Raw genomic sequence first — 922746 nt, forward strand, 5'->3', positions numbered from 1 at the left:
ACGCCGTTTCGACCAGAATGGAGGGAATATCTGGTGCCTTTAGTACGGCAAACCCGGCCTGTTCAACTTGATTTTTATGCAGCTTGTTGATTTTTCCGAGCTTATTCAGTACCGCTTTACCAAACTTAAGGCTGTCAGCAATAGTCAGCGACTGCACCATATCGAACATGGTGTGGTCGACATAGCGGTCACCGCTTTTGCTCACGCCACCAATCAAGTCCGAGGCGTTCTGGGTTTGTGCCAGATATTTTGCCGCAGTACTGGTTGCGCCTTTGGTTGAGAGCGCAAACACCGAGGAACCGCTCGGCTGACGACTGGTAAAGGCGTCGGCATGGATAGAGACAAACAGGTCAGCACGCTGTTTCTGGGCTTTTGCTACGCGCACTTGCAACGGAATGAAGATGTCTTCATTGCGCGTCATGTACACCTTCATATTGCCCTCTTCCTCGATCAGAGAGCGCAAACGGCGAGCTATTTGCAATACCACATCTTTTTCGCGCGTTTTGTATTTCCCCACCGCACCGGAGTCTTCGCCACCGTGGCCAGGGTCAAGCATAATGACAATCGGACGATCGCGCCCTGCTTTACCCGGTTGTGGACCACTTTGCGCTGGCGGCACCTGCTTTTCGAGGTCGCCTTTGTTGTAATCCTCCAGCAGCGCCAGCAGCGGGTCCTGCATATCCTGTGCATTGGCCGGATAGAGGTCCATCACCAGACGCTCTTTAAACCCGGCGACCGGCGCAAGGGCAAACAGCTGCGGTTTTACGTTTTGCTTTAATTCAAAAACCATGCGTACGGTTTGCGGGTCAAATTGCCCGACGCGCGCCGACTTGATGAACGGGTCGTCTGCACGAATTTGTGCCGCCATCCCCTTGAGTACCGAGTTCAGGTTTACATCTTCGATATCCACCACCACGCGTTCAGGGTTACTCAACGCGAACTGCTTATATTTCAGCTGACGATTTGATTCTACCGTCACGCGGGTGTAGCTGGACGCAGGCCAGACGCGCACCGCCACGACCTGGCTAACCGCAGCCAGGCTGACCTGACTTACGCTCAATAGCCACATAGCGCCCGCGCCTTGCAGTAAACGACGACGGCTGATTGCAGTGTTGGATCCTGACATGCCTCTCCCGAGCAAAAGAAATCTAAGCTGTGTAACAAGTAAACGACTAATTTGACCGGAAACTTTAGCGAAAGACGCATAATCTGTCATCTAATAAACGGTAAACATTCTTTTTATATTCACGGCATTACTGATAAAAAAGTCGCTCTCGCATAAAATTTACACTTGCACCCTGCGAAAAAACAGAATAAAAATACAATAATTTCAAATAATCATGCAAAGGGGTGTGCCGTGGTAAAGGAACGTAAAACCGAGCTGGTCGAGGGATTCCGCCATTCGGTTCCCTATATCAATACCCACCGGGGAAAAACGTTTGTCATCATGCTCGGCGGTGAAGCCATTGAGCATGAGAATTTCTCCAGTATCGTTAATGATATCGGGTTGTTGCACAGCCTCGGCATCCGTCTGGTGGTGGTCTATGGCGCACGTCCGCAGATCGACGCAAATCTGGCTGCGCATCACCACGAACCGCTGTATCACAAGAATATACGTGTGACCGACGCCAAAACACTGGAACTGGTGAAGCAGGCTGCGGGAACATTGCAACTGGATATTACTGCTCGCCTGTCAATGAGTCTCAATAACACGCCGCTGCAGGGCGCGCATATCAACGTCGTTAGTGGCAATTTTATTATTGCCCAGCCGCTGGGCGTCGATGACGGCGTGGATTACTGCCATAGCGGGCGTATCCGGCGGATTGATGAAGACGCGCTCCATCGTCAACTGGAAAGCGGTGCAATAGTGCTAATGGGGCCGGTCGCTGTTTCAGTCACTGGCGAGAGCTTTAATCTGACCTCGGAAGAGATTGCCACTCAACTAGCCATCAAACTGAAAGCTGAAAAGATGATTGGTTTTTGCTCTTCCCAGGGCGTTACTAATGACGACGGTGATATTGTCTCCGAACTTTTCCCTAACGAAGCGCAAGCACGGGTAGAAGCCCAGGAAGAGAAAGGCGATTACAACTCCGGTACGGTGCGCTTTTTGCGTGGCGCAGTGAAAGCCTGCCGCAGCGGCGTGCGCCGCTGTCATTTAATCAGTTATCAGGAAGATGGCGCGCTGTTGCAAGAGTTGTTCTCACGCGACGGTATCGGTACGCAGATTGTGATGGAAAGCGCCGAGCAGATTCGTCGCGCAACAATCAACGATATTGGCGGTATTCTGGAGTTGATTCGCCCGCTGGAGCAGCAAGGTATTCTGGTGCGCCGTTCTCGCGAGCAGCTGGAGATGGAAATCGACAAATTCACCATTATTCAGCGCGATAACACGACTATTGCCTGCGCCGCGCTCTATCCGTTCCCGGAAGAGAAGATTGGGGAAATGGCCTGTGTGGCAGTTCACCCGGATTACCGCAGTTCATCACGGGGCGAGGTTCTGCTGGAACGCATTGCCGCTCAGGCGAAGCAGAGCGGCTTAAGCAAATTGTTTGTGCTGACCACGCGCAGTATTCACTGGTTCCAGGAACGTGGATTTACCCCGGTGGATATTGATTTACTGCCCGAGAGCAAAAAGCAGTTGTACAACTACCAGCGTAAATCCAAAGTGTTGATGGCGGATTTAGGGTAAGCGATGAAAATCACCGGATGCGGCAGGCGTAACACTCGTGCGTCGCATCCGGCAATTACGTTTATTCCCGCGAACTAAACAACGCCGCCAGACCACTGCGCCGCTCAGTACGAGTGGCGATTGCCGCACTTAATATACGCTCATCGGCATACAGCGACAGACGACGACGCGCGCGGGTCACCGCGGTGTATACCAGCTCTCGCGTTACTACCGGCGTGCGTTGGCTCGGTAAAATCAACGCCGCATGGTCGAACTCCGATCCCTGCGATTTATGTACCGTCATCGCCCACGTAGTTTCGTGCTCTGGCAAGCGACTCGGTTGCACAGACTTAATATTGCCGTCCGGCATCGCAAACCAGACGCGCGTCCCCTGCCCGCGATCCAGCGCAATACCGATATCGCCATTAAACAACCCAAGCGCGCTGTCATTACGGGCAATCATCACCGGTCGGCCTTCGTACCAACGAGAGTGCGGATGACGATGAATTTTGCGCTTCTGTTGCATAAACTGTTCAATTCGCTCATTCAGTCCAGCCACGCCAAACGGCCCTTCCCGCAGGGCGCACAAAAGCTGGTACTCATTGAACGCCTGAATGATTAAATCCGGCTCGGCACGCGCTTGCAGCAGATCCAGATAACGTCCGTAACCCGCAAGAGCTTCCTCAAGCATCGCAATATAATCTTCGCCGCTCTGTAAAAGTCGTTTTTCGATATCAGTAAAATCCTGCTGAAAAACGGTTTTCACTGCCGTTTTATCACCACGGTTGATCGCCGCAGCTAACTGACCAATGCCAGAATCGCTGCCGAAACGATAGCTTTTTTGCAGCAGGCAGAGACTGTCGCGCAAAGATGCCGCTTCTGTGCCGGTTCCTGCCGGAACGTGAGTCCCCGTCAGGCGGCTTAGCTGCCTGGCACGCTCGGCGGTAAAGCCCGCGTTGGCATAAGCGCAGATATCGCCCAGCACAGCCCCAGCCTCAACCGAGGCCAGTTGATCACGATCGCCGAGAAAGATCACTCGCGCATGATCTGGCAAGGCGTCGATCAGTCTCGACATCATAGGCAGATCGATCATTGACGCTTCATCTACCACCAGCACATCAAGATGCAGCGGGTTACCGGCATGATGACGTAAACGCTGGCTACCCGGCTGCGCGCCCAGCAATCGGTGCAAAGTGCTGGCATCTTCCGGAATGCGTTTCTTTTGTTCATCGGTCAGCGGTAACTGTCGCAAAGCCTTGCCGAGAGATTCGGTTAAGCGCGCGGCAGCTTTACCCGTTGGTGCAGCCAGACGGATACGGCAGCGTTCGCCGTCGGCCATTTGAATTAACGCTGCCAGCAACTTCGCCACGGTGGTCGTTTTACCGGTGCCTGGGCCGCCGGAAATCACCGAGATCCGCCGCGTCAGCGCCACTGCCGCTGCAACTTTTTGCCAGTTAATTTCATCGCTTACTGGAAAAAGTTTGTCCAGGGTTTGCGCCAGTAGAGCTTCATCAACCTCAATGGTATGATTCACCTCATTGAAGAAGCGCGCTACCGTCCGCTCGTTACACCACATGCGATTCAAATAAAGACGATCGCCACAGAGGATCATCGGCGTGGGTTCATCTCCCCTGCTGACCGCTTGAGAAGCCAGCAAGCATTCTTCCCAATTTTGTAGCTCACCGATTTCACTGACACAGGTCGCCAACAGCGGATTCGACGCCTCGTTATTTTCCAGTCGTGAAAGCGGCAAACAGACGTGTCCCTCTCCGGCATCATGACTTAACAGTGCCGCCGCGAGGGTGACGGCAGGATGTTCATCTCCCGCCACGGTCAGGGCAAATTGCACATCCAGCGGGCGTAGCTGTTTGTGCTCCACAGCTTCCAGTAATTGCTTTTGCAATTTCATTACGCCTCCTCCAGGGTCATACCGGCAAACATCTCATCCATCAGGGCAATCAACCCGGCGTTGGGTCGGGTTGTGTAAATCCCTTGTTGCGGATGTTCTTTATCAACGCCACGCAGGAACAGATAGATAACGCCGCCAAAGTGAAGATCATAGTCGTAATCAGCAATGCGATGGCGCAGATAACGATGCAGCGCCAGGGTATAAAGCTGATATTGCAGATCATAGCGGTGTGCCTGCATCGCTGCTGCCATAGCCTGTTGGGTGTAAGCCGAACTGTCTTCACCCAGCCAGTTGGATTTATAGTCGAGCAGGTAATAACGCCCTTCGTGGCGGAATACCAGGTCGATAAAGCCTTTTAACATGCCGCGTACCTGCATGAACTCCAGCGGCGGGCAGCCAGCGGATAGCGGGTCAAACTGGCGAATTAGTGCATCAAGCTGGCTGGCGATGAGCGGTTCGCTAATCGGCAGGTAAAACTCCATCTCCACCTGTTTATCGCGGTCGGAAAGCTGACTCAGGCTAACACCCGTTTCATTGAGAGGTGCCTGGAGGACAGCCGTGATCCACTCGGTCAACACCGGTTCCCACTGCGATTCAAAGCCGCCGAGTTCCAGTTTTTCCTGTACCCAGTTCGGGTCAACCGGCTGGGTAAAATCGAGGTCTTCAAACAAACTGTGCAAGAATGTCCCCGGTGACGCACCGCGCGGGAACTGATGCGGTGTTAACGTCGGTTCTTCAACGACGCTGACCACGCCTGCGGCATCAACATCCAGCCGTGGCATCAGATCCTGAGCGATACCGTGACCACGCTGCTGCAAGCCGGAGTAGCTGGTGACACGCCAGTTATCGCCGGGCAATCGTTGTAGTGTCCTCGCATTCAGTTCTGCAGTTAAAGCATCATTAACCTGCCAGGGCTGGTTATCACCAGTTTGTGCCGTTTGCCAGGCAATATCATCATCGCATAACGCTTCAATACAGGTGCGAAGCCCTGCCGCATCTTGCGGTTCCCCTTTTTGCAGCAAACGCCCGAGCGCACTTTGGTGGACGTCGGTGTCACCTTTTTTATCGCCACGACGGCGCACCAGCGGTGCAACGCCGAGACTGCAATGCCAAACCGAACGCGTCAGCGCCACGTAAAGCAAACGCAGATCTTCCGCCAGACGTTCGACCTCCGCGAGGTCGACGCTTTCTGGCGCAGCATTAAGATCCAAAACTGCCTCAAACGAGTGGCGATCGTGATAAAACGCCTGATCCTGGACGCGGAAATTGGTAATAAATGGCAACCAGACCAGCGGATATTCCAGCCCTTTCGATTTATGGATCGTGACAATCTGCACCAGATGTTTATCACTTTCGAGGCGCATTTGTTGGCTGGAGGCATTACTGTCTGGCTCGAGGATATGTTGCGATAACCAGCGTACCAGCGCATGTTCACTTTCCAGCTGCGTTCCGGCTTCTTGAAGCAGTTCGCTGATATGCAAGATATCGGTAAGACGCCGCTCACCGCCTGCCGTTGCCAGCAAGTTTTCTGCAATGTTACGCGCCGACATCAGCGCCCGCAGCATCGGCATAACGCCACGTTTGCGCCAGATTTGCCGATAACCATCGAACTCTTCGACTACCGCATCCCACGCATGTTCGTCATTATTCAGCGTTTCAATATCCAGCGCATTCAGCCCCATCATTGACGTTGCCAGCGCACTGCGCAGGGTGTTCTCACGTTCGGGCGTCATCACCGCCTGCAACAACCAAAGCATTTCCTGCGCTTCCAGAGTTTCAAAAACACTGTCGCGGTTCGAAAGGTAAACGGAAGGGATTTCCAGCAACGTTAAGGCATCGCGCACCTGGGCGGCCTCCTGGCGGCTGCGCACCAGCACGCTGATGTCCGAAGCACGCACCGGACGCGCGTCGTCGCCGTTCATCAGCAACGCTTCGCCCCGCTGTCCGGCTTGTAGCCAGTCGCGGATTTGCGCAGCACATACCTGCGCCATGGTACTTTGATAGTCGCCAACGCCGCAGCTTTCGCCTTCCATCAGCCACATTTTCATCGCAGGCTGCGTTTCACCTTTAAATACAAAACGTAACGCCTGATTTTTCCCGGCTGATTTCACTGGAATAAACGGTATTTCGCGAAACATGAACGTGTCATCAGTCTGGCTGAAAAGCTTGTTCACACTGTTCACCATTCCAGGTGCGGAGCGCCAGTTGGTGTCTAAAGTGTAGTGGGCATGAACTTCACTACGCGCCTTCATATAAGTGAAGATATCCGCACCCCGGAATGCATATATGGCCTGCTTCGGGTCGCCAATCAGCAACAATGCGGTTTCCGGCTGATGGTGCCAGATACGGCGAAAAATTCGGTACTGCTGGGGGTCGGTATCCTGAAATTCATCGATCATTGCCACCGGGAATCGCGTACGGATCGCCGCTGCCAACACCTCGCCGCTTTCGCTACGCAGCGCGGAATCGAGCCGACTTAACATGTCATCAAAACCCAATTCGCCACGGCGGCGTTTTTCACGCGCTACTGTTTCGCGGATCTCAGCCAATGCGCGGGTGATCAACAGATCGCGGATCGACAATGGTTCTGCAAGCAGTTGATCGATCGCCTCAAACAGTGGATGTCGCGGGGTTTCCCCCCCGGCCTTCGTGCGATCTTCTAAGAAACGCTGGGAGAATTTTTCCAGCGACTCCGGCAACTGATAACTGTTTGTCTCTTCTTCTGCCCAGGCGCTGATCTTTTCGATCCATTTAGCCTGATTGCTACGGTTAAACTTGCGTCGATCAATACCAGAAGATTCGATCAGCGCATCCAGTTCACCCACTGCGTCGCGCCACTGCTGTTTTACCGTATCAATACGCGCCACAATTTGCGCGTGGCGGGAAGCCAGCGTTTCATCATCGGGCGGCGGTGCTTTGATAACCGGCGGTTCGCCTTGCAGATAACGATTAATATCGCGCAGCAACGCCTGCGGCCCTTTCCAGGTTTCAAAGACGACCTGGGCTATTTCACGCGGCAGCGGGTAGCAGTGGCGACGCCAGAAATCGGCGCAGGCCTGGTAGCGTAGCAGAGACTCATCTTCAATCAGCTGCTGCTCAAACAGCATGCCGGATTCAAAGGCATTCAGGTTGAGCATGCGCTGGCAAAAGCCGTGAATAGTAAAGACTGCCGCTTCATCCATCTGCCGTTCGGCTAACAACAACCACTGCGCGGCTTGCGCTTTATCGTCGATCTCTTCCAGCAGGCGTTCGTACAGTGGATTGTCGGTGGTTTCACGCAGACAGGCGATGCGCAACTCGTGGATATTGCTACGGATACGACCGCGCAATTCTGCCGTGGCAGCCTCGGTAAAGGTGACCACCAGCAGTTCTTCAACGATCAGCGGGCGGGGAAAGGCGGCGGAACCGCCTAGTCCAAGTAACAGGCGCAAATAGAGCGCCGCAATCGTAAAGGTTTTGCCTGTGCCGGCAGAGGCTTCAATCAGGCGCTCGCCCTGTAAGGGCAAGCGCAAAGGATCTAGTGTCTCGGCGACATCACTCATTCTTTTCACTCATCAGGGGCATTGTTTGCTGCAACGCGCTGACGTTCTCCCACACTTTCCAGCCTTCAGGATGCACATATTCGGCTTTCCCGTTCTGGCTGCCGGAAATCTGCGACAGAATAGCCATGCCTTGCGGCTCGACCACCGCCTGATGGAAGAAATCAGCAAGTTTTTGCGGCGTCAGCAGTTTTATCTGGGCCACGATTTTATCACGCGAATCGAAGCGCATATTGCCGCGATCGAAATCTTTACTTAACTTCGATGCTTCTTCGCCGAGCGTTTGCGGTGCCTGCAGCATCTGGGTAATTACCGCCTGCTGGATTTGCGCAAACTCATCTGGCTTCATCGCTCGCAATTTTGCCTCTGCGGTTGGGAAAAACGCCTTGTAACGCTCCCACAAGAATGAAGGCTGTTTATCATTGCTTTGCAAAAGGAAGCCCATGCCCCACTGACGCCCCACGCTCATTGGAAACGCAAACACGGCATAGCCCAATTGTTCTTCGGTACGCAACTGATTGTAGAACCACGGCTGTACGATCTGCCCCAACAGAGAGCTATAGGCTGAGCTGGTGTATTCATCGTAGCCAGTCGGTACAAATACCGCTGCCAGTGCGGAGTCGGTGCTGTTACCGGCTTTTTCAAAGATGACGGATTGTTTTTTATCGACCACTACATCTTTGTTTCGACACCACTCTGAACCATCAGCGCCCAACTGTTTTTGCACATCGCGTGCCAGCGTTGTTGCCTGGGCCTCGGTCATGTTGCCGATAACCATAAACTCTGGTCGAGCCCCTGATTTTAAGGCGTCGCGATAGGCCAGCACCTCTTTCAACGTAATGGAGGGCAAAATTTTACGCCGTTCATCTCGCGAGAAGTACGGCACTTGCGAGAGCATCTGCGCGGGCATAATCGCCTGCTCAAACGCTTTACCCTTTTCTGCGGAATCCATCATCTGGTTATACCAGGACTTCGCCTGCTCAAGCTGCTCTTCCGTAGCGGTATAGCTAAAGTACCCCTCGAGCAATGCCTGGAACAGCTGCGGCAGACGCTGGGTGTAACCATTAGCATTAATCATAAGGCCGTTGTTAGCGTTGGTGGAAAAACTTATGCCACCAACCGACGCCTGGTTGCTTAACTGATCAAGCGCCAGCCCTGCGAGATAATCATTGAGCGCAAACATCACCTGATTGCGGGCGCTGTCCATGGCTTTCGGATTACGCAAAATCAGGCTGACATCAGCTTTGGGCTCGCTGGCAAAATAACGGCTTGGCGCATACACCACGCGCAGATTCGACTCATCAACAATCAGCTCTGGATGGTCGTATTTCTTCTCTGACTTAATCAGCGAGAAATCATCAGGAATATAAGGGTTAAGCTCTGGCAAAGAGAGCGCAATGTCGGCGGCTTTTTTCTGCCAGTCGGCGAAAGTTTGTGCGCTGATTTTATCGACCTGATACGGCGCATCGACAAAGTAAGCCGTTTTGTTGTGCGGCTCTTTCGGGCTGATATACCAGATACGCGCATTCTGCGGCGTCATCATCGCCAGACGTTCCTTTACTGCTTTAGCATCGTACCGATCGGCAATATTGACTGCATCCAGCGTATGCTCAACAGGAACGCGAATCATGGTATCTGCCAGCCATTCGACGTAATCCATATCACGGGTGATCGACGGATAACGGAAGTCGATATCCAGCACATTCGCCAGTTCATCGAAGTATTGTTTATCAATGCCTTTTTCACGTAACAGATTGAGATAGCTAAAAATTGCCGCCACAACCTGATCGCGATTAGCCAGGCCTTTATCAGTTAAAGACGCAGAGATCGCTAATACGCCGCTGTTGCCGTTGACGATAGGATCGGAGTTGGCGCTAATGCCCTCAACTAATCCCTGCTTTTGCAGCCAGTCAGAAAGTGTACCTGGGCTGCGATTGCCAATCAGATAGGTAATCAATTCATCGGTTTTACTACGGAACTTCGCTGAGTTGTTATCGATGCGAAACTCAACGCGCAACACTTTACGCGGCAGCGCAGGGACGTAATGAATGATAATGCCCTTTTGCGCGTCGGTGACTACCGGCACGGTGATTTCCGGTTTTTTGCTCTCTTTGTTCGGCACGCGACCAAAGGTGTCCGCCGCCATTTTTGCCAACTCCGGCAGCGGTTTATTACTGTAAATAACCGCCTTCATCAAATTGGCGGAATAGTACTTCTCGTGGAAATCTTTCAGCGCCTGCTGCACCGGATTACCAGGTTTGTCGCTTAAAGTTTCGAGGTTACCACCAGAAAACTTTGAACCGGGGTGTGCCGGGTTAATGGTTTCTGCGCTGACCTGTGCCATGCGCATCCCGTCACGCGTACGCGCCATGGTTAATTCAGCGTTCACTGCATTACGCTCACGTTCGGCGTATTTCTTGTCGAGCAAGGGTTCTGCAATAGCATCGGCCAGGCGGTCTACCGCACCGGGCAAGGCGTCGTTCTCAACTTCCAGATAGAAAGCCGTGCGATACGGCGCAGTGCTGGCATTGTGACTACCGCCGTGCATTTTGAGATATTCGGCCAGACTGTCAGCCTGCGGGTACTTTTTCGACCCCATCAGACTCATATGTTCAAGGTAATGTGCCAGCCCCTGGTACGCCTCGGGATCTTCCAGCGACCCAACGGGCACTACCAGCGCCGAGAGCGATTTAACTGCCTGCGGATCAGAAACCAGCAAGACCACCATACCGTTATCCAGACGTATAGCCTGATACTGGCGGTTATCTTTATCACTTTTACGGATGGTTTCCTGAATCGGCTGCCATCCCGTTTCTGCCTGACTTAATGGTGCCCAGAGGGCAACAAACAACAATAATGCTTTGAACCAGGTGCTGCGGGGCATTCACGGACCTCATAATCAACTTTATTTTCTGGACAGATTCAACAGGTTAACGCAAATCATCTGCCAGAATTTAATCTTGTGCTGCACGAGTCAGCCTATGTTTATATAACCATCAGTCCGTGACTGGTGCGCATCATAAAGTAAGCAGATAGATTGCGCAATTTTTATACAACACTCATGACTGATTAAAGCGAAACAGCGGTAACAGGAAACGTTGCGACTGTTCAACGATGGCCTCCATTGTCTCTGGTGTTAATTGCCGCCAGAGCCGTTGATACCAGATATCATCACCTTCGCCACGCACCATCATGTTGCCTTCGTAAGCCTGAAGGAATTTCGTACGGGCTTTTTGCAACGTGGAATCGTCATCCAGCATGGCATCGTTTTGCGCGTCATAACAGGTTTTTAGCCACGCGCCGCCACTTTCAGGTAACACCAGCAATGGCGCGGACATTCCTTCACGATACCCCTCAATCAGTTGTGAGAGGTAATGCAAAGCCTGTTCGGCTGCAAGCGGCGGAAAACGCCACTCACCGTCTTTGCGTAGAAAAAGGCGACTTTCGCCATTACCACCGCTGGCACAGTAGACAAGGTGTTCCAGCCAAAGTTGCATTCCCTGCGCCACACTTAATAAAGAGGGACGCCAGCGCAACAGGCCATCCGGCTGCACCTGCGGCAACCAGCCAGTTATCTGCACACCGTTGCAGGCGAGATCAATTTCCATACTCTGCCCCGGCTGGCGACAGGCAATGACTCTGTCGGCAAGCTGCTGCATCTCCTGGCACTGTGTTTCCCAGAAAATTTCACCAAAAGCGCCATACGGTAAATCCCCTGCCGCCCGGAAGCGGCGGAACAAGCGTTCGGCATCATCCTGCTCAACCAGTGCATTCAATAACTGCTGATTGATTTGATAACGGCTAAGTCCTTCCAGAATAAATGGCTCGGTGTCTGGGATTTCGCTGTCTTCAGTATGGAAGTTCACCTGCAAACGCATCTGGAAGAACGCCCGCACCGGATGTGCCCAGAATCGTTGTAGCGTTTCCAGCGGCACGGTTTCCGGTAAGGTAAACGGCAGCGGCTGAACAAATTCAGAATGTGCTTTACCAGCCTGGCTGGCCGCAGGTAGCCATTCACGAGCATAGCTTTGTCGTTCGCCTGGCTGGTAGTTTTGCGGATCAAACGGCATCCGGGTATGGAGGCAAGTAAGATGCGCTTTTACCCTTGCCTCGCTTTCATCACAGTTGAGCGCTTCATCGCCCGGTAGATAATGACTTTGCCCGATGTAGTCGATCAGTTCCTGCACCAGTACCGACGGGAAACGTTCACTGTTATCCTGAATGGAACGCCCGATATAGCTGATATAGAGTTTTTGCTGCGCGGAAATTAACGCTTCCAGGAACAGGTAGCGGTCGTCATCGCGACGGCTACGGTCGCCACGCTTCGGTTTCTGGCTCATCAGGTCAAAGCCCAATGGCGCAAGCTGACGTGGATAAACGCCGTCGTTCATTCCCAGCAGGCAAACCACTTTGAACGGAATTGAACGCATTGGCATCAGAGTACAAATGTTAACCGGTCCGGCGAGAAAACGCTGGCTGATACGTTCTTGATCCAGACGCTGTGCCAGTTCATCACGCAATAGTGACAGCGGCACCGCGTCGCCATACTGCGCACCTAAACCTTCGGCGATAATCGCCTGCCATTGTTGTTCGATCAGCGTCATCGCCGCTTCGGTTTCCGCATCCGGCAGGAAGAAGGCGTTGAGCATATCGCGACAAACCGGCAACCACTCTTCTAGCGGACGCTCCTGTGCCAGCCCGCGACGCCAGATGTTTAGCTGCATTAGCAGTGAAGCCAGATGCCCCACCAGTTCTGCAATTAAGCCGCTCGATTCATCATAAGGTAGAACCGATTGCCACTCGCCCTGCGCGCTCTCCATCGCGTAGCCCAGCAACATACGCGTCAGGCCAAATCGCCAGGTGTGTTGTCCGGTGGCGGGGAGTTCCAGCTCGCGAACGTTGTCGTCATCTATCCCCCAACGAATGCCGGATTCGTTGACCCACTGGCGTAAATAACGCAGCCCTTCTTCGGTGATGTCAAACCGCGCCGCCAGCACCGGCACATCCAGCAGCGCCAGCACATCCTCTGACACAAAGCGACTGTCAGGCAGTGATAACAGGCTGATAAACGCTTCCAGTACCGGATGTGACTGCCGCGCACGACGGTCGGAAATGGCGTAAGGCAGGTAACGATCCGCAGGTGCGCTACCAAACACTGCCTGAATAAACGGACTGTAGCTGTCGATATCAGCCACCATCACGATGATGTCGCGCGGAGTAAGTGTCGGGGCTTCCTCCAGCATCGCCAGCAAGCGATCGTGTAAAACTTCAACTTCACGCTGCGGGCTATGGCAAACGTGGAATGTGATACTGCTATCCAGTGGATCAAGCGGGCGTTTGTTATCGCTACGGGAAAACTCTTCGATGTTCACACCCGCAACGGCGCGGTTTTCCAGTTCCAGAATGTCAGACTGAATGTTATGCAGCAGGTTATCTGGCGTCACATCGACAAAAGCGTCCAGCTCCTGGCTGCTCTCCAGGTCAGAAAGGAGATAAATGTAGTCGCGCCCAAGCTTCCCCCATGAGGCCAGCAGCGAGTTGCCGACATCCTGTTCACCATCGCTGTTAAAGAGCTGTCCGGCATTTTCGCTATCGCGAAATAGCGGCAATTCGCGATCTTCAAAACTGTGTCGACGCTGACGAGTCAGCAGTTTCGCCAGATAAGCAGGATCTTTAATATCGCCCCAGTAATAACGGCAGGGGTTGGTAAACAGGAGATGGATTTCAATATGTTTACCCAGCGCCTGGAGCGCCTGGAGATAAACAGGCGGTAACGCGGAAATACCGCATATAAAGACGCGCGAAGGTAACCCCGGCGGGCAGGTCGTCGCGGACTCCAGCGTTTCGATAAAGCGCTGATAGAGATTCGCGCGGTGCCAGCGCGGTTGTCCGAGTTCATGGGTATATTCCACCAGCGCCTTCCACAACGGGGCTTGCCAGGCCTGTGCTTCTCCCAGCCCTTCAACCAAATGTCCTGTTTCCCACTGTGCCAGCCAGTCCGGACGATAGACCAGATACTGGTCAAACAGGTCCGCCGCTTTTGAGGAAAGCTGGAACAGTTTTCGCTTGTCGCTATCGTCAGTCAGATAATGCCGCAACAGGGTAAAGTCTTCGCGCTCCAGCAATTGCGGCAGCAGAGTCATCAGTTTCCAGCTCATGCTCTGTTTGTTAAAGGCGCTCTCTTTGGGGATTTCCGGTAACACCCGGACGAACATATCCCAGATAAAGCTCGCTGGCAGCGGAAAATCAATGTTTGCCGCAATACCAAACTTTTGCGACAGGGTCATTTGCAGCCACTGCGCCATACCGGTACTTTGCACCAGAATCATCTCTGGTTCGAAAGGATCGTCCAGCCGTTCGCGTTCGACAATAAACTCCATCAACGCTTCCAGCACGTCCAGACGATTGGAATGGTAGACCCTTAACATAGCGGCTCCTGACTACTGACAATTCGGGCAATGCAGGCGGGTCATCTCGCCTTCTCTGCCCCCGGGTGAAACTAGCGTAACGCTGATGCTGACACATCCCGCCTGCGATGTCTGCATTCGGTTGACCTGCCAGTTGGCAGGTGGCGAAATCGCGCGCAGTTGCGTTTGCTGCCAACCATGCCGCCAGAGCTGTTGGTACTGGTTTCTGCTGGCGAGACTGTTCATTGATGTTCGCTGGATACCCGATAACGCAGTGACAATCATCACCATCAGCACCATCAGCACCATCAGCACCATCAGCACCATCGCAACCATTACCTCCGGCAGGCTAAAGCCTTGTTGATTCTTCAGGGAAGCTGACATAATGCCCCCTCTTTCAGCGGACAAAAATCGCTCCAGCCGCGTGGCGAAAAAACAATTTTTCCATCAATGACTTCGCCTGTTCGCCACAACGAAACGCCTTCATAACCGGCAATCAATAAGGCTTCATTATCTGCCAGTAAACGCAAACAAACCTGGGCATCGGTTCCAGCGTACTGCGAGCACTGAACTGCTGGCTGCGTCTGCCAGGAGTGCATTTTTCCCCACGCCAGCGCCGACTGAACGATGGCCTGGCGGCGCAATGACTGACTTTCCATGCTCACGCGAGAGGCAAAACTGCGATCCTGCTGACTCATTCCTTGCAATAGCAAGCTACCCAAAACCAGCAGCATCAGGACCAGAGCCAGTGACGAAACACCTTTTTCGCGGTTCACAGGTTGAATCCTGTCACGCTATAGCTGGCATCCACCACGGTTTGCGGTTCAGACTTACTGGCAGCACGCATATTAACCGTCAACACCGGCGAGAAGCCGCTGACATCCTGACGTACGACCTGAAAAGTGTCGATAATGATGGCATCCGGATTAGTGACTTTATCCCAGCCCTTACCTTCACAGGATGTCGCACCGCGTAGCGTTTCCAGCACATGCTCCTTCAGACGAAATCCAATCTGGTCGGACTCTTTTACCGGTTCGCGATCCCAGATACCGTTACTGTTCGCATCCCACTGCACAATGATACAGTCACCCTGTCCGACAATTTCCAGCCCTTCGCCGGTACAGCTGCCATGACAATAACCCGCCCTCTGGAGATGCTTCGCGACGGTAAATACCCGCAGCCAGATTTCATCTTCCAGTGCCAGCTTACGAGTGCTCGTTAAACTTTCACGCTGTAACGCAGGCAGAAAGCGTGCAGCCCCCAGCAACAATACGCTACTGATCGCCATAGCAATCAACACTTCCAGCAGAGAAAAACCTTGCTCTTTTACAGGCATCCTTCTGTTTCTCCTTGCTGATAAAGCCGGAGTCTTCCCCACGGCGAAACCACCAGCCACCACTCGCCCGTTGAGTTTTTGAAGCGAATATGCCCGGCCCATGCGGTATTGCGCAGGCCAAAGAAAGCAAGCGAAGGTGTCAGGTCGCTCATTTCGACTTCGGGCCAGCGTGGCACAAAGACCAATGGTGAACTGCCATGACAGGTATTGGCCCCAGCAGCGGAACTCACAAGGCACCATAACGTCCCCTCCCTGATAACGCTGATACTGTGGTCGCGGTTATGCCAGTTGGCATCTTCACGTAAATAGAGCAAATAGTCCCGCGCCTAGCTGGCGGTTTGCCAAAGCCGTTGCGACTGCTGCCAGTATTGCCAGCCATAGAGTCCACTTGCGCTTAGCATGACCAAAATCAGCATCGCGACCAGCGTTTCAATCAGCGTATAACCACGTTGTGTTTTCATGCCGGCAGTATGGAGCGAGGAGAAAAAAAGACGAGGGCCAGTTTCTATTTCTTCGGCGCATCTTCCGGACTATTTACGCCGTTGCAGGACGTTGCAGGACGTTGCAAAATTTCGGGAAGGCGTCTCGAAGAATTTAACGGAGGGTAAAAAAACCGACGCACACTGGCGTCGGCTCTGGCAGGATGTTTCGTAATTAGATAGCCACCGGCGCTTTAACGCCCGGATGTGGATCGTAGCCTTCAATCTCAAAGTCTTCGAAACGGTAGTCGAAGATGGATTCGGGTTTACGTTTGATAATCAACTTCGGCAGCGGACGCGGTTCGCGGCTTAATTGCAGATGAGTTTGATCCATATGGTTGCTGTACAGGTGCGTATCGCCACCGGTCCAGACAAAATCACCCACTTCCAGATCGCACTGCTGCGCCATCATATGCACCAGTAACGCGTAGCTGGCAATGTTGAACGGCAGGCCGAGGAAGACGTCACAGGAGCGCTGATAAAGCTGGCAAGAGAGTTTGCCGTCTGCCACATAGAACTGGAAGAATGCATGGCACGGTGCCAGCGCCATTTTATCCAGTTCGCCTACGTTCCACGCTGAAACAATAATGCGGCGCGAATCCGGGTCGTTTTTCAGCTGGTTCAGTACCGTAGTAATCTGGTCAATATGACGACCATCTGGCGTTGGCCAGGCGCGCCACTGTTTACCATACACTGGCCCGAGGTCGCCATTTTCATCGGCCCATTCGTCCCAGATGGTGACATTGTTTTCGTGTAGATAAGCAATGTTAGTATCGCCCTGCAGGAACCACAGCAGTTCGTGGATGATGGAACGCAGGTGGCAACGTTTGGTTGTCACCAGCGGGAATCCATCCTGCAGGTTAAAACGCATCTGATGACCAAAAATGGAAAGCGTTCCGGTTCCGGTACGGTCGTTTTTCTGTGTGCCTTCGTCGAGCACTTTTTGCATCAGTTCTAAATACTGTTTCATGGTTCCTCAGGAAACGTGTTGCTGTGGGCTGCGACGATATGCCCAGACCATCATGATCACACCCGCGACAATCATCGGGATGGAAAGAATTTGCCCCATGCTGATGTACTGCACCCAGGCACCGGTAAACTGCGCGTCGGGCTGGCGGAAAAACTCAACAATGATGCGAAACGCGCCGTAGCCAATCAGGAACAAGCCTGAGACAGCTCCCATTGGGCGCGGTTTACGAATATACAGGTTGAGGATAATAAACAGCACCACACCTTCCAGCAGCAGTTCGTAAAGCTGTGATGGGTGGCGCGGCAGCACACCGTAAGTGTCGAAAATGGATTGCCACTGCGGGTTGGTTTGCAGCAGCAAAATATCTTCTGTACGGGAGCCTGGGAACAGCATGGCAAACGGGAAGTTCGGGTCAACGCGGCCCCACAATTCACCGTTAATAAAGTTGCCCAGACGCCCGGCACCAAGACCAAACGGAATGAGTGGTGCGATAAAATCAGAGACCTGGAAGAAGGAACGTTTAGTACGGCGGGCGAAGATAATCATCACCACGATAACGCCAATCAGGCCGCCGTGGAAAGACATGCCGCCGTCCCAGACACGGAACAGATACAGCGGATCGGCCATAAACTGCGGGAAATTGTAGAACAGAACATAACCAATACGTCCCCCGAGGAAGACGCCGAGGAAGCCCGCATAGAGTAAGTTTTCAACTTCATTTTTGGTCCAGCCACTGCCCGGACGATTCGCCCGACGTGTTGCCAGCCACATTGCAAAAATGAACCCCACCAGATACATCAGGCCGTACCAGTGAAGCGCCACGGGTCCTATTGAGAAAATGACCGGATCAAACTCCGGAAAATGCAGATAGCTACTGGTCATCTGTCACCACAAGTTCTTGTTATTTCGCTGAAAGAGAACAGCGATTGAAATGCGCGCCGCAGGTTTCAGGCGCTCCAAAGGTGCGAATAATAGCACAAGGGGACCTGGCTGGTTGCCGGATACCGTTAAAAGATATGTATATGATCCGCGCTATAACCCTCCGCGAATCAGCCCGCCCATGCCGCGACGCTCCATAAAGGCTGCAACCTGATGACGAACTTCGGTCGCCAGTTGCGCTTCCAGACTACGCTGCGCAAGATTTTCTGCTTCGGCAAAATCAATGCGCCGCAGCAGGTATTTTACCCGCGCTACAGAACGTCCGTTCATAGACAGATGGCGATACCCAAGCCCAATGAGGATTGCCACGCACATGGGATCGCCCGCCATTTCACCGCACAAACGAAGATCGATACCATGTATTTCCGCTTCCCGGGCGATCATCGCCAGAGCTCGTAACATTGCAGGATGAAGACTGTCGTAAATGTTCGCCACCCGGGTATTGTTGCGATCAACGGCCAGAATGTATTGAGTCAGATCGTTGGTGCCAACAGAGATGAAATCGACCCTCTTTGCCAGATGCGGCAGCATAAATACCATTGACGGCACTTCCAGCATGATGCCGATACGTGGTTTGGGAATTTCGTAACCGATCATCTCCTCGACTTCACGTCCGGCACGTTCAATCAGGCGGCGTGCTTCGTCAACTTCATCGAGGCTGGTGACCATCGGCAACAGAATATTCAGGTTGCCCGTAGCGGCATTAGCACGCAGCATCGCCCGCACCTGGATCAAGAAGATCTCCGGCTGATCGAGCGTAATGCGAATCCCACGCCAACCCAGGCATGGATTCTCTTCGCTGATCGGCATGTAAGGCAGCTGCTTATCTGCTCCGACATCCAGCGTACGCAAGGTGACGGGTTTATCATTGAACATTTGCAGCATCCCCTGATACTGCGCCACCTGTTCTTCTTCCGACGGGAAACCACTTTGCAGCATGAATGGGATTTCAGTGCGATAAAGACCGATGCCATCAATACAGCTGCCCAGTTTTTCTTCATGTTCCGGGCTTAAACCAGCATTGAGCATGACTTTTATACGCTCACCGCTTTTTAACTGCGCGGGTAAATTGACGTCATCTTCCGCCAGACGGCTAAGCTCAATCTCTTCACTAATTAGCCGCTGATATTCTTGCAGCAGTACCGGCTCCGGATCGACCAGCAATTCACCGCGATAGCCATCAACGATCAGCGTCCTACGATGCAGCACCGAAGGCTGAATATCCGCGCCCATCACGGTAGGGATCCCCAGCGCACGTACCATGATCGCAGCATGGGAGTTGGCTGCGCCATCTCGCACGACAACACCGACTAAGCGATCCTGGGGCAGCTCAGCAAGAGTTGTCGCTGACAGTTCATCTGCCACCAGAATGAAACGTTCCGGCCAGGCGTTCGGCCCTTGATTAGCGTCATCAAGATGAAACAGCAATCGCTGACCCAGCGCACGTAAATCACCAGCCCGCTCTTTGAGATAGTTATCGCTTAGCGCGGCAAACTGTTCGGCAAATTTTTCAATGACCGTTTTTACCGCCCACTCTGCCACCGAGCCTTTATCAACCTCGGCAAACAATTCGCGACGCAGCCGGGTGTCCGAAAGCAGGTGCGAGTAAAGATCGAAAATAGCCGCCGTTTCTTTTTGTGCTCCGGCGGCAAAGCGTTTGCTGTAGCGGCGAAACTCGTTTGCCGCTTCTTCCAGCGCCCCGGTCAGTCGTTCGCGTTCCAGAGCCGGATCCAGCGTTGATGCCTGATACACCTGTTCCATTAAAGGTAACGTGGCATCCTGCCAGCCTTCGGCAATCGCCACACCAGGTGCTGCCGGTAATGCGCGGATTCGCGTCTGGCGATATTGCCCAAACAGGGCAGTCAACTGCGACTGAGAAAGAATAGCTGCCATCTGGGTGGCAAGCGTCACCAGGAAGGATTCTTCACTTTCGTCATACTGGCGCAACTCTCGTTGCTGTACCACCAGTACACCAAGCAACTGGCGACGTTGAATAATTGGTACGCCTAAAAACGCGCGGAAACGTTCTTCTTTTACGGAGGGGATGTATTTGAAGCTGGGGTGCTTTTGCGCATCTGCAAGGTTTATCGGTTCCGCCAGCCTGCCAACCAGGCCGACGATCCCTTCATCAAACGCGAGCGTTACAGTGCGACCGCGTGGTTTTTTCAGCCCCCGGGTCGCCATCAGGTAGTAACAACGTCGATCATGATCGGCCAGGTAGACCGAACAGACCTCGGTATCCATCGCAAGACAGATGTCGGTAACCAGAATATTTAACGCCTCATTCAGGCGTGGTGCGCTGGCTACCTTTTCGACTATTTCGCGCAGGCGAGTGAGCATAATTGGCGTGACTTAACCTCTTTTACGTCGATAAGCAGATGCGTTTTGTGGTTTTGGCGTATTTTCCTGCAGTGACATCACCACACTCGCGAACTCTTTCATTACCCTACGGTAGACATCACGTTTAAATGACACCACCTGTCTGACCGGATACCAGTAACTTACCCATCGCCAGCCGTCAAACTCTGGTGTACTGCTGGTTTGCATATTGATTTCTGCATCGCCGCTTACCAGCTGCAAGAGAAACCATTTTTGTTTTTGGCCGATACAAACCGGCTTCGTGTCCCAACGCACCAAACGTTTCGGTAATTTGTAGCGCAACCAGTTACGCGTTGAAGCAAGGATTCGAACGTCTTTGCGGCTTAATCCTACTTCTTCAAACAATTCACGGTACATCGCCTGCTCTGCGGATTCTCCGGGGTTGATTCCGCCTTGCGGAAATTGCCAGGAGTGCTGACCAAATCGCCGGGCCCACATTACCTGCCCCTGGCGATTACAAATCACGATACCTACGTTTGGGCGGTAGCCATCGTCATCAATCACCGGACTACCTCAAAATAAAGCTTTATATACGAATGATTGTTTCATACTCCAGGAAGACGGTAAACCACTCTCTGCAGGGCATTACACACTAATAACAATTGAATAACTCACAGTTATGTGCAGAGTTATAAACAGAGGAAGGGGTGGATAGCCGTTTTTATTCACCTTTTCTGTGGATAGAGTTGTGAAGAACTACGGAATTACTACGGGAAAACCCGGAGCATTCTGAATAAGCCCGATATAGACATTTTAAAATATTCATTATTAGTCAATGCATTACATGTAATTTGAGTAATGAAAAAGAGTAATTCGTGACCCAGGTCACACCTCTCATTTACGGGTTGGCGAAAGATCAACCAATGCCGTGTTTATCCACAGAATGTGCCACTAAGTTAAGCACTGAACCACTAAAAACTGGAGTTTCGTCGCACGTCAAGGCTGTAAATGAAAACAGTAGTGGAGGTTTTTCACAGTTATCCCAGCTTTCTGTGGATAACATGGTGTAAGATCCTGTTTATTTTCAGTGACCAGATTTGGAAAACCTATTGCAGTGTTGCGCAACTCGATTACCGGCAGCCTAAAAAGCAATATAAATCAGAGAATTGAACAACACATGTGGAAAAAGTTACACTGCGAATATTCGGCACATAATTACTGTTTGTTTTTTAACCAAGGTATCATGACATGTCCCAACCTCGCCCACTGCTCTCTCCTCCCGAAACTGAAGAACAGTTGTTAGCGCAAGCACAGCAACTTTCTGGTTATACATTGGGAGAACTGGCGGCACTTGACGGGCTGGTTACGCCAGAGAATTTAAAACGCGATAAGGGCTGGATTGGCGTGTTACTGGAGATCTGGCTAGGTGCCAGCGCAGGGAGTAAACCTGAGCAAGATTTTGCTGCTCTGGGCGTGGAACTTAAAACTATCCCTGTGGATAGTCTTGGTCGTCCGCTGGAAACAACATTCGTTTGTGTTGCCCGGTTAACGGGTAATAGCGGGGTGACCTGGGAAACCAGCCATGTGCGCCACAAGCTCAAACGCGTACTGTGGATACCGGTTGAAGGCGAGCGCAGCATCCCGCTGGCGCAGCGTCGCGTAGGATCACCGTTGCTGTGGAGCCCGAATGAAGAGGAAGACCGACAGCTACGCGAAGACTGGGAAGAATTAATGGATATGATTGTTCTCGGTCAGGTTGAGCGGATCACCGCTCGTCACGGGGAATATTTACAGATAAGACCGAAAGCAGCGAATGCGAAAGCGCTTACCGAAGCCATTGGTGCCCGGGGCGAACGGATTCTGACGCTGCCACGCGGCTTTTATTTGAAGAAGAATTTCACCAGTGCACTACTGGCCCGTCATTCTCTGATCCAGTAGCCATCGCTTTGACCTGCCGCTTTCCGGGCATATAATTACCGCTTCATTTTTTTGGCAGGGCTTTTTAGATGTTATTTGCATGGATAACCGATCCTAACGCTTGGCTTGCGCTCGGTACGCTGACGCTGCTGGAGATCGTTCTTGGGATCGACAATATTATTTTCCTTTCTCTGGTGGTGGCAAAGCTTCCCACAGCACAACGTGCTCATGCGCGCCGTCTGGGGTTGGCGGGAGCCATGGTTATGCGTCTGGCGCTGCTGGCATCAATCTCTTGGGTTACGCGCCTGACAAATCCGCTTTTTACAATATTCAGTCAGGAAATTTCTGCCCGTGATTTGATTCTGCTTCTGGGTGGCTTGTTCCTTATCTGGAAAGCCAGCAAGGAAATCCACGAATCCATTGAAGGTGAAGAAGAAGGGCTGAAAACACGCGTTTCATCATTCCTCGGCGCTATCGTGCAGATTATGCTGCTGGATATTATCTTCAGCCTCGACTCGGTGATTACCGCTGTGGGTCTGTCAGATCACCTGTTTATTATGATGGCAGCCGTGGTGATTGCCGTAGGCGTGATGATGTTCGCCGCGCGCTCGATTGGTGATTTTGTCGAACGCCATCCTTCGGTAAAAATGCTGGCGCTCTCTTTCCTGATTCTGGTGGGCTTTACCCTGATTCTGGAAAGTTTCGACATCCACGTACCGAAAGGTTACATCTACTTCGCGATGTTCTTCTCTATTGCGGTTGAAAGCCTCAACTTGATTCGCAACAAAAAGAATCCGCTCTGATACTCCGTACGCTCTCCTGCGGGAGGGCGTACTCACTCCTTTTACCCTCACAGTTTAAGATTTTCCTGCTTTCAAGATATATAACGTCGGTTTATAAACAGACTATTATCATAGGTAGGCCAAATGAGGATAACCGGATGAAAAAATGGGCAGTAATAATTTCTGCAGTCGGACTGGCGTTTGCTGTTTCCGGGTGTTCCAGTGATTACGTCATGGCGACCAAAGATGGCCGTATGATTTTGACCGATGGAAAACCTGAAATTGATGATGATACCGGGCTGGTGAGTTATCACGATCAGCAAGGTAACGCGATGCAAATTAACCGTGATGATGTTTCGCAAATTATTGAACGTTAACAAATAAGGTCAGCATCCGGCTGGCCTTAAGATTTTTCTCTTTCCCTTTTCCCTTCCCTCTGCCATTTTTATATTCCTTATGTCGTGATTATAAAAAGGAAACGGCTATGCAATATCACCGTATACCCCACAGTTCGCTGGAAGTCAGCACGCTGGGGCTTGGCACGATGACGTTTGGTGAACAGAACAGCGAAGCCGACGCCCACGCACAACTCGACTATGCCGTCGCTCAGGGCATTAACCTTATCGACGTTGCCGAAATGTACCCAGTACCTCCGCGCCCCGAAACGCAAGGGTTAACCGAAACCTACGTCGGCAACTGGCTGGCGAAACATGGCAGCCGCGAAAAGTTAATTATCGCCTCCAAAGTGAGCGGACCGTCGCGCAATAATGACAAGGGCATCCGCCCGGATCAGGCGCTGGATCGGAAGAATATCCGCGAAGCGCTGCATGACAGCCTCAAGCGCCTACAGACTGATTACCTCGATCTTTATCAGGTGCACTGGCCGCAGCGCCCGACCAACTGCTTCGGCAAACTCGGTTATAGCTGGACGGATTCTGCGCCTGCGGTTTCGCTGCTGGATACGCTGGACGCACTGGCAGAGTACCAACGCGCGGGAAAAATTCGTTATATCGGCGTGTCGAACGAAACTGCATTTGGCGTAATGCGCTACCTGCATCTGGCGGACAAACACGATCTGCCGCGTATTGTCACCATTCAGAACCCTTACAGTCTGTTAAACCGCAGTTTTGAAGTAGGTCTGGCAGAAGTCAGCCAGTATGAAGGGGTCGAACTGCTGGCCTATTCGTGCCTGGGTTTCGGCACGCTGACCGGGAAATATCTCAATGGTGCAAAACCCGCTGGCGCACGTAATACGCTCTTTAGTCGGTTCACCCGCTATAGCGGTGAGCAAACGCAAAAAGCCGTCGCGGCGTATGTTGATATCGCCAGACGTCATGGCCTTGATCCTGCTCAGATGGCGCTCGCGTTTGTACGCCGTCAACCGTTTGTTGCCAGCACTCTGCTGGGCGCAACCACGATGGATCAGCTGAAAACTAACATCGAAAGTTTGCATCTGGAGTTAAGCGAAGACGTATTAGCTGAAATTGAAGCGGTACATCAGGTTTATACTTATCCTGCACCATAAAGATTAACGCCGGTTAAAACCGGCGTTAAATATTAATGACGGCGCTGCCAGATCCACAGCGCCGTTATTGCCAGCGCAAATAGCGCACCGAAGCCAATGCCAATGGGCACGACCGGGATGCCTACCATTACCGCCAGCGAGTAAATGCCCAGCATCAACAACATGGCGCTGTTTTCGCCAAGGTTTTGTACTGCAATCGCATTCCCCGCCCCGACGCTTTTTTTACCCCGCTCCTGTAGCAACGCATTGAGCGGAACGACAAAAAAGCCCCCCAGCACGCCAATCAGCATCAACAAGGCATAGGCTGGCAGCAGCTCGTGTTGCAGGGAGAAAATCGGTACCACCACGCCAATCAAAATCCCGGCTGGCATACAGCGTGACACGGTTTCCAGCGTAACCAGCTTCGCTGCCGCACCTGCGCCAACCACGATACCAATCGCTACCATCGCGTTGAGATAGGTCGGCGTAGCGTTATCGGTAATGCCCAGCGCCACCGGTACCCACAGCACCAACAGGAAACGCAGCGTGACACCCGCTCCCCAGAATAAACTGGTGCCCACCAGCGAAAAACGCGTTTCACCATTGCACCATAGCGAGGTGCAGGCATTCAGGAAACTGCGGGTCATGTTGATGAGATTCCAGGACTGCCCCGGACGCGCCGCCAGTTTGGGAATGTAGATATTGGCAACGACCGCACCACCGTAGGCCAGTGCGCATGCGGCCAGAGCGACCAGGACATGCCAGTCAGCCAGCACACCACCGGCTACGGAACCGAGTAAAATCGCCGCTATGGCAGAAGCTTCCATTAAACCGTTAGCTTTTACTAACTTACTACCCGTGGTTAATTCGCCGAGAATACCGTATTTCGCCGGTGAATAGGCTGCAGCACCAACACCCACCAGCGTATAGCCGAGAAACGGATTGATACCAAAGCAGATACTGGCTGCGCCCAGCAGCTTCAGGCCGTTGGCAAACATCATCACCCGGCCTTTGGCGAAGCTATCCGCCACCTGCCCGACAAACGGCGCCAAAAGAATGTAAGCACCTACAAACACCATTTGCAGGATGGGCTGGCTCCACTCCGGATAGAACTGCGCTTTCAGTAACGCCAGAGTGGCAAACAGTAGCGCGTTATCGCCAAACGCAGAGAGAAACTGCGCCACGATAACCGCTTTCATCCCCTTCGACCACAACGAAGTGTTAGTGTGCACTGACTCACTCATCGTGTTGTTCCGCTTCGTCTACCCAGCTTTTCAACGTGACAAAGTCAGGTTTGCCGCTGCCAAGTAATGGCATCTGTTTCAGATAGCGAATATCGCGCGGTACAGCAAGCTCCGGCACGCCGTGCTCGCGGGCATACTGTTGCAACTTATCGCGCGTCAGTTCGTTATCTGTGGTGAAAAGCACCAGTGCCTCGCCTTTGCTGGCATCGCTCTTAATCGCAGTGGCATGGACTTTATCTGGCGAAACACCAAGTGCCAGTTGTTCCACCATTTCCAGCGACACCATTTCGCCTGCAATTTTGGCAAAGCGTTTTGCGCGGCCCTGAATCTGCACAAAGCCCTGCTCGTCAAAACGCACAATATCGCCAGTGTCATACCAGCCGCGCTCCATTTCGCCGCGAACATTCTCGGCGGTGGGCACTTCCAGTACACCTGGCTTCTCCACCCGCAGATAGCCGTTCATTATGTTCGGCCCTTTCAGTTGCAGGCGTCCGCCCTCTTCGATACCAGGGACCGACAACAGGCGTGCATCCATTCCTGGTAGAATACGCCCTACCGTACCGGGTTTCGCCGCCATCGGTACGTTGATAGAAACGACAGGCGCGCATTCGGTCACACCGTAGCCTTCAAGGATGCGCAGGCCAAATTTATCCTGCCAAAGCTGTTTGGTACTTTCTTGTAGTTTTTCTGCGCCTGCCACCACATAGCGTAGACGATAGAAGTCATACGGGTTGGCGAAACGCGCGTAGTGACCGAGGAAAGTCGAGGTACCGAACAACACGGTGCAACTGCGGTCATACACCAAGTCCGGCACAATGCGGTAATGCAGCGGGCTTGGATAAAGGAACACTTCTGCACCTGTAAGCAGTGGCGTAAACAGGCCTACCGTCAGCCCAAAGGAGTGAAACAGCGGTAATGCCGACATAAAGCGATCGTTGGTGGTGAAGTCGGCAATCGTTTTAATCTGCTCGACGTTCGCCAGAATGCTTTTATGGCTATGGACGACGCCTTTTGGATGGCCTTCAGAACCGGAGGTAAAGAGGATCAGCGCCTCTTCTTCCGGCTGCTGTTTTACCTGCGCCAGGCGCGGCATCAGCAAATGAGCGAAGATCCATACTTTGTCGGCAGTGGTGACATCTGCTTTTAAATCTTCCAGATAGACCCAGCGCACCTGAGTAAGTTGCTCCGGCAGATGCCAGAGTTTGCCTTTATCGAGAAACTGGCGGGAAGTGAAGATGGTTTTGATTTCAGCCGCCGTAATAGCACTGGTCAGCCCTTTTACCCCGGCAGTGTAGTTCATCATTGCGGGAATGCGGCGACGCGCGATGGCCCCAAAAATCACTGCCGCACTGATGCCTGCATTGGGCAGCATTAAGCCGATGCGTTCGCCTTCAACACTGTATTTTTCAAGGATGCGTCCAACAAACAGCGTTTTCGTAAGCAATTTGCGATAGGAGTCTGGGGTAAAGTTGACGTCTTCGACACATTTCTTCCCGGCTCCGAAGCGGTACATTGCACTCAGTAAAGATTCGTACAGAGTTTCACGCGGGCGCACCGCCATACGCGCTTCCATCATTATTTGATGCAGCATTTCGCCAGCGATTTTGCGACGGTCACGGGCACGCGGCGCATCCGGCATCGCCACCTGCGTTGGAGGCAAAATATGCAGAGTAATTTGCGGGAACAAGCGACGTTTAACCAGACCTTTCAGGCGGCTGAAGTGCGTAAGTTCCGCCCCTTCAATACGCACAGGAATAACCGTTGCACCAGACTTCGCCGCGACAAAACCCGCGCCATCGTAGATTTTCATCAGCGAGCCTGTAGTGGTGATGCGTCCTTCAGGGAAAATCACCACTGGTCGGCCCTGTTCCACCAGACGTACCAGATGTTTAATAGCCATAGGTTGCGTCGGGTCGAGAGGAACAAAGTCGATAAATGATTTCAGCCAACGCATATACCACTGTTGGCTTATTGAGGTGTAAACGGCAAACACTGGACGCACAGGTAAAAACAGTCCAAGCAAAATGCCATCAATAAAAGAGACGTGATTAGGCGTAATTAGTACGCGCTCGCCCTTCAGTGCCTGGGTGTCACCCGTAACGCGAACGCGATACAAAACACGGCACAAATTTCGAAAAAAGCTAAAAAGCATTCCAACTCCCTTTGCTCTGATTCAGTAAAAGCGAATGGAGGGAGATTACACGAGATAAAGAACGCGAGCGACAGTAAATTAGGTGCGAAAAAAAACCTGCGCATCCGCGCAGGTTGGTGCAAGAGACAGGGTACGAAGAGCGTACCGAATAATCTCACCAATCAATACCTCTGGGATCTTGATTGTGGTCTGCACGACGACTCTTCGCCAGCGAGAAAACGCAAAGGAATGAAGGGAAATGCAACGAGGTGTGTAAATTGTCGGTTACTGTTACAGATTGATGACCGGCAAAAAAAAACCTGCGCATCTGCGCAGGCTGGTGTAATTCATGTGCTCAACACGAAGTTGACTTCACCTATCAATACCTCTGGGATCACCACTTTAGCAACCTGAAGCCAAACGCCACCAGCGGTCAATCGCAACAGCGTTTCGCAAAGTGTAACCAAAGGTTTGCAATCTCTTTTTTTGTCTTACTTATTTGCGTTTGGCTCACATTCCCACGATGAAAACACGCCACCCCTTGAACCAACGGGCGTTTTCCGTAACACTGAAACAATGTAAGCGTTTACCCACTAAGGTATTTTCATGGCGACCATAAAGGATGTAGCCCGACTGGCAGGCGTTTCAGTCGCCACCGTTTCCCGCGTCATTAATAATTCACCCAAAGCCAGCGAAGCTTCCCGGCTGGCTGTGCATAGTGCAATGGAGTCTCTTAGCTATCACCCGAACGCCAACGCCCGTGCGCTGGCGCAGCAGACCACTGAAACGGTCGGTCTGATCGTTGGTGATGTTTCCGATCCGTTTTTCGGTGCAATGGTGAAAGCGGTCGAACAGGTGGCTTATCACACCGGTAATTTCTTATTGATTGGCAACGGTTACCACAACGAACAAAAAGAGCGTCAGGCTATTGAGCAACTGATCCGCCATCGCTGTGCTGCGTTGGTCGTCCATGCCAAAATGATCCCAGATGCCGATTTAGCCTCATTAATGAAACAAATGCCCGGTATGGTGCTGATCAACCGTATCCTGCCTGGCTTTGAAAACCGTTGTATTGCTCTTGACGATCGTTACGGTGCCTGGCTGGCAACGCGTCATTTAATTCAGCAAGGTCATACCCGCATTGGTTATCTGTGCTCTAACCACTCTATTTCTGACGCCGAAGATCGTCTGCAAGGGTATTACGATGCCCTTGCTGAAAGTGGTATTCCGGCCAATGATCGGCTGGTGACATTTGGCGAACCAGACGAAAGCGGCGGCGAACAGGCAATGACCGAGCTTTTGGGACGAGGAAGAAATTTCACTGCGGTAGCCTGTTATAACGATTCAATGGCGGCGGGCGCGATGGGCGTTCTCAATGATAATGGTATTGATGTACCGGGTGAGATTTCGTTAATTGGCTTTGATGATGTGCTGGTGTCACGCTATGTGCGTCCGCGCCTGACCACCGTGCGTTACCCAATCGTAACGATGGCGACCCAGGCTGCCGAACTGGCTTTGGCACTGGCGGATAATCGCCCTCTCCCGGAAATTACTAATGTATTTAGTCCGACGCTGGTACGTCGTCATTCAGTGTCAACTCCGTCGCTGGAGGCAAGTCATCATGCAACCAGCGACTAACCGCAGTTAAAGCAATTCCAGCGCCAGTAATTCTTCGATGGTCTGGCGACGGCGAATCAACCGCGCCTGACCATTATCAAACAGAACTTCTGGTAACAGCGGACGGCTATTGTAGTTGGATGACATTGATGCGCCATATGCCCCTGTATCATGCAGTACCAGATAATCACCTGCCTTCACTTCCGGCAAGGCGCGGGTTTCAACATTTCCCCCTTCCTGCTGGGTAAAGACATCGCCCGATTCACATAACGGCCCGGCGACGACGGTTTCCACCGTTGGCGCGTGTTCCAGAGAACGACCATCAGCTGCCAGGGCACTGATATGGTGGTAACTACCGTACATTGCCGGGCGCATCAGATCGTTGAACCCGGCATCAACCAGCACAAAGTGGCGGCTACCCATTTGTTTGACGCTCCGCACCTGAGTAATTAATACGCCAGACTGCGCTACCAGGAAGCGACCCGGTTCAATTTCCAGTTTCACAGGGTGGCCCAAATGGCGAGCGATTTGCTCACGCGCGGCATTCCACAGACCATAATAATGTTCGGTATCAACCGCCTCTTCACCCTGTTGATAAGGAATAGAAAGCCCACCGCCCGCAGAAATAGCCTGTAAATCCTGACCGAATTCGATAACCTGACGCACCATAGCACCACACACCTGCTCCAGATGGGCATAATCAACGCCAGAACCAATGTGCATGTGAATGCCGACTAGCTGCAGATGATGACGTTGTATCACGTCCAGTGCGGCGGGCAGATCGGTGTACCAGATACCGTGCTTGCTGTTTTCGCCACCGGTATTGGTTTTTTGGCTATGTCCGTGACCAAACCCCGGATTAACGCGCAGCCATACCCGATGCCCTGGCGAAACCTGGCCCAGTTGGTCGAGCGTATCAACAGAACCCGCATTCACCGGAATTTGCAATTCACTGACGCGTTCAAGCGTCGCCTGATCGATAACATCTGCCGTAAAAACAATATCATCGGGGTGCGTTTGCGGATTGTAACCCGCCGCCAACGCACGCTCTATTTCGCCTAACGAGACGGAATCCACTTTCACGCCCTGCTCACGCATTAAGCGCAAAATATGAATATTGGAACAGGCTTTCTGTGCAAAGCGCACCACTTCAAACTGTTTCAGCGCTGCAATCTGCCGACGAATAATTTGCGCATCGTAGACCCACACCGGGCAGCCAAATTCAGCGGGCAAACGCAGCAGATTTTCGGCGGTGAGATCGGTATCGGTGCTGAACAGTGAATGTGGCATAACAAACTCCAGATGAGTGCTTTTTTATGATTACGCCACATCATAAAAAGAATAAAAAATATCGATTTATGTCGAGTCTATGCAAAAATGATATGGATTACCGGATTGCGAGAGAGCGCTAATGGCCGCCGTTAACTTACGTCATATTGAAATTTTTCATGCGGTAATGACCGCCGGAAGCCTGACTGAGGCAGCACACCTGCTACACACCTCACAGCCAACCGTCAGCCGCGAACTGGCGCGCTTTGAGAAGGTGATCGGGCTGAAATTGTTTGAGCGCGTACGTGGACGATTACATCCTACCGTGCAAGGACTGCGTCTGTTTGAAGAAGTGCAACGATCCTGGTACGGACTGGATCGCATTGTCAGCGCCGCAGAAAGTCTGCGCGAGTTTCGCCAGGGAGAACTGTCTATTGCCTGCCTGCCGGTCTTTTCGCAATCTTTTTTACCGCAGCTCCTGCAACCCTTTCTGGCACGTTATCCCGATGTCAGCTTAAATATCGTGCCCCAGGAATCACCGCTACTTGAAGAGTGGCTCTCGGCCCAGCGTCATGATTTAGGACTCACTGAGACACTCCATACGCCTACGGGAACAGAACGTACCGAATTACTCTCTTTAGATGAAGTGTGTGTGTTACCTCCGGGTCATCCGCTGGCGGTAAAAAAGGTATTAACGCCGGATGATTTTCAGGGTGAGAATTACATCAGCCTTTCCCGTACTGACAGCTATCGCCAGTTGCTGGATCAGCTATTTACTGAACATCAGGTTAAACGACGCATGATCGTAGAAACCCACAGCGCCGCGTCAGTCTGCGCAATGGTACGGGCGGGGGTAGGTATTTCGGTGGTTAACCCGCTCACCGCACTAGATTATGCGGCAAGCGGTTTAGTGGTGCGGCGGTTCAGTATTGCGGTTCCGTTCACCGTCAGCCTGATCCGCCCCCTGCACCGCCCGTCATCAGCGCTGGTTCAGGCGTTTAGTGGGCATTTACAAGCGGGGTTACCGAAACTGGTCACTTCTCTTGACGCTATTTTGTCGTCAGCTACGACAGCATAAAAGCGACAGCATCCTCGGCATGGATCGCCGCGGTATCAAACACAGGCAAAACACTGCGCTCTTCTGGCACCAGTAAACCAATTTCTGTGCAGCCAAAAATGACGCCCTGTGCGCCCTGTTCTGCAAGGCGAGCAATCACTTGCGCATAATAAGCGCGTGACGCTTCGGTAAATTGCCCCAGACACAGTTCTTCAAAAATAATCTGATTAATTTTCGCCCGTTCATCCGCTTCAGGAATAAGACAATTGATGGAAAATTGTTCCGTCAGCCGCCCGCGATAAAAATCCTGTTCCATGGTGTAACGCGTACCCAGCAGCGCCACACGAGTCATTCCGGCCCCGGTAATTGCACGTCCGGTGGCATCCGCAATGTGTAAGAAAGGCAGAGTGCAACGTGACTCAATGGCATCCGCCACTTTATGCATCGTATTGGTACATAACACAATACCTTCTGCGCCCGCCCGCTGTAAGCCAAGCGCCGCCTCAGCCAGAATGTCCCCGGTTTTATCCCATTCCCCGCGACGCTGGCACTCTTCTATTTCATGAAAATCGACGCTATGTAGCAGCATTTGCGCAGAGTGAAGCCCACCAAGCCGCTGTTTAATGCCTTCATTTATCAGACGATAGTAAGGAATGGTGGATTCCCAGCTCATTCCTCCCAGCAAACCAATTGTTTTCATTCCTCTCTCCTGATGTGTGTTACCGCAACAAGGCTGAATAAGGAACGAGACAAACGCCTCAACGGCCAGGTGCCCAATCTCTATTAACGAAAAAAGGGCCGGATGTACAGCACATCCGGCCCGTGAAATCAGACGCCGATATTTCTCAACTTCTCGCCTGCCATCAGTTTGCGTTCGATATGTTCCAGCGTGACATTTTTGGTTTCCGGAATGAGCCAGAAAGTAATACCCACAAACGCAATGTTCAGCGCAGTGTAGAGCCAGAACGTACCGGCAGCGCCAATGCTATCAAGCAGTGTCAGGAAGGCCGCGCCGATAATCATATTCGACACCCAGTTTGTCGTCGTCGAACAGGTAATACCGAAATCGCGGCATTTCAGCGGCTGAATTTCAGAGCACAGGATCCACACCACTGGCGCGGCGCTCATCGCATAACCGGCAATACACATCATCGTCATGCCAACAGAGAGCCAGGACAAGCCACTGGAAGCCGTACCGTTATCAAACTGCATCAGGCAATAGCCCAGCACCAGAGTGCCTAACGCCATCACGCTGAAACCAATTTTCAGAGCCGGTTTACGACCTGCTTTATCTACCGTAAAGACCGCAATGAAGGTCGCGAACATAAAGGTCAGTCCCACGACCAGAGTCGCAATCATCTGTTGTTCTGTGGTCGTAAAGCCCGCCATTTTGAAGATACGCGGCGCGTAGTACATGATGATGTTCATACCGGTAAACTGCTGCATCGCCTGCAACAACATACCGAGAAACACAGCACGACGGACGTTACGGTTGATCTTAAACAGTGCCCAACCGCCCTGTTTTAACTTCAGGCTTTCACGAATTTCGTTGAGTTCTTCTCGCGCTTTTTCCGACGTATCGCGCAGCATACGCAACACTTCTTCCGCCTCAATATGACGCCCCTTTTCCGCCAGCCAGCGCGGGCTATTTGGCAGGAAGACCACCAGAATAATCAGCAGAACTGCTGGTAAAGCAAGAACCCCCAACATTGCGCGCCAGTTACCGCTATAACTGAACGCTGTATCGGATAAAAACGCCAGCACGATGCCGAGTGTGACCATCAACTGGTACATACTGATCATCTTACCGCGAACGTTTTCACTTGCCATTTCAGAAAGATACAGAGGAGCGGTGTAAGACGCGATCCCGACAGCAATGCCCAGCACCACACGAGCGGCGATTAACATCTCTACGCTGGTCGCAAAAGCGGACCCTATAGAACCGAGTACAAACAGGATGGCCCCCGCCATCAGGCTGTATTTACGCCCCAGGCGGAACGACAGCCAACCATTAAACAGCGCACCAATTGCTGCGCCGAGCATCATGCTACTAACCACCCATTCCTGCAAACGACTGGTCAGCACAAAGTGATCGGTAATGAACGGCAACGCTCCGGCGATTACGCCGATATCAAGACCAAATAACAATCCTGCGACCGCAGCAGCTACCGAAACAAACATATTCATACGCCGCGTATCACGCAAAGAACGTGGCGTTAAAGCAGATTCCGTATTGATAGTAACCATTTTTTCCTGCCAGCAGAGAGTAAGACATTGTGAAAAAATACGTGAACAATTCACACAGGTGTCAGGTCGGAAACAGCATAAATATGGATTAAATTGCTGCGACATGCCGTTATGTGATGGATATTCCAATTTTAAAATTAAGTTGAATTATTGAGATTATTATTAACCTCCTAATTTTAAAGCAGATAAAATTCATAAAGTTCATTAATTGATAATTGATATGGATTATTTCATAACCATGATATGGATTATGATGATCTAGAGATATAAAAAACCCTGCCATGCGGCAGGGTCATAAAAGTAAGAGGAATGAATTAACGCGCCAGCCAACCGCCATCCACAGCAATGGTATAACCATTTACATAATCTGAAGCGCTGGAGGCAAGAAACACTACCGGCCCCATCAGGTCACTCGGCAGTCCCCAACGGCCAGCTGGAATGCGATCGAGAATTTCCGCGCTACGTTGTTCATCTGCCCGCAGTTGTTGGGTATTGTTGGTCGCCATGTAACCCGGAGCTATCGCATTAACATTAATGTTGTGTTTAGCCCATTCGTTTGCCATCAATCGCGTCACACCCATCACGCCGCTTTTTGATGCGGTATAAGAAGGCACACGGATCCCGCCCTGGAAGGAGAGCATTGACGCGATATTGATAATCTTGCCGCCATTGCCTTGCGCGATAAAGTGTTTCGCCGCTGCCTGAGACATGAAGAATACGCTCTTGATATTCAGGTTCATGACATCGTCCCAGTCTTTTTCGCTGAACTCGAGAGCGTCTTCGCGGCGAATCAATCCGGCGTTATTCACCAGGATATCAATATGACCAAATTCAGCTACCGCGCGATCCAGCAGTCCAGGAATGCCATCAATCTTTCGCAGATCGGCGGTCAGGCTTAAAAAACGACGCCCCAGCGCCGTGACCTGCTCGATGGTTTCAGTCGGTTCAACGATGTTAATGCCAACAATGTCACAGCCCGCTTGCGCCAGCCCCAACGCCATCCCCTGGCCCAGCCCAGTATCACAACCAGTGACGACCGCAACTTTACCTTGGAGAGAAAATGCACTTAAAATCATAACAACACCTTATTCGTTTATGCCCACAACTAGCGCAAATCTTTAACGCCCACATGGTCCATATCATTAAAGACCTGGTTTTCACCGACCATGCCCCAGATAAAGGTATAAGCTTTGGTTCCGACGCCGGAATGGATCGACCAGCTCGGGGAGATCACCGCCTGCTCGTTATGCATCACAATGTGACGCGTTTCTTGCGGCTGCCCCATCATGTGGAAAACGCAGGCGTCATCATCCATATTGAAATAGAAATAAACTTCCATCCGGCGCTCGTGGGTGTGACACGGCATGGTGTTCCACAAGTTACCTGGAGCCAGCTCCGTCAGCCCCATACTCAATTGACAGGTTTCCAGTACATCCGGGACAAAATATTTGTTAATCGTGCGACGGTTACTGGTGAGGTTATCGCCTAACGTGACTGGAGATACTTCGTCCGGTGTGACTTTTTTGGTGGGATACGTCGTATGCGCGGGTGCGCAATTGTAATAAAACTTCGCCGGAGTGGCGGTATCAATACTGGCAAAGACAACTTCTTTTGCACCTTTACCAACATACAGGGCGTCGCGGTGACCGATTTCATAGCATTGACCATCGACAGTAATCGTACCGGCACCGCCAATATTGATAACACCTAACTCGCGACGTTCAAGGAAATAGCTTACGCCGAGTTGTTTACCAACTTCCCCGCCAACGGAAACCGTTTTAGTTATCGGCATAATGCCGCCAACAATAATTCGGTCAATGTGGCTGTAAACCATGGTGTACTCATCGGCGACAAATACCTTTTCAACCAAAAATTCATTGCGCAGCCCTTGGGTATCCAGCGTTTTTGCGTGCGCACCGTGGATGCTCTGTCTTACGTCCACATCAACCTCCGATAATCAGTGAAGCGTGAAAATAGAAAACGATAGTGAAACACTGTTTCGTTTTCTCTATAAAGGGATGATATGCCCATGGGCTAGGGTTTTCAATTAAAAATAAAACAATGTTTTATTTTTAATTTAAGGATTAAAAAAAGTGCAGTGTCGATCACGAATATGTCATGAGAATGGAAAAATGAGGGAGCCCAGAAAATGTATGTCGACTTGCCAGCCATCATTATTCAACAGATTAATGACGGCAGATATTTATCGGTAAGGAGGAAATGCAGAGCTACTCGTCACGTTCAATGGTCAATGCCACGCCCTGGCCCCCGCCGATACAAAGCGTTGCCAGCCCTTTGCGGGCATTACGTTTCACCATTTCATGAACCAGAGAAACCAGGATTCGGCAACCGGAAGCGCCTATCGGGTGACCGAGTGCGATCGCGCCACCATTGACATTGACCCGACGCTCATCCCACTCAAGCATCTTGCCAACCGAAAGCGCCTGTGCAGCAAACGCTTCATTAGCCTCGATAAGATCGACATCAGCCAACTGCCAGCCTACACGCTCCAGGCAACGGCGGGTCGCATACACCGGCGCAATTCCCATCAATGCCGGATCTACACCAACGCTGGCAAATGCGCGGATGCGGGCCAGCACGGGTAAATTCAACGCTCGTGCTTTGGCTTCGCTCATCATCATTACCGCAGCTGCGCCATCGTTTATGGATGATGCATTCCCCGCGGTCACAGAACCGAGACTATCAAATGAAGGATTTAAACGGGCTAAACCTTCTGCACTGGCGTCAGTGCGTGGCTGTTCATCGGTATCAACAACCAACGTCTGACCGTTACTTTGGATCATTACCGGGACGATCTCATCTTTAAATCGTCCGGCGTCAATCGCCGCTCGCGCTTTTTGTTGCGAGCTAAGTGCGTAAGCATCCTGCAACTGACGGCTGATGCCATATTCGCGAGCCAGATTTTCGGCGGTGACACCAATATGATAATCATTGAAGGCATCCCACAACCCATCATGCACCAGACTGTCAACCAACTGGCTATTGCCAAGCTGTTCACCGGTGCGGCTATCAGTCAGAACATGTGGTGCGCGGCTCATGTTTTCCTGGCCACCTGCGATGACAATATCAGCCTCGCCACACTGTATCGCCTGAGTAGCCAGATGCAGTGCTTTAAGACCGGAACCGCAAACGTCATTAATCGTGATTGCAGAAACGCTGTTAGGAAGACCACCTTTAATAGCCGATTGCCTTGCCGGATTCTGCCCTGCCCCTGCAGTCAACACCTGACCAAGAATTACTTCATCCACCGCATATGCAGGAACGCCGGTACGTTCTATTAACGCTTTCACGACCAGACTACCAAGTTCCACGGCGGAATGACCCGCTAACGCACCACGAAAGCAGCCGATAGGTGTCCGTAACGCCCCGACAATCACAACGTCTTTCATCACAACCTCGCACCAATTAACAGTGCAATAGTAAATGATTGTTAATTACAGTTATCTTAATTGTTTAAAAAAAGTGATTTTTATCACAAAGGAAATATGCCTGAGCAGTAGTCAGAGTCATAACTGGCACGTAAGGTTTGCAACCACTAACCCACCAATAGATGGGTAGATAGGGCGTTAATCTCCCATACTTAACTTGGTTTATGGTAAATTGCCCTCCATTTTGTTTAATTTGTAGATGATACGTTCAGATAATGTCTAATATTTGGTCTAAAGAAGAAACTCTGTGAAGTTTCGCGCTCTATGGCACAGCCGTTGATGCAGGCACGCTATTCCTTCCTATTCAGTTAGGTTCGGCAGGGGCTGTGGTCCTGTTTATTACTGCTCTGGTCGCCTGGCCTTTAACATATTGGCCACATAAAGCCTTATGCCAGTTCATCCTCTCATCAAAAACATCAGCAGGTGAAGGGATAACGGGCGCGGTAACACACTACTATGGCAAGAAGATTGGTAATCTGATTACCACGCTGTACTTCATCGCCTTTTTTGTCGTCGTGTTGATATATGCAGTGGCAATTACCAACTCACTTACGGAACAGCTGGCAAAGCATATGGTTATTGATCTTCGCATCCGTATGTTGGTGAGTCTGGGTGTTGTATTAATTCTGAATCTCATTTTTCTGATGGGACGTCATGCCACTATTCGGGTAATGGGATTTTTGGTATTCCCATTGATTGCCTATTTCTTATTTCTTTCCATTTACCTTGTCGGTAGTTGGCAACCTGATCTATTAACAACCCAGGTAGAGTTCAATCAGAATACCCTTCACCAGATATGGATATCGATTCCCGTGATGGTTTTCGCCTTTAGCCATACGCCCATTATTTCTACGTTTGCCATAGACAGACGTGAAAAATATGGCGAACACGCTATGGATAAATGCAAAAAAATTATGAAAGTCGCTTATCTCATCATCTGCATAAGTGTACTGTTCTTTGTCTTTAGCTGCCTGCTTTCTATTCCATCTTCGTATATTGAAGCGGCTAAAGAAGAAGGGGTCACCATTTTATCGGCGCTTTCTATGCTGCCGAACGCCCCAGCATGGTTGTCAATTTCCGGGATTATTGTCGCAGTAGTTGCGATGTCGAAATCATTCCTGGGTACGTACTTTGGCGTTATTGAAGGTGCCACAGAGGTCGTCAAAACAACACTACAGCAGGTTGGTGTAAAGAAAAGTCGTGCATTTAACCACGCACTATCAATTATGTTGGTATCGCTGATTACCTTCATTGTTTGTTGCATTAACCCGAACGCGATTTCGATGATTTACGCGATCAGCGGCCCGCTCATTGCCATGATACTTTTCATCATGCCTACGCTGTCAACGTATCTCATCCCGGCGCTTAAACCCTGGCGTTCCATCGGAAATCTGATTACGCTGATCGTGGGTATCCTGTGCGTATCGGTAATGTTCTTTAGCTAATATCCGTTGTGGATGGTTCAAAATTGCTACAATTTTGAACCATTCCATTTTTCATAATATTCATTTGTTATTATTCCGCCCTATCACTTCTCTCGTCATATCCTAGAATTATCAGTTAGTTAAACACACAAAGAGATCTGAACATCTTAAATAAGACTATTTAAGATGCATAACTTAGATTCGCAAGATATCTTCTGGTCATTCAAAAACAATTTGCGATATAGATATTCTCATACCATGAGATAGTTATCTGGACCACGTTCGACCATGCAAGATTAAATCAGTGAAACATAATCATATTTAATAACGAGAAATGCATTTTTAAATATCTTAATCAGAATTATAGCAAATACAGATTAATCGCAATTTTTCCCAGCAAAATTACAAAATCAAGGTGTATTGACATCATCAATCACCAATGAAATTATGCAATTATATACGGATAGGGAGGTTCTTAACATGGGGCTTTGTAGTCGTTATAAAAGTCTTACATGCAATAGTTGCTCAATGCATTGCCAAATAATGCCAGAAGAGTCACCGCGTTTGCAGTACTGCGCAAACTCGTGTTTTGATCTTACCCAGCAATAGTGGACACGCGGCTAAGTGAGTAAACTCTCAGTCAGAGGTGACTCACATGACAAAAACAGTATCAACCAGTAAAAAACCCCGTAAACAGCATTCGCCTGAATTTCGCAGTGAAGCCCTGAAGCTTGCTGAACGCATCGGTGTTACTGCCGCAGCCCGTGAACTCAGCCTGTATGAATCACAGCTCTACAACTGGCGCAGTAAACAGCAAAATCAGCAGACGTCTTCTGAACGTGAACTGGAGATGTCTACCGAGATTGCACGTCTCAAACGCCAGCTGGCAGAACGGGATGAAGAGCTGGCTATCCTCCAAAAGGCCGCGACATACTTCGCGAAGCGCCTGAAATGAAGTATGTCTTTATTGAAAAACATCAGGCTGAGTTCAGCATCAAAGCAATGTGCCGCGTGCTCCGGGTGGCCCGCAGCGGCTGGTATACGTGGTGTCAGCGGCGGACAAGGATAAGCACGCGTCAGCAGTTCCGCCAACACTGCGACAGCGTTGTCCTCGCGGCTTTTACCCGGTCAAAACAGCGTTACGGTGCCCCACGCCTGACGGATGAACTGCGTGCTCAGGGTTACCCCTTTAACGTAAAAACCGTGGCGGCAAGCCTGCGCCGTCAGGGACTGAGGGCAAAGGCCTCCCGGAAGTTCAGCCCGGTCAGCTACCGCGCACACGGCCTGCCTGTGTCAGAAAATCTGTTGGAGCAGGATTTTTACGCCAGTGGCCCGAACCAGAAGTGGGCAGGAGACATCACGTACTTACGTACAGATGAAGGCTGGCTGTATCTGGCAGTGGTCATTGACCTGTGGTCACGTGCCGTTATTGGCTGGTCAATGTCGCCACGCATGACGGCGCAACTGCCCTGCGATGCCCTGCAGATGGCGCTGTGGCGGCGTAAGAGGCCCCGGAACGTTATCGTTCACACGGACCGTGGAGGCCAGTACTGTTCAGCAGATTATCAGGCGCAACTGAAGCGGCATAATCTGCGTGGAAGTATGAGCGCAAAAGGTTGCTGCTACGATAATGCCTGCGTGGAAAGCTTCTTTCATTCGCTGAAAGTGGAATGTATCCATGGAGAACACTTTATCAGCCGGGAAATAATGCGGGCAACGGTGTTTAATTATATCGAATGTGATTACAATCGGTGGCGGCGGCACAGTTGGTGTGGCGGCCTCAGTCCGGAACAATTTGAAAACCAGAACCTCGCTTAGGCCTGTGTCCATATTACGTGGGTAGGATCAGAATTCCATCCAGTCGTTTTGGGTTGCTAATGATGTCCTGCATCCGCTTAATCTGGTCGGGCGTAGACATATAACCCCACAGGGTGAGCAGAACCTTTTTTGCGGCTACACTATTTCCTTGGTCTGATACTAATGCCATATAGCCCCATAAACTATCCCTCAGCCAGACAGCATCATAGTGGGTTTCTGCCGCTGTTTTGTCATCTTCGAAAGTAGAAGCAAGAATAAACGTTCCCCAGGGTTTCTCCGTCAACGTTAACTTTCGTGTGTTTTCTGTTAATGTTAGCAATCCTTGAGTTTCGTCTTTGGTATAGTGACTCTTTATTTCATTTTTTAATTTGGCTGAGTGAATCAGAAGACGATAATTAGGATACTTATCTGGATTTAACGATAAATAACTTTTATCTGTTGCTGCCCCCCTGGAATTAAGAATGTTAAATACAGATTCGCTTGTCACTTCTGCCTCTGTCGCCTGGCATGTGCCGCACGAAAATATACCAGCGAGCAGAAGAGTTAATGCAGATTTCCCTTTCATAAAATAATCCATCAATCGTTTGTTAAAAGCGTAGATAACCACTTATTCAACAACTTGAAAATAAGGTATTTTACCTGAGTTGTTACAAAAGGATTGCATTGCGTAAACGCTTTTTATTTACAAAAAAATGGGGAAGTGTTACAGCGATTGCGAAAAGCCTGAAGTGATTGAATTAAGATAATATAGAAAATCAGATACAGCAAAAATGGCAGATTGATCAGGTGAAGATAAATTGGAGCGGGCGAAGGGAGCCTACGACAAATCGAAGACAACCAGCTAACCTATTGTTTCTTAAAGACAGGTGAATCCAGTTGGTTGTAGTGATAGTCACACATTTAGAGATAGAAGGTCAAGACTTGAAGCACGTAATATTCCCTCTAAAGGAATAGAACTCACGGTCTGACTACCCGGCCCTTTTGGTCTGGCTCAGGTCAGGCTATGGGGGCTTTTGGCTCGCTCTTTATATTAGATGAGGTCTCACATTTTTCAGTCAAAACTCATCGTCTAATAGCCCATAGCCAGACCACCAGTCCCAGCTTTAGCAGGAAGACCACGAGATAGACTTTGTGTAGGTCCATTTGGCCCTCCTACTTTCTGTATTCACAAACTAGATTACTAGTACAAAATAAAGGCCAGACATCCAGTTCGGAAGTCTGACCAATAGTCGTTATTGTTAGTTAGCTTCTTTAGTGAAGCTCAGGCGTTTGACTACAGGCAGGACAGCAGTAGCCGAGCCAGTACCCATCTTGATGGTCGTAGCAGCTTCAGCTACAACAAACACCTTGCCGAGAATCTCAAGGTCGTGAGACTGGGAGTCTCCATCACGTGAAAGGACCACAGTAATGCTCTCGCCATCGTGACGGAAGCAACCGAAGCTCAGAGCCGTAAAACGCTTAGCCATCATGAACACGCCACGGTCTTCACCGTTGTAATAGGCGACGTCAGTCCCCAGCATATCGACGATAGCGTCTTCACCACCGAAGCCCTGCTTAGCAGCCAGACGGGAGAGAGCCTTGAGGTGTGACTCATGGGCGATAATGCCGTAGTCAGAAACCTCAGAACCGAAAGAAGACTCCGTGTTCTCGTACAGGGCATCCATGATAGCGTCAGCCTTAGCGGTCAGGCTACCAGTCAGGGCCGGAAGTTCTACGGTCTTCAGCAGCTTTGAGGACTCCAGCACGTCAACCATCTTAGAGTTAATGGTACGAATCACGTTATCGCAGATGTTCAGTGCGTCCTGCTGGAGCGTCCCCTGAGTGAAACCAGTGGTCGACTTCTGGTCCCAAAGCTTTGTTTGGTGAGACACGAGGATCGCCTGTTCAATCGGCTCAACGGTGATTTCAGTGCCAGACGGAGCGGTCACAACTTCAGGTCGCTTACCACCACGGACAGGGACCAGCACAGAGCGGTCAGCCAGAGTGTGAGCAATGATTGGAGTCGGTAAGCTGTTACGGGTCGGCAGGACTTCTACAGGGAACGGGATGTTATCTTGAGCGTCTTTAAGTACACCGTTCAGCATAGCCTTAACAGTCTTAGCTAACTGGAGGGCATAGACCTGAGGGTCGGCGTTAGTCGGCAGACCTTCATTGACCTGAATGTTGTCGGTATCGGTGATGCGTACTGGCTCAATGCCAAACTGGAAAGCGTTTTTAGTCATATTCATTATAATTAATCTCCTTGAGTCAAATACTTGAAGTCCCTAACAGGCAGTCAGGGACCGTGTGTTCTCAGATGAGGGACGCTTGCTTACAAGCTGTCCATCCAGTTACCGCCTGACTCAAGGTCAGCGACGATAGCGGCACGTGAGCGACCAGCGGAATGAGTAGCGCTGCGGAGGTTTTCACCATAGGTCCGGCGTTCAGCTTTGACCTGTTCGCGGCGCTGTAGCTCTTTTTGCCATTCGTCTTCGGTCATGAACATTTCGCGGGTACGCTCTTTCTGAGACGCTAGCTCTTTAGCGATACGCTCAGCTTCAGCTCGTTTGTTCATCTGGCGGCGTTGGTAGGCGGTCATCAGGTCATTACTGAAGAAGTTACCAATGGTCACGCCAGCTTCAGCCAGAGCTTCCAGTAACTCCATCGCCTCGCGGCTGGTGGACGGTAAGCCTGACAGGTAGCCCGGAATGAGGGTCTTGATAGCGAGCGACAACGGATAGGACTGACCGTCCAGACTCACAGTGTTTTCATAAAGGTTGATGTCGGTGACTGACAGCTTCCAGTTGTTGTTGTTGAACATCATAGGTAATTCTCCTCTTGAGAGTTGAGACTATCGGTATCGCAGGCACAGTAAGGCCTACGGGTCTCCCCGCATCGGTCATCTCAAAAGGTGTTTAAATTAGGTATTGAGTAGGTGAGCTACTAACGGTTAAGCGGCAGTTTCATAGCGACCAGTTGGGCTATTAGCTCGTCTCGGGATTGGTGCTGGCGGGTCTCATCTTCCGGGTCTAGACCAAGCTCTCTGAGGAGGACTTCAGTCCGGTAGCCACGGTAACGGAGAGTCATGCGCCCCTCAGGTGTGCGCGGGTCAATCATCATCTTAGATTCCCTCCACCTTACCGGATTGTGCCAGCTTCAGGAGGTGCTCTTGCTTCTGCTGGTCGGTGCCAGTGAATGCAATAAGGATGCCTCGCATCTTGTCAACCATCTCAGGCTTACCGAAGACCTCCAGCCCCTTAGCGTTGAACCGGAAGTTATACCCACCTGCTGAGAACTTCTGGTCTGACGGCTTAATGATACGAAAGCAGTCGGAATACTTCGGATTTACAGACCACTCGTTACTGATTGGGTTCTTACGAAAGAGGCCACGATGCTGGAGAAGTGCGGTCATTAGCTTCTGAGCGGGCAGACCATAGGTTTTGCAGTAGTCGCCCCAAGTCACGCCTCGGCGGTTAGCGGACTGAATGGCTGCTCGCTTCTTCTGGTCTTCCAGTTGAAGGACTCGACGCTCTAACGTCTGAATATGGTCGTAACACTTGGCGCGGAGGTGAACGGAATAGCCAGCGACCAGAATGAAAGTATGCTTACGGTCGAGACGATACATTGTTCGGCTCTCACCTTTCGCGTCCTTGTATACTTCCTCGCCAACGAGCCCAAATTTGGACCCGTTAAGCTCGCTGCTCAAAGTTGAGCAGTGCTCAGTTTTGGCCCCGTTAAGCTCTTCGACCATATTACGAATATCTCGTAAAACGTGTTTATGTTCTTTTCCTGTCAGCTCAGCAATTTCAACTGAGGTCATGGACACAAGCTGGTCGAGGTTAATGATGCTGATTTCTTGTTGGGACATTTACGTGTACTCCTTTTGTTTGCACCCTGAAGTCGCACCCCACTGACCTACTCAAGCCCCCACGTAAAGGGAGACCAGCAGGCAACAGGACGCAAACAGAATGACTTGAGGTAATTGGGGTTAGTGGTCTGCGATGACCATAGAGATGAAGGTTCGACAGCATGTCCGAGCGTGTGTGGTGATAGACTTAAGTCACGAGACCAAAGAACACACAGGCTGACCAGAGGCTGTCTTGCCTTAGGCTGGTGGCTAGCTTGCTAGCGTGGACCACGGTTTCTCGCTTGCCGTCTCTCAGGAGGTCAGAGGCGAGATATGGTCCCTATAGTGAAGTGGCACACTGAATTTGGCCACCTGAACAGAGGTGATATGCTCACCTCAGAACAACACAGGTGCTCCAATGAAAAAAAGAAATTTTAGCGCAGAGTTTAAACGCGAATCCGCTCAACTGGTTGTTGACCAGAAATACACGGTGGCAGATGCCGCCAAAGCTATGGATGTTGGCCTTTCCACAATGACAAGATGGGTCAAACAACTGCGTGATGAGCGTCAGGGCAAAACACCAAAAGCCTCCCCCATTACCCCGGAACAAATTGAAATCCGTGAGCTCAGGAAAAAGCTACAACGCATTGAAATGGAGAATGAAATATTAAAAAAGGCTACCGCGCTCTTGATGTCAGACTCCCTGAACAGTTCTCGATAATCGGGAAACTCAGAGCGCATTATCCTGTGGTCACACTCTGCCATGTGTTCGGGGTTCATCGCAGCAGCTACAGATACTGGAAAAACCGTCCTGAAAAACCAGACGGCAGACGGGCTGTATTACGCAGTCAGGTACTTGAGCTACATGGCATCAGCCACGGTTCGGCCGGAGCAAGAAGCATCGCCACAATGGCAACCCGGAGAGGCTACCAGATGGGACGCTGGCTCGGTGGCAAGCTCATGAAAGAGCTGGGGCTGGTCAGCATGACAGAAGGCTACTCACCGGAATAAACGTGGTGGCCATGAACATGTTGCTATCCCTAACGTACCTTGGAAGGCAGCTCGCCGTGACCTGAGCCAAATCACGTGTGGTGCTGGTGATGCGACCTATATCTGGACGGGTAAGCGCTGGCCGTACCTAGCCGATGCTCTCTACCTGAACACCTGAAAACCACCGGGCTGGGCCATGTCGTTCTCGCCGGACAGCAGGCTCACCATGAAAGCGCTGGAAATGGCATGGGAAACCCGTGGTAAGCCCGGCGGGGTGATGTTCCACAGCGATCAGGGCAGTCATTATACGAGCAGGCAGTTCCGGCAGTTATTGTGGCGATACCAGATCAGACAGAGTATGAGCCGGCGCGGAAACTGCTGGGATAACAGCCCAATGGAACGCTTCTTCAGGAGTCTGAAGAACGAATGGATGCCGGTGGTGGGTTACGTAAGCTTCAGCGAGGCAGCTCACGCCATAACGGACTATATCGTTGGATATTACAGCGCACTAAGACCGCACGAATATAACGGTGGGTTACCCCCAAACGAATCGGAAAATCGATACTGGAAAAACTCTAACTCGGTGGCCAGTTTTTGTTGACCACTTCATAGTGATAGTTTAGTCAAACAGGAATGAACTTCGGAGAACTTGACGCGAAAGTGTTCAGTACTTCCAGTAAGACCCGAAGCATGGAGACCACATCATAGCGACCATAATTTTACTTCGGGTTGGCGGGAGTGGAGGCTGGACTTAAAGTTCTTCTTATTGGAATTGTGATAACACAATCCATAACAAGATAAACTCATGGTCTCCTCCAGCCTGCTGGTCAAGACTCAAAGCTCCAACCTCAGACACCACTGATCTAACCTCTTTGAGTTTCCGCCTGTCCACAAATGGATGGCAGACCTCAGTAATGGTGTCTTGGTTCTTCAGTTATCCGCGCAGCGATTATCACAGAGCCAACTTAAAGTCGGATGTGGTCTACTGCTCCCCGCCTGTCAAAAGGGAAGATAGCTTACGTTAAAAGGAATGGTCTCAGGCCAAGGTGATTTAACACTAGGCGTCTGCGGATGGTTTCCAATCGGTCCGCTACCGGAAGCCTGAGACTTAATGAATGTGTGTATGGGTCGTGACTGCTATTAAGGTGGGGACTTAGGGTCTCTCCCCTATAGTGATAGTTAAGGGTCCATTCCTCTATAGTGAGGTGTATTATCGCTCAAGCACTGGGCCACATTGACACACCACTGACGCCAAAAGCTAACATCAGACTTCTGCGCTCGGCTGCTGGAAGGTAACCTTCAGAAGGCCTGTAACCATTATCAGAAATCTCATGGTCAATATGCTTTGCCATTTCAATGTATTTTGCAAGGCGCTCAACAGTTAATCCCCGAAATTGTTCAGAGTTTACCGCCAGGACACTTTTGCAATATCGTCTTGGTTATCCAAATGATCCGCCGAGAAATTAAAGCTCGAAGTATACGAATCGCCGTGAGCAATAGCGTCTCTTACCTCAAGACACTCTTTGATAATTTGGTAAGGTTTTGTCCCCATATAATTGTTTATACCGCACAATTTTAACGTATTCTTGTGCATTGTCTTTCTGCACTCTTTCTGCGTCTTATCGTAGCCGGGGTCAACCTGTTTTCTATAGAAGATGAACATTGCCTCAATAGCAAAAGCAGTAAATATTATACCTGTGCGGCAATGATGCTCACGTTGCCAATCTTCCGAAGCCATTCCAGCCAGCCCCAAACAAGTTTCAGCAGTATTCATACATTCATATGAAGGCTTATTTTCTTTGCTAACTAAAAATTCTTTGACCATTACGTCCTCACATTCCGCTATCCCTATGCGATTACTTTCCGTCTATTTTTTTTACTGACAATGACTCCGCTAATTTTTCTTTCAGCGTTTCCACCTCGACCTCTTTCGCGTAACGGTCGTAAGTTATAGACCCTGAGCTATGACCCATAATCGCCTGAGCATACGCTAACTCGACCCCATGTTGTTTTAACTGGGTCGCAACTGTATGTCTAAACGAGTGAAAAGCTAAGCCGCTACGGTCAGCGAGGACTTTGGGCAGCAACGTTCGGTTAAACCACTTGCTAACCTGCTCACCGTAGCCGTTCTTCATTAGCTTGAGGCCATTGAACACCATAGCATTATCACCCTCAGTCTTTCTACGGTCTTCCACGAGTGACATAAAGTCAGCCAATACAAAACCATAAGCACCATCTACCAACGGGACACAGCGGTCACTGTGGGCGTTCTTGATACTCTTACCCGGCAGGCTGCTATCGTCTTCGTTGATATGGATAAAAACGGTCCCAGCCTCAGTGGTCCTGACATCTTTAACCTGAAGTTGGGCCACCTCGTTAAGTCTCGCACCTGTAATCGCAGCCAGAGCGGTGACGTAATAATGGTATGGCTTACCTGAGGTCTTCTGCGAGTACGCTTTAGCTGCGACCAGTAGTTGCCCTACCTGCTCAGGACTGAACGCATCACGAGCGTCGGAGGCTTTACGCTGAGGGACTTTCAGCTCAAGACCTTCGGTCAGGTTCTTAGCTATCAAGTCGTTGCGTACCGCCCACTTAAACACAGCAGCCATCTTGATAAGATATTTATTGTTAATGGTAACGACGTCCAGACAGTCAGTCTTAGACTCCCGGTTCAGCAAGTCAGACAGCGGCATAGACTTAAAGCGTTGCTTGCGGTTCTTCGGTAGCTGCTGGAGGACTTCACGAACTCTGAGCATATCTGCACGGGTCGCCTTGCCGACATCCTGAATATCCAGATAGTCGAATATCTCGATTAGCGTAGAGTGTGACGCTCGGTTTTCGCTTAGGGTCGCTGGCTTCCAGTTCTGGGCGTTCTCCTGCTCGTACTGCTCAATGAGAGACGCGAGGGTCAGTGCTTTAGGTTCAGGGACTTCAGGTTCCGCCAATACAGATAGGGAGACGGACGGTCTTAGACTGCCAGTCTCAGGCTCAAGGTAAGACAATAGGCCAGAGCTATCGCCATTGAGTCTATCCTGACAGGCCTTAAGCACACCGATAACGTCATTAATATAGCGATGCTGGTCTACAGTCAGACGCTCGGTCGCTACAGCTTCCCGAAGGTTGGACTTAATGTCATCGTACTGGTCAACGTAAAGCTGGTAGGACTCCGGGTCGTTCAGGTCATCACGGCTGACACTAAGTTCCCACTCGACAATGGTCTTCAGGTGCTCCCGTAGCTCCTCATAAGAGGCGTTAGGGTTGTCTGCATGGATTGCTTTAAGTGCTGACTTGATGTGCCGTGAGTGAGCCATAGCGGTACGTCTATCCTTGGTCCGTAAAGATACTGACGCTAGTTTATAACGGTTGTGAGAAGGAAGCGAAGCGGTCAGGCGACTAGTGGTCTTCATCCTAAGACGGATGTAAAAGACACCATTACGCTGATAAAGGTAGGTTCTTGACTTGAGCATGTACTGAGACCTTAGGTCTGCTCACTACTTCAACAAAGTTAGTCACAGTGTTGGTTACAGTGAGTAAAACTATCGGAAGGCGTTAAGCCGTATCCCTTAGGATTCAGTAAGTTAGTAGACTTTAAGAAGTGTCATGGAGCGGGCGAAGGGAATCGAACCCTCGTATAGAGCTTGGGAAGCTCTCGTTCTACCATTGAACTACGCCCGCTTCGAGATGCGTAAGGCATTATAAACCTTACGCTCTCCTTAGCAAGTGCCGCGCTGCTGACTGCTGATTAATTCGCCATCAGCATTTTGGCTTGCTGCCCTGCGGCGGCAAGTAACGTAGCGGATCAATTGCCGTTGCACGGTAACGAATCTGGAAATGCAGGCGAACAGATGCCGCATCCGTGCTCCCCATAGTGGCGATTTTTTGCCCAGCCTTCACGCTTTGCCCATTATTTACCAGCATCGTGTCATTATGGGCGTAAGCCGTAATGTAATCTTCACTGTGTTTAATCATGATGAGATTACCGTAGCCACGCAGCTGGTTGCCCACATACACCACCTTTCCTGCACCCGCGGCGTAAATAGGTGTACCCCGTGGAGCTGAGATATCAATCCCTTTATTGCCGCCATCTGCTGTCGAATACGGCATGATAACTTTCCCTGTCGTTGGCCATAACCAACAACGTTGCCCTACTGGCGGCCAGGAAGATTTCGGTACCGCTGATGACGGTGTAACCGATGCGGTTTTAGTCGTTGATTTGGCGGTTGATTTACGTGTACTACTGCTACTTTTCGCCCCACCCAGTTTTAGTTTCTGACCAACTTCAATGGTGTAAGGGGGGGAAATGCCGTTCAGTCGCGCCAGCTCTTTTACGCTGGTTCCCGTGGTGCGCGAAATACGATATAGCGTATCCCCCCGTTTCACGGTGTAAACGGAGCCGGAATACGTTCCTGTATCGGATGATTTGCTACCCGAACAGCCCGCCAATAGCAGTCCAACCGATAAAAACATCACGATACCCAGAGATTTTTTATTCAGGCGTCCCGCACTCAAAATCTTTCCTCGCTTAAAAAACAAGACGCCATATCATAGCAGCCAGCCTCTTGATACCCAATCTCTTGCTTCTGGAAAAACGTGGTAATAGAGAAAGAGGTTAATTTCATTTGGCAAAGGGAAGTATCATCAGCAAAATATTCGCTGTAGAGGTATCGAAGTTCCTGACTTTTTACCCTATTTCCCATCCTGATGCGTAATAATCCTGATTTATCACATTGATTTTATCGCCACTCATATTGATACGTATCACTGTCCCTATTCAGAGTCCTGTTTCGTATCATATCTGTGTTTTTTTAACGTCATCACACTTCCTTCCTCCCCTAACGCTTATCGTCGTTTCTGGCGTAAATCTTGCCTGCTTAGACTAAATCTTTGCCATAAGAACCAAATGTTCAAATCGAGGGGATTTCTATGGAAGCGCGGGAAGCAACCGCTACGGGTGAATCATGCATGCGCGTCGATGCCATTGCTAAGGTCACCGGGCGGGCACGATATACTGACGATTATGTTATGGCGGGCATGTGTTACGCGAAATATGTACGTAGCCCTATCGCACATGGTTATGCCGTAAGTATTAATGATGAACAAGCCAGAAGTTTACCGGGCGTACTGGCGATTTTTACTTGGGAAGATGTGCCTGATATTCCATTCGCTACAGCTGGGCATGCCTGGACACTTGACGAAAACAAGCGCGATACCGCCGATCGCGCACTGCTAACTCGCCATGTTCGTCATCATGGTGACGCCGTTGCCATCGTCGTGGCCCGCGATGAACTCACGGCAGAAAAAGCGGCGCAATTGGTCAGCATTGAGTGGCAAGAATTACCCGTTATCACCACGCCAGAAGCGGCGCTGACAGAAGACGCTGCACCAATCCATAACGGCGGCAATTTACTGAAACAAAGCACGATGTCGACGGGCAATGTCCAACAAACAATCGATGCCGCCGACTACCAGGTACAGGGGCACTATCAGACTCCCGTTATTCAACATTGTCACATGGAAAGCGTAACATCGCTGGCGTGGATGGAGGATGACTCGCGAATTACCATCGTTTCCAGCACCCAGATCCCGCACATTGTTCGCCGCGTGGTTGGTCAGGCGCTGGATATTCCCTGGTCATGCGTACGAGTCATCAAACCGTTTGTCGGTGGCGGTTTTGGTAATAAACAGGATGTACTGGAAGAGCCAATGGCGGCATTCCTGACCAGCAAGCTTGGCGGCATTCCGGTGAAAGTTTCCCTTAGCCGTGAAGAGTGTTTCCTCGCAACCCGTACCCGCCACGCTTTTACTATTGACGGGCAAATGGGCGTGAACCGCGACGGAACCTTGAAAGGTTATAGTCTGGATGTTCTGTCTAACACCGGCGCTTATGCATCTCACGGGCACTCCATCGCTTCTGCGGGGGAGAATAAAGTCGCTTACCTTTATCCTCGTTGTGCCTACGCTTACAGTTCAAAGACCTGCTATACCAACCTCCCCTCGGCTGGTGCGATGCGTGGTTATGGCGCGCCACAAGTCGTATTTGCCGTTGAGTCTATGCTTGATGACGCCGCGACAGCGTTAGGTATTGATCCTGTTGAAATTCGTTTACGCAACGCCGCCCGCGAAGGAGATGCTAATCCGCTCACGGGCAAACGTATTTGCAGCGCAGGGTTGCCGGAGTGTCTTGAAAAAGGCCGGAAAATCTTTGAATGGGAAAAACGCCGTGCAGAATGCCAGAACCAGCAAGGCAATTTGCGCCGCGGCGTTGGCGTCGCCTGTTTTAGCTACACCTCTAACACCTGGCCTGTCGGCGTAGAAATAGCAGGCGCGCGCCTTCTGATGAATCAGGATGGAACCATCAACGTGCAAAGCGGCGCGACGGAAATCGGTCAGGGTGCCGACACCGTCTTCTCGCAAATGGTGGCAGAAACCGTGGGGGTTCCGGTCAGCGACGTTCGCGTTATTTCAACACAAGATACCGACGTTACGCCGTTCGATCCCGGCGCATTTGCCTCACGCCAGAGCTATGTTGCCGCGCCTGCGCTGCGCAGTGCGGCACTATTATTAAAAGAGAAAATCATCGCTCACGCCGCAGTCATGCTACATCAGTCAGCGATGAATTTGACCCTGATAAAAGGCCATATCGTGCTGGTTGAACGACCGGAAGAGCCGTTAATGTCGTTAAAAGATTTGGCGATGGACGCTTTCTACCACCCTGAACGCGGCGGGCAGCTCTCTGCTGAAAGCTCCATCAAAACCACCACTAACCCACCGGCGTTTGGCTGTACCTTTGTTGATCTGACGGTCGATATTGCGCTGTGCAAAGTCACCATCAACCGCATCCTCAACGTTCATGATTCAGGGCATATTCTTAATCCACTGCTGGCAGAAGGTCAGGTACACGGCGGAATGGGAATGGGCATTGGCTGGGCGCTATTTGAAGAGATGATCATCGATGCTAAAAGCGGCGTGGTCCGTAACCCCAATCTGCTGGATTACAAAATGCCGACCATGCCGGATCTGCCACAACTGGAAAGCGCGTTCGTCGAAATCAATGAGCCGCAATCCGCATACGGACATAAGTCACTGGGTGAGCCACCCATAATTCCTGTTGCCGCTGCTATTCGTAACGCGGTGAAGATGGCTACCGGTGTTGCAATCAATACACTGCCGCTGACGCCAAAACGGTTATATGAAGAGTTCCATCTGGCAGGATTGATTTGAGGATAACATCATGTTTGATTTTGCTTCTTACCATCGCGCAGCAACCCTTGCCGATGCCATCAACCTGCTGGCTGACAACCCGCAGGCCAAACTGCTCGCCGGTGGCACTGACGTACTGATTCAGCTCCACCATCACAATGACCGTTATCGCCATATTGTTGATATTCATAATCTGGCGGAGCTGCGGGGAATTACGCTGGCGGAAGATGGCTCGCTACGTATCGGCTCTGCAACGACATTTACCCAGCTAATAGAAGATCCTATAACTCAACGTCATCTCCCGGCGTTATGTGCTGCGGCCACGTTCATTGCTGGACCGCAGATCCGTAACGTCGCTACCTACGGTGGAAATATTTGCAACGGTGCCACCAGCGCAGATTCTGCCACGCCAACGCTAATTTATGACGCGAAACTGGAGATCCACTCCCCGCGCGGTGTTCGTTTCGTCCCGATTAATGGCTTTCACACCGGGCCGGGCAAAGTGTCTCTTGAGCATGACGAAATCCTCGTCGCCTTTCATTTTCCGCCACAGCCGAAAGAACACGCGGGCAGCGCGCATTTTAAATATGCCATGCGCGACGCAATGGATATTTCAACGATTGGCTGCGCCGCACATTGCCGACTGGATAACGGCAATTTCAGCGAATTACGCCTGGCATTTGGTGTTGCCGCGCCAACGCCGATTCGCTGCCAACATGCCGAACAGACTGCACAAAATGCGCCATTAAACCTGCAAACGCTGGAAGCTATCAGCGAATCTGTCCTGCAAGATGTCGCCCCGCATTCTTCATGGCGGGCCAGTAAAGAGTTTCGTCTGCATCTCATCCAGACGATGACCAAAAAAGTGATTAGCGAAGCCGTCGCCGCGGCGGGGGGAAAATTGCAATGAATCACAGCGAAACAATTACCACCGAATGCACCATTAACGGGATGCCTTTTCAGCTTCACGCCGCACCAGGCACGCCGCTCTCGGAATTACTCCGCGAACAAGGACTGCTAAGTGTCAAACAAGGGTGCTGCGTGGGTGAATGTGGTGCCTGTACGGTGTTGGTCGACGGCACAGCAATAGACAGTTGCTTATACCTTGCCGCCTGGGCTGAAGGAAAAGAGATCCGCACGCTGGAAGGTGAAGCGAAAGGCGGAAAACTTTCTCATGTTCAGCAGGCTTATGCGAAATCCGGCACAGTGCAGTGCGGGTTTTGTACGCCTGGCCTGATTATGGCTACCACGGCAATGCTGGCGAAACCACGCGAGAAGCCATTAACCATTACGGAAATTCGTCGCGGACTGGCGGGAAATCTTTGTCGCTGCACGGGGTATCAGATGATTGTAAATACAGTTCTGGATTGCGAGAAAACGAAGTAAAAGGATATCCGGCCTGAATTCAGGCCGGATTCACTGAGGTTATGTGTTTAACAACTCGGTAATGCTGCCAACTTACTGATTTAGTGTATGATGGTGATTTTAAGGTGCTTGCGTGGCTTCCATTTCCATCAGATGTCCTTCCTGCTCCGCTACTGAAGGCGTGGTGCGTAACGGCAAAAGCACTGCCGGACATCAGCGCTATCTCTGCTCTCATTGCCGTAAAACATGGCAACTACAGTTCACTTACACCGCCTCTCAGCCCGGTAAGCACCAGAAAATCATTGATATGGCCATGAATGGCGTCGGATGTCGCGCCAGTGCACGCATTATGGGCGTTGGCCTCAACACGGTTTTACGTCACTTAAAAAACTCAGGCCGCAGTCGGTAACCTCGCGCATACAACCGGGCAGTGATGTGATTGTCTGCGCTGAAATGGACGAACATTGGGGCTACGTCGGTGCTAAATCACGTCAGCGCTGGCTGTTTTACGCGTATGACAGGATACGGGGGACGGTTGTGGCGCACGTCTTCGGTGAACGCACTCTGGCCACACTGGAGCGTCTTCTGAGCCTGCTGTCGGCCTTTGAGGTCGTGGTATGGATGACGGATGGTGGATTTGCCCCTATATTTCCAGACATCTGTTATCACTTAACCCATTACAAGCCCGCTGCCGCAGATATTCCCGTGGCGAGCGATAACCCAGCGCACTATGCGGATGCCATTCGTTATAATGCTCGAACGCCTCTGCAAGGTTCTTTGCTGCCGTTAACCCGTCTGGTTTGGGCATGATACTGATGTAGTCACGCTTTATCGTTTTCACGAAGCTCTCTGCTATTCCGTTACTCTCCGGACTACGCACCGCCGTGTTCTTCGGTTCAAGTCCCAACATCCGGGCGAACTGGCGTGTTTCATTAGCCCGGTAGCATGAACCATTATCCGTCAGCCACTCCACTGGAGACGACGGAAGATCGTTGCCGAAGCGGCGTTCCACCGCTCCCAGCATGACGTCCTGTACTGTTTCACTGTTGAAGCCGCCGGTAGTCACCGCCCAGTGCAGTGCCTCACGATCACAGCAGTCCAGCGCGAACGTGACACGCAGTCTCTCTCCGTTATCACAGCAGAACTCGAACCCGTCAGAGCACCATCGCTGATTGCTTTCTTTCACGGCCACTCTGCCTGTATGTGCCCGTTTCGATGGCGGTACAGCAGGTTTTCGCTCAAGCAACAGCGCATTCTGGCGCATGAGCCGGTAAACACGTTTGGCATTGATCGCAGGCATACCATCAAGTTCTGCCTGTCTGCGAAGCAGCGCCCATACCCGACGATAACCATACGTGGGCAGCTCTCCGATAACATGGTGTATACGGAGAAGCACATCCGTATCATCAGTGTGACGACTGCGGCGGCCATCCATCCAGTCATCGGTTCGTCTGAGAATGACGTGCAACTGCGCACGCGATACCCGGAGACAACGGCTGACTAAGCTTACTCCCCATCCCCGGGCAATAAGGGCGCGTGCGCTATCCACTTTTTTGCCCGTCCATATTCAACGGCTTCTTTGAGGAGTTCATTTTCCATCGTTTTCTTGCCGAGCAGGCGCTGGAGTTCTTTAATCTGCTTCATGGCGGCAGCAAGTTCAGAGGCAGGAACAACCTGTTCTCCGGCGGCCACAGCAGTAAGACTTCCTTCCTGGTATTGCTTACGCCAGAGAAATAACTGGCTGGCTGCTACACCATGTTGCCGGGCAACGAGGGAGACCGTCATCCCCGGTTCAAAGCTCTGCTGAACAATTGCGATCTTTTCCTGTGTGGTACGCCGTCTGCGTTTCTCCGGCCCTAAGACATCAATCATCTGTTCTCCAATGACTAGTCTAAAAACTAGTATTAAGACTATCACTTAAATAAGTGATACTGGTTGTCTGGAGATTCAGGGGGCCAGTCTAGATGGCTGGCCGCTGTATGAATCACGCCTGAAGGGAAAGCTGCACGTTATCAGCAAGCGTTACACTCAGCGCATTGAGCGACATAATCTGAATCTGAGACAACATCTGGCAAGGCTGGGACGGAAGTCACTGTCGTTCTCAAAATCGGTGGAGCTGCATGACAAGGTCATCGGGCATTATCTGAACATAAAACACTATCAGTAAGTTGGAGTCATTACCGCATGACAGCCTATACATTCCGCAGCTTCAGCAGCGATAAACGTATTCATTTGCATCCCTTTCATTTAATGAGTTATGTCTTCTCAAATTTCGCGATGCAATAAACGGGCATATATTAGGTAGCATGACCGTTTTAATTATAATTTTGCGACTGAGTTCAAATTATTGCCCCTCAATCTATGCCGCTTTCATTATTTCAACATTGCCGATCAAAAGAGCGCTATCCAGATAAAAACGATTAAATGCGAGAGTGCGACATGCCAGAATGATTAATGAAATATCAATATGAGAAAATTACAGATAATTCCATTGTCAGTTTCTCTTGTCATTTTCGTGGTTTAAGCACGATTATGTGATTGCCTCCGCAATTCCTGTCTCTAACTCCCCTTCCTCGCAAAAACTGGCACTCCACGAGCATGTGTTTAGACAGTTTCATTAACGTAAACGGTTGCTTTTTATTCTGGCGGGCGAAAGGAGAAACACTGATGAGCGCCATAGATTCCCAACTTCCCTCATCTTCTGGGCAAGACCGCCCAACTGATGAGGTTGACCGCATATTATCACCAGGAAAGCTGATCATACTCGGTCTGCAACACGTCCTTGTCATGTACGCAGGTGCAGTCGCTGTTCCTCTTATGATTGGTGACCGACTGGGCCTCTCAAAAGATGCTATTGCGATGCTCATTAGCTCGGATCTCTTTTGCTGCGGGATCGTCACATTATTGCAATGTATCGGTATCGGCCGCTTTATGGGGATCCGCCTGCCGGTGATTATGTCGGTGACCTTTGCTGCTGTAACACCAATGATAGCCATTGGGATGAACCCGGATATCGGCCTGCTGGGGATATTTGGTGCCACTATCGCCGCGGGTTTTATCACCACATTATTAGCGCCACTTATTGGTCGCTTGATGCCTTTATTCCCGCCACTGGTTACCGGTGTGGTTATTACTTCTATTGGGCTTAGCATCATTCAGGTGGGTATTGACTGGGCCGCTGGAGGTAAAGGGAATCCGCAATATGGTAATCCCGTTTATTTAGGTATCTCCTTTGCCGTCTTAATTTTTATCTTGCTCATTACTCGCTATGCGAAAGGATTTATGTCCAACGTCGCCGTATTACTGGGGATTGTATTTGGCTTTTTACTTTCGTGGATGATGAATGAAGTCAATTTATCCGGGCTACATGATGCCTCGTGGTTTGCGATTGTCACCCCGATGTCGTTTGGTATGCCGATTTTCGATCCCGTTTCCATTCTGACCATGACTGCCGTGTTAATCATCGTGTTTATCGAGTCGATGGGGATGTTCCTGGCACTGGGTGAAATAGTCGGTCGTAAACTCTCTTCACACGATATTATTTGCGGGCTGCGTGTCGATGGCGTAGGGACAATGATAGGCGGCACGTTTAACAGCTTCCCCCACACGTCATTTTCTCAAAACGTTGGCCTGGTTAGCGTGATGCGCGTTCATAGCCGCTGGGTGTGTATTTCTTCGGGAATTATATTAATCCTGTTTGGCATGGTGCCAAAAATGGCGGTGCTGGTAGCCTCCATTCCGCAATTTGTGCTGGGCGGCGCTGGTCTAGTGATGTTCGGCATGGTACTGGCGACAGGGATTCGAATTCTGTCGCGCTGTAACTACACCACCAACCGTTACAACCTCTATATTGTGGCGATCAGTCTCGGCGTTGGCATGACTCCGACGCTCTCTCACGATTTCTTTTCTAAGTTACCGGCCGTACTGCAACCGCTGCTACATAGCGGCATTATGCTCGCAACCCTTAGCGCCGTTGTGCTGAACGTCTTCTTTAATGGCTATCAGCATCATGCTGACCTGGTGAAGGAATCCGTCTCTGATAAAGATTTAGAAGTCAGGACAGTACGTATGTGGCTTCTGATGCGCAAGCTGAAGAAAAATGAGCATGGAGAATAATATGAATTTTTTAATGCGCGCTATATTCAGTCTGTTGTTGCTTTTTACTCTCTCTATTCCTGTCATTTCTGACTGTGTTGCAATGGCCATTGAAAGTCGCTTCAAATATATGATGCTACTTTTTTAAATGGTTTTTACCTGTCGGCATCCGCTCAAAACGGGCGGTTGTCGATAAACGCTCTCTTGGTTAATCATTTCACTCTTCAATTATCTATAATGATGAGTGATCAGAATTACATGTGAGAAATTATGCAAACGGAACACGTCATTTTATTGAATGCACAGGGAGTTCCCACGGGTACGCTGGAAAAGTATGCCGCACACACGGCAGACACCCTCTTACATCTCGCGTTCTCCAGTTGGCTGTTTAATGCCAAGGGGCAATTATTAGTTACCCGCCGCGCACTGAGCAAAAAAGCGTGGCCTGGCGTGTGGACTAACTCGGTTTGTGGGCACCCACAACTGGGAGAAAGCAGCGAAGACGCGGTGATCCGCCGTTGCCGTTATGAGCTTGGCGTGGAAATTACGCCTCCTGAATCTATCTATCCTGACTTTCGCTACCGCGCCACCGATCCGAGAGGCATTGTGGAAAATGAAGTGTGTCCGGTATTTGCCGCACGCACCACCAGTGCGTTACAGATCAACGATGATGAAGTGATGGATTATCAATGGTGTGATTTAGCTGATGTATTACGCGGTATTGATGCCACGCCGTGGGCGTTCAGTCCGTGGATGGTGATGCAGGCGACAAATCGCGAAGCCAGAATACGATTATCTGCATTTACCCAGCTTAAATAAAAAACCCCGACATTTGCCGGGGTTGTGAGCATAACGTAATGCTTATTTCACCGGACGCATCGCCGGGAACAGAATAACGTCGCGGATGGTATGGCTGTTGGTGAACAGCATTACCATACGGTCGATGCCAATCCCCAGACCTGCTGTCGGCGGTAAGCCATGTTCCAGTGCGGTAACGTAATCTTCATCGTAGAACATCGCTTCGTCGTCACCTGCGTCTTTCGCGGCAACCTGATCCAGGAAGCGTTGCGCCTGATCTTCCGCGTCATTCAGCTCGCTAAAGCCGTTACCGATTTCACGACCACCGATGAAGAACTCAAAGCGGTCTGTGATTTCCGGGTTAATGTCGTTACGACGCGCCAGCGGAGAAACTTCTGCCGGATATTCAGTAATGAAGGTCGGCTGAATCAGATGTGCTTCTGCCACTTCTTCGAAGATCTCGGTAACGATACGGCCCAGACCCCAGCTCTTCTCAACGTGGATACCGATAGATTCAGCAATCGCTTTCGCAGAGTCGAAGTTATCCAGATCCGCCATGTCGGTTTCCGGGCGATATTTCTTGATCGCTTCACGCATGGTCAGTTTTTCGAACGGTTTACCGAAGTCCAGCGTCACGTCGCCGTAGGTCACTTCCGTCTTACCGAGAATATCCTGTGCCAGAGTACGGAACAGCGATTCGGTCAGCTCGATCAGATCTTTGTAATCTGCGTAAGCCATGTAGAGTTCCATCATGGTGAACTCTGGGTTATGACGTACGGAAATACCTTCGTTACGGAAGTTACGGTTGATTTCGAATACACGCTCGAAGCCACCGACCACCAGACGCTTGAGGTACAGTTCCGGCGCGATACGCAGGTACATGTCGAGATCCAGCGCGTTATGGTGGGTGATAAACGGACGCGCAGCGGCACCGCCTGGGATCACCTGCATCATCGGCGTTTCAACTTCCATAAAGCCGCGGTTCACCATGAACTGGCGAATACCAGAGAGGATCTGCGAGCGTACTTTAAAGGTGTTACGGGATTCATCGTTAGAGATGAGATCCAGATAACGCTGACGATAGCGCGCTTCCTGATCCTGCAAGCCGTGGAATTTATCCGGCAGCGGACGCAGTGCTTTGGTCAGCAGACGCAGCTCGGTACAGTGGATAGACAGTTCGCCGGTTTTGGTTTTGAACAGTTTACCTTTCGCGCCGAGGATGTCGCCGAGGTCCCATTTTTTGAACTGCTCGTTGTAAACGCCTTCCGGCAGATCGTCACGGGCAACGTACAGCTGAATGCGGCCACCCACATCCTGCAGGGTAACGAAAGACGCTTTACCCATAATACGGCGGGTCATCATGCGGCCAGCAACGGCGACTTCGATGTTCAGCGCTTCCAGTTCTTCGTTCTCTTTACCGTCGAATTCTGCGTGCAATTGGTCAGAGGTATGATCGCGACGGAAATCGTTCGGGAAGGCAATTCCCTGCTCACGCAGGTTCGCCAGCTTCTCACGACGCGTTTTCAGTTCATTGTTAAGATCGACTACCGCGTCAGCGCCCTGTGCGTGTTGTTCAGACATGTTGGTTCCTCATAACCCTGCTTTCAAACTTGCTTCGATAAATTGATCCAGGCTGCCGTCCAGCACGGCCTGCGTGTTGCGGGTTTCTACCCCGGTGCGCAGATCTTTAATGCGGGAGTCATCAAGGACATAAGAACGAATCTGGCTGCCCCAGCCGATGTCAGATTTGTTATCTTCCATCGCCTGTTTCTCGGCATTTTTCTTCTGCATCTCCAGTTCATAAAGCTTCGCTTTCATCTGCTTCATGGCCTGATCTTTGTTCTTGTGCTGGGAACGGTCGTTCTGGCACTGGGTCACGATCCCGGTCGGGATGTGGGTAATACGCACCGCAGATTCGGTACGGTTAACGTGCTGACCGCCCGCGCCGGACGCGCGATAAACGTCAATGCGCAGATCCGCCGGGTTGATTTCGATATCAATATCATCATCAACTTCCGGATAAACAAACGCAGAGCTGAACGACGTGTGGCGACGACCGCCGGAGTCAAACGGGCTTTTACGCACCAGGCGGTGAACGCCAGTTTCTGTACGCAGCCAGCCGTAAGCGTAATCGCCGGAGATTTTGATCGTCACGGATTTAATACCCGCCACTTCACCTTCCGACTCTTCGATGATTTCAGTTTTGAAACCACGCGATTCTGCCCAGCGCAGATACATACGCTCAAGCATGCTCGCCCAGTCCTGTGCTTCCGTACCGCCAGACCCCGCCTGAATATCGAGGTAACAGTCGGCGCTGTCATATTCGCCAGAGAACATACGGCGGAACTCAAGCTGCGCCAGTTTTTCTTCCAGGGCGTCGAGTTCAGCAACGGCTTCGTTAAAGGTTTCTTCGTCGTCAGCTTCTACAGCCAGTTCCAGCAGACCAGAAACATCTTCCAGCCCCTGTTTCATTTGGTCGAGGGTGTCGACAACGGCTTCGAGGGAGGAACGCTCTTTACCCAGCGCCTGTGCGCGTTCGGGTTCGTTCCAGACATCCGGCTGTTCCAGCTCGGCGTTTACTTCTTCCAGACGCTCTTTCTTGGCGTCGTAGTCAAAGATACCCCCTAAGAACGTCGGAGCGTTCCGTGAGGTCCTGAATGCGATTATTTACCGGATTAATTTCAAACATGGTCTGATTTCTTTTATTGAGCTAGTCAAAATGCGGTGATAAGAGCGGGATTGTACCCAATCCACGCTCTTTTTTATAGAGAAGATGACGCTAAATTGGCCAGATATTGTCGATGATAATTTGCAGGCTGCGGTTGCCGCGAAACTCGTTGATATCGAGCTTATAAGCCAGTTGCACTTCGCGCACGCCGTTATCCGGCCAGAGAGCGGTATCGACATTAAAAGCAATACCATCCAGCAGTGGACCGCCGCCGACCGGTTCGACCATCACCTTCAAATGACGTTCGCCCACCAGCCGCTGTTGCAGCAGACGGAAATGACCGTCAAACAGCGGCTCCGGGAACATCTGCCCCCACGGGCCAGCATCGCGCAGCAGCTGCGCCACTTCCATGGTCATTTCGGCCGGGCTTAACGGACCGTCTGACACCACTTCGCCTTGCAATAGCGAAGGGGCCAGCCACTCAGTAACCAGTTCGCCAAACCGTTGTTGAAAGAGTTCGAATTTATCCTCTTCCAGCGACAAACCCGCCGCCATCGCATGACCGCCAAACTTGAGCATCATGCCGGGGTAGAGTGTGTCTAATCGCTCCAGCGCATCACGCATATGCAGCCCCTGAATGGAGCGACCGGAACCTTTCAGCGTACCGTCACCTGCTGGCGCAAAGGCGATAACCGGACGGTGAAAACGCTCTTTGATACGCGAAGCCAGAATACCGACAACGCCCTGATGCCATTCGGGGTGATACATTGCCAGCCCGCCGGGTAGCGTGTCACGGCTGCGCTCCAGTTTCTCGCACAGGGTCAGGGCTTCAACCTGCATTCCTTGTTCGATCTCTTTTCGCGTCTGGTTTAGCGCATCGAGTTCATTTGCCAGCACGCGCGCTTCGCCGATGTTGTCGCACAGCAACAGCGCCACACCAACGGACATATCATCCAGTCGCCCGGCAGCATTGAGACGCGGTCCCAGCGCAAAACCTAAATCGCTGGCGGCTAGTTTTTGTGCATCGCGATTTGCCACTTCCAGCAGCGCTTTAATCCCTGGACGGCACTTTCCGGCACGGATGCGACTCATCCCCTGCCAGGTCAGAATGCGATTATTAGCGTCCAGCGGCACGACGTCCGCTACTGTCCCCAGTGCTACCAGATCCAGCAGTTCTGCCAGGTTAGGAATTGCGATGCCGCGCTCATCAAACCAGCCCTGATCGCGCAAAAAGGTGCGCAGCGCCAGCATCAGATAAAACGCCACACCCACGCCTGCCAGTGATTTCGACGGGAAATTACAGTCGCGCAAGTTAGGGTTAATGATCGCTTCCGCTGCGGGTAATGTGTCGCCCGGCAAATGGTGATCGGTAACAATAACCGGGATGCCCAACGAGCGAGCGTGCTCAACTCCCGCATGGGAGGAAATACCGTTATCCACCGTGACAATTAACTGCGCGCCACGGGCATGGGCCTGATCGACCACTTCCGGGCTTAAGCCGTAACCGTCTTCGAAACGGTTTGGTACCAGGTAGTCGATATTGCTGCAACCAAGCGAGCGCATCGCCAGCACGCTTAGAGCCGTGCTGGTCGCGCCGTCGGCGTCGAAATCACCGACCACAATAATCCGCGTTCCTTCGCGAAAAGCGTTGTAAAGGATCTCAACGGCCTTTTCGACACCGCTTAGTTGCTGCCAGGGCAACATACCTTTAACACTGCGTTCCAGTTCTTGCGCACTGCGTACTCCCCGGCTGGCGTATAAACGGCGCAGCAAGGGAGGCAATTCAGCGGGCAAGTCTGCCGTTTCATCGACTTCACGGCGACGAAGTTGTATCTGTTGTTTCACGCGAATTATTTACCGCTGGTCATTTTTTGGTGTTCGTCGAGGAATTCTTTCATGTCTTTCGGCGGCTGGTAACCCGGAACAAGTGTGCCATTGCTCAGCACAACTGCCGGAGTACCGCTAACGCCAAGCTGGACGCCAAGTGCGTAATGGTCGGCAATATCCACGTCGCAGCTGGCTGGTGCGACGCTTTTACCTGCCATCACATCATCAAACGCTTTGTTTTTATCTTTCGCACACCAGATAGCTTTCATTTCTTTCTCTGCATCGCTGTCCAGCCCCTGGCGCGGGAAAGCAAGATAACGCACGGTGATCCCCAGCGCGTTATAGTCTGCCATTTGCTCATGCAGTTTGTGGCAGTAACCACAGGTAATATCAGTAAACACGGTGATGACGTGTTTTTCCTGCGGCGCTTTATAAACGATCATCTCTTTTTCAAGCGCATTCAACTGCTTTAACAGCATCTTATTGGTGACATTGACCGGAGCCGTGCCACTAACGTCATACATTGGCCCCTGAATGATATGTTTACCATCATCGGTGATGTACAACACACCGCTGTTAGTCAGAACTGTCTTCATGCCAGCTACGGGCGCGGGCTGAATATCGCTGCTTTTGATGCCCATTTTGGCTAACGTTTGTTGAATTGCCGCGTCATCAGCCTGAGCAAAGCCTGAAAACGCCGCTAACAAAGTAAACAACATAAAACCTTTCTTCATAAATCTTCCCGTTCTTTTCAGACATCACGCCCGCGGGTGATGCTGTTGATGAAGTTGCCGCAGACGCTCGGTAGCGACATGCGTATAAATTTGCGTGGTGGAAAGATCGCTGTGGCCCAGTAGCATCTGCACCACGCGTAAATCCGCACCATGATTTAATAAATGAGTGGCAAAAGCGTGACGCAACACATGCGGTGACAGCTTTTCGCTGTCGATACCCGCCAGCACGGCATAATGTTTAATGCGGTGCCAGAAGGTCTGTCGCGTCATCTGCTGCGCACGCTGGCTGGGAAACAACACGTCAATTGACACACCATTCAGCAGCCACGGACGCCCATGTTCCAGATAGGTTTCCAGCCAGTAAACCGCCTCTTCCCCTAACGGCACCAGGCGCTCTTTGTTGCCTTTACCAATGACCCGCACTACGCCCTGACGCAGGCTGATATCACTCATTGTCAGCCCGACCAGTTCAGAGACACGCAGCCCGGTAGCATACAACACTTCAAGCATGGCTTTATCGCGTAGCTCCAGTGGCTGATCAATTAATGGCGCCTGTAATAAACGTTCGACCTGCGCTTCGCTTAAATCTTTTGGCAAACGCTGGGGCAATTTCGGTGAAGCGAGATGCGCACTGGGATCGTCTTCACGAAACTTTTCGCGATAAAGATACTGGAACAATCGGCGCACTGCACTCAGCAAACGCGCTGAGCTGGTGGCTTTATACCCGCCCTCCAGCCGTTCTGCCAGTAATGCCTGCAAATCGTCACTTTGCGCCGTCGCCAGCGTCAACCCGCGGTGATGCAACCACTCCACCATCATTGACAGATCGCGACGGTAAGCGTTCAACGTATTTTCAGCCAGATTTTTTTCCAGCCACAGAGCATCAAGAAACTGCTCGATGCGTGCCAGCTCCTGTTTCACTTGCGCCCCTTATGGTCACTCATTTGATCCATTATGCCTTATTGTGCCGTGACTAAAGCGATTCTGATACACTAGCTGCAAAAGCCACAGCAGAATCGAGAAGCTTACGTTATGAATATGGGTCTTTTTTACGGTTCCAGCACCTGTTACACCGAAATGGCGGCAGAAAAAATCCGCGATATTATCGGCCCAGAACTGGTGACCTTACATAACCTCAAGGACGACTCCCCGAAATTAATGGAGCAGTACGATGTGCTCATTCTGGGTATCCCGACCTGGGATTTTGGTGAAATCCAGGAAGACTGGGAAGCCGTCTGGGATCAGCTCGACGACCTGAACCTTGAAGGTAAAATTATTGCGCTGTATGGGCTTGGCGATCAACTGGGATACGGCGAGTGGTTCCTCGATGCGCTCGGTATGCTGCATGACAAACTCTCGACCAAAGGCGTGAAGTTCGTCGGCTACTGGCCAACGGAAGGATATGAATTTACCAGCCCGAAACCGGTGATTGCTGACGGGCAACTGTTCGTGGGTCTGGCGCTGGATGAAACTAACCAGTATGACCTTAGCGACGAGCGTATTCAGAGCTGGTGCGAGCAAATCCTCAACGAAATGGCAGAGCATTACGCCTGATCTCACTGACGGCTTAGCGCATATGCTTTGCCGTCATCTTTATCTTTGCGTCTCTTGTTGCAACAAAATCCGCCGTAAATCCCGCCATTCGGCTTCGTCCATGCTGTCGGCTGCCAGCCATAAATGTTGCCGTTTACCGCCATCAGAACGTAAACGCAGCATCATGCCGCTCTTAATCATCCACGGTGCTTTGACGATGCTCCACTCCTGCCCTTGCCAACGCAAACGCCCGTCCATCAACAAGCGAATTTCCCCCTGGCGAGCATTAATACACCGCTGGCTGCGAACGCAATCAAATACCACCAGCGAAAGTAACACCATCCATAACGGGGTGTAACTGAGCGGCCAGGGCATGAGTAAAATAACAGCGGCAACCAGCCCATGAATCAGCAAGGAAAGCCACTGTGCGCGCCAGGAGACGCGCAAATCAGATTGCCACAGGACCACGTTCCCGGTTCCGTGTCTGGATGAGTCGGACCATTATTTCCAGTTCTGCATCGGCCGGTTTACCGTGATTCATCAGCCAGTTAAACAGGTCCGGATCGTCACATTCCAGCAGACGAATAAAGATGCGTTTTTCGTCATCGCTTAAGCTGTCGTACTCATGTTCGAAAAACGGCATGATTGAAATATCGAGTTCGCGCATACCACGGCGGCATGCCCAATGAATTCGGGCTTTGTTGTTAATGTCCATCTTCTTCCTGTCTCACGAAAATCCAGTACCCGGCTATTGTAACGTGTTTTTCGACTTCTTTTACGGGAATATCAGTAAACACCATCGCGATCGCGAAATTAATTCACAACAATTCAAGGGCTTCATTTTTTTGGCAGTCGCCTCGCAGAAGGCACAGATCGCGTAGTGAAAGCACTTGCATTGCCTCATAGCTCTTTTACCATTAGTCATTAATACGCCGTTAAGCAACTCAGGACTCTATTATGGCTTTTACACCTTTTCCTCCACGTCAGCCTACGGCTTCTGCCCGTTTACCGCTGACGCTGATGACGCTTGATGACTGGGCGCTTGCCACCATTACTGGCGCGGACAGCGAAAAATATATGCAGGGTCAGGTGACAGCAGATGTCAGCCAGATGGCAGAAGATCAGCACCTGCTCGCCGCCCATTGCGACGCCAAAGGTAAAATGTGGAGCAATTTACGTCTGTTCCGCGACGGCGATGGCTTTGCATGGATTGAACGGCGCAGCGTGCGTGAACCGCAGCTGACTGAACTGAAAAAATATGCGGTATTCTCTAAAGTGACCATCGCGCCAGACGACGAGCGTGTGCTGCTTGGTGTTGCCGGTTTTCAGGCGCGCGCCGCGCTGGCAAATCTCTTTAGCGAACTGCCTTCGAAAGAAAAACAGGTAGTCAAAGAAGGCGCGACCACTTTGCTATGGTTTGAACACCCGGCAGAACGTTTCCTGATCGTAACCGATGAAGCTACTGCTAATATGCTGACCGATAAACTGCGCGGTGAAGCGGAACTGAACAATAGCCAACAGTGGCTGGCATTAAACATTGAAGCTGGTTTCCCGGTGATTGATGCCGCCAACAGCGGGCAGTTTATCCCACAGGCGACCAATCTCCAGGCGCTGGGCGGTATCAGCTTTAAGAAAGGCTGTTATACCGGACAAGAGATGGTGGCGCGAGCAAAATTCCGTGGTGCCAACAAACGCGCGCTCTGGTTGCTGGCAGGTAGTGCCAGCCGACTGCCGGAAGCTGGTGAAGACTTAGAGCTGAAAATGGGCGAGAACTGGCGTCGTACCGGTACGGTGCTGGCTGCGGTAAAACTGGAAGATGGTCAGGTCGTGGTACAGGTCGTCATGAATAACGATATGGAACCGGACAGCATCTTCCGCGTACGCGACGATGCGAATACACTGCATATCGAGCCGCTGCCGTATTCGCTCGAAGAGTAAATCTCTGTATCGCATCAGGCATTTATCGCCTGATGCGACGCTGACGCGTCTTATCATGTCTGGGATTTGATGCCTTTATCACAACAGGGACGAGGCCCGTAGATCGGATAAGGCGTTCACGCCGCATCCGGCGGTTGCGCTCCGATGCCTGATGCGACGCTGACGCGTCTTATCAGGCCTACAAAGGCATACCCATTACGCCTGCCCAATATACAAATAGATCGCCAGAAAGTGGCACACACTACCGCCGAGCACGAAGCCGTGCCAGATGGCATGGTTGTATGGAATGCGTTTGCAGACGTAGAAAATCACCCCGAGCGAATAAACCACGCCGCCTACCGCCAGTAAGGTAACGCTGCCCGCCGCGAGCTTAACTGCCATTTCATAAATTACCACCAGCGACAGCCAGCCCATCGCCAGATAAGTCACCAGAGATAAAATTTTGAATCGGTGCGCGATGGTCAGTTTGAACAGAATCCCCAGCAATGCTAGGCTCCAGATAACAATCATCAACCCGCGCGCTAACGGAGAATCCAGCCCCACCAGCAAAAACGGCGTGTAGGTTCCGGCAATCAACAGGTAAATAGCGCAATGGTCAAATTTCTTCAGCCACATTTTTGCCCGTTGATGAGGAATGGCGTGATAGAGCGTCGAAGCGAGGAACAGCAGGATCATACTGCCGCCATAGAGGCTGTAACTGGTTATCGCTGTGGCGCTGGCATTGAGATCCACCGCCTGAACCAGTAGCAACACCAGCCCAACGATACCAAACACCAGCCCAATGCCGTGACTGACGCTGTTGGCAATTTCCTCTGCCAGCGAATATCCCTGCTTAATGAGGGGCTTCTGAACCATAACTTACTCCAGAGAAACGTACACGCACATGTATACCTCTCCAGCGTAACTGAGAATAGTTCCAGTGAACACCTGTTAGCTAAAATAAATTCTGATTTGAGACTAATCTCCTAAAAATCATGAAATTAAATGCGAAATTTCAACTAACAGGCGTGAGTTCAATTTAAAGACATTTAAATTCAATCATATAAAATTGTGTCTGACCGGGATAGATGTCAGCAATGACCTTTTTCAGTTCAGGCAGGGTCATATTTTCCTGCTCTGCATGTTTTTCCGTCAGTGTATCCAGCGTTACGGTTGAGGTTGCGGTGACTTCAATCGTGCAAAAATAACCGTCATCTTCAAAACGTCCGACACGAAGCACATCACCCGTTTTGAAGTGCGATTCAGACTCGTCGCGGATGGTGATGGTTTTACGCCCAGCCAGAATGTCATCCTGGAAACGTTGAAAAAAGTGATGTCGTTTGGCTGCATGGTACTATTTCCTGTAAGAATTGACTGATCTGGAGCCTATGATAGTGAAAAAACTCACCTTACCGAAAGATTTCTTATGGGGTGGCGCCGTTGCCGCTCATCAGGTCGAAGGCGGCTGGAACAAAGGCGGCAAAGGACCGAGCATTTGTGACGTTCTGACCTGTGGCGCACACGGCGTGCCGCGCGAAATCACCAAAGAAGTCTTGCCAGGAAAATACTATCCAAACCATGAAGCCGTTGATTTTTATGGTCACTACAAGGAAGACATCAAGCTATTTGCCGAAATGGGCTTCAAATGTTTTCGGACTTCCATCGCCTGGACGCGTATTTTTCCAAAAGGTGATGAAGCTCAGCCAAACGAAGAAGGGCTGAAGTTTTACGACTCTCTGTTCGATGAACTGCTGAAATACAACATCGAACCGGTGATAACCCTCTCCCACTTTGAAATGCCGCTGCATCTGGTGCAGCAATACGGTAGCTGGACCAACCGTAAATTCGTTGATTTCTTTGTCCGTTTCGCGGAAGTGGTATTCGAACGCTACAAGCATAAAGTCAAATACTGGATGACCTTCAACGAAATAAACAACCAGCGTAACTGGCGTGCGCCGCTGTTTGGTTACTGCTGCTCCGGCGTGGTGTATACCGAGCATGACAACCCGGAAGAGACGATGTACCAGGTGCTGCATCACCAGTTTGTCGCCAGCGCCCTGGCAGTGAAAGCCGCGCGTCGCATTAACCCGGAGATGAAAGTCGGCTGTATGCTGGCGATGGTGCCGCTCTATCCCTACTCATGTAACCCGGACGATGTGATGTTCGCTCAGGAGTCGATGCGCGAACGCTACGTCTTTACCGATGTGCAGCTATGCGGCTATTACCCGTCCTATGTATTGAACGAGTGGGAACGTCGCGGATTTAATATCAAAATGGAAGACGGCGATCTCGATGTACTGCGCGAAGGCACCTGCGATTATCTTGGTTTCAGCTATTACATGACCAACGCAGTGAAGGCCGAAGGCGGCACCGGCGATGCGATCTCTGGTTTTGAAGGCAGCGTACCGAACCCGTATGTTAAAGCGTCTGACTGGGGCTGGCAGATTGATCCAGTAGGTCTGCGCTATGCCCTTTGCGAACTGTATGAGCGTTATCAGAGGCCGCTGTTTATTGTCGAAAACGGTTTTGGCGCTTACGACAAAGTGGAAGAAGATGGCAGCATCAACGACGACTACCGCATTGACTACCTGCGCGCCCATATTGAAGAGATGAAAAAAGCAGTGACTTACGATGGTGTGGATCTGATGGGCTACACACCGTGGGGCTGCATCGACTGCGTGTCATTCACTACCGGGCAGTACAGCAAACGCTACGGCTTTATCTATGTGAATAAACATGACGACGGTACTGGCGATATGTCGCGTTCACGTAAGAAGAGCTTTAACTGGTACAAAGAGGTGATTGCCAGCAACGGCGAGAAGCTTTAAGTCGATGAAGTACCGGATGCAATACTTGTTGCATCCGGTCAGACAACTTCCCTGTTTTATTTCCCGCCCGCCAAATCGATAAAACTTCCCGTGACGTAAGAGGCTTTATCACTTAGTAGCCAGACAATGGCCTGCGCGACCTCTTCTGCCTGTCCACCACGCTGCATGGGGATGTTCGACTTAACGCGATCGACGCGTCCAGGCTCGCCGCCGCTGGCGTGCATTTCGGTATAAATAAACCCTGGCCGCACGCAGTTAACGCGGATCCCCTGCGCGGCGACTTCCAGCGATAGTCCGGTGGTTAACGAATCAATCGCCCCTTTCGATGCCGCGTAATCAACATATTCCCCTGGCGAACCCAACCGTGAGGCCACCGAAGAGACATTGACGATAGCGCCGCCACTGCCACCATTTTTAAGCGCCATGCGTTTTACCGCCTCGCGGCAGCAGAGAAAATATCCCGTCACGTTGGTGGAAAGTACTCGGTTGATTCGCTCTGCGGTAAGGTTTTCAACGGTGCACTGGGTAAACAAGATCCCGGCGTTATTGACCAGCGCTGCTAGCGGTTCATCGTGCTGATCGATTGCTGTAAACATCGCAACGACCTGGTTTTCGTCGCTGATATCCGCCTGGAGCACGAATGCTTTGCCACCGGCTTGCATTATTAAGTTCATCACTTCCTGCGCCGCGTGGAGGTTTTGCTGATAATTAACCGCCACCGTATACCCTTCTTGCGCCAACAGTAATGCAGTTGCCCGCCCGATGCCGCGACTGCCACCGGTCACAAGTGCTATAGCCATTTGTTTTTCCGAGAAAAATTAATTCGTTGACGTATCTTTGAGATTGCTAACAAACTGGCTCAATCTTCAATGTTGGCACGCTTTTCCCCCTCGCCCTTTCAGGGAGAGGGTCGGGGTGAGGGTAAATATTCGCGCCAGTGCCGGCCTGTTCCCCTCACCCTAACCCTCTCCCCAAAGGGGCGAGGGGACTGTCTGAGCACTTTTGTACTTTGTCATCTGACTAAAAAGGCGCCGAAGCGCCTTTAGAAAATACTCGAATCAGTGAATTACTGGTATTCGCTAATCGGTACGCAGGAGCAGAACAGGTTACGGTCGCCGTAAACATCATCCAGACGTTTCACCGTCGGCCAGTATTTGTCTGCCACGCCTGCCGGGAATACCGCAACTTCACGGCTGTACGGATGCGCCCACTCGGCGACCAGTTCGCTCTGAATGTGCGGCGCGTTCACCAGCGGGTTATCTTCCAGCGGCCAGACACCGGCTTTCACCTGGTCAATTTCTGCGCGGATAGCCAGCATCGCGTCGATAAAGCGATCCAGTTCCACTTTGCTTTCAGATTCAGTCGGTTCAACCATCAGCGTACCCGCCACCGGGAACGACATCGTCGGCGCGTGGAAACCGTAGTCGATCAGGCGCTTGGCAATGTCCAGCTCGCTGATGCCGGTTTCTTCTTTCAGCGGGCGAATATCGAGAATACATTCGTGCGCCACGCGACCGTCGCGACCGGTATACAGCACCGGGAAGGCATCCTGCAGGCGGCTGGCAATATAGTTGGCGTTGAGGATTGCCACCTGGCTTGCTTTTTTCAGCCCTTCTGCGCCCATCATGCGGATGTACATCCAGCTGATTGGCAGGATAGAGGCGCTACCGAACGGTGCCGCAGAAACTGCGCCCTGACGGGTTAACATGCCTTCGATTTGCACCACGCTATGACCCGGTACAAACGGTGCCAGATGCGCTTTCACACCGATCGGTCCCATACCCGGACCACCACCGCCGTGCGGAATGCAGAAAGTTTTATGCAGGTTGAGGTGCGAAACGTCCGCGCCAATAAAGCCCGGCGAGGTGATGCCAACCTGGGCGTTCATGTTCGCGCCATCAAGGTAAACCTGACCGCCGAACTGATGCACGACTTCACACACTTCACGGATCGTTTCTTCATACACGCCGTGGGTAGAAGGATAAGTCACCATGATACAGGAGAGGTTATCGCCCGCCTGTTCCGCTTTCGCGCGCAGATCAGTCAGATCGATGTTGCCGTTTTTATCACACGCCACAACCACCACCTGCATTCCTGCCATATGTGCAGAAGCGGGGTTAGTTCCGTGCGCAGAAGCCGGGATCAGGCAGATATCGCGATGCCCTTCGTTGCGGCTTTCATGATAATGACGAATCGCCAGCAGGCCCGCGTATTCGCCCTGTGCGCCGGAGTTCGGCTGCATACAAACGGCGTCGTAACCGGTCAGTTTCACCAGCCAGTCAGCCAGCTGCGCAATCATCTGCTGATAACCTTCAGCCTGTTCCGGCGGGCAAAACGGGTGCAGTTCGGCAAATTCCGTCCAAGTGATTGGGATCATCTCGGCGGCGGCGTTCAGTTTCATGGTGCAGGAACCCAGCGGGATCATCGCCTGATTCAGCGCCAGATCTTTACGCTCCAGCGAGTGCATATAGCGCATCATTTCGGTTTCGCTGTGATAGCGATTAAACACCGGATGGGTGAGGATTTCGTCGTCGCGCAGCATCGCAGGCTGGATAGAGCGGCTGTCGTGAGCCACGTCTTTGTCCAGCGTGTCGATCTCCAGCCCGTGGTTATCGCCCAGCAGCACACTGAAAAGCTGCATTACGTTTTCACGCGTGGTGGTTTCATCAAGGGTGATCCCCACGGCGTTCAGGATATCGCTACGCAGGTTGATTTCAGCCGCTTCGGCACGCGTCAGTACGCCCGCTTTGTCGGCCACTTCCACACACAAGGTGTCGAAATAGTGCGCATGGCGCAGTTTCAGACCTTTTTGTTGCAGGCCCGCCGCCAGAATATCGGTCAGACGGTGAATGCGGTTAGCGATACGTTTCAGGCCAACCGGGCCGTGATAAACAGCATACAGGCTGGCGATGTTTGCCAGCAGTACCTGGGAAGTACAAATGTTGGAGTTCGCTTTCTCACGACGAATATGTTGCTCGCGAGTCTGCATCGCCATGCGCAGCGCGGTATTGCCAGCTGCATCTTTCGATACACCGATAATACGGCCCGGCATTGAGCGTTTGTATTCATCTTTCGCCGCAAAGAATGCCGCGTGTGGGCCACCGTAGCCCATCGGCACGCCGAAGCGTTGCGCCGAACCAAAAACAATATCCGCGCCCTGTTTACCCGGCGCAGTTAACAGCACCAGCGCCATAATATCGGCGGCAACGCTGACCACAATTTTGCGTGATTTCAGTTCGCTAATAAGCGCAGTGTAGTCGTGAATTTCACCGGTAGTGCCTACCTGCTGTAACAGCACGCCGAAGACGTCCTGATGGTCGAGCACTTTTTGCGCGTCATCGACAATCACTTCAAAACCAAAGGTTTCAGCACGAGTACGGACCACATCCAGCGTTTGCGGATGCACATTGGAAGCCACGAAGAAGCGGTTGGCATTTTTCAGTTTGCTGACGCGTTTCGCCATCGCCATTGCTTCGGCGGCAGCGGTGGCCTCGTCCAGAAGAGAAGCAGAGGCCATATCCAGTCCAGTCAAATCCAGCGTTACCTGCTGGAAGTTGAGCAGTGCTTCAAGGCGGCCCTGGGAGACTTCAGGCTGATACGGAGTGTACGCGGTATACCAGCCCGGATTTTCCAGCATGTTACGCAGGATAACCGGCGGTAGCTGCACGGCGGTGTAACCCATGCCGATGTAAGACGTGAAGCGTTTATTGCGACTGGCAATAGCCTTGAGTTCTGCCAGTGCGGCGTATTCGGTCGCCGGTGCGCCAACCTGCGGTGGTGTCGCAAGCTGAATATCTTTCGGCACAATCTGGCCGGTCAGCGCGTTTAACGATTGTGCACCAACGGCATTCAGCATTTCTTGCTGTTGCGCGGCGTCCGGTCCGATATGGCGTTCAATAAAAGCGCCGCTGTTTTCAAGCTGGCTTAACGTCTGTGTCATGAGCGATGGTTCCTGAAACGTGCAGTGAATTGTGAACCTCTCTCCTTACGAAGAGAGTGAGGGTGAGGCATAAATTTTCCTCACCCTGATCCTCTCCCGCAGAAGAGGAATAAAGCCGTTACTCATCTTCTAACAATGCTTCGTATGCGGTCGCATCCAGCAGTGATTCCAGTTCGCTTTCATCGCTGGCTTTGATTTTAAAGATCCAGCCGCCTGCATACGGTTCGCTGTTCACCAGTTCCGGGGAATCGCTCAGTGCGTCGTTTACCGCCACGATTTCACCGCTTACTGGCGCATAAATGTCTGACGCCGCTTTTACCGATTCGGCAACCGCGCAGTCATCGCCCGCGCTAACCGTTGCGCCCACTTCCGGCAGGTCAACAAACACCATATCGCCTAACAGCTCCTGAGCATGTTCGGTAATACCAACGGTGTAAGTGCCGTCGGCTTCTTTACGCAGCCATTCGTGTTCTTTGCTGTATTTCAGTTCTGCTGGTACGTTGCTCATCAATCAATCTCCAAAAAAGTAAATCACGCGACGGCTTTGCCGTTACGCACAAAAACAGGTTTTGTCACTTTAACCGGCATTTCACGGTTGCGAATTTGCACAATCGCCGTTTCGCCAATACCTTCCGGCACGCGCGCCAGCGCAATGCTGTAACCCAGCGTCGGGGAGAAAGTACCGCTGGTGATAATGCCTTCATGCTGGTTGCCCTGCGCATCGGTAAAGCGTACCGGCAGTTCATTACGCAGCACGCCTTTTTCGGTCATCACCAGACCAACCAGTTTTTCTGTACCATGCTCACGCTGCACTTCCAGGGCTTCACGACCGATAAAGTCACGATCTGTCGGTTCCCAGGCGATAGTCCAGCCCATGTTGGCGGCTAAAGGAGAAATAGTTTCGTCCATCTCCTGACCATAAAGATTCATGCCCGCTTCCAGACGCAGCGTGTCACGCGCCCCCAGACCGCAGGGCTTAACGCCCGCTTCCACCAGCGCACGCCAGAAATCGGCCGCTTTTTCATTGGGCAGCGCAATTTCATAGCCCGCTTCACCGGTATAACCAGTGGTGGCAATAAACAGATCGCCCACCTGCACGCCAAAGAACGGTTTCATCCCTTCCACCGCCTGACGCTGAGCATCATTAAACAGTGTGGCAGCTTTTGCCTGAGCATTCGGCCCTTGCACGGCAATCATGGAAAGGTCATCACGAACGGTAATTTCGATGCCGAAAGGTTCAGCGTGTTGGGTAATCCAGGAGAGGTCTTTTTCGCGGGTGGCGGAGTTAACAACGAGGCGGAAGAAATCTTCAGTAAAGTAGTAGACGATGAGATCATCTATCACACCGCCAGAGGCATTCAACATCCCCGAGTAAAGGGCTTTGCCGCTTTTGGTGAGCTTCGCCACATCGTTCGCCAGCAGATAACGCAGAAACTCCCGGGTGCGGCTGCCGCGGAGATCGACGATGGTCATATGCGACACATCAAACATTCCGGCATCGGTACGTACCGCATGATGTTCGTCGATTTGCGAACCGTAATGCAGCGGCATCATCCAGCCGTGGAAATCCACCATGCGAGCGCCGCAAAGCGTGTGTTGTTCGTACAAAGGAGTCTGTTGTGCCATCTTGTCCTCATTGAATAAGCGGGGCTGACAACTTTTTCATGGTGAAATTATCACCACAAAACCCAGCATCGGAGCCACTCCCGGTCCCCAACGCAATCGTTCTCTTTTGCCTGAACTTACCACCGAAACAGACTGTTAACCATAAGGTAAAATTGATCATCACATTAGCTTATGGTTAAAAAATGCAAAAATCGCGACAGAATAAAAAACCAAAAAATACACCAATTTCTATACAAAGATGATGTGATGAGAAAGTCAATTTGAATAAGACAATATTAAGAGCTAAAAAAATGTCAAAAAACACTAAATCAAAAAATCATGGTATTAGAAAATATAATGCGAAAACGGAGGTGAAATTAGTTTATTTCAAATGAGGAAAATCTCCCGGCGAAAAAACCGGGAGATGAAAGTGTGATGGGTATCAAATAAACAACAGAGGAGAAATTTTTAACGCAGCCATTCAGGCAAATCGTTTAATCCCATTGCCTGGCGGATAAGTTGCGGCTTAACGCCAGGAAGCGTGTCGGCCAGTTTCAAACCAATATCACGCAGCAGTTTTTTCGCCGGATTAGCGCCGGAAAAGAGATCGCGAAAACCCTGCATACCAGCCAGCATCAGCGCCGCGCTGTGCTTGCGGCTACGTTCATAGCGGCGCAGGTAAATGTACTGCCCGATGTCTTTACCCTGACGATGCAACCGTTTCAGTTCAGCAATCAGCTCTGCGGCGTCCATAAATCCGAGATTAACGCCCTGCCCCGCCAGTGGGTGAATGGTATGCGCGGCGTCGCCCACCAGCGCCAGACGGTGTGCGGCAAACTGGCGCGCATAACGCCCCGTCAGCGGGAACACCTGACGCGCGCTCTCAACCTTGCATAAGCCAAGGCGATTATCAAAAGCGATATTTAACGCGCGATTAAATTCGTCTTCACTTGCCTGCTGCATCCGCTGCGCTTCCTCTGGCGACAGTGACCAGACAATCGAGCAAAGATGCGGATCGCTAAGCGGTAAAAAGGCCAGAATGCCTTCGCCATGGAAAACCTGCCGCGCCACCGCATCATGCGGTTCTTCCGTGCGAATGGTCGCTACCAGCGCGTGATGCTGATAATCCCAGAAAGTCAGCGGAATATCTGCTTTGTTGCGCAACCAGGAATTAGCACCGTCCGCGCCAATCACCAGACGCGCCGTTAACATGCTGCCATCTTTCAGCGTCAGGAAGGTTTCATTTTCTCCCCAGGCGACCTGCTGTAATTCTGTGGGGGCCAACAGAGTAATATCTGACGACTGCTGCGCTTTGTTCCACAGCGCGTAGTGAATCACTGAGTTTTCAACGATGTGCCCAAGATGGCTATAGCCCATGCTTTGATCGTCAAACGAGATGTGACCAAAACTGTCTTTGTCCCACACTTCCATGCCGTGATAACAACTGGCCCTACGAGCGAGAATGTCCTGCCAGACGCCAAGACGGGTGAGTAATTTTTCGCTGGCGGCATTGATAGCCGAAACGCGCAGTTGTGGTAGTGCATCTACCGCCAGAGGTTCCGGTACGCGCTGCTCCAGTACGGCAACGCGTAAGCCGCTCCCCTGTAAGCCGCAGGCAACCGCCAGCCCCACCATGCCGCCGCCAACAATGGCTACATCAACACTTTGCATTGTTTATTCCTTAAAACCGCCTTCAACGCGCCACCCAACCGAGGGTGCGCTGCGCCAGCACATCGCGTGCCGGGGTGAATAATTCCATCGTCATCAGTCCGATGTTGCGCCCGACAACCAGCGGTGCCCAACGGTTGGCAAAAAGATGTACCAGGCTGTCCGTGACGCCGATGGTTGCTTCGCGATCGCTCTGTCGACGCTGCTGATAGCGGCACAATATGCCGTAATCACCGATGTCTTCTCCGCGCTCATGCGCCTGAGTCAGGGTTTCCGCAAGGCTCATGACATCTCGCATACCGAGGTTAAACCCTTGCCCGGCAATCGGGTGCAGAGTTTGCGCCGCATTGCCCACCAGCACAGTGCGATGGGTAATCGGTCTGGCGGCGCGGGTTAATGCCAGCGGATAAGCACTGCGTTTACCGGCGTGGGTAATTTGCCCCAGTCGCCAGCCAAAGGCAGACTGGAGTTCACGGCAAAACTTCTCGTCGCTCCACGACAGCACCTCTTCGCGCCGTTCCAGTGGATGACACCAGACCAGCGAACAGCGTCCGTCAGACATCGGCAACATCGCCAGCGGGCCATGTTGCGTGAAGCGTTCAAAAGCGCGGCCTTCGTGCGCAACAGAAGTAGCAACGTTGGCAATCACTGCCAGTTGTTCGTAAGGCTCCTGCTGCCAATCAACGCCGCACGCGGTGGCTAACGCTGAATGGGTGCCATCAGCGGCTATCAGCACGCGGCCCGTCAGCATCTCGCCGCTCTCCAGCGTCACTTCAACATGACTCTGAGTACGGGCAACGTTAGCTACGCGATCGGGGCAATGCAGCATTACGCCAGGTGCTTTTCGCAGCAATGCAAACAGCCGTTGCCCGACATTATGCAATTCGACAACCTGCCCCAGCGCCGCCAGTTGGTAATCTTCTGCGGCGAGGGTGACGAATCCAGCATGACCACGATCGCTGACATGCACGGTAGTGATGGCGGTTGCGCAATCAGCCAGAGATTGCCAGACGCCGATGCGCGCCAGTTGCTGACAGGTACCCGCCGCCAGCGCTATCGCTCGTCCATCAAAGCCCGGATGAGCATGTGACTCTGGCGCAGTCGCTTCAATCAAATGTACCGGCAGCGCCCCGTGACTTAACCGGGAAATAGCCAGCGCCAGCGTCGCGCCCGCCATGCCGCCACCGACGATGATTACGCTCATTGCTTTCTCGCAGCAGCCATCAACGCTTCGATTTCTTCCGGCTTTTTCACCACGCTGGCGGTGAGGTTTTCGTTGCCGGTTTCGGTAATCACAATGTCGTCTTCAATACGAATGCCGATACCGCGATATTGTTCTGGCACATCCGCATCCGGCGCGATATACAGACCAGGCTCTACGGTCAGTACCATCCCCGGTTCCAGAATGCGCGAGCGATCCTGACCATAAACGCCAACGTCATGGACATCCAGTCCTAACCAGTGGCTAAGGCCATGCATAAAGAAAGGACGATGGGCGTTCTGAGCGATCAGTTCATCAACATTACCTTTCAGGATGCCGAGTTTTACCAGGCCGCTAACCATGATGCGCACCACTTCACCAGTGACTTCCAGAATGGAAGTTCCCGGACGATACAGGTGCAGGCTGGTTTCGAGAGACTCCAGCACAATGTCGTAGATTTCACGCTGGGCCTGGGTGAATTTGCCGTTGACCGGGAAGGTGCGGGTAATATCGCCCGCGTAACCTTTGTATTCACAACCCGCGTCAATCAACACCAGGTCACCGTCGCGCAGTTCACTCTCGTTTTCGGTGTAGTGCAGAATGCAGCCGTTTTCACCGCTGCCTACAATGGTGTTATAGGAAGGATAGCGCGCACCGTGGCGGTTAAATTCGTGGTGAATTTCGCCTTCCAGATGGTACTCGAACATTCCCGGACGGCATTTTTCCATCGCCCGTGTATGTGCCATGGCGGTGATTTCTCCCGCGCGGCGGAGTACGGCAATCTCTTCTGGCGATTTGAACAGGCGCATTTCATGAACAACAGGACGCCAGTCGATCATCGTTGCCGGTGCGGTGAGATTTTGCCGCGAACCTTTACGCAGTTTTTCCAGCGCACTGTTCACGATTTCATCAGCATATGCATATTCGCCCTGGGCATGGTAAACCACATCCAGGCCGTTAAGTAGTTGATAAAGTTGCTGATTGATTTCGCTGAATGCCAGTGCGCGGTCAACGCCCAGTTTCTCTGGCGCGGCATCCTGGCCTAAGCGACGGCCAAACCAGATCTCCGCCGTCAGGTCGCGAACGCGGTTAAACAGAACGCTGTGGTTATGAGTGTCATCGCTTTTAATCAGCACCAGCACCGCTTCCGGTTCGTTAAAGCCGGTGAAGTACCAGAAGTCACTGTTCTGACGATAGGGGTATTCGCTGTCGGCGCTACGTGTTACTTCTGGTGCAGCAAAAATCAGCGCGGCGCTGCCGGGTTGCATTTGCTCCACCAGGGCCTGACGGCGACGCTGAAACTCTTGCCGGGATATCTCACTCATAACACTCTCCTTACGTTTTTTGTTTTTAGTGTAGAGTCGGTTTTTGTACTTCTGGCGCGGTCGGTTGCGGATGAGTAAAGGTGTCGTGGCATAACAGCGCGGCAACACGAACGTATTCGATGATCTCTTCAAGCGACATTTCAAGCTCTTCCTGATCTTCGTCTTCGTCGTAGCCCAGCTGCGCGATGTTACGCAGATCGTCGATGGCTTCACCGGTTTCGCCGGTCACTTTGTCCAGCTTCGGTTGCGTAACGCCAAGACCAAGCAGGAAGTGATTGACCCAACCTGCCAGTGCATCAGCCCGATCGAAAACGCTGACATCATCGCCATCAGGCAGATAAAGCTGAAAAAGGAAGCCGTCATCCTGCAGGGCATCGCTGGTGGCAGAGTGCATTTTACGCAGTGCCTGTGCCAGCTCATGACCGAAAGCCATGCCTTCGTTCGTCAGGTCGTGAAGTAGCGGCAGCCATGAGCTGTCATCGTTACCGCCACATATCATCCCACTGATTAAACCATGCATCTCGGCAGGGGTCAGACCCGTCCCTTGTTGGTTCAGATACTGGTTCATTTCGTTGTAACCAGGCATTTCGTTCTGTATAGACATAAGCATTCGTCGTCAAAGGGAGGAATATTCATGATATGCTACCACTTTGGGCCCTGGTGGACCAGAAAAGGGCTTGTCTCTTCTCATCAGGGTAGCTATAGTGTCGCCCCTTCGCAGACCATGGGTCTAAAGACGAAGGCAGCGCAGTCAATCAGCAGGAAGGTGGCATGTCTGCACAACCCGTCGATATCCAAATTTTTGGCCGTTCACTGCGTGTGAACTGCCCGCCTGACCAAAGGGATGCGTTGAATCAGGCAGCGGACGATCTGAACCAACGGTTGCAAGATCTGAAAGAACGCACTAGAGTCACAAATACTGAACAGTTGGTCTTCATTGCCGCATTGAATATCAGCTATGAGTTAGCGCAAGAAAAAGCAAAGACTCGTGACTACGCGGCAAGTATGGAACAGCGTATTCGGATGCTGCAGCAGACCATAGAACAAGCGTTACTTGAACAAGGTCGCATCACCGAAAAAACTAACCAAAACTTTGAATGACACTTTTCGGTTTACTGTGGTAGAGTAACCGTGAAGACAAAATTTCTCTGAGATGTTCGCAAGCGGGCCAGTCCCCTGAGCCGATATTTCATACCACAAGAATGTGGCGCTCCGCGGTTGGTGAGCATGCTCGGTTCGTCCGAGAAGCCTTAAAACTGCGACGACACATTCACCTTGAACCAAGGGTTCAAGGGTTACAGCCTGCGGCGGCATCTCGGAGATTCCCTTCTTATCTGGCACCAGCCATGACGCAACTACCAGAGCTCCCACTGACATTATCCCGACAAGAAATCCGCAAAATGATTCGGCAACGTCGTCGTGCGTTAACGCCGGAACAACAGCTGGAAATGGGTCAACAAGCCGCTACCCGGATGATGACTTATCCCCCGGTGGTGATGGCGCATACGGTCGCTGTATTCCTCTCTTTTGATGGTGAACTCGACACCCAGCCGCTAATAGAACAACTCTGGCGCGCCGGTAAGCGCGTATATCTTCCAGTTTTGCATCCCTTTAGTGCCGGTAATTTGCTGTTCCTGAATTACCATCCGCAAAGCGAACTGGTGATGAACAGGTTGAAGATCCATGAGCCAAAACTGGATGTGCGTGACGTGCTACCCCTTTCCCGATTAGACGTGCTGATCACACCGCTGGTCGCCTTTGATGAGTACGGTCAGCGCCTGGGAATGGGCGGTGGTTTTTATGATCGGACCTTACAAAACTGGCAGCACTATAAAACGCAACCGGTGGGTTATGCGCATGATTGTCAGTTGGTGGAAAAACTCCCCGTTGAAGAGTGGGATATCCCTCTTCCTGCGGTGGTTACACCGTCGAAAGTCTGGGAGTGGTAAGGGCGATACACCTGCATCGCCCTGATTGACATCGTTGATTCTTTAACCTAATTTAGTGAGTAAGGGTAAGGGAGGATTGCTCCTCCCCTGTGACTGACTGTTAATAAGCTGGGAAACTTATGAGTAACAGTACAATCAGTATGATGGCAAGTCGCATCATAACCCTTCTCCTTCAAGCCCTCGCTTCGGTGAGGGCTTTACCGTTACAGCCCCATGCTGCCCAGCTATCGTAAGCTCTCTTTAAATAACCACAACGCATTGATCTACCTTTAAATCTTTTCTTCGAGCGTGCTCGAAAAACCCCATGCAAAACAGAGATAATTTTTGGGAAAAAGGATCTATTACGGCAGTAAACGTGGGCGATGAAGTGGCTATCAAAAAGTTCGGTTCAGGGCGATGCACCCCGCATCGCCCTGATTGACATCGTTGATTCTTTGACCTAATTTAGTGAGTAAGGGTAAGGGAGGATGACTCCTCCCTTGAGACTGACTGTTAATAAGCTCCGAAACTTATCAGTAACAGTACAATCAGTATGATGACAAGTCGCATCATAACCCTTCTCCTTTAAGCCCTCGCTTCGGTGAGGGCTTTACCGTTACAGCCCCATGCTGTCCCGCCATCGTAAATCCCCATTAAATAAACACAACGCATTGATCTGACTTTGATTTATTTTCTGGAGCAGACTCGCAAAGTAGAATGCGCAACGCGGCAACGGTGTGGAGAAGGGATAAAAAAACGGGCAAGTCAGTGACCTGCCCGTTAATTTTCAGAGAAGGGGAATTAGTACAGCAGACGGGCGCGAATGGTACCCGGAATAGCTTTCATTGCCTGCAGCGCTTTTTCGGCAACGTCTTCGTCAGCTTCAATATCAATAACTACATAACCCATCTGGGCGGAAGTTTGTAGATATTGCGCGGCGATGTTGACGCCCTGCTCGGCGAAGATTTTGTTCAGCGCAGTTAGCACGCCCGGACGGTTTTCGTGGATGTGCATCAGACGACGACCACCATGCAGTGGCAGCGAGACTTCCGGGAAGTTCACCGCAGAGAGCGTTGAGCCATTGTCAGAATACTTGATCAATTTACCCGCAACTTCCAAGCCGATATTCTCCTGCGCTTCCTGAGTCGAACCGCCAATGTGTGGCGTCAGAAGGACGTTGTCGAATTCACACAGTGGAGAGGTAAATGGATCGCTATTGGTCGCCGGTTCCGTCGGGAATACGTCGATTGCCGCCCCCGCCAGATGTTTGCTCGCCAGCGCATCACACAGCGCCGGAATATCCACCACAGTACCGCGCGAGGCATTAATCAGCAGCGAGCCGGGCTTCATTAGCGAAATCTCTTTCGCGCCCATCATATTTTTGGTGGACGGATTCTCTGGTACATGCAGACTCACCACATCGCTCATATTCAGCAGGTCAGAAAGATGCTGTACCTGAGTGGCGTTGCCCAGCGGCAGTTTGTTTTCAATATCATAAAAGTAAACATACATTCCCAGCGATTCAGCCAGAATGCCCAATTGCGTACCAATATGACCGTAGCCGATGATACCCAGCTTTTTGCCGCGCGCTTCAAAAGAACCCGCCGCCAGTTTGTTCCACACGCCACGGTGCGCTTTAGCATTGGCTTCCGGCACGCCGCGCAATAGCAGCAGCAGTTCGCCAATCACCAGCTCCGCAACAGAGCGCGTATTTGAGAACGGTGCGTTAAATACCGGGATCCCGCGCTTTGCCGCCGCATCCAGATCAACCTGGTTTGTTCCGATACAGAAACAGCCAATAGCGACCAGTTTTTCTGCGGCGTTGATCACGTCTTCAGTCAGATGGGTACGGGATCGCAGGCCGATGAAGTGGGCATCGCGGATGGATTCTTTTAATTGTTCATCATCCAGCGCGCCTTTGTGAAATTCGATGTTGGTGTAACCAGCTGCACGAAGGCTTTCCAGCGCCTTTTGGTGCACGCCTTCTACCAGCAGAAACTTAATCTTGTCTTTCTCCAGCGATACCTTTGCCATTTACCCAATCCTGTCTTTTGAAATGTTGTGTGCGGATTTGCATCCGCCTTTCAACATATCAAAAAATAATATTGCGGCAATATGAACGTTTGCGTCGCGATGTTGAGGAAATATCACGCAAAGGTAATTCTTGGATGAATATGCTGGTTTAGAGGATTTATTTAGAGCAATCGACAATTGCCTGGTAAAAGCGTGACACATGTCACCAAATTTAATGAAGAGAATTTTTTTAACGGGGGAGGTTCCCCCGTCAGATCATTTCACAATGGTTTTGACACCGTCAGGTGTGCCAATCAGCGCAACGTCCGCGCCACGGTTAGCAAACAAGCCAACAGTCACCACGCCAGGAATCGCATTTATGGCGTTTTCCATCGCTATCGGGTCAAGGATTTCCATGCCGTGGACGTCGAGGATCACGTTGCCATTATCGGTCACCACGCCCTGACGGTATTCCGGACGACCGCCCAGTTTCACCAGCTGGCGCGCCACTGCACTACGTGCCATCGGGATAACTTCTACTGGCAGCGGGAATTTACCCAGAATATCAACCTGCTTGGAGGCGTCGGCAATACAGATAAATTTTTCCGCAACCGAAGCAATGATTTTTTCACGGGTCAGCGCCGCGCCGCCGCCTTTGATCATTTGCATGTGGCCGTTGATTTCATCTGCGCCATCAACGTAGATGCCAAGGCTGTCGACTTCGTTGAGATCAAAAACGTGAATGCCGAGGCTTTTCAGTTTTTCAGTGGAAGCATCTGAACTGGAAACGGCCCCTTCAATCTGGCCTTTCATCGTGCCGAGCGCGTCAATAAAGTGTGCGGCGGTGGAACCTGTACCTACACCAACAATGGTACCGGGCTGAACATACTGAAGTGCCGCCCATCCTACTGCTTTTTTCAATTCATCCTGCGTCATGATCGTTTCGCCTGTGGTATGAAATTTCACACGCATTATATACAAAAAAAGCGATTCAGACCCCGTTGGCAAGCCGGGTGGTTAACTCATCCATAAAATATCGCGCAATGGCGGGCATCCCCTTTCGCCCCGCAAATAAAGCATACAACGGTCTGGGTATGCCGCTCCACGGTGCGAACAGAGGCAATAACGCCACGCCATTCAACATAACCAGGGCGCGAAGTCGCTAAGCGAAATGCAATAGCGCAAATCCCTGATCTTTTAAGCTGCGCGTTTAACCATTGATACAAATGTTACCCGCCGACGGCTTCGGTATATGCAACCTGACACAAAATTGTGTCATAGTGCAGGAAAAAGCATTTACCAGGAGCAGACAACAGCAATGAAACGCCCGGACTACAGAACATTACAGGCACTGGATGCGGTGATACGTGAACGAGGATTTGAGCGCGCGGCACAAAAGCTGTGCATTACACAATCAGCCGTCTCACAGCGCATTAAGCAACTGGAAAATATGTTCGGGCAGCCGCTGTTGGTGCGTACCGTACCGCCGCGCCCGACGGAACAAGGGCAAAAACTGCTGGCACTGCTGCGCCAGGTGGAGTTGCTGGAAGAAGAGTGGCTGGGCGATGAACAAACCGGTTCGACTCCGCTGCTGCTTTCACTGGCGGTCAACGCCGACAGTCTGGCGACGTGGTTGCTTCCGGCACTGGCTCCTGTGTTGGCTGATTCGCCTATCCGCCTCAACTTGCAGGTAGAAGATGAAACCCGTACTCAGGAACGTCTGCGCCGCGGCGAAGTGGTCGGCGCGGTGAGTATTCAACATCAGGCGCTGCCGAGTTGTCTTGTCGATAAACTCGGTGCGCTCGACTATCTGTTCGTCAGCTCAAAACCGTTTGCCGAAAAATATTTTCCTAACGGCGTAACGCGTTCGGCATTATTGAAAGCGCCAGTGGTCGCGTTTGACCATCTTGACGATATGCACCAGGCCTTTTTGCAGCAAAACTTCGATCTTCCTCCTGGCAGCGTACCCTGCCATATCGTTAATTCTTCAGAAGCGTTCGTACAACTTGCTCGCCAGGGCACCACCTGCTGTATGATCCCGCACCTGCAAATCGAGAAAGAGCTGGCCAGCGGTGAACTGATTGACTTAACGCCTGGGCTATTTCAACGACGGATGCTCTACTGGCACCGCTTTGCTCCTGAAAGCCGCATGATGCGTAAAGTCACTGATGCGTTACTCGATTATGGTCACAAAGTCCTTCGTCAGGATTAATCCATCAAATAATGCCTGATAGCACATATCAGGCGTTGTCCTCACTTCTTTTTGTATTCCTTGAATCACATCACAAAATAGACAAATCTCAGGCGGCAAAAAACGACGTCTGAATGCATTTTTTTTGCTGGCGACAAACCCACGTAAAAAGCTCACCGTAAGCGCAAATACCCTCATTTTGATTGCGTTTTACGGAGCAAATAATGTCTAACGAGCAGGAGTGGCAACAGCTTGCCAACAAGGAATTGAGCCGTCGGGAGAAAACTGTCGACTCGCTGGTTCAGCAAACCGCGGAAGGGATCGCCATCAAGCCGCTGTATACCGAAGCCGATCTCGATAATCTGGAGGTGACAGGTACCCTTCCTGGTTTGCCGCCCTACGTTCGTGGCCCGCGTGCCACTATGTATACCGCCCAACCGTGGACCATCCGTCAGTATGCTGGTTTTTCAACAGCAAAAGAGTCCAACGCTTTTTATCGCCGTAACCTGGCCGCCGGGCAAAAAGGTCTTTCCGTTGCGTTTGACCTTGCCACCCACCGTGGCTACGACTCCGATAACCCACGCGTGGCGGGTGACGTCGGCAAAGCGGGCGTCGCTATCGACACCGTGGAAGATATGAAAGTCCTGTTCGACCAGATCCCGCTGGATAAAATGTCGGTTTCGATGACCATGAATGGCGCAGTGCTACCAGTACTGGCGTTTTATATCGTCGCCGCAGAAGAGCAAGGTGTTACACCTGATAAACTGACCGGCACCATTCAAAACGATATTCTCAAAGAGTACCTCTGCCGCAACACCTATATTTACCCACCAAAACCGTCAATGCGCATTATCGCCGACATCATCGCCTGGTGTTCCGGCAACATGCCGCGATTTAATACCATCAGTATCAGCGGTTACCACATGGGGGAAGCGGGTGCCAACTGCGTGCAGCAGGTAGCATTTACGCTCGCCGATGGGATTGAGTACATCAAAGCAGCAATCTCTGCCGGACTGAAAATTGATGACTTCGCTCCTCGCCTGTCGTTATTCTTCGGTATCGGCATGGATCTGTTTATGAACGTCGCCATGTTGCGTGCGGCACGTTATTTATGGAGCGAAGCGGTCAGTGGATTTGGCGCACAGGATCCGAAATCACTGGCGCTGCGTACCCACTGCCAGACCTCAGGCTGGAGCCTGACTGAACAGGATCCGTATAACAACGTTATCCGCACCACCATTGAAGCACTGGCTGCGACGCTGGGCGGTACTCAGTCACTGCATACCAACGCCTTTGACGAAGCGCTTGGTTTGCCTACCGATTTCTCAGCACGCATTGCCCGCAACACCCAGATCATCATCCAGGAAGAATCAGAACTCTGCCACACCGTCGATCCACTGGCCGGATCCTATTACATTGAGTCGCTGACCGATCAAATCGTCAAACAAGCCAGAGCTATTATCCAACAGATCGACGAAGCCGGTGGCATGGCGAAAGCGATCGAAGCAGGTCTGCCAAAACGAATGATCGAAGAGGCCTCAGCGCGCGAACAGTCGCTGATCGACCAGGGCAAGCGTGTCATCGTTGGTGTCAACAAGTACAAACTGGATCACGAAGACGAAACCGATGTACTTGAGATCGACAACGTGATGGTGCGTAACGAGCAAATTGCTTCGCTGGAACGCATTCGCGCCACCCGTGATGATGCCGCCGTAACCGCCGCGTTGAACGCCCTGACTCACGCCGCACAGCATAACGAAAACCTGCTGGCTGCCGCTGTTAATGCCGCTCGCGTTCGCGCCACCCTGGGTGAAATTTCCGATGCGCTGGAAGTCGCTTTCGACCGTTATCTGGTGCCAAGCCAGTGTGTTACCGGCGTGATTGCGCAAAGCTATCATCAGTCTGAGAAATCGGCCTCCGAGTTCGATGCCATTGTTGCGCAAACGGAGCAGTTCCTTGCCGACAATGGTCGTCGCCCGCGCATTCTGATCGCTAAGATGGGCCAGGATGGACACGATCGCGGCGCGAAAGTGATCGCCAGCGCCTATTCCGATCTCGGTTTCGACGTAGATTTAAGCCCGATGTTCTCTACACCTGAAGAGATCGCCCGCCTAGCCGTAGAAAACGACGTTCACGTAGTGGGCGCATCCTCACTGGCTGCCGGTCATAAAACGCTGATCCCGGAACTGGTCGAAGCGCTGAAAAAATGGGGACGCGAAGATATCTGCGTGGTCGCGGGTGGCGTCATTCCGCCGCAGGATTACGCCTTCCTGCAAGAGCGCGGCGTGGCGGCGATTTATGGTCCAGGTACACCTATGCTCGACAGTGTGCGCGACGTACTGAATCTGATAAGCCAGCATCATGATTAATGAAGCCACGCTGGCAGAAAGTATTCGCCGCTTACGTCAGGGTGAGCGTGCCACGCTCGCCCAAGCCATGACGCTGGTGGAAAGCCGTCACCCACGTCATCAGGCGCTAAGTACACAGCTGCTTGACGCTATTATGCCGTTCTGTGGTAACGCCCTGCGACTGGGCGTTACCGGCACACCCGGCGCGGGGAAAAGTACCTTTCTTGAAGCCTTTGGCATGTTGTTGATTCGTGAGGGATTAAAGGTTGCTGTTATTGCGGTCGATCCCAGCAGCCCGGTCACTGGCGGTAGCATTCTCGGGGAGAAAACCCGCATGAATGACCTGGCGCGTGCCGAGGCGGCGTTTATTCGCCCGGTACCCTCCTCCGGTCATCTGGGCGGTGCCAGTCAGCGAGCACGGGAATTAATGCTGTTATGCGAAGCGGCGGGTTATGACGTAGTGATTGTCGAAACGGTTGGCATCGCGCAGTCGGAAACGGAAGTCGCCCGCATGGTGGACTGTTTTATCTCGTTGCAAATTGCCGGTGGCGGCGATGATCTGCAGGGCATTAAAAAAGGGCTGATGGAAGTGGCTGATCTGCTCGTTATCAACAAAGACGATGGCGATAACCATACCAATGTCGCCATTGCCCGGCATATGTACGAGAGTGCCCTGCATATTCTGCGACGTAAATACGACGAATGGCAGCCACGGGGTCTGACTTGTAGCGCACTGGAAAAACGTGGAATCGATGAGATCTGGCACGCCATCATCGACTTCAAAACCGCGCTAACTGCCAGTGGTCGTTTACAACAAGTGCGGCAACAACAATCGGTGGAATGGCTGCGTAAGCAGACCGAAGAAGAAGTACTGAATCACCTGTTCGCGAATGAAGATTTCGATCGCTATTACCGCCAGACGCTTTTAGCGGTCAAAAACAATACGCTCTCACCGCGCACCGGCCTGCGGCAGCTCAGTGAATTTATCCAGACGCAATATTTTGATTAAAGGAATTTTTATGTCTTATCAGTATGTGAACGTTGCCACTATCAACAAAGTGGCGGTCATTGAGTTTAACTATGGACGAAAACTTAATGCCTTAAGTAAAGTCTTTATTGATGATCTTATGCAGGCGTTAAGCGATCTCAACCGGCCGGAAATTCGCTGTATCATTTTGCGGGCGCCAAGTGGATCCAAAGTCTTCTCCGCAGGTCACGATATTCACGAACTGCCGTCTGGCGGTCGCGATCCGCTCTCCTATGATGATCCATTGCGTCAAATCACCCGCATGATCCAAAAATTTCCGAAACCGATCATTTCGATGGTGGAAGGTAGTGTTTGGGGTGGCGCATTTGAAATGATCATGAGTTCCGATCTGATCATCGCCGCCAGTACCTCAACCTTCTCAATGACGCCTGTAAACCTCGGCGTCCCGTATAACCTGGTCGGCATTCACAACCTGACCCGCGACGCGGGCTTCCACATTGTCAAAGAGCTGATTTTTACCGCTTCGCCAATCACCGCCCAGCGCGCGCTGGCTGTCGGCATCCTCAACCATGTTGTGGAAGTGGAAGAACTGGAAGATTTCACCTTACAAATGGCGCACCACATCTCTGAGAAAGCGCCGTTAGCCATTGCCGTTATCAAAGAAGAGCTGCGTGTACTGGGCGAAGCACACACCATGAACTCCGATGAATTTGAACGTATTCAGGGGATGCGCCGCGCGGTTTATGACAGCGAAGATTACCAGGAAGGGATGAACGCTTTCCTCGAAAAACGTAAACCTAATTTCGTTGGTCATTAATCCCTGCGAACGAAGGAGTAAAAATGGAAACTCAGTGGACAAGGATGACCGCCGATGAAGCGGCAGAAATTATCCAGCATAACGACATGGTGGCATTTAGCGGCTTTACCCCAGCGGGTTCGCCGAAAGCCCTACCCGCCGCGATTGCCCGCAGAGCTAACGAACAGCATGAGGCCAAAAAGCCGTATCAAATTCGCCTGCTGACGGGGGCGTCAATCAGCGCCGCCGCTGACGATGTACTTTCTGACGCCGATGCTGTTTCCTGGCGTGCGCCATATCAAACATCGTCCAGTTTACGTAAAAAGATCAATCAGGGCGCGGTGAGTTTCGTTGACCTGCATTTGAGCGAAGTGGCGCAAATGGTCAATTACGGTTTCTTCGGCGACATTGATGTTGCCGTCATTGAAGCATCGGCACTGGCACCGGATGGTCGAGTCTGGTTAACCAGCGGGATCGGTAATGCGCCGACCTAGCTGCTGCGAGCGAAGAAAGTGATCATTGAACTTAATCACTATCACGATCCGCGCGTTGCAGAACTGGCAGATATTGTGATTCCTGGCGCGCCACCGCGGCGCAATAGCGTGTCGATCTTCCATGCAATGGATCGCGTCGGTACCCGCTATGTGCAAATCGATCCGAAAAAGATTGTCGCCGTCGTGGAAACCAACTTGCCCGACGACGGTAATATGCTGGATAAGCAAAATCCCATGTGCCAGCAGATTGCCGATAACGTGGTCACGTTCTTATTGCAGGAAATGGCGCATGGGCGTATTCCGCCGGAATTTCTGCCGCTGCAAAGTGGCGTGGGCAATATCAATAATGCGGTAATGGCACGTCTGGGGGAAAACCCGGAAATTCCTCCGTTCATGATGTATTCGGAAGTGCTACAGGAATCGGTGGTGCATTTACTGGAAACCGGCAAAATCAGCGGGGCCAGCGCCTCCAGCCTGACAATCTCGGCCGATTCCCTGCGCAAGATTTACGACAATATGGATTACTTTGCCAGCCGCATTGTGTTGCGTCCGCAGGAGATTTCCAATAACCCGGAAATCATCCGTCGTCTGGGCGTCATCGCTCTGAACGTCGGCCTGGAGTTTGATATTTACGGGCATGCAAATTCAACGCACGTAGCCGGGGTCGATCTGATGAACGGCATCGGCGGCAGCGGTGATTTTGAACGCAACGCGTATCTGTCGATCTTTATGGCTCCGTCGATTGCTAAAGAAGGCAAGATCTCAACCGTCGTGCCAATGTGCAGCCATGTTGATCACAGCGAACACAGCGTCAAAGTGATCATCACCGAACAAGGGATCGCCGATCTGCGCGGTCTTTCCCCGCTTCAACGCGCCCGCACTATCATTGATAATTGTGCACATCCTATGTATCGGGATTATCTGCATCGCTATCTGGAAAATGCGCCCGGCGGACATATTCACCACGATCTTAGCCACGTCTTCGACTTACACCGTAATTTAATTGCAACCGGCTCGATGCTGGGTTAATGGTTTGTCCCGTCACGATCTTCAGCAATATGCTGAAGATCGTGGCGGTATAACGATGATTTCTGATTGAATAAAGATATTCCTGCATATACATCGGCCTGTGCGGCGCATCAAAATATTTCAGCGTTGCCGGATTCACCAGTCGCCAGGCAAAATGCGGGATCACCGTCAGAAAATGTCCGCGCTCCACGGCGCTGATTTTGGCCATAAAACTGTAGGGACGATAAATAATGGTGGGATTGATCCCACAAGGTCGCATATTCGCATCAATCATTGCTTCGAAGTTAGCCCGGTTTTGAAAGCGCATTTGTAGCCAGGGCAGCTCCTGAAGCAGCTCTTGCTCTTGACGCTCTTCATAACGGCGAGAAACGAGAAAGCCCAATCGCAGCGGTGGTAATTCACTGATAGTCAGGTTTTCCAGTTCCTGAACTCGTGCAGATACATGCTGTGGGGAGATAATAAAATCTAACTGACGGTCAAAAAGATTATCGATAACGCCGTTTTCGCTGAACTCAACTGGCTGGGCGGTCACGCCTTCATACTTATCTCCGAGACTAATCAACTGATCGAAAATAATTGTCGGATAAGTATTATCTATGCCAATCACAATTTCTCGTGAACGACGCCCTGAGTTATGGATTTCATTATCAATCGCAGAAAGTCGTTGATAAACCGGGAACAGTTTTTGATACAGTTCCTGACCGGCTTTATTGAGGCTGATATTATTATCTTTGCGGGTAAATAGCGTATAGCCAATTTGTTCTTCCAGCGCGGCAATGCTTTTACCAAATGGCGAAGCCGTCATATGGATTTTTTCTGCCGCCCGGGCAATATTATTGGTTTGCGCTAATAAAATGAAATTGCGCATCTTTTTCGAAATAAAAATGTCCATCCCCCCTCCCCGCATCCTTGTCCGCTTAACCGTTTCAGTCAGCCTATCCTTGATGAAACCGCGAGCAAAGATAGGTGATTACGTCATGGTTTTACAGAAAATTACAGAAAAAGGAGGCAATATCGGGTAAAGGCATTAGCCCGACGAATACGTCGGGCTACAAGTATTATTGTGCTGCAGGTGTTTTAGCGGGTTGTTGATCCACAGGTTCTAACTGGAAGACCACATCGACCTGATCATCAAACTGAATAGCGGCCTGCTCGTAAGTTTCCTGGGCAGACACCGGCGCGGCATCGGCTTTCATCATCCGCACCATTGGGCTGGGCTGATAGTTGGAAACATGGTAGCGCACGCTATATACCGGCCCCAGTTTACGATGAAAGCCGTTCGCCAGTTCCTGCGCCTGATGAATCGCGTTATCAATCGCTGCCTTACGCGCTTTGTCTTTATAGGCATCCGGCTGCGCCACGCCCAGCGACACAGAACGAATTTCGTTAAGACCCGCCTTCAGCGCGCCATCCAGCAAGGAATTCAGTTTGTCTAACTGACGGAGCGTGACTTCCACCGTTCTCACAGCTCGGTAGCCTTTCAGGATACTTTTACCATCCTGATAGTCATAATCTGGCTGGGTGCGTAAATTCGCTGAGCTGATATCTTTTTTCGCGATCTGATTGAGTTCAAGGAAGGAAATGTATTGTGCGACGCGCTCATCTGCCTGTTTCTTGGCTGTAGCGGCATCCTTCGCGGCCACGTTAACTTCAATCGCAAGAGTGGCAATGTCTGGCACCGCATCCACACTTGCCGTACCGGAGGTGACAATATGCGGTCCATCCGGCAATTCGTTAGCCTGCGCTGCCATCCCGCTAATACCCATTAATGCCGCCAGGGCGATAACTTTGAACTTCACGTTAGTCTCTCCGTGTTAATTGACTTGCCCAAAATTCAGGACCTCTGGAGGCAAGCTTAGCGCCTCTGTTTTATTTTTCCATCAGATAGCGCCTAACTGAACAAGGCTTGTGCATGAGCAATACCGTCTCTCGCCAGCTGCAAGGCTATAAACCACATGACACATCCCACTACCAGATTGATAATGCGCTGTGATTTTGCCGTGCGCAGGCGCGGTGCCAGCCAGGCTGCGAGAATAGCCAGACCAAAGAACCACAGGAAAGAGGCGCTAATTGTCCCGAGCGCAAACCAACGTTTTGGTTCGACGTCAAGCTGCCCGCCAAGGCTGCCCAGTACAACAAAAGTATCCAGGTAAACATGCGGATTCAGCCAGGTCACTGCCAACATGGTGGCGATAATTTTCCATCTGCCTTGCTTCAGGACTTCGGCACTAGCTAACTCAATATTACTACTCATCGCTGTTTTAAAAGCGCCAAAACCATACCAGAGCAAGAAGACTACGCCGCCCCAGGTGACCAGCGCTAGCAACCACGGCGACTGCATCAATAACGCGCTACCACCAAAAATCCCCGCGCAAATCAGGACCAAATCGCTGATAGCGCAAAGTAAGGCAATCATAATGTGGTACTGACGACGAATGCCCTGATTCATCACAAAAGCATTTTGTGGGCCGAGCGGCAGAATCATAGCTGCCCCAAGAGCAAGACCTTGAAAGTAATAAGAAAACACGTTGGATATTCCGAATTAAGTATCTGATGCAGAGACTATATCGCGGGATTGTTATTAGCGGAAATTGATAATATTAATTGGCAATCAGAATAACTAATAAGAGAGAGGCCAGAGAGTATTATCTGGCCTCAGCGTTGATTACGCAGCTTTGTCTTCTTTCACCCGCTTAAAGTTCACATCCATTTGCGGGTACGGGAAGCTGATACCGGCGGCATCAAATTCACGTTTAATACGCTCCAGCACATCCCAGTACACGTTTTGCAGATCGCCGCTGTTGCTCCAGACGCGGACCACGAAATTAATCGACGATGCACCAAGTTCGTTCAGGCGCACAGTCATTTCGCGATCTTTCAAAATGCGATCTTCAGACTGGATAATATTGGTCAGGATCTGCTTAACCTGATCGATATCGGAATCATACGCCACGCCAATAATAAATTCGTTACGGCGAACTGGCTCGCGGGAGAAGTTAATAATATTTCCGGCAATAATTTTACCGTTCGGAATAACGATAATTTTACCGTCTGCAGTACGCATGGTGGTGGAGAAAATCTGCACACTCAGCACAGTACCGGCTACGCCGCCGAGGTCAACATATTCTCCGGCACGGAACGGGCGGAACATGACAAGTAACACGCCAGCGGCCAGGTTAGAAAGTGACCCCTGCAAAGCCAGACCAACAGCTAAGCCTGCGGCACCGAGTACAGCAATGACTGACGCTGTTTGTACACCCACGCGTCCCAGGGCAGCGATTAGCGTAAAGGCGATAATACCGTAACGGACTAATGCAGAAAGAAAATCAGCAACAGTGGCATCGATTTTACGGGAGATCATCAGGCGATTCACCGCGTTGGAAATCATCCGCGCGATAATCAAACCAACGATGATGATCGCGAGTGCCGCCACGATGTTTACTGCATAACTTAGCAGCAGCGCCTGGTTAGCTACCAGCCAGCTTCCCGCGCCGTTTATGCTATCGACAACATTCAAATCTTCCATTCAATATTCCTTTTCAACTGACTCAAAATGGAGAAATACACTCCGCCGCCTTATGACGGGCAGTCTGACAAGGGTAAACAATAAAGCATAATTTTGCCAAATAGATCACAGATTTCTCATCTGAATCACCTTGCTTTTGGCGAAAAAAAGACCCGCAGAGCGGGCCTTGAGATAAGCAGAAAGGAATGACTTACAGAACGTCGATCGCGTTCAGTTCCTGGAATGCTTTTTCCAGACGAGCGATCATCGAAGTCTGACCGGCACGCAGCCATACGCGCGGATCGTAGTATTTCTTGTTCGGCTGATCTTCGCCTTTCGGGTTACCCAGCTGACCCTGCAGATAAGCTTCGTTCGCTTTGTAGTAGTTCAGAACGCCTTCCCAGGTTGCCCATTGGGTATCGGTATCGATGTTCATTTTCACTACGCCGTAGCTTACGGAGTCTTTGATTTCCTGAGCAGTAGAACCGGAACCACCGTGGAATACGAAGTTCAGGCTGTTGTGCGGCAGGTTGTGTTTCTTAGAAACATATTCCTGAGAATCACGCAGGATGGTCGGAGTCAGAACCACGTTACCCGGCTTGTAAACACCGTGTACGTTACCGAAGGACGCAGCGATGGTGAAACGCGGGCTGATTTTGCTCAGCTCGGTGTATGCGTAATCAACGTCTTCCGGCTGGGTGTACAGTGCAGAAGCGTCCATGTGGCTGTTGTCCACGCCGTCTTCTTCACCACCGGTGCAACCCAGTTCGATTTCCAGAGTCATGCCGATTTTGGACATACGCTCCAGGTATTTAGAGCAGATTTCGATGTTCTCTTGCAGAGATTCTTCAGACAGGTCGATCATGTGAGAAGAGAACAGCGGCTTACCGGTAGCTGCGAAGTGTTTTTCACCCGCGTCCAGCAGACCGTCGATCCACGGCAGCAGTTTCTTCGCGCAGTGGTCAGTGTGCAGGATAACCGGAACACCATAATGTTCAGCCATCTGGTGAACGTGATGCGCACCAGAGATCGCGCCCAGGATAGCAGCACCCTGCGGAACGTCAGATTTCACGCCTTTACCAGCGATAAAGGAAGCACCACCGTTGGAGAACTGAACGATAACCGGCGCTTTAACTTTAGCAGCAGTTTCCAGTACGGCGTTGATGGAGTCAGTACCGACGCAGTTTACTGCTGGCAGTGCGAAGTTGTTTTCTTTTGCTACCTGGAAAACTTTCTGTACGTCATCACCAGTGATTACGCCAGGTTTTACGAAATCAAAAATCTTAGACATGTCTCTTGTCCTGTATCGTCGGGCCTTATACTCATAATACTTCAAGTTGCATGTGCTGCGTCTGCGTTCGCTCACCCCAGTCACTTACTTATGTAAGCTCCTGGGGATTCACTCTCTTGTCGCCTTCCTGCAACTCGAATTATTTAGAGTATGAAAAAATGCGTGCTCTAAAAGCGCGCTGAAACAAGTGCAGGTTTCCCTGCCCTGTGATTTTTTACTTCTTAGCGCGCTCTTCGAGCATCGCTACTGCAGGCAGTACTTTACCTTCCACGAATTCGAGGAATGCGCCGCCGCCAGTGGAGATGTAGGAGATTTTGTCAGCAATGCCGAACAGGTCGATTGCTGCCAGAGTGTCGCCGCCGCCAGCGATGGAGAACGCTTCGCTGTCTGCGATAGCGTTAGCCACGATTTCAGTACCTTTGCGGAAGTTCGGGAATTCGAACACGCCAACCGGACCGTTCCACAGAATGGTTTTCGCATTCTTCAGGATTTCAGCCAGTTCCTGAGCGGAAGCATCACCGATATCCAGGATCTGCTCGTCAGCTTTCACATCGTTAACAGATTTCAGGGTAGCCGGTGCAGTTTCAGAGAACTCGGTTGCTACGCGAACATCAGACGGAACCGGGATGTTGCAGGTGGTCAGCAGACGTTTAGCTTCGTCAACCAGGTCAGCTTCGTACAGGGATTTACCCACATCGTGGCCTTGTGCCGCGATAAAGGTGTTAGCGATACCACCACCAACAATCAGCTGGTCAGCGATTTTAGACAGGGAGTCCAGAACGGTCAGTTTGGTAGATACTTTAGAACCACCAACGATAGCCACCATCGGGCGAGCAGGTTCTTTCAGTGCTTTACCCAGCGCGTCCAGTTCAGCTGCCAGCAGCGGGCCTGCGCACGCAACGTCAGCGAATTTACCGATACCGTGAGTAGAAGCCTGCGCGCGGTGAGCAGTACCGAATGCGTCCATTACGAACACGTCACACAGTGCAGCGTATTTTTTGGACAGGGTTTCGTCGTCTTTCTTCTCGCCTTTGTTGAAGCGAACGTTTTCCAGAACAACCAGTTCACCTTCAGCAACGTCAACGCCGTCGAGGTAATCTTTAACCAGACGAACCGGGTTAGACAGTTTGTCTTTCAGGTAGTTAACAACCGGCAGCAGAGAGAATTCTTCGTTGTACTCGCCTTCGGTAGGACGACCCAGGTGGGAAGTTACCATCACTTTTGCGCCTTGTTTCAGGGCCAGTTCGATGGTCGGCAGAGAAGCACGGATACGCGCGTCGCTGGTTACTTTCCCGTCTTTTACTGGTACGTTCAGATCCGCACGGATAAATACACGTTTCCCAGCAAGATCCAGATCGGTCATCTTAATTACAGACATGGTGAATCCTCTCGTTGATTCTAAAAGTTTTGCAGACGCTGCTTGCGTCTTACCTGAAAGCAACAGTAGCCATAGCTAACGTCGTGTCGAGCATTCGGTTAGCAAAGCCCCATTCGTTATCGCACCAGACCAACGTTTTGATCAGGTGTGCGCCACTGACCCGGGTTTGGGTGCCATCGACAATGGCACTGTGCGGATCGTGGTTAAAATCTACAGAGACCAACGGCAATTCCGTATAGTCAACTATACCATGAAATGCACCTTGTGCTGCTTTTTGCAGCAACAGGTTGACTTCATTGGCTTTTACAGGTTTCTTCACCGTCACGCTTAAATCGATTGCCGTCACATTTATGGTTGGCACACGTACCGCAATCGCTTCAAAGCGATCGTTAAATTGCGGAAAAAATCGTGTGATACCAGCGGCCAGTTTAGTATCGACCGGAATGATCGACTGGCTGGCTGCCCGGGTGCGACGCAGGTCAGGATGGTATGCATCAATAACCTGTTGATCGTGCATGGCGGAGTGAATTGTGGTCACAGTGCCGGACTCAATACCGTACGCATCATCTAACAATTTGATGACGGGAATTATGCAATTCGTGGTACAGGAAGCGTTAGAAACGATGCGGTGTTCCGCACGAAGTTGATCCTGATTGACGCCGTAAACAACGGTCGCGTCGAGATCGTTACTGCCAGGATGTGAAAAGAGCACTTTTTTGGCCCCGGCGGCAATATGCGCTTCGCCATGCTCGCGGGAGCCATATACGCCGGTGCAGTCGAGGACTACATCAACGCCAAGTTCACGCCAGGGGAGCGATTGCAGTGAACGTTCATGCAATACGCGGATGGCGTCATCACCAACAAAAAGTTGATCGCGTTCCTGTCGTACTTCCCATGCAAAACGGCCATGGCTGGTGTCATATTTCAACAAATGCGCCATGCCCGCAGCATCCGCCAGTTCGTTGATTGCCACCACGGTAATTTCCGCCCGGCGTCCGGATTCATACAAAGCACGAACCACATTACGCCCGATGCGACCGAAGCCATTTATCGCTACGCGTACGGTCATAGATCTCCTGCAAGGTTTTCCCTGAGCAAATTTGCCAGACAGAGTAATCCAGCAAATCGTCCGGGGAAACCTTACCTGTCGCAAACTGCGACTGATTGGTTAATTGTCGAACATTTAATCGACTGAAACGCTTCAGCTAGGATAAGCGAAACGTGGAATAAAAGGAATGATTGTCCAGTCAAAGAAAGCAATTATCTGACTTACGTCACGTTTTCAGCCCCGCCCCTGTGGAATTTATTCCACTTTGCAGAATCACGAATAAGCGTAGCAAAATCTTTTCGTTGTGCCGTCACAAACCCTGACTTATATCAGAATATGACTGATGCAGCGTCGATATTATCCGCAATACGTCCGAGTTTCGGAGTACTCCAATGATGACATTGCCCTACTCATATTCTTCCTCCGCACGCTTTTACGCACTGCGCCTCCTCCCCGGGCAGGAAGTTTTTTCCCAGCTACACGCTTTTGCACAGCAACATCAACTTCATGCCGCCTAGATTGCAGGCTGTACCGGTAGCCTGACTGACGTCGCCTTGCGCTATGCCGGGCAAGAAGGCACCACGCTCCTGAACGGTACATTCGAAGTGATCTCACTAAACGGCACGCTGGAACAGAGTGGTGAGCATCTTCATCTCTGCGTTTCCGATCCACACGGCACGATGCTTGGCGGTCATATGATGCCCGGCTGTACCGTGCGGACCACGCTTGAACTGGTGATCGGTAGCCTTGAGGAACTGGCGTTTAGCCGCCAACCTTGCGCGCTTTCTGGTTACGACGAGTTGCATATTTCCCCCGTTAAATAACTACTTTCAAAGAGGTTTTCTTATGGCGCGTAGCCACTTTTCCAGTCAGGCACTGGTGTTGATCGTTATATCTATCGCCATCAATATGATCGGCGGGCAACTGGCCAGCATGGTCAAATTACCTATATTTCTCGACTCCATCGGCACACTTATTAGCGCGGTACTGCTTGGTCCGGTGATCGGAATGCTGACCGGCTTACTGACCAATTTACTCTGGGGATTGCTGACCGACCCGATCGCCGCCGCATTTGCACCCGTCGCGATGGTCATCGGCCTGGTCTCCGGTTGGCTGGCGCGAGCGGGTTGGTTTCGCACCCTGCCAAAAGTCGTTGTCAGCGGCGTGATTATTACGCTTGCGGTAACGGTCGTCGCTGTACCGCTGCGTACTGCGCTGTTCGGCGGTGTCACCGGTAGCGGAGCCGATTTGTTCGTTGCCTGGATGCACTCGATGGGGCAAAACCTGGTGGAGTCGGTGGCGATTACGGTGATAGGCGCGAACCTGGTCGATAAAATTCTTACAGCGGTGATTGTCTGGCTTTTACTGCGCCAGCTGCCGATTCGCACCACGCGCCATTTTCCGGCAATGGCTGCCGTGCGCTAAATGCATCCATTTACCTCATTAACACTGTGGGCATTAGCGGCCTGCACCACGCTTATCCTGCCCGCGCAGACCATTTTGCCGATCTATAGCGCGGCGACCTTTTTCTGCCTTATTGCGCTAAAGGCCACGCGGCGGCGGGCAAAATATGTCGTCTGGCTGATGTTCTCGCTGGGAGCCGGGCTGTGGCTGGTACACGGTGGCTGGCTACCAGAATGGCTAAGCGGCACGCCACGCTCGCCAGAACGGTGGTCGCATGCTATTACGCTCTGGTTGCTGATTCTGGCGATTGTTTCAACCTCACAGTTGTGAATGCAGTACGTCCCCGTGCAATGTTTTATTCGCGCTCTGTTTGCTTCTCGCCTGCCGCCAGGCGTCGCTTATCTGTTTGCCGGGCCGTTATTGGTCGTTGAGCAGTTAAAACGGCAATTAGCGATTATTCATGAAGCGCAGCGTGCCCGCGGCGTGCCGCTGGATGAGGGCTGGTATCAGCGTTTACGTGCTATGCCCGCGTTAATTATTCCGCTAACACACAATGCGCTTAACGATCTGGCTGTCCGTGGTGCGGCGCTGGATATGCGGGCATTTCGGATCCACAACCGACGAACAACGTTGTGGGCACCAGCCGATAGCACCCTACAACGCGTAGCGCGTTACACCATGATCTTGCTGATGCTGACAGAATTCGGAGCGTGGATATGGTTACGTTAGAACAGTTCCGTTATTGCCCGACACACTCAACGCATCCTCCGTTCTGTTATGACTTTCACTATGTCAAACCGGGGATGGTCGCCATCTTTGGTGACAACGGCAGTGGCAAAAGTACGCTGGCACAGCTGATGGCGGGCTGGTATCCGGACTTTCTGCCAAGAGAGATAACAGGCACGGGGACGCTCCTCGGTACGCCCATTGGGCATCTCCCGCTTAATGAACAATCCGCCACCATCCAGCTCGTCCAGCAATCGCCCTATTTGCAGCTCTCCGGCTGTACCTTTAGCGTGGAAGAAGAAGTTGCCTTTGGGCCAGAAAATCTGTGTCTTGCTGAAGCAGAGATTATGGCGCGGATTGATGCCGCCCTGACTCTGACCGAGTGCCAGCCGTTGCGCCATCGTCACCCGGCAACACTCTCCGGTGGAGAGACACAGCGCGTGATCATCGCCTGCGCCATCGCGATGCAGCCAAAGCTCTTAATTCTTGATGAAGCCTTTAGCCGCCTGACACCGCAGGCCAGCGAAATGCTGTTGCAGCGCTTACAACACTGGGCGTTTGAACGTGGTTCGCTGATTATTCTTTTTGAACGTCATCGCACACCTTTCCTGAACTACTGCCAGCAAGCGTGGCAATTGCAAAACGGAGCGCTCCAGCCACTATGTTAACGTTAAATAAGATATCTTATCGCTGGCCTGGCGCGGCAACGGATTGTCTTTGCGACATTTCTCTGCAACTCAAACAAGGTGAATGGTTGGCGCTGACCGGTGACAATGGCGCAGGGAAATCGACGCTGTTACGAGTAATGGCAGGTCTTCTTACGCCCACAGCCGGTACGGTTATGCTGCAACAACAGGCGATGAAAAACCTGAAAAACCGCCAGCGCGCGGCAAAGGTTGGCGTACTGTTTCAGGAAGCGGAAAACCAACTTTTTCACAGCACCGTCGCTGACGAGATCGCATTTGGTTTGAAACTGCAAAAATGCCCGGCGGATGAAATCACTCAACGTACCCATGCTGCCCTGCAATGTTGTCAGTTAGCAGACACTGCCAACTCGCACCCGTTGGATCTGCATAATGCGCAGCGACGGATGGTCGCCGTCGCCTGCCTGGAAGCACTCTCTCCGCCACTATTACTGCTGGACGAGCCGAGTCGGGATTTTGACGAAAATTGGTTGAGCGTGTTTGAAAGCTGGCTGGAGAAGTGCCGCCAGCGAGGCACGAGCGTGGTAGCAATCAGTCATGACGCCGCATTTACCCGGCGTCATTTCTCTCGTGTGGTGCGGCTGGAAGATGGTGTAATCAGGAACGTTAATCCACCAGACGATATTCACCCGTAGCGGTCATCATTAAGGTCAAATTTGCAGGCAGACTCTCTTCCAGCCCCCGGCGAACATTCGGCCCGTCGGTACGGTCATAAAAGGCTTCTGCATCTGCCAGCGATACCCCTCCCGCCAGCTTGCGCCCCACCAGACGCTCCCGCAACGCAGCAGCTGGCGCGTTGATAAAGATCGAGAAATCACAAAATTGCGCAAGCTGGCACCACTTCTCGTCGTCCAGCAACAACCAGTTTCCTTCGACGATGACGAGTGGTGCGGTAACGTGCAACGCATCTTCAACAGGATCATGCTTTTGTCGATCGTACTGCGGCCACGTACAATCCCCTTCCACCACCTGGCGCAGATTTTCCGCCAGTTTCGCAACGTCAAATGTCTCTGGTGCGCCTTTGAAGGGGCGCAATTGATGCGCGTCCAGCCAGCTATTGTAATGGTGAAAACCATCCATCGGGAGCGCCTGAATAGCGGGCAGCTCCGGGTCTTGTTGCGCGAGATATTCCCAGAAGGTGGTTAGGGTAGATTTACCCGTCCCCGGCGGAGCGCAAAGAAAAACCACCGTACGCCGCTGCGGATTTACCGTCTGTAAGGCCGCCAGCATACGCAGCAACAGTTTATGCACGCGTTCTATCTCTTCATCATGGTACTGCGCTTGCACGTTCAGCCCATTCACCGTTAATTCAATTTTCACGGCGTTAATTCCTTTAAGGTGGTCGTTACTGCCAGCGTCAGCGCCGTTTTGACCATTCCGCTAAAACGCGCCTCTGACCAGACGGCGAAATCGGCGAACTTCATCGCTTTTAACGCATCGTAGAGCGTCGCATTGCGAGTTATACTGTTGACATTGCTGATAAAATCCCAGGTTATATCATCGGCAAATCCGGGCGTTTCATCCTGTTCGTTCAGGTAATGCCAGTACTGGGAAAAGTGCGTGATATCGGCATACAGCCATTTATCCATTTTCCCCAGCGCATAAATCAAACGCAGCGCAACATCAATATCGTCAAGCGGGCCGCTTTGGGCGAGTAACGGCTTCACTGCATATTCGACGATCTCTTCATCGTTATCGACAAACAGCGACGGCAGAAACTGGCGTATCCCCTGGAGCAAAATAGAATGCGCAGTTTTCATAAATGAAAATAAATTGTCCTGTGCATCCAGTTGCTCAAGCACATCATCTTCTGTCAGCGTCGCCATTGGTCTTCCGATAGATCACCATCAATGCAGGGAGTCTATTATATTACACGTTTGGTCCGCGCCGCCGATCAGTAATGTCTGCGTCCGCACCCCATTCGCCGTCTGTTGGATACCGTTCACCAACTCGCCGCCCGTCACGCCCGTAGCGCTAAAGAGGATATCGTTCCCCCTCACCAGTTCATCGAGCGAGTACACACGGTTAACGTCAACGCCCATTGCCTTACAACGCTTGCGCTCCTGCTCTGCAATCTGCCGATTTTCCGTGTAATCCCCTTTAGCCTGACAAAAGTCAATCAGCTCGGCCTGCATATCCCCGCCTAACGCTTTAACGGCACAGGCAGAAATCACGCCTTCTGGCGCACCGCCGATGGTGTACATCACATCGTAAGGATTATCCTGCCAGCAGGTCAGCACGCTGGCGGCGACATCGCCATCCGGCAGGGCAAAAACCTTCACGCCCAGCTGTGTTGCTTCTTCAATCGCGGCACTCAGACGCGGTTTATCCAGCGTAACCATGCGCAGCTTGTCCAGCGGTTTACCTAACGCCCGCGCCACGTTACGCAAGTTGTCCGCCAGAGGCAAAGACAGATCAATCGCCCCGGCAGCCAGTCGATTAACAACCAGCTTTTTCATATACATATCGGGCGCATGTAACAGGCTATCTCGAGGAGCGAAAGCCATGACCGCCAGCGCATTGCTCTGCCCCATCGCCACCATCCGCGTGCCTTCAATGGGATCAACCGCGATATCGACTTCTGGCCCATCGCCTTTGCCCACCTCTTCGCCAATCCACAGCATCGGCGCATGGTCAATTTATCCTTCGCCGATAACCACTCGTCCACGAAAAGCGACGTCGTTTAATGCCTGGCGCATCGCGGTGACCGCCAGGCCATCAATTTTATTTTTGTCGCCACATCCGGTTTGCGGCCAGGCAGCCAACGCTGCCTGTTCCGTAACGCGAAATAATGGCCACGCCAGGGACATCATTGCGCGGCCTCCCCGATATCAACGCCAAATTGTGCCAGCAGATATTTCTCGGCCTGTTCATTCCAGATGCCGTGCGTTTCCTCAACCAGCCGCGCCAACTCTTTAAACAGCGGATCGGTTTTGCCTTTTTCGGCAAAATCGGCAATGGCAGTGAGCGGCATGGTCACGCCGTTATAAATGAGTTTTTTACCGCCAGGGATATCCGGCAGATTGAGCACGGTTTCTGGCACCGCATCCAGGCCACCAATATGGGTCACCATAAACGACGGCTGTAACTGTCCTGTGGCGCTAAGGGCAATCGCCTCTTTCATGTCGTCCGTTGAACCGCCGGATGTACCGACTACGTGCGTGCTGTTATAATGGACGTTGTAGAAATTAAACGGCACTTTGAAGTTTTTATCCGTCAGCCCGGCAAAGAAGTTCAGACAGCCATCTTCCGCCAGTAATTCGTCAGCCATCTCAACGACAGCAGGCACCGCCGCATAAACAAAAATGTCATCGAACCCGACATCTCCTGTCAGCGCCCGCAGCATCTGGATAGGATCGCTCATCCCTTTGGTATTCACATACACCAGCTCAATGCCTTTACTGGCCGCCAGATCCACCGGCAGCAGCTTCTGCACCTGCGCCAGGCGTTTGTCGTCGATATCGACCACCACCACCCGTGACGGTTGTATGCCACCGTTAATGGCGTAATCGATAGCGCCAATGCCCATCGGACCCGCACACGCCAGCAGTGCAATATTGCCGCCAGGTTTGACGCCCATGCGATGCTCATAAACATATTGCGTGGTGTGATAATTGGCATGATAAGCACCAATAATGCAGCACATAGGCTCTGCCAGCGACGCCGCAGCAAAATAAGAGCCGTGATACGGTAATACGCAGCCCAAATTAATGGCGATTTCGGGAATAATCATATAAGTGGCATTGCCGCCAAAATATTCGTAGCTGTAGCCCGCTGAATATCCGCTTGGTAACCCCATCGCCGGTTGCAATACAAAACGCTGGCCTTTTTTATATTTGCCAGTGAGATTTTTACCCACTTCGACAATAACCCCGGCACATTCATGCCCGGTAATGACCGGATGATTTTCTAAATCGTCGGGTACGCGTTTATGTTCACTACCGAGTAACGCCGCTTTCCAGGTCGATAAACAGACGCTGTCAGAAATTACACTCACTAACAGTTCATTATCGGTAATTTCTGGCAGTTCAAATTCGGGTAATGACTCCAACTTACTGATAGTGTTTTATGTTCAGATAATGCCCGATGACCTTGTCATGCAGCTCCACCGATTTTGAGAACGACAGTGACTTCCGTACCAGCCTTGCCAGATGTTGTCTCAGATTCAGATTATGTCGCTCAATGCGCTGAGTGTAACGCTTGCTGATAACGTGCAGCTTTCCCTTCAGGCGTGATTCATACAGCGGACAGCCATCCGTCATCCATACCACGACCTCAAAGGCCGACAGCAGGCTCAGAAGACGCTCCAGTGTGGCCAGAGTGCGTTCACCGAAGACGTGCGCCACAACCGTCCTCCGTATCCTGTCATACGCGTAAAACAGCCAGCGCTGACGTGATTTAGCACCGACGTAGCCCCAATGTTCGTCCATTTCAGCGCAGACAATCACATCACTGCCCGGTTGTATGCGCGAGGTTACCGACTGCGGCCTGAGTTTTTTAAGTGACGTAAAACCGTGTTGAGGCCAACGCCCATAATGCGTGCACTGGCGCGACATCCGACGCCATTCATGGCCATATCAATGATTTTCTGGTGCTTACCGGGCTGAGAGGCGGTGTAAGTGAACTGTAGTTGCCATGTTTTACGGCAATGAGAGCAGAGATAGCGCTGATGTCCGGCAGTGCTTTTGCCGTTACGCACCACGCCTTCAGTAGCGGAGCAGGAAGGACATCTGATGGAAATGGAAGCCACGCAAGCACCTTAAAATCACCATCATACACTAAATCAGTAAGTTGGCAGCATTACCCTTTTGCTGAATGTATAACTGAGATTGATGATTCTGGAAAATAATCACTAAGCCGCATAAATTATCCTTATTTTATTTTTAGGGTACCGTCCGGCGGTAAAAATAAAATACTCGTGCGGTTTAATGAAAGCAATTGGGTACGCGAGAAGAAAAACCCCACAAACCAAAATAATAAAACCTTAAATAACAACAATATGAAATTGATATTTTTAAAGTCAACTTTGTATTTGTTATGTTCATCACAAAATCAACATTTTGTTTGTTATTGTATTTGTGATGCATATCTCTATTTATTTATTGAATGTTCGAAAACATACTTTTCTAATGCAATGTTTTTTCGCTATACCCCTTTATAGATTCTGAATTCTCACCTGTCGGCTGTTTTCTCCTCATCTCATGTGACATATTCCCATACTTTACTCAAGGAAGATTGTCATGAAAGCACCTGTTTCATTAACCTCATTTCGCCCACAAAAATCTCTTGCTATCGCCATTGGCGTGCTTGCCGTGGTTGTGCTGCCATTTCTCTCGTATTACACCGTTAATGAAGGTGAACGCGGCATTTTGCTGCGCTACGGAAAAATCGTAAAAGTTGCCGAACCGGGGCTGGGTTTTAAGATCCCTTTTATGGAAAGCGTGGAGAAAATTTCCACGCGTAATCAGGCTGTGGTCTATCAGGGATTACAGGCCTACAGCCGCGACCAGCAACCGGCACAAATGACAGTATCAGTCAGCTTCCACATTAAACCTTCAGAAGCAGGCGCGGTTTATACCACCTACAACACTATTGAAGCATTAAAAGATCGTCTAATTGTCCGTCAGTTGCCAACTCAGCTGGAGAACATTTTCGGCCAATATACCGCCATCAGCGCCGTACAGGATCGTACAAAATTGGTTCAGGATCTGCAAAATGCCATGCGCAAAGCCGTTGTTGGGCCAGTGGTAATTGACGGGGTCCAGATTGAAAATATTGATTTTTCTGACGCTTATGAAAAGTCGATTGAAAACCGAATGAAAGCAGAAGTCGCCATTGCCACGCGTAAGCAAAATCTGGAAACAGAGAAAATCCAGGCGCAAATAGCGGTAACTCAGGCCCAGGCAGAAGCAGACAGTAAACTGGCGGCAGCCAAAGCAGAAGCGGAAACTATTCGCGTAAGAGGCGCGGCAGAGGCTGAAACTATTCGTTTAAAAAGTGCGGCTGAAGCAGAAGCAATCCGCCTGCGCGGTGAAGCTCTGCGGGATAATCCCGGACTTGTAGCCCTCACCACTGCCGAACGTTGGGACGGTAAACTGCCCGATACCATGATCCCCGGCAGCACAGTTCCGTTTATCTCTACTAAGTAAAAAAAGGGCCGCTTTCGCGGTCCTTCTCACAAAACGTCTTACTGATTACAGCAGCGCTTTTGCTTTCGCAACAACGTTATCAACAGTGAAGCCGAACTCTTCAAACAGCAGCTCTGCCGGAGCAGATTCACCGAAGGTGGTCATGCCGACGATAGCGCCGTTCAGGCCAACATACTTGTACCAGTAGTCAGCAATACCCGCTTCTACCGCAACGCGTGCAGTAACCGCTTTCGGCAGTACGGATTCACGGTAAGCCGCATCCTGCTTGTCAAATGCGTCGGTAGACGGCATGGACACCACGCGCGCTTTCACGCCTTCGGCAGTCAGTTTTTCGTAGGCAGCAACCGCCAGTTCAACTTCAGAACCGGTGGCGATGAAGATCAGTTCCGGCTGACCAGCACAGTCTTTCAGCACATAACCACCGCGCGCGATGTTTGCCAGCTGCTCTTCAGTACGTTCCTGCTGCGCCAGGTTCTGACGGGAGAGGATAAGCGCAGTCGGGCCGTCCTGACGCTCAACGCCGTATTTCCACGCGACCGCGGATTCAACCTGGTCACACGGACGCCATGTAGACATGTTCGGGGTCACGCGCAGAGAAGCGACCTGCTCTACCGGCTGGTGAGTCGGGCCATCTTCGCCCAGACCGATGGAGTCGTGGGTGTAAACCATCACCTGGCGCTGTTTCATCAGCGCAGCCATACGTACGGCGTTACGTGCGTATTCCACGAACATCAGGAAGGTGGAGGTGTACGGCAGGAAGCCACCGTGCAGGGAGATACCGTTAGCAATCGCGGTCATACCGAACTCGCGAACACCGTAGTGGATGTAGTTACCTGCAGCATCTTCGTTGATTGCTTTAGAACCAGACCACAGGGTCAGGTTAGACGGTGCCAGGTCAGCAGAGCCGCCGAGGAATTCAGGCAACAGCGGGCCGAACGCTTCGATAGCATTCTGCGACGCTTTACGGCTGGCGATTTTCGCCGGATTAGCCTGCAGTTTAGCGATAAACTCTTTCGCTTTGGCGTCGAAGTCAGACGGCATTTCGCCTTTCATACGGCGGGTAAATTCAGCCGCTTCCTGCGGATAAGCTTTCGCGTAAGCCGCAAACTTCTCATTCCATGCAGATTCTTTCGCCTGGCCTGCTTCTTTCGCATCCCACTGAGCATAGATTTCAGACGGGATTTCGAACGGTGCATATTTCCAGCCCAGCTGTTCGCGGGTCAGGGCAATTTCAGCGTCGCCCAGCGGCGCACCGTGGGAGTCGTGAGTACCGGCTTTGTTCGGGGAACCGAAACCGATGATGGTTTTGCACATCAGCAGGGACGGTTTGTCAGTCACTGCGCGCGCTTCTTCAACTGCGCGTTTGATGGATGCCGCGTCATGACCGTCGATGTCGCGAATAACGTGCCAGCCGTAAGCTTCGAAACGCATTGCTGTGTCGTCGGTGAACCAGCCTTCAACGTGACCATCGATAGAAATACCGTTGTCATCGTAGAACGCAATCAGTTTACCCAGCTTCAGCGTACCCGCCAGAGAGCAAACTTCGTGGGAGATGCCTTCCATCATGCAGCCGTCGCCCATGAAGGCGTAGGTGTAGTGGTCGACAATGTCGTGGCCCGGACGGTTAAACTGCGCCGCCAGCGTTTTTTCTGCAATCGCCATACCGACTGCGTTGGCAATACCCTGACCCAGCGGACCGGTGGTGGTTTCCACACCAGCGGTATAACCTACTTCCGGATGGCCCGGAGTTTTAGAGTGCAGCTGACGGAAGTTTTTCAGTTCTTCCATCGGCAGATCGTAACCGGTGAGGTGCAGCAGGCTGTAGATCAGCATGGAGCCGTGGCCGTTGGACAGCACGAAGCGGTCACGGTCAGCCCAGGACGGATTCTGCGGGTTGTGTTTCAGGAAATCACGCCACAGGACTTCGGCAATGTCAGCCATACCCATAGGGGCACCCGGGTGACCGGATTTGGCTTTCTGTACTGCGTCCATGCTCAGCGCACGAATAGCATTGGCAAGCTCTTTACGTGAGGACATTTTGACTCCAGATCGGATGATGAAGGGCACGCCCTTAACGACTTGACGACAGCGCGTTTTGGGCTACGCCGGAAAATTTGCCAACAATTTACCGCAAGCCGCGCGTCATGTACATGGAACATCCTTTTGCCGCTTCAGAAATCTCTGGATCATGCTCGCATGTTGCGCAATCTGCTCGCCCGTCCGCTGCGCTTTTCCTTATACTGAGACTGAGCGTCGATTCACCTGCAAACGGCGCATTTTTAGAATAATCCTGACCTTGTGCGGAAGAGAAAACATGAAAATTCGCGCCTTATTGGTAGCAATGAGCGTGGCAACGGTACTGACCGGTTGCCAGAATATGGACTCCAACGGACTGCTCTCATCAGGAGCGGAAGCTTTTCAGGCTTACAGTTTGAGTGATGCGCAGGTGAAAACCCTGAGCGATCAGGCATGTCAGGAGATGGACAGCAAGGCGACGATTGCGCCAGCCAATAGCGAATACGCTAAACGTCTGACAACTATTGCCAATGCGCTAGGCAACAATATCAACGGTCAGCCGGTGAATTACAAAGTGTATATGGCGAAGGATGTGAACGCCTTTGCAATGGCTAACGGCTGTATCCGCGTCTATAGCGGGCTGATGGATATGATGACAGATAACGAAGTCGAAGCGGTGATCGGTCACGAGATGGGGCACGTGGCGTTAGGCCATGTGAAGAAAGGGATGCAGGTGGCGCTTGGTACAAATGCCGTGCGAGTAGCTGCGGCCTCTGCGGGCGGGATTGTCGGCAGTTTATCTCAATCACAACTTGGTGATCTGGGCGAGAAATTAGTCAATTCGCAATTCTCCCAGCGCCAGGAAGCAGAAGCCGATGATTATTCTTACGATCTTCTGCACCAACGCGGCATCAGCCCGGCAGGTCTTGCCACCAGCTTTGAAAAACTGGCGAAGCTGGAAGAAGGTCGTCAAAGCTCAATGTTTGACGACCATCCTGCATCCGCCGAACGTGCCCAGCATATTCGCGATCGCATCAGCGCGGATGGGATTAAGTAAAGCCTAGTGGTGTCGAACGTAGGTCAGATAAGGCGTTCACGCCGCATCTGACATTAATGGCACATTTGTTACCTTGTGCGCATTGCCGGATGCGATGCTGGCGCATCTTATCCGGCCTACGGGTGCCGAACGTAGGTCGGATAAGGCGTTCACGCCGCATCCGACATTAATGGCACGTTTTACCCGTGCGCATCGCATCTGGTGCTTACTCGCCCTTTTTCGCCGCCTGAATATACAGCATCTCCAGCGCCAGCGTCGCCGCAGCCAGAGCGGTGATTTCCGACTGATCGTATGCCGGAGCCACTTCCACTACGTCCATCCCAACGATGTTGAGATCTTTCAGGCCGCGTACCAGTTTAATGGCGCGATCGGAGGTCAGGCCGCCAATCACTGGCGTACCGGTTCCCGGCGCGAAAGCAGGATCCAGGCAGTCGATATCAAAAGTCAGGTAAACCGGCATATCACCCACAATCTGTTTCACCTGGGCGATAACGTCATCCACGCTGCGATCGTTCACCTGGCAGGCGTCCAGCACGGTAAAGCCGTTGTCTTTATCAAACTCGGTACGAATACCAATCTGCACGGAATGATTCGGGTCGATCAGACCTTCTTTCGGCGCGGTATAGAACATAGTGCCGTGGTCAAATTCACAACCGTTCGCATAGGTATCGGTGTGGGCGTCAAAGTGTACCAGCGCCATTTTGCCGAAATGCTTCGCATGAGCACGCAGCAGCGGCAGCGTAACAAAGTGGTCACCACCGAAGGAGAGCATACGCTTACCGGCAGCCAGCAGCTTCTCGGCGTGCGCCTGCAGCTTTTCGCTCATCTCACGGGCATCGCCAAAGGCATATACCAGATCGCCGCAGTCCACGACGTTCAGACGCTCACGCATGTCGAAATTCCACGGGAAGCGGTTGTGTTCCCAGGCCAGATTCGTCGAAACCTGACGGATCGCTGCCGGACCGTGGCGACCACCCGCACGACCAGAAGTGGCCATATCGAACGGCACGCCAGTAATCACCCAGTCTGCATCGCTGTCATACGGCTGGAAGTTCATCGGCAGGCGTAAAAAACCAAAGGCATTGGAAACCAGTGAGTTATCGTATTGATGACCTAAGGTGCTCATGGATGGACTCCTATTACAAAGTCGATATAAAAAAACCCTTCCGCGTCGTTAGGCCCGACGAGGAAGGGTTGGATTTGCGAAACACAAGTTTGTGCTAATTATCGCCTTAAATGGGCGAGGCATCAAGCGAGGTTGCTATTTCCGACACGGTGGCGGCGCATAGCCATTGTTATCTGCCGGAAAGGCTTGTCCAGAGCACGGCGGCAGCGCGTTTTGCGCCGGGCCTTGTAATTCAAAGGCGGCAAAGCCGATTACCCCGGTATTACGCACATCGCCTTGCGCCGAATTGGCTGCGTAGGAATCAGCAACGTTGGCGAACTGAAAAGCCGCTTCAGTATGTTTATCTTTGCGGAATCCTTTAATCACTAACGAATCTCCGGCATTCACAATATAGCCGTTGTTATTCAGCGAACCTTGCTTGCCGTTCAGCACATCCAGGCCATCAGCCGTAGCAACGATCTCGTAGTTGGTGTTACGACTGTAATTACGGACATATAATTGATAATTCATTCCGACTCTGGGTAATGACTCCAACTTACTGATAGTGTTTTATGTTCAGATAATGCCCGATGACCTTGTCATGCAGCTCCACCGATTTTGAGAACGACAGTGGCTTCCGTACCAGCCTTGCCAGATGTTGTCTCAGATTCAGATTATGTCGCTCAATGCGCTGAGTGTAACGCTTGCTGATAACGTGCAGCTTTCCCTTCAGGCGTGATTCATACAGCGGCCAGCCATCCGTCATCCATACCACGACCTCAAAGGCCGACAGCAGGCTCAGAAGACGCTCCAGTGTGGCCAGAGTGCGTTCACCGAAGACGTGCGCCACAACCGTCCTCCGTATCCTGTCATACGCGTAAAACAGCCAGCGCTGACGTGATTTAGCACCGACGTAGCCCCAATGTTCGTCCATTTCAGCGCAGACAATCACATCACTGCCCGGTTGTATGCGCGAGGTTACCGACTGCGGCCTGAGTTTTTTAAGTGACGTAAAACCGTGTTGAGGCCAACGCCCATAATGCGTGCACTGGCGCGACATCCGACGCCATTCATGGCCATATCAATGATTTTCTGGTGCTTACCGGGCTGAGAGGCGGTGTAAGTGAACTGTAGTTGCCATGTTTTACGGCAATGAGAGCAGAGATAGCGCTGATGTCCGGCAGTGCTTTTGCCGTTACGCACCACGCCTTCAGTAGCGGAGCAGGAAGGACATCTGATGGAAATGGAAGCCACGCAAGCACCTTAAAATCACCATCATACACTAAATCAGTAAGTTGGCAGCATCATCTTCAAGATAAGTATAACCGTACAAACCTGCCTCGAACTCTTCAAGGAACTGTTGTTGCAGTTCAGCATCAAGATCGGTTTTCTTCACTTGATCGCGGAACTGGGTTAACAGCGTTTTCGGATCGAGCTGTACATATTGCAGCATGTCCGCCACGGTATCGCCTTCGTCAGACAGTTCTACTTCTACGCTACCGTCAGGGAACACGAACACGTCAACTGCTTCGGTATCACCGAACAGGTTGTGCATATTGCCAAGGATCTCCTGATATGCACCGACCATAAAGAAACCGAGCATCGGCGGATTCTCTGGATCGTACTCCGGCATTGGCATTGTCGTGGCAATACCATCACCATCAATATAGTGGTCGATAGCACCGTCAGAGTCACAGGTAATATCCAGCAGCACAGCGCGACGTTCCGGCACTTGATCCAGCCCTTCCAGCGGTAGAACCGGGAACAACTGGTCGATCCCCCATGCGTCCGGCATTGACTGGAACAGCGAGAAATTGACGTACATTTTGTCCGCCATACGTTCCTGCAGTTCGTCGATTATCGGACGATGCGCACGGTTTTGCGGATCCAGTTGCTTCTGCACTTCATGGCACATGCTCAGATAGAGTTGTTCTGCCCATGCACGTTCTTGCAGGCTAAAGGTGCCGGAAGAGTAGCCGATATGAATGTCGTGCAGATCCATCTGGCTGTCGTGTAACCATTCACGCAAAGAACGGCGAGTTCCCGGTTCGTGCATTTCCTGCCAGGTTTCCCACATGCTTTGCAGCGCACGCGGCGCATCTTCTACGGGCGCGGTCGGCACCGTATATTCGTTACGTTCCACGCCGATGATATTCGACACCAGCACGGTATGGTGCGCAGTCACCGCACGGCCCGATTCGGTGATTACCGTCGGATGCGGCAGACCATTTTCTTCACACGCATCGCCAATCGCCCAGATGATGTTGTTGGCGTATTCATTGAGGCCATAGTTTACGGAGCAGTCAGACTGCGAACGGGTGCCTTCATAATCCACGCCCAGACCGCCGCCGACGTCGAAGCACTGAATATTGACGCCCAGCTTGTGCAGTTCCACATAGAAACGCGCGGATTCACGAACGCCTGTCGCGATATCGCGAATATTCGCCATCTGCGAACCGAGGTGGAAGTGCAGTAGTTGCAGGCTGTCGAGACGCCCGGCTTCACGCAGGGTTTCAACCAGTTGCAGTACCTGAGTCGCAGCCAGGCCGAACTTCGATTTTTCCCCGCCGGAGGACTGCCATTTACCCGAGCCCTGCGAAGCCAGACGTGCACGCACGCCCAGACGAGGAACGACATTCAGACGTTCTGCTTCATCCAGCACAATGGCGATTTCTGACATCTTCTCAATGACCAGATAGACCTTGTGCCCCATCTTCTCGCCAATTAATGCCAGGCGGATATATTCGCGGTCTTTATAACCGTTGCAGACGATGACGCTACGAGTCATGCCAGCATGTGCCAGCACTGCCATCAACTCGGCTTTGGAACCGGCTTCCAGACCCAGCGGTTCACCCGAATGAATCAGGGACTCGATCACGCGGCGGTGCTGGTTAACTTTGATCGGATAAACAAGGAAGTAATCGCCGTTATAGCCGTAGGATTCCCTCGCACGTTTGAACGCGGCGTTAATGGAACGCAAACGGTGCTGCAGGATCTGTGGGAAACAGAACAGTGCAGGCAGACGCTGACCCTGTGCTTCACGAGTTTTCACTAACTGCGCGAGATCGACGCGAGCTTCCGGGACGTCCGGGTCCGGGCACACGCTGATGTGGCCCAGCTCGTTAACGTCATAGTAGTTATTGCCCCACCAGGCAATATTGTAAGTACGCAGCATCTTGCTGGCTTCCTGGGAGCTCATTGCAACCTCCTGCATGGAGCGTAGTACACCGTGTTCGCCCGCTGACGAAGGCAAACCCATAGACATGTCGTCAGACATAGCGAACCTCAAATTATTTTATTAAGTGTAAAACAGTTAACGACTGTCGCAGCCTGGAACTGCGATAACAACCCATAAGCACATGGATTTTCCAGCAGTGTATGCTGACGCTCCGACTGCGCAACCGGTTTCTTTTTCATAACATTATTAAGCACATAACCGAACGTAAGTGTGACAGTTCGGCGAAACCACGAGAAAACTCTTGTTTTTACAAGAGCGCCCTTGTTCAGTCCTCAGTAACTGTAACCAGCTCTTGAATCCTGAGAAGCGCCGAGATGGGTATAACATCGGCAGGTATGCAAAGCAGAGATGCAGAGTGCGGGGAACGAGTCTTCACCAGAACGGTGAGACAGGTTAAGCAGCAGACAACGGTTCATTATTTCGTATCACCTCCACGGCCGCCTGTTAAGACGAACCCACAAGCCAAAACTCTGATTTCAACCCGGCTGGAAGTGGCAACACGAAAGAAACGTCGTGTGCTTTTTATTTAAGCCGCGCGCCGCGTTTTATACCCCACAATGGCAGAAAATTGCAAAAGATAAATACGCAGAATGCCGGCATTGTCAGGAAAAATTTCCAGCCACGTTTTTAACAGAATGAGACACGATTCAAAAAAAAGTGGAAATCGGGTGAAGAATTGACCTAAAATAGCCATCCAGATGTTAATCCATCCATACCGATTAACACTCAGACTGCCAGTGTTTTTAACCTGCAGAGTCGTGGTAGGATCCGCTACCACAGAAAATCCACACAACAGTTTGAGCTAACCAAATTCTCTTTAGGTGATATTAAATATGGCAAAACACCTTTTTACGTCCGAGTCCGTCTCTGAAGGGCATCCTGACAAAATTGCTGACCAAATCTCTGATGCCGTTTTAGACGCGATCCTCGAACAGGATCCGAAAGCACGCGTTGCTTGCGAAACCTACGTAAAAACCGGCATGGTTTTAGTTGGCGGCGAAATCACCACCAGCGCCTGGGTAGACATCGAAGAGATCACCCGTAACACCGTTCGCGAAATTGGCTATGTGCATTCCGACATGGGCTTTGACGCTAACTCCTGTGCGGTTCTGAGCGCTATCGGCAAACAGTCTCCTGACATCAACCAAGGCGTTGACCGTGCCGATCCGCTGGAACAGGGCGCGGGTGACCAGGGTCTGATGTTTGGCTACGCAACTAATGAAACCGACGTGCTGATGCCAGCACCTATCACCTATGCACACCGTCTGGTACAGCGTCAGGCTGAAGTGCGTAAAAACGGCACTCTGCCGTGGCTGCGCCCGGACGCGAAAAGCCAGGTGACTTTCCAGTATGACGACGGCAAAATCGTTGGTATTGATGCTGTCGTGCTTTCCACTCAGCACTCTGAAGAGATCGACCAGAAATCGCTGCAAGAAGCGGTAATGGAAGAGATCATCAAGCCAATTCTGCCCGCTGAATGGCTGACTTCTGCCACCAAATTCTTCATCAACCCGACCGGTCGTTTCGTTATCGGTGGCCCAATGGGTGACTGCGGTCTGACTGGCCGTAAAATTATCGTTGATACCTACGGCGGCATGGCGCGTCACGGTGGCGGTGCATTCTCTGGTAAAGATCCATCAAAAGTGGACCGTTCCGCAGCCTACGCAGCACGTTATGTCGCGAAAAACATCGTTGCTGCTGGCCTGGCCGATCGTTGTGAAATTCAGGTTTCCTACGCAATCGGCGTGGCTGAACCGACCTCCATCATGGTAGAAACTTTCGGTACTGAGAAAGTGCCTTCTGAACAACTGACTCTGCTGGTACGTGAGTTCTTCGACCTGCGCCCATACGGACTGATTCAGATGCTGGATCTGCTGCACCCGATCTACAAAGAAACCGCAGCATACGGTCACTTTGGTCGTGAACATTTCCCGTGGGAAAAAACCGACAAAGCGCAGCTGCTGCGCGATGCTGCCGGTCTGAAGTAATCTTTCTTCACCTGCGTTCAAAGGCCAGCCTCGCGCTGGCCTTTTTCTTTTACCTCACCGCGGTGGATAGGCGTTCACGCCGCATCCGGCAAAAAAACTGCCCGCACAATAACATCATTCTTCCTGATCACGTTTCACGGCAAATTACCATCACAACTGAAACCGATTACACCAACCACACCAGCAAAATATTTGTAATATTTTCATATTATTATTCAGCTTTCACAGTTGTTACATTTCTTTTCAGTAAAGTCTTAATTGCAGATGACAGCGTTTAATCTATGATGATATAACTCAATTATTTTCATGCCCTTAAATCATAACTAAGATAAATGTTAGTGTAAGCGATTACACTGATGTGATTTGCTTCACATCTTTTTACGTCGTACTCACCTATCTTAATTCACAATAAAAAATAACTATATTGGAGGGCATCATGCCTGACGCTAAAAAACAGGGGCGGTCAAACAAGGCAATGACGTTTTTCGTCTGCTTCCTTGCCGCTCTGGCGGGATTACTCTTTGGCCTGGATATCGGTGTAATTGCTGGCGCACTGCCGTTTATTGCAGATGAATTCCAGATAACTTCGCACACGCAAGAATGGGTCGTAAGCTCCATGATGTTCGGTGCGGCAGTCGGTGCGGTGGGCATCGGCTGGCTCTCCTTTAAACTCGGGCGCAAAAAGAGCCTGATGATCGGCGCAATCCTGTTTGTTGCCGGTTCACTGTTCTCTGCGGCTGCGCCAAACGTTGAAGTACTGATTCTTTCGCGCGTTCTGCTGGGGCTGGCGGTGGGTGTGGCCTCTTATACCGCACCACTGTACCTGTCAGAAATTGCGCCGGAAAAAATTCGCGGCAGTATGATCTCGATGTATCAGTTGATGATCACTATCGGGATCCTCGGTGCTTATCTTTCTGATACCGCCTTCAGCTACACCGGTGCATGGCGCTGGATGCTGGGTGTGATTATCATCCCGGCAATTTTGCTGCTGATTGGTGTCTTCTTCCTGCCAGACAGCCCACGTTGGTTTGCCGCCAAACGCCGTTTTGTTGATGCCGAACGCGTGCTGCTACGCCTGCGTGACACCAGCGCGGAAGCGAAACGCGAACTGGATGAAATCCGTGAAAGTTTGCAGGTTAAACAGAGTGGCTGGGCGCTGTTTAAAGAGAATAGCAACTTCCGCCGCGCGGTGTTCCTTGGCGTACTGTTACAGGTAATGCAGCAATTCACCGGGATGAACGTCATCATGTATTACGCGCCGAAAATCTTCGAACTGGCGGGTTATACCAACACCACCGAGCAAATGTGGGGGACAGTGATTGTCGGCCTGACCAACGTACTTGCCACCTTTATCGCAATCGGCCTTGTTGACCGCTGGGGACGTAAACCAACGCTAACGCTGGGCTTCCTGGTGATGGCTGCTGGCATGGGCGTACTCGGTACAATGATGCATATCGGTATCCACTCTCCGTCGGCGCAGTATTTCGCCATCGCCATGCTGCTGATGTTTATTGTCGGTTTTGCCATGAGTGCCGGTCCGCTGATTTGGGTACTGTGCTCCGAAATTCAGCCGCTGAAAGGCCGCGATTTTGGCATCACCTGCTCCACCGCCACCAACTGGATTGCCAACATGATCGTTGGCGCAACGTTCCTGACCATGCTCAACACGCTGGGTAACGCCAACACCTTCTGGGTGTATGCGGCTCTGAACGTACTGTTTATCCTGCTGACATTGTGGCTGGTACCGGAAACCAAACACGTTTCGCTGGAACATATTGAACGTAATCTGATGAAAGGTCGTAAACTGCGCGAAATCGGCGCTCACGATTAATCTCCTCAGGCTTCCTCCCGTCGCGGAGGAAGCCGCCTCTTGCAGTCATCTTTTCTTCGCTCTATCCTCTGCCGCTATGAAAATATCCCGTCTCCCTATCGCCATCCAACAGGCCGTTATGCGCCGCCTGCGGGAAAAACTCGCCCAGGCCAACCTGAAGCTAGGGCGTAACTACCCGGAGCCAAAACTCTCTTACACCCAGCGCGGAACCTCCGCCGGAACAGCCTGGCTGGAAAGCTATGAAATCCGCCTCAATCCCGTTTTGCTGTTGGAAAACAGTGAAGCTTTTATTGAAGAAGTGGTACCGCACGAACTGGCACATTTGCTGGTATGGAAACATTTCGGCCGCGTAGCGCCACATGGCAAAGAGTGGAAGTGGATGATGGAAAGCGTGCTGGGCGTTCCCGCCCGTCGTACGCATCAGTTCGAACTGCAATCCGTGCGTCGCAACACCTTCCCCTACCGCTGTAAGTGCCAGGAACATCAGCTTACCGTACGCCGCCATAATCGCGTAGTTCGTGGCGAGGCCATCTATCGCTGTGTTCACTGCGGTGAACAGCTGGTTGCGAAATAACCACCTGAACTATCAGGAACTTTCCTGATCTGGCTGATTGCATACCAAAACAACTTTCGCTACGTTGCTGGCTCGTTTTAACACGGAGTAAGTGATGTACCGTTATTTGTCTATTGCTGCGGTGGTACTGAGCGCAGCATTTTCCGGCCCGACGTTGGCCGAAGGTATCAATAGTTTTTCTCAGGCGAAAGCCGCGGCGGTAAAAGTCCACGCTGATGCGCCCGGTACGTTTTATTGCGGATGTAAAATTAACTGGCAGGGCAAAAAAGGCGTTGTTGATCTGCAATCGTGCGGCTATCAGGTGCGCAAAAATGAAAACCGCGCCAGCCGCGTAGAGTGGGAACACGTCGTTCCCGCCTGGCAATTCGGTCACCAGCGCCAGTGCTGGCAGGACGGTGGACGTAAAAACTGCGCTAAAGATCCGGTCTATCGCAAGATGGAAAGCGATATGCATAACCTGCAGCCGTCAGTCGGCGAGGTGAATGGCGATCGCGGCAATTTTATGTACAGCCAGTGGAATGGCGGCGAAGGCCAGTACGGTCAATGCGCCATGAAGGTCGATTTCAAAGAAAAAGCTGCCGAACCACCAGCGCGTGCACGCGGTGCCATTGCGCGCACCTACTTCTATATGCGCGACCAATACAACCTGACACTCTCTCGCCAGCAAACGCAGCTGTTCAACGCATGGAACAAGATGTATCCGGTTACCGACTGGGAGTGCGAGCGCGATGAACGCATCGCGAAGGTGCAGGGCAATCATAACCCGTATGTGCAACGCGCTTGCCAGGCGCGAAAGAGCTAACCTACACTAGCGGGATTCTTTTTGTTAACCCCTACCCCACGCGTACAACCGCGTGGGGAGACGACGCGGATTTTTAACTATGCGTATCCCCCGCATTTATCATCCTGAACCACTGACCAGCCATTCTCACATCGCGCTTTGCGAAGATGCCGCCAACCATATCGGGCGCGTACTGCGCATGGGGCCGGGGCAGGCGTTGCAATTGTTTGACGGTAGCAACCAGGTCTTTGACGCCGAAATTACCAGCGCCAGCAAAAAAAGCGTGGAAGTGAAGGTGCTGGAAGGCCAGATCGACGATCGCGAATCTCCGCTGCATATTCACCTCGGTCAGGTGATGTCGCGTGGTGAAAAAATGGAATTTACTATCCAGAAATCGATCGAACTCGGTGTAAGCCTCATTACGCCACTTTTTTCTGAGCGCTGCGGCGTTAAACTGGATAGTGAACGTCTGAACAAGAAGCTTCAGCAGTGGCAGAAGATTGCAATTGCTGCCTGTGAGCAGTGTGGTCGTAACCGGGTGCCGGAAATCCGTCCAGCGATGGATCTGGAAGCCTGGTGTGCAGAGCAGGATGAAGGACTGAAACTGAATCTTCACCCGCGCGCCAGTAACAGCATCAATACGTTGCCTTTACCGGTTGAACGCGTCCGCCTGCTGATTGGCCCGGAAGGCGGTTTATCGGCAGATGAAATTGCCATGACTGCCCGCTATCAATTTACTGATATCCTGTTGGGACCTCGCGTTTTGCGTACAGAGACAACTGCGCTCACCGCCATTACCGCGCTACAAGTACGATTTGGCGATTTGGGCTAACGGAGAAGAATAATGATCAAGCTCGGCATCGTGATGGACCCCATCGCAAACATCAACATCAAGAAAGATTCCAGTTTCGCTATGTTGCTGGAAGCACAGCGTCGTGGTTACGAACTTCACTATATGGAGATGGGCGATCTGTATCTGATCAATGGCGAAGCCCGCGCCCATACCCGCACGCTGAACGTGAAGCAGAACTACGAAGAGTGGTTTTCGTTCGTCGGTGAACAGGATCTGCCGCTGGCCGATCTCGATGTGATCCTGATGCGTAAAGACCCGCCGTTTGATACCGAGTTTATCTACGCGACCTATATTCTGGAACGTGCCGAAGAGAAAGGGACGCTGATCGTTAACAAGCCGCAGAGCCTGCGCGACTGTAACGAGAAACTGTTTACCGCCTGGTTCTCTGACTTAACGCCAGAAACGCTGGTTACGCGCAATAAAGCGCAGCTAAAAGCGTTCTGGGAGAAACACAGCGACATCATTCTTAAGCCGCTGGACGGTATGGGCGGCGCGTCGATTTTCCGCGTGAAAGAAGGCGATCCAAACCTCGGCGTGATTGCCGAAACCCTGACTGAGCATGGCACTTGCTACTGCATGGCGCAAAATTACCTGCCAGCCATTAAAGATGGCGACAAACGCGTGCTGGTGGTGGATGGCGAGCCGGTACCGTACTGCCTGGCGCGTATTCCGCAGGGGGGCGAAACCCGTGGCAATCTGGCTGCCGGTGGTCGCGGTGAACCTCGTCCGCTGACGGAAAGTGACTGGAAAATCGCCCGTCAGATCGGGCCGACGCTGAAAGAAAAAGGGCTGATTTTTGTTGGTCTGGATATCATCGGCGACCGTCTGACTGAAATTAACGTCACCAGCCCAACCTGTATTCGTGAGATTGAAGCAGAGTTTCCGGTGTCGATCACCGGAATGTTAATGGATGCCATCGAAGCACGTTTACAGCAGCAGTAACCCACCTTAGCGAGAAGGATCTCGTTGAGACTCTGAGTGACAGCGCCCTTCTTTCCACGCATACTGGGCGCTGTTGCTTTTTTGAACCAGGAAACAGAACCTCTGACAATGAATTTACAGCATCACTTTCTTATTGCCATGCCTGCTCTCCAGGATCCGATTTTCCGTCGTTCCGTGGTCTACATTTGCGAACATAATACCAATGGTGCAATGGGGATCATCGTCAACAAGCCGCTGGAAAATCTCAAAATTGAAGGGATTCTGGAAAAGCTGAAGATCACGCCGGAGCCGCGTGATGAATCAATCCGTCTGGATAAACCGGTTATGCTCGGCGGCCCACTGGCTGAAGATCGCGGGTTTATTTTGCATACTCCGCCCTCCAATTTTGCTTCCAGCATTCGCATTTCAGACAACACGGTGATGACCACTTCCCGCGATGTGCTGGAAACGCTCGGCACCGATAAACAACCGTCTGACGTATTGGTGGCTCTGGGCTATGCCTCCTGGGAAAAAGGTCAACTGGAACAAGAAATTCTCGATAACGCGTGGCTAACGGCCCCGGCGGATCTGAATATTCTGTTCAAAACGCCGATTGCCGACCGCTGGCGCGAGGCGGCAAAACTGATTGGTGTGGATATTCTCACCATGCCTGGTGTGGCAGGACACGCCTGATGAGTGGAACCTTACTCGCCTTCGACTTCGGCACCAAAAGCATTGGCGTAGCGGTCGGCCAACGCATTACCGGCACCGCTCGCCCTTTGCCTGCAATTAAAGCGCAGGACGGTACGCCGGACTGGAACCTCATCGAACGTTTACTGAAAGAGTGGCAGCCTGACGAAATCATCGTCGGTTTGCCGCTGAATATGGACGGCACCGAACAGCCGTTAACCGCCAGAGCGCGCAAATTTGCCAACCGTATTCATGGTCGTTTCGGTGTTGAAGTAAAGCTCCATGACGAGCGTCTTAGCACTGTGGAAGCCCGTTCCGGTCTTTTTGAACAGGGCGGCTATCGGGCGCTCAACAAAGGCAAAGTTGACTCTGCCTCTGCGGTTATTATTCTCGAAAGCTATTTCGAGCAGGGATATTAAGGCGATCTAAAAGCCTGGCGGATAGTCGTTACCGCCATCTTGCCGGATGCGGCGTGAACGCCTTATCCAGCACACATCTGGCAGCGGCTGTAGGTCTGATAAGACGCGTTAGCGTCGCATCAGACATTTATTGCCTTTATAGGCCCTATAAACTTGCGCATCGGGCATGGCAACGTCACAAACGCCCTTCCCCCACCCGCTGCTGATAACTCTGCTGAAACGTTAACATCCCCACCTTCTGCCCGGTTTGAATAACATGCGGTAACTGGTGGGTTTTCCCTTCGCGAATCAAATTCCCCACCGCGGGAGTGTTAATCAGTAATTCAAACAGCGCCACGCGTCCTTCCTGTTTATCCACTTCCAGCTTTTGTGACAGCACTGCCCGTAAACTACCCGCAAGTTGATTACGTACGGGATCTTTTTCCTGCGCCGGAAATGAATCCACCAGTCGCTCAACTGCCTGCGCGGCACCACGTGTATGTAAGGTTGCCAGCACCAGATGCCCGGTTTCTGCCGCCGTCAGCGCCAGACGGATTGTCTCACTGTCACGTAGCTCTCCGAGCAAAATCACATCAGGATCTTCCCGCAATGCAGCCCGCAACCCCGATGCGAACGTCATACAGTGCAAACCAATTTCCCGCTGCTGGATCAAACATCGCTGGCTGGCATAGAGATATTCCACAGGATCTTCCAGCGTCAGAATATGCGCATCGGCATGTTGATTAAGATAGCCAACCATCGCCGCCAGCGTGGTAGATTTGCCACTCCCCGTAGCCCCCGTCACCAGAATCAGGCCATTCTCGCTCTTGAGTAATTCCGGCAATACCGGTGGTGCACCAAGCTGTTCGAGCTGTGGACAGTGCGAAGGTAACAACCGTAATGCCAGAGAAATACCTTGCCGTTGCGCGAACGCACTGCCACGCAACCGCTGGTTTTCCGCCAGCGACACGGCAAAATCCAGCTGGCCATTTTCCAGCAATATTGCCCGCTGATCGTCATCCAGCCACTCCCGCAGTAGCTCTTCGACGTCCGGCGCATCAAACGGCGCAGCTTCCATTCTGCCACGAATGCGCCATCGTGCGGGCCAGGCGCTGCACAGGTGTAGATCCGAGACGTTATGCTTTACACTAAGGGCCACAATTTCTTCCATATTCATACTAAGATCCTCGGAAAATGAACGATATTGCGCATAACCTGGCACAGGTCCGGGACAAAATCTCAGCGGCTGCAACGCGTTGCGGCCGTTCTCCAGAAGAAATTACGCTGCTTGCAGTCAGTAAAACAAAACCTGCGAGCGCCATCGCAGAAGCCATTGATGCCGGGCAGCGTCAATTTGGTGAAAACTACGTTCAGGAAGGGGTAGATAAAATTCGCCACTTTCAGGAACTGGGCGTAACAGGATTAGAATGGCATTTTATTGGCCCGTTGCAGTCTAATAAAAGCCGCCTAGTGGCAGAGCATTTCGACTGGTGTCATACCATCGACCGTTTGCGCATTGCTACCCGCCTCAACGAGCAGCGCCCGGCAGAACTTCCCCCTCTTAACGTACTGATTCAAATTAATATTAGTGATGAAAACAGTAAGTCCGGGATTCAACTGGCAGAACTGGACGAGCTGGCAGCGGCGGTCGCTGAACTACCGCGTTTACGTCTGCGCGGGCTGATGGCAATCCCTGCGCTTGAGTCAGAATATGTAAGGCAGTTTGAAGTTGCACGCCAAATGGCTGTAGCATTTGCCGGACTGAAAACGCGCTACCCGCATATCGACACGCTCTCTCTGGGAATGTCGGACGATATGGAAGCCGCCATTGCGGCAGGTAGCACGATGGTTCGTATCGGCACTGCAATTTTTGGTGCGCGTGATTACTCTAAAAAATAAGGAATTAAAGGAACGCCATGAATACGTTGACTTTCCTGCTTTCAACGGTCATTGAGCTGTATACAATGGTGCTGTTATTACGCATCTGGATGCAGTGTGCTCATTGTGATTTTTACACCCCCTTCTCACAGTTTGTAGTGAAGGTAGCGCAGCCAATTATCGGGCCACTGCGCCGCGTTATTCCGGCAATGGGTCCCATTGACAGCGCCTCGCTGCTGGTTGCCTATATTCTCAGTTTTATCAAAGCCATTGTGCTGTTTGAAGTGGTGACCTTCCTGCCAATCATCTGGATTGCCGGTTTACTGATTCTGCTGAAAACCATCGGCTTGCTGATTTTCTGGGTCCTGCTGGTGATGGCGATTATGAGCTGGGTAAGCCAGGGTCGTAGCCCGATTGAATACGTGCTGATTCAGCTGGCCGATCCGCTGCTGCGCCCGATTCGCCGCTTGCTACCGGCAATGGGTGGGATTGATTTCTCGCCGATGATCCTCGTTCTGCTGCTGTATGCCATCAATATGGGTGTCGCAGAAGTATTACAGGCAACCGGAAACATGCTGCTGCCGGGGCTGTGGATGGCGTTATGAGTGCCGTAACAGTTAATGATGACGGTCTGGTTTTACGGCTCTATATTCAGCCGAAAGCCAGCCGTGATTCTATTGTCGGTTTACATGGCGACGAAGTTAAAGTCGCCATTACCGCGCCGCCGGTTGACGGCCAGGCCAACAGTCATCTGGTGAAGTTTCTCGGTAAGCAATTCCGGGTTGCCAAAAGCCAGGTGGTGATTGAAAAAGGCGAACTTGGCCGCCACAAACAAATTAAAATCATTAATCCGCAACAAATCCCGCCAGAAATCGCGGCGTTAATTAATTAGGTATCCTATGCAAAAAGTTGTCCTCGCAACCGGCAATGCCGGTAAAGTGCGTGAGCTGGCGTCGCTGCTTAGCGACTTTGGTCTTGATATCGTGGCCCAAACAGACCTCGGCGTTGATTCCGCTGAAGAAACCGGCCTAACCTTTATCGAAAACGCGATTCTGAAAGCGCGCCATGCGGCAAAAGTGACCGGTTTACCGGCAATTGCCGACGACTCTGGTCTGGCGGTAGATGCGCTGGGTGGCGCGCCGGGTATTTACTCCGCGCGTTATTCCGGTGAAGACGCGACCGATCAAAAGAATCTGCAAAAACTGTTGGAAACACTGAAAGACGTACCGGACGACCAACGTCAGGCGCGTTTCCACTGCGTGCTGGTATATCTGCGTCACGCGGAAGATCCGACTCCGCTGGTATGCCACGGCAGCTGGCCGGGCGTGATTACTCGCGAACCAGCGGGCACTGGTGGCTTTGGTTATGATCCAATCTTCTTCGTACCTTCCGAAGGGAAAACCGCCGCCGAACTGACCCGCGAAGAAAAGAGCGCCATTTCCCACCGTGGTCAGGCGTTGAAACTGCTGCTGGACGCTTTACGTAATGGTTAAATTACCGCCGCTGAGTCTCTACATTCACATCCCGTGGTGCGTGCAGAAATGCCCGTACTGCGATTTCAACTCTCACGCGTTGAAAGGAGAAGTGCCGCACGACGATTATGTTCAGCATCTGCTTTGCGATCTGGACAATGATGTGGCTTACGCTCAGGGCCGTGAAGTAAAGACAATCTTTATTGGCGGTGGTACGCCGAGCCTGCTTTCCGGCCCGGCGATGCAAACGCTGCTAGACGGCGTGCGTGCGCGTTTGCCGCTGGCAGCGGATGCAGAAATTACTATGGAAGCGAACCCAGGCACGGTAGAAGCGGATCGCTTTGTCGATTATCAGCGTGCTGGTGTAAACCGCATCTCTATTGGTGTGCAGAGTTTTAGCGAAGAAAAGCTGAAACGACTTGGGCGTATTCATGGCCCGCAAGAAGCGAAACGAGCGGCAAAGCTGGCGAGCGGTTTAGGGTTACGTAGCTTTAACCTTGATTTGATGCATGGACTACCGGATCAATCACTGGAAGAGGCGCTTGGCGATCTACGCCAGGCCATTGAACTGAATCCGCCGCATCTTTCCTGGTATCAACTGACTATCGAACCTAATACGCTGTTTGGCTCGCGACCGCCGGTGCTGCCGGACGATGACGCGCTGTGGGATATTTTCGAACAGGGGCATCAGTTATTAACCGCAGCGGGTTATCAGCAATATGAAACTTCCGCTTACGCCAAACCCGGTTATCAGTGCCAGCACAATCTCAACTACTGGCGCTTTGGTGACTACATCGGTATTGGCTGCGGCGCGCACGGCAAAGTGACCTTCCCGGATGGGCGCATTCTGCGTACCACTAAAACGCGTCATCCTCGTGGTTTTATGCAAGGAAGGTATCTGGAAAGCCAGCGTGATGTCGAAGCCGCAGATAAGCCGTTTGAGTTCTTTATGAATCGCTTCCGTCTGCTGGAGGCCGCGCCGCGCGTGGAGTTTATTGCGTATACCGGGCTTTGCGAAGATGTGATTCGCCCACAGTTAGACGAGGCGATTGCCCAGGGTTATCTCACCGAATGTGCGGATTACTGGCAGATAACGGAACATGGTAAATTATTCTTAAACTCACTTCTTGAATTATTCCTCGCTGAGTAATCATTAATGCGCCTGCGGGCGCATTAATCACTTCTTTTATCCCCCCGTTAATTAACCTCGGCAGAAATATATTTCTTACTGAATAAATATCGACGACATTTATTATATATATTTAGTGAATATTTACTAATCATTCATTGATTATAAATATGTACAACCTGGCGCACAAATTTAATATTTAATTTCTGACTTTATTTCAAGTTGTGATAAACATAGACAAGTTGTCAGACAGGTTAACCAATTTGTCGCACAAATCACTGATAAGCACAATTAGATATCAACCAATTTCCATCCTTCAACAGGGAGTTTTTTTATGAAAATGAGGTCATTTACCCGCTCATTAGTCTGCGCATCCTTGCTGGCTCTGGTTAGCACTGGCGTAAACGCCGCAGAAAAAGTGGCGTTAAAGTTAGCACACAACCTGGAAAGAAGTCATGTTGTACATCAGAGTTTTGAAGAGCTGGCGAAAGAGGTAAAACAGCTGTCAAAAGGTAATATGGTGATCCGTATTTATCCCAGCAGCCAGATGGGTAATGCGCGAGAAACTATGGAATTGTTGCAAAATGGCGCACTGGATATGACCAAAGGTTCCGCCAGTGATCTGGAGTCTTTTGATAATATTTATGCTATCTATAATTTGCCGTTCTTATTAAGTTGTTTTTGGTGAAGTTGGTAAAGAAATTATGGACTCAACAAAAGACAAAGGCTTTTTTGCTTTATCAGCTTATGTAGCGGGTACTCGCAGTTTCTATGCGAAAAAACCGATTACAAAGCCAGAAGATCTTAAAGGACTGAAAATTCGTGTTCAGCCAAGTCCGACCACCATCAAAATGATTGAACTGATGGGTGGTTCACCCACTCCAATTTCATTTGGCGAAGTTTATACTGCGATGCAGCAAGGTGTAGTAGATGGCGCAGAAAATAACGTGCCTTCCTGGATGCAGACTCGACATATTGAAATTGCCAAAGTTTTTTCTGAAGATGAACACGCCTCAATTCCTGACTTTTTGGTTATCTCCACCAAAACATGGAATAAATTAACCCCAGAACAGCAACAAATCCTCGAAACAGCGGCGAAGAAATCCGAAGCTTATCAACAAAAATTGTGGGAAAAAATTGACGCTGACACACGTGCTCAGGCGAAAGCTATGGGGGGTGAAATTGTAAAAGTGGATAAAGCGCCATTCCGTAAAGCCGTGCAACCTCTGTTTGACGACTTCAAAAAAGATCCAAAACAAGCTGCTTTGTTAGAGAAATTCGACAACGCTGCTCAATAATATTCCGGGCCAGCCTCTGGCCCTGATTTTCCAGGATGCTTACAATGATATTTAACCGCCTGAAACTTGCGGTAGACCGCGTCATTGCCACGTTTTCTGTCGCCGTAATGCTTGCTCTGGTTGTATGCGTAGTCTGGCAAGTATTTAGCCGCTACGTACTTAACCAGCCAAGTACATTAACCGATGAGCTGGCACGCTTTTTGATGATCTGGGTAGGATTATTAGGTGCTGCATATACCGTCGGCGCGCAGCGACATCTCTCTATTGATTTATTTGCTCTCGCCCTGAATAAGCGCAAACAATTACTTCTTAGTATAGTCATTAACGTTCTCATTTTAGGTTTTGCCGGTTCGGTCATTGTGACTGGTGGCCTGAAATTAATTGATAAAACACTGGCAACATCACAGGTATCTGCCGCTATGCAAATACCGATGGGATACGTATATATCATTCTGCCATTAAGTGGAGTGGTAATGATGTTTTATGCCTTGTGTTTTATTAATCAAAGCATTCAACAACTGAAACAACCTGCGCAGGAGGCCAGTTAATGGATAGGGTAATGACTCCAACTTACTGATAGTGTTTTATGTTCAGATAATGCCCGATGACCTTGTCATGCAGCTCCACCGATTTTGAGAACGACAGTGACTTCCGTCCCAGCCTTGCCAGATGTTGTCTCAGATTCAGATTATGTCGCTCAATGCGCTGAGTGTAACGCTTGCTGATAACGTGCAGCTTTCCCTTCAGGCGTGATTCATACAGCGGCCAGCCATCCGTCATCCATACCACGACCTCAAAGGCCGACAGCAGGCTCAGAAGACGCTCCAGTGTGGCCAGAGTGCGTTCACCGAAGACGTGCGCCACAACCGTCCTCCGTATCCTGTCATACGCGTAAAACAGCCAGCGCTGACGTGATTTAGCACCGACGTAGCCCCAATGTTCGTCCATTTCAGCGCAGACAATCACATCACTGCCCGGTTGTATGCGCGAGGTTACCGACTGCGGCCTGAGTTTTTTAAGTGACGTAAAACCGTGTTGAGGCCAACGCCCATAATGCGTGCACTGGCGCGACATCCGACGCCATTCATGGCCATATCAATGATTTTCTGGTGCGTACCGGGCTGAGAGGCGGTGTAAGTGAACTGTAGTTGCCATGTTTTACGGCAATGAGAGCAGAGATAGCGCTGATGTCCGGCAGTGCTTTTGCCGTTACGCACCACGCCTTCAGTAGCGGAGCAGGAAGGACATCTGATGGAAATGGAAGCCACGCAAGCACCTTAAAATCACCATCATACACTAAATCAGTAAGTTGGCAGCATTACCAATGGATAGTTATATCGCGATTACACTGTTTGGCTGTTTTTTTGTGCTGGTCTTTATTGGTGTGCCCATTTCGTTCTCAATCGGTATTGCCACTGTAGCTTCAATGCTTTTGATGTTTCCCTGGGATATCGCGGCAATCACTGTTTCGCAACGACTGGCTAATGGACTGGATAACTTTGCCCTGTTGGCAATCCCCTTTTTCATCTTTGCCGGAACACTGATGAACAGCGGCGGTATTGCGATACGTTTGATTAACCTCGCCCAGGTAATGGTTGGCCGCGTTCCTGGTTCGCTTGGTCATGTGAACGTCCTGGCGAATATGATGTTTGGTTCCATTTCTGGTTCAGCCGTTGCGGCAGCTGCTGCCGTTGGTGGCACACTGAATCCCATTCAGACCAAAGAAGGTTATGATCCGGCATTTTCTACCGCTGTAAACGTCTCATCTTGTATTACTGGATTACTGATACCGCCCTCAAACGTGTTAATTGTGTTTTCCCTGACAGCTGGCGGCGTTTCTGTAGCATCGCTGTTTATGGCGGGATATTTGCCAGGGATCTTAATGGGTCTTGCGGTAATGATAGTCTGCGGCATTATTGCTAAACGCCGTGGCTACCCGCTTTCAGAAAGAGCAACCTTTGCTCAGGCCTGTAAAGCGTTTCTGGATGCCTTACCAAGTTTGCTTCTGGTGTTCATTGTGATGGGCGGCATTCTGGGCGGCATTTTTACCGCAACTGAAGCGTCAGCAATTGCCGTTGTCTACACATTTATTCTCTCGGTGCTGATTTACCGGGAAGTAAAATGGCGCCATTTACCCAAACTGATTCTGGAGTCGGTTGTTACCACTTCGATTGTATTACTGTTGATCGGTTTTTCCGTGGGCATGTCCTGGGCAATGACTAATGCTGATATTCCTTATATGATCAGCGACGCATTGATGGGGATTTCTGATAACCCACTGATCATATTGCTGCTGATTAATATCGTCTTATTAATTGTCGGCATCTTTATGGACATGACACCGGCTGTACTAATCTTTACACCGATCTTCTTGCCGATTGCACAAGAGCTGGGAATGGACCCAGTACATTTCGGTATTATGATGGTGGCCAACCTTTGTATTGGGCTGTTAACACCGCCGGTGGGTAGTGCGCTATTTGTTGGTTGTTCTATCTCGGGTGTGAAGATTCAACATTTAATCAAACCATTGCTGCTATTTTATGCTGCATTGCTAGTAGCGTTGATGATGATCACTTACATTCCGCAAATATCCTTGTTCATTCCACAGCTACTAGGGCTAATGTAAAAAATAATTTGCCGGATAACTTTTTATATTATCCGGCAAAGGCACTTAACATGAGTTACTTAATCACCCCATTGCGCCGCAGTTGTTCGGTATCTTTTTTCTAGCGTTCATTAGCTTGGTTGATATCGTCAATTTTCATCAAAATCGCGACTTTTTTACTGTTTATTTCTGAAACTTTCATCGTTAACGGATATTGCCCTTTTTCGAGCGTTACCCAGTCATCCTGCAATTTACGGCTGAGTTTTTGTGATTGCAGAAAAGTCTGTCGCCGTTGTTCGTTGATATCGAAATCTCGTTTCTGCTGAATCGGCACTTCATAACACTCTTCACTCTGTTTATGACATGCCGCAATCGCCGGTTGATAAACCTCTTTGTCATATTTAACCGCGAACGCCTCGCTATCGTTCTGTTTATTAAACTCATCACGCTGTTGGTGAATTTTTTTAAAGGCTTCTTCGCGGGTCATTTGCTTACCGTTTGCATCTTTTCCCCAATATGCATCCGCTGCTTTCTGCGCCGCCACCATTTGCTTATCAAGCGCTTTCACTTCCTTTTCCAGCGCAGGAATCGAGTTCTTCTGGGTATTCAACGCAGATTCAAGCTGACTAAAGCGATAATTGAAATCTTCGCTATTCACGATCAGATATTTATTATTCGTTTTGATATCGTCGACCACCCGCCCACGATCGCTGGCTGCCGCCTGAAAAGAGTAAAAGTTCACCGACCAGCCAGACGCGGGCGTTCCTTTACTGGTTAACATCGCCGAGAATTTTACCGGTTTATCTTTCGTCCAGGTCTGTTCGAGCAGTTCGTAATCTGCCAACTGACCGACCCAGGTATAGAGATCGTCACTGGAAGAGACATCGCCTTCCGCTGACCAGGTGGCCTGATTACCCTTAGCATCAAGATTTTTTAAGCTGATGGCATCAAGCTTGAGAATGCCGTGATACTGCTTTTTGAATTGATCTTTTAAGATATTTTCAGTTGGCGGTTCGCCATCTGCCCAGGCATTACCAGTCATCAACATAAGCAGCGCCGTGCCAACAATCCATTGCTTTTTCACCCGAAAACCCTCGCGCGGAATAATTTATTCCGGTGATTATCATTAGGGTAATGAAAATTGGCAATGGACGTAAGTCTGAAGTGAAAAAGCCCCGGCACGATGCCGGGACGAGGTGATTAGTACTGATTGAAAATCTGCTGGATCTGCTGCGGATCTTTGGTTTGCGTCAGAGCCAGCTGCAGCAGGACGCGCGCTTTTTGCGGGTTCAGCGTGCCAGAGGCGACGAAGCCGTATTTCGCATCATCCACTTCAGCATCCTGAGTGGTAGCACCCGTCGGTACGCGGGAAGAACGCACTACTGCAGTGCCGTTTTTCGCGGCGGTTGCCAGGGTGTCGAACACGGATTTATACAGGTTACCATTACCCACACCAGCGCTAACGATGCCATCATAGCCCGCATCTACCAGTGCTTTAGCCGGAAGATCGGATGCGTTAGCGTAGTTATAAACGATGCCGACTTTCGGCAGCTCATTCAGCTTAGAGACATCGAATGGCGTATCGCTGGTGTGCTTACGTGCCGGGGTACGTTGGTAATCAATCTTACCGTTGTGAATGTATCCCAGAGGACCGTAGTTAACAGACTTGAAGGTCGCTACGTCGGTGGTGTTGGTTTTGGTGACATCGCGACCGTCCAGTACGGTGTCGTTCATCACCACCAGCACGCCACGATTAGCGGAGGCTTTATCAGCTGCGGTCACTACCGCGTTATACAGGTTGAATGGACCGTCTGCGCTCATGGACGTGGACGGGCGCATTGCGCCGACCATCACCACCGGTTTGTCGCATTTCACCGTCAGGTCGAGGAAGTAAGCAGTTTCTTCCATCGTGTCGGTACCGTGGGTAATGACGAAGCCGTCGGTTTTATCGCAGTCGGCGTTAATTTTTTTCGCCAGTGTCAGCCAGACATTATCGTTCATGTCCTGGGAGCCGATATTCACTACCTGCTCGCCTTTAACGTTCGCAATGTCTTTTAGTTGCGGCACCGCATTAACCAGATTTTCTACGCCAACTTTACCCGCTGTGTAGTTAGATTTGGTTGCGGAGTCACCACCACCGGCAATGGTCCCGCCGGTTGCTAAAATGGTGATATTGGGTAATGCCAATGCTGCACCACTAAAACCCATAACCAGTGCGGCAAGTGCCGTCTTTTTGAAAAACTCCATTTCATTCCTCCAGTTACGTGGACGCTACGCATTATCCCTTAGCTTTGCATGGGAAATTTGACGTTAAACAATTTACAACGTGAATATATTTTGGAGATCTACAAAGTTAGAGGCAGGTAACAAAACGAAGAATTAAACGGCATAAAAAAGTATTATGCCGTCTTAAAATAGAGGATTATTTTAAATTCCCGACCAGGGCTTTGCGGCTATCTTCCAGAGTCACAACGCGGCTACAAACATCTTTGCCAAACTGCTGGAAATCTTTTTCCTGCTTTTTCCACTCGGTTTGGATTGAGGATTGCAGACCGCCCAAGCTTCCCAGCACATTCTGTAATGGGTTACCGCCGCTTTTCAGCACCGCTTTCGCGCCCATTTCATTAATGCTGTCCTGTAAAATTCCGCCCATTGCCTGATTCACTAGTTGCTGGCCTTCGGCGCGAACCTGATCAATGGCTTTATAGTGGAACGTCAGGCCATCGCTGCGCGTTTCGATAATGCGATTCATCTGCTCTTTAAGCTGCGCATCAAGTTTGGTCAGACGGCTGCGCATTTTGCTGCTGTCGCCCATCTCCTGAACGATAATTTTATCCAGCGCAATACGGGCTTTCTCGACGCGGCTTTTCGCGCCTTCATCAATCCACGGCAGCGTGCTACGTAGTTCAGCCTGATAATCCTTCGCCTGCTCGCGCTGGGCGGCATTCAGGGAATATTGCTTACCGTTATACATCACGTTGCCGTCTGGCGTGATCACCAGATTGCCGTTTTCGCCCTTCACCTGCACGGTTTGCGGGCTGACAATCACATCGTCACGCGGCGTGACGCTGCACTGGTAGTCGGCGTGAGCGGTCATTGCCGTCACTGAAAGTGCTGCCGCCAGCAGCATTTTGCGCATCATAGTCTTCCCTCAAGAACAAATCAGGCCAGCATATGCTGGCCCCAGATTGATAACAAAGTACGCGTTTTCCATGCCGGATGCGGCGTAAACGCCTTATCCCGCCTACTCGATCGTGCATCTCTGTAGGCCTGATAAGCGTAGCGCATCAGGCAGTTTTGCATTTGTCATCGCCCGTATGCTTTCTTAGTCCCACCAAACGTCGAAAAGTTCGCTGGTGCGTACCTCATCCAGTTTGCACTCTTCCAGCCACTTACGCACAATCGCCTGATGTTCTTCGGTGCATTTGCCGATTTCCTGCATGCAGATCAGACCTTCCCAGGCCAGATAACCGCTGCCGTCAAAGGCCAGTTTGTTCGGTTCGATAACCTCGTTAATAAAGTCATCAACGATTTTATCAATCTGTTCTTCCGATGTACCTTCCGGGAATCGCCATGCCACCGAAAATCCTAATTCCTGGAATTCGTCGATGTGCATTTTTTTACGCAGACGACGGCTACGGTTCTTTGCCATTATTTCACCCTCTCGAACATTAAGTCCCATACTCCGTGACCAAGACGATGACCACGTTGTTCAAATTTCGTCACCGGACGTGATGCCGGACGCGGTACGTAATCATTGCTCTCTGACAGGTTTTTATAACCGTCAATAGAAGACATCACTTCAAGCATATGTTCCGCATAAGGTTCCCAGTCGGTCGCCATATGGAATACGCCCCCCAGCTGCAGTTTGCTTTTTACCAGTTCGGCAAACGGCACCTGAACGATACGGCGTTTATTATGGCGCGCTTTGTGCCACGGGTCAGGGAAAAAGAGCTGCACCATGCGCAATGAATTGTCAGGAATCATTTTATGCAGCACTTCAACCGCATCGTGACACATCACGCGCAGGTTGCTTAAACCTTCTTCATGCGCAGAAGCCAGGCACGCACCAACGCCCGGTGAATGCACTTCAATGCCGAGGAAGTCCTGCTCGGGGCGATCTTTAGCCATTGCCACCAGCGACGCCCCCATGCCAAAACCAATCTCAAGCGTCACCGGCGCTTCACGGCCAAAAAGCGCGGGGAAATCCAGCATATCTTCACTGAACTCAACGCCCATCACCGGCCAGTAGTTTTCCAGCGCATGTTCCTGGCCTTTGGTCAGTCGCCCCTGGCGGCGCACAAAACTACGGATACGGCGCAGTGGGCGGCCGTTTTCATCAAATTCCGGTGAAATGACGTCGTTTTTCATAAAGATTTAGTCGCTTGTGAAAGTGTTCTGAAAACGGGCATTATCCAAAGTTAGTTGCCGGATGCAAGCATGATAAGGCCGTGGCTGCGGAAAGTTCCGGTTTACACCCTGCCGTCGCTGTGCTGCAATCTTGCCCCCAACAACAGTGAAGTCGGTGACCATGCAAGCGTCGCAATTTTCAGCCCAGGTTCTGGACTGGTACGATAAATACGGGCGGAAAACGCTGCCCTGGCAAATTGACAAGACGCCCTACAAAGTATGGCTCTCAGAAGTGATGTTGCAACAAACTCAGGTTGCGACCGTTATCCCCTATTTTGAACGCTTTATGGCGCACTTCCCGACGGTGACCGATCTCGCCAATGCGCCGCTCGACGAAGTTCTCCACTTGTGGACCGGGCTTGGCTATTACGCCCGCGCGCGCAACCTGCATAAAGCGGCACAACAAGTGGCGACCTTACACGGTGGTAAATTCCCGGAAACCTTTGAAGAAGTCGCGGCGTTACCGGGCGTCGGGCGTTCCACCGCAGGCGCGATTCTCTCGCTTTCTCTGGGTAAGCACTTTCCGATTCTCGACGGTAACGTCAAACGCGTGCTGGCGCGCTGCTATGCTGTAAGCGGCTGGCCTGGGAAAAAAGAGGTCGAGAATAAACTATGGAGTTTGAGCGAGCAGGTGACGCCCGCGGTCGGCGTGGAACGGTTTAATCAGGCGATGATGGATTTGGGCGCGATGATTTGCACGCGTTCGAAGCCGAAATGTTCGCTCTGTCCGCTACAAAACGGATGTATTGCCGCCACCAACAATAGCTGGTCGCTTTATCCGGGCAAAAAACCGAAACAGACGCTGCCGGAGCGCACCGGCTACTTTCTCCTGTTACAGCACGAAGATGAAGTATTGCTGGCGCAGCGTCCGCCGAGCGGATTGTGGGGCGGTTTATACTGTTTCCCGCAGTTTGCCGACGAAGAAAGTTTGCGGCATTGGCTGGCACAACGGCAGATTGCTGCCGATAACCTGACGCAACTGACCGCGTTTCGCCATACCTTCAGCCATTTCCACTTAGATATTGTGCCTATGTGGCTTCCCGTGTCGTCATTCACCGGCTGCATGGATGAAGGCAATGCGCTCTGGTATAACTTAGCGCAACCGCCGTCAGTTGGCCTGGCGGCTCCCGTGGAGCGTTTGTTACAGCAGTTACGCACTGGCGCGCCGGTTTAGCGCGTGAGTCGATAAAGAGGATGATTTATGAGCAGAACGATTTTTTGTACTTTCCTGCAACGTGAAGCAGAAGGTCAGGATTTTCAGCTGTACCCCGGCGAGCTGGGAAAACGCATCTATAACGAGATCTCCAAAGAAGCCTGGGCGCAGTGGCAGCACAAACAAACCATGCTGATTAATGAAAAGAAACTCAACATGATGAATGCCGAGCACCGCAAGCTGCTGGAGCAGGAGATGGTCAACTTCCTGTTCGAGGGTAAAGAGGTGCATATCGAGGGCTATACGCCGGAAGATAAAAAATAAAAACAGTGCCGGAGCACGCCTCCGGCAGCTTGCATAAAAACAAACACAACACGCACCCGGAATGATGAAAAAATATCTCGCGCTGGCTTTGATTGCGCCGTTGCTCATCTCCTGTTCGACGACCAAAAAAGGCGATACCTATAACGAAGCCTGGGTCAAAGATACCAACGGTTTTGATATTCTGATGGGGCAATTTGCCCACAATATTGAGAACATCTGGGGCTTCAAAGAGGTGGTGATCGCCGGTCCTAAGGACTACGTGAAATACACCGATCAATATCAGACCCGCAGCCACATCAACTTCGATGACGGTACGATTACTATCGAAACCATCGCCGGGACAGAACCTGCCGCGCATTTGCGCCGGGCAATTATCAAAACGTTGCTGATGGGTGACGATCCGAGTTCGGTCGATCTCTATTCCGACGTTGATGATATTACAATTTCGAAAGAACCTTTCCTTTACGGTCAGGTGGTGGACAACACCGGGCAGCCGATTCGCTGGGAAGGTCGCGCAAGCAACTTCGCGGATTATCTGCTGAAAAACCGTCTGAAAAGCCGCAGCAACGGGCTACGTATCATCTACAGCGTCACCATTAACATGGTGCCGAACCACCTTGATAAACGTGCGCACAAATATCTCGGCATGGTCCGCCAGGCGTCACGGAAATATGGCGTTGATGAGTCGCTGATTCTGGCAATTATGCAGACTGAATCTTCCTTTAACCCGTATGCGGTCAGCCGTTCCGATGCGCTGGGATTAATGCAGGTGGTACAAAATACTGCCGGGAAAGATGTGTTCCGCTCGCAGGGGAAATCCGGCACGCCGAGCCGCAGTTTCTTGTTTGATCCTGCCAGCAATATTGATACCGGCACCGCGTATCTGGCGATGCTGAACAATGTTTATCTCGGCGGAATTGATAACCCAACATCGCGGCGTTATGCCGTCATCACCGCCTATAACGGCGGCGCAGGCAGCGTGCTGCGAGTCTTTTCGAATGATAAGATTCAGGCTGCCAATATTATTAACACCATGACGCCGGGCGATGTTTATCAGACGCTGACGACCCGCCATCCCTCTGCGGAATCTCGCCGTTATCTTTATAAAGTGAATACCGCGCAAAAATCCTACCGCCGCCGATAATTCCATTAACCGCCCCTGACGATGCTCAGGGGCAAAAATGTTATCCACATCACAATTTCGTTTTGCAAATTGGGAATGTTTGCAATTATTTGCCACAGGTAACAAAAAACCAGTCCGCGAAGTTGATAGAATCCCATCATCTCGCACGGTCAAATGTGCTTTTTCAAACACTCATCCGCATCACGATGTGAGGAAATTAACATGAATCTTAAGCTGCAGCTGAAAATCCTCTCTTTTCTGCAGTTCTGTCTGTGGGGAAGTTGGCTGACGACCCTCGGCTCCTATATGTTTGTTACCCTGAAGTTTGACGGTGCTTCTATTGGCGCAGTTTATAGCTCACTGGGTATCGCCGCGGTATTTATGCCTGCGCTGCTGGGGATTGTGGCCGACAAATGGTTAAGTGCGAAATGGGTATATGCCATTTGCCACACCATTGGCGCTATCACGCTGTTCATGGCGGCACAGGTCACGACGCCGGAAGCGATGTTCCTTGTGATATTGATTAACTCGTTTGCTTATATGCCAACGCTTGGGTTAATCAACACCATCTCTTACTATCGCCTGCAAAATGCCGGGATGGATATCGTTACTGACTTCCCGCCAATCCGTATCTGGGGCACCATCGGCTTTATCATGGCAATGTGGGTGGTGAGCCTGTCTGGCTTCGAATTAAGCCACATGCAGCTGTATATTGGCGCAGCACTTTCCGCCATTCTGGTTCTGTTTACCCTGACTCTGCCGCATATTCCGGTTGCTAAACAGCAAGCGAATCAGAGCTGGACAACCCTGCTGGGCCTCGATGCATTCGCGCTGTTTAAAAACAAGCGTATGGCAATCTTCTTCATCTTCTCAATGCTGCTGGGCGCGGAACTGCAGATTACCAACATGTTCGGTAATACCTTCCTGCACAGCTTCGACAAAGATCCGATGTTTGCCAGCAGCTTCATCGTGCAGCATGCGTCAATCATCATGTCGATTTCGCAGATCTCTGAAACCCTGTTCATTCTGACCATCCCGTTCTTCTTAAGCCGCTACGGTATTAAGAACGTAATGATGATCAGTATTGTGGCGTGGATCCTGCGTTTTGCGCTGTTTGCTTACGGCGACCCGACTCCGTTCGGTACTGTACTGCTGGTACTGTCGATGATCGTTTACGGTTGCGCATTCGACTTCTTCAACATCTCTGGTTCGGTGTTTGTCGAAAAAGAAGTTAGCCCGGCAATTCGCGCCAGTGCACAAGGGATGTTCCTGATGATGACTAACGGCTTCGGCTGTATCCTCGGCGGCATCGTGAGCGGTAAAGTTGTTGAGATGTACACCCAAAACGGCATTACCGACTGGCAGACCGTATGGTTGATTTTCGCTGGTTATTCCGTGGTTCTGGCCTTCGCGTTCATGGCGATGTTCAAATATAAACACGTTCGTGTCCCGACAGGCACACAGACGGTTAGCCACTAATTACGCAAAGAAAAACGGGTCGCCAGAAGGTGACCCGTTTTTTTATTCTTACTTCAACACATAACCGTACAATCGTTTCATGCCATCCGCATCGGTTTCGCTATAGACACCTTGCAACTCCGGCGAAAATCCCGGCAACAAATTCACGCCTTCTTCCAGCGCAAGGAAATAACGTTGAACCGCCCCACCCCAGACTTCCCCGGGTACCACGCAAAGCACGCCAGGTGGATAAGGCAACGCCCCTTCTGCCGCAATTCGCCCTTCGGCATCACGAATCCGCACCAACTCCACTTCACCGCGAATATAAGCGCTATGCGCATCCTGGGGGTTCATCACCACTGACGGGAAACTCTGCTGGCGGAACATCGCTTTTTGTAGGTCTTTGACGTCGAAACTGACATACAGATCGTGCATCTCCTGACACAACTGGCGCAGGGTGTAGTCGCGATAGCGCACCGGATATTTGTTATAAACGCTCGGCAACACCTCAGCCAGCGACGAGTCATCCTCAATATGCTGTTCAAATTGCGCCAGCATCGCCACCAGTTGTGCCAGCTTCTCGTGGCTTTCCGCCGGAGTTAATAAGAACAGAATGGAGTTGAGATCGCACTTCTCCGGCACAATGCCGTTCTCACGCAGATAGTGCGCCAGAATCGTCGCCGGAACGCCAAAGTCGCTATATTCGCCGGTTTCGGCATTGATACCTGGTGTAGTGAGTAACAGCTTGCACGGATCAACAAAATACTGATCCGCGGCATATCCTTCAAAGCCGTGCCACTTCGCCCCCGGCTCAAAACTGAAAAAACGGCGGTCGCTGGCTAACACTGATGTCGGATAATCCTGCCACAATTTGCCATCAACAACGGGCGGGATAAACGGGCGGAACAGCTTACAGCGCGCAAGAATAGCCTTGCGCGACTCAATACCCAACTCAACGCACTCAGCCCACAGCCGACGCCCACTCTCCCCTTCATGAATTTTGGCGTTAACATCCAGTGCAGCAAACAGCGGATAGAAAGGGCTGGTAGAAGCATGGAGCATAAAGGCGTTATTCAACCGCTTATGCGGGCAAAAACGCGCCTGTCCGCGGATATGGTTATCTTTTTTATGGATCTGCGACGTCTGTGAGAATCCAGCCTGCTGTTTGTGCACCAACTGGGTCACAAAAATCCCCGGATCGTTTTCGTTAAGTTCTAACAGCAGCGGCGAGCTATCCGCCATCATCGAGATAAACTGTTCGTAACCGACCCACGCGGAATCAAACAGAATGTAATCACACAGATGCCCAATGGTATCGATCACCTGACGGGCGTTATAGACAGTGCCGTCATAGGTTCCCAGCTGAATAATCGTCAGGCGAAACGGGCGCGGCAGGTCGGCTTTTTCTGGCGCAACGTCGCGAATTTGCTGGCGCAGATACTCTTCATTAAAACAGTGCGCATCAATACCGCCAATGAAACCAAACGGGTTACGTGAAGCTTCCAGATAGACCGGCGTCGTCCCCGCCTGAATCAGCGCGCCGTGATGATTCGACTTATGGTTGTTACGGTCGAAGAGCACCAGATCGCCACGCGTTAACAGCGCATTCGTCACCACTTTATTCGCTGCCGATGTGCCGTTCAGCACAAAATAGGTTTTATCGGCATGAAAGACTTTGGCTGCGAATTTCTGCGCATCTTTCGCCGATCCTTCATGAATAAGCAGATCGCCCAATTTTACGTCAGCGTTACACATATCGGCGCGAAAGACGTTCTCACCAAAGAAATCGTAAAAATGGCGTCCGGCAGGATGCTTTTTAAAGAACGCACCATGTTGATGTCCAGGGCAAGCAAAGGTGCTGTTGCCCATCTCAACGTACTGCGTCAGCGTGTCATAAAACGGTGGCAGCAAATTCTCTTCATACTGACAGGCTGCGGATTCCAGCTCCAGCCACTGCTGCTCGTTGCCGTTGATTACCGCCGTAACGCCCGCAGGTAATTCAACAGCATGTTCGGAATACAAAAACACCGGTAGATGAAAACCGGTGCGCTTAAGCAACGCAAGAATGCCACTGCGACTATCCGCAGCGGTAATGACGACTGCCGCGACGTCCGTAAAATCAGTATCTCCCAACGCCACCACGCGGCGATGAGAAGAAAGTCGGGATACCAGTTCACTACTGGCGGCAATATTCATTGATTTCATAAGCGCAAACCCGTTTCGGGGAAGTAAGAATACCGGACAAGGTGGAAAACCCTGCCCCATGAGATATGGGTCAAACTGGTCACCAGCTCCGACCGCCAGACATCAGTAAAAGCAGAAACGCTCTGATTTTACTGTTGTCCTGCAGTGAGCGTGCGTTAACTTCACCGCATGAGCAGTAACATAGAAAGGGAAACGTTTCGCGCGAAACGGCGATAAGCGAGAGAATGTAAGGAGATGGCGTGCATCGGGCAAACTCCGTACAGAGAGGAGAAAATTCGCGCAATCATGGCACCTTTCGCTAAGGCGTGCAAGCCAGGACTTTGCGACCAGACAAGCCATCAACAAGGCAAAAAGTTCATAATAAGAAAATCAAACAATACAGCTAACAGGAACTCTTGTGGTCATCGGCCCTTTTATCAACGCTAGTGCAGTCTTACTGGGTGGCGTTCTCGGCGCACTGCTCAGCCAACGCTTACCGGAACGTATCCGCGTCTCCATGACATCTATTTTTGGTCTGGCATCGCTGGGGATTGGTATTTTACTGGTTGTGAAATGCGCCAACCTTCCAGCGATGGTTTTAGCTACGCTACTTGGCGCTCTAATTGGCGAAATTTGTTTGCTGGAGAAAGGTGTCAATACAGCAGTCGCCAAAGCACAAAATCTGTTTCGTCACTCACGTAAGAAGCCAGCGCATGAATCTTTTATTCAGAATTATGTCGCGATTATTGTCCTGTTTTGCGCCAGCGGCACCGGGATCTTCGGGGCGATGAACGAAGGGATGACCGGCGATCCGAGTATTTTAATCGCCAAGTCATTTCTTGATTTCTTTACGGCGATGATCTTCGCCTGCTCGCTGGGTATTGCGGTGTCGGTAATTAGTATCCCATTACTGATCATCCAGTTAACGCTGGCGTGGGCTGCCGCGCTGATATTACCGCTGATCACACCGTCGATGATGGCAGACTTCAGCGCCGTAGGCGGTTTATTGCTGCTGGCAACCGGATTACGCATCTGTGGCATTAAAATGTTCCCGGTGGTCAACATGCTTCCAGCACTCCTTCTGGCAATGCCGCTTTCCGCCGCCTGGACCGCCTGGTTTGCCTGACAATGCGTGCAATAGCGGCAAAGTGATGATAGATTGTGCAGTCTGCAGTAAATTGAAGAAATTTGATTGACGAGACGAGGCGAATCAGGTTTAATGCGCCCCGTTGCCCGGATAGCTCAGTCGGTAGAGCAGGGGATTGAAAATCCCCGTGTCCTTGGTTCGATTCCGAGTCCGGGCACCAAATTCATATCAACGGACCTCCACGGAGGTCCGTTTTTCGTTTCAGAACACCATGATTTAAGTGTTCTTCCTCCAAATCAATTCTACCGAACTCAACCAGATTCCCCCCACATCAACCCCATTGTGTGGGTATAATTGCGGGTATACCCCAGTTCGACAGAATTTGTACCCTCTTTAACGCATTCAGAAGGCTGAACTATGGCACTGACTGACGCAAAAATCCGGGCTGCAAAGCCCACTGACAAGGCTTATAAACTCACTGACGGGGCCGGCATGTTCCTGCTGGTTCATCCTAATGGTTCCCGTTACTGGCGTCTCCGTTATCGTATTCTGGGTAAGGAGAAGACTCTGGCACTTGGTGTGTATCCAGAAGTTTCTCTCTCCGAAGCTCGTACAAAACGGGATGAGGCCCGAAAACTGATTTCAGAGGGGATTGACCCTTGCGAACAGAAAAGAGTTAAAAAAGTTGTCCCTGATTTACAGCTCTCTTTTGAACATATTGCACGACGCTGGCATGCCAGTAATAAACAATGGGCACAATCACACAGCGATAAAGTACTCAAAAGCCTCGAGACACACGTTTTCCCCTTTATCGGCAACCGGGATATCACAACACTCAATACCCCGGACCTGCTTATCCCTGTTCGTGCTGCAGAAGCAAAACAAATTTATGAAATCGCCAGTCGTCTGCAGCAAAGAATATCTGCTGTAATGCGTTACGCCGTACAGTCTGGCATCATCAGATATAACCCGGCTCTGGATATGGCTGGTGCATTGACCACGGTAAAACGCCAGCATCGCCCTGCTCTGGAGCTTTCACGCCTGCCTGAACTTCTGTCGCGTATTGACGGTTATAAAGGCCAGCCTGTCACCCGACTGGCAGTTATGCTGAATTTACTGGTTTTTATTCGTTCCAGTGAACTCAGATATGCCCGCTGGTCGGAAATTGATATTGACAATTCCATGTGGACTATTCCAGCCGAACGCGAACCTCTGCCAGGCGTAAAATTCTCACACCGGGGATCCAAGATGCGAACACCACATCTTGTGCCACTCAGCAAACAGGTTGTAGCCATACTGGCAGAACTTCAGACATGGGCTGGTGAAAATGGTCTGATCTTTACGGGTGCACATGACCCGCGTAAACCAATCAGTGAAAATACTGTAAATAAAGCCCTGAGGGTGATGGGGTATGACACAACCCAGGAAGTCTGTGGCCATGGATTCCGGGCGATGGCGTGCAGTGCATTGATTGAATCAGGTTTGTGGTCCCGCGATGCTGTGGAACGTCAGATGAGCCATCAGGAGCGTAATGGTGTACGTGCTGCGTATATCCATAAAGCAGAACATCTGGAAGAACGGCGACTGATGTTGCAATGGTGGGCCGATTTTCTAGATGCGAACCGGGAGAAGGGTATCAGCCCGTTTGAATATGCAAAGATTAACAATCCATTAAAATAGTAAGCAGTCCGGGCAATCAGCCCGGACTGCTTTAACTAATTATTTTTCTTTGTAAATGATGACGAAGATTGATGTTTCTGACAAGTTACTCCGGCTTCCATTAAAGTCCCTTCGTCACGTTCTTCAGGCTATTTATGACTGTGATTAGCACCAGGAATATATGGTTTCCATGAGAGCAGGTAATAACCCCCGGTGTTTTCGGCTGCTCTGGTATCCCCGTCCAACACAGGTAGTTATTATAAACGGTAAAAAATGTATTCACTGTTATGAAATCAATAGTCCTGACGTACTGTTTAATGAGCTTGTGTTCTGAACCTTGTACAACCAGTTCATTTGATATCGAATTATAAACAAAACATTGCATCCAACTTTTTCAATATGGACAATAGCTGTCCATACGGTGATTTTATATTCGATAAATCAATGGATTTCATTGAGTCACAGGACTGGTAATGGATGAAAATGCTTTAGGGTTTGCCTCATACTGGCGCAACTCGCTTGCGGATGCTGAGTCAGGAAAGGGCAGTTTTAAACGGAAAGACGCCCAAAATTTCACTCACTGGCATGGGATAGCGGCGGGACGTCTTGACGAAGCGATTGTCAGTAAATTTTTTGAGGGAGAAAAAGACGATGTCGAAACGGTCGATGTCATCTTGCGCCCAAAAGTTTATTTCCGGTTACTGCAGCATGGTAAGGACCGTTCCGCAGGCGCGCCTGATATTGTTACCCCGATAGTGACGCCAGCCTTGCTAAGCCGTGAGGGTTTTTTATATCCGACGCCAGCGACCTCCATTCCCAGAGACCTGCTTGAACCTTTGCCAAAAGGAGCATTTTCGATTGGTGAGATTGGGCAGTATGACAAATACAAGACGACCCATACCACGTTCTCTATCAACTTTGATGACAGCGTTGATAAGACTGCCGAAACGGATGAAGAACGGGAAGCACGATATGCCGCCTTGCAGCAGGAGTGGCGTCAATATCTGTATGACTCAGAGAGGCTACTGAAGAGCGTTGCCGGCGACTGGATTGAAAAACCTGAGCAATATGAACTCGCTGAGCACGGTTATATTGTTAAAACGGCTCAATCTGGCGGTGCCAGTTCCCATATCCTTTCTCTTTATGATCACCTGCTTGTTTGCAATAAGGATGTGCCGCTCTTCAATCGCTTCGCCTCGCGAGAGGTTCATGCTGCAGAGTCTTTGCTGGCCCCAGGAGCAAAATTCAGCGACAGGCTTGGACACTCCGGAGATAAGTTTCCGCTGGCAAAGGCTCAGCGCGATGCCTTAAGCCATTTTCTGGATGCAAGACATGGCGATATCCTTGCTGTTAATGGCCCTCCGGGAACCGGAAAAACCACGCTGGTGCTTTCTATCATCGCCACGCAGTGGGCCAGAGCGGCTCTCGAAAAATCTGAGCCTCCGGTTATTATCGCGACTTCAACGAATAACCAGGCTGTAACGAACATTATTGAGGCATTCGGGAAAGACTTTTCGCAAGGTTCAGGTGCGATGGCCGGGCGATGGTTGCCAGAGCTGAAAAGCTTCGGTGCTTATTTTCCCTCAAGCAGTCGTAAAGCTGAGGCAGCCAAAAAATATCAAACTGAAGATTTCTTCAACCAGGTTGAGTCAAAAGAGTATGTAGAGGATGCACTGCTGTTTTATCTGGAAAAGGCTAAGGCAGCCTTTCCTGGAAAAGAGTGTTCATCCCCTGAAAAGGTCATTGAACTCTTGCATGGTCAGTTGGCAGCAAAATCTGAGCAACTGATAAGACTGAACGCAACATGGCAAACGTTAAGCCAGATTCGGGCTGCGCGTGAGCTTATTGCTAATGATATTGAGCAATATCTCGATAATTTAAATAAATTACTTTCCGGACAAGAACAAAAAGTCACTCTACTGAAGAGTGCTAAAACGGAATGGAAAAAATATCGCGCCGGTGAATCACTGATCTATTCATTATTTTCCTGGCTCCCGGCGGTTCGCAATAAGCGACAGTACCAAATACAGCTGTTTCTCGAAGATAAATTAGGCGCGCTGATTGCAGGAAATCAGTGGTCTGATCCTGAAACTATCGAACGTAATATTGATGGGCTGCTCAATTCCGCTGAGCGCGAGCAAACAACATACCGGCAGCAGATTGACTCCGCCCATGAAATCGTTCTTAAAGAACAGCAGGCGGTTCAGGAGTGGCAGAGGCTGGCATTTGATTTAGGGTATGAGGGCGACGAGGAACTGAGCTTCTCACAGGCCGATGAACTGGCTGATACGCAGATTCGCTTCCCTGCATTTTTACTGACGACTCACTACTGGGAAGGTCGTTGGCTGATGGATATGGCCAGCATTGATGATCTGCAGGACGAGAAGAAGAAAAAAGGTGCTAAAGGGGTAACCGCCCGTTGGCAACGTCGAATGAAACTCACGCCATGTGTGGTGATGACATGCTATATGCTGCCCGGTAATATGCAGATAAGTGAGCACAAAGGACAACGTAAATTCGAGAAAAGTTATTTGTATGATTTTGCCGATTTACTCATTGTCGATGAAGCCGGGCAGGTGCTTCCTGAAGTGGCTGCTGCCTCGTTTGCATTAGCTAAGAAGGCATTAGTGATTGGCGATACGGAGCAGATCCCGCCAATATGGAGTATTGCTCCTGCGATTGATGTCGGTAACATGCTGGCGGAAAAAATTCTGTCTGGCAGTACGCAAGAAGAGATTACCGAGAAATATACGGCAATCGCAGACCTTGGTAAAAGTGCCGCATCTGGCAGCGTTATGAAAATAGCGCAGTTTGCTTCGCGCTATCAATATGATCCCGAACTGGCTCGTGGTATGTACCTATATGAACACCGCCGGTGCTACGACAATATTATTGGATACTGTAATACGCTCTGCTATCACGGTAAGTTGTTGCCTAAAAGAGGGCGTGAAGAGAGCAATTTAATGCCCGCAATGGGGTATCTCCATATTGATGGTAAAGGAGAGCTGGCAAGTAGTGGAAGTCGATATAATTTGCTTGAGGCTGAAACGATAGCGGTCTGGTTGGCAGAGAACCAGCAAAATATTGAAGCGCATTACGGTAAATCGCTTCATGAAGTTGTCGGTATTGTGACGCCTTTTAGCGCTCAGGTATCCACTATCAAACAGGTGCTGGGCAAACAAGATATCAGTACAGGCACGAATGAAAAGTCGCTCACAGTGGGCACCGTGCACTCTCTTCAGGGAGCGGAAAGAGCGATTGTGATATTCTCGCCAGTCTATTCAAAACATGAAGACGGCGGGTTTATTGATAGCGATAACAGCATGCTGAATGTTGCAGTCTCCCGTGCGAAGGACAGTTTTCTGGTCTTCGGCGATATGGACCTGTTTGAGGTCCAGCCAGCCTCATCGCCACGGGGATTACTGGCAAAATACCTCTTTGAGTCAGAGAAGAATGCGCTCTCTTTTGATTATAAAGAGCGTAAGGATTTAAAAACCGCCGGGACCAAAATCTACACACTTCATGGTGTGGAGCAACATGATAATTTCCTGAATCAGACATTTGAAAATACCAGTAAACACATCACGATAATTTCTCCATGGCTGACCTGGCAAAGGCTGGAGCAAACCGGTTTTCTTGATTCCATGATTGCGGCGTGTTCACGTGGAATTAACGTCACGATAGTCACTGACAGAAGCTACAACACTGAACATAATGATTTTGAGAAGCGAAAAGAGAAGCAGCAGAACTTTAAAGCGGCGCTGGAGAAACTGAATGCGCTGGGTATTGCTACAAAGCTGGTAAACCGTGTTCATAGCAAAATTGTTATTGGTGATGATGGTTTGCTGTGTGTGGGATCGTTCAACTGGTTTAGTGCGACACGGGAAGCGCGATATGAACGATACGATACATCAATGGTTTATTGCGGTGATAACCTGAAGGGTGAGATTGAGGCTATTTATAATAGTCTTGAGAGGCGTCAGGTTTAGAGCAGGAATGGTGAGTAGCCAGCTTACCGATCGTTTTCGAGCGTAAGATGGCTGAATGGAATGGCTATTATTGCACAGTCCTTAATTATAACATTCATACCGACATGATTATCTTCTGTCCGGAAGAATCAGAGGCTCAGAACGCTGAAAAATGAGAGCCTGAGCCACTATCGTTTTAATAACCGGGATGAAGCCATCTCAGTAATACGGGAATACATTGAGATTTTCTACAATCGTCAGCGTCGTCACTCTCGTCTGGGGAATATCTCCCCGGCAGCCTTCAGGGAAAAATATCATCAGATGGCTGCTTAAAAAAAGAACAAATGGTAGTGTCCGCTATTGCCAGTACACCTCAGACTGGTGCCAGGTGAATATTCCAGTGGAAACAGTATTCGTCCCAGAGGAATAACAAAAGTTGGAAACAGCGAACTGAGACGTCTGCTTTACGAAGCCGCCTGGTCTTATCGTACACCTGCAAAAGTTGGAGCATGGCTTATATATTACCGACCGGACTCTGTAACACAATATTCCAAAGATATTGCATGGAAAGCTCAACAACGATTGTGTTCTCGTTACCGAACTCTGACAGCAAAAGGGAAAAAATCACAAGTAGCCATTACGGCGGTGGCTCGTGAGTTGACTGGATTTATGTGGGATATTGCACTTGCTGCCCAATCATCATTCAGTCAGCAGAAGCAAAATTAAACCCTGAAGCAGTCAGACACGGAATGAGTGATCCTCGAAAAAGTTTTCTTCCCGAGACAGACTGCACGAAGCGCTCTTTCTGCTGCATTATTATCTACCTCAGCCAGGCCATCATCACAGAAGTTGCACAACGCAGCCCAGTGCTTCCTGATATACCGGAACGCATCTCCCAGACGACATTTCTTCGATAACGTGTGTTCTTTCTCCTGCATCAGCTTATACAGGGAAGTCAGGAGCGGTCTACTCTGCATTTGCCTGACCGCCAGGCGTTCAGACACCGGTAACCCGCGTATATCGTGCTCTATGGCGTACAGTTCACCGATTAGTTTCAGAGCTTCTTCCGCCGTCGCGCTTTTAGTACTGATATATACATCGTGGATTTTGCGTCGCGCATGAGCCCAGCATCCTGCTTCCGTCCGTCGGCGCGCAGCTCTCCAATCCGGATAATATCACCGACAACGCCGACCGGATCAGTGATGAGTGGAAGGCCTTCGACCGCGCCATCGAAAGTAACCACGGTGTTCCTGAGGCTGCCGCACGCCTGAAAGAACACCTCCGGGACTTCCGTAACACACATGCCGCCGCACAGCTGGGCGTTTCTGCTGTGGCGGCCCTTCCCGGTGATCGCCTCTCTGCCGCACTGATGGTTAAATCACACGGCACCGTCAGTGTCGACGGTAAAGTCTCTGATGCTGACCTCACTTACCTGGAAGAGGTGGCAAACAGCACCGGGCAGGAGGTGGACAAAAGCCGCCTGACATCACAGGCCTGTGCCCGCACGGCACTGATCACTGATGTGGGTATTGCTCTGGCTACGGAACTGGAAACGGCCGGGCAGAAATGGTCTCTGGGCTTCCCCCCCAAATTCCAGCGCGTCGACCTGTTCAACTACAACGTGCTGGTCAGAAATTATGACAGCAGCGCCTTCAAAGGCGACCGCTACCACAACACGAAAAATGGCATCAACGCCGACATCGGTGCCAGTACGGACCTGGATGACAACTGGACGCTGGGACTGGTCGCACAGAACCTGATCTCCCGTAGTATTGAGACAAAAGAAGTGAACGGTATCACGGAAACCTTCAGGATCCGCCCGCAGGTGACGGCCGGTGTCTCCTGGCACAACGCGATGTTCACCACTGCATTTGATGTGGATCTGACCCCGGCCAGCGGTTTCACCTCCGACAGCAACCGTCAGTTTGCCGCCATTGGCACAGAATTTAATGCCTGGAAATGGGCACAGCTGCGCGCCGGTTACCGTCAGAATCTGGCCGGTAACGACGGCAGTGCATTCACGGCCGGGGTGGGGATCTCACCGTTTGATGTGGTTCACCTTGATGTTGCAGGCCTGATCGGCACGGACAACACTTACGGTGCGGTCGCACAGTTCCAGTTCACCTTCTGAGTTCCACCTGCAAAACAGCATGCACATTATCGCTGCATGTTGTTTCCATCATCAAAAGTCTGTCGGACATCGACAGACTTAACTCCCCCGGATAATACAGAAAACCTGTAAAGGATTGACCGGAAACAACAAAGATCAAATTTTGATCGCAAAATTCAAAATACAAACACCAAGTGATCAATATCTAACCAATCAATCACTTGTGCTTATCTTTTTTTTCATTTTGTTACATCTGTCATACAAATATAACTGACAGTGATTATCATTATACCCTTATCAGTTACGTACCATGACTGATAGTTCCCCGTTGTAATTAAATGCTATCCCATAACCACAACTCAGAAATATCGGAGTTCACGTATGAATAAAATTTATTCACTGAAATATAGTCATATTACAGGTGGATTAGTTGCTGTTTCTGAACTGACCCGGAAAGTTAGTGTCGGTACATCAAGAAAGAAAGTTATCCTCGGTATTATTTTATCCTCAATATATGGAAGTTATGGCGAAACAGCATTTGCAGCAATGCTGGATATAAATAATATATGGACCCGCGATTATCTTGACCTTGCTCAAAACAGAGGAGAGTTCAGACCGGGTGCAACAAATGTTCAATTAATGATGAAAGATGGAAAGATATTTCATTTTCCAGAACTACCTGTACCTGATTTTTCTGCTGTTTCCAACAAAGGTGCAACAACATCAATTGGAGGTGCGTACAGTGTTACTGCGACTCATAACGGTACACAGCATCATGCAATAACAACACAGTCATGGGATCAGACAGCATATAAAGCAAGTAACAGAGTATCATCTGGCGACTTTTCGGTTCATCGTCTGAATAAATTCGTCGTGGAAACAACAGGGGTTACGGAGAGTGCCGACTTCTCACTTTCTCCCGAAGATGCGATGAAAAGATATGGCGTAAACTACAACGGTAAGGAACAAATAATTGGCTTCAGAGCAGGTGCCGGAACAACCTCAACGATATTAAACGGCAAACAATATCTGTTTGGACAAAACTATAATCCCGACTTGTTAAGCGCAAGTCTTTTTAATCTGGACTGGAAAAACAAGAGTTACATTTATACCAACAGAACCCCTTTTAAAAACTCACCAATTTTTGGCGATAGTGGTTCTGGTTCTTATCTATATGATAAAGAACAACAAAAATGGGTTTTCCATGGTGTTACCAGTACAGTTGGTTTTATCAGTAGTACCAATATAGCCTGGACAAACTACTCGTTATTTAATAATATTCTGGTAAACAATTTAAAAAAGAATTTCACAAACACTATGCAGCTGGATGGTAAAAAACAAGAGTTATCATCGATTATAAAAGATAAGGACCTGTCTGTCTCAGGAGGAGGGGTATTAACGCTCAAGCAGGATACCGATCTTGGCATTGGCGGGCTTATATTCGATAAGAACCAGACATATAAAGTGTACGGAAAAGATAAGTCTTATAAAGGTGCCGGGATAGATATTGATAATAATACCACCGTTGAATGGAATGTTAAGGGCGTTGCCGGAGATAATCTGCATAAAATAGGTAGTGGTACTCTGGATGTAAAAATAGCACAGGGAAATAACCTTAAAATAGGTAATGGGACTGTCATCCTTAGTGCTGAAAAAGCCTTCAATAAAATTTACATGGCCGGAGGTAAAGGTACGGTAAAAATAAATGCCAAAGACGCTTTAAGCGAAAGCGGTAATGGCGAAATCTATTTTACCAGAAATGGCGGAACACTGGATCTAAACGGCTATGACCAGTCATTTCAGAAAATCGCAGCAACAGATGCGGGAACAACCGTAACGAACTCAAACGTGAAGCAATCAACATTATCACTTACTAATACTGATGCATATATGTACCATGGGAATGTATCAGGTAATATAAGCATAAATCATATTATCAATACTACCCAGCAACATAACAATAATGCCAATCTGATCTTTGATGGCTCAGTCGATATCAAAAACGATATCTCTGTCCGGAATGCACAGTTAACATTACAAGGACATGCGACAGAACATGCCATATTTAAAGAAGGCAATAACAACTGTCCAATTCCTTTTTTATGTCAAAAAGACTATTCTGCTGCCATAAAGGACCAGGAAAGCACTGTAAATAAACGTTACAATACGGAATATAAGTCCAACAATCAGATAGCCTCTTTTTCCCAGCCCGACTGGGAAAGTCGTAAATTTAATTTCCGGAAATTAAATTTAGAAAACGCAACCCTGAGTATAGGCCGGGATGCTAATGTAAAAGGACACATAGAGGCTAAAAACTCTCAAATTGTTCTGGGAAATAAAACTGCATACATTGACATGTTCTCAGGAAGAAACATTACTGGCGAAGGTTTTGGATTCAGACAACAGCTTCGCTCCGGGGATTCAGCAGGCGAAAGTAGTTTCAACGGCAGTCTGAGTGCTCAAAACAGCAAAATAACTGTTGGTGATAAATCAACTGTTACTATGACTGGTGCATTATCCTTAATTAATACAGACCTGATTATCAACAAAGGAGCTACTGTTACCGCCCAGGGAAAAATGTATGTAGATAAAGCTATTGAACTGGCCGGAACCCTGACATTAACAGGCACCCCTACAGAAAATAATAAATACAGCCCGGCAATCTATATGTCAGATGGATATAATATGACAGAAGATGGTGCCACGTTAAAGGCTCAAAATTATGCCTGGGTCAATGGTAATATAAAATCAGACAAAAAAGCATCTATTCTGTTTGGTGTTGACCAGTATAAAGAAGATAACCTGGACAAAACCACACACACACCGCTGGCTACAGGTTTGCTGGGTGGCTTTGATACTTCTTATACCGGAGGTATTGATGCTCCTGCAGCCTCAGCCAGCATGTATAACACCTTATGGAGAGTAAACGGACAGTCAGCCCTGCAATCATTAAAAACCCGCGACAGTCTTTTGTTGTTTAGTAACATAGAGAATTCGGGTTTCCATACTGTGACAGTAAACACACTGGATGCCACTAATACTGCTGTGATTATGCGGGCTGATCTGAGCCAGTCTGTAAATCAATCGGATAAACTCATTGTTAAAAATCAGTTAACCGGAAGCAATAACAGTCTGTCGGTCGATATACAGAAAGTGGGAAATAATAACTCAGGATTAAACGTTGACCTGATAACAGCCCCAAAAGGAAGCAATAAAGAGATATTTAAAGCCAGTACTCAGGCCATAGGTTTCAGCAACATATCTCCTGTGATCAGCACGAAAGAGGATCAGGAACATACCACGTGGACCCTGACCGGATATAAGGTGGCTGAAAATACAGCATCTTCCGGTGCAGCAAAATCGTATATGTCCGGTAATTACAAAGCCTTCCTGACAGAAGTCAACAACCTGAATAAACGAATGGGGGATCTGCGTGACACCAATGGCGAGGCCGGTGCATGGGCCCGCATCATGAGCGGAGCAGGTTCAGCTTCTGGTGGATACAGTGACAACTACACCCATGTGCAGATTGGTGTGGATAAAAAACATGAGCTGGATGGACTTGACCTTTTCACTGGTCTGACTATGACGTATACCGACAGTCATGCCAGCAGTAATGCATTCAGTGGCAAGACGAAGTCCGTCGGGGCAGGTCTGTATGCTTCCGCTATATTTGACTCTGGTGCCTATATCGACCTGATTAGTAAGTATGTTCACCATGATAATGAGTACTCGGCGACCTTTGCTGGACTCGGAACAAAAGACTACAGTTCTCATTCCTTGTATGTGGGTGCTGAAGCAGGCTACCGCTATCATGTAACAGAAGACTCCTGGATTGAGCCGCAGGCAGAACTGGTTTATGGGGCCGTATCAGGTAAACGGTTCGACTGGCAGGATCGCGGAATGAGCGTGACCATGAAGGATAAGGACTTTAATCCGCTGATTGGGCGTACCGGTGTTGATGTGGGTAAATCCTTCTCCGGTAAGGACTGGAAAGTCACAGCCCGCGCCGGCCTTGGCTACCAGTTTGACCTGTTTGCCAACGGTGAAACCGTACTGCGTGATGCGTCCGGTGAGAAACGTATCAAAGGTGAAAAAGACGGTCGTATTCTCATGAATGTTGGTCTCAACGCCGAAATTCGCGATAATCTTCGCTTCGGTCTTGAGTTTGAGAAATCGGCATTTGGTAAATACAACGTGGATAACGCGATCAACGCCAACTTCCGTTACTCTTTCTGATAACAGCCCGGGCCGCGTTTGCGGCCCTTCTTCTACCGGAGAGAATATGTATTACCCTGTGACAGACTATATCGCTCTTGCTCTCATTATTAGCTTTCTTTTTCTGACATTATTTATCTGCCTGTTATGCCTTAAACATGAGCGAATAAAAAAAGAAACTATCAGGCAAAAAAATGCACATATTCTGGAGCATGGCTGGAATGCAACTGAGTTCTCATGGTTCCGATACGGACAGTATAACGAAACGGGTATTTACATCTCGATCGAGAAGACCATTATCATTACAATCACCGTTTCTGGTGGGTGCTTTAAAAAAGAATACAGCATTGTCTCCCACATGCTGGTCACTGACACCATAACAGAGGCCACCCTGTACGAAAACGGGCTGTATACGCGCCACATCAGACTCAGTCGCCCAGTATCTGACAGCAAATACCCCTTGCCACCCGGATCTCAGCTCATTAAAAATATGACCTTACGACTGCGCCTGCAGGATCAGCAGGAAGAAACATCCGTGACATTATTTCAGGGAAAAATGAGTACCGACGGAAATAACTATTACATCATCAAAGGTAAAGTAAGCTCAGTACTTCTGTTATTAAAAATGCTGCAGATTAATCACGCCTGATCTCTGTCCCGGTATTTTAGCCCGAGGTATATTCTGAAATATCATTCATCATGACCGGCGTTTGTATAAACGCCGGTCATTCGCTAACAGCTTCACCGTTCCTTCCCCCATCCAGGTTCCGCATGAGCGTGTTGTAATGTTCATAAGCGTATTATCGTAAGCTTCCGGGGAACTCATATTGACGCGTTTTTCAGGCGCGCGTCATCGGCGGCGCATACGAACGATCGTGGTTTGATAACGGTTGATTTATTTTGTTGCACAGGGGCGATCGCCAGGCAGGTACCGGAGGCGGGCTCTGAAGTACTGAGTAGGGTGATCGCGTCAGGCCGCGAAGTACTGACTCGGGGATTAATAGCAGGTGATGAGTAAGCGTACAGCGAGGGCCGTATTGACGGGGATGTGTTATTCAGCTGGCAGTGCTATGCGCCACGGAAGCAGTTCGCTGACCCGGTTGACCGGCCAGTCTGCTATGACGCCAAGCACATGGCGAAGGTAGCTTTCTGGATCCACGTCATTCAGTTTGCACGTCCCGATCAGGCTGTACAGTAGCGCTCCCCGCTCACCACCATGGTCAGAGCCGAAGAACAGGAAGTTTTTACGACCCAGACTGACCGCCCGCAAGGCATTTTCAGCGATGTTGTTGTCGATTTCCACCCAGCCATCGTTCGCATAGTACGTCAGTGCCGGCCACTGGTTAAGTGCGTACGCGAACGCCTTCGCCAACTCTGAGTGTCGCGACTGGGTCTTCATCTTTTCCGCAACCAGCTTTCCAGGGATTTCAACAGCGGTTTCGTTTTTCGCTGACACCATGGAGGGAGTGGTTAAAAGAGCAACGAGAAAGTGGTAATTATAACGCCAGCCGGATATGGCGGGAAATGGTGGCCCGGGGATTTACAGGCAGTGAAACCATCGTCAGGGATGCGGTTGCCAAATGGCGTAAAGGCTGGAACCCACCGGTTACTACTGCCGTCAGACTTCCTTCAGTCTCCCGGGTAAGCCGCTGGTTGATGCCCTGGAGAATAACCAGGGATGAAGAAAATTATGCTTCCCGATTTATTAGTCTGATGTGTGAAAAAGAACCTGAGCTGAAAATAGCGCAGCAACTGGCACTCGAGTTCTACCGTATTCTGAAAACCCAAAATAAATCACAGCTAAGCAGTTGGTTCACTCGAGTCCACGAAAGCGGTTCAGCAGAATTTCGGCGCGTGGCGGCGGGGATGGAAGCTGATGCTGCAGCTATATGTGAGGCAATCAGTAGTCGCTGGAGTAATGGTGTTGTCGAAGGTCATGTAAATCGCCTGAAGAAGATGCTGAAACGCCAGATGTATGGTCGAGCAGGATTTGAACTACTCAGGCAGAGGGTAATGAGTCCACTGGCATGAAAATCTCCACCCAGGTTGCGGAAGAGCCACTTTTCATCCGTCGTTGACAGTTATACCGCCAGTCAGAAATATACCGTCGTCAGGGCGTGGAGCTGAGCCGTGCCACACTGGGTCGCTGGACCGGTGCCGTTGCTGAACTGCTGGAGCCGCTGTATGACGTCCTGCGCCAGTATGTACTGATGCCCGGTAAAGTTCATGCGGATGATATCCCCGTTCCGGTCCAGGAGCCGGGCAGTGGTAAAACAAGAACTGCCCGGCTGTGGGTCTATGTCCGTGATGACCGTAACGCCGGTTCACAGATGCCCCCGGCGGTCTGGTTCGCGTACAGCCCGGACCGGAAAGGTATCCATCCACAGAATCACCTAGCCGGTTACAGCGGTGTGCTTCAGGCAGATGCTTACGGTGGTTACCGGGCGTTATACGAATCCGGCAGAATAACGGAAGCTGCGTGTATGGCCCATGCCCGGAGAAAAATCCACGATGTGCATGCAAGAGTGCCAACCGACATCACCACGGAAGCCCTGCAGCGTATCGGTGAACTGTATACCATCGAGGCAGAAGTCCGGGGATGTTCAGCAGAACAGCGTCTGGCGGCAAGAAAAGCAAGAGCCGCGCCACTGATGCAGTCACTGTATGACCGGATACAGCAACAGATGAAAACACTGTCGCGTCACTCGGATACGGCAAAAGCGTTCGCATACCTACTGAAACAGTGGAAGGCCCTGAACGTGTACTGCAGTAATGGCTGGGTGGAAATCGACAACAACATCGCTGAAAATGCCCTGCGGGCGGTCAGTCTGGGTCGTAAAAACTTCCTGTTCTTCGGCTCTGACCATGGTGGTGAGCGGGGCGCGCTACTGTACAGCCTGATCGGGACGTGCAAACTGAATGACGTGGATCCAGAAAGCTACCTTCGCCATGTGCTTGGCGTCATAGCAGACTGGCCGGTCAACCGGGTCAGCGAACTGCTTCCGTGGCGCATAGCACTGCCAGCTGAATAACACATCCCCGTCAATACGGCCCTCGCTGTACGCTTACCGCTTATCCAACGGACATCCGCAAAGTGATCTATACGACGAATGCCATCGAGTCGCTAAACAGCGTGATCCGCCATGCGATCAAAAAGCGTAAAGTGTTCCCGACAGACGACTCGGTGAAAAAAGTGGTGTGGCTGGCAATCCAGTCTGCGTCCCAGAAATGGACGATGCCGTTGAAGGACTGGCGAATGGCAATGAGCCGCTTTATTATCGAGTTCGGTGACCGCCTGGACGGTCACTTCTGAGAAAGGCATTTACACAGAATCTTAAACAGGCTCGCGCCAGTCGGCAAAACTAGTTGACGTCTAATACACTCCCCCTTACCGAAGACCTTCAGTTTTATATTTTAAGAGTCTCTGAGAAAGGCTGCCTTCCGGCAGCCCTTTACCCCCACATCAGAACATATACCGGAAATTCGCGTTTACCGCATTATCCACGTTATATTTACCAAAGGCTGACTTCTCAAACTCCAGACCAAAGCGCATATTGTCCTTTATCTGCGCATTCATACCAACATTAAACAGCATCCGGCTGTCCTTCTCTCCTTTTATCCGTTTCTCCCCGGACGCATCACGCAGTACGGTCTCTCCATTATTCAGCAGGTCAAACTGCCAGCTGGTTCCGGCACGGGCCGTCACACTCCAGTCCTTACCACTGAAGGTCTTGCCCAGTTCAACCCCTGTTCTTCCAACCAGCGGACTGAAGTCCCTGTTCTTCATGCTCAGGTCCATATCACCGTCTTTCCAGCGGAATGTTTTCCCGGACACGGCGCCGTAAACCAGTTCAGCCTGCGGCTCAATGAACGTGTCCTCTGTCAGGTGATAGCGGTAACCCGTTTCAGCACCGGCATACCAGGAATGGGTGTTGTAGTGTTTCGTTCCCAGGCTAGCAAAGTTACCTGTGTAATCATTGTCATGGTGAATATATTTACCAATCAAATCGATATAGGCACCGGACTCAAACAATGCTGAAGCATACAGACCGCCCCCCACCGATTTCGTCTTTCCGCTGAATGCATGGCTGTCTGCACTGCTGTCGGTATAGGTCATCGTGACACCGGTAAACAGGTCCACACCGTCCAGTTCATGTTTTTTGTCAAAGCCGACCTGAACATGGGTGTAATTATCACTGTAACCACCGTCTGCAGAACCGGCACCACTCATGATGCGCGCCCAGGCACCGGCATCACCGTTTGTGTCACGCAGGTCACCCATACGTTTGTTCAGATTGTTAACTTCCGTCATGAAGTTTTTATACCCGGCATTCATGAAACTGTCAGCCTTCGCGGCAGCGGCTTTATCAGCCTCCGCTTTAAAACCATCCAGTATCCACTTCGTATTGCCACCACTGGTATCAACATGCAGGGTTGGGGTCACCCGACTGAAACCTGTCACCCGGGTGCCGGCCTTAAACATCTCTGCTGAAGTTCCCGCCGGTGCCGTGACCAGAGGAATATTCAGGGCCTGTCCCTGAGCAGGATTATTCATAAAGCTGACGTTCAGGCTGTTATCTGAACCAGTGGCTTTTTCAGTCACATTAATTTTATCGGCATTTTTCAGGTCCGTACGCAAAACAAAATCACTGCCTGTTGCATCCAGTTTATTCACCGTCAGGGTACGGAATGTACGGTCTCCTTCAGAACTAATACGGCTGTTTCTGACGGTAAGACTGTGGATGGCAGAGTCCCCACCCAGAGTCCACAGTGCATTATGCATACTGACATCAGCCCTGCCACCGGTTATGGCACCATTGAATGCTGCGTTATAGCCCTCAAGAAGACTGCCGGCAAACGCCGATGCAGCCGTTTCCGCAGAAGCCAGTTCTGCCGGCGTGTCAGACCCGATGGTAACTGTTGATGCCGCAGAGGCATGAATATCACCGGAAGCATGTGCTCCACGGGTAATTTCCAGTGCTGCGTTATCGCCGGTCAGGTCATATCCGTCCGTCAGATATACAGCAGGGGCATACTGATTAGCCGTATCTTTAACCGGTGTACCGCTCAGGGTGATTTTGCCGTTCTTACCGGCCTGAATATGCCCGTCGCTGAAAAGACCGTTCAGTGCTGTAAGATGACCGCCATCATGCACTGTCAGTGAACTGCCGGCAAAAGCACCCGGGGCTGTCAACAGGACGTCCGGAGAGGTGATGCTGACGGCACTGTCATAAGCGTCAATCCCCCCGGTGAACCTGCTGCCGATATCCAGGGCTGAGTTATGGTTCAGCGTAATATTCCCTTCATACTGGCTCCTGTCATTCACGGTGTCCGGGACAGAGGTACCTTCCTCCGGAATGACATAATTTCCTGTTCCGTCATTTTTATCCACAAATGCCCTGTCACTTCCCAGTGTGATATGGCTGTTATCCGACTTAATGTCACTGTTCAGCGAGGCGTTACGTGAAAGATGGAAGTCAGCGTCTTTCAGCGACAGTGTTTTCATTGTAAACTGACGGTTTTCCCAGTCTTTCTGGTTCAGGCTGACCGGTGCACTGCCACTGATGGAGGCATGGATAACCGGATGTCCCTGGAATATCAGGGTGCCACTGTCCTGACTCAGGGTACCTTCCGGCAGGTTCACGCTACCATCAAAGATTACCTTTCTTCCCCCCGGCACCTGTGGAATGGCGACATCCATATTCCCGGTCAGCTGACCATGAAAGATAACGGGTTGTTTTGCCCGCCCGGCCAGGATCCTATCTTTTACTGTCTGAACTGCTTTGTTTTTGTTCATGCCAACAAACTCCCACTGAGCCGGATCATTCAGGCTGTTCCCCCACAGAGTGTTACCATAGCTGGCAGATTTCAGAATATAGAAGCGGGTCTGGCTGTTGAGTATCATGCTGTACAGGTTTCCTGGAGTGCCGGTACCACCAAAGGGGGATATATTTCCAATCGTCGGTTCACTGACATTTGTATCCTGAGCCTTAAGATCCAGTAAAAGCTGGGATTTTTGCTGTGCATTATTTGTAATCACCGCCCCGTAATCAGCAGCCTGCAGTCGGGTGAAGGTAACGGCATTACCATTAAGGTCAAGCTTACCTCCCCGGTATCCCCATGAAATGTTATCCGGATTGACCTGACGGGCATCCCCGAGCACCACGGTCGGACGTCCGCTGGCGAGGTTCACTGAACTGAAGGCCTGGATATTACCTGCAGTGTCTGCCTGCTGGTTAAGTACAACGATACCGTCTCCCGTTTTCAGTCCTCCCGGGTTTACACCTGTTCCGTTTATGGTCAGGGTTCCTTCCCCCAGCTTATGCAAGTTGTCACCGGCAACGCCGTTGACCTTCCAGGTTACATTCGTCCCCTTGTCAGTAATAATGCCGGCACCCGTCCATGTTTTTCCGGATTCAGCAGATACGGTGTAACTGTCTTTAAATTCGAGATAACCGGCACCCTGAGTCACACTGTCTTTCAGGATAATTGCACCATTCTGCCCGCTGAATACCAGATTTTTACCGGCATTGAGGTCATTGTCTTTCTGCCCGTGCATGGTCCAGTTTTTACTGCCCTGGCTCAGGGTACCTGTGCCTGATGTTTTGTCGTATGTCCAGTTCAGGGGGCCCAGTCCGGAAACAAAGTCTACGGGGGCATCGAAATCGTCCTGCATAACCTGGTTCAGATAATCTGTTGGTATGACATTCCACCAGTTCGTAGCACCATTAATACCTGCATATGCTCTTAATACAGCAACAATAACCCATTTTTTTTGTTGTTTATCATAAGCAAACAAAGGAGAACCACTATCCCCAGGGGCTCCATAGTCAGGTAAAGGGCCGTTTACAGGATTATAAGTTTGCCCGGGATTAGAGACTATTGTTGCATCAGATATCAGAGGAACTCCTGTGGTTCCTCCTGTTTTAAAAGCATATCCACCGGCAACCTTAACTAAATTTCCGTCCTTGTCCTTAGTGTACTGCGTACCACTACCCACCCGATAAAAAGCGGTGTAACGTTCAGTGTATTTATAAGCATTGGCTTTGGTTCCTTCTGATGTTACCGCTGAGGGAATAACTTCTGTAACCAGTTTATTCAGACGTGGAGCATGGAAGTCAATAGAAGGGTGGTTATTACGGTCAACAAGGGAATATGTATTTTTCCCATTACCAAAGCTCACACTCCGATATCCTCCGTTATGCTTTACGCTGACGATATACTGAGGCGATACAAGCGTAGCAACGCCATTTGAGCTCACACTGCTGAAATCGGCCATTGGGGCTTTACCCAGTCTTCCCACAAGTTTTCCGTCCTTATCATATACCGGAATATCATTGGCACCAGGTACAAAAAGCCCTTTGTTTTCGGCGAAATCACGATAAATCTGATAGGCAATATCGGAACGGACAATACCCGCCTGGGATATCTGAGAGTAACACAGACAGATTGCTGGAATGCCAGCCAGAAGAATATGCGTTAATCTTCGGCATGTCTTTTTTATTACCCTGCGGGCAAGTTCAGAGACAGCAATAAGCCCCCCGGTGACGGGGCAATATTTAAGAGAATAAACTTTATTCACTATGGATTCTCCATGATGTTTACAAGGGATATAAAAGTAAAATAGCTGAAGAAGCTAATGATAACCCGACGTTATCACCAGAAAGGAAAATATAGTTACTGCATTAATGTGTTTTTGTGAACTGAACCGCCCCGGGTTTCCTGGAGAGTGTTTTATCTGTGAACTCAGGCTGCCAGATCATCATTTCCGATGGAAGCATAATAAGCTTTTTCTGCTTCTGCCGGTGGGATATGGCCCAGCCTTTCCAGCAATCGTCGATTGTTATACCAGTCCACCCACGTGAGTGTGGCCAGCTCCACTTCTGTCCGGTTTTTCCAGCTCTTACGGTGTATTACCTCCGCTTTGTAAAGGCCCTTGATGATCTCTGCCATCGCGTTGTCATACGAGTCACCAGTACTCCCTGTTGATGCCAGCAGTTTTGCTTCTTTTAGTCGCGCCTTATAGGCCAGTGACACATACTGAGAGCCTTTATCGCTGTGATGGATGGTGCCAGACGGACGACGGGCCCACAACGCCTGCTCCAGTGCATCCAGCACGAATGTCGTTTCCATAGACGATGAGACTCGTCACCACACGATGTATCCGGCAAACACATCAATGATGAACGCCACATAGACGAAGCCCTGCCATGTGCTGAGTAGAGTAAGAGGCAGGGCGTAGTCGGACTATTTCCCTGCCTCTCCTCCCCGAACCGGACGTGCACCTTTCAGCGCATCCGGCTCTCCATTTAAATGCTGGCGAACGCCATTGCCACTTCTGTAAAGCGCGATGTATACGTGTTTCTGGTCTCCGTCCTCAGATAGGGATTACCTTCGGGTAGCCGCCAGCGGAACAGCTTCTTGCCTTGCCCCACCAACCGGTACAGTATTTCGCCGCTGAGCTTGCCGTGATTGGTTTTACCAAATAAAACCCACGTTTTGCTCTGACCCGGTTTCGGTGATTTACACCACCACCTCATCAGGGAAGCGATACCTGTACGGTATTTGCGGGCCAGCCAGTGAGCCAGCTTCCAGAACACGACACGGTCGATATAACTGAAGACTTTGGCCTTAAAATCAACGAACTGATAGAACATGGCCCAGCCTTTCAGTTTTCGGTTGAGTTGTTCAGCCATATCGACTTTGCTTTCACTGTAGTTGCCTGATAACAGTGCTGTCAGCGATGCGGCGAAGTTTCTGGCTTTCTCCTGCGGGATCGTTGAGACCACTCGCATCTCGCCATAACGACTGCGTTTGCGAATGATCCTGTGCCCCAGAAAGATAAAGCCGTCATTAACATGGGTGATTTTAGTCTTATCCATGTTCAGCCTGAGTTTCAGACTGCCTTCGAGCACACCCCGACACTCCTCCCTGATGGCTTCCGCCTGTGCTTTGGTGCCTTTGACGATGAGGACAAAATCATCGGCATAGCGGCAGTACGCCACCGCGGGTTTCCACTGCCAGTTTTCTCTGACCGCCGTACTTCGGCCCCGTTGGATACTGTTATTCCAGTACCACCGATCTTTTCTGGCTTTCCCGCTCAGGTAGCGCTCATGCAGGTATTGATCGAACTCATTCAGCATGATGTTCGATAATAGCGGCGATATAACACCGCCCTGTGGCACACCTTCACTGGCCGCCCGAAAGAGACCGACATCGATATGTCCCGCCTTGATGGTTTTCCACAGCAGAGTCATGAAACGTGCGTCACTGATCCTGCGGCGTACAGCCTTCATCAGCAGTCGATGATGTACGGTGTCGAAGTAACTGGACAGGTCGCCTTCAATCACCCAGCGTCCCCGGGTTTCACCACAGTCTGTGAGCTGTAATTTCACCGTGCGGATCGCGTGGTGGACACTGCGCTCAGGCCGGAAGCCATATGAGAGCGTATGAAAATCACTCTCCCATATCGGCTCCATCGCCATCAGCATGGCCCGCTGAACAATACGATCCCGCAACGCGGGGATACCCAGTGGTCGCAGTTTGCCGTTGCTTTTAGGGATGTAAACCCGTCTGGCGGGCAAGGGCTGGTAGTGGCCTGAGAGTAATTCATCCCTGAGGATTTGCAGCTCAACAGCCAGTCTGGCCTGTAGCATTGTTTTGTTCACGCCATCAACGCCGGGGGTATGGGCCCCCTTTGATGAAAGCGTGATCCGCGCCGCTTCAGCCAGCCATTCTGGTTGTGTTATCAGACGCAGCAGCCGTTGAATCCGTAGGGACGGATCGGTGGCTGCCCATGTGGCAAGCTTGCGTTGCATTTCGCTGATTATCAAAGGTCTTCACCTCGTTAGGTCAGTTAATTCACGTCGCAAACACATTCAAACTGCTTCCCTTCGCCATGTAATGGGCTTTCCCCATCGCGGACTACTACGGAAGCTCCGCCAGCCAGCGCGTCATCGGAGCCATGCCCCCTTAACATCCGTCGCTGACCTTCCCCGGTTTACCTGCCTGGACTCAGGCATACTGAGGAGGCTGCCCGTCGCACTCTTTATCCTTGCTTGCCGCAAGTTGGCAGAAGTCAGCAACGCAAGTGTGATAGACGCTGCTGCCCCGGTGTTTCGCATACATGTCAAAACACCTTCGACCGGCAGTGCTTACGTATCACTGCCAGTTCCTCCTGCACGGCCTGTCAGATCACGTAGGCCGTGGTGACGTTTTCAACCCACAGAGGCGGATTAACGGGTTCATGTTCTTCAGCCTTTCAGTACTTAACCTTGAGGATCATCTCGGCTTAGTGATCTCGCCTCAATCCCCGTTGTCAGCGGGTTACATCACCCTGCGGGCATGCCGCAGGTCACTGCCGCTCAGGTTCTCCACCGTCACACCCGGTGGGATTGTTGGGTTTCTCATCGTGAGTTACCGGTTCAATATTCCAGACAGACTCGCGGTTCATTTAAGCATCCATGCCCGCCCTGAACTCCGGGCACACCGTAAGTAAAATCAGCCACCCACAGCTGGTCAGGTCGTTCTGCCACGAACTGACGGTTTACGCGGTCGCCTGCGGCAAAGGCTTTCCGGCTGATGGTCGTACGGACCTTTTTACCCCGGAGAACACCGGCAAGTCCCATAACCGCCATGAGACGTGCCACAGTGCATCTGGCCACTCTGATACCTTCCCGTAACAACTGACGCCAGACTTTACACCGTATACCTTGTGATTTTCATCGTATACGCGCTGTATCTCTTTCTTCAGCCAGTCATCGCGCTGCGCACGGGAACTGCGTTTATCCGGATGATGTCGCTGTTGCTGACAGTGGTAATACGTTGACGGGGCAATATGCAGTTCGCTGCATAGCGGTCCGACCCCGTACTGCTCACGCAGCTTATCCAGCAGTGGCATCATTTTTTCCAGAGGCGGTCGAACTCCGCCTTCGCAAAATAAGCGGAAGCCTGGCGAAGGATATCGTTACTGCGGCGCAGTTCACGATTTTCACGTTCCAGCTCTTTCAGACGCTGACGTTCAGCGGTGGTGAGCCCTCCATCACCGCCCCCGGTATCCCGCTCATGCTGGCGAACCCAGACACGCAGAGTCTCCGGCGTACAGCCAATCTTTGGAGCAATAGAACAAATTGTCGCCCATTGTGAGTCATATTCGCTCTGACTTTCCAGAACCATACGGACTGCCCGTTGACGGACTTCGGGGGAAAAACGAGTATTTTTAGTCATCCTGTTTACCTCTTTCTCAGGAAGTTTAGTCTCCAGGATTCCCGGGGCGGTTCACTCTCGCGTATGGTTGATTGACACCACAGTGCGAATTCGGCGAATGCGAGATCACGGTACGATTCCGCACCACACTACCAATCAATACCCCGGGTTTTATTCAGGTAAGCAGGACTGCGGATATCCGGTGTCGCGCCTTTGTGTCACGAACGGGGTGGGTGCGAAACACCAGATAAAATACAGGTTGGCAATACCTCTGAACGCCCTGAGCAGGTCGGGCATTTCGGATTAAGTACTCGCACCTCCGCAGTCCTCAAACAAGTCTGGCTGGTAGCTGTAAACAGACTTCGTACATACCGCTCTGCAATAAATCCCCGTACCACAGGCCTCACAGAACTTCTTCCCATGAAAAAACTGCTCACACATCACACAATGCCACTCCAGCACGACCGGTAATGGCGATAAAAACATCGCCATATCCTCAATGTAAGGGTGGGACTTCTCCGGATTCAGCACCACACAGTCCGCCTTCTGTTGCTCACTCAGGGCATGTAAATCATGCTCAAACCACGCCCCCTGAGCATCTGTCTGCAGAATCAACCGGCCATGGCAGGAAAGGCAGAAACACTGCCGGATATTTCTGCTGAGCGCAGAGTCGGCACTGATAATGTGCTCACCCGGCGTGATCCCCAGCCCCGTTTTTATACCGTTCATTCTGCTCCCCCCTCCTCACTGAAGCGCCCGGTCTGGCAGTGTGTGCAGTACTGCTCCCCATAATAATCGTGGTGACATTGCCTGCAGTGCCAGCTGGCTTTACGTACTACGGGTAAGGTATCCGGGACGAATTGCTGCAGACGTTTAATCAACCGTATTTCTCTGCGTTCCGGCCTGACATAAGGGCACTCATGACCGTGCTCCGTCAGCCCTTCGTCAGCGTGTTCAAACCAGGGCCGTTCAGTGTCGTATTGCGGGTGGTATCTGAGTGCACTGCCGCAAAGGTGGCAGGTGTAGCTATCGTAAGGTGCAGTCTGTGCGGTACGGGCACCGGTCAGACGTCCGTTGCCATCAAGTGCGAGAAAAGATTTTGCGTACATAGTATATGTTCCTCAGCCGCCAGACGACACGCAGGCAACAGCCGTCCCGGTACGGGCAGCGTGGTCAGGGTGTGAATGGCGGTTCAGTTAAAATCTGGACTGGAGTTTGGGTAAAGCAGGCTGGTTGCTGTTACAGCACTGTGGTTGTCACACAATGGCCCACTGACGTAAAAAACAGTCAGTAAGCAGAGATGGAGATTGGGGGATGTGCTGTATCGGTTGCCGGAAGGAATGGTAAAGAATGTGTCATGGTTAAATCTCCGTATGGTTCATACGGAATGACCACGCCGTAAAAAATGCGCAGTGCCGCTGAAGTGGCCGCCGGAACCGACAGCAAAGATTAGCGCCAGCCCGTACTTGTCGTTCAGGGGTTTACACCAGAGCACATATCCCCGGCAGGGGGCTGTCCAGTCGTGGTCGACCCCGGTTACTTTTTTCAGGAAGCCCGCTGCATTTCAGGATGATGCCACATTCTTTCTGTTCCCGTTTGGCCAGGTAGCTGATGGCATAGCGTAAATCATTCACCGCTTTGTGATCTGAATAGTGAATGACGTGGTTAATGTTTACCGGATAATTTTTATTAAACCGGCACCAGTGGTAGTAACCATTACCCTCGGTAACCCGCCTCCAGATATCTCCCATCAATCTGGATACCAGATACGAACTCCTGTGGCTCTGGCCGTTCAGATAGCCCACAAAATGAATGTGAAGCCCTTTACGTTCTGTATATTCCATCACCCAGGCATACCCGACCAGTTTCTCTCCCACCTCGTTAATCAGTTGCAGCATCTCCGCGCACATGGCGTACCTGCAGGCACATCTGTAGCTGAGGGTGTTTTTTCGGTAAGCAAAATCCATTCTGAACGGTAACAGTTTCGAATAGACCCCGAATAATGAATCCAGATGCTGGTTAAAGTGCTCCAGGAGCTGGGGAGCCATTTCGTAAGCGGGATTGGTGTTATAAGTTTGCATGTTTCTTCCTCGTGTTCTGTAACACAGGAAGAAGCGTTGCCGTAATTTTTGAAGAAGATGTTCTCAGGTAGTAGGGTGAACGTGTTTCCTCCGGTAACGACTTCCACGGGTATCAGAACCAGGCAAAGAACAGCATACGTAACACTGAGAGATCCCCTCATAATTTCCCCAAAACGTAACCATGTGTGAATAGATTTTGAGTAAGCAGGGTTGCAGCCACGAGTGAGTCTTCCCTTGTTATTGTGTAGCCAGAATGCCGCAAAACTTCCATGCCTAAGCGAACTGTTGAGAGTACGTTTCGATTTCTGACTGTGTTAGCCTGGAAGTGCTTGTCCCAACCTTGTTTCTGAGCATGAACGCCCGCAAGCCAACATGTTAGTTGAAGCATCAGGGCGATTAGCAGCATGATATCAAAACGCTCTGAGCTGCTCGTTCGGCTATGGCGTAGGCCTAGTCCGTAGGCAGGACTTTTCAAGTCTCGGAAGGTTTCTTCAATCTGCATTCGCTTCGAATAGATATTAACAAGTTGTTTGGGTGTTCGAATTTCAACAGGTAAGTTAGTTGCTAGAATCCATGGCTCCTTTGCCGACGCTGAGTAGATTTTAGGTGACGGGTGGTGACAATGAGTCCGTGTCGAGCGCTGATTTTTTCGGCCTTTAGAGCGAGATTTATACAATAGAATTTGGCATGAGATTGGATTGCTTTTAGTCAGCCTCTTATAGCCTAAAGTCTTTGAGTGACTAGATGACATATCATGTAAGTTGCTGATAGGTTTCCAGTTTTCCGCTCCTAGGTCTGCATATTGTACTTTTCCTCTTACTCGACTTAACCAGTACCAACCCAGCTTCTCAACGGATTTATACCATGGCACTTTAAAGCCAGCATCACTGACAATGAGCGGTGTGGTGTTACTCGGTAGAATGCTCGCAAGGTCGGCTAGAAATTGGTCATGAGCTTTCTTTGAACATTGCTCTGAAAGCGGGAACGCTTTCTCATAAAGAGTAACAGAACGACCGTGTAGTGCGACTGAAGCTCGCAATACCATAAGCCGTTTTTGCTCACGGATATCAGACCAGTCAACAAGTACAATGGGCATCGTATTGCCCGAACAGATAAAGCTAGCATGCCAACGGTATACAGCGAGTCGCTCTTTGTGGAGGTGACGATTACCTAACAATCGGTCGATTCGTTTGATGTTATGTTTTGTTCTCGCTTTGGTTGGCAGGTTACGGCCAAGTTCGGTAAGAGTGAGAGTTTTACAGTCAAGTAAGGCGTGGCAAGCCAACGTTAAGCTGTTGAGTCGTTTTAAGTGTAATTCGGGGCAGAATTGGTAAAGAGAGTCGTGTAAAATATCGAGTTCGCACATTTTGTTGTCTGATTATTGATTTTTGGCGAAACCATTTGATCATATGACAAGATGTGTATCTACCTTAACTTAATGATTTTGATAAAAATCATTAGGGGATTCATCAGTACGTAACAGCCATACAGCGCATATAACGCCTGAAGCTCTGTTAACCAGGCTGCAGCGGAAAGGCCTTTATAACGCGTGTGGGCAATCACTTTTTCCAGTGAACAACAGAGGAACTTACGCAGGTTTTAACTTCCATTACCCTCTCGTTATTTGGTACTGTGATTAACGTCAGAATGGCCTGACATTATCCCGAAAGTCTTTCCACTTCCCTGTTTCTCCGGTAATAAAATATTTTAAATGCTGAAGGTATAAAGCCATAACCAGATATTGCAATTAACGTAGCATTACACATATCAACGTACCAGATAAGTAACAGAGGTACAGGATTGAACAACACGCCGGAAGACTGTTTAATGACATAAGGTATACTCTTTTACGAGTAAGATTATGTATTACCACTAATACTCATCAGGTGAGTTGCAGGAGCAGATTATTAACAGAAATCCTTCAAACACAGTTATCCAGGATATTAACACGGGTGAAGCCATATAGACTGGCCCCCTGAATCTCCAGACAACCAGTATCACTTATTTAAGTGATAGTCTTAATACTAGTTTTTAGACTAGTCATTGGAGTACAGATGATTGATGTCTTAGGGCCGGAGAAACGCAGACGGCGTACCACACAGGAAAAGATCGCAATTGTTCAGCAGAGCTTTGAACCGGGGATGACGGTCTCCCTCGTTGCCCGGCAACATGGTGTAGCAGCCAGCCAGTTATTTCTCTGGCGTAAGCAATACCAGGAAGGAAGTCTTACTGCTGTGGCCGCCGGAGAACAGGTTGTTCCTGCCTCTGAACTTGCTGCCGCCATGAAGCAGATTAAAGAACTCCAGCGCCTGCTCGGCAAGAAAACGATGGAAAATGAACTCCTCAAAGAAGCCGTTGAATATGGACGGGCAAAAAAGTGGATAGCGCACGCGCCCTTATTGCCCGGGGATGGGGAGTAAGCTTAGTCAGCCGTTGTCTCCGGGTGTCGCGTGCGCAGTTGCACGTCATTCTCAGACGAACCGATGACTGGATGGATGGCCCCCCGCAGTCGTCACACTGATGATACGGATGTGCTTCTCCGTATACACCATGTTATCGGAGAGCTGCCCACGTATGGTTATCGTCGGGTATGGGCGCTGCTTCGCAGACAGGCAGAACTTGATGGTATGCCTGCGATCAATGCCAAACGTGTTTACCGGCTCATGCGCCAGAATGCGCTGTTGCTTGAGCGAAAACCTGCTGTACCGCCATCGAAACGGGCACATACAGGCAGAGTGGCCGTGAAAGAAAGCAATCAGCGATGGTGCTCTGACGGGTTCGAGTTCTGCTGTGATAACGGAGAGAGACTGCGTGTCACGTTCGCGCTGGACTGCTGTGATCGTGAGGCACTGCACTGGGCGGTGACTACCGGCGGCTTCAACAGTGAAACAGTACAGGACGTCATGCTGGGAGCGGTGGAACGCCGCTTCGGCAACGATCTTCCGTCGTCTCCAGTGGAGTGGCTGACGGATAATGGTTCATGCTACCGGGCTAATGAAACACGCCAGTTCGCCCGGATGTTGGGACTTGAACCGAAGAACACGGCGGTGCGGAGTCCGGAGAGTAACGGAATAGCAGAGAGCTTCGTGAAAACGATAAAGCGTGACTACATCAGTATCATGCCCAAACCAGACGGGTTAACGGCAGCAAAGAACCTTGCAGAGGCGTTCGAGCATTATAACGAATGGCATCCGCATAGTGCGCTGGGTTATCGCTCGCCACGGGAATATCTGCGGCAGCGGGCTTGTAATGGGTTAAGTGATAACAGATGTCTGGAAATATAGGGGCAAATCCACCATACTCTTGACTATAAAGATGATGACGGGATCAGAACAGTTATTAATCCATACAACAAAATACAGAAAACAACAGAAAAAAAAAAAAAAAAAAAAAAAAAAAAAAAAAAAAAAAAAAATAACAGACATTACTTAACAAAGAACATTACAGTCAGTGTGTACATTACAGATTTATATTCAGGTGTTGCGGGACTACATTACAGCAGAGAGGGGTAAGGACAGAGTTACAAGTACTACTAGAGAGAATATCACTGCACAGATACTTCTATGAGTATATCTTTATGAGAGATCCGTCTACAGGATTGGGTTATAAGGTGTATTTACAAGGTATAATCACAGGATCATTTACATGACCATACTTCTGTAAATAATACTAATTAACCTTAATTATTTTTTTATGGTACATGAACTACCTGTAGCTGTAACGATAAACAAATCACCCAAAATGAAAAATACTGGTTATCACAGTTCAGAGAACTCGTATGAGTGTCCCCCTGAGCAATGCTTCATTTTCTGTGATTCTGTGTGATAGAGTTATACTGAGTACAGTGGCAGTAACACTGCTTTCCATCACTTGAGGATAAAATTCATTAAAAAATTAATTGCATGAATTAACAGGTTTTTTTATGAAATGTTATGCATCTCAACCAATATGATTAACAGAAAACTTCATCATGACAACACGTATAACGTTCAGTATGACCAGTGATGAGACGCTGCGAATTGTGGATGAGTACTGTCATACCCACAAACTTTCGCGCTCTAAGGTAATCAACGCATTACTCAGCGCCACAGCACCTGTCCTTAATGATATTAACTGTTATTATCAACTTGCAGGCGAACTGCAGTCACGCTTATTAAATGGAGTGTATCAACGGGATCTTCCTCGCAAACGCAATGTCGTCAGTGCAGAGAAGTATTGTCTGGAAATCTGGGAAAACAAACTTTTCACCAGAAGAATCCTGGAGTTTGACAGTTCAAATGGTGTTCTGTACGCGCTGAAACATAAAAGACACTATCGCCGGGATAAGATGATTGGAAGGGTTGAAAGTCGGTGTATCAAAGACATTTGCGAATACCAGATGCAGCTATCCGGGGAGAAGACGAAATATGCCTGTTTTATTTATATCGAAAGAACAATATACAATCACGATAATCCATCTGATAAAATACCTGTAAAAGCGGCTGTTGGTAATGCAGTCATCCTGCTGGCAAAGGATGTGATATATAACGAGTACTTTTTTGATTTGCGGCAGTCATTTTTTGTGAGCGTTACAGATCTGATGGTCTCTGGCGCAAAAGGTATTCCGGAGACACAGACATATCCGGACGTTTATTGCTGGATCCCTCTTTTTTCCATAAATTCCGGCGTGCTCATTACCCCTGTATATAAAATTGACCCTCTGAAACCCGTAACGGTAAAAAAACCGGATAAGATCACTGTTGTTTGTAATTACAGAGAATAATTTCAGCCTTCTACCTTCACCGCGACAGTGTTTACCTCTGCTTTATCTTCCGTTCAGTAAATACAAACCACCGCTCTGGCAGGTACAGGGCGTGGTTTATCTCCGATACTCCCCTGTGCAGTAATAATCATCACTGAAAATACTGATCCCGTCACGGCAAAACGCCATCCCATATTCCGGCAACACAAAATCATCTTCCGTTTATACCGGATTCACTGACAAAACAGACAACCTGTATTGCCTGTACACAACAGTTTCTCTCCTGGCAGGAATATTCCCCTACTCATTTTTTACGTTTCTCCCCGGTTGTTATGCCGGTGAAGGTGGTGCGTCGTTTTCATCACCAACGCCGGTTGAGATTAACAACATCCGGAGGAACATTCTCATGAATACCCCAGTTTCACTGATGGATGACCAGATGGTCGACATGTCGTTTATCACTCAGCTGACCGGCCTGACCGATAAGTGGTTTTATAAACTCATCAAGCATGGAGCCTTTCCGCCCCCCATCAAACTGGGCCGTAGCTCCCGCTGGCTGAAAAGCGAAGTGGAAGCCTGGCTGCAGGCGCGTATTGCACAGTCCCGTCCGTAATTCCTGACCGTTATCCGTTCCACCGCAGCAAAGGCATGATCCGGCCCCCGGAGGCATTTTGCTGCGCGCTAAAGGAGAGAATATTATGCAACAACTTGAAAACAGGTGTGACCTGCTGCTCATCCAGCATCAGAAATGGATGACAAGCGTGACGAGGCTTATCGTCGCTCATGGAATGGGGTCTCCGCATCTTCATGGTTATCACCGTCTGACCCTGGCACACTTTTTTCTGCCGGAAAAAGGCTCCGTCATTTCGGTGGCCCCCCAGGGACTCTATCAGGTCGTCAACCCGGGAACACCACCGTTCATTCCTGCCATTCAGGAAGGGTTAATGACCAGCATTCAGACCCATGAAATCATGCTGCTTACACATTTTAATCTGGGCGGCGTTTTACTCAGTGAGCTACATCGTCTGGGTGAAAACCGGCTGGCAAACAGGCTGAACAGCCTGCTCCGGCGTTTCGACGATCGTGATCTCTACCACACGCTGATATGGCTGTGCTGGTATGATCTGATGTGTGCCCACTCCATGCAGCCCTGGACTGAAGAGTTAAAGCATAAATCACATGCAGAGCTTGAAAACTGGGCTGTGGCGCGCAAACGGGAAAAGCGCGAGCTGGAACTGATGATTGACGAGTACCTGTTATACGCCTGCTGATTCATAACGTTCCCGGGGTTCCTTCCTCATCGTTACACACAGCCGGACGGCTATCTATGGCTGTCCGCCAAATGACCATCGCCGCATTTCGTTCCGCTGAAAACGGTACGTAGTCAGTGATACCGGAATTTCCGGAGAGGGCCGCAGGTATATTGCTTCTGTGCAATTGATGCTTATTTACATTGGATGTAGTTATTTCTGCATCCAATGCTATCGGAAAGAGATTAACCAGCAAATGGTTCCTCAAATCGTATTGATATTTACCCGGCGTATTGAGCACCACCATCTGACACTCCGTTCCCGCATCAAACGACTGGACCGAAAAACGATTTACTTTTCACGTGCTGTGGAAATTCACGAAAAAATTATTGGGTCATTCATCGAAAAACATATGTTCTGATGACTGGAGTCATCCTCCAGAAATATACGTCAACTGAACAATATCGATTTTTTATGGGATTCTATACACTTTTCCATATCCCTCTGAAAATCAGTCATCAGCTCACCAACACCTCTTCTGAAACTTGTATTAAACTTATTGCTTAAATAGATGATATAACATCTCTTCCATTGCACTGAATCGGCGAAAACTGCCGTTTCAATAATCTCAACAATATTATTTATCGGCTAACTTTATCAGTAAACAATGGAATGTCACACTGATGAAATGAACATTCAGAGTAAGATGATAAAATTCATATAAACGCCATTGCTGAATATTATTTATTTCATACAGATAAACGATAAAATACAAAAGGGTATATTTCTCAATGTAACAGTCAATTATTCATCTCCACTGGCGAGCACGGTCAGCACACAAACAAAGTTAGTCCTCCTGCTTAATCATTGCGTATCAGAAACTAAAAAAGAAAAAATTCTGCAGACAACTTAACAATCTTCATCACATTTCCTGAAGACAGACATATCCACAAACGGTAGTCAGCGTTGAATTAACAAGTCTTACAGAGCTATACGTAGCTTATAAAGCCACTCAATGTTCATCATCACCCGACTACTTATCTGGAATACCACCAGTATAAACTCATCAATAAAAACACCTGTTGTTAAAATAAGAATACTGTCAGCAGTAAATTATTAAAACAACATCTGTCCACACTATCTGTTCTTTTAACGCCAACGGCAGCGAAAATAGTGCATCACAGCCTTCTTTTTTCTTTCGCCACCACTCAGACAAACACAACACTCACACCCACACCACAAAACAGAATCAAAACATAAAATTAACAATAACAGTCAAAAGGAAAACACAGAATATTGAGGTGGACTGTCACCAGGACAGCGCATACGACGCATGTGATCAGCACATCCCGTTCTTCGCTGGCATCCCCAAAATGCAGAACAAACAATCATAACATTATGAATATAAAAGAAAATATGATTTTTCACCATGAAAAAAACATCAATGTATCTCTGTATAAAAATAATGATAACATGACATAAACATTTAAAAACATAAATAAACAGCAACAAAAACATTTGATAATCACTTAGTGATTAAATACAATTAAGACGATTTTGTTATAAGAGAGGCACCATGGAGTGAGATAATGAATAACGAACAGATGCTTATCAAATGCAGAGATCCCCGTAAATGTCGGTTTTATGCCGAATATCTGAATCACAAATACCCTAATGAATTCCCTCACTTTGCGCCTGACAACCCACAAAATTGTATCAGGAATGTTAATTTATTTTTAAAGGAAAAGTATTGTAATGTTTCACCTCCCCCCTTTGGTACTTTTGGTACTACTGAAGAAGAAGCACTCAATAACGAAATTAATGAGCTTGAAATTATTGCCGGGCAGGCAATACTGCCTGAAGAGAGTTTTCTCTGGTTGAAAACTGACGAACTTGCGACTTTCTTTACCTGGACTACTATTTATCTGTCGAAGGAAGACCATACAAAATTCCCGAAAATAAACCATAATTCATCAGGAATAAAAAACGGAATTGAAGTCAGGAAAATACGAACAGTTACCGATGAAACGTTAAATACTTACAAAAAAAGTAACCTTCCGGATAATCCATCATCCCATAACGAACGAATAAAAGTAATCATTTCATATTTTGACTCCTGCCATTCTTTAATTAATAAAAATGCAAAAAGCATATACCTCGAGGAACTCAGGCAGGCGTGGCTTAAAAAGAAAAGCGCTTGTCAAAAGTTTAAGTGGCTCCTTCCTGACGATGATGAAATGTGTCAGTGGTTCTGGACAAGACTGAAACAAAAACAGGATGAAAAACATCCAGTACATAACCCAGTGACCCGGTGGTTCATACCATCTTCAACGAAAGAATATTATCTTGCCTCTCTTGTCGCCTTTGCTTTATGGAAAGAAGCGCCTGATACCATTGAACTGTTCAGAACACGAATAAATCATGCCTGGCATCAGAAAAAACAAAAGGACAAATATCGGAGTGATGGTAAAAAGGCCATTAATATACATATAAGAAGCAATGTGAAAGAAATGCTTGATGAGCTCAGAACTGTTTACGGTCTGAGAACAGGAGAGTTTTTTGAAATGCTGATTACAGAGAAATATCTTGAACACAAGCGAAGGAAGTAATTCATTACCTGTTACATTCTAAATAATCTCAGACAGATATTATCTCCGTGAATCCCCCGCCACCTTTCCGGTGCGCGGGGTTTTGTCTTTTTTCACCGGGAATACATGTATGAATCCGTCTGATGCCATTGAGGCAATTGAAAAACCGCTCTCCTCCCTGCCTTACTCACTTTCCCGTCACATCCTGGAACATCTGCGCAAACTCACCAGTCACGAACCCGTGATTGGCATTATGGGTAAAAGCGGGGCCGGTAAATCTTCACTCTGTAATGCACTGTTTCAGGGGGAGGTCACACCGGTCAGTGATGTTCACGCCGGCACCCGGGAAGTGCAGCGCTTCCGTCTGAGTGGTCACGGTCACAGCATGGTTATCACTGACCTGCCCGAGGTGGGCGAGAGCCGGGACAGGGATGCAGAGTATGAAGCCCTGTACCGTGACATTCTGCCTGAACTGGACCTGGTGCTGTGGCTGATTAAAGCCGATGACCGGGCCCTGTCTGTGGATGAGTATTTCTGGCGACACATCCTGCAGTGCGGACATCAGCAGGTGCTGTTTGTGGTGACGCAGGCTGACAAAACGGAACCCTGCCATGAATGGGATATGGCAGGTATTCAGCCTTCTCCCGCACAGGAACAGAACATTCGTGAGAAAACGGAGGCGGTATTCCGTCTGTTCCGGCCCGTACATCCGGTTGTTGCCGTATCGGCCCGCACCGGCTGGGAACTGGATACGCTGGTCAGTGCGCTCATGACAGCGCTTCCCGACCATGCCGCCAGCCCCCTGATGACCCGACTGCAGGACGAGCTGCGCACGGAGTCTGTCCGCTCTCAGGCCCGTGAACAGTTTACCGGTGCGGTGGACCGGATATTTGACACAGCGGAGAGCGTCTGTGTTGCCTCTGTTGTCCGTACGGCCCTGCGCGCTGTTCGTGACACCGTGGTCTCTGTTGCCCGCGCGGTATGGAACTGGATCTTCTTCTGAACCTGTTGTGGATGATGTCCTCCCTGCCTCTGAGTCTGCTCACAAAAGCGCTGTTTTCGTTACTGTCTCTCTTGTCCGTGCAATAGACTGATAATAGAATAAAACGATCGATACCTATTTTACCGATCGTTAATATCGATCGTTATGCTAATAATAACTCCTGTTAGCAACGTGCGCAGATACACACAGACATGAGATTCAGGGAACAACAGAGCCACACGTCAGAAACTTCCGTCAGCCGGACCTCCGGCACTGTAACCCTTTACCTGCCGGTATCCACATCTGTGGATACCGGCTTTTTTATTCACCCTCACTCTGATTAAGGAAATGCTGATGAAACGACATCTGAATACCTGCTACAGGCTGGTATGGAATCACATTACGGGCGCTTTCGTGGTTGCCTCCGAACTGGCCCGCGCACAGGGTAAACGTGGCGGTGTGGCGGTTGCACTGTCTCTTGCCGCGGTCACGTCACTCCCGGTGCTGGCTGCTGACATCGTTGTGCACCCGGGTGAAACAGTGAATGGCGGAACACTGGTAAACCATGACAACCAGTTTGTATCCGGAACAGCTGATGGCGTGACTGTCAGTACCGGGCTTGAGCTGGGGCCGGACAGTGACGAAAACACCGGCGGGCAATGGATAAAAGCGGGTGGCACAGGCAGAAACACCACTGTCACCGCAAATGGTCGTCAGATTGTGCAGGCAGGAGGAACTGCCAGTGATACGGTTATTCGTGATGGCGGAGGGCAGAGCCTTAACGGACTGGCGGTGAACACCACGCTGGATAACAGAGGTGAGCAGTGGGTACACGGGGGAGGGAAAGCTGCCGGTACAATTATTAACCAGGATGGTTACCAGACCATAAAACATGGCGGACTGGCAACCGGAACCATCGTCAACACCGGTGCAGAAGGTGGTCCGGAGTCTGAAAATGTGTCCAGCGGTCAGATGGTCGGAGGGACGGCTGAATCCACCACCATCAATAAAAATGGCCGGCAGGTTATCTGGTCTTCGGGGATGGCACGGGACACCCTCATTTACGCCGGTGGTGACCAGACGGTACACGGAGAGGCACATAACACCCGACTGGAGGGGGGTAACCAGTATGTACACAACGGTGGCACGGCAACAGAGACGCTGATAAACCGTGATGGCTGGCAGGTGATTAAGGAAGGAGGAACTGCCGCGCATACCACCATCAACCAGAAAGGAAAGCTGCAGGTGAATGCCGGCGGTAAAGCGTCTGATGTCACCCAGAACACGGGCGGTGCACTGGTTACCAGTACAGCTGCAACCGTCACCGGCACAAACCGCCTGGGAGCATTCTCTGTTGTGGAGGGTAAAGCTGATAATGTCGTACTGGAAAATGGCGGACGCCTGGATGTGCTGACCGGACACACAGCCACTAATACCCGCGTGGATGATGGCGGAACGCTGGATGTCCGCAACGGTGGCACCGCCACCACCGTATCCATGGGAAATGGCGGTGTACTGCTGGCCGATTCCGGTGCCGCTGTCAGTGGTACCCGGAGCGACGGAAAGGCATTCAGTATCGGAGGCGGTCAGGCGGATGCCCTGATGCTGGAAAAAGGCAGTTCATTCACGCTGAACGCCGGTGATACGGCCACGGATACCACGGTAAATGGCGGACTGTTCACCGCCAGGGGCGGCACACTGGCGGGCACCACCACGCTGAATAACGGCGCCATACTTACCCTTTCCGGGAAGACGGTGAACAACGATACCCTGACCATCCGTGAAGGCGATGCACTCCTGCAGGGAGGCGCTCTCACCGGTAACGGCAGCGTGGAAAAATCAGGAAGTGGCACACTCACTGTCAGCAACACCACACTCACCCAGAAAGCCGTCAACCTGAATGAAGGCACGCTGACGCTGAACGACAGTACCGTCACCACGGATGTCATTGCTCAGCGCGGTACAGCCCTGAAGCTGACCGGCAGCACTGTGCTGAACGGTGCCATTGACCCCACGAATGTCACTCTCGCCTCTGGTGCCACCTGGAATATTCCCGATAACGCCACGGTGCAGTCGGTGGTGGATGACCTCAGCCATGCCGGACAGATTCATTTCACCTCCACCCGCACAGGGAAGTTCGTACCGGCAACCCTGAAAGTGAAAAACCTGAACGGACAGAATGGCACCATCAGCCTGCGTGTACGCCCGGATATGGCACAGAACAATGCTGACAGACTGGTCATTGACGGTGGCAGGGCAACCGGAAAAACCATCCTGAACCTGGTGAACGCCGGCAACAGTGCGTCGGGGCTGGCGACCAGCGGTAAGGGTATTCAGGTGGTGGAAGCCATTAACGGTGCCACCACGGAGGAAGGGGCCTTTATCCAGGGGAATAAGCTGCAGGCCGGTGCCTTTAACTACTCCCTCAACCGGGACAGTGATGAGAGCTGGTATCTGCGCAGTGAAAATGCTTATCGTGCAGAAGTCCCCCTGTATGCCTCCATGCTGACACAGGCAATGGACTATGACCGGATTCTGGCAGGCTCCCGCAGCCATCAGACCGGTGTAAGCGGTGAAAATAACAGCGTCCGTCTCAGCATTCAGGGCGGTCATCTCGGTCACGATAACAACGGCGGTATTGCCCGTGGAGCCACGCCGGAAAGCAGCGGCAGCTATGGCTTCGTCCGTCTGGAGGGTGACCTGCTCAGAACAGAGGTTGCCGGTATGTCTGTGACCGCGGGGGTATATGGTGCTGCTGGCCATTCTTCCGTTGATGTTAAGGATGATGACGGCTCCCGTGCCGGCACGGTCCGGGATGATGCCGGCAGCCTGGGCGGATACCTGAATCTGATACACAACGCCTCCGGCCTGTGGGCTGACATTGTGGCCCAGGGAACCCGCCACAGCATGAAAGCCTCATCGGACAATAACGACTTCCGCGTCCGGGGCTGGGGCTGGCTGGGTTCGCTGGAAACCGGTCTGCCCTTCAGTATCACTGACAATCTGATGCTGGAGCCGCAACTGCAGTACACCTGGCAGGGACTCTCCCTGGATGACGGCCAGGATAACGCCAGTTATGTGAAGTTCGGGCATGGCAGTGCACAACATGTGCGTGCCGGCTTCCGTCTGGGCAGCCACCACGATATGAACTTTGGTAAAGGCACCTCATCCCGTGACACCCTGCGCGGCAGTGCCAAACACAGTGTGCGTGAACTGCCGGTGAACTGGTGGGTACAGCCTTCTGTTATCCGCACCTTCAGCTCCCGGGGGGACATGAGCATGGGTACAGCCGCAGCCGGCAGTAACATGACGTTCTCACCGTCACAGAATGGTACGTCACTGGACCTGCAGGCCGGACTGGAAGCCCGTGTCCGGGAAAATATCACCCTGGGCGTTCAGGCCAGTTATGCCCACAGCATCAACGGCAGCAGCGCTGAAGGTTATAACAGTCAGGCCACACTGAATGTAACCTTCTGATAATTCTGCATTGCCTCTCTGTGGTCCCGGTCATGATGACCGGGACCCGGACGGGGGAAAACGTTTCAGTGCCACATTCACTGGCATTCACAATAACATGATATTCATCACGGAGTGACTATGTTACAGATAGTCGGCGCGCTGATTCTGCTGATCGCAGGATTTGCCATTCTTCGCCTTTTGTTCAGAGCATTAACCAGCACAGCGTCTGCGCTGGCAGGGTTCATATTGCTGTGTCTGTTCGGTCCGGCTTTACTGGCTGGCTATATCACTGAACGCATAACCCGGTTATTCCATATTCGCTGGCTGGCAGGCGTATTTCTGACGATTGCCGGAATGATCATCAGCTTCATGTGGGGACTTGATGGTAAACATATCGCACTGGAGGCTCATACTTTTGACTCTGTAAAATTTATTCTGACCACCGCTCTCGCCGCTGGTCTGCTGGCTCTTCCCGTGCAGATAAGAACCATTCAGCAGAACGGGCTCACACCTGAAGATATCAGCAAGGAAATTAACGGGTATTACTGCTGTTTTTATACTGCTTTTTTCCTTATGGCGTGTTCTGCATACGCACCATTGATCGCATTGCAGTTCGATATTTCACCCTCACTGATGTGGTGGGGCGGGTTGTTGTACTGGCTGGCTGCATTAGTGACGCTGCTATGGGCGGCCAGCCAGATCCAGGCGCTGAAAAGACTGACCAGTGCCATCAGCCAGACACTGGAAGAACAACCGGTGCTCAACAGTAAATCGTGGCTGAGCAGTTTGCAAAACGATTACAGCCTTCCTGAAACGCTGACGGAGCGCATCTGGCTGACACTCATTTCACAACGGATTTCCCGGGGAGAACTGAGGGAATTTGAACTGGCAGACGGAAACTGGTTACTGAACAATGCCTGGTATGAAAGAAACATGGCAGGGTTTAACGAACAGTTGAAAGAGAACCTGTCATTCACACCTGATGAACTGAAAACGCTCTTCCGGAACCGCCTGAATTTATCACCGGAAGCGAATGACGATTTTCTCGATCGTTGCCTGGACGGCGGTGACTGGTACCCCTTTTCAGAAGGCCGCCGTTTTGTATCATTCCACCACGTGGATGAGCTTCGTATCTGTGCCTCCTGCGGGCTGACAGAAGTACATCATGCCCCGGAAAATCATAAGCCGGCTCCGGAATGGTACTGCTCCTCTCTTTGTCACGAAACAGAAACACTGTGTCAGGACATTTATGAACGTTCTTACACCGGTTTTATTTCCGATGCAACGGCGAATGGTCTGATTCTCATGAAACTGCCGGAAACCTGGAGTACAAATGAGAAAATGTTTGCTTCCGGAGGGCAGGGACATGGGTTTGCCGCTGAACGGGGAAACCATATTGTCGACAGAGTCCGTCTGAAAAACGCACGGATCCTCGGTGATAATAATGCCAGAAATGGAGCAGACAGACTGGTCAGCGGAACAGAAATCCAGACGAAATATTGTTCAACTGCAGCCCGTAGCGTCGGTGCGGCATTCGACGGACAAAACGGACAGTATCGTTACATGGGAAATCATGGTCCCATGCAACTGGAAGTCCCCCGTGATCAGTATGCCGGCGCTGTGGAAACCATGAAGAATAAGATCCGCGAAGGTAAAGTACCCGGTGTAACCGATCCCGCAGAAGCGTCCCGGCTGATTCGTCGGGGACATCTGACTTATACCCAGGCCCGTAATATCACCCGGTTCGGGACCATCGAATCGGTCACTTATGATATTGCCGAGGGGTCGGTTGTCAGTCTGGCGGCCGGAGGGATCAGTTTTGCCCTGACGGCATCGGTCTTCTGGCTCAGCACCGGCGATCGCGATGCTGCCCTGCAGACAGCTGCTGTCCAGGCAGGAAAAACCTTCACCCGCACACTGGCTGTCTACGTCACAACCCAGCAACTTCACCGGCTCACTGTTGTTCAGGGTATGCTGAAGCATATTGATTTTTCGACGGCCAGCCCGACTGTCCGGCAGGCGCTTCAGAAGGGGACCGGTGCAGGAAATATCAGTGCCCTGAACAAAGTGATGAAGGGTACGCTGGTGACATCTCTGGCACTGGTAGCTGTCACAACCAGCCCTGACATGATCAAAATGTTGCGGGGACGGATCTCCGGTGCGCAGTTCATCAGGAATCTTGCCGTGGCATCTTCCGGTGTGGCAGGTGGTGCTGTCGGGTCAGTGGCGGGCGGGATATTGTTCAGTCCACTGGGACCATTTGGTGCACTGACAGGGCGTGTGGTTGGCGGTGTTCTGGGGGGAATGATTGCCTCCGCTGTATCAGGAAAAATTGCCGGAGCGCTGGTTGAAGAAGATCGCGTCAAAATTCTGGCAATGATTCAGGAGCAGGTGACATGGCTTGCCGGCAGTTTCCTGCTGACCGGACATGAGATTGAAAATCTGAACGCGAATCTGGCCCGTGTTATCGATCAGAATGCTCTGGAGATCATTTTCGCCGCCGGTATACAACAACGGGCCGCGACCAATATGTTAATCAAACCACTGGTGGTCAGTATCATCAGGCAACGCCCCGTCATGGAATATGATGCATCCCATCTCGGCAAGATGGTTAACCGGCTGGAAGAAGCATTCCCCCCGGAGCTCCCGGCATAACGTGTGTTCTGCTCCTTTTAGGTTTTATCACCTGATTTGCCAGTGTCATCGTCATGACTCAGAGAGGTAAATACCATGATTCACCTGTTCAAAACCTGCATGATTACCGCCTTCATTCTGGGGTTAACGTGGTCTGCCCCACTCCGGGCACAGGATCAACGTTACATCAGTATACGCAATACAGATACGATATGGCTCCCGGGAAATATTTGTGCTTACCAGTTCCGGCTGGATAATGGCGGAAACGGTGAAGGATTTGGCCCCCTCACCATCACTCTGCAACTCAAAGACAAATATGGTCAGACGCTGGTGACCAGAAAAATGGAAACGGAAGCTTTTGGTGACAGTAATGCCACGCGAACCACAGACGCATTTCTGGAAACGGAGTGCGTGGAAAATGTCGCCACAACCGAAATCATTAAAGCAACTGAAGAAAGTAACGGCCATCGTGTCAGTCTGCCGTTATCGGTTTTCGATCCCCAGGACTACCATCCACTGCTGATTACCGTTTCCGGAAAAAATGTTAACTGATCCCTGAAGTCAGTTTCATGCTTCAGCCTCTGCCACAACGTATGGCAGAGGCTATTTATCAGGAGAAACCAGATATGCCGGGTTACACACAGAGTATGTCCTGGCTGAAGGATCTTTCTCATACGGGCAGGCGGTTGCTGTCATAACCGCTTACCGCAATGTGTTTATCCAGGATGACCCGGGAATGCATTTCCGTCGGGTTATCCGCAACGCGGAAGGTCAGCGACGCTGACGCAGCCGGAACTCTGAAGCTGATGCCGGAAAACAGCTTAATGCGTGGCTCGCCAGTGGAGGGCTTCTCAGACAATAAACTTCATTGATTTCATCCATCAGGCCGCGTCTTCTCCGGGAGACGCGGCTTTTTTCATTTGTTGCACCAGTAAATCTTAACCACCGATAAGGAGCAAAGTATGCAATTAGTCAGTCGTTTTGGTTATGCGAACCAGATACGCCGTGACCGTCCGCTGACACATGAAGAGCTGATGCACCATGTGCCGGGGATTTTCGGGGAAGAGAAACACACGTCCCGAAGCCAGAACTATACGTACATCCCCACCATCACCGTACTGGAAAGTCTGCAGCGGGAAGGCTTCCAGCCCTTTTTCGCCTGCCAGACCCGTGTGCGCGACCCGGGCCGCCGGGGATACACAAAACACATGCTGCGTCTGCGGCGGGCCGGAGAGATAAACGGAGAACATGTCCCTGAAATTATTCTGCTCAACTCCCATGACGGTACCTCCAGCTACCAGATGCTGCCGGGTTACTTCAGATTCGTCTGCCAGAACGGGTGTGTCTGTGGTCAGTCTCTGGGGGAAGTGCGTGTTCCGCACCGGGGAAACGTGGTGGAGAAAGTTATTGAAGGGGCTTACGAAGTGGTGGGCGTGTTTGACCGGATTGAGGAGAAACGTGATGCCATGCAGTCGCTGGTCCTGCCGCCACCGGCACGCCAGGCGCTGGCACAGGCGGCACTGACTTACCGTTATGGTGACGAACATCAGCCCGTCACCACCGCCGACATTCTGACGCCACGACGCCGGGAGGATTACGGTAAGGACCTGTGGAGTACTTATCAGACCATCCAGGAGAATATGCTGAAAGGCGGGATTTCCGGCCGCAGTGCAAAAGGAAAACGTATCCACACCCGTGCCATTCACAACATCGACACCGATATTAAGCTCAACCGCGCATTGTGGGTGATGGCAGAAACGCTGCTGGAGAGCCTGCGCTGATGCAGCATGTCCCTGAAGGCGTGATTCAGGCACCAGAATCACCCGACGCCCCGGAGGCGCTGCCGGGGTGTCGTTCCATTTCTGATGATGACCTGTGCGCCTGGTGTACCCGTCTGCTTTACCGTCCCGGAGAAATCAGTCTGTGCAGACTGAGTATACAGGCAATGGCATCTGGCCATCCGTCTGTGACCGGAACGGTTACGCGTACGGCTGTCCGGAATTTCAGCCGAATATCATTCATCCCTGATATTACCGGGTCATCACGGTCAGTGATGAACGTGATGTTGTCAGCTCCCGACCTTTACTCCCTCTCATTTATTCACATTACAAGGATTTCATACATGAAAACATTGTCTCAGAACACCACCTCTTCGGCCTGTGCACCGGAGACTGACCTGCAACAACTGGTTGCCACCCTCGTCCCTGATGAACAGCGCATCAGCTTCTGGCCGCAGCACTTTGGCCTCATTCCACAGTGGGTGACCCTGGAGCCCCGTGTCTTCGGCTGGATGGACCGTCTGTGCGAAGACTACTGCGGTGGTATCTGGAATCTGTACACCCTGAACAACGGCGGGGCATTTATGGCACCCGAACCGGATGACGATGATGACGAAACATGGGTACTGTTCAATGCCATGAACGGTAACCGCGCTGAAATGAGTCCGGAAGCTGCCGGCATTGCTGCCTGTCTGATGACGTACAGTCATCATGCCTGTCGTACGGAGTGTTATGCCATGACGGTCCATTATTACCGGCTGCGGGATTACGCCCTGCAGCATCCGGAATGCAGCGCCATTATGCGCATCATCGACTGAATGGTGGCAGGGACAATGCAGCAGCTTTCCTTTCTGCCCGGAGAAATGACAACCAGAGAGCGCAGCCTCATTCTGCGGGCCCTGAAAACCCTGGACCGCCATCTTCATGAACCCGGCGTGGCCTTCACCTCCACGCATGCGGCACGGGAATGGCTGATTCTGAACATGGCGGGACTGGAGCGTGAAGAGTTCCGGGTGCTGTATCTGAACAACCAGAATCAGCTGATTGCCGGTGAAACCCTCTTCACCGGCACCATCAACCGTACGGAAGTCCATCCCCGGGAAGTGATTAAACGCGCCCTGTACCACAATGCCGCTGCCGTGGTGCTGGCGCACAATCACCCGTCCGGTGAAGTCCCCCCCAGCAAGGCAGACCGCCTTATCACTGAGCGTCTGGTACAGGCACTGGCCCTGGTTGATATCCGGGTACCGGACCATCTGATAGTCGGTGGCAGCCAGGTTTTCTCCTTTGCGGAACACGGTCTGCTTTAACCCGTCACCGTCACAATCACCTTCATATCACTTCAGTTTCTCTTTCTCAGCTGTTTCTTACTTTCACATTCAGGAGGACTATTCTCATGAAAATCATCACCCGTGGTGAAGCCATGCGTATTCACCGTCAGCATCCTGCATCCCGTCTTTTTCCGTTCTGTACCGGTAAATACCGCTGGCACGGTAGCACGGATACATATACCGGCCGTGAAGTGCAGGATATTCCCGGTGTACTGGCTGTGTTTGCAGAACGCCGTAAGGACAGTTTTGGTCCGTATGTCCGGCTGATGAGCGTCACCCTGAACTGAGTCTGGAAGGGAATTCTGATGAGCAGAATTATCGCCACTACCGGACCATTCTTAACCGATTTTCTGTGAGGACTTTATCGTGTCAGACACACTCCCCGGGACAACGCCTCCCGACGACAATCACGACCGCCCCTGGTGGGGGCTGCCCTGCACCGTGACGCCCTGTTTCGGGGCCCGACTGGTACAGGAGGGTAACCGCCTGCATTACCTTGCAGACCGCGCCGGTATCAGAGGCAGGTTCAGCGACGTAGATGCGTACCACCTGGACCAGGCCTTTCCGCTGCTGATGAAACAACTGGAACTCATGCTCACTGGCGGTGAACTGAATCCCCGCCATCAGCATACCGTCACACTGTATGCGAAAGGGCTGACCTGCGAAGCCGACACCCTCGGCTCCTGTGGTTACGTTTATCTGGCTGTTTATCCGACACCGGCAGCGCCCGCAACCACCGTATAACACCGGATATCTCCCCTTTATAACCACCTGTTACAGAGAACTTAAGATGAATACATTACCCGACACTCACGTACGGGAGGCATCGGGCTGCCCGTCTCCCATCACCATCTGGCAGACACTGCTCACCCGACTGCTGGACCAGCACTATGGCCTCACGCTGAATGACACACCGTTCGCTGATGAACGTGTGATTGAGCAGCATATTGAGGCAGGAATTTCACTGTGTGACGCGGTGAACTTTCTCGTTGAAAAATACGCGCTGGTACGTACCGACCAGCCGGGATTCAGCGCAGGAGCCCCGTCGCAGTTAATCAACAGCATTGATATTCTCCGGGCACGCCGGGCAACCGGCCTGATGACCCGCGATAACTACAGAACGGTAAATAACATTACCCGGGGGAAGCATCCGGAAGCGAAACAATGAAACTGGCCCTGACGCTGGAAGCCGACAGCGTTAACGTGCAGGCACTGAACATGGGGCGCATTGTCGTTGACGTCGATGGTGTTAATCTCAGTGAACTGATTAACAAGGTCTCTGAAAACGGTTATTCACTCCGCGTGGTCGATAAATCCGACCAACACGCAACCAGTACACCACCACCGTTAACAACCCTTACCTGCATACGTTGCAGCACCGCACATATCACGGAAACGGACAACGCCTGGCTGTACTCGCTGTCACACCAGACTAATGACGACGGCGAAACAGAATGGATTCATTTTACAGGCAGCGGCTATCTGTTACGTACCGATGCATGGTCGTACCCGGTTCTGCGGCTTAAACGCCTGGGCCTGTCCAGAACGTTCCGTCGTCTGGTCGTCACTCTCACCCGGCGTTATGGCGTCAGTCTCATTCATCTGGACGCCGGCGCAGAATGTCTGCCGGGGTTCCCCACTTTCGACTGGTAATCAGGACAAAAGACACTGGATGAAATTATTAACCACAGAAACGGCGCTGGATATTCTGATTGCGTGGCTGCAGGACAATATTGACTGCGAATCAGGGATTATCTTCGACAACGATGAGGATAAAACGGATTCGGCAGCACTGCTGCCCTGTATTGAACAGGCCAGGGAAGATATCCGTACCCTGCGTCAGCTGCAGTTTCTGCAACAGAACCGGTGAGTCTTACTCACCAGACTTCATTCCACTGACGCCAGCCTGAATACGGCTGGCGTTTTCGTTTATCTGCAAAAAGGAATATCGATTATGTCTGAAATCACAGCCTCTCGTCCGGAAGTGGTCAACGGGCATACGGACGTTATCTGCTCAACCAGTATCCGCCACATTCTGGCTGTACGAAAGAGTACATTGCTGCAAATCGACACACTTATCCGACAACTGGCTGAAGTATCAGCAATGACAGAAAGTATTAGAGGTAAAACGGCTCTGGACTGGGCCATGAAACAGGATTTTCGCTGCGGTTGCTGGCTGATGGAGAAACCGGAAACCGCAATGAAAGCCATCACACGCAATCTTGATCGCGAACTCTGGCGTGATCTGATGCAACGTTCCGGGATGCTGAGTCTGATGGATGCGCAGACCCGGGACACATGGTACAGGTCACTGGAATATGATAATTTTCCGGAAATCAGCGAAGCGAACATTCTGAGCACATTTGAACAACTGCACCAGAACAAAGATGAAGTGTTTGAACGGGGAGTGATCAACGTCTTCAAAGGGCTGAGCTGGGATTACAAAACCAACTCACCCTGTAAATTTGGCAGTAAAATTATCGTCAACAACCTGGTGAGGTGGGACCGGTGGGGGTTTCATCTTATCACCGGGCAACAGACTGACCGACTCGTCGACCTGGAAAGAATGCTACATCTGTTCAGCGGCAAACCGATCCCCGACAACCGGGAAAACATCACTATTCGTCTGGATGGTCACATCCAGTCCGTTCAGGGTAAAGAGCGCTATGAAGACGAGATGTTCATCATTAAATACTTTAAGAAGGGATCTGCACACATCACTTTCAAAAGGCTGGAACTGATTGACAGAATTAACGATATAATAGCCAGGTACTTTCCTTCTGTGCTCTCAGCCTGATCCCGAGAGTGATTCCCTTTCGATATCAAAAGGGACTGCGGGTATAATTGAGGGTACATTTTTAATCAAACCAAACAAATTGCATTAATATCAATATGATAAAAGAAATTTTCGATTCCGAGTCCGGCACCACTATTTAGAAGAACCAGCCTACGGGCTGGTTTTTTGCTTTCTGGGGTTCTGGTAGATATCCGGTCACTTTGAATGCTGATGTCACTGCTTTACCTCTTCCACCCAGCCTGAACATTTCTTCTAAGTAGCCCCCTTCTGGTCACTGTGGCCTTTTCTGTCAAACTTCAAATCCCCAATAGACACTATTTCCACATGAGCACCTGGCTAACGGATTCATTACTGCACGGATACATCCGGTCTTTGTCCGGTCTGAAGTAAAACGCATACCACCTGCGTTGGCCCCTCCTCAGTCCCCCCCAACATCAAACCGAACATTTTTCACTCTGATTGATTTAGCTTTAGTCAACTTTTGGGTGTTATGCCCTGATGAATCCCCTAATGATTTTTATCAAAATCATTAAGTTAAGGTAGATACACATCTTGTCATATGATCAAATGGTTTCGCCAAAAATCAATAATCAGACAACAAAATGTGCGAACTCGATATTTTACACGACTCTCTTTACCAATTCTGCCCCGAATTACACTTAAAACGACTCAACAGCTTAACGTTGGCTTGCCACGCCTTACTTGACTGTAAAACTCTCACTCTTACCGAACTTGGCCGTAACCTGCCAACCAAAGCGAGAACAAAACATAACATCAAACGAATCGACCGATTGTTAGGTAATCGTCACCTCCACAAAGAGCGACTCGCTGTATACCGTTGGCATGCTAGCTTTATCTGTTCGGGCAATACGATGCCCATTGTACTTGTTGACTGGTCTGATATCCGTGAGCAAAAACGGCTTATGGTATTGCGAGCTTCAGTCGCACTACACGGTCGTTCTGTTACTCTTTATGAGAAAGCGTTCCCGCTTTCAGAGCAATGTTCAAAGAAAGCTCATGACCAATTTCTAGCCGCCCTTGCGAGCATTCTACCGAGTAACACCACACCGCTCATTGTCAGTGATGCTGGCTTTAAAGTGCCATGGTATAAATCCGTTGAGAAGCTGGGTTGGTACTGGTTAAGTCGAGTAAGAGGAAAAGTCCAATATGCAGACCTAGGAGCGGAAAACTGGAAACCTATCAGCAACTTACATGATATGTCATCTAGTCACTCAAAGACTTTAGGCTATAAGAGGCTGACTAAAAGCAATCCAATCTCATGCCAAATTCTATTGTATAAATCTCGCTCTAAAGGCCGAAAAAATCAGCGCTCGACACGGACTCATTGTCACCACCCGTCACCTAAAATCTACTCAGCGTCGGCAAAGGAGCCATGGATTCTAGCAACTAACTTACCTGTTGAAATTCGAACACCCAAACAACTTGTTAATATCTATTCGAAGCGAATGCAGATTGAAGAAACCTTCCGAGACTTGAAAAGTCCTGCCTACGGACTAGGCCTACGCCATAGCCGAACGAGCAGCTCAGAGCGTTTTGATATCATGCTGCTAATCGCCCTGATGCTTCAACTAACATGTTGGCTTGCGGGCGTTCATGCTCAGAAACAAGGTTGGGACAAGCACTTCCAGGCTAACACAGTCAGAAATCGAAACGTACTCTCAACAGTTCGCTTAGGCATGGAAGTTTTGCGGCATTCTGGCTACACAATAACAAGGGAAGACTCACTCGTGGCTGCAACCCTGCTTACTCAAAATCTATTCACACATGGTTACGTTTTGGGGAAATTATGAGGGGATCTCTCAGTGTTATGCCTACTATATCAATATGATCCATAGGGGATTATGGCCAGACTACCGGTAATACCGAGAGACAGGATCTCAATCGGAGATAGAACGTTCTGCAAAACGGGGCTTACAGAAAATCCCTAAATGACCTGCAACCTCCAGCCCATTGCATATTATGATAACAGTGAATATTTTGGTTAAGTCGCGCCCCGCAAAAGGTGGAAAGCAATTTAACAAATTGAATTAAAAGGGTTTAACCGCAAAATGGACGCAACAGGCAACACGACAGTCACCTGCCTGAGTCACAAAATGAAGTACAAAGAAGTCGCCTGCGGTAAGCAGCGGATGCACTGGCTGGCGCTGCAGTTCGTGGATGAGAACAACAACCCAGTTTCCGGTCTCAACGTGCAGCTGGAGTATCATCCACGGGCAATGGCGGCAGAGCTGGCTCTGTGGGCCAGAGGCAGACACACTCAGTTTGACCCCACACCGCCGCCCCCACCTGTCGGTGTCACTGACAGTCAGGGTCTGGTACGGTTTGATGACTTGTACTGAATTAAAGCACCTAAAACAAACATTTATATCGCAACAGTTAAATAGAATGGATAATCGGTAATAAAATGGTCCTTGAGTGCGTTAGATCAACATCAAAATAATTAAAATACCCATGCATTTTTTTAAGATATGGTTTTAGATCAGAATGAGATTAAAAGGGAGAGAAAGTCATAGCCTTATTTGATGTCAGAAACCAATGCGTGGAAGTTAGAGCATTACGGAAAAAAGCCTGACATACTTAACGGGCAGGCATAGAGGTGATCTCATTGAATTTGTTAGCGCAATCAGTAGATCACAAAACTCTATGCCTGTCTTCTTTTCTGGGGACTCCTCAGCCTGATCTTACCCAGCAATAGTGGACACGCGGCTAAGTGAGTAAACTCTCAGTCAGAGGTGACTCACATGACAAAAACAGTATCAACCAGTAAAAAACCCCGTAAACAGCATTCGCCTGAATTTCGCAGTGAAGCCCTGAAGCTTGCTGAACGCATCGGTGTTACTGCCGCAGCCCGTGAACTCAGCCTGTATGAATCACAGCTCTACAACTGGCGCAGTAAACAGCAAAATCAGCAGACGTCTTCTGAACGTGAACTGGAGATGTCTACCGAGATTGCACGTCTCAAACGCCAGCTGGCAGAACGGGATGAAGAGCTGGCTATCCTCCAAAAGGCCGCGACATACTTCGCGAAGCGCCTGAAATGAAGTATGTCTTTATTGAAAAACATCAGGCTGAGTTCAGCATCAAAGCAATGTGCCGCGTGCTCCGGGTGGCCCGCAGCGGCTGGTATACGTGGTGTCAGCGGCGGACAAGGATAAGCACGCGTCAGCAGTTCCGCCAACACTGCGACAGCGTTGTCCTCGCGGCTTTTACCCGGTCAAAACAGCGTTACGGTGCCCCACGCCTGACGGATGAACTGCGTGCTCAGGGTTACCCCTTTAACGTAAAAACCGTGGCGGCAAGCCTGCGCCGTCAGGGACTGAGGGCAAAGGCCTCCCGGAAGTTCAGCCCGGTCAGCTACCGCGCACACGGCCTGCCTGTGTCAGAAAATCTGTTGGAGCAGGATTTTTACGCCAGTGGCCCGAACCAGAAGTGGCCAGGAGACATCACGTACTTACGTACAGATGAAGGCTGGCTGTATCTGGCAGTGGTCATTGACCTGTGGTCACGTGCCGTTATTGGCTGGTCAATGTCGCCACGCATGACGGCGCAACTGCCCTGCGATGCCCTGCAGATGGCGCTGTGGCGGCGTAAGAGGCCCCGGAACGTTATCGTTCACACGGACCGTGGAGGCCAGTACTGTTCAGCAGATTATCAGGCGCAACTGAAACGGCATAATCTGCGTGGAAGTATGAGCGCAAAAGGTTGCTGCTACGATAATGCCTGCGTGGAAAGCTTCTTTCATTCGCTGAAAGTGGAATGTATCCATGGAGAACACTTTATCAGCCGGGAAATAATGCGGGCAACGGTGTTTAATTATATCGAATGTGATTACAATCGGTGGCGGCGGCACAGTTGGTGTGGCGGCCTCAGTCCGGAACAATTTGAAAACCAGAACCTTGCTTAGGCCTGTGTCCATATTACGTGGGTAGGATCACAAGACCTACTGCTATCACAATTACTGAGAGAAAAAAAAGCATCCGATGATTCATTTATGCTGTCCTAAAAAATTAACAAAACAATGGGAAAACAGGATATGTAAGCAGAAAAGCCAATGAAATTGGTACAGCATAAGGCACACCGTTTTCACGAATTGATTTTCGAAAAAAAAGAAGACCTGCCAGAACAACCAGAGCGCCGCAAAAGGTCATTGCGACGAGAAAATTAGCCAGTTCATGTTCATCAATAGCTAACGAAAGAACAGTTAACAGCTTGACATCACCGCCGCCAATTATCCCTGCGGAAAAAAGAAAGAAGCCCACGAGCAAAACGCTCCCGGCTGCAACCAGATTGGGTTTTTGATGCTGTAAAATGAGTGCCAAAAAAATAAGCACGGTTAACACCAGTAAATAACGATGGCTAATAATTCTGAGTAATATATCCCCCCATGAAATAAAAATAAGAAAGAGCGCAACAAATAAAAGATCGACTCTTAGTAACCATATTGCTGCCATTGAAAGACTCCATGTACCATACAAGGTTGCTGCCAGACATATTCCTTTACGTCTGACAGCCTCTAGAGAGTTTTTTTATTTTTTATAAGTTACGGATTACTCGTTCCGGAAATCGTTACCTGTTGAATTGCTGCAGCGATAGCGTCGAATGCATCTTTAATTGCGCCCAGGAAGCCTGAGTTCTGATCGCCAAAGATGAAAGCAAGCAGAGTTGCCATAGCAACACCAATCAATGCATATTCGATTGCAGTAACACCACGTTCATCCTTCGCGAAACGCGCAAAGCACTGTTTAGTTTTACCATAGTACTTAGTAATAAAAGTATTCATGTTTTCCTCGTATATTATTATTTAAATTCAAACCACCAGCTTCATCTGCGTGTCACCGGTATCCCATATTTTTGGGATGTGGCTATAATTATCTATTCCCGCTATTTAGTCTTCAAAAAAAATTACATTTAATATCATTTATCTTGATTAAGAAATAGTAAGACTAAAAAAACAAGCGTCGTCAGCCAGCACACTGCTAACACGGTAAGAACGCTAATAAAAACACTCCACTGCTTCGTTCTATACCATTCAATATTTTTGTCAGTATGTTTTATTGGGAGCAGCTCTTCAGTAGAGAATTCCTGGCTGTTATCATTCTCAGGAATGTTTGCATCAGTGTTTACTTCCCTGGCCTCGCTATCGTTGGTATAGCTACTACTGTCTTCATCACTGTCACGCTCATTCTCACAGACATGTTTCTCGACCTTTCCCAGATATCTGACGCCTTTTCGCGGAATGGTTTTAATTAGAGAACTCGACAAACCTGCGACGTCTAATGCCTTTCTAAGCATGTAAATCTGCCCATAATAACTGCTGTCGCTTACCGAACCTTTCTGCTCCCGCCAAACCTCATTGATAATATGTTGCTTATCGGATTCTCCCTGTAGTAAAAGGAGTAAAAATCGATAGCCGTTTTCAGACAGATTGATTACATTGCCTGTACTGGTGGTGATACGTCGAGACGCTGGGTAAAACTTAACTCCCTGCCCTAAAGAAAAATAAAAACGGTCATCGCTCATAAGTACCGACCCCTGTTTTCTTCTTCACATGACTACTCATTACAACTTTGTATGAAGTAAGATGCAAAATCATATTGTTTACATTAAGTTAAGCAATTAGGTAATGACTCCAACTTACTGATAGTGTTTTATGTTCAGATAATGCCCGATGACCTTGTCATGCAGCTCCACCGATTTTGAGAACGACAGTGACTTCCGTCCCAGCCTTGCCAGATGTTGTCTCAGATTCAGATTATGTCGCTCAATGCGCTGAGTGTAACGCTTGCTGATAACGTGCAGCTTTCCCTTCAGGCGTGATTCATACAGCGGCCAGCCATCCGTCATCCATACCACGACCTCAAAGGCCGACAGCAGGCTCAGAAGACGCTCCAGTGTGGCCAGAGTGCGTTCACCGAAGACGTGCGGCACAACCGTCCTCCGTATCCTGTCATACGCGTAAAACAGCCAGCGCTGACGTGATTTAGCACCCGACGTAGCCCCAATGTTCGTCCATTTCAGCGCAGACAATCACATCACTGCCCGGTTGTATGCGCGAGGTTACCGACTGCGGCCTGAGTTTTTTAAGTGACGTAAAACCGTGTTGAGGCCAACGCCCATAATGCGTGCACTGGCGCGACATCCGACGCCATTCATGGCCATATCAATGATTTTCTGGTGCGTACCGGGCTGAGAGGCGGTGTAAGTGAACTGTAGTTGCCATGTTTTACGGCAATGAGAGCAGAGATAGCGCTGATGTCCGGCAGTGCTTTTGCCGTTACGCACCACGCCTTCAGTAGCGGAGCAGGAAGGACATCTGATGGAAATGGAAGCCACGCAAGCACCTTAAAATCACCATCATACACTAAATCAGTAAGTTGGCAGCATTACCGGTAATGACTCCAACTTACTGATAGTGTTTTATGTTCAGATAATGCCCGATGACCTTGTCATGCAGCTCCACCGATTTTGAGAACGACAGTGACTTCCGTCCCAGCCTTGCCAGATGTTGTCTCAGATTCAGATTATGTCGCTCAATGCGCTGAGTGTAACGCTTGCTGATAACGTGCAGCTTTCCCTTCAGGCGTGATTCATACAGCGGCCAGCCATCCGTCATCCATACCACGACCTCAAAGGCCGACAGCAGGCTCAGAAGACGCTCCAGTGTGGCCAGAGTGCGTTCACCGAAGACGTGCGGCACAACCGTCCTCCGTATCCTGTCATACGCGTAAAACAGCCAGCGCTGACGTGATTTAGCACCCGACGTAGCCCCAATGTTCGTCCATTTCAGCGCAGACAATCACATCACTGCCCGGTTGTATGCGCGAGGTTACCGACTGCGGCCTGAGTTTTTTAAGTGACGTAAAACCGTGTTGAGGCCAACGCCCATAATGCGTGCACTGGCGCGACATCCGACGCCATTCATGGCCATATCAATGATTTTCTGGTGCGTACCGGGCTGAGAGGCGGTGTAAGTGAACTGTAGTTGCCATGTTTTACGGCAATGAGAGCAGAGATAGCGCTGATGTCCGGCAGTGCTTTTGCCGTTACGCACCACGCCTTCAGTAGCGGAGCAGGAAGGACATCTGATGGAAATGGAAGCCACGCAAGCACCTTAAAATCACCATCATACACTAAATCAGTAAGTTGGCAGCATTACCCAATTTACGTACCGTTTAAACAAAGACAATACGTCTCTTTATTTCTCATAAAACCCCAATCCCTTACAGGGCTTATTGAAAAATTTAAAAATCACAAATTTCTCAATACTCGAAATGAGATCACATAAGAAATCAAAAAGCCTTCTCATCTATTTTAAGTTTTCCCAACGGAAAATAAGAGCTTTCATTAATACTGAACCACTTTACTGTTCTATTTGTTCAGGTATTGCATTACGGTGTGCTGAGATCCATCGGTGCATCCCTGTATCCCGCGATGAGACTAAAATAGTCGTGATGTAAGCTCGTATCAGATTCTTAGTGAATACCACATTTGTTATAATTAAGTGAAAAGATACATTGCTGATTTACATTATTTGGTTTACAAAATGTCATCACTTGCAGAGTTATCGCTGACAGATACCTTTAATCTCTTACTACTTTCGTGTTATTGCAATACAACCATCCGTAAAGCAGGGCTATTTTTAGCAGGAAATACTCAGGTGTCAACATTCGAACTCCAACTCTGAAATATTCATATAAGTTAATGATTTTAATGATTTTAATGATTTTAATGATTTTAATGATTTTAATGATTTTAATGATTTTAATGATTTTAATGATTTTAATGATTTTAATGATTTTAATGATTTTTTCATTTATTCACACCTAATAAAAGTATTCAAATTCAGATGATTTTTCTGCTCAACAGACACAAACAGGCAATAATACTCTCCAAAGCGAACAATATTTGGCATTACGATTTAATGCTTCATAATCACCAAATTATTTAACCATAAATTTTCTTATTTCTAACAAAATGATTGGTGTGTTGTTGGAGTTAAAATACATACATAATATTAACATCTGCCAACATTTCACTTTCCGCAAGACGGATGATTTCGAATCCTCATCCACGTTACCCTATCCCAAATATCTTTATTAATAGGCAGTAACGAACACTGTTATAGCAAGATTAACTTATTAACCTAACGGCATCTTTTATGTAACAAGTGGAGATAAATTGCTTAAAATTGATCCTCGACAAATCTTAAAAGTTCTCATTATTCTGCAAAATCAGCTTTGCGAATAATCTTATGTTTTTGGGAGTTTTGGGAATTTTGATCTACTCATTGTTCTAGTGAAAAATATAAATAAGAGAAAAAACGCCATTCGTCATGAAAGCAACAGATGAAGCAATGTAATAACATACTAAAATTGATCTCATGAAAGTGGGTACTTTATAACCAGCACAGAAGCCAAGTTGTATAAATATTAAACAATTCGCATCGTAAAACGGAGACTACGTATAAAGAAGCCAATCGTAAAAACGGTTCCCTGGCGAGATAAACGACAGACAAATGGAAAGCCGGGTGATATTTACCTTCATCCGGCTTTATTGATTTACGAGACTAACATCCCGGTAAACACATACGCCTGCAGCAGGGTGATAACGCTGGCAAAAATCAGACTGTGCTTCACGGTGTAGCGGAACAGTTCAGATTCTCGGCCCACCATGCCCGTCGCGGCGCAGGCCACGGCGATAGATTGCGGGGAGATCATCTTGCCAGTTACGCCGCCGCTGGTATTTGCTGCCACCAGCAGAGTGTCAGAGACGTTGATTTGCTGCGCCGTGGTCGATTGCAGTGAACCAAACAGGGCGTTTGAAGAAGTGTCCGACCCGGTAAGGAATACGCCCAGCCAGCCGAGAAACGGTGAGAAAAACGGGAACATCACGCCTGTACCTGCCAGTACCAGCGCCAGCGTGGTGGACATGCCGGAATAGTTGGTGACGAAGGCGAATGCCAGCACCATGCCAATCGACAATATCGGCCACTTCAGACTAATTAGCATTTCGGCAAAGACGCCAATCCCTTTCTTGATGCCCACGCCGAGGATGAAGATAGAGATAATCGCCGCAATAAAAATAGCGGTGCCGCCAGCCGAGAGAGGGTCGAATTTAAACACCGCATCCATTGGCGTTGGTTGGGCGACAATGGGTGCCGCTTTCAACACTTGTTGATGCAAATGAGGGATCTGGAAATTAATCACCAGTGAATAAAACGCGCCGCCCGGAGCAAATAACGCTTTAAACGGCTTCATGGTCCAGATGGTGACCAGCACCGTTAAGATTAAAAACGGTGACCACGCACGAATGATTTGCCCCAGACTATATTCTGAAGGCACGGGACCGCCAGAAGATGGCTTATTTACCACCATCGCACCTGCGGATTGCCCCATGCTGATTGCCGTTTCGGTATTTTTCGGCCGCCAGACTTTAAGGAATAAAGCGAGTGAGACGATACTCACCAGCGCCGAAGTAATATCCGGCAGTTCCGGACCAATATAGTTAGAGGTAAAGAACTGAGTGACAGCGAAGCTTCCCCCAGCAACCAGCGCCGCTGGCCACGTCTCTTTCACCCCTTTCCAGCCGTCCATCATTGCTACCAGCCAGAACGGCACAAGAACCGACAGGAACGGTAACTGACGTCCCGCCATTGCGCCAATGTGGAACGGATCGATTCCCGTTACCTGACCGGCGACCAGAATCGGCACGCCCAACGCACCAAACGCCACCGTCGCACCAAAGCCAGCAGCTCCTTCCAGCAACGCACCAAAGGAGAAACCAATCAGTAACACCTGCAAACGCTGATCGTCGGTGATGGAGATAACCGAGCTGCGGATAATATCGAACTGCCCGCTGGCAACGGTTAATTTATACAGGAACACCGCCGCGACAATAATCCACGCAATTGGCCATAATCCATAAATAAAGCCATAGCCCGCAGCAGCAAATGCCATATCAATCGGCATTTTAAAGGCGAATATCGCAATCAGGATAGATAATATAAGGGTTATTGCTCCAGCAACATGTCCTTTCAGACGTAATACCGCGAGTGCAACGAAGAAGAATATTATCGGGATCAGGGCGCGACCAGAGCGGATAGCCCCAGTCCTCCCATCGGCATATACATTTGGGTCCAGGTAACCATATTGTTCAGTCTCTTATTATCTTTATATGCTTGATATACTTAAGGTTGTAATAAGCAAAAGAGGACTGAACTGTAAAATATAGGCGTTATACTTTACAGCAACAGTACGCCGCTAACGCAATTGCTACCTCTGGCATAACAAGTATATCGGGTAAGGGTTTCTGTTCCGCACACGCAGGCGCAGAGTATCGTTAAGATGTCCATATTGTTGTTTTAGGCCCGCTAGTAATGCGCTACGGGTATTTAATATTGTTAAACCCTGATAATCGCTCCGGTTATTTCCGGGATAAATGTACTACCGCAGTTACTATCATAGCCCCGACAATAAAACTTGCCGGGGCTTTTTTGACGCTATTAATGACTTTCTTTTTCGCGTAAACGCCAGGCGTGTAATAACGGTTCGGTATAACCGTTTGGCTGTTTCACGCCGAGGAAGATTAAATCGCTGGCAGCTTTAAAAGCACACGAGTTAGCGAAATTCCCCGCCATCGGACGATAAGCCGGATCGCCAGCATTTTGCTGATCAACCACTTTCGCCATATTCTCCAGCGACGCCTGCACCTGTTCTTTGGTCAGAATACCGTGACGTAACCAGTTGGCGATATGCTGGCTGGAGATACGCAGCGTTGCGCGGTCTTCCATCAGCGCCACGTTGTGAATATCCGGCACTTTTGAACAACCAATCCCCTGCTCCACCCAACGCACCACGTACCCCAGAATCCCCTGCACGTTGTTATCCAGCTCTTGTTGGATCTCTTGCGCCGACCAGTTAGCGTTTTCAGCCACCGGAATAGTCAGCAGATCGTCCAGCAGCGGTTCAAATTCAGCACTGAACTCGGTCTGGGCAATGTTGGCTTGCACGCTCTGTACGTTGGTATGGTGGTAGTGCAGCGCATGGAGCGTAGCAGCGGTTGGTGACGGAACCCAGGCTGTGTTTGCCCCGGCACGCAGTTGGTCGCCCTTCTGGCTGTACATGTCTGCCATCAGGTCCGGCATTGCCCACATGCCTTTACCGATTTGCGCTTTACCGCGCAGCCCACAGAACAGACCGGAAAGCACGTTATTACGTTCGTAGGCTTTGATCCACGGCGTCGATTTCATCTGGTTTTTACGCAGCATCGGGCCAGCTTCCATCACCGAATGCATTTCATCGCCGGTACGGTCGAGGAAACCGGTATTGATGAACGCCACGCGGTTGCGCGCCTGAGCGATACAGCTACGCAAGTTCAGCGAGGTCCGGCGTTCTTCATCCATAATGCCCATTTTCAGGGTATTCGGTGCCATACCGAGCATTGTCTCAATGCGGGTAAACAGTTTGTTGGCGAACGCCACTTCCTGCGGACCGTGCATTTTCGGTTTCACAATATAGACGCTGCCAGTGCGCGAGTTTTTCTGCACTTTTAAATCATAGAGGGCAATCGCGCCAGTCATGACGCCATCAAGAATACCTTCCGGGATTTCATTGCCTTCGCTGTCCCAAATCACAGGAATGGTCATCAAATGACCCACGTTGCGGATAAACAGCAACGAGCGTCCGTGCAGAGAAATTTCAGAGCCATCGGCGGCGGTGTACTGACGATCGTCATTCAGTTTACGTACGATTTGCCGACCGTTTTTCTCCATTTTCTCTTGCAGAGTCCCCTGCATCAGGCCCAGCAGATTGCGGTACAGCAGGATTTTATCTTCCGCATCAACCGCCGCGACCGAATCTTCGCAGTCGAGAATGGTACTGATAGCAGCTTCGACGATAACATCGTTGATGTGCGCCGGATCGTCTTTGCCAATCCGCCCGTTGGCATCAATTTGCAGTTCAATATGCAGGCCGTTATTTTTCAGCAAAATGCAGGTCGGCGCAGCGGCATCGCCACGGTAACCGACAAACTGTGCTGGAGTACGTAACGTGGTTTCTTTACCATTTTTCAACTGGATGCGTAATTGTTTATCGACCACCTTAAACGCCACCACATCCTGATAGCTGCCGTTTTCCAGCGGTAGTGATTCATCGAGGAAACGTCGAACCCAGGCGATAACCTGCTCACCGCGCTGCGGATCGTAGCCACTGACCATCGCCCCTTCCTGCGGGATGATGTCGCTGCCGTATAACGCATCGTACAGTGAGCCCCAGCGAGCGTTCGCCGCGTTCAGCGCGTAGCGGGCGTTCATTGCCGGAACCACCAGCTGTGGCCCCGCCTGACTGGTGATTTCGCTGTCAATGCCCGTGGTTTCCACCGTCACGCGCTCCGGTTGCGGCACCAGGTAGCCCAGTTCACGAAGGAAAGATTTATAGGCCGCTTTATCTTTTACCGGCCCCGGATTGCTGCGATGCCACTCATCAAGCGCCGCCTGAATGCGATCGCGTTCTGCCAGCAACTGACGATTTTCTGGTGCCAGATCGTGAACGATCTCATCAACATTGTGCCAGAATGCAGCAGCGTCCAGTTCCACGCCCGGCAAAACTTCTCCATCCACAAAACGTTTAAAATTGGCGTCAATGCGTAAACGGCCCTGGGTTATGGTTTGACTCATTGTTTCTCTCCTCGTTTTCGCTTATTTCGCCAACACCGCTGCTGCCACTTTCGCGACCTGCGCATCCTGTGCTCCGGTTAAACCAGAAACGCCCACGGCACCAATAATTTGCCCATCAACAACAACCGGTACGCCGCCTTCCAGCGACGTCAGTAACGGCGCAGTCACGAACGCGGTACGTCCGTTGTTCACCATCTCTTCATAGCCCTTAGTTTCACGACGCCCCAGCGCGGCGGTACGCGCTTTCTCCTGGGAGATGTAAGCCGCAATCGGCGCGCAATCGTCCATGCGACTTAACGCCAGCAGATGACCGCCGTCATCGGCAACAGCAATGGAAACAGACCAGTTATTTTTCTGCGCCTCTTCCTGACCTGCGGCAATAATTGCACTCGCCATTTGCTGGCTAAGAATGACTTTAGTTTTCATTTTTTTATTCCTTTTCAAGGGCTTGTTCTACAATTTCAATCCAGTGACGCACAGAGGTACGACCGGCGCTCGCCAGATGCGTCTGGCAACCAATGTTGGCGGTGACGATCATTTCCGGTTTGCCGCTTTCCAGCGCATTCATTTTGTTATCCCGCAGCTGGCGTGCCAGATCGGGATGCGTTAACGCATATGTTCCCGCTGAACCGCAGCACAGATGGCTGTCGGGAACGTCCGTTAAGGTAAATCCAAGACGAAGTAACACTTTTTCCACTTCGCCGTTCAGCTTTTGCGCATGTTGTAGGGTACACGGGCAGTGGAAGGCCAGTTTTTTATCGCCGCGAATTGCCAGTTTTTCCAGCGGTTCCTCGCGCAGAAGTTCGACTAAATCGACCGCCAGTTCACTGACCTGACGCGCTTTATCGGCATATAACGCATCGTTTTTCAGCATCTGCCCATACTCTTTGACGAACGCGCCGCAACCGCTGGCGGTTTGCAAAATTGCCTCGGCACCTGCTTCAATCGCGGGCCACCAGGCATCAATATTATTGCGCGCCCGTGCCAACCCTTTCTCCTGCGCATTAAGATGATAGTCCACCGCGCCACAACAGCCTGCTTCGTTAGCTGACATGACGCTGATCCCCAGACGATCCAGCACTCGCGCAGTTGCCGCGTTGGTGTTGGGCGAAAGCGTAGGCTGGGCGCAGCCTTCCAGCATTAAAACCCGACGCTTATGGCGCAGCGGCGGACGCGGTTTAGCTTTCACCGTTTCAGCAGGCAGTTTTGCTCTGACCTGTTCCGGTAAAAACGGTCGCAGCACCAGCCCTACCTGCGTCAGCGCACGGAAGACCGCCGGACGCGGCACTACCTGGCGCAATCCTTCGCGCAGCATTCGCTCCGGCAGTGGGCGTTTCACTTTCTGCTCGACAATATCACGCCCGATATCCAGCAAATTGTGATAGCGCACACCAGAAGGACAGGTGGTTTCACAATTGCGGCAAGTGAGGCAGCGATCGAGATGCTCCTGTGTTTTAAGCGTGACTTCGTTGCCTTCCAGCACCTGTTTAATCAGATAGATGCGCCCGCGCGGCCCGTCCAGTTCATCGCCCAGAAGCTGATAGGTTGGGCAGGTTGCGGTACAAAATCCGCAGTGAACACAGGCGCACAGGATGCTGTCGGCTTCCAGCGCGCGTTCTGCCGCATCTCTTCGGTTAATCGGGTTTGCATAGCCTGCTCCTCAAAGTTCCGCGTACATGCGACCGGGGTTAAACACGCCGCAAGGGTCGAGCTGCTGTTTAAGCTGCTGGTGATAGCGGAATAAAGGAGCCGATAGCGGGGCAAAGCCACCATCTCCGGCACTAAAGCGGGTCGCATGACCGCCAGCGTTGCGGGCGATGCGATGGATTTGATTGTCATCGGCTGTCGATTTCAGCCAGCGTAACGCCCCGCCCCAGTCGATCAGTTGCTCGCCGGGTAAATCCATCATCGGCGCATCGCTGGGTAATGAAATGCGCCATAAGGTACCTGGTAACGAGAAGAACGGCAGTTGTTGTTCACGCAATTGCTGCCAGAACTGACCCACAACCTCTTCGCCACCCAGCAGTTCACGCGCTGCTTTTACCGATCCTTCGCCGCCCTCAAGGCGGATCCACAACGCATTGTCGAAGTAACATAAGCCACTAATGGGTAATGGCTGGAGTTGCCACTCGGCGATTTCACTCATGGCTTCTTGCAGGCTGATTTCCCGACGCAGGCTCAGAGAGGCACGCGGTCGCGGTAACACTTTCATTGAGATTTCAGTGAGCACGCCAAGACAACCGTAGCTTCCGGCCATTAACCGTGAGAGATCGTATCCGGCAACGTTTTTCATCACTTCGCCACCAAAACGCAGATGTTTTCCAGTGCCGGTAATGATGCGCGTGCCGAGGACAAAATCGCGGACCGAACCGCTCCACGGGCGACGCGGCCCCGCCAGCCCGCAGGCGACCATCCCGCCCCAGGTGGCTTCTTCACCATAATGCGGCGGCTCGCAGGGAAGCATTTGCCCGGCGCTCTCCAGCGCCGCTTCAATCGCCACCAGCGGCGTTCCGGCACGAGCGGTTATCACCAGCTCGGTCGGGTCGTAATTAACAATGCCGCGATGACAACGCACATCCAGCGTTTGCCCGGTGACTGGGCGACCTAAAAAGGCTTTGCTATTGCTGCCCTGAATCACCAGCGGCGTTTTATCGCTAATTGCCTGATTCACCTGCTCCAGCAGCGCCTGACTGTAATCACACTCGCGTAGCATCAAAAGCGCTCCAGTTCAGGAAAAGGTAAATGACCGTGATGCACATGCATGGCACCAAATTCAGCACAGCGGTGTAGCGTGGGAATGTTTTTCCCAGGGTTCAGCAAACCATCGGGGTCAAACGCCGCCTTGACCGCATGGAAGGTCGTGATTTCATCGCTGTTGAACTGGGCGCACATTTGATTGATTTTTTCTCGCCCGATGCCATGTTCCCCACTGATGCTGCCGCCAACTTCAACGCAGAGTTCGAGGATCTTCCCGCCCAGCTCTTCCGCGCGGGCAAATTCACCAGGTTCGTTGGCATCGAAAAGGATTAACGGGTGCATGTTGCCATCTCCGGCATGAAAGACGTTGGCAACACGTAAATCATATTGCTGCGATAAACGGGCAATGCCTTCCAGTACGCCAGGCAGGGCGCGACGCGGGATGGTGCCATCCATGCAGTAGTAATCCGGGGAGATACGTCCTACCGCCGGGAACGCATTTTTGCGACCGGCCCAGAAACGTACGCGCTCTGCTTCGTCCTGTGCCAAACGGACGTCAGTCGCGCCCGCTTTCAACAAGATGTAGTTAACCCGCTCGCAGTCTTCCTGTACGTCAGACTCCACGCCGTCCAGTTCGCATAACAAAATCGCTTCGGCGTCGACGGGATAACCGGCATGAATAAAATCTTCCGCCGCGCGGATCGACAGGTTATCCATCATCTCCAGCCCGCCGGGGATAATGCCATTGGCGATGATGTCACCAACCGCAAGTCCGGCTTTTTCTACCGAGTCAAAGCTGGCTAACAGAACCCGCGCCACGGGCGGCTTCGGCAGCAGTTTTACCGTCACTTCGGTGGTCACGCCGAGCATACCTTCCGATCCGGTGAACAGCGCCAGCAGGTCAAAACCAGGTGAATCCAGCGCGTCCGATCCCAGCGTCAGCGCCTCGCCGTCCAGCGTTTGCACTTCAATTTTCAGCAGGTTATGTACGGTCAGACCATATTTCAGGCAGTGGACGCCACCGGCATTTTCCGCCACATTGCCGCCAATTGAACAGGCGATTTGTGAGGAAGGATCCGGCGCGTAATAGAGATTATGCGGCGCAACGGCCTAGGAGATCGCCAGGTTACATACGCCCGGCTGCACGCGCGCGCGGCGACCAACGGGGTTAATGTCGAGGCTCTCTTTAAAGCGCGCCATCACCAACAACACACCTTTTTCCAGCGGCAGCGCGCCACCAGAAAGCCCGGTGCCTGCACCACGGGTCACCACCGGTACACGCAGGCGATGGCAGACAGCCAGAATCGCTGTCACCTGTTCCATTTGCTTAGGCAGAACAACCAGTAATGGACGCGTGCGATACGCGCTCAACCCGTCACACTCGTAAGGAATGATCTCCTCATCGGTATGCAGGATCTCAAGTCCAGGGACATGCTCACGCAGTGCCATCAGTACCGATGTGCGGTCGACATCGGGTAAAGCGCCATCAAGACGCTCTTCGTACAAGATGCTCATGAGTAGGCTTCGCTTTGTTGTGTTGTGTGGCAGCTGATTTTTGCGCGCTGCTTCTGTGAACAGTTATTAAGCGGGCTTTTCGTTTTCGTCTATCTCTTTAGCTACCGGTCAGACCATTTTTTTTCCAGCTCTGTGACCTTGTCTTGGTTAACTTAATGTTAAATTGATGTAACATAATCACTTGCGTGATGTGCGTGTTTTGCGAGTTAAGAACAGAAAAATTGGTCCTACCTGTGCACGAGGTCCGGGAATGAAAGATGAACGTCGCCCTATTTGCGAAGTGGTTGCAGAGAGTATCGAACGGTTAATTATCGACGGCGTACTGAAGGTCGGTCAGCCGCTTCCCTCGGAACGTCGACTGTGTGAAAAGCTCGGCTTCTCAAGCTCCGCACTGCGTGAAGGGCTGACCGTGCTGCGCGGGCGCGGGATTATTGAAACGGCGCAGGGTCGCGATTCTCATGTCGCACGGCTTAATCGGGAGCAGGACACCAGCCCGCTGATCCATCTGTTCAGTACGCAGCCGCGAACGCTGTACGATCTGCTCGACGTTCGCGCATTACTGGAGGGCGAATCGGCAAGGCTGGCGGCAACGCTGGGAACGCAGGCTGATTTTGTTGTGATAACCCGCTGTTATGAAAAAATGCTCGCCGCCAGTGAGAACCACAAAGAGATTTCGCTGATCGAACATGCGCAGTTGGATCACGCTTTCCATCTCGCCATTTGTCAGGCTTCTCACAATCAGGTGCTGGTGTTTACGCTGCAATCATTGACCGATCTGATGTTTAATTCAGTGTTTGCCAGCGTAAATAATCTCTACCATCGACCACAGCAAAAAAAGCAGATCGATCGCCAGCATGCGCGGATCTACAACGCGGTGTTGCAGCGGCTGCCGCACGTCGCTCAGCGCGCAGCGCGCGATCATGTACGGACCGTGAAAAAGAATCTCCACGATATCGAGCTGGAAGGCCACCATTTGATTCGCTCGGCGGTGCCGCTGGAGATGAACAAGGTGGGAATGTGAGCAGAGTTTTACCCTATCCCCAAGGCGAGGGGACCGCCCCTGCACTTAACAGGATCTGGTGTTAAATCTGTTCATCTATACCCTCTCCCGAATGACCGCCCCTGCGCTAAACAGGATCTGGTATTAAATTTGCTTTTCATACAATCGGTAACGCTTGTACGGCTCCGCCCCAATGCGTTCCAGCATGTTATTCATGCCTGTATTGGTTTCGAGGATCCATGACATCTCCAGCGCATCGATCTTCCGGCGGGCAAACGGATCGCGTAAGGCTTCAATCAATAACAGCGCAATCACCGGGCCGATGCGGCTGAACTGATACTCGTCGCGCACGCCCATCAGCGGTACTCGCGCAGTTCGCACACCGCTGACTTTCAAACGCCACAGCAATTTTGCCCAGCCGAAGGGAAAGAGCGATCCGTTCAGATCGGCAATCGCCTCGTTGATGTTAGGCAAGCCACAATAAACGCGCAGGGTGCAGAATCAATCTCAGCGATGTAGATCATATCGTCCGGCACCAGATATTTAAGTTGGTCGCCCATGGTCGCGAATTCATGTTCGGTAAACGGCACAAATCCCCAGTTGTGCTGCCAGCCAGAGTTGAAAATCTCACGCAGGATCTGCATCTCTTCGGCAAACCGCTGACGATTGATGCAGCGAATGGTCACCTTTTTGCGCACCTGATCCATCAGTTTTTTTAGCGCCGGAGAGAAAGTGAGATCGGTTCGCTGCATCCACCACGCCAGTAAATCAATGCCTTTGTGATAACCCAGTTGTTCAATATGCGCGGCATACCACGGTTTGCCGTGTGGCATCATCGCACAGGGTGGTGTGTCAAAACCTTCAATCAGTAATCCGCTTTCCTGATTGATATTCAGGCTGAAAGGCCCGCTGATCTTACTTGCACCTTGTGACTTCAACCACGCTTCCGCTGCGCCAAACAACGCGGCAAAATCCTGCGGATCATCAATGGCGTCAATCATGCCGAAATGACCGGTATCTTCACCGTAACGCTCACGGTGCAAGGTATCTATTTGCGCGGTAATACGCCCAACTATCTGCCCCGCTTTTTTTGCCACCCACGCCTGCCAGATGATATGGTCCGTCCCCGGATTTTTCGCAGACAAATGCTCGTTGCGTTCAATGAATAAAGGGGGTATCCAGTTTGGATCGTCGGGATAAAGTGATGACGGAAAAGCGATAAATGCCTTAAGGTCATTTTTATTAATTACTTTTTCAATTTTAATCATCAGCAGATCGCATTCCATATCTCTGTGGATAACAAATAATTAATGGTGAAAAACAGGTTGCAACAGCAACGAGCGGCATCTTAATAATCAACTCAATGAATACAAACGACGAATAAATAGTATTAATTAATGATTATGATAAGGTCAGAGGCTACACAGAAACGCCTCAATGCCTTTTGTCAATTTAAGGCGACCGGACAAGGCTTCTTCTTAATATATTCATAAATTAAATATCATTCATAATAAAAACAAAAAACTTAAACTCATTATTTAAATCAATGTTCATTTTCACACCGATGAAAATACTATCTCATTTATCTTTTATGCCTATATAATCCACCGCATTATTGTCATTTTATTTTTGATATCCAATTTTTTCGTGGTGTATATGTCTAATAAAATCTTTACGCATTCCCTACCTATGCGCTATGCCGATTTTCCAACGCTGGTTGATGCTTTGGACTACGCCGCTCTGAGTAGAGCCGGAATGAATTTTTATGACAGACGTTGCCAACTTGAAGATCAACTGGAATATCAGACATTAAAAACGCGTGCCGAAGCTGGTGCGAAGCGGTTGTTATCGCTGAACCTGAAAAAAGGCGAACGCGTGGCGCTGATTGCCGAAACGAGTAGCGGGTTTGTAGAGGCTTTTTTTGCCTGTCAGTATGCTGGCTTAGTCGCCGTCCCGTTGGCGATTCCAATGGGCGTCGGTCAGCGGGATTCCTGGAGCGCCAAACTCCAGGGTTTACTGGCAAGTTGCCAGCCCGCAGCCATTATCACTGGTGATGAGTGGTTGCCACTGGTCAATGCCGCGACGCATAACAACCCCGAATTACATGTTTTAAGCCACGCTTGGTTTAAGGCATTACCGGAAGCCGATGTTGCGCTCCAGCGTCCAGTTCCGAACGATATCGCCTACCTCCAGTACACCTCCGGCAGCACCCGTTTTCCCCGTGGCGTCATTATCACCCATCGCGAAGTGATGGCTAATCTACGTGCTATAAGCCACGATGGCATTAAATTACGCCCTAGCGACCGCTGCGTCTCCTGGCAGCCTTTCTACCATGATATGGGACTGGTCGGCTTTCTCCTGCCCCCCGTCGCCACGCAACTTTCAGTAGATTATTTGCGCACTCAGGATTTTGCCATGCGTCCTTTGCAATGGCTTAAATTGATCAGTAAAAATCGCGGCACCGTTTCCGTTGCGCCGCCGTTTGGCTATGAATTGTGCCAACGCCGCGTGAATGAAAAAGATCTCGCTGAACTGGATCTTTCCTGCTGGCGCGTCGCTGGTATTGGTGCTGAGCCGATCTCCGCAGAACAACTCCATCAATTCGCTGAATGTTTCCGTCAGGTTAACTTTGACAATAAAACTTTCATGCCGTGCTACGGACTGGCAGAAAATGCGCTGGCTGTCAGCTTCTCTGATGAAGCCTCCGGGGTTGTGGTTAACGAAGTGGATCGCGACATCCTCGAATATCAGGGTAAAGCCGTCGCGCCGGGTGCAGAGACACGCGCCGTATCGACTTTCGTCAACTGCGGCAAAGCGTTGCCGGAACATGGTATTGAAATCCGCAATGAAGCAGGTATGCCGGTCGCGGAACGTGTGGTAGGCCATATTTGCATCTCCGGTCCCAGTCTGATGAGCGGTTACTTTGGCGACCAGGTTTCGCAAGACGAGATTGCCGCGACGGGCTGGTTAGACACCGGCGACCTCGGTTATCTGCTGGACGGTTATCTGTATGTCACCGGACGCATTAAAGATCTGATTATTATTCGTGGCCGTAATATCTGGCCGCAGGATATTGAATATATAGCGGAACAGGAACCGGAAATTCATTCTGGCGATGCGATTGCTTTTGTTACCGCCCAGGAAAAAATCATTTTGCAGATCCAGTGTCGGATCAGCGACGAAGAACGTCGCGGGCAGCTTATCCACGCGCTGGCGGCACGGATCCAAAGCGAATTTGGCGTGACCGCGGCTATCGATCTGTTGCCGCCCCACAGTATTCCCCGAACGTCCTCCGGCAAGCCTGCCCGTGCGGAAGCGAAAAAACGTTATCAGAAGGCTTATGCTGCCAGTCTTAATGTGCAGGAATCCCTGGCATAAATCAAACTGTCGCGGTGACGGGCGCTACCGGGTTTATCGGTAAATATATTATCGATAACCTGCTCGCCCGCGGCTTTCACGTTCGCGCATTGACGCGTACTGCCCGCGCTCACGTCAATGATAATCTCACCTGGGTGCGCGGTTCGCTGGAAGATACTCATTCACTTAGCGAGCTGGTTGCCGGAGCCAGCGTAGTGGTCCATTGCGCCGGGCAAGTGCGCGGGCACAAAGAAGAGATTTTCACCCGCTGTAACGTTGACGGCAGCCTGCGCCTGATGCAAGCAGCAAAAGAGAGCGGCTTTTGCCAACGTTTTCTGTTTATCTCTTCGCTGGCGGCGCGCCATCCCGAGCTCTCCTGGTATGCAAAATCCAAATACGTCGCCGAGCAACGACTGGCAGCAATGGCGGACGAAATTACGCTGGGCGTTTTTCGCCCGACAGCCGTGTATGGTCCCGGCGATAAAGAGTTAAAACCGCTGTTTGACTGGATGCTACGCGGCCTGCTGCCACGACTTGGTGCGCCAGATACACAACTCTCTTTTCTTCACGTCACCGATTTTGCGCAAGCAGTGGGTCAGTGGTTAAGCGCCGAAACTGTACAGACGCAAACCTATGAATTATGCGATGGCGTCGCCGGTGGCTATGACTGGCAACGCGTACGACAGCTTGCCGCCAAAGCCCGTTGTGGTTCCGTGCGAATGGTTGACATTCCTCTGCCGGTACTCACAGGCCTTGCGGATATCAGTACCGCGTTGAGTCGCCTGGCAGGTAAAGAACCTATGCTGACCCGCTCGAAAATTCGTGAATTAACCCACGCCGACTGGTCGGCAAGTAATAACCGTATTTCTGAAGATATCAATTGGTTTCCCGGGATTAGCCTGGAACACGCATTACGCAACGGGCTATTTTGATTGTCTTGTTTTAAAGGTGTGTTAACGTTTCTATGGTAAATCGTGAAATAGTAATGGATTACATCCTTTCCTGTTTACAGGATTTGGTCGAAAACGGTGTGGAAATTAAGCCCGACAGCGATCTCGTCAACGATCTTGGCCTGGAGTCGATCAAAGTGATGGATCTCTTAATGATGCTGGAAGACAGATTCGATATTTCCATTCCTATTAATATTCTGCTGGATGTCAAAACCCCTGCGCAATTAATGGAAACTCTACTTCCATGGCTGGAGAATAAATAATGGGGCTATACGATAAATATGCGCGCCTTGCTGGCGAGCGTCTGCAATTTAGTGACAACGGGTTAACACCGTTTGGCACCTGTATTGATGAAGTGTATTCCGCCACCGAAGGCCGGATCGGCAATAAAAAAGTGATTCTGGCCGGGACCAATAATTATCTCGGTTTAACCTTTAATCATGATGCCATCAGCGAAGGTCAGGCCGCGTTAGCGGCCCAAGGCACCGGCACCACCGGTTCTCGTATGGCAAACGGCAGTTATGCGCCGCACCTGGCGTTAGAGAAAGAGATTGCCGAGTTTTTCAATCGCCCTACCGCTATCGTTTTTCAACCGGTTATACCGCTAATTTAGGCGTCATCAGCGCACTTGCCGACCATAACGCCGTGGTGTTACTGGATGCCGACAGCCACGCCAGTATTTATGACGCCTGTTCTCTCGGTGGCGCGGAAATTATTCGTTTCCGCCATAACGATGCTAAAGATCTGGAACGGCGCATGGTTCGCCTCGGTGAACGGGCGAAAGAGGCGATTATCATCGTTGAGGGCATCTACAGCATGCTCGGTGACGTTGCGCCGCTGGCGGAAATTGTTGATATCAAACGTCGTCTCGGTGGTTATTTGATTGTCGATGAAGCGCATTCGTTTGGCGTGTTAGGCGCAACGGGGCGCGGACTGGCTGAAGCTGTCGGCGTTGAAGATGATGTGGATATTATCGTTGGTACTTTCAGTAAAAGTCTGGCCTCGATTGGCGGTTTTGCTGTCGTTTCGGAAGCGATGGAAGTGCTGCGCTACGGCAGCCGCCCGTATATTTTTACCGCCTCTCCTTCTCCGTCCTGCATTGCGACCGTGCGCTCGTCGTTAAGAACTATTGCCACACAACCAGAGCTGCGGCAAAAGCTGATGGATAACGCCAACCATCTGTATGACGGTCTGCAAAAACTGGGTTATGAGTTAAGTTCACATATTAGCCCGGTAGTGCCAGTAATAATCGGTTCGAAAGAGGAAGGTTTACGCATCTGGCGCGAGCTTATCTCGCCGGGCGTGTATGTGAATCTTATCCTGCCGCCTGCCGCGCCTGCAGGCATCACGCTGCTGCGCTGTAGCGTAAATGCTGCCCACAGTCGTGAGCAAATCGATGCCATCATTCAGGCATTTGCTACTCTGAAGCAGTAATGTGAGCCCGCCGTGGTGTTTGCGCCACGGCGGGTTTAATGTTGTCTGTCATACCAATACACCAGGCTCAACGCCACCAACACAAACGCTACCGGTAAACCGAGCGCGGTAACAGGTGCGCTTAACGCAAATAGCAATCCCAGATTAACCATGATTTGATAGCTGATCCAGGTGAGTAAGCCCACGATGACGCCTACAGCGAGACGGCTACCCATCCCAGGCGAACGCGGGGCACTAAAGGTAAACGGCACAGCCAGCAAAATCATCGCCAGGGTCAGGATGGGTTGCCCCAGTTTTTCCCACAGTGCAAGGTGGTATTCGCTGCTGGGTTGCCCGGTTTCCTGCAAATAATGGATGTAATGATTAAGCTGACGGACAGAAAAAGTATTCCCCGGCATTGATAACTCTTCAAGATTCATACTGGTGAAGGCCGATTGCCAGGCAAGATTATCTAATGTTTCCAGCGTTTCTTTGCCATTCAGCCATTTTTTATGATTCACACCATGCAGGACCCACGTTTTGTCGTCTTCAATGGTGGCACTGCGTGCATAAATGTAGGATTCAAGCGAGAGATCGTCGCGATAATGAAATATCTCCACGCCCACCGGCTGGCCCTGCTCGTTCAGCGATTTCACCGTCACAAATTCATTACCACGCCTGGCCCACAGCATATTGCCGGTAATGTCATCGTCCTCCCCCAACGCGGTGGCGGTCGATTTGATTTGCAACGCCTGTTGCTGCAATGGCGACGCCACCCACTCATCTATCGCGCCTAACGAAACAGTCCACAATATCCCGGCAACCAGCGCCACCAGTGCAATACGGAAGATAGAAAACCCCGTGCTGCGAATGGCGGTAAGCTCACTGTTTTTCGATAACTGCCCCAGTCCAACAATACCACCCAATAACGCGATAAACGGCGAAAGTTCGACCAGTGTGCGCGGTAAGGTCATTAGCACCACCAGCACCGCCTGAGTCCAGCGATAACCGCCCGGGCTGACACCATCCAGTTCGTTAATCAGGTTGAAGGTGGTAAAAAGCGGCAGCAATAGCCCTGCAGCGGCGGCAAAACCGAGAAAGAGATGACGGATTAAATAGCGACTGAAAACATTCATCGGGAAAATTTCTGCAGCAAAGAGAAGTCACGTGCGACCAGTATCAGCAGGCCCATTAGCATGAGTCCGGGCACTAACCACAAACCAGGAATGAGGGGAATCGCGCCGTTAGCCACCAGTGTACGGCAGACGTCGCCGCCATAAAAAATGGCAATAAACAGCAACGTCAGTGGCAATAACGTTGAAAATCGCCCTTGCCGCGGTTTTACCCGACTTAATGAAATGGCCAGCAGCGCCATCAACAATGCGGTCAGGCCACGGCTTTGTCGCCATTGCAGTTCGGCATGATCGGCAGGAAAGGCGGAGCGCGCCAGCTCCGTGACCGATTTCGCTTTGCGTTTGACGTTCGGGCTTTGATCCAGCGGATTCAGATGTAATTGCAGATTACGGTAGATCTGTTCGTTGTCGTCACGCCCCTGATGATCGAGAAGATAGGCAGTGCCGTTGTGCAACATAACGGTCGGTTTCTCGGGTGATGGGTCAACCACATCAACCGAACCGGCGCGGAAAATACGGGTTCGATTGGCAGTAGAAGTATAAATCAGCGCGTCAGTCAGGCGATTATTATCCTGATCAACCGTCTGCGAAAGGATCATTCGTCCGTTATCGTTAGTGTTAAATTTCTTTGCCCGCAACTGGCGAACATCCAGCTCCGACTGCGACTGCTGCTCCAGTTGATAAATCTGCGCATAAGCCCACGGACGACCATACATCGACAGAAGGGTGACAAAAATACTTAGCGGTATCGCCAGATAAAGAACGGCTTTGTACAAGCGTCCCGGACTGCCCCCCGCCGCAGAGATAGCGGTAATTTCCGAGTCGGTATACATCTGCCCTAGCGTCACGCCAACTGACACATACAGACCAACAGGTAACAACATCTCCAGTGCAATCAGTACTTTGTAGAAAACGATATCCAGCACAACATCAAGAGCTAATGTCCCATTTGCCGCTTCGGTCAGATAACGCTGTGCGGAGTAGCTGGCGAAAATAAAGATCAGAAAACCGACGATAATCAGCACCAGACGGCGCGTACCACGCATGATGTAGTGTTCAACCAGCTTCATCTCACTAACGCCCTCAATCCTTTGAGTTTTTTATTCATTGATCAGTTTCTGCGCCAACGCAATGACATGATCTACCTCTTCCGGCGTCAGGCTGCCGTCCTTTGCCCACTGAATTTGCCCGGCTTTATTCAGCACCAGAATGGTTGAACTCTGCTCCGGCAAGCGCCAGGCAACGCGTCCCTGTCCATTGCCGTCAATAACGAATTGCGCCCACGGATAGCGGCGTTTATTTTTTTCGATTTTGCCAACAACAAAATAGCCAGTACCAAAGATGGCATCATCGGTGTTCACAATGGTGGTGGGCTGAAAACGATCCTGCGGAAAGTTTGCCGCTTCAACCGCTTTAATTAACAGTGAGTTCTTTTTCTTCGCCGACTTACGCCCGGCGATATACTGAATAATGCGGACTTTTCCCGCTAATTGTGTGCTGTTCCACTTTTGGTAGTGAATTTCGTCGTCGCTATTCAGAAGCAGCTCGCCGCCTTCCTGGATATAAACAGGGGTAACCGTTTTGCCAGTGACGAAATTGTGTGCCTGCACACCCGGGGCTAAGAGCATGATAATCAACGCAATAATCAAACGAGATGACATCATTGCTCCGGCTATAGCGGAAAACGCGAAATCAGCAGCTCTAAGCGCTGACAAATATCGCTATCCAGCGCCAACGGTGCATAATACGACTGGCGGTTTTCCATATCATCCGCCACCATGTCGTCGTGTTTATCTCCCATCAGGCCATTAATGGCGGCGAGGAAACGGGAAATCTGTAACGCCTCTTTATTTTCAGGATCAAGCGATCTTAAGGTGTCGTAATAAGAAACCTGCTGGCTGATGATTTTTCGCACATCATGAAATTCCCTGCCGGTTAGTCGCGGTTTGGCAATAATCTCTTTCAGGGTATGCATTTGCTTTTGCCGATAGGCAATAAAACTGCTTACGCTTTCTAACTGGCTATGGCGTAATGAATAGTTCACCAACGACCAGACCGGAGAGCTTAAATAAATCCGTAACAGGTTGCCGTAATACGACACAATATTTTTCTTACCGTTACGAAAGCCGTCCTGAAAACGCCCCAGAAAAACGGTCGTTTTGCCGAATAAAAATCCGGCCTGATGCTTCTTTAAATACAGCCGTTGCGCAAAACGCAGGTGCTTGTAGCGCGCTCGCATGTATTTAAATTGTTTGCGCTCATCAGCAGTCAGCTCATCGCCTTTGGCTTGTTTGCGAACTAAACGCAGTAATTCCTGACGATCAACGCCATTGAGCCAGAATTGCAGGCATAACGCGTAATTATCATGAATGATTTCGGTGGTACAACTTAGTGCAATAGTCGGCGGCAAACTAACCTGTGCATCAACGACATCATCTTCTTCAATCGCAACAAATAGACGCTCGCTCGCCTCAAGCGGGAAATATTTTCTCATCATCAGGATTTCTCTCCGGCTGCGTTATAAAGCAAGGAATGGCGCTGAAAAAATGCCTTTAAGGTTGGAATTAACGAGAGCGCCACGTCCAGACATTGCCCACCGAAGTAAGCAAACGCTGCTCCCAGCACACCAAACAGATGACAGAACATGAACAGCAATACGATGTAGCCGATTGAGGCGATGGTTTGCGCCACGAGAAAAGCGCGCTGTTTTCCCGCCATCAATAGCAATGACTCCTGCGGGAAGCCCAGCATCGAAATCACAATTGCGCCCAGCATCACCTGAATCAGGTCATACGCTTCGAGATACTTAACGCCAAACACCAGCGAAATGAGCGGCTTGCCGACGATCAACACCGCGAGCGCCACCAGAATACCGATTCCGCCCGCCAGTAAACCGGACTTCACACCTAACAACCACGGTCTGGTGGTGCGCGGATCTAAACGCATCACCTCTGGGTAAAAACTTTTACCCAGCAAACCCGCTGGCGTTCCGGCGGCGTCGAAGAATGTCATGGCGATTTTAAATAACCCGGCGGCAGCGGGTCCTAACACGATCCCCACCAACACTGTGCTGCACGAGTTACGCGCCGACCAGATGGAGTGGGCAATGTTGGTTGACCAGACAAAACTCCACGCGCCTTTAATGTGTCGGGCAGACTCAAACAGATTCAATTTGAAGGCGTTATGGATATTTCTACGGCGTAATTCGCGCGCGGCAAACCACCAGTACATGGTGCCGCCAACCAGATTCGACACGTACCAGGCAATAACAAAACCCACAAAACCAAAGTCAAAATACCAGGCTGCGACGCTCCCCGCTGCGCGCAGAAAAGGTTTCGTCGCCTGCTGTACAGCAATCAAATCAAAGCGATCTACCGCACGCAGAATGCCGGTCGGCGTGGAGGAAGCCATTGAAGGAATGAGCGTGCAATACAGCGCCGCCAGCCAAAAGCTTTGGTCATCCAGACCTAATGAATGGGAAAGGAATGGCAGTAAGGCAATGCCGCCGACAATCGCCACCGCGCCGCTGACGATATCCAGCGAGAAGGAAAATGAGACGACATTGCGAAATTGCTGCGGATTATTGTTGGTCAAGGCTGGCGTTCCGTACTGAACCACCAGCTGCCATGTCTGAAACTTAATAAAATCGCTGATCGACTTGGCGTACGATTGCACAATCACCAGTACACCAAACATGGCGGGCGTCATCCCTTTACCGGCACACGAGAGCGCCAACAGCCCCAGCAAGGCGCTCTCGACATTACTGGAGCCTAACCAGGCGCTATTGCGAATAATGGTGCGAAACGCGCCATCTGCAAACCAATGTTTGATGTTAAAACCCGCCAATTCAGCCTGACCTTATCGTTGATAGTAAAAAATATCCCGCCAGCCTTAAGTTAAACTTCGGCGGTCAGAAACGATGGCAACCAGAGAAACCGCCTTCTGTACCTGTTCCAGCACTTCGCTGTAGGGCGCTCTGGAATCAATCTCAAGAATTTTTGTGCCGTTATAGCCAATCGTCGACATGACGCCGATTTTGTCCTGCAGCTCGGCATACTCATGGTCAGGCTTGCGGGAGATGGCAGTATCAATATCAATCCCCAAACGAATGATTAATTCAGGACGGTATTGCGCCATTTTTTGGTATAAACTCCGTTCGCGCTGCGCCAGAAACATGCTGATTTTCCCGGTCGCACGTTCGACGCCGATCCCCGGTCCGTCATAATAAAAGCCCGAAATTTCAGCCTGCGGGAAGCGATCGCTGACCACCAGAACGCCACTTTGCGCCAGTCGCTGAACCTTGCGTAGATTCGCCATTCTTCGCAGCGAGAAGCAGTACATAATCACCGCCGCCCATAGCGCCGGAGATTTGGTTTTCATGCTTTGGGTTTTCGAGGATTTGGCCGCCAATCGCCGTTCCAGCCAGACGCCAACCAACGGCAATCGTTTGATTTTGTCGCCGTCTTCGCCGGAGAGCAGCCCCAGATAGCGGCGCTCGGTTTGCCAGTGTTGTTGCAGCGATTTCACCAGGTCGGTGGTCAGCGTGGATTTACCGGTGCCATCACACCCGACCACCGCAATCAGCCCCGGAATGTAGTTGGGCTGCGGCGCGGTTGTACTATTAACAGTTTGTGTTTGTAGTGCATCCATTCGTTAAATCATCCCCTATCCATTTTGGTGATCAGGAAAGCGCGGCGTGAATTGCGCGTAGTGACGCTTGCATAATTTCATCGGCTGGTTGCCGACCATCCAGTTCAAGGATCTTGGCGCCATTGAATGTCAGTTGCGGCGTAACGGCGATTTTTTCCTGTAACGCTGCCAGTTGGTGGTCAGGTTTACGCGCAAACGCGGTTTGTTCATCAATGCCAAGACGAATCAACAATACGGGTAAATAAGACGCCATCCATTGGTACAGCTTCAACTCGCGCTGCCTTAACATTTTTATCCAACCGTTACCGCCCGTGGTTTTTGCCAATTGCGGGCCATCAAAGCGAAAACCCGGCACTTCAACCTGCGGGTAGCGGTCGGTGATGAGCAGATAGCCTTGCTGGCTTTTACACAACATTTTGCGAAACTTGTACGCCCGCCAGCAGGAAAGCAGATAGATAACCAGCGCAGTAATATTGCCAGGCGGAGTTAAGGGCTTTTCGTGTACATGTGCCGCTTTACTTCGCAGATAACACCCACAAGGTGCGCCAATAACAGGGAGCTGTGAAATCCATTCGCCAATTCGCCCGGACGATTGCCCGAGATAAATGTGTTCTGTTGGCATTCTTGCTGCCAGTTCATTTACCAGGCTTGCCGTGAGGGTCGATTTACCTGAACCATCACATCCTACAATGGCAATAACACGCACTGGCGTGGAATTAATTATTGACATATTACGTTGATTCACGAAAAACCCGGCAGTAAATAATGTATTGAATATTACGTGGTCCGTGCTCAGAATATCCGTTCAACCTTATTGTGACAATGGCTAATTGTGACATTGACCTGAATTACGCTTTCATAAAAACATATTAACCAAATAAATATTTTTAATGGATATTTAAATTAAAGGATATATTCATGCAGTCAATAACACCTCCATTAATTGCCGTTATTGGTAGCGATGCTTCAGGCAAGTCAACGGTGTGTGAACATCTTATTACCGTTGTCGAAAAATATGGTGCTGCCGAAAGAGTTCATTTAGGAAAACAGGCCGGAAATGTCGGTCGTGCAGTGACAAAATTACCTTTGATGGGAAAATCCTTACATAAAACAATTGAACGAAATCAGGTGAAAACAGCAAAAAAATTGCCTGGACCAGTTCCGGCGCTGGTAATTACAGCGTTTGTCGCCCGTCGCTTACTGCGCTTTCGTCATATGCTTGCCTGTCGTCGTCGCGGGTTAATTGTTCTAACCGACCGTTATCCTCAGGACCAAATTCCTGGCGCTTACGATGGTACGGTGTTCCCACCTAACGTTGAAGGTGGTCGTTTTGTCTCATGGCTGGCAAGCCAGGAACGTAAAGCGTTTCACTGGATGGCGAGCCATAAGCCTGATCTGGTCATCAAACTCAATGTTGACCTTGAAGTTGCCTGTGCACGTAAACCCGACCATAAACGGGAATCGCTGGCGAGGAAGATTGCCATAACGCCACAGTTAACCTTTGGTGGTGCACAACTGGTTGATATCGATGCCAATCAGCCACTGGAACAGGTGTTGGTTGATGCAGAAAAAGCGATTACGGATTTTATGACCGCGCGTGGTTATCACTAGTCAAAAATGGAAATGCCCGATCGCCAGGACCGGGCATTTTCAGGAAGGTTAAATCAACTGCAATGCTATCCAGTACAGCCCACCAGAAAGAAAAATTGCCGCCGGTAAAGTAAACACCCACGCCATCAGGATGCTGGTTACCGTTTTACGCTGTAACCCACCGCCGTCCACCACCATCGTCCCTGCTACCGCAGACGAGAGGACGTGTGTTGTGGAGACAGGCATCCCAATATAACTGGCAAGGCCGATAGACACTGCCGCCGTCATTTGTGCCGCCATGCCTTGCGCATACGTCATGCCGCGCTTACCAATCTTCTCACCGATGGTCATCGCTACACGACGCCAGCCAATCATGGTGCCAATGCCGAGCGCCAGTGCTACCGCCATGATGATCCACACCGGAGCGTACTCAATGGTGCTTAACATATCGCTGCGCAGTTTTTTCAGCAGGTTCTGGTCTTCTTTACTGACGCCTGGCAGTTTCGCCAGCTTCGCGGAGGTATCGGAGATGCACAGCATAATGCGGCGCAGCTGGCTGCGCTGACTCACGCTTAACGGCTCGTAACTTTCCATATTGCCTGGCAGCATCGTTTTAACGCGCGCAATCGCATCAAAGGTATTTGCCGGATGACAGTGAAACTCTGTTACTTGCGTGCCATCAGTCGATGCTGCAGGCAATGGAGGTTCCATCGCAATCAACTTCTGCGGCAGTTCAGGATGCTGTTGCAGGTAGTGTTCGAAGTTGGTAACGGCATCGCGGGTACGGGTAATTTCATAGCCGGACGCATTCATATTGACGACGAAGCCAGCAGGGGCAATCCCCACCAGTACCAGCATTACCAGGCCGATCCCTTTCTGCCCGTCGTTCGCGCCGTGCGAAAACGCCACGCCCGCAGCGGAAACAATCAGCGCAATACGCGTCCAGAATGGTGGTTTACGTTTGCCCTTTTTCTTTTTGCGATCTTCCGGAATGCGGTGAATACGGTCACGCTTTTTCGTCCCACTCCAGAAACGGCGCAGCAGGAAAATCAGACCACCCGCAATGACCAGGCCGACGATAGGGGAAACAATCAGCGAGGAGAAAATTTTGGTTACTTCACGCAGGTTTAACGCATCCATCACCGATGAGCCGGTTAACAGCGCGTTGGTTAAACCGATGCCGATAATCGCACCAATCAAGGTGTGCGAACTGGAGGCCGGTAAACCAAAGAACCACGTTCCCAGGTTCCAGATAATCGCCGCCAGCAGCATGGAAAAGACCATCGCCAAACCGTGAGTTGACCCCATATTCAGCAACAAATCGATTGGTAACATATGGACAATGGCATAGGCAACGCTAAGTCCGCCCAATAACACGCCAAAAAAGTTAAAAAATGCCGCCATCACCACAGCAAGTTGTGGCTGCATGGCACGAGTATAAATAACGGTTGCCACCGCATTCGCCGTGTCATGAAAACCATTGATTGCTTCGTAGAACAACACAAATGCCAGAGCAAGTAATAACAAAAGCCCCGTATATATATCAAGGCCAACAAATAAATTTAGCATATATTAGATTACGCCATTTTGAATTTACGAACGGACGCATTATCAGTGACTTTAACGGCATGGGCAAAGTGAAATATCATTTTTTAACGATAAAAAGAGTGTTATTTCTTGTGTATCAGACAATAAGCATTCATTCAAAACCTTTAGAAATAATCAAAACACAGGTATTCCACTGGTTAATATATTCACATATGAAATGAATAAATATTGGAATATATAAATATTGAATATTTTGATTAATCCCCGTACTAATTATTCTTCATAATCAGTACGGGGTTGCTACAACATGTATTACTTTTTCACCACAATTAACGGTTCAATATCACTCTCTTTTTTGATGACCAGTGATTCATCACCGCGCAAACACGTCCCACCGTAGTTGCCGCCAACGGTGAAGGTACATACCTGAATGTATTTACCGTCCACTTTCGGCAAACACCACAGTTGCTGATAGATGTTTTTCTGCTCGGCAAATTTACCGCTGGTTTTGTCCAGCACCTCTTCATGATGGCTGACCAGGTCGATATTGCTACCACAGCGACCGGCGATCGGTTTCACTGCGTAACCTGTTTTCACCAATTCATCATTAACAGTGAAATCGGTATCCAGCAGGTAACGATGGTGCGGGAACAGCGACCAGAGGATCGGCAGAATCGCTTTGTTGCCGGGGATCACCGTCCACAGCGGCTCAAAGACCAGCACTTCCGGGCGCAGCAATACGTCGATAAGACGCACTTCGTTTTGCGGATGACCGGTACGGATTGGCACCGCAGCAAACTCACGGTCGCTAACTTCACGAATCTGATCAAACGCGGTTTCCCACGCCCAGGTTTTCCACACGCAGTTAACCAGTCGCCCTTCCCCATCAATCAGTTGCCCGGCAGCATCCCAGCCCAGTTCATCCAGCCCGCGCAAGATACGCGTTTCAAAGCCCGCCTGGTGCAGCGCCTGCTCCATAAACTGCGCGTGATAGTTTTCCTCGATATCTTTGTCCTGCATGATATGGACAAACGGACGTGCACGACTGTGTTTCCAGGCACCAGCCAGTTCGTTAATCAGCCCTTCCGCCGGATTGAAGCCGTTGCCTTTATAGCCCTGCTCCGCCCAACGTTCGAGGATCAAGCCCGCTTCGGTATGACAGGAGGCGGAGTCGGCGTTGTATTCGTAAACCTTCAGGCCACGCTCATCCATGCAGAAATCCATACGACCAGTGATCATATGGTGACGGCGACGCTGCCAGGAGAGACGCAAACGTGGCCAGAGGATTTTCGGAATGTCGAACAGCGCCAGCAGGTTGTCATCTTTCAGCACCTTGTCGGTTGCGTGAAGATACATCAGATGCAGCTCGTTGGTGGCTTTAATTAGCTCCTGCTCGGCACTCTCGGTAATGGTGTAGTAATGATACGGATCCTGATTGATCACCTGACCGTTGGCCTGCACATAGGCGTTTTGTAGCGGATCTTTTTCATCCAGCCATTTACCGTCAAACTGGCCTTTGTTTTCCAGACGCGCTCCACTGATTTTCAGCAGCTCGCCTGCAATTTCCGGCTGCGGTAAGCTGTATTCAGTATCTTCCGTCTGGATCATCCAGCCCAGAATGGTGGTGTCATCAAAAGTGTCTTTAAGGGTATAGCAGCCGTTTTCGACCACCATCTCCAGCTCGCGCGTCCACTGTTGCCCTTGCGGCAACGGGGAATGAATCACGTTCTGTTCCGCAATACGGACTTTGTTGCCATGCAATTGGGTAATGATGGCGACATGGCCAGTGTCTTTAAATTCACCGCCTTTATCCCAGATAAGAAGCGCACCCGCGACCGGCGCACGCGGCGAGCCGTTAGGAAATGCCTGCAATGGCAGGATGTTGTCATTAACCACTTCTCGCAGGAAGCGCAGCGAGAAAATCTCCCACGCCATACCCACGTCAGTAAAGACCACACCGTAATTCAGAAAGAGAAAACGGCGAGCAAATTCAACGCATTGCCACTTGTGGCCCATATATTCGTCGTCGATATAGCTACGGAATACGGCGTCATCTTCGTATTCCTGCGGATCGAGAGAACTGTAATCTGAAGAGTAGATTGCTACCCCACCTGGGGCGTAGCCCAATAATGTCCCGAACGGGGCATCCTGGCTGGTCGTTCCTTTGCTCATCACTTTACCTTTAACAATACAACCTAAGCAGTTGGCGTAATTGTTGTGCTCTGATTACCTGCTCAGCGACATTAACCGGACAGAGGTCAGACTAATCATACACCTCATCGCAGCGGCTGGCGCAAAGGGTTAAAAAATTCACATTCTGTACAGCAAGTGACCTGCTACACTGCTTCAACACTACCACTCAGAAGGCAACTCACTATGACAGACAATACTTATCAGCCCGCGAAAGTCTGGACGTGGGATAAATCCGCTGGCGGCGCGTTCGCCAATATCAATCGCCCGTTTTCTGGTCCGACGCATGAAAAAACGCTGCCCGTTGGCAAACATCCATTGCAACTTTATTCGCTGGGAACGCCGAACGGTCAGAAAGTAACGATTATGCTTGAGGAGCTACTGGCGCTGGGCGTTACTGGTGCAGAGTACGACGCCTGGCTGATTCGTATTGGCGATGGCGATCAATTCTCCAGCGGCTTTGTCGAAGTGAACCCAAACTCGAAGATCCCGGCGCTGCGCGATCATACGCATAATCCGCCGATCCGCGTGTTTGAATCTGGTTCGATCCTGCTTTATCTGGCGGAGAAATTTGGCTACTTCCTGCCGCAGGATCTGGCAAAACGGACTGAAACGTTGAACTGGCTGTTCTGGTTACAGGGTGCCGCGCCGTTCCTCGGCGGTGGTTTTGGTCACTTTTACCATTACGCGCCGGTGAAAATTGAGTACGCCATCAACCGCTTTACCATGGAAGCCAAGCGCCTGCTCGACGTGCTGGATAAGCAACTGGCGCAGCATAAGTTTGTTGCGGGCAATGAGTACACCATTGCGGATATGGCGATTTGGCCGTGGTTTGGCAACGTGGTGCTCGGCGGCGTGTATGATGCCGCAGAGTTTCTGGATGCGGGAAGTTATAAACATGTGCAACGCTGGGCGAAAGAAGTGGGCGAACGTCCGGCAGTGAAACGTGGGCGTATTGTTAACCGCACCAACGGGCCGCTGAACGAGCAGTTGCATGAGCGCCATGACGCCAGTGATTTTGAGACAAATACAGAAGATAAGCGTCAGGGGTAAGGGTTGGTGTTCGTCGCAGCAAGCCATCCAGGCCGGATAAGGCGTTCACGCCGCATCCGGCAATCGTGCACAATGCCTGATGCGACGCTGCCGCGTCTTATCAGGCCTACAAAAGCTAATCATCACGCGCTGGTAATGTCGTAATCCATTTGGCGCAGTGCGTCTAATGTGGCTTTGGCTTCATCTTCGTCGATGATGCTCATGGCAAATCCGACGTGTACCAGCACCCACTGGCCCAGCAGATCGGCAGGGTTACCTTCGCAAATCAGGGCGATATTCACGTCGCGCTTGATACCACATACTTCAACCTGCGCAAGCTGGTGAATATCTTCACCGACAGCCAGCACCTGGCCTGGAACGCCAATACACATTGTTAACTCCGGTTATTTCGATTGCCGGACAAACGCGAAAAAGAACCTTTAGCGGGTGTTCCCTCTCACCCTAACCCTCTCCCCGGAGGGGCGAGGGGACCGTCCGTGCGCTTTTTAGGCGTTGTCCTCAGTCTTATTCAACTTCAATACTTTTGACGATCAGCGAATCGCCGGTATCGACACGCAACCGCTCGCCGTGACAGAGCGGACACTGCGCATCGTGCTGATGAATCTCCACCACCTGGCTGCAATCCCAGCACCAGGCCTGGGCGGGTTTATAGACGATATGTAAATCGCACCCTTGCGCCACCGTTCCGTGGCAGACAATTTCAAAACTAAAACGGACGGCGCTCTCCTCAACGCAGGAGAGCGCGCCAATTTCCAGCCACACGGCGGTGACGCGCTTAACATCGTGCTGCTCCGCCTGCCGTTGGATAATTTCAACGGCGCTCTGGCAAAGCGACAACTCATGCATTTTCGCCCCTCCTGCGGCCAAACAGCAGGGCGCGACGCCCTGCGTGTGGTACATCCGGATTGGTGACTGGCAACGAAAGGATCATTCGTGCGCAGTCATCCGTCAGGCGTTGGCCTTCTTCAATCGACATGCTGTGCGAAAGCGGCGACATCAGCGAACAGGAGAGGTATTGCGAAACACCGTCCAGTTCGCCAACGGTAAAGGTCATGGTGCCATACGGCAGTTGCAGACCAATTTTTTCACTCACTTTGCGCAGCGGCCAGAGTTGATCCGGGCCGGGGAAGATAACTGCACTCAGCATCCACGGGGTGATCACACACCCCGTCCACTGACCTTCGAACAGCGTAAAATCAGAAACATACACCGGCATTGAAGGATGCAGAAAAGAGAGATCGTGCATCGAACGCCGGGCAATTTCTTCAAACGCTGCCTGTACTTGCGCCTTCGGGGAGGTCTGGAAACCTGCTATCTCTTCAGTCATGAATCGCCTCCCGTGGGATGGCTTCCACGCCTGATTCGCGCAGCGCAGCCAGAACCTGCTCAAGCGCAGGTTCAATCATTGCTTCAACCGTCGGCGTTAAGCCGATGTGTGGCTCCAGCGATTCCGGGATCACGCCGACCAGGGTCAGCTTTTTCGGAAACTCACCGGTGAAGCGCAGGGCCGACAATACGTCGGCCAGGCCAAGCTGATGCGGAGAGATTTTGTTGGTAAACAACGCCGGAACTTCTTCATCCCGCAGGATCATCATCGTTCCCGGAGTGTTCTTTTTCGACACAATGGCATCCGCAATAATCAGATGATCGCGATTTGCCATGTCGCCAAGCAGCTCCATTCCCGCCGTGCCGCCATCGAGGATCTCAACATAATCCGGCAGAATGTATCGTTGCTCTAACGCTTCGACAATCCGCACGCCGATGGCTTCATCGGTCAGCAAAATATTGCCGACCCCTAAGACTAAAATACGCATTACAGAACCTTCACTGAAACCACTTCGTTGCCGTCGGCATCCACTACGTGTACCGCACAGGCCATGCACGGGTCGAAGGAGTGAATGGTACGCACCACTTCCAGCGGTTTATTCGGATCGGCAACCGGTGTACCCACCAGCGACTGCTCGTAAGGACCGACGTCATCATTGAAGTTACGCGGACCAGAGTTCCAGGTTGATGGAACAACCGCCTGGTAGTTGCTGATGATACCGTCTTTAATAACCATCCAGTGAGAGAGCATACCGCGCGGCGCTTCGAGGAAGCCAACACCTTTGAACTCACCCGTTGCCGGAATGTTCGGCTTCACAAAGGTGGTGTGATCGCCTTTGCCGATATTGGTGATCAGTGCACTGTATTGGTTTTGCAGGATATCCTGCAATTCACAGCAGTGAACGGTACGACCAATAATACGGCCCAGCGTGGAGTGCAGCTGTGCCACTTCCAGCGTGTTGCCAGTCAGTTTCTGATAAATCGCAACGATTTCATTCAGTTTGTTCTGGGTAGATTCGCGACCTGCCGCCAGTTTCACCAGCATATTAGCCAGCGGACCCACTTCTACCGTTTTGCCGTAGAAAGTCGGTGATTTCACCCAGGAATATTTCCCGTCGTCAGACCAACCATCATAAGCCGGAATGGTGGTACCTTCCCACGGCGCCTGTGGCGCTTCGTCTTTATACCAGGAGTGCTTCGCGCTTTCCTGAATGCCTTTGATCAGGTATTCATCGGAATGAGAAGTGATCGGACGATACGAGGACAGATCCGCATTCTCAATGTAGCCTCCCGGGAACAGGAAGCTGCCGTTTTTGCTGTCGGTCGGGAATTCCGGCACGCTCAGGTAGTTCACCGCACCTTTACCGCGCGTCAGCCATTCCGGGTAGAACGCGGCGATAACCGCGGTATCAACCTTATAAACCTGCTCAACAAAGTCGCTCAGTTTGTCGATGAAAGACTTGATGTACATCAGGCGCTCAAGGTTCAACACGCCCAACCCGTCGAGGTTGATTGGGTTCGCGACACCACCCACAGCCAGGTTCTGAATGTGCGGCGTTTTACCGCCCAGCAGCGCCACGACGCGGTTAGCGTCACGCTGGCACTCCAGCGCCTGCAGGTAGTGCGCTACCGCAATCAGGTTCACTTCCGGCGGCAGTTTCATCGCCGGGTGACCCCAGTAGCCATTGGCGAAAATACCCAACTGACCGCTGGCAACCAGATCTTTGATCTTGTTCTGAACTTTAGTGAACTCTTCCGGACTGTTCAGATGCCAGGTCGAAACGCCTTTCAGCATTTCGGAGGCTTTGGTTGGGTCAGCTTGCAGTGCAGAAGTGATGTCCACCCAGTCCAGCGCCGAAAGCTGATAGAAATGAACGATATGGTCATGCGTGGTGTGCGCAGCCAGAATGATGTTACGGATGTATTGCGCGTTAACCGGAACGTCGATATTCAGCGCACTTTCTGCCGCACGAACGGAAGACAGCGCGTGAGTGGTAGTACATACGCCACAGATACGTTGCACAATCATCCATGCATCGCGCGGATCGCGGTTTTTCACGATCTCTTCCATGCCGCGCCACATGGTACCGGAAGCCCATGCTTTCGAAACGACGCCATTTTCGATTTCGCAATCGATGCGTAAATGCCCCTCAATACGGGTTACCGGATCAATAGTAATTCTCTGGCTCATGCTTTGCTCGCCTCATGACGATTATGATCGTTTTGTTTTAAAGGAGGAAGTATCGGCAGTAGACGAATGAGTACGATGTAAGCGCAAATCTCAATAGCCACAAAACCAATAGAAATCAACAGTTCTTCCCAGGTCGGGAAGTAGGCGTAACCGCCGCCCGGGTTGAATGCCACCAACGAATAGGTCAGACGCCAGGTTGCACAACCTAACAGTGCGCTCAGTGCTGACAGGAACAGCATACGGGAATCATTACGCAGCTTCGCCACACGCAGAACGACCAGCGGGAAGAGCATCAGCAGGACTTCAATCCAGAACATCACGGAGTAGAAGTCACCGGCAAACGCTAACGACAGCTTGTCGCGATAGATAAGCTCGCCAAAGCGCAGCCCGATGAAAATCGCCAGCAACACACTGATGGTGTTGGTCAGCTTGACGAACAGGCTCTTTTCATCCGGACCGTTGCCACGCAGACCCGCCTGCACCAGTGAACCTTCAAAGATGACAATCGAGAAGCCCATGATGAACGCCGTCAGCAGCGAGAACAGCGGCAACATTTCATAGCTCTGCCAGAGCGGATGCACCTTGTAGCCCGCCGAGATCATCAGCGACCCCATTGAAGACTGGTGCATGGTCGGCAGCAGCGCACCGAGCGCGATGATGAAGAACATCACCTTGTTCAGACGTTGTAGCGACACCTTCCAGCCCAGACGTTCAAACAGTGCCGGAGCAAACTCCAGAGCCATCACGCCGATGTAGATGGTCATACAGACCGCCGTCTCGAACAGTACCGAGTTCACGTTGAAGTGACCCGGAATGTAGAAGTACGGCAGGTTCCAGTAGCGACCCACGTCGATAGTGATCGACAAGCCACCCAGTGAGTAACCAAACAGACTCGCCAACAGCGCCGGACGCACCAGCGGATGGTATTGCCCACGGTTAAAGACGTATACCGCCCACGCCAGCGCCCAGCCGCCACAGGCAAAGCCGGTGCCAATCAGCAGGTCAAACGCGATCCACACGCCCCACGGGAAGCCGCCGTTCAGGTCAGAGACAGAGCCCAGACCGAACACCAGACGCTTCACAATCAGGAGCATACAGATGACGATTAACGGTCCAAAAATCATGACCGGTTTACTGATGATTTTGCCGCCCAGCGGTTGTGGATCATGACTCATGATCGTCTCCTCCGTCGTGATGGTCGTTTTTGGTGTTGCGACGAACCAGCACGGTTAAGCCCGCCAGCACAGCCAGTGGTAGCATCATGCCTTTATACAGGGTGTGTTGAATATTTTCGGAACGCGCACCGGTAGAAAGATCGTCCAGTTTCGGCAGGTCGAGATTTTCATAAGGCACACCCGTCAGTACCAGAACCTGAGTACCGCCGCCCTCTTTCTCGCCGTACAGATGCGGATAATATTTCGGCACCGTATGCAGGTAAGTGTCGCCAGATTTCAGCGTCTGACGCGGATAGTGGTATTCGCTGCCAGGCTTCAGCGCCAGACGTTTTTTCGCCTCCGCCATCAGCTCTTCACGCGTACCGAAAATCACCGCGCCCGCCGGGCACACTTCTACGCAGCCAGGCAGACCGCCTTTATCGAGACGTTCCACACCTTTCTGGTTGCACAGCTCGCACTTATGCAGCGCACCAAACGGGTTGTTGTAGTCGTACTTCGGCACGTTGTACGGACAGGCGACCATGCAGTAACGGCAACCGGTGCACACGTCTTTGTCGTAATGGACAATGCCGGTTTTCGGATCTTTTTTCAGTGCAGAGACCGGGCACACAGAGACACAGTTCGGATCGACGCAGTGCATACACTGTTTCTTAATGTACGCGTAGCCGTTCTCCTCCTGGTCTTTGTTGACCCCTGTGCCGCTGGTCCACACCTGAATGATGTTATTGGTATACGGCGACAGTTTGTCGTTGTTCGACCAGGTCTGTTCCCCTTGCGGGTTACGTTCAGGGAAGTTGATATCCTGACACTTGGTGACGCAAGCCTGGCAGCCTACGCACAAGGTCGAGTCGTACAACATCCCCAGCGATCCCGGAATTGGCGGGCGGTTTTCAGCAGCCGCATGACTGACAGACGGCAGCGCGCCCGTCAGCAATGCCCCGCAGGAGGCTGCTTTAATAAAATTACGTCTGTTCACGGTTATTCTCCCCGTGAGTCAGCGTTATCTTTCTTTTGCTGACGACCCAGTTCACGCACCGCCATCACGCTGACACCGGCAACCAGCCCAACCACACCGCCGAGCAAACCAATAGCGCCTGCAGAGACGTTGCCGCCCTCTTTAGCGTTAACATCCGGTTTCTGTGAACGCGGAGTCTGATTTTCGACGTTGGCAAGCTGATGGATGCCTTTATGGAAGCCGATACCTTTTTCGTTACAGCCATAGCACGGGTGACCAATCGCCACCGGCCACACACCGCCAACATCGCAGAATTGCAGCGTTGAGCAGTTGCCGTAAGTTTCTGGCCCTTTACAGCCGAGGTGGTACAAGCACCAGCCTTCGCGGTGGCCTTCATCACCGAACTCTTTGGCAAAACGACCAGCATCGAAGTGCGGGCGACGTTCGCAGTGTTCGTGAATCAGACGGCCATAGGCGAAGGTCGGACGGTTTTTGTCATCCAGTTTCGGCGGTTTGCCGTAAGTGATGATGTGCGCAACGGTCGCGAGGAAGTTGTGCGGGTTCGGCGGGCAGCCCGGAATATTGATAACGGTTTTGCCTGGCAGAACTTCTTGCAAGCTGACTGCGCCAGTTGGGTTAACTCCAGCTGCGGCAACACCGCCCCACGCGGAGCAGGAACCAATAGCGATAATGGCTGCTGAGCCTTCCGCCGCTTTGCGGATGTGATCCACAATCGGCTCACCGGCAACCATGCAATAAATACCGTTATCTTTTAATGGGATGGAACCATCCACCACTAACACATACTGCCCTTTGTACTTCTCGAGAGCGTTATGTTTGTTCTCTTCGACCTGATGACCGAAGGCGGCGGAAAGCACTTCGTGATATTCCAGAGAGATAGTCTCCAGCACGAGGTTTTCTACCGTTGGATGCGTTGCACGAAGCAGAGATTCCGTACAACCGGTGCACTCCTGCGCGCCAATCCAGATAACTGGCGGACGCTGCGGGTTAGTAACCGATTCGGCCATCTCTGCAGCGGCTTTGCTACTTAACCCCATGGTGGCGGCTAATGCTGCACAAAGCTTCATGAAATCACGACGGTTAATGCCGTGAGAATGGATGAGGGTGTTATCTCCAGTCATTTATAGTTATTCCGTTGCGAGAACCTGGCATATATTTTGCCTCAATCGCAAAATCAATAATGCGATCGATGCGCCATTTACCACACATTTATTATGGTTATCGATATCATGATACTGCGGCGGGGCGCTAAAACGAAGGGAAGAAGCATTAGTGTAATTAATTAAAGCAAGATAATACGTATGTTTGATCAATTTTCGAGGCGATAACCGGCCATAAAAAAGCGCAACGTAGAACAGGAATTATTCTCACGAAAGAAATCCATTACCATCTCTTTATCCAGTCCATAGCGGCGCGTCAGAATACCCGCTTCCCAGGCGCTAAGCTGGCGATCTCCGGTCTTTTCGTACATCCTGTGTGAGTAGCCTAATACAAAACCGCGTTTATAATCGGCACAGAATTTTGTCACATTAACCGCACTGTCGGCATGCGTTGCTTTTAATCCCGCCATTAAGCCTTTACCAAAATGGTTATTCATCGTTCACCTCATTCGTTATATATCGCCATATATAACGATATTTTAGGCAAAGAACGACTTTTGCGCACGCTATTTTTTCATACTTGTTTAAGACGTAATCCCGTAAGAGATAAACCTATCAGGAGAGATATTTATCGAACCATTTCAGTGTCCTTTGCCAGGCAAGATCGGCGGCAGATTTGTCATAACGGGGCGTGGAATCATTATGGAATCCGTGATTAACCCCCGGATAGATATAAGCCTCATAAACCTTATTATTGTCTTTCAACGCCGCCTCGTAAGGAGGCCAGCCCTCGTTGATTCGGGTGTCCAGTTCCGCGAAGTGGAGTAGTAAAGGCGCTTCAATCTTCGCCACATCGGCAGTGGGTGCCTGACGACCATAAAACGGCACCGCGCAGGCCAGTTCCGGATACGCGACAGCCGCCGCGTTCGATACGCCACCGCCATAGCAAAATCCGGTAATACCCACTTTACCTGTCGCTTGCGGATAGCGTTGCATAAACTCAATTGCGGCAAAGAAATCATTCATCAGTTTGGTTGGATCAACCTGCTGTTGCAGCTCACGACCTTTATCATCATTTCCCGGATAACCTCCAACGGAACTTAATCCGTCAGGTGCCAGGGCGATATACCCCGCCTTCGCCACTCGCCGTGCCACATCTTCGATATACGGATTCAGTCCACGATTCTCATGCACCACCCCCACGGCTGGCGTTTTGCCGCTCATTTTTGCGGGTTTCACCAGATAACCCCGTACCTCGCCGTGACCATTTGGCGAAGGATACGTGATGTACTCAGCAACAATCTCCGGGTCGGTAAACTCTACCTGAGTCGCCAGCGCATAATTTGGCTTGAGCAAATCAAACAACGCTAATGCCGTCATCCCGCCCACCGCATACTTCGCCGCAAGGTTGAGGAACTCACGTTTCGAAATTTTCCCGTGAACGTAATAGTCGTAGTAATCCAACAACTCTTGTGGGAAATCTTTGGCGGTTAAACGCGGCATCGTTGCATTCCTCAACTGGTGTTTTTTTAAGCAAAGCATAAGCGCGTGTTTTTGCCCAGTTTTTCGTCACTCTGTGAGCCAGACTACGGGATACGCGCTGGCGAATCGCTAAACTAGAAACATTGTTTCGAAATTGAACGGTGGAAAGGAGAGGTCATGGTCTGGTTAGCGAATCCCGAACGTTACGGGCAGATGCAGTACCGCTATTGCGGAAAAAGTGGTTTACGCCTGCCCGCATTATCGCTCGGTTTATGGCACAATTTCGGTCACGTTAACGCGCTGGAATCACAGCGTGCAATCCTGCGTAAAGCGTTTGATTTAGGCATTACGCACTTTGATTTAGCCAACAATTACGGGCCGCCTCCAGGAAGCGCAGAAGAGAACTTTGGTCGCCTGCTGCGCGAGGATTTTGCTGCTTATCGCGATGAACTGATTATCTCTACCAAGGCTGGCTACGATATGTGGCCCGGCCCGTACGGCTCTGGCGGTTCACGTAAATACCTGCTCGCCAGCCTCGACCAAAGCCTGAAGCGTATGGGGCTTGAGTATGTCGATATCTTTTACTCTCATCGCGTCGATGAAAATACGCCGATGGAAGAAACCGCCTCTGCGCTGGCTCATGCGGTACAAAGCGGTAAGGCGCTGTATGTCGGGATCTCCTCTTACTCGCCAGAGCGGACGCAAAAAATGGTCGAGTTGCTGCACGAGTGGAAAATTCCGCTTTTAATTCATCAACCTTCGTACAATTTACTGAACCGCTGGGTGGATAAAAGCGGCCTGCTGGATACCCTGCAAAATAACGGCGTGGGCTGTATTGCCTTTACTCCTCTGGCTCAGGGATTGCTGACCGGAAAATATCTCAACGGCATTCCGCAAGATTCACGGATGCATCGTGAAGGGAATAAAGTTCGTGGTCTGACGCCGAAAATGCTTACCGAAGCCAACCTCAACAGCCTGCGCTTATTGAATGAAATGGCACAGCAGCGTGGACAATCAATGGCGCAAATGGCGTTAAGCTGGTTGCTGAAAGATGATCGCGTGACGTCGGTATTGATTGGTGCCAGCCGCGCGGAGCAACTAGAGGAGAACGTGCAGGCGCTGAATAATCTGACATTTAGCACCGAGGAGCTGGCGCAGATTGATCAGCATATCGCCGATGGCGAGCTGAATCTGTGGCAGGCGTCGTCCGATAAATGACCTGTTAATAACGGGCGCGCGAACCGCGCCCGAATCAGATCAGTGATTATGACGAGTCAGTCGGTCAAGATAGCCCATCACAAATGCAGAAAGCACAAACGTCAGATGGATAATGACGTACCACATCAGTTTGTTATCCGGGACATTTTTCGCATCCATAAAGACGCGCAGTAAGTGAATGGAAGAAATTGCCACAATCGACGCTGCTACTTTGTTTTTCAGCGACGTTGCGTCCATTTTCCCCAGCCACTTCAGCTTCTCTTTGTTCTCGGAGATATCCAGCTGTGAGACGAAATTCTCATAACCGGAAAACATCACCATCACCAGCAAACCGCCAACCAGCGTCATATCCACCAGCGACAGCAACACGAGGATCAAATCTGATTCCGCCATCGAGAAGATATTCGGCAGTACGTGAATAATCTCCTGGAAGAACTTCAGCGCCAGGGCAACTAACGCCAGCGAAAGGCCAAAGTACACGGGGGCAAGCAGCCAGCGAGAAGCATACATTGCATTTTCAAGAAAACGTTCCATACATTCCTGTCGTGTAGTTAAAACGGGCAACAGTATATCGCAATTGAGTAAACAGCACGCAACAGCAAATCAACATATACGTTAAACCTTTGTCGCATAATTCTGAGGTTTAGGGATCTTCCTGGTTCCCTTATCAACGCATCGAGAGCGTCTACCCTTAAAGGACGTTGAACCTGAAGGGAGAAAAACGATGTCTCATTTAAAAGACCCGACCACGCAGTATTACACTGGTGAATATCCCAAACAGAAACAACCGACGCCAGGCATCCAGGCGAAGATGACACCGATACCGGATTGCGGCGAGAAAACCTATGTTGGTAGCGGTCGCCTGAAAGATCGTAAAGCACTGGTGACAGGGGGCGATTCCGGAATAGGTCGCGCTGCCGCCATCGCTTACGCGCGTGAAGGGGCTGACGTGGCGATCAGTTATCTTCCCGTGGAAGAAGAAGACGCTCAGGATGTGAAAAAGATCATTGAAGAATGCGGACGCAAAGCCGTTCTGCTGCCAGGCGATTTAAGCGATGAGAAATTCGCCCGTTCGCTGGTTCACGAAGCGCACAAGGCGTTAGGCGGGCTGGATATTATGGCGCTGGTCGCCGGGAAACAGGTTGCCATTCCGGATATTGCAGACCTCACCAGCGAACAGTTTCAAAAGACCTTTGCCATTAACGTTTTCGCGCTGTTCTGGCTAACCCAGGAAGCGATCCCCCTGCTACCGAAAGGTGCAAGTGTCATCACCACTTCGTCAATCCAGGCATACCAGCCAAGTCCGCATTTACTGGACTATGCGGCTACGAAGGCGGCGATTCTGAACTACAGCCGTGGCCTGGCAAAACAGGTCGCGGAGAAAGGTATTCGGGTGAATATTGTCGCGCCAGGCCCTATCTGGACGGCACTGCAAATTTCCGGCGGACAAACGCAGGATAAGATCCCGCAGTTTGGTCAGAAAACGCCGATGAAGCGTGCGGGGCAACCGGCGGAACTGGCCCCTGTATATGTTTATCTGGCAAGTCAGGAGTCGAGCTACGTCACCGCAGAAGTGCACGGCGTGTGCGGCGGCGAGCATTTAGGTTAAAAAAATGCCCGGTTGTGAAAAGCAACCGGGCATCATTGTGAATTCACTCTTACCTGATGTGGCGAAAACGCCTTATCCGCCTACAAACGCATGAAGATTCAACATGTTGCAATAGATTTTGTAGGCCTGATAAGCGTAGCGCATCAGGCATTGAGCACCTAATGCCGGATGCGTCGTGAACGCCTTATCCGGCCTACAAACGCACGAAGATTCAACATGTTGCAATAGATTTTGTAGGCCTGATGAGCGTAGCGCATCAGGCAATTCTACTTTACTTCGCTTTGGCGGTTTCTTCGCCGACCAGACCTATCTTCAGGTAACCCGCCTGATGCAGCGTATCCATTACCTTCATCAACGTCTCGTAATCGACGGTTTTGTCCGCTCGGAAGAAGATGGTGGTGTCTTTCTTGCCTTCGGTTAACGCATTCAACGCCGTAATCATTGTTTCATCGGTGACCGGATCGTTACCGATAAACATCGAGTTGTCTGCCTTCACCGACAGATAAACCGGTTTTTCCGGGCGCGGCTGCGGCGTGCTGGTAGAAGCAGGCAAGTTCACCTTCACATCTACCGTCGCTAACGGTGCCGCCACCATAAAGATAATCAGCAGAACCAACATCACGTCGATAAACGGCGTCACGTTGATATCATGCATTTCGCCGTTATCGTCGAGGTTTTCGTTAAGATGCATTGCCATCGGACATTATCCTGCGCGTAATTTTTGTGCGACACGAACCGGATGCGCAGCGGCGCTGGCTTCCAGATCCAGGTCACGGCTTTGCAGCAACAATACCTGCGCTGCAACATCACCCAGCATCGCTTTAAAGCCGCCAATCTGGCGTGCAAATACGTTATAGATAACGACCGCAGGAATCGCTGCCACGAGGCCGATTGCCGTTGCTAACAGAGCTTCTGCGATACCCGGCGCAACGACTGCCAGGTTAGTGGTCTGCGTTTGCGCGATACCAATAAAGCTGTTCATGATGCCCCAGACCGTACCAAACAGACCAACGAACGGAGAAATCGCGCCGATGGTTGCCAGATAGCCGTTACCGCGGCCCATTTGACGACCCACTGCGGCGACCCGACGCTCCAGACGGAAGCTGGTACGTTCTTTAATACCTTCGTTATCGTCGCTGCCTTCTGACAGTTCCAGCTCATTCTGCGCTTCATTGAGCAAATGCAGGCTTAAGCTTTTGCTACCAAAATCAGCGGCGATATCGTTGGCCTGGTTTAAGGAACGTGCTTCAGCCAGCAGTTGCTGCTCGCGCTTAAGGCGACGCTTCTGATTGAAGAACTCTACGCTCTTACTGAAGAAGATTGCCCAGGTGACTACAGAGGCCAAAATAAGCCCAATCATCACGCACTTAACGACAATATCGGCGTACTGATACATACCCCAGACGGAAAGGTCCGTCTGCATTAAATTATTACCCACTGTGTATCTCCAGGACGCAAGTCACAAAATCTGCGCATAATAATATCAAAACGACGTCGAATTGATAGTCGTTCTCATTACTATTTGCATACTGCCGTACCTTTGCTTTCTTTTCCTTGCGTTTACGCAGTAAAAAAGTCACCAGCACGCCATTTGCGAAAATTTTCTGCTTTATGCCAATTCTTCAGGATGCGCCCGCGAATATTCATGCTAGTTTAGACATCCAGACGTATAAAAACAGGAATCCCGACATGGCGGACAAAAAGCTTGATACTCAACTGGTGAATGCAGGACGCAGCAAAAAATACACTCTTGGCGCGGTAAATAGCGTGATTCAGCGCGCTTCTTCGCTGGTATTTGAGAGTATGGAAGCCAAAAAGCACGCGACGCGCAATCGCGCCAATGGCGAGTTGTTCTATGGACGGCGCGGAACGTTAACCCATTTTTCCTTACAACAAGCGATGTGTGAACTGGAAGGTGGCGCAGGCTGCGCGCTATTTCCCTGCGGGGCGGCAGCGGTTGCTAATTCGATTCTTGCTTTTGTCGAACAGGGCGATCATGTGTTGATGACCAACACCGCCTATGAACCGAGTCAGGATTTCTGTAGCAAAATCCTCAGCAAACTGGGCGTAACGACATCGTGGTTTGATCCGCTGATTGGTGCCGATATCGTTAAGCATCTGCAGCCAAACACTAAAATCGTGTTTCTGGAATCGCCGGGTTCCATCACTATGGAAGTCCACGACGTTCCGGCGATTGTTGCCGCCGTGCGCAGTGTGGTGCCGGATGCCATCATTATGATCGACAACACCTGGGCAGCCGGTGTGCTGTTTAAGGCGCTGGATTTTGGCATCGATGTTTCTATTCAGGCCGCCACCAAATATCTGGTTGGGCATTCAGATGCGATGATTGGCACTGCCGTGTGCAATGCCCGTTGCTGGGAGCAGCTACGGGAAAATGCCTATCTGATGGGCCAGATGGTCGATGCCGATACCGCCTATATAACCAGCCGTGGCCTGCGCACATTAGGTGTGCGTTTGCGTCAACATCATGAAAGCAGTCTGAAAGTGGCCGAATGGCTGGCAGAACATCCGCAAGTTGCGCGAGTTAACCACCCTGCCCTGCCTGGCAGTAAAGGACACGAATTCTGGAAACGAGACTTTACAGGCAGCAGCGGGCTATTTTCCTTTGTGCTTAAGAAAAAACTCAATGATGAAGAGCTGGCGAACTATCTGGATAACTTCAGTTTATTCAGCATGGCCTACTCGTGGGGCGGGTATGAATCGTTGATCCTGGCAAATCAACCAGAACATATCGCCGCCATTCGCCCACAAGGCGAGATCGATTTTAGCGGGACCTTGATTCGCCTGCATATTGGTCTGGAAGATGTCGACGATCTGATTGCCGATCTGGACGCCGGTTTTGCACGGATTGTATAACATTGCCACTTTTGGACAATTTTGCAGACATTTTATTGTGAAAAGTCTTAAATTGTTGCGTCCGGGATCAAGGCGTCCCGGACGATTCAGGAGTACAATAGGCAGATAAAGGCTTAAACGCTGTTCCACAGGAAAGTCCATGGCTGTTATTCAAGATATCATCGCTGCGCTCTGGCAACACGACTTTGCCGCGCTGGCGGATCCTCATATTGTTAGCGTTGTTTACTTTGTCATGTTTGCCACGCTGTTTTTAGAAAACGGCCTGCTGCCCGCCTCATTTTTGCCAGGCGACAGCTTGTTGATACTGGCAGGCGCATTGATTGCCCAAGGGGTTATGGATTTTCTGCCTACGATTGCGATTCTGACCGCCGCAGCAAGTCTGGGCTGCTGGCTAAGTTATATTCAGGGGAGCTGGTTAGGGAATACCAAAACGGTGAAAGGCTGGCTGGCACAGCTTCCTGCTAAATATCACCAGCGCGCCACCTGCATGTTTGACCGCCACGGTCTGCTGGCGCTGCTGGCTGGACGTTTTCTTGCATTTGTCCGTACGCTGCTGCCAACCATGGCGGGAATTTCCGGTCTGCCAAACCGCCGCTTCCAGTTTTTCAACTGGTTAAGTGGATTGCTGTGGGTCAGCGTGGTAACCAGTTTTGGCTATGCCTTAAGTATGATTCCGTTCGTTAAACGCCATGAAGATCAGGTAATGACGTTCCTGATGATCCTGCCAATTGCCTTGTTAACCGCTGGCTTGTTAGGCACGCTGTTTGTGGTGATTAAAAAAAAATACTGTAACGCCTGACGATTTTCCCCGTTCCCGGCTGCTGTACCGGGAACGTATTTAATTCCCCTGCATCGCCCGCATTCTTGCCGCATCTTCCCCCGGCGTCACACCGAAGTAACGTTTAAACTCACGGCTAAATTGCGATGCGCTTTCATAGCCGACGCGCATCGCTGCTGCGCTGGCCTTCATGCCGTCATGGATGATCATCATCCGCGCCTTATGCAGACGGTAATTCTTCAAATACTGCAACGGCGAGGTGCTGGTGACAGACTTAAAATTATGGTGGAACGCCGATACGCTCATGTTGGCTTCTGCCGCCAGTTGCTCGACGCTCAGGTTTTCGGTGTATTTATTCTCAATTCGTTTCAGCACGCGGCTAATCAGACTGAAGTGAGTCTGGCGACTGACCAGCGCCAGTAACGCGCCGCCGCAAGGTCCGGTCAGCACGTAGTACAGAATTTCGCGGATGATCTGTTTGCCGAGAATACGCGCATCCAGTGGTCGCTCCATCACGTCGAGTAACCGCTCCGCCGCGCATAAAATCTCTTCTGATAACGTGGCGGAGTTAATCCCGCTGGCTGCCATCGACGGCTGGAAATGCTCATCTTCGCCAATGTCCATCAACAGTTCCTGTAACTGCAAAATATCGACATTGAGACGCAACCCTGCCAGCGGCACCTCTGACGTGGCATAGGTTTCGCACTCAAACGGCAACGGCACCGTCAGCAGCAGGTATTCATTGGCATCATAACGAAACACGCGTTCATTGATATAACCGATTTTATGCCCGGAAAAGAGAATTATGATGCCAGGCTCGTACATCACCGGTGTACGTGCGAAAGGCGTCTCGCCATACAACAAACGCACATCGGGCAACAGTTCTGACAAACTATTTTCTTTATTTTTCAGTTTATTAACTTTATCCGCCAGCAAGCGACAAATCTCTTCACGTTTCATATCGCGTAATTTCTTAGGAATAATGCGGCAATTTGATTGTGCGCAATTTTGTAGCATTTCTCCAGCACTCTGGAGAAATAGGCAAGACATTGGCAGAAATGAGCATTGAGAGCCAGGGCGCTGGCGATCACAATGAAAAACATCAGGCAGATCGTTCTCTGCCCTCATATTGGCCCAGCAAAGGGAGCAAGTAATGAACAACTTTAATCTGCACACCCCAACCCGCATTCTGTTTGGTAAAGGCGCAATCGCTGGTTTACGCGAACAAATTCCTCACGATGCTCGCGTATTGATTACCTACGGTGGCGGCAGCGTGAAAAAAACCGGCGTTCTCGATCAAGTTCTGGATGCCCTGAAAGGCATGGACGTGCTGGAATTTGGCGGTATTGAGCCAAACCCGGCTTATGAAACGCTGATGAACGCCGTGAAACTGGTTCGCGAACAGAAAGTGACTTTCCTGCTGGCGGTTGGCGGCGGTTCTGTACTGGACGGCACCAAATTTATCGCCGCAGCGGCTAACTATCCGGAAAATATCGATCCGTGGCACATTCTGCAAACGGGCGGTAAAGAGATTAAAAGCGCCATCCCGATGGGCTGTGTGCTGACGCTGCCAGCAACCGGTTCAGAATCCAACGCAGGCGCGGTGATCTCCCGTAAAACCACAGGCGACAAGCAGGCGTTCCATTCTGCACATGTTCAGCCGGTATTTGCCGTGCTCGATCCGGTTTATACCTACACCCTGCCGCCGCGTCAGGTGGCTAACGGCGTAGTGGACGCCTTTGTACACACCGTGGAACAGTATGTTACCAAACCGGTTGATGCCAAAATTCAGGACCGTTTCGCAGAAGGCATTTTGCTGACGCTAATCGAAGATGGTCCGAAAGCCCTGAAAGAGCCAGAAAACTACGATGTGCGCGCCAACGTCATGTGGGCGGCGACTCAGGCGCTGAACGGTTTGATTGGCACTGGCGTACCGCAGGACTGGGCAACGCATATGCTGGGCCACGAACTGACTGCGATGCACGGTCTGGATCACGCGCAAACACTGGCTATCGTCCTGCCTGCACTGTGGAATGAAAAACGCGAGACCAAGCGCGCTAAGCTGCTGCAATATGCTGAACGCGTCTGGAACATCACTGAAGGTTCCGACGATGAGCGTATTGACGCCGCGATTGCCGCAACCCGCAATTTCTTTGAGCAATTAGGCGTGCCGACCCACCTCTCCGACTACGGTCTGGACGGCAGCTCCATCCCGGCTTTGCTGAAAAAACTGGAAGAGCACGGCATGACCCAACTGGGCGAAAATCATGACATTACGTTGGATGTCAGCCGCCGTATATACGAAGCCGCCCGCTAAGCTTTTTACGCCTCAAACTTTCGTTTTCGGGCATTTCGTCCAGACTTAAGTTCACAACACCTCACCGGAGCCTGCTCCGGTGAGTTCATATAAAGGAGGAACGTATGGCTAATCCAACCGTTATTAAGCTACAGGATGGCAATGTCATGCCCCAGCTGGGACTGGGCGTCTGGCAAGCAAGTAATGAGGAAGTAATCACCGCCATTCAAAAAGCGTTAGAAGTGGGTTATCGCTCGATTGATACCGCCGCGGCCTACAAGAACGAAGAAGGTGTCGGCAAAGCCCTGAAAAATGCCTCAGTCAACAGAGAAGAACTGTTCATCACCACTAAGCTGTGGAACGACGACCACAAGCGCCCCCGCGAAGCCCTGCTCGACAGCCTGAAAAAACTCCAGCTTGATTATATCGACCTCTACTTAATGCACTGGCCCGTTCCCGCTATCGACCATTATGTCGAAGCATGGAAAGGCATGATCGAATTGCAAAAAGAGGGATTAATCAAAAGCATCGGCGTGTGCAACTTCCAGATCCATCACCTGCAACGCCTGATTGATGAAACTGGCGTGACGCCTGTGATAAACCAGATCGAACTTCATCCGCTGATGCAACAACGCCAGCTACACGCTTGGAACGCGACACACAAAATCCAGACCGAATCCTGGAGCCCATTAGCGCAAGGAGGGAAAGGCGTTTTCGATCAGAAAGTCATTCGCGATCTGGCAGATAAATACGGCAAAACCCCGGCGCAGATTGTTATCCGCTGGCATCTGGATAGCGGCCTGGTGGTGATCCCGAAATCGGTCACACCTTCACGTATTGCCGAAAACTTTGATGTCTGGGATTTCCGTCTCGACAAAGACGAACTCGGCAAAATTGCAAAACTCGATCAGGGCAAGCGTCTCGGTCCCGATCCTGACCAGTTCGGCGGCTAACGTGCAAATTCTCCCGGTGGCGGTAATGTTCCGCTACCGGACTTTTCAGAAATCATTTATTCCCCTCGCGTCCCGCCCGTTGTTACTCTTCCTTGTTCAGGAATGCCAAATATAAGGACATCATCATGCAGAGCCGGAAGCTCTTAAAAGAACAACTCATCTATATCCGGGATAAACGCAACGGAGAGGTGAAAAACAGATGAAAATAATACTTCTGTTTTTAGCAGCCCTGGCAAGTTTTACCGTACACGCGCAGCCTCCTTCACAGACCGTAGAACAAACAGTCCGGCAGATTTATCAGAACTATAAATCAGATGCCAGTACGCCTTATTTCGGTGAAACCGGAGAGCGGGCGATAACTTCAGCGCGTATTCAACAGGCGCTTACCCTGAACGACAATCTTACACTACCGGGCAATATTGGCTGGCTGGATTATGATCCGGTTTGTGATTGTCAGGATTTTGGCGATCTGGTGTTAGAAAGCGTAGCGATAACCCAAACTGACGTCGATCATGCCGATGCCGTTGTGCGCTTTCGTATCTTTAAAGATGATAAAGAAAAGACCACACAGACACTGAAAATGGTGGCGGAAAATGGTCGTTGGGTCATTGATGATATTGTCAGCAATCATGGCAGCGTCTTACAAGCAGTTAATAGCGAGAATGAAAAAACGCTGGCCGCTTTAGCTTCGTTGCAGAAAGAACAGCCAGAATCCTTTGTTGCTGAACTCTTTGAACATATTGCTGATTATAGCTGGCCGTGGACGTGGGTGGTTTCCGACTCTTACCGCCAGGCGGTTAATGCCTTCTATAAAACCACCTTCAAGACGGCCAATAATCCCGATGAAGATATGCAAATAGAACGGCAATTTATTTACGACAATCCGATCTGTTTTGGCGAAGAGTCGCTATTTTCACGCGTTGATGAAATTCGAGTCCTGGAGAAAACCGCCGATTCCGCCCGCATTCATGTTCGTTTTACGCTGACCAATGGCAACAATGAAGAGCAAGAGCTGGTTTTACAGCGGCGCGAAGGTAAGTGGGAAATCGCTGATTTTATCCGCCCGAACAGCGGCAGCCTACTTAAGCAGATTGAGGCAAAAACCGCCGCCAGATTAAAGCAATGAGCTGAATTAAATAACAATTAGCCGGAACAATAAATAAAAGGGAACACTATATGAAAACGATTTTCACCGTGGGAGCTGTTGTTCTGGCAACCTGCTTGCTCAGTGGCTGCGTCAATGAGCAAAAGGTCAATCAACTGGCGAGCAATGTACAAACATTAAATGCCAAAATCGCCCGGCTTGAGCAGGATATGAAAGCACTACGCCCACAAATCTATGCTGCCAAATCCGAAGCTAACAGAGCCAATACGCGTCTTGATGCACAGGACTATTTTGATTGCCTGCGCTGCTTGCGTATGTACGCAGAATGATAAAAAAATCCCCGGCAGCATGTCAGTTGCCGGGGATTTTTTTTAACGTCCAACCGCCGCTTTAGGGCGTTTCTTCGCACCAGCATTCACCGGACGAGATTGCGTAGACGACGCTTTTTTTGCCGTAGCAGGCGTCTGACGCTGAGTCGCCATCGGCGTATGTTTAGTCAACGCCGGACGGGTATTGCGGTTCTGGCGACGAGCTTCACGCATCTCTTCAATGGTTGGCGCAGGCACTAAGCAATCGCGACGGCTGCCAATCAGATGCTTTTTGCCCATCGCTTCCAGCGCCTGGCGGATTAACGGCCAGTTTGCCGGATCGTGGTAACGCAACAACGCTTTATGCAAACGACGCTGTTTGTCGCCCTTCGGTACGAAGACGCCTTCGCTCTTATAACCAATCTTCGCCAGCGGTTTTTTCCCGGTGTAATACATGGTGGTTGAGTTCGCCAGCGGCGATGGGTAGAAGTTCTGTACCTGGTCGAGACGGAAACGATGCTTTTTCAGCCACAGCGCCAAATTCACCATATCTTCATCACGCGTACCGGGGTGCGCAGAGATGAAATACGGGATCAGATACTGCTCTTTACCTGCCTGTTTCGAGTAGGTATCGAACAGCTCTTTAAAGCGGTCATAGCTGCCCATGCCCGGCTTCATCATCTTCGACAACGGCCCTTCTTCGGTATGTTCCGGAGCAATCTTCAGATAACCGCCGACGTGATGGGTCGCCAACTCTTTGATATAGCGCGGATCTTCCACGGCGATGTCATAACGTACGCCTGAGGCGATAAGGATTTTTTTAATGCCTTTCAGATCACGCGCACGGCGATAGAGGTTGATCGTCGGTTCGTGGTTAGTGTCCATGTGCGGACAAATATCCGGATAAACGCACGACAAACGGCGACAAGTTTGTTCAGCGCGTGGCGATTTGCAGCGCAACATATACATGTTGGCAGTTGGCCCACCGAGATCGGAAATCACGCCCGTAAAACCTGGAACGGTGTCGCGGATCGCTTCGATCTCATTAATGATCGAATCTTCCGAACGGCTCTGAATAATGCGCCCTTCGTGCTCGGTAATAGAACAGAAAGAACAGCCGCCAAAGCAGCCGCGCATAATGTTGACCGAAAAACGGATCATTTCGTAAGCCGGAATACGGGCATTGCCATAGGCCGGATGTGGCACGCGCTTGTACGGCAGCGCAAAAACGCTGTCCATCTCTTCGGTAGAAAGCGGGATAGCAGGCGGGTTGATCCACACATAGCGGTCACCGTGTTTTTGCATCAATGCGCGGGCGCAGCCTGGGTTGGTTTCGTGGTGCAGAATGCGCGAAGCATGGGCGTACAGCACTTTATCGCCCTTCACTTTCTCGAAAGAAGGCAGCAATACGTAGGTTTTTTCCCACGGTTTCTGGCGCGGTGGCTGCACGATTACAGCTTTCGCTTCCTGCTTTTTCGGCGCAACAGGTTTGTTATCCGCACACGGCAAATCTTCGCCATACGGATGCGGGATTGGGTCGATTTTCCCTAGGGTATCAAGACGGGTGGAATCCACACCGCTCCAGCCAGGCAGCGCCTCTTTTACGATAATTGCGGTATTACGCACATCGCGGATTTCACTAATCGGCTCGCCCATCGCCAGACGATGCGCTACTTCCACCAGCGGACGTTCACCGTTACCAAACATCAGCATGTCGGCTTTCGAATCTACCAGAACGGAACGGCGCACGGTATCGGACCAGTAATCATAATGCGCGGTACGGCGCAGGCTAGCCTCAATACCGCCGAGGATCACCGGCACATCTTTCCACGCCTCTTTACAACGCTGGGTATAAACCAGCGTGGCGCGATCCGGTCGCTTACCCGCGACATTATCTGGCGTGTAGGCATCATCATGACGTAAACGGCGATCGGCGGTATAGCGGTTGATCATCGAATCCATGTTGCCAGCAGTAACACCAAAAAACAGATTCGGTTTACCCAGACGCATAAAGTCGTCTTTGCTGCTCCAGTCCGGCTGGGCGATGATCCCGACGCGAAAGCCCTGCGCTTCCAGCATACGACCGCAAATCGCCATCCCGAAGCTTGGGTGATCGACATACGCGTCGCCAGTAACCAAAATGATGTCGCAGCTATCCCAGCCAAGTTGATCCATCTCTTCACGAGACATCGGCAAAAACGGTGCCGGTCCAAAACAGGCGGCCCAGTACTGCGGCCAGGAGAACAGGTCGCGATCCGGTTGGATCAGGGAGATAGAGCTCATTTTGCTTCCAGAAATGATAAAAAAATAATCAAAGGCCGGGGATTATAAGCCGGAACGAAAGAGAAATCGAAAGGTATTCCATACTCGCCCTCCTCGGGCGAGTATGAAGATTACGGTACCGGATTGACCAACAGTTGCCCAATCGAGCCACGGTCCGCCATTTCCAGCGTCTGACTGTTGAAGTAGAACGGGAAGTGCGCCCAGGAAGGCTGACCGAAATAAACAAGCAGCTCCACTTGTCCGTCAACCCAAACGGTATCTTTCCAGCCTCTGTCTTCCGGGAACGGCATCGCGCCATTCACGTTACGGATCTGGAACATTACGCCTTCAATATGGAACGCTTGCGGCTCGTCCGCGCGTACCGTCCAGCGTTCCCACGTTCCTTGCTGCGCGGTGACATCAATACGGTTGACGTCCCACAGCTGTCCATTAATACCCGGGTCATCACCCAGACTGATATCGCGACTGCGAATTGGCGAACCAGCCATGATTTCAGTTGGCAGCAAGCGCATCGGAAGACTGTCTGTGACCAGCGGCAGAAGGCCGGTTGGGCGCAGCGTTAGCACCAAGGTAGAAACCAGAATACTGGATGGCTCAAAGAAGCCGCGAATACGATCAACAATGCTCGCCGCTTCACCACAGGTGATCGACACTTCATCGCCGTTGCTCATATCCACCAGAATCTCGCGGCGCTCGCCCGGTGCCAGCGAAAGTTGCTTCACCGATACAGGAGCAGGCAGGAATCCCTGATCGCCAGAAATCACATGTAACGGGCGACCATCGCTCATCTGTAGTTGATAGCGACGAGAGTTCGACGCGTTCAGCAGTCGCAAGCGCACCCAGCCACGCGAGACTTCAACGTACGGGCTTTGTACACCGTTAACCAGCAGCGTATCACCAACAAAGCCGCCGCTTCCCGGTTCGTTGTATTCTGGCGTACCAAAGTTATCCAGCCGTTTATCCTGGATAATGACCGGAAAATCATCCACACCATAATGGTTGGGGATAGGCAGCGACTTGCTGACTTCATCTTCCACCAGCCACATTCCGGCAAGGCCGTTATAGACCTGCTGAGCCGTGCGGTTGGGAGTATTGGCGTGATACCACAGAGTAGCTGCGTTCTGGCGAATAGGCAGTACGGGTGCCCAGTCAGCGTTTGGCGACATCATCCGTGCCGGACCGCCCATCAGCGGGCCTGGTACCTGTAGCCCGGCCACCGTCATTGAGACATTTTCTGTCAGGCGGTTGCTGTAAATAAGCTTAACATCGTCGCCCTTCCAGACGCGGATAGTCGGCCCCAGGTAACGACCATTGATTCCCCAGACCGACGCGCGTGTCCCTGGCGTAAATGACCAGTGCGCACGTTGTACAGTCATAAACAGCGGTTGCCCACGGCGAGATTCAAGTAGCGGCGGAACGGGTAGCGGTTGCTGTTGCCCGGCTGCGCTGGCCTTCAGGGGAACAGCGCCTGCACAAAGTGCAATCCCCGATGCCTGAATGAACTGACGCCGACTGAGTGACATATTTGCTCCATGTAAAACTGGCTAAAGTAATACCGTGCAGGAAAGTGTTCCCCGCAAAAATACAGATTGCCGACTTAAACTTTTCCGGCGGCTTCGCGTTCTGCGACTTCTTTATCGAGCTCGGCGATTTTTTGTTCCATTATCGAACGACAATGGGCAGCCAGCTCACGAACCTGATCTTTGCCATACTGACTGACGTCAATTGGCGGCAGCATTTCGACAATCACCAGACCGTTGTGCAGTCGATTAAGATTAATCTTATTCGAAGTTGTAGAGACGCACACGGGAATAATCGGGACGCCCGCCGCAATTGCCGCGTGAAATGCTCCAGTCTTGAACGGTAGCAGGCCGCGACCACGGCTGCGGGTTCCTTCCGGGAACATCCAGATGGAAATACGGCGTTTTTTGAAATGATTCACGACTTCCGCAATGGTGCCGTGAGCTTTAGTGCGATTGTTTCTGTCGATCAATAAGTTGCCGGTTAACCAGTACAACTGCCCGAAGAAGGGGATCCACAGCAAGCTCTTTTTACCTACCGTCACCGTCGGCGGTTGCACAATGTTCGATGCTGTCACCATGTCATAGTTGTTCTGGTGGTTAGCGATATAGATAGCATTGCCGTAGCTTTCAGCATCTGCAGGTTTGCGGCACTCAACTTTCAGGCCGAACAGTGGCGCAAGACGGCCAAACATATGCCCAAAGGTGGCCACATGTTTCGGGTTACGCGGGCTGAAAAGGCAGTAAATGGAGCCGAATACACAGACTAAGATGCTGTAAATCACGGTAATAATAAGACGAAAGATATATAGCATAACACCCTCTGAAGGTCTGAGAGACTGGCATTGTACGTCACCTGAAATCAGGTTAGGGCATTGTTAAAAGCCGCTCTCTGGAAAAGCGTATTGTTAATCGCAACGCATGAATAAACAACGGTTTCAAGGGAATTTTTATCGTTTCCGGGGGTTGAATACGCTGCCGGATGACGACTTAACGTTTCATCCGGCGTTCCTTGCTAGCGGGAGGAAACAGCGCCCTCCCCGGCATATTACTCTTCGCTATCACCGCTGCTGGCACGGCGAGGAGAGTCGATCTCAACACGATCGATACGCTGCAAACCGCGCATCAACGTACCGCGGCGTCCACGTTCGCCAGTGACTTTCTGTAGCTCTTCCGGACGCAGTTTAATTTTGCGTTTCCCAACATGAATGGTCAGCGTGCTTTGCGGCGGCAGAACGTACAGTTGCGCCAGACCATCCTCGCCACGCGCGGCTTCTGCCGATGGAATGTTGATAATCTTGTTGCCTTTGCCCTTCGACAGCTGCGGCAGATCGCTTACCGGGAACATCAACATACGGCCTGCCTGAGTGATTGCCAGCAGCATATCGGAAGCATCTTCAATCACCACCGGCGGCATAACATGGGCATTTTCCGGTAAGGTGATCAAAGCCTTACCCGCACGGTTACGCGCTACCAGATCGTTAAAGGTGCAGACGAAACCGTAACCCGCATCGGAAGCCATCAGCAGTTTCTGATCGTCGCTTTCCATCAGCATATGGTCAACGGTCGCCCCAGGCGGCAACGTTAATTTGCCGGTGAGTGGTTCGCCCTGACCACGCGCCGACGGCAGCGTAATCGGGTCGATGGCATAGCTACGACCGGTGGAATCAACAAACACTACCGGTTGGTTACTCTTACCTTTCACCGCCGCTTTGAAGCTATCACCCGCTTTATAATTCAGGCCCGGCGCGTCGATATCATGGCCTTTAGCGCTGCGTACCCAGCCCATCTGCGACAGCACAATGGTGACAGGTTCAGACGGCAGCATGTCGTGCTCGCTCATCGCTTTCGCTTCTTCGCGTTCCTGCAACGGCGAACGACGATCGTCACCGTAGGCTTGCGCGTCTGCCTGCAGTTCTTTCTTCAGCAGGTTATTCATTTTACGCTCGGAAGCCAAAATGCCCTGCAACTGGTCGCGCTCTTTTTCCAGCTCACTCTGCTCACCGCGAATCTTCATCTCTTCCAGTTTGGCAAGATGACGCAGTTTCAGTTCGAGGATCGCTTCCGCCTGGGTTTCCGTAAGGCCAAACCGCGACATCAGCGCCGGTTTCGGTTCATCTTCGTTACGAATGATCTCAATCACTTCGTCGATGTTGAGAAACGCCACCAGCAAACCTTCCAGGATATGCAGGCGCTTGAGGACTTTCTCCAGACGATAGTTCAGTCGGCGGCGCACGGTATCGCGACGGAACACCAGCCATTCGGAGAGGATTTCCAGCAGGTTTTTCACCGCCGGACGACCATCCAGACCGATCATATTGAGGTTAATGCGATAGCTCTTTTCCAGATCGGTGGTAGCGAAGAGGTGGTTCATCACCTGATCCATATCCACGCGGTTGGAACGCGGCACAATCACCAGACGGGTCGGGTTCTCGTGGTCAGATTCATCGCGCAGATCGTCAACCATCGGCAGCTTTTTGTTGCGCATTTGCGCAGCAATTTGCTCCAGTACGCGCGCACCTGAAACCTGATGCGGTAATGCGCTGATAACCACCGCGCCATCTTCTTTCTTCCACACCGCGCGCATACGCACTGAACCACGTCCGTTCTCGTAGATTTTACGAATCTCGGCGCGCGAAGTGATAATTTCCGCTTCAGTCGGATAATCCGGCCCCTGCACGATATCCAGCAGCTGATCGAGCGTAGTTTTCGGCTGGTCGATTAATGCGATTGCCGCCTGAGCTACTTCACGCAGGTTATGCGGTGGAATATCGGTCGCCATGCCGACGGCAATACCGGTGGTGCCGTTAAGCAAAATGTTTGGCAGACGGGCAGGTAGCATTTTCGGCTCCTGCAAAGTGCCGTCGAAGTTTGGCACCCAGTCAGCCGTCCCCTGCCCCAGCTCGCTCAATAGCAGCTCGGAATATTTCGACAACCGGGATTCGGTGTAACGCATTGCCGCGAACGATTTCGGATCGTCCGGCGCGCCCCAGTTCCCCTGACCATCAACCAGCGGATAACGGTAAGAGAACGGCTGCGCCATCAGGACCATCGCTTCATAACAGGCGCTATCGCCGTGCGGATGGTATTTACCCAGTACGTCACCGACGGTACGGGCCGATTTTTTAAATTTGGCGCTGGCATTCAGGCCCAGTTCAGACATCGCATACACAATGCGGCGCTGAACAGGTTTCAGACCATCACCAATAAACGGCAACGCACGGTCCATGATCACGTACATGGAGTAGTTTAAGTAGGCGTTTTCCGTAAATTCATGTAGCGCAAGGCGCTCTGCCATATCGCTCATTAATTCTGATTCCTCAACTTATTCGCCAGCCTTCAAAGGGGCAATATTGCCGGAGATACTACATTATCTGCCGCGTCGAGTCACAGGAGATCAGCGTGAATAGCGCCGCCGGACGTGCTCCGACGGCGATAAAGGCATCAATGTGCCTTGATATACAACTCTTTGCTGTAGACTTGATCGGCATAGAGGGCAGCACAAGGTTGCGCCCATGCCACACCACTCGGCATGGGGGTCCGCTCCGGGCGATTCGAGAAGTTGAGGTTATGCGAGTCCAGGGAAGCCTAAAGCATCAAAGTAGTCGACTGTAAGTATACGGTTCAGCCCAGTTTAGCTGTGTCTCCACCAGTGCCCCGCGCCTCCTGCCATAAGTGCGGCTTGCTCATGGATATCCCCGAGACGGCTTACGGCGCACCGGATAATAAATTTCGCGTATACATGGTATTCCTTACCGGAGAAATTATAAGCCCAACAACAATACGCCTGTGACATTGTTCGCTCAAACTTATCGCGAGTGATTTGGCTCACACTCCGGTAAAGATTCCCCATCACGCCAACGGCACATAAACATCCGTTTCCAGTCGCTGCTCTGTCACCCCTTCGGCAAGATTGGTGTAGTGAAACAGAATCGGTGCTTTACGCATTTTCTCGCCGCTTGCAGGCAGCCAGTGGCGAATAATGCCCCATATCGTGTGTGAAATATCGTCCAGCTCGCCAACGTGGCGGGCCACGGCATAACGTCCACCGGTAAGTTCACCATTGCTCACACCATAACGATTATCGGGAATCGGTTCGCTAACGCTGCCGCAGATATCAAAGCGAAACGCTTCCGGTGCGGTGGTGGCAGGGGCGTCCCAGGCGACGCCAAAAGTCTGGCTTTGGTTAACAGGAGAAAGCCCCGTCTCTTTACGCCACATGATAAATTTCGCCACACTGTAGTTGAGCAACTCAGGGCTACAGCGGTGCGGCAACATCGCCACAGGGATTGATGGGAAATCGATAATGTTTACATCCAGTGTCAGGTTTGTCATTTTGCCTCCCTGCGAAATTATTCCCGGGAACGCGTCCCGGGAGCGGTAACAATTACGGATTTACTTTGCGGATCTGTTTGACGTCAATTTCAACAGAATTCCAGTCTTTATCGACTTCACCCTGAATCTCAACCGTATCTTTCGGCGTCACCGTCACACCGTTCCAGCGTTTGTGATCGATATCAACATTGATAGTACCGCTGGCATCTTTAAACACGTAGAGATCGTCAGAGATGCGTTCAACGATATTGCCGCGCAGGGTTACCCAGGTGTCGTCACGCAGGGATTTTGCGCTTTCTACAGTCGTTACGCTGCCGTTCGGCCCCTGAAATCCTCCGGCCTGACTTTGCGTTACCGATGGGCCAGAAAAACCGCCCTGCTCTGCTGCCATCACCGGTGCACTGCACAGGGCCATTACTGCGATTACTGCTGCGAATTTTTTCATGTTTATTACTCCCTTTAATGTCTGTTTCCGAGCATTTAACAAGATAGTCCTTAACAACTTCTTAAGGGAAAAAAATAAAATTTAATGCTGTACAGAGCGCGTTACAACACGGTTTACTGGCAGCAAATACGGTTATCGCAGGGATGAAAAAATGCGAATTTTACTGATAGAAGATGACATGCTGATTGGTGACGGCATCAAAACTGGCCTTAGTAAAATGGGTTTTAGTGTCGACTGGTTTACACAAGGTCGTCAGGGAAAAGAGGCGCTTTATAGCGCACCTTATGATGCGGTGATCCTGGATTTAACCTTACCAGGCATGGATGGTCGCGATATTTTGCGCGAATGGCGAGAGAAAGGTCAGCGTGAGCCGGTACTGAACCTGACCGCGCGTGATGCGTTAGCGGAACGTGTAGAAGGGCTGCGTCTGGGAGCTGACGATTATCTGTGTAAACCTTTTGCGTTGATAGAAGTCGCCGCCAGGCTGGAGGCTCTGATGCGCCGAACCAACGGCCAGGCCAGCAACGAGCTGCGCCACGGTAACGTCATGCTCGACCCCGGCAAACGTATCGCCACGCTGGCTGGCGAACCCTTAACACTGAAACCAAAAGAATTTGCCCTGCTGGAATTACTGATGCGTAACGCTGGTCGGGTACTGCCGCGCAAACTGATTGAAGAGAAACTGTATACCTGGGACGAAGAGGTCACCAGTAATGCCGTTGAAGTGCATGTGCATCATCTGCGACGCAAACTCGGTAGTGATTTTATTCGTACCGTGCATGGTATTGGCTACACATTAGGTGAGAAATGAAATTTACCCAACGTCTTAGTCTGCGCGTCAGGCTGACGCTAATCTTTTTAATTCTGGCCTCGGTGACCTGGCTGCTTTCCAGCTTTGTCGCCTGGAAACAAACAACGGATAACGTCGATGAATTGTTCGACACCCAACTGATGCTGTTTGCCAAACGGTTAAGTACGCTCGATCTCAACGAAATCAACGCGGCGGATCGCATGGCACAGACGCCAAATAAATTAAAACACGGTCATGTTGATGACGATGCGCTGACCTTTGCCATCTTTACCCACGACGGCAGAATGGTCCTTAATGATGGCGATAACGGAGAAGATATTCCCTATAGCTATCAACGGGAAGGTTTTGCTGACGGGCAACTGGTCGGTGAAGACGATCCTTGGCGTTTTGTCTGGATGACCTCACCTGATGGCAAATATCGCATCGTTGTTGGCCAGGAATGGGAATACCGTGAAGACATGGCGCTGGCGATTGTTGCCGGGCAATTGATCCCGTGGCTGGTCGCACTGCCGATTATGTTAATCATCATGATGGTACTACTGGGTCGTGAACTCGCGCCGCTGAACAAACTGGCGCTGGCACTACGTATGCGTGACCCTGACTCGGAAAAACCACTAAACGCGACTGGCGTACCCAGCGAAGTGCGGCCACTGGTTGAGTCGCTAAATCAACTGTTCGCCCGCACACATGCGATGATGGTTCGAGAACGACGCTTTACCTCCGATGCAGCTCACGAACTACGTAGCCCGTTAACAGCGCTGAAAGTGCAAACCGAAGTTGCGCAGCTCTCTGACGATGATCCGCAGGCGCGGAAAAAAGCACTGCTCCAATTACATTCCGGGATCGATCGCGCTACTCGTCTGGTTGATCAACTGCTCACGCTATCGCGGCTGGACTCACTGGATAACCTTCAGGACGTCGCGGAGATCCCGCTTGAAGATCTCCTACAATCGTCGGTGATGGATATTTACCACACGGCGCAGCAGGCGAAAATTGACGTGCGACTGACACTCAATGCCCACGGCATCAAACGCACCGGACAACCGCTATTGCTAAGTTTGTTGGTGCGAAATTTGCTGGATAACGGCCCCGGTGTGACACCAGAGGCACTGGCGCGAATTGGCGAACGCTTCTATCGCCCACCCGGACAAACCGCTACCGGCAGTGGACTTGGGCTATCGATTGTCCAGCGAATCGCCAAGCTGCATGACATGAATGTTGAGTTTGGGAATGCGGAACAAGGTGGATTTGAGGCGAAGGTAAGCTGGTAACTTCTCTGTCTATGAGAGCCGTTAAAACGACTCTCATAGATTTTACTAATAGCAAAATATAAACCGTCCCCAAAAAAGCCACCAACCACAAACCAGACAAATAACGAGCGAGAATACATATAGCCAAAACTCGAACATTTCCCGCATAAAGAGTTTTCTTAAGATAAGAATAATAAGTGGCGTAAGAAGAAAAAATGCTGCAATCATTGCTTGCAATATACGATCTTCGCCTGAAACGGAAGGTATACTGCAAATATTGCCTCCCGACTCAAGCATCCAGTCATACTTATTGAAAGCAAAAAAAGAATCTATTAACCAATAAGTAAGCATTATATATAGCAATGCTTCAAATATTGTTTTAATTTTCTGCTTTAACATATATCAGTACGCTCATAAAAATCCATTTATAATTATCAACATGACACGTTGATATTTTCATCTTTTACTTATTCAAAGCCATATTTTCAATCCCCAAAAAAACCGAACCAAACGTGTAAATTATTCCGGTGCGAGTAAGAATTATGAGGAATGGCTATCAGTATTGTCATTTTCAGAAAATATTTATCCTGCATCGGTGAGTCAGAGCTAGATCAGACTTTTGCTAAATTCGCAAAAGACTTTGCACATTTTGCTAATTTCACAGTACCGCTCTGTGACGTACTATAGTCGACAAACGTCTCACCTTGAGATTAAAAAATGAGCAACATCCTGATTATCAACGGCGCGAAAAAATTCGCCCACTCCAATGGTCAACTGAACGACACCCTGACCGAAGTCGCGGATGGCACACTGCGCGACCTCGGGCATGATGTCCGCATCGTTCGCGCCGACAGCGACTACAATGTCAAAGCGGAAGTACAAAACTTTCTCTGGGCTGATGTGGTGATCTGGCAGATGCCAGGCTGGTGGATGGGCGCGCCGTGGACAGTGAAAAAATATATTGATGATGTATTCACCGAAGGTCACGGGACTCTGTATGCCAGCGATGGTCGTACCCGCAAAGATCCGTCGAAAAAATACGGTTCCGGCAGCCTGGTACAGGACAAAAAATATATGCTTTCTCTAACCTGGAACGCACCAATGGAAGCCTTCACCGAAAAAGATCAGTTCTTCCACGGCGTTGGCGTTGACGGTGTGTATCTGCCGTTCCATAAAGCAAACCAATTCCTCGGTATGGAACCGCTGCCGACATTTATCGCTAATGACGTGATAAAAATGCCTGATGTTCCCCGCTATACTGAAGAATATCGCAAGCATCTTGTGGAAATTTTTGGTTAACTAGAGCTCAGGCTTTAGAAGGAGTTAACCATGCTTACCGTAATCGCAGAAATCCGTACTCGTCCTGGTCAACATCACCGTCAGGCGGTATTGGATCAGTTTGCTAAAATCGTTCCAACCGTACTGAAAGAAGAAGGTTGCCACGGCTATGCGCCAATGGTGGATTGCGCTGCTGGCGTGAGTTTCCAGTCTATGGCACCGGATTCTATCGTGATGATTGAGCAGTGGGAAAGCATCGCGCACCTTGAAGCGCATCTGCAAACCCCGCACATGAAGGCGTACAGCGAAGCCGTAAAAGGCGACGTGCTGGAGATGAATATCCGTATTCTGCAGCCAGGGATTTAATCCTGCCTTGTTTGCCCGGCCATCCTGACCGGGCAATGTTCTTTCCTTTAAACCTCAATCTCCGCCATGTCGCCTTTCTCTTGCAACCAGTTGCGGCGATCTTCCGAGCGTTTCTTCGCCAGCAGCATATCCATCATCGCGTCAGTACGCTGATCGTCTTCATCATCGATAGTCAACTGCACCAGACGGCGAGTGTTCGGATCAAGCGTGGTTTCACGCAATTGCATCGGGTTCATTTCCCCCAGACCTTTAAAACGCTGGACGTTCGGCTTGCCTTTCTTGCGTTTTAATTGCTCAAGTACGCCCTCTTTCTCTTCTTCCGTCAGCGCGTAATAAACCTCTTTCCCGAGATCAATACGGTAGAGCGGTGGCAGTGCGACGTAAACGTGACCGTGTTTCACCAACGCGCGGAAGTGTTTTACGAACAAAGCGCAGAGCAGCGTGGCAATGTGCAGACCATCAGAGTCCGCATCCGCGAGGATACAGATTTTGCCATAACGAAGCTGGCTCAGATCGTCGCTGTCAGGATCGATACCGATCGCTACCGAAATATCATGCACTTCCTGCGAGGCCAGCACTTCGTCGGAAGAAACTTCCCAGGTGTTAAGGATCTTACCTTTCAGCGGCATGATCGCCTGATATTCACGATCGCGCGCCTGCTTGGCAGATCCGCCTGCGGAGTCACCTTCCACGAGGAACAGTTCGGTACGGTTAAGGCCCTGCGCGGTACAATCAGCCAGTTTGCCAGGCAGCGCCGGGCCGCTGGTCAGCTTTTTACGCACCACTTTTTTAGCCGCACGCATACGACGCTGGGCGCTGGAAATCGCCATCTCTGCCAGCAACTCCGCCGCCTGAACGTTCTGGTTCAGCCACAGGATGAAGGCATCTTTCACCACGCCCGAAACGAATGCCGCACACTGACGCGAAGAGAGACGCTCTTTGGTCTGCCCGGCAAACTGCGGATCCTGCATTTTAACCGACAGAACATAGGCGCAGCGATCCCAGATATCTTCCGCCGACAGCTTCACGCCGCGCGGCAGAATGTTGCGGTATTCACAGAACTCACGCATCGCGTCCAACAGGCCCTGACGCAGACCATTAACATGGGTACCGCCCTGCATCGTTGGGATAAGGTTGACGTAGCTTTCGGTCAGCAGTTCACCGCCTTCCGGCAGCCACAGTAGCGCCCAGTCCACAGCTTCAGTATCGCCAGCGAAATTACCGATAAACGGTTTTTCTGGCAGCGTCGGTAAACCGTTTACCGCTTCCGCCAGGTAATCATTCAGACCGTCCTGATAGCACCAGCGCTGTTCGGTGTTGTTGATCTCATCTTTAAAGGTAATCTCAACGCCGGGGCACAGTACTGCTTTGGCCTTCAGCACATGCGTCAGGCGTGAAACAGAAAAACGCGGGCTGTCAAAGAAGGTTTCATCCGGCCAGAAGTGCACGCTGGTACCGGTATTGCGTTTACCGCAAGTGCCGACAACCTGTAAATCCTGCACCTTTTCGCCATTTTCAAAGGCGATGTTATAAACCTGACCATCGCGGCGCACGTTAACTTCTACGCGCTTCGACAAGGCGTTAACTACCGAAATCCCCACGCCATGCAGGCCGCCAGAGAACTGGTAATTTTTGTTAGAGAATTTACCGCCTGCATGCAGACGGCAAAGAATCAGTTCAACCGCCGGTACTCCTTCTTCCGGGTGAATATCCACCGGCATCCCGCGCCCATCGTCAATCACTTCTAACGACTGGTCAGCATGTAAGATTACATCCACGCGTTTTGCGTGACCCGCCAGTGCTTCATCGACACTGTTATCAATAACTTCTTGCCCCAAATGGTTAGGGCGAGTGGTATCGGTATACATCCCCGGACGGCGGCGAACCGGCTCAAGCCCGGTGAGTACCTCAATGGCATCAGCGTTATAAGTTTGCGTCATGGTTTAAGTTAGCAATTCGAGTTGATCGTCAGAGATGGTGCAGACCAAGAAAATCGACGATCGGGTTGAAATAATCTTCGAAGCCCGTGAATGCGTGGTTGCCGCCTTCTATGACAGTCTGGCGGCAGGAAGCATAGTACGCCACCGCCTGGCGGTAATCCAGCACTTCATCTCCCGTCTGTTGCAGCAGCCAGATCAAATCCGGCGCTTCCAGCGGGTCAATCTGCATGACTTTGAGATCGTAAATATGGCGTGACTCTAGCACATATTGCTGCCCGGTGTAGGGGTTCTCGTTCTGACCGAGATAGTCCGTCAGCAATTCAAACGGGCGTACCGCCGGGTTTACCACCACTGCGGGCAGCATAAAACATTGCGACAACCAGGTGGCGTAATATCCCCCCAGTGACGAACCGACAATACCCAGCGAATCGCCGCCATGTTCCAGGACAATGGATTCCAGCAGTTCTGCCGCGTCGGAAGGATACGGCGGCAACTGCGGAATGATCATCTCAACGTCAGGGTGATGTTCCGCCAGCCAGTTTTTTAACAAGCTCGCTTTTGCAGAGCGCGGCGAGCTGTTGAAACCGTGTAAATAAAGAAGCGTAGACATCAGTAGCCTTCTGAAGCGGTATCAGGTTGGAAACGTGTGTCCGCCAGGCGATGCACCTCGGTGGTCAGCGTGCCATCAGCATGTAACTCGAGAGTACGCCAGCCGGGCGCGATAGTATCCAGCGTAAAGTTGGAACAGTGCGGCTTAAACTGCACACAGGTCGACGGCGTTGCCAGCAGGCGGCGACCGTTCCAGTCGAGATCCAGCTCCTGATGAATATGACCGCACAGCAAGTATTTGACGTGCGGAAACTTCGCCAGCACGGTATCCAGTTCGCCCGCGTTACGCAGACTGTGTTGATCGAGCCAACTACAACCCGCAGGTAGCGGATGATGATGCAGCAGCAGCAACGTATGCCGTTCTGGCGCATCGGCCAGTTTACGTTCCAGCCACTCAAGCTGAAACTCGCTCAGCTCACCGTGCGGCACGCCAAACACCTGGCTATCCAGCAACAGGATTTGCCATTGCTCACCAATAAACACCCGCTTCGCCGGGGAGATACCCGCATCCTGTAACGCGCTGTACATCGCGGGCTGGAAATCGTGGTTGCCCGGCAGCCAGACGCAGGGCGCACGAAAACTTGCGATGCCTTCAGCGAAATGCTGATAGGCCGCAGAGGATTGATCCTGCGCTAAATCACCTGTCGCGACAATCAGGTCGAATTCGTGCTGGTGTGGACGAATCGCCTCCAGCACCGCCTGGTAGCTTTCCCAGGTGTTTACCCCTAACAGGGCTTCGTGCTTTTGTGCAAACAGGTGAGTATCGGTAATTTGTAAAATCCTTCCTCTGGCCTCACCAGCCAGAGGAAGGGTTAACAGGCTTTCCAAATGGTGTCCTTAGGTTTCACGACGCTAGTAAACCGGAATCGCCATCGCTCCATGTGCTAAACAGTATCGCAACCAGTCCGCTAAAAACTGGTTAATTTGATGCTTTTCGTCGCGTTGATGCAACTTTTTATTAGGATAATCATACCGCGCTTTGAAGCGAAAAATCTGCTGGCTTGAACACACTTCAGCCACCATCGCGTCATGATACAGACGCACCGTCATTGACGGAAGGCTCCAGTAACTGATCGCGGGCGCAGTCTGTTCTATTGTCACCAGGGTAGTGTATCGGGTCGATTCCACAATCGTCAGCCGATATTGTGCGTTTGCCACCTGATAGCTTACAGTTTCGCCGGGTGCGTCATTGCGCGGTAACAAACGGCGCAATTGTGAAAAGTTCATCTCGCACAGGCGCATCATTTCAGGAAAGTCAGGTGTGTAACGCTTCATTTATGCCCACTCATTTTTTAACGCTTGATGATGCAGCTGCAGCCATTGCAAAGCGATGACCGACGCTGCGTTGTCGATTTTCCCCTCTTCTACCCACTGGTATGCCTGTTCCCGGCTTACCACATGAACGCGAATATCTTCGTTTTCATCAGCCAGACCATGAATACCGCTTGCGGTCGTGGCGTCCACTTCGCCCACCATAATTGACGAACGCTCACTGGTGCCCCCCGGGCTTGCCAGGAAACTTAACACCGGTTTGGTCCGTTTGACTATCAGTCCCGCCTCTTCAATCGCTTCGCGACGGGCAACATCTTCCACACTTTCACCCTCTTCAATCATCCCGGCAACCATCTCCAGTAGCCAGGGGGTTTCGCTGGTGTCGTACGCGGCAATCCGAATCTGCTCAATCAGCACAACTTCATCACGCACTGGGTCAAAGGGTAGCAAGACTGCGGCGTGACCGCGCTCAAAAATTTCCCGCCGTACCTCATGACTCATTTGCCCGTTGAATAGACGATGACGAAATCTATAAAGATCTAATGAAAAAAAGCCGCGATAAAGTGTTTCTCGTGCAATAATTTCTACATCGTTTTTGCCAAATGTAACGGGCAGGTTGTCTGGCTTAAGCATTGTTAATGTCCTAGCACTAATAGTGAATTAAATGTGAATTTCAGCGACGTTTGACTGCCGTTTGAGCAGTCATATGTTAAATTGAGGCACATTAACGCCCTATGGCACGTAACGCCAACCTTTTGCGGTAGCGGCTTCTGCTAGAATCCGCAATAATTTTACAGTTTGATCGCGCTAAATACTGCTTCACCACAAGGAATGCAAATGAAGAAATTGCTCCCCATTCTTATCGGCCTGAGCCTTTCTGGGTTCAGTTCGTTGAGCCAGGCCGAGAACCTGATGCAAGTTTATCAGCAAGCACGCCTTAGTAACCCGGAATTGCGTAAGTCTGCCGCCGATCGTGATGCTGCCTTTGAAAAAATTAATGAAGCGCGCAGTCCATTACTGCCACAGCTAGGTTTAGGTGCAGATTACACCTATAGCAACGGCTACCGCGACGCGAACGGCATCAACTCGAACGCGACCAGTGCGTCCCTGCAGTTAACTCAATCCATTTTTGATATGTCGAAATGGCGTGCGTTAACGCTGCAGGAAAAAGCAGCAGGGATTCAGGACGTCACATATCAGACCGATCAGCAAACCTTGATCCTCAACACCGCGACCGCTTATTTCAACGTGTTGAATGCTATTGACGTTCTTTCCTATACACAGGCACAAAAAGAAGCGATCTACCGTCAATTAGATCAAACCACCCAACGTTTTAACGTGGGCCTGGTAGCGATCACCGACGTGCAGAACGCCCGCGCGCAGTACGATACCGTGCTGGCGAACGAAGTGACCGCACGTAATAACCTTGATAACGCGGTAGAGCAGCTGCGCCAGATCACCGGTAACTACTATCCGGAACTGGCGGCGCTGAATGTCGAAAACTTTAAAACCGACAAACCACAGCCGGTTAACGCGCTGCTGAAAGAAGCCGAAAAACGCAACCTGTCGCTGTTACAGGCACGCTTGAGCCAGGACCTGGAGCGCGAGCAAATTCGCCAGGCGCAGGATGGTCACTTACCGACTCTGGATTTAACGGCTTCTACCGGGATTTCTGACACCTCTTATAGCGGTTCGAAAACCCGTGGTGCCGCTGGTACCCAGTATGACGATAGCAATATGGGCCAGAACAAAGTTGGCCTGAGCTTCTCGCTGCCGATTTATCAGGGCGGAATGGTTAACTCGCAGGTGAAACAGGCACAGTACAACTTTGTTGGTGCCAGTGAGCAACTGGAAAGCGCACATCGTAGCGTCGTGCAAACCGTACGTTCCTCCTTCAACAACATTAATGCTTCTATCAGTAGTATTAACGCCTACAAACAAGCCGTAGTTTCCGCGCAAAGCTCATTAGACGCAATGGAAGCGGGCTACTCGGTCGGTACGCGTACCATTGTTGATGTGTTGGATGCGACCACCACGCTGTACAACGCCAAGCAAGAGCTGGCGAATGCGCGTTATAACTACCTGATTAATCAGCTGAATATTAAGTCAGCCCTGGGTACGTTGAACGAGCAGGATTTGCTGGCACTGAACAATGCGCTGAGCAAACCGGTTTCCACTAATCCGGAAAACGTTGCCCCGCAAACGCCGGAACAGAATGCTATTGCTGATGGTTATGCGCCTGATAGCCCGGCACCCGTCGTTCAGCAAACATCCGCACGCACTACCACCAGTAACGGTCATAACCCTTTCCGTAACTGATGACGACGACGGGGCTTCGGCCCCGTCTGAACGTAAGGCAACGTAAAGATACGGGTTATCTGCCGCATTCTTCCCCCTTCTCGCTTCAATTTCGACCAGCCATCCTCTATTCTGATGGGTATTTACCACTGGTCCCGGAAGACAAAAATGAAACGGACAAAATCCATACGCCACGCATCGTTCCGCAAAAACTGGAGCGCACGCCATCTGACACCAGTCGCTCTCGCGGTTGCCACTGTTTTTATGCTGGCTGGCTGTGAAAAGAGTGATGAAACAGTGTCTCTCTATCAAAATGCTGACGACTGTTCAGCTGCAAACCCAGGCAAAAGCGCCGAATGTACCACCGCGTACAACAATGCGCTGAAAGAAGCCGAACGTACTGCGCCGAAATACGCCACCCGTGAAGACTGTGTTGCTGAATTTGGTGAAGGTCAGTGTCAGCAAGCACCAGCCCAGGCTGGCATGGCACCAGAAAACCAGGCGCAGGCTCAGCAATCCAGCGGGAGTTTCTGGATGCCGCTGATGGCCGGTTACATGATGGGGCGTCTGATGGGCGGCGGCGCGGGATTTGCACAGCAGCCGCTGTTCTCCTCGAAAAACCCGGCCAGTCCGGCTTACGGTAAATATACCGACGCGACGGGTAAAAACTATGGCGCAGCCCAGCCAGGCCGCACCATGACCGTACCGAAGACGGCAATGGCACCAAAACCGGCGACCACCACTACCGTTACCCGTGGCGGTTTTGGTGAATCTGTTGCCAAACAAAGCACTATGCAGCGTAGCGCAACCGGCACCTCTTCTCGTTCAATGGGTGGCTGATACCGATGGAAAGAGTCAGTATTACCGAGCGCCCGGACTGGCGTGAGAAAGCCCACGAATACGGTTTCAATTTTCACACCATGTACGGCGAGCCGTACTGGTGTGAAGATGCTTACTACAAGTTGACCCTCGCCCAGGTTGAAAAGCTGGAAGAAGTCACCGCCGAACTGCACCAGATGTGCCTGAAAGTGGTGGAAAAAGTGATCGCCAGCGATGAGCTGATGACCAAATTCCGCATACCAAAACACACCTGGAGTTTTGTGCGTCAATCATGGCTGACTCACCAGCCATCGCTTTATTCGCGTCTTGATCTGGCGTGGGATGGCACTGGCGAACCTAAACTTCTGGAAAATAACGCCGATACGCCAACGTCACTATACGAGGCGGCGTTCTTTCAGTGGATCTGGCTGGAAGATCAGCTTAACGCCGGTAACTTGCCGGAGGGCAGCGACCAGTTTAACAGTCTGCAAGAAAAACTGATCGATCGCTTCGTTGAGCTGCGTGAACAGTATGGCTTCCAGTTGCTGCATCTCACCTGCTGTCGCGACACGGTGGAAGATCGCGGAACCATTCAGTATTTGCAGGACTGCGCAACCGAAGCTGAAATCGCCACCGAGTTCCTCTACATCGACGAGATAGGTTTAGGCGAAAAAGGCCAGTTCACGGATTTACAGGATCAGGTGATTTCTAACCTGTTCAAGCTTTATCCGTGGGAATTTATGCTGCGCGAAATGTTCTCCACCAAGCTGGAAGATGCTGGCGTACGCTGGCTGGAACCGGCGTGGAAGAGCATTATCTCCAACAAGGCACTTCTACCGCTACTGTGGGAGATGTTCCCGAATCACCCGAACCTGCTGCCCGCTTATTTTGCGGAAGATGATCATCCGCAAATGGAAAAATATGTGGTTAAACCGATCTTCTCCCGTGAAGGCGCAAACGTGTCGATCATTGAGAACGGCAAAACCATTGAAGCAGCGGAAGGTCCGTATGGCGAAGAAGGGATGATTGTTCAGCAATTCCACCCGTTACCGAAATTCGGCGACAGCTATATGCTGATTGGTAGCTGGCTGGTGAACGATCAACCTGCCGGAATTGGCATTCGTGAAGACCGTGCGTTGATCACCCAGGATATGTCTCGGTTTTATCCACATATTTTTGTTGAATAAGCCACGATACCGGATGGCACTCGCCATCCGGTAATTGTTAGCCTATCTGCACCGACAGCATACTTAAACTGCCCATTTCTATACCATCGACCGGAATGGTAATTGGCTCCTGCCCATCCCACACACCTAACACATACAACAACGGCAGATAGTGCTCTGGCGTTGGGTTCGATAACGCGCCACCTTCATGGTCGAGATAATTCACCAGAGGATGCTGCTCTACCGGCCCTTGCCACGTCAGATTCGCTTTCACATACTCATTAAACGACGTCGCCCACGGATACGGTGAACTATCACCGTGCCACTTCACTGTGCGCAGGTTATGCACCACGTTACCGCTGGCGACCAACATTATTCCTTCATCACGCAGCGCCGCGAGTTTGCGCCCCATTTCGAAATGCCAGGCGGCAGGTTTGCTACTGTCGATACTCAACTGCACCATAGGGATATCGGCGTCAGGATACATCTTAATCAGCACGCCCCACGAGCCGTGGTCAAAGCCCCAGGCTTCTTTATCCAGCGTCACCGGGATCGGCGCTAACAGCTCAACCAGACGCTGTGCCAGCGCAGGCGAACCCGGAGCAGGATAATGCGTATCGTACAGCGCCTGCGGGAAGCCACCAAAGTCATGAATCGTGAGCGGCGTCTCCATCGCGGTCACTCCTGTTCCACGGGTAAACCAGTGAGCCGAAACCACCACAATCGCTTGCGGGCGTGGCAATGTCATCCCCAACTTCTGCCAGCTGCGGGTATACAAATTATCTTCCAGCACGTTCATCGGACTACCGTGACCTAAAAACAATGCTGGCATACGTGTTGAAGACATGATGATATCCTTAACTAAAGGTGTCATTTTGATATCCTCACAATACGCTTGTTCGGCGGAGTAAGAACCCGGATAACAATGATGATGATCATCAGTTATTTTGACGATCTGCCTGAAGGTGAAGATTTATAAGGAGTTGTCGATGTCAGTACCTCTCATTCTGACCATACTGGCGGGGGCAGCCACGTTTATTGGCGCGTTTCTCGGCGTTCTCGGACAAAAACCCTCGAACCGCTTACTGGCGTTTTCGCTAGGTTTTGCGGCGGGGATCATGTTGCTCATCTCATTAATGGAAATGCTTCCTGCCGCACTAGCAGCTGAAGGAATGTCGCCGGTGTTGGGTTATGGAATGTTTATCTTCGGTCTGCTTGGCTACTTTGGCCTGGACCGCATGTTGCCGCATGCGCATCCGCAGGATTTAATGCAAAAATCGGTGCAGCTGTTGCCAAAATCGATCAAGCGCACAGCCATTCTGCTCACTCTCGGCATCAGTCTGCATAACTTCCCGGAAGGGATTGCCACCTTTGTCACGGCGAGCAGCAACCTGGAGCTGGGATTTGGCATCGCACTGGCCGTCGCGTTGCACAATATCCCTGAAGGTCTGGCAGTGGCAGGCCCGGTTTATGCGGCAACGGGGTCTAAACGCACCGCGATTCTGTGGGCGGGGATTTCTGGACTAGCAGAAATTCTTGGTGGTGTGCTGGCGTGGTTAATCCTCGGTAGCATGATTTCCCCGGTGGTCATGGCGGCAATCATGGCGGCGGTTGCAGGAATTATGGTGGCGCTCTCGGTTGATGAATTAATGCCGCTCGCCAAAGAGATTGACCCTAATAATAACCCCAGCTATGGCGTACTATGTGGAATGTCAGTGATGGGATTCAGTTTAGTGCTGCTACAAACGGCGGGAATTGGTTAAAAACAACATCAGAAGTTGTCCAGCACATGGACAACTTCTGCCAGCTTCACGAAAGCCTTATTCTACCTTTTCGGCTGTCTCTTCTCTCGTACTGTTTAAGTATTTGTTCCGCGCTTCAAGCAGTGCGTCTCTGTCCTGGCGAAACGCCCGACAATAACGTTTCAAATGCAGGAAATAACCCACCACAACCAGAGCAATCAATACAATCCAGTACCAGGCGATAAACATCCTTTTACCCTTAATATTTAACAATACTAAACATTTAGCGCATAAATTTCACATATCCTTTTTCGGATATATTCATATGGTCGCATAATAACGGAACAATTATATGATTTTGATCATAATGAAAAAGAATGCCTGATATTAATGAAATTTTCTCATAGAAAGAGAAGCGGAATTAACATCTTGCATAGCAGGGCAAAATAAAAACCGAAGCCAGCTACAACTTCGGTTTCTTGATTAAGGCAGTAATTAAGCAGCGGTTTTCAGCTGGCTTTACGCTCATGTGCCTGACGGTATGCCACCAGGTCTTCAATAGTCACGAGCGCCATATTGTGTTTATTGGCAAACTCAATGCACTCTGGTGCACGCGCCATCGTGCCATCGTCATTAGTCAGCTCACACAGCACACCAGCCGGTTTAAAGCCTGCCAGCGTCATCAAATCAATAGTCGCTTCAGTATGACCGCCACGCGTCAGTACACCACCTGCCTGCGCGCGAAGTGGGAAAACGTGGCCCGGGCGATTCAGATCAGAAGGTTTTGCGCCATCGGCAATCGCTGCGCGAACGGTCGTAATACGATCAGCGGCAGAAACACCGGTAGTCACACCTTCAGCCGCTTCAATGGTCACGGTAAAACCGGTGCCATAGGCGCTGGTGTTATTTTCTACCATCATTGGCAGATCAAGTTGTTTACGGCGATCTTCAGTGATGCACAGGCAAACAATACCGCTACCGTGGCGAATGGTCAGCGCCATCTGCTCAACGGTCATGGTTTCTGCCGGGAAGATCATATCGCCTTCGTTTTCACGGTCTTCATCATCAAGCACCATTACACCGCGTCCTTCACGCAGCGCAGCCAGTGCATTTTCAACACGTTCGAAAGGCGTACCAAAAGAGGAAAGTAGCGTCTGATTCATGGTAAAAAAACCTCACTAAAATTATGGTTACCAGAATCAGGGCAGTCTTAGGAGTGGCGGCATATAGCCAAAATAACGTGAGCGGGTCCATGCCCGACAGAATCGTTACTCTCTCCCATCCGGACTCTAACCGTCGGCCCCGGAATTACACCGGATCTGCTGTCCTTTGAGTTCGCACCCAAAGCGCTCGCGGGCTTTCAACTGAGTTGATTTACCGCCGGTGGGGAATTTCGCCCCGCCCTGAGAATAAGCGGATTCACTATAACGCTAATGATTAGCGGCAGCAACGCATAGCTTCACATAATTCTGGTTTATGACTTACCCTTATCGCACTACAATGGTACTCAACACCTATCAGTACAGGGAAACTACAATGATTGACCCGAAAAAAATTGAGCAAATCGCTCGCCAGGTTCACGAATCAATGCCTAAAGGAATCAGGGAGTTCGGGGAAGATGTGGAGAAAAAAATCCGCCAAACCCTACAAGCTCAGCTGACGCGCCTCGACCTTGTAAGCCGTGAAGAGTTCGACGTCCAAACGCAAGTCCTGTTACGGACTCGTGAGAAACTGGCGCTGCTTGAACAAAGAATCAGCGAACTGGAAAATCGCAGTACTGAGATCAAAAAGCAGCCAGATCCAGAGACTCTCCCCCCAACGCTGTAAACATTTGTCTTTAATGCACTGTAAATTATGAATTAATCCTCTAATTTACAGTGTTTTCTATTACATTATCGCTTAATCCCATTCAGAGTATCATCACAAAAATGAATGATTGCAATTGAAAATATAATTGTTATGTATTCTTTAAGTTTTACTTAATCGATATTTAGACTGGCCCCCTGAATCTCCAGACAACCAGTATCACTTATTTAAGTGATAGTCTTAATACTAGTTTTTAGACTAGTCATTGGAGAACAGATGATTGATGTCTTAGGGCCGGAGAAACGCAGACGGCGTACCACACAGGAAAAGATCGCAATTGTTCAGCAGAGCTTTGAACCGGGGATGACGGTCTCCCTCGTTGCCCGGCAACATGGTGTAGCAGCCAGCCAGTTATTTCTCTGGCGTAAGCAATACCAGGAAGGAAGTCTTACTGCTGTGGCCGCCGGAGAACAGGTTGTTCCTGCCTCTGAACTTGCTGCCGCCATGAAGCAGATTAAAGAACTCCAGCGCCTGCTCGGCAAGAAAACGATGAAAAATGAACTCCTCAAAGAAGCCGTTGAATATGGACGGGCAAAAAAGTGGATAGCGCACGCGCCCTTATTGCCCGGGGATGGGGAGTAAGCTTAGTCAGCCGTTGTCTCCGGGTGTCGCGTGCGCAGTTGCACGTCATTCTCAGACGAACCGATGACTGGATGGATGGCCGCCGCAGTCGTCACACTGATGATACGGATGTGCTTCTCCGTATACACCATGTTATCGGAGAGCTGCCCACGTATGGTTATCGTCGGGTATGGGCGCTGCTTCGCAGACAGGCAGAACTTGATGGTATGCCTGCGATCAATGCCAAACGTGTTTACCGGCTCATGCGCCAGAATGCGCTGTTGCTTGAGCGAAAACCTGCTGTACCGCCATCGAAACGGGCACATACAGGCAGAGTGGCCGTGAAAGAAAGCAATCAGCGATGGTGCTCTGACGGGTTCGAGTTCTGCTGTGATAACGGAGAGAGACTGCGTGTCACGTTCGCGCTGGACTGCTGTGATCGTGAGGCACTGCACTGGGCGGTGACTACCGGCGGCTTCAACAGTGAAACAGTACAGGACGTCATGCTGGGAGCGGTGGAACGCCGCTTCGGCAACGATCTTCCGTCGTCTCCAGTGGAGTGGCTGACGGATAATGGTTCATGCTACCGGGCTAATGAAACACGCCAGTTCGCCCGGATGTTGGGACTTGAACCGAAGAACACGGCGGTGCGTAGTCCGGAGAGTAACGGAATAGCAGAGAGCTTCGTGAAAACGATAAAGCGTGACTACATCAGTATCATGCCCAAACCAGACGGGTTAACGGCAGCAAAGAACCTTGCAGAGGCGTTCGAGCATTATAACGAATGGCATCCGCATAGTGCGCTGGGTTATCGCTCGCCACGGGGGTAATGCTGCCAACTTACTGATTTAGTGTATGATGGTGATTTTAAGGTGCTTGCGTGGCTTCCATTTCCATCAGATGTCCTTCCTGCTCCGCTACTGAAGGCGTGGTGCGTAACGGCAAAAGCACTGCCGGACATCAGCGCTATCTCTGCTCTCATTGCCGTAAAACATGGCAACTACAGTTCACTTACACCGCCTCTCAGCCCGGTACGCACCAGAAAATCATTGATATGGCCATGAATGGCGTCGGATGTCGCGCCAGTGCACGCATTATGGGCGTTGGCCTCAACACGGTTTTACGTCACTTAAAAAACTCAGGCCGCAGTCGGTAACCTCGCGCATACAACCGGGCAGTGATGTGATTGTCTGCGCTGAAATGGACGAACATTGGGGCTACGTCGGTGCTAAATCACGTCAGCGCTGGCTGTTTTACGCGTATGACAGGATACGGAGGACGGTTGTGGCGCACGTCTTCGGGGAACGCACTCTGGCCACACTGGAGCGTCTTCTGAGCCTGCTGTCGGCCTTTGAGGTCGTGGTATGGATGACGGATGGCTGGCCGCTGTATGAATCACGCCTGAAGGGAAAGCTGCACGTTATCAGCAAGCGTTACACTCAGCGCATTGAGCGACATAATCTGAATCTGAGACAACATCTGGCAAGGCTGGGACGGAAGTCACTGTCGTTCTCAAAATCGGTGGAGCTGCATGACAAGGTCATCGGGCATTATCTGAACATAAAACACTATCAGTAAGTTGGAGTCATTACCAGATATCAGATGATTAAAATGGCGGAACATCTGAAAGGTTACTGGCCGAATCAACTGAGTTTCTCAGAATCATGCGGAATGGTGATGAGAATGCTGATGACATTGCAGGGCGCTTCACCGGGACGTATACCGGAGCTGATGCGCGATCTTGCAAGTATGGGACAACTTGTGAAATTACCGACGAGAAGGGGAAGGGCCTTCCCGAGAGTGGTAAAGGAGAGGCCCTGGAAATACCCCACAGCCCCGAAAAAGAGCCAGTCAGTTGCTTAACTGACTGGCATTACACCGTTAGTGAGACGTTTAGTGTAGTCATGACAAAAGATCCTGGTGCGGCCTGTACTGAGCAATTCAATATTTTAGGGAGCTTTTTCACTACGGATATTTTGAGTGATTATAGCCATCTGGATATGGGTAATGGACTGCTATTGAAGATATTTCATAAAGATGGAACAGCAACGGAATTTAACCGCTTCTCACAATTTGCTTCTTTTTCATCGTCTAGTGCACCTTCGGTCACCGCACCATTCAGGGCAGAACTTAGTGCGAACCCGGCAGAGACTGTTGTTGAGGGACCGTTTAGTAAAGACGTAATCCTCAAAATCACCTATAACTAGCATCTAATACAAACACTAAAACGGGCCATCAGGCCCGTTATATCAGTGCTCTAACTCCAGCTCTCTTGCCTGCATCATCTGTTGGCAATACCAGGCATAACGTGCGCAAAACCAAGTTCTATGTTCTTCATCCATGTTACCAGTAACAGCCAGAATATCGACCGGGCGACCTTCTGCGTGCATTCTGGCAAAACTACGCGCCAGGAAATCGAAATTATTCAAAGAATTAAGACTATGCTCCATAAGCACATCCTCCGGTTATCGCATACCTTTTAAGGCCATATGCTTTTTCTGATTTCAGTATTCCCCAATCAGTGTAGTGCCTTTAAACATAACGTGCGTAAATATATTGTCCCCGATCACACTTTTTAGTGAAAAATAAAAAACCATATTAAAATACTTTCTCTTCCAGAACTTCTCTAACATGTGTTATTATTAACAAAGACAAATGTAAGCAGGGAAACTATTCCAAGGTAAATATTGCGTCACTAAATGGACATTGGAGTGACGGTAATGCTGCCAACTTACTGATTTAGTGTATGATGGTGATTTTAAGGTGCTTGCGTGGCTTCCATTTCCATCAGATGTCCTTCCTGCTCCGCTACTGAAGGCGTGGTGCGTAACGGCAAAAGCACTGCCGGACATCAGCGCTATCTCTGCTCTCATTGCCGTAAAACATGGCAACTACAGTTCACTTACACCGCCTCTCAGCCCGGTACGCACCAGAAAATCATTGATATGGCCATGAATGGCGTCGGATGTCGCGCCAGTGCACGCATTATGGGCGTTGGCCTCAACACGGTTTTACGTCACTTAAAAACTCAGGCCGCAGTCGGTAACCTCGCGCATACAACCGGGCAGTGATGTGATTGTCTGCGCTGAAATGGACGAACATTGGGGCTACGTCGGGTGCTAAATCATGTCAGCGCTGGCTGTTTTACGCGTATGACAGGATACGGAGGACGGTTGTGCCGCACGTCTTCGGTGAACGCACTCTGGCCACACTGGAGCGTCTTCTGAGCCTGCTGTCGGCCTTTGAGGTCGTGGTATGGATGACGGATGGCTGGCCGCTGTATGAATCACGCCTGAAGGGAAAGCTGCACGTTATCAGCAAGCGTTACACTCAGCGCATTGAGCGACATAATCTGAATCTGAGACAACATCTGGCAAGGCTGGGACGGAAGTTACTGTCGTTCTCAAAATCGGTGGAGTTGCATGACAAGGTCATCGGGCATTATCTGAACATAAAACACTATCAGTAAGTTGGAGTCATTACCGAACAACAAGAAGCGTTTATGACGCTTGAGCAGGAGCAGCAGGTTAAAACCCGTACTGCCGAACAGAATGCACGTATTGCGGCTTTTGAAGCTGAACGTCGTCGTGAAGCAGAGCAGACGCGAATTCTGGCTGAACGACAAATTCAGGAAACGGAGATCGAGCGCGAGCAGGCCGTCCGCTCAAGAAAGGTTGAGGCTGAACGTGAAGTTCGTATTAAAGAGATCGAACAGCAGCAGGTCACCGAAATCGCCAACCAGACGAAATCGATCGCTATTGCCGCCAAATCGGAACAACAGTCCCAGGCAGAAGCGCGTGCTAACCTTGCACTCGCAGAAGCAGTAAGTGCGCAACAAAACGTAGAAACCACTCGCCAGACCGCAGAAGCCGATCGTGCTAAACAAGTTGCCCTAATCGCTGCCGCGCAGGATGCAGAAACCAAAGCGGTTGAACTGACCGTGCGGGCGAAAGCAGAAAAAGAAGCCGCAGAGATGCAGGCGGCGGCTATCGTTGAGTTAGCCGAAGCTACACATAAAAAGGGTCTGGCGGAAGCAGAAGCACAACGTGCGCTGAACGATGCTATCAACGTACTTTCTGATGAACAAACCAGCCTTAAATTCAAACTGGCCTTGTTGCAGGCGCTACCTGCGGTAATAGAAAAATCCGTTGAGCCGATGAAATCTATTGACGGTATCAAGATTATTCAGGTCGATGGTCTGAATAGTGGCAGCGCTGCGGGTGATGCAAACACGGGTAATGTGGGGGGCGGAAACCTAGCGGAACAAGCATTATCAGCCGCTCTCTCTTACCGCACACAGGCTCCGCTGATTGACTCCTTGCTCAATGAAATTGGCGTTTCAGGCGGTTCACTGGCGGCATTGACTTCACCCTTAATCTCAACAACTCCCGTCGCCGAAAACGTAAAATAAATTTTCAGCTATGAACGTCCCTGGCACAAAAAGCCGGGGATTTTTTATATCTGCGTTCCGCTAAAAACTGCAAATGATCAGGTCGTTGCAACGTTTTGCGTGACCGCTCGGGGAAGGCAAAACTGCCTCTGGGAAAGCGTTGCGCGAGGTCCGGCGCTCATCAACAATCGGGGAGTCAGCAAAGGGCTGAAACGGGAAAGCCCCTCCCGAGGAAGGGGCCTTACAGAAGGAAAGGGTTATGATGAAGCTCGTCATCATACTGATTGTGTTGTTACTCGTAAGTTTCGCAGCTTATTAACAGCCAATCAGAGGGGGGAGAAATCCTCCCTCACCCTTGTTCCTTTACTTTAGGTTGAAAAAAAATCAGCGTCAAGAAGGTTTCATTAACACATATCCCTGGCCCAAAAAGCCGGGGATTTTTTATATCTGCGTTCCGCTAAAAGGTGCAAATGCTCAGGACGTTGCAGCGTTTTGCGTGACCGCTCGGGGAAGGCAAAACTGCTTCAGGGAAAGCGTTGCGCGGGGTCCGGCGCTCATCAACAATCGGGGAGTCAGCAAGGGGCTGAAACGGGAAAGCCCCTCCCGAGGAAGGGGCCTTATAGAAGGAAAGGGTTATGATGAAGTTCGTCATCATACTGGTTGGTTGTTACTCGTAAGTTTCGCAGCTTATTAACAGCCAATCAGAGGGGGGAGAAATCCTCCCTCACCCTTGTGCCTTTACTTTAGGTTGAAAAAAAATCAGCGTCAAGAAGGTTTCATTAACACATATCCCTGGCCCAAAAAGCCGGGGATTTTTTATATCTGCGTTCCGCTAAAAGGTGCAAATGCTCAGGACGTTGCAGCGTTTTGCGTGACCGCTCGGGGAAGGCAAAACTGCTTCAGGGAAAGCGTTGCGCGGGGTCCGGCGCTCATCAACAATCGGGGAGTCAGCAAGGGGCTGAAACGGGAAAGCCCCTCCCGAGGAAGGGGCCTTATAGAAGGAAAGGGTTATGATGAAGTTCGTCATCATACTGGTTGTGTTGTTACTGTTAAGTTTCCCGACTTACTAACAACTGATCAGAGGGGGGAGAAATCCTCCCTTACCCTTGTTCCTTTACTTTAGGTTGAAAAAACAACAGCGTCAATAGGCCTGCCTGCTACGAAGCGAGATCTGTGAACCGCTTTCCGGTTAGCCTTTTTTATCCTGTTGGATCTTCTTGATGATGTTAGTGGTCGAGCAACCGTCTTCGAAGTTGAGCACCAGCACTTCGCCGCCGTTGGCCCAGACTTCTTTACTCCCGGCGATCTCTTCTGGTTTATAGTCGCCGCCCTTCACCAGTAAATCTGGCAGGATCCCGGCGATCAAGCGCTGCGGCGTGTCTTCTTCAAACGACACCACCCAGTCGACCGCTTCCAGTGCGCCCAGCACAATCATACGCTGTTCGAGCGGGTTAACGGGGCGAGAATCCCCTTTCAGCCGTTTGGTGGAGGCATCGCTGTTCACAGCGACAATCAAGCGGTCACCCAGTTTGCGGGCATTTGCCAGATAGAAGACGTGTCCGGCGTGCAGGATGTCAAAGACGCCATTGGTCATCACCACTTTTTCACCGCGTTTACGCGCTGCCGCTACGGCCAGCTTCAGTTCCTCTTCGGTCATCACGCCAAAGCCGGTATCTGCGCGCCCACGCACTGCATTTTCCAGCTCGATCGGCGAAACCGTGGAGGTTCCCAGTTTGCCGACCACCACGCCAGCCGCCGCATTGGCAAAGAAGCAGGCTTCTTCCAGCGAATTACCCGCTGCCAGCGTTGCCGCCAGGACGCCAATCACCGTGTCGCCCGCACCGGTAACGTCATACACTTCCTGCGCCTGGGTTGGCATATGCAGCGGCGCTTTACCCGGTTGCAGCAGCGACATACCCTGTTCGGAACGGGTCACTAACAGAGCCGAGAGTTCGTAATCGGCAATCAGTTTCATGCCGCGCTCAACAATCTCTTCTTCGGTCTTACATTTACCGACAACAGCTTCAAATTCCGAGAGATTCGGTGTCAGCAGCGTAGCGCCGCGGTAGCGCTCAAAATCGGTACCTTTTGGATCAATCAGCACCGGAACGCCCGCTTTACGCGCCAGTTGGATCATCTGCTGTACGCTTGCCAGCGCACCTTTGGCGTAGTCAGAAAGCACCAGCGCGCCAATCGAACTCAGCGCCTGATTAATCCGCTCGTGCATCGGCTGCGGATCAACACCTTCGAAACCTTCTTCAAAATCCAGACGGATCAGCTGTTGGTTGCGGGAAAGTACCCGTAATTTGGTGATGGTCGGATGCGTCGGTACAGAAACGAAGTCGCATTTGACGTTGACGTCGGCCAGAGATTTACTCAGCGCGCGCGCTGCATCGTCAATGCCCGTCAACCCGACCAGGCGTGCATTAGCACCGAGAGAAGCGATATTCATCGCCACGTTAGCCGCGCCGCCCGGACGTTCTTCGATGGTATTCACTTTAACCACGGGCACCGGCGCTTCCGGCGAGATACGACTGGTGGGGCCGTACCAGTAACGATCCAGCATCACATCACCAACCACCATCACTCCTGCACGTTCAAACTCTGGCAGCGTTACTTTCATTCCTGTCTCCTGAGAGATTCAAAATTTGCGCGCGATAATACCATACTTCATTCTTCCACCAGCCACTTCTGCCAGCTTGCCCGCACCAGATCACGCTCTGCGGTGAAGCAATCCTCCGACACATGGCCCGGCAATTCCTGTAATGCCAGATGATGAAGTTCATCGCGCAGCGTCGTGTAAGCACGGGTCAGCGCCATCGCTTCCTGCTCTTCCATAATGTCGTTTTGCGCCAGCAGCTCCAGAATACGCACGTTGTCTGACCAGCGCGTTAACTTCGGTTTTTCATGAGCGTAGCGCAACACCAGATATTGGGTAATAAATTCGATATCGGTAATTCCGCCTTCATCGGCTTTGATATCAAAGCGATTACGATGTTTATTGCCGAGATGAGCGCGCATTTTCTCGCGCATTTCCCGCACTTCCGTTTGCAGAGTTTTACCTTCTCGCGGCAGTGTCATAATCTCACGACGCACCGCGTCAAAGTGCGCAGTGAGCTGCGGATCGCCGTACACTACACGCGCACGCACCAGCGCCTGATGTTCCCACGTCCAGGCCTCGTTTTTCTGATAATCGGCAAATGCTTCTGCGGATGTCACCAGCATTCCCGCCGCCCCGGACGGACGCAGTCGAGCATCCACTTCATACAAAATGCCGGAAGAGGTACGCGTACTGAACAGATGCATAATGCGTTGCGCCAGACGCAGATAAAACTGCCGCCCGTCGATTTCCCGCTCGCCGTCAGTCATCGCATCCATTGGGCAATCATGGAGGAAGATAAGGTCAAGATCGGAACTGTAGCCTAACTCCCAGCCGCCCAGCTTGCCGTAGCCGACCACCGCAAAACCGCGCCCTTCACGTTCGTTGAGGTGATTTGGCTTACCGTAGCGGGCCACCATTTGACCCCACGCCTGCTGAACGACGGCATCTATCATAGCTTCTGCCAGCCAGGTTAAGTGATCGCTCACTTTCATTACCGGTAGCGTACCGGCGATATCCGCTGCCGCAATGCGTAACAGCTGCGCCTGTTTGAACTGACGCAGCGCCTCAAGCTGTTGTTCTTCGTCATCTTCCGGCACGCGCAGCAAATACTGGCGCAGTTCATCACGGTAGGCATCGGTCGCCGTCGGCTGATAAAGGGTATTTGGATCGAGCAATTCATCCAGCAATAATGGATAACGCGCTAGCTGGCTGGCAATCATCGGCGATGCGGCACACAGAGAAATCAAATGTTTAAGCGCCGCAGGGAATTCACTGAGCAATTCTAAATAGGTTGTGCGGGTAACAATCCCCACCAGCAAGGCGGTAATGCGCGACAGCGTGACAGCAGCGTCTTCACGCGCACAGACATCACTTAGCAGATGTGGCATCAGATGGTCGAGCACCTGACGTCCTCGCGGCCCGATAGTACGCTTATCCAGCTCTTTGCGGAAATCAGCAATCATCGTTAGGACCTGTTTGCGATCATCCTCGCTAAGATGCGCCAGCACTGGCGTAGTGTCATCTTCCTGCAACGCATCCTGCCACAGCTCACGCCACTGTTCCGACAGCGACTCTTCCTGAGTTTCACTTTCGTCGTCGCCAATCAATTCATTAAACACCCGGCGCACATTGGTCATATGTGCGGTCAGCGCCCCGGTCAGTTGCGGCCAGTCAGCAAAGTCCATCGCCCACGCCAGCCGCGCACGGTTAAGCTCATCAGAAGGAAGCGTTTGGGTTTGTTCGTCGTTAATGCTTTGCAGCAGGTTTTCCAGACGCCGCAGGAACAGATATGCCACTCGCAATTGTTCAGCATCGTTTTCAGAAAGCAGATGCAGCGCGGCAATGGCGCTGAGCGTTGGCAGTAAAGAGCGCGACTGCAGCAACGGTTCGCGCCCACCGCGAATGAGCTGGAACACCTGAACGATAAATTCAATTTCGCGAATGCCGCCTGCGCCGAGTTTGATATTGTCGGTCAAACCACGTCGACGCACTTCACGGGCAATCATCCCTTTCATGTTGCGCAGCGACTGAATCACGCTGAAATCGATGTAACGACGGAAAACAAACGGGCGCAGCATCGCACGCAACTCGTTAGCATAGACGCCTTCGCTATCGCCCATAATCCGCGCTTTGACCATCGCGTAACGCTCCCAGTCGCGTCCCTGCTCCTGGTAATAATCCTCCAACGCGGCAAAGCTCAGCACCAGCGGGCCACTTTCGCCAAACGGACGCAGTCGCATATCCACGCGATAGACGAAGCCATCCTGCGTTGGTTGATCCAGCACTTTAATCAGCCGCTGCCCCATGCGGGTAAAAAACTGCGCGTTATCCAGTTCCCGGCGTCCGCCCTGCGTACAACCATGTTCCGGCCAGGCAAAAATCAGATCGATATCAGAGGAGAAATTCAGTTCCCCGCCGCCCAGCTTACCCATGCCTAAGATCAGCAGCGGTTGCGCTTCGCCCTGCGCATTGCACGGCGTTCCCCACTCGCGGCAGCAGGCGTCATACAGCCAGTCACGCGCCGCAACAATCAGCGTCTCCGCCAGATAACTGAGCTGCTGCAATATGCTCTCTTCAGTAACCAGTGCCAGCGTTTGCGCCCATGCGATGCGCACCATAATGCGCCGCCGGAATAGCCGCAGCTCGCGCATTAACCCGGCTTCGTCGCTCACATTACTGAGCGCCTCCTGCAACCACACGCTGTAATGTTGCCATTCGTCAGCCTGTGGCGGTTGGCTTTCCAGTTCCGTCAGCCACTCTGGATGCGCAATCACGCTGTCCTGCACAAAATCACTGAAAGTAAGTACTGACTTCGCCTGTGCACTAAGTGATTCCTCGGCTAAAAGCTCTGGCAGCCGCTCAACAACGGTCTGCCAGTACTGCTGTAACGGTGAAGAGAGCGGCTTCATAAGCGATTTTATCCTTGCCTGATTAACGTTTTCCGCTGTGCAACCAGAACGGTTCCTGATTGTTTGCCTCATTACGGAAATGTTCAATTTCAATGCGTTGCCCGGTCGCAATAGCGTGACGCAGCCCCTGCCAGTTCTCCAGCCAGGCTTGCGCGACGACAGGATCATAGTAACCCGCCAGCAACAGTATTGAGTCAATATCACGCATCAGGCGTGGCAACTGGTCACGGTAGCGATCGCCTAACGGCTGGCAGAAAACGCTTTTCAGTTCAGCGGCATGGCGGGAAAGATGGATATCGGCAAAGCGTTTGAAGGAGTCGCTAATTTTGCCCTGCGCTTTGGCATCTAAAAACGGCTGCCATGCTTTGCTTACCAGCCATTCGGTCAACGCCAGCTTCGCCATTGCCGTTTCGGTAGAGTAGACCGCCGTCACGGCAGAAACCGCAGAAGCGATGGTCGCTTCGCATTGAGTCAGCAAATCACGTAAGTGAGTACTCGCTTTACGCGGCACAATGCCACCGAACAGCATCAGTGTATGACGGACTAGGCTAATGGCTGCCAGCACCTGCTCTTTCGCCGCATCGTTGCCGCGTACCCACAGTTCTTCATGATATTGCCATTGCGCTAACACCAGCTCGAGCGCCGCTTCCAGCCCCTGTTCCACATCGGCTTTTGCCGCAACATGCAAAATGGTGGTCGGTTTGATTTCACGCGCCGGATTGCCCTGCGCCAGATGATAGCCACGCGCCGCTTTGCTCAGGCTGCCCTGGCGTAATCCGGTTTGCGATACCAGTTGGTTCGCCAGTTTCAGCACCGCGCGCGTGTCGCCGCTAAGCAGCTCCAGTTCCAGCTCGCAGATAGGCTCAGCAAATTCACCCGCTTTCACTTCCCCCTGGTCGAGAGCGATTTCAATTCGGCTGCCATCGATCTCTACTAGCCATTTTTCGCGATAAAAATCGGTGCTAAACAGCGACTGCACGCGGGAAGCGAGATCGGCAGGCAATTCGCCGTTCGGCCAGATTTCCGTCGGTAACTGCGCCAGGTCGAGCGTCGGTTCGCTCAACGCCACGTTATATTCCGGGCGCTGGTGTAAGCCGCCTGTCACTCTTCCTGCAACTTTCATGGTCATCTCATAGCGACCGTTTTCGCCACGAATACGTAAGCCCATATCGTGCCTACGCAGCCAGTTATCCGGCGTTTCGTAGTAAATATTCAGCAACTGCACGGGGTCATGGTGCTCGCCGCCCAGCGTATTGAGATGGTCACGCAACGCCTCAACGGCACTGTGATTAACAATAAACTTTAATTCGATTTCCTGAGCCATGGCCTTTACTTATCGGTTATGTCACATAAGTGACGATGAACGGCGAACTTAATGCGATCTTTTTTGTCAGTAGATAGTATTTTGCGCCAAATTGCCATGCAACGGGCAATTTGACGGGCGTAAAAGTTTGAAGCAGTGGCAAGACCTGACACAGAGGATTCCGATTGATGTCGAATGCTTTGCGTAGCGACACTGATGCCACTACTATCGTTCCACTTTCCATGACAATAACGACAGCCTGATGCCAAAATTACGCCTGATCGGATTAACTTTACTCGCACTTAGCGCGACTGCCGTCTCACACGCTGAAGAAACGCGCTATGTTTCTGACGAACTGAATACCTGGGTCCGTAGCGGTCCGGGAGATCATTATCGCCTCGTGGGCACGGTTAACGCCGGCGAGGAAGTGACCTTATTACAAACTGACGCCAACACCAATTATGCCCAGGTGAAAGACAGCTCTGGCCGTACCGCCTGGATCCCGTTGAAACAACTTAGCACTGAGCCAAGCCTGCGCTCCCGTGTGCCAGATCTGGAAAATCAGGTCAAAACCCTGACCGATAAACTCACCAATATCGATAACACCTGGAATCAGCGCACCGCAGAAATGCAGCAAAAAGTGGCGCAGAGCGACAGCGTGATCAACGGGTTAAAAGAAGAAAATCAGAAACTGAAAAACGAGCTGATTGTCGCGCAGAAAAAGGTCGATGCCGCCAGCGTACAGCTGGATGACAAACAGCGCACCATCATCATGCAATGGTTTATGTATGGCGGTGGCGTGCTGGGGCTTGGCTTGCTGCTCGGTCTGGTACTGCCGCACCTGATCCCAAGCCGCAAACGCAAAGATCGCTGGATGAACTAAATCGCCTTCTTCGTTGCACTGTCTTATTATTAGGAATTGTGTATTTGACGAAGGGATGATGGCGTGAAGATTTATCTGGTCGGTGGTGCTGTTCGGGATGCATTGTTAGGACTATCGGTCAAAGACAGAGATTGGGTGGTGGTCGGCAGTACGCCACAGGAGATGCTCGACGCGGGCTACCAGCAGGTAGGCCGCGATTTTCCTGTGTTTCTGCATCCGCAAACGCATGAAGAGTATGCGCTGGCACGTACCGAACGGAAATCCGGTTCCGGTTACACCGGTTTTACTTGCTATACCGCACCGGATGTCACGCTGGAAGATGATCTTAAGCGTCGCGATCTGACCATTAATGCGCTGGCCCAGGACGATAACGGCGAGATTATCGACCCGTACAACGGTCTGGGCGATCTGCAAAATCGTCTGTTGCGCCATGTTTCCCCCGCTTTTGGCGAAGATCCGTTACGCGTACTGCGCGTGGCGCGTTTTGCTGCGCGTTATGCCCACCTCGGTTTTCGTATTGCCGATGAAACTCTGACGCTGATGCGCGAGATGACCCATGCGGGTGAACTGGAACACCTGACGCCTGAACGGGTATGGAAAGAGACGGAAAGCGCCCTCACCACCCGCAATCCCCAGGTGTTCTTCCAGGTACTGCGCGATTGCGGCGCACTTCGCGTTTTATTCCCGGAAATTGACGCACTGTTTGGCGTTCCGGCACCTGCCAGGTGGCATCCGGAAATCGACACGGGTATTCATACCTTAATGACGCTCTCAATGGCGGCGATGCTGAGTCCGCAGGTTGATGTCCGTTTCGCAACTTTATGCCACGATCTCGGTAAAGGACTGACGCCGCCAGAACTTTGGCCGCGTCATCATGGGCATGGCCCGGCGGGTGTTAAGTTAGTGGAACAACTATGCCAGCGTCTGCGCGTGCCAAATGAAATTCGCGATTTAGCCAGACTGGTGGCTGAGTTTCACGATCTCATCCGCACCTTCCCAATGCTGAACCCAAAAACCATCGTCAAATTATTTGATTCCATCGATGCCTGGCGTAAACCGCAGCGTGTCGAGCAACTGGCGCTGACCAGCGAGGCTGACGTGCGCGGCAGAACCGGTTTTGAATCAGCGGACTACCCGCAAGGCCGTTGGTTGCGCGAAGGCTGGGAAGTGGCGCAGTCAGTGCCGACAAAAGCGGTCGTTGAAGCGGGATTTAAAGGCGTGGAGATTCGCGAGGAGCTGACCCGACGGCGGATTGCGGCGGTAGCCAGCTGGAAGGAACAACGTTGCCCAAAGCCTGACTGAGTATAAAACTAAACGTTAGCACGAACCGTCCCCTCGCCCCTTCGGGGAGAGGGTTAGGGTGAGGGGAACAGACCAGCACCGGTGCGAACAATCACCCCCACCCCGGCCCTCTCCCTACAGAGCGAGGGAGAAAACCCGGCCTGCTCCCGAACCTTTTCTCAATCAAAAGAACACGACATACACCGCAGCCGCCACAATAAAGCGATAAATGGCGAACGGGATAAACGAAATGCGCTTAATCAATTGCAGGAAGGTTTTAATCGCTATCAGCGCCACCACAAAAGCGGTGATAAACCCAACGGCAAACATCGGGATATCGCCGGTTGTCAGGAAGCCCCAGCTTTTGTAGAGATCGAGCGCCGTTGCGCCCATCATCATCGGTACCGCCAGCAGGAACGAGAACTCGGAAGCAGCGTAACGGCTCACGCCCATCAGCATCCCACCTGAAATGGTCGCCCCGGAACGGGAGAAACCCGGCCACAGCGCCAGACACTGGAAACAGCCAATCATAAACGCCTGACGATAGGTCATATCATCAAGACCCGGCGCACGCGGCTCTTTCGGCTTCAGGCATTCGGCGGCAATCAGCAACAAACCGCCAACGACCAGCGCATACATCACATTTATCGGGTTAAACAATGACTTAATCGTGTCGTGGAATAATAGCCCCAGTACCACCGCCGGAATCATCCCCAGCAAAATGTGGATCAGCGTTAAACGACCTTTGCTTTCACCTTCGTGCTGCAACGGGCGGCCAAAGTGGATGCCAATCAGGCCAAACAGACGCCGCCAGAACATCACTACTACCGCCAGAATTGATCCTAACTGGATCACAACTTCAAAGGTTTTCGCCGTGTCGCCCTCAAACCCCAACAAGTGACCGACAATAATCATATGGCCCGTGCTGGATACCGGCAGAAATTCTGTCAATCCTTCGACCACACCCAATATTGCCGCTATCAGCAGCGAGTGCATATCGCTCATCAATAAACCCCTAAATTATTAAAATGTACCGCTTGTCCGAACTACTGCAGTATGACCAGGTTATAACCGTTTGGTTTAACAGCTGTAAAATTAATTATTTTCTTTCAGATTATTGCCACGCTCAATGATTACGCCAACATTCGCCGCCCGCGCCACTGCGCCTGGCTTGCTGAGTTTGATACGCACCCACGGCGAGTTGAAGCGTGCTAACAGCAGCTCCGCCACCTCTTCAGCCACGCGTTCCACCAGCGCAAAACGCGCCCCCTCGACGTGGCTGACCACCGTTTCTGCAATGTCAGCGTAACTGAGGCAATCCGCCACATCATCACTTTTCGCCGCTTTACGGTTATCCCATGCCATTTCGATATCGAACACTAACTTCTGTTCGATGGTCTGTTCCCAGTCGTAAACACCAATAGTGGTGATTACCGAAAGTTGCTCTATAAATACAATATCCATCACGTCCTGCCTGCTTTTTGGCTAACCGGATACCACTTCCGGCGAAATGTGCGTATTATCCACAGATTCATCGTTGAACACGAATTTTCAAAACGGAACAGCTTATGAGTGCAATCGCGCCTGGAATGATCCTCATCGCGTACCTCTGCGGCTCCATTTCCAGTGCCATTCTGGTTTGCCGCTTGTGTGGGCTGCCCGATCCGCGAACCAGCGGCTCCGGCAATCCAGGCGCAACCAATGTGTTACGTATCGGTGGCAAGGGAGCAGCCGTAGCAGTACTGATTTTCGACGTTCTGAAAGGAATGTTGCCTGTCTGGGGCGCGTATGAATTAGGTGTCAGCCCCTTCTGGCTAGGCTTAATTGCCATCGCCGCCTGTCTTGGACACATCTGGCCCGTTTTCTTCGGTTTTAAAGGAGGAAAAGGCGTTGCTACCGCTTTTGGAGCAATCGCACCAATTAGCTGGGATCTCACCGGAGTAATGGCGGGAACCTGGTTACTGACCGTGCTATTGAGCGGATACTCGTCGCTGGGAGCGATTGTCAGTGCACTGATTGCTCCGTTTTATGTCTGGTGGTTTAAGCCACAATTCACCTTCCCGGTTTCGATGCTCTCTTGCCTGATCCTGCTGCGTCATCATGACAACATCCAGCGTCTGTGGCGTCGTCAGGAGACAAAAATCTGGACGAAATTCAAAAGAAAGCGCGAAAAGGATCCCGAGTGATTTCTGGTGGATCTACATGACCTGATAGCCTTCATCGGGCTTGCCCAGCCGTTGCTGGCACCATGCCGCCAGAAATTCCGCGCAGACACGAATTTCATGCTGCGATAGAGCAGCTCCCGGTAAACAGCCCAGATATTGGCGCTTTGTGCATACTCCGGCAATACTTGCACCAGTTTGCCACTCTCCAGAAACGGCAACACATCCCACTCGGAACGCAGCATAATCCCTTTGCCCTCCAGCGCCCATTGCAACACTATCTCGCCGCTATTGGAGGAAAGATGCCCGCTAACCTTCACCGATTTTTTCTCCTGACCGTTCCCCAACTCCCATATTCCGTGGGTCATATCGCGCTCTTTGGTCACCAGACAGTCATGACGACTTAATTCCTGTAATGATTGTGGCTGCGGATATTTTTGCAGATACTCAGGTGCTGCGCATAATATTCTTTTATTTTTCGTTAACAGATGCGCAATATAATAATCAGGAATTTCGTCATTAATACGAATATCCAGATCAATATTATCCTGCACTAAATCAATTTGCCGATCGAACAATTCAAAATGCACCTGTAACTCAGGATAATTGCGCATAAGTTCGGTAATGGCTGGCGCAATATGGCTGCGCCCAAAACCAAAACTGCAACCAATACGAATCATCCCCTCCGGGCGCGTTTTGATTTGCGTGACGTCATCGACCAGTCGCTGATATTGGGTGAGGATTTCCAGCGCATGTTCGTAACAACGTTGGCCACTTTCAGTCAGCGCCACGCCGCGAGCGGAGCGGTTCAGCAGCGTTGTTGCCAGCGTATTTTCAAGGATTTGGATCCGCTTGGTGACAAATGCAGGCGTTTGCCCAAGCGTCGCCGCTGCAGCACTAAAACTCCCGCTGTGGACGATTTCTACCAGTACCTGCAAGTCTTTGGCTAAAGGCCAGCTATTCAGCATCGTTAATTATCCGCAGTTGTGATAAGCGCAGTGTATTTCGCAAAACATTGCCATTCCCTGCTCTGGCGCAATATTCATTCTTATTTTCGCGTTGATTCACGAACTGTTAATTACATATTAACGGTGGCAAAAAATATAAAACCACATTTTTAGTGTTAGTTTGTGGCGGTGAATTTTTCCAGACAAATACAAAAACTGGAGTTGCCATGATGAGCGAAAGTAATAAGCAACAGGCAGTGAATAAGTTGACAGAGATTGTCGCTAACTTTACCGCCATGATTTCTACCCGAATGCCTGATGACGTGGTGGATAAACTAAAACAGCTAAAGGATGCCGAAACGTCGTCGATGGGGAAAATTATCTACCATACGATGTTCGACAACATGCAAAAAGCGATTGACCTGAATCGTCCTGCCTGTCAGGACACCGGGGAGATTATGTTCTTCGTTAAAGTCGGTTCCCGCTTCCCACTGCTTGGCGAGCTGCAAAGCATACTCAAACAAGCCGTGGAAGAGGCAACCGTCAAAGCGCCACTACGTCACAATGCGGTAGAAATTTTTGACGAAGTAAACACCGGCAAAAATACCGGTAGCGGCGTACCGTGGGTCACCTGGGACATCATCCCCGACAATGACGATGCGGAAATCGAAGTTTACATGGCAGGCGGCGGCTGCACGCTACCTGGCCGCTCGAAAGTGTTAATGCCGTCAGAAGGCTACGAAGGCGTGGTGAAATTCGTCTTCGAAAATATCTCCACCCTCGCCGTAAACGCCTGTCCACCGGTACTGGTGGGCGTGGGCATCGCCACCTCGGTGGAAACCGCCGCCGTACTCTCGCGTAAAGCCATTTTGCGCCCGATTGGCAGCCGCCATCCCAATCCAAAAGCGGCAGAACTGGAGCTACGCCTGGAAGAAGGACTCAACCGTCTGGGGATTGGTCCACAAGGGCTGACCGGCAACAGTTCAGTGATGGGCGCATCGTCGCGGCACGCTGCTGGTTCATGCCGATCTCACCTTTGAAAATCTGTCTCACACCCGGAGCGCGTTATGAAAAAGATCCTGACAACCCCGATCAAAGCTGAAGATCTGCAAGATATTCGCGTCGGCGATGTGATCTACCTGACCGGTACGCTGGTGACCTGCCGCGACGTTTGTCACCGCCGTTTGATCGAACTGAAACGTCCGATCCCTTACGATCTCAACGGCAAAGCGATTTTCCACGCTGGCCCCATCGTGCGCAAAAACGGCGACAAATGGGAGATGGTCTCCGTCGGCCCGACAACCAGTATGCGTATGGAAAGTTTTGAACGTGAATTTATTGAGCAGACCGGCGTAAAACTGGTGGTTGGCAAAGGTGGTATGGGGCCGCTGACCGAAGAAGGCTGCCAGAAATTCAAGGCGTTACATGTGATTTTCCCAGCAGGCTGCGCGGTGCTGGCGGCAACCCAGGTAGAAGAGATTGAAGAAGTGCACTGGACAGAACTCGGGATGCCGGAGTCACTGTGGGTCTGCCGGGTCAAAGAGTTCGGCCCGCTGATTGTCTCTATTGATACCCACGGCAACAACCTGATAGCCGAAAACAAAAAGCTGTTCGCCGAACGCCGCGATCCCATCGTGGAAGAGATCTGCGAGCACGTCCATTACATCAAATAACCCTCCCGGAGAGGCTCACCCCTCTCCTTTTTCGCAGGCATAACACGATGAAACCTTCCACTGAATGGTGGCGATATCTTGCGCCGCTGGCGGTCATCGCCATTATTGCTCTACTTCCGGTTCCCGCAGGGCTGGAGAACCATACCTGGCTCTACTTTGCCGTTTTTACTGGCGTGATCGTTGGACTGATCCTCGAACCCGTGCCGGGTGCCGTGGTGGCGATGGTGGGTATCTCCATCATCGCCATACTCTCTCCCTGGCTGCTGTTCAGCCCCGAACAGCTCGCCCAGCCAGGCTTTAAGTTCACCGCCAAATCCCTCTCCTGGGCAGTTTCTGGTTTTTCTAATTCGGTTATCTGGCTCATTTTCGCCGCCTTTATGTTTGGCACAGGCTATGAAAAAACCGGGCTTGGACGCCGCATTGCGCTGATTCTGGTGAAAAAGATGGGGCATCGCACGCTGTTTCTCGGCTATGCGGTGATGTTCTCCGAGCTGATCCTGGCACCTGTAACACCGTCCAACTCGGCGCGTGGTGCGGGTATTATCTATCCCATCATCCGTAACCTGCCACCGCTCTATCAATCACAACCAAACGACAGCAGTTCGCGCAGCATTGGCTCGTACATCATGTGGATGGGGATTGTTGCCGACTGCGTGACCAGCGCCATTTTCCTGACGGCGATGGCACCTAACTTGCTGTTAATTGGACTGATGAAAAGCGCATCTCACGCCACGCTGAGTTGGGGCGACTGGTTCCTCGGGATGTTGCCGCTCAGCATTTTACTGGTTCTGCTGGTTCCCTGGCTGGCTTACGTGCTGTACCCGCCGGTACTGAAGTCTGGTGATCAGGTGCCGCGCTGGGCAGAGACGGAACTGCAGGCAATGGGCCCGCTCTGTTCGCGTGAAAAACGGATGCTGGGGCTGATGGTAGGCGCGCTGGTGCTGTGGATTTTCGGCGGTGATTATATCGATGCCGCGATGGTCGGTTACAGCGTGGTGGCGCTGATGCTGCTTCTGCGCATTATCAGTTGGGACGACATTGTCAGTAATAAAGCGGCATGGAACGTTTTCTTCTGGCTGGCCTCGCTTATCACCCTCGCGACCGGACTCAACAATACCGGTTTTATTAGCTGGTTTGGCAAACTGTTAGCAGGCAGCTTAAGTGGTTATTCGCCGACGATGGTGATGGTGACGTTGATTGTGGTGTTTTATCTACTGCGCTACTTTTTCGCCAGCGCCACGGCGTATACCTGCGCCCTCGCACCGATGATGATCGCCGCCGCGCTGGCGATGCCGGAAATCCCGCTGCCGGTGTTCTGCCTGATGGTTGGCGCGGCAATTGGTCTGGGGAGCATTCTTACACCATACGCCACCGGACCCAGTCCGATTTACTACGGTAGTGGTTATCTGCCAACGGCGGATTACTGGCGACTGGGGGCGATTTTTGGGCTGATATTCCTCGTGTTGCTGGTGATTACCGGCTTACTGTGGATGCCCGTGGTGTTGCTTTAAGTGAGGACGGTGCCGGAAATTGCTCTCCGGCACCCAATAGTTTAGGCAGCCGGTAACTCCGCCAGCGGCCAGCGCGGACGCACGCTAACGCCGAGATCCGCCGTCGCGCCTGCTTTAAACCGCACCATTCCGGCATAGGCGATCATCGCGCCGTTATCAGTACAAAATTCCGGACGCGCGTAGAACACTTCGCCGCGGCGTTTTTTCATCATTTCAGCCAGCTTCGCCCGTAACGTGCGGTTAGCACTCACGCCGCCCGCCATGACCAGTCGCTTAAAGCCCGTCTGATCCAACGCTCGCTTACACTTAATCATCAACGTATCGACCACCGCATCTTCAAAGGCGCGGGCGATATCAGCACGCGTCTGGTCGTCGGTGCCGTTGTCACGAATCGTGTTCGCCGCAAAGGTTTTCAGACCAGAAAAGCTGAAATCCAGCCCCGGACGGTCGGTCATCGGACGCGGGAAAACAAAGCGCCCGGCAGTACCCTGAGCCGCCATTTTCGACAGTAACGGTCCGCCAGGATAATCCAGCCCCAGCAGCTTCGCGGTTTTATCAAACGCTTCACCGGCGGCATCATCGATAGACTCGCCGAGCAGCTCGTACTGACCAATGCCAGTCACGCTGATTAACTGCGTATGACCGCCGGACACCAGCAGCGCGACAAACGGAAATTCCGGCGGGTTATCTTCCAGCATCGGCGCTAACAGATGCCCTTCCATATGGTGTACCGGGATTGCCGGAACGTTCCAGGCAAACGCCAGAGAACGCCCCACGGTTGCGCCAACCAGCAGTGCGCCGACTAATCCAGGGCCTGCGGTATAGGCCACAGCATCAATGTCTTTTGCCGTTAAACCAGACTCCTTTAGCGCCGCCTGGATCAACGGTACGGTTTTACGCACATGATCGCGGGAGGCCAGTTCAGGCACGACGCCGCCGTAGTCAGCGTGCAATTTCACCTGACTATACAATTGGTTGGCTAACAAACCTTTTTCATCGTCGTAAATGGCGATGCCGGTTTCATCGCAGGAAGTTTCAATACCCAGTACACGCATGACTTGTTTTACCTCGCTTTATTACCGCGCAGTGTAGGACCAATGCGGGTTGATGTAAAACTTTGTTCGCCCCTGGAGAAAGCCTCGTGTATACTCCTCACCCTTATAAAAGTCCCTTTCAAAAAAGGCCGCGGTGCTTTACAAAGCAGCAGCAATTGCAGTAAAATTCCGCACCATTTTGAAATAAGCTGGCGTTGATGCCAGCGGCAAACCGAATTAATCAAAGGTGAGAGGCACATGCCGGTAATTAAAGTACGTGAAAACGAGCCGTTCGACGTAGCTCTGCGTCGCTTCAAGCGTTCCTGCGAAAAAGCAGGTGTTCTGGCGGAAGTTCGTCGTCGTGAGTTCTATGAAAAACCGACTACCGAACGTAAGCGCGCTAAAGCTTCTGCAGTGAAACGTCACGCGAAGAAACTGGCTCGCGAAAACGCACGCCGCACTCGTCTGTACTAATTCCCCGAGAGCGTTGCTCTCCGATCAGACCGAGTTGTAGTTGTAAGGCCGTGCTTCCGAAAGGAATGCGCGGCTTATTTTCGTTTATGAATTGCTAAAAATCGGGGCCTATGGCTGGACGAATCCCACGCGTATTCATTAATGATCTGCTGGCACGCACTGACATCGTCGATCTGATCGATGCCCGTGTGAAGCTGAAAAAGCAGGGCAAGAATTTCCACGCGTGTTGTCCATTCCACAACGAGAAAACCCCGTCATTCACCGTTAACGGTGAGAAACAGTTTTACCACTGCTTTGGATGTGGCGCGCACGGCAACGCGATCGACTTCCTGATGAACTACGACAAGCTCGAGTTCGTCGAAACGGTCGAAGAGCTGGCAGCAATGCACAATCTTGAAGTGCCATTTGAAGCAGGCAGCGGCCCCAGCCAGATCGAGCGCCATCAGAGGCAAACGCTTTATCAGTTGATGGACGGTCTGAATACGTTTTACCAACAATCTTTACAACAACCTGTTGCCACGTCTGCGCGCCAGTATCTGGAAAAACGCGGATTAAGCCACGAGGTTATCGCTCGCTTTGCGATTGGTTTTGCGCCCCCCGGCTGGGACAACGTCCTGAAGCGGTTTGGCGGCAATCCAGAAAATCGCCAGTCATTGATTGATGCGGGGATGTTGGTCACTAACGATCAGGGACGCAGTTACGATCGTTTCCGCGAACGGGTGATGTTCCCCATTCGCGATAAACGCGGTCGGGTGATTGGTTTTGGCGGGCGCGTGCTGGGCAACGATACCCCCAAATACCTGAACTCGCCGGAAACAGACATTTTCCATAAAGGCCGCCAGCTTTACGGTCTTTATGAAGCGCAGCAGGATAACGCTGAACCCAATCGTCTGCTTGTGGTCGAAGGCTATATGGACGTGGTGGCGCTGGCGCAATACGGCATTAATTACGCCGTTGCGTCGTTAGGTACGTCAACCACCGCCGATCACATACAACTGTTGTTCCGCGCGACCAACAATGTCATTTGCTGTTATGACGGCGACCGTGCAGGCCGCGATGCCGCATGGCGAGCGCTGGAAACGGCGCTGCCTTACATGACAGACGGCCGTCAGCTACGCTTTATGTTTTTGCCGGATGGCGAAGACCCTGACACGCTGGTACGAAAAGAAGGTAAAGAAGCGTTTGAAGCGCGGATGGAGCAGGCGATGCCACTCTCCGCATTTCTGTTTAACAGTCTGATGCCGCAAGTTGATCTGAGTACCCCTGACGGGCGCGCACGTTTGAGTACGCTGGCACTGCCATTGATATCGCAAGTGCCGGGCGAAACGCTGCGAATATATCTTCGTCAGGAATTAGGCAACAAATTAGGCATACTTGATGACAGCCAGCTTGAACGATTAATGCCAAAAGCGGCAGAGAGCGGCGTTTCTCGCCCTGTTCCGCAGCTAAAACGCACGACCATGCGTATACTTATAGGGTTGCTGGTGCAAAATCCAGAATTAGCGACGTTGGTCCCGCCGCTTGAGAATCTGGATGAAAATAAGCTCCCTGGACTTGGCTTATTCAGAGAACTGGTCAACACTTGTCTCTCCCAGCCAGGTCTGACCACCGGGCAACTTTTAGAGCACTATCGTGGTACAAATAATGCTGCCACCCTTGAAAAACTGTCGATGTGGGACGATATAGCAGATAAGAATATTGCTGAGCAAACCTTCACCGACTCACTCAACCATATGTTTGATTCGCTGCTTGAACTGCGCCAGGAAGAGTTAATCGCTCGTGAGCGCACGCATGGTTTAAGCAACGAAGAACGCCTGGAGCTCTGGACATTAAACCAGGAGCTGGCGAAAAAGTGATTTAACGGCTTAAGTGCCGAAGAGCGATCGGGAAGCCCCCGACAGCCGCACTGAGAGGCAGCGGCAAATATATAAGTACGCCCTCGTAATTATCGTTGGCGGTAAACAACCGTTGGATTTCAGCGTTAACGGCTGAAGGACATCGGGTCAATCGCCCAACACCAACCTCATGAAATAAGTGTGGATACCGTCTTATGGAGCAAAACCCGCAGTCACAGCTGAAACTTCTTGTCACCCGTGGTAAGGAGCAAGGCTATCTGACCTATGCCGAGGTCAATGACCATCTGCCGGAAGATATCGTCGATTCAGATCAGATCGAAGACATCATCCAAATGATCAACGACATGGGCATTCAGGTGATGGAAGAAGCACCGGATGCCGATGATCTGATGCTGGCTGAAAACACCGCGGACGAAGATGCTGCCGAAGCCGCCGCGCAGGTGCTTTCCAGCGTGGAATCTGAAATCGGGCGCACGACTGACCCGGTACGCATGTACATGCGTGAAATGGGCACCGTTGAACTGTTGACCCGCGAAGGCGAAATTGACATCGCTAAGCGTATTGAAGACGGGATCAACCAGGTTCAATGCTCCGTTGCTGAATATCCGGAAGCGATCACCTATCTGCTGGAACAGTACGATCGTGTTGAAGCAGAAGAAGCGCGTCTGTCCGATCTGATCACCGGCTTTGTTGACCCGAACGCAGAAGAAGATCTGGCACCTACCGCCACTCACGTCGGTTCTGAGCTTTCCCAGGAAGATCTGGACGATGACGAAGATGAAGACGAAGAAGATGGCGATGACGACAGCGCCGATGATGACAACAGCATCGACCCGGAACTGGCTCGCGAAAAATTTGCGGAACTACGCGCTCAGTACGTTGTAACGCGTGACACCATCAAAGCGAAAGGTCGCAGTCACGCTGCCGCTCAGGAAGAGATCCTGAAACTGTCTGAAGTATTCAAACAGTTCCGCCTGGTGCCGAAGCAGTTTGACTACCTGGTCAACAGCATGCGCGTCATGATGGACCGCGTTCGTACGCAAGAACGTCTGATCATGAAGCTCTGCGTTGAGCAGTGCAAAATGCCGAAGAAAAACTTCATTACCCTGTTTACCGGCAACGAAACCAGCGATACCTGGTTCAACGCGGCAATTGCGATGAACAAGCCGTGGTCGGAAAAACTGCACGATGTCTCTGAAGAAGTGCATCGCGCCCTGCAAAAACTGCAGCAGATTGAAGAAGAAACCGGCCTGACCATCGAGCAGGTTAAAGATATCAACCGTCGTATGTCCATCGGTGAAGCGAAAGCCCGCCGTGCGAAGAAAGAGATGGTTGAAGCGAACTTACGTCTGGTTATTTCTATCGCCAAGAAATACACCAACCGTGGCTTGCAGTTCCTTGACCTGATTCAGGAAGGTAACATCGGCCTGATGAAAGCGGTTGATAAATTCGAATACCGCCGTGGTTACAAGTTCTCCACCTACGCAACCTGGTGGATCCGTCAGGCGATCACCCGTTCTATCGCGGATCAGGCGCGCACCATCCGTATTCCGGTGCATATGATTGAGACTATCAACAAACTCAACCGTATTTCTCGCCAGATGCTGCAAGAGATGGGCCGTGAACCGACGCCGGAAGAACTGGCTGAACGTATGCTGATGCCGGAAGACAAGATCCGCAAAGTGCTGAAGATCGCCAAAGAGCCAATCTCCATGGAAACGCCGATCGGTGATGATGAAGATTCGCATCTGGGGGATTTCATCGAGGATACCACCCTCGAGCTGCCGCTGGATTCTGCGACCACCGAAAGCCTGCGTGCGGCAACGCACGACGTGCTGGCTGGCCTGACCGCGCGTGAAGCAAAAGTTCTGCGTATGCGTTTCGGTATCGATATGAACACCGACCACACGCTGGAAGAAGTGGGTAAACAGTTCGACGTTACCCGCGAACGTATCCGTCAGATCGAAGCGAAGGCGCTGCGCAAACTGCGTCACCCGAGCCGTTCTGAAGTGTTGCGTAGCTTCCTGGACGATTAATCGGTAGGCCGGATCAGGCGTTACGCCGCACCCGGCACTAGTCTCTCTGCACAAACGCCACCTTTTCGGTGTAATGCCGATCAGTTAAGGATCAGTTGACCGATCCAGTGGCTGTGTAAGAATCCGGAAACGCTCACTTGTTTCCGGATTTTTTTATGCACATTGGACAGGCTCTTGATCTGGTATCCCGTTACGATTCTCTGCGTAACCCACTGACTTCTCTGGGAGATTACCTCGACCCCGAACTCATCTCTCGTTGCCTTGCCGAATCAGGTACTGTAACGCTACGCAAGCGCCGTCTTCCCCTCGAAATGATGGTCTGGTGTATTGTTGGCATGGCGCTTGAGCGTAAAGAACCTCTTCACCAGATTGTGAATCGCCTGGACATCATGCTGCCGGGCAATCGCCCCTTCGTTGCCCCCAGTGCCGTTATTCAGGCCCGCCAGCGCCTGGGAAGTGAGGCTGTCCGCCGCGTGTTCACGAAAACAGCGCAGCTCTGGCATAACGCCACGCCGCATCCGCACTGGTGCGGCCTGACCCTGCTGGCCATCGATGGTGTGTTCTGGCGCACACCGGATACACCAGAGAACGATGCAGCCTTCCCCCGCCAGACACATGCCGGGAACCCGGCGCTCTACCCGCAGGTCAAAATGGTCTGCCAGATGGAACTGACCAGCCATCTGCTGACGGCTGCAGCCTTCGGCACGATGAAGAACAGCGAAAATGAGCTTGCTGAGCAACTTATAGGACAAACCGGCGATAACACTCTGACGTTAATGGATAAAGGTTATTACTCACTGGGACTGTTAAATGGCTGGAGCCTGGCGGGAGAACACCGCCACTGGATGATACCTCTCAGAAAGGGAGCGCAATATGAAGAGCTCAGAAAACTGAGTAAAGGCGATCATCTGGTGAAGCTGAAAACCAGCCCGCAGGCACGAAAAAAGTGGCCGGGACTGGGAAATGAAGTGACAGCCCGCCTGCTGACCGTGACGCGCAAAGGAAAAGTCTGCCATCTGCTGACGTCGATGACGGACGCCATGCGCTTCCCCGGAGGAGAAATGGCGGATCTGTACAGTCATCGCTGGGAAATCGAACTGGGATACAGGGAGATAAAACAGACGATGCAACTGAGCAGGCTGACGCTGAGAAGTAAAAAGCCGGAGCTTGTGGAGCAAGAGCTGTGGGGTGTCTTACTGGCTTATAATCTGGTGAGATATCAGATGATTAAAATGGCGGAACATCTGAAAGGTTACTGGCCGAATCAACTGAGTTTCTCAGAATCATGCGGAATGGTGATGAGAATGCTGATGACATTGCAGGGCGCTTCACCGGGACGTATACCGGAGCTGATGCGCGATCTTGCAAGTATGGGACAACTTGTGAAATTACCGACGAGAAGGGGAAGGGCCTTCCCGAGAGTGGTAAAGGAGAGGCCCTGGAAATACCCCACAGCCCCGAAAAAGAGCCAGTCAGTTGCTTAACTGACTGGCATTACTCCCCCGGTGACGTTTTTTATCGCCCACGCACTACCAGCGCCTGGTCCAGCTCGCGATACGCTTCAACCAGTTTCTCCAGTGAAACGCGACTTAAACCGCTGGGATTTGGCAGCACCCAAATCTGCGTCGAACCAATGGTGAGCGTTTGTTTCCCCCACTGTGCACCGCGCTAGCTGAATCCCTGTTCATATGCTTGTTTGCCCAGAATAGCCAACGCCTGCGGCTGATAATCTTCAATTTTTTCAATCAGCTTACGCCCACCTGCGTGCAGCTCCTGCTTTGAAACTTCATTGGCTTGCACCGTTGGACGGTCTACCAGTTTGGTGATGCCACAACGATAATCCAGCAGATGCTGTGCCTCCTGCGGCTTCAACTGACGGTCGGTAAACCCGGCCTGATATATCACCTTCCAGAAGCGATTTGCCGGATGAGCAAAGGGAAAACCAGTCCCGGCGGATGAAAGCCCAGGGTTGATACCGCAAAACACGACCCGTAACCCTGGAGCCAAAATATCCTCAACCATATTTACTCCTTTCTAACATCACCAGGAAAAGTATAACGGATTGAAAATACATTGTTTATAAAAACAGCAGGCGCGCGGTAATGGCTGGATTGCGGCACGGAGTTACTTTATAATCCGCTACCATGGCCCCTTAGCTCAGTGGTTAGAGCAGGCGACTCATAATCGCTTGGTCGCTGGTTCAAGTCCAGCAGGGGCCACCAGATATAGCAAAGGCTGACGAGAAATCGTCAGCCTTTTTCTTTTTATATATCAGTTACTTTGCGTGCCAGTAAGCCGCTGCACGTACCCGCTGTGGGTCATACTGTTCCGCTTCAAAGCGGCGGCTTAAATTCTTAACGACTTTACCTTCGCCGGTTATCCAGATGAAGTAATCATCGGCAGGGATTTGCATCTGCGCCAGACGCGCATCTACCGCCTGCTCATCATGTGCCAGCCATTCGATATTAAAACCATCAAGGTGCGCGAGATAATCCTGACAGGCGTTATCCCGCACGCTAACCAGCGCACTAACTTGCGGTTTAACGGCAAGTTTGCTCAACGTTTCCAGGCGGCGGCGCAGTGCGGGCATTCCGGATTCATCGCAGACATACAGCTGATACGCGTAATCTTCCGGCACCACCAGCGAACCGCGCGGACCTGCCACCGTAAGTTTATCGCCCAGCCGCTGGCGACCCCACCGTCGTGAATAAAGAAATCGATCGCCAGTTCATGGCGTAGTTCGTCATACAGTGGCGTATAGTCACGCGACGGTGGGCGTGGTCCTTCCGGCCAGACGATGCTCTCTTCCGTTACCGTTGGCGGCACAAAGTGAGCGTCAGGTTGAGGAAAGAAGAGTTTGCTGTGATCGTCAAAGCCGCGCGATGTAAAACCGTCCAACGCCTCGCCGCCAAGGACAATGCGCTGAAAACCGGCGCTGATGCGCTCAACGCGTAGCACAGTCAGTTCACGGAAGCGCAGATCATTGCGAACGCGCTGCGGGTAGCGGGGGGTGTTATTCATTGTTATCGCCTTCGTGATGGTAATCAGATATATCTAAATAAAATTCGCAAATGATAATGATTGTTAATCATGATAAATGCAAGCGATTTGTAGAACTGATATGTCTGAAGTATGTGAAGGCATTCAGTGCCATAGCAATGCTGCCGGATGCGGCGTGAACGTCTTATCCGGCCTAGATGTGAGGTGCTTCCACGTTTAAAAATCATTTTTGTACTTGCAGTAATGCTCACATCAGATATAAATTAGATATATCTAATCAAGCAAAAGGAGGCTGATATGAGCCATCATCACGAAGGGTGTTGTAAACATGAAGGCCAGCCACGCCATGAGGGCTGCTGCAAAGGTGAGAAGTCAGAACACGAGCACTGCGGACACGGTCACCAGCATGAACACGGTCAATGTTGCGGTGGTCGCCACGGTCGCGGCGGCGGTCGTCGGCAACGTTTCTTTGGTCACGGTGAATTGCGTCTGGTGATTCTGGATATTCTCTCGCGCGATGACAGCCACGGTTACGAATTGATTAAAGCGATTGAGAATCTAACCCAGGGGAATTACACCCCAAGCCCGGGCGTCATCTACCCGACGCTGGATTTTCTGCAGGAGCAGTCGCTGATTACCATCCGCGAAGAGGAAGGTGGTAAGAAGCAGATTGCGCTGACCGAACAAGGCGCGCAGTGGCTGGAAGAAAACCGCGAACAAGTGGAGATGATTGAAGAACGCATCAAAGCGCGTTGCGTTGGCGCGGCGCTGCGCCAGAACCCGCAAATGAAGCGGGCGCTGGATAATTTTAAAGCGGTGCTGGATTTACGCGTCAACCAGAGCGATATCAGTGATGCACAAATAAAAAAGATCATTGCGGTGATCGACCGCGCCGCTTTTGATATTACGCAACTGGATTAATCGCCGCATCCGCCAGTGGCGCGGTGCAATTGCCGGATGCGACGCTTGACGCGCCTTATCCGGCCTACACCCGCTACACACCCCGCAGGCCTGATAAGATGCGCCAGCATCGCATCAGGCATTGTGCTCCAACCGCCGGATCCGGCATACCGATTAATGCAGCACCGTCACCGCGTCTTCCAGTCGGCTGGCGCGGTGTTTCACCATCGCCGACACCTGCGCACTCTCTTCCACCAGCTCGGCATTTTTCTGGGTGATCAGGTTAAGCTCATCCACTGCACGGGTCAGGCTGGAAAGCCCATCGGCCTGTTCCAGCGTTGAATGGCTAATCTGGGCGATCAACTGGGTGACGTTTTTCACCTGTGCCACAATATCTTCCATCGTCCGTCCGGCGGCGTGTACCTGCTGCGAACCGGATTGCACCTTATCAGCACTGGCATCAATCAGCTTGCGAATATCGTTGGCAGCATTAGCGCTGCGGCTGGCTAAATGACGCACTTCCCCTGCCACCACTGCAAAACCTTTGCCCTGTTCGCCGGCACGCGCCGCTTCCACCGCCGCATTCAGGGCCAGAATATTGGTCTGAAACGCAATATCGTTAATCAGCGAAGTAATGGTGCCAATGCGCTAGGTACTGTCGGCGATATCGTCCATTGTCTTGATCACCGTGGTCATCGCCTCCCCACCCTGCACTGCCGCATTACTGGCGGTGATAGAAAGTTTATCGGCAGCCGACGCCGTGGCAGAGTTCTGTTTCACCGACGCCGCCATTTGGTTCATGGTCGCCACCGTTTGCTGAACGTTATCAACTGTCTGCTGGGTATGTTCGTTCAGTTCATCGGTGCCTTTCGCCAGCGTCTCACTGCCATTTCTGACACTGGACACCTGGCTTGAGACATCGTTAATTAGCCAACGGCACATCAGGCCAAGCTGCCCTACCGCGCGTAATGTCAGCCCCAGCTCATCGCTGCGATTCAGGTGCTCAACACTATTACGCTCTCCGGTCGCCACCTTCAGTGCCTGACGGGCGACATTTTCTATCGGGCGCACAATCTGCCATTCAAAACAAGCGCTTGCCAACAATACCACTAACACACAGAGGAAATACGTCACCACCGGGGCAGCAACAAACCAAAGCATGGCCGCCAGCAAGATAAACATCAGGGTCATCACTCCACGCGTCCGCCAGCGAAGCGGTAATGAAGGCAGTTTACCCAGCCAGCCTTTACGCACCACCAGGCCTTTATGAATACGCTTACTGGTACGTCCGGAGTTCAACGCTTTGTACAGCGGCTCCACCGCCGCAATCTCTTCATCCGTCGCCCGGGTACGAATCGACATATAGCCACTGATTTTTCCCTCGCGCACCATCGGTACCGCATTGGCCCGCACCCAATAATGGTCGCCATTTTTGCGGCGATTTTTCACGATGCCGCTCCAGGGCTCCCCTTTTTTCAGGGTGAACCACATATCCGCAAACGCCGCTTTTGGCATATCCGGGTGACGCACCATGTTGTGCGGCTGCCCTTGTAACTCTTGCAAGGTAAAGCCGCTCACCTGCACAAAAGTGTCATTAGCATGAGTGATATAGCTTTGCAGATCGGTAGTGGACATCAGAGTGGTATCGTCCGCCAGCGGGGTATTTTGCTGGGTGACATACGGATGAGAAGACATGTTCGCGTCCTGTGCAGGTTATATGGTTGTTAACTTCTTGTCAGAGTTTATGTCGGCCCCGCTGCGGTTATCTTTAACCGATTAATTTGATTTAGATCGCAATTTGCGATTAAAGCACAAATCTAATTCTTTGATTTAAAATACTTTCACTCTGTTACTATACGAAAACGTTAATTATCTTGCCCAAAAATCAGGCAATTATTGCCCTGAAAACGTGCATTTGCGCAGCAATCATCAAATCCATACCCGACAAAAACCGTGCAAAATAACAACAAATGTTAACGGATAGCATTAAATATTGCACAAATGATAACCGCATTTGTGTTTATCCCGATTTTCGCGATCGCAGCCGGAGTGGCGCAATCCCTGCAATACTTAAATCGGTATCATGTGATACGCGAGCCTCCGGAGCATATTTTGAACAGGTTACCTTCGAGCGCATCGGCTTTAGCGTGCAGCGCCCACGCCCTGAATCTCATTGAGAAGCGAACGCTGGATCATGAGGAGATGAAAGCACTTAACCGAGAGGTGATTGAATACTTCAAAGAGCATGTCAATCCGGGGTTTTTAGAGTATCGCAAATCTGTTACCGCCGGCGGGGATTACGGAGCCGTAGAGTGGCAAGCGGGAGGTTTAAATACGCTTGTCGACACCCAGGGACAGGAGTTTATCGACTGCCTGGGAGGTTTTGGAATTTTCAACGTGGGGCACCGTAATCCAGTTGTGGTTTCCGCCGTACAGAATCAACTTGCGAAACAACCACTGCACAGCCAGGAGCTACTCGATCCGTTACGGGCTATGCTGGCGAAAACCCTTGCTGCGCTAACGCCCGGTAAACTGAAATACAGCTTCTTCTGTAATAGCGGCACCGAGTCCGTTGAAGCGGCGCTGAAGCTGGCGAAGGCTTATCAGTCGCCGCGCGGCAAATTTACTTTTATTGCCACCAGCGGCGTGTTCCACGGTAAATCACTTGGCGCGCTGTCGGCCACGGCGAAATCGACCTTCCGCAAACCGTTTATGCCACTGCTGCCAGGGTTCCGTCATGTGCCGTTTGGCAATATCGAAGCCATGCGCACGGCTCTTAATGAGTGCAAAAAAACCGGTGATGATGTGGCTGCGGTGATCCTCGAACCGATTCAGGGCGAAGGTGGCGTAATTCTGCCGCCGCCGGGCTATCTCACCGCCGTGCGTAAGCTGTGCGATGAGTTCGGCGCACTGATGATCCTCGATGAAGTACAAACGGGCATGGGGCGCACGGGCAAGATGTTTGCCTGCGAACATGAGAACGTTCAGCCGGACATTCTGTGTCTGGCAAAAGCCCTCGGCGGCGGCGTGATGCCGATTGGCGCGACCATCGCCACTGAAGAGGTGTTTTCAGTTCTGTTCGACAACCCATTCCTGCATACCACCACCTTTGGCGGCAACCCGCTGGCCTGTGCGGCGGCGCTGGCGACCATCAATGTGTTGCTGGAGCAGAACTTACCGGCTCAGGCTGAGCAAAAAGGCGATATGTTGCTGGACGGTTTCCGTCAACTGGCGCGGGAATATCCCGATCTGGTACAGGAAGCGCGTGGTAAAGGGATGTTGATGGCGATTGAGTTTGTTGATAACGAAATCGGCTATAACTTTGCCAGCGAGATGTTCCGCCAGCGCGTACTGGTGGCCGGAACGCTCAATAACGCCAAAACGATCCGCATTGAACCGCCACTGACACTGACCATTGAACAGTGTGAACTGGTGATCAAAGCGGCGCGTAAGGCGCTGGCGGCCATGCGAGTAAGTGTCGAAGAAGCGTAATATCAAATCGGATGGCGATACGACGTCGCCATCCGATCTTTTTATACGACGCGTACGCCCGCAGGCATCATCCGCTCCGGCGTTAACAACACGCTTTCACTGCCGTCATCGGTTTCCGCACACAACAGCATGCATTCCGACGTTTCACCACGCATTTTCGCTTTTTGCAGATTGCATAAGACCACCACCGTTTTCCCCATCAGCTCCTCTTCGCTGTAGTACGGCACCAGGCTGGTCACGGTTTGCAGTGTTTTTTCCCCACATCAACCTGTACGATGTACAGCTTGTCGGCGTTTTCATGGCGTTTCACTTCCACAATCTTTCCGACGCGCATTTCCAGACGTGCAAAATCAGCGTAAGCCACGGTTTCCATTGCTTCCTCCCTTCGAGTAAAATTTTACTAAACTATAGAAAAGTTTTTCTCAATCCTGTAGGCTAAAAATGGAGAATGCAGGCGTGATCACATTCCTAAGCCGCTGTGTTACCGTTACAGCGTCAAAGAAACGCGCTTTATTTACTGAAAACAGGTGACCCGATAAGCACTTCCTCTACAATGGGGGCGCACATCAGGGAAAGTAAAAAAGGTAAACATGGCAACATTAAAAGACATCGCAATCGAAGCTGGCGTATCCCTGGCGACAGTATCCAGGGTCTTAAATGACGATCCGACATTGAATGTGAAAGAAGAGACGAAACATCGCATTCTCGAGATCGCCGAAAAGCTGGAGTACAAGACCAGTAGCGCCCGTAAACTACAGACAGGCGCAGTCAACCAACACCATATTCTGGCTATCTACAGCTACCAGCAGGAGCTGGAGATCAACGATCCTTACTATCTGGCGATCCGCCACGGCATTGAAACTCAGTGCGAAAAGCTGGCGATCGAACTGACCAACTGTTATGAACACAACGGATTACCAGACATTAAAAACGTCACCGGTATTTTAATTGTCGGCAAACCCACGCCCGCCCTGCGCGCCGCTGCCAGCGCGTTGACCGACAATATCTGTTTTATCGACTTTCACGAACCCGGCAGCGGTTACGATGCGGTGGATATCGATCTGGCACGCATCAGTAAAGAAATCATCGACTTCTATATCAACCAGGGCGTTAATCGTATTGGTTTTATTGGCGGTGAAGATGAGCCTGGCAAGGCGGATATTCGTGAGGTCGCCTTTGCGGAATATGGCCGACTGAAACAAGTGGTACGCGAAGAGGATATCTGGCGCGGCGGTTTTTCCAGTTCGTCGGGTTATGAACTGGCAAAACAAATGCTGGCGCGGGAAGACTATCCGAAGGCACTGTTTGTTGCTTCCGATTCCATTGCTATCGGCGTACTGCGGGCAATTCATGAACGTGGCCTGAACATCCCACAAGATATTTCGCTTATCAGCGTTAACGATATCCCCACCGCGCGATTTACCTTTCCGCCGCTCTCCACCGTGCGCATCCATTCCGAGATGATGGGAAGTCAGGGCGTTAACCTGGTGTATGAAAAAGCCCGCGATGGTCGCGCGCTGCCGCTGCTAGTCTTCGTTCCCAGCAAATTAAAACTGCGCGGCACGACCCGTTAAATCCCCTTACACACTGTTCGGCAATCATTTTTGCCGGACAGTGCTGCCGTTTATTTTCGTGATCCAGTTAAAGTAAATGCATTTACCTGCTGCTTTTTAGTAAAAATTTTACTAAACCCCCAGCAATTACACAAACTACCATCACCATGAATGGTTCCGATTTCTCTCTACCGGGAGGCCCTATGAATCGCTGGGAAAACATTCAGCTCACCCACGAAAACCGACTTGCGCCGCGTGCGTACTTTTTTTCATATGATTCTGTTGCGCAAGCGCGTACCTTTGCCCGCGAAACCAGCAGCCTGTTTCTGCCCTTAAGCAGTCAGTGGAATTTCCACTTTTTTGACCATCCGCTGCAAGTACCAGAAGCCTTCACCTCTGAGTTAATGGCTGACTGGGGGCATATTACCGTCCCCGCCATGTGGCAAATGGAAGGTCACGGCAAACTGCAATATACCGACGAAGGTTTTCCGTTCCCCATCGATGTGCCGTTTGTCCCCAGCGATAACCCAACCGGTGCCTATCAACGTATTTTCACCCTCAGCGACGGCTGGCAGGGTAAACAGACGCTGATTAAATTTGACGGCGTCGAAACCTATTTTGAAGTCTACGTTAACGGTCAGTATGTGGGTTTCAGCAAGGGCAGTCGCCTGACCGCAGAGTTTGACATCAGCGCGATGGTTAAAACCGGCGACAACCTGTTGTGTGTGCGCGTGATGCAGTGGGCGGACTCTACCTACGTGGAAGACCAGGATATGTGGTGGTCGGCGGGGATCTTCCGCGATGTTTATCTGGTCGGAAAACACCTAACGCATATTAACGATTTCACTGTGCGTACCGACTTTGACGAAGCCTATTGCGATGCCACGCTTTCCTGCGAAGTGGTGCTGGAAAATCTCGCCGCCTCCCCTGTCGTCACGACGCTGGAATATACCCTGTTTGATGGCGAACGCGTGGTGCACAGCAGCGCCATTGATCATTTGGCAATTGAAAAACTGACCAGCGCCAGCTTTGCTTTTACTGTCGAACAGCCGCAGCAATGGTCAGCAGAATCCCCTTATCTTTACCATCTGGTCATGACGCTGAAAGACGCCAACGGCAACGTTCTGGAAGTGGTGCCACAACGCGTTGGCTTCCGTGATATCAAAGTGCGCGACGGTCTGTTCTGGATCAATAACCGTTATGTGATGCTGCACGGCGTCAACCGTCACGACAACGATCATCGCAAAGGCCGCGCCGTTGGAATGGATCGCGTCGAGAAAGATCTCCAGTTGATGAAGCAGCACAATATCAACTCCGTGCGTACCGCTCACTACCCGAACGATCCGCGTTTTTACGAACTGTGTGATATCTACGGCCTGTTTGTGATGGCGGAAACCGACGTCGAATCGCACGGCTTTGCTAATGTCGGCGATATCAGCCGTATTACCGACGATCCGCAGTGGGAAAAAGTCTACGTCGAGCGCATTGTTCGCCATATCCACGCACAGAAAAACCATCCGTCGATCATCATCTGGTCGCTGGGCAATGAATCCGGCTATGGCTGTAACATCCGCGCGATGTACCATGCGGCGAAAGCGCTGGATGACACGCGACTGGTTCATTACGAAGAAGATCGCGATGCTGAAGTGGTCGATATTATTTCCACCATGTACACCCGCGTGCCGCTGATGAATGAGTTTGGTGAATACCCGCATCCGAAGCCGCGCATCATCTGTGAATATGCTCATGCGATGGGGAACGGACCGGGCGGGCTGACGGAGTACCAGAACGTCTTCTATAAGCACGATTGCATTCAGGGTCATTATGTCTGGGAGTGGTGCGACCACGGGATCCAGGCACAGGACGACCACGGCAATGTCTGGTATAAATTCGGCGGCGACTACGGCGACTATCCCAACAACTATAACTTCTGTCTTGATGGTTTGATCTATTCCGATCAGACGCCGGGATCGGGCCTGAAAGAGTACAAACAGGTTATCGCGCCGGTAAAAATCCACGCGCTGACTCGCGGCGAGTTGAAAGTCGAAAATAAACTGTGGTTTACCACGCTTGATGACTACACCCTGCACGCAGAGGTGCGCGCCGAAGGTGAAACGCTCGCGACGCAGCAGATTAAACTGCGCGACGTTGCGCCGAACAGCGAAGCCCCCTTGCAGATCACGCTGCCGCAGCTGGACGCCCGCGAAGCGTTCCTCAACATTACGGTGACCAAAGATTCCCGCACCCGCTACAGCGAAGCCGGGCATTCTATCGCCACTTATCAGTTCCCGCTGAAGGAAAACACCGCGCAGCCAGTGCCTTTCGCACCAAATAATGCGCGTCCGCTGACGCTGGAAGACGATCGTTTGAGCTGCACCGTTCGCGGCTACAACTTCGCGATCACCTTCTCAAAAATGAGTGGCAAACCGACATCCTGGCAGGTAAATGGCGAGTCGCTGCTGACCCGCGAGCCAAAGATCAACTTCTTCAAGCCGATGATCGACAACCACAAGCAGGAGTACGAAGGGTTGTGGCAGCCGAATCATTTGCAGATCATGCAGGAACATCTGCGCGACTTTGCCGTAGAACAGAGCGATGGTGAAGTGTTGATCATCAGCCGCACAGTTATTGCACCGCCGGTGTTTGACTTCGGGATGCGCTGTACCTACATCTGGCGCATCGCTGCCGATGGCCAGGTTAACGTGGCGCTTTCCGGCGAGCGTTACGGCGACTATCCGCACATCATTCCGTGCATCGGTTTCACCATGGGGATTAACGGCGAATACGATCAGGTGGCGTATTACGGTCGTGGACCGGGCGAAAACTACGCCGACAGCCAGCAGGCTAACATCATCGATATCTGGCGCAGCACCGTCGATGCCATGTTCGAGAACTATCCCTTCCCGCAGAACAACGGCAACCGTCAGCATGTCCGCTGGACGGCACTGACTAACCGCCACGGCAACGGTCTGCTGGTGGTTCCGCAGCGCCCAATTAACTTCAGCGCCTGGCACTATACCCAGGAAAACATCCACGCTGCCCAGCACTGTAACGAGCTGCAGCGCAGTGATGACATCACCCTGAACCTCGACCACCAGCTACTTGGCCTCGGCTCCAACTCCTGGGGCAGCGAGGTGCTGGACTCCTGGCGCGTCTGGTTCCGTGACTTCAGCTACGGCTTTACGTTGCTGCCGGTTTCTGGCGGAGAAGCTACCGCGCAAAGCCTGGCGTCGTATGAGTTCGGCGCAGGGTTCTTTTCCACGAATTTGCACAGCGAGAATAAGCAATGAGGATCATCGATAACTTAGAACAGTTCCGCCAGATTTACGCCTCTGGCAAGAAGTGGCAACGCTGCGTTGAAGCGATTGAAAATATCGACAACATTCAGCCTGGCGTCGCCCACTCCATCGGTGATTCATTGACCTACCGTGTGGAAAATGACTCCGCGACCGATGCGCTATTTACCGGGCATCGACGCTATTTTGAAGTGCATTACTACCTGCAAGGGCAGCAAAAAATTGAATATGCGCCGAAAGAGACATTACAGGTAGTGGAATATTATCGTGATGAAACTGACCGTGAATATTTAAAAGGCTGCGGAGAAACCGTAGAGGTCCACGAAGGGCAAATCGTTATTTGCGATATCCATGAAGCGTATCGGTTTATCTGCAATAACGCGGTCAAAAAAGTGGTTCTCAAAGTCACCATCGAAGATGGTTATTTCCATAACAAATAACAACTACGGCGGCAAAAGGAGTTTGCCGCCACCGCTACCCTACACATTTTCGGAGATGTGTTATGTCTGATACCAAACGTAATACAATCGGCAAATTCGGCTTGCTCTCGCTGACTTTTGCCGCCGTTTACAGCTTTAACAACGTTATCAATAATAATATTGAGCTTGGACTGGCCTCGGCACCGATGTTTTTCCTCGCGACGATTTTTTATTTTATTCCCTTCTGTCTGATCATCGCAGAATTTGTTTCGTTAAATAAAAACTCAGAAGCCGGTGTCTACGCGTGGGTAAAAAGTTCGCTGGGCGGACGTTGGGCATTTATTACTGCCTACACTTACTGGTTCGTAAATCTGTTCTTTTTCACCTCGCTGTTGCCGCGCGTTATTGCTTATGCTTCGTATGCCTTCCTCGGCTACGAATATATTATGACGCCGGTTGCCACCACCGTTATCAGTATGGTGCTGTTCGCCTTCTCCACCTGGGTTTCCACCAACGGGGCGAAAATGCTGGGGCCAATTACCTCCGTCACTTCAACGCTGATGCTGCTGTTAACGCTCTCCTACATTTTACTGGCAGGTACGGCACTGGTTGGCGGCGTACAGCCTGCCGATCCGATCACCGTTGACGCGATGATCCCGAACTTCAACTGGGCGTTCCTCGGCGTTACCACCTGGATCTTTATGGCCGCAGGTGGCGCGGAGTCCGTCGCGGTGTACGTTAACGACGTCAAAGGCGGTTCGAAATCGTTCGTTAAAGTGATCATCCTCGCCGGGATTTTTATCGGCGTACTGTATTCCGTCTCCTCGGTGCTGATTAACGTCTTCGTCAGCAGCAAAGAGTTGAAATTTACCGGCGGATCGGTGCAGGTATTCCACGGCATGGCGGCGTATTTTGGTCTGCCGGAAGCGTTGATGAATCGCTTTGTCGGTCTGGTGTCCTTTACCGCAATGTTCGGTTCCCTGCTGATGTGGACCGCAACGCCGGTGAAAATTTTCTTCTCCGAAATCCCGGAAGGCATCTTTGGTAAGAAAACCGTCGAACTTAACGAAAACGGCGTTCCGGCGCGCGCAGCATGGATCCAGTTTCTGATCGTCATCCCGCTGATGATTATCCCGATGCTCGGTTCCAATACCGTGCAGGATCTGATGAATACCATTATTAATATGACCGCCGCAGCGTCCATGCTTCCGCCGTTATTCATCATGCTGGCTTACCTGAATTTACGCGCCAAATTAGATCACCTGCCACGCGATTTCCGTATGGGCTCCCGCCGCACCGGTATTATCGTTGTTTCAATGCTGATTGCGATATTTGCCGTAGGGTTTGTCGCTTCGACATTCCCGACTGGCGCGAATATTCTGACCATCATTTTTTATAACGTCGGCGGTATTGTTATCTTCCTCGGCTTTGCGTGGTGGAAATACAGCAAATATATAAAGGGATTAACGGCTGAAGAGCGCCATATTGAAGCGACGCCAGCCAGCAATGTTGATTAAGCAGACTAATAAAAAATGAGCAGGCATTTTCCCTCTTCCTGGATGAGGAGAGGGAAAATAGTTTCTGCCTTTATATTTTTATAATTACAACGATAAAAGGCTGTACTTTTTCTTTAGCTCATGGATTAACACAATGAAATTAATCACTGCACCATGCAGAGCATTACTTGCTCTGCCGTTTTGCTACGCCTTTTCTGCGGCAGGAGAAGAAGCACGTCCGGCAGAACATGACGACACAAAAACACCCGCAATTACCTCGACATCTTCTCCTTCATTTCGTTTTTACGGCGAATTAGGGCTTGGTGGATATATGGATTTAGAGGGTGAGAATAAACATAAATACAGCGACGGCACCTATATTGAAGGTGGCCTGGAGATGAAGTACGGCTCCTGGTTCGGCCTGATTTACGGCGAAGGCTGGACCGTGCAGGCCGACCACGACGGTAATGCCTAGGTGCCTGACCATAGCTGGGGTGGTTTCGAAGGTGGGATTAACCGTTTCTATGGCGGTTATCGTACCAATGATGGCACCGAAATCATGCTCAGTCTGCGTCAGGATTCCTCGCTGGATGACCTGCAATGGTGGGGCGACTTCACACCCGATTTGGGCTACGTCATTCCCAATACCCGCGACATTATGACCGCGCTGAAGGTACAGAACTTAAGCGGCAACTTTCGTTATAGCGTCACCGCCACACCTGCCGGACATCATGACGAAAGCAAAGCCTGGCTACATTTTGGCAAGTACGATCGCTACGACGACAAATACACCTATCCGGCAATGGATGAACGGTTACATCCAGTATGACCTTGCCGAAGGCATCACCTGGATGAATGGTCTGGAAATTACCGACGGCACAGGACAACTCTATCTCACGGGCCTGTTTACCCCTAACTTTGCCGCTCGCGCCTGGCACCATACCGGACGTGCCGACGGGCTGGACGTACCGGGAAGTGAAAGCGGGATGATGGTGAGCGCCATGTATGAAGCGTTAAAAGGCGTTTATCTCTCCACCGCTTACACCTACGCCAAACATCGCCCTGACCACGCTGACGATGAAACCACCTCTTTCATGCAGTTTGGTATCTGGTACGAATATGGCGGCGGACGTTTCGCCACGGCTTTTGATAGCCGCTTCTACATGAAAAATGCCTCTAACGATCCCAGCGACCAAATCTTCCTGATGCAATATTTCTACTGGTAATAAGGACTGTAATCTCATGAAAATCAAAACTATTTTAACGCCAGTAACCTGCGCTCTGCTGATAAGTTTTTCCGCTCATGCCGCTAACGCCGACAATTATAAAAACGTGATTAACCGTACTGGTGCGCCGCAGTACATGAAGGATTACGATTACGACGATCACCAGCGTTTTAATCCGTTTTTCGATCTCGGAGCCTGGCATGGTCATCTGTTGCCAGACGGCCCGAACACCATGGGCGGCTTTCCGGGCGTTGCGCTGCTGACGGAAGAATACATCAACTTTATGGCCAGCAATTTCGACCGCCTGACTGTCTGGCAAGACGGCAAGAAAGTCAACTTCACGCTGGAGGCATACAGTATTCCCGGCGCGCTGGTGCAAAAACTGACAGCAAAAGATGTGCAGGTCGAAATGACTCTGCGCTTCGCCACGCCGCGCACGTCACTACTGGAAACTAAAATCATCAGCAATAAACCGCTGGATCTGGTGTGGGATGGCGAACTGCTGGAAAAACTGGAAGCGAAAGAAGGGAAACCGCTTTCCGATAAAACCATTGCTGGCGAATACCCTGACTATCAGCGCAAAATCAGCGCCACCCGTGATGGCCTGAAAGTCACCTTTGGCAAAGTGCGCGCCACCTGGGATCTGCTGACCTCCGGCGAATCGGAATATCAGGTGCATAAATCCCTGCCGGTGCAGACTGAAATCAACGGTAATCGCTTTACCAGTAAGGCGCATATCAACGGTTCGACCACGCTCTACACCACCTATTCCCATCTGCTGACCGCTCAGGAAGTTAGCAAAGAGCAAATGCAGATCCGCGATATTCTGGCGCGTCCGGCGTTTTATCTCACCGCCTCGCAGCAACGCTGGGAAGAATACCTGAAGAAAGGGTTAACCAATCCGGATGCGACGCCGGAACAGACGCGCGTCGCGGTGAAAGCGATCGAAACGCTCAACGGTAACTGGCGCTCACCGGGCGGTGCGGTGAATTATAACACCGTCACGCCGTCGGTGACCGGACGCTGGTTCTCCGGCAATCAGACCTGGCCGTGGGATACCTGGAAGCAGGCGTTTGCGATGGCGCATTTCAATCCGGATATCGCCAAAGAGAATATCCGCGCGGTCTTCTCCTGGCAGATCCAGCCTGGCGACAGCGTGCGTCCGCAGGATGTGGGCTTTGTCCCCGACCTGATAGCGTGGAACCTTAGCCCCGAGCGTGGTGGCGATGGCGGCAACTGGAACGAACGTAATACCAAACCCAGCCTTGCCGCCTGGTCGGTGATGGAAGTATACAACGTCACCCAGGATAAAGCCTGGTTGGCAGAGATGTACCCGAAACTGGTGGCCTATCACGACTGGTGGTTACGTAACCGCGATCATAACGGCAACGGGGTGCCGGAATATGGCGCGACCCGCGACAAAGCCCACAACACCGAGAGCGGCGAGATGCTGTTTACGGTGAAAAAAGGCGATAAAGAAGAGACGCAGTCTGGGCTGAACAACTACGCCCGCGTGGTGGAGAAAGGCCAGTACGACAGTCTGGAAATTCCGGCACAGGTCGCTGCGTCGTGGGAATCGGGGCGTGATGATGCCGCCGTCTTTGGTTTTATCGACAAAGAACAGTTGGATAAATATGTCGCTAATGGCGGCAAACGTAGCGACTGGACGGTGAAATTCGCCGAAAACCGCAGTCAGGACGGAACGTTGCTGGGCTACTCGCTATTGCAGGAGTCGGTGGATCAGGCCAGCTATATGTACAGCGATAACCATTATCTGGCGGAGATGGCAACCATCCTCGGTAAGCCAGAAGAGGCCAAACGCTATCGCCAGTTGGCACAGCAGCTCGCGGACTACATCAACACCTGTATGTTCGACCCGACTACCCAGTTCTACTATGACGTACGTATTGAAGATAAACCACTGGCGAACGGCTGCGCGGGCAAACCGATTGTTGAGCGCGGTAAAGGGCCGGAAGGCTGGTCGCCGCTGTTTAACGGTGCGGCAACGCAGGCCAATGCCGACGCGGTGGTGAAGGTGATGCTCGATCCTAAAGAGTTCAACACATTTGTTCCGCTGGGAACGGCGGCGTTAACCAATCCGGCTTTTGGCGCTGATATCTACTGGCGCGGGCGCGTATGGGTGGATCAGTTCTGGTTTGGTCTGAAAGGGATGGAGCGTTACGGTTATCGTGATGATGCCCTGAAGCTGGCGGATACGTTCTTCAGGCACGCCAAAGGATTAACCGCCGATGGCCCAATTCAGGAGAATTACAACCCGCTGACAGGCGCGCAGCAAGGCGCACCAAATTTCTCCTGGAGTGCCGCTCATTTGTATATGTTGTATAACGATTTTTTCCGTAAGCAGTAATTTGCAACGGCTGGCGGATGCGGCGTGAACGCCTTATCCGCCCTACATGTGCAATCCCCCAAGCCGGATAAAACACGGCAAGCGTCGCATCCGGCGTTACCACCGGGCGTATTCTTTTTGAATCCCATCACAAACCCCGCACTCCCCTTTTCCCTTTTCTCCATCGACGGCTAAATTAGAACTCATCCGACTACATAACAATTATTTTACATACTGGACAATTTTATGAGCTACCCGTCGCTGTTCGCCCCGCTGGATTTAGGTTTTACCACGTTAAAAAACCGCGTGTTGATGGGTTCAATGCACACCGGGCTGGAGGAATACCCGGACGGTGCTGAACGGCTGGCTGCGTTTTATGCCGAACGCGCCCGTCACGGCGTGGCGCTGATTGTCAGCGGCGGCATTGCACCAGATTTAACAGGCGTTGGCATGGAAGGTGGCGCAATGCTCAACGACGCCAGCCAGATCCCACACCATCGCACCATTACCGAAGCCGTACATCAGGAAGGCGGCAAAATCGCCCTGCAAATTTTGCATACCGGGCGCTACAGCTACCAACCGCATCTGGTCGCACCGTCCGCATTGCAGGCCCCCATCAACCGTTTCGTTCCTCACGAACTCACCCATGAAGAGATCCTGCAACTGATCGACGATTTCGCCCGCTGCGCGCAACTGGCGCGGGAGGCCGGATACGATGGCGTCGAAGTGATGGGCTCTGAAGGGTATTTGATCAACGAATTTCTGACGCTGCGCACCAATCAGCGTAGTGACCAGTGGGGCGGCGATTACCGCAACCGGATGCGATTTGCCGTAGAAGTAGTGCGTACGGTGCGCGAACGCGTCGGCAACGACTTCATTATTATTTACCGGTTGTCGATGCTCGACCTAGTCGAAGGCGGCGGCACTTTTGCCGAAACGGTAGAACTGGCGCAGGCCATTGAAGCGGCGGGCGCGACCATTATCAACACCGGAATAGGCTGGCACGAAGCGCGGATTCCGACCATCGCCACGCCCGTGCCGCGCGGCGCATTTAGCTGGGTCACGCGCAAACTGAAAGGCCACGTCTCGCTGCCGCTGGTAACCACCAACCGGATTAACGATCCGCAGGTTGCCGACGATATTCTCTCGCGCGGCGATGCCGATATAGTATCGATGGCGCGACCGTTTCTCGCGGATGCGGAACTGCTGTCAAAAGCGCAATCAGGGCGAGCCGATGAGATCAACACTTGTATTGGCTGCAACCAGGGCTGCCTCGATCAGATCTTCGTTGGCAAAGTCACCTCGTGCCTGGTGAATCCTCGCGCCTGCCACGAAACCAAAATGCCAATCCTTCCCGCCGTGCAGAAAAAAAATCTGGCGGTGGTCGGCGCTGGACCTGCTGGGCTGGCGTTTGCCATTAACGCGGCGGCGCGTGGGCATCAGGTAACATTGTTTGATGCGCACAGCGAGATCGGCGGGCAGTTTAATATCGCCAAACAGATCCCCGGCAAAGAGGAGTTTTACGAAACGCTGCGCTACTACCGCCGGATGATCGAAGTGACGGGCGTGACGCTGAAACTCAATCACACCGTGACGGCGGATCAGTTACAGGCGTTCGATGAAACGATCCTCGCCAGTGGGATCGTGCCGCGTGTTCCGCCTATCGACGGGATCGATCATCCGAAGGTATTGAGTTATCTCGATGTACTGCGCGACAAAGCGCCGGTAGGCAACAAGGTTGCCATCATCGGTTGTGGCGGGATTGGTTTTGATACGGCGATGTATTTAAGTCAGCCGGGCGAATCCACCAGCCAGAATATCGCCAGGTTCTGTAATGAGTGGGGGATCGACAGCAGCCTACAACAGGCTGGTGGCTTAAGCCCGCAGGGAATGCAGATCCCGCGTAGCCCACGGCAAATTGTGATGCTCCAGCGCAAAGCCAGCAAACCGGGACAGGGGTTAGGCAAAACCACCGGCTGGATCCATCGCACCACCCTGCTCTCGCGGGGTGTGAAAATGATCCCAGGCGTAAGTTATCAGAAGATTGACGATGACGGGCTGCATGTGGTGATCAACGGCGAAACGCAGGTATTAGCAGTGGACAATGTGGTGATCTGCGCAGGGCAAGAGCCAAACCGCGCGCTGGCGCAACCGCTGATTGATAGCGGGAAAACTGTGCATTTAATTGGCGGCTGCGATGTGGCTATGGAGCTGGACGCACGACGGGCAATTGCCCAGGGAACACGGCTGGCGCTGGAGATTTAAATCGTTATTTGAAGCGCCGGATGCAACGCATTCGGCACGTCGCGTTAATCAATAAACAAGGCGGGAGAAATGCCGAATCGCGTTGCCAATTTTTTAGCGTGTTCCAGCGTTAATTTCCTCTTCCCGCTCAAAACGCGTGACACCATAGATTTACTGCCAATTTCCGGCAGATCGGAAAGGGTTAAACCATATTGATCCATAAGGGTACGAATCACGGCTATACCGCCAGGCATGGCTTGAGCCATGGCATTAAATTCCGCAAATTCGGGCGCTGATTCTTCCCACGCGGTTATTTTGGCACACACCAGATCCAGCAAGGGGTTTTCAGGATCGTTGAGCAGCAGATGATCTACCAGTTCCAGCGCCTGGGTGTATTGTTCCTCGTTCTGAATACCCGCCAGAAAAGGTGCCACAGCAGTTAGCTTTTCTCCTGCTTGCAAGATGTCGGCAATCGCAATCATTTTTTCCCCTTAGTACGATGAACAGCGGTAAAGAAATCGTATTCTTTATGCGTCATAACTTCACGTATGTAGCACTTTTGCGATTCAAAAAAGACCATTGCTACAACACGTAATTCATTGCCCCCAACATTGAAAACATAATGCTTATCCAGATATTTGAAGTTATCCAGAGATGGGAATACTGCTTTTAATGACTCAGGTTTTTTGAAATATCCCTTAGCAATCGTGTTCCCCAGAGCCACCAACTCCGTTTTATGTTGCGGGTATTTTTCCGCAGCATCTTTCAATGCTTTTTGAGTTATCAGGTGCATTCTTCATCACGTCCGTTGACAAATTGGCAATATGATAACATCCGTTGACAGATTGGCAACGGATGAATTTATCTGTGTGACGGAAGAATAAACGTAGAAAAACGCTAAACAAGAGAATGTAGAGGATGGTGACAGGGATTTTTTGTTTTATGGAAGCGCGATTCCAGAACTGAGCAGACATTGCCGGATGCGACGCTTGCCGCGTCTTATCCGGCCTGGGGGTAACGTGCTGAACGTAGGCCGGATAAGGCGTTTACGCCGCATCCGGCAGGTAACTCCCAATCTTACCGACGACGTCCCAGCTTCACCGCTTTCAGCACCACAAATTTATTATTCGTCGCAATAGTGGTGCAGTTGCCGAAAATTTTCTTCAGTTTATGGAAGTAATCCAGATGGCGGTTGGCAACGATATACAGCTCGCCGTTGATTTTCAGGCAGCGGCGGGCGTAGTGGAACATCTCCCAGGCGACGTTATCGGTCAGCGCATGTTGTTGGTGAAACGGAGGGTTGCAGAGCACAGCATTAAAGCGGAAAGGCTCCACGCCGGAGAGCGCGTTGTTGATCATAAACTCGCTGCGATCCAACGCCTCTGGCATGTTGGTTTCAACGTTCAAACGGCTGGAAGCAACCGCCATCGGCGATTCATCGACAAACACCACTTTCGCCTGCGGGTTTTTATCAAGCAGCGTCAGACCAATAACGCCATTACCGCAACCGAGATCGACAATCTCCCCTTCGAGATTCTCTGGCAGATGTTGCATAAAGAAGCGCGCGCCGATATCAAGCCCGGTGCGGGAGAAGACATTCGCATGGTTATGGATAGTCCAGTCAGTACCTTCCAGCTTCCAGCTAACGGTCTGCGGCGCATCGGCCAGCGGCGGTTCATTGAACGTGCAATTAATCAGGCGCGCTTTTTTCCATGCCAGCGTGGTGGTGGTCGGGCCGAGCACTTTTTCGAACAGTTCCAGCGTGGAAGTGTGAATGTCACGGGCTTTGGCACCGGCAATAATACGTGTATCCGACGTGACCACTTTGCGCAGCGCACGCAGTTGCTGTTCCAGCAATGCCAGTGTTTTCGGCACTTTGATCAGCACCACACCCGGCTGTTGCGGGTAGTCGGCGGTGCTGTCGAGAAACTTCACGCTCGACTCATCAATCCCGTTTAGGCGTAAATTCTCGCGCGTCGCCAGTTCACTGATGTATGAGTCGCCAATGCTGTACGGCTTATGTTCCGCCAGCGCGCAGCTTAACGCACCAAAGGCATCATTCAGGATCAACACCGGGCCGAGGATTTCTGTGTCGTCCAACTGTTGCAGCAAATATTCATCTGCCGCTTCCCACGCCTGTAGCGGGTTAACGTCATCCGTCGCCGGAAAACGTTGTAGTGTCAGTGAACGGAAACCGTTGTCTAAGTGGCTCATCGGCCCTCCTGAATGATAAAATTTCGACGTTGCCCCTGAAAAGGGTGCGTGAGTATACCCTTTTTCTCTTTTTCGTGGGCGGTTATGAGCAATCTTACTTATCTTCAGGGTTATCCCGAGCAGCTGCTTTCGCAGGTGCGAACACTGATTAACGAACAGCGTCTGGGCGATGTGCTGGCAAAACGCTATCCGGGAACACACGACTACGCCACCGATAAAGCTCTCTGGCAATATACTCAGGATCTGAAAAATCAGTTTCTGCGTAATGCCCCGCCGATCAATAAAGTGATGTATGACAATAAGATCCATGTGCTAAAAAACGCGCTCGGGTTACATACCGCTGTTTCTCGTGTGCAGGGCAGCAAGCTGAAAGCAAAAGCAGAGATCCGCGTCGCTACCGTGTTTCGCAACGCGCCGGAACCGTTTTTGCGCATGATCGTGGTGCACGAGCTGGCGCACCTGAAGGAGAAAGAGCATAACAAAGCGTTCTATCAATTGTGCTGCCATATGGAGCCGCAGTACCACCAGCTTGAGTTCGACACCCGGCTGTGGCTAACGCAGTTGTCGCTTGGGCAGGACAAAATCTGAAAATGATGTCAGGCGTTATCTTTTCTTTCTTTAGCGCCTAAAATCGACCTCCCCCCTTTCGTTAAGGATAACGACCATGCTGCGCGCATTTGCCCGCCTTCTTCTCCGTATTTGTTTTTCTCGCCGGACTCTAAAGATTGCCTGCTTACTGTTACTTGTGGCAGGAGCGACCATTTTTATCGCCGATCGCGTTATGGTCAACGCCAGCAAGCAGCTGACCTGGGGCGATGTCAACGCCGTCCCGGCGCGTAACGTGGGTTTATTGCTGGGGGCGAGGCCGGGTAATCGCTACTTTACCCGACGTATTGATACCGCAGCAGCGTTGTACCACGCCGGAAAAGTGAAATGGCTACTGGTGAGTGGCGATAACGGACGTAAAAATTACGATGAAGCATCAGGTATGCAGCAGGCTTTGATCGCTAAAGGCGTACCGGCGAAAGTGATCTTTTGCGACTATGCCGGATTCTCAACGCTGGATTCGGTAGTGCGTGCCAAAAAGGTGTTTGGGGAAAACCATATCACCATTATCTCGCAAGAATTTCATAACCAACGCACCATCTGGCTGGCAAAACAGTACGGCATCGACGCTATCGGGTTTAACGCGCCAGACCTCAATATGAAGCACGGTTTTTATACTCAACTGCGGGAGAAACTCGCTCGTGTCAGCGCGGTGATTGACGCAAAAATCCTCCATCGCCAGCCGAAATATCTCGGGCCATCGGTCATGATTGGGCCGTTTAGTGAGCATGGCTGTCCGGCGAAAGAATAATGCGTATCTGCGCACGTCGAAGATGAAAAAGGCGTGCTACATTGACGACAGAATCCCTTTATGGAGTATCCACGCGTTATGATACGTTTCGCTGTGATTGGTACGAACTGGATCACTCGCCAGTTCGTCGAGGCCGCCCATGAGAGCGGTAAATACAAGTTAACCGCCGTATATTCCCGCAGCCTTGAGCAGGCTCAGCACTTCGCCAATGATTTTTCTGTCGAGCATCTGTTTACGTCGCTGGAAGCGATGGCGGAAAGCGATGCCATTGACGCGGTGTATATTGCCAGCCCGAATTCCCTGCACTTTTCCCAGACACAACTTTTCCTTAGCCATAAAATTCATGTGATTTGCGAAAAACCGCTGGCGTCGAATCTGGCGGAAGTGGATGCCGCCATTGCCTGTGCGCGCGAAAATCAGGTGGTGCTGTTTGAGGCATTTAAAACCGCCTGCCTGCCGAACTTTCATTTGTTGCGCCAGGCGCTGCCGAAAGCAGGCAAACTGCGTAAAGTCTTTTTCAACTATTGCCAGTATTCCTCGCGGTATCAACGTTACCTGGACGGTGAGAATCCCAACACCTTTAATCCGGCATTCTCTAACGGTTCAATTATGGATATCGGCTTTTACTGCCTGGCGTCGGCGGTGGCGTTATTTGGTGAGCCGAAAAGCGTGCAGGCAACGGCGAGTTTGCTGGCAAGCGGCGTTGACGCCCACGGCGTGGTGGTGATGGATTACGGTGATTTCAGCGTCACCTTGCAGCACTCAAAGGTCAGTGATTCTGTCCTGGGAAGCGAGATTCAGGGCGAAGCGGGATCGCTGGTGATTGAAAAACTGTCTGAATGCCAGAAAGTCTGCTTTGTGCCGCGTGGCAGCCAGATGCAGGATCTCACCCAGCCGCAGCATATTAATACCATGCTCTACGAAGCAGAGCTGTTCGCTACCCTGGTGGATGAGCATCTGGTGGATCATCCAGGGCTGGCGGTCAGTCGCATCACAGCCAAACTGCTGACCGAGATCCGCCGCCAAACTGGGGTGATTTTTCCGGCAGATAGCGTAAAACTATACTTGCCAAAGTAAAACAGTGTAAAAGGTATGTAACAGACCATTGACTGACTGAATGGTCTGTCATACTTTGTTACCTGCAAAGGGGAGTAACTTCATTGCCGGTCGATCGTCATTACGATGAGTGAAAAACCACATCCGGTCACCGGGCAACCCGAAAGGAATACGCAGACGTATTCCTTTTTTGTTGTAAGTGAGACCTTGCCGGAAGGCGAGGTCTATGCATAAAAAGCAGCGGCTGACGTCTTCCGACGTTGGCCGTTTTTTTATGTGTAAGGAACTTCTATGAATACTGTCGGCACGCCGTTGCTATGGGGCGGATTCGCTGTTGTTGTCGCCATTATGCTGGCTATCGACCTGTTGTTGCAGGGGCGTCGTGGGGCACATGCCATGACCATGAAACAGGCTGCGGCCTGGTCGCTGGTCTGGGTGACGCTGTCGTTACTGTTTAACGCCGCTTTCTGGTGGTATCTGGTGCAAACCGAAGGTCGCGCCGTTGCCGATCCACAGGCCCTGGCCTTTCTCACGGGTTATCTGATTGAGAAATCGCTGGCGGTCGATAACGTCTTTGTCTGGCTGATGTTGTTCAGCTATTTCTCCGTTCCGGCGGCATTACAACGTCGCGTGCTGGTGTATGGCGTGCTCGGGGCGATTGTTCTGCGTACCATCATGATCTTCACAGGCAGCTGGCTGATTTCGCAGTTCGACTGGATCCTGTATATCTTCGGTGCCTTCCTGCTGTTTACCGGCGTGAAGATGGCGCTCGCCCATGAAGATGAATCAGGCATTGGCGACAAGCCGCTGGTGCGCTGGCTACGCGGTCATTTGCGCATGACCGACACCATCGACAACGAGCATTTCTTTGTGCGTAAGAATGGATTGCTGTACGCCACACCGCTGATGCTGGTACTGATTCTGGTGGAATTGAGCGACGTGATTTTTGCCGTGGATAGCATTCCGGCTATCTTCGCCGTGACCACTGACCCGTTCATTGTGCTGACCTCAAACCTGTTTGCAATCCTCGGCCTGCGTGCGATGTATTTCCTGCTGGCGGGCGTAGCAGAGCGTTTCTCGATGCTCAAATATGGCCTAGCGGTGATTCTGGTGTTTATCGGTATCAAGATGCTGATTGTCGACTTCTACCATATTCCAATCGCCGTCTCGCTGGGCGTGGTGTTTGGCATTCTGGTGATGACGTTTATTATCAACGCCTGGGTGAATTATCGGCATGATAAGCAGCGGGGATAACTCATTCCAGACAAAGGTGAGCTATTAATTATGTAATCGGCTTATAGCTCTTTACAAAAAGACCGCACGGGTGTTGGTGGCGTCAAAATCGCCGAAGCGTTCCCTGGAGGCCGGGGCGAGGGCGCATCTTACAGGGACGTTACCTTGCGCCCGACAGAATGATTCGCTGTATATTAAGCCATTCCTAGACCGGTAGCCGCAAGGGATAGGCTGAGGGAACCGCGCAGCGGCGATTTTGTTCGCCAGAGCCTGGGGGTGCAGGGGGCGGCGGCGACTGGCTGCCCCCTGCGCGCTCCCTGCGCCAGTGACTTTATATGGCATAACACGTTAAAGGAGCGCAACCGTTCTCATATTCCAAATAGTTTTGCCCATATGTTATCTAATCAGCCTTAGTAGCCAGTCCTTCCCTCTGTTTATGTTAAATAAATGCAACCATTAAGTTGCAAAACATGACCTCTCTTTAAAATCCAGCATTTTTCGCTTCCCGAAGCTGTAACTTTCCTTATACTCGACCTTGCAAACACTTTGTTACATCCTGAAAGATGCGTCGACAGAACGCACCAGGGATGTGCGACAACACAATGAAAGGATCGAAAAATGACTACGCAACGTTCACCGGGGCTATTCCGGCGTCTGGCTCATGGCAGCCTGGTAAAACAAATCCTGGTCGGCCTTGTTCTGGGGATTCTTCTGGCATGGATCTCAAAACCCGCGGCGGAAGCTGTTGGTCTGTTAGGTACTTTGTTCGTCGGCGCACTGAAAGCTGTTGCCCCCATCCTGGTGTTGATGCTGGTAATGGCATCTATTGCTAACCACCAGCACGGGCAGAAAACCAATATCCGTCCTATTTTGTTCCTCTATCTGCTGGGCACCTTCTCTGCAGCTCTGGCCGCAGTAGTCTTCAGCTTTGCCTTCCCTTCTACCCTGCACTTGTCCAGTAGCGCGGGTGATATTTCGCCGCCGTCAGGCATTGTCGAAGTGATGCGCGGACTGGTAATGAGCATGGTTTCCAACCCCATCGACGCCCTGCTGAAAGGTAACTACATCGGGATTCTGGTGTGGGCGATCGGCCTCGGCTTCGCACTGCGTCACGGTAACGAGACCACCAAAAACCTGGTCAATGATATGTCGAATGCCGTTACCTTTATGGTGAAACTGGTCATTCGCTTCGCACCGTTCGGTATTTTTGGGCTGGTTTCTTCTACCCTGGCAACCACCGGTTTCTCCACACTGTGGGGCTACGCGCAACTGCTGGTCGTGCTGGTTGGCTGTATGTTACTGGTGGCGCTGGTGGTTAACCCATTGCTGGTGTGGTGGAAAATTCGTCGTAACCCGTTCCCGCTGGTGCTGCTGTGCCTGCGCGAAAGCGGTGTGTATGCCTTCTTCACCCGCAGCTCTGCAGCGAACATTCCGGTGAATATGGCGCTGTGTGAAAAGCTGAATCTGGATCGCGATACCTATTCAGTTTCTATTCCGCTGGGAGCCACCATCAATATGGCGGGCGCAGCAATCACCATTACCGTGTTGACGCTGGCTGCGGTTAATACGCTGGGTATTCCGGTCGATCTGCCCACAGCGCTGCTGTTGAGCGTAGTGGCTTCTCTGTGTGCCTGTGGCGCATCCGGCGTGGCGGGGGGTTCTTTGCTGCTGATCCCACTGGCCTGTAATATGTTCGGTATTTCGAACGATATCGCCATGCAGGTGGTTGCCGTCGGCTTTATTATCGGCGTATTGCAGGACTCTTGCGAAACCGCGCTGAACTCTTCAACTGACGTGCTGTTCACTGCGGCAGCTTGCCAGGCGGAAGACGATCGTCTGGCAAATAGCGCCCTGCGTAATTAATTGTTTAACCCCTTTCGTCTATGGCGGGAGGGGTTTTCTCTACTTTAAACGGATCAATTCCCCTTTTCTGCATCCGCCAGAAACGAATGATATTCAGGCCATTCATAAGCAGAAAACTACCCTCAATCATCGTGCCGCCTATCGACCCCGCCCAGAAGTTGTGAATCACCCAGCAACACGTTGAAAACCACATCACGCAGCGCATGGTGAGCCCTTTACAGCGGAACAGCGCCCAGGTACTGACAATCGTACCGATAACCGGCAATAGTTCGACAGGATGATGGAACTTCGCGAGGCCAATTCCGCCAGTCAGCACAATAAAAATCGCCATTACCCATAAGCTGCGCGTGCGTAAGGTAATCAATGTACGAATGGCATTAAGGATGGCACTGGCACCAGCGGGATAGGTGCCCAGAAGAAAAAAATGTACGCCAATAACGGCGCTATAGACCGAAAGCTGCTTTTTGAAGCGACGTTCGTCACGATTGAAAAATGTTGTGATACCAATCAGAAAGGCGATGACACCCACGCCCTGGGCCAGCCAATACGCGGTCATGATAAATCCTTAGCAGGTATGGAAAAGCAAACGGCGCTTCACATTATGAAACGCCGTTTTTTATTAACAACTCATTTCGACTTTATAGCGTTACGCCGCTTTTGAAGATCGCCAGTTCGCGGAAGTCGTTACGCTCGTTGCAGGTTTGCTTACCGTTGGCAAACTCAACGATGGTGTCGATAAATTCTTCCAGCAACTGCGGCATCGCTTTACCGTGGATCAGCTGACCCGCGTCAAAGTCGATCCAGTGTTTTTTCTTCGCCGCCAGTTCACTGTTGGTGGCGATTTTCACCGTCGGCACAAATCCACCGTATGGCGTGCCGCGACCAGTACTGAACAGCACCATATGGCAGCCCGCACCCGCCAGGGCGCTGGTCGCTACGGCATCGTTACCCGGCGCACTTAACAAGTTCAGCCCTGGCGTTTTCAGACGCTCGCCGTAACGCAGCACGTCAACCACGACACTGGAACCCGCTTTCTGGGTACAGCCAAGTGATTTGTCTTCCAGCGTGGTGATACCGCCCGCTTTGTTCCCCGGTGATGGGTTTTCGTAGATCGGCTGATCATGGGCAATAAAGTACTGTTTGAAGTCGTTGACCATGGTGACCAGTTTTTCAAACGTTGCTTCGTCGCGGCAATGGTCCATCAGCAACTGCTCTGCGCCAAACATCTCCGGCACTTCGGTCAGTACGGTAGTACCGCCGTTAGCAATCACGTAGTCAGAGAAACGCCCCAGCATCGGGTTAGCAGTAATACCAGAAAGACCGTCAGAACCACCGCACTCCAGACCAAACTTCAGTTCGCTGAGTTTGCCTGGCTCGCGTTTATCGTTGCGCATCACGTTATACAGCTGATGCAAATGCTCGATCCCGGCTTCGATCTCATCATCCTGCTGTTGGCAGATCATGAAATGAACGCGTTCAGGATCGATATCGCCCAACGTTTCACGGAATGCGGCAACCTGGTTGTTTTCACAGCCCAGACCAATCACCAGCACTGCGCCCGCGTTCGGGTGGCGCACCATGTTTTGCAGCATGGTGCGGGTGTTGATGTGATCGTCGCCCAGTTGTGAGCAGCCATAGGTGTGGCTGAAGAGGAACACGCCGTCGGTACCTTCGGCGTTGTTGGTCTCTTTCAGGAAACGGTTCTGGATTTGCCGCGCGATGCCGTTGACACAGCCCACGGTTGGCAGGATCCACAGCTCGTTACGCACCCCGACATCGCCGTTAGCGCGACGATAGATCTGCACTTCAGGATCTGCCGCTTGCGCAGGCAGATCCTGAAAATCAAGTTGATAGCGATACTGATCCAGATCGCTCAGATTCGTGCGCGTATTGTGGGCGTGGACGTGTTCCCCCGCCGCAATATCCGCCAATGCATAACCAATCGGCAGGCCATATTTGATGACGTTGGCCCCTTTTGCGATATCCGTTAACGCAAATTTATGTCCACGAGCAACATCCTGGCGCAGCGTAACAGTCTGGTTATCGACACTGACTTCTGTGCCTTCAGCCAAATCTGCTAAAGCGACCGCGACGTTATCCAGCGCATGGATCTTGATGTATTGCATATCAACCCCAGACCTTAGTTCAGTTCAATGGCGAAGTAGTCACGCGCATTGTTAAAGCAAATATTTTTCACCATCTCGCCCAGCAGGTTGATGTCCGCCGGTGCTTCGCCCGCTTCCACCCAGCGACCGATCATCTGGCACAGAATGCGGCGGAAGTATTCGTGACGGGTGTATGACAGGAAGCTACGGCTGTCAGTCAGCATACCGACAAAGCGGCTCAGCAGACCGAGCTGCGCCAGTTGGGTCATCTGACGTTCCATACCGTCTTTCTGATCGTTAAACCACCAGCCGGAACCGAACTGCATTTTGCCCGGCATACCTTCGCCCTGGAAGTTACCGATCATGGTGCCCAGCACTTCGTTATCGCGCGGGTTCAGGCAGTAGAGAATGGTTTTCGGCAGCAGGTTTTCTTCGTTCTGCTTGCTCAGCAGCTTAGACAACTCTTCCGCCATCGGACGGTCGTTGATGGAGTCAAAGCCTACATCCGGCCCCAGCAGTTTGAACTGACGCAGGTTGTTATTACGCAGCGCGCCAATGTGGTACTGCTGTACCCAGCCGCGACGTGCATATTCGGCACCAAGGAACACCAGTACCGCAGTTTTGAACTGTGCCACTTCGTGCTCGCTCAGGGTTTCGCCAGCCAGACGGCGCGCCAGAATGCTGTCCAGTTCCGCTTCGTTCGCTTCAGCAAACATCACCACGTCCAGCGCATGGTCAGACACTTTACAGCCGTGAGCGGCGAAGTGATCCAGACGTTTGGTCAAGGCAGTTTGCAGGTCAGCAAAGCGGCGAATGTCGGTATCGGAAACTTCGCCCAGCTTCGCCATGTAGTCGTTAAAGGTCGCCTGTTCGATATTGAAGGCTTTGTCCGGACGCCAGCTCGGCAGCACTTTGATGGTGAAAGAGCCGTCTTTGGCGATCTCTGCGTGATGCTCCAGAGAATCGATCGGGTCATCGGTGGTGCCGACCATTTTCACGTTCATCTGCTGCATGATGCCGCGCGCGGAGAAGTTATCCTGCGCCAGCAGTTCGTTACATTCGTTCCAGATTTCATCGGCAGTTGACGGAGAAAGCAATTTGCCAGTGATACCGAACGGACGACGCAGTTCGAGGTGCGTCCAGTGGTATAACGGGTTGCCGATAGTGTGCGGAACAGTCGCCGCCCAGGCGTCAAATTTTTCACGGTCAGACGCATCACCAGTACACAGACGCTCAGCCACACCGTTGGTACGCATAGCGCGCCATTTGTAGTGATCGCCCTTCAACCAGATGTCATACAGGTTTTTAAAACGATAGTCTTCCGCAATCTGCTGCGGCGGCAAATGGCAATGGTAATCGAAAATCGGCTGGTCTTTTGCGTAGTCGTGATACAGACGGCGGGCAAATTCGGTATCTAACAGGAAATCTTCAGTCATAAACGGAGTCATTTTCGTCTTCCTCTCAACGAGTGAGCTAGCTTGCTTATGGTGCGATGCTGACAAAGTTATCACACCAATTTCCAGAGTCCGAAGATATTTTCGTGAGTTAGATCAATAAACGTAGTTAAAAAAATTACTCTCAAAGTGGTAAATCTCGCTGCAGGCCGCGCCAGTACTGGCCTCGCTGTCGTCAGGTAATGTCCCTACAAATATTCGCACATTTGTGATGGCTCTCACCTTTTAAGGTTGTATGACAAGTTATCTTTCTGCCGTCGCAAATCATAAGTCGACGGAATGCAAATTGCCGATTCATTCATTTGTTAGATGAATCGGGTTAACCGGTACGGAAGCCGAATTAGCACGAAACTTTCATGGCAACGTTCGGGGCGTGCCGGTTTTTTTTTTCGGTTACCCGGTCGTAACTAACATCTTCAGCCTCTGGCGGGATGATGGCCGCGCTTCCTGCGGATATAACAAAACGATGAGGTTTTACATGCGTAAAATTAAAGGGTTACGTTGGTATATGATCGCACTGGTGACGCTCGGCACCGTGCTTGGTTACCTGACGCGTAACACTGTGGCGGCAGCTGCGCCAACTCTGATGGAAGAGTTAAACATCTCCACCCAACAGTATTCCTATATCATCGCAGCCTATTCTGCTGCTTATACGGTCATGCAACCGGTAGCAGGTTATGTACTGGATGTGCTGGGTACGAAAATCGGTTATGCAATGTTTGCTGTGCTGTGGGCCGTGTTCTGTGGTGCAACCGCGCTGGCAGGTAGCTGGGGTGGCCTAGCTGTTGCTCGTGGTGCGGTCGGTGCCGCGGAAGCAGCGATGATCCCGGCGGGTCTGAAAGCCAGCTCCGAATGGTTCCCGGCGAAAGAGCGTTCCATCGCAGTAGGCTACTTTAACGTAGGTTCTTCGATTGGTGCGATGATTGCGCCGCCGCTGGTGGTATGGGCAATCGTGATGCACAGCTGGCAGATGGCATTTATCATCTCCGGTGCATTGAGCTTTATCTGGGCGATGGCATGGCTGATTTTCTATAAACATCCGCGCGACCAGAAGCATCTGACCGATGAAGAACGCGACTATATTATTAATGGTCAGGAAGCCCAGCACCAGGTGAGCACGGCGAAGAAAATGTCCGTTGGTCAGATCCTGCGTAACCGTCAGTTCTGGGGTATCGCACTGCCGCGTTTCCTTGCAGAACCGGCCTGGGGTACTTTTAACGCGTGGATCCCGCTGTTCATGTTTAAAGTTTACGGCTTTAACCTGAAAGAGATCGCGATGTTCGCCTGGATGCCGATGCTGTTTGCTGACCTCGGTTGTATCCTCGGTGGTTACCTGCCGCCGCTGTTCCAGCGTTGGTTTGGTGTGAACCTGATCGTTTCCCGTAAGATGGTCGTAACGCTGGGTGCTGTGCTGATGATTGGCCCGGGTATGATCGGTCTGTTCACCAACCCGTATGTCGCAATTATGCTGCTGTGTATCGGTGGTTTTGCCCACCAGGCACTGTCTGGCGCGCTGATTACGCTCTCTTCTGACGTGTTCGGTCGTAACGAAGTGGCGACGGCGAACGGTTTAACCGGGATGTCCGCATGGCTGGCAAGTACGCTGTTTGCGCTGGTTGTCGGTGCACTGGCTGACACCATCGGCTTCAGCCCGCTGTTCGCAGTTCTGGCAGTATTTGACCTGCTGGGTGCGCTGGTTATCTGGACCGTATTGCAGAACAAACCGGCGATTGAGGTGGCGCAGGAAACACATAACGATCCCGCACCGCAACATTAACGTTTAACGTAAGTTAGAGGCACATAGCCACCTTATAACCCGACTTCGTCGTTTATATAGAAAAAAGCGTTTGTCCGGTTTGCAGGGTTAATTGATGGTTGGCAAGGAAGGCGTAAAGATTACTGACAATTTGCCCATGTAGTACCCGGCCTGTTTATCCATCACGCTGAATTTATCGACTGCCAGAGTCAAGGGTGTCGGCACACACATCACGGCATAGCGAATACCGGGCAGTACCACCGGACGCACACGTTTCAGGTTAATGCTGTTCCAGACCATATTTTCATTATTGCGCACATCAATTTGCCCACCGGTTTCCGGGTTGTACATTTTGACCCGGTAATCAATGCGTTCTCCCTCGTCGGTGGTGGTCCCTCCCTGACGATAGATAGAGAAGTAACCGTCTCTGCGCCCTGCAGCTGGTCGCCCTTCATCTTTGAGCATGATTTCATAACTGATGGCATTACCGTTAAAACCATCGTACAGGCACATGTCCAACATGGTCAGATCTTGCGCGTAGTTGCTGCCGTTAACGCTTCCTGTTGGATGCAAGTCTAACTGCACCCTTGGCGTGGCGTGGGCGAACTCCGGGAAGAACACGTCAATATGGTTGGGGTCGAGCGTATTCAGGGTAATATTTGCGAAATAGTCCTGGGCCGGGCTGTTCGAATGTAATTTAACTTTCCCCTTCCAGACGCCACCAATCGGCAAATTCTTCATCTCTGTCTGCTCAAGGTAGAGCGTAAGAAACTTTGTATCGTATATATAATAATGTTGACCATCTTCTGTACATGAAGATCTATTAGAATCCGGTAATGCTGCCAACTTACTGATTTAGTGTATGATGGTGATTTTAAGGTGCTTGCGTGGCTTCCATTTCCATCAGATGTCCTTCCTGCTCCGCTACTGAAGGCGTGGTGCGTAACGGCAAAAGCACTGCCGGACATCTGCGCTATCTCTGCTCTCATTGCCGTAAAACATGGCAACTACAGTTCACTTACACCGCCTCTCAGCCCGGTACGCACCAGAAAATCATTGATATGGCCATGAATGGCGTCGGATGTCGCGCCAGTGCACGCATTATGGGCGTTGGCCTCAACACGGTTTTACGTCACTTAAAAAACTCAGGCCGCAGTCGGTAACCTCGCGCATACAACCGGGCAGTGATGTGATTGTCTGCGCTGAAATGGACGAACATTGGGGCTACGTCGGTGCTAAATCACGTCAGCGCTGGCTGTTTTACGCGTATGACAGGATACGGAGGACGGTTGTGGCGCACGTCTTCGGTGAACGCACTCTGGCCACACTGGAGCGTCTTCTGAGCCTGCTGTCGGCCTTTGAGGTCGTGGTATGGATGACGGATGGCTGGCCGCTGTATGAATCACGCCTGAAGGGAAAGCTGCACGTTATCAGCAAGCGTTACACTCAGCGCATTGAGCGACATAATCTGAATCTGAGACAACATCTGGCAAGGCTGGGACGGAAGTCACTGTCGTTCTCAAAATCGGTGGAGCTGCATGACAAGGTCATCGGGCATTATCTGAACATAAAACACTATCAGTAAGTTGGAGTCATTACCAATTCAATCATCAAATTTATATATGACCAATGGCATACCCATGAATAAAGTGGTATGATAACTTCGTCCGCATTCCACTCCGGGAGACGCATATGGAAATCACTGAACCACGCCGTTTGTATCAACAACTTGCTGCTGACCTGAAAGAGCGCATTGAACAGGGCGTCTATCTGGTGGGTGATAAACTGCCTGCCGAACGCTTTATTGCCGATGAAAAGAACGTCAGCCGAACGGTAGTTCGTGAAGCCATCATCATGCTGGAAGTTGAAGGCTATGTGGAGGTGCGTAAAGGTTCAGGTATTCATGTGGTTTCCAACCAGCCGCGTCATCAGCAGGCGGCTGACAATAATATGGAATTCGCCAATTACGGTCCGTTTGAGTTGCTTCAGGCTCGCCAGCTCATCGAAAGTAATATTGCCGAGTTCGCGGCAACTCAGGTAACGAAACAAGACATCATGAAACTGATGGCCATTCAGGAACAGGCGCGCGGCGAACAATGCTTCCGTGATTCCGAGTGGGATTTACAGTTCCACATTCAGGTAGCCCTGGCGACGCAGAACTCCGCCCTGGCGGCCATCGTTGAAAAAATGTGGACCCAGCGTAGCCATAACCCGTACTGGAAAAAACTACACGAACACATTGATTCCCGTACCGTTGATAACTGGTGTGATGACCACGATCAAATTCTCAAGGCGTTAATTCGCAAAGATCCTCATGCTGCTAAGCTGGCAATGTGGCAGCATCTGGAAAACACCAAAATCATGTTATTTAACGAAACCAGCGACGATTTCGAGTTCAATGCCGACCGCTATCTGTTCGCCGAAAACCCGGTAGTGCATCTCGATACGGCCACCAGCGGCAGCAAATGAAATTCCTGTCCGACAGGCGCTGCAATGCGCCTGTTTGTCTCGTCGGTAAGCGAAAAGTATAAAGTGTCAGCCTGTGTAAATCCTCTCGCCACCCTCCCCTGCAATCAGCAAAATCAGACTCCACGGACATGTAATTTTGATAACGAACAACGTTGACCTTTGTTACAATTAGATTCAATTTGAATTTATGCTTTTGAATGCTTTCTTATCTCACGTTTTAACAGGGAATAGTTCAGGCTGTGTTGATGTATCAAACCCGCAGAACATACCAAAACAGCAATAACATTGCGGTAGTGCATCTTTTAAAACCAGCGTGGCGTTAACCGATTCACCAGGAATAATGAATGGAACTTTTGACCCAATTGCTGCAAGCCCTGTGGGCGCAGGATTTTGAAACCCTGGCCAATCCATCGATGATTGGCATGTTGTATTTTGTCTTGTTTGTAATTTTGTTCCTTGAAAATGGCTTGCTTCCGGCGGCCTTTTTACCGGGCGACAGTTTACTGGTATTGGTCGGCGTGTTGATTGCGAAAGGCGCGATGGGTTACCCGCAAACGATTCTGCTGCTGACCGTTGCCGCCAGCCTCGGTTGCTGGGTCAGCTATATTCAGGGGCGATGGCTGGGCAATACCCGCACCGTACAAAACTGGCTATCTCATTTACCCGCGCATTATCATCAACGCGCACACCATCTTTTTCATAAACACGGTTTATCGGCGCTGTTAATTGGTCGCTTTATTGCATTTGTCAGAACACTGCTGCCGACGATTGCCGGGTTATCAGGGCTGAATAACGCGCGCTTTCAGTTCTTCAACTGGATGAGCGGTCTGCTGTGGGTATTGATCCTGACAACTCTGGGTTACATGCTCGGCAAAACGCCGGTATTTTTAAAGTACGAGGACCAGCTGATGTCATGCCTGATGCTGCTCCCGGTGGTGCTGCTGGTGTTTGGCCTGGCAGGTTCTCTGGTCGTGTTATGGAAAAAGAAATATGGAAATCGGGGGTAAGGGATGCAAATACCTCGCATGTCGCTTCGCCAGCTAGCCTGGTCCGGCACTGTTTTACTTCTGGTCGGCACGCTGTTGCTGGCCTGGTCCGCGGTTCGCCAGCAAGAGTCTACGCTGGCGATTCGTGCCGTTCATCAAGGCACAACGATGCCAGACGGTTTTTCGATCTGGCATCACCTTGACGCTCATGGCATTCCTTTCAAAAGTATCACCCCCAAAAACGACACTCTGTTAATTACATTTGACTCCAGCGACCAGAGCGCCGCCGCAAAAGCGGTCCTCGACAGAACATTGCCCCATGGCTACATCATTGCGCAGCAGGACAATAACAGTCAGGCTATGCAGTGGCTGACCCGGTTACGGGATAACTCTCATCGCTTCGGATAACTTCCTGTTATCCGAAACATATCACTCACTTTGGTGATTTCACCGTAACTGTCTATGATTAATGAGGCGGTGGTTAACACTACCGCTTCGTTGTCTGGACAATCGTTCCTTTGTAATAGGTCCGAATCACAATGGAAGGTTCAAGAATGAAATACCGCATCGCTTTAGCTGTTTCTCTCTTTGCTCTTAGTGCCGGTAGTTATGCCACTACCCTGTGTCAGGAAAAGGAGCAAAATATCCTTAAGGAGATCAGCTATGCCGAAAAACACCAAAACCAGAATCGTATTGACGGTCTGAATAAAGCCCTGAGTGAAGTCCGGGCCAACTGTTCAGATAGCCAGCTGCGTGCCGATCATCACAAGAAAATCGCAAAGCAGAAAGATGAGGTGGCGGAACGCCAGCAAGATTTAGCCGAGGCGAAGCAAAAAGGCGATGCCGATAGAACGGAAACTGGCAGAAGCGCAGGAAGAGCTGAAAAAGCTGGAAGCGCGCGACTACTAACTCACAATAGTCACTACTTACTCACCTGGAGAAAACTATGTCGAAAGAACACACTACGGAACATCTGCGTGCTGAGTTGAAATCCCTTTCCGATACGCTGGAAGAGGTGCTTAGCTCATCTGGCGAGAAGTCGAAAGAAGAGTTGAGTAAGATTCGTAGCAAAGCGGAGCAGGCACTGAAACAGAGCCGTTATCGCCTGGGTGAAACCGGTGATGCCATCGCCAAACAAACCCGTGTCGCGGCGGCGCGTGCTGATGAGTATGTGCGTGAAAATCCGTGGACCGGCGTGGGAATTGGCGCTGCAATCGGTGTAGTGCTCGGCGTTCTGCTGTCGCGTCGTTAATTATGGCGGACACTCATCACGCGCAAGGGCCCGGTAAAAGCGTTCTGGGCATCGGGCAGCGAATTGTTTCCATCATGGTTGAAATGGTGGAAACACGTCTGCGGCTGGCGGTGGTGGAGCTGGAAGAGGAAAAAGCTAATCTCTTTCAACTTTTACTGATGCTGGGCCTGACGATGCTTTTCGCTGCATTTGGTCTTATGAGCCTGATGGTGCTAATTATTTGGGCGGTTGATCCGCAATATCGCCTGAATGCGATGATTGCCACCACCGTGGTGTTGCTGCTACTGGCACTGATTGGCGGTATCTGGACGTTACGTAAATCGCGTAAATCCACCTTGCTGCGCCATACACGCCATGAGCTGGCAAACGATCGGCAACTGCTCGAGGAGGAGTCCCGTGAGCAGTAAAGTCGAACGTGAACGACGTAAGGCGCAACTGCTTAGCCAGATCCAGCAACAACGGCTGGATCTTTCCGCCAGTAGTCGTGAATGGCTGGAGGCAACAGGCGCTTACGATCGTCGCTGGAATATGCTGCTAAGTCTGCGCTCCTGGGCGCTGGTTGGCAGTAGAGTGATGGCGATCTGGACGATTCGCCATCCTAATATGCTGGTCCGCTGGGCCAGACGCGGTTTTGGCGTATGGAGCGCCTGGCGTCTGGTTAAAACGACCCTCAAGCAGCAACAGCTTCGCGGTTAACTTCCCTCTGGCCGGAGCAATTCCGGCCTTATCCATCAAATTTTTTGAATATTTTTGACAGTTTTCCTTGCTAACAATCATCATTCACCACGTTTATGATTCTCTCCATCGACAGCAACGACGCTAATAGCGCGCCCTTGCACAAAAAAACAATCAGCAGCCTGAGTGGCGCAGTGGAGAGTATGATGAAAAAATTAGAAGATGTTGGTGTACTGGTAGCGCACATTTTAATGCCGATTCTGTTTATTACCGCAGGCTGGGGAAAAATCACCGCTTACTCTGGTACCCAACAATATATGGAAGCAATGGGTGTCCCGGGTTTTATGCTGCTGACGGCATTTTTATTTCACAGCAACTTTGCTGAAGGCGTCAACTCGCTGATGTTCATGAAAAACCTGACAATTTCTGGCGGATTCCTGCTGCTGGCAATTACCGGTCCGGGCGCGTATAGCATCGGCCGCCTGCTGAATAAAAAGTGGTAAGCACGCGCTATACTTAACGATAAAAAACGAGGAGGAAGCTCCTCGTTTTTGCTATTGGAGGAGAGAAAAATGGGTCAACTGATTGACGGCGTCTGGCATGACACCTGGTACGATACCAAATCTACCGGCGGTAAATTTCAACGTTCAGCTTCCGCATTTCGTAACTGGCTCACTGCCGATGGCGCACCTGGCCCCACTGGCACAGGCGGTTTTATCGCAGAGAAAGATCGTTATCATCTCTATGTTTCACTCGCCTGCCCGTGGGCGCACCGCACGCTGATCATGCGCAAACTCAAAGGACTGGAACCGTTTATTTCCGTTTCCGTAGTGAACCCGCTGATGCTGGAAAACGGCTGGACCTTTGATGACAGTTTTCCGGGAGCAACCGGAGATACGCTCTATCAACATGAATTTCTGTATCAGCTTTATCTCCACGCCGATCCACACTACAGCGGACGAGTTACTGTTCCCGTGCTGTGGGACAAAAAGAACCACACCATCGTCAGCAACGAATCAGCAGAAATCATCCGCATGTTCAATACCGCGTTTGATGCGCTGGGCGCAAAAGCGGGTGATTACTACCCACCAGCCCTGCAAACGAAAATTGACGAACTTAACGGCTGGATTTATGACACCGTTAACAACGGCGTGTATAAAGCTGGTTTTGCCACCAGCCAGCAAGCCTACGACGAGGCGGTGGCGAAAGTGTTTGAATCGCTGGCGCGACTGGAGCAGATTTTAGGCCAGCATCGTTACCTGACCGGCAACCAGCTAACCGAAGCCGATATTCGCCTGTGGACTACGCTGGTGCGTTTTGATCCAGTGTATGTGACCCACTTCAAGTGTGATAAGCACCGCATCAGCGATTACCTGAATCTGTATGGCTTCCTGCGCGATATCTACCAGATGCCGGGGATCGCCGAAACTGTCAATTTCGATCACATCCGTAATCATTACTTCCGCAGCCATAAGACCATCAACCCTACGGGGATTATTTCAATTGGTCCGTGGCAGGATCTCGATGAACCGCATGGACGAGATGTTCGCTTCGGTTAAAAAAAGGCACCTTACGAGGTGCCTCTGATAATTAGCTAAGTGCATGTTGTTCATGTCGGATGCGGCGTGAACGCCTTATCAAACCTACAAAGCGTTTATATTCAATATGTTACAATGACCGCGTAGGCCAGATAAGCGTAGCGCATCTGGCGATTTTGCGCTTGCCATCAGTCTTAGCGCGCCTTCACGGCACTTTATTAATTCCTTGAACGAATATTTACTGCCATTTCATTCACGTCTATTCTTAATTTGCTGCTTTAAAAACAAGTGATTGAGCAAAATTGAGGCAAAAATGGACTGGTATCTGAAAGTACTAAAAAATTATGTCGGTTTCCGGGGTCGTGCGCGGCGCAAAGAGTACTGGATGTTTATTCTGGTCAACATCATCTTTACGTTCGTGCTGGGGCTGCTGGATAAAATGTTAGGCTGGCAACGCGCTGGTGGCGAAGGCATCCTGACGATAATCTACGGTATTCTGGTGTTTTTACCGTGGTGGGCGGTTCAGTTCCGCCGCCTGCACGACACCGACCGCTCGGCGTGGTGGGCACTGCTATTCTTAATCCCGTTTATCGGCTGGCTTATTATCATCGTCTTTAACTGCCAGGCGGGTACGCCAGGCGAAAACCGCTTTGGACCAGATCCAAAACTGGAACAAGAATAATGATTAAGCACCTTGTAAAAGGTGCTTCAAATTGTTGACAAAGTGCGCTTTGTTTATGCCGGATGCGGCGTAAACGCCTTATCCAGCCTACAAATTGCCAAAATTCAATATATTGCAGTGACTGCGTAGGCCTGATAAGCGTAGCGCATCAGGCAGTTTTGCGTTTGTCAGCAGTCAGAAGCACCTTGTGAAAGGTGCTTAATAGATTATTTTCCAGCGAACAACTTTGGAATTTCCCGCAGACACCAGGATTTCGCTTCCCCCATACTGTCACGACGCCAGGCCATAATAATATCGATCTCGCTGGTCGATTCCGGGCTGACGACACGCAACCGCCCTTCCGCAATATCTTTTTCGACCATCGGATACGGCATCGTCGCCACGCCAAGCCCCGCCAGTAATGCCTGACGTTTATCTTCAATCGTGCTCACCGTTAAGCGCGGCTGTTTGTCCAGCAGCTGTACGGTCAACACCGGGCGCTCACGAGCGGTATCCGCTACCGCAATTCCACGATATTTCACACGCGTCACTTCAGATAACGGTTCCGGCTCCTGATGAATCGGGTGATCAGGCGCGGCAACGTAGACGTTCATTAACGTATAGAGCTTGCGCGAGTTGATCTCCGACGAGGAACGAAAATGCATATCCGGCGCGATAACGATATCCGCCCGCCCCTGCTCCAGCCGTTCCCACGCCCCCGCCAGCACTTCTGTGATGATTGCCAGTTGGGTATTGGCTTTTGCCGCCAGTTTGTCGATTAACGGGAAAAAGGCAGGTGTCGGTACCAGCGCTTCGGTCACAATGGTGAGATGCGTTTCCCAACCGCGCGCGAGAGCTTCCGCATCAGTAGTCAGTTTATCTGCGGCTTCCAGCAAAACGCGCCCTCGCTCCAGCAACATCCTCCCGACATTGGTGAATTTGGTGCGATGGCCCGAGCGGTCAAACAGCACCACATCCAGCTCTTCTTCCAGTTTTTGCATGGTGTAGCTAAGTGCGGAAGGCACGCGTCCCAGCTCATCCGCTGCCGCCGCAAAACTGCCCCGGCGATCGATCGCATCCATAACCCGTAGTGCTTCCAGCGTTAATGCCCTTTCTTTGGCCATTTCGTTCTCATTCAGGAAATTTGAACATACCGGGCAGAATATCTGGCTAACAATGTAGCGTCCAGCCCCTTACCATAAAAGGAAGTAAAGAGAGGTCAAGAATTATGATTACTACCCGAACTGCCAGGCAGTGTGGACAAGCAGACTACGGATGGTTGCAGGCCCGGTATACTTTTTCCTTTGGACACTACTTCGACCCGAAATTGTTAGGCTATGCCTCCCTGCGTGTGCTTAACCAGGAAGTGCTGGCCCCAGGTGCCGCCTTTCAGCCGCGAACCTATCCCAAAGTCGATATTTTAAATGTGATTCTGGATGGAGAAGCAGAGTATCGCGACAGCGAAGGCAATCATGTTCAGGCCAGCGCCGGAGAGGCGTTGCTGCTCTCTACCCAGCCGGGTGTCAGCTATAGCGAACACAATCTCAGCAAAGACAAACCGTTAACGCGAATGCAGCTTTGGCTGGATACCTGCCCGCAGCGAGAGAATCCGCTGATTCAAAAGCTGGCGCTTAATATGGACAAGCAGCAATTAATCGCCTCGCCAGAGGGTGCGATGGGAAGCCTGCAATTACGCCAACAAGTGTGGCTGCACCATATCGTGCTCGACAAAGGCGAAAGTGCGAATTTCCAGTTGCATGGGCCACGCGCGTATTTGCAATCGATTCACGGGAAATTTCATGCGCTTACGCATCATGAAGAGAAAGCGGCGCTAACCTGCGGTGATGGGGCGTTTATTCGTGACGAGGCTAACATTACGCTGGTTGCCGATTCCCCACTGCGCGCTTTGCTGATAGATTTGCCTGTCTAGTTGTTTTTACAGGGAGATGATGATGAGTAAAAAATCGACCAAAAAGCGCCAGCCAGCGAAGCCCGTGGTGGCGAAAGAACCTGCTCGCACCGCCAAAAATTTTGGCTATGAAGAGATGTTGAGCGAGCTGGAAGCTATCGTCGCGGATGCTGAAACGCGTTTAGCCGAGGATGAAGCTACCGCGTAAAGACAGGTTGCCGGATGCGGCGTAAACGCCTTATCCGGCCTACAAAACACAACAACATCAACAAATTAAACACCCCGTAGGCCGGATAAGATGCGCCAGCATCGCATCCGGCATCAGGTACAAAACACAACAACATCAACAAGTTGAGCACCCCGTAGGCCGGATAAGGTGCGCCAGCATCGCATCCGGCACAATACTCAAAACCTGGCGTTTATCTGGCCTTGCTCGCCATAATCTCGATAATCTGCCGATCCGTTTGCTGCATCGAATGGCTTGCTAACGCACACAGGTTGGCAATCGACTGCTCAACATCATGCGCCACGATCCCTTCATTGCCAGTCACGGCGGTATCATCCAGCGCCATTAACACCGCTTTCCACGCAGCCGAAGCACTGGTCGAAACCTTCATCGCGCAGCTGTTCGACGCACCATCGCAAATCATGCCGCTGACATCGCCGATCATACTGCTGATCGCCATCGAGATAGTTTCATAACGCCCATCCACCAGCCATGCCATCCCGGCGGCGGCCCCCATTGCTGCGGTCGTTGCGGCACAAAGTGCAGACAAACGCGGTAACTGGTTATGGATGTAAATTGCGCTCAAATGAGAAAGCATCAGCGCACGCGCCAGTCGTTCATCATCCGCTCCGAAGTGTTCTGCTACAACCACCACAGGCATTATTGCAGTGATCCCCTGGTTACCCGAGCCGGAGTTACTCATAGCCGGAAGCGTAGCGCCGCCCATACGCGCATCGGATGCCGCGCTGGTACGAATCACAATGGATGAAGAGAGATCTTTCGCCAGCAAACCGCGCTCGCACTGTTTTTCCAGCGTCGCGCCAATATGCAGCCCCCACTTACCGCTCAAACCTTCCTGCGATAACGCACAATTTAGCTTCGCGGAATCGAGAATAAAGCGGATCGCCGCAAATGGGACTTCATTGACGAACTTCAGGATCTCAGCCAGCGTCGTTCTGGAAAGCACCGTCAGCGGCGACTCTTGCTCGCCCTCTGCCACACACGCCTGGTGGGTAAACACCACACCATTGTGCGTCTCAATATGCACAATGTTGGTATGCCCGCCGACGATGGTGACACACGCCCACTTCTCACCGTTCCAGACTTTGGCGCGTGAGAAGAGGATTTCATTGCAAGGTTCCTGGATCTTAACAGAGACTTTCCCCGCCGCCAGCAGTGCTTTGGCATCGGCAATTGCCTGCGCAGTTGCGTCTTTCAGCACTTCCAGCCCGGCGTTGGCATTTCCACCTAACGCCCCCAGCGCCGCCGCAATCGGCAGCCCCACCATTCCCGTGCCGGGAACGGTGACGCCCAGACCGTTCTTCATCAGATTTGGCGAAACCCAGGCTTCTACACGTTCAACCGGACCTTCCAGTTCTGCCGCAGCAACCGCCGCCGCCAGCGCCAGTGAAATCGGTTCAGTACATCCCAGCGCCGGTTTTACTTCCTCCTGAACGGCGAGGATGTAACGCTGCCATAACGGATTTAAAGTCGAATCAAACATATTAAAAACCTTAAAATTTCAGGTAAATCAAGAAAATGCCAGGAACAGAGAAACACAAAGCAACAAACCAGTGACGATAATCAGGTACAGAGACATCCCTTTGTATTTGTGCAATGCCGGTACTTTGTAAACCAGCCACGCCGGGATCAGGCACCCTACCATGCCGAAAATCGGGCTACAGATAGAGGTGAAGCTCAACACCGGTGCGTTCAGTACGATGGAGCTCCAGGCCAGCAAAATGGCGAAAATCATGATGCCGCGCTGAACAAGATTTTCGTTAATCTTCTCGGCAGGCATCTTGCGACGCAGGATGTTCATTACGATCCCTTGCGTTGCTTCGCGAAAGCCTAAATAGACGCCAAAGAATGCAGTCATGACAGCAAAGATATTGAGAATGACGCTGACCACTTTCACCCACGCTGCGCCGTCACCGCTAATAAACTGTGCGGCAATCGCCAGCGCGGAAATATTCTGCTCGTAGGCTTTTACCGCTTCGTCATGTCCCATCGCCAGCGTGAACGACACGGCGTAGAAAAAGACGGTGACAAACAAAATGCCAAACGCGATATTCATTGCCCGCAATGCTTTATGCCGCGCCACTTCAATTGATTTTTCCCGCGAGCGATAAGAGATCACCATCGGGCTTAACGTCTGGATAAACAGAATCGACGTCAGGGTAAACGGCAGCGTAATAATGGCGTTTTTCACCAGCAGCCCCAGCGGCGGTAGCGAACCGACGTTATACAGATGCCACATTCCCACCATCGACACGCCCAGCGCAGCGACTACCAGCAGCTTGGTCAGCACCATGTCGGTCGAAATTTTGAATAACAATTTCTCGCCGCGTGAAGAGATCGCCACCAGAATGCAAATCAGTACCAGACCATAAAAGGGACTGTCTGACAGCAACCCTTCCGTCACGCCGAAGGTATGCAGATAGGAAGCACTATCGTTGGTGATGGCGGTGGAATAGACGAACATCCAAATCACCAGCATTACGAAATAGAGCGCACCTAACAGGATGCCCCAGTTTTTACCTAAATAACCGCTAATGACACTCGGGTAATCTTTACATTCTGGTGATTCTGCCAGCGTATTAATAAACAACCGCTGAAACAGATACATTGCCGGGTAACCAATCACCGATGAGAGCAAAAATACCCACAATCCCATCAAACCGACCTGCACCGGGAGAAAAACAATCCCCGCGCCAATCGCCATCCCGATACTCATAATCACCCAGCCGGTGTCAGTACTGTCGAATTTGATCGCTTCTCGCCACTCGCTCTCACTCATTCCAGCACGACCCGCCGGGGTCGAAGCGTCTGCAATGACGCCTTTATTCGATGCAATTTCCATAATTTCTCGCTCAATATTTTGTAGGGCTTATTATTTTTTTCCGAGCCGCATCAAGGCGATATGCGGTCTACGTTTTTGCAGGCGAGTTATTAGAATAAAGAAATGATACGCGCGAGGTCAGAGAAAATCTTCACAATCAAGACTTTAAAATAACGGAGATGGATAAGAATTTTCTACTAAATTAATCACAAGAGAATATTCATTCTCTATTTGCGGCAGATCACAAAAAAAAGGTGCACATTTGTGCACCCAAGGATGAAAGCTGACAGCAATGTCAGCCGCAGACCACTTTAATGGCCAGTCCTCCGCGTGATGTTTCGCGGTATTTATCGTTCATATCTTTGCCGGTTTCATACATCGTCTCGATCACTTTATCGAGTGAAACACGCGGTGCCGAGGTGCGGCGCATCGCCATCCGCGCGGCGTTTACTGCTTTCACGGCATTAATGGCATTACGTTCAATGCACGGGATTTGTACCTGTCCGGCAACCGGATCGCAGGTCAGCCCAAGGTTATGCTCCATCGCGATTTCCGCCGCATTGCATACCTGCGCCGGACTGCCGCCCAGTAGTTCAGTTAACCCTGCCGCTGCCATTGAACAGGCCACGCCAATCTCCCCCTGACAGCCGACCTCCGCGCCAGAGATGGAGGCGTTCATTTTATACAGCGCGCCAATAGCCCCCGCTGCCAGAAAATAGCGGGCAATTGACCGCTCGTTTACCGGACGACGGAACTTATCGTAATAAGCCAGCACTGCCGGAATAATGCCGCACGCACCGTTAGTCGGTGCCGTTACCACGCGCCCGCCAGCTGCGTTTTCTTCACTAACCGCCAGCGCGTACATGTTGATCCAGTCGATGACATTCATCGGATCGTTAGAGATGTTATCGCTAGAAACCAGCTGACGACGCAGCGCTACGGCACGACACGGCACATTGAGCGGACCAGGCAGCACGCCTTCAGTGTTCATCCCGCGTTCAATACCGTCATGCATCACTTGCCAGATACGGGCAAACCCTGCGTCAATTTCCGCTTTGCTGCGCAGCGCCAGCTCGTTGTGCATCATCAGGCCAGATATAGACAGGCCGTTGTAATCACACATTTTCAGCAGTTCACCTGCTGAGTGGAAATCGTAAGGTACGGACGTTTCGACATCGTGCGACAGGCCGAAGTGTTCTTCTTCGACAATAAACCCGCCGCCGACAGAGTAATAGGTTTTACTTAATAGCGCTTCCTGTCCCTTCCAGGCAGTGATCCGCATTCCGTTCTCATGGCGAGGCAACATTTCGGGATGGAAGATAATGTTCTTTGCTACAGGAAAATCAACAATATGCGCACCAGATGCCACTGGCAGCCGCCCGCTGCGCGTTACTAACTCTATAAATGCAGGGATCTCATCAATGACAACATCCTGCGGACTGTTTCCTGCCAGTCCCATGATAATGGCGACATCCGTGGCATGGCCTTTGCCCGTCAGTGACAACGACCCGTACAGATCGACCACAATATGGCTCGTCGCGGTTAATAAGCCGCTACTTTCCAGCCGATCAATAAAACTTTTTCCGGCATTCATTGGCCCCACGGTATGCGAACTGGAGGGACCAATCCCAATTTTGAAAATATCGAATGCACTAATCATATCCACACCCTCGGATTGCCGTTCAGTGAAGTGGAGCGGAACGACCTTGCGACCGTCCCGCTCACGAGGCTTTACGCACTACGTACTGCGATAGCTTCAATTTCCAGCTTCACATCTTTCGGCAAACGCGCAACCTGCACACAGCTCCGGGTCGGGTAGGTCGCCTGATGCTCATCGAAGAACTGCTTATAGACTTCATTGATGGTGGCAAAATCATTCAGATCGGTGATGAACACGGTCATCTTGATGATATCGCCCACGCTCAGCCCGGCAGCAACCACGATCGCTTTGACGTTTTCGAGGCTTAAACGCGCCTGATCTTGCACATCAGCCGGGATCTCACCGGTCTGCGGGCAAACCGGAATTTGCCCGGAGGTGAAGACCATGCTGCCTAAATCAACGCCCTGAACATAAGGGCCGATTGCGCCTGGGGCACGTTGCGTTTCGATAATCTTTTTCATACATCCTCCGGCGTCAGAGCGCCTGGGTAAAAGTACGTGAAATAACATCCTGTTGCTGTTCACGGGTCAGTGCGTTGAAGCGCACGGCGTAGCCAGAGACACGGATTGTCAGGTTAGGATATTTTTCCGGGTGCTCGATGGCATCCAGCAGCATTTCCCGATTCATTACGTTGACGTTGAGGTGTTGACCGCCTTCGACATCCGCTTCGTGGTGGAAATACCCATCCAGCAGGCCGACAAGGTTGGTTTTACGTACTGGATCTTCTTTGCCCAGCGCCGCAGGAACGATTGAGAAGGTGTACGAGATCCCATCTTTGGCGTAGGTGAACGGCAGTTTCGCCACCGACGTCAATGAGGCCACGGCACCTTTGCGGTCACGACCATGCATCGGGTTAGCGCCCGGCGCGAACGGTGTTCCGGCGCGACGACCGTCCGGCGTATTACCGGTTTTCTGGCCGTACACCACGTTAGAAGTGATAGTCAGAATCGACTGGGTAGGGACGGCGTTGCGATAGGTTGGCAGCGCTTTAATTTTCTTCATAAAGCGTTCAACCAGGTCGCAGGCAATGCTGTCTACGCGCTCGTCGTTGTTGCCGTACTGCGGATATTCACCGTCGATTTCAAAGTCCACCGCCAGGCCGTTTTCGTCACGGATTGGTTTCACGCGGGCATATTTGATGGCAGACAGGGAGTCCGTCGCCACCGACAGGCCCGCGATGCCGCATGCCATAGTGCGATAGACATCACGATCGTGCAGCGCCATCAGCGAAGCTTCGTAGCTGTACTTGTCGTGCATGTAGTGAATGATATTCAGCGCGCTGATGTACTGCACCGCCAGCCAGTCCATGAAGTGATCGAGGCTGTCCATCACTTTGTCGTAATCCAGCACGTCGTCCATCAGCGGTGCTGTTTTCGGCCCGACCTGAATCTTCAGCTTCTCGTCCACCCCGCCGTTAATTGCGTAGAGCAGCGTTTTCGCCAGGTTAGCGCGTGCACCAAAGAACTGCATTTGCTTACCAATCACCATTGGGCTGACGCAGCAGGCAATCGCGTAATCGTCGCTGTTGAAGTCAGTACGCATCAGATCGTCATTTTCATACTGCAAGGAAGAGGTGACGATCGACACCTGCGCGGCATATTTTTTGAAGGCAATCGGTAATTCTTCCGACCAAAGAATGGTCAGGTTAGGTTCCGGTGCCGGCCCCATAGTGTGCAGGGTGTGCAAATAGCGGAAGGAGTTTTTGGTCACCAGCGTACGACCGTCCAGCCCCATCCCGCCGATCACTTCCGTCGCCCAGATTGGGTCGCCGGAGAACAGCGAATCAAATTCCGGTGTACGCAGGAAGCGTACCATACGGATCTTCATGATGAAGTGATCGATCAGTTCCTGTGCCTGCTGCTCATTGAGGACGCCAGCTTTAAAGTCGCGCTCAATGTAGATATCCAGGAACGATGCCGTGCGCCCCAGCGACATCGCGCCGCCATTTTGCGATTTCACTGCCGCCAGATAAGCGAAGTAGAGCCACTGCACCGCTTCCTGTGCATTCTGCGCCGGGCGAGAGATATCAAAGCCATATTTCGCCGCCATTTCCTGAATCTGCAACAGCGCATGACGATGCTCTGCCAGCTCCTCACGCAGACGGATGGTGGCTTCCAGATCCTCGCCTTTTTCCAGACGAGACTGGAGATCGGCAAATTGCAGTTCGCGTTCACGCACCAGATAACTGATGCCATACAGCGCTACGCGGCGATAGTCACCGATAATGCGCCCACGACCATAGCCATCTGGTAAACCGGTCAGCACGCCAGATTTACGGCAGCGCAGCATATCCGGTGAGTAAACATCAAATACGCCCTGGTTATGGGTTTTACGCAGATCGGTAAACAGATATTCAAATTCACTGTCCATTTCACGGCCATAGGCGTGGAATGAACTTTTAATCATATTAATGCCACCGAACGGGTGTAGCGCACGTTTCAACGGCGCATCCGTTTGCAGGCCAACAATTTTTTCCAGCGGCTGGTTAATATATCCCGCATCATGAGCGGTAATTGTGGTGGCAATATTGGTATCGAAATCAACCGGCGCGTGGGTTGCGTTTTCGATACGGATGCCTTCCATTACCTTTTCCCACAATTCCGTGGTGGCAGGCGTCGCTTCGGCGAGAAAAGATTCATCGCCTTCATACGGTGTATAGTTATGTTGAATAAAATCGCGGACATTAATTTCGCTTTTCCAGTCCGTACCTTTAAAGCCAAGCCATGCGTCAGCGTACAGCTTATCGCTGGTATCAATATCTACCTTCATGAAAAATAATCTCTCTACAATACTTCAACTAAATTATGCAAATTCTGCGGGCGCGTTAACTTTACCTAAATGAATGGCATCCAAAGCAATCATTTTTTCTTCGTTAGTCGGAATAACGACGCAAATGACATGCGCATTTTCACTGGAAACAATTCGCTCGCCAAAAGAGTTAGAACGATTATTCATTTCTGTATCAATCTCTACGCCTAATACAGCCAAATGTTCCATGACCAGACGACGAATTAAACTTGAATTCTCTCCTATTCCGCCGGTGAATATAATTCCATCCAGCCGACGTAATGAAGCTGCATGTCCGGCAATATGACGGGCAATTCGGTGAACAAAGGTTTTAATTGCCAGTTGCGCGCGTTCGTGACCTTCATGCCAGGCTTTTTCCAGAACACGTAAATCCGAAGAAAGACCGGAAATACCTAATAATCCCGACTCTTTATTCACTACGCGTTCCAGGTCACCCAGGCTCTGGTTGGTTTGGCTGGCGACCCAGGACATCGCACCAAAGTCGACATCGCCACTGCGGGTACCCATCATCAAGCCTTCCAGCGGCGTCATTCCCATTGAGGTGTCAACACTCTGACCGTTGCGAACTGCGCAGATTGACGCGCCATTGCCAAGATGCGCCACAACCAGGCCGGAGTCATCTTCCGCCAGATTCAGCAGCGAATGTGCGCGCTGGGAAACATAGCGGTGCGACGTGCCGTGGAAACCATAACGGCGTACACCTAACTCTTCATAATATTTCCACGGCAGGCCGTATAAATAAGCTTCCGGAGCCATCGTCTGGTGGAAACTGGTATCAAATACCGCCACCTGAGTTACGCCCGGAAATAATTGCTGCGCCGATTCAATACCACTTAAATTTGCGTAATTATGCAGGGGTGCCAGTGGAGAAACGCGACGGATATTATCAATGACTTCATCGGTAATAATGGCGGACTCGGTAAAAATACTGCCGCCGTGAGCGATGCGGTGGCCAATTAAGGCCACGCTGTCATTTAAATTCCGTTTTTCCAGTTCAAATGCAATTGCCTTCAATGCACCTTCGTAGCTGTGGTGAGCCAGCGGTGCTGGCTCTCCCCCATTTACGGATAAGAATGCATTTTCCGAGTTAATACCGTCGGCAATACCTGACATTAATACTTCACAATCGCTGGCATCGAGTACGGAAAACTTAATCGAAGACGAACCACAGTTAATAACCAAAACAACCGGAAATTCATTCATCTCTTTTCTCATCCTGAGTTACGGATTAAAACAGTTTGTATACGATGTTCAGGATGGTCAGCAGACCAATCACGGTAACAAACACGTTATCCAGACGACCACGGTATTTCGCCAGAGACGGCGCTTTACGGATAGCATACATCGGCAACAGGCACAGCAGGGATGCGATAATCGGTGCGCCCATGGCTTCAATCAGGTCGAGGATGTTCGGGTTGGCGTAGGCAACAACCCAGGTGGAGCCCATGATGAAGATCATGCTGAGAGTATTCAGTTTACCCAGCGACACTTTGGTTTTGTCACCTTTATAACCGAACTTCAGAATCAGACCATTCAAGCCTTCCAGCGTCCCCAGATAGTGACCGAAGAAAGATTTGAAGATAGCCACGAGTGCGATGATGGAAGCCGCATATTCCAGTGTAATCGCGAACGTTGTTTTCGTACCGGTCATGGACGCAAAGTGGTTAGCCAGATAAGAAAGCACTGGAATATTCTGCGCTTTGGCTTCCGCCATGTTGGCCGGAGACAGAGTAAACAGGCAGCTAAAGGCAAAGAACATCACCACTGCAACCATCAGCATGCTGGCACGAGAAATGATTTGGGAACATTTACGTTCGGTGAAGTCGCGACCGAAGTCTTTCTCATACTCTTCACGTTTAGAAACCACGAAGGAAGAGACGATTGGCGAGAAGTTAAAGGAGAAAACCATGATGGAAATCCCCAGCCAGACAGTGATCAGGATACCGTCATGACCGGTTAACGACAGCGAACCGAGGTCAACCTGGTCGATAACTGCAGAGTTCCAGTAAGGGATCAGCGACAGAGAAATCAGCACCAGGCTGGCGATAAACGGCCATACCAGGTAGCTCATCACTTTAACCATCAGATCCTTACCAAACCAGATGACGAAAGCCATCAGCAGCAACAGGAACAGCGCCACAAAGCCGCGATTCAGCGGTGCAAATCCGAGCTGGTTTTCCCAGAACGTCATAAAGGTATTGGTAATAGTAACGCCATAAATCCACAGCAGTGGGCAAATCGCGAAGAAGTACAGGAACGTGATAACCACGCCGCCAGTTTTACCAAAATGCTCTTCCACCGTTTCCGTAATGTTGCCGGAAGGGTTAGAGCCAGAAAGACACAGACGCGCCAGCGCCCGGTGGCAATAAAATGCGATGGGGTATGCCAATACCAACATCAGAAGAATCGGGATCAGTCCGCCAAAACCTGCGCGGATAGGGAAGAACAGCACCCCGGCGCCGATTGCCGTACCAAACAAGCCTAACGTCCATGTGGTATCTGATTTACGCCAGGACGATTGTTTTGTCTGGCTGGATACAATGCTATCTGAAGTACTCATATCCTATCCTCAACGAATTAATTAAGCGTCAACGAAACCGGTGATTTGAGAGACGCGAGAAAGATCGATATTGCCGCCGGAAATAATACTGACGGTTTTTCTGTTTTGAATATATTGGTCTAATTTACCGCTTAATAATGCAGCACATGCCAGAGCGCCTGCGCCTTCGGTGACGACTTTATTGCGCTGAATTAAGGCAATCATACTGTTTCTGATTTCGTCTTCGCTGACCAGCACGATGTCATCGACTAATTCACGAACGATTTCGTAAGTTAAATTACCCGGGCGGGAGACATCACAACCATCCGCCAGGGTGCCGGTAGTTCGGTGCGTGGTTATTTCTCCGGAGTGGAAAGAAGCCGCCATGCCGTGAACGTTTTCTGACTGTACGCCAATAACACGAATGGTCGGGTTAATAGATTTAATTGCCACCGCAATACCAGCAATTAAACCACCACCACCAATTGGCACAATCACGTTATCGACATCATAGAGATCTTCCATAATTTCCAGACCAATCGTTCCCTGGCCAGCAATCACTTTCGGATCATCGTAAGGTGGGATAAAAATACGACCTTCCATTTCGACAATTTCGCTCACTTTAGCGATAGTGTCGTTGAAGTTATCACCATGCAGAACGACTTCTGCGGAGTAGTCGCACGTTGCCGCTACTTTGGATTTTGGCGCACCTTTTGGCATCACCACTTTACCGTCGATACCCAGCATCGCGCAGGAGAGCGAAACCCCTTGCGCATGGTTGCCCGCAGAACAGGCCACCACGCCTTTGCGTTTTTCCGCATCGGTCAGTGAACTTAATTTATTAAATGCGCCACGAATTTTAAATGAACCCGTACGCTGCATATTTTCAAACTTCAGGAATATTTCACCTTTGCAACGTTCACTAAAATAGTTGGAGCGAGGCATGCCTGTTTTATAAATTCGCCCAGCCAGTCGTTGTTTCGCTTCAATAATATCATCAATAGCAACCGGCAGATCGTATGTAATATGCATTATAAAACCTCTTCGCCTGAATTAAATATGTAGGTAACCGTAACCGACACCTGCAAAACAGACAGGTGGATTATTTATGTTTAAATAAAAACAAACAACTAACCAACTTCTATTAATTGCCTTCGTCTACACCCATTATAAGATGAATACTCTTTGGCTAATTCCACCAAAACCGATGCTGCTTTTTTAATACGATAATTTTTCGACCATACCGCGGCATATTGTGCCACAGGTAATGTTTCTTCAACCGGAATAGTAATAAATTGATTAGAACCAAAAGGTGACGTCATATCACAAGGAATTACAGTTAAGAAATCAGCATTGAGAACAAGATTATAAATTGTCACGACTGAGTCGGTTTTAACGATGTTTTCAATACTGATGCCATTTCTTTGTAACGTAGTAAGCAGTTCGCTGTAGTACCCCATATTAGTTTGTGGCAACACCCACTGTTCGTTCTTCAACGACTCCAGCGTGGTGGTGCCGGTGCATGTTCGGGACTTACTGGCTACCAGCACAAACTCGGACTCGAACAGCGGCTCAACATGTAAATCCTGAAGCTTCATTTCTGCACTTAACGTACCAATCGCAAAATCCAGTCGACCGTCGCGGATTGCCGGTAAGAACGAAGACAGTTGCGCTTCATACATAGAAACCTGCGCTTTCGGGAACACCTCTTTGAACTTGTTGATCATCCCTGACATAAAAGTAAAACCAATCAATGAAGGAAAACCAAATGAGACTTCCACCACCGCTTCAGAAGACATACCGCTTATCTCATTAACCATATTTTTCATTTCACGGGTAATGGATTCGGAACGGGAGAGTAACAATTGACCGGCAGGAGTTAATGTTACACCGGTATTTTTCCGCACCACTAATTCCACACCAAAATAATCTTCAATATCGTTAATGATTTTACTGACGGCCGGTTGAGTTAACCCTAATTCTTTTGCAGCCGAGCCGATAGAGCCACTTCTAATGACTTCCTGAAAGACTACCAGGTGCTGCGTTTTCGGAAGAAGAATAGTGCTCATAACGACCTACGTTAATTACCTCATTGACGGCATGAAGTGTATCAAAATGAAATAAACAGGATATGTGCGACCACTCACAAATTAACTTTCATTACTTTCCAAGGTATCGTTATTACAATTAAACATCTTTAAATATCAACAAGTTAAAGCATAAAAATCAGCATAAACCCTGATTTTTATCAAAAAAAAATGACGGGGATAACCATATTTTATGGCGATAACATCATTCGTTATGTGGTTAATACAAAAAAGGGGCTGAGACCATATTTCAAGCAATTACCGGATAATTACCAGGCAAAATTTGAGTTAAATTTAATGAGCAAGTTCTCAAATTTTATTATAAATAAACCATTTTCAGCGATAAATACTGCGGCACGTCACATTTTTTCACGCTATTTGTTGGAGAACAAACATTTATTTTATCAATATTTTAAAATTTCGAATACAGGTATTGATCATCTCGAACAATTGATTAACGTCAACTTTTTCTCTTCTGACAGGACGTCATTTTGTGAATGCAATCGTTTTCCATAAATTCTTCTCCCCTCATAGGCGACGAATAGCATTTTGTGTTGAGGATCACAAAACGAATAATTGCTGGTCGCCGCGATAAGGTCAGACGAAGTCAACAAGGGGGATTTTCACTGTGCTTTACATCAGCGTAGGACACAGAATGTTGCTTCGTTTACTGTAACGCCGGGTAAATGAGCGTTTTTTGATAGTGCGTAAGTGTCGTGCGAGGAAAATAAGCATCTATTATTGTTTGTCATGACGACAAGGCAGGCATCAATGAAAGGCTTCCCAATTGCACATATTTTTCACCCTTCAATCCCGCCAATGCACGCAGTGGTTAACAATCACAATAGAAATATTGATTATTGGACGGTAAAAAGAAAGTTTGCAGAAATTGTCTCCACCAATGACGTTAATAAAATTTACAGTATAAGTAATGAACTCCGGAGAGTATTATCTGCAATTACTGCATTGAATTTCTATCAAGGCGATGTTCCTTCTGTCATGATTCCGAATCCAACCGGAAAATATGAGTCCATTCATCATAGATATTTCTACAGGAGAACATGATGATTATATCATACAAACATTAGATGTAGGCACTTTTGCACCTTTTGGTGAACAATGTACTTGCTCAGCCGTCAATAAAAAAGAGCTGGAATGTATTAAGGAGACGATTTCTAAGTATTGCGCAAAGTTCACCCAAAAAGAAGCCATCTTAACACCCCCTAGGCACTTTAATAAAACCTGCATTACTTCAGATTGTTGGCAAATTCTCTTTTTTTCACCCGATCATTTTAATAATGATTTTTATTGATTATTTATAAAGGATAAAATAATGTTCCCTGTTTCATCAATTGGTAATGATATTAGTAGTGATTTAGTCCGTCGAAAAATGAATGACCTTCCTGAAAGCCCCATAGGAAATAACCTCGAAGCACTAGCACCAGGTATAGAAAAACTAAAACAGACCTCTATTCAAATGGTCACTTTACTTAACGCGTTACAACCAAGTGGAAAATGCATTATCACTGGTGATTTTCAAAAAGAATTAGCGTACTTACAAAATGTAATTCTTTATAATGACTCGTCTCTTCGTCTGGATTTTTTAGGTTATAACACCCAAATTATTCAACGATCGGACAATACCTGCGAACTTACCATTAATGAACCGTTAAAAAACTAGGAAATATCTACAGGCAATATCAATGTTAATTGCCCATTAAAAGATATTTACAATGAAATCAGGAGGTTGAACGTAATCTTTAGTTGTGGGACTGGAGATATAGTTGATCTATCCTCTCTGGACTTACGTAATGTCGATTTAGATTATTATGATTTCACAGATAAACATATGGCTAATACTATTCTAAATCATTTTAAATTGGATTCAACAAATTTTACTAATGCCAACATGTTTCAGGTTAATTTTGTTAGTTCAACACAAAACGCCACAATCTCCTGGGATTATTTACTAAAAATAACGCCTGTTTTAATAAGCATTAGCGATATGTATTCTGAAGAAAAAATCAAGTTTGTCGAAAGTTGTTTAAATGAGCCTGGAGACATTACCGAAGAACAATTAAAAATTATGAGATTTGCAATTATAAAATCTATACCAAGGGCAACTCTTACAGATAAATTAGAAAATGAATTAACAAAAGAAATATATAAAAGCTCATCGAAAATCAACAATTGCTTGAACAGAATTAAATTACCAGAGATGAAAGAATTCTCATCAAAAAAAACATATGATTACATCGATACAATCATTGAAGATTATGAAAATATCAAAGAAAATGCTTATCTGGTCGTCCCCCAAATTAATTATACTATGGATTTAAACATAGAAGACTCTAGCTCAGAAGAGTTAATACCCTCGAGAAAGACGAAAATTCTCCGGACAATGGCTTTGAGGTCGGGGAATATAACACATATGAAGCATATAACTCAGAGAATCAATATTTTACCAGAGAGGACTATACGTATAATTACGACCTTTTAAATGCAATATAGACTTAATAACTTCTTACAAAGTCTATTATTAATACCGTAGATATTCATCTTACCCTGTGCACCAAAAGCAAAAACTTATCGACGCGGGTTTGAAACTGATGGCAACCGCAAAAATGCCTGATGCGCTACGCTTATCAGGCCTACGCCATCTCTGCAATATATTGAATTTGCGTGCTTTTGTAGGCAGGATAAGGCGTTCACGCAGCATCCGGCATGAATAAAGCGCACTCAACAATCTGAAACCCGCCGGAACGGTTTATTACGTACATCAGGTGAAACTGACCGATAAGCCGCTTTCTTTTGGGTATAGTGTCGTGGACAGTCATTCATCTTTCTGCCCCTCCAAAAGCAAAAACCCGCCGAAGCGGGTTTTTACGTATATCAGGTGAAACTGACCGATAAGCCGCTTTCTTTTGGGTATAGCGTCGTGGACAGTCATTCATCTTTCTGCCCCTCCAAAAGCAAAAACCCGCCGAAGCGGGTTTTTACGTACATCAGGTGAAACTGACCGATAAGCCGCTTTCTTTTGGGTATAGCGTCGTGGACAGTCATTCATCTTTCTGCCCCTCCAAAAGCAAAAACCCGCCGAAGCGGGTTTTTACGTAAAACAGGTGAAACTGACCGATAAGCCGGGTTCTGTCGTGGACAGTCATTCATCTAGGCCAGCAATCGCTCACTGGCTCAAGCAGCCTACCCGGGTTCAGTACGGGCCGTACCTTATGAACCCCTATTTGGCCTTGCTCCGGGTGGAGTTTACCGTGCCACGGACTGTTACCAGCCGCGCGGTGCGCTCTTACCGCACCCTTTCACCCTTACCTGATCCCGCTTGCACGGGCCATCGGCGGTTTGCTCTCTGTTGCACTGGTCGTGGGTTTCCCCCCCAGGCGTTACCTGGCACCCTGCCCTATGGAGCCCGGACTTTCCTCCCCTCCACCCGTCTCCCCCGAAGAGGACGACGACGAAGCGGCGACTGTCTGGTCAGCTTCGGCGCGCAGTATAGAGGGTTTGCGCGCCCTTGTCACCCCGTGTTGCGCATTCCAATCGCCAGTGTCGCGGCAATATTACGTGAAGCACGGCAGATATTGTCATAAGCCCCGCGGAATGCTTCGTCCAACGTACCTATGCTGGTCAATACGCTGAAGACCGCATCAATGCCATGCTGATGTACAACGCCAACATCATCGGTCAGGCTACCCGCAATGCCAATCACCGGTTTATGGTACTTCTTCGCCACGTTTGCGACGCCAATCGGTACCTTGCCGTGAATACTCTGGCTGTCAATACGCCCTTCACCGGTGATCACCAGCGTACAATCGTGAATATGTTCCTCCAGATTCAGCGCCGTAGTGACGATTTCAATACCACTTTTCAGTTCCGCACCAAGAAACGCCATCAGCGCCGCACCCATACCGCCCGCAGCTCCTGCGCCGGGGACATCTTTTACATCAACATGCAGCGCTTTTTTAATGACATCGGCATAGTGAGAGAGGTTATTGTCCAGCTCAACAATCATCGCTTCACTGGCTCCCTTTTGTGGGCCAAAGATGCGCGATGCGCCGTTATCGCCCACCAGCGGATTGGTGACATCACAAGCGACGCGAATGACGCAATCTTTTAAGCGCGGATCGAGGCCGGAAATATCAATATCATTCAGAGTATTAAGACTACCGCCGCCAAAACCAATTTCATTGCCGTTGGCGTCGCATAATTTCGCCCCCAGCGCCTGTACCATGCCTGCGCCGCCATCATTTGTAGCGCTACCGCCAATGCCGATAATAATGTTTGTCGCGCCGCTCTCCAGCGCCTGCAGGATTAACTCGCCTGTGCCGCGTGAAGTGGTCACGAGTGGATCGCGTTTTTCCGCAGGTACCAGCTCCAGCCCACTGGCCGCCGCCATTTCAATAAACGCGGTTTTGCCATCGCCGGAGATCCCCCAACTGGCATTCACTTTCTCGCCCAGCGGCCCTGTAACCCAGGCGTGACGTTCAGAACCCTGGGTGGCTGCAATCATCGCTTCCACCGTTCCTTCGCCACCGTCGGCAACCGGAATAGAAACGTACTGTGCATCAGGAAAAATTTCCCGAAATCCTTTTTCTATCGCCTGCGCAACCTCGCTGGCAGATAAACTTTCTTTATAAGAGTCTGGGGCGATTACGATTTTCATACCTATGCCTGTTACCACATGACGCCGGAGGGCGTTTCTCTTATTCGGCCTGGATTCCAGGCCCGGATTGCAATACGCCATCCGGGCACGACGTCATTAACGAGTAACTTCGACTTTCGCCAGTTTTTCGTAGTAGCACACCAGGGCGCTATGATCCGCCGTTCCTAAACCATCTGCTCGCAGTGCCTGCATCATCTCCATAACCGCAGCTGTGAGCGGCAGTTGCGCGCCGACGCCGTGGGAAGTATCCAGCGCATTTGCCAGATCCTTAATATGCAGATCAATACGGAAGCCCGGCTTGAAGTTGCGGTCCATCACCATCGGCGCTTTGGCATCCAGCACGGTACTGCCCGCCAGTCCACCGCGAATTGCCTGATACACCAGGTCCGGGTTAACGCCCGCTTTAGTTGCCAGCGTTAACGCTTCTGACATCGCGGCAATATTCAGCGCCACAATGACCTGATTCGCCAGTTTGGTGACGTTACCTGCACCAATTGCCCCGGTATGCACCACGGAACCCGCCATTGCTTTCATCAAATCATAGTATTTGTCGAAAATAGCCTTGTCGCCGCCCACCATCACTGACAGCGTACCGTCGATGGCTTTCGGTTCACCGCCGCTCACCGGAGCATCCAGCATATCAATGCCTTTCGCTTTCAGCGCTTCGCTGATTTCACGGCTTGCCAGCGGTGCGATAGAACTCATATCGATCAATACCGTACCTGGCTTCGCGCCTTCAATAATGCCATTCTCACCCAGCGCCACCTCTTTCACATGAGGGGAGTTTGGCAGCATGGTTATGATGACGTCGCACTGTTCAGCGATCGCTTTAGCCGTAGAGGCTGTTTCTGCACCTGCAGCAATCACGTCAGCAATAGCTTCTGGGTTACGGTCAGCAACCACCAGCGAGTAACCTGCTTTCAGAAGGTTTTTACTCATTGGTTTACCCATAATCCCCAGGCCAATAAAACCAACTTTCATAGTCATATCAATCATCTCTCTTGTTGCGGTGGTGGTTATTTTTTAAAGGTATCAGCCAGTTTATGAGTGGCAGAGCGGAAGACGCCGAGATCGCTGCCGACAGCCACAAACGTCGCGCCCCATTCCAGATAACGACGCGCATCGGCTTCGACCGGCGCGAGGATACCGCTGGGTTTGCCGTGCGCGCTGGCACGGTTAAAAATGTGCTGAATTGCTTTTTGTACATCCGGGTGTGATGCATTGCCGAGATGGCCTAATGCCGCGGCCAGATCGCTGGGGCCGACGAAGATGCCGTCTACGCCTTCGGTAGCGGCAATGGCATCGACGTTATCTACGCCCTGCTGACTTTCTATCTGGACCAGAATAGTGATGTTCTTGTTCGACTGAGCGAAATAATCCGCCACGGTGCCAAACATATTGGCGCGGTGAGAAACGGAGACGCCGCGAATGCCTTCCGGTGGGTAACGGGTTGATGCCACCGCCTGCTCTGCTTCCTCTTTTGTTTCTACAAAAGGAATCAGGAAGTTATAGAAACCGATATCCAGAAGACGCTTAATAATTTCCGGCTCGTTGGTCGGCACTCACACTACTGGCGCGCTGGCGCTGCCTTTCAAGGCCATTAACTGCGGAATAAACGTGGAGATATCGTTTGGCGCATGTTCGCCATCCAGCACCAGCCAGTCAAACCCAGCCAAACCAAGAACTTCAGTGCTAATCGGGTTAGAGAGTGCTGACCAGCAACCAATTTGTACCTGTTTCGCAGCCAGTGCGGCTTTGAATTTATTCGGGAAAACATCGTTATTCATCGCTTATACCTTTGCTTATTTCTGCAATTCCATACGTTTAATGTCGCCAACTACGAAGAGGTAGCAGACCATCGCCATCAGCGCTGAACATCCCACGAAAACCAGTGCTGCATTGAAGGAGTGCAGTTCACTTACCAGGTAGCCAATCACCAGTGGAGTGACAATGGAGGCAACATTGCCAAAGACGTTAAAGACGCCGCCACAGAGGCCAACAATCTCTTTCGGCGCGGTGTCAGAAATCACCGGCCAGCCCAGAGCACCAAATCCTTTGCCAAAAAAAGCCAGCGCCATCAGCATGACCACCAGCGTGGTGTTGTTGGTGTAGTTACATAAGATGATGGTGGAAGCCAGCAACATTCCCAGCACAATCGGTAGCTTACGTGCCAGGGTCAGGGATAAACCGCGTTTGATCAGATAATCCGAGAAGACACCTCCCAGCACGCCGCCCGCAAAACCACACAGTGCCGGAATCGAGGCGACCAGACCCACTTTCAGAATCGACATGCCTTTTTCCTGCACCAGATAAATCGGGAACCAGGTGAGGAAGAACCAGGTGATGGTGTTGATAAAATATTGTCCGAAAAATACGCCCAACATCATGCGGTTAGAGAGCAATTGCTTGATGTAATGCAGTTTGGGACCGCTTGCTGCCGCGCTGCCCGGCTTTTTGTGGTCCATATCGACCACCGCGCCATTTTCAGAGATAAACTTCAGCTCTTCCTCAGACATACGTGGGTGATCTGTCGGGTTATGAATCAACTTGATCCACAGCGCCGTCAGCACAAAACAAATCACCCCCATAACGGTAAAGACGTGCTCCCATCCCCAGGCGAAAGTCAGCCAGCCAAGCAGAGGCGAAAAGAGCGCCAGCGAGAAATATTGTGCCGAGTTAAAGATGGCGGAGGCAGTACCACGTTCTTTCGTCGGGAACCAGGCGGCGACAATACGGGCGTTCGCCGGGAAGGATGGAGCTTCCGAGAATCCCAGCATAAAGCGCATAAAGAACATGGAGATCCCTGCCCAAGCCAGCGGGAACATATCAACAAAGCCTTGCAGGAAGGTGAACAGCGACCAGAAAAAGAGGCTGTAGGTGTAAACTTTTTTCGAGCCAAACTTATCAAGCAACCAGCCGCCGGGGATTTGCATCAGCAAGTAGGCCCAGCCAAAAGCGGAGAAGATGTAACCCATCGAAACCGCACTTAACTGCAACTCTTTTGCCACTTCGGTACCAGCAATAGACAGCGTTGCACGATCGGCGTAGTTAACGGCGGTAACAATAAAAATAATCAGTAATATTAAATAGCGGGTATGCACACCTTTCCTTTTTTCGTCAACGGTGTCCAGAATCATTTTATTTACCTCGGGTACTTATGCTGATTTTTATTATTATGGGGAAGGTGTTATTTATAAGTTTCATTTATGCCGTAACGACAATGAACTCGGGAATTAGTATAAGCAGCGCGAGAATAATAATCATTGTGCAAATGCTAATTTAATTAATACTTTTTAAATATTATTTTGAGCATATGCACATAAGGTTGCGCGCTAAAGCACAGATTTGCGCTTTACCTTGCCGGGCGGCACTGCAATCCCTAAAATGATTGACATTGATCACATTTCTGCGTTTAAACTCCTGACATTCTTATTTCACCCAATGAAATCATTTATTTTTAAATGAGACCAGGTCCTCATTTTAATAACCCCTGGCTGGAGAATATTGCACAATGGCCAACATCGAAATCAGACAAGAAACGCCAACTGCGTTTTATATAAAAGTTCACGACACAGATAATGTGGCAATTATTGTTAATGATAATGGCCTGAAAGCAGGAACGCGTTTTCCGGATGGGCTGGAATTAATTGAACATATTCCCCAGGGGCATAAAGTCGCATTGCTGGACATTCCGGCTAATGGTGAAATTATTCGTTATGGCGAAGTGATTGGTTACGCCGTGCGTGCAATCCCACGCGGAAGCTGGATCGACGAATCAATGGTTGTACTACCGGAAGCGCCGCCGTTACACACGCTGCCACTGGCAACCAAAGTCCCGGAACCCTTACCGCCGCTGGAAGGATACACCTTTGAGGGCTATCGCAATGCCGATGGCAGCGTGGGCACCAAAAACCTGCTCGGCATCACCACCAGCGTCCACTGTGTGGCAGGCGTGGTGGACTATGTAGTAAAAATCATTGAACGCGATCTGCTACCGAAATACCCGAACGTCGATGGCGTGGTGGGGCTGAATCATTTGTACGGTTGTGGCGTGGCGATTAACGCACCGGCAGCAGTTGTACCTATTCGTACCATTCACAATATTTCGCTGAACCCTAACTTTGGCGGCGAAGTAATGGTGATTGGCCTGGGTTGTGAAAAGTTGCAGCCTGAGCGCCTGCTGACTGGAACGGATGATGTGCAAGCTATTCCAGTAGAAAGCGCCAGCATTGTCAGTTTGCAGGATGAAAAGCATGTCGGTTTTCAGTCCATGGTCGAGGATATTTTGCAGGTCGCCGAACGCCATCTACAAAAACTGAATCAACGTCAGCGAGAAACCTGTCCGGCTTCAGAACTGGTTGTCGGCATGCATTGCGGTGGCAGCGATGCGTTTTCTGGCGTAACGGCAAACCCGGCGGTTGGCTATGCGTCTGATCTACTGGTGCGCTGCGGCGCAACGGTGATGTTTTCAGAAGTCACGGAAGTGCGTGACGCGATCCATCTGCTGACACCACGCGCAGTGAACGAAGAGGTCGGCAAACGGCTGCTGGAGGAGATGGAGTGGTACGATAACTATCTCAATATGGGAAAAACCGACCGCAGCGCCAACCCTTCGCCGGGCAACAAGAAAGGCGGTCTGGCAAACGTGGTAGAGAAAGCGCTCGGCTCCATTGCTAAATCGGGCAAAAGTGCAATTGTTGAAGTGCTGTCGCCCGGTCAACGCCCGACTAAACGCGGATTAATTTACGCCGCGACGCCAGCCAGCGATTTTGTCTGTGGCACGCAACAGGTGGCTTCGGGTATCACCGTGCAAGTGTTTACGACCGGTCGTGGTACGCCGTACGGCCTGATGGCGGTACCCGTCATTAAAATGGCACCCCGCACCGAGCTGGCGAACCGCTGGTTTGATTTAATGGATATTAATGCGGGCACCATCGCTACCGGCGAAGAAACTATTGAAGAGGAGGGCTGGAAGTTGTTCCACTTTATTCTCGACGTCGCCAGCGGGAAGAAGAAAACCTTCTCGGATCAATGGGGACTGCATAACCAGCTGGCGGTGTTTAACCCAGCACCGGTGACCTGATAATTCAATTCGTATTATGCCCGATAGCACACGTTTATCGGGCATATTGAGTCACAGCGAAGACGCGTGATCCCCGACCAGAATCACTTCAACCCCAGCCTTTCGCAGTCCTTCCAGACTATCCGCAGGAATGCCTTCATCAACAATGATCATGTCGATACGTTGAGTATCAATGATCTTATGTAAACTGGAACGATTGAATTTACTGGAATCGGTGACCACGATGATCCGTTCCGCAACTTCGCACATCCGACGGCTTAAACGGGCTTCATCTTCATTATGTGTGCTGACGCCGCGCTCCAGATCGATCGCATCTACACCAAGAAACAGCATATCGAAGTGGTAATTTTGCAGCGATTGCTCAGCCTGATCGCCGTAAAAAGATTGCGACTGACGGCGCAAATGCCCGCCGGTCATCAGCAGCTCAACGCCTTCCGCTTCCAGCAACGCATTAGCCACGTTCATACCGTTGGTCATCGCAATTACGTCAGTGTACTTGCGCATCAGACGAGCAATCTCAAAAGTGGTGGTCCCGGAATCGAGGATCACCCGATGACCTGGCTGAATCAACTCAACGGCAGCTTTCGCAACGCTGCGTTTCATCGCGGTGTTCAGTGCGCTTTTATCTTCCACTGATGGCTCGACTGACGGCGTCGTGCTATCGCAGATCAACGCGCCACCATAGGCACGCACAGCGATCCCCTGCTTTTCCAGAAACGCCAGATCATTGCGGATCGTCACAGTAGATACGCCATACAATGCCGACAGATCGTTAACCTGCACACTCCCTTGCTGTCGCAGACGCTGAATGATCTGTTCTCGTCGCTCGCTGGTGCCTGTCACTCGCTTCTCACCTGAAGCGTCGGTATTACTCATAGTAAGTCCTTTCGTAAAACTTTCGTTTCATTTCGTTTTGCCTATTAACGCCTTTCTATTAAGCAAATGCAAGCCCACCTTGCCCATTGGCGCAAGCTACTCTCGTTTCAGTGACTTTCATTACGTTTCTTTTGTGAATCAGATCAGAAAACTATTATCTTTCGTTTTATTTTTATCTCACCATGACGCAGTATCAATTGAAACAAAACGAAAGATCAATATCGCAGTAATCTGAACTGGAGAGGAAAGTGAAACATCTGACAGAAATGGTGAGACAGCACAAAGCGGGCAAAACAAATGCAATTTATGCCGTTTGTTCCGCACATCCGCTGGTGCTGGAGGCTGCAATCCGCTACGCCAGTGCAAACCAAACGCCGTTACTGATTGAAGCAACCTCCAATCAGGTAGACCAGTTCGGCGGTTATACCGGAATGACGCCCGCCGATTTTCGCGGCTTTGTTTGTCAGCTCGCCGACTCGTTGAATTTCCCGCAGGATGCGCTGATTCTGGGTGGTGACCATCTGGGGCCAAACCGCTGGCAAAACCTGCCAGCCGCTCAGGCAATGGCCAATGCCGATGATTTGATTAAAAGCTACGTTGCGGCAGGATTCAAAAAAATCCACCTTGATTGCAGCATGTCCTGTCAGGACGATCCAATTCCCTTAACTGATGACATCGTGGCTGAACGCGCCGCCCGTCTGGCGAAAGTGGCGGAAGAAACCTGTCGCGAACACTTTGGCGAAGCCGATCTGGAGTATGTCATTGGTACCGAAGTGCCGGTACCTGGCGGCGCGCATGAAACCTTAAGCGAGCTGGCGGTCACCACGCCGGATGCCGCCCGCGCCACGCTGGAAGCCCATCGTCACGCCTTTGAAAAGCAAGGTTTGAATGCCATCTGGCCACGCATTATTGCCCTGGTGGTTCAACCCGGCGTCGAATTCGATCACACCAACGTTATTGATTATCAGCCCGCCAAAGCGAGCGCCTTAAGCCAGATGGTCGAAAACTACGAAACGCTGATTTTCGAAGCGCACTCTACCGATTATCAAACGCCGCAATCTCTGCGCCAGCTGGTGATTGACCACTTTGCCATTCTGAAAGTTGGCCCGGCGCTGACCTTCGCCCTGCGTGAAGCCCTTTTTTCTCTGGCGGCGATTGAAGAAGAACTGGTACCAGCGAAAGCCTGTTCCGGTCTGCGTCAGGTGCTGGAAAACGTGATGCTCGACCGCCCGGAATACTGGCAAAGCCACTACCACGGTGACGGCAACGCGCGTCGTCTGGCGCGTGGTTACAGCTACTCAGATCGCGTGCGCTATTACTGGCCGGACAGCCAGATTGATGACGCTTTCGCTCATCTGGTTCGTAATCTGGCGGATTCACCAATTCCGCTACCGCTCATCAGCCAGTATCTGCCGCTGCAGTACGTGAAAGTTCGCTCCGGCGAGCTGCAACCGACGCCACGGGAACTCATTATAAACCATATTCAGGACATCCTGGCGCAGTACCACACAGCCTGTGAAGGCCAATAAGCAAAACAAAGAGGAACATGCTATGCCAAATATTGTTTTAAGCCGGATTGATGAACGCTTGATTCACGGTCAGGTCGGCGTTCAGTGGGTCGGATTTGCGGGGGCAAATCTGGTGCTGGTAGCCAACGATGAGGTTGCCGAAGATCCGGTACAACAAAACCTGATGGAAATGGTACTGGCAGAAGGGATCGCCGTACGTTTCTGGACGCTGCAAAAAGTTATCGACAACATTCATCGCGCCGCCGATCGACAGAAAATCCTGCTGGTTTGTAAAACACCCGCCGATTTCCTGACGCTGGTGAAAGGTGGCGTTCCGGTGAATCGCATTAACGTTGGCAATATGCACTACGCCAATGGCAAACAACAAATCGCCAAAACGGTTTCTGTGGATGCGGGCGATATCGCAGCATTTAACGACCTGAAAGCCGCTGGGGTGGAATGCTTCGTTCAGGGCGTCCCGACAGAGCCTGCTGTGGACCTCTTTAAATTACTTTGAGGGATTCATCATGGAAATCAGCCTGTTGCAGGCATTTGCGTTGGGCATTATCGCCTTTATCGCTGGCCTAGATATGTTTAACGGCTTAACCCATATGCACCGCCCGGTGGTCCTCGGCCCGTTGGTCGGGCTGGTACTTGGCGATCTGCATACCGGAATTTTAACCGGCGATACGCTGGAACTAGTGTGGATGGGGCTGGCCCCGCTGGCGGGCGCACAGCCGCCTAACGTGATTATCGGTACTATCGTCGGCACGGCGTTTGCCATTACTACTGGCGTGAAACCCGATGTCGCGGTCGGTGTCGCCGTACCTTTCGCTGTCGCAGTACAGATGGGGATTACCTTCCTGTTCTCGGTGATGTCTGGCGTGATGTCTCGCTGCGACCGGATGGCGGAGAACGCCGATACTCGCGGCATTGAACGCGTGAACTATCTGGCACTGCTGGCACTCGGCACTTTCTATTTTCTCTGCGCTTTCCTGCCTATCTACTTCGGCGCGGAACATGCAAAAACCATCATTGATGTCCTGCCGCAACGATTAATCGACGGCCTCGGCGTCGCGGGCGGCATCATGCCAGCAATCGGTTTTGCCGTGCTGCTGAAAATCATGATGAAAAACGTCTACATACCCTACTTCATCCTGGGCTTTGTTGCCGCAACCTGGCTCAAGTTACCGGTGCTGGCTATTGCTGCCGCCGCGCTGGCGATGGCGCTGATCGATCTGCTGCGTAAATCTCCTGAACCGACTCAACCTGCGGCACAGAAAGAGGAATTTGAAGATGGCATCTAATCAAACCACCCTGCCGAACGTCAGCGAAAATGAAGAAACACTGCTGACTGGCGTCAATGAAAACGTGTATGAAGATCGGAGCATTGCCGCGGAGCTGACGAAAAAAGATATCAACCGCGTCGCCTGGCGTTCCATGCTGTTACAAGCGTCTTTTAACTACGAACGTATGCAGGCTTCTGGCTGGTTGTACGGTCTGCTGCCTGCTCTGAAAAAGATCCACACTAATAAACGCGACCTGGCGCGCGCCATGAAGGGGCATATGGGTTTCTTCAATACCCATCCGTTTCTGGTGACGTTTGTTATCGGCATTATCCTTGCGATGGAGCGTTCTAAGCAGGACGTTAACAGTATTCAGAGCACCAAAATTGCCGTCGGTGCGCCGCTTGGCGGGATTGGCGATGCGATGTTCTGGCTAACGCTACTGCCGATTTGTGGCGGGATAGGCGCAAGCCTCGCGCTACAAGGCTCTATTCTTGGCGCAGTCGTCTTTATTGTGCTGTTCAACGTGGTACACTTGGGGCTGCGTTTTGGTCTGGCGCATTATGCTTACCGCATGGGCGTGGCGGCGATTCCCCTTATTAAAGCGAATACCAAAAAAGTCGGCCATGCTGCGTCAATCGTTGGAATGACGGTAATCGGCGCACTGGTGGCAACCTATGTTCGTTTAAGCACCACGCTGGAAATCACGGCGGGCGACGCAGTAGTTAAGTTACAGGCTGATGTTATCGACAAACTGATGCCTGCCTTCTTACCGCTGGTCTACACCCTGACCATGTTCTGGCTGGTACGCCGCGGCTAGAGTCCGCTGCGCCTGATTGCGGTTACCGTGGTTCTAGGGATCGTCGGTAAATTCTGCCATTTCCTTTAAATACAATGAGGTATTAGATGTTAAGTATTATTTTGACAGGGCATGGCGGGTTTGCCAGTGGCATGGAAAAAGCAATGAAGCAAATCCTCGGCGATCAATCGCAGTTTATTGCCATCGATTTTCCCGAAACCTCAAGCGCCGCGCTGCTTACATCGCAGCTTGAAGAGGCCATCGCCCAACTGGATTGTGAAGACGGCATTGTTTTTCTGACGGATTTGCTGGGCGGCACGCCGTTTCGCGTAGCTTCAACGCTGGCGATGCAAAAACCGGGCTGTGAAGTGATTACCGGCACCAATTTGCAACTGCTACTGGAGATGGTGCTGGAGCGCGAAGGGTTAAGCGGTGAAGAATTCCGTGTACAGGCGCTGGAGTGTGGACACCGAGGGCTGACCAGTCTGGTGGACGAGTTAGGCCGCTGCCATGAAGAATGTCCGGTCGAGGAAGGAATATGACACACGTTCTGCGCGCCAGAAGGCTGCTGACTGAAGAGGGATGGTTCGATGACCATCAGTTGCGTGTTGCTGACGGTGTCATCGCAGCAATCGAACCGATTCCAGTGGGCGTGACTGAACGCGATGCGGAACGGCTCTGCCCCGCTTACATCGACACCCATGTACACGGTGGTGCGGGCGTTGATGTAATGGATGACGCGCCGGATGTACTCGACAAGCTGGCAATGCACAAGGCACGCGAAGGTGTCGGCAGTTGGTTACCGACCACCGTAACCGCGCCGCTTAATACCATTCATGCGGCGCTGAAACGTATTGCTCAACGTTGCCAACGCGGCGGACCTGGTGCGCAAGTGCTGGGGAGTTATCTCGAAGGACCGTACTTCACGCCGCAGAATAAAGGCGCGCATCCGCCGGGTAATGCTGCCAACTTACTGATTTAGTGTATGATGGTGATTTTAAGGTGCTTGCGTGGCTTCCATTTCCATCAGATGTCCTTCCTGCTCCGCTACTGAAGGCGTGGTGCGTAACGGCAAAAGCACTGCCGGACATCAGCGCTATCTCTGCTCTCATTGCCGTAAAACATGGCAACTACAGTTCACTTACACCGCCTCTCAGCCCGGTACGCACCAGAAAATCATTGATATGGCCATGAATGGCGTCGGATGTCGCGCCAGTGCACGCATTATGGGCGTTGGCCTCAACACGGTTTTACGTCACTTAAAAAACTCAGGCCGCAGTCGGTAACCTCGCGCATACAACCGGGCAGTGATGTGATTGTCTGCGCTGAAATGGACGAACATTGGGGCTACGTCGGTGCTAAATCACGTCAGCGCTGGCTGTTTTACGCGTATGACAGGATACGGAGGACGGTTGTGGCGCACGTCTTCGGTGAACGCACTCTGGCCACACTGGAGCGTCTTCTGAGCCTGCTGTCGGCCTTTGAGGTCGTGGTATGGATGACGGATGGCTGGCCGCTGTATGAATCACGCCTGAAGGGAAAGCTGCACGTTATCAGCAAGCGTTACACTCAGCGCATTGAGCGACATAATCTGAATCTGAGACAACATCTGGCAAGGCTGGGACGGAAGTCACTGTCGTTCTCAAAATCGGTGGAGCTGCATGACAAGGTCATCGGGCATTATCTGAACATAAAACACTATCAGTAAGTTGGAGTCATTACCCGTAAATTGGTAGAAGGTGGCATTGACCTGAAAGATGTCAACGTCGGCAATATGCATTTCTCGGAAGGGAAAAAGCAAATCAGCAGTAAAGTTTATGTCGATGACCAGGATCTCGCGGACTTACGTTTTATTAAACAACGTGGCGTGAATGTTTTCATTCAGGACGTCCCTGGCGATCAAAAAGAACAAATCCCTGACTAAATCTAAAATCGCCTTAATATTGGTTTGAGGTAATAAAAATGCATGAAATAACCCTACTTCAGGGATTATCCCTAGCGGCGTTAGTTTTCGTTCTGGGGATTGATTTTTGGCTGGAAGCCTTATTTTTATTCCGCCCGATAATCGTTTGTACCCTAACTGGCGCTATTCTCGGTGATATTCAGACTGGCTTAATTACCGGTGGTCTGACAGAGTTGGCTTTCGCCGGATTAACCCCTGCAGGTGGTGTTCAGCCGCCCAACCCGATTATGGCGGGTCTGATGACCACCGTCATTGCATGGTCTACGGGCGTTGATGCCAAAACAGCAATTGGTCTTGGCCTGCCGTTTAGTTTGTTAATGCAGTACGTCATTCTGTTCTTCTATTCCGCTTTCTCATTATTTATGACCAAAGCCGATAAATGCGCGAAAGAGGCGGATACGGCAGCGTTTTCCCGGCTTAACTGGACAACGATGCTCATCGTCGCTTCAGCGTATGCGGTGATTGCTTTCCTCTGTACTTACCTGGCACAAGGGGCGATGCAGGCGCTGGTGAAAGCGATGCCCGCCTGGTTGACCCACGGCTTTGAAGTGGCTGGCGGTATTCTGCCTGCCGTTGGTTTTGGCTTGCTGCTGCGCGTAATGTTCAAAGCGCAATATATCCCTTACCTGATCGCCGGTTTCCTGTTTGTTTGCTACATCCGGGTCAGCAACCTGTTGCCGGTTGCCGTACTGGGCGCAGGCTTTGCGGTGTATGAGTTTTTCAATGCGAAATCCCGGCAGCAAGCGCAACCGCAGCCCGTTGCCAGTAAAAATGAAGAAGAGGACTACAGCAATGGGATCTGAAATCAGTAAAAAAGATATCACCCGTCTGGGCTTTCGTTCGTCGCTGCTGCAAGCGAGCTTTAACTACGAAAGGATGCAGGCGGGCGGTTTTACCTGGGCGATGTTGCCGATCCTGAAAAAGATTTATAAGGACGACAAACCGGGCTTAAGCGCGGCGATGAAAGATAACCTCGAATTTATTAATACCCACCCGAATCTGGTCGGATTCCTGATGGGGTTATTAATTTCGATGGAAGAAAAAGGAGAAAACCGCGACACCATTAAAGGCCTCAAAGTGGCACTGTTTGGCCCAATCGCCGGGATTGGCGATGCGATTTTCTGGTTTACTTTGTTGCCGATTATGGCGGGAATTTGCTCATCATTTGCCAGCCAGGGAAACCTGCTGGGGCCGATTCTATTTTTCGCCGTTTACCTGCTTATCTTTTTCCTGCGCGTCGGCTGGACCCACGTCGGTTATTCAGTCGGCGTGAAGGCGATCGATAAAGTGCGAGAGAACTCGCAGATGATTGCTCGCTCGGCAACCATCCTCGGGATCACGGTAATCGGCGGGCTGATCGCTTCGTATGTGCATATTAACGTGGTGACATCGTTTGCCATCGACAGTACCCACAGCGTCGCGCTGCAACAGGATTTCTTCGATAAAGTCTTCCCGAACATTTTACCGATGGCCTACACCCTGCTGATGTATTACTTCCTGCGGGTGAAAAAAGCGCATCCGGTGCTGTTAATCGGCGTGACTTTTGTGCTCTCTATTGTTTGTTCCGCATTCGGCATTTTGTAAATGGAACGAGGCACTGCTTCTGGCGGTGCCTCTTTACTTAAGGAATTTCATCCTGTGCAAACCCTTCAGCAAGTTGAAAACTATACGGCGTTAAGTGAACGAGCCAGCGAATATTTATTGGCTGTGATCCGTAGCAAACCGGATGCCGTGATTTGCCTGGCGACCGGAGCCACGCCATTACTGACGTATCATTATCTGGTAGAAAAAATCCACCAGCAGCAGGTTGATATCAGCCAGCTCACCTTCGTGAAGCTCGACGAATGGGTGGATCTGCCATTAACGATGCCTGGCACCTGCGAAACTTTCCTACAACAGCATATCGTGCAGCCGCTGGGGCTACGTGAAGACCAGCTCATCAGCTTTCGCTCCGAAGAGATAAATGAGACAGAGTGCGAACGGGTAACGAACCTGATTGCGCGCAAAGGCGGTCTGGATTTATGCGTTCTCGGATTGGGGAAAAACGGTCATCTTGGGCTGAACGAACCGGGAGAAAGCCTACAACCGGCCTGCCATATCAGTCAACTTGATGCCAGAACACAGCAACATGAGATGTTAAAAACCACGGGTCGCCCCGTGACTCGTGGGATCACCTTAGGCCTGAAGGATATTCTCAATGCCCGCGAGGTTTTGTTATTGGTGACTGGCGAAGGAAAGCAGGATGCGACAGAACGTTTTCTCACGGCTAAAGTCTCCACCGCTATCCCGGCTTCATTTTTATGGCTGCACAGTAACTTTATTTGTTTAATTAATACCTAACCAGATGAAAAATTTGCTCAAAATTTTTAAATTAACTTATTCAACAGTCACGCATTATATTAAATAACATTTGACTGGGTTGAACATAACGCCAATAGCAAAAGGAGTTATGTTCAACAATTTAATTTTAGATATACATATAACTTGTTCTATTAATAAATCACCTCGTATTCTGACTCGGCCCCTGGCGCAGCAAAGTCAGGCATTTATACTCTTTTTAACACATAGAAAATTCATATCAATATAATAAAAACATAAAATATTTGCATATACATATAATCTTAAAGTTTAGTCTATTTAATGTTCAATGAAATATTTCTACCTGTATAATCTTTAAAGATGTTGAACATATATTCACATTAAATATGATTATGTACTTGTTACAAGGATAAGGTTATAAATGAATAAAGTTACAAAAACAGCTATTGTGGGCTTACTTGCGCTTTTCGCAGGTAATGCCGCTGCAACCGATGGTGAAATAGTTTTTGATGGCGGTAATGACTCCAACTTACTGATAGTGTTTTATGTTCAGATAATGCCCGATGACCTTGTCATGCAGCTCCACCGATTTTGAGAACGACAGTGACTTCCGTACCAGCCTTGCCAGATGTTGTCTCAGATTCAGATTATGTCGCTCAATGCGCTGAGTGTAACGCTTGCTGATAACGTGCAGCTTTCCCTTCAGGCGTGATTCATACAGCGGACAGCCATCCGTCATCCATACCACGACCTCAAAGGCCGACAGCAGGCTCAGAAGACGCTCCAGTGTGGCCAGAGTGCGTTCACCGAAGACGTGCGCCACAACCGTCCTCCGTATCCTGTCATACGCGTAAAACAACCAGCGCTGACGTGATTTAGCACCGACGTAGCCCCAATGTTCGTCCATTTCAGCGCAGACAATCACATCACTGCCCGGTTGTATGCGCGAGGTTACCGACTGCGGCCTGAGTTTTTTAAGTGACGTAAAACCGTGTTGAGGCCAACGCCCATAATGCGTGCACTGGCGCGACATCCGACGCCATTCATGGCCATATCAATGATTTTCTGGTGCGTACCGGGCTGAGAGGCGGTGTAAGTGAACTGTAGTTGCCATGTTTTACGGCAATGAGAGCAGAGATAGCGCTGATGTCCGGCAGTGCTTTTGCCGTTACGCACCACGCCTTCAGTAGCGGAGCAGGAAGGACATCTGATGGAAATGGAAGCCACGCAAGCACCTTAAAATCACCATCATACACTAAATCAGTAAGTTGGCAGCATTACCTTTGATGGCGAGATTTTAAAATCCGCTTGTGAAATCAATGACTCTGATAAGAAAATTGAAGTTGCTCTTGGTCACTATAATGCCGAACAGTTTCGTTCTGTTGGCGATCGTAGCCCAAAAATTCCATTCACTATTCCTTTAGTTAACTGCCCAGTGACTGGGTGGGAGCACGATAACGGCAACGTTGAAGCGTCTTTCCGTTTATGGCTGGAAACGCGGGATAATGGCACCGTCCCTAACTTCCCTAATCTGGCAAAAGTGGGCTCTTTTGCTGGCACAGCGACAACAGGTGTGGGTATCCGTATTGACGATGCGGAAAGCGGAAACCTTATGCCACTGAATGCTATGGGGAATGATAACACGATTTATCAGATCCCAGCGGACTCCAATGGTATTGTCAATGTTGACCTCATCGCTTACTACGTATCAACCGTTGAAGCATCAGAAATCACCCCAGGGGAAGCAGACGCTGTCGTTAACGTAACGCTGGATTACCGTTAATACGTTACGGCGTTATCTGACCTTTCAGATAACGCCCTTTTCCTTCCTCTTTCTCGTTGTATCAGGTTGAAAAATAACTATGTCAAAACGAACATTCGCGGTGATATTAACCTTGTTGTGTAGCTTCTGTATCGGCCAGGCGCTTGCAGGGGGTATCGTTTTACAGCGAACGCGAGTGATCTATGATGCCAGCCGCAAAGAGGCTGCGTTACCTGTCGCAAACAAAGGCGCAGAAACGCCTTATTTACTGCAATCATGGGTAGATAATATAGATGGTAAAAGCCGTGCCCCATTTATTATAACCCCACCGCTATTTCGTCTTGAGGCTAGCGATGACTCATCACTGCGAATTATTAAAACAGCTGATAACCTGCCTGAAAATAAAGAGTCGCTGTTCTACATTAATGTTCGTGCCATTCCAGCAAAGAAAAAATCAGATGATGTTAATGCTAACGAGTTGACGCTGGTATTTAAAACGCGGGTCAAAATGTTTTATCGCCCCGCACACCTGAAGGGACGGGTAAACGATGCGTGGAAATCACTGGAATTTAAACGTAGTGACCATTCACTCAATATATATAACCCAACTGAATATTACGTCGTATTTGCCGGACTGGCAGTCGATAAAACCGATCTCACAAGCAAAATTGAATATATCGCGCCCGGAGAACATAAACAGTTACCACTTCCAGCATCTGGCGGAAAGAACGTGAAATGGGCTGCGATCAACGATTATGGCGGCAGTTCCGGGACAGAAACTCGTCCACTGCAATAAAAAATATAAAAACACAGGCCATCAGGGAATGCCACAACGACACCACCAGGGACATAAACGCACACCGAAACAGTTGGCGCTCATTATCAAACGTTGTTTGCCGATGGTGCTCACTGGCAGCGGCATGCTTTGCACTACCGCTAACGCCGAAGAGTATTATTTCGACCCCATTATGCTGGAAACTACAAAAAGTGGTATGCAAACAACCGATCTGTCACGTTTTTCAAAAAAATACGCACAACTACCAGGAACTTATCAGGTTGATATCTGGCTGAATAAAAAGAAGGTTTCACAGAAAAAAATTACATTTACCGCCAATGCAGAGCAACTTCTGCAGCCACAGTTTACGGTAGAACAACTACGTGAGCTGGGTATTAAGGTGGATGAAATCCCGGCGCTGGCTGAAAAAGATGACGATAGCGTGATCAACTCGCTTGAACAAATCATTCCCGGTACAGCTGCTGAATTTGATTTCAATCATCAGCGACTTAATTTGAGCATTCCCCAAATTGCACTGTACCGTGATGCAAGAGGTTACGTCTCCCCTTCTCGTTGGGACGATGGTATACCAACGCTGTTTACCAACTACTCGTTTACAGGTTCTGATAACCGTTACCGCCAGGGCAATCGTAGCCAACGACAGTACCTGAATATGCAAAATGGTGCTAATTTTGGCCCCTGGCGATTACGTAACTATTCTACGTGGACACGCAACGATCAGGCGTCAAGCTGGAACACTATCAGTAGTTATTTACAACGTGATATCAAGGCGTTGAAGTCTCAGTTGCTTCTGGGAGAAAGCGCCACCAGCGGCAGTATTTTTTCCAGCTACGCCTTTACTGGCGTGCAACTCGCTTCCGACGATAATATGTTGCCAAACAGCCAGCGCGGATTTGCCCCAACGGTACGCGGTATCGCAAACAGTAGTGCAATCGTGACTATCAGGCAAAATGGTTATGTGATCTATCAAAGCAACGTGCCAGCGGGTGCCTTTGAAATTAACGATCTCTACCCCTCTTCCAACAGCGGCGATTTAGAAGTCACGATTGAAGAAAGTGACGGTACACAACGTCGCTTTATCCAGCCTTATTCTTCATTACCCATGATGCAGCGACCTGGGCATCTAAAATATAGCGCGACCGCTGGACGCTATCGCGCTGATGCAAACAGTGATAGCAAGGAACCCGAATTTGCTGAAGCCACGGCAATATATGGTTTGAATAATACTTTTACGCTGTATGGCGGCCTGCTCGGTTCTGAAGATTATTATGCGCTGGGGATCGGTATCGGCGGCACACTTGGCGCACTGGGCGCGTTGTCGATGGATATCAACAGAGCTGACACCCAATTCGATAACCAGCACTCTTTTCATGGCTATCAATGGCGTACTCAGTACATCAAAGATATCCCGGAAACCAACACCAATATCGCTGTTAGCTACTATCGCTATACCAACGATGGCTATTTTAGTTTTGATGAAGCCAATACCCGCAATTGGGGCTATAACAGTCGCCAAAAAAGTGAAATTCAATTCAACATCAGCCAGACAATATTTGATGGGGTAAGTCTGTATGCCTCCGGTTCACAGCAAGACTATTGGGGCAATAACGAGAAAAACAGTAATATCTCTGTTGGGGTTTCCGGCCAGCAATGGGGAATTGGTTACAGCCTGAATTATCAATACAGCCGCTACACTGATGAAAATAATGACCGTGCACTCTCTTTGAATCTCAGTATTCCGTTAGAACGCTGGTGGATTTGCCCCTATATTTCCAGACATCTGTTATCACTTAACCTATTACAAGCCCGCTGCCGCAGATATTCCCGTGGCGAGCGATAACCCAGCGCACTATGCGGATGCCATTCGTTATAATGCTCGAACGCCTCTGCAAGGTTCTTTGCTGCCGTTAACCCGTCTGGTTTGGGCATGATACTGATGTAGTCACGCTTTATCGTTTTCACGAAGCTCTCTGCTATTCCGTTACTCTCCGGACTACGCACCGCCGTGTTCTTCGGTTCAAGTCCCAACATCCGGGCGAACTGGCGTGTTTCATTAGCCCGGTAGCATGAACCATTATCCGTCAGCCACTCCACTGGAGACGACGGAAGATCGTTGCCGAAGCGGCGTTCCACCGCTCCCAGCATGACGTCCTGTACTGTTTCACTGTTGAAGCCGCCGGTAGTCACCGCCCAGTGCAGTGCCTCACGATCACAGCAGTCCAGCGCGAACGTGACACCAGTCTCTCTCCGTTATCGACAGCAGAACTCGAACCCGTCAGAGCACCATCGCTGATTGCTTTCTTTCACGGCCACTCTGCCTGTATGTGCCCGTTTCGATGGCGGTACAGCAGGTTTTCGCTCAAGCAACAGCGCATTCTGGCGCATGAGCCGGTAAACACGTTTGGCATTGATCGCAGGCATACCATCAAGTTCTGCCTGTCTGCGAAGCAGCGCCCATACCCGACGATAACCATACGTGGGCAGCTCTCCGATAACATGGTGTATACGGAGAAGCACATCCGTATCATCAGTGTGACGACTGCGGCGGCCATCCATCCAGTCATCGGTTCGTCTGAGAATGACGTGCAACTGCGCACGCGACACCCGGAGACAACGGCTGACTAAGCTTACTCCCCATCCCCGGGCAATAAGGGCGCGTGCGCTATCCACTTTTTTGCCCGTCCATATTCAACGGCTTCTTTGAGGAGTTCATTTTTCATCGTTTTCTTGCCGAGCAGGCGCTGGAGTTCTTTAATCTGCTTCATGGCGGCAGCAAGTTCAGAGGCAGGAACAACCTGTTCTCCGGCGGCCACAGCAGTAAGACTTCCTTCCTGGTATTGCTTACGCCAGAGAAATAACTGGCTGGCTGCTACACCATGTTGCCGGGCAACGAGGGAGACCGTCATCCCCGGTTCAAAGCTCTGCTGAACAATTGCGATCTTTTCCTGTGTGGTACGCCGTCTGCGTTTCTCCGGCCCTAAGACATCAATCATCTGTTCTCCAATGACTAGTCTAAAAACTAGTATTAAGACTATCACTTAAATAAGTGATACTGGTTGTCTGGAGATTCAGGGGGCCAGTCTAGCTGGTTACCGCGTAGCCTGGTTTCCTATCAGATGACCAGCCAGAAAGATCGCCCAACCCAACATGAAATGCGTCTTGATGGCTCACTGCTGGATGATGGTCGCCTGAGCTATAGCCTGGAACAAAGTCTGGATGACGATAACAACCATAACAGTAGCCTGAACGCCAGTTACCGTTCACCTTATGGAACCTTCAGTGCCGGATACAGTTACGGTAATGACAGCAGCCAATACAATTACGGCGTTACCGGCGGCGTGGTTATCCATCCTCATGGCGTGACGCTCTCGCAATATCTGGGCAACGCTTTTGCGCTTATCGATGCTAACGGGGCTTCTGGCGTGAGGATACAAAACTATCCGGGGATTGCTACTGATCCCTTTGGCTATGCAGTGGTTCCTTATCTCACGACTTATCAGGAAAACCGTCTCTCGGTAGATACTACGCAGCTGCCCGATAACGTCGATCTTGAACAAACAACACAGTTTGTGGTGCCCAACAGAGGTGCAATGGTAGCGGCGCGTTTCAACGCCAATATCGGTTATCGCGTACTTGTTACAGTCAGCGATCGCAACGGTAAACCGTTGCCCTTTGGCGCTCTTGCCAGCAACGATGATACGGGGCAACAAAGTATCGTCGATGAGGGCGGCATACTATATCTCTCTGGGATATCGAGTAAATCACAAAGCTGGACTGTACGCTGGGGAAATCAGGCAGATCAACAATGTCAGTTTGCTTTTAGTACACCGGATTCAGAACCAACAACCTCTGTATTACAAGGCACAGCGCAGTGCCATTAAGGATAAAAAAATGAAAAGAGCGCCTCTTATAACAGGACTTTTGTTGATATCCACATCCTGCGCTTATGCCTCCTCAGGAGGGTGTGGAGCCGACAGCACTAGCGGTGCGACAAATTACAGCAGTGTGGTTGATGATGTTACGGTGAACCAGACAGATAACGTGACAGGACGGGAGTTTACCTCTGCAACGCTAAGTAGCACTAACTGGCAATACGCCTGTTCCTGCTCTGCGGGTAAGGCAGTTAAACTTGTCTATATGGTCAGCCCCGTACTTACCACCACTGGACATCAGACAGGATATTACAAACTCAATGACAGCCTGGATATTAAAACCACATTACAGGCAAACGACATTCCAGGACTCACAACCGACCAGGTTGTCTCTGTTAACACCCGATTCACACAGATAAAAAGCAGCACCGTATATTCTGCTGCAACCCAAACGGGTGTTTGCCAGGGTGACACGTCTCGTTATGGACCCGTTAATATTGGTGCAAATACCACCTTTACCCTGTATGTCACCAAGCCATTTCTCGGCTCGATGACCATTCCGAAAACGGATATTGCCGTCATTAAAGGCGCGTGGGTCGATGGAATGGGAAGCCCGTCTACAGGTGACTTCCATGATTTAGTCAAGTTATCGATTCAGGGAAATCTCACCGCCCCACAGTCGTGCAAAATTAATCAGGGCGATGTTATTAAAGTTAATTTTGGATTCATCAATGGTCAGAAGTTTACCACCCGCAATGCCATGCCAGACGGTTTTACTCCAGTAGACTTTGATATCACTTATGACTGTGGTGATACTTCAAAGATTAAAAACTCGTTGCAAATGCGCATCGACGGTACAACTGGGGTAGTAGACCAGTACAACCTGGTCGCCAGGCGAAGAAGTTCAGACAATGTGCCCGATGTCGGTATTCGTATTGAAAATCTCGGCGGCGGAGTTGCAAATATTCCTTTTCAGAACGGTATCCTTCCCGTTGATCCTTCCGGGCATGGCACCGTCAATATGCGCGCCTGGCCAGTTAATCTGGTCGGTGGTGAGCTGGAAACAGGAAAATTTCAGGGCACAGCCACCATTACCGTCATGGTGCGGTAAAAGAAGACGTTGCGTTTTGATTAACGCAACGCTTCGGCACTGTTACCCCTGCTGCTCCAGCGCATACTTATACAGCGCATTTTTCTTCACGCCATGAATTTCTGCGGCCAGCGCCGCCGCTTTTTTCAGCGGCAGTTCTGCCTGTAGCAGCGCCAGCGTGCGCAGGGCATCGGCGGGTAAGTCTTCTTCCTGTGCTTTATGACCTTCGACAATCAGCACCATTTCGCCTTTGCGACGGTTTTCATCTTCCTTTACCCACGCCAGCAGCTCGCCAACGGGCGCGCCGTGAATGGTTTCCCAGGTTTTGGTCAGCTCACGCGCCAGAACCACGTAGCGGGATTCGCCTAATACCGCAACGATATCTTCCAGGCTATCTAACAGACGGTGGGTAGATTCATAAAAAATCAGCGTGCGCGGCTCCGCTTCAATGGCTTTTAGCGCATCACGGCGGCCTTTTGATTTGGCAGGTAAAAAGCCTTCGTAACAGAAACGGTCAGATGGTAAACCCGCGGCGCTTAACGCAGTGATAGCAGCACACGGTCCGGGTAGCGGCACCACACGAATCCCCGCTTCACGGCAGGTACGCACCAGATGGTAGCCAGGATCGTTAATTAGCGGCGTTCCGGCATCGGAAACCAGCGCAATGTTTTGCCCCTCTTGCAGCTTTGCCAGCAGCGTTTCGGCTTTTTGTTGTTCGTTATGGTCGTGCAGCGCAAACAACCGGGCATTAATCCCAAAATGTTGCAGCAATAAACCGGTGTGACGAGTATCCTCGGCGGCAATCAGATCAACGGCCTGTAATACCTCTAACGTACGCTGGGTGATATCCGCCAGATTGCCGATTGGCGTCGGTACAATGTAAAGCTGGCCCTGAGAATTATCCGCCGATTGGTGTTGTTTCATTGTGTCGTCCGTATTGCCGATTTAATATTGAGCATTGCGTAAAAAAAATATCACTGGATACATTATGGTACCCTCAACATTTTCTCGTTTGAAAGCCGCGCGTTGTCTGCCTGTTGTTCTGGCAGCCCTGATTTTCGCCGGTTGTGGCACCCATACTCCCGATCAGTCCACTGCTTATATGCAGGGCACGGCGCAGGCTGATTCTGCCTTTTATCTTCAGCAGATGCAGCAAAGCTCTGATGATACCAGGATCAACTGGCAATTACTCGCCATTCGTGCACTGGTGAAAGAAGGTAAAACCGGGCAGGCGGTTGAGTTGTTTAACCAACTACCGCAAGAACTGAACGATTCTCAGCGTCGCGAGAAAACACTGCTGGCGGCAGAGATTAAACTGGCGCAGAAAGATTTTGCTGGCGCGCAAAACTTGCTGGCGAAAATCACACCTGCCGATTTAGAACAAAACCAGCAAGCGCGTTACTGGCAGGCAAAAATCGATGCCAGCCAGGGGCGTCCTTCCATTGATTTACTGCGCGCGTTAATTGCTCAGGAACCGCTGCTTGGCGCGAAAGAAAAACAGCAGAATATTGATGCCACCTGGCAGGCGCTCTCCTCCATGACTCAGGAACAGGCGAATACGCTGGTGATCAACGCCGACGAAAATATTCTGCAAGGCTGGCTGGATCTGCAGCGCGTCTGGTTTGATAACCGTAACGATCCCGACATGATGAAAGCCGGGATCGCCGACTGGCAGAAACGTTATCCGAACAATCCGGGCGCGAAAATGCTGCCAACGCAGTTGGTTAACGTAAAAGCGTTTAAACCAGCCTCGACCAACAAAATCGCCCTGCTGTTGCCGCTGAATGGCCAGGCAGCGGTATTTGGTCGCACTATTCAGCAAGGCTTTGAAGCCGCGAAAAATATCGGCACTCAGCCAGTGGCGGCTCAGGTAGCTGCCGCACCTGCCGCAGACGTAGCAGAACAACCTCAGCCGCAAACTGCGGATAGCGTTGCCAGCCCGGCACAAGCCTCGGTTAGCGATCTGACCGGTGATCAGCCTGCGGCCCAGCCGGTGCCTGTAAGCGCCCCGGCGACAAGCACCGCAGCGGTAAGCGCACCCGCAAATCCATCCGCAGAGCTGAAAATCTACGATACCTCATCACAACCACTTAGCCAGATCTTAAGCCAGGTTCAGCAGGATGGCGCGAGTATTGTGGTTGGTCCGTTGCTGAAAAATAACGTTGAAGAGTTGCTGAAGAGCAACACCCCGCTGAACGTACTGGCACTGAACCAGCCGGAGAATATCGAAAACCGCGTCAATATTTGTTACTTCGCGCTTTCACCGGAAGACGAAGCGCGCGATGCAGCGCGTCATATTCGTGACCAGGGTAAACAAGCGCCGCTGGTGCTGATCCCACGCAGTGCATTGGGCGATCGCGTAGCCAATGCGTTTGCGCAAGAGTGGCAGAAACTGGGCGGCGGCACCGTTCTGCAACAAAAATTTGGTTCCACCAGCGAATTACGCGCGGGTGTTAACGGCGGTTCTGGTATTGCTTTAACGGGTAGCCCGATTACTCCCAGAGCGACAACCGACTCCGGCATGACGACCAACAATCCAACGCTGCAAACCACGCCAACCGATGACCAGTTCACCAATAATGGCGGTCGTGTCGATGCGGTCTACATTGTGGCAACGCCGGGTGAAATCGCTTTTATCAAACCGATGATCGCCATGCGTAACGGTAGCCAGAGCGGTGCAACGCTGTACGCCAGTTCCCGCAGCGCACAAGGCACCGCAGGCCCGGATTTCCGACTGGAGATGGAAGGCTTGCAGTACAGCGAAATCCCGATGCTGGCAGGCGGTAATCTGCCGTTAATGCAGCAGGCGCTCAGCGCGGTGAACAACGATTATTCGCTGGCTCGCATGTATGCGATGGGCGTTGATGCCTGGTCGTTGGCAAATCATTTCTCACAAATGCGCCAGGTTCAGGGTTTTGAAATCAACGGTAATACCGGAAGTCTGACGGCTAACCCGGATTGCGTGATTAACAGGAAGTTATCATGGCTACAGTACCAACAAGGTCAGGTAGTCCCCGCCAGTTAACCACCAAACAGACCGGCGATGCGTGGGAAGCACAAGCGCGTCGCTGGCTGGAAGGCAAAGGACTGCGGTTTATCGCCGCTAACGTGAACGAGCGTGGCGGCGAGATCGATCTGATAATGCGTGAAGGCCTGACCACCGTTTTTGTCGAGGTACGCTATCGCCGCTCTGCGCTTTATGGCGGCGCGGCAGCCAGTGTGACCCGCAGCAAACAACACAAATTATTACAGACTGCCCGCTTGTGGCTCGCGCGTCATAATGGGAGTTTTGATACTGTGGATTGCCGGTTCGATGTGGTAGCCTTCACCGGGAATGAGGTTGAGTGGATTAAGGATGCCTTTAATGACCACTCATAATTAAGGTTTAAGGATTAGCGTGCAAGAAAGAATTAAAGCTTGCTTCACTGAAAGCATTCAAACTCAAATTGCGGCGGCAGAGGCGCTTCCGGATGCCATCTCCCGTGCAGCCATGACGCTGGTTCAGTCTCTGCTCAATGGCAACAAAATCCTCTGTTGTGGTAATGGAACTTCCGCTGCCAATGCACAGCATTTTGCTGCCAGCATGATCAACCGTTTCGAAACGGAGCGGCCCAGCTTACCTGCCATTGCACTAAATACTGATAATGTTGTCTTAACGGCGATTGCCAACGATCGCTTACATGATGAAGTGTATGCAAAACAGGTGCGGGCGCTGGGTCATGCGGGAGATGTATTGTTAGCCATTTCCACCCGTGGCAACAGCCGCGATATTGTTAAAGCAGTTGAAGCCGCCGTTACGCGTGATATGACCATTGTGGCATTGACCGGCTATGACGGCGGCGAACTTGCAGGTTTGTTAGGGCCACAGGATGTGGAGATCCGCATTCCTTCGCATCGTAGTGCTCGCATTCAGGAAATGCATATGCTGACGGTAAATTGCCTGTGCGATCTGATCGATAACACGCTTTTCCCTCACCAGGATGATTAAGGAGAATACATGAAGGCATTATCGCCAATCGCAGTCCTTATTTCCGCGCTGCTGTTGCAAGGTTGTGTTGCCGCTGCCGTAGTGGGTACCGCTGCTGTGGGTACCAAAGCCGCAACTGACCCACGCAGTGTCGGCACCCAGGTGGACGATGGTACCCTGGAAGTGCGCGTGAACAGCGCATTGTCGAAAGACGAACAGATTAAGAAAGAAACCCGTATTAATGTCACGGCCTATCAGGGCAAAGTGCTGCTGGTTGGGCAGTCACCAAATGCTGAACTTTCGGCTCGCGCCAAACAGATTGCTATGGGCGTAGACGGTGCCAACGAAGTGTATAACGAGATTCGTCAGGGCCAGCCGATTGGTCTGGGCGAAGCATCTAACGATACGTGGATCACCACCAAAGTGCGTTCGCAGCTCTTAACCAGCGACCTGGTGAAATCGTCCAACGTGAAAGTGACCACCGAAAACGGTGAAGTGTTCCTGATGGGGCTGGTGACTGAACGTGAAGCGAAAGCGGCGGCAGATATTGCCAGCCGGGTGAGCGGCGTAAAGCGGGTTACCACAGCGTTTACGTTTATTAAATAGCAGCCCCTTGTAATGCCTGATGCGACGCTTGCCGCGTCTTATCAGGCCTACAACGATGCAAACCGTAGGTCGGATAAGGCGTTTACGCCGCATCCGACATGTTTTCCCTCAAATCAGAACAACAGCGCCAGCCCGCCGACAATCACACCAGACACTGCCACCATCGCCCCTGTCAGCCATAAGGCTTTCGCCGGGAACGCTTTGCGCAGCATAATCAGTGACGGCAAACTCACTGCCGGGAGCGTCATCAACAATGCCAGCGCCGGAGCGGTTCCCATACCTGCCAGCATCATCGTTTGTACAATCGGAATTTCTGCTGCCGTGGGAATGACAAACAAGCATCCTGCTACCGCCATCGCCACCACCCACATCAGGCTGTTATCGACAGCACCATCGGCATGGGGGAATAACCAGACGCGTGCGGCACCCAACACCAGTACTGCAAGGATGTAAACCGGGATCGTACTCCAGAAAAGTGTCCATAGCGCCCTGCCCCAGCGGCTAAAAAAACCGCTCTGTGCTTCCGGTATGTCAATTTCGACCGGTGCCTGCGTTTGCGGTGTTTCACGCACCCATTTTTGCACCAGCGTCGCAATCAGCAACACCATCACCAGCCCGGCCACCAGACGAATCGCCGCAAAACCCCAGCCGAGGACAAACCCCATAAACACCAGCGTCGCCGGGTTTAACACCGGATTGCCCATCCAGAATGCCAGCGCACCGCCCATCGATACCTGTTGGCGACGCATTCCCGCCGCGACCGGAGCCGCACAGCAGGTACACATCATGCCCGGCAGCGAAAACAGCGTTCCCAGCAGCGTGCCGCGAAAGCGCGATTGCCCAAGCGTACGCAACAACCAGTCACGCGGGATCAGCACCTGAATCAACGAACCGAGGATCACCCCCAGCACCGCCGCTTTCCATACTGCGAGGAAATAGATCATCGCGTAATCCAACGCCGCTTGCCACGGATTAGCATCCGCCTGCGCAAGGATAGATTTACCGATACTGTGGGTTTCGGCTGCAGTAAACGCTTTGCCGTAGTAAGGTTGCCATTTCACATACCAGAGACCGGCAATGACAACGAGAAAGAAAAGCGCGGGTTTCCACCACTGAATGGGCGTTGCCGCCTGAGATGAAGACTGACCAGTCATAGCATTCCCCAGGAATAAGTTATGATAATTGAGCGCGTGAATATTACGCTCACTATCAATTCTTGGGAATAATTATTCAGCTCTTTTGCGTAATTCTGAAGAGCTTAAAATCGTCACGCCTTCATGCTCAGGCCGCATCGCCTCTGCCAGCATGACCCGCGCCACGTCTCTCGCATCAATGGATTTCCAGTTACCTGGTAACAAACGGAACAGCGGCGCAAAAAGCGTTTCGTTCATCCGCTGTTTGCTACGATCGCCCAGTAACATCGACGGGCGAGCAATGGTCAATTTCGGCCAGTTCTGGGCAATTAATGCTTCTTCCATCTCCCCTTTGACGCGGTTATAGAAAAACGGCGAGTGGGCATTGGCACCCATAGCACTGACCACCAGCATATGCTGCGCGCCCAGTCGCCGCCCGGTTAATGCGGTATCCACTACCAGCGTGTAATCGGCATGAATAAACGCCTCTTTGCTCCCCGCTTCTCGCCGCGTGGTGCCGAGACAACAAAACACAATGTCGATGGGTTCGGTGACCTGCGCCAACGCGTCACTCAGTTGCGGATCATGGGGATTAAACACCCCGGGCATATCGCCCAACGGACGTCGCGTCGGCGCAGCAATGGCGTTAACTTTCGGTTCATTAATCAACATCCGCAGCAGGTGACCGCCCACCAGCCCCGTTGCGCCTGTAATCAGTACCTGACTCATCTTCGTTCCTTTACAGAATTGTCTGCCTTGCGCTCCCCGGCTCATGCACCAGTCTTAATAGACCATGAGGTAATTATCCCCGATTGTGGAAAATTCGCCTCATCCAATGCAACAACGCGGAGGAAGCATGAGTAAGAAAATTGCCGTTTTAATCACTGATGAATTTGAAGATTCAGAATTTACTTCACCCGCAGACGAGTTCCGTAAAGCCGGACACGAAGTGATTACTATTGAAAAACAAGCGGGTAAAACGGTGAAAGGCAAAAAAGGAGAAGCCAGCGTGACCATCGATAAATCCATCGATGAAGTGACGCCAGCGGAGTTTGATGCCCTGTTGCTACCGGGTGGTCATTCACCGGATTATCTGCGTGGCGACAACCGTTTTGTCACCTTTACCCGTGATTTTGTGAATAGCGGCAAACCTGTTTTCGCCATCTGTCACGGTCCGCAGCTGCTGATCAGCGCCGATGTGATTCGGGGGCGCAAACTGACCGCAGTTAAACCGATCATTATTGATGTTAAAAATGCGGGCGTGGAATTTTACGATCAGGAAGTCGTGGTTGATAAAGATCAGCTGGTTACCAGCCGGACACCGGACGATCTGCCAGCGTTTAACCGCGAGGCGTTACGCCTGCTCGGTGCCTGAGTCGCGTAGCCAAATCATTTTTTTACCAAAGCCCAGCGTGTTGTCGGTGAATTTGATTTCATCGAGCCGGATTTCCCACACCGGGGCCGACAGCATTCTGGCAACCGGAAAGCGACGATTGTACGCCTTGCGCGCGAGGTCGCTTTCCTCACCTTCCAGCCTGCGGATCTCACCTTTAAACTGCACACCGCGAATTAACGCTACCGTTTTCGGCTGACCGTTTACCGTTCCGGCAACCGCAGCCTGCGGCCCACTCATCTGCGCGTGGCGCGTTTTTTCTTCCGTCAAAATGTAGAAGGCGACTTTCTGCGCATCAAAAAGATAAAAGGCATTAGCGCACCAGAGTTCCCCTTCCTGCTGCACACACCAGGTGACAACATGTTGTTTTGCCAGCCAACGGCTGATGGCGATGAGTGTTTCCATTGCTGTTCTCTTTTATACTGTGGGCCTGACCTTAACATGCGATGCAGACGATGACACCCTGGTTTCTTTACTTGATCCGTACCGCCGACAATAAGCTTTATACCGGGATCACCACGGATGTCGAACGCCGCTATCAGCAGCACCAAAGCGGCAAAGGGGCGAAAGCACTGCGCGGGAAAGGAGAACTGACGCTGGCGTTTTCTGCGCCAGTGGGCGACCGTTCGCTGGCACTACGGGCGGAATATCGCGTTAAGCAACTGACCAAACGGCAAAAAGAGCGTCTGGTAGCGGAAGGCGCAGGGTTTGCAGAACTGTTGAGCAGCCTGCAAACCCCGGAGATTAAAAGCGATTGAAATGCTCGTGATACTCAACCAGACCGGTTACGCCATTCAGCGCGTCATCCGCTAAACGATGTACCAGGAAGGCGCTTTCAGTGCCCGGCCAGCGGCAACGCAGATCGTGATGCGCCGCCAGTTCAAAGCCGAAACGACTGTACAGCGCCGGATCGCCCAGCGTCACCACTGCGGCATAGCCGAACTCATTAAGCGAATCGAGTCCTTCATAGACCAGTTGGCGTGCCAGCCCCTGTCCACGGTATTTTTCATCAACCGCCAACGGTGCCATGCCGACCCATTGCAGGTCTTCGCCCTGCACATCAACCGGACTAAATGCCACATAGCCAATGACCTGACCTTCGTCATCTGTCGCCACCAGCCCCAGCGTCAGAAAGCCATCTTCACGCAGATCGTGAACCAGCTTCGCTTCCGCATCACTTTCGAATGAGCGACGCAGCAGGGCATCAATACCCGGCGCATCAATGGGAATTTCTACTCGAATTAGCATGGTTCACCTACCGATGTCTGTTTGGTTTCAGGCGCGGTTTTCATTCCCGCCTCAACAAAATCCGCCAGTTGCAGCAGCATCATGCGTAAGGCTTTCGGCATTTGCTCCAGTTCAATGGCGTCCATCAGGTTTTTCACATACACCCCCAGCTCCGTATCGCCTTCAATCACCAGCCGACGCTGGAAGAAGAGCGTATCCGGATCTTGTTTACGCGCCGCAATCATCAGCAGATCGCTGGCGTCGGCACTAAAACTCACATCAGCTTGCGTGTTCTGGCTGACCACCAGTTTGCCATTCACCACCGAGGTAAACCATTGCAGGTCAATATCACGCACATGAATACTTAACCAGCGGCCTTCAAGAAACTCCAGCTCGCCATCATCCAGCGCCTGACGGAATTGCCAGCTTAAGACCTGCTCAAGAACCTGGCGTTTTAGCGCAAATGGCGTCAGTTTTACCGGTACACTCAACAGAGATGGCCCCAAATGCACAATACGGGAACGCAGTTTATCCAACACGAGTTTTACTCCCTGTTTCAACAATCATCCTATTTTGCCATATCAGAAAAATAACATAGCGGTATAAATCAACAATTCCATATGAAATTGCTGCTACCACCAATACAACTTTAACTGCCTTAAATCAAAAATTGTCGCAGCAAGGTTAACTAAAATCCCAGTTCGTTAACATTTTTGCGTTTTGATAGCGCAACCTTCAGGAAAAATTATGGAGCTGCTCTGCCCTGCCGGAAATCTCCCGGCGCTTAAGGCGGCCATCGAAAACGGCGCAGATGCTGTTTATATCGGGCTAAAAGATGATACCAATGCCCGTCACTTCGCCGGCCTTAACTTTACCGAGAAAAAATTGCAGGAAGCGGTGAGTTTTGTCCATCAACATCGCCGCAAACTTCACATCGCGATTAACACTTTTGCGCATCCGGACGGTTACGCCCGTTGGCAGCGTGCCGTGGATATGGCGGCGCAGCTGGGTGCCGACGCGCTGATCCTCGCCGACCTCGCCATGCTGGAGTACGCCGCCGAGCGTTACCCGCATATTGAACGTCATGTGTCAGTGCAGGCTTCGGCGACCAATGAAGAGGCGATTAACTTTTATCATCGCCATTTTGACGTTGCCCGCGTGGTGCTGCCGCGCGTGTTGTCGATTCATCAGGTGAAACAGCTGGCACGGGTTACTCCTGTCCCGCTGGAAGTGTTTGCTTTCGGCAGCCTGTGTATTATGTCGGAAGGCCGTTGCTATCTGTCGTCGTATCTGACGGGTGAGTCGCCCAACACTGTGGGTGCGTGTTCTCCGGCCCGTTTCGTGCGCTGGCAACAAACGCCGCAGGGGCTGGAATCCCGCCTGAACGAAGTGCTGATCGACCGTTATCAGGACGGCGAAAACGCAGGTTATCCGACGCTGTGTAAAGGGCGTTATCTGGTGGACGGCGAGCGCTATCACGCGCTGGAAGAACCAACCAGTCTCAATACCCTGGAACTGCTGCCGGAGTTAATGGCTGCGAATATTGCTTCGGTGAAAATTGAAGGCCGCCAGCGTAGCCCGGCGTATGTCAGCCAGGTGGCGAAAGTCTGGCGTCAGGCTATCGACCGTTGTAAGGCCGATCCGCAAAACTTCGTACCGCAAAGCGCGTGGATGGAGACGCTCGGGTCGATGTCCGAAGGCACGCAAACCACCCTTGGCGCGTATCACCGTAAATGGCAGTGAGAAGAGCAATGAAATATTCCTTAGGGCCAGTGCTGTGGTACTGGCCAAAAGAGACGCTGGAAGATTTTTATCAGCAAGCCGCCGCCAGCAGCGCCGACGTGATTTATCTTGGTGAAGCGGTATGCAGCAAGCGCCGGGCAACCAAAGTTGGCGACTGTCTGGAGATGGCAAAATCGCTCGCCGGAAGTGGCAAGCAGATTGTGCTCTCCACGCTGGCGCTGGTGCAGGCATCCTCTGAACTGGGCGAACTGAAACGCTATGTTGAGAACGGTGAATTTCTGATTGAAGCCAGCGATCTCGGCGTGGTGAATATGTGCGCTGAACGCAAACTGCCGTTCGTCGCCGGGCACGCGCTGAACTGCTACAACGCGGTGACGCTGAAAATATTGCTCAAACAGGGCATGATGCGCTGGTGTATGCCGGTGGAGCTTTCCCGCGACTGGCTGGTGAATCTGCTTAATCAGTGCGATGAGCTGGGCATTCGCAACCAGTTTGAAGTGGAAGTCCTGAGCTACGGTCATCTACCGCTGGCCTACTCCGCCCGCTGCTTTACCGCGCGTTCGGAAGACCGCCCGAAAGATGAGTGTGAAACCTGCTGCATTAAGTATCCGAACGGGCGCAACGTGCTGTCGCAGGAAAACCAACAAGTGTTTGTACTCAATGGCATTCAGACCATGAGCGGCTACGTTTACAACCTCGGTAACGAGCTGGCATCCATGCAGGGATTGGTTGATGTAGTCCGCCTGTCACCGCAGGGCACTGACACTTTCGCGATGCTCGACGCCTTCCGCGCTAATGAAAATGGCGCTGTGCCACTGCCGTTGACGGCAAACAGCGACTGTAACGGCTACTGGCGGCGGCTGGCAGGACTGGAGCTGCAAGCCTAAGTAAATAGCTCACTTTGTTAACAACTTTAACTATTCTTTAATGCAGTATTAAAGATTAATCGGTAACAAAGTGAGCTGTTATGACTGATAAAACCATTGCGTTTTCGCTACTCGATCTGGCCCCCATACCCGAAGGCTCTTCAGCGCGGGAAGCGTTCTCCCACTCTCTCGATCTCGCCCGTCTGGCTGAAAAGCGCGGCTATCATCGCTACTGGCTGGCAGAACACCACAATATGACCGGCATTGCCAGTGCTGCAACATCGGTATTGATTGGCTATCTGGCGGCGAATACCACCACGCTGCATCTGGGGTCTGGCGGCGTGATGTTGCCTAACCACTTACCGTTGGTCATTGCCGAACAGTTCGGCACACTCAATACGCTCTATCCGGGGCGAATCGATTTGGGGCTGGGTCGTGCTCCGGGTAGTGACCAACGGACAATGATGGCGCTACGTCGTCATATGAGCGGCGATATTGATAATTTCCCCCGCGATGTCGCGGAGCTGGTGGACTGGTTTGACGCCCGCGATCCCAATCCGCATGTGCGCCCGGTACCAGGCTATGGCGAGAAAATCCCCGTGTGGTTGTTAGGCTCCAGCCTTTACAGTGCACAACTGGCGGCGCAGCTTGGTCTGCCATTTGCGTTTGCCTCACACTTCGCGCCGGATATGTTGTTCCAGGCGCTGCATCTTTATCGCAGTAACTTCAAACCGTCGGCTCGGCTGGAAAAACCATACGCGATGGTGTGCATCAATATTATCGCCGCCGACAGCAACCGCGACGCTGAATTTCTGTTTACCTCAATGCAGCAAGCCTTTGTGAAGCTGCGCCGTGGCGAAACCGGGCAACTGCCGCCGCCGATTCAAAATATGGATCAGTTCTGGTCACCGTCTGAGCAGTATGACGTGCAGCAGGCGCTGAGTATGTCGTTGGTAGGCGATAAAGCGAAAGTGCGTCATGGTTTGCAGTCGATCCTGCGCGAAACCGACGCTGATGAGATTATGGTTAACGGGCAGATTTTCGACCACCAGGCGCGCCTGCATTCGTTTGAGCTGGCGATGGATGTTAAGGAAGAGTTGTTGGGATAGTGTGTCTTAACGCGGGAAGCCTTATCCGAGCTGGCAACGCTGTCCTACGTAGGCCTGATAAGCGAAGCGCATCAGGCATTGTGTAGGCAGCAGAAATGTCGGATAAGGCACCGCTGATTACTGATACACCGGCAGTAAATTAAAGCTCGATAAAATATGCACCAGTGCGTTGCCGACGCCAAACACCAGAATCAGCGCAATCATCGGCTTGCCACCCCAGACGCGGAATTTCGGGCTGCCAAAGCGTTTACGCGATGCGCGGGCCAGCAGTGCCGGAACAATTGCCGCCCAGATGGTAGCCGCTAAACCAGCATAACCAATGGCATACAGGAATCCGTTCGGGAACAGCAGACCACCCACAACAGGCGGGGCAAAGGTCAGCAATGCCGTTTTCAAGCGGCCCACAGCCGAGTCGTCGAAACCAAACAGATCTGCCAGATAGTCAAACAAACCCAGCGTTACGCCAAGGAACGAACTCGCTACCGCAAAGTTTGAGAACACGACCAGCAGAAGGTCCAGGCTACGGCTGTTCAGCACGCCGCTTAATGCTTGTACCAACACATCAATATTACCGCCCTTCTCGGCGATGCCGATAAACTCCGGACGAGGGATGTTGCCCATTGTCGCCAGCAACCAGATGGTATACAGCGCCAGTGCCATCAGCGTACCGTACACCAGGCATTTCACGATGGTTTTCGGATCTTTGCCGTAATACTTCATCAGGCTTGGCACGTTACCGTGATAACCAAACGACGCCAGGCAGAACGGCAGGGTCATCAGCAAATACGGCGCATAAGATGCATTGCTTTCGGCAACGTTGAACAATGTCGCAGGCTGCACATGCCCCAGCAGGCTACCGAAGGTGAGGAAGAAGGTAATGACTTTCGCCCCCAGCACAATCGCCGTCATGCGGCTGACGGCTTTAGTACTCAACCACACCACAAACGCTACCAGCAGTGCAAAACCAAAACCCGCCGCCCGTGCCGGGACGTTTAGCGACATCTCTGCGAAGGTGTGATGCAGAATCGAACCACTGGCAGAAATATAGGCATAGGTCAGGATATAGAGCACAAAGGCAATGGAAATGCCGTTGACCACGTTCCAGCCTTTGCCCAGCAAATCTTTGGTGATGGTGTCAAAACTCGAACCGATTCGGTAATTCAGGTTAGCTTCCAGAATCATCAAGCCGGAATGCAGCATACAGAACCAGGTAAAGATCAGCGCTGCCATTGACCAGAAAAACCACGCCCCGGACATGACCACTGGCAGAGAAAACATCCCTGCGCCAATAATGGTGCCGCCGATAATCACCACGCCGCCAAGCAGCGACGGTGACGTTTGGGTGGTGGTTAGTGTTGCCATGAGGGCTTCTCTCCAGTGAAAAATAGTGCGACTGCGTTGTTATGCATTGCACTGTACCAGTACATGAGTACAAAAGACAGAAAAAAAGCCCCGATGGTTAAAATCGGGGCTGTATATATTATTTTACAGATTGTGTTCGCTGTTCAGCGATGATTACGCATCACCACCGAAACGACGACGACCGGTAGAGTCATCACGACGCGGTGCGCGGCCTTCACGACGTTCGCCGCTAAAACGACGACCATCACCACGACCACCTTCACGGCGTTCACCGCTGAAGTTACGACCGCCTTCACGACGCTCGCCACCGAAACCACGACCACCGCCACGACGCTCACCGCCAGTATGCGGCTGTGCATCGCCCAGTAACTGCATGTTCATCGGCTTGTTGAGAATGCGAGTGCGCGTAAAGTGTTGCAGCACTTCACCCGGCATACCTTTCGGCAGTTCGATGGTGGAGTGAGAAGCAAACAGCTTGATGTTACCGATGTAACGGCTGCTGATGTCGCCTTCGTTAGCAATCGCGCCAACGATATGACGAACTTCAACACCATCATCGCGGCCCACTTCAATGCGGTACAGCTGCATATCGCCAACATCACGACGTTCACGACGCGGACGATCTTCACGGTCGCCACGCGGGCCACGGTCGTTACGATCGCGCGGACCACGGTCATCACGGTCACGGAATTCACGTTTCGGACGCATCGGCGCATCTGGCGGAACAATCAGAGTACGTTCACCCTGTGCCATTTTCAGCAGTGCCGCAGCCAGAGTTTCGAGATCCAGCTCTTCACCTTCTGCAGTCGGCTGAATTTTGCTCAGCAGTGCGCGGTATTGATCCAGATCGCTGCTTTCCAGCTGCTGCTGTACTTTAGCGGCGAATTTTTCCAGACGGCGTTTGCCCAGCAGTTCTGCGTTCGGCAGTTCTACTTCCGGAATAGTCAGCTTCATAGTACGTTCAATGTTGCGCAGCAGACGACGCTCGCGGTTCTCAACGAACAGCAGCGCGCGGCCAGCACGACCCGCACGACCGGTACGACCGATACGGTGAACGTAAGACTCAGAATCCATCGGGATATCGTAGTTAACCACCAGGCTGATACGCTCAACGTCCAGGCCACGGGCCGCAACGTCGGTCGCAATCAGGATGTCCAGACGACCGTCTTTAAGGCGTTCCAGTGTCTGCTCACGCAGCGCCTGGTTCATGTCACCGTTCAGCGCGGCGCTATTGTAGCCGTTACGCTCAAGAGCTTCAGCCACTTCCAGAGTCGCGTTTTTGGTACGAACGAAGATAATCGCCGCATCAAAATCTTCCGCTTCCAGGAAACGTACCAGTGCTTCGTTTTTACGCATACCCCACACAGTCCAGTAGCTCTGGCTGATGTCAGGACGGGTAGTCACGCTGGACTGAATACGCACTTCCTGCGGCTCTTTCATAAAGCGGCGGGTAATGCGACGAATCGCTTCCGGCATGGTTGCAGAGAACAGAGCGGTCTGATGACCTTCCGGGATCTGCGCCATAATGGTTTCAACGTCTTCGATGAAGCCCATGCGCAGCATTTCGTCAGCTTCATCCAGAACCAGACCGCTCAGTTTAGAGAGGTCCAGAGTGCCACGTTTCAGGTGGTCCAGCAGACGGCCCGGAGTACCGACAACGATCTGCGGCCCCTGACGCAGGGCGCGTAATTGCACGTCATAACGCTGGCCGCCGTACAGGGCAACCACATTTACGCCGCGCATGTGTTTAGAGAAATCCGTCATTGCTTCAGCAACCTGTACCGCCAGTTCGCGGGTCGGTGCCAGCACCAGAATCTGTGGTGCTTTCAGCTCAGGATCAAGATTCTGCAGCAGAGGTAAAGAGAATGCTGCAGTTTTTCCGCTCCCCGTCTGGGCCATACCCAGAACGTCGCGGCCATTCAGCAGATGTGGAATACACTCTGCCTGAATTGGAGATGGTTTTTCGTAACCCAGATCGTTAAGGGCTTCAAGGATAGGAGCCTTCAGGCCCAGATCTGCAAAAGTGGTTTCGAATTCAGCCATGTAGTACGTGTGCCTCAAAATTAATGGCGGCCAGTCTACATAACTCATCATGAAATTGATCAGCAATTTTCATTGAAAAGTGTGAACCGGCTCAAAGTAGGTGTATTAACGAACAACAACGCCCTCACCCGTTAAGGTGATGGCAATCAAAAAAGATTACGGGCTGATGTGTACGTCAGCTATTGCTGGTCCGATTCTGCCAGGTCATCTTGGTCCTGGCCCAGGAGCGATAATTCCAACAATGCGTATCGGTGCTCAACAAAGTTATGAACGTTGTTGGCAACCGCCAGTTTGAACAGTGCCGTGGCGCTGTCCAAATCCCCCAGACTTAGGTAGTACTTACCTAAATAGAAGTTGGTTTCACTGAGATGCTCAGCGAGCGAGGTGTTATCCGTTGCGTCCGCCTTGAGCCTTTCCATTAACGTTTGTTCGCTAATGTTGCCCAGGTAGAACTCGACAATGTTCCATCCCCACTGTTCCTTATCCGATTTTTCGAAGTGCTGTTTCAATACTTCTTTAGCCTGCTTCTCATCGAGCTTCTGCTCGGCGAGATAAAGCCACAGACTACGGAAAGGATCATTGGGATCGTCTTGATAAAACGCCAGCAGATCATCTTGCGCTAACTTGTCACGACCGCCGTAATATAATGCAATCCCGCGATTCAAGTGCGCGTAGTTGTAAGTTGGATCAAGCTCAAGTACAGAATCAAACGCTTCATAGGCAGCATCAAAATTGCCTGCCTGCGTTAAATATATGCCTAAGTAATTGAATACTTCAGGCATATCCGGTCGGATTGCCAGCGCTTGCGAAAAATCGTTACGCGCTAATGCCCTCAGACCGAGACTATCATACAACACTCCGCGCTCATATAAAAGCTGTGCGCGTTCGTCATCGGTTAAAGCCCGACTGGCAAGGATTTGTTCCATACGTGCCAGAATCACTTCCTGCTGTAAAGTCGGTTGCAATGGTACCGCGAGGACTTCACTTTTACGCCAGGAAGTATTACTGCATCCTGCAAGCGTAAGTGCTGTCGCAACGAAACACCAGCGCAAAAAAGGCTTCATTTCCCACTCCCGAAGACCACGGTTGAATGAACGTCCTGTTCCCGGTTGCTAACAAGGCGTCCTGCCCGGTTAAAAGCCCCCCGCCGCAGCGGAGGGCAAATGGCAACCTTACTCGCCCTGTTCAGCAGCCGGAGCTTCCGGTGCTGCAGCAGGTTGAGACTGCTCAGTCGCTTCTTTAATGCTCAGACGGATACGGCCCTGGCGATCAACTTCCAGAACTTTCACCGGTACTTCCTGACCCATCTGCAGGTAATCGGTCACTTTCTCAACGCGTTTGTCAGCGATTTGAGAGATGTGTACCAGACCTTCTTTACCGCCGCCGATGGCAACAAATGCGCCAAAGTCAACGATACGGGTCACTTTACCAGTGTAGACGCGGCCCACTTCGATTTCTGCAGTGATCTCTTCGATACGACGAATAGCATGTTTCGCTTTCTCGCCGTCGGTCGCTGCAATCTTCACAGTACCGTCATCTTCGATTTCGATGGTGGTGCCAGTTTCTTCGGTCAGGGCACGGATAACAGAGCCGCCTTTACCGATAACGTCTTTGATCTTGTCCGGGTTGATCTTGATGGTATGGATACGTGGTGCGAACTCAGAGATATCGCCACGCGGCGCGTTGATCGCCTGTTCCATTACGCCCAGGATATGCAGACGCGCACCTTTAGCCTGGTTCAGCGCAACCTGCATGATCTCTTTGGTGATACCTTCAATTTTGATATCCATCTGCAATGCAGAGATACCCTCGCGGGAACCCGCAACTTTGAAGTCCATATCGCCCAGGTGATCTTCGTCGCCCAAAATGTCAGACAGTACAACGTAGTTGTCGCCTTCTTTCACCAGACCCATTGCGATACCCGCAACGGCAGCTTTGATCGGCACACCTGCGTCCATCAGCGCCAGAGACGCGCCGCACACGGAAGCCATAGAAGAGGAACCGTTGGATTCAGTGATTTCAGACACAACACGTACGGTGTACGGGAATTTGTCCATATCCGGCATGACTGCCAGCACGCCGCGCTTCGCCAGACGACCGTGACCAATTTCACGACGCTTCGGAGAACCGACCATGCCGGTTTCGCCTACGGAGTACGGAGGGAAGTTGTAGTGGAACAGGAAGGTATCGGTACGTTCGCCCATCAGTTCATCAAGAACCTGCGCGTCACGAGCAGTACCCAGCGTTGCGGTAACCAGCGCCTGCGTTTCACCACGGGTGAACAGCGCAGAACCGTGAGTACGCGGCAGCACGCCAGTACGCACATCCAGACCACGGATCATATCTTTTTCACGACCGTCGATACGCGGTTCGCCTGCCAGTACGCGGCTACGAACAACGTTTTTCTCGATCGCGTGCAGAATTTCACCCAGTTCGTTTTCGTCCAGGGTTTCGTCTTCAGCAAGCAGCGTCGCGATGGTTTCAGATTTGATGACATCAACCTGCGCATAACGCTCTTGTTTGTCGGTGATGCGGTAAGCATCGCTCAGGCGAGCTTCAGCCAGTGCAGCAACGCGCGCGTTCAGCGCTTCGTTTACCGGCTCCGGCTGCCAGTCCCAACGTGGTTTACCGGCTTCTTTCACCAGTTCATTGATGTTCTGAATAACAACCTGCTGTTGTTCATGACCGAACACTACTGCGCCCAGCATCTGGTCTTCGCTCAGCAGTTCAGCTTCAGATTCAACCATCAGTACAGCGGCTTCAGTACCGGCAACAACCAGATCCAGTTTGCTCTCTTTCAACTCGTCCTGAGTCGGGTTCAGTACGTACTGGTCATTGATGTAACCTACGCGAGCAGCACCAATCGGACCATTGAACGGAATACCAGACAGAGACAGTGCTGCGGAAGCACCAATCATCGCGACGATATCCGGGTTAACTTGCGGGTTAACAGAAACCACGGTGGCGATAACCTGAACTTCGTTGACGAAGCCTTCCGGGAACAGCGGCCGAATCGGGCGGTCAATCAGACGCGCGATCAGGGTTTCGCCTTCGCTTGGGCGGCCTTCACGACGGAAGAAGCTACCCGGGATACGACCAGCAGCGTAGGTACGCTCCTGATAGTTAACGGTCAGTGGGAAGAAGTCCTGACCTGGTTTGGCTTTTTTCTGGCCAACAACGGTAACAAATACCGCGGTGTCATCCATGCTAACCATAACAGCGGCAGTAGCCTGACGAGCCATCATGCCGGTTTCCAGAGTCACGGTGTGTTGGCCGTACTGGAATTTACGAACGATCGGATTAAGCAATGTAATATCCTTTCTCTTTCTTAGACAGTACCTTACGGCACTGGTGTTAATACCCGATCTTCTGCGCATCCTCGCGACTAATGACAACCCTAACCCAGCTCTATGTGGGTAAAGCCTCTCATTAGCCGCGCGAACCTCTGCAACGGAAGATCATTCATAGCAACAATACATTAGTTTCCAGTGAATTGCTGCCGTCAGCTTGAAAAAAGGGGCCACTCAGGCCCCCTTTTCTGAAACTCGCAAGAATTAGCGACGCAGACCCAGGCGCTCGATGAGCTGGGTGTAACGTGCTACGTCTTTACGTTTCAGGTAGTCGAGCAGTTTACGACGCTGAGAAACCATGCGCAGCAGACCACGACGGCTGTGGTGATCTTTTTTGTGCTCTGCAAAGTGGCCCTGCAGGTGGTTGATCTGTGCAGTCAGCAGTGCTACCTGAACTTCAGTAGAACCGGTGTCGTTTGCGTCACGACCAAACTCAGAAACGATTTTAGCTGTTGCTTCAGTACTTAGAGACATTTTAAAACTCCAAAGTATATAGAATGAAAGGACGCCGATCTCTAATTCAGCGATCCCAGTGTACGTTACGCAAAGTGTTAAACAATTTACGCGACGTTAAGCGGCAGTATTCTACTCGTAGCGACCTGTTATCGCAAGACGGTTAACATTACGCCGGGTATTCAACCACCAGGCGACGAGGCGCAACGCGGCCTTCATCGTCAATTTCGCCCATACCGATAAATTTGCCGTTCTCACCTTCTGTAACGCGAACCAGTCCTTCCAGCGGCGCACCGGATGTACGAACTGGGTTACCATTTTTGAAGTAAACAGAAGACGTTAACGGAAGATTCACCACCGGGTAGTCCGAAGCTGGACTGTCCATTGGCATCAGTAATGGATCAAGTAACTCCGCAGCCGGAATATCCTGCTGTTCGGCTTGTTCGACCAGTTCACGCAGATGTTCCAGGGTCACAATCCGTTCAACCGGATATTTACTTACCGCCAGACGACGCAGGTAAATAACATGCGCGCCACAACCGAGTTTTTCACCCAGGTCATCAATGATGGTGCGGATATAAGTGCCTTTTGAGCAGTGAATTTCCAGCTCCAGCTCATTGCCTTCGTGGCGAATAAACAGCAATTCATAAACGGTAATCGGGCGCGCTTCACGCGGTACTTCAATGCCCTGACGCGCATATTCGTACAGTTTTTTACCCTGATATTTCAGTGCTGAATACATCGAAGGGATCTGTTCGATATCGCCACGGAAAGTATCCAGCGCCGCCGCCAGTTGCTCTGCGCTAAAGGTTACCGGACGTTCTTCAACGATTTGTCCGTCGGCATCAGAAGTATCGGTACGCTGTCCAAGACGCGCAATGACCCGATAGCGTTTGTCGGAGTCCAGCAGATACTGGGAAAACTTCGTCGCTTCCCCGAGGCAAATTGGCAACATGCCAGTTGCCAGCGGGTCCAGCGCACCGGTATGCCCGGCACGGTTGGCGTTATAAATCCGTTTCACTTTTTGCAGCGCATCATTGCTGGACATACCCTGCGGTTTATCCAGCAACAAAACGCCGTTAATGTCGCGACCGCGACGACGAGGACGACTCATTAGTCCTCCTTGCTGTCGTCCGGGTTAACACGACGTTCTTCGTCATGTTTGACCACGCTGGTCACCAGGTTTGACATGCGCATCCCTTCAACCAGAGAGTTGTCGTAGAAGAAGGTCAGTTCCGGCACGATACGCAGGCGCATCGCTTTCCCCAGCAGGCTGCGGATGAAACCAGAAGCTTCTTGCAACGCTTTGATGCCCGCTTTAACCGCGTCTTCATCTTTGTCGTTGAGGAACGTCACATATACTTTGGCATACGCCAGGTCGCGAGACATTTCGACACCGGAAACGGTGGTCATCATGCCCAGGCGAGGATCTTTAATTTCACGCTGCAGGATGAGAGCGATCTCTTTTTGCATTTCCTGCGCTACGCGCTGCGGGCGACCAAATTCTTTCGCCATAATAAATTCTCCTGACAAAAAAGGGGCTGTTAGCCCCTTTTTAAAATTAATTTCAGGTGGAAGGGCTGTTCACGTTGGCCTGATAAGACGCGCCAGCGTCACATCAGGCAATCCATGCCGGATGCGGCGTAAACGCCTTATCCCGCATGGAACCCTAAAAACCTTAAGCGATGGTACGTTGGATCTCGATGATTTCGAATACTTCGATCACATCGCCAGTGCGGACGTCGTTGTAGTTCTTAACGCCGATACCACATTCCATACCGTTACGGACTTCGTTAACGTCATCTTTGAAGCGGCGCAGGGACTCCAGCTCGCCTTCGTAGATAACCACGTTGTCACGCAGAACGCGGATCGGGTTGTGACGTTTAACCACACCTTCGGTAACCATACAGCCTGCGATGGCACCAAATTTCGGCGATTTGAACACGTCACGAACTTCCGCCAGACCGATAATCTGCTGTTTCAGTTCCGGAGACAGCATACCGCTCATCGCCGCTTTCACTTCGTCAATCAGGTTATAGATGACGGAGTAGTAACGCAGATCCAGGCTTTCCGCTTCAATCACTTTACGTGCAGAGGCATCAGCACGTACGTTGAAGCCAACCAGGATGGCGTTGGACGCCGCAGCCAGGGTGGCGTCGGTTTCGGTGATACCACCTACGCCAGAACCGATGATCTTCACTTTAACTTCGTCAGTAGACAGTTTCAGCAAGGAGTCGGAGATCGCTTCCACAGAACCCTGTACGTCTGCCTTCAGGACGATGTTCACTTCGTGAACTTCGCCTTCGGTCATGTTGGCGAACATGTTCTCGAGTTTAGATTTCTGCTGACGCGCCAGTTTAACTTCGCGGAATTTACCCTGACGATACAGTGCAACTTCACGCGCTTTCTTCTCGTCACGTACAACGGTAACTTCATCACCCGCAGCCGGTACGCCGGACAGGCCGAGGATTTCCACCGGAATGGACGGACCCGCTTCCAGCACTTCCTGACCCAGTTCGTTACGCATCGCACGAACACGACCGTATTCGAAGCCACACAGAACGATATCGCCCTTGTGCAGAGTACCTTCACGTACCAGAACGGTAGCAACCGGACCACGACCTTTATCGAGGAAGGATTCGATAACCGCACCGCTCGCCATACCTTTACGTACCGCTTTCAGCTCCAGAACTTCCGCCTGCAGCAGGATAGCGTCCAGCAGTTCATCGATACCAGTACCCGCTTTCGCAGACACATGTACGAACTGGCTTTCACCGCCCCACTCTTCCGGCAGGATGCCGTACTGGGAGAGTTCGTTCTTAACGCGATCCGGATCGGCTTCTGGTTTATCGATCTTGTTCACTGCAACGACCACCGGAACCTGCGCCGCTTTCGCGTGCTGGATTGCTTCGATCGTCTGCGGCATTACGCCGTCGTCGGCAGCAACAACCAGGACTACGATGTCCGTTGCCTGCGCACCACGAGCACGCATTGAAGTAAACGCGGCGTGCCCCGGGGTGTCCAGGAAGGTGATCATGCCGTTTTCAGTTTCAACGTGGTATGCACCAATGTGCTGGGTAATGCCGCCCGCTTCGCCAGAGGCCACTTTCGTTGAACGAATGTAGTCCAGCAGAGAGGTTTTACCGTGGTCAACGTGACCCATGATGGTCACAACCGGCGCGCGCGGTTCAGCCGCAGCACCCGTGTCACGGTCGCTCATTACCGCCTCTTCCAGCTCGTTTTCACGACGCAGGATAACTTTATGGCCCATCTCTTCAGCAACCAGCTGTGCGGTTTCCTGATCGATAACCTGGTTGATGGTTGCCATTGCGCCCAGTTTCATCATCGCTTTGATGACCTGAGAGCCTTTAACCGCCATCTTGTTCGCCAGTTCGCCAACGGTGATAGTTTCGCCGATCACAACGTCACGGTTAACGGCCTGAGCAGGCTTCTGGAAGCCTTGCTGCAGCGAAGAACCTTTACGTTTTCCGCCTTTACCGCCACGTACTGCTGCGCGTGCTTCTTCACGATCAGCTTTTGATTCAGCGTGTTTGTTGCCTTTCTTCGGACGCGCTGCTTTCGCGTTACGACCACGGCCACGGCCGCCTTCGACTTCACGATCGCTTTCGTCTTCTGCCTGGCGAGCATGTTGAGAAGTAGTGACGTGATAATCGCTGGAATCTTCAGTCGGTTCCGCGTTATCAGTCCATTTGTTTTCTTCCGCCATACGACGTGCTTCTTCAGCAACGCGACGTGCTTCTTCTTCGAGTTTACGACGCGCTTCTTCTTCAGCTTTACGCTTGAGCTCTGCAGCTTCCTGCTCACGGCGGGCTTTTTCAGCCTGGGCGTTTTTAGTCATATCGTCTTGTTGATTGCTCACTTTGTCTTTTTCCGCAGCTTCACGTTTCGCTTGTTCAGCAGCTTCACGCTTAGCTTGTTCTGCGGCCTCACGTTCAGCTTTTTGTTGCGCCTCGCGTTTAGCCGATTCTTCTGCCTCACGACGGGCTTGCTCTTCCGCTGCAAGGCGTTCAGCCTCTTGCGGATCGCGTTTCACAAAGGTGCGTTTCTTGCGGACTTCGATTTGTACCGATTTGCTTTTTCCACCGGTACCAGGAATGTTAAGGGTGCTGCGTGTTTTACGTTGCAGCGTCAATTTGTCCGGGCCTGAATTTTTCTGATTCAGGTGGTCAATCAAAGTCTGTTTCTCTTGTGCAGACACAGAGTCGTCAGCAGACTTCCGGATACCTGCATCAGCAAATTGCTGTACCAGGCGTTCCACGGAGGTCTGTCGCTCTGCGGCCAGCGTTTTAATCGTTACATCTGTCATGCTGTTCCTTCCTGCTACAGTTTATTACGCTTCGTCACCGAACCAGCAAATATTACGGGCAGCCATAATCAGTGCTCCGGCTTTTTCGTCGGTCAACCCTTCGATATCAGCCAGATCATCAATGCCCTGTTCGGCGAGATCTTCCAGCGTACAAACGCCACGGGCGGCCAGTTTGAATGCCAAATCACGATCTACCCCTTCAAGGTTCAGCAGATCGTCAGCCGGTTTGTTATCACCGAGGCTTTCTTCCTGGGCCTGTGCAATGGTGGCCAGTGCATTTTTAGCACGCTCGCGCAGTGCTTCAACGGTCGGCTCATCAAGGCCTTCGATTTCCAACAGCTCTTTCATCGGCACATAGGCCAGTTCTTCCAGCGTCGAGAAACCTTCTTCTACCAGAACAGTCGCGAAGTCTTCGTCGATGTCGAGATATTTGGTGAAGGTGTCGATCGCTGCGTGCGCTTCCGCCTGATGCTTAGCCTGCAGGTCGTCAACGGTCATTACGTTGAGTTCCCAACCGCTCAGCTGCGAAGCCAGACGCACGTTCTGACCGTTACGGCCAATCGCCTGCGCCAGGTTACCAGCTTCAACGGCGATATCCATGGTGTGTTTATCTTCATCCACCACGATAGAAGCAACGTCTGCCGGTGCCATTGCGTTAATCACAAACTGCGCCGGGTTATCATCCCACAGGACGATATCGATACGCTCGCCGCCCAGTTCAGTAGAAACCGCCTGAACACGCGCGCCACGCATACCTACGCAAGCACCTACCGGATCGATACGTTTATCGTTGGTTTTCACCGCGATTTTCGCACGAGAACCCGGGTCGCGAGCCGCTGCTTTAATTTCAATCACTTCTTCGCCGATTTCCGGCACTTCAATACGGAACAGTTCGATCAGCATTTCCGGCTTGGAACGAGTGACGAACAGTTGCGCGCCACGCGCTTCCGGGCGAACGGAATAAAGCACGCCACGAACGCGGTCGCCAGGGCGGAAGTTTTCACGCGGCAGCATATCTTCGCGCAGGATCACGGCTTCAGCGTTGTTGCCCAGATCCAGAGAGATGTTGTCGCGGTTTACTTTTTTCACCACGCCGGTGATGATTTCACCTTCGTGTTCACGGAACTGATCAACCACCATCGCACGTTCGGCTTCACGCACTTTCTGCACGATAACCTGTTTTGCCGTCTGGGTGGTGATACGGTCAAAGGTAACAGACTCAATCTGATCTTCAACGTAATCGCCCAAGTTCAGGCTTTCATCTTCATAACGTGCGGCTTCAAGGGTGATTTCCTTGGTCGGCTGGGTGACTTCATCAACAACTAACCAGCGACGGAAGGTGTCAAAATCACCGCTTTTGCGATCGATCTGTACACGGACGTCGATCTCTTGCTCATATTTTTTCTTTGTTGCTGTCGCCAGCGCGCTTTCCAATGCTTCGAAAATCTTCTCGCGAGGTAGCGCCTTTTCATTGGATACGGCTTCAACTACAGCCAAAATTTCTTTGTTCATCGCGGGCTTTTCACCTCATCCAGACTATTAAAAGTGGGGAACCAGGTTCGCCTTCTGGATATTACTCAGCGCGAACACTTCATCTTTACCTTCGACGGTAACTGTGATCATTTCACCGTCTACCGCTTTGATAACGCCCTGCCATTTACGACGGTTTTGTACCGCCATACGGAGAACCAGAGTCACCTCTTCTCCGACAAAACGGGCGTAGTGTTCAGCCGTGAACAGTGGGCGATCGAGACCCGGTGAGGAGACTTCCAGGTTATAAGCAACGGTGATGGGATCTTCAACATCCAGCACAGCACTTACCTGGTGGCTCACATCAGCACAATCATCAACATTGATGCCATCTTCACTATCAATATAGATGCGCAGTGTGGATGTGCGACCGCGAATAAATTCGATGCCTACCAGTTCAAAACCCAGGGCCTCAACTGGCGCAGTAATCATCTCTGTTAATTTTTGCTCTAATGTGGACAAGCCCACCCCCAAGACATAAAAAAAGGGCCTAAAGCCCAGTTATTCTGTAGTCAGATAACAAAAAACCCCGATAAATCGGGGCTTTATATAACTGAACCCTATAACCGCAACTGCGGTCTGGAGCACTTTCCAGAAGGATTTTTTCAAATCCCACTACGAAGGCCGAAGTCTTCACAGTATATTTGAAAAAGGACTCTAAGGGAAAGTGGTTGCGGGGGCCGGATTTGAACCGACGACCTTCGGGTTATGAGCCCGACGAGCTACCAGGCTGCTCCACCCCGCGCCTGAAACGTGGCAAATTCTACTCGTTTTGGGTAAAAAATGCAAATACTGCTGGGATTTGGTGTACCGAGACGGGACGTAAAATCTGCAGGCATTATAGTGATCCATGCCACATTTTGTCAACGTTTATTGCTAATCACGTGAATGAATATCCAGTTCACTTTCATTTGTTGAATACTTTTGCCTTCCCCTGCTCTCCCTTAAGCGCATTATTTTACAAAAAACACACTAAACTCTTCCTGTCTCCGATAAAAGATGATTAAATGAAAACTCATTTATTTTGCATAAAAATTCAGTGAGAGCGGAAATCCAGGCTCATCATCAGTTAATTAAGCAGGGTGTTATTTTATGACGACGATTCTCAAGCATCTCCCGGTAGGTCAACGTATTGGTATCGCTTTTTCCGGCGGTCTGGACACCAGTGCCGCACTGCTGTGGATGCGACAAAAGGGAGCGGTTCCTTATGCATATACTGCAAACCTGGGCCAGCCAGACGAAGAGGATTATGATGCGATCCCTCGTCGTGCCATGGAATACGGCGCGGAGAACGCACGTCTGATCGACTGCCGCAAACAACTGGTGGCCGAAGGTATTGCCGCTATTCAGTGTGGCGCATTTCATAACACCACCGGCGGCCTGACCTATTTCAACACGACGCCGCTGGGCCGCGCCGTGACTGGTACCATGCTGGTTGCTGCGATGAAAGAAGATGGCGTGAATATCTGGGGTGACGGTAGCACCTATAAAGGAAACGATATCGAACGTTTCTATCGTTATGGTCTGCTGACCAATGCTGAACTGCAGATTTACAAACCGTGGCTTGATACTGACTTTATTGATGAACTGGGCGGCCGTCATGAGATGTCTGAATTTATGATTGCCTGCGGTTTCGACTACAAAATGTCTGTCGAAAAAGCCTACTCCACAGACTCCAACATGCTTGGTGCAACGCATGAAGCGAAGGATCTGGAATACCTCAACTCCAGCGTCAAAATCGTCAACCCGATTATGGGCGTGAAATTCTGGGATGAGAGCGTGAAGATCCCGGCAGAAGAAGTCACAGTACGCTTTGAGCAAGGTCATCCGGTGGCGCTGAACGGTAAAACCTTTAGCGACGACGTAGAAATGATGCTGGAAGCTAACCGCATCGGCGGTCGTCACGGCCTGGGCATGAGCGACCAGATTGAGAACCGTATCATCGAAGCGAAAAGCCGTGGTATTTACGAAGCTCCGGGGATGGCACTGCTGCACATTGCGTATGAACGTCTGTTGACCGGTATTCACAACGAAGACACCATTGAGCAGTATCACGCGCATGGTCGTCAGTTGGGCCGTCTGCTGTACCAGGGGCGTTGGTTTGACTCCCAGGCGCTGATGCTGCGTGACTCTCTGCAACGCTGGGTTGCCAGCCAGATCACTGGTGAAGTTACCCTGGAGCTGCGCCGTGGGAACGATTATTCAATCCTGAATACCGTCTCAGAGAACCTGACCTACAAGCCAGAGCGTCTGACGATGGAAAAAGGCGACTCGGTGTTCTCGCCAGATGATCGTATTGGTCAATTGACCATGCGTAATCTGGATATCACTGATACCCGAGAGAAACTTTTTGGTTATGCCAAAACTGGCCTGCTTTCCTCCTCTGCCACTTCAGGCCTGCCGCAGGTGGAGAATATGGAAAACAAAGGCCAGTAATTCGACATCAACCCTGCCCTTCAGGGGTGGGGTTACCTTGCTTATCCTCTGTAAACTCCTTTCTGAGCATCACATAATCGAAAACATCATGGTTTGCATCCACAACCCGTGAGTCTCCTTTATAGTGTGCAATCACTTCCTCAAGCGTTTGCGGCTGTTCCGGCTTTGTTACCCCCATCCACGCATTAATAAGGTAATTATTGTAAGCTGTCGAAAAGATATTGTTTTCCGTTGTGCGATCCACGCCATCCCCAAGAACGGGGCTATACCAGATAAACATCGGGACATGATATGCCTGCTGGCTAGCCTCCCTGCCTCCATGAAAATAGACGTTCTTCTTCGTAGGGTCACGTTCCAGGCCGTGGTCGGCAAAATACATGACCGAGGCGCGGCGATCTTTTAATAATTCAAAAACCTGACCTAGCAAACTATCTGTGTAATGAATGGAGTTGTCATAGCAGGCATCCTGATCGTCCTGCGGTTGAAACACGGCGCTGGATTGCGGATAGGCGCTACAAGCCGGTTCATGGCTTCCATTTAAATGAAGAACAATCAGTTTCTTTTGCTGCGTATTTTGCTGTAATGCTTGCGATAAATGCGGCAACAACAATTCATCAAATCCTCTGACATAAACTGTTTCCATGGCGCGCATGGCGATACTGGTAACTGCTGTACCATTCTGCCGAAAAGCGGATTGCGAGCTTAGCCAGAAAGTCTGAAATCCTGCTTGATTAGCCATATTAATAATGTTGTCGGGGTAATTATGAATGTCATGACTCAAAACAGAATCAGCAGTTAAAGAAAGGGGAACCGACAGCGCAGTGTAAGGTGCGCCGCTTATTGCTTGATTAAACAGTTTGATCTGTTTTCTTTGTGCTTCAACTTGCGGTGTCGTAGAGCGTGTATATCCATACAAAGACATATTGTCGACACGTACAGACTCCCCCACAATCAACACGTAGGTATCAATACTTGTATCCCTGACTGATAATTGAAAATACGGCACCGTGTTTGCAATTGAGAGTAATCTTTGATGCGCTTTCGCTGCTAAAGCAAAATAGTTGAGATTGAAAAACGGCGTATAGGTAGCAAATCACGACGCTAGTATATATGGACTGAACGCTTTTTTATTTTTTGCATCTTTATAAGCAAATTGACAAGCGGAAAATAAACTGCCCGAAATGACAATCAGCAATAATATTCCTGTCACTTTTTTTGTCGGCAAGGAAACATCATATTTTATTATTACTGCCAAAAAAAGAAGGGATAAAAAAGCAAAAGCACATAGATAAGGGATATACATCCCCAGCATTTTCACAACTTCATCCGGATCACTCTGCAGCACACTAATCGCAAATCCATCATTGAAAGTTGTACCAAAGGTACACCATGAATAGAGGCTAATACTCATGTCTGCCGCAGTCAGTAACACAAATGGTGCGGCAACAAGCAGGCGAAGCGGAAGGGATGATATACGTTTAACAACCAGGATGGTCAGGACGAAGAACAGCAATCGCTGAACCATATGCGCTCCGGAAGAGGCGACTAAGTTCGTAATACCAAAAACAATAACACAAAGATACAACAACCAATGAGATTTAAAATCTTCTAGCAAATTTGTTGAATACTGTCATCCAGAAATCCAAGTTCACAACCAATATAAACAATTATCAACAATGTTCAATTTTATATCAGACATGTTTTTCAACTCTGATCCATATCAGACCGAAACACTGTTAGTTTTTTCTTTTTAAATGATGCGACCATTGCGTTCTCAGTAATTAAATAACATTATCAATGCGTCTCTAAACATTACGCAGAACGTAGCCATCAGTAGTTATACTGACAGGAGCAGGATGGTTTATCGAGAAGTAAACATATCCGTATTCGTACCGGAACTGGAGTTGACACAATAAAGTGCCAATTATGTCAGCAGTAGGGAAAAGTTTATAACTAAGGCGTACCGGCACCATCGTTTCAAGGTACCAGCTACGAGTAAAGCAACTGGACGAGATACAGATACCTGACAACCATTCATCAGACCAGGACCAAAACGAAAAGAGACGCTTTTCAGCGTCTCTTTTCTGGAATTTGGTACCGAGGACGGGACTTGAACCCGTAAGCCCTATTGGGCACTACCACCTCAAGGTAGCGTGTCTACCAATTCCACCACCTCGGCACGGATACTACTTTTTAGTTCGGGATATCGCTGGTCGGCTTAGCCGGAGCAGCTGGCTGAGTTTGTTCGGTTTTCGCCGGTGCACTCAGATTTTCCCATTCGCTACCTCTATTGGTTTTGTTGCTATTGATGTTACCCAGCACCAGACTGATGATGAAGAATAACGTTGCCAGCAGCGCCGTCATGCGGGTCATGAAGTTACCAGAACCACTTGAACCAAACAGCGTAGCGGAAGCGCCTGCTCCGAAGGAGGCTCCCATATCAGCGCCTTTACCTTGCTGCAGCATGATCAGACCAACAAGGCCAATTGCCACAATAAGGAAAACTACTAAAAGAGCTTCGTACATAATCAACCTGTTCCTTGCGGAGTTGCCGCGTACCAATGCTTCAACCAATAAAGCGGGATTTTTAATCTTTCCCACTGAAGCGGGTGTGAATACTAACCAAAACGAATGACCTTCGCAAGGGCAATTTTATCGCATTGTATCAACTGCGGAAAAAAACAGCAAAACCGATGTGTTCGCCGAGAAAAAATGCGACAATCGCCGCCTTTTTAGCCAGTTATCTAACGCTTTAAACGGCTTTTACTGCATCGGTGATGCGGTGTGCAAATTCAGTCACCTGCGCTGCGTCTTCGCCTTCCACCATCACGCGAATTAACGGTTCGGTGCCGGATTTACGCAGCAACACGCGTCCACGGTTGCCCAGCGCAGCTTCAACCTCTGCGGTCACGGCTTTAACTGACTCATGCTCAAGCGGATCGCCGCTACCTGCGGTGTAACGTACGTTAACCAGAATCTGCGGGAACATTTTCATGCCGCTGCAAAGGTCGTGCAGGCTCATATGGTTACGTGCCATCGCCGTCAGCACCTGCAAGCCAGCAACGATGCCGGCACCGGTAGTGGTTTTATCCAGCAGGATCACATGACCGGAATTCTCTGCACCGATACGCCAGCCTTTCTCCTGCATTTTTTCCAGTACGTAGCGGTCACCCACTTTCGCGCGCGCAAATGGAATTCCTAACTGTTTCAGCGCCAGTTCAAGCCCCATGTTGCTCATCAATGTACCCACAGCACCACCACGCAGGTGGCCCTGACGAAGACCTTCACGCGCGATGATATACATGATCTGATCGCCATAGACTTTATTGCCTTCATGGTCAACCATAATCACGCGATCGCCGTCGCCGTCGAAGGCAATACCGAGATCCGCTTTTTCAGCCAGCACACGAGCCTGGAGCGCGCGAACGTCGGTAGCCCCCACTTCGGCATTGATGTTTACACCGTTTGGCTCACAACCGATAGCGATAACGTTCGCCCCCAGTTCGCGCAGCACGTTCGGCGCGATGTGATAAGTCGCACCGTTTGCACAATCCACCACAATCTTCAGTTCACTGAGGCTAAGTTCGTTCGGGAACGTGGCTTTGCAAAACTCGATATAGCGACCCGCGGCATCAACGATACGGCTGGCTTTACCCAGTTCAGCCGAATCAACGCAGCTGATCTCCTTTTCCATTTCCGCTTCGATGGCCTCTTCTACCGCATCCGGCAGTTTAGTGCCGTCGATAGAGAAGAATTTAATCCCATTATCGTAGAACGGGTTATGCGATGCAGATATCACAATTCCGGCCTCTGCGCGGAAGGTACGCGTCAGATAAGCCACGGCCGGTGTTGGCATCGGGCCAGTGAAGAGTGCGGAAAGGCCCGCTGCCGCCAGACCCGCTTCCAGTGCTGACTCCAGCATATAGCCAGAAATACGCGTGTCTTTACCAATAATAATCTTACGGGAGCCGTGGCGCGCCAGCACTTTACCCGCGGCCCAACCCAGCTTAAGCACAAAATCAGGTGTGATCGGCGCATCCCCTACACGACCACGAATCCCATCGGTACCGAAATATTTACGATTACTCATAGCGTTTGTTTTCCTTTGCAGACAGAGTGGCTTCCACCACCCGCATCGCTTCTACGGTTTCTTTGACGTCATGAACACGAATGATGTGCGCGCCTTGCATTGCGGCAATGACCGCACAGGCCAGACTACCGCTCAGGCGCTCGGACGGCCCCACGTTCAGCAGCTGCCCAATCATCGATTTTCGTGACATACCCACCAACAGCGGCAGGTTGAAATGGTGAAATTCAGCCAGGCGCGCCAGTAATGAATAGTTATGGGAGAGATTTTTACCGAAACCGAATCCGGGGTCGAGCAACAATTTCTCTTTTGCGATACCCGCCTGCTCGCAACGTGCTATTTGCTCAATAAAGTAGCGATTCACTTCTGCAAAGACATCGTCATACTTCGGAGCTTCCTGCATGGTTTTTGGATTTCCCTGCATATGCATCAGACAAACCGGTAAACCGGTTTCTGCAGCCGCCTCCAGAGCGCCAGGTTCGGAAAGGGAGCGGATATCATTAATAATGTGAGCGCCAACTTTCGCTGACTCACGGATGACTTCTGGTTTGGATGTATCGACCGAGATCCAGACTTCGAAGCGTTGAGCAATTGCCTCAACCACAGGAATAACACGTTGCAACTCTTCTTCAACGCTAACTTCCGCCGCCCCTGGGCGCGTGGACTCGCCACCAACGTCAATGATCGTCGCGCCAGCATTGATCATCAGATTCGCATGTTTCACCGCATCTATCAGCGAGTTATGCGTGCCACCATCCGAAAAGGAATCAGGCGTGACGTTGAGGATCCCCATTACGTGAGGATGGCTAAGGTCCAGTGAAGTACCCTGGGCAAAGAGTTTCATTATGTTATCCCTGGTATGAATTGATAAGAAAAAACCCCGGAGCACGCCCCGGGGTTTTCGGTACAAATACAGTCATCTGATGCGGGAACTTACTTGTCGCCTAACTGCTCTGACATGGTGTTACCCGGGTTCGGCGTACGCGGTTCATCAACCGGACGAGGAGCCTTTGGACTACCATTGTCGCCAGAATTGTTAGAAGCGCCTGGTTCTTCCCAGCCCGCTGGCGGACGTACATCGCGACGTGCCATCAGGTCATCAATCTGCGGTGCGTCGATAGTCTCATATTTCATGAGAGCATCTTTCATCGCATGCAGAATATCCATATTGTCGGTCAGAAGCTGACGCGCACGATTATAGTTACGCTCAATCAGTGCTTTCACTTCCTGGTCGATGATACGTGCAGTTTCATCGGACATATGTTTCGCTTTCGCTACGCTACGGCCGAGGAATACTTCACCTTCTTCTTCCGCGTACAGCAGTGGACCCAATTTCTCAGAGAAGCCCCACTGAGTCACCATGTTACGTGCCAGGTTGGTCGCAACTTTAATATCGTTGGACGCACCGGTAGAAACATGTTCCGGCCCGTAGATGATCTCTTCTGCCAGACGACCACCGTACAGCGTAGAAATCTGGCTTTCCAGTTTCTGACGGCTGGCGCTGATTGCGTCGCCCTCAGGCAAGAAGAAAGTCACACCCAGCGCACGACCGCGTGGGATAATCGTCACTTTATGCACCGGATCGTGTTCCGGCACCAGGCGACCGATAATCGCATGACCCGCTTCGTGGTAAGCCGTTGATTCTTTCTGCGCTTCCGTCATCACCATGGAGCGACGTTCCGCACCCATCATGATTTTGTCTTTCGCTTTCTCGAACTCAACCATCGACACAACGCGTTTGTTGCCACGAGCAGCGAACAGTGCCGCTTCGTTCACCAGGTTCGCCAGGTCAGCACCGGAGAAACCAGGAGTACCACGGGCAATGATTGCCGCGTCGATATCGGGTGCCAATGGTACGCGACGCATGTGAACTTTCAGGATCTGCTCACGACCGCGAACATCTGGCAAGCCGACCACAACCTGGCGGTCGAAACGGCCAGGACGCAGCAGGGCCGGGTCGAGAACGTCCGGACGGTTAGTCGCGGCGATAACGATGATACCTTCGTTACCTTCGAAGCCATCCATCTCAACCAGCATCTGGTTCAGAGTCTGTTCACGTTCATCGTGACCACCGCCCAGACCAGCGCCACGCTGGCGGCCTACGGCGTCGATTTCATCGATAAAGATGATGCACGGTGCCGCTTTCTTCGCCTGTTCGAACATGTCACGAACACGGGATGCACCCACACCGACGAACATTTCTACGAAGTCAGAACCGGAGATAGTAAAGAACGGAACTTTCGCTTCGCCTGCAATCGCTTTCGCCAGCAACGTTTTACCGGTACCCGGAGGACCGACCATCAGGACGCCTTTCGGGATCTTACCGCCGAGTTTCTGGAAGCGGCTCGGCTCGCGCAGATACTCTACCAGTTCAGCAACTTCTTCTTTTGCTTCGTCGCAGCCCGCAACGTCAGCAAAGGTCGTTTTGATCTGATCTTCCGTCAGCATGCGCGCTTTGCTCTTACCAAACGACATGGCACCTTTGCCACCGCCGCCCTGCATTTGACGCATGAAGAAGATCCAGACACCAATCAGCAACAGCATCGGGAACCAGGAGATGAAGATAGAAGCCAGCAGGCTTGGTTCTTCAGGCGGTTCACCGACAACCTTGACGTTCTTGGTCAACAGGTTATCCAGTAATTTCGGATCCTGAACCGGAATGTAAGTGGTATAACGGTTACTATCTTTCTTGGTAACGTTGATTTCACGTCCGTTGATACGCGCTTCACGAACCTGGTCGTTATTGACCTCTTGTAGGAAGGTAGAGTAATCCACCTTACGGCCATTAGACTCGCTGGGCCCAAAGCTCTGGAATACTGACATCAGCACAACGGCAATGACCAGCCAGAGTATTAGGTTTTTCGCCATGTCACTCAAGGGATTAACCTCTTATTACAACTGTGTTAAAAACAGCGTCAGGATACTCTATATCCAGCATCTTTCAAACTTTCGTCTGAAATCTCCCGGTTAGGGTTTACGCCCGGTCGCTACAATATACACTTCTCGCGAACGTGCACGAGAAGAGTCCGGCTTACGAACTTTGACCTTCGTAAACAGGGAGCGAATTTCCCTTAGATACTCATCGAAACCTTCGCCCTGGAACACCTTCACTACAAAACTGCCACCTGGCGCTAATACATCACGACACATTTCTAGCGCCAGTTCCACCAGATACATGGCTCGGGGGATATCCACCGCCGGTGTTCCGCTCATGTTTGGTGCCATATCGGACATGACAACCTGGACTTTGCTGTCGCCAACGCGCTCCAGCAGTGCTTTCATCACCAGTTCATCACGAAAATCGCCCTGAAGAAAGTCCACACCAACGATAGGATCCATAGGTAAAAGATCGCAAGCGATGATGCGGCCTTTGCCGCCAATTTGGGTGACCACATATTGTGACCAACCACCCGGAGCAGCACCAAGGTCGACAACCGTCATTCCCGGTTTAAAGAGTTTGTCACTTTGCTGTATTTCATCAAGTTTAAACCAGGCACGGGAACGTAATCCCTTTTTCTGTGCCTGTTGAACATATTTATCGCTAAAGTGTTCCTGAAGCCAGCGGCTGGAGCTGGCAGAACGCTTCTTACCTGTCATTTAACTTTCCCATGGGGATAACTCATCGTAACCAATTGCGTAAATTTTTACGCGCCTATTTGGTGATATATGGGAGATGGCGGTAGAATGACCCGTTTTCAATCCCAACGTAAGCAAAAAATACGATGAATCTGAGTACTAAACAAAAACAGCACCTGAAAGGTCTGGCACATCCGCTCAAGCCAGTTGTTCTGCTTGGCAGTAATGGTTTGACCGAAGGGGTGCTGGCCGAGATTGAACAAGCGTTAGAGCACCATGAACTCATCAAGGTGAAAATCGCCACCGAAGATCGCGAAACAAAAACCTTGATCGTGGAAGCTATCGTGCGCGAAACCGGCGCCTGTAATGTACAGGTCATCGGTAAAACGCTGGTGCTTTATCGCCCAACTAAAGAACGTAAAATCTCGCTGCCACGCTAAGATTATCCTAAAGTTACACACATTTGCTGTGTAAAACGAGGGGTTTTCCGCAGGCAGGAGAGCAAAATGCCACGCTCTGTTCGTTGATAAAAGGCCGCAGAGCGGCCTTTTTCCTTTCTTTACAATACATCAACATCTTGAGTATTGGGTAATTCTTACAGGTATTCCACCTTAATTACTTCAAATTCTACTTCGCCGCCCGGCGTTTTGATGACCACAACATCATCTTCTTCTTTGCCGATCAGGCCACGAGCAATAGGCGAGTTTACAGAAATCAGGTTTTGTTTAAAGTCAGCTTCGTCATCGCCAACGATGCGATAAGTCTGTTCTTCGTCAGAATCCAGATTCAGCACCGTTACGGTAGCACCAAAAATAACGCGCCCATTGTTGGGCATTTTGGTGACATCAATCACCTGCGCGTTTGACAGCTTGGCTTCGATGTCTTTGATACGGCCTTCGCAGAAGCCCTGCTGTTCACGAGCTGCGTGGTATTCGGCGTTTTCTTTCAGGTCGCCATGCTCACGCGCTTCCGCGATAGCAGCAATGATTTCAGGACGGCGCACAGATTTCAGAAAATCCAGCTCTTCGCGTAATTTTTCAGCGCCGCGTAAGGTCATCGGAATAGCTTGCATTTGTTATACCTCTTGAATATTCCTGATGGGGCAAGTCTTCACCCACCCCGGCTGTTCGGCCTGCCCGGCATAACTCCTCACCGGGACCAGAAGCAAAAAAATACCGACCCGGGTACAAGTCCCAGGTCAGCTACAATTCACATTTTGATGGTCATTTTACCCTGAAGTTCCCGAAGGGTCATCGTTTACTTTATAGGGCGTTGCGCCGTAGTATGACGGCTCGATTCCAGGTTGTTAGCGCGAGATTATGCGATTTTCCAGATTTATCATCGGATTGACCAGCTGTATAGCGTTCAGTGTTCAGGCCGCGAATGTTGATGAGTACGTTACTCAACTCCCCGCAGGTGCCAACCTTGCCCTGATGGTGCAAAAAGTCGGTGCGTCGGCCCCCGCTATTGATTACCACAGTCAGCAGATGGCGCTGCCCGCCAGTACCCAGAAAGTGATTACTGCGCTGGCGGCGTTGATTCAACTCGGCCCCGATTTTCGTTTCACCACGACGCTTGAAACCAAAGGCAATGTGGAAAACGGCGTACTTAAGGGTGACTTAGTGGCGCGATTTGGTGCCGATCCGACGTTAAAACGTCAGGATATTCGCAATATGGTCGCGACTTTGAAAAAATCTGGCGTCAACCAAATCGATGGCAATGTGTTGATAGATACCTCCATTTTCGCCAGCCACGATAAAGCCCCCGGCTGGCCATGGAATGACATGACACAATGCTTTAGCGCTCCGCCTGCTGCCGCCATAGTTGACCGCAACTGTTTCTCCGTCTCGCTCTACAGTGCCCCAAAGCCTGGTGATATGGCTTTTATACGCGTGGCATCTTATTACCCCGTTACGATGTTCAGCCAGGTACGCACCCTCCCCCGTGGTTCTGCCGAAGCGCAATACTGCGAACTGGATGTGGTGCCAAGCGACCTGAACCGCTTTACGCTGACGGGATGCCTGCCACAACGTTCTGAGCCGCTCCCGTTGGCTTTTGCCGTGCAGGATGGAGCCAGCTATGCCGGTGCAATTCTGAAAGATGAGTTAAAACAGGCGGGTATCACCTGGAGCGGAACACTGCTGCGCCAGACTCAGGTTAACGAACCTGGAACGGTAGTTGCCAGTAAACAGTCGGCCCCGCTGCACGATCTGCTTAAGATTATGCTGAAAAAGTCGGACAACATGATCGCCGATACGGTTTTCCGCATGATCGGCCATGCGCGCTTCAATGTGCCTGGAACATGGCGGGCTGGGTCGGACGCCGTGCGTCAGATCCTGCGCCAGCAAGCCGGTGTCGATATTGGTAACACCATTATTGCCGATGGTTCAGGGCTTTCGCGGCATAACCTGATTGCCCCCGCCACCATGATGCAGGTGCTGCAATACATTGCCCAACACGACAATGAACTTAACTTTATCTCCATGCTGCCGCTTGCGGGCTATGACGGCTCTTTGCAGTACCGTGCAGGTCTGCATCAGGCGGGCGTGGATGGCAAAGTCTCAGCGAAAACCGGTTCGTTGCAGGGGGTATATAACCTGGCGGGATTCATTACCACAGCGAGCGGGCAACGAATGGCATTTGTACAATATCTTTCTGGCTATGCAGTAAAACCCGCGGATCAGCGTAATCGCCGTATTCCGTTAGTGCGTTTTGAAAGCCGTTTGTACAAAGATATTTATCAGAACAATTAGTCAAAAAGAAACCCCGGCGCATGGCCGGGGTTTCAGATTATTGACAAAGTGCGCTTTGTTTATGCCGGATGCGGCGTGAACGCCTTATCCGGCCTACAAAATCGTGCAAATTCAATATATTGCAATCATCTTGTAGGCCTGATAAGTGTAGCGCATCAGGCTTATTTGGCATTGGTCATTAGTGATTAACGCTTGTAAATGAACTCAACGCCTTCTTCGTCGTCTTCGTCCCAGTCGTCATCCCAGTCTTCATCATCCTCTTCAGCAATCTCTTCAAGCTGCTGACGGTGATAATCATCCCACATGAATTCGACTTTCTCTGGCTGTTTCGCTTCTTCAGCCTGCACGACCGGGTTTTCAATGATAAAGGTCATCACATCCCAGCAGAGATCTTTCACGCCCAGTCCGCTCGCCGCAGAGATCAGATAATATTTATCTTCCCAGCCCAGCGCTTCAGCGATCGCTTTCGCTTTCTCTTCGGCTTCTGCCTTATCCAGCAGATCGATCTTGTTGAAGACTAACCAACGCGGTTTCGCCGCCAGATCCTGGCTGTATTTTTCCAGCTCGCTGATAATAATACGCGCGTTTTCAACCGGATCGGTGCCGTCAATCGGATCGATATCGATGAGGTGCAACAGGACGCGGCAACGTTCCAGGTGCTTCAGGAAGCGAATGCCCAGACCTGCGCCTTCCGCAGCGCCTTCAATCAGTCCTGGAATATCGGCAACAACGAAGCTCTTTTCGTTGTCCATTCGTACCACACCCAGACTTGGCACCAGAGTGGTAAACGGATAATCCGCCACTTTCGGTTTAGCCGCCGATACCGCACGAATAAAGGTCGATTTACCCGCGTTTGGCATCCCCAACATACCGACGTCAGCCAGCAGCATCAGCTCCAGCAGCAGCTCACGCTTATCGCCCGGCGTACCGTTAGTTTTCTGCCGTGGTGTACGGTTAACTGACGATTTGAAACGGGTATTGCCCAGACCGTGCCAGCCGCCCTTAGCAACCAGCAGACGCTGACCGTGTTTAGTCATATCACCCATGGTTTCACCAGTACCCTGGTCGATTACACGCGTACCTACCGGCACTTTAATCGTCACGTCTTTACCGCGCTTACCGGTACAATCGCGGCTTGCGCCGTTCTGACCGCGCTCTGCACGGAAAGATTTTTCAAAACGATAATCGATAAGCGTGTTCAGGTTCTCGTCGGCTTCCATCCATACGTCACCACCATCACCGCCGTCGCCGCCATCCGGGCCGCCTTTCGGAATATACTTTTCGCGGCGGAAGCTCACGCAACCATTACCGCCATCACCTGCAACGACCAGAATCGATGCTTCATCAACAAACTTCATTTTATTCTCCGTAAATCATTCGCCTGCGCGGGGTTGCGATACCACCGTTGTATGCTTACGTAATCCGCCCCAAATACGATGACCAATGGCGGAATACATCGCGCCCGCAACCACGACAAACGCACCGAGATAACCTAAAAGGTTTAACATCGGTCTGGCGAAGAAATCGGGCCAGGCCAGTGATAAAAGATCTGAAAAAAACAGCGTAAACAGTGGGGTGAGCGTGATGATCGCGCTCACCTGCGCTGCCTGCCAGCGAGCCATCGCTTCCGCCAAGGCGCCATATCCTACCAAGGTATTCAGTCCGCAAAAAATTAAACATGCGAGCTGCCAGTGGCTAAGCTGCGCTATCACTCCAGGCTTTGCCAGAGGGAAGAGCGCGATTGTACATAAAGTGTACAGTAAAAACAGGATCTGCGGTGAGGCCAGCCGACGCAATAAAACCTTTTGCGCCACGCCATAACTCACCCAAACCGTCGCCGCACCGACCCCAAAGATAACTCCCCAGGTGTAATCGGTGAGCTTTGTAAATATCTCGACCAGACTGGTGTTAAAAAACATCACCAGACCGCTCAGGAGCATCAATGCCCCTACAACCTGAGTGCTGCGCATTTTCTCTTTCAGGATAAATACGCTGGCAACCATCATGCCAACTGGCGAGAGTTGCCCAATCACCTGCGAAGCGGTCGGACTCAGGTATTGCAAGGATGAGCTGAACAGGATGAAGTTCCCAAACAGCCCGGCGGTCGCCACTGCCAACAAAATCAACCAGCGTGGCTTACGAAACACGCGTAATGGCGGCAACCTCTTCTTCACCGCAAGAATGGCACCAAGGCCAATACTCGCCATCAAGAAACGGTAAAACACGATTGTCGGAGGTTCCATCACCTCCAGCACCTGCTTCATTGCGATTGGCAACGCCCCCCAGCAAATTGCTGTGGTAAGCGCCAAAAGAATGCCAATGCCTGCCTGCTGCTTCATACCGTATTCCCTGCAAAGCGCATTTGCGGATTAACGTCGCACCATGCGCATTTTTACCGGTTATCGAATGTAAAAAGCCCCGCAACGTGTTGCGGGGCTTTCATCCGTTACCGGGACGCGAAAAACTTATTCAGCTTCGATGCTGATAAATTTACGGTTTTTCGGGCCTTTAACTTCGAATTTCACTTTACCGTCTGCTTTAGCAAACAGAGTGTGGTCACGACCGCAACCTACGTTAGCGCCAGCGTGGAATTTGGTACCACGTTGACGAACGATGATGCTACCCGCCAGAACGGATTCGCCACCGAAACGCTTAACGCCCAAGCGTTTAGCTTCTGAATCGCGACCGTTACGTGTGGAGCCGCCAGCCTTTTTATGTGCCATTTGAAATCTCTCCTCAGGTCTTAGGCGCTGATGCCAGTAATTTTCACATCAGTGAACCACTGACGATGGCCCTGCTGCTTACGATAGTGTTTACGACGACGAAACTTAACGATTTTAACTTTCTCGCCACGACCGTGAGCAACAACTTCAGCTTTGATTACGCCGCCATCAACGAAAGGAACGCCGATTTTGACTTCTTCACCGTTTGCGATCATCAGCACTTCAGCGAACTCAACAGTTTCGCCAGTTGCGATGTCCAGCTTTTCCAGGCGAACGGTCTGACCTTCGCTTACTCGGTGTTGTTTACCACCACTTTGGAAAACCGCGTACATATAAAACTCCGCTTCCGCGCACACCTTTTCAATGATTCAGAGTGCGCTATAAATATTCACAATAGGGCGCGAATATTACGCAAAACGCACGCCTTTGACAAGTGCTACAGTCAATACACGAAGAAAAAAACACAACTTGTACGGTAACGTTTATCTGTGCCATTTTTTCAGTACAATTACCCTATATTCCTAACCATAAACCCTAAGTTGCCTTTGTTCACAGTAAGGTAATCGGGGCGAAAAGCCCGGCTTTTGCGATGAATTTAGAAAAAATCAATGAGTTAACCGCGCAAGATATGGCGGGTGTTAATGCGGCAATCCTTGAGCAGCTTAATTCCGACGTCCAACTGATCAATCAGTTAGGCTATTACATCGTCAGCGGCGGCGGTAAACGTATTCGTCCGATGATTGCTGTACTGGCTGCACGAGCTGTTGGCTATGAGGGAAATGCGCATGTCACCATTGCTGCCCTGATCGAGTTTATCCACACGGCGACTCTGCTACACGACGACGTTGTGGATGAATCAGATATGCGCAGGGGTAAAGCTACCGCCAACGCCGCATTTGGCAATGCCGCCAGCGTGCTGGTAGGCGATTTTATTTATACCCGCGCGTTCCAGATGATGACCAGCCTCGGTTCACTCAAAGTGCTGGAAGTCATGTCAGAAGCTGTAAACGTCATCGCAGAAGGTGAAGTTCTGCAACTGATGAACGTTAACGATCCGGACATCACTGAAGAAAACTACATGCGCGTTATCTATAGCAAAACCGCGCGTCTGTTTGAGGCTGCCGCGCAGTGTTCCGGGATTCTGGCTGGCTGTACGCCGGAGGAGGAGAAAGGCCTGCAGGATTATGGGCGCTATCTCGGCACTGCTTTCCAGTTGATCGACGATTTACTCGATTACAATGCCGATGGCGAACAGTTAGGTAAAAACGTCGGCGACGATCTGAACGAAGGTAAACCGACGCTGCCGCTGCTGCATGCGATGCATCATGGCACACCAGAACAGGCACAGATGATCCGTACCGCCATCGAACAAGGTAACGGTCGCCATCTTCTGGAACCGGTTCTGGAAGCAATGAACGCTTGTGGATCTCTTGAATGGACGCGTCAGCGCGCCGAGGAAGAAGCAGACAAAGCCATCGCAGCGTTACAGGTGCTCCCGGACACCCCTTGGCGAGAAGCACTCATCGGCCTCGCGCACATCGCTGTTCAACGCGATCGTTAATCCCCTCCCTTCATCCCGCGCAGTGCGCGGGATGATTCCAGTAAATTCCATAAAAACACTAATTCAGCGCTATAACACCTGAAAAAAGGGCGATGAATCTTTATATATTATGAATATTCACACTCTTTACAGGAACTTTTTAGCGCAATAGACCATCAGGAGTATAGTGATGCCCGACAGAAGAAGTGTTCTGAATGAAAGCGACTAACTTAAGGAGTGAGGAAAGATGGAAAGTAATTTCATTGACTGGCATCCCGCTGACATCATTGCAGGTTTGCGCAAGAAAGGAACGTCAATGGCGGCGGAATCTCGCAGAAATGGTTTGAGTTCCTCAACGCTGGCAAACGCATTATCGCGCCCATGGCCGAAAGGAGAGATGATTATTGCGAAAGCCCTGGGAACTGACCCCTGGGTTATCTGGCCATCACGCTACCATGATCCGCAGACCCATGAGTTTATCGACAGAACGCAGTTGATGCGTAGCTACACTAAACCGAAAAAATGAGTGGTCTGGCGGTAGCCCCGCGAACGGGGCTGCCAGCTCTCAGACGATTACTCGCCTTTCACACGCTCAATATTTGCACCTAAAGCGCGCAGTTTGTCTTCAATGCGTTCGTAGCCACGATCGATGTGATAAATACGATCAACCACCGTCGTCCCTTCCGCAATACAGCCAGCCAGCACCAGGCTTGCTGATGCACGCAGATCGGTTGCCATAACCTGTGCACCAGAAAGTTTTTCAACACCATGACAAATAACGGTATTGCTTTCGATTTCGGCGTGCGCGCCCATACGGCTCAGCTCTGGCACATGCATAAAGCGGTTTTCAAAGACCGTTTCGGTGATGAACCCGGTCCCTTCAGCCACCAGGTTCAACAGCGTGAACTGGGCCTGCATATCGGTCGGGAATGCCGGATGCGGCGCGGTACGTACGTTAACAGCCTTCGGACGTTTGCCATGCATATCCAGGCTAATCCAGTCTTCGCCGACTTCGATGTCCGCTCCAGCATCACGCAGTTTCGCCAGCACGGCGTCCAGAGTATCTGGCTGCGCGTTACGGCAGATAATTTTGCCACGAGAGATCGCCGCCGCCACCAGGAAAGTACCGGTTTCGATACGATCCGGCAGCACGCGATAGACACCGCCGCCTAAACGTTCCACACCTTCGATGACGATACGATCGGTGCCCTGACCGCTAATTTTCGCACCCAGCGTAATCAGGAAGTTCGCGGTATCGACGATTTCCGGTTCACGCGCTGCGTTTTCAATAATCGTGGTGCCTTCCGCCAGGGTTGCAGCACACATGATGGTCACCGTTGCGCCAACGCTGACTTTATCCATCACGATATGTGCGCCTTTCAGACGACCATCGACGGAAGCTTTAACGTAACCTTCTTCCAGTTTGATGGTCGCGCCTAATTGTTCGAGGCCAGAAATGTGTAGATCAACCGGACGCGCACCGATCGTACAACCGCCAGGTAGTGAAACTTGCCCCTGACCAAAGCGCGCTACCAGCGGCCCCAGCGCCCAGATAGAAGCACGCATGGTTTTAACCAGATCGTAAGGTGCGCAGAATACATTAACGTCGCGGGCATCAATATGCACAGAACCATTACGTTCTACTTTCGCACCCAGCTGGCTTAGCAGTTTCATTGATGTATCGACGTCTTTCAGTTTCGGGACGTTCTGGATCTCTACCGGTTCTTCCGCCAGTAGTGCGGCAAAAAGAATAGGCAGAGCAGCATTTTTAGCGCCGGAAATTGTGACTTCGCCCTGGAGCTTCGTTGGCCCCTGAACACGAAATTTATCCATTTAGTTTGTTCTCAGTTAACAATTCATATCCGCTACCGGCGAATCGCCCATAGCTCAAAAGCCGTTCAGTTTGCGATCGCGCGCCCACTCCGCAGGGGTATACGCTTTGATCGACACAGCATGAATGCGGTTATCCGCAATATATTCCATCAGCGGGCCATAGACCGTCTGCTGTTTTTTAACCCGACTCATACCGTCAAACAACTCACCCACGGCAATAACCTGAAAGTGGCTGCCATCGCCGGAAACGTGGACTTCCTGGAGGGAGAGAGCGTTCATCAACACGCTCTGAATTTCATTATTTTCCATGGGATCTTCAATCATCAGTTAATAAACCAGCGAAACATCTTAGAGCAAAGTTGCGCTGGCATAAATAAGCAAAAAGCCTCGCTGATAAATCAGACAAGGCTCGACTTGCAGGCAGGTTTGCCGGACAGGCGGTTAACGCCATATCCGGCCTGAAAAAATTTAACGAGGCAGAACATCAGCAGGCAAATTATACAATTTCGCGAGGGTATACACTTTGTCGTTTACCCCCTGAAGCGTCACGTTGTTGCCCTGCTTTTTCGCCAGATCGATAAGATGGAGCAGCAGTGCCAGTCCCCCCGTATCCACGCGGGACACACGGCTAAGATCGATGCAGGTAATCCCCTTCACCGCCTCCTCACGCATTTCCCAAAGCGGTAGCAGAACGTCCTGATCCAGCTCTCCGGATAACGCCAGCGTGTCACCCGTCTGCATCCAGCTCAGTGACTCGCTCATTATTTTTTCTCTTCCAGAGTGATTTTCTGTTGAGAAATCGATTTCAGTTGCGCAGTCAGGCCGTCGATACCTTTGGTACGCAGCAGCGTTCCCCACTCGTTTTGTTTGGTGGTGATCATACTGACGCCTTCAGCAATCATGTCGTAAGCTTGCCAGTTTCCCGTCTGGGAGTTTTTACGCCACTGGAAGTCCAGACGCACCGGCGGACGGCCATTCGGGTCAATAATGGTAACGCGAATAGGCACAATGGTTTTATCGCCCAGCGGCTGTTCTGGCGCAATCTGATAGGTTTGACCGTGATACATCGCCAGCGCCTGACCGTAAGCCTGCTTCAGGTACTCACGGAAAGCGGCAAAGTAGGCTTCACGTTGAGCAGGGGTCGCACTCTTGTAATACTGGCCCAGCACCAGCGCACCGGCGTATTTCACCTGTACGTATGGCAGCAGTTCCTGATCAACAATGGTACGCAGATAATCCGGGTTGGCCCGAATTTGCGGTTGCTCATTCTTCAGGCGATCGAACGTTTTCTGCGCCGCCTCGTCCATCAGCTTATAAGGATTGGTCTGGTCTGCCGCGGTTGCCGCACTCAGAGGTGCAATCACCAGCAAAGCGACCATCATTAAACGTTTAAACATGCGTCGGTTCTCCTGAAATTATTTCGTTGTACCCACAGGTTCAGTGGTTTCATTATTACCTGGCGCAGCAGCTGGCGCATCGCCACTATTCTTATTGTCATCGCCTTTACTACCGTAAAGGAACTGACCAATGAGATCTTCCAGCACCATCGCAGACTTGGTGTCCTGAATTGTATCGCCATCCTTCAGGATAGCAGTCCCCAGTTCCGGGTCTTCAAAACCGACGTTTAATGCCAGATATTGTTCTCCCAGCAGGCCGGAAGTACGAATGCTCAGCGAACTGGTATCAGGAATGTGGTTATAACGTTGTTCAATTTCCAGCGTTACGCGCGGCAGATAGGTTTTCGGGTCCAGCGTAATATCCGCCACCCGGCCCACAACAACACCACCAATGCTGACCGGAGAGCGCGCTTTCAGGCCGCCAATGTTATCGAACGTCGCATAAAGCGTGTAGGTCGATTCAGTACGTATGGACGTCACGTTCGCCGCCTTCAGGCAAACAAACAGCGCCGCCAGCAGTGCTGCTAATAAAAAGATACCCACCCAAATTTCATTTTTTTTCGTTTGCATGAACTCAATTCCCAAACATCAATGCGGTCAGCACAAAATCCAGCCCCAGAACAGCCAGAGACGAGTGGACAACGGTGCGAGTGGTTGCCCGGCTAATCCCGGCAGACGTCGGGATGGCGTCGTAGCCGTTAAACAACGAAATCCACGTCACCGTGATGGCGAACACCACGCTCTTAATCAGACAGTTGACCAGATCCATACGCCAGTCGACGGCATTTTGCATTGCCGACCAGAAGAACCCGCTATCAATGCCTTTCCAACTGACGCCGACCAGCGATCCGCCCCAGATCCCCACGGCGACGAAGATAACCGTCAACAGTGGTAATGAAATAACCCCAGCCCAGAAACGGGGAGAAATAACCCGACGCAGCGGATCCACCGCCATCATCTCCATACTGGAGAGTTGCTCTGTAGCGCGCATCAGGCCGATTTCTGCGGTTAACGCCGAACCAGCACGCCCGGCAAACAACAGCGCGGCAACCACCGGCCCCAGTTCACGCAGTAGCGATAACGCCACCAGCATACCCAGACTGGTTTCCGCGCTATAAGTGGTCAGAACCAGATAACCTTGCAGCCCCAACACCATTCCGATGAACACGCCAGAAACTACAATAATCAGCATCGACAGGACGCCGACATTATAGAGCTGGCGCACCAGCAGCGGCGCATGTTTGCGAAATTCCGGTTTGCCGACCAGCGCATTGAATAACATTAACCCGGCCCGCCCGAACGTTCTCAGGGTTTTAATCCCTTTATGTCCGAGCGACGCCAGCGCATTTAACAGCATGAGTGGCTTAACTCCCTGGTAAAAGATCAGCGTGATAATCGCCGGCAGGATAGCGGAACGGAACAGGCCCGTCAGCTATCCCGTCCAGAAACTGACGTACGCGCGGATCAGGATTCGTCTGCAACGCCTGGGCACTGCCATGAGCGACAATTTTTTTGTCCGCCAGGATCCAGGCGTGATCCGCAATACTTAACACTTCCGGCACATCGTGAGAAACCACCACACAAGTCACGCCCAGCGCGCTGTTCAGCTCAGAAATCAGCTTCACCAGTACGCCCATGGTGATGGGATCTTGCCCAACAAAAGGTTCATCAAACATGATGAGATCCGGCTCCAGCGCAATCGCACGCGCCAGCGCTGCACGCCGCGCCATCCCACCGGAAAGTTCAGAAGGCATTAGTTTAGCCGCTCCACGCAGCCCCACGGCCTCCAGCTTCATCATCACCGTACTATGCAACAATGGCGCGGGAAGTTGGGTATGTTCGCGCAGTGGATAGGCGACGTTGTCAAATACGTTCATATCAGTGAACAACGCCCCGGACTGAAATAACATGCTCATCCGTTTACGCACTGTATACAGGCGCGAACGAGACATCGCCGGAATATTCTCACCATCGAAAAGGATCTCACCATGATCTGGTGCGATTTGCCCGCCAATCAGACGGAGTAGCGTCGTTTTACCGATGCCCGATGGCCCCATGATCGCCGTGATCTTCCCTCGCGGCACGGTCAGGGAAATATTATCGAAGATGCAGCGATTGCCACGCGTAAAACTGACATCGCGCATATCGACTAAATTCGCCACAGACTGCTCCATAATTCACCCTTCGTCTTGCGTTGATTTTCTAAGCATGGCGCTCAATTTAACCTTGAACCCAACATATTTACAGAATATTACCCGCCGTGGTTAGCGAAAGCTGGCATTTGTTTTACTTTTTAGCCGCATAAAGTCAAAATTAAGAATCCGTTACGGCTTTCTGAAAATCTTCAGCGGACCGGCGAGTATACCTGAAGAAAGGACGTTAGATGCTTTTAGCTACGGCACTGTTAATTGTTGGTTTACTTTTGGTCGTTTACAGTGCCGACCGCCTGGTTTTTGCCGCGTCTATTCTTTGCCGAACCTTTGGCATCCCGCCGCTGATCATCGGCATGACGGTGGTCAGTATTGGTACATCGTTACCAGAAATCATCGTCTCGCTTGCCGCGTCTCTGCACGAACAACGCGATTTAGCCGTTGGTACAGCCCTCGGCTCAAACATTATCAATATATTGCTGATCCTCGGTCTGGCTGCGCTGGTTCGTCCTTTTACCGTCCATTCCGATGTTCTGCGCCGTGAATTACCCTTAATGTTGTTGGTCAGCGTGGTGGCCGGTTCCGTACTCTATGACGGACAACTTAGTCGAAGCGATGGTATCTTTCTCCTCTTTCTGGCTGTGCTATGGCTGCTGTTCATTGTTAAACTTGCACGTCAGGGGACTGACAGCCTGACCAGAGAGCAGCTTGCAGAGCTGCCGCGTGACGGCGGATTGCCCGTCGCGTTTTTATGGCTCGGCATTGCGCTTATCATCATGCCAGTGGCCACGCGGATGGTGGTTGATAACGCCACGGTGCTGGCGAATTACTTTGCCATCAGCGAGTTGACGATGGCTCTGACGGCAATTGCTATCGGAACCAGTCTGCCGGAACTGGCAACCGCAATAGCGGGGGTTCGCAAAGGTGAAAACGACATTGCTGTCGGAAATATCATTGGCGCAAACATTTTTAATATTGTCATCGTGTTGGGTTTACCCGCGCTGATAACGCCAGGAGAGATTGATCCACTGGCGTACAGTCGTGACTACAGCGTGATGTTGCTGGTGAGCATTATTTTTGCGTTGCTGTGCTGGCGGCGCTCCCCGCAACCGGGCCGTGGTGTAGGGGTATTATTAACTGGCGGATTTATCGTATGGCTGGCGATGTTGTACTGGTTATCGCCAATACTCGTTGAATAACTGGAAACGCATTATGTCGCACGTAGAGTTACAACCGGGTTTTGACTTTCAGCAAGCAGGTAAAGAAGTCCTGGCGATTGAACGTGAATGCCTGGCGGAGCTTGATCAATACATCAATCAGAATTTCACGCTTGCCTGTGAAAAGATGTTCTGGTGTAAAGGGAAAGTTGTCGTCATGGGGATGGGGAAATCGGGGCACATCGGGCGCAAAATGGCCGCAACGTTTGCCAGCACCGGTACACCTTCATTTTTCGTCCATCCTAGTGAAGCCGCGCATGGTGATTTAGGCATGGTCACCCCACAGGATGTGGTGATTGCTATCTCTAACTCAGGTGAATCCAGCGAAATCACGGCCTTAATTCCAGTGCTTAAGCGTCTTCACGTACCGTTAATCTGCATCACCGGTCGCCCGGAGAGCAGCATGGCGCGCGCCGCAGATGTGCATCTGTGTGTTAAAGTAGCGAAAGAAGCCTGTCCGTTAGGGCTGGCACCGACCAGCAGCACCACCGCCACGCTGGTTATGGGCGATGCCCTCGCTGTCGCGCTGTTAAAAGCACGCGGCTTTACTGCTGAAGATTTTGCGCTCTCACACCCAGGCGGCGCACTGGGTCGTAAACTTCTGCTGCGCGTAAACGATATTATGCATACGGGCGATGAGATCCCGCATGTTAAGAAAACGGCCAGTCTGCGTGACGCATTGCTGGAAGTTACCCGCAAAAATCTTGGTATGACTGTCATTTGCGATGACAATATGATGATTGAAGGCATCTTTACCGACGGTGATTTACGCCGTGTCTTCGATATGGGCGTGGATGTTCGTCAGTTAAGTATTGCCGATGTGATGACGCCGGGGGGAATACGTGTGCGCCCTGGCATTCTGGCCGTTGAGGCACTGAACTTAATGCAGTCCCGCCATATCACCTCCGTGATGGTTGCCGATGGCGACCATTTACTCGGTGTGTTACATATGCATGATTTACTGCGTGCAGGCGTAGTGTAAAGATTCAAGGATAAACAACAATGAGCAAAGCAGGTGCGTCGCTTGCGACCTGTTACGGCCCTGTCAGCGCCGACGTTATGGCAAAAGCAGAGAACATTCGTCTGCTGATCCTCGACGTTGATGGCGTACTGTCAGATGGCCTGATTTATATGGGCAATAACGGCGAAGAGCTGAAAGCGTTCAATGTTCGTGACGGTTATGGCATTCGTTGTGCGCTCACCTCTGATATTGAAGTCGCTATCATTACCGGGCGAAAGGCTAAACTGGTAGAAGATCGTTGTGCCACATTGGGGATCACTCACTTGTATCAGGGGCAGTCAAACAAACTGATCGCCTTTAGCGATTTGCTGGAAAAATTGGCGATTGCCCCGGAAAATGTGGCTTATGTTGGCGATGATCTCATCGACTGGCCGGTAATGGAAAAAGTGGGTTTAAGCGTCGCCGTGGCCGATGCGCATCCACTGTTGATCCCGCGCGCCGATTACGTGACGCGCATTGCTGGCGGTCGTGGCGCAGTGCGCGAAGTTTGCGACTTATTACTCCTGGCGCAGGGCAAACTGGATGAAGCCAAAGGGCAATCGATATGAGTAAAGCCAGACGTTGGGTTATCATTGTGCTATCACTGGCGGTTCTGGTGATGATCGGCATTAATATGGCCGAAAAAGACGATACCGCCCAGGTGGTCGTCAACAACAATGATCCCACCTATAAAAGCGAGCATACGGACACGCTCGTCTATAACCCAGAAGGGGCACTAAGCTATCGATTGATTGCTCAACACGTTGAATATTATTCCGATCAGGCCGTTTCGTGGTTTACGCAGCCGGTACTTACCACGTTTGATAAGGATAAAATCCCGACATGGTCCGTAAAAGCAGATAAAGCCAAGCTGACCAATGACCGGATGCTCTATTTATATGGACACGTTGAAGTCAACGCACTTGTGCCAGACTCTCAACTTCGCAGAATCACGACGGATAACGCGCAGATCAATCTGGTGACGCAGGATGTTACCTCTGAAGACCTCGTCACGTTATACGGAACAACATTTAACTCCAGCGGTCTGAAAATGCGCGGCAACTTACGCAGCAAGAACGCCGAGCTGATTGAAAAGGTTAGAACATCCTATGAAATTCAAAACAAACAAACTCAGCCTTAATCTTGTGCTTGCCAGCTCACTTCTGGCCGCCAGCATTCCGGCATTTGCCGTAACCGGAGACACTGATCAGCCGATCCACATTGAATCGGACCAGCAATCTCTTGATATGCAAGGCAACGTGGTTACCTTTACCGGTAATGTCATCGTCACCCAGGGCACCATCAAAATTAATGCCGACAAAGTGGTCGTTACCCGTCCGGGCGGCGAACAAGGTAAAGAAGTGATTGACGGATACGGTAAACCGGCAACGTTCTACCAGATGCAGGACAACGGTAAACCCGTTGAAGGTCACGCTTCCCAGATGCACTACGAACTGGCAAAAGATTTTGTCGTTCTGACGGGTAATGCTTATCTGCAGCAGGTCGATAGCAACATTAAGGGCGATAAGATCACTTACCTGGTGAAAGAGCAGAAAATGCAGGCTTTCAGCGACAAAGGCAAGCGCGTAACCACCGTTCTGGTGCCGTCGCAGCTGCAGGACAAAAACAACAAAGGCCAGACCCCGGCACAGAAGAAGGGTAATTAATTCGTTATGGCAACATTAACTGCAAAGAACCTTGCAAAAGCCTATAAAGGCCGTCGCGTGGTAGAAGACGTCAGCCTGACCGTCAACTCCGGGGAAATTGTCGGTCTGCTGGGGCCAAACGGTGCCGGTAAGACCACCACTTTCTACATGGTTGTAGGCATTGTGCCGCGCGATGCGGGCAACATCATTATTGATGATGACGATATCAGTCTGCTGCCTCTGCATGCACGCGCGCGCCGCGGTATCGGCTATCTGCCACAGGAAGCCTCCATTTTCCGTCGCCTCAGCGTTTACGATAACCTGATGGCGGTACTGCAAATTCGTGACGACTTGTCTGCTGAACAACGTGAAGACCGCGCGAACGAGCTGATGGAAGAGTTTCACATTGAGCACCTGCGTGACAGCATGGGGCAGTCACTCTCCGGGGGTGAACGTCGCCGTGTAGAAATTGCCCGCGCACTGGCTGCGAATCCGAAATTTATTCTGCTCGACGAACCGTTTGCCGGGGTTGACCCGATCTCGGTTATCGACATTAAACGCATCATTGAACACCTGCGCGACAGCGGCCTGGGCGTGCTGATCACTGACCACAACGTGCGTGAAACACTGGCGGTTTGTGAACGCGCTTATATCGTCAGTCAGGGGCATTTGATCGCCCACGGCACGCCTACAGAAATCTTACAAGACGAACACGTTAAGCGTGTATACCTTGGGGAAGACTTCAGACTCTGATAGGGTAGAAGTTTGCGACGTTTTAGCAGGAGAGTACGATTCTGAACATGAAGCAAGGTTTGCAACTCAGGCTTAGCCAACAACTGGCGATGACGCCACAGCTCCAACAGGCAATTCGTCTGTTGCAGTTGTCGACGCTGGAACTTCAGCAGGAGCTACAGCAGGCGCTGGAGAGTAATCCGCTGCTTGAGCAAATCGACACTCATGAAGAAATCGACACCCGCGAAACGCAAGACAGTGAAACGCTGGACACCGCCGACGCGCTCGAACAAAAAGAGATGCCGGAAGAGCTGCCGCTCGATGCCAGTTGGGACACCATTTACACCGCTGGTACACCATCCGGCACCAGCGGTGACTACATTGACGACGAGCTGCCGGTCTACCAGGGCGAAACGACGCAGACCTTGCAGGATTACCTGATGTGGCAGGTCGAGCTGACACCGTTTTCCGACACTGACCGCGCTATTGCTACCTCTATCGTCGATGCCGTTGATGAAACCGGTTATCTGACTGTCCCGCTGGAAGATATTCTCGAAAGTATGGGCGATGAAGAGATCGACATCGACGAGGTTGAAGCCGTCCTTAAGCGGATCCAACGGTTTGACCCGGTCGGTGTAGCGGCAAAAGATCTGCGTGACTGCCTGCTAATCCAACTCTCCCAATTCGATAAGACCACGCCGTGGCTGGAAGAGGCCAGATTGATCATTAGCGATCATCTCGATCTGTTAGCCAATCACGACTTCCGCACTTTAATGCGCGTCACGCGTCTGAAAGAAGATGTGCTGAAAGAAGCCGTCAATCTGATCCAGTCGCTCGATCCGCGCCCCGGGCAGTCGATCCAGACTGGCGAACCTGAGTATGTCATTCCAGATGTGCTGGTGCGTAAGCATAACGGTCACTGGACGGTAGAACTCAACAGTGACAGCATTCCGCGTCTGCAAATCAACCAGCACTACGCCTCGATGTGCAATAACGCGCGCAACGATGGTGACAGCCAGTTTATCCGCAGCAATCTGCAGGATGCCAAATGGTTGATCAAGAGTCTGGAAAGCCGTAACGATACGCTACTGCGCGTGAGTCGCTGTATCGTTGAACAGCAGCAAGCCTTCTTTGAGCAAGGTGAAGAATATATGAAACCGATGGTACTGGCCGATATCGCCCAGGCTGTCGAAATGCATGAATCGACGATATCTCGCGTGACCACGCAAAAATACCTGCATAGTCCACGAGGCATTTTTGAACTGAAGTATTTCTTTTCCAGTCACGTCAATACCGAGGGCGGCGGCGAAGCTTCCTCCACGGCGATTCGTGCACTGGTGAAGAAATTAATCGCGGCGGAAAACCCAGCGAAACCGTTGAGCGACAGCAAGTTAACCTCTTTGCTGTCGGAACAAGGTATCATGGTGGCACGCCGCACTGTTGCGAAGTACCGAGAGTCTTTATCCATTCCGCCGTCAAACCAGCGTAAACAGCTCGTTTGACCCAACCGATAAGGAAGACACTATGCAGCTCAACATTACCGGAAATAACGTCGAGATCACCGAGGCACTGCGCGAATTTGTTACAGCTAAATTTGCCAAACTTGAGCAATATTTTGACCGAATCAACCAGGTCTATGTTGTTCTGAAAGTGGAGAAAGTCACCCACACCTCAGATGCAACACTGCATGTAAACGGTGGTGAAATTCATGCCAGCGCGGAAGGTCAGGACATGTACGCTGCCATTGATGGCTTAATTGATAAGCTGGCACGCCAGTTGACCAAACATAAAGATAAACTGAAACAACACTAATTGTCCGGGCAATTAGCATGTGCATGGCGGCCTGTTGTGCGGCACAACGGGCCATTTGTACGGTTAATGCTCCGAGCCTGTTCCACTGTTTGAGTGGGCAGGTTCTTAGGTGAAATTATGACAAATAATGATACAACTCTACAGCTTAGCAGTGTTCTTAACAGGGAATGTACGCGAAGCCGCGTCCACTGTCAGAGCAAAAAACGCGCCCTGGAAATCATCAGCGAGCTGGCGGCGAAACAACTTAGCCTGCCGCCTCAGGTGGTTTTTGAAGCTATCCTGACGCGGGAAAAAATGGGCAGTACCGGTATCGGCAATGGTATTGCCATTCCGCATGGCAAACTTGAAGAAGATACTCTGCGTGCCGTTGGCGTTTTCGTTCAGCTCGAAACGCCTATAGCTTTCGATGCCATCGACAACCAACCGGTGGACTTACTTTTTGCCCTGCTGGTGCCGGCAGACCAAACTAAAACGCACCTGCATACTCTGTCGCTGGTGGCGAAACGTCTGGCGGACAAAACCATCTGCCGCCGTTTACGCGCAGCCCAGAGCGATGAAGAGCTGTATCAAATCATTACGGATACCGAAGGTACTCCGGATGAAGCGTAGTTATTCGGTAATGTCTCTTTTAGACGTTGTGAGGAGAAACAGTACATGGTACTGATGATCGTCAGCGGACGTTCAGGTTCAGGTAAATCTGTCGCCCTGCGTGCGCTGGAAGATATGGGTTTTTACTGCGTGGATAACCTTCCCGTAGTGTTGTTACCCGATCTGGCTCGAACTCTGGCCGATCGCGAGATTTCTGCCGCCGTCAGCATTGATGTTCGTAATATGCCGGAGTCACCAGAAATATTCGAACAGGCGATGAGTAACCTGCCTGACGCTTTCTCACCGCAACTACTGTTCCTGGATGCCGACCGTAATACCTTAATTCGTCGTTACAGTGACACGCGCCGACTGCATCCGCTTTCCAGCAAAAACCTGTCGCTGGAAAGTGCTATCGACAAAGAAAGCGATTTGCTGGAGCCTCTGCGTTCGCGAGCGGATCTGATTGTCGATACCTCAGAAATGTCCGTTCACGAGCTGGCTGAAATGCTGCGTACCCGTCTGCTGGGTAAACGTGAACGCGAACTGACCATGGTCTTTGAGTCTTTCGGCTTCAAACACGGTATCCCTATCGATGCAGATTACGTCTTTGACGTGCGCTTCTTGCCGAACCCGCACTGGGATCCGAAACTGCGTCCAATGACAGGTCTTGATAAACCTGTCGCCGCGTTCCTCGACCGCCACACAGAAGTACACAATTTTATCTACCAGACGCGAAGCTATCTTGAGCTATGGTTACCTATGCTGGAAACCAACAACCGTAGCTACCTGACGGTCGCCATTGGTTGTACCGGCGGGAAGCACCGTTCGGTGTATATTGCAGAGCAACTGGCAGACTACTTCCGCTCGCGCGGTAAAAACGTCCAGTCACGCCATCGTACGCTGGAAAAACGTAAACCATGACCGTCAAGCAAACTGTTGAAATCACAAACAAGCTGGGCATGCATGCCCGGCCTGCAATGAAGCTGTTTGAATTAATGCAGGGTTTTGACGCTGAAGTGCTGTTACGTAATGACGAAGGCACCGAGGCTGAAGCCAACAGCGTTATTGCGCTGCTGATGTTGGATTCTGCCAAAGGACGGCAGATTGAAGTTGAAGCGACCGGTCCACAGGAAGAGGAAGCACTGGCCGCCGTTATCGCCCTCTTTAATTCTGGTTTTGATGAAGATTAATCTTCATCACTTTGACATACAACTCCCTTCAAGCTCCCCCGACAATAAGAAAATCACGTACTGAAATCGTTCTCAATCAACGTCATTTGTACATTTTGTGCGCTTTTCACTTTCAGAAGAACCTTAAGAAAACCTTAAGAGGCATTGTTTAGGTTTTGTTTAAGTTAATCGACCATACTGGAGATCGTCAGAAAATATTTCCAGGAGATGGCATGATTCGCTTATCTGAACAAAGTCCCCTGGGCACCGGAAGACATCGGAAATGTTATGCGCATCCGGAAGATGCCCAACGCTGTATCAAGATTGTCTACCATCGTGGCGATGGTGGCGATAAAGAGATCCGCCGTGAGTTAAAGTACTACGCGCATCTTGGTCGCCGGTTAAAAGACTGGAGTGGAATACCGCGCTATCACGGTACCGTTGAGACGGATTGCGGAACCGGTTATGTCTACGATGTGATTGCCGATTTTGACGGCAAGCCTTCCATTACGCTGACCGAATTTGCTGAACAATGCCGTTACGAAGAAGACATTGCACAACTGCGCCAGCTACTGAAACAGCTGAAGCGTTATTTGCAGGATAACCGTATCGTGACGATGTCGCTGAAGCCGCAGAATATCCTCTGTCACCGCATCAGTGAGTCAGAGGTTATCCCGGTCGTCTGCGACAACATTGGTGAAAGCACATTGATTCCACTGGCGACCTGGTCGAAGTGGTGTTGTCTGCGTAAGCAAGAGCGGTTATGGAAACGATTTATCGCCCAACCGGCGCTGGCTATTGCCCTGCAGAAAGATCTGCAACCTCGTGAGAGCAAAACGCTGGCCCTCACTTCGCGCGAAGCTTAATCCAGCTGGTGTTGTTGCATAAACGGCTCACCGCCTAACTGATACATCTGCCGTAAAATCCACGCCTGACGGCTACGCACGTAGCCCGATGGCGAGGAGACTTTGAAACGAAGTGGATTAGGTAATACAGCTGCCAGTAATGCAGCTTCCGACCGGGTAAGTTTGCTCGCGGGTTTGTGGAAATAACGTTGTGCCGCAGCTTCGACGCCAAACACACCGTCGCCAAATTCGGCGATATTCAGGTAAACCGTCAGGATACGCTTTTTGCTCCAGACTGTTTCTATCCCCAGCGTTAATCCAGCTTCCAGCCCTTTTCGTACCCAGCTACGCCCATCCCATAAAAAGAGATTTTGGCCGTCTGCTGAGAAATCGTTGAAGCACCGCGAATACGGTTTTCATTGCGCTCGTTGTGCGCCAGGGCTTTCTCAATGGAAGCGACATCAAAGCCCCAGTGCTCAGGAAATTTCTGATCTTCTGCGGCAATCACCGCCAGTCCCATCCACGGCGAGATTTGATCCATACTGACCCAGTCAGAATGTGCCACGTAACGAAAATTGCCATGCAGCCAGGCGCTGACCTGTCGCTCGACCATTACCGCTGAGAAGGGAACAGGCGCAACGCTAAACAACGCGATGCCCCCGCCCCAGAAAACGGCGAGGACAACCATTAACCGCAAAAGAAAACGGCGAACGAAACTAAACACCGTTAAGCGGCTTTTACTCATTCAGCCAGAACCAGCACGCGGGAAACCAGCTTATCAATGCCGCTCGCCGCTTCTGCAATGTTCTGCGCCAGCATATATGCTGGGGTGGTGACAATCTTATTGTCTTCATCAACCACGATATCATCGACAGGACACGGCACATGCTCCGCGCCCATCTCTTCCAGCACTTCTGCGGTATCGATATCAGTACCGATGGTCAAACGCAGCGGGAAATCGAAAATTTTCGGCAGCATCGCCGGGGCAATACACATAAAACCAAGCGGTTTTCCGGCCTGATGCATCGCTTGTGCCAGCGCCTTTAATTCACGGTCAACGGTGCATTCGCTACCAAGACTGGCAAAATTGCTTAAATTCTTCGCCGCGCCAAACCCCCCCGGCACAATCAACGCATCCAGTTCAGCGGCATCGGCCTGGGCCAGAGGACGGATTTCACCGCGCGTTATTCGTGCCGCTTCAATCAGCACATTGCGCGTTTCCGTCATCGCTTCGCCAGTTAAATGGTTGATAACATCAACCTGCTGCTTATCCGGTGCAAAGCAGACCGCCTGCGCACCGCTGCGTGAAATAGCTAACAACGTCAACACCGCTTCATGAATTTCAGAACCGTCATAGACGCCGCATCCGCTCAGAATTACGCCAATTTTCTTCATTGTGATCATCCTTTCGCAATTGACTGAAACACATTAATTTTTTTAATAAAAATGGTACGCATCACACATTTAACTGATTCATGTAACAAATCATTTAAGTTTTGCTATCTTAACTGCGTGCGGCCTGAAAAACAGTGCTGTGCCCTTGTAACTCATCATAATAATTTACGGCGCAGCCAAGATTTCCCTGGTGTTGGCGCAGTATTCGCGCACCCCGGTCTAGCCGGGGTCATTTTTTAGTGGCTTTTGCCACCCACGCTTTCAGCACTTCTACGTCGTGACGCCACTCTTCTTTCATCTCTTCAATCCATTCACCGACGTTATCTTCCCAGGCGGGAAGGTCAGGAGACTGAATTTGCTGACCCAGCTGTTGCAGATGGCGTAACCCCACTGACCCCGCCGCACCTTTAATTTTATGTCCTTCCTCAACAATGCCTTTTTTATCCTGCGCCGTCAGATTCGACTCCAGCACGCTGACATAGCCCGGCATCATCTTCTCAAACACCGCTAACCCGTCGGTGATCAGCTTCGGTCCTACAAGTTCGAGATACTGTTCCAGCATGGGAATATCGAGCAATGCTTCTGATTTACTGTTCTCTTCTGTCGTCACCGTACTCTCCTCATCATCCTGGGTATCCCAGAATTTCTTGATCATCGCGGTTAGCGCCGGAACCGAAAGCGGCTTACTCAGCACATCATCCATTCCAGCATTGAGGTACTCTTGTTTGTCTTTCAGCACGTTAGCGGTTAAGGCCACCAGCGGCGGTAAATCCTCGCGCGGATAACGCTTCGTCAGTTCACGAGAGATATCCAGCCCGGTCATATCTGGCAACTGAATATCCAGCAACACCAGGTCGTATTCGCCCGGTTTAAACATCTCCAGCGCCGCCTTGCCGGTCATGGCGACATCAACGCTGTTACCTAATTTTTCCAGCACAGAACGCGCGACAATCACGTTCAGTTCAATGTCTTCCACCAGCAGCACATTCAGCGCCGGTAAAGGCATATCGTCTTCATCAAACGCATCATCGACCTCTTCTGCCACCGACGGTGCGTGGATCGTCAACGTAAAGGTTGAACCTTTGCCCTGTTCACTGGTAACCGTAATATCGCCGCCCATATTTTTCGCCAGACGACGAGAAACGGCCAGACCAATACCGGTGCCGGTGGCAGGTTTACCGCCATGACTGTCTTTCACCTGGTAATACATGGCGAAGATTTTATCCAGCTCATCCTGCGGAATGCCGATACCAGAATCTTCCACTTCAAAATGCAGCATATCGCCTTCATCGTAGCGCACGCGCACGGTAACCTGGCCTTGCTGGGTGAATTTGACGGCGTTACTGATGAGGTTCCACAGGATCTGCCGTAAACGCGTCCCGTCGGTAATGACCTGATGCGGTAATGGCAGCGTAGGCTCCAGGTTAAAGCGCAATCCTTTTTGTTGCGCCTGCAATGCGGAGAGATTTTCCAGATCGGCAAGGAAGCTGGTGAAATCAACCGGCTGATTATCAAGCTGGACCTTGCGCCGTTCCATCTTATCCATGTCGATAATATCGTTAAAGATATTCCCCAGCGTGACGGCCGAAACATGGATAGTTTTGAGATATTTTTCCTGCTCGGCGGTGAGTTCGGTATCCAGCAGAATGCGGCTCAGGCCGACGATACCGTTCAGCGGTGTACGCAATTCGTGACTGATGGTGGAAATAAACGTCGTTTTGTCGCGGCTGGCGCGTTCAAGCGCATCCTGATACCGCTTACGCTCGGTAATGTCGCGACCAAAGCCCATCAAACCGTGACGTTTACCCACGCGGTCGTAGTACGGCACTTTACGGATTTCAAAGCAGGCTTTGCGCCCGTCCGGGTAATCCAGCCACTGTTCATAGGTCAGTGACACATTATGACGGAACACTTTTTCATCGGTTTCAATGACTTTTGCGGCGGCTTCCGGTGAGTAAACATCAGCAGGTTTCAGGTGAACCAGTTGTTTTTCGCTTTTTCCGGTCAGCAGCTCCATCGCGCGGTTACAGCCGGAAAACTCTTTATCTTCGTTACGATAAAAAACCAAGTCGGGTGAAGCATCAAGGAAGGAACGTAAGAATGAGGATTGCTGCTCGAGCTGAATTTGTGTCTCTTCGCGCTCTTTGATTTCAATTTTCAGTTGGCCGAAGGTTTCCTGCAGTTCTGCTTCCGCTTTTTCACGAACGGCAATTTCCTGATTTAGCTGGGCAATATTATCTTTTAACTGAACGTTGAGGCTCAAATCGCGCTCGCGCATCTCCTCCAGTTTTTGCACCAGCCGTGACAGACGTTGTCGTGACTCCTCCAGTTGCTCGACGACCACCGATAGAAAGTAGACCGCCCACGGCGTAATCAGCAAACCAAAGAAGATAGAACGAATAACATCAATGCTTTCGACCTGACCATGCAGCACCATGGTTACCGCCATTTGTACCACAATGGCAAGAACGACGAGGGCCAGCGCCAGCAACATTGAGAAGCGCACCAGACCTAACTTCATCATCAGGTCAACATAATACTGCGCCAGCAGACGAATTTGCTTCATTAGGGAATTCCTTCACGACAACCTGCCCCAATAATACCCAATTCTGACAGTTACGTTATAAATTGTGTGAGAAATGCGGAATTCCCCTCAACGACCTACTCCGTTGGAGGTAGCCACGGACGTCCCAGCGCCGATCCCTGTACGCCATGTTCATTCAGATAGCGATCCAGCTCGACCATTCCCGTCCATCGATTTTCGCACCACAGCGGAGCAAGCAGCGTCGGGCGACGGGCGCTGGCGGAAATGCGGTGGTAGATCACTTCCGGTGGCGTATGGCGAATCATTTCTCCGGCAGTGAGCGTATAATCCTCCAGTTCAATACCGTTCAAACGCCCCGCTTCCCAGGCTTTCGCCATAATGCTGCCTTTCACAATATGCAGCGGATGCAGCTTTATGCCGTCCACGCTGGTTTCAACCACTCGCTCCAGCGTTTGCAAACATTCAGCCTGCCCTTCGCCAGGCAGGCCGACAATTAAGTGGGAACACACCTTCAGCCCGCGCTGACGTGCCAGCTGGGTTGTACGCTGATAACAGGCAAAATCATGGCCGCGGTTGATGCGATGCAGTGTTTTGTCGTGGGCGGTTTGTAGCCCCAGCTCCAGCCACACTTCGTAACCCTGGTCCTTATATTCGCAAAGCAGATCCAGCACCGCATCCGGCACGCAGTCCGGGCGGGTACCAACACACAAACCGACAATATTGGCCTGGCTCACCGCCTGCTGATACATAGAACGCAGCACCTGAACTTCCGCAAAGGTGCTGGTATACGCCTGAAAGTAGGCCAGATAGCGTTTAGCGCGGTTAACTAAATTCGCCTGGTGCGCCAGTTGCTCGGCAATGGAACGATGCTGCTGCGCTTCATCGGCAAACGAGGCAACATTACAGAATGTGCAGCCACCACGCCCGATGGTACCGTCACGGTTAGGGCAGCTAAAACCGCCGTGCAGCGTCAGCTTATGCACCTTTTGCCCATAACGACGGGTGAGATCACCACCAAACATATTGACTAATTTCTGTAACTGCATAATCTGATAGACCGCGCCTTGAAAAGAGGCCAAAGCCTGCCATTTTTAGCTCAATTCGGCGATGACCTGGATCAATCGTCCCGGCCTGCTTTTATCAACTGCATAATCAATCAAAATTACCGAAATTTCATGCACAATCACATAAATCACTTTTGCTTATCTTGTGTCAGATTTTTTTATCTCCTTATGGATTTTAGGCAAAAACAGTAGCATGAAACGTCATTACCAATTAAGGCAGTATAAAATGCTGGTTTTCTCGTCAGTTCAAGGCAGGATAAGGGTTAACACGCCTTTATGACAGTCAGGAATTGACTGTTTCTCTAACGACTCTCCTTTTAGCCTTAAAGATAAAATCTATTTTAATTTCAGCTATTTAATAAAGAATTTTGCGCTAAAGCACATTTCTGTACCAATAAGCTTGCCATTTGACCTGTATCAGCTTTCCCGATAAGTTGGAAATCCGCTGGAAGCTTTCTGGATGAGCAGCCTGCTCATCATATTTATGCAGTAATTGAGATCCCCTCTTCACCGTATTAACCGATGCGAAAAGGACAACAAGGGGGCGAATGCGAGGCGCGCGTATGACACGCAAACCCCGTCGCCACGCTCTTTCTGTGCCCGTGCGCAGCGGTTCGGAAGTGGGGTTCCCGCAGAGCCTGGGGGAGGTTCACGATATGTTGTACGATAAATCCCTTGAGAGGGATAACTGTGGTTTCGGCCTGATCGCCCACATAGAAGGCGAACCTAGCCACAAGGTAGTGCGTACTGCAATACACGCACTGGCCCGCATGCAGCACCGTGGCGCGATTCTCGCCGATGGTAAAACCGGCGACGGTTGCGGCTTGCTGTTACAAAAACCGGATCGCTTTTTTCGCATCGTTGCGCAGGAGCGCGGCTGGCGTTTAGCAAAAAACTACGCTGTCGGGATGCTCTTCCTGAATAAAGATCCTGAACTCGCCGCTGCCGCACGCCGCATCGTTGAAGAAGAACTGCAACGCGAAACCTTGTCGATTGTGGGCTGGCGTGATGTCCCCACTAACGAAGGCGTGCTGGGTGAAATCGCCCTCTCCTCTCTGCCACGCATTGAGCAAATTTTTGTGAACGCCCCGGCAGGCTGGCGTCCACGCGATATGGAGCGCCGTCTGTTTATCGCCCGCCGCCGCATTGAAAAGCGTCTCGAAGCCAACAAAGACTTCTACGTCTGTAGCCTGTCGAATCTGGTGAACATCTATAAAGGTCTGTGTATGCCGGCGGATCTGCCGCGCTTTTATCTGGATCTTGCGGACCTGCGTCTGGAATCGGCCATTTGCCTGTTCCACCAGCGCTTCTCCACTAACACCGTACCGCGCTGGCCGCTGGCGCAACCGTTCCGCTATCTGGCGCATAACGGTGAAATCAACACCATCACCGGTAACCGCCAATGGGCGCGTGCGCGTACCTATAAATTCCAGACGCCGCTGATCCCTGACCTGCACGACGCCGCGCCATTCGTCAACGAAACCGGTTCTGACTCCAGTTCCATGGATAACATGCTGGAACTGCTGCTGGCAGGCGGGATGGATATCATCCGCGCCATGCGCCTGTTAGTGCCACCCGCCTGGCAGAACAACCCGGATATGGACCCGGAACTGCGTGCCTTCTTTGACTTTAACTCCATGCATATGGAGCCGTGGGATGGTCCGGCGGGCATCGTGATGTCCGATGGTCGCTTCGCTGCCTGTAACCTCGACCGTAACGGTCTGCGTCCGGCACGCTACGTCATTACCAAAGACAAGCTCATCACCTGCGCCTCTGAAGTCGGTATCTGGGATTACCAGCCTGACGAAGTGGTCGAAAAAGGCCGCGTCGGGCCAGGCGAACTGATGGTGATCGACACTCGCAGTGGGCGTATTCTGCACTCGGCAGAAACCGATGACGATCTGAAAAGCCGCCACCCTTATAAAGAGTGGATGGAGAAAAACGTCCGCCGACTGGTACCGTTTGAAGATCTGCCCGATGAAGAAGTGGGTAGCCGCGAACTGGACGACGACACGCTTGCCAGCTACCAGAAACAGTTTAACTACAGCGCGGAAGAGCTGGACTCCGTAATTCGCGTACTGGGCGAAAACGGTCAGGAAGCGGTCGGTTCGATGGGCGATGATACCCCATTCGCCGTGCTCTCCAGTCAGCCGCGCATTATTTACGACTACTTCCGCCAGCAGTTTGCCCAGGTGACTAACCCGCCAATCGACCCGCTGCGTGAAGCGCATGTTATGTCGCTCGCCACCAGTATCGGTCGTGAAATGAACGTCTTTTGCGAAGCAGAGGGCCAGGCGCACCGTTTAAGCTTTAAATCGCCGATTCTGCTCTACTCCGATTTCAAACAGCTCACGACGATGAAAGAGGAGCACTACCGCGCAGATACGCTGGATATCACCTTTGACGTCACTAAAACCACGCTCGAAGCGACAGTCAAAGAGCTATGCGACAAAGCCGAAAAAATGGTACGTAGCGGCACCGTGTTGCTGGTGCTCTCCGACCGGAATATCGCTAAAGATCGCCTGCCGGTTCCGGCTCCGATGGCGGTTGGCGCGATCCAGACCCGTCTGGTCGATCAAAGCCTGCGTTGCGATGCCAACATCATCGTCGAAACCGCCAGCGCCCGCGATCCGCACCACTTCGCCGTGTTGCTGGGTTTCGGCGCGACGGCTATTTATCCGTACCTTGCCTATGAAACGCTGGGCCGCCTGGTAGACACCCACGCGATTGCCAAAGATTATCGTACCGTGATGCTCAACTACCGTAACGGCATCAACAAAGGCTTGTACAAAATCATGTCCAAAATGGGCATCTCCACCATCGCCTCTTACCGCTGCTCGAAACTGTTTGAAGCGGTCGGTCTACACGATGATGTAGTGGGCCTGTGCTTCCAGGGCGCGGTCAGCCGCATTGGTGGGGCAAGCTTTGAAGACTTCCAGCAGGATCTGCTGAATCTGTCGAAACGTGCCTGGCTGGCGCGCAAGCCGATTAGCCAGGGCGGCCTGCTGAAATACGTCCACGGCGGCGAATACCACGCCTACAACCCGGACGTGGTGCGCACGCTGCAACAGGCGGTACAAAGCGGCGAGTACAGCGACTATCAGGAATACGCGAAGCTGGTTAATGAGCGTCCGGCAACCACGCTGCGCGATCTGCTGGCAATTACGCCGGGTGAAAACGCGGTCAACATTGCTGATGTTGAACCGGCAAGCGAACTGTTTAAACGCTTTGATACCGCCGCGATGTCTATCGGCGCGTTAAGCCCGGAAGCCCACGAGGCGCTGGCGGAAGCGATGAATAGCATCGGCGGTAACTCGAACTCCGGTGAAGGCGGCGAAGACCCGGCGCGCTATGGCACTAACAAAGTGTCGCGCATCAAGCAGGTGGCTTCTGGTCGCTTCGGCGTTACTCCGGCGTATCTGGTCAATGCCGACGTCATTCAGATTAAAGTCGCCCAGGGCGCGAAGCCGGGCGAAGGTGGTCAGTTGCCGGGCGACAAAGTCACTCCTTACATCGCCAAACTGCGCTATTCGGTGCCCGGAGTGACGCTGATCTCCCCGCCGCCGCACCACGATATCTACTCTATCGAAGACTTAGCGCAGCTTATTTTCGACCTCAAGCAGGTTAACCCGAAAGCGATGATCTCCGTTAAGCTGGTGTCCGAACCAGGCGTTGGCACCATCGCGACTGGCGTGGCGAAAGCTTATGCGGACTTGATCACCATCGCGGGCTATGACGGCGGCACCGGCGCAAGCCCGCTGTCGTCAGTGAAATATGCAGGCTGCCCGTGGGAACTCGGTCTGGTGGAAACCCAACAGGCGCTGGTTGCCAACGGCTTGCGTCATAAAATTCGTTTGCAGGTTGATGGCGGCCTGAAAACGGGTGTCGATATCATCAAAGCGGCGATTCTCGGCGCAGAAAGCTTCGGCTTCGGCACTGGCCCAATGGTGGCGCTCGGCTGTAAATATCTGCGTATTTGCCACCTGAACAACTGCGCCACGGGTGTAGCAACTCAGGATGACAAACTGCGTAAGAATCACTATCACGGCCTGCCGTTCAAGGTGACTAATTACTTTGAGTTTATCGCCCGTGAAACCCGCGAGCTGATGGCACAGCTGGGAGTAACGCGTCTGGTGGATCTGATTGGTCGCACCGACCTGCTGAAAGAGCTGGACGGTTTCACCGCCAAACAGCAGAAACTGGCGCTGTCGAAGCTGCTGGAGACTGCCGAGCCACATGCAGGTAAGTCACTCTACTGCACTGAAAACAACCCGCCGTTTGATAACGGCCTACTGAACGCGCAGTTGCTGCAACAGGCGAAACCGTTTGTCGATGAACGCCAGAGCAAAACCTTCTGGTTCGATATCCGCAACACCGACCGTTCTGTCGGCGCGTCGCTTTCAGGCTATATCGCCCAGACGCACGGCGATCAGGGGCTGGCAGCCGATCCTATCAAAGCGTACTTCAACGGCACCGCAGGCCAGAGTTTCGGTGTGTGGAACGCGGGCGGCGTGGAACTGTACCTGACCGGGGATGCCAACGACTATGTCGGTAAAGGCATGGCGGGCGGCTTAATCGCCATTCGTCCTCCGGTTGGTTCCGCCTTCCGCAGCCATGAAGCAAGCATTATCGGCAACACCTGCCTGTATGGCGCGACCGGTGGTCGTCTGTATGCCGCAGGCCGCGCGGGTGAACGTTTCGGCGTGCGGAACTCCGGTGCTATCACCGTGGTAGAAGGCATTGGCGACAACGGCTGTGAATATATGACGGGCGGTATTGTCTGTATTCTGGGTAAAACCGGCGTTAACTTCGGCGCGGGCATGACCGGCGGCTTCGCTTACGTTCTCGATGAAAGCGGTGATTTCCGCAAACGCGTTAACCCGGAACTGGTCGAAGTCTTAAGCGTCGACGATCTGGCGATCCATGAAGAGCATCTGCGCGGTCTTATCACCGAGCATGTTCAGCATACCGGTTCTCAGCGCGGTGAAGAGATTCTGGCGAACTGGTCAACCTTCGCCACGAAATTCGCGCTGGTTAAACCGAAGTCCAGTGATGTAAAAGCACTGCTGGGTCACCGTAGTCGTAGCGCAGCAGAGTTGCGCGTGCAGGCGCAGTAAGGGGTAGCAACAATGAGTCAGAATGTTTATCAATTTATCGACCTGCAGCGCGTTGATCCGCCAAAGAAACCGCTGAAGATCCGTAAAATTGAGTTTGTTGAAATTTACGAGCCGTTTTCCGAAGGCCAGGCCAAAGCGCAGGCTGACCGCTGTCTGTCGTGCGGCAACCCATACTGCGAGTGGAAATGCCCGGTACACAACTACATCCCAAACTGGCTGAAGCTCGCCAACGAGGGGCGTATTTTTGAAGCGGCAGAACTGTCGCATCAGACCAACACACTGCCGGAAGTATGCGGACGTGTCTGCCCGCAAGACCGTCTGTGCGAAGGTTCCTGCACCCTGAACGATGAGTTCGGTGCGGTGACCATCGGCAACATTGAGCGTTATATCAATGATAAAGCGTTCGAAATGGGCTGGCGTCCGGATATGTCCGGCGTGAAGCAAACCGGTAAAAAAGTGGCGATTATCGGTGCAGGCCCGGCAGGTCTGGCGTGTGCGGATGTCCTGACGCGTAACGGCGTAAAAGCCGTTGTCTTCGACCGTCATCCAGAAATTGGCGGGCTGCTGACCTTCGGTATTCCGGCCTTCAAGCTGGAAAAAGAGGTAATGACGCGTCGCCGTGAAATCTTCACCGGCATGGGTATTGAATTCAAACTCAATACCGAAGTGGGCCGCGACGTACAGCTGGACGATCTGCTGAGTGATTACGATGCCGTGTTCCTTGGCGTTGGGACTTATCAGTCAATGCGCGGCGGGCTGGAAAACGAAGACGCCGATGGCGTGTACGCAGCGCTGCCGTTCCTTATCGCCAACACCAAACAGTTAATGGGCTTTGGTGAAACCCGCGACGAACCGTTCGTCAGCATGGAAGGCAAACGCGTGGTAGTACTTGGCGGTGGCGACACTGCGATGGACTGCGTGCGCACGTCTGTACGCCAGGGGGCAAAGCACGTTACCTGTGCCTATCGTCGTGATGAAGAGAACATGCCGGGTTCCCGCCGCGAAGTGAAAAACGCGCGGGAAGAAGGCGTAGAGTTCAAATTCAACGTCCAGCCACTGGGGATTGAAGTGAACGGTAACGGCAAAGTCAGCGGCGTAAAAATGGTACGTACCGAAATGGGCGAACCGGATGCCAAAGGCCGTCGCCGCGCGGAGATCGTTGCAGGTTCCGAACATATCGTTCCGGCAGATGCGGTGATCATGGCGTTTGGTTTCCGTCCACACAACATGGAATGGCTGGCAAAACACAGCGTCGAGCTGGATTCACAAGGCCGCATCATCGCTCCGGAAGGCAACGACAACGCTTTCCAGACCAGCAACCCGAAAATCTTTGCTGGCGGCGATATCGTCCGTGGTTCCGATCTGGTCGTTACCGCCATCGCCGAAGGTCGCAAAGCGGCAGACGGCATTATGAACTGGCTGGAAGTTTAAGCTCTGTCCCAGCGCCGCCTCCTCAGAAAAGAGTCGGCGCTGAAATTCTCCTTTCTTTCTGGAAATCGCCTCGCATAATCTGAAGAAAACCAATGTAATACGCTCATCTGGATTGTTACCGGTAGATGCCCGGCGTATAGCTGATTCCATTATTCAACGCAGCGCCATATAAAGGGACAGATAATGGAATCGCTCTCAGAGAGAACCTCAACAGGCTACCAGCAAATCCACAACGGCATTATTCATCTGGTCGATAGCGCCCGAACGGAAACGGTACGTAGCGTTAACGCGCTGATGACCGCGACGTACTGGGAAATTGGCCGACGGATTGTCGAATTTGAACAAGGTGGTGAGGCCAGAGCAGCTTATGGTGCACAGTTGATTGATCGGCTATCGAAGGATTTAAGTCGACGGTATAAACGTGGGGTCTCTGCAAAAAACTTACGCCAAATGAGGCTTTTTTACCTCTTTTTTCAACATGTTGAAATTCGCCAGACAGTGTCTGGCGAATTAACACCATTGGGAATTCCGCAGACACCATCTGCAGAATTCCCATCGGCAAAGATTTGGCAGACGCTGTCTGCCAAATGAGAGGCTGTTTGATATTTCCACAGCTTTTGTATTGCATCTCCTATTTTCGGTTTGTATATTCATGCAAATAAACGAAGGAAATGAGGTAGCCTGAGTTTAACGGACACTCCTTCCTGAAATAGAATGGCATCAGAAGGAGCTAATAATGAGCAGAAAAACCCAACGTTACTCTAAAGAGTTCAAAGCCGAAGCTGTCAGAACGGTTCTTGAAAATCAACTTTCGATCAGTGAAGACGCTTCCCGATTATTCCTTCCTGAAGGCACTTTAGGACAATGGGTTACCGCCGCCAGAAAAGGGCTCGGTACTCCTGGTTCCCGCACGCTGGCTGAACTGGAATCTGAAATTCTGCAACTGCGTAAGGCGTTAAATGAAGCTCGCCTTGAGCGAGATATATTAAAAAAAGCAACAGCGTATTTTGCACAGGAGTCGCTGAAAAATACGCGTTAATCGAACAATGGCGACAACAATTTCCCATTGAAGCGATGTGTCAGGTATTTGGTGTATCCAGGAGCGGTTATTACAACTGGGTACAGCATGAACCCTCAGACAGAAAACAAAGTGATGAGCGGCTAAAACTGGAGATTAAGGTGGCACATATCCGCACTCGCGAAACATATGGAACCCGGCGGCTCCAGACGGAGCTGGCAGAGAATGGCATCATCGTTGGTCGTGACCGACTGGCATGTCTTCGTAAGGAGCTGAGGCTACGCTGTAAGCAGAAACGCAAGTTCAGAGCGACTACGAACCCGAACCACAATCTGCCAGTTGCGCCAAATCTGCTGAACCAGACGTTCGCTCCTACAGCACCAAATCAGGTCTGGGTGGCGGACCTGACGTATGTTGCCACACAGGAGGGATGGTTGTACCTCGCTGGCATCAAAGATGTTTATACGTGCGAAATTGTCGGCTACGCCATGGGAGAGCGCATGACAAAAGAGCTGACAGGTAAAGCCCTGTTTATGGCGCTCAGGAGCCAGCGCCCACCTGCCGGGCTAATCCACCACTCTGATCGAGGTTCACAGTACTGCGCATACGATTACCGGGTCATACAGGAGCAGTCTGGTCTGAAAACATCAATGTCGCGTAAAGGTAACTGTTACGACAACGCTCCGATGGAAAGCTTCTGGGGAACGCTGAAAAATGAGAGCCTGAGCCACTATCGTTTTAATAACCGGGATGAAGCCATCTCAGTAATACGGGAATACATTGAGATTTTCTACAATCGTCAGCGTCGTCACTTTCGTCTGGGGAATATCTCCCCGGCAGCCTTCAGGGAAAAATATCATCAGATGGCTGCTTAAAAAAAGAACAAATGGTAGTGTCCGCTATTGCCAGTACACCTCAAAAGTTGCCATGATTTACATTGAACAGCTTGAATTAATCCATAAAAGTGGTGATGTGTTGTATCCAGTAAAAATAACCAGAAAATCATCAGGAAAAACTGCCTTCCACCTTGTTCCATTCGGCTTAAATAAGACTCACGACCTTCTAGAGGTGGAAGATGCTTCAGAAGCAATTCGGCTGGTGATTGATGAACGTCATTCCATTCGCTGCAGTACACTTACAGCAACTATTACGAATAAAAAGGGCAAGCGAATTAAGCGGACAGGTATATACAGTATCAAGGGTGTTAACATAAAAGAATACAACGTCAGGTAATGGCACAGAGCGGTCCGTCAGTTCAGGTTTGGCTCTGTGCCAAAGATGGGTCAGGTCACACCTGATCTAATAAATTTAAGCCATTAAATCAGCCTTAACCTTCACCACCACCTTTTTAATCTCACCCGGCTCGCCAACAACGCATCCCGGCTTATGCGGCTCTCCTGGCATAAACACGGCGAACATTCCCGGTTTCAGGATGATGGTTTGCTCGTTTTCAATGGCGCTACAAAGCTGGTAATCATCTTCATGGTGGAACTCTTCACATTGGCGCGCAGTGCCTGCCATGCCAAACAGAATCCGTTCCTCACCGTTTAATAACAGCTGGATATCAATGTATTGCTCGTGCAATTCCGCTTTTTTCTCGACGGGCGATTGAGTGTTAAACGTCATGACATTCATAAAAATATTGTCGCCCTGTAATTCGTAACGACCCGGCGCTTTTTCTTGCGGTCTGGCAGCTAAGGCCAGCGTTAACGCGTCCTGTAACGCAGGATGTAACCCAGCAGACGGTAATGACTGTACTTCACCCATCATCATAATTTTTCTCCCTGGGCCAACAGCGCAGCCCCAAGTAAACCTGCATCATGGCGGTAATGCGCCGCCAGTAAATCAACATGAAATGCCGCTGGCTCCTGCGCCAGATACATTTCCACCAACGCCAGATACCCTTCTGCCAGACCAACGCTGCCACCAACCACCACGCACTGGCAATCAGTTGTGGCTTTAATATCAGCGATCAGCCTTGCAAGCGTACGTGCGGAGCGATGAATCAGTTGCTGCGCCTGCTCATCGCCCTGCCCGGCGCGTGTGAAAATAGTTCTCGCATCCGCGCCAGCCAGCTCGCCCTGCGCTGCCGCCGCAATGCCGCGACCAGAAGCAATTGCTTCCACGCAACCTGTGCGTCCACAGCCGCAGACTGGGCCGTGTGGATCGGCAAGCGTATGCCCGATGTGCCCCGCCAGACCGCCAGGGCCGGTAAGCAGTTTGCCACCGCTCACTACACCGCCGCCGACGCCAGTGGAAACGGTGATAAAGACCATATCGGTTATATCGCCTTCCAGCGCCTGATACTCTGCCCATGCTGCGGCCTGCGCGTCGTTAATGGCAATGGTCGGCAAATTGGTAAGTTGTTCCAGCGTTTTGACTAACGGAAAGTGTAGCAATCCACCGAGATTATGCGGATTCAGCGCCAGCAAACTGCCGTCGCGAATAATTCCGGTTGAAGCGATGGCAACCCGCTGCGCATGAGCTTGCAACGGAGAGACTAATGCGGATAAGGCATCACGCAAGGCTTCTGGTGTCTGGCTGGCTGGCGTAGGAAGTTCACGACGATCGCGGATCTGCCCGTCAGCGCCAATCAGCGCGGCGGCAAGTTTAGTACCGCCGATATCAATCGCCAGTATGGTCATAGCACCGCCTTTTTCATCGCTGTGTTGTACCACTGACAAATGTGTTCAAGACGCGTAATGGCAGAACCGACCGTCACCGCCCACGCGCCGTGGCGCATCGCATCTGCCGCCTGAGCAGGCGTGTTGTAACGCCCTTCGGCAATCACCCGACATCCGGCTTCGCTCAACGTTTTCACCAGCGCCAGATCCGGCTCTTCTGGCGTTTCAGGCGTGGTATAGCCAGAAAGCGTAGTGCCAATAATTTCGGCTCCCAGCTTTTGGCATGCCAGGCCGTCTTCCGGCGTTGAGCAGTCGGTCATCGCCAGTAAACCGTGATGATGGATACGTGCCAGCAGCGTTTCAACAGGCACCGGACGCGGGCGGTCGGTGCCGTCAATGGCGATAATGTCCGCGCCCGCCTGCGCCAGCGCATCGACATCTTCAATATAGGCCGTGATGCGTACCGGAGAATCCTCCAGATCGCGTTTCACAATTCCAATAATCGGCACGCTCACCACCGCACGCGTGGCTTGCAGATTTGCCACACCTTCGATGCGAATGGCAACCGCGCCCGCCTGCTCTGCCGCTAATGCCATGGCTGCGACGATTTCGGGTTTATCGAGCGGGCTGTCAGGAACCGGCTGGCAGGAGACAATCAGGCCACCGTTAGCAGCGATTTTTTGATCCAGTTGTGCAAGTAACGACATACATCTTCCCTTAGCGAAAGGCCCGGTACATAGACCGGGCAACAGGATTAACTTTTGGTTTTGACTAAATCGTTTTTGGCGCTGCCAAATGGCACGGCACCGCTAAATGGTTTGCCGTCGATAGCGTCATGAGTACGCAATGCTTCCGGGCGCAGCCAACGCTGAACGCGGGAAGGCATATCCAGACCAATCAGCAGGATCACCACAAATGTCAGGCTGAACGAGAGCGATGCCAGCGCAGTACCCAGATCCAGACGTTGAGCGATCAACGCGCCGATGATTGGGGCCAGTGCGCCACCCAATGCGCCAACGTTGTAGGTAAAGCCCAGGCCCGCTGCACGCTGGTCGGTATCGAAATAACCGCCAATCAGTTTCGGTAAGATCCCGGCGATCCCTTGTCCAAGCATTTGCTGGAAGAACAGTAACAGACCGAGCACCCAGACGTTTGCGCCGCCAATCGCAAATACCGGAATAATCAGCAGCTGCGAGGCCAGCAGGCTACAAACGTACGCTTTGCGGGTTCCCAGCCAGTCACCGAGGAAGCCACCTACGCAGCATCCCACGGCCGCGCCAAAGCCACTAAAGAACAGCACATTGGCGACAGTATGCGGGTTATAAGCCAGATCGGTTTTCAGATACGTTGGCAGCAGCGCCTGAATCGGCCATGAGTAGAGGAAAGCAAACAACACGACCACCATCAGCATTACGCCCGTTGGCCAGCGTTTACCCGTACTTTGCACCATAAAGCTGATAAAGATTGCGGCGCATAACAGCCCGAGAACAGCGACGATTGCAGCATTTTGCAGGTTACCGGCGAAGCAGAACCACAGCGCAGTAGCCGCCGCCAGTGTCATTACGATATTGGCAATGCGATGTTCACCACGGTAGAGAATATCCACCATTGTGCGTACTGGTGCTTTACCTGCGTGTTTCTCTTTCCAGTCTTCCGCTTCCGGGATGTTTTTACGCAGCCAGAGAGCAAAGATGATTGGCAAAATGCCGATAAAGAACAGCGCACGCCAACCCCAGACCGGAACCACCAGGCTATAGACCTGAGCGGCAACGACGGCCCCCACAGAGAAGCCTGAAATCAAAAAACCACTGGCTTTGTTACGCAGATGTTTTGGCCAGCTTTCAATGACATAGGTGGCGCTGGAACCGTATTCACCCGCCATCCCCATGCCGATGACCAGACGAGCGATAAACATGGTGATGTAGCCTGGCGCAAAGCCGCAGGCCAGCGTCCCGGCCGAGAAGAGAACGATGCTGGTGACCATTGCCAGACGACGCCCGTAGCGGTCACCCATAGCGCCGAGCATCAGGCCGCCGAACCAGCGAGAGATAAAGGCTGCGGAGATCAGACTTGCCGCCTGCACCGTCGTCAGCCCGAATTCACCCTGTACTTCGGTGAGTACCAGGGCGATTAAAACGAAATCAAAACCGTCAAGCAGATATCCCAACCAGGCAGCGGAAAATGCGCGCCATTGTGCACGGTTGAGATGGCGATACCACGGGATATTCTGGGTTGTAGTACTCATTGTGAGTCTCCCGCGGTGGGCGATGCCCACACGCTTTGGTATGAAAATTGTAGGGTACAGATGCGTTTATTTCCCCTCACCCGGTAGGGGCGAGCGAGGGGAAAACAACTCACCCGCGCTCTTGCATCAACTGCTGGGCCAGCGCCTTCAGTTCTGGCAGATATTTTTCATCTACCGGTCCAAACGGTTTGCGGCACAGCGGCACAGAAACGACATCCATATAATGCAGGACAGTTTTCAGGCCGCGGAATACGCCCGTTTTGATCAGTAAATCAATGACTTTGTTGCACTCAGTTTGCAGTTTCTGCGCGGTCTGGATATCGCCTTCTTTCAGCGCCTTCACGATCCCCTGATATCGCCAGCCCATGATGTTGTAAGTACTGCCGATACCACCATCAGCGCCTGCCAGCAAGCCGGAAGCGAAGATTTCGTCGTAACCGTTATAGAGCACCAGATCAGGATGTTCACGACGGATCTGTTCCATCTGATAGAGATCGCCAGAAGTCTGTTTCAGCGCACCGACGCCAGGCAACGTAACCAGGGTGTTGATCTGATCCAGGGTCAGTTTTACCCCACTCAGGGCTGGAATGTTGTACACCACCATCGGCAAACCATCCGCTGAATCAATAATTGCCCGATAGTGATCGCAGTGTTCTTCAAAGCTGAAAGGATAGTAGAACGGCGTGACGGCGGAGACGGCATCGAAGCCATAACGTTTAGCCGATGCCGCAAGTTGTTGGCTTTCGGCGGTGCTGACGCAACCGACGTGGGCGATGAGTTTAATCTTACCTTTCGCCTCTTCGGCGACGATTTCCAGTACCTGTTCACGCTCGGAAAGGCTTTGTACAAAGGCTTCGCCGGTCGAACCACCCACGTATAAACCGTCGATGCCCTGCTGAATATTGAACTGAACCAGGCGGCGCAGACTCGCTTTATCCAGTGCTTGTTGTTGATCAAAAGGAGTCAGGAGTGCAGCCATTACGCCACGTAAATTCGTTGCCATAAATACCTCTGAAGTGATGCTTGTCTGATAAACGATATACCTTTATACCTGTTATACCAGATCAATTAAGCAACACCCCATACAGAAAGCTTATAATGCGATCTGCTTCACTAAAGTGGCATTATTTCTTTTTGTTGGTGGTCTGACCGAAAGCGTGCCAGGTAGCAGAGACGCTGTTGAGATGCGATTGCAACGCACGATCGGCTTCGTCAGGATCATGACGGCGGATCGCATCAACGATCGCAATATGCTGTTGATAACTAACGTTGTTATGTTCGTGCAGTGCCTGATCGGTAACCGTTGGGCGTGCGGCAATAAGCCAGTCGAGCAGGGCAACGTGGATCGCCATGAAGATTGGGTTACCGGGGATCTCCGCCAGCACGCGGTGGAAATCAACGTCTGAACGAATGAATGCCGCGTTGTTATCCAGCGACTGACTGTTGATTTCCAGTGCTTTTGCCAGCAAATCGATTTGCTCATCGGTGGCGTGTTCAGCCGCATAGCGCACCAGGCTGGATTCAAAGAACAGACGTAATTGTTCGAAATGGGCAATCCCACCAGGATGAGAAAGGAAATCTTTCGCCATGCCGGAAAGCTCGCCGATGATAGTGTCCGCAGAAGGTCGAGAGACACGAGCGCGTTCGCCGTTGTTTATTTGCACCAGACCTTTGCGTTTTAACGCTGCCAGCGCTTCACGCACAGAAGGACGCCCGACGTTAAAGAACGCCATCAGTTCGCGTTCAGACGGTAATTGTTCACCTTCGCCAAATTCACGACGGCGGATCATCTGTTCCAGCTCTTCTTCCACCATTTCGGAGAGTTTTTTACGCGCCAGCGGGCGGCTACGCAAGTTGCGACCAATTGCAGGTGAAGAATCTTCGGTTTGCGAATCAAATGCGTTCATAAGGCCCATTCTGTAAGGTCAGTGTGATTAACATCATCAGTGACATCCTATCACAGGATTGAAAGTAGGGGAAAATGGCAGGTTTTTCTCTTTGTGCCTCATCATTACCATAATTAACGGAATAATTAACTATTGCGAAAAATTAATGTAACGCAGATAAACACATCCCGATTGAATTATTCATAAGACTATTCACAAGCATTATGAATATTATGAATGTGTTCTTACAAAATAATCATAATCGCATATTTTTTAATGAAAAATCACCTCACCTACAATTAAAAACACGACATCCGCACCATAAATAGACTTGCAAAAAATATAACATCATTGTTTTCAATCTGCCATTTATGGGATTGACCGTTTTCTTTTGACACGGAGTTCAACAATGGGTAATGCTTCCAACTTACTGATTTAGTGTATGATGGTGATTTTAAGGTGCTTGCGTGGCTTTCATTTCCATCAGATGTCCTTCCTGCTCCGCTACTGAAGGCGTGGTGCGTAACGGCAAAAGCACTGCCGGACATCAGCGCTATCTCTGCTCTCATTGCCGTAAAACATGGCAACTACAGTTCACTTACACCGCCTCTCAGCCCGGTACGCACCAGAAAATCATTGATATGGCCATGAATGGCGTCGGATGTCGCGCCAGTGCACGCATTATGGGCGTTGGCCTCAACACGGTTTTACGTCACTTAAAAAACTCAGCCCGCAGTCGGTAACCTCGCGCATACAACCGGGCAGTGATGTGATTGTCTGCGCTGAAATGGACGAACATTGGGGCTACGTCGGTGCTAAATCACGTCAGCGCTGGCTGTTTTACGCGTATGACAGGATACGGAGGACGGTTGTGGCGCACGTCTTCGGTGAACGCACTCTGGCCACACTGGAGCGTCTTCTGAGCCTGCTGTCGGCCTTTGAGGTCGTGGTATGGATGACGGATGGCTGGCCGCTGTATGAATCACGCCTGAAGGGAAAGCTGCACGTTATCAGCAAGCGTTACACTCAGCGCATTGAGCGACATAATCTGAATCTGAGACAACATCTGGCAAGGCTGGTACGGAAGTCACTGTCGTTCTCAAAATCGGTGGAGCTGCATGACAAGGTCATCGGGCATTATCTGAACATAAAACACTATCAGTAAGTTGGAGTCATTACCGATAATGCTGTTTTATTTAGCTCAACATGATCGATTTGTGCAATGAAAGTTATAGTGCTTGCGGGAGGGGATTCGCTTTTTGCATATGAACTGGCGCTATACAGTAGAATGATAATAGTAAATAATGATTTGTACATGATGTATTTTCCATGTGAATAATTTATCCCTGATATTTCATAAAAAGTATAGTTTACTTCTAATGTAATCGTCCAGTTATATGGAATTAAGCGAAGGTAATGCTGCCAACTTATTGATTTAGTGTATGATGGTGATTTTAAGGTGCTTGCGTGGCTTCCATTTCCATCAGATGTCCTTCCTGCTCCGCTACTGAAGGCGTGGTGCGTAACGGCAAAAGCACTGCCGGACATCAGCGCTATCTCTGCTCTCATTGCCGTAAAACATGGCAACTACAGTTCACTTACACCGCCTCTCAGCCCGGTACGCACCAGAAAATCATTGATATGGCCATGAATGGCGTCGGATGTCGCGCCAGTGCACGCATTATGGGCGTTGGCCTCAACACGGTTTTACGTCACTTAAAAAACTCAGGCCGCAGTCGGTAACCTCGCGCATACAACCGGGCAGTGATGTGATTGTCTGCGCTGAAATGGACGAACATTGGGGCTACGTCGGTGCTAAATCACGTCAGCGCTGGCTGTTTTACGCGTATGACAGGATACGGAGGACGGTTGTGGCGCACGTCTTCGGTGAACGCACTCTGGCCACACTGGAGCGTCTTCTGAGCCTGCTGTCGGCCTTTGAGGTCGTGGTATGGATGACGGATGGCTGGCCGCTGTATGAATCACGCCTGAAGGGAAAGCTGCACGTTATCAGCAAGCGTTACACTCAGCGCATTGAGCGACATAATCTGAATCTGAGACAACATCTGGCAAGGCTGGGACGGAAGTCACTGTCGTTCTCAAAATCGGTGGAGCTGCATGACAAGGTCATCGGGCATTATCTGAACATAAAACACTATCAGTAAGTTGGAGTCATTACCCAACAATGTTCGGCATAATTATATCTGTCATCGTATTAATTACGATGGGCTATTTGATCCTGAAAAACTACAAACCTCAGGTGGTGCTGGCTGCCGCAGGTGTCTTCCTGATGATGTGCGGAGTCTGGTTAGGGTTCGGTGGTGTACTCGATCCCGCCAAAAGCAGCGGCTACTTGATCGTCGACATTTATAATGAAATCCTGCGCATGCTGTCCAACCGCATTGCCGGATTGGGGCTGTCGATTATGGCGGTGGGCGGTTATGCCCGCTACATGGAGCGCATAGGAGCCAGTTGCGCGATGGTGAGCTTGCTAAGCCGCCCGTTAAAACTCATTCGCTCGCCGTATATTATTCTGTCGGCAACTTACGTCATCGGCCAAATCATGGCGCAGTTTATTACCAGCGCCTCCGGTCTGGGTATGTTGCTGATGGTCACCTTATTTCCGACGCTGGTGAGTCTGGGAGTAAGTCGCCTCTCTGCGGTGGCGGTTATCGCAACCACGATGTCCATTGAGTGGGGGATTCTGGAAACGAACTCCATTTTTGCAGCCCAGGTCGCGGGAATGAAAATTGCCACATACTTCTTCCACTACCAGCTTCCGGTCGCCTCTTGCGTCATTATCTCGGTGGCGATCTCCCACTTTTTCGTGCAACGCGCTTTTGACAAAAAAGATAAAAATATCAATCACGAACAGGCAGAGCAAAAAACTCTCGATAATGTCCCGCCGCTCTATTACGCCATTTTACCTGTGATGCCGTTAATCCTGATGCTCGGCTCGCTGTTCCTCGCCCACGTCGGGCTGATGAAGTCAGAACTGCATCTGGTGGTGGTGATGTTACTAAGTTTGACGGTGACGATGTTTGTTGAGTTCTTCCGCAAGCATAACTTGCGCGAAACAATGGACGATGTGCAGGCGTTTTTTGACGGCATGGGTACGCAGTTTGTCAACGTGGTAACGCTGGTGGTCGCGGGTGAAATATTTGCGAAAGGCTTAACGACGATTGGCACTGTTGATGCGGTTATCAGGGGTGCGGAGCATTCTGGTCTGGGCGGTATTGGCGTGATGATTATTATGGCGCTAGTCATTGCCATTTGTGCCATTGTGATGGGCTCTGGCAATGCGCCGTTTATGTCATTTGCCAGTCTTATTCCGAATATCGCAGCCGGACTACATGTACCAGCGGTTGTAATGATTATGCCGATGCATTTTGCCACGACGCTAGCGCGCGCGGTTTCGCCGATTACTGCGGTGGTGGTCGTTACGTCAGGAATTGCAGGCGTTTCGCCTTTTGCGGTGGTGAAGCGGACAGCGATCCCCATGGCAGTCGGTTTCGTGGTGAATATGATTGCCACAATCACGCTATTTTATTAAGTCATTAAAAAGACAAAACAGGCCGCCTGGGCCTGTTTTGTATTACTTCACAACGCGTAATGCCGGTCGACCACCGCGTGGTGGCTGCGGAGGTTCATCGTCAGGATGAGTGTCATCATCGTGATCTGGCTTGTCGCCATCAATAACCGACATAACGGTTTCGTTGTCTGCCGATGCCTCTTCATCATTCATGATGCTGGTATCTTCATCGTAGGCAGCTTCAGGCTCAAACATCGTGCCTGCGCCATTTTCACGGGCGTAGATAGCCAGCACGGCAGCCAGCGGCACAGAAACCTGACGCGGAATGCCACCAAAGCGCGCGTTAAAGCGCACCTCATCATTCGCCAGTTCCAGATTGCCGACAGCACGCGGCGCAATGTTGAGTACGATTTGCCCGTCACGCGCATATTCCATAGGAACCTGCACGCCAGGGAGCGTCACATCCACCACCAGGAGCGGCGTGAGCTGGTTATCCAGCAACCACTCATAGAATGCACGCAGCAGATAGGGACGACGTGGTGTTAGCTGTGACAAATCCATACAGATTAACTCCGGCCCAGACGCATTTCACGTTCTGCTTCAGTTAAAGAAGCAAGGAAAGAGTCACGCTCAAAGACGCGGGTCATATAGCCTTTCAGCTCTTTCGCACCCGGGCCGCTGAACTCGATGCCCAGTTGCGGCAGACGCCACAGCAGCGGAGCAAGGTAGCAATCGACCAGGCTGAACTCATCGCTCAGGAAGTACGGCTTCTGACCGAAGACCGGCGCAATCGCCAGCAGTTCTTCGCGCAGTTGCTTACGTGCGGCATCTGCTTCAGAAGCTGAACCGTTGATGATAGTGTTCATCAGCGTGTACCAGTCTTTTTCGATGCGATGCATGTACAGACGGCTTTCACCGCGAGCTACCGGGTAAACAGGCATCAGTGGCGGATGCGGGAAACGCTCATCCAGATATTCCATAATGATGCGAGATTCCCACAGGGTCAGCTCACGATCCACCAGGGTCGGAACGCTCTGATTCGGGTTGAGGTCAATCAGATCCTGAGGCGGATTGTCCTTTTCCACGTGTTCGATCTCGAAACTTACACCTTTCTCAGCCAGCACAATGCGGACCTGATGGCTATAGATGTCAGTAGGACCGGAAAACAGCGTCATTACCGAACGTTTGTTGGCAGCGACAGCCATGAAAACCTCCAGGTATAGTCAGAATTTTTACTGCTACCAGCCACCAGGTGGCCAGTCAGAAGTTGTGTTACCCAATAAGGAACGACTCTCTTTGTTCGAAAATCAAACAAAAAATGAGCAATACCCGACATTTGGGCAGAAAATTGGATGATAGTTTACCAGATTTTGCGACCTTTGTGGTGAGTGGATGCCGGAAATGGGGAAAAAGAGATGCGCTTTAGTCTGAAATAGTTGACTTAGACCCTTATTGGCGATGTGGTTTTTGTTTTACCTGTCTTTCAGACGGCAGCAAAAAGCAACTTCCCATTTTTTACGCTGATTCAGAATTTAGCCATAAAAAAACCCGCCGAAGCGGGTTTTTTCGCAAATTGTTTTCTGCCGTAGCAGAAGCCAATTAACGTTTGGAGAACTGCGGACGACGACGTGCTTTACGCAGACCGACTTTCTTACGTTCAACCTGACGAGCGTCACGAGTAACGAAGCCAGCTTTACGCAGTTCAGAACGCAGGGACTCGTCGTATTCCATCAGAGCGCGGGTGATACCGTGACGGATCGCACCAGCCTGACCAGAGATACCACCACCTTTAACGGTGATGTACAGGTCCAGTTTCTCAACCATGTCGACCAGTTCCATCGGCTGACGAACTACCATGCGGGCAGTTTCACGACCGAAGTACTGTTCCAGAGAACGTTGGTTGATTACGATTTTACCGTTGCCCGGTTTGATGAAAACGCGAGCTGCGGAACTTTTGCGGCGACCAGTGCCGTAGTATTGATTTTCAGCCATTGCCTATAATCCCGATTAGATGTCAAGAACTTGCGGTTGCTGTGCCGCGTGGTTGTGCTCGTTACCCGCGTAAACTTTCAGTTTACGGAACATAGCACGACCCAGCGGGCCTTTTGGCAACATGCCTTTAACCGCGATTTCAATCACACGCTCAGGACGGCGAGCAATCATCTCTTCAAAGGTCGCTTGTTTGATACCACCGATGTGGCCGGTGTGGTGATAGTACACTTTGTCAGTACGCTTGTTGCCGGTTACAGCAACTTTGTCAGCGTTCAGAACGATGATGTAATCACCGGTATCTACGTGCGGAGTATATTCCGCTTTGTGCTTACCGCGCAGGCGACGAGCCAGTTCAGTAGCCAGACGGCCCAGAGTTTTACCGGTCGCGTCAACAACATACCAGTCGCGTTTTACGGTTTCTGGTTTAGCTGTAAAAGTTTTCATTAAAAGCTTACCCAATAAATAGTTACACGTTGGTGAACACCCAAACGTCTTCAATTGTTGAGGTTCACACGACAAAGTCCGGCAAACCTACCCCTTCGAATAGCCTATGCCAGCACACAAAAAGTTTTGGGAAAAAAACTTTCTTGTAACGTGGGGTCGCAGGATTATAGAGAAGTCGGGGTCAAAGATCGACCCCTTTTTGTGATTTGTGGCAGGTTTTAACCCGCCAAATGCTCGCGCTTCAGATACTCTTCGCTTTGCATCTCTTGCAGACGTGACAGGCAACGCTGGAACTCAAACTTCAGCCGCTCACCCTGATAAATTTCATACAGCGGCACTTCTGCACTCACCACTAATTTGACATGGCGCTCGTAAAACTCATCCACCAGCGCAATAAAGCGCCGCGCTTCGCTCTCCATCAACCGCGTCATGACTGGCACATCAAACAACATTACTGTGTGAAACAGGCGTGAGAGCGCAATATAGTCATGCTGACTGCGGGCGTCGACGCACAGCGTAGTAAAAGAAACCGCCAGCGTCTGGTTCTCGACGCCCATTGTCGCCAATGGCCGATGGTTGATTTCTAACGTCGGTGAATTTTCTCGTTTCACCCCCGCCAGCGCCAACCATAGTTTATCCATCTGCGCCCGGGTTTCATCGTTGAGTGGCGAAAGCCACAGATGCGCCTGAGTGAGTGTACGCAGTCGATAATCAACACCAGCGTCCACGTTCATTACATCACAATGCTGTTTAATGGCATCGATTGCAGGCAGAAAACGCGCACGTTGCAGGCCATTTCGATAAAGTTCGTCCGGCGGAATATTTGACGTCGCTACCAGGGTAATACCGCGGGTGAACAGGGCTTTCATCAGACCGCCAAGTAGCATGGCGTCGGTAATATCAGAAACAAAAAATTCGTCAAAACAGAGCACGTCAGTTTCGGCTTTAAAGCGATCGGCAATAATTTCCAGCGGATCGGTCTGCCCCTGTAAGGCAGTTAGCTCTTCGTGCACCCGCAGCATAAAACGGTGAAAGTGCAGGCGCTGTTTCCGCTCTCCCGGCAGGCTTTGATAGAAAAGGTCCATCAGCCAGGTTTTCCCGCGTCCTACACCGCCCCACATATATAAGCCACGCACTGGCGTATGCTTTGTGTCTTCGCGTTTACCCCACAGCTTACCGACCCGCGCCATTAGCCCACTCGTCCTGGGGGCTGGTGGCCTGCTATTGATGAGTTCTTGATAAATAATTTCCAGGCGGCTGACGGCCTCTTTTTGAACGTCGTCGGGTTGATGGCTGCCTTCATTGAGCGCCTTCAGGTATTGCGATGTTGGGGTAACGCTTTGCATGATCTTATTGTTATTCCTTGAATAATCGGTGCGCCGTTGTTCACGGTTGACGAAAAAAAGGCCGTTCTACACTACGCGATATGCAGTCGGGATTCCACTTCTGTGGAATTAACGGTTATAGTGGCATAATCAGCCGCAGGCATGGAGCCTGAAGCCAACACCCTACGGAAACAAAAGACAACGGGAGATGTTCATGACCTGGGAATATGCGCTAATTGGGTTAGTCGTCGGCATCATTATTGGTGCTGTGGCCATGCGTTTTGGTAATCGTAAACTACGCCAGCAACAGGCGTTGCAGTACGAACTGGAAAAGAATAAAGCTGAACTGGACGAGTATCGCGAAGAGCTGGTTAGCCACTTTGCCCGCAGCGCGGAATTACTGGATACCATGGCGCACGACTATCGCCAGCTGTATCAGCACATGGCAAAAAGCTCCAGCAGCCTGCTGCCGGAACTGTCTGCTGAAGCAAACCCGTTCCGTAATCGTCTGGCAGAGTCTGAAGCCAGCAACGATCAGGCACCGGTGCAGGTGCCTCGCGACTATTCTGAAGGCGCATCCGGCCTGCTGCGTACTGGCGCGAAGCGCGACTAATTTATTTTTCGGGCGCAGCCATTGCGCCCTCCTCTTCTCTCCCTCCCCGACTATCATTTAATCTGGTGTCTCATTGTTAGCCGTCTGAAAATTCAATAACATCAAACTGTTTTGAATCTCTTTTCTTATCATTCAGGTACGAGAGCAGGAATAATGAAAAAACAAACCCAGCTGTTGAGTGCATTAGCGTTAAGTGCCGGGTTAACTCTCTCGGCGTCATTTCAGGCCGTCGCGTCGATTCCAGGCCAGGTTGCCGATCAGGCCCCTCTCCCCAGTCTGGCTCCAATGCTGGAAAAAGTGCTTCCGGCAGTGGTGAGCGTACGGGTGGAAGGAACGGCCAGTCAGGGACAGAAAATCCCGGAAGAATTCAAAAAGTTTTTTGGTGATGATTTACCGGATCAACCTGCACAACCCTTCGAAGGTTTAGGTTCCGGTGTCATCATCAACGCCAGTAAAGGCTATGTGCTGACCAACAACCATGTGATTAATCAGGCACAGAAAATCAGTATTCAGCTCAATGATGGGCGCGAGTTTGATGCAAAACTGATTGGTAGCGATGACCAGAGCGATATCGCCCTGTTACAAATTCAAAACCCGAGCAAATTAACGCAAATCGCTATTGCCGACTCCGATAAATTGCGCGTCGGTGATTTTGCCGTAGCGGTCGGTAACCCATTTGGCCTTGGGCAAACCGCCACCTCTGGCATTGTTTCCGCATTAGGCCGCAGCGGGTTGAATCTTGAAGGTCTGGAAAACTTTATCCAGACAGATGCTTCCATTAACCGCGGTAACTCCGGCGGTGCACTATTAAACCTTAACGGTGAGTTAATTGGCATCAACACTGCAATCCTTGCGCCTGGCGGCGGGAGCGTCGGGATTGGATTTGCCATCCCCAGTAATATGGCGCGAACACTGGCGCAGCAGCTTATCGACTTTGGTGAAATCAAACGCGGTTTGTTAGGCATCAAAGGCACCGAGATGAGTGCCGATATCGCCAAAGCCTTCAACCTTGACGTGCAGCGTGGCGTGTTTGTCAGCGAAGTGTTGCCAAGTTCTGGCTCAGCGAAAGCGGGCGTCAAAGCGGGCGATATTATTACCAGCCTCAACGGCAAACCGCTGAATAGCTTTGCTGAGTTGCGCTCTCGTATCGCGACTACAGAGCCGGGCACGAAAGTGAAGCTTGGCCTGCTGCGTAACGGCAAACCACTGGAAGTAGAAGTGACGCTTGATACCAGCACCTCTTCGTCGGCCAGCGCTGGAAGGTGCAACGTTGAGCGATGGTCAGCTAAAAGATGGCGGCAAAGGTATTAAGATAGATGAAGTTGTCAAAGGAAGCCCAGCTGCTCAGGCTGGCTTGCAAAAAGACGATGTGATCATTGGCGTCAACCGCGATCGGGTGAACTCGATTGCTGAAATGCGTAAAGTGCTGGCGGCAAAACCGGCCATCATCGCCCTGCAAATTGTACGCGGCAATGAAAGCATCTATCTGCTGATGCGTTAATGTCGTAAACCGGGCATCAGGCTGACGTGTGATGTCCGGTTAACTCGTGGTATGCTGCTGCCGTTCCCTTTTTTAATGACGCCTCCATCATGTTTGTGAAGCTCTTACGTTCCGTTGCGATTGGATTAATTGTCGGCGCTATTCTGCTGGTTGCCATGCCTTCGCTGCGCAGCCTTAACCCGCTTTCCACTCCGCAATTTGACAGTACCGATGAGACGCCTGCCAGCTATAATCTGGCGGTTCGCCGCGCCGCGCCAGCGGTGGTTAACGTTTACAACCGTGGTTTGAACACCAACTCTCACAACCAGCTTGAGATCCGCACCCTGGGATCCGGTGTAATCATGGATCAACGCGGTTATATCATCACCAATAAACACGTCATCAACGACGCCGATCAGATCATCGTCGCCTTACAGGATGGACGTGTATTTGAAGCATTGCTGGTGGGATCTGACTCTCTAACCGATCTGGCGGTACTTAAAATTAATGCCACTGGCGGTTTACCTACCATTCCAATTAATGCACGTCGCGTACCGCACATTGGCGACGTAGTACTGGCGATCGGTAACCCGTACAACCTCGGGCAGACCATTACCCAAGGGATTATTAGTGCCACGGGTCGAATCGGTCTGAACCCGACCGGGCGGCAAAACTTCCTACAAACCGATGCTTCCATTAACCACGGTAACTCTGGCGGCGCGCTGGTGAACTCGCTGGGAGAACTGATGGGCATTAACACGCTGTCGTTTGATAAGAGTAACGATGGCGAAACGCCGGAAGGTATCGGCTTTGCGATTCCTTTCCAGTTAGCAACCAAAATTATGGATAAGCTGATCCGCGATGGTCGCGTGATCCGCGGCTACATTGGTATCGGCGGACGCGAGATCGCACCACTGCACGCGCAGAGCGGTGGTATAGATCAACTGCAAGGGATCGTGGTTAATGAAGTGTCACCTGACGGCCCAGCGGCGAATGCGGGTATTCAGGTCAACGATCTGATTATTTCGGTGGATAACAAACCGGCCATCTCTGCTCTGGAGACGATGGATCAGGTGGCGGAAATTCGCCCTGGTTCGGTGATCCCGGTTGTAGTGATGCGTGATGATAAGCAGTTAACGCTGCAGGTCACCATTCAGGAATATCCGGCAACCAATTAAGTCGAGTGCTCAAAACAAAAACCGGAGTCTGTGCTCCGGTTTTTTATTATTCGCTAATCAATTACTTATTAACGAACTCTTTGCCCAGGGCGATATCTTTCTTGAGCGTATCCAGCATACCTTCCAGCGCGTTCTGTTCAAATGCGCTCAGGGTACCGATAGATTTACGCTCTTCCACGCCGTTTTTACCCAGCAGCAGCGGTTGAGAGAAGAAACGGGCGTACTGACCGTCGCCTTCAACGTAGGCACATTCGACAACGCCTTGTTCGCCCTGCAGTGCACGAACCAGAGACAGACCAAAACGTGCAGCTGCCTGGCCCATAGACAGGGTTGCAGACCCGCCACCGGCTTTCGCTTCAACCACCTCAGTACCCGCGTTCTGGATACGTTTGGTCAGATCAGCCACTTCCTGCTCGGTAAAACTAACGCCAGGAACCTGTGACAGCAGCGGCAGAATGGTAACACCAGAGTGACCGCCAATAACCGGCACTTCAACTTCGCCTGGCTGTTTGCCTTTCAGTTCCGCAACAAAGGTGTTGGAACGAATGATATCCAGCGTGGTAACGCCGAACAGTTTGTTTTTGTCATAAACACCGGCTTTTTTCAGCACTTCAGCAGCAATTGCAACTGTGGTGTTAACCGGGTTAGTGATAATACCAATGCACGCTTTCGGGCAGTTTTTCGCAACTTGCTGTACCAGGTTTTTCACGATGCCGGCGTTAACGTTAAACAGGTCGGAACGATCCATACCCGGTTTACGCGCTACGCCTGCAGAGATAAGAACGACATCTGCGCCTTCCAGCGCCGGAGTCGCATCTTCACCAGAAAAACCTTTGATTTTCACAGCAGTAGGGATATGGCTCAGATCGACGGCCACACCGGGAGTCACTGGAGCGATATCATACAGAGAGAGTTCTGAACCTGAAGGCAGTTGGGTTTTTAACAGTAGTGCAAGCGCCTGGCCAATACCGCCAGCAGCGCCGAGGACTGCGACTTTCATCCTAAACTCCTTATTATATTGATAAACTAAGATATGTTGCTCCGCTGCCGCGACCTTAATCCACAAAATTGCCGTTTACAATGACCACATCTCAAGAATGTGTAGTCACGCAAGTTTAGCGTTTATGCATTTAATTGCCGTAATCAGGAACCTAACTTACGTAATTAACAGTCGCTTATGCATTAGCGCAACATTCCAACAGGTGGTGACAATATACCCTACCGTTCAGCCAAAACAACATCAATTTGATAACAATTAATTTACTTTTAAACAGAATTTGCATGCCGTGACGCAGGCATGTTTCTCAATAACGAAATTTGATAAAATCCCGCTCTTTCATAACATTATTTCAGCCTTCTTCAGGGCTGACTGTTTGCATAAAAATTCATCTGTATGCACAATAATGTTGTATCAACCACCATATCGGGTGACTTATGCGAAGCTCGGCTAAGCAAGAAGAACTAGTTAAAGCATTTAAAGCATTACTTAAAGAAGAGAAATTTAGCTCCCAGGGCGAAATCGTCGCCGCGTTGCAGGAGCAAGGCTTTGACAATATTAATCAGTCTAAAGTCTCGCGGATGTTGACCAAGTTTGGTGCTGTACGTACACGCAATGCCAAAATGGAAATGGTTTACTGCCTGCCAGCTGAACTGGGTGTACCAACCACCTCCAGTCCATTGAAGAATCTGGTGCTGGATATCGACTACAACGATGCAGTTGTCGTGATTCATACCAGCCCTGGCGCGGCGCAGTTAATTGCTCGCCTGCTGGACTCACTGGGCAAAGCAGAAGGTATTCTGGGCACCATCGCTGGCGATGACACCATCTTTACCACCCCTGCTAACGGTTTCACCGTCAAAGACCTGTACGAAGCGATTTTAGAGCTGTTCGACCAGGAGCTTTAATCTCTGCCCCGTCGCTTCTGGCGGCGGGGAAAATGTTGCTTATCCCTCTCATTCCCCTTCTTTCTCCTGCGATACATTTAACGAATAGTGCGTTTTACCGCGACACATCATTCACAAAATGAATACATACGGTAAAAAAAGCACATTATGCAAAATTCATTATCTAATTGAAAATACTATAATTAATAATAAATAACCGTGTTTTTTATACTTTTTTGTTATTAAAATTCACATTTTTAACACTTAGTATCAACTGAAACAGTTAGTGTGGTATTAATTAGTTCAATAATTAGTGTATACTTGATTTTGTGATATGGGTCACGAAACAAAGGCCCAGCTAAAAGATTATGTCGAGGTAAAAATCATGAAAATCAAAACCACTGTAGCTGCATTAAGCGTACTTTCTGTTCTCTCTTTCGGTGCATTCGCTGCCGACTCCATTGATGCTGCACAAGCACAAAATCGTGAAGCAATCGGGACCGTATCCGTAAGTGGTGTGGCGTCTTCGCCAATGGATATACGTGAAATGCTGAACAAAAAAGCGGAAGAGAAAGGCGCAACGGCCTACCAGATTACTGAAGCTCGTAGCGGTGACACCTGGCACGCTACGGCTGAACTGTACAAATAAACCCTCATCGTTTTGTCCGACGATATTGCCCCCGGTTCGTGGGCTTTTTTTTGCGCTAATGACGAACATTAAAACGCAAATGCCCTTCCAGCTCTTCCTCTGCCTCATCAAACAGCAATATTAACGCGCCAAAACGGCGACGCGTTTTCTCTCCCAGATGAACAAATTCAATCTCAAGTGGTAGCGGCAGGACATCGTTCATTAACACATCCCATAGTGAGTCGAGATCGCGTACCTTATCTTTAGCCAGACCAAAGGTTTGGCTAAAGTCACGATAAAAATCCTCCTGACTCTCAATCTCATCAAAATCAAAGGCATAAATATTCATCTGTTGCCACCGTCACGTTTCGCGGCGAGTTCTGCCGTGCATCGCTAAGTATAGCCATGAAAAAACCGACGCTTTTGGCGTCGGTTTTGACTTAACTATCGGTCAACGCATGTTGATACTTATGGAGCATCCCCGCCAGCCGATGAACCGGTTCCGTCACCTGCGGTGGCGCTTGCCAGATGCGTAGCTTTTCCTGGTAGATTTCCAGTTCTTCCAGCAACTGGCCAAAGTACCGACGACGTTTATCATCGCTACGGGCAGATATCACATGGTCTGCTGTGCGGCGCATTTGTCGGTGAAACGCCGATAAATCCTCGTTAACCGGGATCGGCGCATCACGCAGGCGCTGGTGCGCGATAATCATCGTCAGCGCCAGGCGAAATTTCGGCAAATCCCCTGGGAACTTATTCATCAGCAAAAACAGCTGCTGATAAAGTGCCGGGAGGTGGTTCTCTTTACGACGTGCCACATTGGTAGTCATCGCGGAAACAGCGGCAGAAACAAACTGATTAAGCAGTACACGTCCAGTCCTGTCGCGCGATTTATCCCGCACCAGCAAAATAACGGTGAACGCGAGCACACAGCCGACGATTTGCCCTAATGCGCTGTCGAGAAACTGACTGAAATGGAAAGTCATCGGGTTATCCAGCACGATAATATTTATGGTGCTGGCCAGTGCCCCCATCGAGCCCAGTCGCCGTTTCTGTACTTCTATACCGAGGAAGAATCCCAGCACTGCCAGGCTAATACACAGCAGCAACATGCTCTGTTGGGTATTAGGGATAATCACCAAAAAGTAGAGCAGCCCTAACGGCAGCGCGGCCAGCGTCCCATAGATAAAGTCGATCGCCACCATGCGTGGATTCGGCAAACGCATTGCCAGTGACGTCACGACCGCAATCATCACCATTGCACCACTGCCGGAAGTCCAGCCCGTCCACAGCCAGAAAAGCGTGCCCAGAATGCAGGAAAGTGTGGTTCGCCAGAAGTTAACCATTGCATGATGACGTTCGGCTGACTCTACTTTTACTTCCGGTTCGCCTTGCAGGATCTCTTCTTCGGTGGCGTTGATTTTTGTGTTACTGATAACGCCGCGCTTGAGAAGCTGATAACGCGTTGCCGCCGCGACCCAGCTATAAATGGTGACAGGCGTTTCCCGTTCCCCAGTCCAGGCGATAACTCTCCGCAGGCGTTTGAGCTGCTTGTGGACGTCCTGCGCGGTTTCTACCGGCGTGTCAAAAAATTCGCGGAAAGTATCAGTGATCAATTCCGGGCGCGTATTCTGAATAAGATAAGTTTCGCAGGATTGGGTAATCAGCGTCAGCGATAGCGTATTGATCGCTTTTAAACGTCGATTGGCCCGCGCCCAGCGGGAAGATTCCATATTCAGGTTGCTGCGCATGCCTTGTAGTGCCGTGGTGCGTCGCACCAGGTCGCCCCAGGCTTTATCGACAACTTCACCATCGCCATGCTTGATACAGAGTTGCATTAATTGATATTGCGCGACCAGCAAACTTTCCAGCTCTCGATCTACTTCTTGTTTGATCGATCGCGGAGAAAAGAGCAAATCCGCCATAATCGCACACACAATACCGATAACGATCTCGCTACAACGTTCGACGGCAAACTGCGGCGTAAGCAATGGTTCCGGCTGAATGGTGATCACAATGATCAGCGCGGTATAACCGGCCAGCCCCCACGCGTACGAGTTTTCTATTCGTACCAGCGAGGATATCCAGGTACAAAAACCGGCCCAGATACAGCACACCAGAATCATCAATAATGGTGCGCGGATCATCGCAATGATGATCACCAGTCCGGCAATACAGCCAATAAATGTGCCGATGATGCGCAAAAAGCCACGATAGCGAATAGCGCCAGAATACGGTTCACCTCCCGCAGCAAAGGCCGGACCGGCGGCAACAATCGCCGCTGTCAGTACCGCCCAGCGTGGCGTTTCCAGCTGGAAGTGAAAGCCAACAAACAGCGCCAGTACAATGGCGGTCGCCAGTTTTACCGCAAAGCGAATATGTTGGTTAGCAATGGAGAAAATACCCATCGTGATTAACCAAACTCACGCAGGCGATGGGCCATTTTACGGAAGAACGAATCCTGGCTTTCGTCGCGATCTTGTTTGCCAGTGACCACCACTGTAGCAGTGGTGCCCGCAGGCCAGATGTTCTCTTGCTGGTTGTCGAGACGAATACGAACCGGAACACGTTGCGCCAAACGCACCCATTCAAGGTCAGAGTCGATGGTCGCCATCCCTTTGTCGTCACGCGTGCTGCTGGCGTTGGTGACCCCAGCGGCAACACTATCAACAGTCCCTTTCAGCACTTTGTTACTGCCAAGCGGCGTGATCTCTGCACGATACCCCGGACGCACCCCTTCCAGCTTAGTTTCTTCCATATAGGCCAGTACATAGAAGGAGTTCTGTTTCACCAGCGCAACCGCCGTTGATCCTCGAGTAATAAACTCACCGGTATAGACGTTGAGGTTGGTCACCCAGCCATCTGCTGGCGCTCGGATCACCGTGCGTTCAAGATCCAGTTTTGCCAGATCGCGGGTCGCCTGCGCTTTCGCTAACTGATGCAGAACCGTTTGTAGTACGTTGTTAGCCTGGTCGATCTCTTCGCGAGACATCGCCTGCACACCGAGACGGTTACGACGTCCGGCCTCCTGGCGTTTCTCCTGTGCCAGTACCTGATAATAAGCAACATCGGCTTGCGCTTCCTCAAGCGCCTTTTGATAGCGCGGCTGGTCGATGGTGAACAGTATCTGTCCTTTTTTCACCAGCTGGTTATCATGAACATTCACCTGGGTAATGAGTCCAGAAACGTCCGGCGCGATCGCAACGACGTCAGCGCTAAAGCGCGCGTCACGCGTCCAGGGGGATTCGGTGTAATAGACCCAGGCATTAAAAATTGCGATGAAGGCCAGAATGACTAATACGACCGTGATGGCCGTACGGGAGAATTTTCTTATTAGTGTTTTCACTTCAACCTCAAACGAACAGTCGCGATATCAAATAAAACAAGCAGCAATAGAGCGCGGTGTTGAACAACGCCGGATGCCAGACAAAGTCGTAGATACCTGTTGGCACAAGTACCCGGCGCACCAGCCAGAAAATCGCCAGTGATAAAAGCAATTCAAAAAATATCGGTGGGAAGGACAGCCCAAACACCACGATAACGGGAAACAGACTCATGTTGACCTTGGTTGTATAGAGAGAGCAGGCGTTATTATTTTCAGCATCTGTCGCCGCAGAGAAGGGCATGGAAAGCCGGGCGAGAGCAACATTGCTGTAGATTGATATTTAATATATTAGCGTAACTGTTATGCTGTTATCTATATTATGTGATCTAAATCACTTTTAAGTCAGAGTGAATAATGGAACGACTAAAACGCATGTCGGTGTTTGCCAAAGTAGTTGAATTTGGCTCTTTTACCGCCGCCGCCAGACAGCTACAGATGAGCGTTTCGTCCATCAGTCAGACGGTGTCAAAACTGGAAGATGAGTTGCAGGTAAAGCTGTTAAACCGTAGCACACGCAGCATTGGCCTGACCGAAGCCGGTAGAATTTACTACCAGGGCTGCCGTCGTATGCTTCATGAAGTGCAGGATGTTCATGAGCAACTGTATGCCTTCAATAACACCCCCATCGGGACGCTACGCATTGGCTGTTCTTCAACTATGGCACAAAATGTTCTCGCCGGGCTGACAGCCAAAATGCTGAAAGAATACCCAGGTTTGAGCGCCAATCTGGTTACCGGAATTCCAGCCCCCGACCTGATTGCCGACGGTCTGGATGTGGTGATCCGCGTCGGCGCGTTGCAGGATTCCAGCCTGTTTTCCCGCCGTCTTGGCGCGATGCCAATGGTGGTGTGCGCCGCGAAAAGCTATCTCACACAATACGGCATACCGGAAAAACCCGCCGATTTAAGTAGCCATTCATGGCTTGAATACAGCGTGCGGCCCGACAATGAATTTGAACTGATTGCACCGGAAGGGATCTCGACTCGCCTGATCCCGCAAGGGAGATTTGTGACTAATGATCCGATGACGCTGGTGCGCTGGCTAACGGCGGGTGCCGGGATCGCCTACGTGCCGCTGATGTGGGTGATCAACGAGATCAATCGTGGGGAGCTGGAGATCCTGCTGCCGCGTTATCAGTCAGATCCACGCCCGGTTTATGCGCTATATACCGAAAAAGATAAGCTGCCGCTGAAGGTACAGGTCGTGATCAACTCGCTGACGGATTATTTTGTTGAGGTCGGTAAATTGTTTCAGGAGATGCACGGGCGCGGGAAAGAGAAGTAATTCATATTGTACTGTTACGTTCTACAAACCTGTGCCAACGGGTTCCCCTCACCCTAACCCCAGAGGAGCGAGGGGACCGTTCGTGCACGTAGAAAGATTAATTATCCTTCTGAAAATAATGAAATTATTACGCAGTACCGCCAACAGTCAGGTTATCGACTTTCAACGTTGGCTGGCCCACGCCAACCGGCAAACTTTGCCCTTCTTTACCGCAGACACCCACGCCGTTATCCAGTTTCAGGTCGTTGCCAACCATCGAAATCTGCTGCATGGTTTCGATACCGGAACCAATCAACGTTGCGCCTTTCACCGGCTTCGTTACTTTACCGTTTTCAATCAGATATGCTTCTGAAGTGGAGAAAACGAATTTGCCGGAGGTGATATCCACCTGACCGCCACCAAAGTTCGGTGCATAGATACCGTACTCAACGGATTCAATAATTTCTTGCGGGGTCGATTTACCCGGCAGCATATAGGTGTTGGTCATACGCGGCATGGGCAGATGGGCGTAGGATTCACGGCGACCGTTGCCAGTCGGCGTCATCCCCATCAAACGCGCGTTGAGTTTATCCTGCATGTAGCCTTTCAGAATGCCGTTCTCAATCAGCACGTTGTACTGGCCTGGCGTACCTTCATCATCAATCGCCACCGAACCACGGCGATCGACCATCGTGCCGTCATCAACCACGGTACACAGTTCTGAAGCCACCAGCTCCCCGACCTGTCCACTAAATACTGAAGTGCCACGGCGGTTGAAGTCGCCTTCCAGACCGTGACCTACCGCTTCATGCAACAGCACGCCCGGCCAACCTGCGCCAAGTACTACCGGCATGGTGCCCGCTGGTGCAGCAACGGCAGAAAGATTGACCAGCGCCATACGCACTGCTTCTTTTGCCCATGCATCCGCACGGACTTCGCCGTCAAGATCGGCAAGGAAGAACTCATAACCAAAACGACCGCCGCCGCCACTGGCACCGCGTTCGCGTTTGCCATCTTCTTCGACCAGAACGCTCACGGAAAGACGCACCAGCGGACGGACATCCGCCGCTAGCGTGCCGTCGGTGGCCGCAACCAGAATTAATTCATAGACACCACTGAGGCTGGCAGTCACTTCCTGTACGCGCTTGTCCGCTTCGCGAGCAACCTTATCGACGCGACGCAGGATATCCAGCTTCTCTTCACGGCTCATGCTTTGCAGCGGATCTACCGAGGTATACAACGGGCTATGCTCTACCGCGCCCAGCGTCTGTACTTTGCCATCACCACTATCACGGACGATGGTGCGCGCCGCTTGCGCACTCTGTTCCAGCGCCAGCAGGCTGATTTGGTCAGCGTAAGCAAATCCGGTTTTTTCACCGCTGATTGCACGCACGCCAACGCCCTGATCGATGTTGTAAGAACCATCTTTAATAATGCGGTCTTCTAAAACCCAGGATTCGTGATAGCTCGACTGAAAATAGAGATCGCCATAATCAAGGCGACGTTCGGCCAGTTGACCGAGGATCGCGAACAAGTCCTGATGTTTCAGGCCGTTCGCCGCTAGCAATTGTTCACTTACCAGGTTCAGACTCATCGTTTTTGCTACTCGTTAGTTACTGCAGTAGAGGATTTTTTACGGCTGCCGGATGCGGCGTGAACGCCCTATCCGGCCTACAGTTATGTTCCGGCTCGTTGGCCTTTGGCAACGATTATCATATGAGATTGGGGCAATTACGCGCCCTCGTCAAATCATTGCGCTTTTTCTTTACGCGGTTGGCGCAACACTTCGTTGATTTGCGGATCGTCCAGCGGACCCGAAATGTGATAGCGCAAAATGGAGACTTTGCTCCACAGCGGCCCCAGCACTTTACTGGCGGCAAACACTGCCGCGCCAACAATGGGGTTAACCGCAAAAGCCGCAGCCACGCCCACCGTCGCAGAAATCTCTGGTGCGACAACCGCTTCCATATTCAGGTCGCGGCGTACCAGATTTACCGACCCTTTCATGGCGATATCCGCCTCCAGGCCATCCACCAGCGTGTCGTCGGTGTGCATAACGCCGTCTTTAATCCACGCGGTGCTGCGAATGGAGTCAAAATAGAACCCTTCGCCAAAAGTGTCTCTGAAATCAAAACGCAGCTTACGCATCAGGGCATCTACGCTCAATAAGCGCAGCAATTGCCCGGCATGTCCGGTATTGATTTCGGTAATTTCGCCTTTACCCAGTTGAGTATGAATGATGCCATTCAACGTCGCTTCATCTGGCTGCCAGGGTGCTTTGCGCCAGTGTAAATCGTAATCCACATTAAATGACGACTGGCGTATGGGCGTCGTGACACCAAAAAATTCTGCGGCGGCATCAATTTTCTGCCCACGCAGTTTTCCTTTCAGCGAGGTACGTTCATTCCCCGGATTATTAACCCATTCACCATCGGCAGTAAGCCGCGAGAAACCAGTATCAATCAGTCCATTGGTCAGCGTTAACGTATCGCCAGAAATGGTGATATCACTGTCAATGCGACCGAATTTTTGCCCCCAGAACCAGCACTCTGTGCATCGTATTTGTGCGTCCGGCCAGCCACGGAAGTTAATGCGCTCCGTTGTCGGGAAAGGTGATGACGGCGTTGAATCACCACGAGTTTTCGCCACGCTCGGGTTGTAATAAAGATATTTGATATTCGCCAGCCACGGCGCGTTATTACGCATCGCTAGCGTGGCGTTGATTTCACGCCCTTGCGCCTCAACCAGGGTGCCATTTGCCGTCGGTTGCGAAACAATACTCAGGTTATTCCATTGCTGATTTCCCAGTGACAACATAGGCGTACGTAACGTTATGTGTTGTGGGAAACTCGCTGCACCACCGACACTCTCCGCAGCGCCTTTCTGGAACAGGGCCAGCCACTCGGCACCATTCATCGGCGGCATATTAAGTTCAACGCCACTTTGTTCCGGCAACGGCGGGAGCGTTTTACTGTCTGCCGCCCAAATAGCACGATCGAGCGTCAGCTTTTGACCAAGCAACCAGCGGCTATTGAAATGGTTATCCGCACCAGCCTGTCCGGTTAATTCAAAGCTGTTGAGATTGCCATCAACCTTAACGTTTACCGCTAGTGGTTCACCCGCAGGTTTGGCTAACGGTGAAGGTAAGTGACTACTCACATTATTCAGATCGCCGTTCAGCTCTACGTTATAGGTCGCGCCAGCATGATAAGGCAGATCAATGCCCACTTTACCATCCCACGCCACGCTGCCACTCAATGCTTCGTTCACCGCTTCAGGCAGAACGCCGGTTTTCGCCGGTTGCCAGTTACCGTTGAGATTCACCGCAACCTGGTAGGCTTTTGCCCCTTCTTTGGTGGAAAAATCCACGTTCAACGGCTGATTAAACCAGCTTGCTGTCAGTGGTTCACTTTGCAGATCGCCATTGATAAAGCTGAATTTACCGCTCAAATTTTTCAGGATGCTGTCGAGTGGTTTGATAAACAGACTGTTATTACGCAGCGTCACTTCACCTTTCGCGGTTACCAGTTCGCCGTTCAGCGGGATATCAAGATGTAAGCGAGCATTCACATCGCCGTCGAGCTGGAGTTCTTGCAGGGTCGCACCCAGAGAATCTTTCAGCGGTGTCTCATCAAAGTAAGGGCCAACGGCTTTACCCGGACCTTTAATGTCAGCGTCAATCAGCAGTTTTTCTTTTGAGTAGTCAGGGATCACTGCGGTGAGATTACTCGCGCGCACGCCGCCCAGATTAACGCCATCGGTTTTCATCCATAAACCGTCGTTAATAAAGTCCAGTTCAATATCAAGGTTAGTTAATGCAGGCCAGTCCGGCTGGAAGGCAAACTTCGCGTTGCGCAGCGGCACCAGCACTTCAAACTGACCTTCGTTGTGTTTATAGGGGAAGAGTTGCGGATTGCCACCATAAACCAGCGTCGCGTTATCCGCTTCACCGCCCTGAATCGCACCACTTAAATAATCAACCAGGTCTTTACCCATCAAGTTTTCCGGGAAATAGCGCCAGGCTTGTGAACCATCATCGGTACTGATGCCAGCCAGAATACCCAGCCAGGGTTCATCGTTAGCAGGTTGCAGGTAACGAAAACCGCCGCGCGCATGGACGGCTTTGGCTTTAACGTCAATATTACGCCCATCCAGCTGGAAACCTTTGTCATTGTTCAGCCAGCTTATAGTTGCCTGGCCGTCGGCGATTTCCAGTGGCGCACGGAATACCGTTTCGTAAGGCATCTTTGCCTGCTTCATCGACGCGGTAAGCAAACCATTTTCAACGCTGCCGGAAAGCGTCCCGGAGAAGTGTTCCGCACCCGGTAATAATTTCCATTGCTTCCAGGCCAGATCGCTCCACGATGCCTGAAAACGGGTCTTGTCTGCCGCCTGAAGCGGGATATCCAGCGCCAGAGTGTTAATCTTGCCGCTCGGTTGTGTGGAGCGCCAAACATCACCCAGTGCAGGTGAAAGTTTCGCGGCCAGCGGGCGTATGCCCTCCAGGCCTGCCAGCTCCAGATTACTAGCGCGAATCCGGAGTTCGTCACTGCGTTTATTGTCTTTGCCGCCAACGTCCTGTTCCGGTATCCAGGCCAGCGTCAATGCTCCGCTCGGCCAGGGTTTGCCGTCCATCGTGATCCGTGTATCGGGAATAGAGAACTGCCAGCCCGGATTTTCACGCGTAATATGCGCGGTCAGATTATCCACCGACAGCGTATGCGTTTGCTTCTCGCCCAACCAGCTGGCACCGCCCTGTTTCAGCCAGACGTCACCGCCGGTTACATCGCCTTTGTCGATCGTCATCCAGCCTTCAAGGGAGAACTGTGCCGTTTCCAGAGCAATATTGTCCTGCATCCATTTACCGAGCCACGGCTTCAGGTCGATGTCATCCGCCTGTAGCCAGACGCGACCATTGCTTAACAACCCCTCATCATCGCGCAAATCCATGCGCACCTGCATCACGCCGTGCTGTCCGGTAAGGCTGGAGAGGCTTACCAGGCCTTCCGCACGGTGTCGACGTGGATCGTTCAGCCAGGTGAGTTGTGGGATCGCCAGCTCGGCGCGCTGACCGGATGGCGTCAGAAAACTGACTTCACTGTCGCGGAGATCGAAATGGTCAAATTGACGAAGAAACAGATCGCTGATGTGACTGGCTTCCAGACTGTCATCGCTACCACCGCTGGTGATAGGAGTGTTGGTGCGAAAGCGCAGCTGCCAGAAAGTGAGGTCGCGAAACTGCCAGCGCATATGTAACAGGCTCTGCCAGACATCCAGCGCCAGAGTAACGCGTTTAACCGAAAATTCGCCGCCATCTTTTAGTTCTGCACGGATGTCGTGTGCTTCAAGCGTCGGGCCAAAATTCTGCCAGCTGGCTGAGAGCTGACTGGCTTCTACCGGCATGCCAGTCGCGGATTCTATTTTGTTGAGGATTTCCGGACGCCAGGCGTTAAGATGCGGTAAAGCAATACGCAGGCCGCTAACCAGCAGGGCAGCGATCACAACGAGCGCGGCTCCAGTAAGCAGTAAAATCCCCGGCAATCGCCTCACCCGTCACTCCTTGTCTGCTAAAAATGTGACTCAAAAACCCTTTGCCGGATGGCGGCCCAGCATCTGTTTACATCATTACGACGTCAAACTGCTCCTGGTTATAGAGCGGTTCAATTTGTACTTTAACCTGTTTGCCAACGAAAATTTCCACTTCCGCCAGCGAGTGTGACTCTTCGCCTTTCAAGGCTTCGGCTACTGCCGGAGAAGCATAGACCAGGAAACGGTCGGAGTCGTAAGCATGGTGGACACGAACAATCTCGCGCATGATTTCATAGCATACCGTTTCCACGGTTTTCACCGTTCCGCGACCGTGGCAGGTTGGGCATTCGTTACACAGTACGTGCTCAATGCTTTCGCGGGTGCGTTTACGCGTCATCTCCACCAGCCCCAGCGCCGAAAAACCATTAACGCTGGTTTTCACCCGGTCTTTGCTCAACGCCTGCTCCAGCGAATGCAGCACGCGGCGGCGGTGATCTTCATTATTCATATCGATGAAATCAATAATGATAATCCCGCCCAGATTACGCAACCGTAACTGGCGAGCGATAGCCTGCGTCGCTTCAATATTGGTATTGAAAATAGTGTCGTCCAGATTGCGATGACCGACAAACGCTCCGGTATTGATGTCCACGGTGGTCATCGCTTCGGTCTGGTCGATAATCAGATAACCACCGGATTTCAGTTCTACTTTGCGTTCCAACGCTCGCTGGATTTCGTTTTCGACATCAAAGAGATCGAAAATCGGCTGGCGTCCGGTGTAATGCTCCAGCTTGCTGGTCATCTCGGGAATGTACTCCGAGGTAAACTCCAGCAATGCTTCGTAAGTCAGGCGTGAGTCAACGCGAATGCGGTCCAGTTCGGCGTCGGCAAAATCACGCAGAACACGCTGCGCCAGCGCCAGTTCGCCGTACAGCTGATAACGGGTCTGCGGGCGCTTTTTACGCTCCATAACTTTGGTCCAGACGCGTTTCAGATAAGCGGCATCGGAGGCCAGTTCAGCCTCGCCAACCCCTTCCGCTGCGGTGCGGATGATAAACCCGCCCTGCTCGTCGCAATACTCTGCGACCACTTTTTTCAGACGTTCACGTTCTGATTCGCTTTCAATTCGTTGGGAAACCCCAACGTGAGAAGCCCCTGGCATAAATACCAGATAGCGAGAAGGCAGCGTGATATCGGTGGTCAGGCGCGCACCTTTAGTGCCAAGCGGATCTTTCACCACCTGCACCATCAGATCTTGCCCCTGACGAACCAGTTCCGAGATGTCGCGCACCGTGAATTGCTTTTGTTCTTCACCCGCCACACATTCGGTATGCGGCATGATGTCGGATGCATGAAGAAACGCGGCTTTATCCAGCCCAATATCTACAAAAGCCGCCTGCATACCCGGAAGTACACGACTTACACGACCCTTGTAGATATTGCCTACTATTCCGCGTCGCGCCTCACGTTCAATATGAATTTCCTGCAGAATACCGCCATCAATATACGCCACTCGCGTTTCCGAAGGCGTTACGTTTACTAACAATTCAGCCGTCATGTTTATCCCTTTTCTCACGCAGTGCGTTAAAATTACTTAATAATTCATACGTTTCAACCAGCGGTAAGCCGACTACGGCGTGATAGCTGCCATTTATCTTCCTGACAAAACAGCCACCCAGCCCCTGAATACCGTATGCACCTGCTTTATCTAACGGTTCACCGCTGGCGACATAGCCCGCGATGTCTTCGTCTGTTAACGTTCTGAAAGTCACATCGGTGACCACCAGGCAATCGAGAATGTGCTGGCTGTCGGCCAACGCCACTGCCGTCATCACCTGATGGGTCTGACCCGATAATTTGCGCAACATCTGCGCCGCATGCTCTGCGTCGCGCGGTTTCTCGAGCACTTCTCCGTTCAGGATAACGATAATATCCGCACCCAGCACCGGGAGATCCTGTGCCGTTTGCGCGACACCCGCCTGTGCTTTCTCGCGTGCCAGACGCACAACATACTGCTGCGCGCTCTCCTGCGGCTGACGCTGCTCCTCAATGCCCGTAACAATACGTTCAAAGGTCACGCCAAGTTGCGCAAGTAACTCCTGACGACGCGGAGAACCGGAAGCTAAATACAGAGAAGTCATAGAAACCTTTATTGCACTGCAAACTGCTGACGGACTTTACGCATCAGCAAGAAAATCCACGGCCAGAGCACCCCATTGACTACACTACTCCAGAACACTTCCGGTCTGAAAGAGACGTTAATCACTAAAAACTCTGCCCAGAAAACAATAATATCCACCACCAGCGAAAGCAACATGACGACCAGCGCCTGCTGCCATAATGCGAGGTTGCGGAAAAGCTGGTATTTCAGCGCCACCAGGTAAGCAATGATGCTCATCGCCAATACGCGTACGCCAAGCATCGAGCCGCTGATCAGATCCAGTATGGCACCCATCACAAAACCTGTGCCCACATTTACGCGATGGGGCAAGGCCAGGATCCAATACAACAAGATAAGTAACACCCAGTTTGGCCGGAAAACAATCAGGTTATCCGGCCAGGGCATGATTTGCAGCAACAGCGCAATGAGGAAAGAGAGCCAGATTACCCAGCGTCCCTGGCTACGATAGCTCGCCACTATTGCCCTCCCGGCGCACGCGCAGGCGGTTGAGCACCACTTTGCGGCGGCGTAGCCCTTTGTGGAGAGCGATTAGCAGCGGGCTGTGTCGGCGCAACAGGCGCAGTAGCTGCATTTCCTGTCGCCGGTTGCTGCGGAGTCGGCTGAGCGATCCCCGTTGCCGGTTCAGGTAACTTTGGCCCCATCGCGTCTGGCGAAGGCAATACCTGCGGCATCATCTGCATCAGACGTTCATTAGCAACACGATGCACCTCTTCCGGCGTCATCGGGTTAGCGCCGTTACGATCCGCGCCCCACAGCAGCAGCAGATAACGCAAACGTTGCAGTCCTGCAGTCGGACGCGCCTGGATCACAGTATAAGCGCGCTGGGTATCGAGTTTTACGGAAGAGACAACCGCGACCGGATAGCCTTCCGGGAAACGACCGCCCAGACCGGAGGTCACCAGCACATCACCAACACGAATATCCGTATTCGCTGGCAGATGCTCAAGCTGCAAATCATCCGTACAACCGTTACCGGCTGCAATTACGCGGATATCGTTGCGCAGCACCTGGATTGGCAGCGCGTGGGTCGCATCACAAATCAGCAGCACGCGACTGGTCAGTTTAGCGACGGCCACCACCTGACCAACAACACCTTTGTCGCTGATGACCGGCTGGCCTTCATAAACGCCATTAACGCTACCTTTATCGATAACAACTTGATCGCTATAAGGATCGTTAACCGTGGAGATAACCTGAGTCACCATTTTCTGCTCATCCTGACGCAGCGGGGAACCCAGCAGCTCGCGCAGACGCGCGTTCTCCTGTTTGTATTGTCCAAGCATCAGCAGTTCACTGTTTTTCAGCAACAGTTCCTGACGTAACGCCCGGTTTTCAAGTTCTAGTTGGTCACGCGAGGCCAGCGTCTGCGATATGCCATCCAGCAATTCACGAGGAGCATTGGAAACAAAGTAGAAAGGACTGACGGCGGTATCCATATAAGTACGGATTTGACTGAACGTCCCCAGGCGGCTGTCGGCAATAATAATGCCGAGCGCCACCAGCACCGCCAGAATAAGGCGAATCTGTAGCGACGGGCCACGGCTAAAAATTGGCTTCATAAGTTATGCGTATTCTCGTATCAGACCAGGCAGGGTAAACAGACGCTTCCCCTGCCTGCATCCGATTACTCTTCGCTGAACAGGTCGCCGCCGTGCATGTCGATCATTTCCAGCGCTTTGCCGCCACCGCGCGCCACACAGGTCAGCGGGTCTTCAGCAACAACGACTGGAATGCCGGTTTCTTCCATTAACAAACGGTCAAGGTTACGCAGCAGTGCGCCACCACCGGTGAGCACCATGCCGCGCTCGGAGATGTCGGAAGCCAGTTCCGGCGGGCACTGTTCCAGTGCAACCATTACCGCGCTCACAATACCGGTCAGCGGTTCCTGCAGTGCTTCGAGGATTTCGTTGGAGTTCAGGGTAAAACCGCGTGGAACACCTTCTGCCAGGTTACGGCCACGAACTTCGATTTCACGGACTTCATCGCCCGGGTAAGCCGAACCGATTTCGTGCTTGATACGTTCTGCGGTGGCTTCACCGATCAGAGAACCGTAATTACGACGCACATAGTTGATGATAGCTTCGTCGAAACGATCACCACCAATGCGCACGGAAGAGGAGTAAACCACGCCGTTCAAGGAGATAACAGCAACTTCAGTGGTACCACCACCGATATCAACCACCATAGAACCGGTCGCTTCAGAAACCGGCAGGCCAGCACCAATTGCGGCAGCCATCGGTTCTTCAATCAGGAAGACTTCACGGGCACCAGCGCCCTGCGCGGATTCACGAATTGCGCGGCGTTCAACCTGGGTCGCGCCAACCGGTACACAAACCAGAACGCGCGGGCTTGGACGCATAAAGCTGTTGCTGTGCACTTGTTTGATGAAGTGCTGGAGCATTTTTTCAGTCACGAAGAAGTCGGCGATAACGCCGTCTTTCATTGGGCGAATGGCAGCAATATTGCCCGGCGTACGGCCCAGCATCTGCTTCGCGTCATGACCTACTGCAGCTACGCTTTTCGGTGAACCGGCACGATCCTGACGAATGGCCACCACGGAAGGCTCATTCAATACGATGCCTTGTCCTTTTACATAAATGAGGGTATTCGCAGTACCCAGGTCAATGGACAAGTCATTGGAAAACATGCCACGAAATTTTTTCAACATACTAAGGGATAATCCTGAAAGCTGGGGCGGAAAAGAAAATCCGCTTACTTTACCAACCACACGCAGCAGCGACAAGGCGCAAAAATCATCTGCTACGGTGAAAATTAGTGCAGTTCGTTTCCTTTGTTACAAATCTCTGCCTGAGTCCAGAAAGGCTTAATGCATCAGCAGCATTCCTCGCCTGTTTGCAACCGCGTAAGGTCATTCATCTGCATATGTGCTGCAACAATCTGGCGAGCAGACAAGCACACTCCCATGAGACGCAGCGCGCGTTATTCTACGTGAAAACGGATTAAACGGCAGGTTAAACCGAGTATCTTTGTGAATATTTTTTCACGTTAGTATCAAGTGGCTGTGAGGACGCGAAAAAATCCCCTTGCCCGCCTGTAACACCGCGCTGAATCAGGGTCTGCCACTCGCTTCGCGAACGCACGCCGGTGGCGTAAACGTGGGTGCTGGTCCCGGAGCAGGCTTCCACCAGGCTTTGAACCAGCAGCTGGTTCTCCGTTCGCTTCTCAATGTTCCTGACCAGCCCCGGATGGAGCTTGAGTAACTCAACATTAAGTTCTTTGATCCAACTGGTGCTTACCAGCGTCAAACCAGCCTGGTTGACGGCTACCCGTACCCCTAAAGCATTCACTAAACGAATAACAGGTTGTAAACGACTGATATGTTGACCTACATCGGCCTCTGCAAGTTCAATAATTATGCGTTTTCGTTGTGATTTTTCACATTGCATTAACGTATCGCGCAGCCAACGCTGAAAACGCGGACGAATCAGCGACTCAACGGTAACCTGAATCGCCAGATTTTCCTCTGGCCAGTAACGCAATAGTGGAATAAGACGGCTGATTTGCAGACGGTCATACTCTTCCGATAAGCCAAACTGCAAGACCATCGGCATATACTCCGCCGAGCTAACCTCTTCATTACCATCGAAGATGCGGCACATGAGTTCGCGATGATGAACCTGACCTTCGCGAGTAACCGCCGGTTTTTGATAAAGGCGCGGGCCGCCGCGACTGAGCATTTGCTCGATAAGCGTACGCCAGCGAACATTACCGCGTCCTTTTTCAGGCAACGAGTCATCATAAATAGCCCAGCTATTGCCACCCTGCAATCCCGCATTACGCGTGGCAGACTCTGCATGTTCCATTACCTGCTCGGTATCCTGACCACTACGCCAGGCACAGATACCAATGTGGATCATATCGTCGCGATCGAGCATTTTATTGTTCGGCAAGGTATCGACGGCTTTGATTAACTGACTGGCTATGCTCTCTGCCTCTTTTAACGTCCGGTGCGGTAACAGCGCAGCAAAATCACTGCGGTGGTAACGCGCCAGCAGTGCGCCAGGGTAGCGCATCATAAATGTCGACAGCAGATTCGTCAGAGTGAAGAACTGTTCTTCAACCTGGCTGTGCCCCCAGGTATCGCTCAACATATTGAAATCCGGCAGACGAATCATCATCACGATCCCGTGGGTACCTACTTTCTCCTGATCTTCCAGTAACGTTGCTAACTGATTATCGAAAAAGAGTCGGTTATTGAGGCCGGTTTTCACGTCCTGTGCGGCATAAGAGCGGATCAGCGTATCAAGACGGCTGTGTTGTTCGCGTGCGTTCTGAATTTCACGAAGCAGCGTATCCAGCGCACTGCTGGTTCTGGGCGGCCATTCATAGATGGTTCCCAACACATTAGAGCCACGCTCACCGTTTAAGATACGAGTAGCCCGGGTTTCCAGCAATTCTTGCCCGGCAAGTTGCCGTTGTAACCAGCGTACCGCCAGAAAGAGCATAAGAATGATAAAGCCAATCGCCCCCGTGAGCGGCGCGGTGGTCATCAACGAATGGAAATAGTTGCCCATCGGATCCTGATAAACCAGACGCAACGACATCCCCGGATGCTTTATCAACGGAACGCTCAGTTCACGAAACAGATCGCTGGTGCCAACCGGACGATAACTACCATTTCTGGCCAGGGTATAAACCTGTTTATCACCATGCAGCAGGTCTACACGAACGATATCTGCTGACACCATTAATTCGGTAATTTGTGGCCTTAATGCGCTGAAGTCATTCGACACAAGGTGGGTATCAATCGCCGTCGCCACCGCCTGAACGCGATGACTAAACTTATACTGAATGGCGTTGTAGAAACTTAGCGAACAGCCCAGCAAAGTCACAAAAATTGTTAACCCGGTGAGCAGCGTAACAAAGGCCGAAAATTTCGTCGTTAATCTCATCCTTGTGTTAACTCCGATAGTGAGGAAGCGGGCATACTAGCAAATCAGATTTATCTCGCAATTTATTGCGCTTCATCGGCTTTGCTTTTCCATTAGCGAGTATAGTCTTCAGAAATTATTTTCCAATCCATCATGCACATGAGGACCACTTATGCAGGCGTTACTTTTAGAACAGCAGGACGGCAAAACTCTCGCATCAGTACAGACTCTGGACGAACGTCGCCTGCCGGAGGGCGATGTCACGGTCGATGTTCACTGGTCGAGCCTGAACTATAAAGATGCGCTGGCGATTACCGGTAAGGGAAAAATCATCCGTAATTTTCCGATGATTCCTGGGATCGATTTTGCCGGAACTGTACGCACCAGCGAAGATCCGCGTTTTCATGCCGGTCAGGAGGTGTTACTCACTGGCTGGGGCGTTGGTGAAAACCACTGGGGTGGGCTGGCGGAGCAGGCGCGAGTGAAAGGTGACTGGCTGGTTGCCATGCCGCAAGGGCTGGACGCGCGTAAAGCAATGATTATCGGTACTGCCGGTTTTACCGCCATGCTGTGTGTGATGGCGCTGGAAGATGCCGGTGTTCGCCCGCAGGACGGTGAGATTGTCGTGACGGGTGCCAGTGGTGGCGTCGGCAGTACCGCCGTGGCGCTGCTGCATAAGTTGGGTTATCAGGTCGTTGCCGTTTCCGGTCGCGAAAGTACCCATGAATATCTGAAAAGTTTAGGTGCCAGCGGTATTCTCCCTCGTGATGAGTTTGCCGAATCCCGTCCTCTGGAAAAACAAGTCTGGGCTGGGGCAATTGACACTGTTGGCGACAAAGTGCTGGCAAAAGTGCTGGCGCAAATGAATTACGGCGGCTGCGTGGCGGCCTGTGGTCTGGCGGGTGGTTTTACTCTGCCAACCACGGTCATGCCATTTATTCTGCGTAATGTCCGTTTGCAAGGGGTGGATTCAGTAATGACGCCACCAGAACGCCGCGCACAAGCCTGGCAGCGACTGGTCGCCGATTTACCGGAATCATTCTATACCCAGGCGGCAAAAGAGATATCTCTGTCAGAGGCACCGAACTTTGCCGAGGCCATCATTAATAACCAGATCCAGGGTCGCACGCTGGTGAAGGTTAACTAACCATTTAGCAAGGAATAATAAGAGAGGGAACTCATTTTGACATCATTATTCAATCGGTTAACGGGAAAAGCGGTTAGCCGGACAGCTTTCGTCGAACACCTTGGTCAGGAAGTTGTACAACATCATCCAAACTGGAAAGTCATGATTTCGACTGACCACAAATTGATGCGCATTGATACTCCTCTAAACAGCCATTATTGATACGCCTCCGTCGCCTGTTAGGTTTATGGTGCTTTGCCTGGGCGACACTACGCTTAACCTGTTACTGATTTCTGGTACCATGGGGTGAATAATCTGATTTTATTTGACTACAAATTAACCACTCGAACCTATTTAATGCTGAGAATTGTCAGTTGGTTGATTTTGCGTGCTTTAGCATTCACATCTATCCAGACGATGCAGTGAAAATTGGGTAATCCCCAGCAACCGCTGCGTAATGTCGTCTATCTTGTCGCGATCCTGGCATCCCTACATTATTTGTGGTCTGTGAAGATTATCTCATTGCAGCCCCTCATCTTCGCAGGGCTGGCTTTTCAGCTTTTCACCTTACGTTATAAGAAGTTCCGTCGATGATGGCGCTAATTTCGTGAATTGTGCGGCTTGTTGCAAATTACACGGTGTTGAAGGTTATTTACATGTTAGCTGTTGATTATATTCCCTGATAAGACCAGTATTTAGCTGCCAATTGCTACGAAATCGTTATAATGTGCGACCTCGTCCTCCCTGACGCAGTTTTTGCGCTGCGGAAAAGGTGACATTGGCGCAACGAAGGTATATTTTGTTTTTTGCCGGAGGATAGCAGCAGATCGCTGCACAATGTCCGTCAAGTCTAACATTGACACTCTGGGGCAAAATAGACCGGCGTCCCGGCCTGCTGGAATTTATCGCTATGCATACAGCTGTCGGGGCATACGCTTTACAGACGGCGGTGAAACGCCTGTCACAATCACACTAAACAAAGAGTACGGAACCCACTCATGGATATTCGTAAGATTAAAAAACTGATCGAGCTGGTTGAAGAATCAGGCATCTCCGAACTGGAAATTTCTGAAGGCGAAGAGTCAGTACGCATTAGCCGTGCAGCTCCTGCCGCAAGTTTCCCTGTGATGCAACAAGCTTACGCTGCACCAATGATGCAGCAGCCAGCTCAATCTAACGCAGCCGCTCCGGCGACCGTTCCTTCCATGGAAGCGCCAGCAGCAGCGGAAATCAGTGGTCACATCGTACGTTCCCCGATGGTTGGTACTTTCTACCGCACCCCAAGCCCGGACGCAAAAGCGTTCATCGAAGTGGGTCAGAAAGTCAACGTGGGCGATACCCTGTGCATCGTTGAAGCCATGAAAATGATGAACCAGATCGAAGCGGACAAATCCGGTACCGTGAAAGCAATTCTGGTCGAAAGTGGACAACCGGTAGAATTTGACGAGCCGCTGGTCGTCATCGAGTAACGAGGCGAACATGCTGGATAAAATTGTTATTGCCAACCGCGGCGAGATTGCATTGCGTATTCTTCGTGCCTGTAAAGAACTGGGCATCAAGACTGTCGCTGTGCACTCCAGCACGGATCGCGATCTAAAACACGTATTACTGGCAGATGAAACGGTCTGTATTGGCCCTGCTCCGTCAGTAAAAAGTTATCTGAACATCCCGGCAATCATCAGCGCCGCTGAAATCACCGGCGCAGTAGCAATCCATCCGGGTTACGGCTTCCTCTCCGAGAACGCCAACTTTGCCGAGCAGGTTGAACGCTCCGGCTTTATCTTCATCGGCCCGAAAGCAGAAACCATTCGCCTGATGGGCGACAAAGTATCCGCAATCGCGGCGATGAAAAAAGCGGGCGTTCCTTGCGTACCTGGTTCTGACGGCCCGCTGGGCGACGATATGGATAAAAACCGCGCCATTGCTAAACGCATTGGTTATCCGGTGATTATCAAAGCCTCCGGCGGCGGCGGTTGTCGCGGTATGCGCGTAGTGCGCGGCGACGCTGAACTGGCACAATCCATCTCCATGACCCGTGCGGAAGCGAAAGCTGCTTTCAGCAACGATATGGTTTACATGGAGAAATACCTGGAGAATCCTCGCCACGTCGAGATTCAGGTACTGGCTGACGGTCAGGGCAACGCTATCTATCTGGCGGAACGTGACTGCTCCATGCAGCGCCGCCACCAGAAAGTGGTCGAAGAAGCACCAGCACCGGGCATTACCCCGGAACTGCGTCGCTACATCGGCGAACGTTGCGCTAAAGCGTGTGTTGATATCGGCTATCGCGGTGCAGGTACTTTCGAGTTCCTGTTCGAAAACGGCGAGTTCTATTTCATCGAAATGAACACCCGTATTCAGGTAGAACACCCGGTTACAGAAATGATCACCGGCGTTGACCTGATCAAAGAACAGCTGCGTATCGCTGCCGGTCAACCGCTGTCGATCAAGCAAGAAGAAGTTCACGTTCGCGGCCATGCGGTGGAATGTCGTATCAACGCCGAAGATCCGAACACCTTCCTGCCAAGCCCAGGCAAAATCACCCGTTTCCACGCACCTGGCGGTTTTGGCGTACGTTGGGAGTCTCATATCTACGCGGGCTACACCGTACCGCCGTACTATGACTCAATGATCGGTAAGCTGATTTGCTACGGTGAAAACCGTGACGTGGCGATTGCCCGCATGAAGAATGCGCTGCAGGAGCTGATCATCGACGGTATCAAAACCAACGTTGATCTGCAGATCCGCATCATGAATGACGAGAACTTCCAGCATGGTGGCACTAACATCCACTATCTGGAGAAAAAACTCGGTCTTCAGGAAAAATAAGACTGCAAAAGCGTCAAAAGGCCGGATTTTCCGGCCTTTTTTATTACTGGGGATCGACAACCCCCATAAGGTACAATCCTCGCTTTCTTCACCCATCAGGGACAAAAAATGGACACTCGTTTTGTTCAGGCCCATAAAGAGGCCCGCTGGGCGCTGGGGCTGACCCTTTTGTATCTGGCAGTTTGGTTAGTAGACGCTTACTTACCTGGCGTTGCCCCCGGTTTTACCGGCTTTCCGCGCTGGTTTGAGATGGCCTGCATCCTGACGCCGCTACTGTTTATTGGACTGTGCTGGGCGATGGTGAAATTTATCTATCGCGATATCCCACTGGAGGATGACGATGCAGCTTGAAGTAATTCTACCGCTGGTCGCCTATCTGGTGGTGGTGTTCGGTATCTCGGTTTATGCGATGCGTAAACGGAGCACCGGCACCTTCCTTAATGAGTATTTCCTCGGCAGCCGCTCTATGGGCGGTATTGTGCTGGCGATGACTCTCACCGCGACCTATATCAGTGCCAGTTCGTTTATCGGCGGGCCAGGAGCTGCTTATAAATACGGGCTGGGCTGGGTATTGCTGGCGATGATTCAGCTTCCTGCTGTCTGGCTTTCACTCGGTATTCTCGGCAAGAAGTTTGCGATTCTTGCGCGCCGCTACAATGCAGTGACGCTGAACGATATGCTGTTTGCCCGCTACCAGAGTCGTCTTCTGGTGTGGCTGGCGAGTTTGAGTTTGCTGGTTGCGTTCGTTGGTGCGATGACCGTGCAGTTTATCGGCGGTGCGCGCCTGCTGGAAACCGCGGCGGGTATTCCTTATGAAACCGGGCTGCTGATTTTTGGTATCAGCATTGCGTTATATACCGCCTTTGGTGGCTTTCGCGCCAGCGTGCTGAACGACACCATGCAAGGGCTTGTGATGCTGATTGGCACCGTTGTGCTGCTTATTGGCGTGGTACATGCCGCTGGCGGCTTAAGCAACGCAGTACAGACCTTGCAAACCATCGATCCGCAACTGGTTACGCCACAAGGCGCTGACGATATTCTGTCGCCTGCCTTTATGACGTCGTTCTGGGTACTGGTGTGCTTTGGCGTGATTGGCCTGCCGCATACTGCGGTGCGCTGTATCTCTTATAAAGACAGCAAAGCAGTACACCGGGGGATCATCATCGGTACGATTATAGTCGCAATCCTGATGTTCGGTATGCACCTGGCCGGAGCGTTAGGTCGTGCAGTGATCCCCGATCTCACCGTACCGGATCTGGTGATCCCGACGTTAATGGTAAAAGTGCTGCCACCTTTTGCTGCCGGGATCTTTCTGGCTGCACCTATGGCTGCGATCATGTCGACAATTAACGCCCAACTGCTGCAAAGTTCCGCTACGATCATTAAAGATCTCTATCTGAATATCCGTCCGGATCAAATGCAAAACGAGACGCGTCTGAAGCGGATGTCGGCGGTAATTACGTTAGTTCTCGGCGCGTTGCTGCTGCTTGCCGCCTGGAAGCCGCCAGAAATGATCATCTGGCTGAATTTGCTGGCCTTCGGTGGGCTGGAAGCCGTTTTCCTGTGGCCGCTGGTGCTGGGTCTTTACTGGGAACGCGCCAACGCCAAAGGCGCGCTAAGTGCGATGATCGTTGGCGGCGTGCTGTATGCCGTACTCGCGACGCTGAATATTCAGTACCTGGGCTTCCACCCTATCGTGCCCTCGTTACTACTAAGTTTGCTGGCTTTCCTGGTCGGAAACCGTTTCGGTACATCCGTCCCGCAAGCTACCGTTTTGACTACTGATAAATAAAGAGTTTTGCCATGCCTTGGATCCAACTGAAACTGAACACCACCGGCGCGAACGCGGAAGATCTTAGCGATGCGCTGATGGAAGCGGGTGCCGTTTCTATCACTTTTCAGGATACCCACGATACGCCAGTATTTGAGCCGCTGCCGGGCGAAACGCGCCTGTGGGGCGACACCGATGTGATTGGTCTGTTCGACGCTGAAACCGATATGAACGACGTGGTGGCGATTCTGGAAAACCATCCGCTGCTCGGCGCAGGCTTCGCGCATAAAATCGAACAACTAGAAGATAAAGACTGGGAGCGCGAATGGATGGATAATTTCCACCCGATGCGCTTTGGTGAACGACTGTGGATCTGCCCTAGCTGGCGTGATGTGCCGGACGAAAACGCCGTCAACGTGATGTTAGATCCAGGGCTGGCGTTTGGTACGGGTACCCATCCAACCACCTCTCTGTGCCTGCAATGGCTCGACAGCCTCGATTTAACCGGTAAAACAGTCATCGACTTTGGCTGTGGTTCCGGCATTCTGGCGATCGCGGCGCTGAAACTGGGTGCAGCAAAAGCCATTGGTATTGATATCGATCCGCAGGCGATTCAGGCCAGCCGCGATAACGCCGAACGTAATGGCGTTTCTGACCGTCTGGAACTCTACTTACCGAAAGATCAGCCAGAAGAAATGAAAGCCGACGTGGTGGTCGCTAACATCCTTGCAGGCCCATTACGTGAACTGGCACCGTTAATCAGCGTCCTGCCAGTTTCAGGCGGTTTGCTGGGCCTTTCCGGTATTCTGGCAAGCCAGGCAGAGAGCGTTTGTGAAGCTTATGCCGATAGCTTCGCACTGGACCCGGTCGTGGAAAAAGAAGAGTGGTGCCGTATTACCGGTCGTAAGAATTGACCTTCGCATCGCCGTAGGGTGACGCGGGGCGAAGTGCGAGCAAGCTCACAAAAGGCACGTAAATTTGCCGATTATTTACGCAAATTTGCGTGCCAAAATTTTCATTCATAAAGAAAAATTGAGAACTTACTCAAATTTCTTTGAGTGTAAATTTTAGTCACTATTTTCTAATATGATGATTTTTATGAGTAATTATCGCACCACGCTCATTTTAAATGCAATTCTTTGATCCATCTCAGAGGATTGGTCAAAGTTTGGCCTTTCATCTCGTGCAAAAAATGCGTAATATACGCCGCCTTGCAGTCACAGTATGGTCATTTCTTAACTCATGCGCATCGGACAATATCAGCTCAGAAATCGCCTGATCGCAGCGCCCATGGCTGGCATTACAGACAGACCTTTTCGGACGTTGTGCTACGAGATGGGAGCCGGATTGACAGTATCCGAGATGATGTCTTCTAACCCACAGGTTTGGGAAAGCGACAAATCTCGTTTACGGATGGTGCACATTGATGAACCCGGTATTCGCACCGTGCAAATTGCTGGTAGCGCTCCGAAAGAAATGGCAGATGCAGCACGTATTAACGTGGAAAGCGGTGCCCAGATTATTGATATCAATATGGGTTGCCCGGCTAAAAAAGTGAATCGCAAGCTCGCAGGTTCAGCCCTCTTGCAGTACCCGGATGTCGTTAAATCGATCCTTACCGAGGTCGTCAATGCAGTGGACGTTCCTGTTACCCTGAAGATTCGCACCGGCTGGGCACCGGAACACCGTAACTGCGAAGAGATTGCCCAACTGGCTGAAGACTGTGGCATTCAGGCTCTGACCATTCATGGCCGTACACGCGCCTGTTTGTTCAATGGAGAAGCTGAGTACGACAGTATTCGGGCAGTTAAGCAGAAAGTTTCCATTCCGGTTATCGCGAATGGCGACATTACTGACCCGCTTAAAGCCAGAGCTGTGCTCGACTATACAGGGGCGGATGCCCTGATGATAGGCCGCGCAGCTCAGGGAAGACCCTGGATCTTTCGGGAAATCCAGCATTATCTGGACACTGGGGAGTTGCTGCCCCCACTGCCTTTGGCAGAGGTTAAGCGCTTGCTTTGCGCGCACGTTCGGGAACTGCATGACTTTTATGGTCCGGCAAAAGGGTACCGAATTGCACGTAAACACGTTTCCTGGTATCTCCAGGAACACGCTCCAAATGACCAGTTTCGGCGCACATTCAACGCCATTGAGGATGCCAGCGAACAGCTGGAGGCGTTGGAGGCATACTTCGAAAATTTTGCGTAAACAGAAATAAAGAGCTGACAGAACTATGTTCGAACAACGCGTAAATTCTGACGTACTGACCGTTTCTACCGTTAACTCTCAGGATCAGGTAACCCAAAAACCCCTGCGTGACTCGGTTAAACAGGCACTGAAGAACTATTTTGCTCAACTGAATGGTCAGGATGTGAATGACCTCTATGAGCTGGTACTGGCTGAAGTAGAACAGCCCCTGTTGGACATGGTGATGCAATACACCCGTGGTAACCAGACCCGTGCTGCGCTGATGATGGGCATCAACCGTGGTACGCTGCGTAAAAAATTGAAAAAATACGGCATGAACTAATTCAGGTTAGCTAAATGCTTGATTAAAAAGGCGCTACTCGGCATGGGGAAGCGCCTTTTTTATAGGTGTCACAAAGGGAGTGACCATGAGAACAGGATGTGAACCGACCCGGTTTGGTAATGAAGCTAAGACCATTATTCACGGTGATGCCTTTGCCGAACTTAAAAAGCTACCTACTGAAAGCGTCGATCTGCTCTTTGCCGACCCACCGTATAACATCGGTAAAAATTTTGATGGTCTGATCGAAGCCTGGAAAGAAGATCTGTTTATCGACTGGCTGTTTGAAGTGATTGCAGAGTGCCACCGCGTTCTGAAAAAGCAGGGCAGCATGTACATTATGAACAGTACGGAAAACATGCCCTTTATCGATCTCCAGTGCCGCAAGCTTTTTACCATCAAAAGTCGCATCGTCTGGTCATATGACAGTTCTGGAGTACAGGCGAAAAAACACTACGGCTCCATGTACGAACCCATCCTGATGATGGTGAAAGACGCAAAGAACTACACATTCAACGGTGATGCTATTCTGGTAGAAGCCAAAACCGGATCGCAGCGCGCGTTGATCGATTATCGCAAAAATCCTCCACAGCCATACAATCATCAAAAAGTACCGGGTAACGTCTGGGATTTTCCGCGCGTGCGTTATTTGATGGATGAATATGAGAACCACCCGACGCAAAAACCGAAAGCCTTACTGAAACGCATTATTCTCGCCTCTTCCAACCCAGGCGATATCGTTCTCGACCCGTTTGCCGGTAGCTTTACTACCGGTGCCGTAGCCATCGCCAGCGGACGAAAATTCATTGGTATTGAGATCAACAGCGAGTACATCAAAATGGGGCTTCGACGGCTGGATGTCGCGTCGCATTACTCCGCGGAAGAACTGGCGAAAGTGAAAAAAAGAAAGACCGGCAACCTGTCAAAACGAAGCCGGTTAAGCGAAGTTGACCCCGATCTCATTGCAAAGTAAAGGAAGTGTAAGCCTAGTTTTCAGATTATTCATTTCGTGTATATTTCCTGCCAGACTTGGTTAAACATGCACAGGCTCAGGTAATGATTCGCAAGTATTGGTGGCTCGTCGTTTTCGCTGTCTTCGTTTTTCTGTTTGATACTTTACTGATGCAGTGGATTGAACTGCTGACAACAGAAACAGACAAATGCCGTAATATGAACTCAGTTAATCCACTAAAACTGGTTAACTGTGACGAACTGAATTTTCAGGACAGAATGTCGGTAATGACTCCAACTTACTGATAGTGTTTTATGTTCAGATAATGCCCGATGACCTTGTCATGCAGCTCCACCGATTTTGAGAACGACAGTGACTTCCGTACCAGCCTTGCCAGATGTTGTCTCAGATTCAGATTATGTCGCTCAATGCGCTGAGTGTAACGCTTGCTGATAACGTGCAGCTTTCCCTTCAGGCGTGATTCATACAGCGGCCAGCCATCCGTCATCCATACCACGACCTCAAAGGCCGACAGCAGGCTCAGAAGACGCTCCAGTGTGGCCAGAGTGCGTTCACCGAAGACGTGCGCCACAACCGTCCTCCGTATCCTGTCATACGCGTAAAACAGCCAGCGCTGACGTGATTTAGCACCGACGTAGCCCCAATGTTCGTCCATTTCAGCGCAGACAATCACATCACTGCCCGGTTGTATGCGCGAGGTTACCGACTGCGGCCTGAGTTTTTTAAGTGACGTAAAACCGTGTTGAGGCCAACGCCCATAATGCGTGCGCTGGCGCGACATCCGACGCCATTCATGGCCATATCAATGATTTTCTGGTGCGTACCGGGCTGAGAGGCGGTGTAAGTGAACTGTAGTTGCCATGTTTTACGGCAATGAGAGCAGAGATAGCGCTGATGTCCGGCAGTGCTTTTGCCGTTACGCACCACGCCTTCAGTAGCGGAGCAGGAAGGACATCTGATGGAAATGGAAGCCACGCAAGCACCTTAAAATCACCATCATACACTAAATCAGTAAGTTGGCAGCATTACCCATTTTCGCACCATTGCGGGGCGCTGTTTTTATTATTTCCTGTCTACACTCAGCTTATTGCGACGCGAAATCGTGCGCAAAAGCTGGCACTACTTTTGCTTATAAGAGGATGGCCACAGACAGGTAAAAGACGTTTCCCAAACGTCCTATAACGATAATTTTCGCCTCACAGGAAGCATTATGAAAAAGATGATGATAGCCACACTGGCTGCCGCCAGCGTGCTGCTTGCCGTTGCAAATCAGGCGCATGCTGGCGCGACGCTTGATGCCGTTCAGAAAAAAGGTTTTGTGCAATGCGGGATCAGTGATGGATTACCTAGGTTCTCTTATGCCGATGCAGACGGTAAGTTTTCAGGTATTGATGTTGATGTTTGTCGTGGTGTTGCCGCTGCTGTATTTGGTGACGACACGAAAGTGAAATATACCCCACTCACAGCAAAAGAACGCTTCACCGCTTTACAGTCAGGGGAAGTGGATTTGCTCTCCCGTAATACGACCTGGACTTCATCTCGCGATGCCGGGATGGGAATGGCATTTACCGGCGTCACTTATTACGACGGCATTGGCTTCCTGACGCACGATAAAGCGGGGCTAAAAAGCGCGAAAGAACTGGATGGCGCTACCGTCTGTATTCAGGCGGGTACTGATACCGAACTCAACGTCGCCGACTATTTCAAGGCAAACAATATGAAGTACACACCAGTGACTTTCGATCGCTCTGACGAATCAGCGAAGGCACTGGAATCTGGTCGCTGCGATACGCTGGCTTCGGATCAGTCGCAACTGTATGCCTTGCGCATCAAATTAAGCAACCCGGCTGAATGGATTGTCTTACCGGAGGTTATCTCTAAAGAACCGCTTGGGCCGGTAGTTCGTCGTGGCGATGATGAATGGTTCTCGATTGTACGCTGGACGCTTTTCGCCATGCTAAATGCTGAAGAGATGGGCATCAATTCCCAGAACGTCGATGAAAAAGCGGCTAATCCAGCAACGCCTGATATGGCACATCTGTTGGGTAAAGAAGGCGATTACGGCAAGGATCTGAAGTTGGATAATAAATGGGCCTATAACATCATCAAACAGGTGAGTAACTACTCGGAAATTTTTGAGCGTAACGTAGGTTCAGAAAGCCCGCTGAAAATTAAACGTGGGCAAAATAATCTCTGGAATAACGGCGGTATTCAGTACGCGCCGCCCGTGCGTTAAGTCGGTGTGAGGTAACGAGCGTCGCTACGGCGGCGCTCTCTTCAGCGTTATGCTTTCCGAGGTTTCTATGCCTCATCGCCGCTCAACCGTTAAAGGCTCACTCTCCTTTGCCAACCCTACGGTTCGTGCCTGGTTATTCCAGATCCTTGCCGTTGTTGCTGTTGTCGGCATTGTTGGTTGGTTATTTCAAAACACTGTAACGAATCTCAATAATCGTGGCATTACTTCAGGTTTTGCCTTTCTGGATCGCGGCGCTGGCTTCGGTATTGTCCAGCATTTGATCGATTACCAGCAGGGCGACACCTACGGACGCGTTTTTATTGTCGGCTTACTCAATACGCTACTGGTTTCTGCATTGTGTATTGTGTTCGCTTCTGTTTTGGGCTTCTTTATCGGTCTGGCGAGACTTTCGGATAACTGGCTGCTACGAAAGCTTTCCACAATTTATATTGAGATCTTCCGTAATATTGCAAATCTTCTTCTGGTACTTTGCCGTGTTGCGCAATTTGCCCGGACCACGCCAAGCTGTGAGCGCGTTTGATCTGGCCTTTTTGAGCAATCGTGGGCTTTATATTCCGTCACCGCAGCTGGGAGACGGATTTATTGCGTTTATGGTAATGACTCCAACTTACTGATAGTGTTTTATGTTCAGATAATGCCCGATGACCTTGTCATGCAGCTCCACCGATTTTGAGAACGACAGTGACTTCCGTACCAGCCTTGCCAGATGTTGTCTCAGATTCAGATTATGTCGCTCAATGCGCTGAGTGTAACGCTTGCTGATAACGTGCAGCTTTCCCTTCAGGCGTGATTCATACAGCGGCCAGCCATCCGTCATCCATACCACGACCTCAAAGGCCGACAGCAGGCTCAGAAGACGCTCCAGTGTGGCCAGAGTGCGTTCCCCGAAGACGTGCGCCACAACCGTCCTCCGTATCCTGTCATACGCGTAAAACAGCCAGCGCTGACGTGATTTAGCACCGACGTAGCCCCAATGTTCGTCCATTTCAGCGCAGACAATCACATCACTGCCCGGTTGTATGCGCGAGGTTACCGACTGCGGCCTGAGTTTTTTAAGTGACGTAAAACCGTGTTGAGGCCAACGCCCATAATGCGTGCACTGGCGCGACATCCGACGCCATTCATGGCCATATCAATGATTTTCTGGTGCTTACCGGGCTGAGAGGCGGTGTAAGTGAACTGTAGTTGCCATGTTTTACGGCAATGAGAGCAGAGATAGCGCTGATGTCCGGCAGTGCTTTTGCCGTTACGCACCACGCCTTCAGTAGCGGAGCAGGAAGGACATCTGATGGAAATGGAAGCCACGCAAGCACCTTAAAATCACCATCATACACTAAATCAGTAAGTTGGCAGCATTACCGCGTTTATCCTGGCTGTTGTTATGGCTATAGTCCTTTCTGTTGGGCTATTCCGCTTTAATAAAACATACCAGATAAAGACCGGACAACTGCGCCGCTCCTGGCCGATCGCCGCAGTGTTGATCATTGGTTTGCCTTTACTGGCGCAATGGCTTTTTGGCGCAGCACTACACTGGGATGTCCCAGCCCTACAAGGCTTTAACTTCCGCGGCGGAATGGTTTTAATTCCTGAACTGGCAGCCTTAACGCTGGCACTTTCGGTTTATACCTCTGCATTTATCGCCGAGATTATCCGCGCTGGGATCCAGGCAGTGCCTTATGGTCAACATGAAGCGGCTCGGTCACTGGGGTTACCCAACCCGGTTACGCTACGCCAGGTCATTATTCCCCAGGCACTGCGAGTAATTATTCCGCCGTTAACCAGCCAGTATCTCAACATCGTCAAAAACTCCTCTCTTGCCGCCGTTATTGGCTATCCCGATATGGTTTCGCTGTTTGCTGGCACCGTGCTGAACCAGACGGGGCAAGCCATCGAGACGATAGCCATGACCATGTCGGTCTATCTGATTATCAGCCTGACTATCTCGCTGCTGATGAATATCTATAACCGCCGCATCGCGATCGTTGAACGCTAAGGAGTCATGATGACAAAAGTATTGCTGTCTCAGCCCTCGCGCCCGGCGAGCCATAACTCAAGCCGCGCGATGGTGTGGGTGCGAAAAAATCTGTTCTCCAGCTGGAGCAATAGCCTGCTGACTATTGGCTGCATATGGTTGATGTGGGAACTGATCCCACCGTTGCTGAACTGGGCATTTTTGCAGGCTAATTGGGTTGGCTCAACGCGTGCTGACTGCACAAAAGCCGGTGCCTGTTGGGTCTTCATTCACGAACGATTTGGTCAGTTTATGTATGGACTTTACCCACACGACCAACGCTGGCGAATTAACCTCGCATTACTGATTGGGCTTGTATCGATCGCACCAATGTTCTGGAAAATACTCCCGCATCGCGGTCGCTATATTGCGGCCTGGGCGGTGATTTACCCACTGATTGTCTGGTGGCTGATGTATGGCGGTTTTTTTGGTCTTGAGCGGGTTGAAACCCGGCAATGGGGCGGGCTGACGCTAACTTTAATTATTGCATCCGTTGGGATTGCGGGGGCGCTACCGTGGGGGATCTTACTGGCATTAGGTCGCCGCTCCCATATGCCGATTGTGCGTATCTTATCGGTCATTTTTATCGAGTTCTGGCGCGGCGTACCGCTGATTACCGTATTGTTTATGTCTTCGGTCATGCTGCCGTTGTTTATGGCAGAAGGCACCAGTATCGACAAACTGATCCGCGCGCTGGTTGGCGTGATCCTGTTTCAGTCAGCATATGTTGCGGAAGTCGTGCGAGGTGGATTACAGGCGCTGCCTAAAGGGCAATATGAAGCGGCAGAGTCGCTGGCGTTGGGTTACTGGAAAACTCAGGGGCTGGTTATTCTGCCACAGGCGTTGAAGCTGGTAATTCCTGGGCTGGTAAATACCATCATCGCACTCTTCAAAGATACCAGCCTAGTGATCATCATCGGCTTGTTCGATCTTTTCAGTAGCGTTCAGCAGGCAACCGTTGATCCCGCCTGGTTGGGTATGTCGACGGAAGGGTATGTTTTCGCCGCGCTGATCTACTGGATCTTTTGTTTCAGCATGTCACGTTATAGCCAACATCTGGAAAAACGTTTTAACACCGGGCGTACACCGCATTGAGGACACTATGAGCCAAATTTTACTGCAACCTGCTAACGCGATGATTACGCTGGAAAACGTCCATAAATGGTATGGACAATTCCATGTTTTGAAAAATATAAATTTAACCGTGCAACCGGGAGAACGGATCGTTCTGTGTGGCCCTTCTGGTTCCGGTAAATCGACAACCATTCGTTGTATTAATCATCTGGAAGAACATCAACAGGGACGGATTGTCGTAGATGGCATCGAACTTAATGAAGATATCCGCAATATTGAGCGCGTCAGGCAGGAAGTGGGAATGGTATTTCAGCATTTCAATCTCTTCCCTCATCTGACCGTTTTACAGAACTGTACCCTGGCACCGATTTGGGTACGCAAGATGCCTAAGAAAGAGGCTGAAGCTCTGGCGATGCATTACCTTGAGCGGGTGAGAATTGCCGAACATGCGCATAAGTTTCCCGGACAGATTTCAGGTGGTCAGCAGCAACGCGTTGCCATTGCGCGTTCGCTGTGTATGAAGCCGAAAATTATGTTGTTTGATGAACCAACGTCGGCGCTCGATCCGGAGATGGTGAAAGAGGTGCTGGATACGATGATTGGGCTGGCGCAGTCGGGTATGACAATGTTGTGTGTAACACATGAGATGGGGTTTGCACGTACCGTCGCTGACCGGGTAATTTTTATGGATCGTGGGGAGATAGTGGAACAAGCTACACCTGATGAATTTTTTGCGCATCCTAAATCAGAGCGTACGAGGGCATTTTTATCGCAGGTAATCCATTAATTGAATGTTAGTTCGAAAAGCAAAAAGGCCATCCTTTCGGATGGCCTTTCGCTTGATTTGATGTCTGGCAGTTCCCTACTCTCGCATGGGGAGACCCCACACTACCATCGGCGCTACGGCGTTTCACTTCTGAGTTCGGCATGGGGTCAGGTGGGACCACCGCGCAACTGCCGCCAGACAAATTCTTTTCTAATCTGCCGAACTTTAACCTAAAAAGTGGTGCTGATACCCAGAGTCGAACTGGGGACCTCACCCTTACCAAGGGTGCGCTCTACCAACTGAGCCATATCAGCACGCTAAATTTGATGCCTGGCAGTTCCCTACTCTCGCATGGGGAGACCCCACACTACCATCGGCGCTACGGCGTTTCACTTCTGAGTTCGGCATGGGGTCAGGTGGGACCACCGCGCTACGGCCGCCAGGCTAATTCTGTTTTATCAGACCGCTTCTGCGTTCTGATTTAATCTGTATCAGGCTGAAAATCTTCTCTCAATCCGCCAAAACATCTTCGGCGTTGTAAGGTTAAGCCTCACGGTTCATTAGTACCGGTTAGCTCAACGCATCGCTGCGCTTACACACCCGGCCTATCAACGTCGTCGTCTTCAACGTTCCTTCAGGACCCTTAAAGGGTCAGGGAGAACTCATCTCGGGGCAAGTTTCGTGCTTAGATGCTTTCAGCACTTATCTCTTCCGCATTTAGCTACCGGGCAGTGCCATTGGCATGACAACCCGAACACCAGTGATGCGTCCACTCCGGTCCTCTCGTACTAGGAGCAGCCCCCCTCAGTTCTCCAGCGCCCACGGCAGATAGGGACCGAACTGTCTCACGACGTTCTAAACCCAGCTCGCGTACCACTTTAAATGGCGAACAGCCATACCCTTGGGACCTACTTCAGCCCCAGGATGTGATGAGCCGACATCGAGGTGCCAAACACCGCCGTCGATATGAACTCTTGGGCGGTATCAGCCTGTTATCCCCGGAGTACCTTTTATCCGTTGAGCGATGGCCCTTCCATTCAGAACCACCGGATCACTATGACCTGCTTTCGCACCTGCTCGCGCCGTCACGCTCGCAGTCAAGCTGGCTTATGCCATTGCACTAACCTCCTGATGTCCGACCAGGATTAGCCAACCTTCGTGCTCCTCCGTTACTCTTTAGGAGGAGACCGCCCCAGTCAAACTACCCACCAGACACTGTCCGCAACCCGGATCACGGGTCCACGTTAGAACATCAAACATTAAAGGGTGGTATTTCAAGGTCGGCTCCATGCAGACTGGCGTCCACACTTCAAAGCCTCCCACCTATCCTACACATCAAGGCTCAATGTTCAGTGTCAAGCTATAGTAAAGGTTCACGGGGTCTTTCCGTCTTGCCGCGGGTACACTGCATCTTCACAGCGAGTTCAATTTCACTGAGTCTCGGGTGGAGACAGCCTGGCCATCATTACGCCATTCGTGCAGGTCGGAACTTACCCGACAAGGAATTTCGCTACCTTAGGACCGTTATAGTTACGGCCGCCGTTTACCGGGGCTTCGATCAAGAGCTTCGCTTGCGCTAACCCCATCAATTAACCTTCCGGCACCGGGCAGGCGTCACACCGTATACGTCCACTTTCGTGTTTGCACAGTGCTGTGTTTTTAATAAACAGTTGCAGCCAGCTGGTATCTTCGACTGATTTCAGCTCCACGAGCAAGTCGCTTCACCTACGTATCAGCGTGCCTTCTCCCGAAGTTACGGCACCATTTTGCCTAGTTCCTTCACCCGAGTTCTCTCAAGCGCCTTGGTATTCTCTACCTGACCACCTGTGTCGGTTTGGGGTACGATTTGATGTTACCTGATGCTTAGAGGCTTTTCCTGGAAGCAGGGCATTTGTTGCTTCAGCACCGTAGTGCCTCGTCATCACGCCTCGGCCTTGATTTTCCGGATTTGCCTGGAAAACCAGCCTACACGCTTAAACCGGGACAACCGTCGCCCGGCCAACATAGCCTTCTCCGTCCCCCCTTCGCAGTAACACCAAGTACAGGAATATTAACCTGTTTCCCATCGACTACGCCTTTCGGCCTCGCCTTAGGGGTCGACTCACCCTGCCCCGATTAACGTTGGACAGGAACCCTTGGTCTTCCGGCGAGCGGGCTTTTCACCCGCTTTATCGTTACTTATGTCAGCATTCGCACTTCTGATACCTCCAGCATACCTCACAGCACACCTTCACAGGCTTACAGAACGCTCCCCTACCCAACAACGCATAAGCGTCGCTGCCGCAGCTTCGGTGCATGGTTTAGCCCCGTTACATCTTCCGCGCAGGCCGACTCGACCAGTGAGCTATTACGCTTTCTTTAAATGATGGCTGCTTCTAAGCCAACATCCTGGCTGTCTGGGCCTTCCCACATCGTTTCCCACTTAACCATGACTTTGGGACCTTAGCTGGCGGTCTGGGTTGTTTCCCTCTTCACGACGGACGTTAGCACCCGCCGTGTGTCTCCCGTGATAACATTCTCCGGTATTCGCAGTTTGCATCGGGTTGGTAAGTCGGGATGACCCCCTTGCCGAAACAGTGCTCTACCCCCGGAGATGAATTCACGAGGCGCTACCTAAATAGCTTTCGGGGAGAACCAGCTATCTCCCGGTTTGATTGGCCTTTCACCCCCAGCCACAAGTCATCCGCTAATTTTTCAACATTAGTCGGTTCGGTCCTCCAGTTAGTGTTACCCAACCTTCAACCTGCCCATGGCTAGATCACCGGGTTTCGGGTCTATACCCTGCAACTTAACGCCCAGTTAAGACTCGGTTTCCCTTCGGCTCCCCTATTCGGTTAACCTTGCTACAGAATATAAGTCGCTGACCCATTATACAAAAGGTACGCAGTCACACGCCTAAGCGTGCTCCCACTGCTTGTACGTACACGGTTTCAGGTTCTTTTTCACTCCCCTCGCCGGGGTTCTTTTCGCCTTTCCCTCACGGTACTGGTTCACTATCGGTCAGTCAGGAGTATTTAGCCTTGGAGGATGGTCCCCCCATATTCAGACAGGATACCACGTGTCCCGCCCTACTCATCGAGCTCACAGTATGTGCATTTTTGTGTACGGGGCTGTCACCCTGTATCGCACGCCTTTCCAGACGCTTCCACTAACACACACACTGATTCAGGCTCTGGGCTGCTCCCCGTTCGCTCGCCGCTACTGGGGGAATCTCGGTTGATTTCTTTTCCTCGGGGTACTTAGATGTTTCAGTTCCCCCGGTTCGCCTCATTAACCTATGGATTCAGTTAATGATAGTGTGACGAATCACACTGGGTTTCCCCATTCGGAAATCGCCGGTTATAACGGTTCATATCACCTTACCGACGCTTATCGCAGATTAGCACGTCCTTCATCGCCTCTGACTGCCAGGGCATCCACCGTGTACGCTTAGTCGCTTAACCTCACAACCCGAAGATGTTTCTTTCGACTCATCATCGTGTTGCGAAAATTTGAGAGACTCACGAACAACTTTCGTTGTTCAGTGTTTCAATTTTCAGCTTGATCCAGATTTTTAAAGAGCAAATATCTCAAACATCACCCGAAGATGAGTTTTGAGATATCAAGGCAGGTGACTTTCACTCACAAACCAGCAAGTGGCGTCCCCTAGGGGATTCGAACCCCTGTTACCGCCGTGAAAGGGCGGTGTCCTGGGCCTCTAGACGAAGGGGACGTATCAGTCTGCTTCGCAAGACGCCTTGCTTTTCACTTTCTATCAGACAATCTGTGTGAGCACTACAAAGAACGCTTCTTTAAGGTAAGGAGGTGATCCAACCGCAGGTTCCCCTACGGTTACCTTGTTACGACTTCACCCCAGTCATGAATCACAAAGTGGTAAGCGCCCTCCCGAAGGTTAAGCTACCTACTTCTTTTGCAACCCACTCCCATGGTGTGACGGGCGGTGTGTACAAGGCCCGGGAACGTATTCACCGTGGCATTCTGATCCACGATTACTAGCGATTCCGACTTCATGGAGTCGAGTTGCAGACTCCAATCCGGACTACGACGCACTTTATGAGGTCCGCTTGCTCTCGCGAGGTCGCTTCTCTTTGTATGCGCCATTGTAGCACGTGTGTAGCCCTGGTCGTAAGGGCCATGATGACTTGACGTCATCCCCACCTTCCTCCAGTTTATCACTGGCAGTCTCCTTTGAGTTCCCGGCCGGACCGCTGGCAACAAAGGATAAGGGTTGCGCTCGTTGCGGGACTTAACCCAACATTTCACAACACGAGCTGACGACAGCCATGCAGCACCTGTCTCACGGTTCCCGAAGGCACATTCTCATCTCTGAAAACTTCCGTGGATGTCAAGACCAGGTAAGGTTCTTCGCGTTGCATCGAATTAAACCACATGCTCCACCGCTTGTGCGGGCCCCCGTCAATTCATTTGAGTTTTAACCTTGCGGCCGTACTCCCCAGGCGGTCGACTTAACGCGTTAGCTCCGGAAGCCACACCTCAAGGGCACAACCTCCAAGTCGACATCGTTTACAGCGTGGACTACCAGGGTATCTAATCCTGTTTGCTCCCCACGCTTTCGCACCTGAGCGTCAGTCTTCGTCCAGGGGGCCGCCTTCGCCACCGGTATTCCTCCAGATCTCTACGCATTTCACCGCTACACCTGGAATTCTACCCCCCTCTACGAGACTCAAGCTTGCCAGTATCAGATGCAGTTCCCAGGTTGAGCCCGGGGATTTCACATCTGACTTAACAAACCGCCTGCGTGCGCTTTACGCCCAGTAATTCCGATTAACGCTTGCACCCTCCGTATTACCGCGGCTGCTGGCACGGAGTTAGCCGGTGCTTCTTCTGCGGGTAACGTCAATGAGTAAAGGTATTAACTTTACTCCCTTCCTCCCCGCTGAAAGTACTTTACAACCCGAAGGCCTTCTTCATACACGCGGCATGGCTGCATCAGGCTTGCGCCCATTGTGCAATATTCCCCACTGCTGCCTCCCGTAGGAGTCTGGACCGTGTCTCAGTTCCAGTGTGGCTGGTCATCCTCTCAGACCAGCTAGGGATCGTCGCCTAGGTGAGCCGTTACCCCACCTACTAGCTAATCCCATCTGGGCACATCCGATGGCAAGAGGCCCGAAGGTCCCCCTCTTTGGTCTTGCGACGTTATGCGGTATTAGCTACCGTTTCCAGTAGTTATCCCCCTCCATCAGGCAGTTTCCCAGACATTACTCACCCGTCCGCCACTCGTCAGCGAAACAGCAAGCTGCTTCCTGTTACCGTTCGACTTGCATGTGTTAGGCCTGCCGCCAGCGTTCAATCTGAGCCATGATCAAACTCTTCAATTTAAAAGTTTGATGCTCAAAGAATTAAACTTCGTAATGAATTACGTGTTCACTCTTGAGACTTGGTATTCATTTTTCGTCTTGCGACGTTAAGAATCCGTATCTTCGAGTGCCCACACAGATTGTCTGATAAATTGTTAAAGAGCAGTTGCGACGCGCTTTAGCGCACTGTCGCGAGGTGGCGTATATTACGCTTTCCTCTTTCAGAGTCAACCCTGAATTTCAGGATTTTTCTCTTCGTTGTTCCGACCATCCTGTGAAGTGTTTCACGTTGTCGTCTCAACGGAGGCGCATTATAGGGATCCCAATATTTTGCACAAGTATTTTTTTGATCTTCTTTTCTGTTTGTTGTTTTTTCACCCTTTTTGCTGCAATCGCACACAAAACGGTGCTTTTTTGCATACTAAAAGACTTGCACAAGGCCAATAATGCCCCCAAAGTCATTAGTAAATCATTTATTGCTGAGGTAAGTATGTCTGATGTTTTACGCCCATACCGCGATCTTTTTCCACAAATCGGTCAGCGCGTAATGATCGACGATAGCAGTGTCGTGATTGGTGACGTTCGTCTGGCTGATGATGTGGGGATCTGGCCGCTCGTTGTGATTCGTGGAGATGTACATTATGTACAGATCGGAGCACGCACCAATATCCAGGATGGCAGTATGTTGCATGTCACTCATAAATCCTCGTACAACCCAGATGGCAACCCATTAACCATTGGCGAAGATGTCACTGTTGGTCACAAGGTGATGCTCCACGGCTGCACCATTGGCAATCGAGTTTTGGTTGGGATGGGCTCAATTTTACTTGATGGCGCAATAGTAGAAGATGATGTGATGATTGGTGCGGGTAGTCTGGTCCCACAAAATAAACGGCTGGAGAGCGGATATCTGTATCTCGGTAGCCCCGTCAAACAGATCCGCCCGTTAAGTGATGAAGAGAAGGCTGGGTTACGCTATTCCGCGAATAATTACGTGAAATGGAAGGACGAATATCTGGATCAGGGTAACCAGACCCAGCCTTGATCATCTTCACTTTGTTCCTGAATTAAGTTGTCCGCTTCTTCTTCCAGGTCCCAGCGATGCTGACGAAAACTCGCTAACCACTGTTCTGGCGTATCTCCAGTAAAGCGATACGCCAGACTCTCGCCAGAGATCGCGCATGTCAGTTGCATACCATTCACGAGAGCGGGAAAACATACACATTTTTTATTCTCGTCCCACTCTTCCCTGTCCGGAAACTGGATGGCCTGATTCACGCGGACAATTCCTCCTGCAATTGCTTTATAACTGGTTCTACGTCAGGCAGAACACCGTGCCAGAGAAGAAAGGCATGAGCCGCCTGTGCCACCAGCATTCCTAAACCATCAGCATTACGCTTTGAGCCTCGCTGCTCACACCATGCCAGAAAAGGAGTTTTTCCTTTCTGATAGAACATGTCATAGCAATAAATGCCTGGATGAATGAGCGATGACGGGATCGCCGGAATATCACCACTGATGCCACTGGATGTTGCATTAATAATGAGATCAAACTCATGACCTTCCAGTTCGTCCATACCCAACGCCTGAATACTGCCAGTGTGCGCAAACAATTTAGCCAACTCTTCCGCGCGGGATACCGTCCGATTAGTGATTGTCACCGCACAGTCCAGGGAAAGAAGTGGCAGTAGTACGCCGCGAGATGCTCCACCAGCGCCGATAAGCAGAATACGTAAACCAGGGCGGATAAAAGACAGACGTTCCAGATCGCTTAACAAGCCTACACCATCGGTATTGTCACCCAGCAGGCGTCCATCTTCTAACCGCTTGAGGGTATTAACTGCACCAGCCAACGCTGCCCGTTCAGTAAGCTCATCCGCTCTGGCAAAAGCCTCTTCTTTAAAAGGCACCGTCACATTCGCACCTTTACCACCAGCACGAAAGAAAGCGTTCAGTGTGTTGATGAAATCATTGATGGGTGCCAACACGCGCCCATAGGGATGTTCAATATTCAGTTGCTGAGCAAATTGCTGATGAATGAATGGCGATTTGCTGTGGGCTATCGGATTACCAAAAACAGCATAGGTTTCCATTATGTTACCCCTGTCGAAACAGTTCACCCGTCAGGGCATCGCGGATTTCTGAAGGATTTAAACGCCCCCGCGTTTCACCAGGCACAACCGGGAACGCCGCGCCAAATTGTGCGCGAACTTCGTCTACTGTTCGACAAGGTGGCAATCCACTCAAGTTGGCACTGGTAGAAACCAGCGGTTTACCATAAGCCTGGCACAAAGCAACCACCAACGGATGGTCGGTGACTCGTACAGCAAGCGAATCAAAGCGGCCCGTCAACCAGCGCGGTGTTGTCGCAGGCGCGGGAAAGACAAAGGTGACAGGACCTGGCCAGCAGGAAAAAATGGTTTCACGCTGCACGTCAGTCAACATGGTGTCATCAATATAGGGTTTAAGCTGCTCGTAATTTGCCGCGATTAAAATCAGCCCCTTATCAACCGGACGCTGTTTTAACTCCAACAGTCTCATCACTGCTGTTTCGCTATCAGGATCGCACCCGACACCGAAAACGGCTTCCGTTGGATAGGCGATGACACGTTTTTCATTGAGGACATCTATCGCAGCTGCGATAGCGTCTCCTTGCAGGTTATTATTCACGTTATTATTCCGCCGAAACCGGCTTTCCACATTGTTTACTGGCACAAAAGTGTTTTACACCCTGCGCGGTTTTCTTTTCGATGAGTAGCGGATAATGACACTCAGGGCATTCTCCAGCTATTGGTTTGAAGTTAATGGCAAATTGACACTCCGGGTAGCGATCACAGGAGTGAAATGTTTTGCCATAACGGGAGCGGCGCTGGACCAGATGGCCCGTCCGACATTGGGGGCATGTAATTGCTGTTTCGTCCGGTTTATCGATAAGTTCGGTATGTTCGCATTCAGGGTAGTTACTGCAACCAATAAACATACCAAAGCGTCCCTGGCGTAATACCAGATTTGCGCCACATACGGGGCAAACCTGCCCCTCCAGAACTTTGACAATATGTCCATCCGCTGAAGATTTCAGAGGACGGACGTAGTCACACGCCGGATACTGTGAGCATCCAAGAAACGGACCGTGTTTCCCGGATCGAATAACCAGTTCAGCCCCGCACTTTGGGCAGGACTCATTATTACGCACCGTGAACAGTGCTGATTTTGCCATAACAACTTATGCTGAATTAAAGAAATGATTAATGCAGCATACCTTCATTCACTTCAAAGAGTAATTCTTCCATTTGCTGGTACGCATTTTCGCAGCCCGGGATGTTGAACAACACCATCAGGATCACCCATTTCAGATCATCCAGTTCGAACTCTGCGTTATCCAGCGCGAGCACTCGCTCTATCACCATTTCACGAGTTTCAAGGTTGAGCACCTGAATCTGCTCAAGGAAAAGCAGAAACCCACGGCAGCTGGCATCCAGTCGTTCACACTCTTCCGGTGTATAAATACGCATGGAGAGAGGATCCGAGGCCAGTTGCATCGGTTCTGCCAACCCTTCCTGATAATCAGCAAGTTTTTCCAGCCATAGCAGGGCATTGTAGATATCTTCTCGCTCAAAACCTGCGTCGGTAAGATCCTGTTCAAGTTTGTCTTGATCCACACGCAACTCAGCTTCAGTGTGAATATAGGTTTCAAACAAATACATTAGTACGTCGAACATGGCATGCCCTCCTCAATCGGACATAGCCGCCGGGTACAGCTGCGATCCATCCTGCTAACTCCAGTTCGAGTAGTTGAGTAACTACCTCTGGCACAGGTTGGCCGGCACGTTCAGCGACGACGTCAACAGGTGTTACCTCATCTCCTACGTTAGCCAGGAGCTCAGGAAATGGCAATGCCACGTCTTGCTGATCTGGTGAATAAAATGAATTTTCAGGGGCGTCTGGCAACCAGTGCAATCCAAATTGCAAGTTTTCCAGAATTTCTTCCGGTTCCGTCACAAGAATCGCACCTTGTTTTATTAACCAGTGAGGCCCTTCGCTTCCCGGATTCCCTATTGGACCTGGCAAGGCAAAAACTTCACGCCCCTGCTCAAGCGCACAACGTGCTGTCACCAGCGAACCACTGCGCAAAGCCGCTTCCACCACCAGTACACCTTTACTTAGACCACTGATAATGCGATTTCTTCGTGGGAAATTGTAAGCAAGGGGTGGAACATCGAGGGGAAATTCCGAGACGAGAGCGCCACCCTGTTCAAACAGACTGGCAGCCAGTCGGGCATGGCGACGCGGATGAATGGTATTAAGTCCATTCCCCAATACAGCAATGCTGACGCCATTTACCTGTAAGGCCGCTTTATGCACCACACCATCGATTCCACGCGCCAGTCCACTCGTAATTGTCACTCCACACGTCGCCAGAGTTTCGCAAAATAATCGCCCCCATCGCTCGCCATACCATGAATGCGCCCGACTCCCCACTACGGCAAGCTGAAATGAATGCAGCGCGTGCAGTTCTCCTTCAACAAACAGTGCGCCGGGGTAATCTGTCGTCGCCTGAAGTTGAGGAGGATAAAATTCGCTGTCCGCAGGGATTAAATGATGGTTGGGTTGCTCCAACCAACAAAGTGAGCTTTCGATACTCTTTCGTGGAAATGAAAGAAAGCGTTGTGCCTGCCGCAATGTAAGCCCTGTTTGCTGCAATACAACCGCATCAATATGCGACTGTTTTGCCAGCCAGTGAGCGATACGGACCATATCATCGCCGTACAAGCTGCTGATGCTCATTAAACGCAGCCAAATTTCTATATCGACCATCCTTATCTCCCTGCCATAAGCAAGCCTTAGCAATCTTTGCGATTGGTCAGTGATGCTGTCAATCAAGTGATGCTGTCAATCAAGTGATGCTGTCAATCAGAGGGGGATTTGTCTAGAATAGAAGAAATAATCTTTCTAACTCCTGAACACATCTCTGGAGATTTATGTCAGTTTTGCAAGTGTTACATATTCCGGACGAGCGGCTTCGCAAAGTTGCTAAACCGGTAGAAGAAGTGAATGCAGAAATTCAGCGTATCGTCGATGATATGTTCGAGACGATGTACGCAGAAGAAGGTATTGGCCTGGCGGCAACCCAGGTTGATATCCATCAACGTATCATTGTTATTGATGTTTCGGAAAACCGTGACGAACGGCTGGTGTTAATCAATCCGGAGCTTTTAGAAAAAAGCGGCGAAACAGGCATTGAAGAAGGTTGCCTGTCGATCCCTGAACAACGTGCTTTAGTGCCGCGCGCAGAGAAAGTTAAAATTCGCGCCCTTGACCGCGACGGTAAACCATTTGAACTGGAAGCAGAGGGTCTGTTAGCTATCTGTATTCAGCATGAGATGGATCACCTGGTTGGCAAACTGTTTATGGATTATCTGTCACCGCTGAAACAACAACGAATTCGTCAGAAAGTTGAAAAACTGGATCGTCTGAAAGCCCGGGCTTAAGGATAAGAACTAACGTGTCAGAATCACTACGTATTATTTTTGCGGGTACACCTGACTTTGCAGCGCGTCATCTCGACGCGCTGTTGTCTTCTGGTCATAACGTCGTTGGCGTGTTCACCCAGCCAGACCGACCGGCAGGACGCGGTAAAAAACTGATGCCCAGCCCGATTAAAGTTCTGGCTGAGGAAGAAGGTCTGCCCGTTTTTCAACCTGTTTCCCTGCGTCCACAAGAAAACCAGCAACTGGTCGCCGATTTGCAGGCTGATGTTATGGTCGTCGTCGCCTATGGTTTAATTCTGCCTAAAGCTGTGCTGGAGATGCCGCGTCTTGGCTGTATCAACATTCATGGTTCACTGCTGCCACGCTGGCGCGGTGCTGCACCAATCCAACGCTCACTATGGGCGGGTGATGCAGAAACTGGTGTAACCATTATGCAAATGGATGTTGGTTTAGACACCGGTGACATGCTCTATAAGCTCTCCTGCCCGATTACTGCAGAAGATACCAGTGGTACGCTGTACGACAAGCTGGCAGAGCTTGGCCCACAAGGGCTTATCACCACGTTGAAACAATTGGCAGACGGCACGGCGAAACCAGAAGTTCAGGACGAAACTCTTGTCACTTACGCCGAGAAGTTGAGTAAAGAAGAAGCGCGTATTGACTGGTCACTTTCGGCAGCACAGCTTGAACGCTGCATTCGCGCTTTCAACCCATGGCCAATGAGCTGGCTGGAAATTGAAGGACAGCCGGTTAAAGTCTGGAAAGCGTCGGTCATTGATACGGCAACCAACGCTGCACCAGGAACGATCCTTGAAGCCAACAAACAAGGCATTCAGGTTGCGACTGGTGATGGCATCCTGAACCTGCTCTCGTTACAACCTGCGGGTAAGAAAGCGATGAGCGCGCAAGACCTCCTGAACTCTCGTCGGGAATGGTTTGTTCCGGGCAACCGTCTGGTCTGATAGTCCACTCTTCTAAGCCCGGTCTTGCCGAGCATTTTTATACTTATGAAAAAACAACGTAATTTACGTAGCATGGCGGCCCAGGCCGTTGAACAAGTCGTCGAGCAAGGGCAATCATTAAGCAACATTCTGCCACCGCTCCAGCAAAAAGTTTCCGATAAAGACAAAGCACTTCTTCAAGAGTTGTGCTTTGGCGTACTGCGTACGCTTTCGCAGTTAGACTGGCTGATTAATAAGTTAATGGCCCGTCCGATGACCGGCAAACAGCGCACTGTGCATTACCTGATTATGGTTGGTTTGTATCAACTGCTTTATACCCGCATTCCACCTCATGCTGCGCTGGCTGAAACGGTTGAAGGCGCTATCGCAATTAAGCGTCCGCAACTTAAAGGGTTGATTAACGGTGTATTACGCCAGTTCCAGCGTCGGCAAGAAGAGTTATTAGCCGAGTTTAATACCCGTGATGCACGTTATCTGCATCCTTCCTGGTTGCTGAAGCGTCTGCAAAAAGCGTATCCAGAGCAGTGGCAATCCATCGCCGAAGCCAATAACCAGCGTCCGCCAATGTGGCTGCGTATTAATCGTACGCATCATTCCCGCGACAGCTGGCTTGCATTGCTGGATGAAGCAGGAATGAAAGGTTTCCCGCATGCGGATTACCCTGATGCTGTACGGCTGGAAACACCTGCACCTGTTCATGCGCTACCTGGTTTTGAAGACGGATGGGTTACCGTTCAGGATGCATCAGCACAAGGTTGCATGACCTGGCTTGCGCCACAAAACGGTGAACACATCTTGGATCTTTGTGCCGCCCCCGGCGGTAAAACAACGCATATCCTTGAGGTGGCACCAGAAGCGCAGGTTGTTGCGGTTGATATTGACGAACAGCGCCTCTCTCGCATTTACGACAATTTAAAACGCCTTGGTATGAAGGCAACCGTGAAACAAGGTGATGGCCGTTACCCTTCCCAATGGTGTGGCGAGCAACAGTTTGATCGCATTTTATTAGATGCGCCTTGTTCAGCAACGGGGGTGATTCGTCGCCATCCAGATATTAAATGGTTACGTCGCGATCGCGATATCCCGGAACTCGCGCAATTGCAGTCTGAAATTCTCGACGCCATTTGGCCGCATTTAAAATCCGGTGGAACCCTGGTCTATGCCACCTGTTCGGTGTTACCGGAAGAGAATAGCCTGCAGATTAAAGCCTTTTTGCAACGTACCGCTGATGCCGAACTTTGCGAAACAGGAACACCAGAGCAACCGGGTAAACAAAATCAGCCTGGTGCCGAAGAGGGCGACGGCTTCTTTTACGCTAAGCTAATCAAAAAGTGATGAGATAACGGGTCGCGACTGATGAAAATTATCATTCTGGGTGCCGGCCAGGTTGGCGGCACACTGGCGGAAAACCTGGTTGGCGAGAACAACGATATTACTGTTGTCGATACCAACGGTGAGCGTCTGCGGACCTTGCAGGATAAATTTGACCTGCGAGTCGTGCAGGGGCATGGCTCTCATCCACGCGTATTGCGGGAGGCAGGTGCCGACGACGCCGATATGCTGGTTGCTGTAACCAGTTCAGATGAAACCAATATGGTTGCCTGCCAGGTAGCCTACTCACTTTTCAACACCCCTAATCGCATCGCTCGCATCCGCTCACCAGACTACGTACGCGATGCCGATAAGCTATTTCATTCAGATGCTGTACCGATTGATCATCTGATCGCACCAGAGCAGTTGGTTATCGATAATATTTACCGACTGATTGAGTATCCAGGCGCATTGCAGGTGGTGAACTTCGCTGAGGGTAAAGTCAGCCTCGCTGTAGTTAAAGCCTATTATGGCGGCCCGCTGATTGGTAATGCACTTTCGACCATGCGCGAACATATGCCACATATCGATACTCGTGTGGCAGCAATTTTCCGCCACGATCGCCCCATTCGTCCACAAGGTTCGACCATTGTTGAAGCTGGTGATGAAGTGTTCTTTATTGCCGCTTCACAGCATATCCGCGCGGTGATGAGTGAATTACAGCGACTGGAAAAACCGTATAAACGGATCATGCTGGTTGGTGGCGGTAATATCGGTGCAGGGCTGGCGCGTCGTCTGGAAAAAGATTACAGCGTTAAACTCATCGAACGTAATCAGCAGCGCGCTGCCGAACTGGCGGAAAAGTTGCAGAATACGATCGTCTTTTTTGGTGATGCGTCGGATCAAGAACTGCTGGCCGAAGAACATATCGATCAAGTTGATCTGTTTATTGCCGTCACCAACGATGACGAGGCCAATATCATGTCCGCCATGCTTGCCAAACGTATGGGTGCGAAAAAGGTGATGGTATTGATCCAGCGTCGCGCTTATGTGGATCTGGTTCAGGGGAGCGTGATCGATATTGCAATTTCACCACAACAAGCAACTATTTCTGCGTTGCTTAGCCATGTGCGAAAAGCAGATATTGTTGGTGTTTCCTCATTGCGCCGCGGCGTAGCAGAAGCTATTGAAGCCGTTGCTCACGGTGATGAAAGCACCTCACGCGTTGTCGGCAGAGTCATTGACGAAATCAAGCTACCGCCAGGAACGATTATTGGAGCGGTGGTACGTGGAAACGACGTGATGATTGCCAATGACAATCTGCGCATTGAGCAAGGCGATCACGTAATTATGTTCCTCACAGATAAAAAGTTTATTACCGACGTCGAAAGACTCTTCCAGCCAAGCCCTTTCTTCTTGTAATTAATAAGGCGTCTAATGACGCCTTATTATTTCCCTTTGATTATCAAGGATTAATTAAATTCATTCCTGGCAGGAAAATGGCTTAACATTTGTTAGACGTAAGCGCCCCATCAGCGACGTCTTGTGAAAATTGTCCTGTCTGGCAACAATCGCGCCCATCTATATTGATGGACACGAACGATGAATTCCCAGACAACAAAAGATATTCCCTGCTTCCGTTCTTATTTGCCTGATGCCCTGCGTTTAAGATTTGAAGATAAACTGACCATCCGGGCCATCGCTCAGCGTCTGGGTCTCAGTCATTCCACAATACATACGCTTTTTCAGCGATTTCTTGCATCCGGTATCGCATGGCCATTGCCCGATTCAGTTTCATTCGCTCAACTTGACGCCATCCTTTATGCCAACAGAAAGAAGGAATTAACAGAGCCTCAAATCAGAGAAGGCTCATGGCGAAAAGAACGGCGAACCAGCTATAGCCGTGAATTTAAGGTCCGTCTGGCTAAGCAGGCATTACAGCCTGGGGCTGTTGTTGCCCGGATCGCCAGAGAACACGATATCAATAATAACCTGCTGTTTAAATGGAAAAGCCAGTACGAGGACGGCTTACTGAGCGATGATGACATACAGGAATGCATGCCTGTCCCGGTGGCACTGACTGATACGCCGGAGCCGACCAGACCAGTTACAAATCCCTTCTGGCGTAACAAGCATGATGAGCGCCCTGAGGGGGCTCCCGGAAACGTCCCACGGTGCGAGCTGCATCTTAAATCAGGTGTGGTAAAACTGTTTGACCCTCTCACTCCGGAACTGTTACGGGCGCTAATCCGCGAAATGAAAGGGGGTATCCGATGATAACGCTGCCGACCGGTACCAAAATCTGGATCATCGCTGGCATCACAGATATGCGTTGTGGCTTCAATGGCCTGGCTTCGAAGGTGCAGAACACGCTGAAAGATGACCCGTTCTCCGGGCATATCTTCGTCTTCCGGGGCCGCAGTGGCAAAATGGTGAAAATACTGTGGGCCGATCGTGACGGGTTATGCCTGTTCGCCAAACGCCTGGAACGGGGCCGCTTCGTCTGGCCGGTGACCCGGGAAGGGAAAGTGCACCTGACGCCGGCTCAGTTATCCATGCTACTGGAGGGGATCGCGTGGCCACATCCCAAACGGACAGAACGGCCTGGTATCCGGATATAACCCGTGATAAAACAAGGGAATGAACAATGAACTCCCCGATGATATTGAGCTGCTTAAAGCCATGTTGCGTAAGCAACAGAGTCGGCTTCGACAGTATGCCTGTCAGGTCGCGGGCTATGAGCAGGAAATTGAACGGCTGAAAGCGCAACTCGACAGGTTGCGTCGTATGTTGTTCGGCCAGAGTTCAGAGAAAAAGCGTCATAAGCTTGAAAATCAGATCCGACAGGCAGAAAAACGACTGTCGGAACTGGAAAACCGGCTGAACACAGCCAGAAATCTTCTGGAAGATGCATCGTCAGTCACAGATTCACCTGACACCAGTCCCCCGTCAGAAAACCCGATCGCCAGTAAGCCTGAATTCCCGGGACGAAAATCTTCACGAAAACCGCTGCCGGCAGAACTTCCCCGGGAGACACATCGCCTTCTGCCTGCTGAAACCAGTTGCCCGGCCTGTGGAGGTGTTCTGAAAGAAATGGGGGAAACAATCTCAGAGCAACTGGATATCATTAATACCGCCTTTAAAGTTATCGAAACCATACGTCCCAAACTGGCCTGTAGCCGGTGTGATGTCATCGTTCAGGCACCACTTCCCCCTAAACCGATCGAACGCGGTTATGCCAGTGCAGGGTTACTTGCACGGATCCTGGTCAGCAAATATATGGAACATATCCCTTTATATCGCCAGTCAGAAATATACGCGCGACAGGGCGTGGAGCTGAGCCGTAATACCATGGTGCGCTGGGTATCAGAAATGGCAGACAAACTCCGTCCTCTGTATATAGCGCTGAATGACTATGTTCTGGAGGCAGGAAAGGTGCACGCAGATGACACTCCGGTGAAAGTACTGGCCCCGGGGAACGGAAAGACGAAAACGGGTCGTCTGTGGGTATACGTCAGGGATGATCGTAATGCGGGTTCATCCCTGCCGGCAGCCGTCTGGTTCGCGTATTCGGCAGATCGCAAAGGAGAACATCCGCAGCTCCACCTGGCAAAGTATCAGGGCGTACTGCAGGCTGATGCCTATGCAGGTTATAACGTACTGTACGAAACGGGCCGGGTGAAGGAAGCCGGGTGCCTGGCCCACGCCCGCCGAAAAACCCATGACGAGGATGTGCGCCGTCCGACAGAAATGACTCAGGAAGCGCTCAGACGGATAGCAGAGTTATACGACATAGAAGCGGAGATACGTGGCAGTCCGGCAGAGGAACGGCTTGCAGTCAGAAAAGCCAGAAGCGTCCAGTTGATGCAGTCGTTGTACGACTGGATACAGTTGCAGAGGAAAACGCTGTCGAAACATGCGGAGATGGCGAAGGCGTTCGACTATATCCTGAATCACTGGAATGCGCTGAACGAGTTCTGTCGTGACGGCCGGGTGGAAATAGACAACAACATCGGTGAAAACGCGTTACGATCGGTGGCGGTTGGAAGAAAAAATTATCTCTTTTTCGGCTCAGACAAGGGAGGAGAAAGTGCGGCGATCATCTACAGTCTGCTGGTCACCTGCAAACAGAACGAAGTGGAGCCGGAGGACTGGTTGCGCGAAGTGATCGAGAAGCTCAATGACTGGCCGTCGAACCAAGTGCATGAACTGCTGCCCTGGAACTTCTCGTCTGTAAAATAATCCTTACGCTACGTACTTCTCGGGGCGCTTACTGATTTGAGGCTCTGTTAATTCCTTCTTTCTGTTGGCATAAAGGATGGCGTCAAGTTGAGCGAATGAAACTGAATCGGGCAATGGCCATGCGATACCGGATGCAAGAAATCGCTGAAAAAGCGTATGTATTGTGGAATGACTGAGACCCAGACGCTGAGCGATGGCCCGGATGGTCAGTTTATCTTCAAATCTTAAACGCAGGGCATCAGGCAAATAAGAACGGAAGCAGGGAATATCTTTTGTTGTCTGGGAATTCATCGTTCGTGTCCATCAATATAGATGGGCGCGATTGTTGCCAGACAGGACAATTTTCACAAGACGTCGCTGATGGGGCGCTTACCAAAAAGAGTACAGCTATTGTAGATAAGTGGGGATACTACGGGTATAAAAAAACCCGCCGGGGCGGGTTTTTTTACATTGCTTCAGATTACTCTGCAGCAGCTTCTGCTTTCTCTGAACGATCAACCAGCTCGATGTAAGCCATCGGCGCGTTGTCGCCTGCACGGAAGCCACACTTCAGAATACGAGTGTAACCACCGGCACGGCTCGCGAAACGCGGGCCCAGTTCGTTAAACAGTTTTGCCACGATCTCGTTATCACGAGTACGGGCGAATGCCAGACGACGATTAGCAACGCTATCAGTCTTGGCAAGAGTAATCAGCGGCTCAACTACGCGGCGCAGCTCTTTCGCTTTAGGCAGAGTCGTCTTGATGATTTCATGACGAACCAGTGAACCTGCCATATTGCGGAACATAGCCTGGCGATGGCTGCTGTTGCGGTTCAGTTGACGACCACTCTTACGATGGCGCATGACCTTATCCTTCTCAGTAAAACCTTAACCTGTGATCCGGTTACTCGTCAGCGATGCTTGCCGGTGGCCAGTTTTCCAAGCGCATGCCCAGAGACAGTCCACGGGAAGCCAGCACGTCTTTAATCTCAGTAAGAGATTTTTTACCAAGGTTAGGCGTTTTAAGGAGCTCAACCTCGGTACGCTGTACCAGATCACCGATATAGTGGATAGCTTCTGCTTTAAGGCAGTTAGCAGAGCGGACAGTCAATTCCAGATCGTCAACAGGGCGCAGCAGGATCGGATCGAACTCTGGTTTCTCTTCTTTCACTTCAGGCTGACGTACATCACGTAAGTCAACGAAAGCTTCCAGTTGTTCAGCCAGAATGGTTGCCGCACGACGAATCGCCTCTTCAGGATCGATTGTGCCGTTGGTTTCCATTTCGATGACCAGCTTGTCCAGGTCGGTACGCTGTTCTACACGCGCTGCTTCAACATTGTAGGCAATACGCTCCACAGGGCTGTAGCATGCGTCGACCAGCAGACGGCCGATTGGGCGCTCATCTTCTTCCGAATGAATTCGGGTAGAAGCCGGCACATAACCACGACCGCGCTGAACTTTGATACGCATGCTAATAGACGCGTTCTCATCGGTCAGGTGGCAGATCACGTGCTGCGGCTTGACGATTTCAACATCACCGTCGTGGGTGATATCGGCTGCAGTCACAGGGCCAATGCCAGATTTATTCAAGGTAAGAATAACTTCATCTTTGCCCTGAACTCTCACCGCCAGCCCTTTCAGGTTGAGCAGGATTTCCAGGATATCTTCCTGAACGCCTTCTTTGGTGCTGTACTCATGTAGTACACCATCAATCTCAACCTCGGTCACCGCGCAACCCGGCATCGATGAGAGCAGAATACGGCGCAGTGCGTTACCCAGAGTATGGCCAAAGCCACGCTCTAAGGGCTCAAGGGTCACCTTGGCGTGCGTCGAACTCACTTGCTCGATATCAACCAGGCGCGGTTTTAGAAACTCTGTCACAGAACCCTGCATTGTGTCCTCTCTTTGGTACTAAGCTTTACTTGGAGTAAAGCTCGACGATCAGGTGTTCGTTAATGTCCGCAGACAGATCAGAACGCTCCGGCTTACGCTTAAACGTACCTTCCATCTTGCCAGCATCAACTTCCAGCCAAGTTGGCTTTTCACGCTGCTCAGCCAGCTCCAGAGCGGCTTTCACGCGAGACTGCTTCTTCGCTTTCTCACGAATGCTTACAACGTCATTCGGACTAACCTGATAAGAAGCGATGTTAACAACACGACCGGGTACCATAATTGCTTTATGGCTAACCAGCTGACGTGCTTCTGCACGAGTGGCACCGAAGCCCATACGGTATACAACGTTGTCCAGACGACCTTCCAGCAGAGCCAACAGGTTTTCACCGGTGTTGCCTTTCAGACGTGCTGCTTCTTTGTAGTAGTTACGGAACTGACGCTCCAGCACACCATAGATACGGCGAACTTTTTGCTTTTCACGCAACTGCACACCATAGTCAGACAGACGCGGTTTACGCGCACCGTGCTGGCCAGGAGCTTGTTCAATTTTACACTTGGTATCGATCGCGCGAACGCCAGACTTAAGGAATAAGTCGGTGCCCTCACGACGGCTCAGCTTGAGCTTAGGACCCAAATATCTTGCCATTTTCTTTCTCCAACAAACCTGGAAAACGAGGCGTTATACGCGACGTTTTTTCGGCGGACGACAACCGTTATGAGGGATCGGAGTCACATCAGTAATGTTAGTGATGCGGAAACCTGCGGCGTTCAGAGCACGAATAGTAGATTCGCGGCCTGGACCCGGACCTTTAACCATAACTTCCAGATTCTTGATGCCGTATTCTTTCACGGCGTCAGCGCAACGCTCTGCTGCAACCTGAGCTGCAAACGGAGTGGATTTGCGAGAACCACGGAAACCGGAACCACCGGCTGTTGCCCAACCCAACGCGTTACCCTGACGATCAGTGATAGTCACGATGGTGTTGTTGAAAGAAGCATGGATATGAGCCACGCCGTCAGAGACTTGTTTTCTTACACGTTTACGTGCACGAATTGGTGCCTTTGCCATTATTCAATCACCCCGATTATTTCTTGATCGGTTTGCGCGGACCCTTACGGGTACGTGCGTTGGTCTTGGTACGCTGACCGCGAACCGGGAGACCACGACGATGACGCAAACCGCGATAGCAACCAAGATCCATCAGGCGCTTGATGCTCATGCTGATTTCACGGCGCAGATCACCTTCAACGACAAATTTGGCAACTTCGTCACGCAGCGTGTCGATTTGTCCTTCAGACAGCTCACTGATCTTAACATCTTCAGCGATACCCGCTGCAGCCAGGATGGCTTTAGAACGGGTCTTGCCGACGCCATAAATCGAAGTTAATGCGATTACGGCATGCTTATGATCAGGAATGTTAATGCCTGCTATACGGGCCACTATGCACTCCTACTATTTAATATGTACGTTCCATGCTGAAAAGCCCGTTTTCAGGATACTCAAATGGAAACGTACAGACATACAAAAGATTGGCTGGCTAATCTAGCCAGCTCAACCCAACTTTGCAAGAAAAATATGCGAAAAAATCAGCCTTGGCGCTGTTTATGCTTCGGCTCGGCACTGCAAATCACACGGATGACACCATCACGCTTAACGATTTTGCAGTTACGGCATAATTTCTTGACGGAAGCACGAACTTTCATTTTTACTCTCCGTAACTTCTCGGGCGACCAATTATCGGCCGTAGCCTTTCAGGTTCGCCTTCTTCAATGCAGACTCATACTGACTGGACATCATCAGAGTTTGCACTTGAGCCATAAAGTCCATAATCACGACAACAACGATAAGCAGTGAGGTCCCACCGAAGTAGAACGGTACTTTCATTGCATCACGCATGAACTCCGGGATCAGGCAGATAAAGGTAATATACAGCGCACCAACCAAGGTCAGGCGGGTCATTACTTTATCGATATACTTCGCCGTTTGCTCTCCCGGACGAATTCCTGGTACAAATGCACCGGACTTCTTCAGGTTATCTGCTGTTTCACGCGGGTTGAAAACCAACGCCGTGTAGAAGAAACAGAAGAAGATGATTGCAGACGCATAGAGTAACACATAAAGCGGTTGCCCAGGCTGCAAATACAGCGAAATTGTTGTCAGCCAGTTCCAACCAGTACCGCCCCCGAACCATGACGCGATGGTCGCCGGGAACAGAATAATACTGGAAGCGAAGATTGCCGGGATTACCCCCGCCATATTCACTTTCAGCGGTAAATGTGTGCTCTGTGCAGCATAGACACGACGACCTTGCTGACGTTTCGCGTAGTTTACCACAATGCGGCGTTGACCACGCTCAACAAACACAACAAAGAACGTCACTGCAAATACTAATACTGCAACCAACAGCAACACGAGGAAGTGCAGGTCGCCTTGACGCGCTTGCTCGATAGTATGGGCAATGGCTGGCGGGAGTCCCGCGACAATACCGGCGAAGATAATGATTGAAATACCGTTGCCGATACCTCGTTCAGTGATCTGTTCGCCCAACCACATCAGGAACATCGTTCCTGTGACCAGACTTACAACAGCGGTGAAGTAGAATGCAAAGCCCGGGTTAATCACCAGGCCTTGCATACCAGGCATATTCGGCAGACCGGTAGCAATACCGATCGACTGGAATATTGCCAGCACCAGAGTACCGTAACGGGTGTACTGGCTGATCTTACGACGACCAGACTCCCCTTCTTTCTTAATTTCTGCCAACGTTGGGTGAACCACCGTCAGCAGCTGGATAATGATCGACGCCGAAATATACGGCATGATCCCCAGAGCAAAGATAGAAGCACGGCTGAGAGCACCACCAGAGAACATGTTAAACATCTCAATGATGGTGCCTCGCTGTTGCTCAAGCAGTTTGGCAAGTACAGCGGCATCAATACCAGGGATCGGAATAAAAGAGCCAATACGGAACACAATCAGCGCACCGATAACAAACAGCAGTCTGCGTTTCAGCTCGCCTAAGCCACCTTTGGCACTTTGAAAATCTAATCCCGGTTGTTTAGCCATCTGCTACTTATTCCTCGATTTTACCGCCAGCAGCTTCGATAGCAGCACGAGCGCCTTTAGTAACACGCAGGCCACGAACAGTTACCGGAGTCGTTACTTCGCCAGCCAGGATCACTTTCGCGAACTCGATCTGGATACCGATAATGTTAGCCGCTTTCAGCGTGTTCAGGTCTACAACACCGCCTTCTACTTTAGCCAGGTCAGATAGACGAACTTCGGCTGTAATCGCTGCTTTACGAGAAGTGAAGCCGAATTTCGGCAGACGACGGTACAGAGGCATCTGACCACCCTCGAAACCGCGACGTACGCCACCGCCAGAACGAGACTTCTGACCTTTGTGACCACGACCACCGGTTTTACCGAGGCCAGAACCGATACCACGACCCAGGCGTTTACCCGCCTTTTTGGAGCCTTCGGCCGGAGACAGAGTATTTAAACGCATCTCTTACTCCTCAACTTTAACCATGAAGGAAACCGCGTTGATCATACCGCGAATAGCAGGAGTATCCTCGCGCTCTACGGTGTGACCAATACGACGCAGACCCAAGCCAAGCAGCGTTGCCTTGTGTTTCGGCAGACGACCGATTGCACTGCGGGTTTGAGTAATTTTAATAGTCTTTGCCATGGTTTATTTCCCCAGAATTTCTTCAACGGATTTACCACGCTTGGCAGCGACCATTTCTGGAGAATTCATATTTTCCAGGCCATCAATAGTTGCACGAACCACGTTGATCGGGTTGGTGGAACCATATGCTTTAGCCAGAACGTTATGAACCCCAGCGACTTCCAGAACGGCGCGCATTGCACCACCGGCGATGATACCGGTACCTTCGGAAGCCGGCTGCATGAATACGCGAGAACCCGTGTGAACACCTTTAACAGGGTGTTGTAGAGTGCCGTTATTCAGCGCGACGTTAATCATATTGCGACGGGCTTTTTCCATCGCTTTCTGGATCGCTGCTGGAACTTCACGCGCTTTACCGTAACCAAAACCAACGCGACCGTTACCATCGCCAACTACAGTCAGAGCTGTGAAGGAGAAAATACGACCACCTTTAACGGTTTTAGATACGCGGTTTACCGCGATCAGCTTTTCCTGCAGTTCGCCAGCTTGTTTTTCGATGTGAGCCATCTTACACCTCTACCTTAGAACTGAAGGCCAGCTTCACGGGCAGCATCTGCCAGTGCCTGGACACGACCATGATATTGGAACCCGGAACGGTCAAAGGATACATCTTTGATGCCTTTTTCCAGAGCGCGTTCAGCGACAGCTTTACCCACAGCTGCAGCCGCGTCTTTGTTACCGGTGTACTTCAGTTGTTCAGCGATAGCTTTTTCTACAGTAGAAGCAGCTACCAGAACTTCAGAACCGTTCGGTGCAATTACCTGTGCGTAAATGTGACGCGGGGTACGATGTACCACCAGGCGAGTTGCGCCCAGCTCCTGGAGCTTGCGGCGTGCGCGGGTCGCACGACGGATACGAGCAGATTTCTTATCCATAGTGTTACCTTACTTCTTCTTAGCCTCTTTGGTACGCACGACTTCGTCGGCGTAACGAACCCCCTTGCCTTTGTAAGGCTCAGGACGACGGTAGGCGCGCAGATCCGCTGCAACCTGGCCGATCACCTGCTTATCAGCGCCTTTCAGCACGATTTCAGTCTGAGTCGGACATTCAGCAGTGATACCCGCAGGCAGCTGATGGTCAACAGGATGAGAGAAACCCAGAGACAGGTTAATCACATTGCCTTTAACCGCTGCACGGTAACCTACACCAACCAGCTGCAGCTTCTTAGTGAAGCCTTCGGTAACACCGATAACCATTGAGTTCAGCAGGGCACGCGCGGTACCAGCCTGTGCCCAACCGTCTGCGTAACCATCACGCGGACCGAAGGTCAGGGTATTATCTGCATGTTTAACTTCAACAGCATCGTTGAGAGTACGAGTCAGCTCGCCGTTTTTACCTTTGATCGTAATAACCTGACCGTTGATTTTTACGTCAACGCCGGCAGGAACAACGACCGGTGCTTTAGCAACACGAGACATTTTTTCCTCCGATTAGGCTACGTAGCAGATAATTTCGCCACCAAGACCAGCCTGGCGCGCTGCACGATCAGTCATAACACCTTTAGAGGTAGAAACAACTGCGATACCCAGACCCGCCATAACTTTCGGCAGCTCATCTTTACGTTTATAGATGCGCAGACCTGGGCGGCTGACACGCTGAATGCTTTCTACAACAGCTTTGCCCTGGAAATACTTCAGAGTAAGTTCCAGTTCAGGCTTGGTGTCGCCTTCAACTTTAAAATCTTCAATAAAACCTTCTTCCTTCAGCACGTTGGCGATTGCCACTTTCAGCTTGGAGGAAGGCATGGTGACCGCAGCTTTGTTCGCGGCCTGACCGTTACGGATACGGGTCAGCATATCCGCGATCGGATCTTGCATGCTCATCTGTCTTTACTCCCGTGATTCAATTGGTGACAATTACCAGCTAGCCTTTTTCAGACCCGGGATTTCACCGCGCATAGCGGCTTCACGGACCTTAATACGGCTCAACCCGAACTTCCGCAGGAAACCATGCGGACGACCTGTTTGACGGCAGCGGTTACGCTGACGAGACGGGCTGGAATCACGCGGCAGAGTCTGCAGCTTGAGAACAGCGTTCCAACGATCTTCGTCGGAAGCGTTCACATCAGAGATGATCGCTTTCAGTTCAGCGCGTTTCGCGAAGTATTTATCAGCTAAAGCTACGCGTTTTACTTCGCGTGCTTTCATTGATTGCTTAGCCATTTAGTAACCCTACCTTACTTGCGGAACGGGAAGTCAAAGGCAGCCAGCAGAGCGCGGCCTTCTTCGTCAGATTTCGCAGTAGTGGTAATGGTAATATCCAAACCACGAACGCGGTCGACTTTATCGTAGTCGATTTCTGGGAAGATGATCTGCTCACGGACACCCATGCTGTAGTTACCACGACCGTCGAAAGACTTAGCGGACAGGCCACGGAAGTCACGGATACGAGGTACAGCAATAGTGATCAGGCGCTCAAAGAACTCCCACATGCGTTCGCCACGCAGAGTTACTTTACAGCCGATCGGATAGCCCTGACGGATTTTGAAGCATGCAACAAATTTGCGTGCTTTGGTGCTCAGCGGTTTTTGACGCGAGAATGCTGCCAGGTCTGCTGCTGCGTTATCCAGCAGTTTTTTGTCAGCGATCGCTTCACCAACACCCATGTTCAGGGTGATCTTCTCGACCCGAGGGACTTGCATGACAGAATTGTAGTTAAACTCAGTCATGAGTTTTTTAACTACTTCGTCTTTGTAGTAATCATGCAGTTTCGCCATCGTACTACTCCAAATTACTTGATAGTTTCGCTGTTAGACTTGAAGAAACGGACTTTTTTGCCGTCTTCGAATCTAAAGCCTACACGGTCAGCCTTGCCGGTTGCCGCATTGAAGATTGCTACGTTGGAAACCTGAATAGCGGCTTCTTTTTCAACGATGCCACCCGGTTGGTTCAGGGCCGGAACCGGCTTCTGATGTTTCTTAACCAGGTTGATACCTTCAATAATGACCTTGCCGGAAGACAGGACATTCTTAACTTTACCGCGTTTACCTTTATCTTTACCGGTTAACACGATAACTTCGTCATCACGACGGATTTTCGCTGCCATGATTCGCTCCTTAGAGTACTTCTGGTGCCAGAGAGATAATTTTCATGAACTTCTCACTACGAAGCTCACGAGTTACCGGCCCAAAAATACGCGTACCGATAGGCTGCTCGCTGTTGTTGTTCAGAAGAACACAAGCATTACCATCGAAGCGAATGACAGAACCGTCCGGGCGACGAACACCCTTCTTGGTGCGCACCACTACCGCCTTCAGCACATCACCTTTTTTGACCTTACCACGCGGAATTGCTTCTTTGATGGTGATCTTGATGATGTCGCCTACGCCTGCGTAGCGACGGTGCGAGCCACCCAGAACCTTGATACACATTACGCGACGTGCACCGGAGTTGTCGGCGACGTTCAGCATAGTCTGTTCTTGGATCATTTTAGTGCTCCGCTAATGTCAACTACTACTGAGACCCGAAAATCAGGTCGTTAAAAATCCCCATATCGAGGGCGCGGCATTATAACACCGCTTCAAGGATATGGGTAGAAAAAATAAACGGCTCATTTCTGAGCCGTTTATTCGTATCGAGAGAGTGTACTGTATTACAGAACCGCTTTCTCTACAACGCGAACCAGCGTCCAGGATTTAGTCTTGGACAGCGGACGGCATTCGCGGATTTCAACCACGTCACCGATACCGCATTCGTTGTTCTCGTCATGTACGTGCAGTTTGGTCGTACGCTTGATGAATTTTCCGTAGATCGGGTGTTTCACAAAACGTTCGATAGCAACAACAATGGATTTCTCCATTTTGTCGCTAACAACGCGACCTTGCAGAGTACGGATTTTATCGGTCATTACGCACCCGCCTTCTCGTTCAGTAAAGTCTTAACGCGTGCGACATCGCGACGCACTTGCTTCAACAGGTGAGACTGTTGCAGCTGGCCACTTGCAGCCTGCATACGCAGGTTGAACTGCTCACGCAGCAGGTTCAGCAGCTCGGTGTTCAGCTCTTCAATGCTCTTCTCACGCAGCTCTTTTGCTTTCATTACATCACCGTCTTAGTTACAAAGGTGGTTTTAATCGGCAGTTTCGCTGCTGCCAGCTTGAATGCTTCACGGGCCAGCTCTTCCGGAACACCGCCCATTTCATACAGGACTTTACCCGGCTGAATCAAGGCAACCCAATACTCCACGTTACCTTTACCTTTACCCATACGCACTGCCAGCGGCTTTTCAGTGATCGGTTTGTCCGGGAACACACGGATCCAGATCTTACCTTGACGCTTAACTGCACGGGTCATAGCACGACGTGCTGCTTCGATCTGACGGGCAGTCAGACGACCACGGCCAACAGCTTTCAGACCGAAGCTGCCGAAGCTAACATCCGTACCCTGCGCCAGACCGCGGTTACGGCCTTTGTGCATTTTACGGAATTTTGTACGCTTTGGTTGTAACATCAGCGACGCTCCTTATTTACGGCCTTTACGCTGCTGCTTTTTAGGCTGAGCAGCCGGTTTTTCCGGTTGTTCAACAGCAGCCATACCACCCAGGATCTCGCCTTTGAAGATCCACACTTTAACGCCGATTACACCGTAAGTGGTGTGCGCTTCAGAGGTGTTGTAGTCGATGTCAGCACGCAGAGTGTGCAGCGGTACGCGACCTTCGCGGTACCATTCGGTACGTGCGATTTCCGCGCCGCCCAGACGGCCGCTAACTTCAACTTTAATACCTTTAGCGCCCAGACGCATTGCGTTCTGTACAGCACGCTTCATAGCACGACGGAACATAACGCGACGTTCCAGCTGAGAAGTGATGCTGTCAGCAACCAGTTTTGCGTCCAGTTCAGGCTTACGAACTTCGGCGATGTTGATCTGTGCAGGAACGCCAGCGATGTCCGCTACGACCTTACGCAGTTTTTCTACGTCTTCACCTTTTTTACCGATAACGATACCCGGGCGAGCAGTGTGAATGGTTACACGGATGCTCTTAGCCGGACGCTCGATAACGATACGAGATACGGACGCTTTAGCCAGTTCCTTAGTCAGGTACTGACGTACTTTAAAATCGCTGTCCAGGTTGTCAGCGAATTCTTTGGTGTTCGCAAACCAAGTAGAGTTCCATGGTTTTACAATACCCAAGCGAATACCATTACGATGTACTTTCTGACCCATTGCTAGTCTCCAGAGTCTCAGCGATCGGACACAACCACAGTGATGTGGCTGGTGCGCTTCAGGATGCGATCTGCACGACCTTTTGCACGCGGCATAATGCGCTTCATGCTCGGGCCTTCGTCTACGAAAATTTTCGTAACTTTCAGATCGTCAATGTCAGCGCCATCGTTGTGTTCAGCGTTAGCAATGGCAGATTCCAGAACTTTCTTGACCTGTACAGCCGCTTTCTTGTTGGTGTAGGTCAAAATATCCAGAGCCTGCGACACTTTCTTACCGCGAATCAGGTCAGCAACAAGGCGAACCTTCTGAGCAGAAGAACGAGCATGGCGATGTTTAGCAATAGTTTCCATCTCTTCCTCCTACCTTATTTCTTCTTCGCTTTTTTATCAGCAGCGTGGCCGCGATAAGTACGAGTCGGTGCGAATTCACCCAGTTTGTGACCGACCATTTCGTCGGTTACAAATACCGGAACGTGCTGACGACCATTATGGACAGCGATGGTCAAACCGATCATGTTAGGAAAGATCGTTGAACGACGGGACCAAGTGCGCAGGGGCTTCTTGTCTCCGCTTTCCACCGCTTTCTCTACCTTCTTCAGCAAGTGCAGGTCAATAAAAGGACCTTTCTTGAGAGAACGTGGCATGGCTTATCCTCTAAAATTATTTGCTACGGCGACGTACGATGAATTTATCAGTACGCTTGTTGCTGCGGGTCTTCTTACCTTTGGTCTGAACGCCCCACGGAGTTACCGGGTGCTTACCAAAGTTACGACCTTCACCACCACCATGTGGGTGGTCTACCGGGTTCATCGCGGTACCGCGAACGGTCGGACGAACACCACGCCAGCGTGCAGCACCTGCTTTACCCAGAACGCGCAGCATATGCTCAGCATTGCCAACTTCGCCCAGAGTTGCACGGCAGTCTGCTTCTACTTTACGCATTTCACCAGAACGCAGACGCAGGGTGACATAAGCACCATCACGAGCAACGATCTGAACGTAAGTACCAGCGGAACGTGCCAGCTGACCGCCTTTACCTGGTTTCATTTCTACGTTATGAACAGTAGAACCAACCGGGATGTTGCGCATCGGCAGGGTGTTACCTGGTTTGATTGCAGCATCAACGCCAGACTGAATCTGGTCGCCAGCTTTCAGGCCTTTAGGGGCCAGGATGTAACGGCGTTCACCGTCTTTGTACAGAACCAGCGCGATGTTCGCGGAACGGTTCGGATCGTACTCAAGACGTTCAACAACTGCCGGGATACCGTCTTTGTTGCGTTTGAAGTCAACAATACGGTAAGCCTGCTTGTGGCCACCACCGATATGACGAGTGGTGATACGGCCATTGTTGTTACGACCACCGGATTTGCTGTTTTTTTCCAGCAACGGAGCAAAAGGTTTGCCCTTGTGCAGCTCAGGGTTAACCACTTTAACTACGTGGCGACGACCCGGAGATGTCGGTTTACATTTAACAACTGCCATTGTATTACTCCTCCGACTTACTCAGCGCCGCCAACGAAGTCCAGATTCTGGCCTTCTTTCAGGGTGACGTAAGCTTTTTTCCAGTCGCTACGACGACCGATACGCTGTCCGTGACGTTTAACTTTCCCTTTAACTACCAGGGTGTTAACGACTTCGACTTCGACTTCAAACAGTTTCTGCACAGCAGCTTTGATTTCTGCTTTGGTCGCGTCTTTAGCAACTTTGAGTACGATGGTGTTGGATTTTTCCATCGCAGTAGACGCTTTTTCAGAAACGTGCGGTGCACGCAGCACCTTCAGCAGACGTTCTTCACGAATCATGCCAGCATCTCCTCAACTTGCTTAACAGCATCAGCAGTCATTACGACTTTGTCGAAGGCGATCAGGCTAACCGGGTCGATACCAGTTGCATCGCGTACGTCAACCTTCTGCAGGTTGCGCGCAGCCAGGAACAGGTTTTCGTCCAGCTCACCGGTGATGATCAGCACATCTTCCAGAGCCATGTCTTTCAGTTTCTGTGCCAGCAGCTTAGTTTTCGGCGCTTCTACAGAGAACTTCTCGACAACGATCAGACGATCCTGACGTACCAGTTCGGACAGGATGCTTTTCAGCGCGCCGCGGTACATCTTCTTGTTAACTTTTTGACTGTGGTCCTGCGGACGAGCAGCAAAGGTCACGCCACCAGAACGCCAGATCGGGCTCTTGATAGAACCAGAACGCGCACGGCCGGTGCCTTTCTGGCGCCACGGTTTTTTACCGGAACCAGTTACTTCAGCACGAGTCTTCTGAGCACGAGTACCCTGACGAGCACCAGCTGCATAAGCAACAACAACCTGGTGAACCAGCGCTTCGTTGAAATCACGACCGAAGGTAGTTTCGGAAACAGTCAGCGCGCTCTGCGCGTCTTTCAATACTAATTCCATTGCTATCTCCTTACGCCTTCACAGCTGGTTTAACGATCAGGTCGCTACCGGTTGCACCCGGGACAGCACCTTTAACCAGCAGCAGGTTGCGCTCAGCGTCAACGCGTACTACGTCAAGGCTCTGAACGGTTACACGTTCGTTACCCATCTGACCTGCCATTTTCTTGCCTTTGAACACTTTGCCCGGAGTCTGGTTCTGACCGATAGAACCCGGAACGCGGTGAGACAAGGAGTTACCGTGAGTAGCGTCCTGGGTACGGAAGTTCCAGCGCTTAACGGTACCTGCGAAACCTTTACCTTTAGAGGTGCCAGTTACGTCAACTTTTTTAACGTCAGCAAACAGTTCAACGCTAATGCTCTGACCTACAGTGAACTCTTCGCCTTCAGCCAGGCGGAATTCCCACAGACCACGGCCAGCTTCTACGCCAGCTTTAGCGAAGTGGCCAGCTTCAGGCTTGGTCACACGGTTAGCTTTTTTAGCACCGGTGGTCACCTGAATAGCACGGTAGCCATCGTTAGCCAGGTCTTTAACCTGAGTAACGCGGTTTGCTTCAACTTCGATTACGGTTACTGGGATAGAAACGCCGTCTTCTGTGAAGATACGGGTCATACCCACTTTTTTACCGACTAAACCAATCATTGTTTCAACCTCTCAATCGCTCAATGACCTGATTAACCCAGGCTGATCTGCACGTCTACACCGGCAGCCAGATCCAGACGCATCAGAGCATCAACGGTTTTCTCGGTTGGCTCAACGATGTCAACCAGACGCAAGTGAGTACGGATTTCGTACTGATCGCGCGCGTCTTTGTTGACGTGCGGGGAGATCAGAACAGTGAAGCGCTCTTTGCGTGTCGGCAGCGGGATCGGACCACGGACCTGCGCACCAGTGCGCTTGGCAGTCTCGACGATTTCCGCGGTTGCTTGATCGATCAGACGATGATCAAACGCTTTCAGGCGGATACGGATTCTTTGGTTCTGCATGAGACCAGAGCTCCAATTATTTTATAAACGAAAATGATTACTCCTCAGACCCATTACGATTGATGGGAGAGTGTAACCGTTCTTACGTAGCTCCCCGATTGGGAGCATTGTTAGGTAGCCAAATTCGGCTAACTGAGGTTCAGATTGAACCTGCTGTCAACTACGACAAGCCCGCGCATTATACGCAAATCTGAGCCTGACGCAAGCATCGGGTAGAAATTAATCGCAACGCGCAGATTGCGAGCTGCATTCCACGAAATTTGTAAGGTTGTGAAGATAGCGTTTTTCACCGGAATCAGGTTAACAAATCAGCGCTCTCTCTGTTGCTGAGCATCCGGAGTTATTCGATGGTGATACTCCAATTACAGAGGATGTTTTATGGACACTACCCTTCCCTTTCTAATTTTGTACGCTTGTTTATCAGCCCTACTTTTTTTCTGGGATGCAAAGCATGGCTTGTTACCTGACAGATTTACGTGCCCGTTACTCTGGTCAGGTCTTTTGTTCTATCAAGTTTGTCATCCTGATGGTTTAGCCGATGCGTTATGGGGGGCAATTGTTGGTTACGGCACATTCGCTGTCATTTACTGGGGGTATCGCATACTGCGACATAAAGAAGGATTAGGCTATGGTGATGTGAAGTTTCTCGCCGCCCTTGGCGCCTAGCATTCATGGGCCTTCTTACCACGACTGGTTTTCCTTGCTGCCTCATTCGCTTGCGGAGCCGTAGTTATTGGTCTGCTCATGAGAGGAAAAGAATCATTAAAAAACCCGCTGCCTTTTGGGCCATTTCTGGCGGCTGCGGGTTTCGTTATAGGCTGGGATAGTTTGCTGATAGGCCGTTAATCTTTAACTTTAATTTGTGATTGCAGGTAATTTTGTAGGCCGATTTTACCGATGAGATCCAGTTCAGTTTCGAGCCAGTCGATATGACCTTCTTCATCAGCAAGGATCTCGATCATCATATCGCGGCTAACATAGTCATGAACGCTGTCGGCATATGCGATAGCCTCACGCAGATCCTTCGCGCCTTCCAGTTCTAATCGCAGGTCAGATTGCAGCATCTCCTCGACATCTTCACCAATCCCCAGTTTGCCTAAATCCTGTAAGTTGGGGATTCCTTCTAAAAACAAAATACGCTCGATATATTTATCAGCGTGTTTCATCTCATCGATGGATTCATGGTATTCGACGTCATTGAGACGCATCAGGCCCCAGTTTTTAAACATCCGGGCATGGAGAAAATACTGATTGATTGCGACAAGCTCATTTCCCAATAGTTTATTGAGATAATTTATGATTTTAACATCACCTTTCATTTTATAGTCCCTCCGCTTCCACTATTAGAGCGTAGATGGGGCTAGCAGGATGTCAAAAAATAAGCGTGGGCTTCAGGCAATCTCTTTAAATTCTGGCATCTGCATCAACTCGTCCTGCATCACTTCGCGCGCGGCGCGAATGCACTTACCGCATTGATTTCCCACAGGAATAAACTTACGCAATTGTTGGAAAGATTGCGGATGAAACTGACGGACTGCCTGGCGAATTTTTTTGTCACTTACACCATTACACAAACAAACGTACATGATTGCTCCCGTTCAAATTCTGCACAAAGTGTAAATGAGAATGGTTATGATTACAATAGCACAGTTTTATTTGCGCCATAGTTCAGCGAGCAAAATTACGACTAAATATTTCGAGCTCAAATTACGGGCAGCAAAAAGGGCGCCGAAGCGCCCTTTTCAATTCAAAACTAATTAACGTGTAATTAGCCCAGAACTTTAGCAACAACGCCCGCGCCAACGGTACGGCCGCCTTCACGGATTGCGAAACGCAGACCGTCGTCCATCGCGATCGGGTGGATCAGGGTAACAACCATTTTGATGTTGTCGCCCGGCATTACCATCTCTACGCCTTCCGGCAGTTCGATGGTACCAGTCACGTCAGTAGTACGGAAGTAGAACTGCGGACGGTAGCCTTTGAAGAACGGAGTATGACGGCCGCCTTCATCTTTGGACAGAATGTACACTTCAGATTCGAACTTGGTGTGCGGCTTGATGGTGCCCGGCTTAGCCAGTACCTGACCACGTTCGATTTCTTCACGTTTGATACCACGCAGCAGAACACCTACGTTCTCACCAGCACGGCCTTCGTCCAGCAGTTTGCGGAACATTTCAACGCCAGTACAGGTAGACTTCTGAGTCTCTTTGATACCAACGATTTCAACTTCTTCACCAACTTTGATGATACCGCGTTCTACACGACCGGTAACAACGGTACCACGACCGGAGATGGAGAATACGTCTTCGATCGGCAGCAGGAACGGCTTGTCAATCGCACGCTCTGGTTCCGGAATATAAGAATCCAGGAAGCCAGCCAGTTCCAGGATTTTCGCTTCCCACTCTGCGTCGCCTTCCAGCGCTTTCAGAGCAGAACCACGAACGATCGGAGTGTCGTCGCCCGGGAAGTCGTACTGAGACAGAAGTTCACGAACTTCCATTTCAACCAGTTCCAGCAGCTCTTCGTCATCAACCATGTCGCATTTGTTCAGGAACACGATGATGTACGGAACGCCTACCTGACGACCCAGCAGGATGTGCTCACGAGTCTGCGGCATCGGGCCGTCAGTCGCAGCAACTACCAGGATCGCGCCGTCCATCTGAGCAGCACCGGTGATCATGTTTTTAACATAGTCGGCGTGCCCCGGGCAGTCTACGTGTGCGTAGTGACGGGTCGGGGTGTCGTATTCAACGTGAGAAGTGTTGATGGTGATACCACGAGCTTTTTCTTCCGGCGCGTTATCGATCTGGTCGAATGCGCGAGCAGCACCGCCGTAGGTTTTAGCCAGTACGGTAGTGATTGCAGCGGTCAGCGTTGTTTTACCATGGTCAACGTGGCCGATAGTACCGACGTTAACGTGCGGTTTTGTACGTTCAAACTTTTCTTTAGACACGGCTATATTCCTTACTATAGTGCTCTCCCCTTCAGGAGAGAGCACGGGACTTTGGTATTAACCCTTAGGCTTATTTACCACGGGCTTCAATTACGGCCTGAGCAACGTTACTCGGCGCTTCATCATACTTCAGGAATTCCATAGTGTATGATGCACGACCTTTGGTCAGAGAACGCAGCTGAGTTGCGTATCCGAACATTTCAGACAGCGGTACTTCAGCGTGGATCTTAACGCCAGTAACTTCAGATTCCTGACCTTTGAGCATACCACGACGACGGCTCAAGTCACCGATAACGTCACCGGTGTTCTCTTCCGGAGTTTCTACTTCAACCTTCATGATCGGCTCAAGCAGAACTGGTTTCGCTTTCTTAAAGCCTTCTTTAAAGGCGATAGAAGCAGCCAGTTTAAACGCCAGTTCAGAGGAGTCAACGTCATGGTAAGAACCGAAGTGCAGACGAATACCCATGTCTACTACCGGGTAGCCTGCCAGCGGACCTGCTTTCAGCTGTTCCTGGATACCTTTATCAACGGCCGGGATGTATTCGCCAGGGATTACACCACCTTTAATGTCGTTGATGAACTCGTAGCCTTTCGGGTTTGAACCCGGCTCCAGCGGGTACATGTCGATAACAACATGACCATACTGACCACGACCACCAGACTGTTTCGCGTGTTTACCTTCAACATCGGTAACTTTCTGGCGGATAGTTTCACGGTAAGCAACCTGCGGTTTACCTACGTTCGCTTCAACGTTGAATTCACGCTTCATACGGTCAACGATGATGTCGAGGTGCAGTTCGCCCATACCCGCGATGATGGTCTGGTTAGATTCTTCGTCAGTCCATACACGGAAAGACGGGTCTTCTTTAGCCAGACGGCCCAGAGCCAGACCCATTTTTTCCTGGTCAGCTTTGGTTTTCGGTTCAACTGCGATGGAGATTACCGGCTCAGGGAATTCCATACGTTCCAGAATGATCGGCGCATCCGGGTCACACAGGGTGTCACCAGTGGTTACGTCTTTCAGGCCGATAGCAGCAGCGATGTCGCCCGCGCGAACTTCTTTGATCTCTTCACGTTTGTTAGCGTGCATCTGAACGATACGACCGAAACGCTCACGTGCAGCTTTCACGGAGTTCAGTACGGTATCACCAGAGTTAACCACACCGGAGTAAACACGGAAGAAGGTCAGGTTACCAACAAACGGGTCGGTAGCGATTTTGAACGCCAGTGCAGAGAACGGCTCGTCATCACTTGCGTGACGTTCAGCCGGAGTGTCTTTACCGTCGTCCAGGATACCGTTGATCGCAGGTACGTCAACCGGGGATGGCAGGTAATCAATTACCGCATCCAGCATCGCCTGAACACCTTTGTTCTTGAACGCAGAACCACAGGTTACCAGGATGATTTCGTTGTTCAGAACGCGCTGACGCAGAGCACCTTTGATTTCTGCTTCAGTCAGTTCTTCACCACCCAGGTATTTTTCCATCAGCTCTTCAGAAGCTTCAGCTGCGGATTCGATCAGGTTCTGGTGCCATTCGTTAGCCAGTTCAACCATGTCTGCCGGGATATCTTCGTATTCGAAGGTTACGCCCTGGTCAGCGTCATTCCAGTTGATAGCTTTCATTTTCACCAGGTCAACAACACCGGTGAAATGTTCTTCAGCACCAATCGCCAGCTGCAGCGGAACCGGGTTCGCGCCCAGACGGGTTTTGATCTGGTTAACAACTTTCAGGAAGTTCGCACCCACGCGGTCCATTTTGTTAACGAACGCAATGCGCGGAACTTTATATTTGTTTGCCTGACGCCATACGGTTTCAGACTGCGGCTGAACACCACCAACTGCGCAGTAAACCATTACCGCACCATCGAGAACACGCATGGAACGTTCTACTTCGATTGTGAAGTCAACGTGCCCCGGGGTGTCGATGATGTTGATGCGATGCGGCTCATACTGCTTAGCCATACCAGACCAGAATGCAGTAGTCGCAGCGGAAGTGATGGTAATACCACGTTCCTGCTCCTGCTCCATCCAGTCCATGGTTGCAGCGCCGTCATGAACTTCACCGATTTTATGGTTTACACCGGTGTAGAACAGAATACGTTCGGTAGTAGTGGTTTTACCGGCGTCGATGTGCGCACTGATACCGATGTTACGGTAGCGTGCGATGGGTGTTGTACGAGCCATTTGTTTCCTCGTTTATCTTTTAGGCGTTCAATTTAAGTAGCCCAAAGCGGGCTGCTTACTGGAAGCGCCCGCCTGGTGACTAAAACTCCGAAGGGATTACCAACGGTAGTGTGCGAACGCCTTGTTGGCTTCGGCCATACGGTGAACGTCTTCACGTTTCTTAACTGCAGTACCTTTGTTTTCTGCAGCATCAGAAAGTTCGTTCGCCAGGCGCAGAGCCATGGATTTATCACCGCGTTTACGAGCAGCTTCAACGATCCAACGCATTGCCAGAGCATTACGACGAACCGGACGGACTTCAACTGGTACCTGATAAGTAGAACCACCAACGCGGCGAGACTTAACTTCTACAGTCGGGCGCACGTTTTCGAGAGCTACTTCGAATGCTTCCAGTTCAGATTTACCAGAGCGCTGAGCCAGGGTCTCCAGCGCGCTGTATACGATAGATTCAGCAGTAGATTTTTTACCATCTACCATCAGGATATTTACAAATTTAGCCAGCAGTTCTGATCCGAACTTCGGATCCGGCAGAATTTTACGCTGACCAATGACGCGACGACGTGGCATGGAAATACTCCGTTGTTAATTCAGGATTGTCCAAAACTCTACGAGTTTAGTTTGACATTTAAGTTAAAACGTTTGGCCTTACTTAACGGAGAACCATTAAGCCTTAGGACGCTTCACGCCATACTTGGAACGAGCCTGCTTACGGTCTTTAACGCCGGAGCAGTCAAGCGCACCACGTACGGTGTGGTAACGAACACCCGGGAGGTCTTTAACACGACCGCCACGGATCAGGATCACGGAGTGCTCCTGCAGGTTGTGACCTTCACCACCGATGTAGGAAGTCACTTCGAAACCGTTAGTCAGACGAACACGGCATACTTTACGCAGCGCGGAGTTCGGTTTTTTAGGAGTGGTAGTATATACACGAGTACATACGCCACGTTTTTGCGGGCATGCTTCCAGCGCAGGCACGTTGCTTTTCGCAACTTTGCGAGCACGTGGTTTGCGTACCAGCTGGTTAACTGTTGCCATTAAATAGCTCCTGGTTTTAGCTTTTGCTTCGTAAACACGTAATAAAACGTCCTCACACAATATGAGGACGCCGAATTTTAGGGCGATGCCGAAAAGGTGTCAAGAAATATACAACGATCCCGCCATCACCAGGCCATCTGGCTGGAGTGCTTAACCGTAAGTCTGACGAAATCAGTATAGTCAATGGGAATGATGTCGTTCAAAATTTGACCAGTCAAACCGCGGGCAATAAGGTCTTCGTTCAGGGCATAGACCTTAATGGGGGCATTACGCAGACTTTCAAGGTAGCGGTTACCGTCAACTGCGGCAGTTACGCCATCTTGCAATAATAGCAGTTCGTCTCCTTCACTGAGCAGACGCAGCAGCGCAGCAAAATCCGTCAGCCAGGGTGAACGATGTAACGTGTGCAGCATAAACGCCTCAAAACCTCAAAATAACATCGTAGTTGGCGAGTTCGCGGCGTAAGGCATCTGCTTCGAGCGGCGTGGCTTCGACAACAAAGGGTGTCTGCGGATCTAACCCGCGTTCGCGCAGTGAAGCCGCACAAACCCAGCACTGTTCAATGTCGTACAGACTCAACAATTTAAAAGTGGCAATGTAATCACGCGCCAGCACTGCATCGGGCTTTTGTCCTGACAGCAGCTGAAAAACGCCATCAGCAATAAAGAAGACGGCCAGATCGTCAGTTAATGCGGAAGTTGCCAGTAAAGCATCTAAACCTTCCCGACCAGCAGCTGTACCATGAGGTGCAGTAGAAAAAACAAACGCAATTCGTTTCATCAGAACTGTACCACCCTGTCACAGGTCAGCGAGGCTTCCGCCAGCGCGCCAAGTCCGCTTAAGGTAAATCCCGGCTGAAGGTTTGACGAAGCCAGCCCCAGCCTTCCTGCTTCAGTTTCATCGACGATACCGCGGCGTAACGCTGCCGCTACGCAGATATTCAGCGCCACACCATGTTGCGCATTCAACTGTTGCCAGCCGCGCACAAGGTCAAATTCGTCGCTTGCCGGTGAGGTCAGTTGGTTAGCGTTATAGACCCCTTCCCGATAGAAAAAGACGCTGCTTAACTTATGGCCTTCTGCTATCAGCGCCTGCGCAAACTGAAAAGCACTACTCGCCTGTTGCGTACCGTATGCTGGCCCGGTCACCACGATGGCAAAACGCATTACTTATCTTGCCCCTGAAAATCACCGCTCTTGAACTGGCGGATGTAGAGATAGACAGTGTGTTTGGAGATGTTCAGGCGGTCAGCAACCTGGTTGATCGCATCTTTAATATCGAAGATCCCTTTCTCGTAGAGATTCAGCACGATCTGACGATTTTTGGCGTTATTAGAAACATTGCGATCGGCATTCACTTCTTCGATGGTGAACTCCAGCGTTTGGGTAACCAGATCTTCAACAGAAGAGGCAAAGTTGACGCTTGAACCGACATCCGGGGTTTCTGGCGGCACAAAAGTGCTCATAATCTGCGAGAAGGGAACATCAAGATTCATATTGATGCACAGCAGACCAATTACACGCTGTTCGCGGTTACGAATCGCGATAGTCAGGGACTTCATTAATACGCCGCTTTTGGCGCGAGTAAAGTAGCATTTAGAAACGCTGCTATCCGCTCCCGTCATATCGTGCAGCATACGTAGCGCCAGGTCAGTAATTGGCGAACCAATCTTCCGGCCTGTATGTTCACCGTTAGCAATGCGAATGGCTGAACATTTTAGATCCTGCAAAGAGTGCAAAACGATTTCACAGTGGGAGCCAATAAGCATCGCTAACCCGTCCACCACCGCTTCGTAGGATTTCAGAATATCAAAATCGGTCTGGTCGAAAGGACGTTGATCCAGTAAATCCAACTCACTGGTTTCGTTGGTTAAAAGCGACCTGGACATGAAAAAAAACACTCCTTTTCAGGAGCCTGTCGTTAACTTTTCAGGGCAGGCTCATTAATGATGCGGGTAACTAAATTAATACAGCGGAGGTTCCGCTTTCCAGCACTAATTATATCCGGCCTGTAATAAAAAAACCGCCGCCTGGTCAGGCGGCGGTTCTTAATGCTTATTTTTTAGCAGAATCTGCGGCTTTCGCATCAGCTTCCGGCTTTGCATCAGCCTTCGGCGCTGGTTTCACATCCAGCAGCTCTACGTCAAACACTAGGGTAGAATTCGGTGGGATCCCCGGAACACCCGCTTTGCCGTAAGCCAGTTCTGGTGGAATAACCAGTTTGATCTTACCGCCTTTCTTGATGTTCTTCAGACCTTCTGTCCAACCCGGGATAACACCGTCCAGACGGAAAGAAAGCGGTTCACCACGGGTGTAAGAGTTGTCGAACTCTTTACCGTCGATCAGCGTACCTTTGTAGTTCACTACAACAGTATCGCTGTCTTTCGGTGCTTCGCCTTTACCGGCTTCTACTACCTGATAAACCAGACCAGTTGAAGAGGTTTTCACACCTTTCTCTTTGGCAAATTTCTCGCGGTACTCTTTACCTTTTGCTTCGTTATCAGCCGCGTCTTTTTCCATCTTCGCCTGAGCAGAAGACTTCACGCGAGCTTCGAATGCTTGCAGAGTCTGTTCGATCTCTTGGTCGGAGAGTTTGCTCTTATCAGCAAATGCATCCTGAACACCAGCGATCAGCTGATCTTTATCCAGTTTGATGCCCAGTTTTTCTTGTTCTTTAAGAGAGTTTTCCATGTAACGACCCAGCGAAGCACCCAGTGCATAAGCTGATTTCTGATCGTCATTTTTGAACGATGCTTTGCTGTCTGCAGTTGTAGCAGGTTTTGCAGCTTCAGCAGCAAAAGTGATTGGTGCATGCAGGGCAACGGCCATTGTGGTCGCCAGTAGCGTTACTTTAAACAGTGATTTCATCCATATCTCCAGGATCGGGGCATCTCACCCCAGGGTTAACTATTATCAGAAGGGTACTATAAAGCGTTGTCGAACAAATCTACATACAGACACGCCCTATTATCATCTATTTTCAGACTCTTTTTGTTTAAATTAGTTTCGATGACCGCGAAATGAGTGCTGTCTCGGGCAGCAAAGTTAAGTAGAATCCGCGGCGACCATTCGACAAAAGAGGTGAATCATGCAGGATTTATCATTGGAAGCACGCCTGGCAGAGCTGGAGAGCCGACTGGCTTTTCAGGAAATCACCATTGAAGAACTGAACGTCACGGTGGCCGCTCATGAAATGGAGATGGCGAAACTGCGCGATCATCTGCGTCTGCTGACCGAGAAGTTAAAAGCCAGCCAGCCGTCGAACATCGCGTCGCAGGCTGAAGAAACGCCACCGCCACATTATTGAGGCGTAAAAAAAGCGGGGATTCCCCGCTTTTTTGTCACCTTTTCGGTATTAGTGGCAACCACAACCGCCGTTGCCTTTACCGCCACAGCAGCCTTCGCCACCGTGTTCATGACCGTGATCGTGGCCATGACCGCCGCAGCAACCGTCGTGGTCGTGATCGTGGTGATGATCGTGCGCGCCGTGAACGTGGCCATGAGCCAGTTCTTCTTCGGTCGCTTCGCGAATCGCCACAACTTCAACGTTGAATTTCAGGTTCTGACCGGCCAGCATGTGGTTACCATCAACCACTACGTGATCGTCTTCAACCGCAGTGATTTCAACCGGTACCGGACCCTGGTCAGTTTCAGCCAGGAAACGCATACCTACCTGCAGTTCATCAACGCCCATAAATACGTCTTTAGGAACACGTTGCACTAGGTTTTCGTCGTACTGACCGTAAGCGTCGTTCGCGCCAACAGCGACATCAAATTTGTCGCCAACTTCATGACCTTCCAGCGCCGTTTCCAGGCCAGAGATCAGGGAACCGTGACCATGCAGGTAGTCCAGCGGCGCACTCACCGGAGACTCATCAACCAACACACCGTCTTCTGTACGTACCTGATAGGCCAGGCTGACCACCAGGTCTTTTGCTACTTTCATGATATCTCCTGAGCATGGGAAGAATAGTGGCGCAGATTGTAGCGGAATTCTGCAGCCGTGTACTCACTAGCTTAAAAAAACTCGGCGCATATCGCTAGTCCGGATGAAAAATCCCGATCACTTGCTCATCTTTGTGAACGTGATCGCGGGCTTCTTTGTCTGCTTCTCGCATCTGATGTCCGCACTTAACACATTCAACAATATCAATATTATTTTCGCGCCACATCGCCATTGAATCCTGCGCCTGACAGGCCGGGCATTTTGCGCCCGCTATAAAACGTTTTCGGATTGCCATCCTTACCCTCTACTCAAATTCATCCCAGCCGTCCAGCTGGCGTCGTTCTTGTTGCATTTCACGCTGGAAAATCTCTTCCAGTTCGCGTCGGGCTTCCCTGGCGCGAGAAATTTGTACGGTATCAGCATGCATCGGGATTAACTCCCGCAGCATTCGCATATCCAGGCGGCGAAAATGCAGTTGCGCCCGCTGTGCCTGATGCGGATGCATGCCAAGCGTGACCAGCGTCTTGCGCCCCAGCTCTAACGCACTGGAGAATGTTTCACGGGAAAACTGCGTCACCCCTGCCTGTAATAACTCATGCGCTTCCACACGTCCGCGCGCTCGCGCAAGAATATGCAAATGCGGAAAGTGCTGCTGGCATATTTCCACCAGCTTCATGGTGTCTTCCGGCTCGTTACAGGTAATGACGATAGACTCAGCGGCCTCTGCACCCGCAGAACGTAAAAGATCGACCTGCGTGGCGTCGCCGTAATAAACTTTGTAGCCATATTTACGCATCAGGTTAACGGCGCTGATATCCCGCTCCAGCACGGTAATGCGCATTTTATTTGCCATCAGCAAACGACCAATCACCTGACCAAAACGCCCGAAGCCCACGACAATGACCTGGGGTTTATCATCGTTGACCCACGGTTTTTCGTCTTCTTCTTCCGGTCCGTTAAACTGGCGGGATAGCCATTTATCCACCAGCTTCATCAGCAACGGCGCCATCTGGTCGCCCTGGAATAAACGTTGTGAAGAAGCGGTAGAAAAGAGGACAAAGGCAAACTCACCGCCCTGACTCAACACGCCAGCAAACTGCATCCGCTCTGAGCTACGCACGCCATACAATCGCGCCAGCAGATACAGCACGAGAATTTTCACCGCCACCAGCACAACCACGCTTATCACTACCCACAACAGATGGGTATAAAGCACCCCGAGGTTGAGCGACATGCCGACAGAGATAAAGAACAAACCGAGCAGCAAGCCTTTGAAGGGATCGATAGCCGTTTCCAGTTCATGGCGATATTCACTTTCCGCCAGCAGCACGCCCGCAATAAATGTACCGAGCGCCATCGACAGCCCCAGCGCATCCATAAACAATGCGGAACCCAACACCAGCAGCAGCGTCGCGGCGGTGAACACTTCCCGCACGCCAGAAGCTGCAATAAAGCGGAATACCGGACGCAGTAAATAGCGCCCACCAATCAGCATGCCGACAAACTCCAGCACCTTCATGCCGATCTTCATCCAGTCGAAATGTTCGTCTGCCGACCCCGCCAACAACGGCACTAACGCCAGTGCTGGGATCACTGCCAGATCCTGAAACAGCAGAACCGAAAACCCGAGCTGGCCGGATTCGCTGCGATTCATCCCTTTCTCACGCATCAATTGCAACGCCATTGCAGTTGAAGACATCGCAAAGCCAATGCCACCGACCACCGCCGCCTGCCAGGCGAAATCCGTCAGCATCAATAATCCCGCCAGCAACGCCGCGCTTAACAGCACCTGTGCCGCGCCTACGCCAAAAATCGAACGCCGCAGTTGCCAAAGTTTGGAGGGATTCAACTCAAGGCCGATGATAAACATCAGGAATACCACGCCGAGTTCCGAAAAGTGGAGGATCTCATCGACGTCGCTAATAAACCCCAGCCCCCACGGGCCAATTGCAATCCCCGCCAGCAAATATCCCAACACAGCGCCAATCCCCAGCCGCGAAGAGAAACAGCACTCCTGCGAGTAAAAAATCGGAACCTTCCATCAGCGGCCTCCTGGAGACAGCGGATTTGCCAACCAGTCACCGTAGGCTCTGGCGTGGCTCGCCAGCTCCTTTGCGCTTTGCCGTCTCGCCCAGTAAATAATGATGGGACTTAACCAATGCATCCGGCACATGCCCGCCGCCAGTTCAAAGGGGCGCAGCACATCGCTCATCGGGTAGCGATTCAGCGCGTCATAACGGTAAGCACTTTCCGGCTCGCCGGTGGTAATCACGTTACGCCAGTACTTTCCCGCCAGTTGGTTTCCTCCCGGCCCGCTGGCAAAACCACGACTTAATACCCGGTCCAGCCACTCTTTCAGTAGCGCCGGGCAGCTATAGGTATAAAGAGGATGCTGAAAGACAATCACCTCGTGCTCGCGCAGTAATGCCTGCTCACGGGGGATATCAATAAAAAAATCGGGATAGTGCGCGTAAAGGTCGTGCACGGTAACATTGCTGAGCTGCGTGGCCGGTTTAAGCAGTACCCGGTTTGCCACCGAGTCCTGAGATTCCGGATGGGCATACAGCAGCAAAACTTTCGCTGGCTGAGACATCATCCCCCTCCCGGTATGGTTTTTGTGTATAGTCGCTGTTTTGGGCTACCATTGCGCCCGGTGCGGCAGCTCGCCCATACATTACATTATCATAATGATAAGTTAACATAGTCTGAACATACGGCGCCTTATGATTGTTTTCTCCTCGTTACAAATTCGTCGCGGCGTGCGCGTCCTGCTGGATAATGCCACCGCCACCATCAACCCCGGGCAGAAAGTCGGCCTGGTGGGTAAAAACGGCTGTGGTAAATCTACCCTGCTGGCATTGCTGAAAAATGAAATCAGCGCCGACGGCGGCAGCTACACCTTTCCGGGAAGCTGGCAACTGGCGTGGGTGAATCAGGAAACGCCAGCGTTACCGCAAGCGGCGCTGGAATATGTCATTGACGGCGACCGTGAATATCGTCAACTGGAAGCGCAGCTGCACGACGCCAACGAACGTAACGACGGGCACGCCATTGCGACCATTCATAGCAAGCTGGATGCTATTGACGCATGGAGTATTCGCTCCCGTGCCGCCAGCCTGCTGCACGGCCTCGGTTTCAGCAATGAACAACTGGAGCGCCCGGTAAGTGATTTCTCCGGTGGCTGGCGTATGCGTCTTAACCTTGCCCAGGCGCTGATTTGCCGTTCAGACTTGCTGCTGCTCGACGAACCGACTAACCACCTCGATCTCGATGCCGTTATCTGGCTGGAAAAATGGTTGAAGAGCTATCAGGGCACGCTGATCCTGATCTCTCACGACCGCGACTTCCTCGATCCGATCGTTGATAAAATTATTCATATCGAACAACAAAGCATGTTCGAGTACACCGGCAACTACAGTTCGTTTGAAGTACAGCGCGCCACCCGTCTGGCGCAGCAACAAGCGATGTACGAAAGCCAGCAGGAACGCGTGGCACATCTGCAAAGTTATATCGATCGTTTCCGTGCCAAAGCCACCAAAGCGAAGCAGGCCCAGAGCCGCATTAAGATGCTGGAACGTATGGAGCTGATTGCCCCCGCACACGTCGACAACCCGTTCCGCTTTAGCTTCCGCGCGCCGGAAAGCCTGCCAAATCCGTTACTGAAGATGGAAAAGGTCAGCGCAGGCTATGGCGATCGCATTATTCTCGACTCGATTAAATTGAATCTGGTCCCCGGCTCGCGCATTGGTCTGTTAGGCCGCAACGGCGCAGGTAAATCGACATTAATCAAACTGTTAGCCGGTGAACTTGCGCCAGTCAGCGGTGAAATTGGTCTGGCGAAAGGGATCAAGCTCGGCTACTTCGCCCAGCATCAACTTGAATACCTGCGCGCCGACGAATCACCTATTCAACATCTGGCACGTTTAGCGCCGCAGGAGCTGGAACAAAAACTGCGTGACTACCTCGGCGGCTTTGGTTTCCTGGGCGATAAAGTAACCGAAGAAACGCGCCGCTTCTCCGGTGGGGAAAAAGCCCGCCTGGTGCTGGCATTAATTGTCTGGCAGCGTCCGAATCTGCTGCTGCTCGACGAACCGACTAACCACCTTGACCTCGACATGCGTCAGGCACTCACCGAAGCATTAATCGAGTTTGAAGGCGCGCTGGTTGTCGTTTCGCACGACCGTCATTTGCTGCGTTCCACCACTGACGATCTCTACCTGGTTCACGATCGTAAAGTCGAACCGTTCGACGGCGATCTGGAAGATTATCAACAGTGGTTGAGCGACGTACAAAAGCAGGAAAACCAGACCGACGAAGCGCCAAAAGAGAACGCGAACAGCGCCCAGGCACGTAAAGATCAGAAGCGTCGGGAAGCGGAGCTGCGTGCGCAAACCCAGCCGCTGCGTAAAGAGATTGCCCGTCTGGAAAAAGAGATGGAGAAGCTGAACGCGCAACTGGCGCAGGCGGAAGAGAAACTCGGCGACAGCGAACTGTATGACCAGAGCCGTAAAGCGGAGTTGACCGCCTGCCTGCAACAGCAAGCCAGCGCCAAATCCGGCCTGGAAGAGTGCGAAATGGCGTGGCTGGAAGCCCAGGAGCAGCTTGAGCAGATGCTGCTGGAAGGCCAAAGCAACTGATGGCGCAGATAACGACGACCGATGCCAATGAATTTAGCAGCAGTGCTGAATTCACCCCTATGCGCGGCTTTAGCAATTGTCATCTACAAACTATGCTGCCGCGTTTGTTTCGTCGTCAGGTGAAATTCACCCCGTACTGGCAGCGGCTGGAGTTGCCCGACGGCGATTTTGTCGATCTCGCGTGGAGTGAAGACCCCGCACAGGCGAAACATAAACCGCGTTTAGTGGTGTTTCACGGGCTGGAAGGCAGTCTCAATAGCCCTTACGCCCACGGTCTGGTTGAGGCGGCGCAAAAGCGCGGCTGGCTGGGCGTGGTGATGCATTTTCGCGGATGCAGCGGTGAACCAAACCGTATGCACCGCATTTACCATTCGGGCGAAACCGAAGACGCCAGTTGGTTTTTACGCTGGCTGCAACGCGAATTTGGTCATGCGCCAACGGCTGCCGTCGGCTATTCGCTCGGCGGTAATATGCTGGCCTGTTTGCTGGCAAAGGAAGGCAATGATCTCCCGGTTGATGCGGCGGTGATTGTCTCTGCGCCGTTTATGCTGGAAGCCTGTAGCTATCATATGGAAAAGGGCTTTTCCCGCGTTTATCAGCGTTACTTGCTGAACCTGTTAAAAGCCAATGCCGCGCGCAAGCTGGCAGCCTACCCCGGAACGCTGCCGATTAATCTCGCGCAGTTAAAATCGGTACGTCGCATCCGTGAATTTGACGATCTAATCACCGCCAGAATTCACGGCTACGCCGACGCTATCGACTATTATCGTCAGTGTAGCGCCATGCCAATGCTGAACCGGATCGCCAAACCGACGCTGATTATTCACGCCAAAGACGATCCGTTTATGGATCATCAGGTGATCCCAAAACCGGAAAGTCTCCCCTCGCAGGTGGAGTATCAACTGACTGAACATGGCGGTCATGTTGGCTTTATTGGCGGTACATTACTTCATCCGCAAATGTGGCTGGAGTCACGCATTCCTGACTGGTTAACAACGTATCTGGAGGCGAAATCATGTTGATTCCGTGGCAAGACCTCTCCCCCGAAACGCTGGAAAATTTAATTGAAAGCTTTGTGTTACGTGAAGGCACCGATTATGGTGAACATGAGCGTACACTTGAACAGAAAGTCGCCGACGTCAAACGCCAGCTACAGTGCGGAGAAGCGGTGCTGGTATGGTCGGAGCTGCACGAAACGGTCAATATTATGCCGCGCAGTCAGTTTCGCGAATAACCTGCAACCGTCGGCGGACGAGATAATAGTGATAGCTAAGTCATGGAGTTACTATGTCTGCCAAACATCCGGTCATTGCGGTAACAGGATCCAGCGGCGCGGGGACCACCACCACCAGCCTCGCGTTTCGTAAAATATTCGCGCAGTTAAATCTGCATGCAGCTGAGGTGGAAGGCGACAGTTTTCACCGTTACACCCGCCCGGAAATGGACATGGCGATCCGCAAAGCGCGCGACGCCGGGCGGCATATCAGCTACTTCGGCCCCGAAGCGAACGACTTCGGCCTGCTGGAACAAACCTTCATTGAATACGGTCAGAGCGGCAAAGGGAAATCTCGCAAATATCTGCATACCTACGACGAAGCCGTACCCTGGAATCAGGTACCGGGAACATTCACCCCCTGGCAACCTTTACCAGAACCCACTGATGTACTGTTTTATGAAGGTTTACACGGCGGCGTAGTCACGCCACAGCATAACGTTGCGCAGCATGTGGACTTACTGGTCGGCGTAGTGCCTATCGTTAACCTTGAGTGGATTCAAAAACTGATCCGCGACACCAGCGAGCGCGGGCACTCACGAGAAGCAGTGATGGACTCGGTAGTGCGTTCAATGGAAGACTATATCAACTACATCACACCGCAGTTTTCCCGCACCCATCTTAACTTCCAGCGCGTTCCCACCGTCGACACTTCAAACCCGTTCGCGGCAAAAGGTATCCCGTCGCTGGATGAAAGCTTTGTGGTGATCCATTTTCGTAATCTGGAAGGGATCGATTTCCCTTGGCTGCTGGCGATGTTGCAAGGCTCATTCATTTCCCACATCAATACGTTAGTGGTACCTGGCGGCAAAATGGGGCTGGCAATGGAATTAATTATGCTGCCGCTGGTGCAACGATTGATGGAAGGAAAGAAAATCGAGTAACTTTGCTATTATGCCGGATAAAATACTATCCGGCTTCACAACGGGATAGTTAAGTCACGCGGCAACCACTTCATACGAGTGAGTAATATTCACCGCTTTTTCCAGCATCAACGCCACTGAACAATATTTCTCGGCAGAGAGATCAACCGCACGCGCAACCGCTGCGTCTTTCAGGTCGCGACCGGTGACGATAAAATGCAGATTAATGTGCGTAAACAGGCGTGGTGCCTCTTCGCGGCGTTCAGAGGTCAATTTTACTTCACAATCGACCACATCCTGACGCCCTTTTTGCAGGATCGAAACCACATCGATGGCACTGCAACCACCCGCCGCCATCAACACCATTTCCATCGGACTTGGTGCTTTATCGCCTGAGTTGCCGTCCATTAAAATCTGGTGACCAGAGGCGGATTCGCCCAGAAAAGTTAACCCTTCGACCCACTTCACTCGCGCTTGCATTTTTGCTACTCCACTGCGTCAATTTTCCTGACAGAGTACGCGTACTAACCAAATCGCGCAACGGAAGGCGACCTGGGTCATGCTGAAGCGAGACACCAGGAGACACAAAGCGAAAGCTATGCTAAAACAGTCAGGATGCTACAGTAATACATTGATGTACTGCATGTATGCAAAGGACGTCACATTACCGTGCAGTACAGTTGATAGCCCCTTCCCAGGTAGCGGGAAGCATATTTCGGCAATCCAGAGACAGCGGCGTTATCTGGCTCTGGAGAAAGCTTATAACAGAGGATAACCGCGCATGGTGCTTGGCAAACCGCAAACAGACCCGACTCTCGAATGGTTCTTGTCTCATTGCCACATTCATAAGTACCCATCCAAGAGCACGCTTATTCACCAGGGTGAAAAAGCGGAAACGCTGTACTACATCGTTAAAGGCTCTGTGGCAGTGCTGATCAAAGACGAAGAGGGTAAAGAAATGATCCTCTCCTATCTGAATCAGGGTGATTTTATTGGCGAACTGGGCCTGTTTGAAGAGGGCCAGGAACGTAGCGCATGGGTACGTGCGAAAACCGCCTGTGAAGTGGCTGAAATTTCGTACAAAAAATTTCGCCAATTGATTCAGGTAAACCCGGACATTCTGATGCGTCTGTCTGCACAGATGGCGCGTCGTCTGCAAGTCACTTCAGAGAAAGTGGGCAACCTGGCGTTCCTCGACGTGACGGGCCGCATTGCACAGACTCTGCTGAACCTGGCAAAACAACCAGATGCTATGACTCACCCGGACGGTATGCAAATCAAAATTACCCGTCAGGAAATCGGTCAGATTGTCGGCTGTTCTCGTGAAACCGTGGGACGCATTCTGAAGATGCTGGAAGATCAGAACCTGATCTCCGCACACGGTAAAACCATCGTCGTTTACGGCACTCGTTAATCCCGTCGGAGTGGCGCGTTACCTGGTAGCGCGCCATTTTGTTTCCCCCGATGTGGCGCAGACTGATTTATCACCCCGATATCAACTATGCACTTCGACAAACGCTGGTGCTATGTTTGCCCGTGGCCGTTGGGTTAATGCTTGGCGAATTACGATTCGGTCTGCTCTTCTCCCTCGTTCCTGCCTGTTGCAATATTGCGGGCCTTGATACGCCTCATAAACGTTTTTTCAAACACTTAATCATTGGTGCGTCGCTGTTTGCCACCTGTAGCTTACTGACACAGCTGCTACTGGTAAAAGATGTTCCCCTGCCCTTTTTGCTGACCGGATTAACGCTGGTACTTGGCGTCACTGCTGAGCTGGGGCCATTACACGCAAAATTGCTTCCTGCATCGCTGCTCGCCGCCATTTTTACCCTCAGTCTGGCGGGATACATGCCGGTCTGGGAACCATTGCTCATCTATGCGTTGGGCACTCTCTGGTACGGATTGTTTAACTGGTTTTGGTTCTGGATCTGGCGCGAACAACCGCTGCGCGAGTCACTAAGTCTGCTGTACCGTGAACTGGCAGATTATTGTGAAGCCAAATACAGCCTGCTTACCCAGCACACCGATCCTGAAAAAGCGCTGCCACCGCTGCTGGTGCGCCAGCAAAAAGCGGTCGATTTAATTACTCAGTGCTATCAGCAAATGCATATGCTTTCCGCGCAAAACAATACCGATTACAAGCGGATGCTGCGTATTTTCCAGGAGGCGCTGGATTTGCAGGAACATATTTCGGTCAGTTTGCATCAGCCGGAAGAGGTGCAAAAACTGGTCGAGCGTAGCCATGCGGAAGAAGTTATCCGCTGGAATGCGCAAACCGTCGCCGCTCGCCTGCGCGTGCTGGCTGATGACATTCTTTACCATCGCCTGCCAACGCGTTTTACGATGGAAAAGCAAATTGGCGCACTGGAAAAAATCGCCCGCCAGCATCCGGATAATCCGGTTGGGCAATTCTGCTACTGGCATTTCAGCCGCATCGCCCGCGTGCTGCGCACCCAAAAACCGCTCTATGCCCGTGACTTACTGGCCGATAAACAGCGGCGAATGCCGTTGCTTCCGGCACTGAAAAGTTATCTGTCACTAAAGTCTCCGGCGCTACGCAATGCCGGACGACTCAGTGTGATGTTAAGCGTTGCCAGCCTGATGGGCACCGTGCTGCATCTGCCGAAGTCGTACTGGATCCTGATGACGGTATTGCTGGTGACACAAAATGGCTATGGCGCAACCCGTCTGAGGATTGTGAATCGCTCCGTGGGAACCGTGGTCGGGTTAATCATTGCGGGCGTAGCGCTGCACTTTAAAATTCCCGAAAGTTACACCCTGACGTTGATGCTGATTACCACCCTCGCCAGCTACCTGATATTGCGCAAAAACTACGGCTGGGCAACGGTCGGTTTTACTATTACCGCAGTGTATACCCTGCAACTGTTGTGGCTGAACGGTGAGCAGTACATCCTTCCACGTCTTATCGATACCATTATTGGTTGTTTGATTGCTTTCGGTGGTACCGTCTGGCTGTGGCCGCAGTGGCAGAGCGGGTTATTGCGTAAAAACGCCCATGATGCTTTAGAAGCCTATCAGGAAGCGATTCGCTTGATTCTGAGCGAGGACCCGCAACCAACGCCACTGGCCTGGCAGAGAATGCGGGTAAATCAGGCGCATAACACTCTGTATAACTCATTGAATCAGGCGATGCAGGAACCGGCATTCAACAGCCATTATCTGGCAGATATGAAACTGTGGGTAACGCACAGCCAGTTTATTGTTGAGCATATTAATGCCATGACCACGCTGGCGCGGGAACACCGGGCATTGCCACCTGAACTGGCACAAGAGTATTTACAGTCTTGTGAAATCGCCATTCAGCGTTGTCAGCAGCGACTGGAGTATGACGAACCGGGTAGTTCTGGCGATGCCAATATCATGGATGCGCCGGAGATGCAGCCGCACGAAGGCGCGGCAGGTACGCTGGAGCAGCATTTACAGCGGGTTATTGGCCATCTGAACACCATGCACACCATTTCGTCGATGGCATGGCGTCAGCGACCGCATCACGGGATTTGGCTGAGTCGCAAGTTGCGGGATTCGAAGGCGTAATACAGGCTAAACCATCGGATAAGGCATTCACGCCGCATCCGACATATTTTGCCTGATACGTCTTATTTACGCCCCAACCACCTTCGCCACCGCGTGGGCGAAACGTTGCATCCCTTCATCGATATCCGCATCTTCCACCACCAGCGACGGTGCTAAACGCATCACATCCGGTCCGGCATTCAGCACCATTACGCCAACCTCTGCACCCGCATACAGGAAATCACGCGCCCGACCTTTGTAGTGTGGTTTCAGCTCCGCGCCAATTAACAGCCCCATACCGCGAATATCGCTAAACACATCGTACTGCTGATCGATCTTCTGCAAATGGTCAACAAAACGCTGGCGTTTCGCCTGAATGCCTTCCAGCACTTCAGGGGTATTGATGATATCAAACGCCGCGCCCGCTACTGCACAGGCCAGAGGATTACCGCCGTAGGTGGAACCGTGAGAACCAGGATGAAACGCAGAAGCAATTTCCGCCGTGGTCAGCATGGCGCTAATCGGGAAGCCGCCGCCTAACGCTTTCGCAGAAGTCAGAATATCCGGCGTCACACCGTAGTACCTGTAAGCAAACAAATCGCCAGTCCGCCCCATCCCGCACTGCACTTCATCAAACACCAATAATGCCTGATGTTGATCGCACAGCTCGCGCAAGCCCTGCAAAAACTCTGGCGTCGCTGCCGTCACACCGCCCTCGCCCTGGATCGGCTCAACCACCACCGCACAGGTGTGATCATCCATCACCGCTTTCACTGCATGGAGATCGTTAAAGGGAACGTGGATGATGTCTGCCGGTTTCGGCCCAAAGCCGTCGGAATATTTTGGCTGCCCACCCACCGAAACGGTAAACAGCGAGCGACCATGAAAAGCGTTATGGAAGGCAATAATTTTGGTTTTGAACGGGCTATGACGCACACAGGCGTAATGGCGTGCCAGTTTAAAGGCGGTTTCGTTAGCTTCCGTGCCGGAGTTCATAAACACCACGCGTTCGGCAAACGTCGCCTCAATCAGTTTGCGCCCAAGACGCAGCGCCGGTTCATTGGTGAAAACGTTACTGATATGCCACAGAGTTTCGCCCTGGGTTTTTAACGCGTTCACCAGCGCAGGATGGCAATGGCCCAACGCCGTAACTGCAATGCCACCCGCGAAATCGACATACTCCTTGCCTTGCTGATCCCAGATTCGGCTGCCCTGACCTTTTACCGGAATAAACTCTGCCGGAGCATAAATCGGCAGGATCACTTCATCGAAAGTCGCGCGTGTAATTGCTGTTTGTTCAATTGCCATCTCATGATCACCCTGTTACGCATAAATAAATGTGAAATTATAATCACAAAATATGCATAAAAAATCACTGAATGGCAATCGGAAATCAGAGATGCAGGAAATTAGCCAGCAGTTGATGTCCTTGTTCGCTAAGAATACTTTCTGGATGGAACTGCACACCTTCCAGATCCCACTGGCGATGGCGAATCCCCATAATCTCGCGGGTTTCGCTCCAGGCCGTCACGTCAAAGCACGCTGGTAATGAGTCAGGTTCCACCACCAGCGAATGGTAGCGTGTCACGGTAAGTGGATTTGCCAGCCCCCGAAATACGCCCTCACCGCTATGTGTAATCGGCGAGGTTTTGCCGTGCATGACCTTTGCGGCGCGCACAACTTTGCCGCCAAATGCCTGCGCCATTGCCTGATGACCGAGGCAGACGCCAAGAATCGGCAAGCGCCCGGCATAGTGGCGAATAACGTCAAGGGAGATCCCGGCTTCATCTGGCGTACAGGGGCCAGGTGAGATGACAATTTTTTGTGGTTTAAGGGCGTCGATATCCGCCAGCGTCAACGCATCGTTGCGCTTAACCAGCACATCCGCCCCCAGTTCACAAAAGTACTGGTAGAGGTTCCAGGTAAAAGAATCGTAGTTATCTATAAGCAGGATCATGGCGGCTCCGGTACGAAAGAACCGCGCTATTTTACTCAGATTCCCCGGCTTCGCTTACCACTTTGCTAAATATCATCTGCAGTGCGGTGAGATCCCCCATTGCCCCACTCTGATTTGCCTGATTCCAGGCCTCTTTTTCGATACCCTGCCAGCTCAGTTGATATCCGGCATGAATCGCCAGTTGCTCGAAGAAGATCCGCTGTGCCAGACCACTTCCCACCCGGAAGGGATGCAGCACGTTGATTTCACAATAGTAATGCGCCAGCCGCTCGACGAACTTCGCTTTCTCCAGGCCAACCAGATAACCTTCTTCCTCCAGATCCTGCATCAGGGCATTGCCCTCTTTTTCGATATAAGCAAAGTGGCAGAACGGCGTATCGCCCTGATAAATATCAACTTCACGCAGTTGCCCTGCCCAGTCGAAAATATCCTGGTACAGCTGGCGATGGATAGTGCGCAAATGCGGTAAACCGCGCACCAGCGGACCAAGCTCAATGGTCGCAGCACGCAGCGCCGTCATTTCGTAAGCGGCCTGTTCCAGCCGCTGCTGCTGGCGGATGTTCAGCCGGTTACGCATGATATCAAGGCCAGGATAAAGATACAGATCGCGCCCTTCGCCGAATTTATCGCTCATAGTGCCTCCTCAGCTCTTCAAGGCGCGCTAAAGCCTCTGCGGCAGTAAGAGTGACTAAAGGCATCTCGACGCCTTCAAGACGGCGACTGGCCTGGAAATTACGATTACGCTGAAGCTCCCAGAGACGGGACTTTTGCTTATCGGTGAGTTTCTTCACTTGATGCCTCCCTGAACGTGTCCATTTGCCACAAGTATAAGCGGCAAATCCGGGTTACGCCGGGAGAGCAGAAGCGCGGGCAAGATTGCCCGCGCGAGAAATCATTACGGCAGGACTTTAGCGGAAAGGATAACTACCGGTTTTGACGGCACATTCTGGTACGGACCAACATCATGAGTCGGCACCTGGGAAATCTTATCGGCAACGTCCATGCCTTTCACCACTTTACCAAATACCGCGTAACCGAAATCACGCTGACCATGGTCAAGGAAGGCGTTATCGGCAACGTTGATAAAGAACTGGCTGGTGGCGCTGTCTTTGTCAGCGGTACGCGCCATCGCGATGGTGCCACGCGTGTTGCGCAGGCCGTTATCGGCTTCATTTTTGATTGGCGGGTTTGGTTTTTTCTGCTGCATCTGCTCGGTGAAACCGCCGCCCTGAATCATAAAGCCAGGAATGACGCGGTGAAAGGTAGTGTTGTTATAAAAACCGCTGTTCACATAATCGACAAAGTTTTGCACAGACACTGGCGCTTTTTGTTTATCCAGCTCCAGTTCGATGTTACCAGCTGAGGTTGTCAACAATACGTGCGGGTCCCCTTTCGCTGCCATTGCTGCGGGAGAAAGAGCAGAAAGAGCAGAAAGAGCGAAAACAGCAGCCATCGCCGCCAGGGTCGATTTGAACATGAGATTTCCTTAACAAACAGAGCAGAAAAAAAGCAAGTGAAGAGATTCTAAATAGCCTTCAAGAACAAGGCCATCCCTTTACGTAATTTTACGTATCTGAAATATATGTAACCTGACGATCACTTTTTATTCCGTGATCAAAATCACCTCTTAAAATGCAATTTAACAACCGATTGCAATAAAACATTTAAACAGATCATAAAATCACCTAAAATCGCCCGCTCGCGGCATATCCCGCTATGCCATTTTATTTTTGAACGCAGGCCAATCATGACTAACAGCAATCGCATCAAGCTCACATGGATTAGCTTTCTCTCCTACGCACTGACTGGTGCGTTGGTTATTGTCACCGGGATGGTGATGGGAAATATCGCCGATTATTTCAATCTGCCTGTTTCCAGTATGAGTAACACCTTCACCTTCCTCAACGCCGGCATTTTAATCTCTATCTTCCTCAACGCCTGGCTGATGGAAATCGTCCCGTTGAAAACGCAGTTACGTTTTGGCTTTCTCCTGATGGTGCTGGCGGTTGCCGGTTTGATGTTCAGCCACAGCCTGGCGCTGTTCTCGACGGCGATGTTCATTCTCGGGGTGGTCAGCGGCATTACTATGTCGATTGGTACATTCCTGATAACACAAATGTATGAAGGGCGTCAGCGCGGTTCCCGCCTGTTATTTACTGACTCCTTCTTCAGTATGGCTGGGATGATTTTCCCAATGATCGCCGCGTTTCTACTGGCGCGCAGCATTGAGTGGTACTGGGTTTATGCCTGCATCGGGCTGGTGTATGTCGCTATTTTTATTCTGACCTTCGGCTGTGAGTTCCCGGCACTGGGCAAACGTGCACCAAAAACGGATGCTCCGGTAGAGAAAGAAAAGTGGGGGATCGGCGTACTGTTTCTCTCTGTTGCGGCGCTGTGCTACATCCTCGGTCAGTTAGGTTTTATCTCCTGGGTGCCTGAGTATGCCAAAGGCCTGGGCATGAGCCTGAACGACGCGGGCACGCTGGTGAGTAACTTCTGGATGTCATACATGGTCGGCATGTGGGCGTTCAGCTTTATTCTTCGCTTCTTTGATTTGCAACGCATTCTGACCGTACTGGCTGGTCTGGCTGCGATTCTGATGTACGTCTTTAACACCGGAACACCAGTACATATGGCGTGGTCAATTCTCGCTCTGGGCTTCTTCTCCAGCGCGATCTATACCACCATCATCACCCTGGGTTCACAGCAGACCAAAGTACCGTCGCCAAAACTGGTTAACTTTGTCCTGACCTGCGGAACCATCGGTACTATGTTGACCTTTGTGGTTACCGGCACGATTGTTGAACATAGCGGTCCGCAGGCGGCACTGCTTACAGCAAACGGTCTGTACGCTGTCGTCTTTGTGATGTGCTTCCTGTTAGGTTTCGTCAGCCGTCACCGTCAGCATAACACCCTGACCTCTCATTAATTGCTAATGCCGGACGGCACTATCGTCGTCCGGCCTTTTCCTCTCTTCCCCCGCTACGTGCATCTATTTCTATAAACCCGTTCATTTTGTCCATTTTTTGCACAAACATGAAATGTCAGACAATTCCGTGACTTAAGAAAATTTATACAAATCAGCAATATACCCCTTAAGGAGTATATAAAGGTGAATTTGATTTACATCAATAAGCGGGGTTGCTGAATCGTTAAGGTAGGCGGTAATAGAAAAGAAATCGAGGCAAAAATGAGCAAAGTCAGACTCGCAATTATCGGTAACGGTATGGTCGGCCATCGCTTTATCGAAGATCTTCTTGATAAATCTGATGCGGCCAACTTTGATATTACCGTTTTCTGTGAAGAACCGCGCATCGCTTATGACCGCGTACACCTCTCATCTTACTTCTCTCACCACACCGCCGAAGAGCTGTCGCTGGTGCGCGAAGGCTTCTACGAGAAACACGGCATCAAAGTTCTGGTCGGCGAACGCGCTATCACCATCAACCGTCAGGAGAAGGTGATTCACTCCAGCGCCGGACGTACCGTTTTTTATGACAAGCTGATCATGGCAACCGGTTCCTACCCGTGGATCCCACCAATCAAAGGTTCTGATACTCAGGACTGCTTTGTCTATCGCACCATTGAAGACCTCAACGCCATTGAATCCTGCGCCCGTCGCAGCAAACGCGGTGCCGTTGTTGGTGGCGGCCTGTTAGGTCTGGAAGCCGCTGGCGCGCTGAAAAACTTAGGTATTGAAACCCACGTTATCGAATTTGCCCCTATGCTGATGGCGGAACAGCTTGATCAGATGGGTGGCGAGCAGCTGCGTCGCAAAATCGAAAGTATGGGCGTGCGCGTTCACACCAGCAAAAACACCCTTGAGATTGTGCAGGAAGGTGTCGAAGCGCGTAAAACCATGCGTTTTGCCGACGGCAGCGAACTGGAAGTCGACTTTATCGTCTTCTCTACCGGTATCCGTCCGCGCGATAAGCTGGCAACCCAGTGTGGTCTGGACGTTGCTCCGCGTGGGGGGATTGTCATTAATGATTCCTGCCAGACTTCCGATCCGGATATCTACGCCATCGGTGAATGCGCAAGCTGGAACAACCGTGTATTTGGTCTGGTAGCACCAGGCTACAAAATGGCGCAGGTCGCCGTTGACCATATTCTGGGTAGCGAAAACGCCTTTGAAGGTGCTGACCTTAGCGCCAAGCTGAAACTGCTGGGCGTAGACGTAGGTGGTATTGGTGATGCGCACGGTCGCACGCCTGGCGCACGTAGCTATGTTTACCTCGACGAAAGTAAAGAGATCTACAAACGCCTGATTGTCAGCGAAGACAACAAAACCCTGCTCGGTGCGGTACTGGTGGGCGATACCAGCGACTACGGCAACCTGCTGCAACTGGTGCTGAACGCTATCGAGCTGCCGGAAAACCCGGATTCTCTGATTCTGCCGGCGCACTCGGGTAGCGGTAAGCCGTCTATCGGTGTTGATAAACTGCCGGACAGCGCGCAAATCTGCTCCTGCTTCGACGTCACTAAAGGTGATCTGATTGCTGCCATCAACAAAGGCTGCCACACAGTTGCGGCGCTGAAAGCTGAAACCAAAGCGGGTACTGGCTGCGGTGGCTGTATCCCGCTGGTCACTCAGGTACTGAACGCGGAACTGGCGAAACAGGGCATCGAAGTTAACAACAACCTGTGCGAACACTTTGCTTATTCGCGTCAGGAACTGTTCCATTTGATCCGCGTTGAAGGCATTAAAACCTTCGAAGAACTGCTGGCGAAACACGGCAAAGGCTACGGTTGTGAAGTTTGTAAACCAACCGTCGGTTCGCTGCTGGCCTCCTGCTGGAACGAATACATTCTGAAGCCGGAACATACTCCGCTGCAGGATTCTAACGACAACTTCCTCGCTAACATCCAGAAAGACGGCACCTACTCGGTGATCCCGCGTTCTCCGGGCGGTGAAATCACCCCGGAAGGGCTGATGGCAGTGGGTCGTATCGCGCGTGAATTTAATCTCTACACCAAAATCACCGGCTCCCAGCGCCTGGCGATGTTTGGCGCACAGAAAGACGATCTGCCGGAAATCTGGCGTCAGCTGATTGAAGCTGGCTTCGAAACCGGTCATGCCTATGCGAAAGCACTGCGTATGGCGAAAACCTGCGTGGGTAGCACCTGGTGCCGCTACGGTGTTGGCGATAGCGTCGGCCTCGGCGTGGAACTGGAAAACCGCTACAAAGGCATCCGTACGCCGCACAAAATGAAGTTCGGTGTCTCCGGCTGTACCCGTGAATGTTCAGAAGCTCAGGGTAAAGACGTGGGTATTATCGCCACTGAAAAAGGCTGGAACCTGTATGTTTGCGGTAACGGCGGCATGAAACCGCGTCATGCGGATCTGCTGGCAGCGGATATCGATCGCGAAACGCTGATCAAATATCTCGACCGCTTCATGATGTTCTACATCCGTACCGCCGACAAACTGACGCGTACCGCGCCGTGGTTAGAAAACCTCGAAGGCGGCATCGATTACCTGAAAGCGGTGATCATTGACGACAAACTGGGGCTGAACGCTCATCTGGAAGAAGAGATGGCGCGCCTGCGTGAAGCGGTAGTGTGTGAGTGGACTGAAACGGTCAATACACCGTCCGCGCAGACTCGCTTCAAACACTTCATCAACAGCGACAAGCGTGACCCGAACGTGCAGATGGTGCCAGAGCGCGAACAGCACCGTCCGGCAACGCCGTATGAACGTATCCCGGTAACTCTGGTGGAGGACAACGCATGAGCCAGTGGAAAGACATCTGCAAAATCGATGACATCCTGCCTGAAACCGGCGTCTGCGCACTGTTAGGTGACAAGCAGGTAGCGATTTTCCGCCCGTATCACAGCGACCAGGTGTTTGCGATCAGCAACATTGATCCGTTCTTCGAGTCCAGCGTGCTATCACGCGGGCTGATTGCGGAACACCAGGGCGAGCTGTGGGTCGCCAGCCCGCTGAAAAAACAGCGTTTTCGCTTAAGTGATGGCTTGTGCATGGAAGACGAACAGTTTTCCGTCAAACATTACGAAGCACGAGTGAAAGACGGCGTGGTGCAGCTGCGCGGTTAATGTTTTAACGGGAGGCGCAATGCCTCCCCTTTTTGCATGGTCCTGTAATGACCTTCGGTATATTGCAGGACATTTTTTAAACTTTTTGTTTTATTTTTTGTTTTTATTTTTTAAAGGATAATCAAATGTTTACAGACACTATTAATAAGTGTGCGGCTAATGCTGCGCGCATTGCACGCCTGTCGGCAAATAACCCGCTCGGCTTTTGGGTCAGCTCCGCCATGGCGGGCGCATATGTGGGTCTTGGGATCATCCTGATTTTCACGCTCGGTAATTTGCTCGACCCGTCCGTACGTCCGCTGGTGATGGGCGCGACCTTTGGTATCGCCTTAACGCTGGTGATTATCGCCGGTTCTGAACTGTTCACCGGACACACCATGTTCCTCACCTTTGGGGTAAAAGCGGGCAGCATCAGCCACGGGCAAATGTGGGCAATCCTGCCGCAAACCTGGCTGGGTAACCTGGTCGGTTCCGTCTTCGTTGCCATGCTCTATAGCTGGGGCGGCGGTAGCCTGCTGCCGGTAGATACCAGCATCGTTCACTCCGTCGCGCTGGCTAAAACCACTGCACCGGCAATGGTACTGTTCTTCAAAGGTGCATTGTGTAACTGGCTGGTTTGCCTGGCAATCTGGATGGCGCTGCGCACTGAAGGGGCGGCGAAATTTATCGCTATCTGGTGGTGTCTGCTGGCATTTATCGCGTCCGGCTACGAGCACTCTATCGCTAACATGACGCTGTTCGCGCTCTCCTGGTTCGGCAACCACAGCGAAGCCTACACGCTGGCGGGTATTGGTCATAACCTGCTGTGGGTGACGCTGGGTAATACTTTATCAGGTGCCGTATTCATGGGATTGGGTTATTGGTATGCTACGCCGAAAGCGAATCGTCCGGTTGCGGACAAATTTAATCAAACTGAAACAGCTGCCGGTTAATTACTAAGGGGTTTTTACGTGGATCATTTGCCTATATTTTGCCAATTACGCGATCGCGACTGTCTGATTGTCGGCGGTGGTGATGTCGCGGAACGCAAAGCAAGGTTGCTGTTAGACGCAGGCGCTCGCTTAACGGTGAATGCATTAGCGTTTATTCCACAGTTCACCGCATGGGCAGATGCAGGCATGTTAACCCTCGTCGAAGGGCCATTTGATGAAAGCCTTCTCGACACCTGCTGGCTGGCGATTGCAGCGACGGATGATGACACGCTTAACCAGCGCGTCAGCGAAGCCGCTGAAGCTCGTCGCATCTTCTGTAACGTAGTTGATGCGCCGAAAGCCGCCAGCTTTATTATGCCGTCGATTATTGACCGCTCACCGCTAATGGTAGCGGTCTCCTCTGGCGGCACCTCTCCGGTTCTGGCGCGCCTGTTGCGCGAAAAACTCGAATCACTGCTGCCGTTGCATCTGGGCCAGGTGGCGAAATATGCCGGGCAATTACGCGGGCGAGTGAAACAACAGTTCGCCACGATGAGTGAGCGTCGCCGTTTCTGGGAGAAATTGTTCGTTAACGACCGCCTGGCGCAGTCGCTGGCAAACAACGATCAGAAAGCCATTACTGAAACGACCGAACAGTTAATCAACGAACCGCTCGACCATCGCGGTGAAGTGGTGCTGGTTGGTGCAGGTCCGGGCGATGCCGGGCTGCTGACGCTGAAAGGACTGCAACAAATTCAGCAGGCAGATGTGGTGGTCTACGACCGTCTGGTTTCTGACGATATTATGAATCTGGTACGCCGCGATGCTGATCGCGTTTTCGTCGGCAAACGCGCGGGATACCACTGTGTACCGCAGGAAGAGATTAACCAGATCCTGCTGCGGGAAGCGCAAAAAGGCAAACGCGTGGTGCGGCTGAAAGGTGGCGATCCGTTTATTTTTGGCCGTGGTGGCGAAGAGCTGGAAACACTGTGCAACGCGGGTATTCCGTTCTCGGTGGTTCCGGGTATTACCGCAGCTTCTGGTTGCTCTGCCTATTCGGGTATTCCACTCACGCATCGCGATTATGCCCAGAGCGTACGCTTAATTACCGGACACTTAAAAACCGGTGGCGAGCTGGACTGGGAAAACCTGGCGGCAGAAAAACAGACGCTGGTGTTCTATATGGGGTTGAATCAGGCCGCGACTATTCAGCAAAAGCTGATTGAACACGGTATGCCTGGCGAAATGCCGGTGGCAATTGTCGAAAACGGAACGGCAGTCACGCAGCGCGTGATTGACGGTACGCTCACGCAACTCGGTGAACTTGCTCAGCAAATGAACAGTCCATCGCTAATTATTATTGGTCGGGTTGTTGGCCTGCGCGATAAACTGAACTGGTTCTCCAATCATTAATTTAACCCGGGCCAGAGAATTCTGGCCTTCTTAATGACTCTTTTTATATATTCAGCAAATAAAACATAACCCCTTAATAAATATTATCTGCTAATGGGTTATATTCACCGTTACAGCGATTTACAAAATTAAGTCATTCGCTCACTGACGCCAATTAAATATTCCTGTATCGTTCTTAACGAGCAGTCTGCTTATATTCATATAATCAATGAATATTAATTAATATATAATACATAGGGAATGTAAATGAACAAATTTATTAAAGTTGCACTGGTAGGTGCAGTACTGGCTACGTTAACTGCATGTACTGGTCATATTGAAAACCGTGATAAGAACTGCTCTTACGACTACCTGCTGCACCCGGCAATTTCTATTTCTAAAATCATTGGCGGTTGCGGTCCTACTGCACAGTAAGTCTCTGACAGAAATCGGCTAACACCGGTTTAATTGCCCGACGCCCTCTGGATTTTCCGAGGGCGTATTTGTTTCTATGTCCTTCTTGCCCCCGCCCGTAAAAATATTTTCACTTTAAATTCAATTTTATAACTACATCCATTAGCCACAGCGCGATCCTGTGCGAAATTTTGTGATCTTCCTCCACATTACATAACATAATATGTTGTTATATTCATCATGCATTGTCATGTTACCTTTTAAATGGCTGCAAACTCTCCCCTACAACGTATTGGACAAGAAAAAGGTATCGCTATGGGAAGCCAGGAACTCCAACGCAAGCTCGGATTTTGGGCCGTTCTTGCAATCGCCGTCGGGACAACCGTCGGCTCCGGTATTTTTGTATCTGTGGGTGAAGTGGCAAAAGCAGCGGGCACGCCGTGGCTTACGGTGCTCGCGTTTGTCATTGGCGGGTTAATTGTGATCCCGCAAATGTGCGTCTATGCGGAACTATCCACCGCTTATCCGGAAAATGGCGCAGATTATGTTTATCTGAAAAATGCCGGAAGCCGACCGCTGGCTTTCCTCTCCGGCTGGGCCAGCTTCTGGGCCAACGATGCGCCGTCATTGTCGATTATGGCGCTGGCGATTGTCAGCAATCTTGGCTTTTTAACGCCTATCGATCCGTTGCTCGGTAAATTTATCGCCGCCGGATTAATTATCGCCTTTATGTTGCTACACCTGCGCTCCGTTGAAGGCGGCGCAGCGTTTCAGACGCTAATTACCATCGCCAAAATTATCCCGTTCACTATCGTCATTGGCCTTGGGATCTTCTGGTTTAAAGCGGAGAATTTTGCCGCCCTTACCACCACTGCGATTGGCGCAACGGGCAGCTTTATGGCGCTGCTGGCGGGGATCTCTGCCACCAGTTGGTCGTATACCGGCATGGCCTCTATCTGTTATATGACCGGCGAAATTAAAAACCCCGGAAAAACCATGCCACGAGCGCTGATTGGTTCCTGTCTGCTGGTTCTGGTGCTCTACACCCTGCTGGCGCTGGTGATTTCCGGCCTGATGCCCTTCGACAAACTCGCCAATTCTGAAACGCCGATTTCCGACGCCCTGACCTAGATCCCCGCACTCGGCAGCACCGCTGGGCTCTTTGTTGCCATCACGGCGATGATCGTCATTCTTGGTTCGCTTTCCAGCTGCGTGATGTACCAGCCGCGGCTGGAATACGCGATGGCGAAAGACAACCTGTTCTTTAAATGCTTCGGCCATGTGCATCCGAAATACAACACGCCGGATGTCTCCATCATCCTGCAAGGGGCGCTGGGGATCTTCTTCATCTTCGTTTCCGATCTCACCAGCCTGCTGGGTTATTTCACCCTGGTGATGTGTTTCAAAAATACCCTCACCTTCGGCTCCATCATCTGGTGTCGTAAACGCGACGATTACAAACCGCTGTGGCGTACTCCGGCTTTCGGGCTGATGACCACCCTCGCCATTGCGTCAAGCCTCATTCTGGTCGCCTCAACCTTTGTCTGGGCACCGATTCCCGGCCTTATCTGCGCCGCCATCGTTATTGCTACTGGTCTGCCTGCTTACGCCTTCTGGGCGAAGCGTAGCCGCCAGCTCAACGCTTTGTCGTAATGTTATCTGAAGAAAATAAAATGTTGGATATTGATAAAAGCACCGTGGACTTTCTGGTCACCGAAAATATGGTTCAGGAAGTGGAAAAAGTTCTCAGCCATGACGTTCCGCTGGTGCACGCCATCGTGGAAGAGATGGTGAAGCGCGACATTGATCGTATTTATTTCGTTGCCTGCGGCTCGCCACTCAACGCGGCGCAAACGGCGAAACATCTGGCGGATCGCTTTTCCGATCTTCAGGTCTACGCCATTTCCGGCTGGGAGTTCTGCGATAACACCCCGTATCGCCTCGACGATCGTTGCGCGGTGATTGGCGTTTCTGACTACGGTAAAACGGAAGAGGTAATCAAAGCGCTGGAGCTGGGCCGGGCCTGCGGAGCACTCACTGCGGCGTTCACCAAACGCGCGGACAGCCCGATTACCTCGGCGGCGGAATTTAGCATTGATTATCAGGCCGACTGTATCTGGGAAATTCACCTGCTGCTCTGCTACAGCGTGGTGCTGGAGATGATCACCCGCCTCGCGCCGAACGCGGAAATCGGCAAGATCAAAAACGATCTCAAGCAGTTGCCGAATGCGCTCGGTCATCTGGTACGCACCTGGGAAGAAAAAGGCCGCCAGCTTGGTGAACTGGCCAGCCAGTGGCCGATGATTTATACCGTTGCTGCGGGTCCGCTGCGTCCGCTGGGTTACAAAGAAGGCATTGTAACGCTGATGGAATTTACCTGGACGCACGGCTGCGTGATTGAGAGCGGAGAGTTCCGCCATGGCCCGCTGGAGATTGTCGAACCGGGCGTTCCGTTCCTGTTCCTGCTCGGCAATGATGAAAGTCGCCACACCACCGAACGCGCCATTAACTTTGTTAAACAGCGTACTGACAACGTGATCGTCATCGATTACGCCGAAATTTCGCAAGGGCTGCACCCGTGGCTGGCACCGTTCCTGATGTTCGTGCCAATGGAGTGGCTCTGCTACTACCTGTCTATTTACAAAGATCACAACCCGGATGAACGCCGCTATTACGGTGGTCTGGTGGAATATTAATCCCTCTCCCGGCCCGGCAACGGGCCGGATTTACGCAAGGAGTTACCCGATGAAAACAGGTATGTTTACCTGCGGCCACCAGCGGCTGCCTATTGAACACGCATTTCGTGATGCAAGCGAGCTGGGTTACGACGGCATCGAAATTTGGGGCGGTCGCCCGCACGCGTTCGCGCCGGACTTAAAAGCGGGCGGCATCAAACAAATCAAGGCGCTGGCGCAGACGTATCAGATGCCGATTATCGGTTACACGCCAGAAACCAACGGCTATCCGTATAACATGATGCTGGGCGATGAACATATGCGTCGTGAAAGCCTGGACATGATCAAGCTGGCGATAGATATGGCAAAAGAGATGAACGCGGGTTATACGCTGATTTCTGCGGCCCACGCGGGCTATCTCACGCCGCCTAACGTTATCTGGGGGCGGCTGGCAGAGAACTTAAGCGAACTGTGTGAGTACGCGGAAAACATCGGCATGGATCTGATCCTCGAACCGTTAACGCCGTATGAATCGAACGTCGTGTGTAATGCTAATGATGTGCTTCATGCGCTGGCGCTGGTGCCTTCGCCGCGCCTGTTCAGCATGGTCGACATTTGCGCGCCGTATGTCCAGGCGGAACCGGTGATGAGTTATTTCGACAAACTGGGCGATAAATTACGTCATCTGCATATTGTCGACAGCGACGGGGCCAGCGACACGCATTACATTCCTGGAGAAGGCAAAATGCCGCTGCGGGAACTGATGCGCGATATTATTGATCGGGGCTATGAGGGTTACTCTACGGTGGAGCTGGTGACGATGTATATGAACGAGCCCAGACTCTATGCCCGCCAGGCGCTGGAACGCTTTCGCGCGCTGCTGCCGGAGGATGAGAGATGAAAACCCTGGCGACAATCGGCGATAACTGCGTCGATATCTACCCGCAACTGAATAAAGCGTTTTCTGGCGGTAATGCGGTCAATGTGGCGGTGTACTGCACTCGCTACGGCATACAGCCGGGATGCATTACCTGGGTGGGTGACGATGACTACGGCACAAAGCTGAAGCAGGATCTCGCCCGCATGGGCGTCGATATCAGCCATGTCCATACGAAACACGGCGTTACCGCACAAACTCAGGTGGAACTGCACGACAATGATCGCGTTTTTGGCGACTACACCGAAGGCGTGATGGCCGACTTTGCCCTGAGTGAAGAGGATTACGCCTGGCTGGCGCAGTATGACATTGTGCACGCGGCAATCTGGGGACATGCGGAAGACGCATTCCCACAGCTGCACGCTGCGGGCAAACTTACCGCTTTCGACTTCTCCGACAAGTGGGACAGCCCGCTCTGGCAGACACTGGTGCCGCATCTCGATTTTGCCTTTGCCTCCGCACCGCAAGAAGACGAAGCGCTGCGTCTGAAGATGAAAGCGATTGTTGCCCGTGGCGCAGGAACAGTGATTGTCACGCTGGGTGAAAACGGCAGCATTGCCTGGGATGGCGCGCAGTTCTGGCGTCAGGCTCCTGAACCGGTGACGGTTATCGACACCATGGGTGCCGGAGATTCGTTCATTGCCGGATTCCTTTGCGGCTGGTCTGCGGGGATGACATTACCGCAGGCGATGGCGCAGGGAACGGCGTGCGCGGCGAAAACCATTCAGTACCACGGTGCCTGGTAGGTATAACGTTGGCGTGAGCATCTTCACGCCAACGTGCTGTTACTTGCCGGAAAACGACCCTATAATCCGAGTAATTCATTCTTTATTTCAGGGTCGATTATGTCAGCTACGGACCGCTACTCTCATCAACTCCTCTACGCTACCGTCCGCCAGCGGCTGCTGGATGATATCGCGCAGGGGGTTTACCAGGCCGGGCAACAGATCCCTACCGAAAACGAGCTTTGTACACAATATAACGTCAGCCGCATTACCATTCGCAAAGCCATCAGCGACTTAGTGGCAGACGGCGTACTGATCCGCTGGCAGGGAAAAGGCACCTTTGTACAAAGCCAGAAAGTTGAAAACGCCCTGCTTACTGTCAGTGGTTTTACCGATTTTGGCGTCTCACAAGGCAAGTCGACGAAAGAGAAAGTGATCGAACAGGAACGGGTCAGCGCCGCGCCGTTTTGCGAAAAGCTGAACATCCCCGGAAACAGCGAAGTGTTCCATCTCTGCCGGGTGATGTATCTCGATAAAGAGCCGCTGTTTATTGATAGTTCATGGATCCCGCTGTCGCGTTATCCTGACTTTGATGAGATTTACGTCGAAGGAAGCTCCACCTATCAGTTATTTCAGGAGCGTTTTGACACGCGAGTGGTCAGCGACAAAAAGACCATCGATATCTTTGCCGCCACCCGCCCGCAGGCAAAATGGCTGAAATGCGAACTGGGCGAACCGTTGTTTCGCATCAGCAAAATCGCCTTTGATCAGAATGACAAACCGGTGCACGTCTCCGAACTCTTCTGCCGCGCCAATCGCATCACCTTAACGATTGATAATAAAAGACATTAACCGTAGGCCGGATAAGATGCGCCAGCATCGCATCCGGCGATGCTGGCGCACTGAATTTTACATCCCGCACGTTCCCCTCACCCTAACCCTCTCCCCAAAGGGGCGAGGGGACCGTTCAGTGCGGAATTTAGCTTGATTGCCGAACGGTGCTATCCAGCATTAAATACTCGCAATACTCTCACGCAAAATCCGCAGCACCGTCTCTTCACCGCTGCGATTCGGGTTAATGCGAATCGCACAATGTTCGAGTTGTGGATTCGCCTGGCGAAACGTTCCTGAAAGTCGATAGAAGAGCGGCGGGATTTCATATTTCGACTCTGCACCGACCGGGTAAGGCAACGCGCCACGCTTTTGCGCTTCTTCCAGCACCCTGGCGGCAATCAGCTGATGAAACTCGACAATCAACACCTTCGACTGCGCATTGGCAATGACGGCGCTTTTCACTTCCGCCACCGCGCCGCCGTTAAGCAAAGCCAGCAACCGTTCGGATACTCCCGCCTGCACCGCATGCATCACTGGCGCGAACACCAGACCACGCAAGACTTCCAGCGCCTGTGAGCCCTGGATCTGGCTACCGCCGGAGTAAAGCGTGGCGCGAATCCGACTAATAACATCGGCATCGCCAACCACTGCACCAACGCCCTCCGGCCCAAACAGCTTGAAGCAGGAGAATGTCGAGACATTCGCGCCGCATTCACAGCCGATTCGCGCTACCTTCATCACCGCATAGTTATCATCGGTTAACGCTGGAACACCTGCCGCGCGCAACGTTGCCAGCACATCTGCCAGCACATAGCTGTCCTGCGGCTGCTGGCGCGTATGCTGCACCAGCGCGGCATCAGGTTGTTGCTCGTCGACGACCTGCTTCAGTGCCGACAGGTCATTGAAATCAGCAGTAATAAGCGTCAGCCCCATCTGCTCAATAATAACCCGTGTCGTCGGGTAAACAGGCGCGTCATGCACCAGAAGACGCTGCCCCGGTTTGAGCAAAGCCGCCAGCCCGGCGCGAATCGCGCCAGTCCCCGCGCCCTGCACCAGCGCCGCGGCCTGTGCGTGAAATGCATCAGCCAGCACCTGCTCCACCCGTTGGGTAATACGCGGTTGATTCAGACTTGGAGTTAACCCTAAATCACCGCCAGCAAGAAACTCGCTGCCTGGAAAATGGCGGCAAATAGTGTCCACCAGCGCAAACTGCTTTTGCTGCGCTTCAGCAAGAGTCAGGCTTTGCAAAGGAAACGTCTTCATAGGTGCCTTCCTTAAGCCGGAACGAACAGGCCAAGCCAGTAAAGAACATTCAGCAGAATACCGGTGATCATTACTGCCACGACCGGTGCCGCCATTTTCTGTACCGGACGGCCCAGGGATTCGTTGAGGAAGTAAATGGCAACCGCGATAGAGAATCCGGTATAACCCGCCATCTTAATTGCTGCGAAAATCGAACCGACCAGCAGCGCCACTTCCATCAGCATATTCATGGCGTTACGGATGTTATCCGACGCATTACGCACCGACGGGTAGCGTCCCAGCCATTTGCCGATCGAACGAAGCAGCAAGACTTCCGCCGAAATAACCACTGCGCCTAATACCGCTGCAACCATCGGATTCGGCGAGAGATAGCCCACCGCATAAACAAAGGTAAAGCCCGCAACTGCATACACACCCGTTGCTAAGGCGGTGGTGGCAATCAACGGCACAAACCCCAGTCCGCGCATAAATTCTGCCAGAGCCGCCTGATTAATCAGCGTTTGCGATTGTTCCGGCGTCACGCCTGCGGAATACGCTTTCTCCAGTGTGAAGATCGAAACTTCGCTACCAGCAAAAATCTTCATACTGGCAACGGCGGCAATCAATGCTCCCACGATGGCGATATAAGGTAAGTTTTTGATAATCCGCGACGTGCGCTCTTCAAACACCGAAAGCCCGCTGGCATCGATGTCATTTTCATCACGATGACGCAGGTCGTGAGTTATCGCGATCCCCAGCAGCATCACCATGCCAATAAAGATTTCGATGGATTCAGGGTTAAGATGTGGGAAATAGCGCACGACTACCACACGGGTCATCAGAACAACCACGGCGGCGACCAGACTTTGCTTCCAGCCAAACTGGTAGAAAATCGCCACCAGCGGGAACAGTGCAAAAGCAGAAACCACCGGCGAGCTTAATTCCCCGAGGCTACCTAATACATCCACCGGCAGCGCGGTCAGCAGCTGGTTAACTGGCAACAGGCAAGTAAGGATCAACACGCCCCAGATAGCGCCAAGACCAAACGCCATCAGGCTGTTTATCGCCAGTACGCCGAGGATATCGGTAGGAAGAAAGAGTAACCATGCGTTGAGCAGCCCGGTTTTCAGGGTAAAAGAGATCCCCACCGAGGCCACAAAACCAATGCTCAGACCAAAAGCGATACTCCCCGCCTCGCGACGGTTCATATAGCCTTCAATCAGTTGCGGCAGGATCGGGTGGATGCCGTCATGAAAAACAGCCGCCGAGCGATGCGCCAGAAGCGATGTCATACCCGTCAGGCACGCCACCACGATAATCTGAATATACAGATCCATAGTCGTGCCTTTTATTTCAGATGGTTAATCAACATCGGAATCGCGTGTTCGACGTGCTCAACGGAAAGGCCAAACGCCACTTTCCCTTCAGCGATCATTTTGGCGATATGCTCGTCTTTCGCTTTAATGCCTGGTTTGGCAATGGTGCAACTTTTGTTATAGCCAATCACCGCGATGGCAATCGACAATGCCGCGCCCGCACCGGTATTACACGCGCCAATGTAATAATCTAGTTGCCCGGATTTCACCTTCATTGCCGCTTCCATGTCGTTGTGAATGAAAACTTCAAAACAGCCAGGAGCCGTCGCTTCAATGGTTTTTTTAATCTGCTCACGCTGTAAGCCTGCAACGCCAATCTTTTTCATGAGTCTGTCCTTATTGGAAAAATTGAGAGGGATTTTCACGTAACATCACATCCACATCGGCCTGACTGAATCCTGACTGGCGCAATTGCGGAATAAAGGTGGTCAATAAATAGTCATAGCCATAACCACCATTGGCTTTTAAATGGGAGCGGCGCGTAATATCCATCGACAGCATGACGCGGTTCAGCAACCCACGGTCACGTAGCGCGTGGAGCATCGCAATGCGCTTTTCGTCCGGGTAGTAACTGTTCTTACCAATGGTGTCGAACTGCACGTACGCGCCGAGATCGATCATCTTCAAAATGTTGTCGAGGTTGTCTTTCAGATCGCAGTGACCAACGGTGACGCGCGAAAGATCAACTCCGTGGGCTTGCAACAGAGCCAGTTGTTCCAGCCCCATGGTGCTGAACGACGTATGCGTGGAGATCGGGCGTCCGGTCTGGTTATGCGCCAGCGCAGCGGCAATAAATACCTTCTCTTCCAGCGGCGTAATCTTTCCTTCGCTGGAGCCGATCTCCGCGATGATCCCGGCTTTCAGCTCCGTGCCATCGATACCCTGTTCAATTTCATCGACCATCTCCTGCGCCAGTTCCTGCACGCTGCGGGTCACCACATGTTCCGGGAAAAACGCATCCTGGTAATAACCAGTACAGGCCACCACGTTGATCCCGGTTTCGCGCATTACATCGAGCATAAATTGCGCATTGCGCCCCATGTAACGGTTGGTCATCTCAATCACATTACGTACACCCCGGGTCATCAGGTCGTTCATCTCCTAGCAAATGAACGCATACTGATCAAGGCGGCAGTCCACGTTGTTTTTAAAGCCGGAGAGATCAATATGCAGATGCTCATGGGCCAGGGTGTAACCCGTCGGATCAAAACTCATAGGGTGTCTCCTGCAAACCGGAGGGAGGAAAGAAAAGAGCGACCATTTTGTGGCGGTGGCGCACGGAAAAATTCACACACGGTAGCTCCCACATCAGAAAGCGTGGTGCGCACACCGAGCTGCGTGGCGACCAGCCCTTGCTGATAAACCAGCACTGGCACCACTTCACGGGTATGGTGGCTGTGACCAATGGTCGGATCGTTACCGTGATCCGCCATCACGACCAGGCAATCATCTGGCTGCATCGCCTCAACAAGCCGGGCAAGGTTACGGTCAACGACCTGCAAACGTTCGGCATAACGTGCGACGTCTTCTGCATGACCAGCGAGGTCGGTTTCCTGGATATTGATGCAAATAAACGCCGTCGGATGGGTGTTAAATTCGTCGAGGGTGATATCCATAATCCGCTGGCTATCCACCAGGTTTTGCCAGCTCACACCATAAGGATTGCTGACGATATCTGCCACCTTACCCACCAGCACGGTTGGCACGCCCGCTTCATACAGTTTTTGCGGCACCTGCACTTTTTCATCAACACCGTAGCCCATATGCACGACCTGGAAGCCGTTGTCATAAGCGCCAGAACGCGGCGCATTAATACCAATAAAGCGCCCTTCTTTGCTTTCTGCGGCATCGAGAATACGCTGACTGTTGGTTAACAGGCCGCCAAATGTAATGACCCGACCGACCTGTACCTGGTCACGCACGATACGACCAATTTTGATTGCGTCGTCAAAAGAGATCACAGAGAGATTGGCGGTAATGTTATAGACTTGGCCTAAATCCGCCTCGAGATTATCGCCAATCGCAACCGCCTGATTGACCGACAGAAATTGCAGATCATCGCCACGGCGCTCCACCTGCCAGCCAGCGGAAACTAATGCCTGCTCAACACGGTCAATCACATCGCGAAAAGGCATCCGCAGCGGCGGTAACGGGCGCGTGCCTAAAATTTCCTGATGCCCCATAAAGGTATCGCCACCTTCATGTTGCAGCTCTGCCACGCCCCAGGTTGCGGAATCTGACGGCTGCATATCGCCTGGCGCATAACCCAATGTGTTGATTAGCCCCAGCTTCTCCAGCGTTGGTAGCTGCAAATGCGGCAACTGGCTCAGGATGTGACCACAGGTATTCGCCCCGGCATCTTGCGGGCGCACCAGCGTGACATCTTTCATTGCCCCTACGCCAAAGCTATCAATCACTAACACCACAAATCGCGCCATTTATGCCTCCAGAGGGTTGCCGAGGCTGTCATAACGACCAACTATTTCTGGTTCGCCGCGCTGAATACCGGACACCAGCACCACATCGCTACGGGTGACAAAAATCTGCGTGCGAAAACAGAGCACCACTGCACTGCTCACCGGATACTCGCCTGCCAGCGGCAGGGTGTAGTCGATACTGCTGTCATCCACAGTTTTGAGATTGGTTTCAGTAATCTTTTGATTTTCTGGCGTAAACACCAGCGCATGTTGCGCATGACCACGACGGTAGTAACCGCCGCCGTAGCAGTAGCTGTCGCCACGGAAATGATGGGAGATTTCACTTAACCAGAGCATCGCGATACGTTCAGGCTGATCGCCCTGCTGGTTTGCCGGAATAGTACCGGTCAGCGCATGACCGGGTTCGGCATGAGTCGCACCGTATTCCGCCAGCAATGGCAGCGAAGTGCAGCTGGTCGCTGAAGGTACGTTCAGTTGCTCAATCGCAATACCAGATTTCGCCAGTTGATCCCGTGCTTGTACCAGCGTGTGAAGATTCGGTGTTGGCAAAACTTTCCCAGCAGCCTCATCCCAAAGCAGGCAAGGGAAATGGGTTAGTCCGGCTAAATGCAGCCCCGGCAGTTTCTTAATTTCAGCAATCACCTCGTGCAGCGAATGCTGTACAAAACCGCTCTCCTGCCCCGGATAAAGAAAATCATCGTCGCTATAAACTTTGAGCAGCACAGGCTGGACCCGTCCGGCCTTAACCGCTGCCGCAGAAACTTCCCGCGCTTTGTCGAGAGTAAACACGGTGATGATGTCGGTGCCCTGTTCAACGGCGTCAGCAACCTGATGACAAGGGATTTGTACCAGATGCCCCTGATGCGCCACTGGCAAACCAGCGCGGCGCATGACTCGCGCCTCTTTGTAATCCACCGCCACAATGCCGCTGTAGCCTAATGCCAGCAATTTTTCCGCCAGCCACGGATTACGACCAAATTGCTTGGTCATCAGATACAGTTCAATGCCGTAAAGCCGCGCCGTCTCAATGAGCCGCTTACCGTTTTCCAGTATCTGATCCACGTCGATCACCCAGCTGTCCGGGGCGATTTTGCCCTGCTGCCACAAACTTAGTGCGGCGGAAATCAGCGCCGGGTTCTGGCGTTTCAATGCTTCTACAAACATCTTGTTGCCTCGTTTCTGTTCCTTGAATTAAATATTCATTTTTTTGAATATTTAGGTTGTGCGACGTGGATTTGTCGGGAGCTTCAAACCTCTTCGTTAGCAGCCATCCATAATCCATAAAGATTGGCCAGAAAATAGCCTTCTTCACACGGGTTAACTTCCAGAGCGAATTCCTTCAACAACTCCTGATGCAATTGCACAACGGCTTGCCAGTGGCTGGATTGCGCCAGTTCCGCCAGCAACTCGTTATCCAGCGGCTCTATTTCTTCACCACGGCGACTGCGCATCAGTGCACTCGCCATATGTGTCATCGCCATCGTTCCTTGCTCACTGCGCACCGGCAGATGGCACTCTTTTTCCAGTACGTTGACGACCTGCATCATGCCTTTGCAGACGTCCTTATCAATAACGCCTGCCTCGCAAAGCAGGTTGAGTCTGGTTTCCATATCAGATGCCTTTCGTTTAATAACTGGGTTCCTGTTCCCCACTCACCACCCGTTGTTGATGGGCAAGCAGGGCGTGTTTATCTACAACAGCACGCAGCAATTGTTGCATTGGGTAATCATCGACTCGCGTCAGGACCACGGCTTCGGTGGCCTGTAAAAATCGCGGATCGTCTGTTAGCGGCGTCGCCTCTAATCCCAGCATGGTCAGTTCGTTTTCCGCCACCACGTTCCAGATCACCGCATCGACATCGCCTTTAACAATGCGTTGTAAACTCTCGTGATAAGAGAGATCGACTCGTTCCACATCACTATCGCCAAAAAAGACATCGGTCATGATTTTCTGATCCGCCGAACGACTATCGAGACCTACTCGCTTAACATTTCCAGACTCACCTTTGCGGCATATCAGTTGATGTTCACCAACATACGTATGCGGGCCAAGCTCGAGGGCGATGCACAAATTGTTTTGGCTGAGATAACTTTCCGCCGCCAGGCGGGAAACTACTGCCATGTCATAGACACCGTTAAGTAAACACTCCACGCGAATATCCGCGCCGCGCATATGCGCATAGTAAAAAGGAATGCCATCAAACTGGGCTTTCAATCCGCTCGCTAAACCTTCGTACAAGCGGGTATAGGGCAAAGGCATCGCACATACCACGTTGTTGATATCCACATGACTCAGCAATGCTTTGTTATCCATCTCGACAAGATAACTGCCATTGCGCCCACGGCGTTCAATCCGTATCGCTCCGCTTGATTCCAGCGTTTTCAACGCGGCCTGCGTCAGGCCAACCGATGAACGGCATTCAGTTGCCAGCTCATCTATGGTTTTCAGTCGATTACCGCATTTTTCACCCAACAAATAACGGGCCAGTGTCGTGATGACGACGCCTTCTTTTTTGATAAACGTTCGACGCATAATATATTTTCAATAAAATGAATATTTATATCTTCATTAAAATGAAGATAAGTGGCGACGACGAGATGTGGAAACGGCGAGGCGCTTCACATTTTTTCGGGTTGTTGCGAAAAGAGGATAAAAAAACCGGGTTTCCCCGGTTTCAGAGTGATGACGAAGTGATTTATTCGACAATGCGAGCAAAGGGTAATTCCCACTGGCGCTTGCCTGCTCCCCTCACCCTAACCCTCTCCCCAAAGGGGCGAGGGGACCGTCCGAGCGTTTTGATATTACGGCTTCGCCACAAAACCAATCGCTTCGTACACCGCTTTCAGCGTACGGGAAGCGTGTACACTGGCTTTTTCTGCGCCGTCTTTCATCACCTGTTGCAGGAAGGCTTCATCGTTGCGGAAACGGTGATAGCGTTCCTGCAATTCAGTCAGCATACCGGAAACGGCATCAGCCACTTCACCTTTCAGATGACCATACATCTTGCCTTCGAACTGTTTTTCCAGTTCTGGGATGCTCTGGCCCGTTACCGCAGAAAGGATATCCAGCAGGTTGGAAACGCCCGCTTTGTTCTGCACATCGTAGCGAACTACCGGCGGCTCGTCGGAGTCAGTGACCGCGCGTTTGATTTTCTTCACTACCGATTTCGGATCTTCCAGCAGGCCGATAACGTTATTGCGGTTATCGTCAGACTTGGACATCTTCTTGGTCGGCTCCAGCAGCGACATTACGCGCGCGCCAGATTTCGGAATAAACGGCTCCGGCACCTTAAAGATCTCGCCATACAGCGCGTTGAAACGCTGGGCGATATCGCGACTCAGTTCCAGGTGCTGTTTCTGGTCTTCACCCACCGGTACCAGATTAGTTTGATACAGCAGGATGTCCGCAGCCATCAGCACCGGATAGCCAAACAGACCAGCGTTGATGTTCTCGGCATAACGCGCAGATTTATCTTTAAACTGCGTCATGCGACTCAGTTCGCCGAAGTAGGTATAGCAGTTCAGTGCCCAGCCTAACTGCGCATGTTCTGGTACGTGGGACTGAACAAAAATGGTGCTTTTCTCAGGATCGATACCACAAGCCAGATACAAGGCCAGCGTATCCAACGTCGCTTTACGCAGCTTCTGTGCATCCTGGCGCACGGTGATCGCGTGTTGGTCAACGATACAGTAAATGCAATGGTAGTCATCCTGCATGTTTACCCACTGACGCAGCGCACCCATGTAGTTACCAATGGTCAATTCACCTGAGGGCTGTGCGCCACTAAAAACGATGGGCTTAGTCATTTTTCGATTCCTGATTTTCGCTATGCGGAAGCCCTAATGCGGGCAGAAGGTCATTTATAGACTGATAAATTACATCAGGCTGGCTGAGATCGATAGCCTCGCCGTAGTTGTATCCGTAGGTTAAGCCAACTGATGGGCAACCTGCCGCTTTTGCCGCCTGAATATCATTCCGTGAGTCGCCGACAAACAGCATCTGTTGTGGGGCAATTCCCATCCGCTCAGCCACCAGTAACAGCGGGTCCGGATGCGGTTTTTTGTTTTGCACATCATCGCCGCCGATAACCACGCTAAAGTATTTGGCAATATCTAAGGCTTCGAGCAGCGGCGCGACGAACGGCGTCGGTTTGTTGGTGACCAAGCCTAGCGGCAGGCCTTTAGCCTGCAACGCGCCCAACGTATCGGCAACGTGCGGGAACAAAAACGTCCCCTCTTCGGCAACCTCGCCATAGTAGCGATCGAACAGTTTACGCAGAATACGTACCTGTTCTTCTGCCGGAATGTCGTCATCAACGGGCGGTTTCCCCATTGTTTTACGCAGAGTCGCACGTTCCTGACGCGCCCAGGTCAATGCGCGCTCCATCAGAACATCTGCGCCGTTACCAATCCAGGTAATAACGCGTTCTTCACCTGCGACGGGCAACTCCAGCGCATACAGCGCCATATCTACCGCAGCAGCAAGACCAGGAGCACTGTCGACCAGCGTACCATCAAGATCAAAAGCGACGCCGCGAATATCTTCAAACTTATTCATGACTTACCTTTGCCAGTTCACTGCGCATTTCATCAATGACTTTTTTATAGTCTGGCTGGTCGAAGATTGCCGAACCGGCGACGAACATATCCGCGCCCGCCGCAGCGATTTCGCCAATGTTGTTCACCTTCACGCCACCGTCCACTTCCAGACGAATGTCAAAGCCAGACTCGTCGATACGGCGACGTACTTCGCGCAGTTTATCCAGTGTTTGAGGAATGAAAGACTGACCGCCGAAACCAGGGTTGACGGACATCAGCAGGATCACATCCAGCTTATCCATCACGTAATCCAGATAGCTCAGAGGTGTCGCCGGGTTAAATACCAGACCCGCTTTACAGCCATTTTCTTTAATCAGTTGCAGCGTGCGGTCAACATGCTCGGAGGCTTCTGGATGAAAGGTAATGATGCTGGCGCCAGCGGCAGCGAAATCAGGCACAATGCGATCGACGGGTTTCACCATCAGATGTACGTCGATAGGGGCGGTAATGCCGTAGTTACGCAAGGATTTCAGCACCATTGGCCCAATCGTCAGATTGGGAACATAGTGGTTATCCATGACGTCAAAATGCACGACATCAGCGCCAGCTGCCAGGGCTTTTGCGGTATCTTCACCCAGGCGGGCAAAATCAGCCGACAGAATTGAGGGGGCAATCAAATACTGTTTCATCCGCTTCTCCTTGAGAATTATTTTTTCGCGGGTGAAACGACTCCTGGTTTGTACAAAGCCAGCAGTTCGTCCACCTTTTTACGTGTGCCGCCGTTGCTGCTTATACTGCGTCGAACTTTGACGACATGCAATTTTGCGCGCTGATACCACTCACGCGTTAACATCGTATCGTGATTGGAGATCAGCACTGGAATATGGCGCTCAACCAGACCTTCGGCGATCTCCGCCAGATGCGCTTGTTGTTCAAGCGTAAAACTGTTTGTGTGATACGCCGTAAAGTTGGCGGTCGCAGACAGCGGTGCATAAGGCGGATCGCAATAGACGACGGATGCATCATCTGCGCGCTCCATGCTATCGGCGTAAGACTCACAATAGAAAAAGGCATTCTGCGCTTTTTCAGCGAAGTGATACAACTCTGCTTCCGGGAAATAGGGTTTTTTGTAGCGGCCAAACGGCACGTTAAACTCACCGCGCAGATTGTAACGACACAGGCCGTTGTAACCGTAGCGGTTCAAATATAAAAACAGTACCGCCCGACGGAACGGATCCTGGCTTTTGTTGAACTCTTCGCGGAACTGATAGTAAACCTCGGCGCAATTTGTTTCGGGAACAAACAGCTCGCGTGCGGCCTGTACGTACTCATCAGTACGCATCTTCACAATGTTATAGAGACTGATCAGGTCGCTATTGATATCGGCAAGGATATAACGAGAAAAGTCGGTGTTGAGAAACACCGACCCGGCACCTACAAAAGGCTCAACCAGACATTCGCCCTTGGGCAAATGCCGTTTAATATCATCAAGCAGGGGATACTTGCCCCCTGCCCACTTCAAAAAAGCGCGATTTTTCTTCATGCCGATTAACTAATTACACCTTCTCCGGCTGTGGAGAAAGCTCCGACAGCATCCAGCGCTTCAGGCAGCTCCCGCAACGATAAACCATTGCGGGAGATAACCTTGATTACTTCAGATCGGCCTGTACCTGACGCAGCGGTTTCGCCCACGGGTTTTTGGCCTGAACATCTGCTGGCAATGTAGATACCGCTTTTTTCGCCTCTTCTTTCGAAGCGTACACGCCAGAAACCAGGACATACCACGGCTGACCATTACGCGTCGTTTCATAGACAACGTAGTTTTTCAGATTCTCTTTCTTCGCCCAACCGTTCAGGTTGTCGTAGTTAGAGGAACTGCTCAGCTGCAGAGTGTAATGGCTGGACGGTGCCGATTTCAACGAACCAACATTACCTGCGGTCTTCCCTCCAGCGGCTGGTGTTGCCGTGGTTTGCGCCGGGGATGCCGTCTGTACTGGAGCCGTAGTCGCCGTCTCTTTTGGTGCTGGCGTAGAAGTCGCAGCCGGTGCCTTCGTGCTCGCCACAGGGGCAGCTGGTTCAGGTTCAGTACGCTTCGGCGTCTGTGCTACCGGCTTCGGCTCCGTTTTCACGGTTGCTTGCGGTTTTTTCGGTTCAATCACCGCCTGCTGACGAACTGGGCGCGTAGTGGACGGACGTTCAGCGGTTTGCGTTTTCGCCGTGTCACGCGATGCATTGCCATTGCGAACAGGCGCAACCGTTGCGGGTTCAGTCGGCAACGTGGAATTGACCGCCACATTGTTCAGCTGTTGCTGATTTTGTGGCTGGGTCAGCGCATTGTTCAGGTCACCCTGCACTTCAACACGTTGTTGACCATCCGTTGCCACCGGGGTTTGCCCTTGAGTCGGCGTAGAAGAGATCGGTGGCAGAGAAACATCCTGCTGAGTATTTTCCGCAGACGTGGTTCCCGGCGCTGGCTGCACGCCATTCGCCTGATCGGTCGCATTGCCAGCAAGATCAATACTCTTCTCGCCAGACGCGGTTTGATCGCTGGAAGTGGTCGAGGGGGCTTTTAGCGCAGAACCGATACCGATGATCAACAGCAGTAGAACCAGAATGCCGACGCCCATCATCATATACTGACGAGAAGCGGGTTTACTGGCTGCTTTTTTGCGCTTACGCGGACGACGCTCTACGCGCTCTTCATCCACGGTTTCATCTTCGGATTCGTCAATTTCTTCTTCGATTTCCGGTTCCTCATTGCGCTCTTTTTGCGCACGAGTCGGACGGCGATCGTCAGTGTCATCAAGTTCAATATCATCAAAATTGATCTGCGGTTCGCCACGTTCAGTACGCTCAGAACGTTCAGAAGATTGACGAGAACGACCAGTACGACGATCGCTGGGATCGGGTTTCAGCTCGTCTTCTGGTTTGAATTCATCCATTTAACACCCCACTAAAAGGTTAATGCTTACCACGTTGCAATTAACCTGAAGCTAATAGACCGCTTGATAAGCGGCCTGACCTTTCTTGTTGTTACGCTGATTGACAATCGGCAATGGCGTTAAGAACAAGCTCGTGCGAAACGCCGCTGCGAACTTTACTCTTACCAATTGCCAACGGAAGAATTAAGCGCATCTCTCCCGCAAGGACTTTCTTGTCACGCAGCATATGCGGTAAATACGCCTGCGCGGACATTTCGCGCGGCCCATTGACCGGTAACCCAGCCCGCGTGAGCAGGGTTATAATACGCTGCGTTTCGGCAGAACTAAACTGCCCGAGACGTTCCGACGTCCGCGCCGCCATCACCATACCCGCAGCGACCGCTTCACCATGTAACCAATTGCCATACCCCATTTCAGCTTCAATGGCATGACCAAAGGTGTGTCCCAGATTCAGTAAAGCACGTAACCCGGTTTCGCGCTCGTCGGCGGCGACAACTTCTGCCTTCAGTTCACAACAACGGCGAATACAGTACGCCATTGCCGGACCGTCCAGACGCAACAACGCATCCAGATTCTCTTCCAGCCAGTTAAAAAACGCACCGTCAAGAATAATGCCGTATTTGATGACTTCTGCCAGCCCCGACGCTAACTCACGCGGGGGAAGCGTTTTCAGACAGTCGAGATCCACCACCACTGAAGCAGGCTGGTAGAACGCGCCAATCATGTTTTTACCGAGGGGATGGTTGACCGCAGTTTTGCCGCCAACGGAGGAATCGACCTGCGACAGTAACGTCGTCGGGACTTGAATGAAACGAACACCGCGCTGATAACTCGCCGCCGCGAAGCCGGTCAGATCGCCCACTACGCCGCCGCCAAGCGCCACCAGCGTAGTATCGCGACCATGCGGCTTTTGTAACAACGCCGTAAAGACGGTATCGAGTACAGCTAGGCTTTTATACTGCTCGCCGTCAGGGAGGATAACGCTATCGACGTTAACACCCGCCTGTTCAAGTACGCCGCGGACCTTATCGAGATACAGAGGAGCCAGGGTTTCGCTGGTGACCAACATGACCTGCTCGCCCGATTTCAGCGGTAAGAATGAAGCTGGTTCATTAAACAAACCAGATGCGATGGTAATTGGGTAACTACGTTCCCCGAGAGTAACGACAATCCTCTCCATAACGCGACATCCACCTTAATTACTGTACCCGCAGACGAGTGTATATAAAGCCAGAATTAGTTGCTTTCCAGCATGTGAATAATCTGGTTTGCAACCACTTTAGCGCTTTGATCATCAGTACGAATGGTCACGTCGGCAATCTCTTCATACAGCGGATTGCGTTCATTGGCCAACGCTTCCAGAACTTCACGCGGCGGTGTTTCAACGTGCAGCAACGGGCGTTTTTTATCACGCTGCGTGCGTGCAAGTTGCTTTTCGATGGTCGTTTCAAGATAAACGACAACGCCACGAGCGGAAAGACGGTTACGCGTTTCACGGGATTTCACAGAGCCGCCGCCAGTAGCCAGCACAATACCCTGTTTCTCGGTCAACTCATTGATGACCTTTTCTTCGCGATCGCGGAAGCCTTCTTCGCCTTCTAAATCGAAAACCCAGCCCACATCAGCTCCGGTTCGTTTCTCAATCTCTTGATCGGAATCGTAAAATTCCATATTGAGTTGTTGAGCTAACTGGCGCCCAATAGTGCTTTTTCCGGCACCCATAGGCCCAACCAGAAAGATATTGCGTTTCTCTGCCATTTTTTCGGTACTACTAAGACTATTCGTTAATGATAAACCCGCTTCGCTCAGAGAGCGCCGCAGGACATGAACTGAAACCTCATAAGATATTGCGAGAGTCAGACTGAAAATTATCTCAATACTCCAGCGGGTTTGGCAACTGAATAAATCACCCATCCCTCTGCATATCTGGTCGCTGCAAGCGCGCTGCCTTGCTACCACCGCTCTGGCGATAAATCACCGGGTAAGATTAGCGTAAAAAAGACAGCAAAATGCCGCCTGAATGATAAATCATCATCATGGAACGCAGGCAGCGAAGAGCACCAACTCTCAAATCGGTACTCCTTGTATGCTAAATACCTGCGCGCGTCAAATAGATGAAACACGTTCAGCATAAAAACATTACCGCTTTTACGGCTGTTTACTCACTGGAAACCAGTCGTGGCGTGATAAACACCACTAACTCGCGTCGTTCATCTTCTTTTCCGTCATGACGAAATAATTGCCCGAACCAGGGAATGTCGCCAAGCAACGGTACGCTATCCTGACCCGATTTATTTTTACGGGTAAAAATGCCGCCCAGCGCCAACGTTTCTCCGCTTTTTACCTCGACCTGCGTTTCGATCTCCTGCTTATCAATCGCCAGCACTTCGCCATCGGCCTGCTGTAGCACCTGCCCCGGAACGTTCTGGCTGATGTGTAATTTCAGCCGGATGCGACCTTTTTGTAACACCGTGGGCGTGACCTCCATCCCCAGGACGGCCTCTTTAAATTCCACCGACGTCGCGCCACTTTCCCCGCTGGAAACCTGATATGGAATTTCGCTCTCCTGTTTAATGCTGGCAGGCTGAAGATGTGAGGCCAGCAGACGCGGACTGGCGATAATATCCAGCTGCTGTTTTTGTTCGAGCGCGGAAAGCTCAAGATCCAGCAAGCGTCCGTTGATGCGCCCAATGTTAAAACCGACATGCGTTGTCGCCGTCGCTACGGAGAGGTCGCTACCAAGCGTGGTGACTTGCCCAACGCCACCAGCGTGTTGCGCATCGGCCAGCGTCCATTTCACGCCTAACTCACGCAAACTTTTTTCATTAATGGTGACAATATGCGCCGACAGCTCAACCTGCCCGACCGGCAGATCCATTTGCGCTACCCACTGTTCAAGCGCGCTTAACGCCGTTTTGTTATCTCGTAGCAAAAGGCGATTGGTGCGTTTATCGACGGTCATACTCCCTTTGGCACTCAGTAGCTTCTCCCCCGCTTTCGCCAGTTCTCCCGCGTCGGCGTATTGCAGGGTTATACTGCGATTTTCCAGCGGCAGATTTGCCTGCGCCCGCGCCTGCTCCGCCTCCTGGCGGGCGATATTGTCATTCTGCCAGGCAATGGAATGCACTGAGAGAATGTTGCCTTCCTGCCGCGTTATCAGTCCGGCGCTTTTCACTACAGTTTGTAGTGCCTGCTTCCAGGGAACATCTGTTAGATGTAACGACACCGTACCGCTGACGTCTGGCGACACGACCAGGTTCAACTTCTCCTGTTCAGCCAGCGCCTGCAACACCTGAGCTACCGGAACGTCATCCACCATCAGCGTCACTTTTTGCGGCTTTGCCGCCTGTACGCCGGGTATCAGCATCAACAGTAGTGCGGCTATCCATTGCTTCATTTGTATCTCCTTGCCGTTGCCACAACCATTGTGGCGGTTCGCAGTTTGTCCCGGTACCCAGCGTTAGTACGTCTGGCGTCAGCTGTAAAATTGTCCAGCCGTTTTCCAGCACATCGTTTTGCTGCACCCGTCGCCATTTCTTTTGCCCGTCTTTTATTACACCGATGATGCGCTCGCCTCGCCCTACCATCCCCTGATAGCGCCACTGGCTAAGTTCGCTAATCCGGCATATAGATCTTCCGGCGATTTAAAAGGGTCACGCATACCGGTTAAAAGGCACAATGCAATACCTGCCAACAACCAGCGTTTAACCCTCATGCGGCATCTCCAGTTGTAGCGTGAACAAAAGATCATCACCTTCCACGCTTAACGAAAAACGGCTCACGCTGACGTTGCGCTCTGCCAGCCGTGTAAATGCCGACGGCACTGCTTCCCACAGCGTTTTCAACGCCAACTCACCTCCCTGCGCGGATGGATGCCAGGAAACCAGTTGCGCGCCGGATAACTGAAAATCCAGTGGCGAAAAGGGCAGCGTTTTTTCCTCGCTGAAGGGAGTGGTGTCTACCAGGCGATACAGTGCGGCCCACTGCTGGTGATGACTTGCCCGTAGTCGAATTAATGCGTCGCGCTCTTCATGGTGTGTCGATGATAGAAAAATGAGCGTAACTAACATCAGCAACCAGAATGCCCAGCAAAACTGGCGGAGGCGGGGTGATGTGGCGAACCACCAGTCAAAGAACATGTTCATCGCTAACCTTCCTTGTTAACTGATACTCAAATTGCCAGCGTCCCTGCGCATCCTGCTGCGTGGCTCCCCGCTGATTGAGATGAAAAGACGCATCCTGGCGGAGTGACGTTTCTAGTGCGTTTAACGCGGTAATGCTTGTTGTCAGCCCCTTGATCTCCAGCGTTCCCTGCTGCCAGCTTATCGTTGTCAGCCAGGCGTGCTCGGGTAAAAGCGCCGCCAGTGCTTCCAGCGCAGATTGCCAGTCGCGGGTAAATTGTCGCTGGCGCTGCCGTTGCGAACGCTGTTCGCGTAACTGCTGTTGCTCCAGCAAACGTGGCTTCGTTATCTGTAAGCTGCGGGCGAGTTGTTGTTCCGCCTGAAGCAAAACTGCGTCTATGCGCGCTTCGGCGCTGCCTGTCAGACGCAGTATTAGCGTTATCCCGACGGCCAGCAGCAGAGGCGCAACGAACATCAGCAACCAGAAACGCAGAAAAGCGGTCCGGCGTTGCTGTCGCCAGGGCAAAAAATTAATTGGCGGATTCATCAGTACGCCTTCCCAAGCGCCAGCCCCAGCGCGATGGCAAAGTCTCCACCAGGCGGCGGTAGCGGCGGCTGACGAACAGAAACGGCCTCCCAGGGGTCAAATCCGCCTTCGCCACATATCGCGACGCTGTCGGGATCAACGGATAACGCTGCCGCCAGCTCCTTCGCGCTAGTCATCCCCACCGCCAGTTTGCGCCCCCAGCTATAGCGCGTCGCCCACAGCCACTGTTCGTTATCACGCCAGGCCAGACATTGCTGATGAGAAGGTAAAAAAGGCAGGAATCGCTGTAATGCACTGGCATCCGGGGTGATCGCACTAACATGAACACGCAACCTTTCTGCCAGCGTAAGCAGCGTTGCCAGCTCTTTGCTTTGCGCGGCAGTCACGTTATAAGCGGGGCTGAGTGAGTCTTCGCTGTAATCGAAGCGCAGGGAGTCCGGATCCATATCCAGCTCGCGGGCCATCGTCCCTGACAGCCAGGCCGTTTGCTCCCGCTCACCAAGGGACATCGACGGGCGCGGAAATGACCGCTGTAATGTGCGACTGGCGGGAAACGCCAACATAATGTGATGACGCTGCGGCAGTTCGCGACTCCACGGTAACAACGTTTTAGCCAGCTGCTGCGCATCAACAATCCGCCCATCTTTGATAATGTCGTGCGCCAGCGGCAACCGCCACCAGCGTTGCAAAAAGCATTCTTTTGCGCCCCGCACGATCGCAACCGCTGCCGCTTCTTGCTGTTGTAAATGCAAACCAATTTGCCAGATCTTAAATGTCATTGTGATGATCTCCTTATCACCCGTCACTCTGACGGGTATATCAATGCGTCTGGCTTGCCTTTATACTACCGCGCGTTTGTTTATAAACTGCCCAAATGAAACTAAATGGGAAATTTCCAGTGAAGTTCGTAAAGTATTTTTTGATCCTTGCAGTCTGTTGCATTCTGCTGGGAGCAGGCTCGATTTATGGCCTATACCGCTACATCGAGCCACAACTGCCGGATGTGGTGACATTAAAAGATGTTCGCCTGCAAATTCCGATGCAGATTTACAGCGCCGATGGCGAGCTGATTGCTCAATACGGTGAGAAACGTCGTATTCCGGTTACGTTGGATCAAATCCCACCGGAGATGGTGAAAGCCTTTATCGCGACGGAAGACAGCCGCTTCTACGAGCATCACGGCGTTGACCCGGTGGGGATCTTCCGTGCGGCAAGTGTGGCGCTGTTCTCCGGCCACGCGTCACAAGGGGCGAGTACCATTACCCAGCAGCTGGCGAGAAATTTCTTCCTCAGTCCAGAACGCACGATGATGCGTAAGATTAAGGAAGTCTTCCTCGCGATTCGCATTGAACAGTTGCTGACGAAAGACGAAATCCTCGAGCTTTATCTGAACAAGATTTACCTTGGTTACCGCGCCTATGGTGTCGGTGCTGCGGCACAAGTCTATTTCGGTAAAACGGTCGACCAACTGACGCTGAACGAAATGGCGGTGATAGCCGGGTTGCCGAAAGCGCCTTCCACCTTTAATCCGCTCTACTCAATGGATCGTGCCGTCGCGCGGCGTAACGTCGTACTGTCGCGGATGCTGGATGAAGGGTATATCACCCAGCAACAGTTCGATCAGACACGCACTGAGGCGATTAACGCTAATTATCACGCGCCGGAGATTGCTTTCTCTGCGCCGTACCTGAGCGAAATGGTGCGCCAGGAGATGTATAACCGTTATGGCGAAAGTGCCTATGAAGACGGTTATCGCATTTACACCACCATCACCCGCAAAGTGCAGCAGGCCGCGCAGCAGGCGGTACGTAATAACGTGCTGGACTACGACATGCGCCACGGCTATCGCGGCCCGGCAAATGTGCTGTGGAAAGTGGGCGAGTCGGCGTGGGATAACAACAAGATTACCGATACGCTGAAGGCGCTGCCGACCTATGGTCCGCTGCTGCCTGCCGCAGTCACCAGCGCCAATCCTCAGGGAGCGACGGCGATGCTGGCGGACGGGTCGACCGTCGCATTGAGTATGGAAGGCGTTCGCTGGGCGCGTCCTTACCGTTCGGATACTCAGCAGGGACCGACGCCGCGTAAAGTGACCGATGTTCTGCAAACGGGTCAGCAAATCTGGGTTCGTCAGGTTGGCGATGCATGGTGGCTGGCACAAGTGCCGGAAGTGAACTCGGCGCTGGTGTCGATCAATCCGCAAAATGGTGCCGTTATGGCGCTGGTCGGTGGCTTTGATTTCAATCAGAGCAAGTTTAACCGCGCCACCCAGGCACTGCGTCAGGTGGGTTCCAACATCAAACCGTTCCTCTACACCGCGGCGATGGATAAAGGTCTGACGCTGGCAAGTATGTTGAACGATGTGCCAATTTCTCGCTGGGATGCAGGTGCCGGTTCTGACTGGCAGCCGAAGAACTCACCACCGCAGTATGCTGGTCCAATTCGCTTACGTCAGGGGCTGGGTCAGTCGAAAAACGTGGTGATGGTACGTGCAATGCGGGCGATGGGCGTCGACTACGCTGCAGAATATCTGCAACGCTTCGGCTTCCCGGCGCAAAACATTGTCCACACCGAATCGCTGGCGCTGGGTTCAGCGTCCTTCACCCCAATGCAGGTGGCGCGCGGCTACGCGGTCATGGCGAACGGCGGCTTCCTAGTGGACCCGTGGTTTATCAGCAAAATTGAAAACGATCAGGGCGGCGTGATTTTCGAAGCGAAACCGAAAGTAGCCTGCCCGGAATGCGATATTCCAGTGATTTACGGTGATACGCAGAAATCGAACGTGCTGGAAAATAACGATGTTGAAGATGTCGCTATCTCCCGCGAGCAGCAGAATGTTTCTGTACCAATGCCGCAGCTGGAGCAGGCAAATCAGGCGTTAGTGGCGAAGACTGGCGCGCAGGAGTACGCACCGCACGTCATCAACACTCCGCTGGCATTCCTGATTAAGAGTGCTTTGAACACCAATATCTTTGGTGAACCAGGCTGGCAGGGTACCGGCTGGCGTGCAGGTCGTGATTTGCAGCGTCGCGATATCGGCGGGAAAACCGGTACCACTAACAGTTCGAAAGATGCGTGGTTCTCGGGTTACGGTCCGGGCGTTGTGACCTCGGTCTGGATTGGCTTTGATGATCACCGTCGTAATCTCGGTCATACAACGGCTTCCGGAGCGATTAAAGATCAGATCTCAGGTTACGAAGGCGGTGCCAAGAGTGCCCAGCCTGCATGGGACGCTTATATGAAAGCCGTTCTTGAAGGTGTGCCGGAGCAGCCGCTGACGCCGCCTCCGGGTATTGTGACGGTGAATATCGATCGCAGCACCGGGCAGTTAGCTAATGGTGGCAACAGCCGCGAAGAGTATTTCATCGAAGGTACGCAGCCGACACAACAGGCGGTGCACGAGGTGGGAACGACCATTATCGATAATGGTGAGGCACAGGAATTGTTCTGATTAAAAAGGCGCTTCGGCGCCTTTTCAGTTGGCTGACAAAGTGCATTTGTTTATGCCGGATGCGGGTGAACGCGTTATCCGGCTAACAAAATCGTGAAAAATCAATATATTGCAGGAACCCCATAAGCCTGATAAGCGTTGTGCATCAGGCAAACTTCACGCATTTACACTCGCCCCTGCCCTTTCAACCATTCGCGCACGAGGAACAGCGCGCTGACATTACGCGCTTCGTTGAAGTCAGGGTCTTCCAGCAAATCCATCATATGCGCCAGCGGCCAGCGCACCTGTGGTAGCGGCTCTGGCTCATCGCCTTCCAGCGATTCCGGGTAGAGATCTTGCGCGACCACGATATTCATTTTGCTGGAAAAGTAAGACGGTGCCATGCTGAGCTTCTTCAAAAAAGTCAGATCGTTCGCACCAAATCCAACCTCTTCTTTTAGCTCGCGGTTAGCGGCTTCGTAGACGCTTTCACCCGGATCAATTAATCCTTTCGAAAAACCTAATTCGTAGGATTCAGTTCCCACTGCGTATTCGCGGATCAGGATCAGGTGATCGTCCACAATCGGCACAATCATCACTGCTTCCCGGTTGGTTGGACGCATTCGTTCATAAACACGCCGCACGCCATTGCTGAACTCCAGATCCACGCTCTCGACGGTAAACAGTCGGGAACGGGCTACAGTTTCAACATTCAGAATGGTGGGTTTTTGTAATGATTTGTTCATCGTGGGATCTATGCTGTGAAATCAGCGGTTATTGTGCGATATCGGACACGCTTTCGGCAATGTGAATTGCATGTTATTTACATTTATGTAACTTAATAAATAATCGTCCTCAAATCAAATTAAAAGTCAATAGGTTGAAATAACTCCAGGAATTTGCTGATATTCCGCCTTCAGAGGGTTTGCTATGATCAGCGGTTACTGTGATGTGCTTAATGATGCTCAAGTTAAGCTCCACGCTTGCCGATAGCCAACCGCAGAATCATGTATTGTGTCCGGTGCGACTGACCACGCCTGACAGACTAAGTAAGATGGGGAAAGCATGAGCACCATTGTGATTTTTTTAGCTGCTTTGCTGGCCTGCTCACTACTTGCGGGATGGCTGATAAAAGTGCGATCCAGACGGCGTCAGCTGCCCTGGACCAACGCCTTCGCGGATGCGCAAACGCGTAAACTCACACCTGAAGAACGTAGCGCCGTTGAAAATTATCTTGAGAGCCTGACGCAGGTATTACAGGTGCCTGGCCCAACGGAAGCTAGCGCGGCACCGATCTCTCTGGCGCTGAATGCCGAAAGCAACAACGTCATGATGCTGACACACGCTATCACACGTTACGGCATCTCTACCGACGATCCGAATAAATGGCGTTACTACCTCGATTCGGTAGAAGTCCACCTGCCCCCCTTCTGGGAACAGTACATCAACGATGAGAATACCGTTGAACTGATTCATACCGATTCGCTGCCGTTGGTTATTTCACTCAACGGTCATACGCTGCAGGAGTACATGCAGGAAACGCGCGGCTATGCCTTGCAACCTGTTCCGTCCACGCAGGCGTCGATTCGCGGGGAAGAGAGTGAGCAAATCGAGCTACTCAATATTCGCAAAGAAACGCATGAAGAATATGCGCTGAGTCGTCCGCGCGGGCTGCGTGAAGCGTTGCTGATCGTCGCCTCCTTCCTGATGTTCTTTTTCTGCCTGATTACCCCGGATGTATTTGTTCCGTGGCTGGCAGGCGGCGCATTACTGCTGCTGGGCGCAGGTCTGTGGGGGCTATTCGCGCCCCCGGCAAAATCCTCCCTGCGAGAAATTCATTGTCTGCGCGGTACACCCCGTCGTTGGGGATTGTTTGGCGAAAACGATCAGGAACAGATCAACAATATTTCACTCGGTATTATCGACCTGGTCTATCCCGCACACTGGCAGCCATACATTGCTCAGGATCTCGGTCAACAAACCGATATTGATATCTATCTCGACCGCCACGTAGTGCGTCAGGGGCGATATCTTTCGCTGCATGATGAAGTAAAAAACTTTCCGTTACAGCACTGGCTGCGCAGTACGATTATCGCTGCGGGCTCGCTGCTAGTGCTGTTTATGCTGTTATTCTGGATCCCGCTGGATATGCCGCTGAAATTCACTCTCTCATGGATGAAAGGCGCGCAGACCATTGAAGCCACCAGCGTAAAACAACTGGCTGACGCTGGCGTGCGGGTAGGCGATACATTGCGTATTAGCGGTACGGGAATGTGTAATATTCGCACTTCCGGAACCTGGAGCGCGAAAACCAATTCACCTTTTTTACCGTTTGACTGCTCGCAGATCATCTGGAATGACGCCCGCTCATTACCATTACCAGAATCTGAACTGGTCAACAAAGCGACGGCATTGACTGAAGCAGTTAATCGCCAGCTGCACCCTAAACCGGAAGATGAATCTCGCGTCAGTGCCTCATTACGTTCAGCGATTCAAAAATCCGGCATGGTATTGCTTGATGATTTTGGCGACATTGTACTGAAGACAGCGGATTTATGTTCTGCCAAAGATGACTGTGTGCGACTGAAAAATGCGCTGGTCAATCTCGGCAACAGTAAAGACTGGGACGCGCTGGTAAAACGCGCCAACGCCGGGAAGCTCGATGGCGTGAATGTGTTATTACGCCCGGTGAGTGCTGAATCGCTGGATAACCTGGTGGCAACCTCCACCGCGCCGTTTATCACGCATGAAACGGCGCGAGCGGCACAATCACTAAACAGTCCGGCCCCCGGCGGATTCCTGATTGTCAGCGACGAAGGCAGCGATTTTGTTGATCAGCCCTGGCCTTCGGCATCACTTTACGACTACCCGCCGCAAGAACAGTGGAACGCTTTCCAGAAACTGGCACAAATGCTGATGCATACGCCGTTTAACGCCGAAGGTATCGTCACAAAAATCTTCACTGACGCCAATGGTACGCAGCATATTGGCCTTCATCCGATCCCGGATCGTTCCGGCCTGTGGCGCTATCTCAGCACCACATTGCTGCTACTGACGATGCTGGGTAGCGCCATTTACAATGGCGTACAGGCCTGGCGTCGTTACCAGCGTCATCGCACTCGCATGATGGAGATTCAGGCCTATTATGAAAGCTGCCTGAACCCGCAACTGATCACCCCTTCAGAAAGCCTTATCGAATAACACGTTTGCGCGGCAGGTTATGCTACCCTGTCGCGCAAATTGCTTCACTCTGGAGATTTCCCTCATGCATATCAACATTGCCTGGCAGGACGTAGATACCGTTCTGCTGGATATGGACGGCACGTTGCTCGACCTCGCCTTCGATAACTATTTCTGGCAAAAGCTGGTGCCTGAAACATGGGGCGCGAAAAACGGGGTTACGCCACAGGAAGCGATGGAATATATGCGCCAGCAATATCACGACGTACAGCATACGCTAAACTGGTACTGTCTTGATTACTGGAGTGAGCAACTGGGTCTGGATATCTGTGCGATGACCACCGAGATGGGACCGCGCGCCGTACTGCGTGAAGATACCATTCCGTTTCTTGAGGCACTGAAAGCCAGCGGTAAGCAGCGAATTTTGCTCACCAATGCTCATCCGCACAACCTGGCGGTAAAACTTGAGCATACGGGTCTGGACGCACACCTTGATTTATTACTTTCCACCCACACATTTGGTTATCCGAAAGAGGATCAGCGGTTATGGCATGCGGTGGCCGAAGCTACGGGTCTGAAAGCTGAAAGAACGCTGTTTATTGATGACAGCGAAGCGATTCTCGATGCTGCCGCGCAATTTGGTATTCGTTACTGCCTCGGCGTGACTAATCCTGATTCCGGGATTGCCGAGAAACAGTATCAACGCCATCCGTCACTGAATGACTACCGCCGCCTGATCCCCTCGCTAATGTGAAGGAGACGCCATGAAAGAGAAACCTGCTGTTGAGGTTCGACTGGATAAATGGCTATGGGCTGCCCGTTTTTATAAAACCCGCGCGCTGGCCCGTGAAATGATTGAAGGCGGTAAGGTGCATTACAACGGGCAGCGCAGCAAGCCGAGCAAAATCGTCGAGCTGAATGCCACGCTCACTCTGCGCCAGGGAAATGACGAACGCACGGTGATTGTAAAGGCGATTACTGAACAGCGTCGCCCCGCCAGCGAGGCAGCCTTGCTGTATGAAGAGACTGCGGAAAGTGTAGAGAAACGCGAAAAAATGGCGATGGCACGTAAACTTAATGCCTTAACCATGCCGCACCCGGACCGACGCCCGGACAAAAAAGAGCGCCGCGACCTGTTACGATTTAAACACGGCGACAGTGAATAACTGTCACCTGCAAGAGAGATGATTATGCCGCAACATGACCAATTACATCGCTATCTGTTTGAAAATTTTGCCGTTCGCGGCGAACTGGTAACCGTTTCGGAAACCCTGCAACAGATCCTTGAGAACCACGATTATCCGCAGCCCGTTAAAAACGTGCTGGCAGAACTGCTGGTTGCGACCAGCCTGTTAACCGCTACGCTGAAGTTTGATGGTGATATCACCGTACAGCTGCAGGGCGACGGTCCGATGAATCTGGCGGTTATTAACGGTAACAATAACCAGCAAATGCGCGGTGTGGCGCGCGTGCAGGGCGAAATTCCAGAAAATGCCGACCTGAAAACGCTGGTCGGCAATGGTTACGTGGTGATCACCATTACCCCGAGCGAAGGCGAACGCTATCAGGGCGTAGTTGGTCTGGAAGGTGATACCCTGGCGGCCTGCCTAGAAGATTACTTTATGCGTTCTGAACAGCTGCCGACGCGCCTGTTTATTCGCACCGGCGACGTAGACGGCAAACCGGCTGCAGGCGGTATGTTGTTGCAGGTAATGCCTGCGCAAAATACCCAACAGGACGACTTTGACCACCTGGCGACGCTAACCGAAACCATCAAAACCGAAGAACTGCTGACCTTACCGGCAAACGAAGTGTTGTGGCGTTTGTATCACGAAGAAGAGGTGACGGTTTACGATCCGCAGGATGTGGAGTTCAAATGCACCTGCTCGCGTGAACGTTGCGCCGATGCGCTGAAAACGCTGCCTGATGAAGAAGTTGATAGCATCCTGGCGGAAGATGGCGAAATTGACATGCATTGTGATTACTGCGGTAACCACTATCTGTTCAATGCGATGGATATTGCTGAAATCCGCAACAACGCGTCTCCGGCAGATCCGTAAGTTCATTAATGAGTATGTCCGGCAGAGAGGGCTCTGCCGGATTTTACGACTTAATGGCCTGATGTGCTGCGCTTACCAGCGCCTATGAAATAAATCGCAAATTATTTTGGTCAGATACAGCGTCGTATCCGATAAAAGCGTTGTCACTTACTTAAGTTTATTTCCAGCGTTTCACCATCTACCGTCAGATCGCGCCACGCTTTCGGCCTCGTCCCCAGTTTTCCATCCTTCGCAGCTGTGAGTAATTTTTCTTTCGTTATTTCGTTCGGAAGTAAACTCATATCAAGCGCGTCCCATTCTTTTCTGTCTGAGTCAAAGCCATAGACAATGACTCTGTCATCATTAAAAGCAAACAGGATCCGCTCCGCCTGACCATCACTATTCAGATCTTGCTCGACCAGTACGCAGGCGTCTTTTTCAATACAGGTCATCACGTTATAGCGATCCTGGATTAAGGCCGACCAGAATGTCGCATCCGGTTTAACAGAACCAGGGGCAATTAACACATTTTCGGCGAATACTTTTTCCGATACCTGTTCCTGAAGATGTTGCTCTCCATCTAACGCCATCAGCAGATCCCGCGCGCGTTTCGGGTCTTTCATAAACCCGGCATCGCTTTTCAGCGACTCAAGCGCCGCACGTCCATAGCGACCGCTCTGTTCGAGCATGTAGATAGTTACCTGGTCTGGCGTGTTTTTGCCGCTCTGATAACGCGCCATATGACTGTTCACGCTAATACGCATACTGTCCAGCACCGGCGAATTAAGAAGCACCAGTATCACCAACACCAATAACGAAACCGCAAGGTTCACTTTGCCCTGAAGAACAAGGGGATTTTGCCCATTACGCCAGACGATACTGACAAAATACCCCAGCGACCACACCAGTAACACCAGCTCCGCCAGCGCGCCCTGCAAGCGGTCGACAGTCCAGCCGTACTGAGCGACCCGCAGCCATAACCCCCAGGTGGCGACGAACACATACAGCGGAGCAACCAGCAAAGCGGTTTTAATCAGGCAACGCAACGGCCCCGTCCAGGGAAGTGACGCTTTTTGCGGATCGCGGACAATAGCCATTAAGATCAATTGCAAAAAGGCCAGCGTTAACAGCAACCCGGCGGCGGAGATGTGGCGAGAAATCGCGCTCAGGCCCGTAAACGGCAGGGTGATGATAAACATCAGGGTTAGCAATGATACTAACGGCAGCAACCCCGTGGCGATTAGCGTGAACAACTTTTGAATAGAGTCGATTAAACGTGACTGTGTACGCGCGAGGATCACCGCCAGTGCGGTAACCAGACCAAATGTAAGATACATAAACCAGTCGGTTGCAAAAAAGAGCGTATTGAAAAACGTGATGCCAACAAGTTTAAACAACTCACCCCACAGTAAAAGCACCAGCCACGTCAGGCCATTGGAGAGAAAAATCACCAGTAATATAAGTACGTTATGCCATACTGACTGGTAAAAGTAGCTATAGCGGCTACTGCCATTGCGGATACGAAGGCTTTGTTGTATCCACGGTAGCAACAACATTGCCATCAACAGCAGATAGCAGCCAAAATCCCAAATCGCCTTTTCAGCTCTCCAGGGGTTCATGCCATCAGTTTGCCACTTCAGCCAACCGCTCATCCCTGTCGTGGCAATAAACACCAGCGCCAGCCATCCCCAAAGGCGCTTCTGTTTAAAAGAGATCACGGAGAAGAGTAAAACGGATGAAAACGCGACGGTCGCAGGCACGCCATAAACAATCCAACTGTGATTTTTTCCGGCAAGCCAGGCGATAAGCAGGTAGCAAACCAGCCCCTGAAGTAATCCGGTAGCAATCATCCCCCAGCGTGTTGCCGGTGAAAGTTCAACGTTATCCATGTTGGTTATCCAGAATCAAAAGGTGGGTTAATTATCGCATCCGGGCAGTAGTATTTTGCTTTTTTCAGAAAATAATCAAAAAAAGTTAGCGTGGTGAATCGATACTTTACCGGTTGAATTTGCATCAATTTCATTCAGGAATGCGATTCCACTCACAATATTCCCGCCATATAAACCAAGATTTAACCTTTTGAGAACATTTTCCACACCTAAAATGCTATTTCTGCGATAATAGCAACCGTTTCGTGACAGGAATCACGGAGTTTTTTGTCAAATATGAATTTCTCCAGATACGTAAATCTATGAGCCTTGTCGCGGTTAACACCCCCAAAAAGACTTTACTATTCAGGCAATACATATTGGCTAAGGAGCAGTGAAATGCGCGTTAACAATGGTTTGCCCCCGCAAGAACTCGAGGCTTATGGTATCAGTAACGTACATGATATCGTTTACAACCCAAGCTACGACCTGCTGTATCAGGAAGAGCTCGATCCGAGCCTGACAGGTTATGAGCGCGGGGTGTTAACTAATCTGGGTGCCGTTGCCGTCGATACCGGGATCTTCACCGGTCGTTCACCAAAAGATAAGTATATCGTCCGTGACGATACCACTCGCGATACTTTCTGGTGGGCAGACAAAGGCAAAGGTAAGAACGACAACAAACCTCTCTCTCCGGAAACCTGGCAGCATCTGAAAGGCCTGGTGACCAGGCAGCTTTCCGGCAAACGTCTGTTCGTTGTCGACGCTTTCTGTGGTGCGAACCCGGATACTCGTCTTTCCGTCCGTTTCATCACCGAAGTGGCCTGGCAGGCGCATTTTGTCAAAAACATGTTTATTCGCCCGAGCGATGAAGAGCTGGCAGGTTTCAAACCAGACTTTATCGTTATGAACGGCGCGAAGTGCACTAACCCGCAGTGGAAAGAACAGGGTCTGAACTCCGAAAACTTCGTGGCGTTTAACCTGACCGAGCGCATGCAGCTGATTGGCGGCACCTGGTACGGCGGCGAAATGAAGAAAGGGATGTTCTCGATGATGAACTACCTGCTGCCGCTGAAAGGTATCGCTTCTATGCACTGCTCCGCCAACGTTGGCGAGAAAGGCGATGTTGCGGTGTTCTTCGGCCTTTCCGGCACCGGTAAAACCACCCTTTCCACCGACCCGAAACGCCGCCTGATTGGCGATGACGAACACGGCTGGGACGATGACGGCGTGTTTAATTTCGAAGGCGGCTGCTACGCAAAAACTATCAAGCTGTCGAAAGAAGCGGAACCTGAAATCTACAACGCTATCCGTCGTGATGCGCTGCTGGAAAACGTCACCGTGCGTGAAGATGGCACTATCGACTTTGATGATGGTTCAAAAACCGAGAACACCCGCGTTTCTTATCCAATCTATCACATCGATAACATCGTTAAGCCGGTTTCCAAAGCGGGCCACGCGACTAAGGTTATCTTCCTGACTGCTGATGCTTTCGGCGTGTTGCCGCCGGTTTCTCGCCTGACTGCCGATCAAACCCAGTATCACTTCCTCTCTGGCTTCACCGCCAAACTGGCCGGTACTGAGCGTGGCATCACCGAACCGACGCCAACCTTCTCCGCTTGCTTCGGCGCGGCGTTCCTGTCGCTGCACCCGACTCAGTACGCAGAAGTGCTGGTGAAACGTATGCAGGCGGCGGGCGCGCAGGCTTATCTGGTTAACACTGGCTGGAACGGCACTGGCAAACGTATCTCGATTAAAGATACCCGCGCCATTATCGACGCCATCCTCAACGGTTCGCTGGATAATGCAGAAACCTTCACTCTGCCGATGTTTAACCTGGCGATCCCAACCGAACTGCCGGGCGTAGACACGAAGATTCTCGATCCGCGTAACACCTACGCTTCTCCGGAACAGTGGCAGGAAAAAGCCGAAACCCTGGCGAAACTGTTTATCGACAACTTCGATAAATACACCGACACCCCTGCGGGTGCCGCGCTGGTAGCGGCTGGTCCGAAACTGTAATGATTTGAAGCTGGAGAATATCTATCCAGTATCTTATAGAAAGCAAAACGGGAGGCACCTTCGCCTCCCGTTTATTTACCCTTCTTTTGTCGTGCCCTGCGCCCGCGTTACCGGCACTGGCAGCCAGGCGCGAATGGAAAGCCCGCCCCGCTCGCTGGTGCCAAGCTCCAGCATCCCGTTATGGTTATCCACGATACGCTGCACAATTGCCAGCCCTAATCCCGTGCCGCTAATGGTGCGCGCACTGTCGCCGCGGACAAACGGCTGGAACAGGTGCTTACGTTGTTCCGGCGCAATTCCCGGACCGTCATCTTCCACCTGGAACCAGGCGCGATTCGGCTCCGTTCCGCTGCTGACTTTGATCCAGCCATTGCCATAACGGGCGGCGTTGACCACCATATTCGCCACCGCGCGTTTGATCGACAGCGGGTGCATTTTCACTTCAATGCTGCCGGGGTAAAGCGCGGTTTCAATTTCCCGCTCATAGCCACTTTCGGCAGCAATCACCTCACCGAGCACTGCATTAAGATCCGCCATTTCCATCGGCATCTCCTGCCCGGTGCGCAGGTAGTCGATAAACTGCTCAATGATGGCGTTGCACTCTTCGATATCTTTATTGATCGATTCTGCCAGATAGCCATCCTGCTCGCTCATCATCTCAGTCGCCAGGCGAATACGCGTCAGCGGCGTGCGCAAGTCGTGACTTACCCCCGCCATCAGCAGCGTGCGGTCATCCGCCAGTTGCTTAACACCAGCCGCCATATGGTTAAAGGCACGGGTAACGGAACGCACCTCCGAAGCGCCATATTCACGCAGCGGCGGCGGAATAATCCCTTTACCAACCTGCAAGGCTGCGTGTTCGAGATCGACCAACGGTCGGTTCTGGATACGAATAAACAGCCACGCCCCGCCTATCGCCAATAGCATAATCGCCAGCGTATAGCGGAACAGCGGAGAGAAATCGCCCTGATGAATTTCGGTCAGCGGCACGCGTACCCAGATATTGGGCGACAGCCAGGTTTTCAGCCAGACGACAGGCGAACTTTTGTTGACCTCAACGCGCACTTCCGTCGGGCCGCCCAGTTGCTGTGCCATCTGATGGCTTAAGAATTCATAGTGTTGCGCCCAACGCAGACCTGCCTCTTCGGCAGCCTCGTTGGAGTAGAGAGAGATCCCCAGCTCACGGTAGATCTCCCGACGGAAAGCGGGAGGCACAACCAACTGCGTGCCGTCCTCCAGTTGCAGTTTGTCGGTCATCAACATACGCACTTCGTACGCGAGGACTTTATTAAACTGCTGGAGGCTCGGCAAAATCGCGAAGTTCAGCACCACCAGATAAGTCGTCACCAGGCTGGCGAACAGCAAGGTGACGATGAGCAATAACGTACGGGCAAATGAACTTCGTGGCGAGAAGCGCAATCGCCTCATGCTTTAGAGCCGTCCGGTACAAAGACGTAGCCCAGGCCCCAAACGGTCTGAATGTAACGCGGATGCGCTGGATCTTCTTCTACCATGCGGCGCAGACGCGAAATCTGCACGTCGATGGAGCGTTCCATTGCGGAATATTCACGACCACGGGCAAGGTTCATCAGCTTATCGCGGGAGAGCGGCTCACGCGGATGGCTGACCAGTGCCTTCAGTACCGCAAACTCACCGCTGGTGAGCGGCATCGGCTCATCTTCGCGGAACATTTCGCGCGTACCGAGGTTAAGTTTGAACTTACCGAAAGCAATTACCGCCTCTTCCTGTGACGGTGCGCCTGGCAGTTCGTTCGCCTGACGACGCAGCACCGCACGAATACGGGCCAGCAGTTCACGCGGGTTAAACGGTTTTGGAATGTAGTCGTCAGCGCCAATCTCCAGGCCTACGATACGGTCCACTTCTTCCCCTTTCGCCGTCACCATAATGATCGGCATCGGGTTGCTCTGACTACGAAGACGTCGGCAAATCGACAAGCCATCTTCACCAGGTAACATTAAATCCAGTACCATAAGATGGAAAGATTCACGAGTCAGCAGGCGATCCATCTGTTCTGCATTAGCGACGCTTCGAACCTGGAAGCCTTGTTCGGTGAGATAACGTTCCAGCAGCGCACGCAGGCGCATGTCGTCATCGACCACCAGAATCTTGTAGTTCTCTTGCATTGTTTGTACTCCCAAAGGTTCGCAACAATTTGTAAGCGTGTATTCTTAAAAAAGCTCACGTTCGTCACCAGCTAAATCTGGTATGAATTTCAGCCTAAATTGTTACAAAGCATATTAAACAGCAGCTTAAGTATACAATTTATTCGGCGAAACATTATTGATTCTGTTGATATGATCACGTTATACCCAATGTGCGCATTATCAAACAGACAAAGGGAATCAACGAGATGAAAACGCCCCTGGTTACCCGGGAAGGGTATGAAAAACTCAAACAAGAGCTTAATTATCTCTGGCGTGAAGAACGCCCGGAGGTCACAAAAAAGGTGACCTGGGCCGCAAGTCTGGGCGACCGCAGCGAAAATGCTGACTATCAGTATAATAAAAAGCGTCTGCGTGAAATCGACCGTCGCGTGCGCTATCTCACTAAATGCCTGGAAAATCTCAAAATCGTCGATTACTCCCCTCAGCAGGAAGGCAAAGTCTTTTTTGGCGCGTGGGTGGAGATTGAAAACGACGATGGCGTGACTCACCGTTTCCGTATTGTCGGCTACGATGAAATTTTTGGCCGTAAAGATTACATCTCTATCGATTCCCCGATGGCCCGCGCATTGCTGAAAAAAGAAGTCGGCGATCTGGCGGTGGTGAATACCCCTGCCGGGGAAGCGAACTGGTATGTTAATGCTATCGAGTACGTGAAACCGTAAGGAAGAGTCTTAACCTCCTGCCGATGGCTGGCATTTTTGCCAGCCAGTCCGTATAACTATCCCCTGATTTTTGATCCGAAAAGATGAACTCAAACCATGATGAATGATTCGTTCTGCCGCATTATTGCGGGTGAAATTCAGGCGCGCCCGGAACAGGTTGACGCTGCCGTTCGCCTGCTTGACGAAGGGAATACCGTGCCGTTTATCGCACGTTATCGTAAGGAAATCACCGGCGGTCTGGATGACACGCAGCTGCGTAATCTGGAAACGCGTCTGAGCTATCTGCGCGAGCTGGAAGAGAGACGTCAGGCGATCCTCAAATCCATTTCCGAGCAAGGCAAACTCACCGATGATCTGGCGAAGGCCATCAACGCCACCCTAAGCAAAACCGAACTCGAAGACCTCTACCTGCCCTACAAACCTAAACGCCGCACCCGCGGGCAAATCGCCATTGAAGCAGGGCTTGAGCCGTTGGCTGACCTGCTGTGGAGCGATCCGTCACACACGCCAGAAGTCGCCGCTGCACAATATGTTGATGCCGATAAAGGCGTGGCAGATACCAAAGCCGCGCTGGATGGCGCGCGCTATATCCTGATGGAACGGTTTGCCGAAGATGCCGCGCTGCTGGCGAAAGTGCGTGATTATCTGTGGAAGAACGCGCATTTGGTTTCTACGGTGGTGAGCGGTAAAGAAGAGGAAGGGGCGAAATTCCGCGACTATTTCGATCATCACGAACCGTTGTCCACGGTGCCTTCTCACCGCGCGCTGGCGATGTTCCGTGGGCGTAACGAAGGCGTACTCCAGCTTTCGCTGAATGCCGATCCGCAGTTCGATGAGCCGCCCAAAGAGAGCTATTGCGAGCAAATCATCATGGATCACCTTGGCCTGCGCCTGAACAATGCCCCGGCGGATAGCTGGCGCAAAAGCGTAGTGAGCTGGACCTGGCGCATCAAGGTGCTGATGCATCTGGAAACCGAACTGATGGGTACCGTGCGCGAACGCGCGGAAGATGAAGCAATCAACGTCTTTGCCCGTAACCTGCACGATCTGCTGATGGCGGCCCCTGCCGGACTGCGTGCAACGATGGGCCTCGATCCGGGTCTGCGTACCGGGGTAAAAGTGGCGGTGGTCGATGCCACTGGCAAACTGGTGGCGACCGATACCATTTACCCGCACACCGGACAAGCCGCAAAAGCAGCGATGACCGTTGCTGCCTTGTGTGAAAAACATAACGTTGAACTGGTGGCGATCGGCAACGGTACAGCTTCCCGCGAAACTGAACGTTTCTATCTCGACGTGCAGAAGCAGTTCCCGAAAGTGACCGCACAGAAAGTGATCGTCAGCGAAGCTGGCGCGTCGGTTTACTCAGCTTCCGAGCTGGCAGCGCAGGAGTTCCCGGATCTCGACGTTTCGCTGCGTGGTGCGGTATCTATCGCCCGCCGTTTGCAGGATCCGCTGGCGGAGCTGGTGAAAATCGATCCGAAATCTATCGGCGTAGGTCAGTATCAGCATGACGTCAGCCAGACGCAACTGGCCCGCAAACTGGATGCAGTAGTAGAAGACTGCGTAAACGCCGTTGGCGTCGATCTCAACACCGCTTCTGTTCCGCTATTAACCCGCGTGGCGGGCCTGACGCGCATGATGGCGCAAAACATCGTGGCCTGGCGCGATGAGAACGGCCAGTTCCAGAACCGTCAGCAACTGCTGAAAGTCAGCCGTCTGGGGCCGAAAGCCTTCGAGCAGTGCGCGGGCTTCCTGCGCATTAACCACGGTGATAACCCGCTGGACGCCTCTACCGTTCATCCGGAAGCCTATCCGGTGGTGGAACGCATTCTGGCAGCAACACAGCAGGCACTGAAAGATCTGATGGGTAACAGCAGCGAACTGCGTAACCTGAAAGCGTCTGACTTTACTGATGAAAAATTCGGTGTGCCGACAGTAACTGACATCATCAAAGAGCTGGAAAAACCGGGTCGCGATCCGCGTCCGGAATTTAAAACCGCTCAGTTTGCCGATGGCGTCGAGACAATGAACGACCTGCAACCGGGTATGATCCTCGAAGGCGCAGTGACCAACGTCACCAACTTTGGCGCGTTTGTCGATATTGGCGTGCATCAGGACGGCCTGGTTCACATCTCTTCATTGTCGAACAAGTTTGTGGAAGATCCGCATACCGTGGTGAAAGCGGGCGACATTGTGAAGGTGAAAGTGCTGGAAGTGGATCTTCAGCGTAAACGTATCGCCCTGACTATGCGTCTGGACGAGCAGCCTGGCGAAACCAACTCTCGTCGCGGCGGCGGTAATGAACGCCCGCAAAACAACCGCCCGGCAGCCAAACCACGCGGTCGTGAAGCGCAGCCTGCCGGTAATAGCGCGATGATGGATGCGCTGGCGGCAGCGATGGGTAAAAAACGTTAAACGCCCGGACTGGCCCCTAAACCTGCGCGATAAGGCGTTCACGCCGCATCTGGCAACGAACGCTTTGCCTGACATAAAAGTGCCGGAGAATATCTCCGGCACTTTTATTCCACAGCCAAACTCACAATATACTCCGTTAATATTTATCACTTCATTAACAACTGAAACCTTAATTAAACATTAGCCAGTCCGGGTAACTCACTATTCGAATTATATTTTCGCTGCGATATAACCTTGAGCCACATCAACATTGAGTCAGATTATTATTCAAACCAACATTCGCACACATTTTAAGTATTGCTGATAGAAACCATTCTCATTATCATTGTGTTGTTGATTATTTAATCTCTCCTTTGTTGGCAAATCATCTGGTCTCATGTCGCGGTCAAACGCCCCATGAGGTAGTTATCCAGTTAATGAGAAACAAGTAGGCACCTATGCAATACACTCCAGATACTGCGTGGAAAATCACTGGCTTTTCCCGTGAAATCAGCCCGGCATATCGCCAAAAACTGCTTTCTCTAGGCATGTTACCTGGCTCCTCTTTTGATGTGGTGCGCGTCGCTCCACTCGGCGACCCCATTCATATCGAAACCCGTCGTGTGAGCCTGGTATTACGCAAAAAAGATCTGGCCTTATTAGAAGTGGAAGCGGTTTCCTGTTAATACGGTGATAACAACAATGAAAAAATTAACCATTGGCTTAATTGGTAATCCAAATTCTGGCAAGACAACCTTATTTAACCAGCTCACTGGCGCACGTCAGCGTGTAGGTAACTGGGCTGGCGTTACCGTCGAACGTAAAGAAGGGCAATTCTCCACCACCGATCATCAGGTCACGCTGGTGGACCTGCCCGGCACCTATTCTCTGACCACCATCTCATCGCAGACCTCGCTCGATGAGCAAATCGCCTGTCACTACATTTTGAGTGGCGACGCCGACCTGCTGATTAACGTGGTGGATGCGTCTAACCTTGAGCGTAACCTGTACCTGACGCTGCAACTGCTGGAACTCGGCATTCCCTGCATCGTGGCGCTGAACATGCTCGACATTGCCGAGAAGCAAAATATTCGTATTGAAATTGATGCTCTATCGGCACGTCTTGGCTGCCCGGTGATCCCGCTGGTTTCAACCCGTGGTCGCGGTATTGAAGCGCTCAAGCTGGCGATTGATCGCTATAAAGCTAACGAGAATGTGGAACTGGTGCATTACGCACAGCCGCTACTCAACGAAGCAGATTCACTGGCAAAAGTGATGCCTTCCGACATCCCGCTGAAACAACGTCGCTGGCTGGGCCTGCAAATGCTGGAAGGCGATATCTACAGCCGCGCCTACGCCGGTGAAGCGTCGCAGCATCTGGATGCCACCCTCGCCCGTCTGCGTAATGAAATGGATGATCCGGCGCTGCACATTGCCGATGCGCGTTACCAGTGCATTGCTGCCATCTGTGATGTGGTAAGCAACACCCTGACGGCAGAACCCAGCCGTTTCACCACTGCGGTAGATAAAATCGTGCTCAACCGTTTCCTCGGTCTGCCGATTTTCCTCTTTGTGATGTACCTGATGTTCCTGCTGGCTATCAACATCGGCGGGGCGTTACAGCCGCTGTTTAACGTCGGCTCCGTGGCGCTATTTGTGCATGGTATTCAATGGATTGGCTACACGCTCCACTTCCCGGACTGGCTGACTATCTTCCTCGCCCAGGGCCTGGGTGGCGGTATTAACACCGTGCTGCCACTGGTGCCGCAGATCGGCATGATGTACCTGTTCCTCTCCTTCCTTGAGGACTCCGGCTATATGGCGCGTGCAGCGTTTGTGATGGACCGCCTGATGCAGGCGCTGGGCTTGCCGGGGAAATCCTTTGTGCCGCTGATCGTCGGTTTCGGTTGTAACGTACCGTCGGTAATGGGCGCACGTACGCTTGATGCACCGCGTGAACGTCTGATGACCATCATGATGGCACCGTTTATGTCCTGCGGCGCGCGTCTGGCTATCTTCGCAGTATTCGCGGCTGCCTTCTTCGGGCAGAACGGTGCCCTGGCGGTTTTCTCGCTGTATATGCTCGGTATCGTGATGGCGGTGCTGACTGGCCTGATGCTCAAGTACACCATCATGCGCGGTGAAGCGACGCCGTTTGTCATGGAGCTGCCGGTCTACCATGTACCACACGTTAAAAGCCTGATTATCCAGACCTGGCAGCGTCTGAAGGGCTTCGTTCTGCGTGCTGGTAAAGTGATTATCATCGTCAGCATTTTCCTGAGCGCTTTCAACAGCTTCTCGTTGAGCGGGAAAATCGTCGATAACATCAACGACTCGGCGCTGGCTTCCGTCAGCCGGGTGATAACCCCTGTCTTCAAGCCGATTGGCGTACATGAAGATAACTGGCAGGCAACGGTTGGCCTGTTTACGGGCGCAATGGCAAAAGAAGTGGTGGTGGGTACGCTCAACACCCTCTACACCGCAGAAAATATTCAGGACGAAGAGTTCAATCCGGCGGAATTCAACCTCGGTGAAGAGCTGTTCAGTGCGGTAGATGAAACCTGGCAGAGCCTGAAAGACACCTTCAGCCTTAGCGTACTGATGAACCCCATTGAAGCTAGCAAAGGCAACGGTGAAATGGGTACCGGGGCGATGGGCGTGATGGATCAGAAATTCGGTAGCGCAGCTGCCGCATACAGCTACCTGATTTTCGTCCTGCTGTATGTACCATGTATCTCGGTGATGGGAGCCATCGCCCGTGAATCAAGCCGTGGCTGGATGGGCTTCTCCATCCTGTGGGGGCTGAATATCGCTTACTCACTGGCAACATTGTTCTATCAGGTCGCCAGCTACAGTCAGCACCCAACTTACAGCCTGGTGTGCATTCTGGCGGTAATCCTGTTTAACATCGTAGCTATCGGTCTGCTGCGCCGCGCGCGTAGCCGGGTGGATATCGAACTGCTGGCAACCCGCAAGTCGGTAAGCAGTTGCTGCGCAGCCAGCACCACCGGTGATTGCCATTAATGGCTTCACTTATTCAGGTACGTGATTTGCTGGCGTTACGGGGCCGTATGGAAGCGACCCAGATAAGCCAGACATTGAACACTCCGCAGCCAATGATTAACGCCATGCTGCAACAGCTGGAAAGCATGGGCAAAGCCGTGCGGATTCAGGAAGAACCTGACGGCTGCCTCTCTGGCAGTTGTAAAAGCTGCCCGGAAGGCAAAGCCTGTCTGCGCGAGTGGTGGGCGCTGCGTTAACCATACTCCATCGCCTGTTTTGAAAAGCCCGGTATGCGTTTGCATCCGGGCTTTTTTGCGTGCGGCTTTCCATAAAAATGCAATTCTTGCAGCGCAACGTAAGTTCCTCTGAAAGCGTCTCGCAGGGATGAAAACTCGCTAATGCACAGATGTGGAGTGGCGCGTAGAGTCGCGGCATTCAAACAACAGGTGAAGGAACGCCATGAGTAAAAAGCAGAGTTCCACCCCACATGATGCGCTGTTCAAACTCTTTTTACGCCAACCGGAGACGGCACGCGATTTTCTTGCGTTTCATTTACCGGCACCCATTCACGCGCTCTGTGATATGAAAACCCTCAAGCTGGAGTCGAGGAGCTTTATTGATGACGATCTGCGTGAAAGCTATTCCGATGTGCTGTGGTCGGTGAAAACGGAACAAGGACCAGGATACATCTATTGTCTGATTGAACATCAAAGCACCTCAAACAAACTGATCGCATTTCGCATGATGCGTTACGCTATTGCCGCAATGCAAAATCACCTTGATGCTGGATACAAAACGTTGCCGATGGTGGTGCCATTGTTGTTTTACCACGGTATTGAAAGCCCCTATCCCTATTCGCTGTGTTGGCTGGATTGTTTCGCCGATCCCAAACTGGCAAGGCAGCTTTATGCCTCCGCATTTCCGCTGATTGATGTCACCGTCATGCCTGATGATGAAATCATGCAGCACCGACGTATGGCGCTGCTGGAGTTAATTCAAAAACATATTCGTCAACGCGATCTGATGGGGCTGGTAGAGCAAATGGCCTGCTTATTAAGTAGTGGATACGCTAATGACAGACAAATCAAAGGGCTGTTTAATTACATACTGCAAACTGGCGACGCTGTACGTTTTAACGATTTTATCGACGGCGTTGCCGAACGTTCACCGAAACACAAGGAGAGTTTAATGACTATTGCGGAAAGATTGCGGCAGGAGGGGGAACAATCCAAAGCCCTGCATATAGCCAAAATAATGCTTGAATCCGGAGTCCCTCTTGCAGACATCATGCGATTTACCGGGCTGTCAGAAGAAGAGTTGGCTGCGGCGAGTAGACTGGCCCCCTGAATCTCCAGACAACCAGTATCACTTAAATAAGTGATAGTCTTAATACTAGTTTTTAGACTAGTCATTGGAGTACAGATGATTGATGTCTTAGGGCCGGAGAAACGCAGACGGCGTACCACACAGGAAAAGATCGCAATTGTTCAGCAGAGCTTTGAACCGGGGATGACGGTCTCCCTCGTTGCCCGGCAACATGGTGTAGCAGCCAGCCAGTTATTTCTCTGGCGTAAGCAATACCAGGAAGGAAGTCTTACTGCTGTGGCCGCCGGAGAACAGGTTGTTCCTGCCTCTGAACTTGCTGCCGCCATGAAGCAGATTAAAGAACTCCAGCGCCTGCTCGGCAAGAAAACGATGGAAAATGAACTCCTCAAAGAAGCCGTTGAATATGGACGGGCAAAAAAGTGGATAGCGCACGCGCCCTTATTGCCCGGGGATGGGGAGTAAGCTTAGTCAGCCGTTGTCTCCGGGTGTCGCGTGCGCAGTTGCACGTCATTCTCAGACGAACCGATGACTGGATGGATGGCCCCCGCAGTCGTCACACTGATGATACGGATGTGCTTCTCCGTATACACCATGTTATCGGAGAGCTGCCCACGTATGGTTATCGTCGGGTATGGGCGCTGCTTCGCAGACAGGCAGAACTTGATGGTATGCCTGCGATCAATGCCAAACGTGTTTACCGGCTCATGCGCCAGAATGCGCTGTTGCTTGAGCGAAAACCTGCTGTACCGCCATCGAAACGGGCACATACAGGCAGAGTGGCCGTGAAAGAAAGCAATCAGCGATGGTGCTCTGACGGGTTCGAGTTCTGCTGTGATAACGGAGAGAGACTGCGTGTCACGTTCGCGCTGGACTGCTGTGATCGTGAGGCACTGCACTGGGCGGTGACTACCGGCGGCTTCAACAGTGAAACAGTACAGGACGTCATGCTGGGAGCGGTGGAACGCCGCTTCGGCAACGATCTTCCGTCGTCTCCAGTGGAGTGGCTGACGGATAATGGTTCATGCTACCGGGCTAATGAAACACGCCAGTTCGCCCGGATGTTGGGACTTGAACCGAAGAACACGGCGGTGCGGAGTCCGGAGAGTAACGGAATAGCAGAGAGCTTCGTGAAAACGATAAAGCGTGACTACATCAGTATCATGCCCAAACCAGACGGGTTAACGGCAGCAAAGAACCTTGCAGAGGCGTTCGAGCATTATAACGAATGGCATCCGCATAGTGCGCTGGGTTATCGCTCGCCACGGGAATATCTGCGGCAGCGGGCTTGTAATGGGTTAAGTGATAACAGATGTCTGGAAATATAGGGGCAAATCCAGCGAGTCAGTAGATACTCTACCCTGCTTAAGTGCTACTTTGTGCTATCTTGCATGTAACACAAAGTAGCACTTAGGGAACTGATATGCAGACAGTGAAATTACGGCAACAAGGAGGAGCCATGATCGTTACTATCCCACGAGATCTTGCCATCGATCTTGGCTGGTCACCGGGCACAGAGCTTACCGTGGAGAAAAAAGGCGATAGCGTTAATTTGCGCGCCACAGAGCACAAACCGCGTGGGCGTCTTACCGTCGCGCAGTTGTTGAGCCAAATCGATGAAAGCGAAATTACGGAGCTAAATCAGTCCACAGAAGGATGGGCTGAAGGGAAAAAAGGTAATGAAGCATGGTAAAGGCACGGACGCCACATCGTGGTGAGATCTGGTATTTTAACCCTGATCCGGTTGCCGGGCATGAACTTCAGGGGCCACATTATTGCATTGTGGTAACGGACAAAAAACTCAACAATGTTTTAAAAGTTGCTATGTGCTGCCCGATTTCAACAGGGGCAAATGCAGCACGTTCCACAGGGGTGACGGTGAACGTCCTCCCCCGTGATACGCAAACCGGTAACCTGCATGGCGTTGTACTTTGTCACCAGCTAAAAGCCGTCGATCTTATTGCCCGTGGCGCTAAATTTCATACCGTTGCCGATGAAAAATTGATTAGTGAAGTTATCAGTAAACTGGTGAATTTAATCGACCCACAATAATTAGCTCTCACTTACCACCAACACCCTCTGCTTCAACGCCACCAGCAGGTGACAAAACTCGACCGGATGCGAAATAAACGGCGCATGGGCCGCTTTGGCGAAGATATATGATTCGCTGTGAGGCCAAAGTTTATCCAGCATCGGCACCACTTTGCGCGGCACCAGACCGTCGAGATAGCCATACAATCGCAAAAACGGCATGGACACGTTTTGCAGCGGCTGACGGAGATCGACCGTTTTCAGGATTTCCAGCCCGCCATTAAGCACGTCAACCTCCGGCATCGGTAACGCCAGAACGGTTTTCTTCAACGCCCGCGCATCCTGGCGCGCCGTTTCAGTCCCCATGGTTTGTAACGCCAGGAACCGCTCCACTGTACGCTGAAAATCATCACTGAGTTGCTGCTGAAATCCCGCCAGCACGTCCGGTTTTATCCCCGGCCACTCGTCACGAGCACTAAAACAAGGTGACGACGCCACGGTGACCAGCGCCTGAACACGCTCGGGATGGGTTAACGCAATCTGGCTTGCCACCAGCCCGCCCAGACTCCAGCCTAACCAAATGGCTTTATCAGGTGCCTGTTGCAGCACGGCTTCGGCCATATCAGCAAGTGACAGCGCACCAAATCCCCGGCTACGCCCGAAGCCGGGCAGGTCAACAAGGTGCAGCGTAAAATGCGAGCTAAGTTCCTCGTCAATGCAACGCCACACTTCGGCATTCAGTCCCCATCCGTGCAGCAGCACAAGATGAACATTCCCCTGACCTTTGGTCTGCCACCAGATGTTATTCATCCGCTATTGTTCTCTTTTGACTTACAAGGATGAACATATGCTAACAGTACCGGGATTATGCTGGCTATGCCGAATGCCACTGGCGTTAGGTCATTGGGGGATTTGTTCGGTCTGTTCACGCGCCACCCGCACAGATAAAACGTTATGCCCACAATGTGGATTACCCGCCACACACTCCCATCTTCCCTGCGGTCGCTGCCTGCAAAAACCGCCGCCCTGGCAAAGACTGGTCACGGTTGCCGACTATGCGCCGCCGTTAAGTCCGCTTATCCACCAGCTTAAATTTTCCCGGCGCAGTGAAATCGCCAGCGCCCTGTCACGTCTGTTACTATTGGAAGTCTTACACGCTCGTCGCACCACCGGGTTGCAATTGCCGGATCGCATCATCAGCGTTCCGTTATGGCAGCGGCGTCACTGGCGTCGGGGATTTAATCAGAGCGATTTGCTGTGTCAGCCGTTATCACGCTGGTTGCACTGCCAATGGGATAGCGAAGCCGTCACACGTACACGGGCCACTGCGACCCAGCATTTTCTCAGTGCCCGGCTGCGCAAGCGCAACCTGAAAAATGCCTTTCGTCTTGAATTGCCCGTGCAAGGTCGCCATATGGTGATTGTGGATGATGTCGTTACCACCGGAAGTACCGTCGCAGAGATTGCGCAGTTGCTTTTACGCAATGGTGCGGCGACTGTCCAGGTCTGGTGCCTTTGTCGAACCTTGTAGAGCCTCGATGATGGGCGTATTATAACCAACTAAAATAGTCAACTATTAGGCCATTACTATGATCCGTATTTCCGATGCTGCACAAGCGCACTTTGCCAAACTGCTGGCAAATCAGGAAGAAGGGACACAAATCCGCGTATTTGTGATTAACCCTGGCACGCCTAACGCTGAATGTGGTGTTTCTTATTGTCCGCCGGATGCCGTGGAAGCCACCGACACTGCCCTGAAATTTGACCTGCTGACCGCGTATGTTGATGAGTTAAGCGCACCATACCTGGAAGATGCAGAGATCGACTTTGTTACCGACCAGTTGGGTTCTCAGTTAACGCTGAAAGCCCCGAACGCCAAAATGCGTAAAGTGGCAGACGATGCACCGCTGATGGAGCGCGTGGAGTATATGCTGCAGTCGCAGATCAACCCACAGCTTGCTGGTCACGGTGGTCGCGTTTCGCTGATGGAAATCACCGAAGACGGTTACGCCATTCTGCAATTTGGCGGCGGCTGTAACGGTTGTTCCATGGTCGATGTGACGCTGAAAGAAGGGATCGAGAAGCAGCTGCTGAACGAATTCCCGGAGCTGAAAGGTGTGCGCGATCTCACCGAACACCAGCGCGGCGAACACTCCTACTACTAAGTTATCCCCTCTTTTGTAGATTGCCCGATGCGACGCTAAAGCGTCATTTCGGGCCTACGTTGAACATGTGCCAGACGTTGGCACAGCATTGCTTTGGCAAATCCCTCCCTTCGTTTCCCCGCGATAATATGACCAACCTCTCATAATTTAAATTTACCCCGCTCTGGTGATTCTCAAACGCCAAATGTTACCCGTATCATTCACATGGGTACCAAACATACTCCTGACATCTGACTACAATAATTAGTTTTAGTGGGTATCAGTCGTGGTGCCGCAATATCTCTGTTCCCGATTGGGATAATTAGAGTTTGTCGTCAGAAAATTGACGTTACCCATAACAAATGAAAGGCCAGGTAAATCATGCCATTAGTCATTGTTGCTATCGGTGTAATCTTGTTGTTGCTCCTGATGATCCGCTTCAAAATGAACGGCTTCATCGCTCTCGTCCTCGTGGCGCTTGCTGTTGGATTAATGCAAGGAATGCCGCTGGATAAAGTTATTGGCTCCATCAAAGCCGGTGTCGGCGGGACGCTCGGTAGCCTTGCCCTGATCATGGGTTTTGGCGCAATGCTGGGCAAAATGCTGGCAGACTGCGGTGGCGCACAACGTATCGCCACCACGCTGATTGCCAAATTTGGTAAAAAGCACATCCAGTGGGCGGTGGTGTTAACCGGTTTTACCGTTGGTTTTGCCCTGTTCTATGAAGTGGGCTTCGTGCTGATGCTGCCGCTGGTGTTTACCATCGCGGCTTCCGCGAATATTCCATTGCTGTATGTTGGTGTACCAATGGCGGCTGCACTGTCTGTGACCCACGGCTTCCTGCCACCGCATCCGGGCCCGACTGCGATTGCCACCATTTTCAATGCCGATATGGGTAAAACCCTGCTGTACGGTACTATTCTGGCAATCCCGACCGTGATTCTCGCCGGTCCGGTTTACGCTCGCGTGTTGAAAGGTATCGATAAGCCAATCCCGGAAGGTCTCTACAGCGCGAAAACCTTCAGCGAAGAAGAGATGCCGAGCTTTGGCGTCAGCGTCTGGACCTCTCTGGTGCCGGTTGTGCTGATGGCGATGCGTGCGATTGCCGAAATGATCCTGCCGAAAGGTCACGCTTTCCTGCCGGTAGCGGAGTTCCTCGGTGACCCGGTAATGGCAACGCTGATTGCCGTGCTGATTGCGATGTTCACCTTTGGTCTGAACCGTGGTCGTTCAATGGATCAGATTAACGACACGCTGGTTTCTTCCATCAAAATCATTGCGATGATGCTGTTGATCATCGGTGGTGGCGGTGCGTTCAAGCAGGTGCTGGTAGACAGCGGCGTGGACAAATACATTGCTTCCATGATGCACGAAACCAACATTTCTCCGCTGCTGATGGCCTGGTCGATTGCTGCCGTACTGCGTATCGCGCTGGGTTCCGCAACCGTTGCGGCAATCACTGCGGGTGGTATCGCGGCACCGCTGATTGCAACGACGGGTGTTAGCCCACAGCTGATGGTTATTGCGGTGGGTTCCGGTAGTGTGATTTTCTCTCATGTGAACGATCCGGGCTTCTGGCTGTTCAAAGAGTACTTTAACCTGACTATCGGCGAGACCATCAAATCCTGGTCGATGCTGGAAACCATTATCTCGGTGTGCGGTCTGGTAGGCTGTCTGCTGCTGAATATGGTGATTTGATAACACTGACTGCCGGATGCATCGCATCCGACATCAACCGCACTCTACTTCTTCTTCGCTGCAGCTCTGCGCCGTCTGTCCAAATCCTTCAGCAACTTGTTCACGCCATCATCGGCAAACATCGACTCAAGCGTTGCGGAAAGCTTGCGTCGCCAGTTTTTATACTGGTAACTGGTGCCAGGAATATTCACCGGTTCGGCCATATCCAGCCAGTCTTCCGGCTGTAGTCCTAACAGAGCACTGTTACTGTCGGCAATGTAGCGCTGCAAACCACGGTTCAGCGTCGGCGTCATCGACATCAACGATGCCTTATGCCCGGCACGTTTTGGCAGACAACCATATTTATGCAGTGCATCCAGCAGCCCTTGCTTCGCCAGTTCGCGATCCTGATACAGACCGCGCAGTACCACTTCATCCGGATACAGCCCCAGGGTTTTGCCCAGCGTTAGATCCCCGCTCTCCCAGTAACCACGCAGCGTTGGCAGGTCATGTGTCGCCGCAACCGCCATCGACTGCTCCGGATACGCTTTCGGTGCACGGAACGTCTTCTCGTGGTCGTTTTCGAAATAGAGCACTTTGTAAGAGTACACACCGCTGCTGCGCAGCTTACCAACAATCTCTACCGGTACGGTACCGAGATCTTCACCAATCACCATACAGCGATGACGTTTACTTTCGAGTGCCAGAATCGAGAGCAGATCATCCACCGGATAGTGAACATACGCGCCCTGATCTGCCGTCTCGCCATACGGTATCCACCACAAACGCAGCATCGACATCACATGGTCAATTCGTAATGCGCCGCAGTTTTGCATATTGGCACGCAACAGCTCGATAAACGGTTCATAGGCACGCGCGGTGATGATATGCGGGTCCATTGGCGGTAATCCCCAGTTCTGCCCCAACGGGCCGAGGATATCCGGCGGCGCGCCAACCGATGCTTTCAGGCAATATAGTTCACGGTCACACCAGGTTTCCGCCCCACCTTCCGCTACGCCAACCGCCAGATCACGATACAAGCCAATCGGCATTTCATAGCCCTGGCTTATCTCCCAGCAGGCGGCAAACTGGCTGTAAGCCAGCCACTGCAACCAGAGATAAAAATCGACGTCATCACGATGTTCTTCGCAGAACTGACGCACTTCTGGTGAATCCACGTTCTTATACATCTCTGGCCATGCAGGCCAGCCCCAGCGCATTTCGTCCTCTTTCACTTGCTGGGCATGTAGCGCATCAAAGGCAGCCTGCCAGAACAGGCTGTCGCCCTGCTCTGCAACAAACTGGCGAAACGCGGCCATCTGCTCATCATCACGTTGCGCGAAACCTTTCCACGCCATTCGTAATGCTGTCATTTTTAGGGCGGTAACCGTGGAGTAATCGACCCAGTCGGCATCGCGCGCCTGTTGCAGCGTCTGTTGCGTGGTCGGCAACTGCCACCAGGCCTGAGCCTCTTCGCTAAGATGGAAATCTTCAACGGCGTTAACGTCGATATAAATCACATTCAGCCAACGGCGAGAAGACGGGCTGTATGGGCTGGCGCTCTCCGGATTTGCCGGATAGAGCGCATGAATCGGGTTCAGGCCAATGAACGACCCGCCACGTTTTGCCACATCCACCAGCATCGCTTTGAGATCGCCAAAATCCCCAATACCCCAGTTTTTTTCCGATCGCAGCGTATAAAGCTGAACGCAGGCACCCCACAGCTTTTGTTTATTCAGCAAAGCCTGCGGTTCGTAACAACGTTTCGGGGCGACAATCACCCGGCAATGCGCGCGCTGGTCGTCCTGGGTGAGTGTTAGCGTGTGATAACCTTCCGGCAGCTTCGTCGGTAGATTGAACGCTTTGCCCCCCGTTACATGGCCTTTGTACTGCGTTCCTTCTTCGGTGGTCAGCTGCCAGCTATATTCGCCGCTGCCCTCCACCACCATCGGCATTTTTTTGCCGCTGGTATAAACCATGACATTCGGGACTGGCGTTACCGCCACTTTCGTGGCGGTACGTTGATGCATCGCGTCAAGCAAACGCCGTTTGGTTTCGGCGCTAATCGACTGCGGTTTACCGTGGGCATTGATGTAATTGGGGCTAATCCCCGCCGCCAGCGCGGCATTATCCAGACGTTTGCTTTCCATCGAGCTTCCTTAGCGTTTTGCCTGCCAGATACGAGCCTGATAATCGCGAATAGAGCGATCCGAGCTAAACATACCGCAGCGGGCGGTATTGAGGATCGCCGCGCGAGTCCAGGCCTCCTGGTCGCGGTACAGCACATCCACCTGCTTTTGTGCCTCAACATAGGCTGCGAAATCCGCCATCACCAGATACGGATCGCCGCCCTGTTTGCCGATACTGTGCAGCATCTGGTCGAAGGCATGCTTATCGCCGTCGCTGTATTTACCGCTTTCCAGCTCTTTCAATACTGCGTCCAGCACCTTATCTTTCTTCCGCCATTTCACCGGGTCGTAGCCTTTGGCCAGAATAGCCTTCACTTGTTCCACGGTATGACCAAAAATAAAGATATTTTCTTCACCGACTTTCTCGGCGATTTCAACGTTCGCACCATCCAGCGTACCGACAGTAAGCGCACCATTGAGCGCCAGTTTCATATTGCCGGTACCGGAAGCTTCTTTACCTGCAGTCGAAATTTGTTCGGAGATATCCGCCGCCGGGATCAGTTTTTCCGCCGCCGAAACGCAATAATCCGGCAGGAACACCACCTTCAACTTATCGCCAACCAGTGGATCGTTGTTGATCACGTCAGCCACTTTGTTGATCGCAAAGATAATATTCTTCGCCAGGTAGTAGCCCGGTGCCGCTTTCGCGCCGAAGAGGAAGACGCGCGGTACGCGATCAGCCTGCAGGTTTTCACGAATTTCTTTGTACAACGCCAGAATATGCAGCAGATTCAGGTGCTGGCGTTTGTACTCATGCAGACGTTTGATCTGAATATCGAAAATCGCCTGTGGATTGATCTCAATACCGGTACGAACTTTCACAAACTCCGCCAGACAGACTTTATTCGCCTGCTTGATCTCGCGATATTGCTGACGGAATTTCGCATCATCAGCGAATTTTTCCAGATTGATCAGCTGATCGAGATCGTTAGCCCACTCTTTTTGCAGTGATTTATCCAACAGAGCCGCCAGTGCAGGGTTGCACTGTTTGATCCAGCGACGTGGGGTAATACCGTTGGTAACGTTATGGAATTTGTTCGGCCATAGCTGGTGATATTCCGGGAACAGATCTTTCACCACCAGATCCGAGTGCAGCGCCGCAACACCGTTCACCGCGAAACCGCCAACCACACACAGGTTCGCCATATGCACTTGTTTATCGTGCACCACCGCCAGTTTGGCCCACACTTTTTCATCGCCCGGCCAGGTTTTCTCCACCAGCGTTTTAAAGCGAGTATTAATTTCGTTAATAATCTGCATATGGCGCGGCAGTAAGCCTTTCACCAGTTTCACATCCCAGCGTTCCAGCGCTTCTGGCATCAGGGTATGGTTGGTGTAAGCGAAAGTTTTGCTGGTGATGGCCCAGGCGTCATCCCAGCTCATCTGGTGCTCATCGGTCAGCACGCGCAGCAGTTCTGGAATCGCGATAGTTGGATGGGTATCGTTCAGCTGAATAACTTCGTAATCCGCCAGTTCGTGCAGTTTACGCCCCGCCAGATGATGGCGACGCAAAATATCCGCTACCGAACAGGCACACTGGAAGTATTGCTGCATCAGGCGCAGCTTTTTACCGGCAGTATGGTTGTCGTTTGGATAGAGAACTTTGGTCAGTTTTTCCGCATTGATGCCTTGCTGTTCGGCGCGCAGGAAATCACCGTCGTTAAATTTAGTTAGATCAAACGGATGCGCATGCGTCGCCTGCCACAGACGCAGCGGCTGCGCCACGCCATTACGATAGCCGACAACGGGGAGATCCCACGCTTGACCGGTAATGGTAAACTCCGGCTCCCAGCGTCCGTCTTTCATCACTTTACCGCCAATCCCTACCTGCACATCCAGTGCTTCGTTGTGGCGGAACCACGGGTAGTTACTGCGATGCCAGTCATCCGGCGCTTCAACCTGTTTGCCATCGACAAAAGACTGGCGGAACAAACCATATTGATAGTTCAGACCGTAACCCGTCGCAGACTGACCGACAGTTGCCATTGAGTCGAGGAAGCACGCCGCCAGACGTCCCAGACCACCGTTACCCAGCGCCGGGTCGATCTCTTCTTCCAGCAGGTCAGTCAGGTTGATGTCATAAGCCTTCAACGAATCCTGTACATCCTGATACCAGCCGAGATTCAACAGGTTGTTGCCCGTCAGACGACCAATCAAAAACTCCATTGAGATGTAGTTAACATGTCGCTGATTCGCCACCGGTTTGGCGAATGGCTGAGCACGCAGCATTTCGGCCAGTGCTTCACTCACTGCCAGCCACCACTGGCGAGGAGTCATTTCAGCCGCAGAATTTAAGCCATAACGCTGCCACTGACGTGAAAGCACTTCCTGAAATTGCTTATCGTTAAAAATAGGTTGTGACATAGGAGTTCCACTTTTCTTAGATTTTCAACACAACGTTATCGCTAGTTTGCCAGGCTCGATGTTGACCTTCCTCATCCTGCGGGGGATTAGGCAGGGAGGAGTTGCGGGGATGAGCAAGGAAATGTGATCTCGACCACTTAAAGCTAGTGCAAACCACAGGATTAGCAGCAAATCAATGCCATACAGCGCAGAAAATCTGTATCTAAGTGCAAAAAATGGCCGTTGCGTATTTTCAAAAAGCGGAAGGTAACTCTATAAATTAAGTAAAGGAGTGAAACAGTTTCACAAGTAAAATATCCAGTGTGCTCCATCTCATTCTTAATAGATTTATTAAGATCATCTTTTTAGATGGCACTTTCATCAGGAATGAAGAAGAAACCCTTGCTTAAATGAATCTGATGAACATAAGGGAAACCAGTATTCACGCTGGATCAGCGTCGTTTTAGGTGAGTTGTTAATAAAGATTTGGAATTGTGACACAGTGCAAATTCAGACACATAAAAAAACGTCATCGCTTGCATTAGAAAGGTTTCTGGCCGACCTTATAACCATTAATTACGAAGCGCAAAAAAAATAATATTTCCTCATTTTCCACAGTGAAGTGATTAACTATGCTGATTCCGTCAAAACTAAGTCGTCCGGTTCGACTCGACCATACCGTGGTTCGTGAGCGCCTGCTGGCTAAACTTTCCGGCGCGAACAACTTCCGGCTGGCGCTGATCACGAGTCCTGCGGGCTACGGAAAGACCACCCTCATTTCCCAGTGGGCGGCAGGCAAAAACGATATCGGCTGGTACTCGCTGGATGAAGGTGATAACCAGCAAGAGCGTTTCGCCAGCTATCTCATTGCCGCCGTGCAGCAGGCAACCAACGGTCACTGTGCGATATGTGAGACGATGGAGCAAAAACGGCAATATGCCAGCCTGACGTCACTCTTCGCCCAGCTTTTCATTGAGCTGGCGGAATGGCATAGCCCACTTTATCTGGTCATCGATGACTATCATCTGATCACTAATCCAGTGATCCACGAGTCAATGCGCTTCTTTATTCGCCATCAACCAGAAAATCTCACCCTGGTGGTGTTGTCACGCAACCTTCCGCAACTGGGCATTGCCAATCTGCGTGTTCGTGACCAACTGCTGGAAATTGGCAGTCAGCAACTGGCATTTACCCATCAGGAAGCGAAGCAGTTTTTTGATTGCCGTCTGTCATCGCCGATTGAAGCCGCAGAAAGCAGTCGGATTTGCGATGACGTTTCCGGTTGGGCGACGGCACTATAGCTAATCGCCCTCTCCGCCCGGCAGAATACCCACTCAGCCCATAAGTCGGCACGCCGCCTGGCGGGAATCAATGCCAGCCATCTTTCGGATTATCTGGTCGATGAGGTTTTGGATAACGTCGATCTCGCAACGCGCCATTTTCTGTTGAAAAGCGCCATTTTGCGCTCAATGAACGATGCCCTCATCACCCGTGTGACCGGCGAAGAAAACGGGCAAATGCGTCTCGAAGAGATTGAGCGTCAGGGGCTGTTTTTACAGCGGATGGATGATACCGGCGAGTGGTTCTGCTATCACCCGCTGTTTGGCAACTTCCTGCGCCAGCGCTGCCAGTGGGAACTGGCGGCGGAGCTGCCGGAAATCCACCGTGCCGCCGCAGAAAGCTGGATGGCCCAGGGATTTCCCAGCGAAGCGATTCATCATGCGCTGGCGGCAGGCGATGCGCTGATGCTGCGCGATATTCTGCTTAATCACGCCTGGAGTTTGTTCAACCATAGCGAACTGTCGCTGCTGGAAGAGTCGCTTAAGGCCCTGCCGTGGGACAGTTTGCTGGAAAATCCGCAGTTAGTGTTATTGCAGGCGTGGCTAATGCAAAGCCAACATCGCTATGACCCTGCTAGCCCGTGCTGAACATGAAATCAAGGACATCAGAGAAGGCACCATGCATGCAGAATTTAACGCTCTGCGCGCCCAGGTGGCGATTAACGATGGTAATCAGGATGAAGCGGAACGGCTGGCAAAACTGGCACTGGAAGAGCTGCCGCCGGGCTGGTTCTATAGCCGCATTGTGGCAACCTCGGTGCTGGGTGAAGTGCTGCACTGCAAAGGCGAATTGACCCGCTCACTGGCGCTAGTGCAGCAAACCGAACAGATGGCACGCCAGCACGACGTCTGGCACTACGCCTTATGGAGTTTAATTCAGCAAAGTGAAATTCTGTTTGCCCAAGGGTTCCTGCAAACCGCGTGGGAAACGCAGGAAAAAGCGTTCCAGCTGATCAACGAGCAGCATCTGGAACAGCTGCCAATGCATGAGTTTCTGGTGCGCATCCGAGCACAACTGTTATGGGCCTGGGCACGGCTGGATGAAGCCGAAGCGTCGGCGCGTAGCGGGATTGAAGTCTTGTCGTCTTATCAGCCACAGCAACAGCTTCAGTGCCTGGCAATGTTGATTCAATGCTCGCTGGCCCGTGGTGATTTAGATAACGCCCGTAGCCAGTTGAACCGTCTGGAAAACCTGCTGGGGAATGGCAAATATCACAGCGACTGGATCTCTAACGCCAACAAAGTCCGGGTGATTTACTGGCAAATGACCGGCGATAAAGCCGCCGCTGCCAACTGGTTGCGTCATACGGCTAAACCGGAGTTTGCGAACAACCACTTCCTGCAAGGTCAATGGCGCAACATTGCCCGCGCACAAATCTTGCTGGGCGAGTTTGAACCTGCGGAAATTGTTCTCGAAGAACTCAATGAAAATGCCCGCAGTCTGCGGTTGATGAGCGATCTCAACCGTAACCTGTTGCTGCTTAATCAACTGTACTGGCAGGCCGGACGTAAAAGTGACGCCCAGCGCGTGTTGCTGGACGCATTAAAACTGGCGAATCGCACCGGATTTATCAGTCATTTTGTCATCGAAGGCGAAGCGATGGCGCAACAACTGCGCCAGCTGATTCAACTTAATACGCTGCCGGAACTGGAACAGCATCGCGCGCAGCGTATTCTGCGAGAAATCAATCAACATCATCGGCATAAATTCGCCCATTTCGATGAGAATTTCGTTGAACGTCTGCTAAATCATCCGGAAGTGCCAGAACTAATCCGCACCAGCCCGTTGACCCAACGTGAATGGCAGGTCCTGGGGCTGATCTACTCCGGTTACAGCAATGAACAAATTGCGGGCGAACTGGAAGTGGCGGCAACCACCATCAAGACGCATATCCGCAATCTGTACCAAAAACTCGGCGTCGCCCACCGTCAGGCTGCCGTGCAGCACGCGCAGAAACTGCTGAAGATGATGGGTTATGGGGTGTGAGTTTAGCCGGATAATGCATTGGATCCGGTTTACATCTTTACATCATTCAATACTCACCCGCGTTACGCCATCTGTTTCTATCAAACCAAACCGCACCGGCAAGAAACGCTCCACCACCGCGATATTGGTCAGCAGATGGCATGAAGGATGGGCGACCGTAAATTCTCCCGCGCCCGCCAGCGCCATCGGCAGTACCAGTTGGTCGGCGAGATATTCCCCCACCGCCGCTGGGCTTGCCAGGTAGCGTTTCACCTCTTTCACTAACTGCGCGGCTACCACCTCGGCACTGACGCGCTTTTCACCGACGACGAAAAAGCGTTCAGTGATATTTTCACTTTCGACTTCCAGCGAGACGGTATTACCCGGCCCCTGGTCGCGCGGCAGGTTATGAATATTCTGTTCATGCAGGGAAAAAATCCCCGCCAGTGTAGCGATTTCACGCTCAGCAACATGGCGCGGCACACCAGCTAATAGAACTTCTCCACGCATCTGCACAATGTTCCCGCGCTCGCCAAGTTGCAAGGTGCTAAACGATGCCACGGGCGAGACTTCCGTTGCCACCACACCGCCTCCGGCAGGATAAAAACCGTGACGTAACAGCGTGGTTTGCTGATGAATTCCTATTTTCGCCAGCAGCGGCTCCAGCACCCGGCGGATAAAATCCGCAGGCGGCGCCGACGGGTTATCGGTGCCGCCGCTCACTTCAACACGCGAAGGTCCATCGGCAAACCACAGCGCGGGCAGCACCGTTTGCAGCACCAGCGTACAACTTCCGGCGCTACCGATAGCAAAGCGGTAATCGCCGCCGCGCACGGTGCCAGGCCGGAAGACCAGACGCTGCGATCCCAGCTCCGCGCCTTCCACCGTTGCCCTACAAATTTCCGCAGCCGCTTTTACCGCGGTCAGATGCTGGCGCAGCAGCCCCGGTTTCGCCCGTCCGGCTCGAATGCCAGTGATGGTAAATGGCTGGCCGGTTATCATCGACAGGCTCAGCGCCGAGCGCAGGATCTGCCCGCCGCCTTCGCCCTGTGCGCCATCCAGCGCAATCATCCTTTTCATCATTTATCCTTTTACGCACACCACCTGACGCAGGGTGTAGATAACTTCCACCAGATCGCTTTGTGCCGCCATCACCGCATCAATATCTTTATACGCCATCGGGATTTCGTCGATCACTTCGGCATCTTTACGGCATTCCACATGCGCGGTGGCACGAATTTGGTCTTCCACGCTGAACAGTTTTTTCGCTTTAGTTCGGCTCATTACCCGCCCGGCACCGTGGCTGCACGAACAGAACGACTCTTCATTTCCCAGCCCACGGACGATAAAGCTTTTTGCTCCCATCGAACCGGGAATAATTCCATATTGACCAGCACGCGCAGACACCGCACCTTTACGCGTCACGTAGATCTCTTCACCAAAGAGCTGTTCTTTTTGCACATAGTTGTGGTGACAGTTGATCTCTTCCATCGCCAGCGTTTGTGGCTGTCTGACCGTTTTCTGCGTAATGCTCTGCAACGCCGTTACCACATTTTCCATCATCGCATCGCGGTTAAGGCTGGCGAAAAGCTGCGCCCAGGCCACGGCTCTTAGGTAATCATCAAAGTATTCCGTACCTTCCATAAAGTACGCCAGATCACGCGACGGCAACGTCTCAAGTTGGTCCTGCATCTCTTTTTGCGCCAGATCGATAAAGTAAGTCCCGATGGCGTTACCAATTCCGCGTGAACCGGAGTGCAGCATAATCCACACCTGCTCCGACTCATCAAGGCAGATTTCAATAAAGTGGTTACCCGTTCCCAGCGTTCCCAGGTGTTTATAGTTGTTAGTGTTAAGGAAACGCGGATATTTTTGCGTTAACCACTGATAACCGGCCTCCAGCTCAGCCCATTTCGCATCGACGTTAAAAGGCGGGTTTTCCCATGCGCCTTTATCACGTTTACAACGCCCGGTAGTACGCCCGTGTGGTACGGCCGTTTCAATCGCTTGACGCAGCTCCGCCAGGTTTTCAGGCAGGTCTGCCGCCGTTAACGCGGTACGCAGCGCGTTCATTCCACAGCCAATATCCACGCCCACCGCCGCCGGAATAATCGCCCCTTTGGTCGGGATCACGCTACCAATGGTGGAACCTTTACCCAGGTGTACATCAGGCATTACCGCAATATGTTTGAAAATAAACGGCATCTTCGCCGTATTAATAAGTTGCTGACGCGCATCGGCTTCTACCGGCACGCCTTTGGTCCACATTTTTACCGGGGCATTTTCAGTGGTCAGTAATTCGTAATTCATTTTGTTTTTCTCTTTTCGTTGTTTGCGGTCCTGATAATTGCAACCGTCGTGCCAGAAAATTAAATAAGCAGATTAATTTATTGTTTCTAAAAAGATTATATCTTTATATCCGTAAACGGAGATTTCCCGCAAAGCCGATTTACCGATAATGAAATATCGCCTTTTATAAGGATATCTAAGATGCGTAAAACAGTGGCTTTTGGCTTTGTCGGTACCGTGCTGGATTATGCCGGACGCGGCAGTCAGCGCTGGTCAAAATGGCGTCCGTCACTCTGTATATACCAGCAAGAATCGTTGGTCATCGATCGACTGGAATTATTGCACGATGCCCGCTCGCGCTCGCTATTTGAAACGCTTAAACGCGATATCGCCAGCGTTTCGCCAGAAACAGAAGTGGTGGGCGTTGAGATTGAACTGCATAACCCGTGGGATTTCGAAGAGGTTTACGCCTGCCTGCATGATTTCGCCCGTGGTTACGAGTTTCAGCCAGAAAAAGAAGACTATTTAATTCACATCACCACCGGCACCCACGTCGCGCAGATTTGCTGGTTTCTGCTGGCGGAAGCGCGTTATCTACCCGCCCGGTTGATACAATCTTCAACTCCGCGCAAAAAAGAACAGCCGCGCGGCCCAGGTGAAGTGACGATTATCGATCTCGATTTAAGCCGTTATAACGCCATCGCCAGCCGCTTTGCCGAGGAACGGCAGCAAACGCTCGATTTCCTCAAATCCGGTATTGCCACGCGTAACCCCCACTTCAACCGCATGATTGAGCAGATCGAAAAAGTGGCGATTAAATCCCGCGCGCCGATTCTGCTTAACGGCCCGACCGGCGCAGGTAAGTCATTTCTGGCGCGACGCATCTTCGAGTTAAAACAGGCACGGCATCAGTTTAGCGGCGCGTTTGTGGAAGTGAACTGCGCCACCCTGCGCGGCGATACCGCGATGTCGACGCTGTTTGGTCATGTGAAAGGCGCGTTTACCGGGGCGCGGGAATCTCGTGAAGGATTATTACGCAGCGCCAACGGCGGAATGTTGTTTCTTGATGAGATTGGCGAACTGGGCGCAGACGAACAGGCAATGCTGCTGAAAGCTATTGAAGAGAAAACCTTTTACCCGTTTGGCAGCGATCGCCAGGTGAGCAGTGATTTTCAGCTTATCGCCGGAACGGTGCGCGATTTGCGCCAGCTGGTTGCCGAAGGCAAATTCCGCGAAGATCTGTACGCGCGGATCAATCTCTGGACCTTCACCCTGCCGGGTCTACGCCAGCGCCAGGAAGATATTGAACCGAACCTGGATTATGAAGTGGAGCGCCACGCCACACTCACTGGTGACAGCGTGCGTTTTAACACCGAAGCGCGGCGTGCCTGGCTGGCCTTTGCAACATCTCCCCAGGCAACATGGCGCGGTAACTTTCGCGAACTTTCTGCCAGCGTCACGCGGATGGCCACCTTTGCCACTAGCGGACGCATCACTCTGGACGTGGTGGAAGATGAGATAAACCGTCTGCGCTATAACTGGCAGGAGAGCCGCCCCTCCGCGCTTACGGCGTTGCTGGGCGCAGAGGCAGAAAACATCGATCTCTTCGACCGTATGCAACTGGAACACGTTATCGCTATCTGCCGCCAGGCAAAGTCGCTTTCTGCTGCCGGACGACAGCTTTTTGATGTTTCGCGCCAGGGCAAAGCCAGCGTCAATGACGCGGATCGGCTACGCAAATACCTGGCGCGTTTTGGTCTGACGTGGGAAGCCGTGCAGGATCAGCACAGCTCCAGTTGAATATGGTGGTCCGTCAGCACCTGCATCACGCTTACTGGCGGCGGGGCGTCGGTGTAGACGGCATCAACCATGCTGATGCTCCCCATATTGACCATCGCATTACGGCCAAATTTTGAATGGTCAACCACCAGCATAACGTGGCGCGAGTTCTCAATAATGGCGCGCTTGGTACGAACTTCGTGGTAATCGAACTCCAGCAGCGAGCCGTCGCTGTCGATGCCGCTGATCCCCAGAATGCCGAAATCAAGGCGGAACTGGGAGATAAAATCGAGCGTCGCTTCGCCAATGATCCCGCCATCGCGGCTACGTAATTCGCCACCGGCGAGAATAATGCGGAAATCTTCTTTTACCATCAACGTGTTAGCAACGTTGAGATTGTTGGTGACAATGCGCAAATTGCTGTGATTGAGCAGCGCGTGCGCCACCGCTTCCGGCGTGGTGCCGATATCGATAAACAGCGTCGAGCCATTGGGGATTTGCTCCGCCACTTTGCGGGCGATGCGCTCTTTTTCTTCGGTCTGGGTGGCTTTACGATCGTGCCACGGCGTGTTAACCGAACTGGAAGGCAGCGCCGCGCCGCCATGATGGCGCAGGATCAGGTTTTGCTCTGCCAGCTCGTTGAGGTCGCGGCGAATAGTCTGCGGGCTGACGGAGAAGTGCTCCACCAGTTCCTCGGTACTGACATAACCCTGCTGTTTAACCAGTTCGATAATACCGTTGTGACGTTGTGTTTGTTTCATTTATAAATCCCTGGAATTATTTTCGTTTTCGCGCATTGAGCGAATCAACAAAAGCCATCGCTAAACCCACGGCTAATCCGGCGATGTGTGCTCCGTTCGCCATCGACATCCCAAACAAATCAAACCATCCGGCGACAATCCAGATCAGCGCAAAGATAATTAACCCACGTTGCAGGTAAATGCCACTTTGCGGATCGCGTTCGCCACGTAGCCAGACGTAGCCCATCAGCGCATACACCACGCCAGAAAGCCCGCCAAACCACGGCCCGCTGAATTTTTGCTGCATATAGCCGCTTAACAGGGCGCTGATAAGCGTAATGACAATTAGCTTACCGCTACCGAGGCGTTTTTCCACCGCGCCGCCGAGATACCACCACCAAAGCAGGTTAAAGAGGATATGCATCAGCGAGAAGTGCATTAACGCGTGGGTGAAGTAACGCCAGAACTCAAATTTCAGTGTTGGATCGAATGGCCAGGCCAGCCATAACATCACTTCCTGATCGCCGAGAATTTGCATGGCAATAAACACCACCACGCAGGCGATCATCATCACCCAGGTCACCGGACCTGCGCGTTCACGCAAGGCAGCAAAGAAAGGATAACGGCGATAATGCAGGCCACTGCCGGTATGGCCTGCCAGCCAGCTGGCCGCCAGATAACGCGGATCTGCCGGGTTTTCGAGAAAACGCGCCAGCTCCGCCCGCACGCGCTCGGCCTGGGACTCATCCGCCAGCCAGACATCGCTTTGGTTATGTTGTTGAATCGTGAGGATAACACCCTGCGTCGCCATGTAATCAACAAACGCCTGCGCCACGCGGGGGTTAGCAAAAGAGGTAATCATCAACATCGTTGCTGTCGCTTATTCCACACAAAAGGGGACAGTATAAAGCGTTACGCGCCGTACGCCACCTCTGCGGGAAACTGTCGCTGCCAGGCTTCAAAGCCGCCGTCAATGCTATAGACCACATCGTAGCCCTGTTGCAGCAGATACTGCGCCGCCCCTTTGCTGCTATTGCCGTGATAACACATCACCATCACCGGAGTGTCAAAGTCGTTATCACGCATAAACGCGCCCAGCGTGTCGTTGGTTAAATGGAAAGCCTGCACCGCATGCCCCATAGCGAAACTCTGTGGATCGCGAATATCGACCAGCACCGCCTCTTTTTCCTGCAACTTCTGGTGCGCGTCGGCAACGTTAATACATTCGAACTGATCCATGCGTCTCTCTTTCTTTACAAACAAGTGGGCAAATTTACCGCACAGTTTACGTCGAAGCGGCAGATAAACGCCATAATGTTATACATATCACTCTAAAATGTTTTTTCAATGTTACCCAAAGCGCGATTCTTTGCTAATATGTTCGATAACGAACATTTATGAGCTTTAACGAAAGTGAATGAGGGCAGCATGGAAACCAAAGATCTGATTGTGATAGGTGGCGGCATCAATGGTGCTGGTATCGCGGCAGACGCCGCTGGACGCGGTTTATCCGTGCTGATGCTGGAGGCGCAGGATCTCGCTTGCGCGACCTCTTCCGCCAGTTCAAAACTCATTCACGGTGGCCTGCGCTACCTTGAGCACTATGAATTCCGCCTGGTCAGCGAGGCGCTGGCTGAACGTGAAGTGCTGCTGAAAATGGCTCCGCATATCGCCTTCCCGATGCGTTTTCGCCTGCCACATCGTCCGCATCTGCGCCCGGCGTGGATGATTCGCATTGGTCTGTTTATGTACGATCATCTGGGTAAACGCACCAGCCTGCCGGGATCAACTGGTTTGCGTTTTGGCGCAAATTCAGTGTTAAAACCGGAAATTAAGCGCGGATTCGAATATTCTGACTGTTGGGTAGACGACGCCCGTCTGGTACTCGCCAACGCCCAGATGGTGGTGCGTAAAGGCGGCGAAGTGCTTACTCGGACTCGCGCCACCTCTGCTCGCCGCGAAAACGGCCTGTGGATTGTGGAAGCGGAAGATATCGATACCGGCAAAAAATATAGCTGGCAAGCGCGCGGCCTGGTTAACGCCACCGGCCCGTGGGTGAAACAGTTCTTCGACGAGGGGATGCATCTGCCTTCGCCTTATGGCATTCGCCTGATCAAAGGCAGCCATATTGTGGTGCCGCGCGTGCATACCCAAAAGCAGGCCTACATTCTGCAAAACGAAGATAAACGCATTGTGTTCGTGATCCCGTGGATGGACGAGTTTTCCATCATCGGCACCACCGATGTGGAATACAAAGGTGATCCGAAAGCAGTGAAGATTGAAGAGAGTGAAATCAATTACCTGCTGAAAGTGTATAACGCGCACTTTAAAAAGCAGCTAAGCCGTGACGATATCGTCTGGACCTACTCCGGTGTGCGTCCGCTGTGTGATGATGAGTCCGACTCGCCGCAAGCCATTACCCGTGATTACACCCTTGATATCCATGATGAAAACGGCAAAGCACCGCTGCTGTCGGTATTCGGCGGTAAGCTGACCACCTACCGAAAACTGGCAGAACATGCGCTGGAAAAACTGACGCCGTATTATCAGGGTATTGGCCCGGCGTGGACGAAAGAGAGCGTGCTGCCGGGTGGTGCCATTGAAGGCGACCGCGACGATTACGCCGCTCGCCTGCGCCGCCGTTACCCGTTCCTGACTGAATCGCTGGCACGTCACTACACGCGCACTTACGGCAGCAACAGCGAGCTGCTGCTCGGCAATGCGGGAACGGTAAGCGATCTCGGGGAAGATTTCGGTCATGAGTTCTACGAAGCGGAACTGAAATACCTGGTGGATCACGAATGGGTCCGCCGCACCGACGATGCCCTGTGGCGTCGCACAAAACAAGGCATGTGGCTGAATGCGGATCAACAATCTCGTGTGAGTCAGTGGCTGGTGGAATATACGCAGCAGAAGTTGTCGCTGGCGTCGTAAATTAACGTAAGGTGATCAGGTCAGATTTCAATCTGGCCTGAGACTGATGACAAACACAAAACTGCCTGATGCGCTACGCTTATCAGGCCTACGTGGTTTATGCAATATATTGAATTTGCATGGTCTTGTAGGCCAGATAAGACGTTCACGTCGCATCCGGCATGAACAAAGCGCACTTTGTCAAAAATCTAACCTACTTTTTAATTCAGGAAATTACCGCAAAGCCCACGCCATCATACCCAACGTAACAAAACTCAGGCACGTTCCCCACTCGCCCCGAGAAAAATAGCATTAATGCGCCCAGCGTCAGCATAAAAATATTGAGCAGAAGGTAAATTGTTGGCGTAAAGAGTAAATTGCAAACCTCAGGAATAGCGGCAAGCCCAGCCCCCAGCATGGCAATAACCGCTGCAAAAAATTGCGTCAGTATTGGGATGCCGAAAAAAGTCATTACCAGCGAGGTCAAAATCCATTTTCTATTTTGCATTATTCTTTCCATTCTTTCTGAATGGCGAAATTATACTCCCCGAGTCCCCTTGCCCCTTCTGGACACTTTTCCGAAATGATGGCGAAAAAAACGGGACCCTTTGGCCTAATGCCAGTCAGTTAAGCAACTGACTGGCTCTTTTTCGGGGCTGTGGGGTATTTCCAGGGCCTCTCCTTTACCACTCTCGGGAAGGCCCTTCCCCTTCTCGTCGGTAATTTCACAAGTTGTCCCATACTTGCAAGATCGCGCATCAGCTCCGGTATACGTCCCGGTGAAGCGCCCTGCAATGTCATCAGCATTCTCATCACCATTCCGCATGATTCTGAGAAACTCAGTTGATTCGGCCAGTAACCTTTCAGATGTTCCGCCATTTTAATCATCTGATATCTCACCAGATTATAAGCCAGTAAGACACCCCACAGCTCTTGCTCCACAAGCTCCGGCTTTTTACTTCTCAGCGTCAGCCTGCTCAGTTGCATCGTCTGTTTTATCTCCCTGTATCCCAGTTCGATTTCCCAGCGATGACTGTACAGATCCGCCATTTCTCCTCCGGGGAAGCGCATGGCGTCCGTCATCGACGTCAGCAGATGGCAGACTTTTCCTTTGCGCGTCACGGTCAGCAGGCGGGCTGTCACTTCATTTCCCAGTCCCGGCCACTTTTTTCGTGCCTGCGGGCTGGTTTTCAGCTTCACCAGATGATCGCCTTTACCCAGTTTTCTGAGCTCTTCATATTGCGCTCCCTTTCTGAGAGGTATCATCCAGTGGCGGTGTTCTCCCGCCAGGCTCCAGCCATTTAACAGTCCCAGTGAGTAATAACCTTTATCCATTAACGTCAGAGTGTTATCGCCGGTTTGTTCTATAAGTTGCTCAGCAAGCTCATTTTCGCTGTTCTTCATCGTGCCGAAGGCTGCAGCCGTCAGCAGATGGCTGGTCAGTTCCATCTGGCAGACCATTTTGACCTGCGGGTAGAGCGCCGGGTTCCCGGCATGTGTCTGGCGGGGGAAGGCTGCATCGTTCTCTGGTGTATCCGGTGTGCGCCAGAACACACCATCGATGGCCAGCAGGGTCAGGCCGCACCAGTGCGGATGCGGCGTGGCGTTATGCCAGAGCTGCGCTGTTTTCGTGAACACGCGGCGGACAGCCTCACTTCCCAGGCGCTGGCGGGCCTGAATAACGGCACTGGGGGCAACGAAGGGGCGATTGCCCGGCAGCATGATGTCCAGGCGATTCACAATCTGGTGAAGAGGTTCTTTACGCTCAAGCGCCATGCCAACAATACACCAGACCATCATTTCGAGGGGAAGACGGCGCTTGCGTAGCGTTACAGTACCTGATTCGGCAAGGCAACGAGAGATGAGTTCGGGGTCGAGGTAATCCCCCAGAGAAGTCAGTGGGTTACGCAGAGAATCGTAACGGGATACCAGATCAAGAGCCTGTCCAATGTGCATAAAAAAATCCGGAAACAAGTGAGCGTTTCCGGATTCTTACACAGCCACTGGATCGGTCAACTGATCCTTAACTGATCGGCATTAGACCCTTTGGCCCCGTTCTATTTATTAGTGAAATTACAATCTCACCGGATCGATATGCCAGATATGATCAGCGTACTCTTTGATAGTACGGTCAGAAGAGAAGTAGCCCATATTGGCAATGTTCAGCATCGCTTTTGCGGTCCACTCTTCCTGAAGCTCGTAGAGTTCGTCGACTTTATCCTGACAATCGACATAGCTGCGATAATCCGCCAGTACCTGGTAGTGATCGCCGAAGTTGATCAGCGAATCAACCAGATCGCGATAGCGACCCGGATCTTCCGGACTGAATACACCGCTGCCGATTTGCGTCAGCACCTGATGCAGCTCCTCATCTTTCTCGTAGTATTCACGCGGTTTGTAGCCCTGACGACGCAGTTCTTCCACTTCTTCCGCTGTGTTACCAAAAATAAAGATATTGTCAGCACCGACATGATCCAGCATCTCGACATTCGCACCGTCCAACGTACCGATAGTCAGCGCACCGTTAAGCGCAAACTTCATGTTACTGGTGCCGGAAGCTTCCGTCCCTGCCAGCGAAATCTGTTCAGACAGATCTGCCGCCGGAATGATCAACTGCGCCAGGCTAACGCTGTAGTTCGGGATGAACACGACTTTCAGCTTATCGCCAATCTGCGGATCGTTGTTGATCACTTTCGCTACGTCATTGATCAAATGAATAATGTGCTTCGCCATGTAATAGGCCGAAGCCGCCTTACCGCCAAAAATATTCACGCGCGGTACCCACTTCGCATCCGGGTCGGCCTTGATGCGGTTATAGCGGGTAATCACATGCAACACATTCATCAATTGACGTTTGTATTCGTGAATACGTTTGATTTGTACATCGAACAACGCCTTTGGATTCACCACCACATTCAGCTGCTGGGCGATATACTCTGCCAGACGCTTTTTGTTCTCCAGCTTCGCCTGATGCACAGCGTGATTAACCATTGGGAAATCACAGTGTTGTTGCAGCTCATTAAGCAGGCTAAGGTCGGTGCGCCAGTTACGGCCCAGGTGTTCGTCCAGCACGGCTGAAAGCGATGGGTTCGCTACCGCCAGCCAGCGACGCGGCGTCACACCGTTGGTGACGTTGGTGAAACGACCCGGGAAGATTTTCGCAAAGTCGGCAAACAACGATTGCACCATCAGATTAGAGTGCAGTTCCGATACACCGTTAACTTTGTGGCTCACAACAACCGCCAGCCAGGCCATACGCACACGACGACCGTTGGATTCATCAATGATCGACGCCCGTCCCAGCAGATCGGTATCGTTCGGATACTGTTCCTGCAAGGTTTTCAGGAAATAGTCGTTGATTTCAAAGATGATCTGCAGGTGACGCGGCAGAATTTTACCCAGCATATCAACCGGCCAGGTTTCCAGCGCCTCGCTCATCAGCGTGTGGTTAGTGTAGGAGAAGACCTGACAACACACCTCAAACGCGTCGTCCCAGCTAAATTGGTGCTCATCGATCAGCAGACGCATCATCTCAGGAATCGACAGTACCGGATGGGTATCATTGAGATGAATCGCGATTTTATCCGCCAGGTTATCGTAGGTTTTATGCAACTGATAATGACGGCTTAAAATGTCCTGAATGGTCGAGGAAACCAAGAAGTATTCCTGACGCAGGCGCAGCTCACGCCCGGAGTAGGTGGAGTCATCCGGATACAGTACGCGAGATACGTTCTCGGAGTGGTTTTTATCTTCCACTGCCGCGAAGTAGTCACCCTGGTTGAATTTACCGAGGTTAATTTCGCTACTGGCTTGCGCACTCCACAAACGCAGCGTGTTGGTCGCGTCGGTGTCGTAACCAGGGATTATCTGATCGTAAGCGACTCCCAGAATCTCTTCGGTTTCAATCCAGCGCGTTTTTTTACCTTCCTGCTGAATGCGACCACCAAAACGGACTTTATAGCGCGTGTTGTGGCGTTTGAATTCCCACGGGTTACCGTATTCCAGCCAGTAGTCTGGCGACTCTTTCTGGCTACCGTTAACGATGTTCTGCTTGAACATACCGTAGTCATAGCGGATGCCGTAACCGCGCCCCGGCAACCCTAACGTCGCCAGAGAATCAAGGAAGCAAGCCGCCAGACGTCCCAGGCCACCGTTACCGAGGCCTGGGTCATTTTCTTCATCAATCAGCTCTTCGAGATTTAACCCCATCGCTTCCAGTGCGCCCTGTACATCTTCGTAAATTCCTAGCGACAACATGGCGTTGGAGAGCGTACGGCCAATCAAAAACTCCATCGACAGGTAGTAAACCTGACGAGTTTCTTGCGACAACTGGGCACGGTTTGAACGTAACCAGCGCTCCACGAGACGATCGCGCACAGCAAATAACGTTGCGTTCAGCCATTCATGTTTATTGGCGACGACCGGGTCCTTTCCAATCGTAAACATCAGCTTGTAAGCGATAGAGTGCTTAAGAGCTTCTACGCTAAGCGTGGGCGATGAATATGTAAACGGAGCATTCATATAGGCGTTTCCTGAAAACTATTTCAAGCGATAGTAAAGCTCACGGTACGACTTCGCCGCGACCTGCCAGCTAAAATCCATTGCCATAGCCTGACGTTGCACAAACCGCCACAGTGAAGGACGGGACCACAGTACAAAAGCACGCCGAATAGCCCGTAACAGCGACCAGGCATTACTATCTTCAAAGACAAACCCACTGGCGACGCCATCTGCAAGGTTCTCAAGAGAACAGTCAGAAACCGTATCAGCAAGCCCACCGGTGCGCCGCACTAACGGCAGCGTACCGTACTTCAATCCATAAAGTTGCGTTAAGCCGCACGGTTCAAAACGGCTGGGCACCAGAATGACGTCCGCGCCGCCCATAATGCGATGCGAAAATGCTTCGTGATAGCCAATCTGAACGCCCACCTGACCGGGGTATTCCGCTGCCGCCGCAAGGAAACCTTCCTGCAGCACCGGATCGCCCGCGCCGAGTAGCGCCAGCTGCCCGCCCTGCTCCAGAAGCCCCGGTAAGGCTTCCAGCACCAGGTCGAGACCTTTCTGGCTGGTCAGACGGCTCACCACTGCAAAAAGCGGCACTTTATCGTCAACCTTAAGCCCCATTGCGATTTGTAACTGGCTCTTATTTTCCGCTTTATCTTCCAACGTATCGCGGGTGTAACGCGAGGCCAACAGTAAGTCCGTCTCTGGACTCCAGATTTTCTCGTCCACGCCGTTCAGTACGCCTGAAAGACGCCCTTCACGGTGACGCTGTTGCAACAGACCTTCCATACCGTAGGCAAACTGCGGTTCGGTGATCTCGCGAGCGTAGGTTGGACTGACCGCCGTAATGTGATCGGCATAGTACAGACCGGCCTTCAGGAAAGAGATTTGTCCGTTGAATTCCAGCCCATGAATATTAAAGAATGACCATGGCAATTGGATGTCATTCATGTGATGTGCATAAAACATGCCTTGATAGGCCAGGTTGTGCACAGTAAACACCGACTTCGCAGGACGCCCGCGCGCCGCCAGATACGCAGGCGCAAGACCTGCATGCCAGTCGTGCACATGCACCACATCAGGACGCCAGAATGGGTCAAGCCCGCTGGCCATTTCTGCCCCAACCCACCCCAGCAGCGCAAAACGCAATACGTTGTCGGTATAGGCAAATAAGTTGGTATCGTGATACGGGCTTCCCGGACGATCATAGAGATGCGGCGCGTCAATCAGGTATATGCCAACCCCGTTGTAATGACCGAACAACAGCGTGATATGCCCGGCGAAAGTATCACGACGGGATACTACCTGCGCATCGGTCACGCCACGGCGAATATCGGGAAATGCAGGCAACAGTACGCGAGCGTCAACGCCGTCTGCGATTTGTGCTGCGGGTAATGCCCCAATAACATCAGCCAGACCGCCGGTTTTAAGCAGCGGGAACATCTCTGAACATACATGTAAAACCTGCATTATCGCTCCTGTTTATGCCCTAACTTCCGTAGCATTTCGCGCGTTACCAGCACGATGCCTTCTTCTGAACGATAGAAACGACGTGCATCTTCCTCTGCGTTTTCACCAATCACCATGCCTTCCGGGATAACACAAGCACGATCGATGACGCAGCGGCGCAGACGGCACGAGCGACCTACCCATACTTCCGGTAACAATACGGCGGAATCAATGTTGCAGAATGAATTCACGCGAACGCGCGAGAACAGAACGGACTGCACCACCACCGAACCGGAGATCACACAACCGCCGGATACCAGTGAGTTAAGGGTCATCCCGTGGCTACCGGAGCGATCCTGCACGAATTTCGCTGGCGGTAATGATTCATTGTAGGTGCGAATTGGCCAATTGCGATCGTACATATCCAGTTCCGGCACCACAGAGGCCAGATCGAGATTCGCTTTCCAGTAAGCTTCCAGCGTACCCACATCGCGCCAGTACGGCTCAGCATCCGGGTCGGATTGTACGCAAGAGAGCGGGAACGGGTGCGCATAGGCCAGACCGGCTTCGGTGATCTTGGGAATCAAATCTTTGCCAAAGTCGTGGCTGGAGTTCTCATCACGATCGTCTTCTTCCAGCAGTTCATACAGATAGTCGGCGTCAAAGACGTAGATACCCATACTCGCCAGAGATTTGCTCGGATCGTTCGGCATTGACGGTGGGTTAGCAGGTTTTTCAACGAATTCGATAATTTTATCGTTCTCATCAACCGCCATAACGCCAAATGCGGAGGCTTCTTCAATCGGTACTGGCATACAAGCAACGGTGCAACGTGCGCCTTTTTCGACGTGATCGATAAGCATACGCGAGTAGTCTTGCTTGTAGATATGGTCGCCCGCCAGGATCACCACGTATTCCGCTTTATAACGGCGGATAATGTCGAGGTTTTGGGTGACCGCATCTGCGGTGCCGCGATACCAGTTTTCCCCTTTCATTCTCTGCTGTGCTGGCAGCAGATCGACAAACTCGTTCATTTCTTCATTGAAGAATGACCAGCCGCGCTGAATGTGCTGCACCAGAGTGTGGGACTGGTACTGGGTGATCACGCCCATACGACGGATCCCAGAGTTGATGCAGTTAGACAGCGCAAAGTCAATAATGCGGAACTTACCGCCGAAGTGTACGGCCGGTTTTGCTCGCTTATTGGTTAAATCCTTCAGGCGGGTACCACGTCCTCCCGCCAGTATCAGGGCAACAGATTTCAATGGCAGCTGGCGCGCCAACATTAAGTGATCGTTCTTCTCTAAACTAACCATGACTAACTCCTTTTTTATCATCTCTGGAACACACACAATCCGTGTGCAGGTCCCTGCCAGACAACCGTAATCACTGGGTTATCCTCTCCAGCGAATGGGGGAATGGCGTGCCACTCCCCAGCAGGTAAAACAATCTCTGTTACCTCAAGCGTGGCGTTAATTGCGATCAAAAAGCGATCCGAGAGCAGAATTTGCAGCTGTTTCGGCCCGTTTTGCCACTCATCCGTGCTTAAAGGTTGAGCATATCGATTTAGCCAACGAACATTGCCGTCACCTTCTTCCCACCAGCGATTCTCCACCAAAGCGGGAATGCGCTTGCGCAGATGGATTAACGCGGCGGTAAATGCGGTTAAACCACTGCTTGCCTGCGACCAGTCCAACCAGTTTAATTGGTTATCCTGACAGTAGGCATTGTTATTGCCATGCTGGCTGTGACCATGTTCGTCACCGGCCAGTAACATCGGCGTGCCCTGGGAGAGCAACAACGTTGTTAACAGGGCATGAATGCTGTCGCGCCGCCGTTCAACCAGGTCAAGAGTACCGCCTAACCCTTCTTTACCATGATTGTTACTGTAATTGTTGTTGGTCCCGTCGCGATTTTCTTCTCCGTTTGCTTCATTGTGTTTATGGTTGAAGCAAACGCAGTCGCGAAGCGTAAAACCGTCATGCGCGGTGACGAGATTAATCGCGGCACTCGGCAGACGACCATTACGTTTAAAAACATCGCTGGAGGCAGCAAAACGCCCGGCAAACGCCCCCAGAGGCAAATCATAATGTAGCCAGAAACGACGGGCAGCATCGCGGAAATGATCGTTCCACTCGGCAAACAGCGGCGGGAAATTTCCCACCTGATAACCACTAGGAGCGATATCCCACGGTTCAGCAATTAACTTCACCTGCGAGAGCACCGGGCAGTTCTGGATAGCGGTAAACAACGGCGCATCCTGACGGAACTCTGGCGTACGGCCCATGACTGCCGCCAGATCAAAGCGGAAACCATCGACGTGGCAGGTTTCTACCCAATAACGCAGGCAGGCGCTGGCATAATCCACCACCGCCGGATGACTCAAATTGAGCGTGTTGCCGCAACCGGTCCAGTTGTGATAATCGCCGTCTTCTCTTATCCAATAATAGCTACGGTTATCGATCCCACGCAGCGAGAATAACGGGCCGTCGAGGTCCAGTTCCGCACTATGGTTGAGCACGATATCAAGAATGACTTCGATACCCGCTTTATGCAGTGCTTTGATTGCATCGCGAAACTCATCCAGCGCCGTTTCTGGCGAGCAGGCATACGCCGGATGCAGCGCAAACATCGCCACCGGGTTGTAACCCCAGTAGTTACTTAGCCCCATGCGTTGCAGACGTGGTTCACTGGCAAACTGCGCCACTGGCAGCAGTTCCAGCGCGGTAATGCCCAATTGTTTCAAATAGTTGATCATCACCGGATGCCCGAGGGCTTTATAAGTGCCACGGATCTCGACCGGGATCTCCGGGTGCAAGTACGTTAATCCTTTGACATGGGCTTCATAAATGATGGTGCTGCCCCACGGCGTGCGCGGCGGGGCGTCATCTTCCCAGTCATAGTGATCAACCACCACTACGCATTTCGGCGCAATGGCGGCGTTGTCGCGATAGTCAGGTTCATTATGACCGGCGTGCAGCAGCGGGTTATCTTTAAACTCCCCGTCAATTTGCCGCGCGCAAGGATCAATCAACAACTTCGCCGGGTTAAAGCGATGCCCCTCGGCGGGTTGCCAGGGGCCATGAACGCGATAACCATAACGCAAACCCGGGCGCGCATCCGGCAGATAACCGTGCCAAATGTCGCCACTGTTCCCTGGCAAGTCATAGCGATGTTCCTGGCCATTGGCGTCAAAGACACACAGTTCTACCCGCTCGGCATGAGCGGAGAAAAGTGTGAAGTTGACGCCCTGACCGTCGTAATGCGCGCCGAGGGGAGCGGGTTTGCCAATGGCGAGTTGTGTCATTCTGCCTCCCGAACCAGCCAGATAGTGGCCAGCGGTGGTAGCGTCAGGCTTAGTGAATGCTGACGACCGTGGCTGGCAATCTCATCGCTGTGTACCGTGCCGCCATTGCCTGCATTACTGCCGTGATAGTGTATGGAATCGGTATTGAGGATTTCACGCCATTTACCTGGCTGATTAATGCCGAAGCGATAATCATGACGCGGCACCGGCGTAAAGTTACTGGCAACGATAATTTCGTTACCCTCTTTATCGCGACGCACAAAGATCAGCACCGAGCGTTCTTTGTCATCCACCACCAGCCATTCAAAGCCGTACGGGTCAAAATCCAGTTCATGCATTGCTTTATGGTGGCGGTAGGTGAGGTTCAGATCGCGCACCAGACGCTGGACACCGTGGTGCCAGTTATCGCCGCCTTCCAACAGATGCCAGTCGAGGCTGGCGTCATGGTTCCACTCGCGGCCCTGGGCAAATTCGTTCCCCATGAACAGCAGTTTCTTGCCCGGAAATGCCCACATCCAGCCATAGTAAGCGCGCAGGTTAGCGAATTTCTGCCATGCGTCGCCCGGCATGCGGTCGAGAATCGATTTTTTACCGTGGACCACTTCATCATGCGACAACGGCAGGACGAAGTTTTCAGTGTAGTTGTAGAGCATCCCGAAGGTCAGTTTATCGTGATGATACTGACGATAAATCGGGTCGAGCTTCATGTAGTCCAGGGTGTCATGCATCCAGCCGAGGTTCCACTTGTACCAGAAGCCCAGACCGCCCATATCCTGCGGACGAGAAACGCCAGGGAAATCGGTAGACTCCTCAGCCATTGTCACCGCACCGGAAACCTGCTCACCAAGAATACGGTTGGTATTACGCAAGAATTCAATCGCTTCAAGATTCTCGCGCCCGCCAAATTCGTTCGGGATCCACTCCCCCTCTTTACGGCTGTAGTCACGATAAATCATCGACGCCACCGCATCGACGCGCAGCGCATCAATACCAAAACGTTCAATCCAGTAAAGCGCGTTACCGACGAGGAAGTTACTGACTTCACGGCGACCATAGTTGTAGATCAGCGTGTTCCAGTCCTGATGATAGCCTTCACGCGGATCGCTGTGTTCATACAAGTTCGTGCCATCAAATTCGGCAAGCGCAAAGTCATCAGTCGGGAAGTGGCCTGGCACCCAGTCGAGAATCACGTTCAGACCAGCTGCGTGTGCGGCATCAATGAAATAACGGAAGTCGTCGCGAGTACCAAAACGGCGGGTTGGTGCATACAGGCCGGTTGGCTGATAACCCCAACTGCCATCGAAGGGATGCTCGTTAATGGGCAGTAGTTCGAGGTGGGTAAAGCCCATCCATTTAGCATAAGGCACCAGTTGATCGGCCAGCTCGCGGTAGCTCAACCAGAAATTGTTGTCGGTGTGGCGACGCCAGGAACCCAGGTGAACTTCATAAATAGAGATTGGCGCATCAAACTGATTCGCTTTTTTGCGCTCTTCAGTCTGTACAACCTTTTCCGGCAGCCCGCAAATAAGAGACGCGGTTTCCGGGCGCATTTGCGCTTCGAAGGCATAAGGGTCGGACTTCAGACGCAAGTTGCCATTGGCATCAATCATCTCGTATTTATAGAGCTGACCGTTATGCGCCCCAGGGATAAACAGTTCCCAGATGCCGCTCTCTTTACGCAGGCGCATCGGGTGACGGCGACCGTCCCAGTAGTTGAATTGCCCAACCACCGAGACCCGACGGGCGTTTGGAGCCCAGACAGAGAAACGCGTACCTGTGACGCCATCCATAGTATCTGCATGCGCGCCTAAGGTTTCATACGGGCGCAGGTGAGTACCTTCAGATAATAGCCAGGCATCCATTTCCTGGATTAGCGGACCAAAACGGTAAGGATCATCAATCAGGTTTTGCTGACCATGCCAGACAACAGCCAACTGATAGCGGAAAAAATTCTTACGTCGCGGAATGACGCCGCTAAAGAATCCCCGTGAGTCGAGACACTCCAGTTTTGCGAGTTTGCGCCCGGTTTTCGGTTCAATCACCCACACATCGGTAGCGTCGGGTAAAAGGGCACGGACTTCCAGTCCCGCGGTGGTTTTATGCATTCCCAGTACGGAAAAAGGATCCGCAAAATGGCCTGCAATTAGCGCGTTAATCACGTCTCTATCGATACGATCGGACATGCTTGTCTTCCTGTTTTATTGTGTCACCCCATCCAATTGGATTTTTGACTTCTGGTTGTGACATTTTTTTGACCTGAACGGCGCAGCACTCTGTGCATCCTCTCTGCGTCGTCCTCACTTCAGGTAAGGCTGTGAATACTCATGTATTCAGCCACCCTTAAAGAATAGCCAATGCTCTATTTAACTCCCGGTAAATCATGAAACATCTGCGCTTACTCCTGTATTACGCACTAACAGGGGCGGCATCGCGCCCCAGATTTAATGAATAAAGATTACGCCAGTTGACGAAGCATCCGACGCAGCGGCTCCGCGGCCCCCCACAGCAGCTGGTCGCCCACGGTAAAGGCTGACAGGAACTCTGGTCCCATATTCAGCTTACGCAGGCGGCCTACCGGCGTGGTCAGCGTGCCGGTAACGGCAGCTGGGGTTAGCTCACGCATAGTGATTTCCCGATCGTTCGGAACGACTTTCGCCCACGGATTGTGCGCAGCCAGCAGTTCTTCGACGGTCGGAATAGACACATCTTTTTTCAATTTAATAGTGAATGCCTGGCTGTGGCAGCGCAATGCCCCGACACGCACACATAAACCATCTACCGGAATTACGGAAGATGTGTTGAGGATCTTGTTGGTTTCCGCCTGCCCTTTCCACTCTTCGCGGCTCTGACCGTTATCGAGCTGTTTGTCGATCCACGGAATCAGGCTACCCGCCAGCGGCACGCCAAAGTTATCCACCGGCAGCTCACCGCTACGGGTTAAGGTTGTGACTTTGCGTTCGATATCGAGAATAGCAGAGGACGGGGTCGCGAGTTCATCTGCCACATGGCCATACAGATGGCCCATCTGGGTTAATAACTCACGCATATGTCGCGCACCACCGCCGGAAGCGGCCTGGTAGGTTGCAACGGACACCCAATCAACAAGATCATTGGCGAATAAACCACCCAACGACATCAACATCAGGCTTACGGTACAGTTACCGCCAACAAAAGTCCTGATGCCATTATTTAATCCGTCGGTAATGACGTCCTGATTGACGGGGTCAAGAATGATGATGGCGTCATCTTTCATGCGCAGAGACGATGCTGCGTCAATCCAGTAACCTTGCCATCCGCTTTCACGAAGCTTTGGATAGATTTCGTTGGTATAATCGCCGCCCTGACAGGTCACAATGATATCGAGGGCCTTTAGCGCCTCTAGATCAAAGGCATCCTGAAGTGTGCCAGTGGTTCCGCCAAAAGACGGCGCAGCCTGGCCAAGCTGAGAAGTAGAAAAGAAGACAGGGCGAATGGCGTCGAAGTCGCGCTCTTCAACCATGCGTTGCATGAGAACGGAGCCGACCATACCGCGCCAGCCGATAAAACCAACATTTTTCATAAGCGTTTTTTCCTGCAAAGATGTGTGCTGTATAAATGTGCCGGTCTCCTCTTGGCACATCTTTCACCATACAAAAAGCTGCCAAAGTCGCAAGTGAAATTAATCAATGATAGCGAAGCCATCAGTAATGCGACTTATCCTGCTTTGTTAGCACGCAGAAAGTCCGCGGCAATTATCAGGGAATTTGAGTTATGAATGAAATCATTTCTGCAGCAGTTTTATTGATCCTGATTATGGATCCGCTCGGAAACCTGCCTATTTTCATGTCCGTACTGAAACATACTGAACCGAAAAGACGGCGGGCAATCATGGTGCGAGAGTTGCTTATTGCTCTCCTGGTGATGCTGGTGTTCCTGTTTGCGGGTGAGAAAATTCTGGCATTTCTCAGCCTGCGAGCAGAAACCGTCTCCATTTCTGGCGGCATCATTCTGTTTCTAATCGCCATTAAGATGATTTTCCCCAGCGCTTCAGGAAATAGCAGCGGGCTTCCGGCAGGTGAAGAGCCATTTATCGTGCCGTTGGCAATTCCGTTAGTCGCCGGGCCGACTATTCTCGCCACGCTGATGTTGTTGTCTCATCAGTACCCGAATCAGATGGGACATCTGGTGATTGCTCTGCTGCTGGCCTGGGGCGGCACCTTTGTCATCCTGCTACAGTCTTCGCTATTTTTACGTCTGCTGGGCGAGAAAGGGGTGAACGCACTTGAACGCCTGATGGGATTGATTCTGGTGATGATGGCAACTCAGATGTTCCTCGACGGCATTCGAATGTGGATGAAGGGGTAACGAGGAGAGTTTTTCGAAAAGAGCCCGGTAGCGTCACAACTACCGGGCGAACAAACTTAACTCAACAGCTGGAACGCAATCATCCCAACGATGGCACCAACAGTGCCGAGGATGGTTTCCATCATGGTCCAGGTTTTCAGCGTTTCGGCTTCGGTCGCGCCGGTAAATTTACCGAACAACCAGAAACCAGCGTCGTTAACGTGGCTGACAACAATCGAACCACCAGCGATACAAATCGACAGTGCCGCCATTTGCGCACCAGAGTAGTTCAGTTGTTCAATGACTGGCATCACCAGTCCCACCGCCGTTAAACAGGCTACGGTGGCAGCCCCCTGAATGATGCGCACTGCAGCAGCCAGCACGAAGCAGGTGATAGCAATCGGCAGGCCCATGCCGGTTAACGCTTCGCCCAGTGCCGGACCTACGCCAGAGTCAACCAGCACCTGTTTGAACACGCCGCCTGCACCAATCACCAGCAGAATGATCCCCGCCGGTTGCAGCGCGTGACCGCAAATCTCCATCACTTTGTCTTTTGGCATGCCCTGACGCATTGCCAGGCCATAAATCGCTACCAGACAAGCAACCAGAATCGCGGTAAACGGATGACCAATAAACTCGAACCATTCGTAAGCGGTAGAGCCTTCTGGCACAAAACGCGCGGCAATGGTTTTCAGCCCCACCAGCACCAGCGGCAACAGGATCAGCGACAGGCTGAATCCGAAAGATGGCATTTTACCTTCGCCGAGATGCGGTTCGCTGATGTCGTCAGGAATATGCAGCTCAACGTAACGGCTGATGAAGTTACCCCACAGCGGCCCGGCAATAATCATTCCCGGAATTGCCGCACACAGGCCAATCAGGATCATCCAGCCAAAGTCGGCATTCATCTGCGATGCCAGCAGCATTGGCGCTGGCCCAGGCACCAGGAACGCTGCCGCGGCCGCCACGCCTGCGAATAATGGGATTACCAGCTTCACCAGGTTCGTACCGGTGTGGCGCGCCATTGAGAAAGCAACGCTAATCAGCAGAACAATCGCCACTTCAAAGAACAGCGGTAGCGCACAGACCAGCCCCGCAAGGCCGATGGCATAATGCGCGCGGCTGTGACCGAAGGATTTGAGCATTTTGACGGCAATCTGATCGACTGCGCCGGTTTCATATAAGATCTTGCCAAACATAGCTCCCAGGGCAACAACCACCGCCAGGAAGCCGAGGGTGCCTCCCATCCCTTTTTCCATCGTCGCTGCGATTTTATCGAGCGGCATACCGGAAAAAAGGCCAGCCCCCATGGACACCACCATCAAAGCCAGGAAAGCGTGCATACGCGCCTTCATGACTAAAAACAGCAGCAGTAAAACAGACCCTACTGCTGTTAAAACAAGCGTTAATGTAGTCACTACTTATTTGCCTTTTTTAATAACCTCAATGGTGCTTGCCACAACACCTTCCAGCGGTTGATCGATATCCACCACCAGTACATCGGTTTCGTCCGCACCCGGCTCCTGCAGCGTTTCAAACTGCGTCACCAACATTTGGGTTTTAAAGAAATGGCCTTTGCGCGCTTTCAGGCGACTTTCAATCACATCAAAATCGCCTTTCAGGTAGATGAAAGAGAGATTCGGATTACCTTCACGCAGCAAGTCGCGATAGTGCTTTTTCAGTGCAGAACAGGCGATCAGCGACACTTTATTGGTGCGCTGCATAGCAAACGCGGAGTCGTTCAGCGCCTGCAACCAGGGTTTGCGATCGTCGTCATTCAGCGGTTCGCCAGACGCCATTTTTTCGATATTGCGCCGTGGATGGAGGAAATCGCCATCAAGAAACGCGGCATGAAGTTGATGCGCCACTTCACTGGCGACCGCAGATTTGCCGCTGCCCGATACGCCCATCAAGACGTAAATGTGGTGATCATGGTTAGTCGTGCTCAAAGTGGTGCCCCCACAATACAAGAATTAAAAATGTTACGGGTAACTGTTATCGGCAACATTGTCCAGCCGGACAATATCAGAAGCAATATCCATCCGTGCCTTAAGTGTATAAGTGTGAGCTACTTCAAATTTGTGGGCTTAAATAGATCCGCCCGGTGACAAGGTGAAACCTAAATCTAACATTTTCGGTGTCACAGATTCGCCACGAATACGCGCCAGCAGGCGTTCAGCGCCAATACTGCCCATCCGCTCACGCGGCGTCAGCACGCTCGCAAGTCGTGGCTCCATCACCTGACCAATGTCATGACCGTGGAAACCGGCAATCGCCATATCGTCAGGAACTTTTAACCCCAGACGCTGACATTCAAACGCCGCGCCGACCGCCAGATCATCATTAGTACAGAACACGCCATCCAGCTGCGGATATTCCCGCCGCGCCTGGCGAATCAGTTCAATACCGGAAGAGTAAGAAGAAGATTGCTCAACCATCACGCTATATGGCACCAGGCCTGCATCCAGCATCGCCTGTTCGTATCCCTTCTGTTTGATGATAGTACGTTCGTCGAGACGTGCGCCGAGATAGGCAATGTGGCGATGCCCACGAGCAATAATGGCGGTAGTCATCTGGCGTGCCGCTTCAAAGTTATCAAAACCGACGGCGATATCGAGGCACGGCGACTGGCTGTCCATCAACTCCACCACCGGGATCCCCGCCACTTCAATCATCTTTAAGGTGCGCGGCGTGTGGGTACGTTCGGTGAGGATCAGGCCGTCGATATTCCAGGAGAGCATGGATTCGAGACGTTCTTGCTCCATTTCCGGTTTATAACCGTAGTGCGCCAGCATGGTCTGATAACCGTGCGCGTCGGTGACGCTTTCGATTCCGCGTAATACTTCCGCGAAAACCTGGTTGGTGAGAGAAGGTAACAGGACGCCAATCGCCCGGCTGGTAGCGTTAGAGAGGATATCGGGCGCACGATTGGGAATATAGCCCAGTTCATCAAGAGCGGCGGCAATCTTGCCGCGTAGAGCGACGGAAACCTGCTCCGGGTTGCGTAAAAAACGGCTGACCGTCATTTTGGTCACGCCTACACGGTCAGCCACATCCTGAAGTACGGGTCTTTTCTTTTTCATCGTCCTGAAGGTACAAAAGAGATAGATTCTCTTAGTTTAACACGGACGCATCAGAACCTTCCCGGGGAAAACAGTGCTTGTTTACAATTATTAGATATACACTAAATCAATTGCATCGCATTGTGCTAACGACGCGGCAAAACCCCGGAAGCGTGCATCAGCACGCGACCGGAGCGAGCGAGGAAGCCTGCAAAAAGGCAGGCTTCAAAGATGCCGTTGAGTTTTAAACCGGCGGCAGATCGAACAGTAACACTTCGCTGTCGCTATCCGCATGGATGGAGATTGCCTGCTCATCCCAGATTGCCAGACCATCGCTGGTCGAGGCTTTCACGCCGTTAATGGTAACATTGCCTTTTACCACCTGAATCCAGACGCGGCGTTCAGCGGCAATCTGATGCACCGACTGCTCATCTTTCAGCAACGCCCAACGATACAGTTCCATATCCTGATGCACTTTCAGCGAACCATCTCGCGCATCCGGCGAGAGCACCAGCTGTTTGCCCTGCACGGCATCGAAGCGACGCTGTTCATAACGCGGCGTAATGCCATTTTCTTCAGGCATGATCCAGATCTGATACAGATGCAGACGCTCGGTGCTGCTTGGGTTGTACTCTGAGTGACGAATACCCGTACCCGCACTCATAATCTGGAACTCACCCGCCGGAACCTGCTCTTTATTGCCCATGCTGTCCTGATGCTCAACAGTACCTTCCAGCACGTAGGTCAAAATTTCCATATCTTTATGCGGGTGAGTGCCGAAGCCCTGCCCTGCTTCAATCACGTCGTCGTTAATCACGCGCAGCGCGGAGAAGCCCATAAAGTTCGGATCGTAATAGTTGGCACAAGAGAAAGTATGCCAGGAGTCCAGCCAGCCATGATTTGCATGACCACGTTCATTTGCTTTGCGTAAGTAGATCATTTGTATTCGCCCCCTGAATGATTTCGATGGGCTTAGTGTGGACCCGATCTGCCTGGGATGATAGAGGGTGAAAATTGCCCCCTCTGTTCAAAAAAATTGAACTATTCGAGGGGCCATCAAACTTAATTCGCGAGAGTCACTGTGGAGGGAGAGGCTTGCTCAAATCCGCGTTCAAGGATTTCCAGATTGGTAAGAACTTCAGATTCCTTGACGTAATTTGGCGCACCGTGGGTGATGGTTTGATACAACGCATCATAAACACGCCCGTAATCGCCCATCTCCGGCTTCATCTCTTCTCTGACCGTCACACCCTCGTCATTGACATACTCCAGCACACCGACCGAATCATCCGCTGCGAATCCCGGTTCGCCCGGCATAATATTAGCCTTCAGGCTGGTTTCCTGCTGGTCGATACCGTATTTAATAAACGAACCTTTCTTACCGTGAACGATAAATTTCGGATAATCGATTTTCACCAGATGGCTGGTTTTGACGATGGCTTTCAGGTCGCCATAAAACAGTTGCGCTTCAAAGGTGTCGTCAGGATTGGCTTTATTACGCAGGCTGCGGATGTCATAAGCGACGTGATCCGGGCGACCGAACAGAGAAATAATCTGGTCCATCGTATGCACACCAAGGCCATAGAACGCGCCATCCTGCGGCAGTCCAGGTTTGGTTTCTGCCACCGGGCGGTAATAGTCAAAATGGCTTTCCACTTCGACAATCTCTCCCAGCTTGCCGCTTTCAATCGCTTTTTTCGCCGTCAGGAAGCAGGAATCAAAGCGACGATTCTGATATGGCGTGACGGTCAGCCCTTTGCTTTTCGCCAGTGCAAACAGCTCTTTCGCCTGCGCAAGTGTCGGAGTGAACGTTTTTTCGACCAGCACATTTTTCCCGGCTTCCAGCGCGCGCTTCGCGTACTCGAAGTGGCTGTCCGCATGGGTGCAGACAACAACCAACTTAACATCGGGATCGTTTAGCACTTCGTCGAGATCGCTGGTGAAATGGATATGAGAGTAAATGGGAGCCTGTTCTTCCGGCTTCGCATGGCGACGAAAAATATGCGCGACATGCCAGCTATCCTTGCGGTTAAGTACATACGGCAGATGGTAACGGGTGGTGCTTTTGCCGAAGCCAATAAAGGCGCAGTTGATGACCATGATTTCGTCCTTTTTAAGGTGGTTATTTACACCTTAGCGCAAAGCGGACGTGGTTCCTACTGGAGTGCGCATAACGAACACAAGCACTCCCGTGGATAAATTGAGAACGAAAGATCAAAAAAAAAGCCAGCACCCGGCTGGCTAAGTAATACTGGAAGCAATGTGAGCAATGTCGTGCTTTCAGGTTCTCCGCGAGGGTCTTCCTGATCGCGATACAATAATAATCATTCTCATTCGCACTTGTCCAACACTTTTTGCAAAAAAATGCATTTGACTCGCATTTGAAAGTCAATGATGTTGAAAGGGACATTTACCCCAAAGAGGACAAAGGAATGAGTGAGATAGTAATACGCCACGCAGAAACACGGGATTACGAGGCCATCAGGCAGATTCACGCCCAGCCGGAGGTGTATTGCAACACACTACAGGTGCCTCATCCTTCCGATCATATGTGGCAGGAGCGACTCGCCGATCGTCCCGGCATCAAGCAACTCGTCGCCTGTATTGATGGAGACGTCGTGGGCCATCTCACCATTGACGTGCAACAGCGCCCACGCCGCAGTCATGTTGCCGATTTTGGTATCTGTGTCGACTCTCGTTGGAAGAACCGCGGCGTCGCCAGCGCCCTGATGCGAGAGATGATTGAAATGTGCGACAACTGGTTACGGGTAGATCGCATTGAACTAACCGTGTTTGTCGATAACGCGCCAGCAATTAAGGTCTATAAAAAATTCGGCTTTGAGATTGAAGGGACCGGTAAGAAGTACGCATTGCGTAATGGTGAATATGTCGATGCGTATTATATGGCGCGGGTGAAATAGAGAATTTGCAATCTAAGTTTGTCATTTAAGCCCTCACCTACCGGGAGGGCTTAAGATATTAATACCCCGCCGTTAAATCATCCACCGAGCGCGGGTCGGATGCGCCGTACAACTCACCGTCCGGCCCAACCATAATGCTTTGTGTGCTGCCCATCGCCTCTTTCAGCGCCACTTTCTGACCTTTTGCTTCCAGCAGCTTGAGCGTATCCGGGCTAAACCCTTTTTCGACACGCAGCTCGTCCGGCAACCACTGATGGTGGAAACGCGGCGCATTGGTCGCTTCGGCGACGTTCATGCCATAATCGATGCTATTCACCACCATTTGCAGCACCGTGGTGATAATCCGGCTACCGCCTGGGCTACCGGTAACCAGCCAGGTTTTACCGTCTTTCACCACAATGGTCGGCGACATCGACGACAGCGGGCGTTTGTTCGGCCCGACGGCGTTGGCATCACCGCCCACCAGCCCGTAAACGTTCGGTACGCCCGGTTTGGCGGAGAAATCATCCATCTGGTTATTAAGCAGAATACCGCTCTCACCCGCGACAATACCCGTACCGAAGGTGGTGTTCAGCGTATAGGTCACCGCCACCGCGTTACCGTCTTTATCCACTACAGAGTAATGGGTAGTTTGATTACTCTCATAAGGCGCAAGCTTGCCAGGGCGAATCTCACTGGACGGCTTCGCTTTTTTGATATCAATTTGATCGGCAATGGATTTGGCATAGGCTTTATTGGTCAGTGCCTGCCACGGGACTTTGACAAAATCCGGGTCGCCAAGATATTCCGAGCGGTCGGCGTAGGCGTATTTCTCCGCTTCTGCCATGATTTGCATCGCATCGGCGCTGCCAAAGCCGTATTTCTTCATATCGAAGTTTTCCAGAATATTGAGGATTTGTACGATATGGATCCCGCCGGAGGATGGCGGTGGCATGGAGTAAACCTGATACCCGCGATAATCGCCGCTTATCGGAGTGCGTTCGACCGCTTTATAGGCCGCTAAATCTTCTTTAGTGATCAAGCCACCGTTTTTCTGCATCTCCTGGGCGATCTGTTCCGCAATCGTGCCTTTATAGAATTCGTCCGGGCCGTTTTCAGCAATCATCTCCAGGCTCTTTGCCAGGTTCGCCTGCACCAGCGTGTCGCCCTTTTTCAGCGGCTCGCCCTCTTTCCAGAAGATAGCTTTACTGTTTTCGTGATTCGGCAACACTTCGCTACCGTAGGTTTTGAGATCGTCAGCCAGCGCGTCGTTAACGATAAAACCATCGCGTGCCAGTTTAAACGCGGGCTGCACGACTTTGTTCAGCGGCATGGTGCCGTATTTATCCAGCGCCAGCGAGAAACCTGCTACCGTACCCGGTGTGCCGGAAGCCAGATGCGAAGTGAGTGATTTTTTGCTGTCCGGGTTGCCCTGATCATCGAGGAACATATCGCGGGTCGCTTTGGCGGGTGCCATTTCGCGGAAATCGATAGCCGTGGTATTGCCATTTTTCGAGCGGATTAACATAAAACCACCACCGCCCAGATTCCCTGCCTGCGGATGCGTTACCGCCAGCGCGTAGCCCACCGCCACGGCGGCATCAACGGCATTCCCGCCCTCCTTGAGGATATCCACCCCCACCTGAGTGGCAGTGGCGTCCACAGACGCTACCATTCCCTGTTTCGCGCGTACCGGATGGAAGACATCTTCCTCCACACCATACGAGACGGGCGGCGCAGGAGGCGCGGCGGCGGCGCTAAAACAACTTCCTGAGAGCAGAGCAGCAATGGCCACCCGGCGTAAAAACGTCGGTTTTATCATCGTTATTCTCCAGAGATTAAGGGGCAACCCCAGCTAAGCCTGGTATATAACTCTGAATTAATCATCGTTTTGTCGGGAAGCGAGTAAACTTAAAGGATATCTTCAGAGGAGGATACGCGATGAAACGACTTCTGATTCTTACGGCACTCCTGCCGTTTGTCGGCTTTGCACAGCCCATTAATACTCTGAACAACCCTAACCAGCCGGGGTATCAGATACCCAGCCAGCAGCGGATGCAAACCCAGATGCAGACTCAGCAAATCCAGCAAAAAGGGATGCTGAATCAGCAACTGAAAACGCAAACTCAGTTGCAACAGCAGCATTTAGAAAACCAGATAAACAATAATTCTCAGCGGGTGTTGCAGTCACAGCCGGGGGAGCGAAATCCCGCCCGGCAGCAAATGCTGCCCAACACCAACGGCGGGATGTTAAACAGCAACCGTAATCCGGATAGTTCGTTGAATCAGCAGCATATGCTGCCGGAGAGGAGAAACGGCGACATGCTGAATCAGCCCAGCACGCCGCAGCCTGACATTCCGTTGAAAACTATTGGGCCGTAAAGTTCGGACCAATCACGTCAATCGCATCGGTACAGATGCAATCCACGCCCCAGCGCAGCAACTCTGCCGCGTGCTGGGGTTTATTGACGGTATAAACCAGAATCCGTAATCCGGCGTCTTTCAACTGCATCACTCGCGCTTTATCGAGTAACTTATGATTGAGATGAATAGAGACGCAGCCCAGCCGCGCGGTCAGTTCGCGCCAGTCGTCGCGCCACTCATCAAGCAATAAACCACGCGGCAGTTCCGGTGCCGCCTGTTGTGCAGCTTCTAAAGCATCAATCTCAAACGATGACAGCAGCGGCGGCGTCATACCGGCCCACAGTTGGCGTGCCGCCAGCGCCACCATTTTGCCCGTTAATGGTCCAGTGCCAGTGGTGGGTTTGATTTCGATATTCGCCATCATCCCGTGTTCGCGACAGCGTTCCGCCACCTGCGAAAGCAACGGCAGCGGCTCACCTTTAAACGCTTTGCTGTACCAACTGCCCGCATCCACGCGCAGTAAATCCTGCCAGTTCAGTTCACCCGCGACGCCCCAGCCGTTGCTGGTGCGTTCGAGATTGTCGTCATGGAGCAGGAAGATCTCGCCATCTTTCGATAACTTCGCGTCAAATTCGATCATCTTATGACCGTATTTTGCCCCGACGTCGATTGCCGCCAGGGTGTTTTCCGGGGCCAGCTTACCGCCGCCACGATGAGCGACGATGCGGGGATAAGGCCAGTTACTCATACTCGTTGTCCTGTTTCACCATCAAAAAGATGCAGCTGATTTTCCGCCAGATGCAGCCACAGCGTGCTGCCTGCCGTCGGGCGCTCCTGATGCGCCAGTCGCACCACCAGCTTCTGCTTGCGAGCTTAGCGCAATATGTTCCGGGCGAATGCCGAGGGTCATTTTACGCCCGGCATACTGACGGTAGCCACCGTTTAGCGGTAGCACGATACCGCCGTCCAGTTCGAAATGCGTGCCTTCATTATTCATGCGGCCTGTCAGCAGGTTCATCGCCGGGCTGCCGATAAAACTCGCCACAAACAGGCTGGCGGGCTTTTCGTAGACTTCCACCGGCGTGCCAATCTGTTCGGCAACGCCGCCGTTCATCACCATTACTCGCTGGGCGAGCGTCATCGCCTCAACCTGATCGTGAGTAACGTAGAGTGAAGTCGTTTTCAGGCGACGGTGCAGCTGTTGCAGTTCAAGACGCATCTGTACGCGCAGCTTGGCATCGAGGTTAGAGAGTGGCTCATCAAACAAGAACACCGCCGGATCGCGCACAATCGCGCGTCCCATCGCCACACGCTGGCGCTGACCGCCGGAAAGCTCGCGCGGGCGACGTTTGAGCAGACCGTCCAGCTCCAGAATGCGCGCCGCTTCTTTAACGCGCTCGGCTATTTGCTGCTTGCCCATGCCGCGAATTTTCAGCCCCCACGCCATGTTTTCTTCGACGCTCATATGCGGATAAAGCGCGTAATTCTGGAACACCATCGCAATCCCGCGATCTTTCGGCTCCATTTCGGTCACGCGCTGGTCGTTGATCCAGATATCGCCTTCGGTCACCCTCTCCAGCCCGGCAACCATACGCAGCACTGATGAATCCCCTAATGATTTTTATCAAAATCATTAAGTTAAGGTAGATACACATCTTGTCATATGATCAAATGGTTTCGCCAAAAATCAATAATCAGACAACAAAATGTGCGAACTCGATATTTTACACGACTCTCTTTACCAATTCTGCCCCGAATTACACTTAAAACGACTCAACAGCTTAACGTTGGCTTGCCACGCCTTACTTGACTGTAAAACTCTCACTCTTACCGAACTTGGCCGTAACCTGCCAACCAAAGCGAGAACAAAACATAACATCAAACGAATCGACCGATTGTTAGGTAATCGTCACCTCCACAAAGAGCGACTCGCTGTATACCGTTGGCATGCTAGCTTTATCTGTTCGGGCAATACGATGCCCATTGTACTTGTTGACTGGTCTGATATCCGTGAGCAAAAACGGCTTATGGTATTGCGAGCTTCAGTCGCACTACACGGTCGTTCTGTTACTCTTTATGAGAAAGCGTTCCCGCTTTCAGAGCAATGTTCAAAGAAAGCTCATGACCAATTTCTAGCCGACCTTGCGAGCATTCTACCGAGTAACACCACACCGCTCATTGTCAGTGATGCTGGCTTTAAAGTGCCATGGTATAAATCCGTTGAGAAGCTGGGTTGGTACTGGTTAAGTCGAGTAAGAGGAAAAGTCCAATATGCAGACCTAGGAGCGGAAAACTGGAAACCTATCAGCAACTTACATGATATGTCATCTAGTCACTCAAAGACTTTAGGCTATAAGAGGCTGACTAAAAGCAATCCAATCTCATGCCAAATTCTATTGTATAAATCTCGCTCTAAAGGCCGAAAAAATCAGCGCTCGACACGGACTCATTGTCACCACCCGTCACCTAAAATCTACTCAGCGTCGGCAAAGGAGCCATGGATTCTAGCAACTAACTTACCTGTTGAAATTCGAACACCCAAACAACTTGTTAATATCTATTCGAAGCGAATGCAGATTGAAGAAACCTTCCGAGACTTGAAAAGTCCTGCCTACGGACTAGGCCTACGCCATAGCCGAACGAGCAGCTCAGAGCGTTTTGATATCATGCTGCTAATCGCCCTGATGCTTCAACTAACATGTTGGCTTGCGGGCGTTCATGCTCAGAAACAAGGTTGGGACAAGCACTTCCAGGCTAACACAGTCAGAAATCGAAACGTACTCTCAACAGTTCGCTTAGGCATGGAAGTTTTGCGGCATTCTGGCTACACAATAACAAGGGAAGACTCACTCGTGGCTGCAACCCTGCTTACTCAAAATCTATTCACACATGGTTACGTTTTGGGGAAATTATGAGGGGATCTCTCAGTACGCAGCAGCGTCGATTTCCCGCAGCCAGACGGCCCGACCATCACGATAAATTCGCCATCCGCCACATCAAGGGTCAGCGGTTTAATGACCTAGGTTTTGCCATCCCAGCTTTTGGTTACTGCCTGTAATTTCAGTCCTGCCATCTTATTTCTCACTATCGACCAGGCCGCGCACGAAGGCACGCTGCATCACTAAAACAATCACTACTGGTGGGATCAGGGTTAACAACATCGCCGCCATCACTGAGTTCCATTCCGTGGTGCCTTCGCCAGTGGCGATCATCCCTTTGATCCCTGCCACGGTGGTGCCGAGATCCACGTCGGTAATAATCAACAACGGCCACAAATACTGGTTCCAGCCGTAAATAAAGGTGATCACAAACAGCGCCGCCAGATTAGTTTTGGAGAGCGGAAAAACGATGTCGCAAAAGAAGCGCATTGGTGACGCACCGTCGATCCGCGCCGCTTCCACCAGTTCATCCGGCAGCGTCATAAAGAACTGGCGAAACAGAAACGTGGCGGTCGCCGAGGCCATCAGCGGCAGCGTTAAACCGGCGTAGCTGTCGAGCATCTTCAGGTTGGCGATGACTTCCACCGTCGGGAAGATACGTACTTCAACCGGCAGCATCAGGGTGATAAAAATCATCCAGAAGAAGAGGTTACGTAGCGGAAAACGAAACCAGACAATGGCAAATGCCGAGAGCATCGAGACAGTAATTTTGCCGAGCGTAATGCTGAACGCCATCACAAAGCTGTTAAGCAACATCCGCCAGAACGGCGCGCTATTTGTGCCTACCCCGTTCACCCAGATGTTGTGGATGTTTTCCAGCAGATGCGTGCCGGGGATGAGCGTCATCGGCGCGGCGTAGACGGCCTGTTTATCCAGCGTCGCCGCGACAAACGCCACGTACAGCGGGAAGAGGATCACCGCGATCCCGAGGATCAGCATGGTATGGCTGAATATCGTCAGCCACGGACGGTTCTCAATCATTGGTAACGCACCTTGCTTTCAACATAGCGGAACTGCACCACCGTCAGCACGATGACGAGGAACATCAGCACCATCGACTGTGCGGCAGACGAAGCCAGATCCAGTCCGGTAAAACCTTCGCGGTAGATCTTATAAATCAGCGTCGTGGTGGCCTGAACCGGCCCGCCGGACGTGGCGGCGTCGATCACCGGGAAGGTGTCGAAGAAGGCATACACCAGGTTCACTACCAGCAGGAAGAAACTCACCGGGGCGATAAGCGGCAGCGCAATCTTAAAGAAGCGGCGAATCGGCCCTGCACCGTCGATGGCTGCGGCTTCGATCAACGAACGGGGAATGGATTGCAGCGCGGCATAGAAGAACAGAAAGTTGTAGCTGATTTGCTTCCACACCGAGGCAAACACCACCAGAAACATCGCCTGACCGCTATTTTGCGCGTGGTTCCAGTCGTAGCCGAACTCAGCGAGAAAATGGGTGATCAGCCCGCGACCGGGGTTAAACAGGAAGATCCACAATACGGCGGCAACGGCGGGAGCCACGGCATACGGCAGCAACATTAAGGTTTGGTAGAAACGACTGCCGCGCACGATGTACTCCACCAGCGCCGCAAAGAACAGCGATACCAGCAAACCGCTGACGGTGACAAAGGTGCTGAATTTTATCGTCGTCCAGAAGGAGTCGAGATAATAGCTGTCATGAAACAGCGTGACGAAGTTATCCAGACCGACAAACTGGCTGGAGAAACCAAACGGATCGACGCTTTGTAGCGAGTACCACAACGCTTCGCCCGCAGGCCAGATAAAAAAGATAACGGTGATGATGAGCTGCGGCGCGACCAGCAGATAAGGCAGCCAGCGCGAGCGGAACACCGGACGGGATGATGACATTACGGTTAATTCCTGAACTGTGCCGGATGCGCTTCGCTTATCCGGCCTACACGCGATGCCAGGTCAGATAAGCGAAACGCATCCGGCATTACACTGATTAAGACTTCGTCGATTTCTCAAAGCGGCGCAGTAACTGGTTCCCACGCTCAACTGCGGTATCCAGCGCCTGCTGTGGCGTCTTCTTACCGGTCCACACGCTCTCAAGCTCTTCATCCACAATCACGCGGATCTGCGGCATGTTGCCCAGACGAAGCCCTTTGGTGAACGGCAACGGCGGCTTGTTCAGCATCTGACGCGTCGCGGTATCCGCACCTGGGTTTTTCTCGTAAAAGCCCTGCTCACGGGTCAGGTCATACGCCGCTTTGGTAATTGGCAGATAACCGGTTTTCTGATGCCACTCAGCAGCGTTTTCTGGCTTCGCGAGGAAGTCGAGAAACTTCGCCACGCCGGTATACGTTTCTTTATCTTTGCCCTGCATCACCCACAGGCTGGCTCCGCCGATAATGGCGTTTTGTGGCGCATCTTTCGCATCGGCGTCGTAAGGCATCATACCTACGCCGTAGTTAAATTTGGCGTACTCGCGAATGTTGGCAAGAGAACCGGAAGAGGCGGTGGTCATCGCGCAATCACCGTTATAGAACTTCTCGGTGGATTCATCCTTACGACCGACGTAGCTGAAGTCGCCCTTCTTGTTCATCTCCTCGAGCATGGCGATGTGTTTCACCTGCTCCGGCTTGTTGAACTCCAGCACCGCGTCCGTGCCGTCAAAGCCGTTGTTTTTGCTGGCAAACGGCAGACCGTTCCAGGCGCTAAAGTTTTCCAGTTGGATCCAGCCCTGCCAGCCGCTGGCGTAGCCGCACTTAATACCGGAGGCTTTCAGTTTTGCGGAATAGTCCGCCAGATCCTGCCAGGTTTTCGGCGGCTGTTCCGGGTCTAACCCCGCTTTCTTGAAGGCGTCTTTGTTGTAATAGAGAACGGAAGTCGAGCTGTTGAACGGCTGGGAGAGTAAGTGGCCGGTTTTGCTGTCGGAGTAGTAACCGGAAACCGTCGGCACAAACTGCGACTCATCGAACTGAATCCCTGCCTCTTTAAACACGTCATACACCGGTTTAATGGCTTTCGACGCCATCATGGTGGCGGTGCCAACTTCATAAACCTGCAAAATAGCCGGAGCGTTGCCGGTACGAAATACGGCAATCCCCGCGCTTAAATTCTGTTCGTAGTTGCCTTTATAGGTCGGTACAATTTTGTAATCCGGATTTTCGGCGTTAAAACGTTGGGCCAGAGAATCCACCTCTTTACCCAGTTCCCCTTCCATAGAATGCCAGAACGGAATGGTCGTCACTGCCTGTGCATTCCCCATTAACGCCAGTCCGAGCGCCAGTGCTGAAGCTGTATAATGTAACGGTTTCATCGTTTATCTCTCTTGTTGTACCGAATGCGCGAATTCACGCGTTTTATGCTCGCGGGGTAACATGACATGCTCGAATTACAGAAAAATAACTTTTTTGTTACATTTGTAAGATAGTAAGGTGTCAGAAAGATGACAAGGCGGTGACGGCGTGGGTGAGGGAAAATGGGAGATGGGGCACGGATAAGCGGAAAAATAGAAGGTCTGAATCAAACTCTACAGATTACTCATCGTTTCATGCCGGATGCGGCGTAAACGCCTTATCCGGCCTACAAGATCGTGCAAATTCAATATATTGCAACTCACCCAGTAGGCCTGATAAGCGCAGCGCATCAGGCAATTTTGCATTTGTCACCTGTCTCAAAGGAGTCTTTTGACTCCTTATCAATCAACGTGTTATTACCCGCCTAAATACGCACTTCTCACTGCTTCGTTCGCCAGCAGCGCGTCGCCGGTATCGGAGAGCACCACATGGCCGTTTTCCAGCACGTAGCCGCGATCCGCCAGCTTTAGCGCCTGGTTGGCGTTCTGCTCGACGAGGAAGATAGTCATCCCCTGCTCGCGCAGCTGCTCGATGGTGTCGAAAATTTGCTGGATGATAATCGGCGCAAGACCGAGCGATGGCTCATCAAGTAACAACAAACGCGGATTGCTCATCAGCGCGCGACCAATCGCCAGCATCTGCTGTTCACCGCCGGACATGGTGCCCGCCCGCTGAACACGGCGCTCATGCAGACGTGGAAACAGTTCATACACCCACTTTATGCGCTCCTGAAACTGGTCACGTTCGGCAAAGAAGCCGCCCATCGCCAGGTTCTCTTCCACCGTCATCCGCGAGAAGACGCGACGCCCTTCCGGGACAATCGCTACCGCTTCGCGCATGATTTTCGCCGTCTGCCAGTCGGTAATGTCTTTATCATCAAACACAATTAGCCCGCTGGTGGCGCGCGGATCGCCGCATAACGTGCCGAGCAAGGTGGTTTTCCCCGCCCCGTTCGCGCCAATGAGAGTGACAATCTCGCCCTGATTGATATGCAGGCTCACCTCATGCAGCGCCTGGATTTTGCCGTAGTGGGCGCTGACTTTGTCAAAGGACAACATGACTTTTTCCATCTTATGCCTCACCTAAATAGGCACGGATCACGTCCGGGTTATTACGGATTTGCTCCGGCGTACCGTTTGCCAGTGGCGTCCCCTGATTGACCACATAAATTCGGTCTGAAATCCCCATCACCAGCTTCATATCGTGTTCAATCAACAAAATAGTGGTGTTGTGATGATTGCGCAGTTCGGCAATCAGCTCATCCAGCTCTTTGGTTTCTTTTGGGTTAAGACCTGCCGCCGGTTCGTCGAGCATTAAAATCTCCGGCTGCGTCACCATGCAGCGGGCAATCTCCAGACGGCGTTGGTCACCATAGGCCAGGTTACTCGCCTGACGGTTGGCGTGTTCCAGCAAACCAATGCGCTCAAGCCAGGTGGCGGCGCGGTCGAGCGCTTCGCTCTGGGCGCGACGGAAAGAAGGCGTTTTCAACAGGCCAGAGAACAGCCCGGTTTTCAGTTGCTGATGCTGCGCCACCAGCAGGTTTTCAATTACCGTCATTTCACGGAACAGACGCACATGCTGGAAGGTGCGCACCACGCCCATGCGAGCAATTTGCTGCCCCGGTAAACCTTCAAGATGCTGATCGCGCAGTAAAATGGTGCCGCCGGTGGGTTTGTAGAAACCGGTCAGGCAGTTAAAAACCGTGGTTTTTCCGGCACCGTTAGGGCCGATTAACGAGACGATTTCCTGCGGGTACAGTTCAAGATTGACGTTGTTCACCGCCAGCAGGCCGCCGAAGCGCATCATCAGACCGTTAACAGATAATAATGGCTGACTCATGCCTGCTCTCCTTTCGCTGCGCCGTTTTTCAGCTTCAGTTGCGGGCGCGTCATGGGCAGCAAACCCTGCGGACGCCAGATCATCATCAGCACCATCAAACCACCGAGCATTAACATGCTGTATTCGTTGAAATCACGCATCAATTCGCGCGACACCACCAGCAGAACAGCCGCCAGAATCACTGCAAATTGCGAGCCCATACCGCCGAGCACCACTATCGCCAGCACAAAGGCCGATTCAGCAAAGGTGAAGGATTCCGGGCTGACAAAGCCCTGACGCGCCGCAAACAGCGTTCCGGCAAAACCGGCAAATGCGGCGCTGATGGTAAAAGCAGTCAGCTTGATACGGCGCGGGCTTAAGCCCAGCGAACGACAGGCGATCTCGTCTTCACGCAACGCTTCCCACGCGCGGCCCAGCGGCATCCGCAGCAGGCGGTTAATGACAAACAGGCTTAACACCACCAGCAGCAACGCCACCAGGTAGAGGAAGATAACGCGATCGGACGGATCGTATTTCAGGCCAAAGAAATTACTGAACGTGTCCCAGCCGCCTTCACGAGCGGTACGGCTGAACTCGAGTCCGAAGAGTGTCGGTTTCGGGATCTGACTGATTCCGTTCGGGCCGCCGGTGATTTCAGTGTTATTGAGCAGCAATATGCGCACAATTTCGCCGAAACCAAGGGTAACGATCGCCAGATAGTCACCGCGCAGACGCAGCACCGGAAAACCGAGCAGGAAACCCGCCGCCGCTGCCATCAGTCCGGCAATCGGCAAACAGGTCCAGAACCCCAGACCGTAATAGTGATTGAGCAGCGCAAAAGTGTAAGCGCCGATGGCGTAAAAACCGCCGTACCCCAGCACCAGCAGACCAGAAAGACCAACAACCACATTCAGCCCGAGACCGAGGATAATGTAGATCATGGTCAGAGTGGCGATATCCACCGTCCCACGTGACACCATAAACGGCCACGCCACCACAAGCACCAGCAGCGCCACGAGGAACAGCTTTTGCTTCACCGTGGACCCATCAATCGCGGGCAGAATAAACTTCGGCCCGGAAACGCTTTTCAACCCTTTCTGGAAAGCCGGTCGCAAAAGCTGGAAGAAAAAGACCACCGCCGTGCCGATAAACATCCACTGCCAACGGATGTCTGAAGCCGTGTCGACCACCAGTTTGGTGCCATCCAGCTCCAGTTGTACGCCCATAAAGACGCCCGCCAGGACAAAGAACATCGCGGCAGAGAGCAGTGCCATTGCAATATGCATCGGTTTCATACTTTCTCTACCTCCGGGCGACCCAGAATACCGGTCGGCATCACCAGCAGCACCAGAATCAGCAGGGCGAATGAGACCACATCTTTATATTCCGTACTCAGATAGGCAGAAGAGAGCGCCTCCGCAATCCCCAGGATCAGCCCGCCAATCATCGCCCCTGGAATGCTGCCAATCCCACCGAGCACCGCAGCGGTAAAGGCTTTCATCCCGGCCATAAAGCCGATATAGGGGTTAATGACGCAGTAGAACTGACCGAGCAGTACGCCAGCCACTGCCGCCATCGCCGCGCCAATAACAAAGGTCAAAGCAATCACCCGGTCGGTGTTGATGCCAAGCAGGCTCGCCATTTTCAGATCTTCCGCGCAGGCACGACAGGCGCGCCCCATACGGGAATAGCGAATGAAAATCGTCAGCGCCAGCATGGCGAGGAAGGTGACAATCCAGATCACCGCCTGCATGGTGGTAATAGAGGCAGAGAAGTTTTCGCTATGGCCCACCACCCACTGACCGTTAAACAGGCTCGGCAGCGCCACGTCGCGCGAACCTTCGGTCAGGCTGACGTAGTTTTGCAGGAAGATGGACATACCGATTGCGGAAATAAGCGCAATCAGGCGCTTAGAGTTACGCACCGGGCGGTAAGCTACCCGTTCGATACTCCAGCCGTAGGCGCTGGCGATGACGATTGCGCCGACGAATCCCGCCGCCACCAGCAGCCAGCCGGTATCAATGCCCATCATCATCAGCGCGGCGATGATCATAAATGAGACGTAGCTGCCAATCATATAAACCTCGCCGTGGGCGAAGTTGATCATGCCGATAATGCCGTAAACCATGGTGTAGCCGATGGCTATCAGCGCGTAGGTACTGCCCAGCGTGACGCCGTTAAACATCTGCTGCAAGAAATACAAAAACTGCTCAGACATAAGGTAACCTTTCTAAACCCGCCCGCATTTTACGGGCGGTGGGATGATCACTTGGCTGCCGTGGATGAACCGTCGGCGTGCCACTGGAAGACACCAAAATCAAATCCCTTAAGATCGCCTTTTTCATCCCAGTTCAGCGGCCCAATCACGGTGTTTGCACCGTTAGCTTTTAAATCTTTCACCAGCGCCAGCGGCTCATCGCTGCCGGTACGCTCAAGGGCAGTTGCCAGAGATTGCACTGCCGCGTAAGTGATCCAGACATAAGGCCCGGACGGATCTTTCTTGTCTGCTTTCAGCGCATCAACGATGCCCTGGTTTGCCGGATCCTGGTCATAGCGTTTTGGCATAGTGACCAACATGCCTTCGGCGGCATCACCGGCAATGTTCGACAGCGATGCGTTACCGACACCTTCCGGCCCCATAAACTGGGTTTTCAGGCCAACGGAACGGGCTTGGCGCAGCATCTGCCCCATTTCCGGGTAGTAACCGCCGTAGTAAACGAAGTCGATATTTTCTTTTTTCAGGCGGGCGATCAGCGCGGAGAAATCTTTCTCCCCGGCGGTAATACCGTCGAAGAAGACGACGTTGGCGTTAGCCGCTTTCAGCCCGTCCTGCACCGAACGCGCCAGCCCTTCGCCATACTGTTGTTTGTCGTGAATGATGGCGATGCGCTGGGGCTTCACCGTCTCAAGAATGTATTTTGCCGCCGTAGGCCCCTGGGAAGAGTCCAGCCCGGCAGTACGCATAATGTGTTGATAACCGCGTTGGGTCAGCTCCGGGTTGGTCGCTCCCGGCGAGATCATCAGAATACCTTCGTCTTCGTAGATATCCGACGCTGGCTGGGTAGAGGAAGAACACAGATGACCAATAACGTATTTAATGCCGTCGTTAACGATTTTGTTGGCGACCGCAACGGCTTGTTTCGGGTCGCAGGCGTCGTCATATTCCACGCCAACCAGCTTGTCGCCCTTAATTCCCCCTTTGACATTAATGTCTTTAATCGCCTGACGCGCGCCGTTAAATTCCATATCGCCCCACTGGGCAATCGGGCCGGACATCGCGCCGACAACGGCGACTTTAATATCGTCAGCCATAGCGGTGTGTGAAATTGCCAGTGCAATCATCCCTGCGATGATAGTTTTCGCATTCCGTTTCATAGTCAAAAATCCCCATTCGTGATGTTGTGTTGCTTTGTTTTTATGTGTTAACAAATCAGACTGTTCTTTTTTTATACTGCACTGTTTTTGCCTGTCTGATTAAGGGGTTAGCGCAGTATTTTGTGATGATAGCGATTAAAATCCCTATTTTTCAGTCGATTAAGAACAGATAATATTCTGAATTTATTGATAGATAAACAGAAAAAAGTGCCTTTGTCAGCATAAAATAACGGCACAAAGGGCGGAATAATTCACTATCATTCAGGGGATTATGCTGGACATTTTTCATTCTCTAATGTTTTAACTTTGTAATTATTGCTGTTAAAAAATTAATCACCTGCCAAAAGAAATAAAAAAGAGAAAGCCTCCGATTAAATTATTTCGCTACACTGGTTCCACTTTTGTGATTTACACGGGTTACCCATGAAGCTGACCATCATTCGATTAGAAAACTTTAGCGACCAGGACCGGATTGACCTGCAAAAGATCTGGCCGGAGTATTCCCCTTCCTCTTTACAGGTTGACGATAACCACCGTATCTACGCCGCGCGTTTTAACGAGCGTCTGCTTGCGGCCGTGCGGGTAACCTTAAGCGGCACCGAGGGAGCACTGGATTCTCTACGCGTGCGGGAAGTCACCCGCCGTCGCGGTGTGGGGCAATATCTGCTGGAAGAGGTTTTGCGTAACAATCCTGGCGTTTCATGCTGGTGGATGGCGGATGCAGGCGTGGAAGATCGCGGTGTGATGACGGCGTTTATGCAGGCACTGGGATTTACGGCACAGCAGGGCGGCTGGGAGAAGCGTTAATCGTCAAGTTGATTTCAAAAGTGATGACCAACGAGAAATTGCCTGATGCGCTACGCTTATCAGGCCTATAATGTGTGCTGCAATTTACTGATTTCTTTGGTTCTTGTAGGCCGGATAAGGCGTTTACGCCGCATCCGGCATGAAGCAACGTATTCGATATTAGCAATTTGGCGGCAACCCAAAGTTGCCGATTAACAATTACTTCGCATCGGTCACCGTGCCGTTGGCGTGCCAGTCAAATACGCCGAACTCAAAGCCCTTTAGATCGCCTTTCTCATCCCAGGTCAGTGGCCCCATCACGGTATCCACGGAGTTCGCTTTTAGGTATTTGGCGATTTCAGCCGGATCGTCAGACTGATTCAGGCCCGCCTGCAAAGATTGCAGCGCGGCGTAGGTGGTCCAGACGAATGCGCCGCTTGGGTCCTGTTTTTTCGCTTTGATCGCATCAACAATGGGTTTGTTCGCCGGAACCTGATCGTAGTTCTTCGGCTTGGTCACCAGCAGCCCTTCCGCTGATTCGCCCGCAATGTTAGACAGCGAAACGTTAGCCACACCTTCCGGCCCCATAAACTGAGTTTTCAGCCCTGCCGCGCGTGCCTGACGCAGGATTTGCCCCATTTCCGGGTGATAACCGCCGTAGTAAACGAAGTCGATATTCTCTTTTTTCAGACGCGCCACCAGCGTTGAGAAATCTTTTTCCCCGGCGGTGATACCATCAAAGAACACCACGTTAGCATTGCCTTTCTTCAGGCCGTCCTGCACCGCTCGTGCCAGACCTTCGCCGTATTGCTGTTTGTCGTGAACGATAGCAATACGCTGCGGTTTCACTTTCTCAAGAATATATTTCGCCGCCGTCGGCCCCTGGTCGGAGTCCAGGCCGGTGGTGCGCAGGATCAGCTGATAGCCACGGGCGGTCAGCTCCGGCGCGGTTGCCGCTGGGGTGATCATTAAAATGCCTTCGTCTTCGTAGATGTCAGACGCAGGCTGCGTTGATGAAGAACAGAGGTGACCAATCACATATTTAATGCCGTCGTTAACGACTTTGTTCGCCACCGCAACCGCCTGTTTCGGGTCACAGGCATCGTCATATTTTACGATTTGCAGTTTGTTGCCTTTAATGCCGCCTTTAGCGTTGATATCCGCAACCGCCTGCTCTGCGCCGGTAAACTCCTGGTCACCGTACTGCGCAACCGGACCGGACATTGCACCCACGACCGCGACTTTAATATCTTCTGCCAGAGCCATATTGCTGAATGCCAGCGCGATACATCCTGCCAGTAACGCTTTACCCTTTATGTTCATCCTGAGAATCCCCATTCTTCTGGTTATTACGTGTGTTGTGATGTTGTTGTTCAGCACTTTATTTCGTTTTATGCATGACTACCCGTGCTTTAGCAGCATACTCTGCTAAAACATACCCGATTTTTATGATATTGGAATAGCTATTTTGACAGTTTATTAACAATCTGCGTGGGGATTGGCGTTTTGCCGGAGGGGGAATTGATTATTGTAGAGGCCCAAAAAACAAAAACCCCGGACTCTCATCCAGGGTTCTCTGCTTAATAGCGGAAATTACGCTTCAATAGCGGCGCGAAGTTTTTTCATCGCGTTCTTTTCCAGTTGGCGCACACGTTCAGCGGAAACACCGTAACGGTCAGCCAGTTCCTGCAACGTGGACTTGTTGTCTTCGTCCAGCCAGCGCGCACGGATGATGTCCTGGCTGCGTTCGTCCAGACCATGCATCGCGTCGGTCAGACGGTTTGCCGCCTGCTCTTCCCAGTTATCATCTTCGATGCCGTCGGCAAAGTTAGATGATTTATCCTGCAGATAGAGCACCGGTGCCATCGGCTGGCTGTCGGAATCGTCGTCGGAAGACAGGTCAAAGGTCATGTCCTGTGCCGCCATACGTGATTCCATCTCACGTACGTCTTTGCTGGTTACGCCCAGTTCACGGGCCACCATTTCGACTTCATCCTGGTTAAACCAGCCCAGACGCTGCTTGGTTTTACGCAGGTTGAAGAACAGTTTGCGCTGCGCTTTGGTGGTCGCAACTTTGACGATACGCCAGTTACGCAGAACGTATTCGTGGATCTCTGCTTTGATCCAGTGGACGGCGAAGGAGACCAGGCGCACACCCACTTCCGGGTTAAAACGGCGCACTGCTTTCATCAGGCCGATGTTACCTTCCTGAATCAAATCCGCCTGTGGCAGGCCATAGCCCGCATAATTACGAGCAATATGAACAACAAACCGCAGGTGAGACAGGATCAGCGTTTTAGCTGCTTCCAGATCGCCATGGTAATGCAGCTTTTCAGCCAGCGCCCGCTCCTCGTCAGCCGACAACATCGGCCACGCGTTAGCTGCCCGGATGTAGGAATCCAGGTTGCCAACTGGGGCTAAAGCTAAACTTTGCATTTTGTCAGTCATTCAAATCCTCTCAATCGATATCTTCTGGCGCTTCAGTGGTAGCAACAACTGTGCCAAAGCTTAAGAGCAACGAGGTTATCATTCACTGTTTTATCAGACCGTGATTTTATCCACAAGTTCAATGCAAGCTTGTGAATAAATTACGCACAAAATGTGACATAGAGATGAAATACCGGGAAGAGACAACGGGGTCTCTTTCCCTGCTACGGAACCCATTGCAGGGAAAGAGTATAACACGCTTTTATTATTCAGGCGTAAAGTGGCGTAAATGTTGTACCGTGGCAAGCCACGCTGCCACCCAGCCAATCATCGAGCATACCAGCAGCAATAGCAGGCATTCATCGAACGATAAACCATTGATATCAAACTTCGTTCCGAAAACCTGTGCCACTTCCGCCACCGCTGACGACAAACGCAGTACCAGAATTTCTGACAAAATTAATGACAACAATGCGCCAGAAAATCCCAGCAGCGCACCGCCGTACAGGAACGGGCGAAGGATGAAACCATCCGTCGCACCAATCAGTTTCTGCACGTTGATGGAGTCACGGCGAGCAAAGATGCTCAGACGTACGCTGTTGCCGATGACGAGGAACACTGCCGCCACCATCAACACGCCGATCATCGCCGAAACGCGCCCAACCAGCCCGGTCAACGCCGCCAGACGGGCAAACCAGCTGTCATCCATCCGCACTTCGTCAATACCGTTAATCTGCGTGATACGATCACGCAGCGTATTGAGTGATTCCGTCCCCTGAAAATCGAGTTTCGGGATCACCACCGCCACTGCCGGAAGCGGGTTTTCTTCCAGCATATCCAGCGCACCACCAAAACCAGACCAGTTACGGAACTCGCCCAGTGCGTCTTCACGAGAAAGATAGTTCACTTTCTCCACGCCTTGCTCGGCCTGCAACTGTGCCACCACGCCCGCAGCGGCGTCATCGTCCAGCGTTTTTTGCAAGTAAACAGTGATTTGCGGTGACGGATAATACTGCGTCGCCGCCTGATTAACGTTTTTGTACACCATATAACAGACGCTGGGCAGCGTCAGGGAGATGGCGATAACCATCACCGTTAAAAACGTGGCGAACGGTTTGCTTTTCAGATCCTGCAATGCGCCGTGGAAGGCATAGCGCACCTGTTCGTTGAAAACGTTGGTTTTGCGATTTACCGGTTTTGGCGAGGATTTCGCGCGTTTCGGTGCGTTACGACCGCCGTCGCCTGAGCCGCCGACCGATTTACGGAAGCGATCCAGACGCCCACCAAACTGCCGAATATGATTGATTGCATCGCGCTTATTCATGGCCCACGCCTCCATGCAAGTGACCATCGCTCAGGGTGAGCATGCGATAGGAACGCCGTGAAATCAGATTAATGTCGTGCGTTGCCATCAATACGGTTACCCCAACGCGGTTAAACTCTTCAAACAGACGTAGAATCCCTTCCGACAACGCGTCGTCCAGGTTACCGGTCGGTTCGTCCGCCAGCAGTACCGCGGGCTTATTCACCACCGCGCGGGCAATGCCAACACGCTGTTGTTCACCGCCGGAAAGCTGAATAGGGAAGTTCTTCGCTTTGTCCAGTAGCCCGACTTTATCCAGTGCCGCCGACACCCGGCGACGAATATCGTCACCGCTGGCACCAGCGATAATCAGCGGGATCGCCACGTTATCGTAGACAGTACGGTCCATCAGTAGATGGTGATCCTGGAAAATCATGCCAATCTGGCGGCGCAGAAACGGAACTTCACGGTTTTTCAGACGCGTGATGTCATGGCCGCTAAACCAGATTTTCCCGGCGCTGGGCCGCTCAATCCCACAGATCAGCTTCAGGAGGGTACTTTTCCCTGCGCCGGAATGACCGGTCAGAAACGCCATCTCACCCGGCTGCATATGGAACGTAACGCCCTGCAGCGCCTGTCTCCCACCGAGATAAGCCTTGCTGACATGTTCAAAGCGAATCATTGTTAATCCTCTCGGGCAAAAAGTGCCTCTATAAAGTCGTCCGCCTTAAACGGACGCAAATCCTCAATACGTTCGCCGACACCAATGTAGCGGATAGGGATACCAAACTGGTCAGCCACCGAGAAAATTACCCCGCCTTTCGCCGTGCCGTCCAGTTTCGTTAGCGTGATGCCGGTTAAGCCAACAGCTTCGTGGAACAGTTTGGCCTGGCTTACCGCGTTCTGCCCGGTGCTGGCATCAATAGTCAGCATAACTTCATGCGGCGCTTCAACGTCGAGTTTCTTCATCACGCGGACGATTTTCTTCAACTCTTCCATCAGATGCGATTTGTTCTGCAGACGTCCGGCGGTATCGGCAATCAGGACGTCGATATTACGCGCTTTAGCTGCCTGAATGGCGTCGAAGATAACAGAGGCGGAATCCGCACCGGTATGCTGGGCAATCACCGGAATATTGTTGCGCTGACCCCAGACCTGAAGCTGTTCAACCGCAGCTGCACGGAAAGTATCGCCCGCCGCCAGCATCACCGATTTACCCTGCTGCTCAAACTGACGCGCCAGCTTACCAATCGTCGTGGTTTTACCCACACCGTTGACGCCCACCATCAGGATCACGAACGGCGTTTTATCTTCAACATTCAGCGGCTCATCGACTTTCGCCAGAATCTCGCCCATCTCTTCTTTCAGCAGGCCATAGAGCGCCTCGGCATCACGAAGCTGCTTGCGGGATGCGCCTTCCGTCAGATTGGTGATAATTTTACGTGTGGTTTCCACGCCCACATCGGCGATCAACAGCTGTTCTTCCAGCTCTTCAAACAGATCATCGTCGATTTTTTTACCGCGGAACAGGCTGATAAATCCGGAACCGAGATTTTCTTTGGTTTTTAACAGGCTGCGTTTCAGGCGCGCGAAGAAGCCTTCTTTGGTCGGTTTTTCTTGCTCCTGGGCAATTTCTGCAACCGGCTGCTCTTCTTCTGCCGGAGGAACTACCATCACCGCCTCTTCTGCCGCTTCGGCAGCCAGCGCCTGTGCTTCCAGCTCTTCGTCGGTGATTTCTTCTTTAGCCGCTTCTTCTTCTGCCGCTTCGACAATCTCTACGGTTTCCGCTTCAGCCTGCCACTCTTCTGGCGAAACCTCTTCGGCGTTGACGTCTTCCGGCAACGGCAGCTCTTCACGTTCGATAGCCACTGGCTCCGGCGTTTCTTCTACGACCGGTTCCGGCTGTGCAACAACTTCCGCTTCAGGCTGCGCTTTTTCACTTTCAACAACCTGTTCAGTGACTTCCACAACGTCGGCAGCAAAAGTTTCCGCCTCGGCTTCAGTATGCGCCTGCGGCTGCTCTTCAACGGCTTGTTCAGAAGCCTTCGCAGGCTCTTGCGCCTGAACGATTTCTTCTACAACCGGTTGTTCATTCTGAACTTCTGTCTCTTTTTCCGGGGTCTGCTCTTTTTGACCAAAGCCCAGCCAGGAAAAAAAGCCACGTCTTTTTTCTTTCGCCATTTGCGACTACACTCCTCGCTGTTGCTTCATGGCACAGCGTTAACGCTATGTACATAGCAGCTAAAAAAATGATGAAATAGTCTATCACTTAACTTAATTCACATCACCGCCTGCAAGTATGTGTTATCTGGCGGATTGAGCAATTTATCATGAAAAAACCGAATCATTCCGGCAGCGGCCAAATCCGCATTATTGGCGGGCAGTGGCGAGGCCGTAAACTCCCGGTTCCTGATAGCCCAGGTCTGCGCCCCACCACCGACCGCGTACGCGAAACGTTGTTTAACTGGCTGGCTCCGGTCATTGTTGACGCCCAATGTCTGGATTGCTTCGCCGGGAGCGGCGCGCTGGGGCTGGAAGCGTTATCGCGCTACGCTGCGGGGGCAACGTTGATTGAGATGGATCGCGTGGTTTCTCAGCAGTTAATTAAGAATCTGGCGACACTAAAAGCAGGCAATGCACGCGTGGTGAACAGCAACGCAATGTCATTCCTGGCGCAAAAAGGCACACCGCATAATATCGTGTTTGTCGATCCACCGTTCCGCCGTGGCTTGTTAGAAGAGACGATAAATTTACTGGAAGATAACGGCTGGCTGGCTGACGAAGCCCTGATTTATGTCGAAAGCGAAGTCGAAAACGGTCTGCCCACTGTTCCGGCAAACTGGTCATTACATCGGGAAAAAGTGGCGGGTCAGGTGGCTTATCGGCTGTATCAACACGAAGCACAAGGAGAAAGTGATGCTGATTAATATTGGTCGTTTGTTAATGCTCTGCGTTTGGGGATTTTTAATCCTCAATCTGGTGCATCCCTTCCCGCGCCCGCTAAATATTTTCGTTAACGTGGCGCTGATTTTTACCGTGCTGATGCATGGTATGCAGCTGGCGCTATTGAAATCCACTTTACCGAAAGATGGCCCGCAGATGACCACCGCCGAAAAGGTGCGGATTTTCCTTTTCGGCGTGTTTGAACTGCTGGTCTGGCAGAAGAAATTTAAAGTTAAAAAATAACCTTATTGTTCGCCAACAAAGCTAACAAAGCGCGTTCCTTTATAGCTCAGCGTACCTTTATCGCCCACTGTCAGGGCGTGGTACTGCTGGGCGTCGAGGCGAAACGTCTGCTCCATTCCTCCGCTTTGCGGTTTGAAGCTTGCCTCATAGCGCATACTGGTGCCTGCCGGAGTCACTTCCTGCTGGCGCGAACGGCGATCGTTAATCGGTTTTTCCCGCTTGTTGCTCACCACCACCAGCTTTTGCTGGAGCGGAGCCATATCATTATCAGCTTTTTCCCGTCGCTGTTGCATAAAACGAAACGATGCGGCGACGACAATTAAGCCAATGATAACAATAAAGAAAAGAGGTGGTTTACTCATCTTTATCCCTCATCGGAAAATGCGGAATTAAGCATACCCTGCCAGTTATGGTGTTGTCATCCGTCCACCCTCGCCACTAAACTGGAAGCAAGACCGTAGGCATTCTGCTTACGAAAAAATAACGAATTCAAGGAACTAAGATGCTTTGGTCGTTTATCGCTGTCTGTCTTTCCGCATGGCTATCTGTGGATGCATCGTATCGTGGGCCAACCTGGCAACGCTGGGTGTTTAAACCGTTAACCCTTCTTCTCCTGCTGTTACTGGCCTGGCAAGCACCGATGTTCGACGCCATTAGCTATCTGGTGCTGGCGGGACTGTGCGCCTCACTGCTGGGCGATGCGCTAACCCTGTTGCCACGTCAACGTCTGATGTACGCCATCGGCGCGTTTTTCCTCTCGCACCTGCTGTACACCATCTATTTCGCCAGTCAGATGACGCTCTCTTTCTTCTGGCCTCTGCCACTGGTGTTGCTGGTTCTGGGTGCGCTGCTACTGGCGATTATCTGGACGCGGCTGGAAGAGTACCGTTGGCCTATCTGCACGTTTATCGGCATGACGCTGGTGATGGTGTGGCTGGCAGGTGAACTGTGGTTCTTCCGTCCGACCGCTCCGGCGCTCTCTGCGTTTGTTGGCGCTTCGTTGCTGTTTATCAGTAACTTTGTCTGGCTGGGGAGCCACTATCGCCGACGCTTCCGTGCGGATAACGCGATTGCTGCGGCCTGCTACTTTGCCGGTCACTTCCTCATCGTCCGCTCACTGTATCTCTGATAAAACTTGACTCTGGAGTCGACTCCAGAGTGTATCCTTCGGTTAATGAGAAAAAACTTAACCGGAGGATGCCATGTCGACACCTGACAATCACGGCAAGAAAGCCCCTCAATTTGCTGCGTTCAAACCGCTAACCACGGTACAGAACGCCAACGACTGTTGCTGCGACGGCGCATGCTCCAGCTCGCCAACGCTCTCTGAAAACGTCTCCGGCACCCGCTATAGCTGGAAAGTCAGCGGCATGGACTGCGCCGCCTGTGCGCGCAAGGTAGAAAATGCCGTGCGCCAGCTTGCAGGCGTGAATCAGGTGCAGGTGTTGTTCGCCACCGAAAAACTGGTGGTTGATGCCGACAATGACATCCGTGCCCAGGTTGAATCTGCGGTGCAAAAAGCGGGCTATTCCCTGCGCGATGAGCAGGCCGCCGACGAGCCACAAGCATCGCGCCTGAAAGAGAATCTGCCGCTGATTACGCTTATCGTGATGATGGCAATCAGCTGGGGTCTGGAGCAGTTCAATCATCCGTTCGGGCAACTGGCGTTTATCGCGACCACGCTAGTTGGGCTGTACCCGATTGCTCGTCAGGCATTACGGCTGATCAAATCCGGCAGCTACTTCGCCATTGAAACCTTAATGAGCGTAGCCGCTATTGGTGCACTGTTTATTGGCGCAACGGCTGAAGCTGCGATGGTGTTGCTGCTGTTTTTGATTGGTGAACGACTGGAAGGCTGGGCCGCCAGCCGCGCGCGTCAGGGCGTTAGCGCGTTAATGGCGCTGAAACCAGAAACCGCCACGCGCCTGCGTAACGGTGAGCGGGAAGAGGTGGCGATTAACAGCCTGCGGCCTGGCGATGTGATTGAAGTCGCCGCAGGTGGGCGTTTGCCTGCCGACGGTAAACTGCTCTCACCGTTTGCCAGTTTTGATGAAAGCGCCCTAACCGGAGAATCCATTCCGGTGGAGCGCGCGACGGGCGATAAAGTTCCTGCAGGAGCCACCAGCGTAGACCGTCTGGTAACGCTGGAAGTGCTGTCAGAACCGGGTGCCAGCGCCATTGACCGGATTCTGAAACTGATCGAAGAAGCCGAAGAGCGCCGCGCCCCCATTGAGCGGTTTATCGACCGTTTCAGCCGTATTTATACGCCAGCGATTATGGCCGTCGCCCTGCTGGTAACGCTAGTGCCGCCGCTGCTGTTTGCCGCCAGCTGGCAGGAGTGGATTTATAAAGGTCTGACGCTGCTGCTGATTGGTTGCCCGTGTGCGTTAGTTATCTCAACGCCTGCGGCGATAACCTCCGGGCTGGCAGCAGCAGCGCGTCGTGGGGCGTTAATTAAAGGCGGTGCGGCGCTGGAACAACTAGGTCGTGTTACCCAAGTGGCGTTTGATAAAACCGGTACGCTGACCGTCGGTAAACCGCGCGTTACCGCGATTCATCCGGCAACGGGTATTAGTGAATCTGAACTGCTGACACTGGCGGCGGCGGTCGAGCAAGGCGCGACGCATCCACTGGCGCAAGCCATCGTACGCGAAGCACAGGTTGCTGAACTCGCCATTCCCACCGCCGAATCACAGCGGGCACTGGTCGGGTCTGGCATTGAAGCGCAGGTTAATGGTGAGCGCGTGTTGATATGCGCTGCCGGGAAACATCCCGCTGATGCATTTGCTGGTTTGATTAATGAACTGGAAAGCGCCGGGCAAACGGTTGTGCTGGTAGTACGTAATGATGACGTGCTGGGTATCATTGCATTGCAGGATACCCTGCGCGCCGACGCTACAACTGCCATCAGTGAACTGAACGCGCTGGGGGTTAAAGGAGTGATCCTCACCGGCGATAATCCACGCGCAGCGGCGGCAATTGCCGGGGAGCTGGGGCTGGAGTTTAAAGCGGGCCTATTGCCGGAAGATAAAGTCAAAGCGGTGACCAAGCTGAATCAACATGCGCCCCTGGCGATGGTCGGTGATGGTATTAACGACGCGCCAGCGATGAAAGCTGCCGCCATCGGGATTGCTATGGGTAGCGGCACAGACGTGGCGCTGGAAACCGCCGACGCAGCATTAACCCATAACCACCTGCGCGGCCTGGTGCAAATGATTGAACTGGCACGCGCCACTCACGCCAATATCCGCCAGAACATCACCATTGCGCTGGGACTGAAAGGGATCTTCCTCGTCACCACGCTTTTAGGGATGACCGGGTTGTGGCTGGCAGTGCTGGCAGATACGGGTGCGACGGTGCTGGTGACGGCGAATGCGTTAAGGTTGTTGCGCAGGAGATAAGGCAAACCGATCGCAACATTGAGCGCGATCGGTCCCCTCGCCCCTCTGGGGAGAGGGTTAGGGGGTGAGGAAAAGGCGGCATCGAAGCCAATCAGCCCCTATCAACCGCCTTTACGAATCAAATAACGATAAGGCAGTCCATCCGTCTCTTTCGCAACCAGTTCGTGTTCCATAAAGGTACAAAACCCAGGAATATCGCGGGTAGTGGCCGGATCGTCGGCGATAATCAGCAACGTTTCGCCAGGCTGCATATTGCGCACGGTTTTGCGCACCATCATCACCGGTTCCGGGCAGCGCAGGCCAAGCGCGTCGAGTGTGTGGTCAGGGCTGGAAAAGAGATCGGTCATTTTCTTCTCATCACTTAAAAAAACGGCGCTAGTTTACGCCCTGTGAGTCCGTAAGCAAACCAGGTTAACGATTGCGTGAAAATTAACCATTGCATTGTCAACGTAAAGCAGTATCATGCGGCGGCTCGAAAAAAGGGTAAGCACGTTATTATGTTAAGGTAACAGACGTGTCGTACGTATTGGGTTCCCTCACCCCAATGGTTAATCAAAAAGGTACAATATGAACGTTTTCTCGCAAACTCAACGCTATAAGGCGTTGTTCTGGTTATCGTTATTTCATCTTCTGGTGATCACCTCCAGTAACTATCTGGTTCAGCTTCCCGTCTCCATTTTTGGTTTCCATACCACCTGGGGCGCGTTTAGCTTTCCGTTTATTTTTCTTGCTACCGACCTGACCGTGCGTATTTTTGGCGCACCGCTGGCCCGACGCATTATCTTCGCGGTAATGATCCCTGCGTTATTAATCTCCTACGTCATCTCGTCGCTATTCTATATGGGTTCCTGGCAGGGATTCGGCGCACTCGCCCACTTCAACCTGTTTGTCGCCCGTATCGCCACCGCCAGTTTCATGGCCTACGCGCTGGGGCAAATCCTCGACGTGCACGTTTTTAACCGCCTGCGTCAGAGTCGCCGCTGGTGGCTGGCACCGACAGCGTCCACACTGTTCGGTAACGTCAGCGACACGCTGGCCTTTTTCTTCATTGCCTTCTGGCGTAGCCCGGATGCCTTTATGGCTGAACACTGGATGGAAATCGCGCTGGTCGATTACTGTTTCAAAGTGTTAATCAGTATCGTTTTCTTCCTGCCAATGTATGGCGTATTACTCAATATGCTGTTGAAAAGACTGGCAGATAAATCCGAAATCAACGCTTTGCAGGCGAGTTAAAGGTTCGTTATCAGAGTTGTGATAAGATGGATGAATGAGCCGTTATGGCCGTTTATCGAAAGGAAGAAGTCAATGCGCAATCTGGTTAAATATGTCGGAATTGGCCTGCTGGTTATGGGGCTTGCGGCCTGTGATGATAAAGACACTAACGCTACGGCGCAGGGTTCGGTTGCGGAAAGTAACGCTACCGGGAATCCCGTCAACCTGCTTGATGGCAAGTTAAGTTTCTCGCTGCCAGCGGATATGACCGACCAGAGCGGTAAGCTGGGAACGCAGGCCAATAACATGCATGTCTGGTCCGACGCCACCGGGCAGAAAGCAGTCATCGTCATCATGGGCGATGATCCGAAAGAAGATCTGGCGGTGTTGGCGAAGCGTCTGGAAGATCAGCAACGTAGCCGCGATCCGCAGCTGCAAGTGGTAACCAATAAAGCCATTGAGCTGAAAGGTCACAAAATGCAGCAGTTAGACAGTATTATCTCCGCGAAAGGCCAGACGGCGTACTCTTCCGTTATTCTGGGTAACGTGGGTAATCAACTGCTGACCATGCAAATTACGCTGCCAGCTGACGATCAGCAAAAAGCGCAAACCACCGCAGAAAACATCATTAATACGCTGGTTATTCAGTAAGTTTTAAGATGATGAGGCGGCCTCAGGGACGTGTTCCGGAGGCCGTTTTTTTAATCGCCACGTCAGTAATAACGCGATTGCGACCAGTCCCGCCGCCGCCAGATAAATCACCGGTACGCCCGCCCAGCTCATCACCAGCCCAGCCAGTGGTCCAGTCACGCCAAGCGATAAATCCATAAATACGGTGTAAGTTGCCAGCGCCGCCCCCTGATTTTGCTGCGGAACCGCTTTTACCGCCACTACACCCAATGCCGGGAACACCAGCGAAAACCCGGCCCCCGCCAGTAAGACGCCGATTTTCGCCATCCACGGCATAGTCGCCACGCCAACCAGTAGCAGGCCGATTATCTCAACGCTAAAGCAAATCATCGCTACGTTTAAGCCACCGATACGGTTAATGCCGTTAGGGAATAACAAACGCGTACCGACAAACGCACAGCTAAACAGCGTCAGCGCGAAAGCCGCACCGTCCCAACCTTTAGCGTCATAAAACAGCGTGATAAAGGTGGCGATGACGCCAAATCCGGCGGAAGCCAGTGCCAGCGCCATACCGTACAGCCAGACGCGCCCAAGCACCGCGCGAAACGGCAGCGGTTTGCCTTTACTGGCTTTTACCGTCGGACGCGGGATCGCCAACAAAATGGCCACCAGCGCCACGCCCATAATGATTAACGCTAACGCCTGCAAGCCGCCCCAGTGATAAAACACGACGCCTAACGGCGCACCCATCGCCATCGCCCCGTAAGTGACAATGCCGTTCCACGAAATCACCCGCCCGATATGCAGCGAGCCAACCACTCCAACGCCCCATAGGGTCGATCCCGTTCCGGCAAAACTTTGCCCAATCCCAAGGATGACGCGCCCCAGGCAAAGTAATAACAGGCTGATGACAGGCAGACTGGCGGTTAATCCTGCCGTCAGATACCCCAGACCGCTCAAAAAGCAGCCGCATAAACCGAAGACGACAATCTTTTTGGGTCCCAGCAAATCGGCGTAACGTCCGGCATGAGGGCGGCTCAGCAAGGTGGCGAAATATTGCAGGCTGATAACCAATCCTGCCCAGAAGGCGCTAAAGCCCATCACATCATGGACATAGCCCGGTAATACAGCGAGCGGCAACCCGATGGTGAGGTAGCTGGCGAAGTTAAACATGACAATGGAGACAATGCGCAAATTCAGGCGCAATCCGTTTAGCGCGGGTTCGGCTACGGGTTCGGGCATGAGGATCACCACATTTTTACAACAGTGTTTCATTTTTACCATGTGCTGACGTGAAAATCAGCAGTAAGAATCAGAATATTGCTGGCGTGACTCCCGCGCTACACTTAACACAAAAAGTCACAAGGAAGCCCCAATGGAAACCCCTCAACCCGATAAAACGGGCATGCACATTCTGCTCAAGTTGGCCTCGCTGGTAGTGATCCTCGCGGGCATTCACGCAGCGGCAGATATCATTGTGCAGCTGTTACTGGCGCTGTTTTTTGCCATCGTCCTCAACCCGCTCGTTACCTGGTTTATTCGTCGGGGAGTACAACGCCCCGTTGCCATTACGATTGTAGTGGTGGTGATGCTGATCGCACTAACCGCGCTGGTCGGCGTACTGGCGGCATCGTTTAACGAATTTATCTCTATGCTGCCGAAGTTTAATAAGGAGCTGACGCGCAAACTTTTTAAATTGCAGGAGATGTTGCCTTTTCTTAATTTGCATATGTCGCCGGAGCGAATGCTGCAGCGGATGGACTCGGAAAAAGTGGTTACCTTCACCACAGCGCTAATGACCGGGCTTTCCGGGGCAATGGCGAGCGTGCTTTTGCTGGTGATGACCGTAGTTTTTATGCTGTTTGAAGTGCGCCACGTCCCTTACAAAATGCGTTTTGCGCTGAATAACCCACAGATTCACATCGCAGGATTACACCGCGCACTTAAAGGCGTTTCGCATTATCTGGCGTTAAAGACGCTACTCAGTTTATGGACAGGTGTCATCGTCTGGCTGGGGCTGGCGCTAATGGGCGTACAGTTTGCGCTGATGTGGGCAGTACTGGCGTTTTTGCTCAACTACGTGCCCAATATCGGCGCGGTAATTTCCGCCGTACCGCCAATGATTCAGGTGCTGCTGTTTAATGGTGTTTACGAATGTATTCTGGTCGGCGCATTGTTTTTAGTGGTCCATATGGTCATCGGCAATATTTTAGAACCACGGATGATGGGCCATCGCCTGGGGATGTCCACCATGGTGGTATTTCTTTCATTGTTAATCTGGGGATGGCTGCTCGGCCCGGTAGGGATGCTACTTTCGGTGCCATTAACCAGCGTGTGTAAAATCTGGATGGAAACGACGAAAGGTGGCAGCAAACTGGCGATTTTACTGGGGCCGGGCAGACCGAAAAGTCGGTTACCGGGATGAGGCGACAAGTGATACGATACGCACTTTCATTTTCCATTAAACGTTGGCCCTGATATGTATCGGATAGTTCTGGGGAAAGTTTCGACCTTAAGCGCAGCTCCACTGCCACCGGGTTTACGCGAGCAAGCACCGCAAGGTCCACGACGCGAACGCTGGCTGGCGGGGCGTACATTGCTTTCGCACACGCTTTCCCCGCTACCGGAGATCATCTATGGCGAACAAGGCAAACCTGCATTCGCGCCGGAAACGCCGCTATGGTTCAACTTAAGCCATAGCGGTGACGATATCGCTCTGCTGTTGAGCGATGAAGGCGAAGTCGGCTGCGATATCGAAGTGATTCGCCCGCGCGTCAACTGGCGCTGGCTGGCGAACGCCGTGTTCAGCCTCGGGGAACACGCTGAAATGGACGCCGTGCATCCTGATCAGCAACTGGAAATGTTCTGGCGCATCTGGACGCGCAAAGAAGCCATCGTTAAACAGCGTGGCGGCAGCGCCTGGCAAATCGTCAGCGTAGATAGCACCTATCACTCCTCGCTGTCAGTCAGCCATTGTCAGCTAGAAAATTTAAGCCTTGCGATCTGCACCCCCACCCCCTTTACGCTCACCGCCGACAGTGTGCAATGGATCGATTCAGTTAACTGATCCGCCCACCCGACTGCCCATCTATTGATCCAGAACAGGTAATCAGTATGACGAATACTTAAAATCGTCATACTTATTTCCGCCATCTATTTTAATCCATTGGGGTTACCATGCTCTCCACACTCCGCCGCACTCTATTTGCGCTGCTGGCTTGTGCGTCTTTTATCGTCCATGCCGCTGCACCAGATGAAATCACCACCGCCTGGCCGGTGAATGTCGGGCCACTAAACCCGCACCTTTACACGCCTAACCAGATGTTCGCCCAGAGCATGGTTTATGAACCATTGGTGAAATATCAGGCAGACGGTTCGGTGATCCCGTGGCTGGCAAAAAGCTGGACTCATTCAGAAGATGGTAAAACCTGGACCTTCACCCTGCGTGATGACGTGAAATTCTCCAACGGTGAACCGTTCGATGCCGAGGCGGCGGCAGAAAACTTCCGCGCAGTGCTCGATAACCGTCAACGTCACGCCTGGCTGGAGCTGGCAAACCAGATTGTTGATGTTAAAGCACTCAATAAAACAGAGCTGCAAATTACCCTGAAAAGCGCCTACTATCCTTTCCTGCAAGAACTGGCCCTGCCCCGTCCTTTCCGTTTTATCGCTCCCTCGCAGTTTAAAAACCATGAAACCATGAACGGAATTAAAGCGCCGATTGGCACCGGACCGTGGATTTTGCAGGAATCGAAACTGAATCAGTACGATGTCTTCGTCCGTAACGAAAACTACTGGGGCGAAAAGCCAGCGATTAAAAAGATCACCTTTAACGTCATCCCGGACCCGACTACCCGCGCGGTGGCGTTTGAAACTGGCGATATCGACCTGCTGTACGGAAACGAAGGGTTATTACCGCTCGATACCTTCGCCCGCTTTAGCCAGAATCCGGCTTACCACACCCAACTGTCACAGCCGATCGAAACCGTGATGCTGGCGCTCAATACCGCCAAAGCCCCCACCAACGAGCTGGCAGTACGTGAAGCTCTTAATTACGCGGTAAACAAAAAATCGCTGATTGATAACGCGTTATATGGCACCCAGCAGGTCGCCGACACCCTGTTTGCCCCTTCTGTGCCTTACGCTAATCTCGGCCTGAAACCGCGCCAGTACGATCCGCAGAAAGCGAAAGAGTTGCTGGAAAAAGCCGGTTGGACGCTGCCTGCGGGCAAAGACATCCGCGAGAAAAATGGTCAGCCGCTGCGCATTGAACTGTCGTTCATCGGCACCGATGCGTTAAGCAAATCGATGGCGGAAATCATTCAGGCTGATATGCGCCAGATTGGCGCAGATGTCTCGCTGATTGGCGAAGAAGAGAGCAGTATCTATGCTCGTCAGCGCGACGGTCGTTTTGGCATGATTTTCCACCGCACCTGGGGCGCGCCATACGATCCACACGCCTTCCTGAGTTCAATGCGCGTACCGTCGCACGCTGACTTCCAGGCACAGCAAGGATTAGCCGACAAGCCGCTGATTGATAAAGAGATCGGCGAAGTGCTGGCGACCCATGACGAAACGCAACGTCAGGCGCTGTATCGCGACATTCTGACCCGTCTGCATGACGAGGCGGTTTATCTGCCTATCAGCTACATCTCGATGATGGTGGTATCAAAACCGGAGCTGGGTAATATCCCCTACGCGCCGATCGCCACCGAAATTCCGTTCGAACAGATTAAACCGGTGAAACCTTAATGTTGCGTTACGTATTACGCCGCTTTCTGCTGCTGATCCCGATGGTGCTCGCCGCCTCGGTGATCATTTTTCTGATGCTGCGCCTCGGTACCGGCGACCCGGCGCTCGATTATCTGCGTTTATCTAACCTGCCGCCGACGCCGGAGATGCTGGCCTCTACCCGCACCATGCTCGGGCTGGATCAGCCGCTGTACGTCCAGTACGGTACCTGGTTGTGGAAGGCGCTGCATCTTGACTTTGGTATCTCATTCGCCAGCCAACGCCCGGTACTGGACGATATGCTGAACTTCCTGCCCGCCACGCTGGAACTTGCAGGTGCGGCGCTGGTATTAATTCTGCTCACTTCCGTACCGCTCGGTATCTGGGCGGCGCGCCACCGCGATCGTTTGCCGGATTTCGCCGTGCGCTTTATCGCGTTTCTTGGCGTGTCGATGCCCAACTTCTGGCTGGCATTTTTGCTAGTGATGGCGTTTTCGGTGTATCTGCAATGGCTACCCGCGATGGGCTACGGCAGCTGGCAGCACATCATTTTACCTGCGGTTTCCATCGCCTTTATGTCGCTGGCGATTAACGCGCGACTGCTGCGCGCCAGTATGCTGGACGTCGCCGGTCAGCGTCACGTCACCTGGGCGCGGCTACGCGGCCTGAATGACAAACAGACCGAACGCCGCCATATTCTGCGCAATGCCTCGCTGCCGATGATCACCGCCGTGGGGATGCACATTGGCGAATTGATTGGCGGGACGATGATTATCGAAAACATCTTTGCCTGGCCTGGCGTCGGGCGCTATGCGGTGTCGGCGATTTTTAACCGTGACTATCCGGTGATTCAGTGCTTTACGCTGATGATGGTGGTGGTTTTTGTGGTCTGTAATTTGATTGTCGATTTGCTCAACGCCGCGCTGGACCCGCGCATTCGTCGTCATGAAGGAGCGCACGCGTGAACTTTTTCCTCTCTTCCCGCTGGTCGGTACGCCTGGCGCTGATCATTATCGCCCTGCTGGCGCTGATTGCGCTCACCAGCCAGTGGTGGCAGCCGTACGATCCACAGGCAATTGATTTGCCGTCGTGCCTGCTTTCGCCGGATGCGCAGCACTGGCTGGGCACCGATCACTTAGGTCGCGATATTTTCTCGCGGCTGATGGCAGCGACCCGCGTGTCGCTCGGTTCGGTAATGGCCTGCCTGCTGCTGGTGCTGACATTAGGGCTGGTTATTGGCGGCAGCGCCGGGTTGATTGGCGGGCACGTTGATCAGGCCACCATGCGCGTCGCCGATATGTTTATGACCTTCCCGACCTCGATTCTGTCGTTCTTTATGGTTGGCGTGCTCGGCACCGGGCTGACCAACGTAATTATCGCCATCGCCCTGTCGCACTGGGCGTGGTATGCACGCATGGTGCGCAGCTTGGTGATTTCACTACGCCAACGCGAGTTTGTGCTGGCGTCACGGCTTTCCGGTGCGGGCCATGTGCGGGTGTTTGTCGATCATCTGGCAGGCGCGGTGATCCCTTCGCTGCTGGTGCTGGCAACGCTGGATATCGGCCATATGATGCTGCACGTCGCGGGGATGTCTTTCCTTGGCCTCGGTGTGACCGCGCCGACCGCCGAATGGGGCGTGATGATTAACGACGCGCGCCAGTATATCTGGACCCAGCCGCTGCAAATGTTCTGGCCGGGGCTGGCGCTGTTTATCAGCGTGATGGCCTTTAACCTGGTGGGTGACGCACTGCGCGATCATCTGGATCCTCATCTGGTGACGGAGCACGCACACTAATGCCGCAACAGATTGAACTACGTAATATCACGCTACAGGCCGCGCAGCCGCTGGTACACGGTGTATCGTTAACCCTGCAACGCGGGCGCGTGCTGGCGTTAGTCGGCGGTAGCGGCAGCGGGAAATCATTAACCTGCGCCGCGACGCTGGGCATTTTGCCCGCTGGCGTTCGCCAGACGGCGGGGGAAATTTTAGCCGATGGCAAACCGGTTTCGCCTTACGCCCTGCGCGGCATCAAAATTGCCACCATCATGCAGAACCCGCGCAGCGCCTTTAATCCACTGCACACCATGCACACCCACGCGCGGGAAACCTGCCTGGCGTTAGGGAAACCCGCCGATGACGCTACGCTTACCGCTGCCATAGAAGCGGTGGGGCTGGAAAACGCCGCGCGCGTGCTGAAGCTGTACCCGTTCGAGATGAGCGGCGGCATGTTGCAGCGCATGATGATTGCGATGGCGGTGCTGTGTGAATCACCGTTTATCATCGCCGATGAACCGACCACCGACCTCGACGTGGTAGCACAGGCGCGCATCCTCGATCTGCTGGAAAGCATTATGCAAAAACAAGCGCCGGGAATGCTGCTGGTCACCCATGATATGGGCGTTGTGGCGCGTCTGGCGGATGACGTGGCGGTGATGTCACAAGGTAAAATTGTCGAACAGGGCGATGTAGAAACGCTGTTTAACGCCCCCAAACATACGGTGACGCGCAGCCTGGTTTCCGCTCATCTCGCCCTCTACGGTATGGAGCTGGCATCATGACCTTACTTAACGTCTGCGGCCTTTCCCATCACTATGCCCACGGTGGATTTAGCGGAAAACATCAACATCAGGCGGTGCTGAATAACGTTTCCCTGACCCTGAAAAGCGGCGAAACCGTCGCCCTGCTGGGACGCAGCGGCTGCGGAAAAAGCACCCTCGCGCGGCTGCTGGTAGGCTTAGAGTCTCCCTCACAAGGGAATATTAGCTGGCACGGCGAATCGCTGGCGAAACTTAATCGCGCCCAACGTAAAGCCTTCCGCCGTGATATTCAGATGGTGTTTCAGGACTCCATCAGTGCCGTGAATCCGCGCAAAACCGTGCGCGAGATCCTGCGTGAACCGATGCGCCACCTGCTATCACTGAAAAAATCCGAACAACTGGCGCGCGCCAGCGAAATGCTGAAGGCGGTCGATCTCGATGACAGCGTTCTCGACAAACGCCCACCGCAGTTAAGCGGCGGCCAGCTCCAGCTCGTCTGCCTGGCACGCGCGCTGGCGGTCGAACCGAAATTGCTGATTCTGGATGAAGCCGTTTCTAACCTTGATCTCGTGTTACAGGCGGGCGTCATTCGCCTGCTGAAAAAGCTACAACAACAGTTTGGCACTGCCTGCCTGTTCATCACTCATGACTTACGCCTGGTGGAACGCTTTTGCCAGCGAGTGATGGTGATGGACAACGGACAAATCGCCGAAACCCAGGCGGTGGGAGATAAATTAACCTTTTCCTCTGACGCCGGACGTGTGCTACAAAACGCGGTATTACCCGCATTCCCCGTGCGCCGTCGCACCTCAGAAAAGGTTTAACGCCAATGCAACGAGTCACCATCACGCTTGATGACGATTTACTGGAGACGCTGGACAGCCTGAGCCAGCGTCGTGGTTATAACAACCGTTCCGAAGCTATCCGCGATATTCTGCGTAGTGCCCTGGCGCAGGAAGCTACCCAGCAGCACGGCACACAAGGTTTCGCGGTGCTGTCGTATGTGTATGAACACGAAAAACGCGACTTAGCCAGCCGTATTGTTTCCACCCAGCATCATCACCACGACCTCTCCGTCGCCACGCTACATGTGCACATCAACCACGACGACTGTCTGGAAATCGCCGTGTTGAAAGGTGACATGGGTGACGTGCAGCATTTTGCCGATGACGTTATCGCCCAGCGCGGCGTGCGGCACGGGCATTTGCAGTGCCTGCCGAAGGAAGATTGAGTTATTTCTAAAACAAGGAAAGAAAAGATATTAACTGAACTTAATTTATAAAATTAAGTTCAGTTGCATAGATAGATCCTGTAAAGGCAGATATTCTGCGTAATGTACGTCGCTAAAATTTATAAATGATTCAAACGCTCATTCAGTGTTTCAATAATATAGGTATTAACAGAGACTTGTTGCTGCGCAGCCGCATTATTAAGGCGTTCACTCAGCGATTCTGGATAGCGTAACGTAAAGGTCTTAATCTTTTCTGTACGCGCATACGGCTCAATACCCGCAGCTTTACAATCCTCAAGATACTCTCGCAGGGAAAGCTCTCCTTCTTTTTGCAGCCCCTGAATACTGTCAGAGACAAAATCACAATAACCTGACAAGCCCAGGAATTTGCCACGAAATGCATTCAGTTCTGGCACGTAGGTAATAACAGCTGGTTGCCCGGCAATCTCCATAGAGTTTGGCGTCTTCAGTTTGATCATGGTTTTACCCCTATACTTAGTAACCAGTCACACACGCTTTCTACAGCGCCTTTATCGGTATCTGGCGACGGATGAGGCCGATGGAAACACGCAACGCTCATATTTAGTATGAACTTGCAACGCGAACCTCTTCCTTCCTTAATTTCTCCGCCTAATGCTTTAACCAGTGACTCTATATCAGACCACTTGATCCCTTGAGGAACAGGAGTTTTAAATATTTGATCCAATGTATTTTTTTGTTTCTTCCGTAAAGCCTGTACCTTGGTTCTCATGGCATGTCCTTATGACTTCACTTTATGACATCACAGTATGAAGTCAAGTTTCCCTTCCTTACGCCATTGTCCCAATCGTCTTCCTGAATCGCAGCAGTGCGATGGTGAAAAACGCGCCGCCAATTGCCATCAGCGTCAGGAACTGCGGCCAGACGATTTCGAATCCGGCACCCCGGTAGAGGATGGCCTGCGCGAGGCTAACAAAGTGTGTCGTCGGCATGGTCAGCATAATGTCCTGCACCATCTGCGGCATACTTTCGCGCGGCGTGGATCCACCGGAAAGCATTTGCAGCGGCAGCAGCACCAGAATCACCAGCAGCCCCAGTTGCGGCATTGAACGCGCTATCGTCCCCATAAAAATGCCGATTGACGTGGTGGCAAACAGACTGAGCGCCACGCCCAGCATAAACAGCGGGATCGAGCCTTCAATCGGTACGCCCAGTACACCTTTCACCATCAGCACCAGCGATAATCCCGATACCACCAGCACCACCAGCCCCATCGACCAGATCTTCGCCATCATGATCTCAAACGGCGTTATCGGCATCACCAGTAAATGTTCCACCGTGCCGTGTTCACGCTCGCGGATCAGCGCCGATCCGGTCAATACAATCGCCAGCATGGTAATGTTGTTGATGATCGCCATCACCCCGCCAAACCACGCGGGATCAAGGTTCGGGTTAAAGCGCATCCGGGTTTCCAGCGATACCAACGGTTCGCTGTTATCACGGTAGCGCGCGACAAAGCTGTTCACTTCACCGTTGATAATATTCTGGATATACCCATTGCCGGTAAATGCCTGGCTCATGCGCGTGGCATCGACGTTCACCTGAATATCCGGCTGGCGTCCGGCGAGGACATCACGCTGAAAATTAGGCGGAATATTTATCGCGAAGGTATAGCGTCCGGCGTCCAGTCCGGCATCCATCTCATCGGCGGTGATCATCTCCGGTGGCAAAAACCACGGACGATAGAAGCTGTTAACGATCCGGTTCGATAACTGCGATTGATCCATATCGGCAATGGCGATCGGCGCGAGGTTCAACGATCCTGGCGTAACGGTCGCTGACGAATACACCGACACCGTAAACGAGAAGACAATCAGCGTCAGCATCGCTTTATCACCGAGCAGACTGCGCAACTCTTTGATACCCAGATTAAAAATATTGCGTAAATGGCGCATCATCCCTCCTGTTTTTTCAGCAGCAGGATGCTTAAGCCCATCACCAGCGGGATGGCTATCAGCAACGGGATAAAAAGTTGCCACAAATCAGTCAGATCCAGCGCTTTCGAGAACGTTCCGCGGGCGATAGTCAGAAAATGACTGGTCGGGTAAACCTCGCCGATCCAACGTCCAGGCCCTTCCAGCGAAGCTACCGGATCGATCATCCCGGAAAACTGTGTCGCCGGGATCAATGTGATAATCGCCGTTCCGAAAATGGCGGCAATCTGGCTTTTCATAAAGGTGGAGATCAGCAGCCCCATTCCAGTGGCAATGATGATATACAGCAGCGCCGCCAAGGTGAGCGTCAGGAAACTGCCTTTATGCGGTACGCCAAACACAAACACCGACAGGCCGCAGAGCAGGAAAAAGTTCAGCATCCCCAGCGCGATGTACGGCAGCTGTTTGCCAAGCAAAAATTCGCTACGGGTGGTGGGGGTCACGTAAAGGTTGATAATCGACCCTAGCTCTTTTTCCCGCACCACGCTAAGGGCGCTTAGCATTGACGGGATCATCATCAGCAGAAGCGGGATCACCGCCGGAACAATCGCTGGCAGGCTTTTTACGTCCGGGTTATAGCGATAACGCGTCTCAATGTTCATCAGCCCGCTTTGGCTGGCGGGTGTCGATTGTCGGCTCGCCACATCCTGAAGCCAACTCTGGTGCATTGCCTGCACGTAACCTTTTACCGTTTCGGCACGACTGGGCATCGCTCCGTCGATCCAGACGCCGAGTTCCACAGGCGTACCACGCGCGATATCGCGCCCGAAATTGGGCGGGATCTCAATGGCCACCGTGATATCGCCCGCACGCATCCGACGATCAAGCTCGTCATAACTGGTGAGCGGCGGCTGTTCGATAAAGTAACGGGAACCGGAGAGGTTGAGTGTCCACGCCTGGCTACTGACGGTCTGGTCGCGGTCGAGCACCGCAAAGCGCAGGTTTTCCACATCCATACTGATGCCGTAACCCATTATCAGCATCAGGATCACCGTTCCCATCAGCGCCAGCGTCGAACGTACTGGATCGCGTCGCAGTTCCAGCGCTTCGCGGCGGCTGTAGCTAAACAGACGGCGCAGGCTAAATCCCTGACGCGGCGCGTGGGTGGTGTCGTGTACCACGGGCGGCGCTTCGGCTTCGTTGCTCTGCCCTGCCGCTTCCTGCAAATAGGCGATAAATGCCTCTTCCAGACTGGCGGCTCCGCGTTTCTCAACCAGTTCCTGCGGTGTACCGCTGGCAAGCACTTTTCCGGCGTGCATCAGTGAGATGCGGTCGCAACGTTCCGCTTCGTTCATAAAGTGGGTGGAGATGAAGATAGTCACTTTGTCCTGGCGCGAGAGATCGACCATCAACTGCCAGAACATATCCCTCGCCACCGGATCGACACCAGAAGTAGGCTCATCGAGGATTAACATCTCCGGGCGATGAATCACCGCCACCGCCAGCGAAAGCCGCTGGCGAATGCCGAGCGGCAATGACTCCGGCAGAACATCTTCAACGTCGTTGAGCTTAAAACGCTCGCTCATTTCAGCCACTCGCGCGGGAATTTCCGCTTCCGGGATGTGAAACAAACGGGCATGTAACTCCAGGTTTTGCCGCACGGTGAGTTCGTTATAGAGCGAAAACGCCTGCGACATATAGCCCACACGACGGCGGGTATCGATATCTTTTGGATCAACCGGTTGCCCAAATAGCCACGCCTCACCTTCGCTGGCGGGCAGCAGTCCGGTAAGCATTTTCATGGTGGTGGATTTACCGCAGCCGTTCGAACCAAGGAATCCAAAAATCTCCCCGCGTGGAATGCGGAAATTGACGTGATCAACGGCAACGAAGGAACCAAAACGCATGGTCAGATCGCGCGCTTCGATGGCAATCTCTGCGTTTTCAGGTTGATACGGTGGGATCACTACCGCCTGATGCGCCTGGCGTTGCGCTTGCGGTAACAGATTAATAAATGCTTCTTCCAGCGTGGCGCTTTGCGTTTGCTGCCGCAGCTCTTCGGCGCTGCCGGTTGCCAGCACTTCTCCGGCATTCATCGCTACCAGCCAGTCGAAGCGTTCGGCCTCTTCCATATAGGCGGTGGCGACCAGCACGCTCATATTGCTCTGCCGCTGGCGAATACTGTCGATCAGATCCCAGAACTGGGCGCGGGAGAGCGGGTCAACCCCCGTTGTTGGCTCATCAAGGATCAACAGTTCCGGGTCGTGGATTAACGCGCAGCACAGCCCAAGTTTTTGCTTCATCCCGCCGGAGAGTTTACCTGCCGGACGATCGCGAAACGGTGCTAACCCGGTGCTGGTCAGCAGCTCATTAATTCGCACTTCCCGCTCCGCTTTATCGTGACCGAACAGGCGAGCGAAAAAATCGACATTTTCATACACCGACAAGGTGTGGTAGAGGTTTTTGCCCAGCCCCTGCGGCATCCAGGCGATGCGCGGGCAGACGTCTCGGCGATGCTTCGGGTCGTGCATATCGCCACCCAGCACCACCACATTGCCCTGCTCAATGACGCGGGCACCGGAAATCAGTGACAATAAACTCGACTTCCCGACGCCATCCGGACCAATCAGCCCGACCATGCAACGGGCCGGAATATCGAGAGTGATATTGTTCAGCGCAACGGTTTTTCCATAATGCTGGCTCACGCCCGCCAGTTGCGCGACAGGCGGGACGGGAACCAGTTCCAGATGCGTCATTGCGGCAACCTCACCACGAGGTCGTCAGGCCACGGAAGTTCTTCATTCACCCGCACCCACGCTACGCCCGGTAAACCGGTTTTGACATATTCCAGATGCTGCTGGAGTAATTCCGGTGGGATACGCGCTTTGACGCGGAACATCAGTTTCAGCCGTTCATCGCTGGTTTCGACGGTTTTTGGCGTGAACTGGGCGACACTGGCGACAAAACTGATGGTTGCAGGAATACGCAGATCTGGCGCGGCATCGAGGATCAGCCGGGCTTCACCGCCCAGTTTCAGCGTGCCCGCCTGTTCGGTTGGCAGGAAGAAGGTCATATAGACGTCGCTGAGATCGACCATATTCAGCACCCGACCGCCTGCCGCCAGCACTTCCCCTGGCTCGGCAACCCGATACTGCACGCGTCCGTCACGCGGGGCTTTCAGTTCACTGTCATCGATATCTGCGGCAATGCGCCGTTCAGTGGCTTGCGCTGCTTCGACCCGAGTTTGCGCCTGAATGATATTGGTGCGTGCTGCTTCTATAGCCGCTTTAGAAGCCGAAACCTGGGCTTTCGCTGATTCCAGCGCAGCTCGGGCGCTCTCAGCGGCGGCGCGGTCGTCATCCAGCTGTTGCGCAGAAATAGCCCCTCGTTGGGCGAGCGAGCGGGAACGCGTATGACGTTTGGCAACAGAGTCCAGTTCGGCCTGGCGTTGATTGACCAGCGACTGTGCGGCACGAGTTTCACTTTGTCGTTGCTCCAGCAAAGCCTGCGCGGCGGCAACGGCGCTTTGTGCCTCTTTGATTTGCGCGATGGCTTCCAGTCGCTGTTCCTGCAACACGCGAGTATCCATCTTCGCCAGCACTTCGCCTTCGCGAACAAACTGGCCTTCTTTCACCAGAATGGTGTCGATACGCCCGGCAATTTTGCTGGCGATATCCACTTCCGTCGCTTCAATGCGCCCATTGCTGACAGCAAAGCCTTCCGGCACACCCGCCGGGCGCAACAGCCACCACGCCACGACGGCAGCCACCGCCAGTGCCCCGACAACCCACCACGCCAGATGGCGCTTACTCTTATCCATAATCGACCCGCCATAATCCCTGTAAGCAAACGACGCGTGTTACAACTGCCGCCGAACGACGTTCAGCGGATTCTTCCATCCGGGATAAGAAGGAAACGACAAATACGACCAGCGCGCAGAGCATTGAGCGCCAACGGGGAAGGCTTAGTGAAAACGGGTAGTAATGTTGTCATCATCAGCATTCCTGGCCGTAAATGAAACACGCATACTCATAAGTGTGATCTATAAAACTGGCTGACAAAACGGTATCCATCCTGTTGGATCGCATTTCACGCCTGTTCAGTTGCAGGAACAGAGCATTCCTTTTTACGTTTTATCAACAGTCTCAACCAGATAGTAACATTAATATTCATGTTGTCTATGGTTCAGAGCTGTAACATTGTGCGCCTTCTAATCAAAGGCATAAGTCCATTTCTGTTTTTTTCATGCTGGTAAGACTTCCAGGGAGTGGTTATCTCTGGCCCTGCACCAGGGTTAATTTGGCAATTATGCATGCTGAACATTCTTCCAGCATGTTTACTGTCACGGGCGTTAAGACCTAAAACTGTCCCCGTTTCACCTATGCGTTCTCTCCCACCATTTCCGTTATGTGCAACAACTTGATTTATACCTAACATTTGTGAACATGCTAATAGTGCTTCAAGTTTAGGTCTGTAATCTGTCGAAACAGAAAAATAACGATTAAAGGATCGACAAGAGATAGCCCGGCTAGTTTTAAACTTTTTGCCATTAATTATAGCATGATGCTTTTTATTAATAATTTCCGCTAATTCGACCGGATCGAGAGCATTGGTCATTTCATCAATAGAGACAGTTATCGGTCCTATAATGTAACGTTTTCGCTGATCATCAAAAGTTATCCCATGATGATTTGCCATTATTTTGTATTTGGGGTCATAGAAACATACAGGATAATCTTTTATCCCGTCGTAGGTATCCTCATCAAGTGGTTTCATGCGCGTGAAGTTTTGCATATAGTTACCATTGCAATTCGTTTCATGATTTCCAGCTAATACATGAACATTTTCATTGATACTCATTATGCGTTTTAACAAATCGATGATAAATTGATCGCCACAGATATTACTAAATCGATCGCCGGTTTGGTCGCCAAGAAACGTACATGGCGTGACTGCGTCTTTATTAATAACCAAATAAGGCTGAAGACTTTCTAAAACATTATCTCTTCTGTTCAGTATACTGATTATTGTATTAACATTAGTGTCAAGTTGCTCATTAAAGTTCTCCCTTAGCAATACGTTGAGAACTTCATCTTCTATATTAAGCAACTGGCTAAGGAAATTTTCTCCTTCAGCCATGATTCCCAAATGTCCTGTTGCAAAAAGCGCGTACAAAACTGCACCGACTGAGCCATCGGTATCGCCAAAATAGGTCGGCCTGGTACTTGTGGGATCAACAGGTGAACAATTGGAGAAATAGGTTCTGTCAGCGAACTGGGGTTTTATAATTGTTTCGAATTTAATATCAAATACATTGTATTGCGATATTTCCCAGTTCCAGATGGGTTTGTACGACTCAGTAACTGCAACATCATTAGCATTATCATTTACTGTCATATTATTAAGTAAATAAACAATGCTGCACCAATTAATATCGGTATTATCAAGAGGGCAACCGTAATTTTTACTATTAATTGTCACAATAAACTGATAACAGTTATTCCTACGTAGAATATGAGCGCGCATGCCCGATAGCATACTATATTTTTCTGAATGATTCGTTTGTATGGTAAATGAAATTTTGTCATCTTGAATAGATTGTTGGAAACGTTCTATTTGCCAATCATCAATTTTTTCCACAACTTCACCGAGCATTGTCCTGGCAATACTTGATATATCATCACCTATACCATTTGCAATATACCCAAACAGTTCTTTAGTGAAGTTGGTAACATGCTCTTGCACCATATCATTTGTTGCGATTGTCGTTGTACTGCCATTAGTGCCTGCCACAGTTCCAATTTTCATCTTTTACCTCATATTATTCACCGCGAGGAATACATAGTTAACATTTTATCTTATGACATACACCTCATATTCGATGGGGAAATAATTATATTTTGCACAAATCATTCAGCCTTAAAGCATAATATGAAATTTCTTATCTCATAGCAGAGAAAGTCCCTAAATATTGTAGAGGCGTCATCAGTACATACCTCTACAATCGATTAAGAAAACCTATGAAATACTGGCAAAATTAAAAAGAGATACCACAGCACTCATGAAGTTTTATTGAGGTTGAAAACAACTAAGCCCTGGGACACCTTTTTTATCACCACGTTCGTTAGGTGCTATCTTCCAAGAATTTAGCCCCATGGTATAATTATCAATTTTTTGATGCTGGTCTACCCCTAATCCATAATGGCCAAATTTCTGTTTAGTTTTTTTGAGCGTCTGTCCACATTTGAAGATATCTTCAGGTTTTGGTCTGAAAGCAGTAGTGTTATTAAAATAATTTTCATATACAGGTGTGGGTGCTATAGCATTGCTTCTAATTAGATGGAGAAGATGATCATCCATGTGTTGTTTATGTTTTTTATTACATATATTTGCTAATTCCTCAGGATCAATTGGGTCTTTCATCTGATTAAATGGAACCTGCAAAGCACCGAGACAATAACATTGATTTTCTTCATTTCTTATTATTCCGTGATGACTGGTTAAAACTTTAGTTTCTGAGTTATAATTACAAACATCGAGCGTTTTAATTAAGTTATACGTATCACCGGCAGAGAGTTTATAATTTTCTAGTCGTGCAGTATAGTTACCATTAAAATTGATTTCATGATTTCCAGCCAGAACGATGACATTTTTATTAATACGGCTATCTTTATTACCCTCCATATTTCGCATAGAATTTAGCAAAGTAAGGATATATTTATCACCAAAAATAGTACTAAATCTATCGCCTGTATGATCCCCAAGGAAGATACAAGGGGTTATCGCATCGTCCTTTAAAAAAACATGTTGATGCAACTCATTCAATATCATGTCTCTCGTATTTAATAAATTGTAGAGCAATTTATTATTTTTATGTATGTATGCAGATGAAGCCATGTCTTCGTGTTTTAATAATTCACATAATAAACTCCAACCCTTTTCCCTGATGCCTATATGCCCTGAAACGAGCAATGAATAAAGTACAGCGCCTACTCTTCCATCTGTATCGCCAAAATAAGCCGTGTTGGCATTTTGTGGGTTAATCACACCACATTGTTTATAAAAGTCTATTTTAGAAAACACAGATTTAACATAGCTATCAAACTTATCCTTAGGAAACGTCTCTTTAGAGACATCCCAACGCCAGTCAGCTTTAAAATTACCGCTAAGAAGAGTAAAGAAATTTTCAGGTATGATAGAAAGCCCATTAACTTTATAAATTATGTCTGATTTATCTCCGGAGAAATTAATAAAATAATAACCATCCTTACACTCAATCTTAACTGTAATGGGAGACGATAATTTTATCACATGGTTATTGTCTGGTATAATTGTAAAGATAAACGTGTTAGTAGTATTATCGGCAAAACTATTATATTCTTGAATATCTATAGATGGCTCACTATTGTAAAACCATATTTTCTCCATCTGAAGACTATGTTCATTTACCCTCCAGTGACCATGTTGCAGGAAATAGATGATATGCATGCCAAAATCGTTATCTATTTGCGAATCATTATCCAGCTTATCAATTTCAACTATCTTTGAACGATGTGTTTTATCAACCTTGCTATGGTGTTGATGATTATTAACTTTATCTGAATGCTTATCTTTATGGTTTGAAGGGATGTACTTAAATATATTGTCAATTGCTTTCATAAATAACCCGCGATATTTTTGACCTGTTAGTAAAAAATAAATGATACATGTCTGAAAGACATATTTACGACGATATAAAACAATAATACTTATATGTTCGCTGATTTTAAGCACCGAGACTATCCGGTCTTTTACTAAATAATGGAAAACAATCCATCCCTGGAAGACAATTGTAAAAAAAAACAACAGAATAAGAATTAATCTTAGGATAAATATTTATTTATCATGGCCTTTTGACCGCTAAAAAATGGCACTCGGCACAGTAAACCCCGCTATAGTTATGCTATGCATTTGTCTTTAATGATATCTCGTCGTTATATTAACAGGCTGAAATTATCATTAATGCACATTTCAATATTAGCAGGGATACCTGAGGAGTTTAAAGTGAACATATATATCGGGTAGCTTTTCAAATTAATCCCTTTGATTATAGGCTTAATTTGCATCGCGTTAGGTGGCTTTGTGCTGGAAAGTTCAGGGCAACGTCACGGGTCATGTGCTGATTTCTCTGGCGGCCATATGCCTGGCATTATTCACTACCGCATTTATTATCATTTCGCAACTCACGCGCGGCGTTAATACGTTTTACAATACATTGTTCCCCATTATTGGCTATGCGGGGTCAATTATCACCATGATATGGGGTTGGGCACTGTTAGCAGGTAATGATGTGATGGCAGACGAGTTTGTTGCCGGCCATGTTATTTTTGGCGTTGGTATGATTGCCGCATGTGTATCGACGGTGGCAGCGTCGTCCGGTCACTTTCTGCTCATTCCCAAAAATGCAGCGGGGAGCAAGAGCGACGGAACACCGGTACAGGCTTATTCTTCATTAATCGGTAATTGCCTCATTGCCGTTCCCGTTTTACTCACCCTGCTCGGTTTCATTTGGTCTATTACGCTGTTACATAGTGCCGACATAACTCCGCATTATGTCGCCTTGGGTTAACCGCAATCTGTGCCTGTCTAATTGGCCTAGTGGCCACAATCGTCCATCAAACACGTAATACGTTCTCATCCAAAGAGCACTGGCTGTGGTGTTATTGGGTTATTTTTCTCGGCTCAGTCACGGTGCTGCAGGGGATATACGTCTTAGTCAGTTCCGATGCAAGCGCCCGACTGGCTCCCGGCATTATTCTCATTTGCCTCGGAATGATCTGTTACAGCATATTCTCAAAAGTCTGGCTACTGGCACTGGTCTGGAGACGTACCTGTTCGTTAGCCAACAGAATACCGATGATACCGGTATTTACCTGTCTGTTTTGCTTGTTTTTGTCATCATTCCTCGCGGAAATCGCACAAACTGAGCTGGACTACTTTATTCCATCTCGGGTTCTGGTTGGATTAGGCGCAGTATGTTTTACATTGTTCTCTATTGTTTCAATATTAGAGGCCGGTTCTGCGAAAAAAAATTAAAATTTACATAATCCCAGCGTTATTCATATCTTAACGCTGGTTTTTTACGAACTTAGTGAAATAATGTAGAATATAAAATTATAATTTTATATTGGAGCACATGTGTTAATGATCAACCCCGGGATACTAAAAATATAGACATTATTAAACTTGCTTAGCCTCGCATTGCCTTTACCTGTTAAAGATGCATCGAGAAAATTGAGTCTGAAGTTCTCATCCTTTATCTGATTTTCCAGTCCCGAAACTTTGGCCTTAGCATTACCTGAGATCCGTCCGTTACTATCTATTTTGTAGGTAAAAAAATACGAATGGGAAAATTTCCTCGGTGTATCTTCATCAGTTAAGCCAACAATCGTAAAACTACCGCTACCATCTTTTTTTAAAATGACTGAAAGGTTAGCAGAGTAGTATAAAGAATGATCTGTTTTAGCATTTCTTGTTAACGTCGACGTACATTCAAGAGACGTTGTGCTACCATCACGAGCCTTCCAGAGAGCAAAAAAACACACCTGTAGCAATGTGAAAACAAGTATTAATATAAAATACATTTTCTTATTAGTCATATAATAGCACCTCTGAACAAATTGCATAAGTTTCGTCATTAGAGGATTTTATACATCTTGATAAATACCGCTGCCCTTCCCCAAGCAAATAATGCATACTATTTACATCATATATAAAATTTGCACCTGGCACACAGGGTAAATGCTTTTTCGAAATTTCAGCGGCCTCTATTTGAGATTTAGCGAGGCCAATCTCGTTAAGATTCTCTGAAAGATATAAATCACAGGTGTCAATCTTACCTGATTTAACCAATGGATAATCCGTTATACTGTAGGTATCTTTAAAAGCCACGGCAAACATTTCAATAATAACAATTACTACCACAAGCGAAATCAAAATGCGAAAAAGAGGAATACTCCTTTTGCGCTCTACTTTTTCAACAACATCTTCTTGTAAATGAGAATCATCATAAGATTGTTTACTTATTGTTATGTTTTCACTGATGTAAAAGCCTACTTTGGGTATCGTAAGAATCACATTTTCTTCAACACCAATATTTTTAAAACTTTTGCGTAACAGGGATATATATTGGTTCAATGTGTTGTTTGACAGATCAAATGAAAATCTCTCCAAAACGCTATCAATGATTGAGTTCCTGTCAACCGCTCCACCATTACTTTCCAGTAACACTGCCAAAATACACCCCGCCGTAGCTGGAAAATTTATCTCATCCTGGGTATTTACATTCGAGAGCGAGCATTTGTTCGGATCAAAAATAATCGCGTCATTGATAATGAAAAAACATCTCCGCTCCATGCAGGCAACAACACAAAATAAGATTTTGTCATTTTAGCCTATTCCTGGTGGAACTGACACAAGAAACTAAAATACAAATATAACCCTGAAAAAGTCATATAAAACTTATATCCACAGAATAAAAAATCAAACATGTCAGTTTTATCAATATAAAGTATCGCAAGGCGAAAAGTGATGCAAGAATACTCCTAAGTAAATGAAAGCGCACCACATGAAATTATCAACACATGTAATTTCATCATTAGGTGCTATCGAAAATAACTCAGGAGCTACTTAAGATGAATAATGTCTTACTCATGAGACCCGATGACTCAGAATTTATGATACCTGATGACTGGTCAGGGCTAAACGCAAAAGGCATTACATACGAACAAGATAATAGAGTGACAGAGTCTTTTCTGCCTTTTAAATCTTTTTATTGTTCACCGGTGTGCACGACAGTTGAACTCATCTCACAAAATAATTGTTTTGCTATGGGTATCCGCTACCTTCTGGAAAAGAAAAGAGACTTAAGGCTAAATCACTTTAAAGCCTTCTCTCATAAATGCGAGACAAAACCTGACGTGTTAATTATGACCGGGTGCACCGTCGCTGATACTTATAGTATATTCTCACGCATTGTTGAAGAAAATATAATGAAAACGATGACACCTATCGTCATCATTACTGGGCATCACTCAGAAGATCTTTGTTCTCTGGCATCGAAACTGGGAGGAGTTAAAATAATATCACCGACAGAAAAGATTGCAAAAATAGAAAACGCTATCAATGATGCTTTTAACAGCAAGCCTAAAAAAATAAGATTTTTAACAGATATACTCTCTCCTCAACAAATTGAGACCATGAAAATGGTTGCGCAGGGTAGATCCGTTAATGAGATTTCAGCCGCAATGAATATTAGCATCAAGACCGTGTATGCACATAAAGTTCGTGCTATCAATAAGCTGGGAATTAAGAAAAAAGTTTATGAAGCGCTTTTTTATAAAGCGCTAATTCAGTTCAACTGATGTAAAAATCACCCTCGCTTAATAAATAATATATTCTATGTCTTTTTTTATAAGTTAAAAAAGGCGGGATATCAAATCCCGCCATGAAATTAACTAATCATCTGCATTATTCTGCGTAGATATAAGCCTGGGTACGGATGGTGTAAGAGTCTGGCTCAACAACCTGTTCTTTCATATGGGAAACGACGCGATAGGCACCACCTGTTCCAGTATTTTTCAGCATCATATAACGCTTACCGCCAATCTCTTCGGAGGCAGCTGAAGGAGGATCCTGCTCAAGCGTTGTCAGGGAAACTTTCAGTTTATGGTCCGGGTTATTGTCACCAGAAATTACTGCATCCGCTGAAGTACTGCTCTCCGCATAAATATCATCCGGGAAAGTTACAGCATAGTCGTGGCTCTGCCCATCAGATGCGCCAACAATACCTGTTGCCAAAGGCGTCCATGCAGTTAACGTACCGCTATATACCCCTTTCACTGGTTGAATGGTATTATTAACAACGATAGGCTTGGTCAAAGTAAGATTAGCTGACGCTTCAGTACCCTGGCTTACTAAAGTTCCCGCCTGAGAAGCAAAAGCTGTCCCCGCCAGCATGATTGCCAACAATGTTTTCTTCATTATATTTTCTCCATGATTTTCATTTACACTGCAAAATGCAGTTTCTTTCTTTGCATTTACGTGCTATCGCGAAAATGCTTCCACCAAATAATGGAAACATCTTCACAAAAATAAATTATGAGTTTCTTAATTTAGAAACTATAAACATGTCGCCGCTATCTGGTATAACCCTGATGCACTTTTCTTCGCAGGAAGTTGGTATTTTGCGATACAGGATTGATCTTTAGAATAACCCCATTTCACATTAAACTCGCCTTCCGCACTCAAGCCAGAAACATAAGCAATACCATCTTCACCTACAATGCCGGCCATATTTTCAGTGTCTTTGCTATAACTAATCACAGCGCCGAAGGGGATGGGTTTACCCTCTTTCTGTTTTAAGGTTACTAATCCTTTATCCCCGCTCTTCACTGCCAATGTCGCAGGCACAACGGCTCCAGCTGTCGGTACAACCAATTGACTAGTTTGTGGTAAGTCGTAATTCTTACCTATCGTTTTTTCATCCAGAATAACATCGTCTCTTCGGTATGGCTGCACTGGCAGTATTGCATACCCACGAAAATCAGTACTCAGTCCCGGCCAGCCATTAACGTTAACCCCCGTTGCTCCGGGTGCCTCTATAAGGGCTAATGTCCCATCCACATTTTGACCAAATGTAAGTCCATCCCTTGTAATAAGTATCCCACCGCTTAAATTTGCACCTAGCTGTTTCATGTTTTCGCTGGAGCTGTAATGGCTACTAAACTGACCATATGATCCATTTTTGCCAACTTGCACAATGTTCATCGTGCTCTTCGGTTGTGACTGATGAGCGTTAGTTATATTTGTCGCTACATCCCACCATACACCACCACTATTCTGACCTGATAATGAAACCTGATAGTTATTACCCTGCTCTCCCGAACGACTCATCTGTGAAGACGCATAAATTTGATTTTCGTCACCCAGCGATAATGGCACTGAAATACCCACGCTTAATTTCCGATCTACTTTCCATTTATGCGATGTCAGCAAGTCGTTTTTTGCCCAGTTAATGGAGAATGTTATGCCTCTCCATACCGTACTATAACTCAGGCTGGTAGACCGCGTGTTTCCTGTGCCCCGGGAAGAATTATACCTCGTGGTATTGAAGTTCAAATTCCCGATATTACCAAGGGGCTGGGATAAGGATATCGTAGAGCCATCGTGACTATTCTTATCTCTTTTTCTGTTCCGTTCATCCTGTGCACTTACTGCTTCAGTCAGTGTGGCATAACCTGATGCATAACGGTTCGTGGTTATAGACAATAGACTGGCCCCCTGAATCTCCAGACAACCAGTATCACTTATTTAAGTGATAGTCTTAATACTAGTTTTTAGACTAGTCATTGGAGAACAGATGATTGATGTCTTAGGGCCGGAGAAACGCAGACGGCGTACCACACAGGAAAAGATCGCAATTGTTCAGCAGAGCTTTGAACCGGGGATGACGGTCTCCCTCGTTGCCCGGCAACATGGTGTAGCAGCCAGCCAGTTATTTCTCTGGCGTAAGCAATACCAGGAAGGAAGTCTTACTGCTGTGGCCGCCGGAGAACAGGTTGTTCCTGCCTCTGAACTTGCTGCCGCCATGAAGCAGATTAAAGAACTCCAGCGCCTGCTCGGCAAGAAAACGATGGAAAATGAACTCCTCAAAGAAGCCGTTGAATATGGACGGGCAAAAAAGTGGATAGCGCACGCGCCCTTATTGCCCGGGGATGGGGAGTAAGCTTAGTCAGCCGTTGTCTCCGGGTGTCGCGTGCGCAGTTGCACGTCATTCTCAGACGAACCGATGACTGGATGGATGGCCCCCGCAGTCGTCACACTGATGATACGGATGTGCTTCTCCGTATACACCATGTTATCGGAGAGCTGCCCACGTATGGTTATCGTCGGGTATGGGCGCTGCTTCGCAGACAGGCAGAACTTGATGGTATGCCTGCGATCAATGCCAAACGTGTTTACCGGCTCATGCGCCAGAATGCGCTGTTGCTTGAGCGAAAACATGCTGTACCGCCATCGAAACGGGCACATACAGGCAGAGTGGCCGTGAAAGAAAGCAATCAGCGATGGTGCTCTGACGGGTTCGAGTTCTGCTGTGATAACGGAGAGAGACTGCGTGTCACGTTCGCGCTGGACTGCTGTGATCGTGAGGCACTGCACTGGGCGGTGACTACCGGCGGCTTCAACAGTGAAACAGTACAGGACGTCATGCTGGGAGCGGTGGAACGCCGCTTCGGCAACGATCTTCCGTCGTCTTCAGTGGAGTGGCTGACGGATAATGGTTCATGCTACCGGGCTAATGAAACACGCCAGTTCGCCCGGATGTTGGGACTTGAACCGAAGAACACGGCGGTGCGGAGTCCGGAGAGTAACGGAATAGCAGAGAGCTTCGTGAAAACGATAAAGCGTGACTACATCAGTATCATGCCCAAACCAGACGGGTTAACGGCAGCAAAGAACCTTGCAGAGGCGTTCGAGCATTATAACGAATGGCATCCGCATAGTGCGCTGGGTTATCGCTCGCCACGGGAATATCTGCGGCAGCGGGCTTGTAATGGGTTAAGTGATAACAGATGTCTGGAAATATAGGGGCAAATCCAACCTGCTACGTCCAGTGCTTTAGAATAGGAGTAACCGATGGATGGACGCAGACCAAAGTCGAACTGATATTGCAGAACAGCTTCGAAGTTTTGTGTTTTGTTCACAACATCACCGTCGTCGGAATTCATGTTGTGAGATTCACCGTACATCACAGCAGCATAAACATTGTTAGCGTCATATTTTGTTGACAACGCCCAAACTTCGGCTCTTTCGCCTTTACCATCACCAGACTGCCAATCAGTACGGTCAGAGTTTGCATAAGCACCAGCAAATGAGAAACCGTCAATAGTGTAAGTTGCAGATAAACCATGGCCATCGCCATTTGCTTTGTAGTTGCCTGTACCTTCATTTTTACCCTGATATTGCAGAGCAAAATTTAGACCTTCAACCATGCCAAAGAAATCTGTGTTACGATAGGTTGCAACACCGTTGGTACGGTTGGTCATGAACAGGTCAGTACCAGCCCATGAGTCACCGCCCCACTCAACAAACATATCAGTAAATGCTTCTGCATCATACGCGACACCGACATTACGACTGTAGTCGAATGAACCAAAATCTTTGTAACTCAAACCAGCATATGCCAAACGAGTTTGGTCAGGGTTGTGTCTGTTTGATGCTTCCAGGTCTAGTTCAAACTGACCGTAACCAGTCATTTCAGGGTTGATCTGAGTTTCACCTTTCACGCCTACACGGGCATAAGAGGTATCTTGAGAATTATCGCCTTTTTCACCATTTTCACGGTCGGTCAGAATGCGCTCACTGAATCGCCACGGGTTTAACAGACACCTCAGAGTCATTTAAGATGGCTTAAAGAGAGGTGCCCATGAGCGGTAAGCGTTATCCCGAAGAGTTTAAAACTGAAGCAGTCAAACAGGTTGTTGATCGCGGTTATTCTGTTGCCAGCGTTGCAACACGTCTCGATATCACCACCCACAGCCTTTATGCCTGGATAAAGAAGTACGGTCCGGATTCTTCCACTAATAAAGAACAGTCAGATGCTCAGGCCGAGATCCGCCGTCTCCAGAAAGAGCTGAAACGGGTTACCGACGAACGGGACATATTAAAAAAAGCCGCGGCGTACTTCGCAAAGCTGTCCGACTGAGGTACGCCTTTATCCGTGACAACTCCTGTTGCTGGCCTGTTCGCCTGCTCTGTCGGGTGCTGGATGTTCATCCCAGTGGTTTTTACGCCTGGCTTCAGCAGCCGCATTCACAACGCCATCAGGCAGACCTGAGACTGACAGGACAGATTAAACAGTTCTGGCTGGAATCGGGATGCGTCTATGGTTATCGCAAAATCCATCTGGATCTGCGTGACAGCGGGCAACAGTGCGGAGTAAACAGAGTCTGGAGACTGATGAAACGTGTCGGAATAAAGGCTCAGGTCGGATACCGAAGCCCGCGGGCACGTAAAGGCGAGGCCAGTATCGTGTCACCCAACAGGCTCCAGCGACAGTTCAATCCGGATGCTCCTGATGAGCGTTGGGTAACGGACATAACCTACATCAGGACCCACGAAGGCTGGCTGTATCTTGCCGTTGTTGTTGATCTGTTCTCACGCAAAATTATCGGCTGGTCCATGCAATCCCGGATGACAAAGGACATTGTCCTGAACGCACTGCTGATGGCTGTATGGCGGCGTAATCCCGAAAAACAGGTGCTGGTTCATTCGGATCAGGGCAGTCAGTACACAAGCCATGAGTGGCAGTCGTTCCTGAAATCACACGGCCTGGAGGGTAGCATGAGCCGTCGCGGTAACTGCCATGATAATGCGGTTGCAGAAAGTTTTTTCCAGTTGTTGAAACGTGAACGGATAAAGAAAAAGATCTACGGAACGCGGGAAGAAGCCCGCAGTGATATTTTTGATTACATCGAAATGTTTTATAACAGTAAGCGTCGGCATGGTTCTAGCGAACAGATGTCACCGACAGAATATGAAAACCAGTATTATCAACGGCTCGGAAGTGTCTAGATTATCCGTGGCGATTCATACTCCATCGTAAGCATTACACTTCGTTGCTAACTTATTGAATGCTTGCCAGTCAGAGAGATCTAGTTTGTGGATCTCAACAGTACGTCTGCCATCGCAATTATGATCTCTTCCACGATTTGACAGTAATGTAGCGCGTGCGTATTGATGAAATTTTAATTTTGCTGGTTTGTCGGTGGACGAAAAACGGGGTAAATATGCGGGGAATGAATAAATAGTTGTTGGTAATGTCATTTTATTGTTGCCTGTTTAATGTTTTTACAAATATCGCAGTTGAATGTTCAAAGAAAAAGAATTGATTTTAATAAAAATAAGTTTGTTTTCTGAAGTGGTGAAAATAGCGGATGGTGAAAGATATTAATATCAAAAATCGCTCATCACGGATATAACGATGCACCAGAGAGGGGGGAGATGACTGACAACGCGTTGGTAAGCGAGGTTCGATAACTCGGTAATGCTGCCAACTTACTGATTTAGTGTATGATGGTGATTTTAAGGTGCTTGCGTGGCTTCCATTTCCATCAGATGTCCTTCCTGCTCCGCTACTGAAGGCGTGGTGCGTAACGGCAAAAGCACTGCCGGACATCAGCGCTATCTCTGCTCTCATTGCCGTAAAACATGGCAACTACAGTTCACTTACACCGCCTCTCAGCCCGGTACGCACCAGAAAATCATTGATATGGCCATGAATGGCGTCGGATGTCGCGCCAGTGCACGCATTATGGGCGTTGGCCTCAACACGGTTTTACGTCACTTAAAAAACTCAGGCCGCAGTCGGTAACCTCGCGCATACAACCGGGCAGTGATGTGATTGTCTGCGCTGAAATGGACGAACATTGGGGCTACGTCGGTGCTAAATCACGTCAGCGCTGGCTGTTTTACGCGTATGACAGGATACGGAGGACGGCTGTGGCGCACGTCTTCGGGGAACGCACTCTGGCCACACTGGAGCGTCTTCTGAGCCTGCTGTCGGCCTTTGAGGTCGTGGTATGGATGACCGATGGCTGGCCGCTGTATGAATCACGCCTGAAGGGAAAGCTGCACGTTATCAGCAAGCGTTACACTCAGCGCATTGAGCGACATAATCTGAATCTGAGACAACATCTGGCAAGGCTGGTACGGAAGTCACTGTCGTTCTCAAAATCGGTGGAGCTGCATGACAAGGTCATCGGGCATTATCTGAACATAAAACACTATCAGTAAGTTGGAGTCATTACCATAAACGCAATAAATCCGTCTCCCAGCTGCGGTGACGGAATATAAAGCCCACGATTGCTCAAAAAGGCCAGATCAAACGCGCTCACAGCTTGGCGTGGTCCGGGCAAATTGCGCAACACGGCAAAGTACCAGAAGAAGATTTGCAATATTACGGAAGATCTCAATATAAATTGTGGAAAGCTTTCGTAGCAGCCAGTTATCCGAAAGTCTCGCCAGACCGATAAAGAAGCCCAAAACAGAAGCGAACACAATACACAATGCAGAAACCAGTAGCGTATTGAGTAAGCCGACAATAAAAACGCGTCCGTAGGTGTCGCCCTGCTGGTAATCGATCAAATGCTGGACAATACCGAAGCCAGCGCCGCGATCCAGAAAGGCAAAACCTGAAGTAATGCCACGATTATTGAGATTCGTTACAGTGTTTTGAAATAACCAACCAACAATGCCGACAACAGCAACAACGGCAAGGATCTGGAATAACCAGGCACGAACCGTAGGGTTGGCAAAGGAGAGTGAGCCTTTAACGGTTGAGCGGCGATGAGGCATAGAAACCTCGGAAAGCATAACGCTGAAGAGAGCGCCGCCGTAGCGACGCTCGTTACCTCACACCGACTTAACGCACGGGCGGCGCGTACTGAATACCGCCGTTATTCCAGAGATTATTTTGCCCACGTTTAATTTTCAGCGGGCTTTCTGAACCTACGTTACGCTCAAAAATTTCCGAGTAGTTACTCACCTGTTTGATGATGTTATAGGCCCATTTATTATCCAACTTCAGATCCTTGCCGTAATCGCCTTCTTTACCCAACAGATGTGCCATATCAGGCGTTGCTGGATTAGCCGCTTTTTCATCGACGTTCTGGGAATTGATGCCCATCTCTTCAGCATTTAGCATGGCGAAAAGCGTCCAGCGTACAATCGAGAACCATTCATCATCGCCACGACGAACTACCGGCCCAAGCGGTTCTTTAGAGATAACCTCCGGTAAGACAATCCATTCAGCCGGGTTGCTTAATTTGATGCGCAAGGCATACAGTTGCGACTGATCCGAAGCCAGCGTATCGCAGCGACCAGATTCCAGTGCCTTCGCTGATTCGTCAGAGCGATCGAAAGTCACTGGTGTGTACTTCATATTGTTTGCCTTGAAATAGTCGGCGACGTTGAGTTCGGTATCAGTACCCGCCTGAATACAGACGGTAGCGCCATCCAGTTCTTTCGCGCTTTTTAGCCCCGCTTTATCGTGCGTCAGGAAGCCAATGCCGTCGTAATAAGTGACGCCGGTAAATGCCATTCCCATCCCGGCATCGCGAGATGAAGTCCAGGTCGTATTACGGGAGAGCAAATCCACTTCCCCTGACTGTAAAGCGGTGAAGCGTTCTTTTGCTGTGAGTGGGGTATATTTCACTTTCGTGTCGTCACCAAATACAGCAGCGGCAACACCACGACAAACATCAACATCAATACCTGAAAACTTACCGTCTGCATCGGCATAAGAGAACCTAGGTAATCCATCACTGATCCCGCATTGCACAAAACCTTTTTTCTGAACGGCATCAAGCGTCGCGCCAGCATGCGCCTGATTTGCAACGGCAAGCAGCACGCTGGCGGCAGCCAGTGTGGCTATCATCATCTTTTTCATAATGCTTCCTGTGAGGCGAAAATTATCGTTATAGGACGTTTGGGAAACGTCTTTTACCTGTCTGTGGCCATCCTCTTATAAGCAAAAGTAGTGCCAGCTTTTGCGCACGATTTCGCGTCGCAATAAGCTGAGTGTAGACAGGAAATAATAAAAACAGCGCCCCGCAATGGTGCGAAAATGGGTAATGCTGCCAACTTACTGATTTAGTGTATGATGGTGATTTTAAGGTGCTTGCGTGGCTTCCATTTCCATCAGATGTCCTTCCTGCTCCGCTACTGAAGGCGTGGTGCGTAACGGCAAAAGCACTGCCGGACATCAGCGCTATCTCTGCTCTCATTGCCGTAAAACATGGCAACTACAGTTCACTTACACCGCCTCTCAGCCCGGTACGCACCAGAAAATCATTGATATGGCCATGAATGGCGTCGGATGTCGCGCCAGTGCACGCATTATGGGCGTTGGCCTCAACACGGTTTTACGTCACTTAAAAAACTCAGGCCGCAGTCGGTAACCTCGCGCATACAACCGGGCAGTGATGTGATTGTCTGCGCTGAAATGGACGAACATTGGGGCTACGTCGGTGCTAAATCACGTCAGCGCTGGCTGTTTTACGCGTATGACAGGATACGGAGGACGGTTGTGGCGCACGTCTTCGGTGAACGCACTCTGGCCACACTGGAGCGTCTTCTGAGCCTGCTGTCGGCCTTTGAGGTCGTGGTATGGATGACGGATGGCTGGCCGCTGTATGAATCACGCCTGAAGGGAAAGCTGCACGTTATCAGCAAGCGTTACACTCAGCGCATTGAGCGACATAATCTGAATCTGAGACAACATCTGGCAAGGCTGGGACGGAAGTCACTGTCGTTCTCAAAATCGGTGGAGCTGCATGACAAGGTCATCGGGCATTATCTGAACATAAAACACTATCAGTAAGTTGGAGTCATTACCTAATTTCCTTTGGTTATTCTTTGTGTTTTTTATTTCAGTAATATATATTCTCTGAGAATAAATACACTATAAAATAACCACAACGGCAATAGCGTTAATTCGCTAACAAAACAGCGAGTTAACACCAGAATGTCGGATGCAGAACCGTACCAAAATGACTTAATAACGACATATACAAACGGCTGACGGGAAAACGTCATGGTTATTTCACAATTGACGCCAAATCCTGCGCACAAGCCCATGCACTCGACCACGCCCACTGGAAGTTATAGCCCCCCAGCCAGCCGGTAACGTCCATCACTTCGCCGATGAAGTACAGCCCAGGCACTTTGCGCGCTTCCATCGTCCGTGAAGAAAGTTCGTTGGTGTCCACGCCGCCGAGCGTCACTTCGGCAGTGCGATAGCCTTCAGTGCCGTTGGGTTGTACGCGCCAGTCGGTCAATGTGCTAATCAGTGCCTGTTGGTCACACACGTTGAGCTGTTTTAGCGAAACATCCGGGATTTGCCCGAGTTGCTGTAAGCGTTCAACCAACCGCTTCGGTAGATGAACCGCCAGTGTGTTTTTCAGGCTTTGATTCGGATGTGCGTTACGCTGCTCATTCAGGAAGGTTTCGAGGTCCACATCCGGTAGCAGATTGATACTGACAAATTCACCCGGTTGCCAGTAGCTTGAAATCTGCAACACCGCCGGTCCAGATAAGCCGCGGTGGGTGAAGAGTAAGTTCTCACGGAAAACGGTGCCGTTTTCAGCGGTAATCACGGAAGGCACCGCCACGCCCGCCAGCACCTGTAACTCTTCGAGCAACGGTTTATGCAGAGTGAATGGCACCAGACCCGCGCGGGTCGGCAGCACGTTGAGGCCAAATTGTTCGGCAATCTTATAACCAAACGGCGATGCGCCCAGCCCCGGCATTGACAGCCCACCGGTCGCGATGACCAGCTTTTCGCAACCGACAGTCATGCCGTTCAGATCAAGCGTGAAGCCTGTTTCATCCTTCGCCACACTCAGCACTTCGCTACGCAATCTGAAGGTTACATTGCCCTTCTCGCACTCATCCACCAGCATGTCGACAATCTGCTGCGCGGAGTCATCGCAGAAGAGTTGCCCTAACGTTTTCTCGTGCCAGGCGATACCGTGTTTATTGACCAGATCAATGAAATCCCACTGGGTAAAACGTGCGAGTGCAGACTTACAAAAATGCGGATTCTGGCTCAGATAAGCGCCTGGTTCGACATAAAGGTTGGTAAAGTTGCAGCGCCCACCGCCAGACATAAGGATTTTGCGCCCTAGTATTTTACCATTATCGATCAGCAGAACCCGGCGTCCTACCTGACCTGCCAGCGCAGAACAGAACATACCCGCCGCACCAGCGCCTATAATAATGGCATCAAACCTTTCCACGTTGCGCTCCTCTTAGAAAAAACGGGCGTGAATTGTAAAGATTCCTCAGTGGTCGCACCAGCATCAATATTACTAAAAGGAAGTATTTGCCTGAATTATATAAGATAATTATTTTTTGAGTGAAATCCATACAGGAGGCAAATCAAAAAAAGTCTATATTTCACTTTGCCCGCGCCGCGAAAGTCACTGATAATGCGCCGCGTTCATGTCCTCAAAATGGCGTAACGTCCTATGCTACATTTGTTTGCTGGCCTGGATTTGCATACCGGGCTGTTATTATTGCTTGCACTGGCTTTTGTGCTGTTCTACGAAGCCATCAATGGTTTCCATGACACAGCCAACGCCGTGGCAACCGTTATCTATACCCGCGCGATGCGTTCTCAGCTCGCCGTGGTTATGGCGGCGGTGTTCAACTTTTTGGGTGTTTTGCTGGGTGGTCTGAGTGTTGCCTATGCCATTGTGCATATGCTGCCGACGGATCTGCTGCTTAATATGGGATCGTCTCATGGCCTTGCCATGGTGTTCTCTATGTTGCTGGCGGCGATTATCTGGAACCTGGGTACCTGGTACTTTGGTTTACCTGCATCCAGCTCTCATACGCTGATTGGCGCGATCATCGGGATTGGTTTAACCAATGCGTTGATGACCGGGACGTCAGTGGTGGATGCACTCAATATCCCGAAAGTATTAAGTATTTTCGGTTCTCTGATCGTTTCCCCTATTGTCGGCCTGGTGTTTGCTGGCGGTCTGATTTTCTTGCTGCGTCGCTACTGGAGCGGCACCAAGAAACGCGCCCGTATCCACCTGACCCCAGCGGAGCGTGAAAAGAAAGACGGCAAGAAAAAGCCGCCGTTCTGGACGCGTATCGCGCTGATCCTTTCCGCTATCGGCGTGGCGTTTTCGCACGGCGCGAACGATGGTCAGAAAGGCATTGGTCTGGTTATGTTGGTATTGATTGGCGTCGCGCCAGCAGGCTTCGTGGTGAACATGAATGCCACTGGCTACGAAATCACCCGTACCCGTGATGCCATCAACAACGTCGAAGCTTACTTTGAGCAGCATCCTGCGCTGCTCAAACAGGCTACCGGTGCTGATCAGTTAGTACCGGCTCCGGAAGCTGGCGCAACGCAACCTGCGGAGTTCCACTGCCATCCGTCGAATACCATTAACGCGCTCAACCGCCTGAAAGGTATGTTGACCACCGATGTGGAAAGCTACGACAAGCTGTCGCTTGATCAACGTAGCCAGATGCGCCGCATTATGCTGTGCGTTTCTGACACTATCGACAAAGTGGTGAAGATGCCTGGTGTGAGTGCTGACGATCAGCGCCTGTTGAAGAAACTGAAGTCCGACATGCTTAGCACCATCGAGTATGCGCGGGTGTGGATCATCATGGCGGTCGCGCTGGCGTTAGGTATCGGTACGATGATTGGCTGGCGTCGTGTGGCAACGACTATCGGTGAGAAAATCGGTAAGAAAGGCATGACCTACGCTCAGGGGATGTCTGCCCAGATGACGGCGGCAGTGTCAATCGGCCTGGCGAGTTATACCGGGATGCCGGTTTCCACCACTCACGTACTCTCCTCTTCTGTCGCGGGGACGATGGTGGTAGATGGCGGCGGCTTACAGCGTAAAACCGTAACCAGTATTCTGATGGCCTGGGTGTTTACCCTTCCGGCTGCGGTACTACTTTCCGGCGGGCTGTACTGGTTCTCCTTGCAGTTCCTGTAATCGTACGCACCAAAACGAGCGGGTCAGTTTACTGGCCCGCTTTTTTTATACGTTATTATTGCTGAAGTGCTTAATGCCAAATCATCAATGCAATCAGGCTGACCACCACCAGACCACACAATGCGCTAGTCAGAATAAACTGCCGACGCACCCGCTCACAGCGGCGAATAAACTCATCATCGTGATGATCGCGATAACGTTGGGCATAGATATACCAAACGAGACGCACCTGTTTGTTGGGTTGGCCATGTGAGGTAAAAAAGCCCCCTCCATCAACATATTGATAGAGCAATGGATCGCAGTTACGCAGTACCACTAACAACGCGCGTAGTGATGAGAAATAGCGCGCCATGTTAACAATGCAAACGACACATAAAGCCCAAAATAATGCGACGGTGCTTATCATACCTCCTCCCCGGCGACCTGCCCGCGGAGTTCCACCCCGGGGCTACCGCTCCCGATACGCTGCCAATCAGTTAACACCAGGTCCTGGAGAAACCGCTTTTGTGGTGACCAACATCCGAGCGGCTCTATAGATAGTGTAGGAGATCAGGTTGTTTTTTTTCCAGAAGGTTAACCACTATCAATATAATATTCATGTCGAAAATTTGTTTATCTAACGGGTAAGCAAGGCGGATTGACGGATCATCCGGGTCGCTATAAGGTAAGGATGGTCTTAACACTGAATCTTTACGGCTGGGTTAGCCCCGCGCACGTAGTTCGCAGGACGCGGGTGACGTAACGGCACAAGAAACGCTAGCTGGCCAGTCATCGACAACTTTATGGAAGGAGTAACACTATGGCTTATAAACACATTCTCATCGCAGTCGATCTCTCCCCGGAAAGCAAAGTTCTGGTAGAGAAAGCAGTCTCTATGGCTCGCCCCTACAATGCGAAAGTTTCTCTGATCCACGTAGATGTAAACTACTCTGACCTATACACCGGGCTTATTGATGTGAATCTGGGTGATATGCAGAAACGCATCTCTGAAGAGACACATCATGCGCTGACCGAGCTTTCCACTAATGCAGGCTATCCAATCACTGAAACCCTGAGCGGCAGCGGCGACCTAGGCCAGGTTCTGGTCGATGCAATCAAGAAATACGATATGGATCTGGTGGTTTGTGGTCACCACCAGGACTTCTGGAGCAAACTGATGTCTTCCGCACGTCAGCTGATCAACACCGTTCACGTTGATATGCTGATTGTTCCGCTACGCGACGAAGAAGAATAATCATCCCTCCACGACGTGTTCCTGAACGCCCGCATATGCGGGCGTTTTGCTTTTTGGCGCGCCTTGTTACCTGATGCAGCGTAAACCCCTTATCTGGCCTACGATCTGCGTACGCAATCAAAATCTCCTGCCAATACAAAATTTAACACCATCATATTTTCCATCATTAGTGTGATCAGCTGGTTATTTTCTGTTGTAATAGTGTATTAATCTATTCACCGCATCAATATTAAGAATCTCTGACAGATGTAAACTTTTTCGCGCGTTATCCCTTACGCGTTCATACTTTTCAGGATGGTATTGGAAGGTTAATAAATATTAATACAACAACACCCATGGGGATGCTGCAGCAACCTCGCCCATTTTTCATGATCTTTTTTGTCGAGTTATGGGAGCGATTCGGCTACTACGGCGTGCAGGGCGTACTGGCGGTTTTCTTCGTTAAACAGCTTGGATTCTCGCAAGAGCAGGCTTTTGTCACTTTTGGTGCTTTTGCTGCACTGGTCTATGGCCTCATTTCCATTGGCGGCTATGTCGGCGACCACCTGTTGGGGACCAAACGCACCATTGTTCTTGGAGCACTTGTGCTGGCGATTGGCTACTTCATGACCGGCATGTCGCTACTTAAGCCTGACCTGATTTTCATCGCCCTGGGGACTATCGCTGTCGGTAACGGCCTGTTTAAAGCTAACCCAGCCAGCTTGCTTTCGAAGTGCTATCCGCCGAAAGATCCGCGGCTTGATGGCGCATTCACCCTGTTCTATATGTCGATCAATATCGGCTCGTTGATAGCGTTATCGCTGGCCCCTGTGATCGCTGATAGATTCGGTTATTCAGTCACCTACAACCTGTGCGGGGCGGGGTTAATTATCGCATTACTGGTTTACATCGCCTGTCGTGGAATGGTGAAAGACATTGGTTCTGAACCCGACTTCAAGCCGATGAGCTTCAGCAAACTGTTGTACGTATTACTTGGCAGCGTGGTGATGATCTTCGTATGTGCATGGCTGATGCACAACGTAGAAGTCGCCAATCTGGTGCTGATTGTTCTCTCCATCGTCGTCACTATCATCTTCTTTCGTCAGGCATTCAAGCTGGATAAAACCGGGCGCAATAAAATGTTTGTCGCCTTTGTCCTGATGCTCGAAGCGGTGGTGTTTTACATTCTCTACGCCCAGATGCCAACATCGCTGAACTTCTTTGCCATCAACAACGTGCATCATGAAATTCTCGGTTTTTCCATCAACCCGGTCAGCTTCCAGGCGCTTAACCCGTTCTGGGTGGTACTCGCCAGCCCAATACTGGCAGGCATTTACACGCATCTGGGTAACAAAGGCAAAGACCTCTCGATGCCGATGAAATTTACTCTCAGCATGTTTATGTGCTCACTGGGCTTTTTGACGGCTGCTGCTGCGGGAATGTGGTTTGCGGATGACCAGGGGCTGACATCGCCATGGTTTATCGTGCTGGTGTATTTATTCTAGAGCCTGGGTGAATTGTTTATTAGCGCCCTTGGCCTGGCGATGATTGCTGCCCTGGTGCCGCAGCATTTGATGGGCTTTATTCTCGGGATGTGGTTCCTGACGCAGGCTGCCGCGTTCTTGCTGGGCGGCTATGTGGCAACATTTACCGCGGTGCCGGACAACATTACCGATCCGCTTGAGACGTTGCCCGTCTATACCAACGTGTTTGGTAAGATTGGTCTGGTCACGCTGGGCGTTGCAGTAGTGATGCTGTTGATGGTGCCGTGGCTGAAACGCATGATTGCGACGCCGGAAAGCCATTAATTATTCTTGCAGAAAGCAGGGTAGCGTTATCGCTACCCTGCTTTACTTTTACACTGGCGTACCTGCATAGATATCAAAGCGATGCCCTTTAGTCACAACCGCGTTTGGCGTGGCGACATTCGCCAGCGGTGGCGCGTAGTCCGGGCGCTTTACCACCACGCGTTTGGTCGCCAGCAAGCGTGCAGGCTCCAGTAATCCATCGGCATCAAGATCCGGCCCCACCAGCGACTGAAAGACACGCATCTCTTTTTTCACCAGCGCGCTTTTCTGCTTATGCGGGAACATCGGATCGAGATAGACCACCTGCGGGCGTGGGGTAATATCGGTTAGCGCCGTCAGGCTGGAGGCGTGAATTAACTGCAACCGCTCCTGCAACCAGCCGCCGATTTCCGCATCCGCATAACCACGCGCCAGGCCGTCGTCGAGTAGCGCGGCAACCACTGGATTACGCTCCAGCATCCGCACGCGGCAGCCGACTGAAGCCAGTACAAAGGCATCGCGCCCCAGCCCTGCGGTGGCGTCCACCACATCCGGCAAATAATCGCCTTTAATGCCCACCGCTTTCGCCACCGCCTCACCGCGACCACCGCCGAATTTGCGTCGGTGCGCCATCGCTCCGCCAACAAAATCAACAAAGATGCCGCCAAGTTTTGGCTCATCACGCTTGCGCAATTCCAGATGTTCCGGCGTTAACACCAGCGCCATCAGGTTGTCTTCATCGTGCTCCAGCCCCCAGCGGGCCGCCAGAACAGATAAGGCGCCGTCTCCGGCGCCTGTTTCATCAATTAAGCAGATTTTCACTGAATGATCAGCCCTTAATGCCGTAATGCTCCAGCATCGCATCCAGCTGCGGTTCACGACCACGGAAGCGTTTGAACAGATCCATCGGCTCTTCTGAACCGCCACGGCTCAGAATGTTGTCGAGGAACGACTGCCCGGTTTCACGGTTGAAAATGCCCTCTTCCTCAAAGCGCGAGAAAGCATCTGCCGCCAGTACGTCAGCCCACAGGTAGCTGTAGTAACCTGCCGCATAACCACCGGCGAAAATATGGCTGAAAGCGTGCGGGAAACGGCCCCAGGACGGAGATGGCACCACGGCAACCAGTTTCTTGATTTCTGCCAGAGTTTCGAGGATTTTTGCCCCCTGATCCGGGCGGAACTCGGCATGAAGGCGGAAATCAAACAGGCCGAACTCCAGCTGACGCAGAATAAACAGCGCCGCCTGGTAGTTCTTCGCCGCCAGCATTTTATCCAGCAACTCTTTCGGCAGCGGTTCGCCGGTTTCATAGTGACCAGAGATAAACGCCAGCGCCTCCGGCTCCCAGCACCAGTTTTCCATAAACTGACTCGGCAGTTCGACCGCATCCCACGGCACACCGCTGATACCGGAAACACCAGCGGTTTCGATGCGGGTCAGCATATGGTGCAGGCCGTGACCGAACTCGTGGAACAGGGTGATCACTTCGTCGTGAGTGAACAGCGCCGGTTTACCATTTACCGGGCGGTTGAAGTTACAAGTCAAATACGCGACCGGTTTTTGCAGAGAACCATCAGCTTTACGCATCTGGCCTACGCAGCCATCCATCCACGCCCCGCCGCGCTTGTTTTCACGGGCATACAGATCGAGGTAGAAGCTGCCGCGCAGTTCGTTATTTTCGTCATACAGTTCGAAGAAACGTACATCCGGATGCCAGACATCAACATCTTTACGCTCTTTAGCGGTGATGCCGTAAATACGTTTCACCACTTCAAACAGGCCGTTAACCGCTTTGTTTTCCGGGAAGTACGGACGCAGCTGCTCGTCGCTGATGCTGTAGAGGTGCTGTTTCTGTTTTTCGCTGTAGTAAGCGATATCCCACGGCTGCAACTCATCGACACCAAATTCGGCTTTAGCGAAGGCACGCAGTTGCTCCAGCTCTTTTTCGCCTTGCGGACGCGCGCGTTTTGCCAGATCGGTTAAGAAATCCAGCACCTGCTGCGGGTTTTCTGCCATTTTAGTGGCAAGGGATTTAAAGGCGTAGTTTTCAAAGCCCAGCAGTTGCGCCAGTTCGTGACGCAGCGCGAGGATCTCTTCCATCACCTTGCTGTTATCCCACTTACCGGCATTCGGGCCTTGATCGGAGGCGCGGGTGCTGTAAGCGCGATACATCTCTTCGCGCAGAGCCTGGTTGTCGCAGTAGGTCATTACCGGCAGGTAGCTTGGGATATCCAGCGTCAGCAGGTAGCCTTCCAGCTCTTTCGCTTCGGCCTGGGCTTTTGCCGCAGCCAGCGCGCTTTCTGGCATCCCCGCCAGCCCCGCTTCGTCGGTAACGAGTTTGGTCCAGCCCATCGTCGCATCGAGGACGTTGTTGCTGTACTGGTTGCCCAGTTCAGAAAGACGGGTAGCAATTTCGCCGTAACGCTGCTGTTTCTCTTTCGGCAGACCTATGCCAGAGAGTTCAAAATCACGCAGGGCGTTATCAACCGCTTTCTTCTGCGCCGTGTTCAGCGTGGCGTAATGATCGCCATCGCGCAGGTCGCGGTACGCTTTATACAGCCCTTCATGTTGCCCTACCCAGGTGCTGTATTCCGACAGCAGCGGCAGGGTTTGTTCGTACGCTTCACGCAGTTCCGGGCTATTTTTCACCGAGTTCAGGTGGCTGACCGGGGAGAAGATACGCCCCAAAACATCGTCCACTTCCGCCAACGGCTGGCAGAGATTTTCCCAGGTGTACGGTGCCCCTTGCGCTACTACGCGCTCCACATTTTCGCGGCAGTCGTTCAATGCCTTAGTCACGGCTGGAACGACATGTTCCGGGAGAATTTTAGAAAACGGAGGCAATTCAAAGGGAGTCAGTAACGGATTCGTCATTAGCGCAGTCCTGGTTAAAGAGGTTAAGGAAGCGCTCAACAGGCGCTTTACATAATGTGTGTAGCATGGGGTTAAGTGTAGTGAATTTCAATGAGAAACGTTACGCTTTCGCGGCGGCGGCCTCTTTTCGGTATACTGTCCTGATAGGCTTTTGTGCGCCCCGAATACGGGCCAATTTTTACTTACCGGAACACCTTTACCCATGCTCAGTTATCGCCACAGCTTTCACGCTGGCAACCACGCCGACGTCCTTAAACATACCGTTCAGAGCCTGATCATCGAGTCGCTGAAAGAGAAAGATAAACCGTTTCTCTATCTCGACACCCACGCAGGGGCCGGGCGTTATCAGTTAGGTAGCGAACATGCCGAGCGTACCGGCGAATATCTCGAAGGTATCGCCCGTATCTGGCAGCAGGACGATTTGCCCGCAGAACTGGAGGCGTACATCAATGTGGTAAAACACTTCAACCGTAGCGGCCAGTTGCGTTACTACCCCGGTTCGCCGTTGATTGCTCGCCAGCTACTGCGCGAACAAGACAGCCTGCAACTGACCGAACTGCACCCGAGCGATTACCCGTTGCTGCGTTCTGGATTTCAGAAAGACAGCCGTGCACGCGTCGAAAAAGCCGACGGTTTCCAGCAACTTAAGGCCAAACTGCCGCCGGTTTCTCGCCGTGGTTTAATCCTTATCGACCCGCCGTATGAAATGAAAACTGACTATCAGGCGGTGGTCAGCGGGATAGCAGAAGGTTACAAACGTTTCGCCACTGGCACTTACGCATTGTGGTATCCGGTGGTGCTGCGCCAGCAAATTAAGCGCATGATCCACGACCTGGAAGCGACCGGCATTCGCAAAATTCTGCAAATTGAACTGGCGGTGCTGCCAGACAGCGATCGCCGTGGCATGACCGCTTCCGGCATGATTGTGATTAACCCGCCGTGGAAGCTGGAACAGCAGATGAATAACGTGCTGTCGTGGCTGCACAGCAAACTGGTTCCGGCAGGTACCGGGCACGCCACCGTAAGCTGGATCGTGCCGGAGTAATTGCAGCCATTGCTGGCACCTATTACGTCTCGCGCTACAATCGCGGTAATCAACGATAAGGACAATATGTCATGACTAAACACTATGATTACATCGCCATCGGCGGCGGCAGCGGCGGTATCGCCTCCATCAACCGCGCGGCTATGTACGGCCAGAAATGCGCACTGATTGAAGCCAAAGAGCTGGGCGGCACCTGCGTGAACGTCGGCTGCGTGCCGAAAAAAGTGATGTGGCACGCGGCGCAAATCCGTGAAGCGATCCATATGTACGGCCCTGATTATGGTTTCGATACCACCATCAACAAGTTCAACTGGGAAACGTTGATCGCCAGCCGTACCGCCTATATCGACCGTATTCATACTTCCTATGAAAACGTGCTCGGTAAAAATAACGTTGATGTAATCAAAGGCTTTGCCCGCTTCGTTGATGCCAAAACGCTGGAAGTTAACGGCGAAACCATCACGGCCGATCATATTCTGATCGCCACCGGCGGTCGTCCGAGCCACCCGGATATTCCAGGCGTGGAATACGGTATTGATTCCGATGGCTTCTTCGCCCTTCCTGCTTTGCCAGAGCGCGTGGCGGTTGTTGGCGCGGGTTACATCGCCGTTGAGCTGGCTGGCGTGATTAACGGCCTCGGCGCGAAAACGCATCTGTTTGTGCGTAAACATGCGCCGCTGCGCAGCTTCGACCCGATGATCTCTGAAACGCTGGTCGAAGTGATGAACGCCGAAGGCCCACAGTTGCATACCAACGCCATCCCGAAAGCGGTAGTGAAAAATGCCGATGGTAGCCTGACGCTGGAGCTGGAAGATGGTCGCAGTGAAACGGTGGATTGCCTGATTTGGGCGATTGGTCGCGAGCCTGCCAATGACAACATCAACCTCGAAGCCGCTGGCGTTAAAACCAACGAAAAAGGCTATATCGTCGTCGATAAATATCAAAACACCAATATTGAAGGTATTTACGCGGTGGGCGATAACACGGGTGCAGTGGAACTGACACCGGTGGCAGTTGCAGCGGGTCGCCGTCTCTCTGAACGCCTGTTTAATAACAAGCCGGATGAGCATCTGGATTACAGCAACATTCCGACCGTGGTCTTCAGCCATCCGCCGATTGGTACTGTTGGTTTAACGGAACCGCAGGCGCGCGAGCAGTACGGCGACGATCAGGTGAAAGTGTATAAATCCTCTTTCACCGCGATGTATACCGCCGTCACCACTCACCGCCAGCCGTGCCGCATGAAGCTGGTGTGCGTTGGGCCAGAAGAGAAGATTGTCGGTATTCACGGCATTGGCTTTGGTATGGACGAAATGTTGCAGGGCTTCGCGGTGGCGCTGAAGATGGGCGCAACCAAAAAAGACTTCGACAATACCGTCGCCATTCACCCAACGGCGGCAGAAGAGTTCGTGACCATGCGTTAAATGTTAAAGGGCTAAGAGTAGTGTGCTCTTAGCCCTTAATTACGTTTCCGCTATCAGTTCAGAAGCTGAAGCAGAAAGCGGATCAGTTCCAGCAGCGCAATTAACGCCCCAAGAACGATGATTGCTTTATCAATCACCCGTTTTCTCCATGCGATGGAGTGAGAATGCATCCGCTTACTCATCCACTGCCTGTCACGGCGCATGCCTCATTGTTAGATGTGGGCAATCTCACTCCGGCCAGAGCATCAGTTAACGGCACCACCCGTACTTCTGACCAGGACTTTGAAAGCGTTTATGCGCATTGCCAGAGTGAAAATGCCTCAGAGCTAACTGGATAATCATACAGTGTAATTAGGCTAAATAACCAGCATAACCTTGCAATAGTTTCAGTATGGTATTAGCATTGATGCGTTAGATGATGGCATTCTCACTCCAGCCAGAGCCACCAACTCTGGGCTGAAGAGTAAAAAAACCGACGCGAAGTCGGTTTTTTTACGTCCGGATTCGGACAAGGCTTGGTACGGCAGCGACCCGATGAAAGTATATAAATCCTCTTTCACCACCATGTATAGCAAACTGTCCCTTCTCCAGCTGAAGAAATCGCTAACGCTTGCAATATTAGCCACTGGCTAATAGTATTGAACCGTTAGATGTGGGCATTCTCACTCCAGCCAGAGCCACCAACTCAGGCTGAAGAGTAAAAAACCGACGCAAAGTCGGTTTTTTTACGTCCTGATTCAAACCGCCTTTCAAATGAATAGCCAACTCAAAATTCACACCTATTACCTTCCTCTGCACTTACACATTCGTTAAGTCATATATGTTTTTGACTTATCCGCTTCGAAGAGAGACACTACCTGCAACAATCAGGAGCGCAATATGTCATTTCTGTTACCCGGTAATGACTCCAACTTACTGATAGTGTTTTATGTTCAGATAATGCCCGATGACCTTGTCATGCAGCTCCACCGATTTTGAGAACGACAGTGACTTCCGTACCAGCCTTGCCAGATGTTGTCTCAGATTCAGATTATGTCGCTCAATGCGCTGAGTGTAACGCTTGCTGATAACGTGCAGCTTTCCCTTCAGGCGTGATTCATACAGCGGCCAGCCATCCGTCATCCATACCACGACCTCAAAGGCCGACAGCAGGCTCAGAAGACGCTCCAGTGTGGCCAGAGTGCGTTCACCGAAGACGTGCGCCACAACCGTCCTCCGTATCCTGTCATACGCGTAAAACAGCCAGCGCTGACGTGATTTAGCACCGACGTAGCCCCAATGTTCGTCCATTTCAGCGCAGACAATCACATCACTGCCCGGTTGTATGCGCGAGGTTACCGACTGCGGCCTGAGTTTTTTAAGTGACGTAAAACCGTGTTGAGGCCAACGCCCATAATGCGTGCACTGGCGCGACATCCGACGCCATTCATGGCCATATCAATGATTTTCTGGTGCGTACCGGGCTGAGAGGCGGTGTAAGTGAACTGTAGTTGCCATGTTTTACGGCAATGAGAGCAGAGATAGCGCTGATGTCCGGCAGTGCTTTTGCCGTTACGCACCACGCCTTCAGTAGCGGAGCAGGAAGGACATCTGATGGAAATGGAAGCCACGCAAGCACCTTAAAATCACCATCATACACTAAATCAGTAAGTTGGCAGCATTACCCTGTTACCCATCCAATTGTTCAAAATTCTTGCTGATGAAACCCGTCTGGGCATCGTTTTACTGCTTAGCGAACTGGGAGAGTTATGCGTCTGCGATCTCTGCACTGCCCTCGATCAGTCGCAGCCCAAGATATCCCGCCATCTGGCATTGCTGCGTGAAAGCGGGCTATTGCTGGACCGCAAGCAAGGTAAGTGGGTTCATTACCGCTTATCGCCGCATATTCCAGCATGGGCGGCGAAAATTATTGATGAAGCCTGGCGATGTGAACAGGAAAAGATTCAGGCAATTGTCCGCAACCTGGCCAGACAAAACTGTTCCGGAGACAGTAAGAACATTTGCAGTTAAAAATTTAGCTAAACACATATGGATTTGCACATGTGTTTTATCCGGGAGGCATTATGTTACTGGCAGGCGCTATCTTTGTCCTGACCATCGTATTGGTTATCTGGCAGCCGAAAGGTTTAGGCATCGGCTGGAGTGCAACGCTCGGCGCGGTACTGGCGTTGGTTACGGGCGTGGTTCATCCGGGTGATATTCCGGTGGTGTGGAATATCGTCTGGAACGCGACGGCGGCGTTTATTGCCGTCATTATCATCAGCCTGCTGCTGGATGAGTCCGGCTTTTTTGAATGGGCAGCGCTGCACGTTTCACGCTGGGGCAATGGACGCGGTCGCTTGCTGTTTACCTGGATTGTCCTGCTCGGTGCCGCCGTTGCGGCCCTGTTTGCCAATGATGGCGCGGCGCTTATTTTGACGCCGATTGTCATCGCCATGCTGCTGGCTTTAGGATTCAGTAAAGGCACGACGCTGGCGTTCGTGATGGCGGCCGGATTCATTGCCGATACCGCCAGCCTGCCGCTTATTGTCTCCAACCTGGTGAATATCGTTTCCGCTGATTTCTTTGGCCTCGGCTTTCGCGAATACGCCTCGGTGATGGTGCCGGTGGATATCGCCGCGATTGTTGCCACGCTGGTGATGCTACATCTCTATTTTCGCAAAGATATTCCGCAGAACTACGATATGGCGCTGCTGAAATCTCCCGCAGAAGCGATCAAAGATCCTGCTACGTTCAAAACTGGCTGGGTTGTTTTACTGCTTCTGCTGGTGGGATTTTTCGTCCTGGAACCGCTCGGCATTCCGGTGAGCGCCATTGCAGCTGTGGGCGCACTGATATTATTTGTCGTCGCTAAACGCGGTCATGCGATTAATACGGGTAAAGTCCTGCGCGGTGCCCCCTGGCAGATTGTCATCTTCTCGCTCGGCATGTATCTGGTGGTTTATGGCCTGCGCAATGCCGGATTAACGGAATATCTTTCTGGCGTACTCAACGTGCTGGCGGATAACGGCCTGTGGGCCGCGACGCTCGGCACCGGATTCCTCACCGCCTTCCTCTCTTCTATTATGAACAATATGCCGACGGTACTGGTTGGCGCGTTGTCCATTGATGGCAGCACGGCATCTGGCGTTATCAAAGAAGCGATGGTTTATGCCAACGTGATTGGCTGCGATTTGGGGCCGAAAATTACCCCGATTGGTAGCCTGGCAACGCTGCTCTGGCTGCACGTACTTTCGCAGAAGAATATGACTATCAGCTGGGGATATTACTTCCGTACAGGGATTATCATGACCCTGCCTGTGCTGTTTGTGACGCTGGCTGCGCTGGCGCTACGTCTCTCTTTCACTTTGTAATGAGATACTGATATGAGCAACATTACCATTTATCACAACCCGGCCTGCGGCACGTCGCGTAATACGCTGGAGATGATCCGCAACAGCGGCACAGAACCGACCATTATCCATTATCTGGAAACTCCGCCAACGCGCGATGAACTGGTCAAACTCATTGCCGATATGGGGATTTCCGTACGCGCGCTGCTGCGTAAAAACGTCGAACCGTATGAGGAGCTGGGCCTTGCGGAAGATAAATTTACTGACGATCGGTTAATCGACTTTATGCTTCAGCACCCGATTCTGATTAATCGCCCGATTGTGGTGACGCCGCTGGGAACTCGCCTGTGCCGCCCTTCAGAAGTGGTGCTGGAAATTCTGCCAGATGCGCAAAAAGGCGCATTCTCCAAGGAAGATGGCGAGAAAGTGGTTGATGAAGCGGGTAAGCGCCTGAAATAAAGCGGCGATATCCACTGCCGATAGTTGGTAAAGTGCGCTTTGTTTATGTCGGATGCGACGCTAACGCGTCTTATCCGACCTACAAAACCGTGCAAATTCAGGTAATGCTGCCAACTTACTAATTTAGTGTATGATGGTGATTTTAAGGTGCTTGCGTGGCTTCCATTTCCATCAGATGTCCTTCCTGCTCCGCTACTGAAGGCGTGGTGCGTAACGGCAAAAGCACTGCCGGACATCAGCGCTATCTCTGCTCTCATTGCCGTAAAACATGGCAACTACAGTTCACTTACACCGCCTCTCAGCCCGGTACGCACCAGAAAATCATTGATATGGCCATGAATGGCGTCGGATGTCGCGCCAGTGCACGCATTATGGGCGTTGGCCTCAACACGGTTTTACGTCACTTAAAAAACTCAGGCCGCAGTCGGTAACCTCGCGCATACAACCGGGCAGTGATGTGATTGTCTGCGCTGAAATGGACGAACATTGGGGCTACGTCGGTGCTAAATCACGTCAGCGCTGGCTGTTTTACGCGTATGACAGGATACGGAGGACGGTTGTGGCGCACGTCTTCGGTGAACGCACTCTGGCCACACTGGAGCGTCTTCTGAGCCTGCTGTCGGCCTTTGAGGTCGTGGTATGGATGACGGATGGCTGGCCGCTGTATGAATCACGCCTGAAGGGAAAGCTGCACGTTATCAGCAAGCGTTACACTCAGCGCATTGAGCGACATAATCTGAATCTGAGACAACATCTGGCAAGGCTGGTACGGAAGTCACTGTCGTTCTCAAAATCGGTGGAGCTGCATGACAAGGTCATCGGGCATTATCTGAACATAAAACACTATCAGTAAGTTGGAGTCATTACCGCCGCAGAGATGTTTGTGTTTCTCGCCGTCGAGCTTTCGTTGCTGTTTATAGTGATTAGTGCCGGTGTCAGCCTGATAAGACAAAAGGTGCCAGACCATAAAATCCAGCAGATGATGGGGGCCAGAAAAGGGAGAGGCTATCTCCTGGCTGCTCTGTTGGGAGCCGTTACCCCGTTCTGTAGTTGCTCGACAATACCCATGTTACGTGGATTGTTGTCAGCGAAAGCCGGGTTTGGTCCGACTCTCACTTTTTTATTTGTTTCACCATTACTTAATCCCATTATCGTCGGACTAATGTGGATGACCTTTGGTTGGAAAGTCACCTTGTTGTACGCGATTATCGCAGCCGGCGTCTCCGTTCTTGCCAGTATTATCCTGGATTCTCTGGGGTTTGAACGTCATATCATTGCCAGTAAAAGCTCATCAGCAAATTGTTGTGCTCCAGCAAAAACTTCGCCGGGAACGACATATACGCCCATAAAAGTGAGTTGTTGTAGTCCAGCGGCTAAAGCCATTGAGAACCCCGTAGTTACCTGTTGCAGTACCAAAGCTGTAGTAAGTATTAATCCCATAAAACTAGCCACCAAAGATGCGTTGCAACAGTTTAAAGATGTACTGCCATATCTTTTGTTAGGAGTATTAATAGGATCTTTTATTTATGGCTTTATTCCCTCAGCGTGGATTGCCGCTCATGCAGGAGCAGATAATCCCTTCGCCATCCCATTAAGCGCCGTTGTCGGTATTCCGCTGTATATCCGGGCTGAGGCGGTTATCCCTCTGGCATCTGTTCTGATGACAAAAGGAATGGGTCTGGGAGCATTAATGGCATTAATCATCGGCAGTGCCGGCGCAAGCCTGACGGAAGTGATATTACTTAAATCAATGTTCAGAATGCCGATGATAGCTGCATTCCTGACGGTTATATTAGGTATGGCTATCTTGATGGGCTATTTGACTCAATTGCTATTTTAAATAGATGCCAGCAGTAAACTATAAGATGCATAGTTAGTGCCATATCCTTCTAAGTAGAAAATCATAGACAGGATAATCCTTAAAAATCACAAATGATTTAACTAATGCATTGAGAATGATGACGGCTCGGTCAACAAGTCATCAACAGACAATAACCACGTAATCATGCTTCTCTGACATTTTATCGGAGAAGCAATGACTCTTTGTCTCAGTACCCTCCTCCTTTTTAAAAGGCAGATTTCAGTCGCTAATACAACACATTTTTAAATACACTTTAACCTGGTTCATTATTACACATCTAAAACATCACAAAAATATTACTTCACACACTATCGGAGAACATAATAACTTTTTAAAATGAGCGTTTTTTGATAGTTGTTAACGTTTTCCTTTACGATACTATCACTGCCCTTTTTTTATACACAAATATTACCGGGTGGAAATGAAAGGGAATTTAAAGGTAATTATATCAGGAAGATATAACGCATTATATTTATTGTGTGTAGAAGAAAATCCATTCCTGTTCTAATTATCCAATTTAAAAACATTAGCATAAAACAGATGATGAATAAGGAATGTTATGTCAATTGACTTTACCCCAGGTATAATAAATACATATCACGGCGATATTTATAACTGCACAACAAATACCGATAATGTTAAAACGCCAGACACACCGAAGTGGCCTTGTGATAATTGGGAAGAACAACAACCCATTAATTCCACATTCTCTGGAGAAGGATACAACCCTGAACAATTTGATTTAGCGCAACAACAACTCCAACAAATTAATGCATGCCACACGAACACCACATATACAAATGCAGACTACTCAAAAGTTGTGGTTCAACTTGTAAGTCTTATTAATAACATTGAAACGATAAGTTCGACACCACTTACGCAACAGACACAATCAATACTTAATCAGATTCATAACATTAGATACGAAAAGGATAAGGATTCTGTATGTCAAATCATTGTTGTCGTTAATCCAGAACCCAACAATCCAATCATAACTAAAATTCTCGTAGAAGAAGGAATACCCGAAAGATTCAGTGTCCAAACCGTTTCTTCCGATAATAAAAATTTTGCTGGGCAACGAGCTGACTTACCAACTGATATAAGAGACATTCAAAGCTTGTACTTAAAAATGGCGAAGCTGTATATTGAGCACAGTAAAAATGAAAATAGGATGGAAGCCCTTGCTGGATGCGACTTTATTGATTTCAACATGACAGGGCAAGATATGTCCAAGCTAGTCCTAACCTTATCAAAATTTTATTTTGAAGATCTACTTAATATAAATTTCACTGACGCAAATTTATTTAACACTATTTTTTCACACAAGGAAAATCCCATCCCCAAACTACATAAATATGAACAACATCTTGACAAACAAATCAATGGTTTGTTTTCTACATTGTTAACTATTAATGACAACTCTTTACGCGCGAAAGCGGAAATTGCTTCGAGAATAATTGATTTCTTAGAGGCAAAGGTAGTGAATCTTTCATTTGATGACATATTAAAATATAAGCAAGAGTTCAAAAAAATATGTTATAAACAACTTCAAGAGTTTACAACACCCTCTCTATACAATAAAATTCAAAAATGGGCAACAATGTCTAAAAATGAATTCATAGAATTTCATTACGAGACACTTCAACCCGAAAAGATTTCATACCCCTTTTATTTAAAGAGAGATCTGCCTAATGAAAAAGATATAAATTATGGGGTGGAAATAGAAATACCATCTGGCAAAAGAATTCGCTTATCAAATCATTATCAGAATATAATACCATAATATTGATTATTAGCACTTTATAATCATTGAATAAAAATAGATTTTATGTAATTTTAAAACAAAGGGTTATATTATTGGGCGATGGATACTCATACCACGCCCCAAAATAACGGAATTGAACTAAACAGAAGGGATATAAACATCAGACAGGTTTACGTTACTATCAGGCATATCACCTCAGAATCAGATGAAAACTATAAAGAAATATCTATTATGGTTTTAATATTTGTTGATAAGGATAGTAACATGAACATGACAAAAGGTGCACTCATCCTCAGCCTTTCATTTTTGCTTGCCGCATGTAGTTCAATTCCGCAAAATATCAAAGGCAATAACCAACCTGATATTCAAAAAAGTTTTGTTGCTGTTCATAACCAGCCGGGGTTATATGTTGGTCAACAAGCGCGCTTTGGTGGGAAGGTTATCAACGTTATCAATGGCAAAACGGATACGTTGTTAGAAATCGCTGTATTACCGTTGGATAGCTATGCGAAGCCTGATATTGAAGCCAACTATCAGGGCCGACTGCTCGCCAGACAAAGCGGCTTCCTTGATCCAGTGAACTATCGTAATCACTTTGTTACCATCCTCGGTACCATTCAGGGTGAACAACCAGGCTTTATCAATAAAGTCCCGTATAACTTCCTGGAAGTGAATATGCAGGGCATCCAGGTGTGGCATTTGAGAGAAGTGGTTAATACCACCTATAACCTGTGGGATTACGGCTATGGTGCATTCTGGCCGGAACCGGGCTGGGGTGCGCCTTACTACACCAATGCGGTGAGTCAGGTAACACCTGAGCTGGTCAAATAACACCACCGAAAGATGCAGATGCTTTCTCAGCATCTGCATCATGTATTACATAAAATTAATATACAGTAAGCTAACTATTATTATTATAAGCCCTGTCCTGTTAATTACCTTTGGCAAACTGATTATAAAGTTAATGTCCGCACCAGGAGTCGGTTATGTTTCTTATAATTACCAGGGATACGATGTTCTTCACCGCGATGAAAAACATTCTGAGTAAAGGTAATGTCGTTCATATACAGAACGAAGAAGAGATCGACGTAATGTTGCATCAGAATGCCTTCGTCATTATTGATACATTAATGAATAATGTATTTCATTCTAATTTTCTCACTCAAATTGAACGATTAAAACCTGTCCATGTCATTGTTTTCTCCCCCTTTAATATTAAACGCTGTCTGGGGAAAGTACCGGTGACCTTTGTTCCGCGGACTATCACTATCATTGATTTTGTCGCACTCATCAATGGCAGTTACTGCTCTGTGCCTGAAGCGAATGTGTCACTTTCGCGCAAGCAACATCAGGTTCTGAGCTGCATTGCGAATCAAATGACAACTGAAGATATTCTGGAGAAACTGAAAATATCGCTAAAAACGTTCTACTGCCATAAACACAATATCATGATGATCCTCAATCTTAAGCGGATCAATGAGCTGGTACGCCATCAGCATATTGATTATCTGGTGTGAATTTCAGGCTTACGGTGAGTCTGGCTACGCTGCCACACAGATTAGCTAATTGAAACGCCTTTCACCCCTGCCATACCTTTTAATAATCGCAACAGGTCTTCTATCAACGTTGTGGCATGAAGCTGGATATCAATGGCGACCACTTCATGATCTTCATTTTCCTGCAACGAAACTAAATCAGTTTTTATTTTTTGCTGCTTAAACCAGTCGAGCATTGATACCGTATTACCGTTCACTAATGTCAGCTGTAAATGGTAATTTTTGTTCATCAGGCGGAAGGTTAATTGATGGAAGACTTCCAGCACCAACAAGGTCATCACTGAACCATAAATACCCAGTTCGTACATACCGCTGCCAATAACCATACCTATGCGGCGGTCACCCAGATATCCGCTGCCGTCGTCAGACCTACAATATTTTGGTTACGAACGAGAATGTTACCTGCACCGATAAACCCGACGCCCGTCACCACCTGAGCAGCAATACGGCTGGGGTCGAGTCCGACGTGATCTAAAGACAGCACGTCAGCAAAACCATATTTCGAAACAATCATAAACAGGGCGCTTCCCATGCCAATTAATACATGTGTGCGTAACCCTGCTCCTTTGCCGCGCATTTGCCTTTCCATGCCAATAGCGCCACAGGCAATTGCCGCGAGTATAAGACGTATAATAAATTCTGCTGTCATATAAAAATGCAAAAAGGAGCAGCAAGATGGCTCAACTTGCTACTCCTTTTTACTTGTACCTCATTAATTCGGCAAGTCATTAGATGCTTGATTTTTGAAGGTATACAAATTTTTCTGCGGGTTTTTCTTACAGTATTCGATCACTTTAGGAATTTGAGTGAGATCGGTTTCATTTAAAGTAACGGTATCGCCACCTTTATATACTGTTTCTTCATGCAGCATCCACCATGCAACCGGGGTCATTGCTTTTGGATTCAGATCAATAAATTCCTGGCAGGTCATATCTTTAGCAGATTCATTGGCTGCCAACGCAGATTGTGCGTTCACCAGTGACAAAGCCGCTACAGCGCCCATAAAAATAAACGCTTTACGGAGAGATGAAATATTCATTTTGTAACCCATTCAATATAGAGATTATATATGAACAGGAGGAATAGCTGCTTTTAAAGAAGATATTCCGGCCTGTTCAATATGCAAGGAAGTACGATGTAACGCATTCCCGGAATTACATATCTTTCTTAATTTTGTCCCATTCGCCTTTAACTTTATCTTTAAAGTTGGCTTGTTTATCCTGAGTACAAGCCTGAACGATAGCTGGGGTTACGGTTGCAATACCCTGAACATCTAAAACCGCATCTTCTGGTTTATCTTTGTTGTTCAGCGCTTCAGCAAAACCAACTGCAGTTGGCTGGAAGGATTCGTCCACAGCCAGGAAATCTTCACAGGTCCATGAGTTGACCGGTTTTTTGTTATCAGCTGCTTTTTGCGCATCCGCTGCATTGCTCACAACTGGCAGAAGAAGCAGACCACCAAGAATAACGCCTAATACTTTTTTCATCGTAATATCCTCAACTATAAAGTGAAAGAGCCGTCACGAATCAATTTCGACACTGAGGTTATAACCTGGTTTTCTGTATATGTCATGTTGATGGAAAATATCAAAATCAGATATTTTTATTTCAATACAATGAGTTACAGATGCATCAGATACTGCAATTAGGAAATTTTTATTAAATCGACTGCATTCTTAGACGCGTTTTTGGCATAGATTGATAGCAGGGGATTTTCTTCTTAATTTTATAGGGTGGTTCTATGTTATATATAGATAAGGCAACAATTTTGAAGTTTGATCTGGAGATGCTGAAAAAGCATCGCAGAGCAATCCAGTTTATTGCCGTGCTGCTGTTTATCGTCGGGTTGCTGTGTATCAGTTTCCCGTTCGTCTCTGGCGATATTTTAAGCACAGTAGTGGGTGCATTATTAATCTGCTCGGGTATTGCGCTTATTGTCGGGTTATTCAGCAACCGCAGTCATAATTTCTGGCCGGTATTATCCGGTTTCCTCGTCGCAGTCGCCTATTTATTGATCGGCTATTTCTTCATCCGTGCACCGGAGCTGGGCATTTTTGCCATTGCGGCATTTATTGCCGGTTTGTTCTGTGTTGCAGGGGTTATTCGCCTGATGAGTTGGTATCGTCAGCGTTCAATGAAAGGCAGCTGGCTACAGCTCGTTATTGGTGTGCTGGATATCGTCATTGCCTGGATATTCCTTGGTGCAACGCCGATGGTGTCTGTAACGCTGGTTTCCACACTGGTGGGAATTGAACTGATATTTAGCGCCGCCAGCCTGTTCAGCTTCGCCAGTTTGTTCGTTAAGCAGCAATAATTACCCCGGTTGTCACCCGGATCATAGTCACTTGATGTGACTATGATCCGATTAATACTCTCTCCGCTACGCAGTGTTGTAGATCAATTGCGCACTATCATTGAAATAATTACCTGCTAGTGATTATTTCAACCTACTGAATTTCATCTAATTTTTTTCACTCCATGGCAAATTAGCCATTTCAAACATTATCATGGCTGATATTTTCCGTAGTCAGGTTTAATGTTTTAAAAGTGCTGTGGGAAAGTGAACAAAGAGTTCCGTAAGCGTTGATGCTATGGGCGGTTAAATAAGTAATCCGGGTTCATTTTTTTGCAACTGGCGTTGATTACATTGCATAAATATCCGTGTCTCCAGACGCTATATAAAAACCTGAAGACATGAATGCGTTATTTACTCAGGTAATTTCAATGCGTTAAAAGAAAGCTGGCAATCCAATTGCCAGCTTAAGTCGAAACAAGGAGACTCGATATTTAAATCGGATTACATTTTAACTTTAGTAATATTCTTCAGAGATCACAAACTGGTTATTGATAACTTATTCTTGGGCAGTAATCCGCAAACGTTAACTTTTTGTTTACTATTTACAAGCTGATAACAACCAGGAATCTTACTTAGGATCAATATATGGAGTGCGTGATGGATAAATCTGAAGTATTGATTAGTGTTAATAGACGTATTAGTTCACGAAGGGCAAAGTTCTTATAGGCGTTTACTATATTGAACAACGATTCGGACAAGGATGTAAATAATGAAAAGGATGACATGTTCGAAACGATAACGGCTAAGGAGCAAGTTATGATTTTTCTCATGACGAAAGATTCTTTTCTTTTACAGGGCTTTTGGCAGTTGAAAGATAATCACGAAATGATAAAAATCAATTCCCTGTCAGAGATCAAAAAAGTAGGCAATAAACCCTTCAAGGTTATCATTGATACCTATCACAATCATATCCTTGATGAAGAAGCGATTAAATTTCTGGAGAAATTAGATGCCGAGAGAATTATTGTTTTGGCACCTTATCACATCAGTAAACTAAAAGCTAAAGCGCCTATTTATTTTGTTAGCCGCAAAGAAAGTATCAAAAATCTTCTTGAGATTACTTATGGTAAACACTTGCCCCATAAGAATTCACAATTATGTTTTTCACATAATCAGTTCAAAATTATGCAACTGATTCTGAAAAATAAAAATGAAAGCAATATCACGTCGACGCTCAATATTTCGCAACAAACATTAAAGATTCAGAAATTCAACATTATGTACAAGCTGAAACTAAGACGTATGAGCGACATCGTCACCCTGGGTATCACATCTTATTTTTAGTCAGGACATAAGCAACTGAAATTGATGGCTGGCATGACGAGGGATGCAGATGCTGATTTCATTACCCCCGGTGATTACTAAAGGAGAGGCTAAAACGACTTGATTCCCCTGGTATGTGTATCCACCAGTAGAACCCTTCGTTGCCCGAATGCTGGCAGGAACTGTTGGCAGAACGGCAACATTTTTTTTGTCGTTGACCTCACCATGTCGATCACTGTGCCTGTATCCCACCTTACTGGCTGACAACCCCACTATGCCGCTGGTCTGTAAATCCCTCATATCTCTCCTCGCGCGCAATTTAAAGAACCGTTATTTCTCAAGAATTTTCAGGGACTAAAATGAACAGAAGAAGAAAGCTGTTAATACCGTTGTTATTCTGCGGCGCGATGCTCACCGCCTGCGATGACAAATCGGCGGAAAACGCCGCCGCCATGACGCCTGAGGTCGGTGTCGTCACACTCTCCCCTGGTTCGGTCAATGTGTTGAGCGAATTGCCCGGTAGAACCGTTCCTTATGAAGTTGCCGAGATACGTCCCCAGGTGGGCGGTATTATCATTAAACGCAACTTTATCGAAGGCGATAAAGTGAACCAGGGCGATTCGCTGTATCAGATTGATCCTGCACCTTTACAGGCCGAGCTAAACTCCGCCAAAGGCTCGCTGGCGAAAGCGCTCTCTACCGCCAGCAATGCCCGCATCACCTTTAACCGCCAGGCATCGTTGCTGAAGACCAACTACGTTAGCCGTCAGGATTACGACACCGCGCGCACCCAGCTGAATGAAGCAGAAGCCAATGTCACCGTCGCCAAAGCGGCTGTTGAACAGGCGACGATCAATCTGCAATACGCGAATGTCACCTCGCCGATTACGGGCGTCAGCGGGAAATCGTCGGTGACCGTCGGCGCACTCGTTACCGCTAATCAGGCAGATTCGCTGGTTACCGTACAACGTCTGGACCCGATTTATGTCGATCTCACGCAGTCGGTGCAAGATTTCTTACGCATGAAAGAAGAGGTCGCCAGTGGGCAAATCAAACAGGTTCAGGGCAGTACGCCAGTACAGCTCAATCTGGAAAATGGTAAACGTTACAGCCAGACCGGCACGCTGAAATTCTCCGACCCGACGGTTGATGAAACCACGGGCTCCGTGACGTTACGGGCGATTTTCCCCAACCCAAATGGTGACTTGCTGCCTGGCATGTATGTCACGGCATTAGTGGATGAAGGTAGCCGCCAGAATGTATTTATGACTAGGTAATTTATTCAAGATAACCGGGAATGGGTAAAAAAAGACGGGATTTGATGGGATTCAATAAGTTATGCGCCGATTGCATTCAAGATAAAACGAGTTAAAAATGCTCAATGCTTCGATATCGATAAAACGGTAATGACTCCAACTTACTGATAGTGTTTTATGTTCAGATAATGCCCGATGACCTTGTCATGCAGCTCCACCGATTTTGAGAACGACAGTGACTTCCGTACCAGCCTTGCCAGATGTTGTCTCAGATTCAGATTATGTCGCTCAATGCGCTGAGTGTAACGCTTGCTGATAACGTGCAGCTTTCCCTTCAGGCGTGGTTCATACAGCGGCCAGCCATCCGTCATCCATACCACGACCTCAAAGGCCGACAGCAGGCTCAGAAGACGCTCCAGTGTGGCCAGAGTGCGTTCACCGAAGACGTGCGCCACAACCGTCCTCCGTATCCTGTCATACGCGTAAAACAGCCAGCGCTGACGTGATTTAGCACCGACGTAGCCCCAATGTTCGTCCATTTCAGCGCAGACAATCACATCACTGCCCGGTTGTATGCGCGAGGTTACCGACTGCGGCCTGAGTTTTTTAAGTGACGTAAAACCGTGTTGAGGCCAACGCCCATAATGCGTGCACTGGCGCGACATCCGACGCCATTCATGGCCATATCAATGATTTTCTGGTGCGTACCGGGCTGAGAGGCGGTGTAAGTGAACTGTAGTTGCCATGTTTTACGGCAATGAGAGCAGAGATAGCGCTGATGTCCGGCAGTGCTTTTGCCGTTACGCACCACGCCTTCAGTAGCGGAGCAGGAAGGACATCTGATGGAAATGGAAGCCACGCAAGCACCTTAAAATCACCATCATACACTAAATCAGTAAGTTGGCAGCATTACCCATGATTGCGGCGAGAGCAGGATTGAATGTTCTGAAAATGAAAAACAACACCAAATCCGTATTTTTATAAATTCCATTGATATTAGTGCGTTATATTTTTTGACAAGTTAATAAACGTGATCCACCGCACGCTTTGTCGCCCACCAGGCGGAGCGAATGACTACCCTTAAAGAAAAGCCCGATAATTAGCGACGAATTTCGGAGGTTGGATCCTTATGCTCAATCAGAAAATTCAAAACCCTAATCCAGACGAACTGATGATCGAGGTCGATCTCTGCTATGAACTGGACCCGTATGAATTAAAACTGGATGAGATGATCGAGGCAGAACCGGAACCCGAGATGATTGAAGGGCTGCCCGCCTCTGATGCGCTGACGCCTGCCGATCGCTATCTCGAACTGTTCGAGCATGTTCAGTCGGCGAAAATTTTCCCCGACAGTAAAACCTTTCCCGACTGCGCACCCAAAATGGACCCGCTGGATATTTTAATCCGCTACCGTAAAGTGCGCCGTCATCGTGATTTTGACTTGCGCAAGTTTGTTGAAAATCACTTCTGGCTGCCGGAGGTCTACTCCAGCGAGTATGTATCGGACCCGCAAAATTCCCTGAAAGAGCATATCGACCAGCTGTGGCCGGTGCTAACCCGCGAACCACAGGATCACATTCCGTGGTCTTCTCTGCTGGCGCTACCGCAGTCATATATTGTCCCGGGCGGCCGTTTTAGCGAAACCTACTATTGGGATTCCTATTTCACCATGCTGGGACTGGCGGAAAGTGGTCGGGAAGATTTGCTGAAATGCATGGCCGATAACTTCGCCTGGATGATCGAAAACTACGGTCACATCCCCAACGGCAACCGCACCTATTATTTGAGCCGCTCGCAACCACCGGTTTTTGCGCTGATGGTGGAGTTGTTTGAAGAAGATGGTGTACGCGGTGCGCGCCGCTATCTCGACCACCTTAAAATGGAATATGCCTTCTGGATGGACGGTGCAGAATCGTTGATCCCTAATCAGGCCTATCGCCATGTTGTGCGGATGCCGGACGGATCGCTGCTCAACCGTTACTGGGACGATCGCGACACGCCGCGTGACGAATCCTGGCTTGAGGACGTTGAAACCGCGAAACATTCTGGTCGCCCGCCCAACGAGGTGTACCGCGATTTACGCGCGGGAGCGGCCTCCGGTTGGGATTACTCTTCCCGTTGGCTGCGTGATACTGGTCGTCTGGCGAGCATTCGTACCACCCAGTTCATCCCCATCGATCTGAATGCCTTCCTGTTTAAACTGGAGAGCGCCATCGCCAACATCTCGGCGCTGAAAGGCGAGAAAGAGACAGAAGCGCTGTTCCGCCAGAAGGCCAGTGCCCGTCGCGATGCGGTAAACCGTTACCTCTGGGATGATGAAAACGGCATCTACCGCGATTACGACTGGCGACGCGAACAACTGGCGCTGTTTTCCGCTGCCGCCATTGTGCCGCTCTATGTCGGCATGGCGAACCATGAACAGGCCGATCGTCTGGCAAACGCCGTACGCAGCCGGTTACTGACACCTGGCGGGATTTTGGCAAGCGAGTACGAAACCGGTGAACAGTGGGATAAACCCAACGGCTGGGCACCGTTACAATGGATGGCAATTCAGGGATTTAAAATGTATGGCGATGACCTTCTGGGTGATGAAATCGCGCGCAGCTGGCTGAAAACGGTGAATCAGTTCTATCTGGAACAGCACAAAATGATCGAGAAATACCATATTGCCGATGGTGTTCCCCGCGAAGGCGGCGGTGGCGAGTATCCGTTGCAGGATGGGTTTGGCTGGACTAACGGTGTGGTACGCCGTTTAATTGGTTTGTACGGCGAACCATAATATTTTTACAGCCAGCCGCTAACTTCCTGCTGGCTGTAAAATTATCCTCTTCAGGAGGAGTAATGCCGATCAGTTAAGGATCAGTTGACCGATCCAGTGGCTGTGTAAGAATCCGGAAACGCTCACTTGTTTCCGGATTTTTTTATGCACATTGGACAGGCTCTTGATCTGGTATCCCGTTACGATTCTCTGCGTAACCCACTGACTTCTCTGGGAGATTACCTCGACCCCGAACTCATCTCTCGTTGCCTTGCCGAATCAGGTACTGTAACGCTACGCAAGCGCCGTCTTCCCCTCGAAATGATGGTCTGGTGTATTGTTGGCATGGCGCTTGAGCGTAAAGAACCTCTTCACCAGATTGTGAATCGCCTGGACATCATGCTGCCGGGCAATCGCCCCTTCGTTGCCCCAGTGCCGTTATTCAGGCCCGCCAGCGCCTGGGAAGTGAGGCTGTCCGCCGCGTGTTCACGAAAACAGCGCAGCTCTGGCATAACGCCACGCCGCATCCGCACTGGTGCGGCCTGACCCTGCTGGCCATCGATGGTGTGTTCTGGCGCACACCGGATACACCAGAGAACGATGCAGCCTTCCCCCGCCAGACACATGCCGGGAACCCGGCGCTCTACCCGCAGGTCAAAATGGTCTGCCAGATGGAACTGACCAGCCATCTGCTGACGGCTGCAGCCTTCGGCACGATGAAGAACAGCGAAAATGAGCTTGCTGAGCAACTTATAGAACAAACCGGCGATAACACTCTGACGTTAATGGATAAAGGTTATTACTCACTGGGACTGTTAAATGCCTGGAGCCTGGCGGGAGAACACCGCCACTGGATGATACCTCTCAGAAAGGGAGCGCAATATGAAGAGCTCAGAAAACTGGGTAAAGGCGATCATCTGGTAAAGCTGAAAACCAGCCCGCAGGCACGAAAAAAGTGGCCGGGACTGGGAAATGAAGTGACAGCCCGCCTGCTGACCGTGACGCGCAAAGGAAAAGTCTGCCATCTGCTGACGTCGATGACGGACGCCATGCGCTTCCCCGGAGGAGAAATGGCGGATCTGTACAGTCATCGCTGGGAAATCGAACTGGGATACAGGGAGATAAAACAGACGATGCAACTGAGCAGGCTGACGCTGAGAAGTAAAAAGCCGGAGCTTGTGGAGCAAGAACTGTGGGGTGTCTTACTGGCTTATAATCTGGTGAGATATCAGATGATTAAAATGGCGGAACATCTGAAAGGTTACTGGCCGAATCAACTGAGTTTCTCAGAATCATGCGGAATGGTGATGAGAATGCTGATGACATTGCAGGGCGCTTCACCGGGACGTATACCGGAGCTGATGAGCGATCTTGCAAGTATGGGACAACTTGTGAAATTACCGACGAGAAGGGGAAGGGCCTTCCCGAGAGTGGTAAAGGAGAGGCCCTGGAAATACCCCACAGCCCCGAAAAAGAGCCAGTCAGTTGCTTAACTGACTGGCATTACTTCAGGAGGAGATATTTAACATCATTGCCGCCTGGGTGCGATTTTTCACTTCCAGACGGCGATACAGGGATTCCAGATGCGCTTTTACCGTTCCGGTACTGATATTCAGCGCTCTGCCGATCTCCTTATTTGATTCGCCCGCCGCTAACATGGTTAAAATCTCCCGCTGGCGGGCGCTTAACGATTTGAGATCTTTAATGTCCTTTTCCGGCGTCGTCCGCCAGTCTCCAGGCAGAAACATCATCCCCATCGCCGCACTATTTACCGCCAACGCAAATGTCTCGACGGTTGAATCGCGAGGCACAATGGCCAGCACATTAAAATGGATAACTTCCTGTAACCACCGTTTATTGCAATCCGTCGCCGTGATTAACACCTTAACCTCAGGAAACTGCACCACGGTTTTTTGCAGCAACCAGTAGCAAAACTCACCATCCTGATCGCCATCGAGCATAACTAAGGCTTCAGGGTAACTTTCCAGCTTTTGCCATAACTCGTCTGCCTGACTGACCCCCTGAATACTCACTCCTGGAATACGCTGCTGTAAACTGATTTTTATTCCATGAATAAATATTGACTGCCTGTCAAACATGACTATTTGCATAACTGAATCTCCACCTGAATACGTTAAAAAGACTTAAGTAGTGGAAGGGTATTACCCGCGAGAAAAAATAAGAATTCGCCATTTGGCGGTGGCCATTCTACAGAGATGACGCGTAGAAAATAGTTACCGATATAAATAGTTACAGCTAAACGCCTGAAATTACATGTCGAGGGCACTATTTCAAACAATTTTGAGGATTTCCTTATATTGGTGGTTAGTACGCATGCAATTAAAAATGAAATTCCGCGACTACAAGCCAAAATAACAAATGGCAATGAGACAAAAATAAGCACAAATAGCCAATACGTCCTCTATTCACTTTAAAGGGAATCACTGAAAAATACGCTCTGTTTAAGGGGATTCACCTTTCTCATAAAGCTATTCCGCCCTTTTCCTGCTGAGAAATCGCCACATTCGTCATGACAACATTGTGAAACCCGGCATTAGATGTTAGAAAAAACAATAAACAATGCGATATGCGCGTTACTGTTTCGCTGTGAACAACAATCGGTCAAAGAAATGGATAAAATTCACGCAATGCAGTTGTTCATCAAAGTCGCGGAGCTGGAAAGTTTTTCCCGCGCGGCGGATTTCTTTGCTTTGCCAAAGGGAAGTGTTTCGCGCCAGATACAGGCACTGGAACATCAACTTGGCACCCAGCTTCTCCAGCGCACTACGCGACGGGTCAAACTCACGCCAGAAGGCATGACCTATTATCAACGGGCAAAAGATGTGTTGAGTAATCTCAGCGAACTGGACGGTCTGTTTCAACAGGATGCCACCAGTATCAGCGGTAAATTACGCATCGACATCCCGTCAGGAATCGCGAAAAACCTGTTACTGCCGCGTCTGTCGGAATTTCTCTATCAGCATCCGGGAATTGAGCTGGAACTGAGTAGCCATAACCGTCCGGTAGATATTCTTCATGATGGTTTTGATTGCGTGATACGCACTGGCGCGTTACCGGAAGATGGCGTTATCGCCCGTCCCCTCGGCAAACTAACCATGGTCAACTGTGCCAGTCCGCACTATCTGACGCGCTTTGGTTATCCGCAAAGCCCCGATGATCTGACTTCACACGCAATAGTGCGTTATACACCGCACCTGGGTGTACATCCGTTAGGTTTTGAGGTTGCCAGCGTTAATGGCGTCCAGTGGTTTAAGTCTGGCGGCATGTTGACGGTAAACAGTAGCGAAAACTATCTCGCCGCCGGTCTTGCCGGTCTGGGGATTATTCAGATCCCGCGCATTGCCGTGCGCGAAGCCCTGCGTGCCGGGCGGCTTATTGAAGTGTTGCCAGGCTACCGTGCCGAGCCGCTCTCCCTTTCGCTGGTTTACCCGCAGCGTCGGGAGCTTTCCCGGCGTGTAAACCTGTTTATGCAGTGGCTGGCTGGCGTAATGAAAGAGCACCTGGACTGACCGACTATACTTTTTAAGAATGACCACGACAGAAGGACAAAAGAGCGGATGACGCAGGAAAACGAGATCAAACGTCCCACCCAGGATCTGGAGCACGAGCCGATTAAGCAGTTGGATAATAGCGAGAAAGGCGGCAAAGTTAGCCAGGCGCTGGAAACCGTCACCACCACTGCCGAAAAAGTCCAACGCCAACCGGTTATTGCGCACCTTATTCGCGCGACAGAACGCTTTAACGATCGGCTGGGTAACCAGTTTGGTGCGGCTATCACCTATTTCTCATTTTTGTCGATGATCCCGATTTTGATGGTGTCGTTTGCCGCAGGGGGCTTTGTGCTGGCCTCCCATCCGATGTTGCTACAGGATATCTTCGACAAAATTCTGCAAAACATCAGCGATCCGACACTAGCCGCCACGTTGAAAAACACCATCAACACCGCCGTTCAGCAGCGTACGACTGTAGGGCTTGTCGGCCTGGCGGTGGCACTTTATTCCGGCATCAACTGGATGGGTAACCTGCGTGAAGCGATTCGTGCCCAGTCGCGCGATGTCTGGGAACGCTCGCCGCAAGATCAGGAGAAGTTCTGGGTAAAATATCTGCGTGATTTTATTTCACTGATTGGTTTGTTGATTGCGCTGATTGTGACGCTTTCGATCACCTCGGTTGCCGGTTCGGCGCAGCAAATGATTATTAGCGCCCTGCACCTGAACAGCATTGAGTGGCTGAAACCGACGTGGCGATTGATTGGCCTGGCGATTTCCATCTTCGCCAACTATCTGCTTTTCTTCTGGATCTTCTGGCGGTTGCCGCGCCACCGTCCGCGCAAAAAAGCCCTGATTCGCGGAACATTTCTGGCTGCTATTGGTTTTGAAGTGATTAAAATCGTGATGACCTACACCCTGCCATCGCTGATGAAATCCCCCTCTGGCGCAGCATTTGGTTCCGTGCTGGGGCTGATGGCATTTTTCTACTTCTTCGCCCGTTTGACGCTGTTTTGCGCGGCGTGGATTGCCACCGCCGAATATAAAGACGACCCGCGAATGCCAGGGAAAACGCAGCCTTAAAATAGGCCGGATGCGGCGTAAACGCCTTATCCGGCATACGATTTTATTCGGCCTGGCTCCCCGTAGGCCGGATAAGATGCGCCAGCATCGCATCCGGCTATAATGCGCACATAACCTCTTGAAACTCTTCCCCAGAGCCTCTTCAGCCATCTATTTGGGAGCAAACAATTTCACTCCAACTCATAACCCCAGCATATAAATCCAGTTGGTAACTTTTATTTAACCTGAAACCAGTTTTATCCACTATTTATAAAATTATGTGAAGCATTTCATAGAAGAAAAATCACTGGCCTAAACATTATCCCCTTTTTGCCTGGTTTTTGACCATTTCCGCGATTTGTTACACATTGAAATATCACTTTTGCTGTGCGTAATATGGCTATTCGTTAGCCAAAAAATAAGAAAAGATTATGCAAGCAACAGCCACAACACTCGACCACGAACAAGAATACACGCCGATCAACTCGCGTAATAAAGTCCTTGTCGCCTCTCTCATTGGCACGGCCATTGAGTTCTTCGACTTTTACATTTACGCCACTGCGGCCGTTATTGTGTTTCCGCATATCTTCTTCCCGCAGGGCGATCCAACGGCAGCAACGCTACAGTCGCTCGCCACCTTCGCCATCGCCTTCGTCGCGCGCCCCATTGGCTCTGCCGTTTTTGGTCATTTTGGCGATCGCGTTGGGCGTAAAGCGACGCTGGTCGCCTCGTTGCTAACGATGGGGATTTCGACCGTGGTGATTGGTCTGCTGCCGGGCTATGCCACGATTGGTATTTTCGCCCCACTGCTGCTGGCGCTGGCTCGATTTGGTCAGGGTCTGGGCTTAGGCGGTGAATGGGGCGGCGCGGCGCTGCTGGCGACTGAAAACGCCCCACCGCGCAAACGTGCACTGTATGGCTCCTTCCCACAGCTAGGCGCACCGATTGGCTTCTTCTTTGCCAACGGCACTTTCTTGCTGCTTTCCTGGCTACTGACCGATGAGCAGTTTATGAGCTGGGGCTGGCGTGTGCCATTTATCTTCTCGGCGGTGCTGGTCATTATCGGCCTGTATGTTCGCGTGTCGCTGCATGAGTCGCCGGTGTTTGAGAAAGTCGCTAAAGCGAAAAAACAGGTGAAGATCCCGCTGGGTACGCTGCTGACCAAACATGTTCGCGTAACCGTACTGGGTACGTTCATTATGCTGGCAACCTATACGCTGTTTTACATCATGACGGTCTACTCTATGACCTTCAGTACCGCCGCCGCGCCAGTTGGGCTTGGCCTGCCGCGTAACGAAGTGTTGTGGATGCTGATGATGGCAGTTATTGGTTTTGGCGTGATGGTGCCAGTCGCCGGATTACTGGCTGATGCCTTTGGTCGCCGTAAAAGCATGGTGATCATCACCACGCTGATCATCCTGTTCGCGCTGTTCGCCTTTAACCCGCTGCTCGGTTCTGGCAACCCGATTCTGGTTTTTGCCTTCCTGCTGCTGGGGTTAAGTCTGATGGGGCTGACCTTCGGGCCGATGGGTGCGCTGTTACCAGAGCTGTTTCCGACAGAAGTGCGTTACACCGGAGCATCGTTCTCTTACAACGTATCGTCGATTCTCGGGGCTTCCGTTGCGCCGTATATCGCAGCCTGGTTGCAGGCTAACTACGGGTTAGGTGCGGTGGGGTTATATCTGGCGGCGATGGCTGGCTTGACGTTAATCGCCCTGCTGCTGACCCATGAGACGCGACATCAGTCGTTGTAATAAGTGTGAAAAGCCTGATGCGCTACGCTTATCAGGACTGAATTTCCATACAATATATTGAATTCACAAGGATTTGTAGGCCGGATAAGGCGTTCACGCCGCATCCGGCATGAACAAAGCACACTTTGCCAAAAATCTAAATCTGTTTAATTGCCGGATGTCAGACATCCGGCAATTATCATCACTTCTTCATCTGCGACAATATCGTCCGACACTGATTAGCCTCCCCTTCGGAAGGTGAGATCAGTGCCAGTAACGCCGCCGCCGGTGTTACCAGCGTTGCCAGTGCCGCAGCAACAGCACCACGGGCAATCAGCGGTCCGGCTTTCACCCCAGCCTGCGGATTTTTAAACGTCCCACGCACATACAGCGGCGAACGCAGTGTGATAATCCGAATCCCTTTACTCTCCGGATCAATAGTCAAATCCAGCTGTTCCGAAGCAAAACTTGCCGTGCCGGTAACATTAATCAACGCGTTCTCAGTATCGAAAGCAAAAATCTGCGGGCGCGCCACGCCGTTGGCAATATTCAGATTCGCCGCCGCGCAGTTCACCCGCACCTCATCGTCACCAAATATCGCACCGACAATGTAGTTGCCGACATTCAGCCCAACAATCTCCATCAGGTTGCGGCTCACCAGCCCGTCATTCATCAACAGTTTCAGGTTGCCGTTACTGTTGCCTAAAAGCGCCGCCACCGAGTTACCGCTACCGCGTAGTTCCGCGTCACCGTTCATTTCCCCCAGCGTCTTCTGCATCAGTTCCACATCGGGCATCAGTTCTTTCAGTTTCAGTCGACGAGCCTGAATATCTGCCCGCCCCTGCATCGGCTTTTTATCGCCTTCCAGATGAATATTCGCCGCAATGCTGCCGCCCGCCATGCCAAATTTCAGCGGTTGCAGGCGCAGGTCAGCATTTTTGAGGATGATATGAGTAGAAAGATCGCTAATCGGCAGGCTACTGCCATGCTCAATGCGCCGCCCTTTGAAGCGAACATCGGCATCCATAACGTCCCATTTATCGGTTTCGAAGCGGTCATAAGGCAGCACTTTGCCCGCAGGCTGAACGCTTTTTTCGCCCTTCTTCTGTTCAGACCGTTTCGACTTTTCTGCCCCTTTCCCGGAATCAACGCCAATCAACGGTCCCAGGTCCGCCAGCCGCAATTGCCGCGACTCGACATCACCTTCCAGTTTTGGTCGTGGCTTTCCGGTGGTGTAGACCAGAGAACCGTGGATATCGCTATCGCCAATTCGCCCATTAAAACCGCGATAATCAAAGACCGACGATTTTTCAGTGTCGATTTTCGCTACCAGCCGACCATCCGTTTCAAACGGCGGGGTATCGGGCAGCAGAACGCCCGTCAGTTCATAGAGATCACCCAGTGAATCGCCAGAAAATTTAAGCCGTAAATCGACACCGCCCATCTTCATTGGGTCATTCACGACGCCATCAAAAGCAACACGGGTATTACCTGAACGGAAATCAGCCTGTACCGGAAACGGCGTCCCTTCGCCACGCAGCGCCAGCATACCGCCTATTTTTCCCGTACCCGTGAGCGGTTCACCGTTATAACGTCCCTGCGCCTTCAGGCCAAAAATGTAATCGCCCACCTTTTCTTTATCCGCTTTACCTTTCGATCCAGTAACTTCGCTGAATGGCAGCGGCTTGCCTAACGGATCAACAAAAATTTCCAGATCCGCTTTGCTTACTTTGTCATCAATGGCGATCCGCCCTTGATCGAAAAGAATATTATCCAGCCGAAACGACCATGCCGACGGCTTTGCATTCGCGTCTTTGTTGTCATCGTTGGCAAGATTAAACGTCCAGTTATTGTTCTTTTCAGAGAGGCGAATCAGGCGCGCGTCGGGCTTTTCGAGCTTGATCCACGGCAGCCAGACCGTTTTGGTCAGCAGCGCCAGCGGTGCCAGCGTTGCCTCTACTCGCGGCAAATGCACCATCGTGACTTCGGGAATATCCGGTGGATTACCAAGAATGATGTCTTCTGCATGTACATGAGGCCACGGCACCCAGCTGCGCCAGCCAGTTTCTTGTTTTTGCCGCTCCCACACCACGCCCAGATTGCCACGGATAGCGAACGGACGATTCAACTCCGCAGAGACTTTCTGGTTGATGGTCGGTTTGAGTCGATTCCAGTCAAAAGTTGCAATCAAAATGATCGCCACGACAATCAACAACAAGAAAGCCCCTGAAATCGCAGCGGTTATTTTGCCTGCCTTGCTCATCGTTCGCTTCCTCATATTCTTCCTGTGCCAGTCCTAAAGATAGTCCAGCCCGGCGGAAAATGAGGCAGCTTATAGCGCCAGAACCGCCGTATTCAGCGTTTCCATCGGTGCCGGGCGTGAAAGAAACCAGCCTTGTGCGGCGAATGCGGGCGAGTTCTGAACATCACGCCACTCTTCCGGTGTTTCTACGCCCTCGACAATCACCCCGCGACAATAGCGATTCATTAGATGTAAAAGCTGAGAAAAGAGTGTGCGGCCTTCCGGCGACTGACGCAGCATCACAAACAGTTCTCGCGCGATTTTGATGTAGTCATAACGCACTTCACTTAGTGCAGAGAAATTTGCCATCCCGGTACCAAAATCATCCAGCCACAGCGGGCCAAATTCACACATCGAGGCAAAGGTTGAATCTTTCGGCAGACGGATATGCTCCACCAGTTCGAAACGCAGCCAGGGAAGACGCTCAATCTGGCGCAGGATTTTTGGTTGCTGACGCAGGGCGATGAGCGTAGGGCCATCAATATTGACCGATGCCAGCAGGCCGTGCTCTACAAAGAAGTCGGCTTTTTGCGCCAGCAAATCAATCTGCTCTTTCACAACCTCCATCCGATGGCTGACGGTGATTTCAGTAAAATAGCGATCCGGCGGCAGGCGTTGCGAAGGGTTCAAGGGATGCGTGACCACCGTTAATAGCTCCACGGCCATTAACCGCCCGCATGTTTGATAGATCGGCTGCCAGGTGTAAGCACGCTCACACTGCAACCAAAAACGCCGTTCCTGCAAGCTCTCGATGCTTGCTTCAGGGTTGCTTATTCGCTGGATAACCTGCCTTATCATCAAAGATGTCCTGTGTTTAAAAGTGATGCTGCCCGGACTCGACAAAGATTATCGGCGCGTAAGGGCAGAACTTTACCGCCTGGCCGGGGTAAATTTCCTCACTCCACAACGGAATCTTTCAGGAATACGTTCTGGCTCAAAAAAATAATGGAACACTGTTTTAATATGGTTGACCAGCAAACCACCACAGCGCAAACTAACGCTAATTTTTTACAGATCAGGTTCACGACTATGTCCAAAAAGATTGCCGTGATTGGCGAATGCATGATTGAGCTTTCCGAGAAAGGCGCGGACGTTAAGCGCGGTTTCGGCGGCGATACCCTGAACACTTCCGTCTATATCGCCCGTCAGGTCGATCCTGCGGCATTAACCGTTCATTACGTAACGGCGCTGGGAACGGACAGTTTTAGCCAGCAGATGCTGGACGCCTGGCACGGCGAGAACGTTGATACTTCCCTGACCCAACGGATGGAAAACCGTCTTCCGGGCCTTTACTACATTGAAACCGACAGCACCGGCGAACGTACGTTCTACTACTGGCGTAACGAAGCCGCCGCCAAATTCTGGCTGGCGAGCGAGCAGTCTGCGGCGATTTGCGAAGAGCTGGCGAATTTCGATTATCTCTACCTGAGCGGGATTAGCCTGGCGATCTTAAGCCCGACCAGCCGCGAAAAGCTGCTTTCCCTGCTGCGCGAATGCCGCGCCAAAGGCGGAAAAGTGATTTTCGACAATAACTATCGTCCGCGCCTGTGGGCCAGCAAAGAAGAGACACAGCAGGTGTACCAGCAAATGCTGGAATGCACGGATATCGCCTTCCTGACGCTGGACGACGAAGACGCGCTGTGGGGTCAACAGCCGGTGGAAGACGTCATTGCGCGCACCCATAACGCGGGCGTGAAAGAAGTGGTGGTGAAACGCGGGGCGGATTCTTGCCTGGTGTCCATTGCTGGTGAAGCGTTAGTTGATGTTCCGGCGGTGAAACTGCCGAAAGAAAAAGTGATCGATACCACCGCAGCTGGCGACTCTTTCAGCGCCGGTTATCTGGCGGTACGTTTGACGGGCGGCAGTGCGGAAAACGCGGCGAAACGCGGGCACCTGACCGCAAGTACCGTTATTCAGTATCGCGGCGCGATTATCCCGCGTGAGGCGATGCCAGCGTAAACGCAGCATATGCAAAAGGCTGGATAAAGTGTTACCCCTCTATCCAGCTCATCCATAAATACCTGATGGTTGTGCTAACTCATCACCATCAGGCATTACTGTGCAGGTGGAATATCCGTCACTTCAGGATGTACGTCATCCGTGGCGACAGAGGTGGTCGCAGCGGCGGTAGATGGGGCCATGATTTGATCCCAGGCCGCCTGCAACGCTTTCATGTTAAATTCCGGCTCGCCTTTCGGCTGCAGCAGTATTAACGCCATATCATTCGACAACTGCTGACGCAGATCCTGATTTAACATCTCCACAGTCAGGCTGTTAAGGAAATCCTGCCGCAGTTTCTGATACTGCTCCGGCGCGATATCGACGACCTGATTTTGCAACGAACGCATCCGCTGGCCCATCAGAATATCGGTATCAGCCCGTGCATAGGCGGCAAACAGTTTCTGCAGCTCCAGTTTCTTTTGCGCCACTAACGCATTGAACTCTTCTTCCGGCAGACCTTTATCGCGAACCTTCGCCAGTTCACGCGCCACCAGATTAAGGTTGCTGTTCAGCTTGTCGTTTGGTGATTCGATGTTGATGGCACACTGCGCACGCAGATACAGCACACGGCAGTCAAATCCAAGACCGATGTCTTTGCTGTCACTGGCGCTTAACGCTTGCTGAACATGCCAGAACAGCGCCTCGCGGGCCAGGTCCGCACGCCAGTAGCGCAGCAGTGCGGCTGATTCACGAATCGGCTGCCACGGCGTATCCCACATGATAGATAACCGGTCCTGACGCACCGCGTCAGTCATAATACTCACCGCTTCCGCACGCAGCGGAGAAAGCGTCGGCACCGGAGCTGGCGTTTCACGTTTGCCTTTCAGTTCGCCAAACGTTTTGTTGATTTGGTCGACAACCGAGCGCGCATCCACGTTTCCCACCACCAGTAGCGTCATTGCATCCGGGGTGTACCATTTCTGATAGAAATCTTTAATTTTTTCCGCTTCAACGGGTTGTTTCAGCGGATCGGCAGGATCGTGACCTAACAAGGTTGACCCTTTCAGACGATAGCGCCACCAGCCCTCTTTAGTATCGGCAGGCCAGGTTGCCACCATGTCCTGACTTTGCAGCGCGTGGTTGATGGTTTCTGGTGTGATGGTCAATTTGCCAGTGGCATTTGCCAGATAAGAGAGCGCTTCTTTCAGCAAATCGTTACGGTTATTGGGCAAACTCAGATTAAACAGCGTGGTGTCATAAGAGACAATTACCGGCGGCATCGGGCGTTTAGGGTCGATCCCCTGCTGCCACAATGAACGCGCCTGTGCTGCGTCAAGGCCACCGCTTTGCGTTAGCGCAATACGAGGGATGGCGTGACTGTAACCGCTCTGTTGTGTACTTTCGGCGAGCGAACCGGTATTAACCAGCAGGCGAATTTCAACACGATCGCTGGGACGCTGGGGGGTGGTCAGCACTTGCCACTGTAAACCGTTGGAAAGCGTCCCCTGTTGCCATGCTGGATCAGGCTGGAGCGCATCTGCCTGCACATAGCCAGCAGTGGCCATCATCAGCAAACCGCCCGCTAAAAGTCGAATTTTTATGCCCTGCATGTGAACCCCTGATCAACTATCCTGGTAATAAAAAAACTGCCCGTTGTCGGTCAGTCTAAATGACGTTAAAAACACTTCGTGTTAGACCGCAAGAACATGAAAATGTCACGGAAGAAGTGAAATAAACCTGAACTCACCCAGGTGGTAAGTTCAGGCACAGGGGTCAATTATGCGCAAACACCCGCACTCGGGGAAGGGAGTGCGGGCATAAGTGGTGAGATTAAGAGGATAATTCGTGCGTTTTGCCATCCGGCGCACGATTATTCAGCACATCGTCCAGTTTTTTGTGGTCCAGTTCTTTCACCCACTTAGCAACGACAATGGTCGCTACGCCGTTACCGACCAGGTTAGTTAGCGCACGAGCTTCTGACATAAAGCGGTCGATACCGAGGATCAGCGCCAGACCCGCTACCGGCAAATGGCCCACCGCAGAGAGCGTCGCCGCCAGCACGATAAAGCCACTACCCGTTACCCCTGCCGCCCCTTTAGAAGAAAGCAGCAACACGATTAACAGCGTGATTTGGTGGACGATATCCATCTGACTGTTAGTGGCCTGGGCGATAAACACCGCCGCCATTGTCAGGTATATCGATGTGCCATCAAGGTTAAACGAGTAGCCTGTCGGGATGACCAGCCCCACCACCGATTTACGGCAGCCGAGTTTCTCCATCTTGTCGAGCATACGCGGCAGCGCCGACTCGGAAGATGAAGTCCCCAGTACAATCAGCAGTTCTTCACGGATGTAGCGGATAAATTTGAAGATACTGAAACCAGTCGCTTTAGCGATTGAACCCAATACCAGCACCACAAACAGGATACAGGTAATGTAGAAACAGATAATCAGCTGCCCCAGTTGCACCAGTGTGCCGACGCCGTATTTACCGATGGTAAACGCCATTGCCCCGAGCGCACCAATAGGTGCCAGACGCATGATCATATTGATGATGCCGAAGATGACCTGCGAGAAACTTTCGATCACGTTAAAAATCAGTTGGCCTTTGCTGCCCAGACGGTGGAGCGCAAAACCAAACAGTACGGCAAACAGCAGCACCTGCAGAATGTTACCGCTGGCAAATGCGCCAATGACGCTCGCCGGGATGACATCCATAATGAAGGCGACAATGCCCTGGTCTTTCGCCTGATCGGCGTAAACCGCTACCGCTTTCGCATCAAGCGTTGCCGGATCGACGTTCATTCCGGCACCAGGCTGCACGACGTTAACGATGATAAGACCAATAATCAGCGCGATGGTACTGACAATTTCAAAGTAAAGCAGTGCGACTGCGCCGGTACGACCGACCGCCTTCATGCTTTCCATGCCCGCAATGCCCGTTACGACGGTACAAAAGATGACAGGAGCGATGATCATCTTAATGAGCTTAACGAAGCCGTCGCCAAGCGGTTTCATTTGCTCGCCTATTTCAGGATAGAAATGGCCAAGGAGAATACCAATGGCTATCGCTGTCAGGACCTGAAAGTAAAGGCTTTTAAACAGAGAGGTTTTCATAGGGTGTCCTTTAGTAAAACCACAGGTCTTGTAAGGTTATGGGGGGGTACCTGCGGCCTTAAAATAACACCCAGACAACATCACAGAAATGTACCTGGATCATAATTGAAACAAAAAGGTTAAAAAGTTTGAGCTGGCTCGCACAAACCAGCACTTTTTAAAGTTTTGTAATCAGTTTGGGGTAGCTACTTTTCTTCCAGGTAACTCTCTTCGAAGATTTCAATAGGGAGTGGGCGAGCAAAAAGGAAGCCCTGGGCAATACCAACGCCCGCTTTTGCCAGCCAGTCTCGTTGTGCTTCAGTCTCCACGCCTTCGGCAATCATTTGTAAGTTCAGGCTCTGCGCCAGCATGATAATTGCAGCAATCATGCTGCTATCTTCCGGCAAGCCTTCAACAAACATTTTGTCGATTTTCAGTACGTCGATTGGCAACGATTTCATATGCTGCAGCTGACGCAGCCCTGCGTAGCCCATGCCGAAATCATCCAGCGCCACCCGAACTCCGGCATTGCGCAGCGGACGGAGGATTGCCACCGCAGCATGAGGGTCGTCAATACGTCGGCTTTCTGTCACTTCCAGAATCAGTGTTCCCGGCTGAATGCGATAGCGGGTTAACAGTTCCAGCATATCCGCCACCATATTCGGGTGCATCAGTTGCAGCGCAGAGAGGTTTACCGACAAGGGCAGCATAATGCCGCGCTCTTGCCAGGCTGCAAGCAATCGACAGGACTCTTCCAGCACCCAGTGACCGACGGTAACCATCAGCCCACAGCACTCAATGCGATCGATTAAGCCATCCGGCAGGTCCCAACTGCCATCCGGTTGCTGGATACGCAGTAACACTTCCGCACTGACCAGTTTACCGCTGGTCATCTCGACCTGTGGCTGTAACCAAATTGCAAACTGATGATTTTCCAGTGTATTAAGGATATCGCTCTCTTCCGTCAACCGCTTCTGGGCTGCTTCCATCTGCTGCGGATCAAAGAACTGAATCTGATTCTTGCCTTTATGGCGAGCGGTAAATGCCGCAGAAATAGCGCGACTGTAAAGCTGTTCGGCGGTGAGATCGCCGTAGAACATCGCCACGCCAATGCTACAGTGCGGACGGAGTTGAATACGTTCAATCGGCAGGCGCTCGCTCATGATAGTGAGTACTTGCTGACCCAAAGTGATTGCGTGCCACGGTTCCTGTACACCGTTGGCAATGACAGCAAAGTCATAACCGCTAATCTGCGCGAGGATCATACGTGGCGACAGTACCGATTTGAGTTTTTCCACCAGCGTCAGCAGCAGAATTTCTCGTTGCGCCTCTTTCAGCACGCCCGCAGTATCACGCAGGGTTTCACAGGTGATGATCATCAGCGCGGTGGTTTGTTTACGCGCGACAACCTGCTCCAGCATCTCCATCAGCAAGGCTTTGTTCGGCAAATCCGACACCGGGAAGCGCATCGCATTTTCGTTCTGTTCTTCATAATGGCGCTGCAGCAATTGCTGGTTGAGGTTGTAACTGCGCACCAACATACCGATTTCATCGTCCTGATGCAGACGCGGTAATGCCAGTTGGTGACCAACAAGCTCCTGGGCTGGGATGGCGTTAAGTTCGCGAGCAATATTGCGTAACGGATGCAAAATCAGGCGGTTAATGCACCAGCTGATGGCGACGGTCAGGATAAGCGACAAAAGTAAGTAAATGGTCACTAACGTTGAGAGAGTGCTCATCACGAACTTATACATACGGAAGGAATCCGCCTGTAGCACCAGATAGGCTATTGGCTGCGGATTTGCCGGACGTTCGAGCGAGTAGACGCCCAGCGAGATTTGAACCGGTAGCTCAAACAGGCGAGTAACCATTACCGGCACCGGACGCTCTGGAATAAAACTTTTACGCAGCGCCTGGAACTGGTTAGGCAGCACTACATCGGCACGGCTGACCACGCCTGCCGGTTTAATGCTGGCAAGAATAGCTTCCGCTTCGGGAATATCGCCTTTCAAAATAGCTGAAGATAAGGGTTCGCGGACAGAGCGAGCAATGCTTTCCAGTTGCGTAGCCGTGTTATAGCGATTCTGCTGGACCAGATGGAACAGCAAAACGGTGCAAAAAATAAAAACGAACACCAGGACAACGGCTGCCACCATTGCCATCTGCTTGATTGTTAACGAGCGACTTACGCGCAAATTGTCTCCCCCCGGAAATCCCAGATTGCCGCCCGAGTATACCCGATCGCAGCGGCATTAAGAGAGGCGCTATCTGAAAACTTACCAGTCGGCGTAAGGTATCAGCGGCTGCGGCGGTAAATCCATGTCACCCTGCCATCCGGCGGCGGAATAACGTACGTAGAGCAGGAAATGGCTGGGTGCGTAATCTTTCACCTGCTGGATATCAATTGCCGTGCCAACAAACCAGTTGGAAGTAACACGTCGTTCAAGTAATGCCCGCGCCGTGTAGCCGAAGCCCTGACTGCTGCCGCCATCGTTGGATTGCCGCGCAGCTTCTTCCTGCCAGTCGGTCGGGATCAGATTCATCAGCGGATAACGCGGCATGGTTTTGGTGCGTGAATGCGACCACGAGCCAGACGCCCCCAGCTCCCACGACCAGTTTTCCGTGCGCTCCCGCCACATCACCGGTATGGCAAACGACAGGTATTCCTGCGGACTGTAGTAACCGCCCTGACCGAGTGAGTAGCCACTCAGATCTTTGTCGTAATGCCAGATCATGTTGTTCAGGCCGATTGTGACGCGGCGATTGTTCTGGTTAATGACCTTATAGTAATAGCCCGTCATCCAGCGCACGCGCCAGTTATCTTCGACATTTTTACCGGTTAACTGGTCGCCACTAAGCGATGCCCAGACGCCGTTTACTTCACCTTTATCGTAGCTCAGACTTAGCCCCACACCGTCGGCACGTACGCCACCCCATTTTTTCCCGGTATTGCTCGGGGAGTCTTTTTGCCCACCAAAGGCCAGCAAAGAACTGGAGATGGGCCGACGGTGGGCGTTAACGGTGTAACCCAGCGGCCCGATATCATCGCTGTAACTGATGCCGCCGACCACATCCACCACGTTGAAGCCCATCGGCGTGGTACCGATATCCCAGCTCCAGACGTCATTTCGCCAGCCGACCGCCACGCTGGCACCGGAATCCGACTGGCTGCGGTTGCCGCTACAGTCCTGTAATGTACAGGTGCCCCAGTTGTCATCCCATTTGCCATCGGCATTAGTGGAGAAACTGCCGACGTTCATATTGACGAAATCACTGCGAAAGAACATCCGCCCGTCAGAATACGGCGCATCCACCTGCAACATGGTAGTGTGCGCTTTCAGATCGGAGTAACCACCGGTGCCGCTCGAACCCCAGTAATCGTGCTCAAGGGTGACGTTAAGATCCTGCTGGCGATAGAGGTCCGCCGCATCGCTGCGCACGCCGCGTTTCAGCCAGTCATCTTTCTCGTCGTTACGGGTCAGTCGGGTAAAGGTGTCGTTATCCTGCGGACGCGTCGTAGTCACACCGGATGCGACCATGGCGTCTTTGTAGGTTTCCAGCGCCTGCTTTGGATCGCCCGCCTGCGCTTCAAACTTCGCACCGTCGCGCAGTACCATCGCGCTTTCCATCGACGGTGGCTGAGATTTTGCCTGCGGGATCAACTTATTAAACGTCTGCTGCGCCGCTGCGGTATCTCCAAGCTGCGCCTGTGCCAGCGCCACGCGCCGCTGAGTGTTCAGCGAGGTGTTATCGGTGGCAGGCAGTTTCGCCAGCTGGCTACGTGCCGCCGCTTTGTCACCGGCAGCAATATCCACTTCCGTCAGACCAAGAATGGCATCGGCGTTAGTTGGCTCCCGCGTCAGGACATTCTGATATGCAGTGCGGGCGGCGGTGTAATCACGTCGTTGTTACGCCCAGTCAGCCAGCGTGAGGTCAATACGCGTGGAAGGTGGTTGCTGACGCAGCATCGCTTCCGCTTCAGCCTCTTTGCCGCTTTCTCGCAGGCGATTAGCGGTTTCCAGCACCTGATCGCTTTGCAGTCGATTAACCAGCTCCTGAATATTGCTGTTCCACTGCGCGCGCGGCAGGCTGTTGATATGCGCCAGCGCCGCTCTGTCCTGGTTGTGACCTGAGAGGTACAGCCCGTAAGCGTAAACCTGCTCCGGGTTGTTCGGCTTCTGCTGCGCCAGATTGCGCATTAACGTATCGGCCTGGCTGCGTTGTCCGGCCTGCCAGAGATCCTGCGAAAGTCGGTAAGTAATCCATACGCTGCCGGGGCCCAGCGCCAGTCGTTGCCGCTGAAGTGCTGCCGCCTGCGCCCATTTGCCCTGGTTTTCCAGTACCTCTGCCTGCTGTGCCAGACGGTCGTTTTGCAGGCTGCGTTCGATATCATCAATGCTGCGCCGCTGGCTGGCAGAGAGCGAGGCGATAAACGCTTCAGCTTTTTCTGGCGACTGCTGGCGGTAAATATTCGCCAGCCCGCGCACGGCATTAGTGTTGCCGCTGTCCATCCGCAGGGTCTGCTGATGGTTGGTGCTGCCTCGACCATCGGCATGACGGCCAGACCGAGGGAAAGCGTGAATATGTTTAGTGTGAATTTGCGCATTCCTGGCCCCAGTCAGGTAATAACTCACCTTTTGTCGAGAAGCGGAAACGGTGTTGATCCCAGCCTTGTCCAAACAGGGTCAGCACATAGTTGTAATAGGTATCGCTGCCGGGAAAGTTATCGGCCACGCGCTGGCGCTGAACTGCCTGCGCATCGCGGTTTTGTAAAAAAGGCAGCATGGCGGCAGAAAAACCGACCGGTCCTTTACCCTGCGCTTTCCCCGTAGCCACATCCACTTTTTCCGGCGGATAACCGTTTTTCTCAGTGAATGTCGCCATCGGTTTAAACCGGTTGAGCATCCGCGCTTTTTGCGGATCGCTGTCAGGCATCATGCCTACCCACATGTAAACGCGGATAGCGTCGTAGCTGCTGATCAATGTTTTTTCGGCTTTTAGCTGCCAGCCTTTGTCTTTCTCATAGCGCACCCAGTCTGGCGAAAAGCCTTTCGGGGCGGTTTCCAGCAATAAATGTTGATTGGTTTCGCGCAGCGTGGTCCACGGCGCGCCAAAGCGGGTGAAATACTGCGCCAGCGTCGGCGGCATGTAGCTGGGGTTAAAACGCCAGCTGTTATCCTCAGCAAAACCCACTTTGCCCGGTAACAACATGGAACCCAGCCCAGGCACCGTCACCACTTCCTCCCGCGCGATACGTTTTAGCAACGCGCTGCCGATGTCGGTATAACGCTGCTCTTTCCACAAACGCCCCGCCTCCAGCAACGACCAGGCCATCCAGACATCACCATCGGAGGCCGAATTGCTGTCCAGCACTTCCCACTTACTGTTCTCTTTCTTGCCCCACAGCCAGGCGGGCAAACGTTCTTTTAAAGAACCCTGAGCGAGATTGTTCTGCGTCCAGTCGAGAATATTATCGAAAGCTGCACGGTCGTTAGCCGCCAGGGCAAAGAACATACCGTAACTTTGCCCTTCGGAGGTGGTGATTTTGCGCGCGTCGCTGGGGTCGATGACGCGCCCTTCCTGACTGATGTAATCCTTTTTAAACTGCTCCCAGGCAGGCCAGGTACAGGCTGCCTGAACACTAAAGGCAGCCAACAACAGCATCGTCACGATTCCACTACGCAACACATTCATCTTCAATTACTCGTTATCCGGGTTAAGACGACGACGACTAATAATTCGCAGCAGACGCCACAGTACCCATGCCAGCAATATCACACTGATAGTCGCCAGCACCGCCAGCAGAATCGGATGGTTTGCCAGCGCATACCACAAGCGCTCGAACCACGGCAGATGACCTACGTAATAAACGTCGCCAACACGTAGGCTGTTGATACCGGACTCGCGGATCACCGCGACCGAACCGAACATGGTGGCGCGTTTGCCGCTATCGTTCACCGCATCGTTAAGCATTTCATAACCGCGTGGGCTATCTGCCAACAGCGCAATCACGCTGCGCTGGTCGTTATACGGCGACTGGAAGCCAATCACCGCCGCCATCGCACCGGAAGAGGTCAGCGTTGACTGGGTTTCTGCCGCGCGATCGCTCTCGTCCGGCACAATGCCGGGGAACGGGGTCTGGCGCATCGGTGTTTTCACCCAGCTTTCGGTCGCCTGCACCAATAGGTCGATCTGCTTATCGTCTTTCAGTTTGTCCGGGATACCACCGATGATCATGATGTCGGCATCTTTGCCCTGAATGGTGCTGCCATCATCGGTCACCGTCAGATTAATCGCCGGGAAGCCCGTCTGTGCGCCGATAAAACCAACAGTATTCAGCAACGTTTCCATCTGTGCTTCGTTAGGCGCTTTCGGCATCACGGTGATGGTTTGCGACAGATCCGCCATCCGGCTGAATGGGAAGCCCGCGTTAGCAAAGGCGCGTAGATCCGGCATCGGGATGAAGTGGTAATACTTCGAGAAGTCGATGGTGGAATCGTCACCAATCACCACATGATTCTGCACCGGCTGGAAGGTAATACAGTTATCTACCGAACCGCCTGGCATCGGGTTCATATACTCAAAGTCGAAGCGCAGCTGGTTGGTCGCGCCCAGTTTCAGCGCCGGAATAGAGACATCTGTTTTGCCATCCAGCAAACCTTGTAATACCGGAATACGCAGCAGCAGACGGTTCGCCTCCTGTTTGCTGCTCAGGTTGAAGGATTGCAGGAACTGGTTATTCAGGCTGATATCCATCCGCGAACTGTCTTTCACCGGCGGCATGGTGTAGCGGTAATTAATATCCATATCAATGCCGGTACTGCGCATCAGGTAGAGATCCGGCGGCAGGTTTAGCGAAACGTTAATCGCTGCTGGCTCAAGGCCGCTGGATTGTAACTGTTCTTCATAGGTTTTCAGTTCGCCAAATGTGACCGGACGATCGGTACGTACCCAGTTCGGCGCATCGTACGGCTTACGCGGTAGCAGCGGTTTCACTTCATTCACTACCACGCTTTCACCACGGAACAGAATGTTACCCTGAGCGATACCTTTCGCTGCCTGCAACAGGTCTTTGTCGTCACGACCAAACACCACCAGCAGTTTGACGTAAGGATTCTGCGGATGGTTAATCATCTCAATCACCGGGGCTTTTACCGCCGGATGATCGCGCAGGAAGTCCGGCCGTTTGTCGTTGGTTGCAAAGACAATGGCATTGCGATCCGGCAATTGGTTATAGAGCACCGGGAAGTTCTGCCCACGCCAGCCAGAACGCGAACCAAACCACGAGGCGACAATGGCAGATGCTTGTTGCAGCCCAACATCCGGCGCACCCGCAAAGACCATCGGCAAGGTGTTAGTACGGTTATCGCGCGGGTCAAAGAATGGCACCGGGAAGTGTGACAGGTCATTCTTCACATTCAGGGTCTGATAGGTCAGATCCAGTCCACTGCTCCGCCCAACATCCAGCCAAAGCGTGGTGCTGGCCGGGTTTTCGCACACGTCCTGATAATGGCCGACAAACTCCAGCCGCACACGGTTGAAGTCGGTAATAAACAGTGGATTAATGGGCATTTGCGCCAGCGTTTTTTTACCCAACTGTTCTTTGGTCACTGGCAGCACGCCCATCAGCTCATCATTGAGATAAACCTTTAACTGCGACTGGACAGGCAGTAACGATGGCGATGGCGTGTATTCGAAGTTGAGCATCGCCTTCGTCACCACTTCATCGCTGCGCATACCAAACTCAATGCTGCCGTTCGGGTTAATACCACGTAGCACCATGCTGCCCGGCGGCGGCGCGATTTGCGCAAAGGTCAGCTTCACATCACGCGAAGGACCGTTCTGCGCCACGATGGGGGCATCAGCTCCCTGCTCGCCTGACATCACTTGCCCCACCTGCGGATTTTGTTCCGTCTGGGCGGCTACAGCTGGCTCAGCATTGATCAGTGGTTGCGTTGCTGGCGTCGCCTGCGTCATGAAAGAGGGGAACGCACTCATCCCCATAGCCACTGCACAAATCCAGAATAGTTTTCTTTTCATCGCGTTATCATCATTGTTGAGCCAAAGCCTGATCCGATGGTTGTGCCGTTTCGCTCCGCTCCGGGCGGCGCGGAATAAACGATACAACCCAGGAAACCAGAGAAGTCAGCACACGGAATATGCCCTTCACCGAAGAAGGCGCAAACTCCGCCAGATGGCGGTAGCCACGGAAGCCGAGCTTCAGAATATCCAGCAGACTTTCCAGCGGCTTATCTTCCGGGTAGCTGTCCTGCCAGAGCGCCCATGTATCCGCACGGGCAAACGTACACTGCACAAAATCGATATGTTGCTGGGTGGTGAGCGGCATTAATTTCAGCCCAACTTCATTACCCATCACGCGCGCCACCTGGGTCGGGAAGACGTATTCCTGCTGACCGCGTTTAAGCAACAGATTCACTTTCTGCCCTTCCAGAATCTGCGCCTGACCGTTGATCTTGATCCCCAAACCACCGTCGGAGAAATCCTGAACGGTACACGAGAAGAGGTGACCATCTTCGCGGGCAATTGCCGCGGGCATCGTCATCTCCACGCGGTTCGATCGGCGTACCTGTTTGCTTTCTACCGATACCGCAACTGCGCCGCCAAGAACAATCAGGTTGTAGAACACCCACACCATACTGACGACCACGGTGAGCATCTCGGTTGGCGGGCCATAGAAGTAGCACCAGATGCCTACCGCAACGCCCACCAGGTTGAGTAGAACAAGGAAGATGTAGGGCCGCGAGATCACCCAGTCGACGTACTCTTCTTCCACCAGTCCACCTTTGGCGGTGACGTTAAATTTGCCTTTGTGCGGGTTAATCAGCGCCACCAGCGTCGGTGGTGCGATATACCACGCCAGCACCGTTTCGTAGATTTCACTCCAGAAAGAGTGGCGATATTTGCCCTGGATCTTCGAGTTGGTCAGGCTGGCATGGATCATATGCGGCAGCACGAATAGGGCGATCATCAACGCTGGCGCATAGATGATGTAGGCATGAAGCAGCAGGAACGCCAGCGGCGCAGTCAGGAAGATCAGCCGTGGAATGCCCGACAAGAAGTGGAACATGGCGTTGACGTAGCACAGCCGCTGAGCAAACTTCAGTCCTTTACCGGTGAGCGGGTTATCGAGACGGAAGATTTATACCATCCCGCGCGCCCAGCGAATACGCTGACCGATATGCGCCGACAGACTTTCGGTCGCCAGCCCCGCCGCCTGCGGAATACGCATATACGCGGAGGTATAGCCACGACGGTGCAAACGCAGAGAAGTATGCGCATCTTCAGTCACGGTTTCGACAGCAATGCCGCCAATTTCATCCAGCGGCTTACGACGAATCACCGCACAGGAACCGCAGAAGAAAGTGGCGTCCCACATATCGTTGCCATCCTGCACCAGACCATAGAACAGCGTGCCTTCGTTCGGCGTTTTACGAAAACGTCCCAGGTTGCGTTCAAACGGGTCCGGCGAGAAGAAGTGGTGTGGAGTCTGCATCATCGCCAGCTGTTTCTCTTTCAGGAACCAGCCCATGGTCATTTGCAGGAACGATCGCGTTGGTACGTGGTCGCAGTCGAAAATCGACACGAACTCGCCTTTGGCATATTTCAGCGCATTGTTGATGTTGCCCGCTTTCGCATGTTCATGAGTGGTGCGGGCGATATATTTCACCCCCACGTTTTGCGCAAACTGGCGAAACTCTTCCCTGCCGCCGTCATCGAGGATCCAGATGTTCAGTTTGTCTTTCGGCCAGTCGATACCCAGCGAGGCGTAAATGGTATTTTTCACCACATTGAGATCTTCGTTGTAAGTCGGGACAAAGATATCCACTGACGGCCACAGCGACATATCCTTCGGCAATGGCACCGGCTGACGATTCAGCGGCCATACTACCTGGAAGTAGCCGAGCACCAGCACAATCCACGCGTACGTTTCAGCGAAGAGCAGAATAAGCCCGCACACCAGGCTGACCGGATCGTCCCAGTTCAGCGTAGAGGTGTAACGCCACCAGATATAACGGCAAGAAACGGTCAGCGACAGCACAATCAACATTAGCGCCGAGAAGCGCCCCGGCATCCGCCGTACGATCAGCGCTACCCCCCACAGCAGCATCAGGAAGATAAACTGCGCCAGCGGGTTAAACGGCTGAGTAACGCAGATTAACGCCAGAATCAGCGAGAAGGTGACGATGATACCGAGGATCAACCGCCGCGCCCCGGCACTCAAATGACCGAGCTCTTTTTTTTCATCCAGATGCTGTGTTTTATGGCTAACGCGCTCAGGCAGCTCGTTCATCCATTGATGGTAACGTCCACGAATATTTTGCAGACCTGAAAATGCCCGCTGCGCGGTTTCGGCGTTTCTTTGCGCGATGCACCGATCAATAACCAGCATGTTTGAATGAGATAACGGACCGGGTCCAGCGGACGCGGACGCGAGGCGTTGATATGCGTATACAGGTTTTTATGTTCTGCGCGAATACGCTGCCAGCGCGGGTGCTCCAGCGGAATAAAAATCCAGGCCAGGATCATCCAGAAACAGCCGAGCGTCGCGCTGAAAGCCGACGCACCGTGACGACGATAATCGCGATAACGCCCGATAAGCCGCGCGTTGACCGGCGGGATAAGCAACCACCGGGTCAGGATACTCATGATGCACTCCCGACTGGCGTTTTCAGCCCGGAGTAGTTCAACAGGCACCAGTTCGCCAGCGTCAGTATCTCTTCAGCCGCCAGCGCATCACTGCGATATTCACCTACTGGTTGCTTAGCCGCCAGGCATTCAGCCATCGCTTCATCACGATGAATGAGCATCGGCAGTAATCGGCGCTGGCTTTGCAACCAAAGCTGGTAAATATCGTCCTGAACCTGACTGCCAATACGGAAGTCATTAATCAAAATATGTGCGCCATCCGGCAGCGCTTGCTGATGCAGTCGGATATGGCAGTTGGCATCCACATTGACGATTGCCAGCGAGTGCTCGCACAAACTCAGCAGCTGGTGGGTTATCTGCGAGGCATCACGCGGTAAGTCGATTAAAATCCACTGGTAACGCCCGCTGGCTTTTAGTTGCTGTAAGCCGGAGCAAATATCGCTCAGCCGGGTTTGCCAGTGCTGTGGATTTTCTTGTTCTTCAATGGATAACTGACCAAAAGGCAGCAAATCGAGCTGCGAGGTGTAGCGCAACCCAGCGTCACGCCAGTCCTGGCCATCCAGCATCGCTCTGGCCCAGCCCTGACGGTGGGTAAAATCAACATTAAATGACAGGCGCAACAAGTTGTCCGGGCAGGCATCGACCACCAGGACATTTTCTCCCAACATTTGTAATGACCAGGCTAATGCGGCGGTGATGGTTGTTGTCCCCACGCCTCCCCGCACCCCCTGCAATCCCAGTACGGCCATTCACCAATCCCCTACTTTTGTTGCGCAAACTCTGCCAGCAACGGCCAGCGTTTTAATGCCGCGGCCAACTGTTCGCGTTGGGAAATATCGGCATAATCAATATCAGGCAGTGAAAATGCCTGCTTTAACGCCACAATATCATTCTGGAAGATATAGCCGGTAATGACTCCAACTTACTGATAGTGTTTTATGTTCAGATAATGCCCGATGACCTTGTCATGCAGCTCCACCGATTTTGAGAACGACAGTGACTTCCGTACCAGCCTTGCCAGATGTTGTCTCAGATTCAGATTATGTCGCTCAATGCGCTGAGTGTAACGCTTGCTGATAACGTGCAGCTTTCCCTTCAGGCGTGATTCATACAGCGGCCAGCCATCCGTCATCCATACCACGACCTCAAAGGCCGACAGCAGGCTCAGAAGACGCTCCAGTGTGGCCAGAGTGCGTTCACCGAAGACGTGCGCCACAACCGTCCTCCGTATCCTGTCATACGCGTAAAACAGCCAGCGCTGACGTGATTTAGCACCGACGTAGCCCCAATGTTCGTCCATTTCAGCGCAGACAATCACATCACTGCCCGGTTGTATGCGCGAGGTTACCGACTGCGGCCTGAGTTTTTTAAGTGACGTAAAACCGTGTTGAGGCCAACGCCCATAATGCGTGCACTGGCGCGACATCCGACGCCATTCATGGCCATATCAATGATTTTCTGGTGCGTACCGGGCTGAGAGGCGGTGTAAGTGAACTGTAGTTGCCATGTTTTACGGCAATGAGAGCAGAGATAGCGCTGATGTCCGGCAGTGCTTTTGCCGTTACGCACCACGCCTTCAGTAGCGGAGCAGGAAGGACATCTGATGGAAATGGAAGCCACGCAAGCACCTTAAAATCACCATCATACACTAAATCAGTAAGTTGGCAGCATTACCGGTTAAAAACGAAAAGACTAAAATCACACGTCTTGTGACCTTCTAAATTGATTCACATGCTAAATCTGATAAGTTTTAATTTCAATGGTAGGTTTATTTCTTAGCTTTCGCTAGTAAACTGATAATCAGACAAAATGGTGACATGAGGGACATTGTGGACCCTGTATTCTCTATCGGTATCTCATCATTATGGGATGAGCTGCGACATATGCCAGCAGGCGGCGTCTGGTGGTTTAACGTCGATCGCCATGAAGATGCTATCAGTCTGGCGAATCAAACAATTGCATCCCAGGCTGAAACCGCACACGTCGCGGTCATTAGCATGGACAGCGATCCGGCGAAAATCTTTCAATTAGATGATTCTCAAGGGCCGGAAAAAATAAAATTATTTTCAATGCTAAATCATGAAAAAGGTCTATACTATTTGGCCCGTGATTTGCAGTGTTCTATTGATCCCCATAATTACCTTTTTATTCTTGTTTGCGCAAATAACGCATGGCAAAATATTCCTGCCGAGCGGCTTCGCTCATGGTTGGATAAAATGAATAAATGGAGCAGGTTAAACCATTGTTCGCTTTTGGTAATTAATCCCGGAAATAATAACGATAAACAATTTTCATTGTTGCTTGAGGAATACCGTTCACTTTTTGGTCTTGCCAGTTTGCGTTTTCAGGGTGACCAACATTTGCTGGATATTGCCTTCTGGTGCAACGAAAAAGGGGTCAGCGCCCGTCAGCAGCTTAGCGTTCAGCAACAAAATGGTATCTGGACATTAGTTCAAAGCGAAGAGGCGGAGATCCAACCACGCAGCGACGAAAAACGCATTCTGAGTAATGTTGCTGTACTGGAAGGTGCGCCGCCGCTATCGGAACACTGGCAACTGTTCAACAATAACGAAGTCCTGTTCAATGAAGCCCGTACCGCTCAGGCGGCGACGGTGGTCTTTTCTTTACAGCAAAATGCGCAAATCGAGCCACTGGCCCGCAGCATTCATACCCTGCGTCGCCAGCGCGGTAGTGCGATGAAAATCCTCGTGCGGGAAAATACCGCTAGCCTGCGCGCCACCGATGAACGTTTGTTATTGGCCTGCGGTGCAAATATGGTTATTCCGTGGAATGCGCCACTCTCCCGTTGTCTGACGATGATCGAAAGCGTGCAAGGGCAGAAGTTTAGTCGCTATGTACCGGAAGATATCACTACCTTGCTGTCAATGACCCAGCCGCTCAAACTGCGTGGTTTCCAGAAGTGGGATGTGTTCTGTAATGCCGTCAACAACATGATGAATAACCCTCTCTTGCCTGCCCACGGTAAAGGCGTTCTGGTTGCCCTACGTCCGGTACCGGGTATCCGCGTTGAGCAAGCCCTGACGCTATGTCGCCCTAACCGTACCGGCGATATCATGACCATTGGCGGTAATCGGCTGGTGCTGTTTCTCTCATTCTGTCGGATTAACGATCTGGATACCGCGTTGAATCATATTTTCCCATTGCCTACTGGCGACATTTTCTCAAACCGTATGGTCTGGTTTGAAGATGATCAAATCAGTGCCGAGCTGGTGCAGATGCGCCTGCTTGCCCCAGAACAATGGGGAATGCCGCTGCCTTTAACGCAAAGTTCTAAACCGGTCATCAATGCCGAGCACGATGGTCGCCACTGGCGACGAATACCAGAACCCATGCGACTGTTAGATGATGCTGTGGAGCGCTCATCATGATGACCATCAGCGATATCATTGAAATTATTATCGTTTGCGCACTGATATTTTTCCCGCTGGGCTATCTGGCGCGGCACTCTTTGCGACGCATTCGCGACACCTTACGTTTGTTCTTTGCTAAACCTCGTTATGTTAAACCGGCCGGGACGTTACGCCGCACGGAAAAAGCCAGGGCAACCAAAAAATGACTCAATTTACGCAAAATACCGCCATGCCTTCTTCCCTCTGGCAATACTGGCGCGGCCTTTCCGGCTGGAACTTCTATTTTCTGGTTAAGTTTGGCCTGTTGTGGGCGGGATATCTTAACTTCCACCCGCTCCTCAATTTGGTGTTTGCCGCGTTTCTGCTGATGCCCATTCCGCGTTACAGCCTGCATCGCTTGCGCCACTGGATTGCCCTGCCGATCGGCTTTGCTTTGTTCTGGCATGACATCTGGTTGCCTGGCCCGGAAAGCATAATGAGCCAGGGTTCGCAGGTGGCGGGGTTCAGTACCGATTATTTAATCGACCTTGTCACACGCTTTATTAACTGGCAGATGATTGGGGCCATTTTTGTTTTATTAGTGGCCTGGTTATTCCTGTCACAATGGATTCGCATTACCGTTTTTGTGGTTGCCATACTGCTATGGCTGAACGTACTTACCCTGGCGGGACCAAGTTTCTCCTTGTGGCCAGCCGGACAACCGACGACCACTGTAACAACGACGGGTGGTAACGCAGCGGCAACCGTTGCGGCGACGGGTGGCGCACCGGTAGTGGGTGATATGCCCGCACAAACTGCACCGCCAACAACGGCGAACCTTAACGCCTGGCTGAATAATTTCTATAACGCGGAGGCGAAACGTAAATCGACCTTCCCGTCTTCGCTGCCCGCTGATGCTCAGCCATTTGAACTACTGGTGATTAACATCTGTTCGCTTTCCTGGTCGGATATAGAAGCCGCCGGGTTGATGTCGCATCCACTGTGGTCGCATTTCGATATTGATTTCAAGAACTTTAACTCCGCCACCTCCTACAGTGGCCCGGCGGCGATCCGTTTACTGCGCGCCAGCTGCGGGCAGACTTCGCACACTAATCTGTATCAACCGGCAAATAACGACTGCTATCTGTTTGATAACCTTTCGAAACTGGGCTTTACCCAGCACCTGATGATGGGACATAACGGCCAGTTCGGCGGTTTTTTGAAAGAAGTTCGCGAAAATGGCGGCATGCAGACTGAATTGATGGATCAAACAAATCTGCCGGTTATTTTGCTGGGCTTTGATGGTTCGCCGGTTTATGACGATACCGCCGTGCTTAACCGCTGGCTGGACGTTACCGAAAAAGATAAAAACAGCCGTAGTGCCACGTTCTACAACACGCTTCCACTGCATGACGGCAACCATTATCCGGGGGTCAGCAAAACAGCGGATTACAAAGCGCGGGCGCAGAAATTCTTTGATGAACTGGACGCCTTCTTTACTGAACTGGAGAAATCGGGTCGTAAAGTGATGGTGGTCGTGGTGCCGGAACACGGCGGCGCGCTGAAGGGCGACAGAATGCAGGTATCTGGCCTACGTGATATCCCTAGCCCGTCTATCACAGACGTCCCCGTTGGGGTGAAATTCTTCGGCATGAAGGCACCACATCAGGGGGCACCGATTGTCATTGACCAACCGAGCAGCTTCCTGGCTATCTCCGATCTGGTGGTTCGCGTTCTTGATGGCAAGATTTTCACCGAAGACAATGTTGACTGGAAAAAACTCACCAGTGGGTTGCCACAAACAGCACCGGTCTCCGAGAACTCAAATGCAGTAGTTATTCAATACCAAGATAAACCGTACGTTCGCCTGAACGGCGGCGACTGGGTGCCTTACCCGCAGTAAGCACGAAAAAGGCCGCAGAGTTTAACCTCTGCGGCCTGATCCGGGCGCAAATTGCCATTACGGCAGCCTGACGCCCGCATGACACGTTACTTCCGCTTATTCAGCCAGTTCACGATCATACTGGCAAGAATGCCAGCAATGACCGGAGCCGCTAAATCATGCCAGAAGGCCATGCCCAGTTCTGCGAGCGTCATATAGCCGCCTGTGTTGTAATGCCAACGTTTCGCGGCTATTCTTGAGTTGTTTGGGTTCAAGATTAGCCCCCGTGATGTTGTCAGGTGCATACCTGCAACGTGCGGGGGTTTTCTCTCTCCAGCAACCAATGCCACCAGGGATAAAGCCCCCGCAACATTGCGCCTCACCGGAACCTTTCCGGCTTGCCGCTGATTCTACGACTGTTTTTCTGTTCCGGAATCCGTCACGTCTTCACTCTGTGCTGCGCATTCCGCAGAATATTATCCGCGTGCAATCGTTGCATTTTTCTTACGAAAAAGGCCGCAGAGTTTCACCCCTGCGGCCTGGTCCGGGCGCAAATTGCCATTACGGCAGCCTGACGCCCGCATGACACGTTACTTCCGCTTGTTCAGCCAGTTCACGATCATACTGGCAAGAATGCCAGCAATGACCGGAGCCGCTAAATCATGCCAGAAGGCCATGCCCAGTTCTGCGAGCGTCATATAGCCGCCTGTGTTGTAATGACAACGTTTCGCGGCTATTCTTGAGTTGTTCAGGTTCAAGAATGGCCCCCGTGATGTTGTCAGGTGCATACCTGCAACGTGCGGGGGTTTTCTCTCTCCAGCAACCAATGCCACCAGGGATAAAGCCCCCGCAACATTGCGCCTCACCGGAACCCTTCCGGCTTGACGCTGATTCTACGACTGTTTTTCTGTTCCGGAATCCGTCACGTCTTCACTCTGTGCTGCGCATTCCGCAGAATATTATCCGCTTGCAACCGTTGCATTTTTCTTACGAAAAAGGCCGCAGAGTTTCACCCCTGCGGCCTGGTCCGGGCGCAAATTGCCATTACGGCAGCCTGACGCCCGCATGGCACGTTACTTCCGCTTGTTCAGCCAGTTCACGATCATACTGGCAAGAATACCAGCAATGACCGGAGCCGCTAAATCATGCCAGAAGGCCATGCCCAGTTCTGCGAACGTCATATAGCCGCCTGTATTGTAATGACAACGTTTCGCGGCTATTCTTGTATTGTTTGGATGCAAGAATGGCCCCCGTGGTGTTGTCAGGTGCATACCTGCAACGTGCGGGGGTTTTCTCTCTCCAGCAACCAATGCCACCAGGGATTAAGCCCCCGCAACATTGCGCCTCACCGGAATCCTTCCGGCTTGACGCTGATTCTACGACTGTTTTTCTGTTCCGGAATCCGTCTCATCTTCACTCTGTGCTGCGCATTCCGCAGAATATTATCCGCTTGCAACCGTTGCATTTTTCTTACGAAAAAGGCCGCAGAGTTTCACCCCTGCGGCCTGGTCCGGGCGCAAATTGCCATTACGGCAGCCTGACGCCCACATGACACGCTACTTCCGCTTGTTCAGCCAGTTCACGATCATACTGGCAAGAATGCCAGCAATGACCGGAGCCGCTAAATCATGCCAGAAGGCCATGCCCAGCTCTGCGAGCGTCATATAGCCGCCTGTGTTGTAATGACAACGTTTCGCGGCTATTCTTGAGTGGTCTAGGTTCAAGATTAGCCCCCGTTATGTTGTCAGGTACATACCTGCAACGTGCGGGGGTTTTCTCTCTCCAGCAACCAATGCCACCAGGGATTAAGCCCCCGCAACATTGCGCCTCACCGGAATCCTTCCGGCTTGACGCTGATTCTACGATTGCTTTTTACTGTCAGCACCCGGCAATCTTCCTCATTGCGCGATGCCTTCCAGCTTAATTTCTTTATTTGCAATAGTTGCAGTTCATATCCGGGCTGACTCCAGACTGGTAGTGAAATGCGCAATTTTGTAGAATTGCGCCTCCTCGCGACCTCCCCAGTGAATCTGTTGCCTCATTTTTTACATACTGCGTATTCGACTTCTCCACCTGTTGCGCAAGAGAAACTGGGTTTATTCATTTTTGCGAGGCCGACTTCTTTCTGGACAGGACTTTATGCAGCACAACACACTATCGAAACACAATCAGAAATTGCCGTTTACACGCTACGACTTCGGCTGGGTTTTATTATGCATAGGCATGGCGATTGGTGCCGGAACCGTGCTGATGCCAGTACAAATTGGCTTGAAGGGAATTTGGGTATTTATTACCGCAGCGATCATTGCTTATCCTGTCACCTGGGTAGTGCAGGACATTTATTTAAAAACCCTTTCTGAAAGCGATTCCTGTAATGACTACACCGATATTATCAGTCATTACCTGGGGAAGAACTGGGGAATTTTCCTCGGGGTTATCTACTTTTTGATGATTATCCACGGGATTTTTATCTACTCTCTCTCCGTGGTTTTCGACAGCGCCTCGTACCTGAAAACCTTCGGTTTAACCGATGCCGATCTTTCACAATCTCTACTTTATAAAGTCGCTATTTTCGCCGTACTGATAGCGATTGCGTCTGGTGGTGAACGATTACTGTTTAAGATTTCTGGGCCAATGGTGGTGGTCAAAGTAGGGATTATTGTCGTGTTCGGTTTTGCGATGATCCCGCACTGGAATTTCGCCAATATAACCGCCTTCCCGCAAGCCTCCGTCTTTTTCCGCGATGTCCTGCTTACCATTCCATTTTGCTTCTTTTCTGCGGTATTTATTCAGGTACTTAACCCAATGAATATTGCCTATCGTAAACGGGAAGCAGATAAAGTACTGGCAACCCGGCTCGCGCTGCGTACCCACCGAATTAGTTATATCACGCTCATCGCGGTGATCCTGTTTTTTGCCTTTTCGTTTACCTTCTCAATTAGCCACGAAGAAGCCGTTTCTGCCTTTGAACAAAATATCTCGGCACTGGCACTGGCCGCGCAGGTGATCCCTGGACATATCATTCATATCACCTCTACGGTGCTGAATATCTTTGCCGTACTGACCGCATTCTTTGGCATTTATCTCGGTTTCCACGAGGCTATTAAAGGCATTATTCTCAATCTGTTAAGCCGAATTATTGATACCAAGAAAATTAACTCACGCATGCTGACTCTGGCGATCTGCGCTTTTATCGTCATTACGTTGACGATTTGGGTTTCGTTTCGTGTATCAGTGCTGGTGTTCTTTCAGTTGGGAAGCCCGTTATATGGCATTGTGTCGTGCCTCATTCCGTTTTTCCTGATCTATAAAGTCGCACAACTGGAAAAACTTCGCGGATTTAAAGCCTGGCTGATTCTGCTTTACGGCATTTTGCTATGCTTGTCGCCACTGTTGAAGCTGATTGAGTAAACCGGAGCGCATGGCCCCGGTTTTGTGAGTTAACGCTGCGGATTTTCATCCTGATCAACAGCAAAACAAGCTACCAGTTGACCTCCGTAGTCTTTTAGCTGCGGCTGCAACTGGGTGCAGGGGCCGAAGCGCCGACGACAGCGGGCGTTGAAGGCGCAACCCGGCGGAGGATTCAGCGGGCTTGGCAGTTCACCGGTGAGTTTGATGCGTTCACGACGATCGTCCGGGTTCAGGCGTGGCGTCGCGGAGAGCAGCGCCTGGGTGTACGGATGGCGCGGGTTATTGAAGATTTGGTCCTTCGTTCCTTTCTCCACGCAGCGGCCTAGGTACATCACCATCACTTCATCAGCAATGTGCTCCACAACCGACAGGTCGTGGGAGATAAAGACATAAGAAAGCCCCAACTCCTGCTGCAAATCCATCATCAGATTCAGCACCTGCGCACGCACTGAGACGTCCAGCGCAGAAACCGGCTCATCGGCAATCACCACATCCGGGTCGAGCATCAGACCACGGGCAATAGCGATACGCTGACGTTGTCCGCCGGAAAACATGTGCGGATAGCGGTCATAGTGCTCGGTTTTCAGGCCGACTTTTGCCATCATCGACAGGGCTTTTTCCCGACGCTGTTCTTTGCTTAAGCTGGTGTTAATAAGCAGCGGCTCTTCGAGAATTTGCCCAACTTTCTTACGCGGATTCAGCGAACCGTAGGGATTCTGGAAGACGATCTGGATTTTCTGCCGACGCAGCTTCTGCGCCTGCGGATCGTGCTTGAGCAGATCCTGCCCCTGATAATACAGCTCGCCGCCGGTGGGCGTTTCGATCATCGTCAGCAACCGACCGAGGGTCGATTTACCGCAGCCAGATTCGCCCACTACTGCCAGCGTTTTGCCACGTTCAAGGTTAAACGAAACGCCGTCCAGCGCCTTCACCAGACGTTCCGGCACGAACATGCCTTTCTTCACCGGATAATGTTTTTTCAGGTCGATAGCCTGCAACAGCGGTTGTTGCGAGGTGGCCTCTTGCGTACTCATAGTGTGGGCCTCCCGGCATCATCAAGTGGGTAATGGCATTTGGACTGACGCCCATCAGCGAGCATATTCAGCGCCGGTTCTTCAGCGCGACATCTGTCAGTGGCATAGGGGCAGCGCGGGTTAAGCAGGCAGCCGTTCGGGCGGTCATACTTGCCGGGAACAACACCTGGCAACGACGCCAGACGTTCTTTGTCCTGAGCAAATTCTGGCAGCGCACGCAGCAATGCCTGAGTATACGGGTGACGCGGCGCATGGAAGATGGCGTGTGCATCGCCCGTTTCTACTACCTGACCTGCATACATCACAATGATTTTATGCGCAGCTTCCGCCACCAGCGCCAGGTCATGGGTAATTAACACCAGCGCCATGTTCTCTTTCTGCTGTAGCTCCAGCAGTAGTTCGATGATTTGCGCCTGAATGGTCACGTCCAGCGCGGTGGTCGGTTCATCGGCAATCAGCAGTTTTGGCCGACAGGCAATCGCCATGGCGATCATCACGCGCTGGCTCATGCCGCCGGAAAGCTGATGCGGGTAAACATCCAGACGCGAAGCCGGATCGGGAATACCGACCTGATTCAGCAGGTCAATCGCCCGCTGACGGCGGGTACTTTTGTTGCCGCCCTGATGCACTTTAATCGCTTCCATAATCTGGAAACCCACGGTGTAGCACGGGTTAAGGCTGGTCATCGGGTCCTGGAAGATCATCGCCACTTCGGCACCCACCAGGTTGCGGCGCTCTTTTTCTGAGATACGCTGCAAATCCTGGCCGTTAAACTCCAGTTTTTCTGCCATTACGCGGCCCGGATAATCAATCAGCCCCATAATCGCCAGTGAACTGACCGACTTACCGGAGCCGGACTCACCCACAATCCCGACCACTTCGCCCTGTTTTACGCTGTAGCTGATGCGGTCTACGGCGCGGAACGGTGCGCTTTCGTCGCCGAAATGCACCGATAATTTATCTACATTTAATAACGCCATCTCGAACCTCTTACTGCTTTAGTTTGGGATCGAGCGCGTCACGCAGACCGTCACCCATCAGGTTAAATGCCAGCACCGTCAACAGGATCGCCAGACCAGGGAAGGTCACGACCCACCAGGCGCTTTGCGCGAACTGCAACACGTCGGAGAGCATGGTGCCCCACTCAGGCGTTGGCGGCTGTGCCCCCATGCCGAGGAAACCAAGAGCAGCCATATCGAGAATGGCGTTAGAGAAACCGAGCGACGCCTGAACAATCAGCGGCGCAAGGCAGTTCGGGAAGATGTTAATAAACATCTGGCGCATCGCCCCGGCACCTGCCACGCGAGAGGCGGTGACGTAATCGCGATTCACCTCCACCAGCACGGCGGCGCGGGTTAAGCGCACATAGTGCGGCAAGGCAACGAAGGTCAGCGCCAGCGCGGCGTTACCAATCGACGGGCCGAAAATCGCCACCAGCACCAGTGCCAACAGCAGACTTGGCAGCGCCAGCATGATATCGACCACGCGCATGATAATGTTATCAACCAGGCCGCCGAAGTAACCGGCGATCAGGCCGAGAATAACGCCCATAATCAGCGACAACACCACCACCAGACAGCCAACCAGCAGCGATAAACGCGCGCCGTACATCAGCCGCGACAGCACATCACGACCGACGTCATCGGTGCCCAGCAAGTGTGCCATACTGCCGCCTTCCTGCCAGGCTGGCGGGGCGAGCAGCGCATCGCGGAACTGATCCGCCGGGTTATAAGGCGCAATCCAGTTGGCAAAGATCGCGATGAACAGCACGATGGCGACGTAAACCAGCCCGACGACCGCGCCTTTGTTGCGTTTAAAATAGTGCCAGAACTCCTGTAACGGGGTCATCGGCACCGGTGCGCTAATCACTTTATTTTCAGTAACCTGTGACATGATGTCCCCTTACTTCTTATGACGAATACGCGGGTTCACCACGCCGTACAGCAGATCGACCAGCAAGTTGACGAGGATAATCATCGTCGCCACCAGCAATACGCCGCCCTGCACTACCGGATAGTCGCGGCGTTGCAGTGCGTCAATCAACCAGCGCCCCAGACCGGGCCACGAGAAGATGGTTTCGGTCAGAATCGCCCCCGCCAGCAATGTTCCCACCTGGAGGCCGATAACGGTCACTACCGGCAGCATCGCGTTACGCAGCGCATGGACGATAATCACCCGCATGCGGGTTAGCCCTTTGGCGCGCGCGGTGCGGATGTAATCCTCGCCCAGCACTTCCAGCATCGAGGAGCGTGTCATACGCACAATGACCGCTAGCGGAATAGTACCCAGCACAATGGCGGGCAAGATCATATGGGCGACGGCATCGATAAAGTTGCCGTCTTCACCCCAGATGGCGGTGTCGATTAGCATAAAACCGGTTAACGGATTGGAGTCATCGAGGAACACCATATCGCTCACGCGACCGGAGACGGGCGTCAGGTTCCAGTGCACCGAAACCAGCATGATCAGCATCATGCCCCACCAGAAGATCGGCATCGAGTAGCCGGTCAGCGCCAGGCCAACTGCAGTGTGATCGAAAATGGAACCGCGTTTAACCGCAGCCAGCACACCAACCGGAATACCGACTGCCGTAGCAAAAATCATCGCGCAGACGCCAAGTTCCAGCGTGGCCTGAAAGCGCGGCACGAACTCTTCCCATACTGGAATTCGGCTTTTCATTGAAATGCCTAGATCGCCGTGCATTACGCCCCAAATGTAATGGAGATACTGCTGCCACATCGGTTTATCTAAGCCGAGTTCAGCCAGCAGCTGCACGTGACGCTCAGGGGAGATCCCACGTTCGCCTGCCATGATCATCACCGGATCGCCCGGGATCATGTGGACAAAGGCAAATGTGAGAAGGGTAATACCGATAAACGTGGGGATGACGAGTCCCAAACGTCGGAGAATAAACTGCAACATAACCCGGATTCTCTATAGTGACTCGCAGCCTGGAACTGCGTGTCTGTATTGCTCACAAATCAATTCCCGCCCTTGTCGGACAGAGAATGAAGTATTGCTGCCGGATGGCGCTGCACGCAGAGGCACAGCGCCACCGGGTATACAGATTGTTGACAAAGTGCGCTTTGTTTATGCCGGATGCGGCGTTAACGCCTTATCCGGCCTACAAAATCGTGCAAATTCAATACATTGCAGAATTTTCGTAGGCCTGATAAGCGGAGCACATCAGGCAGTTTTGCCTTTGCCATCAGTCTTGTATGGCTTTTAATTATTCGATAGAGACGTTTTCGAAGTGATGTTTGCCTAATGGATCAACCACATAGCCTTTGACTTCTTTGCGTACCGGTTCAAACACGGTGGAGTGAGCGATGATCAGTGCCGGAGCCTGATCGTGCATCACCACCTGCGCTTGCTTGTACAGTTCAACGCGTTTGTTATGGTCGTCGGTAGCACGCGCCGGTTGAATCAGATCTTCAAACGGTTTGTAGCACCATTTTGAGTAGTTAGAACCTTGTTCAGAGGCGGCGCAGCTGAACAGGGTGGCGAAGAAGTTATCCGGGTCCCCGTTATCGCCAGTCCAGCCCATCATTACCGTCTGATGTTCGCCATCTTTCGCACGCTTGAGGTACTCACCCCATTCGTAGGTGACGATTTTGGCCTGCACGCCCACTTTCGCCCAGTCTGCCTGAATCATCTCCGCCATGCGGCGAGCGTTCGGGTTATACGGACGTTGTACCGGCATCGCCCACAGGTCGATGGAGAAACCTTTTTCCAGACCCGCTTCTTTCAGCAAGGCTTTCGCTTTTTCAGGATCGTAGGTGTAATCCTGAACGTCGTCGTTATAGCCCCACATGGTTGGCGGGATCAGGTTTTTCGCTGATACACCCGCGCCCTGATAAACCGCTTTGATGATCGCGTCTTTGTTCACCGCGTAGGTTAGTGCTTGGCGAACTTTCACGTCATCCAGCGGTTTTTTCTGCACGTTATACGAGAGGTAGCCGACGTTCAGCCCCGGCATTTCCATCAGGTTGATGGATTTATCCTGCTTCATGCGAGCGATGTCTGCCGGGTTCGGGTACGGCATCACCTGGCATTCATTCTTCTGCAATTTCGCGTAACGCACGGAAGCATCAGGGGTAATAGAGAAGACCAGCGTATCGATCTGCGGTTTGGTGCCCCAGTAGCCATCAAACGCTTTGTAGCGGATACGGGAATCTTTTTGGTACTGCTGTAACTGGAACGGACCGGTTCCGATTGGGTTGAGGTCCAGTTTTTCCGGTGTACCGGCTTTCATCATCGCGTCAGCATATTCTTTTGACAGAATAGAGGCGAAGTCCATTGCCAGGTCAGCGAGGAACGGCGCTTCCGGTCGAGTCAGCACAAACTGAACGGTGTTATCGTCCACCTTTTTCACTTCGCTGATCAGCTCCGGCAAGCCCATACCTTCGAAGTATTCGTAGCTGCCGCCAGAAACTTTATGGTACGGGTTTTGCGCGTTTTTCTGACGATCGAACGAGAACACCACGTCATCGGCGTTCATTTCGCGCGTCGGTTTGAATTCTTTATTGTCGTGCCACTTCACACCTTTACGCAGATGGAAGGTATAGGTTTTACCGTCTTCGCTGACTTCCCACTTTTCAGCGAGGCCCGGGATCACTTCGGTGGTGCCGATTTTAAATTCAACCAGGCGGTTATAAAGCGGGACGGAAGAGGCGTCATAGGTGGTGCCGGAGGTAAACAGCTGCGGGTTAAACCCTTCCGGAGATCCTTCTGAGCAATAAACCAGAGTTTTAGCCTGAACACTTGCTGCGACGGTCATAGCCACCAGGCTGAGACCAAGCTTCAGCATCCCTGACTTTTTCAAGGAAATACGCATTATTCTGCTCCAATTGTGATGTTTGTTGTTTTAACCCTTTGCAGTGGGTTGTCGCTGCCTGACCTTTTTTGTTTTTTGCCCGGTCGGGTCAACGTTATGAGGTGGGGATGCCGTACTAATTAACATCAGTGTAACAGTGCGGATCCTCCATAAAATGCCCCTCGTGACCTACAATCTGTCAACAGAATGTGAAAACGTCAATACAGCCAACCGGGATTTACACCAACGGTGAGAATCCACAAACAAAGATTAAAAAAACTTCAAACAGCTATTTGCAGCAGAGAAATTTGTGCTACTCCAACATAACCAGAACAATCAGCTTAATATTTAGCAACATTTGGTGATTAAGTTTTATGCATTTAATGAAAAAAATCTGAGGAAAAGGTGGATATCTGAGCGATTAATACCATGAACGCTAAAACGCACAGCGGAAAATGCCAGCGCCAGCCATAAGTAACGCAAAAAAGATTTAAGCAAATATAAAAAAAGACAATGGTTTCTGTCACAAATCCGTTAATGGATAGTGAGATATGGGGCGCAAAGTTGGCAGGAAAATGTGTGGTGTGTTGGTCGAATAAGGCGGTCGCGCCGCATCCGACAATAAGTGCGGTGCCGTTGCCTGATGCGACGCTGGCGCGTCTTATCAGGCCTACGTCGAGTCGAGCCTCCCTGCCCCCGGAGGTTCTCATCCTCATGAGCTACAAATGCAAAAAAACCTGCTCGTTGAGCAGGCTTTTCGAATTTGGTCGGTGATAGAGGATTACTCGCCACTTCGTGGCTCGCCCTGCGGGCCGTTGCTGGCGCAACGTTCTCTCGCTTCGCTCGAGTCGAACCTCCCTGCCCCCGGAGGTTCTCATCCTCATGAGCTGCAGATGCAAAAAAGCCTGCTCGTTGAGCAGGCTTTTCGAATTTGGTCGGTGATAGAGGATTCGAACCTCCGACCCCTTCGTCCCGAACGAAGTGCGCTACCAGGCTGCGCCAATCACCGAATGCGGGGCGCATCTTACTGCGCAGATACGCCCTCGTCAATCCCTTAATAGCAAAATGCCTTTTGATCGGCGAGAAAGTCAGCAGGCCGCTTAGTTAGCCGCTGCCTCTTTTGCCTGCGGGATGTGACACCAGTTGTTGTTTTCGTTAATTCCACCATCCGGTGAAGTATAGCCAAGACAACCCATGATGGTATCGTACAGCTCTACGTGACGGCGTGGCACTTTCATGTCGGCTTCTTTTTTCAGCTGCGCAAACGCCTGCGCATTGGCCGGATTTTCCAGATATTTATCTGACATCCAGACCATCATCGGTACGCGGAACTGCTCCGGCGGTGCCAGTTCACGCGGCGTGCCGTGCAGGTGCTCGCGTTCATTAATTGACTCACCGTGGTCAGCTGCGTAGAACACAATCGCTTTCTTATCGCGAACCTGATCAATCACGCTGGAGATAAAGTGATCCACATAGGTCACCGAGTTGTCATAGGAGTTGATCATCTGCGCTTTGGTACAGCCGCTATCAACACCAATACATTCCGGCTTCCACTGCGCGAAGCTACGCGGATAACGCTGGGTGTAGTTAAAATGCGAACCTTTGGTATGCAGAATGATCAGATGCTTACCATCCGGGTTGCGCCCTAGCGATTGCTGCATTTCGTCTACCAGCAACATATCATCTACCGGCTTGCCACGATTACGTGGCTCCGCACCAATCTGCTCACGATAAGCAATGTTGTCTGCCATCGTGTTGCTGTAGAACCACATTTCGCTCTGCATAGCGTAGAGGTCAGAACTGAATCCTAACTGCTTCAGAACCGCGAAAATGTTCTGTTCTTTTAATGTGCGCTGCGGATTATCTTCCGCGCCCCCCTGACGTACAAACATGCAACGCAGTGAGAGTTTGGTTGCGGTATCACAGGAGTAACCACGGAACGCCGCCAGATTTTTCTCCTGGGCCAGTTTCGGCGTGGTATTACGCTCATAGCCGAAAATACCCATATGGTCCCAACGCGTGGTTTCACCGATGATAAACACGACATAAGTATCATCAACGTTTTGTGGAGCCTGGTATGTAAACTTCTTCGCCGGATTAAGCAATGAATTATTATCGGAAGATTCATCGACCCGCGCCCAGGCATACAGCCCCAACGCAGAAAGCCAGTTTGATGGCAGATAAGAGTTCGCTACGACACCGCCATAACTCGGCAAATCAACGCCGGTCGCCCTCTCCACTTTCTTCTGCTGGATATCCAGCAAACGAATCGGTGCCCAAACCATAATACCCGCCAGTACGACGACCACCAGGCTGCGAATACGCTGCCCTGGGGTTCGCAGTTGTCGGAGCAAGGTGTAGCGACAGCGGTTATTCCAGATAAGGATAAGAGGCAATGCACTAACGGCGATTAACCAGAGAATAAAGTTCAGACCAACAACTTCTTTTGACAGGTCGATATCGGTGGTCATGACGGAAGCGATGATGCCATAACCAATGACCACATTAAGGAAGGTCATGTAATAGCTGGCACCTGCGGAAAAGAGCACCACCAGCGACGCCAGAATACGCCAGCTGCGGCGGCCAAACAGCGATAGAAGACGTAGTAAAAAGAAGGTCACCAGTACGGTGGCGGCCAGTTCAACAACAGCAGAAACGCCTTTCCAGACGGTAAAATCGTGCGCATAGCTGCCGAAGCGGCGATAAAAAACCGCGCCATTCATAAAAAGGCCAATATAGATTGCAAGCAAAAAGCTCAGCTTCTGCTGTGTAATCGATTTGATGTATCTCATGCAAACAAACCCTGGACAAACAGGTGATAACACCCTGCTTAGCGGCTTTTCAGGCCCGGCAGGGGAAAAGTGCGGAGGTAGTCAGATAAGTAAAATCTACACGCGCGAATAAGTAGACCACAGCAAAGCGAAAAAGTGTGGGGAAAGAGTGTGCATGAAGCACAAATTTACAAAAATGCAAGTTTGAAAAGAGACTTTAGCGTTACAAAAAGCAGTAAAAAGGGCCAGTTAACTGGCCCAAATTTTACGAGTCATTGTTTATACATTTCGTTGATGCGTTTGATGCACACGGAAGCTGAAGCCCAGTAGCTCGCGGCTGAGCATTAAAGGGAGCCATGCGCCTCACGCAACATTTTCTGCTCTGGCTGACGAATCGTCGTAGAAAGCGCCAATGACAGAATCAGCAGGGCGAAAATCACGTAGAAGGTCACATAGAAACCGCCAAACAGTGAGGCGATAATCGAACCAAAAATGCTACCGATACCGAAACCGAGGTAAATCACACCGTAGTTTTTCGCCAGGTTATTGAGGCCGAAGAACTCACTGACCAGTGATGGAAAGACGGTAATAGTGCCGCCAAAGTTAAATGCCACGCAGGCAATCGCTGCAAAGAACGTCACTGCATTTAATGGTGCAAAAAGCAGGGCCGCCATACCCACCAGCGAAATCACCTGACCAATGGTGATAACACGGATACGGGCAATTTTGTCAGACAGAATGCCCAGCACCAGACGACCTGAAAGGTTAGCGATGGAAATAACCGTTACTGCATTGGCTGCGGAAACCACATCAAGGTGTGCCAGACTTTGGGCGATATCTTTCGCTACCCCAATCACGTACAGGCCGCTCATGCAGGCAGTCAGGAACATTACCGCTAACATCCAGTACTGCGGTTTACGCATCGACTCTGCCAGCGTGTAATCTTTCTCCACCACACCATTGCTGGTTTTCACTTCCTGTTTTGGTGCGTCTTTCATTAACGTTGCGCCGAAAACAATCATCACCAGCGCAATCGCTCCCCAAATCACAAAGGTTTTTTCCAGACCCACCGTTTCGAGCAGCTGCGTGTCGATAAATTTGAAACCCAGGCTACCCAGACCATAAGAACCGATAGCGAACGCGGAGATCAGACCTTTACGCTCCGGGAACCACTTCACGCAGTTAGAGAGCGTCAGCAGGTAACCCGCGCCATCCGCCAGACCGACCAGCACACCGGCGCTTAACCACAGCATCATCAGGTTGTTGGAATGCGCGGTCAGGAAGAAGCCTAATCCCAGCAAAATGCCGGAAGCCACGGTGACGCGTTTAACGCCAAAACGTTCCTGCAATTTGCCCGCAACAGAAGACGAAATTGCCAGCCCCAGACTTAACAAGCCGAAAGAGAAAGCGACCTGGCTTACCGGCGCATCCAGCTTGGCAGAAAGCGCGCCATTAAACAGGCTCCGGGTATAAACCGACCCCAGCGCAAACTGGGTAATGATAGTACCGATGAGTGTCAGCCAGCGGGTACGCTGATAATTTGAAGGTGTCATGGCAGTATTCCTGCAGTAATAAAAAGGAAAAATCTCTGCCGACAACCATAACGAAGTGCATTTTATGCTTGGGGAAAAACGGCATGAAATGCCATCAGAACGGAATGAAATGCCTTAGTTCAGGAATGAATGACGCGACAATTATTCACCAAATTTATTATTTGGTAAGTTAGCACCCACTATCGCCACAACTGTTGTTATTCAATGGTTTCAATTGTGACTGTTACGTTAAAATCTGGCGCTAACCCCCATCGTATACAGATAGTCGCTATTATTAGTGGTATTTTCTGCCTGAGTTAGCGCAGCATAGGCGGCAATATTTTGATTGAGCAACATATCAGCGCCTACGGTGACATCCAGCCAGTTGCCGTTCTGGTTTGTCGCCGTCATCCGGCTCAGGCCTGATTGCGCCTTCCAGATATTCTCGCCAAATTGCTGGTTATAGCTGATTTGCGCCCAGGGTCGGAGATCGCCAAGCCGGGAGTCAACACGCCAGCCTAAGCTACTCACGCTGGCATGCCATAACGGATCGGTCAGCGTGGTAGTACTGTCGCCAAACTCGTTATACATCGAGGTGGTTGTGCCATCGTAATGTAATGCCGCGACCGGGCCGGTTGTAACCTGTTCATATAAAGGAAAATTCCAGCCCATACTCATACTGCTGGTCACATCCACAGGAGTTTCTTCCGCCAGATTGACTTCCAGTCCCAGCGCCCTTTGGCTACTTTGAATACGTTGCGACAAAATATCGTTGTAATCAGGTTGATGATCACTATCCCAGGTGTAACGCTCTGTGGAATGTCCGGGTTGCGTATCAACGATATATTCTTGTTGCCAGGCGTAAGCTGTGTTGAGAAAAAAGGCACTGATTACCACGCTCGCCAGCAGGCTTAGCTGCCAGCGACCACCGCTTTTTTTTATGATCATTAACACGACTCCAGGGAAGAGCCGAATTCGGCAATATTATTGTCATTGTATGAAGGATATCGGGCATAGTAGCCCTGTATTAAATATTGACTTTTTCACCGATGCGTCAAGAAAAGCGGCTGAAATTTTTACGATCGGGTACATAGCGAGGGAAAGTATGGAACGTTGCGGCTGGGTGAGTCAGGGCCCGCTTTATATTGCCTACCATGATAATGAGTGGGGCGTGCCTGAAACTGACAGTAAAAAACTGTTCGAAATGATCTGCTTTGAAGGGCAGCAGGCTGGGTTATCGTGGATCACCGTCCTCAAAAAACGCGAAAACTATCGCGCCTACTTTCATCAGTTCGATCCGGTGAAGGTCGCAGCAATGCAGGAAGAGGATGTCGAAAGACTGGTACAGGACGCCGGGATTATCCGCCATCGAGGGAAAATTCAGGCAATTATTGGTAATGCGCGGGCGTACCTGCAAATGGAACAGAACGGCGAACCGTTTCCCGACTTTGTCTGGTCGTTTGTAAATCATCAGCCACAGGTGACACAAGCCACAACGTTGAGCGAAATTCCCACATCTACGTCCGCCTCCGACGCCCTATCTAAGGCACTGAAAAAACGTGGTTTTAAGTTTGTCGGCACCACAATCTGTTACTCCTTTATGCAGGCATGTGGGCTGGTGAATGATCATGTGGTTGGCTGCTGTTGCTATCTGGGAAATAAACCATGATTCGGGAAGCGCAACGTTCAGAACTCCCCGCGATCCTCGAACTGTGGCTGGAAAGTACAACCTGGGGGCATCCCTTTATAAAAGCGAATTACTGGCGTGACTGCATTCCGCTGGTGCGGGATGCCTATCTTGCCAACGCGCAAAACTGGGTCTGGGAAGAGGACGGTAAGCTTCTCGGTTTTGTCAGCATTATGGAAGGCCGATTTCTGGCAGCAATGTTTGTCGCACCGAAGGCCGTCAGACGCGGTATTGGTAAGGCGCTGATGCAGTATGTGCAGCAGCGCTATCCCCATCTGATGCTGGAGGTTTATCAAAAAAATCAACCGGCGATAGATTTTTACCGTGCGCAGGGTTTTCACATTGTCGATTGCGCATGGCAGGATGAAACCCAACTACCCACCTGGATTATGAGCTGGCCGGTGGTTCAAACGCTGTAAGTGTCAGTTCCGGACCGTTGTATTTTTCCAGCCATGCCAGCGTCGTATTACCCGCACAGCCATTCCCCAGCCGCGAGCTGGGGAGATCTTTGGTCAGCACGTTCACTGCGCCGTTTTTACAAATACCGTCAGCGGTTAAATCCAGATCCGGCCATGCCCCTTCGTGAATGCAAATCACGCCAGGTTTAATTCCCTCGCTAATGACCGCTCCGGCAAGGATCTGCCCACGGGAGTTCCACACCCGCACCATATCCCCTTCGGTTATGCCGCGCGCCTGAGCATCGTCAGGATGAATGGTGACAGGCTCACGGTTTGCTACCGCGTACAATTCGCGCAGAGAACTGTAATTCAGCTGGCTGTGCAGGCGGTGCGCCGGATGGGCAGAAAGTACCTGCAACTGTTCTGGTTCGGCATTGCCCTGCCATTCGTCCGGCTCCAGCCACATTGGATGCCCAGGGCAATCCGGGTAACCGTAATCGGCAATACGCTGTGAGAAGATTTCAATCTTGCCGCTGGCGGTTTTTAACGGATGCGCCAGCGGATCGCGGCAAAAATCAGCGAAGCGAATAAACCGCTCGCTGTCCGGGTTTTCCGGCATCTCAATTAACTGGTTGGCTTGCCAGAACTCAGCAAATGGCGGCAATTCAACCTGCTGGCTTGCCCCGCGCTGCCGGGCAACGTTATAAAACGTTTCCAGCCATTGCAGCTGACTTTTTCCTTCCGTAAACCGCGCATAGCCGCCCTTCTCCCAACGTTCACTCAACTCGGCAAAAACATCAAAATCATTACGCGCTTCATAGCGTGGCGGCACCACTTGCTTCATCGGCACCAGATGCTGATTACTGTAATCACCGGTCATGGTGAGATCATTACGCTCAAAAGAGGTAGTCGCAGGCAGAACAATATCCGCGTGTTTCGCCGCCGCCGTCCAGAAGCATTCAGAGATCACCACCAGCTCCGGTTTTTGCCAGGCACGGATCAGACGATTGGTATCCTGATGATGAGTAAAGTTGGCACCGCCCGCCCACCAGATAAAACGAATATCCGGGAAATGTCGGTTCATACCGTTGTGTTGATATGCGCCACCAGGGTTTTCCAGTGCTTCAACAATGCGGGCAACAGGGATTTTATCCACCGCATCGCAGCCACCCGGCAAGCTGCCCTGCATGGAAGAGAGCACCGCAGAACGCCGCGTGGGGTTACCACCATTGGCAAAATGGTAAGAAAGACCAAAACCGCCGCCGGGTGTGCCGATTTGCCCCAACATTGCTGCCAGCGTGACGATCATCCAGTGTTTTTGCTCACCAAACTGTTGGCGCTGCATTCCCCAGCCTGCCATCAGCATGGTGGTATTTTGGTGGAAAATAGCCGCCAGCTCGCGGATTTTCGCTGCGCCAACACCACAAATCTCTGCCGCCCATTCGGCGTTTTTCGCTATTCCGTCACTCTCGCCCAGCAAATAAGAGGCGAAGACGGCATAACCTGTGGTGCAACGCGCCAGAAACGCTTCGTCGTGCCAACCATTTTCCACCAGCGTATGGGCGATCCCCAGCATCAGCGCAACATCGGTGCCCATGTGCGGTGCCACCCACTCCATTTTATCGCCAAAGAAATCGACGGTTTCCGATCGCATTGGATCAATGCAGATCAGCTTTTTCCCACTGTCACGCAGTGCGGAAAAGTAAGAAAGCCCCTGCTCATCGGATGCATTCCACGCAATTTTCAGCGTATTGAGTGGGTTAGCACTCCACAACACCACGACATCGCTATGTTCCAGCACCAGCGGCCAACTGGTTTGCTGTTGATAAACTTCGCTGCCACCTACGACATACGGCATGATCGCCTGTGCCGCACCGGTCGAATAATCCCCCAGATGCCCGGTATAACCGCCTGCCAGCGCCATATAGCGTTGTAATAATGTCGAGGCCTTATGCAGCACGCCGTTTGAACGCCAGCCGTAGGAACCAGCAAAAATCGATGCCGGACCATAAGCCTCACGAATGCGTTTATGTTGTTGGTGAATAAGATCCAGCGCCTCATCCCAACTCACGCGAACAAATTCATCCTGCCCACGAATGCCTTGCGGGTTTTCCGGTGACGCGAGAAAGCCTTTGCGCACCATTGGAAATCGTACCCGCGTATTGCTGTGAACCTGGTCGCGAACCGCGCTCTGCAAGGAGTTTTCCATTCCTGTGGCTAACGCGCCACGCGAGCTAAACACGGTTTCGCCGTCGGTTTCAACCAGCATGGGCCCCCAGTGGGCGGCAGTCAGAACGGAATATCGTGAGGATGAGTTGGCCAAACCGAAGACTCCTGAAAGGTTAGATGTATTGAGCAGTTAAATATTACTTACAAATTTCCGAGTATTCCCAGGAATAATCTTCATGTTCACGCGGCATAATCTCCCGCCACGGAACCCGTGACAAAGAATAAAAAGGTTATTAAGGATTAACAATGAAGAAACGTGTTTATCTTACTTGCCGCCGTAGTGAGTGGCGCTCTGGCGGTATCTGGCTGCACAACTAACCCTTACACCGGCGAACGCGAAGCAGGCAAATCTGCTATCGGCGCAGGTCTGGGCTCTCTCGTGGGCGCGGGTATTGGTGCGCTCTCTTCTTCGAAGAAAGATCGCGGTAAAGGCGCGCTGATTGGCGCAGCAGCAGGCGCAGCTCTGGGCGGCGGCGTGGGTTATTACATGGATGTGCAGGAAGCGAAGCTGCGTGACAAAATGCGCGGCACTGGTGTTAGCGTAACCCGCAGCGGGGATAACATTATCCTCAATATGCCGAACAATGTGACCTTCGACAGCAGCAGCGCTCCCCTGAAACCGGCAGGCGCTAACACCCTGACCGGCGTGGCAATGGTGCTGAAAGAGTATCCGAAAACGGCGGTTAACGTGATTGGTTATACCGACAGCACGGGGGGTCACGACCTGAACATGCGTCTCTCCCAGCAGCGTGCGGATTCCGTTGCCAGCGCGTTGATCACCCAGGGCGTGGACGCCAGCCGCATCCGTACTCAGGGCCTTGGCCCGGCTAACCCAATCGCCAGCAACAGCACCGCAGAAGGTAAGGCGCAAAACCGCCGTGTAGAAATTACCTTAAGCCCGCTGTAATCCCTTTCATGCCAGGTGATGCAGAAATCACCTGGCATTCTTCAGTTTTCCTTCATCATATTTCAGGCTAAGGTGATCGCCTTATCAGTGAATGGAGAGAAGCATGAAGCCGTCCGTTATCCTCTACAAAGCCTTACCTGATGATTTACTGCAACGCCTGCAAGCGCATTTCACCGTTCACCAGGTGGCAAACCTCAGCCCACAAACCGTCGTTCAAAATGCAGCAATTTTTGCAGAAGCTGAAGGTTTACTGGGTTCAAACGAGAATGTAGATGCCGCATTGCTGGAAAAAATGCCGAAACTGCGTGCCACATCAACGATCTCCGTCGGCTATGACAATTTTGATGTCGATGCGCTTACCGCCCGAAAAATTCTGCTGATGCACACGCCAACCGTATTAACAGAAACCGTCGCCGATACGCTGATGGCGCTGGTGTTGTCTACCGCTCGTCGGGTTGTGGAGGTAGCAGAACGGGTAAAAGCAGGCGAATGGACCGCGAGCATAGGCCCGGACTGGTACGGCACTGACGTTCACCATAAAACACTGGGCATTGTCGGGATGGGACGGATCGGCATGGCGCTGGCACAACGTGTGCACTTTGGCTTCAACATGCCCATCCTCTATAACGCGCGCCGCCACCATAAAGAAGCAGAAGAACGCTTCAACGCCCGCTACTGCGATTTGGATACTCTGTTACAAGAGTCAGATTTCGTTTGCCTGATCCTGCCGTTAACTGATGAGACGCATCATCTGTTTGGCGCAGAACAATTCGCCAAAATGAAATCCTCCGCCATTTTCATTAATGCCGGACGTGGCCCGGTGGTTGACGAAAATGCACTGATCGCAGCATTGCAGAAAGGCGAAATTCACGCCGCCGGGCTGGATGTCTTCGAACAAGAGCCACTGTCCGTAGATTCGCCGTTGCTCTCAATGGCCAACGTCGTCGCAGTACCGCATATTGGATCTGCCACCCATGAGACGCGTTATGGCATGGCCGCCTGTGCCGTGGATAATTTGATTGATGCGTTACAAGGAAAGGTTGAGAAGAACTGTGTGAATCCTCACGTCGCGGACTAAGCTGCGACTGCGTGAAGTAAAGCCCGATAATCGCTCGGGCTTTTACTCTTTATTGGGTTGCAGTAACTGCTGTAGTCCAGGCCTGATTAAACGCCTGATGTTGTGCCGGTAATGGCGCAATCAGTTTGTTATATTCACTTGCCTGCTGTGAAGTCGGGAACTGGATGCCATTTGCGACAAAGCTCACCTGAGTACCTTGCTGAGCAATGTAGTCTCCAACCATCACCAGTTGTTGCGTGAAAGTTTGTGCCGCCGGAATCAACGGTTGCAATGCATCAGCTGGCGTCGTTACCACTTTGGTGAATGCCTGATCAAATACCGGTTTCAGGTCATCGCTCTGTTTTAGCGCAGAGTGCGCAGCATCGGCCTGCAACTTCGCATTTTGCAGTTGTTGCGCCAGCACACCCAGCGAACCATTCATTTCACGCAGCGGACCGCTTTGCGTAACGTAATCCTGCGGTACGCGAATTGCGTTAACGCTGTCTACGACCGGGCGCAGACCGGAATCCATCGCCTGATTCACCTGCTGAGAATAACCATACAGAATCGCGTAATCAGAGACAAAAGGACCAAACTGTTTTTTCTGATCGGCAGTCAGGGTTGGTAGACGTTCACCGCTACGCATCACTGTATTTTGCAGGAAGTCGATAAACGCTTTACGCTGATCGCCTTCTTTATCAAAACACCCACTCAGGCTAACTACCATTAATAACGCCGCAAGAGGCGCAAACCAGCGAGAGCAGGACTTTCCTGTCGCCATTTTCTTACTCCTTTCACCCAAAAAAAGCGCACAACGACACACGCGTGTCTGACGTGACAAGGATAGTCCAGGACAGGCTTGCAGGATACCCTTTCTACGTAATCTTCCTGGTAAAATCATGGAGAAAATGAAACAAGGTTAATTTGTTGTTTCATTGTTAAAAAATGATAGTGCCGTTGCCTTTTTTGTAGCCAGAGATTTACGCCTTCGCAGAAGGTTAGATTTGCGAAATCTTTACAAAACAGGAGTGATAAGAGATATATCGGCATTTATCAGATCGTTAGGTGGCTATAAGTCACGCTAAATGACAGGCTGAATCGAATCATAGCCAGAGCATGCCCTGACTTCACCCCGCTGTGTCTGCTTTTCCCGACTATTCTTAATGAGCTTCGATGCAATTCACGATCCCGCAGTGTGATTTGAGGAGTTTTCAATGGAATATAAAGATCCAATGCATGAGCTGTTGAGCAGCCTGGAACAGATTGTTTTTAAAGATGAAACGCAGAAAATTACCCTGACGCACAGAACAACGTCCTGTACCGAAATTGAGCAGTTATGAAAAGGGACAGGATTAAAAATCGATGATTTCGCCCGGGTTTTGGGCGTATCAGTCGCCATGGTAAAGGAATGGGAATCCAGACGCGTGAAGCCTTCAAGTGCCGAACTAAAATTGATGCGTTTGATTCAAGCCAACCCGGCATTAAGTAAGCAGTTGATGAAATAGACTTTTATCCACTTTATTGCTGTTTACGGTCCTGATGACAGGACCGTTTTCCAACCGATTAATCATAAATATGAAAAATAATTGTTGCATCACCCGCCAATGAGTGGCTTAATGCACATCAACGGTTTGACGTACAGACCATTAAAGCAGTGTAGTAAGGCAAGTCCCTTCAAGAGTTATCGTTGATACCCCTCGTAGTGCACATTCCTTTAACGCTTCAAAATCTGTAAAGCACGCCATATCGCCGAAAGGCACACTTAATTATTAAAGGTAATACACTATGTCCGGTAAAATGACTGGTATCGTAAAATGGTTCAACGCTGACAAAGGCTTCGGCTTCATCACTCCTGACGATGGCTCTAAAGATGTGTTCGTACACTTCTCTGCTATCCAGAACGATGGTTACAAATCTCTGGACGAAGGTCAGAAAGTGTCCTTCACCATCGAAAGCGGCGCTAAAGGCCCGGCAGCTGGTAACGTAACCAGCCTGTAATCTCTGCTTAAAAGCACAGAATCTAAGATCCCTGCCATTTGGCGGGGATTTTTTTATTTTTTTTCAGGAAATAAATAATCGATCGCGTAATAAAATCTATTATTATTTTTGTGAAGAATAAATATGGGTGCAATGAGAATGCGCAACGCCGTAAGTAAGGCGGGAATAATTTCCCGTCGAAGACTCTTACTCTTTCAATTTGTAGGCTAAAAACGCCGCCAGCTCATAACTCTCCTGTTTAATATGCAATTCACACAGTGAATCTCTTATCATCCAGGTGAAAAATAAAAGCGTGAAACAAATCACTATTAAAGAAAGTAATCTATATTTCTGCGGCATTCCCAGCCCCCTGTGTTGATTTCCAACGAGTAAGAGGCTAACCTTATGGTGTTCAGGCATAGGGTAGCCTCACTTTGTACTGACCCCAAAAAGTTGGACAGTTATACACGAGGCATATAGGTCTGATTCCGATATTCAATTGGAGTCAGACCTTTTAATTTCAGGCTAATTCTTCTGCTGTTATAGTATTCAATATATTCCGTAACAGCATCCTTCAGTTCGCTTATATTACTGAACTCATCAAGATAAAAACACTCCGACTTTAAGGTTCCAAAGAAACACTCCACCACAGCATTATCCAGACAATTGCCTTTTCTGGACATGCTTTGTTTAATACCATGTTCTTTAAGGATATTTTGATATCTTCTCATACGATACTGCCATCCCTGGTCAGAGTGCAGAACAGGATGCTCGTGAGGATTAAGCTTTTTGAATGCCTGATCGAGCATATTCTCAACCATGTTCATCACTGGTCTTTCCGAAAGGCTGTAAGAAATAACTTCGTTGTTGAAGAGATCTATTACTGGAGACAAATACAGCTTGCGCCCATTGACTGCAAATTCAGTAACATCGGTAACCCACTTCTCGTTTGGCCGCGTAGCCTTGAAATCTCTTTGGAGAACATTAGGGGCGGTTTGCCCTACCTCTCCTCTGTAAGAGCGGTATCGCTTGACCTTAATCGCTGCTTTAAGTGAGAGGGTTCCCATCAGGCGCTGAACAGCTTTATGGTTAATCTGTTTCCCTTCTCGATGAAGAGACAGCGTTACCCTACGGTATCCGTATCGGCCTCTATTCTCGTGATAAATCTCACCAATACGCTTTTTAACGTCCGCATACTTGTCAGGCTTGCTGAGAGCCTTTAGATGGTAATAAAACGTACTGCGCGGTATCTCCGCAGCTCTGAGAAGCTCATCAAGAGGATAAAACTGCCTTAGCTCGTTGAGTACTTTCACTTTTTCGTGGGATGAGCTAAGGCTTTCAGCTTTTTTAGATACATAAGCCGCGTTTCAAGAAATCGAACTTGCCTTTCAAGATCCTCAATGCGTCGGTCTTTTGACAGCTCCAATGCTGATGCCGCTTTTTCTGGATCAACTGATATTGCAATGTTTCTTTTGGTGCTAATCTTGAGCGCGCGTAAACCAGCTTCTCCGCGCTCTTCATAGACCTTCAGCCACCTGGCTACAGAACCACTACCAGCAAGCATAAAGTGAGCAGCAGCCTGATTAAGGGACATGTGCTGCTCGATCACAGCTTTCACGACCTTAATACGCAACTCTGGATCAGCACTAACGCCTTTAGGTTTGGGAATTAAACCTTTTTCTCCATGTTTTTCATAGAGGGCAACCCATGTCCTAACCTGGGTTCGGGGGACACCAAAACGTGCCGAGATGATCCTGTAACCATCATCAGTAGTGAAGTAGTGATTCACGACTTCAAGGCGCAGGTAATGCTGCCAACTTACTGATTTAGTGTATGATGGTGATTTTAAGGTGCTTGCGTGGCTTCCATTTCCATCAGATGTCCTTCCTGCTCCGCTACTGAAGGCGTGGTGCGTAACGGCAAAAGCACTGCCGGACATCAGCGCTATCTCTGCTCTCATTGCCGTAAAACATGGCAACTACAGTTCACTTACACCGCCTCTCAGCCCGGTACGCACCAGAAAATCATTGATATGGCCATGAATGGCGTCGGATGTCGCGCCAGTGCACGCATTATGGGCGTTGGCCTCAACACGGTTTTACGTCACTTAAAAAACTCAGGCCGCAGTCGGTAACCTCGCGCATACAACCGGGCAGTGATGTGATTGTCTGCGCTGAAATGGACGAACATTGGGGCTACGTCGGTGCTAAATCACGTCAGCGCTGGCTGTTTTACGCGTATGACAGGATACGGAGGACGGTTGTGGCGCACGTCTTCGGGGAACGCACTCTGGCCACACTGGAGCGTCTTCTGAGCCTGCTGTCGGCCTTTGAGGTCGTGGTATGGATGACGGATGGCTGTCCGCTGTATGAATCACGCCTGAAGGGAAAGCTGCACGTTATCAGCAAGCGTTACACTCAGCGCATTGAGCGACATAATCTGAATCTGAGACAACATCTGGCAAGGCTGGGACGGAAGTCACTGTCGTTCTCAAAATCGGTGGAGCTGCATGACAAGGTCATCGGGCATTATCTGAACATAAAACACTATCAGTAAGTTGGAGTCATTACCAATTTTCTGGGTCACAATAACTCACCACCGTGAGGGAAGAATAATGAAAATGGTCTCACGTATTACCGCGATCGGCCTGGCTGGCGTCGCGATTTGCTATTTAGGGTTATCTGGTTATGTGTGGTACCACGATAATAAACGCAGTAAACAGGCCGATGTTCAGGCATCTGCTGTCAGTGAAAATAATAAGGTTTTAGGCTTTCTCCGCGAAAAAGGATGCGACTATTGCCACACGCCTTCGGCAGAATTACCCGCCTATTATTATATTCCTGGCGCGAAACAGTTGATGGATTACGACATTAAGCTTGGATATAAATCTTTTAACCTCGAGGCCGTGCGTGCGGCACTGCTGGCTGATAAACCCGTTTCGCAAAGCGATCTGAATAAGATTGAATGGGTGATGCAGTATGAAACTATGCCACCAACGCGTTATACCGCGCTACACTGGGCGGGTAAGGTGAGTGATGAAGAGCGGGCGGAAATACTGGCCTGGATTGCAAAACAGCGCGCGGAATATTACGCCAGCAATGATACTGCTCCGGAGCATCGCAATGAACCGGTGCAGCCCATCCCGCAAAAACTGCCTACCGATGCGCAAAAAGTGGCGTTGGGCTTTGCGCTGTATCACGATCCCCGTTTATCGGCTGATAGCACCATTTCATGCGCTCATTGCCATACGTTGAATGCGGGGGGCGTCGATGGCAGAAAAACATCGATTGGTGTTGGTGGCGCAGTTGGGCCGATTAATGCGCCGACGGTATTTAACTCAGTATTTAACGTTGAGCAGTTCTGGGATGGTCGTGCGGCAACATTGCAGGATCAGGCAGGTGGACCGCCGTTGAACCCGATTGAAATGGCGTCGAAATCCTGGGACGAAATTATTGCTAAGCTGGAAAAAGATCCGCAGCTTAAAGCGCAGTTCCTCGAAGTTTATCCGCAAGGTTTCAGTGGCGAAAATATTACTGATGCCATTGCTGAATTTGAGAAAACATTAATTACGCCGGATTCCCCATTTGATAAATGGTTGCGTGGAGATGAAAATGCGCTGACGGCGCAACAGAAAAAAGGCTATCAATTATTTAAAGATAATAAATGTGCAACTTGTCATGGTGGTATTATTCTCGGCGGACGTTCCTTTGAACCGTTGGGGCTGAAAAAAGACTTTAACTTTGGGGAAATTACGGCGGCGGATATTGGTCGTATGAATGTGACTAAAGAAGAGCGTGATAAATTGCGTCAGAAAGTACCCGGTTTACGTAACGTTGCTTTAACGGCACCGTACTTCCATCGCGGTGACGTGCCGACGCTGGACGGGGCGGTGAAACTGATGCTGCGCTATCAGGTAGGCAAAGAGCTGCCGCAGGAGGATGTGGATGATATCGTAGCTTTCCTGCACAGTCTGAACGGGGTGTACACGCCGTATATGCAGGATAAACAATAATTAATTTGATCGCCCGAACAGGAATGTTTGGGCGATTTTTATTACGATAATAAAGTCTGTTTTTAATATTATCATGTTAAATGTTTATATTATAAAAAGTCGTTTTTCTGCTTAGGATTTTGTTATTTAAATTAAGCCTGTAATGCCTTGCTTCCATTGCGGATAAATCCTACTTTTTTATTGCCTTCAAATAAATTTAAGGAGTTCGAAATGGACCAGAAGCTGTTAACGGATTTCCGCTCAGAACTACTCGATTCACGTTTTGGCGCAAAGGCCATTTCTACTATCGCGGAGTCAAAACGATTTCCGCTGCACGAAATGCGCGATGATGTCGCATTCCAGATTATCAATGATGAATTATATCTTGATGGCAACGCTCGTCAGAACCTGGCCACTTTCTGCCAGACCTGGGACGACGAAAACGTCCATAAATTGATGGATTTGTCGATCAATAAAAACTGGATCGACAAAGAAGAATATCCGCAATCCGCAGCCATCGACCTGCGTTGCGTAAATATGGTTGCCGATCTGTGGCATGCGCCTGCGCCGAAAAATGGTCAGGCCGTTGGCACCAACACCATTGGTTCTTCCGAGGCCTGTATGCTCGGCGGGATGGCGATGAAATGGCGTTGGCGCAAGCGTATGGAAGCTGCAGGCAAACCAACGGATAAACCAAACCTAGTGTGCGGTCCGGTACAAATCTGCTGGCATAAATTCGCCCGCTACTGGGATGTGGAGCTGCGTGAGATCCCTATGCGCCCCGGTCAGTTGTTTATGGACCCGAAACGCATGATTGAAGCCTGTGACGAAAACACCATCGGCGTGGTGCCGACTTTCGGCGTGACCTACACCGGTAACTATGAGTTCCCACAACCGCTGCACGATGCGCTGGATAAATTCCAGGCCGACACCGGTATCGACATCGACATGCACATCGACGCTGCCAGCGGTGGCTTCCTGGCACCGTTCGTCGCCCCGGATATCGTCTGGGACTTCCGCCTGCCGCGTGTGAAATCGATCAGTGCTTCAGGCCATAAATTCGGTCTGGCTCCGCTGGGCTGCGGCTGGGTTATCTGGCGTGACGAAGAAGCGCTGCCGCAGGAACTGGTGTTCAACGTTGACTACCTGGGTGGTCAAATTGGTACTTTTGCCATCAACTTCTCCCGCCCGGCGGGTCAGGTAATTGCACAGTACTATGAATTCCTGCGCCTCGGTCGTGAAGGCTATACCAAAGTACAGAACGCCTCTTACCAGGTTGCCGCTTATCTGGCGGATGAAATCGCCAAACAGGGGCCGTATGAGTTCATCTGTACGGGTCGCCCGGACGAAGGCATCCCGGCGGTTTGCTTCAAACTGAAAGATGGTGAAGATCCGGGATACACCCTGTACGACCTCTCTGAACGTCTGCGTCTGCGCGGCTGGCAGGTTCCGGCCTTCACTCTCGGCGGTGAAGCCACCGACATCGTGGTGATGCGCATTATGTGTCGTCGCGGCTTCGAAATGGACTTTGCTGAACTGTTGCTGGAAGACTACAAAGCCTCCCTGAAATATCTCAGCGATCACCCGAAACTGCAGGGTATTGCCCAGCAGAACAGCTTTAAACACACCTGATAACATAACGTTGTAAAAACCGAATGCCCAGCCTTTAAAAAAACAGCTGGGCATTCGGTTGCTTATTAATCGCAATAATATATTGGCTGTCTATTCATCGTGTTGATAAGATATATGTTATATGAATGTTTATTAAATGTAGCGATTACCTTTAATGTCACGAAAAGGGATTATTTGCTTGCTATTAATTTCACTGCGTTCTTAAACACGTTTTTGTATTATAAATCCAGTCATCCTGCCCGTAGAACATCACACATTATCATCCTGTTCTCCCGCTTCGTTTAAATTTATTTATCAATCAATTTGACTTAAGAGGGCGGCGTGCTACATTAATTAACAGTAATATGTTTATGTAATATTAAGTCAACTATGCAATCATTACATGGGAATTGTCTAATTGCGTACGCAAGACATAAATATATTCTCACCATGGTTAATGGTGAATATCGCTATTTTAATGGCGGTGACCTGGTTTTTGCGGATGCAAGCCAAATTCGAGTAGATAAGTGTGTTGAAAATTTTGTATTAGTATCAAGGGATACGCTTTCATTATTTCTGCCGATGCTCAAGGAGGAGGCATTAAATCTTCATGCACATAAAAAAATTTCTTCATTACTCGTTCATCACTGTAGCAGAGATATTCCTGTTTTTCAGGAAGTTGCGCAACTATCGCAGAATAAGAATCTTCGCTATGCAGAAATGCTACGTAAAAGAGCATTAATCTTTGCGTTGTTATCTGTTTTTCTTGAGGATGAGCACTTTATACCGCTGCTTTTGAACGTTTTGCAACCGAACATGCGAACACGAGTTTGTACGGTTATCAATAATAATATCGCCCATGAGTGGACACTAGCCCGAATCGCCAGCGAGCTGTTGATGAGTCCAAGCCTGTTAAAGAAAAAATTGCGCGAAGAAGAGACATCATATTCACAGTTGCTTACTGAGTGTAGAATGCAACGTGCTTTGCAACTTATTGTTATACATGGCTTTTCAATTAAGCGAGTCGCAGTGTCCTGTGGATATCACAGCGTGTCGTATTTCATTTACGTCTTTCGAAATTATTATGGGATGACGCCCACAGAGTATCAGGAGCGATCGGCGCAGGGATTGCCGAACCGTGACTCGGCGGCAAGTATTGTTGCGCAAGGGAATTTTTACGGCACTAACCGTTCTGCGGAAGGAATAAGATTATAGAGTTTTACTCAGACATAAAAAAAACCCGGCATAGGGGACCGGGAAGAGGATAGTCTGCCGTCTCCAGACTAATAAACCGTTATAACACTCCCTGTTGGCACGGGAAACTTTGTGCTCTCAGTAAGTTAAATATAACTTTTACAGGAAATAAGATCAGCCATTTTTTTATAAACATAAGCTATACGCTGTGCGAAAATATATTCGTGCTGCATTTACTTATTATCAATTAACTGTTATGCAAAACTACTTTGTGGATAAATTTTGGTCCTACCAAATCTGGCAGTTTTTGCGCTAAGAAACAGTCTGTCATCATTTCATTAGTATACTGAAATTGAAATAATCGCAGTATGAAATATAAGGGATAATCATGACTCATGTCTGCTCGGTGATCCTCATTCGTCGTTCATTCGATATTTATCATGAACAGCAAAAAATATCGCTGCATAACGAGAGTATCCTGCTGCTGGAGAAAAATTTGGCAGACGATTTTGCGTTTTGTTCACCGGATACGCGACGACTGGATATCGATGAGCTGACAGTTTGCCATTACTTACAAAATATTCGTCAGCTACCACGCAATTTAGGGTTACATAGCAAAGACCGTCTGTTAATTAACCAGTCACCCCCCATGCCGCTGGTGACGGCGATTTTTGATAGCTTCAATGAATCCGGGGTAAATTCACCGATACTGAGCAATATGCTCTACCTTTCCTGTTTATCGATGTTTTCTCATAAGAAAGAACTGATCCCCTTACTTTTCAATAGCATCAGCACTGTTTCAGGAAAAGTTGAACGCCTTATTAGCTTTGATATCGCCAAACGTTGGTATCTGCGCGATATCGCGGAAAGAATGTATACCAGCGAGAGTCTCATCAAAAAAAAGTTGCAGGATGAAAATACCTGTTTCAGTAAAATATTACTCGCTTCCAGGATGTCGATGGCCAGACGATTACTCGAGTTACGTCAAATTCCTCTGCATACTATTGCGGAAAAATGTGGCTATAGCAGTACGTCGTACTTTATAAACACATTTCGACAATATTATGGTGTAACGCCACATCAGTTTGCGCAACATTCGCCAGGTACCTTTTCCTGACATATTTTGCATTTGAATATTGGTCAGGATCTCACACCTGCTTCATGTGAAACTCTTCCCTGATGATTTCTGCCGGGCTACCGGCTAGTTCTCTTTCGCAGTTTGCCAGGCGGTATAGGTATTTTTAGGAGGAAAAGACTCGGCATGTTTGGGATTATTAAGCTGACAATTCATACGATTACGGGAATGTGGGTCAGTATTGTGTTGTTCAAATTGATGACGAATGGCTGGAGTGGTTTCTACTTTCAGTGCTGTGTACTAAGCCTGGTATTCCTGACGGTTAGCTGGTTGTTGAGTGGTGAATGGTTAGCAGGAAAGAGTAAGGCTGAACCTTCACGTTCAACCTTACTCTCATTTACACGTTACGCTTTTTTAAAGCGGGCAAAGAGATGTTCCACTACAACGAAAAAGACCGGAACGAAGTAAATTGCCAGCACTGTTGCGGCAAACATCCCGCCCATCACGCCGGTACCTACCGCGTTTTGCGCGCCAGAACCGGCACCATGACTGATAACCAGCGGCAGCACGCCGAGAATAAAGGCCAGAGAGGTCATCAGGATTGGGCGTAAACGCATCCGCGCCGCTTCGATGATTGCCTCTATCGGCGTTTTCCCTTCTTTCTGCATCATCTCAACGGCAAATTCGACAATCAGGATGGCGTTCTTGGCGGAAAGCCCGATGGTGGTCAGCAAACCAACCTGGAAGTAGACGTCATTACTTAAGCCGCGCAGATCGGTGGCCAGTAATGCGCCAACGACGCCTAACGGAACAACCAACATCACCGAGAACGGAATTGACCAGCTCTCATAGAGTGCGGCGAGGGCGAGGAACACCACGACCAGTGAAATGGCATACAGTGCAGGAGCCTGGTTTGAGGATAACGCTTCCTGATACGACAGTCCGGTCCATGAGTAGCCGACGCCTGCCGGAAGTTTAGCGACCAGGTCTGCCATAAATTTCATAGCGTCACCGGTACTTTTCCCGGCCGCCGCTTCACCTAAAATCTCCATTGACGGGATGCCGTTGTAGCGTTCCAATCGCGGTGAACCATAGGTCCATTCGGTAGACGAGTAGGCAGAAAGCGGTGCCATCGTGCCAGAGGCGTTGCGTACATACCATTGGTTGATGTTATCCGGCAACATACGGAACGGCGTGCCTGCCTGGACATACACTTTTTTCACCCGCCCCTGGTTGAGGAAGTCGTTCACGTAGCTGCTGCCGAAGGCGGTGGAAATTGTCTGGTTGATATCAGACAGCGCCACACCCATTGCCTCAGCTTTCGCGGCGTTGACGTTCACTTTGAACATCGGCGTATCTTCCAGGCCGTTCGGGCGTACCCCGGTGACCTGGTCAGGCGATTGCGCTGCCAGTGATAACAGCTCGTTTCGTGCCTAGGTTAGTTTTTCGTGCCCCAGGTTACCGTTGTCCAGCAGTTCCATATCAAAACCTGACGCGGTACCCAGTTCAGCCACCGCGGGTAAGTTGAACGGGAAGACGACGGCTTTATTGATACTGCTTAACGCAATCATTGCCCGCTGAATGATCGCGGTAACCGAGTTTTCCTCACCGACACGTTCAGACCACGGCTTGAGACTGATAAACGCCAGGCCGTTGTTTTGCCCCTGGCCGCTGAAGCCAAAGCCGCCAACGGTAAACACCGACTGAACATTATCTTTCTCTTTTGTAAGATAATAATCCGTCACCTGTTGCAGTACTTTCGTGGTGTTAACCATGGTGGCACCGGAAGGTAACTGCGCGGTGGTCATAAATACCCCCTGATCCTCTTCTGGTAAGAAAGAGGTCGGTGTACGCAGGAACAGCACCGCCATCCCGGCGCAAATCAGCAGGTAGACCACCATGTAGCGACCGGTACAACGCAACAGCGAGCGGGTGCTATCGGTATAGTGCTGAGTTGATTTTTCAAACAGCGTGTTGAAGCGTGCGAACAGGGCGTTAGGTTTGTGACCGCCTTCCGGCGTGGCTTTCAGAATGGTGGCGCACAGGGCAGGGGTCAGGCTCATTGCCACAAATACTGAAAGCCGCATGGAGGAGATCAGCGTGATGGAGAACTGGCGGTAGATCTCCCCGGTTGCACCGCTCATAAAGGCCATCGGCATAAACACTGCAGAAAGAACAACGGCAATCCCGACCAGCGCACGTTGGATCTGCCCCATCGATTTATGCGTCGCTTCCTTCGGCGGTAGCTTATCTTCCGCAATGACACGCTCGACGTTCTCCACCACCACGATGGCGTCATCCACCAGTAACCCTATCGCCAGCACCATCCCGAACATAGTCAACGTGTTGATGGTGAAACCGACCGCCGACAAGATCGCAAACGTCCCGAGAATAACCACCGGTACGGCAATTGTCGGGATGATGGTGGCACGGAAATTCTGCAAAAACAGATAAATGACCAGGAAGACGAGGATGATAGCCTCAACCAGTGTTTTGAAAACTTCCTGAATAGAAATTTCGATAAACGGCGTGGTGTCGTAAGGATAAACCGTCTTCAGACTTGCGGGGAAATAGGCTGATAAGCGGTTCAGCTCCTCTTTGACTGCCCGCGAGGTATCCAGGGCGTTTGCTCCGGCAGCCAGTTTGATGGCGATCCCGGCAGCAGGTTTGCCGTTATAGCGCGCCACGGTGGAATAATCTTCCGCCCCAAGTTCGACGCGGGCGACATCACGCAGCAGCACTTGCGAACCATCTTGCTGAACTTTCAACAGGATTTTGCCAAATTCTTCCGGCGTTTGCAGACGCGTCTGCACAATGATCGAGGCGTTTAGTTGCTGGTCTGCCGCCTGTGGCATGCCACCCAGTTGACCACCAGAAATCTGGTTGTTTTGCACCTTAATCTGGGAAATAACATCGGAAGGTACCAGGTTATATTTATTGAGTTTTTGCGGGTCCAGCCAGATACGCATGGCGTACTCGGAACCAAAGAGCTGTACGCTACCAACGCCCGCGGTACGGCTTAGCGGGTCTTTGATATTAGACGCTACATAGTCCGCGATATCGTACTGGTTGAGGCTGCCGTTATCAGAAATAAACGCCGCTACCATCAGGATATTACTGCTCGACTTATCGACGCTAATCCCCTGTTGCTGCACCGCTTCAGGTAATGAAGGCATAGCGAGTTGCAGTTTATTTTGCACCTGAACCTGTGCGATATCAGGAGATGCCCCAGTCTCGAAGGTCAGAGTGATAGAGGCATTACCCGCCGCATCACTGGTTGAAGACATGTACATCAGGCCATCAAGCCCATTCATATTTTGCTCAATCACCTGAGTGACCGAGTCTTCTACCGTTTGCGCATCGGCACCCGGATAGGTAGCGCTGACGGTAATGGTCGGTGGCGCAATCTGCGGATACTGCGCAACCGGTAAGTTCATGATCGCCAGACCACCTGCAAGCATCATAATAATGGCAAGTACCCAGGCAAAAACCGGGCGATCAATAAAATAGTTAGCCATGAAAGTCCCCTTAAGCCTGCAACGTTATTGTTTCGATTCGGTGCTGGCGTTTTCCTGGCTGGAGGAAATTGCTCGTGCTTTGATACCCGGACGAATGCGTTGCAAACCGGAAACGATCACCCGATCGCCAGCCTGCAAGCCAGAGGTGACAACCCACTGGTCGCCGATGGCTTTGCTGGCTTCAATTTCGCGTAGCTGCACGACATCGTCTTTATCCAGAATGAGCGCCGTTGCTTTACCCTGGGCGTTGTGGGTGACGCCTTCCTGCGGCACCAGTAATATAAAGCGCGCAAAATTATTCAAGATATTTTTGAAAATCATTCAAGATAGGCTATCGCGTGTGATAGCAAAAACATTCAAGATAAAAATGCTTGATTATTAAGCAATCAGGAATGGGAGTATTAAGTTTCGTGTTTCCAGTAAAACCAGAGAGTATTGAAATAGCTATCACCTAACTTTATCAGGCGATAGCTGGTAGATGATGTAGGTAATGCTGCCAACTTACTGATTTAGTGTATGATGGTGATTTTAAGGTGCTTGCGTGGCTTCCATTTCCATCAGATGTCCTTCCTGCTCCGCTACTGAAGGCGTGGTGCGTAACGGCAAAAGCACTGCCGGACATCAGCGCTATCTCTGCTCTCATTGCCGTAAAACATGGCAACTACAGTTCACTTACACCGCCTCTCAGCCCGGTACGCACCAGAAAATCATTGATATGGCCATGAATGGCGTCGGATGTCGTGCCAGTGCACGCATTATGGGCGTTGGCCTCAACACGGTTTTACGTCACTTAAAAAACTCAGGCCGCAGTCGGTAACCTCGCGCATACAACCGGGCAGTGATGTGATTGTCTGCGCTGAAATGGACGAACATTGGGGCTACGTCGGTGCTAAATCACGTCAGCGCTGGCTGTTTTACGCGTATGACAGGATACGGAGGACGGTTGTGGCGCACGTCTTCGGTGAACGCACTCTGGCCACACTGGAGCGTCTTCTGAGCCTGCTGTCGGCCTTTGAGGTCGTGGTATGGATGACGGATGGCTGGCCGCTGTATGAATCACGCCTGAAGGGAAAGCTGCACGTTATCAGCAAGCGTTACACTCAGCGCATTGAGCGACATAATCTGAATCTGAGACAACATCTGGCAAGGCTGGGACGGAAGTCACTGTCGTTCTCAAAATCGGTGGAGCTGCATGACAAGGTCATCGGGCATTATCTGAACATAAAACACTATCAGTAAGTTGGAGTCATTACCAAAAAAGCCTGCCAGATGGCAGGCTTTTTAATAACGGCGTTATTACTGCAACAGCGAAATATCCGCAACGCGCAGGAACAGTTCGCGCAGTTTCTCCAGCATGGTCAGACGGTTGAGACGCAATTCTTTGTCATCAACCATGACCATCACTTTATCGAAGAAAGCATCAACCGGCTCACGCAGCTCTGCCAGTTCGACCAGCGCATCCTGGTAACGACCTTCCGCAAAGTACGGCTCCAGCTTGTCACGTAGCACCACAACCTGCATCGCCAGTTTAATTTCTTCCGGCTCTTTCAGGGTAGAGGCATTCACGCGATCGCTCAGCACTTCGTCAGATTTCGCCAGGATGTTAGATACACGTTTGTTCGCCGCCGCCAGTGCTGCAGCTGCTTCCAGGGTACGGAAGTGCGATACCGCTTTCATGCGGGCATCGAAATCAGCCGGACGAGTCGGACGACGCGCCAGTACCGCCTGGATGGTGTCAACGGTATAACCTTCGTCCTGATACCAGGCGCGGAAGCGACCGAGCATAAAGTCGATAACATCATCAACTACGTTGGCATTAGTCAGCTTATCGCCATACAGACGCACCGCTTCTTCGGTCAGCGTTTGCAGATCAAGGTTGAGGTTCTTCTCAACGATAATTCGCAGCACGCCAAGTGCGGCACGACGCAGCGCAAACGGGTCTTTGTCGCCTTTCGGATGCTGACCGATACCGAAGATACCCGCCAGAGTATCCATCTTATCAGCAATCGCCAGCGCACAAGCTACCGGGTTGGACGGCAGGTCATCACCGGCAAAGCGCGGCTGATACTGCTCATTCAGCGCGACGGCTACGTCTTCCGCTTCGCCATCGTGACGCGCGTAGTGCATCCCCATAACGCCTTGGGTGTCGGTGAACTCGAAGACCATGTTGGTCATCAGGTCACACTTAGACAGCAGGCCCGCACGGGTTGCGTGGTTAACGTCAGCGCCAATCTGTTCGGCGATCCAGCCAGCCAGCGCCTGGATGCGGTCAGTCTTGTCACGCAGCGTACCCAGCTGTTGCTGGAACAGCACGGTTTGCAGGCGCGGCAGGTTATCTTCCAGACGTTTTTTGCGGTCGGTGTTGAAGAAGAACTCGGCATCCGCCAGACGTGGACGAACGACTTTCTCGTTACCAGAGATAATTTGCTGCGGATCTTTCGATTCGATGTTGGCAACGAAGATAAAGTTCGGCAGCAGTTTGCCGTCGTTCGCATACACCGGGAAGTACTTCTGGTCACCTTTCATGGTGTAAACCAGGGCTTCAGCCGGCACCGCGAGGAATTTCTCTTCGAATTTTGCGGTCAGAACGACCGGCCACTCCACCAGCGAAGCCACTTCTTCCAGCAGGCTTTCGCTTAAGTCAGCGTTACCGCCAATCTTACGCGCTGCTTCTTCGGCATCGGCTTTAATCTTCGCTTTACGTTCTTCGTAATCGGCGATGACTTTCCCGCGCTCACGCAGAATTTCCGGATACTGATCGGCGTTGTCGATGGTGAATTCCGGTTCGCCCATAAAGCGGTGGCCGCGAATCACGCGATCGGACTGAATGCCCAGAATGGTTGCCGGAATGACTTTGTCGCCCAGCAGCAGGGTCACGGTGTGCACCGGACGCACGAAGTGCACGTCGCTTGCACCCCAGCGCATCAGTTTCGGGATCGGCAGTTTCGCCAGCGAAGTCGCAACCATATTCGGCAGCAGTGCTTCGGTGCTTTCGCCCTTCACATGGGCGCGATACAGCAGCCATTCGCCTTTATCGGTAGTCAGACGCTCAGCCTGGTCAACGGTAATACCACAACCACGCGCCCAACCTTCTGCCGCTTTGCTCGGTTTTCCTTCAGCGTCGAACGCCTGGGCAATCGCCGGGCCGCGTTTTTCGATTTCACGATCTGGTTGTGCTTCCGCCAGGTTAGCTACTTTCAGCGCCAGACGACGCGGAGCAGCAAACCATTGAACGGTGCCGTGTGCGAGGCCTGCGTTATCCAGCTCCGCAGTAAAGTTCGCAGCAAAGGACTCTGCCAGGCTGCGCAGTGCTTTTGGTGGCAGCTCTTCAGTGCCGATTTCCACCAGAAAAGTTTTCTCAGACATAGCCGCCTCTTACTTATCTTTGTTGCACATCGGGAAGCCGAGGGCTTCACGGGAAGCGTAATATGCTTCTGCCACTGCTTTGGTCAGGGTGCGAATGCGCAGAATGTAGCGCTGACGCTCGGTGACGGAGATGGCTTTACGCGCATCCAGCAGGTTGAAGCTGTGGGCGGCTTTCAGAATACGCTCGTAGGCTGGCAGCGGCAGCGGATTTTCCAGCGCCAGCAGCTGCTGCGCTTCTTTCTCGTACTGCTCAAAGCAGGTGAACAGGAAGTCCACATCCGCGTATTCGAAGTTGTAAGTGGACTGCTCCACTTCGTTCTGATGGAACACGTCGCCGTAGGTGGTTTTACCCAGCGGGCCGTCGCTCCAGACTAGGTCGTAAACGCTGTCTACGCCCTGAATGTACATGGCCAGACGTTCCAGACCGTAGGTGATCTCGCCGGTAACCGGTTTACACTCCAGACCACCAACCTGCTGGAAGTAAGTGAACTGCGTCACTTCCATGCCGTTTAGCCACACTTCCCAGCCCAGTCCCCAGGCCCCCAGAGTCGGGTTTTCCCAGTTATCTTCCACGAAACGGATGTCGTGAATAGTCGGGTCCATGCCCAGCTCTTTCAGAGAACCGAGGTACAGCTCCTGAATATTGTCCGGCGATGGCTTAATGACCACCTGGAACTGATAGTAGTGCTGTAAACGGTTGGGGTTTTCGCCGTAGCGACCATCGGTCGGGCGACGAGAAGGCTGAACATAAGCAGCCGCCATCGGTTCTGGCCCCAGCGCGCGCAGACAGGTCATTGGGTGAGAGGTTCCCGCGCCGACTTCCATGTCCAATGGTTGAACAATGGTGCAGCCCTGGCGAGCCCAGTAATCCTGTAAGGTCAGGATCAAGCCCTGGAAGGTCCTGGTATCAAACTTTTGCATATTATTTCGTGCTGGATACGTGTGGATTTAAAGGAAGGGATCAGTATACCCGCTGGATGGAAGATATACAGTACGAAACGGGAAAAAGCAGGGCTTAACGCATGGAAAGATGCAAAAAATGGCCATCTGCGTCAAAAGAACAGACAAACTGCTCTTTACGGAAGGTATAACCGCGCATTTCATAGCTTCCCTGGAACTGTTCGAAGGCGGTGACGTCGATTTTTTGCTCGCCGGTGTTATAACGTTTTGCCGCCTGATCCTTGCATAACGCTTCCATATTCAACGAACGCAGAGGATCAACCCTTACCCGTTGTGCTTTCTGCACGGGTGACGGTGTAGAACAACCCACTAGCACCATAAGCGCCATTGCCGGAAAGAAAGCGTTCATCATCATTAAATTACCGTCTGGTTTGCAGGTGAGTCTTATTATTTATATCGGTATAGTGGCTGATATCTTACGAATTTCCTTAAGCCTCTATAGGCTGTAGTGATAAAACTCAGATTATTCCAGTGCGCCAACCAAATGATTTATCGGTCAGACTTTTTTTAACCAGATACAGAGACACAGATGCAGCCCAAAATTTACTGGATTGATAACCTGCGAGGGATAGCGTGTTTAATGGTGGTGATGATTCACACCACTACCTGGTATGTGACCAATGCTCATAGTGTTAGCCCCGTCACATGGGATATCGCCAATGTTCTGAATTCTGCCTCTCGTGTCAGCGTGCCGCTATTTTTCATGATTTCCGGCTATCTCTTTTTTGGCGAACGCAGCGCCCAGCCGCGCCATTTCTTGCGTATCGGCTTATGTCTGATTTTTTATAGCGCAATCGCACTGCTCTACATTGCGCTGTTTACCTCCATCAATATGGAGTTAGCGCTGAAAAACCTGCTGCAAAAGCCAGTGTTTTACCACTTGTGGTTTTTCTTCGCGATTGCGGTGATTTATCTGGTTTCACCGCTGATTCAGGTGAAGAACGTCGGCGGAAAAATGTTGCTGGTGCTAATGGTGGTGATTGGCATTATCGCTAACCCAAACACAGTGCCGCAGAAAATTGACGGTTTTGAATGGCTGCCAATTAACTTATATATCAATGGCGATACTTTTTACTACATTCTGTATGGCATGTTGGGCCGCGCTATAGGGATGATGGACACACAGCATAAAGCACTGTCGTGGGTGAGCGCCGCGCTGTTTGCGACGGGGGTTTTTATTATCTCTCGCGGGACATTATATGAATTGCAGTGGCGCGGAAATTTTGCCGATACCTGGTATCTTTACTGTGGGCCGATGGTTTTTATCTGCGCAATCGCGCTATTGACTCTGGTTAAAAACACGCTGGATACGCGTACCATTCGCGGACTTGGCTTAATCTCCCGCCATTCATTGGGTATATACGGATTCCACGCCTTGATTATCCATGCGCTGCGCACCCGGGGAATTGAGCTTAAAAATTGGCCAATACTGGATATTATTTGGATCTTTTGCGCGACGTTGGCAGCGAGTTTGTTACTTTCTATGCTGGTACAACGAATCGACAGAAACAGATTAGTGAGTTAAGTAAAAGCCCGTTCACATTGGACTGACCGGGCTTACGTGAATTATTCGCTGTATTCTTCCTGGGTAACCTGTGTTTCTTTTGGCGGGTTTATTCCGGCATCACGAATATTCTTCTGCACTGCTACTGCACCAAACAAGCTTAAGAAGAAAGCCAGTCCATAAAAACCTTTTTCACTGAGTAATAATGTCGCATTCCACAGACCTACCATCAGTAGAGCAACAGAGATAATAAAGACAGTCAGGCAGGTCATATAATAAATGGAAGTGGTCGGTATGCCTTCATACTTGTCCCGAACGGTCTTTTGATAAGACGCAGCAGAAAACAGTCCTAACACCAGTACGGCAAAATAATACCCTTTTTCATTTAACTGCATCTCTGCATTCCATAGCCCTAACAGGTAGGTAACGATACCACCAACGAGAGCTATCCATGACACAATACTAAAGGCCGGTGAATAGGTTGATATTTTGTTGTCCATCACAGTATTCCTTTCATTCCTGAATGTGTAAGAGCTTTATGTTGCTCATACCGAGCGAAACAAACGCATTTGACCAAACAAGCAGACAAAAAAGGCGATGGGGTAGATCACCATTTCATAAGCATTGATAGGTGCATTTAAAACACCGATAAACAAGAGACCGATAGTGATTAACGCAACTAACTGGCAGATATGGGTAAAAAAATTATCCAGTTGCCCGAGTTTTTCTGCGCGAAGATATGCATAGTTACCAAAAGTTGCTGTCATTAACACGCCAAGAAAATAGCCTTTTCCACTTAGCAATGGGCATGAGATCCATAGCCCAACCAGATAAACCAGCGCCCCGACAACAAATAATAGTTTTGCCACAGTTTTTGAGGTTTTCATAACGATCTCCATATCTACCAGCGATACATTACGAGTAACCAACGAAAGACAAAACTGAAAAATGCCATTAACAAATGATTTTCAGAATAAATTCATACTAAATATTAATTAATTAGTGAGATATATAGATGTGAATTATCCCCCACCCGGTCAGGCAGGGGATAACGTTTACGCCATTAATGGCAGAAGTTGCTGATAGAGGCGACGGAACGTTTCACGTCGTGGCTGATAAGCGGCATAACGCTGCGCATCTGGTAGATGCGACTGTTCTAACGGTAGCTGCGGCAACAACTCAATGAGCGATTTCTCTGGATTCGCCGCAATCTGCGCCAGCCTTGCTGCGCCCAGTGCTGGCCCCACATCCCCCCCCGTACGGTAATCGAGCTGCTGACCGCTGATATCCGCCAGCATCTGACGCCAGTACTCACTACGCGCCCCGCCACCAATCAACGTAACACTTTGCGGTTTAATGCCGCAGGCATGCACGACATCCATGCCATCTGCCAGCGCATAACCCACGCCTTCCAGCACTGCTCGCGCCAGTTCATTGGGGCCATGTTGATGAGTCAAACCAAAGAAAACCCCCTTCGCCTGGGGATTATTGTGTGGTGTACGCTCGCCGGAAAGATAAGGCAGAAACCAAACTGGCTCGGCACTTTCATCAGCCTGTTGAGCTGCAGCGATTAAAGCTGGGACATTGCACAGGCCGGTTAATTTCGCGGCCCAATCCAGACACGATGCTGCACTCAGCATTACAGACATTAAATGCCAACGCTGCGGTAGCGCATGGCAAAAGCTGTGTACAGCGCTTTCTGGCTTGCTTAAGAACCCTTCGCTGACAGCAAAATAGACCCCCGACGTCCCCAGCGATAACATTGCCTGATTAGCATCAACCATTCCCACACCAACTGCACCAGCTGCATTGTCGCCACCGCCTGCGACAACTGGCACCGTCGCCATACCCCACGCTTTCGCAACTTCAGGTAACAAAGCACCAGTAATTTCGCTGCCTTCGTATAATGCGGGCATCTGGTCACGAGATAAGTCGCAAGCCTGCAGCATGACGTCACTCCAGTCACGCTTTGCGACATCCAGCCACATGGTGCCAGCTGCGTCAGACATATCGCTGGCAAACTCCCCCGTCATACGCAGACGCAAGTAATCTTTCGGTAATAATACTTTGTCGATTTGACGGAATATCTCCGGCTCATGCCGCTGAACCCATAGCAATTTAGGCGCAGTAAATCCGGGCATCATCAGGTTGCCGGTAATCACTCGTGATTGCGGAACTCTCGCTTCCAGCAAAGTGCACTCTTGCGCACAGCGCCCGTCGTTCCACAAAATGGCAGGGCGCAATACCCGTTGTTGAGCATCCAGTAAGGTTGCTCCATGCATCTGGCCGGCAATACCCAATGCTTTAACGTCCTGCAGAGAATGCTGATCGCCCAGAGCTTTCATTGCGCGATCAGTTGCCTGCCACCACTGTTCCGGGTCTTGTTCCGACCAAAGTGGATGCGGGCGCGAAACGGTCAGCTTTTCCGTTTGCGAAGCAACCACCTCACCCTGCTCGTTGAGCAAAATAACTTTTACGCCCGAGGTGCCAAGATCTATCCCGATATACATATCGATCGTTCCTTAAAAAAATGCCCGGTATCGCTACCGATAACCGGGCCAACGGACTGCACAGTTAGCCGTTATTTGTCGAACAGATAATGATTTACCAGATTTTCCAGTTGCTCCTGGCGACCACTCTGATGCACCGGAGACAAATTATGTTCCTGAGCATATTTGGCTAAATCTGCCAGTGACATTTGGCCTTTCAGGATTTGCTGGCCCAATTCGCTATTCCAGCCGGAATAACGCTGCGCGATGCGTTTATCCAGCTCGCCATCTTCAATCATGCGCGCTGCAATTTTCAGCGCCAGTGCCATCGTATCCATCGCGCCGATATGACCGTAAAACAGATCATATTTATCAGTACTTTGACGACGTACTTTGGCATCGAAGTTCAGACCACCGGTGGTGAAACCGCCTGCTTTGAGAATTTCATACATCACCAGCGCATTCTCTTCCACACTGTTCGGGAACTGGTCGGTGTCCCAGCCCAGTTGCGCATCGCCACGGTTGGCGTCGACAGAACCGAACAGGCCAAGCGCAATGGCGGTGGCTATTTCATGATGGAAAGAGTGACCTGCCAGCGTCGCGTGGTTAGCTTCAATGTTCAGTTTAATCTCTTTTTCCAGACCAAACTGTTTCAGGAAGCCATAGACCGTCGCGGCATCGTAATCATATTGATGTTTAGTCGGTTCTTGCGGTTTCGGTTCGATAAGCAACGTGCCCTAGAAGCCGATTTTATGTTTATGCTCAACCACCATCTGCATAAAGCGGCCCAGTTGTTCACGCTCCTGACGCAAGTCGGTATTTAACAGCGTTTCGTAACCTTCACGACCACCCCACAGGACATAGTTTTCACCGCCCAATTTATGGGTTGCTTCCATCGCTGTAACAACTTGCGTTGCCGCCCAGCTGAAGACTTCAGGATCTGGGTTCGTCGCCGCACCCGCGCCATAGCGAGGGTTTGTAAAGCAGTTAGCGGTTCCCCACAGCAGCTTCACGCCGCTCTCTTCTTGCTTGGCTGCCAGGACATCAACCATTTGCGCAAAATTATTGATGTACTCTTTTAACGACGCGCCCTCAGGGGAAACATCCACATCGTGGAAGCAATAAAATGGCACATGTAACTTGTGGAAAAACTCAAATGCGACATCTGCTTTACGCTTCGCCAACGCCAGTGCCTCACCAGGCTGCTGCCACGGACGATTAAACGCCCCCACACCAAACATGTCCGCCCCGTTCCAGCAGAAGGTGTGCCAGTAGCAGGCGGCAAAACGCAAGTGCTCTTCCATACGCTTACCCAACACCAGTTCGTCGGGATTGTAGTGACGGAATGCTAACGGGTTTGAGGATTTTGAGCCTTCATAACGAACGCGATCGAGCTGGTCAAAATAGGCTTGCATATTGAACTCCATAATCAGGTAATGCCGCGGGTGATGGATGATGTCGTAATATTGGGCACTCCCTTTCAATTGCTCAATTATGTTATTTCACACTGCTATTGAGATAATTCACAAGTGTGCGCTCGCTCGCAAAATAAAATGGGATGATGAAAATGGGTAATTCCTCGAAGATAAAAATGCAATAAGTACAATTGCGCAACAAAAGTAAGATCTCGGTCATAAATCAAGAAATAAACCAAAAATCGTAATCGAAAGATAAAAATCTGTAATTGTTTTCCCCTGTTTAGTTGCTAAAAATTGGTTACGTTTATCGCGGTGATTGTTACTTATTAAAGCTGTCCTCTAACTACAGAAGGCCCTACACCATGAAAATAAAGAACATTCTACTCACCCTTTGCACCTCACTTCTGCTTACCAACGTTGCGGCACACGCCAAAGAAGTCAAAATAGGTATGGCGATTGATGATCTCCGTCTTGAACGCTGGCAAAAAGATCGAGATATTTTTGTGAAAAAGGCAGAATCTCTCGGTGCGAAAGTATTTGTACAGTCTGCAAATGGCAATGAAGAAACACAAATGTCGCAGATTGAAAACATGATTAACCGGGGTGTCGATGTTCTTGTCATTATTCCGTATAACGGTCAGGTATTAAGTAACGTTGTAAAAAAAGCCAAACAAGAAGGTATTAAAGTATTAGCTTACGACCGTATGATTAACGATGCGGATATCGATTTTTATATTTCTTTCGATAACGAAAAAGTCGGTGAACTGCAGGCAAAAGCCTTGGTCGATATTGTTCCGCAAGGTAATTACTTCCTGATGGGCGGCTCGCCGGTAGATAACAACGCCAAGCTGTTCCGCGCCGGACAAATGAAAGTGTTAAAACCTTACGTTGATTCTGGAAAAATTAAAGTCGTTGGTGACCAATGGGTTGATGGCTGGTTACCGGAAAACGCATTGAAAATTATGGAAAACGCGCTAACCGCCAATAATAACAAAATTGATGCTGTAGTTGCCTCAAACGATGCCACCGCAGGTGGGGCAATTCAGGCATTAAGCGCGCAAGGTTTATCAGGGAAAGTAGCAATTTCCGGCCAGGATGCGGATCTCGCAGGTATTAAACGTATTGCTGCCGGTACGCAAACTATGACGGTGTATAAACCTATTACATTGCTGGCAAATACTGCCGCAGAAATTGCCGTTGAATTGGGCAATGGCCAGGAGCCAAAAGCAGATACCTCACTGAATAATGGCCTGAAAGATGTCCCCTCCCGCCTCCTGACACCGATCGATGTGAATAAAAACAACATCAAAGATACGGTAATTAAAGACGGATTCCACAAAGAGAGCGAGCTGTAAGCGTTACGCCCCGGCGCGGAGCGGGGGCGTGATTTCTCTCCATGCCGCGTGAATGAATTGGCTTAGGTGGAGTCGTTATGCCTTATCTACTTGAAATGAAGAACATTACCAAAACCTTCGGCAGTGTGAAGGCGATTGATAACGTCAGCTTGCGGTTGAATGCTGGCGAAATCGTCTCACTCTGTGGGGAAAATGGGTCTGGTAAATCAACGCTGATGAAAGTGCTGTGTGGTATTTATCCCCATGGCTCCTACGAAGGCGAAATTATTTTTGCGGGAGAAGAGATTCAGGCGAGTCACATCCGCGATACCGAACGCAAAGGTATCGCCATCATTCACCAGGAATTGGCCCTGGTGAAAGAATTGACCGTGCTGGAAAATATCTTCCTGGGTAACGAAATAACCCACAATGGCATTATGGATTATGACCTGATGACGCTACGCTATCAGAAGCTGCTCGCACAGGTCAGTTTATCCATTTCACCTGATACCCGCGTTGGCGATTTAGGGCTTGGGCAACAACAACTGGTTGAAATTGCCAAGGCACTTAATAAACAGGTGCGCTTGTTAATTCTCGATGAACCGACAGCCTCATTAACTGAGCAGGAAACGTCGGTTTTACTGGATATTATTCGCGATCTACAACAGCACGGTATCGCCTGTATTTATATTTCGCACAAACTCAACGAAGTCAAAGCGATTTCCGATACGATTTGCGTTATTCGCGACGGACAGCACATTGGTACGCGTGATGCTGCCGGAATGAGTGAAGACGATATTATCACCATGATGGTCGAGCGAGAGTTAACCGCGATTTACCCTAATGAACCACATACCACCGGAGATGAAATATTACGTATTGAACATCTGACGGCATGGCATCCGGTCAATCGTCATATTAAACGAGTTAATGATGTCTCGTTTTCCCTGAAACGTGGCGAAATACTGGGTATTGCCGGACTCGTTGGTGCCGGACGTACCGAGACCATTCAGTGCCTGTTTGGCGTGTGGCCCGGACAATGGGAAGGAAAAATTTATATTGATGGCAAACAGGTAGATATTCGTAACTGTCAGCAAGCCATCACCCAGGGGATTGCGATGGTACCCGAAGACAGAAAGCGCGACGGCATCGTTCCGGTAATGGCGGTTGGTAAAAATATTACCCTCGCCGCACTCAATAAATTTACCGGTGGCATTAGCCAGCTTGATGACGCGGCAGAGCAAAAATGTATTCTGGAATCAATTCAGCAACTCAAAGTTAAAACGTCGTCCCCCGACCTTGCTATTGGACGTTTGAGCGGCGGCAATCAGCAAAAAGCGATCCTCGCCCGCTGTCTGTTACTTAACCCGCGCATCCTCATTCTTGATGAACCTACCAGGGGTATTGATATTGGCGCGAAATATGAGATCTACAAATTAATTAACCAACTCGTCCAGCAGGGTATTGCCGTTATTGTCATCTCTTCCGAATTACCTGAAGTGCTCGGCCTTAGCGATCGTGTACTGGTGATGCATGAAGGGAAACTAAAAGCCAACCTGATAAATCATAACCTGACTCAGGAGCAGGTGATGGAAGCCGCATTGAGGAGCGAACATCATGTCGAAAAGCAATCCGTCTGAAGTGAAATTGGCCGTACCGACATCCGGTGGCTTTTCTGGGCTGAAATCACTGAATTTGCAGGTCTTCGTGATGATTGCAGCTATCATCGCAATCATGCTGTTCTTTACCTGGACCACCGATGGTGCCTACTTAAGCGCCCGTAACGTCTCCAACCTGTTACGCCAGACCGCGATTACCGGCATCCTCGCGGTAGGAATGGTGTTCGTCATAATTTCTGCTGAAATCGACCTTTCCGTCGGCTCAATGATGGGGCTATTAGGTGGCGTCGCGGCGATTTGTGACGTCTGGTTAGGCTGGCCTTTGCCACTTACCATCATTGTGACGTTGGTTCTGGGACTGCTTCTCGGTGCCTGGAACGGATGGTGGGTCGCGTACCGCAAAGTCCCTTCATTTATTGTCACCCTCGCGGGCATGTTGGCATTTCGCGGCATACTCATTGGCATCACCAACGGCACGACTGTATCCCCCACCAGCGCCGCGATGTCACAAATTGGGCAAAGCTATCTCCCCGCCAGTACCGGCTTCATCATTGGCGCGCTTGGCTTAATGGCTTTTGTTGGTTGGCAATGGCGCGGAAGAATGCGCCGTCAGGCTTTGGGTTTACAGTCTCCGGCCTCTACCGCAGTAGTCGGTCGCCAAGCTTTAACCGCTATCATCGTATTAGGCGCAATCTGGCTGTTGAATGATTACCGTGGCGTTCCCACTCCTGTTCTGCTGCTGACGTTGCTGTTACTCGGCGGAATGTTTATGGCAACGCGGACGGCATTTGGACGACGCATTTATGCCATCGGCGGCAATCTGGAAGCAGCACGTCTCTCCGGGATTAACGTTGAACGCACCAAACTTGCCGTGTTCGCGATTAACGGATTAATGGTAGCCATCGCCGGATTAATCCTTAGTTCTCGACTTGGCGCTGGTTCACCTTCTGCGGGAAATATCGCCGAACTGGACGCAATTGCAGCATGCGTGATTGGCGGCACCAGCCTGGCTGGCGGTGTGGGAAGCGTTGCCGGAGCAGTAATGGGGGCATTTATCATGGCTTCACTGGATAACGGCATGAGTATGATGGATGTACCGACCTTCTGGCAGTATATCGTTAAAGGTGCGATTCTGTTGCTGGCAGTATGGATGGACTCCGCAACCAAACGCCGTTCTTGATTTTGATAAAAATTTTCTCAAAGCCGGTTACGTATTACCGGTTTTGAGTTTTTGCATGATTCAGCAGGAAAAGAACCATGTTTACTAAACGTCACCGCATCACATTACTGTTCAATGCCAATAAAGCCTATGACCGGCAGGTAGTAGAAGGCGTAGGGGAATATTTACAGGCATCACAATCAGAATGGGATATTTTCATTGAAGAAGATTTCCGCGCCCGCATTGATAAAATCAAGGACTGGTTAGGAGATGTCGTCATTGCCGACTTCGACGACAAACAGATCGAGCAAGCGCTGGCTGATGTCGACGTCCCCATTGTTGGGGTTGGCGGCTCGTATCACCTTGCAGAAAGTTACCCACCCGTTCATTACATTGCCACCGATAACTATGCGCTGGTTGAAAGCGCATTTTTGCATTTAAAAGAGAAAGGCGTTAACCGCTTTGCTTTTTATGGTCTTCCGGAATCAAGCGGCAAACGTTGGGCCACTGAACGCGAATATGCATTTCGTCAGCTTGTCGCCGAAGAAAAGTATCGCGGAGTGGTTTATCAGGGGTTAGAAACCGCGCCAGAGAACTGGCAACACGCGCAAAATCGGCTGGCAGACTGACTACAAACGCTGCCACCGCAAACCGGGATTATTGCCGTTACTGACGCCCGAGCGCGGCATATTCTGCAAGTATGTGAACATCTACATATTCCCGTACCGGAAAAATTATGCGTGATTGGCATCGATAACGAAGAACTGACCCGCTATCTGTCGCGTGTCGCCCTTTCTTCGGTCGCTCAGGGCGCGCGGCAAATGGGCTATCAGGCGGCAAAACTGTTGCATCGATTATTAGATAAAGAAGAAATGCCGCTACAGCGAATTTTGGTCCCACCAGTTCGCGTCATTGAACGGCGCTCAACAGATTATCGCTCGCTGACCGATCCCGCCGTTATTCAGGCCATGCATTACATTCGTAATCACGCCTGTAAAGGGATTAAAGTGGATCAGGTACTGGATGCGGTCGGGATCTCGCGCTCCAATCTTGAGAAGCGTTTTAAAGAAGAGGTGGGTGAAACCATCCATGCAATGATTCATGCCGAGAAGCTGGAGAAAGCGCGCAGTCTGCTGATTTCAACCACCTTGTCGATCAATGAGATATCGCAAATGTGCGGTTATCCATCGCTGCAATATTTCTACTCTGTTTTTAAAAAAGCATATGACACAACGCCAAAAGAGTATCGCGATGTAAATAGCGAGGTCATGTTGTAGCGATGATGAGAATTGTCGGCGTCACATCAGGGAACTCAGCACAGCCACCTGATGCGAGCAAAAGCCTTATCCGACCGACAAATCAGATAAGGCTCGAGGAAATGAAATTACATATGCGCCGCGATTAACCGTTGGTTATCCTGGTACATTGCGAACAGGTAGTTGTTATAACTCTTCCCTTTGGTCGAGTAGCCCTTCAGCTTGTGAATCATCGCTGTGGCAGTCACTTCCTGATCCGCTTTACGCAGCTGTGCACGCGATTTACGGAACGAAGAGTAAGCCGGGTGCGTATTCAGGTTAGTGACATAGGCGCTCACCGATTCTTTGACAGAACTAAACTGTGAGTACCCTTTCACTTTACCCGGCGCATTGGTACAACGTCCTTTCATGCATTTCATGCCGAACAGATTGTTATTGTTGCGCGCCAGCTTCGACGTTCCCCAACCGCTTTCTGCTGCAGCCATCGTCGCCACCATACTGGTAGGGATAATGTCTACGCGTTCAAGCAAGGTATTCCACGGGATTTTTCGCGTATTACCAGACCACTTCACCTTGTAGCGTTTGGCGATGTCTTTCAGACGCGCACGCTCAGCAGGTGCCCATTGGCCCTGATACTGTTTTGAAATCAGCCAGTTACGTTCTGCAGTAATGGCTGCATTTTGGCTGGTAATGTAAGGCATTACGGTCCGGAGAAACGCCTTTTTCCTTGGTGTTCCGGAAGGGTATTTTCGCAAATCAGGAAGTGAACTACTCTTTGCACTATTGCGAGAATACTCTTGTTTACTGCTTACCTGTTTATTACTAGCTTTAGTTAAGTGGGACTTTTGACTCGCTGTTGTTGTGTGCGTCTTCGCTAACACCTCACTCGAAAACACCAGAGTGAGTAACATAAGAATCATCGCCCCATATCGTCGTATGGGAGTCAAAATCATCAGGTCTCCTGGTCGGATTTAATCATTCCAACACCTTATATTTTTCACAAATTTGAGAGTTGAATCTCAAATCATATCAAAAATAGCTGTCAAGAGCACCCCAAGGAATAGTCCAAATCTGAAACTATGTCACGAGTTAACGATTCAGATTGGCGCTAAATCGCAGAAAATGTGGGGGTTATCGCAAAATTCAGCCGTTTTTTGCGCGCGATCGCTCACCCTTGCTTCTCATCCTGTGGACTTACCGCTCAGGGATGAGTTTTGTCTGGCTTATCGCTGGCAAACTGTCTGAAATCGCAGCAATAAGGACTCATCCACCATGAAACTCGCCGCCTGTTTTCTGACACTCCTTCCTGGCTTCGCCGTTGCCGCCAGCTGGACTTCTCCGGGGTTCCCTGCCTTTAGCGAACAGGGAACGGGAACATTTGTCAGCCACGCGCAGTTGCCCAAAGGTACGCGTCCACTCACGCTAAATTTTGACCAACAGTGCTGGCAGCCTGCAGATGCGATAAAACTCAATCAGATGCTTTCCCTGCAACCTTGTAGCAACACGCCGCCTCAATGGCGATTGTTCAGGGACGGCAAATATACGCTGCAAATAGACACCCGCTCCGGTACGCCAACATTGATGATTTCCATCCAGAACGCCGCCGAACCGGTAGCAAACCTGGTCCGTGAATGCCCGAAATGGGATGGATTACCGCTCACGCTGGATGTCAGCGCCACTTTCCCGGAAGGAGCCGCCGTACGGGATTATTACAGCCAACAAATTGCGATAGTGAAGAACGGTCAAATAACGTTACAACCCGCTGCTACCAGCAACGGTTTACTCCTGCTGGAACGGGCAGAAACTGACACATCCGCCCCTTTCGACTGGCATAACGCCACGGTTTACTTTGTGCTGACAGATCGTTTCGAAAACGGCGATCCCAGTAATGACCAGAGTTACGGACGTCATAAAGACGGTATGGCGGAAATTGGCACTTTTCACGGCGGCGATTTACGCGGCCTGACCAACAAACTGGATTACCTCCAGCAGTTGGGCGTTAATGCTTTATGGATAAGCGCCCCATTTGAGCAAATTCACGGCTGGGTCGGCGGTGGTACAAAAGGCGATTTCCCGCATTATGCCTACCACGGTTATTACACACAGGACTGGACGAATCTTGATGCCAATATGGGCAACGAAGCCGATCTACGGACGCTGGTTGATAGCGCACATCAGCGCGGTATTCGTATTCTCTTTGATGTCGTGATGAACCACACCAGCTATGCCACGCTGGCGGATATGCAGGAGTATCAGTTTGGCGCGTTATATCTTTCTGGTGACGAAGTGAAAAAAACGCTGGGTGAACGCTGGAGCGACTGGAAACCTGCCGCCGGACAAACCTGGCATAGCTTTAACGATTACATTAATTTCAGCGACAAAACAGGCTGGGATAAATGGTGGGGAAAAAACTGGATCAGAACGGATATCGGCGATTACGACAATCCTGGATTCGACGATCTCACTATGTCGCTGGCCTTTTTGCCGGATATCAAAACCGAATCAACTACCGCTTCTGGTCTGCCGGTGTTCTATAAAAACAAAACGGATACTCACGCTAAAGTCATCGAAGGCTTTACACCTCGCGATTACTTAACCCACTGGTTAAGTCAGTGGGTCCGCGACTATGGGATTGATGGTTTTCGGGTCGATACCGCCAAACATGTTGAGTTGCCCGCCTGGCAGCAACTGAAAACCGAAGCCAGCTCCGCGCTTCGCGAATGGAAAAAAACTAACCCCGACAAAGCATTAGATGACAAACCTTTCTGGATGACCGGTGAAGCCTGGGGCCACGGCGTGATGCAAAGTGACTACTATCGCCACGGCTTCGATGCGATGATCAATTTCGATTATCAGGAGCAGGCGGCGAAAGCAGTCGATTGTCTGGCGCAGATGGATACGACCTGGCAGCAAATGGCGGAGAAATTGCAGGGTTTCAACGTGTTGAGCTACCTCTCGTCGCATGATACCCGTCTGTTCCGTGAAGGGGGCGACAAAGCAGCAGAGTTATTACTATTAGCGCCAGGCGCGGTACAAATCTTTTATGGCGATGAATCCTCGCGTCCGTTCGGTCCTACAGGTTCTGATCCGCTGCAAGGTACACGTTCGGATATGAACTGGCAGGATGTTAGCGGTAAATCTGCCGCCAACGTCGCGCACTGGCAGAAAATCAGCCAGTTCCGCGCCCGCCATCCCGCAATTGGCGCGGGCAAACAAACGACACTTTCGCTGAAGCAGGGCTACGGCTTTGTTCGTGAGCATGGCGACGATAAAGTGCTGGTCATCTGGGCTGGGCAACAGTGACTTTTCCGGCTTCCCGTTCGTCAGTACCTCGGGAAGCCGCCAACCAGGATAAAATGTCAGCCCTAATCAGCGTTGCGGGATAAAGCACCGCTCACTCTTCAACAGACCGATTTGCACCCCAGCAAATGTAGCGTTATTGTTACCTTCCTTGCTACAGAGTTCGACAGATATCCCGCTATGACATTCTCCCTTTTTGGTGACAAATTTACCCGCCACTCCGGCATTACGCTGCTGATGGAAGATCTGAACGACGGTTTACGCACGCCTGGCGCGATTATGCTCGGCGGCGGTAATCCGGCGCAGATCCCGGAAATGCAGGACTACTTCCAGACGCTACTGACCGACATGCTGGAAAGTGGCAAAGCGACTGATGCACTGTGTAACTACGACGGTCCACAGGGGAAAACGGAGCTACTCACACTGCTTGCCGGAATGCTGCGCGAGAAGTTGGGTTGGGATATCGAACCACAGAATATTGCACTAACAAACGGCAGCCAGAGCGCGTTTTTCTACTTATTTAACCTGTTTGCCGGACGCCGTGCCGATGGTCGGGTCAAAAAAGTGCTGTTCCCGCTGGCACCGGAATACATTGGCTACGCTGACGCCGGACTGGAAGAAGATCTGTTTGTCTCTGCGCGTCCGAATATTGAACTGCTGCCGGAAGGCCAGTTTAAATACCACGTCGATTTTGAGCATCTGCATATTGGCGAAGAAACCGGGATGATTTGCGTCTCCCGGCCGACGAATCCAACAGGTAATGTGATTACTGACGAAGAGTTGCTGAAGCTTGACGCGCTGGCGAATCAACACGGCATTCCGCTGGTGATTGATAACGCTTATGGCGTCCCGTTCCCGGGTATCATCTTCAGTGAAGGGCGCCCGCTATGGAATCCGAATATCGTACTGTGCATGAGTCTTTCCAAGCTGGGGCTGCCTGGCTCCCGCTGCGGCATTATCATCGCCAATGAAAAAATCATCACTGCCATCACCAATATGAACGGCATTATCAGCCTGGCACCTGGCGGTATTGGTCCGGCGATGATGTGTGAAATGATTAAGCGTAACGATCTGCTGCGCCTGTCTGAAACAGTCATCAAACCGTTTTACTACCAGCGTGTTCAGGAAACTATCGCCATCATTCGCCGCTATTTACCGGAAAATCGCTGCCTGATTCATAAACCGGAAGGAGCCATTTTCCTCTGGCTATGGTTTAAGGATTTGCCCATTACGACCGAGCAGCTCTATCAGCGCCTGAAAGCACGCGGCGTGCTGATGGTGCCGGGGCACAACTTCTTCCCGGGACTGGATAAACCGTGGCCGCATACGCATCAATGTATGCGCATGAACTACGTACCAGAGCCGGAGAAAATTGAGGCGGGGGTGAAGATTCTGGCGGAAGAGATAGAAAGAGCCTGGGCTGAAAGTCACTAAAAATTGCCTGATGCGCTACGCTTATCAGGCCTACATGATTTCTGCAATATATTGAATTTGGAAGAATTTGTAGGCCGGATAAGGCGTTTACGCCGCATCTGGCATAAACAAAGCGCACTATTCCGGCGTTGAGAAACGCCGGAAAACGTTTCAAACAGGCTGCTGCTGTAGCCGATGCCGCTGCACTTTCTCGACATCCATGCACTGCAACGCCTTTGTCGGGCAGGCTTCAACACAGGCCGGCCCCGTCTCCCGATGCCAGCACAGATCGCACTTAATCGCCCTCGCCTTTTTGCGCGAAGAAACGACCTCCATCGCACCAAACGGGCAAGCCAGCATACAGCTTTTACAGCCAATGCAACGTGTTTGTTCAACGAAAATATGCCCATGTTCGCGGCTTATCGCGTCAACAGGGCAGACATTCGCGCACGGTGCATCTTCACACTGATGACAGGCTACTGGCGTGGTCCAGCTGTGGTCTTTAATGACACGAATACGGGAAATAAACTCGTCTGGTGACAACGCAGCGCAATCCTGATTCTCCTGATGCGACACTGCGCAAGCCACTTCACAGGTACGGCAACCGATACATTTCGTCGCATCCGCAATAATAAACCGGTTCATGATCATTCCTTTGCACTAAAACAGCAGAGTGCCAGAGAGCGCGTCCCTACTGCTTTGATCCAACGAAGGAAATGTTAAAGTTTTGGCACTTGTCCAAAGCGTTATGTGATCGCGCCCAGGTCATCCCTGACAGTAAATCCCAGTTCATTAGAAATAGCCTGCGCGGTTTCACGCAGTGGTTTCAGGAGATTTTTCTCTCCCACCTGTTTCAGACGTGATGTCGAAAGCGAAATCGACACGGCGTACGGCACCCGCCCATGAATATCAAACACCGGAACAGCAATACAGGAGACGCCGAGTTCGTTTTCTTCTCTGTCCATCGCCGCTCCGCTTTCACGAATGTGCGCCAGTTCGTCGAACATCGCGGGCAGCTCGGTAATGGTATTGCGGGTTAACGGCTGGATCTCATGCTGATGGTTTTCCCAGTATGACTTCACGTAGTCCGGGTGACCAAACGCCATGTAGATCTTGCCCATTGCGGAACAGTAGAGCGGCATATGCTGGCCAATATAGGCACGGGTTCGCAGCATCCCGGTTGTGGGTTCCAGCTTATAAATCAAAATAGCGTGATCGTCTTCGCGGCTGGAGAAGTTAATGGTTTCACCAGTGGCGATGTTCAGTGCCTCAAGATGCGGAGCGGCGATATGAATGATATTCAGCGAAGACAGCGCCTTCTGCCCGACGGCAATAAATTTGGTAGTCAGGCGGTAACTCCCTGCGGCGGGCGCGGTGGTCACATAGCCGCAGGACTGTAATCCCTGCAATAAGCGATGGACGGTACTCTTATTTAAACCAGCCAGCTCCGAAAGATGCGCCAACGGACAACCGTTTGGATAGTTGCTCAAAATCTCAATCAGCATCAACCCGCGAAACAGACTCTGGCTTCCGGCTGGACGCTCTTTTTCCTGCGCCATCTCGTTCTCTTTTTTTCCCATCACTTCTTTCCCCATTTTGTCGCGTCCTGATGGTAGCGCAAAGTGTGCCGTAGTTCACGATCTCGACAGATAATTTATAACCACTTGATTTTTATGTCTTTTGAAATTCATCAATCAGATTGCTTTGTTAAAAAGTGATCGATATATTTGAAATCTAGTTCCGCATATTGAAATTTTAAGCCAAAAAAGCGATCAAAAAACAAGGAAGCCTAGGATGAAAGTGACATTTGAGCAGTTAAAAGCAGCCTTTAATCGGGTCTTAATTTCACGCGGCGTTGACAGCGAAACGGCTGACGCCTGTGCAGAGATGTTCGCCCGCACCACCGAATCCGGCGTTTATTCTCACGGCGTTAATCGTTTCCCTCGTTTCATTCAACAACTGGAAAACGGCGATATCATTCCTGATGCCCAACCCAAACGTATAACCAGCCTCGGCGCAATTGAACAGTGGGATGCCCAGCGTTCGATCGGCAACCTGACGGCGAAAAAGATGATGGATCGCGCCATTGAACTGGCTGCCGATCACGGTATTGGTCTGGTGGCACTTCGTAATGCCAACCACTGGATGCGCGGCGGCAGCTACGGCTGGCAGGCGGCGGAAAAAGGCTATATTGGCATTTGCTGGACCAACTCCATCGCCGTAATGCCGCCGTGGGGCGCAAAAGAGTGTCGCATCGGCACTAACCCGCTGATCGTCGCCATTCCTTCCACGCCGATCACCATGGTCGATATGTCGATGTCGATGTTCTCTTACGGCATGTTAGAAGTTAACCGCCTGGCAGGCCGTCAGCTCCCGGTCGATGGTGGCTTTGATGATGAGGGCAATTTGACCAAAGAACCTGGCGTTATCGAGAAGAATCGCCGCATTTTGCCGATGGGCTACTGGAAAGGTTCTGGCATGTCGATTGTGCTGGATATGATCGCTACTCTCCTTTCCGACGGCGCATCGGTTGCCGAAGTCACCCAGGACAACAGCGACGAATACGGCATTTCACAAATTTTTATTGCCATTGAAGTGGACAAGCTTATCGACGGTCCCACCCGCGATGCCAAGCTGCAACGTATCATGGATTACGTTACTACCGCTGAACGCGCTGACGAAAACCAGGCCATCCGCTTACCCGGCCACGAATTTACTACCCTGCTGGCCGAAAACCGCCGTAACGGCATCACTGTTGATGACAGCGTGTGGGCCAAAATCCAGGCGTTATGAGGAGATAAGTCATGATTTTTGGACATATCGCGCAGCCCAATCCGTGCCGTTTGCCCGCCGCCATTGAAAAGGCGCTCGATTTTCTGCGCGCTACCAACTTCAACGTCCTGGAGCCGGGCGTTGTCGAAATCGACGGCAAGAATATTTATGCGCAAATTAGGTAATGCTGCCAACTTACTGATTTAGTGTATGATGGTGATTTTAAGGTGCTTGCGTGGCTTCCATTTCCATCAGATGTCCTTCCTGCTCCGCTACTGAAGGCGTGGTGCGTAACAGCAAAAGCACTGCCGGACATCAGCGCTATCTCTGCTCTCATTGCCGTAAAACATGGCAACTACAGTTCACTTACACCGCCTCTCAGCCCGGTAAGCACCAGAAAATCATTGATATGGCCATGAATGGCGTCGGATGTCGCGCCAGTGCACGCATTATGGGCGTTGGCCTCAACACGGTTTTACGTCACTTAAAAAACTCAGGCCGCAGTCGGTAACCTCGCGCATACAACCGGGCAGTGATGTGATTGTCTGCGCTGAAATGGACGAACATTGGGGCTACGTCGGTGCTAAATCACGTCAGCGCTGGCTGTTTTACGCGTATGACAGGATACGGAGGACGGTTGTGGCGCACGTCTTCGGTGAACGCACTCTGGCCACACTGGAGCGTCTTCTGAGCCTGCTGTCGGCCTTTGAGGTCGTGGTATGGATGACGGATGGCTGGCCGCTGTATGAATCACGCCTGAAGGGAAAGCTGCACGTTATCAGCAAGCGTTACACTCAGCGCATTGAGCGACATAATCTGAATCTGAGACAACATCTGGCAAGGCTGGTACGGAAGTCACTGTCGTTCTCAAAATCGGTGGAGCTGCATGACAAGGTCATCGGGCATTATCTGAACATAAAACACTATCAGTAAGTTGGAGTCATTACCGATTGTGGCTTTTATGGATAACGCCCACGTTCAGGTCACCTTTCTGGTGGAGAAACTCTCCCCCGCATGGCAACGACGAGTCGCTCTGGTTACCCATTCCTTAATCTTATTTATTTGTGGCGCACTGGCCTGGGGCGCAACGCTAAAAACAATTCAGGACTGGAGCGATTATTCACCGATCCTCGGTTTGCCCATCGGCCTGATGTATGCCGCTTGTCTGCCCACCAGCCTCGTTATCGCATTCTTTGAACTGCGTCATTTATATCAACTCATCACGCGTAGCAATTCTCTAACGTCGCCACCGCAAGGAGCTTAATCATGGCTGTGCTGATTTTTCTGGGCTGTCTGTTGGGTGGTATTGCTATCGGTTTGCCTATTGCCTGGGCACTGTTGTTGTGCGGGGCGGCGTTAATGTTCTGGCTGGACATGTTTGATGTCCAGATCATGGCACAAACGCTGGTGAACGGAGCCGATAGCTTCTCCCTCCTGGCGATTCCGTTCTTTGTGCTGGCGGGTGAAATCATGAATGCGGGCGGCTTGTTAAAACGCATTGTTGACCTGCCGATGAAACTGGTGGGGCATAAACCAGGCGGGCTGGGCTACGTCGGCGTGCTGGCAGCTATGATTATGGCGAGCCTTTCTGGTTCTGCCGTTGCGGATACCGCCGCCGTTGCCGCTCTACTGGTGCCGATGATGCGCAGCGCCAACTACCCGGTCAACCGGGCGGCGGGGCTGATTGCCTCTGGCGGCATTATCGCGCCAATTATTCCCCCTTCCATTCCGTTTATTATCTTCGGTGTTTCCAGCGGATTATCCATCAGTAAGCTGTTTATGGCGGGCATTGCCCCTGGCATAATGATGGGCGCAACGCTGATGCTTACCTGGTGGCGGCAGGCCAGTCGCCTTAATTTACCCCGCCAGCAAAAAGCAACGATGCAGGAAATCTGGCACTCTTTTGTCTCCGGTATCTGGGCGCTGTTTCTTCCAGTCATCATTATTGGCGGGTTTCGCTCCGGTCTGTTTACCCCTACCGAAGCCGGGGCCGTTGCTGCTTTCTATGCGCTGTTTGTCGCCACAGTTATTTACCGTGAAATGACCTTCGCCACACTTTGGCATGTACTCATTGGCGCGGCGAAAACCACCTCAGTGGTTATGTTTCTGGTGGCCTCGGCACAAGTTTCCGCCTGGCTGATTACCATTGCTGAACTGCCGATGATGGTTTCTGATTTACTGCAACCGTTGGTCGATTCACCGCGTCTGCTGTTTATCGTCATTATGGTGGCTATCCTGATTGTCGGCATGGTCATGGATTTAACGCCGACGGTATTAATTCTTACCCCGGTATTAATGCCTTTAGTTAAAGAGGCAGGAATCGATCCGATTTATTTCGGTGTCATGTTTATCATTAACTGCTCAATCGGCTTAATTACACCGCCTATCGGTAATGTACTTAACGTTATTTCAGGGGTGGCAAAACTCAAATTCGATGATGCAGTCAGAGGCGTTTTCCCTTACGTCCTGGTTTTATATTCATTATTAGTCGTATTTGTTTTTATTCCCGATCTCATCATCCTCCCTTTGAAATGGATGGTAATGCTGCCAACTTACTGATTTAGTGTATGATGGTGATTTTAAGGTGCTTGCGTGGCTTCCATTTCCATCAGATGTCCTTCCTGCTCCGCTACTGAAGGCGTGGTGCGTAACGGCAAAAGCACTGCCGGACATCAGCGCTATCTCTGCTCTCATTGCCGTAAAACATGGCAACTACAGTTCACTTACACCGCCTCTCAGCCCGGTACGCACCAGAAAATCATTGATATGGCCATGAATGGCGTCGGATGTCGTGCCAGTGCACGCATTATGGGCGTTGGCCTCAACACGGTTTTACGTCACTTAAAAAACTCAGGCCGCAGTCGGTAACCTCGCGCATACAACCGGGCAGTGATGTGATTGTCTGCGCTGAAATGGACGAACATTGGGGCTACGTCGGTGCTAAATCACGTCAGCGCTGGCTGTTTTACGCGTATGACAGGATACGGAGGACGGTTGTGGCGCACGTCTTCGGTGAACGCACTCTGGCCACACTGGAGCGTCTTCTGAGCCTGCTGTCGGCCTTTGAGGTCGTGGTATGGATGACGGATGGCTGGCCGCTGTATGAGTCACGCCTGAAGGGAAAGCTGCACGTTATCAGCAAGCGTTACACTCAGCGCATTGAGCGACATAATCTGAATCTGAGACAACATCTGGCAAGGCTGGGACGGAAGTCACTGTCGTTCTCAAAATCGGTGGAGCTGCATGACAAGGTCATCGGGCATTATCTGAACATAAAACACTATCAGTAAGTTGGAGTCATTACCCATGAATGGCGTCGGCATGAGGATGATTACGTTTTTTAGCAATCAGGTAGGGAATATCATGTAAAATAATAATCCCATAGAATATCACCAGAAATACAAAAATAAGCACTCCCAGTGCAAAATAGTCCAGGAACATATTTCCCTCAAAGAATATAAAAAAGAACAATTAACGCATATTATGAAATGCCATGATGCAGTGCAATTTCCTTATTTATATAACGACATATTGTTTTTTATATACTTTCTGAAATGTGCTGTCTGGTTTTTCAACAGGACGAGGTTTATCATATTGAAATAGTGGAACTATTGGCCAAACTAATGAATAACTCCAGTAAAACATCCACAGTACAGATTAAGCGTATTAAACCTTCAATTATCTACCGTTTATTGCTGATTGGCCTCGGATCACCAATGGTGATTTACGGCCTGGTTCGCCCGCTCACCATCGAAACGCGAGATTAAACTCCTGACAAAACACGCCCCAGAAACGCACTTCTGTTGGCGTAGTCTGGGTTATTGCGCACGTAGGTTTAAAACGTAAATTGTAACAACGTGCGCTTTGTTTATGCCGGATGCGGCGTGTACGCCTTATCCGGCCTACGGTCAGGTTCCCGTAGGCATGATAAGACGCGTAAGCGTCGCATCAGGCAATGAATACCCAATGCGACCAGCTTCTTATATCAGAACAGCCCCAACGGTTTATCCGAGTAGCTCACCAGCAGGCACTTGGTTTGCTGGTAATGCTCCAGCATCATCTTGTGGGTTTCGCGACCGATACCTGATTGTTTGTAGCCACCAAACGCAGCATGTGCCGGGTAAGCGTGATAACAGTTGGTCCACACGCGCCCAGCCTGTATGCCGCGCCCCATCTTATAGGCCAGATTACCGTTGCGGCTCCAGACGCCCGCGCCCAGGCCATATTGCGTATCGTTCGCCAGCTCCAGCGCTTCTTCCATCGTTTTGAAGGTGGTCACCGCCAGCACCGGGCCAAAAATCTCCTCCTGGAACACCCGCATATTGTTCTGACCAAACAGAATCGTCGGTTCGAGGTAGTAGCCGTCTTTCAGTTCACCTTCCAGCAGCTTGCGCCGCCCGCCTGTGAGCACGTCAGCGCCCTCTTTTTTACCGATATCAATGTAGTTGAGGATGGTTTCCAGTTGCCCGTGAGAAACCTGCGCGCCCATTTGCGTCACGCTGTCGAGCGGGTTACCGCTGCGAATGCTTTCGACACGGCGGATGGCGCGTTCCATAAAGCGTTCGTAGATTGACTCCTGCACTAAGGCACGACTCGGACAGGTGCAAACTTCGCCCTGGTTAAAGGCAAACAGTGCAAAGCCTTCCAGCGCTTTATCGAAAAAGGCATCTTCTTCATCCATCACATCAGCAAAGAAGATATTTGGCGACTTACCGCCCAACTCCAGCGTCACCGGAATAATGTTTTGCGTTGCGTATTGCATAATTTGTTGGCCCACTTCCGTTGAGCCGGTAAACGCCACTTTGGCGATGCGTTTCGAGGTCGCCAGATATTCGCCAATTTCCCCACCTGCGCCATTGACCACGTTCACCACGCCCGGCGGCAGTAAATCACCGACAATTTCCATTAGCAGCAGTACAGAAAGCGGGGTAAGACGTGCGGGTTTCAGCACCACACAGTTGCCCGCCGCCAGCGCGGGAGCCATTTTCCAGCTCGCCATCAGCAGCGGGAAGTTCCACGGGATAATCTGCCCCACCACGCCTAACGGTTCATGGAAATGATAGGCCACGGTTTCGCTATCAACTTCACTGATCCCACCTTCCTGCGCCCGAATACACGAGGCGAAATAGCGGAAATGGTCAATCGCCAGCGGTACATCCGCAGCACTGGTTTCGCGAATGGGTTTGCCGTTATCCCAGGTTTCAGCTGTCGCTAACAGCTCGAGGTTTTGTTCCATTCGATCGGCAATCTTAAACAGAATCGCCGCGCGATCCTGCACCGAGGTGTGCGCCCATTTATCTTTCACTTTGTGCGCAGCATCCAGCGCCAGATCGATGTCTCGTTTGCCCGAAGACGCCACTTCGCACAGCAGCTGCCCGGTCACCGGCGTCAGATTCTGGTAATACTCACCATCGGCAGGGGCTACCCATTCACCGCCAATAAAGTTGTCGTAGCGGGCTTTTAACTTGATGGGGAAACCATACTCGCCGGGCTTAATCTGTGCTGAAGGGGGATTATTGGTCATGATCGTCTCCTTGCGGTGTGAGGTATAACAAGGGTAGACGTGACTGGCGAAATCTTCGCCAGTCGGTAACAGCTTTACGACAGCTATCACGAATTTACGGGCAAGGATTACAGAGATAGTTGAAAAAGCGGCTGACAATTTGCCAGCCGTTGTTGGAATGATGATTACATTGCGGCGCGATAAATCACCACAATTTCTTCGTGAGTTGCCTGGATCGGGTTAGTAAAGCCACAGGCATCTTTCAGGGCATTAGTCGCCAGAACCGCGAAATCTTCTTCTTTCACGTTCAGGTCGCGTAGGCCTGCCGGGATATCCACTTTCTTCGCCAGTTCACGGATGGCGTTAATGCAGGCTTCAGCACCTTCCGCGTCGTTTTTACCTGTCACGTTCACGCCCATTGCAGCGGCACAGTCACGCAGACGTGCAGCGGCGACTTTGCTGTTGAATACCTGAACATGCGGCAGCAGAACGGCGTTACATACACCGTGTGGCAGGTTGTAGAAACCGCCCAGCTGGTGCGCCATCGCATGAACATAACCCAGAGAAGCATTATTGAACGCCATACCGGCAAGGAACTGGGCATAAGCCATTGCTTCACGCGCTTTCGCATTACTGCCATCTTCAACGGCTAACGGCAGGTTTTCGGCAATCATGGTCACGGCTTTCAGTGCACAAGCGTCAGTGATCGGCGTGGCGGCAATAGAAACATACGCTTCGATAGCGTGCGTTAAGGCATCCATACCCGTTGCGGCGGTCAGTGACTTCGGCATACCAATCATCAGAGAGGAGTCATTGACAGAAAGCAGCGGAGTCACGTGCTTATCAACAATCGCCATTTTGTTATGACGCGCTTCGTCAGTGATGATGCAGAAACGGGTCATTTCAGAGGCCGTACCCGCCGTGGTATTGATGGCGATCATCGGCAGCTGCGGTTTTGCAGAGCGGTCAACGCCTTCGTAATCGCGAATATCGCCGCCATTGGCTGCCACCAGCGCAATACCTTTTGCGCAGTCGTGTGGAGAACCACCGCCTAAGGAGATCACGCTATCGCAATTATTTTCTTTAAGTAATTTCAAACCTGCGGCGACGTTTTCCGTGGTGGGGTTAGGTTGGGTGCCATCATAAATAACGCTAAAAATATTGCGTTCTTCCAGTGCTTTTTGCACATCACCCGCCATACCTAATTTCGTTAACATATTGTCAGTGACAATTAAGGTACGGGTAAATCCATAATCTGCCATCATATTCATTGCATCAGTCAATGAATCAGCGCCGATGACATTCACAGAAGGAATAAAGAAAGTTGAAGATGCCATAACACACTCCTGAAAGTGTAAAAAAGGGTGGGCAGCTTACTGAGGATTTTCATTCGAAAACATGATCATTATTATTAATTATCAAAATTAATCTAATAAAAAGCACATTGTATTCATTAAACAATGTGCTTTATTTAAAATCATAAGAAATTTGTATTAATTTATTTTAAAAATTAATTAATCATTTCCTTATTTTTCCGGAAATAATAATGCGTCGCGCAATAAATGATCATTTCCACGACGACGCGTAAAGCCAATGCGGTCAAAATATTCCAGAATCTGAATTGCCAGCTTTCGGCCTACGCCTAAGCGATCGCGGAAATCCGCCGCGCAGGTTGAACCACACTCCTGATCGAGATCGCGGATCATATTGGCAAATTCGACAATCCGATCGTTACGGTAATAACGATCTTTGACGATCGCGGTAATTATTCCTTGCTGCGCCGCCTGGCGTAGCGTCAGGCGCATTGCCTGCTCGTCGGTACCCGTCTCTTTTGCCAGATCACGCACCCACCACGGCTCGTCACCAAACAGCGGCTCTGCTTTTTGCCAGATGGCCTGCTGCTCTTCGCTGAAGCCCGCTTTGTGATCCGGCAGATGCAGCCAACCGTGATGACTGAGGATGTCGCCGCTTTCGCGCATCTTTTCAATCAGCAACAGTACTAGCGCTTCATCTTCCATTGGCAACGCCATACGTCGCAGACGTTCGCGCCCAGGCCCAGGTTCATCGCGATGTTGCTCATGATAAGTCGCTAATGTGTCGAGAATTTTCCGTTGCCAGCGAGCGGCAACCGGCGCATTCAACAAGCTATAACCAGCCTGAATATAGCCAGGCTGTTGCAGCAGTTCGCGCATCCCTTCGCCGTTGAGCTGGCGCGCCCAAGCGAAATCAGGAAGATTAACCGCGCCGCGTTGCAGGTGATCGGCTAACGCTTCGCTATCATTCTGTGCCCTGGCGAGGGAAGCCAGCCATTGCAGATACTCTGGTTTACGTTTACCGCGACGCGGCGGGTTAAGCATCACGACGCGCGCTCCGGCCAGCGTGTTGCGGGCAGAGATATCGCGCAATACCAGGCGGTCGTTATCTGCCAGCCATAACGGGGTGTCGAAGACCAGTTCAGCAAGGTTATCTTCCAGCAGTGAAACGCGTCCCGTGACGTGGCTGGCGGCGTGGTGAATATGCAGCGGCTGCCACTGGGTCAGCGGTGCATGGGTTTGAAGCTCGACAATCACCCGTGTGAACGGCTCTGGCGGCACATCGGCAAGCAGCCAGTCGCCACGGTTAATCTGCTCTTTTTCCGCATCACCCGCGATGTCAAGCGCGATACGCTGCCCGGCATTGGCGGTTTCTGTTGGCTGGTTTTGCGCATGCAGCGCACGTACACGCATCGGTTTATTTACACCAGTCAGCCAGAGTGAATCGCCTACCTTCACTTCCCCGCTTAACGCCGTACCGGTGACGACCAGCCCGGCACCTTTTACGGTAAATGCGCGGTCAATCGCGAGGCGGAAACTATGTTGGCTGGCGTGCTCGCGTTCCGGCAACTGAAGCAGATGCTCGCGCAGGGCATCAATTCCCCGACCTTCGGTTGCTGCGGTGATAAACAGTTTTGCCTCAGCAAAACCGTATTCCCGCAGAACCTCCTTTACCTGGCGTTCAACCTCATCAACACGCGCTTCGTCCACGCGATCGGCTTTGGTCAGCGCCACTGTCAGCATCGGGTTACCGGTCAGCTGCAAAATCGCCAGATGCTCACGGGTCTGTGCCATCACGCCGTCATCGCACGCCACCACCAACAGCGCGTGATCGATACCACCAACGCCCGCCAGCATGTTGGAAAGAAACTTTTCATGACCGGGAACGTCGATAAAACCAGGCACGCGACCATCCGGCTGCGGCCAGTAGGCATAGCCGAGATCGATGGTCATGCCGCGCTTTTTTTCTTCCGGCAGACGGTCAGCATTTACGCCAGTAATCGCCTGCAATAAGGTTGTTTTGCCGTGGTCAACGTGTCCGGCAGTCGCAATAATCATTTCAACAACATCTCCAAAAACCGTTGCTCATCTTCAAGGCAGCGTAAATCCAGCCACAATCGTCCGTCATAAATACGACCAATCACCGGCACTGGCAATTCACGCCAGCGGGCGGCTAATGACTCAAGGTGGCTACCGCGTCCATCATGGGGTGTAAACGTTAATGCCGCGCTCGGCAGGCGATCAACCGGCAGCGAACCACTGCCAATCTGCGAAAGACATGGCATAACCTGTACCGCAAACTCCGCGCCGTAATGTGCGACAAGGGGAGCCTGTAAACGTTGTGCCTGGATTTGAATGACCTCTGCGCTGCGGGTAAGCAGGCGCAGGGTCGGTAATTTTTCACTCAGAGCTTCAGGGTGTAAATAAAGACGCAACGTGGCTTCCAGCGCCGCGAGGGTCATTTTATCCGCGCGTAATGCACGCTTCAGCGGGTGGCTTTGCAGGCGGGCGATCATCTCTTTTTTACCAACGATAATCCCGGCCTGCGGCCCGCCTAACAACTTGTCGCCGGAGAAGCTCACCAGACTGACGCCCGCCGCAATCAACTCCTGCGGCATTGGCTCTTTCGGCAAACCGTACTGGCTAAGATCGACCAGCGAGCCACTGCCTAAATCAGTCACCACTGGAACATCCAGCTCTTTGCCGAGCGCCACCAGTTCAGCTTCGTCTATCGCTTTGGTGAACCCCTGAATGCTGTAGTTACTGGTATGTACTTTCATCAACAGTGCGGTATTTTCATTCACCGCCTGACGATAATCATTCGCGTGCGTGCGGTTGGTGGTCCCTACTTCGTGTAGGGTGCAGCCTGCCTGACGCATAACATCGGGAATACGAAACGCGCCGCCAATCTCCACCAGTTCGCCGCGAGATACCACCACCTCTTTCCCGCTGGCAGTGGCCGCCAACATCAATAACACCGCCGCCGCATTGTTATTGACGATACAGGCATCTTCCGCCCCCGTAATACGGCACAGCAGCTGCGCCAGCGCCCGATCGCGATGTCCGCGTCCGGCGTCGTCCAGATCGTACTCGAGGGTCACTGGCGAACGCATAGCCTGCGCAACGGCTTCCACCGCGGCTTCCGCCTGTAAAGCTCGCCCAAGGTTGGTATGCAGCACGGTTCCCGTCAGGTTGATCACCGGACGCAGCGCGCTCTGCGCCTCTTTCGTCAACCGGGCATCGACTTCTTGCGCCCAGTTTTCACACCACGCAGGCAGCGTCTGGCTGCCACGAATCACTTCTCGCGCTTCGTCGAGCATCTGACGCAACAATTCCACCACGCGGGTGTGACCATAAGTATCACGCAAAGAAAGGAAGGAGCTATCGCGCAATAAGCGATCAATAGCCGGAAGTTGACTATAGAGGGAACGCGTTTCGGTTGTCATAGGAAACCTGGCTGATCAAGGCCCTCTCACACGGAGAAGGGCGTTTAACATAACCACGGATTGTAACGTGAGATGGGTCAGGAGGACATATCGCGCATCAAGCCTTTGGCGGTTCGGTGCGAGCAAAACTTTCGCGGCTAAACAGGTTTTCGACCAGTTTGACTAAGTGTGGGCGGTCGACACACCAACCTGGCGCAACGCGGCGGAAATTGAGATATCCGACAGCACAGGCAATGGCGATAGTCGCCAGATTGACCGTATCGGTTTTGAGTGTGCCATCGACCAGATATCCTTCCAGCACATCCAGACTGCGGTTGATTTTCTCCCGCTGGCGTAACAATTCATCTTCAGACTGCTGCGCCGCCGGACGCGCCTGTTCACGCACCGATACCAGCCCGGCATCCATAATGCCATCCGCCAGCGCCTCAATTTTGCGCACCCGCAACGACTCCAGCGGATCGCGCGGCAACATCGCCGGAGCGACATTCATTAACTCAATATATTCAGCGATGATCGGCGAATCAAACCAGCATTCGCCCTCTTCGGTCACCAGCACCGGCACTTTCCCTAACGGGTTAAATTGCGCCACGCCGTTATCCGCGTTATAGGGCAGTTCATTAATAAATTCGAAAGTTATGCCCTTTTCTAACAACAGAATAAAAAGTTTGCGTACAAACGGGCTGGTGTAGCTACCGACGAGTTTCATGCCGAGTCCTTTGTGCGAGGAAAAATATCAGTATGGCTCAGGCTCACGCAAAACACAGGTGATATAAGTCTCAATGATCCAAATAAAGATAATGCATCCAACTGGTCATTCTTAGCAGCACTTTCCGCATCACCGAAACATGGCTGAAATGGTCGGAGTAAACCGCCACCTGGGCGTAGATGCCGTCGGGTAAGGCATCGATATCATCGTTAGGGTCCAGTTCAATGGTTCCCAGCACACCGTCCGTGCCGGGAACGACCGTTAATGATTGCAATACCCCCTGCGCCTGATAAGAACCGCCTGGCACGACAGGTAAAATACTAGTCAATTTGCCGTGGAACACCTGCCCAGGTAGCGCGTTAAACACCACTTCCGCATCATCGCCAGGTTTCAGACGTAACAGCGAGTTTTGCCGAAATTGGGCGACAATTTGCCGTTTTTGCTCGGGGATGAAGACCATCACCGGACGCAGCGGCAAGGCAGCTGCGTATGTACCTGGGCGGATCAGTACCTGAGTGACGTAGCCATTGCTTGGTGCGCGAATGACAGTCTGCTCAAGATTATATTTTGCTTCAGTAAGTTGCGCTCTTAAGCTCACAATCTGCGATTGCTCGCCGTTGACCATACTGTCGAGCTGACTCTGGATCTGCGCCTGCTCCGCCACCGAGCCTTTCACTAACGCATCCTGCGCGAGGAAATTTTGCCGCGCATCGTCGATGTCACGTTCCGAGAACGGATTCACCGCCGCCTGGCTGCCTTTCAGGTAACGTTGATAATTTTTAAACAGACGGTCGCGCTCCGCTGAAACCTGGGTGGTGTTGGCCTGCGCTTCAGTGAGCTGCGCACGCAGCGTCTTTATATTATGCGTCGCCGTCATCAGGTCAGCCTGAAGTCTGTCAACTCGCGCCTGGTAACGAACCGGGTCGAGCTTAAAAAGCACCTCGCCCTTTTGAATAAGCTGATTATTCTTGTCAGTGACTTCAGTAACAATTCCCGTCACCTGTGGCGTGATAGGGATCGCTATCACTGCCTTTTGCGCGGTAAAAGTGTAAGGGTGGTTGTAGTTCATCAACAAAATCAAACCACTCACCAGAAACACGCCTCCCAGCGCCGCCGTCGCCAGCGCCACGTAAGTTAAAACAATCAATAGATCCATAATTAGATCTCCGGGAACGTGGAATAGTCAGTCTTTTTCTCGGCGGCGAGTTGATGCTCCAGCCGGGAAATTCGGTCAGAAAGTGCGGCGATTTCCGGTTCAGTCGCTTTCTCCTGCGACGCAACATGTGACTGCATACCCCAGCCACGCTCCGGTTGATAGAGCGTCGCCCAGATCCACAGAAACGGCCAGATAACATGCAGAGTAAACAGGCTCACCCAGCCCGCCGTATGAATAGCGTCGGCATGGGGGTGATTGCGCTTTTTGGCAATCAGATAAGGGATGTCATGTATCGCGATGATTCCATAAAAAATCACCAGAAAGACGAAGATCAGCACTCCCAACGCGAAATAGTTTAGAAACATATCTGCCTCGGATTCACGTTTATCAGTGTTGTTTTTTGGCTGGCAGCCAGAAGGGAGTCAGGCTGATATTTTGACAATAATCCGGGTTCGCGATTCTCGCCATAACACCAAAGAATAATTTTTAGAGGTGATGAGTTGCTTAGTTACATAACGATTGTATGACGAAGGCATAACATGCTGTAGATCACATCAGGTGAACGCCGTAAGAAAATATCTTGTGATTCAGATCACAAAGATTCAACAAACCATCAAAACAAAAATGTGACATTACTCACATTTAAATGCCATTTTTAGCGAAAATCACCGCCTTGTTTCTTTTTTATACAGGCGTTTTGTGATGAGCGTCACGTCAATTACCTCTCTACCCCCTATATTTATGTGACTGATATCACACAAAAGCCCGTCGACTGGACAGTTAACCGATTCAGTGCCAGATTTCGCAGTATCTACAAGGTCCGGCTACCTCTGCCGCCACATTAACAAAAAACCTCGGGCTTCCAGCCTGCGCGACAGCAAACATAAGAAGGGGTGTTTTTATGTCATCCGATATTAAGATCAAAGTGCAAAGCTTTGGTCGTTTCCTCAGCAACATGGTGATGCCAAATATCGGCGCGTTTATCGCGTGGGGTATCATCACCGCGTTATTTATTCCAACAGGGTGGTTACCGAACGAGACGCTGGCGAAGCTGGTCGGGCCGATGATCACTTATCTCCTACCGCTGCTGATCGGTTATACCGGTGGTAAGCTGGTAGGCGGCAAACGTGGTGGCGTAGTCGGTGCCATTACCACCATGGGCGTTATCGTCGGCGCAGACATGCCGATGTTCCTCGGTTCTATGATTGCAGGTCCGCTGGGCGGCTGGTGCATTAAGCACTTCGACCGCTGGGTAGACGGTAAGATCAAATCCGGTTTTGAGATGCTGGTGAATAACTTCTCCGCAGGCATCATCGGGATGATCCTCGCTATTCTGGCATTCCTCGGCATTGGCCCGATTGTTGAAGCCCTGTCCAAAATGCTGGCTGCGGGCGTTAACTTCATGGTTGTCCATGACATGCTGCCGCTGGCGTCTATCTTTGTTGAACCGGCGAAAATCCTGTTCCTCAACAACGCCATTAACCACGGTATCTTCTCGCCGCTGGGTATTCAGCAGTCCCATGAACTGGGTAAATCAATCTTCTTCCTGATTGAAGCTAACCCAGGTCCAGGTATGGGCGTGCTGCTGGCGTACATGTTCTTTGGTCGTGGTAGCGCTAAACAGTCTGCGGGCGGTGCGGCAATCATCCACTTCCTGGGTGGTATCCACGAAATCTACTTCCCGTATGTGCTGATGAATCCGCGTCTGATCCTCGCAGTCATCCTCGGCGGTATGACTGGCGTGTTCACGCTGACTATCCTGGGCGGTGGTCTGGTTTCTCCGGCATCTCCGGGTTCTATCCTTGCTGTACTGGCGATGACACCAAAAGGTGCTTATTTCGCTAACATCGCGGGTGTGTGTGCGGCGATGGCTGTCTCCTTCGTTGTCTCTGCTATTTTGCTGAAAACCAGCAAAGTGAAAGAAGAAGATGATATTGAAGCAGCAACTCGTCGTATGCAGGACATGAAAGCTGAGTCTAAAGGCACATCTCCGCTATCTGCGGGCGATGTGACTAACGACCTGAGCCACGTACGTAAAATCATCGTTGCCTGTGACGCCGGTATGGGTTCAAGTGCGATGGGCGCAGGCGTGCTGCGTAAGAAAATTCAGGATGCAGGTCTGTCGCAGATTTCGGTCACTAACAGCGCGATCAACAACCTGCCGCCAGATGTGGACCTCGTCATCACTCACCGTGACCTGACCGAACGCGCTATGCGCCAGGTTCCGCAGGCACAGCATATTTCGCTGACCAACTTCCTCGACAGCGGCCTGTACACCAGCCTAACCGAACGTCTCGTTGCTGCCCAGCGCCATACTGAAAACGAAGTGAAAGTGAAAGACAGTCTGAAAGACAGCTTTGACGATTCCAGTGCTAACCTGTTCAAACTGGGCGCGGAGAACATCTTCCTCGGTCGCAAAGCAGCAACCAAAGAAGAAGCGATTCGTTTTGCTGGCGAGCAGCTGGTGAAAGGCGGTTACGTTGAGCCGGAATACGTTCAGGCGATGCTGGATCGTGAAAAACTGACCCCGACTTATCTGGGTGAGTCTATCGCGGTGCCACACGGTACGGTTGAAGCGAAAGATCGCGTACTGAAAACGGGCGTGGTGTTCTGCCAGTACCCGGAAGGCGTGCGCTTCGGTGAAGAAGAAGATGACATTGCCCGTCTGGTGATTGGTATTGCAGCCCGTAACAACGAGCACATTCAGGTTATCACCAGCCTGACCAATGCACTGGATGATGAGTCCGTCATCGAGCGTCTGGCACACACCACCAGCGTGGATGAAGTGCTGGAACTGCTGGCAGGTCGTAAGTAATCCAATCCTACCCTCTCCTCACGGAGAGGGTTTGGGTGAGGGAAAAGCCTCACCCCAGCCCTCTCGGGTAAAAACATTGATGAAGGTTAATACTATGAAAGCATTACATTTTGGCGCAGGTAATATCGGTCGTGGCTTTATCGGTAAACTGCTGGCAGACGCGGGTATCCAACTGACGTTTGCCGATGTCAATCAGGTGGTACTTGATGCCCTGAATGCCCGTCATAGCTATCAGGTTCATGTGGTCGGTGAAACCGAGCAGGTAGATACCGTTTCCGGCGTCAATGCTGTCAGCAGCATTGGTGATGATGTCGTTGATCTGATTGCTCAGGTCGATTTAGTCACTACCGCCGTTGGCCCGGTTGTGCTGGAACGTATTGCTCCGGCTATCGCCAAAGGGCTGGTGAAACGCAAAGAACAAGGTAATGAATCCCCGCTGAACATCATCGCCTGTGAAAACATGGTACGCGGCACCACGCAGCTGAAAGGTCATGTGATGAACGCCCTGCCGGAAGACGCCAAAGCGTGGGTAGAAGAGCACGTTGGCTTTGTCGATTCCGCCGTTGACCGCATCGTACCGCCTTCGGCTTCGGCAACTAACGATCCGCTGGAAGTGACGGTAGAAACTTTCAGCGAATGGATTGTCGATAAAACGCAGTTCAAAGGCGCACTGCCGAACATCCCAGGCATGGAGTTAACCGACAACCTGATGGCATTTGTCGAACGTAAACTCTTCACCCTGAACACGGGTCATGCTATAACCGCGTACCTCGGAAAACTGGCCGGTCATCAGACCATTCGTGACGCTATTCTCGACGAGAAAATCCGCGCGGTGGTAAAAGGTGCGATGGAAGAAAGTGGTGCGGTACTGATCAAGCGCTACGGCTTTGACGCAGACAAACATGCGGCGTACATCCAGAAAATCCTCGGTCGTTTTGAGAACCCGTATCTGAAAGATGATGTAGAGCGCGTAGGCCGTCAGCCGCTGCGTAAACTGAGTGCTGGCGACCGTCTGATCAAGCCACTGCTCGGTACGCTGGAATACAGCCTTCCGCACAAGAATCTGATTCAGGGGATTGCTGGTGCAATGCACTTCCGCAGTGAAGATGATCCGCAGGCTCAGGAACTGGCAGCACTGATCGCTGACAAAGGTCCGCAGGCGGCGCTGGCACAGATTTCCGGTCTTGATGCCAACAGCGAGGTTGTATCCGAGGCGGTAACCGCTTATAAAGCAATGCAATAATGGTGGACCAGGCGCAGGACACCCTGCGCCCGAATAACAGATTGTCAGATATGCAGGCAACAATGGAACAAACCCAGGCCGTTGAAAACCGTGTGCTTGAGCGTCTGAATGCTGGCAAAACCGTGCGAAGCTTTCTGATCACCGCCGTCGAGCTTTTGACCGAGGCGGTAAATCTTCTGGTGCTTCAGGTATTCCGCAAAGACGATTACGCGGTGAAGTATGCTGTAGAACCGTTACTCGACGGCGACGGTCCGCTGGGCGATCTTTCTGTGCGTTTAAAACTCATTTACGGGTTGGGCGTCATTAACCGCCAGGAATACGAAGATGCGGAACTGCTGATGGCATTGCGTGAAGAGCTAAATCACGACGGCAACGAGTACGCCTTTACCGACGACGAAATCCTTGGACCCTTTGGTGAACTGCACTGCGTGGCGGCGTTACCACCGCCGCCACAGTTTGAACCAGCAGACTCCAGTTTGTATGCAATGCAAATTCAGCGCTATCAACAGGCTGTGCGATCAACAATGGTCCTTTCACTGACTGAGCTGATTTCCAAAATCAGCTTAAAAAAAGCCTTTCAAAAGTAAGCAACGTCTGCTTACTGCCCCTCTACCTGCTTCGGCCGATAAAGCCGACGATAATACTCCAGACGTTGTAGATATAACGGCACGCTTTCATCGGGTATTCCGGACGGAATCGCGTTACGGGGAGGAAGTTTTTTCAGATACTCCCGGAACGCCTGGCTTGATGCCATGAAATCTACGGCTTTATCGATAAGAAGCGGAACGTTTTCACCTAATTTGCCCATGATGATATCTCCGTATTACCCCGCGCCGGGAATGCGCGGCCGCCAATTTTAGTTTAGGTTCCCGGTAAAGATGACATTAAGGAAAACGTGCTGAATCCTCAATAATCATCCGCTGCTGTTTATTATCTTTTTCTATAGATTTCTTAATTAATCAACGAATTGCGTAGTTTTTGAGCATGTTAATGATTACGTTGCAGAACTATTACAATGTCATCAGTTGTGAACAAAGCACCTGGTCGCGCATACTAGGGGCTATAAATTTATCTTTATCAGAAGCCATCACATGAAAGAAGTCGAAAAAAACGAAATCAAGCGTCTCAGCGATCGCCTGGACGCCATCCGCCACCAGCAGGCCGATCTGTCGCTGGTTGAAGCCGCAGACAAATATGCCGAGCTGGAAAAAGAGAAAGCCACGCTGGAAGCAGAAATTGCTCGCCTGCGTGAGGTTCATAGCCAAAAACTGAGTAAAGAAGCACAGAAGCTGATGAAGATGCCGTTCCAGCGCGCAATTACCAAAAAAGAGCAGGCTGATATGGGCAAGCTGAAGAAAAGTGTTCGCGGACTGGTGGTTGTGCACCCAATGACCGCGCTGGGGCGCGAAATGGGCCTGGAAGAGATGACTGGATTTTCTAAGACTACGTTTTAAGCCCCTCAGACGACTGGTTCGATCGTATCAACCCGCATCTGGCTTGCCTTAGCTGGTCAATGCGGGGACTCTCCTGTCTACTCGCCTAATTACCAAACAATTCGGTAATGACTCCAACTTACTGATAGTGTTTTATGTTCAGATAATGCCCGATGACCTTGTCATGCAGCTCCACCGATTTTGAGAACGACAGTGACTTCCGTCCCAGCCTTGCCAGATGTTGTCTCAGATTCAGATTATGTCGCTCAATGCGCTGAGTGTAACGCTTGCTGATAACGTGCAGCTTTCCCTTCAGGCGTGATTCATACAGCGGCCAGCCATCCGTCATCCATACCACGACCTCAAAGGCCGACAGCAGGCTCAGAAGACGCTCCAGTGTGGCCAGAGTGCGTTCACCGAAGACGTGCGCCACAACCGTCCTCCGTATCCTGTCATACGCGTAAAACAGCCAGCGCTGACGTGATTTAGCACCGACGTAGCCCCAATGTTCGTCCATTTCAGCGCAGACAATCACATCACTGCCCGGTTGTATGCGCGAGGTTACCGACTGCGGCCTGAGTTTTTTAAGTGACGTAAAACCGTGTTGAGGCCAACGCCCATAATGCGTGCACTGGCGCGACATCCGACGCCATTCATGGCCATATCAATGATTTTCTGGTGCGTACCGGGCTGAGAGGCGGTGTAAGTGAACTGTAGTTGCCATGTTTTACGGCAATGAGAGCAGAGATAGCGCTGATGTCCGGCAGTGCTTTTGCCGTTACGCACCACGCCTTCAGTAGCGGAGCAGGAAGGACATCTGATGGAAATGGAAGCCACGCAAGCACCTTAAAATCACCATCATACACTAAATCAGTAAGTTGGCAGCATTACCAACAATTCACTCCCTTTACTTCGATTTACCGCTGGTTGATATTCTGAAAATGCATTTTTACCGAAATAGCCATCTATAAACAATAAAAATATATAGAAGATATCATTTGTTAATTAACAAGCATTTACGTCTCTTTTTTTCGGATTTAATTGTGAAATTTTAATCATCATATTCACAAAATCAATTATCTGTGAAATTTTTCCCAGACATGGTTTCTTTCATATTTGACATTTATTAATAATCATCATTAGAATCCACGAAAAATAATATATTCATACAAACACAGACATCTTTTGAAACGAATGATACATTTTTATGATGAATGCTTAAAACAATATTTAATCGACACACATCACTGTCATTAATGTAAAGCAACATAGCTCACCAATAATACAATGGACAACTCTACCGGCATTGAGCGCTGGTCGGAGGAAATAAGGATTTTTACATGAACTTGAAGAAGATTTTTTTCAGTGCTGTCACTGTTTCAGTTCTCTGCGCATTAACGGGATGTGACTACATTGAAGAAGGCAAGCCATAAAGTAGTTTACTGAAACAACAAGAAGAACATAATAATAAAATTGTGCTACTTGAAAAACAACAAGCACAGCTAAAGAGTCAACTCGAAACTATTCAAAAACAACAAACTGGCATAATAAACAGTACAAAGACTTTAACTCACGTAATTAAATCCGTTAAAGACCAACAAAATACTTTTATTTTTACCGAGTTTAACCCAGCAAAAACGAAGTATTTCATCCTGAACAACGGTTCGGTGGCTTTAGCGGGTCGAGTGTTATCCATTGACGCCACAGAGAATGGTAGTGTTATTCATATCTCACTGGTCAACTTATTAAGTACACCTATCTCAAACATTGGTTTTAATGCGACATGGGGTGGTGAAAAACCTGTCGATGCCAAAGAGTTTGCCCGGTGGCAACAATTACTTTTCAACACATCAATGAAATCCACATTGAAATTATTACCAGGTCAATGGCAAGACATTAATTTGACCCTGAAGGGTGTATCGCCCAATAACCTGGGATATCTGAAGTTAGCCATCAACATGGAAAATATTCAGTTCGACAATCTTCCCTCTGCTGAAAATCGGCAGAAAAGAAGCAAAAAATAAATGCAGTTAGTACGCTTATAACAAGGAATAGCGAGCATCATTAATGAACAAAATATTTAAAGTTATCTGGAACCCTGCGACAGGGAATTATACTGTTACCAGCGAAACGGCAAAAAGCCGTGGCAAGAAATCTGGGCGCAGTAAGCTGTTAATTTCTGCGCTGGTTGCGGGTGGAATGTTGTCGTCGTTTGGGGCATTGGCGAATGCCGGGAATGACAACGGTCAGGGTGTTGATTACGGTAGTGGATCAGCTGGCGACGGCTGGGTTGCTATAGGCAAAGGGGCGAAAGCAAATACTTTTATGAACACCAGTGGTTCCAGTACTGCTGTGGGTTATGACGCTATAGCTGAAGGCCAATATAGCTCTGCCATCGGGTCAAAAACCCATGCGATTGGTGGTGCATCAATGGCCTTTGGGGTTAGTGCAATATCAGAAGGCGATAGAAGTATAGCACTGGGTGCCTCTTCGTATTCATTGGGCCAATACTCAATGGCCCTCGGCCGTTATTCAAAAGCATTGGGTAAATTGTCTATTGCTATGGGGGACTCTTCCAAAGCGGAAGGAGCAAACGCCATTGCCCTGGGGCGTAGCAGTGTAGCTAGCGGTACTGACAGCCTCGCATTTGGCAGACAATCACTTGCCAGCGCAGCGAACGCTATTGCGATAGGTGCTGAGACCGAAGCCGCTGAAAATGCAACTGCTATTGGCAATAATGCGAAGGCAAAAGGGACTAATAGCATGGCAATGGGGTTCGGAAGCCTTGCCGATAAAGTCAATACTATCGCATTAGGAAATGGCAGCCAGGCTCTGGCAGATAATGCAATCGCCATAGGCCAGGGCAACAAAGCTGATGGCGTGGATGCCATCGCTCTGGGTAATGGTAGCCAGTCGAGAGGCTTAAACACCATTGCCTTAGGCACAGCCAGTAATGCAACTGGTGATAAGAGTCTTGCGCTTGGTAGTAATAGCAGTGCCAACGGTATTAACTCTGTCGCGCTGGGCGCAGATTCCATTGCGGATTTAGACAATACCGTCTCTGTCGGCAATAGTTCATTAAAACGCAAGATCGTTAATGTGAAAAATGGCGCGATCAAGTCTGACAGTTACGATGCCATTAATGGTTCACAGCTTTATGCCATTAGCGACTCGGTAGCAAAAAAGGCTTGGAGGAGGGGCTGCAGTAGATGTTGATGACGGTACTGTTACAGCACCAACCTACAATTTAAAAAATGGTAGCAAAAATAACGTAGGGGCTGCGCTCGCTGTACTTGATGAAAACACCCTGCAATGGGACCAAACCAAAGGCAAATACAGCGCTGCTCATGGTACTAGTAGCCCAACTGCCAGCGTAATCACCGATGTTGCGGATGGCACGATTTCAGCCTCCAGTAAGGATGCGGTTAACGGTTCCCAACTGAAAGCTACCAATGACGATGTCGAAGCCAACACCACCAATATCACCAACCTGACGGATTCCGTTGGTGACCTTCAGGCTGATGCCCTGCTCTGGAACGAAACTAAAAAGGCATTCAGTGCAGCTCACGGCCAGGATACCACCAGCAAAATCACCAACGTTAAAGATGCCGACCTGACGGCTGACAGCACTGATGCTGTTAACGGCTCTCAGCTGAAAACCACCAACGATGCTGTGGCGACGAATACCACCAATATCGCCAATAACACTTCCAATATTGCCACTAACACCACCAACATCTCTAACCTGACTGAGACGGTGACTAATCTTGGTGAGGATGCGCTGAAATGGGATAAGGACAATGGTGTATTCACGGCAGCTCATGGCACCGAGACCACCAGCAAAATAACCAACGTTAAAGATGGCGACCTGACGACTGGCAGCACCGATGCCGTTAACGGCTCTCAGCTGAAAACCACCAACGATGCCGTGGCGACGAATACCACCAATATCGCCACTAACACCACCAACATCTCTAATCTGACTGAGACGGTGACTAATCTTGGTGAGGATGCGCTGAAATGGGATAAGGACAATGGTGTCTTCACTGCAGCTCATGGCAACAATACCGCCAGCAAAATCACCAATATCCTGGACGGCACAGTCACTGCAACCAGTTCCGATGCCATTAACGGTAGCCAGCTTTATGACTTAAGCAGCAATATCGCCACCTACTTCGGCGGCAATGCTTCTGTGAATACTGACGGTGTGTTTACCGGTCCAACCTACAAAATCGGTGAAACAAATTATTATAACGTCGGCGATGCACTGGCTGCGATTAACTCCTCATTTAGCACGTCTCTCGGCGATGCTCTGCTTTGGGATGCCACCGCAGGTAAATTCAGTGCCAAACACGGTACTAATGGTGACGCAAGCGTGATCACTGATGTCGCAGATGGTGAAATTTCAGACTCCAGTTCTGACGCAGTAAACGGCTCACAACTCCACGGCGTGAGCAGTTATGTTGTTGATGCGCTGGGGGGTGGTGCCGAAGTCAATGCAGACGGCACCATCACTGCGCCGACGTACACCATTGCTAATGCTGATTACGATAATGTCGGTGATGCCCTGAATGCTATCGATACCACTCCTGACGACGCTCTGCTCTGGGATGCGGACGCCGGTGAAAATGGTGCATTTAGCGCCGCTCACGGAAAAGATAAAACTGCCAGTGTAATCACTAACGTCGCTAACGGTGCAATCTCTGCTGCCAGCAGCGACGCGATTAACGGCTCACAACTCTATACCACCAATAAGTACATCGCTGATGCGCTGGGTGGTGACGCAGAAGTCAACGCTGACGGCACCATCACCGCACCGACTTACACCATTGCGAACGCCGAGTACAACAACGTCGGTGACGCCCTGGATGCGCTTGATGATAACGCCCTGCTGTGGGATAAGACTGCCAATGGCGGTGCTGGAGCCTACAATGCCAGCCATGACGGTAAAGCCAGCATCATCACTAATGTCGCTAATGGCAGTATTAGTGAGGACAGTACCGATGCAGTGAACGGTTCTCAGTTGAATGCGACGAATATGATGATTGAGCAGAACACCCAAATTATCAATCAGCTCGCTGGTAACACCGACGCAACCTATATCGAAGAAAATGGCGCTGGTATCAACTACGTTCGTACTAACGACAACGATTTAGCCTTTAACGATGCAAGCGCCTCTGGTGTCGGCGCTACAGCTGTAGGTTATAACGCTGTCGCGTCTGGTGCCAGCAGCGTAGCCATTGGTCAGAACAGCAGCAGCACCGTTGATACCGGTATTGCGCTGGGTAGCAGCTCCGTTTCCAGCCGTGTGATTGCCAAAGGTTCTCGTGACACTAGCGTAACGGAAAATGGCGTGGTGATTGGTTATGACACCACTGACGGCGAACTGCTAGGTGCATTGTCAATTGGTGATGACGGTAAATACCGCCAAATCATCAACGTAGCTGATGGTTCAGAAGCCCATGACGCCGTTACGGTTCGCCAGTTGCAGAACGCTATTGGAGCGGTCGCCACTACGCCAACCAAGTACTTTCACGCCAACTCAACGGCAGAAGACTCACTGGCCGTTGGTGAAGACTCGCTGGCAATGGGTGCGAAAACTGTCGTTAATGGTAATGCAGGTATTGGTATCGGTTTGAACACTCTGGTTCTGGCTGATGCGATCAACGGCATTGCTATCGGCAGTAACGCACGCGCAAACCATGCAAACAGTATCGCAATGGGTAACGGTTCTCAGACCACCCGTGGTGCACAGACTGGCTACACCGCCTACAACATGGACGCACCGCAGAACTCTGTAGGTGAGTTTTCTGTCGGTAGTGAAGACGGTCAACGTCAGATCACAAACGTCGCAGCTGGTTCAGCGGATACCGATGCGGTTAACGTGGGTCAGTTGAAAGTCACTGATGAGCGCGTAGCGCAAAATACCCAGAGCATTACTAACCTGAACAATCAGGTCACTAATCTGGATACTCGCGTTACTAATATCGAAAACGGTATTGGCGACATTGTCACCACCGGTAGCACCAAGTACTTCAAGACCAACACCGATGGCGTAGATGCCAACGCCCAGGGTAAAGATAGCGTTGCTATTGGTTCTGGTTCCATTGCTGCCGCTGACAACAGCGTCGCACTGGGTACCGGTTCCGTTGCAGAGGAAGAAAATACAATCTCTGTAGGTTCTTCTACTAACCAACGCCGGATCACCAACGTAGCTGCCAGTGTTAATGCCACCGATGCGGTTAACGTGTCGCAGCTGAAATCTTCTGAAGCAGGCGGAGTGCGCTACGACACCAAAGCTGATGGTTCTATCGACTATAGCAATATCACCCTCGGTGGTGGCAACGGCAGTACGACTCGTATCAGCAACGTCTCCGCTGGCGTCAACAACAACGACGCGGTGAACTACGCGCAGTTGAAGCAAAGCGCGCAGGAAACGAAGCAATACACCGATCAGCGGATGGTTGAGATGGATAACAAACTGTCTAAAACTGAAAGCAAGTTGAGCGGTGGTATCGCTTCTGCAATGGCAATGACCGGTCTGCCGCAGGCTTATACACCGGGTGCCAGCATGGCTTCTATTGGTGGCGGTACTTACAACGGTGAATCGGCAGTTGCTTTAGGTGTATCGATGGTGAGCGCCAATGGTCGTTGGGTCTACAAATTACAAGGTAGTACCAATAGCCAGGGTGAATACTCCGCCGCACTCGGTGCCGGTATTCAGTGGTAATGATCCATTAAGTTAGTGTGACTAAGGGCAAACGCCAAATTGCCTGATGCGTTACGCGCATCAGGCAAGATAAGGCGCTCCGGGTCAACAATCTAAGGGCAATTCTCTGATGAGGATTGCCCTTTTCTTTACCAGACATCTCCCCCCACAAGAATTGGCCCTACCAATTCTTCGCTTATCTGACCTCTGGTTCACAATTCCCCAATTAAAACTCACATCAATATTGCCAATACATAACATTTAGTTAACCATTCATTGTCATTATCCCTACACAACACAATTGGCAGTGCCACTTTTACACAACGTGTGACAAGGAGATGAGCAACAGACTCATTACACGATGTGCGTGGACTCTAGGAGACCTGCAATGAATCTCTGGCAACAAAACTACGATCCCGCCGGGAATATCTGGCTTTCCAGTCTGATAGCATCGCTTCCCATCCTGTTTTTCTTCTTTGCGCTGATTAAGCTCAAACTGAAAGGATACGTCGCCGCCTCATGGACGGTAGCAATCGCCCTTGCCGTGGCTTTGCTGTTCTATAAAATGCCGGTCGCTAACGCGCTGGCCTCGGTGGTTTATGGCTTCTTCTATGGTTTGTGGCCCATCGCGTGGATCATTATTGCAGCAGTGTTCGTCTATAAGATCTCGGTGAAAACCGGGCAGTTTGACATCATTCGCTCGTCTATTCTTTCGATAACCCCTGACCAGCGTCTGCAAATGCTGATCGTCGGTTTCTGTTTCGGCGCTTTCCTTGAAGGAGCCGCAGGCTTTGGCGCACCGGTAGCAATTACCGCCGCATTGCTGGTCGGCCTGGGTTTTAAACCGCTGTACGCCGCCGGACTGTGCCTGATTGTTAACACCGCGCCAGTGGCATTTGGCGCGATGGGCATTCCAATCCTGGTTGCCGGACAAGTAACAGGCATCGACAGCTTTGAGATTGGCCAGATGGTGGGGCGTCAGCTACCGTTTATGACCATTATCGTGCTGTTCTGGATCATGGCGATTATGGACGGCTGGCGCGGTATCAAAGAGACGTGGCCTGCGGTCGTGGTTGCAGGCGGCTCGTTTGCCATCGCTCAGTACCTTAGCTCTAACTTCATTGGGCCGGAGCTGCCGGACATTATCTCTTCGCTGGTATCACTGCTCTGCCTGACGCTGTTCCTCAAACGCTGGCAACCAGTTCGCGTATTCCGCTTCGGTGACTTGGGGGCGTCACAGGTTGATATGACGCTGGCCCACACCGGTTACACCGCGGGTCAGGTGTTACGTGCCTGGACACCGTTCCTGTTCCTGACCGCTACCGTAACACTGTGGAGCATCCCGCCGTTTAAAGCCCTGTTCGCATCGGGTGGTGCGCTGTATGAGTGGGTGATCAACATTCCGGTGCCGTACCTCAATAAACTGGTTGCCCGTATGCCACCAGTGGTCAGCGAGGCTACAGCCTATGCCGCCGTGTTTAAGTTTGACTGGTTCTCTGCCACCGGCACCGCCATTCTGTTTGCTGCACTGCTCTCGATTGTCTGGCTGAAGATGAAACCGTCTGACGCTATCAGCACCTTCGGCAGCACGCTGAAAGAACTGGCTCTACCCATCTACTCCATCGGCATGGTGCTGGCGTTCGCCTTTATCTCGAACTATTCCGGACTGTCATCAACACTGGCACTGGCACTGGCGCACACCGGTCATGCATTCACCTTCTTCTCGCCGTTCCTCGGCTGGCTGGGGGTATTCCTGACCGGGTCGGATACCTCATCTAACGCCCTGTTCGCCGCGCTGCAAGCCACCGCAGCACAACAAATTGGCGTCTCTGATCTGTTGCTGGTTGCCGCCAATACCACCGGTGGCGTCACCGGTAAGATGATCTCCCCGCAATCTATCGCTATCGCCTGTGCGGCGGTAGGCCTGGTGGGCAAAGAGTCTGATTTGTTCCGCTTTACTGTCAAACACAGCCTGATCTTCACCTGTATGGTGGGCGTGATCACCACGCTTCAGGCTTATGTCTTAACGTGGATGATTCCTTAATGATTGTTTTACCCAGACGCCTGTCAGACGAGGTTGCCGATCGTGTGCGGGCGCTGATTGATGAAAAAAACCTGGAAGCGGGCATGAAGTTGCCCGCTGAGCGCCAACTGGCGATGCAACTCGGCGTATCACGTAATTCACTACGCGAGGCGCTGGCAAAACTGGTGAGCGAAGGCGTGCTGCTCAGTCGACGCGGCGGCGGGACGTTTATTCGCTGGCGTCATGACACATGGTCGGAGCAAAACATCGTCCAGCCGCTAAAAACGCTGATGGCCGATGATCCGGATTACAGTTTCGATATTCTGGAAGCCCGCTACGCCATTGAAGCCAGCACCGCATGGCATGCGGCAATGCGCGCCACACCTGGCGACAAAGAAAAGATTCAGCTTTGCTTTGAAGCAACGCTAAGTGAAGACCCGGATATCGCCTCACAAGCGGACGTTCGTTTTCATCTGGCGATTGCCGAAGCCTCACATAACATCGTGCTGCTGCAAACCATGCGCGGTTTCTTCGATGTCCTGCAATCCTCAGTGAAGCATAGCCGTCAGCGGATGTATCTGGTGCCACCGGTTTTTTCACAACTGACCGAACAACATCAGGCTGTCATTGACGCCATTTTTGCTGGTGATGCCGACGGGGCGCGTAAAGCAATGATGGCGCACCTTAGTTTTGTTCACACCACCATGAAACGATTCGATGAAGATCAGGCTCGCCACGCACGGATTACCCGCCTGCCCGGTGAGCATAATGAGCATTCGAGGGAGAAAAACGCATGATTATTTCCGCAGCCAGCGATTATCGCGCCGCAGCGCAACGCATTCTGCCGCCGTTCCTGTTCCACTATATGGATGGTGGTGCATATTCTGAATACACGCTGCGCCGCAACGTGGAAGATTTGTCAGAAGTGGCACTGCGCCAGCGTATTCTGAAAAACATGTCCGACTTAAGCCTGGAAACGACGCTGTTTAATGAGAAATTGTCGATGCCGGTAGCACTGGCACCGGTGGGTTTGTGTGGCATGTATGCGCGTCGTGGCGAAGTTCAGGCAGCCAAAGCGGCGGACGCGCATGGCATTCCGTTTACTCTCTCGACGGTTTCCGTTTGCCCGATTGAAGAAGTCGCGCCAGCCATCAAGCGCCCAATGTGGTTCCAGCTTTATGTACTGCGCGATCGCGGCTTTATGCGTAACGCGCTGGAGCGAGCAAAAGCAGCGGGTTGTTCGACGCTGGTTTTCACCGTGGATATGCCGACACCGGGCGCACGCTACCGTGATGCGCATTCAGGTATGAGCGGCCCAAATGCGGCAATGCGCCGCTACTTGCAGGCGGTGACGCATCCGCAATGGGCGTGGGATGTGGGCCTGAACGGTCGTCCACATGATTTAGGTAATATCTCAGCTTATCTCGGCAAACCGACCGGACTGGAAGATTACATCGGCTGGCTGGGGAATAACTTCGATCCGTCCATCTCATGGAAAGACCTTGAGTGGATCCGCGATTTCTGGGATGGCCCGATGGTGATCAAAGGGATCCTCGATCCGGAAGATGCGCGCGATGCAGTACGTTTTGGTGCTGATGGAATTGTGGTTTCTAACCACGGTGGCCGCCAGCTGGACGGTGTACTCTCTTCCGCTCGTGCGTTGCCCGCTATTGCAGATGCGGTGAAAGGTGATATCGCCATTCTGGCGGATAGCGGAATTCGTAACGGGCTTGATGTCGTGCGTATGATTGCGCTCGGTGCCGACACCGTACTGCTGGGTCGTGCTTTCCTGTATGCGCTGGCAACAGCGGGCCAGGCGGGTGTAGCTAACCTGCTAAATCTGATCGAAAAAGAGATGAAAGTGGCGATGACGCTGACTGGCGCGAAATCGATCAGTGAAATTACGCAAGATTCGCTGGTGCAGGGGCTGGGTAAAGAGTTGCCTACGGCACTGGCTCCGATGGCGAAAGGGAATGCGGCATAGTCGTTTGCGCCCCCTCACCCTAACCCTCTCCCTCAGGGAGAGGGGACCGTTCGGCGCTGTATGTACTCCCTCACTCTGAAACGACACCGCACTCTTTTTTTCTCCCTCGCCCCTCCGGGGAGGGCCGGGGTGAGGGGAAAAGGCCGCACGGTTCACCAATTTTCTGCTATCCTGCCCCCGCACTAAGGGGGCAGTATGCTAAACATCGTACTTTACGAACCAGAAATTCCGCCAAATACTGGCAACATCATCCGTCTTTGCGCTAATACCGGCTTTCGTCTACATATCATCGAACCGATGGGATTTGCCTGGGACGACAAGCGCCTGCGCCGCGCGGGGCTGGACTATCACGAGTTTACCGCCGTTACGCGTCATCATGACTATCGCGCGTTCCTCGAAGCAGAAAATCCCCAGCGCCTGTTTGCCCTCACCACGAAAGGTACGCCTGCTCACAGCGCCGTAAGCTATCAGGATGGCGATTATCTGATGTTCGGCCCGGAAACACGCGGCCTGCCAGCGAGCATTCTTGATGCCCTGCCCGCTGAACAAAAAATTCGCATTCCGATGGTGCCGGACAGCCGCAGCATGAATCTGTCCAATGCGGTGTCGGTAGTGGTGTATGAAGCCTGGCGGCAGCTGGGATATCCGGGAGCGTTGTTGAGAGATTAGTTACTGTATGCCGGATAGATGATTACATCGCATCCGGCACGATCACAGGACATTAGATCCCATCCCCATACTCAAATGTATGGTTAATACCGTTGAAATGCTGGTCCATATCCATTGATGGCTTATCGCTGTCTGGTTTACCGACAATACGAGCCGGAACGCCAGCGGCGGTTGTATGCGGCGGCACCGGTTGCAGCACCACGGAACCTGCGCCAATCTTCGCGCCGCGACCAACTTCAATATTGCCGAGGATTTTCGCGCCCGCGCCAATCATCACACCTTCACGAATTTTCGGGTGACGGTCACCACCAGATTTACCCGTACCGCCAAGCGTCACAGATTGCAGAATCGATACGTCGTTTTCAATTACCGCCGTTTCACCCACAACGATGCCCGTGGCGTGGTCGAGCATAATGCCACGGCCAATTTTTGCTGCCGGGTGAATATCGACCTGGAACGTCACAGAAACCTGGTTTTGCAGAAAGATTGCCAATGCGCGACGCCCCTGATTCCACAACCAGTGACCGATGCGATAGGCCTGCAAGGCATGAAAACCCTTCAGGTATAACAACGGGGTTGAGTATTTATCGACTGCCGGGTCGCGGGTACGCACCGCCTGAATATCACAGGCCGCAGAGGCGATCATTTCCGGGTCAGCGGCGTAGGCTTCTTCAACCACTTCACGGATAGCAATAGCAGGCATAATTGGCGATGACAGCTTGTTCGCCAGCATGTAGCTCAGTGCACTGCCAAGGTTTTCGTGCTTGAGTAGCGTCGCGTGGTAAAAACTGGCCAGCATTGGCTCACAGTCCGCCAGCGTTCTGGCTTCGGCTTTAATATTGTTCCAGACAATTTCCAGTTCTTCACACGACATTGCTTACTCCACACGATGAGATAATGACCGGCCCGTTCTGCGCGGGCCGGGTCATAGCGGTAACAAAGGTTCCCTGGGGTTAGTGACTGCTGCGCTCGTCCTTGCGTGCACGACCTAATAATGTCAATGCTGCCTCGCGCGCGTTTTTTCCGCAATATAATACTTGATAAATTTCCTCGGTTATTGGCATTTCAACGCCGAAGCGATGCGCCAGTTCGCGGACTTCTTTCGTATTGCGGTAGCCTTCCACCACCTGACCAATCTTCTCCTGCGCGCTTTGTACATCCATGCCCTGACCGAGCATCATACCAAAACGGCGGTTACGCGACTGGTTGTCGGTACAGGTAAGCACCAGATCGCCCAGCCCCGCCATGCCCATAAAGGTGGCAGGATCGGCACCCAGCGCCGCACCAAGACGCGACATTTCAGCCAGCCCACGGGTGATCAGCGCCGTACGCGCATTCGCACCAAAACCGATACCGTCAGACATCCCCGCGCCAATGGCAATGACGTTTTTCACCGCGCCGCCAAGCTGCACGCCAATGAAATCCGGGTTGCTGTAAACGCGGAAACTTTTGCCGCAGTGCAGCAGCTGCTGGAGATCATCGGCAAAGGTCTGATCGGTCGAGGCCAGCGAAATAGCTGTCGGTAAACCTGCCGCCAGTTCTTTCGCAAACGTTGGGCCAGAGATAACCGCCAGCGGAATTTGATCGCCTAAGGCCTCACGCGCCACGTCCTGTAACAGACGTCCGGTTTCCGCTTCCAGCCCTTTGGTCGCCCACACCAGACGCGCATCAGGACGCATCAGCGGTTTAATCTGGCGCAGCACTTCACCAAAGACATGGCTGGGTACGACGACGAGAATATTACGACTGGCTGCCAGCGCAGTGGCGAGATCGCTTTCAAGATGGAGCGTATCGGGAAAAGGCACATCGGGGAGAAACGCGGCGTTACAGCGGTCGCGTTCAAGCGTTGCGATATGTTCAGGGTCATGGCCCCAGAGGACAACCTCGTGGCCATTTCTTGCCAGGGTAATGGCAAGAGCGGTGCCGTACGAGCCGGCACCGATCACAGTCATTGAAGCATTACGTTGGTTCATCAGGCATCCTGATGTTCTTCAGTACCTTCGCCAGCCTGCTGCTGCAAATAGTTCATGAACAGCGCATCGAAGTTAACCGGCGCAAGGTTCAGTTGCGGGAATGTACCGCGGGATACCATGCTGGTGATGCACTCACGAGCATACGGGAACAGAATGTTCGGGCAGTATGCGCCCAGGCAATGTGCCATCTGGGTGCCTTCGATACCCGCGATGGAGAAAATACCGCCCTGCTGAACTTCACACAGGAACGCGGTTTCTTCGCCCAAGGAGGCCGTTACGGTAACACGCAGTACCACTTCGTATACGTCATCTGCCAGTTGGGAAGATGCCGTATCCAGATCAAGTTTAACTTCTGGTTGCCAATCTTTCTGGAAAACGTGCGGCGCGTTCGGCGCTTCGAAAGAGATATCCTTGGTATAAATACGTTGGATCTGGAAAGTCATTTCAGTGTTGTTTTGTTCTGACATGTGTAGAAAACCCTTAAGTGTTGTCCTTAAATACTGCGCAATGTAATACCAACGTTCACACGTTATTTCAGCAGGGGATCCAGTCCACCACGTGCATCCAATGCATACAAGTCATCACAGCCGCCAATGTGCTGTGCGTCAATAAAAATCTGGGGAACCGTGGTGCAACCGCTGCGTTTGATCATCTCTTCACGCTTGGCGGCATTGCCATCGATCGGCAACTCCTGGAAACTCACGCCCTTGCTGCTCAGCAGTGCTTTTGCACGATGGCAATACGGGCAGGTTTCTTTGGTATAGATTTCAACATTGGCCATAATTTAGCTCCTGTTTTTTTACCCTGAAATTTCATGTTGCAGGGCGGCTGCAAAATGGAGTGTCCCCAGAAGCTTATAACAATAAGTCGCTGGGGGCCTAATTGCAGCTAACGGCCTGCATCATGAAAGACGACAGGTAAATTATTTGCCGCGCACCAGAGGCAAGTTTTCGCCAGCCCAGCCAGCAACGCCCTCTTTCAGCACGAATACTTGCGCAAAACCAGCTTTCGTCAGCGCGTTTGCAGGCTCCTGGCACTGCATGCCAGAACCGTCTACCACGATAACCGATTTGTCTTTGTGCTTCTCAAGCTCACCAACATTGTTGGCTTTGATTTCGCTCGGCAACAGATTGATAGAACCTGCGATATGGCCTTTACGGAAGTCATCACGCTGACGTAAATCCACAACCACAGCGTCTTCTTTGTTGATCAGACGCGTAGCTTCACCACGAGTAATCACCTTCACTTTCGAGGTCAGGCTCTTAAACGTAGTCACAAGAACCGCCACCAGTAACGCGATCCAGGCGATACTCAGTATGGGATGACGGCCAACAAATTGCATAATTTCTTGCATGGGGGGTAACAACTCCCGACGTAGTGATTAAAAAAACCAGGAAAGGAGTATACCTGCGCGGTGCGGCAAATACAGCCAGCGCGTTAACTGGAATGCAATTTTGCGGGGCACGACGAAAAAAAAGCGCAAATCTGGCATCGGCTTGCCGCGAGCGGTCGTATATTTTGATCTTCAGAGGCTATTTTATCGATTCAGCTGTAGTAAAATTACGCAAATTTTGACTCTTGAGTATGAGGTTGTCGCAATGTCGGTTTCTAAAAAACCTATGGTACTGGTGATTCTGGATGGCTATGGCTATCGTGAAGAACAGCAGGATAACGCCATTTTTAGTGCTAAAACCCCGGTAATGGATGCACTGTGGGCCAATCGTCCGCATACCCTGATCGACGCTTCCGGTCTGGAAGTCGGTCTGCCTGACCGTCAGATGGGTAACTCCGAAGTAGGCCACGTTAACCTGGGTGCCGGCCGCATCGTGTATCAGGACCTGACTCGTCTGGACGTTGAAATCAAAGATCGCGCTTTCTTTGCTAATCCAGTGCTGGCTGGCGCGGTACATAAAGCGAAAAACGCAGGTAAAGCAGTACACATTATGGGTCTGCTCTCCGCAGGCGGCGTACACAGCCACGAAGATCACATCATGGCGATGGTAGAACTGGCAGCTGAACGCGGCGCAGAAAAAATCTACCTGCACGCATTCCTTGACGGTCGCGACACCCCGCCGCGCAGTGCTGAATCCTCGCTGAAAAAATTTGAAGAGAAATTTGCTGCGCTGGGTAAAGGCCGCGTAGCGTCCATCATTGGTCGTTACTACGCGATGGACCGCGATAACCGTTGGGATCGCGTTGAAAAAGCCTATGACCTGCTGACTCTGGCGCAGGGTGAGTTCCAGGCCGATACTGCCGTTGCTGGTTTGCAGGCAGCTTATGCTCGCGACGAAAACGACGAGTTCGTGAAAGCGACCGTTATTCGTGCAGAAGGTCAGCCAGATGCGGCAATGGAAGACGGCGATGCGCTGATTTTCATGAACTTCCGTGCTGACCGCGCGCGTGAAATCACTCGTGCATTCGTGAACGCTGATTTCGATGGCTTCGCGCGTAAGAAAGTGGTTAACGTCGATTTCGTGATGCTGACCGAATACGCCGCTGACATCAAAACTGCGGTTGCTTACCCACCCGCTTCCCTGGTTAACACCTTCGGCGAGTGGATGGCGAAAAACGACAAAACTCAGTTGCGTATTTCCGAAACCGAAAAATATGCCCACGTTACTTTCTTCTTCAACGGTGGCGTAGAAGAGTCGTTCAAAGGCGAAGATCGCATTCTGATCAACTCACCGAAAGTGGCTACCTACGATCTGCAACCGGAAATGAGCTCCGCAGAGCTGACCGAAAAACTGGTTGCGGCCATCAAGAGCGGCAAATACGACACCATTATCTGTAACTATCCGAACGGCGACATGGTAGGTCACACCGGGGTGATGGAAGCGGCGGTTAAAGCGGTTGAAGCACTGGATCACTGCGTGGAAGAAGTCGCGAAAGCGGTTGAGTCCGTGGGTGGACAACTGCTGATCACCGCTGACCACGGTAACGCTGAACAGATGCGCGATCCGGCAACGGGTCAGGCACACACGGCACACACCAACCTGCCAGTTCCGCTGATTTACGTTGGTGATAAGAACGTGAAAGCGGTTGCAGGCGGCAAACTTTCTGACATCGCGCCGACCATGTTGTCGCTGATGGGTATGGAAATCCCGCAAGAGATGACTGGTAAGCCGCTGTTCATCGTGGAATAATCCCTCCCCATGAGGGGAAAGGCGATTAATACCATGACACGGGCCGTGAAACCGCGCAGGTTTGCAATCAGGCCCATCATCTACGCCAGCGTTCTTAGCGCTGGCGTATTGTTGTGCGCCTTTTCCGCCCACGCGGATGAGCGTGACCAACTCAAATCTATTCAGGCCGATATCGCCGCAAAAGAGCGCGCGGTACGCCAAAAGCAACAACAACGCGCAAGCCTGCTCGCACAATTGAAAAAGCAGGAAGAAGCGATCTCTGAAGCCACCCGTAAGCTGCGCGAAACGCAAAACACGCTCAATCAACTCAATAAACAGATTGATGAGATGAACGCGTCGATTGCCAAACTGGAGCAGCAAAAAGCCGCCCAGGAGCGCAGCCTCGCCGCACAACTGGATGCCGCATTCCGTCAGGGCGAGCATACCGGTATTCAGCTAATTCTCAGCGGTGAAGAAAGCCAGCGTGGACAGCGTTTACAGGCTTATTTCGGCTATCTCAACCAGGCGCGACAAGAAACCATTGCCCAGTTGAAGCAAACGCGTGAAGAAGTCACCATGCAGCGTGCTGAACTGGAAGAGAAACAAAGCGAGCAACAAACGCTGTTATATGAACAGCGCGCCCAACAGGCGAAACTGACTCAGGCTCTGAACGAGCGTAAAAAGACGCTGGCGGGGCTGGAATCTTCCATCCAGCAAGGTCAGCAGCAGCTAAGTGAACTGCGTGCCAACGAATCCCGTCTGCGTAACAGCATTGCCCGTGCTGAAGCCGCGGCGAAAGCGCGTGCTGAACGAGAAGCGCGTGAGGCCCAGGCGGTTCGCGAGCGCCAGAAAGAAGCGACGCGCAAAGGCACCACCTACAAACCGACCGAAAGCGAAAAATCGCTGATGTCCCGAACTGGTGGCCTGGGTGCGCCGCGTGGTCAGGCATTCTGGCCGGTTCGCGGGCCGACGCTGCATCGCTATGGCGAGCAGCTACAGGGTGAATTACGCTGGAAAGGGATGGTTATCGGTGCCTCTGAAGGTACTGAAGTTAAAGCAATTGCCGACGGTCGAGTGATTCTGGCTGACTGGCTGCAAGGTTACGGTCTGGTGGTGGTGGTTGAGCACGGTAAAGGCGACATGAGTCTTTACGGCTATAATCAGAGCGCACTGGTGAGCGTTGGTTCGCAGGTTCGCGCGGGCCAGCCAATTGCACTGGTGGGCAGCAGTGGCGGTCAGGGTCGGCCTTCACTCTATTTCGAAATTCGCCGCCAGGGTCAGGCGGTCAATCCACAGCCGTGGTTGGGAAGATAAGTTTTGTTTCCATTTCGTCGTAACGTTCTTGCATTTGCCGCTCTGTTGGCGCTCTCCTCCCCCGTACTTGCTGGCAAACTTGCCATCGTCATTGATGATTTTGGGTATCGCCCGCACAACGAAAACCAGGTGCTGGCGATGCCTTCCGCTATCTCCGTCGCTGTATTACCCGATTCACCGCACGCCAGAGAGATGGCGACCAAAGCGCATAACAGCGGTCACGAAGTGTTGATTCATCTCCCGATGGCACCGTTGAGTAAACAGCCGCTGGAGAAAAATACGCTACGCCCGGAGATGAGCAGCGACGAAATTGAGCGCATTATTCGTAGTGCGGTCAATAACGTGCCCTATGCCGTGGGGATCAACAACCACATGGGCAGCAAGATGACCTCTAACCTGTTTGGTATGCAGAAAGTGATGCAGGCGCTGGAGCGTTACAATCTTTACTTCCTCGACAGCGTAACCATCGGTAATACCCAGGCGATGCGCGCCGCGCAAGGTACTGGCGTGAAGGTGATCAAACGGAAGGTGTTCCTCGACGATTCGCAGAACGAAGCGGACATCCGTGTGCAATTTAATCGCGCAATTGATCTGGCGCGTCGCAACGGTTCAACCATTGCCATTGGGCATCCTCACCCTTCAACGGTACGCGTGCTACAACAGATGGTTTATAACCTGCCGCCAGACATTACGCTGGTGAAAGCCAGCAGCTTGCTGAATGAACCGCAGGTTGATACTTCTACACCGCCGAAAAACGCTGTGCCTGATGCACCGCGTAATCCGTTCCGTGGCGTGAAGCTGTGCAAACCGAAGAAACCGATAGAACCTGTTTATGCTAATCGCTTCTTTGAAGTATTAAGCGAAAGCATCAGCCAGAGCACGCTGATCGTTTACTTCCAGCATCAGTGGCAAGGCTGGGGCAAACAGCCCGAAGCGGCGAAGTTTAACGCTAGCGCAAATTAAAGGCGCTACGCGTAATGCGATGGTGCGACCGCGTTTTGTCGCGCCATTGCCATAAGCGGAAAGACCACAGTAACGCCTGGTAACCGACCTTCACGCTGCGCACATTGGTAATCAGGCGCTTATACATACCCGGAAGTAAATATCTCGGCAATCATCCGTTGGCGGGTAAGAATATCCGGCTCTTTGCGCACCGGGTAATGACTCCAACTTACTGATAGTGTTTTATGTTCAGATAATGCCCGATGACCTTGTCATGCAGCTCCACCGATTTTGAGAACGACAGTGACTTCCGTACCAGCCTTGCCAGATGTTGTCTCAGATTCAGATTATGTCGCTCAATGCGCTGAGTGTAACGCTTGCTGATAACGTGCAGCTTTCCCTTCAGGCGTGATTCATACAGCGGACAGCCATCCGTCATCCATACCACGACCTCAAAGGCCGACAGCAGGCTCAGAAGACGCTCCAGTGTGGCCAGAGTGCGTTCACCGAAGACGTGCGCCACAACCGTCCTCCGTATCCTGTCATACGCGTAAAACAGCCAGCGCTGACGTGATTTAGCACCGACGTAGCCCCAATGTTCGTCCATTTCAGCGCAGACAATCACATCACTGCCCGGTTGTATGCGCGAGGTTACCGACTGCGGCCTGAGTTTTTTAAGTGACGTAAAACCGTGTTGAGGCCAACGCCCATAATGCGTGCACTGGCGCGACATCCGACGCCATTCATGGCCATATCAATGATTTTCTGGTGCGTACCGGGCTGAGAGGCGGTGTAAGTGAACTGTAGTTGCCATGTTTTACGGCAATGAGAGCAGAGATAGCGCTGATGTCCGGCAGTGCTTTTGCCGTTACGCACCACGCCTTCAGTAGCGGAGCAGGAAGGACATCTGATGGAAATGGAAGCCACGCAAGCACCTTAAAATCACCATCATACACTAAATCAGTAAGTTGGCAGCATTACCGCCTGTGAGATATTATTTTTACAGGTGAGAGAGTCACTTCAGGGTAGAGAGATAATGAGAACAGCTATATAAAAGATCAGCGCAATTACGAACTCTTTATTACACTGACAGGATTTTACATAATTAACAGATTATCCTCAGATAAAAGGGCTGGAATACCAGCCCTTGTTCGTGTTAATCCCAGCTCAGAATAACTTTCCCGGACTGGCCCGAACGCATAGCGTCAAAGCCCTTCTGGAAATCATCGATAGAGAAACGATGGGTAATGATCGGCGAGAGATCGAGGCCAGACTGAATCAGCGCCGCCATCTTGTACCAGGTTTCAAACATCTCACGACCGTAAATGCCTTTAATGAACAAGCCTTTAAAGATCACTTTGGTCCAGTCGATAGACATATCAGACGGTGGAATACCCAGCATCGCAATACGACCGCCGTGGTTCATGGTATCGAGCATGGTACGAAACGCTGGCGGCGCGCCGGACATTTCCAGACCGACATCAAAGCCTTCGGTCATGCCCAGTTCAGCCATCACATCATTAAGGTTTTCTTTCGCGACGTTAACCGCACGGGTGATACCCATTTTGCGCGCCAGCTCAAGGCGGTATTCGTTAACATCGGTGATCACCACATTGCGTGCACCAACGTGTTTCGCCACCGCCGCAGCCATAATACCTATCGGACCTGCACCAGAAACCAGCACATCTTCGCCCACCAGATCGAACGACAGCGCGGTATGCACGGCGTTACCGAAGGGATCAAAAATGGAAGCCAGGTCGTCGGAGATATTGTCGGGGATTTTGAAAGCGTTGAACGCCGGAATCACCAGATATTCGGCGAAGCAGCCCGGACGGTTAACACCGACACCAATGGTGTTGCGGCACAGATGGGTACGACCGCCACGACAGTTGCGACAGTGACCGCAGGTGATATGGCCTTCGCCAGAAACGCGATCGCCGATTTTGAAGCCTTTCACTTCCTGACCAATACCTACCACTTCACCGACATATTCATGGCCCACGACCATCGGCACCGGGATGGTTTTTTGCGACCACTCATCCCAGTTATAGATGTGAACGTCAGTCCCGCAGATGGCTGTTTTACGGATTTTAATCAGCAGATCGTTATGCCCGAGTTCCGGTACAGGGACGTCGGTCATCCAGATGCCCTCTTCCGCTTTCAGTTTGGATAACGCTTTCATCTCACATCCTCAGGCGATAACGCCCAGTTGTTTACCAATACGCGTGAATGCTTCTACTGCACGCGTAATTTGCTCAGGGGTATGCGCCGCAGACATCTGGGTACGAATACGCGCCTGACCTTTCGGAACGACCGGATAGAAGAAACCGGTGACGTAAATGCCCTCTTTTTGCAGCTCTCGGGCAAATTTCTGCGCCACTACCGCATCACCAAGCATGACCGGAATAATGGCGTGATCGGCTCCCGCCAGGGTAAAGCCCGCCGCCGACATTTGCTCACGGAACTGACGCGCGTTCGCCCACAGACGGTCACGCAACTCGCTACCCGCTTCAACCATCTCCAGCACTTTGATGGAAGCGGCGACAATTGCTGGTGCCAGCGAGTTGGAGAACAGGTACGGACGAGAACGCTGGCGCAGCCACTCAACCACTTCTTTGCGCGCCGCGGTATAACCACCAGAAGCCCCGCCCAGCGCTTTACCGAGCGTGCCGGTGATGATGTCGACACGCCCCATCACATCGCAGTATTCATGGGAACCACGACCATTTTCACCGACAAAACCGACCGCGTGGGAGTCGTCTACCATCACCAGGGCATCGTATTTATCTGCCAGATCGCAAACGCCCTTCAGATTGGCAATCACGCCGTCCATCGAGAACACACCATCGGTGGCAATCAGCACATGACGCGCACCGGCTTCACGCGCTTCTTTCAGACGAGCTTCAAGCTCCTGCATATCGTTGTTGGCATAGCGATAGCGTTTAGCTTTACACAGACGCACACCATCAATAATAGACGCGTGGTTCAGTGCGTCGGAGATAATGGCGTCTTCCGCGCCCAGCAGCGTTTCAAACAGGCCACCGTTAGCATCAAAGCAGGAAGAGTAGAGAATCGCATCTTCCATCCCCAGGAATGCCGCCAGTTTTTGTTCAAGCTCTTTATGGCTGTCCTGAGTGCCGCAAATAAAACGCACCGAAGCCATGCCGAAACCGTGAGAATCCATTCCCGCCTTTGCTGCCGCAATCAGATCCGGATGATTCGCCAGCCCGAGATAGTTGTTGGCACAAAAGTTAATGACGTGGCTTCCATCAGCCACGGTGATATCTGCTTGCTGCGCAGACGTAATAATGCGCTCTTCTTTAAACAACCCTTCCGCCCGTGCGGTTTCCAGATCGTTGGTTAACTGCTGATAAAATTCTCCACGCATTGCGATTCTCCAGACAGGGCAAATTCCAGCACATATTACCCAAACTTATAGGTCGCGACGAGATGATGCGTTAACACTTCTGCAAAATTCAGGATAAATAACGTGTATCTTGATGTCTCTCAACACCTACAGATAGTAGAAAAACTGTACAGTTTTGGCTGAGCATAATGATGAGTGATTTTACTGCATTGATATAAAAAGAAAAAATGATGCCAAAGCATCATTTTTCCTATCTCAGTTGGCATCAAAACGCTACCCACTAATGGAGGGAAACCTATTTTCTTGAAAGGAAAATTCTCAGCGCCTGCATTTTTGCCCCTAAAGTGTTACTCCTGAAGCAGCGAAACAAATCGAACCATTTTCCTCTCCCCAGATAGTTTAGGTTGAAGAGATCGGAACGTTTGTAATAGCACATGACAAAAATGCCCTGGTCATCGTCCACAATGTTATTGTTTAGTGTTATTTTTTGACTTTCCAGAACTAATTTATAGAATTCTTTCCATTTATGCTGTGAACCAACAATTGCGCCCCCAATAATATATACATGATTGCCAATCATGAAATCAAAAGCCTGTTGTTGAGATGTAACAGTAAGCCCTTTTTTTATAGTGAAAAGATGCATCTTATTTTCATCAAATGGGAAATCCCAAATTTTCAATCCTCGAGTTACATTTGGCTTACGGCAATAGCCAAAATCTATCCACGCAACAAGAGGCGTTTTCACTAAACCCATGTTGATAGCTTTATTTACAAAATAGGCCTTAAGGTTACATACCAAAACATACTCTGGTGACCAGTACTCTGGGTTTTTTAATTGTCGAGGCTCAAGTCTATTTGTAAATGACTCATCTTTTTGAATTTTTTCGATACGACTTCTGATATATCTAAATTTCTTTTTTATATCGATAACGATAACCGTTGTTGGTTTTCCGTTGCGAATCGCTTCAATCCTTGGTTTCAAATCGGGAGAAGTGAAAATAATCATCTCATTTTCAAGTGCGGCCAGACGCTCAAAGTAACTAAAATAAACATCAACTGAACGAGCTAGTTTTTCACGGAACCCTTTATTAGCAGTCCAATCCCCTCTACCAATGTCAAAATATGCAGTGATAATTGTGGTGGATGATTTCATTACTAATAAGACCATTAATATAAAAAAAGAATTATATCATAAATATTAACAGAATGTATACTGTATATTATCCATTCAAATGATTCCGTTATTTATCATACATCGGAATATTGATACTAAAGCACTATTCACATGCAAAACCAACATCCGCCATGAAGGACTAGCTAAAACCCAAACTAGTTTGTTGCAATTAGCATCCTTGCACCTCTATGTAAAGGGCTGAAGGGATTCGGATGTGATGGTATGATTACAGACATTCGTGTCTGAGATTGTCTCTGACTCCATAATTCGAAGGTTACAGTTATGATCATCGTTACCGGCGGCGCGGGCTTTATCGGCAGCAACATCGTTAAGGCCCTGAATGATAAAGGCATCACCGATATTCTGGTGGTGGACAACCTGAAAGACGGCACCAAGTTTGTGAACCTGGTGGATCTGGATATCGCGGACTATATGGATAAGGAAGACTTCCTGATCCAGATTATGGCTGGCGAAGAGTTCGGTGATGTCGAAGCGATTTTCCACGAAGGCGCATGCTCTTCCACCACCGAGTGGGATGGCAAGTATATGATGGATAACAACTATCAATACTCCAAAGAGCTGCTGCACTACTGTCTGGAGCGCGAAATCCCGTTCCTGTATGCCTCTTCCGCAGCCACCTACGGCGGACGCACCTCCGACTTTATTGAATCCCGCGAGTACGAAAAACCGTTGAATGTCTACGGTTACTCAAAATTCCTGTTTGATGAATATGTTCGTCAAATCCTGCCAGAAGCGAACTCGCAGATTGTTGGCTTCCGCTATTTCAACGTTTATGGACCGCGTGAAGGCCATAAAGGCAGCATGGCGAGCGTCGCTTTCCATCTCAACACCCAGCTTAATAACGGTGAATCACCGAAGCTGTTCGAAGGTAGCGAGAACTTCAAACGTGACTTCGTCTATGTGGGCGACGTGGCAGATGTAAACCTGTGGTTCCTGGAAAATGGCGTTTCCGGTATCTTCAACCTCGGCACCGGTCGTGCAGAATCCTTCCAGGCAGTAGCAGATGCTACGCTGGCTTATCACAAGAAAGGCCAGATCGAATACATTCCGTTCCCGGATAAGCTGAAAGGCCGCTACCAGGCGTTCACTCAGGCAGATCTGACAAATCTGCGCGCGGCGGGTTACGACAAACCGTTCAAAACCGTTGCTGAAGGTGTAACGGAATACATGGCCTGGCTGAATCGCGACGCATAAGAGCTCTGCATGAAAATACTGGTGATCGGCCCGTCTTGGGTTGGCGACATGATGATGTCGCAAAGTCTCTATCGCACGCTCCAGGCGCGCTATCCCCAGGCGATAATCGATGTGATGGCACCGGCATGGTGCCGTCCATTATTATCGCGGATGCCGGAAGTTAACGAAGCTATCCCTATGCCTCTCGGTCACGGAGCGCTGGAAATCGGCGAACGCCGCAAACTGGGTCATAGCCTGCGTGAAAAGCGCTACGACCGCGCCTACGTCTTACCAAACTCCTTCAAATCTGCATTAGTGCCTTTCTTCGCGGGTATTCCTCATCGCACCGGCTGGCGCGGCGAGATGCGCTACGGTTTACTCAACGATGTACGCGTGCTCGATAAAGAAGCCTGGCCGCTAATGGTGGAACGCTATGTCGCGCTGGCCTATGACAAAGGCATTATGCGTACCGCACAAGATCTGCCGCAGCCATTGTTATGGCCGCAGTTGCAGGTGAGCGAAGGTGAAAAATCATATACCTGTAATCAATTTTCGCTTTCATCAGAACGTCCGATGATTGGCTTTTGCCCGGGTGCGGAGTTTGGTCCGGCAAAACGCTGGCCACACTACCACTATGCGGAACTGGCAAAGCAGCTGATTGATGAAGGTTATCAGGTGGTTCTGTTTGGCTCTGCGAAAGATCATGAAGCGGGCAATGAGATTCTTGCCGCTTTGAATACCGAGCAGCAGGCATGGTGTCGGAACCTGGCGGGGGAAACACAGCTTGATCAAGCGGTTATCTTGATTGCAGCCTGTAAAGCCATTGTCACTAACGATTCTGGCCTGATGCACGTTGCGGCGGCGCTCAATCGTCCGCTGGTTGCCCTGTATGGTCCAAGTAGCCCGGACTTCACACCGCCGCTATCCCATAAAGCGCGCGTGATCCGTCTGATTACCGGCTATCACAAAGTGCGTAAAGGTGACGCTGCGGAGGGTTATCACCAGAGCTTGATCGACATTACTCCCCAGCGCGTACTGGAAGAACTCAACGCGCTATTGTTACAAGAGGAAGCCTGACGGATGCGGGTTTTGATCGTTAAAACATCGTCGATGGGCGATGTTCTCCATACGTTGCCCGCACTCACTGATGCCCAGCAGGCAATCCCAGGGATTAAGTTTGACTGGGTGGTGGAAGAAGGGTTCGCACAGATTCCTTCCTGGCACGCTGCCGTTGAGCGAGTTATTCCTGTGGCAATACGTCGCTGGCGTAAAGCCTGGTTCTCGGCCCCCATAAAAGCTGAACGCAAAGCGTTTCGTGAAGCGCTACAAGCAGAGAACTATGACGCAGTTATCGACGCTCAGGGGCTGGTAAAAAGCGCGGCACTGGTGACACGTCTGGCGCATGGCGTAAAGCATGGATTGGACTGGCAAACCGCTCGCGAACCTTTAGCCAGCCTGTTTTACAATTGTAAGCATCATATTGCAAAACAGCAGCACGCCGTAGAACGCACCCGCGAACTGTTTGCCAAAAGTTTGGGCTATAGCAAACCGCAAACCCAGGGCGATTATGCTATCGCACAGCATTTTCTGACGAACCTGCCTACAGATGCTGGCGAATATGCCGTATTTCTTCATGCGACGACCCGTGATGATAAACACTGGCCGGAAGAACACTGGCGAGAATTGATTGGTTTACTGGCTGATTCAGGAATACGGATTAAACTTCCGTGGGGCGCGCCGCATGAGGAAGAACGGGCGAAACGACTGGCGGAAGGATTTGCTTATGTTGAAGTATTGCCGAAGATGAGTCTGGAAGGCGTTGCCCGCGTGCTGGCCGGGGCTAAATTTGTAGTGTCGGTGGATACGGGGTTAAGCCATTTAACGGCGGCACTGGATAGACCCAATATCACGGTTTATGGACCAACCGATCCGGGATTAATTGGTGGGTATGGGAAGAATCAAGTAGAGTGTCGTTCTACAAGTATGTCTCTTGCAGATTTGCCAGCTCAAACCGTTTTTCAAAATTTAAATCTTGAAATAATAACCAATAAGTTGACATCGGAGATAAGATGACCTCAACATTATTTTTCTCTCTCGAGAAAAAAAACTGGATAGCGTACTGGAACAGAGCTCTCGTATTCTTATTCATTACCACCTATTTTTTGGGTGGGATTACAAGGTATAAACATCTTATTGTTATTCTTATGACAATAACGACAATCGTCTATCTCTGCAAACGGCCAAAACACTATCTCTCACTATTTAAAACATTTCTTTTTGGTAGTGTTGCCATATTAACTATTGCTGCATTGCTGTCACTTCTTCAATCCCCTGATGCAGGTGCTAGCATGAAGGAAGTTTTCAAAGCTATTATTGAGAATACTTTACTATGCACAATAGCAATACCGGTCATATTGAGAGACGAGAAAAGAGAAGATGTCGAAAAAATCGTTTTCTTCTCATTTATTAGTGCGTTGGGCTTACGCTGTTTTTCTGAATTGATTACCTATTATAAGGACTATCAACAAGGGATAATGCCATTCGCAGATTATAGACACCGTAGCATTTCTGACTCGATGGTCTTTTTATTCCCTGCATTGTTAAATCTCTGGCTTATCAAATCAGCAAAATACCGCATTTCTTTTGTGGTTCTAAGCGTTATTTTTATTTTTCTGATATTAGGAACTTTATCCAGAGGGGCCTGGCTTTCCGTGTTAGTCATTGGATTAATATGGATTCTGATGTTTAAACAATGGAAGTTACTATTAGTAGGAGTAATGGTTTCCATCATTGCATTGTCGGTTATTTTCACACATAAGGAGATGACCGCAAAGCTAACGTATAAACTTCAACAAACTAATAGTTCTTATCGCTATGCAAATGGTACTCAAGGCAGCGCACTCGATCTAATATTAGAAAATCCTGTTATTGGTTATGGTTACGGTAACGTTGCATATAAAGATGTCTATAATAAACGTGTCATTGATTATCCAGAATGGACCTTTAGACAATCAATAGGGCCACATAATTTTGCGCTATTCATCTGGTTTGGCACTGGTTTATTAGGGCTGGTAAGTCTTATGATGCTATACTGTGCAATATTGAAAGAGTGTATAAAAAATGGCGTCAAGAATAAATATCGCTCACCATATAATGCATATTATATAATCTTACTATCTTTTATAGGTTATTTTGTTATCCGTGGAAACGTAGAACAAATTGAACCAAATTTATTAGGCGTTTACGCCGGCTTATTATTAGCGATGAAAAACAAGTAAAAAATAAAAAAGGCTGCATAATGCGGCCTTTTTATTTATTCAAACCAATTATGAATAACCTCTTCGAATCTTTGAGTTACGCCATCCCAACTGTAGTGATCAAACACAAAGTCCTGACCTTGCTTTGCAACTGCTGTTAATTCAGGATTCGCTAACGTTTTTAAAATATCGCTGCTTATGGAGTCTGCAGTCATAGGTTCTTTTAAATGGAATCCCGTAGTATTTTCTTTGACAAATTCCGTCATCCCCCCACGCGTACTCACTAAAACAGGCTTACCAGCACCCATAGCTTCAATTGCCACCATGCAAAATGGTTCCTGGAACTGGGAAGGAATGACGACTAAATCTGCCAGTGGGTAATAACAATACATCTTTTCAGGCGGTATGCTTCCTAACATAATGCAACGATCCTTCAAACGTTTTGCAATTTCCCTGACATTGCGTTGATATGCACCTTTGTCACTTTTACTCATTTCTGTATAATCACCAATCACAACTAATTTTAAATTTTTGTGAGCAGCGGCCAATTTTTCGAATGATTGCATCAACAGCAATATGCCTTTGTCAGGGACGATACGCCCAGCATAAAAAATAATTTTCTCTTCAGGAGAGATATTAAGTTCGCTTCTAGTGATCGGCTGAAAATTAGATTGATAGGTTTCTAAATCAATTCCATTTGGTACAATCTCAATATCTGCATTTGCTAAATAAGATTGGTAATACTTTTTCAAGTATAAACTAGGGACTATCATTTTAACATTTTGCTCAAGCAATTTTGGTTCAAATGCATTATGCATATGTATAACCACTCTTGCCTGAGGAGCTAGCTTACGAATTTGAGTGTATAGCTTCATGCTATTATGAACTACAATAACACTTTCTTTCGTTATAGGAAAATCATGTGCAATATTCAATATTCTCTGTGAATATGGAAGAGGATCAAGTCTTGTCCATTTTTGAAATAACCGCTTATATATGCGACTGAATCCAACCCTATGAATACTACAATTATCATTAACAAAGGTGTAATTTGAGTATCCTGGATTTTTGATACAAACAATACGATTTGGAAAATTGGTACGCTGAGCAACCTGATACATCCACGTTTCAACAGCAGCCGCTCCGCGAGGAGGAATTGAAAAAATAGGAGTAACCGTAAATATTATTTTATCAACCATCTCGTATATTAACCTTTCATAACATTATATTTAATTGCTGTAAAAACACCATCGAGAAATTTTTTCTGGTAAAGCAAGTGTTTATATTTTTCTTTGTGCTCATGTTTTTTAACAGCTTTTTTATAAGGTATATTTCTCCATGGTGATATATTATAAATATTACGAAAATAATCTGCAGAGGCGTAGTTCGCCCAATCATGCCATGGCTTAGTTATACCAGTATAATGTATGAAGACAGTGTCATCATTAATAAACCGGGTGTAATATTCACTATTTTTTTCTTCAAATTCTGACTTTATAGTATAAATACAATTATATTTTCTCGGTAATATTTTAGCATGATGTAGAAACATTAAGTTTAAAATATCTTGATCCGGGTACTTTAATTTTTTTATAATTGACTCATCTGATAATAGATCAAAGAATTTTTCCGTTAGTCTTTGTTTTAACCATTCCCGTAAATTAATATACATTACACCAGAGTTAAAATAGCTACCGTTAAAATCCTCATTACACAAACGCTCAGCGCTTTTACTTTGCATAGCATCTACATCAATTACCACTGCCCCATATTCATCTTTAAACTCTAATGCTATTAACTCGTTCAATGAACCCTTACAGACGATATCAGCATCAAGATATAATAATGAATCCAATCGCGCAGAAAAATAATCAAATGAAAGCAAACGATAATAAATAGATACTGGCCAGATATTTGATTGAGGTAGCGCCTTCAATGGCTCAGAATCAATATGATATAATTTAATTACTGTTTGATACTTCGTTGCTAATTGTGATAATAATTCAATATACTCTTTGTCTAAGTAATCAGCGATTATGTGAAAGGTAAATTTGTTTTGTTTATTCTTTTCAAGAATTGAAGCAATTGAAATCGCAGCCCCAACCTGGTAGTTCTCATCAATACCCCATGAGACATTAAACGTTTCCCGTTCATCAAGTTTAACGGGGCGCTTGTCCAGTTCAATTATATCTTTAAATTGAGTAAGATGTTTAAAATCCAATTTAATTACCCTTCATCATAATCATTATTTGCTCTTCAATCCTAGTTTGACTTTTACATCCCTGATTACTTTTTTAATTTTCTTTTTGAATATAAGATATGTATAGCCAAAGTCTTTCAATTCATTTTTTATATTATAGTGCCGTTCAAGATCAATGCGATCTTTTGCTTTTAAAACAGCGGTTGTTTTTTTACCTGAAAGGTCAATTAGTCTTAAACCTTTTTCGGATACTATAAAATTTCCTTTATGAGGATCGCCAGACACCATTCCATGCTGATGCAACTCTTTTATCGATTCTGATAATTGATCCTTCAGATCTTCAGAAATTTCCAAATACTCATTTAACCCGACACCTTCAATATACTCAATGAGCATAATATAATAATGAGCGAAATTTAATGTTTTACGTTCAGCTAGCAAAAAATAGTCATTAATTGATTGGATGCCTTCACCACGTACCCGATCGGTTTGATAAATTAAATTTTCATAATAATCTTTTTTTATGCAAGATTTTAAGAAACGTTCGGTCATTTTATGCTTTGGCGCATAAACTTTAAGTACAAGAGGTCCACGAGCAGTGTCAATAAGAATGACTTTAGTATCATCAATAGAACGAAAAACTTTTAATGTTTTAACCCTGCAAGTTAAAAAGTCATTTAGAACTTGCTCATAAAAGGGATCATTATCTTTTATGAAAACTTTCAACCCATTTATCGTTTTATTATATATCATAATGAATTATTTTAACCTTAAATCTTTAGAAGCATTTTTCTTTATAATACTTTAAATAATTAAAAATGCCTGCCATATAATGCTTTTGTTTAAATTTATGTTTTGCACAATACCGATACTGATTGCTATTTACAGGTTTAAGTAAATCTTCTTTACTCCACGGAGAAGCTGCTTTGGCGATCAAAAAACTACGTGAAACCGGATAATCAGCCCACTCATGCCAGGGTTTTGTAGGTCCCACATAGTGTATAAACACGGTGTCATCATTGACTGGATTATCAACTTTGTCTTTTAATTCATAGTTAATACTATATCGGGTATTATATTTCTCCGAAATAAACTTCACTTTACCATTCAATAATACATTCAGTACATCTTGATCAAGGTGGGTGATTTTACTTACCCAATCTGGGTCACGCAACATTTCAATAGCTTTTGACGAAATGTTATTTAGATTCCACTCATCAATATTTATCAGTAAAAAACCAGCATTGAAATATCCAGAAGCTAACTGTGGTGTAGTTAATACCGAGGCTCGATTTTGCCACCATTCAATATCTCTTTCAGCTACAACTGCGGCAATTTCATTAGTAGAAAATTGATAATCTAAGAGTTCTTTAATACTACCCTTGCAAGCAATATCTGCATCAAGATATAGTATTTTTTCATGTTTATGATAGAAATAATCTGCAATTATAAATCGAAAATATGTTGCGTAAGTCCAGTTTTTCGTGCTTGGTAATGACTTCAGCTTATCACAATTGATAACATAAATATTAATTCTTGAATTATATTGTTTTGCTAAATCAGAAAAATATAATTTGTCTTTATCACTGATATAATCTGTGAAAACATGAAATTCACAAGAGATTTCTCTATTGTTTAATAGAATAGATGCGATGGCTACACCACATCCAAAAAGAAAATTTCTGTCAATACCAAATGCTATATCAAGAGTATTTTTAGATCTTATATTTTGATAATGAAAATTATACTCAAAAAGGATGATGTCACTATCATTGAGTTGAGACATATTTATTCTGTATCCAAAATTTTGGCAAAAATAAGTTACGGGTTACAACGATTTTCGAATCGTTCTTTCCCTGATTTTTGTGGCTTTTGCTTCTGCTTGCGACAGCAGTCCTTGTTCCTGCTTGAGAATGTCTTTAAGCGGGGCGGCAAAATACACCTTCATAAAGCGCCAGATATCCCGCTGAGTCAGGCCAATATTCATTGAAGAAAAATAAAGCCCTATAAGATCTTTATCGCGCCAACGACCTGGAACGCGCGTGCGAAGCTGCGCCCGGTGTAGGTCAATTACCGAAATTTTTAACTCCTCTTCCTTACCGGAAAAAGGCAAGTGCAGCAGGAAATGACAGATATAACAGTCACGATGGTTAATGCCCGCAGCATGCATATCGCGCACCATCGTCGCGACACGCTTAATAAGCATACGCTTTACGCGAACATCTGGTGGGTTGGTCGCCCAGTCAGCACAGTAATCTTCCAGACTGATGGTTGGTGTCAGATCTTCGGTAATAATAAACGAGGTTCTGGTCAGCGGATTCATGCCTTTTTCGCCGAATGCCACCCCATACATAGTATCAACGCCGACATCCCGCAGTCGATGAATCGCATTCCATTCGCGGTCTGCGCCTAATACTGGCATCCGCAATGAGAGTAAATTTTTGATTATCTCTTTCAGGGTCGTGCCGCGATGCCATTTGAGAAAATAGCTTTTTCCCGCCATTTCAAAGCGCAGAGTACGGCGAGTTTCCAGTTCACGAAATACCTCACCCTGCAAGGTTTTAACTTCCTCAAAAGGATCTTTGCCGCGCCATAACGTGGCAAACGGCTCTTTAAGTTCAACCATCCAGACCACCCGTTATGATATCCGCCGCTTTCTCTGGCAGACTGTATAAATCTTGTGTATCAGCATAATGTCGCGCATTTTCCGCCCAAGCCTGGCGCAATGAAGATTGCGTTAACGCTTTGCGTAAAATCTCATTCAATGTTTCCTGGCGGAATGGCTCAGCAATAGCCTCGCCGCAATTAGCGTCGACAATATAATGCGCATAGCCACAAACGGCAGTTGTTAGTACCGGTAATCCTGCAGTAATCGCTTCCAGCAGCACAATTCCCGCCGCTTCCTGGTAGGCAGGATGCAGTAATAAATCCGCCGCCGCCATTAATTCCGAGACATCGTTGCGCCCCGAGAAGAAGTGAACATTACTGCGCACGCCGCGTTTTTCTGCCAGTGCCTCAAATTTTCGCGGTTTATCCTGCCCAACAACATATAGCAATGTGTTGTGGCGCAGCGAATCCGGTAACGAAGCAAGTGCTTCAATGGAACGATCGGCACCTTTACGCGTGAAGTCTGAACCGACCTGCAACAATAAATATTGTTGTTCGGTTATTCCATTCTTCTTACGGAAGATTTCACGGCTATTGGCTGGCTGCTGGCTATATTTACGATCAGGATAAATCCCCGGTGGCAGAATATGAAAACGCTCCGCTTCAGTCTGATAATGTTTCTGGAAATCGGCGATTTGCTTATCTGTCAGCATCAGCAGCTGTGTCGGCTTGCCCTGTTCGAAGGTTGCCCGCTCAAAGGCGGCATAATGGCGATAACGTGACGTCAGGCGATAGAAAAAGCCTTTTTCCTGCGCTACTTTCTCGGCATAACAAACATCAGCGGCATAATAAACGTCCAGCCCCGGCATTTTGTTGAATCCAACGACTTTATCGACGGGATGTTCGCGTAAATGTTTTTGCACCCAGGCAAAATACTCCGCATTGCGCCCGTGATTGGTATGCGATTTAACCGGCACTTTGATCACTTCAAATACATCAGGGCATTCGCCTTCCCACGACTGGGTATAAACCCGAACATGATGACCTCGGGCGGCGACTGTCTGAGCAATACGCATAAAATCGCGCTGCAAACCGCCAAAGGGAAAATATTTATATAAACAAAAAGCAACGATCATAACGACGTACCTGTCGTGGAGGAGGGCAGTAATTTATCGACAGCAGCAATGACATCTGCCGCCGGAATAACCGAAAGATACATCTCATTTCGGTCACGCTGATCGCGCGTTGGCATTTCCCGGTAATCTCCCGCCCAGAATTGAATCATGTTATTTGACCAGGGACGCCAGAAAATATGATCTGTTGCGCCAAACAGCGATATCAGCGGCGTATTAACTGCAGCGGCAATATGCGCCGGTGCGGAATCAACGCCAATAAACAGCTGCGCATGATCGATTAACGCACCAAGTTCCGGGAAGGTCACCTTTCCAGCCAGCGCCGTTACTGGTGGCGTCTGGCATCCCTGCGCAATTTCATTGACGCAGGCCAGATCGTCTTTATCTGGGCCGGACGTCAGAACGACTTCATAACCACGAGCATGTAAGGCATCAATCACAGCGGAAAACTTGGCGTTGTCCCAGCATTTGAAGATTTGCCGCGCCGTAGGTTGGATAACCACATAATTTTGTCCAACACCAGCGTGATCAAGTTCGCGACGCATACGTTTCCAGCTTGCAGGCGGGTAACTCATGGTTGTCTGCTTCACCAACGAATCAAGTCCCAATGGTGTCAGCACGGATAAGTTACTTTCCACCACATTTCCACCCTGCAACGGCACCAAATGGGTGAAACTTTTACGCCAAAAAGCAGACTGCCGATGATGATAATCCTGGGAAATTTTCACACGAGCATTTAATAAGCGAACCAGTATAGCAACCATCCATTGATCGGTAAGATTGACGATAAGGTCATACTTATTGGCACGTAATACCTTGATGAGATGAAAAAAGTTGGCAATTTTTTCTGAGGCTTTTGCTTTTTTATTTTTTATGCCGTAGAGCGCGTTAATCTCTGGATTTTCAGACAGGATCGGGATGGTGTCCTGATAAAGCAGCACATCGATTTTTGCGTCAGGGTAATTTTTTTTCAGAGAACTAATGACGGGAGTAGTTAATAACATATCCCCATGAAAACGCATCTTAATGAGCAAAATTCTTCGAAATGGCTTATCCACAAGTAACTCTTTTTGTTGAGATTATCCGATTAAGGTGAAGCAGAAAAAGCACGCTACCGCCCCAGGCTCAACAGCTACCTGAATACTGATACCGCACTGATATTGACGCGCTAGTGTATCACTTCTTTCGCGGCAATCCGACCCGAATGATTTTTAAGCACATTGTTGATTTTCAATAAAGAAATCAATCAAATAAAATCATTAGCAACCATATTCTTTCACTGTTGCTCTGCGATTCCTTCCTGCACGTACAGCAGAAATCAATGAATCGCATAAAAATACAAAAAAAGTATAGATGTTCAACAAGAATTGGCGGGTAAATTGCTATTTAAGTCAAAAACGGGTAATGACTCCAACTTACTGATAGTGTTTTATGTTCAGATAATGCCCGATGACCTTGTCATGCAGCTCCACCGATTTTGAGAACGACAGTGGCTTCCGTACCAGCCTTGCCAGATGTTGTCTCAGATTCAGATTATGTCGCTCAATGCGCTGAGTGTAACGCTTGCTGATAACGTGCAGCTTTCCCTTCAGGCGTGATTCATACAGCGGCCAGCCATCCGTCATCCATACCACGACCTCAAAGGCCGACAGCAGGCTCAGAAGACGCTCCAGTGTGGCCAGAGTGCGTTCACCGAAGACGTGCGCCACAACCGTCCTCCGTATCCTGTCATACGCGTAAAACAGCCAGCGCTGACGTGATTTAGCACCGACGTAGCCCCAATGTTCGTCCATTTCAGCGCAGACAATCACATCACTGCCCGGTTGTATGCGCGAGGTTACCGACTGCGGCCTGAGTTTTTTAAGTGACGTAAAACCGTGTTGAGGCCAACGCCCATAATGCGTGCACTGGCACGACATCCGACGCCATTCATGGCCATATCAATGATTTTCTGGTGCGTACCGGGCTGAGAGGCGGTGTAAGTGAACTGTAGTTGCCATGTTTTACGGCAATGAGAGCAGAGATAGCGCTGATGTCCGGCAGTGCTTTTGCCGTTACGCACCACGCCTTCAGTAGCGGAGCAGGAAGGACATCTGATGGAAATGGAAGCCACGCAAGCACCTTAAAATCACCATCATACACTAAATCAGTAAGTTGGCAGCATTACCATCCATTTCAAAGGGAGGATGATGAGATCGGGAATAAAAACAAAAACGGGAAAAGTAATGGTAAAGCCACAGCTAAATACATAGAATCCCCAGCACATCCATAAGTCAGCTATTTACTATGCTCGAATTGCTTTACACCGCCCTTCTCTACCTTATTCAGCCGCTGATCTGGATACGGCTCTGGGTGCGCGGACGTAAGGCTCCGGCCTATCGAAAACGCTGGGGTGAACGTTACGGTTTTTACCGCCATCCGCTAAAACCAGGCGGCATTATGCTGCACTCCGTCTCCGTCGGTGAAACTCTGGCGGCGATCCCGTTGGTGCGCGCGCTGCGTCATCGTTATCCTGATTTACCGATTACCGTTACAACCATGACGCCAACCGGTTCGGAGCGCGTACAATCGGCTTTCGGGAAGGATGTTCAGCACGTTTATCTGCCGTATGACCTGCCCGATGCGCTCAACCGTTTCCTGAATAAAGTCGACCCCAAACTGGTGTTGATTATGGAAACCGAACTATGGCCTAACCTGATTGCGGCGCTACATAAACGTAAAATTCCGCTGGTGATCGCTAACGCGCGACTCTCTGCCCGCTCGGCCGCAGGTTATGCCAAACTGGGTAAATTCGTCCGCCGCTTGCTGCGTCGTATTACGCTGATTGCTGCGCAAAATGAAGAAGATGGTGCACGTTTTGTGGCGCTGGGCGCAAAAAATAACCAGGTAACCGTTACCGGTAGCCTGAAATTCGATATTTCTGTAACTCCGCAGTTGGCTGCTAAAGCCGTGACGCTACGCCGCCAATGGGCACCACACCGCCCGGTATGGATTGCCACCAGCACTCACGAAGGTGAAGAGAGCGTGGTCATTGCCGCACATCAGGCATTGTTACAGCAATTCCCGAATTTATTGCTCATCCTGGTACCCCGTCATCCAGAACGCTTCCCGGATGCGATTAACCTTGTCCGCCAGGCTGGACTAAGCTATATCACACGCTCTTCAGGGGAAGTCCCCTCCACCAGCACGCAGGTTGTGGTTGGCGATACGATGGGCGAGTTGATGTTACTGTACGGCATTGCCGATCTCGCCTTTGTTGGCGGTTCACTGGTTGAACGTGGTGGGCATAATCCGCTGGAAGCTGCCGCACACGCTATTCCGGTATTGATGGGGCCGCATACTTTTAACTTTAAAGACATTTGCGCGCGGCTGGAGCAGGCAAGCGGGCTTATTACCGTTACCGATGCCACTACGCTTGCAAAAGAGGTTTCCTCTTTACTCACCGACGCCGTTTACCGTAGTTTCTATGGCCGTCATGCCGTTGAAGTACTGTATCAAAACCAGGGCGCGCTACAGCGTCTGCTTCAACTGCTGGAACCTTACCTGCCACCGAAAACGCATTGAGGTTGTTATGCAAAAACGGGCGATTTATCCGGGTACTTTCGATCCCATTACCAATGGTCATATCGATATCGTGACGCGCGCCACGCAGATGTTCGATCACGTTATTCTGGCGATTGCCGCCAGCCCCAGTAAAAAACCGATGTTTACCCTGGAAGAGCGTGTGGCACTGGCACAGCAGGCAACCGCGCATCTGGGGAACGTGGAAGTGGTCGGGTTTAGTGATTTGATGGCGAACTTCGCCCGTAATCAACACGCTACGGTGCTGATTCGTGGCCTGCGTGCGGTGGCGGATTTTGAATATGAAATGCAGCTGGCGCATATGAATCGCCACTTAATGCCGGAACTGGAAAGTGTGTTTCTGATGCCGTCGAAAGAGTGGTCGTTTATCTCTTCATCGTTGGTGAAAGAGGTGGCGCGCCATCAGGGCGATGTCACCCATTTCCTGCCGGAGAATGTCCATCAGGCGCTGATGGCAAAATTAGCGTAGCGTTTATGCCGGATGGTATGCCATCCGGCTCGCATGAATTACTTCTGGCACTGCCGACAATAAAACGTTGCCCGCTGCGCATGTTTAGTCGCCACAATCGGCGTACCGCACACCCGACACGGCTCACCTTTTCGCCCGTAAACCTGCAATTCCTGCGCGAAATAGCCCGGTTTACCATCACTTTGCAGAAAATCTTTCAGCGTTGTACCACCCTGCTCAATCGAACGCAGCAACACCGCTTTAATCACCCGAGCTAACAATTCACACTCTGCCAGCGACAGTGATGACGCCAGCCGATCCGGATGGATCCCCGCCGCAAACAGTGATTCGCTGGCATAGATATTCCCTACCCCTACCACCAGCTTGTTATCCATCAGCCACGGTTTAATCGCCGTTTTTTTCTTCGCGCACTTCTGATGCAGATACTCACCATTGAAATCGTCGCTAAGCGGCTCCGGTCCAAGATGGGCCAGCACATTATGCCCTTCCAGCTCTTTGGTCCACAGCCAGGCACCAAAGCGGCGCGGATCGGTGTAGCGCAGCACTTTACCGTTGCTCATCACCAAATCCACATGGTCATGCTTTTCAGGGGGAAGTTCTTCTGGAAGGATGCGCAGGCTGCCAGACATCCCCAAATGAATGATAATCCAGCCCTCAGGCAGCTCCAGCAGCAGATATTTAGCCCGCCGCTGCACGCTAAGCACTGGTTGATCGCTTAATCGGTAGATCTCTTCTGAAACCGGCCAGCGCAAGCGTCCGTTGCGCACCACCGCATGAAGAATGGTTGCACCAACGAGATGCGGTTCTATGCCGCGACGGCTGGTTTCAACTTCGGGTAATTCAGGCATAGCATCTCCAGGAATGAACAGATGCAATCAATATGGGGGCAAGCAGATAACAAAAAACCCCGCCGGAGCGAGGTTTTTCGTTACATCAAAGCGAGAATTATTTGATTTTCGCTTCTTTGTAGATCACGTGCTGACGAACAACTGGATCGAATTTTTTCAGTTCCAGTTTTTCCGGCTTAGTACGTTTGTTCTTCGTAGTGGTATAGAAGTGACCAGTACCAGCAGAAGAAACCAGCTTGATTTTCTCACGAATACCTTTAGCCATGATTTATTTCCTCTAAGTACTTAGTACTTTTCGCCACGGGCACGCAGTTCAGCCAGAACTGTATCGATGCCTTTTTTATCGATTACACGCATACCTTTAGCAGATACGCGCAGGGTGACAAAACGCTTCTCGCTCTCAACCCAGAAACGGTGAGAGTGCAGGTTCGGCAGGAAACGGCGTTTAGTCGCGTTCAGTGCGTGGGAACGGTTGTTACCGGTCACCGGACGCTTGCCAGTAACTTGGCAGACTCGGGACATGTCTATTCTCCAAAAATCAAATTAGCTCGAGCTTCGTATGGGGTATTGGCGCCTCGTCAGGCTTTACAGCCCGGTCATCGCAGTTCTATGTGAACTCTCGATTGCCAGGCCCAAATGCCAAACCCGAGATTCTCAAAGGTGGCGTAGTATACGCTGACTCAGCGATGTGCTCAACTCCCGAACAGACAAAGATCCCGAAGGATCGCGCATAGCGGGTTAAATCCAGCCGCGTTCGGCAAAAGAAACATACTCTCCACGCCCAATCACGATATGGTCGAGCACGCGTAAATCCATGAACTGACAACTCTTTATTATCCGTTCAGTAATGAGTTTATCCGCTTTACTGGGTTCAGCACAACCCGAAGGGTGATTATGTGCAAGGATCAGCGCCGAGGCGTTTATTTTTATCGCTTCGCGGATAATTTCCCGAGGATGGACTTCAACATGGTTTAGCGTGCCGGAAAAAAGACGGCTATGCGTTATAACCCGGTGTTGTGAGTCGAGAAAGATCACCATAAAGATCTCCCGCTCCTCACCCGTGAGCTGGCTTTGTAAAAATTCCCGCGTCATCTCCGGGCTGAGTAAAGGGCTTTCTTCACGCATCCGCACGTTGTAGTAACGTCGCGCCAGTTCAGCAATCCCCTTTAACTGGGCAAATTTCGCTACGCCAATTCCATGAACACCACTAAATTGTTCATATTCAGAGGTTAACAAGCCATAAAGAGAGCCGAAATTCTCCAGCATCTCTTTTGCCAGGGTTAATACATCTTTACCGCGCGTTCCGGTACGCAGAAATAGCGCCAGCAGCTCGACATCCGTTAAGGCGCTAATACCAAACTTCAGCATTTTTTCGCGCGGCATCAACAGCTGTGCATTGTTTTTCACCTTCACCTCCTTTGTGGTGCTCGCATCCTGTCATAGCCGTTCCGTTAAATCGACGGCCAGTTTTCAATCCTGGAAAGAGCCTCGCAAAGTGAATCTCAGGTGAAGGCACGACAACAAAAGTATTGTGATAAAATCGCCAACTTCTGGTGTCACCCAACAGGAAAAATCATCATGAGCCTGGCCGGTAAAAAAATCGTTCTCGGCGTTAGCGGCGGTATTGCTGCCTATAAAACCCCTGAACTGGTGCGTCGTTTGCGCGATCGCGGGGCCGACGTCCGCGTAGCCATGACCGAAGCGGCAAAAGCCTTTATCACCCCACTTAGCTTGCAGGCGGTTTCTGGTTATCCCGTTTCCGACAGTCTGCTTGACCCGGCAGCCGAAGCCGCTATGGGCCATATTGAGCTGGGTAAATGGGCTGATTTAGTGATTCTCGCCCCTGCCACGGCAGATTTGATTGCCCGTGTTGCTGCCGGAATGGCGAATGACCTGGTATCGACGATTTGTCTGGCTACACCTGCGCCTGTAGCCGTGCTCCCCGCCATGAACCAGCAGATGTACCGTGCCGCTGCCACGCAGCATAATTTAGAGGTGCTTGCTTCCCGTGGTTTGCTCATCTGGGGGCCAGACAGTGGCAGTCAGGCTTGTGGTGATATCGGTCCTGGACGAATGCTCGATCCGTTAACCATTGTGGATATGGCGGTGGCGCATTTTTCGCCCGTCAACGACCTGAAACATCTGAACATTATGATTACCGCCGGTCCGACGCGTGAACCGCTCGATCCGGTGCGTTATATCTCTAATCACAGCTCCGGCAAGATGGGTTTTGCTATCGCCGCCGCTGCTGCCCGTCGTGGCGCGAACGTCACGCTGGTATCAGGTCCAGTTTCACTACCGACGCCACCGTTTGTTAAACGTGTTGATGTGATGACCGCGCTGGCAATGGAAGCCGCCGTGAATGCTTCTGTACAGCAGCAAAATATTTTTATCGGTTGCGCCGCCGTGGCGGATTATCGCGCAGCTACCGTGGCCCCAGAAAAAATCAAAAAGCAGGCCACGCAGGGTGATGAATTAACAATAAAAATGGTTAAAAACCCCGATATCGTCGCAGGCGTTGCCGCACTAAAAGACCATCGACCCTACGTCGTTGGATTTGCCGCCGAAACAAATAATGTGGAAGAATACGCCCGGCAAAAACGTATCCGTAAAAACCTTGATCTGATCTGCGCGAACGATGTTTCCCAGCCAACTCAAGGATTTAACAGCGACAACAACGCATTACACCTTTTCTGGCAGGACGGAGATAAAGTCTTACCGCTTGAGCGCAAAGAGCTCCTTGGCCAATTATTACTCGACGAGATCGTGACCCGTTATGATGAAAAAAATCGACGTTAAGATTCTGGACCCGCGCGTTAGGAAGGAATTTCCGCTCCCGACTTATGCCACCTCTGGCTCTGCCGGACTTGACCTGCGTGCCTGTCTCGACGACGCCGTAGAACTGGCTCCGGGTGACACTACGCTGGTTCCGACCGGGCTGGCGATTCATATTGCCGATCCTTCACTGGCGGCAATGATGCTGCCGCGCTCCGGATTGGGACATAAGCACGGTATCGTGCTTGGTAACCTGGTAGGATTGATCGATTCCGACTATCAGGGCCAGTTGATGATTTCCGTGTGGAACCGTGGTCAGGACAGCTTCACCATTCAACCTGGCGAACGCATCGCCCAGATGATTTTTGTTCCGGTAGTACAGGCTGAATTTAATCTGGTGGAAGATTTCGACGCCACCGACCGCGGTGAAGGCGGCTTTGGTCACTCTGGTCGTCAGTAACACATACGCATCCGAATAACGTCATAACATAGCCGCAAACATTTCGTTTGCGGTCATAGCGTGGGTGCCGCCTGGCAAGTGCTTATTTTCAGGGGTATTTTGTAACATGGCAGAAAAACAAACTGCGAAAAGGAACCGTCGCGAGGAAATACTTCAGTCTCTGGCGCTGATGCTGGAATCCAGCGATGGAAGCCAACGTATCACGACGGCAAAACTGGCCGCCTCTGTCGGCGTTTCCGAAGCGGCACTGTATCGCCACTTCCCCAGTAAGACCCGCATGTTCGATAGCCTGATTGAGTTTATCGAAGATAGCCTGATTACTCGCATCAACCTGATTCTGAAAGATGAGAAAGACACCACAGCGCGCCTGCGTCTGATTGTGTTGCTGCTTCTCGGTTTTGGTGAGCGTAATCCTGGCCTGACCCGCATCCTCACTGGTCATGCGCTAATGTTTGAACAGGATCGCCTGCAAGGGCGCATCAACCAGCTGTTCGAGCGTATTGAAGCGCAGCTGCGCCAGGTATTGCGTGAAAAGAGAATGCGTGAGGGTGAAGGTTACACCACCGATGAAACCCTGCTGGCAAGCCAGATCCTGGCCTTCTGTGAAGGTATGCTGTCACGTTTTGTCCGCAGCGAATTTAAATACCGCCCGACGGATGATTTTGACGCCCGCTGGCCGCTAATTGCCGCGCAGTTGCAGTAATATGACGCCGGATGACTTTTCATCCGGCGAGTTTCTTTAAACGCCAAACTCTTCGCGATAGGCCTTAACCGCCGCCAGATGTTCCGCCATTTCCGGCTTCTCTTCCAGATAGGCAATCAGATCTTTCAGGGTGATGATAGAGATCACTTTGCAGTTGTAATCACGCTCAACTTCCTGAATCGCCGAAATCTCGCCGCGCCCGCGTTCCTGACGATCGAGCGAAATCAACACGCCAGCAAGCGTCGCGCCATTGGCCTGAATAATCTCCATCGACTCGCGAATCGCCGTTCCGGCGGTGATCACATCATCTACCAGCATTACGCGTCCTTGTAACGCGCTACCAACCAGATTGCCGCCTTCACCGTGGTCTTTTGCTTCTTTGCGGTTAAAGCAGTACGGCAGGTCCAGGTCGTGATGCTCCGCCAGTGCCACAGCGGTTGTGGTGGCAATCGGGATCCCTTTGTAAGCAGGGCCAAACAGCAGATCGAACTCAATGCCGGAATCCACCAACGCTTCAGCGTAAAAACGGCCTAACAGTGCCAGATCGCGCCCGGTATTAAACAGCCCGGCGTTGAAGAAATAGGGGCTTTTGCGCCCGGATTTCAGCGTAAACTCGCCAAACTTTAACACCTGCTTGCTAAGCGCAAATTCAATAAACTGGCGCTGATATGATTTCATGCCTTCGCTCCTCATCTTACTTTTCTACAGACAAAAAAAAGGCGACTCATCAGTCGCCTTAAAAATCAGTTTGCCAGCGCCGCCTTCTGCGTCGCTACAATGGATTCGATTCCCCCTCGGGCCAGCGCCAACAAGGTGAGTAGCTCTTCATGGGTGAACGGCTCGCCTTCTGCCGTCCCCTGCACTTCAATGATGCGCCCGTCTTCGGTCATCACTACGTTCATGTCGGTCTCTGCGGCTGAGTCTTCAACGTATTCCAGATCGCAAATTGCTTCACCGTTTACAATACCGACAGAAACTGCGGCTACCATCCCTTTCATCGGGTTGGTTTTCAGCTTGCCGTTTTCCACCAGCTTCTGTAGCGCATCTGCCAGCGCCACGCAGGCACCCGTAATCGACGCGGTACGAGTGCCACCATCAGCCTGAAGCACGTCGCAGTCCAGCGTAATGGTGAACTCACCCAGCGCTTTCAAATCTACTGCCGCGCGAAGAGCACGGGCGATCAGACGCTGGATTTCCATTGTGCGTCCACCCTGCTTACCTTTCGCCGCTTCACGAGCGTTACGGGTGTGGGTAGAACGTGGCAGCATGCCGTACTCTGCGGTGATCCAGCCCTGGCCCTGACCTTTCAGGAAGCGCGGCACGCCTTCTTCAATAGAGGCGGTACACAATACTTTGGTATCGCCAAATTCGACCAGCACCGAGCCTTCTGCATGTTTTGTATAGTTACGAGTCAGGGTAACGGGACGCACCTGATTATTGCTACGGCCTGCTGGACGCATATTGAAATCTCCGGCTTGAAACAAATGTGGCTGCGCATTATACGGACTTCCGGCGGTTATTCCTATCCTGACAAGGCATCGATGGCTATAATCCTTCCACCTCTCCTTTTATAAACAGGAACGTCTATGATCCGCAGTATGACCGCCTACGCCCGGCGTGAAATCAAGGGTGAATGGGGGAGCGCAACCTGGGAAATGCGCTCGGTAAACCAGCGTTATCTGGAAACTTACTTTCGTCTGCCGGAGCAGTTCCGTAGCCTTGAACCTGTCGTTCGCGAGCGTATTCGTTCTCGCCTGACGCGCGGTAAAGTGGAATGTACCCTGCGCTATGAGCCAGATGTTAGCGCACAAGGTGAGCTGATCCTCAATGAAAAACTGGCTAAACAGCTGGTAACTGCCGCGAACTGGGTAAAAATGAAGAGTGACGAAGGGGAAATCAACCCGGTTGATATTCTACGCTGGCCGGGCGTGATGGCAGCCCAGGAGCAGGATCTCGACGCGATTGCCGCTGAAATTCTCGCGGCGTTGGATGGTACGCTGGACGACTTTATCGTCGCGCGCGAAACCGAAGGTCAGGCACTGAAAGCATTGATCGAGCAGCGTCTGGAAGGCGTCACCGCCGAAGTGGTCAAAGTCCGCGCCCATATGCCGGAAATTCTGCAATGGCAGCGTGAGCGTCTGGTCGCGAAGCTGGAAGATGCTCAGGTTCAGTTGGAAAACAACCGTCTGGAGCAGGAGTTGGTTCTGCTGGCACAACGAATTGACGTTGCCGAAGAGCTGGACCGCCTCGAAGCGCATGTTAAAGAGACGTACAACATTCTGAAGAAAAAAGAAGCGGTTGGTCGTCGTCTGGACTTTATGATGCAGGAGTTCAACCGTGAGTCGAACACTCTTGCGTCGAAATCTATCAATGCCGAAGTGACAAACTCCGCCATCGAGCTGAAAGTGTTGATTGAGCAGATGCGCGAGCAGATTCAGAATATTGAGTAACTCGTAACACCAATTCTGACTTTTCAGCCTTCACAAATGCCGCCCACTCAAACAGAGCGGCATTTTTCTTCCCCGCAACTTCAATTCTGTTTTGCGTGCCTGCTCCAGATTTTGCGATGTTTTTTTGCCCAGCACACTGAGAACGTGAGATACTCACAACTGTATATAAATACAGTTACAGATTTACTTTCTTTGCAATCGATATCACATGGAGTGGGCAATGAACGAACATCATCAACCTTTTGAAGAGATAAAACTGATTAATGCAAACGGAGCAGAACAATGGTCAGCAAGACAACTTGGGAAACTACTGGGTTATTCAGAGTATCGTCACTTTATACCTGTATTAACGCGCGCCAAAGAGGCCTGTGAGAACAGTGGTCACACAATTGATGACCATTTCGAGGAGATCCTCGATATGGTCAAAATTGGCTCAAATGCCAAAAGAGCATTAAAAGACATCGTACTCTCCCGCTATGCCTGTTACCTGGTAGTACAAAACGGCGACCCCGCGAAACCGGTCATTGCGGCAGGGCAGACTTATTTTACTATCCAGACCCGACGGCAGGAGCTTGCTGACGATGAAGCATTTAAGCAACTTCGTGAAGACGAAAAGCGTCTGTTTCTGAGAAATGAGTTGAAAGAACATAACAAACAATTGGTTGAGGCAGCACAGCAAGCTGGGGTAGCGACAGCTACTGATTTCGCCATATTTCAGAATCATGGTTACCAGGGGCTGTATGGTGGATTAGATCAGAAAGCCATCCACCAACTGAAGGGGCTGAAAAAGAGTCAGAAGATCCTGGATCATATGGGTTCAACAGAACTGGCGGCTAATCTCTTTCGAGCTACCCAAACAGAAGAAAAACTCAAGCGGGATAGCGTGAATTCAAAACAGCAAGCTAATACCACACACTTTGACGTGGGTAGCAAGGTGAGGCAAACCATTCAGGAACTTGGCGGAACCATACCTGAGGAGTTGCCGACCCCGCAGGTCAGCATCAAGCAGTTGGAAAACAGTGTAAAAATTACAGAGAAGAAATAGCAGAAACGAAAAACTCTTTTTGTTGATTGAGACACCCGATGCGTAAGCCAAGGTCCAGGTGCAGTGAACACAATGGCTAAACATTGCACCTTTCTTTTCCCCCCTCAGTTTTAACCTATTTTTTCTTATGCATTTTCTCAGACAAGAAGTCAGAAGAATGCATCTACGCTACAGAAAATAGCGATTTCACATAACTAAAAGTTATCAATTTCCTCTCACCTTAAAAAATATCAATCGTGACAATGCGCACAAATCGCTACCCTGCCAGACAGATTTTTAGGGAGAGAACCATGCTGTTACACATTTTGTATTTGGTTGGCATTACTGCCGAAGCCATGACGGGGGCGCTGGCGGCCGGGCGACGGCGCATGGATACATTTGGCGTAATTATTATTGCAACCGCCACCGCAATTGGCGGAGGGTCAGTGCGCGATATTCTGCTGGGCCACTATCCGCTCGGCTGGGTCAAACACCCGGAATATGTGATTATCGTCGCTACCGCCGCAGTACTCACCACTATCGTTGCTCCTGTAATGCCTTACCTGCGCAAAGTGTTTCTGGTGCTCGATGCGCTCGGACTGGTGGTCTTTTCTATCATCGGCGCACAGGTTGCACTGGATATGGGGCACGGCCCAATTATTGCCGTTGTCGCGGCGGTAACCACCGGTGTATTTGGCGGCGTTTTGCGCGATATGTTCTGTAAACGCATTCCGCTGGTCTTTCAAAAAGAGTTGTATGCCGGTGTCTCATTTGCCTCCGCCGTGCTGTACATCGCGCTGCAACACTATGTTTCTAACCATGATGTGGTGATTATCTCCACCCTGGTATTCGGCTTTTTTGCTCGTTTACTGGCGCTACGTCTTAAGCTGGGATTACCGGTCTTTTACTACAGCCACGAAGGTCACTAAGGTTCAAAACCTGTGATCTGCTGGGCAGCCAGCCAACTGCCCAGCTTCTTGATTTGCGCATTTTCCTTCCATTCAATAACCTGTCTGGCGCGCCCAGATCCAGTCCCCGGCAGCTGCTGCCAGAACTGCTCCGTGCTAAATAAAAGTTGCGACCAGGACCGTTCATCACTGGCATTAAGCGCCGCCCGGGTTAGCGGTATTCCCATTGCCATCACCCAGCGAGTAAAAGGCTGGTTACGAGCCAGATTAAACTGATGCCATAACTGCGCACTTTTACTTTTCGCGATCCCCGGCGTGTTCTGTAATTGCTCTGGCGTTAATAAAAGCCAGGAAAAGATATGCTCAAAGCGATGAGTCTGATGCAGCGCGCGCCAACCGGCCTCACCAATGCCATCCAGCCCCAGAACCTGTTTTGACCCCAGCCAGACTAAGCGTGAAATGAACTGTTCCTGACAAACATCAGAAGCAAAGTAGCAGGTCAACGGGTTAAAGCGGTTTTCTGGTGGTGTCGGTTTTGTACGTTCTGCACCGCGCCAGACCACATCATCAATGCGAGGAATACCCTGACCGGCAAGGCTGACGAGGATCTGATCACCAGGCGCAATATCCCACTCCTGCCAGCGCCTGACGGAACCAATATTCACCCGCTGGACTTTTTTATCATCCAGCATGACAGGTGCGAGTGACGCAACCACCGATATTTTACCGCTCTTACCCACCGCAAACTGAATCGCCTTCACTTCGGCAACCTGAGCTACAGGTTGATATTTCCAGGCCACCAGCCACTCCGCCTGGCCCGGTAGCCAATGACGGGATTCGGGTTCCTTAGCCCCTCGCACAACCACGCCATCGGTGACGAAGGGTAATTTCGCTTTCCACCACTCATTGCGTACGCGCGCAACCTCATCAGCATTTTTAACCGCACGGGTATACCTCTGCGTTAGAGTAAAACCTGCGGTAGCCAGCTCCTTTAAACGATCGGTCATTAACTGCGGTCCATCCGGCCATGCCCAGACAAAAACAGCCAGTGAGTTTAGCGTGTCGCTATTCCCCTGGCGCATCATCAGGCCAGCAACTTTTGCGCGGGCATTTATTCCCCCCATTTGTTGTTGGATATGCCCCTCGCGCTGGAGAAATATTTCCCCCTGAAGCGTACTGTTGGCTAAAGGCCCGCTAACGGTTTGCAGCACAGCGGAAATTAAGCTAACTTTCTGCGTCCAGTCCTCGCCTTTCAGGCCATTACCGCGACTGATTGCTTTGTTCAGTTTCCCGTCCCGATAAACCAGGGTTACCGCAACGCCATCAACTTTTGGCTGCACCCAAAGATCGCTACGTTCTCGCATCCACAGACTTAATGCGTTTTTATCCGCCATTTTGCGTACACCCGTATGGGCAACCGGATGCATAACCGCACCATTTAAAGGCGGCATCATCACGTCGCGGGGCTCGCTCACAAAGCAGCGTTGCCACTGCGTAAGACGGGCGCTTAACTGATCGTAAACACCGTCTTCCACCTCACTTTTTCCTTCCTTCCAGTAGTCATCGTCCCACTGTTTTATTTGCTGTTGCAGGCGGGAAATTTCTTCCTGTGCTCTGGCTGGCGACCAGGCCGGACAGACCGCCCACACAGATGATTGCCAGCACAAGATACTTATTAATATCGCCATCCATACTTTCATCTTCACCTCCGCTGTAGTCAGGCTGGCAGATATACAACGTGGTGAAGGCAAAGCCGAGTGGCAAAAACGGAGTCTGCGAGGACGCTTCCTGAGAATCGTCTTTATTGCAGTAAATCACAGGCAAATGCGGAAACAGCTACGCAAAACGCAACAACTTTGCGCAAAAAGTGTGAGCAAGGGCTACGTCACATGGCCGCGCCGTGTATAATAAGCTCGTATGTAGGCTTTATTTCGCTAATCACATACGAAAGATACTCATGGCTCAAGGCACGCTTTATATTGTTTCTGCCCCCAGTGGCGCGGGTAAATCCAGCCTGATTCAGGCTTTATTAAAAACCCAACCGTTGTATGACACCCAGGTTTCTGTTTCACACACCACACGCCAACCGCGTCCTGGTGAAGTCCACGGTGAACATTATTTCTTTGTTAATCATGATGAATTTAAAGAAATGATTAGCAGAGATGCGTTCCTCGAACACGCAGAAGTTTTTGGTAATTACTATGGCACTTCGCGTGAGGCCATTGAGCAAGTACTGGCGACCGGTGTCGATGTTTTTCTCGATATCGACTGGCAGGGCGCGCAGCAAATTCGCCAGAAGATGCCGCACGCGCGGAGTATCTTTATTTTACCGCCGTCCAAAATTGAACTGGACCGCCGTCTACGCGGTCGCGGTCAGGACAGCGAAGAGGTCATTGCAAAGCGTATGGCGCAAGCTGTTGCAGAAATGAGCCATTACGCCGAATATGATTATCTGATTGTGAATGATGACTTCGATACCGCGTTGACCGATTTGAAGACCATTATTCGCGCCGAACGTCTGCGCATGAGCCGCCAAAAGCAGCGTCATGACGCTTTAATCAGCAAATTGTTGGCAGACTGAACCTGATTTCAGTATCATGCCCAGTCATTTCTTCACCTGTGGAGCTTTTTAAGTATGGCACGCGTAACTGTTCAGGACGCTGTAGAGAAAATTGGTAACCGTTTTGACCTGGTACTGGTCGCCGCGCGTCGCGCTCGTCAGATGCAGGTAGGCGGAAAGGATCCGCTGGTACCGGAAGAAAACGATAAAACCACTGTAATCGCGCTGCGCGAAATCGAAGAAGGTCTGATCAACAACCAGATCCTCGACGTTCGCGAACGCCAGGAACAGCAAGAGCTGGAAGCCGCTGAATTACAAGCCGTTACCGCTATTGCTGAAGGTCGTCGTTAATCACAAAGCGGGTCGCCCTTGTATCTGTTTGAAAGCCTGAATCAACTGATTCAAACCTACCTGCCGGAAGACCAAATCAAGCGTCTGCGGCAGGCGTATCTCGTTGCACGTGATGCTCACGAGGGGCAAACACGTTCAAGCGGTGAACCCTATATCACGCACCCGGTAGCGGTTGCCTGCATTCTGGCCGAGATGAAACTCGACTATGAAACGCTGATGGCGGCGCTGCTGCATGACGTGATTGAAGATACTCCCGCCACCTACCAGGATATGGAACAGCTTTTTGGTAAAAGCGTCGCCGAGCTGGTAGAGGGGGTGTCGAAACTTGATAAACTCAAGTTCCGCGATAAGAAAGAGGCGCAGGCCGAAAACTTTCGCAAGATGATTATGGCGATGGTGCAGGATATCCGCGTCATCCTCATCAAACTTGCCGACCGTACCCACAACATGCGCACGCTGGGCTCACTTCGCCCGGACAAACGTCGCCGCATCGCCCGTGAAACTCTCGAAATTTACAGCCCGCTGGCGCACCGTTTAGGTATCCACCACATTAAAACCGAACTCGAAGAGCTGGGTTTTGAGGCGCTGTATCCCAACCGTTATCGCGTAATCAAAGAAGTGGTGAAAGCCGCGCGCGGCAACCGTAAAGAGATGATCCAAAAAATCCTCTCGGAAATCGAAGGGCGTTTGCAGGAAGCGGGAATTCCCTGCCGCGTCAGTGGTCGCGAGAAGCATCTTTATTCGATTTACTGCAAAATGGTGCTCAAAGAGCAGCGTTTTCACTCAATCATGGACATCTACGCTTTCCGCGTGATCGTCAATGATTCCGACACCTGTTATCGCGTGCTCGGGCAAATGCATAGCCTGTACAAGCCGCGTCCGGGTCGCGTGAAAGACTACATCGCCATTCCAAAAGCGAACGGCTATCAGTCTTTGCACACCTCGATGATCGGCCCGCACGGTGTGCCGGTTGAGGTCCAGATCCGTACCGAAGATATGGATCAGATGGCGGAGATGGGTGTTGCCGCGCACTGGGCTTATAAAGAGCACGGCGAAACCAGCACCACCGCGCAAATCCGCGCCCAGCGCTGGATGCAAAGCCTGCTGGAGCTGCAACAGAGCGCCGGTAGTTCGTTTGAATTTATCGAGAGCGTTAAATCCGATCTCTTCCCGGATGAGATTTACGTTTTCACACCGGAAGGGCGAATTGTCGAGCTGCCTGCCGGTGCAACGCCCGTCGACTTCGCTTATGCAGTGCATACCGATATCGGTCATGCCTGCGTGGGCGCACGCGTTGACCGCCAGCCTTACCCGCTGTCGCAGCCGCTTACCAGCGGTCAAACCGTTGAAATCATTACCGCACCGGGCGCTCGCCCGAATGCCGCGTGGCTGAACTTTGTCGTTAGCTCAAAAGCGCGCGCCAAAATTCGTCAGTTGCTGAAAAACCTCAAGCGTGATGATTCTGTAAGCCTGGGCCGTCGTCTGCTCAACCATGCTTTGGGTGGTAGCCGTAAGCTGAATGAAATCCCGCAGGAAAATATTCAGCGCGAGCTGGATCGCATGAAGCTGGCAACGCTTGACGATCTGCTGGCAGAAATCGGACTTGGTAACGCAATGAGCGTGGTGGTCGCGAAAAATCTGCAACATGGGGACGCCTCCATTCCACCGGCAACCCAAAGCCACGGACATCTGCCCATTAAAGGTGCCGATGGCGTACTGATCACCTTTGCGAAATGCTGCCGCCCTATTCCTGGCGACCCGATTATCGCCCACGTCAGCCCCGGTAAAGGTCTGGTGATCCACCATGAATCCTGCCGTAATATCCGTGGCTACCAGAAAGAGCCAGAGAAGTTTATGGCTGTGGAATGGGATAAAGAGACGGCGCAGGAGTTCATCACCGAAATCAAGGTGGAGATGTTCAATCATCAGGGCGCGCTGGCAAACCTGACGGCGGCAATTAACACCACGACTTCGAATATTCAAAGTTTGAATACGGAAGAGAAAGATGGTCGCGTCTACAGCGCCTTTATTCGTCTGACCGCTCGTGACCGTGTGCATCTGGCGAATATCATGCGCAAAATCCGCGTGATGCCAGACGTGATTAAAGTCACCCGAAACCGAAATTAATGTTTTATGAACCCAACACGTTATGCACGCATCTGCGAAATGCTCGCCAGGCGGCAGCCTGATCTGACCGTCTGCATGGAGCAGGTCCACAAACCTCATAACGTTTCTGCGATTATTCGTACCGCAGATGCCGTTGGCGTACATGAAGTTCACGCCGTCTGGCCTGGTAGCCGCATGCGCACCATGGCTTCGGCAGCGGCGGGTAGTAACAGCTGGGTACAGGTGAAAACACACCGCACCATTGGCGATGCCGTCGCTCATCTCAAAGGCCAGGGCATGCAGATTCTGGCAACCCATCTTTCTGATAATGCTGTCGATTTCCGCGAAATTGATTACACTCGCCCGACCTGCATTTTGATGGGACAGGAGAAAACGGGCATCACGCAGGAAGCATTGGCCCTGGCGGATCAGGACATCATCATTCCGATGATCGGCATGGTGCAGTCGCTGAATGTTTCCGTTGCCTCAGCCCTCATTCTTTACGAAGCCCAGCGTCAGCGGCAAAATGCAGGCATGTACCTGCGTGAAAACAGCATGTTGCCGGAAGCAGAGCAACAACGCCTGTTGTTTGAAGGCGGCTATCCGGTGCTGGCGAAAGTCGCAAAACGCAAAGGCCTGCCTTATCCCCACGTCAATCAGCAAGGCGAGATCGAAGCTGATGCCGACTGGTGGGCTACTATGCAGGCTGCAGGGTAAGTGCCATGAAAGGTCGCCTGTTAGATGCTGTCCCACTCAGTTCCCTAACGGGCGTTGGCGCAGCACTTAGTAACAAACTGGCGAAAATCAACCTGCATACCGTGCAGGATCTACTCTTACACCTTCCCCTGCGCTACGAAGATCGCACCCATCTCTACCCCATCGGAGAACTACTGCCGGGCGTTTATGCCACGGTGGAAGGCGAAGTGCTGAACTGCAATATCTCCTTCGGCGGTCGGCGGATGATGACCTGCCAGATCAGCGACGGTTCCGGCATCCTCACCATGCGCTTTTTCAATTTCAGCGCGGCAATGAAAAATAGCCTGGCGACGGGCCGCCGTGTACTGGCTTATGGCGAAGCAAAGCGCGGTAAATATGGTGCGGAGATGATCCACCCGGAATACCGCGTGCAGGGCGATCTCAGCACGCCAGAATTACAGGAAACGCTCACGCCGGTTTATCCAACAACGGAAGGCGTAAAGCAGGCCACGCTGCGTAAATTAACCGACCAGGCGCTGGATCTGCTCGACACCTGCGCCATTGAAGAACTCCTGCCGCCGGAACTGTCACAAGGAATGATGACGCTACCGGAAGCGTTGCGCACTTTGCACCGCCCGCCACCGACGCTACAGCTTAGCGATCTGGAAACCGGGCAGCATCCGGCGCAACGTCGTCTGATTCTGGAAGAACTGCTGGCGCACAACCTCAGCATGTTAGCCTTACGTGCCGGAGCACAGCGTTTTCATGCCCAGCCGCTGAGCGCCAATGACACGCTGAAAAATAAACTCCTCGCCGCCTTACCGTTCAAGCCAACGGGCGCACAGGCACGCGTAGTGGCGGAGATCGAGCATGATATGGCGCTGGATGTGCCGATGATGCGCCTGGTACAGGGCGATGTAGGTTCCGGTAAAACGCTGGTCGCCGCCCTCGCCGCGCTGCGTGCGATTGCCCACGGCAAACAGGTGGCACTGATGGCACCAACCGAATTACTCGCCGAGCAGCACGCCAATAACTTCCGCAACTGGTTTGCACCGCTCGGTATCGAAGTGGGCTGGCTCGCCGGTAAGCAGAAAGGCAAAGCGCGACTGTCTCAGCAGGAAGCCATCGCCAGCGGTCAGGTGCAGATGATTGTCGGTACACACGCCATCTTCCAGGAACAGGTGCAGTTTAACGGCCTGGCGCTGGTGATTATCGACGAACAGCATCGTTTTGGCGTGCATCAGCGTCTGGCATTGTGGGAGAAAGGCCAGCAGCAGGGCTTCCATCCGCATCAGTTGATCATGACCGCCACGCCGATCCCCCGCACGCTGGCAATGACGGCGTATGCCGATCTCGATACCTCGGTGATAGATGAGCTGCCGCCAGGCCGCACGCCAGTGACTACGGTCGCTATTCCTGATACCCGCCGTACCGACATCATTGACCGCGTGCGCCACGCCTGCATAACTGAAGGTCGTCAGGCGTACTGGGTTTGTACGTTGATTGAAGAGTCAGAGTTACTGGAAGCGCAGGCGGCGGAAGCTACCTGGGAAGAGTTGAAACTGGCGCTACCAGAATTGAATGTTGGCCTGGTACACGGGCGGATGAAACCAGCCGAGAAACAGGCGGTGATGGCGTCGTTTAAACAAGGTGAGCTACATCTGCTGGTTGCCACTACCGTTATTGAAGTCGGTGTTGATGTGCCTAACGCCAGCCTGATGATTATCGAAAACCCTGAGCGTCTGGGTCTGGCGCAGTTACACCAGCTGCGCGGGCGCGTAGGTCGTGGCGCGGTGGCTTCTCACTGCGTGCTGCTCTACAAAACGCCGCTTTCTAAAACGGCGCAAATTCGCCTGCAAGTGCTGCGCGACAGTAACGACGGTTTTGTGATTGCGCAAAAAGATCTGGAGATTCGCGGCCCTGGCGAATTGTTAGGCACGCGTCAGACGGGTAATGCTGAATTTAAAGTGGCGGATTTACTGCGCGATCAGGCGATGATCCCGGAAGTTCAGCGCCTGGCGCGACATATTCACGAACGTTACCCACAACAGGCAAAAGCCTTGATAGAACGCTGGATGCCGGAGACAGAACGTTACTCGAATGCGTAAAAGGCGGCGGTGAGAAGACCGCCGCTTCATCGGTTAACCGGCAAAAATCGGCAACATTAAATACAGCTTAATCACCAGCGCATTGACGATATCGATAAAGAACGCACCGACCATCGGCACCACCAAAAACGCCATGTGCGACGGGCCAAAGCGTTCAGTGATCGCCTGCATGTTGGCGATTGCCGTTGGCGTTGCACCGAGGCCAAAACCACAGTGACCCGCAGCCAGCACTGCCGCATCGTAGTTTTTGCCCATCATGCGCCAGGTAACGAAGATGGCATACAACGCCATGAAGATGGTCTGTACCACCAGAATCGCCAGCATCGGCAGCGCCAGCGAAGCCAGCTCCCACAGTTTCAGCCCCATCAACGCCATCGCCAGGAACAACGACAAGCTTACGTTACCCAGCACGGATACCGCACGCTCAAAGACGCGGTAAAAGCCCATTATTGACAGACCGTTGCTCAGAATCACGCCAACAAACAGTACACAGACGAAGGTCGGCAGTTCAAAAGCAGTGCCAGCCAAAAGTTGCGCAACAATTTTCCCCACCGTCAGGCAGATAGCAATCAGCGCGATAGTTTCAATCAGCACCAACGAGGTGATCATGCGTCCCACATCCGGCTTTTCAAACGCCGTCGGGACTTCCTGGTCATCCGGAATACCGTTCGGCGTGGTGGAGTGTTTCACCAGATAGCGCGCCACCGGACCGCCAATCAAGCCGCCCAGCACCAGACCGAACGTTGCACAGGCCATCGCCACTTCCGTCGCATTGGTGAAGCCATAACGTTCAATGAACAATTTACTCCACGCAGCGCCCGTACCGTGACCGCCGGAAAGCGTAATAGAACCGGCCAACAGCCCCATCAGCGGATCAAGCCCTAACAGGCTAGCCATACCAATGCCAATGGCATTTTGCATCACCAACAGACCAACAACCACAATCAAGAAGATGCCAACCACACGCCCACCGGCACGCAAACTGGCAATGTTGGCGTTCAGGCCAATGGTGGCGAAGAAAGCCAGCATTAACGGATCGCGCAGGGACATATCAAAGTTGACTTCCCAGCCCATGCTTTTTTTCAGTACTAGTAGCGCCAGCGCCACCAACAAACCACCCGCAACAGGTTCCGGTATGGTGTATTTCTTCAAAAAGGAGACGGAATGGACCAACTTACGCCCGAGCAGCAACGTCAGCGTTGCGGCAACAAGCGTTGCTAAAGTATCGAGATGAAACATAGTTACTCCTTTGTATCCGCATCACTCTTTCATACTCGTCATACTTCATCGCGCAGTGGCAACTTCATGAACTATGACGGGTATCGAGTTATGCTTTCCTGGGTCAAATTCTCAGCTGTTAATGAACAAATGGCATGGATTTTAAGCAGAAAAATACCAAAAGTTATATAAAAAAGTGCATTTATCTCATTTAAATATTTAGATGAGGATGTGGCAAACGTTTGCTTTTCTCTTTCGGTCAGCTAAAATGCCCGCTTTGCTACCACGGGATTGTTTTCGATGTCTGTTTCCACCCTCGAGTCAGAAAATGCGCAACCGGTTGCTCAGACTCAAAACAGCGAACTGATTTACCGTCTTGAAGATCGTCCGCCGCTTCCTCAAACCCTGTTTGCCGCCTGTCAGCATCTGCTGGCGATGTTCGTTGCGGTGATCACGCCAGCGCTATTAATCTGCCAGGCGCTGGGTTTACCGGCACAAGACACGCAACACATTATTAGTATGTCGCTGTTTGCCTCCGGTGTGGCATCGATTATTCAAATTAAGGCCTGGGGTCCGGTTGGCTCCGGGCTGTTGTCTATTCAGGGCACCAGCTTCAACTTTGTTGCCCCGCTGATTATGGGCGGTACCGCGCTGAAAACCGGTGGTGCTGATGTTCCTACCATGATGGCGGCTTTGTTCGGCACGTTGATGCTGGCAAGTTGCACCGAGATGGTGATCTCCCGCGTTCTGCATCTGGCGCGCCGCATTATTACGCCGCTGGTTTCTGGCGTTGTGGTGATGATTATCGGCCTGTCGCTAATTCAGGTGGGGCTGACCTCCATTGGCGGCGGTTACGCAGCCATGAGCGATAACACCTTCGGCGCACCGAAAAATCTGCTGCTGGCAGGCGTGGTTTTAGCCTTAATTATCCTGCTTAACCGTCAACGTAACCCTTACTTACGCGTGGCCTCACTGGTAATTGCGATGGCGGCCGGATATGCGCTGGCGTGGTTTATGGGCATGTTGCCAGAAAGCAACGAACCGATGACGCAAGAACTGATTATGGTGCCAACGCCGCTCTATTACGGTCTTGGCATTGAATGGAGTCTGCTGCTGCCGCTGATGCTGGTCTTTATGATCACTTCGCTGGAAACCATTGGCGATATCACGGCGACCTCTGACGTTTCCGAACAGCCAGTGTCCGGTCCGCTGTACATGAAACGCCTGAAAGGCGGCGTGCTGGCAAACGGCCTGAACTCGTTTGTTTCGGCGGTGTTTAACACCTTCCCGAACTCCTGCTTCGGGCAAAACAACGGAGTGATCCAGTTGACTGGTGTTGCCAGCCGCTATGTCGGTTTTGTCGTCGCGCTGATGTTGATCGTGCTGGGTCTGTTCCCGGCAGTGAGCGGTTTTGTACAACACATTCCAGAACCGGTTCTGGGCGGCGCAACGCTTGTAATGTTTGGCACCATCGCCGCCTCCGGTGTGCGTATCGTTTCTCGTGAGCCGCTGAACCGTCGGGCGATTCTGATTATCGCGCTGTCGCTGGCGGTTGGTCTGGGCGTGTCTCAGCAGCCGCTGATTTTGCAGTTTGCCCCTGAATGGCTGAAAAACCTGCTCTCCTCCGGGATCGCCGCGGGCGGTATTACTGCCATCGTGCTGAATCTGATTTTCCCACCAGAAAAACAGTAATTCACTGGCGGCGGTAAGATAATTACCGCCGCAGTCTCACCTCTTTCACCATTCCCGCCTTGAGGATTGCGCGTAAATCGTGCATAACTCCCTTATGTGCATTTCACGGGATGGAAGACCATGAAATTTATTGGGAAGCTGCTTCTCTACATTCTCATCGCTCTGTTAGTGGTGATCGCTGGCCTCTATTTTCTTCTGCAAACCCGCTGGGGAGCAGAACATATCAGCGCATGGGTTTCCGAGAATAGCGACTATCATCTGGCCTTCGGGGCGATGGATCACCGTTTTTCCGCGCCATCTCATATCGTGCTGGAGAATGTCACGTTTGGTCGTGATGGTCAGCCCGCGCCCCTGGTGGCAAAAAGTGTCGACATTGCGCTAAGCAGTCGCCAACTGACCGAACCACGCCATGTCGATACCATCCTGCTGGAAAACGGGACGCTGAATCTCACCGACCAGACCGCGCCGCTACCGTTCAAAGCCGATCGTCTGCAACTGCGTGATATGGCGTTTAATAGCCCGAATAGCGAATGGAAACTGAGCGCGCAGCGGGTAAATGGCGGCGTGGTTCCGTGGTCACCAGAAGCCGGTAAAGTGCTGGGTACGAAGGCGCAGATTCAGTTTAGTGCCGGATCGCTTTCGCTCAATGATGTTCCTGCCACCAATGTACTGATTGAAGGCAGTATTGATAACGATCGCGTTACGCTGACTAACCTGGGTGCCGACATCGCCCGCGGGACATTAACCGGAAACGCGCAGCGTAACGCCGACGGCAGCTGGCAAGTGGAAAATCTGCGCATGGCGGATATCCGTCTACAAAGCGAAAAATCGCTAACCGACTTCTTTGCGCCATTACGCTCTGTCCCGTCGTTGCAGATTGGTCGCTTGGAAGTCATCGATGCTCGTCTGCAAGGTCCGGACTGGGCGGTGACCGACCTCGATCTCAGCTTGCGCAACATGACCTTCAGTAAAGATGACTGGCAGACACAGGAAGGCAAACTGTCGATGAACGCCAGCGAGTTCATTTATGGTTCGCTGCATTTATTTGACCCGATTATAAACGCGGAATTTTCCCCGCAGGGCGTAGCGCTGCGCCAGTTCACCAGCCGCTGGGAAGGGGGTATGGTCAGAACGTCAGGGAACTGGCTGCGTGACGGTAAAACGTTGATCCTTGATGATGCGGCAATTGCCGGGCTGGAATATACCTTGCCGAAAAACTGGCAACAGTTGTGGATGGAAACGACACCCGGTTGGTTAAACAGCCTGCAACTGAAGAGATTTAGCGCCAGCCGCAATCTGATCATTGATATCGACCCTGACTTCCCGTGGCAGCTCACCGCGCTCGATGGTTACGGTGCCAACCTGACGCTGGTTACCGATCATAAATGGGGCGTCTGGAGTGGCTCGGCGAATCTGAATGCCGCCGCCGCGACATTCAATCGTGTTGATGTTCGTCGCCCGTCGCTGGCGCTGACCGCCAACAGCAGCACGGTGAATATCAGCGAACTGAGTGCATTTACTGAAAAAGGCATTCTGGAAGCCACCGCAAGTGTTTCACAAACGCCACAACGTCAGACCCATATCAGCCTGAATGGACGCGGTGTGCCGGTGAATATTTTGCAACAATGGGGATGGCCTGAATTACCGTTGACTGGCGACGGCAATATTCAGCTTACCGCCAGTGGAGATATTCAGGCCAATGCCCCGCTGAAACCTACGGTTAGCGGGCAATTGCATGCCGTGAACGCCGCAAAGCAGCAAGTGACTCAAACCATGAATGCGGGCGTCGTTTCCAGCGGTGAAGTTACATCGACGGAGCCGGTGCGGTAAACATCAATCTCGCCGGGTACGACTCAGACGTACCCGGCATTCCGTCAATAGATTACAACGTAATTGTCAGCGCATTCCCTTGAGGCGTCACCACCAGCCCCTGCTCACTTTCAGCCTGCGAACCGCCTTGCAGACCATTTACTTTCACAACATTGCGCAAGCACAGCGTCCAGTTCTTCGCCTCGCCCGCACCAGTCACAGTAATCGTGTTGCCAGTACGTGCTGCTTTTAAAGTAAAGATCACCGATCCGTCAGCAGCAGGCACTTCACAGACGGCTTCATGCCCGTCTTGCAGATTAAAGAGGTGGAATGCCGTGCCTTCGTGCCACACGTAATCGGGACGTTGATCGTTGTTGCCCAGCGCCAGTAGAGTGTTATCACGCACATAAACGGGCAGACTCAGGAAGCCGTGCTGCTGTTTATGCCAGCGACTACCGTCGAGTTCATCGTTGTGCCACAGGTGTGTCCAGCGACCTTCCGGCAGGTAGAACTGCACATCGCCCGCTTCAGTGAACACCGGCGCAACCATCACGTTGTCGCCTAACATGTATTGACGGTCAAGGTAATCACAAGCCGGATCGTCCGGGAACTCCATCATCATGGCCCGCATCATCGGCGTACCCCGCGCGTTCGCACGCGCAGCTTCACGATACAGATACGGCATCATGCGGCATTTCAGTTGCGTGAAGAAGCGCACCACATCACAGGACTCATCATCGTAGGCCCACGGCACACGATAAGATTTGCTACCGTGTAAACGGCTATGGCTGGAGAGCAAACCAAACGCGCACCAGCGTTTGTAAACGTGCGCCGGAGCGGTATTTTCAAAGCCGCCGATATCGTGGCTCCAGAAGCCAAAACCTGAAAGGCCAATAGACAAACCACCGCGCAGGCTTTCCGCCATTGATTCGTAGTTAGCGTAACAATCGCCACCCCAGTGTACCGGGAATTTCTGCGCACCGACGGAGGCCGAGCGGGCAAACAAGACAGCTTCTTCCTCACCAACGGTGTCCTTGAGCACGTTCCACACCAGTTCGTTGTAGATGTACGCATAATGGTTATGCATTTTCTGCGAATCGGAACCGTCAAACCACTGAACATCAATTGGGATACGTTCGCCAAAGTCGGTCTTAAAGCAATCAACGCCCATCGCGACCAGACCTTTCAGTTTGTCGGCGTACCATTTGCAGGCATCCGGATTGGTAAAGTCATAAATCGCCAGACCTGGCTGCCATTTATCCCACTGCCATAGCGAACCGTCCGGGCGTTTGAGTAAATAGCCTTTCTCTTGTAACTCTTTAAAGACGGGGGATTTTTGACCGATATAGGGGTTAATCCAGACGCAGATTTTCAGCCCTTTCGCTTTCAGGCGGCGGATCATCCCTTCCGGGTCAGGGAAAGTCAGCGGGTCCCACTCAAAATCGCACCACTGGAAGGCTTTCATCCAGAAACAGTCAAAGTGGAAAACATGCAGCGGCAGATTGCGTTCCGCCATACCATCGATAAAGCTGTTTACCGTCGCTTCGTCGTAGTTGGTGGTAAATGAAGTGGTTAGCCACAGGCCGAAGGACCACGGGGGCGGCAGCGCCGGACGACCAGTAAAGCGGGTATAACGATCAAGTACCGCTTTCGGCGTCGGGCCGTCGATAACAAAGTATTCGAGATATTCACTCTCAACGCTGAACTGCACTTTGGAGACTTTCTCCGATCCCACTTCAAAAGAGACACACTGGGGATGATTGACCAGTACCCCATAACCACGGTTAGTCATGTAGAACGGGATATTTTTATACGCCTGTTCAGTACTTGTGCCGCCGTCCCGGTTCCAGGTCTCTACCGTCTGGCCATTGCGCACCAGGGCAGTAAAGCGCTCTCCCAGACCGTAAACTGTTTCGCCAACGCCAAGATCAAGCCGCTCAAACATATAATTGCGTTGATTATTCGTGTCCTGCACGTAGCCATTATTTTTCACCTGACTACCGGTAATACGTTCGCCGTTGCGCAGAAAATCCAGTGACCAGAACTCACCTTTGCTGACACGCGCGCTTAAGTTGCCACTTTTAAACTCAGCATAACGTTCTGTGTTTTCGATTGTGACCTTCACGTCCTGCAAAATATTGAGCGGATAATGAGGACCGTTATTCAGCGCCCCCTGAAAATGCTCAATCCGCACACCGACAATACCTTCCTGTGGGGAGAAAAAGCGCAGCGTAAATAAAGGCGTATCAAGCTGCCAGGTACGTTCACGCACATCACGGGGGGCAGCATAGACCACCATTTCATTATCCTGCTGTTCAACCTCGAATACCTGAAGCGGGTGAATCAAATTGAGGCCAGGTTGAATCAACCAGTTTCCATCGCTAATTTTCATTGCCGTTCCTTAGTTCTGCACTTCTTGAGAGGTGAATTGTTGCTGGCAACGGCGTTTACCCTGAGCCAGCTGTTCCATAACGGTTTTCAGATTGTGCGTCGTGAGTGAGTAGTAGCGTTTAGCGATAATCGCGCTCAGCAAATAACAGATCGCCGGAACAATCGTGAATAGCGCAATAATGATGCTAATCGTGGCGCTGTTCTGCGCTTTTTCTGCCGCATCATATCCGCCATAAGCCAGCATCCAGCCGATAAGAGCGCCGCCGAAGGCCAACCCCAGTTTGAGCACAAACAGCGTGCCAGCAAAACTGATCCCGGTCAGGCGTTTACCATTGCACCACTCGCCGTAGTCGACGGTATCGAACATCATTACCCACTGGATAGGTGTCACCAGTTGATGCAACACACCAATCACGAAGATGAAGACAAACATAGTGATGCTGGCCTGCATGGGAACAAAGAACATCGCGAGGCTAATCACTGCCAGCAGGGCGTTCGTCCACCAGAAGATAGTGACTTTACATTTCCAGTCGGTCAGAGGTTTTGCCAGTGCGGAACCAATCAGGTTACCCACGCAATAAGTGGTGAGAAAAGCGACAAACACTTCCGGCGTGCCCAAAATCCATGTGACGTAATACATCATCGCCCCACCGCGTACGCACACCGCCAGGATATTGAAAATGGTTAGTAAACCGACAATCCGCCACTGGTCGTTTTGCCAGATATCACGTAAATCTTCCCGCATAGACGTTGTTGTAGGTGGTGCTTCAACGCGTTCTTTAGTGGTGAAGAAACAAAATGCCAGCATCATGAATGCCACCACGGAAAGGACCACGATACCGCCCTGGAAACCGAGTGGTTTATTATCACCGCCAATTAAATTAACCAGTGGCATCATCAGAACAGTAGAAAGCATGCCTCCCGCGGTCGCCAGCACAAAACGCCAGGATTGCAGCGAGATACGCTGAGTCGGGTCATTGGTGATTACACCACCCAATGCGCAGTAAGGGATATTGACGACGGTATAAAGTAAGGTAAGTTAGGGTGTAAGTAATTGCTGCATAGATCATTTTGCCGTTCATACTGAGATCTGGCGTGCTATAGGCCAGTACACAGACGATCCCGAATGGCAGTGCGCCAAACAGTACCCACGGACGAAATTTACCCCAGCGAGAGCGCGTTCGATCGGCCAACAACCCCATGCAAGGATCGGAAATCGCATCCAGTGCACGAGCGACCAAAAACATGGTTCCGACAAATCCGGCAGGAATGCCAAAAATATCGGTATAAAAGAACATCATATATAACATTACGTTATCGAAAATAATGTGGCTGGCGGCGTCTCCCATGCCATAACCAATTTTCTCTTTAACGGACAACACTTCACTCCTCATCTGCTTTTCCTTGATGCTATAGGGGTGCTGAGACCGATAACGCATTTTGTAAACCATCCCTGTGAGAGCGAATATTCCGATATCTGGTTATTAATTTATGATTCTTGTTTTATGTGATCGTGGTAGCGTTAATTCCGCTCATATATCATTGTAAAATATGGGTTTTATATAAATTATAATGCTTTCGTGATAATACGCTGCGTTTATTAGGCGGAAAAAACTGATCTGGGGGATGTAGAAACTCAAGGAAGTAGCTATAATGCGCCCCGCCTCCATGTAGCAATCGAGGCGCGGAAGATCGTCGTCTCCGGTGAGGCGGCTGGACTTCAAATCCAGTTGGGGCCGCCAGCGGTCCCGGGCAGGTTCGACTCCTGTGATCTTCCGCCAGTTTACCTCTTCTGAACTCTCCCAATGTCAATAAATCTCTTCTAATCCCTTGTATATCAGTATTTATTTGTATCCTGAGGTCAACCTACTTCACCCCGTATCAAGTTTCTTTTGGGGGTACTTTAGGGGGTGTTATTTCCTATTGAAATACAAGCACCCCCATAATAGGAAAAATGTGATACATAACAACGGCTTTTAACAATATCTTTGTTATACAAGGGGTGTATTGGGGGTATCAGGTTAGTTACTGGCAGAAATCCCCCTCAGGAACATGAATTCATCAAAAGCCGGAGGATGTCATGGCATTAACGATATCAAAGTGAAAACCGCAAAACCCAAAGACAAACCCTATAAGCTTGCTGATGGCGGCGGTATGTATCTACTGATTAACACTAATGGTTCTAAATACTGGCGCATGAAGTACCGCTTTGCTGGTAAAGAAAAGATGCTTTCTATTGGCGTATACCCCGATGTAACGCTAGCCGATGCTCGCGAGAAACGCAGTGAAGCCAGGAAACTCCTCGCTGCTGGAGGCGATCCAGGGGAGGCAAAAAAGGAAGAAAAAATCGCGCAGCAAATGAGTCTGAAAAATACGTTCGAGGCTATTGCTCGCGAATGGCACCAGTTAAAAGCTGATCGGTGGTCATTACGCTATCGTGATGAAATCATTGATACCTTTGAAAAAGACATTTTTCCCTACATTGGCAAGCGCCCTATTGCCGAAATCAAACCAATGAAGTTACTGGAAGCACTGCGTAAAATGGAAAAACGTGGAGCTCTGGAGAAAATGCGCAAGGTCCGCCAGCGCTGTGGTGAGGTGTTCCGCTATGCAATTGTTACTGGCCGGGCAGACTATAACCCAGCCCCCGATCTTGCCAGTGCTTTAGCTACACCGAAAAAAGTACATTTTCCCTTTCTTACTGCTAATGAACTTCCCCACTTCCTCAACGATCTGGCGGGTTATACCGGAAGTATAATCACTAAGACAGCTACTCAGATCATTATGTTAACCGGCGTACGAACACAAGAACTGCGTTTTGCACGCTGGGAAGATATCGATTTTGAGACAAAATTGTGGGAGATCCCGGCAGAAGTAATGAAGATGAAGCGACCTCATATTGTGCCGCTCTCTGAGCAGGTCATTATGCTATTTAAGCAGCTTGAACCAATCTCAAAACATCATCCCCTAGTCTTTATCGGTAGAAATGATCCCCGCAAACCAATTAGTAAGGAAAGCATTAACCAAGTAATTGAATTACTTGGATATAAGGGAAGACTCACAGGGCACGGTTTCAGACACACCATGAGTACAATTCTGCATGAACAAGGCTTTAATTCCGCCTGGATTGAAATGCAGTTAGCTCATGTGGATAAAAATTCCATCAGGGGTACCTATAATCATGCCCTGTATCTCGATGGCCGCCGTGAAATGATGCAATGGTACGCTGATTACATTGATTCACTCTCCAGCCGGGAAAGTTAAGTCAGAAATACTTTTCCCTGATGTTTTCCTCAATTAAGTATTTTATCCTCTGGCCTACAAGGCTGGAGGATTTTTGTTATTATATTATTTTTTTGCGTCTTCAAACTTATTACAAAAACATAATTAAAAACAAATTGACATTTTTAAATTGGCAATTACAAAATACAGCCTTGCAGTTATTTCGATACCTTTAGCAAAGGAATAGTTGATTCAGATATAATTTAGCATTTCAATCATCTGACATCATTATAAAAAATGAGATTCACATAAAGATAAAATTATTGTTCTCAAGGAAAGCATGAAGGGGCTTCGTAAGCAATATTCATTCGGTGCCAAGACAGGACTTGATACACAGAATCTCAACTTTTATGCTCTCAGACTATATCACCACATGTTTTACAGGCTCAGAAAATGAACGATAGATTATGCTTTGAAGTGCACGATAACAAGGGTTATTTCGTATTTCCGGATACCTGGTTTGGCCCATTGCTGGGGGAGTTTGAAGAAGTGCTTGATGCATACGACGCTGATGAAATCAGCGAGACGAGTTACATCAACAAACTCCGACGCCTTGCTCAACGGGAGCCGGACTTTATTGATATACACGCTCATCTGGCATATGCATTTCTGGAACAGAATGCCCCGCGTAAGGCACTGAACGCCGCTCTTAAAGGACTGGCGGCAGGTAATCGTATCATCCCGGAAAGTTTCTGTGGTGAAATAATCTGGATGCATCCCGAAAACCGGCCTTATCTGCGCGCGCTTTATGCAGCAATTCTCGCAAATGTGCACTTACAGCGCCATCAGGATGCGGTTATGCTCACTGATAAAATACTGGCATACAATCCTGAAGATAATCAGGGGGCTCGCTGGTTGTTGGGTTCAGAGCTGTTACGCACCGGCGATCATGAGCGAGCCTTCAGTGTACTGAAAGAGCATGCTGATGAATTTTCACCTTACTGGTATGAACTCGGTCTCCTGCATTTTCTGAACGGGGAACATGTTAAGGCCGCCACAGCTTTTCGCCATGGCTTTGCCACAAACACTTACATCGCAGAAATGCTGTGCGGAAATCTGCATCCATTTCCACTTGCTGTGTGGCATGACTTCTCCGGCTCTCTGGATACGGCAGAAGATTACTATGCAACATACTCACCATTATGGGGACAATATCCGGAAGCATTGCTGTTTGTAAACTGGCTCTATAACCATTCCTCCGTGCTGCATGAACGATCAGAAATCATTAAATGCGCCGAAATGCTGATTCAGGAAGATGATTTCGAAATATGCGAAAGTATTTTAAGACAGCAGGAGCACCTGTGGAAAAGAATTGACAAGACACTTTCTGAGGAAATTGTACAGAAATGCAGAAATATGAACGGTGAATATATCTGGCCCTGGATATTGCCCTTTTCCGCAGCAGGGATGAAACATTCAAGCATCCAGTATCAGTAGATATTGCATTAGTGTAACTTTAAAACAAGTAATAATTTATTATCCAATAATAACACTGTGTTCCTTCCCCAGGTGATTACCCTGGGGTTATTTTCTGAAAGTTTCCTTTGCAAAAGGATAGCGTTGTAAATTACTTTAACGAATTACTCCATGAACTCATTAAAGTTCTTTCGTAATACTTTATCGTCAAACACGTTATAGCTGGCATCAAAAACCACAGATTTACCCTGCCAGCGGGTAATCCCCTCCTCTGGCGTTTTCGGTTGAACTGGTATCCCCGTCCAACACAGGCAGCCATTATAAACAGTAAAAAATTGTATTCGCTGTTATGAAATCAATAGTCCTGACGTACTGTTGAATGTGCTTGTGTTCTGAACCTCGTACAACCAGTACATTTGATATCGAATTATAAACAAAACATTGCATCCAACTTTTTTAATATGGACAATAGTTGTCCATACGGTGGTTTTATATTCGATAAATCAATGGATTTCATTGAGTCACAGGACTGGTAATGGATGAAAATGCTTTAAGGTTTGCCTCATACTGGCGCAACTCGCTTGCAGATGCTGAGTCAGGAAAGGGCTGTTTTGAACGGAAAGACGCCCAAAATTTCACTCACTGGCATGGGATAGCGGCGGGACGTCTTGACGAAGCGATTGTCAATAAATTTTTTAAGGGAGAAAAAGACGATGTCGAAACTGTCAATGTCATCTTACGCCCAAAAGTTTATTTCCGGTTACTGCAGCATGGTAAGGACCGTTCCGCAGGCACGCCTGATATTGTTACACCGATAGTGACGCCAGCCTTGCTAAGCCGTGAGGGTTTTTTATATCCGACGCCAGCGACCTCCATTCCCAGAGACCTGCTTGAACCTTTGCCAAAAGGAGCATTTTCGATTGGTGAGATTGGGCAGTATGACAAATACAAGACGACCCATACTGATCCTACCCACGTAATGTGGACACGGCCCTAAGCGAGATTATGGTTTTCAAATTGTTCCGGGCTGAGACCGCCACAGGCACTGTGACGACGCCAGCGATTGTAATCACACTCGATATAATTAAACACCGTTGCCCGCATTATTTCCCGGCTGCTAAAGCGTTCCCCGTGGATACATTCCACCTTCAGCGAATGAAAGAAGCTTTCCACACAGGCATTGTCATAACAGTAGCCTTTCGCACTCATACTGCCACGCAGGTTGTGTCGCTTCAGCATTGCCTGATAATCCCCTGAACAGTATTGACCACCACGGTCCGTATGAACAATGACGCTTTCCGGGCGTCTTCTCCGCCACAACGCCATTTGCAGTGCATCACAGGCCAGTTGTGCTGTCATTCGCGGTGACATCGACCAGCCAATGACGGCGCGTGACCACAGGTCGATGACTACTGCGAGATACAACCAGCCCTCATCGGTACGCAAGTACGTGATGTCACCCGCCCACTTCTGGTTTCGGGCCACTGGCGCTGAAGTCCTGCTCCAGCAGATTCTCCAATACGGGCAGGCCATGTGCACGGTAGCTGACCGGGCTGAACTTCCGGCTGGCTTTCGCCCGCAGCCCCTGACGACGCAGGCTGGCGGCAATGGTTTTAATATTGAACTCCGGCAGTTCGTCAGCAAGGCGGGGAGCACCGTATCGCTGCTTTGCCTCAAAGAATGCCTTATGGACAGCGGCATCGCAGGTGAGCCGAAACTGTTGGCGCAGGCTCATCTGGTGACGACGCCTGAGCCAGACATACCAGCCGCTGCGGGCAACCCGAAGTACACGACACATCGCTTTGATGCTGAACTCTGCCCGATGATTTTCGATAAAGACATACTTCATTTCAGGCGCTTCGCGAAGTATGTCGCGGCCTTTTGGAGGATGGACAGTTCCTCAGCCTGCTCCGCCAGTTGTCGTTTAAGGCGGACATTTTCAGCGGCCAGTTCGCTTTCGCGCTCTGACGAACTCATTTGTTGCTGCTGTTTACTGCGCCAGGCATAAAGCTGAGATTCATACAGGCTGAGTTCACGGGCTGCGGCGGCCACACCGATGCGTTCAGCGAGTTTCAGGGCTTCGTTACGAAATTCAGGCGTATGTTGTTTACGGGGCTTCTTGCTGATTGATACTGGTTTTGTCATGAGTCACCTCTGGTTGAGAGTTTACTCACTTAGTCCTGTGTCCACTATTGGTGGGTAAGATCACCCTCCATTAAAACTAAAACGGGCGCTTTCTGATATATCATCTGTAAGCGCAGTAATACCATTAGTAGCACCTCGCGCATTGATTATTGAATATTATAACTGGAATGTTATATTTCTTGTTATGATGCTGTTCAGTATTATAATAATGTTATTATCACCAAAGATAACTCATGCAAATGAGAAAGTAATATGTCAAAACAGTGCATCCTTTGTGACCAAAGAGTTTATCTGCGGCACTATACTTGTCTCATTAATACTCAGTTCTCTATTTTGCTACATATCAATATCACCATCAATTTTCATGCATACTTATGGCCTGAGTACTTTTAGTTACTCAATTATTTTCTCCTTCTCAGTTTTATTTTTCATAATCGGAAATCAATTATCAAAGATTGAAAAATTATCCAACCTATGGTTTTTATTACCCAATAGCCAATTTTATCGCATTACAAATAAATGGTTCAAAAACAGGATTTGCCGCATCTATTACAGGTTTTACTCAAACAATAAGCGCTGGTACAATCAGTTTCCTGTCAGTAACCGTAAGCGACAACGGTGTTGGTCCCGGAACTACTTTAGGTCTTGGTTCACTAATAACTTCATTACTGTCAATAGCCGTAATCGCCATTGCAGGAAATAATAAAAAGTAAGTGTACTCTGACTGCGTATGTATCTACTTGAACCGCCCCGGTTTTCCTGGAGAGTGTTTTATCTGTGAACTCAGGCTGCCAGATCATCGTTTCCGATGGAAGCATAATAAGCTTTTTCTGCTTCTGCCGGAGGGATGTGGCCCAGCCTTTCCAGCAATCGTCGATTGTTATACCAGTCCACCCACGTTAGTGTGGCCAGTTCCACTTCTGCACGGTTTTTCCAGCTCTTACGGTGTATTACCTCCGCTTTGTAAAGACCATTGATGCTCTCCGCCATCGCGTTGTCATACGAGTCGCCTGTACTTCCTGTTGATGCCAGTAATCCGGCTTCCTTAAGCCGCTGTGTGTAGACCAGCGATACATACTGAGAACCTTTATCACTGTGATGGACCGTGCCGGACGGTCGACGGGCCCATAACGCCTGCTCCAGTGCATCCAGCACGAATGTCGTTTCCATGGACGATGAGACCCGCCACCCCACGATGTATCCGGCAAACACATCAATGATGAACGCCACATAGACGAAGCCCCGCCATGTGCTGACGTAAGTAAAATCAGCCACCCACAGCTGGTCAGGTCGTTCTGCCACGAACTGACGGTTTACGCGGTCGCCTGCGGCAACGGCTTTCCGGCTGATGGTCGTACGGACCTTTTTACCCCGGAGAACACCGGCAAGTCCCATAACCGCCATGAGACGTGCCACAGTGCATCTGGCCACTCTGATACCTTCCCGTAACAACTGACGCCAGACTTTACACCGTATACCTTGTGATTTTCATCGTATACGCGCTGTATCTCTTTCTTCTGCCAGTCATCGCGCTGCGCACGGGCACTGCGTTTATCCGGATGATGTCGCTGTTGCTGACAGTGGTAATACGTTGACGGGGCAATATGCAGTTCGCTGCATAGCGGTCCGACCCCGTACTGCTCACGCAGCTTATCCAGCAGTGGCATCATTTTTTCCAGAGGCGGTCGAACTCCGCCTTCGCAAAATAAGCGGAAGCCTGGCGAAGGATATCGTTACTGCGGCGCAGTTCACGATTTTCACGCTCCGGCTCTTTCAGACGCTGACGTTCAGCGGTGGTGAGCCCTCCATCACCGCCCCCGGTATCCCGCTCATGCTGGCGAACCCAGACACGCAGAGTCTCCGGCGTACAGCCAATCTTTGGAGCAATGGAACAAATTGTCGCCCATTGTGAGTCATATTCGCCCTGACTTTCCAGAACCATACGGACTGCCCGTTGACGGACTTCGGGGGAAAAACGAGTATTTTTAGTCATCCTGTTTACCTCTTTCTCAGGAAGTTTAGTCTCCAGGATTCCCGGGGCGGTTCAACTTTGTGTAATGCAGGTGTCTATTGAAAATAATTCTTTTCGTGGGCATCTGTTGTATAAAATAAAAAATTATCGTAAGTACTCTATCTGCGATGTCTTGTGAAAATTATCCTGTCTGGCAACAATCGCGTCCATCTGTATTAATGGACGCGAACGATGAACTCTCAAACAACACTAGATATCACCGGCTTTCGCACTTATTTGCCAGAATCATTACGTCTCAGATTCGACGAGCAACTATCTGTCCGGGCTATCGCACAGCAGTTAAGACTCAGTTATTCCCCCATTCACAATCTCTTTCAACGAATTAACGCCTCAGGTATTGTCTGACCATGACCCGAGTCCCTTTCATTCGCCCAACCGATACCATACTTTATGCCAACAGAAAGAATGAATGAACCGCGCCTAAAATCAGCGAGGACACATGGCACAAAGTGCGACATGTCTCACATTTAACCCCAGTGGGGGCAACAAGTATAAAACCGTTTTTTGATTAAGTGGTCGAATATGAAAAGGGGAAGGTTTATGTGAAAAATACCTGTGTTTTCTTTGAAAACACACAACAGTATCAGGTTATTTATGTTTATACAGTGCGTTCCAAACTGACCTGAATAATTACGCAAGTTGCAACAATAAAACATTTTTGCCGTAGTGTGAGGTACTCCGGTAAATTGCTTTCCCGGTGCAGACAATGACTAACGAAGAACTACAGGCAATCGCATTATCCATGCTTGAGCGCCAGCGCGAAAAAGTACACCAGCAACGAGAGTCTTTGCTTAACCCATCTCCATTCACCAGGCCAAAACGATTGGAGCTTGAAGCATTCTTGGACAAATACCCACGGCGGCTTAAATCAGGCAAAACCAGACCACCAGGCTGATAGCTCACAGTTTGTTCTCCGATTCAATAAAACGGATAAGAACCATCAGCGCGGTAGTGGATTTGCCCCTATATTTCCAGACATCTGTTATCACTTAACCCATTACAAGCCCGCTGCCGCAGATATTCCCGTGGCGAGCGATAACCCAGCGCACTATGCGGATGCCATTCGTTATAATGCTCGAACGCCTCTGCAAGGTTCTTTGCTGCCGTTAACCCGTCTGGTTTGGGCATGATACTGATGTAGTCACGCTTTATCGTTTTCACGAAGCTCTCTGCTATTCCGTTACTCTCCGGACTCCGCACCGCCGTGTTCTTCGGTTCAAGTCCCAACATCCGGGCGAACTGGCGTGTTTCATTAGCCCGGTAGCATGAACCATTATCCGTCAGCCACTCCACTGGAGACGACGGAAGATCGTTGCCGAAGCGGCGTTCCACCGCTCCCAGCATGACGTCCTGTACTGTTTCACTGTTGAAGCCGCCGGTAGTCACCGCCCAGTGCAGTGCCTCACGATCACAGCAGTCCAGCGCGAACGTGACACGCAGTCTCTCTCCGTTATCACAGCAGAACTCGAACCCGTCAGAGCACCATCGCTGATTGCTTTCTTTCACGGCCACTCTGCCTGTATGTGCCCGTTTCGATGGCGGTACAGCAGGTTTTCGCTCAAGCAACAGCGCATTCTGGCGCATGAGCCGGTAAACACGTTTGGCATTGATCGCAGGCATACCATCAAGTTCTGCCTGTCTGCGAAGCAGCGCCCATACCCGACGATAACCATACGTGGGCAGCTCTCCGATAACATGGTGTATACGGAGAAGCACATCCGTATCATCAGTGTGACGACTGCGGCGGCCATCCATCCAGTCATCGGTTCGTCTGAGAATGACGTGCAACTGCGCACGCGACACCCGGAGACAACGGCTGACTAAGCTTACTCCCCATCCCCGGGCAATAAGGGCGCGTGCGCTATCCACTTTTTTGCCCGTCCATATTCAACGGCTTCTTTGAGAAGTTCATTTTTCATCGTTTTCTTGCCGAGCAGGCGCTGGAGTTCTTTAATCTGCTTCATGGCGGCAGCAAGTTCAGAGGCAGGAACAACCTGTTCTCCGGCGGCCACAGCAGTAAGACTTCCTTCCTGGTATTGCTTACGCCAGAGAAATAACTGGCTGGCTGCTACACCATGTTGCCGGGCAACGAGGGAGACCGTCATCCCCGGTTCAAAGCTCTGCTGAACAATTGCGATCTTTTCCTGTGTGGTACGCCGTCTGCGTTTCTCCGGCCCTAAGACATCAATCATCTGTACTCCAATGACTAGTCTAAAAACTAGTATTAAGACTATCACTTAAATAAGTAATACTGGTTGTCTGGAGATTCAGGGGGCCAGTCTAGGTAGCGTAAGGCACTACAGCGCATTGCTTTACGAGTAATAACAATGGATTTATCACCAGAAGACGCAAAGTTTTTACGAGAACTGCAACACCGTATGCTCAGAGAAGCCATTATCGAACAGCAAACGGGCATGAGCGCCATAGACCCATTGCGATACAAACGGGCCTCATCTCCTTTAGTTGACGACAATTCCAATGCGGATAAAACACGTCCACCACACTGATTACATTTTTCATTAGCACAGTGGTGTGATGCAGCATACGAGGAAAACCGGATGAATGAGAACAAAATAAAAAGGCTGGAGCAACTGTTACAGGCACGCCAACGGGAGTTTGCCACTAAATGGGGACGTGCCGCGCTGCCACATGAACGCCTAACCTATTTTCCACTTGAAGACCTCATTAAAAATAATGGCAAAAAAATCAGGTCTGATAAGAAACACTTCTTAGAATGCAATGAAGACAAATAACAACAATCTGCATATTGCCACCAACCACAGATGTGGCATCGTTATCAGCGCACTTGATTTTCTTTATATTCACTGACGAGCTTGCCGGGGCACCTTTGTTTGCCGGTCATTCTGGTATCATGCAGATATTTACGGCGTACAAGCCCACTAGCATGACATTGTAATAAGGCCTGAGCCTAACGCTTTAATGTGTGTCATACACTCAGTGGCGTAATCGTTGACAATATGGTGCATGTAATCGTAAGCGTCCAGCGAAATCCATCTGGTCATAATCTGAAGCATCCGACAAAGTGGTGTCCACCAAATAAGTGATCTGCGCCCAATATCCTGAGCCGGAACTTTGACAAAGGCCAACGAAAAATGGGAGCGGATGTTACAGAGTTCTCGGTACAGGGGAAAAGTGGTACCTGTCGCCAGTTCTCCGATCTGTTTAACCGGGAAATTATCTCCTACAGCTTGTCAGAAAGGTCGGTGATGGAGCATCGTTAATACGATGCTATACGATGCATTCACAGTGCCCGGCCAGAGGATGCCCCGTCGCTGCATATGGATCAGGGTTGGCAATATCGAATCGCAGGCTATAGGCAAAGTTAAAGCCCCATGGAGTAGCACAAAATATGCCGCACAAAGGAAACGGTCTGAATAACGCAGTGATGAAGAACTTCTTCAGCACACTGCTAAAACGCATAGTGATCGAGCGCTGATTCTGGCGAACAACTGAACTAATACATCAGAATCTGCATTATGTTAAATAAATATGAAAAGATGGTTTAAATACCCCGTTACTTTTGACTTACACTATACGGTATCGCATCGTTTAATATTCGCACCGGCCAGATTTTTATTTCTATTAGTTGTCACAATACTGAATGCGTACGACCACAGTATTCTGGCTCCTGTGTGGTTATGCTTTAATTCTGCGTTCCGGGCAGATAAGCAGTTGCTTGCAGGAATCCTTCTTGTGTTAATGTCAGTTCCCCTTTTTACCAGTGCTGATTTCCACATTCCGTCCAACAGAGCTTATAGCCTTTCCCTGGATTATAGCATTGTCCGGCTGAAGTTCTTTTTGAATAATAATAGAAGCACTGCTGGCAGATCCAGTCCGTTTTTCATAACCCACTGTACTGATAACCATAATCTAATCAGTAGAAATTGAGTCGAAAATAAGCACTACTCTATACAGGATAATTAGAGGTCAGTTTGATTATTCACAATTCATCATCAGCATTTTCTATTTCTGACGAAATCAACATGAAAATAACCATATATGATAATTATTATAATAACGGCTTTAATTGGAATACATATATTACAACGTATTATATATAATTGGTATTCTGGGAACTATATTCTCAAAATACAGTAGAAACGAGGTATGTTTCTGGTGGAAAGGACAGTGGGATTAAAAAGTAAGAATTGATAAAAAAAACGCCAGCAACACATAGTGCCGGCGGAGGGAATACCCCATGGAGAAAATGTGATGCCTAGAGCATCATGAATATATAATTAAAAATAGTTAGCGTTGTCAATACTTTCACAAAAATAATTTTCGTAGTATAGAAAGATATTTTTATGCATGACCTACCTGAATTTGCTCCGGGTAGAGGTTATAAATAAAAATTGAATCACGACAAACACAATATTCATAGTATGGCGATGCCGGTAATGACTCCAACTTACTGATAGTGTTTTATGTTCAGATAATGCCCGATGACCTTGTCATGCAGCTCCACCGATTTTGAGAACGACAGTGACTTCCGTACCAGCCTTGCCAGATGTTGTCTCAGATTCAGATTATGTCGCTCAATGCGCTGAGTGTAACGCTTGCTGATAACGTGCAGCTTTCCCTTCAGGCGTGATTCATACAGCGGCCAGCCATCCGTCATCCATACCACGACCTCAAAGGCCGACAGCAGGCTCAAAAAAACCCTCAGTGTGGCCAGAGTGCGTTCCCCGAAGACGTGCGCCACAACCGTCCTCCGTATCCTGTCATACGCGTAAAACAGCCAGCGCTGACGTGATTTAGCACCGACGTAGCCCCAATGTTCGTCCATTTCAGCGCAGACAATCACATCACTGCCCGGTTGTATGCGCGAGGTTACCGACTGCGGCCTGAGTTTTTTAAGTGACGTAAAACCGTGTTGAGGCCAACGCCCATAATGCGTGCACTGGCGCGACATCCGACGCCATTCATGGCCATATCAATGATTTTCTGGTGCGTACCGGGCTGAGAGGCGGTGTAAGTGAACTGTAGTTGCCATGTTTTACGGCAATGAGAGCAGAGATAGCGCAGATGTCCGGCAGTGCTTTTGCCGTTACGCACCACGCCTTCAGTAGCGGAGCAGGAAGGACATCTGATGGAAATGGAAGCCACGCAAGCACCTTAAAATCACCATCATACACTAAATCAGTAAGTTGGCAGCATTACCCCTGGAGTGAAACAAAGGCAGCTTATCGTTGTTTTTCAAACGATAAAGTCTCTGCTAATAAAATCATGACTCCTCACAAAGAAAATATCACTGAAAGAGCTCAGCAGTTTAAAAGAGTTTTAGTTTTACAGGATACAACAGAACTTAATTATTCTGGTCAGAAAGAAAAACAAGGAGTTGGTCCCAAAAAACATAAAGATGAAAGAAACTTATTTCTTCATCCTCAACTCGTCATCAGTGAGTCAGGTGTTTGCCTCGGTGTTTATGATGACTATCAGTGGTTCAGGGATGAATTAAAAACCAGTAAAAATACCCGACAAGAAATCTGCAATGATTTACTTCATAAAAAACATGTCAGTGAAAAAGAAACCTGGCGTTGGGTTGAAGGATATAATAAAGCAACAGAACTGGCTCGCCAATGCCCTGATACCCATGTATTGTCAATTTCTGATCGTGAAGGCGATTTTTATGACCTGTTTGAACGCGCAGCGCAGACTCCCGGAATAAAAGCTGACTGGCTTGTCAGAATGAAATTTAATAACAGAGCAACGCTGAATATTAATGGTAAACGGGATCATAGGTTGTTGCACGAAAGAATCATGGAGATTACACCGCAGCAACTGGTTGAATTCACTATACCTGATGGGCGGGGGCAGCAAGCCAGAACACTGCCTGACATGCTTTCATCAGACGCAGGTCCTCTCTCATATCCTCTGATTTACTCCAGTAAGGTGATGATCATATCTTTATTTGATAGTACGGTAATGCCAGATAAATACAGACACAATGGTAAATAATATAGTTGCAAATAATGCTGCCATAATCAGCGCGATTGCGACACCTGTTTTCGATACCAGCGGCACCAGCAAAGCGCACAGTCCATAGCCAAGTGTGTGACTGGTAGCGAGCCAGCCCGCGCCTGCGCCATCAGCCAGCTTATCATTCAGTAGAAGTTGATAAGCGGGTGTTGCCAGAGCTGCTCCAAATGACAGCACTGCACAGCCCGGGTAAAACAACCATAGCTGTTCGGAGAGCATGATAGCCAGACCACCACTCATCAACACTCCGGCACTCAGGAGCAGGGCCACCGGAGTCAGGCGCTGCGGACGGAGTACCCCGAACTGCGCGATAAGCGCAGCTACTGCGGACAGACCCAACAGCCAGGCCACCTGTTGGCTAATGGCGGTGGTATCCGTAGCGAACTGGCGAGTAAGGGCAGGCGAAAGTCCAAGCTGCATCATGCTCACCGCCGCAGCCAGTAATATTGCGCAAAGCAGATAAGGCAGACAATCCCGCTTCAGACTGACGCTCTTGCACTCCGGTGTGGGCTGTGGTGGTGTGCCGGGCAACCGCAGCAGCATCAGCAGCGCCAGCACTGGGGCTGCCATCAGCAGCCCCAGTGGCGCCAGAGGATGAATGGCCAGCATTGCTGCCGCGCACAGCGGCCCGAATAGCCTGCCGCAACTCAGGCCGGAGCTGATGGTTGCCAGAGCGGCCATGCGATTCCCTTCTCCAGCTCTCTGCAATGCCCAGACCTGACAGGCTGGCACCATTGCCGACACGGTCAGCCCGTAGGCGATCCGGGCGATGATTAATATTCCCAGTCCCACCGCTGTTGTTATGGCGCTGGTAGCCATCAGCACGCTTCCCAGCCCTAGCAGGGTAAAGCTTATGCCATATCCTCCCAGAGCCCACAACACCACAGGTTTACTGCCAGTACGGGAAATTTGCTTTCCCCACCACGGGGACGATGGCAGAAACAGCATTGAGCCAAGCATCAGCAGGGCAGCCCATACAGACAGACTCAGATTTGTCTGTATGACCAGAACAGGGAGCACAACCAGCAGACCGTTCTGTCCGATACCGAGAAGCCCGGCACTGAACGCAAGTGGCCAGCAGGACAGTGGTTTTTGGGGCGTATCTTCGATCCCTGGTGACATTATAATGTTTCAACTCCATGTATTAATTGTGTTTATTTGTAAAATTAATTTATCTGACAATAACATTTATTGTTGATAATGAGAATCATTATTGACATAATTGTTATTATTTTACTGTGTGGGAGCTGTTTGACTATGACCCTGCCCTCTGAAAAACCAGCCACAGATGTGGCTGCGCAGTGCTTCCTGAATGCACTGATTCGTGAAACCACAGACTGGAAACTGACAGAATACCCGCCAGACGAATTGCTCATCCCGCTGGATGAGCAGAAATCGCTCCATTTCAGAGTGGCTTATTTCTCCCCAACCCAGCATCACCGCTTTGCATTTCCTGCACGTCTGGTCACGGCATCAGGCAGTTATCCTGTCGACTTTACCACTCTCTCCCGGCTTATTATTGATAAGCTACGCCATCAACTGTTTCTGCCCGTTCCCCTCTGCGAAACTTTCCACCAGCGCGTGCTGGAAAGCCATGTCCATACGCAACAGGCAATTGATGCCCGTCATGACTGGGCCGCTCTGCGTGAAAAAGCGTTGAATTTTGGCGAGGCTGAGCAGGCGCTGCTGACAGGACACGCTTTCCACCCTGCGCCTAAGTCTCATGAACCGTTTAACCGGCGGGAGGCTGAACGCTACCTGCCTGATATGGCACCCCACTTCCCACTGCGGTGGTTTTCGGTGGATAAAACGCAAATCGCCGGTGAAAGTTTGCATCTCAACCTTCAACAGCGGCTGACGCGATTTGCCGCAGAGAATGCGCCTCAGTTACTCAACGAATTAAGTGACAACCAATGGCTGTTCCCGTTGCACCCGTGGCAGGGGGAATATCTTTTGCAGCAGGGGTGGTGCCAGGCACTTGTTGCTAAAGGGCTGATTAAAGACTTAGGTGAGGCCGGCACGTCGTGGCTGCCGACCACCTCTTCCCGTTCCCTCTACTGTGCCACCAGCCGCGATATGATCAAGTTCTCCCTGAGCGTACGGCTGACCAACTCCATCCGTACTCTGTCCGTGAAAGAAGTGAAGCGTGGGATGCGCCTGGCACGCCTGGCTCAAACCGACGGCTGGCAGATGCTACAGGTCCGCTTCCCGACTTTCCGGGTAATGCAGGAGGATGGCTGGGCCGGGCTGCTCGATCTTAACGGCAACATCATGCAGGAAAGTCTGTTTGCCCTGCGTGAAAATCTGCTGGTGGATCAGCCGAAAAGCCAGACTAACGTACTGGTCTCCCTGACTCAGGCCGCACCTGATGGCGGTGATTCGCTGCTGGTTTCGGCGGTAAAACGCCTGAGCGATCGCCTCGGTATCACTGTGCAACAGGCCGCCCATGCATGGGTTGATGCATACTGTCAGCAAGTGCTAAAGCCGCTGTTTACGGCTGAAGCGGATTACGGCCTGGTGCTGCTGGCGCATCAGCAAAATATTCTTGTCCAGATGCTTGGGGATCTGCCGGTCGGATTTATTTACCGTGACTGTCAGGGCAGCGCTTTTATGCCTCACGCGACAGACTGGCTCGATTCTATTGGCGAGGCGCAGGCGGAAAATATTTTCACCCATGAGCAGTTGCTGCGCTATTTCCCTTATTACCTGCTGGTTAACTCCACTTTTGCTGTGACCGCTGCGCTGGGGGCTGCCGGGCTGGACAGCGAATCGAATCTGATGGCTCGTGTACGAGCATCGCTGGCTGAAGTGCGTGATCAGGTGACTCATAAAACCTGTCTCAACTACGTGCTGGAAAGTCCGTACTGGAACGTAAAAGGTAACTTTTTCTGTTATCTGAACGATCATAACGAGAACACCATTGTTGACCCTTCGGTGATCTATTTCGATTTCGCTAACCCGCTGCAGGCTCAGGAGGTCTGAATGTCTGAGGCAAACATTATTCACAGCAGATATGGACTGCGCTGTGAAAAACTCGACAAGCCCCTGAATCTTGGCTGGGGACTGGACAATAGCGCGGTGTTGCACTGTCCCGGGGAGCTGCCGACAGGGTGGCTGTGCGATGCGCTGGATCAGATATTTATCGCCGCACCACAACTGTCAGCAGTGGCTCTCCCCTGGGCCGAATGGCGTGAGGAGCCACAGGCGCTGACGCTTTTTGGGCAGGTAAAAAGCGACATTATCCATCGTACTGCCTTCTGGCAGTTACCGTTATGGTTGAGTTCACCGGCAAACCGGGCCTCCGGTGAAATGGTTTTTGATGCAGAGCGTGAGATTTATTTCCCGCAGCGCCCACCCCGTCCACAGGGTGAGGTTTACCGCCGTTACGATCCACGTATTCGCAGGATGCTGAGTTTCCGCATTGCCGATCCCGTTTCTGATGCAGAACGTTTCACCCGCTGGATGAATGATCCGCGCGTTGAGTATTTCTGGGAGCAAAGTGGCTCACTGGAGGTACAGACCGCCTATCTGGAGCGCCAGCTCACCGGTAAACATGCATTCCCGCTGATTGGGTGCTTCGACGATCGGCCATTCAGCTATTTCGAAATCTACTGGGCGGCGGAAGACCGCATTGGTCGTCACTATTCGTGGCAGCCCTTTGACCGTGGCCTGCATCTGCTGGTTGGTGAACAGCAATGGCGCGGGGCCCACTATGTGCAAAGCTGGCTGCGCGGGCTGACACATTACCTGCTGCTGGATGAGCCCCGTACGCAGCGCACAGTACTGGAGCCACGCACCGATAACCAGCGCCTGTTCCGCCATCTTGAGCCTGCGGGATACCGGACAATTAAAGAGTTCGACTTCCCACATAAGCGCTCGCGCATGGTGATGGCGGATCGTCATCACTTCTTCACGGAGGTCGGTCTGTAATGAATCACAAGGACTGGGATTTTGTTAACCGTCGGCTGGTGGCAAAAATGTTGTCTGAGATGGAGTATGAGCAGGTTTTCCACGCGGAATCTCAGGGCGATGACCACTACTGCATTAACCTGCCGGGAGCACAATGGCGCTTCATCGCTGAACGTGGTATCTGGGGCTGGCTGTGGATTGATGCCCAAACGTTGCGCTGCACGGACGAACCAGTACTGGCGCAGACGCTGCTGATGCAGCTAAAGCCGGTGCTGTCAATGAGTGATGCCACTGTTGCAGAGCATATGCAGGATTTGTATGCCACGCTACTGGGCGACCTGCAACTGCTGAAGGCCCGTCGCGGACTGAGTGCCAGTGACCTGATTAATCTTGATGCCGATCGTCTGCAATGCCTGCTGAGCGGTCATCCTAAATTCGTTTTTAATAAAGGTCGCCGTGGCTGGGGCAAAGAGGCGCTGGAACGATATGCGCCAGAGTATACCAACACCTTCAGACTGCACTGGCTGGCGGTAAAACGTGAACATATGATCTGGCGCTGCGATAACGATCTGGATATTCAGCAGTTGTTGACTGCCGCAATGGATCCGCAGGAGTTTACACGCTTCAGTCAGGTCTGGCAGGAAAACGGGCTGGATCACAACTGGCTGCCGCTGCCGGTACATCCGTGGCAGTGGCAGCAAAAAATCGCCACAGACTTCATCGCTGATTTTGCCGAAGGCAGGATGGTGTCTCTCGGCGAGTTTGGCGACCAGTGGCTCGCCCAGCAGTCGCTGCGTACCCTGACCAACGCCAGCCGCCGGGGAGGGCTGGATATCAAGCTGCCGCTGACCATCTACAATACCTCATGCTACCGGGGGATCCCTGGCAGATATATCGCTGCCGGACCACTGGCTTCACGCTGGCTGCAACAGGTTTTTGCGACCGACGCCACCCTGGTGCAAAGCGGCGCAGTGATCCTTGGTGAACCGGCTGCAGGCTATGTGTCCCATGAAGGCTATGCCGCGCTTGCCCGGGCTCCCTATCGCTACCAGGAAATGCTTGGTGTTATCTGGCGGGAGAATCCGTGCCGCTGGCTGAAACCGGATGAAAGTCCTGTTCTGATGGCAACACTGATGGAGTGCGACGAAAACAATCAGCCGCTGGCAGGCGCATATATCGACCGCTCCGGACTGGACGCTGAAACCTGGCTTACGCAATTGTTCCGGGTGGTTGTGGTTCCGCTGTATCACCTGCTTTGCCGCTACGGTGTCGCGCTTATTGCACACGGACAAAATATAACGCTCGCCATGAAAGAGGGGGTACCACAGCGTGTTCTGCTGAAAGACTTCCAGGGCGATATGCGGCTGGTGAAAGAAGCGTTTCCCGAAATGGACTCTTTGCCTCAGGAGGTGCGTGATGTCACATCCCGTCTGAGTGCGGACTACTTAATCCATGATTTGCAGACGGGTCACTTCGTGACAGTACTGCGTTTTATTTCGCCACTGATGGTTCGTCTTGGCGTACCTGAAAGGCGATTTTATCAACTGCTGGCAGCAGTGTTGAGTGATTACATGAACAAACATCCACAAATGGCAGAGCGTTTTGCGCTTTTCTCACTCTTCAGGCCACAAATCATTCGCGTGGTGCTGAACCCGGTAAAACTGACCTGGCCGGACCTGGATGGCGGCAGTCGCATGCTGCCGAATTACCTTGAGAATCTGCAAAATCCGCTGTGGCTGGTAACTCAGGAATATGAATCATGAAAAAAAGTGTCGATTTTATTGGTGTCGGGACAGGGCCATTTAATCTCAGCATTGCTGCATTGTCACATCAGATCGAAGAACTGAACTGTCTCTTCTTTGACGAACATCCTCATTTTTCCTGGCATCCGGGTATGCTGGTACCGGATTGTCATATGCAGACCGTCTTTCTGAAAGATCTGGTCAGTGCAGTTGCACCTACAAATCCCTACAGCTTTGTTAACTATCTGGTGAAGCACAAAAAGTTCTATCGCTTCCTTACAAGCAGGCTACGTACAGTATCCCGTGAAGAGTTTTCTGACTATCTCCGCTGGGCTGCTGAAGATATGAATAACCTGTATTTCAGTCATACCGTTGAAAATATTGATTTCGACAAAAAAAGTCGATTGTTTCTGGTTCAGACCAGTCGGGGAGAATATTTTGCCCACAATATCTGCCTTGGTACAGGAAAACAACCTTATTTACCACCCTGTGTGAAGCATGTGACACAATCCTGTTTCCATGCCAGTGAAATGAATCTTCGTCGGCCGGACCTGAGTGGAAAACGGATAACCGTGGTTGGTGGAGGACAGAGTGGTGCAGACCTGTTCCTTAATGCATTACGCGGGGAATGGGGAGAAGCGGCGGAAATAAACTGGGTCTCACGGCGTAATAATTTTAACGCACTGGATGAGGCTGCTTTTGCTGATGAGTATTTTACACCTGAATATATTTCAGGCTTCTCCGGACTGAAGGAAGATATTCGCCATCAGTTACTGGATGAGCAGAAAATGACATCGGATGGCATCACTGCCGATTCTTTACTGACCATTTATCGTGAGTTGTACCACCGTTTTGAAGTTCTGAGAAAACCAAGAAATATCCGTCTGCTACCCAGTCGCTCGGTAACAACTCTGGAAAGTAGTGGTCCGGGCTGGAGGTTATTGATGGAACATCATCTGGATCAGGGCAGAGAGAGCCTGGAAAGTGATGTGGTGATTTTCGCCACAGGTTACCGTTCTGCATTGCCACAAATACTTCCCTCACTGATGCCCTTGATCACCATGCACGATAAGAACACCTTTAAAGTGCGTGATGACTTCACTCTGGAATGGAGTGGCCCGAAAGAAAATAACATCTTTGCGGTCAACGCCAGCATGCAAACTCATGGCATCGCCGAACCCCAGCTCAGCCTGATGGCCTGGCGATCTGCACGTATTCTTAATCGCGTACTGGGGCGTGATTTATTCGATCTCAGTATGCCGCCCGCACTGATTCAGTGGCGCAGCGGCAGCCGGAAAAAACCACAGCCGGAGGCTGCTTCTTTAACTCACTATACAGCAAATATTCAGGAATAACGATGATGCGCAAAAAGTATATGCCCCGGGCTCTTGGTCCGCTGCTTCTTGTCGTGCTGTCACCAGCTGTCGCCCAGCAAAACGATGATAATGAGATCATAGTGTCTGCCAGCCGCAGCAATCGAACTGTAGCGGAGATGGCGCAAACCACCTGGGTTATCGAAAATGCCGAACTGGAGCAGCAGATTCAGGGCGGTAAAGAGCTGAAAGACGCACTGGCTCAGTTAATCCCCGGCCTTGATGTCAGCAGCCAGAGTCGAACCAACTACGGTATGAACATGCGTGGCCGCCCGCTGGTTGTCCTGATTGACGGTGTGCGCCTCAACTCTTCACGTTCCGACAGCCGACAACTGGACTCTGTCGATCCTTTTAATATCGACCATATTGAAGTGATCTCCGGCGCGACGGCCCTGTACGGTGGCGGGAGTACCGGAGGGTTGATCAACATCGTGACCAAAAAAGGTCAGCCGGAAACCATGATGGAGTTTGAGGCTGGCACAAAAAGTGGCTTTAACAGCAGTAAAGATCACGATGAGCGCATTGCCGGTGCTGTCTCCGGCGGAAATGACCATATCTCCGGACGTCTTTCCGTGGCATATCAGAAATTTGGCGGCTGGTTTGACGGTAACGGCGATGCCACCCTGCTTGATAACACCCAGACCGGCCTGCAGCACTCCAATCGGCTGGACATCATGGGAACCGGTACGCTGAACATCGATGAATCCCGGCAGCTTCAACTGATAACGCAGTACTATAAAAGTCAGGGAGACGACAATTACGGGCTTAATCTCGGGAAAGGCTTTTCCGCCATCAGCGGGAGCAGCACACCATACGTCAGTAAGGGGCTGAATTCTGACCGCATTCCCGGCACTGAGCGGCATTTGATCAGCCTGCAGTACTCTGACAGTGATTTCCTGGGACAGGAACTGGTCGGTCAGGTTTACTACCGCGATGAGTCGTTGCGGTACTACCCGTTCCCGACGGTAAATGCGAATAAACAGGCGACGGCTTTCTCCTCGTCACAGCAGGATACCGACCAGTACGGCATGAAACTGACTCTGAACAGCCAACTGATGGACGGCTGGCAAATCACCTGGGGGCTGGATGCTGAGCATGAGCGCTTTACCTCCAACCAGATGTTCTTCGATCTGGCTCAGGCAAGTGCTTCCGGAGGGCTGAACAACCATAAGATTTACACCACCGGGCGCTATCCGTCATATGACATCACCAATCTGGCGGCCTTCCTGCAATCCAGCTATGACATTAATGATATTTTTACCGTTAGCGGTGGCGTACGCTATCAGTATACTGAGAACAGGGTAGATGATTTCATCGACTACACGCAGCAACAGAAGATTGCTACCGGGAAGGCGATATCTGCCGACGCCATTCCTGGTGGTTCGGTAGATTACGATAACTTTCTGTTCAATGCTGGTCTGCTGATGCACATCACCGAACGTCAGCAGGCATGGTTCAATTTTTCCCAGGGGGTGGCATTGCCGGATCCGGGGAAATATTATGGTCGCGGCATCTATGGTGCAGCAGTGAACGGCCATCTTCCCCTGACAAAGAGCGTGAACGTCAGCGACAGTAAGCTGGAAGGCGTGAAAGTCGATTCTTATGAACTGGGCTGGCGCTTTATCGGTGACAACCTGCGGACTCAAATCGCGGCATATTACTCGCTTTCCAATAAGAGCGTGGAAAGGAATAAAGATCTGACCATCAGTGTGAAGGACGACAGGCGCCGTATTTACGGCGTGGAAGGTGCGGTGGACTACCTGATCCCGGATACTGACTGGAGTACCGGTGTGAACTTCAATGTGCTGAAAACCGAGTCGAAAGTGAACGGTCAATGGCAAAAATATGACGTGAAGGAATCAAGTCCATCGAAAGCGACAGCTTACATTAACTGGGCGCCGGAACCGTGGAGTCTGCGTGTACAGAGCACCACTTCTTTCGACGTAAGCGATGCAGAGGGTAACGATATTAATGGTTACACTACCGTCGATTTTATCAGTAGTTGGCAGCTTCCGGTGGGAACACTCAGCTTCAGCGTTGAGAACCTCTTCGACCGTGACTATACCACTGTCTGGGGACAGCGTGCACCTCTGTACTACAGCCCGGGTTACGGCCCTGCTTCACTGTACGACTACAAAGGCCGGGGCCGAACCTTTGGTCTGAACTACTCAGTGCTGTTCTGACGGGGATGCTTTTGCAACAAGGGTATGCTGTAAACAACATGGTCCTTGGTGGCCATGTTGTTTACAGCCAGTATAATATACAGCCTTAACAAGATATTCCGTCTCCGGAATGGGCTGTTCACCACTGAATAACATTATGTCTGTTTTATGGATCTTTGACTGAAATTTATCGCATATCCTCATTTCATTGTCCGTCTGAAAACTAACCTTACAAGTAAGCGTCGTCTCAGCACCGTCTGGCAGATCCTGAAATTCCTGAGAGGATGATCTGCGCCCAATATCCTGAGCCGGAACTTTGCTGCAATGAAGGCCAACGAAAAATGGGGGAGTATGTTATAGAGTACTTGCTACAGGGTAAAAAGAGGTACCTGTCGCTGGTTCTCCGTTCAGTTTAACCGGGAGATTTTCTCCTGCGCCTGTCATAAAGTCCGGTAATGGAGATTGTTAATACGATGGTGCACGATGCATCGTCAGTGCCCGGCCCGGAGGATGCCCCGTAGCTACATACGGATCAGGGTTGGCAATATCGAATGGCAGGCTATAGGCAAAGTTAAAGCCCCATGGAGTAGCACAAAATATGCCGCACAAAGGAAACGGTCTGAATAACGCAGTGATGGAGAACTTCTTCGGCACACTGCAAAATCGCATCGTGGTCGATCGCTAATTCGTCGTGAATCACTGAACGATGTTCCATGCGAACAGATATTCGATCATATCGAAATATTAAACATTACCCCTCCCCACATTGGGCAAAAAAAAACAAAAAACGATCAATTAGTATTGATTCACATAATCTCTCATCATTAATGAGAACATTGTCACATATTTACAATATAGAACTGTTACTTTTAGCAAGCTGTTAGTAACCAACCGTTACTAATAATTTTAATTCTTAATACTTTGTTCATTCAATAAATGAGTTGAGAGAATATATGAATAAAATATACTCCCTTAAATATAGTGCTGCCACTGGCGGACTCATTGCTGTTTCTGAATTAGCGAAAAGAGTTTCTGGTAAAACAAACCGAAAACTTGTAGCAACAATGTTGTCTCTGGCTGTTGCAGGTACAGTAAATGCAGCAAATATTGATATATCAAATGTATGGGCGAGAGACTATCTTGATCTTGCACAAAATAAAGGTATTTTCCAGCCCGGAGCAACAGACGTAACAATCACTTTAAAAAACGGAGATAAATTCTCTTTCCATAATCTCTCAATTCCGGATTTTTCTGGTGCAGCAGCGAGTGGCGCAGCTACCGCAATAGGAGGTTCTTATAGTGTTACTGTTGCACATAACAAAAAGAACCCTCAGGCCGCAGAAACTCAGGTTTACGCTCAGTCTTCTTACAAGGTTGTTGACAGAAGAAATTCCAATGATTTTGAGATTCAGAGGTTAAATAAATTTGTTGTGGAAACAGTAGGTGCCACCCCGGCAGAGACCAACCCTACAACATATTCTGATGCATTAGAACGCTACGGTATAGTCACTTCTGACGGTTCAAAAAAAATCATAGGTTTTCGTGCTGGCTCTGGAGGAACATCATTTATTAATGGTGAATCCAAAATCTCAACAAATTCAGCATATAGCCATGACCTGTTAAGTGCTAGTCTATTTGAGGTCACCCAATGGGACTCATTGGATTTGCCCCTATATTTCCAGACATCTGTTATCACTTAACCCATTACAAGCCCGCTGCCGCAGATATTCCCGTGGCGAGCGATAACCCAGCGCACTATGCGGATGCCATTCGTTATAATGCTCGAACGCCTCTGCAAGGTTCTTTGCTGCCGTTAACCCGTCTGGTTTGGGCATGATACTGATGTAGTCACGCTTTATCGTTTTCACGAAGCTCTCTGCTATTCCGTTACTCTCCGGACTCCGCACCGCCGTGTTCTTCGGTTCAAGTCCCAACATCCGGGCGAACTGGCGTGTTTCATTAGCCCGGTAGCATGAACCATTATCCGTCAGCCACTCCACTGGAGACGACGGAAGATCGTTGCCGAAGCGGCGTTCCACCGCTCCCAGCATGACGTCCTGTACTGTTTCACTGTTGAAGCCGCCGGTAGTCACCGCCCAGTGCAGTGCCTCACGATCACAGCAGTCCAGCGCGAACGTGACACGCAGTCTCTCTCCGTTATCACAGCAGAACTCGAA

831 protein-coding genes, 9 tRNA genes, 4 rRNA genes, 2 other RNA genes, 57 pseudogenes and 102 other annotated features (4 of these 1005 cut by a window edge) are annotated in these 922746 nt (G+C 51.0%); of the genes and pseudogenes, 411 read left to right on the forward strand and 492 right to left on the reverse strand.

Going from position 1 to position 922746, the window contains the following annotated elements:
• Nucleotides 1-1216, reverse strand: partial view of an amidase gene (locus SF2828; protein NP_708608.1) — the 5' portion only. Its footprint begins 128 nt before the window's first position; 1216 of the gene's 1344 nt are visible here — the first part of the coding sequence; it begins with the start codon at nt 1214-1216; the stop codon falls past the left edge of the window.
• 141 nt (nt 1217-1357) lie between these two features.
• On the opposite strand from SF2828, the gene argA reads away from it, so the two are divergent.
• The gene (gene argA, locus SF2829; RefSeq protein ID NP_708609.2) at nt 1358-2689 is read left to right on the forward strand and encodes an N-acetylglutamate synthase; all 1332 of its coding nucleotides are present in this window, start codon (nt 1358-1360) and stop codon (nt 2687-2689) included.
• Nucleotides 2690-2750: 61 nt separating this feature from the next.
• Here argA and recD read toward each other — a convergent pair whose 3' ends face one another.
• The 12 genes and pseudogenes from recD to ygdP form a co-directional block, all read right to left on the reverse strand.
• Nucleotides 2751-4577, reverse strand: a complete 1827-nt coding sequence (recD, locus tag SF2830) for an exonuclease V subunit alpha (RefSeq protein NP_708610.1) — start codon at nt 4575-4577, stop codon at nt 2751-2753.
• Nucleotides 4577-8119: an exonuclease V subunit beta gene (gene recB, locus SF2831; RefSeq protein ID NP_708611.2), complete on the reverse strand. Its 3543-nt coding sequence runs from the start codon at nt 8117-8119 to the stop codon at nt 4577-4579. The genes recD and recB overlap by 1 nt, the downstream gene beginning before the upstream one ends.
• A complete protein-coding gene (ptr, locus tag SF2832) occupies nt 8112-11000 on the reverse strand; it encodes a protease3 (RefSeq protein NP_708612.1) in 2889 nt (962 codons plus the stop codon). The genes recB and ptr overlap by 8 nt, the downstream gene beginning before the upstream one ends.
• 175 nt (nt 11001-11175) lie before the next feature.
• Nucleotides 11176-14544: an exonuclease V subunit gamma gene (gene recC / locus SF2833; RefSeq protein ID NP_708613.1), complete on the reverse strand. Its 3369-nt coding sequence runs from the start codon at nt 14542-14544 to the stop codon at nt 11176-11178.
• 12 nt (nt 14545-14556) lie between these two features.
• Nucleotides 14557-14907 carry a hypothetical protein gene (gene ppdC / locus SF2834; RefSeq protein ID NP_708614.2) on the reverse strand — a complete coding sequence of 117 codons (351 nt, stop codon included), beginning with the start codon at nt 14905-14907 and terminating at the stop codon, nt 14557-14559.
• Nucleotides 14892-15257 (reverse strand): hypothetical protein, encoded by a 366-nt coding sequence (ygdB, locus tag SF2835; protein NP_708615.4) that lies wholly within the window; start codon nt 15255-15257, stop codon nt 14892-14894. The genes ppdC and ygdB overlap by 16 nt, the downstream gene beginning before the upstream one ends.
• A 38-nt stretch (nt 15258-15295) precedes the next feature.
• Nucleotides 15296-15859 carry a hypothetical protein gene (locus SF2835a; protein ID YP_008439276.1) on the reverse strand — a complete coding sequence of 188 codons (564 nt, stop codon included), beginning with the start codon at nt 15857-15859 and terminating at the stop codon, nt 15296-15298.
• Nucleotides 15850-16320, reverse strand: a sequence feature (Similar to Escherichia coli K12 prepilin peptidase dependent protein A gi: 1789190 (157 aa). BLAST with identity of 99% in 156 aa. This CDS ontains frameshift. The sequence has been checked and is believed to be correct.). It overlaps the preceding gene by 10 nt.
• A pseudogene (gene ppdA / locus SF2836) lies at nt 15850-16320 on the reverse strand. Its footprint overlaps the feature before it by 471 nt. Before ppdA ends, SF2835a begins: the two are co-directional and overlap by 10 nt.
• A 193-nt stretch (nt 16321-16513) precedes the next feature.
• Nucleotides 16514-17308 (reverse strand): thymidylate synthase, encoded by a 795-nt coding sequence (gene thyA / locus SF2837; RefSeq protein ID NP_708616.1) that lies wholly within the window; start codon nt 17306-17308, stop codon nt 16514-16516.
• A 6-nt stretch (nt 17309-17314) separates the two neighbouring features.
• Entirely contained in the window at nt 17315-18190 is an 876-nt protein-coding gene (gene lgt, locus SF2838; protein NP_708617.1) for a prolipoprotein diacylglyceryl transferase, read from the reverse strand.
• A gap of 150 nt (nt 18191-18340) precedes the next feature.
• Complete coding sequence (gene ptsP / locus SF2839; protein ID NP_708618.1) at nt 18341-20587, reverse strand: fused phosphoenolpyruvate-protein phosphotransferase PtsP/GAF domain containing protein; 2247 nt, start codon at nt 20585-20587, stop codon at nt 18341-18343.
• Between the two features lie 12 nt (nt 20588-20599).
• The gene (gene ygdP / locus SF2840) at nt 20600-21130 is read right to left on the reverse strand and encodes an RNA pyrophosphohydrolase (RefSeq protein ID NP_708619.1); all 531 of its coding nucleotides are present in this window, start codon (nt 21128-21130) and stop codon (nt 20600-20602) included.
• 684 nt (nt 21131-21814) lie between these two features.
• Here ygdP and mutH point away from each other — a divergent pair.
• The 4 genes from mutH to tas all read left to right on the forward strand — a co-directional run bounded on the left by mutH (nt 21815) and on the right by tas (nt 24790).
• Nucleotides 21815-22504, forward strand: a complete 690-nt coding sequence (gene mutH / locus SF2841; protein NP_708620.1) for a DNA mismatch repair protein — start codon at nt 21815-21817, stop codon at nt 22502-22504.
• A gap of 68 nt (nt 22505-22572) precedes the next feature.
• Nucleotides 22573-23286 (forward strand): transporter, encoded by a 714-nt coding sequence (locus tag SF2842; RefSeq protein ID NP_708621.1) that lies wholly within the window; start codon nt 22573-22575, stop codon nt 23284-23286.
• Nucleotides 23287-23423: 137 nt separating this feature from the next.
• Complete coding sequence (locus SF2843; RefSeq protein ID NP_708622.1) at nt 23424-23642, forward strand: hypothetical protein; 219 nt, start codon at nt 23424-23426, stop codon at nt 23640-23642.
• A 107-nt stretch (nt 23643-23749) separates the two neighbouring features.
• Nucleotides 23750-24790, forward strand: a complete 1041-nt coding sequence (tas, locus tag SF2844) for an aldo/keto reductase (RefSeq protein ID NP_708623.1) — start codon at nt 23750-23752, stop codon at nt 24788-24790.
• Nucleotides 24791-24822: 32 nt separating this feature from the next.
• Here the strand turns inward: tas and ygeD are convergent, their stop codons facing one another.
• Nucleotides 24823-26013, reverse strand: a complete 1191-nt coding sequence (gene ygeD, locus SF2845) for a lysophospholipid transporter LplT (RefSeq protein NP_708624.1) — start codon at nt 26011-26013, stop codon at nt 24823-24825.
• Nucleotides 26006-28165, reverse strand: coding sequence for a bifunctional acyl-[acyl carrier protein] synthetase/2-acylglycerophosphoethanolamine acyltransferase (gene aas / locus SF2846; protein NP_708625.1), 2160 nt, complete (start codon nt 28163-28165; stop codon nt 26006-26008). Before aas ends, ygeD begins: the two co-directional genes overlap by 8 nt.
• A gap of 585 nt (nt 28166-28750) precedes the next feature.
• On the opposite strand from aas, the gene galR reads away from it, so the two are divergent.
• Complete coding sequence (gene galR / locus SF2847) at nt 28751-29782, forward strand: DNA-binding transcriptional regulator GalR (RefSeq protein ID NP_708626.1); 1032 nt, start codon at nt 28751-28753, stop codon at nt 29780-29782.
• Nucleotides 29783-29788: 6 nt separating this feature from the next.
• Here the strand turns inward: galR and lysA are convergent, their stop codons facing one another.
• Nucleotides 29789-31051 (reverse strand): diaminopimelate decarboxylase, encoded by a 1263-nt coding sequence (gene lysA, locus SF2848; RefSeq protein ID NP_708627.1) that lies wholly within the window; start codon nt 31049-31051, stop codon nt 29789-29791.
• A 121-nt stretch (nt 31052-31172) separates the two neighbouring features.
• Here lysA and lysR point away from each other — a divergent pair, with 121 nt between their 5' ends.
• A complete protein-coding gene (gene lysR, locus SF2849) occupies nt 31173-32108 on the forward strand; it encodes a LysR family transcriptional regulator (RefSeq protein NP_708628.1) in 936 nt (311 codons plus the stop codon).
• On the opposite strand, the gene ygeA is transcribed toward lysR, so the two are convergent.
• The 5 genes from ygeA to yqeF all read right to left on the reverse strand — a co-directional run bounded on the left by ygeA (nt 32095) and on the right by yqeF (nt 37744).
• Entirely contained in the window at nt 32095-32787 is a 693-nt protein-coding gene (gene ygeA / locus SF2850) for a racemase (protein NP_708629.1), read from the reverse strand. The genes lysR and ygeA overlap by 14 nt on opposite strands.
• A 128-nt stretch (nt 32788-32915) precedes the next feature.
• The gene (araE, locus tag SF2851) at nt 32916-34334 is read right to left on the reverse strand and encodes a low-affinity L-arabinose transport system proton symport protein (RefSeq protein NP_708630.2); all 1419 of its coding nucleotides are present in this window, start codon (nt 34332-34334) and stop codon (nt 32916-32918) included.
• Between the two features lie 314 nt (nt 34335-34648).
• Nucleotides 34649-35410 (reverse strand): 2-deoxy-D-gluconate 3-dehydrogenase, encoded by a 762-nt coding sequence (gene kduD, locus SF2852; RefSeq protein NP_708631.1) that lies wholly within the window; start codon nt 35408-35410, stop codon nt 34649-34651.
• A 29-nt stretch (nt 35411-35439) separates the two neighbouring features.
• Nucleotides 35440-36276 carry a 5-keto-4-deoxyuronate isomerase gene (kduI, locus tag SF2853; RefSeq protein ID NP_708632.1) on the reverse strand — a complete coding sequence of 279 codons (837 nt, stop codon included), beginning with the start codon at nt 36274-36276 and terminating at the stop codon, nt 35440-35442.
• 286 nt (nt 36277-36562) lie between these two features.
• The gene (gene yqeF / locus SF2854) at nt 36563-37744 is read right to left on the reverse strand and encodes an acyltransferase (protein NP_708633.2); all 1182 of its coding nucleotides are present in this window, start codon (nt 37742-37744) and stop codon (nt 36563-36565) included.
• Between the two features lie 254 nt (nt 37745-37998).
• Here yqeF and SF2855 point away from each other — a divergent pair.
• From SF2855 to SF2857, 3 genes and pseudogenes are all read left to right on the forward strand, one after another.
• A pseudogene (locus tag SF2855) lies at nt 37999-39228 on the forward strand.
• 569 nt (nt 39229-39797) lie between these two features.
• Nucleotides 39798-41055: a mobile genetic element, on the forward strand.
• Nucleotides 39854-40162 carry an insertion sequence IS3 transposase InsE gene (locus SF2856; protein ID NP_708635.1) on the forward strand — a complete coding sequence of 103 codons (309 nt, stop codon included), beginning with the start codon at nt 39854-39856 and terminating at the stop codon, nt 40160-40162. (Overlaps the previous feature by 309 nt.)
• A complete protein-coding gene (locus SF2857) occupies nt 40159-41025 on the forward strand; it encodes an insertion sequence IS3A transposase InsF (RefSeq protein NP_708636.1) in 867 nt (288 codons plus the stop codon). It lies within the feature at nt 39798-41055. The genes SF2856 and SF2857 overlap by 4 nt, the downstream gene beginning before the upstream one ends.
• On the opposite strand, the gene SF2858 is transcribed toward SF2857, so the two are convergent.
• From SF2858 to SF2861, 4 genes are all read right to left on the reverse strand, one after another.
• Nucleotides 41039-41632 carry a hypothetical protein gene (locus SF2858; protein ID NP_708637.1) on the reverse strand — a complete coding sequence of 198 codons (594 nt, stop codon included), beginning with the start codon at nt 41630-41632 and terminating at the stop codon, nt 41039-41041.
• Before the next feature lie 631 nt (nt 41633-42263).
• Complete coding sequence (locus SF2859; protein NP_708638.1) at nt 42264-43253, reverse strand: hypothetical protein; 990 nt, start codon at nt 43251-43253, stop codon at nt 42264-42266.
• Nucleotides 43254-43336: 83 nt separating this feature from the next.
• Nucleotides 43337-43828 (reverse strand): hypothetical protein, encoded by a 492-nt coding sequence (locus SF2860; RefSeq protein ID NP_708639.1) that lies wholly within the window; start codon nt 43826-43828, stop codon nt 43337-43339.
• A gap of 297 nt (nt 43829-44125) precedes the next feature.
• Nucleotides 44126-44872, reverse strand: coding sequence for a hypothetical protein (locus SF2861; RefSeq protein ID NP_708640.1), 747 nt, complete (start codon nt 44870-44872; stop codon nt 44126-44128).
• Between the two features lie 325 nt (nt 44873-45197).
• Nucleotides 45198-46450 (forward strand) — a mobile genetic element.
• On the opposite strand from SF2861, the gene SF2862 reads away from it, so the two are divergent.
• Together SF2862 and SF2864 are read left to right on the forward strand one after the other, a co-directional pair.
• Nucleotides 45234-45572, forward strand: a complete 339-nt coding sequence (locus tag SF2862; RefSeq protein NP_708641.1) for an insertion sequence element IS911 transposase InsN — start codon at nt 45234-45236, stop codon at nt 45570-45572. (Overlaps the previous feature by 339 nt.)
• Nucleotides 45865-46442, forward strand: a pseudogene (locus SF2864). (Lies within the feature at nt 45198-46450.)
• Before the next feature lie 796 nt (nt 46451-47246).
• On the opposite strand, the gene SF2865 reads toward SF2864, so the two are convergent.
• The 4 genes from SF2865 to SF2867 form a co-directional block, all read right to left on the reverse strand.
• Complete coding sequence (locus SF2865) at nt 47247-47579, reverse strand: hypothetical protein (protein NP_708644.2); 333 nt, start codon at nt 47577-47579, stop codon at nt 47247-47249.
• Between the two features lie 118 nt (nt 47580-47697).
• Nucleotides 47698-49308: an integrase gene (locus tag SF2866; RefSeq protein ID NP_708645.1), complete on the reverse strand. Its 1611-nt coding sequence runs from the start codon at nt 49306-49308 to the stop codon at nt 47698-47700.
• Nucleotides 49309-49442: 134 nt separating this feature from the next.
• Nucleotides 49443-49516: transfer RNA gene (locus SF4506), tRNA-Gly, on the reverse strand.
• A gap of 78 nt (nt 49517-49594) precedes the next feature.
• Nucleotides 49595-50374, reverse strand: coding sequence for a lipoprotein (locus SF2867; RefSeq protein ID NP_708646.1), 780 nt, complete (start codon nt 50372-50374; stop codon nt 49595-49597).
• A 390-nt stretch (nt 50375-50764) separates the two neighbouring features.
• Here SF2867 and SF2868 point away from each other — a divergent pair, with 390 nt between their 5' ends.
• The 4 genes from SF2868 to insA (SF2871) all read left to right on the forward strand — a co-directional run bounded on the left by SF2868 (nt 50765) and on the right by insA (SF2871) (nt 54815).
• Nucleotides 50765-53062 carry a xanthine dehydrogenase subunit XdhA gene (locus tag SF2868; protein NP_708647.1) on the forward strand — a complete coding sequence of 766 codons (2298 nt, stop codon included), beginning with the start codon at nt 50765-50767 and terminating at the stop codon, nt 53060-53062.
• Nucleotides 53063-53072: 10 nt separating this feature from the next.
• Nucleotides 53073-53951 carry a xanthine dehydrogenase subunit XdhB gene (gene ygeT, locus SF2869; protein NP_708648.1) on the forward strand — a complete coding sequence of 293 codons (879 nt, stop codon included), beginning with the start codon at nt 53073-53075 and terminating at the stop codon, nt 53949-53951.
• Nucleotides 53948-54427 carry a xanthine dehydrogenase subunit XdhC gene (locus tag SF2870; RefSeq protein ID NP_708649.1) on the forward strand — a complete coding sequence of 160 codons (480 nt, stop codon included), beginning with the start codon at nt 53948-53950 and terminating at the stop codon, nt 54425-54427. Before ygeT ends, SF2870 begins: the two co-directional genes overlap by 4 nt.
• A 57-nt stretch (nt 54428-54484) precedes the next feature.
• Nucleotides 54485-55038: a mobile genetic element (partial), on the forward strand.
• Nucleotides 54540-54815 (forward strand): insertion element IS1 protein InsA, encoded by a 276-nt coding sequence (insA, locus tag SF2871; protein NP_708650.1) that lies wholly within the window; start codon nt 54540-54542, stop codon nt 54813-54815. (Overlaps the previous feature by 276 nt.)
• Nucleotides 55039-56369 (reverse strand) — a mobile genetic element.
• Here insA (SF2871) and SF2872 read toward each other — a convergent pair.
• Together SF2872 and SF2873 are read right to left on the reverse strand one after the other, a co-directional pair.
• Entirely contained in the window at nt 55050-55955 is a 906-nt protein-coding gene (locus tag SF2872) for an IS2 transposase TnpB (protein NP_708651.1), read from the reverse strand. Its footprint overlaps the feature before it by 906 nt.
• A complete protein-coding gene (locus SF2873; RefSeq protein NP_708652.3) occupies nt 55913-56323 on the reverse strand; it encodes an IS2 repressor TnpA in 411 nt (136 codons plus the stop codon). It lies within the feature at nt 55039-56369. Before SF2873 ends, SF2872 begins: the two co-directional genes overlap by 43 nt.
• Nucleotides 56370-56588, forward strand: a mobile genetic element (partial).
• A gap of 416 nt (nt 56589-57004) precedes the next feature.
• On the opposite strand from SF2873, the gene ygfU reads away from it, so the two are divergent.
• Complete coding sequence (gene ygfU / locus SF2874; protein NP_708653.1) at nt 57005-58522, forward strand: permease; 1518 nt, start codon at nt 57005-57007, stop codon at nt 58520-58522.
• A gap of 249 nt (nt 58523-58771) precedes the next feature.
• Entirely contained in the window at nt 58772-59320 is a 549-nt protein-coding gene (locus SF2875) for an isopentenyl-diphosphate delta-isomerase (RefSeq protein ID NP_708654.1), read from the forward strand.
• Nucleotides 59321-59362: 42 nt separating this feature from the next.
• Here SF2875 and lysS read toward each other — a convergent pair whose 3' ends face one another.
• From lysS to xerD, 5 genes are all read right to left on the reverse strand, one after another.
• The gene (lysS, locus tag SF2876) at nt 59363-60880 is read right to left on the reverse strand and encodes a lysyl-tRNA synthetase (RefSeq protein ID NP_708655.1); all 1518 of its coding nucleotides are present in this window, start codon (nt 60878-60880) and stop codon (nt 59363-59365) included.
• Nucleotides 60881-60889: 9 nt separating this feature from the next.
• Nucleotides 60890-61771 carry a peptide chain release factor gene (locus SF2877; RefSeq protein YP_008439277.1) on the reverse strand — a complete coding sequence of 294 codons (882 nt, stop codon included), beginning with the start codon at nt 61769-61771 and terminating at the stop codon, nt 60890-60892.
• A 307-nt stretch (nt 61772-62078) separates the two neighbouring features.
• Nucleotides 62079-63812 (reverse strand): ssDNA exonuclease RecJ, encoded by a 1734-nt coding sequence (gene recJ / locus SF2878; protein NP_708656.1) that lies wholly within the window; start codon nt 63810-63812, stop codon nt 62079-62081.
• Nucleotides 63813-63817: 5 nt separating this feature from the next.
• Nucleotides 63818-64528, reverse strand: a complete 711-nt coding sequence (gene dsbC, locus SF2879) for a protein disulfide isomerase (protein NP_708657.1) — start codon at nt 64526-64528, stop codon at nt 63818-63820.
• A gap of 24 nt (nt 64529-64552) precedes the next feature.
• Entirely contained in the window at nt 64553-65449 is an 897-nt protein-coding gene (gene xerD / locus SF2880; protein NP_708658.1) for a site-specific tyrosine recombinase XerD, read from the reverse strand.
• 111 nt (nt 65450-65560) lie between these two features.
• On the opposite strand from xerD, the gene fldB reads away from it, so the two are divergent.
• A complete protein-coding gene (gene fldB / locus SF2881; protein NP_708659.1) occupies nt 65561-66082 on the forward strand; it encodes a flavodoxin FldB in 522 nt (173 codons plus the stop codon).
• A 39-nt stretch (nt 66083-66121) separates the two neighbouring features.
• On the opposite strand, the gene SF2882 is transcribed toward fldB, so the two are convergent.
• The gene (locus SF2882; RefSeq protein NP_708660.1) at nt 66122-66529 is read right to left on the reverse strand and encodes a hypothetical protein; all 408 of its coding nucleotides are present in this window, start codon (nt 66527-66529) and stop codon (nt 66122-66124) included.
• Nucleotides 66510-66776: a hypothetical protein gene (gene ygfY / locus SF2883; RefSeq protein NP_708661.1), complete on the reverse strand. Its 267-nt coding sequence runs from the start codon at nt 66774-66776 to the stop codon at nt 66510-66512. The genes SF2882 and ygfY overlap by 20 nt, the downstream gene beginning before the upstream one ends.
• Before the next feature lie 242 nt (nt 66777-67018).
• Here ygfY and ygfZ point away from each other — a divergent pair, with 242 nt between their 5' ends.
• Nucleotides 67019-67999, forward strand: coding sequence for a global regulator (gene ygfZ / locus SF2884; RefSeq protein ID NP_708662.1), 981 nt, complete (start codon nt 67019-67021; stop codon nt 67997-67999).
• A 195-nt stretch (nt 68000-68194) separates the two neighbouring features.
• Here the strand turns inward: ygfZ and SF2885 are convergent, their stop codons facing one another.
• Both SF2885 and yqfB read right to left on the reverse strand, forming a co-directional pair.
• Nucleotides 68195-68854, reverse strand: a complete 660-nt coding sequence (locus SF2885; protein ID NP_708663.1) for a hemolysin — start codon at nt 68852-68854, stop codon at nt 68195-68197.
• Nucleotides 68855-69017: 163 nt separating this feature from the next.
• Nucleotides 69018-69328, reverse strand: a sequence feature (Similar to Escherichia coli K12 conserved hypothetical protein gi: 1789267 (104 aa). BLAST with identity of 98% in 103 aa. This CDS ontains frameshift. The sequence has been checked and is believed to be correct.).
• Nucleotides 69018-69328: pseudogene (gene yqfB / locus SF2886) on the reverse strand. Its footprint overlaps the feature before it by 311 nt.
• A gap of 44 nt (nt 69329-69372) precedes the next feature.
• On the opposite strand from yqfB, the gene bglA reads away from it, so the two are divergent.
• Nucleotides 69373-70806 carry a 6-phospho-beta-glucosidase gene (gene bglA / locus SF2887; protein ID NP_708664.2) on the forward strand — a complete coding sequence of 478 codons (1434 nt, stop codon included), beginning with the start codon at nt 69373-69375 and terminating at the stop codon, nt 70804-70806.
• Nucleotides 70807-70862: 56 nt separating this feature from the next.
• Here the strand turns inward: bglA and ygfF are convergent, their stop codons facing one another.
• The 8 genes from ygfF to ygfB all read right to left on the reverse strand — a co-directional run bounded on the left by ygfF (nt 70863) and on the right by ygfB (nt 81149).
• Nucleotides 70863-71606 (reverse strand): NAD(P)-binding oxidoreductase, encoded by a 744-nt coding sequence (ygfF, locus tag SF2888; protein NP_708665.2) that lies wholly within the window; start codon nt 71604-71606, stop codon nt 70863-70865.
• 266 nt (nt 71607-71872) lie between these two features.
• Entirely contained in the window at nt 71873-74746 is a 2874-nt protein-coding gene (gene gcvP / locus SF2889) for a glycine dehydrogenase (protein NP_708666.1), read from the reverse strand.
• A gap of 118 nt (nt 74747-74864) precedes the next feature.
• Nucleotides 74865-75254, reverse strand: a complete 390-nt coding sequence (gene gcvH, locus SF2890) for a glycine cleavage system protein H (protein ID NP_708667.2) — start codon at nt 75252-75254, stop codon at nt 74865-74867.
• 23 nt (nt 75255-75277) lie between these two features.
• Nucleotides 75278-76372, reverse strand: a complete 1095-nt coding sequence (gcvT, locus tag SF2891) for a glycine cleavage system aminomethyltransferase T (RefSeq protein NP_708668.1) — start codon at nt 76370-76372, stop codon at nt 75278-75280.
• A gap of 447 nt (nt 76373-76819) precedes the next feature.
• Nucleotides 76820-78022, reverse strand: coding sequence for a 2-octaprenylphenol hydroxylase (visC, locus tag SF2892; protein ID NP_708669.1), 1203 nt, complete (start codon nt 78020-78022; stop codon nt 76820-76822).
• Between the two features lie 22 nt (nt 78023-78044).
• Nucleotides 78045-79223: a 2-octaprenyl-6-methoxyphenyl hydroxylase gene (gene ubiH, locus SF2893; RefSeq protein ID NP_708670.1), complete on the reverse strand. Its 1179-nt coding sequence runs from the start codon at nt 79221-79223 to the stop codon at nt 78045-78047.
• The gene (gene pepP, locus SF2894) at nt 79220-80545 is read right to left on the reverse strand and encodes a proline aminopeptidase P II (RefSeq protein NP_708671.1); all 1326 of its coding nucleotides are present in this window, start codon (nt 80543-80545) and stop codon (nt 79220-79222) included. Before pepP ends, ubiH begins: the two co-directional genes overlap by 4 nt.
• 25 nt (nt 80546-80570) lie before the next feature.
• Nucleotides 80571-81149 carry a hypothetical protein gene (gene ygfB, locus SF2895; protein NP_708672.2) on the reverse strand — a complete coding sequence of 193 codons (579 nt, stop codon included), beginning with the start codon at nt 81147-81149 and terminating at the stop codon, nt 80571-80573.
• A 167-nt stretch (nt 81150-81316) separates the two neighbouring features.
• On the opposite strand from ygfB, the gene ygfE reads away from it, so the two are divergent.
• The 3 genes from ygfE to ygfA all read left to right on the forward strand — a co-directional run bounded on the left by ygfE (nt 81317) and on the right by ygfA (nt 82494).
• Nucleotides 81317-81646, forward strand: a complete 330-nt coding sequence (ygfE, locus tag SF2896) for a Z-ring-associated protein (RefSeq protein ID NP_708673.1) — start codon at nt 81317-81319, stop codon at nt 81644-81646.
• Nucleotides 81647-81687: 41 nt separating this feature from the next.
• Nucleotides 81688-81871, forward strand: a non-coding RNA gene (ssrS, locus tag SF4560) — 6S RNA.
• Between the two features lie 74 nt (nt 81872-81945).
• On the forward strand, nt 81946-82494 hold the full coding sequence (ygfA, locus tag SF2897; protein NP_708674.2) for a 5-formyltetrahydrofolate cyclo-ligase: 549 nt from the start codon (nt 81946-81948) through the stop codon (nt 82492-82494).
• A gap of 780 nt (nt 82495-83274) precedes the next feature.
• Here ygfA and serA read toward each other — a convergent pair.
• From serA to yqfE, 3 genes and pseudogenes are all read right to left on the reverse strand, one after another.
• Nucleotides 83275-84507, reverse strand: coding sequence for a D-3-phosphoglycerate dehydrogenase (gene serA / locus SF2898; RefSeq protein ID NP_708675.1), 1233 nt, complete (start codon nt 84505-84507; stop codon nt 83275-83277).
• 255 nt (nt 84508-84762) lie between these two features.
• Nucleotides 84763-85422 carry a ribose-5-phosphate isomerase A gene (rpiA, locus tag SF2899; RefSeq protein ID NP_708676.2) on the reverse strand — a complete coding sequence of 220 codons (660 nt, stop codon included), beginning with the start codon at nt 85420-85422 and terminating at the stop codon, nt 84763-84765.
• Nucleotides 85423-85477: 55 nt separating this feature from the next.
• Nucleotides 85478-85662, reverse strand: a sequence feature (Similar to Escherichia coli K12 conserved hypothetical protein gi: 1789281 (77 aa). BLAST with identity of 97% in 61 aa. This CDS contains deletion. The sequence has been checked and is believed to be correct.).
• Nucleotides 85478-85662, reverse strand: a pseudogene (yqfE, locus tag SF2900). Its footprint overlaps the feature before it by 185 nt.
• Nucleotides 85663-85804: 142 nt before the next feature.
• On the opposite strand from yqfE, the gene iciA reads away from it, so the two are divergent.
• The 5 genes and pseudogenes from iciA to ygfH all read left to right on the forward strand — a co-directional run bounded on the left by iciA (nt 85805) and on the right by ygfH (nt 92332).
• Nucleotides 85805-86698, forward strand: a complete 894-nt coding sequence (iciA, locus tag SF2901; RefSeq protein NP_708677.2) for a chromosome replication initiation inhibitor protein — start codon at nt 85805-85807, stop codon at nt 86696-86698.
• 203 nt (nt 86699-86901) lie between these two features.
• Complete coding sequence (gene sbm, locus SF2902; protein ID NP_708678.2) at nt 86902-89046, forward strand: methylmalonyl-CoA mutase; 2145 nt, start codon at nt 86902-86904, stop codon at nt 89044-89046.
• Nucleotides 89039-90034 carry a membrane ATPase/protein kinase gene (ygfD, locus tag SF2903; RefSeq protein ID NP_708679.1) on the forward strand — a complete coding sequence of 332 codons (996 nt, stop codon included), beginning with the start codon at nt 89039-89041 and terminating at the stop codon, nt 90032-90034. Before sbm ends, ygfD begins: the two co-directional genes overlap by 8 nt.
• Nucleotides 90003-90830, forward strand: a complete 828-nt coding sequence (gene ygfG, locus SF2904; protein NP_708680.4) for a hypothetical protein — start codon at nt 90003-90005, stop codon at nt 90828-90830. The genes ygfD and ygfG overlap by 32 nt, the downstream gene beginning before the upstream one ends.
• A gap of 23 nt (nt 90831-90853) precedes the next feature.
• Nucleotides 90854-92332, forward strand: a sequence feature (Similar to Escherichia coli K12 coenzyme A transferase gi: 1789287 (493 aa). BLAST with identity of 98% in 493 aa. This CDS contains an in-frame stop codon. The sequence has been checked and is believed to be correct.).
• A pseudogene (ygfH, locus tag SF2905) lies at nt 90854-92332 on the forward strand. Its footprint overlaps the feature before it by 1479 nt.
• Here ygfH and ygfI read toward each other — a convergent pair.
• The 7 genes from ygfI to epd form a co-directional block, all read right to left on the reverse strand.
• Nucleotides 92274-93224 (reverse strand): LysR family transcriptional regulator, encoded by a 951-nt coding sequence (gene ygfI / locus SF2906; RefSeq protein NP_708681.2) that lies wholly within the window; start codon nt 93222-93224, stop codon nt 92274-92276. The pseudogene ygfH and the gene ygfI sit on opposite strands and share 59 nt — an antisense overlap.
• A 166-nt stretch (nt 93225-93390) precedes the next feature.
• Nucleotides 93391-94131 carry an oxidative stress defense protein gene (yggE, locus tag SF2907; protein NP_708682.1) on the reverse strand — a complete coding sequence of 247 codons (741 nt, stop codon included), beginning with the start codon at nt 94129-94131 and terminating at the stop codon, nt 93391-93393.
• A gap of 92 nt (nt 94132-94223) precedes the next feature.
• Nucleotides 94224-94859, reverse strand: a complete 636-nt coding sequence (gene yggA, locus SF2908) for an arginine exporter protein (RefSeq protein ID NP_708683.2) — start codon at nt 94857-94859, stop codon at nt 94224-94226.
• Between the two features lie 138 nt (nt 94860-94997).
• Nucleotides 94998-95858, reverse strand: a complete 861-nt coding sequence (gene yggB / locus SF2909) for a mechanosensitive ion channel MscS (protein NP_708684.1) — start codon at nt 95856-95858, stop codon at nt 94998-95000.
• A 190-nt stretch (nt 95859-96048) separates the two neighbouring features.
• Nucleotides 96049-97128 carry a fructose-bisphosphate aldolase gene (gene fba / locus SF2910; protein ID NP_708685.2) on the reverse strand — a complete coding sequence of 360 codons (1080 nt, stop codon included), beginning with the start codon at nt 97126-97128 and terminating at the stop codon, nt 96049-96051.
• Nucleotides 97129-97342: 214 nt separating this feature from the next.
• Complete coding sequence (gene pgk, locus SF2911) at nt 97343-98506, reverse strand: phosphoglycerate kinase (RefSeq protein ID NP_708686.2); 1164 nt, start codon at nt 98504-98506, stop codon at nt 97343-97345.
• 49 nt (nt 98507-98555) lie between these two features.
• Nucleotides 98556-99575, reverse strand: a complete 1020-nt coding sequence (gene epd, locus SF2912; RefSeq protein NP_708687.2) for an erythrose 4-phosphate dehydrogenase — start codon at nt 99573-99575, stop codon at nt 98556-98558.
• Between the two features lie 533 nt (nt 99576-100108).
• Here epd and SF2913 point away from each other — a divergent pair.
• The 5 genes and pseudogenes from SF2913 (at nt 100109) to SF2917 (ending at nt 103023) form a co-directional block, all read left to right on the forward strand.
• Nucleotides 100109-100378 (forward strand): DNA-binding protein, encoded by a 270-nt coding sequence (locus SF2913; protein NP_708688.1) that lies wholly within the window; start codon nt 100109-100111, stop codon nt 100376-100378.
• A gap of 22 nt (nt 100379-100400) precedes the next feature.
• The gene (locus SF2914; RefSeq protein ID NP_708689.1) at nt 100401-100979 is read left to right on the forward strand and encodes a hypothetical protein; all 579 of its coding nucleotides are present in this window, start codon (nt 100401-100403) and stop codon (nt 100977-100979) included.
• Nucleotides 100980-101687, forward strand: a sequence feature (Similar to Escherichia coli O157:H7 EDL933 conserved hypothetical protein ref: NP_289497.1 (235 aa). BLAST with identity of 97% in 236 aa. This CDS contains an in-frame stop codon. The sequence has been checked and is believed to be correct.).
• Nucleotides 100980-101687 (forward strand): annotated as a pseudogene (locus SF2915). Its footprint overlaps the feature before it by 708 nt.
• Nucleotides 101675-102352, forward strand: a complete 678-nt coding sequence (locus SF2916; RefSeq protein ID NP_708690.2) for an ABC transporter ATP-binding protein — start codon at nt 101675-101677, stop codon at nt 102350-102352. Before SF2915 ends, SF2916 begins: the two are co-directional and overlap by 13 nt.
• Nucleotides 102346-103023, forward strand: a complete 678-nt coding sequence (locus SF2917; protein ID NP_708691.2) for an ABC transporter ATP-binding protein — start codon at nt 102346-102348, stop codon at nt 103021-103023. The genes SF2916 and SF2917 overlap by 7 nt, the downstream gene beginning before the upstream one ends.
• Here SF2917 and frcK read toward each other — a convergent pair.
• The 6 genes and pseudogenes from frcK to insA (SF2923) form a co-directional block, all read right to left on the reverse strand.
• Nucleotides 102995-103708, reverse strand: coding sequence for a nucleoside triphosphate hydrolase domain-containing protein (gene frcK, locus SF2918; protein NP_708692.1), 714 nt, complete (start codon nt 103706-103708; stop codon nt 102995-102997). The genes SF2917 and frcK overlap by 29 nt on opposite strands.
• Complete coding sequence (yggD, locus tag SF2919; protein NP_708693.1) at nt 103705-104214, reverse strand: DNA-binding transcriptional regulator; 510 nt, start codon at nt 104212-104214, stop codon at nt 103705-103707. The genes frcK and yggD overlap by 4 nt, the downstream gene beginning before the upstream one ends.
• A gap of 21 nt (nt 104215-104235) precedes the next feature.
• A pseudogene (gene yggF, locus SF2920) lies at nt 104236-105201 on the reverse strand.
• The gene (locus SF2921) at nt 105198-106439 is read right to left on the reverse strand and encodes an oxidoreductase (protein ID NP_708695.3); all 1242 of its coding nucleotides are present in this window, start codon (nt 106437-106439) and stop codon (nt 105198-105200) included. The pseudogene yggF and the gene SF2921 overlap by 4 nt, the downstream one beginning before the upstream one ends.
• Nucleotides 106426-107193 (reverse strand) — a mobile genetic element. (Overlaps the previous gene by 14 nt.)
• Nucleotides 106441-106836, reverse strand: coding sequence for an insertion element IS1 protein InsB (insB, locus tag SF2922; RefSeq protein ID NP_708696.1), 396 nt, complete (start codon nt 106834-106836; stop codon nt 106441-106443). It overlaps the preceding feature by 396 nt.
• Nucleotides 106863-107138 (reverse strand): insertion element IS1 protein InsA, encoded by a 276-nt coding sequence (gene insA, locus SF2923; RefSeq protein ID NP_708697.1) that lies wholly within the window; start codon nt 107136-107138, stop codon nt 106863-106865. It lies within the feature at nt 106426-107193.
• A 435-nt stretch (nt 107194-107628) precedes the next feature.
• On the opposite strand from insA (SF2923), the gene SF2924 reads away from it, so the two are divergent.
• Nucleotides 107629-108537, forward strand: coding sequence for a serine protease (locus SF2924; protein NP_708698.1), 909 nt, complete (start codon nt 107629-107631; stop codon nt 108535-108537).
• Nucleotides 108538-108582: 45 nt separating this feature from the next.
• Here SF2924 and tktA read toward each other — a convergent pair whose 3' ends face one another.
• Nucleotides 108583-110574 (reverse strand): transketolase, encoded by a 1992-nt coding sequence (tktA, locus tag SF2925; RefSeq protein ID NP_708699.2) that lies wholly within the window; start codon nt 110572-110574, stop codon nt 108583-108585.
• A 151-nt stretch (nt 110575-110725) separates the two neighbouring features.
• Here tktA and yggG point away from each other — a divergent pair, with 151 nt between their 5' ends.
• Complete coding sequence (yggG, locus tag SF2926) at nt 110726-111610, forward strand: hypothetical protein (protein NP_708700.2); 885 nt, start codon at nt 110726-110728, stop codon at nt 111608-111610.
• 205 nt (nt 111611-111815) lie between these two features.
• Here yggG and speB read toward each other — a convergent pair whose 3' ends face one another.
• The 7 genes from speB to SF2932a form a co-directional block, all read right to left on the reverse strand.
• The gene (gene speB, locus SF2927) at nt 111816-112736 is read right to left on the reverse strand and encodes an agmatinase (protein ID NP_708701.1); all 921 of its coding nucleotides are present in this window, start codon (nt 112734-112736) and stop codon (nt 111816-111818) included.
• Nucleotides 112737-112871: 135 nt separating this feature from the next.
• A complete protein-coding gene (locus SF2928; protein ID NP_708702.2) occupies nt 112872-113246 on the reverse strand; it encodes a hypothetical protein in 375 nt (124 codons plus the stop codon).
• A gap of 10 nt (nt 113247-113256) precedes the next feature.
• Nucleotides 113257-114020: a mobile genetic element, on the reverse strand.
• Entirely contained in the window at nt 113272-113667 is a 396-nt protein-coding gene (gene insB / locus SF2929) for an insertion element IS1 protein InsB (RefSeq protein ID NP_708703.1), read from the reverse strand. Its footprint overlaps the feature before it by 396 nt.
• On the reverse strand, nt 113694-113969 hold the full coding sequence (insA, locus tag SF2930) for an insertion element IS1 protein InsA (RefSeq protein ID NP_708704.1): 276 nt from the start codon (nt 113967-113969) through the stop codon (nt 113694-113696). (Lies within the feature at nt 113257-114020.)
• Nucleotides 113998-116004 carry an arginine decarboxylase gene (gene speA, locus SF2931; RefSeq protein ID NP_708705.1) on the reverse strand — a complete coding sequence of 669 codons (2007 nt, stop codon included), beginning with the start codon at nt 116002-116004 and terminating at the stop codon, nt 113998-114000.
• Entirely contained in the window at nt 116001-116147 is a 147-nt protein-coding gene (gene yqgB, locus SF2932) for a hypothetical protein (RefSeq protein ID NP_708706.1), read from the reverse strand. The genes speA and yqgB overlap by 4 nt, the downstream gene beginning before the upstream one ends.
• A gap of 332 nt (nt 116148-116479) precedes the next feature.
• The gene (locus SF2932a) at nt 116480-116731 is read right to left on the reverse strand and encodes a membrane protein (protein ID YP_008439278.1); all 252 of its coding nucleotides are present in this window, start codon (nt 116729-116731) and stop codon (nt 116480-116482) included.
• Nucleotides 116732-116786: 55 nt separating this feature from the next.
• Between SF2932a and metK the strand changes: the two genes are divergently transcribed.
• The 8 genes from metK (at nt 116787) to yqgF (ending at nt 124010) form a co-directional block, all read left to right on the forward strand.
• Nucleotides 116787-117941 carry an S-adenosylmethionine synthetase gene (metK, locus tag SF2933; protein NP_708707.2) on the forward strand — a complete coding sequence of 385 codons (1155 nt, stop codon included), beginning with the start codon at nt 116787-116789 and terminating at the stop codon, nt 117939-117941.
• A gap of 475 nt (nt 117942-118416) precedes the next feature.
• A complete protein-coding gene (gene galP, locus SF2934; protein NP_708708.2) occupies nt 118417-119772 on the forward strand; it encodes an MFS family galactose:proton symporter in 1356 nt (451 codons plus the stop codon).
• 76 nt (nt 119773-119848) lie between these two features.
• Nucleotides 119849-120346, forward strand: a complete 498-nt coding sequence (sprT, locus tag SF2935; protein NP_708709.1) for a hypothetical protein — start codon at nt 119849-119851, stop codon at nt 120344-120346.
• A gap of 94 nt (nt 120347-120440) precedes the next feature.
• Nucleotides 120441-121148, forward strand: coding sequence for a DNA-specific endonuclease I (endA, locus tag SF2936; protein ID NP_708710.2), 708 nt, complete (start codon nt 120441-120443; stop codon nt 121146-121148).
• Nucleotides 121149-121227: 79 nt separating this feature from the next.
• Nucleotides 121228-121959 (forward strand): 16S ribosomal RNA methyltransferase RsmE, encoded by a 732-nt coding sequence (gene yggJ, locus SF2937; RefSeq protein ID NP_708711.2) that lies wholly within the window; start codon nt 121228-121230, stop codon nt 121957-121959.
• A gap of 12 nt (nt 121960-121971) precedes the next feature.
• Nucleotides 121972-122922 carry a glutathione synthetase gene (gshB, locus tag SF2938; protein NP_708712.1) on the forward strand — a complete coding sequence of 317 codons (951 nt, stop codon included), beginning with the start codon at nt 121972-121974 and terminating at the stop codon, nt 122920-122922.
• Nucleotides 122923-122958: 36 nt separating this feature from the next.
• Nucleotides 122959-123594, forward strand: coding sequence for a hypothetical protein (gene yqgE / locus SF2939; protein ID NP_708713.3), 636 nt, complete (start codon nt 122959-122961; stop codon nt 123592-123594).
• Nucleotides 123594-124010, forward strand: a complete 417-nt coding sequence (gene yqgF / locus SF2940; RefSeq protein NP_708714.1) for a Holliday junction resolvase-like protein — start codon at nt 123594-123596, stop codon at nt 124008-124010. Before yqgE ends, yqgF begins: the two co-directional genes overlap by 1 nt.
• Before the next feature lie 175 nt (nt 124011-124185).
• On the opposite strand, the gene yggR is transcribed toward yqgF, so the two are convergent.
• On the reverse strand, nt 124186-125211 hold the full coding sequence (gene yggR / locus SF2942; RefSeq protein ID NP_708715.2) for a transporter: 1026 nt from the start codon (nt 125209-125211) through the stop codon (nt 124186-124188).
• Here yggR and yggS point away from each other — a divergent pair.
• From yggS to SF2949, 7 genes and pseudogenes are all read left to right on the forward strand, one after another.
• A complete protein-coding gene (yggS, locus tag SF2941; protein ID NP_708716.1) occupies nt 125184-125888 on the forward strand; it encodes a hypothetical protein in 705 nt (234 codons plus the stop codon). The two genes, yggR and yggS, sit on opposite strands and share 28 nt — an antisense overlap.
• A gap of 17 nt (nt 125889-125905) precedes the next feature.
• Nucleotides 125906-126472, forward strand: coding sequence for a resistance protein (yggT, locus tag SF2943; RefSeq protein ID NP_708717.1), 567 nt, complete (start codon nt 125906-125908; stop codon nt 126470-126472).
• Nucleotides 126457-126759 (forward strand): hypothetical protein, encoded by a 303-nt coding sequence (yggU, locus tag SF2944; RefSeq protein NP_708718.3) that lies wholly within the window; start codon nt 126457-126459, stop codon nt 126757-126759. The genes yggT and yggU overlap by 16 nt, the downstream gene beginning before the upstream one ends.
• Before the next feature lie 7 nt (nt 126760-126766).
• Nucleotides 126767-127360 carry a dITP/XTP pyrophosphatase gene (gene yggV, locus SF2945; protein NP_708719.1) on the forward strand — a complete coding sequence of 198 codons (594 nt, stop codon included), beginning with the start codon at nt 126767-126769 and terminating at the stop codon, nt 127358-127360.
• A complete protein-coding gene (gene yggW / locus SF2946) occupies nt 127353-128489 on the forward strand; it encodes a HemN family oxidoreductase (protein ID NP_708720.1) in 1137 nt (378 codons plus the stop codon). The genes yggV and yggW overlap by 8 nt, the downstream gene beginning before the upstream one ends.
• Nucleotides 128444-132447, forward strand: a sequence feature (SI#48). It overlaps the preceding gene by 46 nt.
• Nucleotides 128803-129766 (forward strand): annotated as a pseudogene (locus SF2947). (Overlaps the previous feature by 964 nt.)
• On the forward strand, nt 129811-130314 hold the full coding sequence (locus SF2949; RefSeq protein ID NP_708723.2) for a hypothetical protein: 504 nt from the start codon (nt 129811-129813) through the stop codon (nt 130312-130314).
• Nucleotides 130322-131089 (reverse strand) — a mobile genetic element.
• On the opposite strand, the gene insB (SF2950) is transcribed toward SF2949, so the two are convergent.
• Nucleotides 130337-130732 (reverse strand): insertion element IS1 protein InsB, encoded by a 396-nt coding sequence (insB, locus tag SF2950; protein NP_708724.1) that lies wholly within the window; start codon nt 130730-130732, stop codon nt 130337-130339. It overlaps the preceding feature by 396 nt.
• A complete protein-coding gene (gene insA, locus SF2951; protein ID NP_708725.1) occupies nt 130759-131034 on the reverse strand; it encodes an insertion element IS1 protein InsA in 276 nt (91 codons plus the stop codon).
• On the opposite strand from insA (SF2951), the gene SF2952 reads away from it, so the two are divergent.
• Nucleotides 131091-132392, forward strand: a complete 1302-nt coding sequence (locus SF2952) for a hypothetical protein (RefSeq protein NP_708726.2) — start codon at nt 131091-131093, stop codon at nt 132390-132392.
• A 45-nt stretch (nt 132448-132492) precedes the next feature.
• Here SF2952 and yggM read toward each other — a convergent pair.
• The 5 genes from yggM to trmB form a co-directional block, all read right to left on the reverse strand.
• Nucleotides 132493-133455: a hypothetical protein gene (gene yggM / locus SF2953; RefSeq protein ID NP_708727.2), complete on the reverse strand. Its 963-nt coding sequence runs from the start codon at nt 133453-133455 to the stop codon at nt 132493-132495.
• A 116-nt stretch (nt 133456-133571) separates the two neighbouring features.
• A complete protein-coding gene (ansB, locus tag SF2954) occupies nt 133572-134618 on the reverse strand; it encodes an L-asparaginase II (RefSeq protein NP_708728.1) in 1047 nt (348 codons plus the stop codon).
• Nucleotides 134619-134793: 175 nt separating this feature from the next.
• Entirely contained in the window at nt 134794-135510 is a 717-nt protein-coding gene (gene yggN / locus SF2955) for a hypothetical protein (protein ID NP_708729.2), read from the reverse strand.
• Nucleotides 135511-135696: 186 nt separating this feature from the next.
• The gene (gene yggL, locus SF2956; protein ID NP_708730.3) at nt 135697-136053 is read right to left on the reverse strand and encodes a hypothetical protein; all 357 of its coding nucleotides are present in this window, start codon (nt 136051-136053) and stop codon (nt 135697-135699) included.
• A complete protein-coding gene (gene trmB / locus SF2957) occupies nt 136023-136742 on the reverse strand; it encodes a tRNA (guanine-N(7)-)-methyltransferase (RefSeq protein NP_708731.1) in 720 nt (239 codons plus the stop codon). The genes yggL and trmB overlap by 31 nt, the downstream gene beginning before the upstream one ends.
• 160 nt (nt 136743-136902) lie before the next feature.
• Here trmB and mutY point away from each other — a divergent pair, with 160 nt between their 5' ends.
• The 4 genes from mutY to nupG all read left to right on the forward strand — a co-directional run bounded on the left by mutY (nt 136903) and on the right by nupG (nt 140860).
• On the forward strand, nt 136903-137955 hold the full coding sequence (gene mutY / locus SF2958) for an A/G-specific adenine glycosylase (RefSeq protein NP_708732.2): 1053 nt from the start codon (nt 136903-136905) through the stop codon (nt 137953-137955).
• A 27-nt stretch (nt 137956-137982) separates the two neighbouring features.
• Nucleotides 137983-138258, forward strand: a complete 276-nt coding sequence (yggX, locus tag SF2959) for an oxidative damage protection protein (RefSeq protein NP_708733.1) — start codon at nt 137983-137985, stop codon at nt 138256-138258.
• A 61-nt stretch (nt 138259-138319) separates the two neighbouring features.
• Nucleotides 138320-139402 (forward strand): murein transglycosylase C, encoded by a 1083-nt coding sequence (mltC, locus tag SF2960; RefSeq protein ID NP_708734.1) that lies wholly within the window; start codon nt 138320-138322, stop codon nt 139400-139402.
• Nucleotides 139403-139555: 153 nt separating this feature from the next.
• On the forward strand, nt 139556-140860 hold the full coding sequence (gene nupG, locus SF2961) for a nucleosides permease (protein ID NP_708735.1): 1305 nt from the start codon (nt 139556-139558) through the stop codon (nt 140858-140860).
• A 48-nt stretch (nt 140861-140908) separates the two neighbouring features.
• On the opposite strand, the gene speC is transcribed toward nupG, so the two are convergent.
• Nucleotides 140909-143104 carry an ornithine decarboxylase gene (speC, locus tag SF2962; protein ID NP_708736.2) on the reverse strand — a complete coding sequence of 732 codons (2196 nt, stop codon included), beginning with the start codon at nt 143102-143104 and terminating at the stop codon, nt 140909-140911.
• Nucleotides 143105-143441: 337 nt separating this feature from the next.
• Between speC and yqgA the strand changes: the two genes are divergently transcribed.
• The 4 genes from yqgA (at nt 143442) to SF2965 (ending at nt 149758) form a co-directional block, all read left to right on the forward strand.
• Nucleotides 143442-144149 carry a transporter gene (yqgA, locus tag SF2963; RefSeq protein NP_708737.1) on the forward strand — a complete coding sequence of 236 codons (708 nt, stop codon included), beginning with the start codon at nt 143442-143444 and terminating at the stop codon, nt 144147-144149.
• Between the two features lie 105 nt (nt 144150-144254).
• Nucleotides 144255-144330 (forward strand) — tRNA-Phe (locus SF4507).
• Between the two features lie 197 nt (nt 144331-144527).
• Nucleotides 144528-145790, forward strand: a complete 1263-nt coding sequence (locus tag SF2964; RefSeq protein ID NP_708738.1) for a P4-type integrase — start codon at nt 144528-144530, stop codon at nt 145788-145790.
• 452 nt (nt 145791-146242) lie between these two features.
• On the forward strand, nt 146243-149758 hold the full coding sequence (locus SF2965; RefSeq protein ID NP_708739.1) for a superfamily I DNA helicase: 3516 nt from the start codon (nt 146243-146245) through the stop codon (nt 149756-149758).
• 139 nt (nt 149759-149897) lie between these two features.
• Nucleotides 149898-150113: a mobile genetic element (partial), on the forward strand.
• 678 nt (nt 150114-150791) lie between these two features.
• On the opposite strand, the gene SF2967a is transcribed toward SF2965, so the two are convergent.
• Complete coding sequence (locus SF2967a; RefSeq protein ID YP_008439279.1) at nt 150792-151040, reverse strand: hypothetical protein; 249 nt, start codon at nt 151038-151040, stop codon at nt 150792-150794.
• 66 nt (nt 151041-151106) lie between these two features.
• On the opposite strand from SF2967a, the gene SF2967 reads away from it, so the two are divergent.
• The 3 genes and pseudogenes from SF2967 (at nt 151107) to SF2969 (ending at nt 156874) form a co-directional block, all read left to right on the forward strand.
• Entirely contained in the window at nt 151107-151868 is a 762-nt protein-coding gene (locus SF2967) for a hypothetical protein (RefSeq protein NP_708741.2), read from the forward strand.
• Nucleotides 151869-152228: 360 nt separating this feature from the next.
• Nucleotides 152229-156086, forward strand: a complete 3858-nt coding sequence (gene sigA, locus SF2968) for a serine protease (protein NP_708742.1) — start codon at nt 152229-152231, stop codon at nt 156084-156086.
• Nucleotides 156087-156132: 46 nt separating this feature from the next.
• Nucleotides 156133-156874, forward strand: a pseudogene (locus tag SF2969).
• A 242-nt stretch (nt 156875-157116) separates the two neighbouring features.
• Here SF2969 and SF2970 read toward each other — a convergent pair.
• Nucleotides 157117-157464, reverse strand: coding sequence for a hypothetical protein (locus tag SF2970; RefSeq protein ID NP_708744.1), 348 nt, complete (start codon nt 157462-157464; stop codon nt 157117-157119).
• 125 nt (nt 157465-157589) lie between these two features.
• Here SF2970 and SF2971 point away from each other — a divergent pair, with 125 nt between their 5' ends.
• Both SF2971 and SF2972 read left to right on the forward strand, forming a co-directional pair.
• Nucleotides 157590-158096 (forward strand): hypothetical protein, encoded by a 507-nt coding sequence (locus SF2971; RefSeq protein NP_708745.1) that lies wholly within the window; start codon nt 157590-157592, stop codon nt 158094-158096.
• Nucleotides 158097-158182: 86 nt separating this feature from the next.
• Nucleotides 158183-159097, forward strand: a complete 915-nt coding sequence (locus SF2972; RefSeq protein ID NP_708746.1) for a hypothetical protein — start codon at nt 158183-158185, stop codon at nt 159095-159097.
• 431 nt (nt 159098-159528) lie between these two features.
• On the opposite strand, the gene pic is transcribed toward SF2972, so the two are convergent.
• The 3 genes and pseudogenes from pic to SF2976 form a co-directional block, all read right to left on the reverse strand.
• Nucleotides 159529-163647, reverse strand: coding sequence for a serine protease (pic, locus tag SF2973; protein ID NP_708747.3), 4119 nt, complete (start codon nt 163645-163647; stop codon nt 159529-159531).
• A gap of 122 nt (nt 163648-163769) precedes the next feature.
• Nucleotides 163770-164284: a mobile genetic element (partial), on the reverse strand.
• Nucleotides 163812-164258 (reverse strand): annotated as a pseudogene (locus SF2974). Its footprint overlaps the feature before it by 447 nt.
• Nucleotides 164285-164374: 90 nt before the next feature.
• Nucleotides 164375-165883 (reverse strand): reverse transcriptase-like protein, encoded by a 1509-nt coding sequence (locus SF2976; RefSeq protein ID NP_708749.1) that lies wholly within the window; start codon nt 165881-165883, stop codon nt 164375-164377.
• Between the two features lie 428 nt (nt 165884-166311).
• Between SF2976 and SF2977 the strand changes: the two genes are divergently transcribed.
• Nucleotides 166312-166563: a hypothetical protein gene (locus tag SF2977; RefSeq protein ID NP_708751.1), complete on the forward strand. Its 252-nt coding sequence runs from the start codon at nt 166312-166314 to the stop codon at nt 166561-166563.
• Nucleotides 166555-167345 (reverse strand) — a mobile genetic element (partial). It overlaps the preceding gene by 9 nt.
• Here SF2977 and SF2979 read toward each other — a convergent pair.
• The 5 genes from SF2979 to SF2983 all read right to left on the reverse strand — a co-directional run bounded on the left by SF2979 (nt 166965) and on the right by SF2983 (nt 170717).
• Entirely contained in the window at nt 166965-167291 is a 327-nt protein-coding gene (locus SF2979) for an insertion sequence element IS629 protein (RefSeq protein NP_708753.1), read from the reverse strand. Its footprint overlaps the feature before it by 327 nt.
• Before the next feature lie 228 nt (nt 167346-167573).
• Nucleotides 167574-167999 carry a hypothetical protein gene (locus SF2980; RefSeq protein NP_708754.1) on the reverse strand — a complete coding sequence of 142 codons (426 nt, stop codon included), beginning with the start codon at nt 167997-167999 and terminating at the stop codon, nt 167574-167576.
• Nucleotides 167996-168379 (reverse strand): hypothetical protein, encoded by a 384-nt coding sequence (locus tag SF2981; RefSeq protein ID NP_708755.1) that lies wholly within the window; start codon nt 168377-168379, stop codon nt 167996-167998. The genes SF2980 and SF2981 overlap by 4 nt, the downstream gene beginning before the upstream one ends.
• Before the next feature lie 372 nt (nt 168380-168751).
• Nucleotides 168752-169351: a hypothetical protein gene (locus SF2982; protein ID NP_708756.1), complete on the reverse strand. Its 600-nt coding sequence runs from the start codon at nt 169349-169351 to the stop codon at nt 168752-168754.
• Between the two features lie 144 nt (nt 169352-169495).
• Nucleotides 169496-170824: a mobile genetic element, on the reverse strand.
• The gene (locus SF2983; RefSeq protein NP_708757.1) at nt 169509-170717 is read right to left on the reverse strand and encodes an insertion element iso-IS10R transposase; all 1209 of its coding nucleotides are present in this window, start codon (nt 170715-170717) and stop codon (nt 169509-169511) included. Its footprint overlaps the feature before it by 1209 nt.
• Before the next feature lie 490 nt (nt 170825-171314).
• Nucleotides 171315-172646, forward strand: a mobile genetic element.
• On the opposite strand from SF2983, the gene SF2984 reads away from it, so the two are divergent.
• The 10 genes from SF2984 to SF2993 all read left to right on the forward strand — a co-directional run bounded on the left by SF2984 (nt 171361) and on the right by SF2993 (nt 185557).
• The gene (locus SF2984; RefSeq protein NP_708758.3) at nt 171361-171771 is read left to right on the forward strand and encodes an IS2 repressor TnpA; all 411 of its coding nucleotides are present in this window, start codon (nt 171361-171363) and stop codon (nt 171769-171771) included. Its footprint overlaps the feature before it by 411 nt.
• Nucleotides 171847-172635: an insertion element IS2 transposase InsD gene (locus SF2985; RefSeq protein ID NP_708759.1), complete on the forward strand. Its 789-nt coding sequence runs from the start codon at nt 171847-171849 to the stop codon at nt 172633-172635. It lies within the feature at nt 171315-172646.
• 675 nt (nt 172647-173321) lie before the next feature.
• Entirely contained in the window at nt 173322-174113 is a 792-nt protein-coding gene (locus SF2986) for a hypothetical protein (RefSeq protein ID NP_708760.1), read from the forward strand.
• 385 nt (nt 174114-174498) lie between these two features.
• Nucleotides 174499-174705 (forward strand): hypothetical protein, encoded by a 207-nt coding sequence (locus SF2987; protein NP_708761.1) that lies wholly within the window; start codon nt 174499-174501, stop codon nt 174703-174705.
• Between the two features lie 85 nt (nt 174706-174790).
• Nucleotides 174791-175363 (forward strand): hypothetical protein, encoded by a 573-nt coding sequence (locus SF2988; protein NP_708762.1) that lies wholly within the window; start codon nt 174791-174793, stop codon nt 175361-175363.
• Between the two features lie 1568 nt (nt 175364-176931).
• The gene (locus SF2989; protein NP_708763.1) at nt 176932-177951 is read left to right on the forward strand and encodes a hypothetical protein; all 1020 of its coding nucleotides are present in this window, start codon (nt 176932-176934) and stop codon (nt 177949-177951) included.
• Nucleotides 177952-178060: 109 nt separating this feature from the next.
• Nucleotides 178061-178933, forward strand: a complete 873-nt coding sequence (gene sap, locus SF2990) for a hypothetical protein (RefSeq protein NP_708764.1) — start codon at nt 178061-178063, stop codon at nt 178931-178933.
• A 327-nt stretch (nt 178934-179260) separates the two neighbouring features.
• Complete coding sequence (locus tag SF2991; protein NP_708765.1) at nt 179261-182389, forward strand: outer membrane fluffing protein; 3129 nt, start codon at nt 179261-179263, stop codon at nt 182387-182389.
• Between the two features lie 120 nt (nt 182390-182509).
• Nucleotides 182510-185026 (forward strand): hypothetical protein, encoded by a 2517-nt coding sequence (locus SF2992; protein ID NP_708766.2) that lies wholly within the window; start codon nt 182510-182512, stop codon nt 185024-185026.
• Nucleotides 185027-185101: 75 nt separating this feature from the next.
• A complete protein-coding gene (locus tag SF2993; protein NP_708767.1) occupies nt 185102-185557 on the forward strand; it encodes a hypothetical protein in 456 nt (151 codons plus the stop codon).
• Nucleotides 185558-185675: 118 nt separating this feature from the next.
• Here SF2993 and SF2993a read toward each other — a convergent pair whose 3' ends face one another.
• Nucleotides 185676-185864, reverse strand: coding sequence for a hypothetical protein (locus SF2993a; RefSeq protein YP_008439280.1), 189 nt, complete (start codon nt 185862-185864; stop codon nt 185676-185678).
• Nucleotides 185865-185967: 103 nt separating this feature from the next.
• Between SF2993a and SF2994 the strand changes: the two genes are divergently transcribed.
• The 13 genes from SF2994 (at nt 185968) to SF3006 (ending at nt 194836) form a co-directional block, all read left to right on the forward strand.
• The gene (locus tag SF2994; protein ID NP_708768.1) at nt 185968-186786 is read left to right on the forward strand and encodes a hypothetical protein; all 819 of its coding nucleotides are present in this window, start codon (nt 185968-185970) and stop codon (nt 186784-186786) included.
• Nucleotides 186787-187127: 341 nt separating this feature from the next.
• Complete coding sequence (locus SF2995; RefSeq protein ID NP_708769.2) at nt 187128-187601, forward strand: hypothetical protein; 474 nt, start codon at nt 187128-187130, stop codon at nt 187599-187601.
• Nucleotides 187602-188093, forward strand: coding sequence for an RADC family DNA repair protein (yeeS, locus tag SF2996; RefSeq protein ID NP_708770.1), 492 nt, complete (start codon nt 187602-187604; stop codon nt 188091-188093).
• 86 nt (nt 188094-188179) lie between these two features.
• Entirely contained in the window at nt 188180-188401 is a 222-nt protein-coding gene (gene yeeT, locus SF2997; RefSeq protein ID NP_708771.1) for a hypothetical protein, read from the forward strand.
• A gap of 79 nt (nt 188402-188480) precedes the next feature.
• The gene (yeeU, locus tag SF2998; RefSeq protein NP_708772.1) at nt 188481-188858 is read left to right on the forward strand and encodes a structural protein; all 378 of its coding nucleotides are present in this window, start codon (nt 188481-188483) and stop codon (nt 188856-188858) included.
• Between the two features lie 46 nt (nt 188859-188904).
• Nucleotides 188905-189282, forward strand: coding sequence for a hypothetical protein (gene yeeV, locus SF2999; RefSeq protein NP_708773.1), 378 nt, complete (start codon nt 188905-188907; stop codon nt 189280-189282).
• Nucleotides 189279-189767: a hypothetical protein gene (gene yeeW, locus SF3000; RefSeq protein ID NP_708774.1), complete on the forward strand. Its 489-nt coding sequence runs from the start codon at nt 189279-189281 to the stop codon at nt 189765-189767. The genes yeeV and yeeW overlap by 4 nt, the downstream gene beginning before the upstream one ends.
• 19 nt (nt 189768-189786) lie before the next feature.
• Nucleotides 189787-189984: a hypothetical protein gene (locus SF3001; protein ID NP_708775.1), complete on the forward strand. Its 198-nt coding sequence runs from the start codon at nt 189787-189789 to the stop codon at nt 189982-189984.
• 84 nt (nt 189985-190068) lie between these two features.
• Nucleotides 190069-190911: a hypothetical protein gene (locus SF3002; protein NP_708776.1), complete on the forward strand. Its 843-nt coding sequence runs from the start codon at nt 190069-190071 to the stop codon at nt 190909-190911.
• Between the two features lie 495 nt (nt 190912-191406).
• Nucleotides 191407-192735: a mobile genetic element, on the forward strand.
• Entirely contained in the window at nt 191514-192722 is a 1209-nt protein-coding gene (locus SF3003) for an insertion element iso-IS10R transposase (RefSeq protein NP_708777.1), read from the forward strand. It overlaps the preceding feature by 1209 nt.
• A 245-nt stretch (nt 192736-192980) precedes the next feature.
• Nucleotides 192981-193271, forward strand: coding sequence for a hypothetical protein (locus tag SF3004; protein ID NP_708778.1), 291 nt, complete (start codon nt 192981-192983; stop codon nt 193269-193271).
• 337 nt (nt 193272-193608) lie between these two features.
• Nucleotides 193609-194866 (forward strand) — a mobile genetic element.
• A complete protein-coding gene (locus SF3005; protein ID NP_708779.1) occupies nt 193665-193973 on the forward strand; it encodes an insertion sequence IS3 transposase InsE in 309 nt (102 codons plus the stop codon). (Overlaps the previous feature by 309 nt.)
• On the forward strand, nt 193970-194836 hold the full coding sequence (locus SF3006) for an insertion sequence IS3A transposase InsF (RefSeq protein ID NP_708780.1): 867 nt from the start codon (nt 193970-193972) through the stop codon (nt 194834-194836). Its footprint lies within the feature at nt 193609-194866. Before SF3005 ends, SF3006 begins: the two co-directional genes overlap by 4 nt.
• A 73-nt stretch (nt 194867-194939) precedes the next feature.
• Here the strand turns inward: SF3006 and SF3007 are convergent.
• From SF3007 to glcD, 11 genes and pseudogenes are all read right to left on the reverse strand, one after another.
• Nucleotides 194940-195407, reverse strand: coding sequence for a hypothetical protein (locus SF3007; protein ID NP_708781.1), 468 nt, complete (start codon nt 195405-195407; stop codon nt 194940-194942).
• A 65-nt stretch (nt 195408-195472) separates the two neighbouring features.
• Nucleotides 195473-195712, reverse strand: a complete 240-nt coding sequence (locus tag SF3008; RefSeq protein NP_708782.1) for a hypothetical protein — start codon at nt 195710-195712, stop codon at nt 195473-195475.
• 134 nt (nt 195713-195846) lie between these two features.
• Nucleotides 195847-196452: a hypothetical protein gene (locus tag SF3009; protein NP_708783.1), complete on the reverse strand. Its 606-nt coding sequence runs from the start codon at nt 196450-196452 to the stop codon at nt 195847-195849.
• 99 nt (nt 196453-196551) lie between these two features.
• Nucleotides 196552-197320 (reverse strand) — a mobile genetic element.
• Nucleotides 196990-197265, reverse strand: coding sequence for an insertion element IS1 protein InsA (insA, locus tag SF3011; RefSeq protein ID NP_708785.1), 276 nt, complete (start codon nt 197263-197265; stop codon nt 196990-196992). Its footprint overlaps the feature before it by 276 nt.
• Nucleotides 197321-198089: a mobile genetic element, on the reverse strand.
• A complete protein-coding gene (gene insA / locus SF3013) occupies nt 197759-198034 on the reverse strand; it encodes an insertion element IS1 protein InsA (protein NP_708787.1) in 276 nt (91 codons plus the stop codon). It overlaps the preceding feature by 276 nt.
• 1401 nt (nt 198090-199490) lie before the next feature.
• A pseudogene (yghK, locus tag SF3014) lies at nt 199491-201079 on the reverse strand.
• 354 nt (nt 201080-201433) lie between these two features.
• Nucleotides 201434-203605, reverse strand: coding sequence for a malate synthase G (gene glcB, locus SF3015; protein NP_708789.1), 2172 nt, complete (start codon nt 203603-203605; stop codon nt 201434-201436).
• Between the two features lie 21 nt (nt 203606-203626).
• A complete protein-coding gene (glcG, locus tag SF3016; RefSeq protein NP_708790.2) occupies nt 203627-204031 on the reverse strand; it encodes a hypothetical protein in 405 nt (134 codons plus the stop codon).
• 4 nt (nt 204032-204035) lie between these two features.
• Nucleotides 204036-205255: a sequence feature (Similar to Escherichia coli K12 glycolate oxidase iron-sulfur subunit gi: 1789350 (762 aa). BLAST with identity of 98% in 760 aa. This CDS ontains frameshift. The sequence has been checked and is believed to be correct.), on the reverse strand.
• Nucleotides 204036-205255: pseudogene (gene glcF / locus SF3017) on the reverse strand. It overlaps the preceding feature by 1220 nt.
• Nucleotides 205256-205265: 10 nt before the next feature.
• Complete coding sequence (locus tag SF3017a; RefSeq protein YP_008439281.1) at nt 205266-206318, reverse strand: glycolate oxidase FAD binding subunit; 1053 nt, start codon at nt 206316-206318, stop codon at nt 205266-205268.
• A gap of 6 nt (nt 206319-206324) precedes the next feature.
• Nucleotides 206325-207817 (reverse strand) — a sequence feature (Similar to Escherichia coli K12 glycolate oxidase subunit D gi: 1789351 (500 aa). BLAST with identity of 98% in 497 aa. This CDS contains an in-frame stop codon. The sequence has been checked and is believed to be correct.).
• A pseudogene (glcD, locus tag SF3018) lies at nt 206325-207817 on the reverse strand. It overlaps the preceding feature by 1493 nt.
• A 250-nt stretch (nt 207818-208067) precedes the next feature.
• On the opposite strand from glcD, the gene glcC reads away from it, so the two are divergent.
• Entirely contained in the window at nt 208068-208838 is a 771-nt protein-coding gene (gene glcC / locus SF3019) for a DNA-binding transcriptional regulator GlcC (RefSeq protein ID NP_708791.2), read from the forward strand.
• Nucleotides 208839-208961: 123 nt separating this feature from the next.
• Nucleotides 208962-210063: a sequence feature (Similar to Escherichia coli K12 conserved hypothetical protein gi: 1789354 (391 aa). BLAST with identity of 99% in 367 aa. This CDS ontains frameshift. The sequence has been checked and is believed to be correct.), on the reverse strand.
• Here glcC and SF3020 read toward each other — a convergent pair.
• Nucleotides 208962-210063 (reverse strand): annotated as a pseudogene (locus SF3020). It overlaps the preceding feature by 1102 nt.
• Before the next feature lie 443 nt (nt 210064-210506).
• Between SF3020 and SF3021 the strand changes: the two are divergent.
• Nucleotides 210507-212195 (forward strand): acyl-CoA synthetase, encoded by a 1689-nt coding sequence (locus tag SF3021; RefSeq protein NP_708792.2) that lies wholly within the window; start codon nt 210507-210509, stop codon nt 212193-212195.
• Nucleotides 212196-212209: 14 nt separating this feature from the next.
• Nucleotides 212210-213106 carry a hypothetical protein gene (locus SF3022; protein NP_708793.1) on the forward strand — a complete coding sequence of 299 codons (897 nt, stop codon included), beginning with the start codon at nt 212210-212212 and terminating at the stop codon, nt 213104-213106.
• A 32-nt stretch (nt 213107-213138) separates the two neighbouring features.
• Complete coding sequence (locus SF3023) at nt 213139-213387, forward strand: hypothetical protein (protein NP_708794.1); 249 nt, start codon at nt 213139-213141, stop codon at nt 213385-213387.
• Nucleotides 213387-213737 carry a class II aminotransferase gene (locus SF3024; protein NP_708795.1) on the forward strand — a complete coding sequence of 117 codons (351 nt, stop codon included), beginning with the start codon at nt 213387-213389 and terminating at the stop codon, nt 213735-213737. Before SF3023 ends, SF3024 begins: the two co-directional genes overlap by 1 nt.
• Nucleotides 213387-214558: pseudogene (locus SF3025) on the forward strand. The gene SF3024 and the pseudogene SF3025 overlap by 351 nt, the downstream one beginning before the upstream one ends.
• A gap of 35 nt (nt 214559-214593) precedes the next feature.
• Here the strand turns inward: SF3025 and SF3026 are convergent.
• Genes SF3026 through yghS form a run of 7 tightly spaced genes read right to left on the reverse strand, consistent with a single transcriptional unit; the run spans nt 214594 to nt 221065 of the window.
• Nucleotides 214594-215673, reverse strand: coding sequence for a hypothetical protein (locus tag SF3026; protein NP_708797.1), 1080 nt, complete (start codon nt 215671-215673; stop codon nt 214594-214596).
• Nucleotides 215670-216740, reverse strand: a complete 1071-nt coding sequence (locus SF3027) for a hypothetical protein (protein ID NP_708798.1) — start codon at nt 216738-216740, stop codon at nt 215670-215672. Before SF3027 ends, SF3026 begins: the two co-directional genes overlap by 4 nt.
• 30 nt (nt 216741-216770) lie before the next feature.
• Nucleotides 216771-217331 (reverse strand): hypothetical protein, encoded by a 561-nt coding sequence (locus tag SF3028; RefSeq protein ID NP_708799.2) that lies wholly within the window; start codon nt 217329-217331, stop codon nt 216771-216773.
• An 11-nt stretch (nt 217332-217342) separates the two neighbouring features.
• Nucleotides 217343-218167 (reverse strand): hypothetical protein, encoded by an 825-nt coding sequence (locus SF3029; protein ID NP_708800.1) that lies wholly within the window; start codon nt 218165-218167, stop codon nt 217343-217345.
• Nucleotides 218167-219516 (reverse strand): hypothetical protein, encoded by a 1350-nt coding sequence (yghQ, locus tag SF3030; RefSeq protein NP_708801.1) that lies wholly within the window; start codon nt 219514-219516, stop codon nt 218167-218169. The genes SF3029 and yghQ overlap by 1 nt, the downstream gene beginning before the upstream one ends.
• Before the next feature lie 45 nt (nt 219517-219561).
• Nucleotides 219562-220320 carry a hypothetical protein gene (gene yghR / locus SF3031; RefSeq protein ID NP_708802.1) on the reverse strand — a complete coding sequence of 253 codons (759 nt, stop codon included), beginning with the start codon at nt 220318-220320 and terminating at the stop codon, nt 219562-219564.
• 31 nt (nt 220321-220351) lie between these two features.
• Nucleotides 220352-221065 carry a hypothetical protein gene (yghS, locus tag SF3032; RefSeq protein ID NP_708803.1) on the reverse strand — a complete coding sequence of 238 codons (714 nt, stop codon included), beginning with the start codon at nt 221063-221065 and terminating at the stop codon, nt 220352-220354.
• 173 nt (nt 221066-221238) lie between these two features.
• On the opposite strand from yghS, the gene yghT reads away from it, so the two are divergent.
• Nucleotides 221239-221931 carry a hypothetical protein gene (gene yghT, locus SF3033; protein NP_708804.1) on the forward strand — a complete coding sequence of 231 codons (693 nt, stop codon included), beginning with the start codon at nt 221239-221241 and terminating at the stop codon, nt 221929-221931.
• 48 nt (nt 221932-221979) lie between these two features.
• Here the strand turns inward: yghT and pitB are convergent, their stop codons facing one another.
• Together pitB and gsp are read right to left on the reverse strand one after the other, a co-directional pair.
• Nucleotides 221980-223479 (reverse strand): low-affinity phosphate transport protein, encoded by a 1500-nt coding sequence (pitB, locus tag SF3034; RefSeq protein NP_708805.1) that lies wholly within the window; start codon nt 223477-223479, stop codon nt 221980-221982.
• Nucleotides 223480-223770: 291 nt separating this feature from the next.
• Nucleotides 223771-225630 carry a bifunctional glutathionylspermidine amidase/glutathionylspermidine synthetase gene (gsp, locus tag SF3035; protein ID NP_708806.2) on the reverse strand — a complete coding sequence of 620 codons (1860 nt, stop codon included), beginning with the start codon at nt 225628-225630 and terminating at the stop codon, nt 223771-223773.
• A gap of 156 nt (nt 225631-225786) precedes the next feature.
• Here gsp and SF3036 point away from each other — a divergent pair, with 156 nt between their 5' ends.
• Complete coding sequence (locus SF3036; protein NP_708807.1) at nt 225787-226701, forward strand: S-transferase; 915 nt, start codon at nt 225787-225789, stop codon at nt 226699-226701.
• 122 nt (nt 226702-226823) lie between these two features.
• Here the strand turns inward: SF3036 and hybG are convergent, their stop codons facing one another.
• The 10 genes from hybG to SF3046 form a co-directional block, all read right to left on the reverse strand.
• A complete protein-coding gene (gene hybG, locus SF3037) occupies nt 226824-227072 on the reverse strand; it encodes a hydrogenase 2 accessory protein HypG (RefSeq protein ID NP_708808.1) in 249 nt (82 codons plus the stop codon).
• A 133-nt stretch (nt 227073-227205) separates the two neighbouring features.
• The gene (gene hypA, locus SF3038; protein NP_708809.2) at nt 227206-227547 is read right to left on the reverse strand and encodes a hydrogenase nickel incorporation protein HybF; all 342 of its coding nucleotides are present in this window, start codon (nt 227545-227547) and stop codon (nt 227206-227208) included.
• The gene (gene hybE, locus SF3039) at nt 227540-228028 is read right to left on the reverse strand and encodes a hydrogenase 2-specific chaperone (RefSeq protein ID NP_708810.1); all 489 of its coding nucleotides are present in this window, start codon (nt 228026-228028) and stop codon (nt 227540-227542) included. The genes hypA and hybE overlap by 8 nt, the downstream gene beginning before the upstream one ends.
• Nucleotides 228021-228515 (reverse strand): hydrogenase 2 maturation endopeptidase, encoded by a 495-nt coding sequence (hybD, locus tag SF3040; RefSeq protein ID NP_708811.1) that lies wholly within the window; start codon nt 228513-228515, stop codon nt 228021-228023. The genes hybE and hybD overlap by 8 nt, the downstream gene beginning before the upstream one ends.
• Nucleotides 228515-230218, reverse strand: coding sequence for a hydrogenase 2 large subunit (hybC, locus tag SF3041; RefSeq protein ID NP_708812.1), 1704 nt, complete (start codon nt 230216-230218; stop codon nt 228515-228517). The genes hybD and hybC overlap by 1 nt, the downstream gene beginning before the upstream one ends.
• On the reverse strand, nt 230215-231393 hold the full coding sequence (hybB, locus tag SF3042; RefSeq protein ID NP_708813.1) for a hydrogenase 2 b cytochrome subunit: 1179 nt from the start codon (nt 231391-231393) through the stop codon (nt 230215-230217). Before hybB ends, hybC begins: the two co-directional genes overlap by 4 nt.
• A complete protein-coding gene (hybA, locus tag SF3043) occupies nt 231383-232369 on the reverse strand; it encodes a hydrogenase 2 protein HybA (RefSeq protein ID NP_708814.1) in 987 nt (328 codons plus the stop codon). The genes hybB and hybA overlap by 11 nt, the downstream gene beginning before the upstream one ends.
• A gap of 2 nt (nt 232370-232371) precedes the next feature.
• Nucleotides 232372-233490 carry a hydrogenase 2 small subunit gene (locus tag SF3044; protein NP_708815.1) on the reverse strand — a complete coding sequence of 373 codons (1119 nt, stop codon included), beginning with the start codon at nt 233488-233490 and terminating at the stop codon, nt 232372-232374.
• Nucleotides 233491-233678: 188 nt separating this feature from the next.
• Nucleotides 233679-233966 (reverse strand): hypothetical protein, encoded by a 288-nt coding sequence (locus SF3045; RefSeq protein ID NP_708816.1) that lies wholly within the window; start codon nt 233964-233966, stop codon nt 233679-233681.
• 118 nt (nt 233967-234084) lie between these two features.
• Nucleotides 234085-235011 carry a hypothetical protein gene (locus SF3046; protein ID NP_708817.3) on the reverse strand — a complete coding sequence of 309 codons (927 nt, stop codon included), beginning with the start codon at nt 235009-235011 and terminating at the stop codon, nt 234085-234087.
• A 117-nt stretch (nt 235012-235128) separates the two neighbouring features.
• Between SF3046 and SF3047 the strand changes: the two genes are divergently transcribed.
• Entirely contained in the window at nt 235129-236169 is a 1041-nt protein-coding gene (locus SF3047; protein ID NP_708818.1) for an L-glyceraldehyde 3-phosphate reductase, read from the forward strand.
• A 39-nt stretch (nt 236170-236208) separates the two neighbouring features.
• On the opposite strand, the gene yqhA is transcribed toward SF3047, so the two are convergent.
• On the reverse strand, nt 236209-236703 hold the full coding sequence (gene yqhA / locus SF3048) for a hypothetical protein (protein NP_708819.2): 495 nt from the start codon (nt 236701-236703) through the stop codon (nt 236209-236211).
• A 190-nt stretch (nt 236704-236893) separates the two neighbouring features.
• On the opposite strand from yqhA, the gene yghA reads away from it, so the two are divergent.
• Nucleotides 236894-237778 carry an oxidoreductase gene (gene yghA, locus SF3049; RefSeq protein ID NP_708820.1) on the forward strand — a complete coding sequence of 295 codons (885 nt, stop codon included), beginning with the start codon at nt 236894-236896 and terminating at the stop codon, nt 237776-237778.
• Nucleotides 237779-238049: 271 nt separating this feature from the next.
• On the opposite strand, the gene exbD is transcribed toward yghA, so the two are convergent.
• The 3 genes from exbD to SF3052 are packed head-to-tail and all read right to left on the reverse strand — an operon-like array spanning nt 238050 to nt 239364.
• The gene (gene exbD / locus SF3050; RefSeq protein NP_708821.1) at nt 238050-238475 is read right to left on the reverse strand and encodes a biopolymer transport protein ExbD; all 426 of its coding nucleotides are present in this window, start codon (nt 238473-238475) and stop codon (nt 238050-238052) included.
• A 6-nt stretch (nt 238476-238481) separates the two neighbouring features.
• The gene (exbB, locus tag SF3051) at nt 238482-239216 is read right to left on the reverse strand and encodes a biopolymer transport protein ExbB (RefSeq protein ID NP_708822.1); all 735 of its coding nucleotides are present in this window, start codon (nt 239214-239216) and stop codon (nt 238482-238484) included.
• Entirely contained in the window at nt 239209-239364 is a 156-nt protein-coding gene (locus SF3052) for a hypothetical protein (protein NP_708823.1), read from the reverse strand. The genes exbB and SF3052 overlap by 8 nt, the downstream gene beginning before the upstream one ends.
• A gap of 103 nt (nt 239365-239467) precedes the next feature.
• On the opposite strand from SF3052, the gene metC reads away from it, so the two are divergent.
• The gene (metC, locus tag SF3053) at nt 239468-240655 is read left to right on the forward strand and encodes a cystathionine beta-lyase (protein ID NP_708824.1); all 1188 of its coding nucleotides are present in this window, start codon (nt 239468-239470) and stop codon (nt 240653-240655) included.
• Between the two features lie 139 nt (nt 240656-240794).
• Nucleotides 240795-241454 carry a hypothetical protein gene (yghB, locus tag SF3054; protein NP_708825.1) on the forward strand — a complete coding sequence of 220 codons (660 nt, stop codon included), beginning with the start codon at nt 240795-240797 and terminating at the stop codon, nt 241452-241454.
• A gap of 39 nt (nt 241455-241493) precedes the next feature.
• Here yghB and yqhC read toward each other — a convergent pair whose 3' ends face one another.
• Nucleotides 241494-242621: an AraC family transcriptional regulator gene (gene yqhC, locus SF3056; protein NP_708826.1), complete on the reverse strand. Its 1128-nt coding sequence runs from the start codon at nt 242619-242621 to the stop codon at nt 241494-241496.
• Here yqhC and yqhD point away from each other — a divergent pair.
• From yqhD to yqhH, 4 genes are all read left to right on the forward strand, one after another.
• A complete protein-coding gene (yqhD, locus tag SF3055; RefSeq protein NP_708827.2) occupies nt 242587-243750 on the forward strand; it encodes an aldehyde reductase in 1164 nt (387 codons plus the stop codon). The genes yqhC and yqhD overlap by 35 nt on opposite strands.
• Before the next feature lie 221 nt (nt 243751-243971).
• The gene (gene yqhE, locus SF3057; protein NP_708828.4) at nt 243972-244682 is read left to right on the forward strand and encodes a 2,5-didehydrogluconate reductase A; all 711 of its coding nucleotides are present in this window, start codon (nt 243972-243974) and stop codon (nt 244680-244682) included.
• 199 nt (nt 244683-244881) lie between these two features.
• Nucleotides 244882-245808, forward strand: a complete 927-nt coding sequence (gene yqhG, locus SF3058; RefSeq protein NP_708829.2) for a hypothetical protein — start codon at nt 244882-244884, stop codon at nt 245806-245808.
• A gap of 50 nt (nt 245809-245858) precedes the next feature.
• Nucleotides 245859-246116 (forward strand): outer membrane lipoprotein, encoded by a 258-nt coding sequence (gene yqhH, locus SF3059; RefSeq protein ID NP_708830.1) that lies wholly within the window; start codon nt 245859-245861, stop codon nt 246114-246116.
• Between the two features lie 42 nt (nt 246117-246158).
• Here yqhH and SF3060 read toward each other — a convergent pair whose 3' ends face one another.
• The 6 genes from SF3060 to ygiW all read right to left on the reverse strand — a co-directional run bounded on the left by SF3060 (nt 246159) and on the right by ygiW (nt 254678).
• A complete protein-coding gene (locus SF3060; protein NP_708831.3) occupies nt 246159-248378 on the reverse strand; it encodes a hypothetical protein in 2220 nt (739 codons plus the stop codon).
• A 110-nt stretch (nt 248379-248488) separates the two neighbouring features.
• Complete coding sequence (gene sufI, locus SF3061; protein NP_708832.1) at nt 248489-249901, reverse strand: FtsI repressor; 1413 nt, start codon at nt 249899-249901, stop codon at nt 248489-248491.
• A 74-nt stretch (nt 249902-249975) separates the two neighbouring features.
• Complete coding sequence (gene plsC, locus SF3062; protein NP_708833.1) at nt 249976-250713, reverse strand: 1-acyl-sn-glycerol-3-phosphate acyltransferase; 738 nt, start codon at nt 250711-250713, stop codon at nt 249976-249978.
• Nucleotides 250714-250946: 233 nt separating this feature from the next.
• Nucleotides 250947-253205: a DNA topoisomerase IV subunit A gene (parC, locus tag SF3063; RefSeq protein ID NP_708834.1), complete on the reverse strand. Its 2259-nt coding sequence runs from the start codon at nt 253203-253205 to the stop codon at nt 250947-250949.
• Nucleotides 253206-253750: 545 nt separating this feature from the next.
• Complete coding sequence (locus SF3064; protein ID NP_708835.1) at nt 253751-254233, reverse strand: hypothetical protein; 483 nt, start codon at nt 254231-254233, stop codon at nt 253751-253753.
• A 52-nt stretch (nt 254234-254285) separates the two neighbouring features.
• Complete coding sequence (ygiW, locus tag SF3065) at nt 254286-254678, reverse strand: hypothetical protein (protein ID NP_708836.2); 393 nt, start codon at nt 254676-254678, stop codon at nt 254286-254288.
• A 151-nt stretch (nt 254679-254829) separates the two neighbouring features.
• On the opposite strand from ygiW, the gene ygiX reads away from it, so the two are divergent.
• Both ygiX and ygiY read left to right on the forward strand, forming a co-directional pair.
• Nucleotides 254830-255489: a DNA-binding transcriptional regulator QseB gene (ygiX, locus tag SF3066; protein NP_708837.1), complete on the forward strand. Its 660-nt coding sequence runs from the start codon at nt 254830-254832 to the stop codon at nt 255487-255489.
• The gene (gene ygiY / locus SF3067) at nt 255486-256760 is read left to right on the forward strand and encodes a sensor protein QseC (RefSeq protein NP_708838.1); all 1275 of its coding nucleotides are present in this window, start codon (nt 255486-255488) and stop codon (nt 256758-256760) included. The genes ygiX and ygiY overlap by 4 nt, the downstream gene beginning before the upstream one ends.
• A 45-nt stretch (nt 256761-256805) precedes the next feature.
• On the opposite strand, the gene SF3067a is transcribed toward ygiY, so the two are convergent.
• Nucleotides 256806-257138 (reverse strand): membrane protein, encoded by a 333-nt coding sequence (locus tag SF3067a; protein YP_008439282.1) that lies wholly within the window; start codon nt 257136-257138, stop codon nt 256806-256808.
• 318 nt (nt 257139-257456) lie between these two features.
• On the opposite strand from SF3067a, the gene mdaB reads away from it, so the two are divergent.
• Complete coding sequence (gene mdaB / locus SF3068) at nt 257457-258038, forward strand: modulator of drug activity B (protein NP_708839.1); 582 nt, start codon at nt 257457-257459, stop codon at nt 258036-258038.
• Nucleotides 258039-258068: 30 nt separating this feature from the next.
• Entirely contained in the window at nt 258069-258383 is a 315-nt protein-coding gene (gene ygiN / locus SF3069; protein ID NP_708840.1) for a hypothetical protein, read from the forward strand.
• Nucleotides 258384-258430: 47 nt separating this feature from the next.
• Here the strand turns inward: ygiN and parE are convergent, their stop codons facing one another.
• The 5 genes from parE to nudF are packed head-to-tail and all read right to left on the reverse strand — an operon-like array spanning nt 258431 to nt 262837.
• Nucleotides 258431-260323, reverse strand: coding sequence for a DNA topoisomerase IV subunit B (parE, locus tag SF3070; RefSeq protein ID NP_708841.2), 1893 nt, complete (start codon nt 260321-260323; stop codon nt 258431-258433).
• Between the two features lie 28 nt (nt 260324-260351).
• A complete protein-coding gene (yqiA, locus tag SF3071; RefSeq protein ID NP_708842.1) occupies nt 260352-260933 on the reverse strand; it encodes an esterase in 582 nt (193 codons plus the stop codon).
• Nucleotides 260933-261760: a cyclic 3',5'-adenosine monophosphate phosphodiesterase gene (gene icc, locus SF3072; RefSeq protein ID NP_708843.1), complete on the reverse strand. Its 828-nt coding sequence runs from the start codon at nt 261758-261760 to the stop codon at nt 260933-260935. The genes yqiA and icc overlap by 1 nt, the downstream gene beginning before the upstream one ends.
• Before the next feature lie 24 nt (nt 261761-261784).
• Nucleotides 261785-262207 (reverse strand): dehydrogenase, encoded by a 423-nt coding sequence (gene yqiB, locus SF3073; protein ID NP_708844.1) that lies wholly within the window; start codon nt 262205-262207, stop codon nt 261785-261787.
• Nucleotides 262208-262837: an ADP-ribose pyrophosphatase gene (nudF, locus tag SF3074; protein NP_708845.1), complete on the reverse strand. Its 630-nt coding sequence runs from the start codon at nt 262835-262837 to the stop codon at nt 262208-262210.
• Between the two features lie 204 nt (nt 262838-263041).
• Here nudF and tolC point away from each other — a divergent pair, with 204 nt between their 5' ends.
• From tolC to ygiC, 4 genes are read left to right on the forward strand one after another with little or no spacing between them, the layout of a single operon-like run.
• The gene (gene tolC, locus SF3075; protein NP_708846.2) at nt 263042-264523 is read left to right on the forward strand and encodes an outer membrane channel protein; all 1482 of its coding nucleotides are present in this window, start codon (nt 263042-263044) and stop codon (nt 264521-264523) included.
• Nucleotides 264523-264783, forward strand: coding sequence for a hypothetical protein (ygiA, locus tag SF3076; RefSeq protein NP_708847.1), 261 nt, complete (start codon nt 264523-264525; stop codon nt 264781-264783). Before tolC ends, ygiA begins: the two co-directional genes overlap by 1 nt.
• Complete coding sequence (ygiB, locus tag SF3077) at nt 264638-265342, forward strand: hypothetical protein (RefSeq protein ID NP_708848.4); 705 nt, start codon at nt 264638-264640, stop codon at nt 265340-265342. Before ygiA ends, ygiB begins: the two co-directional genes overlap by 146 nt.
• 5 nt (nt 265343-265347) lie before the next feature.
• On the forward strand, nt 265348-266508 hold the full coding sequence (gene ygiC / locus SF3078; RefSeq protein ID NP_708849.1) for a synthetase/amidase: 1161 nt from the start codon (nt 265348-265350) through the stop codon (nt 266506-266508).
• 37 nt (nt 266509-266545) lie between these two features.
• Here the strand turns inward: ygiC and ygiD are convergent, their stop codons facing one another.
• Nucleotides 266546-267361: a LigB family dioxygenase gene (gene ygiD, locus SF3079; protein ID NP_708850.1), complete on the reverse strand. Its 816-nt coding sequence runs from the start codon at nt 267359-267361 to the stop codon at nt 266546-266548.
• A 115-nt stretch (nt 267362-267476) separates the two neighbouring features.
• On the opposite strand from ygiD, the gene ygiE reads away from it, so the two are divergent.
• Nucleotides 267477-268250, forward strand: a complete 774-nt coding sequence (gene ygiE / locus SF3080) for a zinc transporter ZupT (RefSeq protein NP_708851.2) — start codon at nt 267477-267479, stop codon at nt 268248-268250.
• A gap of 57 nt (nt 268251-268307) precedes the next feature.
• Here the strand turns inward: ygiE and SF3080a are convergent, their stop codons facing one another.
• A complete protein-coding gene (locus tag SF3080a) occupies nt 268308-268502 on the reverse strand; it encodes a hypothetical protein (RefSeq protein YP_008439283.1) in 195 nt (64 codons plus the stop codon).
• 236 nt (nt 268503-268738) lie between these two features.
• A complete protein-coding gene (gene ribB / locus SF3081; RefSeq protein NP_708852.1) occupies nt 268739-269392 on the reverse strand; it encodes a 3,4-dihydroxy-2-butanone-4-phosphate synthase in 654 nt (217 codons plus the stop codon).
• A 313-nt stretch (nt 269393-269705) separates the two neighbouring features.
• On the opposite strand from ribB, the gene SF3082 reads away from it, so the two are divergent.
• From SF3082 to yqiI, 6 genes and pseudogenes are all read left to right on the forward strand, one after another.
• Entirely contained in the window at nt 269706-270056 is a 351-nt protein-coding gene (locus SF3082; protein NP_708853.1) for a hypothetical protein, read from the forward strand.
• A 164-nt stretch (nt 270057-270220) separates the two neighbouring features.
• Nucleotides 270221-271481, forward strand: a mobile genetic element (partial).
• Nucleotides 270267-270677: an IS2 repressor TnpA gene (locus SF3083; RefSeq protein NP_708854.3), complete on the forward strand. Its 411-nt coding sequence runs from the start codon at nt 270267-270269 to the stop codon at nt 270675-270677. It overlaps the preceding feature by 411 nt.
• Nucleotides 270635-271486, forward strand: a complete 852-nt coding sequence (locus SF3084) for an insertion element IS2 transposase InsD (RefSeq protein ID NP_708855.1) — start codon at nt 270635-270637, stop codon at nt 271484-271486. The genes SF3083 and SF3084 overlap by 43 nt, the downstream gene beginning before the upstream one ends.
• Nucleotides 271482-272249 (forward strand) — a mobile genetic element. It overlaps the preceding gene by 5 nt.
• Nucleotides 271537-271812, forward strand: coding sequence for an insertion element IS1 protein InsA (gene insA, locus SF3085; protein ID NP_708856.1), 276 nt, complete (start codon nt 271537-271539; stop codon nt 271810-271812). (Overlaps the previous feature by 276 nt.)
• The gene (gene insB / locus SF3086) at nt 271839-272234 is read left to right on the forward strand and encodes an insertion element IS1 protein InsB (RefSeq protein NP_708857.1); all 396 of its coding nucleotides are present in this window, start codon (nt 271839-271841) and stop codon (nt 272232-272234) included. (Lies within the feature at nt 271482-272249.)
• Nucleotides 272250-272533, forward strand: a mobile genetic element (partial).
• 6 nt (nt 272534-272539) lie between these two features.
• Nucleotides 272540-272863, forward strand: a sequence feature (Similar to Escherichia coli K12 conserved hypothetical protein gi: 1789427 (355 aa). BLAST with identity of 95% in 108 aa. This CDS has been truncated. The sequence has been checked and is believed to be correct.).
• A pseudogene (gene yqiI, locus SF3088) lies at nt 272540-272863 on the forward strand. It overlaps the preceding feature by 324 nt.
• 42 nt (nt 272864-272905) lie before the next feature.
• Here yqiI and glgS read toward each other — a convergent pair.
• Complete coding sequence (glgS, locus tag SF3089; RefSeq protein NP_708859.2) at nt 272906-273106, reverse strand: glycogen synthesis protein GlgS; 201 nt, start codon at nt 273104-273106, stop codon at nt 272906-272908.
• A 266-nt stretch (nt 273107-273372) separates the two neighbouring features.
• Nucleotides 273373-274140 (forward strand) — a mobile genetic element.
• Between glgS and insB (SF3090) the strand changes: the two are divergent.
• Nucleotides 273428-274125 (forward strand): annotated as a pseudogene (insB, locus tag SF3090). Its footprint overlaps the feature before it by 698 nt.
• Nucleotides 274141-275050, forward strand: a sequence feature (Similar to Escherichia coli K12 membrane protein gi: 1789430 (554 aa). BLAST with identity of 96% in 303 aa. This CDS has been truncated. The sequence has been checked and is believed to be correct.).
• Nucleotides 274141-275050 (forward strand): annotated as a pseudogene (locus SF3091). It overlaps the preceding feature by 910 nt.
• Nucleotides 275051-276235: 1185 nt before the next feature.
• Here SF3091 and SF3093 read toward each other — a convergent pair.
• Genes SF3093 through ygiF form a run of 3 tightly spaced genes read right to left on the reverse strand, consistent with a single transcriptional unit; the run spans nt 276236 to nt 281881 of the window.
• On the reverse strand, nt 276236-277669 hold the full coding sequence (locus tag SF3093) for a bifunctional heptose 7-phosphate kinase/heptose 1-phosphate adenyltransferase (protein NP_708862.1): 1434 nt from the start codon (nt 277667-277669) through the stop codon (nt 276236-276238).
• A 47-nt stretch (nt 277670-277716) separates the two neighbouring features.
• Complete coding sequence (gene glnE, locus SF3094; protein NP_708863.2) at nt 277717-280557, reverse strand: bifunctional glutamine-synthetase adenylyltransferase/deadenyltransferase; 2841 nt, start codon at nt 280555-280557, stop codon at nt 277717-277719.
• 22 nt (nt 280558-280579) lie between these two features.
• The gene (ygiF, locus tag SF3095) at nt 280580-281881 is read right to left on the reverse strand and encodes a hypothetical protein (protein ID NP_708864.1); all 1302 of its coding nucleotides are present in this window, start codon (nt 281879-281881) and stop codon (nt 280580-280582) included.
• Between the two features lie 241 nt (nt 281882-282122).
• On the opposite strand from ygiF, the gene ygiM reads away from it, so the two are divergent.
• Complete coding sequence (gene ygiM / locus SF3096; protein ID NP_708865.1) at nt 282123-282743, forward strand: SH3 domain-containing protein; 621 nt, start codon at nt 282123-282125, stop codon at nt 282741-282743.
• A gap of 63 nt (nt 282744-282806) precedes the next feature.
• A complete protein-coding gene (gene cca / locus SF3097; RefSeq protein NP_708866.1) occupies nt 282807-284045 on the forward strand; it encodes a multifunctional tRNA nucleotidyl transferase/2'3'-cyclic phosphodiesterase/2'nucleotidase/phosphatase in 1239 nt (412 codons plus the stop codon).
• Nucleotides 284046-284207: 162 nt separating this feature from the next.
• Here the strand turns inward: cca and uppP are convergent, their stop codons facing one another.
• On the reverse strand, nt 284208-285029 hold the full coding sequence (gene uppP, locus SF3098; RefSeq protein ID NP_708867.2) for an undecaprenyl pyrophosphate phosphatase: 822 nt from the start codon (nt 285027-285029) through the stop codon (nt 284208-284210).
• Nucleotides 285030-285119: 90 nt separating this feature from the next.
• Nucleotides 285120-285488 carry a bifunctional dihydroneopterin aldolase/dihydroneopterin triphosphate 2'-epimerase gene (gene folB, locus SF3099; protein ID NP_708868.2) on the reverse strand — a complete coding sequence of 123 codons (369 nt, stop codon included), beginning with the start codon at nt 285486-285488 and terminating at the stop codon, nt 285120-285122.
• A 104-nt stretch (nt 285489-285592) separates the two neighbouring features.
• Between folB and ygiH the strand changes: the two genes are divergently transcribed.
• Nucleotides 285593-286210, forward strand: a complete 618-nt coding sequence (ygiH, locus tag SF3100; protein NP_708869.1) for a glycerol-3-phosphate acyltransferase PlsY — start codon at nt 285593-285595, stop codon at nt 286208-286210.
• On the opposite strand, the gene ygiP is transcribed toward ygiH, so the two are convergent.
• Nucleotides 286153-287154: a transcriptional activator TtdR gene (gene ygiP, locus SF3101; RefSeq protein ID NP_708870.1), complete on the reverse strand. Its 1002-nt coding sequence runs from the start codon at nt 287152-287154 to the stop codon at nt 286153-286155. The two genes, ygiH and ygiP, sit on opposite strands and share 58 nt — an antisense overlap.
• 209 nt (nt 287155-287363) lie before the next feature.
• On the opposite strand from ygiP, the gene ttdA reads away from it, so the two are divergent.
• Genes ttdA through ygjE form a run of 3 tightly spaced genes read left to right on the forward strand, consistent with a single transcriptional unit; the run spans nt 287364 to nt 290317 of the window.
• Entirely contained in the window at nt 287364-288173 is an 810-nt protein-coding gene (gene ttdA / locus SF3102) for a tartrate dehydratase subunit alpha (RefSeq protein ID NP_708871.2), read from the forward strand.
• Between the two features lie 27 nt (nt 288174-288200).
• Nucleotides 288201-288806, forward strand: coding sequence for a L(+)-tartrate dehydratase subunit beta (gene ttdB, locus SF3103; RefSeq protein NP_708872.1), 606 nt, complete (start codon nt 288201-288203; stop codon nt 288804-288806).
• A gap of 47 nt (nt 288807-288853) precedes the next feature.
• Nucleotides 288854-290317, forward strand: coding sequence for a hypothetical protein (gene ygjE / locus SF3104; protein NP_708873.1), 1464 nt, complete (start codon nt 288854-288856; stop codon nt 290315-290317).
• A 41-nt stretch (nt 290318-290358) separates the two neighbouring features.
• Here the strand turns inward: ygjE and ygjD are convergent, their stop codons facing one another.
• The gene (gene ygjD, locus SF3105; protein NP_708874.1) at nt 290359-291372 is read right to left on the reverse strand and encodes a UGMP family protein; all 1014 of its coding nucleotides are present in this window, start codon (nt 291370-291372) and stop codon (nt 290359-290361) included.
• 237 nt (nt 291373-291609) lie between these two features.
• On the opposite strand from ygjD, the gene rpsU reads away from it, so the two are divergent.
• From rpsU to SF3109, 4 genes are all read left to right on the forward strand, one after another.
• Nucleotides 291610-291825 carry a 30S ribosomal protein S21 gene (rpsU, locus tag SF3106; protein NP_708875.1) on the forward strand — a complete coding sequence of 72 codons (216 nt, stop codon included), beginning with the start codon at nt 291610-291612 and terminating at the stop codon, nt 291823-291825.
• 110 nt (nt 291826-291935) lie between these two features.
• On the forward strand, nt 291936-293681 hold the full coding sequence (dnaG, locus tag SF3107) for a DNA primase (protein NP_708876.1): 1746 nt from the start codon (nt 291936-291938) through the stop codon (nt 293679-293681).
• 194 nt (nt 293682-293875) lie between these two features.
• A complete protein-coding gene (gene rpoD, locus SF3108; protein NP_708877.1) occupies nt 293876-295717 on the forward strand; it encodes an RNA polymerase sigma factor RpoD in 1842 nt (613 codons plus the stop codon).
• A gap of 70 nt (nt 295718-295787) precedes the next feature.
• Nucleotides 295788-297215, forward strand: a mobile genetic element.
• On the forward strand, nt 295855-297201 hold the full coding sequence (locus tag SF3109) for an insertion sequence IS4 transposase InsG (protein NP_708878.1): 1347 nt from the start codon (nt 295855-295857) through the stop codon (nt 297199-297201). (Overlaps the previous feature by 1347 nt.)
• Before the next feature lie 17 nt (nt 297216-297232).
• Nucleotides 297233-297739: a sequence feature (Similar to Escherichia coli K12 conserved hypothetical protein gi: 1789449 (169 aa). BLAST with identity of 99% in 168 aa. This CDS ontains frameshift. The sequence has been checked and is believed to be correct.), on the reverse strand.
• Here the strand turns inward: SF3109 and ygjF are convergent.
• A pseudogene (gene ygjF, locus SF3110) lies at nt 297233-297739 on the reverse strand. It overlaps the preceding feature by 507 nt.
• 124 nt (nt 297740-297863) lie before the next feature.
• On the opposite strand from ygjF, the gene SF4508 reads away from it, so the two are divergent.
• Nucleotides 297864-297939 (forward strand) — tRNA-Met (locus SF4508).
• Between the two features lie 53 nt (nt 297940-297992).
• Nucleotides 297993-298738: a sequence feature (Similar to Escherichia coli K12 conserved hypothetical protein gi: 1789450 (255 aa). BLAST with identity of 99% in 248 aa. This CDS contains an in-frame stop codon. The sequence has been checked and is believed to be correct.), on the reverse strand.
• On the opposite strand, the pseudogene yqjH reads toward SF4508, so the two are convergent.
• Nucleotides 297993-298738: pseudogene (yqjH, locus tag SF3111) on the reverse strand. (Overlaps the previous feature by 746 nt.)
• A gap of 276 nt (nt 298739-299014) precedes the next feature.
• On the opposite strand from yqjH, the gene yqjI reads away from it, so the two are divergent.
• Nucleotides 299015-299638, forward strand: coding sequence for a hypothetical protein (gene yqjI / locus SF3112; RefSeq protein ID NP_708879.1), 624 nt, complete (start codon nt 299015-299017; stop codon nt 299636-299638).
• 153 nt (nt 299639-299791) lie between these two features.
• Nucleotides 299792-301312, reverse strand: a sequence feature ('Similar to Escherichia coli K12 aerotaxis sensor receptor, flavoprotein gi: 1789453 (507 aa). BLAST with identity of 98% in 506 aa. This CDS contains an in-frame stop codon. The sequence has been checked and is believed to be correct.').
• Here yqjI and aer read toward each other — a convergent pair.
• Nucleotides 299792-301312 (reverse strand): annotated as a pseudogene (gene aer, locus SF3113). It overlaps the preceding feature by 1521 nt.
• 507 nt (nt 301313-301819) lie before the next feature.
• Between aer and ygjG the strand changes: the two are divergent.
• From ygjG to ygjL, 8 genes and pseudogenes are all read left to right on the forward strand, one after another.
• On the forward strand, nt 301820-303109 hold the full coding sequence (ygjG, locus tag SF3114) for an ornithine aminotransferase (RefSeq protein ID NP_708880.4): 1290 nt from the start codon (nt 301820-301822) through the stop codon (nt 303107-303109).
• A 590-nt stretch (nt 303110-303699) separates the two neighbouring features.
• Nucleotides 303700-304683, forward strand: a complete 984-nt coding sequence (gene ebgR, locus SF3115; protein ID NP_708881.2) for a DNA-binding transcriptional repressor EbgR — start codon at nt 303700-303702, stop codon at nt 304681-304683.
• 182 nt (nt 304684-304865) lie between these two features.
• A complete protein-coding gene (gene ebgA, locus SF3116) occupies nt 304866-307952 on the forward strand; it encodes a cryptic beta-D-galactosidase subunit alpha (RefSeq protein NP_708882.1) in 3087 nt (1028 codons plus the stop codon).
• Nucleotides 307949-308398, forward strand: a complete 450-nt coding sequence (ebgC, locus tag SF3117; RefSeq protein ID NP_708883.1) for a cryptic beta-D-galactosidase subunit beta — start codon at nt 307949-307951, stop codon at nt 308396-308398. Before ebgA ends, ebgC begins: the two co-directional genes overlap by 4 nt.
• A gap of 62 nt (nt 308399-308460) precedes the next feature.
• The gene (gene ygjI, locus SF3118) at nt 308461-309894 is read left to right on the forward strand and encodes an oxidoreductase (RefSeq protein NP_708884.1); all 1434 of its coding nucleotides are present in this window, start codon (nt 308461-308463) and stop codon (nt 309892-309894) included.
• Between the two features lie 133 nt (nt 309895-310027).
• Nucleotides 310028-311099 (forward strand) — a sequence feature (Similar to Escherichia coli K12 conserved hypothetical protein gi: 1789461 (357 aa). BLAST with identity of 97% in 357 aa. This CDS contains an in-frame stop codon. The sequence has been checked and is believed to be correct.).
• A pseudogene (gene ygjJ / locus SF3119) lies at nt 310028-311099 on the forward strand. Its footprint overlaps the feature before it by 1072 nt.
• A gap of 16 nt (nt 311100-311115) precedes the next feature.
• A complete protein-coding gene (ygjK, locus tag SF3120; RefSeq protein ID NP_708885.1) occupies nt 311116-313467 on the forward strand; it encodes an alpha-glucosidase in 2352 nt (783 codons plus the stop codon).
• A gap of 225 nt (nt 313468-313692) precedes the next feature.
• Complete coding sequence (ygjL, locus tag SF3121) at nt 313693-315711, forward strand: NADPH dehydrogenase (protein NP_708886.1); 2019 nt, start codon at nt 313693-313695, stop codon at nt 315709-315711.
• A gap of 44 nt (nt 315712-315755) precedes the next feature.
• Here ygjL and ygjM read toward each other — a convergent pair whose 3' ends face one another.
• The 3 genes from ygjM to ygjO all read right to left on the reverse strand — a co-directional run bounded on the left by ygjM (nt 315756) and on the right by ygjO (nt 317904).
• The gene (ygjM, locus tag SF3122; protein ID NP_708887.1) at nt 315756-316172 is read right to left on the reverse strand and encodes a hypothetical protein; all 417 of its coding nucleotides are present in this window, start codon (nt 316170-316172) and stop codon (nt 315756-315758) included.
• Complete coding sequence (ygjN, locus tag SF3123; RefSeq protein NP_708888.2) at nt 316169-316483, reverse strand: hypothetical protein; 315 nt, start codon at nt 316481-316483, stop codon at nt 316169-316171. Before ygjN ends, ygjM begins: the two co-directional genes overlap by 4 nt.
• 284 nt (nt 316484-316767) lie before the next feature.
• Nucleotides 316768-317904 carry an SAM-dependent 23S ribosomal RNA mG1835 methyltransferase gene (ygjO, locus tag SF3124; RefSeq protein ID NP_708889.1) on the reverse strand — a complete coding sequence of 379 codons (1137 nt, stop codon included), beginning with the start codon at nt 317902-317904 and terminating at the stop codon, nt 316768-316770.
• Nucleotides 317905-317952: 48 nt separating this feature from the next.
• On the opposite strand from ygjO, the gene ygjP reads away from it, so the two are divergent.
• The 5 genes from ygjP (at nt 317953) to ygjU (ending at nt 323413) form a co-directional block, all read left to right on the forward strand.
• Nucleotides 317953-318492 (forward strand): hypothetical protein, encoded by a 540-nt coding sequence (ygjP, locus tag SF3125; RefSeq protein ID NP_708890.1) that lies wholly within the window; start codon nt 317953-317955, stop codon nt 318490-318492.
• 76 nt (nt 318493-318568) lie between these two features.
• Nucleotides 318569-319261 carry a hypothetical protein gene (gene ygjQ / locus SF3126; RefSeq protein ID NP_708891.1) on the forward strand — a complete coding sequence of 231 codons (693 nt, stop codon included), beginning with the start codon at nt 318569-318571 and terminating at the stop codon, nt 319259-319261.
• A gap of 60 nt (nt 319262-319321) precedes the next feature.
• Nucleotides 319322-320338 carry a hypothetical protein gene (gene ygjR, locus SF3127; protein NP_708892.1) on the forward strand — a complete coding sequence of 339 codons (1017 nt, stop codon included), beginning with the start codon at nt 319322-319324 and terminating at the stop codon, nt 320336-320338.
• Nucleotides 320339-320608: 270 nt separating this feature from the next.
• The gene (gene ygjT / locus SF3128; protein ID NP_708893.1) at nt 320609-321571 is read left to right on the forward strand and encodes a transporter; all 963 of its coding nucleotides are present in this window, start codon (nt 320609-320611) and stop codon (nt 321569-321571) included.
• Between the two features lie 597 nt (nt 321572-322168).
• Nucleotides 322169-323413 (forward strand): serine/threonine transporter SstT, encoded by a 1245-nt coding sequence (ygjU, locus tag SF3129; protein NP_708894.1) that lies wholly within the window; start codon nt 322169-322171, stop codon nt 323411-323413.
• Nucleotides 323414-323417: 4 nt separating this feature from the next.
• Here ygjU and ygjV read toward each other — a convergent pair whose 3' ends face one another.
• The 3 genes from ygjV to uxaC form a co-directional block, all read right to left on the reverse strand.
• Nucleotides 323418-323969: a hypothetical protein gene (gene ygjV, locus SF3130; RefSeq protein ID NP_708895.1), complete on the reverse strand. Its 552-nt coding sequence runs from the start codon at nt 323967-323969 to the stop codon at nt 323418-323420.
• Nucleotides 323970-324051: 82 nt separating this feature from the next.
• The gene (uxaA, locus tag SF3131) at nt 324052-325539 is read right to left on the reverse strand and encodes an altronate hydrolase (protein NP_708896.1); all 1488 of its coding nucleotides are present in this window, start codon (nt 325537-325539) and stop codon (nt 324052-324054) included.
• A 14-nt stretch (nt 325540-325553) separates the two neighbouring features.
• The gene (uxaC, locus tag SF3132) at nt 325554-326966 is read right to left on the reverse strand and encodes a glucuronate isomerase (RefSeq protein ID NP_708897.2); all 1413 of its coding nucleotides are present in this window, start codon (nt 326964-326966) and stop codon (nt 325554-325556) included.
• 484 nt (nt 326967-327450) lie between these two features.
• Here uxaC and exuT point away from each other — a divergent pair, with 484 nt between their 5' ends.
• Nucleotides 327451-328749: a hexuronates transporter gene (gene exuT / locus SF3133; RefSeq protein NP_708898.2), complete on the forward strand. Its 1299-nt coding sequence runs from the start codon at nt 327451-327453 to the stop codon at nt 328747-328749.
• An 87-nt stretch (nt 328750-328836) separates the two neighbouring features.
• Here the strand turns inward: exuT and SF3134 are convergent, their stop codons facing one another.
• On the reverse strand, nt 328837-329469 hold the full coding sequence (locus SF3134; protein ID NP_708899.2) for a hypothetical protein: 633 nt from the start codon (nt 329467-329469) through the stop codon (nt 328837-328839).
• 91 nt (nt 329470-329560) lie between these two features.
• Nucleotides 329561-330328: a mobile genetic element, on the forward strand.
• Here SF3134 and insA (SF3135) point away from each other — a divergent pair.
• The 12 genes and pseudogenes from insA (SF3135) (at nt 329616) to yhaH (ending at nt 336330) form a co-directional block, all read left to right on the forward strand.
• Nucleotides 329616-329891 carry an insertion element IS1 protein InsA gene (gene insA / locus SF3135; RefSeq protein NP_708900.1) on the forward strand — a complete coding sequence of 92 codons (276 nt, stop codon included), beginning with the start codon at nt 329616-329618 and terminating at the stop codon, nt 329889-329891. It overlaps the preceding feature by 276 nt.
• Nucleotides 329918-330313, forward strand: coding sequence for an insertion element IS1 protein InsB (insB, locus tag SF3136; protein ID NP_708901.1), 396 nt, complete (start codon nt 329918-329920; stop codon nt 330311-330313). (Lies within the feature at nt 329561-330328.)
• A 92-nt stretch (nt 330329-330420) precedes the next feature.
• The gene (exuR, locus tag SF3137; RefSeq protein ID NP_708902.1) at nt 330421-331197 is read left to right on the forward strand and encodes a DNA-binding transcriptional repressor ExuR; all 777 of its coding nucleotides are present in this window, start codon (nt 330421-330423) and stop codon (nt 331195-331197) included.
• A 344-nt stretch (nt 331198-331541) separates the two neighbouring features.
• A complete protein-coding gene (gene yqjA, locus SF3138) occupies nt 331542-332204 on the forward strand; it encodes a hypothetical protein (protein ID NP_708903.1) in 663 nt (220 codons plus the stop codon).
• Nucleotides 332205-332222: 18 nt separating this feature from the next.
• Nucleotides 332223-332591 (forward strand): EnvZ/OmpR regulon moderator, encoded by a 369-nt coding sequence (gene yqjB, locus SF3139; RefSeq protein NP_708904.2) that lies wholly within the window; start codon nt 332223-332225, stop codon nt 332589-332591.
• A gap of 131 nt (nt 332592-332722) precedes the next feature.
• Nucleotides 332723-333092: a sequence feature (Similar to Escherichia coli K12 conserved hypothetical protein gi: 2367195 (128 aa). BLAST with identity of 99% in 123 aa. This CDS ontains frameshift. The sequence has been checked and is believed to be correct.), on the forward strand.
• Nucleotides 332723-333092: pseudogene (gene yqjC, locus SF3140) on the forward strand. Its footprint overlaps the feature before it by 370 nt.
• Nucleotides 333093-333129: 37 nt before the next feature.
• The gene (gene yqjD / locus SF3141; protein ID NP_708905.2) at nt 333130-333435 is read left to right on the forward strand and encodes a hypothetical protein; all 306 of its coding nucleotides are present in this window, start codon (nt 333130-333132) and stop codon (nt 333433-333435) included.
• Between the two features lie 2 nt (nt 333436-333437).
• A complete protein-coding gene (gene yqjE / locus SF3142) occupies nt 333438-333842 on the forward strand; it encodes a hypothetical protein (protein ID NP_708906.1) in 405 nt (134 codons plus the stop codon).
• Nucleotides 333832-334131, forward strand: a complete 300-nt coding sequence (locus tag SF3143) for a hypothetical protein (RefSeq protein ID NP_708907.1) — start codon at nt 333832-333834, stop codon at nt 334129-334131. The genes yqjE and SF3143 overlap by 11 nt, the downstream gene beginning before the upstream one ends.
• Nucleotides 334132-334226: 95 nt before the next feature.
• The gene (locus tag SF3144; RefSeq protein ID NP_708908.1) at nt 334227-334613 is read left to right on the forward strand and encodes a hypothetical protein; all 387 of its coding nucleotides are present in this window, start codon (nt 334227-334229) and stop codon (nt 334611-334613) included.
• A 69-nt stretch (nt 334614-334682) separates the two neighbouring features.
• Nucleotides 334683-335669 (forward strand): transferase, encoded by a 987-nt coding sequence (gene yqjG, locus SF3145; protein ID NP_708909.2) that lies wholly within the window; start codon nt 334683-334685, stop codon nt 335667-335669.
• Between the two features lie 292 nt (nt 335670-335961).
• A complete protein-coding gene (gene yhaH, locus SF3146) occupies nt 335962-336330 on the forward strand; it encodes a cytochrome (protein ID NP_708910.2) in 369 nt (122 codons plus the stop codon).
• 206 nt (nt 336331-336536) lie between these two features.
• On the opposite strand, the gene yhaJ is transcribed toward yhaH, so the two are convergent.
• Nucleotides 336537-337433 (reverse strand): LysR family transcriptional regulator, encoded by an 897-nt coding sequence (yhaJ, locus tag SF3147; RefSeq protein ID NP_708911.1) that lies wholly within the window; start codon nt 337431-337433, stop codon nt 336537-336539.
• Nucleotides 337434-337537: 104 nt separating this feature from the next.
• Between yhaJ and yhaK the strand changes: the two genes are divergently transcribed.
• Nucleotides 337538-338239 carry a hypothetical protein gene (yhaK, locus tag SF3148; RefSeq protein NP_708912.1) on the forward strand — a complete coding sequence of 234 codons (702 nt, stop codon included), beginning with the start codon at nt 337538-337540 and terminating at the stop codon, nt 338237-338239.
• A gap of 22 nt (nt 338240-338261) precedes the next feature.
• Complete coding sequence (gene yhaL, locus SF3149) at nt 338262-338426, forward strand: hypothetical protein (protein NP_708913.2); 165 nt, start codon at nt 338262-338264, stop codon at nt 338424-338426.
• Nucleotides 338427-338637: 211 nt separating this feature from the next.
• Here yhaL and yhaM read toward each other — a convergent pair whose 3' ends face one another.
• The 9 genes from yhaM to tdcA form a co-directional block, all read right to left on the reverse strand.
• On the reverse strand, nt 338638-339948 hold the full coding sequence (gene yhaM / locus SF3150) for a hypothetical protein (RefSeq protein ID NP_708914.3): 1311 nt from the start codon (nt 339946-339948) through the stop codon (nt 338638-338640).
• A gap of 27 nt (nt 339949-339975) precedes the next feature.
• On the reverse strand, nt 339976-341307 hold the full coding sequence (gene yhaO / locus SF3151; RefSeq protein NP_708915.1) for a transport system permease: 1332 nt from the start codon (nt 341305-341307) through the stop codon (nt 339976-339978).
• A 274-nt stretch (nt 341308-341581) separates the two neighbouring features.
• On the reverse strand, nt 341582-342946 hold the full coding sequence (locus SF3152; RefSeq protein ID NP_708916.2) for an L-serine dehydratase TdcG: 1365 nt from the start codon (nt 342944-342946) through the stop codon (nt 341582-341584).
• A 71-nt stretch (nt 342947-343017) separates the two neighbouring features.
• Nucleotides 343018-343407 (reverse strand): endoribonuclease L-PSP, encoded by a 390-nt coding sequence (yhaR, locus tag SF3153; RefSeq protein ID NP_708917.2) that lies wholly within the window; start codon nt 343405-343407, stop codon nt 343018-343020.
• Between the two features lie 13 nt (nt 343408-343420).
• A complete protein-coding gene (gene tdcE / locus SF3154; RefSeq protein ID NP_708918.1) occupies nt 343421-345715 on the reverse strand; it encodes a formate acetyltransferase 3 in 2295 nt (764 codons plus the stop codon).
• A 33-nt stretch (nt 345716-345748) separates the two neighbouring features.
• On the reverse strand, nt 345749-346957 hold the full coding sequence (gene tdcD / locus SF3155; protein ID NP_708919.4) for a kinase: 1209 nt from the start codon (nt 346955-346957) through the stop codon (nt 345749-345751).
• Nucleotides 346958-346982: 25 nt separating this feature from the next.
• Nucleotides 346983-348314 carry a threonine/serine transporter TdcC gene (gene tdcC, locus SF3156; protein NP_708920.1) on the reverse strand — a complete coding sequence of 444 codons (1332 nt, stop codon included), beginning with the start codon at nt 348312-348314 and terminating at the stop codon, nt 346983-346985.
• 21 nt (nt 348315-348335) lie between these two features.
• Entirely contained in the window at nt 348336-349325 is a 990-nt protein-coding gene (tdcB, locus tag SF3157) for a threonine dehydratase (protein NP_708921.1), read from the reverse strand.
• A 98-nt stretch (nt 349326-349423) separates the two neighbouring features.
• Complete coding sequence (gene tdcA, locus SF3158; RefSeq protein NP_708922.1) at nt 349424-350362, reverse strand: DNA-binding transcriptional activator TdcA; 939 nt, start codon at nt 350360-350362, stop codon at nt 349424-349426.
• A gap of 189 nt (nt 350363-350551) precedes the next feature.
• On the opposite strand from tdcA, the gene tdcR reads away from it, so the two are divergent.
• Nucleotides 350552-350896 (forward strand): DNA-binding transcriptional activator TdcR, encoded by a 345-nt coding sequence (gene tdcR, locus SF3159; RefSeq protein NP_708923.1) that lies wholly within the window; start codon nt 350552-350554, stop codon nt 350894-350896.
• Between the two features lie 817 nt (nt 350897-351713).
• Nucleotides 351714-352891: a sequence feature (Similar to Escherichia coli K12 conserved hypothetical protein gi: 1789509 (396 aa). BLAST with identity of 96% in 393 aa. This CDS contains an in-frame stop codon. The sequence has been checked and is believed to be correct.), on the forward strand.
• Nucleotides 351714-352891: pseudogene (yhaC, locus tag SF3160) on the forward strand. (Overlaps the previous feature by 1178 nt.)
• Before the next feature lie 609 nt (nt 352892-353500).
• Here the strand turns inward: yhaC and rnpB are convergent.
• The 5 genes and pseudogenes from rnpB to yhaU form a co-directional block, all read right to left on the reverse strand.
• Nucleotides 353501-353877: RNase P, RNA component (gene rnpB / locus SF4561), an RNA gene on the reverse strand.
• A 32-nt stretch (nt 353878-353909) separates the two neighbouring features.
• The gene (gene yhaD, locus SF3161) at nt 353910-355136 is read right to left on the reverse strand and encodes a hypothetical protein (protein NP_708924.3); all 1227 of its coding nucleotides are present in this window, start codon (nt 355134-355136) and stop codon (nt 353910-353912) included.
• 15 nt (nt 355137-355151) lie between these two features.
• Complete coding sequence (gene yhaE, locus SF3162; RefSeq protein ID NP_708925.3) at nt 355152-356051, reverse strand: 2-hydroxy-3-oxopropionate reductase; 900 nt, start codon at nt 356049-356051, stop codon at nt 355152-355154.
• Between the two features lie 20 nt (nt 356052-356071).
• Nucleotides 356072-356842 (reverse strand) — a sequence feature (Similar to Escherichia coli K12 conserved hypothetical protein gi: 1789514 (257 aa). BLAST with identity of 99% in 256 aa. This CDS ontains frameshift. The sequence has been checked and is believed to be correct.).
• Nucleotides 356072-356842: pseudogene (gene yhaF, locus SF3163) on the reverse strand. Its footprint overlaps the feature before it by 771 nt.
• A 15-nt stretch (nt 356843-356857) precedes the next feature.
• Nucleotides 356858-358192 carry a transporter gene (yhaU, locus tag SF3164; protein ID NP_708926.1) on the reverse strand — a complete coding sequence of 445 codons (1335 nt, stop codon included), beginning with the start codon at nt 358190-358192 and terminating at the stop codon, nt 356858-356860.
• Between the two features lie 374 nt (nt 358193-358566).
• Between yhaU and yhaG the strand changes: the two genes are divergently transcribed.
• Complete coding sequence (gene yhaG / locus SF3165; protein ID NP_708927.2) at nt 358567-360138, forward strand: hydrolase; 1572 nt, start codon at nt 358567-358569, stop codon at nt 360136-360138.
• Nucleotides 360139-360189: 51 nt separating this feature from the next.
• Here the strand turns inward: yhaG and agaR are convergent, their stop codons facing one another.
• Nucleotides 360190-361014 carry a DNA-binding transcriptional regulator AgaR gene (gene agaR, locus SF3166; RefSeq protein ID NP_708928.1) on the reverse strand — a complete coding sequence of 275 codons (825 nt, stop codon included), beginning with the start codon at nt 361012-361014 and terminating at the stop codon, nt 360190-360192.
• Nucleotides 361015-361262: 248 nt separating this feature from the next.
• Between agaR and agaZ the strand changes: the two genes are divergently transcribed.
• The 11 genes from agaZ (at nt 361263) to agaI (ending at nt 368910) form a co-directional block, all read left to right on the forward strand.
• The gene (gene agaZ / locus SF3167) at nt 361263-362543 is read left to right on the forward strand and encodes a tagatose 6-phosphate aldolase subunit KbaZ (RefSeq protein NP_708929.1); all 1281 of its coding nucleotides are present in this window, start codon (nt 361263-361265) and stop codon (nt 362541-362543) included.
• Nucleotides 362530-363039, forward strand: coding sequence for a PTS system N-acetylgalactosamine-specific transporter subunit IIB (agaV, locus tag SF3168; RefSeq protein ID NP_708930.1), 510 nt, complete (start codon nt 362530-362532; stop codon nt 363037-363039). The genes agaZ and agaV overlap by 14 nt, the downstream gene beginning before the upstream one ends.
• Nucleotides 363040-363049: 10 nt before the next feature.
• Nucleotides 363050-363829, forward strand: a complete 780-nt coding sequence (agaW, locus tag SF3169; RefSeq protein NP_708931.1) for a PTS system N-acetylgalactosamine-specific transporter subunit IIC — start codon at nt 363050-363052, stop codon at nt 363827-363829.
• The gene (gene agaE, locus SF3170; RefSeq protein NP_708932.2) at nt 363819-364628 is read left to right on the forward strand and encodes a PTS system N-acetylgalactosamine-specific transporter subunit IID; all 810 of its coding nucleotides are present in this window, start codon (nt 363819-363821) and stop codon (nt 364626-364628) included. Before agaW ends, agaE begins: the two co-directional genes overlap by 11 nt.
• Before the next feature lie 86 nt (nt 364629-364714).
• Nucleotides 364715-365149: a PTS system N-acetylgalactosamine-specific transporter subunit IIA gene (gene agaF, locus SF3171; RefSeq protein NP_708933.1), complete on the forward strand. Its 435-nt coding sequence runs from the start codon at nt 364715-364717 to the stop codon at nt 365147-365149.
• A complete protein-coding gene (gene agaA / locus SF3172; RefSeq protein ID NP_708934.2) occupies nt 365146-365589 on the forward strand; it encodes an N-acetylglucosamine-6-phosphate deacetylase in 444 nt (147 codons plus the stop codon). The genes agaF and agaA overlap by 4 nt, the downstream gene beginning before the upstream one ends.
• Nucleotides 365563-366330: a mobile genetic element, on the forward strand. (Overlaps the previous gene by 27 nt.)
• Nucleotides 365618-365893: an insertion element IS1 protein InsA gene (insA, locus tag SF3173; protein ID NP_708935.1), complete on the forward strand. Its 276-nt coding sequence runs from the start codon at nt 365618-365620 to the stop codon at nt 365891-365893. (Overlaps the previous feature by 276 nt.)
• Nucleotides 365920-366315: an insertion element IS1 protein InsB gene (gene insB, locus SF3174; protein ID NP_708936.1), complete on the forward strand. Its 396-nt coding sequence runs from the start codon at nt 365920-365922 to the stop codon at nt 366313-366315. (Lies within the feature at nt 365563-366330.)
• Before the next feature lie 239 nt (nt 366331-366569).
• Nucleotides 366570-367373 carry a PTS system N-acetylgalactosamine-specific transporter subunit IIC gene (agaC, locus tag SF3175; protein ID NP_708937.1) on the forward strand — a complete coding sequence of 268 codons (804 nt, stop codon included), beginning with the start codon at nt 366570-366572 and terminating at the stop codon, nt 367371-367373.
• Complete coding sequence (gene agaD / locus SF3176; protein ID NP_708938.2) at nt 367363-368154, forward strand: PTS system N-acetylgalactosamine-specific transporter subunit IID; 792 nt, start codon at nt 367363-367365, stop codon at nt 368152-368154. Before agaC ends, agaD begins: the two co-directional genes overlap by 11 nt.
• A complete protein-coding gene (gene agaI / locus SF3177; protein ID NP_708939.1) occupies nt 368155-368910 on the forward strand; it encodes a galactosamine-6-phosphate isomerase in 756 nt (251 codons plus the stop codon).
• A 400-nt stretch (nt 368911-369310) separates the two neighbouring features.
• Nucleotides 369311-370672: a sequence feature (Similar to Escherichia coli K12 fimbrial-like protein gi: 1789531 (195 aa). BLAST with identity of 96% in 454 aa. This CDS has been disrupted by insertion. The sequence has been checked and is believed to be correct.), on the forward strand.
• Nucleotides 369404-370171 (reverse strand) — a mobile genetic element. (Overlaps the previous feature by 768 nt.)
• Here agaI and insB (SF3179) read toward each other — a convergent pair.
• Nucleotides 369419-369814 carry an insertion element IS1 protein InsB gene (insB, locus tag SF3179; RefSeq protein ID NP_708940.1) on the reverse strand — a complete coding sequence of 132 codons (396 nt, stop codon included), beginning with the start codon at nt 369812-369814 and terminating at the stop codon, nt 369419-369421. It overlaps the preceding feature by 396 nt.
• Nucleotides 369841-370116, reverse strand: a complete 276-nt coding sequence (insA, locus tag SF3180; protein ID NP_708941.1) for an insertion element IS1 protein InsA — start codon at nt 370114-370116, stop codon at nt 369841-369843.
• Before the next feature lie 79 nt (nt 370673-370751).
• Here insA (SF3180) and SF3181 point away from each other — a divergent pair.
• On the forward strand, nt 370752-371447 hold the full coding sequence (locus SF3181) for a chaperone (protein YP_008439285.1): 696 nt from the start codon (nt 370752-370754) through the stop codon (nt 371445-371447).
• Between the two features lie 28 nt (nt 371448-371475).
• Nucleotides 371476-375328 (forward strand) — a sequence feature (Similar to Escherichia coli K12 outer membrane protein gi: 1789533 (839 aa). BLAST with identity of 98% in 1284 aa. This CDS has been disrupted by insertion. The sequence has been checked and is believed to be correct.).
• Nucleotides 373201-374531 (reverse strand) — a mobile genetic element. It overlaps the preceding feature by 1331 nt.
• Here the strand turns inward: SF3181 and SF3184 are convergent.
• Nucleotides 373212-374051: pseudogene (locus SF3184) on the reverse strand. (Overlaps the previous feature by 840 nt.)
• Nucleotides 374075-374485 carry an IS2 repressor TnpA gene (locus tag SF3185; RefSeq protein ID NP_708945.3) on the reverse strand — a complete coding sequence of 137 codons (411 nt, stop codon included), beginning with the start codon at nt 374483-374485 and terminating at the stop codon, nt 374075-374077.
• Before the next feature lie 10 nt (nt 375329-375338).
• On the opposite strand from SF3185, the gene yraK reads away from it, so the two are divergent.
• A complete protein-coding gene (yraK, locus tag SF3186; RefSeq protein NP_708946.2) occupies nt 375339-376430 on the forward strand; it encodes a fimbrial protein in 1092 nt (363 codons plus the stop codon).
• 42 nt (nt 376431-376472) lie between these two features.
• Here the strand turns inward: yraK and yraL are convergent, their stop codons facing one another.
• Entirely contained in the window at nt 376473-377333 is an 861-nt protein-coding gene (yraL, locus tag SF3187) for an SAM-dependent 16S ribosomal RNA C1402 ribose 2'-O-methyltransferase (protein NP_708947.1), read from the reverse strand.
• A 64-nt stretch (nt 377334-377397) separates the two neighbouring features.
• Between yraL and yraM the strand changes: the two genes are divergently transcribed.
• From yraM to yraP, 4 genes are read left to right on the forward strand one after another with little or no spacing between them, the layout of a single operon-like run.
• Nucleotides 377398-379434 carry a glycosylase gene (gene yraM / locus SF3188; RefSeq protein ID NP_708948.2) on the forward strand — a complete coding sequence of 679 codons (2037 nt, stop codon included), beginning with the start codon at nt 377398-377400 and terminating at the stop codon, nt 379432-379434.
• A complete protein-coding gene (yraN, locus tag SF3189; protein NP_708949.1) occupies nt 379392-379787 on the forward strand; it encodes a hypothetical protein in 396 nt (131 codons plus the stop codon). Before yraM ends, yraN begins: the two co-directional genes overlap by 43 nt.
• 19 nt (nt 379788-379806) lie before the next feature.
• Nucleotides 379807-380397, forward strand: a complete 591-nt coding sequence (yraO, locus tag SF3190; protein ID NP_708950.1) for a chromosome replication initiator DnaA — start codon at nt 379807-379809, stop codon at nt 380395-380397.
• Between the two features lie 9 nt (nt 380398-380406).
• Complete coding sequence (yraP, locus tag SF3191; RefSeq protein NP_708951.1) at nt 380407-380982, forward strand: outer membrane lipoprotein; 576 nt, start codon at nt 380407-380409, stop codon at nt 380980-380982.
• Between the two features lie 113 nt (nt 380983-381095).
• Here yraP and yraQ read toward each other — a convergent pair whose 3' ends face one another.
• Entirely contained in the window at nt 381096-382136 is a 1041-nt protein-coding gene (gene yraQ / locus SF3192) for a hypothetical protein (protein NP_708952.1), read from the reverse strand.
• Nucleotides 382137-382208: 72 nt separating this feature from the next.
• Complete coding sequence (gene yraR / locus SF3193; protein NP_708953.1) at nt 382209-382889, reverse strand: hypothetical protein; 681 nt, start codon at nt 382887-382889, stop codon at nt 382209-382211.
• 40 nt (nt 382890-382929) lie between these two features.
• Between yraR and yhbO the strand changes: the two genes are divergently transcribed.
• Nucleotides 382930-383490 carry a hypothetical protein gene (gene yhbO / locus SF3194; protein ID NP_708954.1) on the forward strand — a complete coding sequence of 187 codons (561 nt, stop codon included), beginning with the start codon at nt 382930-382932 and terminating at the stop codon, nt 383488-383490.
• Here yhbO and yhbP read toward each other — a convergent pair.
• Complete coding sequence (gene yhbP, locus SF3195) at nt 383470-383913, reverse strand: hypothetical protein (protein ID NP_708955.1); 444 nt, start codon at nt 383911-383913, stop codon at nt 383470-383472. The two genes, yhbO and yhbP, sit on opposite strands and share 21 nt — an antisense overlap.
• A gap of 50 nt (nt 383914-383963) precedes the next feature.
• Here yhbP and yhbQ point away from each other — a divergent pair, with 50 nt between their 5' ends.
• On the forward strand, nt 383964-384266 hold the full coding sequence (yhbQ, locus tag SF3196) for a GIY-YIG nuclease superfamily protein (protein NP_708956.2): 303 nt from the start codon (nt 383964-383966) through the stop codon (nt 384264-384266).
• Here yhbQ and yhbS read toward each other — a convergent pair.
• Both yhbS and yhbT read right to left on the reverse strand, forming a co-directional pair.
• Nucleotides 384253-384756, reverse strand: a complete 504-nt coding sequence (yhbS, locus tag SF3197) for a hypothetical protein (RefSeq protein NP_708957.1) — start codon at nt 384754-384756, stop codon at nt 384253-384255. The two genes, yhbQ and yhbS, sit on opposite strands and share 14 nt — an antisense overlap.
• Complete coding sequence (yhbT, locus tag SF3198; RefSeq protein NP_708958.2) at nt 384750-385274, reverse strand: hypothetical protein; 525 nt, start codon at nt 385272-385274, stop codon at nt 384750-384752. The genes yhbS and yhbT overlap by 7 nt, the downstream gene beginning before the upstream one ends.
• Nucleotides 385275-385482: 208 nt before the next feature.
• Here yhbT and yhbU point away from each other — a divergent pair, with 208 nt between their 5' ends.
• The 3 genes from yhbU to yhbW all read left to right on the forward strand — a co-directional run bounded on the left by yhbU (nt 385483) and on the right by yhbW (nt 388453).
• On the forward strand, nt 385483-386478 hold the full coding sequence (gene yhbU / locus SF3199; RefSeq protein ID NP_708959.2) for a collagenase: 996 nt from the start codon (nt 385483-385485) through the stop codon (nt 386476-386478).
• Between the two features lie 8 nt (nt 386479-386486).
• On the forward strand, nt 386487-387365 hold the full coding sequence (yhbV, locus tag SF3200; RefSeq protein NP_708960.1) for a protease: 879 nt from the start codon (nt 386487-386489) through the stop codon (nt 387363-387365).
• Between the two features lie 80 nt (nt 387366-387445).
• The gene (gene yhbW / locus SF3201) at nt 387446-388453 is read left to right on the forward strand and encodes a hypothetical protein (RefSeq protein NP_708961.1); all 1008 of its coding nucleotides are present in this window, start codon (nt 387446-387448) and stop codon (nt 388451-388453) included.
• A 117-nt stretch (nt 388454-388570) separates the two neighbouring features.
• Here the strand turns inward: yhbW and mtr are convergent, their stop codons facing one another.
• From mtr to SF4509, 11 genes are all read right to left on the reverse strand, one after another.
• Nucleotides 388571-389815 carry a tryptophan permease gene (gene mtr / locus SF3202; RefSeq protein ID NP_708962.1) on the reverse strand — a complete coding sequence of 415 codons (1245 nt, stop codon included), beginning with the start codon at nt 389813-389815 and terminating at the stop codon, nt 388571-388573.
• A gap of 153 nt (nt 389816-389968) precedes the next feature.
• Entirely contained in the window at nt 389969-391909 is a 1941-nt protein-coding gene (gene deaD / locus SF3203) for an inducible ATP-independent RNA helicase (RefSeq protein NP_708963.4), read from the reverse strand.
• Nucleotides 391910-392037: 128 nt separating this feature from the next.
• Nucleotides 392038-392922, reverse strand: a complete 885-nt coding sequence (gene yhbM, locus SF3204) for a lipoprotein NlpI (RefSeq protein ID NP_708964.2) — start codon at nt 392920-392922, stop codon at nt 392038-392040.
• A 108-nt stretch (nt 392923-393030) separates the two neighbouring features.
• Nucleotides 393031-395235: a polynucleotide phosphorylase gene (gene pnp / locus SF3205; protein ID NP_708965.2), complete on the reverse strand. Its 2205-nt coding sequence runs from the start codon at nt 395233-395235 to the stop codon at nt 393031-393033.
• Nucleotides 395236-395412: 177 nt separating this feature from the next.
• Entirely contained in the window at nt 395413-395682 is a 270-nt protein-coding gene (gene rpsO, locus SF3206) for a 30S ribosomal protein S15 (RefSeq protein NP_708966.1), read from the reverse strand.
• A 148-nt stretch (nt 395683-395830) separates the two neighbouring features.
• Nucleotides 395831-396775, reverse strand: coding sequence for a tRNA pseudouridine synthase B (gene truB, locus SF3207; RefSeq protein ID NP_708967.1), 945 nt, complete (start codon nt 396773-396775; stop codon nt 395831-395833).
• Nucleotides 396775-397176 (reverse strand): ribosome-binding factor A, encoded by a 402-nt coding sequence (gene rbfA, locus SF3208; RefSeq protein NP_708968.2) that lies wholly within the window; start codon nt 397174-397176, stop codon nt 396775-396777. The genes truB and rbfA overlap by 1 nt, the downstream gene beginning before the upstream one ends.
• Nucleotides 397177-397339: 163 nt before the next feature.
• On the reverse strand, nt 397340-399988 hold the full coding sequence (gene infB, locus SF3209) for a translation initiation factor IF-2 (RefSeq protein ID NP_708969.1): 2649 nt from the start codon (nt 399986-399988) through the stop codon (nt 397340-397342).
• 24 nt (nt 399989-400012) lie between these two features.
• Entirely contained in the window at nt 400013-401500 is a 1488-nt protein-coding gene (gene nusA / locus SF3210) for a transcription elongation factor NusA (RefSeq protein NP_708970.1), read from the reverse strand.
• Nucleotides 401501-401527: 27 nt separating this feature from the next.
• Nucleotides 401528-401986 carry a hypothetical protein gene (gene yhbC / locus SF3211; protein NP_708971.4) on the reverse strand — a complete coding sequence of 153 codons (459 nt, stop codon included), beginning with the start codon at nt 401984-401986 and terminating at the stop codon, nt 401528-401530.
• 176 nt (nt 401987-402162) lie between these two features.
• Nucleotides 402163-402525 (forward strand) — a sequence feature (potential protein location (hypothetical protein SF3212 [Shigella flexneri 2a str. 301]) that overlaps RNA (tRNA-M)).
• A tRNA-Met gene (locus SF4509) sits at nt 402187-402263 on the reverse strand. It overlaps the preceding feature by 77 nt.
• Before the next feature lie 85 nt (nt 402526-402610).
• Between SF4509 and argG the strand changes: the two genes are divergently transcribed.
• Entirely contained in the window at nt 402611-403954 is a 1344-nt protein-coding gene (gene argG, locus SF3213; protein NP_708973.1) for an argininosuccinate synthase, read from the forward strand.
• A gap of 7 nt (nt 403955-403961) precedes the next feature.
• Nucleotides 403962-405606 (reverse strand) — a sequence feature (Similar to Escherichia coli K12 alkaline phosphatase I gi: 1789564 (548 aa). BLAST with identity of 99% in 548 aa. This CDS contains an in-frame stop codon. The sequence has been checked and is believed to be correct.).
• Here argG and yhbX read toward each other — a convergent pair.
• The 7 genes and pseudogenes from yhbX to rrmJ form a co-directional block, all read right to left on the reverse strand.
• Nucleotides 403962-405606: pseudogene (yhbX, locus tag SF3214) on the reverse strand. Its footprint overlaps the feature before it by 1645 nt.
• A gap of 440 nt (nt 405607-406046) precedes the next feature.
• A tRNA-Leu gene (locus SF4510) sits at nt 406047-406133 on the reverse strand.
• A 14-nt stretch (nt 406134-406147) separates the two neighbouring features.
• Nucleotides 406148-406480, reverse strand: a complete 333-nt coding sequence (gene secG, locus SF3215; RefSeq protein ID NP_708974.1) for a preprotein translocase subunit SecG — start codon at nt 406478-406480, stop codon at nt 406148-406150.
• Between the two features lie 226 nt (nt 406481-406706).
• Nucleotides 406707-408044: a phosphoglucosamine mutase gene (gene glmM, locus SF3216; RefSeq protein ID NP_708975.1), complete on the reverse strand. Its 1338-nt coding sequence runs from the start codon at nt 408042-408044 to the stop codon at nt 406707-406709.
• Nucleotides 408037-408930, reverse strand: coding sequence for a 7,8-dihydropteroate synthase (gene folP / locus SF3217; RefSeq protein ID NP_708976.4), 894 nt, complete (start codon nt 408928-408930; stop codon nt 408037-408039). Before folP ends, glmM begins: the two co-directional genes overlap by 8 nt.
• A gap of 44 nt (nt 408931-408974) precedes the next feature.
• Nucleotides 408975-410909, reverse strand: coding sequence for an ATP-dependent metalloprotease (gene hflB / locus SF3218; RefSeq protein ID NP_708977.1), 1935 nt, complete (start codon nt 410907-410909; stop codon nt 408975-408977).
• 99 nt (nt 410910-411008) lie between these two features.
• Nucleotides 411009-411638 carry a 23S rRNA methyltransferase gene (rrmJ, locus tag SF3219; RefSeq protein NP_708978.1) on the reverse strand — a complete coding sequence of 210 codons (630 nt, stop codon included), beginning with the start codon at nt 411636-411638 and terminating at the stop codon, nt 411009-411011.
• A 125-nt stretch (nt 411639-411763) separates the two neighbouring features.
• On the opposite strand from rrmJ, the gene yhbY reads away from it, so the two are divergent.
• Nucleotides 411764-412057 (forward strand): RNA-binding protein YhbY, encoded by a 294-nt coding sequence (yhbY, locus tag SF3220; protein NP_708979.1) that lies wholly within the window; start codon nt 411764-411766, stop codon nt 412055-412057.
• A 155-nt stretch (nt 412058-412212) separates the two neighbouring features.
• On the opposite strand, the gene greA is transcribed toward yhbY, so the two are convergent.
• Nucleotides 412213-412689 carry a transcription elongation factor GreA gene (greA, locus tag SF3221; protein NP_708980.1) on the reverse strand — a complete coding sequence of 159 codons (477 nt, stop codon included), beginning with the start codon at nt 412687-412689 and terminating at the stop codon, nt 412213-412215.
• A 247-nt stretch (nt 412690-412936) separates the two neighbouring features.
• Here greA and dacB point away from each other — a divergent pair, with 247 nt between their 5' ends.
• On the forward strand, nt 412937-414370 hold the full coding sequence (gene dacB / locus SF3222) for a D-alanyl-D-alanine carboxypeptidase/endopeptidase (protein ID NP_708981.1): 1434 nt from the start codon (nt 412937-412939) through the stop codon (nt 414368-414370).
• A gap of 185 nt (nt 414371-414555) precedes the next feature.
• On the opposite strand, the gene obgE is transcribed toward dacB, so the two are convergent.
• The 4 genes from obgE to rplU all read right to left on the reverse strand — a co-directional run bounded on the left by obgE (nt 414556) and on the right by rplU (nt 417425).
• A complete protein-coding gene (obgE, locus tag SF3223; RefSeq protein ID NP_708982.1) occupies nt 414556-415728 on the reverse strand; it encodes a GTPase CgtA in 1173 nt (390 codons plus the stop codon).
• Between the two features lie 15 nt (nt 415729-415743).
• A complete protein-coding gene (gene yhbE / locus SF3224; RefSeq protein NP_708983.1) occupies nt 415744-416709 on the reverse strand; it encodes a hypothetical protein in 966 nt (321 codons plus the stop codon).
• Nucleotides 416710-416835: 126 nt separating this feature from the next.
• A complete protein-coding gene (gene rpmA, locus SF3225) occupies nt 416836-417093 on the reverse strand; it encodes a 50S ribosomal protein L27 (RefSeq protein NP_708984.1) in 258 nt (85 codons plus the stop codon).
• A 20-nt stretch (nt 417094-417113) separates the two neighbouring features.
• On the reverse strand, nt 417114-417425 hold the full coding sequence (rplU, locus tag SF3226) for a 50S ribosomal protein L21 (protein NP_708985.1): 312 nt from the start codon (nt 417423-417425) through the stop codon (nt 417114-417116).
• Between the two features lie 257 nt (nt 417426-417682).
• Between rplU and ispB the strand changes: the two genes are divergently transcribed.
• Both ispB and nlp read left to right on the forward strand, forming a co-directional pair.
• Entirely contained in the window at nt 417683-418654 is a 972-nt protein-coding gene (gene ispB, locus SF3227) for an octaprenyl diphosphate synthase (RefSeq protein ID NP_708986.1), read from the forward strand.
• Nucleotides 418655-418880: 226 nt separating this feature from the next.
• Nucleotides 418881-419159 carry a DNA-binding transcriptional regulator Nlp gene (gene nlp, locus SF3228; RefSeq protein NP_708987.1) on the forward strand — a complete coding sequence of 93 codons (279 nt, stop codon included), beginning with the start codon at nt 418881-418883 and terminating at the stop codon, nt 419157-419159.
• Between the two features lie 47 nt (nt 419160-419206).
• On the opposite strand, the gene murA is transcribed toward nlp, so the two are convergent.
• The 7 genes from murA to vpsA form a co-directional block, all read right to left on the reverse strand.
• Nucleotides 419207-420466, reverse strand: coding sequence for a UDP-N-acetylglucosamine 1-carboxyvinyltransferase (gene murA, locus SF3229; protein NP_708988.1), 1260 nt, complete (start codon nt 420464-420466; stop codon nt 419207-419209).
• Between the two features lie 54 nt (nt 420467-420520).
• On the reverse strand, nt 420521-420790 hold the full coding sequence (gene yrbA / locus SF3230; RefSeq protein ID NP_708989.1) for a hypothetical protein: 270 nt from the start codon (nt 420788-420790) through the stop codon (nt 420521-420523).
• A gap of 144 nt (nt 420791-420934) precedes the next feature.
• Nucleotides 420935-421228: a hypothetical protein gene (gene yrbB / locus SF3231; protein ID NP_708990.2), complete on the reverse strand. Its 294-nt coding sequence runs from the start codon at nt 421226-421228 to the stop codon at nt 420935-420937.
• On the reverse strand, nt 421228-421863 hold the full coding sequence (gene yrbC, locus SF3232; protein NP_708991.1) for an ABC transporter substrate-binding protein MlaC: 636 nt from the start codon (nt 421861-421863) through the stop codon (nt 421228-421230). Before yrbC ends, yrbB begins: the two co-directional genes overlap by 1 nt.
• Before the next feature lie 18 nt (nt 421864-421881).
• Nucleotides 421882-422433, reverse strand: a complete 552-nt coding sequence (vpsC, locus tag SF3233; RefSeq protein NP_708992.2) for a cytoplasmic membrane protein — start codon at nt 422431-422433, stop codon at nt 421882-421884.
• A 4-nt stretch (nt 422434-422437) separates the two neighbouring features.
• On the reverse strand, nt 422438-423220 hold the full coding sequence (gene vpsB / locus SF3234; RefSeq protein ID NP_708993.1) for a hypothetical protein: 783 nt from the start codon (nt 423218-423220) through the stop codon (nt 422438-422440).
• A gap of 7 nt (nt 423221-423227) precedes the next feature.
• The gene (vpsA, locus tag SF3235) at nt 423228-424037 is read right to left on the reverse strand and encodes an ABC transporter ATP-binding protein (protein ID NP_708994.1); all 810 of its coding nucleotides are present in this window, start codon (nt 424035-424037) and stop codon (nt 423228-423230) included.
• 209 nt (nt 424038-424246) lie between these two features.
• Here vpsA and yrbG point away from each other — a divergent pair, with 209 nt between their 5' ends.
• The 12 genes from yrbG (at nt 424247) to yrbL (ending at nt 433043) form a co-directional block, all read left to right on the forward strand.
• The gene (gene yrbG, locus SF3236; protein NP_708995.1) at nt 424247-425212 is read left to right on the forward strand and encodes a calcium/sodium:proton antiporter; all 966 of its coding nucleotides are present in this window, start codon (nt 424247-424249) and stop codon (nt 425210-425212) included.
• Nucleotides 425213-425225: 13 nt separating this feature from the next.
• The gene (yrbH, locus tag SF3237) at nt 425226-426212 is read left to right on the forward strand and encodes a D-arabinose 5-phosphate isomerase (RefSeq protein NP_708996.2); all 987 of its coding nucleotides are present in this window, start codon (nt 425226-425228) and stop codon (nt 426210-426212) included.
• A gap of 20 nt (nt 426213-426232) precedes the next feature.
• Nucleotides 426233-426799 carry a 3-deoxy-D-manno-octulosonate 8-phosphate phosphatase KdsC gene (gene yrbI / locus SF3238; RefSeq protein NP_708997.1) on the forward strand — a complete coding sequence of 189 codons (567 nt, stop codon included), beginning with the start codon at nt 426233-426235 and terminating at the stop codon, nt 426797-426799.
• Nucleotides 426796-427371: a lipopolysaccharide exporter periplasmic protein LptC gene (yrbK, locus tag SF3239; protein NP_708998.1), complete on the forward strand. Its 576-nt coding sequence runs from the start codon at nt 426796-426798 to the stop codon at nt 427369-427371. Before yrbI ends, yrbK begins: the two co-directional genes overlap by 4 nt.
• Nucleotides 427340-427897, forward strand: a complete 558-nt coding sequence (yhbN, locus tag SF3240) for a lipopolysaccharide transport periplasmic protein LptA (RefSeq protein NP_708999.2) — start codon at nt 427340-427342, stop codon at nt 427895-427897. Before yrbK ends, yhbN begins: the two co-directional genes overlap by 32 nt.
• 6 nt (nt 427898-427903) lie before the next feature.
• Nucleotides 427904-428629 (forward strand): ABC transporter ATP-binding protein, encoded by a 726-nt coding sequence (gene yhbG, locus SF3241; protein ID NP_709000.1) that lies wholly within the window; start codon nt 427904-427906, stop codon nt 428627-428629.
• A 47-nt stretch (nt 428630-428676) separates the two neighbouring features.
• Nucleotides 428677-430110: an RNA polymerase factor sigma-54 gene (gene rpoN / locus SF3242; RefSeq protein NP_709001.1), complete on the forward strand. Its 1434-nt coding sequence runs from the start codon at nt 428677-428679 to the stop codon at nt 430108-430110.
• A 22-nt stretch (nt 430111-430132) separates the two neighbouring features.
• Nucleotides 430133-430420 carry a ribosome hibernation promoting factor HPF gene (gene yhbH, locus SF3243; protein ID NP_709002.1) on the forward strand — a complete coding sequence of 96 codons (288 nt, stop codon included), beginning with the start codon at nt 430133-430135 and terminating at the stop codon, nt 430418-430420.
• Between the two features lie 117 nt (nt 430421-430537).
• Entirely contained in the window at nt 430538-431029 is a 492-nt protein-coding gene (gene ptsN / locus SF3244) for a PTS system sugar transporter subunit IIA (RefSeq protein ID NP_709003.2), read from the forward strand.
• 45 nt (nt 431030-431074) lie between these two features.
• Complete coding sequence (yhbJ, locus tag SF3245) at nt 431075-431929, forward strand: glmZ(sRNA)-inactivating NTPase (RefSeq protein ID NP_709004.1); 855 nt, start codon at nt 431075-431077, stop codon at nt 431927-431929.
• The gene (gene ptsO, locus SF3246; protein NP_709005.1) at nt 431926-432198 is read left to right on the forward strand and encodes an N-regulated PTS system (Npr) phosphohistidinoprotein-hexose phosphotransferase; all 273 of its coding nucleotides are present in this window, start codon (nt 431926-431928) and stop codon (nt 432196-432198) included. Before yhbJ ends, ptsO begins: the two co-directional genes overlap by 4 nt.
• Before the next feature lie 212 nt (nt 432199-432410).
• Nucleotides 432411-433043, forward strand: a complete 633-nt coding sequence (gene yrbL, locus SF3247) for a hypothetical protein (RefSeq protein NP_709006.2) — start codon at nt 432411-432413, stop codon at nt 433041-433043.
• Nucleotides 433040-433767 (reverse strand) — a sequence feature (Similar to Escherichia coli K12 peptidoglycan enzyme gi: 1789601 (243 aa). BLAST with identity of 99% in 242 aa. This CDS ontains frameshift. The sequence has been checked and is believed to be correct.). Its footprint overlaps the gene before it by 4 nt.
• Here the strand turns inward: yrbL and mtgA are convergent.
• The 4 genes and pseudogenes from mtgA to yhcC form a co-directional block, all read right to left on the reverse strand.
• Nucleotides 433040-433767: pseudogene (gene mtgA / locus SF3248) on the reverse strand. It overlaps the preceding feature by 728 nt. The gene yrbL and the pseudogene mtgA sit on opposite strands and share 4 nt — an antisense overlap.
• Nucleotides 433764-434417, reverse strand: coding sequence for an isoprenoid biosynthesis protein with amidotransferase-like domain (yhbL, locus tag SF3249; protein NP_709007.2), 654 nt, complete (start codon nt 434415-434417; stop codon nt 433764-433766). The pseudogene mtgA and the gene yhbL overlap by 4 nt, the downstream one beginning before the upstream one ends.
• A gap of 229 nt (nt 434418-434646) precedes the next feature.
• Nucleotides 434647-436983 (reverse strand): aerobic respiration control sensor protein ArcB, encoded by a 2337-nt coding sequence (gene arcB / locus SF3250; protein NP_709008.1) that lies wholly within the window; start codon nt 436981-436983, stop codon nt 434647-434649.
• A 95-nt stretch (nt 436984-437078) separates the two neighbouring features.
• Entirely contained in the window at nt 437079-438008 is a 930-nt protein-coding gene (yhcC, locus tag SF3251) for a hypothetical protein (RefSeq protein ID NP_709009.2), read from the reverse strand.
• Nucleotides 438009-438574: 566 nt separating this feature from the next.
• Here yhcC and gltB point away from each other — a divergent pair.
• From gltB to SF3256a, 6 genes and pseudogenes are all read left to right on the forward strand, one after another.
• Nucleotides 438575-443143 carry a glutamate synthase gene (gene gltB / locus SF3252; RefSeq protein NP_709010.3) on the forward strand — a complete coding sequence of 1523 codons (4569 nt, stop codon included), beginning with the start codon at nt 438575-438577 and terminating at the stop codon, nt 443141-443143.
• 12 nt (nt 443144-443155) lie between these two features.
• Entirely contained in the window at nt 443156-444574 is a 1419-nt protein-coding gene (gene gltD, locus SF3253) for a glutamate synthase (RefSeq protein ID NP_709011.1), read from the forward strand.
• Between the two features lie 183 nt (nt 444575-444757).
• Nucleotides 444758-445163, forward strand: a sequence feature (Similar to Escherichia coli K12 conserved hypothetical protein gi: 1789614 (376 aa). BLAST with identity of 92% in 135 aa. This CDS has been truncated. The sequence has been checked and is believed to be correct.).
• Nucleotides 444758-445163 (forward strand): annotated as a pseudogene (gene yhcG, locus SF3254). Its footprint overlaps the feature before it by 406 nt.
• Before the next feature lie 83 nt (nt 445164-445246).
• Nucleotides 445247-446510: a mobile genetic element, on the forward strand.
• The gene (locus SF3255; protein ID NP_709012.1) at nt 445311-445613 is read left to right on the forward strand and encodes an insertion sequence element IS600 transposase; all 303 of its coding nucleotides are present in this window, start codon (nt 445311-445313) and stop codon (nt 445611-445613) included. It overlaps the preceding feature by 303 nt.
• Nucleotides 445649-446467, forward strand: coding sequence for an insertion sequence element IS600 protein (locus tag SF3256; RefSeq protein ID NP_709013.1), 819 nt, complete (start codon nt 445649-445651; stop codon nt 446465-446467). It lies within the feature at nt 445247-446510.
• Before the next feature lie 9 nt (nt 446511-446519).
• Nucleotides 446520-446825, forward strand: coding sequence for a hypothetical protein (locus tag SF3256a; RefSeq protein ID YP_008439286.1), 306 nt, complete (start codon nt 446520-446522; stop codon nt 446823-446825).
• 75 nt (nt 446826-446900) lie between these two features.
• Here SF3256a and yhcH read toward each other — a convergent pair whose 3' ends face one another.
• The 6 genes from yhcH to yhcK all read right to left on the reverse strand — a co-directional run bounded on the left by yhcH (nt 446901) and on the right by yhcK (nt 452368).
• Entirely contained in the window at nt 446901-447365 is a 465-nt protein-coding gene (gene yhcH, locus SF3257) for a hypothetical protein (protein NP_709014.1), read from the reverse strand.
• Nucleotides 447362-448270 (reverse strand): NagC-like transcriptional regulator, encoded by a 909-nt coding sequence (yhcI, locus tag SF3258; RefSeq protein NP_709015.4) that lies wholly within the window; start codon nt 448268-448270, stop codon nt 447362-447364. The genes yhcH and yhcI overlap by 4 nt, the downstream gene beginning before the upstream one ends.
• Nucleotides 448234-448923: an N-acetylmannosamine-6-phosphate 2-epimerase gene (yhcJ, locus tag SF3259; protein NP_709016.2), complete on the reverse strand. Its 690-nt coding sequence runs from the start codon at nt 448921-448923 to the stop codon at nt 448234-448236. The genes yhcI and yhcJ overlap by 37 nt, the downstream gene beginning before the upstream one ends.
• A gap of 47 nt (nt 448924-448970) precedes the next feature.
• Nucleotides 448971-450491, reverse strand: coding sequence for a sialic acid transporter (gene nanT, locus SF3260; RefSeq protein NP_709017.3), 1521 nt, complete (start codon nt 450489-450491; stop codon nt 448971-448973).
• 79 nt (nt 450492-450570) lie between these two features.
• A complete protein-coding gene (gene nanA / locus SF3261) occupies nt 450571-451464 on the reverse strand; it encodes an N-acetylneuraminate lyase (protein NP_709018.1) in 894 nt (297 codons plus the stop codon).
• 121 nt (nt 451465-451585) lie between these two features.
• Nucleotides 451586-452368, reverse strand: coding sequence for a transcriptional regulator NanR (gene yhcK / locus SF3262; RefSeq protein ID NP_709019.2), 783 nt, complete (start codon nt 452366-452368; stop codon nt 451586-451588).
• A 391-nt stretch (nt 452369-452759) separates the two neighbouring features.
• Nucleotides 452760-453527 (forward strand) — a mobile genetic element.
• On the opposite strand from yhcK, the gene insA (SF3263) reads away from it, so the two are divergent.
• Both insA (SF3263) and insB (SF3264) read left to right on the forward strand, forming a co-directional pair.
• A complete protein-coding gene (gene insA, locus SF3263) occupies nt 452815-453090 on the forward strand; it encodes an insertion element IS1 protein InsA (RefSeq protein ID NP_709020.1) in 276 nt (91 codons plus the stop codon). Its footprint overlaps the feature before it by 276 nt.
• Complete coding sequence (gene insB / locus SF3264) at nt 453117-453512, forward strand: insertion element IS1 protein InsB (RefSeq protein NP_709021.1); 396 nt, start codon at nt 453117-453119, stop codon at nt 453510-453512. It lies within the feature at nt 452760-453527.
• Here the strand turns inward: insB (SF3264) and SF3265 are convergent.
• Nucleotides 453506-453934: a hypothetical protein gene (locus tag SF3265; RefSeq protein ID NP_709022.1), complete on the reverse strand. Its 429-nt coding sequence runs from the start codon at nt 453932-453934 to the stop codon at nt 453506-453508. The two genes, insB (SF3264) and SF3265, sit on opposite strands and share 7 nt — an antisense overlap.
• Nucleotides 453760-454527, forward strand: a mobile genetic element. (Overlaps the previous gene by 175 nt.)
• On the opposite strand from SF3265, the gene insB (SF3266) reads away from it, so the two are divergent.
• Nucleotides 454009-454512, forward strand: coding sequence for an insertion element IS1 protein InsB (gene insB / locus SF3266; protein NP_709023.1), 504 nt, complete (start codon nt 454009-454011; stop codon nt 454510-454512). Its footprint overlaps the feature before it by 504 nt.
• 5 nt (nt 454528-454532) lie before the next feature.
• Nucleotides 454533-455900, forward strand: a complete 1368-nt coding sequence (gene yhcL / locus SF3267; protein NP_709024.1) for a cryptic C4-dicarboxylate transporter DcuD — start codon at nt 454533-454535, stop codon at nt 455898-455900.
• Between the two features lie 42 nt (nt 455901-455942).
• Here the strand turns inward: yhcL and sspB are convergent, their stop codons facing one another.
• The 5 genes from sspB to yhcM form a co-directional block, all read right to left on the reverse strand.
• Nucleotides 455943-456440 carry a ClpXP protease specificity-enhancing factor gene (gene sspB / locus SF3268; protein ID NP_709025.1) on the reverse strand — a complete coding sequence of 166 codons (498 nt, stop codon included), beginning with the start codon at nt 456438-456440 and terminating at the stop codon, nt 455943-455945.
• 5 nt (nt 456441-456445) lie between these two features.
• Nucleotides 456446-457084 carry a stringent starvation protein A gene (sspA, locus tag SF3269; RefSeq protein ID NP_709026.1) on the reverse strand — a complete coding sequence of 213 codons (639 nt, stop codon included), beginning with the start codon at nt 457082-457084 and terminating at the stop codon, nt 456446-456448.
• Between the two features lie 394 nt (nt 457085-457478).
• Complete coding sequence (gene rpsI / locus SF3270) at nt 457479-457871, reverse strand: 30S ribosomal protein S9 (protein ID NP_709027.1); 393 nt, start codon at nt 457869-457871, stop codon at nt 457479-457481.
• A 15-nt stretch (nt 457872-457886) separates the two neighbouring features.
• Nucleotides 457887-458315 (reverse strand): 50S ribosomal protein L13, encoded by a 429-nt coding sequence (gene rplM / locus SF3271; RefSeq protein ID NP_709028.2) that lies wholly within the window; start codon nt 458313-458315, stop codon nt 457887-457889.
• A gap of 218 nt (nt 458316-458533) precedes the next feature.
• A complete protein-coding gene (yhcM, locus tag SF3272; protein ID NP_709029.1) occupies nt 458534-459661 on the reverse strand; it encodes a hypothetical protein in 1128 nt (375 codons plus the stop codon).
• Nucleotides 459662-459854: 193 nt separating this feature from the next.
• Between yhcM and yhcB the strand changes: the two genes are divergently transcribed.
• The 3 genes and pseudogenes from yhcB to degS all read left to right on the forward strand — a co-directional run bounded on the left by yhcB (nt 459855) and on the right by degS (nt 462911).
• Nucleotides 459855-460253: a hypothetical protein gene (gene yhcB, locus SF3273; RefSeq protein ID NP_709030.2), complete on the forward strand. Its 399-nt coding sequence runs from the start codon at nt 459855-459857 to the stop codon at nt 460251-460253.
• Between the two features lie 153 nt (nt 460254-460406).
• Nucleotides 460407-461564: pseudogene (locus SF3274) on the forward strand.
• 279 nt (nt 461565-461843) lie between these two features.
• Nucleotides 461844-462911 (forward strand): serine endoprotease, encoded by a 1068-nt coding sequence (gene degS / locus SF3275; RefSeq protein NP_709032.1) that lies wholly within the window; start codon nt 461844-461846, stop codon nt 462909-462911.
• 61 nt (nt 462912-462972) lie between these two features.
• Here the strand turns inward: degS and mdh are convergent, their stop codons facing one another.
• Complete coding sequence (gene mdh, locus SF3276; RefSeq protein ID NP_709033.2) at nt 462973-463911, reverse strand: malate dehydrogenase; 939 nt, start codon at nt 463909-463911, stop codon at nt 462973-462975.
• Between the two features lie 434 nt (nt 463912-464345).
• Between mdh and argR the strand changes: the two genes are divergently transcribed.
• Nucleotides 464346-464816: an arginine repressor ArgR gene (argR, locus tag SF3277; RefSeq protein NP_709034.1), complete on the forward strand. Its 471-nt coding sequence runs from the start codon at nt 464346-464348 to the stop codon at nt 464814-464816.
• A 313-nt stretch (nt 464817-465129) separates the two neighbouring features.
• Nucleotides 465130-465444: a hypothetical protein gene (gene yhcN / locus SF3278; RefSeq protein NP_709035.1), complete on the forward strand. Its 315-nt coding sequence runs from the start codon at nt 465130-465132 to the stop codon at nt 465442-465444.
• A gap of 55 nt (nt 465445-465499) precedes the next feature.
• On the opposite strand, the gene yhcO is transcribed toward yhcN, so the two are convergent.
• The 4 genes from yhcO to SF3281a form a co-directional block, all read right to left on the reverse strand.
• Nucleotides 465500-465772, reverse strand: coding sequence for a hypothetical protein (yhcO, locus tag SF3279; protein ID NP_709036.1), 273 nt, complete (start codon nt 465770-465772; stop codon nt 465500-465502).
• Nucleotides 465773-465863: 91 nt separating this feature from the next.
• Nucleotides 465864-467831 (reverse strand): p-hydroxybenzoic acid efflux subunit AaeB, encoded by a 1968-nt coding sequence (gene yhcP, locus SF3280; RefSeq protein ID NP_709037.1) that lies wholly within the window; start codon nt 467829-467831, stop codon nt 465864-465866.
• A 5-nt stretch (nt 467832-467836) separates the two neighbouring features.
• Nucleotides 467837-468769 (reverse strand): p-hydroxybenzoic acid efflux subunit AaeA, encoded by a 933-nt coding sequence (yhcQ, locus tag SF3281; RefSeq protein ID NP_709038.1) that lies wholly within the window; start codon nt 468767-468769, stop codon nt 467837-467839.
• A 7-nt stretch (nt 468770-468776) separates the two neighbouring features.
• Nucleotides 468777-469049: an efflux system membrane protein gene (locus tag SF3281a; RefSeq protein YP_008439287.1), complete on the reverse strand. Its 273-nt coding sequence runs from the start codon at nt 469047-469049 to the stop codon at nt 468777-468779.
• Nucleotides 469050-469180: 131 nt separating this feature from the next.
• On the opposite strand from SF3281a, the gene yhcS reads away from it, so the two are divergent.
• A complete protein-coding gene (yhcS, locus tag SF3282) occupies nt 469181-470092 on the forward strand; it encodes a transcriptional regulator (RefSeq protein NP_709039.2) in 912 nt (303 codons plus the stop codon).
• 127 nt (nt 470093-470219) lie between these two features.
• Here yhcS and tldD read toward each other — a convergent pair whose 3' ends face one another.
• The 8 genes from tldD to yhdA form a co-directional block, all read right to left on the reverse strand.
• Complete coding sequence (gene tldD, locus SF3283) at nt 470220-471665, reverse strand: protease TldD (RefSeq protein NP_709040.1); 1446 nt, start codon at nt 471663-471665, stop codon at nt 470220-470222.
• A 155-nt stretch (nt 471666-471820) separates the two neighbouring features.
• Entirely contained in the window at nt 471821-475621 is a 3801-nt protein-coding gene (yhdP, locus tag SF3284) for a hypothetical protein (protein ID NP_709041.3), read from the reverse strand.
• Between the two features lie 67 nt (nt 475622-475688).
• The gene (cafA, locus tag SF3285) at nt 475689-477158 is read right to left on the reverse strand and encodes a ribonuclease G (protein ID NP_709042.2); all 1470 of its coding nucleotides are present in this window, start codon (nt 477156-477158) and stop codon (nt 475689-475691) included.
• A complete protein-coding gene (gene maf / locus SF3286) occupies nt 477148-477741 on the reverse strand; it encodes a Maf-like protein (RefSeq protein NP_709043.1) in 594 nt (197 codons plus the stop codon). The genes cafA and maf overlap by 11 nt, the downstream gene beginning before the upstream one ends.
• 8 nt (nt 477742-477749) lie before the next feature.
• Complete coding sequence (gene mreD / locus SF3287; protein NP_709044.1) at nt 477750-478238, reverse strand: rod shape-determining protein MreD; 489 nt, start codon at nt 478236-478238, stop codon at nt 477750-477752.
• Nucleotides 478238-479341: a rod shape-determining protein MreC gene (mreC, locus tag SF3288; RefSeq protein ID NP_709045.1), complete on the reverse strand. Its 1104-nt coding sequence runs from the start codon at nt 479339-479341 to the stop codon at nt 478238-478240. The genes mreD and mreC overlap by 1 nt, the downstream gene beginning before the upstream one ends.
• Nucleotides 479342-479406: 65 nt before the next feature.
• Entirely contained in the window at nt 479407-480510 is a 1104-nt protein-coding gene (gene mreB, locus SF3289) for a rod shape-determining protein MreB (protein NP_709046.4), read from the reverse strand.
• Nucleotides 480511-480754: 244 nt separating this feature from the next.
• Nucleotides 480755-482695, reverse strand: coding sequence for a regulatory protein CsrD (yhdA, locus tag SF3290; RefSeq protein NP_709047.1), 1941 nt, complete (start codon nt 482693-482695; stop codon nt 480755-480757).
• A 151-nt stretch (nt 482696-482846) separates the two neighbouring features.
• Between yhdA and yhdH the strand changes: the two genes are divergently transcribed.
• The 11 genes and pseudogenes from yhdH (at nt 482847) to yhdU (ending at nt 492184) form a co-directional block, all read left to right on the forward strand.
• Nucleotides 482847-483821, forward strand: coding sequence for a dehydrogenase (yhdH, locus tag SF3291; protein ID NP_709048.1), 975 nt, complete (start codon nt 482847-482849; stop codon nt 483819-483821).
• A gap of 197 nt (nt 483822-484018) precedes the next feature.
• Nucleotides 484019-484394 (forward strand): annotated as a pseudogene (locus tag SF3292).
• Nucleotides 484395-484798: 404 nt separating this feature from the next.
• Nucleotides 484799-485269, forward strand: a complete 471-nt coding sequence (gene accB / locus SF3293) for an acetyl-CoA carboxylase biotin carboxyl carrier protein subunit (RefSeq protein NP_709050.1) — start codon at nt 484799-484801, stop codon at nt 485267-485269.
• A gap of 10 nt (nt 485270-485279) precedes the next feature.
• Nucleotides 485280-486629, forward strand: coding sequence for an acetyl-CoA carboxylase biotin carboxylase subunit (gene accC, locus SF3294; RefSeq protein ID NP_709051.2), 1350 nt, complete (start codon nt 485280-485282; stop codon nt 486627-486629).
• Between the two features lie 108 nt (nt 486630-486737).
• Nucleotides 486738-486980, forward strand: coding sequence for a hypothetical protein (yhdT, locus tag SF3295; protein NP_709052.1), 243 nt, complete (start codon nt 486738-486740; stop codon nt 486978-486980).
• The gene (gene panF, locus SF3296) at nt 486970-488421 is read left to right on the forward strand and encodes a sodium/panthothenate symporter (protein NP_709053.2); all 1452 of its coding nucleotides are present in this window, start codon (nt 486970-486972) and stop codon (nt 488419-488421) included. Before yhdT ends, panF begins: the two co-directional genes overlap by 11 nt.
• Before the next feature lie 11 nt (nt 488422-488432).
• Nucleotides 488433-489314, forward strand: a complete 882-nt coding sequence (gene prmA, locus SF3297; protein NP_709054.1) for a ribosomal protein L11 methyltransferase — start codon at nt 488433-488435, stop codon at nt 489312-489314.
• A 451-nt stretch (nt 489315-489765) separates the two neighbouring features.
• Nucleotides 489766-490608, forward strand: a complete 843-nt coding sequence (gene yhdG / locus SF3298) for a dehydrogenase (RefSeq protein ID NP_709055.2) — start codon at nt 489766-489768, stop codon at nt 490606-490608.
• Between the two features lie 25 nt (nt 490609-490633).
• Nucleotides 490634-490930, forward strand: a complete 297-nt coding sequence (fis, locus tag SF3299; RefSeq protein NP_709056.1) for a Fis family transcriptional regulator — start codon at nt 490634-490636, stop codon at nt 490928-490930.
• A gap of 85 nt (nt 490931-491015) precedes the next feature.
• Nucleotides 491016-491900, forward strand: coding sequence for a methyltransferase (gene yhdJ, locus SF3300; protein ID NP_709057.2), 885 nt, complete (start codon nt 491016-491018; stop codon nt 491898-491900).
• 56 nt (nt 491901-491956) lie between these two features.
• Nucleotides 491957-492184 (forward strand): hypothetical protein, encoded by a 228-nt coding sequence (gene yhdU / locus SF3301; protein ID NP_709058.1) that lies wholly within the window; start codon nt 491957-491959, stop codon nt 492182-492184.
• Nucleotides 492163-492930 (reverse strand) — a mobile genetic element. (Overlaps the previous gene by 22 nt.)
• On the opposite strand, the gene insB (SF3302) is transcribed toward yhdU, so the two are convergent.
• Nucleotides 492178-492681 carry an insertion element IS1 protein InsB gene (gene insB, locus SF3302; protein NP_709059.1) on the reverse strand — a complete coding sequence of 168 codons (504 nt, stop codon included), beginning with the start codon at nt 492679-492681 and terminating at the stop codon, nt 492178-492180. It overlaps the preceding feature by 504 nt. The genes yhdU and insB (SF3302) overlap by 7 nt on opposite strands.
• Between insB (SF3302) and SF3303 the strand changes: the two genes are divergently transcribed.
• The 3 genes and pseudogenes from SF3303 (at nt 492756) to SF3305 (ending at nt 494771) form a co-directional block, all read left to right on the forward strand.
• Entirely contained in the window at nt 492756-493082 is a 327-nt protein-coding gene (locus SF3303; RefSeq protein NP_709060.1) for a hypothetical protein, read from the forward strand.
• A 28-nt stretch (nt 493083-493110) precedes the next feature.
• Nucleotides 493111-494136: a substrate-binding transport protein gene (gene yhdW, locus SF3304; RefSeq protein ID NP_709061.1), complete on the forward strand. Its 1026-nt coding sequence runs from the start codon at nt 493111-493113 to the stop codon at nt 494134-494136.
• Nucleotides 494137-494185: 49 nt separating this feature from the next.
• Nucleotides 494186-494771 (forward strand): annotated as a pseudogene (locus SF3305).
• Nucleotides 494750-495517 (reverse strand) — a mobile genetic element. It overlaps the preceding pseudogene by 22 nt.
• On the opposite strand, the gene insB (SF3306) reads toward SF3305, so the two are convergent.
• Both insB (SF3306) and insA (SF3307) read right to left on the reverse strand, forming a co-directional pair.
• On the reverse strand, nt 494765-495160 hold the full coding sequence (insB, locus tag SF3306) for an insertion element IS1 protein InsB (RefSeq protein ID NP_709063.1): 396 nt from the start codon (nt 495158-495160) through the stop codon (nt 494765-494767). Its footprint overlaps the feature before it by 396 nt. The pseudogene SF3305 and the gene insB (SF3306) sit on opposite strands and share 7 nt — an antisense overlap.
• On the reverse strand, nt 495187-495462 hold the full coding sequence (gene insA / locus SF3307) for an insertion element IS1 protein InsA (protein NP_709064.1): 276 nt from the start codon (nt 495460-495462) through the stop codon (nt 495187-495189). Its footprint lies within the feature at nt 494750-495517.
• Nucleotides 495518-496058, forward strand: a sequence feature (Similar to Escherichia coli K12 transport system permease gi: 1789669 (369 aa). BLAST with identity of 97% in 180 aa. This CDS has been truncated. The sequence has been checked and is believed to be correct.).
• On the opposite strand from insA (SF3307), the pseudogene yhdX (SF3308) reads away from it, so the two are divergent.
• The 3 genes and pseudogenes from yhdX (SF3308) (at nt 495518) to yhdZ (ending at nt 498029) form a co-directional block, all read left to right on the forward strand.
• Nucleotides 495518-496058, forward strand: a pseudogene (yhdX, locus tag SF3308). It overlaps the preceding feature by 541 nt.
• A gap of 101 nt (nt 496059-496159) precedes the next feature.
• Nucleotides 496160-497263 carry a transport system permease gene (gene yhdY / locus SF3309; RefSeq protein ID NP_709065.2) on the forward strand — a complete coding sequence of 368 codons (1104 nt, stop codon included), beginning with the start codon at nt 496160-496162 and terminating at the stop codon, nt 497261-497263.
• Between the two features lie 7 nt (nt 497264-497270).
• The gene (gene yhdZ, locus SF3310; protein ID NP_709066.1) at nt 497271-498029 is read left to right on the forward strand and encodes an ABC transporter ATP-binding protein; all 759 of its coding nucleotides are present in this window, start codon (nt 497271-497273) and stop codon (nt 498027-498029) included.
• 60 nt (nt 498030-498089) lie between these two features.
• On the opposite strand, the gene rrfF is transcribed toward yhdZ, so the two are convergent.
• The 6 genes from rrfF to rrsD form a co-directional block, all read right to left on the reverse strand.
• Nucleotides 498090-498208 (reverse strand): 5S ribosomal RNA (rrfF, locus tag SF4511).
• Nucleotides 498209-498246: 38 nt separating this feature from the next.
• A tRNA-Thr gene (locus SF4512) sits at nt 498247-498322 on the reverse strand.
• Between the two features lie 12 nt (nt 498323-498334).
• A 5S ribosomal RNA gene (gene rrfD / locus SF4513) occupies nt 498335-498453 on the reverse strand.
• A gap of 94 nt (nt 498454-498547) precedes the next feature.
• Nucleotides 498548-501451 (reverse strand): 23S ribosomal RNA (gene rrlD, locus SF4514).
• Nucleotides 501452-501644: 193 nt separating this feature from the next.
• Nucleotides 501645-501720 (reverse strand) — tRNA-Glu (locus tag SF4515).
• A gap of 85 nt (nt 501721-501805) precedes the next feature.
• Nucleotides 501806-503347: ribosomal RNA gene (gene rrsD / locus SF4516) — 16S ribosomal RNA — on the reverse strand.
• The 16S, 23S and 5S rRNA genes sit together here with 2 tRNA genes alongside, the layout of an rRNA operon.
• A 253-nt stretch (nt 503348-503600) precedes the next feature.
• Between rrsD and yrdA the strand changes: the two genes are divergently transcribed.
• The gene (gene yrdA, locus SF3311; RefSeq protein NP_709067.2) at nt 503601-504371 is read left to right on the forward strand and encodes a transferase; all 771 of its coding nucleotides are present in this window, start codon (nt 503601-503603) and stop codon (nt 504369-504371) included.
• Here the strand turns inward: yrdA and yrdB are convergent.
• From yrdB to smf, 6 genes are read right to left on the reverse strand one after another with little or no spacing between them, the layout of a single operon-like run.
• On the reverse strand, nt 504347-504604 hold the full coding sequence (yrdB, locus tag SF3312) for a hypothetical protein (RefSeq protein ID NP_709068.1): 258 nt from the start codon (nt 504602-504604) through the stop codon (nt 504347-504349). The two genes, yrdA and yrdB, sit on opposite strands and share 25 nt — an antisense overlap.
• Nucleotides 504601-505419 (reverse strand): shikimate 5-dehydrogenase, encoded by an 819-nt coding sequence (gene aroE / locus SF3313; RefSeq protein ID NP_709069.2) that lies wholly within the window; start codon nt 505417-505419, stop codon nt 504601-504603. Before aroE ends, yrdB begins: the two co-directional genes overlap by 4 nt.
• Nucleotides 505420-505423: 4 nt before the next feature.
• Nucleotides 505424-505996 (reverse strand): tRNA(ANN) t(6)A37 threonylcarbamoyladenosine modification protein, encoded by a 573-nt coding sequence (gene yrdC / locus SF3314; RefSeq protein ID NP_709070.2) that lies wholly within the window; start codon nt 505994-505996, stop codon nt 505424-505426.
• Between the two features lie 4 nt (nt 505997-506000).
• Complete coding sequence (yrdD, locus tag SF3315; protein ID NP_709071.2) at nt 506001-506519, reverse strand: DNA topoisomerase; 519 nt, start codon at nt 506517-506519, stop codon at nt 506001-506003.
• 52 nt (nt 506520-506571) lie between these two features.
• Entirely contained in the window at nt 506572-507030 is a 459-nt protein-coding gene (gene smg, locus SF3316; protein ID NP_709072.2) for a hypothetical protein, read from the reverse strand.
• Nucleotides 507017-508141: a hypothetical protein gene (gene smf, locus SF3317; protein NP_709073.2), complete on the reverse strand. Its 1125-nt coding sequence runs from the start codon at nt 508139-508141 to the stop codon at nt 507017-507019. The genes smg and smf overlap by 14 nt, the downstream gene beginning before the upstream one ends.
• Before the next feature lie 164 nt (nt 508142-508305).
• Here smf and def point away from each other — a divergent pair, with 164 nt between their 5' ends.
• From def to SF3324, 7 genes are all read left to right on the forward strand, one after another.
• A complete protein-coding gene (gene def / locus SF3318) occupies nt 508306-508815 on the forward strand; it encodes a peptide deformylase (protein ID NP_709074.1) in 510 nt (169 codons plus the stop codon).
• A gap of 14 nt (nt 508816-508829) precedes the next feature.
• Nucleotides 508830-509777 carry a methionyl-tRNA formyltransferase gene (gene fmt / locus SF3319; RefSeq protein NP_709075.1) on the forward strand — a complete coding sequence of 316 codons (948 nt, stop codon included), beginning with the start codon at nt 508830-508832 and terminating at the stop codon, nt 509775-509777.
• A 45-nt stretch (nt 509778-509822) separates the two neighbouring features.
• A complete protein-coding gene (gene sun, locus SF3320) occupies nt 509823-511112 on the forward strand; it encodes a 16S rRNA m5C967 methyltransferase (RefSeq protein NP_709076.2) in 1290 nt (429 codons plus the stop codon).
• Between the two features lie 21 nt (nt 511113-511133).
• Nucleotides 511134-512510, forward strand: a complete 1377-nt coding sequence (gene trkA, locus SF3321; protein ID NP_709077.1) for a potassium transporter membrane protein — start codon at nt 511134-511136, stop codon at nt 512508-512510.
• Between the two features lie 98 nt (nt 512511-512608).
• Nucleotides 512609-515362: a mobile genetic element, on the reverse strand.
• Entirely contained in the window at nt 512691-513365 is a 675-nt protein-coding gene (locus SF3322; RefSeq protein ID NP_709078.1) for an insertion sequence element ISSfl4 transposase, read from the forward strand. It overlaps the preceding feature by 675 nt.
• Nucleotides 513362-513709: an insertion sequence element ISSfl4 ORF2 gene (locus SF3323; protein ID NP_709079.1), complete on the forward strand. Its 348-nt coding sequence runs from the start codon at nt 513362-513364 to the stop codon at nt 513707-513709. The genes SF3322 and SF3323 overlap by 4 nt, the downstream gene beginning before the upstream one ends.
• Nucleotides 513729-515330, forward strand: a complete 1602-nt coding sequence (locus tag SF3324; protein NP_709080.1) for an insertion sequence element ISSfl4 transposase — start codon at nt 513729-513731, stop codon at nt 515328-515330.
• Nucleotides 515362-515703: a mobile genetic element (partial), on the forward strand.
• 87 nt (nt 515704-515790) lie before the next feature.
• On the opposite strand, the gene rplQ is transcribed toward SF3324, so the two are convergent.
• The 28 genes from rplQ to rpsJ all read right to left on the reverse strand — a co-directional run bounded on the left by rplQ (nt 515791) and on the right by rpsJ (nt 529445).
• The gene (gene rplQ, locus SF3326) at nt 515791-516174 is read right to left on the reverse strand and encodes a 50S ribosomal protein L17 (RefSeq protein NP_709082.1); all 384 of its coding nucleotides are present in this window, start codon (nt 516172-516174) and stop codon (nt 515791-515793) included.
• 40 nt (nt 516175-516214) lie between these two features.
• The gene (gene rpoA, locus SF3327; RefSeq protein ID NP_709083.1) at nt 516215-517204 is read right to left on the reverse strand and encodes a DNA-directed RNA polymerase subunit alpha; all 990 of its coding nucleotides are present in this window, start codon (nt 517202-517204) and stop codon (nt 516215-516217) included.
• A 25-nt stretch (nt 517205-517229) separates the two neighbouring features.
• A complete protein-coding gene (gene rpsD, locus SF3328) occupies nt 517230-517838 on the reverse strand; it encodes a 30S ribosomal protein S4 (RefSeq protein NP_709084.2) in 609 nt (202 codons plus the stop codon).
• Between the two features lie 45 nt (nt 517839-517883).
• Nucleotides 517884-518273 carry a 30S ribosomal protein S11 gene (rpsK, locus tag SF3329; protein ID NP_709085.1) on the reverse strand — a complete coding sequence of 130 codons (390 nt, stop codon included), beginning with the start codon at nt 518271-518273 and terminating at the stop codon, nt 517884-517886.
• 16 nt (nt 518274-518289) lie between these two features.
• Complete coding sequence (gene rpsM, locus SF3330; RefSeq protein ID NP_709086.1) at nt 518290-518646, reverse strand: 30S ribosomal protein S13; 357 nt, start codon at nt 518644-518646, stop codon at nt 518290-518292.
• A gap of 146 nt (nt 518647-518792) precedes the next feature.
• A complete protein-coding gene (gene rpmJ, locus SF3331; protein NP_709087.1) occupies nt 518793-518909 on the reverse strand; it encodes a 50S ribosomal protein L36 in 117 nt (38 codons plus the stop codon).
• Nucleotides 518910-518940: 31 nt separating this feature from the next.
• Entirely contained in the window at nt 518941-520272 is a 1332-nt protein-coding gene (gene secY, locus SF3332) for a preprotein translocase subunit SecY (protein NP_709088.1), read from the reverse strand.
• A gap of 7 nt (nt 520273-520279) precedes the next feature.
• Nucleotides 520280-520714, reverse strand: coding sequence for a 50S ribosomal protein L15 (gene rplO, locus SF3333; protein ID NP_709089.1), 435 nt, complete (start codon nt 520712-520714; stop codon nt 520280-520282).
• A gap of 3 nt (nt 520715-520717) precedes the next feature.
• A complete protein-coding gene (rpmD, locus tag SF3334; protein NP_709090.1) occupies nt 520718-520897 on the reverse strand; it encodes a 50S ribosomal protein L30 in 180 nt (59 codons plus the stop codon).
• Between the two features lie 3 nt (nt 520898-520900).
• Nucleotides 520901-521404: a 30S ribosomal protein S5 gene (rpsE, locus tag SF3335; RefSeq protein ID NP_709091.1), complete on the reverse strand. Its 504-nt coding sequence runs from the start codon at nt 521402-521404 to the stop codon at nt 520901-520903.
• A 14-nt stretch (nt 521405-521418) separates the two neighbouring features.
• Complete coding sequence (gene rplR / locus SF3336; RefSeq protein NP_709092.1) at nt 521419-521772, reverse strand: 50S ribosomal protein L18; 354 nt, start codon at nt 521770-521772, stop codon at nt 521419-521421.
• 9 nt (nt 521773-521781) lie between these two features.
• Nucleotides 521782-522315: a 50S ribosomal protein L6 gene (gene rplF / locus SF3337; RefSeq protein ID NP_709093.1), complete on the reverse strand. Its 534-nt coding sequence runs from the start codon at nt 522313-522315 to the stop codon at nt 521782-521784.
• 12 nt (nt 522316-522327) lie between these two features.
• Complete coding sequence (gene rpsH, locus SF3338) at nt 522328-522720, reverse strand: 30S ribosomal protein S8 (RefSeq protein ID NP_709094.1); 393 nt, start codon at nt 522718-522720, stop codon at nt 522328-522330.
• Nucleotides 522721-522753: 33 nt separating this feature from the next.
• Entirely contained in the window at nt 522754-523059 is a 306-nt protein-coding gene (gene rpsN, locus SF3339) for a 30S ribosomal protein S14 (protein ID NP_709095.1), read from the reverse strand.
• A gap of 14 nt (nt 523060-523073) precedes the next feature.
• A complete protein-coding gene (gene rplE, locus SF3340; RefSeq protein NP_709096.1) occupies nt 523074-523613 on the reverse strand; it encodes a 50S ribosomal protein L5 in 540 nt (179 codons plus the stop codon).
• Nucleotides 523614-523627: 14 nt separating this feature from the next.
• Entirely contained in the window at nt 523628-523942 is a 315-nt protein-coding gene (gene rplX, locus SF3341) for a 50S ribosomal protein L24 (RefSeq protein NP_709097.1), read from the reverse strand.
• 10 nt (nt 523943-523952) lie between these two features.
• Entirely contained in the window at nt 523953-524324 is a 372-nt protein-coding gene (rplN, locus tag SF3342) for a 50S ribosomal protein L14 (protein NP_709098.1), read from the reverse strand.
• 164 nt (nt 524325-524488) lie between these two features.
• Entirely contained in the window at nt 524489-524743 is a 255-nt protein-coding gene (gene rpsQ / locus SF3343) for a 30S ribosomal protein S17 (protein ID NP_709099.1), read from the reverse strand.
• The gene (rpmC, locus tag SF3344) at nt 524743-524934 is read right to left on the reverse strand and encodes a 50S ribosomal protein L29 (RefSeq protein ID NP_709100.1); all 192 of its coding nucleotides are present in this window, start codon (nt 524932-524934) and stop codon (nt 524743-524745) included. The genes rpsQ and rpmC overlap by 1 nt, the downstream gene beginning before the upstream one ends.
• Nucleotides 524934-525344: a 50S ribosomal protein L16 gene (rplP, locus tag SF3345; protein ID NP_709101.1), complete on the reverse strand. Its 411-nt coding sequence runs from the start codon at nt 525342-525344 to the stop codon at nt 524934-524936. Before rplP ends, rpmC begins: the two co-directional genes overlap by 1 nt.
• A gap of 12 nt (nt 525345-525356) precedes the next feature.
• A complete protein-coding gene (gene rpsC, locus SF3346) occupies nt 525357-526058 on the reverse strand; it encodes a 30S ribosomal protein S3 (protein NP_709102.2) in 702 nt (233 codons plus the stop codon).
• Nucleotides 526059-526075: 17 nt separating this feature from the next.
• The gene (rplV, locus tag SF3347; RefSeq protein ID NP_709103.1) at nt 526076-526408 is read right to left on the reverse strand and encodes a 50S ribosomal protein L22; all 333 of its coding nucleotides are present in this window, start codon (nt 526406-526408) and stop codon (nt 526076-526078) included.
• Nucleotides 526409-526422: 14 nt separating this feature from the next.
• Nucleotides 526423-526701, reverse strand: coding sequence for a 30S ribosomal protein S19 (gene rpsS, locus SF3348; RefSeq protein ID NP_709104.1), 279 nt, complete (start codon nt 526699-526701; stop codon nt 526423-526425).
• A gap of 16 nt (nt 526702-526717) precedes the next feature.
• Nucleotides 526718-527539, reverse strand: coding sequence for a 50S ribosomal protein L2 (gene rplB, locus SF3349; protein ID NP_709105.1), 822 nt, complete (start codon nt 527537-527539; stop codon nt 526718-526720).
• 17 nt (nt 527540-527556) lie between these two features.
• The gene (gene rplW, locus SF3350) at nt 527557-527859 is read right to left on the reverse strand and encodes a 50S ribosomal protein L23 (protein NP_709106.1); all 303 of its coding nucleotides are present in this window, start codon (nt 527857-527859) and stop codon (nt 527557-527559) included.
• On the reverse strand, nt 527856-528461 hold the full coding sequence (rplD, locus tag SF3351; protein ID NP_709107.1) for a 50S ribosomal protein L4: 606 nt from the start codon (nt 528459-528461) through the stop codon (nt 527856-527858). Before rplD ends, rplW begins: the two co-directional genes overlap by 4 nt.
• A gap of 10 nt (nt 528462-528471) precedes the next feature.
• On the reverse strand, nt 528472-529101 hold the full coding sequence (gene rplC / locus SF3352; RefSeq protein ID NP_709108.1) for a 50S ribosomal protein L3: 630 nt from the start codon (nt 529099-529101) through the stop codon (nt 528472-528474).
• 32 nt (nt 529102-529133) lie between these two features.
• Nucleotides 529134-529445, reverse strand: a complete 312-nt coding sequence (gene rpsJ, locus SF3353) for a 30S ribosomal protein S10 (protein ID NP_709109.1) — start codon at nt 529443-529445, stop codon at nt 529134-529136.
• Nucleotides 529446-529823: 378 nt separating this feature from the next.
• Here rpsJ and SF3354 point away from each other — a divergent pair.
• Nucleotides 529824-530291: pseudogene (locus tag SF3354) on the forward strand.
• On the opposite strand, the gene bfr reads toward SF3354, so the two are convergent.
• From bfr to fkpA, 11 genes are all read right to left on the reverse strand, one after another.
• The gene (gene bfr, locus SF3355; RefSeq protein ID NP_709111.1) at nt 530288-530764 is read right to left on the reverse strand and encodes a bacterioferritin; all 477 of its coding nucleotides are present in this window, start codon (nt 530762-530764) and stop codon (nt 530288-530290) included. The pseudogene SF3354 and the gene bfr overlap by 4 nt on opposite strands.
• Before the next feature lie 72 nt (nt 530765-530836).
• Nucleotides 530837-531031 (reverse strand): bacterioferritin-associated ferredoxin, encoded by a 195-nt coding sequence (gene yheA, locus SF3356; RefSeq protein NP_709112.1) that lies wholly within the window; start codon nt 531029-531031, stop codon nt 530837-530839.
• A 182-nt stretch (nt 531032-531213) separates the two neighbouring features.
• Entirely contained in the window at nt 531214-532398 is a 1185-nt protein-coding gene (tuf, locus tag SF3357) for an elongation factor Tu (RefSeq protein ID NP_709113.2), read from the reverse strand.
• Nucleotides 532399-532468: 70 nt separating this feature from the next.
• Nucleotides 532469-534583 (reverse strand): GTP-binding protein chain elongation factor EF-G, encoded by a 2115-nt coding sequence (gene fusA, locus SF3358; RefSeq protein ID NP_709114.2) that lies wholly within the window; start codon nt 534581-534583, stop codon nt 532469-532471.
• A gap of 96 nt (nt 534584-534679) precedes the next feature.
• Nucleotides 534680-535150, reverse strand: coding sequence for a 30S ribosomal protein S7 (rpsG, locus tag SF3359; RefSeq protein ID NP_709115.1), 471 nt, complete (start codon nt 535148-535150; stop codon nt 534680-534682).
• Between the two features lie 96 nt (nt 535151-535246).
• The gene (gene rpsL, locus SF3360) at nt 535247-535621 is read right to left on the reverse strand and encodes a 30S ribosomal protein S12 (protein ID NP_709116.2); all 375 of its coding nucleotides are present in this window, start codon (nt 535619-535621) and stop codon (nt 535247-535249) included.
• Nucleotides 535622-535746: 125 nt separating this feature from the next.
• Entirely contained in the window at nt 535747-536034 is a 288-nt protein-coding gene (yheL, locus tag SF3361) for a sulfur transfer complex subunit TusB (RefSeq protein NP_709117.1), read from the reverse strand.
• 7 nt (nt 536035-536041) lie between these two features.
• Nucleotides 536042-536401 carry a sulfur relay protein TusC gene (gene yheM / locus SF3362; protein ID NP_709118.1) on the reverse strand — a complete coding sequence of 120 codons (360 nt, stop codon included), beginning with the start codon at nt 536399-536401 and terminating at the stop codon, nt 536042-536044.
• Nucleotides 536401-536787: a sulfur transfer complex subunit TusD gene (yheN, locus tag SF3363; protein ID NP_709119.1), complete on the reverse strand. Its 387-nt coding sequence runs from the start codon at nt 536785-536787 to the stop codon at nt 536401-536403. The genes yheM and yheN overlap by 1 nt, the downstream gene beginning before the upstream one ends.
• A complete protein-coding gene (gene yheO, locus SF3364) occupies nt 536787-537509 on the reverse strand; it encodes a hypothetical protein (protein ID NP_709120.2) in 723 nt (240 codons plus the stop codon). The genes yheN and yheO overlap by 1 nt, the downstream gene beginning before the upstream one ends.
• A gap of 166 nt (nt 537510-537675) precedes the next feature.
• Nucleotides 537676-538488: an FKBP-type peptidylprolyl isomerase gene (gene fkpA / locus SF3365; protein ID NP_709121.1), complete on the reverse strand. Its 813-nt coding sequence runs from the start codon at nt 538486-538488 to the stop codon at nt 537676-537678.
• A gap of 220 nt (nt 538489-538708) precedes the next feature.
• Here fkpA and slyX point away from each other — a divergent pair, with 220 nt between their 5' ends.
• Nucleotides 538709-538927, forward strand: coding sequence for a phi X174 lysis protein (slyX, locus tag SF3366; protein ID NP_709122.1), 219 nt, complete (start codon nt 538709-538711; stop codon nt 538925-538927).
• 48 nt (nt 538928-538975) lie between these two features.
• On the opposite strand, the gene slyD is transcribed toward slyX, so the two are convergent.
• From slyD to yheR, 4 genes and pseudogenes are all read right to left on the reverse strand, one after another.
• Nucleotides 538976-539566 carry an FKBP-type peptidylprolyl isomerase gene (slyD, locus tag SF3367; RefSeq protein ID NP_709123.1) on the reverse strand — a complete coding sequence of 197 codons (591 nt, stop codon included), beginning with the start codon at nt 539564-539566 and terminating at the stop codon, nt 538976-538978.
• Nucleotides 539567-539660: 94 nt separating this feature from the next.
• Entirely contained in the window at nt 539661-539861 is a 201-nt protein-coding gene (gene yheV / locus SF3368; protein ID NP_709124.1) for a hypothetical protein, read from the reverse strand.
• Nucleotides 539862-539870: 9 nt separating this feature from the next.
• Nucleotides 539871-541608, reverse strand: a pseudogene (locus SF3369).
• Nucleotides 541608-542159, reverse strand: a complete 552-nt coding sequence (gene yheR / locus SF3370; protein ID NP_709126.2) for a glutathione-regulated potassium-efflux system ancillary protein KefG — start codon at nt 542157-542159, stop codon at nt 541608-541610. The pseudogene SF3369 and the gene yheR overlap by 1 nt, the downstream one beginning before the upstream one ends.
• 130 nt (nt 542160-542289) lie before the next feature.
• On the opposite strand from yheR, the gene yheS reads away from it, so the two are divergent.
• Genes yheS through prkB form a run of 4 tightly spaced genes read left to right on the forward strand, consistent with a single transcriptional unit; the run spans nt 542290 to nt 546360 of the window.
• Nucleotides 542290-544203 (forward strand): ABC transporter ATP-binding protein, encoded by a 1914-nt coding sequence (yheS, locus tag SF3371; protein NP_709127.1) that lies wholly within the window; start codon nt 542290-542292, stop codon nt 544201-544203.
• Nucleotides 544203-545225 carry a hydrolase gene (gene yheT, locus SF3372; RefSeq protein ID NP_709128.1) on the forward strand — a complete coding sequence of 341 codons (1023 nt, stop codon included), beginning with the start codon at nt 544203-544205 and terminating at the stop codon, nt 545223-545225. The genes yheS and yheT overlap by 1 nt, the downstream gene beginning before the upstream one ends.
• Nucleotides 545219-545437, forward strand: a complete 219-nt coding sequence (gene yheU, locus SF3373; RefSeq protein ID NP_709129.1) for a hypothetical protein — start codon at nt 545219-545221, stop codon at nt 545435-545437. The genes yheT and yheU overlap by 7 nt, the downstream gene beginning before the upstream one ends.
• A 53-nt stretch (nt 545438-545490) precedes the next feature.
• On the forward strand, nt 545491-546360 hold the full coding sequence (gene prkB, locus SF3374) for a phosphoribulokinase (RefSeq protein ID NP_709130.1): 870 nt from the start codon (nt 545491-545493) through the stop codon (nt 546358-546360).
• Between the two features lie 54 nt (nt 546361-546414).
• Here prkB and yhfA read toward each other — a convergent pair whose 3' ends face one another.
• Complete coding sequence (gene yhfA / locus SF3375) at nt 546415-546819, reverse strand: hypothetical protein (RefSeq protein NP_709131.1); 405 nt, start codon at nt 546817-546819, stop codon at nt 546415-546417.
• A gap of 301 nt (nt 546820-547120) precedes the next feature.
• Between yhfA and crp the strand changes: the two genes are divergently transcribed.
• Complete coding sequence (crp, locus tag SF3376; RefSeq protein NP_709132.1) at nt 547121-547753, forward strand: DNA-binding transcriptional dual regulator Crp; 633 nt, start codon at nt 547121-547123, stop codon at nt 547751-547753.
• Nucleotides 547754-547803: 50 nt separating this feature from the next.
• The gene (gene yhfK, locus SF3377; RefSeq protein NP_709133.2) at nt 547804-549894 is read left to right on the forward strand and encodes a hypothetical protein; all 2091 of its coding nucleotides are present in this window, start codon (nt 547804-547806) and stop codon (nt 549892-549894) included.
• Nucleotides 549895-549960: 66 nt separating this feature from the next.
• Here the strand turns inward: yhfK and argD are convergent, their stop codons facing one another.
• The 5 genes from argD to ppiA all read right to left on the reverse strand — a co-directional run bounded on the left by argD (nt 549961) and on the right by ppiA (nt 553307).
• Nucleotides 549961-551181 carry an acetylornithine aminotransferase gene (gene argD, locus SF3378; RefSeq protein ID NP_709134.1) on the reverse strand — a complete coding sequence of 407 codons (1221 nt, stop codon included), beginning with the start codon at nt 551179-551181 and terminating at the stop codon, nt 549961-549963.
• A gap of 85 nt (nt 551182-551266) precedes the next feature.
• Nucleotides 551267-551830, reverse strand: coding sequence for a para-aminobenzoate synthase component II (pabA, locus tag SF3379; protein NP_709135.1), 564 nt, complete (start codon nt 551828-551830; stop codon nt 551267-551269).
• 31 nt (nt 551831-551861) lie between these two features.
• Entirely contained in the window at nt 551862-552464 is a 603-nt protein-coding gene (fic, locus tag SF3380) for a cell filamentation protein Fic (protein ID NP_709136.1), read from the reverse strand.
• Complete coding sequence (gene yhfG / locus SF3381; protein ID NP_709137.1) at nt 552454-552621, reverse strand: hypothetical protein; 168 nt, start codon at nt 552619-552621, stop codon at nt 552454-552456. The genes fic and yhfG overlap by 11 nt, the downstream gene beginning before the upstream one ends.
• A gap of 104 nt (nt 552622-552725) precedes the next feature.
• On the reverse strand, nt 552726-553307 hold the full coding sequence (ppiA, locus tag SF3382) for a peptidyl-prolyl cis-trans isomerase A (RefSeq protein ID NP_709138.1): 582 nt from the start codon (nt 553305-553307) through the stop codon (nt 552726-552728).
• A gap of 270 nt (nt 553308-553577) precedes the next feature.
• On the opposite strand from ppiA, the gene yhfC reads away from it, so the two are divergent.
• From yhfC to yhfR, 11 genes and pseudogenes are all read left to right on the forward strand, one after another.
• Nucleotides 553578-554759, forward strand: a complete 1182-nt coding sequence (gene yhfC, locus SF3383; protein ID NP_709139.1) for a transporter — start codon at nt 553578-553580, stop codon at nt 554757-554759.
• Between the two features lie 261 nt (nt 554760-555020).
• A complete protein-coding gene (gene nirB, locus SF3384; RefSeq protein ID NP_709140.2) occupies nt 555021-557564 on the forward strand; it encodes a nitrite reductase subunit NirD in 2544 nt (847 codons plus the stop codon).
• Nucleotides 557561-557887 carry a nitrite reductase small subunit gene (gene nirD / locus SF3385; protein NP_709141.1) on the forward strand — a complete coding sequence of 109 codons (327 nt, stop codon included), beginning with the start codon at nt 557561-557563 and terminating at the stop codon, nt 557885-557887. Before nirB ends, nirD begins: the two co-directional genes overlap by 4 nt.
• A gap of 125 nt (nt 557888-558012) precedes the next feature.
• The gene (gene nirC, locus SF3386; protein NP_709142.3) at nt 558013-558819 is read left to right on the forward strand and encodes a nitrite reductase subunit NirC; all 807 of its coding nucleotides are present in this window, start codon (nt 558013-558015) and stop codon (nt 558817-558819) included.
• A gap of 18 nt (nt 558820-558837) precedes the next feature.
• Nucleotides 558838-560211 carry a siroheme synthase gene (gene cysG / locus SF3387; protein ID NP_709143.1) on the forward strand — a complete coding sequence of 458 codons (1374 nt, stop codon included), beginning with the start codon at nt 558838-558840 and terminating at the stop codon, nt 560209-560211.
• Nucleotides 560212-560457: 246 nt separating this feature from the next.
• Complete coding sequence (gene yhfL / locus SF3388; RefSeq protein ID NP_709144.1) at nt 560458-560625, forward strand: hypothetical protein; 168 nt, start codon at nt 560458-560460, stop codon at nt 560623-560625.
• A gap of 247 nt (nt 560626-560872) precedes the next feature.
• Nucleotides 560873-562257, forward strand: a sequence feature (Similar to Escherichia coli K12 amino acid/amine transport protein gi: 2367216 (463 aa). BLAST with identity of 99% in 462 aa. This CDS contains an in-frame stop codon. The sequence has been checked and is believed to be correct.).
• Nucleotides 560873-562257, forward strand: a pseudogene (gene yhfM, locus SF3389). It overlaps the preceding feature by 1385 nt.
• 20 nt (nt 562258-562277) lie before the next feature.
• Nucleotides 562278-563300 carry a transporter gene (gene yhfN / locus SF3390; RefSeq protein ID NP_709145.4) on the forward strand — a complete coding sequence of 341 codons (1023 nt, stop codon included), beginning with the start codon at nt 562278-562280 and terminating at the stop codon, nt 563298-563300.
• A gap of 49 nt (nt 563301-563349) precedes the next feature.
• Complete coding sequence (gene yhfP / locus SF3391) at nt 563350-564180, forward strand: fructoselysine 3-epimerase (RefSeq protein ID NP_709146.2); 831 nt, start codon at nt 563350-563352, stop codon at nt 564178-564180.
• Nucleotides 564177-564962 carry a fructoselysine 6-kinase gene (gene yhfQ / locus SF3392; protein NP_709147.1) on the forward strand — a complete coding sequence of 262 codons (786 nt, stop codon included), beginning with the start codon at nt 564177-564179 and terminating at the stop codon, nt 564960-564962. The genes yhfP and yhfQ overlap by 4 nt, the downstream gene beginning before the upstream one ends.
• Before the next feature lie 33 nt (nt 564963-564995).
• Nucleotides 564996-565793: a DNA-binding transcriptional regulator FrlR gene (gene yhfR, locus SF3393; protein ID NP_709148.1), complete on the forward strand. Its 798-nt coding sequence runs from the start codon at nt 564996-564998 to the stop codon at nt 565791-565793.
• Between the two features lie 159 nt (nt 565794-565952).
• Here yhfR and yhfS read toward each other — a convergent pair whose 3' ends face one another.
• From yhfS to yrfD, 20 genes and pseudogenes are all read right to left on the reverse strand, one after another.
• Nucleotides 565953-567038, reverse strand: coding sequence for a hypothetical protein (gene yhfS, locus SF3394; protein ID NP_709149.1), 1086 nt, complete (start codon nt 567036-567038; stop codon nt 565953-565955).
• An 11-nt stretch (nt 567039-567049) separates the two neighbouring features.
• Complete coding sequence (yhfT, locus tag SF3395) at nt 567050-568354, reverse strand: transport system permease (protein NP_709150.1); 1305 nt, start codon at nt 568352-568354, stop codon at nt 567050-567052.
• Nucleotides 568355-568365: 11 nt separating this feature from the next.
• Nucleotides 568366-568758 carry a hypothetical protein gene (gene yhfU / locus SF3396; RefSeq protein NP_709151.1) on the reverse strand — a complete coding sequence of 131 codons (393 nt, stop codon included), beginning with the start codon at nt 568756-568758 and terminating at the stop codon, nt 568366-568368.
• Nucleotides 568730-569608: pseudogene (locus SF3397) on the reverse strand. Before SF3397 ends, yhfU begins: the two are co-directional and overlap by 29 nt.
• Nucleotides 569605-570831 (reverse strand): mutase, encoded by a 1227-nt coding sequence (yhfW, locus tag SF3398; RefSeq protein NP_709153.1) that lies wholly within the window; start codon nt 570829-570831, stop codon nt 569605-569607. Before yhfW ends, SF3397 begins: the two are co-directional and overlap by 4 nt.
• Nucleotides 570832-571995, reverse strand: coding sequence for a hypothetical protein (gene yhfX / locus SF3399; RefSeq protein ID NP_709154.1), 1164 nt, complete (start codon nt 571993-571995; stop codon nt 570832-570834).
• A gap of 83 nt (nt 571996-572078) precedes the next feature.
• Nucleotides 572079-572483 carry a hypothetical protein gene (gene yhfY, locus SF3400; RefSeq protein NP_709155.1) on the reverse strand — a complete coding sequence of 135 codons (405 nt, stop codon included), beginning with the start codon at nt 572481-572483 and terminating at the stop codon, nt 572079-572081.
• The gene (yhfZ, locus tag SF3401) at nt 572458-573363 is read right to left on the reverse strand and encodes a hypothetical protein (RefSeq protein NP_709156.3); all 906 of its coding nucleotides are present in this window, start codon (nt 573361-573363) and stop codon (nt 572458-572460) included. The genes yhfY and yhfZ overlap by 26 nt, the downstream gene beginning before the upstream one ends.
• A 269-nt stretch (nt 573364-573632) precedes the next feature.
• Nucleotides 573633-574637: a tryptophanyl-tRNA synthetase gene (trpS, locus tag SF3402; RefSeq protein ID NP_709157.1), complete on the reverse strand. Its 1005-nt coding sequence runs from the start codon at nt 574635-574637 to the stop codon at nt 573633-573635.
• Nucleotides 574630-575388: a phosphoglycolate phosphatase gene (gene gph, locus SF3403; RefSeq protein ID NP_709158.1), complete on the reverse strand. Its 759-nt coding sequence runs from the start codon at nt 575386-575388 to the stop codon at nt 574630-574632. Before gph ends, trpS begins: the two co-directional genes overlap by 8 nt.
• Nucleotides 575381-576058, reverse strand: coding sequence for a ribulose-phosphate 3-epimerase (gene rpe / locus SF3404; protein ID NP_709159.1), 678 nt, complete (start codon nt 576056-576058; stop codon nt 575381-575383). Before rpe ends, gph begins: the two co-directional genes overlap by 8 nt.
• 17 nt (nt 576059-576075) lie before the next feature.
• A complete protein-coding gene (gene dam, locus SF3405; protein ID NP_709160.1) occupies nt 576076-576912 on the reverse strand; it encodes a DNA adenine methylase in 837 nt (278 codons plus the stop codon).
• A gap of 106 nt (nt 576913-577018) precedes the next feature.
• Nucleotides 577019-578311: a cell division protein DamX gene (gene damX / locus SF3406; RefSeq protein NP_709161.1), complete on the reverse strand. Its 1293-nt coding sequence runs from the start codon at nt 578309-578311 to the stop codon at nt 577019-577021.
• Nucleotides 578312-578402: 91 nt separating this feature from the next.
• Nucleotides 578403-579491, reverse strand: a complete 1089-nt coding sequence (gene aroB / locus SF3407; protein NP_709162.1) for a 3-dehydroquinate synthase — start codon at nt 579489-579491, stop codon at nt 578403-578405.
• Nucleotides 579492-579547: 56 nt separating this feature from the next.
• Nucleotides 579548-580270: a shikimate kinase I gene (gene aroK / locus SF3408; RefSeq protein NP_709163.4), complete on the reverse strand. Its 723-nt coding sequence runs from the start codon at nt 580268-580270 to the stop codon at nt 579548-579550.
• Between the two features lie 199 nt (nt 580271-580469).
• The gene (hofQ, locus tag SF3409) at nt 580470-581708 is read right to left on the reverse strand and encodes a porin (RefSeq protein ID NP_709164.2); all 1239 of its coding nucleotides are present in this window, start codon (nt 581706-581708) and stop codon (nt 580470-580472) included.
• Nucleotides 581620-582065, reverse strand: a sequence feature (Similar to Escherichia coli K12 conserved hypothetical protein gi: 1789794 (148 aa). BLAST with identity of 99% in 148 aa. This CDS ontains frameshift. The sequence has been checked and is believed to be correct.). It overlaps the preceding gene by 89 nt.
• Nucleotides 581620-582065 (reverse strand): annotated as a pseudogene (gene yrfA, locus SF3410). Its footprint overlaps the feature before it by 446 nt. Before yrfA ends, hofQ begins: the two are co-directional and overlap by 89 nt.
• Nucleotides 582016-582387: a hypothetical protein gene (gene yrfB / locus SF3411; protein ID NP_709165.1), complete on the reverse strand. Its 372-nt coding sequence runs from the start codon at nt 582385-582387 to the stop codon at nt 582016-582018. Before yrfB ends, yrfA begins: the two are co-directional and overlap by 50 nt.
• Nucleotides 582388-582439: 52 nt before the next feature.
• On the reverse strand, nt 582440-582979 hold the full coding sequence (gene yrfC, locus SF3412) for a hypothetical protein (protein NP_709166.1): 540 nt from the start codon (nt 582977-582979) through the stop codon (nt 582440-582442).
• Nucleotides 582979-583785, reverse strand: a complete 807-nt coding sequence (gene yrfD / locus SF3413; RefSeq protein ID NP_709167.2) for a hypothetical protein — start codon at nt 583783-583785, stop codon at nt 582979-582981. Before yrfD ends, yrfC begins: the two co-directional genes overlap by 1 nt.
• Nucleotides 583786-583877: 92 nt before the next feature.
• Here yrfD and mrcA point away from each other — a divergent pair, with 92 nt between their 5' ends.
• The gene (gene mrcA, locus SF3414) at nt 583878-586430 is read left to right on the forward strand and encodes a penicillin-binding protein 1a (RefSeq protein ID NP_709168.4); all 2553 of its coding nucleotides are present in this window, start codon (nt 583878-583880) and stop codon (nt 586428-586430) included.
• Between the two features lie 164 nt (nt 586431-586594).
• On the opposite strand, the gene nudE is transcribed toward mrcA, so the two are convergent.
• Nucleotides 586595-587155: an ADP compounds hydrolase NudE gene (nudE, locus tag SF3415; RefSeq protein ID NP_709169.1), complete on the reverse strand. Its 561-nt coding sequence runs from the start codon at nt 587153-587155 to the stop codon at nt 586595-586597.
• A gap of 319 nt (nt 587156-587474) precedes the next feature.
• Here nudE and yrfF point away from each other — a divergent pair, with 319 nt between their 5' ends.
• From yrfF to hslO, 4 genes are read left to right on the forward strand one after another with little or no spacing between them, the layout of a single operon-like run.
• Nucleotides 587475-589610, forward strand: coding sequence for a dehydrogenase (gene yrfF, locus SF3416; RefSeq protein ID NP_709170.1), 2136 nt, complete (start codon nt 587475-587477; stop codon nt 589608-589610).
• Nucleotides 589611-589629: 19 nt separating this feature from the next.
• Nucleotides 589630-590343, forward strand: coding sequence for a GMP/IMP nucleotidase (gene yrfG / locus SF3417; RefSeq protein ID NP_709171.1), 714 nt, complete (start codon nt 589630-589632; stop codon nt 590341-590343).
• A gap of 10 nt (nt 590344-590353) precedes the next feature.
• Complete coding sequence (gene yrfH / locus SF3418) at nt 590354-590755, forward strand: ribosome-associated heat shock protein Hsp15 (RefSeq protein NP_709172.1); 402 nt, start codon at nt 590354-590356, stop codon at nt 590753-590755.
• Between the two features lie 24 nt (nt 590756-590779).
• Entirely contained in the window at nt 590780-591649 is an 870-nt protein-coding gene (gene hslO, locus SF3419) for a heat shock protein 33 (protein NP_709173.2), read from the forward strand.
• A gap of 143 nt (nt 591650-591792) precedes the next feature.
• Here the strand turns inward: hslO and yhgE are convergent, their stop codons facing one another.
• Both yhgE and SF3421 read right to left on the reverse strand, forming a co-directional pair.
• A complete protein-coding gene (gene yhgE, locus SF3420) occupies nt 591793-593517 on the reverse strand; it encodes a transporter (RefSeq protein ID NP_709174.1) in 1725 nt (574 codons plus the stop codon).
• 75 nt (nt 593518-593592) lie between these two features.
• Complete coding sequence (locus SF3421) at nt 593593-593724, reverse strand: hypothetical protein (protein NP_709175.1); 132 nt, start codon at nt 593722-593724, stop codon at nt 593593-593595.
• Between the two features lie 171 nt (nt 593725-593895).
• Between SF3421 and pckA the strand changes: the two genes are divergently transcribed.
• Nucleotides 593896-595518 (forward strand): phosphoenolpyruvate carboxykinase, encoded by a 1623-nt coding sequence (gene pckA, locus SF3422; protein ID NP_709176.2) that lies wholly within the window; start codon nt 593896-593898, stop codon nt 595516-595518.
• 75 nt (nt 595519-595593) lie between these two features.
• Here the strand turns inward: pckA and envZ are convergent, their stop codons facing one another.
• A complete protein-coding gene (gene envZ / locus SF3423) occupies nt 595594-596946 on the reverse strand; it encodes an osmolarity sensor protein (protein ID NP_709177.1) in 1353 nt (450 codons plus the stop codon).
• Nucleotides 596943-597662, reverse strand: a complete 720-nt coding sequence (gene ompR / locus SF3424; protein NP_709178.2) for an osmolarity response regulator — start codon at nt 597660-597662, stop codon at nt 596943-596945. Before ompR ends, envZ begins: the two co-directional genes overlap by 4 nt.
• A gap of 191 nt (nt 597663-597853) precedes the next feature.
• Between ompR and greB the strand changes: the two genes are divergently transcribed.
• The 10 genes from greB (at nt 597854) to SF3434 (ending at nt 607141) form a co-directional block, all read left to right on the forward strand.
• Nucleotides 597854-598366, forward strand: a complete 513-nt coding sequence (greB, locus tag SF3425) for a transcription elongation factor and transcript cleavage factor (RefSeq protein NP_709179.3) — start codon at nt 597854-597856, stop codon at nt 598364-598366.
• Between the two features lie 195 nt (nt 598367-598561).
• Nucleotides 598562-600784, forward strand: a complete 2223-nt coding sequence (gene yhgF, locus SF3426; RefSeq protein ID NP_709180.2) for a hypothetical protein — start codon at nt 598562-598564, stop codon at nt 600782-600784.
• Between the two features lie 437 nt (nt 600785-601221).
• The gene (feoA, locus tag SF3427) at nt 601222-601449 is read left to right on the forward strand and encodes a ferrous iron transport protein A (RefSeq protein ID NP_709181.1); all 228 of its coding nucleotides are present in this window, start codon (nt 601222-601224) and stop codon (nt 601447-601449) included.
• Nucleotides 601450-601465: 16 nt separating this feature from the next.
• Nucleotides 601466-603787 carry a ferrous iron transport protein B gene (gene feoB / locus SF3428; protein NP_709182.2) on the forward strand — a complete coding sequence of 774 codons (2322 nt, stop codon included), beginning with the start codon at nt 601466-601468 and terminating at the stop codon, nt 603785-603787.
• The gene (gene yhgG, locus SF3429; protein NP_709183.2) at nt 603787-604023 is read left to right on the forward strand and encodes a ferrous iron transport protein FeoC; all 237 of its coding nucleotides are present in this window, start codon (nt 603787-603789) and stop codon (nt 604021-604023) included. The genes feoB and yhgG overlap by 1 nt, the downstream gene beginning before the upstream one ends.
• 202 nt (nt 604024-604225) lie before the next feature.
• The gene (yhgA, locus tag SF3430; protein ID NP_709184.1) at nt 604226-605113 is read left to right on the forward strand and encodes a transposase; all 888 of its coding nucleotides are present in this window, start codon (nt 604226-604228) and stop codon (nt 605111-605113) included.
• Nucleotides 605098-606428, forward strand: a mobile genetic element. (Overlaps the previous gene by 16 nt.)
• Nucleotides 605144-605554: an IS2 repressor TnpA gene (locus SF3431; RefSeq protein NP_709185.3), complete on the forward strand. Its 411-nt coding sequence runs from the start codon at nt 605144-605146 to the stop codon at nt 605552-605554. Its footprint overlaps the feature before it by 411 nt.
• Nucleotides 605512-606417 carry an IS2 transposase TnpB gene (locus SF3432; RefSeq protein NP_709186.1) on the forward strand — a complete coding sequence of 302 codons (906 nt, stop codon included), beginning with the start codon at nt 605512-605514 and terminating at the stop codon, nt 606415-606417. It lies within the feature at nt 605098-606428. The genes SF3431 and SF3432 overlap by 43 nt, the downstream gene beginning before the upstream one ends.
• 84 nt (nt 606429-606512) lie before the next feature.
• Entirely contained in the window at nt 606513-606782 is a 270-nt protein-coding gene (locus SF3433; RefSeq protein NP_709187.1) for a hypothetical protein, read from the forward strand.
• Nucleotides 606776-607141, forward strand: a complete 366-nt coding sequence (locus SF3434) for a PemK protein (protein NP_709188.1) — start codon at nt 606776-606778, stop codon at nt 607139-607141. Before SF3433 ends, SF3434 begins: the two co-directional genes overlap by 7 nt.
• Here the strand turns inward: SF3434 and bioH are convergent, their stop codons facing one another.
• On the reverse strand, nt 607142-607930 hold the full coding sequence (gene bioH / locus SF3435) for a carboxylesterase BioH (RefSeq protein NP_709189.2): 789 nt from the start codon (nt 607928-607930) through the stop codon (nt 607142-607144).
• On the opposite strand from bioH, the gene yhgH reads away from it, so the two are divergent.
• The 3 genes from yhgH to gntT all read left to right on the forward strand — a co-directional run bounded on the left by yhgH (nt 607920) and on the right by gntT (nt 610962).
• The gene (gene yhgH / locus SF3436; protein NP_709190.4) at nt 607920-608651 is read left to right on the forward strand and encodes a hypothetical protein; all 732 of its coding nucleotides are present in this window, start codon (nt 607920-607922) and stop codon (nt 608649-608651) included. The two genes, bioH and yhgH, sit on opposite strands and share 11 nt — an antisense overlap.
• A gap of 58 nt (nt 608652-608709) precedes the next feature.
• Nucleotides 608710-609285 (forward strand): Fe/S biogenesis protein NfuA, encoded by a 576-nt coding sequence (gene yhgI / locus SF3437; RefSeq protein NP_709191.1) that lies wholly within the window; start codon nt 608710-608712, stop codon nt 609283-609285.
• Between the two features lie 360 nt (nt 609286-609645).
• Nucleotides 609646-610962, forward strand: coding sequence for a high-affinity gluconate transporter (gene gntT, locus SF3438; protein NP_709192.1), 1317 nt, complete (start codon nt 609646-609648; stop codon nt 610960-610962).
• A gap of 44 nt (nt 610963-611006) precedes the next feature.
• Here gntT and malQ read toward each other — a convergent pair whose 3' ends face one another.
• Nucleotides 611007-613091 (reverse strand): 4-alpha-glucanotransferase, encoded by a 2085-nt coding sequence (gene malQ, locus SF3439; protein NP_709193.1) that lies wholly within the window; start codon nt 613089-613091, stop codon nt 611007-611009.
• Between the two features lie 9 nt (nt 613092-613100).
• Nucleotides 613101-615494, reverse strand: coding sequence for a maltodextrin phosphorylase (malP, locus tag SF3440; RefSeq protein NP_709194.1), 2394 nt, complete (start codon nt 615492-615494; stop codon nt 613101-613103).
• Nucleotides 615495-616105: 611 nt separating this feature from the next.
• Nucleotides 616106-618787: a sequence feature (Similar to Escherichia coli K12 positive regulator of mal regulon gi: 2367223 (902 aa). BLAST with identity of 99% in 894 aa. This CDS contains an in-frame stop codon. The sequence has been checked and is believed to be correct.), on the forward strand.
• Here malP and malT point away from each other — a divergent pair.
• A pseudogene (gene malT, locus SF3441) lies at nt 616106-618787 on the forward strand. (Overlaps the previous feature by 2682 nt.)
• 55 nt (nt 618788-618842) lie before the next feature.
• On the opposite strand, the gene yhgJ reads toward malT, so the two are convergent.
• Nucleotides 618843-619664, reverse strand: coding sequence for an RNA 3'-terminal-phosphate cyclase (yhgJ, locus tag SF3442; RefSeq protein NP_709195.3), 822 nt, complete (start codon nt 619662-619664; stop codon nt 618843-618845).
• A 198-nt stretch (nt 619665-619862) separates the two neighbouring features.
• Nucleotides 619863-621089 (reverse strand): hypothetical protein, encoded by a 1227-nt coding sequence (gene rtcB / locus SF3443; protein ID NP_709196.1) that lies wholly within the window; start codon nt 621087-621089, stop codon nt 619863-619865.
• Nucleotides 621090-621269: 180 nt separating this feature from the next.
• On the opposite strand from rtcB, the gene rtcR reads away from it, so the two are divergent.
• On the forward strand, nt 621270-622868 hold the full coding sequence (gene rtcR, locus SF3444) for a 2-component regulator (RefSeq protein ID NP_709197.1): 1599 nt from the start codon (nt 621270-621272) through the stop codon (nt 622866-622868).
• Here the strand turns inward: rtcR and glpR are convergent.
• Genes glpR through glpE form a run of 3 tightly spaced genes read right to left on the reverse strand, consistent with a single transcriptional unit; the run spans nt 622850 to nt 624826 of the window.
• Nucleotides 622850-623608 carry a DNA-binding transcriptional repressor GlpR gene (gene glpR, locus SF3445; protein ID NP_709198.1) on the reverse strand — a complete coding sequence of 253 codons (759 nt, stop codon included), beginning with the start codon at nt 623606-623608 and terminating at the stop codon, nt 622850-622852. The two genes, rtcR and glpR, sit on opposite strands and share 19 nt — an antisense overlap.
• A 16-nt stretch (nt 623609-623624) precedes the next feature.
• Nucleotides 623625-624449 carry an intramembrane serine protease GlpG gene (gene glpG, locus SF3446; protein ID NP_709199.2) on the reverse strand — a complete coding sequence of 275 codons (825 nt, stop codon included), beginning with the start codon at nt 624447-624449 and terminating at the stop codon, nt 623625-623627.
• Nucleotides 624450-624499: 50 nt separating this feature from the next.
• Complete coding sequence (glpE, locus tag SF3447) at nt 624500-624826, reverse strand: thiosulfate sulfurtransferase (protein ID NP_709200.2); 327 nt, start codon at nt 624824-624826, stop codon at nt 624500-624502.
• Between the two features lie 174 nt (nt 624827-625000).
• On the opposite strand from glpE, the gene glpD reads away from it, so the two are divergent.
• Nucleotides 625001-626521 (forward strand): sn-glycerol-3-phosphate dehydrogenase, encoded by a 1521-nt coding sequence (gene glpD / locus SF3448; protein ID NP_709201.3) that lies wholly within the window; start codon nt 625001-625003, stop codon nt 626519-626521.
• Between the two features lie 593 nt (nt 626522-627114).
• Nucleotides 627115-628540, reverse strand: a mobile genetic element.
• Here glpD and SF3450 read toward each other — a convergent pair.
• The 7 genes from SF3450 to asd all read right to left on the reverse strand — a co-directional run bounded on the left by SF3450 (nt 627128) and on the right by asd (nt 639318).
• Nucleotides 627128-628474: an insertion sequence IS4 transposase InsG gene (locus SF3450; RefSeq protein ID NP_709203.1), complete on the reverse strand. Its 1347-nt coding sequence runs from the start codon at nt 628472-628474 to the stop codon at nt 627128-627130. Its footprint overlaps the feature before it by 1347 nt.
• Before the next feature lie 33 nt (nt 628541-628573).
• The gene (gene glgP / locus SF3451) at nt 628574-631021 is read right to left on the reverse strand and encodes a glycogen phosphorylase (protein ID NP_709204.1); all 2448 of its coding nucleotides are present in this window, start codon (nt 631019-631021) and stop codon (nt 628574-628576) included.
• A gap of 18 nt (nt 631022-631039) precedes the next feature.
• The gene (gene glgA, locus SF3452) at nt 631040-632473 is read right to left on the reverse strand and encodes a glycogen synthase (protein NP_709205.1); all 1434 of its coding nucleotides are present in this window, start codon (nt 632471-632473) and stop codon (nt 631040-631042) included.
• Entirely contained in the window at nt 632473-633768 is a 1296-nt protein-coding gene (glgC, locus tag SF3453) for a glucose-1-phosphate adenylyltransferase (RefSeq protein NP_709206.2), read from the reverse strand. Before glgC ends, glgA begins: the two co-directional genes overlap by 1 nt.
• 17 nt (nt 633769-633785) lie before the next feature.
• Nucleotides 633786-635759, reverse strand: coding sequence for a glycogen debranching protein (gene glgX / locus SF3454; RefSeq protein NP_709207.1), 1974 nt, complete (start codon nt 635757-635759; stop codon nt 633786-633788).
• Nucleotides 635756-637942, reverse strand: coding sequence for a glycogen branching protein (gene glgB, locus SF3455; RefSeq protein ID NP_709208.1), 2187 nt, complete (start codon nt 637940-637942; stop codon nt 635756-635758). Before glgB ends, glgX begins: the two co-directional genes overlap by 4 nt.
• Before the next feature lie 272 nt (nt 637943-638214).
• Nucleotides 638215-639318 carry an aspartate-semialdehyde dehydrogenase gene (gene asd, locus SF3456; protein ID NP_709209.2) on the reverse strand — a complete coding sequence of 368 codons (1104 nt, stop codon included), beginning with the start codon at nt 639316-639318 and terminating at the stop codon, nt 638215-638217.
• A gap of 191 nt (nt 639319-639509) precedes the next feature.
• On the opposite strand from asd, the gene yhgN reads away from it, so the two are divergent.
• Complete coding sequence (gene yhgN, locus SF3457; RefSeq protein NP_709210.1) at nt 639510-640103, forward strand: antibiotic transporter; 594 nt, start codon at nt 639510-639512, stop codon at nt 640101-640103.
• Nucleotides 640104-640159: 56 nt separating this feature from the next.
• On the opposite strand, the gene gntU is transcribed toward yhgN, so the two are convergent.
• From gntU to yhhX, 5 genes are all read right to left on the reverse strand, one after another.
• On the reverse strand, nt 640160-641437 hold the full coding sequence (gntU, locus tag SF3458; RefSeq protein ID NP_709211.2) for a low affinity gluconate transporter: 1278 nt from the start codon (nt 641435-641437) through the stop codon (nt 640160-640162).
• A gap of 66 nt (nt 641438-641503) precedes the next feature.
• Entirely contained in the window at nt 641504-641992 is a 489-nt protein-coding gene (gene gntK / locus SF3459) for a gluconokinase (RefSeq protein NP_709212.4), read from the reverse strand.
• A gap of 177 nt (nt 641993-642169) precedes the next feature.
• Nucleotides 642170-643108, reverse strand: coding sequence for a gluconate operon transcriptional regulator (gene gntR, locus SF3460; protein ID NP_709213.2), 939 nt, complete (start codon nt 643106-643108; stop codon nt 642170-642172).
• Nucleotides 643109-643388: 280 nt separating this feature from the next.
• On the reverse strand, nt 643389-644084 hold the full coding sequence (yhhW, locus tag SF3461) for a hypothetical protein (protein ID NP_709214.1): 696 nt from the start codon (nt 644082-644084) through the stop codon (nt 643389-643391).
• A 122-nt stretch (nt 644085-644206) separates the two neighbouring features.
• Complete coding sequence (gene yhhX / locus SF3462) at nt 644207-645244, reverse strand: oxidoreductase (RefSeq protein ID NP_709215.2); 1038 nt, start codon at nt 645242-645244, stop codon at nt 644207-644209.
• Nucleotides 645245-645576: 332 nt separating this feature from the next.
• Between yhhX and yhhY the strand changes: the two genes are divergently transcribed.
• The gene (gene yhhY / locus SF3463; RefSeq protein NP_709216.1) at nt 645577-646065 is read left to right on the forward strand and encodes an acetyltransferase YhhY; all 489 of its coding nucleotides are present in this window, start codon (nt 645577-645579) and stop codon (nt 646063-646065) included.
• Between the two features lie 58 nt (nt 646066-646123).
• On the opposite strand, the gene ggt is transcribed toward yhhY, so the two are convergent.
• Nucleotides 646124-647866 (reverse strand): gamma-glutamyltranspeptidase, encoded by a 1743-nt coding sequence (gene ggt / locus SF3464; protein NP_709217.2) that lies wholly within the window; start codon nt 647864-647866, stop codon nt 646124-646126.
• A 119-nt stretch (nt 647867-647985) separates the two neighbouring features.
• On the opposite strand from ggt, the gene yhhA reads away from it, so the two are divergent.
• Nucleotides 647986-648426, forward strand: a complete 441-nt coding sequence (gene yhhA, locus SF3465) for a hypothetical protein (protein NP_709218.1) — start codon at nt 647986-647988, stop codon at nt 648424-648426.
• On the opposite strand, the gene ugpQ is transcribed toward yhhA, so the two are convergent.
• Nucleotides 648413-649156 (reverse strand): cytoplasmic glycerophosphodiester phosphodiesterase, encoded by a 744-nt coding sequence (ugpQ, locus tag SF3466; RefSeq protein NP_709219.1) that lies wholly within the window; start codon nt 649154-649156, stop codon nt 648413-648415. The genes yhhA and ugpQ overlap by 14 nt on opposite strands.
• Nucleotides 649153-651520: a sequence feature (Similar to Escherichia coli K12 ATP-binding component of sn-glycerol 3-phosphate transport system gi: 1789859 (370 aa). BLAST with identity of 96% in 789 aa. This CDS has been disrupted by insertion. The sequence has been checked and is believed to be correct.), on the reverse strand. It overlaps the preceding gene by 4 nt.
• A pseudogene (gene ugpC, locus SF3468) lies at nt 649153-651520 on the reverse strand. It overlaps the preceding feature by 2368 nt. The gene ugpQ and the pseudogene ugpC overlap by 4 nt, the downstream one beginning before the upstream one ends.
• Nucleotides 650008-651336 (forward strand) — a mobile genetic element. It overlaps the preceding pseudogene by 1329 nt.
• On the forward strand, nt 650115-651323 hold the full coding sequence (locus SF3467; protein NP_709220.1) for an insertion element iso-IS10R transposase: 1209 nt from the start codon (nt 650115-650117) through the stop codon (nt 651321-651323). Its footprint overlaps the feature before it by 1209 nt. The pseudogene ugpC and the gene SF3467 sit on opposite strands and share 1209 nt — an antisense overlap.
• The 8 genes from ugpE to livK all read right to left on the reverse strand — a co-directional run bounded on the left by ugpE (nt 651483) and on the right by livK (nt 659859).
• Nucleotides 651483-652328: a glycerol-3-phosphate ABC transporter permease gene (gene ugpE, locus SF3469; protein NP_709221.1), complete on the reverse strand. Its 846-nt coding sequence runs from the start codon at nt 652326-652328 to the stop codon at nt 651483-651485.
• Nucleotides 652325-653212 (reverse strand): glycerol-3-phosphate transporter permease, encoded by an 888-nt coding sequence (ugpA, locus tag SF3470; protein NP_709222.1) that lies wholly within the window; start codon nt 653210-653212, stop codon nt 652325-652327. Before ugpA ends, ugpE begins: the two co-directional genes overlap by 4 nt.
• A gap of 97 nt (nt 653213-653309) precedes the next feature.
• Nucleotides 653310-654626, reverse strand: coding sequence for a glycerol-3-phosphate ABC transporter substrate-binding protein (gene ugpB, locus SF3471; RefSeq protein NP_709223.1), 1317 nt, complete (start codon nt 654624-654626; stop codon nt 653310-653312).
• Nucleotides 654627-655022: 396 nt separating this feature from the next.
• A complete protein-coding gene (gene livF / locus SF3472) occupies nt 655023-655736 on the reverse strand; it encodes an ABC transporter ATP-binding protein (RefSeq protein ID NP_709224.2) in 714 nt (237 codons plus the stop codon).
• A gap of 1 nt (nt 655737) precedes the next feature.
• Entirely contained in the window at nt 655738-656505 is a 768-nt protein-coding gene (livG, locus tag SF3473) for an ABC transporter ATP-binding protein (RefSeq protein ID NP_709225.1), read from the reverse strand.
• Entirely contained in the window at nt 656502-657779 is a 1278-nt protein-coding gene (gene livM, locus SF3474; RefSeq protein ID NP_709226.1) for a leucine/isoleucine/valine ABC transporter permease, read from the reverse strand. The genes livG and livM overlap by 4 nt, the downstream gene beginning before the upstream one ends.
• Nucleotides 657776-658702 (reverse strand): branched-chain amino acid ABC transporter permease, encoded by a 927-nt coding sequence (gene livH, locus SF3475; protein ID NP_709227.1) that lies wholly within the window; start codon nt 658700-658702, stop codon nt 657776-657778. Before livH ends, livM begins: the two co-directional genes overlap by 4 nt.
• 47 nt (nt 658703-658749) lie before the next feature.
• Nucleotides 658750-659859: a leucine ABC transporter substrate-binding protein LivK gene (gene livK, locus SF3476; protein ID NP_709228.2), complete on the reverse strand. Its 1110-nt coding sequence runs from the start codon at nt 659857-659859 to the stop codon at nt 658750-658752.
• Nucleotides 659860-660282: 423 nt separating this feature from the next.
• Here livK and yhhK point away from each other — a divergent pair, with 423 nt between their 5' ends.
• On the forward strand, nt 660283-660666 hold the full coding sequence (yhhK, locus tag SF3477; protein ID NP_709229.1) for a hypothetical protein: 384 nt from the start codon (nt 660283-660285) through the stop codon (nt 660664-660666).
• A gap of 198 nt (nt 660667-660864) precedes the next feature.
• Here the strand turns inward: yhhK and livJ are convergent, their stop codons facing one another.
• The 5 genes from livJ to ftsY form a co-directional block, all read right to left on the reverse strand.
• Nucleotides 660865-662025, reverse strand: a complete 1161-nt coding sequence (gene livJ, locus SF3478) for a leucine ABC transporter substrate-binding protein LivK (RefSeq protein NP_709230.1) — start codon at nt 662023-662025, stop codon at nt 660865-660867.
• 213 nt (nt 662026-662238) lie between these two features.
• On the reverse strand, nt 662239-663093 hold the full coding sequence (gene rpoH / locus SF3479; RefSeq protein NP_709231.1) for an RNA polymerase factor sigma-32: 855 nt from the start codon (nt 663091-663093) through the stop codon (nt 662239-662241).
• A 244-nt stretch (nt 663094-663337) separates the two neighbouring features.
• Complete coding sequence (gene ftsX, locus SF3480; RefSeq protein NP_709232.2) at nt 663338-664396, reverse strand: cell division ABC transporter subunit FtsX; 1059 nt, start codon at nt 664394-664396, stop codon at nt 663338-663340.
• On the reverse strand, nt 664389-665057 hold the full coding sequence (ftsE, locus tag SF3481; protein NP_709233.2) for a cell division protein FtsE: 669 nt from the start codon (nt 665055-665057) through the stop codon (nt 664389-664391). The genes ftsX and ftsE overlap by 8 nt, the downstream gene beginning before the upstream one ends.
• A 2-nt stretch (nt 665058-665059) precedes the next feature.
• A complete protein-coding gene (ftsY, locus tag SF3482) occupies nt 665060-666556 on the reverse strand; it encodes a signal recognition particle-docking protein FtsY (protein ID NP_709234.1) in 1497 nt (498 codons plus the stop codon).
• 149 nt (nt 666557-666705) lie between these two features.
• On the opposite strand from ftsY, the gene rsmD reads away from it, so the two are divergent.
• Together rsmD and yhhL are read left to right on the forward strand one after the other, a co-directional pair.
• The gene (gene rsmD, locus SF3483) at nt 666706-667302 is read left to right on the forward strand and encodes a 16S rRNA (guanine(966)-N(2))-methyltransferase (protein NP_709235.1); all 597 of its coding nucleotides are present in this window, start codon (nt 666706-666708) and stop codon (nt 667300-667302) included.
• A complete protein-coding gene (gene yhhL / locus SF3484) occupies nt 667292-667561 on the forward strand; it encodes a hypothetical protein (RefSeq protein ID NP_709236.2) in 270 nt (89 codons plus the stop codon). Before rsmD ends, yhhL begins: the two co-directional genes overlap by 11 nt.
• A gap of 2 nt (nt 667562-667563) precedes the next feature.
• On the opposite strand, the gene yhhM is transcribed toward yhhL, so the two are convergent.
• A complete protein-coding gene (gene yhhM, locus SF3485; protein NP_709237.1) occupies nt 667564-667923 on the reverse strand; it encodes a receptor in 360 nt (119 codons plus the stop codon).
• Nucleotides 667924-668063: 140 nt separating this feature from the next.
• Here yhhM and yhhN point away from each other — a divergent pair, with 140 nt between their 5' ends.
• Nucleotides 668064-668690 carry a hypothetical protein gene (gene yhhN / locus SF3486; RefSeq protein NP_709238.1) on the forward strand — a complete coding sequence of 209 codons (627 nt, stop codon included), beginning with the start codon at nt 668064-668066 and terminating at the stop codon, nt 668688-668690.
• Between the two features lie 73 nt (nt 668691-668763).
• Nucleotides 668764-670962 (forward strand): zinc/cadmium/mercury/lead-transporting ATPase, encoded by a 2199-nt coding sequence (zntA, locus tag SF3487; protein NP_709239.1) that lies wholly within the window; start codon nt 668764-668766, stop codon nt 670960-670962.
• Between the two features lie 101 nt (nt 670963-671063).
• Here zntA and yhhP read toward each other — a convergent pair whose 3' ends face one another.
• The gene (gene yhhP, locus SF3488) at nt 671064-671309 is read right to left on the reverse strand and encodes a sulfur transfer protein SirA (protein ID NP_709240.1); all 246 of its coding nucleotides are present in this window, start codon (nt 671307-671309) and stop codon (nt 671064-671066) included.
• Nucleotides 671310-671529: 220 nt separating this feature from the next.
• Between yhhP and yhhQ the strand changes: the two genes are divergently transcribed.
• A complete protein-coding gene (yhhQ, locus tag SF3489; RefSeq protein ID NP_709241.1) occupies nt 671530-672195 on the forward strand; it encodes a hypothetical protein in 666 nt (221 codons plus the stop codon).
• 18 nt (nt 672196-672213) lie between these two features.
• Nucleotides 672214-672825, forward strand: coding sequence for a hypothetical protein (locus SF3490; protein ID NP_709242.3), 612 nt, complete (start codon nt 672214-672216; stop codon nt 672823-672825).
• Between the two features lie 3 nt (nt 672826-672828).
• On the opposite strand, the gene yhhS is transcribed toward SF3490, so the two are convergent.
• Entirely contained in the window at nt 672829-674088 is a 1260-nt protein-coding gene (gene yhhS / locus SF3491; RefSeq protein ID NP_709243.3) for a major facilitator superfamily transporter, read from the reverse strand.
• 91 nt (nt 674089-674179) lie between these two features.
• On the opposite strand from yhhS, the gene yhhT reads away from it, so the two are divergent.
• The 8 genes from yhhT (at nt 674180) to yhhG (ending at nt 681304) form a co-directional block, all read left to right on the forward strand.
• Entirely contained in the window at nt 674180-675229 is a 1050-nt protein-coding gene (gene yhhT, locus SF3492) for a hypothetical protein (RefSeq protein ID NP_709244.1), read from the forward strand.
• Nucleotides 675230-675283: 54 nt separating this feature from the next.
• Nucleotides 675284-675871: a holo-(acyl carrier protein) synthase 2 gene (gene yhhU, locus SF3493; RefSeq protein NP_709245.1), complete on the forward strand. Its 588-nt coding sequence runs from the start codon at nt 675284-675286 to the stop codon at nt 675869-675871.
• A gap of 110 nt (nt 675872-675981) precedes the next feature.
• The gene (gene nikA / locus SF3494; protein NP_709246.1) at nt 675982-677556 is read left to right on the forward strand and encodes a nickel ABC transporter substrate-binding protein; all 1575 of its coding nucleotides are present in this window, start codon (nt 675982-675984) and stop codon (nt 677554-677556) included.
• On the forward strand, nt 677556-678500 hold the full coding sequence (gene nikB, locus SF3495; RefSeq protein NP_709247.1) for a nickel ABC transporter permease NikB: 945 nt from the start codon (nt 677556-677558) through the stop codon (nt 678498-678500). Before nikA ends, nikB begins: the two co-directional genes overlap by 1 nt.
• Nucleotides 678497-679330 carry a nickel ABC transporter permease NikC gene (nikC, locus tag SF3496; RefSeq protein ID NP_709248.1) on the forward strand — a complete coding sequence of 278 codons (834 nt, stop codon included), beginning with the start codon at nt 678497-678499 and terminating at the stop codon, nt 679328-679330. Before nikB ends, nikC begins: the two co-directional genes overlap by 4 nt.
• Complete coding sequence (nikD, locus tag SF3497; RefSeq protein ID NP_709249.1) at nt 679330-680094, forward strand: nickel ABC transporter ATP-binding protein NikD; 765 nt, start codon at nt 679330-679332, stop codon at nt 680092-680094. The genes nikC and nikD overlap by 1 nt, the downstream gene beginning before the upstream one ends.
• A complete protein-coding gene (gene nikE / locus SF3498) occupies nt 680091-680897 on the forward strand; it encodes a nickel ABC transporter ATP-binding protein NikE (RefSeq protein ID NP_709250.1) in 807 nt (268 codons plus the stop codon). The genes nikD and nikE overlap by 4 nt, the downstream gene beginning before the upstream one ends.
• 5 nt (nt 680898-680902) lie before the next feature.
• Nucleotides 680903-681304 carry a nickel responsive regulator gene (yhhG, locus tag SF3499; protein NP_709251.1) on the forward strand — a complete coding sequence of 134 codons (402 nt, stop codon included), beginning with the start codon at nt 680903-680905 and terminating at the stop codon, nt 681302-681304.
• 119 nt (nt 681305-681423) lie between these two features.
• Here the strand turns inward: yhhG and SF3500 are convergent, their stop codons facing one another.
• The 6 genes from SF3500 to SF3505 form a co-directional block, all read right to left on the reverse strand.
• Nucleotides 681424-681783, reverse strand: a complete 360-nt coding sequence (locus SF3500; RefSeq protein NP_709252.2) for a hypothetical protein — start codon at nt 681781-681783, stop codon at nt 681424-681426.
• A 330-nt stretch (nt 681784-682113) separates the two neighbouring features.
• Entirely contained in the window at nt 682114-683238 is a 1125-nt protein-coding gene (gene yhhJ / locus SF3501; RefSeq protein ID NP_709253.2) for a transporter, read from the reverse strand.
• Complete coding sequence (gene yhiH / locus SF3502) at nt 683238-685973, reverse strand: ABC transporter ATP-binding protein (RefSeq protein ID NP_709254.1); 2736 nt, start codon at nt 685971-685973, stop codon at nt 683238-683240. The genes yhhJ and yhiH overlap by 1 nt, the downstream gene beginning before the upstream one ends.
• Nucleotides 685970-687037 carry a hypothetical protein gene (gene yhiI, locus SF3503; RefSeq protein ID NP_709255.1) on the reverse strand — a complete coding sequence of 356 codons (1068 nt, stop codon included), beginning with the start codon at nt 687035-687037 and terminating at the stop codon, nt 685970-685972. Before yhiI ends, yhiH begins: the two co-directional genes overlap by 4 nt.
• Nucleotides 687038-687402: 365 nt before the next feature.
• Entirely contained in the window at nt 687403-689025 is a 1623-nt protein-coding gene (gene yhiJ, locus SF3504) for a hypothetical protein (RefSeq protein ID NP_709256.1), read from the reverse strand.
• Nucleotides 689026-689286: 261 nt separating this feature from the next.
• The gene (locus SF3505) at nt 689287-691062 is read right to left on the reverse strand and encodes a hypothetical protein (RefSeq protein ID NP_709257.1); all 1776 of its coding nucleotides are present in this window, start codon (nt 691060-691062) and stop codon (nt 689287-689289) included.
• Nucleotides 691063-691161: 99 nt separating this feature from the next.
• Nucleotides 691162-692286: a sequence feature (Similar to Escherichia coli K12 conserved hypothetical protein gi: 1789905 (384 aa). BLAST with identity of 96% in 375 aa. This CDS contains an in-frame stop codon. The sequence has been checked and is believed to be correct.), on the forward strand.
• Here SF3505 and yhiM point away from each other — a divergent pair.
• A pseudogene (yhiM, locus tag SF3506) lies at nt 691162-692286 on the forward strand. (Overlaps the previous feature by 1125 nt.)
• Before the next feature lie 92 nt (nt 692287-692378).
• Here the strand turns inward: yhiM and SF3507 are convergent.
• Complete coding sequence (locus SF3507; RefSeq protein ID NP_709258.1) at nt 692379-692894, reverse strand: hypothetical protein; 516 nt, start codon at nt 692892-692894, stop codon at nt 692379-692381.
• Nucleotides 692848-693612, reverse strand: a complete 765-nt coding sequence (locus tag SF3508; protein ID NP_709259.1) for a hypothetical protein — start codon at nt 693610-693612, stop codon at nt 692848-692850. The genes SF3507 and SF3508 overlap by 47 nt, the downstream gene beginning before the upstream one ends.
• Nucleotides 693613-693857: 245 nt before the next feature.
• Here SF3508 and SF3509 point away from each other — a divergent pair, with 245 nt between their 5' ends.
• Complete coding sequence (locus SF3509; protein ID NP_709260.1) at nt 693858-694619, forward strand: hypothetical protein; 762 nt, start codon at nt 693858-693860, stop codon at nt 694617-694619.
• 106 nt (nt 694620-694725) lie between these two features.
• Here the strand turns inward: SF3509 and SF3510 are convergent, their stop codons facing one another.
• Both SF3510 and SF3511 read right to left on the reverse strand, forming a co-directional pair.
• Nucleotides 694726-695238 carry a hypothetical protein gene (locus SF3510; RefSeq protein NP_709261.1) on the reverse strand — a complete coding sequence of 171 codons (513 nt, stop codon included), beginning with the start codon at nt 695236-695238 and terminating at the stop codon, nt 694726-694728.
• Between the two features lie 138 nt (nt 695239-695376).
• Nucleotides 695377-696525 carry a hypothetical protein gene (locus SF3511; RefSeq protein ID NP_709262.1) on the reverse strand — a complete coding sequence of 383 codons (1149 nt, stop codon included), beginning with the start codon at nt 696523-696525 and terminating at the stop codon, nt 695377-695379.
• Nucleotides 696526-697856 (forward strand) — a mobile genetic element.
• Here SF3511 and SF3512 point away from each other — a divergent pair.
• Both SF3512 and SF3513 read left to right on the forward strand, forming a co-directional pair.
• Nucleotides 696572-696982, forward strand: coding sequence for an IS2 repressor TnpA (locus SF3512; RefSeq protein ID NP_709263.3), 411 nt, complete (start codon nt 696572-696574; stop codon nt 696980-696982). (Overlaps the previous feature by 411 nt.)
• Nucleotides 696940-697845: an IS2 transposase TnpB gene (locus SF3513; RefSeq protein ID NP_709264.1), complete on the forward strand. Its 906-nt coding sequence runs from the start codon at nt 696940-696942 to the stop codon at nt 697843-697845. Its footprint lies within the feature at nt 696526-697856. Before SF3512 ends, SF3513 begins: the two co-directional genes overlap by 43 nt.
• On the opposite strand, the gene SF3514 is transcribed toward SF3513, so the two are convergent.
• Nucleotides 697770-698657 (reverse strand): outer membrane pore protein, encoded by an 888-nt coding sequence (locus tag SF3514; RefSeq protein ID NP_709265.1) that lies wholly within the window; start codon nt 698655-698657, stop codon nt 697770-697772. The genes SF3513 and SF3514 overlap by 76 nt on opposite strands.
• 20 nt (nt 698658-698677) lie before the next feature.
• On the opposite strand from SF3514, the gene SF3515 reads away from it, so the two are divergent.
• The gene (locus SF3515) at nt 698678-698962 is read left to right on the forward strand and encodes a hypothetical protein (RefSeq protein ID NP_709266.1); all 285 of its coding nucleotides are present in this window, start codon (nt 698678-698680) and stop codon (nt 698960-698962) included.
• A gap of 56 nt (nt 698963-699018) precedes the next feature.
• Entirely contained in the window at nt 699019-699831 is an 813-nt protein-coding gene (locus tag SF3516) for a hypothetical protein (RefSeq protein ID NP_709267.1), read from the forward strand.
• A 319-nt stretch (nt 699832-700150) separates the two neighbouring features.
• Here SF3516 and SF3517 read toward each other — a convergent pair whose 3' ends face one another.
• Nucleotides 700151-700474 carry a hypothetical protein gene (locus SF3517; RefSeq protein ID NP_709268.1) on the reverse strand — a complete coding sequence of 108 codons (324 nt, stop codon included), beginning with the start codon at nt 700472-700474 and terminating at the stop codon, nt 700151-700153.
• Nucleotides 700300-701067: a mobile genetic element, on the forward strand. (Overlaps the previous gene by 175 nt.)
• Here SF3517 and insB (SF3518) point away from each other — a divergent pair.
• Nucleotides 700549-701052 (forward strand): insertion element IS1 protein InsB, encoded by a 504-nt coding sequence (gene insB, locus SF3518; protein ID NP_709269.1) that lies wholly within the window; start codon nt 700549-700551, stop codon nt 701050-701052. (Overlaps the previous feature by 504 nt.)
• Nucleotides 701068-701631: a sequence feature (Similar to Escherichia coli K12 transport system permease gi: 1789669 (369 aa). BLAST with identity of 99% in 187 aa. This CDS has been truncated. The sequence has been checked and is believed to be correct.), on the reverse strand.
• On the opposite strand, the pseudogene yhdX (SF3519) reads toward insB (SF3518), so the two are convergent.
• The 3 genes and pseudogenes from yhdX (SF3519) to SF3521 all read right to left on the reverse strand — a co-directional run bounded on the left by yhdX (SF3519) (nt 701068) and on the right by SF3521 (nt 703061).
• Nucleotides 701068-701631: pseudogene (yhdX, locus tag SF3519) on the reverse strand. (Overlaps the previous feature by 564 nt.)
• A 49-nt stretch (nt 701632-701680) precedes the next feature.
• Nucleotides 701681-702598: a substrate-binding transport protein gene (gene yhdW / locus SF3520; protein ID NP_709270.2), complete on the reverse strand. Its 918-nt coding sequence runs from the start codon at nt 702596-702598 to the stop codon at nt 701681-701683.
• Nucleotides 702599-702734: 136 nt separating this feature from the next.
• Nucleotides 702735-703061 carry a hypothetical protein gene (locus tag SF3521; RefSeq protein NP_709271.1) on the reverse strand — a complete coding sequence of 109 codons (327 nt, stop codon included), beginning with the start codon at nt 703059-703061 and terminating at the stop codon, nt 702735-702737.
• Nucleotides 702887-703654: a mobile genetic element, on the forward strand. Its footprint overlaps the gene before it by 175 nt.
• On the opposite strand from SF3521, the gene insB (SF3522) reads away from it, so the two are divergent.
• Nucleotides 703136-703639 (forward strand): insertion element IS1 protein InsB, encoded by a 504-nt coding sequence (insB, locus tag SF3522; protein ID NP_709272.1) that lies wholly within the window; start codon nt 703136-703138, stop codon nt 703637-703639. Its footprint overlaps the feature before it by 504 nt.
• A gap of 202 nt (nt 703655-703856) precedes the next feature.
• Here the strand turns inward: insB (SF3522) and yhiN are convergent.
• Nucleotides 703857-705056: a hypothetical protein gene (gene yhiN / locus SF3523; protein NP_709273.1), complete on the reverse strand. Its 1200-nt coding sequence runs from the start codon at nt 705054-705056 to the stop codon at nt 703857-703859.
• 231 nt (nt 705057-705287) lie between these two features.
• Here yhiN and pitA point away from each other — a divergent pair, with 231 nt between their 5' ends.
• Nucleotides 705288-706787 (forward strand): low-affinity phosphate transport protein, encoded by a 1500-nt coding sequence (gene pitA, locus SF3524; protein ID NP_709274.1) that lies wholly within the window; start codon nt 705288-705290, stop codon nt 706785-706787.
• Between the two features lie 70 nt (nt 706788-706857).
• Here pitA and yhiO read toward each other — a convergent pair whose 3' ends face one another.
• Nucleotides 706858-707193, reverse strand: coding sequence for a universal stress protein UspB (gene yhiO, locus SF3525; protein ID NP_709275.1), 336 nt, complete (start codon nt 707191-707193; stop codon nt 706858-706860).
• A 393-nt stretch (nt 707194-707586) separates the two neighbouring features.
• On the opposite strand from yhiO, the gene uspA reads away from it, so the two are divergent.
• Nucleotides 707587-708021: a universal stress global response regulator UspA gene (gene uspA, locus SF3526; RefSeq protein ID NP_709276.1), complete on the forward strand. Its 435-nt coding sequence runs from the start codon at nt 707587-707589 to the stop codon at nt 708019-708021.
• A 320-nt stretch (nt 708022-708341) separates the two neighbouring features.
• Nucleotides 708342-709808 (forward strand) — a sequence feature (Similar to Escherichia coli K12 transport protein gi: 1789911 (490 aa). BLAST with identity of 98% in 489 aa. This CDS contains an in-frame stop codon. The sequence has been checked and is believed to be correct.).
• Nucleotides 708342-709808, forward strand: a pseudogene (gene yhiP, locus SF3527). It overlaps the preceding feature by 1467 nt.
• Before the next feature lie 48 nt (nt 709809-709856).
• On the opposite strand, the gene yhiQ reads toward yhiP, so the two are convergent.
• Both yhiQ and prlC read right to left on the reverse strand, forming a co-directional pair.
• Nucleotides 709857-710609, reverse strand: a complete 753-nt coding sequence (gene yhiQ / locus SF3528; protein ID NP_709277.2) for a methyltransferase — start codon at nt 710607-710609, stop codon at nt 709857-709859.
• A 7-nt stretch (nt 710610-710616) separates the two neighbouring features.
• Complete coding sequence (gene prlC, locus SF3529) at nt 710617-712659, reverse strand: oligopeptidase A (RefSeq protein NP_709278.2); 2043 nt, start codon at nt 712657-712659, stop codon at nt 710617-710619.
• A gap of 202 nt (nt 712660-712861) precedes the next feature.
• On the opposite strand from prlC, the gene yhiR reads away from it, so the two are divergent.
• Nucleotides 712862-713704, forward strand: coding sequence for a hypothetical protein (yhiR, locus tag SF3530; protein ID NP_709279.2), 843 nt, complete (start codon nt 712862-712864; stop codon nt 713702-713704).
• Nucleotides 713705-713775: 71 nt separating this feature from the next.
• A complete protein-coding gene (gene gor / locus SF3531) occupies nt 713776-715128 on the forward strand; it encodes a glutathione reductase (protein NP_709280.1) in 1353 nt (450 codons plus the stop codon).
• Between the two features lie 897 nt (nt 715129-716025).
• Nucleotides 716026-716793 (reverse strand) — a mobile genetic element.
• Here gor and insB (SF3532) read toward each other — a convergent pair.
• Together insB (SF3532) and insA (SF3533) are read right to left on the reverse strand one after the other, a co-directional pair.
• Nucleotides 716041-716436, reverse strand: coding sequence for an insertion element IS1 protein InsB (insB, locus tag SF3532; RefSeq protein ID NP_709281.1), 396 nt, complete (start codon nt 716434-716436; stop codon nt 716041-716043). (Overlaps the previous feature by 396 nt.)
• Complete coding sequence (gene insA, locus SF3533; RefSeq protein ID NP_709282.1) at nt 716463-716738, reverse strand: insertion element IS1 protein InsA; 276 nt, start codon at nt 716736-716738, stop codon at nt 716463-716465. (Lies within the feature at nt 716026-716793.)
• 15 nt (nt 716794-716808) lie before the next feature.
• Here insA (SF3533) and SF3534 point away from each other — a divergent pair.
• From SF3534 to yhiF, 8 genes are all read left to right on the forward strand, one after another.
• Nucleotides 716809-717138 (forward strand): hypothetical protein, encoded by a 330-nt coding sequence (locus SF3534; RefSeq protein NP_709283.2) that lies wholly within the window; start codon nt 716809-716811, stop codon nt 717136-717138.
• Nucleotides 717139-717191: 53 nt separating this feature from the next.
• Nucleotides 717192-718481 carry an arsenical pump membrane protein gene (arsB, locus tag SF3535; RefSeq protein NP_709284.2) on the forward strand — a complete coding sequence of 430 codons (1290 nt, stop codon included), beginning with the start codon at nt 717192-717194 and terminating at the stop codon, nt 718479-718481.
• 12 nt (nt 718482-718493) lie between these two features.
• Nucleotides 718494-718919, forward strand: coding sequence for an arsenate reductase (arsC, locus tag SF3536; protein ID NP_709285.1), 426 nt, complete (start codon nt 718494-718496; stop codon nt 718917-718919).
• Nucleotides 718920-719019: 100 nt separating this feature from the next.
• Nucleotides 719020-719787, forward strand: a mobile genetic element.
• A complete protein-coding gene (gene insB / locus SF3537; RefSeq protein ID NP_709286.1) occupies nt 719269-719772 on the forward strand; it encodes an insertion element IS1 protein InsB in 504 nt (167 codons plus the stop codon). Its footprint overlaps the feature before it by 504 nt.
• Nucleotides 719788-719802: 15 nt before the next feature.
• Nucleotides 719803-720759, forward strand: a complete 957-nt coding sequence (locus SF3538; RefSeq protein NP_709287.2) for a hypothetical protein — start codon at nt 719803-719805, stop codon at nt 720757-720759.
• Nucleotides 720760-721339: 580 nt separating this feature from the next.
• Nucleotides 721340-722563 (forward strand): hypothetical protein, encoded by a 1224-nt coding sequence (locus SF3539; RefSeq protein NP_709288.1) that lies wholly within the window; start codon nt 721340-721342, stop codon nt 722561-722563.
• 213 nt (nt 722564-722776) lie between these two features.
• Nucleotides 722777-723376: a carbon starvation outer membrane protein gene (slp, locus tag SF3540; RefSeq protein NP_709289.2), complete on the forward strand. Its 600-nt coding sequence runs from the start codon at nt 722777-722779 to the stop codon at nt 723374-723376.
• 155 nt (nt 723377-723531) lie between these two features.
• A complete protein-coding gene (gene yhiF / locus SF3541) occupies nt 723532-724062 on the forward strand; it encodes a hypothetical protein (RefSeq protein ID NP_709290.2) in 531 nt (176 codons plus the stop codon).
• Between the two features lie 41 nt (nt 724063-724103).
• Nucleotides 724104-724750, reverse strand: a sequence feature (Similar to Escherichia coli K12 transport ATPase gi: 1789924 (216 aa). BLAST with identity of 99% in 215 aa. This CDS ontains frameshift. The sequence has been checked and is believed to be correct.).
• On the opposite strand, the pseudogene yhiD reads toward yhiF, so the two are convergent.
• The 3 genes and pseudogenes from yhiD to hdeA all read right to left on the reverse strand — a co-directional run bounded on the left by yhiD (nt 724104) and on the right by hdeA (nt 725588).
• A pseudogene (gene yhiD, locus SF3542) lies at nt 724104-724750 on the reverse strand. It overlaps the preceding feature by 647 nt.
• 63 nt (nt 724751-724813) lie before the next feature.
• Nucleotides 724814-725152, reverse strand: a complete 339-nt coding sequence (gene hdeB, locus SF3543) for an acid-resistance protein (RefSeq protein NP_709291.1) — start codon at nt 725150-725152, stop codon at nt 724814-724816.
• A gap of 103 nt (nt 725153-725255) precedes the next feature.
• Entirely contained in the window at nt 725256-725588 is a 333-nt protein-coding gene (gene hdeA, locus SF3544) for an acid stress chaperone HdeA (RefSeq protein NP_709292.1), read from the reverse strand.
• A gap of 254 nt (nt 725589-725842) precedes the next feature.
• Between hdeA and hdeD the strand changes: the two genes are divergently transcribed.
• Nucleotides 725843-726415 (forward strand): acid-resistance membrane protein, encoded by a 573-nt coding sequence (gene hdeD, locus SF3545; protein ID NP_709293.2) that lies wholly within the window; start codon nt 725843-725845, stop codon nt 726413-726415.
• Between the two features lie 798 nt (nt 726416-727213).
• The gene (gene yhiE, locus SF3546; protein ID NP_709294.2) at nt 727214-727741 is read left to right on the forward strand and encodes a hypothetical protein; all 528 of its coding nucleotides are present in this window, start codon (nt 727214-727216) and stop codon (nt 727739-727741) included.
• Here the strand turns inward: yhiE and SF3546a are convergent, their stop codons facing one another.
• The gene (locus SF3546a) at nt 727742-728020 is read right to left on the reverse strand and encodes a hypothetical protein (protein YP_008439288.1); all 279 of its coding nucleotides are present in this window, start codon (nt 728018-728020) and stop codon (nt 727742-727744) included.
• A 59-nt stretch (nt 728021-728079) separates the two neighbouring features.
• Nucleotides 728080-728984, forward strand: a sequence feature (Similar to Escherichia coli K12 membrane protein gi: 1789929 (386 aa). BLAST with identity of 99% in 302 aa. This CDS has been truncated. The sequence has been checked and is believed to be correct.).
• Between SF3546a and yhiU (SF3547) the strand changes: the two are divergent.
• Nucleotides 728080-728984 (forward strand): annotated as a pseudogene (gene yhiU, locus SF3547). (Overlaps the previous feature by 905 nt.)
• A gap of 138 nt (nt 728985-729122) precedes the next feature.
• Nucleotides 729123-729890: a mobile genetic element, on the reverse strand.
• On the opposite strand, the gene insB (SF3548) reads toward yhiU (SF3547), so the two are convergent.
• Nucleotides 729138-729533 (reverse strand): insertion element IS1 protein InsB, encoded by a 396-nt coding sequence (insB, locus tag SF3548; protein NP_709295.1) that lies wholly within the window; start codon nt 729531-729533, stop codon nt 729138-729140. Its footprint overlaps the feature before it by 396 nt.
• Entirely contained in the window at nt 729560-729835 is a 276-nt protein-coding gene (insA, locus tag SF3549) for an insertion element IS1 protein InsA (protein ID NP_709296.1), read from the reverse strand. It lies within the feature at nt 729123-729890.
• A 215-nt stretch (nt 729891-730105) precedes the next feature.
• Between insA (SF3549) and treF the strand changes: the two genes are divergently transcribed.
• Nucleotides 730106-731755 (forward strand): trehalase, encoded by a 1650-nt coding sequence (gene treF / locus SF3550; protein ID NP_709297.1) that lies wholly within the window; start codon nt 730106-730108, stop codon nt 731753-731755.
• Nucleotides 731756-731814: 59 nt separating this feature from the next.
• Nucleotides 731815-733241 (forward strand) — a mobile genetic element.
• Nucleotides 731882-733227: a sequence feature (Similar to Shigella flexneri conserved hypothetical protein ref: NP_085397.1 (448 aa). BLAST with identity of 77% in 448 aa. This CDS contains an in-frame stop codon. The sequence has been checked and is believed to be correct.), on the forward strand. Its footprint overlaps the feature before it by 1346 nt.
• Nucleotides 731882-733227, forward strand: a pseudogene (locus SF3551). It lies within the feature at nt 731815-733241 and overlaps the preceding feature by 1346 nt.
• Before the next feature lies 1 nt (nt 733242).
• On the opposite strand, the gene yhjB reads toward SF3551, so the two are convergent.
• Nucleotides 733243-733845 (reverse strand): regulator, encoded by a 603-nt coding sequence (gene yhjB / locus SF3552; protein NP_709298.1) that lies wholly within the window; start codon nt 733843-733845, stop codon nt 733243-733245.
• Between the two features lie 447 nt (nt 733846-734292).
• On the opposite strand from yhjB, the gene yhjC reads away from it, so the two are divergent.
• The 3 genes from yhjC to yhjE all read left to right on the forward strand — a co-directional run bounded on the left by yhjC (nt 734293) and on the right by yhjE (nt 738059).
• On the forward strand, nt 734293-735264 hold the full coding sequence (yhjC, locus tag SF3553; protein NP_709299.1) for a LysR family transcriptional regulator: 972 nt from the start codon (nt 734293-734295) through the stop codon (nt 735262-735264).
• Nucleotides 735265-735312: 48 nt separating this feature from the next.
• The gene (yhjD, locus tag SF3554) at nt 735313-736326 is read left to right on the forward strand and encodes a hypothetical protein (RefSeq protein ID NP_709300.1); all 1014 of its coding nucleotides are present in this window, start codon (nt 735313-735315) and stop codon (nt 736324-736326) included.
• A gap of 410 nt (nt 736327-736736) precedes the next feature.
• Nucleotides 736737-738059, forward strand: coding sequence for a transporter (gene yhjE / locus SF3555; protein NP_709301.1), 1323 nt, complete (start codon nt 736737-736739; stop codon nt 738057-738059).
• 181 nt (nt 738060-738240) lie between these two features.
• On the opposite strand, the gene yhjG is transcribed toward yhjE, so the two are convergent.
• Nucleotides 738241-740301 carry a hypothetical protein gene (gene yhjG / locus SF3556; protein ID NP_709302.2) on the reverse strand — a complete coding sequence of 687 codons (2061 nt, stop codon included), beginning with the start codon at nt 740299-740301 and terminating at the stop codon, nt 738241-738243.
• Between the two features lie 69 nt (nt 740302-740370).
• Nucleotides 740371-741138, reverse strand: coding sequence for a cyclic-di-GMP phosphodiesterase (gene yhjH / locus SF3558; RefSeq protein NP_709303.2), 768 nt, complete (start codon nt 741136-741138; stop codon nt 740371-740373).
• 12 nt (nt 741139-741150) lie between these two features.
• Here yhjH and kdgK point away from each other — a divergent pair, with 12 nt between their 5' ends.
• Nucleotides 741151-742299 carry a ketodeoxygluconokinase gene (gene kdgK / locus SF3557; RefSeq protein NP_709304.2) on the forward strand — a complete coding sequence of 383 codons (1149 nt, stop codon included), beginning with the start codon at nt 741151-741153 and terminating at the stop codon, nt 742297-742299.
• Between the two features lie 95 nt (nt 742300-742394).
• Here kdgK and yhjJ read toward each other — a convergent pair whose 3' ends face one another.
• The 10 genes and pseudogenes from yhjJ to insA (SF3567) form a co-directional block, all read right to left on the reverse strand.
• On the reverse strand, nt 742395-743891 hold the full coding sequence (gene yhjJ, locus SF3559) for a hypothetical protein (RefSeq protein ID NP_709305.1): 1497 nt from the start codon (nt 743889-743891) through the stop codon (nt 742395-742397).
• 220 nt (nt 743892-744111) lie between these two features.
• Nucleotides 744112-745398 (reverse strand): C4-dicarboxylate transporter DctA, encoded by a 1287-nt coding sequence (gene dctA, locus SF3560; protein NP_709306.1) that lies wholly within the window; start codon nt 745396-745398, stop codon nt 744112-744114.
• A gap of 185 nt (nt 745399-745583) precedes the next feature.
• On the reverse strand, nt 745584-747533 hold the full coding sequence (gene yhjK, locus SF3561) for a hypothetical protein (RefSeq protein ID NP_709307.4): 1950 nt from the start codon (nt 747531-747533) through the stop codon (nt 745584-745586).
• A gap of 120 nt (nt 747534-747653) precedes the next feature.
• Nucleotides 747654-750011: a sequence feature (Similar to Escherichia coli K12 oxidoreductase subunit gi: 2367239 (1167 aa). BLAST with identity of 98% in 785 aa. This CDS contains deletion. The sequence has been checked and is believed to be correct.), on the reverse strand.
• A pseudogene (gene yhjL, locus SF3562) lies at nt 747654-750011 on the reverse strand. It overlaps the preceding feature by 2358 nt.
• Entirely contained in the window at nt 749965-751071 is a 1107-nt protein-coding gene (locus SF3561a; RefSeq protein ID YP_008439289.1) for an endonuclease III, read from the reverse strand. The pseudogene yhjL and the gene SF3561a overlap by 47 nt, the downstream one beginning before the upstream one ends.
• Before the next feature lie 6 nt (nt 751072-751077).
• Nucleotides 751078-753387, reverse strand: a complete 2310-nt coding sequence (gene yhjN, locus SF3563; RefSeq protein ID NP_709308.2) for a cellulose synthase regulator protein — start codon at nt 753385-753387, stop codon at nt 751078-751080.
• A gap of 40 nt (nt 753388-753427) precedes the next feature.
• Nucleotides 753428-756093: a sequence feature (Similar to Escherichia coli K12 cellulose synthase gi: 2367240 (889 aa). BLAST with identity of 98% in 888 aa. This CDS contains an in-frame stop codon. The sequence has been checked and is believed to be correct.), on the reverse strand.
• Nucleotides 753428-756093 (reverse strand): annotated as a pseudogene (gene yhjO, locus SF3564). (Overlaps the previous feature by 2666 nt.)
• Nucleotides 756042-756794 carry a cell division protein gene (yhjQ, locus tag SF3565; protein NP_709309.1) on the reverse strand — a complete coding sequence of 251 codons (753 nt, stop codon included), beginning with the start codon at nt 756792-756794 and terminating at the stop codon, nt 756042-756044. The pseudogene yhjO and the gene yhjQ overlap by 52 nt, the downstream one beginning before the upstream one ends.
• Nucleotides 756795-756952: 158 nt before the next feature.
• Nucleotides 756953-757720, reverse strand: a mobile genetic element.
• Nucleotides 756968-757363, reverse strand: a complete 396-nt coding sequence (insB, locus tag SF3566) for an insertion element IS1 protein InsB (RefSeq protein ID NP_709310.1) — start codon at nt 757361-757363, stop codon at nt 756968-756970. (Overlaps the previous feature by 396 nt.)
• Complete coding sequence (insA, locus tag SF3567) at nt 757390-757665, reverse strand: insertion element IS1 protein InsA (RefSeq protein ID NP_709311.1); 276 nt, start codon at nt 757663-757665, stop codon at nt 757390-757392. It lies within the feature at nt 756953-757720.
• 142 nt (nt 757721-757862) lie before the next feature.
• Between insA (SF3567) and yhjS the strand changes: the two genes are divergently transcribed.
• Genes yhjS through yhjU form a run of 3 tightly spaced genes read left to right on the forward strand, consistent with a single transcriptional unit; the run spans nt 757863 to nt 761298 of the window.
• Complete coding sequence (yhjS, locus tag SF3568) at nt 757863-759434, forward strand: cellulose biosynthesis protein BcsE (RefSeq protein ID NP_709312.1); 1572 nt, start codon at nt 757863-757865, stop codon at nt 759432-759434.
• Nucleotides 759431-759622, forward strand: a complete 192-nt coding sequence (gene yhjT / locus SF3569) for a hypothetical protein (RefSeq protein NP_709313.1) — start codon at nt 759431-759433, stop codon at nt 759620-759622. Before yhjS ends, yhjT begins: the two co-directional genes overlap by 4 nt.
• A complete protein-coding gene (gene yhjU / locus SF3570) occupies nt 759619-761298 on the forward strand; it encodes a hypothetical protein (RefSeq protein NP_709314.1) in 1680 nt (559 codons plus the stop codon). The genes yhjT and yhjU overlap by 4 nt, the downstream gene beginning before the upstream one ends.
• 86 nt (nt 761299-761384) lie before the next feature.
• Here the strand turns inward: yhjU and SF3571 are convergent, their stop codons facing one another.
• The 3 genes from SF3571 to SF3573 form a co-directional block, all read right to left on the reverse strand.
• Nucleotides 761385-761660 (reverse strand): hypothetical protein, encoded by a 276-nt coding sequence (locus SF3571; protein NP_709315.1) that lies wholly within the window; start codon nt 761658-761660, stop codon nt 761385-761387.
• 207 nt (nt 761661-761867) lie between these two features.
• The gene (locus tag SF3572; RefSeq protein NP_709316.1) at nt 761868-762143 is read right to left on the reverse strand and encodes a hypothetical protein; all 276 of its coding nucleotides are present in this window, start codon (nt 762141-762143) and stop codon (nt 761868-761870) included.
• A 207-nt stretch (nt 762144-762350) separates the two neighbouring features.
• Complete coding sequence (locus SF3573; RefSeq protein ID NP_709317.1) at nt 762351-762593, reverse strand: hypothetical protein; 243 nt, start codon at nt 762591-762593, stop codon at nt 762351-762353.
• A gap of 823 nt (nt 762594-763416) precedes the next feature.
• Here SF3573 and yhjV point away from each other — a divergent pair.
• Nucleotides 763417-764688, forward strand: coding sequence for a transporter protein (gene yhjV, locus SF3574; RefSeq protein ID NP_709318.2), 1272 nt, complete (start codon nt 763417-763419; stop codon nt 764686-764688).
• A gap of 29 nt (nt 764689-764717) precedes the next feature.
• Here the strand turns inward: yhjV and dppF are convergent, their stop codons facing one another.
• From dppF to yhjY, 9 genes are all read right to left on the reverse strand, one after another.
• Nucleotides 764718-765722 carry a dipeptide transporter ATP-binding protein gene (gene dppF / locus SF3575; RefSeq protein ID NP_709319.1) on the reverse strand — a complete coding sequence of 335 codons (1005 nt, stop codon included), beginning with the start codon at nt 765720-765722 and terminating at the stop codon, nt 764718-764720.
• Entirely contained in the window at nt 765719-766702 is a 984-nt protein-coding gene (gene dppD / locus SF3576; RefSeq protein ID NP_709320.1) for a dipeptide transporter ATP-binding protein, read from the reverse strand. The genes dppF and dppD overlap by 4 nt, the downstream gene beginning before the upstream one ends.
• Nucleotides 766703-766712: 10 nt before the next feature.
• On the reverse strand, nt 766713-767615 hold the full coding sequence (gene dppC / locus SF3577; RefSeq protein ID NP_709321.1) for a dipeptide transporter: 903 nt from the start codon (nt 767613-767615) through the stop codon (nt 766713-766715).
• Between the two features lie 9 nt (nt 767616-767624).
• On the reverse strand, nt 767625-768644 hold the full coding sequence (gene dppB, locus SF3578; protein NP_709322.1) for a dipeptide transporter permease DppB: 1020 nt from the start codon (nt 768642-768644) through the stop codon (nt 767625-767627).
• Nucleotides 768645-768951: 307 nt separating this feature from the next.
• Complete coding sequence (gene dppA / locus SF3579; RefSeq protein ID NP_709323.1) at nt 768952-770559, reverse strand: dipeptide transport protein; 1608 nt, start codon at nt 770557-770559, stop codon at nt 768952-768954.
• A 911-nt stretch (nt 770560-771470) separates the two neighbouring features.
• Nucleotides 771471-771547 (reverse strand) — tRNA-Pro (locus SF4517).
• A gap of 91 nt (nt 771548-771638) precedes the next feature.
• Nucleotides 771639-773363 carry a hypothetical protein gene (gene yhjW, locus SF3580; protein NP_709324.3) on the reverse strand — a complete coding sequence of 575 codons (1725 nt, stop codon included), beginning with the start codon at nt 773361-773363 and terminating at the stop codon, nt 771639-771641.
• 290 nt (nt 773364-773653) lie between these two features.
• Nucleotides 773654-774862 carry a resistance protein gene (gene yhjX / locus SF3581; protein NP_709325.2) on the reverse strand — a complete coding sequence of 403 codons (1209 nt, stop codon included), beginning with the start codon at nt 774860-774862 and terminating at the stop codon, nt 773654-773656.
• A 228-nt stretch (nt 774863-775090) separates the two neighbouring features.
• Nucleotides 775091-775789 carry a lipase gene (gene yhjY, locus SF3583; RefSeq protein ID NP_709326.2) on the reverse strand — a complete coding sequence of 233 codons (699 nt, stop codon included), beginning with the start codon at nt 775787-775789 and terminating at the stop codon, nt 775091-775093.
• Nucleotides 775790-775946: 157 nt separating this feature from the next.
• Here yhjY and tag point away from each other — a divergent pair, with 157 nt between their 5' ends.
• Both tag and yiaC read left to right on the forward strand, forming a co-directional pair.
• Entirely contained in the window at nt 775947-776510 is a 564-nt protein-coding gene (tag, locus tag SF3582) for a 3-methyladenine DNA glycosylase (protein NP_709327.2), read from the forward strand.
• Complete coding sequence (gene yiaC / locus SF3584; protein ID NP_709328.1) at nt 776507-776947, forward strand: acetyltransferase; 441 nt, start codon at nt 776507-776509, stop codon at nt 776945-776947. The genes tag and yiaC overlap by 4 nt, the downstream gene beginning before the upstream one ends.
• Here the strand turns inward: yiaC and bisC are convergent.
• Complete coding sequence (bisC, locus tag SF3585; RefSeq protein ID NP_709329.2) at nt 776916-779195, reverse strand: biotin sulfoxide reductase; 2280 nt, start codon at nt 779193-779195, stop codon at nt 776916-776918. The genes yiaC and bisC overlap by 32 nt on opposite strands.
• Nucleotides 779196-779435: 240 nt before the next feature.
• Between bisC and yiaD the strand changes: the two genes are divergently transcribed.
• The gene (yiaD, locus tag SF3586) at nt 779436-780062 is read left to right on the forward strand and encodes a hypothetical protein (RefSeq protein NP_709330.4); all 627 of its coding nucleotides are present in this window, start codon (nt 779436-779438) and stop codon (nt 780060-780062) included.
• A gap of 103 nt (nt 780063-780165) precedes the next feature.
• Nucleotides 780166-781140 carry a bifunctional glyoxylate/hydroxypyruvate reductase B gene (gene yiaE, locus SF3587; protein ID NP_709331.2) on the forward strand — a complete coding sequence of 325 codons (975 nt, stop codon included), beginning with the start codon at nt 780166-780168 and terminating at the stop codon, nt 781138-781140.
• A gap of 49 nt (nt 781141-781189) precedes the next feature.
• Here yiaE and yiaF read toward each other — a convergent pair whose 3' ends face one another.
• Nucleotides 781190-782020: a hypothetical protein gene (gene yiaF / locus SF3588; RefSeq protein ID NP_709332.1), complete on the reverse strand. Its 831-nt coding sequence runs from the start codon at nt 782018-782020 to the stop codon at nt 781190-781192.
• An 884-nt stretch (nt 782021-782904) separates the two neighbouring features.
• On the opposite strand from yiaF, the gene cspA reads away from it, so the two are divergent.
• Nucleotides 782905-783117 (forward strand): RNA chaperone/anti-terminator, encoded by a 213-nt coding sequence (gene cspA, locus SF3589; protein ID NP_709333.1) that lies wholly within the window; start codon nt 782905-782907, stop codon nt 783115-783117.
• A 414-nt stretch (nt 783118-783531) separates the two neighbouring features.
• Nucleotides 783532-784898, reverse strand: a mobile genetic element (partial).
• Here the strand turns inward: cspA and SF3590 are convergent.
• Both SF3590 and SF3591 read right to left on the reverse strand, forming a co-directional pair.
• Entirely contained in the window at nt 783558-784409 is an 852-nt protein-coding gene (locus tag SF3590; protein NP_709334.1) for an insertion element IS150 protein InsB, read from the reverse strand. Its footprint overlaps the feature before it by 852 nt.
• The gene (locus tag SF3591; protein NP_709335.1) at nt 784406-785074 is read right to left on the reverse strand and encodes an insertion element IS150 protein; all 669 of its coding nucleotides are present in this window, start codon (nt 785072-785074) and stop codon (nt 784406-784408) included. Before SF3591 ends, SF3590 begins: the two co-directional genes overlap by 4 nt.
• Nucleotides 784900-785667: a mobile genetic element, on the forward strand. Its footprint overlaps the gene before it by 175 nt.
• On the opposite strand from SF3591, the gene insB (SF3592) reads away from it, so the two are divergent.
• From insB (SF3592) to yhiW, 5 genes are all read left to right on the forward strand, one after another.
• Nucleotides 785149-785652, forward strand: a complete 504-nt coding sequence (gene insB / locus SF3592) for an insertion element IS1 protein InsB (protein ID NP_709336.1) — start codon at nt 785149-785151, stop codon at nt 785650-785652. Its footprint overlaps the feature before it by 504 nt.
• Nucleotides 785668-785710: 43 nt before the next feature.
• On the forward strand, nt 785711-787108 hold the full coding sequence (gene yhjA, locus SF3593) for a cytochrome C peroxidase (RefSeq protein ID NP_709337.2): 1398 nt from the start codon (nt 785711-785713) through the stop codon (nt 787106-787108).
• A 210-nt stretch (nt 787109-787318) separates the two neighbouring features.
• Nucleotides 787319-788719, forward strand: coding sequence for a glutamate decarboxylase (gene gadA / locus SF3594; protein ID NP_709338.2), 1401 nt, complete (start codon nt 787319-787321; stop codon nt 788717-788719).
• 369 nt (nt 788720-789088) lie between these two features.
• A complete protein-coding gene (yhiX, locus tag SF3595; protein ID NP_709339.1) occupies nt 789089-789913 on the forward strand; it encodes a DNA-binding transcriptional regulator GadX in 825 nt (274 codons plus the stop codon).
• Between the two features lie 367 nt (nt 789914-790280).
• On the forward strand, nt 790281-791009 hold the full coding sequence (gene yhiW / locus SF3596; RefSeq protein NP_709340.1) for an AraC family transcriptional regulator: 729 nt from the start codon (nt 790281-790283) through the stop codon (nt 791007-791009).
• A gap of 362 nt (nt 791010-791371) precedes the next feature.
• Here the strand turns inward: yhiW and SF3597 are convergent.
• A pseudogene (locus SF3597) lies at nt 791372-794485 on the reverse strand.
• A 24-nt stretch (nt 794486-794509) separates the two neighbouring features.
• Nucleotides 794510-794806: a sequence feature (Similar to Escherichia coli K12 membrane protein gi: 1789929 (386 aa). BLAST with identity of 99% in 85 aa. This CDS has been truncated. The sequence has been checked and is believed to be correct.), on the reverse strand.
• Nucleotides 794510-794806: pseudogene (yhiU, locus tag SF3599) on the reverse strand. (Overlaps the previous feature by 297 nt.)
• A gap of 165 nt (nt 794807-794971) precedes the next feature.
• Nucleotides 794972-795739 (forward strand) — a mobile genetic element.
• On the opposite strand from yhiU (SF3599), the gene insA (SF3600) reads away from it, so the two are divergent.
• Together insA (SF3600) and insB (SF3601) are read left to right on the forward strand one after the other, a co-directional pair.
• Nucleotides 795027-795302, forward strand: a complete 276-nt coding sequence (gene insA, locus SF3600; RefSeq protein ID NP_709343.1) for an insertion element IS1 protein InsA — start codon at nt 795027-795029, stop codon at nt 795300-795302. It overlaps the preceding feature by 276 nt.
• The gene (insB, locus tag SF3601; RefSeq protein ID NP_709344.1) at nt 795329-795724 is read left to right on the forward strand and encodes an insertion element IS1 protein InsB; all 396 of its coding nucleotides are present in this window, start codon (nt 795329-795331) and stop codon (nt 795722-795724) included. Its footprint lies within the feature at nt 794972-795739.
• 42 nt (nt 795740-795781) lie before the next feature.
• On the opposite strand, the gene glyS is transcribed toward insB (SF3601), so the two are convergent.
• The 3 genes from glyS to SF3604 form a co-directional block, all read right to left on the reverse strand.
• Nucleotides 795782-797851 (reverse strand): glycyl-tRNA synthetase subunit beta, encoded by a 2070-nt coding sequence (glyS, locus tag SF3602; protein NP_709345.1) that lies wholly within the window; start codon nt 797849-797851, stop codon nt 795782-795784.
• A 9-nt stretch (nt 797852-797860) separates the two neighbouring features.
• Entirely contained in the window at nt 797861-798772 is a 912-nt protein-coding gene (glyQ, locus tag SF3603) for a glycyl-tRNA synthetase subunit alpha (RefSeq protein NP_709346.1), read from the reverse strand.
• Between the two features lie 94 nt (nt 798773-798866).
• A complete protein-coding gene (locus tag SF3604) occupies nt 798867-799166 on the reverse strand; it encodes a hypothetical protein (RefSeq protein NP_709347.1) in 300 nt (99 codons plus the stop codon).
• 174 nt (nt 799167-799340) lie between these two features.
• Between SF3604 and yiaH the strand changes: the two genes are divergently transcribed.
• Nucleotides 799341-800336, forward strand: coding sequence for a hypothetical protein (gene yiaH / locus SF3605; RefSeq protein ID NP_709348.1), 996 nt, complete (start codon nt 799341-799343; stop codon nt 800334-800336).
• Between the two features lie 41 nt (nt 800337-800377).
• Here yiaH and yiaA read toward each other — a convergent pair whose 3' ends face one another.
• The 4 genes and pseudogenes from yiaA to xylA form a co-directional block, all read right to left on the reverse strand.
• Nucleotides 800378-800815 (reverse strand): hypothetical protein, encoded by a 438-nt coding sequence (gene yiaA / locus SF3606; RefSeq protein ID NP_709349.2) that lies wholly within the window; start codon nt 800813-800815, stop codon nt 800378-800380.
• Between the two features lie 45 nt (nt 800816-800860).
• Complete coding sequence (yiaB, locus tag SF3607; RefSeq protein ID NP_709350.2) at nt 800861-801202, reverse strand: hypothetical protein; 342 nt, start codon at nt 801200-801202, stop codon at nt 800861-800863.
• Nucleotides 801203-801370: 168 nt separating this feature from the next.
• Nucleotides 801371-802825 (reverse strand): xylulokinase, encoded by a 1455-nt coding sequence (xylB, locus tag SF3608; RefSeq protein ID NP_709351.1) that lies wholly within the window; start codon nt 802823-802825, stop codon nt 801371-801373.
• A 71-nt stretch (nt 802826-802896) separates the two neighbouring features.
• Nucleotides 802897-804219: a sequence feature (Similar to Escherichia coli K12 D-xylose isomerase gi: 1789988 (441 aa). BLAST with identity of 99% in 440 aa. This CDS contains an in-frame stop codon. The sequence has been checked and is believed to be correct.), on the reverse strand.
• Nucleotides 802897-804219: pseudogene (gene xylA, locus SF3609) on the reverse strand. Its footprint overlaps the feature before it by 1323 nt.
• 365 nt (nt 804220-804584) lie before the next feature.
• Between xylA and xylF the strand changes: the two are divergent.
• The 4 genes and pseudogenes from xylF (at nt 804585) to xylR (ending at nt 809611) form a co-directional block, all read left to right on the forward strand.
• A complete protein-coding gene (xylF, locus tag SF3610) occupies nt 804585-805577 on the forward strand; it encodes a D-xylose transporter subunit XylF (RefSeq protein NP_709352.1) in 993 nt (330 codons plus the stop codon).
• Between the two features lie 77 nt (nt 805578-805654).
• Nucleotides 805655-807196: a xylose transporter ATP-binding subunit gene (gene xylG, locus SF3611; RefSeq protein NP_709353.1), complete on the forward strand. Its 1542-nt coding sequence runs from the start codon at nt 805655-805657 to the stop codon at nt 807194-807196.
• Nucleotides 807174-808355, forward strand: coding sequence for a xylose transporter membrane subunit (xylH, locus tag SF3612; RefSeq protein ID NP_709354.1), 1182 nt, complete (start codon nt 807174-807176; stop codon nt 808353-808355). The genes xylG and xylH overlap by 23 nt, the downstream gene beginning before the upstream one ends.
• 77 nt (nt 808356-808432) lie before the next feature.
• Nucleotides 808433-809611, forward strand: a sequence feature (Similar to Escherichia coli K12 regulator of xyl operon gi: 1789993 (393 aa). BLAST with identity of 99% in 393 aa. This CDS contains an in-frame stop codon. The sequence has been checked and is believed to be correct.).
• A pseudogene (gene xylR, locus SF3613) lies at nt 808433-809611 on the forward strand. Its footprint overlaps the feature before it by 1179 nt.
• A gap of 107 nt (nt 809612-809718) precedes the next feature.
• On the opposite strand, the gene bax reads toward xylR, so the two are convergent.
• The gene (gene bax / locus SF3614) at nt 809719-810543 is read right to left on the reverse strand and encodes a hypothetical protein (protein ID NP_709355.1); all 825 of its coding nucleotides are present in this window, start codon (nt 810541-810543) and stop codon (nt 809719-809721) included.
• A 319-nt stretch (nt 810544-810862) separates the two neighbouring features.
• Between bax and malS the strand changes: the two genes are divergently transcribed.
• Both malS and avtA read left to right on the forward strand, forming a co-directional pair.
• A complete protein-coding gene (gene malS / locus SF3615; RefSeq protein NP_709356.1) occupies nt 810863-812893 on the forward strand; it encodes an alpha-amylase in 2031 nt (676 codons plus the stop codon).
• Nucleotides 812894-813070: 177 nt separating this feature from the next.
• Nucleotides 813071-814324, forward strand: a complete 1254-nt coding sequence (gene avtA / locus SF3616; RefSeq protein NP_709357.2) for a valine--pyruvate transaminase — start codon at nt 813071-813073, stop codon at nt 814322-814324.
• Between the two features lie 150 nt (nt 814325-814474).
• On the opposite strand, the gene yiaI is transcribed toward avtA, so the two are convergent.
• Together yiaI and yiaJ are read right to left on the reverse strand one after the other, a co-directional pair.
• Nucleotides 814475-814948 (reverse strand): hypothetical protein, encoded by a 474-nt coding sequence (yiaI, locus tag SF3617; protein NP_709358.2) that lies wholly within the window; start codon nt 814946-814948, stop codon nt 814475-814477.
• Nucleotides 814949-815049: 101 nt separating this feature from the next.
• The gene (gene yiaJ / locus SF3618; RefSeq protein ID NP_709359.1) at nt 815050-815898 is read right to left on the reverse strand and encodes a regulator; all 849 of its coding nucleotides are present in this window, start codon (nt 815896-815898) and stop codon (nt 815050-815052) included.
• Nucleotides 815899-816097: 199 nt separating this feature from the next.
• Between yiaJ and yiaK the strand changes: the two genes are divergently transcribed.
• From yiaK to SF3625a, 8 genes and pseudogenes are all read left to right on the forward strand, one after another.
• On the forward strand, nt 816098-817096 hold the full coding sequence (gene yiaK, locus SF3619; protein NP_709360.1) for a 2,3-diketo-L-gulonate reductase: 999 nt from the start codon (nt 816098-816100) through the stop codon (nt 817094-817096).
• A 159-nt stretch (nt 817097-817255) separates the two neighbouring features.
• Nucleotides 817256-818023: a mobile genetic element, on the forward strand.
• Nucleotides 817311-817586: an insertion element IS1 protein InsA gene (gene insA / locus SF3620; RefSeq protein NP_709361.1), complete on the forward strand. Its 276-nt coding sequence runs from the start codon at nt 817311-817313 to the stop codon at nt 817584-817586. (Overlaps the previous feature by 276 nt.)
• Entirely contained in the window at nt 817613-818008 is a 396-nt protein-coding gene (insB, locus tag SF3621) for an insertion element IS1 protein InsB (protein ID NP_709362.1), read from the forward strand. (Lies within the feature at nt 817256-818023.)
• Nucleotides 818023-818339 (forward strand) — a sequence feature (Similar to Escherichia coli K12 conserved hypothetical protein gi: 1790002 (158 aa). BLAST with identity of 99% in 106 aa. This CDS has been truncated. The sequence has been checked and is believed to be correct.).
• Nucleotides 818023-818339, forward strand: a pseudogene (gene yiaM, locus SF3622). Its footprint overlaps the feature before it by 317 nt.
• 2 nt (nt 818340-818341) lie before the next feature.
• Nucleotides 818342-819634 carry an L-dehydroascorbate transporter large permease gene (locus SF3623; RefSeq protein NP_709363.1) on the forward strand — a complete coding sequence of 431 codons (1293 nt, stop codon included), beginning with the start codon at nt 818342-818344 and terminating at the stop codon, nt 819632-819634.
• Nucleotides 819613-820380, forward strand: a mobile genetic element. Its footprint overlaps the gene before it by 22 nt.
• Entirely contained in the window at nt 819668-819943 is a 276-nt protein-coding gene (insA, locus tag SF3624; protein NP_709364.1) for an insertion element IS1 protein InsA, read from the forward strand. It overlaps the preceding feature by 276 nt.
• Entirely contained in the window at nt 819970-820365 is a 396-nt protein-coding gene (insB, locus tag SF3625; RefSeq protein NP_709365.1) for an insertion element IS1 protein InsB, read from the forward strand. It lies within the feature at nt 819613-820380.
• Before the next feature lie 249 nt (nt 820381-820629).
• Entirely contained in the window at nt 820630-820842 is a 213-nt protein-coding gene (locus SF3625a; RefSeq protein YP_008439290.1) for a membrane protein, read from the forward strand.
• A 218-nt stretch (nt 820843-821060) separates the two neighbouring features.
• Here the strand turns inward: SF3625a and aldB are convergent, their stop codons facing one another.
• From aldB to yibI, 7 genes are all read right to left on the reverse strand, one after another.
• Entirely contained in the window at nt 821061-822689 is a 1629-nt protein-coding gene (gene aldB, locus SF3626) for an aldehyde dehydrogenase (RefSeq protein NP_709366.2), read from the reverse strand.
• Between the two features lie 74 nt (nt 822690-822763).
• Entirely contained in the window at nt 822764-823915 is a 1152-nt protein-coding gene (gene yiaY / locus SF3627; RefSeq protein NP_709367.1) for an alcohol dehydrogenase, read from the reverse strand.
• A 189-nt stretch (nt 823916-824104) separates the two neighbouring features.
• Nucleotides 824105-825949 (reverse strand): selenocysteinyl-tRNA-specific translation factor, encoded by a 1845-nt coding sequence (gene selB / locus SF3628; RefSeq protein ID NP_709368.1) that lies wholly within the window; start codon nt 825947-825949, stop codon nt 824105-824107.
• The gene (gene selA, locus SF3629) at nt 825946-827337 is read right to left on the reverse strand and encodes a selenocysteine synthase (protein NP_709369.1); all 1392 of its coding nucleotides are present in this window, start codon (nt 827335-827337) and stop codon (nt 825946-825948) included. The genes selB and selA overlap by 4 nt, the downstream gene beginning before the upstream one ends.
• Before the next feature lie 97 nt (nt 827338-827434).
• A complete protein-coding gene (gene yibF / locus SF3630) occupies nt 827435-828043 on the reverse strand; it encodes a glutathione S-transferase (protein ID NP_709370.1) in 609 nt (202 codons plus the stop codon).
• A 70-nt stretch (nt 828044-828113) separates the two neighbouring features.
• Nucleotides 828114-829199 carry a hypothetical protein gene (gene yibH / locus SF3631; RefSeq protein NP_709371.1) on the reverse strand — a complete coding sequence of 362 codons (1086 nt, stop codon included), beginning with the start codon at nt 829197-829199 and terminating at the stop codon, nt 828114-828116.
• 2 nt (nt 829200-829201) lie between these two features.
• Complete coding sequence (yibI, locus tag SF3632; RefSeq protein ID NP_709372.1) at nt 829202-829564, reverse strand: hypothetical protein; 363 nt, start codon at nt 829562-829564, stop codon at nt 829202-829204.
• A gap of 536 nt (nt 829565-830100) precedes the next feature.
• Between yibI and mtlA the strand changes: the two genes are divergently transcribed.
• From mtlA to mtlR, 3 genes are all read left to right on the forward strand, one after another.
• The gene (gene mtlA / locus SF3633) at nt 830101-832014 is read left to right on the forward strand and encodes a PTS system mannitol-specific transporter subunit IICBA (protein ID NP_709373.1); all 1914 of its coding nucleotides are present in this window, start codon (nt 830101-830103) and stop codon (nt 832012-832014) included.
• Between the two features lie 94 nt (nt 832015-832108).
• Nucleotides 832109-833257: a mannitol-1-phosphate 5-dehydrogenase gene (gene mtlD / locus SF3634; protein NP_709374.2), complete on the forward strand. Its 1149-nt coding sequence runs from the start codon at nt 832109-832111 to the stop codon at nt 833255-833257.
• A complete protein-coding gene (gene mtlR, locus SF3635; RefSeq protein ID NP_709375.1) occupies nt 833257-833844 on the forward strand; it encodes a mannitol repressor protein in 588 nt (195 codons plus the stop codon). The genes mtlD and mtlR overlap by 1 nt, the downstream gene beginning before the upstream one ends.
• Nucleotides 833845-833855: 11 nt before the next feature.
• On the opposite strand, the gene SF3635a is transcribed toward mtlR, so the two are convergent.
• Nucleotides 833856-834065, reverse strand: coding sequence for a hypothetical protein (locus SF3635a; RefSeq protein YP_008439291.1), 210 nt, complete (start codon nt 834063-834065; stop codon nt 833856-833858).
• Nucleotides 834066-834348: 283 nt separating this feature from the next.
• On the opposite strand from SF3635a, the gene yibL reads away from it, so the two are divergent.
• Nucleotides 834349-834711 carry a hypothetical protein gene (yibL, locus tag SF3636; protein ID NP_709376.1) on the forward strand — a complete coding sequence of 121 codons (363 nt, stop codon included), beginning with the start codon at nt 834349-834351 and terminating at the stop codon, nt 834709-834711.
• A gap of 103 nt (nt 834712-834814) precedes the next feature.
• Nucleotides 834815-835582: a mobile genetic element, on the reverse strand.
• On the opposite strand, the gene insB (SF3637) is transcribed toward yibL, so the two are convergent.
• Both insB (SF3637) and insA (SF3638) read right to left on the reverse strand, forming a co-directional pair.
• Nucleotides 834830-835225, reverse strand: a complete 396-nt coding sequence (gene insB, locus SF3637) for an insertion element IS1 protein InsB (protein NP_709377.1) — start codon at nt 835223-835225, stop codon at nt 834830-834832. Its footprint overlaps the feature before it by 396 nt.
• Nucleotides 835252-835527 carry an insertion element IS1 protein InsA gene (gene insA / locus SF3638; RefSeq protein NP_709378.1) on the reverse strand — a complete coding sequence of 92 codons (276 nt, stop codon included), beginning with the start codon at nt 835525-835527 and terminating at the stop codon, nt 835252-835254. Its footprint lies within the feature at nt 834815-835582.
• Before the next feature lie 583 nt (nt 835583-836165).
• Between insA (SF3638) and SF3639 the strand changes: the two genes are divergently transcribed.
• From SF3639 to yibK, 7 genes are all read left to right on the forward strand, one after another.
• The gene (locus SF3639; RefSeq protein ID NP_709379.1) at nt 836166-836714 is read left to right on the forward strand and encodes a hypothetical protein; all 549 of its coding nucleotides are present in this window, start codon (nt 836166-836168) and stop codon (nt 836712-836714) included.
• A 43-nt stretch (nt 836715-836757) separates the two neighbouring features.
• Nucleotides 836758-837906, forward strand: a complete 1149-nt coding sequence (locus tag SF3640; RefSeq protein NP_709380.1) for a hypothetical protein — start codon at nt 836758-836760, stop codon at nt 837904-837906.
• Nucleotides 837907-838447: 541 nt separating this feature from the next.
• On the forward strand, nt 838448-841420 hold the full coding sequence (locus SF3641) for a hypothetical protein (protein NP_709381.1): 2973 nt from the start codon (nt 838448-838450) through the stop codon (nt 841418-841420).
• A 367-nt stretch (nt 841421-841787) separates the two neighbouring features.
• On the forward strand, nt 841788-843443 hold the full coding sequence (gene lldP / locus SF3642; protein NP_709382.2) for an L-lactate permease: 1656 nt from the start codon (nt 841788-841790) through the stop codon (nt 843441-843443).
• Nucleotides 843443-844219 carry a DNA-binding transcriptional repressor LldR gene (lldR, locus tag SF3643; protein ID NP_709383.2) on the forward strand — a complete coding sequence of 259 codons (777 nt, stop codon included), beginning with the start codon at nt 843443-843445 and terminating at the stop codon, nt 844217-844219. Before lldP ends, lldR begins: the two co-directional genes overlap by 1 nt.
• Entirely contained in the window at nt 844216-845406 is a 1191-nt protein-coding gene (gene lldD / locus SF3644) for an L-lactate dehydrogenase (protein NP_709384.1), read from the forward strand. The genes lldR and lldD overlap by 4 nt, the downstream gene beginning before the upstream one ends.
• A 195-nt stretch (nt 845407-845601) precedes the next feature.
• Nucleotides 845602-846075 carry an rRNA methylase gene (gene yibK / locus SF3645; protein ID NP_709385.1) on the forward strand — a complete coding sequence of 158 codons (474 nt, stop codon included), beginning with the start codon at nt 845602-845604 and terminating at the stop codon, nt 846073-846075.
• Nucleotides 846076-846127: 52 nt separating this feature from the next.
• Here the strand turns inward: yibK and cysE are convergent, their stop codons facing one another.
• The 5 genes from cysE to yibN all read right to left on the reverse strand — a co-directional run bounded on the left by cysE (nt 846128) and on the right by yibN (nt 849402).
• The gene (gene cysE / locus SF3646) at nt 846128-846949 is read right to left on the reverse strand and encodes a serine acetyltransferase (protein NP_709386.1); all 822 of its coding nucleotides are present in this window, start codon (nt 846947-846949) and stop codon (nt 846128-846130) included.
• A gap of 79 nt (nt 846950-847028) precedes the next feature.
• Nucleotides 847029-848048 (reverse strand): NAD(P)H-dependent glycerol-3-phosphate dehydrogenase, encoded by a 1020-nt coding sequence (gpsA, locus tag SF3647; RefSeq protein NP_709387.1) that lies wholly within the window; start codon nt 848046-848048, stop codon nt 847029-847031.
• The gene (secB, locus tag SF3648; protein ID NP_709388.1) at nt 848048-848515 is read right to left on the reverse strand and encodes a preprotein translocase subunit SecB; all 468 of its coding nucleotides are present in this window, start codon (nt 848513-848515) and stop codon (nt 848048-848050) included. The genes gpsA and secB overlap by 1 nt, the downstream gene beginning before the upstream one ends.
• A gap of 62 nt (nt 848516-848577) precedes the next feature.
• Entirely contained in the window at nt 848578-848829 is a 252-nt protein-coding gene (grxC, locus tag SF3649; RefSeq protein ID NP_709389.1) for a glutaredoxin, read from the reverse strand.
• A 141-nt stretch (nt 848830-848970) separates the two neighbouring features.
• Nucleotides 848971-849402, reverse strand: coding sequence for a hypothetical protein (yibN, locus tag SF3650; protein ID NP_709390.2), 432 nt, complete (start codon nt 849400-849402; stop codon nt 848971-848973).
• Between the two features lie 244 nt (nt 849403-849646).
• Here yibN and yibO point away from each other — a divergent pair, with 244 nt between their 5' ends.
• From yibO to yibQ, 3 genes are all read left to right on the forward strand, one after another.
• A complete protein-coding gene (gene yibO, locus SF3651) occupies nt 849647-851191 on the forward strand; it encodes a 2,3-bisphosphoglycerate-independent phosphoglycerate mutase (protein ID NP_709391.2) in 1545 nt (514 codons plus the stop codon).
• 33 nt (nt 851192-851224) lie between these two features.
• Complete coding sequence (gene yibP, locus SF3652; RefSeq protein ID NP_709392.4) at nt 851225-852484, forward strand: hypothetical protein; 1260 nt, start codon at nt 851225-851227, stop codon at nt 852482-852484.
• Nucleotides 852485-852613: 129 nt separating this feature from the next.
• Entirely contained in the window at nt 852614-853447 is an 834-nt protein-coding gene (gene yibQ, locus SF3653; RefSeq protein NP_709393.2) for a hypothetical protein, read from the forward strand.
• A gap of 193 nt (nt 853448-853640) precedes the next feature.
• Nucleotides 853641-854408, reverse strand: a mobile genetic element.
• Here yibQ and insB (SF3654) read toward each other — a convergent pair.
• The 5 genes from insB (SF3654) to htrL all read right to left on the reverse strand — a co-directional run bounded on the left by insB (SF3654) (nt 853656) and on the right by htrL (nt 857946).
• The gene (gene insB / locus SF3654) at nt 853656-854051 is read right to left on the reverse strand and encodes an insertion element IS1 protein InsB (RefSeq protein ID NP_709394.1); all 396 of its coding nucleotides are present in this window, start codon (nt 854049-854051) and stop codon (nt 853656-853658) included. (Overlaps the previous feature by 396 nt.)
• Nucleotides 854078-854353 carry an insertion element IS1 protein InsA gene (gene insA, locus SF3655; protein ID NP_709395.1) on the reverse strand — a complete coding sequence of 92 codons (276 nt, stop codon included), beginning with the start codon at nt 854351-854353 and terminating at the stop codon, nt 854078-854080. Its footprint lies within the feature at nt 853641-854408.
• 174 nt (nt 854409-854582) lie before the next feature.
• The gene (tdh, locus tag SF3656) at nt 854583-855608 is read right to left on the reverse strand and encodes an L-threonine 3-dehydrogenase (protein ID NP_709396.1); all 1026 of its coding nucleotides are present in this window, start codon (nt 855606-855608) and stop codon (nt 854583-854585) included.
• A gap of 9 nt (nt 855609-855617) precedes the next feature.
• Entirely contained in the window at nt 855618-856814 is a 1197-nt protein-coding gene (kbl, locus tag SF3657; RefSeq protein NP_709397.1) for a 2-amino-3-ketobutyrate CoA ligase, read from the reverse strand.
• A gap of 274 nt (nt 856815-857088) precedes the next feature.
• Nucleotides 857089-857946, reverse strand: coding sequence for a hypothetical protein (gene htrL / locus SF3658; RefSeq protein NP_709398.1), 858 nt, complete (start codon nt 857944-857946; stop codon nt 857089-857091).
• A gap of 303 nt (nt 857947-858249) precedes the next feature.
• On the opposite strand from htrL, the gene rfaD reads away from it, so the two are divergent.
• Genes rfaD through waaI form a run of 4 tightly spaced genes read left to right on the forward strand, consistent with a single transcriptional unit; the run spans nt 858250 to nt 862439 of the window.
• Complete coding sequence (gene rfaD, locus SF3659) at nt 858250-859182, forward strand: ADP-L-glycero-D-manno-heptose-6-epimerase (RefSeq protein ID NP_709399.1); 933 nt, start codon at nt 858250-858252, stop codon at nt 859180-859182.
• Nucleotides 859183-859191: 9 nt separating this feature from the next.
• Nucleotides 859192-860238 carry an ADP-heptose--LPS heptosyltransferase gene (gene rfaF, locus SF3660; protein ID NP_709400.1) on the forward strand — a complete coding sequence of 349 codons (1047 nt, stop codon included), beginning with the start codon at nt 859192-859194 and terminating at the stop codon, nt 860236-860238.
• Between the two features lie 33 nt (nt 860239-860271).
• The gene (gene rfaC / locus SF3661; protein ID NP_709401.2) at nt 860272-861234 is read left to right on the forward strand and encodes an ADP-heptose--LPS heptosyltransferase; all 963 of its coding nucleotides are present in this window, start codon (nt 860272-860274) and stop codon (nt 861232-861234) included.
• Nucleotides 861231-862439, forward strand: coding sequence for an O-antigen ligase RfaL (gene waaI, locus SF3662; RefSeq protein ID NP_709402.1), 1209 nt, complete (start codon nt 861231-861233; stop codon nt 862437-862439). Before rfaC ends, waaI begins: the two co-directional genes overlap by 4 nt.
• A 35-nt stretch (nt 862440-862474) precedes the next feature.
• Here waaI and waaD read toward each other — a convergent pair whose 3' ends face one another.
• The 9 genes from waaD to insA (SF3671) all read right to left on the reverse strand — a co-directional run bounded on the left by waaD (nt 862475) and on the right by insA (SF3671) (nt 870471).
• Nucleotides 862475-863617, reverse strand: coding sequence for a lipopolysaccharide 1,2-N-acetylglucosaminetransferase (gene waaD / locus SF3663; RefSeq protein NP_709403.1), 1143 nt, complete (start codon nt 863615-863617; stop codon nt 862475-862477).
• Nucleotides 863618-863625: 8 nt separating this feature from the next.
• Nucleotides 863626-864639, reverse strand: coding sequence for a UDP-glucose:(galactosyl) LPS alpha1,2-glucosyltransferase (waaJ, locus tag SF3664; protein ID NP_709404.1), 1014 nt, complete (start codon nt 864637-864639; stop codon nt 863626-863628).
• 24 nt (nt 864640-864663) lie between these two features.
• On the reverse strand, nt 864664-865371 hold the full coding sequence (waaY, locus tag SF3665) for a lipopolysaccharide core biosynthesis protein (protein NP_709405.1): 708 nt from the start codon (nt 865369-865371) through the stop codon (nt 864664-864666).
• Between the two features lie 25 nt (nt 865372-865396).
• Nucleotides 865397-866404, reverse strand: coding sequence for a lipopolysaccharide 1,3-galactosyltransferase (gene waaL, locus SF3666; protein NP_709406.1), 1008 nt, complete (start codon nt 866402-866404; stop codon nt 865397-865399).
• A gap of 42 nt (nt 866405-866446) precedes the next feature.
• Nucleotides 866447-867253 carry a lipopolysaccharide core heptose(I) kinase RfaP gene (waaP, locus tag SF3667; protein ID NP_709407.1) on the reverse strand — a complete coding sequence of 269 codons (807 nt, stop codon included), beginning with the start codon at nt 867251-867253 and terminating at the stop codon, nt 866447-866449.
• Nucleotides 867237-868361 carry an LPS alpha1,3-glucosyltransferase gene (gene waaG, locus SF3668; RefSeq protein NP_709408.1) on the reverse strand — a complete coding sequence of 375 codons (1125 nt, stop codon included), beginning with the start codon at nt 868359-868361 and terminating at the stop codon, nt 867237-867239. The genes waaP and waaG overlap by 17 nt, the downstream gene beginning before the upstream one ends.
• Nucleotides 868358-869416 carry a lipopolysaccharide core biosynthesis protein gene (gene waaQ, locus SF3669; RefSeq protein ID NP_709409.1) on the reverse strand — a complete coding sequence of 353 codons (1059 nt, stop codon included), beginning with the start codon at nt 869414-869416 and terminating at the stop codon, nt 868358-868360. Before waaQ ends, waaG begins: the two co-directional genes overlap by 4 nt.
• A 342-nt stretch (nt 869417-869758) precedes the next feature.
• Nucleotides 869759-870526 (reverse strand) — a mobile genetic element.
• Complete coding sequence (insB, locus tag SF3670; RefSeq protein NP_709410.1) at nt 869774-870169, reverse strand: insertion element IS1 protein InsB; 396 nt, start codon at nt 870167-870169, stop codon at nt 869774-869776. It overlaps the preceding feature by 396 nt.
• Nucleotides 870196-870471, reverse strand: coding sequence for an insertion element IS1 protein InsA (insA, locus tag SF3671; protein ID NP_709411.1), 276 nt, complete (start codon nt 870469-870471; stop codon nt 870196-870198). Its footprint lies within the feature at nt 869759-870526.
• Nucleotides 870527-870644: 118 nt before the next feature.
• Here insA (SF3671) and kdtA point away from each other — a divergent pair.
• Together kdtA and coaD are read left to right on the forward strand one after the other, a co-directional pair.
• The gene (gene kdtA, locus SF3672) at nt 870645-871922 is read left to right on the forward strand and encodes a 3-deoxy-D-manno-octulosonic acid transferase (RefSeq protein ID NP_709412.1); all 1278 of its coding nucleotides are present in this window, start codon (nt 870645-870647) and stop codon (nt 871920-871922) included.
• A 7-nt stretch (nt 871923-871929) separates the two neighbouring features.
• The gene (coaD, locus tag SF3673) at nt 871930-872409 is read left to right on the forward strand and encodes a phosphopantetheine adenylyltransferase (protein ID NP_709413.1); all 480 of its coding nucleotides are present in this window, start codon (nt 871930-871932) and stop codon (nt 872407-872409) included.
• A 38-nt stretch (nt 872410-872447) separates the two neighbouring features.
• Here coaD and mutM read toward each other — a convergent pair whose 3' ends face one another.
• The 4 genes from mutM to radC all read right to left on the reverse strand — a co-directional run bounded on the left by mutM (nt 872448) and on the right by radC (nt 874664).
• On the reverse strand, nt 872448-873257 hold the full coding sequence (gene mutM / locus SF3674; protein NP_709414.2) for a formamidopyrimidine/5-formyluracil/ 5-hydroxymethyluracil DNA glycosylase: 810 nt from the start codon (nt 873255-873257) through the stop codon (nt 872448-872450).
• 97 nt (nt 873258-873354) lie between these two features.
• A complete protein-coding gene (gene rpmG / locus SF3675; protein ID NP_709415.1) occupies nt 873355-873522 on the reverse strand; it encodes a 50S ribosomal protein L33 in 168 nt (55 codons plus the stop codon).
• A 20-nt stretch (nt 873523-873542) separates the two neighbouring features.
• Nucleotides 873543-873779, reverse strand: a complete 237-nt coding sequence (gene rpmB / locus SF3676; RefSeq protein ID NP_709416.1) for a 50S ribosomal protein L28 — start codon at nt 873777-873779, stop codon at nt 873543-873545.
• A 216-nt stretch (nt 873780-873995) separates the two neighbouring features.
• Nucleotides 873996-874664, reverse strand: coding sequence for a DNA repair protein (gene radC, locus SF3677; protein NP_709417.4), 669 nt, complete (start codon nt 874662-874664; stop codon nt 873996-873998).
• Between the two features lie 99 nt (nt 874665-874763).
• Here radC and dfp point away from each other — a divergent pair, with 99 nt between their 5' ends.
• From dfp to ttk, 3 genes are all read left to right on the forward strand, one after another.
• On the forward strand, nt 874764-876056 hold the full coding sequence (dfp, locus tag SF3678; RefSeq protein ID NP_709418.3) for a flavoprotein: 1293 nt from the start codon (nt 874764-874766) through the stop codon (nt 876054-876056).
• Nucleotides 876034-876492, forward strand: a complete 459-nt coding sequence (gene dut / locus SF3679; RefSeq protein NP_709419.1) for a deoxyuridine 5'-triphosphate nucleotidohydrolase — start codon at nt 876034-876036, stop codon at nt 876490-876492. The genes dfp and dut overlap by 23 nt, the downstream gene beginning before the upstream one ends.
• Nucleotides 876493-876556: 64 nt before the next feature.
• A complete protein-coding gene (ttk, locus tag SF3680; RefSeq protein NP_709420.3) occupies nt 876557-877195 on the forward strand; it encodes a transcriptional regulator in 639 nt (212 codons plus the stop codon).
• Between the two features lie 36 nt (nt 877196-877231).
• On the opposite strand, the gene pyrE is transcribed toward ttk, so the two are convergent.
• Both pyrE and rph read right to left on the reverse strand, forming a co-directional pair.
• Complete coding sequence (pyrE, locus tag SF3681) at nt 877232-877873, reverse strand: orotate phosphoribosyltransferase (protein ID NP_709421.2); 642 nt, start codon at nt 877871-877873, stop codon at nt 877232-877234.
• Nucleotides 877874-877938: 65 nt separating this feature from the next.
• Complete coding sequence (rph, locus tag SF3682; RefSeq protein ID NP_709422.2) at nt 877939-878655, reverse strand: ribonuclease PH; 717 nt, start codon at nt 878653-878655, stop codon at nt 877939-877941.
• Between the two features lie 126 nt (nt 878656-878781).
• Here rph and yicC point away from each other — a divergent pair, with 126 nt between their 5' ends.
• The 3 genes from yicC to yicG all read left to right on the forward strand — a co-directional run bounded on the left by yicC (nt 878782) and on the right by yicG (nt 881598).
• A complete protein-coding gene (yicC, locus tag SF3683) occupies nt 878782-879645 on the forward strand; it encodes a hypothetical protein (protein ID NP_709423.1) in 864 nt (287 codons plus the stop codon).
• A gap of 220 nt (nt 879646-879865) precedes the next feature.
• A complete protein-coding gene (gene dinD, locus SF3684) occupies nt 879866-880690 on the forward strand; it encodes a DNA-damage-inducible protein D (RefSeq protein ID NP_709424.1) in 825 nt (274 codons plus the stop codon).
• 236 nt (nt 880691-880926) lie between these two features.
• Nucleotides 880927-881598, forward strand: coding sequence for a hypothetical protein (yicG, locus tag SF3685; protein NP_709425.1), 672 nt, complete (start codon nt 880927-880929; stop codon nt 881596-881598).
• Here yicG and ligB read toward each other — a convergent pair.
• Together ligB and SF3687 are read right to left on the reverse strand one after the other, a co-directional pair.
• The gene (gene ligB / locus SF3686) at nt 881595-883277 is read right to left on the reverse strand and encodes an NAD-dependent DNA ligase LigB (protein ID NP_709426.2); all 1683 of its coding nucleotides are present in this window, start codon (nt 883275-883277) and stop codon (nt 881595-881597) included. The genes yicG and ligB overlap by 4 nt on opposite strands.
• A complete protein-coding gene (locus SF3687; RefSeq protein ID NP_709427.1) occupies nt 883138-883401 on the reverse strand; it encodes a hypothetical protein in 264 nt (87 codons plus the stop codon). Before SF3687 ends, ligB begins: the two co-directional genes overlap by 140 nt.
• A 133-nt stretch (nt 883402-883534) precedes the next feature.
• Between SF3687 and gmk the strand changes: the two genes are divergently transcribed.
• From gmk to recG, 5 genes are read left to right on the forward strand one after another with little or no spacing between them, the layout of a single operon-like run.
• The gene (gene gmk, locus SF3688; protein NP_709428.2) at nt 883535-884158 is read left to right on the forward strand and encodes a guanylate kinase; all 624 of its coding nucleotides are present in this window, start codon (nt 883535-883537) and stop codon (nt 884156-884158) included.
• Between the two features lie 54 nt (nt 884159-884212).
• Nucleotides 884213-884488, forward strand: coding sequence for a DNA-directed RNA polymerase subunit omega (rpoZ, locus tag SF3689; RefSeq protein ID NP_709429.1), 276 nt, complete (start codon nt 884213-884215; stop codon nt 884486-884488).
• Between the two features lie 18 nt (nt 884489-884506).
• Nucleotides 884507-886615 carry a bifunctional (p)ppGpp synthetase II/ guanosine-3',5'-bis pyrophosphate 3'-pyrophosphohydrolase gene (spoT, locus tag SF3690; protein ID NP_709430.1) on the forward strand — a complete coding sequence of 703 codons (2109 nt, stop codon included), beginning with the start codon at nt 884507-884509 and terminating at the stop codon, nt 886613-886615.
• 6 nt (nt 886616-886621) lie between these two features.
• Nucleotides 886622-887311: a tRNA guanosine-2'-O-methyltransferase gene (gene spoU, locus SF3691; RefSeq protein NP_709431.1), complete on the forward strand. Its 690-nt coding sequence runs from the start codon at nt 886622-886624 to the stop codon at nt 887309-887311.
• A 5-nt stretch (nt 887312-887316) separates the two neighbouring features.
• Entirely contained in the window at nt 887317-889398 is a 2082-nt protein-coding gene (gene recG, locus SF3692) for an ATP-dependent DNA helicase RecG (protein NP_709432.2), read from the forward strand.
• Between the two features lie 33 nt (nt 889399-889431).
• Here the strand turns inward: recG and gltS are convergent, their stop codons facing one another.
• Nucleotides 889432-890637, reverse strand: a complete 1206-nt coding sequence (gene gltS, locus SF3693; protein ID NP_709433.1) for a glutamate transport protein — start codon at nt 890635-890637, stop codon at nt 889432-889434.
• A 279-nt stretch (nt 890638-890916) separates the two neighbouring features.
• On the opposite strand from gltS, the gene yicE reads away from it, so the two are divergent.
• Entirely contained in the window at nt 890917-892308 is a 1392-nt protein-coding gene (gene yicE, locus SF3694) for a transporter (protein NP_709434.2), read from the forward strand.
• 120 nt (nt 892309-892428) lie between these two features.
• Nucleotides 892429-894138, forward strand: a complete 1710-nt coding sequence (gene yicH, locus SF3695; protein NP_709435.2) for a hypothetical protein — start codon at nt 892429-892431, stop codon at nt 894136-894138.
• Between the two features lie 52 nt (nt 894139-894190).
• On the opposite strand, the gene yicI is transcribed toward yicH, so the two are convergent.
• Nucleotides 894191-896509, reverse strand: coding sequence for an alpha-glucosidase (gene yicI, locus SF3696; protein ID NP_709436.1), 2319 nt, complete (start codon nt 896507-896509; stop codon nt 894191-894193).
• Between the two features lie 9 nt (nt 896510-896518).
• Nucleotides 896519-897959: a sequence feature (Similar to Escherichia coli K12 permease gi: 2367257 (480 aa). BLAST with identity of 99% in 480 aa. This CDS contains an in-frame stop codon. The sequence has been checked and is believed to be correct.), on the reverse strand.
• Nucleotides 896519-897959, reverse strand: a pseudogene (gene yicJ, locus SF3697). Its footprint overlaps the feature before it by 1441 nt.
• 235 nt (nt 897960-898194) lie before the next feature.
• On the opposite strand from yicJ, the gene SF4518 reads away from it, so the two are divergent.
• The 4 genes from SF4518 to shiB all read left to right on the forward strand — a co-directional run bounded on the left by SF4518 (nt 898195) and on the right by shiB (nt 902203).
• Nucleotides 898195-898285 (forward strand) — tRNA-Sec (locus SF4518).
• A 111-nt stretch (nt 898286-898396) separates the two neighbouring features.
• Nucleotides 898397-922746 (forward strand) — a sequence feature (SHI-2); it runs 5391 nt beyond the window's last position.
• A complete protein-coding gene (locus SF3698) occupies nt 898561-899772 on the forward strand; it encodes an integrase (RefSeq protein ID NP_709437.1) in 1212 nt (403 codons plus the stop codon). It overlaps the preceding feature by 1212 nt.
• The gene (gene shiA, locus SF3699; RefSeq protein ID NP_709438.1) at nt 900184-901227 is read left to right on the forward strand and encodes a hypothetical protein; all 1044 of its coding nucleotides are present in this window, start codon (nt 900184-900186) and stop codon (nt 901225-901227) included.
• Nucleotides 901742-902203 (forward strand): hypothetical protein, encoded by a 462-nt coding sequence (gene shiB, locus SF3700; RefSeq protein NP_709439.1) that lies wholly within the window; start codon nt 901742-901744, stop codon nt 902201-902203.
• Nucleotides 902170-902806, reverse strand: a mobile genetic element (partial). (Overlaps the previous gene by 34 nt.)
• Here shiB and SF3701 read toward each other — a convergent pair.
• The 7 genes and pseudogenes from SF3701 to SF3709 all read right to left on the reverse strand — a co-directional run bounded on the left by SF3701 (nt 902200) and on the right by SF3709 (nt 907620).
• A pseudogene (locus tag SF3701) lies at nt 902200-903055 on the reverse strand. (Overlaps the previous feature by 607 nt.) The gene shiB and the pseudogene SF3701 sit on opposite strands and share 4 nt — an antisense overlap.
• Nucleotides 902966-903096: a mobile genetic element (partial), on the reverse strand. It overlaps the preceding pseudogene by 90 nt.
• Entirely contained in the window at nt 903052-903351 is a 300-nt protein-coding gene (locus SF3703) for a hypothetical protein (protein ID NP_709442.1), read from the reverse strand. It overlaps the preceding feature by 45 nt. The pseudogene SF3701 and the gene SF3703 overlap by 4 nt, the downstream one beginning before the upstream one ends.
• Nucleotides 903191-903414, reverse strand: a mobile genetic element (partial). It overlaps the preceding gene by 161 nt.
• Nucleotides 904093-905398 (reverse strand) — a mobile genetic element.
• Nucleotides 904135-905018, reverse strand: a pseudogene (locus tag SF3705). (Overlaps the previous feature by 884 nt.)
• Nucleotides 905018-905344 (reverse strand): insertion sequence element IS629 protein, encoded by a 327-nt coding sequence (locus SF3706; RefSeq protein NP_709445.1) that lies wholly within the window; start codon nt 905342-905344, stop codon nt 905018-905020. Before SF3706 ends, SF3705 begins: the two are co-directional and overlap by 1 nt.
• Nucleotides 906014-906286: a hypothetical protein gene (locus SF3707; RefSeq protein NP_709446.1), complete on the reverse strand. Its 273-nt coding sequence runs from the start codon at nt 906284-906286 to the stop codon at nt 906014-906016.
• Nucleotides 906336-907666 (reverse strand) — a mobile genetic element.
• The gene (locus SF3708; protein NP_709447.1) at nt 906347-907252 is read right to left on the reverse strand and encodes an IS2 transposase TnpB; all 906 of its coding nucleotides are present in this window, start codon (nt 907250-907252) and stop codon (nt 906347-906349) included. It overlaps the preceding feature by 906 nt.
• Nucleotides 907210-907620, reverse strand: a complete 411-nt coding sequence (locus SF3709; RefSeq protein NP_709448.3) for an IS2 repressor TnpA — start codon at nt 907618-907620, stop codon at nt 907210-907212. The genes SF3708 and SF3709 overlap by 43 nt, the downstream gene beginning before the upstream one ends.
• Here SF3709 and SF3710 point away from each other — a divergent pair.
• On the forward strand, nt 907942-908136 hold the full coding sequence (locus SF3710; protein ID NP_709449.1) for a hypothetical protein: 195 nt from the start codon (nt 907942-907944) through the stop codon (nt 908134-908136).
• Nucleotides 909798-910565: a mobile genetic element, on the reverse strand.
• Here SF3710 and insB (SF3712) read toward each other — a convergent pair.
• Complete coding sequence (gene insB, locus SF3712; protein NP_709451.1) at nt 909813-910316, reverse strand: insertion element IS1 protein InsB; 504 nt, start codon at nt 910314-910316, stop codon at nt 909813-909815. It overlaps the preceding feature by 504 nt.
• On the opposite strand from insB (SF3712), the gene shiE reads away from it, so the two are divergent.
• Nucleotides 910391-911362 carry a hypothetical protein gene (shiE, locus tag SF3713; RefSeq protein ID NP_709452.1) on the forward strand — a complete coding sequence of 324 codons (972 nt, stop codon included), beginning with the start codon at nt 910391-910393 and terminating at the stop codon, nt 911360-911362.
• On the opposite strand, the gene imm is transcribed toward shiE, so the two are convergent.
• Nucleotides 911312-912505: a membrane transport protein gene (gene imm, locus SF3714; protein ID NP_709453.1), complete on the reverse strand. Its 1194-nt coding sequence runs from the start codon at nt 912503-912505 to the stop codon at nt 911312-911314. The genes shiE and imm overlap by 51 nt on opposite strands.
• On the opposite strand from imm, the gene iucA reads away from it, so the two are divergent.
• The 6 genes from iucA to SF3720 all read left to right on the forward strand — a co-directional run bounded on the left by iucA (nt 912584) and on the right by SF3720 (nt 922269).
• On the forward strand, nt 912584-914365 hold the full coding sequence (gene iucA / locus SF3715; RefSeq protein ID NP_709454.2) for a siderophore biosynthesis protein: 1782 nt from the start codon (nt 912584-912586) through the stop codon (nt 914363-914365).
• A complete protein-coding gene (gene iucB / locus SF3716) occupies nt 914366-915313 on the forward strand; it encodes a siderophore biosynthesis protein (RefSeq protein NP_709455.1) in 948 nt (315 codons plus the stop codon).
• A complete protein-coding gene (iucC, locus tag SF3717; protein ID NP_709456.1) occupies nt 915313-917055 on the forward strand; it encodes a siderophore biosynthesis protein in 1743 nt (580 codons plus the stop codon). Before iucB ends, iucC begins: the two co-directional genes overlap by 1 nt.
• Nucleotides 917052-918389, forward strand: coding sequence for a lysine:N6-hydroxylase (iucD, locus tag SF3718; RefSeq protein ID NP_709457.1), 1338 nt, complete (start codon nt 917052-917054; stop codon nt 918387-918389). The genes iucC and iucD overlap by 4 nt, the downstream gene beginning before the upstream one ends.
• Nucleotides 918395-920590 carry a ferric siderophore receptor gene (gene iutA / locus SF3719; protein ID NP_709458.2) on the forward strand — a complete coding sequence of 732 codons (2196 nt, stop codon included), beginning with the start codon at nt 918395-918397 and terminating at the stop codon, nt 920588-920590.
• Nucleotides 921511-922269, forward strand: a complete 759-nt coding sequence (locus SF3720) for a serine protease-like protein (protein NP_709459.1) — start codon at nt 921511-921513, stop codon at nt 922267-922269.
• Nucleotides 922229-922746 (reverse strand) — a mobile genetic element (it continues 813 nt past the right edge of the window). It overlaps the preceding gene by 41 nt.
• On the opposite strand, the gene SF3721 is transcribed toward SF3720, so the two are convergent.
• A protein-coding gene (locus SF3721; protein ID NP_709460.1) for an IS2 transposase TnpB crosses the window boundary here: on the reverse strand, nt 922240-922746 show its 3' portion. Its footprint extends 399 nt past the window's final position; the window shows 507 of its 906 coding nt (coding positions 400-906); its start codon lies beyond the right edge, outside the window; it ends in the stop codon at nt 922240-922242. It overlaps the preceding feature by 906 nt. The genes SF3720 and SF3721 overlap by 30 nt on opposite strands.

This window comes from Shigella flexneri 2a str. 301 (assembly GCF_000006925.2).
Lineage (GTDB): Bacteria > Pseudomonadota > Gammaproteobacteria > Enterobacterales > Enterobacteriaceae > ECMA0423.

Coding starts and splice junctions, on each gene's coding strand:
- recD (NP_708610.1), bottom strand. CDS start 4,577: ATGAAATTGCAAAAGCAATTACTGGAAGCTGTGGAGCACAAACAGCTA.
- recB (NP_708611.2), bottom strand. CDS start 8,119: ATGAGTGATGTCGCCGAGACACTAGATCCTTTGCGCTTGCCCTTACAG.
- ptr (NP_708612.1), bottom strand. CDS start 11,000: ATGCCCCGCAGCACCTGGTTCAAAGCATTATTGTTGTTTGTTGCCCTC.
- recC (NP_708613.1), bottom strand. CDS start 14,544: ATGTTAAGGGTCTACCATTCCAATCGTCTGGACGTGCTGGAAGCGTTG.
- ppdC (NP_708614.2), bottom strand. CDS start 14,907: ATGTCAGCTTCCCTGAAGAATCAACAAGGCTTTAGCCTGCCGGAGGTA.
- ygdB (NP_708615.4), bottom strand. CDS start 15,257: ATGCTGCTGGTTTTGGGTAGCTTGCTATTGCAAGGAATGAGTCAGCAG.
- SF2835a (YP_008439276.1), bottom strand. CDS start 15,859: ATGCCTGTAAAAGAGCAAGGTTTTTCTCTGCTGGAAGTGTTGATTGCT.
- thyA (NP_708616.1), bottom strand. CDS start 17,308: ATGAAACAGTATTTAGAACTGATGCAAAAAGTGCTCGACGAAGGCACA.
- lgt (NP_708617.1), bottom strand. CDS start 18,190: ATGACCAGTAGCTATCTGCATTTTCCGGAGTTTGATCCGGTCATTTTC.
- ptsP (NP_708618.1), bottom strand. CDS start 20,587: ATGCTCACTCGCCTGCGCGAAATAGTCGAAAAGGTAGCCAGCGCACCA.
- mutH (NP_708620.1), top strand. CDS start 21,815: ATGTCCCAACCTCGCCCACTGCTCTCTCCTCCCGAAACTGAAGAACAG.
- SF2842 (NP_708621.1), top strand. CDS start 22,573: ATGTTATTTGCATGGATAACCGATCCTAACGCTTGGCTTGCGCTCGGT.
- SF2843 (NP_708622.1), top strand. CDS start 23,424: ATGAAAAAATGGGCAGTAATAATTTCTGCAGTCGGACTGGCGTTTGCT.
- tas (NP_708623.1), top strand. CDS start 23,750: ATGCAATATCACCGTATACCCCACAGTTCGCTGGAAGTCAGCACGCTG.
- ygeD (NP_708624.1), bottom strand. CDS start 26,013: ATGAGTGAGTCAGTGCACACTAACACTTCGTTGTGGTCGAAGGGGATG.
- aas (NP_708625.1), bottom strand. CDS start 28,165: ATGCTTTTTAGCTTTTTTCGAAATTTGTGCCGTGTTTTGTATCGCGTT.
- galR (NP_708626.1), top strand. CDS start 28,751: ATGGCGACCATAAAGGATGTAGCCCGACTGGCAGGCGTTTCAGTCGCC.
- lysA (NP_708627.1), bottom strand. CDS start 31,051: ATGCCACATTCACTGTTCAGCACCGATACCGATCTCACCGCCGAAAAT.
- lysR (NP_708628.1), top strand. CDS start 31,173: ATGGCCGCCGTTAACTTACGTCATATTGAAATTTTTCATGCGGTAATG.
- ygeA (NP_708629.1), bottom strand. CDS start 32,787: ATGAAAACAATTGGTTTGCTGGGAGGAATGAGCTGGGAATCCACCATT.
- araE (NP_708630.2), bottom strand. CDS start 34,334: ATGGTTACTATCAATACGGAATCTGCTTTAACGCCACGTTCTTTGCGT.
- kduD (NP_708631.1), bottom strand. CDS start 35,410: ATGATTTTAAGTGCATTTTCTCTCCAAGGTAAAGTTGCGGTCGTCACT.
- yqeF (NP_708633.2), bottom strand. CDS start 37,744: ATGAAAGACGTTGTGATTGTCGGGGCGTTACGGACACCTATCGGCTGC.
- SF2857 (NP_708636.1), top strand. CDS start 40,159: ATGAAGTATGTCTTTATTGAAAAACATCAGGCTGAGTTCAGCATCAAA.
- SF2859 (NP_708638.1), bottom strand. CDS start 43,253: ATGAATATGACTAAAAACGCTTTCCAGTTTGGCATTGAGCCAGTACGC.
- SF2860 (NP_708639.1), bottom strand. CDS start 43,828: ATGATGTTCAACAACAACAACTGGAAGCTGTCAGTCACCGACATCAAC.
- SF2861 (NP_708640.1), bottom strand. CDS start 44,872: ATGTCCCAACAAGAAATCAGCATCATTAACCTCGACCAGCTTGTGTCC.
- SF2865 (NP_708644.2), bottom strand. CDS start 47,579: ATGGCTTCGGAAGATTGGCAACGTGAGCATCATTGCCGCACAGGTATA.
- SF2866 (NP_708645.1), bottom strand. CDS start 49,308: ATGCTCAAGTCAAGAACCTACCTTTATCAGCGTAATGGTGTCTTTTAC.
- SF2868 (NP_708647.1), top strand. CDS start 50,765: ATGGAAGCGCGGGAAGCAACCGCTACGGGTGAATCATGCATGCGCGTC.
- ygeT (NP_708648.1), top strand. CDS start 53,073: ATGTTTGATTTTGCTTCTTACCATCGCGCAGCAACCCTTGCCGATGCC.
- SF2870 (NP_708649.1), top strand. CDS start 53,948: ATGAATCACAGCGAAACAATTACCACCGAATGCACCATTAACGGGATG.
- ygfU (NP_708653.1), top strand. CDS start 57,005: ATGTGTTTAGACAGTTTCATTAACGTAAACGGTTGCTTTTTATTCTGG.
- SF2875 (NP_708654.1), top strand. CDS start 58,772: ATGCAAACGGAACACGTCATTTTATTGAATGCACAGGGAGTTCCCACG.
- lysS (NP_708655.1), bottom strand. CDS start 60,880: ATGTCTGAACAACACGCACAGGGCGCTGACGCGGTAGTCGATCTTAAC.
- SF2877 (YP_008439277.1), bottom strand. CDS start 61,771: ATGAAACAGGGGCTGGAAGATGTTTCTGGTCTGCTGGAACTGGCTGTA.
- dsbC (NP_708657.1), bottom strand. CDS start 64,528: ATGAAGAAAGGTTTTATGTTGTTTACTTTGTTAGCGGCGTTTTCAGGC.
- fldB (NP_708659.1), top strand. CDS start 65,561: ATGAATATGGGTCTTTTTTACGGTTCCAGCACCTGTTACACCGAAATG.
- ygfY (NP_708661.1), bottom strand. CDS start 66,776: ATGGACATTAACAACAAAGCCCGAATTCATTGGGCATGCCGCCGTGGT.
- ygfZ (NP_708662.1), top strand. CDS start 67,019: ATGGCTTTTACACCTTTTCCTCCACGTCAGCCTACGGCTTCTGCCCGT.
- SF2885 (NP_708663.1), bottom strand. CDS start 68,854: ATGGTTCAGAAGCCCCTCATTAAGCAGGGATATTCGCTGGCAGAGGAA.
- ygfF (NP_708665.2), bottom strand. CDS start 71,606: ATGGCTATAGCACTTGTGACCGGTGGCAGTCGCGGCATCGGGCGGGCA.
- gcvP (NP_708666.1), bottom strand. CDS start 74,746: ATGACACAGACGTTAAGCCAGCTTGAAAACAGCGGCGCTTTTATTGAA.
- gcvH (NP_708667.2), bottom strand. CDS start 75,254: ATGAGCAACGTACCAGCAGAACTGAAATACAGCAAAGAACACGAATGG.
- gcvT (NP_708668.1), bottom strand. CDS start 76,372: ATGGCACAACAGACTCCTTTGTACGAACAACACACGCTTTGCGGCGCT.
- visC (NP_708669.1), bottom strand. CDS start 78,022: ATGCAAAGTGTTGATGTAGCCATTGTTGGCGGCGGCATGGTGGGGCTG.
- ubiH (NP_708670.1), bottom strand. CDS start 79,223: ATGAGCGTAATCATCGTCGGTGGCGGCATGGCGGGCGCGACGCTGGCG.
- pepP (NP_708671.1), bottom strand. CDS start 80,545: ATGAGTGAGATATCCCGGCAAGAGTTTCAGCGTCGCCGTCAGGCCCTG.
- ygfB (NP_708672.2), bottom strand. CDS start 81,149: ATGTCTATACAGAACGAAATGCCTGGTTACAACGAAATGAACCAGTAT.
- ygfE (NP_708673.1), top strand. CDS start 81,317: ATGTCTGCACAACCCGTCGATATCCAAATTTTTGGCCGTTCACTGCGT.
- ygfA (NP_708674.2), top strand. CDS start 81,946: ATGATTCGGCAACGTCGTCGTGCGTTAACGCCGGAACAACAGCTGGAA.
- serA (NP_708675.1), bottom strand. CDS start 84,507: ATGGCAAAGGTATCGCTGGAGAAAGACAAGATTAAGTTTCTGCTGGTA.
- rpiA (NP_708676.2), bottom strand. CDS start 85,422: ATGACGCAGGATGAATTGAAAAAAGCAGTAGGATGGGCGGCACTTCAG.
- iciA (NP_708677.2), top strand. CDS start 85,805: ATGAAACGCCCGGACTACAGAACATTACAGGCACTGGATGCGGTGATA.
- sbm (NP_708678.2), top strand. CDS start 86,902: ATGTCTAACGAGCAGGAGTGGCAACAGCTTGCCAACAAGGAATTGAGC.
- ygfD (NP_708679.1), top strand. CDS start 89,039: ATGATTAATGAAGCCACGCTGGCAGAAAGTATTCGCCGCTTACGTCAG.
- ygfI (NP_708681.2), bottom strand. CDS start 93,224: ATGGACATTTTTATTTCGAAAAAGATGCGCAATTTCATTTTATTAGCG.
- yggB (NP_708684.1), bottom strand. CDS start 95,858: ATGGAAGATTTGAATGTTGTCGATAGCATAAACGGCGCGGGAAGCTGG.
- fba (NP_708685.2), bottom strand. CDS start 97,128: ATGTCTAAGATTTTTGATTTCGTAAAACCTGGCGTAATCACTGGTGAT.
- pgk (NP_708686.2), bottom strand. CDS start 98,506: ATGTCTGTAATTAAGATGACCGATCTGGATCTTGCTGGGAAACGTGTA.
- epd (NP_708687.2), bottom strand. CDS start 99,575: ATGACCGTACGCGTAGCGATAAATGGCTTCGGTCGCATCGGGCGTAAT.
- SF2914 (NP_708689.1), top strand. CDS start 100,401: ATGGCGCGTAGCCACTTTTCCAGTCAGGCACTGGTGTTGATCGTTATA.
- SF2916 (NP_708690.2), top strand. CDS start 101,675: ATGGTTACGTTAGAACAGTTCCGTTATTGCCCGACACACTCAACGCAT.
- SF2917 (NP_708691.2), top strand. CDS start 102,346: ATGTTAACGTTAAATAAGATATCTTATCGCTGGCCTGGCGCGGCAACG.
- yggD (NP_708693.1), bottom strand. CDS start 104,214: ATGGCGACGCTGACAGAAGATGATGTGCTTGAGCAACTGGATGCACAG.
- SF2924 (NP_708698.1), top strand. CDS start 107,629: ATGAAAGCACCTGTTTCATTAACCTCATTTCGCCCACAAAAATCTCTT.
- tktA (NP_708699.2), bottom strand. CDS start 110,574: ATGTCCTCACGTAAAGAGCTTGCCAATGCTATTCGTGCGCTGAGCATG.
- yggG (NP_708700.2), top strand. CDS start 110,726: ATGCTCGCATGTTGCGCAATCTGCTCGCCCGTCCGCTGCGCTTTTCCT.
- speB (NP_708701.1), bottom strand. CDS start 112,736: ATGAGCACCTTAGGTCATCAATACGATAACTCACTGGTTTCCAATGCC.
- SF2928 (NP_708702.2), bottom strand. CDS start 113,246: ATGAATTATCAATTATATGTCCGTAATTACAGTCGTAACACCAACTAC.
- metK (NP_708707.2), top strand. CDS start 116,787: ATGGCAAAACACCTTTTTACGTCCGAGTCCGTCTCTGAAGGGCATCCT.
- galP (NP_708708.2), top strand. CDS start 118,417: ATGACGTTTTTCGTCTGCTTCCTTGCCGCTCTGGCGGGATTACTCTTT.
- sprT (NP_708709.1), top strand. CDS start 119,849: ATGAAAATATCCCGTCTCCCTATCGCCATCCAACAGGCCGTTATGCGC.
- endA (NP_708710.2), top strand. CDS start 120,441: ATGTACCGTTATTTGTCTATTGCTGCGGTGGTACTGAGCGCAGCATTT.
- yggJ (NP_708711.2), top strand. CDS start 121,228: ATGCGTATCCCCCGCATTTATCATCCTGAACCACTGACCAGCCATTCT.
- gshB (NP_708712.1), top strand. CDS start 121,972: ATGATCAAGCTCGGCATCGTGATGGACCCCATCGCAAACATCAACATC.
- yqgF (NP_708714.1), top strand. CDS start 123,594: ATGAGTGGAACCTTACTCGCCTTCGACTTCGGCACCAAAAGCATTGGC.
- yggS (NP_708716.1), top strand. CDS start 125,184: ATGAACGATATTGCGCATAACCTGGCACAGGTCCGGGACAAAATCTCA.
- yggT (NP_708717.1), top strand. CDS start 125,906: ATGAATACGTTGACTTTCCTGCTTTCAACGGTCATTGAGCTGTATACA.
- yggV (NP_708719.1), top strand. CDS start 126,767: ATGCAAAAAGTTGTCCTCGCAACCGGCAATGCCGGTAAAGTGCGTGAG.
- yggW (NP_708720.1), top strand. CDS start 127,353: ATGGTTAAATTACCGCCGCTGAGTCTCTACATTCACATCCCGTGGTGC.
- SF2949 (NP_708723.2), top strand. CDS start 129,811: ATGATATTTAACCGCCTGAAACTTGCGGTAGACCGCGTCATTGCCACG.
- SF2952 (NP_708726.2), top strand. CDS start 131,091: ATGGATAGTTATATCGCGATTACACTGTTTGGCTGTTTTTTTGTGCTG.
- ansB (NP_708728.1), bottom strand. CDS start 134,618: ATGGAGTTTTTCAAAAAGACGGCACTTGCCGCACTGGTTATGGGTTTT.
- yggN (NP_708729.2), bottom strand. CDS start 135,510: ATGCGCAAAATGCTGCTGGCGGCAGCACTTTCAGTGACGGCAATGACC.
- yggL (NP_708730.3), bottom strand. CDS start 136,053: ATGGGACTTAATGTTCGAGAGGGTGAAATAATGGCAAAGAACCGTAGC.
- trmB (NP_708731.1), bottom strand. CDS start 136,742: ATGAAAAACGACGTCATTTCACCGGAATTTGATGAAAACGGCCGCCCA.
- mutY (NP_708732.2), top strand. CDS start 136,903: ATGCAAGCGTCGCAATTTTCAGCCCAGGTTCTGGACTGGTACGATAAA.
- yggX (NP_708733.1), top strand. CDS start 137,983: ATGAGCAGAACGATTTTTTGTACTTTCCTGCAACGTGAAGCAGAAGGT.
- mltC (NP_708734.1), top strand. CDS start 138,320: ATGATGAAAAAATATCTCGCGCTGGCTTTGATTGCGCCGTTGCTCATC.
- nupG (NP_708735.1), top strand. CDS start 139,556: ATGTGCTTTTTCAAACACTCATCCGCATCACGATGTGAGGAAATTAAC.
- speC (NP_708736.2), bottom strand. CDS start 143,104: ATGGGGCAGGGTTTTCCACCTTGTCCGGTATTCTTACTTCCCCGAAAC.
- SF2964 (NP_708738.1), top strand. CDS start 144,528: ATGGCACTGACTGACGCAAAAATCCGGGCTGCAAAGCCCACTGACAAG.
- SF2965 (NP_708739.1), top strand. CDS start 146,243: ATGGATGAAAATGCTTTAGGGTTTGCCTCATACTGGCGCAACTCGCTT.
- SF2967a (YP_008439279.1), bottom strand. CDS start 151,040: ATGTGTGTTACGGAAGTCCCGGAGGTGTTCTTTCAGGCGTGCGGCAGC.
- SF2967 (NP_708741.2), top strand. CDS start 151,107: ATGGTTAAATCACACGGCACCGTCAGTGTCGACGGTAAAGTCTCTGAT.
- sigA (NP_708742.1), top strand. CDS start 152,229: ATGAATAAAATTTATTCACTGAAATATAGTCATATTACAGGTGGATTA.
- SF2970 (NP_708744.1), bottom strand. CDS start 157,464: ATGAAGACCCAGTCGCGACACTCAGAGTTGGCGAAGGCGTTCGCGTAC.
- SF2971 (NP_708745.1), top strand. CDS start 157,590: ATGGTGGCCCGGGGATTTACAGGCAGTGAAACCATCGTCAGGGATGCG.
- SF2976 (NP_708749.1), bottom strand. CDS start 165,883: ATGCAACGCAAGCTTGCCACATGGGCAGCCACCGATCCGTCCCTACGG.
- SF2977 (NP_708751.1), top strand. CDS start 166,312: ATGTTCTTCAGCCTTTCAGTACTTAACCTTGAGGATCATCTCGGCTTA.
- SF2979 (NP_708753.1), bottom strand. CDS start 167,291: ATGACTAAAAATACTCGTTTTTCCCCCGAAGTCCGTCAACGGGCAGTC.
- SF2980 (NP_708754.1), bottom strand. CDS start 167,999: ATGAACGGTATAAAAACGGGGCTGGGGATCACGCCGGGTGAGCACATT.
- SF2981 (NP_708755.1), bottom strand. CDS start 168,379: ATGTACGCAAAATCTTTTCTCGCACTTGATGGCAACGGACGTCTGACC.
- SF2982 (NP_708756.1), bottom strand. CDS start 169,351: ATGCAAACTTATAACACCAATCCCGCTTACGAAATGGCTCCCCAGCTC.
- SF2983 (NP_708757.1), bottom strand. CDS start 170,717: ATGTGCGAACTCGATATTTTACACGACTCTCTTTACCAATTCTGCCCC.
- SF2985 (NP_708759.1), top strand. CDS start 171,847: ATGGCCCCCCGCAGTCGTCACACTGATGATACGGATGTGCTTCTCCGT.
- SF2986 (NP_708760.1), top strand. CDS start 173,322: ATGACAACACGTATAACGTTCAGTATGACCAGTGATGAGACGCTGCGA.
- SF2987 (NP_708761.1), top strand. CDS start 174,499: ATGAATACCCCAGTTTCACTGATGGATGACCAGATGGTCGACATGTCG.
- SF2988 (NP_708762.1), top strand. CDS start 174,791: ATGCAACAACTTGAAAACAGGTGTGACCTGCTGCTCATCCAGCATCAG.
- SF2989 (NP_708763.1), top strand. CDS start 176,932: ATGAATAACGAACAGATGCTTATCAAATGCAGAGATCCCCGTAAATGT.
- sap (NP_708764.1), top strand. CDS start 178,061: ATGAATCCGTCTGATGCCATTGAGGCAATTGAAAAACCGCTCTCCTCC.
- SF2991 (NP_708765.1), top strand. CDS start 179,261: ATGCTGATGAAACGACATCTGAATACCTGCTACAGGCTGGTATGGAAT.
- SF2992 (NP_708766.2), top strand. CDS start 182,510: ATGTTACAGATAGTCGGCGCGCTGATTCTGCTGATCGCAGGATTTGCC.
- SF2993 (NP_708767.1), top strand. CDS start 185,102: ATGATTCACCTGTTCAAAACCTGCATGATTACCGCCTTCATTCTGGGG.
- SF2994 (NP_708768.1), top strand. CDS start 185,968: ATGCAATTAGTCAGTCGTTTTGGTTATGCGAACCAGATACGCCGTGAC.
- SF2995 (NP_708769.2), top strand. CDS start 187,128: ATGAAAACATTGTCTCAGAACACCACCTCTTCGGCCTGTGCACCGGAG.
- yeeS (NP_708770.1), top strand. CDS start 187,602: ATGGTGGCAGGGACAATGCAGCAGCTTTCCTTTCTGCCCGGAGAAATG.
- yeeT (NP_708771.1), top strand. CDS start 188,180: ATGAAAATCATCACCCGTGGTGAAGCCATGCGTATTCACCGTCAGCAT.
- yeeV (NP_708773.1), top strand. CDS start 188,905: ATGAATACATTACCCGACACTCACGTACGGGAGGCATCGGGCTGCCCG.
- yeeW (NP_708774.1), top strand. CDS start 189,279: ATGAAACTGGCCCTGACGCTGGAAGCCGACAGCGTTAACGTGCAGGCA.
- SF3001 (NP_708775.1), top strand. CDS start 189,787: ATGAAATTATTAACCACAGAAACGGCGCTGGATATTCTGATTGCGTGG.
- SF3002 (NP_708776.1), top strand. CDS start 190,069: ATGTCTGAAATCACAGCCTCTCGTCCGGAAGTGGTCAACGGGCATACG.
- SF3003 (NP_708777.1), top strand. CDS start 191,514: ATGTGCGAACTCGATATTTTACACGACTCTCTTTACCAATTCTGCCCC.
- SF3004 (NP_708778.1), top strand. CDS start 192,981: ATGGACGCAACAGGCAACACGACAGTCACCTGCCTGAGTCACAAAATG.
- SF3006 (NP_708780.1), top strand. CDS start 193,970: ATGAAGTATGTCTTTATTGAAAAACATCAGGCTGAGTTCAGCATCAAA.
- SF3008 (NP_708782.1), bottom strand. CDS start 195,712: ATGAATACTTTTATTACTAAGTACTATGGTAAAACTAAACAGTGCTTT.
- SF3009 (NP_708783.1), bottom strand. CDS start 196,452: ATGAGCGATGACCGTTTTTATTTTTCTTTAGGGCAGGGAGTTAAGTTT.
- glcB (NP_708789.1), bottom strand. CDS start 203,605: ATGAGTCAAACCATAACCCAGGGCCGTTTACGCATTGACGCCAATTTT.
- glcG (NP_708790.2), bottom strand. CDS start 204,031: ATGAAAACTAAAGTCATTCTTAGCCAGCAAATGGCGAGTGCAATTATT.
- SF3017a (YP_008439281.1), bottom strand. CDS start 206,318: ATGCTACGCGAGTGTGATTACAGTCAGGCGCTGCTGGAGCAGGTGAAT.
- glcC (NP_708791.2), top strand. CDS start 208,068: ATGAAAGATGAACGTCGCCCTATTTGCGAAGTGGTTGCAGAGAGTATC.
- SF3021 (NP_708792.2), top strand. CDS start 210,507: ATGCGCTATGCCGATTTTCCAACGCTGGTTGATGCTTTGGACTACGCC.
- SF3023 (NP_708794.1), top strand. CDS start 213,139: ATGGTAAATCGTGAAATAGTAATGGATTACATCCTTTCCTGTTTACAG.
- SF3024 (NP_708795.1), top strand. CDS start 213,387: ATGGGGCTATACGATAAATATGCGCGCCTTGCTGGCGAGCGTCTGCAA.
- SF3026 (NP_708797.1), bottom strand. CDS start 215,673: ATGAATGTTTTCAGTCGCTATTTAATCCGTCATCTCTTTCTCGGTTTT.
- SF3027 (NP_708798.1), bottom strand. CDS start 216,740: ATGAAGCTGGTTGAACACTACATCATGCGTGGTACGCGCCGTCTGGTG.
- SF3028 (NP_708799.2), bottom strand. CDS start 217,331: ATGTCATCTCGTTTGATTATTGCGTTGATTATCATGCTCTTAGCCCCG.
- SF3029 (NP_708800.1), bottom strand. CDS start 218,167: ATGATGAGAAAATATTTCCCGCTTGAGGCGAGCGAGCGTCTATTTGTT.
- yghR (NP_708802.1), bottom strand. CDS start 220,320: ATGGATGCACTACAAACACAAACTGTTAATAGTACAACCGCGCCGCAG.
- yghT (NP_708804.1), top strand. CDS start 221,239: ATGCAGTCAATAACACCTCCATTAATTGCCGTTATTGGTAGCGATGCT.
- pitB (NP_708805.1), bottom strand. CDS start 223,479: ATGCTAAATTTATTTGTTGGCCTTGATATATATACGGGGCTTTTGTTA.
- gsp (NP_708806.2), bottom strand. CDS start 225,630: ATGAGCAAAGGAACGACCAGCCAGGATGCCCCGTTCGGGACATTATTG.
- hybG (NP_708808.1), bottom strand. CDS start 227,072: ATGTGTATTGGCGTTCCAGGCCAGGTGCTGGCTGTCGGTGAAGATATT.
- hypA (NP_708809.2), bottom strand. CDS start 227,547: ATGCATGAGTTGTCGCTTTGCCAGAGCGCCGTTGAAATTATCCAACGG.
- hybE (NP_708810.1), bottom strand. CDS start 228,028: ATGACTGAAGAGATAGCAGGTTTCCAGACCTCCCCGAAGGCGCAAGTA.
- hybD (NP_708811.1), bottom strand. CDS start 228,515: ATGCGTATTTTAGTCTTAGGGGTCGGCAATATTTTGCTGACCGATGAA.
- hybC (NP_708812.1), bottom strand. CDS start 230,218: ATGAGCCAGAGAATTACTATTGATCCGGTAACCCGTATTGAGGGGCAT.
- hybB (NP_708813.1), bottom strand. CDS start 231,393: ATGAGTCATGATCCACAACCGCTGGGCGGCAAAATCATCAGTAAACCG.
- SF3044 (NP_708815.1), bottom strand. CDS start 233,490: ATGACTGGAGATAACACCCTCATCCATTCTCACGGCATTAACCGTCGT.
- SF3045 (NP_708816.1), bottom strand. CDS start 233,966: ATGAATAACCATTTTGGTAAAGGCTTAATGGCGGGATTAAAAGCAACG.
- SF3046 (NP_708817.3), bottom strand. CDS start 235,011: ATGCTTTGCTTAAAAAAACACCAGTTGAGGAATGCAACGATGCCGCGT.
- SF3047 (NP_708818.1), top strand. CDS start 235,129: ATGGTCTGGTTAGCGAATCCCGAACGTTACGGGCAGATGCAGTACCGC.
- yqhA (NP_708819.2), bottom strand. CDS start 236,703: ATGGAACGTTTTCTTGAAAATGCAATGTATGCTTCTCGCTGGCTGCTT.
- yghA (NP_708820.1), top strand. CDS start 236,894: ATGTCTCATTTAAAAGACCCGACCACGCAGTATTACACTGGTGAATAT.
- exbD (NP_708821.1), bottom strand. CDS start 238,475: ATGGCAATGCATCTTAACGAAAACCTCGACGATAACGGCGAAATGCAT.
- metC (NP_708824.1), top strand. CDS start 239,468: ATGGCGGACAAAAAGCTTGATACTCAACTGGTGAATGCAGGACGCAGC.
- yghB (NP_708825.1), top strand. CDS start 240,795: ATGGCTGTTATTCAAGATATCATCGCTGCGCTCTGGCAACACGACTTT.
- yqhD (NP_708827.2), top strand. CDS start 242,587: ATGAACAACTTTAATCTGCACACCCCAACCCGCATTCTGTTTGGTAAA.
- yqhC (NP_708826.1), bottom strand. CDS start 242,621: ATGCGGGTTGGGGTGTGCAGATTAAAGTTGTTCATTACTTGCTCCCTT.
- yqhG (NP_708829.2), top strand. CDS start 244,882: ATGAAAATAATACTTCTGTTTTTAGCAGCCCTGGCAAGTTTTACCGTA.
- yqhH (NP_708830.1), top strand. CDS start 245,859: ATGAAAACGATTTTCACCGTGGGAGCTGTTGTTCTGGCAACCTGCTTG.
- SF3060 (NP_708831.3), bottom strand. CDS start 248,378: ATGAGCTCTATCTCCCTGATCCAACCGGATCGCGACCTGTTCTCCTGG.
- sufI (NP_708832.1), bottom strand. CDS start 249,901: ATGTCACTCAGTCGGCGTCAGTTCATTCAGGCATCGGGGATTGCACTT.
- plsC (NP_708833.1), bottom strand. CDS start 250,713: ATGCTATATATCTTTCGTCTTATTATTACCGTGATTTACAGCATCTTA.
- parC (NP_708834.1), bottom strand. CDS start 253,205: ATGAGCGATATGGCAGAGCGCCTTGCGCTACATGAATTTACGGAAAAC.
- SF3064 (NP_708835.1), bottom strand. CDS start 254,233: ATGACAAACCTGACACTGGATGTAAACATTATCGATTTCCCATCAATC.
- ygiW (NP_708836.2), bottom strand. CDS start 254,678: ATGAAAAAATTCGCAGCAGTAATCGCAGTAATGGCCCTGTGCAGTGCA.
- ygiX (NP_708837.1), top strand. CDS start 254,830: ATGCGAATTTTACTGATAGAAGATGACATGCTGATTGGTGACGGCATC.
- ygiY (NP_708838.1), top strand. CDS start 255,486: ATGAAATTTACCCAACGTCTTAGTCTGCGCGTCAGGCTGACGCTAATC.
- SF3067a (YP_008439282.1), bottom strand. CDS start 257,138: ATGTTAAAGCAGAAAATTAAAACAATATTTGAAGCATTGCTATATATA.
- mdaB (NP_708839.1), top strand. CDS start 257,457: ATGAGCAACATCCTGATTATCAACGGCGCGAAAAAATTCGCCCACTCC.
- ygiN (NP_708840.1), top strand. CDS start 258,069: ATGCTTACCGTAATCGCAGAAATCCGTACTCGTCCTGGTCAACATCAC.
- parE (NP_708841.2), bottom strand. CDS start 260,323: ATGACGCAAACTTATAACGCTGATGCCATTGAGGTACTCACCGGGCTT.
- yqiA (NP_708842.1), bottom strand. CDS start 260,933: ATGTCTACGCTTCTTTATTTACACGGTTTCAACAGCTCGCCGCGCTCT.
- yqiB (NP_708844.1), bottom strand. CDS start 262,207: ATGAAGCGTTACACACCTGACTTTCCTGAAATGATGCGCCTGTGCGAG.
- nudF (NP_708845.1), bottom strand. CDS start 262,837: ATGCTTAAGCCAGACAACCTGCCCGTTACATTTGGCAAAAACGATGTA.
- tolC (NP_708846.2), top strand. CDS start 263,042: ATGAAGAAATTGCTCCCCATTCTTATCGGCCTGAGCCTTTCTGGGTTC.
- ygiA (NP_708847.1), top strand. CDS start 264,523: ATGACGACGACGGGGCTTCGGCCCCGTCTGAACGTAAGGCAACGTAAA.
- ygiB (NP_708848.4), top strand. CDS start 264,638: ATGGGTATTTACCACTGGTCCCGGAAGACAAAAATGAAACGGACAAAA.
- ygiC (NP_708849.1), top strand. CDS start 265,348: ATGGAAAGAGTCAGTATTACCGAGCGCCCGGACTGGCGTGAGAAAGCC.
- ygiD (NP_708850.1), bottom strand. CDS start 267,361: ATGACACCTTTAGTTAAGGATATCATCATGTCTTCAACACGTATGCCA.
- ygiE (NP_708851.2), top strand. CDS start 267,477: ATGTCAGTACCTCTCATTCTGACCATACTGGCGGGGGCAGCCACGTTT.
- ribB (NP_708852.1), bottom strand. CDS start 269,392: ATGAATCAGACGCTACTTTCCTCTTTTGGTACGCCTTTCGAACGTGTT.
- SF3082 (NP_708853.1), top strand. CDS start 269,706: ATGACTTACCCTTATCGCACTACAATGGTACTCAACACCTATCAGTAC.
- glgS (NP_708859.2), bottom strand. CDS start 273,106: ATGGAGCATAGTCTTAATTCTTTGAATAATTTCGATTTCCTGGCGCGT.
- SF3093 (NP_708862.1), bottom strand. CDS start 277,669: ATGAAAGTAACGCTGCCAGAGTTTGAACGTGCAGGAGTGATGGTGGTT.
- glnE (NP_708863.2), bottom strand. CDS start 280,557: ATGAAGCCGCTCTCTTCACCGTTACAGCAGTACTGGCAGACCGTTGTT.
- ygiF (NP_708864.1), bottom strand. CDS start 281,881: ATGGCTCAGGAAATCGAATTAAAGTTTATTGTTAATCACAGTGCCGTT.
- ygiM (NP_708865.1), top strand. CDS start 282,123: ATGCCAAAATTACGCCTGATCGGATTAACTTTACTCGCACTTAGCGCG.
- uppP (NP_708867.2), bottom strand. CDS start 285,029: ATGAGCGATATGCACTCGCTGCTGATAGCGGCAATATTGGGTGTGGTC.
- folB (NP_708868.2), bottom strand. CDS start 285,488: ATGGATATTGTATTTATAGAGCAACTTTCGGTAATCACCACTATTGGT.
- ygiH (NP_708869.1), top strand. CDS start 285,593: ATGAGTGCAATCGCGCCTGGAATGATCCTCATCGCGTACCTCTGCGGC.
- ygiP (NP_708870.1), bottom strand. CDS start 287,154: ATGCTGAATAGCTGGCCTTTAGCCAAAGACTTGCAGGTACTGGTAGAA.
- ttdA (NP_708871.2), top strand. CDS start 287,364: ATGAGCGAAAGTAATAAGCAACAGGCAGTGAATAAGTTGACAGAGATT.
- ttdB (NP_708872.1), top strand. CDS start 288,201: ATGAAAAAGATCCTGACAACCCCGATCAAAGCTGAAGATCTGCAAGAT.
- ygjE (NP_708873.1), top strand. CDS start 288,854: ATGAAACCTTCCACTGAATGGTGGCGATATCTTGCGCCGCTGGCGGTC.
- ygjD (NP_708874.1), bottom strand. CDS start 291,372: ATGCGTGTACTGGGTATTGAAACTTCCTGCGATGAAACCGGCATCGCC.
- rpsU (NP_708875.1), top strand. CDS start 291,610: ATGCCGGTAATTAAAGTACGTGAAAACGAGCCGTTCGACGTAGCTCTG.
- dnaG (NP_708876.1), top strand. CDS start 291,936: ATGGCTGGACGAATCCCACGCGTATTCATTAATGATCTGCTGGCACGC.
- rpoD (NP_708877.1), top strand. CDS start 293,876: ATGGAGCAAAACCCGCAGTCACAGCTGAAACTTCTTGTCACCCGTGGT.
- yqjI (NP_708879.1), top strand. CDS start 299,015: ATGAGCCATCATCACGAAGGGTGTTGTAAACATGAAGGCCAGCCACGC.
- ygjG (NP_708880.4), top strand. CDS start 301,820: ATGAAAGCACTTAACCGAGAGGTGATTGAATACTTCAAAGAGCATGTC.
- ebgR (NP_708881.2), top strand. CDS start 303,700: ATGGCAACATTAAAAGACATCGCAATCGAAGCTGGCGTATCCCTGGCG.
- ebgA (NP_708882.1), top strand. CDS start 304,866: ATGAATCGCTGGGAAAACATTCAGCTCACCCACGAAAACCGACTTGCG.
- ebgC (NP_708883.1), top strand. CDS start 307,949: ATGAGGATCATCGATAACTTAGAACAGTTCCGCCAGATTTACGCCTCT.
- ygjI (NP_708884.1), top strand. CDS start 308,461: ATGTCTGATACCAAACGTAATACAATCGGCAAATTCGGCTTGCTCTCG.
- ygjK (NP_708885.1), top strand. CDS start 311,116: ATGAAAATCAAAACTATTTTAACGCCAGTAACCTGCGCTCTGCTGATA.
- ygjL (NP_708886.1), top strand. CDS start 313,693: ATGAGCTACCCGTCGCTGTTCGCCCCGCTGGATTTAGGTTTTACCACG.
- ygjM (NP_708887.1), bottom strand. CDS start 316,172: ATGATTGCGATTGCCGACATCTTGCAAGCAGGAGAAAAGCTAACTGCT.
- ygjN (NP_708888.2), bottom strand. CDS start 316,483: ATGCACCTGATAACTCAAAAAGCATTGAAAGATGCTGCGGAAAAATAC.
- ygjO (NP_708889.1), bottom strand. CDS start 317,904: ATGAGCCACTTAGACAACGGTTTCCGTTCACTGACACTACAACGTTTT.
- ygjQ (NP_708891.1), top strand. CDS start 318,569: ATGCTGCGCGCATTTGCCCGCCTTCTTCTCCGTATTTGTTTTTCTCGC.
- ygjR (NP_708892.1), top strand. CDS start 319,322: ATGGAGTATCCACGCGTTATGATACGTTTCGCTGTGATTGGTACGAAC.
- ygjT (NP_708893.1), top strand. CDS start 320,609: ATGAATACTGTCGGCACGCCGTTGCTATGGGGCGGATTCGCTGTTGTT.
- ygjU (NP_708894.1), top strand. CDS start 322,169: ATGACTACGCAACGTTCACCGGGGCTATTCCGGCGTCTGGCTCATGGC.
- ygjV (NP_708895.1), bottom strand. CDS start 323,969: ATGACCGCGTATTGGCTGGCCCAGGGCGTGGGTGTCATCGCCTTTCTG.
- uxaA (NP_708896.1), bottom strand. CDS start 325,539: ATGCAATACATCAAGATCCATGCGCTGGATAACGTCGCGGTCGCTTTA.
- uxaC (NP_708897.2), bottom strand. CDS start 326,966: ATGACTCCGTTTATGACTGAAGATTTCCTGTTAGATACCGAATTTGCC.
- exuT (NP_708898.2), top strand. CDS start 327,451: ATGCGTAAAATTAAAGGGTTACGTTGGTATATGATCGCACTGGTGACG.
- SF3134 (NP_708899.2), bottom strand. CDS start 329,469: ATGAAGAATTTGCCGATTGGTGGCGTCTGGAAGGGGAAAGTTAAATTA.
- exuR (NP_708902.1), top strand. CDS start 330,421: ATGGAAATCACTGAACCACGCCGTTTGTATCAACAACTTGCTGCTGAC.
- yqjA (NP_708903.1), top strand. CDS start 331,542: ATGGAACTTTTGACCCAATTGCTGCAAGCCCTGTGGGCGCAGGATTTT.
- yqjB (NP_708904.2), top strand. CDS start 332,223: ATGTCGCTTCGCCAGCTAGCCTGGTCCGGCACTGTTTTACTTCTGGTC.
- yqjD (NP_708905.2), top strand. CDS start 333,130: ATGTCGAAAGAACACACTACGGAACATCTGCGTGCTGAGTTGAAATCC.
- yqjE (NP_708906.1), top strand. CDS start 333,438: ATGGCGGACACTCATCACGCGCAAGGGCCCGGTAAAAGCGTTCTGGGC.
- SF3144 (NP_708908.1), top strand. CDS start 334,227: ATGATTCTCTCCATCGACAGCAACGACGCTAATAGCGCGCCCTTGCAC.
- yqjG (NP_708909.2), top strand. CDS start 334,683: ATGGGTCAACTGATTGACGGCGTCTGGCATGACACCTGGTACGATACC.
- yhaH (NP_708910.2), top strand. CDS start 335,962: ATGGACTGGTATCTGAAAGTACTAAAAAATTATGTCGGTTTCCGGGGT.
- yhaJ (NP_708911.1), bottom strand. CDS start 337,433: ATGGCCAAAGAAAGGGCATTAACGCTGGAAGCACTACGGGTTATGGAT.
- yhaK (NP_708912.1), top strand. CDS start 337,538: ATGATTACTACCCGAACTGCCAGGCAGTGTGGACAAGCAGACTACGGA.
- yhaL (NP_708913.2), top strand. CDS start 338,262: ATGAGTAAAAAATCGACCAAAAAGCGCCAGCCAGCGAAGCCCGTGGTG.
- yhaM (NP_708914.3), bottom strand. CDS start 339,948: ATGTTTGATTCGACTTTAAATCCGTTATGGCAGCGTTACATCCTCGCC.
- yhaO (NP_708915.1), bottom strand. CDS start 341,307: ATGGAAATTGCATCGAATAAAGGCGTCATTGCAGACGCTTCGACCCCG.
- SF3152 (NP_708916.2), bottom strand. CDS start 342,946: ATGATTAGTGCATTCGATATTTTCAAAATTGGGATTGGTCCCTCCAGT.
- yhaR (NP_708917.2), bottom strand. CDS start 343,407: ATGAAAAAGATTATCGAAACGCAACGTGCCCCAGGCGCAATCGGCCCT.
- tdcE (NP_708918.1), bottom strand. CDS start 345,715: ATGAAGGTAGATATTGATACCAGCGATAAGCTGTACGCTGACGCATGG.
- tdcD (NP_708919.4), bottom strand. CDS start 346,957: ATGAATGAATTTCCGGTTGTTTTGGTTATTAACTGTGGTTCGTCTTCG.
- tdcC (NP_708920.1), bottom strand. CDS start 348,314: ATGAGTACTTCAGATAGCATTGTATCCAGCCAGACAAAACAATCGTCC.
- tdcB (NP_708921.1), bottom strand. CDS start 349,325: ATGCATATTACATACGATCTGCCGGTTGCTATTGATGATATTATTGAA.
- tdcA (NP_708922.1), bottom strand. CDS start 350,362: ATGAGCACTATTCTTCTTCCGAAAACGCAGCACCTGGTAGTCTTTCAG.
- tdcR (NP_708923.1), top strand. CDS start 350,552: ATGACGGGGATAACCATATTTTATGGCGATAACATCATTCGTTATGTG.
- yhaD (NP_708924.3), bottom strand. CDS start 355,136: ATGGCGTATTGCAATCCGGGCCTGGAATCCAGGCCGAATAAGAGAAAC.
- yhaE (NP_708925.3), bottom strand. CDS start 356,051: ATGATTGATATGACTATGAAAGTTGGTTTTATTGGCCTGGGGATTATG.
- yhaU (NP_708926.1), bottom strand. CDS start 358,192: ATGATTCTGGACACCGTTGACGAAAAAAGGAAAGGTGTGCATACCCGC.
- yhaG (NP_708927.2), top strand. CDS start 358,567: ATGGCCAACATCGAAATCAGACAAGAAACGCCAACTGCGTTTTATATA.
- agaR (NP_708928.1), bottom strand. CDS start 361,014: ATGAGTAATACCGACGCTTCAGGTGAGAAGCGAGTGACAGGCACCAGC.
- agaW (NP_708931.1), top strand. CDS start 363,050: ATGGAAATCAGCCTGTTGCAGGCATTTGCGTTGGGCATTATCGCCTTT.
- agaE (NP_708932.2), top strand. CDS start 363,819: ATGGCATCTAATCAAACCACCCTGCCGAACGTCAGCGAAAATGAAGAA.
- agaF (NP_708933.1), top strand. CDS start 364,715: ATGTTAAGTATTATTTTGACAGGGCATGGCGGGTTTGCCAGTGGCATG.
- agaA (NP_708934.2), top strand. CDS start 365,146: ATGACACACGTTCTGCGCGCCAGAAGGCTGCTGACTGAAGAGGGATGG.
- agaC (NP_708937.1), top strand. CDS start 366,570: ATGCATGAAATAACCCTACTTCAGGGATTATCCCTAGCGGCGTTAGTT.
- agaD (NP_708938.2), top strand. CDS start 367,363: ATGGGATCTGAAATCAGTAAAAAAGATATCACCCGTCTGGGCTTTCGT.
- agaI (NP_708939.1), top strand. CDS start 368,155: ATGGAACGAGGCACTGCTTCTGGCGGTGCCTCTTTACTTAAGGAATTT.
- SF3181 (YP_008439285.1), top strand. CDS start 370,752: ATGTCAAAACGAACATTCGCGGTGATATTAACCTTGTTGTGTAGCTTC.
- yraK (NP_708946.2), top strand. CDS start 375,339: ATGAAAAGAGCGCCTCTTATAACAGGACTTTTGTTGATATCCACATCC.
- yraL (NP_708947.1), bottom strand. CDS start 377,333: ATGAAACAACACCAATCGGCGGATAATTCTCAGGGCCAGCTTTACATT.
- yraM (NP_708948.2), top strand. CDS start 377,398: ATGGTACCCTCAACATTTTCTCGTTTGAAAGCCGCGCGTTGTCTGCCT.
- yraN (NP_708949.1), top strand. CDS start 379,392: ATGGCTACAGTACCAACAAGGTCAGGTAGTCCCCGCCAGTTAACCACC.
- yraP (NP_708951.1), top strand. CDS start 380,407: ATGAAGGCATTATCGCCAATCGCAGTCCTTATTTCCGCGCTGCTGTTG.
- yraQ (NP_708952.1), bottom strand. CDS start 382,136: ATGACTGGTCAGTCTTCATCTCAGGCGGCAACGCCCATTCAGTGGTGG.
- yraR (NP_708953.1), bottom strand. CDS start 382,889: ATGAGCCGGGGAGCGCAAGGCAGACAATTCTGTAAAGGAACGAAGATG.
- yhbP (NP_708955.1), bottom strand. CDS start 383,913: ATGGAAACACTCATCGCCATCAGCCGTTGGCTGGCAAAACAACATGTT.
- yhbQ (NP_708956.2), top strand. CDS start 383,964: ATGACACCCTGGTTTCTTTACTTGATCCGTACCGCCGACAATAAGCTT.
- yhbS (NP_708957.1), bottom strand. CDS start 384,756: ATGCTAATTCGAGTAGAAATTCCCATTGATGCGCCGGGTATTGATGCC.
- yhbU (NP_708959.2), top strand. CDS start 385,483: ATGGAGCTGCTCTGCCCTGCCGGAAATCTCCCGGCGCTTAAGGCGGCC.
- yhbV (NP_708960.1), top strand. CDS start 386,487: ATGAAATATTCCTTAGGGCCAGTGCTGTGGTACTGGCCAAAAGAGACG.
- yhbW (NP_708961.1), top strand. CDS start 387,446: ATGACTGATAAAACCATTGCGTTTTCGCTACTCGATCTGGCCCCCATA.
- mtr (NP_708962.1), bottom strand. CDS start 389,815: ATGGCAACACTAACCACCACCCAAACGTCACCGTCGCTGCTTGGCGGC.
- deaD (NP_708963.4), bottom strand. CDS start 391,909: ATGATGAGTTATGTAGACTGGCCGCCATTAATTTTGAGGCACACGTAC.
- yhbM (NP_708964.2), bottom strand. CDS start 392,922: ATGAAGCCTTTTTTGCGCTGGTGTTTCGTTGCGACAGCACTTACGCTT.
- pnp (NP_708965.2), bottom strand. CDS start 395,235: ATGCGCAGAAGATCGGGTATTAACACCAGTGCCGTAAGGTACTGTCTA.
- rpsO (NP_708966.1), bottom strand. CDS start 395,682: ATGTCTCTAAGTACTGAAGCAACAGCTAAAATCGTTTCTGAGTTTGGT.
- truB (NP_708967.1), bottom strand. CDS start 396,775: ATGAGTCGTCCTCGTCGTCGCGGTCGCGACATTAACGGCGTTTTGTTG.
- rbfA (NP_708968.2), bottom strand. CDS start 397,176: ATGGCGAAAGAATTTGGTCGCCCGCAGCGCGTAGCGCAGGAAATGCAA.
- infB (NP_708969.1), bottom strand. CDS start 399,988: ATGACAGATGTAACGATTAAAACGCTGGCCGCAGAGCGACAGACCTCC.
- nusA (NP_708970.1), bottom strand. CDS start 401,500: ATGAACAAAGAAATTTTGGCTGTAGTTGAAGCCGTATCCAATGAAAAG.
- argG (NP_708973.1), top strand. CDS start 402,611: ATGACGACGATTCTCAAGCATCTCCCGGTAGGTCAACGTATTGGTATC.
- secG (NP_708974.1), bottom strand. CDS start 406,480: ATGTACGAAGCTCTTTTAGTAGTTTTCCTTATTGTGGCAATTGGCCTT.
- glmM (NP_708975.1), bottom strand. CDS start 408,044: ATGAGTAATCGTAAATATTTCGGTACCGATGGGATTCGTGGTCGTGTA.
- hflB (NP_708977.1), bottom strand. CDS start 410,909: ATGGCGAAAAACCTAATACTCTGGCTGGTCATTGCCGTTGTGCTGATG.
- rrmJ (NP_708978.1), bottom strand. CDS start 411,638: ATGACAGGTAAGAAGCGTTCTGCCAGCTCCAGCCGCTGGCTTCAGGAA.
- yhbY (NP_708979.1), top strand. CDS start 411,764: ATGAATCTGAGTACTAAACAAAAACAGCACCTGAAAGGTCTGGCACAT.
- greA (NP_708980.1), bottom strand. CDS start 412,689: ATGCAAGCTATTCCGATGACCTTACGCGGCGCTGAAAAATTACGCGAA.
- dacB (NP_708981.1), top strand. CDS start 412,937: ATGCGATTTTCCAGATTTATCATCGGATTGACCAGCTGTATAGCGTTC.
- obgE (NP_708982.1), bottom strand. CDS start 415,728: ATGAAGTTTGTTGATGAAGCATCGATTCTGGTCGTTGCAGGTGATGGC.
- yhbE (NP_708983.1), bottom strand. CDS start 416,709: ATGAAGCAGCAGGCAGGCATTGGCATTCTTTTGGCGCTTACCACAGCA.
- rpmA (NP_708984.1), bottom strand. CDS start 417,093: ATGGCACATAAAAAGGCTGGCGGCTCCACACGTAACGGTCGCGATTCA.
- rplU (NP_708985.1), bottom strand. CDS start 417,425: ATGTACGCGGTTTTCCAAAGTGGTGGTAAACAACACCGAGTAAGCGAA.
- ispB (NP_708986.1), top strand. CDS start 417,683: ATGAATTTAGAAAAAATCAATGAGTTAACCGCGCAAGATATGGCGGGT.
- nlp (NP_708987.1), top strand. CDS start 418,881: ATGGAAAGTAATTTCATTGACTGGCATCCCGCTGACATCATTGCAGGT.
- murA (NP_708988.1), bottom strand. CDS start 420,466: ATGGATAAATTTCGTGTTCAGGGGCCAACGAAGCTCCAGGGCGAAGTC.
- yrbA (NP_708989.1), bottom strand. CDS start 420,790: ATGATTGAAGATCCCATGGAAAATAATGAAATTCAGAGCGTGTTGATG.
- yrbB (NP_708990.2), bottom strand. CDS start 421,228: ATGAGCGAGTCACTGAGCTGGATGCAGACGGGTGACACGCTGGCGTTA.
- yrbC (NP_708991.1), bottom strand. CDS start 421,863: ATGTTTAAACGTTTAATGATGGTCGCTTTGCTGGTGATTGCACCTCTG.
- vpsC (NP_708992.2), bottom strand. CDS start 422,433: ATGCAAACGAAAAAAAATGAAATTTGGGTGGGTATCTTTTTATTAGCA.
- vpsB (NP_708993.1), bottom strand. CDS start 423,220: ATGCTGTTAAATGCGCTGGCGTCGCTCGGACATAAAGGGATTAAAACC.
- vpsA (NP_708994.1), bottom strand. CDS start 424,037: ATGGAGCAGTCTGTGGCGAATTTAGTCGATATGCGCGATGTCAGTTTT.
- yrbG (NP_708995.1), top strand. CDS start 424,247: ATGCTTTTAGCTACGGCACTGTTAATTGTTGGTTTACTTTTGGTCGTT.
- yrbH (NP_708996.2), top strand. CDS start 425,226: ATGTCGCACGTAGAGTTACAACCGGGTTTTGACTTTCAGCAAGCAGGT.
- yrbI (NP_708997.1), top strand. CDS start 426,233: ATGAGCAAAGCAGGTGCGTCGCTTGCGACCTGTTACGGCCCTGTCAGC.
- yrbK (NP_708998.1), top strand. CDS start 426,796: ATGAGTAAAGCCAGACGTTGGGTTATCATTGTGCTATCACTGGCGGTT.
- yhbN (NP_708999.2), top strand. CDS start 427,340: ATGAAATTCAAAACAAACAAACTCAGCCTTAATCTTGTGCTTGCCAGC.
- yhbG (NP_709000.1), top strand. CDS start 427,904: ATGGCAACATTAACTGCAAAGAACCTTGCAAAAGCCTATAAAGGCCGT.
- rpoN (NP_709001.1), top strand. CDS start 428,677: ATGAAGCAAGGTTTGCAACTCAGGCTTAGCCAACAACTGGCGATGACG.
- yhbH (NP_709002.1), top strand. CDS start 430,133: ATGCAGCTCAACATTACCGGAAATAACGTCGAGATCACCGAGGCACTG.
- ptsN (NP_709003.2), top strand. CDS start 430,538: ATGACAAATAATGATACAACTCTACAGCTTAGCAGTGTTCTTAACAGG.
- yhbJ (NP_709004.1), top strand. CDS start 431,075: ATGGTACTGATGATCGTCAGCGGACGTTCAGGTTCAGGTAAATCTGTC.
- ptsO (NP_709005.1), top strand. CDS start 431,926: ATGACCGTCAAGCAAACTGTTGAAATCACAAACAAGCTGGGCATGCAT.
- yrbL (NP_709006.2), top strand. CDS start 432,411: ATGATTCGCTTATCTGAACAAAGTCCCCTGGGCACCGGAAGACATCGG.
- yhbL (NP_709007.2), bottom strand. CDS start 434,417: ATGAAGAAAATTGGCGTAATTCTGAGCGGATGCGGCGTCTATGACGGT.
- arcB (NP_709008.1), bottom strand. CDS start 436,983: ATGAAGCAAATTCGTCTGCTGGCGCAGTATTATGTTGACCTGATGATG.
- yhcC (NP_709009.2), bottom strand. CDS start 438,008: ATGCAGTTACAGAAATTAGTCAATATGTTTGGTGGTGATCTCACCCGT.
- gltB (NP_709010.3), top strand. CDS start 438,575: ATGCGAGGCGCGCGTATGACACGCAAACCCCGTCGCCACGCTCTTTCT.
- gltD (NP_709011.1), top strand. CDS start 443,156: ATGAGTCAGAATGTTTATCAATTTATCGACCTGCAGCGCGTTGATCCG.
- SF3255 (NP_709012.1), top strand. CDS start 445,311: ATGAGCAGAAAAACCCAACGTTACTCTAAAGAGTTCAAAGCCGAAGCT.
- SF3256 (NP_709013.1), top strand. CDS start 445,649: ATGTGTCAGGTATTTGGTGTATCCAGGAGCGGTTATTACAACTGGGTA.
- SF3256a (YP_008439286.1), top strand. CDS start 446,520: ATGATTTACATTGAACAGCTTGAATTAATCCATAAAAGTGGTGATGTG.
- yhcH (NP_709014.1), bottom strand. CDS start 447,365: ATGATGATGGGTGAAGTACAGTCATTACCGTCTGCTGGGTTACATCCT.
- yhcJ (NP_709016.2), bottom strand. CDS start 448,923: ATGTCGTTACTTGCACAACTGGATCAAAAAATCGCTGCTAACGGTGGC.
- nanA (NP_709018.1), bottom strand. CDS start 451,464: ATGGCAACGAATTTACGTGGCGTAATGGCTGCACTCCTGACTCCTTTT.
- yhcK (NP_709019.2), bottom strand. CDS start 452,368: ATGAACGCATTTGATTCGCAAACCGAAGATTCTTCACCTGCAATTGGT.
- insB (NP_709023.1), top strand. CDS start 454,009: ATGTCGCGCCAGTGCACGCATTATGGGCGTTGGCCTCAACACGGTTTT.
- yhcL (NP_709024.1), top strand. CDS start 454,533: ATGTTCGGCATAATTATATCTGTCATCGTATTAATTACGATGGGCTAT.
- sspB (NP_709025.1), bottom strand. CDS start 456,440: ATGGATTTGTCACAGCTAACACCACGTCGTCCCTATCTGCTGCGTGCA.
- sspA (NP_709026.1), bottom strand. CDS start 457,084: ATGGCTGTCGCTGCCAACAAACGTTCGGTAATGACGCTGTTTTCCGGT.
- rpsI (NP_709027.1), bottom strand. CDS start 457,871: ATGGCTGAAAATCAATACTACGGCACTGGTCGCCGCAAAAGTTCCGCA.
- rplM (NP_709028.2), bottom strand. CDS start 458,315: ATGAAAACTTTTACAGCTAAACCAGAAACCGTAAAACGCGACTGGTAT.
- yhcM (NP_709029.1), bottom strand. CDS start 459,661: ATGCAAAGCGTTACCCCAACATCGCAATACCTGAAGGCGCTCAATGAA.
- yhcB (NP_709030.2), top strand. CDS start 459,855: ATGACCTGGGAATATGCGCTAATTGGGTTAGTCGTCGGCATCATTATT.
- degS (NP_709032.1), top strand. CDS start 461,844: ATGTTTGTGAAGCTCTTACGTTCCGTTGCGATTGGATTAATTGTCGGC.
- mdh (NP_709033.2), bottom strand. CDS start 463,911: ATGAAAGTCGCAGTCCTCGGCGCTGCTGGCGGTATTGGCCAGGCGCTT.
- argR (NP_709034.1), top strand. CDS start 464,346: ATGCGAAGCTCGGCTAAGCAAGAAGAACTAGTTAAAGCATTTAAAGCA.
- yhcN (NP_709035.1), top strand. CDS start 465,130: ATGGGTCACGAAACAAAGGCCCAGCTAAAAGATTATGTCGAGGTAAAA.
- yhcO (NP_709036.1), bottom strand. CDS start 465,772: ATGAATATTTATGCCTTTGATTTTGATGAGATTGAGAGTCAGGAGGAT.
- yhcP (NP_709037.1), bottom strand. CDS start 467,831: ATGGGTATTTTCTCCATTGCTAACCAACATATTCGCTTTGCGGTAAAA.
- SF3281a (YP_008439287.1), bottom strand. CDS start 469,049: ATGCCCTTCTCTGCGGCGACAGATGCTGAAAATAATAACGCCTGCTCT.
- yhcS (NP_709039.2), top strand. CDS start 469,181: ATGTCGGTGTTTGCCAAAGTAGTTGAATTTGGCTCTTTTACCGCCGCC.
- tldD (NP_709040.1), bottom strand. CDS start 471,665: ATGAGTCTGAACCTGGTAAGTGAACAATTGCTAGCGGCGAACGGCCTG.
- cafA (NP_709042.2), bottom strand. CDS start 477,158: ATGACGGCTGAATTGTTAGTAAACGTAACGCCTTCGGAAACGCGAGTG.
- maf (NP_709043.1), bottom strand. CDS start 477,741: ATGACTTCTCTGTATTTAGCTTCCGGTTCTCCGCGTCGTCAGGAGTTA.
- mreC (NP_709045.1), bottom strand. CDS start 479,341: ATGAAGCCAATTTTTAGCCGTGGCCCGTCGCTACAGATTCGCCTTATT.
- yhdA (NP_709047.1), bottom strand. CDS start 482,695: ATGAGATTAACGACGAAATTTTCGGCCTTTGTTACGCTGCTCACCGGG.
- yhdH (NP_709048.1), top strand. CDS start 482,847: ATGCAGGCGTTACTTTTAGAACAGCAGGACGGCAAAACTCTCGCATCA.
- accB (NP_709050.1), top strand. CDS start 484,799: ATGGATATTCGTAAGATTAAAAAACTGATCGAGCTGGTTGAAGAATCA.
- accC (NP_709051.2), top strand. CDS start 485,280: ATGCTGGATAAAATTGTTATTGCCAACCGCGGCGAGATTGCATTGCGT.
- yhdT (NP_709052.1), top strand. CDS start 486,738: ATGGACACTCGTTTTGTTCAGGCCCATAAAGAGGCCCGCTGGGCGCTG.
- panF (NP_709053.2), top strand. CDS start 486,970: ATGCAGCTTGAAGTAATTCTACCGCTGGTCGCCTATCTGGTGGTGGTG.
- prmA (NP_709054.1), top strand. CDS start 488,433: ATGCCTTGGATCCAACTGAAACTGAACACCACCGGCGCGAACGCGGAA.
- yhdG (NP_709055.2), top strand. CDS start 489,766: ATGTCTTCTAACCCACAGGTTTGGGAAAGCGACAAATCTCGTTTACGG.
- fis (NP_709056.1), top strand. CDS start 490,634: ATGTTCGAACAACGCGTAAATTCTGACGTACTGACCGTTTCTACCGTT.
- yhdJ (NP_709057.2), top strand. CDS start 491,016: ATGAGAACAGGATGTGAACCGACCCGGTTTGGTAATGAAGCTAAGACC.
- insB (NP_709059.1), bottom strand. CDS start 492,681: ATGTCGCGCCAGCGCACGCATTATGGGCGTTGGCCTCAACACGGTTTT.
- yhdW (NP_709061.1), top strand. CDS start 493,111: ATGAAAAAGATGATGATAGCCACACTGGCTGCCGCCAGCGTGCTGCTT.
- yhdY (NP_709065.2), top strand. CDS start 496,160: ATGACAAAAGTATTGCTGTCTCAGCCCTCGCGCCCGGCGAGCCATAAC.
- yhdZ (NP_709066.1), top strand. CDS start 497,271: ATGAGCCAAATTTTACTGCAACCTGCTAACGCGATGATTACGCTGGAA.
- aroE (NP_709069.2), bottom strand. CDS start 505,419: ATGGAAACCTATGCTGTTTTTGGTAATCCGATAGCCCACAGCAAATCG.
- smg (NP_709072.2), bottom strand. CDS start 507,030: ATGTATTTGTTTGAAACCTATATTCACACTGAAGCTGAGTTGCGTGTG.
- smf (NP_709073.2), bottom strand. CDS start 508,141: ATGGTCGATATAGAAATTTGGCTGCGTTTAATGAGCATCAGCAGCTTG.
- def (NP_709074.1), top strand. CDS start 508,306: ATGTCAGTTTTGCAAGTGTTACATATTCCGGACGAGCGGCTTCGCAAA.
- sun (NP_709076.2), top strand. CDS start 509,823: ATGAAAAAACAACGTAATTTACGTAGCATGGCGGCCCAGGCCGTTGAA.
- trkA (NP_709077.1), top strand. CDS start 511,134: ATGAAAATTATCATTCTGGGTGCCGGCCAGGTTGGCGGCACACTGGCG.
- SF3322 (NP_709078.1), top strand. CDS start 512,691: ATGAATTCCCAGACAACAAAAGATATTCCCTGCTTCCGTTCTTATTTG.
- SF3323 (NP_709079.1), top strand. CDS start 513,362: ATGATAACGCTGCCGACCGGTACCAAAATCTGGATCATCGCTGGCATC.
- SF3324 (NP_709080.1), top strand. CDS start 513,729: ATGAACAATGAACTCCCCGATGATATTGAGCTGCTTAAAGCCATGTTG.
- rplQ (NP_709082.1), bottom strand. CDS start 516,174: ATGCGCCATCGTAAGAGTGGTCGTCAACTGAACCGCAACAGCAGCCAT.
- rpoA (NP_709083.1), bottom strand. CDS start 517,204: ATGCAGGGTTCTGTGACAGAGTTTCTAAAACCGCGCCTGGTTGATATC.
- rpsK (NP_709085.1), bottom strand. CDS start 518,273: ATGGCAAAGGCACCAATTCGTGCACGTAAACGTGTAAGAAAACAAGTC.
- rpmJ (NP_709087.1), bottom strand. CDS start 518,909: ATGAAAGTTCGTGCTTCCGTCAAGAAATTATGCCGTAACTGCAAAATC.
- secY (NP_709088.1), bottom strand. CDS start 520,272: ATGGCTAAACAACCGGGATTAGATTTTCAAAGTGCCAAAGGTGGCTTA.
- rplO (NP_709089.1), bottom strand. CDS start 520,714: ATGCGTTTAAATACTCTGTCTCCGGCCGAAGGCTCCAAAAAGGCGGGT.
- rpmD (NP_709090.1), bottom strand. CDS start 520,897: ATGGCAAAGACTATTAAAATTACTCAAACCCGCAGTGCAATCGGTCGT.
- rpsE (NP_709091.1), bottom strand. CDS start 521,404: ATGGCTCACATCGAAAAACAAGCTGGCGAACTGCAGGAAAAGCTGATC.
- rplR (NP_709092.1), bottom strand. CDS start 521,772: ATGGATAAGAAATCTGCTCGTATCCGTCGTGCGACCCGCGCACGCCGC.
- rplF (NP_709093.1), bottom strand. CDS start 522,315: ATGTCTCGTGTTGCTAAAGCACCGGTCGTTGTTCCTGCCGGCGTTGAC.
- rpsH (NP_709094.1), bottom strand. CDS start 522,720: ATGAGCATGCAAGATCCGATCGCGGATATGCTGACCCGTATCCGTAAC.
- rpsN (NP_709095.1), bottom strand. CDS start 523,059: ATGGCTAAGCAATCAATGAAAGCACGCGAAGTAAAACGCGTAGCTTTA.
- rplE (NP_709096.1), bottom strand. CDS start 523,613: ATGGCGAAACTGCATGATTACTACAAAGACGAAGTAGTTAAAAAACTC.
- rplX (NP_709097.1), bottom strand. CDS start 523,942: ATGGCAGCGAAAATCCGTCGTGATGACGAAGTTATCGTGTTAACCGGT.
- rplN (NP_709098.1), bottom strand. CDS start 524,324: ATGATCCAAGAACAGACTATGCTGAACGTCGCCGACAACTCCGGTGCA.
- rpsQ (NP_709099.1), bottom strand. CDS start 524,743: ATGACCGATAAAATCCGTACTCTGCAAGGTCGCGTTGTTAGCGACAAA.
- rpmC (NP_709100.1), bottom strand. CDS start 524,934: ATGAAAGCAAAAGAGCTGCGTGAGAAGAGCATTGAAGAGCTGAACACC.
- rplP (NP_709101.1), bottom strand. CDS start 525,344: ATGTTACAACCAAAGCGTACAAAATTCCGTAAAATGCACAAAGGCCGT.
- rpsC (NP_709102.2), bottom strand. CDS start 526,058: ATGGGTCAGAAAGTACATCGTAATGGTATTCGCTTGGGTATTGTAAAA.
- rplV (NP_709103.1), bottom strand. CDS start 526,408: ATGGAAACTATTGCTAAACATCGCCATGCTCGTTCTTCTGCTCAGAAG.
- rpsS (NP_709104.1), bottom strand. CDS start 526,701: ATGCCACGTTCTCTCAAGAAAGGTCCTTTTATTGACCTGCACTTGCTG.
- rplB (NP_709105.1), bottom strand. CDS start 527,539: ATGGCAGTTGTTAAATGTAAACCGACATCTCCGGGTCGTCGCCACGTA.
- rplW (NP_709106.1), bottom strand. CDS start 527,859: ATGATTCGTGAAGAACGTCTGCTGAAGGTGCTGCGTGCACCGCACGTT.
- rplD (NP_709107.1), bottom strand. CDS start 528,461: ATGGAATTAGTATTGAAAGACGCGCAGAGCGCGCTGACTGTTTCCGAA.
- rplC (NP_709108.1), bottom strand. CDS start 529,101: ATGATTGGTTTAGTCGGTAAAAAAGTGGGTATGACCCGTATCTTCACA.
- rpsJ (NP_709109.1), bottom strand. CDS start 529,445: ATGCAGAACCAAAGAATCCGTATCCGCCTGAAAGCGTTTGATCATCGT.
- bfr (NP_709111.1), bottom strand. CDS start 530,764: ATGAAAGGTGATGTTAAAATCATAAATTATCTCAATAAACTATTGGGA.
- yheA (NP_709112.1), bottom strand. CDS start 531,031: ATGTACGTTTGTTTGTGTAATGGTGTAAGTGACAAAAAAATTCGCCAG.
- fusA (NP_709114.2), bottom strand. CDS start 534,583: ATGGCTCGTACAACACCCATCGCACGCTACCGTAACATCGGTATCAGT.
- rpsG (NP_709115.1), bottom strand. CDS start 535,150: ATGCCACGTCGTCGCGTCATTGGTCAGCGTAAAATTCTGCCGGATCCG.
- rpsL (NP_709116.2), bottom strand. CDS start 535,621: ATGGCAACAGTTAACCAGCTGGTACGCAAACCACGTGCTCGCAAAGTT.
- yheL (NP_709117.1), bottom strand. CDS start 536,034: ATGCTGCACACGTTACATCGTTCACCCTGGCTGACGGATTTTGCTGCG.
- yheM (NP_709118.1), bottom strand. CDS start 536,401: ATGAAACGAATTGCGTTTGTTTTTTCTACTGCACCTCATGGTACAGCT.
- yheN (NP_709119.1), bottom strand. CDS start 536,787: ATGCGTTTTGCCATCGTGGTGACCGGGCCAGCATACGGTACGCAACAG.
- yheO (NP_709120.2), bottom strand. CDS start 537,509: ATGTCCAGGTCGCTTTTAACCAACGAAACCAGTGAGTTGGATTTACTG.
- fkpA (NP_709121.1), bottom strand. CDS start 538,488: ATGAAATCACTGTTTAAAGTAACGCTACTGGCGACCACAATGGCCGTT.
- slyX (NP_709122.1), top strand. CDS start 538,709: ATGCAGGATTTATCATTGGAAGCACGCCTGGCAGAGCTGGAGAGCCGA.
- slyD (NP_709123.1), bottom strand. CDS start 539,566: ATGAAAGTAGCAAAAGACCTGGTGGTCAGCCTGGCCTATCAGGTACGT.
- yheV (NP_709124.1), bottom strand. CDS start 539,861: ATGGCAATCCGAAAACGTTTTATAGCGGGCGCAAAATGCCCGGCCTGT.
- yheR (NP_709126.2), bottom strand. CDS start 542,159: ATGTCTCAGCCAGCGAAAGTTTTGCTGCTGTATGCCCATCCGGAATCT.
- yheS (NP_709127.1), top strand. CDS start 542,290: ATGATTGTTTTCTCCTCGTTACAAATTCGTCGCGGCGTGCGCGTCCTG.
- yheT (NP_709128.1), top strand. CDS start 544,203: ATGGCGCAGATAACGACGACCGATGCCAATGAATTTAGCAGCAGTGCT.
- yheU (NP_709129.1), top strand. CDS start 545,219: ATGTTGATTCCGTGGCAAGACCTCTCCCCCGAAACGCTGGAAAATTTA.
- prkB (NP_709130.1), top strand. CDS start 545,491: ATGTCTGCCAAACATCCGGTCATTGCGGTAACAGGATCCAGCGGCGCG.
- yhfA (NP_709131.1), bottom strand. CDS start 546,819: ATGCAAGCGCGAGTGAAGTGGGTCGAAGGGTTAACTTTTCTGGGCGAA.
- crp (NP_709132.1), top strand. CDS start 547,121: ATGGTGCTTGGCAAACCGCAAACAGACCCGACTCTCGAATGGTTCTTG.
- yhfK (NP_709133.2), top strand. CDS start 547,804: ATGTGGCGCAGACTGATTTATCACCCCGATATCAACTATGCACTTCGA.
- argD (NP_709134.1), bottom strand. CDS start 551,181: ATGGCAATTGAACAAACAGCAATTACACGCGCGACTTTCGATGAAGTG.
- pabA (NP_709135.1), bottom strand. CDS start 551,830: ATGATCCTGCTTATAGATAACTACGATTCTTTTACCTGGAACCTCTAC.
- fic (NP_709136.1), bottom strand. CDS start 552,464: ATGAGCGATAAATTCGGCGAAGGGCGCGATCTGTATCTTTATCCTGGC.
- ppiA (NP_709138.1), bottom strand. CDS start 553,307: ATGTTCAAATCGACCCTGGCGGCGATGGCTGCTGTTTTCGCTCTTTCT.
- yhfC (NP_709139.1), top strand. CDS start 553,578: ATGACTAACAGCAATCGCATCAAGCTCACATGGATTAGCTTTCTCTCC.
- nirB (NP_709140.2), top strand. CDS start 555,021: ATGAGCAAAGTCAGACTCGCAATTATCGGTAACGGTATGGTCGGCCAT.
- nirD (NP_709141.1), top strand. CDS start 557,561: ATGAGCCAGTGGAAAGACATCTGCAAAATCGATGACATCCTGCCTGAA.
- nirC (NP_709142.3), top strand. CDS start 558,013: ATGTTTACAGACACTATTAATAAGTGTGCGGCTAATGCTGCGCGCATT.
- yhfL (NP_709144.1), top strand. CDS start 560,458: ATGAACAAATTTATTAAAGTTGCACTGGTAGGTGCAGTACTGGCTACG.
- yhfN (NP_709145.4), top strand. CDS start 562,278: ATGTTGGATATTGATAAAAGCACCGTGGACTTTCTGGTCACCGAAAAT.
- yhfP (NP_709146.2), top strand. CDS start 563,350: ATGAAAACAGGTATGTTTACCTGCGGCCACCAGCGGCTGCCTATTGAA.
- yhfQ (NP_709147.1), top strand. CDS start 564,177: ATGAAAACCCTGGCGACAATCGGCGATAACTGCGTCGATATCTACCCG.
- yhfS (NP_709149.1), bottom strand. CDS start 567,038: ATGAAGACGTTTCCTTTGCAAAGCCTGACTCTTGCTGAAGCGCAGCAA.
- yhfT (NP_709150.1), bottom strand. CDS start 568,354: ATGGATCTGTATATTCAGATTATCGTGGTGGCGTGCCTGACGGGTATG.
- yhfW (NP_709153.1), bottom strand. CDS start 570,831: ATGGCGCGATTTGTGGTGTTAGTGATTGATAGCTTTGGCGTAGGGGCA.
- yhfX (NP_709154.1), bottom strand. CDS start 571,995: ATGTTTGTAGAAGCATTGAAACGCCAGAACCCGGCGCTGATTTCCGCC.
- yhfZ (NP_709156.3), bottom strand. CDS start 573,363: ATGCGTCGAACGTTTATCAAAAAAGAAGGCGTCGTCATCACGACACTG.
- trpS (NP_709157.1), bottom strand. CDS start 574,637: ATGACTAAGCCCATCGTTTTTAGTGGCGCACAGCCCTCAGGTGAATTG.
- gph (NP_709158.1), bottom strand. CDS start 575,388: ATGAATAAGTTTGAAGATATTCGCGGCGTCGCTTTTGATCTTGATGGT.
- rpe (NP_709159.1), bottom strand. CDS start 576,058: ATGAAACAGTATTTGATTGCCCCCTCAATTCTGTCGGCTGATTTTGCC.
- dam (NP_709160.1), bottom strand. CDS start 576,912: ATGAAGAAAAATCGCGCTTTTTTGAAGTGGGCAGGGGGCAAGTATCCC.
- damX (NP_709161.1), bottom strand. CDS start 578,311: ATGGATGAATTCAAACCAGAAGACGAGCTGAAACCCGATCCCAGCGAT.
- aroB (NP_709162.1), bottom strand. CDS start 579,491: ATGGAGAGGATTGTCGTTACTCTCGGGGAACGTAGTTACCCAATTACC.
- hofQ (NP_709164.2), bottom strand. CDS start 581,708: ATGAAGCAATGGATAGCCGCACTACTGTTGATGCTGATACCCGGCGTA.
- yrfC (NP_709166.1), bottom strand. CDS start 582,979: ATGAATCCGCCAATTAATTTTTTGCCCTGGCGACAGCAACGCCGGACC.
- nudE (NP_709169.1), bottom strand. CDS start 587,155: ATGAACAAATCATTACAAAAACCCACCATTCTGAATGTTGAAACTGTA.
- yrfF (NP_709170.1), top strand. CDS start 587,475: ATGAGCACCATTGTGATTTTTTTAGCTGCTTTGCTGGCCTGCTCACTA.
- yrfG (NP_709171.1), top strand. CDS start 589,630: ATGCTACCCTGTCGCGCAAATTGCTTCACTCTGGAGATTTCCCTCATG.
- yrfH (NP_709172.1), top strand. CDS start 590,354: ATGAAAGAGAAACCTGCTGTTGAGGTTCGACTGGATAAATGGCTATGG.
- hslO (NP_709173.2), top strand. CDS start 590,780: ATGCCGCAACATGACCAATTACATCGCTATCTGTTTGAAAATTTTGCC.
- yhgE (NP_709174.1), bottom strand. CDS start 593,517: ATGGATAACGTTGAACTTTCACCGGCAACACGCTGGGGGATGATTGCT.
- pckA (NP_709176.2), top strand. CDS start 593,896: ATGCGCGTTAACAATGGTTTGCCCCCGCAAGAACTCGAGGCTTATGGT.
- envZ (NP_709177.1), bottom strand. CDS start 596,946: ATGAGGCGATTGCGCTTCTCGCCACGAAGTTCATTTGCCCGTACGTTA.
- ompR (NP_709178.2), bottom strand. CDS start 597,662: ATGCAAGAGAACTACAAGATTCTGGTGGTCGATGACGACATGCGCCTG.
- feoA (NP_709181.1), top strand. CDS start 601,222: ATGCAATACACTCCAGATACTGCGTGGAAAATCACTGGCTTTTCCCGT.
- feoB (NP_709182.2), top strand. CDS start 601,466: ATGAAAAAATTAACCATTGGCTTAATTGGTAATCCAAATTCTGGCAAG.
- yhgG (NP_709183.2), top strand. CDS start 603,787: ATGGCTTCACTTATTCAGGTACGTGATTTGCTGGCGTTACGGGGCCGT.
- yhgA (NP_709184.1), top strand. CDS start 604,226: ATGAGTAAAAAGCAGAGTTCCACCCCACATGATGCGCTGTTCAAACTC.
- SF3433 (NP_709187.1), top strand. CDS start 606,513: ATGCAGACAGTGAAATTACGGCAACAAGGAGGAGCCATGATCGTTACT.
- SF3434 (NP_709188.1), top strand. CDS start 606,776: ATGGTAAAGGCACGGACGCCACATCGTGGTGAGATCTGGTATTTTAAC.
- yhgH (NP_709190.4), top strand. CDS start 607,920: ATGTTATTCATCCGCTATTGTTCTCTTTTGACTTACAAGGATGAACAT.
- bioH (NP_709189.2), bottom strand. CDS start 607,930: ATGAATAACATCTGGTGGCAGACCAAAGGTCAGGGGAATGTTCATCTT.
- yhgI (NP_709191.1), top strand. CDS start 608,710: ATGATCCGTATTTCCGATGCTGCACAAGCGCACTTTGCCAAACTGCTG.
- gntT (NP_709192.1), top strand. CDS start 609,646: ATGCCATTAGTCATTGTTGCTATCGGTGTAATCTTGTTGTTGCTCCTG.
- malQ (NP_709193.1), bottom strand. CDS start 613,091: ATGGAAAGCAAACGTCTGGATAATGCCGCGCTGGCGGCGGGGATTAGC.
- malP (NP_709194.1), bottom strand. CDS start 615,494: ATGTCACAACCTATTTTTAACGATAAGCAATTTCAGGAAGTGCTTTCA.
- rtcB (NP_709196.1), bottom strand. CDS start 621,089: ATGAATTACGAATTACTGACCACTGAAAATGCCCCGGTAAAAATGTGG.
- rtcR (NP_709197.1), top strand. CDS start 621,270: ATGCGTAAAACAGTGGCTTTTGGCTTTGTCGGTACCGTGCTGGATTAT.
- glpR (NP_709198.1), bottom strand. CDS start 623,608: ATGAAACAAACACAACGTCACAACGGTATTATCGAACTGGTTAAACAG.
- glpG (NP_709199.2), bottom strand. CDS start 624,449: ATGATTACCTCTTTTGCTAACCCCCGCGTGGCGCAGGCGTTTGTTGAT.
- glpE (NP_709200.2), bottom strand. CDS start 624,826: ATGGATCAGTTCGAATGTATTAACGTTGCCGACGCGCACCAGAAGTTG.
- glgP (NP_709204.1), bottom strand. CDS start 631,021: ATGAATGCTCCGTTTACATATTCATCGCCCACGCTTAGCGTAGAAGCT.
- glgA (NP_709205.1), bottom strand. CDS start 632,473: ATGCAGGTTTTACATGTATGTTCAGAGATGTTCCCGCTGCTTAAAACC.
- glgC (NP_709206.2), bottom strand. CDS start 633,768: ATGGTTAGTTTAGAGAAGAACGATCACTTAATGTTGGCGCGCCAGCTG.
- glgX (NP_709207.1), bottom strand. CDS start 635,759: ATGACACAACTCGCCATTGGCAAACCCGCTCCCCTCGGCGCGCATTAC.
- glgB (NP_709208.1), bottom strand. CDS start 637,942: ATGTCCGATCGTATCGATAGAGACGTGATTAACGCGCTAATTGCAGGC.
- asd (NP_709209.2), bottom strand. CDS start 639,318: ATGAAAAATGTTGGTTTTATCGGCTGGCGCGGTATGGTCGGCTCCGTT.
- yhgN (NP_709210.1), top strand. CDS start 639,510: ATGAATGAAATCATTTCTGCAGCAGTTTTATTGATCCTGATTATGGAT.
- gntU (NP_709211.2), bottom strand. CDS start 641,437: ATGAAGGCGCGTATGCACGCTTTCCTGGCTTTGATGGTGGTGTCCATG.
- gntK (NP_709212.4), bottom strand. CDS start 641,992: ATGGGCGTATCGGGCAGCGGCAAATCTGCGGTCGCCAGTGAAGTGGCG.
- gntR (NP_709213.2), bottom strand. CDS start 643,108: ATGACGGTCAGCCGTTTTTTACGCAACCCGGAGCAGGTTTCCGTCGCT.
- yhhW (NP_709214.1), bottom strand. CDS start 644,084: ATGATCTACTTACGCAAAGCAAATGAACGTGGTCATGCAAATCATGGC.
- yhhX (NP_709215.2), bottom strand. CDS start 645,244: ATGGTCATCAACTGCGCCTTTATTGGCTTCGGCAAAAGCACCACCCGT.
- yhhY (NP_709216.1), top strand. CDS start 645,577: ATGAGTGAGATAGTAATACGCCACGCAGAAACACGGGATTACGAGGCC.
- ggt (NP_709217.2), bottom strand. CDS start 647,866: ATGATAAAACCGACGTTTTTACGCCGGGTGGCCATTGCTGCTCTGCTC.
- yhhA (NP_709218.1), top strand. CDS start 647,986: ATGAAACGACTTCTGATTCTTACGGCACTCCTGCCGTTTGTCGGCTTT.
- ugpQ (NP_709219.1), bottom strand. CDS start 649,156: ATGAGTAACTGGCCTTATCCCCGCATCGTCGCTCATCGTGGCGGCGGT.
- SF3467 (NP_709220.1), top strand. CDS start 650,115: ATGTGCGAACTCGATATTTTACACGACTCTCTTTACCAATTCTGCCCC.
- ugpE (NP_709221.1), bottom strand. CDS start 652,328: ATGATTGAGAACCGTCCGTGGCTGACGATATTCAGCCATACCATGCTG.
- ugpA (NP_709222.1), bottom strand. CDS start 653,212: ATGTCATCATCCCGTCCGGTGTTCCGCTCGCGCTGGCTGCCTTATCTG.
- ugpB (NP_709223.1), bottom strand. CDS start 654,626: ATGAAACCGTTACATTATACAGCTTCAGCACTGGCGCTCGGACTGGCG.
- livF (NP_709224.2), bottom strand. CDS start 655,736: ATGGAAAAAGTCATGTTGTCCTTTGACAAAGTCAGCGCCCACTACGGC.
- livG (NP_709225.1), bottom strand. CDS start 656,505: ATGAGTCAGCCATTATTATCTGTTAACGGTCTGATGATGCGCTTCGGC.
- livM (NP_709226.1), bottom strand. CDS start 657,779: ATGAAACCGATGCATATTGCAATGGCACTGCTCTCTGCCGCGATGTTC.
- livH (NP_709227.1), bottom strand. CDS start 658,702: ATGTCTGAGCAGTTTTTGTATTTCTTGCAGCAGATGTTTAACGGCGTC.
- livK (NP_709228.2), bottom strand. CDS start 659,859: ATGAAACGGAATGCGAAAACTATCATCGCAGGGATGATTGCACTGGCA.
- yhhK (NP_709229.1), top strand. CDS start 660,283: ATGAAGCTGACCATCATTCGATTAGAAAACTTTAGCGACCAGGACCGG.
- rpoH (NP_709231.1), bottom strand. CDS start 663,093: ATGACTGACAAAATGCAAAGTTTAGCTTTAGCCCCAGTTGGCAACCTG.
- ftsX (NP_709232.2), bottom strand. CDS start 664,396: ATGAATAAGCGCGATGCAATCAATCATATTCGGCAGTTTGGTGGGCGT.
- ftsE (NP_709233.2), bottom strand. CDS start 665,057: ATGATTCGCTTTGAACATGTCAGCAAGGCTTATCTCGGTGGGAGACAG.
- ftsY (NP_709234.1), bottom strand. CDS start 666,556: ATGGCGAAAGAAAAAAGACGTGGCTTTTTTTCCTGGCTGGGCTTTGGT.
- rsmD (NP_709235.1), top strand. CDS start 666,706: ATGAAAAAACCGAATCATTCCGGCAGCGGCCAAATCCGCATTATTGGC.
- yhhL (NP_709236.2), top strand. CDS start 667,292: ATGCTGATTAATATTGGTCGTTTGTTAATGCTCTGCGTTTGGGGATTT.
- yhhM (NP_709237.1), bottom strand. CDS start 667,923: ATGAGTAAACCACCTCTTTTCTTTATTGTTATCATTGGCTTAATTGTC.
- yhhN (NP_709238.1), top strand. CDS start 668,064: ATGCTTTGGTCGTTTATCGCTGTCTGTCTTTCCGCATGGCTATCTGTG.
- zntA (NP_709239.1), top strand. CDS start 668,764: ATGTCGACACCTGACAATCACGGCAAGAAAGCCCCTCAATTTGCTGCG.
- yhhP (NP_709240.1), bottom strand. CDS start 671,309: ATGACCGATCTCTTTTCCAGCCCTGACCACACACTCGACGCGCTTGGC.
- yhhQ (NP_709241.1), top strand. CDS start 671,530: ATGAACGTTTTCTCGCAAACTCAACGCTATAAGGCGTTGTTCTGGTTA.
- yhhS (NP_709243.3), bottom strand. CDS start 674,088: ATGGTAAAAATGAAACACTGTTGTAAAAATGTGGTGATCCTCATGCCC.
- yhhT (NP_709244.1), top strand. CDS start 674,180: ATGGAAACCCCTCAACCCGATAAAACGGGCATGCACATTCTGCTCAAG.
- yhhU (NP_709245.1), top strand. CDS start 675,284: ATGTATCGGATAGTTCTGGGGAAAGTTTCGACCTTAAGCGCAGCTCCA.
- nikA (NP_709246.1), top strand. CDS start 675,982: ATGCTCTCCACACTCCGCCGCACTCTATTTGCGCTGCTGGCTTGTGCG.
- nikB (NP_709247.1), top strand. CDS start 677,556: ATGTTGCGTTACGTATTACGCCGCTTTCTGCTGCTGATCCCGATGGTG.
- nikD (NP_709249.1), top strand. CDS start 679,330: ATGCCGCAACAGATTGAACTACGTAATATCACGCTACAGGCCGCGCAG.
- nikE (NP_709250.1), top strand. CDS start 680,091: ATGACCTTACTTAACGTCTGCGGCCTTTCCCATCACTATGCCCACGGT.
- yhhG (NP_709251.1), top strand. CDS start 680,903: ATGCAACGAGTCACCATCACGCTTGATGACGATTTACTGGAGACGCTG.
- SF3500 (NP_709252.2), bottom strand. CDS start 681,783: ATGATCAAACTGAAGACGCCAAACTCTATGGAGATTGCCGGGCAACCA.
- yhhJ (NP_709253.2), bottom strand. CDS start 683,238: ATGCGCCATTTACGCAATATTTTTAATCTGGGTATCAAAGAGTTGCGC.
- yhiH (NP_709254.1), bottom strand. CDS start 685,973: ATGACGCATCTGGAACTGGTTCCCGTCCCGCCTGTCGCGCAACTGGCG.
- yhiI (NP_709255.1), bottom strand. CDS start 687,037: ATGGATAAGAGTAAGCGCCATCTGGCGTGGTGGGTTGTCGGGGCACTG.
- yhiJ (NP_709256.1), bottom strand. CDS start 689,025: ATGAAAATTGGAACTGTGGCAGGCACTAATGGCAGTACAACGACAATC.
- SF3507 (NP_709258.1), bottom strand. CDS start 692,894: ATGACGAAACTTATGCAATTTGTTCAGAGGTGCTATTATATGACTAAT.
- SF3508 (NP_709259.1), bottom strand. CDS start 693,612: ATGGAGCGGAGATGTTTTTTCATTATCAATGACGCGATTATTTTTGAT.
- SF3510 (NP_709261.1), bottom strand. CDS start 695,238: ATGAAGAAAACATTGTTGGCAATCATGCTGGCGGGGACAGCTTTTGCT.
- SF3514 (NP_709265.1), bottom strand. CDS start 698,657: ATGACTCTGAGGTGTCTGTTAAACCCGTGGCGATTCAGTGAGCGCATT.
- insB (NP_709269.1), top strand. CDS start 700,549: ATGTCGCGCCAGTGCACGCATTATGGGCGTTGGCCTCAACACGGTTTT.
- insB (NP_709272.1), top strand. CDS start 703,136: ATGTCGCGCCAGTGCACGCATTATGGGCGTTGGCCTCAACACGGTTTT.
- pitA (NP_709274.1), top strand. CDS start 705,288: ATGCTACATTTGTTTGCTGGCCTGGATTTGCATACCGGGCTGTTATTA.
- yhiO (NP_709275.1), bottom strand. CDS start 707,193: ATGATAAGCACCGTCGCATTATTTTGGGCTTTATGTGTCGTTTGCATT.
- uspA (NP_709276.1), top strand. CDS start 707,587: ATGGCTTATAAACACATTCTCATCGCAGTCGATCTCTCCCCGGAAAGC.
- prlC (NP_709278.2), bottom strand. CDS start 712,659: ATGACGAATCCGTTACTGACTCCCTTTGAATTGCCTCCGTTTTCTAAA.
- yhiR (NP_709279.2), top strand. CDS start 712,862: ATGCTCAGTTATCGCCACAGCTTTCACGCTGGCAACCACGCCGACGTC.
- gor (NP_709280.1), top strand. CDS start 713,776: ATGACTAAACACTATGATTACATCGCCATCGGCGGCGGCAGCGGCGGT.
- arsB (NP_709284.2), top strand. CDS start 717,192: ATGTTACTGGCAGGCGCTATCTTTGTCCTGACCATCGTATTGGTTATC.
- arsC (NP_709285.1), top strand. CDS start 718,494: ATGAGCAACATTACCATTTATCACAACCCGGCCTGCGGCACGTCGCGT.
- insB (NP_709286.1), top strand. CDS start 719,269: ATGTCGCGCCAGTGCACGCATTATGGGCGTTGGCCTCAACACGGTTTT.
- SF3539 (NP_709288.1), top strand. CDS start 721,340: ATGTCAATTGACTTTACCCCAGGTATAATAAATACATATCACGGCGAT.
- slp (NP_709289.2), top strand. CDS start 722,777: ATGGTTTTAATATTTGTTGATAAGGATAGTAACATGAACATGACAAAA.
- yhiF (NP_709290.2), top strand. CDS start 723,532: ATGTTTCTTATAATTACCAGGGATACGATGTTCTTCACCGCGATGAAA.
- hdeB (NP_709291.1), bottom strand. CDS start 725,152: ATGGGTTACAAAATGAATATTTCATCTCTCCGTAAAGCGTTTATTTTT.
- hdeA (NP_709292.1), bottom strand. CDS start 725,588: ATGAAAAAAGTATTAGGCGTTATTCTTGGTGGTCTGCTTCTTCTGCCA.
- hdeD (NP_709293.2), top strand. CDS start 725,843: ATGTTATATATAGATAAGGCAACAATTTTGAAGTTTGATCTGGAGATG.
- yhiE (NP_709294.2), top strand. CDS start 727,214: ATGATTTTTCTCATGACGAAAGATTCTTTTCTTTTACAGGGCTTTTGG.
- SF3546a (YP_008439288.1), bottom strand. CDS start 728,020: ATGAGGGATTTACAGACCAGCGGCATAGTGGGGTTGTCAGCCAGTAAG.
- treF (NP_709297.1), top strand. CDS start 730,106: ATGCTCAATCAGAAAATTCAAAACCCTAATCCAGACGAACTGATGATC.
- yhjB (NP_709298.1), bottom strand. CDS start 733,845: ATGCAAATAGTCATGTTTGACAGGCAGTCAATATTTATTCATGGAATA.
- yhjC (NP_709299.1), top strand. CDS start 734,293: ATGTTAGAAAAAACAATAAACAATGCGATATGCGCGTTACTGTTTCGC.
- yhjD (NP_709300.1), top strand. CDS start 735,313: ATGACGCAGGAAAACGAGATCAAACGTCCCACCCAGGATCTGGAGCAC.
- yhjE (NP_709301.1), top strand. CDS start 736,737: ATGCAAGCAACAGCCACAACACTCGACCACGAACAAGAATACACGCCG.
- yhjG (NP_709302.2), bottom strand. CDS start 740,301: ATGAGCAAGGCAGGCAAAATAACCGCTGCGATTTCAGGGGCTTTCTTG.
- yhjH (NP_709303.2), bottom strand. CDS start 741,138: ATGATAAGGCAGGTTATCCAGCGAATAAGCAACCCTGAAGCAAGCATC.
- yhjJ (NP_709305.1), bottom strand. CDS start 743,891: ATGCAGGGCATAAAAATTCGACTTTTAGCGGGCGGTTTGCTGATGATG.
- dctA (NP_709306.1), bottom strand. CDS start 745,398: ATGAAAACCTCTCTGTTTAAAAGCCTTTACTTTCAGGTCCTGACAGCG.
- yhjK (NP_709307.4), bottom strand. CDS start 747,533: ATGGTGGCAGCCGTTGTCCTGGTGTTCGTTTTTATTTTTTGCACCGTT.
- SF3561a (YP_008439289.1), bottom strand. CDS start 751,071: ATGAATGTGTTGCGTAGTGGAATCGTGACGATGCTGTTGTTGGCTGCC.
- yhjQ (NP_709309.1), bottom strand. CDS start 756,794: ATGGCCGTACTGGGATTGCAGGGGGTGCGGGGAGGCGTGGGGACAACA.
- yhjS (NP_709312.1), top strand. CDS start 757,863: ATGAGGGACATTGTGGACCCTGTATTCTCTATCGGTATCTCATCATTA.
- yhjT (NP_709313.1), top strand. CDS start 759,431: ATGATGACCATCAGCGATATCATTGAAATTATTATCGTTTGCGCACTG.
- yhjU (NP_709314.1), top strand. CDS start 759,619: ATGACTCAATTTACGCAAAATACCGCCATGCCTTCTTCCCTCTGGCAA.
- yhjV (NP_709318.2), top strand. CDS start 763,417: ATGCAGCACAACACACTATCGAAACACAATCAGAAATTGCCGTTTACA.
- dppF (NP_709319.1), bottom strand. CDS start 765,722: ATGAGTACGCAAGAGGCCACCTCGCAACAACCGCTGTTGCAGGCTATC.
- dppD (NP_709320.1), bottom strand. CDS start 766,702: ATGGCGTTATTAAATGTAGATAAATTATCGGTGCATTTCGGCGACGAA.
- dppC (NP_709321.1), bottom strand. CDS start 767,615: ATGTCACAGGTTACTGAAAATAAAGTGATTAGCGCACCGGTGCCGATG.
- dppB (NP_709322.1), bottom strand. CDS start 768,644: ATGTTGCAGTTTATTCTCCGACGTTTGGGACTCGTCATCCCCACGTTT.
- dppA (NP_709323.1), bottom strand. CDS start 770,559: ATGCGTATTTCCTTGAAAAAGTCAGGGATGCTGAAGCTTGGTCTCAGC.
- yhjX (NP_709325.2), bottom strand. CDS start 774,862: ATGACACCTTCAAATTATCAGCGTACCCGCTGGCTGACACTCATCGGT.
- yhjY (NP_709326.2), bottom strand. CDS start 775,789: ATGATCATAAAAAAAAGCGGTGGTCGCTGGCAGCTAAGCCTGCTGGCG.
- tag (NP_709327.2), top strand. CDS start 775,947: ATGGAACGTTGCGGCTGGGTGAGTCAGGGCCCGCTTTATATTGCCTAC.
- yiaC (NP_709328.1), top strand. CDS start 776,507: ATGATTCGGGAAGCGCAACGTTCAGAACTCCCCGCGATCCTCGAACTG.
- bisC (NP_709329.2), bottom strand. CDS start 779,195: ATGCTGGTTGAAACCGACGGCGAAACCGTGTTTAGCTCGCGTGGCGCG.
- yiaE (NP_709331.2), top strand. CDS start 780,166: ATGAAGCCGTCCGTTATCCTCTACAAAGCCTTACCTGATGATTTACTG.
- yiaF (NP_709332.1), bottom strand. CDS start 782,020: ATGATTTTACCAGGAAGATTACGTAGAAAGGGTATCCTGCAAGCCTGT.
- cspA (NP_709333.1), top strand. CDS start 782,905: ATGTCCGGTAAAATGACTGGTATCGTAAAATGGTTCAACGCTGACAAA.
- insB (NP_709336.1), top strand. CDS start 785,149: ATGTCGCGCCAGTGCACGCATTATGGGCGTTGGCCTCAACACGGTTTT.
- yhjA (NP_709337.2), top strand. CDS start 785,711: ATGAAAATGGTCTCACGTATTACCGCGATCGGCCTGGCTGGCGTCGCG.
- gadA (NP_709338.2), top strand. CDS start 787,319: ATGGACCAGAAGCTGTTAACGGATTTCCGCTCAGAACTACTCGATTCA.
- yhiX (NP_709339.1), top strand. CDS start 789,089: ATGCAATCATTACATGGGAATTGTCTAATTGCGTACGCAAGACATAAA.
- yhiW (NP_709340.1), top strand. CDS start 790,281: ATGACTCATGTCTGCTCGGTGATCCTCATTCGTCGTTCATTCGATATT.
- glyS (NP_709345.1), bottom strand. CDS start 797,851: ATGTCTGAGAAAACTTTTCTGGTGGAAATCGGCACTGAAGAGCTGCCA.
- glyQ (NP_709346.1), bottom strand. CDS start 798,772: ATGCAAAAGTTTGATACCAGGACCTTCCAGGGCTTGATCCTGACCTTA.
- SF3604 (NP_709347.1), bottom strand. CDS start 799,166: ATGATGATGAACGCTTTCTTTCCGGCAATGGCGCTTATGGTGCTAGTG.
- yiaH (NP_709348.1), top strand. CDS start 799,341: ATGCAGCCCAAAATTTACTGGATTGATAACCTGCGAGGGATAGCGTGT.
- yiaA (NP_709349.2), bottom strand. CDS start 800,815: ATGGACAACAAAATATCAACCTATTCACCGGCCTTTAGTATTGTGTCA.
- yiaB (NP_709350.2), bottom strand. CDS start 801,202: ATGAAAACCTCAAAAACTGTGGCAAAACTATTATTTGTTGTCGGGGCG.
- xylB (NP_709351.1), bottom strand. CDS start 802,825: ATGTATATCGGGATAGATCTTGGCACCTCGGGCGTAAAAGTTATTTTG.
- xylF (NP_709352.1), top strand. CDS start 804,585: ATGAAAATAAAGAACATTCTACTCACCCTTTGCACCTCACTTCTGCTT.
- xylG (NP_709353.1), top strand. CDS start 805,655: ATGCCTTATCTACTTGAAATGAAGAACATTACCAAAACCTTCGGCAGT.
- xylH (NP_709354.1), top strand. CDS start 807,174: ATGTCGAAAAGCAATCCGTCTGAAGTGAAATTGGCCGTACCGACATCC.
- bax (NP_709355.1), bottom strand. CDS start 810,543: ATGATTTTGACTCCCATACGACGATATGGGGCGATGATTCTTATGTTA.
- malS (NP_709356.1), top strand. CDS start 810,863: ATGAAACTCGCCGCCTGTTTTCTGACACTCCTTCCTGGCTTCGCCGTT.
- avtA (NP_709357.2), top strand. CDS start 813,071: ATGACATTCTCCCTTTTTGGTGACAAATTTACCCGCCACTCCGGCATT.
- yiaI (NP_709358.2), bottom strand. CDS start 814,948: ATGAACCGGTTTATTATTGCGGATGCGACGAAATGTATCGGTTGCCGT.
- yiaJ (NP_709359.1), bottom strand. CDS start 815,898: ATGGGGAAAGAAGTGATGGGAAAAAAAGAGAACGAGATGGCGCAGGAA.
- yiaK (NP_709360.1), top strand. CDS start 816,098: ATGAAAGTGACATTTGAGCAGTTAAAAGCAGCCTTTAATCGGGTCTTA.
- SF3623 (NP_709363.1), top strand. CDS start 818,342: ATGGCTGTGCTGATTTTTCTGGGCTGTCTGTTGGGTGGTATTGCTATC.
- SF3625a (YP_008439290.1), top strand. CDS start 820,630: ATGTGCTGTCTGGTTTTTCAACAGGACGAGGTTTATCATATTGAAATA.
- yiaY (NP_709367.1), bottom strand. CDS start 823,915: ATGGCATCTTCAACTTTCTTTATTCCTTCTGTGAATGTCATCGGCGCT.
- selB (NP_709368.1), bottom strand. CDS start 825,949: ATGATTATTGCGACTGCCGGACACGTTGACCACGGCAAAACAACCTTA.
- selA (NP_709369.1), bottom strand. CDS start 827,337: ATGACAACCGAAACGCGTTCCCTCTATAGTCAACTTCCGGCTATTGAT.
- yibF (NP_709370.1), bottom strand. CDS start 828,043: ATGAAACTCGTCGGTAGCTACACCAGCCCGTTTGTACGCAAACTTTTT.
- yibH (NP_709371.1), bottom strand. CDS start 829,199: ATGGATCTATTGATTGTTTTAACTTACGTGGCGCTGGCGACGGCGGCG.
- yibI (NP_709372.1), bottom strand. CDS start 829,564: ATGTTTCTAAACTATTTCGCGTTGGGAGTGCTGATCTTCGTCTTTCTG.
- mtlA (NP_709373.1), top strand. CDS start 830,101: ATGTCATCCGATATTAAGATCAAAGTGCAAAGCTTTGGTCGTTTCCTC.
- mtlD (NP_709374.2), top strand. CDS start 832,109: ATGAAAGCATTACATTTTGGCGCAGGTAATATCGGTCGTGGCTTTATC.
- mtlR (NP_709375.1), top strand. CDS start 833,257: ATGGTGGACCAGGCGCAGGACACCCTGCGCCCGAATAACAGATTGTCA.
- SF3635a (YP_008439291.1), bottom strand. CDS start 834,065: ATGGGCAAATTAGGTGAAAACGTTCCGCTTCTTATCGATAAAGCCGTA.
- yibL (NP_709376.1), top strand. CDS start 834,349: ATGAAAGAAGTCGAAAAAAACGAAATCAAGCGTCTCAGCGATCGCCTG.
- SF3640 (NP_709380.1), top strand. CDS start 836,758: ATGAACAAAATATTTAAAGTTATCTGGAACCCTGCGACAGGGAATTAT.
- lldP (NP_709382.2), top strand. CDS start 841,788: ATGAATCTCTGGCAACAAAACTACGATCCCGCCGGGAATATCTGGCTT.
- lldR (NP_709383.2), top strand. CDS start 843,443: ATGATTGTTTTACCCAGACGCCTGTCAGACGAGGTTGCCGATCGTGTG.
- lldD (NP_709384.1), top strand. CDS start 844,216: ATGATTATTTCCGCAGCCAGCGATTATCGCGCCGCAGCGCAACGCATT.
- yibK (NP_709385.1), top strand. CDS start 845,602: ATGCTAAACATCGTACTTTACGAACCAGAAATTCCGCCAAATACTGGC.
- cysE (NP_709386.1), bottom strand. CDS start 846,949: ATGTCGTGTGAAGAACTGGAAATTGTCTGGAACAATATTAAAGCCGAA.
- gpsA (NP_709387.1), bottom strand. CDS start 848,048: ATGAACCAACGTAATGCTTCAATGACTGTGATCGGTGCCGGCTCGTAC.
- secB (NP_709388.1), bottom strand. CDS start 848,515: ATGTCAGAACAAAACAACACTGAAATGACTTTCCAGATCCAACGTATT.
- grxC (NP_709389.1), bottom strand. CDS start 848,829: ATGGCCAATGTTGAAATCTATACCAAAGAAACCTGCCCGTATTGCCAT.
- yibN (NP_709390.2), bottom strand. CDS start 849,402: ATGCAAGAAATTATGCAATTTGTTGGCCGTCATCCCATACTGAGTATC.
- yibO (NP_709391.2), top strand. CDS start 849,647: ATGTCGGTTTCTAAAAAACCTATGGTACTGGTGATTCTGGATGGCTAT.
- yibP (NP_709392.4), top strand. CDS start 851,225: ATGACACGGGCCGTGAAACCGCGCAGGTTTGCAATCAGGCCCATCATC.
- tdh (NP_709396.1), bottom strand. CDS start 855,608: ATGAAAGCGTTATCCAAACTGAAAGCGGAAGAGGGCATCTGGATGACC.
- kbl (NP_709397.1), bottom strand. CDS start 856,814: ATGCGTGGAGAATTTTATCAGCAGTTAACCAACGATCTGGAAACCGCA.
- htrL (NP_709398.1), bottom strand. CDS start 857,946: ATGAAATCATCCACCACAATTATCACTGCATATTTTGACATTGGTAGA.
- rfaD (NP_709399.1), top strand. CDS start 858,250: ATGATCATCGTTACCGGCGGCGCGGGCTTTATCGGCAGCAACATCGTT.
- rfaF (NP_709400.1), top strand. CDS start 859,192: ATGAAAATACTGGTGATCGGCCCGTCTTGGGTTGGCGACATGATGATG.
- rfaC (NP_709401.2), top strand. CDS start 860,272: ATGGGCGATGTTCTCCATACGTTGCCCGCACTCACTGATGCCCAGCAG.
- waaI (NP_709402.1), top strand. CDS start 861,231: ATGACCTCAACATTATTTTTCTCTCTCGAGAAAAAAAACTGGATAGCG.
- waaD (NP_709403.1), bottom strand. CDS start 863,617: ATGGTTGATAAAATAATATTTACGGTTACTCCTATTTTTTCAATTCCT.
- waaY (NP_709405.1), bottom strand. CDS start 865,371: ATGATATATAATAAAACGATAAATGGGTTGAAAGTTTTCATAAAAGAT.
- waaL (NP_709406.1), bottom strand. CDS start 866,404: ATGTCTCAACTCAATGATAGTGACATCATCCTTTTTGAGTATAATTTT.
- waaG (NP_709408.1), bottom strand. CDS start 868,361: ATGATCGTTGCTTTTTGTTTATATAAATATTTTCCCTTTGGCGGTTTG.
- kdtA (NP_709412.1), top strand. CDS start 870,645: ATGCTCGAATTGCTTTACACCGCCCTTCTCTACCTTATTCAGCCGCTG.
- coaD (NP_709413.1), top strand. CDS start 871,930: ATGCAAAAACGGGCGATTTATCCGGGTACTTTCGATCCCATTACCAAT.
- mutM (NP_709414.2), bottom strand. CDS start 873,257: ATGCCTGAATTACCCGAAGTTGAAACCAGCCGTCGCGGCATAGAACCG.
- rpmG (NP_709415.1), bottom strand. CDS start 873,522: ATGGCTAAAGGTATTCGTGAGAAAATCAAGCTGGTTTCTTCTGCTGGT.
- rpmB (NP_709416.1), bottom strand. CDS start 873,779: ATGTCCCGAGTCTGCCAAGTTACTGGCAAGCGTCCGGTGACCGGTAAC.
- dut (NP_709419.1), top strand. CDS start 876,034: ATGATGAAAAAAATCGACGTTAAGATTCTGGACCCGCGCGTTAGGAAG.
- pyrE (NP_709421.2), bottom strand. CDS start 877,873: ATGAAATCATATCAGCGCCAGTTTATTGAATTTGCGCTTAGCAAGCAG.
- rph (NP_709422.2), bottom strand. CDS start 878,655: ATGCGTCCAGCAGGCCGTAGCAATAATCAGGTGCGTCCCGTTACCCTG.
- yicC (NP_709423.1), top strand. CDS start 878,782: ATGATCCGCAGTATGACCGCCTACGCCCGGCGTGAAATCAAGGGTGAA.
- dinD (NP_709424.1), top strand. CDS start 879,866: ATGAACGAACATCATCAACCTTTTGAAGAGATAAAACTGATTAATGCA.
- ligB (NP_709426.2), bottom strand. CDS start 883,277: ATGAAAGTATGGATGGCGATATTAATAAGTATCTTGTGCTGGCAATCA.
- gmk (NP_709428.2), top strand. CDS start 883,535: ATGGCTCAAGGCACGCTTTATATTGTTTCTGCCCCCAGTGGCGCGGGT.
- rpoZ (NP_709429.1), top strand. CDS start 884,213: ATGGCACGCGTAACTGTTCAGGACGCTGTAGAGAAAATTGGTAACCGT.
- spoU (NP_709431.1), top strand. CDS start 886,622: ATGAACCCAACACGTTATGCACGCATCTGCGAAATGCTCGCCAGGCGG.
- recG (NP_709432.2), top strand. CDS start 887,317: ATGAAAGGTCGCCTGTTAGATGCTGTCCCACTCAGTTCCCTAACGGGC.
- gltS (NP_709433.1), bottom strand. CDS start 890,637: ATGTTTCATCTCGATACTTTAGCAACGCTTGTTGCCGCAACGCTGACG.
- yicE (NP_709434.2), top strand. CDS start 890,917: ATGTCTGTTTCCACCCTCGAGTCAGAAAATGCGCAACCGGTTGCTCAG.
- yicH (NP_709435.2), top strand. CDS start 892,429: ATGAAATTTATTGGGAAGCTGCTTCTCTACATTCTCATCGCTCTGTTA.
- yicI (NP_709436.1), bottom strand. CDS start 896,509: ATGAAAATTAGCGATGGAAACTGGTTGATTCAACCTGGCCTCAATTTG.
- SF3698 (NP_709437.1), top strand. CDS start 898,561: ATGAATTCATCAAAAGCCGGAGGATGTCATGGCATTAACGATATCAAA.
- shiA (NP_709438.1), top strand. CDS start 900,184: ATGAACGATAGATTATGCTTTGAAGTGCACGATAACAAGGGTTATTTC.
- shiB (NP_709439.1), top strand. CDS start 901,742: ATGGATGAAAATGCTTTAAGGTTTGCCTCATACTGGCGCAACTCGCTT.
- SF3703 (NP_709442.1), bottom strand. CDS start 903,351: ATGACAAAACCAGTATCAATCAGCAAGAAGCCCCGTAAACAACATACG.
- SF3706 (NP_709445.1), bottom strand. CDS start 905,344: ATGACTAAAAATACTCGTTTTTCCCCCGAAGTCCGTCAACGGGCAGTC.
- SF3710 (NP_709449.1), top strand. CDS start 907,942: ATGAATGAGAACAAAATAAAAAGGCTGGAGCAACTGTTACAGGCACGC.
- insB (NP_709451.1), bottom strand. CDS start 910,316: ATGTCGCGCCAGTGCACGCATTATGGGCGTTGGCCTCAACACGGTTTT.
- imm (NP_709453.1), bottom strand. CDS start 912,505: ATGTCACCAGGGATCGAAGATACGCCCCAAAAACCACTGTCCTGCTGG.
- iucA (NP_709454.2), top strand. CDS start 912,584: ATGAGAATCATTATTGACATAATTGTTATTATTTTACTGTGTGGGAGC.
- iucB (NP_709455.1), top strand. CDS start 914,366: ATGTCTGAGGCAAACATTATTCACAGCAGATATGGACTGCGCTGTGAA.
- iucC (NP_709456.1), top strand. CDS start 915,313: ATGAATCACAAGGACTGGGATTTTGTTAACCGTCGGCTGGTGGCAAAA.
- iucD (NP_709457.1), top strand. CDS start 917,052: ATGAAAAAAAGTGTCGATTTTATTGGTGTCGGGACAGGGCCATTTAAT.
- iutA (NP_709458.2), top strand. CDS start 918,395: ATGCGCAAAAAGTATATGCCCCGGGCTCTTGGTCCGCTGCTTCTTGTC.